The organism is Kribbella sp. NBC_01510, assembly GCF_045040325.1.
Taxonomy (GTDB): Bacteria; Actinomycetota; Actinomycetes; order Propionibacteriales; family Kribbellaceae; genus Kribbella.
Genome location: NZ_CP109418.1, coordinates 1 through 910698, shown reverse-complemented (window position 1 = coordinate 910698; position 910698 = coordinate 1). Strand labels below are relative to the sequence as shown.

883 protein-coding genes, 5 tRNA genes, 3 rRNA genes, 2 pseudogenes and 2 riboswitches (1 of these 895 only partly in view) are annotated in these 910698 nt (G+C 68.5%); of the genes and pseudogenes, 499 read left to right on the top strand and 394 right to left on the bottom strand.

From position 1 onward, the window contains the following. The 4 genes from OG558_RS04465 to OG558_RS04450 form a co-directional block, all read left to right on the top strand. Nucleotides 1-513: the 3' portion of a GPP34 family phosphoprotein gene (locus tag OG558_RS04465; RefSeq protein WP_405069087.1), read on the top strand. It extends 210 nt beyond the left edge of the window; 513 of the gene's 723 nt are visible here — the last part of the coding sequence; its start codon lies beyond the left edge, outside the window; the stop codon is at nt 511-513. A gap of 60 nt (nt 514-573) precedes the next feature. Then, the gene (locus OG558_RS04460) at nt 574-939 is read left to right on the top strand and encodes a GntR family transcriptional regulator (RefSeq protein WP_405069086.1); all 366 of its coding nucleotides are present in this window, start codon (nt 574-576) and stop codon (nt 937-939) included. Between the two features lie 163 nt (nt 940-1102). Beyond that, on the top strand, nt 1103-2017 hold the full coding sequence (locus OG558_RS04455; RefSeq protein WP_405069085.1) for an ATP-binding cassette domain-containing protein: 915 nt from the start codon (nt 1103-1105) through the stop codon (nt 2015-2017). Beyond that, a complete protein-coding gene (locus OG558_RS04450) occupies nt 2017-2814 on the top strand; it encodes a hypothetical protein (protein ID WP_405069084.1) in 798 nt (265 codons plus the stop codon). Before OG558_RS04455 ends, OG558_RS04450 begins: the two co-directional genes overlap by 1 nt. A 489-nt stretch (nt 2815-3303) precedes the next feature. Here the strand turns inward: OG558_RS04450 and OG558_RS04445 are convergent, their stop codons facing one another. The 4 genes from OG558_RS04445 to OG558_RS04430 all read right to left on the bottom strand — a co-directional run bounded on the left by OG558_RS04445 (nt 3304) and on the right by OG558_RS04430 (nt 8788). Further along, nucleotides 3304-5997, bottom strand: coding sequence for a glycogen debranching protein (locus OG558_RS04445; protein WP_405069083.1), 2694 nt, complete (start codon nt 5995-5997; stop codon nt 3304-3306). A gap of 40 nt (nt 5998-6037) precedes the next feature. Next, nucleotides 6038-7078 (bottom strand): LacI family DNA-binding transcriptional regulator, encoded by a 1041-nt coding sequence (locus OG558_RS04440; protein ID WP_405069082.1) that lies wholly within the window; start codon nt 7076-7078, stop codon nt 6038-6040. A 72-nt stretch (nt 7079-7150) separates the two neighbouring features. Then, nucleotides 7151-7954, bottom strand: a complete 804-nt coding sequence (locus OG558_RS04435; RefSeq protein ID WP_405069081.1) for an LLM class flavin-dependent oxidoreductase — start codon at nt 7952-7954, stop codon at nt 7151-7153. Between the two features lie 93 nt (nt 7955-8047). Beyond that, entirely contained in the window at nt 8048-8788 is a 741-nt protein-coding gene (locus OG558_RS04430; RefSeq protein WP_405069080.1) for an SDR family oxidoreductase, read from the bottom strand. A 111-nt stretch (nt 8789-8899) separates the two neighbouring features. Here OG558_RS04430 and OG558_RS04425 point away from each other — a divergent pair, with 111 nt between their 5' ends. The 4 genes from OG558_RS04425 (at nt 8900) to OG558_RS04410 (ending at nt 12214) form a co-directional block, all read left to right on the top strand. Continuing rightward, the gene (locus OG558_RS04425) at nt 8900-10393 is read left to right on the top strand and encodes an AlkA N-terminal domain-containing protein (RefSeq protein WP_405069079.1); all 1494 of its coding nucleotides are present in this window, start codon (nt 8900-8902) and stop codon (nt 10391-10393) included. 165 nt (nt 10394-10558) lie between these two features. Then, nucleotides 10559-11113 (top strand): GNAT family N-acetyltransferase, encoded by a 555-nt coding sequence (locus OG558_RS04420; RefSeq protein WP_405069078.1) that lies wholly within the window; start codon nt 10559-10561, stop codon nt 11111-11113. Further along, nucleotides 11110-11595: a methylated-DNA--[protein]-cysteine S-methyltransferase gene (locus OG558_RS04415; protein WP_405069077.1), complete on the top strand. Its 486-nt coding sequence runs from the start codon at nt 11110-11112 to the stop codon at nt 11593-11595. The genes OG558_RS04420 and OG558_RS04415 overlap by 4 nt, the downstream gene beginning before the upstream one ends. A 46-nt stretch (nt 11596-11641) precedes the next feature. Further along, entirely contained in the window at nt 11642-12214 is a 573-nt protein-coding gene (locus OG558_RS04410) for a YdeI family protein (protein WP_405069076.1), read from the top strand. 536 nt (nt 12215-12750) lie between these two features. Here OG558_RS04410 and OG558_RS04405 read toward each other — a convergent pair. Both OG558_RS04405 and OG558_RS04400 read right to left on the bottom strand, forming a co-directional pair. Next, on the bottom strand, nt 12751-13971 hold the full coding sequence (locus OG558_RS04405; protein ID WP_405069075.1) for a cation:proton antiporter: 1221 nt from the start codon (nt 13969-13971) through the stop codon (nt 12751-12753). Nucleotide 13972: 1 nt separating this feature from the next. Beyond that, entirely contained in the window at nt 13973-14491 is a 519-nt protein-coding gene (locus OG558_RS04400) for a TrkA C-terminal domain-containing protein (protein ID WP_329481788.1), read from the bottom strand. A 202-nt stretch (nt 14492-14693) separates the two neighbouring features. Here OG558_RS04400 and OG558_RS04395 point away from each other — a divergent pair, with 202 nt between their 5' ends. The 3 genes from OG558_RS04395 to OG558_RS04385 all read left to right on the top strand — a co-directional run bounded on the left by OG558_RS04395 (nt 14694) and on the right by OG558_RS04385 (nt 18715). Next, nucleotides 14694-15236, top strand: a complete 543-nt coding sequence (locus tag OG558_RS04395) for a PadR family transcriptional regulator (protein WP_405069074.1) — start codon at nt 14694-14696, stop codon at nt 15234-15236. Nucleotides 15237-15354: 118 nt separating this feature from the next. Beyond that, a complete protein-coding gene (locus OG558_RS04390; protein WP_405069073.1) occupies nt 15355-17376 on the top strand; it encodes an FAD-dependent oxidoreductase in 2022 nt (673 codons plus the stop codon). Between the two features lie 103 nt (nt 17377-17479). Then, nucleotides 17480-18715, top strand: coding sequence for an FAD-dependent monooxygenase (locus OG558_RS04385; protein ID WP_405069072.1), 1236 nt, complete (start codon nt 17480-17482; stop codon nt 18713-18715). On the opposite strand, the gene OG558_RS04380 is transcribed toward OG558_RS04385, so the two are convergent. Both OG558_RS04380 and OG558_RS04375 read right to left on the bottom strand, forming a co-directional pair. Beyond that, complete coding sequence (locus OG558_RS04380) at nt 18665-19255, bottom strand: TIGR03086 family metal-binding protein (protein WP_405069071.1); 591 nt, start codon at nt 19253-19255, stop codon at nt 18665-18667. The genes OG558_RS04385 and OG558_RS04380 overlap by 51 nt on opposite strands. Nucleotides 19256-19375: 120 nt before the next feature. Next, nucleotides 19376-19960, bottom strand: a complete 585-nt coding sequence (locus OG558_RS04375; protein WP_328526415.1) for an HhH-GPD-type base excision DNA repair protein — start codon at nt 19958-19960, stop codon at nt 19376-19378. 78 nt (nt 19961-20038) lie between these two features. Between OG558_RS04375 and OG558_RS04370 the strand changes: the two genes are divergently transcribed. After that, complete coding sequence (locus OG558_RS04370) at nt 20039-20971, top strand: GntR family transcriptional regulator (RefSeq protein ID WP_405069070.1); 933 nt, start codon at nt 20039-20041, stop codon at nt 20969-20971. A 26-nt stretch (nt 20972-20997) separates the two neighbouring features. Continuing rightward, the gene (locus tag OG558_RS04365) at nt 20998-21873 is read left to right on the top strand and encodes a hypothetical protein (RefSeq protein ID WP_405069069.1); all 876 of its coding nucleotides are present in this window, start codon (nt 20998-21000) and stop codon (nt 21871-21873) included. On the opposite strand, the gene OG558_RS04360 is transcribed toward OG558_RS04365, so the two are convergent. Then, nucleotides 21827-22654, bottom strand: a complete 828-nt coding sequence (locus tag OG558_RS04360; RefSeq protein ID WP_405069068.1) for a hypothetical protein — start codon at nt 22652-22654, stop codon at nt 21827-21829. The genes OG558_RS04365 and OG558_RS04360 overlap by 47 nt on opposite strands. A 59-nt stretch (nt 22655-22713) precedes the next feature. After that, the gene (locus OG558_RS04355) at nt 22714-23658 is read right to left on the bottom strand and encodes an NAD-dependent epimerase/dehydratase family protein (RefSeq protein WP_405069067.1); all 945 of its coding nucleotides are present in this window, start codon (nt 23656-23658) and stop codon (nt 22714-22716) included. Between the two features lie 55 nt (nt 23659-23713). On the opposite strand from OG558_RS04355, the gene OG558_RS04350 reads away from it, so the two are divergent. From OG558_RS04350 to OG558_RS04320, 7 genes are all read left to right on the top strand, one after another. Continuing rightward, nucleotides 23714-24388, top strand: a complete 675-nt coding sequence (locus OG558_RS04350; protein WP_405069066.1) for an SDR family NAD(P)-dependent oxidoreductase — start codon at nt 23714-23716, stop codon at nt 24386-24388. 87 nt (nt 24389-24475) lie between these two features. Continuing rightward, nucleotides 24476-25984 carry an LCP family protein gene (locus tag OG558_RS04345; RefSeq protein ID WP_405069065.1) on the top strand — a complete coding sequence of 503 codons (1509 nt, stop codon included), beginning with the start codon at nt 24476-24478 and terminating at the stop codon, nt 25982-25984. 18 nt (nt 25985-26002) lie between these two features. Continuing rightward, a complete protein-coding gene (locus OG558_RS04340) occupies nt 26003-26359 on the top strand; it encodes a YciI family protein (protein ID WP_405069064.1) in 357 nt (118 codons plus the stop codon). 84 nt (nt 26360-26443) lie between these two features. Beyond that, nucleotides 26444-26818: a YciI family protein gene (locus tag OG558_RS04335; RefSeq protein WP_405069063.1), complete on the top strand. Its 375-nt coding sequence runs from the start codon at nt 26444-26446 to the stop codon at nt 26816-26818. A 335-nt stretch (nt 26819-27153) separates the two neighbouring features. Further along, complete coding sequence (locus tag OG558_RS04330) at nt 27154-28410, top strand: RNA polymerase sigma factor (RefSeq protein ID WP_405069062.1); 1257 nt, start codon at nt 27154-27156, stop codon at nt 28408-28410. A gap of 272 nt (nt 28411-28682) precedes the next feature. Further along, nucleotides 28683-29456, top strand: coding sequence for an alpha/beta fold hydrolase (locus OG558_RS04325; protein WP_405069061.1), 774 nt, complete (start codon nt 28683-28685; stop codon nt 29454-29456). Then, nucleotides 29453-30238: an alpha/beta fold hydrolase gene (locus OG558_RS04320; protein ID WP_405069060.1), complete on the top strand. Its 786-nt coding sequence runs from the start codon at nt 29453-29455 to the stop codon at nt 30236-30238. Before OG558_RS04325 ends, OG558_RS04320 begins: the two co-directional genes overlap by 4 nt. Nucleotides 30239-30306: 68 nt before the next feature. Here OG558_RS04320 and OG558_RS04315 read toward each other — a convergent pair whose 3' ends face one another. Next, nucleotides 30307-30933, bottom strand: a complete 627-nt coding sequence (locus OG558_RS04315) for a superoxide dismutase (RefSeq protein WP_329481761.1) — start codon at nt 30931-30933, stop codon at nt 30307-30309. A 220-nt stretch (nt 30934-31153) separates the two neighbouring features. Next, nucleotides 31154-32098 carry an NADP-dependent oxidoreductase gene (locus tag OG558_RS04310; RefSeq protein ID WP_405069059.1) on the bottom strand — a complete coding sequence of 315 codons (945 nt, stop codon included), beginning with the start codon at nt 32096-32098 and terminating at the stop codon, nt 31154-31156. A gap of 71 nt (nt 32099-32169) precedes the next feature. On the opposite strand from OG558_RS04310, the gene OG558_RS04305 reads away from it, so the two are divergent. Beyond that, entirely contained in the window at nt 32170-32529 is a 360-nt protein-coding gene (locus tag OG558_RS04305; protein ID WP_405069058.1) for a winged helix-turn-helix transcriptional regulator, read from the top strand. Here the strand turns inward: OG558_RS04305 and OG558_RS04300 are convergent. Both OG558_RS04300 and OG558_RS04295 read right to left on the bottom strand, forming a co-directional pair. After that, nucleotides 32485-33306: an alpha/beta fold hydrolase gene (locus OG558_RS04300; RefSeq protein WP_405069057.1), complete on the bottom strand. Its 822-nt coding sequence runs from the start codon at nt 33304-33306 to the stop codon at nt 32485-32487. The two genes, OG558_RS04305 and OG558_RS04300, sit on opposite strands and share 45 nt — an antisense overlap. Then, nucleotides 33303-34208 carry a TIGR03564 family F420-dependent LLM class oxidoreductase gene (locus OG558_RS04295; RefSeq protein ID WP_405069056.1) on the bottom strand — a complete coding sequence of 302 codons (906 nt, stop codon included), beginning with the start codon at nt 34206-34208 and terminating at the stop codon, nt 33303-33305. Before OG558_RS04295 ends, OG558_RS04300 begins: the two co-directional genes overlap by 4 nt. A gap of 86 nt (nt 34209-34294) precedes the next feature. Here OG558_RS04295 and OG558_RS04290 point away from each other — a divergent pair, with 86 nt between their 5' ends. Together OG558_RS04290 and OG558_RS04285 are read left to right on the top strand one after the other, a co-directional pair. Beyond that, nucleotides 34295-34831 carry a TetR/AcrR family transcriptional regulator gene (locus tag OG558_RS04290; RefSeq protein ID WP_405069055.1) on the top strand — a complete coding sequence of 179 codons (537 nt, stop codon included), beginning with the start codon at nt 34295-34297 and terminating at the stop codon, nt 34829-34831. Nucleotides 34832-34885: 54 nt separating this feature from the next. Beyond that, the gene (locus OG558_RS04285; protein WP_405072110.1) at nt 34886-37873 is read left to right on the top strand and encodes a glycine--tRNA ligase; all 2988 of its coding nucleotides are present in this window, start codon (nt 34886-34888) and stop codon (nt 37871-37873) included. Nucleotides 37874-38992: 1119 nt separating this feature from the next. Here OG558_RS04285 and OG558_RS04280 read toward each other — a convergent pair. After that, complete coding sequence (locus tag OG558_RS04280) at nt 38993-40024, bottom strand: GDSL-type esterase/lipase family protein (RefSeq protein ID WP_405069054.1); 1032 nt, start codon at nt 40022-40024, stop codon at nt 38993-38995. After that, on the bottom strand, nt 40021-40716 hold the full coding sequence (locus tag OG558_RS04275; protein WP_328526436.1) for a GntR family transcriptional regulator: 696 nt from the start codon (nt 40714-40716) through the stop codon (nt 40021-40023). Before OG558_RS04275 ends, OG558_RS04280 begins: the two co-directional genes overlap by 4 nt. Nucleotides 40717-40833: 117 nt before the next feature. Here OG558_RS04275 and OG558_RS04270 point away from each other — a divergent pair, with 117 nt between their 5' ends. The 6 genes from OG558_RS04270 (at nt 40834) to OG558_RS04245 (ending at nt 49297) form a co-directional block, all read left to right on the top strand. Continuing rightward, a complete protein-coding gene (locus OG558_RS04270) occupies nt 40834-41892 on the top strand; it encodes an isocitrate/isopropylmalate dehydrogenase family protein (RefSeq protein ID WP_405069053.1) in 1059 nt (352 codons plus the stop codon). Further along, a complete protein-coding gene (gene acnA / locus OG558_RS04265; RefSeq protein WP_405069051.1) occupies nt 41889-44357 on the top strand; it encodes an aconitate hydratase AcnA in 2469 nt (822 codons plus the stop codon). The genes OG558_RS04270 and acnA overlap by 4 nt, the downstream gene beginning before the upstream one ends. Further along, the gene (locus OG558_RS04260; protein WP_405069049.1) at nt 44354-46129 is read left to right on the top strand and encodes an aldehyde dehydrogenase family protein; all 1776 of its coding nucleotides are present in this window, start codon (nt 44354-44356) and stop codon (nt 46127-46129) included. The genes acnA and OG558_RS04260 overlap by 4 nt, the downstream gene beginning before the upstream one ends. Before the next feature lie 75 nt (nt 46130-46204). Continuing rightward, nucleotides 46205-46927, top strand: coding sequence for a VIT1/CCC1 transporter family protein (locus OG558_RS04255; RefSeq protein ID WP_329481739.1), 723 nt, complete (start codon nt 46205-46207; stop codon nt 46925-46927). Further along, nucleotides 46924-48702 (top strand): FAD-binding protein, encoded by a 1779-nt coding sequence (locus OG558_RS04250; protein WP_405069048.1) that lies wholly within the window; start codon nt 46924-46926, stop codon nt 48700-48702. The genes OG558_RS04255 and OG558_RS04250 overlap by 4 nt, the downstream gene beginning before the upstream one ends. 10 nt (nt 48703-48712) lie before the next feature. Then, nucleotides 48713-49297 carry a Chromate resistance protein ChrB gene (locus OG558_RS04245; RefSeq protein ID WP_405069047.1) on the top strand — a complete coding sequence of 195 codons (585 nt, stop codon included), beginning with the start codon at nt 48713-48715 and terminating at the stop codon, nt 49295-49297. A gap of 7 nt (nt 49298-49304) precedes the next feature. Here the strand turns inward: OG558_RS04245 and OG558_RS04240 are convergent, their stop codons facing one another. After that, nucleotides 49305-50237 carry a MurR/RpiR family transcriptional regulator gene (locus tag OG558_RS04240; protein ID WP_329481734.1) on the bottom strand — a complete coding sequence of 311 codons (933 nt, stop codon included), beginning with the start codon at nt 50235-50237 and terminating at the stop codon, nt 49305-49307. A gap of 190 nt (nt 50238-50427) precedes the next feature. Between OG558_RS04240 and OG558_RS04235 the strand changes: the two genes are divergently transcribed. The 15 genes from OG558_RS04235 to OG558_RS04165 all read left to right on the top strand — a co-directional run bounded on the left by OG558_RS04235 (nt 50428) and on the right by OG558_RS04165 (nt 68517). Beyond that, on the top strand, nt 50428-51609 hold the full coding sequence (locus tag OG558_RS04235) for a C45 family autoproteolytic acyltransferase/hydolase (RefSeq protein ID WP_405069045.1): 1182 nt from the start codon (nt 50428-50430) through the stop codon (nt 51607-51609). 46 nt (nt 51610-51655) lie between these two features. After that, on the top strand, nt 51656-52675 hold the full coding sequence (locus OG558_RS04230; RefSeq protein ID WP_405069043.1) for a Fe(3+) dicitrate ABC transporter substrate-binding protein: 1020 nt from the start codon (nt 51656-51658) through the stop codon (nt 52673-52675). A 1-nt stretch (nt 52676) separates the two neighbouring features. Further along, complete coding sequence (locus OG558_RS04225) at nt 52677-53744, top strand: FecCD family ABC transporter permease (protein ID WP_405069042.1); 1068 nt, start codon at nt 52677-52679, stop codon at nt 53742-53744. A gap of 76 nt (nt 53745-53820) precedes the next feature. Next, nucleotides 53821-54849, top strand: coding sequence for a FecCD family ABC transporter permease (locus tag OG558_RS04220; protein WP_405069041.1), 1029 nt, complete (start codon nt 53821-53823; stop codon nt 54847-54849). 7 nt (nt 54850-54856) lie between these two features. Continuing rightward, nucleotides 54857-55672 (top strand): ABC transporter ATP-binding protein, encoded by an 816-nt coding sequence (locus tag OG558_RS04215; RefSeq protein WP_328526448.1) that lies wholly within the window; start codon nt 54857-54859, stop codon nt 55670-55672. Nucleotides 55673-55691: 19 nt separating this feature from the next. After that, entirely contained in the window at nt 55692-56678 is a 987-nt protein-coding gene (locus tag OG558_RS04210) for a threonine/serine dehydratase (RefSeq protein ID WP_405069040.1), read from the top strand. A gap of 168 nt (nt 56679-56846) precedes the next feature. Continuing rightward, nucleotides 56847-57644, top strand: coding sequence for a COG4280 domain-containing protein (locus tag OG558_RS04205; RefSeq protein ID WP_405069039.1), 798 nt, complete (start codon nt 56847-56849; stop codon nt 57642-57644). Next, entirely contained in the window at nt 57641-57859 is a 219-nt protein-coding gene (locus OG558_RS04200) for a hypothetical protein (RefSeq protein WP_405069038.1), read from the top strand. The genes OG558_RS04205 and OG558_RS04200 overlap by 4 nt, the downstream gene beginning before the upstream one ends. Before the next feature lie 166 nt (nt 57860-58025). Then, entirely contained in the window at nt 58026-59477 is a 1452-nt protein-coding gene (locus OG558_RS04195) for a TldD/PmbA family protein (protein ID WP_405069037.1), read from the top strand. Next, nucleotides 59474-60799, top strand: a complete 1326-nt coding sequence (locus OG558_RS04190) for a metallopeptidase TldD-related protein (RefSeq protein ID WP_405069036.1) — start codon at nt 59474-59476, stop codon at nt 60797-60799. Before OG558_RS04195 ends, OG558_RS04190 begins: the two co-directional genes overlap by 4 nt. A 75-nt stretch (nt 60800-60874) precedes the next feature. Beyond that, nucleotides 60875-61522 carry an MBL fold metallo-hydrolase gene (locus OG558_RS04185; protein WP_405069035.1) on the top strand — a complete coding sequence of 216 codons (648 nt, stop codon included), beginning with the start codon at nt 60875-60877 and terminating at the stop codon, nt 61520-61522. Beyond that, a complete protein-coding gene (locus OG558_RS04180; RefSeq protein ID WP_405069034.1) occupies nt 61519-63819 on the top strand; it encodes an aminotransferase class III-fold pyridoxal phosphate-dependent enzyme in 2301 nt (766 codons plus the stop codon). The genes OG558_RS04185 and OG558_RS04180 overlap by 4 nt, the downstream gene beginning before the upstream one ends. Before the next feature lie 23 nt (nt 63820-63842). Continuing rightward, nucleotides 63843-64757 (top strand): MurR/RpiR family transcriptional regulator, encoded by a 915-nt coding sequence (locus OG558_RS04175; protein ID WP_405069033.1) that lies wholly within the window; start codon nt 63843-63845, stop codon nt 64755-64757. A gap of 63 nt (nt 64758-64820) precedes the next feature. Next, entirely contained in the window at nt 64821-65585 is a 765-nt protein-coding gene (locus OG558_RS04170) for an SDR family NAD(P)-dependent oxidoreductase (protein WP_405069032.1), read from the top strand. A 31-nt stretch (nt 65586-65616) separates the two neighbouring features. Beyond that, nucleotides 65617-68517 carry an aminotransferase gene (locus OG558_RS04165; protein ID WP_405069031.1) on the top strand — a complete coding sequence of 967 codons (2901 nt, stop codon included), beginning with the start codon at nt 65617-65619 and terminating at the stop codon, nt 68515-68517. A 7-nt stretch (nt 68518-68524) separates the two neighbouring features. Here the strand turns inward: OG558_RS04165 and OG558_RS04160 are convergent, their stop codons facing one another. After that, nucleotides 68525-71464: an aminotransferase class III-fold pyridoxal phosphate-dependent enzyme gene (locus tag OG558_RS04160; RefSeq protein ID WP_405069030.1), complete on the bottom strand. Its 2940-nt coding sequence runs from the start codon at nt 71462-71464 to the stop codon at nt 68525-68527. A 59-nt stretch (nt 71465-71523) separates the two neighbouring features. Here OG558_RS04160 and OG558_RS04155 point away from each other — a divergent pair, with 59 nt between their 5' ends. Beyond that, nucleotides 71524-72228: a GntR family transcriptional regulator gene (locus OG558_RS04155; protein ID WP_405069029.1), complete on the top strand. Its 705-nt coding sequence runs from the start codon at nt 71524-71526 to the stop codon at nt 72226-72228. A gap of 5 nt (nt 72229-72233) precedes the next feature. Here the strand turns inward: OG558_RS04155 and OG558_RS04150 are convergent, their stop codons facing one another. Continuing rightward, entirely contained in the window at nt 72234-73322 is a 1089-nt protein-coding gene (locus OG558_RS04150) for a C45 family autoproteolytic acyltransferase/hydolase (RefSeq protein WP_405069028.1), read from the bottom strand. 117 nt (nt 73323-73439) lie between these two features. Between OG558_RS04150 and OG558_RS04145 the strand changes: the two genes are divergently transcribed. The 5 genes from OG558_RS04145 (at nt 73440) to OG558_RS04125 (ending at nt 80089) form a co-directional block, all read left to right on the top strand. Then, nucleotides 73440-75128 (top strand): amidohydrolase, encoded by a 1689-nt coding sequence (locus OG558_RS04145; protein WP_405069027.1) that lies wholly within the window; start codon nt 73440-73442, stop codon nt 75126-75128. A 5-nt stretch (nt 75129-75133) separates the two neighbouring features. Then, a complete protein-coding gene (locus OG558_RS04140; RefSeq protein WP_329481710.1) occupies nt 75134-76042 on the top strand; it encodes a ribonuclease Z in 909 nt (302 codons plus the stop codon). A gap of 104 nt (nt 76043-76146) precedes the next feature. Then, on the top strand, nt 76147-77271 hold the full coding sequence (locus OG558_RS04135) for an EfeM/EfeO family lipoprotein (protein ID WP_405069026.1): 1125 nt from the start codon (nt 76147-76149) through the stop codon (nt 77269-77271). Beyond that, nucleotides 77268-78461: an iron uptake transporter deferrochelatase/peroxidase subunit gene (gene efeB, locus OG558_RS04130; RefSeq protein ID WP_405069025.1), complete on the top strand. Its 1194-nt coding sequence runs from the start codon at nt 77268-77270 to the stop codon at nt 78459-78461. Before OG558_RS04135 ends, efeB begins: the two co-directional genes overlap by 4 nt. Before the next feature lie 20 nt (nt 78462-78481). Beyond that, nucleotides 78482-80089 carry a phospholipase C gene (locus OG558_RS04125; RefSeq protein WP_405069024.1) on the top strand — a complete coding sequence of 536 codons (1608 nt, stop codon included), beginning with the start codon at nt 78482-78484 and terminating at the stop codon, nt 80087-80089. A gap of 103 nt (nt 80090-80192) precedes the next feature. On the opposite strand, the gene OG558_RS04120 is transcribed toward OG558_RS04125, so the two are convergent. Continuing rightward, nucleotides 80193-81137, bottom strand: a complete 945-nt coding sequence (locus tag OG558_RS04120; RefSeq protein WP_405069023.1) for a helix-turn-helix transcriptional regulator — start codon at nt 81135-81137, stop codon at nt 80193-80195. Between the two features lie 62 nt (nt 81138-81199). Here OG558_RS04120 and OG558_RS04115 point away from each other — a divergent pair, with 62 nt between their 5' ends. After that, a complete protein-coding gene (locus OG558_RS04115) occupies nt 81200-82333 on the top strand; it encodes an epoxide hydrolase family protein (protein ID WP_405069022.1) in 1134 nt (377 codons plus the stop codon). Here OG558_RS04115 and OG558_RS04110 read toward each other — a convergent pair. From OG558_RS04110 to OG558_RS04100, 3 genes are read right to left on the bottom strand one after another with little or no spacing between them, the layout of a single operon-like run. Then, entirely contained in the window at nt 82296-82943 is a 648-nt protein-coding gene (locus tag OG558_RS04110) for a TetR/AcrR family transcriptional regulator C-terminal domain-containing protein (RefSeq protein WP_405069021.1), read from the bottom strand. The genes OG558_RS04115 and OG558_RS04110 overlap by 38 nt on opposite strands. Beyond that, nucleotides 82936-83910: an alpha/beta fold hydrolase gene (locus OG558_RS04105; protein ID WP_405069020.1), complete on the bottom strand. Its 975-nt coding sequence runs from the start codon at nt 83908-83910 to the stop codon at nt 82936-82938. Before OG558_RS04105 ends, OG558_RS04110 begins: the two co-directional genes overlap by 8 nt. Before the next feature lie 27 nt (nt 83911-83937). After that, nucleotides 83938-84768 carry an oxidoreductase gene (locus OG558_RS04100; protein ID WP_405069019.1) on the bottom strand — a complete coding sequence of 277 codons (831 nt, stop codon included), beginning with the start codon at nt 84766-84768 and terminating at the stop codon, nt 83938-83940. 97 nt (nt 84769-84865) lie between these two features. Here OG558_RS04100 and OG558_RS04095 point away from each other — a divergent pair, with 97 nt between their 5' ends. Both OG558_RS04095 and OG558_RS04090 read left to right on the top strand, forming a co-directional pair. Beyond that, nucleotides 84866-85423 carry a TetR family transcriptional regulator gene (locus OG558_RS04095; protein WP_405069018.1) on the top strand — a complete coding sequence of 186 codons (558 nt, stop codon included), beginning with the start codon at nt 84866-84868 and terminating at the stop codon, nt 85421-85423. Nucleotides 85424-85546: 123 nt separating this feature from the next. Continuing rightward, nucleotides 85547-87286: a trypsin-like peptidase domain-containing protein gene (locus OG558_RS04090; protein ID WP_405069017.1), complete on the top strand. Its 1740-nt coding sequence runs from the start codon at nt 85547-85549 to the stop codon at nt 87284-87286. A 114-nt stretch (nt 87287-87400) separates the two neighbouring features. Here OG558_RS04090 and OG558_RS04085 read toward each other — a convergent pair whose 3' ends face one another. Then, nucleotides 87401-88312 carry an NAD-dependent epimerase/dehydratase family protein gene (locus OG558_RS04085; RefSeq protein ID WP_405069016.1) on the bottom strand — a complete coding sequence of 304 codons (912 nt, stop codon included), beginning with the start codon at nt 88310-88312 and terminating at the stop codon, nt 87401-87403. A 138-nt stretch (nt 88313-88450) separates the two neighbouring features. Between OG558_RS04085 and OG558_RS04080 the strand changes: the two genes are divergently transcribed. The 7 genes from OG558_RS04080 to OG558_RS04050 all read left to right on the top strand — a co-directional run bounded on the left by OG558_RS04080 (nt 88451) and on the right by OG558_RS04050 (nt 97814). Continuing rightward, nucleotides 88451-89863 carry an MFS transporter gene (locus tag OG558_RS04080; RefSeq protein ID WP_405069015.1) on the top strand — a complete coding sequence of 471 codons (1413 nt, stop codon included), beginning with the start codon at nt 88451-88453 and terminating at the stop codon, nt 89861-89863. Further along, a complete protein-coding gene (locus OG558_RS04075; RefSeq protein WP_405069014.1) occupies nt 89860-90393 on the top strand; it encodes a TetR family transcriptional regulator in 534 nt (177 codons plus the stop codon). Before OG558_RS04080 ends, OG558_RS04075 begins: the two co-directional genes overlap by 4 nt. Nucleotides 90394-90474: 81 nt before the next feature. Then, a riboswitch (S-adenosyl-L-homocysteine riboswitch) is annotated at nt 90475-90552 on the top strand. Nucleotides 90553-90574: 22 nt separating this feature from the next. Further along, complete coding sequence (gene metH / locus OG558_RS04070; protein ID WP_405069013.1) at nt 90575-94180, top strand: methionine synthase; 3606 nt, start codon at nt 90575-90577, stop codon at nt 94178-94180. A 54-nt stretch (nt 94181-94234) separates the two neighbouring features. Next, on the top strand, nt 94235-95086 hold the full coding sequence (sigJ, locus tag OG558_RS04065; RefSeq protein WP_405069012.1) for an RNA polymerase sigma factor SigJ: 852 nt from the start codon (nt 94235-94237) through the stop codon (nt 95084-95086). A gap of 1 nt (nt 95087) precedes the next feature. After that, complete coding sequence (locus OG558_RS04060; RefSeq protein WP_405069011.1) at nt 95088-95447, top strand: DoxX family protein; 360 nt, start codon at nt 95088-95090, stop codon at nt 95445-95447. A 30-nt stretch (nt 95448-95477) separates the two neighbouring features. Next, nucleotides 95478-95954, top strand: a complete 477-nt coding sequence (locus tag OG558_RS04055) for a GNAT family N-acetyltransferase (protein WP_405069010.1) — start codon at nt 95478-95480, stop codon at nt 95952-95954. A gap of 1008 nt (nt 95955-96962) precedes the next feature. After that, entirely contained in the window at nt 96963-97814 is an 852-nt protein-coding gene (locus tag OG558_RS04050) for an HAD family acid phosphatase (protein WP_405069009.1), read from the top strand. Between the two features lie 82 nt (nt 97815-97896). Here the strand turns inward: OG558_RS04050 and OG558_RS04045 are convergent, their stop codons facing one another. Next, nucleotides 97897-98571: a TetR family transcriptional regulator gene (locus OG558_RS04045; RefSeq protein ID WP_405069008.1), complete on the bottom strand. Its 675-nt coding sequence runs from the start codon at nt 98569-98571 to the stop codon at nt 97897-97899. A 98-nt stretch (nt 98572-98669) separates the two neighbouring features. Between OG558_RS04045 and OG558_RS04040 the strand changes: the two genes are divergently transcribed. Both OG558_RS04040 and OG558_RS04035 read left to right on the top strand, forming a co-directional pair. Beyond that, nucleotides 98670-99611 (top strand): SDR family oxidoreductase, encoded by a 942-nt coding sequence (locus OG558_RS04040; RefSeq protein WP_405069007.1) that lies wholly within the window; start codon nt 98670-98672, stop codon nt 99609-99611. Next, complete coding sequence (locus tag OG558_RS04035) at nt 99608-100375, top strand: class I SAM-dependent methyltransferase (protein WP_405069006.1); 768 nt, start codon at nt 99608-99610, stop codon at nt 100373-100375. Before OG558_RS04040 ends, OG558_RS04035 begins: the two co-directional genes overlap by 4 nt. Here OG558_RS04035 and OG558_RS04030 read toward each other — a convergent pair. Further along, nucleotides 100368-100895, bottom strand: coding sequence for a GNAT family N-acetyltransferase (locus OG558_RS04030; protein ID WP_405069005.1), 528 nt, complete (start codon nt 100893-100895; stop codon nt 100368-100370). The two genes, OG558_RS04035 and OG558_RS04030, sit on opposite strands and share 8 nt — an antisense overlap. A gap of 60 nt (nt 100896-100955) precedes the next feature. On the opposite strand from OG558_RS04030, the gene OG558_RS04025 reads away from it, so the two are divergent. Then, nucleotides 100956-101252 (top strand): hypothetical protein, encoded by a 297-nt coding sequence (locus OG558_RS04025; protein ID WP_329481671.1) that lies wholly within the window; start codon nt 100956-100958, stop codon nt 101250-101252. Here OG558_RS04025 and OG558_RS04020 read toward each other — a convergent pair. Beyond that, on the bottom strand, nt 101249-101791 hold the full coding sequence (locus tag OG558_RS04020) for a dihydrofolate reductase family protein (RefSeq protein ID WP_405069004.1): 543 nt from the start codon (nt 101789-101791) through the stop codon (nt 101249-101251). The two genes, OG558_RS04025 and OG558_RS04020, sit on opposite strands and share 4 nt — an antisense overlap. Before the next feature lie 252 nt (nt 101792-102043). On the opposite strand from OG558_RS04020, the gene OG558_RS04015 reads away from it, so the two are divergent. Beyond that, nucleotides 102044-102859, top strand: coding sequence for an SAM-dependent methyltransferase (locus OG558_RS04015; RefSeq protein WP_405069003.1), 816 nt, complete (start codon nt 102044-102046; stop codon nt 102857-102859). 171 nt (nt 102860-103030) lie between these two features. Beyond that, nucleotides 103031-103933, top strand: coding sequence for a hypothetical protein (locus OG558_RS04010; protein WP_405069002.1), 903 nt, complete (start codon nt 103031-103033; stop codon nt 103931-103933). Here the strand turns inward: OG558_RS04010 and OG558_RS04005 are convergent. The 7 genes from OG558_RS04005 to OG558_RS03975 all read right to left on the bottom strand — a co-directional run bounded on the left by OG558_RS04005 (nt 103909) and on the right by OG558_RS03975 (nt 115002). Beyond that, nucleotides 103909-104202 (bottom strand): hypothetical protein, encoded by a 294-nt coding sequence (locus OG558_RS04005; RefSeq protein WP_405069000.1) that lies wholly within the window; start codon nt 104200-104202, stop codon nt 103909-103911. The genes OG558_RS04010 and OG558_RS04005 overlap by 25 nt on opposite strands. Before the next feature lie 84 nt (nt 104203-104286). Next, complete coding sequence (locus tag OG558_RS04000) at nt 104287-106968, bottom strand: ATP-binding protein (RefSeq protein ID WP_405068998.1); 2682 nt, start codon at nt 106966-106968, stop codon at nt 104287-104289. A gap of 41 nt (nt 106969-107009) precedes the next feature. After that, entirely contained in the window at nt 107010-107765 is a 756-nt protein-coding gene (locus OG558_RS03995; RefSeq protein ID WP_405072109.1) for an SDR family oxidoreductase, read from the bottom strand. 580 nt (nt 107766-108345) lie between these two features. Beyond that, nucleotides 108346-110577, bottom strand: a complete 2232-nt coding sequence (locus tag OG558_RS03990; protein WP_405068997.1) for a DUF222 domain-containing protein — start codon at nt 110575-110577, stop codon at nt 108346-108348. A gap of 225 nt (nt 110578-110802) precedes the next feature. Next, on the bottom strand, nt 110803-113055 hold the full coding sequence (locus tag OG558_RS03985) for an MMPL family transporter (protein WP_405068996.1): 2253 nt from the start codon (nt 113053-113055) through the stop codon (nt 110803-110805). Between the two features lie 112 nt (nt 113056-113167). After that, nucleotides 113168-113827, bottom strand: a complete 660-nt coding sequence (locus tag OG558_RS03980; RefSeq protein WP_405068995.1) for a response regulator — start codon at nt 113825-113827, stop codon at nt 113168-113170. Then, nucleotides 113824-115002, bottom strand: coding sequence for a sensor histidine kinase (locus OG558_RS03975; RefSeq protein ID WP_405068994.1), 1179 nt, complete (start codon nt 115000-115002; stop codon nt 113824-113826). Before OG558_RS03975 ends, OG558_RS03980 begins: the two co-directional genes overlap by 4 nt. Nucleotides 115003-115125: 123 nt before the next feature. On the opposite strand from OG558_RS03975, the gene OG558_RS03970 reads away from it, so the two are divergent. The 3 genes from OG558_RS03970 to OG558_RS03960 all read left to right on the top strand — a co-directional run bounded on the left by OG558_RS03970 (nt 115126) and on the right by OG558_RS03960 (nt 116590). Beyond that, on the top strand, nt 115126-115497 hold the full coding sequence (locus OG558_RS03970) for a YciI family protein (RefSeq protein ID WP_405068993.1): 372 nt from the start codon (nt 115126-115128) through the stop codon (nt 115495-115497). 2 nt (nt 115498-115499) lie between these two features. Continuing rightward, nucleotides 115500-115877, top strand: coding sequence for a VOC family protein (locus tag OG558_RS03965; protein ID WP_329481659.1), 378 nt, complete (start codon nt 115500-115502; stop codon nt 115875-115877). 131 nt (nt 115878-116008) lie between these two features. After that, nucleotides 116009-116590 carry an adenylate kinase gene (locus OG558_RS03960; protein ID WP_329481657.1) on the top strand — a complete coding sequence of 194 codons (582 nt, stop codon included), beginning with the start codon at nt 116009-116011 and terminating at the stop codon, nt 116588-116590. Between the two features lie 19 nt (nt 116591-116609). On the opposite strand, the gene OG558_RS03955 is transcribed toward OG558_RS03960, so the two are convergent. Continuing rightward, nucleotides 116610-117242 (bottom strand): hemerythrin domain-containing protein, encoded by a 633-nt coding sequence (locus tag OG558_RS03955; RefSeq protein WP_405068992.1) that lies wholly within the window; start codon nt 117240-117242, stop codon nt 116610-116612. Nucleotides 117243-117350: 108 nt separating this feature from the next. Between OG558_RS03955 and OG558_RS03950 the strand changes: the two genes are divergently transcribed. Next, entirely contained in the window at nt 117351-118400 is a 1050-nt protein-coding gene (locus OG558_RS03950; protein WP_405068991.1) for a biotin/lipoate A/B protein ligase family protein, read from the top strand. Here OG558_RS03950 and OG558_RS03945 read toward each other — a convergent pair whose 3' ends face one another. From OG558_RS03945 to OG558_RS03935, 3 genes are all read right to left on the bottom strand, one after another. Continuing rightward, nucleotides 118401-119030, bottom strand: a complete 630-nt coding sequence (locus OG558_RS03945; protein WP_329481654.1) for a dihydrofolate reductase family protein — start codon at nt 119028-119030, stop codon at nt 118401-118403. Between the two features lie 549 nt (nt 119031-119579). Next, nucleotides 119580-120041: a hypothetical protein gene (locus OG558_RS03940; protein ID WP_405068990.1), complete on the bottom strand. Its 462-nt coding sequence runs from the start codon at nt 120039-120041 to the stop codon at nt 119580-119582. Next, nucleotides 120038-120625, bottom strand: a complete 588-nt coding sequence (locus OG558_RS03935) for a multiprotein-bridging factor 1 family protein (protein ID WP_405068989.1) — start codon at nt 120623-120625, stop codon at nt 120038-120040. The genes OG558_RS03940 and OG558_RS03935 overlap by 4 nt, the downstream gene beginning before the upstream one ends. A gap of 50 nt (nt 120626-120675) precedes the next feature. Between OG558_RS03935 and OG558_RS03930 the strand changes: the two genes are divergently transcribed. Beyond that, nucleotides 120676-121065 carry a VOC family protein gene (locus OG558_RS03930; RefSeq protein ID WP_329481650.1) on the top strand — a complete coding sequence of 130 codons (390 nt, stop codon included), beginning with the start codon at nt 120676-120678 and terminating at the stop codon, nt 121063-121065. 1 nt (nt 121066) lies between these two features. Here OG558_RS03930 and OG558_RS03925 read toward each other — a convergent pair whose 3' ends face one another. The 13 genes from OG558_RS03925 to OG558_RS03865 all read right to left on the bottom strand — a co-directional run bounded on the left by OG558_RS03925 (nt 121067) and on the right by OG558_RS03865 (nt 135738). Continuing rightward, entirely contained in the window at nt 121067-121525 is a 459-nt protein-coding gene (locus tag OG558_RS03925; RefSeq protein WP_405068988.1) for a DUF1707 domain-containing protein, read from the bottom strand. Further along, complete coding sequence (locus OG558_RS03920; protein ID WP_329481647.1) at nt 121522-122199, bottom strand: PadR family transcriptional regulator; 678 nt, start codon at nt 122197-122199, stop codon at nt 121522-121524. The genes OG558_RS03925 and OG558_RS03920 overlap by 4 nt, the downstream gene beginning before the upstream one ends. 137 nt (nt 122200-122336) lie before the next feature. Then, complete coding sequence (locus OG558_RS03915; RefSeq protein ID WP_329481645.1) at nt 122337-123302, bottom strand: aldo/keto reductase; 966 nt, start codon at nt 123300-123302, stop codon at nt 122337-122339. Nucleotides 123303-123377: 75 nt separating this feature from the next. Continuing rightward, a complete protein-coding gene (locus tag OG558_RS03910; protein WP_405068987.1) occupies nt 123378-124100 on the bottom strand; it encodes a DUF2993 domain-containing protein in 723 nt (240 codons plus the stop codon). 38 nt (nt 124101-124138) lie between these two features. Further along, complete coding sequence (locus OG558_RS03905; protein ID WP_405068986.1) at nt 124139-125044, bottom strand: NAD-dependent epimerase/dehydratase family protein; 906 nt, start codon at nt 125042-125044, stop codon at nt 124139-124141. A gap of 89 nt (nt 125045-125133) precedes the next feature. Then, complete coding sequence (locus tag OG558_RS03900) at nt 125134-125445, bottom strand: hypothetical protein (RefSeq protein WP_328526514.1); 312 nt, start codon at nt 125443-125445, stop codon at nt 125134-125136. A 99-nt stretch (nt 125446-125544) separates the two neighbouring features. Next, on the bottom strand, nt 125545-125967 hold the full coding sequence (locus OG558_RS03895) for a hypothetical protein (protein WP_405068985.1): 423 nt from the start codon (nt 125965-125967) through the stop codon (nt 125545-125547). Continuing rightward, entirely contained in the window at nt 125967-127052 is a 1086-nt protein-coding gene (locus OG558_RS03890; protein WP_405068984.1) for a flavin-containing monooxygenase, read from the bottom strand. Before OG558_RS03890 ends, OG558_RS03895 begins: the two co-directional genes overlap by 1 nt. Further along, nucleotides 127049-128638, bottom strand: coding sequence for a multicopper oxidase domain-containing protein (locus OG558_RS03885; RefSeq protein WP_405068983.1), 1590 nt, complete (start codon nt 128636-128638; stop codon nt 127049-127051). Before OG558_RS03885 ends, OG558_RS03890 begins: the two co-directional genes overlap by 4 nt. 127 nt (nt 128639-128765) lie before the next feature. Further along, nucleotides 128766-130490 carry a SulP family inorganic anion transporter gene (locus OG558_RS03880; RefSeq protein ID WP_405068982.1) on the bottom strand — a complete coding sequence of 575 codons (1725 nt, stop codon included), beginning with the start codon at nt 130488-130490 and terminating at the stop codon, nt 128766-128768. 89 nt (nt 130491-130579) lie between these two features. Further along, nucleotides 130580-131509, bottom strand: coding sequence for a polyphosphate kinase 2 family protein (locus OG558_RS03875; RefSeq protein WP_405068981.1), 930 nt, complete (start codon nt 131507-131509; stop codon nt 130580-130582). Between the two features lie 91 nt (nt 131510-131600). Next, entirely contained in the window at nt 131601-134378 is a 2778-nt protein-coding gene (locus OG558_RS03870; RefSeq protein WP_405068980.1) for a cation-translocating P-type ATPase, read from the bottom strand. Between the two features lie 16 nt (nt 134379-134394). After that, complete coding sequence (locus OG558_RS03865) at nt 134395-135738, bottom strand: chloride channel protein (protein ID WP_405068979.1); 1344 nt, start codon at nt 135736-135738, stop codon at nt 134395-134397. Nucleotides 135739-135939: 201 nt separating this feature from the next. Here OG558_RS03865 and OG558_RS03860 point away from each other — a divergent pair, with 201 nt between their 5' ends. From OG558_RS03860 to OG558_RS03845, 4 genes are all read left to right on the top strand, one after another. After that, the gene (locus OG558_RS03860) at nt 135940-136632 is read left to right on the top strand and encodes a GAP family protein (protein WP_405068978.1); all 693 of its coding nucleotides are present in this window, start codon (nt 135940-135942) and stop codon (nt 136630-136632) included. Nucleotides 136633-136721: 89 nt separating this feature from the next. Then, nucleotides 136722-138188: a DUF2252 domain-containing protein gene (locus OG558_RS03855; RefSeq protein WP_405068977.1), complete on the top strand. Its 1467-nt coding sequence runs from the start codon at nt 136722-136724 to the stop codon at nt 138186-138188. A gap of 54 nt (nt 138189-138242) precedes the next feature. Then, nucleotides 138243-139076 carry an MIP/aquaporin family protein gene (locus OG558_RS03850; RefSeq protein ID WP_405068976.1) on the top strand — a complete coding sequence of 278 codons (834 nt, stop codon included), beginning with the start codon at nt 138243-138245 and terminating at the stop codon, nt 139074-139076. Nucleotides 139077-139126: 50 nt separating this feature from the next. After that, nucleotides 139127-139783 (top strand): hypothetical protein, encoded by a 657-nt coding sequence (locus OG558_RS03845; RefSeq protein ID WP_329481631.1) that lies wholly within the window; start codon nt 139127-139129, stop codon nt 139781-139783. 9 nt (nt 139784-139792) lie between these two features. Here the strand turns inward: OG558_RS03845 and OG558_RS03840 are convergent, their stop codons facing one another. Next, complete coding sequence (locus tag OG558_RS03840; protein ID WP_405068975.1) at nt 139793-140560, bottom strand: CPBP family intramembrane glutamic endopeptidase; 768 nt, start codon at nt 140558-140560, stop codon at nt 139793-139795. Between the two features lie 186 nt (nt 140561-140746). Here OG558_RS03840 and OG558_RS03835 point away from each other — a divergent pair, with 186 nt between their 5' ends. From OG558_RS03835 to OG558_RS03800, 8 genes are all read left to right on the top strand, one after another. Then, nucleotides 140747-141916 carry a sensor histidine kinase gene (locus tag OG558_RS03835; protein ID WP_405068974.1) on the top strand — a complete coding sequence of 390 codons (1170 nt, stop codon included), beginning with the start codon at nt 140747-140749 and terminating at the stop codon, nt 141914-141916. Next, nucleotides 141913-142587 (top strand): response regulator, encoded by a 675-nt coding sequence (locus tag OG558_RS03830; protein WP_405068973.1) that lies wholly within the window; start codon nt 141913-141915, stop codon nt 142585-142587. The genes OG558_RS03835 and OG558_RS03830 overlap by 4 nt, the downstream gene beginning before the upstream one ends. Before the next feature lie 100 nt (nt 142588-142687). After that, nucleotides 142688-143584, top strand: coding sequence for an ABC transporter ATP-binding protein (locus OG558_RS03825; RefSeq protein WP_405068972.1), 897 nt, complete (start codon nt 142688-142690; stop codon nt 143582-143584). Next, nucleotides 143581-144378: an ABC transporter permease gene (locus OG558_RS03820; protein ID WP_329481626.1), complete on the top strand. Its 798-nt coding sequence runs from the start codon at nt 143581-143583 to the stop codon at nt 144376-144378. Before OG558_RS03825 ends, OG558_RS03820 begins: the two co-directional genes overlap by 4 nt. A 248-nt stretch (nt 144379-144626) precedes the next feature. After that, entirely contained in the window at nt 144627-145925 is a 1299-nt protein-coding gene (locus tag OG558_RS03815) for a S8 family peptidase (protein ID WP_405068971.1), read from the top strand. A 187-nt stretch (nt 145926-146112) separates the two neighbouring features. Continuing rightward, the gene (locus OG558_RS03810; RefSeq protein WP_405068970.1) at nt 146113-146529 is read left to right on the top strand and encodes a nuclear transport factor 2 family protein; all 417 of its coding nucleotides are present in this window, start codon (nt 146113-146115) and stop codon (nt 146527-146529) included. A gap of 282 nt (nt 146530-146811) precedes the next feature. Continuing rightward, nucleotides 146812-147489, top strand: coding sequence for a GAP family protein (locus OG558_RS03805; protein WP_329481623.1), 678 nt, complete (start codon nt 146812-146814; stop codon nt 147487-147489). Nucleotides 147490-147590: 101 nt separating this feature from the next. Continuing rightward, nucleotides 147591-148409, top strand: coding sequence for an alpha/beta fold hydrolase (locus tag OG558_RS03800; protein ID WP_329481622.1), 819 nt, complete (start codon nt 147591-147593; stop codon nt 148407-148409). A gap of 107 nt (nt 148410-148516) precedes the next feature. Here OG558_RS03800 and OG558_RS03795 read toward each other — a convergent pair whose 3' ends face one another. Further along, on the bottom strand, nt 148517-149806 hold the full coding sequence (locus OG558_RS03795) for a chloride channel protein (RefSeq protein ID WP_405068969.1): 1290 nt from the start codon (nt 149804-149806) through the stop codon (nt 148517-148519). Between the two features lie 564 nt (nt 149807-150370). Here OG558_RS03795 and OG558_RS03790 point away from each other — a divergent pair. Together OG558_RS03790 and OG558_RS03785 are read left to right on the top strand one after the other, a co-directional pair. Next, on the top strand, nt 150371-150796 hold the full coding sequence (locus tag OG558_RS03790; protein WP_405068968.1) for a hypothetical protein: 426 nt from the start codon (nt 150371-150373) through the stop codon (nt 150794-150796). Then, on the top strand, nt 150748-151410 hold the full coding sequence (locus OG558_RS03785) for an alkyl sulfatase C-terminal domain-containing protein (protein WP_405072107.1): 663 nt from the start codon (nt 150748-150750) through the stop codon (nt 151408-151410). Before OG558_RS03790 ends, OG558_RS03785 begins: the two co-directional genes overlap by 49 nt. A gap of 184 nt (nt 151411-151594) precedes the next feature. On the opposite strand, the gene OG558_RS03780 is transcribed toward OG558_RS03785, so the two are convergent. The 3 genes from OG558_RS03780 to OG558_RS03770 all read right to left on the bottom strand — a co-directional run bounded on the left by OG558_RS03780 (nt 151595) and on the right by OG558_RS03770 (nt 154371). Then, complete coding sequence (locus tag OG558_RS03780; protein WP_405068967.1) at nt 151595-152524, bottom strand: YhjD/YihY/BrkB family envelope integrity protein; 930 nt, start codon at nt 152522-152524, stop codon at nt 151595-151597. Beyond that, on the bottom strand, nt 152521-153720 hold the full coding sequence (locus OG558_RS03775) for an AI-2E family transporter (RefSeq protein WP_405068966.1): 1200 nt from the start codon (nt 153718-153720) through the stop codon (nt 152521-152523). The genes OG558_RS03780 and OG558_RS03775 overlap by 4 nt, the downstream gene beginning before the upstream one ends. A gap of 219 nt (nt 153721-153939) precedes the next feature. Then, a complete protein-coding gene (locus OG558_RS03770) occupies nt 153940-154371 on the bottom strand; it encodes a hypothetical protein (RefSeq protein ID WP_405068965.1) in 432 nt (143 codons plus the stop codon). A 244-nt stretch (nt 154372-154615) separates the two neighbouring features. Here OG558_RS03770 and OG558_RS03765 point away from each other — a divergent pair, with 244 nt between their 5' ends. From OG558_RS03765 to OG558_RS03755, 3 genes are all read left to right on the top strand, one after another. Then, on the top strand, nt 154616-154945 hold the full coding sequence (locus OG558_RS03765) for a carboxymuconolactone decarboxylase family protein (RefSeq protein ID WP_405068964.1): 330 nt from the start codon (nt 154616-154618) through the stop codon (nt 154943-154945). A gap of 60 nt (nt 154946-155005) precedes the next feature. Beyond that, nucleotides 155006-155290: a hypothetical protein gene (locus OG558_RS03760; RefSeq protein ID WP_405068963.1), complete on the top strand. Its 285-nt coding sequence runs from the start codon at nt 155006-155008 to the stop codon at nt 155288-155290. A 213-nt stretch (nt 155291-155503) separates the two neighbouring features. Then, nucleotides 155504-157753 (top strand): LuxR C-terminal-related transcriptional regulator, encoded by a 2250-nt coding sequence (locus OG558_RS03755; RefSeq protein ID WP_405068962.1) that lies wholly within the window; start codon nt 155504-155506, stop codon nt 157751-157753. On the opposite strand, the gene OG558_RS03750 is transcribed toward OG558_RS03755, so the two are convergent. Further along, nucleotides 157750-158106: a carboxymuconolactone decarboxylase family protein gene (locus OG558_RS03750; RefSeq protein WP_405068961.1), complete on the bottom strand. Its 357-nt coding sequence runs from the start codon at nt 158104-158106 to the stop codon at nt 157750-157752. The two genes, OG558_RS03755 and OG558_RS03750, sit on opposite strands and share 4 nt — an antisense overlap. Nucleotides 158107-158582: 476 nt before the next feature. Between OG558_RS03750 and OG558_RS03745 the strand changes: the two genes are divergently transcribed. The 4 genes from OG558_RS03745 to OG558_RS03730 all read left to right on the top strand — a co-directional run bounded on the left by OG558_RS03745 (nt 158583) and on the right by OG558_RS03730 (nt 163968). Continuing rightward, on the top strand, nt 158583-159182 hold the full coding sequence (locus tag OG558_RS03745) for a GAP family protein (protein WP_405068960.1): 600 nt from the start codon (nt 158583-158585) through the stop codon (nt 159180-159182). Nucleotides 159183-159426: 244 nt separating this feature from the next. Then, a complete protein-coding gene (locus tag OG558_RS03740; protein ID WP_405068959.1) occupies nt 159427-160866 on the top strand; it encodes a DUF2252 domain-containing protein in 1440 nt (479 codons plus the stop codon). 181 nt (nt 160867-161047) lie between these two features. After that, entirely contained in the window at nt 161048-163426 is a 2379-nt protein-coding gene (locus OG558_RS03735) for an arylsulfatase (protein ID WP_405068957.1), read from the top strand. A gap of 26 nt (nt 163427-163452) precedes the next feature. Next, complete coding sequence (locus tag OG558_RS03730) at nt 163453-163968, top strand: DUF1269 domain-containing protein (RefSeq protein WP_405068956.1); 516 nt, start codon at nt 163453-163455, stop codon at nt 163966-163968. 323 nt (nt 163969-164291) lie between these two features. Here the strand turns inward: OG558_RS03730 and OG558_RS03725 are convergent, their stop codons facing one another. Then, nucleotides 164292-164576 carry a hypothetical protein gene (locus tag OG558_RS03725; protein ID WP_405068955.1) on the bottom strand — a complete coding sequence of 95 codons (285 nt, stop codon included), beginning with the start codon at nt 164574-164576 and terminating at the stop codon, nt 164292-164294. Between the two features lie 188 nt (nt 164577-164764). Between OG558_RS03725 and OG558_RS03720 the strand changes: the two genes are divergently transcribed. Then, nucleotides 164765-167578 (top strand): LuxR C-terminal-related transcriptional regulator, encoded by a 2814-nt coding sequence (locus OG558_RS03720; RefSeq protein ID WP_405068954.1) that lies wholly within the window; start codon nt 164765-164767, stop codon nt 167576-167578. Between the two features lie 575 nt (nt 167579-168153). Here OG558_RS03720 and OG558_RS03715 read toward each other — a convergent pair. Together OG558_RS03715 and OG558_RS03710 are read right to left on the bottom strand one after the other, a co-directional pair. Then, complete coding sequence (locus tag OG558_RS03715; RefSeq protein WP_405068953.1) at nt 168154-169530, bottom strand: IS1380 family transposase; 1377 nt, start codon at nt 169528-169530, stop codon at nt 168154-168156. A 229-nt stretch (nt 169531-169759) separates the two neighbouring features. After that, nucleotides 169760-170752 (bottom strand): potassium channel family protein, encoded by a 993-nt coding sequence (locus OG558_RS03710; RefSeq protein WP_405068952.1) that lies wholly within the window; start codon nt 170750-170752, stop codon nt 169760-169762. Nucleotides 170753-170906: 154 nt separating this feature from the next. On the opposite strand from OG558_RS03710, the gene OG558_RS03705 reads away from it, so the two are divergent. Next, nucleotides 170907-171344: a pyridoxamine 5'-phosphate oxidase family protein gene (locus OG558_RS03705; protein ID WP_405068951.1), complete on the top strand. Its 438-nt coding sequence runs from the start codon at nt 170907-170909 to the stop codon at nt 171342-171344. A 207-nt stretch (nt 171345-171551) separates the two neighbouring features. Here OG558_RS03705 and OG558_RS03700 read toward each other — a convergent pair whose 3' ends face one another. Next, nucleotides 171552-172139, bottom strand: coding sequence for a TetR/AcrR family transcriptional regulator (locus OG558_RS03700; RefSeq protein WP_405068950.1), 588 nt, complete (start codon nt 172137-172139; stop codon nt 171552-171554). A gap of 185 nt (nt 172140-172324) precedes the next feature. Between OG558_RS03700 and OG558_RS03695 the strand changes: the two genes are divergently transcribed. From OG558_RS03695 to OG558_RS03670, 6 genes are all read left to right on the top strand, one after another. Further along, nucleotides 172325-173005: an NADPH-dependent F420 reductase gene (locus OG558_RS03695; protein ID WP_405068949.1), complete on the top strand. Its 681-nt coding sequence runs from the start codon at nt 172325-172327 to the stop codon at nt 173003-173005. An 18-nt stretch (nt 173006-173023) separates the two neighbouring features. After that, on the top strand, nt 173024-173305 hold the full coding sequence (locus tag OG558_RS03690; protein ID WP_405068948.1) for an SDR family NAD(P)-dependent oxidoreductase: 282 nt from the start codon (nt 173024-173026) through the stop codon (nt 173303-173305). Next, complete coding sequence (locus tag OG558_RS03685) at nt 173218-173931, top strand: SDR family NAD(P)-dependent oxidoreductase (RefSeq protein WP_405068947.1); 714 nt, start codon at nt 173218-173220, stop codon at nt 173929-173931. Before OG558_RS03690 ends, OG558_RS03685 begins: the two co-directional genes overlap by 88 nt. Beyond that, entirely contained in the window at nt 173928-174746 is an 819-nt protein-coding gene (locus tag OG558_RS03680) for a TIGR03560 family F420-dependent LLM class oxidoreductase (RefSeq protein WP_405068946.1), read from the top strand. Before OG558_RS03685 ends, OG558_RS03680 begins: the two co-directional genes overlap by 4 nt. After that, nucleotides 174689-174826: a hypothetical protein gene (locus OG558_RS03675; protein WP_405068945.1), complete on the top strand. Its 138-nt coding sequence runs from the start codon at nt 174689-174691 to the stop codon at nt 174824-174826. Before OG558_RS03680 ends, OG558_RS03675 begins: the two co-directional genes overlap by 58 nt. Before the next feature lie 670 nt (nt 174827-175496). Next, a complete protein-coding gene (locus OG558_RS03670; protein WP_405068944.1) occupies nt 175497-177161 on the top strand; it encodes an MFS transporter in 1665 nt (554 codons plus the stop codon). 300 nt (nt 177162-177461) lie between these two features. On the opposite strand, the gene OG558_RS03665 is transcribed toward OG558_RS03670, so the two are convergent. The 5 genes from OG558_RS03665 to OG558_RS03645 all read right to left on the bottom strand — a co-directional run bounded on the left by OG558_RS03665 (nt 177462) and on the right by OG558_RS03645 (nt 181712). Beyond that, nucleotides 177462-177863, bottom strand: a complete 402-nt coding sequence (locus OG558_RS03665) for a hypothetical protein (RefSeq protein ID WP_405068943.1) — start codon at nt 177861-177863, stop codon at nt 177462-177464. 260 nt (nt 177864-178123) lie between these two features. Then, nucleotides 178124-178780 carry a TMEM175 family protein gene (locus OG558_RS03660; RefSeq protein WP_405068942.1) on the bottom strand — a complete coding sequence of 219 codons (657 nt, stop codon included), beginning with the start codon at nt 178778-178780 and terminating at the stop codon, nt 178124-178126. 52 nt (nt 178781-178832) lie between these two features. Next, a complete protein-coding gene (locus OG558_RS03655; protein ID WP_405068941.1) occupies nt 178833-179351 on the bottom strand; it encodes a DUF1269 domain-containing protein in 519 nt (172 codons plus the stop codon). Nucleotides 179352-179692: 341 nt separating this feature from the next. Then, the gene (locus OG558_RS03650; RefSeq protein ID WP_405068940.1) at nt 179693-180298 is read right to left on the bottom strand and encodes a hypothetical protein; all 606 of its coding nucleotides are present in this window, start codon (nt 180296-180298) and stop codon (nt 179693-179695) included. Nucleotides 180299-181037: 739 nt separating this feature from the next. Further along, entirely contained in the window at nt 181038-181712 is a 675-nt protein-coding gene (locus tag OG558_RS03645) for a hypothetical protein (RefSeq protein WP_405068939.1), read from the bottom strand. 171 nt (nt 181713-181883) lie between these two features. On the opposite strand from OG558_RS03645, the gene OG558_RS03640 reads away from it, so the two are divergent. Then, a complete protein-coding gene (locus tag OG558_RS03640; protein WP_405068938.1) occupies nt 181884-182102 on the top strand; it encodes a hypothetical protein in 219 nt (72 codons plus the stop codon). A 64-nt stretch (nt 182103-182166) separates the two neighbouring features. Then, on the top strand, nt 182167-182778 hold the full coding sequence (locus OG558_RS03635; RefSeq protein WP_405068937.1) for a hypothetical protein: 612 nt from the start codon (nt 182167-182169) through the stop codon (nt 182776-182778). Here the strand turns inward: OG558_RS03635 and OG558_RS03630 are convergent. The 4 genes from OG558_RS03630 to OG558_RS03615 form a co-directional block, all read right to left on the bottom strand. Beyond that, nucleotides 182753-183511: a hypothetical protein gene (locus tag OG558_RS03630; protein ID WP_405068936.1), complete on the bottom strand. Its 759-nt coding sequence runs from the start codon at nt 183509-183511 to the stop codon at nt 182753-182755. The two genes, OG558_RS03635 and OG558_RS03630, sit on opposite strands and share 26 nt — an antisense overlap. Beyond that, nucleotides 183508-184218 (bottom strand): ABC transporter ATP-binding protein, encoded by a 711-nt coding sequence (locus OG558_RS03625; RefSeq protein ID WP_405068935.1) that lies wholly within the window; start codon nt 184216-184218, stop codon nt 183508-183510. Before OG558_RS03625 ends, OG558_RS03630 begins: the two co-directional genes overlap by 4 nt. 101 nt (nt 184219-184319) lie before the next feature. After that, complete coding sequence (locus OG558_RS03620; RefSeq protein ID WP_405068934.1) at nt 184320-184988, bottom strand: response regulator; 669 nt, start codon at nt 184986-184988, stop codon at nt 184320-184322. Further along, complete coding sequence (locus tag OG558_RS03615) at nt 184985-186196, bottom strand: sensor histidine kinase (protein ID WP_405068933.1); 1212 nt, start codon at nt 186194-186196, stop codon at nt 184985-184987. Before OG558_RS03615 ends, OG558_RS03620 begins: the two co-directional genes overlap by 4 nt. Before the next feature lie 909 nt (nt 186197-187105). On the opposite strand from OG558_RS03615, the gene OG558_RS03610 reads away from it, so the two are divergent. After that, complete coding sequence (locus OG558_RS03610; protein WP_405068932.1) at nt 187106-187879, top strand: hypothetical protein; 774 nt, start codon at nt 187106-187108, stop codon at nt 187877-187879. An 867-nt stretch (nt 187880-188746) separates the two neighbouring features. On the opposite strand, the gene OG558_RS03605 is transcribed toward OG558_RS03610, so the two are convergent. Together OG558_RS03605 and OG558_RS03600 are read right to left on the bottom strand one after the other, a co-directional pair. Then, entirely contained in the window at nt 188747-189808 is a 1062-nt protein-coding gene (locus tag OG558_RS03605) for a hypothetical protein (RefSeq protein ID WP_405068931.1), read from the bottom strand. Between the two features lie 1196 nt (nt 189809-191004). Continuing rightward, nucleotides 191005-191349, bottom strand: coding sequence for a TraR/DksA family transcriptional regulator (locus tag OG558_RS03600; protein WP_405068929.1), 345 nt, complete (start codon nt 191347-191349; stop codon nt 191005-191007). 639 nt (nt 191350-191988) lie between these two features. On the opposite strand from OG558_RS03600, the gene OG558_RS03595 reads away from it, so the two are divergent. After that, the gene (locus tag OG558_RS03595) at nt 191989-192480 is read left to right on the top strand and encodes an Hsp20/alpha crystallin family protein (RefSeq protein ID WP_405068928.1); all 492 of its coding nucleotides are present in this window, start codon (nt 191989-191991) and stop codon (nt 192478-192480) included. Between the two features lie 797 nt (nt 192481-193277). On the opposite strand, the gene OG558_RS03590 is transcribed toward OG558_RS03595, so the two are convergent. The 6 genes from OG558_RS03590 to OG558_RS03565 form a co-directional block, all read right to left on the bottom strand. Then, nucleotides 193278-193350: transfer RNA gene (locus tag OG558_RS03590), tRNA-Arg, on the bottom strand. A gap of 33 nt (nt 193351-193383) precedes the next feature. Continuing rightward, the gene (locus OG558_RS03585; protein WP_405068927.1) at nt 193384-194697 is read right to left on the bottom strand and encodes a hypothetical protein; all 1314 of its coding nucleotides are present in this window, start codon (nt 194695-194697) and stop codon (nt 193384-193386) included. A 92-nt stretch (nt 194698-194789) separates the two neighbouring features. Next, the gene (locus OG558_RS03580) at nt 194790-195395 is read right to left on the bottom strand and encodes an META domain-containing protein (protein WP_405068926.1); all 606 of its coding nucleotides are present in this window, start codon (nt 195393-195395) and stop codon (nt 194790-194792) included. Continuing rightward, on the bottom strand, nt 195392-195886 hold the full coding sequence (locus OG558_RS03575) for a SigE family RNA polymerase sigma factor (protein WP_405068925.1): 495 nt from the start codon (nt 195884-195886) through the stop codon (nt 195392-195394). Before OG558_RS03575 ends, OG558_RS03580 begins: the two co-directional genes overlap by 4 nt. A gap of 104 nt (nt 195887-195990) precedes the next feature. Continuing rightward, the gene (locus tag OG558_RS03570; RefSeq protein ID WP_405068924.1) at nt 195991-197289 is read right to left on the bottom strand and encodes an alpha/beta fold hydrolase; all 1299 of its coding nucleotides are present in this window, start codon (nt 197287-197289) and stop codon (nt 195991-195993) included. Nucleotides 197290-197344: 55 nt separating this feature from the next. Further along, on the bottom strand, nt 197345-198001 hold the full coding sequence (locus OG558_RS03565; RefSeq protein WP_405068923.1) for a hypothetical protein: 657 nt from the start codon (nt 197999-198001) through the stop codon (nt 197345-197347). A gap of 217 nt (nt 198002-198218) precedes the next feature. Between OG558_RS03565 and OG558_RS03560 the strand changes: the two genes are divergently transcribed. Together OG558_RS03560 and OG558_RS03555 are read left to right on the top strand one after the other, a co-directional pair. Next, nucleotides 198219-200222, top strand: coding sequence for a histidine kinase (locus OG558_RS03560; RefSeq protein ID WP_405068922.1), 2004 nt, complete (start codon nt 198219-198221; stop codon nt 200220-200222). Further along, complete coding sequence (locus tag OG558_RS03555) at nt 200219-200878, top strand: response regulator (protein ID WP_405068921.1); 660 nt, start codon at nt 200219-200221, stop codon at nt 200876-200878. The genes OG558_RS03560 and OG558_RS03555 overlap by 4 nt, the downstream gene beginning before the upstream one ends. A gap of 242 nt (nt 200879-201120) precedes the next feature. Here OG558_RS03555 and OG558_RS03550 read toward each other — a convergent pair whose 3' ends face one another. After that, the gene (locus tag OG558_RS03550) at nt 201121-201726 is read right to left on the bottom strand and encodes a hypothetical protein (RefSeq protein ID WP_405068920.1); all 606 of its coding nucleotides are present in this window, start codon (nt 201724-201726) and stop codon (nt 201121-201123) included. Nucleotides 201727-202147: 421 nt separating this feature from the next. Between OG558_RS03550 and OG558_RS03545 the strand changes: the two genes are divergently transcribed. From OG558_RS03545 to OG558_RS03530, 4 genes are read left to right on the top strand one after another with little or no spacing between them, the layout of a single operon-like run. Next, a complete protein-coding gene (locus OG558_RS03545; protein ID WP_405068919.1) occupies nt 202148-202825 on the top strand; it encodes a hypothetical protein in 678 nt (225 codons plus the stop codon). Then, nucleotides 202822-202959, top strand: coding sequence for a hypothetical protein (locus tag OG558_RS03540; protein WP_328526555.1), 138 nt, complete (start codon nt 202822-202824; stop codon nt 202957-202959). The genes OG558_RS03545 and OG558_RS03540 overlap by 4 nt, the downstream gene beginning before the upstream one ends. Further along, entirely contained in the window at nt 202956-203804 is an 849-nt protein-coding gene (locus OG558_RS03535) for a hypothetical protein (protein WP_405068918.1), read from the top strand. Before OG558_RS03540 ends, OG558_RS03535 begins: the two co-directional genes overlap by 4 nt. Before the next feature lie 12 nt (nt 203805-203816). After that, nucleotides 203817-204335: a GNAT family N-acetyltransferase gene (locus tag OG558_RS03530; protein WP_405068917.1), complete on the top strand. Its 519-nt coding sequence runs from the start codon at nt 203817-203819 to the stop codon at nt 204333-204335. Between the two features lie 47 nt (nt 204336-204382). On the opposite strand, the gene mscL is transcribed toward OG558_RS03530, so the two are convergent. From mscL to OG558_RS03510, 4 genes are all read right to left on the bottom strand, one after another. Further along, nucleotides 204383-204772: a large conductance mechanosensitive channel protein MscL gene (gene mscL, locus OG558_RS03525; protein WP_405068916.1), complete on the bottom strand. Its 390-nt coding sequence runs from the start codon at nt 204770-204772 to the stop codon at nt 204383-204385. Between the two features lie 105 nt (nt 204773-204877). After that, a complete protein-coding gene (locus OG558_RS03520) occupies nt 204878-205495 on the bottom strand; it encodes a hypothetical protein (RefSeq protein ID WP_405068915.1) in 618 nt (205 codons plus the stop codon). Nucleotides 205496-205561: 66 nt separating this feature from the next. Further along, nucleotides 205562-205930 carry an FmdB family zinc ribbon protein gene (locus OG558_RS03515; RefSeq protein ID WP_405068914.1) on the bottom strand — a complete coding sequence of 123 codons (369 nt, stop codon included), beginning with the start codon at nt 205928-205930 and terminating at the stop codon, nt 205562-205564. Nucleotides 205931-206028: 98 nt separating this feature from the next. Beyond that, on the bottom strand, nt 206029-206493 hold the full coding sequence (locus OG558_RS03510) for a DUF1203 domain-containing protein (protein WP_405068913.1): 465 nt from the start codon (nt 206491-206493) through the stop codon (nt 206029-206031). A gap of 79 nt (nt 206494-206572) precedes the next feature. Between OG558_RS03510 and OG558_RS03505 the strand changes: the two genes are divergently transcribed. Further along, nucleotides 206573-209095: a penicillin acylase family protein gene (locus OG558_RS03505; RefSeq protein ID WP_329481541.1), complete on the top strand. Its 2523-nt coding sequence runs from the start codon at nt 206573-206575 to the stop codon at nt 209093-209095. A 5-nt stretch (nt 209096-209100) separates the two neighbouring features. Here the strand turns inward: OG558_RS03505 and OG558_RS03500 are convergent, their stop codons facing one another. Genes OG558_RS03500 through OG558_RS03490 form a run of 3 tightly spaced genes read right to left on the bottom strand, consistent with a single transcriptional unit; the run spans nt 209101 to nt 211620 of the window. Then, nucleotides 209101-210165, bottom strand: coding sequence for a serine hydrolase domain-containing protein (locus OG558_RS03500; protein ID WP_405068912.1), 1065 nt, complete (start codon nt 210163-210165; stop codon nt 209101-209103). After that, nucleotides 210165-211067, bottom strand: coding sequence for an aminoglycoside phosphotransferase family protein (locus OG558_RS03495; RefSeq protein WP_405068911.1), 903 nt, complete (start codon nt 211065-211067; stop codon nt 210165-210167). Before OG558_RS03495 ends, OG558_RS03500 begins: the two co-directional genes overlap by 1 nt. Then, nucleotides 211060-211620: a 5-formyltetrahydrofolate cyclo-ligase gene (locus tag OG558_RS03490; RefSeq protein WP_405068910.1), complete on the bottom strand. Its 561-nt coding sequence runs from the start codon at nt 211618-211620 to the stop codon at nt 211060-211062. Before OG558_RS03490 ends, OG558_RS03495 begins: the two co-directional genes overlap by 8 nt. A 65-nt stretch (nt 211621-211685) precedes the next feature. Here OG558_RS03490 and OG558_RS03485 point away from each other — a divergent pair, with 65 nt between their 5' ends. The 8 genes from OG558_RS03485 to OG558_RS03450 all read left to right on the top strand — a co-directional run bounded on the left by OG558_RS03485 (nt 211686) and on the right by OG558_RS03450 (nt 217519). Further along, entirely contained in the window at nt 211686-213074 is a 1389-nt protein-coding gene (locus tag OG558_RS03485; protein ID WP_405068909.1) for a UTP--glucose-1-phosphate uridylyltransferase, read from the top strand. 20 nt (nt 213075-213094) lie between these two features. Further along, entirely contained in the window at nt 213095-213571 is a 477-nt protein-coding gene (locus tag OG558_RS03480) for a GNAT family N-acetyltransferase (RefSeq protein ID WP_329481536.1), read from the top strand. Between the two features lie 103 nt (nt 213572-213674). Further along, nucleotides 213675-214901, top strand: a complete 1227-nt coding sequence (gene glp / locus OG558_RS03475; RefSeq protein WP_405068908.1) for a gephyrin-like molybdotransferase Glp — start codon at nt 213675-213677, stop codon at nt 214899-214901. After that, entirely contained in the window at nt 214898-215377 is a 480-nt protein-coding gene (gene moaC, locus OG558_RS03470; RefSeq protein WP_405068907.1) for a cyclic pyranopterin monophosphate synthase MoaC, read from the top strand. Before glp ends, moaC begins: the two co-directional genes overlap by 4 nt. Then, nucleotides 215374-215862: a MogA/MoaB family molybdenum cofactor biosynthesis protein gene (locus OG558_RS03465; protein ID WP_329481533.1), complete on the top strand. Its 489-nt coding sequence runs from the start codon at nt 215374-215376 to the stop codon at nt 215860-215862. Before moaC ends, OG558_RS03465 begins: the two co-directional genes overlap by 4 nt. Continuing rightward, the gene (locus OG558_RS03460; protein WP_329481532.1) at nt 215862-216479 is read left to right on the top strand and encodes a GNAT family protein; all 618 of its coding nucleotides are present in this window, start codon (nt 215862-215864) and stop codon (nt 216477-216479) included. The genes OG558_RS03465 and OG558_RS03460 overlap by 1 nt, the downstream gene beginning before the upstream one ends. 98 nt (nt 216480-216577) lie before the next feature. Further along, complete coding sequence (locus tag OG558_RS03455; protein ID WP_329481531.1) at nt 216578-217363, top strand: hypothetical protein; 786 nt, start codon at nt 216578-216580, stop codon at nt 217361-217363. An 83-nt stretch (nt 217364-217446) separates the two neighbouring features. Continuing rightward, nucleotides 217447-217519: transfer RNA gene (locus OG558_RS03450), tRNA-Ala, on the top strand. A gap of 207 nt (nt 217520-217726) precedes the next feature. Here the strand turns inward: OG558_RS03450 and OG558_RS03445 are convergent. Further along, nucleotides 217727-218530 (bottom strand): endonuclease/exonuclease/phosphatase family protein, encoded by an 804-nt coding sequence (locus OG558_RS03445; protein WP_405068906.1) that lies wholly within the window; start codon nt 218528-218530, stop codon nt 217727-217729. A 95-nt stretch (nt 218531-218625) separates the two neighbouring features. On the opposite strand from OG558_RS03445, the gene OG558_RS03440 reads away from it, so the two are divergent. The 3 genes from OG558_RS03440 (at nt 218626) to katG (ending at nt 221551) form a co-directional block, all read left to right on the top strand. Continuing rightward, nucleotides 218626-218760 carry a hypothetical protein gene (locus OG558_RS03440; RefSeq protein WP_405068905.1) on the top strand — a complete coding sequence of 45 codons (135 nt, stop codon included), beginning with the start codon at nt 218626-218628 and terminating at the stop codon, nt 218758-218760. Nucleotides 218761-218866: 106 nt separating this feature from the next. Further along, nucleotides 218867-219283 (top strand): Fur family transcriptional regulator, encoded by a 417-nt coding sequence (locus OG558_RS03435; RefSeq protein ID WP_405072106.1) that lies wholly within the window; start codon nt 218867-218869, stop codon nt 219281-219283. A gap of 36 nt (nt 219284-219319) precedes the next feature. Next, nucleotides 219320-221551, top strand: coding sequence for a catalase/peroxidase HPI (gene katG / locus OG558_RS03430; RefSeq protein WP_405068904.1), 2232 nt, complete (start codon nt 219320-219322; stop codon nt 221549-221551). Nucleotides 221552-222073: 522 nt separating this feature from the next. On the opposite strand, the gene OG558_RS03425 is transcribed toward katG, so the two are convergent. Both OG558_RS03425 and OG558_RS03420 read right to left on the bottom strand, forming a co-directional pair. After that, nucleotides 222074-222415 (bottom strand): hypothetical protein, encoded by a 342-nt coding sequence (locus tag OG558_RS03425; RefSeq protein WP_329481528.1) that lies wholly within the window; start codon nt 222413-222415, stop codon nt 222074-222076. Nucleotides 222416-222434: 19 nt separating this feature from the next. Continuing rightward, nucleotides 222435-222623, bottom strand: a complete 189-nt coding sequence (locus OG558_RS03420) for a hypothetical protein (RefSeq protein ID WP_405068903.1) — start codon at nt 222621-222623, stop codon at nt 222435-222437. A gap of 250 nt (nt 222624-222873) precedes the next feature. Here OG558_RS03420 and OG558_RS03415 point away from each other — a divergent pair, with 250 nt between their 5' ends. From OG558_RS03415 to OG558_RS03395, 5 genes are all read left to right on the top strand, one after another. Then, nucleotides 222874-223974, top strand: coding sequence for a helix-turn-helix domain-containing protein (locus OG558_RS03415; RefSeq protein ID WP_405068902.1), 1101 nt, complete (start codon nt 222874-222876; stop codon nt 223972-223974). Then, nucleotides 223974-224633 carry a YdcF family protein gene (locus tag OG558_RS03410; protein ID WP_405068900.1) on the top strand — a complete coding sequence of 220 codons (660 nt, stop codon included), beginning with the start codon at nt 223974-223976 and terminating at the stop codon, nt 224631-224633. The genes OG558_RS03415 and OG558_RS03410 overlap by 1 nt, the downstream gene beginning before the upstream one ends. After that, nucleotides 224630-225412, top strand: a complete 783-nt coding sequence (locus OG558_RS03405; RefSeq protein WP_405068899.1) for a WbqC family protein — start codon at nt 224630-224632, stop codon at nt 225410-225412. Before OG558_RS03410 ends, OG558_RS03405 begins: the two co-directional genes overlap by 4 nt. Nucleotides 225413-225519: 107 nt before the next feature. Continuing rightward, nucleotides 225520-226956, top strand: a complete 1437-nt coding sequence (locus OG558_RS03400; protein ID WP_405068898.1) for a GuaB1 family IMP dehydrogenase-related protein — start codon at nt 225520-225522, stop codon at nt 226954-226956. Between the two features lie 436 nt (nt 226957-227392). Then, nucleotides 227393-228376 carry a LuxR C-terminal-related transcriptional regulator gene (locus OG558_RS03395; protein ID WP_329481523.1) on the top strand — a complete coding sequence of 328 codons (984 nt, stop codon included), beginning with the start codon at nt 227393-227395 and terminating at the stop codon, nt 228374-228376. Between the two features lie 54 nt (nt 228377-228430). Here OG558_RS03395 and proS read toward each other — a convergent pair whose 3' ends face one another. Then, a complete protein-coding gene (gene proS / locus OG558_RS03390) occupies nt 228431-229843 on the bottom strand; it encodes a proline--tRNA ligase (RefSeq protein WP_405068897.1) in 1413 nt (470 codons plus the stop codon). A gap of 157 nt (nt 229844-230000) precedes the next feature. Here proS and OG558_RS03385 point away from each other — a divergent pair, with 157 nt between their 5' ends. Further along, nucleotides 230001-231014 carry a metallophosphoesterase gene (locus tag OG558_RS03385; RefSeq protein WP_405068896.1) on the top strand — a complete coding sequence of 338 codons (1014 nt, stop codon included), beginning with the start codon at nt 230001-230003 and terminating at the stop codon, nt 231012-231014. Between the two features lie 57 nt (nt 231015-231071). On the opposite strand, the gene OG558_RS03380 is transcribed toward OG558_RS03385, so the two are convergent. The 5 genes from OG558_RS03380 to OG558_RS03360 are packed head-to-tail and all read right to left on the bottom strand — an operon-like array spanning nt 231072 to nt 236127. Then, nucleotides 231072-233288, bottom strand: a complete 2217-nt coding sequence (locus OG558_RS03380) for an NADP-dependent isocitrate dehydrogenase (RefSeq protein ID WP_405068895.1) — start codon at nt 233286-233288, stop codon at nt 231072-231074. A 51-nt stretch (nt 233289-233339) separates the two neighbouring features. Next, a complete protein-coding gene (locus OG558_RS03375; RefSeq protein ID WP_329481519.1) occupies nt 233340-234014 on the bottom strand; it encodes a pentapeptide repeat-containing protein in 675 nt (224 codons plus the stop codon). A 31-nt stretch (nt 234015-234045) separates the two neighbouring features. Further along, entirely contained in the window at nt 234046-234882 is an 837-nt protein-coding gene (locus tag OG558_RS03370) for an ROK family protein (protein ID WP_405068894.1), read from the bottom strand. Between the two features lie 25 nt (nt 234883-234907). After that, nucleotides 234908-235609 (bottom strand): hypothetical protein, encoded by a 702-nt coding sequence (locus tag OG558_RS03365; RefSeq protein WP_405068893.1) that lies wholly within the window; start codon nt 235607-235609, stop codon nt 234908-234910. Beyond that, nucleotides 235606-236127 carry a SigE family RNA polymerase sigma factor gene (locus OG558_RS03360; protein WP_405068892.1) on the bottom strand — a complete coding sequence of 174 codons (522 nt, stop codon included), beginning with the start codon at nt 236125-236127 and terminating at the stop codon, nt 235606-235608. Before OG558_RS03360 ends, OG558_RS03365 begins: the two co-directional genes overlap by 4 nt. Nucleotides 236128-236294: 167 nt before the next feature. On the opposite strand from OG558_RS03360, the gene OG558_RS03355 reads away from it, so the two are divergent. The 10 genes from OG558_RS03355 to OG558_RS03310 all read left to right on the top strand — a co-directional run bounded on the left by OG558_RS03355 (nt 236295) and on the right by OG558_RS03310 (nt 243640). Continuing rightward, nucleotides 236295-236834: a hypothetical protein gene (locus OG558_RS03355; protein ID WP_405068891.1), complete on the top strand. Its 540-nt coding sequence runs from the start codon at nt 236295-236297 to the stop codon at nt 236832-236834. Nucleotides 236835-236878: 44 nt separating this feature from the next. Then, nucleotides 236879-237610, top strand: a complete 732-nt coding sequence (locus OG558_RS03350; RefSeq protein ID WP_405068890.1) for a YcnI family protein — start codon at nt 236879-236881, stop codon at nt 237608-237610. A 2-nt stretch (nt 237611-237612) separates the two neighbouring features. After that, nucleotides 237613-238125, top strand: a complete 513-nt coding sequence (locus tag OG558_RS03345; RefSeq protein ID WP_405068889.1) for a copper resistance protein CopC — start codon at nt 237613-237615, stop codon at nt 238123-238125. Beyond that, nucleotides 238122-239210, top strand: coding sequence for a CopD family protein (locus tag OG558_RS03340; protein ID WP_405068888.1), 1089 nt, complete (start codon nt 238122-238124; stop codon nt 239208-239210). The genes OG558_RS03345 and OG558_RS03340 overlap by 4 nt, the downstream gene beginning before the upstream one ends. A gap of 46 nt (nt 239211-239256) precedes the next feature. After that, a complete protein-coding gene (locus OG558_RS03335; protein ID WP_405068887.1) occupies nt 239257-239742 on the top strand; it encodes a MarR family winged helix-turn-helix transcriptional regulator in 486 nt (161 codons plus the stop codon). 189 nt (nt 239743-239931) lie between these two features. Further along, nucleotides 239932-240240 (top strand): hypothetical protein, encoded by a 309-nt coding sequence (locus OG558_RS03330; RefSeq protein WP_405068886.1) that lies wholly within the window; start codon nt 239932-239934, stop codon nt 240238-240240. Then, nucleotides 240237-241283: a pyridoxal-phosphate dependent enzyme gene (locus OG558_RS03325; protein ID WP_405068885.1), complete on the top strand. Its 1047-nt coding sequence runs from the start codon at nt 240237-240239 to the stop codon at nt 241281-241283. The genes OG558_RS03330 and OG558_RS03325 overlap by 4 nt, the downstream gene beginning before the upstream one ends. Before the next feature lie 63 nt (nt 241284-241346). Continuing rightward, complete coding sequence (locus OG558_RS03320) at nt 241347-242174, top strand: Rossmann-like domain-containing protein (protein WP_405068884.1); 828 nt, start codon at nt 241347-241349, stop codon at nt 242172-242174. A 307-nt stretch (nt 242175-242481) separates the two neighbouring features. After that, on the top strand, nt 242482-243156 hold the full coding sequence (locus tag OG558_RS03315) for a DUF1707 domain-containing protein (protein ID WP_405068883.1): 675 nt from the start codon (nt 242482-242484) through the stop codon (nt 243154-243156). Between the two features lie 28 nt (nt 243157-243184). Beyond that, nucleotides 243185-243640, top strand: coding sequence for a GNAT family N-acetyltransferase (locus OG558_RS03310; RefSeq protein WP_405068882.1), 456 nt, complete (start codon nt 243185-243187; stop codon nt 243638-243640). A 1-nt stretch (nt 243641) separates the two neighbouring features. On the opposite strand, the gene OG558_RS03305 is transcribed toward OG558_RS03310, so the two are convergent. Further along, complete coding sequence (locus OG558_RS03305; protein ID WP_405072105.1) at nt 243642-245192, bottom strand: dolichyl-phosphate-mannose--protein mannosyltransferase; 1551 nt, start codon at nt 245190-245192, stop codon at nt 243642-243644. A 196-nt stretch (nt 245193-245388) separates the two neighbouring features. On the opposite strand from OG558_RS03305, the gene rsmI reads away from it, so the two are divergent. Both rsmI and metG (OG558_RS03295) read left to right on the top strand, forming a co-directional pair. Then, on the top strand, nt 245389-246231 hold the full coding sequence (gene rsmI, locus OG558_RS03300) for a 16S rRNA (cytidine(1402)-2'-O)-methyltransferase (RefSeq protein ID WP_405068881.1): 843 nt from the start codon (nt 245389-245391) through the stop codon (nt 246229-246231). 29 nt (nt 246232-246260) lie between these two features. Beyond that, a complete protein-coding gene (gene metG / locus OG558_RS03295) occupies nt 246261-247826 on the top strand; it encodes a methionine--tRNA ligase (protein WP_405068880.1) in 1566 nt (521 codons plus the stop codon). A 2-nt stretch (nt 247827-247828) separates the two neighbouring features. Here metG (OG558_RS03295) and OG558_RS03290 read toward each other — a convergent pair whose 3' ends face one another. Beyond that, nucleotides 247829-249088 (bottom strand): LuxR C-terminal-related transcriptional regulator, encoded by a 1260-nt coding sequence (locus OG558_RS03290; protein WP_405068879.1) that lies wholly within the window; start codon nt 249086-249088, stop codon nt 247829-247831. A gap of 139 nt (nt 249089-249227) precedes the next feature. On the opposite strand from OG558_RS03290, the gene OG558_RS03285 reads away from it, so the two are divergent. Then, on the top strand, nt 249228-250139 hold the full coding sequence (locus OG558_RS03285) for an NADP-dependent oxidoreductase (RefSeq protein WP_405068878.1): 912 nt from the start codon (nt 249228-249230) through the stop codon (nt 250137-250139). 476 nt (nt 250140-250615) lie between these two features. Here OG558_RS03285 and OG558_RS03280 read toward each other — a convergent pair whose 3' ends face one another. From OG558_RS03280 to OG558_RS03260, 5 genes are read right to left on the bottom strand one after another with little or no spacing between them, the layout of a single operon-like run. Further along, nucleotides 250616-251527: a phytanoyl-CoA dioxygenase family protein gene (locus OG558_RS03280; protein ID WP_405068877.1), complete on the bottom strand. Its 912-nt coding sequence runs from the start codon at nt 251525-251527 to the stop codon at nt 250616-250618. Beyond that, nucleotides 251524-252807 carry an ABC transporter substrate-binding protein gene (locus OG558_RS03275; protein ID WP_405068876.1) on the bottom strand — a complete coding sequence of 428 codons (1284 nt, stop codon included), beginning with the start codon at nt 252805-252807 and terminating at the stop codon, nt 251524-251526. Before OG558_RS03275 ends, OG558_RS03280 begins: the two co-directional genes overlap by 4 nt. Before the next feature lie 14 nt (nt 252808-252821). After that, on the bottom strand, nt 252822-253631 hold the full coding sequence (locus tag OG558_RS03270; RefSeq protein ID WP_405068875.1) for a carbohydrate ABC transporter permease: 810 nt from the start codon (nt 253629-253631) through the stop codon (nt 252822-252824). Next, the gene (locus tag OG558_RS03265) at nt 253628-254542 is read right to left on the bottom strand and encodes a carbohydrate ABC transporter permease (protein ID WP_405068874.1); all 915 of its coding nucleotides are present in this window, start codon (nt 254540-254542) and stop codon (nt 253628-253630) included. The genes OG558_RS03270 and OG558_RS03265 overlap by 4 nt, the downstream gene beginning before the upstream one ends. Beyond that, entirely contained in the window at nt 254535-255857 is a 1323-nt protein-coding gene (locus tag OG558_RS03260; protein ID WP_405068873.1) for a glycoside hydrolase family 36 protein, read from the bottom strand. Before OG558_RS03260 ends, OG558_RS03265 begins: the two co-directional genes overlap by 8 nt. Nucleotides 255858-255933: 76 nt before the next feature. Between OG558_RS03260 and OG558_RS03255 the strand changes: the two genes are divergently transcribed. The 12 genes from OG558_RS03255 (at nt 255934) to OG558_RS03200 (ending at nt 268047) form a co-directional block, all read left to right on the top strand. Continuing rightward, entirely contained in the window at nt 255934-256851 is a 918-nt protein-coding gene (locus tag OG558_RS03255; RefSeq protein WP_405068872.1) for a helix-turn-helix domain-containing protein, read from the top strand. Between the two features lie 48 nt (nt 256852-256899). Further along, entirely contained in the window at nt 256900-258654 is a 1755-nt protein-coding gene (gene metG / locus OG558_RS03250) for a methionine--tRNA ligase (protein WP_405068871.1), read from the top strand. Between the two features lie 64 nt (nt 258655-258718). After that, nucleotides 258719-259147, top strand: a complete 429-nt coding sequence (locus OG558_RS03245) for an SRPBCC domain-containing protein (RefSeq protein WP_329481494.1) — start codon at nt 258719-258721, stop codon at nt 259145-259147. 10 nt (nt 259148-259157) lie between these two features. Further along, entirely contained in the window at nt 259158-260072 is a 915-nt protein-coding gene (locus OG558_RS03240) for a TatD family hydrolase (RefSeq protein ID WP_329481493.1), read from the top strand. Further along, entirely contained in the window at nt 260072-260971 is a 900-nt protein-coding gene (locus OG558_RS03235) for an ornithine cyclodeaminase family protein (RefSeq protein WP_405068870.1), read from the top strand. The genes OG558_RS03240 and OG558_RS03235 overlap by 1 nt, the downstream gene beginning before the upstream one ends. A gap of 49 nt (nt 260972-261020) precedes the next feature. Then, on the top strand, nt 261021-261635 hold the full coding sequence (locus OG558_RS03230; RefSeq protein ID WP_405068869.1) for a nitroreductase family protein: 615 nt from the start codon (nt 261021-261023) through the stop codon (nt 261633-261635). 216 nt (nt 261636-261851) lie between these two features. Then, on the top strand, nt 261852-262988 hold the full coding sequence (locus OG558_RS03225) for a ubiquitin-like domain-containing protein (protein ID WP_329481489.1): 1137 nt from the start codon (nt 261852-261854) through the stop codon (nt 262986-262988). A 72-nt stretch (nt 262989-263060) separates the two neighbouring features. Further along, nucleotides 263061-263882: a 16S rRNA (adenine(1518)-N(6)/adenine(1519)-N(6))-dimethyltransferase RsmA gene (gene rsmA / locus OG558_RS03220; protein ID WP_329481488.1), complete on the top strand. Its 822-nt coding sequence runs from the start codon at nt 263061-263063 to the stop codon at nt 263880-263882. Nucleotides 263883-263893: 11 nt separating this feature from the next. Continuing rightward, nucleotides 263894-264832 carry a 4-(cytidine 5'-diphospho)-2-C-methyl-D-erythritol kinase gene (locus OG558_RS03215; protein WP_405068868.1) on the top strand — a complete coding sequence of 313 codons (939 nt, stop codon included), beginning with the start codon at nt 263894-263896 and terminating at the stop codon, nt 264830-264832. A 34-nt stretch (nt 264833-264866) separates the two neighbouring features. Further along, nucleotides 264867-265121 carry a type II toxin-antitoxin system prevent-host-death family antitoxin gene (locus OG558_RS03210; protein ID WP_329481486.1) on the top strand — a complete coding sequence of 85 codons (255 nt, stop codon included), beginning with the start codon at nt 264867-264869 and terminating at the stop codon, nt 265119-265121. Beyond that, the gene (locus OG558_RS03205; RefSeq protein ID WP_405068867.1) at nt 265118-265504 is read left to right on the top strand and encodes a type II toxin-antitoxin system VapC family toxin; all 387 of its coding nucleotides are present in this window, start codon (nt 265118-265120) and stop codon (nt 265502-265504) included. The genes OG558_RS03210 and OG558_RS03205 overlap by 4 nt, the downstream gene beginning before the upstream one ends. Nucleotides 265505-266148: 644 nt before the next feature. Continuing rightward, nucleotides 266149-268047 (top strand): GTP-binding protein, encoded by a 1899-nt coding sequence (locus OG558_RS03200; protein WP_405068866.1) that lies wholly within the window; start codon nt 266149-266151, stop codon nt 268045-268047. Nucleotides 268048-268052: 5 nt separating this feature from the next. Here OG558_RS03200 and OG558_RS03195 read toward each other — a convergent pair whose 3' ends face one another. Beyond that, complete coding sequence (locus OG558_RS03195) at nt 268053-268901, bottom strand: fructosamine kinase family protein (RefSeq protein ID WP_405068865.1); 849 nt, start codon at nt 268899-268901, stop codon at nt 268053-268055. Nucleotides 268902-268950: 49 nt separating this feature from the next. Here OG558_RS03195 and OG558_RS03190 point away from each other — a divergent pair, with 49 nt between their 5' ends. Beyond that, the gene (locus OG558_RS03190; RefSeq protein ID WP_405068864.1) at nt 268951-270771 is read left to right on the top strand and encodes an ABC-F family ATP-binding cassette domain-containing protein; all 1821 of its coding nucleotides are present in this window, start codon (nt 268951-268953) and stop codon (nt 270769-270771) included. Nucleotides 270772-271227: 456 nt separating this feature from the next. Here OG558_RS03190 and OG558_RS03185 read toward each other — a convergent pair whose 3' ends face one another. Continuing rightward, nucleotides 271228-271725 carry a MarR family winged helix-turn-helix transcriptional regulator gene (locus OG558_RS03185; protein ID WP_405068863.1) on the bottom strand — a complete coding sequence of 166 codons (498 nt, stop codon included), beginning with the start codon at nt 271723-271725 and terminating at the stop codon, nt 271228-271230. 97 nt (nt 271726-271822) lie between these two features. Between OG558_RS03185 and OG558_RS03180 the strand changes: the two genes are divergently transcribed. Beyond that, nucleotides 271823-272608 (top strand): methyltransferase domain-containing protein, encoded by a 786-nt coding sequence (locus tag OG558_RS03180; protein WP_405068862.1) that lies wholly within the window; start codon nt 271823-271825, stop codon nt 272606-272608. Between the two features lie 2 nt (nt 272609-272610). Then, nucleotides 272611-272958, top strand: coding sequence for a VOC family protein (locus OG558_RS03175; RefSeq protein ID WP_405068861.1), 348 nt, complete (start codon nt 272611-272613; stop codon nt 272956-272958). 1328 nt (nt 272959-274286) lie between these two features. Here OG558_RS03175 and OG558_RS03170 read toward each other — a convergent pair. The 6 genes from OG558_RS03170 to OG558_RS03145 form a co-directional block, all read right to left on the bottom strand. Next, nucleotides 274287-276749 carry an FtsX-like permease family protein gene (locus OG558_RS03170; protein WP_405068860.1) on the bottom strand — a complete coding sequence of 821 codons (2463 nt, stop codon included), beginning with the start codon at nt 276747-276749 and terminating at the stop codon, nt 274287-274289. A gap of 1 nt (nt 276750) precedes the next feature. Beyond that, the gene (locus OG558_RS03165) at nt 276751-277530 is read right to left on the bottom strand and encodes an ABC transporter ATP-binding protein (RefSeq protein WP_405068859.1); all 780 of its coding nucleotides are present in this window, start codon (nt 277528-277530) and stop codon (nt 276751-276753) included. Between the two features lie 94 nt (nt 277531-277624). After that, nucleotides 277625-278296, bottom strand: coding sequence for a response regulator (locus OG558_RS03160; protein WP_405068858.1), 672 nt, complete (start codon nt 278294-278296; stop codon nt 277625-277627). Next, nucleotides 278293-279477 (bottom strand): sensor histidine kinase, encoded by a 1185-nt coding sequence (locus OG558_RS03155; RefSeq protein WP_405068857.1) that lies wholly within the window; start codon nt 279475-279477, stop codon nt 278293-278295. The genes OG558_RS03160 and OG558_RS03155 overlap by 4 nt, the downstream gene beginning before the upstream one ends. A 146-nt stretch (nt 279478-279623) precedes the next feature. After that, nucleotides 279624-280226 carry a TetR/AcrR family transcriptional regulator gene (locus tag OG558_RS03150; RefSeq protein WP_328526627.1) on the bottom strand — a complete coding sequence of 201 codons (603 nt, stop codon included), beginning with the start codon at nt 280224-280226 and terminating at the stop codon, nt 279624-279626. Nucleotides 280227-280333: 107 nt separating this feature from the next. Further along, entirely contained in the window at nt 280334-281338 is a 1005-nt protein-coding gene (locus OG558_RS03145) for an acyl-CoA desaturase (RefSeq protein WP_329481475.1), read from the bottom strand. 124 nt (nt 281339-281462) lie between these two features. Between OG558_RS03145 and OG558_RS03140 the strand changes: the two genes are divergently transcribed. After that, nucleotides 281463-281534, top strand: a tRNA-Gln gene (locus tag OG558_RS03140). 480 nt (nt 281535-282014) lie between these two features. On the opposite strand, the gene OG558_RS03135 is transcribed toward OG558_RS03140, so the two are convergent. Next, a complete protein-coding gene (locus tag OG558_RS03135; protein ID WP_405068856.1) occupies nt 282015-282683 on the bottom strand; it encodes a GNAT family N-acetyltransferase in 669 nt (222 codons plus the stop codon). 7 nt (nt 282684-282690) lie between these two features. Here OG558_RS03135 and OG558_RS03130 point away from each other — a divergent pair, with 7 nt between their 5' ends. Beyond that, entirely contained in the window at nt 282691-282963 is a 273-nt protein-coding gene (locus OG558_RS03130; RefSeq protein WP_405068855.1) for a hypothetical protein, read from the top strand. 138 nt (nt 282964-283101) lie between these two features. On the opposite strand, the gene OG558_RS03125 is transcribed toward OG558_RS03130, so the two are convergent. Beyond that, on the bottom strand, nt 283102-283467 hold the full coding sequence (locus tag OG558_RS03125; RefSeq protein ID WP_405068854.1) for a YciI family protein: 366 nt from the start codon (nt 283465-283467) through the stop codon (nt 283102-283104). Between the two features lie 549 nt (nt 283468-284016). On the opposite strand from OG558_RS03125, the gene OG558_RS03120 reads away from it, so the two are divergent. Next, entirely contained in the window at nt 284017-284970 is a 954-nt protein-coding gene (locus tag OG558_RS03120) for an aldo/keto reductase (protein ID WP_405068853.1), read from the top strand. Nucleotides 284971-285088: 118 nt separating this feature from the next. Here OG558_RS03120 and OG558_RS03115 read toward each other — a convergent pair whose 3' ends face one another. The 3 genes from OG558_RS03115 to OG558_RS03105 are packed head-to-tail and all read right to left on the bottom strand — an operon-like array spanning nt 285089 to nt 286806. After that, the gene (locus tag OG558_RS03115) at nt 285089-285910 is read right to left on the bottom strand and encodes an alpha/beta fold hydrolase (protein ID WP_405068852.1); all 822 of its coding nucleotides are present in this window, start codon (nt 285908-285910) and stop codon (nt 285089-285091) included. A 49-nt stretch (nt 285911-285959) separates the two neighbouring features. After that, complete coding sequence (locus tag OG558_RS03110; protein WP_405068851.1) at nt 285960-286292, bottom strand: VOC family protein; 333 nt, start codon at nt 286290-286292, stop codon at nt 285960-285962. 31 nt (nt 286293-286323) lie between these two features. Beyond that, nucleotides 286324-286806 (bottom strand): hypothetical protein, encoded by a 483-nt coding sequence (locus OG558_RS03105; RefSeq protein ID WP_405068850.1) that lies wholly within the window; start codon nt 286804-286806, stop codon nt 286324-286326. A 209-nt stretch (nt 286807-287015) separates the two neighbouring features. Here OG558_RS03105 and glmU point away from each other — a divergent pair, with 209 nt between their 5' ends. Both glmU and OG558_RS03095 read left to right on the top strand, forming a co-directional pair. Continuing rightward, complete coding sequence (gene glmU / locus OG558_RS03100; RefSeq protein ID WP_405068849.1) at nt 287016-288482, top strand: bifunctional UDP-N-acetylglucosamine diphosphorylase/glucosamine-1-phosphate N-acetyltransferase GlmU; 1467 nt, start codon at nt 287016-287018, stop codon at nt 288480-288482. A 13-nt stretch (nt 288483-288495) separates the two neighbouring features. Then, nucleotides 288496-289476, top strand: coding sequence for a ribose-phosphate diphosphokinase (locus OG558_RS03095; RefSeq protein ID WP_329481466.1), 981 nt, complete (start codon nt 288496-288498; stop codon nt 289474-289476). A 47-nt stretch (nt 289477-289523) separates the two neighbouring features. Here OG558_RS03095 and OG558_RS03090 read toward each other — a convergent pair whose 3' ends face one another. After that, nucleotides 289524-290003, bottom strand: coding sequence for a hypothetical protein (locus tag OG558_RS03090; protein ID WP_405068848.1), 480 nt, complete (start codon nt 290001-290003; stop codon nt 289524-289526). Between the two features lie 157 nt (nt 290004-290160). Here OG558_RS03090 and OG558_RS03085 point away from each other — a divergent pair, with 157 nt between their 5' ends. From OG558_RS03085 to OG558_RS03060, 6 genes are all read left to right on the top strand, one after another. Then, on the top strand, nt 290161-290922 hold the full coding sequence (locus OG558_RS03085; protein ID WP_405068847.1) for a DUF1932 domain-containing protein: 762 nt from the start codon (nt 290161-290163) through the stop codon (nt 290920-290922). A 304-nt stretch (nt 290923-291226) separates the two neighbouring features. Beyond that, nucleotides 291227-291874, top strand: a complete 648-nt coding sequence (locus tag OG558_RS03080; RefSeq protein WP_329481463.1) for a 50S ribosomal protein L25/general stress protein Ctc — start codon at nt 291227-291229, stop codon at nt 291872-291874. Between the two features lie 46 nt (nt 291875-291920). Beyond that, the gene (pth, locus tag OG558_RS03075; RefSeq protein ID WP_328526641.1) at nt 291921-292496 is read left to right on the top strand and encodes an aminoacyl-tRNA hydrolase; all 576 of its coding nucleotides are present in this window, start codon (nt 291921-291923) and stop codon (nt 292494-292496) included. Beyond that, a complete protein-coding gene (mfd, locus tag OG558_RS03070; RefSeq protein WP_405068846.1) occupies nt 292493-296119 on the top strand; it encodes a transcription-repair coupling factor in 3627 nt (1208 codons plus the stop codon). Before pth ends, mfd begins: the two co-directional genes overlap by 4 nt. Nucleotides 296120-296147: 28 nt before the next feature. Beyond that, nucleotides 296148-296774, top strand: coding sequence for a hypothetical protein (locus OG558_RS03065; protein WP_329481460.1), 627 nt, complete (start codon nt 296148-296150; stop codon nt 296772-296774). Nucleotides 296775-296863: 89 nt separating this feature from the next. Further along, nucleotides 296864-297787, top strand: a complete 924-nt coding sequence (locus OG558_RS03060) for a MazG family protein (protein ID WP_405068845.1) — start codon at nt 296864-296866, stop codon at nt 297785-297787. Between the two features lie 6 nt (nt 297788-297793). Here OG558_RS03060 and OG558_RS03055 read toward each other — a convergent pair whose 3' ends face one another. Together OG558_RS03055 and OG558_RS03050 are read right to left on the bottom strand one after the other, a co-directional pair. Next, nucleotides 297794-298027 carry a hypothetical protein gene (locus OG558_RS03055; RefSeq protein ID WP_405068844.1) on the bottom strand — a complete coding sequence of 78 codons (234 nt, stop codon included), beginning with the start codon at nt 298025-298027 and terminating at the stop codon, nt 297794-297796. Nucleotides 298028-298461: 434 nt separating this feature from the next. Further along, nucleotides 298462-300066, bottom strand: a complete 1605-nt coding sequence (locus OG558_RS03050) for a helix-turn-helix transcriptional regulator (RefSeq protein ID WP_405068843.1) — start codon at nt 300064-300066, stop codon at nt 298462-298464. Between the two features lie 657 nt (nt 300067-300723). Between OG558_RS03050 and OG558_RS03045 the strand changes: the two genes are divergently transcribed. Genes OG558_RS03045 through OG558_RS03035 form a run of 3 tightly spaced genes read left to right on the top strand, consistent with a single transcriptional unit; the run spans nt 300724 to nt 304135 of the window. Further along, on the top strand, nt 300724-301851 hold the full coding sequence (locus tag OG558_RS03045) for an OmpA family protein (protein WP_405068842.1): 1128 nt from the start codon (nt 300724-300726) through the stop codon (nt 301849-301851). Between the two features lie 12 nt (nt 301852-301863). Next, entirely contained in the window at nt 301864-303234 is a 1371-nt protein-coding gene (locus tag OG558_RS03040) for a hypothetical protein (RefSeq protein ID WP_405068841.1), read from the top strand. A gap of 43 nt (nt 303235-303277) precedes the next feature. Continuing rightward, the gene (locus tag OG558_RS03035) at nt 303278-304135 is read left to right on the top strand and encodes a phosphotransferase enzyme family protein (RefSeq protein ID WP_405068840.1); all 858 of its coding nucleotides are present in this window, start codon (nt 303278-303280) and stop codon (nt 304133-304135) included. A 334-nt stretch (nt 304136-304469) separates the two neighbouring features. On the opposite strand, the gene OG558_RS03030 is transcribed toward OG558_RS03035, so the two are convergent. Further along, the gene (locus OG558_RS03030) at nt 304470-304928 is read right to left on the bottom strand and encodes a hypothetical protein (RefSeq protein WP_405068839.1); all 459 of its coding nucleotides are present in this window, start codon (nt 304926-304928) and stop codon (nt 304470-304472) included. Nucleotides 304929-304997: 69 nt separating this feature from the next. Between OG558_RS03030 and OG558_RS03025 the strand changes: the two genes are divergently transcribed. Genes OG558_RS03025 through OG558_RS03000 form a run of 6 tightly spaced genes read left to right on the top strand, consistent with a single transcriptional unit; the run spans nt 304998 to nt 309695 of the window. Continuing rightward, the gene (locus OG558_RS03025; RefSeq protein ID WP_405068838.1) at nt 304998-305840 is read left to right on the top strand and encodes a LysR substrate-binding domain-containing protein; all 843 of its coding nucleotides are present in this window, start codon (nt 304998-305000) and stop codon (nt 305838-305840) included. After that, nucleotides 305837-306382, top strand: a complete 546-nt coding sequence (locus OG558_RS03020) for an RNA 2'-phosphotransferase (protein WP_405068837.1) — start codon at nt 305837-305839, stop codon at nt 306380-306382. Before OG558_RS03025 ends, OG558_RS03020 begins: the two co-directional genes overlap by 4 nt. A 39-nt stretch (nt 306383-306421) precedes the next feature. Then, nucleotides 306422-307702: a phosphopyruvate hydratase gene (eno, locus tag OG558_RS03015; protein ID WP_405068836.1), complete on the top strand. Its 1281-nt coding sequence runs from the start codon at nt 306422-306424 to the stop codon at nt 307700-307702. A gap of 1 nt (nt 307703) precedes the next feature. Further along, nucleotides 307704-308315 (top strand): septum formation initiator family protein, encoded by a 612-nt coding sequence (locus tag OG558_RS03010; RefSeq protein ID WP_329481449.1) that lies wholly within the window; start codon nt 307704-307706, stop codon nt 308313-308315. Next, a complete protein-coding gene (locus OG558_RS03005) occupies nt 308312-308794 on the top strand; it encodes a DUF501 domain-containing protein (protein WP_405068835.1) in 483 nt (160 codons plus the stop codon). The genes OG558_RS03010 and OG558_RS03005 overlap by 4 nt, the downstream gene beginning before the upstream one ends. After that, nucleotides 308787-309695 (top strand): Ppx/GppA phosphatase family protein, encoded by a 909-nt coding sequence (locus OG558_RS03000; RefSeq protein WP_329481447.1) that lies wholly within the window; start codon nt 308787-308789, stop codon nt 309693-309695. The genes OG558_RS03005 and OG558_RS03000 overlap by 8 nt, the downstream gene beginning before the upstream one ends. Before the next feature lie 111 nt (nt 309696-309806). On the opposite strand, the gene OG558_RS02995 is transcribed toward OG558_RS03000, so the two are convergent. After that, complete coding sequence (locus tag OG558_RS02995; RefSeq protein ID WP_405068834.1) at nt 309807-310382, bottom strand: TetR/AcrR family transcriptional regulator; 576 nt, start codon at nt 310380-310382, stop codon at nt 309807-309809. 130 nt (nt 310383-310512) lie between these two features. Between OG558_RS02995 and OG558_RS02990 the strand changes: the two genes are divergently transcribed. Then, nucleotides 310513-311934 carry an MFS transporter gene (locus OG558_RS02990; RefSeq protein WP_405068833.1) on the top strand — a complete coding sequence of 474 codons (1422 nt, stop codon included), beginning with the start codon at nt 310513-310515 and terminating at the stop codon, nt 311932-311934. On the opposite strand, the gene OG558_RS02985 is transcribed toward OG558_RS02990, so the two are convergent. Then, nucleotides 311863-312447 (bottom strand): flavoprotein, encoded by a 585-nt coding sequence (locus tag OG558_RS02985; RefSeq protein ID WP_405068832.1) that lies wholly within the window; start codon nt 312445-312447, stop codon nt 311863-311865. The genes OG558_RS02990 and OG558_RS02985 overlap by 72 nt on opposite strands. Before the next feature lie 17 nt (nt 312448-312464). Here OG558_RS02985 and OG558_RS02980 point away from each other — a divergent pair, with 17 nt between their 5' ends. The 3 genes from OG558_RS02980 (at nt 312465) to OG558_RS02970 (ending at nt 314611) form a co-directional block, all read left to right on the top strand. Then, a complete protein-coding gene (locus tag OG558_RS02980) occupies nt 312465-313295 on the top strand; it encodes a uracil-DNA glycosylase (RefSeq protein WP_405068830.1) in 831 nt (276 codons plus the stop codon). A gap of 94 nt (nt 313296-313389) precedes the next feature. Then, the gene (locus OG558_RS02975; protein ID WP_405068829.1) at nt 313390-313920 is read left to right on the top strand and encodes a hypothetical protein; all 531 of its coding nucleotides are present in this window, start codon (nt 313390-313392) and stop codon (nt 313918-313920) included. Nucleotides 313921-314020: 100 nt separating this feature from the next. Continuing rightward, nucleotides 314021-314611, top strand: coding sequence for a DinB family protein (locus tag OG558_RS02970; RefSeq protein ID WP_405068827.1), 591 nt, complete (start codon nt 314021-314023; stop codon nt 314609-314611). A gap of 47 nt (nt 314612-314658) precedes the next feature. On the opposite strand, the gene OG558_RS02965 is transcribed toward OG558_RS02970, so the two are convergent. Then, entirely contained in the window at nt 314659-315210 is a 552-nt protein-coding gene (locus OG558_RS02965) for an AAA family ATPase (RefSeq protein WP_405068826.1), read from the bottom strand. A 207-nt stretch (nt 315211-315417) separates the two neighbouring features. Here OG558_RS02965 and OG558_RS02960 point away from each other — a divergent pair, with 207 nt between their 5' ends. Both OG558_RS02960 and OG558_RS02955 read left to right on the top strand, forming a co-directional pair. Next, nucleotides 315418-316851 (top strand): cytochrome bc complex cytochrome b subunit, encoded by a 1434-nt coding sequence (locus OG558_RS02960; protein ID WP_405068825.1) that lies wholly within the window; start codon nt 315418-315420, stop codon nt 316849-316851. Nucleotides 316852-318093: 1242 nt separating this feature from the next. After that, nucleotides 318094-318456 carry a hypothetical protein gene (locus OG558_RS02955; RefSeq protein ID WP_405068824.1) on the top strand — a complete coding sequence of 121 codons (363 nt, stop codon included), beginning with the start codon at nt 318094-318096 and terminating at the stop codon, nt 318454-318456. 216 nt (nt 318457-318672) lie between these two features. Here OG558_RS02955 and OG558_RS02950 read toward each other — a convergent pair. The 3 genes from OG558_RS02950 to OG558_RS02940 form a co-directional block, all read right to left on the bottom strand. Beyond that, nucleotides 318673-318758: transfer RNA gene (locus OG558_RS02950), tRNA-Leu, on the bottom strand. A gap of 26 nt (nt 318759-318784) precedes the next feature. After that, entirely contained in the window at nt 318785-319336 is a 552-nt protein-coding gene (locus OG558_RS02945) for a peptide deformylase (protein WP_405068823.1), read from the bottom strand. A gap of 2 nt (nt 319337-319338) precedes the next feature. Next, nucleotides 319339-319845: an ACT domain-containing protein gene (locus OG558_RS02940; protein ID WP_329481436.1), complete on the bottom strand. Its 507-nt coding sequence runs from the start codon at nt 319843-319845 to the stop codon at nt 319339-319341. A gap of 104 nt (nt 319846-319949) precedes the next feature. Between OG558_RS02940 and OG558_RS02935 the strand changes: the two genes are divergently transcribed. Then, nucleotides 319950-321071: a histidine kinase gene (locus OG558_RS02935; protein WP_329481435.1), complete on the top strand. Its 1122-nt coding sequence runs from the start codon at nt 319950-319952 to the stop codon at nt 321069-321071. A gap of 67 nt (nt 321072-321138) precedes the next feature. Further along, complete coding sequence (locus OG558_RS02930) at nt 321139-321795, top strand: response regulator transcription factor (protein WP_329481434.1); 657 nt, start codon at nt 321139-321141, stop codon at nt 321793-321795. A gap of 86 nt (nt 321796-321881) precedes the next feature. On the opposite strand, the gene OG558_RS02925 is transcribed toward OG558_RS02930, so the two are convergent. The 4 genes from OG558_RS02925 to OG558_RS02910 form a co-directional block, all read right to left on the bottom strand. After that, nucleotides 321882-323189 (bottom strand): NAD(P)/FAD-dependent oxidoreductase, encoded by a 1308-nt coding sequence (locus OG558_RS02925; protein ID WP_405068822.1) that lies wholly within the window; start codon nt 323187-323189, stop codon nt 321882-321884. 511 nt (nt 323190-323700) lie between these two features. After that, entirely contained in the window at nt 323701-324075 is a 375-nt protein-coding gene (locus tag OG558_RS02920; RefSeq protein WP_405068821.1) for a VOC family protein, read from the bottom strand. Next, nucleotides 324065-325294 (bottom strand): GNAT family N-acetyltransferase, encoded by a 1230-nt coding sequence (locus OG558_RS02915; protein WP_405068820.1) that lies wholly within the window; start codon nt 325292-325294, stop codon nt 324065-324067. The genes OG558_RS02920 and OG558_RS02915 overlap by 11 nt, the downstream gene beginning before the upstream one ends. A 43-nt stretch (nt 325295-325337) precedes the next feature. Further along, entirely contained in the window at nt 325338-325838 is a 501-nt protein-coding gene (locus tag OG558_RS02910; protein WP_405068819.1) for a DinB family protein, read from the bottom strand. Nucleotides 325839-325899: 61 nt separating this feature from the next. Between OG558_RS02910 and OG558_RS02905 the strand changes: the two genes are divergently transcribed. After that, nucleotides 325900-326661: a DUF4118 domain-containing protein gene (locus OG558_RS02905; RefSeq protein WP_329481429.1), complete on the top strand. Its 762-nt coding sequence runs from the start codon at nt 325900-325902 to the stop codon at nt 326659-326661. Between the two features lie 97 nt (nt 326662-326758). Here OG558_RS02905 and OG558_RS02900 read toward each other — a convergent pair whose 3' ends face one another. Continuing rightward, entirely contained in the window at nt 326759-327670 is a 912-nt protein-coding gene (locus OG558_RS02900) for an NADP-dependent oxidoreductase (RefSeq protein WP_405068818.1), read from the bottom strand. A 91-nt stretch (nt 327671-327761) separates the two neighbouring features. Here OG558_RS02900 and OG558_RS02895 point away from each other — a divergent pair, with 91 nt between their 5' ends. Together OG558_RS02895 and OG558_RS02890 are read left to right on the top strand one after the other, a co-directional pair. After that, nucleotides 327762-328118 (top strand): winged helix-turn-helix transcriptional regulator, encoded by a 357-nt coding sequence (locus tag OG558_RS02895; RefSeq protein ID WP_405068817.1) that lies wholly within the window; start codon nt 327762-327764, stop codon nt 328116-328118. A gap of 149 nt (nt 328119-328267) precedes the next feature. Continuing rightward, entirely contained in the window at nt 328268-329095 is an 828-nt protein-coding gene (locus tag OG558_RS02890) for a Bax inhibitor-1/YccA family protein (RefSeq protein ID WP_329481426.1), read from the top strand. Nucleotides 329096-329237: 142 nt separating this feature from the next. Here OG558_RS02890 and OG558_RS02885 read toward each other — a convergent pair whose 3' ends face one another. Beyond that, nucleotides 329238-329468, bottom strand: coding sequence for a DUF4287 domain-containing protein (locus OG558_RS02885; protein ID WP_405068816.1), 231 nt, complete (start codon nt 329466-329468; stop codon nt 329238-329240). Between the two features lie 130 nt (nt 329469-329598). Continuing rightward, nucleotides 329599-330618, bottom strand: coding sequence for an SGNH/GDSL hydrolase family protein (locus OG558_RS02880; RefSeq protein ID WP_405068815.1), 1020 nt, complete (start codon nt 330616-330618; stop codon nt 329599-329601). Nucleotides 330619-330694: 76 nt separating this feature from the next. Between OG558_RS02880 and OG558_RS02875 the strand changes: the two genes are divergently transcribed. Continuing rightward, nucleotides 330695-332068 carry a cystathionine beta-synthase gene (locus OG558_RS02875; protein WP_405068813.1) on the top strand — a complete coding sequence of 458 codons (1374 nt, stop codon included), beginning with the start codon at nt 330695-330697 and terminating at the stop codon, nt 332066-332068. Between the two features lie 230 nt (nt 332069-332298). Here the strand turns inward: OG558_RS02875 and OG558_RS02870 are convergent, their stop codons facing one another. Next, nucleotides 332299-333750 (bottom strand): flavin-containing monooxygenase, encoded by a 1452-nt coding sequence (locus OG558_RS02870; RefSeq protein ID WP_405068812.1) that lies wholly within the window; start codon nt 333748-333750, stop codon nt 332299-332301. Between the two features lie 152 nt (nt 333751-333902). After that, on the bottom strand, nt 333903-335126 hold the full coding sequence (locus OG558_RS02865) for a lactate racemase domain-containing protein (protein WP_405068811.1): 1224 nt from the start codon (nt 335124-335126) through the stop codon (nt 333903-333905). A 195-nt stretch (nt 335127-335321) separates the two neighbouring features. On the opposite strand from OG558_RS02865, the gene OG558_RS02860 reads away from it, so the two are divergent. Next, nucleotides 335322-336701, top strand: a complete 1380-nt coding sequence (locus tag OG558_RS02860; protein ID WP_405068810.1) for an FAD-binding oxidoreductase — start codon at nt 335322-335324, stop codon at nt 336699-336701. Here the strand turns inward: OG558_RS02860 and OG558_RS02855 are convergent. Next, nucleotides 336667-337428 (bottom strand): hypothetical protein, encoded by a 762-nt coding sequence (locus OG558_RS02855; RefSeq protein ID WP_405068809.1) that lies wholly within the window; start codon nt 337426-337428, stop codon nt 336667-336669. The genes OG558_RS02860 and OG558_RS02855 overlap by 35 nt on opposite strands. 141 nt (nt 337429-337569) lie before the next feature. Between OG558_RS02855 and OG558_RS02850 the strand changes: the two genes are divergently transcribed. Continuing rightward, nucleotides 337570-338058 carry an NUDIX domain-containing protein gene (locus tag OG558_RS02850; protein WP_405068808.1) on the top strand — a complete coding sequence of 163 codons (489 nt, stop codon included), beginning with the start codon at nt 337570-337572 and terminating at the stop codon, nt 338056-338058. On the opposite strand, the gene OG558_RS02845 is transcribed toward OG558_RS02850, so the two are convergent. The 5 genes from OG558_RS02845 to OG558_RS02825 form a co-directional block, all read right to left on the bottom strand. Next, nucleotides 338055-338771, bottom strand: a complete 717-nt coding sequence (locus tag OG558_RS02845) for a class I SAM-dependent methyltransferase (protein WP_405068807.1) — start codon at nt 338769-338771, stop codon at nt 338055-338057. The genes OG558_RS02850 and OG558_RS02845 overlap by 4 nt on opposite strands. 4 nt (nt 338772-338775) lie before the next feature. Then, on the bottom strand, nt 338776-338916 hold the full coding sequence (locus OG558_RS02840) for a hypothetical protein (protein WP_405068806.1): 141 nt from the start codon (nt 338914-338916) through the stop codon (nt 338776-338778). Between the two features lie 70 nt (nt 338917-338986). Further along, entirely contained in the window at nt 338987-339817 is an 831-nt protein-coding gene (locus tag OG558_RS02835) for an alpha/beta fold hydrolase (protein WP_405068804.1), read from the bottom strand. Between the two features lie 113 nt (nt 339818-339930). Beyond that, a complete protein-coding gene (locus OG558_RS02830; protein ID WP_405068803.1) occupies nt 339931-340755 on the bottom strand; it encodes an alpha/beta fold hydrolase in 825 nt (274 codons plus the stop codon). A gap of 200 nt (nt 340756-340955) precedes the next feature. Then, entirely contained in the window at nt 340956-341849 is an 894-nt protein-coding gene (locus tag OG558_RS02825) for an SDR family oxidoreductase (protein ID WP_405072104.1), read from the bottom strand. A 108-nt stretch (nt 341850-341957) separates the two neighbouring features. Here OG558_RS02825 and OG558_RS02820 point away from each other — a divergent pair, with 108 nt between their 5' ends. The 4 genes from OG558_RS02820 (at nt 341958) to bfr (ending at nt 343800) form a co-directional block, all read left to right on the top strand. Next, nucleotides 341958-342488 carry a DinB family protein gene (locus OG558_RS02820; RefSeq protein WP_405068802.1) on the top strand — a complete coding sequence of 177 codons (531 nt, stop codon included), beginning with the start codon at nt 341958-341960 and terminating at the stop codon, nt 342486-342488. A gap of 13 nt (nt 342489-342501) precedes the next feature. Then, on the top strand, nt 342502-343008 hold the full coding sequence (locus tag OG558_RS02815) for a GNAT family N-acetyltransferase (RefSeq protein ID WP_405068801.1): 507 nt from the start codon (nt 342502-342504) through the stop codon (nt 343006-343008). 116 nt (nt 343009-343124) lie between these two features. Beyond that, the gene (locus OG558_RS02810; RefSeq protein ID WP_329481412.1) at nt 343125-343334 is read left to right on the top strand and encodes a (2Fe-2S)-binding protein; all 210 of its coding nucleotides are present in this window, start codon (nt 343125-343127) and stop codon (nt 343332-343334) included. Then, nucleotides 343321-343800: a bacterioferritin gene (bfr, locus tag OG558_RS02805; protein WP_405068800.1), complete on the top strand. Its 480-nt coding sequence runs from the start codon at nt 343321-343323 to the stop codon at nt 343798-343800. Before OG558_RS02810 ends, bfr begins: the two co-directional genes overlap by 14 nt. A gap of 57 nt (nt 343801-343857) precedes the next feature. Here the strand turns inward: bfr and OG558_RS02800 are convergent, their stop codons facing one another. Then, nucleotides 343858-345855 carry a hypothetical protein gene (locus OG558_RS02800; protein WP_405068799.1) on the bottom strand — a complete coding sequence of 666 codons (1998 nt, stop codon included), beginning with the start codon at nt 345853-345855 and terminating at the stop codon, nt 343858-343860. 234 nt (nt 345856-346089) lie between these two features. Next, nucleotides 346090-347826 carry a sialidase family protein gene (locus OG558_RS02795; RefSeq protein ID WP_405068798.1) on the bottom strand — a complete coding sequence of 579 codons (1737 nt, stop codon included), beginning with the start codon at nt 347824-347826 and terminating at the stop codon, nt 346090-346092. A gap of 189 nt (nt 347827-348015) precedes the next feature. On the opposite strand from OG558_RS02795, the gene OG558_RS02790 reads away from it, so the two are divergent. Further along, nucleotides 348016-348630, top strand: a complete 615-nt coding sequence (locus OG558_RS02790; RefSeq protein WP_329481408.1) for a hypothetical protein — start codon at nt 348016-348018, stop codon at nt 348628-348630. 94 nt (nt 348631-348724) lie between these two features. Here OG558_RS02790 and OG558_RS02785 read toward each other — a convergent pair whose 3' ends face one another. Next, a complete protein-coding gene (locus OG558_RS02785) occupies nt 348725-351025 on the bottom strand; it encodes a CDP-alcohol phosphatidyltransferase family protein (RefSeq protein WP_405068797.1) in 2301 nt (766 codons plus the stop codon). A gap of 91 nt (nt 351026-351116) precedes the next feature. Here OG558_RS02785 and OG558_RS02780 point away from each other — a divergent pair, with 91 nt between their 5' ends. Further along, nucleotides 351117-352151 (top strand): lysylphosphatidylglycerol synthase transmembrane domain-containing protein, encoded by a 1035-nt coding sequence (locus OG558_RS02780; protein ID WP_405068795.1) that lies wholly within the window; start codon nt 351117-351119, stop codon nt 352149-352151. 108 nt (nt 352152-352259) lie between these two features. Here the strand turns inward: OG558_RS02780 and msrA are convergent, their stop codons facing one another. Then, the gene (gene msrA / locus OG558_RS02775; RefSeq protein WP_405068794.1) at nt 352260-352904 is read right to left on the bottom strand and encodes a peptide-methionine (S)-S-oxide reductase MsrA; all 645 of its coding nucleotides are present in this window, start codon (nt 352902-352904) and stop codon (nt 352260-352262) included. 87 nt (nt 352905-352991) lie between these two features. Further along, nucleotides 352992-354434 (bottom strand): PLP-dependent aminotransferase family protein, encoded by a 1443-nt coding sequence (locus OG558_RS02770; protein WP_329481399.1) that lies wholly within the window; start codon nt 354432-354434, stop codon nt 352992-352994. 62 nt (nt 354435-354496) lie between these two features. Here OG558_RS02770 and OG558_RS02765 point away from each other — a divergent pair, with 62 nt between their 5' ends. Next, nucleotides 354497-355159, top strand: coding sequence for a YitT family protein (locus OG558_RS02765; protein WP_405068793.1), 663 nt, complete (start codon nt 354497-354499; stop codon nt 355157-355159). 57 nt (nt 355160-355216) lie between these two features. Beyond that, a complete protein-coding gene (locus OG558_RS02760) occupies nt 355217-355522 on the top strand; it encodes a DUF1905 domain-containing protein (RefSeq protein ID WP_405068792.1) in 306 nt (101 codons plus the stop codon). 52 nt (nt 355523-355574) lie between these two features. On the opposite strand, the gene OG558_RS02755 is transcribed toward OG558_RS02760, so the two are convergent. The 5 genes from OG558_RS02755 to OG558_RS02735 form a co-directional block, all read right to left on the bottom strand. Then, entirely contained in the window at nt 355575-356006 is a 432-nt protein-coding gene (locus OG558_RS02755) for an SRPBCC family protein (protein WP_329481396.1), read from the bottom strand. 160 nt (nt 356007-356166) lie between these two features. Continuing rightward, nucleotides 356167-357198 (bottom strand): hypothetical protein, encoded by a 1032-nt coding sequence (locus OG558_RS02750; protein ID WP_405068791.1) that lies wholly within the window; start codon nt 357196-357198, stop codon nt 356167-356169. Nucleotides 357199-357208: 10 nt separating this feature from the next. Then, complete coding sequence (locus OG558_RS02745; protein ID WP_405068790.1) at nt 357209-357790, bottom strand: hypothetical protein; 582 nt, start codon at nt 357788-357790, stop codon at nt 357209-357211. 109 nt (nt 357791-357899) lie between these two features. Then, entirely contained in the window at nt 357900-359261 is a 1362-nt protein-coding gene (locus tag OG558_RS02740) for a hypothetical protein (protein ID WP_405068789.1), read from the bottom strand. A 7-nt stretch (nt 359262-359268) separates the two neighbouring features. Further along, nucleotides 359269-359850: a hypothetical protein gene (locus OG558_RS02735; protein WP_405068788.1), complete on the bottom strand. Its 582-nt coding sequence runs from the start codon at nt 359848-359850 to the stop codon at nt 359269-359271. 177 nt (nt 359851-360027) lie between these two features. Between OG558_RS02735 and OG558_RS02730 the strand changes: the two genes are divergently transcribed. From OG558_RS02730 to OG558_RS02720, 3 genes are read left to right on the top strand one after another with little or no spacing between them, the layout of a single operon-like run. Beyond that, nucleotides 360028-361182: a cystathionine gamma-synthase gene (locus OG558_RS02730; protein WP_328526714.1), complete on the top strand. Its 1155-nt coding sequence runs from the start codon at nt 360028-360030 to the stop codon at nt 361180-361182. 3 nt (nt 361183-361185) lie between these two features. Further along, complete coding sequence (locus OG558_RS02725; RefSeq protein ID WP_405068787.1) at nt 361186-362556, top strand: glutamate mutase L; 1371 nt, start codon at nt 361186-361188, stop codon at nt 362554-362556. A gap of 30 nt (nt 362557-362586) precedes the next feature. After that, nucleotides 362587-363867, top strand: coding sequence for an AI-2E family transporter (locus tag OG558_RS02720; protein WP_405068786.1), 1281 nt, complete (start codon nt 362587-362589; stop codon nt 363865-363867). Between the two features lie 107 nt (nt 363868-363974). Here OG558_RS02720 and OG558_RS02715 read toward each other — a convergent pair whose 3' ends face one another. Together OG558_RS02715 and OG558_RS02710 are read right to left on the bottom strand one after the other, a co-directional pair. Further along, nucleotides 363975-365612, bottom strand: a complete 1638-nt coding sequence (locus tag OG558_RS02715) for an MDR family MFS transporter (protein ID WP_405068785.1) — start codon at nt 365610-365612, stop codon at nt 363975-363977. Beyond that, on the bottom strand, nt 365609-366229 hold the full coding sequence (locus tag OG558_RS02710) for a MarR family winged helix-turn-helix transcriptional regulator (protein ID WP_405068784.1): 621 nt from the start codon (nt 366227-366229) through the stop codon (nt 365609-365611). Before OG558_RS02710 ends, OG558_RS02715 begins: the two co-directional genes overlap by 4 nt. A 155-nt stretch (nt 366230-366384) precedes the next feature. Here OG558_RS02710 and OG558_RS02705 point away from each other — a divergent pair, with 155 nt between their 5' ends. The 5 genes from OG558_RS02705 to OG558_RS02685 all read left to right on the top strand — a co-directional run bounded on the left by OG558_RS02705 (nt 366385) and on the right by OG558_RS02685 (nt 370679). Beyond that, a complete protein-coding gene (locus OG558_RS02705; RefSeq protein ID WP_405068783.1) occupies nt 366385-367113 on the top strand; it encodes an SDR family oxidoreductase in 729 nt (242 codons plus the stop codon). An 89-nt stretch (nt 367114-367202) separates the two neighbouring features. Then, nucleotides 367203-368150, top strand: coding sequence for an ATP-binding cassette domain-containing protein (locus OG558_RS02700; RefSeq protein WP_328526720.1), 948 nt, complete (start codon nt 367203-367205; stop codon nt 368148-368150). A 3-nt stretch (nt 368151-368153) separates the two neighbouring features. Further along, nucleotides 368154-368936 carry an ABC transporter permease gene (locus OG558_RS02695; protein ID WP_329481385.1) on the top strand — a complete coding sequence of 261 codons (783 nt, stop codon included), beginning with the start codon at nt 368154-368156 and terminating at the stop codon, nt 368934-368936. A gap of 121 nt (nt 368937-369057) precedes the next feature. Continuing rightward, nucleotides 369058-369861, top strand: a complete 804-nt coding sequence (locus OG558_RS02690) for an ABC transporter permease (RefSeq protein WP_329481384.1) — start codon at nt 369058-369060, stop codon at nt 369859-369861. A gap of 65 nt (nt 369862-369926) precedes the next feature. Then, the gene (locus OG558_RS02685) at nt 369927-370679 is read left to right on the top strand and encodes a hypothetical protein (RefSeq protein WP_405068782.1); all 753 of its coding nucleotides are present in this window, start codon (nt 369927-369929) and stop codon (nt 370677-370679) included. Between the two features lies 1 nt (nt 370680). On the opposite strand, the gene OG558_RS02680 is transcribed toward OG558_RS02685, so the two are convergent. Beyond that, on the bottom strand, nt 370681-371925 hold the full coding sequence (locus OG558_RS02680) for an aminoglycoside phosphotransferase family protein (protein WP_405068781.1): 1245 nt from the start codon (nt 371923-371925) through the stop codon (nt 370681-370683). A 53-nt stretch (nt 371926-371978) separates the two neighbouring features. Here OG558_RS02680 and ilvA point away from each other — a divergent pair, with 53 nt between their 5' ends. Further along, nucleotides 371979-373181, top strand: coding sequence for a threonine ammonia-lyase (gene ilvA, locus OG558_RS02675; protein ID WP_405068780.1), 1203 nt, complete (start codon nt 371979-371981; stop codon nt 373179-373181). Here ilvA and OG558_RS02670 read toward each other — a convergent pair whose 3' ends face one another. Beyond that, nucleotides 373182-373625 (bottom strand): MarR family winged helix-turn-helix transcriptional regulator, encoded by a 444-nt coding sequence (locus tag OG558_RS02670; protein ID WP_405068779.1) that lies wholly within the window; start codon nt 373623-373625, stop codon nt 373182-373184. It abuts the gene before it with no gap. Nucleotides 373626-373713: 88 nt separating this feature from the next. On the opposite strand from OG558_RS02670, the gene OG558_RS02665 reads away from it, so the two are divergent. Continuing rightward, nucleotides 373714-375213: an MFS transporter gene (locus OG558_RS02665; protein WP_405068778.1), complete on the top strand. Its 1500-nt coding sequence runs from the start codon at nt 373714-373716 to the stop codon at nt 375211-375213. 135 nt (nt 375214-375348) lie between these two features. Continuing rightward, nucleotides 375349-376332 (top strand): hypothetical protein, encoded by a 984-nt coding sequence (locus OG558_RS02660; RefSeq protein ID WP_329481378.1) that lies wholly within the window; start codon nt 375349-375351, stop codon nt 376330-376332. Here OG558_RS02660 and OG558_RS02655 read toward each other — a convergent pair. From OG558_RS02655 to OG558_RS02645, 3 genes are all read right to left on the bottom strand, one after another. Beyond that, a complete protein-coding gene (locus OG558_RS02655; protein ID WP_405068777.1) occupies nt 376314-377561 on the bottom strand; it encodes an MFS transporter in 1248 nt (415 codons plus the stop codon). The two genes, OG558_RS02660 and OG558_RS02655, sit on opposite strands and share 19 nt — an antisense overlap. Before the next feature lie 211 nt (nt 377562-377772). Beyond that, a complete protein-coding gene (greA, locus tag OG558_RS02650) occupies nt 377773-378285 on the bottom strand; it encodes a transcription elongation factor GreA (RefSeq protein ID WP_329481376.1) in 513 nt (170 codons plus the stop codon). 194 nt (nt 378286-378479) lie between these two features. Beyond that, nucleotides 378480-378908, bottom strand: coding sequence for a DUF4307 domain-containing protein (locus OG558_RS02645; protein WP_405068776.1), 429 nt, complete (start codon nt 378906-378908; stop codon nt 378480-378482). A gap of 58 nt (nt 378909-378966) precedes the next feature. Here OG558_RS02645 and mca point away from each other — a divergent pair, with 58 nt between their 5' ends. The 3 genes from mca to OG558_RS02630 all read left to right on the top strand — a co-directional run bounded on the left by mca (nt 378967) and on the right by OG558_RS02630 (nt 381305). Then, nucleotides 378967-379830 (top strand): mycothiol conjugate amidase Mca, encoded by an 864-nt coding sequence (gene mca / locus OG558_RS02640; protein ID WP_329481374.1) that lies wholly within the window; start codon nt 378967-378969, stop codon nt 379828-379830. A gap of 31 nt (nt 379831-379861) precedes the next feature. Then, the gene (locus OG558_RS02635; RefSeq protein WP_329481373.1) at nt 379862-380164 is read left to right on the top strand and encodes a hypothetical protein; all 303 of its coding nucleotides are present in this window, start codon (nt 379862-379864) and stop codon (nt 380162-380164) included. Between the two features lie 115 nt (nt 380165-380279). Continuing rightward, complete coding sequence (locus tag OG558_RS02630) at nt 380280-381305, top strand: CopD family protein (RefSeq protein WP_329481372.1); 1026 nt, start codon at nt 380280-380282, stop codon at nt 381303-381305. Here the strand turns inward: OG558_RS02630 and OG558_RS02625 are convergent. Next, complete coding sequence (locus tag OG558_RS02625) at nt 381291-381827, bottom strand: nitroreductase family protein (protein ID WP_405068775.1); 537 nt, start codon at nt 381825-381827, stop codon at nt 381291-381293. The genes OG558_RS02630 and OG558_RS02625 overlap by 15 nt on opposite strands. Nucleotides 381828-381890: 63 nt before the next feature. Here OG558_RS02625 and OG558_RS02620 point away from each other — a divergent pair, with 63 nt between their 5' ends. The 3 genes from OG558_RS02620 to OG558_RS02610 all read left to right on the top strand — a co-directional run bounded on the left by OG558_RS02620 (nt 381891) and on the right by OG558_RS02610 (nt 387709). Continuing rightward, on the top strand, nt 381891-383867 hold the full coding sequence (locus tag OG558_RS02620; RefSeq protein WP_405068773.1) for a thioredoxin domain-containing protein: 1977 nt from the start codon (nt 381891-381893) through the stop codon (nt 383865-383867). A gap of 250 nt (nt 383868-384117) precedes the next feature. Beyond that, complete coding sequence (locus tag OG558_RS02615; protein WP_405068772.1) at nt 384118-386181, top strand: M4 family metallopeptidase; 2064 nt, start codon at nt 384118-384120, stop codon at nt 386179-386181. A gap of 100 nt (nt 386182-386281) precedes the next feature. After that, on the top strand, nt 386282-387709 hold the full coding sequence (locus OG558_RS02610) for a M20/M25/M40 family metallo-hydrolase (protein ID WP_405068771.1): 1428 nt from the start codon (nt 386282-386284) through the stop codon (nt 387707-387709). Here OG558_RS02610 and OG558_RS02605 read toward each other — a convergent pair. Beyond that, nucleotides 387706-388086: a hypothetical protein gene (locus OG558_RS02605; RefSeq protein WP_405068770.1), complete on the bottom strand. Its 381-nt coding sequence runs from the start codon at nt 388084-388086 to the stop codon at nt 387706-387708. The genes OG558_RS02610 and OG558_RS02605 overlap by 4 nt on opposite strands. 206 nt (nt 388087-388292) lie before the next feature. After that, on the bottom strand, nt 388293-389462 hold the full coding sequence (locus OG558_RS02600; RefSeq protein WP_405068769.1) for a phosphotransferase: 1170 nt from the start codon (nt 389460-389462) through the stop codon (nt 388293-388295). Nucleotides 389463-389567: 105 nt separating this feature from the next. On the opposite strand from OG558_RS02600, the gene OG558_RS02595 reads away from it, so the two are divergent. Beyond that, complete coding sequence (locus OG558_RS02595; RefSeq protein ID WP_405068768.1) at nt 389568-390014, top strand: MarR family winged helix-turn-helix transcriptional regulator; 447 nt, start codon at nt 389568-389570, stop codon at nt 390012-390014. A gap of 22 nt (nt 390015-390036) precedes the next feature. Here OG558_RS02595 and OG558_RS02590 read toward each other — a convergent pair whose 3' ends face one another. Next, the gene (locus OG558_RS02590; protein ID WP_405068767.1) at nt 390037-390732 is read right to left on the bottom strand and encodes a hemolysin III family protein; all 696 of its coding nucleotides are present in this window, start codon (nt 390730-390732) and stop codon (nt 390037-390039) included. Nucleotides 390733-390990: 258 nt separating this feature from the next. On the opposite strand from OG558_RS02590, the gene OG558_RS02585 reads away from it, so the two are divergent. From OG558_RS02585 to OG558_RS02550, 8 genes are all read left to right on the top strand, one after another. Further along, nucleotides 390991-391770: an isoprenyl transferase gene (locus OG558_RS02585; protein WP_329481363.1), complete on the top strand. Its 780-nt coding sequence runs from the start codon at nt 390991-390993 to the stop codon at nt 391768-391770. Nucleotides 391771-392120: 350 nt separating this feature from the next. Next, nucleotides 392121-393455, top strand: coding sequence for a PhoH family protein (locus OG558_RS02580; protein WP_329481362.1), 1335 nt, complete (start codon nt 392121-392123; stop codon nt 393453-393455). Nucleotides 393456-393638: 183 nt separating this feature from the next. Continuing rightward, complete coding sequence (locus OG558_RS02575) at nt 393639-394349, top strand: hypothetical protein (RefSeq protein ID WP_329481361.1); 711 nt, start codon at nt 393639-393641, stop codon at nt 394347-394349. 107 nt (nt 394350-394456) lie between these two features. After that, nucleotides 394457-394840, top strand: a complete 384-nt coding sequence (locus OG558_RS02570; RefSeq protein ID WP_405068766.1) for a hypothetical protein — start codon at nt 394457-394459, stop codon at nt 394838-394840. Nucleotides 394841-395315: 475 nt separating this feature from the next. Then, nucleotides 395316-395972 carry a spermidine synthase gene (locus OG558_RS02565; RefSeq protein ID WP_405068765.1) on the top strand — a complete coding sequence of 219 codons (657 nt, stop codon included), beginning with the start codon at nt 395316-395318 and terminating at the stop codon, nt 395970-395972. Between the two features lie 44 nt (nt 395973-396016). Next, entirely contained in the window at nt 396017-397420 is a 1404-nt protein-coding gene (locus OG558_RS02560) for a class II fumarate hydratase (protein ID WP_405068764.1), read from the top strand. Further along, nucleotides 397417-398076: a DUF402 domain-containing protein gene (locus OG558_RS02555; RefSeq protein WP_329481357.1), complete on the top strand. Its 660-nt coding sequence runs from the start codon at nt 397417-397419 to the stop codon at nt 398074-398076. Before OG558_RS02560 ends, OG558_RS02555 begins: the two co-directional genes overlap by 4 nt. Nucleotides 398077-398171: 95 nt before the next feature. Further along, nucleotides 398172-398330, top strand: a complete 159-nt coding sequence (locus OG558_RS02550) for a hypothetical protein (RefSeq protein WP_405068763.1) — start codon at nt 398172-398174, stop codon at nt 398328-398330. Between the two features lie 3 nt (nt 398331-398333). Here the strand turns inward: OG558_RS02550 and OG558_RS02545 are convergent, their stop codons facing one another. The 3 genes from OG558_RS02545 to OG558_RS02535 form a co-directional block, all read right to left on the bottom strand. Next, nucleotides 398334-398750 (bottom strand): nitroreductase/quinone reductase family protein, encoded by a 417-nt coding sequence (locus OG558_RS02545; protein WP_405068762.1) that lies wholly within the window; start codon nt 398748-398750, stop codon nt 398334-398336. A gap of 66 nt (nt 398751-398816) precedes the next feature. Further along, nucleotides 398817-400481, bottom strand: a complete 1665-nt coding sequence (locus OG558_RS02540; RefSeq protein ID WP_405068761.1) for a fumarate hydratase — start codon at nt 400479-400481, stop codon at nt 398817-398819. Between the two features lie 67 nt (nt 400482-400548). Then, nucleotides 400549-400860 (bottom strand): hypothetical protein, encoded by a 312-nt coding sequence (locus OG558_RS02535; RefSeq protein ID WP_405068760.1) that lies wholly within the window; start codon nt 400858-400860, stop codon nt 400549-400551. A gap of 96 nt (nt 400861-400956) precedes the next feature. Here OG558_RS02535 and OG558_RS02530 point away from each other — a divergent pair, with 96 nt between their 5' ends. Next, nucleotides 400957-401652 carry a DUF1707 domain-containing protein gene (locus OG558_RS02530; RefSeq protein WP_405068759.1) on the top strand — a complete coding sequence of 232 codons (696 nt, stop codon included), beginning with the start codon at nt 400957-400959 and terminating at the stop codon, nt 401650-401652. A 97-nt stretch (nt 401653-401749) separates the two neighbouring features. Continuing rightward, nucleotides 401750-401875, top strand: coding sequence for a hypothetical protein (locus OG558_RS02525; protein ID WP_405068757.1), 126 nt, complete (start codon nt 401750-401752; stop codon nt 401873-401875). Here OG558_RS02525 and OG558_RS02520 read toward each other — a convergent pair. Further along, nucleotides 401872-402357: a hypothetical protein gene (locus OG558_RS02520; RefSeq protein ID WP_405068756.1), complete on the bottom strand. Its 486-nt coding sequence runs from the start codon at nt 402355-402357 to the stop codon at nt 401872-401874. The two genes, OG558_RS02525 and OG558_RS02520, sit on opposite strands and share 4 nt — an antisense overlap. Before the next feature lie 270 nt (nt 402358-402627). Here OG558_RS02520 and OG558_RS02515 point away from each other — a divergent pair, with 270 nt between their 5' ends. From OG558_RS02515 to OG558_RS02505, 3 genes are read left to right on the top strand one after another with little or no spacing between them, the layout of a single operon-like run. After that, nucleotides 402628-403200 carry a dihydrofolate reductase family protein gene (locus OG558_RS02515; protein ID WP_329481349.1) on the top strand — a complete coding sequence of 191 codons (573 nt, stop codon included), beginning with the start codon at nt 402628-402630 and terminating at the stop codon, nt 403198-403200. 14 nt (nt 403201-403214) lie between these two features. Continuing rightward, nucleotides 403215-403568: a YciI family protein gene (locus tag OG558_RS02510; protein WP_405068755.1), complete on the top strand. Its 354-nt coding sequence runs from the start codon at nt 403215-403217 to the stop codon at nt 403566-403568. A 13-nt stretch (nt 403569-403581) separates the two neighbouring features. Next, a complete protein-coding gene (locus OG558_RS02505; RefSeq protein WP_405068754.1) occupies nt 403582-404871 on the top strand; it encodes an RNA polymerase sigma factor in 1290 nt (429 codons plus the stop codon). On the opposite strand, the gene OG558_RS02500 is transcribed toward OG558_RS02505, so the two are convergent. Continuing rightward, nucleotides 404836-405648: an ABC transporter ATP-binding protein gene (locus OG558_RS02500; protein WP_405068753.1), complete on the bottom strand. Its 813-nt coding sequence runs from the start codon at nt 405646-405648 to the stop codon at nt 404836-404838. The two genes, OG558_RS02505 and OG558_RS02500, sit on opposite strands and share 36 nt — an antisense overlap. After that, entirely contained in the window at nt 405636-406976 is a 1341-nt protein-coding gene (locus OG558_RS02495) for a 2-isopropylmalate synthase (protein ID WP_405068752.1), read from the bottom strand. The genes OG558_RS02500 and OG558_RS02495 overlap by 13 nt, the downstream gene beginning before the upstream one ends. Before the next feature lie 196 nt (nt 406977-407172). On the opposite strand from OG558_RS02495, the gene OG558_RS02490 reads away from it, so the two are divergent. Continuing rightward, nucleotides 407173-407841, top strand: coding sequence for a FadR/GntR family transcriptional regulator (locus OG558_RS02490; RefSeq protein WP_405068750.1), 669 nt, complete (start codon nt 407173-407175; stop codon nt 407839-407841). Here OG558_RS02490 and OG558_RS02485 read toward each other — a convergent pair. The 3 genes from OG558_RS02485 to glpX form a co-directional block, all read right to left on the bottom strand. Next, complete coding sequence (locus OG558_RS02485) at nt 407838-408308, bottom strand: hypothetical protein (protein WP_329481343.1); 471 nt, start codon at nt 408306-408308, stop codon at nt 407838-407840. The genes OG558_RS02490 and OG558_RS02485 overlap by 4 nt on opposite strands. Nucleotides 408309-408310: 2 nt before the next feature. Continuing rightward, on the bottom strand, nt 408311-409258 hold the full coding sequence (locus tag OG558_RS02480; protein ID WP_405068749.1) for a carbohydrate kinase: 948 nt from the start codon (nt 409256-409258) through the stop codon (nt 408311-408313). 118 nt (nt 409259-409376) lie between these two features. Beyond that, complete coding sequence (gene glpX / locus OG558_RS02475) at nt 409377-410411, bottom strand: class II fructose-bisphosphatase (RefSeq protein WP_405068748.1); 1035 nt, start codon at nt 410409-410411, stop codon at nt 409377-409379. A 69-nt stretch (nt 410412-410480) separates the two neighbouring features. On the opposite strand from glpX, the gene OG558_RS02470 reads away from it, so the two are divergent. After that, nucleotides 410481-411200, top strand: coding sequence for a DUF4245 domain-containing protein (locus OG558_RS02470; protein ID WP_405068747.1), 720 nt, complete (start codon nt 410481-410483; stop codon nt 411198-411200). 188 nt (nt 411201-411388) lie between these two features. Then, the gene (locus OG558_RS02465; RefSeq protein ID WP_405068746.1) at nt 411389-412066 is read left to right on the top strand and encodes an NTP transferase domain-containing protein; all 678 of its coding nucleotides are present in this window, start codon (nt 411389-411391) and stop codon (nt 412064-412066) included. A gap of 35 nt (nt 412067-412101) precedes the next feature. On the opposite strand, the gene OG558_RS02460 is transcribed toward OG558_RS02465, so the two are convergent. Beyond that, entirely contained in the window at nt 412102-412422 is a 321-nt protein-coding gene (locus OG558_RS02460; protein ID WP_405068745.1) for a DMT family transporter, read from the bottom strand. After that, complete coding sequence (locus OG558_RS02455; protein WP_405068744.1) at nt 412422-413024, bottom strand: flavodoxin family protein; 603 nt, start codon at nt 413022-413024, stop codon at nt 412422-412424. The genes OG558_RS02460 and OG558_RS02455 overlap by 1 nt, the downstream gene beginning before the upstream one ends. A gap of 40 nt (nt 413025-413064) precedes the next feature. Between OG558_RS02455 and OG558_RS02450 the strand changes: the two genes are divergently transcribed. Then, the gene (locus tag OG558_RS02450; RefSeq protein ID WP_405068743.1) at nt 413065-413691 is read left to right on the top strand and encodes a TetR/AcrR family transcriptional regulator; all 627 of its coding nucleotides are present in this window, start codon (nt 413065-413067) and stop codon (nt 413689-413691) included. Here the strand turns inward: OG558_RS02450 and OG558_RS02445 are convergent. Both OG558_RS02445 and xseA read right to left on the bottom strand, forming a co-directional pair. Further along, nucleotides 413688-413903 carry an exodeoxyribonuclease VII small subunit gene (locus OG558_RS02445; protein ID WP_328526776.1) on the bottom strand — a complete coding sequence of 72 codons (216 nt, stop codon included), beginning with the start codon at nt 413901-413903 and terminating at the stop codon, nt 413688-413690. The two genes, OG558_RS02450 and OG558_RS02445, sit on opposite strands and share 4 nt — an antisense overlap. Further along, entirely contained in the window at nt 413900-415120 is a 1221-nt protein-coding gene (xseA, locus tag OG558_RS02440) for an exodeoxyribonuclease VII large subunit (protein ID WP_405068742.1), read from the bottom strand. The genes OG558_RS02445 and xseA overlap by 4 nt, the downstream gene beginning before the upstream one ends. Nucleotides 415121-416400: 1280 nt before the next feature. Between xseA and OG558_RS02435 the strand changes: the two genes are divergently transcribed. Further along, complete coding sequence (locus OG558_RS02435; RefSeq protein ID WP_405072103.1) at nt 416401-417441, top strand: 4-hydroxy-3-methylbut-2-enyl diphosphate reductase; 1041 nt, start codon at nt 416401-416403, stop codon at nt 417439-417441. Here OG558_RS02435 and OG558_RS02430 read toward each other — a convergent pair. The 10 genes from OG558_RS02430 to OG558_RS02385 form a co-directional block, all read right to left on the bottom strand. Then, nucleotides 417434-418240, bottom strand: a complete 807-nt coding sequence (locus tag OG558_RS02430) for a hypothetical protein (protein WP_405068741.1) — start codon at nt 418238-418240, stop codon at nt 417434-417436. The genes OG558_RS02435 and OG558_RS02430 overlap by 8 nt on opposite strands. A gap of 3 nt (nt 418241-418243) precedes the next feature. After that, entirely contained in the window at nt 418244-418762 is a 519-nt protein-coding gene (locus OG558_RS02425) for a SigE family RNA polymerase sigma factor (RefSeq protein WP_329481332.1), read from the bottom strand. A 102-nt stretch (nt 418763-418864) separates the two neighbouring features. Beyond that, a complete protein-coding gene (locus OG558_RS02420) occupies nt 418865-419977 on the bottom strand; it encodes an SRPBCC family protein (protein ID WP_405068740.1) in 1113 nt (370 codons plus the stop codon). A 39-nt stretch (nt 419978-420016) separates the two neighbouring features. Further along, nucleotides 420017-420466, bottom strand: a complete 450-nt coding sequence (locus tag OG558_RS02415; RefSeq protein ID WP_405068739.1) for an SRPBCC domain-containing protein — start codon at nt 420464-420466, stop codon at nt 420017-420019. Further along, on the bottom strand, nt 420463-420843 hold the full coding sequence (locus tag OG558_RS02410) for an ArsR/SmtB family transcription factor (protein ID WP_405068738.1): 381 nt from the start codon (nt 420841-420843) through the stop codon (nt 420463-420465). The genes OG558_RS02415 and OG558_RS02410 overlap by 4 nt, the downstream gene beginning before the upstream one ends. A 40-nt stretch (nt 420844-420883) precedes the next feature. After that, complete coding sequence (locus OG558_RS02405) at nt 420884-421963, bottom strand: glycoside hydrolase family 64 protein (protein WP_405068737.1); 1080 nt, start codon at nt 421961-421963, stop codon at nt 420884-420886. A 339-nt stretch (nt 421964-422302) separates the two neighbouring features. Continuing rightward, nucleotides 422303-422860, bottom strand: coding sequence for a DinB family protein (locus tag OG558_RS02400; protein WP_405068736.1), 558 nt, complete (start codon nt 422858-422860; stop codon nt 422303-422305). Between the two features lie 128 nt (nt 422861-422988). Then, nucleotides 422989-424158 (bottom strand): DNA recombination protein RmuC, encoded by a 1170-nt coding sequence (locus OG558_RS02395; RefSeq protein ID WP_405068735.1) that lies wholly within the window; start codon nt 424156-424158, stop codon nt 422989-422991. Nucleotides 424159-424281: 123 nt separating this feature from the next. Next, nucleotides 424282-425052, bottom strand: a complete 771-nt coding sequence (locus tag OG558_RS02390) for a polysaccharide deacetylase family protein (protein ID WP_405068734.1) — start codon at nt 425050-425052, stop codon at nt 424282-424284. Nucleotides 425053-425125: 73 nt separating this feature from the next. After that, nucleotides 425126-426178, bottom strand: coding sequence for a DUF817 domain-containing protein (locus OG558_RS02385; protein WP_405068733.1), 1053 nt, complete (start codon nt 426176-426178; stop codon nt 425126-425128). A gap of 74 nt (nt 426179-426252) precedes the next feature. Between OG558_RS02385 and OG558_RS02380 the strand changes: the two genes are divergently transcribed. From OG558_RS02380 to OG558_RS02370, 3 genes are read left to right on the top strand one after another with little or no spacing between them, the layout of a single operon-like run. Continuing rightward, nucleotides 426253-426783: a GNAT family N-acetyltransferase gene (locus OG558_RS02380; protein WP_405068732.1), complete on the top strand. Its 531-nt coding sequence runs from the start codon at nt 426253-426255 to the stop codon at nt 426781-426783. A gap of 50 nt (nt 426784-426833) precedes the next feature. After that, nucleotides 426834-427910, top strand: a complete 1077-nt coding sequence (gene ychF / locus OG558_RS02375; protein ID WP_405068731.1) for a redox-regulated ATPase YchF — start codon at nt 426834-426836, stop codon at nt 427908-427910. Between the two features lie 15 nt (nt 427911-427925). Next, the gene (locus OG558_RS02370; protein ID WP_405068730.1) at nt 427926-428534 is read left to right on the top strand and encodes a GNAT family N-acetyltransferase; all 609 of its coding nucleotides are present in this window, start codon (nt 427926-427928) and stop codon (nt 428532-428534) included. Here OG558_RS02370 and OG558_RS02365 read toward each other — a convergent pair. Further along, a complete protein-coding gene (locus OG558_RS02365) occupies nt 428487-429419 on the bottom strand; it encodes a helix-turn-helix transcriptional regulator (RefSeq protein WP_405068729.1) in 933 nt (310 codons plus the stop codon). The genes OG558_RS02370 and OG558_RS02365 overlap by 48 nt on opposite strands. Nucleotides 429420-429481: 62 nt before the next feature. On the opposite strand from OG558_RS02365, the gene OG558_RS02360 reads away from it, so the two are divergent. The 4 genes from OG558_RS02360 to OG558_RS02345 all read left to right on the top strand — a co-directional run bounded on the left by OG558_RS02360 (nt 429482) and on the right by OG558_RS02345 (nt 432891). After that, a complete protein-coding gene (locus OG558_RS02360; RefSeq protein ID WP_405068728.1) occupies nt 429482-430456 on the top strand; it encodes an ATP-binding cassette domain-containing protein in 975 nt (324 codons plus the stop codon). Then, a complete protein-coding gene (locus OG558_RS02355) occupies nt 430453-431220 on the top strand; it encodes an ABC-2 family transporter protein (RefSeq protein WP_405068727.1) in 768 nt (255 codons plus the stop codon). Before OG558_RS02360 ends, OG558_RS02355 begins: the two co-directional genes overlap by 4 nt. Next, nucleotides 431217-432002 (top strand): ABC-2 family transporter protein, encoded by a 786-nt coding sequence (locus tag OG558_RS02350; RefSeq protein WP_405068726.1) that lies wholly within the window; start codon nt 431217-431219, stop codon nt 432000-432002. Before OG558_RS02355 ends, OG558_RS02350 begins: the two co-directional genes overlap by 4 nt. 169 nt (nt 432003-432171) lie before the next feature. Beyond that, on the top strand, nt 432172-432891 hold the full coding sequence (locus tag OG558_RS02345) for a class I SAM-dependent methyltransferase (RefSeq protein WP_405068725.1): 720 nt from the start codon (nt 432172-432174) through the stop codon (nt 432889-432891). Here OG558_RS02345 and OG558_RS02340 read toward each other — a convergent pair. The 3 genes from OG558_RS02340 to OG558_RS02330 are packed head-to-tail and all read right to left on the bottom strand — an operon-like array spanning nt 432878 to nt 434755. Next, entirely contained in the window at nt 432878-433765 is an 888-nt protein-coding gene (locus OG558_RS02340; protein WP_405072102.1) for an aminoglycoside phosphotransferase family protein, read from the bottom strand. The genes OG558_RS02345 and OG558_RS02340 overlap by 14 nt on opposite strands. Before the next feature lie 58 nt (nt 433766-433823). Next, nucleotides 433824-434069, bottom strand: coding sequence for a hypothetical protein (locus OG558_RS02335; RefSeq protein WP_405068724.1), 246 nt, complete (start codon nt 434067-434069; stop codon nt 433824-433826). 35 nt (nt 434070-434104) lie between these two features. Beyond that, a complete protein-coding gene (locus OG558_RS02330) occupies nt 434105-434755 on the bottom strand; it encodes a LysE family translocator (RefSeq protein WP_405068723.1) in 651 nt (216 codons plus the stop codon). 91 nt (nt 434756-434846) lie between these two features. Here OG558_RS02330 and OG558_RS02325 point away from each other — a divergent pair, with 91 nt between their 5' ends. Together OG558_RS02325 and OG558_RS02320 are read left to right on the top strand one after the other, a co-directional pair. Next, nucleotides 434847-435029, top strand: coding sequence for a hypothetical protein (locus OG558_RS02325; RefSeq protein ID WP_329481294.1), 183 nt, complete (start codon nt 434847-434849; stop codon nt 435027-435029). A gap of 78 nt (nt 435030-435107) precedes the next feature. Continuing rightward, nucleotides 435108-435284: a DUF5302 domain-containing protein gene (locus OG558_RS02320; RefSeq protein WP_158441106.1), complete on the top strand. Its 177-nt coding sequence runs from the start codon at nt 435108-435110 to the stop codon at nt 435282-435284. A gap of 979 nt (nt 435285-436263) precedes the next feature. Here OG558_RS02320 and OG558_RS02315 read toward each other — a convergent pair. Together OG558_RS02315 and OG558_RS02310 are read right to left on the bottom strand one after the other, a co-directional pair. After that, nucleotides 436264-436704, bottom strand: coding sequence for an SRPBCC domain-containing protein (locus tag OG558_RS02315; protein ID WP_405068722.1), 441 nt, complete (start codon nt 436702-436704; stop codon nt 436264-436266). Then, entirely contained in the window at nt 436694-437011 is a 318-nt protein-coding gene (locus OG558_RS02310; protein ID WP_405068721.1) for an ArsR/SmtB family transcription factor, read from the bottom strand. The genes OG558_RS02315 and OG558_RS02310 overlap by 11 nt, the downstream gene beginning before the upstream one ends. A gap of 64 nt (nt 437012-437075) precedes the next feature. On the opposite strand from OG558_RS02310, the gene OG558_RS02305 reads away from it, so the two are divergent. The 3 genes from OG558_RS02305 to OG558_RS02295 all read left to right on the top strand — a co-directional run bounded on the left by OG558_RS02305 (nt 437076) and on the right by OG558_RS02295 (nt 440254). After that, a complete protein-coding gene (locus OG558_RS02305) occupies nt 437076-438257 on the top strand; it encodes a cytochrome P450 (RefSeq protein WP_405068720.1) in 1182 nt (393 codons plus the stop codon). 98 nt (nt 438258-438355) lie between these two features. Then, nucleotides 438356-438985 carry a DedA family protein gene (locus OG558_RS02300; RefSeq protein ID WP_405068719.1) on the top strand — a complete coding sequence of 210 codons (630 nt, stop codon included), beginning with the start codon at nt 438356-438358 and terminating at the stop codon, nt 438983-438985. A 75-nt stretch (nt 438986-439060) separates the two neighbouring features. After that, nucleotides 439061-440254, top strand: a complete 1194-nt coding sequence (locus OG558_RS02295; RefSeq protein ID WP_405068718.1) for a hypothetical protein — start codon at nt 439061-439063, stop codon at nt 440252-440254. Here OG558_RS02295 and OG558_RS02290 read toward each other — a convergent pair. Beyond that, complete coding sequence (locus tag OG558_RS02290; RefSeq protein ID WP_405068717.1) at nt 440251-441075, bottom strand: acyltransferase domain-containing protein; 825 nt, start codon at nt 441073-441075, stop codon at nt 440251-440253. The genes OG558_RS02295 and OG558_RS02290 overlap by 4 nt on opposite strands. Before the next feature lie 49 nt (nt 441076-441124). On the opposite strand from OG558_RS02290, the gene OG558_RS02285 reads away from it, so the two are divergent. Together OG558_RS02285 and OG558_RS02280 are read left to right on the top strand one after the other, a co-directional pair. Next, entirely contained in the window at nt 441125-441961 is an 837-nt protein-coding gene (locus OG558_RS02285; protein ID WP_405068715.1) for an AraC family transcriptional regulator, read from the top strand. 11 nt (nt 441962-441972) lie between these two features. Beyond that, the gene (locus tag OG558_RS02280; protein ID WP_405068714.1) at nt 441973-442437 is read left to right on the top strand and encodes a VOC family protein; all 465 of its coding nucleotides are present in this window, start codon (nt 441973-441975) and stop codon (nt 442435-442437) included. Here OG558_RS02280 and OG558_RS02275 read toward each other — a convergent pair. The 10 genes from OG558_RS02275 to OG558_RS02230 form a co-directional block, all read right to left on the bottom strand. Beyond that, the gene (locus OG558_RS02275; protein WP_328526809.1) at nt 442338-442625 is read right to left on the bottom strand and encodes a 4a-hydroxytetrahydrobiopterin dehydratase; all 288 of its coding nucleotides are present in this window, start codon (nt 442623-442625) and stop codon (nt 442338-442340) included. The two genes, OG558_RS02280 and OG558_RS02275, sit on opposite strands and share 100 nt — an antisense overlap. A 9-nt stretch (nt 442626-442634) precedes the next feature. Next, nucleotides 442635-444128, bottom strand: a complete 1494-nt coding sequence (locus OG558_RS02270; protein WP_405068713.1) for a carboxylesterase/lipase family protein — start codon at nt 444126-444128, stop codon at nt 442635-442637. A gap of 1 nt (nt 444129) precedes the next feature. Beyond that, nucleotides 444130-444699 carry a TetR family transcriptional regulator gene (locus OG558_RS02265; protein WP_405068712.1) on the bottom strand — a complete coding sequence of 190 codons (570 nt, stop codon included), beginning with the start codon at nt 444697-444699 and terminating at the stop codon, nt 444130-444132. A 14-nt stretch (nt 444700-444713) separates the two neighbouring features. Continuing rightward, complete coding sequence (locus OG558_RS02260; protein ID WP_405068711.1) at nt 444714-446120, bottom strand: MFS transporter; 1407 nt, start codon at nt 446118-446120, stop codon at nt 444714-444716. 155 nt (nt 446121-446275) lie between these two features. Then, nucleotides 446276-448252 carry an ABC1 kinase family protein gene (locus tag OG558_RS02255; protein ID WP_405068710.1) on the bottom strand — a complete coding sequence of 659 codons (1977 nt, stop codon included), beginning with the start codon at nt 448250-448252 and terminating at the stop codon, nt 446276-446278. 254 nt (nt 448253-448506) lie between these two features. After that, nucleotides 448507-449259 carry a succinate dehydrogenase/fumarate reductase iron-sulfur subunit gene (locus OG558_RS02250; protein ID WP_328526814.1) on the bottom strand — a complete coding sequence of 251 codons (753 nt, stop codon included), beginning with the start codon at nt 449257-449259 and terminating at the stop codon, nt 448507-448509. A gap of 76 nt (nt 449260-449335) precedes the next feature. After that, the gene (locus tag OG558_RS02245; protein WP_329481267.1) at nt 449336-451216 is read right to left on the bottom strand and encodes a fumarate reductase/succinate dehydrogenase flavoprotein subunit; all 1881 of its coding nucleotides are present in this window, start codon (nt 451214-451216) and stop codon (nt 449336-449338) included. A gap of 18 nt (nt 451217-451234) precedes the next feature. Next, nucleotides 451235-452035, bottom strand: a complete 801-nt coding sequence (locus OG558_RS02240) for a hypothetical protein (protein WP_405068709.1) — start codon at nt 452033-452035, stop codon at nt 451235-451237. A 79-nt stretch (nt 452036-452114) separates the two neighbouring features. Then, a complete protein-coding gene (locus OG558_RS02235; protein WP_328526817.1) occupies nt 452115-452429 on the bottom strand; it encodes a hypothetical protein in 315 nt (104 codons plus the stop codon). An 81-nt stretch (nt 452430-452510) separates the two neighbouring features. Beyond that, nucleotides 452511-453143: a hypothetical protein gene (locus OG558_RS02230; RefSeq protein ID WP_405068707.1), complete on the bottom strand. Its 633-nt coding sequence runs from the start codon at nt 453141-453143 to the stop codon at nt 452511-452513. Nucleotides 453144-453193: 50 nt separating this feature from the next. Between OG558_RS02230 and OG558_RS02225 the strand changes: the two genes are divergently transcribed. From OG558_RS02225 to OG558_RS02205, 5 genes are all read left to right on the top strand, one after another. Continuing rightward, nucleotides 453194-453562 (top strand): (deoxy)nucleoside triphosphate pyrophosphohydrolase, encoded by a 369-nt coding sequence (locus tag OG558_RS02225; protein WP_405068706.1) that lies wholly within the window; start codon nt 453194-453196, stop codon nt 453560-453562. 131 nt (nt 453563-453693) lie between these two features. Continuing rightward, on the top strand, nt 453694-453990 hold the full coding sequence (locus tag OG558_RS02220) for a LuxR C-terminal-related transcriptional regulator (RefSeq protein WP_405068705.1): 297 nt from the start codon (nt 453694-453696) through the stop codon (nt 453988-453990). 71 nt (nt 453991-454061) lie between these two features. Next, entirely contained in the window at nt 454062-454973 is a 912-nt protein-coding gene (mshB, locus tag OG558_RS02215; protein WP_405068704.1) for an N-acetyl-1-D-myo-inositol-2-amino-2-deoxy-alpha-D-glucopyranoside deacetylase, read from the top strand. Nucleotides 454974-455039: 66 nt separating this feature from the next. Then, complete coding sequence (locus OG558_RS02210) at nt 455040-455558, top strand: flavin reductase family protein (protein WP_405068703.1); 519 nt, start codon at nt 455040-455042, stop codon at nt 455556-455558. Nucleotides 455559-455706: 148 nt separating this feature from the next. Continuing rightward, nucleotides 455707-457485 (top strand): VanW family protein, encoded by a 1779-nt coding sequence (locus tag OG558_RS02205; RefSeq protein WP_405068702.1) that lies wholly within the window; start codon nt 455707-455709, stop codon nt 457483-457485. 1135 nt (nt 457486-458620) lie between these two features. Here the strand turns inward: OG558_RS02205 and OG558_RS02200 are convergent. After that, nucleotides 458621-459058, bottom strand: coding sequence for a type II toxin-antitoxin system PemK/MazF family toxin (locus OG558_RS02200; protein ID WP_329481250.1), 438 nt, complete (start codon nt 459056-459058; stop codon nt 458621-458623). 72 nt (nt 459059-459130) lie between these two features. Between OG558_RS02200 and OG558_RS02195 the strand changes: the two genes are divergently transcribed. After that, nucleotides 459131-460447 carry an MFS transporter gene (locus tag OG558_RS02195; protein ID WP_405068701.1) on the top strand — a complete coding sequence of 439 codons (1317 nt, stop codon included), beginning with the start codon at nt 459131-459133 and terminating at the stop codon, nt 460445-460447. A 31-nt stretch (nt 460448-460478) separates the two neighbouring features. Here the strand turns inward: OG558_RS02195 and OG558_RS02190 are convergent, their stop codons facing one another. Continuing rightward, the gene (locus OG558_RS02190; protein WP_405068700.1) at nt 460479-461405 is read right to left on the bottom strand and encodes a GNAT family N-acetyltransferase; all 927 of its coding nucleotides are present in this window, start codon (nt 461403-461405) and stop codon (nt 460479-460481) included. Nucleotides 461406-461521: 116 nt separating this feature from the next. Between OG558_RS02190 and fdxA the strand changes: the two genes are divergently transcribed. Beyond that, nucleotides 461522-461848: a ferredoxin gene (gene fdxA, locus OG558_RS02185; RefSeq protein ID WP_405068699.1), complete on the top strand. Its 327-nt coding sequence runs from the start codon at nt 461522-461524 to the stop codon at nt 461846-461848. Between the two features lie 65 nt (nt 461849-461913). Here the strand turns inward: fdxA and OG558_RS02180 are convergent, their stop codons facing one another. Both OG558_RS02180 and dapD read right to left on the bottom strand, forming a co-directional pair. Further along, nucleotides 461914-462891 carry a hypothetical protein gene (locus tag OG558_RS02180; protein WP_405068698.1) on the bottom strand — a complete coding sequence of 326 codons (978 nt, stop codon included), beginning with the start codon at nt 462889-462891 and terminating at the stop codon, nt 461914-461916. A gap of 91 nt (nt 462892-462982) precedes the next feature. Further along, nucleotides 462983-463921, bottom strand: a complete 939-nt coding sequence (gene dapD / locus OG558_RS02175) for a 2,3,4,5-tetrahydropyridine-2,6-dicarboxylate N-succinyltransferase (protein WP_405068697.1) — start codon at nt 463919-463921, stop codon at nt 462983-462985. Between the two features lie 100 nt (nt 463922-464021). Between dapD and OG558_RS02170 the strand changes: the two genes are divergently transcribed. The 5 genes from OG558_RS02170 to OG558_RS02150 all read left to right on the top strand — a co-directional run bounded on the left by OG558_RS02170 (nt 464022) and on the right by OG558_RS02150 (nt 470706). Next, nucleotides 464022-464867, top strand: coding sequence for a nucleoside hydrolase (locus OG558_RS02170; protein ID WP_405068696.1), 846 nt, complete (start codon nt 464022-464024; stop codon nt 464865-464867). A 41-nt stretch (nt 464868-464908) separates the two neighbouring features. Continuing rightward, nucleotides 464909-465739, top strand: coding sequence for a phosphotransferase family protein (locus tag OG558_RS02165; RefSeq protein ID WP_405068695.1), 831 nt, complete (start codon nt 464909-464911; stop codon nt 465737-465739). Next, nucleotides 465736-466629 (top strand): NAD-dependent dehydratase, encoded by an 894-nt coding sequence (locus OG558_RS02160; RefSeq protein ID WP_405068694.1) that lies wholly within the window; start codon nt 465736-465738, stop codon nt 466627-466629. Before OG558_RS02165 ends, OG558_RS02160 begins: the two co-directional genes overlap by 4 nt. Before the next feature lie 331 nt (nt 466630-466960). Continuing rightward, a complete protein-coding gene (locus OG558_RS02155) occupies nt 466961-470074 on the top strand; it encodes a GH92 family glycosyl hydrolase (protein WP_405068693.1) in 3114 nt (1037 codons plus the stop codon). Nucleotides 470075-470124: 50 nt separating this feature from the next. After that, complete coding sequence (locus OG558_RS02150; protein WP_405068692.1) at nt 470125-470706, top strand: GNAT family N-acetyltransferase; 582 nt, start codon at nt 470125-470127, stop codon at nt 470704-470706. A 707-nt stretch (nt 470707-471413) separates the two neighbouring features. On the opposite strand, the gene OG558_RS02145 is transcribed toward OG558_RS02150, so the two are convergent. The 3 genes from OG558_RS02145 to OG558_RS02135 form a co-directional block, all read right to left on the bottom strand. Further along, a complete protein-coding gene (locus OG558_RS02145) occupies nt 471414-472415 on the bottom strand; it encodes a LacI family DNA-binding transcriptional regulator (protein WP_405068691.1) in 1002 nt (333 codons plus the stop codon). A gap of 75 nt (nt 472416-472490) precedes the next feature. Continuing rightward, a complete protein-coding gene (locus OG558_RS02140) occupies nt 472491-473159 on the bottom strand; it encodes a maleylpyruvate isomerase family mycothiol-dependent enzyme (RefSeq protein ID WP_405068690.1) in 669 nt (222 codons plus the stop codon). Next, nucleotides 473150-473806: a pyridoxal 5'-phosphate synthase gene (locus tag OG558_RS02135; RefSeq protein WP_405068689.1), complete on the bottom strand. Its 657-nt coding sequence runs from the start codon at nt 473804-473806 to the stop codon at nt 473150-473152. The genes OG558_RS02140 and OG558_RS02135 overlap by 10 nt, the downstream gene beginning before the upstream one ends. Before the next feature lie 63 nt (nt 473807-473869). Here OG558_RS02135 and OG558_RS02130 point away from each other — a divergent pair, with 63 nt between their 5' ends. From OG558_RS02130 to OG558_RS02100, 7 genes are read left to right on the top strand one after another with little or no spacing between them, the layout of a single operon-like run. Then, nucleotides 473870-474532 carry an ABATE domain-containing protein gene (locus OG558_RS02130; protein ID WP_405068688.1) on the top strand — a complete coding sequence of 221 codons (663 nt, stop codon included), beginning with the start codon at nt 473870-473872 and terminating at the stop codon, nt 474530-474532. 10 nt (nt 474533-474542) lie between these two features. Continuing rightward, nucleotides 474543-475229, top strand: coding sequence for a VOC family protein (locus OG558_RS02125; protein ID WP_405068687.1), 687 nt, complete (start codon nt 474543-474545; stop codon nt 475227-475229). Next, nucleotides 475229-476296, top strand: coding sequence for a succinyl-diaminopimelate desuccinylase (dapE, locus tag OG558_RS02120; protein WP_405068686.1), 1068 nt, complete (start codon nt 475229-475231; stop codon nt 476294-476296). The genes OG558_RS02125 and dapE overlap by 1 nt, the downstream gene beginning before the upstream one ends. Before the next feature lie 37 nt (nt 476297-476333). Next, nucleotides 476334-477203 carry a TIGR00730 family Rossman fold protein gene (locus tag OG558_RS02115; RefSeq protein WP_328526839.1) on the top strand — a complete coding sequence of 290 codons (870 nt, stop codon included), beginning with the start codon at nt 476334-476336 and terminating at the stop codon, nt 477201-477203. Nucleotides 477204-477257: 54 nt separating this feature from the next. Further along, nucleotides 477258-479063: a DivIVA domain-containing protein gene (locus OG558_RS02110; RefSeq protein WP_405072101.1), complete on the top strand. Its 1806-nt coding sequence runs from the start codon at nt 477258-477260 to the stop codon at nt 479061-479063. Between the two features lie 12 nt (nt 479064-479075). Further along, nucleotides 479076-479777 carry an SRPBCC family protein gene (locus OG558_RS02105; protein WP_405068685.1) on the top strand — a complete coding sequence of 234 codons (702 nt, stop codon included), beginning with the start codon at nt 479076-479078 and terminating at the stop codon, nt 479775-479777. After that, on the top strand, nt 479774-480334 hold the full coding sequence (locus OG558_RS02100; protein WP_329481214.1) for a DNA-3-methyladenine glycosylase I: 561 nt from the start codon (nt 479774-479776) through the stop codon (nt 480332-480334). Before OG558_RS02105 ends, OG558_RS02100 begins: the two co-directional genes overlap by 4 nt. A gap of 244 nt (nt 480335-480578) precedes the next feature. On the opposite strand, the gene OG558_RS02095 is transcribed toward OG558_RS02100, so the two are convergent. From OG558_RS02095 to OG558_RS02085, 3 genes are all read right to left on the bottom strand, one after another. Next, nucleotides 480579-482699: an alpha/beta hydrolase-fold protein gene (locus tag OG558_RS02095; RefSeq protein WP_405068684.1), complete on the bottom strand. Its 2121-nt coding sequence runs from the start codon at nt 482697-482699 to the stop codon at nt 480579-480581. A 150-nt stretch (nt 482700-482849) separates the two neighbouring features. Next, entirely contained in the window at nt 482850-483641 is a 792-nt protein-coding gene (locus tag OG558_RS02090) for an enoyl-CoA hydratase/isomerase family protein (protein WP_405068683.1), read from the bottom strand. A gap of 32 nt (nt 483642-483673) precedes the next feature. After that, nucleotides 483674-484504: a PaaX family transcriptional regulator C-terminal domain-containing protein gene (locus OG558_RS02085; protein ID WP_329481208.1), complete on the bottom strand. Its 831-nt coding sequence runs from the start codon at nt 484502-484504 to the stop codon at nt 483674-483676. A gap of 166 nt (nt 484505-484670) precedes the next feature. Here OG558_RS02085 and OG558_RS02080 point away from each other — a divergent pair, with 166 nt between their 5' ends. The 3 genes from OG558_RS02080 (at nt 484671) to OG558_RS02070 (ending at nt 487643) form a co-directional block, all read left to right on the top strand. Further along, complete coding sequence (locus OG558_RS02080) at nt 484671-484838, top strand: DUF3117 domain-containing protein (protein WP_012923066.1); 168 nt, start codon at nt 484671-484673, stop codon at nt 484836-484838. A 180-nt stretch (nt 484839-485018) separates the two neighbouring features. Continuing rightward, nucleotides 485019-486491 carry a leucyl aminopeptidase family protein gene (locus tag OG558_RS02075; protein WP_405068682.1) on the top strand — a complete coding sequence of 491 codons (1473 nt, stop codon included), beginning with the start codon at nt 485019-485021 and terminating at the stop codon, nt 486489-486491. A 198-nt stretch (nt 486492-486689) separates the two neighbouring features. After that, on the top strand, nt 486690-487643 hold the full coding sequence (locus tag OG558_RS02070) for a type IV toxin-antitoxin system AbiEi family antitoxin domain-containing protein (RefSeq protein WP_405068681.1): 954 nt from the start codon (nt 486690-486692) through the stop codon (nt 487641-487643). A gap of 77 nt (nt 487644-487720) precedes the next feature. On the opposite strand, the gene OG558_RS02065 is transcribed toward OG558_RS02070, so the two are convergent. After that, a complete protein-coding gene (locus tag OG558_RS02065; protein ID WP_405068680.1) occupies nt 487721-488461 on the bottom strand; it encodes an oxidoreductase in 741 nt (246 codons plus the stop codon). Between OG558_RS02065 and OG558_RS02060 the strand changes: the two genes are divergently transcribed. Next, a complete protein-coding gene (locus OG558_RS02060) occupies nt 488416-488832 on the top strand; it encodes a hypothetical protein (protein ID WP_405068678.1) in 417 nt (138 codons plus the stop codon). The genes OG558_RS02065 and OG558_RS02060 overlap by 46 nt on opposite strands. Beyond that, nucleotides 488832-489128 (top strand): hypothetical protein, encoded by a 297-nt coding sequence (locus OG558_RS02055; protein ID WP_405068677.1) that lies wholly within the window; start codon nt 488832-488834, stop codon nt 489126-489128. The genes OG558_RS02060 and OG558_RS02055 overlap by 1 nt, the downstream gene beginning before the upstream one ends. Here OG558_RS02055 and OG558_RS02050 read toward each other — a convergent pair. The 3 genes from OG558_RS02050 to OG558_RS02040 all read right to left on the bottom strand — a co-directional run bounded on the left by OG558_RS02050 (nt 489112) and on the right by OG558_RS02040 (nt 492142). Continuing rightward, nucleotides 489112-490350: a hypothetical protein gene (locus tag OG558_RS02050; RefSeq protein WP_405068676.1), complete on the bottom strand. Its 1239-nt coding sequence runs from the start codon at nt 490348-490350 to the stop codon at nt 489112-489114. The genes OG558_RS02055 and OG558_RS02050 overlap by 17 nt on opposite strands. Nucleotides 490351-490420: 70 nt before the next feature. Beyond that, nucleotides 490421-491578 carry a glycogen synthase gene (gene glgA / locus OG558_RS02045; protein WP_405068675.1) on the bottom strand — a complete coding sequence of 386 codons (1158 nt, stop codon included), beginning with the start codon at nt 491576-491578 and terminating at the stop codon, nt 490421-490423. 18 nt (nt 491579-491596) lie between these two features. Then, on the bottom strand, nt 491597-492142 hold the full coding sequence (locus OG558_RS02040; RefSeq protein ID WP_405068674.1) for a GNAT family N-acetyltransferase: 546 nt from the start codon (nt 492140-492142) through the stop codon (nt 491597-491599). A gap of 64 nt (nt 492143-492206) precedes the next feature. Between OG558_RS02040 and glgC the strand changes: the two are divergent. From glgC to OG558_RS02020, 4 genes and pseudogenes are all read left to right on the top strand, one after another. Continuing rightward, nucleotides 492207-493415, top strand: a pseudogene (gene glgC, locus OG558_RS02035) (glucose-1-phosphate adenylyltransferase); the annotation flags it as partial. A 77-nt stretch (nt 493416-493492) separates the two neighbouring features. After that, a complete protein-coding gene (gene kynU / locus OG558_RS02030) occupies nt 493493-494749 on the top strand; it encodes a kynureninase (RefSeq protein WP_405068673.1) in 1257 nt (418 codons plus the stop codon). Then, nucleotides 494746-496047: an FAD-dependent oxidoreductase gene (locus tag OG558_RS02025; RefSeq protein WP_405068672.1), complete on the top strand. Its 1302-nt coding sequence runs from the start codon at nt 494746-494748 to the stop codon at nt 496045-496047. The genes kynU and OG558_RS02025 overlap by 4 nt, the downstream gene beginning before the upstream one ends. Next, nucleotides 496044-497546: a 2-hydroxymuconic semialdehyde dehydrogenase gene (locus OG558_RS02020; protein WP_405068671.1), complete on the top strand. Its 1503-nt coding sequence runs from the start codon at nt 496044-496046 to the stop codon at nt 497544-497546. The genes OG558_RS02025 and OG558_RS02020 overlap by 4 nt, the downstream gene beginning before the upstream one ends. A 65-nt stretch (nt 497547-497611) precedes the next feature. On the opposite strand, the gene OG558_RS02015 is transcribed toward OG558_RS02020, so the two are convergent. Next, nucleotides 497612-498346 carry an NYN domain-containing protein gene (locus OG558_RS02015; RefSeq protein WP_405068670.1) on the bottom strand — a complete coding sequence of 245 codons (735 nt, stop codon included), beginning with the start codon at nt 498344-498346 and terminating at the stop codon, nt 497612-497614. Nucleotides 498347-498411: 65 nt separating this feature from the next. On the opposite strand from OG558_RS02015, the gene OG558_RS02010 reads away from it, so the two are divergent. From OG558_RS02010 to OG558_RS01995, 4 genes are read left to right on the top strand one after another with little or no spacing between them, the layout of a single operon-like run. Next, complete coding sequence (locus OG558_RS02010) at nt 498412-498846, top strand: RidA family protein (protein WP_405068669.1); 435 nt, start codon at nt 498412-498414, stop codon at nt 498844-498846. A 2-nt stretch (nt 498847-498848) separates the two neighbouring features. After that, nucleotides 498849-499367, top strand: coding sequence for a 3-hydroxyanthranilate 3,4-dioxygenase (locus tag OG558_RS02005; protein ID WP_405068668.1), 519 nt, complete (start codon nt 498849-498851; stop codon nt 499365-499367). Next, a complete protein-coding gene (locus OG558_RS02000; RefSeq protein WP_405068667.1) occupies nt 499367-500380 on the top strand; it encodes an amidohydrolase family protein in 1014 nt (337 codons plus the stop codon). Before OG558_RS02005 ends, OG558_RS02000 begins: the two co-directional genes overlap by 1 nt. After that, entirely contained in the window at nt 500377-501099 is a 723-nt protein-coding gene (locus OG558_RS01995) for an alpha/beta hydrolase family protein (RefSeq protein WP_405068666.1), read from the top strand. The genes OG558_RS02000 and OG558_RS01995 overlap by 4 nt, the downstream gene beginning before the upstream one ends. A 5-nt stretch (nt 501100-501104) precedes the next feature. Here the strand turns inward: OG558_RS01995 and OG558_RS01990 are convergent, their stop codons facing one another. From OG558_RS01990 to OG558_RS01980, 3 genes are all read right to left on the bottom strand, one after another. Then, nucleotides 501105-502163 carry a Fic family protein gene (locus tag OG558_RS01990; protein ID WP_405068665.1) on the bottom strand — a complete coding sequence of 353 codons (1059 nt, stop codon included), beginning with the start codon at nt 502161-502163 and terminating at the stop codon, nt 501105-501107. 129 nt (nt 502164-502292) lie between these two features. Further along, a complete protein-coding gene (locus OG558_RS01985) occupies nt 502293-502970 on the bottom strand; it encodes an O-methyltransferase (RefSeq protein ID WP_405068664.1) in 678 nt (225 codons plus the stop codon). 148 nt (nt 502971-503118) lie between these two features. Beyond that, nucleotides 503119-503901 carry a DeoR/GlpR family DNA-binding transcription regulator gene (locus OG558_RS01980; protein WP_134108530.1) on the bottom strand — a complete coding sequence of 261 codons (783 nt, stop codon included), beginning with the start codon at nt 503899-503901 and terminating at the stop codon, nt 503119-503121. Nucleotides 503902-504011: 110 nt separating this feature from the next. Here OG558_RS01980 and OG558_RS01975 point away from each other — a divergent pair, with 110 nt between their 5' ends. Beyond that, entirely contained in the window at nt 504012-504884 is an 873-nt protein-coding gene (locus OG558_RS01975) for an SIS domain-containing protein (RefSeq protein WP_405072100.1), read from the top strand. Here the strand turns inward: OG558_RS01975 and OG558_RS01970 are convergent. Beyond that, nucleotides 504871-506052 (bottom strand): MFS transporter, encoded by a 1182-nt coding sequence (locus OG558_RS01970; RefSeq protein WP_405068663.1) that lies wholly within the window; start codon nt 506050-506052, stop codon nt 504871-504873. The genes OG558_RS01975 and OG558_RS01970 overlap by 14 nt on opposite strands. A 72-nt stretch (nt 506053-506124) precedes the next feature. On the opposite strand from OG558_RS01970, the gene OG558_RS01965 reads away from it, so the two are divergent. From OG558_RS01965 to OG558_RS01945, 5 genes are all read left to right on the top strand, one after another. Next, nucleotides 506125-506655 (top strand): ABATE domain-containing protein, encoded by a 531-nt coding sequence (locus OG558_RS01965; RefSeq protein ID WP_405068662.1) that lies wholly within the window; start codon nt 506125-506127, stop codon nt 506653-506655. An 80-nt stretch (nt 506656-506735) separates the two neighbouring features. Further along, nucleotides 506736-508109 (top strand): extracellular solute-binding protein, encoded by a 1374-nt coding sequence (locus tag OG558_RS01960; RefSeq protein WP_405068661.1) that lies wholly within the window; start codon nt 506736-506738, stop codon nt 508107-508109. Nucleotides 508110-508170: 61 nt separating this feature from the next. Further along, entirely contained in the window at nt 508171-509070 is a 900-nt protein-coding gene (locus tag OG558_RS01955) for a carbohydrate ABC transporter permease (protein ID WP_405068660.1), read from the top strand. Further along, a complete protein-coding gene (locus OG558_RS01950) occupies nt 509067-509951 on the top strand; it encodes a carbohydrate ABC transporter permease (RefSeq protein ID WP_405068659.1) in 885 nt (294 codons plus the stop codon). Before OG558_RS01955 ends, OG558_RS01950 begins: the two co-directional genes overlap by 4 nt. Further along, nucleotides 509948-510820 carry an NAD-dependent epimerase/dehydratase family protein gene (locus tag OG558_RS01945; RefSeq protein WP_405068658.1) on the top strand — a complete coding sequence of 291 codons (873 nt, stop codon included), beginning with the start codon at nt 509948-509950 and terminating at the stop codon, nt 510818-510820. Before OG558_RS01950 ends, OG558_RS01945 begins: the two co-directional genes overlap by 4 nt. Nucleotides 510821-511764: 944 nt before the next feature. Here the strand turns inward: OG558_RS01945 and OG558_RS01940 are convergent. Next, nucleotides 511765-512760: a LacI family DNA-binding transcriptional regulator gene (locus OG558_RS01940; protein ID WP_405068657.1), complete on the bottom strand. Its 996-nt coding sequence runs from the start codon at nt 512758-512760 to the stop codon at nt 511765-511767. 114 nt (nt 512761-512874) lie between these two features. On the opposite strand from OG558_RS01940, the gene OG558_RS01935 reads away from it, so the two are divergent. From OG558_RS01935 to OG558_RS01905, 7 genes are all read left to right on the top strand, one after another. Further along, nucleotides 512875-515949, top strand: a complete 3075-nt coding sequence (locus OG558_RS01935) for a sugar-binding protein (protein ID WP_405068656.1) — start codon at nt 512875-512877, stop codon at nt 515947-515949. 60 nt (nt 515950-516009) lie between these two features. Continuing rightward, nucleotides 516010-516231 (top strand): biotin/lipoyl-binding carrier protein, encoded by a 222-nt coding sequence (locus tag OG558_RS01930; protein WP_329481155.1) that lies wholly within the window; start codon nt 516010-516012, stop codon nt 516229-516231. A gap of 150 nt (nt 516232-516381) precedes the next feature. Continuing rightward, nucleotides 516382-517050: an RNA polymerase sigma factor SigE gene (sigE, locus tag OG558_RS01925; protein ID WP_329481153.1), complete on the top strand. Its 669-nt coding sequence runs from the start codon at nt 516382-516384 to the stop codon at nt 517048-517050. Further along, entirely contained in the window at nt 517047-517658 is a 612-nt protein-coding gene (locus tag OG558_RS01920; RefSeq protein WP_405068655.1) for an anti-sigma factor family protein, read from the top strand. The genes sigE and OG558_RS01920 overlap by 4 nt, the downstream gene beginning before the upstream one ends. Nucleotides 517659-517661: 3 nt before the next feature. Next, on the top strand, nt 517662-518717 hold the full coding sequence (locus tag OG558_RS01915) for a transcriptional regulator (protein WP_405068654.1): 1056 nt from the start codon (nt 517662-517664) through the stop codon (nt 518715-518717). Between the two features lie 80 nt (nt 518718-518797). After that, entirely contained in the window at nt 518798-520282 is a 1485-nt protein-coding gene (locus OG558_RS01910) for a trypsin-like peptidase domain-containing protein (protein WP_405068653.1), read from the top strand. A 120-nt stretch (nt 520283-520402) separates the two neighbouring features. Further along, nucleotides 520403-520741, top strand: coding sequence for a sec-independent translocase (locus OG558_RS01905; protein WP_329481145.1), 339 nt, complete (start codon nt 520403-520405; stop codon nt 520739-520741). 4 nt (nt 520742-520745) lie between these two features. Here the strand turns inward: OG558_RS01905 and OG558_RS01900 are convergent, their stop codons facing one another. Beyond that, on the bottom strand, nt 520746-521165 hold the full coding sequence (locus tag OG558_RS01900; RefSeq protein ID WP_405068652.1) for a hypothetical protein: 420 nt from the start codon (nt 521163-521165) through the stop codon (nt 520746-520748). Nucleotides 521166-521321: 156 nt separating this feature from the next. Between OG558_RS01900 and OG558_RS01895 the strand changes: the two genes are divergently transcribed. Next, nucleotides 521322-521933 carry a TetR family transcriptional regulator gene (locus tag OG558_RS01895; RefSeq protein ID WP_329481141.1) on the top strand — a complete coding sequence of 204 codons (612 nt, stop codon included), beginning with the start codon at nt 521322-521324 and terminating at the stop codon, nt 521931-521933. Here OG558_RS01895 and OG558_RS01890 read toward each other — a convergent pair. From OG558_RS01890 to OG558_RS01860, 7 genes are all read right to left on the bottom strand, one after another. After that, the gene (locus tag OG558_RS01890) at nt 521907-523007 is read right to left on the bottom strand and encodes a GNAT family N-acetyltransferase (RefSeq protein WP_405068651.1); all 1101 of its coding nucleotides are present in this window, start codon (nt 523005-523007) and stop codon (nt 521907-521909) included. The genes OG558_RS01895 and OG558_RS01890 overlap by 27 nt on opposite strands. Before the next feature lie 45 nt (nt 523008-523052). Further along, on the bottom strand, nt 523053-524198 hold the full coding sequence (locus tag OG558_RS01885; protein ID WP_405068650.1) for an Mrp/NBP35 family ATP-binding protein: 1146 nt from the start codon (nt 524196-524198) through the stop codon (nt 523053-523055). A gap of 77 nt (nt 524199-524275) precedes the next feature. Then, on the bottom strand, nt 524276-524839 hold the full coding sequence (locus OG558_RS01880; protein WP_329481134.1) for a PspA-associated protein PspAB: 564 nt from the start codon (nt 524837-524839) through the stop codon (nt 524276-524278). Nucleotides 524840-524856: 17 nt separating this feature from the next. Further along, complete coding sequence (htpX, locus tag OG558_RS01875; protein ID WP_329481132.1) at nt 524857-525759, bottom strand: zinc metalloprotease HtpX; 903 nt, start codon at nt 525757-525759, stop codon at nt 524857-524859. Nucleotides 525760-525808: 49 nt separating this feature from the next. Continuing rightward, a complete protein-coding gene (locus OG558_RS01870) occupies nt 525809-526342 on the bottom strand; it encodes a DUF1003 domain-containing protein (protein ID WP_329481130.1) in 534 nt (177 codons plus the stop codon). Continuing rightward, complete coding sequence (locus OG558_RS01865; protein ID WP_405068649.1) at nt 526332-527609, bottom strand: magnesium transporter MgtE N-terminal domain-containing protein; 1278 nt, start codon at nt 527607-527609, stop codon at nt 526332-526334. The genes OG558_RS01870 and OG558_RS01865 overlap by 11 nt, the downstream gene beginning before the upstream one ends. 110 nt (nt 527610-527719) lie before the next feature. Then, nucleotides 527720-528247, bottom strand: a complete 528-nt coding sequence (locus tag OG558_RS01860) for a hypothetical protein (protein WP_405068648.1) — start codon at nt 528245-528247, stop codon at nt 527720-527722. 101 nt (nt 528248-528348) lie between these two features. On the opposite strand from OG558_RS01860, the gene OG558_RS01855 reads away from it, so the two are divergent. Beyond that, nucleotides 528349-529311 (top strand): HpcH/HpaI aldolase/citrate lyase family protein, encoded by a 963-nt coding sequence (locus tag OG558_RS01855; RefSeq protein ID WP_405068647.1) that lies wholly within the window; start codon nt 528349-528351, stop codon nt 529309-529311. Here OG558_RS01855 and OG558_RS01850 read toward each other — a convergent pair. Then, entirely contained in the window at nt 529308-529922 is a 615-nt protein-coding gene (locus tag OG558_RS01850; RefSeq protein WP_328518576.1) for a VOC family protein, read from the bottom strand. The two genes, OG558_RS01855 and OG558_RS01850, sit on opposite strands and share 4 nt — an antisense overlap. Nucleotides 529923-529963: 41 nt before the next feature. After that, complete coding sequence (locus tag OG558_RS01845; protein WP_405068646.1) at nt 529964-530620, bottom strand: peptidylprolyl isomerase; 657 nt, start codon at nt 530618-530620, stop codon at nt 529964-529966. Nucleotides 530621-530740: 120 nt separating this feature from the next. On the opposite strand from OG558_RS01845, the gene OG558_RS01840 reads away from it, so the two are divergent. Next, nucleotides 530741-532180 carry a serine/threonine-protein kinase gene (locus OG558_RS01840; protein WP_405068645.1) on the top strand — a complete coding sequence of 480 codons (1440 nt, stop codon included), beginning with the start codon at nt 530741-530743 and terminating at the stop codon, nt 532178-532180. Between the two features lie 126 nt (nt 532181-532306). Then, nucleotides 532307-533497 (top strand): acyl-CoA dehydrogenase family protein, encoded by a 1191-nt coding sequence (locus tag OG558_RS01835; RefSeq protein WP_405068644.1) that lies wholly within the window; start codon nt 532307-532309, stop codon nt 533495-533497. A gap of 70 nt (nt 533498-533567) precedes the next feature. Here the strand turns inward: OG558_RS01835 and OG558_RS01830 are convergent, their stop codons facing one another. Together OG558_RS01830 and OG558_RS01825 are read right to left on the bottom strand one after the other, a co-directional pair. After that, nucleotides 533568-534137, bottom strand: a complete 570-nt coding sequence (locus OG558_RS01830; protein WP_405068643.1) for a winged helix-turn-helix domain-containing protein — start codon at nt 534135-534137, stop codon at nt 533568-533570. 192 nt (nt 534138-534329) lie between these two features. After that, complete coding sequence (locus OG558_RS01825; RefSeq protein WP_405068642.1) at nt 534330-535418, bottom strand: magnesium and cobalt transport protein CorA; 1089 nt, start codon at nt 535416-535418, stop codon at nt 534330-534332. A 97-nt stretch (nt 535419-535515) separates the two neighbouring features. Between OG558_RS01825 and OG558_RS01820 the strand changes: the two genes are divergently transcribed. Continuing rightward, nucleotides 535516-536067, top strand: a complete 552-nt coding sequence (locus OG558_RS01820) for a general stress protein (protein WP_405068641.1) — start codon at nt 535516-535518, stop codon at nt 536065-536067. 112 nt (nt 536068-536179) lie between these two features. After that, complete coding sequence (locus OG558_RS01815; RefSeq protein ID WP_329481110.1) at nt 536180-536683, top strand: MaoC family dehydratase; 504 nt, start codon at nt 536180-536182, stop codon at nt 536681-536683. A 175-nt stretch (nt 536684-536858) separates the two neighbouring features. On the opposite strand, the gene OG558_RS01810 is transcribed toward OG558_RS01815, so the two are convergent. From OG558_RS01810 to OG558_RS01795, 4 genes are all read right to left on the bottom strand, one after another. Then, nucleotides 536859-538151 (bottom strand): alpha-L-fucosidase, encoded by a 1293-nt coding sequence (locus OG558_RS01810; protein ID WP_405068640.1) that lies wholly within the window; start codon nt 538149-538151, stop codon nt 536859-536861. Nucleotides 538152-538169: 18 nt separating this feature from the next. Continuing rightward, nucleotides 538170-539024: a carbohydrate ABC transporter permease gene (locus tag OG558_RS01805; protein ID WP_329481106.1), complete on the bottom strand. Its 855-nt coding sequence runs from the start codon at nt 539022-539024 to the stop codon at nt 538170-538172. Beyond that, on the bottom strand, nt 539014-539955 hold the full coding sequence (locus tag OG558_RS01800) for a sugar ABC transporter permease (protein WP_329481104.1): 942 nt from the start codon (nt 539953-539955) through the stop codon (nt 539014-539016). The genes OG558_RS01805 and OG558_RS01800 overlap by 11 nt, the downstream gene beginning before the upstream one ends. 124 nt (nt 539956-540079) lie before the next feature. Further along, nucleotides 540080-541351, bottom strand: coding sequence for a sugar ABC transporter substrate-binding protein (locus OG558_RS01795; protein ID WP_328518587.1), 1272 nt, complete (start codon nt 541349-541351; stop codon nt 540080-540082). 178 nt (nt 541352-541529) lie between these two features. Between OG558_RS01795 and OG558_RS01790 the strand changes: the two genes are divergently transcribed. Beyond that, the gene (locus OG558_RS01790; RefSeq protein WP_329481100.1) at nt 541530-542291 is read left to right on the top strand and encodes a FadR/GntR family transcriptional regulator; all 762 of its coding nucleotides are present in this window, start codon (nt 541530-541532) and stop codon (nt 542289-542291) included. Here OG558_RS01790 and OG558_RS01785 read toward each other — a convergent pair. From OG558_RS01785 to OG558_RS01760, 6 genes are all read right to left on the bottom strand, one after another. Beyond that, on the bottom strand, nt 542197-544008 hold the full coding sequence (locus OG558_RS01785; RefSeq protein ID WP_405068638.1) for a GH39 family glycosyl hydrolase: 1812 nt from the start codon (nt 544006-544008) through the stop codon (nt 542197-542199). The genes OG558_RS01790 and OG558_RS01785 overlap by 95 nt on opposite strands. An 83-nt stretch (nt 544009-544091) precedes the next feature. Then, entirely contained in the window at nt 544092-545672 is a 1581-nt protein-coding gene (locus tag OG558_RS01780; protein WP_405068637.1) for a glucoamylase family protein, read from the bottom strand. 16 nt (nt 545673-545688) lie between these two features. Then, on the bottom strand, nt 545689-546501 hold the full coding sequence (locus OG558_RS01775) for a carbohydrate ABC transporter permease (RefSeq protein WP_329481094.1): 813 nt from the start codon (nt 546499-546501) through the stop codon (nt 545689-545691). After that, nucleotides 546501-547442: a carbohydrate ABC transporter permease gene (locus OG558_RS01770; RefSeq protein WP_405068636.1), complete on the bottom strand. Its 942-nt coding sequence runs from the start codon at nt 547440-547442 to the stop codon at nt 546501-546503. The genes OG558_RS01775 and OG558_RS01770 overlap by 1 nt, the downstream gene beginning before the upstream one ends. Before the next feature lie 4 nt (nt 547443-547446). Next, nucleotides 547447-548742 (bottom strand): sugar ABC transporter substrate-binding protein, encoded by a 1296-nt coding sequence (locus tag OG558_RS01765; RefSeq protein WP_329481090.1) that lies wholly within the window; start codon nt 548740-548742, stop codon nt 547447-547449. 11 nt (nt 548743-548753) lie between these two features. Then, complete coding sequence (locus OG558_RS01760) at nt 548754-549788, bottom strand: LacI family DNA-binding transcriptional regulator (protein ID WP_405068635.1); 1035 nt, start codon at nt 549786-549788, stop codon at nt 548754-548756. Nucleotides 549789-549893: 105 nt separating this feature from the next. On the opposite strand from OG558_RS01760, the gene OG558_RS01755 reads away from it, so the two are divergent. Then, entirely contained in the window at nt 549894-550469 is a 576-nt protein-coding gene (locus tag OG558_RS01755; protein ID WP_405068634.1) for a histidine phosphatase family protein, read from the top strand. 52 nt (nt 550470-550521) lie between these two features. On the opposite strand, the gene OG558_RS01750 is transcribed toward OG558_RS01755, so the two are convergent. Continuing rightward, nucleotides 550522-551478, bottom strand: a complete 957-nt coding sequence (locus tag OG558_RS01750; RefSeq protein WP_405068633.1) for a hypothetical protein — start codon at nt 551476-551478, stop codon at nt 550522-550524. Nucleotides 551479-551563: 85 nt separating this feature from the next. Beyond that, the gene (locus OG558_RS01745) at nt 551564-552229 is read right to left on the bottom strand and encodes a TetR/AcrR family transcriptional regulator (protein WP_405068632.1); all 666 of its coding nucleotides are present in this window, start codon (nt 552227-552229) and stop codon (nt 551564-551566) included. Between the two features lie 91 nt (nt 552230-552320). Here OG558_RS01745 and OG558_RS01740 point away from each other — a divergent pair, with 91 nt between their 5' ends. Both OG558_RS01740 and OG558_RS01735 read left to right on the top strand, forming a co-directional pair. Next, nucleotides 552321-552473: a DUF4267 domain-containing protein gene (locus tag OG558_RS01740; protein ID WP_405068631.1), complete on the top strand. Its 153-nt coding sequence runs from the start codon at nt 552321-552323 to the stop codon at nt 552471-552473. Continuing rightward, nucleotides 552434-552736: a DUF4267 domain-containing protein gene (locus OG558_RS01735; RefSeq protein WP_405068630.1), complete on the top strand. Its 303-nt coding sequence runs from the start codon at nt 552434-552436 to the stop codon at nt 552734-552736. Before OG558_RS01740 ends, OG558_RS01735 begins: the two co-directional genes overlap by 40 nt. Here OG558_RS01735 and OG558_RS01730 read toward each other — a convergent pair. Both OG558_RS01730 and OG558_RS01725 read right to left on the bottom strand, forming a co-directional pair. Then, nucleotides 552712-553479 (bottom strand): GNAT family N-acetyltransferase, encoded by a 768-nt coding sequence (locus tag OG558_RS01730; RefSeq protein WP_405068629.1) that lies wholly within the window; start codon nt 553477-553479, stop codon nt 552712-552714. The two genes, OG558_RS01735 and OG558_RS01730, sit on opposite strands and share 25 nt — an antisense overlap. Nucleotides 553480-553496: 17 nt before the next feature. Continuing rightward, nucleotides 553497-553901, bottom strand: a complete 405-nt coding sequence (locus OG558_RS01725; protein WP_405068628.1) for an NUDIX hydrolase — start codon at nt 553899-553901, stop codon at nt 553497-553499. Between the two features lie 103 nt (nt 553902-554004). Between OG558_RS01725 and OG558_RS01720 the strand changes: the two genes are divergently transcribed. From OG558_RS01720 to OG558_RS01680, 9 genes are all read left to right on the top strand, one after another. Continuing rightward, nucleotides 554005-554889 carry a PHP domain-containing protein gene (locus tag OG558_RS01720; protein ID WP_405068627.1) on the top strand — a complete coding sequence of 295 codons (885 nt, stop codon included), beginning with the start codon at nt 554005-554007 and terminating at the stop codon, nt 554887-554889. Then, a complete protein-coding gene (locus OG558_RS01715; protein ID WP_329481071.1) occupies nt 554886-555503 on the top strand; it encodes a MarC family protein in 618 nt (205 codons plus the stop codon). The genes OG558_RS01720 and OG558_RS01715 overlap by 4 nt, the downstream gene beginning before the upstream one ends. Before the next feature lie 10 nt (nt 555504-555513). Then, on the top strand, nt 555514-556395 hold the full coding sequence (locus tag OG558_RS01710) for a PD-(D/E)XK nuclease family protein (RefSeq protein WP_329484763.1): 882 nt from the start codon (nt 555514-555516) through the stop codon (nt 556393-556395). A gap of 76 nt (nt 556396-556471) precedes the next feature. Beyond that, a complete protein-coding gene (locus OG558_RS01705; protein WP_405068626.1) occupies nt 556472-557311 on the top strand; it encodes an alpha/beta fold hydrolase in 840 nt (279 codons plus the stop codon). 233 nt (nt 557312-557544) lie between these two features. Beyond that, complete coding sequence (locus OG558_RS01700) at nt 557545-558342, top strand: ABC transporter permease (protein ID WP_405068625.1); 798 nt, start codon at nt 557545-557547, stop codon at nt 558340-558342. Continuing rightward, on the top strand, nt 558335-559150 hold the full coding sequence (locus tag OG558_RS01695) for an ABC transporter permease (RefSeq protein ID WP_329481065.1): 816 nt from the start codon (nt 558335-558337) through the stop codon (nt 559148-559150). The genes OG558_RS01700 and OG558_RS01695 overlap by 8 nt, the downstream gene beginning before the upstream one ends. Before the next feature lie 3 nt (nt 559151-559153). Then, nucleotides 559154-560104 (top strand): ATP-binding cassette domain-containing protein, encoded by a 951-nt coding sequence (locus OG558_RS01690; RefSeq protein WP_405068624.1) that lies wholly within the window; start codon nt 559154-559156, stop codon nt 560102-560104. 303 nt (nt 560105-560407) lie between these two features. Continuing rightward, complete coding sequence (locus OG558_RS01685) at nt 560408-561652, top strand: DUF222 domain-containing protein (protein ID WP_405072099.1); 1245 nt, start codon at nt 560408-560410, stop codon at nt 561650-561652. Next, nucleotides 561621-563267 carry a transposase gene (locus OG558_RS01680; protein ID WP_405068623.1) on the top strand — a complete coding sequence of 549 codons (1647 nt, stop codon included), beginning with the start codon at nt 561621-561623 and terminating at the stop codon, nt 563265-563267. The genes OG558_RS01685 and OG558_RS01680 overlap by 32 nt, the downstream gene beginning before the upstream one ends. A gap of 850 nt (nt 563268-564117) precedes the next feature. Here the strand turns inward: OG558_RS01680 and OG558_RS01675 are convergent. From OG558_RS01675 to OG558_RS01660, 4 genes are read right to left on the bottom strand one after another with little or no spacing between them, the layout of a single operon-like run. Beyond that, nucleotides 564118-564432, bottom strand: a complete 315-nt coding sequence (locus OG558_RS01675; protein ID WP_405068622.1) for a hypothetical protein — start codon at nt 564430-564432, stop codon at nt 564118-564120. Between the two features lie 8 nt (nt 564433-564440). Beyond that, complete coding sequence (locus OG558_RS01670) at nt 564441-564716, bottom strand: hypothetical protein (RefSeq protein WP_405068621.1); 276 nt, start codon at nt 564714-564716, stop codon at nt 564441-564443. A gap of 43 nt (nt 564717-564759) precedes the next feature. Beyond that, entirely contained in the window at nt 564760-565074 is a 315-nt protein-coding gene (locus OG558_RS01665; RefSeq protein WP_329481055.1) for a hypothetical protein, read from the bottom strand. After that, complete coding sequence (locus OG558_RS01660; protein WP_405068620.1) at nt 565071-565904, bottom strand: hypothetical protein; 834 nt, start codon at nt 565902-565904, stop codon at nt 565071-565073. Before OG558_RS01660 ends, OG558_RS01665 begins: the two co-directional genes overlap by 4 nt. A 197-nt stretch (nt 565905-566101) precedes the next feature. Between OG558_RS01660 and OG558_RS01655 the strand changes: the two genes are divergently transcribed. Together OG558_RS01655 and OG558_RS01650 are read left to right on the top strand one after the other, a co-directional pair. Further along, nucleotides 566102-566611: an RNA polymerase sigma factor gene (locus OG558_RS01655; RefSeq protein ID WP_405068619.1), complete on the top strand. Its 510-nt coding sequence runs from the start codon at nt 566102-566104 to the stop codon at nt 566609-566611. Continuing rightward, complete coding sequence (locus tag OG558_RS01650; protein WP_405068618.1) at nt 566608-567654, top strand: hypothetical protein; 1047 nt, start codon at nt 566608-566610, stop codon at nt 567652-567654. The genes OG558_RS01655 and OG558_RS01650 overlap by 4 nt, the downstream gene beginning before the upstream one ends. Before the next feature lie 14 nt (nt 567655-567668). Here the strand turns inward: OG558_RS01650 and OG558_RS01645 are convergent, their stop codons facing one another. Next, on the bottom strand, nt 567669-568544 hold the full coding sequence (locus OG558_RS01645) for an alpha/beta fold hydrolase (protein WP_405068617.1): 876 nt from the start codon (nt 568542-568544) through the stop codon (nt 567669-567671). Nucleotides 568545-568628: 84 nt separating this feature from the next. On the opposite strand from OG558_RS01645, the gene OG558_RS01640 reads away from it, so the two are divergent. Next, a complete protein-coding gene (locus tag OG558_RS01640) occupies nt 568629-569378 on the top strand; it encodes an AAA family ATPase (RefSeq protein WP_329481042.1) in 750 nt (249 codons plus the stop codon). A 1-nt stretch (nt 569379) separates the two neighbouring features. Here OG558_RS01640 and OG558_RS01635 read toward each other — a convergent pair whose 3' ends face one another. Together OG558_RS01635 and OG558_RS01630 are read right to left on the bottom strand one after the other, a co-directional pair. Further along, nucleotides 569380-570288 (bottom strand): DUF4349 domain-containing protein, encoded by a 909-nt coding sequence (locus OG558_RS01635; RefSeq protein ID WP_405068616.1) that lies wholly within the window; start codon nt 570286-570288, stop codon nt 569380-569382. 93 nt (nt 570289-570381) lie between these two features. After that, nucleotides 570382-572046: a DEAD/DEAH box helicase gene (locus tag OG558_RS01630; RefSeq protein WP_405068615.1), complete on the bottom strand. Its 1665-nt coding sequence runs from the start codon at nt 572044-572046 to the stop codon at nt 570382-570384. A 253-nt stretch (nt 572047-572299) separates the two neighbouring features. Between OG558_RS01630 and OG558_RS01625 the strand changes: the two genes are divergently transcribed. Continuing rightward, nucleotides 572300-572980 (top strand): ferritin-like fold-containing protein, encoded by a 681-nt coding sequence (locus tag OG558_RS01625; protein ID WP_329481036.1) that lies wholly within the window; start codon nt 572300-572302, stop codon nt 572978-572980. A gap of 759 nt (nt 572981-573739) precedes the next feature. Here OG558_RS01625 and OG558_RS01620 read toward each other — a convergent pair. The 6 genes from OG558_RS01620 to ligD (OG558_RS01595) form a co-directional block, all read right to left on the bottom strand. After that, on the bottom strand, nt 573740-575125 hold the full coding sequence (locus OG558_RS01620; protein ID WP_405068614.1) for an IS110 family transposase: 1386 nt from the start codon (nt 575123-575125) through the stop codon (nt 573740-573742). A gap of 332 nt (nt 575126-575457) precedes the next feature. Beyond that, complete coding sequence (locus OG558_RS01615) at nt 575458-575727, bottom strand: GlsB/YeaQ/YmgE family stress response membrane protein (RefSeq protein WP_329481034.1); 270 nt, start codon at nt 575725-575727, stop codon at nt 575458-575460. A 144-nt stretch (nt 575728-575871) separates the two neighbouring features. Continuing rightward, the gene (locus OG558_RS01610; protein ID WP_328518618.1) at nt 575872-576099 is read right to left on the bottom strand and encodes a DUF3107 domain-containing protein; all 228 of its coding nucleotides are present in this window, start codon (nt 576097-576099) and stop codon (nt 575872-575874) included. Nucleotides 576100-576201: 102 nt separating this feature from the next. Further along, nucleotides 576202-576831 carry a TetR/AcrR family transcriptional regulator gene (locus tag OG558_RS01605; protein WP_329481032.1) on the bottom strand — a complete coding sequence of 210 codons (630 nt, stop codon included), beginning with the start codon at nt 576829-576831 and terminating at the stop codon, nt 576202-576204. Between the two features lie 126 nt (nt 576832-576957). Further along, complete coding sequence (locus OG558_RS01600) at nt 576958-577164, bottom strand: hypothetical protein (protein WP_328518620.1); 207 nt, start codon at nt 577162-577164, stop codon at nt 576958-576960. Nucleotides 577165-577203: 39 nt separating this feature from the next. Continuing rightward, the gene (gene ligD, locus OG558_RS01595; RefSeq protein ID WP_328518621.1) at nt 577204-578130 is read right to left on the bottom strand and encodes a non-homologous end-joining DNA ligase; all 927 of its coding nucleotides are present in this window, start codon (nt 578128-578130) and stop codon (nt 577204-577206) included. Between the two features lie 42 nt (nt 578131-578172). Here ligD (OG558_RS01595) and OG558_RS01590 point away from each other — a divergent pair, with 42 nt between their 5' ends. The 3 genes from OG558_RS01590 (at nt 578173) to moeZ (ending at nt 581028) form a co-directional block, all read left to right on the top strand. After that, on the top strand, nt 578173-579087 hold the full coding sequence (locus OG558_RS01590; RefSeq protein WP_329481030.1) for an alpha/beta hydrolase: 915 nt from the start codon (nt 578173-578175) through the stop codon (nt 579085-579087). Between the two features lie 299 nt (nt 579088-579386). Then, complete coding sequence (locus OG558_RS01585; protein ID WP_405068613.1) at nt 579387-579638, top strand: hypothetical protein; 252 nt, start codon at nt 579387-579389, stop codon at nt 579636-579638. 199 nt (nt 579639-579837) lie between these two features. Next, entirely contained in the window at nt 579838-581028 is a 1191-nt protein-coding gene (moeZ, locus tag OG558_RS01580; RefSeq protein ID WP_329481028.1) for an adenylyltransferase/sulfurtransferase MoeZ, read from the top strand. 56 nt (nt 581029-581084) lie between these two features. Here the strand turns inward: moeZ and OG558_RS01575 are convergent, their stop codons facing one another. Then, a complete protein-coding gene (locus OG558_RS01575) occupies nt 581085-581876 on the bottom strand; it encodes a maleylpyruvate isomerase family mycothiol-dependent enzyme (RefSeq protein ID WP_405068612.1) in 792 nt (263 codons plus the stop codon). Continuing rightward, complete coding sequence (locus OG558_RS01570; protein ID WP_405068611.1) at nt 581876-582514, bottom strand: TetR/AcrR family transcriptional regulator; 639 nt, start codon at nt 582512-582514, stop codon at nt 581876-581878. The genes OG558_RS01575 and OG558_RS01570 overlap by 1 nt, the downstream gene beginning before the upstream one ends. 88 nt (nt 582515-582602) lie before the next feature. Here OG558_RS01570 and OG558_RS01565 point away from each other — a divergent pair, with 88 nt between their 5' ends. From OG558_RS01565 to OG558_RS01540, 6 genes are all read left to right on the top strand, one after another. Then, a complete protein-coding gene (locus tag OG558_RS01565) occupies nt 582603-582869 on the top strand; it encodes a DUF2277 domain-containing protein (protein ID WP_405068610.1) in 267 nt (88 codons plus the stop codon). A gap of 9 nt (nt 582870-582878) precedes the next feature. Then, nucleotides 582879-583235, top strand: coding sequence for a hypothetical protein (locus tag OG558_RS01560; protein WP_329481020.1), 357 nt, complete (start codon nt 582879-582881; stop codon nt 583233-583235). A gap of 52 nt (nt 583236-583287) precedes the next feature. Further along, nucleotides 583288-584127: a TIGR03560 family F420-dependent LLM class oxidoreductase gene (locus OG558_RS01555; protein WP_329481018.1), complete on the top strand. Its 840-nt coding sequence runs from the start codon at nt 583288-583290 to the stop codon at nt 584125-584127. 31 nt (nt 584128-584158) lie between these two features. Beyond that, nucleotides 584159-584464, top strand: coding sequence for an MGMT family protein (locus OG558_RS01550; RefSeq protein ID WP_328518632.1), 306 nt, complete (start codon nt 584159-584161; stop codon nt 584462-584464). Between the two features lie 80 nt (nt 584465-584544). Further along, nucleotides 584545-587763 carry an ATP-dependent helicase gene (locus OG558_RS01545; RefSeq protein WP_405068609.1) on the top strand — a complete coding sequence of 1073 codons (3219 nt, stop codon included), beginning with the start codon at nt 584545-584547 and terminating at the stop codon, nt 587761-587763. 370 nt (nt 587764-588133) lie between these two features. Then, nucleotides 588134-591364: a UvrD-helicase domain-containing protein gene (locus OG558_RS01540; protein ID WP_405068608.1), complete on the top strand. Its 3231-nt coding sequence runs from the start codon at nt 588134-588136 to the stop codon at nt 591362-591364. Here OG558_RS01540 and OG558_RS01535 read toward each other — a convergent pair. From OG558_RS01535 to OG558_RS01525, 3 genes and pseudogenes are all read right to left on the bottom strand, one after another. Then, a pseudogene (locus OG558_RS01535) lies at nt 591361-591627 on the bottom strand (Uma2 family endonuclease); the annotation flags it as partial. The gene OG558_RS01540 and the pseudogene OG558_RS01535 sit on opposite strands and share 4 nt — an antisense overlap. Before the next feature lie 14 nt (nt 591628-591641). Beyond that, complete coding sequence (locus OG558_RS01530; protein ID WP_405068607.1) at nt 591642-592184, bottom strand: Uma2 family endonuclease; 543 nt, start codon at nt 592182-592184, stop codon at nt 591642-591644. Nucleotides 592185-592310: 126 nt separating this feature from the next. Then, nucleotides 592311-592859 (bottom strand): Uma2 family endonuclease, encoded by a 549-nt coding sequence (locus OG558_RS01525; RefSeq protein ID WP_405068606.1) that lies wholly within the window; start codon nt 592857-592859, stop codon nt 592311-592313. 161 nt (nt 592860-593020) lie between these two features. Between OG558_RS01525 and OG558_RS01520 the strand changes: the two genes are divergently transcribed. Next, the gene (locus OG558_RS01520) at nt 593021-593950 is read left to right on the top strand and encodes a sigma-70 family RNA polymerase sigma factor (RefSeq protein ID WP_405068605.1); all 930 of its coding nucleotides are present in this window, start codon (nt 593021-593023) and stop codon (nt 593948-593950) included. Between the two features lie 67 nt (nt 593951-594017). Next, nucleotides 594018-594701 carry a GPP34 family phosphoprotein gene (locus tag OG558_RS01515; RefSeq protein WP_405068604.1) on the top strand — a complete coding sequence of 228 codons (684 nt, stop codon included), beginning with the start codon at nt 594018-594020 and terminating at the stop codon, nt 594699-594701. Here OG558_RS01515 and OG558_RS01510 read toward each other — a convergent pair. The 3 genes from OG558_RS01510 to OG558_RS01500 are packed head-to-tail and all read right to left on the bottom strand — an operon-like array spanning nt 594687 to nt 598202. Next, nucleotides 594687-596255 (bottom strand): acyl-CoA synthetase, encoded by a 1569-nt coding sequence (locus OG558_RS01510; protein WP_405068603.1) that lies wholly within the window; start codon nt 596253-596255, stop codon nt 594687-594689. The two genes, OG558_RS01515 and OG558_RS01510, sit on opposite strands and share 15 nt — an antisense overlap. 11 nt (nt 596256-596266) lie before the next feature. Beyond that, the gene (locus OG558_RS01505) at nt 596267-597391 is read right to left on the bottom strand and encodes a DUF5938 domain-containing protein (protein WP_405068602.1); all 1125 of its coding nucleotides are present in this window, start codon (nt 597389-597391) and stop codon (nt 596267-596269) included. Between the two features lie 4 nt (nt 597392-597395). Further along, nucleotides 597396-598202, bottom strand: a complete 807-nt coding sequence (locus OG558_RS01500; protein WP_329480997.1) for an SDR family NAD(P)-dependent oxidoreductase — start codon at nt 598200-598202, stop codon at nt 597396-597398. 193 nt (nt 598203-598395) lie between these two features. On the opposite strand from OG558_RS01500, the gene OG558_RS01495 reads away from it, so the two are divergent. Beyond that, nucleotides 598396-599037 carry a TetR/AcrR family transcriptional regulator gene (locus OG558_RS01495; RefSeq protein WP_405068601.1) on the top strand — a complete coding sequence of 214 codons (642 nt, stop codon included), beginning with the start codon at nt 598396-598398 and terminating at the stop codon, nt 599035-599037. Nucleotides 599038-599043: 6 nt separating this feature from the next. Here the strand turns inward: OG558_RS01495 and OG558_RS01490 are convergent, their stop codons facing one another. Together OG558_RS01490 and deoD are read right to left on the bottom strand one after the other, a co-directional pair. Further along, the gene (locus tag OG558_RS01490) at nt 599044-599424 is read right to left on the bottom strand and encodes a hypothetical protein (protein WP_405068600.1); all 381 of its coding nucleotides are present in this window, start codon (nt 599422-599424) and stop codon (nt 599044-599046) included. A 203-nt stretch (nt 599425-599627) separates the two neighbouring features. Beyond that, nucleotides 599628-600341 (bottom strand): purine-nucleoside phosphorylase, encoded by a 714-nt coding sequence (deoD, locus tag OG558_RS01485; protein WP_328518646.1) that lies wholly within the window; start codon nt 600339-600341, stop codon nt 599628-599630. A 39-nt stretch (nt 600342-600380) separates the two neighbouring features. On the opposite strand from deoD, the gene nudC reads away from it, so the two are divergent. Then, a complete protein-coding gene (gene nudC / locus OG558_RS01480; RefSeq protein WP_405068599.1) occupies nt 600381-601304 on the top strand; it encodes an NAD(+) diphosphatase in 924 nt (307 codons plus the stop codon). Here nudC and OG558_RS01475 read toward each other — a convergent pair whose 3' ends face one another. Next, nucleotides 601305-603686, bottom strand: coding sequence for a hypothetical protein (locus OG558_RS01475; RefSeq protein ID WP_405068598.1), 2382 nt, complete (start codon nt 603684-603686; stop codon nt 601305-601307). It lies immediately after the preceding gene. 98 nt (nt 603687-603784) lie between these two features. Then, nucleotides 603785-604024, bottom strand: coding sequence for a mycoredoxin (locus OG558_RS01470; protein ID WP_328518649.1), 240 nt, complete (start codon nt 604022-604024; stop codon nt 603785-603787). A 99-nt stretch (nt 604025-604123) separates the two neighbouring features. Here OG558_RS01470 and OG558_RS01465 point away from each other — a divergent pair, with 99 nt between their 5' ends. The 4 genes from OG558_RS01465 (at nt 604124) to OG558_RS01450 (ending at nt 607511) form a co-directional block, all read left to right on the top strand. Further along, the gene (locus OG558_RS01465) at nt 604124-606247 is read left to right on the top strand and encodes an ATP-dependent DNA helicase UvrD2 (protein WP_405068597.1); all 2124 of its coding nucleotides are present in this window, start codon (nt 604124-604126) and stop codon (nt 606245-606247) included. A gap of 380 nt (nt 606248-606627) precedes the next feature. After that, nucleotides 606628-606825, top strand: a complete 198-nt coding sequence (locus tag OG558_RS01460) for a hypothetical protein (RefSeq protein WP_328518651.1) — start codon at nt 606628-606630, stop codon at nt 606823-606825. A gap of 148 nt (nt 606826-606973) precedes the next feature. After that, complete coding sequence (locus OG558_RS01455) at nt 606974-607261, top strand: WhiB family transcriptional regulator (protein ID WP_131285495.1); 288 nt, start codon at nt 606974-606976, stop codon at nt 607259-607261. A 31-nt stretch (nt 607262-607292) separates the two neighbouring features. Beyond that, nucleotides 607293-607511: a hypothetical protein gene (locus OG558_RS01450; RefSeq protein ID WP_328518652.1), complete on the top strand. Its 219-nt coding sequence runs from the start codon at nt 607293-607295 to the stop codon at nt 607509-607511. Between the two features lie 518 nt (nt 607512-608029). On the opposite strand, the gene OG558_RS01445 is transcribed toward OG558_RS01450, so the two are convergent. Then, nucleotides 608030-608596 (bottom strand): NUDIX domain-containing protein, encoded by a 567-nt coding sequence (locus tag OG558_RS01445; RefSeq protein WP_405068596.1) that lies wholly within the window; start codon nt 608594-608596, stop codon nt 608030-608032. Between OG558_RS01445 and OG558_RS01440 the strand changes: the two genes are divergently transcribed. Both OG558_RS01440 and OG558_RS01435 read left to right on the top strand, forming a co-directional pair. Then, the gene (locus OG558_RS01440; protein ID WP_405068595.1) at nt 608595-608762 is read left to right on the top strand and encodes a hypothetical protein; all 168 of its coding nucleotides are present in this window, start codon (nt 608595-608597) and stop codon (nt 608760-608762) included. The genes OG558_RS01445 and OG558_RS01440 overlap by 2 nt on opposite strands. A 96-nt stretch (nt 608763-608858) precedes the next feature. After that, nucleotides 608859-610328, top strand: coding sequence for an MFS transporter (locus OG558_RS01435; protein ID WP_329480982.1), 1470 nt, complete (start codon nt 608859-608861; stop codon nt 610326-610328). On the opposite strand, the gene OG558_RS01430 is transcribed toward OG558_RS01435, so the two are convergent. Both OG558_RS01430 and OG558_RS01425 read right to left on the bottom strand, forming a co-directional pair. Continuing rightward, nucleotides 610318-611628: an ABC1 kinase family protein gene (locus OG558_RS01430; protein WP_405068594.1), complete on the bottom strand. Its 1311-nt coding sequence runs from the start codon at nt 611626-611628 to the stop codon at nt 610318-610320. The two genes, OG558_RS01435 and OG558_RS01430, sit on opposite strands and share 11 nt — an antisense overlap. Nucleotides 611629-611721: 93 nt before the next feature. After that, on the bottom strand, nt 611722-611880 hold the full coding sequence (locus OG558_RS01425; RefSeq protein WP_012922897.1) for a DUF5679 domain-containing protein: 159 nt from the start codon (nt 611878-611880) through the stop codon (nt 611722-611724). 521 nt (nt 611881-612401) lie between these two features. On the opposite strand from OG558_RS01425, the gene OG558_RS01420 reads away from it, so the two are divergent. Beyond that, complete coding sequence (locus OG558_RS01420; RefSeq protein ID WP_329480978.1) at nt 612402-612938, top strand: YgjP-like metallopeptidase domain-containing protein; 537 nt, start codon at nt 612402-612404, stop codon at nt 612936-612938. A gap of 286 nt (nt 612939-613224) precedes the next feature. Next, the gene (locus OG558_RS01415; RefSeq protein ID WP_405068593.1) at nt 613225-615414 is read left to right on the top strand and encodes an MMPL family transporter; all 2190 of its coding nucleotides are present in this window, start codon (nt 613225-613227) and stop codon (nt 615412-615414) included. Between the two features lie 174 nt (nt 615415-615588). Here the strand turns inward: OG558_RS01415 and OG558_RS01410 are convergent, their stop codons facing one another. Continuing rightward, complete coding sequence (locus OG558_RS01410) at nt 615589-616125, bottom strand: CGNR zinc finger domain-containing protein (RefSeq protein WP_405068592.1); 537 nt, start codon at nt 616123-616125, stop codon at nt 615589-615591. Between the two features lie 103 nt (nt 616126-616228). Here OG558_RS01410 and OG558_RS01405 point away from each other — a divergent pair, with 103 nt between their 5' ends. Beyond that, nucleotides 616229-617410 (top strand): MFS transporter, encoded by a 1182-nt coding sequence (locus OG558_RS01405; protein ID WP_405068591.1) that lies wholly within the window; start codon nt 616229-616231, stop codon nt 617408-617410. Here OG558_RS01405 and OG558_RS01400 read toward each other — a convergent pair. Further along, nucleotides 617385-619646, bottom strand: coding sequence for an FdhF/YdeP family oxidoreductase (locus tag OG558_RS01400; RefSeq protein WP_405068590.1), 2262 nt, complete (start codon nt 619644-619646; stop codon nt 617385-617387). The two genes, OG558_RS01405 and OG558_RS01400, sit on opposite strands and share 26 nt — an antisense overlap. 146 nt (nt 619647-619792) lie before the next feature. On the opposite strand from OG558_RS01400, the gene OG558_RS01395 reads away from it, so the two are divergent. The 3 genes from OG558_RS01395 (at nt 619793) to OG558_RS01385 (ending at nt 623678) form a co-directional block, all read left to right on the top strand. After that, a complete protein-coding gene (locus OG558_RS01395; RefSeq protein ID WP_329480968.1) occupies nt 619793-620521 on the top strand; it encodes a 3-hydroxybutyrate dehydrogenase in 729 nt (242 codons plus the stop codon). Between the two features lie 19 nt (nt 620522-620540). Continuing rightward, complete coding sequence (locus OG558_RS01390; protein WP_405068589.1) at nt 620541-621842, top strand: MFS transporter; 1302 nt, start codon at nt 620541-620543, stop codon at nt 621840-621842. A 69-nt stretch (nt 621843-621911) separates the two neighbouring features. Continuing rightward, nucleotides 621912-623678, top strand: coding sequence for a helix-turn-helix domain-containing protein (locus tag OG558_RS01385; RefSeq protein ID WP_405068588.1), 1767 nt, complete (start codon nt 621912-621914; stop codon nt 623676-623678). On the opposite strand, the gene OG558_RS01380 is transcribed toward OG558_RS01385, so the two are convergent. After that, complete coding sequence (locus OG558_RS01380; RefSeq protein ID WP_405068587.1) at nt 623668-624585, bottom strand: NADP-dependent oxidoreductase; 918 nt, start codon at nt 624583-624585, stop codon at nt 623668-623670. The two genes, OG558_RS01385 and OG558_RS01380, sit on opposite strands and share 11 nt — an antisense overlap. Nucleotides 624586-624694: 109 nt before the next feature. On the opposite strand from OG558_RS01380, the gene OG558_RS01375 reads away from it, so the two are divergent. Both OG558_RS01375 and OG558_RS01370 read left to right on the top strand, forming a co-directional pair. Next, on the top strand, nt 624695-625102 hold the full coding sequence (locus OG558_RS01375) for a winged helix-turn-helix transcriptional regulator (RefSeq protein WP_405068586.1): 408 nt from the start codon (nt 624695-624697) through the stop codon (nt 625100-625102). Nucleotides 625103-625241: 139 nt separating this feature from the next. Further along, nucleotides 625242-625919: a hypothetical protein gene (locus OG558_RS01370; protein ID WP_405068585.1), complete on the top strand. Its 678-nt coding sequence runs from the start codon at nt 625242-625244 to the stop codon at nt 625917-625919. Nucleotides 625920-627081: 1162 nt separating this feature from the next. Here OG558_RS01370 and OG558_RS01365 read toward each other — a convergent pair. The 3 genes from OG558_RS01365 to OG558_RS01355 form a co-directional block, all read right to left on the bottom strand. Then, complete coding sequence (locus tag OG558_RS01365) at nt 627082-627879, bottom strand: ferritin-like domain-containing protein (protein ID WP_405068584.1); 798 nt, start codon at nt 627877-627879, stop codon at nt 627082-627084. A 247-nt stretch (nt 627880-628126) separates the two neighbouring features. Next, the gene (locus OG558_RS01360; RefSeq protein ID WP_405068583.1) at nt 628127-628684 is read right to left on the bottom strand and encodes an NUDIX hydrolase; all 558 of its coding nucleotides are present in this window, start codon (nt 628682-628684) and stop codon (nt 628127-628129) included. Between the two features lie 45 nt (nt 628685-628729). Further along, nucleotides 628730-630028: a zinc-dependent metalloprotease gene (locus OG558_RS01355; RefSeq protein ID WP_329480953.1), complete on the bottom strand. Its 1299-nt coding sequence runs from the start codon at nt 630026-630028 to the stop codon at nt 628730-628732. 366 nt (nt 630029-630394) lie between these two features. On the opposite strand from OG558_RS01355, the gene OG558_RS01350 reads away from it, so the two are divergent. The 5 genes from OG558_RS01350 (at nt 630395) to OG558_RS01330 (ending at nt 635763) form a co-directional block, all read left to right on the top strand. Then, entirely contained in the window at nt 630395-630820 is a 426-nt protein-coding gene (locus OG558_RS01350; protein ID WP_405068582.1) for a molybdenum cofactor biosynthesis protein MoaE, read from the top strand. Between the two features lie 30 nt (nt 630821-630850). Then, nucleotides 630851-631096, top strand: coding sequence for a hypothetical protein (locus tag OG558_RS01345; RefSeq protein ID WP_405068581.1), 246 nt, complete (start codon nt 630851-630853; stop codon nt 631094-631096). Next, a complete protein-coding gene (locus OG558_RS01340; RefSeq protein WP_405068580.1) occupies nt 631093-632130 on the top strand; it encodes a PDZ domain-containing protein in 1038 nt (345 codons plus the stop codon). Before OG558_RS01345 ends, OG558_RS01340 begins: the two co-directional genes overlap by 4 nt. Nucleotides 632131-632218: 88 nt before the next feature. Next, complete coding sequence (locus OG558_RS01335; RefSeq protein WP_329480947.1) at nt 632219-632791, top strand: PPA1309 family protein; 573 nt, start codon at nt 632219-632221, stop codon at nt 632789-632791. Further along, nucleotides 632788-635763, top strand: a complete 2976-nt coding sequence (locus tag OG558_RS01330) for a UPF0182 family protein (protein ID WP_405068579.1) — start codon at nt 632788-632790, stop codon at nt 635761-635763. The genes OG558_RS01335 and OG558_RS01330 overlap by 4 nt, the downstream gene beginning before the upstream one ends. 62 nt (nt 635764-635825) lie before the next feature. Here OG558_RS01330 and OG558_RS01325 read toward each other — a convergent pair whose 3' ends face one another. Both OG558_RS01325 and OG558_RS01320 read right to left on the bottom strand, forming a co-directional pair. Continuing rightward, a complete protein-coding gene (locus OG558_RS01325) occupies nt 635826-636398 on the bottom strand; it encodes a hypothetical protein (protein ID WP_405068578.1) in 573 nt (190 codons plus the stop codon). 120 nt (nt 636399-636518) lie between these two features. Beyond that, nucleotides 636519-637481: a GNAT family N-acetyltransferase gene (locus tag OG558_RS01320; protein WP_405068577.1), complete on the bottom strand. Its 963-nt coding sequence runs from the start codon at nt 637479-637481 to the stop codon at nt 636519-636521. Nucleotides 637482-637596: 115 nt separating this feature from the next. Between OG558_RS01320 and OG558_RS01315 the strand changes: the two genes are divergently transcribed. Further along, nucleotides 637597-637670 (top strand) — tRNA-Met (locus OG558_RS01315). Between the two features lie 176 nt (nt 637671-637846). On the opposite strand, the gene OG558_RS01310 is transcribed toward OG558_RS01315, so the two are convergent. The 3 genes from OG558_RS01310 to OG558_RS01300 are packed head-to-tail and all read right to left on the bottom strand — an operon-like array spanning nt 637847 to nt 641097. Further along, nucleotides 637847-639241 (bottom strand): aminotransferase class V-fold PLP-dependent enzyme, encoded by a 1395-nt coding sequence (locus OG558_RS01310; RefSeq protein ID WP_405068576.1) that lies wholly within the window; start codon nt 639239-639241, stop codon nt 637847-637849. Between the two features lie 16 nt (nt 639242-639257). Then, nucleotides 639258-640067, bottom strand: coding sequence for a class I SAM-dependent methyltransferase (locus OG558_RS01305; RefSeq protein ID WP_405068575.1), 810 nt, complete (start codon nt 640065-640067; stop codon nt 639258-639260). Between the two features lie 40 nt (nt 640068-640107). Next, on the bottom strand, nt 640108-641097 hold the full coding sequence (locus OG558_RS01300) for a helix-turn-helix domain-containing protein (RefSeq protein ID WP_405068574.1): 990 nt from the start codon (nt 641095-641097) through the stop codon (nt 640108-640110). A 309-nt stretch (nt 641098-641406) separates the two neighbouring features. On the opposite strand from OG558_RS01300, the gene OG558_RS01295 reads away from it, so the two are divergent. The 3 genes from OG558_RS01295 (at nt 641407) to OG558_RS01285 (ending at nt 645059) form a co-directional block, all read left to right on the top strand. Then, nucleotides 641407-644235, top strand: coding sequence for a helix-turn-helix transcriptional regulator (locus tag OG558_RS01295; RefSeq protein ID WP_405068573.1), 2829 nt, complete (start codon nt 641407-641409; stop codon nt 644233-644235). 94 nt (nt 644236-644329) lie between these two features. Next, on the top strand, nt 644330-644731 hold the full coding sequence (locus OG558_RS01290; RefSeq protein WP_329480923.1) for an ester cyclase: 402 nt from the start codon (nt 644330-644332) through the stop codon (nt 644729-644731). A 64-nt stretch (nt 644732-644795) separates the two neighbouring features. Then, nucleotides 644796-645059, top strand: a complete 264-nt coding sequence (locus OG558_RS01285; RefSeq protein WP_329480921.1) for a hypothetical protein — start codon at nt 644796-644798, stop codon at nt 645057-645059. Nucleotides 645060-645287: 228 nt separating this feature from the next. On the opposite strand, the gene OG558_RS01280 is transcribed toward OG558_RS01285, so the two are convergent. Then, complete coding sequence (locus OG558_RS01280) at nt 645288-645683, bottom strand: SHOCT domain-containing protein (protein WP_329480919.1); 396 nt, start codon at nt 645681-645683, stop codon at nt 645288-645290. Between the two features lie 546 nt (nt 645684-646229). Between OG558_RS01280 and OG558_RS01275 the strand changes: the two genes are divergently transcribed. After that, entirely contained in the window at nt 646230-646712 is a 483-nt protein-coding gene (locus OG558_RS01275) for a potassium channel family protein (RefSeq protein ID WP_405068572.1), read from the top strand. Between the two features lie 190 nt (nt 646713-646902). Here the strand turns inward: OG558_RS01275 and OG558_RS01270 are convergent, their stop codons facing one another. After that, nucleotides 646903-647481, bottom strand: a complete 579-nt coding sequence (locus tag OG558_RS01270; RefSeq protein ID WP_329480915.1) for a TIGR03086 family metal-binding protein — start codon at nt 647479-647481, stop codon at nt 646903-646905. A 120-nt stretch (nt 647482-647601) separates the two neighbouring features. On the opposite strand from OG558_RS01270, the gene OG558_RS01265 reads away from it, so the two are divergent. The 3 genes from OG558_RS01265 to OG558_RS01255 all read left to right on the top strand — a co-directional run bounded on the left by OG558_RS01265 (nt 647602) and on the right by OG558_RS01255 (nt 650837). Beyond that, nucleotides 647602-649992, top strand: coding sequence for a LuxR C-terminal-related transcriptional regulator (locus OG558_RS01265; RefSeq protein WP_405068571.1), 2391 nt, complete (start codon nt 647602-647604; stop codon nt 649990-649992). A 166-nt stretch (nt 649993-650158) separates the two neighbouring features. Further along, nucleotides 650159-650431 (top strand): hypothetical protein, encoded by a 273-nt coding sequence (locus OG558_RS01260; protein WP_405068570.1) that lies wholly within the window; start codon nt 650159-650161, stop codon nt 650429-650431. Between the two features lie 232 nt (nt 650432-650663). Continuing rightward, nucleotides 650664-650837 carry a hypothetical protein gene (locus OG558_RS01255; RefSeq protein WP_328518681.1) on the top strand — a complete coding sequence of 58 codons (174 nt, stop codon included), beginning with the start codon at nt 650664-650666 and terminating at the stop codon, nt 650835-650837. Nucleotides 650838-651042: 205 nt separating this feature from the next. Here the strand turns inward: OG558_RS01255 and OG558_RS01250 are convergent, their stop codons facing one another. The 4 genes from OG558_RS01250 to OG558_RS01235 all read right to left on the bottom strand — a co-directional run bounded on the left by OG558_RS01250 (nt 651043) and on the right by OG558_RS01235 (nt 654143). Beyond that, nucleotides 651043-651366 (bottom strand): putative quinol monooxygenase, encoded by a 324-nt coding sequence (locus OG558_RS01250; RefSeq protein WP_328518687.1) that lies wholly within the window; start codon nt 651364-651366, stop codon nt 651043-651045. A gap of 10 nt (nt 651367-651376) precedes the next feature. Further along, the gene (locus OG558_RS01245; protein WP_405068569.1) at nt 651377-652357 is read right to left on the bottom strand and encodes a proline racemase family protein; all 981 of its coding nucleotides are present in this window, start codon (nt 652355-652357) and stop codon (nt 651377-651379) included. Then, the gene (proC, locus tag OG558_RS01240; protein ID WP_405068568.1) at nt 652354-653175 is read right to left on the bottom strand and encodes a pyrroline-5-carboxylate reductase; all 822 of its coding nucleotides are present in this window, start codon (nt 653173-653175) and stop codon (nt 652354-652356) included. Before proC ends, OG558_RS01245 begins: the two co-directional genes overlap by 4 nt. An 80-nt stretch (nt 653176-653255) precedes the next feature. Further along, nucleotides 653256-654143 (bottom strand): MurR/RpiR family transcriptional regulator, encoded by an 888-nt coding sequence (locus OG558_RS01235; RefSeq protein ID WP_329480903.1) that lies wholly within the window; start codon nt 654141-654143, stop codon nt 653256-653258. Between the two features lie 85 nt (nt 654144-654228). Here OG558_RS01235 and OG558_RS01230 point away from each other — a divergent pair, with 85 nt between their 5' ends. After that, entirely contained in the window at nt 654229-655041 is an 813-nt protein-coding gene (locus OG558_RS01230; protein WP_405068567.1) for an alpha/beta hydrolase, read from the top strand. Nucleotides 655042-655062: 21 nt separating this feature from the next. Here the strand turns inward: OG558_RS01230 and OG558_RS01225 are convergent, their stop codons facing one another. Together OG558_RS01225 and OG558_RS01220 are read right to left on the bottom strand one after the other, a co-directional pair. Then, nucleotides 655063-655716, bottom strand: a complete 654-nt coding sequence (locus OG558_RS01225) for a response regulator (RefSeq protein ID WP_405068566.1) — start codon at nt 655714-655716, stop codon at nt 655063-655065. Then, the gene (locus tag OG558_RS01220; RefSeq protein ID WP_405068565.1) at nt 655701-656933 is read right to left on the bottom strand and encodes a sensor histidine kinase; all 1233 of its coding nucleotides are present in this window, start codon (nt 656931-656933) and stop codon (nt 655701-655703) included. The genes OG558_RS01225 and OG558_RS01220 overlap by 16 nt, the downstream gene beginning before the upstream one ends. 152 nt (nt 656934-657085) lie before the next feature. Here OG558_RS01220 and OG558_RS01215 point away from each other — a divergent pair, with 152 nt between their 5' ends. Then, complete coding sequence (locus OG558_RS01215; protein WP_405068564.1) at nt 657086-658180, top strand: acyltransferase family protein; 1095 nt, start codon at nt 657086-657088, stop codon at nt 658178-658180. 73 nt (nt 658181-658253) lie between these two features. Here OG558_RS01215 and OG558_RS01210 read toward each other — a convergent pair whose 3' ends face one another. Next, the gene (locus OG558_RS01210) at nt 658254-658463 is read right to left on the bottom strand and encodes a hypothetical protein (RefSeq protein WP_405068563.1); all 210 of its coding nucleotides are present in this window, start codon (nt 658461-658463) and stop codon (nt 658254-658256) included. 117 nt (nt 658464-658580) lie between these two features. Between OG558_RS01210 and OG558_RS01205 the strand changes: the two genes are divergently transcribed. Then, the gene (locus OG558_RS01205) at nt 658581-659771 is read left to right on the top strand and encodes a cytochrome P450 (RefSeq protein WP_405068561.1); all 1191 of its coding nucleotides are present in this window, start codon (nt 658581-658583) and stop codon (nt 659769-659771) included. A 128-nt stretch (nt 659772-659899) separates the two neighbouring features. Here OG558_RS01205 and OG558_RS01200 read toward each other — a convergent pair whose 3' ends face one another. Both OG558_RS01200 and OG558_RS01195 read right to left on the bottom strand, forming a co-directional pair. Beyond that, nucleotides 659900-660673 (bottom strand): ABC transporter permease, encoded by a 774-nt coding sequence (locus OG558_RS01200; protein WP_405068560.1) that lies wholly within the window; start codon nt 660671-660673, stop codon nt 659900-659902. 10 nt (nt 660674-660683) lie between these two features. Then, a complete protein-coding gene (locus OG558_RS01195; protein WP_405068559.1) occupies nt 660684-661583 on the bottom strand; it encodes an ATP-binding cassette domain-containing protein in 900 nt (299 codons plus the stop codon). A gap of 82 nt (nt 661584-661665) precedes the next feature. On the opposite strand from OG558_RS01195, the gene OG558_RS01190 reads away from it, so the two are divergent. Beyond that, the gene (locus OG558_RS01190; protein WP_329480888.1) at nt 661666-662412 is read left to right on the top strand and encodes a TetR/AcrR family transcriptional regulator; all 747 of its coding nucleotides are present in this window, start codon (nt 661666-661668) and stop codon (nt 662410-662412) included. Here the strand turns inward: OG558_RS01190 and OG558_RS01185 are convergent. From OG558_RS01185 to OG558_RS01170, 4 genes are all read right to left on the bottom strand, one after another. Then, complete coding sequence (locus OG558_RS01185) at nt 662400-663032, bottom strand: nucleoside/nucleotide kinase family protein (RefSeq protein WP_405068558.1); 633 nt, start codon at nt 663030-663032, stop codon at nt 662400-662402. The genes OG558_RS01190 and OG558_RS01185 overlap by 13 nt on opposite strands. Nucleotides 663033-663522: 490 nt before the next feature. Further along, nucleotides 663523-664497 carry a non-homologous end-joining DNA ligase gene (gene ligD, locus OG558_RS01180; RefSeq protein WP_405068557.1) on the bottom strand — a complete coding sequence of 325 codons (975 nt, stop codon included), beginning with the start codon at nt 664495-664497 and terminating at the stop codon, nt 663523-663525. A gap of 36 nt (nt 664498-664533) precedes the next feature. Further along, nucleotides 664534-665670 carry a branched-chain amino acid aminotransferase gene (locus OG558_RS01175; RefSeq protein ID WP_405068556.1) on the bottom strand — a complete coding sequence of 379 codons (1137 nt, stop codon included), beginning with the start codon at nt 665668-665670 and terminating at the stop codon, nt 664534-664536. 1 nt (nt 665671) lies between these two features. Continuing rightward, nucleotides 665672-666934 (bottom strand): helix-turn-helix domain-containing protein, encoded by a 1263-nt coding sequence (locus OG558_RS01170; protein ID WP_405068555.1) that lies wholly within the window; start codon nt 666932-666934, stop codon nt 665672-665674. 186 nt (nt 666935-667120) lie between these two features. On the opposite strand from OG558_RS01170, the gene OG558_RS01165 reads away from it, so the two are divergent. The 4 genes from OG558_RS01165 (at nt 667121) to OG558_RS01150 (ending at nt 670159) form a co-directional block, all read left to right on the top strand. After that, the gene (locus OG558_RS01165; protein ID WP_329480876.1) at nt 667121-667489 is read left to right on the top strand and encodes a hypothetical protein; all 369 of its coding nucleotides are present in this window, start codon (nt 667121-667123) and stop codon (nt 667487-667489) included. Nucleotides 667490-667580: 91 nt separating this feature from the next. Beyond that, the gene (locus OG558_RS01160; protein ID WP_405068554.1) at nt 667581-668336 is read left to right on the top strand and encodes a hypothetical protein; all 756 of its coding nucleotides are present in this window, start codon (nt 667581-667583) and stop codon (nt 668334-668336) included. Between the two features lie 102 nt (nt 668337-668438). After that, nucleotides 668439-669686 carry an MFS transporter gene (locus OG558_RS01155; protein ID WP_405068553.1) on the top strand — a complete coding sequence of 416 codons (1248 nt, stop codon included), beginning with the start codon at nt 668439-668441 and terminating at the stop codon, nt 669684-669686. Then, nucleotides 669683-670159, top strand: a complete 477-nt coding sequence (locus OG558_RS01150) for a winged helix-turn-helix transcriptional regulator (protein WP_405068552.1) — start codon at nt 669683-669685, stop codon at nt 670157-670159. The genes OG558_RS01155 and OG558_RS01150 overlap by 4 nt, the downstream gene beginning before the upstream one ends. 49 nt (nt 670160-670208) lie before the next feature. Here OG558_RS01150 and OG558_RS01145 read toward each other — a convergent pair whose 3' ends face one another. From OG558_RS01145 to OG558_RS01135, 3 genes are all read right to left on the bottom strand, one after another. Next, on the bottom strand, nt 670209-672383 hold the full coding sequence (locus OG558_RS01145) for a S8 family serine peptidase (RefSeq protein WP_405068551.1): 2175 nt from the start codon (nt 672381-672383) through the stop codon (nt 670209-670211). Between the two features lie 65 nt (nt 672384-672448). Continuing rightward, a complete protein-coding gene (locus OG558_RS01140) occupies nt 672449-673207 on the bottom strand; it encodes a S8 family serine peptidase (RefSeq protein WP_405068550.1) in 759 nt (252 codons plus the stop codon). 158 nt (nt 673208-673365) lie between these two features. Then, complete coding sequence (locus tag OG558_RS01135) at nt 673366-674145, bottom strand: class I SAM-dependent methyltransferase (RefSeq protein ID WP_405068549.1); 780 nt, start codon at nt 674143-674145, stop codon at nt 673366-673368. A 119-nt stretch (nt 674146-674264) separates the two neighbouring features. Between OG558_RS01135 and OG558_RS01130 the strand changes: the two genes are divergently transcribed. From OG558_RS01130 to OG558_RS01120, 3 genes are all read left to right on the top strand, one after another. Continuing rightward, nucleotides 674265-674390 carry a hypothetical protein gene (locus OG558_RS01130; protein WP_405068548.1) on the top strand — a complete coding sequence of 42 codons (126 nt, stop codon included), beginning with the start codon at nt 674265-674267 and terminating at the stop codon, nt 674388-674390. Between the two features lie 127 nt (nt 674391-674517). Then, nucleotides 674518-676179: an FAD-dependent oxidoreductase gene (locus tag OG558_RS01125; RefSeq protein WP_405068547.1), complete on the top strand. Its 1662-nt coding sequence runs from the start codon at nt 674518-674520 to the stop codon at nt 676177-676179. Next, on the top strand, nt 676179-677642 hold the full coding sequence (locus tag OG558_RS01120) for an ATP-binding protein (protein ID WP_405068546.1): 1464 nt from the start codon (nt 676179-676181) through the stop codon (nt 677640-677642). Before OG558_RS01125 ends, OG558_RS01120 begins: the two co-directional genes overlap by 1 nt. Before the next feature lie 122 nt (nt 677643-677764). Here the strand turns inward: OG558_RS01120 and OG558_RS01115 are convergent, their stop codons facing one another. Both OG558_RS01115 and OG558_RS01110 read right to left on the bottom strand, forming a co-directional pair. Further along, complete coding sequence (locus OG558_RS01115; protein WP_329480861.1) at nt 677765-678103, bottom strand: hypothetical protein; 339 nt, start codon at nt 678101-678103, stop codon at nt 677765-677767. A gap of 123 nt (nt 678104-678226) precedes the next feature. Continuing rightward, a complete protein-coding gene (locus tag OG558_RS01110) occupies nt 678227-679153 on the bottom strand; it encodes an alpha/beta hydrolase family protein (protein ID WP_405068545.1) in 927 nt (308 codons plus the stop codon). A 55-nt stretch (nt 679154-679208) separates the two neighbouring features. On the opposite strand from OG558_RS01110, the gene OG558_RS01105 reads away from it, so the two are divergent. Next, nucleotides 679209-679748 carry a helix-turn-helix domain-containing protein gene (locus OG558_RS01105; RefSeq protein WP_329480857.1) on the top strand — a complete coding sequence of 180 codons (540 nt, stop codon included), beginning with the start codon at nt 679209-679211 and terminating at the stop codon, nt 679746-679748. A gap of 64 nt (nt 679749-679812) precedes the next feature. Beyond that, nucleotides 679813-680112, top strand: coding sequence for a hypothetical protein (locus OG558_RS01100; protein ID WP_405068544.1), 300 nt, complete (start codon nt 679813-679815; stop codon nt 680110-680112). A gap of 264 nt (nt 680113-680376) precedes the next feature. Here the strand turns inward: OG558_RS01100 and OG558_RS01095 are convergent, their stop codons facing one another. From OG558_RS01095 to OG558_RS01085, 3 genes are all read right to left on the bottom strand, one after another. Continuing rightward, on the bottom strand, nt 680377-681108 hold the full coding sequence (locus tag OG558_RS01095) for a poly-gamma-glutamate hydrolase family protein (RefSeq protein ID WP_405068543.1): 732 nt from the start codon (nt 681106-681108) through the stop codon (nt 680377-680379). Between the two features lie 201 nt (nt 681109-681309). Next, nucleotides 681310-682248: a sugar kinase gene (locus OG558_RS01090; protein ID WP_405068542.1), complete on the bottom strand. Its 939-nt coding sequence runs from the start codon at nt 682246-682248 to the stop codon at nt 681310-681312. A gap of 109 nt (nt 682249-682357) precedes the next feature. Continuing rightward, nucleotides 682358-682978, bottom strand: a complete 621-nt coding sequence (locus tag OG558_RS01085) for a bifunctional 4-hydroxy-2-oxoglutarate aldolase/2-dehydro-3-deoxy-phosphogluconate aldolase (protein ID WP_405068541.1) — start codon at nt 682976-682978, stop codon at nt 682358-682360. An 83-nt stretch (nt 682979-683061) separates the two neighbouring features. On the opposite strand from OG558_RS01085, the gene OG558_RS01080 reads away from it, so the two are divergent. Further along, entirely contained in the window at nt 683062-684864 is a 1803-nt protein-coding gene (locus tag OG558_RS01080) for an exo-alpha-sialidase (RefSeq protein ID WP_405068540.1), read from the top strand. 2 nt (nt 684865-684866) lie between these two features. Here OG558_RS01080 and OG558_RS01075 read toward each other — a convergent pair whose 3' ends face one another. The 4 genes from OG558_RS01075 to OG558_RS01060 are packed head-to-tail and all read right to left on the bottom strand — an operon-like array spanning nt 684867 to nt 688265. After that, a complete protein-coding gene (locus tag OG558_RS01075) occupies nt 684867-685673 on the bottom strand; it encodes a hypothetical protein (protein ID WP_405068539.1) in 807 nt (268 codons plus the stop codon). After that, the gene (dgoD, locus tag OG558_RS01070) at nt 685667-686812 is read right to left on the bottom strand and encodes a galactonate dehydratase (protein ID WP_405068538.1); all 1146 of its coding nucleotides are present in this window, start codon (nt 686810-686812) and stop codon (nt 685667-685669) included. Before dgoD ends, OG558_RS01075 begins: the two co-directional genes overlap by 7 nt. Then, nucleotides 686809-687546, bottom strand: coding sequence for a FadR/GntR family transcriptional regulator (locus OG558_RS01065; protein WP_328518725.1), 738 nt, complete (start codon nt 687544-687546; stop codon nt 686809-686811). Before OG558_RS01065 ends, dgoD begins: the two co-directional genes overlap by 4 nt. After that, on the bottom strand, nt 687543-688265 hold the full coding sequence (locus OG558_RS01060; RefSeq protein WP_405068537.1) for an SDR family NAD(P)-dependent oxidoreductase: 723 nt from the start codon (nt 688263-688265) through the stop codon (nt 687543-687545). Before OG558_RS01060 ends, OG558_RS01065 begins: the two co-directional genes overlap by 4 nt. A 213-nt stretch (nt 688266-688478) precedes the next feature. On the opposite strand from OG558_RS01060, the gene OG558_RS01055 reads away from it, so the two are divergent. Genes OG558_RS01055 through OG558_RS01035 form a run of 5 tightly spaced genes read left to right on the top strand, consistent with a single transcriptional unit; the run spans nt 688479 to nt 695764 of the window. Further along, complete coding sequence (locus OG558_RS01055; protein ID WP_405068536.1) at nt 688479-689762, top strand: extracellular solute-binding protein; 1284 nt, start codon at nt 688479-688481, stop codon at nt 689760-689762. Then, nucleotides 689759-690709 (top strand): carbohydrate ABC transporter permease, encoded by a 951-nt coding sequence (locus tag OG558_RS01050; protein ID WP_405068535.1) that lies wholly within the window; start codon nt 689759-689761, stop codon nt 690707-690709. Before OG558_RS01055 ends, OG558_RS01050 begins: the two co-directional genes overlap by 4 nt. Next, nucleotides 690706-691527: a carbohydrate ABC transporter permease gene (locus OG558_RS01045; protein WP_328518729.1), complete on the top strand. Its 822-nt coding sequence runs from the start codon at nt 690706-690708 to the stop codon at nt 691525-691527. Before OG558_RS01050 ends, OG558_RS01045 begins: the two co-directional genes overlap by 4 nt. After that, nucleotides 691524-693671, top strand: a complete 2148-nt coding sequence (locus OG558_RS01040) for an alpha-galactosidase (RefSeq protein ID WP_405068534.1) — start codon at nt 691524-691526, stop codon at nt 693669-693671. Before OG558_RS01045 ends, OG558_RS01040 begins: the two co-directional genes overlap by 4 nt. Before the next feature lie 32 nt (nt 693672-693703). Next, nucleotides 693704-695764 (top strand): NPCBM/NEW2 domain-containing protein, encoded by a 2061-nt coding sequence (locus tag OG558_RS01035; RefSeq protein WP_405068533.1) that lies wholly within the window; start codon nt 693704-693706, stop codon nt 695762-695764. Between the two features lie 49 nt (nt 695765-695813). On the opposite strand, the gene OG558_RS01030 is transcribed toward OG558_RS01035, so the two are convergent. Further along, nucleotides 695814-697409, bottom strand: coding sequence for a beta-N-acetylhexosaminidase (locus tag OG558_RS01030; protein WP_405068532.1), 1596 nt, complete (start codon nt 697407-697409; stop codon nt 695814-695816). Nucleotides 697410-697562: 153 nt separating this feature from the next. Here OG558_RS01030 and OG558_RS01025 point away from each other — a divergent pair, with 153 nt between their 5' ends. Beyond that, nucleotides 697563-699377: a bifunctional metallophosphatase/5'-nucleotidase gene (locus OG558_RS01025; protein ID WP_405068531.1), complete on the top strand. Its 1815-nt coding sequence runs from the start codon at nt 697563-697565 to the stop codon at nt 699375-699377. A 17-nt stretch (nt 699378-699394) separates the two neighbouring features. Then, on the top strand, nt 699395-700951 hold the full coding sequence (locus tag OG558_RS01020; protein ID WP_405068530.1) for an alpha/beta fold hydrolase: 1557 nt from the start codon (nt 699395-699397) through the stop codon (nt 700949-700951). Here the strand turns inward: OG558_RS01020 and OG558_RS01015 are convergent, their stop codons facing one another. The 9 genes from OG558_RS01015 to OG558_RS00975 all read right to left on the bottom strand — a co-directional run bounded on the left by OG558_RS01015 (nt 700952) and on the right by OG558_RS00975 (nt 711576). Next, nucleotides 700952-701521, bottom strand: a complete 570-nt coding sequence (locus OG558_RS01015; RefSeq protein ID WP_405068529.1) for an OsmC family protein — start codon at nt 701519-701521, stop codon at nt 700952-700954. 13 nt (nt 701522-701534) lie between these two features. Beyond that, a complete protein-coding gene (locus OG558_RS01010) occupies nt 701535-702704 on the bottom strand; it encodes an NAD(P)/FAD-dependent oxidoreductase (RefSeq protein ID WP_405068528.1) in 1170 nt (389 codons plus the stop codon). Nucleotides 702705-703073: 369 nt separating this feature from the next. Continuing rightward, nucleotides 703074-704450, bottom strand: coding sequence for a GH1 family beta-glucosidase (locus OG558_RS01005; protein ID WP_405068527.1), 1377 nt, complete (start codon nt 704448-704450; stop codon nt 703074-703076). Between the two features lie 91 nt (nt 704451-704541). Continuing rightward, nucleotides 704542-705540 (bottom strand): ABC transporter ATP-binding protein, encoded by a 999-nt coding sequence (locus OG558_RS01000; protein ID WP_405068526.1) that lies wholly within the window; start codon nt 705538-705540, stop codon nt 704542-704544. Continuing rightward, nucleotides 705537-706565, bottom strand: a complete 1029-nt coding sequence (locus OG558_RS00995) for an ABC transporter permease (RefSeq protein WP_405068525.1) — start codon at nt 706563-706565, stop codon at nt 705537-705539. The genes OG558_RS01000 and OG558_RS00995 overlap by 4 nt, the downstream gene beginning before the upstream one ends. A gap of 5 nt (nt 706566-706570) precedes the next feature. Then, the gene (locus OG558_RS00990) at nt 706571-707551 is read right to left on the bottom strand and encodes an ABC transporter permease (RefSeq protein WP_405068524.1); all 981 of its coding nucleotides are present in this window, start codon (nt 707549-707551) and stop codon (nt 706571-706573) included. Next, entirely contained in the window at nt 707548-708585 is a 1038-nt protein-coding gene (locus OG558_RS00985) for an ABC transporter ATP-binding protein (RefSeq protein ID WP_405068523.1), read from the bottom strand. The genes OG558_RS00990 and OG558_RS00985 overlap by 4 nt, the downstream gene beginning before the upstream one ends. Nucleotides 708586-708652: 67 nt before the next feature. Further along, on the bottom strand, nt 708653-710335 hold the full coding sequence (locus tag OG558_RS00980; RefSeq protein ID WP_405068522.1) for an ABC transporter substrate-binding protein: 1683 nt from the start codon (nt 710333-710335) through the stop codon (nt 708653-708655). A 209-nt stretch (nt 710336-710544) separates the two neighbouring features. Then, nucleotides 710545-711576, bottom strand: a complete 1032-nt coding sequence (locus tag OG558_RS00975) for a LacI family DNA-binding transcriptional regulator (RefSeq protein ID WP_405068521.1) — start codon at nt 711574-711576, stop codon at nt 710545-710547. 260 nt (nt 711577-711836) lie between these two features. On the opposite strand from OG558_RS00975, the gene OG558_RS00970 reads away from it, so the two are divergent. Continuing rightward, nucleotides 711837-713006, top strand: coding sequence for an ROK family transcriptional regulator (locus tag OG558_RS00970; RefSeq protein WP_405068520.1), 1170 nt, complete (start codon nt 711837-711839; stop codon nt 713004-713006). Nucleotides 713007-713061: 55 nt separating this feature from the next. Here the strand turns inward: OG558_RS00970 and OG558_RS00965 are convergent, their stop codons facing one another. Further along, nucleotides 713062-714285 (bottom strand): ricin-type beta-trefoil lectin domain protein, encoded by a 1224-nt coding sequence (locus tag OG558_RS00965; RefSeq protein ID WP_405068519.1) that lies wholly within the window; start codon nt 714283-714285, stop codon nt 713062-713064. A gap of 235 nt (nt 714286-714520) precedes the next feature. On the opposite strand from OG558_RS00965, the gene OG558_RS00960 reads away from it, so the two are divergent. The 5 genes from OG558_RS00960 (at nt 714521) to OG558_RS00940 (ending at nt 720202) form a co-directional block, all read left to right on the top strand. Then, the gene (locus OG558_RS00960; protein WP_405068518.1) at nt 714521-716383 is read left to right on the top strand and encodes a lectin; all 1863 of its coding nucleotides are present in this window, start codon (nt 714521-714523) and stop codon (nt 716381-716383) included. Continuing rightward, nucleotides 716383-717753 (top strand): ricin-type beta-trefoil lectin domain protein, encoded by a 1371-nt coding sequence (locus OG558_RS00955; RefSeq protein ID WP_405068517.1) that lies wholly within the window; start codon nt 716383-716385, stop codon nt 717751-717753. The genes OG558_RS00960 and OG558_RS00955 overlap by 1 nt, the downstream gene beginning before the upstream one ends. A 225-nt stretch (nt 717754-717978) precedes the next feature. Beyond that, the gene (locus tag OG558_RS00950; protein ID WP_405068516.1) at nt 717979-718794 is read left to right on the top strand and encodes a MerR family transcriptional regulator; all 816 of its coding nucleotides are present in this window, start codon (nt 717979-717981) and stop codon (nt 718792-718794) included. A 3-nt stretch (nt 718795-718797) separates the two neighbouring features. Then, on the top strand, nt 718798-719148 hold the full coding sequence (locus OG558_RS00945) for a VOC family protein (protein ID WP_405068515.1): 351 nt from the start codon (nt 718798-718800) through the stop codon (nt 719146-719148). A 433-nt stretch (nt 719149-719581) separates the two neighbouring features. Beyond that, nucleotides 719582-720202, top strand: a complete 621-nt coding sequence (locus OG558_RS00940) for an antibiotic biosynthesis monooxygenase (protein ID WP_405068514.1) — start codon at nt 719582-719584, stop codon at nt 720200-720202. Nucleotides 720203-720448: 246 nt separating this feature from the next. On the opposite strand, the gene OG558_RS00935 is transcribed toward OG558_RS00940, so the two are convergent. Together OG558_RS00935 and OG558_RS00930 are read right to left on the bottom strand one after the other, a co-directional pair. Next, nucleotides 720449-720754: an ArsR/SmtB family transcription factor gene (locus tag OG558_RS00935; protein ID WP_405068513.1), complete on the bottom strand. Its 306-nt coding sequence runs from the start codon at nt 720752-720754 to the stop codon at nt 720449-720451. A gap of 37 nt (nt 720755-720791) precedes the next feature. Next, nucleotides 720792-721367: a TetR/AcrR family transcriptional regulator gene (locus OG558_RS00930; RefSeq protein WP_405068512.1), complete on the bottom strand. Its 576-nt coding sequence runs from the start codon at nt 721365-721367 to the stop codon at nt 720792-720794. A gap of 18 nt (nt 721368-721385) precedes the next feature. Here OG558_RS00930 and OG558_RS00925 point away from each other — a divergent pair, with 18 nt between their 5' ends. From OG558_RS00925 to OG558_RS00915, 3 genes are all read left to right on the top strand, one after another. Then, complete coding sequence (locus tag OG558_RS00925; protein ID WP_405068511.1) at nt 721386-722150, top strand: SDR family oxidoreductase; 765 nt, start codon at nt 721386-721388, stop codon at nt 722148-722150. Between the two features lie 102 nt (nt 722151-722252). After that, nucleotides 722253-722930, top strand: coding sequence for a DedA family protein (locus OG558_RS00920; RefSeq protein WP_405068510.1), 678 nt, complete (start codon nt 722253-722255; stop codon nt 722928-722930). A gap of 58 nt (nt 722931-722988) precedes the next feature. After that, a complete protein-coding gene (locus OG558_RS00915; RefSeq protein WP_329480800.1) occupies nt 722989-723603 on the top strand; it encodes an NAD(P)H-dependent oxidoreductase in 615 nt (204 codons plus the stop codon). 199 nt (nt 723604-723802) lie between these two features. Here OG558_RS00915 and OG558_RS00910 read toward each other — a convergent pair whose 3' ends face one another. The 3 genes from OG558_RS00910 to OG558_RS00900 form a co-directional block, all read right to left on the bottom strand. Further along, the gene (locus tag OG558_RS00910) at nt 723803-726268 is read right to left on the bottom strand and encodes an FtsX-like permease family protein (protein ID WP_405068509.1); all 2466 of its coding nucleotides are present in this window, start codon (nt 726266-726268) and stop codon (nt 723803-723805) included. Further along, nucleotides 726265-727062 carry an ABC transporter ATP-binding protein gene (locus OG558_RS00905; protein WP_405068508.1) on the bottom strand — a complete coding sequence of 266 codons (798 nt, stop codon included), beginning with the start codon at nt 727060-727062 and terminating at the stop codon, nt 726265-726267. Before OG558_RS00905 ends, OG558_RS00910 begins: the two co-directional genes overlap by 4 nt. Nucleotides 727063-727136: 74 nt before the next feature. Next, on the bottom strand, nt 727137-727733 hold the full coding sequence (locus OG558_RS00900; RefSeq protein ID WP_405068507.1) for a TetR/AcrR family transcriptional regulator: 597 nt from the start codon (nt 727731-727733) through the stop codon (nt 727137-727139). A 103-nt stretch (nt 727734-727836) separates the two neighbouring features. On the opposite strand from OG558_RS00900, the gene OG558_RS00895 reads away from it, so the two are divergent. From OG558_RS00895 to OG558_RS00880, 4 genes are all read left to right on the top strand, one after another. Further along, nucleotides 727837-728835, top strand: a complete 999-nt coding sequence (locus OG558_RS00895) for a hypothetical protein (RefSeq protein WP_405068506.1) — start codon at nt 727837-727839, stop codon at nt 728833-728835. Between the two features lie 182 nt (nt 728836-729017). Then, nucleotides 729018-730403, top strand: coding sequence for an extracellular solute-binding protein (locus tag OG558_RS00890; protein ID WP_405068505.1), 1386 nt, complete (start codon nt 729018-729020; stop codon nt 730401-730403). A 28-nt stretch (nt 730404-730431) separates the two neighbouring features. Continuing rightward, the gene (locus OG558_RS00885) at nt 730432-731373 is read left to right on the top strand and encodes a sugar ABC transporter permease (protein ID WP_329480785.1); all 942 of its coding nucleotides are present in this window, start codon (nt 730432-730434) and stop codon (nt 731371-731373) included. Between the two features lie 115 nt (nt 731374-731488). Beyond that, the gene (locus OG558_RS00880) at nt 731489-732316 is read left to right on the top strand and encodes a carbohydrate ABC transporter permease (RefSeq protein ID WP_329480783.1); all 828 of its coding nucleotides are present in this window, start codon (nt 731489-731491) and stop codon (nt 732314-732316) included. A gap of 358 nt (nt 732317-732674) precedes the next feature. Here the strand turns inward: OG558_RS00880 and OG558_RS00875 are convergent, their stop codons facing one another. From OG558_RS00875 to OG558_RS00865, 3 genes are all read right to left on the bottom strand, one after another. Further along, nucleotides 732675-733652: a hypothetical protein gene (locus tag OG558_RS00875; RefSeq protein ID WP_405068504.1), complete on the bottom strand. Its 978-nt coding sequence runs from the start codon at nt 733650-733652 to the stop codon at nt 732675-732677. Nucleotides 733653-733669: 17 nt separating this feature from the next. Further along, nucleotides 733670-734878, bottom strand: coding sequence for an MFS transporter (locus tag OG558_RS00870; protein WP_405068503.1), 1209 nt, complete (start codon nt 734876-734878; stop codon nt 733670-733672). Nucleotides 734879-734988: 110 nt separating this feature from the next. Further along, on the bottom strand, nt 734989-735501 hold the full coding sequence (locus OG558_RS00865; RefSeq protein ID WP_405068502.1) for a GyrI-like domain-containing protein: 513 nt from the start codon (nt 735499-735501) through the stop codon (nt 734989-734991). Between the two features lie 135 nt (nt 735502-735636). Between OG558_RS00865 and OG558_RS00860 the strand changes: the two genes are divergently transcribed. Next, nucleotides 735637-736350 (top strand): class I SAM-dependent methyltransferase, encoded by a 714-nt coding sequence (locus tag OG558_RS00860; protein WP_405068501.1) that lies wholly within the window; start codon nt 735637-735639, stop codon nt 736348-736350. Between the two features lie 174 nt (nt 736351-736524). Beyond that, nucleotides 736525-736950: a CBS domain-containing protein gene (locus tag OG558_RS00855; protein ID WP_329480762.1), complete on the top strand. Its 426-nt coding sequence runs from the start codon at nt 736525-736527 to the stop codon at nt 736948-736950. Nucleotides 736951-736960: 10 nt separating this feature from the next. On the opposite strand, the gene OG558_RS00850 is transcribed toward OG558_RS00855, so the two are convergent. From OG558_RS00850 to OG558_RS00840, 3 genes are read right to left on the bottom strand one after another with little or no spacing between them, the layout of a single operon-like run. After that, nucleotides 736961-737311, bottom strand: coding sequence for a DUF4190 domain-containing protein (locus OG558_RS00850; RefSeq protein WP_405068500.1), 351 nt, complete (start codon nt 737309-737311; stop codon nt 736961-736963). Nucleotides 737312-737320: 9 nt separating this feature from the next. Further along, on the bottom strand, nt 737321-738682 hold the full coding sequence (locus tag OG558_RS00845) for a M16 family metallopeptidase (protein WP_405068499.1): 1362 nt from the start codon (nt 738680-738682) through the stop codon (nt 737321-737323). After that, nucleotides 738679-739989 carry a M16 family metallopeptidase gene (locus tag OG558_RS00840; RefSeq protein WP_405068498.1) on the bottom strand — a complete coding sequence of 437 codons (1311 nt, stop codon included), beginning with the start codon at nt 739987-739989 and terminating at the stop codon, nt 738679-738681. The genes OG558_RS00845 and OG558_RS00840 overlap by 4 nt, the downstream gene beginning before the upstream one ends. Nucleotides 739990-740114: 125 nt before the next feature. Here OG558_RS00840 and OG558_RS00835 point away from each other — a divergent pair, with 125 nt between their 5' ends. Both OG558_RS00835 and OG558_RS00830 read left to right on the top strand, forming a co-directional pair. Further along, a complete protein-coding gene (locus OG558_RS00835) occupies nt 740115-740462 on the top strand; it encodes a YciI family protein (RefSeq protein ID WP_329480753.1) in 348 nt (115 codons plus the stop codon). After that, on the top strand, nt 740455-741702 hold the full coding sequence (locus tag OG558_RS00830) for an RNA polymerase sigma factor (protein ID WP_405068497.1): 1248 nt from the start codon (nt 740455-740457) through the stop codon (nt 741700-741702). Before OG558_RS00835 ends, OG558_RS00830 begins: the two co-directional genes overlap by 8 nt. Here OG558_RS00830 and hisN read toward each other — a convergent pair. Then, nucleotides 741686-742465, bottom strand: coding sequence for a histidinol-phosphatase (gene hisN / locus OG558_RS00825; protein ID WP_329480749.1), 780 nt, complete (start codon nt 742463-742465; stop codon nt 741686-741688). The two genes, OG558_RS00830 and hisN, sit on opposite strands and share 17 nt — an antisense overlap. Before the next feature lie 144 nt (nt 742466-742609). Between hisN and OG558_RS00820 the strand changes: the two genes are divergently transcribed. Further along, complete coding sequence (locus OG558_RS00820) at nt 742610-743101, top strand: DUF2231 domain-containing protein (RefSeq protein WP_329480747.1); 492 nt, start codon at nt 742610-742612, stop codon at nt 743099-743101. Here the strand turns inward: OG558_RS00820 and rsgA are convergent. The 4 genes from rsgA to OG558_RS00800 all read right to left on the bottom strand — a co-directional run bounded on the left by rsgA (nt 743094) and on the right by OG558_RS00800 (nt 746858). Next, complete coding sequence (gene rsgA / locus OG558_RS00815; protein ID WP_405068495.1) at nt 743094-744116, bottom strand: ribosome small subunit-dependent GTPase A; 1023 nt, start codon at nt 744114-744116, stop codon at nt 743094-743096. The genes OG558_RS00820 and rsgA overlap by 8 nt on opposite strands. Continuing rightward, nucleotides 744116-745393, bottom strand: a complete 1278-nt coding sequence (gene aroA, locus OG558_RS00810; protein ID WP_405068494.1) for a 3-phosphoshikimate 1-carboxyvinyltransferase — start codon at nt 745391-745393, stop codon at nt 744116-744118. The genes rsgA and aroA overlap by 1 nt, the downstream gene beginning before the upstream one ends. 67 nt (nt 745394-745460) lie before the next feature. Next, nucleotides 745461-746072, bottom strand: a complete 612-nt coding sequence (locus tag OG558_RS00805; RefSeq protein ID WP_405068493.1) for a DoxX family protein — start codon at nt 746070-746072, stop codon at nt 745461-745463. Between the two features lie 60 nt (nt 746073-746132). Then, on the bottom strand, nt 746133-746858 hold the full coding sequence (locus OG558_RS00800; protein ID WP_405068492.1) for a DsbA family protein: 726 nt from the start codon (nt 746856-746858) through the stop codon (nt 746133-746135). Between the two features lie 70 nt (nt 746859-746928). On the opposite strand from OG558_RS00800, the gene OG558_RS00795 reads away from it, so the two are divergent. From OG558_RS00795 to OG558_RS00775, 5 genes are all read left to right on the top strand, one after another. Further along, the gene (locus OG558_RS00795) at nt 746929-747771 is read left to right on the top strand and encodes an aminoglycoside phosphotransferase family protein (protein WP_405068491.1); all 843 of its coding nucleotides are present in this window, start codon (nt 746929-746931) and stop codon (nt 747769-747771) included. 65 nt (nt 747772-747836) lie between these two features. Next, nucleotides 747837-750158 carry an ATP-binding protein gene (locus OG558_RS00790; RefSeq protein WP_405068490.1) on the top strand — a complete coding sequence of 774 codons (2322 nt, stop codon included), beginning with the start codon at nt 747837-747839 and terminating at the stop codon, nt 750156-750158. A 95-nt stretch (nt 750159-750253) separates the two neighbouring features. Then, a complete protein-coding gene (locus OG558_RS00785; RefSeq protein WP_405068489.1) occupies nt 750254-750733 on the top strand; it encodes a hypothetical protein in 480 nt (159 codons plus the stop codon). A 121-nt stretch (nt 750734-750854) separates the two neighbouring features. Then, nucleotides 750855-751523, top strand: coding sequence for a DUF4097 family beta strand repeat-containing protein (locus OG558_RS00780; RefSeq protein WP_405068488.1), 669 nt, complete (start codon nt 750855-750857; stop codon nt 751521-751523). Nucleotides 751524-751597: 74 nt separating this feature from the next. Continuing rightward, a complete protein-coding gene (locus OG558_RS00775; protein ID WP_405068487.1) occupies nt 751598-752830 on the top strand; it encodes a serine hydrolase domain-containing protein in 1233 nt (410 codons plus the stop codon). Here OG558_RS00775 and OG558_RS00770 read toward each other — a convergent pair. The 4 genes from OG558_RS00770 to OG558_RS00755 all read right to left on the bottom strand — a co-directional run bounded on the left by OG558_RS00770 (nt 752816) and on the right by OG558_RS00755 (nt 758767). Beyond that, on the bottom strand, nt 752816-754057 hold the full coding sequence (locus OG558_RS00770; protein ID WP_405068486.1) for an ArgE/DapE family deacylase: 1242 nt from the start codon (nt 754055-754057) through the stop codon (nt 752816-752818). The two genes, OG558_RS00775 and OG558_RS00770, sit on opposite strands and share 15 nt — an antisense overlap. A 23-nt stretch (nt 754058-754080) precedes the next feature. Further along, entirely contained in the window at nt 754081-754950 is an 870-nt protein-coding gene (locus OG558_RS00765; protein ID WP_405068485.1) for a phosphotransferase family protein, read from the bottom strand. Further along, nucleotides 754950-756239, bottom strand: a complete 1290-nt coding sequence (aspS, locus tag OG558_RS00760; protein ID WP_405068484.1) for an aspartate--tRNA(Asn) ligase — start codon at nt 756237-756239, stop codon at nt 754950-754952. The genes OG558_RS00765 and aspS overlap by 1 nt, the downstream gene beginning before the upstream one ends. A 257-nt stretch (nt 756240-756496) precedes the next feature. Beyond that, a complete protein-coding gene (locus tag OG558_RS00755) occupies nt 756497-758767 on the bottom strand; it encodes a sigma-70 family RNA polymerase sigma factor (protein WP_405068483.1) in 2271 nt (756 codons plus the stop codon). A gap of 270 nt (nt 758768-759037) precedes the next feature. Here OG558_RS00755 and OG558_RS00750 point away from each other — a divergent pair, with 270 nt between their 5' ends. Then, nucleotides 759038-759853, top strand: a complete 816-nt coding sequence (locus OG558_RS00750; RefSeq protein WP_329480724.1) for a hypothetical protein — start codon at nt 759038-759040, stop codon at nt 759851-759853. A gap of 101 nt (nt 759854-759954) precedes the next feature. Here OG558_RS00750 and OG558_RS00745 read toward each other — a convergent pair whose 3' ends face one another. Further along, nucleotides 759955-760155 (bottom strand): hypothetical protein, encoded by a 201-nt coding sequence (locus OG558_RS00745; protein WP_405068482.1) that lies wholly within the window; start codon nt 760153-760155, stop codon nt 759955-759957. Nucleotides 760156-760247: 92 nt separating this feature from the next. On the opposite strand from OG558_RS00745, the gene OG558_RS00740 reads away from it, so the two are divergent. The 5 genes from OG558_RS00740 to rsrA all read left to right on the top strand — a co-directional run bounded on the left by OG558_RS00740 (nt 760248) and on the right by rsrA (nt 763160). Next, complete coding sequence (locus OG558_RS00740; protein WP_405068481.1) at nt 760248-760445, top strand: DUF6767 domain-containing protein; 198 nt, start codon at nt 760248-760250, stop codon at nt 760443-760445. A gap of 170 nt (nt 760446-760615) precedes the next feature. Further along, entirely contained in the window at nt 760616-761416 is an 801-nt protein-coding gene (locus OG558_RS00735) for an SOS response-associated peptidase (RefSeq protein ID WP_328518786.1), read from the top strand. A 37-nt stretch (nt 761417-761453) separates the two neighbouring features. Continuing rightward, nucleotides 761454-762095: an alpha/beta family hydrolase gene (locus OG558_RS00730; protein WP_329480721.1), complete on the top strand. Its 642-nt coding sequence runs from the start codon at nt 761454-761456 to the stop codon at nt 762093-762095. Nucleotides 762096-762222: 127 nt separating this feature from the next. Further along, on the top strand, nt 762223-762885 hold the full coding sequence (locus OG558_RS00725; RefSeq protein WP_405068480.1) for a sigma-70 family RNA polymerase sigma factor: 663 nt from the start codon (nt 762223-762225) through the stop codon (nt 762883-762885). Next, nucleotides 762882-763160 carry a mycothiol system anti-sigma-R factor gene (rsrA, locus tag OG558_RS00720; RefSeq protein WP_328518789.1) on the top strand — a complete coding sequence of 93 codons (279 nt, stop codon included), beginning with the start codon at nt 762882-762884 and terminating at the stop codon, nt 763158-763160. The genes OG558_RS00725 and rsrA overlap by 4 nt, the downstream gene beginning before the upstream one ends. Before the next feature lie 152 nt (nt 763161-763312). Here the strand turns inward: rsrA and OG558_RS00715 are convergent, their stop codons facing one another. Continuing rightward, nucleotides 763313-765766 (bottom strand): tetratricopeptide repeat protein, encoded by a 2454-nt coding sequence (locus OG558_RS00715; RefSeq protein ID WP_405068479.1) that lies wholly within the window; start codon nt 765764-765766, stop codon nt 763313-763315. 354 nt (nt 765767-766120) lie between these two features. Next, complete coding sequence (locus OG558_RS00710; protein WP_369759046.1) at nt 766121-766195, bottom strand: 50S ribosomal protein bL37; 75 nt, start codon at nt 766193-766195, stop codon at nt 766121-766123. A 274-nt stretch (nt 766196-766469) separates the two neighbouring features. Between OG558_RS00710 and OG558_RS00705 the strand changes: the two genes are divergently transcribed. Both OG558_RS00705 and OG558_RS00700 read left to right on the top strand, forming a co-directional pair. After that, on the top strand, nt 766470-767819 hold the full coding sequence (locus tag OG558_RS00705; RefSeq protein WP_405068478.1) for an HD-GYP domain-containing protein: 1350 nt from the start codon (nt 766470-766472) through the stop codon (nt 767817-767819). After that, on the top strand, nt 767819-769099 hold the full coding sequence (locus tag OG558_RS00700) for an HD domain-containing phosphohydrolase (protein WP_329480716.1): 1281 nt from the start codon (nt 767819-767821) through the stop codon (nt 769097-769099). Before OG558_RS00705 ends, OG558_RS00700 begins: the two co-directional genes overlap by 1 nt. On the opposite strand, the gene OG558_RS00695 is transcribed toward OG558_RS00700, so the two are convergent. The 3 genes from OG558_RS00695 to OG558_RS00685 all read right to left on the bottom strand — a co-directional run bounded on the left by OG558_RS00695 (nt 769061) and on the right by OG558_RS00685 (nt 771747). Continuing rightward, nucleotides 769061-769687 (bottom strand): DUF5317 domain-containing protein, encoded by a 627-nt coding sequence (locus OG558_RS00695; RefSeq protein ID WP_405068477.1) that lies wholly within the window; start codon nt 769685-769687, stop codon nt 769061-769063. The genes OG558_RS00700 and OG558_RS00695 overlap by 39 nt on opposite strands. Nucleotides 769688-769804: 117 nt before the next feature. Beyond that, the gene (mctP, locus tag OG558_RS00690) at nt 769805-771394 is read right to left on the bottom strand and encodes a monocarboxylate uptake permease MctP (protein WP_405072098.1); all 1590 of its coding nucleotides are present in this window, start codon (nt 771392-771394) and stop codon (nt 769805-769807) included. Nucleotides 771395-771456: 62 nt separating this feature from the next. Continuing rightward, a complete protein-coding gene (locus OG558_RS00685; protein ID WP_405068476.1) occupies nt 771457-771747 on the bottom strand; it encodes a DUF3311 domain-containing protein in 291 nt (96 codons plus the stop codon). 83 nt (nt 771748-771830) lie between these two features. On the opposite strand from OG558_RS00685, the gene OG558_RS00680 reads away from it, so the two are divergent. Next, entirely contained in the window at nt 771831-772808 is a 978-nt protein-coding gene (locus tag OG558_RS00680; protein ID WP_405068475.1) for an endonuclease/exonuclease/phosphatase family protein, read from the top strand. Here the strand turns inward: OG558_RS00680 and OG558_RS00675 are convergent. Further along, nucleotides 772792-773700 carry a DUF2785 domain-containing protein gene (locus OG558_RS00675; RefSeq protein ID WP_405068474.1) on the bottom strand — a complete coding sequence of 303 codons (909 nt, stop codon included), beginning with the start codon at nt 773698-773700 and terminating at the stop codon, nt 772792-772794. The genes OG558_RS00680 and OG558_RS00675 overlap by 17 nt on opposite strands. Nucleotides 773701-773804: 104 nt before the next feature. Here OG558_RS00675 and OG558_RS00670 point away from each other — a divergent pair, with 104 nt between their 5' ends. Continuing rightward, a complete protein-coding gene (locus OG558_RS00670; protein ID WP_329480711.1) occupies nt 773805-775283 on the top strand; it encodes a histidine kinase N-terminal domain-containing protein in 1479 nt (492 codons plus the stop codon). Nucleotides 775284-775392: 109 nt separating this feature from the next. On the opposite strand, the gene OG558_RS00665 is transcribed toward OG558_RS00670, so the two are convergent. Further along, nucleotides 775393-775644, bottom strand: a complete 252-nt coding sequence (locus OG558_RS00665; RefSeq protein WP_012922773.1) for a WhiB family transcriptional regulator — start codon at nt 775642-775644, stop codon at nt 775393-775395. Nucleotides 775645-776211: 567 nt separating this feature from the next. On the opposite strand from OG558_RS00665, the gene OG558_RS00660 reads away from it, so the two are divergent. Further along, the gene (locus OG558_RS00660) at nt 776212-776490 is read left to right on the top strand and encodes a hypothetical protein (protein WP_329480710.1); all 279 of its coding nucleotides are present in this window, start codon (nt 776212-776214) and stop codon (nt 776488-776490) included. A 4-nt stretch (nt 776491-776494) separates the two neighbouring features. Here OG558_RS00660 and OG558_RS00655 read toward each other — a convergent pair whose 3' ends face one another. The 5 genes from OG558_RS00655 to OG558_RS00635 all read right to left on the bottom strand — a co-directional run bounded on the left by OG558_RS00655 (nt 776495) and on the right by OG558_RS00635 (nt 780492). Then, entirely contained in the window at nt 776495-777289 is a 795-nt protein-coding gene (locus OG558_RS00655) for an RNA polymerase sigma factor SigF (RefSeq protein WP_405068473.1), read from the bottom strand. Then, nucleotides 777286-777678 (bottom strand): ATP-binding protein, encoded by a 393-nt coding sequence (locus tag OG558_RS00650; protein ID WP_405068472.1) that lies wholly within the window; start codon nt 777676-777678, stop codon nt 777286-777288. Before OG558_RS00650 ends, OG558_RS00655 begins: the two co-directional genes overlap by 4 nt. Nucleotides 777679-777801: 123 nt before the next feature. After that, a complete protein-coding gene (locus tag OG558_RS00645) occupies nt 777802-778620 on the bottom strand; it encodes an amino acid ABC transporter ATP-binding protein (RefSeq protein ID WP_329480707.1) in 819 nt (272 codons plus the stop codon). Then, nucleotides 778620-779582, bottom strand: coding sequence for an amino acid ABC transporter permease (locus OG558_RS00640; protein ID WP_329480706.1), 963 nt, complete (start codon nt 779580-779582; stop codon nt 778620-778622). Before OG558_RS00640 ends, OG558_RS00645 begins: the two co-directional genes overlap by 1 nt. A gap of 7 nt (nt 779583-779589) precedes the next feature. Beyond that, nucleotides 779590-780492, bottom strand: a complete 903-nt coding sequence (locus OG558_RS00635; RefSeq protein WP_329480705.1) for an ABC transporter substrate-binding protein — start codon at nt 780490-780492, stop codon at nt 779590-779592. 360 nt (nt 780493-780852) lie between these two features. Between OG558_RS00635 and OG558_RS00630 the strand changes: the two genes are divergently transcribed. The 4 genes from OG558_RS00630 (at nt 780853) to OG558_RS00615 (ending at nt 785055) form a co-directional block, all read left to right on the top strand. After that, nucleotides 780853-782049 (top strand): NADP-dependent malic enzyme, encoded by a 1197-nt coding sequence (locus tag OG558_RS00630; protein ID WP_405068471.1) that lies wholly within the window; start codon nt 780853-780855, stop codon nt 782047-782049. A gap of 1067 nt (nt 782050-783116) precedes the next feature. Next, nucleotides 783117-784085, top strand: coding sequence for a zinc-binding dehydrogenase (locus OG558_RS00625; protein ID WP_405068470.1), 969 nt, complete (start codon nt 783117-783119; stop codon nt 784083-784085). Beyond that, the gene (locus tag OG558_RS00620) at nt 784086-784595 is read left to right on the top strand and encodes a GNAT family N-acetyltransferase (protein WP_405068469.1); all 510 of its coding nucleotides are present in this window, start codon (nt 784086-784088) and stop codon (nt 784593-784595) included. A gap of 154 nt (nt 784596-784749) precedes the next feature. Continuing rightward, nucleotides 784750-785055, top strand: a complete 306-nt coding sequence (locus OG558_RS00615; RefSeq protein ID WP_405068468.1) for a WhiB family transcriptional regulator — start codon at nt 784750-784752, stop codon at nt 785053-785055. Here OG558_RS00615 and OG558_RS00610 read toward each other — a convergent pair whose 3' ends face one another. Then, nucleotides 785056-786291: a sodium:proton exchanger gene (locus tag OG558_RS00610; protein WP_405068466.1), complete on the bottom strand. Its 1236-nt coding sequence runs from the start codon at nt 786289-786291 to the stop codon at nt 785056-785058. A gap of 114 nt (nt 786292-786405) precedes the next feature. Here OG558_RS00610 and OG558_RS00605 point away from each other — a divergent pair, with 114 nt between their 5' ends. Beyond that, nucleotides 786406-786759, top strand: a complete 354-nt coding sequence (locus OG558_RS00605; protein ID WP_405068465.1) for an ArsR/SmtB family transcription factor — start codon at nt 786406-786408, stop codon at nt 786757-786759. An 817-nt stretch (nt 786760-787576) separates the two neighbouring features. Here OG558_RS00605 and OG558_RS00600 read toward each other — a convergent pair. The 4 genes from OG558_RS00600 to OG558_RS00585 form a co-directional block, all read right to left on the bottom strand. Next, nucleotides 787577-788296, bottom strand: coding sequence for an AAA family ATPase (locus OG558_RS00600; protein WP_405068464.1), 720 nt, complete (start codon nt 788294-788296; stop codon nt 787577-787579). Between the two features lie 9 nt (nt 788297-788305). Further along, complete coding sequence (locus tag OG558_RS00595; RefSeq protein ID WP_165554028.1) at nt 788306-788482, bottom strand: DUF6104 family protein; 177 nt, start codon at nt 788480-788482, stop codon at nt 788306-788308. 1 nt (nt 788483) lies between these two features. After that, on the bottom strand, nt 788484-792287 hold the full coding sequence (locus tag OG558_RS00590) for a multifunctional oxoglutarate decarboxylase/oxoglutarate dehydrogenase thiamine pyrophosphate-binding subunit/dihydrolipoyllysine-residue succinyltransferase subunit (protein WP_405068463.1): 3804 nt from the start codon (nt 792285-792287) through the stop codon (nt 788484-788486). A 426-nt stretch (nt 792288-792713) separates the two neighbouring features. Further along, complete coding sequence (locus tag OG558_RS00585; protein WP_405068462.1) at nt 792714-793121, bottom strand: DUF3052 domain-containing protein; 408 nt, start codon at nt 793119-793121, stop codon at nt 792714-792716. Between the two features lie 30 nt (nt 793122-793151). On the opposite strand from OG558_RS00585, the gene OG558_RS00580 reads away from it, so the two are divergent. The 4 genes from OG558_RS00580 (at nt 793152) to OG558_RS00565 (ending at nt 798273) form a co-directional block, all read left to right on the top strand. Continuing rightward, a complete protein-coding gene (locus tag OG558_RS00580; RefSeq protein ID WP_329480695.1) occupies nt 793152-793823 on the top strand; it encodes a FadR/GntR family transcriptional regulator in 672 nt (223 codons plus the stop codon). A 14-nt stretch (nt 793824-793837) separates the two neighbouring features. Continuing rightward, nucleotides 793838-794047 (top strand): DUF6343 family protein, encoded by a 210-nt coding sequence (locus OG558_RS00575; protein ID WP_329480694.1) that lies wholly within the window; start codon nt 793838-793840, stop codon nt 794045-794047. Nucleotides 794048-794198: 151 nt separating this feature from the next. Next, entirely contained in the window at nt 794199-795779 is a 1581-nt protein-coding gene (locus OG558_RS00570) for an ABC-F family ATP-binding cassette domain-containing protein (protein ID WP_405068461.1), read from the top strand. 349 nt (nt 795780-796128) lie between these two features. Next, nucleotides 796129-798273, top strand: coding sequence for a copper-translocating P-type ATPase (locus OG558_RS00565; protein WP_405068460.1), 2145 nt, complete (start codon nt 796129-796131; stop codon nt 798271-798273). On the opposite strand, the gene OG558_RS00560 is transcribed toward OG558_RS00565, so the two are convergent. Further along, nucleotides 798250-798795, bottom strand: coding sequence for a TetR/AcrR family transcriptional regulator (locus OG558_RS00560; protein ID WP_405068459.1), 546 nt, complete (start codon nt 798793-798795; stop codon nt 798250-798252). The two genes, OG558_RS00565 and OG558_RS00560, sit on opposite strands and share 24 nt — an antisense overlap. A gap of 69 nt (nt 798796-798864) precedes the next feature. Here OG558_RS00560 and OG558_RS00555 point away from each other — a divergent pair, with 69 nt between their 5' ends. The 7 genes from OG558_RS00555 to OG558_RS00525 all read left to right on the top strand — a co-directional run bounded on the left by OG558_RS00555 (nt 798865) and on the right by OG558_RS00525 (nt 807112). Next, nucleotides 798865-799170 (top strand): DUF2218 domain-containing protein, encoded by a 306-nt coding sequence (locus tag OG558_RS00555; protein ID WP_405068458.1) that lies wholly within the window; start codon nt 798865-798867, stop codon nt 799168-799170. Between the two features lie 118 nt (nt 799171-799288). Next, nucleotides 799289-800635: a purine-cytosine permease family protein gene (locus OG558_RS00550; protein ID WP_405068457.1), complete on the top strand. Its 1347-nt coding sequence runs from the start codon at nt 799289-799291 to the stop codon at nt 800633-800635. A 20-nt stretch (nt 800636-800655) separates the two neighbouring features. Next, the gene (locus OG558_RS00545; protein WP_405068456.1) at nt 800656-802224 is read left to right on the top strand and encodes a hydantoinase/oxoprolinase N-terminal domain-containing protein; all 1569 of its coding nucleotides are present in this window, start codon (nt 800656-800658) and stop codon (nt 802222-802224) included. 20 nt (nt 802225-802244) lie between these two features. Then, nucleotides 802245-803318: a DUF917 domain-containing protein gene (locus tag OG558_RS00540; RefSeq protein WP_405068455.1), complete on the top strand. Its 1074-nt coding sequence runs from the start codon at nt 802245-802247 to the stop codon at nt 803316-803318. Beyond that, nucleotides 803315-804430, top strand: a complete 1116-nt coding sequence (locus OG558_RS00535; protein ID WP_405068454.1) for a DUF917 domain-containing protein — start codon at nt 803315-803317, stop codon at nt 804428-804430. Before OG558_RS00540 ends, OG558_RS00535 begins: the two co-directional genes overlap by 4 nt. Before the next feature lie 88 nt (nt 804431-804518). Beyond that, a complete protein-coding gene (locus OG558_RS00530) occupies nt 804519-805589 on the top strand; it encodes a DUF917 domain-containing protein (protein WP_405068453.1) in 1071 nt (356 codons plus the stop codon). After that, complete coding sequence (locus OG558_RS00525) at nt 805586-807112, top strand: PucR family transcriptional regulator (RefSeq protein ID WP_405068452.1); 1527 nt, start codon at nt 805586-805588, stop codon at nt 807110-807112. Before OG558_RS00530 ends, OG558_RS00525 begins: the two co-directional genes overlap by 4 nt. 125 nt (nt 807113-807237) lie before the next feature. Here the strand turns inward: OG558_RS00525 and OG558_RS00520 are convergent, their stop codons facing one another. The 3 genes from OG558_RS00520 to OG558_RS00510 are packed head-to-tail and all read right to left on the bottom strand — an operon-like array spanning nt 807238 to nt 810283. After that, nucleotides 807238-808200 carry an aldo/keto reductase gene (locus OG558_RS00520; protein WP_405068451.1) on the bottom strand — a complete coding sequence of 321 codons (963 nt, stop codon included), beginning with the start codon at nt 808198-808200 and terminating at the stop codon, nt 807238-807240. Further along, nucleotides 808200-808961, bottom strand: coding sequence for an SDR family NAD(P)-dependent oxidoreductase (locus OG558_RS00515; RefSeq protein ID WP_405068450.1), 762 nt, complete (start codon nt 808959-808961; stop codon nt 808200-808202). Before OG558_RS00515 ends, OG558_RS00520 begins: the two co-directional genes overlap by 1 nt. Next, on the bottom strand, nt 808958-810283 hold the full coding sequence (locus tag OG558_RS00510; RefSeq protein ID WP_405068449.1) for an L-fuconate dehydratase: 1326 nt from the start codon (nt 810281-810283) through the stop codon (nt 808958-808960). Before OG558_RS00510 ends, OG558_RS00515 begins: the two co-directional genes overlap by 4 nt. Nucleotides 810284-810469: 186 nt before the next feature. On the opposite strand from OG558_RS00510, the gene folP reads away from it, so the two are divergent. From folP to OG558_RS00485, 5 genes are all read left to right on the top strand, one after another. Continuing rightward, nucleotides 810470-811351, top strand: a complete 882-nt coding sequence (gene folP, locus OG558_RS00505; RefSeq protein WP_405068448.1) for a dihydropteroate synthase — start codon at nt 810470-810472, stop codon at nt 811349-811351. Beyond that, nucleotides 811351-812076, top strand: coding sequence for a pyrimidine reductase family protein (locus OG558_RS00500; protein ID WP_329480664.1), 726 nt, complete (start codon nt 811351-811353; stop codon nt 812074-812076). Before folP ends, OG558_RS00500 begins: the two co-directional genes overlap by 1 nt. 2 nt (nt 812077-812078) lie before the next feature. Next, nucleotides 812079-812765, top strand: a complete 687-nt coding sequence (locus tag OG558_RS00495; RefSeq protein WP_405068447.1) for a class III extradiol dioxygenase subunit B-like domain-containing protein — start codon at nt 812079-812081, stop codon at nt 812763-812765. Nucleotides 812766-812780: 15 nt separating this feature from the next. Continuing rightward, nucleotides 812781-813389: a hypothetical protein gene (locus tag OG558_RS00490; protein WP_329480660.1), complete on the top strand. Its 609-nt coding sequence runs from the start codon at nt 812781-812783 to the stop codon at nt 813387-813389. 69 nt (nt 813390-813458) lie between these two features. Beyond that, nucleotides 813459-814376: an alpha/beta hydrolase gene (locus OG558_RS00485; protein WP_405068446.1), complete on the top strand. Its 918-nt coding sequence runs from the start codon at nt 813459-813461 to the stop codon at nt 814374-814376. A 1129-nt stretch (nt 814377-815505) separates the two neighbouring features. Here the strand turns inward: OG558_RS00485 and OG558_RS00480 are convergent. Next, nucleotides 815506-816162 (bottom strand): hypothetical protein, encoded by a 657-nt coding sequence (locus tag OG558_RS00480; protein ID WP_405068445.1) that lies wholly within the window; start codon nt 816160-816162, stop codon nt 815506-815508. 123 nt (nt 816163-816285) lie between these two features. On the opposite strand from OG558_RS00480, the gene OG558_RS00475 reads away from it, so the two are divergent. From OG558_RS00475 to egtD, 7 genes are all read left to right on the top strand, one after another. Then, nucleotides 816286-816918 carry a hypothetical protein gene (locus tag OG558_RS00475; RefSeq protein ID WP_405068444.1) on the top strand — a complete coding sequence of 211 codons (633 nt, stop codon included), beginning with the start codon at nt 816286-816288 and terminating at the stop codon, nt 816916-816918. Nucleotides 816919-817048: 130 nt separating this feature from the next. Continuing rightward, nucleotides 817049-817684: an ABC transporter ATP-binding protein gene (locus OG558_RS00470; protein ID WP_405068443.1), complete on the top strand. Its 636-nt coding sequence runs from the start codon at nt 817049-817051 to the stop codon at nt 817682-817684. Beyond that, entirely contained in the window at nt 817681-818340 is a 660-nt protein-coding gene (locus OG558_RS00465) for a (2Fe-2S)-binding protein (protein ID WP_405068442.1), read from the top strand. Before OG558_RS00470 ends, OG558_RS00465 begins: the two co-directional genes overlap by 4 nt. A 165-nt stretch (nt 818341-818505) precedes the next feature. Continuing rightward, entirely contained in the window at nt 818506-819732 is a 1227-nt protein-coding gene (locus OG558_RS00460; RefSeq protein WP_405068441.1) for a glutamate-cysteine ligase family protein, read from the top strand. Next, nucleotides 819729-821066: an ergothioneine biosynthesis protein EgtB gene (egtB, locus tag OG558_RS00455; RefSeq protein WP_405068440.1), complete on the top strand. Its 1338-nt coding sequence runs from the start codon at nt 819729-819731 to the stop codon at nt 821064-821066. Before OG558_RS00460 ends, egtB begins: the two co-directional genes overlap by 4 nt. Then, nucleotides 821066-821827 carry an ergothioneine biosynthesis protein EgtC gene (gene egtC, locus OG558_RS00450; RefSeq protein WP_329480641.1) on the top strand — a complete coding sequence of 254 codons (762 nt, stop codon included), beginning with the start codon at nt 821066-821068 and terminating at the stop codon, nt 821825-821827. Before egtB ends, egtC begins: the two co-directional genes overlap by 1 nt. After that, the gene (gene egtD, locus OG558_RS00445) at nt 821824-822789 is read left to right on the top strand and encodes an L-histidine N(alpha)-methyltransferase (protein WP_405068439.1); all 966 of its coding nucleotides are present in this window, start codon (nt 821824-821826) and stop codon (nt 822787-822789) included. The genes egtC and egtD overlap by 4 nt, the downstream gene beginning before the upstream one ends. A 2-nt stretch (nt 822790-822791) precedes the next feature. Here the strand turns inward: egtD and OG558_RS00440 are convergent, their stop codons facing one another. Genes OG558_RS00440 through OG558_RS00430 form a run of 3 tightly spaced genes read right to left on the bottom strand, consistent with a single transcriptional unit; the run spans nt 822792 to nt 825977 of the window. Continuing rightward, nucleotides 822792-824093 carry an ABC transporter substrate-binding protein gene (locus OG558_RS00440; RefSeq protein WP_405068438.1) on the bottom strand — a complete coding sequence of 434 codons (1302 nt, stop codon included), beginning with the start codon at nt 824091-824093 and terminating at the stop codon, nt 822792-822794. 14 nt (nt 824094-824107) lie between these two features. Then, complete coding sequence (locus OG558_RS00435; RefSeq protein WP_329480636.1) at nt 824108-825034, bottom strand: carbohydrate ABC transporter permease; 927 nt, start codon at nt 825032-825034, stop codon at nt 824108-824110. Further along, on the bottom strand, nt 825015-825977 hold the full coding sequence (locus OG558_RS00430; protein WP_405068437.1) for a carbohydrate ABC transporter permease: 963 nt from the start codon (nt 825975-825977) through the stop codon (nt 825015-825017). Before OG558_RS00430 ends, OG558_RS00435 begins: the two co-directional genes overlap by 20 nt. 110 nt (nt 825978-826087) lie before the next feature. Between OG558_RS00430 and OG558_RS00425 the strand changes: the two genes are divergently transcribed. Both OG558_RS00425 and OG558_RS00420 read left to right on the top strand, forming a co-directional pair. Continuing rightward, complete coding sequence (locus OG558_RS00425; RefSeq protein ID WP_329480632.1) at nt 826088-827137, top strand: LacI family DNA-binding transcriptional regulator; 1050 nt, start codon at nt 826088-826090, stop codon at nt 827135-827137. A gap of 29 nt (nt 827138-827166) precedes the next feature. Beyond that, nucleotides 827167-827895, top strand: coding sequence for an alpha/beta fold hydrolase (locus tag OG558_RS00420; protein WP_405068435.1), 729 nt, complete (start codon nt 827167-827169; stop codon nt 827893-827895). Between the two features lie 43 nt (nt 827896-827938). On the opposite strand, the gene OG558_RS00415 is transcribed toward OG558_RS00420, so the two are convergent. Next, nucleotides 827939-828628 (bottom strand): CHAP domain-containing protein, encoded by a 690-nt coding sequence (locus OG558_RS00415; protein WP_405068434.1) that lies wholly within the window; start codon nt 828626-828628, stop codon nt 827939-827941. Nucleotides 828629-828735: 107 nt separating this feature from the next. Here OG558_RS00415 and OG558_RS00410 point away from each other — a divergent pair, with 107 nt between their 5' ends. Continuing rightward, nucleotides 828736-829419: an NBR1-Ig-like domain-containing protein gene (locus OG558_RS00410; protein WP_329480626.1), complete on the top strand. Its 684-nt coding sequence runs from the start codon at nt 828736-828738 to the stop codon at nt 829417-829419. A gap of 277 nt (nt 829420-829696) precedes the next feature. Here the strand turns inward: OG558_RS00410 and OG558_RS00405 are convergent, their stop codons facing one another. Next, on the bottom strand, nt 829697-830617 hold the full coding sequence (locus OG558_RS00405; RefSeq protein WP_405068433.1) for a type IV toxin-antitoxin system AbiEi family antitoxin domain-containing protein: 921 nt from the start codon (nt 830615-830617) through the stop codon (nt 829697-829699). Between the two features lie 234 nt (nt 830618-830851). Then, complete coding sequence (locus OG558_RS00400; protein ID WP_405068432.1) at nt 830852-831361, bottom strand: GbsR/MarR family transcriptional regulator; 510 nt, start codon at nt 831359-831361, stop codon at nt 830852-830854. 97 nt (nt 831362-831458) lie between these two features. On the opposite strand from OG558_RS00400, the gene OG558_RS00395 reads away from it, so the two are divergent. From OG558_RS00395 to rpe, 7 genes are all read left to right on the top strand, one after another. Next, a complete protein-coding gene (locus tag OG558_RS00395) occupies nt 831459-832382 on the top strand; it encodes an ATP-binding cassette domain-containing protein (protein WP_405068431.1) in 924 nt (307 codons plus the stop codon). Further along, nucleotides 832379-833977, top strand: a complete 1599-nt coding sequence (locus tag OG558_RS00390; protein ID WP_405068430.1) for an ABC transporter permease — start codon at nt 832379-832381, stop codon at nt 833975-833977. Before OG558_RS00395 ends, OG558_RS00390 begins: the two co-directional genes overlap by 4 nt. 84 nt (nt 833978-834061) lie before the next feature. Then, nucleotides 834062-834448, top strand: coding sequence for a pyridoxamine 5'-phosphate oxidase family protein (locus OG558_RS00385; protein WP_405068429.1), 387 nt, complete (start codon nt 834062-834064; stop codon nt 834446-834448). Further along, nucleotides 834438-835709 (top strand): precorrin-6y C5,15-methyltransferase (decarboxylating) subunit CbiE, encoded by a 1272-nt coding sequence (gene cbiE, locus OG558_RS00380; protein ID WP_405068428.1) that lies wholly within the window; start codon nt 834438-834440, stop codon nt 835707-835709. The genes OG558_RS00385 and cbiE overlap by 11 nt, the downstream gene beginning before the upstream one ends. Beyond that, nucleotides 835706-836446, top strand: a complete 741-nt coding sequence (cobM, locus tag OG558_RS00375; RefSeq protein WP_405068427.1) for a precorrin-4 C(11)-methyltransferase — start codon at nt 835706-835708, stop codon at nt 836444-836446. The genes cbiE and cobM overlap by 4 nt, the downstream gene beginning before the upstream one ends. After that, nucleotides 836443-837177 carry a cobalt-precorrin-6A reductase gene (locus OG558_RS00370; RefSeq protein WP_405068426.1) on the top strand — a complete coding sequence of 245 codons (735 nt, stop codon included), beginning with the start codon at nt 836443-836445 and terminating at the stop codon, nt 837175-837177. Before cobM ends, OG558_RS00370 begins: the two co-directional genes overlap by 4 nt. A gap of 171 nt (nt 837178-837348) precedes the next feature. After that, nucleotides 837349-838014 (top strand): ribulose-phosphate 3-epimerase, encoded by a 666-nt coding sequence (gene rpe, locus OG558_RS00365; protein WP_329480608.1) that lies wholly within the window; start codon nt 837349-837351, stop codon nt 838012-838014. On the opposite strand, the gene OG558_RS00360 is transcribed toward rpe, so the two are convergent. Further along, complete coding sequence (locus tag OG558_RS00360; protein ID WP_405068425.1) at nt 837979-839196, bottom strand: MFS transporter; 1218 nt, start codon at nt 839194-839196, stop codon at nt 837979-837981. The two genes, rpe and OG558_RS00360, sit on opposite strands and share 36 nt — an antisense overlap. 80 nt (nt 839197-839276) lie before the next feature. On the opposite strand from OG558_RS00360, the gene OG558_RS00355 reads away from it, so the two are divergent. Continuing rightward, a complete protein-coding gene (locus tag OG558_RS00355; protein ID WP_329480604.1) occupies nt 839277-840068 on the top strand; it encodes an HAD-IIA family hydrolase in 792 nt (263 codons plus the stop codon). Here OG558_RS00355 and OG558_RS00350 read toward each other — a convergent pair. The 3 genes from OG558_RS00350 to OG558_RS00340 all read right to left on the bottom strand — a co-directional run bounded on the left by OG558_RS00350 (nt 840065) and on the right by OG558_RS00340 (nt 842411). Then, nucleotides 840065-840805, bottom strand: a complete 741-nt coding sequence (locus tag OG558_RS00350; RefSeq protein ID WP_405068424.1) for a polysaccharide deacetylase family protein — start codon at nt 840803-840805, stop codon at nt 840065-840067. The two genes, OG558_RS00355 and OG558_RS00350, sit on opposite strands and share 4 nt — an antisense overlap. A gap of 115 nt (nt 840806-840920) precedes the next feature. Further along, on the bottom strand, nt 840921-841667 hold the full coding sequence (locus OG558_RS00345; RefSeq protein ID WP_405068423.1) for a polysaccharide deacetylase family protein: 747 nt from the start codon (nt 841665-841667) through the stop codon (nt 840921-840923). A gap of 99 nt (nt 841668-841766) precedes the next feature. Next, nucleotides 841767-842411 carry a helix-turn-helix domain-containing protein gene (locus OG558_RS00340; RefSeq protein ID WP_405068422.1) on the bottom strand — a complete coding sequence of 215 codons (645 nt, stop codon included), beginning with the start codon at nt 842409-842411 and terminating at the stop codon, nt 841767-841769. A gap of 181 nt (nt 842412-842592) precedes the next feature. Here OG558_RS00340 and OG558_RS00335 point away from each other — a divergent pair, with 181 nt between their 5' ends. From OG558_RS00335 to ribH, 8 genes are all read left to right on the top strand, one after another. Beyond that, nucleotides 842593-844662, top strand: a complete 2070-nt coding sequence (locus tag OG558_RS00335) for a vWA domain-containing protein (protein ID WP_405068421.1) — start codon at nt 842593-842595, stop codon at nt 844660-844662. A 368-nt stretch (nt 844663-845030) separates the two neighbouring features. After that, complete coding sequence (locus OG558_RS00330) at nt 845031-846446, top strand: protein kinase domain-containing protein (RefSeq protein WP_405068420.1); 1416 nt, start codon at nt 845031-845033, stop codon at nt 846444-846446. Nucleotides 846447-846495: 49 nt separating this feature from the next. Next, the gene (locus OG558_RS00325) at nt 846496-847731 is read left to right on the top strand and encodes an MFS transporter (RefSeq protein WP_405068419.1); all 1236 of its coding nucleotides are present in this window, start codon (nt 846496-846498) and stop codon (nt 847729-847731) included. 112 nt (nt 847732-847843) lie between these two features. Beyond that, nucleotides 847844-847977: riboswitch (FMN riboswitch) on the top strand. Between the two features lie 130 nt (nt 847978-848107). Beyond that, nucleotides 848108-849145, top strand: a complete 1038-nt coding sequence (ribD, locus tag OG558_RS00320) for a bifunctional diaminohydroxyphosphoribosylaminopyrimidine deaminase/5-amino-6-(5-phosphoribosylamino)uracil reductase RibD (protein ID WP_405068418.1) — start codon at nt 848108-848110, stop codon at nt 849143-849145. Further along, nucleotides 849146-849751 carry a riboflavin synthase gene (locus OG558_RS00315; protein ID WP_329480582.1) on the top strand — a complete coding sequence of 202 codons (606 nt, stop codon included), beginning with the start codon at nt 849146-849148 and terminating at the stop codon, nt 849749-849751. Then, nucleotides 849748-850422 (top strand): nicotinamide riboside transporter PnuC, encoded by a 675-nt coding sequence (gene pnuC, locus OG558_RS00310; protein WP_329480580.1) that lies wholly within the window; start codon nt 849748-849750, stop codon nt 850420-850422. Before OG558_RS00315 ends, pnuC begins: the two co-directional genes overlap by 4 nt. A 1-nt stretch (nt 850423) precedes the next feature. Next, nucleotides 850424-851662: a bifunctional 3,4-dihydroxy-2-butanone-4-phosphate synthase/GTP cyclohydrolase II gene (locus OG558_RS00305; protein ID WP_405068417.1), complete on the top strand. Its 1239-nt coding sequence runs from the start codon at nt 850424-850426 to the stop codon at nt 851660-851662. Next, nucleotides 851662-852132, top strand: a complete 471-nt coding sequence (ribH, locus tag OG558_RS00300; RefSeq protein WP_329480576.1) for a 6,7-dimethyl-8-ribityllumazine synthase — start codon at nt 851662-851664, stop codon at nt 852130-852132. Before OG558_RS00305 ends, ribH begins: the two co-directional genes overlap by 1 nt. Before the next feature lie 162 nt (nt 852133-852294). Here ribH and OG558_RS00295 read toward each other — a convergent pair whose 3' ends face one another. After that, the gene (locus OG558_RS00295) at nt 852295-853257 is read right to left on the bottom strand and encodes a hypothetical protein (protein ID WP_405068416.1); all 963 of its coding nucleotides are present in this window, start codon (nt 853255-853257) and stop codon (nt 852295-852297) included. A gap of 62 nt (nt 853258-853319) precedes the next feature. On the opposite strand from OG558_RS00295, the gene OG558_RS00290 reads away from it, so the two are divergent. Further along, a complete protein-coding gene (locus OG558_RS00290; protein ID WP_405068415.1) occupies nt 853320-854285 on the top strand; it encodes a helix-turn-helix transcriptional regulator in 966 nt (321 codons plus the stop codon). On the opposite strand, the gene OG558_RS00285 is transcribed toward OG558_RS00290, so the two are convergent. After that, entirely contained in the window at nt 854276-854455 is a 180-nt protein-coding gene (locus OG558_RS00285; protein ID WP_405068414.1) for a hypothetical protein, read from the bottom strand. The two genes, OG558_RS00290 and OG558_RS00285, sit on opposite strands and share 10 nt — an antisense overlap. A gap of 63 nt (nt 854456-854518) precedes the next feature. After that, nucleotides 854519-855514 carry a P1 family peptidase gene (locus OG558_RS00280; protein ID WP_405068413.1) on the bottom strand — a complete coding sequence of 332 codons (996 nt, stop codon included), beginning with the start codon at nt 855512-855514 and terminating at the stop codon, nt 854519-854521. Between OG558_RS00280 and OG558_RS00275 the strand changes: the two genes are divergently transcribed. Next, nucleotides 855513-856226 carry an MBL fold metallo-hydrolase gene (locus OG558_RS00275; protein WP_405068412.1) on the top strand — a complete coding sequence of 238 codons (714 nt, stop codon included), beginning with the start codon at nt 855513-855515 and terminating at the stop codon, nt 856224-856226. The two genes, OG558_RS00280 and OG558_RS00275, sit on opposite strands and share 2 nt — an antisense overlap. Here the strand turns inward: OG558_RS00275 and OG558_RS00270 are convergent. Next, complete coding sequence (locus OG558_RS00270; protein ID WP_405068411.1) at nt 856203-856607, bottom strand: VOC family protein; 405 nt, start codon at nt 856605-856607, stop codon at nt 856203-856205. The genes OG558_RS00275 and OG558_RS00270 overlap by 24 nt on opposite strands. 82 nt (nt 856608-856689) lie before the next feature. On the opposite strand from OG558_RS00270, the gene OG558_RS00265 reads away from it, so the two are divergent. The 3 genes from OG558_RS00265 to OG558_RS00255 are packed head-to-tail and all read left to right on the top strand — an operon-like array spanning nt 856690 to nt 858316. Then, the gene (locus tag OG558_RS00265) at nt 856690-856953 is read left to right on the top strand and encodes a phosphoribosyl-ATP diphosphatase (protein ID WP_328518885.1); all 264 of its coding nucleotides are present in this window, start codon (nt 856690-856692) and stop codon (nt 856951-856953) included. Between the two features lie 51 nt (nt 856954-857004). Then, complete coding sequence (gene hisG / locus OG558_RS00260; protein ID WP_329480562.1) at nt 857005-857853, top strand: ATP phosphoribosyltransferase; 849 nt, start codon at nt 857005-857007, stop codon at nt 857851-857853. Between the two features lies 1 nt (nt 857854). Continuing rightward, on the top strand, nt 857855-858316 hold the full coding sequence (locus OG558_RS00255; protein ID WP_329480560.1) for a PH domain-containing protein: 462 nt from the start codon (nt 857855-857857) through the stop codon (nt 858314-858316). Here OG558_RS00255 and OG558_RS00250 read toward each other — a convergent pair. Then, nucleotides 858313-859203: an aldose 1-epimerase family protein gene (locus OG558_RS00250; protein WP_405068410.1), complete on the bottom strand. Its 891-nt coding sequence runs from the start codon at nt 859201-859203 to the stop codon at nt 858313-858315. The genes OG558_RS00255 and OG558_RS00250 overlap by 4 nt on opposite strands. 186 nt (nt 859204-859389) lie before the next feature. On the opposite strand from OG558_RS00250, the gene OG558_RS00245 reads away from it, so the two are divergent. Genes OG558_RS00245 through OG558_RS00230 form a run of 4 tightly spaced genes read left to right on the top strand, consistent with a single transcriptional unit; the run spans nt 859390 to nt 862222 of the window. Beyond that, nucleotides 859390-859734 (top strand): YciI family protein, encoded by a 345-nt coding sequence (locus tag OG558_RS00245; RefSeq protein ID WP_405068409.1) that lies wholly within the window; start codon nt 859390-859392, stop codon nt 859732-859734. Nucleotide 859735: 1 nt separating this feature from the next. Next, nucleotides 859736-860974: an RNA polymerase sigma factor gene (locus OG558_RS00240; RefSeq protein WP_405068408.1), complete on the top strand. Its 1239-nt coding sequence runs from the start codon at nt 859736-859738 to the stop codon at nt 860972-860974. Next, on the top strand, nt 860971-861759 hold the full coding sequence (locus OG558_RS00235; RefSeq protein ID WP_405068407.1) for a class I SAM-dependent methyltransferase: 789 nt from the start codon (nt 860971-860973) through the stop codon (nt 861757-861759). Before OG558_RS00240 ends, OG558_RS00235 begins: the two co-directional genes overlap by 4 nt. A 4-nt stretch (nt 861760-861763) precedes the next feature. Then, nucleotides 861764-862222 (top strand): group II truncated hemoglobin, encoded by a 459-nt coding sequence (locus tag OG558_RS00230; RefSeq protein ID WP_405068406.1) that lies wholly within the window; start codon nt 861764-861766, stop codon nt 862220-862222. Here OG558_RS00230 and OG558_RS00225 read toward each other — a convergent pair. Both OG558_RS00225 and OG558_RS00220 read right to left on the bottom strand, forming a co-directional pair. Then, nucleotides 862201-862878 (bottom strand): uridine kinase, encoded by a 678-nt coding sequence (locus OG558_RS00225; RefSeq protein WP_405068405.1) that lies wholly within the window; start codon nt 862876-862878, stop codon nt 862201-862203. The two genes, OG558_RS00230 and OG558_RS00225, sit on opposite strands and share 22 nt — an antisense overlap. Next, the gene (locus OG558_RS00220) at nt 862865-863359 is read right to left on the bottom strand and encodes a hypothetical protein (RefSeq protein WP_405068404.1); all 495 of its coding nucleotides are present in this window, start codon (nt 863357-863359) and stop codon (nt 862865-862867) included. Before OG558_RS00220 ends, OG558_RS00225 begins: the two co-directional genes overlap by 14 nt. Before the next feature lie 180 nt (nt 863360-863539). Here OG558_RS00220 and OG558_RS00215 point away from each other — a divergent pair, with 180 nt between their 5' ends. Further along, the gene (locus tag OG558_RS00215) at nt 863540-864040 is read left to right on the top strand and encodes an SseB family protein (protein WP_405068403.1); all 501 of its coding nucleotides are present in this window, start codon (nt 863540-863542) and stop codon (nt 864038-864040) included. Here the strand turns inward: OG558_RS00215 and OG558_RS00210 are convergent. Further along, on the bottom strand, nt 864030-864455 hold the full coding sequence (locus OG558_RS00210; protein WP_405068402.1) for a DUF1707 domain-containing protein: 426 nt from the start codon (nt 864453-864455) through the stop codon (nt 864030-864032). The two genes, OG558_RS00215 and OG558_RS00210, sit on opposite strands and share 11 nt — an antisense overlap. A gap of 120 nt (nt 864456-864575) precedes the next feature. On the opposite strand from OG558_RS00210, the gene OG558_RS00205 reads away from it, so the two are divergent. Continuing rightward, nucleotides 864576-865280 carry a TetR/AcrR family transcriptional regulator gene (locus tag OG558_RS00205; protein ID WP_405068401.1) on the top strand — a complete coding sequence of 235 codons (705 nt, stop codon included), beginning with the start codon at nt 864576-864578 and terminating at the stop codon, nt 865278-865280. Nucleotides 865281-865337: 57 nt separating this feature from the next. Here OG558_RS00205 and OG558_RS00200 read toward each other — a convergent pair whose 3' ends face one another. Together OG558_RS00200 and OG558_RS00195 are read right to left on the bottom strand one after the other, a co-directional pair. Further along, nucleotides 865338-866507, bottom strand: a complete 1170-nt coding sequence (locus tag OG558_RS00200) for a glycosyl hydrolase (protein ID WP_405068400.1) — start codon at nt 866505-866507, stop codon at nt 865338-865340. A 20-nt stretch (nt 866508-866527) separates the two neighbouring features. After that, on the bottom strand, nt 866528-867562 hold the full coding sequence (locus OG558_RS00195; protein ID WP_405068399.1) for a LacI family DNA-binding transcriptional regulator: 1035 nt from the start codon (nt 867560-867562) through the stop codon (nt 866528-866530). Between the two features lie 110 nt (nt 867563-867672). Here OG558_RS00195 and OG558_RS00190 point away from each other — a divergent pair, with 110 nt between their 5' ends. Genes OG558_RS00190 through OG558_RS00180 form a run of 3 tightly spaced genes read left to right on the top strand, consistent with a single transcriptional unit; the run spans nt 867673 to nt 870760 of the window. After that, nucleotides 867673-868965 carry an ABC transporter substrate-binding protein gene (locus tag OG558_RS00190; RefSeq protein ID WP_405068398.1) on the top strand — a complete coding sequence of 431 codons (1293 nt, stop codon included), beginning with the start codon at nt 867673-867675 and terminating at the stop codon, nt 868963-868965. Further along, a complete protein-coding gene (locus OG558_RS00185; RefSeq protein ID WP_405068396.1) occupies nt 868965-869843 on the top strand; it encodes a carbohydrate ABC transporter permease in 879 nt (292 codons plus the stop codon). Before OG558_RS00190 ends, OG558_RS00185 begins: the two co-directional genes overlap by 1 nt. Beyond that, complete coding sequence (locus OG558_RS00180) at nt 869840-870760, top strand: carbohydrate ABC transporter permease (RefSeq protein WP_405068395.1); 921 nt, start codon at nt 869840-869842, stop codon at nt 870758-870760. The genes OG558_RS00185 and OG558_RS00180 overlap by 4 nt, the downstream gene beginning before the upstream one ends. A gap of 1114 nt (nt 870761-871874) precedes the next feature. Here OG558_RS00180 and OG558_RS00175 read toward each other — a convergent pair. After that, nucleotides 871875-872084, bottom strand: a complete 210-nt coding sequence (locus tag OG558_RS00175) for a helix-turn-helix domain-containing protein (protein ID WP_405068394.1) — start codon at nt 872082-872084, stop codon at nt 871875-871877. 45 nt (nt 872085-872129) lie between these two features. Here OG558_RS00175 and OG558_RS00170 point away from each other — a divergent pair, with 45 nt between their 5' ends. Genes OG558_RS00170 through OG558_RS00160 form a run of 3 tightly spaced genes read left to right on the top strand, consistent with a single transcriptional unit; the run spans nt 872130 to nt 874694 of the window. Next, complete coding sequence (locus tag OG558_RS00170; protein WP_405068393.1) at nt 872130-872810, top strand: TetR/AcrR family transcriptional regulator; 681 nt, start codon at nt 872130-872132, stop codon at nt 872808-872810. Continuing rightward, entirely contained in the window at nt 872807-873892 is a 1086-nt protein-coding gene (locus tag OG558_RS00165; protein ID WP_405068392.1) for an FAD-dependent oxidoreductase, read from the top strand. The genes OG558_RS00170 and OG558_RS00165 overlap by 4 nt, the downstream gene beginning before the upstream one ends. A 28-nt stretch (nt 873893-873920) precedes the next feature. After that, complete coding sequence (locus tag OG558_RS00160) at nt 873921-874694, top strand: LLM class F420-dependent oxidoreductase (protein WP_405068391.1); 774 nt, start codon at nt 873921-873923, stop codon at nt 874692-874694. Nucleotides 874695-874749: 55 nt separating this feature from the next. Here the strand turns inward: OG558_RS00160 and OG558_RS00155 are convergent, their stop codons facing one another. Further along, entirely contained in the window at nt 874750-875166 is a 417-nt protein-coding gene (locus OG558_RS00155) for a DUF1844 domain-containing protein (RefSeq protein ID WP_405068389.1), read from the bottom strand. Between the two features lie 276 nt (nt 875167-875442). On the opposite strand from OG558_RS00155, the gene infC reads away from it, so the two are divergent. The 5 genes from infC (at nt 875443) to OG558_RS00130 (ending at nt 878641) form a co-directional block, all read left to right on the top strand. After that, nucleotides 875443-876177, top strand: a complete 735-nt coding sequence (gene infC / locus OG558_RS00150; RefSeq protein ID WP_329480526.1) for a translation initiation factor IF-3 — start codon at nt 875443-875445, stop codon at nt 876175-876177. Between the two features lie 84 nt (nt 876178-876261). Then, the gene (gene rpmI, locus OG558_RS00145; protein ID WP_329480524.1) at nt 876262-876456 is read left to right on the top strand and encodes a 50S ribosomal protein L35; all 195 of its coding nucleotides are present in this window, start codon (nt 876262-876264) and stop codon (nt 876454-876456) included. A 79-nt stretch (nt 876457-876535) separates the two neighbouring features. After that, entirely contained in the window at nt 876536-876928 is a 393-nt protein-coding gene (gene rplT, locus OG558_RS00140; protein ID WP_131367113.1) for a 50S ribosomal protein L20, read from the top strand. A 23-nt stretch (nt 876929-876951) separates the two neighbouring features. Continuing rightward, nucleotides 876952-877770 (top strand): TrmH family RNA methyltransferase, encoded by an 819-nt coding sequence (locus OG558_RS00135; protein ID WP_405068388.1) that lies wholly within the window; start codon nt 876952-876954, stop codon nt 877768-877770. Between the two features lie 166 nt (nt 877771-877936). Next, entirely contained in the window at nt 877937-878641 is a 705-nt protein-coding gene (locus tag OG558_RS00130) for a hypothetical protein (RefSeq protein ID WP_405068387.1), read from the top strand. Here OG558_RS00130 and OG558_RS00125 read toward each other — a convergent pair. Beyond that, nucleotides 878631-879335 (bottom strand): TetR/AcrR family transcriptional regulator, encoded by a 705-nt coding sequence (locus OG558_RS00125; protein WP_405068386.1) that lies wholly within the window; start codon nt 879333-879335, stop codon nt 878631-878633. The two genes, OG558_RS00130 and OG558_RS00125, sit on opposite strands and share 11 nt — an antisense overlap. 55 nt (nt 879336-879390) lie before the next feature. On the opposite strand from OG558_RS00125, the gene OG558_RS00120 reads away from it, so the two are divergent. The 6 genes from OG558_RS00120 (at nt 879391) to OG558_RS00095 (ending at nt 889557) form a co-directional block, all read left to right on the top strand. Further along, a complete protein-coding gene (locus OG558_RS00120; RefSeq protein ID WP_405068385.1) occupies nt 879391-880923 on the top strand; it encodes an MFS transporter in 1533 nt (510 codons plus the stop codon). A gap of 177 nt (nt 880924-881100) precedes the next feature. Beyond that, the gene (gene pheS / locus OG558_RS00115) at nt 881101-882210 is read left to right on the top strand and encodes a phenylalanine--tRNA ligase subunit alpha (RefSeq protein WP_329480514.1); all 1110 of its coding nucleotides are present in this window, start codon (nt 881101-881103) and stop codon (nt 882208-882210) included. Next, nucleotides 882210-884789: a phenylalanine--tRNA ligase subunit beta gene (locus OG558_RS00110; protein WP_405068384.1), complete on the top strand. Its 2580-nt coding sequence runs from the start codon at nt 882210-882212 to the stop codon at nt 884787-884789. Before pheS ends, OG558_RS00110 begins: the two co-directional genes overlap by 1 nt. Nucleotides 884790-884794: 5 nt before the next feature. Further along, the gene (locus OG558_RS00105) at nt 884795-886342 is read left to right on the top strand and encodes a gamma-glutamyltransferase (protein WP_405068383.1); all 1548 of its coding nucleotides are present in this window, start codon (nt 884795-884797) and stop codon (nt 886340-886342) included. A gap of 36 nt (nt 886343-886378) precedes the next feature. Continuing rightward, nucleotides 886379-887353 (top strand): glycosyltransferase family 2 protein, encoded by a 975-nt coding sequence (locus OG558_RS00100; RefSeq protein WP_405068381.1) that lies wholly within the window; start codon nt 886379-886381, stop codon nt 887351-887353. Next, nucleotides 887350-889557, top strand: coding sequence for a hypothetical protein (locus OG558_RS00095; protein WP_405068379.1), 2208 nt, complete (start codon nt 887350-887352; stop codon nt 889555-889557). Before OG558_RS00100 ends, OG558_RS00095 begins: the two co-directional genes overlap by 4 nt. 511 nt (nt 889558-890068) lie before the next feature. Here OG558_RS00095 and OG558_RS00090 read toward each other — a convergent pair. Beyond that, nucleotides 890069-890896 (bottom strand): hypothetical protein, encoded by an 828-nt coding sequence (locus tag OG558_RS00090; protein ID WP_405072097.1) that lies wholly within the window; start codon nt 890894-890896, stop codon nt 890069-890071. A gap of 21 nt (nt 890897-890917) precedes the next feature. Between OG558_RS00090 and OG558_RS00085 the strand changes: the two genes are divergently transcribed. Beyond that, a complete protein-coding gene (locus tag OG558_RS00085) occupies nt 890918-891139 on the top strand; it encodes a hypothetical protein (protein ID WP_405072302.1) in 222 nt (73 codons plus the stop codon). Nucleotides 891140-891337: 198 nt separating this feature from the next. Here the strand turns inward: OG558_RS00085 and OG558_RS00080 are convergent, their stop codons facing one another. Both OG558_RS00080 and OG558_RS00075 read right to left on the bottom strand, forming a co-directional pair. Next, nucleotides 891338-892210 (bottom strand): RNA polymerase sigma-70 factor, encoded by an 873-nt coding sequence (locus OG558_RS00080; RefSeq protein WP_405068378.1) that lies wholly within the window; start codon nt 892208-892210, stop codon nt 891338-891340. Continuing rightward, nucleotides 892207-892761 carry a carboxymuconolactone decarboxylase family protein gene (locus OG558_RS00075; protein WP_405068377.1) on the bottom strand — a complete coding sequence of 185 codons (555 nt, stop codon included), beginning with the start codon at nt 892759-892761 and terminating at the stop codon, nt 892207-892209. Before OG558_RS00075 ends, OG558_RS00080 begins: the two co-directional genes overlap by 4 nt. A gap of 226 nt (nt 892762-892987) precedes the next feature. Here OG558_RS00075 and argC point away from each other — a divergent pair, with 226 nt between their 5' ends. From argC to OG558_RS00035, 8 genes are all read left to right on the top strand, one after another. Beyond that, complete coding sequence (gene argC / locus OG558_RS00070) at nt 892988-894019, top strand: N-acetyl-gamma-glutamyl-phosphate reductase (protein ID WP_405068376.1); 1032 nt, start codon at nt 892988-892990, stop codon at nt 894017-894019. Beyond that, entirely contained in the window at nt 894016-895218 is a 1203-nt protein-coding gene (gene argJ, locus OG558_RS00065; protein ID WP_405068375.1) for a bifunctional glutamate N-acetyltransferase/amino-acid acetyltransferase ArgJ, read from the top strand. Before argC ends, argJ begins: the two co-directional genes overlap by 4 nt. Continuing rightward, nucleotides 895215-896102: an acetylglutamate kinase gene (gene argB, locus OG558_RS00060; RefSeq protein ID WP_328518927.1), complete on the top strand. Its 888-nt coding sequence runs from the start codon at nt 895215-895217 to the stop codon at nt 896100-896102. Before argJ ends, argB begins: the two co-directional genes overlap by 4 nt. Next, entirely contained in the window at nt 896099-897301 is a 1203-nt protein-coding gene (locus OG558_RS00055; protein ID WP_405068374.1) for an acetylornithine transaminase, read from the top strand. The genes argB and OG558_RS00055 overlap by 4 nt, the downstream gene beginning before the upstream one ends. Before the next feature lie 235 nt (nt 897302-897536). Then, nucleotides 897537-898472 (top strand): ornithine carbamoyltransferase, encoded by a 936-nt coding sequence (gene argF / locus OG558_RS00050; RefSeq protein WP_329480492.1) that lies wholly within the window; start codon nt 897537-897539, stop codon nt 898470-898472. Continuing rightward, nucleotides 898469-899023 carry an arginine repressor gene (locus OG558_RS00045; RefSeq protein ID WP_329480490.1) on the top strand — a complete coding sequence of 185 codons (555 nt, stop codon included), beginning with the start codon at nt 898469-898471 and terminating at the stop codon, nt 899021-899023. Before argF ends, OG558_RS00045 begins: the two co-directional genes overlap by 4 nt. 66 nt (nt 899024-899089) lie before the next feature. Next, complete coding sequence (gene argH, locus OG558_RS00040; protein ID WP_405068373.1) at nt 899090-900505, top strand: argininosuccinate lyase; 1416 nt, start codon at nt 899090-899092, stop codon at nt 900503-900505. A gap of 21 nt (nt 900506-900526) precedes the next feature. Next, on the top strand, nt 900527-901210 hold the full coding sequence (locus tag OG558_RS00035) for a DNA-3-methyladenine glycosylase (RefSeq protein WP_329480486.1): 684 nt from the start codon (nt 900527-900529) through the stop codon (nt 901208-901210). Here the strand turns inward: OG558_RS00035 and OG558_RS00030 are convergent. Next, nucleotides 901207-902154: an LLM class flavin-dependent oxidoreductase gene (locus OG558_RS00030; RefSeq protein WP_405068371.1), complete on the bottom strand. Its 948-nt coding sequence runs from the start codon at nt 902152-902154 to the stop codon at nt 901207-901209. The two genes, OG558_RS00035 and OG558_RS00030, sit on opposite strands and share 4 nt — an antisense overlap. A gap of 111 nt (nt 902155-902265) precedes the next feature. On the opposite strand from OG558_RS00030, the gene OG558_RS00025 reads away from it, so the two are divergent. The 5 genes from OG558_RS00025 to rrf all read left to right on the top strand — a co-directional run bounded on the left by OG558_RS00025 (nt 902266) and on the right by rrf (nt 910660). Next, nucleotides 902266-903303, top strand: a complete 1038-nt coding sequence (locus OG558_RS00025) for an App1 family protein (RefSeq protein WP_405068369.1) — start codon at nt 902266-902268, stop codon at nt 903301-903303. Between the two features lie 59 nt (nt 903304-903362). Continuing rightward, nucleotides 903363-904667, top strand: a complete 1305-nt coding sequence (gene tyrS, locus OG558_RS00020) for a tyrosine--tRNA ligase (protein ID WP_405068368.1) — start codon at nt 903363-903365, stop codon at nt 904665-904667. 561 nt (nt 904668-905228) lie between these two features. Further along, nucleotides 905229-906746: ribosomal RNA gene (locus tag OG558_RS00015) — 16S ribosomal RNA — on the top strand. A 498-nt stretch (nt 906747-907244) separates the two neighbouring features. After that, a 23S ribosomal RNA gene (locus OG558_RS00010) occupies nt 907245-910372 on the top strand. Between the two features lie 170 nt (nt 910373-910542). Next, nucleotides 910543-910660, top strand: a 5S ribosomal RNA gene (rrf, locus tag OG558_RS00005). The 16S, 23S and 5S rRNA genes sit together here, the layout of an rRNA operon. Nucleotides 910661-910698 lie beyond the last annotated feature (38 nt).

Genomic DNA, 910698 nt, shown 5'->3' with positions numbered 1-910698 from the left:
CTGCAGCTCAACGGGAACCTTGCCGACGACAACGGCCGGGCGAGGCTGACGATGACGGCCGCACCGTCCGATCCGGTGCTCGCCCTGGTCCTCGAGGACATCCGCGCCGTCGGCCCGCGGAAGTGGCGGCACTGGGTCGACCGACGGCAGCGCGCCATCGTCCGCGAGGTCCGCGACGACCTCGAGCGCGCCCGCATGATCAAGGTCGAGCCGCATCGCATCCTCGGCCTGATCCCCGCCGACCGCATCACCCTGCGCCACCCGCTGGTACGACGCCAGATCCTGCAGAGCGCGCGCGACACCCTGCGACCGTCGCGCCTGGTCACCCGCGTGGATCTCCGGGACGCCGCGATCGTCGTCCTGGCGTCCACGGCAGACCTACGGACGGTCGTCACGAAGGAGCAGCGCATCCGCCACAAGGACCGGCTGACTCAGTTGGCGGTCCGCGTCGGTCCCGTCGTACCCGCTCTGAAGAGGTCGCTCCAGCAGTCGCAGTATTCCGCGGGCGGCTGACCCCGAGGGGCGCTACGGTTCGTTACTCAAGTAACTAACCCAGGAACCGAGGAGGGGGCCGTGGTGTTCGACGATCGGAGTCCGATCTATCTGCAGATCGCGGAGCAGATCAAGAACGACATCGTCACCGGCGCCCTCGCCGAGGACGAGCAGGTGATGTCGACGAACCAGTACGCCGCCTTCTACCGGATCAACCCGGCCACCGCGGCCAAGGGATTCGCGCAGCTGGTCGACGAGGGCGTGCTGTACAAGAAGCGCGGGATCGGGATGTTCGTCAGCCCGAACGCCCGCGACCTGCTCCGCACCGGCCGGCGGGACTCGTTCTTCGCCGAGGTGGTCGACCCGATGATCCACGAGGCCAAGGCCATCGGCGTACCACTCAAGGACGTCATCCAGCACATCCGCACCGAAGGTCGTGGCTGGTGATCCCACGCCTACTGCGCGGCACTCGGCACGGCAGCTCGCCGCACTGGAGCAAAGGCCACGATGGAACCACATCGAGGCCTTCACTCCAGCACGGCGAGCTACCGCACCGAGCACCTGCTCGCCACGGCGTGGGATCACCAGCCACGACCTACGGAGACTCGTGATGAGGACCCTGGAAGACACCGCCCTGACTGTGCGCACGGAGGACCTCTCGGTCCGGTTCGCGGGGGTGCCCGCGCTCGACCGGCTGGACCTGCGCCTCGCGCCCGGCAAGATCCACGGACTGCTCGGCCGGAACGGATCCGGCAAGAGCACGCTGGCCGCGACGCTGGCCGGCTTCCGGCGGCCGGACGCGGGCCGGGTATGGATCGAGGGCGGCGACCTCGGTACGGCGCAGGAGCCGTACGAGAACGCGGTCGTGACGAGCCGGGTGTGCCTGATCCGCGAGTCCGGCGACCTGATCGACGCGGCGCTGGTTCGGCATGCGATCGGACTCGCCGCGAGCCTGCGCCCGTACTGGGACAACGAGCTCGCCGGCGATCTCCTGGACCGCTTCGAGGTCCCGTTGAACAAGAAGGTGCAGAAGCTGTCCCGCGGTAAGAAGTCCGCGCTCGGGGTCGTCCTCGGCCTGGCGAGCCGGGCGCCACTGACCATCTTCGACGAGAGCTACCTGGGCATGGACGTCCCGTCCCGGAACCTGTTCTACGACGCTCTGCTCGCCGACTACGCCGAGGTGCCGCGCACCATCCTGCTGTCGACCCACCTGGTCAGCGAGGTCAGCACGATGCTCGAGGAGGTGGTCATCCTCGACAACGGTCGCCTGGTCACCCAGTCGCCGGTGGACGCGTTGCGCGGCCGTGGTGCCTCGATCGTCGGCCCGGCCGCGGCGGTGGACGAGTTCACCGCAGGCTTCACGGTGCTCGCGGAGGATCGGCTCGGCGGCACCAAGTCCACGACGGTCCTCGGCGACCTCGATCCGGCTCTGCTCGCGCAGGCCGCCTCATCCGGTCTCGAGATCGGGCCTGTGGGCCTGCAGGAGCTCTTCGTCCACCTGACCGTCCCGACGGGAGGCCACTGATGAGCGCTGCACTCGACAACCGCACGCGTACGGCCGAGCAGGCGGTCGCTCGTGCGGCCCTGCCGCGTGGTGTGACGAATGGCCATCGGCTGCGCCGGATCCTGCTCGCGATGTGGGTCGGGATGCGGCCGATGCTGGTCGGCTACTGGATCGTGATGCTGGTCGGCTTCCTGATCGTCGGCATCGGGATCAAGGCCGCGACCGGCGGAATCGACCACAGCACCTGGGATTACGGCACCCAGTCGCCGAAGTACTTCTCGATGGCGGTCGGCATCATCATCACCCCGGCGTACCTGACCCTGCTGATCGCTCAGGGCATCACCCGGCGGCAGATGTCCGTTGCCGTGAGCATCTATCTCGCCGGCGCCGCGGCCGCCACCGCCGCGCTCTGGGTGGTGGTCTACCAGGTCGAGCATCTGATCTACAACTGGCAGGCGTGGAATCAGGCGCTCGCCAACCCGCACCTGTTCACCAGGACCTCGCAAGTGGGCCTGATCTTCACCGAGTTCTTCCTGCTGATCCTGTCGCACGAGGTGGCCGGGTGGTTGCTGGGGATCACGTTCGTCCGGTTCGGCTTCTGGCGTGGCGTGCTGCTCCTGCCGCTGTCACTGATCCCGGCCGCGGCCGCCGAGTTCCTGCTCGTCGCGCAGTGGCTCGCGGACGTGCTGAACGGTCTCGGCTATCGCCGTCCACCACTGGCCGTCGCCGTACCATCCGTCCTCGTGGTCAGTGCTCTCGGTCTGTACGCCGGCTATCTCGTACTGCGACCGATGGCGATGAAACAAGCGAAAGGCTGAGCGATGTTATACACAGGGGGTGTGTATAAGTCGGCCGTTTTCTGTGGATGGTCAGGCGGTCACTGTGGATGACAGGCACCGGCTCGCGAAGTAGTCAAATCTGTTGGCAGGGAAGGGTTGTGCGACCCTGGCCCGCGGCGGTAGAAATGTCGACACGCAACTTCTGAAAAAGGGGTGGCGGGTCGAACGGAAACCGAGGACCTTCACGGTGGGGATCCCCACCGAGGTAGACCGGTGACGGGGTCTGCCGGCCTCTACGGACCCGTTCGGGAGGCTGGAGACGTCACCTTCCTTCAGCTAGCGGGGCCCCTCCGACTCATACTCGGAGGGGCCCCGCCTCGCGTCGGCACGACACTTGTGTCCTGTAACGGCACCAGCAGGTATCGATAACCGTGGGTCGGGCAACAGAAAGCCGGCCGGCGTACAGAACGGTTGTGCGCCGGCCGGCGATCCGGGGGTCGTGCCGTACCGGCCACCGACCCCGCGGTCTCAGGCGAGGGTGATCTTCAGTGCCGAGGACGCACCGCGCGCCGGCACCTGCACCTCCACTCCCCGCGTCGTCGTGACCAGCTTGTACGTCGCGGTCCGGCCGTCGAGGGTCACGTTCTTCACCGTCGCACCGGACGGCAGCACCGCACCGATCGTGACCGATGCGCCGACACCCTTGACGGTCACGTCGGTCCGCAATTCCTTACCTGCAAGGCGTGCCGAGACATCGACCGATCCGCGGCCGACCCGGATGTTGCTTCCGGCCACCTTCTGCTGACTCTGCGGCAACTGCGGGATCACCGAGACCCGGCCGTGCCCCAGATCGGGGTCGACGCCGAACTGCTGGTGGATCACCGGCCAGAGGATGCCGTACGCGCCCCAGGCCTGCAGCGCCATCGAACGGTCGTAGAACGGCCGGCCGATGTTCGCCGGGGAGTCCGGCGACGGAGCGATCTCCGGCATCGCGCCGGGCGTCTCCCACACCGTCGGGTCGAGCTGGATCCGGGCGTTGCCGGTGGTGTACACCTGCTGCTGCTTCGTGCCCAGCCGACCGAAGTTGCCTTCGGCAACCGCCATGATCGAGGTGTTCAGGCTGAAGATGGCGCGCTCGCTCTGCACCTGGGAGACAACCGAGTCGCACGCGTCGCCCTTGTTGCCGGCCGGATCGGAGGTCGGCCCGGTGCCGGTATGGAAGAGCCCGAATTCCCCTGTGTAGCAAGACGTTTCACGCTGGTCGAGGGCAGTCTTCGCGTGATCCGCCGACGCGAGTGGGGCGTTCGACCGGCCCGGCCGCACCAGCACCGCTTCCATCGGTGTGACACCGATCCAGTGCCGCTGGAAGATCGGCGTATTGTCGTTCGCCGGGTCGGTCGGGCTGTCGACGGAGTCGGCGTACCCCATTGCCTGCGGGACCCACCACTGCGCCTCGAAGCGGGACTCCAGGTCGTTCGCGCGGGTGGTCGCCCACTGCTGGACCGTGGTGTCGTGCTTGGACGCGGCCAGATCCGCGAGGTCGCGCAGACCGCGGGCGAGATACACGGTGCTGTCGAGTTTCTCCACGCCCATCCCGGCCCGCTCGACGTTCGCCAGGCCTTCCGGCCAGCCGTCGCCGTCCTTGTCGAGCTCGCGGTAGACGTACTGCAGGTTGCGGACGCTGAAGTCGTACATCTCGTCGCGGAACCTGTTGTCGCCGGTCCACCGCCACAGCAGCGCGACGGTGCTCGGGAACTTCACCGTCTCGTCGGTGTTACCCGCACTCTGGTTGGAACCGAAGTACACGTCACCGGTCGGGGTCACTTCGTGTGCGACCTTGCCGCTGCGGTTGTTCAGGATGTCGCTGACGTCGCGCAATGCGCGCAGGTGCTGCTTCACAGTGTCGAACTGACCGGCTGCGACGGCGGCGTACGCGGTGTACTCACCGTCGGTCGCGAACAGCCACGGATAGTCCGGGAAGCCCGCGCCGAACCAGCGCGCGGTGTCGACCGTGCCGACCGGCGCCGGGTAGTCCTTGCCTTCGTTGACATCGCGGATCTTGAGGTTGTGCGCCTCCTGGACGGAGTCGGCGAGGTTCTGCTTGCTCCACTCGACGCTCTGCTGCAGTAGCCGGTCACCAGGAAGGTCCACCGCGGACTGGGCGTCGATCTGCTTCCGCTCGGAAGCCTTTGCCTTGAGCAACTTCTCCGGGTTGCTCAGTGCCTTGCCGTACTCGCGCTGCGCCGCCGACGCACCCTGGTCGGAACCGGCCACCGCGAACCAGATCGTCTTCTGTTCACCCGGTTTGAGGCTGACGTCGTACGTCAGTTGCCCGCCGGTGCCCTTGCCGACCAGCGAGTCGTCACACCGCGCGGGCGTCGTCCCGTCGGCGGGGCAGATCACCGCCGGGTCCTGGGGACCGCGGTGGTTCGGCCCGAGTGCGTGGGCCGTCGGACGCAGGGACGATCCGACGAACGCGGCGTAGTCGTGGGCGGTCGCGTTGGGATACGACGGTGTGCCCTGCTCCTGGAAGCGGAGTGCACCGTCGGCGTACGCGCCCGTGTCCGGGAGGTTCGCGTCCGCCGCACCGGGTGCGGTCCAGCCCCACGGGTAGGACTGCATCAGCTCGGAGTGCGCGTCCACGGCCAGCTTGACCGTCTTCGCCGTACTCGAGCTGAGCGTCAGGCCGACCAGCGTCGCGCGGACGCCGTCGGGGACGAAGTCGGTACGACGGACGTCGACGGAACCGGAGTAGTCGATCCGGCTGTAGCCGTGGCCGCTGGTGTACTTCGCGGCGGCGACGTCCTTGCCGAGCCAGTTGCCGTCCAGGCCGAACCAGAGCCCGTCGAGCAGCTTGATCGGCTGGGTCCAGAACCCGCCCATCTCGCCGCGGATGTGCCAGCCGCTGGCCGGGTACAGCCCGCTCTCGTCGCCCATCGCGTAGGCGCGATCGCCGACGACGAGCGACCGGCGGTCGGCCAGCCGTGTCGTCTCGGACAGCTCGGACGATCCGCCGGTCTGAGCGGCGGCGGCCGTGGCGCCGGCAGCCGAGCCCGCGGTGGCCGGACCGGCGGCTGCGCCGGTGGTGGTCGGGCCGGCGATCGCGGACGCTGTGCTTGCCAGCACTGTGGCGGTGCCCAGCAAGGCGATGCCGACGGTCTTGCGGACCGGTTTGCGGCGCGGTGGGGACGCACTGCGTCGGGGGTTGGGATGGGGAGTCATGGCGGTTCCTCCTTCTCGCGGCGCTCGGGGTTGCGCCGCATCAGCCAGGGGCTGAGCTGCCCCTGATCACCAGTTCGGGTTGCAGCAGGCGTTCGATCGGTGCCCCGGAATCGGCACCGGAATCGGCACCGGAATCAGCGTCGGTGCCGGCGGCGATCAGGATCGTGATCAGCTCGGCGGCGATCCGGTCCATCGGTTGCCGCAGGCTGGTCAGGCCGGGGGACACGACATCGGCGAGAGGTGAGTCGTCGAAGCCGGTGATGCCGACGTCCCGGCCGGGGGTGAGGCCACGGCGGCTGAACTCGCGGAGCCCGCCCAGCGCGAGAATGTCGCTCAGGGCAACGATTCCGTCCGGCGGCCGGTCGGAGTCGAGCAGATTCGCGGTGGCGCGGGCGCCCTCGTCGAGGCTGTCCTCGCGGCACCGCACCGACAGGCCCGCGGTCGGCAGGCCGAGCGCCTTGCATTCGCTGCGCCAGCCGCCGAGACGGTCCTCGGCCAGGCCGGACGACTTCGGCCAGCCGATGAAGGCGATGCGCCGGCGGCCGGTCTCGTGCAGGTGCCGGACCGCTGTGGCGGTGCCGGCCGCGCCGTCGACGTCGACCCATGGGCCGGGCTGGGTAGTCTCCTTCCAGACCCGGCCGAAGGACACGAACGGGATCTTCTGGTCCTTCAGCCAGCCGTGCCGCGGATCGTGGGTCTCGGTCTGCGACAGCACGAACCCGTCGACCATGCGGCGCGCGTGCAGATCGTCGTACACCTCCATACCGTCGACGCCGGCCGGCGCGGTGAACAGCAGGATGTGGCGGCCACTGCCCTCGGCCGCCGCACACAGGGCGTGCAGGAACTGGTCCATCACCAGATGGGTCTGGTTCGGCCAGTTGGGCACGCAGTACCCGATCAGTTCGACCGCGCTGGTGCGTAGGCTGCGGGCGTTACGATTCGGCCGGTAGTTGAGCAGTTCGATCGAGCGGTTGACCCGTTCGAGCGTGTCCGGGCGGAGCCGCTGCGGCGCGTTGAGCGCGTTGGACACCGTCTGCACCGACACCTCGGCGTGGGCGGCGACCTGCTTCAACGTGGCCACGGCAACCTCCCACGGGGTTTGAACGTTAAAAACACCCGCAGTCTCCCGCGCGACCCTCGTCGTGTCAACGGCTCAGAGCGTCGGCGGTCCCGGCCTGACGATCGCCGCCGTCTCGTCCGGCGGGAGTGGCGGGATCCATCGCCCCCACCAAGTCGCTCCCGCCGCGGCGAAGGCCGCCGGATCGCCCCCGCTCACCTTCACGTCGAACCAGCCGGCGGCGGTCCCGGCGGTTGCTTGACGCTCCGCCAGCAACTGCCGCGCGTCGTCCGGCGTGATCTGCTGCGGTGCGTCGGTCGTGCCCTTGTAGGCGCAGCTCCCGTCCCACCGAAGGATCCTGCGCCGGACCGCCGGGACGAGCATGTTCCCACCGATCCAGATCGGGATCCGCGGCTCCTGCACCGGCCGGGCCGTCAGCTGCACGTCGTCGAGCCGATAGTGCCGGCCCGCAAAGCTCACCGGACGCCCGGTCCACAACCGGTCGATCACGGTGAGCCCTTCGTCCAGCATCTCCGCCAGCTCCCTCGGCGCCCGCGGAGGCATGAACGGATCCCCAGGGTCACCAATCCCGACCCCCAGCACGAAGCGCCCGTTCGACAGATGATCCAGCGCGACCGCCTCGGCCGCGACCTTCCACGGACTACGCCGGGGCAGCGGTGTCACCGTCGTACCGATCCTGATCCGCGAGGTCGCCGCAGCCATCGCGGCCAGACAGATCCACGGGTCATACGTCGGCTGGGACGCATCCCCCTGGTAGACGAGATAGTCCTCCAGGAACAACGCGTCCCAACCCGAGTCCTCCACGGCTCGCGCGAGCTCCGCGAGCCCCCGCGGATCCCGCCCCCCGCCGACCGCCCCGACCGTCACCGAGAACTTCATGCAGCGACCCTAGCCAGGCCCACCGACACCCACCCAGCTCCACCTGTACGGAAACAAATCGGCAGCTGGTGACGAATTCTTTCCGCAAAGCGGTCAGGCCAGGTGACCGCCGTCGATCGTCAGTTCGGTGCCGGTGATGTAGGCGGCAGCCGGCCCGGCCAGGTAGGTGACGGCGGCGGCCACCTCGGCCGGGGTGCCGAAGCGATCGAGGGCGAGGGCTCCGATCTGGGCTTGCGCGAAGGGGCCGTCGGCCGGGTTCATGTCGGTGTCGATCGGGCCTGGCTGGACGACGTTCGACGTGATGCCGCGTGCGCCGAGTTCGCGCGCGAGTCCCTTGCTGAACCCGACCAGCGCGGCCTTGCTCATCGCGTACAGCGTCATCCCCGGACTGGTGACCCGCCCGGCGGCGCAGCTACCGAGGTGGATCACCCGCCCGCCGTCGGACAACCGCGGTACGGCGGCCTGCGCGGCGGCGTACGCGCCCCGGACGTTGATCGCGAGCACCCGGTCGACATCGGCCAGGGTGAGCTCGGTGATCGGGGCGATCGCGCCGACGCCGGCGTTGTTGACCAGGATGTCCAGCCCGCCGAGCCGATCCGCGGCCCGCCGTACGCCGTCCGCGACCGCCACCGCGTCCGCGGCGTCGACCTCGAGCGCGAACGCGCGCCGCCCGAGCGCCTCGATCTCCTTCACCACCTTGGCCGCTGCGTCGGCGGAACTCTTATAAGTGAATGCGACGTCGGCCCCACGGTCTGCCAGTGCGATCGCCGTCGCAGCGCCGATCCCGCGGCTGCCGCCCGTCACCAGGGCCTTCTTGCCAAGTAGTTCGTTCATGCCTCCAGTCCACCGACCTGCGCGGACCGAAGCTGGCGGAAATCGGACCCCGGATCCTGGCGTCGCAATCCCGCGATGCCTCGATGGCGCAAAACCGCTAGCGAACTGTCGGTGGCGGCAGGGATGCTGGAGCACGTGTACGAATGCCGGGAGCGATGTGTCCGCGCCGTCCAGTCCAAGGACGCGCGCTTCGACGGGTGGTTCTTCACCGCGGTGCTGACCACGAAGATCTACTGCCGGCCGAGTTGCCCGGTGGTGCCGCCGAAGGTCGAGAACATGCGGTTCTACCCGAGCGCCGCGGCCGCGCAGCAGGCCGGATTCCGCGCCTGCAAGCGCTGCCGGCCGGACGCGAGCCCCGGCTCACCGGAGTGGAACGACCGGGCCGACCTGGTCGCCCGCGCGATGCGGCTGATCGCGGACGGCGTGGTCGACCGCGACGGTGTACCAGGCCTGGCCGGACACCTCGGCTACAGCGTCCGCCAGGTGCAGCGTCAACTGCACGCCGAGCTCGGCGCCGGGCCGCTCGCGCTCGCCCGCGCCCAGCGCGCACAGACCGCTCGGCTCCTGATCGAGACCAGCGAGCTGCAGATGGCCGACGTCGCGTTCGCCGCGGGGTTCTCCAGCGTGCGGACCTTCAACGAGACCGTTCAGGAGGTCTTCGCGCTCGCGCCGACCGAGCTGCGCCGCCGGGCCCGACGAGGTACGACGACCTCCGCGCCCGGGACGATCTCACTCCGGCTGCCGTTCCGCGCGCCGCTCACCCCGGACAACCTCTTCGGTCACCTGATCGCGACCGGCGTGCCAGGGGTGGAGGAGTGGCGCGACGGCCACTACCGGCGCACGCTCCGCCTGCCGCACGGTCATGGCGTGGTCGCCTTGCGGCCGATGCCCGACCACATCGCCTGCCAGCTCTCGCTCACCGACCAGCGCGACCTGGCGATCGCGATCAGCCGCTGCCGCCGGATGCTCGACCTCGACGCCGACCCGATCGCCGTCGACGATCTGCTCAGCACGGATCCGTTGCTCGCGCCGCTGATCGCGAAGGCGCCGGGGCGTCGGGTCCCGCACACGGTCGACGGTGAGGAGTTCGCCGTACGCGCGGTGCTCGGTCAGCAGGTGTCGACGGCGGCGGCGCGCACGCATGCGCATCGGCTGGTGGTTCAGCATGGTGAGCCGATCGAGGACGCGGCCGGTGGACTGACGCATCTCTTCCCGACGATGCAGGCGCTGGCGGGGCTCGACCCGGAAACGCTGGCCTTTCCGAAGTCCCGTCGTACGACGCTCACCATGTTGATCGCCACGCTTGCCGCCGGCGAGATCGATCTGGGTGCGGGCGCGGACTGGGATCGCGCGCGGGAGCAGTTGGCCGCGCTGCCGGGGATCGGGCCGTGGACAGTGGAGTCGATCGCGATGCGGGCGCTCGGTGACCCGGATGCCTTCGTGGCCAGTGATTTGGGTGTCCGATACGCAGCGCGTGATCTAGGATTGCCCGAAGCCCCCAAACCGTTGACCGACCACGCGCGTGCGTGGCGGCCCTGGCGTGCGTACGCGGTGCAGTACCTCTGGGCCACCGGTGACCACGCCATCAACAAGATCCCGGAGTGAGCATGACAGTGTTGATGCCTCGCCTCCGGCGAGGCGGGTCATGGGGCTTTTGCTCCCGGCCTTCCCTCGTCGCTCCAGTCGCTTCGCTCCCTACACTCCTCAGTCCAGGCCGGGAGGCCCCACGACCGGGCTCCCTACGCTCCTCAGTCCAGGCCGGGAGGCCCCATGACCACGCTGACCACCGATCGTCTCCTACTGCGCCAGTGGCGTGACTCCGACCGCGAGCCGTTCGCGGTGCTGAACGCGGACCCCGCCGTGATGGAGCATTTCCCGGCTTCGCAGACGCGCGAGCAGAGCGACGCCCTCATCGACCGGAACATTCCCGAGATCGACGGGCGCGGCTGGGGCCTGTGGGCGCTGGAGGTGCGCGAGACGGGCGAGTTCATCGGCTTCACCGGGTTGTCGGTGCCGAGCTTCGAGGCCCACTTCATGCCGGCGGTCGAGATCGGCTGGCGCCTGATGAAGGGTGCCTGGGGCAACGGTTATGCGACCGAGGCGGCCCGGGCGACACTCGCGCACGGCTTCGGCCCGGCGGGGCTGGACGAGATCGTCTCCTTCACCACGACCACCAACCTGCCGTCGCAGCGGGTGATGCAGCGGATCGGGATGACGCACGACGAGGCCGGGGACTTCGACCACGTCCGCATTCCGGCCGGCCACCGGTTGCAGCGGCACGTGCTCTACCGGATCAACCGTGCGCAGTGGGAGGCAACGCGTTGACATACGCCGTCATGGACAGCCCGCTCGGCCCACTCACGCTGGTCGCGACCGGCGCGGGTGAGCTGGCCGGGCTGTACATGGCCGAGCACCGGCATCGCCCGCCGATGGAGACCTTCGGGGACCGCGACGACTCGGTCCTGCCCGCGGTCGCCGCGCAGCTCACCGAGTATTTCGAGCACGGCCGGACCACGTTCGACGTACCGCTGCAGCTCGCGGGAACGCCGTTCCAGCAAAAGGTCTGGACAGCGCTCCAGGACATCCCGTACGGCGAGACCACGACGTACGGCGATCTCGCGCGGGAGCTCGGCCTAGTGCCGGGCGCCTCCCGCGCGGTCGGGCTGGCCAACGGCAAGAACCCGATCAGCATCATCGTCCCCTGCCACCGCGTCGTCGGTTCCACCGGCAGCCTGACCGGATACGGCGGAGGCCTCGAACGCAAGCAGGCACTGCTGGACCACGAGCGAGGCGACGTCCTCTTCTGAGGAAAGTGCTCACTCGATGAGCACTTATCCGGCGCATGCTCGTCGTATGAGCATCACAGACGAGGAAGCGCTGGCGTGTGGATCCGCGGCCGAGTGGCGCGAGTGGCTGGCCGCGAACGGGCAGACGGAACGCGCGGTCTGGCTGATCGTGCGCCGTGACGAGGGCGGGGTGAATCTCGCGACTGCGGTCGAGCAGGCGCTGTGCTTCGGCTGGATCGACAGCAAGACCGTGAAGCGCGACGACCGCAGCACGTACCAGTGCTTCACCCCACGCAACCCGCGCAGCACCTGGAGCAAAGTCAACCGCGACCGCGTCGACCGCCTGACCGCCGCCGGCCTGATGGAACCACCCGGCCAGGCACTGATCGACCACGCCCACCACACCGGCACCTGGGACCTCCTGGCCCATGCCCAGAACCTGATCGTCCCCGCCGACCTGGCCGCCGCACTAGCCGCGAATCCCCAGGCAAACAAGCACTTCCAGGCCTTCCCACCCTCCGCTCGCCGCGCAATCCTCGAGTGGATCACCCTAGCCAAACGCCCCCAAACCCGAGCCACCCGCATCGCCCAAGCCATCACCAAAGCAACCCAAAACCACCGAGCCAACACCCCCCACTAAACCCACCCCAGCCACCCCCCAGCCGCCGACGCCCATGCCCCCGCCCACCCCCCACACGACCGCCCACGCCCACCCGCCGGCGCCCGCGCATCCGCCTGCGCCTACGCATCCGCCTGCGCCCACCCGCCAGCGCCTACGCGTCCGCCCCACGCCCACCCGCCGACGCGCCACTCGCCGGGGGCTTGAACAGCAACTGGGGTGTTGGCACACGAAATAGCCTGTTCAAGGCCCCGGTGGCGTGGGTCAGCCCACGAGGTGTGGCACGAACCACGTGGGTGCCGCCCCGCCAGCGCCCCACCTCCGCCCGCGCCCCACCTCCGCCCCCCACCTCGGGCCGCGCCCACCCGCCGTGCCAGTCGCCGGGGGCTTGAACAGGAACCGGGGGCCCGGCACGGGAAATAGCCTGTTCAAGGCCCCGGGGGCGTGGGTCGGGCCCCGACAGATGGCGCGCCCGAGGGCGTGGGCGGGTGGGCAGTGCAGGTGGTCAGGGCGGACAGTTAGCGCGGGTTGGCAGGGCGGGTGGTCAATGCGGGTGGTCAGGTGGGGGTGTTTGCTGGGGTGTCGAGGTGGTTGGGGGCGGGGGACTGGATGGTGGGCGCGGGCTTGCTCTTGGATAGCCGGCGGGCGACCGGCTCGGTGTAGCGGGCGGCGACCGGGCCGAGGATGACGAGGATGAGGACGTAGGCGGTGGCGAGGGGACCGAGTTTTGGTTCGACGCCGACCGCCAGTCCGGCGATGACGATGGAGAACTCGCCGCGGGCGACGAGGGTGCCGCCGGCCCGCCAGCGGCCGGCTGACTTGATGCCGGCGCGGCGGGCGGCGTACCAGCCGGTGGCGATCTTCGTGAGAGCCGTGAGTACGGCGAGGCCGAGAGCGATCGCGAGGACCGGCGGGATCTCCGCGGGGACGGTGCTCAGCCCGAAGAACACGAAGAAGACCGCGGCGAACAGATCCCGCAGCGGGCTGAGCAGGTTCCGCGCGCCGTGCGCGACCTCGCCCGACAATGCGATCCCGACCAGGAACGCGCCGACCGCCGCCGACACCTGCAGATGCTGCGCGATGCCCGCGACCAGCAGCGTCAGCCCGAGGACGACGAGCAGCAACATCTCCGGGTTGTCCGAGGAGACCGCCCGGCTGATCACTCGCCCGTAGCGCAGCGCGATGAACAGTACGACGCTGACCGTACCGAGCGAGATCAGTAGCGTCACGCTCCCGCCGGCCAGCCCCACACCGGCTAGCATCGCGGTCAGGATCGGCAGGTAGACGGCCATCGACAGATCCTCGAGGACCAGAATCCCCAGCACCACAGGGGTTTCGCGGTTGCCGAGCCGGCCGAGATCGCCGACCACCTTCGCGATCACGCCGGACGACGAGATCCAGGTGACACCTCCGAGCGCGACCGCGGCGACCGGCCCCCAGCCGAGCAGCAACGCGACGGCCGCACCGGGCAAGGCGTTCAGGAGGAAGTCGACCCCGCCCGACACGTACTGCGTCTTGAGAGTGCCGACCAGATCCGACGCCGTGTATTCCAGTCCGAGCAGCAACAGCAGCAGGATCACGCCGATCTCGGCGCCGGTGGCAACGAACTCCTCACTGGCTGCCAACGGCAACAAACCGCCGTGCCCGAACGCGAGCCCGGCCAGCAGATAGAGCGGGATCGGCGAGAACCCGAGCCGCCCGGCGATCCGGCCGAGGATGCCGAGGGCAAGGATGACCGCGCCCAGCTCGATCAGCAGGGCGGTGATGTTCTCGTGCACGTCACCCTCCCGCGATCAGATCGGCGACGGCGTCCACACCTTCACGCGTACCCACGACGACCAGCGTGTCCCCGGTCGCGAACCGGAAGTCCGGGGCCGGCGACGGGGTCGCGCCGAGACGCCGCAGTACGGCGACGATCGACGCGCCGGTCCGGCTGCGGGCCTGGGTGTCGCCGAGGGTGCGACCCGAGTACGGCGACCTGGCCGTGACCGGGATGTGTTCGGTGACCAGGTCGATCTCGATCTCGCCGCGGACCGGGTCGAGCGGCGCGGGGATCAGCAACTGCGCCAGCGCCGCGGCCTCACCGGGATCGAGCGGGACGGAGTCCTTGCAGGCGTCGTCGTCCTCGGGGTCGTGGAAGCCCAGGAACCGCCGGCCGTCGTTGTGCACCACCACCGACACGTGCTTGCCGCCTTCGGTGATGAGGTCGTACCGGGTGCCGATCCCTGGCAACGTCGTTCTGGTCGGGTGGGCCTGGTGGTCCATGATGCTCCGATCCGCGATAGCTGGCGTCTGCAACCATTCTCCCATCCCGGTCGCGTCGGCCTGGCGTGGCGCAATCTCATGGGTCGACGTACCAGATGGCGGGTTGGCCCACCAGAATCCCGGGTGCCAACCCGCCATCTGGTGGGCTGGCCCATCGGACGGGGGAGCGGCGAGATCGTGTGATCTGGGCTGCAATCAGGTGCAGTGCAACTGGTTGCATAGATAGCCTGCCGGTATGGCGTTGGAGCACGCGATCCTGGTGGCGCTGAGCGAGCGGGACGGGTCCGGCTACGAATTGGCTCGGCGGTTCGACCGGTCGATCGGCTACTTCTGGCCGGCCACGCACCAGCAGATCTACCGGGTGTTGCGCCGGATGGACGAGGCCGGCTGGGTGACGCACACCGAGATCGCCCAGGAGGGGCGTCCGGACAAGAAAGTCTATCGGGTGTCCGCGGCGGGCCGGGACGAGCTCTCGCGCTGGCTGGCCGAGCGGGAGGACCCCGCCGTACTGCGGGATGGGCTCGGGGTGAAGTTGCGTGGTGCCTCGCTCGGCGACCCAGGCGTCGTACTGCAGGAGATCGAGCGGCATCGGGCCGAGCATGCGATGCGGCTCGAGGTGTATCGCGGGATCCAGCAGCGGGACTTCCCGAAGCCGGCCAAACTGCACGACCGGGACCTGCACCAGTACCTCGTGCTCCGCGGCGGGATCCGGGCCGAGGAGTCGTTCGTGGACTGGTGCGATGAAGTGATCGAAGCCGTCCGGAAGGACCACCGATGACTGTGCCTTTGGCCGGGCCTTCGGCGCCGGCGGGGTCATGGGGCCTTGGCTCCCGGCCTTCCCTCGTCGCTCCAGTCGCTTCGCTCCCTACGCTCCTCAGTCCAGGCCGGGAGGCCCCATGACCGTCTATCCACACGTCGCCGCGCCGTTGGATCTCGGTCACGTCGTGCTGCCCAATCGGGTGATCATGGGGTCGATGCACACCGGCCTCGAGGACAGGCTCAAGGATTTGCCGAAGCTGGCCGCGTACTTCGCCGAGCGGGCTCGTGGTGGTGTGGGGCTGATGGTGACCGGCGGATATGCCCCCAATCGCACCGGCTGGCTCACGCCGTTCGGGTCCAGGCTGACCAGTCGCCGCCAGGCCCGCAAGCATCGCCTGCTCACCGACGCCGTCCACGCCGAAGGCGGCCGGATCGCGCTCCAGATCCTGCATGCCGGTCGCTATGCCTACCATCCGTTCAGCGTGTCCGCCTCGGCTCTCAAGGCGCCGATCAACCCGTTCACACCGCGGGCGCTCTCCGATCGCGGAGTCCGCAAGCAACTGAAGGCGTACGTCGACTGCGCGGCGCTGGCGCGGGAAGGCGGGTACGACGGCGTCGAGATCATGGGCTCCGAGGGGTACTTCATCAACCAGTTCCTGTCCGAGCGCACGAACAAGCGCACCGACCGTTGGGGCGGCAGCCCGGAGAACCGCCGTCGCCTCGCCGTGGAGATCGTCCGCCAGACCCGCGAGCGGGTGGGCGACGACTTCCTGATCATCTATCGCCTCTCCATGGCCGACCTGGTCGAAGGCGGCCAGGCCTGGGACGAGGTCGTTGCGCTGGGCAAGGAGATCGAAGCGGCCGGCGCGTCGATCATCAACACCGGCATCGGCTGGCACGAGGCCCGGGTGCCGACGATCGTGACCTCGGTGCCGCGGGCGGCGTTCACGTCTGTGACCGCCGCGTTCAAGCCGCACGTCGGCATCCCGGTGGTCACCTCGAACCGGATCAACCTGCCGCAGGTCGCCGAGGAGGTGCTGGCCCGCGGCGACGCCGACCTGGTCAGCATGGCCCGGCCGTTCCTGGCCGATCCGGACTGGGTGCTCAAGGCAACGACCGATCGGGCCGACGAGATCAACGTCTGCATCGCGTGTAATCAGGCCTGCCTGGACCATGTGTTCGCCAAGCAGAAGGCGAGCTGCATGGTCAACCCGCGGGCCGCTCGTGAGACCGAATTGCGGTTGCTGCCGACCCGTCGTACGAAGAACATCGCGGTCGTCGGGGCCGGCCCGGCCGGGCTGGCCGCCGCGGTGACGGCGGCCGAGCGTGGGCATCGGGTCGAGCTGTTCGAGACGGATCAGGAGATCGGTGGGCAGTTCGGGATCGCTCGGCGGATCCCCGGGAAGGAAGAGTTTGCGGAGACGATCCGGTACTACCGGCGCCGGCTCGAGCTCACCGGTGTGAAGCTGCACCTAGGTCGGCGCGCGACGGCCGACGACCTCGCCGGCTTCGACGAGATCGTGCTCGCGACCGGCGTCGTACCGCGGGTGCCGGCGATCCCGGGCATCGATCACCCGAAGGTCCTGTCGTACGTCGAGGTCGTCCGGGAGGGTCAGCCCGTCGGGGCGACCGTTGCCGTGATCGGCGCGGGCGGGATCGGTGTGGATGTGAGCGAGTTCCTGACCACGGAGGCGTCGCCGGCGCTCGACCTCGCTGCGTGGAAGGCCGAGTGGGGTGTCGCGGATCCGACCGTCGCGCCTGGTGGGTTGACGAAGCCGAGGCCGGAGCCGTCGCCGCGGAAGGTCTATCTGTTGCAGCGCAAGGCCGGGAAGATCGGCGCCGGCCTCGGCAAGACCACCGGCTGGGTGCACCGCGCAGCACTGAAGAGCAAGCAGGTCGAGCAACTCTGCGGCGTCAACTACGAACGCATCGACGACGAAGGCCTCCATCTCACCTTCGGCCCGCACCACGAGAACCCTCGCGTCCTGGCCGTCGACACCATCGTCATCTGCGCCGGCCAGGAACCGGTCCGCGATCTCGCCGACGCCCTCGCCCCGGCCAACCGCCCCATCCACCTCATCGGCGGCGCCGACATAGCCGCCGAACTCGACGCCAAACGCGCCATAGAGCAGGCCACCCGCCTAGCCGTCACCCTGTGATCGCGTACTAGGGCATCGACCTGAGTGCTCTAGTACGCGCTCGCCTCGGGCGGGGAGTGCAGTGCACCGTTTACGGCGTACGCGCACTAGGTGAGGAGACAGGATGACGAAGCGAGTATTGATCTCCGGTGGGGGGATCGCGGGGCCGGCGGTCGCGTTCTGGTTGCGACGGTTCGGGTTCGTGCCGACGGTCGTCGAGGTCGCGCCGGGGCCGCGGCCGGGCGGGCAGACCGTGGACCTGCGCGGGGTGTCCCGGGTGGTCGTCGAGCGGATGGCGCTGATGGCCGCGGTCGGGGAGCGGCAGATGCATGAGCGTGGGCTGGAGTACGTGCGGGCCAACGGGCGGCGCGCGGCCGCGATGCCGGCCGAGTTGTTCGACGGCGCGGGCCCGGTCGCCGAGATCGAGATCCTCCGTGGAGATCTCGCCGGGATCCTGGCCGACGCGACCGGCGACATCGAATACCTGTACGGCGACTCGATCGCCAAGCTGGACGAGGACGCGAGCGGTGTCGAGGTGACGTTCGCCGGCGGTACGCAGCGGCGGTTCGACCTGGTGGTCGGGGCCGACGGTGTGCACTCGCGGGTCCGCCGGCTCGCGTTCGGTCCGGAGGAGCGGTTCGTGCGGCACCTCGGCGGCTACATGTCGTACTTCACCATCGAGACCCCGGAACCCCTGAACGACTGGATGAAGATCTACTCCGCACCCGGCGGTCGCTGGGTCGGACTGCGGCCCGACCACAACCCGCGCTTCGCGAGGGCTCTGCTGGCTTTCCGATCGCCGGTGCTCAGCTACGACCGCCGCGACGCCGACGCGCATAAGGCCTTGGTGCGACAGCGGTTCGAGGGCCTCGGCTGGCACACCGAGCGCATCCTGGCCGGGCTGCGCAACGCGGACGACTTCTACTTCGACAGCGTCAGCCGCGTCGTCGTACCGGAGTGGTCGCGCGGCCGGTTCGCGCTCGCCGGGGATGCCGGGTACTGCGGCTCACCGCTGGCCGGCCACGGTACGGCGCTGTCGCTCGTCGGCGCGTATGTTCTGGCGGGAGAGCTCGCCGCCGCGGACGGCGATCACCTGCGGGCGTTCCCGGCGTACCAGGCCCGGATGCAGGCGTACGTCGACCAGCGGATGGAACTGCCGCCCGGTGGGATCAAGATGGCGATGCCGATGACCTCAGTCGGTGTCCGGCTGCGCGACACCTCGACGCGGGTGATGACGTCCCGCCCGTTCGCCGGTCTCCTGGCCAAGATGGCGATCGCGAAGCCGGATGCGATCGACCTGCCCGACTACTCAGTCGAGCGGGGAGACCCAGTCCGGATTGCGGCCGAGCAGGCCGAGTAGCTGGTCGAAGTTGGAGGCGTTGCCGGAGACCTTGACACTGCGCTCGAAGGCGGCGCCCGGGCCGCGGGTGGCCTCGGTGTCAGGGATCCGGCGGGCCAGGGCGAGCGCCATCTCGACCATGTCCGGCGGCGCGTCGTAGGTGACGTCGATGGCCCGGGCCAGGTCCCAGGCGTGCACGACGCAGTCGAGCTGGTGGAAGGTCAGCGCGACCCGGCGCGGGAACGTGCCGAACTCGCGGACCTCCATCAGCCGGTCGAGTGCGCCGCCGTCGGCGAACGCGTCCGCGACCCCCACGTTGGACCGCCGGTACGCGCCGGCCGGGTTGTCGCCGAGCCGGCCGCCGTTCCAGGTCTGCACGGTGGCCGAGCCGTTCAGGGCCGCGGCGGCGAAGCCCTCGTTCTCGCTGACGATGTGACGGAGCAGGCCGCGAACGGTCCAGTCCGGGCAGGGAGTGGGAAACCAGAGCTGCTCGGGTCGCACCTGCATCACGACTTCACCGAGTACTGCGCCGGCCCTACGATCCAGATCGCGGATGTCCATCCGTGCTCCTCCCGTCGCCTGCCGCCTCAGCGAGCATAGGCTGCTCGAAGGTGATTCGGCAGGAACCCGCGTGAGCACAAGGGACAACCCGCGCGGCGGGACCGGGAGGGGTGGCTGGGGTCAGGCGGTTCCCGCGGCGGCCGCCTTGGCGGCCTTCTTGAAGGAGCGGACCTCGTTGAGGGACGCGGCATCGGTGACGTCGGCGATCGAGCGGTGCGAACCGCGGTCGCCGTAGCTGCCGGCCGCCTCCCGCCAGCCCTTGGGCTGGACCCCGCGCTGCTTGCCGAGAAGGGCGAGGAAGATCTTGGCCTTCTGCTCGCCGAACCCGGGCAGCGCCTTCAGTCGCTTCAGCACCTCGGCCCCGTCGGGCTTGGGGCGGCCGGCGGTCCAGATGCCCGCGGTGTCACCGTCGTACTTCGCGATGATGTGTTCGGCCAGGGCATGCACCCGCCGGGCCATCGATCCGCCGTACCGGTGGATGGCCGGTGGGGTCACGCAGAGCTCGACGAACGTGTCGAGGTCGGTGGCGGCGATCTTGTGCAAGTCGAAGCCGTCCATCCGGTTGGCGATCTTCAGCGGACCCGAGAAGGCGTGCTCCATCGGGTACTGCTGGTCCAGGAGCATGCCGACCAGCAGGGCGAACGGGTCGTCGTTGAGCAACTTGTCGGCGTCCGGGTTGCCGGTCAGGTGGAGTTCGCGCAGCATGGCGCCCATCTTGACACGAAGCGGTGGCTCGGTGGGCTAGTGCGCGTACGATGTATGCGTACTGGTTCGGGAGGGTTGATGGGTGCGGCGCCGTACCAGGTGATCGCTGCGGAGCTCCGGCGACGGATCGAGGCGGGCGAGCTGAAGCCGGGGGACCGGGTGCCGTCGACGCGGGCGCTGGTGCGCGACTTCGGCGTCGCGATGGCGACCGCGACGAAGGCGTTGCAGGCGCTGCAGCAGGAGCGGCTGGTGCATGCGAGTCCGGGCGTCGGGACGGTCGTCGGTCCGCCGCCACGCTCGGCCACGCGATCCCGGCCGGCCGGCGCTCGTCGCGCCGTACCGGCGGACGGCGGCCTGGACCTCCATCGCGACGAAGTGGTGCGGATGGGGATCGCGATCGCGGACGCCGAGGGGCTGGGCGCGCTGTCGATGCGCCGGATCGCGGCCGAGCTCGGGGTGTCGACGATGGCGCTGTACCGGTATGTCGGCGGCAAGGACGCGCTGGTGCTGCAGATGGTCGACACCGCGATGGGCGAGTTCCCGTTGACCGAGGCGCCGGACGGTTGGCGGGACGGGGTCGCCGCGGTGGCCCGGTCGCAGTGGGCGGCGTACCGGCGGCATCTGTGGCTGGCGAGCGCGGTCAGCCTCGGCCGCCCGCAACTGCTGCCGAACCTCTTGCCGCACACCGATGCCGTCCTGCGTGCGCTCCGCGGGGTCGACAAGAGCGACGCGCTGTACGCCGCGATCTCCGTGTTCGCGTTCGTCCGTGGGGTGGCGCTGGCGATGGAGACCGAGGCGTACGCCGAGCAGGACACCGGGCTGACCGCTGACGAATGGGTCGACCGGCAGAGCGGCCAGATGGCCGCGCTGGTCGCCAAGGGGAACCTGATCGGGTTCCGTGAGCTGCTCGCCGACGGCTTCGACTTCGACTACGACCTGGACCGGCTGTTCGAGTTCGGTCTCGGACTGGTGCTGGACGGACTCGAAGTGAGACTCGCGCCGCTACGCTGAGTACTGACGGTCTCGAGGAGGTGACTGTGGACCCTGTGTTCGCGCCTGACGTGCCGGTCGGCGTACGGCGGTTGTACGAACACCGGCCCGAGTTGTTCGTCCCGGCCTCGGCGCCGCGGCCGAAGCGGGAGACGTCGTGGTCGGTTGCTCCTGCGAACACGTTCGGCACGCTGCTGGTGTGGATCACGGTCTGTGTCGGCGGATGGATCCTGGCGCTGATCTTCCTGGCCGGGACGCTGCCGGTCGCGGTCGCCGCCTGGTCGGCGGTGGCGCTCGCCGGGATCGCGGTGGTCGCGACCGGCGGGATCCTGGTGAAGTCGGGGATGGAGGATCGCGGGCACAAGGCGGTCCGGTTGCAGCACGGGAAGTACCTGCTGCCGGAGGACTTCGACGCGCGCGCGGCGCGGCTGCTCGGCCGCGCCCAGCGCGCGGTGAAAACGGTGCTCGAGGCAACAGTTACCCAACGCGGGCTGCTCGACGAGATGAAGAACGAGCTGGTTCTGCCCGAGCAGCTCTGGGACATTGCGCAGGTGCTGCGGGAGCACACCGTGCTGCGGGCCCGGCAGCGCGACGTAGCTCGTGGGATGGCGACCGCCGAGCTGGAGGCTGTCCTCGGGCCACAGCGCCGGGCCCTCGCGCTGTCGGTGGACGCGATCAAACGCAAGGTCGATCTGCTCGACCACTACGCCGACCGGGTCCGCTCCGCCGACGCCGCTCTCCGCGCCGAGGCGGCGTTGGGTGACGGCGACCGCTACATCGAGCTCCTGGCCCGCACCGAACCGGTCGGCGACACCTCGCTCGTGCAGGGGTTCGCCGACGAAGCCACCGCTCTCAAGGAGACCCTCACCCGAACCATCAACGCCGCCCGCGACGCTGGAAGAACCCTCGCCCTCCCCGAGTAGCACTCCGACGAGGGGTTGAAGTTCCCCGGACGTGTGTGAGATCGACCCGGTGGTACGCCGGTTCTTTCAAGTCCCGGCGGATCGAGACGGCCAGGATGGCGGCGGGGAGAAGGACGGCCGCGAACGGCCAGACGATCTCATCTATGCTCAGCGACAGGAGTTCGAGCAAGGCTCCGACCAGGGCTGCGCAGAAGAGCCCCAGGAACGGCAGCGCGATGCCCGCGAACACGGTGGCTTCCATCCCCCGGGTCGGGTCGCCGCGGCGGCGCAGTAGCCGCCAGACGCAGGCGACTGTGATGAGCAGGCCGCTGGGGACCAGGAAGAGTGCCGCCTCGAAGGACCGCGCGCGCATGTCGGCCGGGGCCCTGGTGGTCTCCTGGACGGCGCCCTTGGCCGTGATCTCGGTCAGCCGGCCGCGCCAGATGGTGCCGGTGACCCGGTCGCCCTCGTCGAGGTGGTCCAGGACGGGACCAGTGTTTCCGTAGAACGTGTTCCACCTGGCGCCGTGCGCGCTGATCAGGACCGCGCTGCTGTTCTTGTCCCTCATGTAGTGGTTCAGGTAGATGTCGGACACGGTGAACTCGCCTGTCCAGCGGCATTCGGCCCGTGTGGACGGAGCGGCGAGACAGCGCGGTGCGGCCTCGTAGGCGCGCACGTCGCGAGCGCCGTTCGGGGTCTCCGCCACGACGAGGGCTGCGGCACCACCTATCAGCCCAAGGCCGACAAGGAGAGCGCCAACGGTCCCGCTGATGCTATCCAGGAACGAATGATCCCGATTCACCCAACTCTCCCCTGTGACAGATCTTGGTGCCTACCTGATAAACGTTGGTCGTCACCGCTTTAGTTGCTCAGGAGATCGGCTTCTTCCTCGGGTGTCAGCCCGATTCCGAGTTCGGGTTTGCCGCGGGCATCGTCCCAGGTGAGGACGTCGGCGACTGTTCGGCGGAGGGGAGTGACCGGCATGCCGGCGGCTCGTGCCTTGGCGGGAGTGCGGCGGCGTTCGCCCCATTCGGCCTCGGGGTCGATGAGCGGGAACCGGGGCGGGACGGAGTCGAAGGGGATCGGGACGATGTCGACCGTGGTGCCGGAGAGATCGGCGGCGGTGGTGATGAGTTCGGCGATCGTGCTGTCGGGGCCGATCGCGTTGTACGCGCCCGAGCGCTCGTCGGTGATCAACCGGACGACGAGCCGGGCGACGTCGCGGCTGTCCACGAGTTGCAGCGGCGCCTCGGGCTTCGTCGGCAGTGCGACCCGACCGCCGCGGGCACCACGTCGTACCCAGTAGAGGGCCGTGCCCGACGAGTCACCGGGACCTGTGACCCGGCCGGGACGCACGATCGTCGCGCGGTCGCCGTACCGCGCGAGTATGTCGTCCTCGCAGGCGACCTTGCACGGTCCGTAGGTCTCGTTCGTGAGTACGTCGGCCGCCCGCATCGGCGGCCTCCGTGGCGCCGTCTCGTCGGTCCCGGCCGGCAGGTCGCGCACGTACACCGCGTGACTCGAGATGAACACGTACAGTCCGACCCGATCGCCGAGCACGTCCATCGTCTCGTCGACCTGCTTCGTCTGGAAGCCACTCAGGTCGACGACCGCATCCCACTCGCCGGTCCGCAACGCCTCGTAGTCGCCGGTCTCCCGATCGCCGACCAACTGTGTGACCTCCGGCGGCAGCGCCGTACCACTCTTTCCGCGGCTGAAGGACGCGACGTCCGCGCCTTGTGCCAGCGCGTCCTCGACGACCGCGCGACCGACAAACCCGTTCCCACCCAGCATCAGAATCCGCACGACCGACCAACCTAGTCCCGGCTTACTGCCCACGCGACCGGATTAGGCTCTCGCCATGACCAACACTGTGGTGGTTGCTGGTGGCACCGGTGCGCTCGGGGTCGCGGTGACCGCGGAGTTCCTCCGGGCCGGGTGGCGCGTCGTGGTCCCGGGGCGGACCGAGGAATCCCTCGCCCGGCTCGGCACCGACCCGGCCCTCAACCCGGTGATCGCCGATCCCTTCGACGCGGCCGGTACGGCGGACGTCGTCGCGCTGGCCACGTCCGACGAGGCCGCCCCACTGACCGCACTGGTCAACCTGATCGGCGGCTTCGCCTCCGGCGCGCGGGTGCACGAGACCCCGATCGAGGACTTCGAGGAACAACTCCGGCTCAACCTGCGCCCGACGTACCTGATCACTCAGGGAGTGCTGCCGCATCTGCTCACCGCGGGTGCTGGATCGATCGTTTGTACGTCGAGTGGCGCGGCGCAGCGACCCTTCTCCGGCGCGGCCGGATACATCACCGCGAAGGCCGGCGTGATCGCGTTCGCGGACGCACTGCACGCGGAGTATGCACGCGATGGCATCCGGGTGAACACGATCATCCCCGGCACCATCGACACCCCCGCCAACCGGGCCGAGAGGCCGAAGGCCGACACCACCAAATGGACCCCGCCGGCGCGCATCGCGACCGTCGTCCGGACCCTCGTCGAGGTCGACGGTTTCGCGGGTGCCCATCTGTCCGTATGACAACCGATTGACCCTGTAATACGTCTGAGGAGGTACAGGTGCGGGTACTTGACGCACACTGGATCTGGGGACGGCGACAGGGGAGCCATGGGGAGAAGTGCGCGCGCCGCAGCCAACCGGCCACGGTCGGTGCCGAAGCTGCTGAGTCTGACGCTACTGGGCGCGCTGTTGCCTGGGCTCGGACTGATCGCCGGCGGTCGCCGCCGGATCGGCGCGTTCGTCCTCACCCTCACCCTCGGGCTGGTCGGCCTGGGCGTGTACGTCGGTCTCACCCGGCGGGACCAGGTCCTCGCGGCGGCCGTCGTACCGAGCCGGCTGCTGATGACCTCGGTCGCGATCGGGGTGCTGGCGTTCCTCTGGATCATGGTGATCGTCGCCTCGCACCGGTCGTTGCGTCCGGCAACGGGCGGGCGCGGCGGGCGGGCGATCGGCGCGGTGTTCGTCGGCATGCTGTGCTTCGCGATCGCGGCCCCGGCGGCCCTCGGCGTACAGAGCGTGCTCGCGCAGCGCACCCTCGTGCAGGACGTGTTCCAGGCGCAGGCGGAGAGCAAGAGCGCGACCCGGCCGACGGTGGTCAACGTCAAGGATCCCTGGGAGGACCGGCCACGGCTCAACCTGCTGCTGATCGGCGGTGACGACGCACCGAGCCGGGTCGGCGTCCGGACCGACACGGTGATCGTGGCGAGCATCGACACCAGGACCGGCAACACGGCGCTGATCTCGTTGCCGCGCAACCTCACCTTCATGCCGTTCCCGAGCGACTCGCCGCTGCACAGGATCTACCCGGAGGGCTTCGGCAAGGAGGGGCTCAGCCTCGACGGCCGGCTGGAGTGGATGCTGACCGCGATGTACCAGAACATCCCCGACGCGCACCCCGGCATCCTCGGACCGTCCGACAACGAAGGCGCCGACGTGCTGAAGCAGTCGGTCGGTGAGGCGACCGGGCTGAAGCTCGACTACTACCTGCAGATCAACCTGCAGGGCTTCCCGGAGCTGGTGGACGCGATCGGCGGGATCACCGTCAACGTCAACGAGCGGGTCGCGATGGGCGGGATCAGCAGCTCACACATCCCGCCGTCCGAGTGGATCGAGCGTGGGCCGAGGCAGCATCTGGACGGTCGGCACGCGCTGTGGTTCGCCCGCGGCCGGTACGGCGCTGACGACGACCAGCGGCAGGTCCGCCAGCGGTGCGCGATCAAAGGCATCGTCGACGCGGCGGATCCGCAGACGCTGGTGACGAAGTACCGGGCGATCGCCAAGGCCGGTCAGCACCTGCTGCGCACCGACATCCCGCAGGAGCTCTTGCCCGCACTGGTCGAGCTCGCACTCAAGGTGAAGTCGGCGACCGTCTCCAACGTCACCCTCGACGCGTCGAAGCTGAGGCTGAAGTACCTGCACCCCGACTACGGCGCCCTGCGCGACACCGTCGAGAAGGCTCTCGAAGCCGACCCGGCGCCGGCCGTTACGCCGACCACGCCGCCGACGCCCTCGAAGTCGGCCCGCAGGCCCGTCGCTCCGCCGCCGACGCCGGCCGGTCCGACGCAGAACCTCGTCGACGCCTGCGCCTATCAGCCCAACGGCGATCAGCCCAACTAGGGGCGTAGGTTCGGCGTCATGCGTTTCGACCGCTACACCGTGATCCTGCTGACCCTGCGATCGGACGCGCCCGCGATGACGGACGACGAGGCGGACGAGCTGCAGGACCGGCACCTGGCGCATGGCGCGGACATGCAGGAGCGCGGGCTGGTCCTGGCTCGCGGACCACTGGTGGACCAGGACAACGAGCGCTACCGCGGCTTCTCGATCTGGTCGGTGGACGCCGCGACGGCTCGCGAGCATGCCGAAGCCGATCCCGCGGTCCGGGCCGGCCGCTTGGCGGTCGAGGTCATGACCTGGATGATGCCTGCCGGCAACCTCCAGTTCTCCCGCGTCCGGCCACCGCGCTCGATCGCCGACGCAACGACCGACTGATTGCTGCGGATCGGGTGTCGATCTGGTGGTGGGTCGCTCGACGTGAGAGTAAGTGGTCGACCGACACGACGAGGAGCGGGTGCAATGCGCTACATGATCATCAACAAGGCGGACGCTGACAGCGAGGCGGGGAGGTTGCCGGCGCCGGAGGTGGCCGAGGGGGTCGGGAAGGTCGTCGAGGACCTGTCGAAGGCCGGCGTACTGCTGTTCGCGGAGGGCGTGCACCGCAGTTCGCTCGGCGCCCGGGTGAAGGTCGAGGACGGCAGGCGCACGGTCACCGACGGCCCGTTCGCCGAGACCAAGGAACTGATCGGCGGCGTGATCGTCGTCGAGGTCCGCAACCGCGACGAGGCCGTCGAGTGGGCCGCCCGCCTGGCCGAAGCCCTGGGCAACGAGGTCGAGGTCCGCCGCGTCGTCGAAGAAGCCGACTTCGACCCGAACTCGGACCTCTACGCCTGAGCCTGCCCCCACAGCCAGAGGGTTGCCCCCCGAGATTCCGACTGGGCAACCCTCCGGCTGGAGGGGCAGCCCCTGAGCTGGAGGCTTGCCCCCTGAGATTCCGGGTGGGCAACCCTCTGGCTGGAGGGGCAGCCCCTGAGCTGGAGGCTTGCCCCCTGAGATTCCGGGTGGGCAACCCTCCGGCTGGAGGGGCAGCCCCTGAGCTGGAGGCTTGCCCCCTGAGATTCCGGGTGGGCAACCCTCCGGCTGGAGGGGCAGCCCCTGAGCTGGGGGGTTGGCGTGCTGCGGGGGAGGGGTGGGTTGATGTTGGACGTGGGGTGTTGTTCTATCGGCGGGTGACAGTTATCGAGGCGGCGGGGGCGGTCGACGCGGTCTGGCGGATCGAGTCGGCCCGGATCATCGCGGGCGTGGCCCGGATCGTGCGCGACGTCGGGCTGGCCGAGGAGCTGGCGCAGGACGCGCTCGTGGCGGCGCTCGAGCAGTGGCCGGAGTCCGGCGTACCGAACAATCCCGGGGCCTGGCTGATGGCGATCGCCAAGCGGCGCGCGATCGACCTGATCCGGCGCAAGGAGACCTACCAGCGCAAGCTCGCCGAGATGGGTCACGAGCTGGAGATCGACGGCGACAGCGTCGAGGACGACGTCGAAGCGATTCTCGAGAACCATATCGAGGACGACCTGCTCCGGCTGGTGTTCACGGCCTGCCACCCGGTGCTCACGATGGATGCGCGGGTCACGCTGACGTTGCGGTTGCTCGGCGGTCTGAAGACCGACGAGATCGCCCGCGCGTTCCTCGCCCCGGAGCCGACGATCGCCCAGCGGATCGTCCGGGCCAAGCGCAACCTCGCCAAGGCGAACGTGCAGTTCGAGGTGCCGGCCGGCGACGAGCTGCTCGAGCGGCTGTCGGCGGTGCTCGAGGTCGTCTACCTGATCTACAACGAGGGCTACTCCGCGACCGCCGGCGACGACTGGATGCGCCCGGCGCTGTGCAACGAGGCGATGCGCCTCGGCCGGCTGCTGGCCGAGCTGATGCCGGACGAGCCCGAGGTCCACGGTCTGCTCGCGCTGATGGAGCTGCAGGCGTCGCGTGCCAACGCGCGGATCGGCCCCGAGGGTGAGCCGGTCCTCCTGCTCGACCAGGACCGTCGCCGCTGGGATCGGCTGCTGATCCGCCGCGGCCTCGCAGGTCTCGACCACGCCTGGGCCCTGGAGAAACCGCCCGGCCCGTACCTTCTCCAGGCCGCGATCGCCGCCTGCCACGCCCGCGCCGCCGACCCCGACGACACGGACTGGGCCCGCATCGCCGGCCTGTACGCGATCCTCGCCCAAGTCACGCCGTCACCGGTCGTCGAGCTCAACCAGGCGGTCGCGATCTCCATGGCGTTCGGCCCGCAACGCGGGCTGGAAGCCGTCGACGCGCTCGCCGACGACCCGTCCCTGAAGGACTACCACCTGCTCCCGAGCGTCCGCGGCGACCTGCTGTTCAAACTCGGCCGCCTCGCCGAGGCCCGCCAGGAATTCGAGAAGGCTGCCGCCCTCACCCGCAACGAACGCGAACGCACCCTCCTGCTCGAACGCGCCGCCGCCTGCTGATGCCGCGTCAAGCAAGGCTGGGAAGATAGTCCGGCGTGATCACCACCCCGAAGCCGGCCCGGGCGGCCAGGTGCGGGGTCCACCCCTGATCTGGTCCCTTCACCCCGCGCATGCGGTGGGAGAAGGGACCAGCTGCGAGGTTCTCCGCTGAAATTGCCCCGGGCGGGAGCCGAGTGGGGTAACGACCTCAACGCGGGTGTCGATTCTGGGTGGCGTTGTTCGACGCGGTAGGTGAGGCCAGCTGAGTGGCCCACTGAACCTGGAGGAACATCATGGAGAAGGTCACTTCGGCGGACGGCACCGCCATCGCGTACGACCGGCTCGGCGAGGGACCCGCGGTGGTCCTCGTCTGCGGCGGCTCGGTGGACCGGATGTCGAACGCCCCGCTGGCAGCGCTGCTGGCGCAGAACCACACCGTCTACAACTACGACCGCCGTGGCCGCGGCGACTCCGGCGATGCGCCGGAGTACACGATCGAGCACGAGTTCGAGGACCTGGACGCGATCTTCGCGGCTGTCGGCGGACCGGCCTGCCTGTACGGGACCTCGTCCGGTGCGGCGCTCGCCTTGCTCGCCACCGCGGCCGGCCGTCCGGTGACCAAGCTCGCGCTCTGGGAGCCGCCGTACATCCTCGAGGGCACGCGGAAGCGGCCGCCGGCCGACACCGCGTCGATCTACAGGGCCTTCGTCGCCGAGGGTCGCCGCGACAAGGCGGCCGAGTACTTCATGGCCGAGGTAGTCGGGCTGCCGGCCGACTTCGTCGCGATGGCGAAGGAGTCGCCGTGGTGGCCGGCTCAGGAGGCGATCGCGCACACGCTCGCGTACGACGCGACCGTGATGGGCGACTACTCGATCCCGGCCGCCGCGGCAACGGTGACGGTACCGACCCGGGTCTTCACCGGCGGCGCGTCGGAGGAGTGGATGAAGCTCGGCAACCAGGCCGTCCAGGACGTGATCCCGGGCGCGACCGGCCGCGTGGTCCCCGATCAGCAGCACAATGTCGACCCAGCCGCGCTGGCTCCGTTCCTGAAGGAGTTCTTCGCATGACCAGCACAGTGTTTTCCAAGGACGGTACGACGATAGCCTATGACCGGCGTGGTGACGGGCCGGCCACGGTGCTGGTCGACGGTGCGCTGTGCGGGCGAGCCCAGGGGCCGATGCCCGAGCTCGCCGAGGAGCTGGCAAGTCACTTCACGGTCTACAACTACGACCGGCGTGGCCGTGGTGAGTCCGGCAACGCGGACAGCTACGCAGTGGATCGCGAGATCGAGGACCTGGCTGCCGTGATCGAGGCCGCGGGTGGTTCGGCGTACGTGTACGGCTCGTCGTCCGGGGCGGCGCTGGCGCTGCGGGCCGCGGCGGCGGGGGTGGCGATCGAGAAGCTGGTCGCGTTCGAGCCGCCGTTCGTCGTCGACGACAGCCGCAAGCCGGTGCCGGCGACCTGGGTCGAGGACCTCGAGTCCCGCGGTCCGGCGGACGCGGTGAAGTACTTCATGACGAAGGTGATCGGCCTGCCCGGGCCGTTCGTCGCGATGTTGAGGCTGATGCCGGCCTGGAAGCACCTGAAGGCGATGGCCCCGACCCTTCCGTACGACGCCCGCGTCGTCGGCGCCAATGTGGCCGGCCGGCCGCTGGACCCGGCGCAGTGGGCCGGAATCGAGAGCCCGGTGCTGACGGTCTACGGCGGGAAGAGCCCGGCCTGGATGAAGACCGCAGTACGCGCGGTGGCCGACGCGGTGCCCGGTGCCGAGTGCCAAGAGGTGCCAGGCCAGAACCACATGATCAAGACCGGCGCGATCGCCCCGGTCGTGACCGAGTTCTTCCGCTGATGGAACCGTTACGTCCGAAGAACCGAGGGCACAACCCTCGGTTCTTCGGACGCAAGCAACTGTTCGCGTCAGGCGCCGGTGACCAGCGCGCCGGCGCCGGCGCGCGCGGCGTCGAAGCGGGCCTGCGCGTCGGCCCAGTTCACCACGTTCCACCAGGCCTTCACGTAGTCCGGCTTCACGTTCTTGTACTGCAGGTAGAAGGCGTGCTCCCACATGTCCAGCATCACGATCGGGATCTGCCCGGCCGGCAGGTTGCCCTGCTGGTCGTACAGCTGGTGGATCAGCAGGTTGCCGCCCAGCGCGTCCCAGCCGAGGATCGCCCAGCCGGAGCCCTGGATCGTGGTGGCGCTGGCGGTGAAGTTGGCCTGGAAGGCGTCGAACGAGCCGAACGACTCGTCGAGCGCCGCGCCCAGCTCGCCGTCCGGCTTGTCGCCACCGTCCGGAGACAGGTTCTTCCAGAAGATCGAGTGGTTGACGTGCCCGCCGAGGTTGAAGGCCAGCGTCTTCTCCAGCCCGACGATCGAGCCGAAGTCACCCTTCTCGCGGGCCTCGGCCAGCTTGTCCAGGGTGTCGTTCAGCCCCTTCACGTAGGTGGCGTGGTGCTTGTCGTGATGCAGCTCCATGATCTCGCCGGCGATGCTCGGCGCCAGTGCGCCGTAGTCGTAGGGGAGGTCGGGAAGCGTGTACGTGGTCAACTCTGCTCCTTCGTCGGGGCCCGCGGGGGCCGATATCTGCGATGTCCTGTCTCAGCGGCACCAGCTTGAAACTTCAACCACGGTTGAGGTCAAGGCGCCACGCTGTGGGACGGGCCAGGCAGCACCTCCGACCGGTGCCCGGTGCGACCGCCGTTCACACGGCGCACGCACCGAACACCCCCAGCTTCACATACTGCCCCGCAGGATCCACGGCGGCGTCTCACCTGATCGCGAGCACCAGCTTCCCCCGGGTCCGGCCGTCCTCCATCCGCCGGTGTGCAGCGGCCGCAGCCGCCAGCGGGAACACCTCCTCGACCTCGGCCCGGACCGCTCCGCACTCGATCAGCGCTGCGATCTCGGCGAGTGCGTGACCGTCGGGTTCGACCAGGTACGACGCCACCCGGACACCGGACTCCGCAGCGCGGGCGAGCAGCTCCGGCGAGGTCCCGGACGGTACGGCGACCACCAGGCCACCCGGCCTGGTCACGGCCACGGACTGAGCCAGCGTGGTCTCACTGCCGACCAGGTCGACCGCGACGTCGATGTCCTCGGTCGCCTCGGCCACGTCCGCCGAGTGGTAGTCGATCACCTGGTCCGCGCCGAGGCTCCGCAGCCACTCGTGCTTACCGGCGCTCGCCGTACCGACGACATACGCGCCGAGCTCCTTGGCGAACTGCACGGCCAGGTGCCCGACCCCACCCGCGGCCGCGTGGATCAGCACCCGCTGACCCTTCTCTACGTCGGCCAGCGCGGTCAGGATCTGGTACGCCGTGAGTCCGGCCAGCGGAACCGCGGCCGCGTCGGTGTGGCTGAGGTTGGCCGGCTTACGGGCGAAGTGCCGCGACGGCGCGGTCACGTACTCCGCATACGCCGACGCCGCCCGTGGGAACCAAGGCATCCCGTAGACCTCGTCGCCGACCGCGAGGGTGTGGACGCCGTGGCCGATCTCCTCGACGACACCCGACACGTCCCAGCCGAGGATGAACGGCGGATCTCCGAGGATGCAGGCGACGCCCTGACCCGCACGGGTCTTGGCGTCGACCGGGTTCACGCCGGCCGCGTGGACGCGGACCAGCACCTCGGTGGGGAGAGGCGTGGGGCGGTCGGTCTCGACGAGGTGCAGGACCTCAGGGCCGCCGAAGATGTCTTGACTGATGGCTCTCATGGCCCGCAAGCTATCTCTGGGACGGTAGTATCCCGCGAGGACCACTACTATCTAAAGGGAAGTACGAAGGTATGTCGACCACCTGTGCGACCGGGATGCACGACAAGCACGACGTGTACGCCGCGCAGTGTCCGTGCCGGGAGATCCTTGATCTGCTCGCGAACAAGTGGGCCGCCCTCGCGATCGGTGCGCTGGAGGACGGCCCGCTGCGGTTCGGTGAGCTGCAGCGACGGCTGCAGGGCATCAGCCCGAAGGTGCTGACCCAGACTCTGCGCCGCCTCGAGGAGAACGGCTTCCTGCATCGGGAGATCTACCCCGCCGTGCCGCTGCACGTGGAGTACTCACTCACCGACCTCGGCCAGAGCGTGTCCAAGCCCCTCGCCGCCTTACGCACGTGGGTCGAGACCCACCTGGACCAGCTCACCGCGTAGCGCCTTCGCGAACTCGTCCGGTACGCCGACGAAGCCGGTGTGGTCACCGGGGAACCGCGTCGGCGTGATGCCGAGGCGTTCAGCCAGAGCGGTCGAGGTCCGGTCACACAACTGACCGGTCGACCCCTCACCGATGCCGACCACGATCCGTACGCCGCTGTCCCGCAGTCGATCCACGTCCGGCAGCCACGTGATCGACTCACGCATCTCGTGGGCGAACCAGAACCGCTCGTCGGCCACCTGCTGCGGATCCCGCTCGCCGCCGAACATCCCCTCGATCATGCCGTCGGGCACCTGGATGTTCGCCAGCGCGAAGAACTGCTTCCAGGCGCCGATCACATCCCCGGCGAGGTAGTCGGCCATCATCTGCTCGGACCTGGCGAGCAGCTCGTCAGCGTCGTCCACGAGCCGGTCGAGCGGCGGCTCATGCGCGATCACCGTGCTCACGACGTCGGGGTGGGCCTGGGCCAACGCCAGCACGGTGACCGCGCCACCACTCGAACCGAGCGCCGTCGCGGGGCCCGCATCGACGTGCCGGATCAACCGGGCCAGGTCGTCGGCGCGCTGCTCCGGTGTCGACGTACCGCCGGCGTGAAGCCGACTGCGCTTCACGCCGCGCGGATCCGTCGTCAGGACTGTGTAGTCGTCGGCCAGCAGGTCGGCCAGCGGCGCGAACGCGTCCGCATCCATCGGCGCACCGACCAGGACCACCAACGGTCCGGTCCCACGCACCTCGTAGTACAACTCCGCCTCGGGAACCACCAGTGTGTTGTTCATGTCGTCTCCACGAACGGCACCCGCCCCGATGGACACCCGCTGAGGAACTCCATAGTCCGCTGCTGCTCGGTCGGCGTACCGATCGGCGCGAGCATCAGGTCGGTGACGCCGGTATCCCGCAGTCGGTCGATGTGCTGGGTAATCGTGTCCTCGTCCCCGGCGAGCAGTACGTCGGCCGGTCCGTCGACTCTCTCGCGGTCGAGCATCGCCCGGTACTCCGGCACCTGCCCGGCCAGTGCGAAGTCGCTTGCGAACCGCGCGCGTACGGCGTCCTCCTCGGCCGTCACGCACACCGCGAAGCCGGCCACGATCCGCGGTGGAGTATCCGCGGCTTTGGTGATCGAGGGGACGACATGATCGGCGAGAGTGCGCGGCCCAGTCATCCAGGTGATGGTCCCGTCCGCGAGCTCACCCGCCACTCGCAGCATCGCCGGACCGAGCGCGGCTACCAGTACAGGCGGCGCCTTCGCATCTTCGACGGTGACTGATCCAACCGCGGTGAGTGTCTCGCCATGATGGTCGACAGCCTCGCCGCGCAGCAACGGTCGCAGTACCTCCAGGTACTCGCGCAGTCGGCGAGCCGGCCGGTCAGTCGGCAGACCGAACATCCCGCCGACCATCAGCGAGATCCCCGCGCCGATCCCCAAGGTCAAACGATTGCCCGTGGCCGCCTGCACGGTCAGCGCCTGGCTCGCCAGCACCAACGGATGCCGCTGTGGAAACGGCACCACCGCGGTGCCGAGCTCGGCGGGACCTTCGCCGGCAACCGCGAGCGTCGTGAGGGCGTCGAGGTTCGGCCCTTGAGAGATCCACGCGGTGCCGCTCGTCGCCTGGATCTGCTCGGCGATCACTCCGGGGTCGCGTTGTCCCCGAACGTCGCCGTACGCCAGTCCGATCTGCATCCAAGCCTCCAGAGATAAACGGGGTAGGTCCCCGGTTATGGCTGGTACGATATGGGGGACCACCCCGGTTAGCAAGGGACTTGATCATGCGGGCTGACGCGCAGCGGAACTACGACCGGATGGTCGCGGTCGCCGCCGAGGTCGTCGGGGAACAGGGTGCCGAGGCCTCGCTGGAGGAGATCAGCAGAAGGGCCGGGGTCGGATCGGCGACCCTGCACCGGCACTTCGGTGGGCGGGGCGCGCTGCTGGAGGCGGTGTTCGACACCAGCATCGACGCGGTTTGCGCACGCGCCGACGAACTCCAGCATCACCCGGAACCCCTGCAGGCGTTGACGATCTGGCTGCACGACCTGGTCCGTCACATCACGACGAGCCGCGGTCTCGGGCCGGCGTTGAAGCTGAGTGCCGAGCGGGGTTCGCAGTGTCACGCCCGCATCCTCGACGCCGGCCGGAGCCTGCTGGTGCGGGCTCAGAAGGACGGCGCGGTGCCGGATGACGTGGCGGTCGACGACCTGCTGAAGCTGGTCAACGGCATCTCGCTGGCGAGCGATCAGGACACCGCCCAGGCCGGCCGGCTGCTCGACCTGGTTATCCGGGGCGTGGCATCCGGCCGGGGCGAATAGACTTCGTTCCCGGAAACCCCTCCGGAAGATGGCTCGAGGTTCGCTGTGCTCACCATGCAGGACGCGCTGCTGGCGCTGACGAAGTACTGGACCGACCGGGGCTGCATGATCGTGCAGCCGTTCAACACCGAGGTCGGAGCCGGGACGCTGAACCCGGCGACGATCCTGCGGGTGCTCGGTCCCGAGCCGTGGCGGGTCGCGTACGTCGAGCCGAGTGTCCGGCCCGACGACAGCCGCTACGGCGAGAACCCGAACCGCCTGCAGACCCACACCCAGTTCCAGGTGGTGCTCAAGCCGGACCCGGGCAACCCGCAGGAGCTGTTCCTGGCCAGCCTGGAAGTGCTCGGGATCGACATCCACGCGCACGACATCCGGTTCGTCGAGGACAACTGGGCGAACCCGGCGACGGGCTCGTGGGGTCTCGGGTGGGAGGTCTGGCTGGACGGCCTGGAGATCACCCAGTTCACCTACTTCCAGCAGGCCGGCGGCATGACGCTGGACCCGGTGTCGGTGGAGATCACCTACGGCATCGAGCGGATCATGATGGCGCTGCAGGGCGTCTCGCACTTCAAGGACATCTCCTACGCCCCGGGCATCTCGTACGGCGAGGCGTTCGGCCAGGCCGAGTACGAGATGAGCCGGTACTACCTGGACGACGCCGACGTCGAGTCGCAGAAGCGCCTGTTCGAGGAGTACGCGAATGAGGCCCGCCGGATGATCGACGACCGGCTCCCGGTGCCCGCGCACATCATGGTGCTGCGCTGCTCGCACACGTTCAACGTGCTCGACGCCCGCGGTGCCGTGAGTACGACGGAACGCGCCAAGGCCTTCGGCCGGATGCGGACCCTGGCCCGCGAGGTCTCGCGCCTGTGGGCCGAGCGCCGCGCCGAGCTCGAGTACCCGCTGGGGATCGCGGAGCTGCCAGCCGCTGCGCCGGAGCCCACTGAGTTCCCTGCCAGCAGCGGGACCCGGCAGCTGACTTTCGAGATCGGCACCGAGGAGATGCCGCCGTCCGAGGTCACCAAGACCGCCGAGGCCGTGAAGACCGCCCTCGCCGAGAAGCTGGCCGCGACACGGCTCGGCCACGGCGACATCACGACGTACGCGACGCCGCGCCGGGTGATCGCGTTCGTCGCCAGTGTGCAGTCCGGTGAGCCCGACGCCGAGCGGGTTGTGCGCGGCCCGCGGAAGTCGGCCGCGTACGACGCCGACGGCAACGTCACCAAGGCCGCCGCCGGGTTCGCCCGTGGTCAGGGTGTCGACGTCAGCGAGCTGCACGATCTGGACGTCGACGGCGTCGAGTACGTCGCGGTGACCAAGCCGGACCCGGGTCGCGGGGCCGCCGAGGTGCTGAGCGGCGTACTGAGCGAGATCGTCAGCGGACTACGGTCGGACAAGAACATGCGCTGGAACGACGCCAAGCTGTCGTTCACCCGGCCGATCCGCTGGCTGGTCGCGCTGCTCGGCGACCAGGTCGTCCCTGTGTCGGTGTCGACGCTGGCCGCCGGCCGGATCACCCGGGTTCACCGCAACGCCGCGCAGCCGAAGGTGGAGATCGCCGCGGCCGAGGGGTACCTGGACCTGCTCCGGATCCACGGCATCGAGGCCGACCCGGCCCGGCGGCGCGAGCAGATCGTGACCGCGGCGCGCGAGCTGGCCGCGGGCGCCGGCGGCACGGTCGACGTCGAGGGCGAGGCCGCCCTGGTCGACCAGATCGTCAACCTGATCGAGGAGCCGACCTCGATCCTCGGTGGCTACTCCGCCGACTACCTCGAGCTGCCGGGCGAGATCCTCACCACGGTGATGCGCAAGCACCAGCGGTACCTTCCGGTCCGTGACGCGGACGGCAAGCTGCTGCCGCACTTCGTTGCCGTGGCCAACGGTTCGGTCGACGAGGACGTGGTCCGCGGTGGCAACGAGGCCGTGCTGCGGGCGCGCTACGAGGATGCGGCGTTCTTCTGGCGGGCCGATCTGGAGACGTCGCTCGAGGACATGAAGAGCGAGCTCGAGAAGCTGGCCTTCGAGGAGCGGCTCGGCTCGATGGCGGACCGGGCCGGGCGGATCGGCCGGATCGCGCTGTCGCTGGCGTCGACGGTCGAGTTGGGTGACGACGACCTGACCACGCTGAAGCGGGCGGCCGAGCTGGCGAAGTTCGACCTCGGGTCGCAGATGGTGGTCGAGCTGACCAGTCTGGCCGGCGCGATGGCCCGCGAGTACGCGCGCCGGGCCGGTGAGACCGAAGGGGTCGCGCAGGCGCTGTACGACATGGAGCTGCCCCGGTCGGCCGGGGACCCGGTGCCATCGACGACTCCGGGTGCGCTGCTGGCGCTGGCGGATCGCTTCGACCTGCTGGCCGGGCTGTTCGGCATCGGCGCGAAGCCGACGGGTAGTTCCGACCCGTTCGCCCTGCGTCGTGCTGCTGCCGGCGTGGTCGCGATCCTGCGTGAGCACCCGGAGCTGCGGGCGATCACACTGCCTGTCGGTCTGCAGGCCGCCGCGGCGGAGATCGGTGCCCAGGGCATCGACGTACCGGCGGAGTCACTCGACGAGGTGGCCGAGTTCACCGTCCGGCGCTACGAGCAGCAGCTGCTCGACCGTGGCGACGACCACCACCAGGTCGCCGCAGTGTTGCCGTTGGCAACGGCTCCGGTGGTCGCGGACGAGACGCTGGCGTCGCTGCAACAGCTGGTCGGCGGCACCGAGTTCGCCGACCTGGTCGCCGTCCTTCAGCGGGTACGGCGGATCGTCCCGGAAGGCACCGAGGCGTCGTACGACGCGAGCAAGCTGACCGAGCCGGCCGAGGTCGTCCTGCACGAGGCCGTCCAGAAGGTCGGCCAGGCACCGACCGCGCTGGCTGATTTCGTCAGCGCCGCCTCGGTTCTGGTCGAGCCCGTCACCACCTTCTTCGACGAGATCCTGGTGATGGCCGAGGACCCGGAGATCCGCGCCGCCCGCCTCGGCCTGCTGGCCACCATCAACGCCCTGGCCGCCCCGGTCCTCGACTGGCAGGCCCTGGGCACCAGCCTCAACCCATCCACGTAACCGCCCTCCCCGCCCTGGGGGGACGCGACCACGATCCACGATTTGGGCCTCTTCTGCTGGGTGTGTGGGCGAAGTGAGCGAGGTCGGCTGGTGTGCAAGCTCGACAGGAGGTGTCGGTCCAGGGGTGGCGGTCGGGCGAGGCATTCACGCCTGGCCCCGGCCGGCCCGGTCCGGCCGGGGCGGACACCTCCTGTCGACCTTGCACACCCCAGCCACCGTCGGCCCCCGGGGCTGTCATCGTCTGCACCCCCGCCTGACTGCCACGCGTCGCACTCCCGGGCTGTCATCGTCTGCACCCGCGCCTGACTGCCACGCGTCCCCCCCGGACTGTCGTCGTCCGCACCCCTCTGGGCTGCCACCCGTGCGCACCCGGCCAGCCGGCCGGCGGGCAGGTGCGGTGACTGGACGCACTCGTCGTGGTGGCCGTGAGACCGGCACCGATCCCCGCGACCCGTGCACCGATTCCCCGGGATCTGAAACCTGAGACCTGGGACTTGGGACACCATCTGGGGAGCTCGGACAGGCTGTGCCGTGTTCGAAGGCGCCACTGCCTGTCCGAGGTCGCGGGTAATCCCAGCGAGCAACACCCCGGCGACCCGGCAGGTCGCGACTGCGGCGCCTTGAGGTCTGGTTGCTGCCGGCCGGGCCGGATATCGGGGAACCCGGGCCCGGATGACCGGGCCTGGATGACCGGGCCTGGATGACCGGGCCCGGGGATGCGGGCGGTGGCTCGGGGTGGGCAGGCTCGACAGGATGTGTCGGTCCTGGCAATGGCCTGGCCGGCCGTGAATGCCACGCCTGACCGGCACCCCTGGACCGACACGTCCTGTCGAGCTTGCACACCGGCCGACCTCGCGCACGGCCGGAACGCGTTGCGTACCTCAGGATCTGATGCCTGCCCTGACGATGTGTACGTCGCCCACACATCCAGCAGGAGAGCCCCATCTGGTGGGTGGGCGTCCGGAGTGGTGGGTTCTGCACCGTGGTTTCGGGGCGCCAACCCGCAGTTTGATGGGTGGGCCTCCCAAATAGGGGCGGCCGTCGCTGCCGTATAGGGAGCGGGGTGGACGTGCGGGCTAACGGACGTGCGGCTAACGGATGTGGGCTAACGGATGTGGGCTAACGGATGTGCGGGCCGAGGAGGGTGGTGAGGCGTTCGCCGATCAGGCGGTAGCCGTCGGGCCCTGGATGCACATCATCGGCATACAGGGCCCGAGCTTCGTCCACGCTGAGCACGGTCCGCCCGTCGATGAGCTGGATGTCCGGATCCCTGCGCGCGCCGAGCTCCACACACTCGCGTACGTCGTCCAGCGTGAGCCCGACCGCGTTCGGTTTGCCCTCGCGGTTGGGCGCGAACAGGGGCGTGATCACCACGATCGGGGTCTTGGGGTGGCCTGCGCGGACTGTCGAGATGAAGGCCTCGATCTGGCCGGGCAAGGTGCGGCCGCTGAAGGTTTCGCCGCCGTAGATGTTGATGCCGAGGCATAACGAGATCAGACGGGCCGGGAGGTCGCGGATCGTGTGGGCGGCGACCGGGTCGAGGTGGCATTCGCCGGCGAAGCCGAGCGAGACACAGTTCCAGCCGTGCTGCCGGGCGACCAGCGCCGGCCAGGTCTCGGACGGGCCGTAGGCGCCGCCGCACTGGGTGATCGAGCTGCCGTAAGTGACCCAGCGTGGCCCGGTCGGCGCCAGCGGCTCGGCTTTTGCTGGCTCCTTCCCCGCCCCACCGCCCCGGTCAGGGCCGTCGAACGCAAGCCCGCGGATCGCGACGACGCCGAGTTGAGGTAGCCAGATCTCCACCTCGACCGAGCGACCCGGCAGGTCGACGCTCAGGCGTTGCTCACCCTCGCGGACAGCGCAGCGCGCGTGCAGTTCGCCGTCGACCAGGACATCCACGGGCGCGATCGCTTTGGCGATACCGCGCGCCGCCCGGATCTCCAGTCCGACCGAGGACGCCGACGTACGCCAGGCTCCGCGCACACCGGCGGGGGTCGCGGCGCGCTCCCAGAGCCGGTGGCCAGGCCGATCCGGTGACCCGGTCCAATCGGTCAGGCCGAAGTCGTGACCACGCGGATCGAGTCGCCAGAATGTCGTCCAGCCGTCCGCATCGACCTCCCGATGCTGGAAACCGGTCCACAAGGCGTCGCTCACGTTCGCCCTCCTCGGATGCCCCGGAGTGACCGGGCGACGGGTTGCGCGGCGGCGGACGTGAGGCGCGAGACCGCGCGCGCACCGAGGCTGGCGTTCACATGGGCGAGCATGACCGCGGCGGCGGTGCCGGAGTCTCCGGCAGCGATCGCGTCGACCAGTGCGAGGTGCTCGGTGTGGGTGCGGTCCAGATCCTCCTCGGTCCGGCCGTCCTCGAGAGCAAGCCTGCGGTACCGGTCGGCTTTGTCCCACAGCCCGTCCAGGGTCTGGACGAGCAGCTCGTTGTGCGAGGCCGAGTAGATCGCGACGTGGAACCGCCGGTGCGTGAGCAGCTCGGCCGACCCGGGGTCGGTCCGTAGCGGTCGCAGCCCGTCGGCCGTCTCCCGGATCAGGGCGAGATCCTCTCGGGTACGCCGCTCCGCCGCCAGGCCGGCCGCCAGCGGGTCGAGCGAGCGGCGGATCTCGACCAGATCGCGCGCCTCCTCCGCGGTCAACCGGGTGACGCGCGCGTCCCGATGCGCGTCCAGCTCGACCAGGCCCTCGGTCATCAGCCGGCGCAACGCCTCGCGCAGGGGTGTCGTGCTGATGCCGAGCTCGCGGGCCAGGTCGGCCTGCGGGATGACCGCACCGGGTCCGAGTCCGCCGCGCAGCACCTGGTCGCGGACGAGCTCGTAGGCGATCTCGGCCTTGGTCACGGGATCCTCCAGCTAGTTATAACGACCGGCTGGCTCAGAATACCTTGAGATCATGCCTTGAGACGAGATCCGCCGAACACTTGACGTGAGTCGTTATAACGACTCACACTCCTCACCATGGCTGACAACTTCCGGTTGGGTGTGCTGCTGGGTGACGGCATCGGGCCCGAGATCGTGCCCGCCGCCGTTCAGGTGCTCGATTCCGCTCTCGCCGCCGTCGGTGCGCCGGCCGTCGAGTGGGTGCCGCTCCCGGTCGGCGCCGCGGCGATCGACACCCACGGCAGCGCGCTCCCGGAGGTCACGGTCGAGACCCTCGACAAGCTGGACGGCTGGCTCCTCGGCCCGCACGACAGCGCGTCGTACCCGGCGGAGCATCGCGCGCAGCTCAACCCGAGCGGGTTCCTCCGCAAGCACTTCGATCTGTTCGCCAACATCCGCCCGGCGAAGGCCTTCGACGGGACGCCCGCGCTGCTGCCCGGGCTCGACCTGGTCGTGGTCCGGGAGAACACCGAGGGCTTCTACGCCGATCGCAGTACCTATCGCGGCACCGGTGAGTTCATGCCGACCGCGGACGTGGCGATCGCGATGGGCATCTTCACCCGTCCCGCGATCGAACGGATCGCACGGCAGGCCTTCGAGCTCGCGGTCCAGCGCCGCAAGCATCTGACCATCGTGCACAAGGCAAACGTGCTCCGGACCACGACCGGCTTCTTCCTGGAGATCTGCCGGGAGATCGCCGCCGAGTACCCCGACGTCGCGGTCGACGACTTCCACATCGACGCGATGACCGTCCACCTGGTCCGGCACGGGGCGGACTTCGACGTACTGGTCACGGAGAACATGTTCGGCGACATCCTGTCCGACCTGACCGGCGAACTGGCCGGCTCGCTCGGGATCGCTCCGTCCATCAACGCCTCGCACGAGCGGGCGATGGCGCAGGCGGCGCACGGCTCGGCTCCGGACATCGCCGGCCGCGGCCTGGCCAACCCGACCGCGATGATCTCCTCCGGCGCGATGCTGCTCGACTGGCTCGGCAACCAGCCGGCCGCCGAGCTGATCGATCGCGGTCTCCGGGCAGCGGTGGCCGGAGGCGTCCGTACGGCGGACCTCGGCGGCACGGCCGGTACGGCGGAGTTCACCGCGGCCGTCGTCGAGTCGATCAACGGGCTCGCATGAACATCCAGTCACTGCGAGGCATCGCGCCCGACTACCTGCCGCGGACCCTCCGGATCCTTCTGGAGAACGCACTGCGGCACGGCACGGCGAGCGACGTACTGCGCGACTGGAAGCCGGGCGCGACCGGTGAGCTGGAGGTCTACCCGTCACGGGTATTCCTGCACGACACGAACGGCGTACCCGTGCTGGCCGACCTGGCCGCGATGCGCGACGCCATGGTTGCCCGTGGCAAGGATCCCGGACTGGTCGACCCGGTGATCCCGGCCGAGCTGGTGGTCGACCACTCGGTGATCGCGGACGTGTTCGGCCGACCGGACGCGTTGCGGCGCAACGTCGAGCTGGAGTACGAGCGCAACGCCGAGCGGTATCGCTTCCTGCGCTGGGGACAGCGCACGTTCCGGCAGCTCGAGGTGGTGCCGCCGGGGTCCGGGATCATGCACCAGATCAACCTGGAGCACCTGGCCCGGGTGGTCGAGGAGCGCGACGGCTGGGTGTTCCCGGATCTCTGTCTGGGCACCGACTCGCACACCACGATGGTCAACGGCCTGGGTGTGCTCGGGTGGGGGATCGGCGGGATCGAGGCCGAGGCGGCGATGCTCGGGCAGTCGGTGTCGATGATGCTGCCGCCGGTGGTCGGCGTACGCCTGACCGGTGCGCTGCCGGTCGGGACGACCGCGACCGACCTGGTGCTGACGATCACCGAGACGCTGCGGGCGCACGGTGTGGTCGGCAAGCTGGTCGAGTTCACCGGCCCTGCGCTGGCGGACCTGCCGGTGCCGGACCGGGCGACGATCGCGAACATGAGCCCGGAGTTCGGCTCGACGGCGGCGTACTTCCCGATCGACGAGCGCACGCTCGAGTACCTGCTCTTCACCGGCCGCACGCCGGAGAAGGTCGCGCTGGTCGAGTCCTACGCCCGTGAGCAGGGCCTGTGGCACGATCCGTCCGTCGACCTGACGTACGACGAGTGCCTGGACATCGACCTGACCACAGTGGTCCCCTCCATCGCCGGACCTCGTCGGCCGCAGCAACGCACGCAACTGTCGACCGCCAAGCAGGCAGTCGAGCGTGAGTTGCCGGCCGGCCCGCGCACCACGACCACGGTCGGGCACGGTGCGGTCGTCGTCGCGGCCATCACGTCCTGCACGAACACGTCCAACCCCGCGGTGATGGTTGCCGCCGGTCTGCTCGCCCGCAACGCCGTCGAGCGCGGTCTTGCCAGCAAGCCGTGGGTGAAGACGACGCTGTCTCCCGGGTCGCGCGTGGTGATGGACTATCTCGGCGACGCCGGACTCACGCCGTACCTGGAGAAGCTTGGCTTTCACCTGGCGGGGTTCGGCTGTATGACCTGCATCGGGGCGTCGGGTGCGTTGATCGACGAGGTCGCCGAGGCGGTCCGGACGCAGGACCTCACCGTTGCGGCTGTGCTGTCGGGCAACCGGAATTTCGAGGGCAGGATCCAGGCCGATGTCCGGCTGAACTACCTCGCATCGCCGCCGCTGGTGATCGCCTACGCCCTCGCCGGCCGGATGGACATCGACCTCCTCTCCGAGCCGCTCACCGCAGAGGGACCGCCGGTCTACCTGAAGGACCTTTGGCCCGAGACGGCCGAGATCGAAGCGGTGATCGGCCGCACGCTCAAGCCCGAGTTGTTCGATCGCGCGTACGACGATCTGTTCGCCGGCGACGACCGCTGGCAGCAACTCGCTGCGCCGGCGGGTGAGACCTTCGCCTGGGAGGACTCGACGTACCTTCGCCGGCCGCCGTACTTCGACGTGCAGCCGACACCGGGTGACTTGGTCGGCGCTCGCGCGTTGGTGCGGCTTGGCGACTCGGTCACCACGGACCACATCTCGCCCGCGGGCGCGATTCCGCCGGACAGCGTGGCCGGTCGCTATCTGCGCGACGCTGGGACGGACCAGCTGAACACGTATGCGTCGCGACGCGGCAACCATCAGGTGATGGTCCGTGGCGCCTTCGCCAACCTGCGGCTGCGCAACGCGCTTGCGGACGGCGTCGAAGGCCCGGTCACACCCGGCCCGGACGGCGTCCTGACCTCGATCTACGACGCGGCCGAGGCCTACCGCGCGGCCGGCGTGCCGATCGTCGTTGTCGCCGGCAAGGAATACGGCACCGGGTCGTCGCGCGACTGGGCGGCCAAGGGCCCGGCGCTGCTCGGAGTGCGGGCGGTACTCGCGCAGTCGTTCGAGCGGATCCATCGATCGAACCTGGTCGGCCTCGGCATCCTGCCGCTGGAGTTCCTGCCCGGAGAAGGCGACGACCTCACCGGAACAGAGCCCATCGACATCCGGCTCGGCACGGACGGCTTTGCCACCGCGTGCTCCGCGGGCCGGACCTACCGGCTGAAGATCCGCCTCGACACACCTCGCGAAGTCGACTACTACCACCACGGCGGTGTGCTGCCCTACGTGCTGCATCGCCTGAGCGAAGGGCAGCCCTCGTGATCGCCTCGATCAACCCCGCCAGCGGGGAAGAACTCGTCACCTTCGACGCGTACGACGCGGACCGTGTCGACGCGATGCTGACCGCCGCAGCGGTTGCCCAGGGCAACTGGCGCTGGACCGAGGTGTCGGAGCGGACCGACCTGCTCACCGCACTCGCCGACACGCTGCGGAGCCGGAAGCCCGAACTCGCCGCGCTCATCACCAGCGAGGTGGGCAAGCCGCTGACCGAGGCGGTCGCCGAGATCGAGAAGTGTGCGATCACGTGTGAGTACTACGCGTCCCGCGCGGAAGGCTTTCTGGCCGCGGAGACGGTCACGACCGACAGCCGGGTCGAGTTCGAACCGCTCGGTGTCGTCCTCGCGGTGATGCCCTGGAACTACCCGTTCTGGCAGTTCTTCCGGTTCGCCGCGCCGGCCCTGGCCGCGGGCAACGGCGCGATCCTCAAGCACGCCAATTCGGTCCCGCGCTGCGCGCTGGCGATCGAGTCCGTCCTGCGGGACGCCGGGATGCCGTCCGGATTGATCGGGGTCGTCCTGGTCGAGACCGAGCAGGTCGCCGGCCTGATCGAGGACGACCGGATCGCGGCCGTCACCTTCACCGGCTCCACCGAGGTCGGCGGCATCATCGCCGCGCAAGCCGGACGGGCCCTGAAGAAACAGGTCCTCGAACTCGGTGGCTCGGACCCGTTCATCGTCCTCGCCGACGCCGACCTGGATGCGGCCGCGCGAACGGCCGTCACCGCGCGGTTCCTCAACGCCGGGCAGAGCTGCGTCAACGCGAAGCGGTTCATCGTCGAGGAGTCCGTCGCCGACGATTTCGTCGCCCGTTTCGGTACGGCAGTTGATCGGCTCGTGATCGGTGATCCGGTCGACGGCGCCACCACGATCGGCCCGCTGGCCCGGGCCAATCTGCGCGACACGTTGCACGCGCAGGTTCGCCGTACGGTCGAAGCCGGCGCGGCCCTCGTCCGTGGCGGCGACGTGGTCGACCGGCCCGGGTTCTACTACCAGCCGACCGTGCTCGACCACGTACTGCCGGGGATGGCGGCGTTCGACGAGGAGACGTTCGGACCGGTCGCGGCGATCACGCGGGTGCGCGACGCGGACGAGGCGATCCGGCTGGCGAACCAGACCGAGTTCGGACTGGCTGCGTCGTTGTGGACGCGGCCGGAGCGCGCCCGTGAGCTGACCCGGCGGCTGGACGCGGGGGCGGTGTTCGTCAACGCGATGGTCGCCTCGGATCCGCGGCTGCCCTTCGGCGGGATCAAGCGGTCCGGGTACGGTCGCGAGCTGGGCGTGCACGGGATGCGCGAGTTCATGAACACCAAGACCGTCTGGTCGGCCGAGCCGGCGCCGCGCTTGGTGATCCGGCCGGACGAGGTCGAGGTGTTCGACCGGGGCAGGGGCGTACGCACCGTTCCTTATGTCGGCGCCTGGAACTGTGGACCCAACCGGGTCACCACCGGTACGACGGTGTTTGCCGTCGGCACCGAAATCCCGCTGCACTCGCACAATGTCGAGGAGTCGGTGCTGGTGTTCTCCGGCCAGGCGACCGCGGTGATCGACGGCGAGCGGGTCGACCTGGAGGCGGGTGACGCAACCTGGGTCCCGGCCGGCGTACCGCACCAGTTCATCAACCGCGGCGACGGCGAACTGACCATCTACTGGGTGTACGGCGGGCGCGAGGTGACGCGGACGATGACCGCGACCGGCGCGACCGTGGCGCACCTCTCGGCCGGGGACCGCGGCGCCGTTGCCGCGTCAGGAAAGTAACGAGTAAGCTGATGTAACAGGTGATGCAAAAGAACTAAGGTTACGCTCACCTCACTGTGGAAGGGAAGTCCCTGAATGACCGCGGAAGTTGCGGAACAGCAAAACCCCGAGCTCCATCACTCGCACCGCGACGTCACCGGCGGCTGGCTGCGGCCCGCCACCTTCGGCGTGATGGACGGCCTGGTATCGAACTTCGCCCTGGTCGCCGGTGTGGTCGGCGGCGGCGCGACCGGCAAGGTCGTGATCATGACTGGGCTGGCCGGGCTGGTCGCCGGCGCCTGCTCGATGGCCTCGGGAGAATTCACCTCGGTCTCATCCCAGACCGAGCTGATGAAGTCCGAGATCGAGGTCGAGCGGCGCGAGTTGCGGATCCACCCCGAGGAAGAGGAACGCGAGCTGGCCCGGATGTACGAGGCGAAGGGCCTGCGCCCCGAGCTGGCCGCCGAGGTCGCCCGTGAGCTGACCGTCAACCCCGAGGTCGCGCTCGACGTCCACGTGCGTGAAGAGCTCGGTGTCGACCCCAACGACCTGCCGTCCCCGTGGGTCGCGGCCGGTTCGTCGTTCGCCGCGTTCGCGATCGGCGCGCTGATCCCGCTGATCCCGTTCATCTTCGGCGCCGCCAGCGTGCTGCCGGCGTTGCTGCTCAGCGCGGTCGGCCTGGTCGTCACCGGCGGCATCGTCGGCAAGATCACCGCCCGCCCGTTCTGGTACGGCGGCGGACGACAGCTGCTCCTCGGTGGGCTGTCGGCCGGTGTCACCTTCGTGATCGGCCTGGCGGTTGGGACCGGTTTGTCATGAACCTCGTCGTCACGGCCCTGGTGAAGCAGGTGCCCAAGGGTGATCACAGCGGACGCCTCGACGCGGACGGCCGGCTCGAACGGGCCGGCGCGATCGCCGAGATGAATCCGTTGTGCCGCCGGGCCGTGGCTCAGGCCGTCCGGCTGGCAGGGGAGTCCGGAGGTCGCAGTACGGCGATCACCATGGGTCCGCCCGCGGCTGCCGACGTACTGCGAGAAGCGCTGGCCTGGGGTGTCGACGATGCTCTCCACCTGACGGATCCCGCACTGGCCGGCTCGGACTGCCTCGTCACCGCCCGCGCGCTCGCGTCGACGATCGGACTGCTGGAGGATCGCCCGGACCTGATCCTGGTCGGCGCCAGCTCGGTCGACGGCAGCACGGGCGCGGTCGGTGCCATGCTCGCCGAGCTCCTCGGCGTCCCGTTCACCGGGCCGGTTCTCTCGCTGGAGCCGGACGAGACCGGCCGAAGGCTGCGGACCACCGTTCAGTACGACACCGGCACCGAGGAGGTAGTCGTCGACCTGCCCGCAGTCGTGGCGGTCGCCGAACGCTCCTGCCCGCCGGCCAAGGCTCCGGCCGAGTCGTGGCCACCCGCCAGTGCAGTCCGTCGCGTCACCACTGCCGACCTTGCCCCCGGTTGCTGGGGTCTGCCTGGGAGCCCGACCAAGGTCGCCCAGGTCCACCCGGCGCCGTTGACCCGCGACCCGGTCATCTTCCGCGGTCGCCCCCAGACCCAGGCCAGCCGGGCTGTCACCGAACTGCTCGCCCGGGGCTGCTTCGAAGCGCCGACAGCGCAAGCGGCGGAAGTCGTGCCCACTCCACATCCCCTGGGGACCGAGGTGGTTGCGCTGGTCGGTCCAGGACCAGTGGCCGGCACTCGGGCGCTACTGGGAGCCGCCGCCGCGCTCGCGGTCCAGGTCGGCGGTGCGGTGACCGCAGTAAGAACAGTGCAGAGCGACGACGATCTCGCGCGGTGGGGCGCCGACAGTGTGGTGACGTTGACTGCCGACGAGCCGCGTCCCGTGGCCGCTGTGTTGGCCGAGTGGATCCGCGAACGGTCGCCGTGGGCCGTGCTCGGTGCCGCCTTGCCATGGGATCGCGAGGTGCTGGCCCGGCTGGCCGTCGCCTCAGGGGCCGGGCTGATGTCGGACCTGGTCAGCCTGAGCGTCAAGCCTGGTACGACGCCGCGCCTCGCCGGACTGAAACCGTCAGGCGGTGGAACGCTCGCGGAGATCGTCAGCCACGGCTCACCACAGATCGCCACGCTCCGGACCGGCCTCTTGCCTTTGCGCGAACCGCGTGCCGACCGAGAACTCACCGACCACCTGCTGCAGGTCCCTGCGGATCCGGCGATCCACCGGGCGGAGCGTCGTACCGGAAGTGACGGCGACGCGCTGGACCGGGCCGAGGTGGTGATCGGCATCGGCCGGGGCGTGCAGCCCGAGACGTACGCCGAACTCGAGCCGATGCGCGTACTCCTGGGCGCCGAACTGGCCGCCACCCGCAAGGTGACCGACGAGGGCTGGTTACCGCACGGGCGCCAGGTCGGCATCACCGGACGCAGCATCGCGCCGCGGATGTACCTCGCGGTCGGCCTGTCCGGCAACTTGAACCACCTGGCCGGCGCGAGCCGGGCCGGGACCGTACTGGCCATCAACACCGACCCGGCGGCAGAGATCTTCGCGCAGTGCGACGTCGGTCTGGTCGCGGACTGGCGGGAGGTGATGCCCCACTTGGTCGATCGACTCCGCGTCGTGGTGGGCACCGGCAGATAACCTGTGCGGCATGGCGACGACCCGACGGACGAAGGCTGCGGTGAAGACCACTGAGACCGAGGCCTGGCTGCTACTGATCTACAAGGTGCCGAGCGACTCGTCGCGGGCGCGGGTGGCGGTCTGGCGGGAGCTGAAGCGGCTCGGCGGGTTCTACGTCCAGCAGGCCGTGTGCGTGCTGCCGGATCGCGAGAACCTGCGGACCGGCATGGAGAAGGTGCGGGAGCGGGTCGCCGAACTCGGTGGCTCGAGTGTCTTCCTCACCCTCACCGACGTCGATGACGACGCCCGTGACCAGTTCGTCGAGGGCTTCCGGAGTCAGTCCGCCAAGGAGTACGCCGAGATCGTCGAGGAGTGCGACACCAAGTTCGTCAAGGAGATCGAGTTCGAGCGTTTCCGCGAGAACTACACCTTCGAGGAAGCCGAGGAGATCCGGCAGGACCTGGAGAAGCTCCGCCGCTGGCTGGCCAAGGTGGAGCACCGGGACTGGATGGGTGCCGACGGCAAGGATTTGGCGAGATCCAAGGTAGCCGACTGTGAGCGGCTGCTGGAGGAGTTCGAGGCCGATGTGTACGAACGGACCGAGGGAACTGTCTGACCGGAGACTATGTCCGGCGTTGCGTGGTGCGCTTCGCCTTGGGCAGGGTCAGCAGTCCTTCATCCGCGAGCGAGTAGCCGTTCAGGTCCTCGCGCAACTGGTTCATCCGTTCGGTGTGGTCGAGCGAGTGTTCGCGGTCGCCGGCGGCCACGGCGATCGTCAGCGCCTCCAGCAGGATCAGTACGGTCGCCTGGCTGGTGAACGTGCCCGGACGGCTCATCGGTGCGGACAGCACGACGGCGACCTCGTCGCGCAACGCCTCGCCGAGCGTGTCCGTCAGCAGGATCACCGGTACGCCGGTCGCGGTGCAGTGATCCAGGATCACGCGGGTCTCACGGGTGATCCGGTTGTGCCCGATCACGATCACCACGTCCTCGGCGGTGATCAGCAGCAGCCGGTCGGCCAGCCGGTAGCCGGTGTCGGACGCGGCCCGGGCCCGGTGCCCGATCCGGGTCAGATGGGTGGCGATGTACTCCGAGACCCCGTCGAGGCCGGCGAATCCGCAGATCACCGTCTCCCGGGCCTGGTCGATCAGCTCGACCGCCCGCCGGAACTCGGCTGCGTCGATCGACCGCTCGGCCTGGGTCAGGCGCTCGATGTGGTCGCGCAGGGTCGCGCTCAGCACGGCCTCCGGGCCGTCGCCGACCGTCTCGAGGCTGGCGCTCAACCGGTTCGCGGGGGTCAGCAGGCTCTGCAGATGGCCCTGCAGCGACCGCTTCAGGCCGGGCAGACCGTCGAAGCCGAGGGCCTTGGCGGTGCGGACGACGCTGGCGTCGCTGGTCCCGGTGGCCCGGCCGAGCTCCTCGGCGGAGGAGAAGGCTGCTTCCTGAGGATGGGTGGACAGGTACTCGGCCACCCTGCGCTCGGTCGCGGTCAGCGTCCCGATCCGGGCGGCGACCCGCTCCTGCAGGCTGGGTGGCTTGGGTTCCGCAACAGTCACGACGGCTCCTTCGCCTCGCAGGACTACTACCCGTATCCGCCGATCATGTCATCCGCCCGGTCAAGATCACCGGCAGGTAAACGATCGGCTGACTCGTTGACAGCCACTGTAGCAGTCACTACCGTCGTCTGAAACTTCGTAGCAAACACAACGAACCCTGGATTTCCCTCCGATTTCACTGGAGATTCCCGTGACCGAGCTCCTCAGCATCGACCTCACCGCGGCCGACCCGCGCGAGCGGGGCCGCCAGTACGGCGAGGCCGCGCGGGCGCCGATCGCCCGGTCAGTGGCCTTCTACGCCGAGTCGACGGCCCGGAAGACCGGCCTGTCCTGGCCGGAGATCCTCGACCGGGTTCCCGCCTGGGTACCGGTGATCGAGGGCTACCTGCCGGACATCGTCGACGAGTTGCGCGGCATCGCGGAGGGTTCCGGCCACAGCTTCGAGGAGATCCTCGCGCTGAACAGCCGGGGCGAGCTCACCAAGGGCAATCCGTTCAGCGCCGATCGCCGGTCCGAGGACGAGGGCTGCACCTCGTTCGCGATGCTCCAGCAGGCGAACGCGCTCGGCCGGGTCTGGGCGGGCCAGAACTGGGACCTGTGGGACGCGATCGCCGACACCGTCGTCGTCCTGCGCATCGCCCAGCCCGGCAAGCCCACCATCATCTGCCATGTCGAGGCCGGCCAGATCGGCCGGCACGGCGCCAACTCCGCCGGGATCGCGTTGAACGCCAACGGTCTCGGCGCCGGATTCGGTACCGGACTGGGGGTTCCCGGTACCTTCGTCCGCCGCAAGGTGCTCGAGAGCTGGGACATGCACGACGCGCTGGACGCGATCTTCAGCGTCCGGCAGAGCCTGTCCAGCAACCTGCTGCTCACCCATGCCGACGGTTTCGCCATCGACGTCGAGACCACTCCCGGCCGGCACGGCTGGATGTACCCGACCGAGGGGTTGCTGGTGCACGGCAACCACTTCCAGTCCTTCGTCCCGCCGCAGATCGAACAGTCCTACAAGCCCTTCTCGGTGGACTCGCTCTACCGGACACCGCGCGTCGAGGAGGGCCTGTCCCGGGTCCGCGTCGACGGCACCACCGAGGAAGCGGTCGAGACCATCGTGCGGACCACGATGAGCGACCACTTCGGCCACCCCAACGCCGTCTGCCAGCACGTCGATCCGCGCCGGCACGAGCTCGACCGCTATTCCACGATCGTGTCCAGCCTGGTCGATCTGACCACCGGCACGTATCGGCTCACCCCCGGCCTCCCGTGTAGCAACAGCTACCAGCAGGCCCCCTGGAACTTGTACGACGGTCCCGGTTCCGAGGACCGTCCGCACGTCCCCGGCCCGGCGCACTCCCTCGCCGCCGCCAGGTGATCCCCACTACCCCTGCAAGGCATCTTCGACTCGAGGAGCGAATGCCATGTCTGTCTCCGTCACGAGAATGCGGTGCTCCGTCGCCGCTCTCGCCCTGACCCTCGCCGCGGTCGCCTTGGCCGGCTGCGGTTCGTCCGCCTCCCCGGCCACTGGTGCCGCCCCGAACGCCGATCGTGCTGCGGCCGCCCAGGGCGTCAGCTCGGACGTCAACCTGGAACAGTGCGGCAAGCCGACGCGCACGATCAAGCACGACCTCGGCACCACCACCATCACCGGCAACCCGACCCGGGTGGTCGCGCTGGAGTACTCCTTCGTCGACGCGCTGGTCTCGGTCGGGATGTCCCCGGTCGGCGTCGCCGACGACGACAAGCCCGACCGGATCATTCCCGGGATCCGCAGCAAGATGGGTGAGTACAAGTCGGTCGGTCTGCGGGCCACGCCGAACATCCAGGTGATCACCGCGCTGAAGCCGGACCTGATCCTGGCCGAGACCGGCCGGCACAAGGCGATCTACGACCAGCTGTCCAAGATCGCCCCGACGGTCGCCTTCCCCAGCCTGAACGGCAACTACCAGCAGGTGGTCGACAGCGAGATGTCGACGGCGATCGCGCTGAACAAGTGCGACCAGATGAAGACCCGGCTGGCCGAGCACGAGAAGGTGATGGCCGAACTGAAGGCCAAGGTGCCGACCGACGACAAGCGCAAGGCGATGTTCGTGGTCACGTCGGACAAGGGCTTCACCGGCTTCCCGCCGAAGTCCTACACCGCCGGCGTACTGAAGCTGCTCGGCATCGACTCGCCGCTGTCCGACGAGGGCGGTGACGCCTCGGTCTCGCTCACCCTGGAGACGCTGGTCGCCACCAAGCCCGACTCGATGTTCATCGCCGGCTGGACCGACAAGACGCTGGCCGAGACCTGGGCCAAGAGTCCACTGTGGAAAGAGGTGCCCGCGGTGAAGAACAACGCGACGTACAAGGTCGACCAGAACATCTGGTCGAGGTCGCGTGGGTTGCTGGCCTCCGAGTTGATCGCCCAGCAGGCGATCGAGAACCTCTACGGGAAGTGACATGTCGCTCTCCACGGGCACCCTGCCCCCACCGGCTGACACCGCGGACGCCGCCCACCGGCGTCCGCGGGTCACCACCAACCGGCAGCGCGTCACCTGGGTGACGGCGGCGATGCTGGTGCTGCTCGCCGCCGGGACGGCCTGGAGCCTGTCGATCGGCAGTCAGCACATCGATCTGAGCAATCTGCCGGCCGCGATCTTCCACGCCCGGACCACCGACGAGTTGATCGTCCACTCGATCCGGCTGCCCCGGGTGGTGCTGGCGCTCTGCGTCGGCGCCGCCCTGGCGGTGGCCGGTGCGCTGATGCAGGCGGTCGCGGCGAACCCGCTGGCCGCTCCCGAGATCATGGGCGTCAACGCGGGTGCGGTGCTGGTCGTCGTCCTGGCGGTCACCGTGGTTCCGTCGCTGTCCGGTGCGCCGACGATCCTGCTGGCCTTCGGCGGCGCGGCAGCCGCCGGCGTCTCGGTGATGTTGCTGGCCGGATCGGGGCGTGGCCGGGTCAGTCCGGTCCGCCTCGCACTGGCCGGCGTCACGGCGAGCAGCCTGCTCATCTCGCTGACCCAGGTGCTGATCATCTTCGACGAGAACTCGACCGACAGTGTGCTGTTCTGGCTGGTCGGCGGCGTCAACTACGCCGGGTGGACCGACATCCGGAATCTGGCGCCGTGGCTGGTGATCGGCCTGGCCGGTGCGTTCGCGATGGCCCGGCCGCTGAACCTGCTCGCGCTCGGTGACGACATGGCTCGCGGACTGGGCCAGAACGTCGAACGCACCCGGCTGTTCGGGTCGGCCCTGGTGGTCGTGCTCTGCGGCGCGGCCGTGTCCGTGGCCGGTCCGGTCGCGTTCATCGGGCTGATCATCCCGCACATCGTCCGGCGGCTGGTGGGATCCAGCTACGTGGTCCTGCTCCCACTGTGTGCCCTGGGCGGCGGCGCCCTGGTGCTCTACGCGGACACCGCCTCCCGGTACGTCAAACCGCCGTTCGAGGTGCCGGCCGGAGTCGTCACGGCTCTGATCGGTGCGCCGATCTTCGTCTACCTCGCCCGCCGACAGAAGGTGACCTCATGAACGAGCGGAGCGAGTTCATCAATCCAACACAGCCGACTTGTGCCTCATCGGCGCCCGGAGCGAAGCGAGGACGACGATGAGTGGTACGACTATTGTCGCGCAGCAGGTCGGGCGTACTTCGCTGGCCAAGAAGCATCCCGCGATCCTGATGGCGTCACTCGGAGCGCTTGCCGTACTGCTGAGCTTCTACGGTCTCAGCGTCGGCGCCACGGACGTGTCCCTGGGCGACGTGTTGCGGGCGCTGGTCGGCGACACCTCGACGCAGGCGTCGCAGATCGTGGTCCAGTTCCAGTTGCCGCGAGTCCTGCTCTGTTGGCTGGTCGGCACCGCTCTCGCGGTGTCGGGCGGGGTCATGCAGGGCGTGATCCGGAACCCGCTGGCGGCCCCGGACATCATTGGCGTGACCAAGGGTGCGGGCTTCGCGGGGATGTTGATGCTGCTCGCGATCCCCGGTCTGCCCGTGGTGGCCGTCGTACCCGCCGCCTTCCTGGGCGGTCTGGCTGCGGCTGGGATCGTCTACCTGCTGGCTTACCGCCGCGGGGCGACACCGGTGCGCATCGCGCTGGTCGGTATCGCGGTCAGTGCGGCGTTCGAGGCGGGCATCCGGTTCCTGTTGGTGCGCAACCCGCTGGACGTCAGCGCCGCACTGATCTGGCTCACCGGCAGCCTCTTCGGCCGGTCGATGACCTCGGTGCTGGAGATCCTGCCCTGGGTCCTCATCCTGGTCCCGTTGATCGTCGTGTGGAGCCGCAAGCTCGACGTCCTCGGTCTCGGCGACGACCTGGCCGCGGGGCTCGGCGAACCGGTCGAGAAGACCCGCAGACTGCTGTTGTTCTTCTCCGTCGCACTGGCGGCCGCGGCGGTGGCCGTGGCCGGCACGATCGGCTTCGTCGGCCTGATCGCACCGCACATGGCACGCCGCGTGTTCGGCGGCAAGCACATGGCCTCGATCCCGGCCGCCGCCCTCTTCGGCGTACTGCTGATGCTGATCGCCGACATGATCGGACGCGGTCTCGCCCCGCCGCTCGAGATCCCCGCCGGTCTGGTGACAGCCGTCGTCGGGGGCCCGTACTTCCTGTACCTGCTCGTGAAGACCGGAAAATAGGAGAGCCATGCGTCTGCAGGCAGAAGCTGTCGAACTGGCCTATGACCGCACCGTCATCGCCAGGGACCTGACGCTGACCATCCCGGACGGCAAGGTCAGCGTGCTGATCGGTCCGAACGGCTCGGGCAAGAGCACCGCGCTGCGCGCGCTCGCCCGGTTGCTGCCACCGGCCAAGGGCAGCGTGATCCTGGACGGGAAGTCGATCCAGGACACGCCCACCAAGGAGGTGGCCCGGCTGCTGGCGATCCTGCCGCAGGTCCTGGTCACGCCGGAGTCGATCTCGGTCGAGGATCTGGTCTGGTTCGGCCGGCATCCGCACCGGACGTCGCTGAAGACCCCGAGTGCGGCCGACAAGGAGGCCGTCGAGTGGGCGATGAAGGTCACGAGTACGGCGGAGTTGCGGCACCAGCACGTCGACCAGTTGTCCGGTGGCCAGCGCCAGCGGGTATGGATCGCGCTCTGCCTGGCCCAGGGCACCGATCTGATCCTGCTCGACGAACCCACGACGTACCTGGACGTGGCCTACCAGCTCGAGGTGCTCGACCTGTTGCACCAGCTCAACCAGGAGCAGGGCAAGACGGTCGCGATGGTGCTGCACGACTTCAACATGGCGGCCGAGTACGCCGACCATGTGTTCGTGATGAAGTCCGGCAGCCTGGTCACCCAGGGCCCACCGGAGGACGTGTTCACCTGCGACATCATCCGGGACGTGTTCGGGGTGGAGTCGAAGGTCGTCCCGCATCCGGTCAGCGGCAAGCCGATGTGCATCCCGCTGCGGGCCGGCCTGCTGGACCGTGCCAACCTGGCGGTGGCCACCGGATGAACCCGACGAAGGGGCGCGCATGACACAGATCGAACAGATCACCCCGGCGGCGAGTGCCGCCCGGTCGGAGCAGGTCGCGCCACAGCTGCGCGAGCACCTCGTCCGCACCCCGTTGGTGAAGTACGACGTGTTCAGCGAGGAGCTCGGCGCGGAGGTGCTGGTGAAGTCCGAGCACCTGCAGCGCACCGGCTCGTTCAAGGCGCGCGGCTCGATGGCGAAGATCCTCACGCTGACCGACGAGCAACGGGAGCGCGGCGTCGTGACCGCCTCGACCGGCAACCACGGTCTGGGCGTCGGCAACGCCTTGGCCACGCTGGGTGGTCACGGCATCGTCTACCTGCCGGAGAACGCGTCGCCGAGCAAGGTCGCGGCACTGCGCCGGCTCGGTCTCGAACTACGGGCCGAGGGCAACGATTCCGGCGTACTGGAGCCGAAGGCCCGCGCGTACGCCGCTGAGCACGACCTGATCTATGTGCCGCCGTACAACGACCCGGACATCATCGCCGGGCAGGGCACGGTCGGGGTGGAGATCCTCGAGCAGCTCAATGGTCAGCGGCTCGATGCGGTGATCGTCGCGGTCGGTGGCGGTGGACTGATCAGCGGGGTCGCGTCGGTGCTCAAGCAGCACCTGCCGGGGATTCGCGTGTACGGCGCCTCACCGGTGCGCGACGACGCGATGGCCGCGTCGGTGCGGGCCGGGGAGATCATCCAGATCGACGCGCAGGAGACCTTGTCCGACGGTACGGCGGGCAGCGTCGAACCGGGCAGCATCACCTTCGACCTGTGTCGCGAACTGGTCGACGACTGGGTCCTGGTCAGCGAGGACGCGATCAGCGCCGCGCTACGGATGGTGATCGACACCGAGCACCAATTGATCGAAGGGTCCGCCGCGATGGCGTTCGCGGCCGCACGGGCCCGGCGGACCGAACTGGAAGGACAACGCGTCGTGGTCGTGTCGTGTGGCGGCAACATCTCGTCGAGCACACTGGCGGCCGCGCTGGCCTGACCCCTCCCCGGCCGGGGCACCCGAGGCGACTCCCTGATCGTCTCGGGTGCCTCGGCATGCCCGCGTCCGGCCGTCTCACCGGTTGTGCGTCCGTCATTGACACCCGGAGATCTGTGTAACTATCGTTTCGTGCAGCATATGTTTCATCTGACGTGAGGGAAGTGAGAGATGGACGCGGCAACGTGGGGACTCATCATCGCGACGTTCGTCGCGTGTTTCGTGGAGATGGTGGAAGCCACCACGATCGTGATGGCGATGGGGTACACCCGGGGCTGGCGGTCGGCGCTGATCGGTACGGTCGCGGCGCTGGGCGCGCTCGCGGTCGTCACACTGGCGGCCGGCTACGCGCTGGCGAACTGGCTGCCGGAGTCGGCGCTGCAGCTCGCGATCGGCGGTCTGCTGCTGATCTTCGGCCTGCAGTGGTTGCGCAAGGCGATCCTCAGATCGTCCGGGCGCAAGGCGGTGCACGACGAGGATGCGATCTACCGGGAGGAGGTCGAGGCGGCCAAGGCGGCCGGTGAGGCCAAGCAGGGCCTGGACATGTTCGGCTTCATGGTCTCCTTCAAGGGCGTCTTCCTGGAGGGCATGGAGGTCGTCTTCATCGTGCTGACCTTCGGCCTGAACGCGAACAACATCCCGGCCGCCAGCCTCGGCGCGATCGCCGCCGTGGTGATCGTGCTCGGGATCGCCGTCGCGCTGCGCCGGCCGCTGTCGATGATCAACGAGAACCTGCTCAAGTACGGTGTCGGCCTGCTGCTGGCGTCCTTCGGGACCTACTGGGCGATCGAGGGCATCGGCATCTTCCGCGACGGCCGGGAGAGCCTGAACTGGCCCGGTCACGACCTGATGATCCTGGTCCTGCTGGCGGCCTGGTTCCTGCTCAGCCGGATCTTCATCGCCGTGCTGCGCAAGCCGGTCGCCGCGGCGCCGGCCGCCGCCGGCGTTCCTGTGGAGGTGAAGAAGTGAAGTTCCTCAAGTCCTTCGGGCAGTTCTGGTACGACTTCATCATCGGCGACGACTGGAAGATCGCTGTCGCGGTCGTCCTCGCGCTGGTGATGCTGTTCGCCGCGATGACGTCCGGGCTGTTCGGCGACACCGGTCTGACCCTGCTCGGCGGCGCGCTGGTGGTGGTGGCGTTCAGCATCAGCCTCGCCATCGACGTCCGCCCGAAGCGGCGGTGACGCCCGGATTCCCCTGTCCTGCTTGACGGAACGGCCCCGCGCAGCTGTGCGGGGCCGTTCTCTTTTCGCCGCTCTGTAGCAAACACCACGTCTTCTCAGAATCTCGTAGCATCTGCTACAGTGCTGGACGAAGCACTGTTCACCCCCACGAAATCGGAGGATCCAGATGCGAGATACCGCCGAAACCGTGCTCGCGCTCCTGCCGTCCGACGTTCAGTACGGCGATATCCGCGTGGTCCGCCGGACCCACGAGCAGGTCCTGGTCGAGCTCGACGGCCCGGGGGAGGTGAACTACGACGACTCTCTGGGACTCGGACTGCGGGTCGTGATCGGTGGCCACTGGGGCTTCGCGGCCACCCACCGGCTGGACCCGGACGGCATCGACGCGGTCATCGCCCAGGCGGTCGGTCAGGCCCGCGCCGCGGGCGGCGGTGGTCACGTCGCACTCGGGCAGCCGGTGACGACGCGCGACAACTGGTCGTCGCCGATGGAGGTCGACCCGTTCACCGTCCCGCTGTCCACCAAGCTGGACCTGCTGTCGGCCACCGTCAAGGAGGCGACGACCGCGGGACCACTGGTCCAGCAGATCGAAGCCTCCGTTGACTTCTACCGCGACGAGAAGGTGTTCGCCAACACCGAGGGCGCGCTGATCGAGCAGACGCTGACCGAGAGCGGCGGCGGCCTGATGGTCAACGCCGGCGACGGGAACGACGTCCAGCGGCGATCCTTCCCGCAGGGTGTGCCGCGGCAGATCCGCGGCCAGCGCGGCGACTTCGCCACGGCCGGCTTCGAGCACGTGCTGTCGCTCGGCCTGCCGGAGAACGCGGCCCGCGTCGCCTCCGAGGCGGTCGCGCTCCTGACCGCGCCGCAGTGCCCCGACGAGATCACCACTCTTGTTGCTGGGAGCAACCAACTCGCGATGGTCCTGCACGAGTGCGCGGGCCACCCGATGGAGGCCGACCGCGCGCTCGGCACCGAAGCCAGCCTGGCCGGTGGCACCTACGCCACCCCGGAGCGGCGCGGCAACTTCCGCTGGGGTACGCCGATCGTCTCGGCGTACGCGGATGCGACCATCCCCGGCGGGCTCGGCTCCTTCGCGTACGACGACGAAGGCGTGCCGGCGCAGCGCACCCAGCTGGTGAAGGACGGCATCTTCCTCGGCTACATGTCCGGACGCGAGTCCGCGGCCGCCCTCGGTGACGAGCCGAGCGGCGCCTCCCGGGCGGACGGCTGGCAGCGGCTGCCGCTGGTCCGGATGACCAACATCTGCCTCGAGCCGGGCGAGTCCTCGCTGGCCGAGATGATCGCCGGCACCAAGCGCGGCATCCTGGTGGACACCAACCGCGGCTTCTCGATCGACGACCAGCGGATGAACTTCCGCTTCCAGACCGAGATCGGCTGGGAGATCCGCGACGGCAAGGTCGGCCGGATGCTGAAGAACTGCACCTACCAGAGCGACACCCCGACCTTCTGGGGCAGCCTCGACGCCCTCGGCGGACCGGACGAGTGGAAGCTGCACGGCGTCCCGTCCTGCAACAAGGGCGAGCCCTTGCAGGTGGCCCACGTCGGCCACGGCACCGTGCCCGGACGTTTCCAGAATGTGCAGGTGGGACGATGAGCATCAATCAGGCAGAGGTCCAGCAGGCGCTGGAGATCCTCGGCGACGGTACCCGGCTCGACATCCTCGGCGAGAACGCCGACCTGTTGCGGTACGCCGAGTCCGAGATCACCGCCCAGCACAGTGAGCGCCGGATGCGGGTCCGGGTCCGGATCAACCGCGACGGCCGTGCGGTCGCCGGTTCGCTGGAGACCCTCGACCCGGAGGCGGTTCGCGTCCTCGCCGACCGGCTGAGCGCGGCCCTCGCCGAGCTGCCCGACGGCCCGGTGAGCAGCGCCGTCCCGACCGCTGACCACTCCGCCGAGACGCCCGTGATCCCCGCGTCCGGCTCGGTGCTCGAGTCCGACCCCGCGGTCCGCCACCGCTGGTTCACCACCGTCCGCGACGGGCTCGACCCGGACATGAAGCTGGGCGGCGCGATCCGGTACGACGTGCTGGACCGCGTGGTGGCGGACTCCACCGGGCTGTTCCGGTCCGAGACGTTGACCAAGGCATCGATCCAGGCGATCGCGAAGCAGGACGGCCGGTCCGCCAGTGTCAGGTTCATGCATCGCGACGCCGACCAGATCCCGATCGAGGAGATCCCGGGCCGGCTTCGCGAGGCGCTGACGCCGCTGCCGATGGGCGAGGCGCACCACGGCACCTGCCGGGTGCTGCTGAAGCCGCAGGCGGCCAACGCCCTGATCGCCACCTACGGGTACGCGGTCCTCGGCGCGAACGCCTATGCGACCGGGCGGTCCGCCGTGGCCGGCCGGCTCGGCGAGAAGGTCGCGAGTGAGCTGATCACGCTGGTCGACGACGGCTGCGACGCGGACGGACTGCCCAGCGGATTCGATGCTGAGGGCAACGTTCGGCGGCGGACCACGTTGATCGACCACGGTGTGCTCACCGGTGTCGTCTCCGACCAGCGCCGGGCCGGCGTCACGGGCGGGGTGCCGACCGGTCACGCCGTACCGGATGGCTGGCGGTTCGGTGGTGATCCGGTTCCGTCGCACCTGTTGCTAGAGGCCGGCGAGTCCACCGAGGACGAGTTGCTGGCCGAGTGCGGGAGCGGTCTGGTGGTGAATCGGCTCGACTACCTGCGGGTGCTGCACCCGAAGGAGACGCTCGTCACCGGGACCACCCGTGACGCGACGTACTGGGCCGAGGACGGCAAGCTCGTCTCCTGGCATCCGCAACTGCGGTTCACGTTCCGGATGGACGAGGTGATGAACGCGATTCTGGGCGTTGGCTCCGTGCGGGAGCGGTGTGACCAGACCTTCATGGAGAGCGTCGTCGTACCGTCACTGCTGATCGACGCCGGTCCGCTCATCCTCCCCTGAAACCAGCGGCGCCCCGTGCATTGCGTGCTCATCACCGCCGCGGGGCGCTGCTGCTCCACCCCAGCGAGGCAGATCATGGCCACACCCTCGGTGCACACGCTGCTCAACGGCTACCTGATGCCGACCGACCAGGGCAATCCCGCCTTCTGTGCCGTCTATCTGATCGAGAGCGACGACGGCCGGATCGTGTTCGACTGCGGTCACGTCGGTCGCCGCAAGGCGTTGCTGGCCGCGCTGTGCGAGCGCGGCCTGAGCCCGGGCGACATCGACACCGTCGTGGTGTCGCACGGGCACTGGGACCACCTGCAGAACGTCGACCTGTTCCAGCGAGTGGTCATGCATCCGCACGAACTGCGCTACCTCAAAGCACCGTCGCGCCGCGACCTGGGTACGCCGCCTTGGACGTCGGCCGTCCTCGAGGGGCTCGACGTACGGGAGGCGAGCGAGGGTGAGCAGCTCGCGTCCGGAGTGCGTGTGGTCGAGTTGCCGGGCCACACACCGGGGTCGATCGGCCTTGCGGTCGACACCGATGAGGGGACCGCTCTGTTGACCGGGGACGCTGTTCCCGCGGCAGGGGTGCTGCTCGCCGGTGAGCCGCTCGGCAGGGCGTTCGACTCGGCCCGCGCGCGGGCTTCGATCGAGCGGGTCGCCGAGCTGGCCGATGTCGTTCACCCTGGTCATGACAAGTCGTTCCGGGTCACCCGTGCGGAGAGGTCGCGATGAACCTGATCACCGGACAGACGGCCAGCCTGGTCGAGGAGCCACCGACGGTCGACCTGGCCGAAGCCACAGACTTCCTGCTCACCCGCTACGGGATCGCCGCCGAGCTCGAGGCCTTGCGTAGCGAGCGCGACCTGAACTTCCTGGCGACCGCCGACGGTCGCCGGTTCGTCGTCAAGGTGTCGAACTCCGGCGACGATCCGGCGCAGATCGAGATGGAGAGCGCGGCGATGCGGCATGTCGCCGAGGTGGACCCGGAGCTGCCGATCCCGCGCATCGTCGACGCGGTCGACGGCGCGCGGACGGTGACCCTGCGGGCTGCGGACGGCCGGATGCACCAGGTGCGGGTGATGACCGTGATGCCGGGCGCGGTCGGTGATCTCACGGCGCTGCCCGAACACTTCGCGGCCGACTTCGGTGCGGTGTGCGCGCGACTGACGCGGGCGATGCAGGGGTTCATCCACCCGGCGGCTGATCGCCGGCTGGACTGGGATCCACGGCACGTCACCGCGTTGCGGCCGTTCGCGCAGCAGTTGCCCGACCCGGCCCGCCGGGAACCGATGGAGAAGCTGCTCGATCGCTTCGAGGGGTTGGCGGCGGCGAACCGCCGGCTGCCCGCGTTCGTGGCGCACGGTGACCTGACCTTGAGCAACGTCCTGATCGAGGCCGGGCGCATCTCGGGGGTGATCGACTTCGGCGACATGCACCACACCGCCCGGGTCTGCGACCTCGCGATCAGCCTGACCTCGTTGCTGCGAGAGTCCGCCGACCCGTGGCCCGCGGCCGGCGCGTTCCTGGACGCGTACCAGCGAGTGCTGCCGCTGGAGCCCGACGAGGTGGAGCTGATCGGTGAGCTCGTGCTCGCCCGGCTCGCCGCGAGTGTGCTCATGTCGGCCTGGCGGGCGCCGCTGTATCCGGACAACGAGGAGTACCTCACCAGTCTGGTGGCGGGCAGCTGGCACGGGCTCGACCTGCTGGCCGGTCTCGACCCGGCCGAGCTGGCGACTCGCTTCCACCGCCTTTGCGGGACGTCGCGAGTCGCGTCGTCGCAGCTCCCTGATCCGACCATCGGCGACCGGCGATCGGCCGCGATGGGTGGCCAACTCTCGCCCTTGTTCTACCGCGAGCCACTGCAGGTCGTGCGGGCTGCCGGGGCCTGGGTCCACACCGCCGACGGTGGTCGCTATCTCGATGCCTACAACAACGTTCCCGTTGTCGGACACGCGCATCCCGCGGTGGTCCAGGCGATCTCGCGACAGGCCGCGACGCTCAACATCAACTCGCGGTACCTGCATCCGCATGCGGTCGAACTGGCCGAGAGGCTCACGGCCACCATGCCCGCCGGCCTGGACACCTGCGTGTTCGTCAACTCCGGTAGCGAGGCCAACGACCTGGCCTGGCGGATGGCGCGCGTCGTCACAGGCCGATCCGGTGTCGTCGTTGCGGATCTCGCGTATCACGGTGTCAGCGAGGCGACCGCCGCCTGGTCGACCAACACCTACCCACCCGAGCAGCGTCCAGCGCATGTCGCGACCTTCGAGGCCCCACGGCTGGATGCGGACGGTCAGCAGCCGAGCGGCGTGGAGGCGAGCCGACGGGTCCGGCTCGCGTACGACGACCTGCGCCGAGCCGGCCACGACGTGACGCTGCTCGCGGTCGACTCGGTGTTCAGCAGTGCCGGCATCCTCACGCCCACCGGACAGTTCATGCGCGGACTGCAGGACGAGACCCATGCGCTCGGCGGTCTCTTCCTCGCGGACGAAGTACAGGCCGGCTTCGGACGCGGGGGCCGCAATCTGTGGCGGTTCAGCGATTTCGGGCTGACGCCGGACTTCGTCACGCTGGGCAAGCCGATGGGCAACGGTCATCCGATCGCCGCGCTGATCACGCGCCGCGAGATCGCCGAGCAGTTCGCCGCGGTCGACGAGTTCTTCAGTACGTTCGCGGGCAACCCGGTGTCGTGCGTCGCCGCGCTGACCGTGCTCGACGTGATCGAGCAGGCCGGCCTGGTCGAACGGTCCGGCCGGATCGGCAGCGAGCTCGCGGTCGGGCTGGCGCCGCTCGTGGCGAAGCTTCATCCAGCCGCGCGGGTCCGCGGTCAGGGGCTGATGGCCGGCGTCGCGATTCCTGCGGACGGGCCGCTGACGGCGGCGGAGCTCGCGGAGCGACTGCGCGACCAAGGCGTCCTGGTCGGGACGACGGGTCCCGGGGGCAGCGTGCTCAAGATTCGCCCGCCGCTGATCTGGGAGCGCGAGCATGTGGAGCGGTTCCTGGCGGCGTTCGCTGCCGCGCTGCCCTGAGGTACCTGCGTATCATCCGTTACATGGCTGGACATCGCGTTACACCCGCAGGCCACGACACCGCCGCAGATTCCTCCGCCGAGGTGATCAGCGAGCTGCGCAGACGCATCCGGGAGCACTGGGAGGGCTTCTCCCCGGCCGCCCGGTCGGTCTGCCGGGCGTTGTCGGAGCGGTCGGCCGAGCAGCTGGTCTTCGTCTCGGCCGCCGAGCTGGGTGCGGAGACGAAGACCAGCAACGCGACCGTCGTCCGCACGGTGCAGGCGCTCGGCTATTCGGGCCTCGCGGAGCTCAAGGCGAAACTGGCCGCGCCGATCGCCGGCAGCAGCCGGCTGGAGCAGCGGACCCGCCGGCGGGTCGAGTCCACCGGAGGTGACCTCGAGGAGGTCTGGGGAACCGTACTGGCGGAGTCGGAGGAGCGACTCGATCACCTGCGGCGGACGTTCGCACCGGAGCGTTACGAGCACGCCGTACGGCTTCTCCTCGAGGCGGATCGCACGGTGACGTACGGATTCGGCGCTCTGACCATGGCGGCCGAGCACCTGTGTCAGAAGCTGGCGCGGATGGGGGTGGGCTCGCGCTACATCCGGTCGGGTGGGTTCGGGCTGGCCGACGATCTGCTCGGGATCGAGTCCGGCGACGTGGTCGTGGCGTTCGCGCCCAGCCGTCTGACCACCGACGTCGAGGTGCTGCTGGACCGGACCCGCGCCGTCGGCGTCGCGAGCATCCTGCTGACCGAGGACGTCGGGAGCCAGGTGGCCGAGGAGGCCACGGTGGCGCTGCACGCGCCGACCACGCCGACCGGACTGACCAGTGAGCCGCTGATCGGCATGGTCATCGCGGACGTGCTGGCGCAGTGCGTCGCGGTCGCGGACGTCGAGCGGACGGTCGGGTCCTCGCACCGGTTGACGACCCTGCGGGAGCAGCTCGGGTACGCCTGACGGCGATTGCCGCCGGATTGTCATCATGCTAGATTGGTGACCAATCTTGGAAGGTGACCGCTAATGCTCGACCTGCACGACAGAGCGGCAGCGGTGACCGGGGTCGGGGGACCGCGCGGGATCGGCTTCGCGGTGGCCCGGAAGTTGAGCGCGCTGGGCGCCGCCTTGGTGGTCTCGGGTGGCAGCGAGCGAGTGCAGCAACGCGCCGCCGAGCTTCCCGCCGGCACGGTCGCGCTGGCCGGCGACCTGACGGACGAGGCCACCTCGCGCCGGATCGCCGACGAGGCGATCACGCACTTCGGCCGGCTGGACATCGCGGTGCACTGCGCGGGCATGACCTCGGTGGCGCAGCCAGAGCCCGAGGCGGGCCGGATCGCGGACATGTCGTTGCGGACGTGGCGGGCAAGCCTGTCCCGCAACCTCGATGCGGCGTTCCTCTTCGCCAAGGCAGTACTGCCTGCGCTGGAGTCGTCCGAAGCCGGACGACTGGTGATTGTGGCGAGTCTGACCGGCCCGCTGATGGCGATGAACGGCGAGATCGCGTACGGCGCGGCGAAGGCCGGCGTGGTCGGACTGGTTCGCGGGCTCGCGGTGGATTCGGCTCGGGCTGGTGTCACGGTCAACGCGGTGGCCCCCGGATGGATCGCCACCGACTCCCAGACGCCGTACGAACATGAGCAAGGACTCCGGACGCCGGTCGGCCGGAGCGGGACAGCAGCGGAAGTGGCCGGACTCATCGGCTATCTCTGTACGCCGTCCGCGGCCTATCTGACCGGCCAGTGCCTCGTCGTCGACGGAGGCAACTCGATCGCTGAGGAGCGCGCATGACCGTGTTGAATGCCACGCATCTGGAGGCTCCATGACCCAGGCCTTCGACTTCTTCACGCAGACCGCGCTGCCGACCCCGGACATCTCCGCCGCGCAGGCCGGCCGGTTCGTCCAGGAGCGCTACGGCATCGACGGTGTCGTCACCGAGCTCGGGAGCCAGCAGGACGCCAACTTCCTGATCGAGGCGCCCGCCGGCAAGTACGTGCTCAAGGTGTCCAACCCGGCCTTCACGGTTGAGGATCTCGCCGCGCAGGACGGCGCGGCAGCGCATGTCGCCCACTGCGAACCCGGGATTCATGTACCGGTCGGACTGGCCGGCCGCGACGGGTTGCCGATCCAGCAGTTGACGCTGGGGAGTGGGACGACCGCGGCGCGGCTGGTGACGTTTGTCGAGGGCAACATTCTCAGCGCTCATCAGTACCTGGCGCCGTCGGTGGTCGGATCGCTCGGCGAGCTGGCCGGGCGCACGACACGGGCGTTGGCGTCGTTCGACGGCGTCGTACCCGCGCGGGCACTGCAATGGGATCTGCGCAATGCGCCTGAGGTCGTGGCTCGGTTGGCGGACTTCGTCGCCGTTCCCGGAGGCGCCGAAGCGGCCCGATCTGCGGCCGCTGCGGCGAGCCAGGCGTTGGCCTCGGTTCGCGACAGCCTTCCCACGCAGGTCATCCACGGCGATCTGACCGACGACAATGTCGTTGCCGTGCTCGGCGTCGATGGACGTCCACGCCCGATCGGTGTCATCGACTTCGGGGATCTGATGGAGAGCTGGGCGATCGCCGAGCTGGCCGTGACCTGCTCCTCGCTCCTGCAGTACGGCGATCTCACCACGATCCTCCCCGCGATCCAGGCCTTCGATCGGATCCGGGCAATCTCCGACGACGAACTGGTCGCGCTGTGGCCGCTCGTCGTACTGCGGGCTGCCGCGCTGATGGTGAGCGGGCAGCAGCAGGCGCACATCGATCCGGACAACGGGTACGCGGTCAGGAATCTCGACCGCGAGTGGCGCATCTTCGAGCAAGCGACCTCCGTGCCACTGGACGTGATGACGGCGCTCGTACGGTCTTCCGTTCGATCTCGCAGCGAACGGCCGGTCGTAGCGGGACATCCGTTGCTGCACAGCGATTCCCAGCTGGTGCGACTCGACTTGTCGACAACCAGCGCGGAGCTGCACGGCGGTGCGTTCCTGGACGAGCGGGCGGAGTCCCAGGTCGCCGCGAAGATCCTCGCCGGTGACCAAGCGACTGTCGCCTACGTGCCGTTCCTGCAGCCCCGGCTGACGCGCACTCGGCTGAACTCGTTCGATTCGCCGGCCACCGTCGGGCTCGGAGTCGAGCTGTTCAGCACGGAGCCGCTCGAGCTTCGCGCGCCGTGGGATGCCGTCATCGAACGACACAGCGATGCGGCCGCATTCCACGCGGCTGATGGCCTGACGTTGTGGCTGAGCGGACCCGGCCTCGAGACCGTGCCGGGCGTCGCGGTCCAGGCCGGCGCACCGATCGGCAGCTTGAGCGCCAACGGCGAACTGCGGGTGCAGGTGGGCCGCGACCAGACCCGGCCGCCGTTCTTCGTGCCCGCATCGCTGGCCGATGCGTGGGCCCAGGTCTGCCCCGATCCGACGTCGCTCGTGGATCCGGCGTACGCCGGCCAACCGGGGGACTCGGCCGGGGAACTGCTGACCCGGCGAGACTCGTCGTTCGCCCCGGTCCAGGAGCACTACTTCCGCGAGCCGCCCCGGATCGAGCGCGGCTGCCGGTATCACCTGTACGACGTCGACGGCCGGTCCTACCTCGACATGGTCAACAACGTGTCGATCCTGGGCCACGGACATCCGCGGTTGTCCGATGCGATCGAGCAGCAATGGCGCTTGCTCAACACCAACTCGCGCTTCCACTACCGCGCTGTCGTGGACTTCTCCGAGCGGCTCGCGGCACTGCTCCCGGATCCGCTCGACACTGTGTTCCTGGTCAACAGCGGCACCGAGGCGGTCGACCTCGCGTTGCGGCTGGCGTGGGCGAACACCGGCCGGCGCGACACCGTCGTACTGCGGGAGGCGTACCACGGCTGGTCCGACGCGACCGATGCCGTCTCGACCTCGGTGGCCGACAACCCGAACGCCCTCGAGAGCAGACCGTCCTGGGTCCACCCGGTCGCGGCTCCGAACGCGTACCGCGGTCAGTATCGTGGCGCGGAGGCTCACCGCTACGCCGAGGACGCCATCACCGCGATCGCTTCCCTGGCCCGGCCGCCGGCGGCATTCCTGGCCGAGCCGTACTACGGGAACGCGGGTGGGATGGCTCTCCCGGACGGCTACCTGGCGAGGGTCTACGAAGCCGTCCGGCGGGCCGGTGGCCTGTGCATCGCCGACGAGGTCCAGGTCGGCTACGGCCGGCTCGGCGAGCACTTCTGGGGCTTCGAGCAACAAAATGTGGTGCCCGACATCGTCACGGTCGCGAAGGCGATGGGCAACGGTCACCCGCTGGGCGCGGTCATCACCACCAAGGCGATCGCGGACGGCTACCGCAGCCAGGGGTACTTCTTCTCGTCGGCCGGCGGCAGCCCGGTCAGCTGTGTGGCCGGGCTGACGGTTCTCGACGTACTGCGTGACGAGCGACTGCAACAGAACGCTCGCGACGTCGGGGCGCACTTGCGGCGGCGACTGCTCGAGCTCGCCGATCGCCATGCCATCGTCGGCGCGGTGCATGGGATGGGCCTCTACCTCGGTGTCGAGCTGGTGCGGGACCGCGACACCCTGGAGCCGGCCGCGGCGGAGACGGCGGCGATCTGCGAGCGGATGCGGGAGCTCGGCGTCATCATGCAGCCGACCTCGGATCGGCTGTGTGTGCTGAAGATCAAGCCGCCACTGGGGATCGGCGTCGCCGATGCCGACTTCTTCGCCGACACGCTCGACCGCGTGCTGACCGAGGGCTGGTAGCCCCCGGTCACCAGTCGCGGCTGAGGATCTCGTCGAGGACCGAGGCGAAGAGGTCCGCGTCCTCGGCGGTGAACGTCAGCGGTGGCTTGATCTTCAGGACGTTGCCGTCGGCACCGGTCGGGTACACGATCACGCCTTCGTCCTTCATCAGTTCGCTGATCAGCGAAGCCTCGTCGGCAGCCGGCAGTTTGGTCTCCCGGTCACGGACCAGCTCGATGCCGAGATACAGGCCGTGCCCACGGACGTCGCCGATCAGTTCGTGCTTGGCGGCAAGGTCGGTGAGGACGCCGGCGAAGTGCCGCCCGGTGTCGGCAGCCTCTTCCTGCAGGCCCTGCGCGGCGATCTCGTCGAGTACGGCGGTTCCGATCGCGCACGACACCGGGTTGCCGCCGAAGGTGTTGAAGTACTTCATGCCCGTGTCGAAGGCGTCCGCGATCTCCCGGGTCGTCACCACCGCGGCCATCGGATGGCCGTTGCCGATCGGCTTGCCCATGGTCACGATGTCGGGAACCACGCCCTGGCTCTCGAATCCCCAGAACACGTCGCCGAAGCGGCCGAACCCGACCTGCACCTCGTCCGCGATGCACAGGCCGCCGGCGGTCCGCACGGCCGCGAACGCCCGCTCGAGGTAGCCGTCGGGGTAGAAGATGCTCCCGGCCGTTCCCATCGCCGACTCCGCGATGAACGCCGCCGGTGGACGGTCGTTGGCCACCAGCCGTTCCACCTGCCGCTTGACGTCGGCGGCGTACTTGGGGCCGGCGGCGGCGTCGCCGTACGTGAACTGGCCTCGGTACAGGTTGGGCTGCTCGACCTCGTGGGTGGTCGGATCCGGGCCGGTGCCGCCAGGTCCCTTGTAGCGGTTGGGGCTCAGGCCGGTAAGGACGGAGGTGTTCCCGTGGTACGCGCCGTCGACCACCAAGACGTCCGTCCGGCCGGTGACGTGCCGGGCCATCCTGATGGCGAGGTCGTTGGCCTCGCTGCCGCTGCACACCAAGAACACGACCTCGAGCGGATCAGGCAGGAGCGCTGCGAGCCGCTCGGCGTACTGCGCGATCCCCGGGTACACGAATCTGCTGTTGGTGTTGAGCCGATGCAGTTGCGAAGTCGCGGCCGCGATCACACGGGGATTGCCGTGGCCGACGTGACTCACGTTGTTGATGGTGTCGAGGTAGCTCCGGCCGAACTCGTCGAACAACCAGGCACCGCGGCCGCCGACGAGGGTCATCGGACGGTCGTAGTACGAGCGCTGCGAGCGGGCGAAGTGGGTGTCGCGGGTGGCCAGCAGTCGTTCGGTGCTGCCTTCGGTGTCGGCGTCGGATCGCCAGTCGTCGGCAAGACCGAGGAACTCCCACGGATCGGGTGACACGCGAGCCCAGGCGGCGGCCTCCGACGGCGGAACCAGGACCCGCTCGGAGATCAGGGCCGTCTCGAGCGAGCGGAAGATCGCCACGTGCAGAGCGGCCGGAGCCCAGTCCGAGCGCCCGGTGGCGGTATCCCCGATCAGCTCGCCGGGGCAGACCGAAGCGCCCTGTCTGAGCGACGAGCTGAGACCGGTCCACCGCGACCAGATCGTCTCCGCGCCGTCGCGCTCGTGGCGGAGGACGAGGAACGGTCCGTACGCGAGCCCGTCGACCGCCGTACCGCGGCCGCGTCGTTCGACGATCGCGGCCAGCGGGGTCAGGACCCGGAAGGATTCGGCCGACTTGATCTCCACTCCGAGCCGGAGCGTCGCCGCCTCGCCGCCCTCGGTCGACCGCCGGGCGGAGGTGCCGGCGTCGGCCTGCAGATGCCGGCCGACGCGTGCCGAGCCCGGCAGGATGCCAGTGATGATCTCGTGGGCCGGGTCGAACGGCACGAGGTCGAGGTGCGGCAGCGCACGACGCGCCTCCGAGACTCGGAGCGGTACGGGCGGATCGACCGGCGCGCCCGCTGCTTCCCGGAAGACGATCTCGGCCAGCTCCGGCGGAGTTGCCGCTAGCAACGAGATGGTGGGCCAGGTGTGCCGCATCCGATCGTGCCCGTACGCGTGGCCGGACTGCGCGCACCGCTTGGTCCAGGTCACCGCGTTCACGCACAACCTGGCCGCGGCCAGCGGATAGAGCACCGACAATTCGGCGTCGGTGAGTTCGAGCTCGGCGGCGTACCCACGGATGACGGCCGCGGCCGCACTCAGTGGATTCGGTGTGCGCAACATCGCGTAGGCGACGGCGATCGCGAGCTCGCTGATCCGCACCGAGTGCAGGGCGTCGGCGAAGTCCAGTACGGCGTGCACGTGGTGCCGGCCGTCCGGGCCACGCCGGGCCAGGACGTTGAAGTCGTTGAGGTCGTGGTGGACCACCGACGCCGGCAGCGATTCCTGGTGGGCGTCCAGTGCTCGGGTGAACCAGGAGAGGATCCGGCACACCTCGGCGATCCGGTTCCGGTCCTCGACCGAGTCGATGCCTTGGGCAATGGCTTCCGGTGCGCGCAGGAGGTCCCAGTGGTGGCGTGTCTCTCCGGGCCGGTCCGGTGCTTCGGTGAGGGCGCGCACTAGGCGCCCGGCGGTAGAACCGAGCTCAGTCAGGAGGCCCGTCGAGTGCGTGCCGAGCTCCGACAGGGTCGTGCCGGGCATCCACGTCTGCACGGTCACCAAGCGGCGTGACCCCTCGCGGTCGACGGACACAACGGTGTCGCCGTTGCGGGCCGGGAGCATCGTCGGCACCTGCACCGGCCCGAGTACGTCGTCCCGTCCGGCCAACCGGAGTAGCTCGTGTTGCCACCGGATCAGGTCCGGGTCGGCGCGCGGGGGCGAGACCTTGACCACGACTCGGGAGCCGTCCCGCAGTTTCACCGCCGAGTTCTGGTCGATCTCCCCGCCCAGCGCGGACACCGTCACTGCCTGCAGGCCGAACTGCTCGCCGAGAACCTCGGCGATCGCGGCTGAACTCCACTCGGCGGCCGACGTCACGATCGCTCACACACCTTCGCTATATTGGTGACCAATTTGGAGGCAAGGGAGGAGCCGTCATGCCGGTGACCGGACGCACCCCGGCGCTGAGTCGCGGGACGACGGCCGAAGAGGTCGCGTCGGTGCTGCGGGAGCTGATCATGGACGGCTCCCTGACGCCGGGGGAGCAGTTGCGCGAAGAGGCGCTCTCCGAGCAGTTCGACGTCTCCCGCCGGACCGTCCGGGACGCGCTCGGCGTGCTGGCCCGGGAGCGGATCGTCCGGCACTACCGGCACAAGGGTTCCCGGGTCGTGCTGTTCTCCGAGGATGACATCCGGGATCTGTACCGCGTGCGCCGGACGCTCGAAGGATCGGCCGCGCGACGGGCGAAGAGGCTCACCGACCAGCAGTTGCAAGAGCTCCGGGACGCGTTCGGCGACCTCGAGGCCGCGACCCGCTCCGGCAGCGCCGACGACGTCGTACGGCGTGATCTCGCCTTCCACCAAGCCGTGGTCGGGCTGAACGGCAGCGCCCGCGTGGACGAGTTCTTCGCCGGCATCGCGGTCGAGATGCGCTATGCCCTCTCGATCCTCGAGTCCACCTACCGGGAGTCGGACCGTCGCCCTGACGAGGCACTCGACGAGCACCGGGAGATCCTGACCGCGTTCCTCGAGCGGAACGCGACCAAGGCCGGTCGTCTGGTCGAGGAGCACGCGCTCGCCAACGAGGAGTTGCTGGTCGGCGCGGTCGACAGCCTGGACGTGACCGGGCTCAGTGCGCAGTGAGACGGTCATTGGTAGAGGTTGAACGGGATCAGCTCGTACGGGCTCTCACACGGTGATCCGGGGGCGACGAAGTACTCGCCGGTGGTGAGGTCGACGCAGCTGGACAGCGTCGTCGACCATTGCTCGACGGCCGGCAATCGCTCGTCCGGATGAGCGCACAGGGAGTCGGGATGTCCGAGGTGATCCGACATCGCCGCGTGGATCGCCGTACGAACGTCTTCTGACTTCTCGCACAAGGCGGCCTTCGCCAGACCCTTGCGTGCTTGGGGAACGCGGATGAGCGAGTCGGGCGACACCAGGCGGTGGCTGTCGTTGAGCACCTGGTAGTGGTTGCCGTGGACAAGGAGGCCGTTCACGGCGTACTCCCAACCGTGTCCGCCCGGTGTGGTCTCGATGTCGATCGAGAACCCGTCGCGATGCGTCACAAGCGCGTTGCTTGGGATGTGAGCCTTGGTCCAGGTCAGGATCTTGAGAGCGTCGGCGAGGTTGGGCGCGTCCAGGACCGCGCGCCGGATGATCGTCTGTGGCATGCCGATCGCGTCGTCGAACCGCCCACCGAGTCCGTTCGCGTTGAGCGCGAGACCGGTCGAGTTCGCGCCGTGGCGGCCGATCTGGCCGGCCTCGACCTGCATGATCAACGTGGGCCTGGGCGGCTGCACGACCCGCAGTACGACGACGGTGTCGCGGATCGCGTGGCGCCAGTCCCAGTTCTGGCCGGCGTAGACATGGCCGTCTCCCGCGGCGTCGTCGGTGAGTGCGAATGACGTACATCCGTCGGTCGCTTCGTGGAACCAGTTGTCGTAGATGATCTCGCCCCGGCAGTTGAGGGCCAGGATGTCCGCGAGCCGTACGCCGGCTCCCGCCGCGACGCCGGCCAGCTCGTCCAGGATCTCCGGGAAGTCCCGCTCGATGAGCAGCTGCCAGGGCTGGATGTGGTCGAGGACCTGATCCCAGCCGAGGCCGGCCTGATGCGCGAACCCGGCGCGGTAGTAGTCGATCGCCCGGGCGATCAGGTCGGCCGCGGCACTCCCGTACTGCACGCCGCGCTCGTGCGCTGACGGGCTCGACACCTCGATGACTCGCGGACTCTGCACCTGAACTCCTCGGGGACCGTCTTCGGCAACCATTGACTCAATAATGTAACGCGCATTACCGTCGTGTCCAGATCGTATCGCCGGAACCTTCCGATCCGCCCGAGGAGCCACCGCCTGATGACCACCTCCGCCATCGACCCTGCCGACCTGATCCTGTATGGCGGAACCGTGTGGACCGCCGATCCGGCGCAACCGCTCGCGACTGCCGTGGCGATCGTGGGGGACCGCATCGCGAAGGTGGGTGACGACACCGAGATCCTGGCGCTGACCGGCCCGGACACGCGGCTCGTCGACCTGGCCGGGCGGATGGTGTGCCCCGGCTTCAACGACGCCCATACGCACTTCGAGAACGCGGTCGACTGGTACTTCCAGGTCCCGCTCACCGACGTGAACGACCAGGCCGTGCTCGCCGAACGCGTGGCAGCGATGGTCGAACGGCTCCCGGCCGGGATCTGGATCACTGGCGGAGATCTCGGTGACTTCGCCTCGACGCAGGCGTCGTCGCCGCCGTTGCTCGAGCCGGTGCTGGCCGAGATCGACGCGCTGACACCTGACAATCCCTTGCTGATCCGGCGTGCGGATCATCAGTACTTCGCGAACTCGAAGGCCTTCGAGGTGGCCCGGATCGATCGCCGTACGCCGGATCCGCGCGGCGGCCGGTTCGGCCGGGACGCGTCCGGTGAGCTGACCGGGATGGTGTACGGGCAGGCCGGCGAGTTCCTGCAGCGGTTGGTCAGTCCGATCTCACTGGAACAGAAGCTGGTCGGCGCCAAGGGCGTGATGGCACAGCTCAACGCGGTCGGCATCACGTCGATCCACGACATCGCCCGCCTTCCGGCGGTGACGGAGGAGACGATCCCGCCGGTCTTCCTGGAGCGCAGTTTCTCGAACACCCAGATCTTCCAGAGTCTTGCGGATCGCGGTGAGCTCTCGGTCCGGGTGTACGCGTTCTTGCCGTTGGACACCTTCGAGGCGCTGGCGGACCACGGGATCACGCCGAAGACCGGCGACGACTGGCTGCGGTTCGGTGCGCTGAAGATCTTCGTCGACAGCGGTGCGATGCTTCCGCCGTTCGATCCGGCCGGCGCCGCGGGGACCGGGCTGACCGACGGCTGGTCATACCGGTTCGTCGGCGAGGAGCGGTTCGCGCACCTCGTGGAGGCCGGGGATGCGGCCGGTTTCGACATCGGGGTCCACGTCACGGGGGATCGAGGTGCCCGGATCGCGATCGACGCGTTCGAACGGGCGGCCCAGGTCAATGGTTCGCGGGAGCGGCGGCATCGGCTGATTCACGCCTGGCACGTCGCCGCGGACGACTTCGCACGGGCCGGCGAGCTCGGGCTGGTCGCCGACGTGACGTCCGACCACCTGGCGCTCTACTCCAGGAATCTCGACGAGGCGCTCGGACTCGATCGCTCGGCGAACGCCTTCGCGTGGCGCTGGTTCATCGACAGTGGCGTCGTACTGAATGTCGTCTCGGACTTCCCGGGAGCGTTCAACAAGTCCCATGTCGCGGAGATCGATCCGCTGCGGAACATGTGCGTCGCTGTGACCCGCGCGACCAGGGACGGACGCTTCCACCCCGAGCAGGCGATCACCATCGACGAGGCGCTGCGCGCGTACACCGCCAACCCCGCGTTCTCCTCGCACGAGGAGGACGTCAAGGGCACCATCACGCCCGGGAAGCTCGCCGATCTGGTGGTCCTCAGTGAGGACATCCGGGGTGACGATCCGTCGGTGCTGCTGCGCGCCAGGGTCGAGCAGACGTATCTCGGTGGGCGGCTTGTGCACTCTCGACTAGCCTGAGGTTCGTGCGTGAACTCGTTGTGCTGGGCACCGGTAGTCAGGTGCCGTCTCGGGAACGCACGCAGAACGGCTACTTCCTGCGGTGGGACACCGAGGGGTTCCTGTTCGATCCGGGTGAGGGCACGCAACGGCAGATGCTGTACGCCGGGGTCGCGGCCGGGGCGATCACCCGGCTGTGCGTGACGCACTTCCACGGCGACCACTGCCTGGGAGTACCGGGGATCGTGCAGCGCCTGTCGCTGGACGACGTACCGCATCCCGTCCGGGCGCACTATCCGGCGTCGGGTCAGAAATACTTCACCCGCCTGCGGTACGCCGCGTCGTTCTTCGAGCGTGCCGAGTTGGTCGAGGAGCCGGTCGAGGAGGACGGTCTGCTCTCCGTCGGCTCCTTCGGTCAGTTGTGGGCGCGTCGGCTGGAGCACTCGATCGAGTCCTTCGGCTACCAGGTGATCGAGCCCGACGGCCGCCGGATGCTGCCGGACAAACTCGCTGCCCTCGGCATCGTTGGTCCGGCCATCGGTCGTCTCCAGCAGGCCGGCTCGCTCGAGGCCGACGGCCGGACGGTGCGGATCGAGGACGTCAGCGAACCTCGTCCAGGTCAGCGGTTCGCCTTCGTCATGGATACCCGGCTGTGCGAGAACGTGCTCCGCCTGGCAGCCGGCGCCGACCTGCTCGTGATCGAGTCCACGTACCTGTCGCCGGAGTCCGAGTTGGCCCGTCGCTTCGGCCACCTGACCGCCCGCCAGGCGGCCCGCGTCGCCCAGGAATGCGGCGTCCGCAAGCTCGTCCTCACCCACTTCTCGCAGCGGTACCTCGAACCCGAACGCTTCCACGAAGAAGCCGCCGCCGAGTTCTCCGGCGAGATCGTCGTAGCCGCCGACCTGACCCGTACCCCGGTCCCGTCCCGCCGCTAAGACGAACAGTGCGTGACGAGTGGGCCAACAGTGCCCGAGTTCCGTCACAGCCCAATTAACATCACCGACGAATGTAAATCGCCGATCATCAGGAGCGACCTGTCGTGCGCACTCCCCGTCCGCTGCCGGCGGCGATCGCGCTGGTCGGTGTTGGCGCGTTGGTGGCGGTAGCGGTGTGGCGGCCCTGGGCGGGCGCCGCCGATGCGGCCAGTGGCCCACCCCAGATCACCGTGTCCCGCAGCCAGTGCGGCCAGGGCTGGACCGACCCGAAGACCGGTCGGCAGACGATCATCGTGCACAACACCGGCGACGCGGCCGCCGAGGTCGACCTCGTCGAGGTCAGCAGCAACAAGGTGTACGGCGAGGTGGAGGGCCTGGGCCCGAGCACGAGCGCGCCGATGGACGTGCAGCTCGGCGCCGGCCGGTACGCGATCCGCTGCCTGATCGAGGACACCGAGGCCATCACCGGTCCGAGTGTCACTGTTGCGGGCGACGCGAAGGGTGGCCCGGCCGCGGTCGCCGTCACCAAGAACGACATGTTGCCGCTGGTGAAGCAGTATGAGGCCGCGGTCGCCGCCGGCGTCGCCGACCTGGCCGCGAAGACGGACAAGCTGCGTCGTGATGTGGACGCGGGCAACCTGGATGCCGCCCGGGCCGACTGGCTCCCCGCGCACCTGGCGTACAACTCGCTCGGCGCGGCCTACGACGCGTTCGGCGACTTCGCCGACAAGATCGACGGATCCGATGCCGGCTTCCATCCGCTCGAGAAGGGCCTGTGGCACAACGCTTCCGCCGCCGGGCTGAAGCCGATCGCGGACCAGTTGGCCGTCGACGTGCACGGTTTGCAGCATGACCTGCCCAACGACCAGGTGGACCCGAACGATCTCGGGCTGCGCGCCCACGAAATCATGGAGAACGCCCTCCAGTTCGAGCTGACCGGCGAGAACGACCAGGGCAGCGGTACGTCGCTGAACACCGCGCTGGCCAACCTGGATGGCACGGCGAAGGTGCTGGCCATCCTCAACCCGGTGCTCAAGCCGCGCTACCCCGACCTGGCCCAGGTGCAGAAGTGGGAAGACCGGGTGCGGGCGCTGCTGACCGCGCACCAGAACACCCCCGTCGACCAGTTGGACCGGACGACCCGGGAACAGCTCAACGGCGCGGTCGGCCAACTGCTGGAACTGCTCGCCCCCGTCGCCGCCATCTGCGAAGTCCGGAGGAGCTCATGAGTGGCGTCGGGCGCCGGTCCTTCCTGCGCGGGGCGCTGGCCGGCGCCGGCGCGGCGGCGGTGACTGGGCTCTCGGTGTCCGCCGACGCGGCGACGTCGACGTCCGTGGCGTTCCACGGCGTGCACCAGGCCGGCATCACCACCGACCCACAGAAGCAGGCCATCTTCGCGTCGTTCGACGTGATCGCGGCGGACAAGGGCGAGCTCACCGAGTTGTTCAAGACGCTGACCGACCGGGCCCGGCTGCTGACCGCGGGCGGCGCGCTGCCGCCACTGGGCATCACCGCCCCGCCGGCCGACTCCGGCGTACTCGGCCCGGACATGCCCGGCGACGACCTGACGGTCACCGTCGGCGTAGGCGCGTCGCTGTTCGACGACCGGTACGGCGTCAAGGACCGCAAGCCGGCGAAGCTGACGGCGATGAAGGAATTCCCCAACGACAGCCTGGACGACAGCCAGTGCCACGGGGATCTGAGCCTGCAGTTGTGCGCGTCGGAGACCGACACCGTGCTGCACGCGCTGCGCGACATCGCCCGGCACACCCGCGGCGCGATGCAGCTGCGCTGGCGTGTCGACGGCTTCCAGAACCCGCCGCGGCCGTCCGGCGCGCAGCGCAACCTGATGGGCTTCAAGGACGGCATCGTCAAGCCGGCACCGGCCGACCACGACAAGCTCGTGTGGGTCGGCCAGAGCAGCGGCGAGCAGGCGTGGACCGCGGGCGGCAGCTACCAGGTGCTGCGCAAGATCCGGATGCTGGTCGAGTTCTGGGACCGGGTGTCGGTCGGCGAGCAGGAGAACATGTTCGGCCGGCGGCGGGACTCCGGCGCGCCGCTGGACGGCAACAGCGAGACCGATCTCCCCAACTACCCGGCCGACCCGACCGGCGGGGCGATCCCGCTGACCAGCCACATCCGCGTCGCGAACCCGCGCACCGCGGAGACCGCGGCCAGCCAGTTCCTGCGCCGCGGCTACAACTACGACAGGGGCACCGACTCGGTCGGGGACCTGGACCTGGGGCTGTTGTTCTGCGCCTACCAGCAGGACATCGCCCGGCAGTTCGAGGCCGTGCAGACCCGGCTGATCGACGAGCCTCTCGTCGACTACATCCGGCCGGTCGGCGGCGGCTACTTCTTTGCGCTTCCCGGTGTACGGGACGGCAACGACCACCTTGGGCGGTCGTTGCTTGCATGAGTCACTCAGAAGGAGAAGGCATGCGTGCAAGACTCCGTGTCGCAGCCACGGCCGCTGTGGCCGCGACGGGTTTGTTGCTGGCCGGCTGTAGCGGCGGCGACACCAATCAGGTGGCCAACGCCGCCTATTCGTACAAGGTGGTCCACCCGACCACGCCGATCCAGCATGTGGTGGTGATCTTCGGCGAGAACATCTCGTTCGACCACTACTTCGGCACGTACCCGAAGGCCACCAACGAGAACGGCACGCCGTTCACGGCGGATCGGCACACGCCCAAGGTGAACGGCCTGTCGCAGCAGTTGCTGACCCACAACCCGAACGCCTACGACCCGAAGCGGCTGGCGCCGTCGCAGGCCCTGACCTGCGACCAGAACCACGGCTACGGTCCGGAGCAGAAGGCTGTCAACGGCGGCAAGATGGACAAGTTCGTCGAGAACACCGAGACGGACAAGTGCACCGGCCAGCCCGTGCTGTTCGGCGAGCCGGGACTGGTGATGGACTACTACGACGGCAACACCGTCACCGCGCTGTGGAACTACGCGCAGCACTACTCGCTGAGCGACAACTCGTTCAACACGGTGTACGGACCGTCGACCCCGGGCGCGCTGAACCTGATCTCCGGGCAGACCCACGGTGGCCAGGCGTACGACCCGAAGACGGGGCAGCCGACCACCGACGCGTACGCCGTGCAGTCGCCGGACAAGAACGGCATCGGGACGATCACCAACGACCCCGACCCGATCTACGACGACTGCTCGAACAACAACGGCAAGTCCACCAACAACCTGGCCGGGATGCACGGGCAGAACATCGGTGACCTGCTGAACGCGCGCAACGTCACCTGGGGCTGGTTCCAGGGCGGCTTCAAACCGACCGGTACCGCGAACGGCAAGGCCGTCTGCGGCGCGTCGCACCCGAACATCGGCGGCATCGCGGCGAACGACTACAGCCCGCACCACGAGCCCTTCCAGTACTACAAGTCGACGGCGAACCCGAAGCACCTGCCGCCGAGCTCGGTGCAGGCCATCGGGCACACCGACCAGGCCAACCACCAGTACGACACGTCGGACTTCGACGCGGCCGTCGCGGCGAACAACCTGCCGGCGGTCAGCTTCCTGAAGGCCGGTGAGTACCAGGACGCCCACGCCGGATACTCCGATCCGCTGGACGAGCAGGCCTTTGTGGTCAAGGAGATCAACCAGCTGCAGAAGTCCAAGGAGTGGGCGTCGACCGCGGTCGTCCTGGCCTACGACGACTCCGACGGCTGGTACGACCACCAGAAGTCGCCGACCGTGAACGGATCCAAGGACGCGGCGCTCGACCAGGCGGCAACGTGTGGCAAGGCCCCGGTGTCCGGCGGGTACGCCGACCGCTGCGGCTACGGCCCGCGCCTGCCGCTGCTGGTGGTCTCCCCGTACGCGAAGACCAACCACGTCGACCACTCGCTGACCGACCAGAGCTCGATCCTGAAGTTCATCGAGGACAACTGGCGGACCGGCCGGATCGGCGACCACTCGTTCGACCAGCGCGCCGGCAGCCTGACCGGCATGTTCGACTTCCGGCAGCACCCGAGTAACAAGAAGCTGATCCTGGACCCGAAGACCGGGGCCGTCGTCAGCAACCACTGATCGTCAGTAACCGCCCTGGTCGGCGAGAAAATCGTCGATCAGGGCGTTCACCTCCGCGGGAGACTCCAGCGCCGCGAGCTGAGCAGATTGTTCGCGCTACTGCTCATAGCGGCCCGACCGAGGCGGCCAAGCGCGTCGCCAGGCCTCGGACGTGCTCGATCAGCTCGGGCGGCGACTGGACCTCGAACGGGTGTCCGAGGAGGCCGAGATGAAGAGCCAACTCGTCGAGAGAGTTGGCGCCTGCCTCGACCAGAGTCGTCGTCGCGTCGACCGGAGTCACCGTCGCGACGCTGGGCGCGAACCGATCCGCCACCTGCTCGGCCGGCGCCTGGACGAGGAAGCGGGCCTGGTACCGGTAGCCACCGGAGGCGATGCCACGAGCGGTGGTGCCCAGGTCCGGGATCTCGCGCGGAGTGAATCGCGGCCCGGTCGGGATCCGCGGCTCCAGCCGGTCGAGCCGGAACGTGCGCCAGTCGGAGCGGTCCAGATCCCACGCGACCAGGTACCAGCGCCGGCCCGTGTGCACGAGCCGATGCGGCTCCGTCGTACGGGTTGTCGCCGTACCGTCGTGGTTGCGGTAGTCGAAGCGCAGGCGCTGGTGGTCGCGCGACGCGGCGGCTGTTGTGAGGAGGACGTCCGGATCGACCGGTGGGCCACCGGACGGGGTGACGGCGACCGCCTGGAGGAGCTTGATCCGGTGACGCAGCCGGGACGGCAGGACCTGCTCGAGCTTGGTCAGCGCGCGGACCGACGACTCCTCGATCCCGGCCACGGAGCCGGTCGCGGCCGCGCGCAAGCCGATCGCGACGGCCACCGCCTCCTCGTCGTCCAGGAGCAGCGGTGGCAGCGCGGCTCCGGCCCCGAGCCGATAGCCGGCCACTCCTGGTAGGGCGTCGACCGGGTAGCCCAGGGTTCGCAGCTTCTCGACATCCCGGCGGACCGTGCGGACCCCGACGCCGAGCTCGGCGGCGAGCGCGGCGCCGCTCCAGTCTCTCGGCGACTGCAGGAGCGACAGCAGTTTGAGGAGTCTCGCGGAGGTTTCCAGCATGACGTCGATTCTTCTACCTGGTTAGGACTGAAGCTGTCCTAACCAGGTGGAAGAGTCGAGACATGATCAAGCCCTACAGCATCGACATCCCGCAGAGCGCCCTCGATGACCTGGCGGCCAGGCTGGCCGCCACCCGCCTCCCCGCCCCGCTGCCCGGTGACGACTGGGACACCGGCGTACCGGTCTCCTGGCTGGCCGAGTTGGTCGACTACTGGCGGACCAAGTACGACTGGCGGGCCGCAGAGGCGGAGCTCAACGCGTATCCGCAGTTCACCACCGAGATCGACGGTCAGCGGATCCACTTCCTGCACGTGAAGTCACCGGAGCCGGATGCCTTGCCGCTGGTGCTGACGCATGGGTGGCCGGGGTCGATCGTCGAGTTCCTCGATCTGATCGGTCCGCTCACCGATCCGGTCGCGCACGGCGGTGGCGCCGCGGACGCGTTCCATCTGGTGATCCCGTCGCTGCCCGGGTTCGGGTTCTCCGGGCCGGTGTCGGACAGCGGTTGGAGCCGGGAGCGGATCGGCCAGGTCTGGGCGGTGTTGATGGATCAGCTCGGCTACGAGCGGTACGGCGTACAGGGTGGTGACATCGGTGGGGCCGTGTCGCCGGCGGTGGCGCGCGCTGCTCGGGACCGGGTCGTCGGGGTCCACACCAACGGTGGGCCGTCGCTGCCACCGTTTCCGTTGCCGGAGGAGGAGCTCACGCCGCTCGAGCAGGACCGGATTGCGCGGATCGGCGGATTCCTGCAGAAGGAGTTCGGCTACATCTCGATCCAGTCCACCAGGCCGCAGACCGTGGCCTACGGCCTGGTCGACTCCCCGGTCGGCCAGCTGGCCTGGATCATGGACAAGTTCCGGGCCTGGACGTACCCCCTCGAAACCTTGCCGGAAGCAATCATCAGCAAGGATCGGCTGCTCACCAACGCGATGATCTACTGGCTCACGGGGACCGCGGGCTCTGCGGCGTACGTCGGCTACGCCCAGACGGAGCCGTGGGGCACCCGGCTCGAGAACTCCGGCGTGCCGACCGCGGTCCTGGCCTTCGCCCACGACGTCTGCATCCGCCGCTACGCCGAACAGGACAACACCATCACCCGCTGGACCGACGTCGACCACGGCGGCCACTTCGCCGCCCTCGAGGAGCCTGAATTGCTGGTCAGCGACGTCCGCGAGTTCTTCCGCGACCTGCGCTGAATCCGTCCATCATGGCCTGCAGGCCGGCGTGGAAGTGGTCGCCTGGTGTGGAGCCGTCGGCGGCCTCGGCGAGCAGGTTGTAGGCGGGATCGGTGGGCGCCGGCCTGCGGCTGCGGCGGTCGGCGCCCAGGGTGAGGACGGCCATGGTGATGGCGTGGCCGATGGTGAACTCACGAAGGGATCGGCTGATCCGGAGCGCGTCGGCCGGCGTGAAGCCATCCTCCGTCAGGGTCTCGATCATGCGGTTGCCGGTGGCAATGGCGGCGGGGGAGCGGACCGGGCGGGAGGCGAACAGCGTGACGGCGTGCGGATGCCCGAGCAACGTGTCGCGGAGTCTTTCGCAGTACGCCGCCGAGACCTCTCGCCATCCCTTTGCCCAGGGCAACGAGTCGGTGTCCAGCCGGTCGAACAGCAGCTCGGCGATGCCGTCGTACAGATCCTCCTGGTCGGTGAAGTGCCGGTAGGCGGCCATCGGGTCCGCACCGAGCTCGGCACCGAGCTTGCGCATCGAGAACTTGGCCAGCCCGATCCGGTCGATCAGCTCGAGCGCGACCGTCGCGATGTAGCCGCGGTTGAGCACGGTCCGCGTCGCTGGGGTGCGGTCAGCCATCGATGAACTCTTCCAGTCGGCGGGCGAACTCCGCGGCGTGCCGCTGATAACCGAGATGACCGCCCGGGAACTCCAGACACGGTACGCCGAGCTCGGCGCTGAGCTGCCGTGCGGGGCGACTGTAGTACCGGCCCTCGCTGGCCACGCCCACGCCGAAGGCCCAACGTACGTCGGTTTGCCGCAATGCCGCGAGGTCCGGCTGGTACTGGAGGAACTCGGGCATCTCGGACCGCATCAAGAGCTCGGCGTTGCCGAACAACCGGTTCATCTCGTTGCCGGGGGTCAGCCGCTTCGCCAGTTTGACCCCGGCCGCACCGATCGTGCGGCCGATCTTCGCGTCGAACAACCTGGTCGGCTTGTCCATCGTGCCCGCGGCGAACTTGAGCATCGCGGGCAGTGCGCCCTCCCGCTGGGTGATCCGGCCCAGGTCGTCGAAGTACGCCACTCGCGCGGCCGCGTCCGGCAGGACCTGGATCACCGGCGGCTCGTGCACGATCGCGCCGGCGACCCGATCGGTGTGCGAGGTTAGCAGGCTGAGTGTGACGAGCGCCCCGGCACTGTTGCCGAACACGAACGCCCGCCCAACCCCGGCATCATCCATAACCGCCACCACATCCCGAGCCTGCGCCGCCAACCCACCCCGAGCCTGCTCCGCGAGCCGATTCCGCCGGTGCTCCTCGGCTCCATCGCGCCGGCGCTCGTCCCGTGGGTGCCCCTCGAGCCCGCCGCTCGGGTGCTCCTCGGGTGCAGCCCCCGGGCTACCTCCGTCCTGGGGGTGCTTCCAGCGGCTTCGGGAGTTGCCGCGGCGGTCGAAGGTGATCACGGTGAACCGCTGGGCCAGCTCCCGCACCAGATCCCGGTACATGGCCGCATCACCACCCCCGCCGGGCACGAGGACGACAGCCGGCCCCGTGCCGGTCCGCTCGACATGCAACGTCACGTCTGGACTGTCTACACTGTAGATCATATCTACAGTGTAGACATGCGTTCGAGCTCAGGAGAAGTCGGTCGAGGTGCTGAAGTGAGCCCACGCGGCGGCTTCTTCGGCACGGGCCTGGGAGGATCGTTCGGCGTGGGTGAGCGCGTCCTTGCCGAGCAACAGCCGGCGGGGCGGCTCGTCCAGGGAGACGACCTCGAGGATGGCGGCGGCCGCCCTGGCGGGGTCACCCGGTTGCTTGCCGTCGGTTTCGAGGCGGTAGCGGTTCATCGCGCCGACGGTCGAGTCGTAGTCCGGGAGCACCGGGGCGATCGTCATCGACGAACCACCCCAGTCGGTCCGGAACGCCCCCGGCTCGACGATCGTCACCTTCACCCCGAACGGCTTCACCTCGTTGCTCAGCACCTCCGAGAACCCTTCGACGGCGAACTTCGCGGTCTGATACGCCCCCATCCCCGGCGTCCCACCAACCCGCCCACCGATCGACGAGAACTGCAGAAAGTGCCCGGCCCGCCGCTCCCGGAACACCGGAAGGGCAGCCTTCGTGACGTTGACGACTCCGAACAGATTCGTCTCCAGTTGTGCCCGGAAGTCAGCGTCGGTCGTCTCCTCGATCGGCGCACTGTTCGCATAGCCGGCGTTGTTCGCGACCACATCAAGCCCGCCGAACGTGTCCAGCGCGGTCAGTACGGCGGCTCGCGCGGCGCCCGCGTCCGTGACGTCAAGCGCGATCGCCCGGACCCGTTCGCCCCACCGCTCGACCAGGTCGTCGAGCTGCTCAGGCTTGCGTGCGGTGGCAACCACCCGGTCGCCGGCGGCCAGGACTGCCTCGGTGAGGGCGCGGCCGAGCCCACGGGAACTGCCGGTGATCAGCCAGATCTTGCTCATGATCGATTCCTAACTAACCAAACGGTTGGATACATCTTCAAGGTAACCAACTGGTTGGTTGGAAATCAACCAACCAGTTGGTTGCTAAGCTGGTGGCATGCAGCAGCGGAACGCCGACCGGACCAGGACGCGGATCCTCGCCGCCGCCACCGAGGAGTTCGCCGCGCGCGGGATCGCGGGCGCACGGGTGAGCCGGATCGCCGAGGTCGCCGAGTGCAACAAGGCGATGCTCTATGCGTACTTCGGCAACAAGGACGGGCTGTTCGATGCGGTGTTCACCGCGTCCGTGGACGCCTATCTGGACGAGGTGGGGTTCGACGCCGAAGACCTGCCGGCTTACGCGGGGCGGGTGTTCGACTACTTCGAGGCGCATCCCGATCACCTGCGGCTGTCGATCTGGTACCGGCTCGAGCGGCCGGAGGGTCAGTCGCTGGAAGCGATCCTCGCCGTCAACCAGAGCCGGCTCGACGAGCTGCAGCGGGGTCAGCGGCGGAGGGCGGTGCCGCGGGAGTTCACAGCGGTCAGTCTGCTGTCGCTGATCCAGGCGATCGCCACCAGTTGGTCGTCGATGAACCCGGAGTACATCGCTGCTGTACCGAACGAATCCGTGCGGCGCCGGGCGGTTGTGATGGCGGTCCGGAAGATTCTCAGCTGATTCATTGGCTGGCTCGATGGAGTTCTCAGCCTTGCGAGGTCTACTCGAATGCAGAGGGAACTGGCTGAGAGGGCAACCGCAATGAACGACAGCACGGGACGGCAGGGCGCTGAACAAGGGCCTGTGCAGGATCCAGGACACCAGCAGCACGCCGCACACCAATCCGGCGCGCAGCCGACGGGGCCGCAGTACGCCGGCCCACAGCAGGGTGGTGTGCCCCAGCCGACTCCGCAGCAGCCTGGCGCACAGCCCACCGGACCGCAGTACGCGGGTCCGCAGCAGGCGGGTGCACCGCAGCAGGGGCCGTGGCAAGCGGCCCCGCAGCAGTCCGGCGCGCAGCCGGCGGGACCGCAGTACGCGGGTCCGCAGCAGGCGGGTGCGCCGCAGCAGGCGCCGCAGCAGGGCGGTCAGCAGCAGAGTGGTGTGCAGTACGGCGGTGCGCTGCAGGCGGGTCCGTGGTACGGGCCGTACGGCGGACCTCAGCAGTACTACCCGTTCGGTCCGCAGCAGTCTCCGCGCAAGCGTGGGCGGCGACGGTTGTTCGGGACTGTCGGCCTGGGACTGGCCGCGGCTCTTGTCGCCGGATCGGTTGCCTGGGGCATCGGTCAGCACAATGGCGGGAGCACTTCGCAGTTGTCGCAGCAGCAGTTCGATGCCGCGTCGGTCGCCGCGAAGGTGTCGCCCGGCCTGGTCGACGTGAACACCGTGCTCGGGTACCAAGGTGCGCGGGCGGCCGGCACCGGCATCGTGCTCACCTCCGACGGCGAGGTGCTGACGAACCACCACGTGATCGCGGGTGCGACGTCGATCACAGTGACGGACATCGGCAACGGGAAGACGTACAACGCGAGTGTGGTCGGGTACGACGGCTCCCACGACATCGCCGTACTGAAGCTGAAGGACGCGTCCGGGCTGCAGACCGCGAACACCGGTAACTCGGACAAGGTGAAGCTCGGGGATCAGGTGGTCGGGATCGGCAACGCGGGTGGCGTCGGCGGTACGCCGAGCTTCGCGGCCGGTCAGGTGACCGGACTGAACCAGGCGATCACCGCCACCGACGAAGGCGGGCAGGACCCGGAGAACCTCACCGGGCTGATCCAGACCGACGCGAACATCCAGGCCGGCGACTCCGGTGGTCCGCTGGCGAACGCGTCCGGCGAGGTCATCGGCGTCGACACCGCCGGATCCAGCAACAACGGCGGGCAGGGCCAGTTCGGCCAGACCGCCGCCACCACCGGCTCCACCTCCACGGCGACCCTGACGGCGGACGGCAACGGGTTCGGGAACGGCGACGGCAACCCCGGCTTCGGCCCGGGCTCCGGCTTCGGTGACGGCTCCGGCAACGGCAACGGGTTCGGCGACGGATCGGGCAATGGCAACGGGTTCGGCGACGGATCGGGCAACGGGAACGGGTTCGGCGACGGATCCGGCAACGGCGACGGATCGGGCAACGGTTCCGGCAACGGGAACGGCTCCGGCAACGGCGGCGGGACGACGACCGAGGGCTATGCGATCCCGATCAACGACGCGCTGAACATCGCCAAGCAGATCGAGAACGGCAAGGCGTCGGACACCGTGCACATCGGAGCCTCGGCGATGCTCGGGATCTCGGTCGAGACGAGCCCCGGTACGACGGGCGCCGTGGTCGGCGACGTGGTCGCGGACGGCAAGGCGGACGACGCCGGCATCACCGCCGGTGACGTGATCACCTCGTTCGACGGTCACGCCGTGGACTCGCCGGACGCCCTGTCGGCGCTCCTGAACAAGCAGCACCCCGGCGACAAGGTCGAGGTCGGATGGGTCGACCAGTCCGGCCAGACCCACAAGGCAACCATCGAACTGATCACTGGACCGGTTCGCTGACAGGCAACAACTGAACCCGGTCTGCTGGCACCAGCGGTTCCCGTCGCTGAGCGGACCGAACGATCGGGCCCGGCACTCTCTCCCCCTCGGAGTGCCCGGGCCCGATCCCCATGTTCAGGACCAGAACCCGCTGCGCCAGGTTGGGTGAGCGGGCGTCCAGTCGAGGTTGGTGCGGGCGTGGATGTTGGAGGCGCCGCGGGCCCAGGGGGTTCGGGCGGGAGCGGCCCCGGACGGCGCCGGCGAGGCGGGTGACGCAGGTACGTCGGCGGACGTGGCGGGACCAGGTAGGTCGGCGGAGGTGGTGGGAGCGGGTGCGCCGACGGACTCGGCGAAGGCTGGAGTCCACTCGGAGGCTGGGGCTGGGGTGTTGTCGACGATGTTGACTGGGCCGGTTGGCCAGTGGAGGGCTGCGGCGGCGGCCGAGGCGGCGTCGTCGACGTGGAGGAAGCTGGTGACATCGGGGCCGGTGGGGAGATTGCCGGTGGCGGCGAGGTCTGCCATCGCGCCGCCCTTCGTGTACCACGTGTCGGGGCCGTAGAGCATGCCGTAGCGGAGGACGACCCATTCGGGAGCTTCGGCGGTGATGTCTTCCAGGGCGGCGACGGCTTGGACTGATGCGCAGCGGCGGTCGTCCGCGGCATCCAGGTCCAGCGGTGTTGATTCCACCGCGGGTGCGTCACCCGGCTCGTAGGCCCAGGCGATGCTCTGGGAGATCACGCGGCCCACGCCGGCGAAGAGCGCCGCGTCGATCAGGTTGCGGGTGCCCTCACGCCGGATGCGGCTGTTGGCGGCGAAGTCCTGCGAGGACAGGTCGGTCAGTTGGTGGAAGACCACCTCCGGCCGGGCCGCCGCGACCACCTCGCGCAACCCGGCAGCGTCGTACACATCCCCGACGACGGTCCGGACGCCCTCCGCGACCGCGTGGTCCCGGCGGGTGAGCGCGGTCACTTCGTGGCCCTGAGCAACCAATTGGGGAACGAGACGGCGGCCGATCACGCCGGTGGCGCCGGCGACGAAGATCCTCATGGGATCACGGTAGGCAGCTCACCTACGACGATCGTGGTCCAGTTGGTGAACGATTTCCTGGGCCACTTCCGGCGGGGGTGAACGCTCGTTTACGCTGGGAGCTGAGTAAACAGATGTTCACCGTGTGAGGAACCCAGCTTGACGCTTCGCCCTGCCGCTCATCCACGCCTGATTCTGGCCGCGCTCGCCTTCTGCGGCGTCCTCGTCTCGATCAGCCAGACCATCGTCGTACCGCTGCTGCCCGAGTTGCCGCGGATCACCAACAGCTCGGCCGCCGACGTCAGCTGGCTGATCACGGTGACGTTGCTCACCGGCGCCGTGTTCACGCCCCTGCTCGGACGAGCCGGCGACATGTACGGCAAACGCCGCGTCCTGTTGATCGCCCTGTTCTCGATGGTGATCGGGTCGTTCCTCTGCGCCGGCAGCAACGATCTGACGGTGCTGATCGTCGGCCGCGCGTTCCAGGGCGCCGCGGTCGCCGTCGTACCGCTCGGGATCAGCATCCTGCGCGACGAGCTGCCGCCGCGCCGGGTGATCCCGTCGATCGCGATGATGAGCTCGACCCTCGGCGTCGGCGCGGCGTTCGGGATCCCGGCCGCGACGCTCGTGGTGCAGTACGCGAACTGGCACACGATGTTCTGGATCACCCTCGGTCTCGGGCTGCTCGACATCGTCCTGGTGCTGCTGATCGTGCCCGAGTCCGCGGTCCGGACCAGCGGACGCTTCGACGTCATCGGCGCTGTCGGGCTGAGTGCGTTCCTCATCTGCCTGCTGCTCGCCGTCTCGAAGGGCAACAGCTGGGGTACGGCGGAGATCGTCGGGCTGTACGTCGTTGCCGCGGCCATCGTCCCGTTGTGGGGCTGGTACGAGCTGCGGACAACCAGCCCGCTCGTCGATCTGCGAGTGTCGGCGCGTCCCGCCGTACTGTTCACCAACCTGGCCGCGCTGCTGATCGGATTCTCGTTCTACGCCAACTCGCTGTCGACCGCGCAGTTGGTGCAGGAGCCGACGTGGACCGGGTACGGGCTGGGCGAGTCGATCGTCGTGAGCGGCCTGTGCCTGTTGCCCGGTGGTGTCGCGATGGTGCTGCTGTCGCCGGTGTCGGCCCGGATCTCGGCCACCCGCGGGCCGCGGTTCACGCTGGCGATCGCGTCGGTGCTGATGGCGGCCGGGTACGTCGTCCGGCTGTTCACCAGCGGGAATGTCGCGGGGATCGTGGCCGGGGCAACCGTGGTGTCGGCTGGAACCGCGGTGGCGTACTCGGCGCTTCCGGCCCTGATCATGCATGCTGTGCCGGTGACCGAAACGGCCGCGGCGAACGGCCTCAACACCCTGATGCGCACGATCGGCTCCGCGATCTGCAGCACGATCGTCGCGATCGTGCTGGCCGGTGTGACGATCAGCAGGGCCGGCCAGGTCGCGCCCGCGTTGTCGGCGTACCTGATCGTCTTCGTCATCGCCGGGCTCGCGGCGGTGGTGGCGGCCGGCCTGGTATTGCTGATCCCGGCCCGGCGGCCCGCGCCGGTTCCCGTCGAGGTCGGTACGACGTGACGGACCCGGGGCGGATCGCGATCCTCCGGGCGGCGCGGCGGGCGTTCGCCGTGCAGCCGTACGACGTGGTCACCCTGCGCGGGATCGCCGCCGACGCGAACGTCAGCGCGGCCCTGATCGTGAAGCACTTCGGCAGCAAGGAATCGCTGTTCGAGCAGGTCGCCGACTTCAGTGAGGCCGCCGAGCTCCTGCTCGCCGCGCCGGACGCGGAGCTCGGGCGGCACGCCGTACTCACGCTGGTGAACTACCGTCGCGACCACGGGCTGGACCTGCTCGTCCGGGTGATCTTCGCGGCCGGCAGCGGCGACGAACGCGCGCTGATCCGCGAGCACTTCCGCGACCAGGTGACGCGCGCCTTCGCCGCCCGCCTGACCGGCGCCGACGCCGGCCTCCGCGCCGAACTGATCACCGCCCAGCTCCTCGGCCTCGGCGCCGCCATCTCCGTCAGCAAGACCGGCCCCATCGCCACCACCGACCCGGACGCGATCGCCGACCTCTACGCTCCAGCCCTCCAGGCCCTCATCCACTGACCGTGCCACGGGTTGAACAGGCGTCTTAGTATGTGGGCAACGCGCTTGGTCAGAGGTGTGACGCCGTTAACATGGGGCAACCAGGACGAGAGGCGCTGCAACGGACCCAGGTCCGCCACGCTCGACCTGGTGCACCGACTGCAAGGGCGCCTCCGGAATCTTTTTCTGGAGGGGACGGCAGATGAGTGAAACCGCGCTACGGGAACTGCTGGATCAGCGGGTCGCGGTGCTCGACGGTGCGTGGGGGACGATGCTCCAGGGCGCCAAGCTGACGCCGGAGGACTACGTCGGCGACCGCTTCGGCGACCACACCCACGAAGTCACCGGCGACCCGGACCTGCTCAACCTGACCCGCCCGGACGTCATCCTCGACGTCCACCGGCAGTACCTGGCGGCCGGCGCCGACATCACCACCACGAACACCTTCACCGCGACCAGCATCGGCCAGGCCGACTACGGCCTGCAGGCCTACGTGCGCGAGATGAACATCGCCGGCGCCCGGCTGGCCCGCCAGGCCGCGGACGAGGTCGGCGGCAGGTTCGTGGCCGGTTCGATCGGCCCGCTCAACGTCACCCTGTCGTTGTCCCCGCGCGTCGAGGACCCGTCGTACCGCGCGGTGACGTTCGAGCAGGTGCGGGACGCGTACGCCGAGCAGATCGCAGCGCTGGCCGAGGGCGGCGTCGACCTCCTCCTGATCGAGACCATCTTCGACACCCTGAACGCGAAGGCCGCCGTCGCCGCGGCCCGCGAGGTCGCGCCACATCTGCCGTTGTGGATCTCGGTGACCATCGTCGACCTGAGCGGCCGGACGCTGTCGGGTCAGACGGTCGAGGCGTTCTGGAGTTCGATCGAGCACGCCAAGCCACTTGTTGTCGGCGTCAACTGTTCCCTCGGCGCCGCCGAGATGCGCCCACACGTGGCCGACCTGGCCCGCTTCGCCGACACGTACGTCGCCTCGCACCCGAACGCCGGCCTCCCGAACGCCTTCGGTGGGTACGACGAGACGCCGGAGCAGACGGCCGGGATGCTCGAGGAGTTCGTCGAGTCCGGACTCGTGAACATCGTCGGCGGCTGCTGCGGTACGACGCCCGCCCACATCAACCGGATCGCCCAGGCGGTCCAGGACCTGCCGCCGCGGACCGTCGTACCCACTGATCACACCACCAGGTTCTCCGGCCTGGAGCCGTTCAAGATCGCCCCGGACACCGGGTTTGTGATGATCGGTGAGCGGACCAATGTGACCGGGTCGGCCAAGTTCCGCCGGTTGATCGAGGGGGACAACCACCAGGCCGCGGTCGACGTGGCGCTGGAGCAGGTGCGCGGCGGCGCGAACCTGCTGGACGTGAACATGGACGCCGACCTGCTGGACAGCGAGCAGGCGATGACGACCTTCCTGAACCTGATCGCGACCGAGCCCGAGGTGGCCCGGATCCCGATCATGATCGACAGCTCGAAGTGGTCGGTGCTGGAGGCCGGGCTGAAATGCGTGCAGGGCAAGGGCGTGGTCAACTCGATCAGCCTGAAGGAGGGCGAGGAGGAATTCCTCGAGCGCGCCCGGCGGATCCGCGACTACGGCGCGGGCGCGGTGGTGATGGCGTTCGACGAGCAAGGCCAGGCCGACACGGTCGAGCGCAAGGTGGCGATCTGCGGCCGGGCCTACGACCTGCTCACGCAGAAGATCGGCTTCCCGCCCGGGGACATCATCTTCGACCCGAACGTGCTCGCCGTCGCCACCGGCATGTCCGAGCACAACGGCTACGCCAAGAACTTCATCGACGCCTTGCCGTTGATCAAGGCCCGCTGCCCGGGCGTCCACCTCAGCGGCGGTATCTCGAACCTGTCCTTCTCGTTCCGCGGCAACGACGTGGTTCGGGAGGCGATGCACTCGGCCTTCCTGTACCACGCCGGCAAGGCCGGCCTGGACATGGGCATCGTCAACGCCGGCCAGCTCGCGGTCTACCAGGACATCCCGGCGGACCTGCTGGAGCTCGTCGAAGACGTCATCTTCGACCGGCGCGACGACGCCACCGACCGCCTGGTCAGCTTCGCCGAGAACGTGAAGGGCAAGGGTACCCAGCGCGAGGTCGACCTGACCTGGCGCGAGGGCACCGTCGAGGAGCGGCTCTCGCACGCGCTCGTGCACGGCATCGTGGACTTCATCGAGGCCGACACCGAGGAGGCCCGGCTGACCCGGAAGCGGCCGCTCGAGGTGATCGAGGGCCCCTTGATGGACGGGATGAAGATCGTCGGCGACCTCTTCGGCGCCGGCAAGATGTTCCTTCCACAGGTGGTGAAGAGCGCTCGTGTGATGAAGCGCTCGGTCGCCTACCTGGAGCCGTTCATGGAGGCGGAGAAGGAGCAGGCCCGGCGTGAGGGACGCGCCGAGATGGTGCGCGGCCAGGGCAAGGTCGTGCTGGCCACGGTCAAGGGCGACGTCCACGACATCGGCAAGAACATCGTCGGCGTGGTGCTCGGCTGCAACAACTACGAGGTGATCGACCTCGGCGTGATGGTGCCGGCGGCAAGGATCCTGGACACCGCGGTGGCCGAGGGCGCGGACGTGGTCGGCCTGTCCGGGCTGATCACGCCGTCGCTGGACGAGATGGTTGCCGTGGCCACCGAAATGCAGCGGCGCGGGCTCAAACTCCCGCTGCTGATCGGCGGCGCGACCACGTCGAAACAACACACCGCCGTCCGGATCGCCCCGGCGTACGAGCGGACGACCGTGCACGTGCTGGACGCGTCCCGGGTGGTCGGCGTGGTGTCCGACCTGCTCGACGAGGACCGTGCCGAAGCGCTTGCCAAGAGCAACAGCATTGACCAGGAGCGGTTGCGCGAACAGCACGCCAACAAGCAGCGCAGCCCGCTGCTGACGATCGCCGAAGCCCGGGCCAACGCCGAACCGGTCGAGTACGGCGAACTCCCGGTGCCCGCGTTCACGGGGCTGCGCCGGGTGACGCCGAGCATCGAGACGTTGCGGGCGATGATCGACTGGCAGTTCCTGTTCCTGGCCTGGGAGCTGAAGGGCAAGTACCCGGCGATCCTGGACCAGCCGGTCGCGCGCGAACTGTTCGACGACGCGAACACCCTGCTCGACGAGATCATTGCCAACGGCTCCTTCACGGCCGAGGGCGTGTACGGGTTCTGGCCGGCGCACAGCGAGGGTGACGACATCCTGCTGGACGGGCTGGACGTGTCGTTCCCGATGCTGCGGCAGCAGACCGAGAAGCCGGCCGGACGGCACAACCGCTGCCTGGCCGACTACGTCGCGCCGTCGGGTGACCACCTCGGTGGGTTCGGCGTCGCGATCCACGGTGCCGAGACGCTGGCCGCGTCGTACGAGGAACGCAACGACGACTACCGGGCGATCATGGTGAAGGCGCTGGCCGACCGGCTGGCCGAAGCCTTCGCCGAGTGGATCCACCTGGAGGCGCGGCGGGCGTGGTTCGAGCCGGACGCTGAGCCCTTGCTGGCCGATCTGCACGCGGAGCGCTTCCGTGGGATCCGGCCCGCGCTCGGGTACCCGGCCAGCCCGGATCACTCCGAGAAGCAGGAGCTGTTCGACCTCCTTGAGGCGGACAAGCTCGGCCTGGGCCTGACCGAGTCGTTCGCGATGACGCCGGCCGCGGCCGTCAGCGGTCTGATCTTCGCCAGCCCGGCCGCCCGGTACTTCAGTGTCGGCCGCCTCGGCCGCGATCAGATCGAGGACTACGCCGTACGCCGAGGCATGTCCGTCCAGGACGTCGAGCGCTGGTTACGACCGAACCTGGCCTACGACCCGCAGTGATGTCACACTTCCGCGGCCGGAACGCTCATACCCCGTGTGAAGGCACACGATGAAGTGAATTCGACCGAGGAGTTCGTTGCGCATCGGGAGCTGTTGTTCTCGATCGTCTACAACGTGCTCGGTTCGGTGGCGGATACCGAGGATGTGTTGCAGGAGACCTGGCTGGCGTGGTCCGGCCGGTCCGGTGTGGAGAATCCGCGCGCGTATCTCGTGCGGATCGCGGTGAACGCTGCGCTTGCTCGCCGTACGACGATCAACCGGCGGAAGGAGGACTACGTCGGACCGTGGTTGCCGGAGCCCGTGGTCACGCCGATCGATCCGGTCGAGCGAGCCGAGGCGGTTTCGCTGGCGATGCTGGTCGTGCTGGAGACGCTGACGCCGCTGGAGCGGGCGGTGTTCGTCCTGCACGAGGTCTTCGGCTACGCACATCCGGAGATCGCGGAGATCGTCGACCGTACGCCGGTCGCCGTACGGCAACTCGCGCACCGCGCCAAGGAGCACGTGCAGGCCCGGCGGCCGCGCTACACCGCGGATCCACAGGTGCGGCTCGAGGTGACGCAGCGGTTCATCGACGCGGTGGTCGGTGGGGATCTGAACGCGTTGATGGAGGTGCTCGCGCCGGACGTGACGTTGTGGGCCGATGGTGGCGGCAAGGCCCGGGCGGCCGGGCTGCGGCCGGTGCTGGGGCGGGACAAGATCGCGCCGCTCATCGTGGGCGACGGGCGGCGGCGGCCGGTGCCGTCGCTGGGCATCCGGTACCGGGCCGTGAACGGCGATCCGTCGGCGTTGCTGCTGTCGGGGGACACGCCGTTCGCGGTGATCGTGCTGGAGGTCGAGGGTGACCAGGTGACCGGCATCTTCGCGATCACGAATCCGGACAAACTCGCTCGAGTGGCGGTGAACTGACGTGACTGCCTTCGCTGTTGTCGTTGTCGCGGTGACTGTTGGCCTGAACGCCTTCTCCGGGATCGCGGCTTTACTGCACTGGCAACCGATCCTCCCCGGGATGGTGAAGGCCGGGGTGCCGGAGTCGTGGTTGACGTTTCCGATCGGGACGCTCAAGACTGCGGGGGCGGCCGGGCTTTTCGCCGGTCTGCTGGTGCAGCGTCCCGGGCTGATCATCGCGGCCGCGGTGGGGTTGGTGCTCTTCTTCGTCTGCGCGTTGTACACGCATGTGCGTGCTGGGGAATACACCGCGCAGTTCTTCCTCGCGGTCTTCTTCCTAACCATGGCGTGCGCCTCGCTCGTGGTCAGCCTGACTGCCTGACGGCGGGGCCATCCTGCTTACCCTGACTGCATGACTGTGAACATGCGGCCCGCGGTTGCCGCTGACGTCGATGCCGTCGCCGCGATCTGGTACGCCGGGTGGGGCGATGGGCACCTTGGTCACGTGCCGGACGAGCTGGTCGCGATCCGGACCGAGGAGTCCTTCTGGACCCGGGCGGCGAACCGGATCGCCGACACCACGGTCGCGGTCGTCGGCGACGAGGTCGCCGGTTTCGTGATGGTGGTGGGGGAGGAGGTCGAGCAGGTGTACGTGTCGCGCGATCACCGCGGATCCGGAGTAGCCGGGACGCTACTCGGCGAAGCCGAGCGGCAGGTGAAAGCCAACGGACACAGCGAGGCGTGGCTCGCCGTCGCCACCGGCAACGCCCGGGCCCGCCGGTTCTACGAGCGCAGCGGCTGGACCGACACCGGCCCGTTCGACTATCCGGCGAACGCCGACACCGGCACCTTGCCCGTCCCGTGCCACCGCTACGTGAAGCCGGTCTAACGGATCGTGCTGCCGCGATCTACGGACAAAGCTGCGCGGTCTAACGGATCGTGGGCGCCGCCGCGACGCTCGACTGGTGCGCAAACCCGGGCGGAACGACAACCACCACCAGCCGGCACCGGCCGGCGGCGGTGGCCATCAGGAATCGGCTCGTCGGCAACTGGTGGTCGGCGGTGGGCGGCGGCGTACGGGGGCGTGGATTTCGGGCCGGAGCAGGGAGCTGGGACAAGGCGTCGGGCCCTGGGACAGGCCATGAGTTGTCCCAGGCCCCAACCTGGTGTCCGCGCCCCGGCCCAGCAAACGGTGCCCGCCGGCCGAGCGCGTGCTCGCGCAGGACCACCGCGTTGGCGTCCCGGACGGTGGACCGGATATCCGAACGCATGCCGGCTTCCTCGTGGGTGCCCGAGGGGAAACCCCGAGCCGAGGGGTTGTCCGGGCTGGTGTGGCGTCGCGGCGGCTGCCCAGTCTTGGCGGTGTCGCCGCCGCGGTTGCGTGGATCGGTGCGGGTGCGGACCTGAGACACTCGCCAACCCCACCGTCGGCTCACCGCCGGCCCGGGATCGGGGCGTGGCCGGGCAGGACCGCGTCTGCTTGGTGAGTGTGTCAGCACCGCGGACTCGAGCCTGGCCTGGCCCAACTGGTGTCGGCCACAGGAGAGATCGACTTTGTGCACCAGTTCCGTACCTCGAGGGCTGACGCCGTACGGATCTGGTGCACAAAGTGACCGACCGAGGCAGCCGCGCGGGGTAGCGAGGCGGGACTGTCGGGCAGCCGGGCGGGGCAGTTGGGCGGCCAGGTGGCGGCTACCAGCGACCGGGACTGGCGCGGTGGTGTCGGTTGGGGTGGGGTTGGTCCCCGGGGACACCCACGGAGACGACAGGAGAGCCGGCTGTCAACTGGCGTGGCGTCGTGCGGAGGATTCCCCTGGATTTGTTGCGCGGGTCGGGGTGATCCGGCGGGACCGGGTTAGTTTGCTTTTGCACGTTTCCCGTTCTTGGAGAGGTCACCATGGTCATCCGTTCCTGGCGCCGGCCGTCCCGTCGGCTGGTTCTGACCGGCGTCGCGGCCGTCGCGATGGCGTCGGTTGTCGGCGGAGTCGCGTACTCGGCCGGGGCCGCGTCTCCGCAGCCGGCGATTCAGACGTCGACGCCGCGGAGTGAGAAGCAGGTCACCAACATCGACGTGTTGCGCCAGCAGTTGCGCAACTACTACGGCGACCCGCTCGGCAGCGGCACGTTCGCGCCGGACAGCAACTACGCCAAGGAGGCCAGCTCGGTCGCTGCCGCGGGGAAGCGCTGGATCTCCGCGCCGCACCACACCGAGGAGACCAAGGCGATCCTGCTGGACGTCGACGACACCTCGCTGGCCACGTGGAACTACGAGATCGCCAGCAACTGGGCGTTCAACCCCACGACCAACGCGGACTTCGTGCTGAACCAGAGGTTCCCCGCCGTGCCGGGCATGGTCGACCTGGTGAAGACCGCCGAGCGCGAGGGTTATGCGATCTTCTTCCTGACCGGCCGCGGTGCCGCGCAGGAGCAGGCGACCCTCGGCAACCTGACCGAGGACGGTATCGGCGTCGACGCCGGCTACCCGAAGCCGACCGCGCTGCGGAACGGTGAGGACGGCCTGTTCACCAAGCCGGCCGTCGCCGACTACCCGGACTACCTGAAGAAGGCGTGCGCCGCGGACCCGAACGGCTCCTGTACGACGATCCACTACAAGTCGGCCACCCGCGCGCACATCGAGTCGCTCGGCTACGACATCGTCGCGAACTTCGGCGACCAGTTCTCCGACCTCAAGGGCGGCTTCGCCGACCGCACCTTCAAGCTCCCGAACCCGAACTACTACCTGCCGTAACTGCTGGATCGTCCACCGAGTCGTGGATCGTGGTCGGCGCCCAGCCAAACCCGACCCGAATCCACGACTCGGCGGATGACCATCACTGCGTGAGCCGGGGGAGCGCACCGCGGAGGAGGAGCCAGAGGTTGTCGCGCAGGGCCGGCTCGAACTCCATCCGGATCGTGCCGAGCGAGAGGTCCGCCTCGTAGGCCGCGACGACGGCCGGGACGGGATGGGAGTGGGTCCAGATCGCGCCCGCCAGCATGCTCGCGGCGGCGATGAAGCGGCCCGATCCCTCCGCGCCGAGCTCCGGTAGCGCCCCGACGACCACCTCGATCATCCGCTCGAAAGCGATCGCGGCCGCCCGCTTGAAGGCCAGCGCGGTCTCGGTCGAGATGTTCCGCTCGAGCACCGACGCCTGTGCGCTGATCACATCGCACAACACCGGTCGCGCGGCCAGCGTGCTGACCACGGCCGACACCAGCCGCTCCGCCCGCTCGTCGACCGGCGCCGTCGGTGCGACGCCGGCGAGCGCGGCCGCCAGGTCCTCCACCCAGGCCGTGAGCTCCGTGCTCGAGAGCTCCAGCAGGACCGCCTCGCGGGACTCGAAGTAGTTCAGCACATTCGACTTCGCCAGTCCGACGCGGCGGCTCAGCTCGTTCAGGCTGACGTCCGCTACCGGCATCTCGGTCAGCATGGCCGCGGCCGTCTCGAGGATCGCCCGCCGCCGGACCGCCCGCTGCTCCGCGCTCCGCGCGCGCTGGAATGTCGTCACGCTCACATTCTACAGACCGGCGGTCTGTTGTTATCAAACCGGCGGTCTGATACCGTCGAGGACATAACAGACCATCAGTCTTTTACGAGGAGCAGACCATGTACGACGTCTCCGACCAGACCGGCAAGCTCGCCGTCGTCACCGGCGCCAACAGCGGCACCGGCAAAGAGGCCACCAAGCGCCTCGCCGCCGCCGGCGCGCGCGTGATCATGGCGGTCCGGACTCCTGCCAAGGGAGAGGCTGCCCGGGCCGAGATCCTGGCCGAGCACCCCGACGCCCTGCTCGAGGTACGCCGGATCGACCTCGCCGACCTGGCATCGGTGCAGGAGTTCGCCGACGGGCTGGCCGCGGACGAGCCGCACGTCGACCTGCTCGTGAACAACGCCGGCGTCATGCACCCGCCGACCCGGATCACCACGAAGGACGGCTTCGAGCTGCAGTTCGGTTCGAACTTCCTCGGCCCATTCGCGCTCACCGTGCGGTTGCTGCCGCTCGTCCTCGCCGCGCCCGCGCCGCGGATCGCGACGATGGCCAGCGGTGCCGCGAACTTCGGCCGGATCCACTTCGACGATCTGCAGTGGCAGCGCCGGTATCGCCGGATGGCGGCGTACTCGCAGTCGAAGCTCGCCGACCTGATGATGAGCAACCAGCTGGCCAAGCTCTCCGCCGACCGCAGTTGGGGCCTGCTCAGCGTCGCCGCACACCCCGGTTTCACCCGTACGAACCTGCAGACCGCCGGCGCCTCGCTCGGCCGGGAGCGTCCGTCGCATCTCACCCACTGGAGCCTGCGGTTCAACCCGCTCCCGACACAGGGCGTGGAGGTCGGCACCGAGCCGCTGCTGTTCGCGGCGACCAGCCCGGATGCCCAGCCCGGCGCGTACTACGGCCCGTCTGGCCGCCTCGGCCTGGTGGGCCCCACCACGCTGGTCAGGGCCCCGAAGAACGCATTGGACCCGGAGACCAACGCCCGCCTGTGGTCGGTCGCCGAGGACCTGACGGGTGTCTCACTTCCCGCATCCGGTCCTATCCTGCGCAAATGAGCGAATGGTCGAGCGGGGAGATCTACGAGTCCTACGTGGGCCGGTGGAGCCGGTTGGTGGCGGCTGAGTTCGTGGCCTGGCTGGATCAGCCCACCGGCCTGCGTTGGCTTGACGTCGGATGCGGTACGGGCGCTCTGACCAGCACGATCCTGCGTACGGCGGATCCCGCGTCGGTGCTCGGGGTCGACCCGTCGGCCGGCTTCGTCGAGTACGCGCGGAAGACCGTCACCGACGAACGGGCGAGCTTCGAGGTCCGATCGGCGGCCGAACTCCCCGACGGCCCGTACGACGCGGTCGTCGCCGGGCTCGTGCTCAACTTCATCCCCGCGCGGGTCGAGGCACTCCACCGGATGCGAGAGATCGGGTCGGCGGTCGCGGTCTACGTCTGGGACTACTCGGACGGCATGGAGCTGATGCGGTACTTCTTCGACGCGATGATCGAGGTCCGGCCGCAGGATCGCGAGCAGGACGAGGGTCTCCGGTTCGCGTTCTGTACGGCGCAGGGTCTGGACGGACTGTTCAGCGAGGCCGGGTTCACCACGGTCGACCTGCGCGAGATCGTCGTACCGACGGAGTTTGCGTCGTTCGAGGACTATTGGCAGCCGTTCCTGGGTGGGCAGGGAGTCGCGCCGGCCTACCTGCGTGCCTTGGACGAGTCGGACCAGCTGGCGTTGCGGGAAGCAGTGCGTTCGCGGCTGCCGATCGAAGCGGATGGGACGATCCGGTTGAAGGCGAAGGCGTGGGCCGCGAAGGCGGTCAGCTGAGGTAGTCGCTGCGCAGCAGACCGAAGAGCAGGTCGTCGGTCCACTCGCCCTTGAACCAGCTGTTGGACAGCCGCAGCCCTTCCTGCTTGAAGCCGACCCGTTCGAGCAGCTGGGCCGACGCGGTGTTGCGGGCGTCGCACTCGGCGGAGACCCGGTGCAGCTTCCGCTCGATGAAGACGTCGTCGAGCAACCCGCGGACGGCCTCGGTCGCATAGCCCCTGCCCTGGAACGCCGATGCGAGCGTGAAGCCGAGCTCGGCCTGCATGAGGTTCTCGTCCAGGTTGAGGCCGAGATCCCCGATCAGTACGCCGTCCAGGTCGACGGCGTACTGGAACCAGCCGGGCGCGGCCGGGTCGCCCTGGGCGAACTCTTCAACCTTCTGCACCGCCTCGGACAGCGGCAGCGGGGCGTCCCACGACTGGTACCGGGCGATGTCGGGATCCGACCGGTAGGCCGCGAACGCCTCCGCGTCGGCGGCGGTGAAGCGGCGCAGAGTCAGCCGTTCGGTGCGCACGAACATCAAGCCATCATGTCAAAACCAGGGCCTCGACTCCGACCTGTCAGTGAGAGGGGTGAACCGATGAAATACCTACTGATCCTGCAGGGCGAGGGCGAGCCGTGCCCGGGCCGCGACGACTTCGAGCGGATCGCCTGCGACACCGGCGAACTGGTCGGTGGTGAGGTACTCGCGGATCCGCAGCTGGCCGTCCACGTGCCCGATCGGGCTGCTCCTACGCCCATCGACGCCTACTACCTGATCGACGTGGAGAGTCGCGAGCGGGCGGTCGAGCTCGCGCGATTGCTGCCGGACGCCCGGACAGTCGGGCGATCCGTCGAGGTCCGCGCGGTGATGCACTCGACCGCCGCCGACTTCTAATCCGCGACCTTGAACCAGAGGTGGGTGGCGAGCGGGGTCTGTGTCACGCTCAGGCGGTCGAGGCGGACGGAGTGGCCGCCGGGGTGGTCGAAGAGGCGGGTGCCGTCGCCGAGCATGACCGGGGCGAAGAGCAGTAGGACCTCGTCCAGTTCGCCGGCCTCGATGCACTGTTTGGCGACGTTGGCGCCGATCACGTTGACGTACTTGTCGCCGGCTGCCTCCTTGGCGACTGCGAGTGCGTTCGCGAACTCGTCGACGTACGTGATGCCGGGCTCGGGAGTGTCCGGCGGGCGGTGGGTGAGCACGAACAGCGGCCCGCTCCACCCACCTCCGAACGCCTGCCCTTCGCCGGCCTCGCCCTTGTGCGGATCGTCGCCGTCGTGGGAACGGCGGCCGGCCAGGACAGACCCGATCCGGGGGAGGAGTTGCTCGACCTCCGGATCGGGCCCGAGGTACGGGCGCATCCACTGCATGTCACCGTCCGGTCCGGTGATGAAACCGTCCACCGACATCGTCACCGAATACAGAACCTTCGCCATCGAGTCCTCCCGACTCGCTCGTCCGGGTGTCCTTCGTTGAGACGAGCGAGCCCGAGAGAACTCATCGCGGACCGCCAGGCCATCACGACTGCGGATCCAAGCCCGTGCCGCCGCGTGCGGACGAAGTGGTGGCGTGATTGTGATGGCCTGAGCGTTCGCATCACGAGCCCCGGTGCGACTGCGGTCCGTGCTGGCGGTAGCCTTCCCGGCAATCGGCCTTTTCGGATACGGAAATCGAGGTGGATCGGGGCGATGCCGGAGCCGGAGCACGCGATGATCGACCTCGAGCAGCCGTCCCAGGCCCGGTTGTACGACCTGTTCCTCGGCGGCAAGAACAACTTCGAGGTGGAACGCCAACTGTTCCAGGAGCTGGTCAAGATCGCGCCCGAGGCGCCGGAGCTGGCCCGGGAGAACCGGCGTTGGCTGGCCGAGGTGGTCGGCCGGATGATCACCGACGGCGGCATCGGCCAGTTCCTCGACCTCGGCGCCGGGCTGCCGACCCGGCGGAACACCCACGAGATCGCCGCCGAGGCGGACCCGCTGGCTACCGTCGTGTACGTCGACAACGACCCGACCGCGATCTCGCACGGCCAGGCGCTGCTCGCCGACGATCGCACCAGCTTCTTCGCCGGTGCCGACCTGACCGATCCGGCCGCCGTCCTCGGGCACCCGGTCGTCACCGCGGCGCTCGACCTGAACCGCCCGGTCGGGATCATCCTCGGACTCGTGCTGCATGCGATCCCGGACACCGATCGGATCGAGCGCGTGATCGCGGAGTACCTGGCCGCCGTACCGTCCGGGTCGTACCTGGCGCTCAGCCACCCGCTGAACCCGCGCGACGGCAGCCGGCTGGCCGAGTTCTCGACGGCGGTCGAGGACAAGGTGCGGGAAGCCTTCCCGCAGGTGATGTTCCGGACCCGGCACGAGATCGCCGGGTTCATTGCCGGCCTCGACCTGGACAAGCCCGGGCTGGTCGACCTGGCCGTCTGGTGGCCGGGCGCTGATCAGCACCTCAGTCCCACCGGTGCGGCCCAGTTGCTGCTGGTGGCACTCGCCCGCAAGCCCTGACAAACCACTGGTGATCCGGCCGTCCGCGGCCGATGATGGGTCGTATGTCTGCCAAGGCTGCTGCCGCTCACTGATCGCGCCCGGCCTGATGTCTCCGGGCTCGCCTGATCATGCCCGTCGCGACGACGGGCCCCGCAGCGTGCAGTTCCTCAGCCTTGGAGTTCGTTCCTCATGACCAATCTGTCGTCGTGGGTCGAGATCGCGTGTGACGAGTCCGGATTCTCCGGGACCAACCTCCTGGATCCCGCCTCGCCCGTGATCACCCACGCCAGTGTCGATCTCGCCATCCCCGCAGCCGCCGACCTGGTCGCCATCCTGCGACCACGGCTCCGCCACCGCACCGAGTACAAGTCCAACCAGTTGCTGCGACCCGCGCAGCGAGCCGAACTCGAGTGGTTCCTCACCACTCTGCGCGGGCATGCGCACGTCCACGTCATCGACAAGACCCGGTACGTCGCCGCCCGGGTCCTCGAGTTGTTCACCGGCGAACCGTCGTACGGCGATGGCACGAGCCTGGCCCGGGAACACTGCGATGGCGTGCTCGCCCTGCAGCACCGGACCGGCTTCCTGGCCGCGTTCGTCGACCTGACGCGGACGAAGCGGTTGCGGCTGATCGACCACGCCGCTGTTGACCGGTTCTTCGCCACGATGCCGTCCGATGTGCCCGCCTTGCGTGAGGTGACGCGTGCTCGGGTGGAAGGCGTGATGCTGCGGCTGATCAACGACGATCGGACGATCCCGCCGCCGCTCGAGCCGTTGGTGCCCGCGCTCGCCGAGACCGCGCTGTTCTGGAGTGCCGGACAACGGTCGGTCGCCGTGGTGCACGACGAGCAGAGTGCGCTGACGCGACATCGGGTGGCGCGATTGCGCACGTACCTCGCCGACGCGGTGTTCCCGGCACCACCGCCCCTGCTCACGCTCACGCAGGTCGACTCGAAGGCCGACCCGCGCGTGCAGGTGGCGGACCTCCTCGCTGGAATCGCCCGCCACCTGACCACCCGGCCGGCCACCCCCCAGCTGGCCGAGTTGCTCGCTCCGTACCTGAACGGTCAGCCCACCGGCTGGCGGGTGTAGGAGCGCGCCACCGCGATACCGACGATCTCGGGGCGGCCAGCCGGTTCGGGGCCGAGGACCTTGGCGAAGGCCGGTCCGAGGCGGTCGGCGAAGAACCGGTCGGCGTGCTCCTTGGACTCCCAGAGCGTGACGACCCGGAGTCCGTCGCCGGTGCTGCCGACGTACCTGGCCTGCAGGCCGGCCGGTTCGTCGGCGCCGAGCTGCTCCATGACCTGGTCGAACTGTTCGATCGCCGCGAACGGCGGGGTGGCGACTGCGATCCACTGCATGATTCCTCCTTGATGATGCGGATGTTCATCACGGTAGGAATCCGCCGGCGATCCGGAATCCGCCAGATCACTCATCCGGGGTACTCATCTGCGGCTGGACCAGGCCGCGATCTGACTGCGGGTGGCGAAGCCGAGCTTGGTGAGGATGTGCTGGACGTGGTTCTGCGCGGTCCGCTCCGAGATCACCAGCCGGGCGGCGATCTGGCGGTTGGTCAGCCCTTCGGCGACCAGTCCGGCGACCTCCAGCTCGCGCCCACTCAGCTTGTGCTCGGGGTCGCCGTTCAGCCGGTTGAGCAGCACCTTCAGTTGATCGGCGTACGCCGCCATCCCCAGCGACTCGACCAGGCGGGCAGCCTCGACGGCGAGGGGCCGAGCTTGTTCGCGGTCACCCGGCCGGTCGCGGGTGAACAGGGTGCGGGCGAGGTGGAACTGCGCCTCGGCGACGAACCCGGCGGCTCCGGCAGACTCGGCCATCGCCACCGCGATGGCCAGATCCTCGACTGCGGAGTCCAACCGTCCGAGCGCGGCGCCGGCCCGTCCGATCGCCAGCTCTGCCGGCCCCATGTACGCGACACCGTTGCCCACGGCATGCTCCCCGCGGAACGGCTGCAACCGGTCCAGCAGGACGCCGAGGTCGTCGTACCGGCCGAGGCCGCAACAGGCGAGCGTCGCGTACACGTACGCCGGCAGCACGAAGAACGCGGGCAACGACCACTCGTCGATCGGGCCGGCCAGCCGGTACGACGCCGCCGCCTGCTCGGGTTCGTCCGCGCACAGCAACAATTGGGCCCGGGACAGCAGCGACATCGTGGCGAACCGCGGTGGTGGATCGAACCGCTGCTCGGCGAACTCACGCATCTCCGCGCTGACGCCGATATGACCGGCCAACGCGATCTGGAGCGCGAGGTACGCGCCGGTCGCGGGTGCTCTCTCGACCGGTCGCATCCGGTCGAACCCGCGCCGAGCGACCGCCGCCGCCTCGGTGTACTGCCCGCGAGCCTGGGCGATACACGCGGCGATGCGGTCGTGATGCCAGGCCGCGACCGGTCCACCGAGGCGATCGGCCGCGACCCGCAGCCGGGGGAGTTCCTCGGCCGCGGCGGCGAGCCGGCCGCTCTCGATCAGCGCGTCCAGCCGCCAGATCTCACCCCACATCTCGGCGCGGGGATTGTTCGTCCGCTGGGCGAGCTCGAGCATTTCGGCCGCGAGATCCAGCCGTTCCGCTCGCCCGTCCGGGCCCGGGCACGCCTCCTGCCTGGCGCGGAGCGCATCGGCGAGGGCTCGATCGTCCGCCGAGGATCGAGCCAGCTCGAGGGCGGTCGCGCTCAGCGCGTCGAGTCGTGCCTGTTCGCCGGCGTAGAAGGCGAGATGGCTGCGCAGGGCAAGCAAGCGGGCTCGCAGTGCGAGATCGATGCTTTGGGCAAGCGCTGCTTCGCACAGTCGCTCAGCGGTCGCGTTGATGGTCGGATCGGGTACGGCCTCGAGGACCAGCGCGGCCTCGGCGGACTGCTCCGGAGTCTGGGCTGCCGCAGCAGCTTCGACCGCCGCCGCACAGCACGCGGTCAGATCACCCGCGAGGTACGCCGCCTTGCCCAGGGCAACCAAGAGGTCGCACGACTCCGCGGGATCGAGCGGCCGAGTCGCCAGCGCCTGCCGATACAGCCGAACACCTTCCTCGTAGGCCAGTCGTCGTACGGCGTCCTCCGCGGCGCGGACCAGCCAGGTGCGTGCCGTCGTACCGTCGCCGTACTGAGCCAGGACCGCGTAGTGGCCTGCGATCGCTGCCAGGTGGTCACCGGGGTCTCTTGCCAGCGCATCGGCGATCGCCCGGTGCAGGGCTGTGCGCTCGGTGGTCGACAGGGATGCCTCGACGGCATCGCGGGTCAGGGCATGGATGAAGCGGAAGCCGTCGCCCAGGTGTTCGAAGAAGCCGAGGCTGGTCGCCTCGTCGACCAGTGGCAGGCATTCGTCCACCGATTGGTGCAGCATCGCGGCAATGGTCCGCAGCCGGACCTCCCGGCCGGCGATTGCGCTGGCCTGAACGAGCCGGCGGCAGTCGTCCGAGGCGCGGCCGAGCCGGGCGGTGACGATCTCGAGCACCGACCGCGGCGGCCGGTCCGGCTGCCAGGAGCCGTCGGCGATGGCGCGGGCGATCTCCCGGACGAAGAGCGGGTTGCCGCCGGTGATGCGGTGCACCGTCGACACCACCGTGGAGTCTGTGGTTGCTGTCAGCAACTGTTCGGCGACCTCGGGGCGATCGAAGGTGCGCAGCTGAAGGCGTTCAGCGGTGGAGAGATCGCCGAGGTTCGCCGCGTCGCGGGCGGTCGCCAGGATCAGGACCGGCATGTCCGGGAGCTGTTCGGCGAGGTGACGCAGTACCAGGACGGAGGGTTCGTCAGCACGGTGGACGTCGTCGAGGATGATGACCAGGCCGCGGTCGCCGGCGGCTCGTCGTACCGCATCGGTGACTTCTTCGAAGAGCAGGAAGCGGTCGTCACCGGAGAGCACTTGATCCGCGTCCAGGCCGAGGGATCGCAGGACCTGCCGCCAGGGCCAGTACGCCGGCGCGCCATCGGTCTCGGCGCAGCGGCCCCAGGCAACGGCAGCGCCTTGTGCGAGGGCCGATCCAGCGAGTTCCTGCGCCAGCCGGGTCTTGCCGATTCCCGCCTCGCCGGTACACACCACGAGGCGCCCGCTGCCCGCGCGCGCCTCGTCAACCCACCCCCGCAGCGCCCGCAGTTCCCCCAGGCGCCCCACCATCGCCATGCGCCAAGCATCGCGCCCGGCGACCCGAAGCGGAAGCCCACTCAGCGCTGGGAGATGTGCTCGGCGAGGTAGTCCTCCCAGGTGCGCGTGCCGACGGTGGCACCGCTCAGGATCAGATTCGCGCCGGCGCGGTAGACCTTGCCGGTCTTACCGGGGATGTGGATCGGCAGCGACAGCCGGTGCTTGCCCGTGGCCCGTAGGTAGTCGCGGGAGAGCTCGCCCATGGTGTAGACCTTCGGACCTACCAGGTCGGGCACGAGCCCGGCCGGCTCGCCCAGCGCCAACTCGACCAGCCGCTCCGCGACATCGCGCGCGTCTACCGGCTGGAGCCGCAGCCCACCCGGAACGGGCATCACCGGAAGCTTGGCCATCGCCCCCACCGTCTTCACGGCGAAGTCGTGGAACTGCGCCGCCCGCAGGACCGTCGACGGCACCGAAGACGCCAGCACCGCCTGCTCGGCGCCCAGCTTCGACTTGAAGTACGTCAATGACAGCTGGTCGACCGCCGTCACCGAGATGTACACCAGATGCCACACCCCAGCCCGCTCCGCAGCCCGGACAAGATTCCGCGTCCCGATGTCGTCCCCCTTCGGCCCACCGGCCAGATGGATGACCACCTCGACCCCGCCGAGCGCCTCGTCGATCCCGTCACCCTTCAGCAGATCCGCCGCGACGTACTCGACCCCGTCGCCACCCTCCCGCGCGTGCCGGCTCAGCACCCGCACTTTCCACCCCACCGCCTGCACCAACGGCACAACCTGCCGCCCCAACGTCCCCGTGCCACCAGTCACCAACATCGTCCCCACGATTTCCTCCACTCGTCCGCGGCCCCGATCTCCGGAGCCCACCGCTCTGACGGACCTCAACCGTCGGATGTGACAGCGACCGCCGGTGGTGGCGGTGGTAGCGCCAGTCGCGCTGTGCCGGGGTACTCGTGGTGGCGGTGGTTGCGGGTCCGGGGGATGGGCCGGGGATTGGTGGTGGTTGCGGTCGGGGTTGGTCGGCCGGGCGGTTGGTGGTGGTTGCGGGGCGGAGGGTGGCCTGGGGTTGGTGGTGGTTGCGGGTCGGGGTGCTCGTGGTGGCGCCGGCTGTGGCTGCCGGGGCTCGGCGATCACCGCGCCGACGTGATCCGGCGGCCAGAGTGCTGGTGGTGGCGCCGGGGTTGTTGTGCTGGGGCGGCGTTCAGCAGAGGCCGGAGGACGTTGATCGCAAGTCCTTCATCCGCAAGGAAAGTCCGAACACCGGAACGGCGACCGTCTCGCCGATGAGTCCGACTCTGGCAGTCACTCATCACAGTGGCGGCCGCCGGCCGGGTTGAGATGTGCCTGGCCGGCGTGGGCGGCTTGCTTGCGATTGATTCAGAACCGAGTGCCGGGCCTACGCCGCGGTGGTGGAGGCCTTATGAGGGTTTGTGGTGTCGGCCCAGGGGTCTGCGGAGTGGGGGCTGGGTTTCGGATTGTCGTCAGCAGGGTTGTGCTCGTCAGCGGACTCCGGAGCGAGGTCGTGCCATGGGTCGAACGTGCGGGTGGCATTCGTGCGCCGCTGATCCAGGGGCAGGGCAACTTCGATTCCGAGCTGGCTGCGGCGATCAACGGCCGGGTTCGGGTCCGCGGTGTCGCCCCAGATGTCGAGGCCTGTGCCGGCCTGCGCTGGGCGGGCTGGCTTGCTCGGTACACCGCGATTCCCGCTGCCCGGTCCTTCGCCCCAGGGGTCGAACCCACCGGCGAATGGGAGCGGCGGCTCGGGTGGCGAGGGCGGTCGAGGCGGCCAGGACGCCTCCGGTGACGGCTCCTGATGGTCCTGCTGCTTTCGGGTGTGGGTATGGGGCGGTCGCTGGTCGGGGGTGTGTCCCCAGGGGGCAAAGTCACCGCCGGGTGGGGGTTTCTGCGGGAGAGTGGGTCGTTCGTCGGGGGCGTCGCCCCAGGGGTTGAGGCGTGCGGTGTCGTCGGGGGTGATCCAGGGTGGGTCGGTGTCGCGTGGCCAGGCGCGGGTGACTGGGCCGCCCGCGGCTGCGCCGGTCGTGGGTGCGCGACCGGTAGTTGCGTCGGTCGTGGGTGCGGGATCGGTAGTTGCGTCGGTTGTGGGTGCATGGCGGGTAGGTGGGTTGGTGGTGGGTGGGTGACCGGTGGTGGTGCTGGTTGTGGGTGTGGCCGGGGGTGGGTGGGGTGTGGTGGTTGGTGGCCGGTATCTGTCGCGGGGGACGGGGTCGGGGGTGGCCCAGGCGGGGCGGGCGACCTCGACGATGCCGTTGGTGATCTGGATCGTCCAGTGGCCCGCGTGCAGGTCGCGGTGACACCGTTTGCAGAGCAGGGCGAGGTTGGTGATCTTGGTTTCGCCGCCGTCGATCCAGCTGATGACGTGGTGGGCGTCGCAGTAGATGGGTGGGGCGCCGCAGCAGACACAACCCTTGTCGCGGGCGATGAGGGCTTTGCGGATCGGTCCGGTCGCGAGCCGGACGGTGGTGCCGACGTCGAGTGGCTGGGAGTCCGAGCCGAGCACGATCGGCAGGATGTGGGCGTCGCAGGCGAGTCGGCGGATGGTGGCCGCCGACAGGGCGTCGCCGTAGATCAGGTGGCCGAGTTTGTCGGCGGTGGCGGCCTTGAGGTCGTTGTAGTCGATGGTGACGGTGATGTGGGGCTTCGGGCCGTGGCCGGCAGTGAACCCGGGTCCCTGACGGTTGCCCGCGCTGCCCGCGCTGCCCGCGCTGCCCGCGCTGCCCGCGCTGCCCGCGCTGCCCGTGCTGCCGGTGGTGGCGGCAGTGTCCGTGGGCACACTGGCGCCCGTGGAGGAGGCGGCCGTGGCGGTGTCCGCGGGCGCGGTGGCGCCTGTGGAGGCGGTGGTGGTGGCCGTGGGGCCTGGGGTGGTGAGGATGGTGGTGAGGGCGTCGGCCTGGCGTTTGGCGCGGGGCCGGGGGTCCAAGGCGCCGTCGATGGTTTTGTGGGGTTTGGCGTGGGTGTGGATGAGGGCGCGGAACAGTTCGGCGTTCTCGTTGGCCAGGTACCCGGTGAACGCGACGCCGTTGTCGGCGTTCCTCAGGGTGAGCGACTCGCGGTCGTAGGCCTTTTGTTCGGCGGGCTCGGGGCCGTCGGTGTCGAGGCGGTCGCGGACGAGCCGGCCGGCCCGGCGCAGGTCGAGCGGGCCATGGGTGCGGGCCAGTTCGACCAGCTGCTGTTCGGCGACCTGCAGGTCGTCGGCCGTGACGGTGGCCGGGACCTTGTCCAGCGCGGACACGATCGCCTCGGCCTGCGCCGGATGCAGCAAAACCCCCACCCCCGCACCATCCACAGCCGCGCCGTGTTCGTCGTCGTGGGCGGTTTCCGCCGGGTTGGGGTTGGGGAGGGCGGCGGCGACGGCGGGGTACTTGTCGAGGGTGGTGGCGAGGTGGACGTCGCGGCGGGCCTTGGTGGGGTCGATGCGGTAGCGGAAGGTGAGTAGCCGGGCGGTGGTGCCGGCTCCGAGTTCGTGGGCGTGGCCGGTGGTGTCGAGGCCGGCGATGAGGTGCAGGGCGGAGGTTTCGAGGCGGGCGATCTCGGCGTAGGTGGCGTCGAGAGTGGACAGCATGTCGCTGCCGCTCATCGACCACACCGGTCGCTGTCCGAGAATCTCCATACACAAACTGTAAACAGCCTCGCCGACAGTTTTCAAACCCGGATGCCCTTGTTTTCCAGGGATTCCGTTCACAAGAGGTTGTCCACAACGGCACCGGGTTGTGGACATACGCTCATGAGCCGAGCCGCGGATGTCATTGTCCGAACGGATGGCTTCCGGAACTGTTGCTGTTGGCAATAACTACGTGTCCGCGGAACCTACGGCTCGACGGGACGGCCAGTTCCTTCAGACCACACCGCGATGTAATGCCGCTGATCGACAGACAACGCACAGCAGGCCGGGACTTGTATCAGGTCCCGGCCGACTGTGCGGCTCAGGTGAGGGCCAGTTCCTTGGGTTCGGCGGGGGTTTCCAGGCTGTGGCCTTCGGTGTCGAGGTGGGGGATTCGGCGGTCGAGCCAGGTGGGGAGCCACCAGGCGGCGGGGCCGAGAGGGAGAGGGCGGCGGGCATGATGATCATGCGGACGACGAAGGCGTCGACGATGACTCCGACGACCAGGCCGAGGGCGATGGAGGCGGCTACTGCCATCGGGGAGGACGCGAAGCCGGCGAAGACGAAGGCCATGATCGCGGCGGCCGCGACGAGGACCGGGGCCGACTTGGCGAAGCCACTGATGACCGCTTCTTTCGGTGACGCGCCGCGGTTGTGCATCTCCTGGATCCGCGAGACCAGGAAGACCTGGTAATCCATCGCGAGTCCGAACAGCACGCCGACCAGGATGATCGGCAGCGTGCTCAGCATTGGATCGCCTTGCGGTGCCGGGATGATCGCGTCGAACCAGCCCCATTGGAACACCGCCACGCTCGCCCCGAACGAAGCCCCGACGGACAACAGGTAACCCAGCGTCGCGGCCAGCGGGATCAGCAGCGACCGGAACATCAAGATCAGCAGCACCAGAGACAGCCCGACGATCAGGACGACGTACTCGATCAGGGCCTTGTGCAGCTTCGCGTCGCTGTCGATGCCGATCGCAGTTTCGCCGGTGACCGCGAGGCTCACGCCGCTGATGGTGCCGGCCTGGTCGCGGATGCTGGTGACGAGGTTCTTGGTCGCGTCGTCGATCGGTCCGCCGCGGGGGACGACCGTGACGAGTGCCGCGTTGTTCTGTGGCGTGACGGCGGTGGTGGCGACGACTCGTACGTCGTTCAGCCCACGCAGCCGGTTCTCCACGATCGGCAGCTTCCCGGTCACGTCGTCGCCTTGAACCAGCACGACCAGCGGGCTCTGTACGCCGCCGAACTTCTCGACCACGAGGTCATAAGCATGCCGCTGCGTCGACACGGGATCGTTGCCACCGGGAATGTTCGACGCGGTTTGCATGTCCAGCATCGGTACGGCGACGACGCCGACGACAACGATTGCCCCCAGCAACGACACCACCGGTCGCCGGACCACGAACGAGGCCCACCTGTGCAGCACCGATGCTCGGTGCTCAGGCGCCGGCCCGGCCGTCCGTTCGCGCCGCGGGAGTGCCCGCCGACCGAGAGTCCGCAGCAGCACCGGCAGCAAGGTCAGCGCCATCAAGACGGCCATCAGTACGCCGAACGCCCCGGCCAATCCCATGTCACGCAGCACGCTGATCCCGACCACACTCAGGCCAGCCAGCGCGATGATCACGGTCAGTCCGGCGAACACAACCGCCGTACCCGCGGTCCCGACAGCGCGGGCGACGGCGTCCTCGACGTCACGGCCGTCGCGGAGCTCGGCGCGGAAACGGGTCAGGATGAACAGGCTGTAGTCGATACCGACGGCCAGGCCGAGCATCGTTGCGAGCGTCAACGTGGTGTCCTGCAACGGATTGATGGTGCCGTAGGCAAGCACTCCGAGCGTGCCGACGCCGACGCCGGCGAAGGCGACCAGCATGTTCGCGCCGGCCGCGGCCAGTGAGCCGAACGTCAACAGCAGAACGAGGAACGCGACCGCGACACCGAGAAGCTCGCCGGCCCCGAAGGCGGGTACGTCGTTTGCGAACAGCTCACCGCCGACCTCGGCCGTGAAATCTGTGCGTGCCTTCGCGGCCAGGTCGACGACATCGTCGTACACCTGCTGCTGGTTGGCCCCGGTCACGCCCTGGAAGGTCAGTGTCGACACGACGGTCGTTCCGTCCGCGGACAGGAAGGGTTTCTGCGCGTCGAACGGGTTGCTGACCGAGCTGACCTGCGGGATCGCCGCTGCCTGGGTAAGGATCCGGGTGACCTCGGCCTTGGTGGATGGATCGGTGACCTTCGCGCCGCCATGCGTCTCGAGGACCAGGGTGAGCGTCTTCCGGTCGGTCTGCGTGCCGGGGAACTTCTGCTGGACGATGTCGAGGGCCTTGGAGGCCTGCGTGCTGGGGATCGACGTGGCGGACGAGCCGCCGGACGTGCCCGCCGATGCGACGACACCGGTGAGGATCGCGAAGGCAGCGAGCCAGAGCGCGACCACGACCAGGCGATGCCGGGCGCTGAAGCGGCCGATCCGGGCGAGTAACTGCGGCATGTTGACGCTCCTGAGGACAAGGACGGTGCTGCTGACGTCCTTCATCCTCGGGATTCGCGGCGGTCGTCGCGTCGTCCGAGCGCAGCGATCGATCTACTGCGATCGCAGTAGATCAGCGCGCGATACCCGCCCGGTACGCGAACGCCACCAACTGGGCCCGATCCTTCGCGCCCACCTTCGTCATCGCCCGATTCAGGTGCGTCTTCACCGTGTAGGGCGAGAGGAACATCGCGCCGGCGATCTGCGCGTTGTCCAGCCCGGAAGCGATCGCGACCACCACCTCCCGCTCCTTGGGCGTGAGGCCGGCGAACTTCCCCGCCATCTCCTCGTCCACAGTCACCGACGGCTGCTCGCTGACATGCCCGATCAGGGCCGCCGACGCCGCGGCCGACAGGGCACCGCCACCCGCCGCGACCTCTTCGACACCCGTGATGAGCTCCGCCGGACCGACCGCCTTGCTCAGGAAGCCGTTCGCGCCGGCCCGAAGCGCGGCGAGTACCAGCTCGTCCTGCTCGAAGGTGGTCAGGATGATGATCCGGGTCCGCTCCGGCGGGTGGAGCTCCCGGATCCGTCGCGTCGCCTCCACGCCATCCACACCGGGCATCCGGACGTCCATCAGCACGACGTCCACCGGCTGCTCCTGCATGAAGCGCACCGCCTGGAGCCCGTCGCCGACGTCCCCGGCCACCTCGAAGGACGCGTGCGTCTGCAGGATGGACCGCAGCCCGACCCGGATCATCTCCTGGTCGTCGACGATGAGGATGCGCGTCACGGGAGGTCGCTCCCGTCAACGGCCAGCACGACGCTCAGCCGGAATGAACCGTTCGCGTCGGCCACCTCGAGCCGGCCACCCGCCGACTCGACCCGTTCTCTGATTCCGACCAGCCCGTATCCACTGCCGACCGAAGGGCTCGCGTCACCGGGCCGGCGCGGATTCACCACCTCGATCAGGATCCGCCCCTCCTCGGTCCGCAGGCGCAGTGTCGCCGTACCATCTCCGTGCCGGTGCGCGTTCGTCAGCGCCTCTTGCACAATCCGGTACGCCGTCAGGCTCACAGCCGGATCGACTGTCGCGGGGACTTCGTCGACCGTAGCGTCGACGTGCAAACCGATTTGCCGGTAGGACTCCACGAGCTCGGGCAGGCGGCTGAGTTCGGGCGCGGGTTCTGCCGTCGAGGCGTCGTCGGTGCCGCGGCGGAGCACTTCGAGGATGCGCTGGGTCTCGAGCAGCACCGACCGTACGGCAGTCCGCGCCGCATCGAGCGCCGTACGGGCCGACTCGGCGTCTGGTGGCAGGTTCACCTCCGCCACACCCAGGTGCATGCTCATGACGGCGACCTGGTGTCCGACGACGTCGTGCAGGTCGCGGGCGATCCGGAGCCGTTCCTCGGCCACCCGCCGCGTCGCTTCGAGGTCGCGAGTCGCCACTGCATCGGCCGCACGCTCCTCCAGGGAGTGCCAGTACTCCTGGTGGATGCGGATCGCGTTGCCGATCGCGCCACCAGCCACCGCGGACACCACGGCCGGGAACGACTGGAGGCTCAGGAAGTCGTAGTCCTGCGCGATCGCGGTCATCAGGTAGAGCCCGGCACCGACGAAGACCGTGCCGCGCACTGCGGGCATGCCCTGCAGGGTGAACGAGAACAGCACGAACACCGCGATGCTCCACATCACGATCGGATCCCACCCGGCCAGCGCGGAGATCAGACCACCCGCCACTGTGACGACCAGCCCCGGCCATGGTCGCCGCCGCGCGAGGGCGGCTCCGGCCACCGTGATCAGCAAGGCGGCGAACGCCACCGGGCCGGCACCGTCCGTGATCATTCGGACGAGCTCCACCGAAGCCGACAGGGCGATGAGGACCGCGGTCCCGGCGTGCAGCTTTCCGGGTTGCCGGAACCACACCGGACTGGCCGCCCACGGCTCGATCCTCGACTCGGCCTGCATGCTGCCGATTGTGAGGCATCCCGGAGCTTTTGCCGCGTAGGGTGTCGAGAGCCTTCGTTCGGGTCCGACGTCTCGGGTGCCGGGCGCAGTACGGCGTACCGGCCGAGTGCACTGGAGGTTGTCATGAAGTATGTGGTGCTGATCCACTCCAACCCGCAGCCGTGGAATCACCCGACGATCGACTTCACCGAGATCGGCCGGGCGATCCCGGCCGAGGAGCGGGCGGCGATGGGCAAGGAGTTCGAAGAGATGCTGACCGAGCTGTCCGCGTCCGGTGAGCTCGTGAGCGGGCTCGCGCTGGGGTCGCCGGAGTCGGCGCGGATCTATCGGTGGGAGGGGAAACGGCCGGTCAGCACCGACGGGCCGTACGCCGAGGCGAAGGAGCACCTGGCCGGGTTCTTCGTCCTGGACTGCGCCACCCGGGAGCGCGCCGAGGAGCTCGCCGCCAAGTTCGCCGGCCCCGGCGACACGATCGAACTGCGCCCGGAGATGTGACCGTGGCCGGCGGGATCAGGCTGAGTTCGCCGACGATCAATTGCCCGGACGCGCTGGCGCTGGCCGGGTTCTATGCGCAGATCACCGGCGGCCGGATCGCGTACAGCGACCCGGTCTGGGCGACCGTGGACGGGCCGGGCGGGCGGATCGACTTCCAGACCGATCCCGCCCACGTGCCGCCGACCTGGCCGGATCCGGCGGTCCCGATCCAGTTCCACCTCGACTTCTACGTCGAGGACCTCGCGGCGGCCGAGGCGACCGTGCTGGCGGCCGGCGCGACCAGGTACGACCACCAGCCGAACGCCGGCCACTGCCTGGTCTTCGCCGATCCGGCCGGCCATCCGTTCTGCCTGTCGACGTGGGATTTGCTCGAGAATTAGCGATACCGGCCAGGTACGGACGGTTACGCGCGGGTGTCAGGTGTCCGTGCGGTACGGAGTGACGTACGCCGTACCGCACGGGCGGAGGTTTCCCTATCCTGTGTGACTTACCGGGAGCAAGGGAGCGCGCTGTGACGACGATCGTGCTGATGGGTCCGCCAGGGGCCGGCAAGGGAACCCATGCCGATCACCTCGCGGGACACCTCGGTGTGCCCGTGATCTCCACCGGCGACATCTTCCGGGCGCAGGTCGCCGACGGCACCGAGCTCGGCCGGACCGCGCAGCGTTTCCTCGACGCCGGTGAGTACGTCCCCGACGAGGTCACCAACGCGATGGTCCGCGAGCGGCTCGCCGCGGACGACGCCCACTTCGGCTTCCTGCTCGACGGCTATCCGCGCACGCTCGACCAGGCCGCCGTACTGGACGAGATCCTGGCCGCGCAGGGCCGGTCCCTCGACGCGGCCGTCGTACTCCAGGTGGACCCCGAAGAGCTGGTCCAGCGGCTGCTCCGCCGGGCCGAGATCGAGCACCGCTCCGACGACACCGAGGAGGTCATCCGCCGGCGCTTCGAGGTGTACGACGCGCAGACCTCCCCGCTGGTCAGCCTGTACGGCAACCGCGGCATCCGCCACGAGATCGACGCGTCCGCTGACATCGACACCGTCCGGATCCACGTCCGCCAGGTCGCCAGCCTGCTCCAGCCGGCCGCGTAACCGTTGCCTGGAGCAACCGTCAGCTGCGCCAGACGGGGGCGACCGACTTGCGGTAGGAGCGGCCGAAGACGCCGGTGATGACGGTCAGGACGGGCTTGGGGACGGTGCCGGTGATGGCGGCGGACTCGTCGGGGGCGGCGCCGTCGAGGGCCCAGGCGAAGAACGTGCCGCCCTGGACCGGGCCGACCTTGGCGAACTCGCGGCCCATCGCCTTCATCTCGGGAGCGTCCTTCTTCGCCAGGTAGACCGGCTCGATCTCCGCCTCCTCGTGCTCGAGGTGCTGGACCGTCACCCGCTGCAGCTCCTGCATCGCGGTCAGTGCGGCTGCCGCGTCCTCGGCGCTCGCGGACCTGTGCAGCGTCGTCATCGCGGTCCGCGTCGCGGCCAGCGCGGCCGCCATCGTGTCGTGCTCGGCGTCCATCTGCTTGAGGAGGTCGTGGCTCACCCCGACCTTCTCCAGCGCGGGCCAGGCGATGTCGTGCTCGCCCTCGTGATGCCGCATCAGTTGGTCGTCGAAGTTCGCCCATGCCGTCGCCAGCTGCTCGGCCCGCTGCCGATTCCCCGCCGGAAACCGGCCCAGTGCGTCAATGAAGCGTCCCAGATCCCGCCGGAACGCCGCGTGGATCGCCTTGTTCATGCTCATTTCCGCCATAGGTCGGAGTCTAGGCTGAAGCGGGCTTGAAGTGGGGTGTTCGGACCGCTACGCAGGGCGAGTTCGTTGCCGGGAACATCCGTAGCTGGGCGCCGGTTGTTGCTGGATATGCATGGTGAGTACAAGGTGCCGGGCGGGAAGCTTGTCGTTGCCGACCTCGACGTGGTCGGCGATCACGTGCGGCAGGCGCAGATCAGTGGGGACTTCTTCCTCGAGCCCGACGACGCGTTGGAGCGGATCAACGGCGCGCTTGCCGGTCTGCCGATCGCGATTCCGGCTGCTCAGATCGCTGCGCGGGTGCGCGCCGTACTGGGTGATGGCGTGGAGATGCTCGGATTCTCACCGGAGGCTGTCGCGGTCGCCGTACGGCGTGCTCTGACCGGCGCGACCGGTTGGCGCGATCACCAGTGGGAGTTCGTGCACGACGTACCGCGGGAGCCCGCGTTGCAGATGGCGCTCGACGAGGTGCTGGCCGAGCAGGTCGGTTCCGGCGAGCGCGCACCGACGTTGCGGGTGTGGGAGTGGGCGTCGAACGCGGTCATCATCGGCAGCTTCGAGTCCCTGCGCAACGAGGTCGACCTGGAGGGCGCTGCCAAGCACGACGTGACAGTGGTACGGCGGATCAGCGGCGGCGGAGCGATGTTCGTTGAACCAGGCAACACCATCACGTACTCGCTCTACGTCCCCGAGTCCCTGGTGTCCGGGTTGTCGTTCGTCGAGTCGTACGCGTTCCTCGACGACTGGGTGATCGGCGCGCTCAACGATCTCGGCATCGCGGCGACGTACCAACCGATCAACGACATCACCTCACCGGCCGGCAAGATCGCCGGCGCCGCGCAGAAGCGGTTCGCGGGTGGCGCCGTACTGCATCACGTCACGATGGCGTACGACATGGACGCCGCGAAGATGCTGGACGTCCTGCGGATCGGCCGCGAGAAGCTGTCCGACAAGGGGACCACGAGCGCCGGCAAACGCGTCGACCCGTTGCGCAGTCAGACCGGCCTCGACCGCGTGGACGTGATCGACCGGATGGTCGACTCGTTCCGGAACCGCTACGGCCTCGGCCCGGGCACGATCGACGCCGGCACCGTGGACCGCGCCGTCGACCTCGTCGCGAGCAAGTTCGGAACCGAGGAGTGGCTCACCCGGGTGCCGTGATCACCGGCGGACGATCTCGATGTGGGTGGCCTTGGGGGACGTGGCGGTCTTGGTGACCTTGTAGTTGCCCAGGGCGTCGGCGACGTTGTCGAAGAGGCGTTCGCCGGCTCCGGCCAGGATCGGTGCGACGACGATGTGCAGCTCGTCGATCAGTCCGGCGCGCAGGTACTGCTGGACCGTCGAGGCACCGCCCGCGATCAACACGTCCTGCCCGTCGGCGGCCTTGAGGGCCTGCTCCAGTACGACCTCGACCGGGTCGTCGGTGAAGTGGAACGTCGTACCGCCCTCCATCGGCAGCGACGGACGCAGGTGGTGCGTGTGCACGAAGACATCGGTGTGGTACGGCGGGTTGTCACCCCACCAGCCCGTCCACGACTCGTCCTCCCACGGCCCGCGGATCGGCCCGAACATGTTGCGCCCCATGATGGTCGCGCCGATGCCCTCCTCGTGCCGCCCGACCTGCTCGACGTCGAGCCCGCCCTTCCCGGCCGCCTTGTCCTCGAACGCCGCGAACATCCAGTCGTGCAGCCCGTCCACCCCGTCCCCGAACGGTGCGTCCAACCGCTGCCCGACCCCGGCCCCGAACCCATCCACCGACACCGTGAAGTTCTCCACCCGAACCTTCGCCATGACCTTCTCCTCGACTAGTCCCGACTCTCACCCCTTGGTCGAAGCGAGCCCGAGCCTTTTGACATCCCCAGAAGCCCTGTTCCACCCAGTCCAGCTGCGCCTCCGGGATACCTAGCGCTCGCCCGAACGCCTGCGCCTCCGCCCGCTCCGCGTCATCACCCCGCCGATACCGGAAGACCCGCCCCGGAAACACCACGAAGATCTCGCTCTCATCGTGAAAGTCGGCATACCACCCCGGCTCGTCGAGCACCCCCGCCAGCGACTCCGCCAACCCCTCCGTCTGCTCGTCCGCCACCCCGAACTCCAGAACCGACCACACCGAGCCCTGCTCAGCAGTAGCCCCGGAAACGCCGTACCGACTGATCTTCCGCACCTCCAACGGAATCCCCGCCAGCTCCGTCCCAACCTTCAAACTCTCCAGAATCAACGCACCCTCGTACATGCTCCGCAGCCTACGAACCCCCACCGACAGCCAGCTCCGCGATCTGCTGGACATAGGCAACGAGGTGAGGATCGTGCTCTTCGAACGGGTAGGCCGAGTAGTAGGCCTCAACCGCCGCGCGCGCGTCGGCGAACCCGCACGTCGGCCACAACGCGATCATGTCGTCGTGATCCGGTGCGCGAGGCGGCCAGCAGCTTCATCAAGAACACCTGGCCAGGCGGCGGCCCGAGGACTGTCAGGTGGCTGTGCTCGTACAGCAGCTCACACGCATCGAGCGCCAACCCGACCGGCGCGAACATGGTGGCCGAGTCATTGAGCCAGGTGGCGCGCAGGCCATGCCGCTCCCCGACCTGCCGGACGACGGCCTTCAGCTCTGCGGTGAGCACTGTCAAGGAGTCGACGTCCGCGGTCGACTCGCGCAGGTCGTGTAGGGCCATGTACGAGCCTCCGACGACAACCAAAGAGCAGGTCAGGTCTCTGGCGGCGAGCTCGTCGGCGACCTCGGCGAGGTGGGTGAGGATCTCGGCTTTGTCGAGGACGGCTGGTGGCTCCGGTGGGCCTTGGTTCATGCGGCGTTGCGCCAGAGGTCGTGGGCGGCGAGCCAGATGTTGCGGGCGGCGAGCTGAGTGGGAGCTTGCGCGCGTGCTCGCTTAGTTCGTGCCGGCGTGCCTGGCGCCTCCCACGGCGTGGGTGACGGTGGCACCGAACGGGTCCATCGAGGTCGTGGGATCCCGGCGTCGTCGGCGAGTTTTTCCGCGATTCCGGCCAGCAGGGCGTCGTACGCCGCGTCGCCGGTCCGGTGCGGAGGAGACTCGATCGCCTCTGCGGTGAGTTCACGATGTTCGGTGAGCTGGTCGAGGAATCCTCGCACCTGGGCCCAGTTGACCTTGCGGACCTTTGCGTCGGGCGTGTAGGCCTCGGTCAGCGTCTCGATGGCAATCCGATGCGGCCGATCCTGGATGGCGTCGAGGGTCAGCGACAGGTGGCGGCCGCTGGCCGCGATCAGCCGCGAGAGCATCGTCAGTGTCGGATCGCTCGACCCGGCTTCGATCCGTGACACCGTCGACGTCGGAACGCCGGCCTTGGCGGCGAGCGCACTGCGAGACAGCCCGGCGTCCTCCCGAGCTCGCCGAACCAGTTCTCCAGCACTCACAGGAGTAGCATATATGCAACCCCCGTGTCCGCCAACGCTAGCGTGGGGTTGTGGAGATTGGCTATGTGATCTTGTACGTCGGCGATTTGGCGGCGTCGGTGGGGTTCTATCGGGATGTGGTGGGGTTCGAGTACAAGTTCACGGATGCGGGGTATGCGGAGTTCGATGCCGGTGGCGTGCGGTTCGCGTTGTATGAGCGGCGGCGGGCGGAGTGGCTGACCGGGCGGGATGTGGCGCCGGGCGCCGGTGGGGAAGTGGTGGTGATGGTTGCGGACGCGGATGCGTGCGCGGAGCGGCTGGCGGGGCTGGGCGTGGCGCTGCTGAGCGGGCCGGCCGACCGTCCGTGGGGACATCGGACGGTACATGTGGCCGACCCGGACGGGTTCGTGGTCGAGTTCGCGGCGGAGATCCCGCGGGCTCGAGGGCGGCGGCGTACCTGAGTCAGCGGCGGTAGCGGTTGTTGTGATCCCAGCGGCGATGGCCCATGCCGCTGAACAGCATGATCCAGAAGAAGCCCCACAGCAGCCACGGCGCGGTCAGGGTGATGGCCGCGACGACGAGGCCGATCATCAGGAACGGCGCCAGCATCATGATCGGCGGCGGTGGGCCGGGACGGCGGCGGGTACGGGCCGTCTGCGGCGACCACGGGCCCTGGGCGAGTTGCAGCTCGGCCGGGCTCGGGAGGTCGTCGAAGAGCGGCGCGAGGTCGTCGACGTACCGCGCTCGGGTCGCCTGCTCGCTGCGTTCCTCGAACTCGGTCTGGGTCAGCCGGCCGGCGACGAAGTGATCGCTGAGCATGGAGACGGCCTGATCGCGTTCGGCGTCACCGATCCGCAGCGAGCCCCGGCGTTCAGCCCGGCGTTGTTCGGGGTCGCGCCACTCGGGAAACGGGAGACTCATGAGCGGTCCTCGTCCGTGCTCTCGTCGGCCAGGATGCCGTACAGCTTCCGGCGCAGTTCGCCGAGTGCCTCCCGCGCCTTCGCCTGCTGCTCCGGCGTACCGGTCGCGAGGATCTGCCACATCGCCGTCGCGACCTGGCCGAGCATCGGCTTCAGCCCGTTCTCGTCGTCCGCGGCCGGCGCGCTCATCGCCTCCCACGGCGCGGACACCTCGTCCTGGTGCTCGGCGACGTACGCGCGTCCTTCGTCGGTCAGCGTGAACGTACGGCGACCGACCTCGGCATCCGCCGTGACCAGGCCCTCGTCCTCGAGCTGCTGCAGGGTGGGGTAGATCGAGCCGGGGCTCGGCTTCCACACGCCGCCGCTGCGCTCGGCGATCTCCTGGATCAGCTGGTAGCCGTTCATCGGCTGCTCGGCGAGGACCGCGAGGATGGCGGCCCGCACGTCACCGCGCCGGGCCTTCGGTCCACGCCAGCGCGGCGGCGGACCCCACGGCGGCCCGAACATCTGACCACCGCCGAACATCCCCCACGGCGGGCCGAATCCCTGGTGCCCGTGGTGCACACGCCGCCCGGTCATCGCGGCGCGCAACTCCTCTTTGATGTCGTCGAAGGCTGAACAGTGCCGCGCGAAGTGCTGCCAGGGCCACCCCGCGGCGTACGTCGATCCGGTCATCACGACCACCGTCCCTCACGAAGAGATTGCGATACGTCGACGATATATCGCCAACCATCGCAACCCAAGGGACTCACAGAGCGATCTCGAGGTGGCCGGCAGCCCACGCTTTCGAGGCTAGCGCGGGGGTGCACGGGTCAGAACCAGTTGCGTGGCTGGTCGGGATATGGCTCCTCCAGGCGCTTGAGCTCTGCCTCGGTCAGCTCGAGCTCCAGCGCCGCAGCGGCGTCCGTGAGGTGGTGTGGCTTCGTAGCACCGACTATGGGCGCCGAGACGACCGGTCTGGTCAGCAACCAGGCCAGTGCGACCTGTGCCATCGGCACACCGCGCTCGGCTGCCACGGCCTCCAGCGCATCGACGCTCTGCTGGTCGCTGTCGCGGGCGAGGGCCCTGGAGACTCGATCGGTGTCCGCACGCAGTGTCTGCGTACCCCATGGCTTGCCGAGCTTGCCTTTGGCCAGTGGCGAGTACGGAATGGAACCGACACCCTGGTCCGCGCAGAGCGGCAGCAGCTCCCGCTCGTCGTCACGCCGGATCAGGTTGTACTGGTTCTGCATCGCGACGAACCGCGTCCACCCGCCCTGGTCGGCGGTGTGCTGCAGCTTCGCGAACTGCCACGCCCACATCGACGACGCACCGAGATAGCGGACCTTCCCGGCCCGTACGACGTCGTGCAGTGCCTCCATCGTCTCCTCGACCGGCGTCTCCGGGTCCCACCGGTGGATCTGGTAGAGGTCGACGTACTCCGTGCCCAGTCTGGTCAGCGAAGCGTCGATCTGCTCCAGGATCGCCTTGCGCGACAGCCCCGATCCGCCCGGGCCGTCGTGCATCTTGCCCCACACCTTGGTCGCCAGTACGACGTCCTCGCGCCGGGTGTACTGCTTGATCGCGCGACCGACGAACTCCTCGGAGCTACCACCGCCGTACGTGTTCGCCGTGTCCCAGAAGGTGATCCCGAGCTCCAGTGCCTGCCGGAAGTACGGCTGCGAGCTCTCCTCGTCCAGCGTCCACTGATGGAATTCGTTGCGCTCGCCGAAACTCATGCATCCCAAAGCGAGCCGGCTGACCTTGAGGCCGGTCTGCCCCAACCGCACATACTCCACGTCGAACCCTCTTTCCGTTGGGCTCGACGCTACGAGGACTCCGCCGGTTGTGGGAGACCCTGTCAGTACCGGTATTCAGGCGGCGAACTTCAGATCGGCAGCGGTGGCGGTGAGCACGATGGAGTTGCCTTCCACGCTGACCTGCTTCAGCGTGGCGCCGTACGGGAGCTTGGGGAGGGTGATTGCGCGGGAGAGCTGATTGCGCACCGCGTTCCGGACGAACGACGGGACCGCGTCGGACAGCTCGTCGACGGTGAGGACGATGCGGCCCTTCTCGACCTGCGGGCGCAGCGTCGCCTCGGCCTCGACACCGCGGATCGACAACTTCGCGTTCAGCTTGCCGTCGACCGCATCGAGTGTCAGCCCCTGCACGCCGGTGCTGCGGACCGCGAGCTTGGCGAGTTCGGCCGGTGACAACTGCAGCCGGACGTCGGTGGTGTCGATCGTGACCGCCGTACCGGGCGTCCGCGTCAGTAGACCTCGCGGCACCTGAACGCCGTGCAGCTCGACCTTCAGATCCTCCGCCGGGATCGAGTCGAACGTCGGTTGCTTCATGGTCAGCGTGACCTTCGAGAACCTCTCCCTGGCCAGCTGCGGCAGGAACCCGAACCCGCCGATCTTGACGGACGTGTCGGCCGCGCGTACGTCGTACTGCGCCGCCTCCTTCTCGGCCATCGTCGCGAGCTGGTTCTCCGCAACCCACGCGGCGGCCCGGTCGACGGCAACCGCCAGCACCCCGAGCACCACCAACGTGACAACCAGCCGTCGCAACCAGCGCCGCGGTCTCCTGGAACTCATCCCTGCCCTTCCGTCGATCCGCACAGCCTAAGGGGTCGTTACGCGACGATCATTTCCCGGAGGGCGTCGTCGGTGCGGGCAGGCTTGATGCCGAAGGCAACGGTTGCGGCGGTGGAGTCGACGATGAACGGGCGCTGCCATTGGTACTGCGTCTCGAGCATCTCGCGGGCGTCCGGGCTGAACAGGCCGGCGAGCCGGAGCGCGATCGCGGGCATCTTCGCAACGCGGGCCCGGGGCGCTCCTGCGAGTTCGGCGGCGCGGGTGGCGAGGGCCCGGACCGACACCGGGGCCGGGGTCGGCACGTGCCAGGGGCGGCCCCAGGCGCTCGGGTCGGCCGCGACCGCGACCAGGGTCTTCGCGACATCACCGACATACGTCCAGCTGTGCGGTGCGTCGAGGTCCGCCGGCGCCAGACCGCGCCCGCCTTTGATCACCTTGGGCAGCACCATGACGCTGAACGCCGACACCGCGCCGGCGCCGAGGTAGTCCGAGCCCCGCACCTCCGCGGTCCGGATCCGACCTGCCTCGTGCGCGGCCAACGCATCGGTCCACAGTCTGGCGCGCACCCGCCCCTTGACCGAGTTGGGTAGCAGCGGCGTCTCCTCGGTCATCACTCCGTCGACAGCGCCGTACCCGTAGAGGTTGCCGGTTGTCACCAGTACGGCGCCTGTCGTTTCGGCCGCCCGGATGAGCGCTGCCCCCAGCGGAGGCCAATCCGTCGACCACCGGTGGTACGGCGGTCCCGCGCACGAGTAGATCGCTGTCGCACCCTCGGTCAGCCGCGCCAGCGCCTCCCCATCACTCGCGTCCGCCGCGACGCGTTCGATCCCGCCGGCCTCAGGCCCGCTCCCGGACCTGGTGATCACGCGAACCTGTTCTCCCTGACCCGCGAGTAGCCGAGCAGTAGCAGACCCGACAGGACCGGCGCCGACGACGACGTGCACTGATACCCCTTTCACAGGACCCGGCGCCCAGTCTTACCTATCCGATGGTCCCGGTTGCCGGCCTGGGGGTGGTGCGCTGCGTCTGTGGGTCAGGATTTGTCGTAGTGGGAGGGCGGGAACGGGTGGCGATCGGTCAGCGGGTAGAGCTCGCTCTCCTCCGTCTGGCGTTTGATCTCCGCCTCTTCCTCCCGATACTCCTCGGTGTCGGTCGGATCATCCGCCGCGGGCACATCGGTGGCCGGCGGGACGTCGTCGGGGTCGTAGGCGTCGACACCGGCTTCGACCCGCTCCTGCTCCGTCCGGCGGGCGAGATCGTCGTCGTCCGGGTGCAGTGGCAGGCCGCCGTGCTCGCGGCGGTCGTGGTGAACATCCTCCGACGTTTCGAAGGGTTCGTCAGTCATCGCTACCTCCACTGATCCCGAAGCCGCTGGTGTCTTTCCGAGCGTACTCGCGCCGTCATCGGCCGCCCGACCGCGGTCTTGCCAGCGCGGAAGGAACCGTCACTGGTGGAGTGAGACCCCGGCGACGATCGCGATGGCGATGATCGTCGCGGCGAGCCAGTCGACGGCGAGGCAGAACGGGGGCCACCACCGGGTGTTCGCGACATAGTGCGTGCGGTGTTGCCAGAGGTCCTTGAACCCGTGGGCGATCAGGGCGACGACGAGTAGCCACACCGATCCGGTGATGCCCACAGCGGCGAGTACGACGAATGCGCCGGCGACGGTGATCTCGACGGCGATGACCGCCGGTCGTCCATCGGCGACGGCGAAGCCGATGTAGACCGAGGCGATCAGTACCACCGAGAGGGCGTAGACGGTCGCTGCATCGAGCCACCAGAAACCGAGCGGCGCCGCGGCCTGGATGACGCCCCAGACGAGTCCCCAGGCGAGCGGGACCCGCTCGTTGGCGAACAGTCTCGACATCAGCGCGGTGGGGACTGCAAGGTCTGGATCGACTGATCCGAGCCTGCGGCGGCAATCTGATCCGCGAGGTACGACGCGTCGGAGCCGACCCAGCCGAGGAGGGCCGAGGTCCTGGTGTGCTGCCAGGTGAGGCCGAGCATGTACAGACCGGGGGACGAGGTGACGCCGCGGTTGTGCGGGATGCGTCCCCGTTCGTCCTGTACGCCGGGCACGTCGATCCAGGCGTATTCCGTCGTGAACCCGGTCGCCCACACGACAGCGTCGTACTCCGACGCAGTCCCGTCGGCGAAGGTCACGGTCCGGCCGGTCGCCGCCGTCACGCGGGGACGGATCCGGATGCCGTGCCGCTTCGCAAGCTGTCGCGGTCCGCTGCCGATCACCTGGTCACGTCCGGCCAGCCGGTTTCCCAGCCGGGAGCCGACCGTGACCCGGTCCAGTCCGAGCCCGCTCGCCCACCACCACACGTCGCGACCGAAGGGCCGCTGAGGGATCGTCGGGATCCGTTGGCCGGCCGCCAGCTCCACGGTGTGGGTGGCGCTGAGCTCCAGGGCGATCTGGCAGCCCGAGTTCGCGGCTCCTACGACCAGGACCTTTTCGCCCGCGAGGTCTTGCGGTCGCCGGTATTCCACGCTGTGGATCTGGGTCACCTCTGCGCTGAGGTCGTTCGCGATCGGGGGGATCGACGGGGTATGGAACGGCCCGGTGGCAACCACCACCTGCCGGGCCTTCCAGGTGTCTCGGCCCGTCGTCACGACGTACCCGTCGTCGCTCCTGGTCAGCGATTCGACGGTTGTGTTCAGCTGCACCGGTAGCTGGAATCGCGCCGCGTACGCCTGCAGGAAGTCCGCGACGTCGTCCTTGCCGGGATAGGTGTCTTTCGCGGCGGGGAACGGCATTCCTGGCAGGTTGTCGAACTGGGCCGGTGTGAAGAGCTGCAGGGAATCCCATCGCGAGCGCCACGCGTGGCCGATCTCCGGGCCGGCGTCCAGGATCAGGAAGCGCTGCCCGCGCTCGGCCAGGTGGTAGCCGATCACCAGACCGGCCTGGCCGCCGCCGATCACCAGCACGTCCAGGACGTCCGTCATGACGACACCGCCTCGGGACGCCGGGCGACATTGAAGCTGAACATCATGCCGCTCTCGGTGTGCTCGGCGATGTGGCAGTGCGCCATCCACAGCCCGGGATTCGACACGTCCAGCAGGATGTCCACCGTTTCGCCGGCGCGCACCAGGACGGTGTCCTTCCAGACGAGGTCGGTCTCCGGCTCGTCGTCCCTGGACAGGATGAGGAAGCGACCGGCGCCGTGGATGTGGAACGGGTGGTGCATCGGGTGGTCGGAGTCCATCTCGTTGACCAGCCGGATCTTGACCCGGTCGCCGACGGTGAACGCCCACGTGATGGCTCCGTTCTCGGCGCCGGTCTCCCGGTCGACGAGTTGCCAGATCATGTTGCCGGGATCCGATGCGCGGTTGATCTCCGGCATCAGGTCTTCCCACTCGAGGCCATCACCGTGATCGTGTCCGCCGTGCGCTGCGGCCTCCTGGGGCATCGCGGTGGAGGGAACCAGCTTCATGCCGCACTGTGGGCACTTCGACGGCTCGGTGGCAGTGACGTCGGGATGCATCGGGCAGGCGTAACTGGACGCGAGTGCGTCGTCCCCGCCGTACAGGAGTGGCATCTGGGACAAGAACGCGAGGACCTTGTCGGGTTCTCGGTCCAGATCGGGGCCGATCGACTGGTGTATTGCGGTGAGGTCCGGGTCGGTGCGCAACGTGTCGAACGACGCAGCAGCAACGCCGCCATCGCCGCCCGCGACCGTGAACCCGCCGAGGTCGTACACCCGGTCCGGGGTCCGGTTCTCCAGCCGCACCTCGCCGGGAGTGTCGAACAGTACGTCGACGACCGCGCGTTCGGAGGGGGCGAGCAATACCGCCTCGATGAACGTCTCGCGCTCGTACCGGCCGCTGTCGCCGCCTACCAGCTTCGCCCGCGCGCCGCGGACGGCCACGTTGAAGATGCGGGTGTTGGCCGTGTTGACCAGGTAGAGGCGCACGACCTCTCCCTGCACTGCCTGGCCGGAGAACTGGGTCTCGCCGTTGATCAGCATGACGTTGCCGAACCGGCCCATGGCGGTGAAGGTCGGCCCGGACCGGTTGAAGGGCGCGATGTGTCCGTCTTCGACGAGCAGGTCGTCCACCGTGAGAGTGAGCTGCCGGTCGACGGCGGGCCAGTACGACGGGTCCGACGGCTCGACGACGATCGCGCCGTACAGGCCCATCTCCTGGGCGAAGTCCTCCCGCATGTGCGGGTGGTACCAGTACAGGCCGGCGTCGGGGAACTGCAGCTTGTAGGTGAACGATCCGCCGATCTCGATCGGCTTCTGCGTCTCGTGCGGGACCCCGTCGTACCGGTTCTCCAACCGCAGGCCGTGCCAGTGCACGGTCGTCTCTACGTCACCGTCGTTCCGCACCTGCACCGTGATCTCCGAATCCTGGTCCACGTGCAGGGTCGGGCCTGGGATCGACCCGTTGTAGGCAAGCATGCGCAGCTCGGCGTCATCGATGCGTTTGCGCACCGCACCGATGCCAAGCTCGAGCAGGTCGCCGTCATGCAGCCGCACCAAGCCCGTGGGCGCTACAGCAGCCAATCCGACCGTTTCTGTGCTGAACACGCCCTGAGAGTCCATCTGCTTCTACTTTCGTGTTGTCGGCAGTGGTTGGTGATCCCAGCGGGGTCAGGGCACAGGAGATCCTCGGTACCAACAACCTACGCCGACAAGCAGACAACAAACAGGGCGCTCAGCTCTCCGGGCTCGGAGCGCGCCAGGTCGCGCCGGTCTGCCGGACGTACTCCTCGACAGCCTCGTCGAGGGTGGGGAGGAAGTGCGCCGGATCGATCGTGCGGGTGAGCTCGTAGCGCCCGACCTTCTCGCGCACCGGATCCTTCATCTCCGCGAAGACCAGGGACACACCGCGCGCGTTGAGCCAGGCGTCCAGCTCGTGCAGCATGTCCGAGGCGGTGGTGTCGATGTCGGTGATCGGCTCGGCGGCCACGATGATCCAGCGAAGGTCCGGGCTGTCCTCGGAGATCTCCCGGACCTTCTCACTGAACATCCGCGAGTTCGCGAAGATCAGGGGCGCGTCGAACCGGTAGACGACCAGGCCGGGCAGTAGCTCGGCGTCGGGGTAGCTCTCGGTGTCGTGCAGGCCATCGATCCCCTCGACCCGGCCGAGCTCGGCCTGGTGCGGCCACCACGCGCGGCGGAAGACGTTGAGGATGGACAACCCGACGGCGATGAGGATGCCAGGCAGCACACCCAGGAGCGCAACGCCGAGCAGCGCGATGATCGACAGCGTGAACTCCGTCTTGCGCTGTCGCCACAGCCGGCGCGTCCCGGCGATGTCGGCCAGCGACAGCGCGGCGGCGATGACGATCGCGGCCAGAGTCGGCTGGGGCACGTACTGCATCAGGGAGGTGGCGAAGACCAGGACCACGGTGATCGTCGCGGCGCCGACGATGCCGGTCACCTGAGACTTGGAACCGGCCTGCTCGGCGACGGCGGTGCGGGACCCGCTGGTGCTGACCGGAAAGCCCTGGAAGAACCCGGCCGCGATGTTGGCCGCACCGATGCCGACCATCTCCTGGTTCCCGCGCACGCGGTCGCCCCGGCGGGCAGCGAACGCCGATGCCGTGGACATCGTGTCGGCGAGCGCGACGACGGCGATGGCGAGCGCCCCGACGAACAGTGGCGGTAGGTCGCCCCAGCTGACCCCTGGGATCGTGAACGGCGGAAAGCCCTGGGGGAGCTTGCCGACCGTGTCGACGTCGTGGGACTGCAGGTCGAACGCGCTGACCAGGACGGAGGCCAGCACCACGATGATGAGGACGCTCGGCAGCTTGGGCAGGAAACGATTCAGCAGCAGGATCCCGGCCAGCGAACCGATCCCGAGGATCGCGGCGGTCGTGTTGGCGTCGCCGTTCGCGAGCCCCGACACGAAGGCGCCCAGCTCGGCCAGCAGCCCGTCGGCATCGACCTTGAACCCGAACAGCTTGGCCAGCTGACCGATCACGATGGTCAGCGCGAGCCCGTTCATGTAGCCGATCTGCGTCGGCTTCGACAGCAGGTCGGCCACGAATCCGAACCGGGCCAGCCCGGCGACCGTCATCACCACGCCGACCATTACCGCCAGCATCGACGCGAGCGCGACGGCCCGAGCGGGATCACCGTTGGCGAGCAGGAGCGGCGCTATCGTCGCCGCGATCATCGGGCCCAGGGACGAGTCGGGACCGAGCACCAGCACTCTGGACGGTCCGAACACCGCATAGCCGATCAGACACAGGATCGAGGTGTAGAGCCCGGTCACGGGCGGCAGTCCGGCGAGTTCGGCGTACGCCATCCCCTGGGGCACCAGCAGCGCCGACAGCACGAGGCCGGCGACGACATCCTTGGGCAGCCACGACCGCTGGTACGACCTGGCCACGCCCACGCCAGGCACGTAGTCCTGCCACCCAGGAGATCGCACATCCGGCTCTTTTGCGGTCGCGGTCATGGTGGTCAGCCGACCGTCCGGACATGTTCGCCGTCAAGGGCCAGAGTCGTCATGCACGCGGCCTATTCTTCCGCGAACGGATCGGCCGCCGCGCCGGTCGGCGCCTGTGCCTCGAGGACGCTCTTGACCTCTTGCAGCGCCCTCCGTGCGTCCCTGCCGACCTTGGGATAGCGAGGATCGATCTCGATCAGCGTGTTGGCGATCACCGCGCCGGCGGCGATCCGCGCGTACCACTTGCGGTCGGCGGGAATCACGTACCACGGCGCCCACTCGGTGCTGGTGCTGGACAGCATCCGCGAAAACGCGCGCTGGTAGTCGTCCCAGTAGTCGCGCTCGCGGATGTCGGCCGAGGAGAACTTCCAGTTGTGGTCGCGCAGGTCGATCCGGCGCAGGAAGCGGATCCGCTGCTCCTCCTTGGAGAGGTTCAGGAAGAGCTTCACGATCTTGATGCCGTTGTCGCTGAGGGTCCGCTCCCATTCGTTGATCTCGCGATAGCGCCGTTTCCAGAGGCCCTGGCGGCTGCCCGCCGGAAGTTTCTGCCGGTCGAGGAGTTCCGGGTGCACGCGGACGACGAGGACCTCCTCGTAGTGCGAACGGTTGAAGATGCCGATCTCACCGCGGGCCGGCAAGTGCAGCCCGTAGCGCCACAGGTAGTCGTGATCCAGCTCCTCGCTGGACGGGACCTTGAAGCCGTGCACCGACACACCCTGTGGGTTGACCCCGGTCATGACGTGGCGGATGGTGCCGTCCTTGCCGCCGGCATCGAGCGCCTGCAACACCACCAGCACGCCGTGGGTGTGCTGCGCATACAGCCGGGACTGATACTCGGCCAACAGGTTGATTCCGCGGTCGAGCATCTTGCGGCCGCGCTTCTTGGACTGGATCGTGCCCTTGAAGTCTGGCGCGAAGTCCCTCGCCAGCTTGACCTTCGAGCCCGGTTCGACCCGGAACGGCTCGATGAAGTCGGCGATCTGTTGCTCGCGAGATGTCATTCTCTGCCCCTACCTCCTCAGGTACCGCCCGACCATCAGTCGACCGCTCACCGGAACGTTCTGCATCCCCCCTTGCGGACGAGTCCGGAACCTAGGCGGCGGGCGTGTGCCGGGCCCGAGCCGGTGCGACGGCCTGCTCCGGGCTGACCGTCGCCGGCGTCCGCTGCCGGCGTCTCCTGACCAGCTTGTCCAACTCGACGACGATCGGGAGCAGCGCGGCCAGGCCGAAGCAGGTGAGCCACTGACGCGGACTGAGCGCGACGGTGAGCAGCCCGCTCTGGATCGTCGGGAGCTGGGTGGCCAGGAACACCAGTACGACGGAGATCAGGCTGATCCCCAGCGCCTTCACGATCGGTGGGGTCAGGCCGCTGGCAGGGTCGCGCCGGTTGACCACCGCGTTGAACATGGTCCCGAGACCCATCACCACGAACGTCATCGTCATCGACACGCTGCCTTGCGTCGTACTCGGGTCGTCCGGCCCCGCCACCAGGGGTACGAACGCGGCCAGGAAGAGCACGAAGGCGTAGACGATCCACATCACCACAGCGCTCCGGTTCGTGATCGGTACGGCGGGGTCGCGCGGTGGACGGTGCATGACGTCGGGGTCACCGGGGTCGACGGCGATGATCACCACTCCGACGGCGGTGGCGAAGAACAACAGGTACAGCACCATCGACGGCGTCATCGCCGCCCCGTCGTTGATGTCGAACACCGTGGCGGCGAGGAAGAGCAGGACCAGCGACAGCAGTTGCGTCATCTGGTAACGCACGTACGAGACGACCTTGTCGTAGACGCGCCGCCCGATCTCGACGGCGTGGACGAGGGTGCCGAAGTTGTCGTCGGTGAGCACCATTCGCGCGGCCTGCTTGGTCACCTCGCTGCCGCTTCCCATCGCCACCCCGATGTCGGCCTGCTTGAGGGCGGCCGCGTCGTTGACGGCGTCGCCGGTCATCGCGACGATCAGGCCCTGCTCCTGCATGGTCCGGGCCAGTCGCAGCTTGTCCTCGGGGGTGACCCGCCCGAACACGTGCAGCTCGGGCATCCGCCGCTTCAGTTCGTCGTCGCTGAGCGCCACCAGTTCCGCGCCGCTGATCGCGCCGGGACCAAGGCCCAGTTCCTCGCCGATCGCCTGCGCGGTGACCGCGTGGTCACCGGTGATCATGCGTACGTCGATGCCCGCGGTGAGCGCCGTACCGACCGCGCTCTTCGCCTCCGTGCGCAGCGGGTCGATGATGCCCGCCAGCCCGACGAACGACAGCCCCGTGGTCAAGGACATCGGATCACCGGTCATCGTGCCCAGCTCGTCCTCCGAGACCAGCCGGGCCGCGAACGCGAGGACGCGCAGGCCCTTCTGTCCCATCCGCGTGTTGGCCTCGTCGATGCCGTGCCGTGACTCCGCGATCGGGACCTGCGAGCCGCTGAGCGGACCGCCCGCCTGGCTGCAGCGCGCGACGACGACGTCGGGCGCGCCCTTGACCAGCTCGATGACGTGCTCGGTGCCGTCGACGGTCACCCGGTGGAACGTCGCCATGAACTTGTACTCGGAATCGAACGGAACCTCTGACAGCCGCGGGTAGGTACGCCGGGTCTCCTCGGCGTCGATGCCGAGCTTCGCGGCCAGCACCACCAGCGCGGCCTCGGTCGGGTCGCCGATCACCGATCCGTCGTCGCCGACCACCGCGTCGCTGTCGAGGGCCAACCCGAGGCCGAGGCGGGTGAAGTCCGGCACGGGAGCGCCTGCCACCGAACGGATCGCGCCGCTCTTGGCGTAACCCTCCCCGTCGACGGTGAACCACAACCCGCTCGCGTACAAGGTCGAGACCATCATCTGGTTCAGCGTGAGCGTCCCCGTCTTGTCGGTGTTGATCGCGCTCGTCGCACCGAGCGTCTCGACGTCGGTGAGGTTCTTCACGACGGCCTTCGCCTCGGCCAGCTGCTTCGCGCCGAGCGAGAGCAGGCCCGAGACGAACGCCGGCATGCCGGTCGGGATCGCCGAGATGGCCATGGCGGTGCCGAGCAGCAGCAGGTCCTTGCCCGGCACCCCGCGGATCAGGCCGACCACGACGATGACTGCGACCGATCCCCAGGCAACGATCCCCAGGACCTTCGTCAGTGAGTCCAGCTCCCGCTGGAGCGGTGACCGGGTGCGTGTCACCGAGGTGAGCATCGTCGCGATCCGGCCCATCTGCGTCTGCATGCCGGTCGCCGTGACCACGATCGTGCCCGTGCCCCGCGTCACCGAGGTGCTTTGGAACAGCATGTTGGTCTGGTCGCCCAGACCGACGTCCGCGGAGGCCAGTGGGCTCGCGCCCTTGGCGATCGGCGCACTCTCTCCGGTGAGCGCGGCCTCCTGCGCCTCCAGGGTCGCGGACCGGACGATCCGGCCGTCGGCGGGCACGATGTCGCCGGCCTCGACGTGGACGATGTCGCCCGGGACCACCTGCGTGGCCGCGATCATCGTCACCTCGCCGTCGCGAACCACTCGCGCCTGCGGCACCTGCAGGTCGGCGAGGGCGTTGACGCTGGCCCGTGCCGTGAGCTCCTGGCGGGTGCCCAGCCCGACGTTCAGCAGGATGAGCAACGCGACGATGATCCCGGTCGAGAGTTCCCCGATCACCAGGCTCACGATCACGACGGCGATCAGCATGATGTTCATCGGGTCGCGCAGTTGCTGCAGCGCGATGGCCCAGGCCGAGGGCGGCTTCTCCGCGGCGATCTCGTTCGCGCCGTACGTCGAGAGCCGGCTCGCTGCCTCACTCCCGGCAAGCCCTGACGCCGCATCGGAGCCGGCTGCGGCGACGACCTCGTCCGCGGCGAGCACGTACGGCGGACGCTCTGCGTCGGTCGCTGTCATCCCGGTCTCACTCACCTGTGTCTCCTCTCGGTCACGGCGTACTGCCAACAGGTGCATCGGCTTCCTTGCCCGGAGTCGGGAGCATGGTGGTGATGACGAAGGCGACTGCCACAGCCACCACGACCTGCGGCGTCACCGTCACACCGTCCTTGCCCAGCAGCAGGGTGGCCAACAGCGTGGAGGTCATCGGCAGCCGCAACATCGCGGCACACATGGCTCCGATGCCCATGCCGATCGCCGGCGCGAGACTCATGCCCGGCAACCCGCTGGCGGCGATGCCGATCACCGCACCGATGAACATGGCAGGGAAGACCGGTCCGCCGCGGAACGCGCTCAGCGAGAGCCCGTAGGCGAACATCTTGCAGGCGGCGAGCACGATCAGCACCCCGACCGAATAGTCCGTGGCGTCTGCGACCAGCTCAGGCAGCGCATCCTGGCCGGAGAACAACACCTGGGTGAAGCTGTGGTCGGTGATCAGCTGGTAGGCCATCGCGGTCAGGCCGATGACCAGGCCGAGACCCGCGGTCACCAGCACCCGGTTCAGATGGACGACCGGACGCAACGACAGCCCGATCCAGCGGATCACCCAGCCCAGGAGCGCCCCGGCCGCGCCCATGGCCAGCGCCCAGGCCATCGTGGCCACCGTCGGATCCACAGCAGGCGGTACCGAGGTCAGGGACAGTGAGAAGCTGCCGAGTCCAGTCCAGTTGTCCAGACCGACGAAGACCAGAGCGCCGACCCCAGAGGCCAGCAGCCCCGGCAGCGTCACCAAGCTCAGCCTCGCACCCCCGATGCCGGCCGCCTCCATGATCAGGAATGCGCCGAGCACAGGGGAGCCGAGGAGCGTGCTGATCGCCGCGAAGCTGCCGGCCGCCGCCATGACCGTCAGGGCCATGGGTGGCGCGTCCTTCTTGATCAGGTGCACGGTCAGCGCCGCAAGGCCGCCGCCGATGGCGATCAGGGGAGCCTCGGGCCCGAGGACGGCACCGAGACTGAGGGTGGTCAGGGAGGCCAGGACGATGGCGGGCAGGTCCCGGTCGACCGGCGGACCTCCGCCGGTCTTGAACCCGAAGGCGGGTGAGTGCCCGCCATTGCCGGGCAGGTACCGGATGGTCAACCCGGTCAACAGTCCACACAGCGCCAACCAGGGCACCGGCCACCACGCGGGCGCGCCCCCGGTGAAGATCTGCTTCGGGAGATCGTCGAACAAGGACTCCTGGATCGCACCGGTCAGCGCCAGGAAACCGTACGCGACCGCTGAGATCGGAATCCCGAGGAGCGCGGCGAGGACCAGCGCGATGAGGTACGGCTTCGAACGGATGACCGCCGAGGGGTCCATCGCCGGCGGCGACGAGGGCGGTGCACCGATCGACACGACGGACTCCTCTCAGCCGCCTCCACCATCCACGTGGTCGGCGACGGCCGCATCGTCCGGGCCGGACGATCTCCGCTGCATCGGTTCGGCGACCCTGGGTGAACGGACCGGCACCTGCCGTGAGATCACCCCCACGGGGTGATGCCTGGCCAAGGCCCCTGCCTGACGCTCGAGCCTGGACCGGCAGGCCCGACGAGTGGGATGGCTCCGACGGGGGTAGGCATGGGCGGCGTCATCGGTGACATCCTTCCGCTCGCGTTGGGGGTCGCGATCAGCCCGATCCCCATCATCGCGGCGATCCTCATGCTCCTGTCACCGAACGCGAGGACGACCAGCATCGGGTTCCTGGCCGGCTGGATCGCCGGCGTCGTCATCGCGGTGACTGCGTTCACCCTGCTGTCGTCCCTGCTGCTGGAGGAGGATCCGAACGCCTCGAAGCCGGTCCAGGGCACGATCAAACTGGTCCTCGGCGCCCTCCTCCTCGTCCTGGCCGTCAAGCAGTGGCGCGGTCGGCCCCACGGTGGTGCGCCGCCGGAGTTGCCGAAATGGATGTCGGCCATCGACACGCTGACCCCGGTCAAGGGGCTCGGGCTCGGAGTACTGCTGTCAGCTCTGAACCCCAAGAACCTCATCATGGCCGCAGGGGCGGGCGTCGTCATCGGGAAAAGCGACCTCAGTACCGGTCAGATCGTGGTCGTGATCGTCGTCTACACGGCGATCGCCGCCTCGACCGTCGCCGTACCGGTCGTTGCCTACCTCGTCGTCGCCGACCGGATGGCACAGCCGCTCGAGGCTCTGCGCACCTGGCTTGTCCGCGAGAACACGACCGTGATGGCGGTCCTGCTGCTCGTGATCGGCGTAGTCATGATCGGCAAGGGGATCGGCAGCTTCTAGGCGGGACTCTCCGCGTCTCGTCACCCAGCAGGGGTGATGCCGTGCTACCCCTCTCGGTATCACCGTAGGGGTGGGTGGAAGGGGGAGCTATGGCCGAGAAGACTGGGGGTGGCAGATCGGCGAGCCCTGCGCGGGTGTTCCGTGGAGACTCGAAGCGGGCCGACGCCCGAGGGCAGTTGAGTCGTGCGGACCGGGTCGCGCTGGGAAAGGACGCCCGGAGGGCCACTCCGCGGGAGTCGCACGCGGAGTTCGAGCCCGGCGAGTCGCGGGATCCGGTGGGGCTGCTGCTGGAGCAGTCGAAGTCGCGGGTGCCGGAGCTGGTGCCGATCCGGCACGGGCGGATGCTGGTATCGGCGTTCACGTTCTACCGGGGCGCCGCGCTGCCGATGGCGGCCGACTTGGCCACGACTCCCACGTCAGGGTTGCACGTGCAGTTGTGCGGAGATGCGCACCTGTCCAATTTCGGTGCGTACGCCTCACCGGAGCGGGAGCTGGTCTTCGACGTCAACGACTTCGACGAGACGCTGCCCGGCCCGTTCGAATGGGACGTCAAGCGGCTGGCGGCGAGCGTGGCAGTGGCGGGACGGGACAACGGGTTCGGAGGCAAGCACCGCCGCAAGTCTGTCCTCGCGGCGGCGAAGGCGTACCGGAAGGCGATGCGCGAGTTCGCGGCGCAGACCTTCCTGGAGGTGTGGTACGCGCATCTGGACATCGAAGAGGCCATTGAGCAGTTCCGGTCCCAGATGAAACCCAGAGGCTACAAGGTCACGGAGAAGATGCTGGCCAAGGCCCACACCCGCGACAGCACCCAGGCGCTGCGCAAGCTGACCACGGTGGTCGATGGCCGTCGGCGGATCATCAGCGACCCCCCGATGGTCGTCCCCGTCGAGGAGGTCTTCCCCGACCTGCAGGCCAGTCAGGTCTATGAGCAGATACAGACGGTGCTGGGCAAGTACCGGCGCACCCTGCAGTCCGACCGGCGGCACATGCTCGAGCAGTTCACGCTGGTCCAGGCGGCCCGCAAGGTCGTCGGCGTGGGCAGCGTCGGCACCCGCGCGTGGATCGTGCTGATGGACAGCGGAGGCGGAGTCGAACCGGTGTTCCTGCAGGCCAAGGAGGCGCAGCCGTCGGTCCTGGCGGACTACTGCAGGCGCACCAAGTACACCAACCAGGGCGAGCGCGTGGTCGCCGGACAGCACCTGATGCAGGCCGAAAGCGACATCTTCCTCGGCTGGACCCACACGCCCGGCCCGGACGGCGTGGACCGCGACTACTACGTCCGCCAGCTCAAGGACTGGAAGTTCTCGTTCCCGATCGAGCAGGCGGGCCCGTCGGGCATGGTGGTCTATGCCGAGGTGTGCGGAAGGACCCTGGCCCGCGCTCACGCTCGCTCAGGCGACCGCATCGCCCTGGCTGCCTACCTCGGCGGCTCGGACGTCTTCGACCAGGCAATCGCCGACTTCGCCGAAACCTACGCCGACCAGAACGAACGCGACTACGCCGCGCTCCAGAGCGCCGTCGATGACGGCAGAGCCGCAGCGACCACCGACATCTGAAACCGAACCTGGGCCGTCCAGACCGGACAGCCGAGAAGGAAAGGAAATCGCGCCATGGCAGAGCCCGCCATCGATCCCGATGCGGAGCACAGGGCGTCACTCGGGCGCCGGTACTTCGTCCGGTTCGAGGAAGACACCTTGCGGCAGCGGCCGTTGTGGATCCGGCTGATCATCGAGTTCCTCGGCACCTTCGTCCTGGTGACGGTGGCGGCCGGATCGGGTGTGATCAACCATTACGTGGGCAACGCACCGATCAGCAGGACCGCAGCGGTGATCGCGCCCGGTGCGGTGGTGATGGCCATGATCTACGCCTGGGGCCCGCTGTCGGGACTCCACATCAACCCCGCTGTGACCTTCGCCTTTGCCGGCCGGGGAGTGTTTCCGACCAAATGGGTGGTGCCGTACTGGGTGGTCCAGCTCGCCGGGGCCATCTGTGCCGCGCTGTTCCTGCAGGGGATGTTCGGCGACGCCAGCGCGGGTGGGAACTACCCGATCAACACTTCCGGCGGGGAGTGGAAGTCGTTCGTGATGGAAACCGTGCTGACTGCGATCCTGGCCAGCATCATCCTCAACACTGCGACCGGAGGCCGCAGCATCGGCCACAACGCGGCGATCGCGGTCGGCTCGACGGTCGCCCTGCTCGGCTTGTTCGCCAGCCCGATCAGCGGCGCGTCCATGAACCCGGCCCGCTCCCTCGGGCCCGACATCGTCGGCAACGACTACACGGGCTGGTGGATCTACGTCGCGGGCCCGGTGCTCGGGGCCGCCATCGCCGTGGCGATCATCGGAACCGTGCGCGGACGGCCCGACCCGGACGAGCTCGCGGCCGCCGAGGGCGGCGCGCTGCCGATGACCGCCACCCCCACAGACGCGAAAGCCACTGAGTAGGCCGGCCCGCAGACATGTTGGCCTCCGGCCAGCGTCAGGAGCGTGTGGCGATGACGGCTGAACCGCCCGAGGTCCGGGTCGGCGCGGGAGAGCGCAGCCTGGAGGTGCGCTGGATCTTCCCGGGCCGGCTGGAGACCACGGTGACCGGGTGGTTCGGGCGGTTCCCGATCGGGACGGAGTCACGCGAGGACAGCTACCTGCTGGCCCCGCGGTTGCCCGGGCTTTCGGTGAAGATCCGCGGCGGCAGGGCACTGGAGGTCAAGATGTACCACGGGAGCCTGGGAATCCTGGAGGTCGCGGGCCGCGCCCGCGGACGCCTGGAGTCCTGGCAGAAGTGGTCCTTTCCGGTCAGCGCGGCCGACCAGGACAGCGGCAGCCCGCTCGGGTGGCGACCGGTTGGCAAGAGCCGGCGCATAGCCCATTTCTCACTGGCCGGAGGACAGATCGTGGCCCGCCCCTCGGAGCTGGACCACGAGCCGCAGTGCGACGTGGAACTGACCGAGGTCAGCAGCATCGGCCAAGACTGGTGGACCCTGGGATTCGAGGCGAGCGGTCGTTCCGATCTGCTCGAAAGCACACTCGAAGCCACCGCCCGGCTCGTCTTCGACCGGCCCCTCCCCGGTGGTGCGAAGCCCGGTCTCGACGAATCCAAGTCCTATCAGCAGTGGCTGACCCAACGCCACGACCCCGAGACCGGGGTCTCTTGACATCGAGCGTCAGCGGAGGACGAGTGCGAGCGCGATCACGAAGAAGAAGACGCTTTGTGAGCTGTGGACCGCGATGCCGATCAGAGAACTGCGCCAGCGGCGCGAGGGCAGGGCCTCGGCGAACGTGTCGACCAGGAACGTCTGCGGGATCACCCACGGCTCGTGCAGGTGATAGCAGGCGAAGAGCACGCCGTTGACGAGCCAGTCGGCCCGGCCGAACGTCCCCATCCGGGGCAGCAGCAGACCTCGGAACAACAGCTCTTCGCCGAGAGCGGTGTTGAAGATGAACACGATGACGAGCAGGGCGAACCAGATCCAGTTGCCGGACATCCACGCCTGCCCGCTGTCAGATCCGAGCAGCAGACCGAGGTCGCGGGACACCGGAGTAGGGAGAGACGGCAACATCTCTTCGAGGGCCAGCAGAGCCGTCAGCGGCACTACCATCCACCAGAGCCGGTTGCTGCGCTTGCCGGTGCGCGGGCTGATCGGGGCGTTGAGCCACAGTGCGGCCTTGACGACCGGCCAACGCAAGGTGCCCTGTTCGCGTCGTACGACGATGAGAACGAGGACGAACTGCCAGATCAATCCAGCCGCGAGGCACACGATGAGTGCTTGTGGAAGGGCCATCGGCCCCGAGAAAGCGTGCGCCAGGGCGGGCGCGACGACCCAGGCGAGCACTCCCATGGGTAGGGCCGCCGCTGCCCACACCTTCAGCACAGTGCCGCGGGACCAGGTCGGAATGTGGACTGCCCGGGTGGCGGTGTCGGATGTCGTCATGTCGCCCACTCATTCGTTTCCGCGGGCTGAGGCTCGTCCTCAGCAATCCTTGGTGTTCACGACGCTATGGGCGGGTCCCCCCGGAGCGCGTCGTCGGAAGGCCTTGTTCACGGGGGCACCAAGCGATGAGTGGCCGTGCGACCTTGGTAGGACGCGACGACGATCGTGGTGACGTACGTTGACCGGGTGAGCCGAGCGCGGCTGTTCTTCTCGAAGTACGGTCTCGACGTCCTGATTGTGATCGCGGCGGTCGAGAGTGCGATCAGTACGGCGCGGCGCGACGACCCGGGTCACCCGACCGGCCCCCTGCTCTTGTTCGAAGTGCTCGCGGTCTCAACGATCGTTCTCACCCTGCTCGCCCGACGCCGCTTCCCCTTCGGCGCACCGGCGGTCACCTGGCTGTGGAGTGCGGCGCTCTCCTTCGTGGACGGCCTGCTCATCGTCGACAAGGCCGGGCTCTTCCTCGCCGGAATGGGTGCTGCCCTACTCCTCGGCAACCTGCCCCGCGACAGGCAGGCACGGGTCGGCCTGGCGATCGTGCTCGGCGGTGCGGCGATCGTCATCTACAACGACCCGAATCACGTGCGCGGCGATGTGATCTTCACGCCGGTGCTGTTCGCGATCGGCTGGCTGGTCGGCTACGCGCTCAGGGAGCGAACCGAGCAGACCAAGGCCGCCGAGGAACGCGCGACCCGGGCCGAGAGAGAGCGGGAGGCGGCGGCTCGCGTCGCGGTGGCCGAGGAACGCGGACGGATCGCGCGAGAGCTCCATGATGTCGTCGCGCATGCCGTCAGCGTGATGGTCCTGCAGGTGGGGGCTGTGCGCCACCGGATGCCCGAGACCGACACGGAGGATCGCGAGACCCTCACGAACGTCGAGCAAGCCGGACGCACCGCTCTCGCGGAGATGCGCCGCCTGCTCAACGCCATGCGACATGACGACGACGAACTCGAGCTCCTGCCGCATCCGGGACTCGGCAACCTCGACGCACTCGTGGACGACGTACGAGCCGCGGGGCTGCCCGTACGGCTCCAGATCAGCGGTGAGCCGGTCGCGCTGCCGCCAGGTCTCGACCTCTCCGCCTACCGGATCTTGCAGGAGGGGCTCACCAATGCCCTGAAGCACGCTCGGGCGAGCCAGGCGGAGGTGGAGGTGCAGTACACCGCCACAGAGCTTCGACTCGAAGTCCGTGACGACGGTCCCGGCGGTCCTTCCACCGACGCCGGTGTCGGCCACGGACTGGTCGGCATCCGCGAGCGCGTCAGGATCTTCGGCGGGGGCATGAGCGCGGGCACCTCCCGGGCCGGCGGTTTCGTACTCCGCGCGCAGCTTCCGCTGGATCACGGTGCCCGATGACCATCCGTGTCCTCGTGGTGGACGACCAATCGATGGTGCGGGCAGGGTTCCGGCTGCTGCTCGCCGACGAACCCGATCTGGAGGTCGTGGCGGAAGCGAGCAACGGCCTCGAGGCGGTCGCCCAGGCAGCCCGCTTCCACCCGACCGTCATCTTGATGGACATCCGCATGCCGGAGCTCGACGGGCTCGAGGCGACCCGGCGGATCCTCGCCGCCGATGCGTCCGCGCGGATCCTGATCCTCACCACGTTCGATCTCGACGACTACGTGTACCAAGCACTGCGAGCCGGCGCGAGCGGGTTCGTCCTCAAGGACGACCCTCCCGAGCAGCTGATCGCCGCTGTGCGCACTGTCGCCGCCGGAGATGCTCTCCTTTCACCCGCTATCACCAAACGGGTGATCCAGCACTTCACCCGACTCCAGCGACAGGCTCCGCCGAAGGCCGTGGACACCTTGACCACCCGGGAGACGGAGGTGTTCCGCCTGATCACGCGCGGTCTGTCCAACGCCGAGATCGGGCACGAGCTGTTCATCAGCGACACGACGGTCAAGACGCACGTCACCCGCCTGCTGCAAAAGCTCGCGCTGCGCGACCGCGCACAGGCGATCGTCCTCGCCTACCAGACGGGCCTGTTCGACGCGTCCGAGACGCAACCGGACGACCCGAGCTGAGGGTCCTACCTGAGTAGGACCCACAGCTCATCGGCTGGTCGGACTGAAGCGCGACCTCATGACGACGCGCCGACGCGATCGGGTTCCTAGCGTTTGAGACATGATCACCATCGACTCTCTGTCCAAGAAGTACGGCGCCAGCACCGTCGTGGACGACATCAGTTTCGTTGCGCCAGCAGGCCGGGTGACCGGCTTCCTGGGTCCGAACGGGGCCGGCAAGTCCACCTCGATGCGCATGATGGTCGGCCTCACCGCACCCACTTCGGGGAGTGCCACCATCTCCGGTCGCAGGTTCGCAGACCTTCCCAACCCAGGGCGGGAGGTCGGCGTGATGCTTGACGCTTCGGCCCAGCATGCCGGCCGCACCGGCCGCGAGATCCTCACCATCGCCCAGCGGACGATGGGGCTACCCAGCCATCGGGTCGCGGAGATGCTGGAGCTGGTCAGCCTCACCGAAACCGAGGCGAACCGCCGGGTGCGCAACTACTCGCTCGGGATGCGCCAGCGACTCGGCATCGCCACCGCCCTGATCGGCCACCCGGCCGTGCTGATCCTCGACGAGCCGGCCAACGGGCTCGACCCGGCCGGCATCCGCTGGATGCGGGACCTGCTCCGCGAGTACGCGGATCAGGGCGGAACCGTCCTGCTGTCGTCGCACCTGCTGCGGGAGATCGAGGTCATTGCCGATGACATCGTGATGATCGGCAAGGGCAGGATCGTCTGCCAGGGCTCGAAGACGCAGCTCCTGCAGTCTGCGGGCACGGTCGTCCGCGCCGTGGACCTGTACGCGCTCAAGCGGGCGCTCGACACGTCCGGTCTTCACGCCACCGTCTCGGACGACGGGGCTCTGCGCACCGACGCGGACCCGGTACGGGTCGGACGAGTGGCACACGAGGCAGGCGTGGCTCTCGTCGAGCTGCGCACCGCCGACGGCGGACTGGAGGAGATGTTCCTTCAGCTCACCGCCGACACCCAACGAGAAAGGAAAGCAGCATGACCGCCATCGTCGTCAATCCCGTCCGCGATCAGCGCGCCGACATCCATCCGGTGCCGCTCTCGAGAGTCATCGCGGTCGAGCTGCGCAAGATGTTCGACACCCGTTCCGGCTTCTGGCTGATGGCGAGCATCGTCATCACCGCCCTGCTGACCACGATCGGGACGATCGCGTTCGCCCCTGACGCGGACCTCACCTACTACACCTTCGCCAAGGCGATCGGATTCCCGATGACGGTCGTACTGCCGATCATCGCGATCTTGTCGATCACCGGCGAATGGAGCCAACGCACCGGCCTGACGACGTTCACGCTGGTCCCGCGACGAAACCGCGTGATCGCGGCCAAGGTCGTCTCGTCGGTCGCCGTGGCCGTCGCCTCGATGGTGTTCGCCTTCGTGATCGGAGCCATCGGCAACGTGGTGGGAACCGCGATCGCCGGGACGGACATGGTGTGGGACGTGTCGCTCGCCGAGGGCCTGAACATCGTGCTGGGCAGCCTGCTCTGCCTGCTGACCGGCACCATGCTGGGCATGCTGATCCGCAGCTCGGCGGCGGCCCTGGTGACGTACTTCGTCTACTCGCTCCTGCTGCCCACCGTCGCCGGCATCCTGGCCACCAGCCAAGACTGGTTCCGGCACCTGCAGCCATGGGTCGACCTCAACTACGCCCAAGCCGCCCTCTTCCAAGGCACCCTCACCACCGAGCAGTGGGCCAACGTCGCGGTCACAGCCTCAACCTGGCTCGTCTTGCCCGCCATCCTCGGCCTCCACCTGGTCATGAAGTCCGAAGTCAAGTAACCGACAAGCGAGCGCCTCAGTCCTCGGACTTCTGGTCCTCGGGCTCGGCCGGTCTCGTCGCGTCACACGCTTGCTTGAACCGCCGCGAGGTGCTGTCTCCAGCATTCCTCCGGGATGCAGTTCCCGCGGGATCCACCTTGGCCGAGGCGTTGCGTGACTCCCCGTGCGGATCGATCATGAGGCATTGATTGGGCGGTGCGCCGGTTCCGATCCGAGTCGTCCGCATCTCCCTGGGGAAGGGGAATCAGATGAGGAAGTTCGTGCTGCTCGTGGGAGCCGTGCTCACGCTGACGCTGGGGTTGCTGACCCCGGCGTCAGCGGCGACACCCGGCGCACTGACCCCGGCGACAGCCTCTGCCAACTGCCAGGCCTTCTTCGGCGTCCCAGCCGGACCCGAGCCACTGTCCGCCTGTCAGTGGGACATGCGTGCGATCGGAGTCGGTGCGGCGTCCTACGCCAACGCCACTGGTGACGGCGTCAACGTGGGGGTGATTGACGGCGGGGTCGACTTCACCCACCCCGACCTTGCCGGCGGCATCGACGTCGCTCGGTCGTGCTCGTTCATCTTCTCGACCACGCCGACGGCCGACCCGCGGGAGATCGCCAACGGTGACTGCAGTAACAAGGCCGCAGTACAGGATCTGCAAGGCCACGGCACGCATGTATCCAGCACGATCGCCGGCCGGGTCAACGGCGTCGGCATCGCCGGTGTGGCACCCAGGGCCAAGATCGTGGCCATCAAGGCCTGCACCATCATGGGCTTCTGCTTCGCCGACTCGGTGGCTGCCGCGCTTCGGTACGCCGGTGACCAGCGCCTCGACGTCGTCAACCTCAGCCTGTTCGCCGACCCGTGGCTCTACTTCTGCGGCAACGACGCCGAGCAGCGAGCGATGCTCGCGGACCTGCGGAATGCCTCTCGGTACGCACAGCAGCGCGGCGTCGTGATCGTGGCCGCGGCCGGCAACGAGGCGCAGGACCTGGGGCACCCGACCACCGACACCATCAGCCCGGACTGGCCGCCGGACACAGCCGTGACCCGCGAGGTACGCAACAACTGCCGAGTGGCGCCTGCTGAACTCCCCGGTGTGGTCGCGGTATCGGCCTCTGGCGTGACCACGCTGGCCGGTTACTCCAACACCGGAGGTCCGACCGTGGACGTGACGGCGCCAGGTGGCGACGCGGTGCAGACTCCTGGTACGACGTTCGGCCGGGTCCTTGCCGCCTGGTCGAGCACCGATGGCACCGGCCAATGGGAGGCCTTGGCCGCCACCGGGCGCGGGGTCGAGGACGCCAACGGCGCCCGGTGGGTCTGGATCAGTGGGACGTCCATGGCATCGCCTCACGTGGCCGGGGTGGCAGCGCTGATCCGTCAGCTCCACCCCAACTGGAGCCCAGGTGCCGTGGCAGCGCAGATTCGGCGTACTGCGACGCCGACGGCATGCCCGGCCGTCTGGCCGGCCGATGACGTCCGCCAGTGCACCGGCGGCCCGTCGAGCAACACCTTCTTCGGCGCAGGCATGGTGAACGCCCTGGCCGCCACCTCCTGACACCGAAGCGCTGAGTGGGGCGGGCACCAGCCCGCCCCACTCTCGACCTTGACGCTGCGGCCATCGCCGGACCACAAGGTGCCCGGCCCCGGCACCCTGTGCCTCCGGCGACGGAGGTGGCGTGAAGCGTGGCGGTTCAGGTGCGTGGCCTTACGTCGACCGTGGTCGCGGACTAGGTTTCGTTGGTATGACGACCATGCTCGAACGACTCAGGGATGCGACGAACTCCCATGATGCCCGGGCAGTGGCGTCCTTGTTCGCCGAGGACTACCAAAGCGTCCAGCCGCTTCACCCGGGCCGTGCTTTTGGTGGGCGCGCGCAGGTGCTGGAGAACTGGTCGTCGGTGTTTGAGGGTGTGCCGGACTTTGTCTCGGAGTTGGTTGCCTGTTCGGTGGACGGAGGGACCGAGTGGGGCGAGTGGGACTGGCGCGGTCACCACGTGGACGGCTCACTCTTCGCTATGCGCGGTGTCACGATCCTGATCGTGCGTGACGGCTTGGTCGCCGCGGCGCGTTTGTACCTGGAGCCCGTCGAGGTTGGCGGCGGGGACATCGACGTTGCTGTCCAGGAACTGTACAAGCCCCCACCCGTCCCGTCCTCCTGATCCGTGCCTGATCTCCTTCGGTTGGTATGACGCCCCCCCGCTACGCCCTCAGCGTCACCCCCCATCACGACCACGTGCGGAAGGTGGCGCGGTTCCAGCAGACGCGGAAGAAGTGGCTGCGCGCCCAACCCGCCCCGCCTCGTCCGCCCCGCCTCGTCCGGCGCGACTCGTGCTGCCGACTTGCCGGCCGCGGCCTTCCTCGCTGAGGCATTAGGTGCCGGGTGCGCGATACTTCCGGTGACGGGACGGCCTGGTACGCCAAGCCGGAATCCTCGTCGTGGGGTGGAGATCGGAGACGCGATGGGGCAGGCGCTGCTTCAGTTGATACCGCTGGCCCTCGCGGCGGCGCTGAGCAGCGTCCCCATCACCGCCACCATCTTCATCCTGCTGTCGGACAGCCGCAGCCGTTCCGGCCTGGCCTTTCTGGCCGGCACGGTGCTCGGTACCTTCGCCACCGTCGTGTTGGCGATAGTGGCCGGCCAGGCACTTCCCGGACGACCGCGCCAACATGAGGCCCTCGTCGGGAAGCTGGAGGTGGTGATCGGCATTGCCCTCGTGCTGCTGGGCGTGGTGACCCTCGCGCGTCGGCCCCGTGCCGGGAGCGGAAGTAGTCCGGGCTGGCTGAAGCGCATCGGCACGTTCGGCATCCTGCCGGTGTTCGGCATCGGCCTGGCGCTGACCCTTCGTCCGAAGGCGATTCTCCTGGCGGTGGCGGCGGGCCTGGCGATCGTCGGCGTGAACCTGGTGTTCCACGACGACCTCGGCCTGGTGGTCTTCTACACCGTGATCGCCACCTGCACCGTAGGTGTTCCCATCGTCGCGACGCTCCTGTTCCCGCGGTGGATGGAACCTCGCCTCCTCTCGGCGAAGGGGTGGATCGCCGCGCACTCCACCACGGTCGGTGCCACGATGATGATCCTGATCGGCGGCTTCGTCATCGGAGTCGGGGTGAGCGGCTGAGCACGCCGCCCGGACGACGCGTGCCATCATCCGTCCCGGATGATGGCTGCTCTCCTCGTCCATCCGACACTTGTCGGACAGCGGTCGAAGGAGTGAGCCGGGTGCGCTCGGTGCGTGACACGTTCACAGACGGCGGGTGGACCGCCGGGTACATCAGGGTGCGCGGCCGGTCGGTCTACTACCGCCGCAGTCTCGGCGATGCACCTGACGTCCCCATCGTTCATGTGCACGGCTTCGGCATCTCCGGCAGCTATTTGATGCCGACCGCACGGCTACTGGCCGGGCGTCGAGTGAACCTGGTGCCCGACCTGCCCGGCTACGGTCGCAGCGAACGAGGCGAGCACGTGCTTGGCATCCCCGAGCTCGCCGACACGCTCCTCGCCGTCCTCGACGAGATGCACATCGACACCGCGGTCCTGGTGGGCAACTCCATGGGCTGTCCCATCGGCCTCGAGATCGCCCACGCCGCGCCCGAACGGGTGCACCGCCTGGTTCTCGTCTCCCCGGCCGGCGGAATCCAGAATCAGCCACTCCCGCGGGCGCTCGGCCAGCTCGGGCTCGATGTGATCCGGGAGAGCCCGCGGATGGTGCCGATCGCCTTGCCCGACTATGTGAGGTTCGGGCCCTTGAACGGTCTGCGACTGTTCCACGAACTCACCCGGTTCCCATCCCTCGAGCGCCTGCTGAACGCGCCTGTTCCGTCGCTCGCCGTCCTGGGCGGCCGGGATCCGCTCATGCCAGGCCCCGATCGCGTACGAGATGTCGGTGGGCGGGCGCATGTCAGCGTGGTGGTGATCGAGCGCGCAGCACACGCCATCAACTTCAGCCACCCACGCCAACTGGCGCAGGTGATCGACAACTGGCTCGCCGGCCGAGATCCCTCCACCGGCCCCGGGATCCGCGCACTCGACACCCGGTAGCACTGCGATCCGCGGTCACCTCATAGCTCGCCACCGAGTGCGTCATGCCATTGCCGACGATCCTGGACAACCTGATTCGGTCCGCGTACCGGTCCAGATCACCGCGGTCAGCCGGTCGCCCGATTCGTTGAGGGGCTGGTTCGCCGACGTGTGGTTATGACGTACTTCACCGACTCCATTGCGAGGAATGCGGTGATGACGGCGATCAGGACGGGGGCGGTCTCGAGTGCCCCCAGTTGGGTCATGAACGCGGCAAGTAGCACCAGCGCGAACGGCGCCGAGATCATGGCTCCGGGAACCGCGGCGAGCAGGCAGGTGAACGCCAGGCCCAGGGGCACGCCGGGGATTATCTGGTGGACGAGCACTCCGGCTGTGCCCCCGATGAACAGCGTTGGGAAGATCGGGCCGCCGACGAACCCGCTGGCTTCGCTGATGGCGAAGGTGAGGATCTTGGCGACTACGAGGGCTGCCAGGAAGCCCGCGCCGAGTGTTCCGCCGGTCTCCAGTACGGTTTTGAGCTGATCACTGCCCGTGAACATCGTCAGCGGCAGGATCACGCCGACGACGCCGAACGCCAGGCCGCCGATCACTGACCGAACGACGGCCGGAACCTTGAGTCGACCGAACATCCCTGCTGCCAGCTTCATCACGGTGGCCAGCAGCGTCACCACGACCGCCGCGAACAGGCCCAGGCCGATACCTGCCAGCAGTTGCCAGTCCTTGAACGTGTAGGCGGGCACCTGGTAGGCGTCGAGGAAGAAGGAGCCCGCGACGATGAAGTAGATCGCGAACGAGACGCTGGAGGAGACGATGGTGGCGGCCAGCGTCTTGGCCATCCGCTGTCCGCCCGGGCGGGCGACCTCCAAGATCAGCATGACCACGATCACCGTGCTGGAGAACAACCCGCCGTAGGCGCCGGCGAACCCGGCGTGCGTGTTCACCTTGCTGTCCTCGTCGGTGAGCCGTCGTCGCTGCGAGACCCACTCGGCAGCCCCGCCGCCCATCGACCCGAGCGCCTGCTCCGGGCCCAGGCTGGCCCCTCCGATCAACGACGCGGCCGAGACGGCCACGATTCCCGGCACCGATCGGCGGTCGACGTGTCCGTGCTGGAGGTCGTCGATCAGGCTGGGGATCTTGGCCGGAAGGTGGGTCCACCGGCGCAGCAGGCCGACCACGACTCCCGCGGCAGCAGTGACCCCGACCCACCACCACTGGCCGCCGAACCACCCCGGATCCGAAGCCGTGTACCAGTTGTCCCCGAGCCCGATCAGGCCCATGAACAGCAGGGCAGCGACTGCGCCGAACACGCCAAGCCCGACCGCATTCACCATCAGCACCCAGAACTGTGGCGTCTGAGCGAACGGCGGTGCCGGCGTCGAATCGGGTGGGGCGCTCATGAGGTGTCTTCCTGCTGCTTGGTCCGCACGTGGGCCTCCTTCTGTAGAGACATCCCGGGCCCTTGTGGTCTGACCCAGTGTTCGCCGGCCCGCCTCCTGCCGCCGGCATTCACCACCGTGGTCGAGAAGTCCACCTCATGCTCATGTCGTACCCCTGCTCCCGCGCCGAGGGCACGTCCTCCTCATCCGGATCGGGTAGCGCGCCCCGCGCGATGCGGCACGCGCGCTGTCCATATCGCCGGTGACGTCTGCCTCGCTGCTCGTTCCCAGCGTCCGTGGTCGCTGTCTCAAACTAGAGCGCGACTGAGGCGACTGCGTCACCCAGGCCGGATGATCCGGTGAAACAAGCTCTTGACGCGGAGGAGTAGACGCCCTGGCGCTCCGATCGCCGGTTCGGGACGATCGGCAGATCTGCCGCTGGAGGACGATGCGAGCTGTCCTGCGCGTTCGGGGTCGAGGGTGCCGCGGGCTCTTCCTGGACGAGGGGCTCCTGGCGGCGGCGATGGTCATCCGCTCAGGGTGATGCCTGCCTCGGGGAGCCGATTCAAGACTTGGGGGATGCCGATGACTTCTCGGGATGCCAGCGCCGCCATCCGTCACCAGCACCGCGACGTACTCGCGTCCCTGCCTTTCTCGGACACCCAGGACTTCGAGGACGCGAATCGCGGTCTGATCGCCTCGATCGAGGATCCTGTCCTGGCTGGGGACGGCACCGTGTTGTGGGACAACTCGACCTACGACTTCCTCCAGGGTGATGCTCCGGACACGGTGCATCCGAGCTTGTGGCGTCAGTCGAAACTTGTCGCGATCGACGGTCTCTTCGAGGTCGTCGAGGGCATCTACCAGGTGCGCGGCATGGACCTGTCGAACACGACGATCGTCGAGGGTGACGACGGGGTTGTCGTCTTCGACACGGGTGGTACGACGGCAATCCTGTCCACCTGTGGGAGCACCCGCCGGTCGAGAAGGCCAAGCGGTACGTCGACGTGATCGGCGGCGCCGATGTCGTCGTCGACAAGGCACGGATGGCTTTCGACGCCGGCGACTACCGCTGGGCCGCGGAGCTCCTCAACCACGTCGTGTTCGCCCAGCCGGACCACGCGGCTGGTGGTGCGCTACTCGCCGACACCTACGAGCAGCTCGGGTACGGCGCGGAGAACGGCACCTGGCGCGACTTCTATCTCTCCGCCGCCACCGAGTTGCGCGAGGGCGAGTTCGGTACGCCGACGGAGACGACTTCCCCGGACGTCATCGGGCAGCTCACACCGGCGATGCTCTTCGACGCGATCGCTATCCAGATCGACGGCCCGAAGGCGTGGGACGTGAAGCTCAGCATTGACGTCGTACTGACCGACGTCGACGAGCGCTACCGGCTGCGGCTCGCCAACGGCGTACTCACCTACAGCGCCCGCCCTCAGAAAGGCGAGGCCGACGCCACGCTGACCACTACGCTGCGCGCGCTTCCCGCCATTGCCCTGGGTGGCCTGTCGGCCGAGGGCCTCGCAGCCTCGGGCATCGAGCTCAGAGGTGACCCCGACGTCCTTGGTCGCCTCACCGCCCTCCTCGACCCAGGTGACAAGAACTTCGCGATCGTGACGCCGTAGCTTCTCGACCCAGCGGGGAGCCGGATTGGTGCGTTCGGGAACGAGCACGCGAACGGCGGTCTTCGCCTTGATCGCATGATGTGCGGCCGGCCCGTCGGCTTGATGATGTGGAGCACCAGGCCGGCTGTGGGGGGCCGACCGTCACAGCCGGCCGGCAGATCGCCGAGCAAGGACCGATCGCGCATCAGTCGCTGCCGGCAGCAGGTCTGCCTGAAGCTGTCCCTTGAATCCACTGACCGAGCGATCCGCCGTCGGTCGCGATCACATGACCGACAACAGACGCCGCCAGGAAGCAGAATGACGCGACGTACATCCATGCCAGGTAGGTGAAGGCCACGCCGATCGATCCGTACCGATGCGCGCTCTCCTCGAGAGCCCGCGGGAGCCACGCAGCCGAGACCGGACGAACCGCCAGCATCACGGTCGCGAAGACCACCGCCCCCGGTGCGAGCAGCCGCAGCCGGACGGTTCCTGAGAGCAATACCCAAGGCACGAACAATGCAACGGCGAAATCACAGGTGAAAGCCAATGCCCATTGCCAGAGCCGTGGCGGCGGTAGCCCGCCGGCGGGCCCGCTGAGGGCGCGAACCACGATGAGGGACAGTGTCAGCGTGACGACTGCGGCCAGCCATCGCCACGCCCAGCTCAGCCTGCTCCGTGGTCGCGGCAGATCCCAGGTCAGGGCGAACGCGCGGGTCAGTGCCCGCGACAGGCTGGTCGCGGAGACGAGCACGATCAACGTGCCGGTGACACCGAACGCGGCGCCGTCGGCTCCGCGGACCGCATCGTCGAGAACCGACCGGGACTCCGCCGGCATGTGCACAGCATCGCCGACGTCGTGCGTGTCGCCGGCGTCCGCCCAGGTGGCGAACAAGATCAGGATCGGAAAGAGCGAACTGAAGGTCTGTGCCGCGATCGTCATCGACCGGTCGAAGATGTCGACGCGGAGGCTGACCCGGGCACCGGCGACGGCGATCCGGCCTGGCCACCGCGAAAGCAACCACACGACCGCCTGTCGCAGTCGCGGCGGCAACCTGGTGAGAGCAGCCTCCGCTCTTGCCTTGGCTTCGGCCTCGGCCGACCCGGCTCCGGTGTGCCGATCCGCATCCGTCACGGCAGGTCCGGTCGGCTGCTCTCGTCATCTGCAGGTGATGGCGCCAGTCCATCCCGGGCACCTGCGAGGTGCTTCGGTGGCGGCCCGGGCTCGTCCGGTTGGTTCGGGGACGGCTCCGGCGTGTCGGCCGGGTCCGTCTTGCCGGAGATCAGTGGCAGTGCCCAGCGGGTGCGGGGGTCGGCTTCGACCAGGAGTGCTTTGGTGAGCAGGCTCAGTGGTACGGCGAGCAGCGCGCCGAGCGGGCCGATGACCCAGGTCCAGAACACCAGCGACATGAAGGTCAAGGTGGGAGTCAGCCCCACCGCGTCGCCGACGACGCGCGGCTGGATGACGGACTGGATCAGGAAGTTGATCACGCTGTAGACGACGATGACCGCGATCATCAGCCCTGGCCCACCGTCCAGCAGTGCGATGAGGGCCGGCGGGATCACTCCGATGATGAAGCCGATGTTGGGGATGAAGTTGGTGACGAACGCGAGCACGGCCCACACGAAGGCGCCGGGGACGCCCATGATCCACAGGGCCAACCCGTCGAGAACCGCGACGATGAGTCCGAAGCTTGCCGAGACTCCCATGTAGTTGCGGGTCCCGAGCGCGAAGTTGTCGAGCGCACCCACGGGATTGGGGAAGCGGTCGCGAAGCATGGCGAGACCGCGGCGGGTCGAGTCGGTATCGAAGGCCATGAAGAGCAGGACGGTGAGCAGGAAGAAGAGGTTGCTGAGGACGCCGAGCGTGCTCGAAAGTACCGACATCGCGAGGTCGACGAGCTGTCCGGGGTCGACCGCGTTCACGACCGCATTGATCTGGTCCTGCTGGACGCCGAGGTTCCGTAGCGCGTCGCCCGCGTTCGCGACCGCGTCGGTGATCTGAGTGCTGTACTGAGGGATCAGCGCGGCCAGTTGTGCGACCGACACCACCAGGGCAAGGGTGAGGAGGAGCAGCAGTAGGTAGGCGGCGATCACCATGAGGATCGACGCGACCCATCCCGGGATCCGGGGATGCCGTTCGAGCCGGATCCGGATGGGATGGAGGGTGATCGTGATGACCAGGGCGAGAAACGCCGGTCCGATGATTCCGGCGATGGATCGCGCGCCGGCCAGTGCGATCGCGAAAGCGGCGGCACCGACCAGGATCGTCAGGGCGAACGGACGGGCTCGCTCGTAGGCGTCGCGTACCGAGATCGGCGCGCTGGTCATCTGATGCTCCTGTCTGTCCAGGCACGGTGGTTCTCCGCACTGCCATCGTTCAGCTGGTGAGGCGGCCATGCATCACGCCGATCGCGTGAAACCTGGCTGATCAGACCCGCAGCCTGACGGGAAAGGTCGCGATCCAGGCGATGACGGTGACAGGGACGAGGACAAGGACGAGACAGCCACACGAGGTTCACGGGTGCCGACTCGAGACTGGCCCGGTGATCAGGCGGTGACGTCGCGGCCATGGGCAACCAATGCCCAGATGACGAAGATGTCGACCGCGATGATGGTCAGCGACCAGAACGGGTAGTACGGGATGAAGGCGAAGTTGGCCAGCAGGCTGAGCACCGCCAAGATGATGCCGATGACTCGCCCCCAGGTCTTGCCGGCCATCACCGCGAAGCCGGCGCCCACCACGAGCAGACCGCCGGGCAAGTGGATCCAGCCCCAAGCCGTGGCGTCGAACTGGAACAGGTAGTTGCGGGTCGCGACGTAGAACTCGTTCTCGAAGAGCGCGACCAAGCCCATGAACGCCTGGAAGCCGCCGGCCACGATCATCATGATGCCGGCGAACAGGATGAATCCCACCGCCCAACTGCTCTTCTCCTGAACCTGGCCGGCGGATCCGTAACCAGGGGCTGTCTGCTCTGCCATTGCGGACTCTCCTTCACGGGGCGCCACGACGGACGGCGACAACGCTGACGCCGCCTCGGTCGGCAAGGCGCGAGGCTGACTTGGGTCAATCCCACCGCCGGAACGCCGGGCTGGAATCACTCTCATCGTGTGAAATCCGTACCGACCGCTTTCATGCGATGTGGACGATGCGGCGGCTGCGCTTTCCGGGTGGAATCGGAGCTGCAACGCTCCAGACACCGCACTGCGAACGAGGGGATGCACCATGTCCGATTCCACTTCCGAGAGCCCGGTCCTCGACCTGCTCGCGCGGATGACCGCAGATTCGCTCGACGCGTCGAGCCTCGATCCACAAACGCTGATGCTGGTCCGTATCGCGGCTCTGGTCGCGGTCGACGCGGCGCCGATCTCGTATCTGCTGAACCTCGGTGCGGCCGCCGAGGTTGGCGCTGATGCCGAGCAGATCAGCGGCGTGCTGGCCGCGATCGCACCGATCGTGGGTACGGCGCGGATCGCCGCGGCGACGGCGCGGATCGTCGACGCGCTCGACGTCGCCATCGAGGTCGCCGCGCTCGAGGAGCAAGGCGACGATTAGACCTAGGCCGCGCCCCGGAGCGGCTGAGGCAACGCCATGACACAGAGTGAGGGTGGGCAAATGGCTCCTGCCGAGGATCTGACACCGGGCAGGCGCTGGTGGCTCATCGTGCGAGGCCTGCTTCGCGCTGCGGTCACGGCGGCGGCCTTGGTCGCTCTGTACTACGTTCTGCCACTCGACCGCCGGTCGGACGCGGCCGTCGTTGTTGAGCTCGTGATCGGTATTGGGTTGCTGGTGGCAACGATCGCGTGGCAGGTGCGCGCCATCCTGCGAGCCGACGAATCACCCTGCGCGGATGAGTCGATGCGCGGCGCCTGTGGCTACGTTCTGAGCGAGACAGGGTAGGGCGTCTCGGCCCGGTTCGGAGGTGACTGGTGACAGGTGCGCCGAATGTCGTGGCGATCGTGGTTGACAACGTCGGTCGGGGGAACGTCGCCTGCAACAGCGGCTTGGCAACGACACCACGCATCGATGCCCTCACTGAACGTCTAGGCGAACTTCGGTGAGCGGCGCGCGCCTTCCCCACCTCAGACCGGGGCAGGCCTTCACCGGCCACGCATGATGAGCGGAGAATCGGAGGGAGCGGCGCCGGCGATCGGTGGGCTCGATCGGCTGCTGCTGGACGCCAAATTGGCGGTCCCGCGGCCTCGCCCGGGCTCGGTGAGTCGCGCCGGCCTCATTGCGACGGCCCGCGCGAGTCAATGCCGCGTGGTCGGCGTCACCGCGTCGGCGGGATACGGCAAGTCGACGTTGCTGGCTCAGTGGGCCCGTGCGGAGGATCGTCGCGTCGTCTGGGTGTCTCTTGACCGCTTCGACGATGATCCCGCGGTCCTGCTCTCCGTGCTGGCGACCGCTTACGCCCGGGTCTCGCCGACCGAGGCCGACCTGCTCGCCGACATGCGCAGCCCCGGCGTATCGCCTCTGGGCCGGGCAGCGCCGCGCCTCGCGTCGGTGTTGAGAACCAGCCCGGCACCGTTCGTGCTGCTGCTGGACGACCTGCACGAACTCCGGTCGTCGGCCTGTCACGACGTACTGGGCGTCGTGATCTCGGGGATCCCCAGAGGATCACAGTTGGTCGCCACGAGTCGTTCCGAGCAACCTCACCTGCCACGGCTGCGGACCTCCGCGGACGCGATCGACCTCGGCGCGAGGGAGCTGGCGCTGGACGCTGCGGGTGCCGAGCAGATCTTCGCTGCTGTCGATGTCGAGATCTCTCCCGAGCTGGCGGCCGCGGTGACGGAGCGGACCGAGGGCTGGCCGGCAGGCCTCTACCTCGCGGCCGCGATCGCGCGTGACAGCCCGGGGCAGGCGATGGCGGTGTCCGGTGAGGACCGGTATGTGGCCGACTACCTGTACCGCGAGTCGCTCAGTCAGCTGCCGGAGAGCACCCAGACGTTCCTGCGGCGTACGGCCGTACTCGATCAGCTCCACGCCCCGCTGTGCGACGCGCTGCTCGGACGAACGGGGAGTCAGCGGCAGTTGCGTGCGATCGAGGCCACCAACTCGTTCCTGGTACCCCTCGACCGGGGGCGATCGTGGTTCCGCTATCACGCCTTGTTCCGGGAGTTCCTTCTCGGTGAGCTGCGCAGGATCGAGCCCGAGGTCGTGATCAAGCTGCATCTGCGCGCCGCCGATTGGTTCGAGTCGCACGGATCCCAGGTGCTCGCACTCGAGCACTTGCTGAACACTTTCGAGCGAGATCGCTGTGTCCGGCTGGTGACAGAGCTCGTGCAGCCGATCTACAGCGCCGGCCAGATCTCGACAGTTGAGCGCTGGCTGTCCGCGCTGGGAGACGCGGCCATCTCGGCGTACCCACCGCTCGCAGTGCTCGCCGGCTGGATCACCTCGCTGACGGGCCGAACCACCGAAGCACAACGCTGGGCGGCCATCGTGGAGGCCGCTTCGTTCGATCTGGTGCCGGCGGACGGCACGGCGTCGTTCGACTCGGCGCGGGCCATGCTGCGGGCGGTCATGTGTGCCGCAGGCCCGGAGCAACTGATGGTCGACGCGAACTTCGCCGTCGCCCAGGAGCCGCCGTGGAGCCCGTGGCGCGACACCGCGCTGCTGCTGTCCGCTCACGCCCAGCTGCTCGCCGGCGGCGTCGACCAGGCATGCGCGCTGTTCGCGGACGCATCCGCCGCTGGGGCTGCACTCGGCAATACCGACACGATCATCGACGGCGAGTCGGAGCTGGCGCTGGTGGCGATGGATCGCGGGCAGTGGGCCACCGCGGCCGACCATGTCGAGAGGGCTCTCGCGGTCATCGACGAGCATCGGATGCAGGACTACGCCGCAAGCGTGATCGCGTTTGCCGAGGCAGCGCGACTCGCCGTGCACCGCGGAGACCTGATCGAGGCGGATCGACAGCTCACCCAGGCGATGCGGGCACGCCCGTCGTGCACGTTCGCGCTGCCGTTCCTCGCGGTGCGTGGACGGCTCCAGCTCGCGAAGGTGTACTGGATCACCGGTGACGCCACGACCGCTCGTCACCTGCTCCGTGAGATCGACGACATCCTGCTCCGTCGGCCGGCTCTGGGCGCACTGGTCGACGAGGTCTCTGACTTCCGCGGGATCGTCACCTCGAGCCCCCAGGCCGGGGCGGCCGGCGTATCACCGCTGACGCCGGCCGAACTGCGGCTGCTGCCCTACCTGCAAACGCACCTCACCATCGGCGAGATCGGCCAGCGGCTGTTCGTCACCCGCAACACCGTGAGCTCGGAGGTCGCCTCGATCTACCGAAAACTGGGCGTCTCGTCCCGCAACGCAGCAGTGCAACAGGCCACCGCGATCGGGTTGCTGGGAGCCTAGGCCTTGTCACCGACCGGTTGCTGTTCCAGCTCCTCGGTGGTGTCGTAACCCAACGCCAGCGCCAGTTTCGGTCCGGCGGCAACGGCACGCGGCAATCCGGTGACGGGGACGACGCTGAACAGGACGTCGACGATCTCCTCAGCCGTCGCTCCCGCGTTCACCGCGGCATCCGCCTGTGCGCCGAAGGACGGAACAGCCCCGCCGACTGCGACCAGCGCGGCCAAGCGCACCAACGCCCTCGTCCTCGGATCGAGAACGGGATCCAGCAGCGCGGCGACAGCCGTGTCCTCGCCGCCATCAACCAAGGATGCATCGTTGATGGCAAGACGCCGCAGCCGCTCGGTGTAGTCCAAGACCGCTCATCCTTCCGCGTCACGGGCCGGTCAGCTCACCGGAAGGCTTCTCTGGCAGGCATCGCGGCGACAGATCTGTTGGGAAGCTGTGCTCAAGCCATTGAACGGCAGACCAGACATCACCCGCATCACGCACATGATGTGAATCCCACCCGAACCCACGAATCGTGGGTTCCGGGCTCAGGGGTCCTCAGACCATGGCACGTAGGACGTCGATCTTCGCCCCAAGGCACCGTCCGCAGGCCGTCCTGAGGGATGATTTCACCAGACCTCGCCAGGTCACATGTTGACGAGCGGAACAGACGGCGCCGGCGGTCGCCCACCCACCAGTAGTTCGCCGAGGAGTTGTGGCTGCGGCTCAGCGGGCTCGGCGAGCGGCAGTCGTCGTCGAGGGGGTGGGCGGGTTGGTCGTTGATCCGTTTCCATTGGCGGTTGCAGTTGCGCTTAGCCCGGTTCCGGTCATCGCGACGTTGTTGATGCTCCTGGCACGGCGTTCGACGGACACCGGGCTGGGGTTCTTGCTTGGTTGGACAGCCGGAATCGCCGGAGTGACGACGGTGTTCACCCTTGCCACCTCGACATCCGGGGTCGAAGCACGCTCGGACACGTCTCCGTCGGCGACCGACTGGATTCTCTTGTGGTTGGGTCTGCTCCTACTGCTCCTGGGGATTCGCGGGTGGTTGCGGCGGGCGAGGTCGCCGGCTGTGACGACACGTCCCCGTTGGATGAATGCGCTCGACTCCTTGTCCCGGGTCAGGGCCGCGGGCTTGGGAGTGGTGCTCTCGGCGTTGAATCCGAAGAACCTGACGATCTGTGCGGTGGCCGGGACAATGATCGGCGGCACGTCAGGGAAGACTGTTGAGCAGGTTGCCGCGATCGCCGTCTTCACCGTCATCGGGACCAGCACCGTGGCCCTCCCCGTGCTCTCCTACCTGGTCGCGAGGGACCGACTCCGACCCTCGTTGGACGGTCTACGGGAGTGGCTGGAGCAGAACAGCAGGGCCGTGGTGAGCGCACTGTTCATGGTGATCGGTCTGGTGCTTCTCGCCCAGGCTCTCATCCGCCTCGCGGGCTGAGCGTCGGTGCATGCCCTTACTCCGTTTGGCCTAGTCCGGCCCGAGCCCTGCCTGCCGGACAGCGGTCACGGCGTGTCCGGGACGGCGAGGGCGAGCGCGATTACCCGTTGAGGACGAGGCGCCCAGGCGGTGCCGCCCGCAGGCTTGACGCACGCTCTCGAGAGTAGGGGGTCAACCATTCGATTGCCCGAGCCCACCAGCGGGCCGGGCCGCCACAGTTTCCCACTTCGAGGAGGAGAGGTCGATGACCACGACAAGAGAGAGGTCGATGACCGCGACGATCGAGCATCCGAGCGTCGACGATCGCCGGGCCCTGGGCAAGGACGCCGGCTACCGGACGCCTCCGTCCAGCCATGCGGGATGGGAGCCGGCGGCGCACCGCCCCGACCCGGTCGCCCTGCTGGAGGACCAGAACCTGACGCGTGAGCAGGACCTGGTGCCGGTGCGCCACGGCCGGATGATGGTGTCGCCGTTCACGTTCTACCGTGGCGCGGCCAAGATCATGGCCGCCGACCTGAAGGACACGCCGAGGGCCGGGTTGACCGTACAGCTGTGCGGCGACGCGCACCTGTCCAACTTCGGAGGGTTCGCTTCCCCCGAGCGCCGGCTGATGTTCGACGTCAACGACTTCGACGAGACGCTGCCCGGACCATTCGAGTACGACGTGAAGCGGATGGCGGCGAGCTTCACCATCGCAGCCCGCAACAACGGCTTCCGGAAGGCCGAGGTCCGGGATGTGACCACCGCATCGGTGGCGGCGTATCGCGAGGCGATGGTCGACTTCGCGCAGATGCGCACCCTGGACATTTGGTACGCGCACCTCGACGAAGCGGACATCCTCGCGTCCGCACGCTCGCAGGAGAAGGGCAAGAAGTCGAAGAAGGACGTCAAGCGCGCAAAGAAGACCTTCGGCAAGGCCCGGACCCGGGACAGCTTGCAGGCGTTGTCCAAGCTCGCCGAGCTGGTCGACGGGAAGTACCGGATTGTCAGCCAGCCGCCGATCGTGGTGCCGCTGCGCGACCTGGCCGCCACCGACTACGGGCTGGCGCCGGAGGCAGTGGGCAAGGCGCTCCATGACCAGTTCCGCGCCTACCGGCAAACCTTGCAGAACGACCGGCGTCAGCTGCTGGAGCGGTACGAGCTGGTCGATCTGGCCCGGAAGGTCGTCGGCGTCGGCAGTGTCGGAACCCGGGCGTTTATCGGACTGCTCCAGGGCAGGGACGGACAAGACCCGCTGTTCCTGCAGGTCAAGGAGGCCACTGCGTCGGTGCTCGAGGACCACCTGCCGAAGAGCCGCTTCAGGCAGGCCGGTGAACGGGTCGTGCAAGGGCAACGGATGATGCAGGCCGCCAGCGACATCTTCCTCGGCTGGACGAAGGGAGCGGATGTTTCACGCCACTTCTACTGGCGGCAGTTGCGCGACATGAAGGGCTCGGCAGACGTCGAGGCCATGTCACCGACGGGCCTCGCCTTCTACGCACAAACCTGCGGTTGGACGCTGGCCCGGGCACATGCACGATCCGGAGACCCGATCGCCATCAACGCGTACCTCGGCGACTCGGACGCGTTCGACCTGGCGATTACCGACTTCTCGCGGCGCTACGCCGACCAGAACGACCGTGACTACGACGAATTCGTGACCGCGATCCGGTCCGGCAAACTCCAGGCACTCGAAGGCGTCTGAGACGCGGAGGAGGTCAGCCGACGCTGACGCTATTACCCACTCAGGGTAATGCCAACCGAAGCGGCCGACACCATCGTGAAAAGGAGCAGCAGGCGCGGGTCACGGTCGAATGTGGCTCCGGCAGCCACACAAAGCAAGGGCGGCGAGGACATTGGCTGAAGTAGATCGCACCAGCCTTCCGATGAGGCGACCGACGTTCGCGGGAGTGGCCAACCGGACGTTGGCCGGCTCCCAGCCGGACTGGAACCTGATCGGGCATCCGACCGCACCCGACGACGCCCCGAATGTTCTGCTCGTGCTGATCGACGATGCCGGGTTCGGCAACCCGAGCACGTTCGGCGGCCCGATCCGGACGCCGAACTTCACGCGCATGGCCGACGGCGGTTTGCGCTACAACCGGATGCACGTCACGGCGCTGTGCTCGCCCACTCGGGCAGCCTTGCTGACCGGGCGGAACAACCACGCCGTCGGGTTCGGTTCCGTCGGTGAGTTCGCCGGCGGCTTTCCCGGTTACTCAGCCACGTTGCCTCGTGACTGCGCGCCGTTGCCCCGGATCCTGCGGGAGAACGGGTACAGCACGGCGGCGTTCGGCAAGTGGCACCTGACGCCCGACGGGCAACAAGGCCCGGCCGGGCCGCTCGACCGGTGGCCGAACGGTTGGGGATTCGACTATTTCTACGGGTTCCTCGGTGGCGGGGCCAGCCAGTATGACCCGTGCTTGGCGGAGAACCAGAAGATCATCGGTACGCCGCCCGAGTTCTACGACGAGGAGAATCCGTACTACTTCCCGGACGCCATGGCGGACAGGACCATCGAATGGCTGCACGCCGTCCGCGGTCAGGATGCTTCCAAGCCCTTCTTCGCTTATTTCTCGACGGGCTGCAGTCACGCTCCACACCATGTCGCGAAGGAGTGGGCCGACCGATACAAGGGCCAGTTCGACCAAGGCTGGGACCAGTTGCGCGAGCAGACCTTTGCGCGGCAGAAGGAACTCGGGGTCATTCCACCCGACGCCGAACTGACGCCCCGGGACCCGGCGTTCCCGGCGTGGGACGACGTACCGGACAAGTTGAAGCCGTTCTACGCCCGCCAGATGGAGGTGTACGCCGGCTACTCGGAGAACGCCGACCACAACGTCGGGCGGGTGATCGACGCGATCGACGAACTGGGCGAGCTCGACAACACGCTGATCATCTGGATCTGGGGTGACAACGGCGCCAGCATGGAAGGGACTGTCACCGGCTCGTTCAACGAGCTGACGATGCAGAACGGCATCCCGCTCACTGACGAGATGCAGCTGCAGCTGTCCGAGCGGTACGGCGGAGTCGACGCCTGGAGTACGTCGATGATGGCGCCGCACTACGCGGCGGCCTGGGCGTGGGCGGGAAATACGCCGTTCAAGTGGGGTAAGCAGGTCGGCTCACACCTGGGCGGGACGCGCAACCCCTTGGTGCTGCACTGGCCGGACCGCATCACCGATCGTGGCGGCATGCGCTCGCAGTTCGCTCACGTGATCGACATCGCACCGCTGGTTCTCGACGTGACGGGGATCCCGCTGCCGCGGACCGTTGACGGGATCGAGCAGGCGCCGATGCACGGGACCTCGTTCGCCGCGTCGATGACCGACGAGGCTGCGCCTGAGCATCGATCGCAGCAGTACTTCGAAACCATCGGCAACCGGGCGATGTACAAGGACGGCTGGTGGCTGGCGATGAAAACCGAGCGCATTCCGTGGGTGATCACTCCCGACGCGCTCAGGCCCTACGCCCCCGACGTGTGGGATCCGGACGCGGGGCCCACCGAGCTGTACTACTTGCCGGACGACTTCACCCAGGCGAAGGATCTGGCCGGTGAGCACCCGGACAAGGTGCGCGAGCTCAAGGAGCTGTTCTGGCAGGAGGCCGAGCAGTACAAGGTCCTGCCACTGCTCGCGACGCTGTCGACCTTCTTCGGGATGCTGCCACCGTTGCCGGAACAGACGACGTTCGAGTTCCGGGGCGACGTGCAGAACGTGATGTCCGGGATGATCCCGCGGATCTACAACCATTCCTACGCGATCCAGGCCGACCTGATCGTGCCCGAGGGTGGGGCCGAAGGTGTGATCGTCGCTGAAGCGGACCACCTCGGCGGCTTCACCCTTTATGTGAAGGACGGCAAGCTCACGCATACCTACTCGATGATGGGCGTGTCGGTTTTCAAACAGGTCGCTGACGAGGCAATGCCCACCGGCGAGGTGACGGTCCGCATGGAGTTCGAGGCCGACGGTGCACAGCCGGCGACCGGCGGCGATGTGACCTTGTTCGTCGACGGCCGACCGGTCGGCAAGGGACGGATGGATCACACCGTGCCGATCCGGTTCTCCGGCTATTCGGGCATGGATATCGGCAGAGACAACGGCGGCGTCGTCGACCTCAGTTACGAGAGCGAGAAGCCGTTCGCGTTCACCGGGACGGTCAAGAAGGTTGTGTTCGACATCAAACCGCATCTGTCCGCCGATGACGAGATGACCATCCACGCTTCTGAACAGCACGGACAGGCCGCGCACGGCCTGTCCGGGTGACGCACGGCACCGCAAGGAGGACTGCCATGGGGTTCGATGACGAGACCACCGATGTGCTCATCGGGGGGTACCTGTCGGTTGATGCAGCACAGGAGGATTACGAGGCGGCCCTGAACTGCGGCGAGCGCCTGTGGGGCGCCGTCGTGGTGAGCAAGGACCTCGAGGGCAACGTCACGGTCGAGCAGTCCGACCACATGGTCGAGGAGGGCGCCGCCGGGCTGGCCGCCGTGGGATTCGCAGTCGGTCTCTTCGCACCGCCGCTGCTGGCGGCGACCGCGATCGGAGCAGCCGTGGGCGCAGTCGGCGGAAAGCTCTTGCACAAGAAGTCGAGCAAACAGATCGAAGAGCAGGCCGGGGAGACGATTCCCATCGGCGGCGCCGGTCTGATCCTGGCATACCCGCACAAGGCTGCAGGGGTGGTCGAGCCCGCGGTGACGCGAGCGATCAAACACGTGGTAGGCGAGGCGGACGGTCATCACGTGAAGGCCCTCAAGAGCGCCCTGGCCGACGCCGAACGCAAGATGGCCGAAGCCGGCGGCTGATGCTTGGTCGAACAACGGGCGGACAACCGGCAACGCCGGACCGCACAGGCCACGGCGCCGATTGCGCGAGCGGCGCCGTGGGCCGCGGCTGCGCCGGCCGGCCGGGTGCGAAGCCCGACGTCAGCCTGTGATCTCGCGGCAGCGTAGGGAAATGATCTCGACGTTGAGACTGTCGAGCCGACGAGCGAGGTCTGCGACCCGGGGAGGCTCCGCGCTCACGATCAACAGCAGCGTTGTTGCGGGGCGGGCCGTAGTCAGGGCCCCATCGGGGAGCGCCGAGGTCGTGAGTGGTCCGATCCGACCGGTGACCAGGGCCTCGCAGATCATGTCGACCGCACGGGTCGAGGTCCCGGCGACAATGCCTGGATCTCCGTCTCGCGGCCTTCGTCGGTGTCGGCCACCTGACGCAGCGCGACGACCTTGAGGCCGAGAGCGTGGAGCAGGTCCAGCAGCCCCACCAGCGCGGACTGGTCAGGAGTCCTTGCCCGGATCAGTGTGGTGACCGGCACAGTCGTCGTGAAGACCTTCCCGACCTCGGCGTCGAGTTCGGACAGGACGCTGGGACTGAGTTGGCCGACGATCTGGACCTCGTAGACCCAACTGGTCATTGCTGCCACCTCGGCGTCGGAGACTCTTGACATCCAGCGTCGCCGCGCCACCGCGCCAAGCGCATTATCCGCAGTGGGTAGTCGGCCGCTGCGAAATGATCCGGGCCGCAGCGGGTCCTGTGGGCGATTTTCGCTTAGGCTGAGACCGAATGGAGCCGCTGGGGGATGGCCCAGAGGTGGGGGCTGAAGTGGATACTTCGGAGGTCGGAGAACTGACGGGGGAGATGCCCACTCCTGCGAGCGCCGAGGGCACAGTACGAGAGTCGTCCGGCGTCGGGTCAGCTCAAGGCGAAGGTACGCCGCTGCCCGCGGCGAGTTTGCTGACCAGCAAGCTGACTGCACCCCAGCTCCCGTCTGGGCTGGTGGTCCGTTCGCGGCTCGTGGACCGGCTGGAGGCGGGGGCCTCCGGACGGATGACGTTGGTGAGTGCGGGAGCTGGCTGGGGCAAGACCATCCTCGTCGCCGGCTGGGCCACGCAGCGATCTGCGGCGCTGCCCGTGGCCTGGTTGTCGTTGGACTCATTCGACAACGACCCTGTCCTCTTCTGGTCCTACCTGGCGGCCGCGGCTCACCGCAGCGGCGTGGCCCCGGGCGGAGCGCTCGGATCGCTGATGATCAGACCGCCGGTTGGCCAAGAGGTCGTACGAAGGATCATCTTCGAGTTGTCACAGCTGCGACGTCCGCTGACCCTCGTTCTCGACGACTTCGGCGAGATCCACAATCCGGAAATCCTGAACGGGATCACCGAGATGCTTCGCCACCCCCTGCCACTCCACCTGGTGATCGTGACCCGATCTGACCCGAATCTGCACCTCCACCGGCTCCGCGTCGACGGCGCGCTCGCGGAGGTACGCGCGGAGGACCTGGCCTTCACCGAGGCGGAGTCCCACGAGCTCTTGGTGCGATCAGGGGTTGACCTGCCGGCTGCGCTGAGCAGTCGAATCCTGGATCGAACCGATGGATGGGCCGCCGGGCTCCGGCTGGCGGCGATGTTCGCGGCCACCAGAGCAGAGGTCGACCGCATCGAGGAGTTCACCGGGAACGACGCGGGCGTCGCCGAGTATCTGTTCGACGAAGTCCTCGCGGCCTTGCCCGCGGAGCGCCGCCGCTTCTTGCTGCGGACGAGCGCCGCGGACCGCATGTGCGCCGACTTGGCCGATCTGCTGACCGATCGCAGTGGGAGTCAGAGGGAGTTGGAGAGCTTGGTGCGGTCCAACGCCTTCGTGGTGGCCCTCGGAACAGACCGCCGCTGGTTCCGATACCACCCGCTCCTGGTCGACTTGCTCCGTCACCGGCTGCTCTTGGACGACCCGGACCTCGTGCCTGAACTGCACCGGCGGGCGGCGCGGTGGTTCGCCGGCCACGGAGAGGCGATCGAAGCGGTCCGCCACGCGGTTCGGGCGCAGGACTGGCAACTCGTCGGCGAACTGATGGTCGATGGCGCCGCGATGCGTGCCCTGTCGGCGGAGCGGCAGGCGTTCGGAGCACTCCTGGCGGAGATTCCCGCCGCAGAGTTGCACTCCAGCGCAGAGTTGAGGGCAAGCGCGGCGATCGCCTGCTTCATCGCCCGTGACTATGCGGGATTCAGCAACCATATCGCGCACGCACGAGGCTTGTTGAGCGAACGCGACGAGGCGTCCCGGAGATCGCTCGAGCTGTTCCTCGGCGTAGCCGACCTCGTGCTGAGCCGTGTGCAGGGCAGCGTGCCCGACTTGATCGTGGCTGCCAGGCAGCTGCTGCGGCGGCTGTCCGACCCCGAGGTGGCGCGACTGCCGGCCGCGTCCACGTACGAGGCTCCGGCGTTGAGCAATCTAGGGGTGGGGCTCGTCTGGTCAGCCCATACCGACGAGGCCGAGCAGCCGCTGCGCGAGTCGATGGGCGTCGCCACCACCACAAGAATCGACCTCACGGTGGTGAACAGCCTTGGCTACTTGGCACTGATCGAGTGGGAGCGGGGCCACCTGCAGGCCGCGCATGACCTGGCGGCCCGGGCGCTGGAGATCATCGAGCAGCGGGGTTGGACCGAGCATGCCCAGGCCATTGTGGTCTACCTGGTCCTGGCCCGGATCGAGTTGGAGCGAAACCACCGCGAGATCGCCCAGATGTTCATCGACGCCGCCCTGGCCGCCGAGCGCAACGACCCGGACCGCACCCCCTATCCGGCGCTGCGCGCGACCCAGGCGCGGCTGTGGCTCGCGGCGGGGGAAGTCAATCGGGCCGAGGACCTGATGGTCGTCCTGGGCTCTGAGCTGGAAGATCGTGCGATGGCGCCGCTCCTCCGTCGATGGGTCACAGTCGTCCAAGCCGAGATCGATCTGGCTCGTGGACGTCACGACGCCGCCGTGAATCGGTTACGTTCACTGCTCGCCGCGCCAACTGCAGGCGACGATGCGATGACCAGCGCACCTGGTGGCACCGCGGGTCTCGACGAGGTCAGACTGTGCCTGGCGCGGGCCGAGCAGGTTCTCGGCAATCTGACAGTGGCGGAGGACATCTTGTCGCCGCTGCGCGAGCAATGCCCGAGTGCGGTGATAAAGGCCCGGGCTTGGCTCGTGACCGCGCTGGTGGCCGACAGTCAGCGGGAGGACCATCGAGCCCTTGCTGCTGTGGACCAGGCGCTGTCCATTGCCGAATCAGAGGACATTCGCCGGCCATTCGTCGCCCTCGGCAACGGGCGCCCCGAGGCACTGCTGAGGCATCGGCTACGACTCTGGGACGGTGCGGATCCGGCTGCCCGGCGATTCGTTGACGCCCTTCTCGAGGACATCGGCTCGGCCGACCGCATCGCTGTCGAACCCACGCCTCTTGACGAGCCCCTCACAGATCGCGAATACGTTGTCCTCAGCCATCTGGCGACGCTCGAAACCAACGACGAGATCGCCACAGAACTCTTCGTATCCGTCAACACCGTGAAGGCACATGCCCGGGGCGTGTACCGCAAGCTCGCAGTCCACAGTCGCCGCGAGGCGGTCCGCCGGGCGCGTGAGCTCGGACTGATTTGAGCTCCCTTCGCCACAACCCTCAGCGCACCCTCGGCGGCCTCCCACCAGGCCCCAAGAGCAACAAGCCCCGAACCCAATGAGGGTTCGGAGCCATGCCGATGCCTTGAGACATCACACAGCGCCCCGGCAGTGTTGCCCCCGGCAGGATTCGAACCTGCGACGCACGGGTTTAGGAAACCGACGCACCCCACCGATTTACGCCCCTCCAGGTGTATCTAGCCCACACCAGTTCGGCTGGCCTCGACTCCAGTCGACCCTGATCGACGCCTCTTTGTTCCCACGGTGTTCCCCCGCTGACCTGATGAGCGCGGCGACGCGACGCACAGCCGCAGCGGGGCGGAGGCGTGGGCGTCCTACTGGATTTCGAGGTCGGCCGCGACCCGCCTGGGCCCGCTGTTCTGTGACGTACTGGCGCAGAGTACTTGTATCTAGCCTCGATCTTTCATGGGGCTCCGGCGTGTCGGTGAGGGTCGGTGTTTTGGGTTGTTGGTCGGGTTGGTGGGTTGCGTTGGGCCCGGCTGTCGCGTCGGGTGGGCGGGTTCCGAGGTCCTTGGTCGCAGGGGTGGTTGTTGCGGTTAGGTGGCTGGCCAGGGGGCGGTGCGGAGGCGTTGGAACGCGGTGGTGAGTGCGGTGGCCCAGGGCCAGTCGGTGTCGAGTCGCAGATGGCGGCCGCGGGCGGTGCGGGCGAGGATTCCGGCGACGTGCAGTGCCTGGTAGCGGTAGGTGGCTGGTTCGGTGCGGGCGAGGGTGCCGGTGAAGCACAGGGCTTGTGACCAGCAGAGTAGGTCGGCGGCGGTGAGGGCGAGTTCGAGCCAGCAGGCGTTCGCGGCGTAGGCGTAGAAGGGCAGGTTGCGCAGGCCGGTGTCCTTGCCGGTGCGGATCCGGTCTTCGACGCGGGCGTGGGTGCGGTGCTGCTGCTCGAGGTCGGCGAGTTGGCCGCCTTGGGTGTCGGTGAGGAACGCGGTGAACCGGTGCCCGTCGATGTCTGTGAACGTCAACTGTGCTCCGGGATGAGGGCGTTCCTTGCGGACGATGACCCGGCACCCTTCTGGCCAGTTGGTGAGGTTGAGCAGGCCGGTGAGTTCGGCGACCCAGGCGCCCCGGCGGGGTTCGCCGTCGGCGTTGTAGGCCTCAGTCCAGGCGTGTTTCGGGGCGGCCAGGATCGCTTCTTGCAGGTTCTCGTCGACCGCGAAGCCCAGCGAAAATCCGATCCCGTGTTGACGCAGCGCGGCGGCGAACAGGTGGGTGGCGCCGGCGGCATCGGCACTGGCCATCACCTTGGGCCCATCGATCTCACCGGGTCGAGGCCGGGAGTTCGCGGGCAGCGCAGCGATCGCCAGGTCCAGCACTGCGACATGATCGGCAGCGGTATTACTTCCGGCATTGCCTGGGCGCAGCAGCCCGGCCAGCGCCTCACCACCCGAGATGTCCGGGCGGTCCAGGTAACACAGCAACGGGTGGAACCCGAACCCCTTCTTCCACGTCGGTGCAGCGTTCTCCTTGTCGGAGTGCGCGGTCAGCAGGGTCGCATCGAAGTGCAGCCACAGCTGTTCGGACAGGTCCGGGCCGGCACCGGCCGCCCAGGCCCGCTCCCGGGCTGTCGCTCGCGCGGCCCGCAACCCCTCCAGCCGGGCAGCATCAACCTTGTCGACCACTCGCCACGCGGTCGGGTCGGAAGCGACCAGCCCGAACAAGCGCGGCTGGTCCCGCAGCGTCCGCAGATGCCGCAACGCGTCACCGCCATCGGCGATCGTGACCGCCAAGTCCACCAGCACCTGGCCCGGCGCATGCAGCGGCGGCAACCGGTAGGTGTCCAGCAGCGCCGCGGTCCAGCCCTTGACCAGCCCGGTCTGAGCGGCCAGCTCCCGCAGCAGCGCCGTCCCGGCATGCGACACGATCCCCTTACCATCCGCCGACACCTTGAACCGGGCCGTTGTCTTGCTACTCTTCACCTGAAAGTGCCTTCCTGCACGGGCCTATTGGACTCTCGACAAGCCCAATTTTCCCTTACAGACAAGGCACTTTCGCCTTTCAGTTCACGTGTCGCACCACTTTCCGTGAAACGCGGAGGCTAACCAGTCCCATGCCCCGTGCCTTTCATTCCCGGGTCGCGTCCTGGACCTGCCCGAAGCTAAGCCTCGTGTGGACAGGGCGGGTGACTGTTGGCCTTGCGCGACGGATTCACGCTGCACCGCAGTGGAGGCGCAGCGCGTCGATCTGGGTGGGGGTACCGAACACGATCAGGATGGTCTGGGGCTCGAGCCGAGTATCGGGAGTCGGGTTGGGCAGGAACATGCCGGTGCTGCTGGGCCGGACGGCGAGCAGTAGGGCTCCAGTGGTCTCCAACAGGGCTGCGTCGCGTAAAGAGCGGCCGGCTAGCCGCGACGCGGAGGGAATCTCAACCTCCTCGATCCGGAAATCGAGGGCCTCATCGTGCATGACCACGTCGAGGAATTCTGCGACGTGCGGCTGCTGTGCAAAGGCCGCCATTCGCCGACCGCCGATCAGTTGCGGGTTGACGGCCCGATTGGCGCCCGCGCGGACGAGCTTAGCCTTGGAGGCCTCGGTGCGGGCACGAGCGATGATGACCAACTCAGGCCGCATGGCGCGGCTGGACAGCGTGACGTAAACGTTGTCGGCGTCGGTGTCGACTGCTGCGATGAGCGCGCGGGCGCGGGCGATACCGGCGGCCGCGAGAACGTCGTCATCTGTGACGTCGCCGAGCACAGTCGCGTACTCAAGCCGTTCCAGTCGCTCAGGGTTGCGATCGATGACGACGATTTGCTGTCCAGTCGCGGCGAGGTAGTGTGCGCTCGCGCGTCCGACGCGGCCCCACCCGCAGATTATGAAGTGGTCGGTCATTCGGCTGATGTCACGGTCCATTCGACGCCTTTCCAGGTGCTCGTGCAGGTGTCCTTCGATGAGGGCCTCGAGCAGGACGCCCAACGTGTACAGCGCGGTTCCGACTCCCGCCAGGATGAGCACAATCGTGAACAGCTTGCCGGCCGCGTTGAACGCATGTACCTCGCGGAAACCAACGGTCGTTACTGTGGTGACTGTCTGGTACAACGCATCGAGGACGCCGAACCCGAGGATGACGTACCCGAGTGTGCCAGCGCCGACCACGACCCCAAGGGCGAGCAGCGCGAGGCGGATCCGTCGAAATGTCCCCACGAGTCGGATTATCCCTTCGTGCCGGAGTCCAGCCTCGATCTCTTCGGCTGCAAGCAGGGACCGACACCGGCCGCCACCAAAGGGGACTGCGTTTCCACCGTTTCGGGGACCTACGGCCGGTCCGCCGACAGGAGGATCGCGGTATATCTGAGAGATGAGCAGGGACGACAGCAGCAACCGATGGTTCGAGCCGGCGCTCTTCCAGCACCTGCCGCCCGAGGAGTGCCGAGAGCTCCTAGCCGCCAAGTCCGTGGGACGGGTGGGCTTCAACGGCCCGGAAGGTGTTCAGGTGCTGCCCGTCAACTACGTCGTCCACCGGCGCAGCATCTTCTTTCGGACGGCAGCCGACGGCGCACTGGCCAACGCGATGCGCCACAGCCGGGTCGCCTTCGAGATCGACGACATCGACGAGTTCCTGCAGCGCGGGTGGAGCGTCGTGGCCATCGGCGACGCAGAGCTCGTCGACGACCAGGACACCCTCGTGGAGCTATGGGGAGAACAGGGGCCCAAGCCATGGGCGGTCGGCCTGCGCACCCAGTTCGTGCGGATCACACCGATCCGTCTGACCGGCCGCCGCGTCCTCCAGCAATAGCCCACAATCACTCGGCGGCAAGAACCGATGTTCCGTGAGCCCGCGTCCGCGAGCAGCTGCCGGCGCCGGGGCGCGAACGCGTTTCCCTACCAACGGCTGGTGTTGCGGCCGCCCACTCCCTGCTGTCGGTGGTGCGGTTGTCATTGCAGAGCCGTTCCCGCCGAACTGTGGGGCAGGCTGTTCGCCAAGCGCCGCAGGGTGTCGGTCCTACGGTGTGTCGGGTGGGCAGGCGGTGTCGACGAGAACCCGGGCGGCGGCCTTCGCGGCGTCCGGGGTGGCGGGGTCGGCGTCGAGGACGCCGCCCGAGAGCCCGCCGTCGATCAGCAGGGTCAGCTGCCGGGCGAGGAGGTCGGGGTCGGCTGCACCGGCTCGGCGGGCCAGGTCAGTGACCCAGGCGCGGACGACGTTCTTGTGCTCGACGGTGCGCGCGTGCACGTCGGTGCCGGCCTCGGACTCTGCCGCGGCGTTGATGAACGCGCAACCGTGGTAGCCCTCGCGCCGGCAGGCCGAGCTCAGGCCGTCGAACATCCCGACCAGCTGGTCGCGCGGGGCCTCGCCAGCGGTCCGGGCCGCGGCGCGAAGCTGGCCGAACCAGGCCTGGTCGATCTTGTCGAGGTAGGCCAGCACGAGGTCGTCCTTGCGCGGGAAGTGCTTGTACAGGGTGGCCTTGGCCGCGCCGGACTCGGCGATCACTGTGTCTACCCCGACGCCGCGCGGGCCGTGCGCGTAGAACAGCCGGAACGCGGTGTCCAGGATGCGCTCGCGCGCCGGCTTCGCATTCATTGCCCCGCTCATGTGGTGCACCTTTCGACGTGATCCTGAGCCCATAGTATAGACAGATCCGTCTCCTCATGACTCCCCATCCATAGATCGACCGATCTCAATGGCCCTCAAATAGGGAGATCTAGTCGCGACTTGCAGGTAGACAGCTCTGTCTGTTAGCTTTCGCTGCAACGATCGATACGCAGGGAGTACCAATCATGAGAATCGCAGTTCTGGGCACCGGGATGGTCGGCCGTGCCTTCGCGGCACGGCTGACCGAGCTGGGGCACGAGGTCACCCTCGGCACCCGTGACGTGGCCGCCACGATGGCGCGCACCGATACAGACGCGATGGGCAACTCGCCGTTCCCGGAGTGGGCGGCCGAGCACACCGCGGTCACGCTGGCCACCTTCGCCGACGCCGCGGCACCAGCCGAGCTCGTCGTGAACGCCACCACGGGATCCGCGTCGATCGCCGTACTGGAGGCCGCCGACGCCGCCGGCCTGGCCGGAAAGATCGTCCTCGACATCGCGAACCCGCTCGACCACTCGGCCGGCATGCCGCCGACCCTGTTCGTGAAGGACACCGACTCCCTCGGTGAGCAGATCCAGCGCACCTTCCCTGACGCCAGGGTGGTCAAGGCGCTCAACACCATGAACGCCTACCTGATGGTCGATCCGCGGCAGCTCGCCGATGCCGACTTCTCGACCTTCGTCTCCGGCAACGACCCAGACGCCAAGAAGACCGTCACCGTGCTGCTGGAGTCCTTCGGTCACACCGACGTGATCGACCTGGGCGACATCACCACGGCCCGCGGCACCGAGATGATCCTGCCGATCTGGCTGCGCCTGTGGGGCGCGCTGGGTACGCCGATGTTCAACTTCAAGATCGTCCGCTGAACAGCTCGGGAGACGGCGATGGCTGACCAGGCATCCCGGCCGATGGCCGGCAAGACGGTACTGGTGACAGGCGGCACCGGCGGTATCGGCGAGGCCACAGCCGCCGGCCTCGCCGCTCTGGGCGCCCGAGTCGGGATCACCGGCCGGGACCGCGGTCGGGCCGAGGCGGCCGCGGCACAGATCACCGATCAGACCGGCAACCCCGCCGTGATGTGTTCGTCGCGGACCTGTCGGCCCAGGCCGAGGTACGCCGGCTGGCGGCCGAGGTCCTCGCGTCGTACCCGAGACTGGACGTGCTGATCAACAACGTCGGCAAGATCTGGGCCAACCGGCACGTCACGCCCGACGGGCTGGAGCACACCTTCGCCCTGAACCATCTGGCGCCGTTCCTGCTGACCAACCTGCTGTTGCAACGGCTCCAGGCCAGCGCACCCGCGCGGGTGGTCACGGTCTCGTCCGGCGCCCAGTCGATGGGCCGGATCGACTTCGACGACCTGCAGAGCGAGCGCCGGTACTCGGGGCAGCGTGCGTACAACGCCTCGAAGCTGGCCAACGTCATGTTCACCTACGAGCTGGCCCGCCGGCTGGAGGGCACCGGGGTTACCGCGACCGTGCTGCACCCCGGCGTGGTGCGGACGTCGTTCGGTGCCGAAGATCCGTCGCCGTTGTACAGAGTGCTGTTGCCGCTGGCGCGCTTGTTCATGAAGACCCCGGAGCAGGGCGCGGCCACCTCCGTCTACCTGGCGTCATCGCCGGAGGCGGAGGGCGTCACCGGCCGGTACTTCGCCAACCGCAGACCCAAGCGATCCAGCAAGGCGTCGTCCGACGCGCAGGCCGCGGCCCAGCTGTGGCACGTCAGCGCTGACCTCGTCGGCCCCGGCGGCACCAGGTCACAACAACAGGACGGAAGAGGCGAGCGCGGATGAAGCTCGGCGTACATGTGGTCAGCTTCGACGTCGACGTCGACGGCGGGGCCGCGGCGATCGGCCCGACGCTGGCACGGGTCGGACGGGCCGCCGAGGACGCGGGCGTCTACAACCTGTCGGTGATGGACCACTACCTGCAGCTGGACATGGCCGGCGGCGCCGGGCGGCCGATGATGGAGGGCTACACGACCCTCGGCTTCCTGGCCGCCCACACCAGCACCGTCGAGCTACAACTACTTGTAACCGGCGTCACCTACCGGTATCCGGGTCTGCTCGCCAAGATCGTCTCGACCCTGGACGTGCTGTCAGGCGGCCGCGCCCTGCTCGGGATCGGCGCAGCGTGGTACGAGCGTGAGCACGCCGCTCTCGGCGTGCCGTTCCCGCCGCTCAGGGAACGGTTCGAACGGCTCGAGGAGACGCTGCAGATCGTGCACCAGATGTGGAGCGAGGACAACGGCCCCTATCACGGCCTGCACTACCGGCTCGCCGAGACCATCAACTCGCCCCAGCCGCTGCGCGTACCCCGTCCCCCGATCATGATCGGGGGGGTGGGGAGAAGAAGACCCTGCGGCTGGTCGCGCAGTACGCCGACGCCTGCAACCTGTTCGCCGGCCGCCCGGGCGCCGGGCCGGCCGAGGTCGGCGCGAAGCTCGAGGTCCTGCAAACGCACTGTGCGCGGCTTGGCACCGATTTCGGCCATATCCGCAAGTCGATCCTGTGGACCGGTCCGCTGGAGGTCACAGCCGCCGGCGGTGCGGTGTTCGCCGAGGCACTCCGCCCGTACGCCGAAGTCGGCGTCGACGAGGTTCACGTGATGCCGTTCACCGGCGATCCCGTTGCCTTCGTGAACGGTCTCGGCGAGCACATCGTCGGCCGGCTCGAGGACGTGCTGTGACTGAGCTGTCAGGACCTTCAGCGCCTCCGGCAGTGTCCCCCCGGCAGGATTCGAACCTGCGACGCACGGTTTAGGAACCGACGCGCCACACCGACATACGCCCACCAAGTGTGTCTGGCCCAGACTAATTCGCCCGATCTTGACCCCAGTTGACCGGTGGCCGCCGGCGCGTCGGACGATGTCCTCCGGTCGAAGTCGGTCTCGCCTGACCCGGGTGCTTCCCGCCTTCTGCGATGCGGGCCGGCCGATACCAGGACCCTGTCGGGCCGGTATGGACCGGGCGCGTTGGAGCGACCCTTCAAGCGCACATTCTGGCCGGTTCTGAACGAATCGGTGACCTGACCCCGTCCACTCGCCGCCCGTGCCGCTCGTGCCTCGATTGGTTCTTGATGTTCCGTCACTGATTCCGGACATTGCCGCGGCTCCGTTGGGTGGAACATCCCCTTCGGATGATGTCCGCCCGGCCGGTCGCGAGGAGCATCGTTCGTGAGAGTTGGCGGCGATCGCGCTCACCCATTGCGTCGCGGAGGCTACGTATGAGGCCACGAGAGATTGCCCCCACCCCTGCGGGATTGGCTAGGTCACCTCGCGTCGGTGCTGGGGTCGCGCCGGCGTCCCTGCAAGAGCGGCGGAATCGGGCAAGCCTTCCGCACCGTGGACAGGAGCAACCGTGACTGCCGATGAATCCCAGGACACACGGACAGATCCACCGCCGAAGACGCACTGGCTGCCGTTGGTCGCCTTGGCCACCGCCCAGTTCGTGATGGTACTGGACCAGTCGGCGATGAATGTCTCGATCAGCGCGTTGGTGGCCGACTTCGACACGACGGTCACCACGATTCAGGCGGTGATCACGCTCTACTGCCTTGTGATGGCGATGTTCATGCTCACCGGCGGCAAGATTGGCGACATCATCGGCCGGCGGCGGGCGTTCGTCATCGGGCTGGTCATTTACGCCTGCGGTTCGGCATTGACGGCGCTGGCGCCGTCAGTGCTGATTCTGGCCCTCGGCTGGTCGGTTCTGGAAGGGCTCGGCGCCGCGCTGGTTCTGCCAGCGATGGTGGCGCTGATCGCGGGCAACTTCGAGGGCGCCTCGCGCAAGGTGGCGTACGCCGTGATCGGCGGGGTCGCCGGGGCGGGGATCGCGGTCGGGCCGATCCTGGGCGGCTGGGCAACCACAGAGTACTCGTGGCGGATCATCTTCGCAGGCGAGGTGCTGTTGGTGGCATTGATCCTGGTGATGACCCCGAAAGTCGCCGACGCGGTGAGGACCGGCCCGGCACTGAAACTCGACGTCGTTGGCACCGTGCTGTCGGCCACAGGCTTGGGCCTGGTCGTTCTCGGGGTGCTGCAGTCGAGCACCTGGGGCTGGCTCAGGCCCAAGGAAGACTCCCCGGTGACGCCGTTCGGCTTCTCACTGACGGTCTTCGTCATCGGTTTCGGGGCGGTCCTGCTGTGGGCGTTCACGGCGTGGCAGGGTCGCCGAGAGAGCCGCGGGCGCGACCCATTGGTGCACTTGGCGCTGCTGAAGATCGCCCCGCTGCGCGCCGGCCTTATCGGCCTGTTCAGCCAGAACCTGATCCTGATGGGCGTCTTCTTCACGATTCCGCTGTACCTGCAGCTGGTGATCGGGCTCGATGCCTTGGATACCGGCCTCAAGATGCTCCCGGTCTCCATTGCCATGTTCCTGTCCTCCGCGGCAGGGTCACGCCTGTCCGGCCGCTACCCCATCCGGTCGATCGTGCGGGCCGGCCTGGCGACCACCATGGTCGCGACCGTGCTGCTCTTGGCCGCGGTCGAGCCGGAGCTGGACAACTCGAGCTTCGCCTGGTCGATGGCGCTGCTCGGCGTGGGGATGGGGCTGATGGCCTCCCAGCTCGGCAACGTTGTGCAGTCGTCGGTCGACGCCTCGGGCCGGGGAGAGGCTGGAGGGCTGCAGTTCACCGGCCAGCAGCTCGGCTCGTCACTGGGTGTCGCCCTGCTGGGGGCGATCGTGCTGTCCGGGCTCACCTCCGCGTTCGTGTCCAACGTCTCCTCCGATGAGCAGATCAGCAGTGCAGTCTCCGAGCAGGTCGGTGTGGCCGTCGGGTCCGGAATCGATTTCGTGTCCGCCGACCAGATCGGAGCCGCTGCCCAGGAGGCGGGGCTGGACGAGCCGACCACAGCGGCGCTCGTCGGCGACTACGAGTCCGCACAGATACAAGCGCTCAAGACTGGGCTGCTTGCGGCGGCCTTCCTGGCCCTTTTCTCCTTGGCCTTCACGAGGGATCTGCCGCATGAGGTTGCCCAAGAAGGAAGAGGAGCCGACGAGACTGAGGCGGGAAGTCACGCCTGAAGCGAGGGTGTTGGCGGTGACGGGCGCCCAGGGCCAGAACTGTGGGTGTAGATCGTTGGAGATCGGTGCAGTGGAGACGCACCCTTATCCCCGCCTGAGTTGGGTCAATCGGGTTAGTGCCTTGGGATCGGGCGATCTAGTGCGTTGAGGATCGCCTCTTGGTCGGGACTCAGGGCGGGACCGGAAGCATAGTGGCCGCGATCGGTGTCGCCATCGAGGTAGCGGAGGCGGAGGTGGCCGAAGAAGAGGCCGCCGCGCAGGACTGTGCGGCCAGCTGGCGGGCAGCCGAGGTGGTTCTGGTCAGCAGGTGGACTTGATGCTGGTGGTGAGGGCATCGACGGCGCCACCGAAAGCCCGAGTCGCCGCAGCTGCCGCGGTCAGGCTGGCGCCCGACGGGTCGGACTTGGCCGTGGTGAGGCTGGTCTTGAGCGTGTTGAGCGACGTGTCGACCGCCCCGAGCTGGGACGAGAAGTCCGACTTGGCGTCGGTCTTGACCTGTGCCAGGTTCGTCTCGACGGTCGCCAGTCCGTTCTGCAGGTCGGAGACGCCGGTCGACGAGGTCACATCGACCTTCTTGACGTCGTCGACCGACGTCTTGAACTTGTCGACAGAACCGCACACGGCGGCTTGGTTGTTACTACAGCCCACCAGCGAAGCGCCGAGCACCAGAGCCACTGCGGCGCTGACGATAGGAGACCTCATCCACCACTCACCCCCTCGAAAGTTCACACCTGTACACGAGGATCGTTCCGCCTGCGCGGCGGCTCCACATCATCCCCATCGCATGATGTCAACCAGCCCGTCCGCCGAGGTGAGATCCGGCCACCCAGCGTCACCATGGTCAGGGCGCCTTGAGCAGTTGCACTTCTGCGAGGTTGGTGAAGCCGCCGTGAGCGTCATACAGGCGGATCAGTGGTTCGGTGGTCGGCGTCGGATCGTTCGTCACGTCCGGTGAGCGGTGTTCATTGGGGAGTGCTATGACGTCTGCGCAGCACTCGTGCGGCCTCCCGGAACGGCACCACGAGGTACACCGCGATACCGAAGTAGATCGCCACCGCCAGGATCGGCAGGGCGAGGCCGATGAGGATCGCGATCGCGTACGCGATGACGCCCCGGAGGGACTTTCGTCGTGGGCTGCGCAGTTCCTCGCCCGCTTTGACCGCGTAGAGGTGCTCGCGCCGGGCGTAGGCGTCGAGGGCGGAACCTAGCAGGCTGATGGTCAGGAGGGTGAGCCCGTACATGGTGACGTACACGCGTTCACTGTTCATGTCGTCGTCGCGCAGCGCGTCTGCGATGAGCCCGGTCGGGAACGGCAGGAAGACCACCGCGAGCAGGAGGAGCAGGTTGAGCCGCAGGAACAACTGATCGGTCCCGCTGAGCCGGTCGGTCATGGCGGTGTGCAGGAGCCAGGCGGCCCCGATGGTCAGGAAGCTGACGAGATAGGCCAGGTAGCCGGGCCAGCCGCGTAGCACCTGCTCCAGGGGCGTGCCCGGCGGACGGACGGCGAGATCCAGTACCAGCAGTGTGGCGGCGAAACCGAAGACGCCGTCGCTGAATCCTTCCATCCGGCCCTTGTCGAGAACCCGGGGCCTCCGCGGGGTGTCTGGTTCAGCTGGCACGGCACTGTCTCCTCAGCGTCTGCGGGTGCTCCCCCTGCCGGTGTGGTCCGGATCAGGACTCCGCGGCCTCGATGACCTTCTCGTCGCCCTCGTTGACGGCCTTGACGACGGCGTCGTAGTCGCCCTTGTCGATGGCCTTGCTGACCTTCTTGGTCGCCTTGCCGACGGCCTTGTCGACACGGTCGAGGTAGAGGTCGTCGACGACCGCGGCGATCGCCGAGGAACCGGCAGGCAGCCACTCCTCCGCGTCCACACCGATGGACTTCTCCGCGTGACGCTTGGCGATGGCCCCTGCACCGGCACCGATCCCGGCGCCGACCACACCGGCAAGCAACAGGGGCGGGGCGAACAATCCGACCACGAGCCCTCCGACCGCGCCCAGGGTCGTACCGGCGGCGACGTAGCCGCCGCCGTGCTCCTTGACCTCCACCTGGCCCGAGGAGTCACGTGAGAGGACCACCGCGGCCATGACGACGGTGTCGTCCAGCTCCTTGATGGTCGTGAAGTCCGCTTGTGCGGAGGCTTCGTCGTCGTACGCGGCGACGAACAGCGTGTAGTTGCGATCTGCCATGATGGGTGCCCCCTGTTCAGGTCGTGGCCGCCCGGCCACCTACAGCCAGCGTCACCTCGCCCCGTCGCGCCGGCATCATCTCCCAGAGGTGATTTCGACCCGCACCATTGATCCGCAGCCCCCCGCGGGCGCCCGAGCCGATGGCTCCACCGCCGCCGCCACCTGCACCGGGTGCTAAGCCGGGCTTACCACCGAGGTCGATCGTTGCTTCGCGAAAGTCCATCAGGACGCCCCTATCGAGACGACGACTGCCCGTTCAAGCAGCCGCTCAGGGATACCGGGAGGCTTGGGTGGAGCGGCTTAAAGTTGGACGGACATCCACCTGACTTGGGCGAAATGCTTTAGTGCCTCTCGGTCGGGGCTTGCATCGCGTTGAGGATTGCGGCTTCGGCCAAGCCGAGCGCGGGCGGGATGGTGGTCGTGACGCCGTTGATCTCGACGGTCGCCGAGCGCAGTGGCTTGAGGGTTGCGCAGGACCCGTCGTAGCGAGAGCCCAGTCCGGTTCTGCAATGGCGCGGCTGACGCCGAGGGCGGTGAAAGCCGAGGCTGGAGTACACCCCAGCAAGAGCGTCGTAGAGCAGCCCTGAGGAACTCTTGAGGACACGCGGGCGCGACACCATTTGTCGCGATGGCGATGGCGATGGCGATGGCGATGGCGATGGCGATGGCGACGGGGTCGCGGTGCTGGCGAACAGCCCCGCCTGTGTCGACGGCGGGAGCAGCAAAGCCCTCGGGATGGCCGGGGTGATGCCGAGGTCAAGGACTCCTGGACGATCATCAGCAAGCAGCCGGTTCGCTTCTTCCATCAGCGGGCCCAGTTCGGCCTCGTCACGCGCCGAGCCGACGAGACGAACGATCCGACGCCGACCCGCGACCGACTCAGCGATCTGCACCGCCGTGGCCCCGAGGCCGTGCGAACCCTCCGACCCAGGCCACCAGCCGATCATACCGACACGGATTAGTGCCTTGAGGGCGCACTAACCAACCGCATATCCGCAGGTCAGCGCGTTCCAGCCCCTGAAGATCTGTTCAGGTGACCCAACTCAGGCGCGTCCATGACACCGGCGTGGTCACGCGTGCGCGCAGGCGCCCGCTCCATCACATCGGCATAGGGCGGACCCACGCCCGAGCCGAAGTCATCCTGCTCACCCGAGACCGGCGTACCGATCCGCTGAGACCGCCACCGGCGAACTTGTTCCACGGCTCATCTGTCGCCGATGTCTTGAGACATCAACAGGGGTGCCCCCGGCAGGATTCGAACCTGCGACGCACGGTTTAGGAAACCGACGCACCCCACCGACATACGCCCCTCCAGGCGTAACCAGCCAACTCCAGTTCGGCTGGTCTTGACTCTGGTAGACCTTGCTCGACTCGCCTTTGTTCCCACGGTGTTCCCACGCTGAACTGATGAGCGCGGCAACCCGCCCATTCCCGCTGTCGACTGAACTGGGCTTCTTGCCGAGGCTGCGGCCGGCAGTCCAGCTGCGCCTGACGCTCGACCCGGCTTGTCGCCCCGACCCAGAAGATTAATGCCTACGGCTCTCGTCCGGGTCAGCCGAGTGGAGTATGTCCTTGCGCAGGGTGGAGGGCTGAAGTGTCAGAACGAGGTCGTGCGAACCGGCCGTCGCCGTAGGGCGGGCTCGTGCGGTCCAACCGGTGTGGATGTGGATTGAGCCGCGCCAGTTGTCATGCCCGCGGGGGTTGTGCAAGGTCGGCTCGGCCGGTCGGTGCCCGGTCGAGCGGGCGCACGGCCAAGACGATGCCGGCTACTGCGGTCCAGAGCAGCGCGAGCATTGAGGCATAGAACCCGAACTGCGTGAGCTCTGCGATGCCCAGGATCAGAGCCGACCAGGACAGCCAGGCCGGGAGGGCGCGGCTGAACACACCTGCGGCGAACAGGCCGACCATGAAGAGGGTGGCGCCCCCTCCGCCGAATTGGGATCCTGCTTGCCACGCCTGCAGCGCCGCCGGCGCCACAGTTTGGTCTGCGCCCATGCTGCCGAGCAGGACGTAGGCGCCCGCTCCGCCCAGTTCGGCCGTGACCGCGACCGAGGTACCGACGAGCATGAGCCCGGCGACCATGGGTGGTCCGGCGGTATCGCGCACGCGGGCCCAGACGGCCAACCCGAAAAGGCCGAGGCACAGTGCCGCCAGAATCATCAGCTGCCCGCCGAGGCGGACCGAGTCTGCGTGGGTCACGTAGTAGCGGCTCAGCTCCGCCGGTGGCGTGCTGGCGTCGGGGAACTCCCCGATGGTGAGGTCACCGGCGAGCGTGAGTACGCAATAGGCCACCCCGGCCAGCGGGACGAGCCTGGCGAAGGTGATGGATCTGCGCTGTTGAACTGCGGTTCGATCGGTCATGGCACTATCTCCTTGGGAGTCGTCGACCGTCCGAAGGTAGGCGTGCCGCCGGCCGCGTGTCGTCGCCCGCGACGACGATGTTGGCATCGGCTGACCGGACGATGTGCTGGCCGGTCAGATCGGCCAACTGGTTGATGGACAGCCGCTCTGCGTGGCACTTACCGTGACGATATGCGTGGGCGCCTTGCCCCAGACCGGGTCGACTTACTGCTCGCCGCTGCTCTGCTGCTCGGCGTTGCACTCCAGGCGGCGTTCCTGTCGATGCCGGCCGGCGATCGGCTGGCCACCTTGGTGGTCGGCGGCTTGGTGGCCTCCTCGATGGCGGTGCGGCGCCGGTTTCCAGTGGCCGTCGGGTTCGGGGTCCAGGCCGTCCTCCTGATCCGTGCCTGATCTCCTTCGGTTGGTATGACGCGCCCCCGCTAGGGGGGACAAGCCACCGGCTACGCCTCGCTGATTGCCGTACGCAACAAACTCCGCGAGCACCGTCAAGGCCCGGTGGCACAACCAGAAGTTCGCCGAACTCGCCGCCGAGCTCAGACTCGACGCCACCAAGGACTCCAGGATCGGGTGGTCAACCTGCACGCTGCGCAAGGAAACCAGCACGACCTGCCAGAGCGTTATCGCCGACCTCAAGAAGGCGCTCATCGCTTACCGCCACCCCGAGACGACCGGTGGACAGGCCAAGAAGAAGAACAACAACGCCATCGCGTGCGCGTGCCAGTGCCCGTTCCGGGTCGCCAAAAGCAGTCCTCGCCGGGGGCGAGATCACCTGCGGCGTCTGCGACTCCACCTTCGATCCCGACGAGTAGCACTGGAGATTCATCTGTCGCCCACGGCCGCGCCGGTTGTTCTGCCGCTTCGCCTGTGTGCAGGCCAAACGCAGGAGTTCCTGTGGTGCTGGGCGGTGGGCGGACAAGAGTGGGCTGGCTCTACGGGTTTGCGAAACCCCGGTCGCCAAGGCGGCGACCGGGGACGCAGGGGCAGCCATCGCGACCACAACCATTCACTGGAGTCTTTGGGTCGCGGTTCGGTGCGATGCCTCAACCGACATCTCGTCGCTTCGTGAGGAGTACCGCCGGTACTGCGATGGCGACGACGTAAGCAGCGATGAGCAGCCCACCCGTGGCGGCGGCGACGGTTCCGTCTACGGCCGGGACACCTGCCTGGACGAGCGCTCTCGCAGCAGCCGCCGGAAGGTACTTCGCCAGCCCGGGCTCGCGCAGCGCACCAGGCAGCAGGCCCTGGATCACGAACCACCACGCGACTGCCGCGATGATCGCGAGGGCCTCGCTGCGCACGAGCGCGCCCAGACCGGCTCCCGCCAAGGCGAACAGGCCGGCTGCGATCGTGACTCCGAGCCCGGTGAGGACGGCGTCGGCGGTCAGCAGATCGACGGGCAGATCCTTGGCGAGCACCACGATCGCCGTTGCGACGTACGACGCGATCAGCGTGACACCGGCGAAGGCGGTCCCGACGACGGCGGCCGCGGCGTACTTGCCGGCGAGGAAGTGGCCCCGACGCGGGGTGACGAGCAGCGATGCGGTGATGGTGTGGTGCCGGTACTCACCGGCCGACGACAGCACGCCGAGCACGAAGACGATGCCCGCGACGAGAAGGCCGGGGACGGCGAGCACGCCCCGAAGGTCCTCACGGCCGAGCGGGGCGGAACCGTGGCTGCCTGCCACGATGGCGATTGCCGTGGTGAGGCCTGCGGACAGGGTGATCGCGATGGACAGCATCACCCAGGTCAGGCGGAGCCCGAGATGCTTGATCAGCTCGGCTCTGAACAGTGCGGTCATGATGGTCCCTCAGTGGTGAGCTCGAGGAAACGACTCTCGAGGCTTGTGGTCGCGTTGGTCAGTTCGGCCAGTGATGCGTGCTCGACGAGTCGGCCGCGGTTGATGATCAGGACGTCGTCGACGGTGTTGGTCAGCTCGGCCAGCAGGTGACTGGAGACGAGTACCGTGCCGCCGCCCGCGGCGTAGGTGCGGATGAAACCGCGCAACCAGTGCACACCCTGCGGGTCGAGCCCGTTGGTCGGCTCGTCGAGAACCAGTACGTCGGGCTCGCCGAGCAGTGCAGCCGCGAGCGCCAGCCGCTGCCGCATGCCGAGTGAGTAGCCGCCGACGCGGCGCCCGGCGGCGCGTCCCAGCTCGACTGTGTCGAGGACGGCGTCCAGCCTGGCGGTGCCCAGGCCGGCGGCGGTCGCGTAGACCCGCAGGGCGTTCCGGCCGGTGCGCGCCGGATGGAACACCCCTGTGTCGAGGACCGCGCCGACGCGACGAGTCGGTGTGGCCAGGTCACGGTAGGCGACCCCGTCGATGGTGGCTGTGCCGGAGGTTGGACGGGCCAGCCCGAGCAGCATGCGAAGGGTGGTCGTCTTGCCGGCGCCGTTGGGTCCGAGGAAGCCGGTGACCATGCCACTGCGGATGTCGGCGCTGAGATCGTCGACGGCGATCACGTCGCCGTACTTCTTGGTGAGGCCCCTGAGGGCGATCTCTGTCATGGCCTCGAAGTTACGGATCGTGAACCCCCTGCGTCGTCGGCCCTGGATCCGAACCTGGACGTACGCCGGAGGGTCCACGACTACATCCGCAGATGTACGCCTCAGGCGTCGCGCGGTACGACCAGGCCACTCTCGTAGGCGAGCATCACCAGCTGAGCGCGATCCCGAGCGGTGAGCTTGGCGAGGATGCGGCTGACGTGGGTCTTCACCGTTGCCGGGCTGACGACCAGCCCGTCCGCGATCTCGCTGTTGGACAGGCCCTGGGCGATCAGGCCGAGTACGTCGCGTTCGCGGTCGGTCAGTTGCGCCAGCTCCGCCGGACGGGCCCGAGGCGTCTCGGGGCGGCGTACGAACTCGGCGATCAGCCGGCGGGTCACGCCGGGAGCCAGGAGCGCGTCGCCGGCCGCGATCAGGCGGATCGCGGCGAACAGGTCCTCCGGCAGGCTGTCCTTGAGCAGGAACCCGCTCGCTCCGGCCCGTAGCGCGGCGTACACGTACTCGTCGAGGTCGAACGTCGTCAGCACCAGGACACGGACACCGCCGCACCGCTCGTCGGAGGTGATCCGCCGGGTGGCCTCGATACCGTCCATCACCGGCATCCGGACGTCCATCAGCAGTACGTCGGGCCGGCAGCTGCGGGCGATCTCGATCGCCTCGGCGCCGGTCTTGGCCTCGCCCACGAGCTCGATATCGTCGACCAGAGCGATCTGGGCGCGAAAGCCGTCGCGGACGAGTGGCTGGTCGTCGGCCAGCGCGGCACGGATCGTCACGGCACTTCCTCCGCCCCGATCGGCAGCCGAGCCTGAACCCGGAACCCTCGCACTGGTCTGGGGCCGGCCGTGAACTGTCCGCCCAGCGCGGCCACCCGTTCGCGCATCCCGACGATGCCGAGACCTGGGTGGCCGTCGGAAGATATCCCGTTCCCGGCTCCGTCGTCGGTGATCTCCAGGACGAGCTGGTCGCCGTCGTACCGCACGAGGACGGTGGCCGCCGCAGGGCGCCCGGCATGCTTGACGACGTTGGTGAGAGCTTCCTGCACCACCCGGTACGCGACCAGGTCAAGGCTTGTGGACAGCGGCCGGCGGCTGCCTTCGACGGTGAGCCGCACATCCGCGCCGGCATGACGCATCGTGCCGACGAGATCGTCGAGGTTCGCCAGTCCTGGTGGCGGATCCAGCTGTGCCGGCGTGTCGCTGCCCTGTCGCAGCACACCGAGCAATTGCCGCATCTCCCGGCTGGCGTCCCGGCTGGTCGTCTCGATCGCCACCAACGCACGCTGCGCCACGTCCGGATGCTGCGGCAGCGCCAGCCTGCCGGTGCTCGACTGAATGGCGATGGTGGTGAGGCTGTGCGCTACCAGGTCGTGGAGCTCTCGGGCGATGCGCAGCCGCTCCTCAGCGGCAGCTTGGCGAGACAGCGCCTCGCGCTCCCGCTCGAGGAACTCGGCGCGGTCCCGCAGCGCCGCGCTCCGGGTGCGGCGGTTCGCCACGACGAAACCGACGATCCCGATCACCAAGGTGACGACAACCATCGGCAGCGCGTCCTCCAATCGCAGCCGATCTCGGCCGACCTGCGCGAGTTCGAGTGCCGCGACCACGGCAGTCGCGGCCGCCGCGCCGATCTCGGCCGTACGCCGGGTCGCGTGGACGATCGCCGAGTACAGGGCGACCCAGAGCCCGAACGGTGCCGACGGGCCGAACACAACCTGGGCAACGACCCACCCGGCCGAAACCACCGCGAGCACCACCGCAGGGCGCCGTCGTCGCCAGAGCAACGGCACACTTTGGACGAGTACGAGACCAAGCCAGACCGCGCCAAGCAGGATCGACGTACTCTGCTCCGGCCCGCCCGGACCCATCCGCGGGTTGAGCAGGTGGAGCAAGGCCACCGCCGCGACCAGCAGCCAGTCGCCGAGCGGGTGGATCCGCATCGGCCGGCCCCGGCTGCCGGCGCGGGGAACACCGGCGACGTCCTGCATGACTTCATCGTGCACCCCCCGCGACCTGCGCGGGACCGGGCCGGCTCTCCCACCCTGTCGCTCGAGGTATCCATACGCTCGACGGTCTACCCGCGTATTCCAACCTCAGCCTTCCCAGTCGAGCCACGCGGCGGATCGTCAAAGCAGACCCAGGCATCGCCGCACTCGTGCCGAGCATGCTCGACCAGGACGAGTCGGTCGTCGCCGCGATGCGTGCCGGCCGATGCACAGTGATCGCACCACGCATCCGACACCTTCCGGGTCCTGACGTCTGATCGCCCAATCACCTGGCCGGCCGAGATCCCTCCACCGGCCCCGAGGTCGCGCACTCGACACTCGCTAAGACATCACGCGTGCCCCGGCAGGATTCGAACCTGCGCCGCACGGTTAGGAAACCGACGCGCGCCACCGACATACGCCCCGGCAGCGAGTGCTTGGAAGCCCTTGCTGGCTAGGAGAGGCTGGGGAGGTTCGGGTTCTCCGGATTCTCGAAGGTCAGGATGTAGCGACCGCAGCCGCAGTAGAGCCTGCCGTTCACGATCGTGCGCGGGATCCCGCACTCCCCGCGCCAGTCGCCGGGTTGAGCGGCGGGAACGTCAGGAGGATCTGGCCACCGACCTCGGGTGGGGTCAGGCAGAGCGTCAGCGCGCTGGAGGCCGGCACGCGGCGTGTCACCGTGGCGGACGCCGTCGCCCTGTGCAAGGCGCTCGAAGTGGACCTGCACGAGCTGCTGCACGGCCTCGATGCGGACGACCTGCGAGCCCTCGGGTTCGGTCCCGGGATGTAAGCACCATGACAGATTTCCCTGCGTCCGGACGGAACGAGTCTCCCGTTCCGGACCAGACCTGATAGCGTCCTCCCGCGCCCAGCCCCAATGGGGGGTCGCTGGGGCTCAAGAGGGGATGCAGCGTGAGGCTGTTCAACACCAAGAAGAAGAAGTTCGTCGCCGCCAGCGTGATGGCCGTCAGCATCATCGGCGGGGGAGCGGTCGCGGCGAACGCGGCGGGGGGCACGGGGTGCAAGTACCTGACCTACCCGCTGTGCGCGCGGTCGGTCGCGTCGCTCCAGGTCGTGGACGGATCGCTGACCGGCTCGGACATCAAGGACGGCGCGCTGGGCGAGAACGATCTCACGCCGGCGCTCAAGACCAAGGTCAACCAGGTCGGCACCGGAGCGCAGGGTCCTGCAGGCCCTGCTGGCCCCGCAGGACCTGCAGGCAAGGATGGCGACCCCGCGTCCGACGTGTTCGGCAAGCAGGGCGGGACGCTGACAATCCAGGAAACCGCCATCGACAAGATCGGCGGGCCGTTCGCCACGAACGCCACCAAGGTTGGGGAGTTCACACTCGGCAAGGGCACGTGGCTCATCAACGCGGCTGTCCAGTTCGACCGCACCGACGCGAACGACCCGGACTACCAGACCCCGACCACCGACACCATGCCGTCGTTCGTGCTCCGGTACCCGGACGACGCGGGAACGATCATGGGCAACGCGATCTCGAAGGCCGGTTACACCGAACTCACCGGTTCCAGCGTCAAGACGATCACGCTCGACACTGACACCAAGATCACGGCGTACGGCTTCGGGTACAACGAGGACCGGTCGAACTTTGGCTCGGCCACGGCTGACACCAAGTCGCAGTTCTCCGTGGTCGGTTCGGTCACCGCCGTCCGCGTGGGCTGACGCCACGGTCCGCCCGTGGGCGACCTGCGCGAAGGTCGCCTGCTAGTACCACCCTCCTCGAAACACAACGCAGCCCCCAGCCGCAGTTCAACCACGGCTGGGGGCTTCGTCGTTCAGAACTTGACGGTTGCGGCGATGGCGCCGAGGAACAGACCGAGGGAGACGGTCCAGAAGACCCGGCCGATCAGCTAGACCCGCAGCCTGCTGCCCCGCTCGATGCCATGCAGGCTAGTGAGCGGAGCGAGCAGCGCAACGAGGACCCACGGCCCGAATGCGATCAGCGCCCTCATGCTGCCGTCAGCTCCTCGGTGAACTCAACGCCGTTGAGCTGGGCAACGATCTTGCCAGCTCAGGCGCTCGACTGTGGTCTGTCGCGGTCAACAGCGGGCACGACGATACGATCTGTACCCGGAGCCGATCGGCGATCAGCCGGGCTTGTACGCTCAATATGCCCTTGCAAGGCAGGGATGACAGAGGCCGCGCGTCGGCCTCGAGGCGGCTAGACCGTAGGTGGCAGGACTCGAGCCGGCGGCCAAGATCATGAGAGTCACGCCACTTGCCACACTGACCAACTTCAGCCTGCGTGGGTTCGGGATTCGGCACCTCTAGCTGACTGAATCCACTCTGTTTGACGCGATCTCATGTCACGAGTCGTGTCACGCGCAGGCGTCTACAGCGACGGAGGTTCGCTCACCGCTGCGGTCGCTCAAACGGGCTCGGCGTGCTCAGGCTGCCGAACGGGTACGAGATCATTGACCGCCGACGAGGAGTCGACCAGGGCGCCGTAGAACTGAGCGGTATTGATGCCAGACCGGGCAGGCGAGGCAGCGGGCGGTGCAACCGCCGTCTGGGGTTGCACGAATGTGCCTAGGGATGGTTTCGGTATCGCTGACTCTCCAGTAGATGTAAAGTGTCGAAGCTGACTGCCGGAATCGCCTCGATGTCTTCGATGGCTTGGTCGATCTGGCCGTCACGGACGGACGAACGCGTCCTCGCCAGTTGCCGCGCCAGGCTGTCAAGCGTTAGGTCGCCGGGGCCATTCCACAGTGCGGCGCCGAGCGAGCGCATTGCAAGCGTCGCGGCTTGTGCGGCCGAGCACCAGGCCAACGTGTGTTGCGCCAGCACGCGTAGATCGTCTCCCGACGCACCTGTGGCACGTGCCGTTTCCCAGTGCACCCGGAGCCGGCCAAGGTCGTCAGCCCTGAGCAGATCGTTCAGATTGGTTGCGCGTTCGTCGAACTCCAAATCCTCGCGGGTGGTCGAAGCAGTGTCACCCGGCTTTGGGATGACTTCCTCTACCAGCGCCTTGGCCATTTCTTTGACCGCGTCGCCCATGGCGGCGTACATCGCGGCGCCGGCCCAGGGACCGGCTGGAGGAAATACTGCACCGACGAGCCCGCCCACAGCAGCGGCCAGGCCGACTCGGCCGATGACCCATAGTCCGCGTCCGATACCTCGGGCAAGTCGGCTTCGCCGGCGGGCTGTGGGAGGCGGTTCGTCGGCATCATCGAGAAGCCGGGTCCCCAGGTCGAACAAGTAGGACCGCAGCGGCTCGTAGGAGTCCGCGGAGGGTTTACCCACGAAGCGGACGGTAGCGCGTAGGAAGTCGTCGGCAAGGTCTTGGGCCGGCGGCGGCTCCTGATAGGCCGACTGGCTCAGCAAGCCTGGCCAATCGATCAACAGCAGCTGGCCGAGCTGGCTGCGCAGCGAACGGTCCCGCCATGATCTTGCTGCACCGCTGGTGAGCTGGCGCAGCCGCTCGTCGCGCGACAGCCGGATAAGCACTTCCCCCAGCTCACCTGCGACAGCCTGCAGCAGTAGATCGCTGTTGGACTCAGCCAAGCGATCTCGGACACCGCGTTGTGTTTGCAATAGCTCCGCGGCCAGATCCTCCAGCTCGCGCGCATGGTCCTGGTCCTGCTCAGACATCGCCGCCCCCTCGTATGTCTCCCGCCCCAATGAGCCGACCGCACACATCCGGTGGTTCGATCCAGAGCTCGCCCGGCGCGCTGCGGCACCTGCTCCCAGGCTAATGCGCTTTCGGCGATTCGACTCCGGTATCCGGCTTCAGATTGACGCACCAACCCAGAAATATGATGCGCGACCGATGACAAACCTGACCGGCACAGCGGCTGCGGCATGAGTTGTGACATGAAATGGTGTCGGTTGGGGGCAATCAGGCGTGCCAAAGTGGATCGTGGTCTGAACTCCTACGGCCGAAAGCGGCTCAGGTTTGTCCGAGTAGACGGTGGCAGGGGCTCTGATAATCCCGTGGTCCTGGCTCGAGTCCGACGATTGCGGCGTCCGGGTACCGGCGAGCTGACTGTCGGATAGTTGCCACCTGCAACATGGCCGCGTCCGGTGGTGCGCACAGCCTTGGAGGAGCGAGATGGCAAAGCGGTAGTGGTCCGGCCCACATGTTCAGGTTCAGGCTGTTGCGTTCGGGGCTCGTACGGCCACTCATGTGCCCAATCAAAGGCGCGTCGGGTGGAATGTTGTACAGCTCGACGCACGGTTTCCGCCAATGCTGATGTGCTACCGCCTTGCTGGCGGCGATTCTTCCGGGTACGGCACCTGATCCAGGACGCGGCACACGCCACCTGGGACTTCATACCGCACTACGCGCGCTGTCACCACAGGGTCGGAAAGGCCTGGGGTTGCTCGACGGCTGGCATCTACAATGCGTAGAGCGGATCTGAGCTGTCCTGCAGGCCGCGGGTGGGGGCATGAGGTGACTCAGGTGGCTATCGGCGGTCGACTCTGACCCGCGTTGCGGACGCAGGTTTCACGCTCTGAGTGCCGGTTTAGAAGGCCGCCGGACGGCATCGACAGGGACCGATTTGAGCCTCATGGACCACGCTGCGTCCGGCTCGTGTCGACTCCAGCAACTCTGTTACTCGCCAGTCCGTTCCACAAAATGTTCCACAGCTGCTCTATGGACTCCGACGCGCAGACCTGGGGAGGCCTGCGCGTCAGACGCCCTCAAGTCGCCCGAGAGATGGCGTCGAGGATGTCGTGTGCCAGGTGATGCCTGACAACTCAGTCCGCAGGCCATGAGGGCGCCAAGGTGGTTACGCTGCTCGGCTGGCTTCGGCGGGGCCTGTCCCGTGGGAGGCGCTGGCCGCTCAGTGTGGAGCAAGGGCGCAACCGATGCATGTGCGTGCCGACAGTCTCGCCTCAAGCCTGGCTTGCGCGATCGGCTGTCCGCACCGCTCACAGATTCCGTATGTGCCGGCCGCCAGCCGCTCGATTGCCGCCGCGACCTCTGCCAAGTGATTCTGGGTCTGCAGCACGAGCGCTGCGACCTGCGACCTCTCGAACGCGATGGTCGCACCCTCAGGATCGTGCTCGTCGTCAGCGTTGGCGTCGTGGGAGGCCGCCACCACCTCGTCGAAGTCGCCGGTCAGGCCCGATAGGCGCCGGAGCGCTTGCTTTCGTTCCGTCTCGAGCAGCTCGCGAGCCCTGTCCATTCGTCAATGCTGACACCGTTTGCTGCCATGAGGCGGCCGGCCGGCCCTTCTAGGCTGTCCGCACAGGCCGCCGTCCGCCTTTCGGCTGTCGCAGATCACCTGGCGGGCGAGTGTCGCGCATCATCATCCGACGGAGGACAGATGGCGTCGAGGACGCCCGCCAGATATGGCTCTTATGGTTCAAGGCGCGCAAAGGCCCGGCTGCGGGCGGCTCTGGGGCGCCGTCCTGCCGGGCCAACGAAACGGGGACGCTTCCTCTGATTACGCGATCCCAACTGCCACGAGCCGACGTACTCGGCGTCTGACCGCGGCTAGTCCTGCGCTAATCCGGATCAGCCGAGATCCGGTAGAAGCGCAGGCGTGTGTAGGGACGGCGAGCAACTGGAGGCGGTCCGGTCCTCTAACGACACGTCGGTTCTGCCCAAGGAGATGCCGACCGGCGCCGGAGGTGGTGCTTGAGGGCAACTCCGCCTGCTCTTGGGTTGTCGAGGTGCTGCACAGAGCCTCGCCGTTCCTGATAGCCGAGGCCGAGAGACATGAATGCGGAGTCCCAGGAGGACTATCATGTCCCGAGAGAGACAGCGTCGCCCGAGGCGGTATGTGGTCCCCGAGCCGACACCTCACGAGGAGGGGCCAGCGATGTCAGTGTTCAGGTTTGAGCCCTTCCATGACCCTGCCCGGGAGCTCGACCGGCTCATGTCGATGGCCGCGAGCGGGACGCGCGCGCCTCTCGCGATGCCGCTGGACGTCTACCGCGGCGAGGACGGCAGCTACCACATCGAGGCCGACCTGCCCGGCGTCGACCCTGTCAGCATCGAGGTGACCGTCGACTCCGGCGCCTTAACGATCCAGGCCGAGCGCACCCCGCCCTACCGTGAGAGCCAGCAGGTCATTGTCGCCGAGCGATCCCAGGGGTCGTTCGCCCGGCGACTCTCCCTCGGCGAGGGCGTGGACTCGCAGAACCTCACCGCCGACTACGCCGACGGTGTCCTACACGTGACCATCCCGGCGTCGCCGCGGAGTCAGCCGCGCCGGGTCGAGATCACCCATGCGACCGGCGGTAGCCGCACCATCTCGAGCACCGTCGAACAGGGTGACGCGTCCGCCGGTAGCACGGGCGACGCTGGCTGAAGGCGCGGCGCCCCCTCGACGTCATCCGCACGATCACCCGTCCGGGTCCGATCGAGGTCCGGCCCGAACCGTTTGCGGACCGTCGTACCGATCGCTCACAGGGGCCTCTTCGTCGCTGGGACGGACCACCATGTCGCCTTCGGCCGTGGGGTGCACTTCTGCCTCGATGCCGCCCTTGCCCGCATGGAAGCCAGAACCGTCATCAGGCCCATACTCCATCGCATACCTGACTGGAACACTGAGCGGCTCGGGGGCACCGCCGGGGCACAGGACAATTCCGCGGCTACGCTTCCCTCCCCACCACGTGAACCAAGGCAGCACAGCCGGGGTATGAGCAAGCACCGACCGACTCCAACGGGCACGGGCTTGCGCTGGATGCCGAAGACATCGGCTTAGGGGAGGGTTCGGTCGTCGCGGAAGGCGGACCCGAAGTCACAGACCTTCTCCTCGACGGGGCTACGCCAGCGCTGACCGGCGCAAGCACCCGTTCGTGTCTAGGTACGGTCGTGGATCCGGCGACTGCGGAGTAGGCTTGCAGGAGCGGCCCTTCAGTGGACGTGTGCGGGCAGTACGTGCGCATCGTTCGCCACTGAGGGGCCGTTTCTTGCGTGGTCTGAGGCTGCGGAAGAACGTTCGCTCTGCCGCCGAGAGTAAAGGCGCGGTAGCCGAGATCCGGCAAGCGCACACTGTGGTCAGGGGCCCGGAAGACCTATTGCCCGGCGTCGTGGAGATTGGATCGAGCGTGGGCTGACGCCTCGACCATCGCCGGACGAGAAGGTGTCCGGCCGAACGATGGGTGCCCCCGGCAGGATTCGAACCTGCGACGCACGGTTTAGGAAACCGACGCTCTATCCCCTGAGCTACGGGGGCGCACGCGGGGACAGCTTAGCGGAGGGTGGGGTGTCAGCCGGTGAGGGCGTAGACGCCCAGGTGGCCGGCGATGGAGGCGTAGCGCTCGGCGTAGAGGGTGGTGCAGCGGGAGGAGGCGCAGCCGGCGCCGGCGAAGGTGATGCCGCGGATGGTGGCGGTGGAGGAGCCGGGGCGGGTGTAGACGGGGCCGCCGGAGTCGCCGCCGATGATCGCGATCTGGCCGCCGCGGGTGGCGCGGATGACGTACGTCGTGCAGCCCTCGGTGTCGCAGTACTTCGCCGACGTCGAACGGACCGTGATGCCGCACAGCGACGTACTGAAGCTGCCGGACTGGCAGACGACCGTGCCGACGCCGGGGTCTGCGCCGCCGGTGACGGTGCGGGTGTTGGGCGTGTCGCCGGGGCCGTCGGTCCAGATCTTCGGGCCGTAGCTGCTGCCGGTCACCAGGGACTGGTCGTAGTCGGGATAGTTCGTCCGGATCGTGGTGGTGCCGTAGTAGTTGGTGCCGGACTTCCACACCGTCCCGGGGCCGCCGCAGTGGCCGGCGGTGACGGAGCCGCGCTGGCCGGTGGAACGCCGTACGACGGAGAAGCCGGCCGTGCAGCTCTTCAGGGCCGACGTGATCCGGGCGCCACCCCAGTGCCCGCCGTTCGGTGTGTCGCTCAGCCGGGACGTCCGTGCGAGCGAGCTGGCGACGAGTTGTACGCCGGACAGTCCGCGCAAGCCGTCGAGTGACGCGGGGGAGGTGCTCGCGCGGTCGTACTCGACCACGATGTTCTCGCTGACCGGGTCGAGATCCGCGGCGAACGTCGTACGGGCGGCGTCGGCCGACCAGGAGCGGGCGCCGACCGAGTTCCAGGCGTCGGCGATCGACTGGGCCGAACGGCAGCTGCGCTCGATGCCGACCAGCTGCTTGCCGGCCGCGGGGACGTTGCGGGCCATCGCGGTCTGGTACTTCTTCGTGTCCAGCTTGGCGCCATCCACCACGACCTTGTAGCCGGTCGAAGCGGAGCCGACCACGCCGATGACGCCCTGGCTCAAACCGTAGGGCAGTCCGGACTTCGGCCGGCCGGTCGCGTCCAGGGGCTCGAGCGAGCGGACGGCGGCGGTGATCCCGTCGCCGAGTGTCTCGCCGAGCGGCCGCGGATCCTTTGCGGATGTGGGCTGCGTCAGTCGCTTGGACTCGACCGAGCTCGCACTCGGCTGGGCATGCGAGCACGCCGCCGCGCCAGCCGAAGAACCAACCGCGTCGGCCGAAGGGCCAACCGCACCGGCCGACGAGAGGCCGACTGCGAAGAGTGAGACTGAGCCAAGTGTGAGCAGCGGGACGGTGGCTGAGAGTCGCACGTAGCTCCCCAAATCGGTGGACGGCCGCATACATCGTCCGGTCAGGGGCTCCGCTCAGTCAATAGCCGATCACCGTCCGCGAACAAATTCGACTACCCTGCGCGAGCGTATCTCGCAAGTTCACGCCCGTCGGCGCCGAAGAACTGAAGGCTGTCGGCGTCGGCCGCGATCCGCTTGGCGGCGTGCAGTACGGCGGTGTGCGGCACGTTGTCGCAGCCGATCAGGCGCTGCGGGCCGACCGTCGCGGTGAACTCGCCACGCTGACCGATGGAGTACGTCCCCTGCAGCGCGTTGCAGCCGTCCGAGCCGCCCCACGTGCCGTCGGGGCGGAACACCAGCACCGGATCGTCCGGCCGGGTCGCCTTGAGCGACTTGAGCTCGGCGATCTGCACCGGCCGCCACGTCCCGGACACACTCTGCGCCGTGGGCGGCTCCGGCGCCGCCGTGGTGGCCGCCGGCGTCTGTCCAACCGCTACGGGCGGCTGGATGGGCTTGTTGTTCGAACCGGCCAGGCCGAAGCTCACGACGGCAACGGCGGCGACCGCGACGGCGGCCGCTCCAGAGATGATCCAGGTACGGCGCTGAGCCCGCCGCGCGCCCGTGGTCACCCGCCCGGTCAGGTCGGTGGCCGGCGGCACCGAGGCCGCGGCGCGATCGAAGGTTCCCCGCAGGTCATCCTCGAGATCGGTGTTGCTCACGACAACCTCTCATCAATGCGCTGGGACTGCCTGGTCGTCCGAAGATTCGCGAGTGCTCTGCTCGCGGTCGCACGGACGGACGATGGTTTGATGCCGAGCATGTCGGCGATCGTGCGGTCGTCCAGGTCCTGGTAGTAGCGCAGGACCAGCACGACCCTCTCCCGGGCCGACAACGCGGCGAGGGCTCGCCAGAGGTCGTCGGAGTTCACGATGCTGGTGGCGTGGTCGGGCACTGTCCGTTGTGGATCGAGCTCGGCCGTCGGAGCCTCGCTGAACGAGCGCCGCCGCGTCATCGACAAGTAGGCGTTGATCAGGATCCGCCGGACGTAGTGGTGCGGATCGTCCGCCTTCCGCACCTTCCGCCAGGACCGGAACGCCTGCATCAACGCGATCTGGGCCAGGTCCTCCGCTCGTTGGTAGTCCCCGGAGACGGTGAAACCGAGCCGCACCAGTTCCTGTCCCCGGGCGGATACATACTCCTCGAACTCCACTCGCCACTCCCCGGCTGGGCGTACAACACCTCACACCTATTAGACGCATCGAGTCACCCAGGTGCTGCAACCGTTCACGCACAGTTGGATCTCACCCAGGCGGACTAGACCAGCAAGAACGCGCGGACCGCCTGCTGACCGCGCGGATCCCGCTGCACACTGTGACCGCTTCCCGGTATGACGACCAACTTGGCGGACCGTGCATGTCCCTGCTCCCACTGAGACCATTCGAGCGGACAGAACAGGTCGTTGCTCCCGTGCAGGATCAGTGTGCGCGGCAACAACTCCTGACTGGCCGGGTACGTCGACACTCGCGCGGCCGGCCACCTCAGACAGCCCTGGATCATCAGCTGGTCGCGCGCGGTCCGCACGTCGTACGGATACAGCCGCTTCGGGTCCAGCCGTCGTACGGCGGCATCCAGCGCGGCACTGCGGTTGGCTGTGCCGGACCAAGGGAAGCGAAGGTCCGAGCAGAGCGTGGCCATGTGCAGTCCGGCCGACAAGGTGTCGTAGCTGAGCCCCATGCTGGTTGTCTGCCTCAGGAGCTCCTTCAGACCCGTGTCGTCGCCATTGCGGGCGGCATGGAGGATCGCCGGGATCCCTTTCAGTGATGGGTTGACCGAGTTGAGGCTGGCGACCGACAGGCTCTCCATCAGATCCGTGCCACTGACGCCGTGCTGCACCAACCACGCCAAGTCGGCAACGGGATCCGTCGTACACGCAGGGTCTTGGCGACACGCAGCCGTGAGCACTCCGCCGGTCGCGGCCATCAGATCGACGCCCATCGGGTTGAAGCCCTTGTGCGGCACGACCGAGTCCAGCACCAGCGCCTGCACCCGATCCGGATACTTCAGCCCGTACTGCGCGGCCGTGAAGCTCCCGTACGACGTCCCGTCCAGTGTCAGCCGATCGACCTTGAGGTCCTGACGCAGTTGCTCGATGTCGTCGACCGTGTCCGGCGTGCCGTAGTACCCGACCCCAGCGCCGATCCTTTGGGCGCAGTCGTCCACTGCCTCCGTCGGCGGCGTCAGAAAGTCCGAACCACCCACAGTCTCTTGTAAAGAAGGGCAATTGATCCCCTTCGGCCCGGTGCCGCGCTGGTCGAACATCACCACCCTGTACTCGCGTAACACGTCCGGATGGAGGTTGTTGCGCAGGCGAGGCAGCAGCGAGACACCAGGCTGACCAGGACCACCCGCGAGGAGCAGCAGCACACCACGCGGCGCGTCCACGTTGTCGGTTGCGATCACTCCGAGGTCCAGCGACGGGCCGCTCGGCTGCTCACGGTCGAGCGGCACGCGCAATGTCGTACAGGTGAAGCCCTCTATGCAGGCGTCATGATCGGGAGGAGAGCAGGCGGTGCAGATGAGGAGCAGCACGAACAGCAGTGGTACCCGCCGCATGCACCCTCCCGAAACGACTTGTGGTGTTCAGGGCAACAGCCGGTGTCGTCGAGTGTCAAGCGGTCGGCAGCCCTTTGGCGAACCCGCCACCGCGATGGACGGATACCGCAAGCACGATGCTCCAAGCCGCGAACAGCCCCAGGCCGCAGGTCTTCACCACCGCGGGGGCTTCGTCCGGAATCGTCATGTCCAGCACGGAGGTGACCACCATCAGGATGGGAACGGCCGGCGTGATCGAGCGGGTCCGGAACTCGGCCCAGCTCAGGGCGATAGAGCCGACGAGTAGACCGCCCATGAACATCACCAGGAACACCGGACCTGGAGGGATCGACAGCAGGCCGTCCATCGCGTGGTCGAGGTCTGCCTGGCTGATGCCGTCGTTGGTCGCGGCGAGCTGGAATGCCTCGATCCCGTGCAGCGCGGCCAGACCGAACAGCTGGACGGTGAGCGCAACGAACGCGATGCCGGCCATCCGTCGGGAGGACCGCCACGACACCGCGGCGGCAATCGCGACAGTGGCGAACAGGAACGGCGTACTGACCAGGCCGGCGAGGATGGACCACCCCCGGCCGGTGGCATCTGTCCCCCCGTGCGGGATCGCTGCTTCGGCGACGGTGAGCAGAGGTCCGATCGGCAACAGGACCGCAGCCCAGGTCCGGATTCGGCGTGACGGTCGTACCAGGCTGTCCTGGGTGGCGTCGATGATGGTCATGGCAGGGTCCTTTCGGGTTGGCGGAACGTTGGTTTCCCTGACCGTGCGCGCGCCGCTGTCCCGGACACATCGGGCCGGCGCCCCGACTTGTCCCGGCTGCGGCGCGCCAGTTGTCCCGGGCCGAGGACAGGACTCCGGTCCCGTGCATAGCGGCACACTTGCGCGCAGACTGTGGCTGGGACCCCGGCGCGTCGCAGGGTTGCCACCGGAGGGCGCCATGAGATCAGCGAGGCTCAGACCGGCGCCGCTGCTCGTCCTCGCAGCCATCGCCGGGCTGTCCGCGACCACAGTCGCGCTGACCGTCGCGAACGGAACCAGTCTTTCCGCGTTCGTCGACAGCAACGGGGCCAGCGGTTGGATCTCCGCGCTGGCGTTCGGCGTGGTCGCTGTGCTGGTGTTGTCGAGACAGCCGGGGAACCGCCTCGGACCGTTGCTCGCGGCTGGGGCCTTGCTGGTCGCGATCTCGGGTGCCGCGGATCCCTATGTGTACTACGCGCTGCACACTCGACCCGGTTCCCTGCCGTTGATCAGCCTGGCGGCCCTCTGCGCCAGTGTGCTCTGGATGACCGGGCTCTTGGTGATCCTCGGGTCGCTGACCTTGCTGTTCCCGAGCGGCCGCCTCTCGTCGCCCGGTTGGCGCTGGCCGGCACGGGCGACAGGTGCCGCCATCGTCATCGCAACGCTTGCCGCCGGTACGACGCACGTGCTCGTCGACGACACGGTGGGTGTGTCGGTGGTCGGTACTCCGTTCGATCTGCCGTTTCCGGACGGTCCGCAGATGGCCCTGGCGGTGGTCTGCATCGGGGTGGTCTTCGCAGTGGCTTTGTCGGCAACTGTCGGTATCGCGATCCGGATGCGCCGGGTCAACGGGCCCGAGCGGCAGCAGTACGCATGGTTCGTCGCCAGCGTCCTGCTGCTGGCGATCCCCATGCTGCTGCCGATCGACCTGCCGGAGACCGTCGAGCTCGGGGTCACCGTGCTCGCGATCGCCGCACTTGGCGTCGGCATCGTCAGGTATGGAGCATTCGACATCGAGATCGCGCTGTCCCGCACCCTCGCCTATCTGGTCCTGACTGCCGCCGCACTGGCGGTCTACAGCGTCGCGGCAGTCGCGGTAGGGGCCCAACTCGACGCCGGTCTGTTCCCGGCAGCCGCGGCGGGCGCTGCGGTGTTGCTGCTGGCCGCCATCCGGCAGCGCGTCCAACGAGCAGTGGATCGGCTGTTGTACGGCGACCGCCGCGACCCACTGTCCGCACTGACCACCCTTGGGGACCGATTGGGTGCAGCTCTGGACTCGGACGCTGTCCTGCCCGTGGTTGCAGAGACCGTCCGCCAGACGTTGCGATTGCCGTACGCCGCGGTGCGGTTGGAGAACGATGCAGAACCTGCATGTACGTCGGGCGAACCGCCGGCGCGGACCGTGGAGTTCGACCTGAAGCACGCCGGCCAGCAGGTCGGCACTCTGGTTGTCGGTGTCCGCCGCGGCGAGGTGGGGTTGAGTGCGGCGGACACCCGGCTCTTGGAGACCTTCGCTGCACAGATCGGTGTTGCGGCCCACGATGTCAAGGTCACCAGGGAACTGCGGCAGTCGCGCGAGGCCCTGGTCACCTCCCGCGAAGAAGAACGGCGGCGGATCCGGCAGGACCTGCACGACGGTCTGGGGCCGACGCTGGCCGGCATCTCCCTCGGCCTGGAGTCGGCCGCGCAGCGGACTCGCCGGGCCGATCCCGAGATCAGCGCGCTGCTCGAGTCGCTCGGCGCCGAGACCACCGCGGCGGTGACCGAGATCCGGCGGATCGTCGCGGATCTGCACCCGACGATGCTCGACGTGATCGGCCTGGTGCCGGCTCTGGTTCATCACGCCGGGCTGATCAGCTCGAGGACCCGAGGCGACCTCGTCGTCAGCGTCGTCGCGGAACCGTTGCCGGAGTTGCCTACCGCGGTCGAGGCAGCGGCCTACCGGATCACGCTCGAGGCGCTGACGAACGTCGTACGGCACAGCCATGCTGCGGCTTGCGACGTCCGCCTGACGATGGACAGCGGTCTGCACGTCACGATCCGCGACGACGGGACCGGTGCTGTTCCGGTCGGCCCGGTACGTGGCGCGGGCCTGGCTTCGATGCGAGCCCGCGCCGAAGAACTCGGGGGCGCCTGCACCGTGCGGTTCCGCCAGGATCAAGGGACCGAGGTCGTTGCCATGCTGCCCGTGACAGCACGATGACCGGCGGTGCGATCAGGGTTGTTCTCGCGGATGATCATCCGGTCTACCGCCAGGGGCTGGCGGCCGTCGTCACCGACGCCGACGATGTCGACCTGGTGGGGGTCGCGGCAGATGGTGGCGAGGCCGTTGCTCTTGCGGTGGAGCGCATGCCGGACGTGGCGCTGCTCGACGTCCACATGCCAGGCGTCAGCGGAATCGATGCCACTCGGCGACTCGCGGTCGAGGCGCCACAGGTCGCCGTACTGGTGTTGACGATGCTGGAGGATGATGAGTCCGTGCTCGCCGCGATGGCGGCCGGAGCCCGCGGGTATCTCGTCAAAGGGGCCACCGGCGACCGGATCCTCGCTGCCATCCGAGCCGTCGCCGCAGGGGAGGCGGTCTTCGGGCCTACTGTTGCGGATCACATTCTCGACCTCGTGGGAACCGACCGGCGCTCCGGTCGCCGTGGTCAAACCTTCTCGGCGCTCACCGAGCGGGAGGAGGAGGTTCTCACGTTGATCGCGGCCGGGCGCTCGAACCGTGAGATCGCACAGGTGCTCGTCGTGGCGGACAAGACGGTCCGGAACCACGTCTCGAGCATCTTCACCAAGCTGCAGGTCGCCGACCGCGCCCAGGCGATCGTCAAAGCTCGCGAAGCCGGTCTGGGGAGGACATAGGGGAGGTGCACAGCGAATGCCTGTGCAAAGGAGGAATCCAGCCCACCGATCCATGCTCGCCGTCCGGGCCGCGGCCGCACCGTTCCACGCGCCATGCCGGCCGAAGACGCCAGTGACGCAGTTGCGCCTGACGACCGATCCAGCCGCTGCCTGCCTTGCGGGTCGACCTTGGAAGGGACTCGCAAGGCAGGCGCGGGTTGACCCTGGTCCGGACGGCTTCGGGGGGCGCGTCCGGCGCAGGGTCAGCGCAGGCCGAGCGACTTGATCAGCTCGGGGGTCACCTGGCGTGGGGCCGGCAGCGTGCCCGGCTTGCCCTGGCCTTCCAGGGAGGTCGCCACCAGGCGGCGGCAGCCGAAGGCCTCCGCTGTGTACGACAGCACGCCACGATCGTTGTCGGTGAACCGCAGCACGTACGTCGGGCCGAGCTCCTTGGTGCAGATGGCCGGCTTCTTGGCAACGGGCTTCGATGCGTTCACCAGAGCGAGCAGGTCGGTCGCCTGCTTGCCGTTGCGTTTGGTCGTCGCGGTCGCGTAGTCCTGCCCGGACGCCTCCGCGTCGAACTGGCAGATGGTCACGCTGACCGGCTGGAACAACGAGGTCGCCGCGCCCTTGCCCCAGACCACCTTGTCGGTAGAGGCGCGGACCGCCGCGATGGTGTCGGGACAGTCCATGCTCGGGGTGCCGCTGGGGGTGGGCGACGGGGTAGGTGTGCCGGGGGTGGTCGGCGTATCAGTGGGCTGGGCGGCGGGCGGGGACGTGGTGTTCTCGTTACCGCAGGCGGCGGTAGCTCCGAGCACAGCCACGACGAGCGTCGCACCGATCAGGCCCCGTGTCCGTAATGCACTCACGACTCGGTCCTTCCAGGTTGGCAAGGTCACCCATGATGGTCGACCGGAGTCACGTCCCGCGCGCCAGAACATCACGGCGGCGCGTCTATCCGGTCACGCCTGCGCGGATCGTAGGGCAACCGAGGCCGACCTGTAACGTCCACGCGCTGTTCGCCGGTCTTTGTCCACCCGCTAGTCCGAACACTTCGGTCGTCCGGATCGGCCGGGTGGTGCGCGTGCTGTGCGGTTGTCGGGATCGGTCGGCTGGTCCGCATGCTGTTCGGTCCGGATCAGCCGGGTACTCCGCGTGCTGTGCGGTTGTCGGGATCGGCCGGGGTGCGCGTGCTGTGCGGTTGTCCGATCGGCCCGGTGGTGCGGTTGTTCGGGGCGACCCGCTGGTCCGCGGGCTCTCGACCGGGGTCGCCGATTACGATGCTGTGCCGTGGGTCGCAACGACAAGAAGGCTGCCGCGGAGCGGGAGCGCGCCGAGTGGCAGCTGGGGATCGACTGGGCCCGCTGGCTGATGGCGGGCAACTCCCCGCAGGTGCTGACCATGTACGGCCTCGTCCTCGAGCCGGGCGAGGTCGCGTACGTGAACACGCCCCTGCAGTACGCGCGCCTGTACGGCGGCAGCGGTCGCTACACGCACAGCGGCGGCCTGTTCGTCGGCAAGCCGGGACTGGTGCTGGGCCTGATGGCTGCGAACGCCGCCGTGAACGCGAGCCGGAAGGCGGCGGCGAAGCGGGACATGCAGCTGATGTGGCGCGACCTGCAGGAAGTCCCGACGATCGCGACCAACTACCGGTTGCTGTGCCACCTGCCCCGGAGCGGCTGGATGAGCTTCTACTACAGCGCCGTGCAGGAGTTCTATCCGGATCCGGCCAACTGGATGATCACTTTCGGCTTCCAGAACGCGGAGCCGCTGCGGCTGGCCGGACTGGCGACGCCGACACTGTCAGTACTGACCTCCTGGTGTGTGCTCGGAAGCGATCGCTGGCAAGGCGAACCGGGGATCGCGCCGCTGATCGAGGCCGCCACCGGCCGGCAGTTGCCGCCGGGTGTGGTCCAGGGCGAAATCGGTCCCGGCGAGCCCCGGCGACTCGGTAATCTGGAACCATGACGAGCCCGTACGAAGACGACGAGCCGCTGCTCCCCGAGCAGACCCGGGACGACGACCCGCGGACCTGGGGCGACGACGACTCCGGCGATGACGACGAACGCATCCTGAACGAGGTTCCGCCCCACCACGGATGAGTAAGTCCGTGGTGCTCGTCCACGGCGGCCTCTGGGACGCCATGGACGCAGAAGCCTTCTGGGGTACGACGGGCATCACCGGGGGACTCACATCCGCCGGGCTGACGGTGCTCGCCCCCGACCGCCCGCGGCGGCCGAGCGGCTGGGACATCGAACGTGCAGCGCTGGGTGAACTCCTGGCGAACCACCATGAACCGCTCACGATCGTTGGGGCATCCAACGGGTGCACCGTAGCCGTCCTGCTGGCCTTGAACTTTCCGCACCTGGTCGATCACCTCCTCCTTGCCTGGCCGGCCACCGCCGGCGATCCCGCCCTCGACGCGCGGACCCGGACCGGCCTGATCGAGCGAGGTTGCCCGCCGGACGCCGCGGACGCCCTACTCACCGGCGAGACCCTCCGCGGCGTCACCGAAGCGAACCTCGCCCGACTGGCCACCGACGCCATCGATCCGGTTGGCGCCGACGCGGCCAATCCGGTTGGCGCTGACGCGGCCGATCCGGTTGGCGCCGATGCGATCGATCTGCTTGGCGCTGACGCGGCCGAACCGGTTCGACCTGATGCGACCGGGCCGGCTGGCGCTGGTAGGGCCGAGTCAGTTGGCGCAGATGTGGTCGGGCCGGTTGGCGCCGGCGAGGCCGGCACCGGGGCGGCGCGTGGGCGTATTTCGGTGGCGGTGGTGCCTTCGGTGCCGGAGAATCCGGCTCACCAGCGGAAGACGGTCGACGCGCTGTTGCGATCGATCCGGGGGAGTCGTGAGCTGGCCGGGTGTCCGGAACCGCCGACGCCCGCCTTCCCGCCCTACTTGGATCAGCTGGTGCGAACGATCGTCGAGTTCGTGAACTAGGGGGAGAGGGCCGTGGAGCTTCGGGGGTTTTCCGACGAGTACGCCGTTCTGGTCGCGGGGTGGGCCGTGGACGCGAAGGAAGTGGCGTTGCTGTCCGGGCAGGTCGAGTACCCGTTCCCGGAGGAACTGAAGGCGAGCTGGCGGAAGGTCGACCCGGATATCCACTCCTATCTGCTGTTCGACGGTGACCGGCCGGTCGGGTACGGCGAGGTGTGGCTGGACGACGAGGAGGACGAGGTCGAGCTGGCGCGGATCATCGTGGATCCCAAGGTCCGCGGTCGCGGGATCGGCCTGGAGTTGGTGCGCGCCTTGCTCCCGCCGGCGGCATCCGCCGGGTACTCGGAGGTCTTCCTCCGGGTCCGGCCGGAGAACGAGGTCGCGATCCGCACGTACCACCGCACCGGCTTCGTCGACGTCCCGGCCGCCTTGATGGACGAATGGAACCAAGGCCAGCCCATCGCCTACCGCTGGATGCGCTATGCCGGCGAGCCCACCTGGCTCTCGGAGCAGCTACCCCACGGGAGCAGGTAGGCGCCGGCGAGCTCAGGGGCTGAGGTTGTGTGCCTACCCACTCCGAGTCAGCTCTGACGCGTGCGGAGGGCGTCGCGGATCTCGGTCAGGAGTTGCTGGTCGGTGGTCAGTGACTCAGGCTCGGGCTCCTCGCCGCGGGCGCGGCGTTCGGCGAGCTTGTTGAGCGGCAGCACGATGAGGAAGTAGATGGCCGCGGCGACGAACAGGAAGTTCAACGCCGCCTGCAGGATCCAGCCGAGGTGGAACTCCGCACCGTTGATCTTGAAGAACCAGACGTGGCTGATGTCGGTCTTGCCGAAGATGGCGGCGATCAGCGGGTTGATCAACCCATCCACGAGCGCGCTGACGATCTTACCGAACGCGGCGCCGATGACGACGGCGACCGCGAGGTCGACGACGTTCCCGCGCATGATGAATTCCTTGAAGCCCTTGAGCATATGGGTGCCTCCACGAAGCGGTGGTGTACCCGAGACAAGGTAGGACCGCAGACCTGCGAGGGCGAGGGACCGCGCCGGACAGCGACGCATCGTGTCGCTGGGTAATCAACTCGTATCCGGCGTCAGTGCCACGGTGATTCTGGAGTTCGTCGTGGCCTGGGCCAGCCGCGTCGCGATCTCGGGCGTCGTCGCGACCACGATCAGTGCGCCGGAGCTCGTCGTACGTGGGGTTGGCAGGGCGATGACGCGGACCGCTCGGGCGAGAAGGCTTGCGGCGTCGGCCGCTGTGCCGGTCGCGGCGTACAGGTTGACGTGGTCGCCGACGCGGAGGAGTTCGCTGATGTCGGCGTCGTCGATGCGGAACGGATAGGCGAGCGATCCGGCCTGCACTGCGGCAGGAGCCAGGAAGCGGGCGTCGGTGAGTGGCTCGCCGGATCGGACCGGGCCGCTCAGCACGCGGGCGGTCAGATCGGCGCCGGGTCTGAGGACGCCGTCGGGCACCGAGCCCGGAGGGAGGTCGACGGTCCGGAGATCGGCGCCCGCGGGCACAGCTCCGCCCGCCAGGTCGCGCGCAGCGGCCAGCACGGCGACGGTCGGTGGAGGTGGCGGGGACAGAGCGACGAGGCCGAAGTACACGGCGGCCGCGGCGGCGACGCCGGCCAGCAGCCGGCGATGCCACCGGGCGGCCCGGAGCAGATCACGAAGGAAGGAAGGGGTTCTCATGCCAGAGAAAGTACGAGTTTCGCCGGCACCCGCCCCTCAGTTATCCACAGGCGGCGGAGGAGAAGGTCAGGCCGCGCTCGTATTGGTGCCCGAAGACGAGGACCCGCTGGACGACGAGCCGCTCGACGAACCATTCGACGACGAACCGTTCGACGAAGACTTCGAGGAAGACGAGGAGGAGTCCGACGATGACGACGAGCCCGACGACGAGGACGAGGCGGTCGACTCGGACTTCGCCGGGACCGAGCCCTTACCGGACGAGCGGCTGTCGTTGCGGTAGAAGCCGGAGCCCTTGAACACGACGCCCACGGCGTTGAAGACCTTGCGCAGCGTGCCCTGGCAGTTCGGGCACACGGTCAGCGCATCGTCTGTGAAGCTCTGGCGCACCTCGAGGGCCTCGCCGCAGTCGGTGCACTGGTACTGGTACGTCGGCACGATTGGTCCCTTCAGGCCGCTGGCACTCCTACTACTCGACTGCTAATAATGCGCCAGCGGCCCGAAGTATTCCAACTCAAGCCCGCGGAACGGACTGTTCAGCCCTGACGCCGCACTGTGAAGTTCCAGCAGCCGGCGATCACGTTCCGCACCTGGACCGAGTCCACGGTCGCGTCCTCGAACAGTCGTTTGAGCTCCGTTTCGCTCGTCCCAGGCTCAGCGACGACTCCGTCCAGCATCTGGCCCGAGACGTCGTACGGGCGTAGCACCGCCCGCCGGTCCCGGAAGTCCAGCGGGAAGACTTCCGCCGCCGGCACCGGACAGTCGGTCGTGTGCACGAACACCGGCCCGACCTCGGCGTACGGACCGCCGGCCGTCATCGGCCGGTGCGACACCAGGGCGATCTGGTCGCCGGCCCGCGCCAGCGTGAGGCAGCAGCGCAGCGGCTCGCCGCCGCCCGCGGTCCGGGAAACGACGGCGTTCCCGAAGTCGTCATGACCGTTGCACCGGATCCGGTCCAGCTCGGAGAACGGGACGGGGATGTACACCAACTCTGGGTTCATGTCCACAGAACGCAGAGCAACGCAAAGTTGTGAGGGACCCCATTTGGGGCGCGCCGGGGGATTCTCTACGGTTGGGTCCGTGCGTCGCCTGCTTCGAGTCGTCATCATCAGCGGAATCGCCCTCACCACCGTCCTCCTGGTGATCGCGGGAACCGTCGTTTTCGTCGTCCGCCACTCGTTCCCGTCGTACGACGGAACGATCGAGCTGTCCGGCCTGGACGGTGACGTCAACGTGGTCCGGGACGCGAACGGCATTCCACAGATCTACGCCGACACCCCGGCCGACCTGTTCGCCGCGCAGGGCTACGTGCACGCACAGGACCGGTTCTTCGAGATGGACTTCCGCCGGCACGTCACCGCCGGCCGGCTGAGCGAACTGTTCGGCAAGGACGCACTCGAGACGGACAAGTTCGTCCGCACGCTCGGCTGGCGCCGGGTCGCCGAGAAGGAGCTGGGCCTGCTCAGCCCGACCACGCGGCAATATCTTGACGACTACGCCCGCGGAGTGAACGCGTACCTGTCCACTCACAGCGGATCGGGCCTCAGCCTGGAGTACGCCGTTCTGTCACTCAAGGGCACCGACTACCACCCGGAGCCCTGGACCGCGGCGGACTCGCTGTCCTGGCTGAAGGCGATGGCGTGGGACCTCGGCGGCAACCTGGACGAGGAGATCACCCGGACCAAGCTGGTCGCGACGTTCCCGGCCCGCAACATCGAGAGCCTCTACCCGCAGTACCCGTACGACCGGAACCAGCCGATCATGACCACCGGCGCGGTCAAGGACGGCAAGTTCACCACCTCCCCGGTCACCGCGGACCGCGGCATGCTGTCGAAGGACTTCCTGAAGTCCCTCGACACCGTCCAGAAAGTCGCCAAGGGACTGCCCGAGCTGCTCGGCCAGGGCGATGGGATCGGCTCGAACTCGTGGGTCGTCTCCGGCGACCACACCACCACCGGCAAGCCGCTGCTGGCCAACGACCCGCATCTGGGCGCGACCATGCCAGGCATCTGGACCCAGGTCGGCCTGCACTGCAACAGCGTCGGCAAGAGCTGCCCGTTCGACGTCTCCGGCTTCAGCTTCTCCGGTCTGCCCGGCGTGGTGATCGGCCACAACAACGCGATCTCCTGGGGGTTCACCAACCTCGACCCGGACGTCCAGGACCTGTACCTGGAGCGGATCGACGGCAACAACGTCCTCTACAACAACAAGTGGCGCGCGATGGCGACGCGCGAGGAGACGTTCAAGGTGGCCGGCCAGGACCAGCCGGTGAAGATCACCGTCCGCGAGACCCGGCACGGTCCGCTCATCTCCGACGTCGGTGACGACGAGCGCCAGGTCGGTGATGCGGCCGCCAAACAGGCGAAGTACCCGCAGGCGTACGGCGTCGCACTGCAGTGGACCGCACTGAACCCGGGCCGGACCGCCGACGCGCTCTTCGCGATCGACCAGGCCCAGAACTGGACCGAGTTCCGTGCCGCCGCACGGCAGTTCCAGGTCCCCTCGCAGAACCTCGTGTACGCCGACACCGACGGGCACATCGGCTATCAGGCGCCGGGACTGATCCCGATCCGCAAGACCGGCCGGGGCGACTGGCCGGTGCCGGGCTGGGACCCGAAGTACTACTGGACCGGGTACATCCCGTTCGACGCGTTACCCAATGAGTTCGATCCACCGGACGGGATCATCGTCACCGCGAACCAGGCCGTCGTACCGCATGGGTACACCTACTACCTCACCAACGACTGGGACTACGGCTACCGGTCGCAGCAGATCCTGGACCGGATCAAGTCCGCCGGGAAGCTGGACGCGAACGCGATGGCGTCGATCCAGCTCGACACCAAGAACCGGGCCGCCGAGATGCTGGTGCCGTACCTGCTCCAGATCAGCATCGACGACGCATTCGACAAACAAGGCCAGGACACCCTGCGGAACTGGGACTTCACCCAGCCCGCCGACTCCGCGGCGGCGGCGTACTTCAACGTCGTCTGGCGCAATCTGCTGTCGCTCACCTTCCATGACCAGCTCCCCGAAGGCACCTGGCCGGACGGCGGCTCGCGCTGGTTCGAGGTGATCCACACGTTGCTCGGCCAGCCGAACAGCACCTGGTGGGACAACATCGGTACGCCGCAGCATGAGAACCGGGACGACATCCTGCGCGAGGCCCTGGTCGACGCACGGACCGAGATCACGCAGAAGATGGCTCGTGAACCCGCCAACTGGCAGTGGGGCAAGCTGCACAAGCTCACGCTGACCAACCAGACGCTGGGCAAGTCCGGGATCGGCCTGATCGACAGACTGTTCAACCGCGGTCCGTACGAGCTCGGCGGCGGTTCGTCGATCGTGGACGCGACCGCCTGGGACGCGTCCGAGGGCTACACGGTCACCGCGACGCCGTCGATGCGGATGGTGGTCGATCTGTCCGACTTCGACAAGTCCCGCTGGGTGAACCTGACCGGTGTGTCCGGGCACGCGTTCTCGTCCAACTACACCGATCAGACCAAGCTGTGGGTTCGGGGCGAGACGCTGCCGTGGGCCTACACCAAGGGTGCCGTCGAGGCGGCCCGCAAGCACGCCCTGACGTTCACCAAGCCGGACCGCTAGCTAGGTCACCAGGCGGGTGCGTTGGCCTCGGCGAACAGCTCCTCCGGCCAGGTCCAGAGCGCCCGCTGGGTCAGCAGGATCGAGATCGTCTGCTCCGCCGGCGTGGTCGACCACAGCGCGCCCAGACCACCGGCCCAGCCGTACCGTCCGCCGCCGACGGACAGTCCGTAGCCCCAACCGGTCTCCGGCCCGAGGAAGTCGACGGCCGCCGCGCGCTGCGCCGGGGTCAGCTGATTGGTCGTCATCTCCGCTACGGCGGCCGGCGACAGCACCCTGTCTCCACCGGCGAGCAGCATCCGCGCGAAAGCGTGGAAGTCGTCGGCGGTGGAGATGAGCCCACCACTCGCGTCCGGGAACGGAGGCTCCGACAGCCATTGGCTGCCGAATGCGGTGTCGAGTACGTCGTTCCCGACGTACGCCGTCGTCAGCCGCGCCGGATCCGATGCGGTGAAGGCGGTGTCGTGCATCCCCAGTGGTTCGAAGATCCGCTCCCGCAGGAAGTCCCCCAACGGCTGCCCGGTCGCCCGTGCGATCAGTACGCCGAGCACATGCGAGCCGGTCGAGTACAGCCACCGCTCTCCGGGCTGGAACTGCAGCGGCAGCGTCCCCAGCCGCCGCATCCATTCATCGGGATCCAACGGCGTCCGCGGCACCGGCGGCCCGAACGTCCGCAGCTCCAGCTCCTGCTCACACTGCCGGAGAGCCGGGTTGTCCGACTCGCCCAGTCCGAGCCTGAACGTGAGCAGGTCCCGCAGCGTGATCGGCCGCGCCGCCGGGACCGTGTCATCGATCGGGCCGTCCGGCTGCCGCAGTACGGCCGGGTGTGCCAGCTCCGGCAGTAGGTCGTCGACAGGAGTGTCCATGGAGAGCCTGAGCTCATCGACCAGGATCATGGCGGCCGCTGCGACGATCGGCTTGGTGAACGACGCGACCCGGAACAGGCTGTCCCGGTGCAGTTCCGGACCATCGAAGGCTGTCCTGCCGATGACCTCGACCCGTGTCTCGTCCCCACGGCTCACCAAGGACACGAGCCCGGCCAGGACCCCGTCATCGACGTACTTGCTCAGCATCAGCCCAGTCCACCAGCGAAGGGCATCGCGCGCCACTGTCCGACAAACATCCGGATGCCGTCGGCCAGCGCCGGCATCTGTTGCACCAGTGGCGTGCACACCGCGATCTGGAGCACCCGAGCCGTGTCCATCACCTGCTGCACGCGCTCGTCGAGCTGTGGTCGTCCGAAGGCCGCCGCGGCCTCGTCGTACACCTTGCCGAGGTCCGGTCCGAACCCCGCCATGTCCCACTCGATCGGACCAAGCGTCGCGTCCTCGAAGTCGGCCCACAACATGCCGCCCGCCGTCGGGATCACGTTGTACGCCGGTGCGTCGCCATGGATCGTCTGGATCGTCGCCGCCGGGAAGACCGCCTCGAACCCGGCCCTGCTCGTCAGCACCGGCCGCAGCACCTCCCACTCGGCACGGGCCCGGTCCACGTCCTCCTGCTCGAGCAGACCCGGCACAGCCTCCAGAGTCGCGAGTCCAGATGGCACCGCGAGCAGTGGAGTCAGCCAGGGCAGTTCCTCCGGGTAGTCCGCGAGTACGGCGTGCAAGTCGGCGGCTCGGGTGGTCGCGGCGAGGTAATCGACCTGCCCGGACTGCTCGACGTACTGCCAGAACGTCATCGAGAACCCATCTCGCTCCACCGGCTTCAGCGGCACGAGCGGGCTTGGCGCGACGACCGGATGGCCATTCGAGAGCAGCCACGCGGCCAGGTCCAGTTCGCGCTGCTGGCGTCGTTCGGCGACCTCGACGTCCGTCAGGTAGTCCGGGAGGTTCATCGGCACCCGGGCGACCACCGGGGACGGCTTGAGATGCACGACCACGGAGAACGCGTCGTACAGGACTGTCGGGTCGGTGACCGTCAGGCCGAGGTCACGTGCGGCTGTGGCTGCGGCTTGGACCGCGGTCTCAGTCATCCACTGATCTTCGCAGCGCGATCAAGTGATTTGGGGTGAGCGCTGCATCCACCAGATGGTCGTGGGCGTCGGCCGGAAGCGCTTCGACGATCTCGGAGTCGTACACCGCGGCCCAGATCGGCGTACCGGGTCTCACGCGGGCGAGCGCCCGGTCGTACGAGCCGCCACCGCGTCCCAGGCGCACACCATCGCGGGCTACGGCCAGCGCCGGGCAGATGACCAGATCGGCGGTGGCGATCGCGTCCGAGCCCAGATCGACCGGCGGCTCGGACAGTCCCAGCCGGCCGGGCACCAGGTCGGCCGCACCCGGTGCGATACCCCAGCCGAGGTCGTTGTCGGCGTACAAGATCGGCAGCAGCACCTCGTGGCCGGCCGCAAGCAACCAGTCGATCAAAGCGCCCGTCTGCGGCTCCGGACCCCTGGATACGTACAAAGCCACCCGGTGCGCGTCAGACACGACCTGCTGGGCACTCCTCAGCAGATCCTCCGCATGAGACCGGGCACTGCGGGCACTGAGCAAGTACTGCCGCGCCGCGGCCTTCGACTCGAACACCATCCGATCGTAGGAGCGTGACGCGCTTAACACTGTGATTGCCGGACGTCCCCTAGGGTTGGTGCATGAGTGAGGCAGGCCTGAGACAGGCGCAGGAGAAGATGCGCGCGGCCGGCGCTGCCGACGTCGCGATCCGCGTCTTCACGCACTATTACCGGCTGCTCGAGTCCGGTCAGCAGGGCACGATCCGCGAGGACGACATCGAGCCGGTCGGCGACCTGCCGCACCTGGACCACCTGGACACCGACCCCGAGGCGATGCGGGCCGCGCTGGCCGAGACCGCCGTGATCAAGCTCAACGGCGGCCTCGGTACGTCGATGGGCGTCACCGGCCCCAAGTCCGCACTGCAGGTCAAGGACGGGCTGAGCTTCCTCGACATCATCGCCCGCCAGATCCTCAGTACGCGGCGCAAGTACGACGTACCGCTGCCGCTGGTCCTGATGAACTCGTTCCGCACCAAGGCGGAGTCCCTGCAGATCCTGAGCGAGTACGACGGTCTCGCGATCGACGGCCTGCCGCTGGACTTTATGCAGAACATGGAGCCGAAGCTGCTCGCCGAGGACCTCACCCCGGCCGAGTGGGAGCCGGACCCGGAGCTGGCCTGGTGCCCGCCGGGCCACGGCGACCTGTTCACCGCATTGGTTGCCTCCGGCACCCTCGACGCCCTGCGGGAACACGGTTTCCGGCACGCGTTCATCTCGAACGCGGACAACCTCGGCGCGACCCCGGACCCGCGGATCGCCGCCTGGATGGCGGAGCACGCCGTACCGTTCGGGATGGAGGTCTGCCGCCGGACCCGGTCCGACCGCAAGGGCGGGCACGTCGCGGTGCGCAAGTCCGACGGGCGGCTGATCCTGCGGGACAGCGCGCAGGTCGCGGACCCGGATACGAAGTACTTCCAGGACATCGCGCGGCACCGGACCTTCAACACCAACAACCTGTGGATCGACCTGGACCAGCTGGCCGAGCTGATGGACGGGCACGACGGGATCCTCGGGCTGCCGATCATCGTGAACCGCAAGACCGTCGACCCGGCCGACCCCACGTCACCCAAGGTGATCCAGCTGGAGACCGGGATGGGCACCGCGATCGAGACCTTCGAGGGCTCGCAGGCGGTGCTGGTCGACCGCAGCCGGTTCAAGCCGGTGAAGACGACGAACGACCTGCTCGTACTGCGCTCGGACGTGTACGAGCTGGACGAGGCCGGCGACCTGACCACGACGCACGAGGGCGACGAGCCGTACGTCGACCTGGACCCGGAGTACTTCAAGATCCTGGCCGACTTCGACGCGCGGTTCCCGGTCGGGCCGCCGTCGCTGGTCCGGGCCGACCGGCTCGAGGTGCGCGGTGACGTTGCCTTCGGCAAGGATGTGGTCATTGTCGGCGACGTGGAGCTGCAGGCGCCGGCGGGTGAGCGCCGGGAGATCCCGGACGGCGCCGTACTCGACGGCTGAACCGAGCCCTGGGGGAGTGAATGGACGACCTGCTGATCAGGCCGTTGGAGCCGTACGACACGGACGAGGCCGCTGCGGTGTGGTGGCGGTCGCGGCACGCGGACGGGGCGCAGTTGCCGCCGGCGATCCACACCGCCGAGCAGGTGGCGACCTGGTTCGCCGAGGTGCTGCTGCCGGACGCGCAGACCTGGATAGCGCTGGATGACGGCCGGATCGTCGCGGTACTGACCCTGGACGGCGACGACCTCGACCAGCTGTACGTCGACCCCGACGCGGCCGGCCGGGGCGTCGGCTCGACCCTGGTCGACCTCGCCAAGGACCTCCGCCCCGGCGGTCTCGCCCTCTGGACCTTCCAGACCAACACCCGAGCCCAGTCCTTCTACCGCTCCCACGGCTTCACCGAAGTACGCCGCACCAACGGCGCCACCAACGAGGAGCGCGCCCCCGACGTCCGCATGACCTGGGGCAACCACCCGGAAAGTGTGCAGGTCGATTAGGAGGTAGTGCCGACTCGGTGCGTGGTGGGCGTGGGCACGAGCCTGAGGGCCCGCCGACGCGCCAACTACCTCCTGTCGATCTGCACGGATTAGGGTCGGGCTCGTGAGACGGACTGTGGATGAGCATTTGGAGGTTGTGCTCGGGCGGGTGACGGCGCTGCCGGCGTTCGATCAGCCACTGATGGAGGCGCTGGGGCTGGTGCTCTGTGAGGACGTCGTCTCCGGGGTCAGCCTGCCGGGATTCGACAACTCGGCCATGGACGGGTATGCCGTCCAGGCCGCGGACCTGGCCGGGGCGTCTCAGGACAACCCCATCACCCTGCCCGTCGTCGGCGAGTTCCGGGCCGGGCGGAGTGAGCCGATCGTGGTGACCCCCGGTACGTGCGTGCGGATCATGACCGGGGCTGAGATGCCGCGGGGCGCGGACAGCGTCGTACCGGTGGAGTGGACCGACGGCGGCACCGTGAACGTGCGGATCGCTCAGCAGCCCGCCCTCGGAGCGTCGGTGCGACGCTCCGGTGAGGACGTGCACGCGGGGGACCAGGTTCTGGACCGTGACACCGTGCTCGGGCCGCGGCAGATCGCCGTACTCGCGGCTGTCGGCCGAGCGCGGGTGAAAGCGCGCCCCCGCCCCCGCGTGGTTGTGGTCTCGACCGGTGCGGAGCTGCGGGAGCCCGGAAGTCGGCTCGGCGAGGGACAGATCTACGACTCGAACAGCTACACCATGGCCGCGTGCGCACGGGACGCCGGCGCCGTGGTGTACCGCGTCGGCATCGTCGATGACGACCCGAAGCGGATCATGGACACGCTGTCCGACCAGCTGGTCCGCGCCGACCTGGTGATCACCACCGGTGGCGTCAGCATGGGTGCGTACGACGTGGTCAAGGAGGAGCTCTCGAAGCTCGGCACGGTCGACTTCCCGCAGGTCGCGATGCAGCCGGGCAAGCCGCAGGGCTTCGGTGTGCTCGGTGAGGACGAGGTGCCGATCTTCACGCTGCCCGGCAACCCGGTGTCGGCGTACGTGTCCTTCGAGGTGTTCGTCCGGCCGGCGCTGCGCAAGCTGATGGGCCAGATGCCGTACCGGCGGACCACTGTCCGGGGGGTGACGCTGGACGGGTTCAGCTCGCCCGCGGGGCGGCGGCAGTTCGTCCGCGCCGCGGCCAGGTCCGGCGACGAGGGCTGGATGGCCAGTACAGTCGGCGGGCACGGCTCACACCTGCTCGGCGGGCTGAGCCGCGCGAACGCACTGATCGTGGTGCCCGAGGACATGACGTCGGTCCGGGTCGGCGATCAGGTCGAGCTGTTGCTGCTGGACGAGGAGACCCGATGACGCAGGACCCGGGGCTGACCCATGTCGACGAGACCGGGGCGGCGCGGATGGTGGACGTGTCGGCCAAGGAGGCCAGCAGCCGGCGGGCTGTTGCCAGCGGCAAGGTTCTCGTCTCGGCCGAGGTGGTGACCGCGCTGCGCGGCGACGGCGTACCGAAAGGTGACGCGCTCGGCGTCGCCCGGATCGCCGGCATCATGGGCGCCAAGCGGACGCCCGATCTGGTCCCGCTCTGCCACCCGATCGCGATCACCGGCGCCAAGGTCGATCTCGAGGTCACCGACGACGCCGTCCTGATCCAGGCCCAGGTGAAGACCACCGACCGCACCGGTGTCGAGATGGAGGCGCTCACCGCCGTCGCGGTCGCCGGGCTCGCGGTCATCGACATGGTGAAGGCGATCGATCCGGCCGCCGTGCTGTCCGACGTCCGCGTGGAACTCAAAGAGGGCGGGAAGACCGGCCACTGGGAGCGGCCGTGAGAGCCCTCGTGGTCAGTGTCTCGAACCGCGCGGCTGCGGGCGTCTACACCGATACCACCGGCCCACTGATCGCCGAACGCCTGACATCGTGGGACTTCGAGGTGTCCGGCCCGCAGGTCGTGCCGGACGGTCCGCCCGTCGGTGACGCATTGCGTGCTGCGGTCGAGGCGTCGTACGACGTTGTGCTGACGACTGGTGGCACAGGGATCTCACCGACCGATGCGACGCCGGAGCAAACCGCTGCGGTGCTCGACAAGCTTGTACCGGGCATAGCTGAAGCTATCCGGTCCTATGGCGTGGCGAACGGCGTACCGACTGCCGCACTGTCTCGTGGACTGGCCGGAGTGGCTGGTACGACGGTCATCGTGAACCTGCCCGGTTCACGCGGCGGCGTGAAGGACGGGCTCGCCGTACTGGAACCGTTGCTGCGGCACGCCGTCGAGCAGGTGCACGGCGGTGACCATGTCCGGGCGGATACCGACTGATGGCGATCGTGCATTGGCCCGTGGAGCTTCAGCACGGGCAGGTCGCGCTCCGACCGCTGCGTGCCGGCGACGGCGGTGAGTGGGCCGCAGCGCGCCAGCGCAACGTCAGTTGGCTGCGCCCGTGGGACGCGACCCAGCCGCCCGGTGCGGAGGACGGTGCACGGACGTTCCGAGCCATGGCGCGCGACTGGAACCGCCAGGCGCGCTATGGCCGGATGCTGCCTTTCGTCATCACGTACGGCGCCGCAGCAGGTGCCGGTGCACGGGCGAAGTGGCCGCTGGTCGGCCAGTTGACGGTGTCCGGGATCACCTACGGCTCGGCCCGCTGGGCGAACCTCGGCTACTGGGTCGACGAGCAGTACGCCGGCCGCGGCATCGTGCCGGCCGCGGTCGCGCTGGCCGCGGACCACTGCTGGTTCACCCTTGGCCTGCACAGGATCGAGGTCGCGATCCGCCCCGAGAACAAGGCGAGTCTGCGGGTGGTCGAGAAGCTCGGCTTCCGGTACGAGGGCGAGCGGCCGCGGTTCCTGCACATCGACGGCGACTGGCGCGACCACCGCATCTTCGCGCTGAACGTCGAGGAGGTCGGGCCCGGTCTCGTAGCGCGACTGCGATGATCACTCAGCGTCGCTATTCACATCAGTCACACGAGTCTTCTTGCGACACACCGACTCACGTACCCCATCTGGCCCTCGCCGCGCCTTAGCGTCGTCGCATGGGGACGACAGGGCTGATCTATGTGGCGATCGTCGCCGCGTGGGCCGCCTACCTCGTCCCGATGCTGCTGAAGCGGAACGACGAGGCGCGGCGCCGCCCGGTGTCGTCGTCGGCCGACGCGCGGGTACTGTCGCGTGACCCGTCGCGGCCGCGGTACGTCGTACGCCCGGCCGGTGCTGTGGACGACGCGACGCCGGCAGGTGATCTGCCGCCGCCTCCGACGCGGTACGTCCCCAATCGAGCCCGCCGGGTGGCCGCGATGCGCCGCCGGCGGGTGCTGTCGATCCTGACCCTTTCGCTCCTGTCGGTCGTAGCCCTGGCCGGTCTGGAGATGCTGCTGTGGTGGACAGTCGCCATTCCTGGCGCGTTGATCGTCGGATTCGTCGTACTGACCCGGGTGCAGCTCCGGCGGCAGGCACGCACCCGTGCTCGGTTGGCGGCCGAGCGGCGCGCCCGCATGCAGGCCCGCCACGACCGCGGACCGGCTGGGAAGCCCGCGCCTTCTCCGGACGAGGAGATGACGATCGAGGTCAAGCTCCCTGCGGAGCCTCAGGTGGCGAAGCCCGCGCCGCCAGCCGAGGGCCTGTGGGATCCGGTGCCGGTGACGCTCCCGACGTACGTGATGAAGGAGAAGGCTCCGGACCGCACCGTCCGCACCATCTCGCTGTCCGACGACGAGGTCTTCTCCTCCGCGCGTACGACGGATCCGGCCGAACGCGGGCCGCTCCCCGAGCCGGCGGAGAAGCCCGAGGAGACCGAGGTCAAGCGCGCCGTCGGCGACTGAAACCCGCTCGACAACCTCGGTTTTAACCGGCGACCATGGGCGTGTTAGAGTTTCGCGGTCGCCAGGCAACTGGTGACCGACTCGGGGCTGTGGCGCAGTTGGTAGCGCGCTTCGTTCGCAACGAAGAGGCCAGGGGTTCGAATCCCCTCAGCTCCACGAAGTCGATGGGCGACTCGTGTCCGCGGAAAGCGCGGACCGGGTCGCCTTCGTCGTGTTGTGCGGCTGCGCTTCGCTTGCCGCAAGCGGGGGCTCCGCCACCCGCACCCCCTGGGCCGTCGCTTCGCTTGGCTGCTGTGGTTGCTCGCCGCGTTCGGTGGCGCCGTCGCTTCGCTTGGCCGGTGTGGTTGCTCGCCGCTGCTGCGCTCAAGCGCTCGGGTCGGGGATGCGGAGGCGGGCCAGCAGGCCGATGTGGTCTGACAGGTAGGTGGGGCCGCTGGGAAGGGGCCGCTTCTCCGTGAGTAGTAGAGCCGTGTCGTCGACCTCGATCGTCTCGGTGACGAGGATGAAGTCGATGCAGTGCGGTTCGCTGCCTGGTGGGAGGTACTCGGCGTGGAAGGTGGGTGGGCACTCGCCGTCGAACGCATCGCGCAGACCGGATCGCCGCCGGAGTTCGCGGTGCAGCGTGCTCGCCTGGGCGACGTTGAAGTCTCCGCACACCACCGTCGGTGAGTTGTCGGCCGCGACTGCCTGCGCGAGCGCAGTGAACTGGTCCCGCTGCAACTGACGGAATCGATTGTGTTCCGACCAGTCGCCGTCGGTGTTGGCCGTCGGGTGGATGTTGAGCACGCGGACTCGGCTGTCGGCCAGCCGAACGGTGAGTAGCCCGCTGTGGAAGGCGCTGACCCGGGCTCGAGCGGGTATGCCTGAGTGGCGCGACGACCGCGGAAGGCGTGCGTACGCCGTCCCGGCCAAGCGCAGCCGTGACAGCGTGACCAGGCCGCCGGCGGGGCCGGCCACCGACGGCCGATAGGCCACATGCGGGAAGGACGGCATCCCTTTCCGGAGGTGTGCCAGGTGGTGGTAGACGAACACCTCCTGCAGGCAGACCACGTCGATGTCGCCGGCGTCGAACTCGGCCGCAATCGCGGCGAATCGCTCGGCTATGCGGGTGCCCTTCAGAGGGAGCCCACGGGTATTGAGGGTGGCGACGATCAGCCGCGTAGTCATGGCCCGGCAGATCGTACCCCTGGTAGGCCGGGGCCTCGTATTGGGCTGCGGAGGCTGTTGCGCGGGCGTTGACGTCTGCGCGCACCATGATGGCGATGGCTAGTGCGACCGCTGAGGCCGGCAACGAGGCTGACACGGTGAAGTCGCACCCTGGCGTGATCCTGCGCGAGTACGGCATGGAGAGCCGGGTCCAGGTCGCACGCGACGTACGCTGCTACCCGGCGCGGTAGGTGCCTGAGGCAAGGATCTGCGCCGGGGGATGTCTCAAAGTGAGAATCGCCGCAGCTAATCTTGACTGATTCCAGAAAACCCGACAGACTGCGACACGTGCCGACAGTGGATGAGCTCCAGGAGTTGTTGCGTGGGGCCGCGCTACGGGTGACCCGGCCGCGGGTGGCGGTGCTGACCGCGGTCTACGCGCATCCGCATGCGGACACGGACTCGATTATCGGTGCCGTGCGCAACGAATTGCCGGAGGTCTCGCATCAGGCCGTGTACGACTCGTTGCACACCTTGACGGCGACGGGTCTGGTCCGCCGGATCCAGCCGTTGGGTTCGGTGGCGCGGTACGAGTCGCGGGTGGGGGACAACCACCATCACGCCGTCTGCCGGTCCTGCGGAGCCATTGCCGACGTCGACTGTGCGGTCGGGCACGCTCCGTGCCTGACCGCGTCCGAGGACCACGGGTTCGTCGTCGACGAGGCCGAGGTCATCTACTGGGGGCTCTGCGCCGAGTGCGCACGCCGTACCTGACTTTCGTTGAAAACGTCCAGTCCTGGAAGGAATCCGATGTCCGAGATCCATGAGCCACTGCCCGGTGAAGGTAGCGAAGAGAGCCGCGGTGAAGAGGACGCACAGGCGTCGGGTGGCTGCCCGGTCGACCACGGTCAGGGGGCGCACCCGACCCGGGGCAGCGCGAACCGCGGCTGGTGGCCGAACCAGCTCAACCTGAAGATCCTGGCCAAGAACCCAGCCGTCGCGAACCCGCTCGGCGGGGAGTTCGATTACGCCGCGGCGTTCCAGACCCTCGACCTGGCCGCCGTGAAGGCGGATATCGCGGAGGTCCTGACCACGTCGCAGGACTGGTGGCCGGCCGACTTCGGGAACTACGGCCCGTTCATGATCCGGATGGCCTGGCACAGCGCCGGCACCTACCGGATCAGTGACGGCCGCGGCGGCGCCGGCGCCGGTCAGCAGCGGTTCGCCCCGCTGAACAGCTGGCCCGATAACGCGAACCTGGACAAGGCCCGCCGGCTGCTCTGGCCGGTGAAGAAGAAGTACGGCCAGAAGCTGTCCTGGGCCGACCTGCTGATCCTGACCGGTAACGTCGCGCTGGAGACCATGGGCTTCAAGACCTTCGGGTACGCCGGTGGCCGAGCCGACGTGTGGGAGCCGGAGGACGACGTCTACTGGGGTCCGGAGACCACCTGGCTGGGCGATGAGCGCTACAGCGGTGACCGCGAGCTGGAGAAGCCGCTCGGCGCGGTCCAGATGGGCCTCATCTACGTGAACCCGGAAGGCCCGAACGGCAACCCGGATCCGATCGCCTCGGCCCGCGACATCCGCGAGACCTTCGGCCGGATGGCGATGAACGACGAGGAGACCGTCGCGCTGATCGCCGGCGGCCACACCTTCGGCAAGACGCACGGCGCGGCCGACCCGGAGAAGTACGTCGGTGCCGAGCCGGAGGGCGCGCCGATCGACCACCAGGGCCTGGGCTGGCGGAACACCTACAAGACCGGCAAGGGTCCGGACACCATCACCAGCGGCCTCGAGGTCACCTGGACCCGGACGCCCGCGCAGTGGGGCAACGACTTCTTCGAGATCCTGTTCGGTCACGAGTGGGAGCTGAGCAAGAGCCCGGCCGGCGCGAACCAGTGGGTCGCCAAGGACGCCGAGGAGATCATCCCCGACGCGTACGACGCGGCGACGAAGCACAAGCCGACCATGCTGACCACTGACCTGGCGCTGCGGTTCGACCCGATCTACGAGCCGATCTCGCGCCGCTTCAAGGACAACCCGGACGAGTTCGCGGACGCGTTCGCGCGGGCCTGGTTCAAGCTGACCCACCGCGACATGGGCCCGATCGCGCGTTACCTCGGCCCGGAGGTCCCGAGCGAGACGCTGATCTGGCAGGACCCGGTCCCGGCGGTGGACCACGAGCTGATCGGCGCCGACGACGTCAACGCGCTGAAGGCGCAGATCGCGGCGTCGGGGCTGTCGGTGTCGCAGCTGGTCTCGACGGCGTGGGCGTCGGCCTCGAGCTTCCGCGGCAGTGACAAGCGCGGTGGCGCGAACGGCGCGCGCATCCGGCTTCAGCCGCAGAGCGGCTGGGAGGTCAACAACCCGGACCAGCTGGCGCAGGTGCTGCGGACGCTCGAGGGGATCCAGCAGTCGTTCGGGAAGCCGGTCTCGCTGGCGGACCTGATCGTGCTCGCCGGTGCTGTCGGCGTCGAGGTCGCGGCGAAGAACGCCGGCCACGATGTCGTCGTACCGTTCACGCCTGGTCGTACGGACGCGTCGCTCGAGCAGACCGATGTCGACTCGTTCGCCGCGCTCGAGCCGTCCGCGGACGGGTTCCGCAACTACTACGGCAAGGGCAACCGGCTCCCGGCCGAGTACCTGCTGCTCGACAAGGCGAACCTGCTCACCCTGAGTGCGCCGGAGCTGACCGTCCTGGTCGGCGGTCTGCGCGTCCTGGGCGCGAACTACGACGGCTCGAAGCTCGGTGTCCTCACCGAGAACCCGGGCACGCTCACCAACGACTTCTTCGCGAACCTGCTCGACCTGGGCACGGAGTGGAAGTCGACGGACGACAGCCAGGAGTTCTTCGAGGCCCCCGACGCGAGTGGCGCGGTCAAGTGGACCGGCACCCGGGCCGACCTGGTCTTCGGCTCGAACTCCGAGCTGCGCGCCGTCGCCGAGGTCTACGCCTCCGACGACGCCGAGGAGAAGTTCGTCCAGGACTTCGTCGCCGCCTGGACCAAGGTGATGGAGCTGGACCGCTTCGACCTCGCCTGATCCGTCACGCGGCAGAAGACCGGCTCCCTCCTCCAGGGAGCCGGTCTTCGGACGGTGCGGCCTGTTGATCAGCCCGACACGTTCCCCTCGAAATGACTGCCTGCGTAGTCCCACCCCCCGGCGCAACTTCGAGCTGAAGTGTTATGCGCCGCACGGCTCGTTTCCGGGGACGGTCAGGAAGAACGGCCGGCAAGTGCCGTCATACCGGAGCGGTCAGGTGATTCCGCGAGCACGATCATGACGACCATCGCGAGAGCTGGTCTGGTGGAGGCGGTCAGCTTGCGAAGACGTTTCAATGGTGGTCCTTTCAACACATGGTGGCTGGCAGCGGGAAGCATGGAGAGTGGAACGGCTGGCGCAGTGCAGGACTCGGCACTACACCGCGCCAGCCGGCGATAGGTCCCTGTCTAAGCAGCAGGAATCGGGGTCAGACATGGACGATTGATGTGTGCGTCAGCGCCCGGCTGCCGAACGCGTGGCAGCCGCAGTGAGAGAGATGAGGTGGCATCCGCCGCTGGCACATCAGGGCACTGGGCGTATGACGAGAACGCGGGCACCGGTTGCTCGCTCGAACGAGTCCCGGATATCGGTCGGTACGCCGAACGCGGCGAAGTGGAACAGACTCGGCAGCGCGACAGCGGTTACCTTCTGGCGATTGACTGCCTCGATGAGGGCCTCGAACGCAGCCGGCCAGGTGCCAGCGTGTTCAACGAAGATGACGCCCATAGTGAAACCCTCAGCCCTGGCAAACATTGCCAGTTCCTGCTTGCCGGCCTCTACTTGGTCCTCGGTTACCATCAGTCCGCGATGCAGGTATCCAAGCAGCAGCGGTTGCGTGTCGTGGCCGCGGCCATCGCTCGACAACCGCGGCGACCTTCGCCCTCTATGTGCCGTCAGCATCCGCTGCCGTCACTGGCTCGTTGGTAATCCGCAGGCTGGCGAAGCGTCGCCGCATCGCCGCCTCGAAGGAGCGTGCAGCTATTGGCTCGGCGACATGTTCGACGATCTTCTGTCGGCCGAACCAGACACAGACGCAGTGGTCGGCTGGCTGGGGTTCCAGAGCGGTGCTCATCGGTCACGTACCTCGCGGTCGATGTCGCGGACGAGACCGATGTACAGCAGACAGGCGATGATGCTCAGCAGCCAGAATCCCTGGTTCACGACCTACCTCCCAGTTGTATCCATCGCAGTTGTTCATCGATGCGCTTGATCAGCCTGCTGTCGGGGCGATCGCTCACCAATGGCCATCTGTGGCACCTCTGTGGCACTTTCGCTGCGAAGTACCGCCTGAGCTGCTTTGATTGCTGGGAGGGAGGAATGCTGTGCGGACGGTGAACACCTGGACCGGCAGGGAGGCAAGGGCTCTCAGGCTTGCCCGGCGGTTCAGCGTGCGTGCGTTCGCGGAGCACCTCGGTGTTGGGATCCGTACGGTGTCGAAGTGGGAGTCGAACGGCGGAATCCGTCGCCCTCAGCCGGCGATGCAAGCGGCACTGGATACTGTCTTGGCCCAGGCAACGGCAGGGGAGCAGGCTCGTTTCGAGGAGCTGACCGCGAGCTCGGCAGCGATCAAGCGTGGCCGGACCACCCTGAGGCCGTGGAGCAGAGACGACTGGATCGATGATCTGGATCGTGCCCGCCTCAGTGCGTCACAGCAGAACTTCGCGCTCGCCTCCATCCTGGCTGCACGATGGCTTGCCCGGACCGATTCCAGCGTCCTCGACGACGCAGATCTTCACCTTCGAGGACGTACGTTGATGCTCCTTGGAGACGTCGCCCGTGACCAGGGCCGCCTAACGGGGCCAGGTTCGGCCGTGTCCACCTACCGCCAGGCTCTCCGGGCCTTCGGTGACGTCCGAGCAGAGCGTCGTACTGCGCAGGTCGAACTTCTCCTCACCGTCGTACTCGAGATGTCAGGCGAACTCGAACGTTCGGCGGCGCGCTATCGAGAACTCTCTACCGACCCGCGGCTGAGCGCGCTGGATCAAGCCAGGGCCCGGATGTGGGTCGGAACCGCGTTGACGAAGGTGCCCGAATCGGTCGGCATCGACAAGACGACGGCGGTCGGGGCGATCGCCTCTGCTGTTTCCGACTTCGAGGAACTCGACGAGCCGGACGAGTGGAACGTCGGACAACAGAAGCTGGCACTTGCCTACCTTGCACTCGACAAATGCGACGATGCCCACCGGCACATCGATATCGCACAGGCCAGCGGCGGAATCGGCACACCACTTCAGAAGGTAAAGCTCGACACGGCACGCGGGCACATCCTGCTGTCCGATCGAGCGACGCGTTCCGAGGGGCTGACGACGTTGGAGCTATGTCGGGAGCTTGCCGGCGCACATCAATTGCTTCATCAGGTGACGAGCATCGACCGGATCATCGGATCGATCCAAGATCAAGCAAACCCACGAAAGGTGAGTTGATGACCGACGAGGTCTCGGCGAAAGATCTCCACGACGCCCGCACGATCTGGGACTACCACCTGATGAACCACCGGTTGGAGCCCGTCGACGTAGGGATCGGGCTGGGCAGTCACGACCTCGGAGTGGCGACGTTCACTGCGAAGCTGTACCACGAGCAATACTTCCCGATGATCGTCTTCACCGGCGCCAGCAGCCGCACCACCGCAGCACGATTCCCGCACGGCGAGGCGGTGCACTATCGAGAACACGCCATCGAGCTCGGCGTGCCTTCCTCGGCGATCAGAGTCGAGACGAACGCTACCAACACAGGCCAGAACCTCGCCTTCACAAGGGATCTGCTGGCGTCTGCCGACATACCGGTCAAGACTGTGTTGCTCATCGCGAAGCCCTATATGGAGAGGCGGGCATACGCGACTTGTCAGAAGGTCTGGCCCGAGGTCCAAGCCATCTGTGCCTCAGAACCCATCGGCTTCGATGACTACCTCGCCGGCATTGGTGACACCAAACTCGTACTGGACATGCTGGTCGGCGATCTCCAACGCGTGATGGAGTACCCCGCACTCGGCTTCGCCGTACAGCAAGACATCCCGACCGAGGTGGAATCCTCCTATGACCGCCTGGTCGCCGCCGGCTACACGAGCCGGCTGATGACGAAATGACCCGATCGGGTGGGCTGCTCTGCGCAATCCACCAGCCGAACCTCTTTCCGCGTCTCTCCACGCTCGCCAAGTTGTTTACCGCAGACATCTGGATTGCACTTGACGACGTCCAGTTCGCTCGCCGTGATTACCAGCACCGTGCCCGTCTCGGGCGCCACGACGACCCGAACGCTCAGCAATGGATGTCGCTACCGGTCCGATCGCCTAATGGCCGCAGAAGTCTGATCAACGACATCATGATTTTGGAGCGAGACCGATCAATCCGCCGCATCCTGAGAATGACTAGGCAACATCACGGCCGTGGACGCCATTGGTCCGCAGTCGAGGCCGACATCGGCCTGGTGGCCGAGATGATCAGCAGGACTGAGTCACTCGCGGACGTGGCGATCACCTCCACGCTGTCGCTTCTCGAACTACTCCACTGGCCCGGCACCGTCGTTCGCAGTAGCGACTTCGTCGTCTCCGCCGACCGATCGACGCGTCTGGCCGATCTCACCCATGCTGTCGGTGCCACCACCTACCTGTGCGGCACCGGCGGCGCCAACTACCTGCGGCCAGATCTGTTCGACGAGCGAGACATCGGTGTCACCTACTTCTCGGTCCCAACGGCTACGAGGCACGAAGTCTGGGCGGGCGCTCAACGACTGAGCAGCATTGCCGCCATGGCGAGCGCTGGTGTTTCAGCGGTACAGCGCGCCTTTGAGCGTGAAGTTCACTTGCGACATCACCTGGCCACCCGCGACCGAGTCGATAGGCAGCCAAAGGCACGCGGTCAGTGAGCCGCGGGCGACCGGTCCGAGGGGGCATGTGGACCGAGGCTCGCTTGTGAGTGGCTCGGGGGCATGTCAGGCTGGCGAGGTTGCCAGCGGGCGGAAGGGGTCGTGCCATGCGGTTTCATCATGATCGGGAGCCTGCGGGGGATTTGACCTTCAGTGACGTGTTCCTGGTGCCGAATCGGTCCGGGGTCGTCTCGCGGCTGGACGTGGATCTGTCGACGAGTGATGGGAGTGGTACGTCGATTCCCATCGTCGCGGCGAACATGACAGCGGTGTCGGGGCGGCGGATGGCGGAGACGATCGCCCGGTGTGGTGGGCTGGCGGTGATCCCGCAGGACATCCCGGTGGACGTGGTCGCCGAGGTGGTTGCCTGGATCAAAGAGCGGGACCCGGTGCACGACACTCCGCTGGTGTTGCCGCCGACCGGGACTGTCGGGGAGGCGCTGAACCTGTTGCCCAAGCGCGGTCACGGCGCGGTGATCGTGGTCGACCAGGGCCGGCCGGTCGGGGTCGTGACCGAGGCGGACTGCTCCGGTGTCGACCGGTTCACCCAGCTGGACGGGATCATGTCGCGCGAGCTGCTGACCGTGCCGGCCGGGATCGACGCCGAGACGGCCTTCGACCAGTTGCACGACGGGCGGCACCGGCTGGCGCCTGTGGTGGACGCCGATGGCACCATCGTCGGGATCCTCACTCGCGAGCGAGCTTTGCGGGCCACGCTGTACGAACCGGCCCTTGATGCGAACGGCAAGCTCCGGGTGGCCGCTGCGATCGGGATCAACGGCGACGCCGAGCAGAAGGCGAAGGCGCTGCTCGACGTCGGCATCGACGTCCTGGTGATCGACACCGCGCACGGGCACCAGGAGCGGATGCTCGAAGTCCTCGAGCTCGTCCGGGGTCTCGAGCCCAAGGTTCCAATCGTCGCCGGCAACGTGGTCACCGCCGAAGGCGTCAGCGACCTCGTCGCGGCCGGAGCGGACATCGTCAAGGTCGGCGTCGGTCCGGGCGCGATGTGTACGACCCGGATGCAGACGGCGGTGGGTCGTCCGCAGTTCTCCGCCGTACTGGAGTGCGCGACGCGAGCCCAGGAGCTCGGCAAGCACGTCTGGGCGGACGGCGGCGTGCGGCATCCGCGGGATGTCGCGCTGGCGCTCGCCGCGGGTGCGTCCAGCGTGATGATCGGGTCGTGGTTCGCGGGGACGTACGAGTCGCCGGGTGATCCGCATCGAGACAGTGACGGGCGGATCTACAAGGAGAGCTTCGGGATGGCGTCGGCGCGGGCGGTGCGGTCGCGGACGGCCGACGACACGCCGTTCCAGCGGGCCCGGAAGGGCTTCTTCGGCGAGGGGATCTCGACCGCGCGAATGTATCTCGACCCCGAGCGCCCGAGTGTCGAGGACGTGCTGGACTCCATCGTCTCCGGGATCCGGAGCTCCTGCACGTACGTCGGCGCCGCCAACCTGGCCGAGTTCCATGCACGCGCTGTAGTCGGCCTGCAGACCGCCGCCGGCTACGCCGAGGGCAAGCCGCTGGACACGAGTTGGTGACCACAGGGCCTACTTGACAACGAATTCCGTCGTTTGATGCTTGCGTAAACGACGACATCCGTTCTCATCCCCGGGGTGAGATTGAGGACACAACAATCTCATACGGCGGGCGATAGGCACGATCCGGAATCGGTGGCACGGTGTAGTCACGGGGTGGAGGGGAGGGACGCCAACAGGATCTGTCGGGGGGTCGCCGATCTCGCAGGGGGAGTGGGATCGATCGACGCGGGGGCGACAGGACAGGCGTCCAGAACTGGTCGCGGGTGGTGGTTGTGGAGTTCGACCGAGGCTTGGGAGGGCGACTCGGGAACTCGGACCCACCACCCGCGACTGCACTCGCCTGTCCGAATAGCACGCTGGTGGTGGCAATCTGCCCGGCCCGGCGGCATAGTCGAGGGATCGATGAGCTGCTTGGGGTTCGTGGGGAGCCGGCGTTGTGGAGGGAGACAAGGCTGTCCCGCTGAGGGTGGACGCGGAAACCGCGATCATCCTGCGGGAGGCGTACCACAAGATCGAGGCGCTGTACCGCGCCGACCACTACGGTCTGTACGACTACGTACGGGTGGTGGCCGGCAAGGTAGCCCGTGTCGACGCGTTCTTCGTCGGCTTCCTGCAGGGCAGCAACCGCGTGCGCTATCCCTACGCGTACGACGACGGCCGGTACGTCGACCCGGACACGCACATCTTCGGCCCCAACGGCCAGACGTCCTGGCTGCTCAAGCGTCGCCAGACGTATCGCTTCGCCTACGACGGCGGCCTCGCGCTGCACGCCGGCATCCCGCTCGGTGACGCGGTACGGCGCTCGGAGGACGTGGTGACTGTGCCGATCTTCCGGCCGGTGAAGGACGGGCCGGACCAACTGTTCGGCATGTTGTCGATGCAGAGCTATGCGCCGGAGAGCTACGACGACAACGCGGTCCGGGCGTTCGAGTGGTTGTGCAGCCTGGTCGAGCGGGTGCTGACCCGCGAGGGCGAGGATCGGGAGGCGCTGCGCCGGCTACCGGCCGGTGACATCGGGCCGAACCTGCTGACGTCGGACCACGTGATGGAGTACCTGTCCCACCGGGTCGCGTCGATCCGCGAGATCGTCGCGGAAGCGATGGACGAGCCGGATGTGAGCGCGTCCGTGGAGAGTCACCTGGCCCGGATCGTCGACGCGACCGAGCACATCCAGTCCGAGCTGATCGAGATGCTGATGGACACCGACGAGGGTCCGGAGCGCCGGTTCGCGAGCCTGACCAAGGCTCAGCAGGGCATCGCGGTCCTGCTCGTCGACGGCCTCGACAACGACCAGCTCGCGGCCGAGCTCGGCGTCAGCCTGAACACGGTCAAGACCCACCTCAGCGCGATCCTGCGCAAGTACGGCATGCCCAACCGCGCCCAGGTCGCCGACGACGTCCGCAGGTACCTGGCCCGCTGAGCTCTCGCGATGCGGCTCGGCCTCCAACCTGAAGCTGGAGGCCGAGCCACACAACTAATAGGAGCGGGCGACGAAGGCAGTCAGGCCGCGCTCGTTGTCCTCGATCGGGAGACTGCCGTCGGGGCGTTGGAGGCAGCGGACGGAGATGCCGGACGCGGCCAGGCGGTCCTCGCCCTCTTCGCCGACGACGTCGTACGGCAGGCTGGCCCAGCCGGACGCGGCCGCCTCCACGGCTTCGTCGACGGTGGCAACTGCCGTCGTCCGCGCTATCTGCCGCTTCGTGGCTTCCTCGAGCAGGTGCGTCTGGTCCGCGTCGATCGCAGCAACCACAGTCGACGTGAGGTCAGCCAGGCCCACGGTCTCCTTGCCGGAGTCGCGCAGCCGGCGAACCACCGTCGCGACGTTGCCGGCGAGGTCACGCGGGCCGAGCTCGATCCGGACCGGGACGCCCTTCAGCTCCCAGTTCACCGCCCGCCGGCCGAACGGCTGGTCGGTCCGGTCGTCCAGACTCACTCGCAGCCCGGCGGCCCCGAGGTCGGCGGCGATCTGCCGCGCGGCCTCGACGGTTTCGTCCCTGACCGCCAGCACCACCACCTGCGTGGGCGCGACCATCGGCGGGACCCGGAGGCCAGCCTCGTCGCCGTGCACCATGATCACGCCGCCGACCATGCGCGTGGTGCTGCCCCAGGAGGTGGTCCAGGCGAGCTCGCGCTGCCCGTCGGTGGACAGGTAGCCGATGTCGAACGCCCGCGCGAAGTTCTGCCCGAGCTCGTGCGACGTCCCCATCTGCAAGGCCTTGCCGTCACCGGTCATCGCTTCCAGCGTCATCGTGTTGATCGCGCCGGCGAACCGCTCCCGCCGGGTCTTCCGGCCGGTCACGACCGGGATCGCCAGCATGTCCACCATCACCGCGCGATAGACGTCGTACAGAATCCTGGTCGCGTAGGCGCGGGCGTCTTCCGCGGTTGCGTGGGCGGTGTGGCCCTCCTGCCAGAGGAACTCGGTCGTCCGCAGGAACAGCCGCGGCCGGAGCTCCCACCGGACCACGTTGGCCCACTGGTTCAGCAGCAGCGGCAGGTCGCGGTAGCTCTGGATCCACTTCGCCATGTACTCACCGACGACCGTCTCCGACGTCGGGCGGACCACGACGGGCTCTTCGAGTTCCTTGCCACCGGCATGCGTGACGACGGCCAGCTCGGGGCTGAACCCCTCGACATGCTCGGCCTCGCGCTGCAGATAGCTCTCCGGGATCAACAGCGGGAAGTACGCGTTGGCCGCGCCCGCGGCCTTGATCCGCCGGTCCATGTCCGCCTGCAGCAGTTCCCAGATCGCGTACCCATACGGTCGGATGACCATGGTCCCCCGCACCGGCCCGTTGTCGGCGAGCTCGGCTTTGGCAATCACATCCTGGAACCATCGGGGAAAGTCCGCCGCCGGTGAGGCGAGTACGGATCGGGTCGTAGCCATGCCGGTCAGTGTAGGAACGCGGCCGACTCCGGTGCCACGCAATTCCCAGCGGGAGCCTCAGCGGATTCTGGGCGGGGATGTTCACGCGGGCGTGAGCCGGAGTTCACCACCGAACCGAAAGGTTGGCCTGTATCCCTCTCGGAAGTGGAGAAAAGCTGTGAGAGTTCGTCGTGCGCCTGTGGTGTCGGTGTGCTTGGCCCTGGTCGGGCTGGCGGTCGGGATCCCGTCCGCTGCCGCGGATCGTGGGCCGGAGAAGTATTCGTTCGCCGTGATCGGTGATATCCCCTACGGTCCGGCCCAGATCGCCGGGTTCCCGAAGGTGGTCGACGAGATCAACGCGGACAAGCAGGTGGAGCTGGTCACCCATCTCGGTGACATCAAGGACGGCTCGTCGGTGTGCAGCGACGAGTACTTCGCGCAGGTGAAGACGCAGTTCGACCGCTTCGCCGACCCGCTCGTCTACACCATCGGGGACAACGAGTGGACCGACTGCCACCGGGCCAACAACGGCGGGTACAACCCGCTGGAGCGACTGGCGAAGATCCGGTCGATGTTCTTCCCGCAGCCCGGCCGGACACTCGGCGAGCACCCGGCCAAGGTCAGCAGCCAGGCTGACCAGGGCATCCCCGAGGATGTTCGGTTCACTCGGGCCGACGTCGCGTTCGCGGCCCTGCACATCGTCGGCAGCAACAACAGCATGGCCCCGTGGACCGGAACGACCGGGCCCACGCCGGAGCAGTCGGCCGAGGTGCTCGCGCGCACAGCCGCGGTGATCGAGAGCATCCGCGACACCTTCGCGCAGGCCCGCGAGCAGCACAACCGGGCCGTCGTACTGCTGACGCAGGCCGACATGTTCGATCCGACCGTGGCGGCGCCGGCGTTCGCCGACTACTTCGCGTTCCAGCCGATCGTTCAGGCCATCGCCCGTGAGTCCGCGTCCTTCCGTGGCCCGGTCTACCTCTTCAACGGCGACAGCCACGTCTACAACAGCGACAAGCCGCTCGCGGCCGGATCGAAGTGGGTCAGCCTGTACGGCGTGACCACCCCGGTCACCAACCTCTCCCGCATCACGGTCGACGGCTCCACCGGCGTCAACAACTATCTCCGCGTCACCATCGACCCCCGCAACCCCGCCACGCTGACCTGGACCCGGGTCCCCTTCACCTCCTGAACACGCAAAAGCGCCCGGTGACCCGCGCGGGTCACCGGGCGCTTCGGCCGGCCTCGGTCAGATGGACGCGAGCGCGTCGTTCCAGGTCTTGGAGGGGCGCATGACGGCGGCGGCCTTGGCCGGGTCGGGCTGGTAGTAGCCGCCCAGGTCGACCGGGCTGCCCTGGACGGCGAGCAGCTCGTCGATAATGGTCTGCTCGTTCACCGCGAGGGTCTCGGCGAGTGGGGCGAAGGCCTTCGCGAGTTCGGCGTCGTCGGTCTGCTTGGCCAGCTCCTGGGCCCAGTAGAGCGACAGGTAGAAGTGGCTGCCCCGGTTGTCGATCCCGCCGACGCGACGGGTCGGCGACTTGTCCTCGTTGAGGAACGTCGCGGTCGCCCGGTCGAGCGTGTCGGCGAGGACCTGGGCCCGCGCGTTGCCGGTCGCCTGGGCCAGGTGCTCGAAGCTCGCGGCCAGCGCGAAGAACTCGCCCAGGCTGTCCCAGCGCAGGTAGTTCTCCTTGACCAGCTGCTGCACGTGCTTCGGCGCCGAGCCGCCCGCGCCGGTCTCGAACAGGCCGCCGCCGGCCATCAGCGGGACGACCGACAGCATCTTCGCGCTGGTGCCGAGCTCGAGGATCGGGAACAGGTCGGTCAGGTAGTCACGCAGGACGTTGCCGGTCACCGAGATGGTGTTCTCACCGCGGCGGATCCGCTCCAGCGACAGCTTGATCGCGTCCACCGGCGCGAGGATCCGGATGTCCAGGCCCTCGGTGTCGTGCTCCTGCAGGTACTTCTTGACCTTCGCGATGATCTGAGCATCGTGCGCCCGGGTCTCGTCCAGCCAGAACACCGCCGGGTCACCGGTCGCCCGGGCCCGGGTGACGGCCAGCTTCACCCAGTCGCGGATCGGGTCGTCCTTGGTCTGGCAGGCACGGAAGATGTCACCGGGCTCGACAGCCTGCTCCAGTACGACGGTGCCCGCCGTGTCGACCAGGCGCACCGTGCCGGCGACCGCGATCTCGAAGGTCTTGTCGTGCGAGCCGTACTCCTCGGCCTTCTGCGCCATCAGGCCGACGTTCGGCACCGAGCCCATGGTGGCCGGGTCGAAGGCGCCGTGGGCACGGCAGTCGTCCAGGACGACCTGGTAGATCCCCGCGTAGCTGCTGTCCGGCAGCACAGCGAGAGTGTCGTGCTCGGCGCCGTCGGGTCCCCACATGTGGCCCGACGTACGGATCATGGCCGGCATCGACGCGTCGACGATGATGTCGGACGGCACGTGCAGGTTGGTGATGCCCTTGTCCGAGTCGACCATCGCCAGCGCCGGTCCGTCGGCCAGCTCGGTGTCGAACGACGCCTTGATCGCGTCGCCCTCCGGGAGCGCGGACAGGCCCTTCAGGATCGCGCCAAGTCCGTCGTTGGGGGACAGGCCCGCCTTCGCGAGGGTCTCGCCGTACTGCTCGAAGGTCTTCGGGAAGAAGACGCGCACCACGTGGCCGAACACGATCGGGTCGGAGACCTTCATCATGGTGGCCTTCAGGTGCACCGAGAACAGCACGTCCTCGGCCTTCGCGCGGGCGATCTGAGCGGTCAGGAACTCGCGCAGCGCGGCGACGTGCATGACGGAGGCGTCGACGACCTCACCGGCCAGCACCGGGATCGACTCGCGCAGCACGGTGGTGGTGCCGTCCGCGGCGGCCAGCTCGATCCGCAGCGAGCCGGCGGACTCGATCACAGCCGACGTCTCGGTCGTGCGGAAGTCGTTCTGGCCCATGGTGGCGACGTTGGTCTTCGAGTCGGCCGACCAGGCGCCCATCCGGTGCGGGTGGGTCTTCGCGTAGTTCTTCACCGAGGCGGGGGCGCGGCGGTCCGAGTTGCCCTCGCGCAGCACCGGGTTCACCGCGGAGCCCTTGACCTTGTCGTAGCGGGACTGGATCTCCCGCTCCTCGTCGGTCTTCGGCTCGTCCGGGTAGTCCGGCAGCGCGTAACCCTGGGCCTGCAGCTCCGCGACCGCGGCCTTGAGTTGCGGGATCGAGGCCGAGACGTTCGGCAGCTTGATGATGTTCGCCTCGGGCGTCTTGGCCAGCTCGCCGAGCTCGGTCAGCGCGTCCGCGATCCGCTGGTCCTCGGTCAGGTAGTCCGGGAAGAGTGCGATGATCCGGCCGGCCAGTGAGATGTCCCGGGTCTCCACCCCGACACCGGCCTGACCGGCGTACGCCTGGATCACGGGGAGGAACGAGTACGTGGCCAGCGCCGGAGCCTCGTCGGTGTGGGTGTAGATGATCGTCGAGTCAGTCACAGCCCCACCCTAATGGGCGTTCCGGCCGCCCCCGCCGCCACGTGGGCAGGCTCACGCTCCGTCGAGCTCGTCGGGGTGAGCGAGGGTGATCCCCGCCGCGGTGGTGACCGCGCTGGTGAAGGTCAAGGTGTCGATCGGGGAGGAGGCGGCGACGGTCGCGCCGGTCAGTGAGGTGAGGCCGCGGGCGGCGTCCCAGGTGCAGTCGACGAAGACGGCGCCGGTCGCCTTGACCTGGGAGAACTCCGCCCCGGTGAAGTCGCAGCCGCGGAAGACCGTGCCGGACAGGTCGGCGGAGACGAAGTCCGCGTTCTGCAGCCGGCAGTCGGCGAACTCCACCTTGAGGAACCTGGTGAACCGGAACGAGCCGAAGTCGAGCACGCTGTCCCGGATCGTGGCGTGCTGCAGGCTCATCCCCGGACCGGCGAACCCGGTCAGCCGGGACGACGTGATCGCCACCCGGGTCACGGCCGCGTCGGCCCAGCGGGCGTTCGCGAGGTCGCATTGGGTCAGCTCGGTGTCGACCAGGATCAGCTTGTCCAGATCCGAACCCGCCAGCTTGCAGCGGGTCAGCCGGCAGCCGCTCAGCTCGAGGTGCTCGGCCTCCAGATCGCTGAGATCCACGTCCTCCAGCGAGAGGTCGAGCAACCGCGTCTCGTCGTCGATGTCGTCCGGATCCGGCGACGCGGGATCGAGGTGAGCCCTGAGCCGTGGTGCTGCGATCTTCATGCGACTGACCGTAACGAGAGCCTCCGACAGTTCACTGGGAGCGAAGGTAGTGTGCGGCCGCCCCGATGAGGGCCGAGTGCTCGGTGTCCTTCGTGGCGGAGACAGGGGAGCCGAAGGCTGTCGCGACCAGGTCGAAGGCGCCGGAGATCGAGCCACCCAGGACCGTCTTCGTCACGCCGAAGCGCTCCAGCCACGGCCCGAGAGCGGCGGCCAGTACGCCGAAGGTGGTCAGCAGGACCTCGTGAGCGACGGTGTCACCGGCCCTGGCCCGATCGGCGATCTCTTTGACGCCAGGCTCGTCCGTGCCGGTTCTGGTCGCGTACTCGCGCAGGATCGCCCGGCCGGAAATCGAGTCCTCCAGCGGCTTCCCGTCGTACGACGTCTTGTAGAGCTCACCGCCTGGCGGCACGGCTTCGCCCTCGCGGACCACGCGGCCGTCGGCGAGGAACGCCGTACCGATGCCGGTGCCGATGGTCACGCCGACGCAGCGTTCGACGCCGCGGACCTCGCCGGCGGTCCACTCGCCGACCGCGAAGGCCTCCGCGTCGTTCATGAACATCAGCCGGTCGAGCGCGAGCTCGGCGCGCAGGCTCTCGCCCAGGTTGAACCCGTACAGCTGGTCGAACTTGTCCTGGCCGCGATACCAGGCCACGCCGGTGGCGAAGTCGAACGGCCCGGGCAACGCCACCGCCAGACCGCTTGCCAGTGGCAACTTCCGGGCCGCCGCGGCGAGTTGCCCGGCCACCGCCTCGGCCGGCTGCTGCGACTCGAGCTTCGCCCGGTCGACCACGGTCACGTCCCATCCACCCGGCGACACCACCGCCGCGGTCACGTGGCTGCCCCCGACCTCCAGTACCGCTACGTCCATCAGGTCATCATCCACGACCCGGTGGTCACCACCTGACAACGGCGGTGAGCGTGCCGCGCGCGTCGAAGGTCTGGGCGACGACGATCGGTTTCGTCGCGGGCCACGGCCCGGCGTCGATGTGCCGGTAGACATAGAACTCCGACTTGACGACCGCCGCACCGGTCTTCCCGTCGCCGGTTCGGACGAGGACCTTGACGTCCGTGCCGTAGGCGCGGCCGAAGACGGTGGTCACACTGCTCACGGCGTCGATGGGGGACTTGCGGACCAGGACGCCGCCGCGGCCTCCGAGCGGTACCGTCGGTGCGTTCCTCAGCTGAGTGATGCAGAAGGCGTAGCGCGCGGTGTAGCGGTAGCGGGTCGCCGTGGGCTCGCGCCGGATGCTGGCGGACCCGTACTGGTCCGAGATCGAGACGACCTCCGGCCACGCCCAGGGTTCGGTCCCGAGCACCGCGCCGTTCGACGCGGTGCACAGTTCGACGGACCCGACGGATGGTGTCGGCCGGCGGTCCTGGGTCGCCGGCGCAACGCTGCGCGGCTCCTGCAGATCGACCGCGACCGCCGTACCTGCCGCCAGAACCACGACCGCGGCGAGGACAGCCAGCGACCCCGTGATTCGGCGCTTCCGGACCTGGCGGCGGCCGGCGGCGATCAGCGTCGCCGGATCGGGAGTGAATGTCTCGGACCGGTCGGTCGCGCGGTCCATCAGAGTCTTCAGCTCGCGCGTCATTTCAGGACCCCCAGCGTGAGTTCGGCGAGCGCGGGGTGGCTGCGGAGCTTGTCGAGGGCCCGCAGGGTCTGGCTCTTGACCGTCCCGGGGCGGCAGTTGAGCGCGGCGGCCGTCTCGTCCACGGACAGCTCGTCGAAATAGCGCAGTACGACGCAGGCGCGCTGGCGGGGCGGGAGTTCGGCCAGAGCCTGGGTGATGACGAGCCGGTTCTCCAGGACGCCGAGCGGATCGGCCGGGTCGGCCTCGGCGGTGAAGTACTCGTCGCCGCCGACGAGTTCCTGGCTGGACTTGCGGCGGAGCGCGTCCAGGGTGGTCGACACCACCACCTTGCGGGCGTACGCGGCGACTGCGCCCTTGCGCTGGATCCGGCCCCAGACCCGATACAGCCGGATCAGGGCCTCCTGGGTCGCGTCCTCGGCCCGCCGCCAGTCCCCGCACAGCAGGTAAGCGGTCCGGCACAGAGCGTTCGCCTGGTGGGTGACGAAGTCGATGTAGTCCCTCTCGGTCTCGTCCTTCACCCGCTTCCTTCCCCAGTCATGTCGATCCAACGTGATGGCCAGCCGATCGGTTGCATCGGTACGGCACCTTTTCGTGCCTCAACTCATGGTCGACGCCGTACGGGTCACTTACTGAGGGAACCTGCGGGCGGCGCTGACCGTAGAGTGACTGGAACGAGGGGATAGTCATGCCGGTCGAGAGCAGTACGACGTCCGTGGTCGCGGCGCTGAGCGTCGTGCTCGCGGTGGTCGGTCACGCGCTCGTCGGCGGCGGGACGGTTCCGCTCGGGGTACTGGTGCCGCTCGCCGCGCTGGCCGGAGTGTGCTGGCTGCTCGGCGAGTATCTCGCCGGCGAACGGTTGCTGACGGTCCTCGTCCTGGCCGGCGTGCAGCTCTTCGTCCATGTGACCCTGGACGCCGCGCACGGGCCGATGGATCACGCAATGGCGATGCCACGCGGGGTTGGCGGCAGTCTGTTCATGACCGCGGCCCACCTGAGCGTCCTGCTTGCCGGCGTACTGGCGATCAGCCGGGCCCACCGATGGGTCCACCGGGTTCTGCGGGTCTTCGACCGCTTCCTGCCGCGGTTGCCGATAGTGCACGTGGTGCCGCGGATCGCCTCCGCACTGCTCGCGCGCACGTCACCGCCACGGCTCGTCGGTGCGTGGCTCACCTCGAGCGTCTGCCGGCGTGGACCTCCCGTCGTACGAGTGATTCCAGTTCGCTGACCGGCTTCGGCCGGGTTACTCGTACGCCCTTGAAAGGTTCTCTCATGCCCAGGAGATTCGTCCTGCGGGCCGGCGCGATCGTCGCGGCGTCCGCACTCGTCCTCGTCGGTGCCGCCTCGTCGGCGTCGGCCCACGTCACGCTGTCGTCGCCGGACGCCAAGCCTGGCGGGTACGCGAAGCTGATCTTCCGCGTGCCGACCGAGTCCGGCAACACCAGCACCACCAAGCTCGTCGTCTCGCTGCCCAAGGACCTCCCGTTCGCGCACGTCGGCGCGCAGGTGAAGGACGGGTGGAAGGTCGAGAAGAAGACCGAGAAGCTGGCCGCGCCGGTCAAGGTCGGCGACGTCACGCTGACCCAGGCGATCACCACGATCACCTGGACCGCCACGGCCGGCGGCATCCCGCCGAACGACTTCGACGAGTTCGCGCTGTCGGTCGGCAAGATTCCCGAAGGTGTGGACGCGCTGAGCTTCCCGACCGACCAGACCTACAGTGACGGCGAGGTCGCCAAGTGGGCCGACGTCGCCAAGGACGGCGCCGACGAACCGGAGCACCCGGCGCCGACGCTGAAACTGGCCGCGGCCATCACTCCGGTCGCTGCGACCACCTCCTCGGACGCGAAGGATTCCTCCGACCCGTTGGCTCGCTGGCTCGCCGGCGCCGGCCTGCTGGTGGGCCTGCTCGGTCTCGCCTTCGGCTTGCGGCCGCGCAAGGTTGCTCCGGTTGCCGCCTCGGGCGAGGCTGGTATGCCGGACTCCGGAAAGGCACAGTCGTAATCGTGCGCCGATTGATCGCTGTCCTGGTGGCGTCGCTGCTCGCTCTGGTGGTTTCCACCGGAGTGGCGGCGGCGCACGCCAAACTCGAGTCGATGACACCTGCCGACGGTTCCACGATGGCCGCGCCGCCGACGAAGGTCGTGCTGACCTTCAGCGAGCCGATCGGCAGCAACGGCACCCAGGTGCAGGTGAAGTCGCCCACCGGCAAGAACGTGGCCAGCGGCGACGTCCAGGTGATCGACAACACGGTGACCCAGCCGGTCGGTGCGATGGTGGAGGCCGGCCGGTACCAGGTCGACGCCCGCATCGTGTCGGACGACGGCCACCCGATCACCGTGACCGGATCCTTCACCGTCACCCACGCCGGTCACCCCGCCACCGACCCCGGGGCCCCGCCGGCCGCACAGCAGTCCGGCAACTCGAACACGGTCACCATCGTCGCGATGTGCCTGGTCATGCTGGTCGTCATCGCCTTGGCCGTAGTCATCGTCCGCCGCCGCCCAGCCTCCCCATGACCGAGGAATCGGCCGGGCCTGGCCCGGCACCCACTGGGGGAGCGGCCGGGCCCGGCCCAGCGGCCGGTGCCCGGGAGGGCGGTGCGGGCTTGGCGCCCAGCGGTGGCTGGATGGTGGCGGCCGGGATGGTTGCTGTTGGCATCGTGGTGATGGTGGTTGCCCTGCTCGCCGCGGGCGGGGCTCCGAAACCGTTGCCGGCCGGACTGCTCGGTGCCGGAATGCCTTTGTCCTGGTCGGTTCCGGTCCTGCGCTTCGTCGCGGACGCGGCCGCGGTGGCCACGGGCGGCGCGCTGCTGGCCGTCGTACTCTTCCTCCCGGCCACCGACGGGAAGCTCGGCGCGAAGGCCTTGCGCGCCTGCCAGGACGCCGCGCTCGCCGCGGGCATCTGGGCGGTCGCGAGCATCGGCGGGCTCGTCACCACGGCCGCGGTGATCCTCGGCATCCCGCTCGCGCATCTCGCCGAGCACGCGTCCATCGCCGGCCAGTTCACCCAAGTCAGAGCCCTGGCGGTCGCCGTCGTACTCACCGCGATCCTGGCCGTCGTACTCAGCGGCTGCCGGACGCTGCGCGGCGCCCGGTTCGCCGCTGTGCTCACAGCGGCCGCACTGGTCGGGCCGCTGCTGACCGGCCACGGCGCGCTCGACCGCACCAACGTCTGGTCGGTGCTCGCGACCTCGTCGCTGGTGGTGCACGTCTTCGCGGCAACGGCATGGGTCGGCGGACTGGCCGCCGTACTGCGGTATGCCCGCTCGCGTCAGGGAGTCGAGTTGTTCAGCGGACTCGCCCTGGTGTGTGCGGTGCTGATGGGGATCACCGGGCTGCTGACCGCGGAGATCCACCTCGGCGGCCGCGAGGAAGGCTGGGCGCTGATCACGCAGTGGGTGACCACCGGGTACGGCGCCCTCGTGTTCGCCAAGGCGGTCGCGTTCGCCCTCCTGGTCGCGGCCGGCTGGTGGCATCGGCGTACGACGCTCCCGCGCCTCGAGGCCGGGGACCCGGTGGCCTTCCGGCGACTGGCCGTGGTCGAGTTGCTGATCATGGCCGCGACGATCGGGCTGGCCGTCGCCCTTTCGCGTACACCGTGACCCGCGTACTCGGTGACATGTCAACAGATCCCCGTACACTGGGTGAATGGTGGATGCGCAGTGGCTCGATACGCGTGAGGCGCGGCTGTGGCAGTCGTACCGCGACACGTATCGCGAGCTGATGCGTGCCCTGGAGGCGCGGCTGATCGGCAACTCCGGGCTGTCCGGCGCCGACTATGCGCTGCTGCACCCGCTGTCGGAGGCGGAGGACGGCGTCCTGCGTACTCGCGACCTGGGCAAGTCGGTCGGCTGGGAGCGGAGCCGGCTGTCCCACCAGGTCAGCCGGATGGAGAAGCGCGGGCTGGTCTGCCGCGAGGAGTGCGCGTCGGACGCCCGCGGCTCGATGGTCCGCCTCACCGAGCTCGGTTGGAAGGCCATCGAGGCCGCCGCGCCGAACCACGTCGCCGCGGTCCGCGGCTACTTCTTCGACCACCTGACTGAGGCGGAGCAGACCCAGCTGGCCGGTCTCCTCGACCGCATCGCGACCAACATCCCGGCCGATGCCTGCGCGACCCCGGACTGCGACGAATAGTCGGTCCTGACCCCTTCCTGACCTCCCGCGCCGAGGCGGTGACTCCTCGTACCCGGAGGTAAGCGCTGGGTGACACGCCGTCACGCAGAGCAGCCGGAGAGCGGCGCCGAAAGAATGATGTCGTCTCGTTCGGATGCGCGCTGAGTTCGACAATCGTTTTCACTAAGGTGAGGATGTGCGGGATGTCAGGTGGTGCACGAGCTGCGGGAGCGTGCGGCGAGTGGGGTGGGGATCTTGTTGCCGAGTCATGACCTGGAGCTGGTGCGAGCGCTCGCGACTCGGCTCGTGGTGTCGGCCGGTCAGGTGATCGCGTCCGGCGGGCCCGACGTACTCCCGATCGCGCCGAAGCTTCGCGCCGGCGGGAACCACTGCCGCCGGACGATCGTTGCTTCGGGCAATGAACCTGTCAGCGGCCCCGCGGCCACGGCCGCCCACACCGATCACCCGCAATCTCCGCCCGTGCTGACCCCCGACACAAGGAGCGAACCGCGCCGATGACGCGACTGCACGACCACCTGGCGGAGGCGATCAAGGATCCGGATCCGATCCGGGTCGGCGACGACCTGATCTGCTTGCGGTTCGAGACGATGAAGGTGTACTCCGCGCTCGGCGCCGTACGCCATCTCCTGGAGACCGGCGCGGTCCGGCCGGGGGACACGCTGATCGACAGTTCGAGCGGCATCTATGCGCACGCGCTCGCGCTCGCCTGTCACCGGTACGGGATGAAGTGCCACATCGTCGGCTCCACCACCGTCGACCGGACGTTGAAGATCCAGCTCGAGATCCTCGGCGCGACCGTCGAACAGGTGCCGTCGTCGAACAACCTGCAACTCGACCAGAACCTCCGGGTCCGCCGGATCGGCGAGATCCTTCGCGACAACCCGACGTACCACTGGATGCAGCAGTATCACGACGACATCCACTACCTCGGGTACGGCGCGATCGCCGAACTCGTGGCCGAAGTGGTGCCGGCCGGGCCGCTGTGTCTGGTCGGCGGGGTCGGGACCGGAGCGTCGACCGGCGCGATCGCGGCGTACCTTCGGGAGCGCGGGCGGGACGTGAACCTGGTCGGCGTGCAACCGTTCGGGAGCATCACGTTCGGGGCCGGGCACACGCAGGATCCGGAGATGATCATCGCGGGGATCGGCAGCTCGATCGAGTTCCGCAACGTCCGGCACGAGTTGTACGACCGGCTGCACTGGGTCTCGTTCGACTATGCGATGTCGGCCGCGGTCGACCTGCTGCGGACGTCCGGTGTCTTCGCCGGGCTCTCGGCGGGAGCGGCGTACCTGTCCGCGCTCTGGGAGCACAACTGCGACAGCAGCCGGAAGCATGTGTTTCTCGCCGCCGACACCGGGACGCGGTACGTCGAGTCCGCGTTCGCCCGGCATGCCGAGGCGCGGCCGATGGCGTCGATGCAGCCGCGCGAGATCGACTCGCTGGACGAGCTGGCGGTGCCGTGGTCGGCGATGTCGTGGGACCGGCGGGAGTCGGCCTGGGTCCGCCGCGAGGAGTTTCCATCTGCAACCCCGTCGCATTAGGCGGACGTCCGTGACGGGTTTGTCCGCCCTGCTGTACGACCCCGAAAGGCTGGCCGATCTGCCATGACCGCACCCGCAATCTCTTCCGTCGACGACTTGGTCGCCGCCGTCCTCTCGGGCTCCGTCGGACCCGATCCAGCCACGTTCGCCGTCACCAGCGCCTTCTGGCTCCACCACACCACGCGTCTGCCGGGTGCCGACGTGACCTACCGCAACTACTACGTTCTCCTGCGGGTCGGCGAGGTCTTCGGCGCCTGCTCCTTCGAGGCGGGCGAGCTCGACCCGTCGTACTGCGCCGACACGTCCGGCCGCACGCTCGCCGACGTATTGCGGTCCGACGACCCCCTACCGGTGCGGATCGCGGCGCTCGACGCCTACCTGGCCTCGGTCGAGCCGCACCACGTGTCGCCCGACGCCGAGGAGGTCGTCCTTCCCGCCGGTACGCCGGACGTCCGCGCCCGGGCCCGTGACGCGGCGGTCGCCGGACTCCTGGATGTTGCCGAGGGCACCAAAGTCGCGCTGATCGGCGTGGTGAACCCGCTCGTCGACGCGATCACGGCGCGCGGCGGGATCTGCCTGCCGTGTGACTTCAACCTCCTGCAGACCGCCTCCGGTCTCCTGGTCTCGCGCGACATGACAGCGGTGGTCGACTCCGCCGACGCCGTCGTCGCCACCGGAATGACCTTGTCCAACGGAACTTTCGACGTTCTCCTAGATCGTTGCCGTCAGCAAAAGAAGCCTCTCGCCATCTATGCTCAGACCGGCAGCGCCGTCGCCCGCGCCTTCCTCGGCTCCGGCGTCAGCGCCCTCTCCGCCGAACCCTTCCCCTTCTCCCAATTCAGCTCCCGCCCGACGAGCCTGTACCGCTACCACTCCAGGACGGATCTGTGAGCAGCCGCACTCAGAACCCGGCGATAGTCGTACGAGTCCGAAGCCAACCGGCGACAGGGTGACCAGACCGCCGGTTCGGGTCGGCGCGCCTGGTGCAACGGGCGGGGGCCTAGGACAGGAAGTGGTGGGCTGGGGCAGGTTATTGCCTGTTCACGCCCCCGGCTTCCCGTCCAGGCCCCCGATCCGCCGACCCCGGCACGCCGCCTCGGGCACCCTGCGAGTGTCTGGCTCAAGACCTCCGCTCAGGGCTTGATCCGGGCTTTATCAGGGTCCTCACCGAGCCTTGGTCGATATATCGTTCAGTCTTATGGAGAACCTGCCCGACCGCCCGCATCCGCACGCGCATCTCCGCGCGTCCGACATCGATCGCGACCAGGTCGTCGACGTACTGCGGGATGCCCTGATGTCGGGGCGGTTGTCACAGGACGAGCATGCCGACCGGCTCGAGCTGACGCTGCAGGCGAAGACCCTGGGCGAACTCGAGCCGATCACCCGCGACCTCCTCGTCCCCGGTCAGGCCGCGCCGGTGCCGGCCGCGGTGCCGGTGCCGGTCGCGTCGAACGGCCGGGTGCCGATCGAGGAGCCGGCGAACCCGGCGGAGAGCTTCGACACCATGCTGGCGATCTTCGGCGGTGGTGAGCGGAAGGGCCGCTGGCGGGTCAAGCGCCGGACCAACGCGGTAGCGGTCTTCGGCGGCCACGACCTGGACATGACCGACGCGGTGTTCGAGGGCCGCGAGGTGACGATCTGGGCGTTCGCGGTGTTCGGCGGGATCGACATCACCGTCCCCGAGGGCGTCAGCGTCCGCAACGAGGGCGTCGGCATCTTCGGCGGATTCGCGGCGCGCGGCAGCGAGGACCCGGACCCGAACGCACCCACCGTCGTGGTGAAGGGCCTCGCCCTCTTCGGCGGCGTCGGCGGCCAGTCATCCGCCAAGCGCTACAAGAAGAAGGACAAGGGCCGCGGCCACCTGGGGCATTGAATTCGGGTGCGGTGGATAGCCTTCGACCATGACCGGCCAGCCGTTCGTCCCCTCCGACTTCGTCGTCCCCACTGAGCTGATCACGCCGCGGTTCCGGCTGGAGCCACTCGGCCCGGAGCACAATGCCGCCGATTACGCCGCGTGGACCAACAGCATCGGCCACATTCGCGCGACCCCGGGCTTCGAGGGCAGCTGGCCGCCGGTCGACGGCATGAGCACGGACGCGAACCTGGCCGACCTGCAGCGTCACGCGGCCGATTTCGCCCAGCGCCGAGGATTCACCTACACCGTGCTCGAGGCCGGCACCGACGACGTGATCGGTTGCGTGTACATCTATCCGTCCCGCAACGACGAACACCTCACCGATGTTCGATCGTGGGTCCGCGCCGACCGGGCCGAGTTGGACGTGGCTCTGTACGAAGCCGTCAGCACCTGGCTGGCCACGTTCTGGCCGTTCGCGACGATCGACTACGCGTCCCGGTGACTCAGATCCAGGACTTGAACCACATTCGGCTGAGCCAGTCGGGGTGTGGGAGGACCTTGTCGGTCAGGATCGGCCAGATGTAGGCGAAGTTCAGCACCACGAGTACGACGAACGCGCCCACCACCGCACTGCCGATGAGTCTTCGTGGCGTCGCCGTACCCAGCGCGGCTCTGGCCGGCCCGAGGATCTTGCCCAGCACGAGCGCCAGCGCCATCACCGTGAACGGGATCATCGTCACGGCGTAGAAGAAGAAGATCGGTCTGTCGTCGAACGCGAACCACGGCACCCAGCAGGTGATGTAGCCGACGATCGGTACGCCGAATCTCCAGTCGCGCGAGCCGATCCACAGCACCAGGGCCGCGATCAGCGCGAGGGCGCCGCCCCACCAGAGGATCGGGGTCCCGAGGGCGGAGACCACCGACAGGCAGTTCGTCCCGGCCGGCGGGTTGCAGCCCGGCGTACCGGCCTTGATGTCGTTGACCGCGTCGAACCCGATCGGGCGGGCGATGATCGGCCAGCCGGCCGGGTTCGACTGGTAGGGGTGGGTGGCGTGCTTGATGTAGTCGCCGGTGTGGAAGGCGAGCACTTCCTGGTGGTAGTGCAGGAGTGAGCGGAAGTCGTCGGGGACGACCTTCATCACCCCGTGCGCTGGGTTCTTGGATGCGTAGTCGTGGTCGTAGGCGTTGTCGTGCAGCAGCCAGCCGGTCCAGGTCGCGAGGTAGGTGACGAGCGCGACCAGCACGATGCTGAAGAACGCCGGGATGCCGTCGACCAGCACCGACTTCACGAACGCGAACCGGACGCCGAGCGCGCGCCGGGCACCGAAGTCCCAGGCGAAGACCAGGATGCCGAAGCCGGCCAGCACCCAGATCGCGGACCACTTGGTCCCGCAGGCGAGACCGAAGCAGATCCCGGCCAGGATCCGCCACGGGCGGAACAGCAGCCAGCGGCCGACGGTACGGCGCTCGCCGTCGGGGACCGGGGTGTCGAGGGTGTCGGCGTGCCGGCGGCGGGTCCAGTCCCGGTCGGCGATCAGGCAGGAGACCGCGGCGACGATCCAGAACGCCAGGAAGATGTCGAGCAGGGCGACCCGAGACATCACGAAGTGCAGGCCGTCGACGGCGAGCAGCAGGCCGGCGATGGCGCCGATCAGGGTCGACCGGGCCATCCGGCGTACCGTCCGGATCACCAGCAGCACGGTCAAGGTGCCGAACAGGGCCGGCATGAACCGCCAGCCGAACGTGTTCATCCCGAACAGCTGCTCACCGGCGGCGATCATCCACTTGCCGACCTCGGGGTGCACGGTCAGGCTCGGGGTGGCCTTGAAGACGTCCAGATTGCCGCTCAGGATCGCCTTGTCGGCGGCGCCTTCCGGCTGGTCGATGAACTGCCGGGCGTAGCCGAACTTGAGCAGGCTGAACGCGTCCTTGGCGTAGTACGTCTCGTCGAAGACGAACTTCACCGGGTTGCCCAGGTTCCAGAACCGCAGGATCGCCGCCATCGCGGTGATCGCCAGCGTCGCGATCCAGCCGCCGTCGAAGTCCTTCGGCATCGGCGGGTACAACCGGTCCTTCAACGGCGGCAGCCGTCTCCCGAGCACGTCCCGCCCGAGCGTCTCCAGCCCGTCGGCAGCGTCACTCCGCCGCGCAGTCCCGTCCTCGATCACAGCAGCCACGCCCGCCATGGTACGGACGCCCCGGTACCACCGCCTCCCCGCGTGGGTTCCGGGCGGCTGGGATGATGGCCTGGTGACCGGGCGATTGGTGTTGGCGGGGACCCCTATTGGGGACGTGGGGGATGCTTCGGCGCGGTTGGGGAGGGTGCTGGCGGAGGCTGATGTGGTGGCCGCGGAGGACACCCGGCGGTTGCGGCGGCTGACTTCTGAGCTGGGGATCACGGTCGGTGGGCGGGTGGTCAGCTACTTCGAGGGGAACGAGCGGGAGCGGACTCCGGAGCTGCTCGAGGCGCTGACGTCCGGCCAGACCGTGGTCGTGGTGACGGATGCGGGGATGCCGAGTGTTTCGGATCCCGGGTATCGGCTGGTGGCCGCGGCGATCGAGGCCGGGGTCGACATCACGGCGGTTCCGGGGCCGTCCGCCGTACTGACCGCGCTGGCGCTGAGCGGGCTGCCGGTGGATCGGTTCACGTTCGAGGGGTTCCTGCCGCGGAAGCCGGGGGAGCGGGCGCGGCGGCTGGGCGAGCTGGCGGACGAGCCGCGGACGATGGTGTTCTTCGAGGCGCCACACCGGCTCACCGCGTCTCTCGAGGCGATGGCGGAGGCCTTCGGTGCAGACCGTCGTACGGCGGTCTGCCGCGAGCTCACCAAGACGTACGAGGAGGTCAAACGCGGGCCCGTCGCCGACCTGGTGACCTGGTCCAAGGACGGCGTACGCGGGGAGATCACCGTCGTGGTGGCCGGTGCGGACCCGCACAAGATCCTCACCCCGGAGGACCTGGCCGCCGAGGTCGCCACCGACGAGGAGGCGGGCACACCGCGTAAACAGGCCATCGCCGACGTCGCCAAGCGCTTCAACGTCCCGAAACGGACCGTGTACGACGCCGTACTGGCGGCCCGAGACCCCGGTAAATAGCACTGGCGTCCGGCACTACCCTTTAAGGCATGTCCGAGAAGGCCTATTACGTCACCACCCCGATCTACTACGTCACGGCCCCGCCGCACATCGGCAGCGCCTACACGACGGTGGCCGGGGACGTCCTGACCCGTTGGCACGCCCAGCGCGGCGAGCGCAAGTGGTACCTGACCGGTACCGACGAGCACGGCGAGAAGGTGATGCGCAGCGCCGAGGCGCAGGGCATGTCCCCGCAGGCGTGGACGGACAAGCTGGTCGAGGAGGCCTGGAAGCCGGCCTGGGTCGACGTCGACATCGCGTACGACGACTTCATCCGGACCACCGAGCAGCGGCACACCGAGCGGGTCCGCGAGTTCTGGCAGACGCTGTACGACAAGGGCGACGTCTACAAGGGCGAGTACGAGGGCCTGTACTGCGTCGGCTGCGAGGAGTTCAAGCTCCCCGCCGACATCCGCACCGACTCCGACGGCACCCAGCGGTGCATGATCCACGGCACCGAGCTGGAGACGGTCTCGGAGACCAACTACTTCTTCCGGCTCTCGGCGTACGCCGACAAGCTGCTGGAACTGTACGAGTCGCAGCCCGACTTCGTGGCCCCGGCCAGCGCCCGCAACGAGGTGGTCGCGTTCGTCAAGCAGGGCCTGCAGGACCTGTCGATCACCCGCTCGACCTTCGACTGGGGCATCCCGGTGCCGTGGGACGAGGACCACGTCCTGTACGTCTGGATCGACGCGCTGCTGAACTACGTGACGGCCGCGGGCTACGGCACCGACCCGGAGCGGTTCGAGGAGCTGTGGCCGGTCGACGTGCACCTGGTCGGCAAGGACATCCTCCGGTTCCACGCGGTGATCTGGCCGGCGATGCTGATGGCGGCGGAGGTCGCCGTACCGAAGCAGGTCTTCGCGCACGGCTGGCTGCTGGTCGGCGGCGAGAAGATGAGCAAGTCGAAGCTGACCGCGATCGCGCCGCACGAGATCACCGACCACTTCGGCTCGGACGCGTTCCGGTACTACTTCCTGCGGACGATCCAGTTCGGGTCGGACGGCTCGTTCTCCTGGGAGCACCTCAGCGCGGTCTACACCTCCGAACTCGCCAACGGCCTGGGCAACCTGGCCAGCCGGATCGCGGCGATGGTCGGCAAGTACTTCGACGGCGCGCTGCCGGAGCCCACCGACCACGGACCGGCCGAGCAGGCGCTCGCCGACAAGCTCGCCCAGACGGTGGCGATCGCGGACAAGGCGATCGACACGCTCGCCTTCCAGGACGCGCTGGCCGCGATCAACGACCTGGTCGGCGCGGTCAACGGGTACGTCACCGAGCAGGAGCCGTGGAAGGTGGCGAAGGACGAGTCCCAGCAGGCCCGCCTGGCCACGATCCTCTACAGCGCGGCGGAGGCGCTGCGAGCGGTCGCCGTACTGCACAACCCGACGATGCCGAAGACGTCCGCGAAGCTCTGGACCCTGCTGGGCGCCGAGGAGAAGCTCGGTTCGCTGAAGGACCAGCGGGTCCAGGACGCCGGCACGTGGGGCCAGCTCCCGGCCGCCGCCACGCTGACCAAGGGCGACGCGCTGTTCCCGCGGCTCGAAGAGGCCTAGACCTAGACCTGGACCGCGGCCGTCGCGTGGTAGAGCGCGGCGGCCTGGGTCCGGCTGGTCACGGCGAGCTTCGTGAGGATGTTCGCCACGTGGAACTTCACCGTCGACTCGCTGATGTGCAGCTCGTCGGCGATCGAGCGGTTGCGCTGCCCCTGGGAGAGGCGTTCGAGGACCTCGAGCTCGCGGGTGCCCAGCGCGGCCAGCGGGTCCGATGTGATCGTCTGGGGCTGGGCGGTCTCGTGCGCGTGCAGGGTGATCCGCGGGGTCAACCCCCAGCCGGGGACGGCGTCGAGATCCAGGTCGTCCTCGTGCAGGCGGAGGCGCTCGGCCAGCTGGCCCAGGTCCAGCACGTCCTCGAGCCGGCCGGGGCCGTCGTCGCGGACAGTGGCCTGGAGATCCGTCCCGGTGCACCGCCAGCCGACGCGGATCCGCCGTACGCGTTCCTGGGTGAGCATCGCGAGGACCACGGACCGGACGGCGACGCGGGCGCGGTGGGCGACCCCGGCCGGGATCAGCCGATCGTTGCTGGGGGCATCCAGTTCGAGGTCGACCGGCCCGTGCCGGAGCAGGGCGCGGAGCGAGTCGGCGAGTCGCTCGAACGCCTTGCCGGCCGGTTCCTCGCCGCTCCACACCCGGTCCCGCTGGGTGTCGGTGCGCAGGTCGGCCAGGCCGTTCAGGGCGAGCTCCACGGCCGTCGAGCGGGCCGAATCAGCGTCGACCCGCTGGTTCCGCAGTACGCCGAGAAGCGTGGCGAGCGTGGCCGCGTGGGCCTCACCGAGCTCGGCGGCGAGGTCGGCGCGGGCCTTGGCCACGGCCCGGTTCTGCGCCAGGGCGCCGGGCTCGCGTTCGAGGGTCAGCTGGTACATGTGCGCGGTGATCAGGTCCCACAACGGCTGGAGCGTGGCGGCGGCGTCCGTCGGCGTCTCGTCGGACCGGATGAAGACGACCACTGATCCCCGCGGCGCCCGGTCGCTGGCGACGGCCAGGACAGGGTGGGGCGCGCCGGCGATCGGTACGACGCCCTGCCACGGGTGACCCGCGGTCACGGTGCCGAGCAGGCCGGCCAGGTCGGCGCCGGTGATCGCCTTGGCCAGCACGGGCTCGCCGTGGGTCGTGATCGGGGTGGATGCGCACTGGGAGGCGAGCTGGGCAACGGCACGATGCGGGATCAGCTCGGCGGTCGCGGCCGATAGCCGGACCAACAGATCGTCGGTGGGCCCGTCGATGATCTGCGCCGCGGCCGCCAGCACCTCGTCTCCCATGTCGTTCAGGGTACGGCGGTTGATGCGTCCACCCGAGCCCGTCTTTCGGACGGTGGACAACCATCCGTTCGGCCAGTCGGGAATGCCCGGACACCCGCGAAGCTTGATTGAAGCATCAACCAATCGATGGAGGCGCAGCATGCGAGCGGTGGTTTTCGAGGAGTTCGGCGGTCCCGAGGTGCTGCGGACCGAGGATGTGACCGAGCCGCACGCCGGCCCCGGACAGACCCGGGTCCGGGTTCGCGCGGCCGGGGTGAACCCGATCGACTTCAAGGTCCGCCGCGGCTGGACCAAGGGGTTCATCGACGTGACGTTCCCGGCCACGCCGGGGCTGGAGGTCGCCGGGGTGGTGGACGAGGTCGGTGAAGGCTCGGAGTTCGCCGTCGGTGACGAGGTCGTCGGCTGGTCCACGACCGGGTCCTACGCCGAGCACGCGCTGGTCGGCAACGTCGTACGCAAGCCATCCGGCGTGAGCTGGGAGCAGGCGGTCGGGCTGCCCGTCGCGGGTGAGACGGCGCAGCGTGTCCTGGACGAGCTGCAGCTGAAGGACGGCGAGACCCTGCTGCTGCACGGCGCCGCCGGCGCGGTCGGCTCGATCGCGGCCCAGCTCGCCAAGACCACGGGCGCCACAGTCATCGGTACGGCGTCGCCCGCCAACCACGACTTCCTGCGCTCGCTCGGCGTGATCCCGGTCGCGTACGGCGAGGGCCTGGTCGACCGGGTCCGCGAGGTCGCGCCGCAGGGCATCGACGCGGTGTTCGACACCGCCGGTCAGGGCGGCCTGAAGGAGTCGATCGAACTCCGCGGCGACACCGACCGCATCATCACGATCGCCGACTTCGCCGCCCAGGAACTCGGAGTCGCGGCCTCCATGGGGTCGAGCGGAACCCCGGAGGAGATCGCCGCCGGCCTGACCAACCAGCTGCGGGCCGCCGCCGCCGGTAATCTCCAGGTCCGCATCGCCCAGACCTTCGCCCTGGCCGACGCCGCCAAAGCCCAAGAACTCAGCGAATCCGGCCACGCCCCCGGCAAGGTCGTCGTACTCCCCTAGTGCCGCGCCAAGCAACGTTCGGTAGGTAACCGGGACGACCGCTCACGACGCCGAGGAGGAGGTGTACCGACGGGCGGGTAGTAGTCGGTCGCCTTCGGCATGGTCGGGGTGGTTCACGTGGGGCTCGGGTCAGGGTTGGTGGGTGGCTTCGACTACTACCCGTCCATCGGTACGGCATCGGCCTGGAGGTCCGTCATCTGGTGAGACAGCAGGTCCCGGCATCCGGACCGAAGGAGCCAGCCGTCGTGGGTTCAGACACCTACTGGTGGGCCGAGACAGGAAATATCAGGTCGCGACCCACCACAGCCTGTCTCAGGTCCCCACGACTGGCCGGCGTATCCAGGTATCCGACACCCGCGAACCTCTGCTCATTGGATGCGTGGACGGGGGCTTCAGGACGCCAACGCCGTGGTGGCGTTCCGCCGGCCGCCGGTACCGCTGCCTGCGTCGAGATGACACTGCTGTTCACCAGCGCCCTAGACGTAGGCGAACCGCGACGACGGTGTTGGTACGTCGGCCACTCGTGGGTCCCAGCGGTCGACGAAGTTCACCCCGGGCGGGATCTCGACGGAGGCCGTCGAGGTCCAGCCGCGGGCGAGGGTCGGGAAGTCGGGGACGTCCGGGTGGTAGTGCGGCTTGCCGGTGCCGAGGAGGTCGCGGGCCATCGGCGCGCTGACGGCCTGGTACCGGAAGTCGGCCGACAACCGCAGCTGCTTCGTCCGGTTGGGCATCGCGCCGTGCACAGTGAGGCTCCCGAACAGCAGCACGTCGCCTGGCTGGTACGACGTCGTCCGCCACTCCGGATGGTTCTCGTCCGCCTCGGCCCGCATCATCCCAGGCCCGTCCGACGCCCTGACCGGCAGTACGCCGAGCCGCGGCGAGCCGGCGAACACACGAAGCCCACCGATCTCCGGCGGCGCCGCACTGAGTGGCAGCCAGGTCGTCAAGGTGTCGATGCAGCCCTGGATGAATCGGTAGTCCTGATGGATCGGGGTCGGATTGGCCCCGGGCGACGGCGGCGCGATCCGGCAGATATGCGCCGGATGCGCGAACGCCTCCTCGCCCAGCAGCCGCGCCGCCAGAGTCAGTAGCTCGGGACGCACGGCCAACTGGTGGAACGCCTGCGTGCTCTGGATGGCGGTGTACGCACCGAAGAACCCGGGCGATCCTTCCTCCACGGCCCGCTCCGACGCGACCAGCTCCTCCGGCGCGGTGCCGGGCGCGAGCCAGTTGCTGTCGTGCAGAATCCGGGCGAGCTGGTCGCGTACGTCGCCGATCACGTCGTCCGGCAGCAGCCCACGAAAGAACAGATAGCCATCCTCAGCCAGCCGCCCCCGCAGCACCGCCGCATCGCTGAGTGCGCCGGATGAGTCGGTCAGATCCTTCACTTGTCGTTTCCGATCTTGTCCATCGCTGCGGCGATGGCGGCGACGTCGGTCTTGTGCAGGTAGAGGTCGTTCACGGTCTTGTTGATGTCGGCGACCTTCCCCGTCCAGCCCTCGGCGATCGGCATGTTCACCGTGCTGGAGGCGGCCGAGTCGAGGAACGGCTGGACGTCGATGCCCTTCTTCTTCCAGTACGCCGTGTAGCCCGCGCCGGCGTTGTTCAGGGCCGGGATGATGTAGCCGGCGTCGCCCATCAGCTTCTGGGCCTTCTCCGAGCCGAGGAACGCGACCAGCTTGCCGGCCTGGTCCGGGTGCTTGGTCTTGGCGAACATCCCCTCCGCGAGCCCGTTGATCACGACCGTCCGGCCCGACGGCCCGGCGGGCATCGCCGCGACGCCGATCGGGAACTTCACCTCCGGCAGTGCGAACGGCAGCAGCGCGTTGTTGGCCGGGAACATCGCCACCTCGCCGCGGTAGAACATCTCGGTCGCCTGACCCGTCGGCGGATTGGTCCGGGTGCCGTCGGGGGAGAGGTGCCACTGGAAGATCAGGTCGCGGGCCCACTGCAGCGCCTCGACCGATTTCGGCCCGGCGAAGTCGAAGGTCCCGTACGGCTTGTCCATCGCGTGACCGCCGTTGGACGCGATCCAGTTCAGCCACTGGGTCTGGCTGTGGTTCCAGGAGCAGAACCCCCATTGCTTGCTGCCGACAGTCAGCTTGCGCGCGAGTTCCTCGAAGGTCCCGGAGCCGTCCGGAGCCCAGGTGAGCTTGTCCGGCATCGTCACCCCGGCTTTGGCGAACAGCGTCTTGTTGTACAGCAGGCCGACGATGCCGAGGTCCTTCGGCATCCCCAGTTGCTTGTCCTCGAACTTGTACGACTGGACGACGTTCGGATGGTACGAGTCGAGCTTCAGCCCGGCCTTCGCGATCAGATCGTCCAGGGGTGCGAGCACGCCCTTGCCGGCCAGGTCGGGGAAGCTGTCGACCGTCAGCCAGAACACGTCCGGCGCCTCGCCGCCGGCCAGCTCGGTGGTCAGCTTGGTCCAGTACTGGTCGTACGGCAGGACCTCCATCCGGACGGTGATGTCGGGGTTCTCGGCGGTGAACGCGGCGAACACCGCCTTGTAGCCGACCTCCTGCTGCTCGTCCCACAGCCGGTACACGAGCTCGACCTTGCCACTGCCACCGCCACCGCTCGCGCCGTCGGTCGAACCGCATCCGGCCAGCGCGAGCACACTGCCGGCACCGATCAGGAATGTCCGCCGGGAAAGCTTTCGAGACATCAGATCCTCCGAAGTTACTTGAGCCCGGTGACCGCGACCGAGCGGACGATGAAGCGCTGGAAGACGACGAAGAGCACCAGCAGCGGCAGCAGCGCGATCAGGCTGCCGGCCATCACGGCGTTGTAGTCGACGCCGATCTCGCCCTTGAACAAGGCGATGCCGACCGAGAGCAGCCGCTTGTCCTCGCTGCTGGTGATGATCAGCGGCCAGAGGAAGCTGTTCCAGTTGGCGACCACCGCGAGGGTGGTGACGGTGACCAGGATCGGTTTCGACAGCGGCAGCACGATCGACACCAGCGTGCGGACCCGGCCGGCGCCGTCGATCCGGGCCGCGTCCTCGAGGTCCACCGGGATGGTGCGGAAGAACTGCCGGAGCAGGAAGATCGCGTACGGCGTCCCGAGCATCGTCGGCAGGATCAGGCCGGCCCAGGTGTCGACCAGCCCGAGCTTCTGCATCATCAGGTACAGCGGGATCATTGTGACCACCGGCGGCACCATCAGCGTGGACAGATACACCCAGAACAAGGCGTCCCGGCCCGGGAACGACAACCGCGCGAACGCGTACGCCGCGAGGATGGCGAACACCACCTGGCCGGCGGTGATCCCGGCCGTGACCAGCACGGTGTTCACCAGGTAGCCGCCGAACCCGGACGCGAACAGCCGGTGGAAGGCGGCCGTGCTGGGCGGCAGTCCCGGTTCCCAGGGCATCGTGTCCGACAGTTGCCCGGGGCCCTTGAACGCGGTGAGCACGGACAGGAAGTACGGGAAGATCGCGAACACACAGCCGGCCACCAGGACGGCGTATGTGAAGAGGCGGAGTTTCATCCGGACACCTCGTAGGTCGTTCGGCGCTCGAAGTACACGAACTGTGAGATCGTGGCGATCAGCACCACCGCGAACAGCAGCACCGAGATCGTCGAGGCGTAGCCGAAGTCGAACTTGCGGAACGCCTCGTCATAGATCAGGTACGTCGCCACCTCGGTGCTGTCACCCGGGCCGCCCTCGGTCATCACGAAGATCGTGTCGAAGGCCTGGAACGAGCCGATCACGTTGGTGATCAGCACGAACAACAGCGTCGGCCGCAGCAGCGGGAGCGTGATGGCGAAGAAGTGCTTGATCGGGGAAGCGCCGTCGAGCGAGGACGCCTCCCGCAACGACTGGGGAATGTTCTGCAGGCCGGCCAGGAAGAACAGCATGTTGTAGCCGGCGAACTGCCAGATGTGGACGGCGGCGACACTCGGCATCGCCAGCAGCGGTGACGACAGCCAGGCCGGGCCGTCGATCCCGAAGAGGCCGAGGAACTGGTTGAGGGCACCCCGGGCGGGATCGAAGATCCAGGTCCAGACCAGGCCGAGCGCGACCGGGGTCGCCATCCATGGGATCACCAGCAGCGCCCGGAAGTACTTCATCCAGCGCAGTTTCCGGTCGACCAGCAAGGCCAGTAGCAGCGAGAGGATCGTGGTCCCCGGCACGCAGATCAGGACGTAGTACAGGGTCACGAGGAGCGAGTGCCAGACGGCGCCGTCGGCAACCAGTTTGCGGTAGTTGGCCAGGCCAACGAATTCCGGGGTCGACAGCAACTTCCAGTCGAACAGGCTGAGCGCGATCACGATCAGCACGGGCGCGAGCAGGAAGCCGATGACGCCGACCAGACTCGGTGCCAGCAGGGTGTACGCGGCCAGCGTCTGCCGGTACCGGCCGGGCCGACGGGTACGGCGCGGCGCCGGCCTAAGCATCGGGATCCTTCAGCGGATGCGGCCGCGGCGAGCTCGGGGTGAGCAGCTCGCGGGTGCGATCGAGGCCCCAGCGGTCGAGCTCGGCGATGGGGTCGCTGGACATCCGCAGCCCGGGGCCGGCCTCGATGTGGTCGGCCCACCGCTCCCGGTCCTGGACGTCGGGGCGCACGATCAGGCAGTCGGAGTCGTTCGCCCACCACCGGCCGTGCAGGAACTCGCGTGCCACGGAGGTGGACCGTGCGCCGCGCTGGCCCGGTTGGCTGATGTCGCCGGACGGCGGCTCGACCAGCGGGTCGGTGTCGGGAGAGATCCGCATGCAGTCGACCAGCCCGAGACTCGGCAGGATCGGGGCGCCGCAGCCGTGCAGGATCCGGTTGGGCCCGACGGCTTCGCGCAGCAGCCGCATCCCGTGCCGGTACGCCGCAATGCCATCGAGCTCCTCGTGTCGCAGGCCCTCGATCGCGCCGGCGTACACGAAGTCGAGCTTGAAGTGGTCGTAGCCCTGCCGGCACAGCTCGGTGAACACGTCCTGCAGGTGCCGCGCGGCGCCGGGGTGGGTCACGTCCAGAACCAGTTGCTCCTGGCCCCAGTTGGTGCCCGCGGTGATCCCGGGGACAAGCCACTCGGGATGCCGGCGGGCGGTCTCGCTGTTGCTGCCGACCAGGAACGGCGCCACCCAGATCCCGGCCCGGCGGCCGCTCGAGCGGATGTCGGCCGCCAGCCGCACGGTCGATCCGAAATCCTCGCGTGGGGTCAGCCAGTCGCCGATCTCCGCTTGGTACCCCTCGTCGAGCAGGACCAGGTCGACGCTCAGGTCGTGCTGGTCGAACTGCCGGACGTCGGTCATCACGTCCCGCTCGGTGACCTTGCCCCAGTACGCGTACCAGCTGCACCAGGCCGGCCCGAACACCCGGACCGCGGAGTGCGCCGTACTGGCCGCGAAGGCGTCGGCCCAGTCGGCCAGGGCCTGGTTCGGGTTGGCGTGGGTGCTCGTCGTCACCTCGACCTCACCGTCGGCCGAGATCACCAGCCGGCCGGGCTCGACCTCGCAGCGGATCGACGGGACCGCGTCCGGAGTACTCGCGGCAACGACAGCCACCTCGCCGCCGGTCGCCACCGCGAGCAGTCCTTCGCCCTGGAACCGGCCGGCCGTCACGCCCGGGCGATACGCCATCACGTGGTGGTTCGGCGCGGTCGGCCGGGGCGGACTCGCCCCGAGCCGGTACCACCCGCTCGGGCTCCACGACTGCCAGCCGTGCTCGAAGACCAGCGTGTCGGCGTCGTGCCCGAGCTCGGCGACGGTACTGAAGCCCACGGGATCCTCGATTCGCTGGGTGTGCAGGATCTTGCTGCCGTGCAGGTAATCTTGGGGCGTCCGCGAAGGGGAGGCCATGAAGGAGCCTGCTGACTCTGAGCACGATCTTGCTACCCAGATCTTGATCGAGCTCTACAGCGAGATCCCGCCGCCGAGCAAACTGGTCACCGGTCACTTCCACAGCGGCGGCGACTACCGGGTCGTCCGACCGGACGGTGTGGGCAGCTGGTACCTGCTCTACACCGCGGCCGGCACCGGCCGGTTCCAGATCGGTGGAGACCAACTGACACTGGGCCACGGGGACCTCGTGCTGGTCAGCCCCGGCACCGAACACGACTACGGCACGGTCGGGACGTTCTGGGAATCCTGGTGGGCGCATTTCCAGCCCCGGCGGGAGTGGCACGCATGGTTGTCGTTGCCGCAGGCAATGCCCGGCCTCTCGTACGTGCGACTGGCCAGATCGTCGGAGACGGACCGGGTGGTGTCGGCGTTCGACCGGTTGCACCGCGACGCGCAGCGGGCCGGCCTCTCACCGACCGGTGACACCGAGCTGCACCTACTCGAGAAGAGTGTCGCGGTCGAGCTGACCATGAACGGGATCGAGGAAGTGCTGCTGACCGCGGTCGCCAGCCTGCGCCGGAACACCCAGCACCTCGACGCCCGCGTCCAGCTGGTCCTCGACGCGATCACGGCCGATCCCGCGCGACCGCACACCCTCACCTCGCTGGCCGGGCTCGCGCAGGTGTCGGTCTCCCGGCTCGCCCACTTGTTCAAAGAGCAGGTCGGCGACTCGATCATGAACGTGGTCGTGGCGCTGCGGCTGCAGCGCGCGGCCGAACTGCTCGGCGCGACCGACATGTCCGTCGCGCAGATCGCCCGTGCGGTCGGGTTCGACTCACCGCACTACTTCAGCCGCCAGTTCGGCCGCCGCTTCGGCATGTCCCCGACCAGCCACCGCACCGCAGTCAGGAACCCGGAGCTGGAGCTGTACTGAGCAGATAACCCGTCGCCCGGGTGGCCGACCGGCTTCTACAGTCGACGCATGACGAGCATCTTGTCCGCCGTGGCCTGGCCGTATGCGAACGGTCCCAGGCATATCGGCCACGTGTCCGGCTTCGGCGTACCGTCCGATGTGTTCAGCCGGTACCTGCGGATGGCTGGTCACGACGTGCTGATGGTGTCCGGTACGGACGAGCACGGTACGCCGATTCTCGTGCAGGCGGAGCAGGAAGGCGTGAGCCCGCAGGAGCTCGCCGACCGCTACAACCGGGTGATCGTCGAGGATCTGCACAGCCTCGGCCTGTCCTACGACCTGTTCACCCGGACCACGACCCGCAACCACTACGCCGTCGCCCAGGAACTCTTCAGAACCCTTTACCGCAACGGATATCTCATCAGCAGGACGACGATGGGCGCGATCTCGCCGTCCGCCGGCCGCACCCTGCCCGACCGCTACATCGAGGGCACCTGCCCGATCTGCGGGTACGACGGCGCCCGCGGAGACCAATGTGACAACTGCGGGAACCAACTGGACGCGATCGACCTGATCAACCCGCACAGCCGGATCAACGGCGAGACGCCGGTGTTCGCGGAGTCGGAGCAGTTCTTCCTGGACCTGCCGGCGCTGGCCGATCAGCTGGGCGCCTGGCTGCAGACCCGCACCGGGTGGCGGCCGAACGTGCTCAAGTTCGCCCTCAACCTCCTCGACGACGTCCGGCCGCGGGCGATGACGCGCGACATCGACTGGGGCATCCCGGTGCCGCTGCCGGGCTGGGAGGACAATCCGAACAAGCGGCTGTACGTCTGGTTCGACGCGGTCATCGGCTATCTGTCCGCCAGCATCGAATGGGCCCGGCGGTCTGGCGACCCGGACGCCTGGCGCAAGTGGTGGTGCGATCCGGAGGCCCAGTCTTACTACTTCATGGGCAAGGACAATATCACCTTCCACGCCCAGATCTGGCCGGCCGAACTCCTCGGCTACAACGCCTCGCCCGGGCAGTACGGCGTACTCAATCTGCCGACCGAAGTGGTGAGCAGCGAGTTCCTGACCCAGGAGGGCAAGAAGTTCTCGTCGTCCCGGTCGGTGGTGATCTTCGTCCGCGACGTGCTGGAGCGGTACGGGCCGGACGCGTTGCGGTACTGGGTGTCGGTCGCCGGGCCTGAGACGCGCGACGCCGATTTCACCTGGTCCGACTTCGTCCGGCGGAACAACGACGAACTCGTCGGCACCTGGGGCAACCTGGTCAACCGGACCGCGTCGATGATCGCGAAGAACTTCGGAGCGATCCCGGCGGCCGGTGAGCTGACCGCGGCCGATCGTGACCTGCTTGCCGGCAGCAAGGAGGCGTTCGGCACTGTCGGCGACCACCTGCGGCACCAGCGGCTGCGGACCGCCATCGGGGCGGCGATGCGGAACGCGGTCGACGCGAACCAGTACCTGTCCCAACAGGCGCCGTGGAAGGAGCCGGACCCGGAGCGGAAGGCGACGATCCTGCACGTCGCCGCTCAGGTGGTGGCCGATAGCAACCGGCTGCTCGCGCCGTTCCTGCCGCACTCGGCCCAACGCGTGCACGAGGCACTCGGTGGGACCGGGACGTTCCTGCCACAGCCCGAGGTCCGCGAGGCCGACGACCTCGACGGCGGCGCGCCGTACCCGATCATCACCGGCGACTACACCGCCCAACCACGCTGGGCGTCCGAGCTCGTCGTACCCGGCACACCGGTACGACCCCCCAACCCGATCTTCGCCAAGCTGTCACCGGATGTGGTCGAGGAGGAGCTGGCGCGGCTCGGTTGACGCTTTCTTACAAGCGCGTAAGTGGCGGCGGTCGTACGGTCAGGGGTGAGAGGAGTTGAGGACGATGACAAACTACCTGGCGACCGCCGAGACCGATATCGCCGCAGCGCCCGAGCGGGTGTGGGATGTGCTGACCGATCCGGAGCAGCTGAAGGAGTTGTGGTTCGGGGCCGAGGTGAAGACGGACTGGCAGCAGGGGAGTCCGATCACCTGGAGTGGCGAGTGGGAGGGGAAGCCTTATCAGGACAAGGGCGAGATCCTCGAGGTCGACCCCGGGCGGCTGCTGAAGCTGACGCACTACAGTCCGCTCACCGGGCAACCCGACGTACCGGAGAACTACCACACGCTGATCTACACGTTGGACGGCGATGGTACGGCGACCCACTTGAAGCTCACGCAGGACAACAACGCGAGCGAGGAGGAGGCCAAGCACTCCCAGGGGATGTGGGAGATGCTCGTCGCCAAGGTCAAGGAGGCTGCCGAGGGTCAGTAACCTATGGCCTATGGCTGCTGATGGTGTGGAGGTGGACCGGCCGACCCGGGAACGGGCCGCGATCGGGGAGGACGGCAGGTCGCGGGACCGGACCCGGCCGGCGCTGCCCGACCCGCTGCCGATGAGCGTGGTCGACGCGCACTGCCATCTCGACATCGCCGACGGCGAGGACGGCGCCTGGCTGAGCCCGGCCGAGGCGATCAAGCTGGCCTCGTCCGTCGGCGTCACCCGGATCGTCCAGGTCGGCTGCGATCTGCCGGGCGCGGTCTGGGCGGTCGAGGCCGCCGAGCAGTACCCGAACCTGATCGCCGGCGTCGCCCTGCACCCGAACGAGGCGCCGAGGCTGAAGGCCGCCGGCGAGCTCGACAGCGCACTGGCCGAGATCGAGCGGCTGGCGGCCGGCGCGGACAAGGTCCGGGTGATCGGTGAGACCGGGCTGGACTACTTCCGCACCGGCGAGGACGGCCGCGCCGCGCAGCACGAGTCGTTCGCCGCGCACATCGAGCTGGCGAAGCGGCTGGACAAGACGCTGATGATCCACGACCGGGACGCGCACGACGACATCCTGCGGATCCTGGACCGCGAGGGCATGCCGGACCGGGTGATCATGCACTGTTTCTCCGGCGACACCGAGTTCGCCCGCGAGTGCGTCAACCGGGGTGCCTTCCTGAGCTTCGCCGGCGTGGTGACGTTCAAGAACGCCCAGTCCCTGCGGGACGCGCTGGCCGTGACGCCGCTCGACCGGGTGCTGGTCGAGACTGACGCGCCGTACCTGACGCCGTCCCCGCATCGCGGTCAGCCGAACGCGTCGTACCTGATCCCGCACACGGTCCGGAAGATGGCCGGCGTCCTGAACATCTCGGTCGCCGAGCTCTGCGATGCTCTGAACAACAACGCGAATCGCGCCTTCGGCGGCTCATGGTGATGGTCCTGACCGATGCCGACATCCGGGATCGGTTGACGGCCGAGGACGCCGTCGCGTGGACGCGGGAGGCGATCCTCGCCGCGCACACCGGGCGGTTGCACACGCCGCCACGGGTGCACACGGAGCTGGCTGGCGGGAATCTCGTCTTCACCACCGGCGCGCTGACCGGGGAGTGGTACGGCTACCGGTCGTACGACACCTTCCCCACCGATCCCGGCGGCCAGCTGGTCGTCGTCCACGACTGGCACACCGGCACGGTGCGTGGTGTTGCTGTGGGCAACGAGCTCGGACCGCGCCGGGTCGGGGCGATCGGTGCGGTCGCGGTCGGCGCACTGGCTCGTGCGGACGCCACGACGCTCGGGCTGGTCGGCGCCGGCACCCAGGCGTGGACCCAGCTGTGGGCGATCGCCACCGTCCGCCCGCTGACCTCCGTCGCCGTCTTCAGCCGCGATCCGGTCCGCCGGAATGCCTTTGCTGCAAGGGTTTCCGAGGAGTTCGGACTGCCCACGGCCGGCGTCGCGTCGGCCCAGGAGGCGGTCGCCGGGCGGGACATCGTCGTACTCGCGACCAACAGCCCGGTGCCCGTGATCGAGGCCGACTGGGTCGCGCCGGGGGCGTTCGTGACCACGCTCGGGCCGAAGCTGATCGGGCGAGCCGAGTTCGGTCCGGGCCTGATCGCCCGGGCGGATGTCGCGGTGACGGACTCGATCGACCAGACGCGCGCGTACGACCCACCGTTCGTGCTGGTCGGCACGCCGCAGCACGACCGGCTGATCAGCCTCGGCGCGGTGCTCGCCGGCGACGCCGCCGGCCGGACCTCCCCGCACCAGATCACCGCCTTCTGCTCCGTAGGCCTGGCAGGCACCGAGGCTTACCTGTTGGCGAAGCTGGTTTCGTGACCTGGAGGTCGGCGACGACGTCGGGTGACACCGCTGGTAGACACATCTCATGGAGTTCAGTGAGGTGGTCCGGCGACGCCGGATGGTGCGGAACTACGACCCGGATCGGGCGGTGCCGGACGAGCTCCGGGAACGCATCCTGGAGAACGGGTTGCGGGCACCGTCCGGCGGGTTCACGCAGGGGTGGGCGTTCCTGACGCTCGAGGGCGACGATCGGGAGCGGTACTGGCGGATCGCGGCCGAGGACGCCGACGAGAAGTATGTGGAATGGCTCACAGGGCTGCGCCGCGCGCCGCTGCTGATCCTGGCCTTCGCGCACAAGGACGCCTACCTCGATCGGTACGCCGCCGCGGACAAGGGCTGGACGGACCGTGACGAGGCCCGCTGGACCGCGCCGTACTGGTACATCGACACCGCGATGGCGGTGCTGCTGATGCTCCAGACGGTGGTCGACGAAGGCCTGGGAGCGTGCTTTTTCGGGCCTCGTGCGGACAAGGTGGGCCGGTTGCTGAAGGAGTTCGGCGTACCCGAGGGGTTCGACCTGATCGGGCTGCTGTCGGTCGGCTACCGGGCCCCGGACAGGCGGTCGCCGTCGCTGCGGCGCGGCCGCCGGACCACCGCCGAAGTGGTGCACCGAGGGCAGTGGGGCCATCACCTGGCGTAACGGCCCCATTACACCTTTTTACGACTCGCCGACGAGGGGATTGGCGTATCCGGGACATCTTCGTTACTGTCTCGTGATGTTGGCCGGGATCGGGGAAGATTCCGGGCAGCACAACCCCTCGGCGGGATAATGGATTCCGGGCAGCCAGTCCGGCGTTCGCGATCGGTGCCTGTGCTGTCCCACCCCGTGCCCGGGTAGCCCTACCTGGGAGCGTTAGTGCGTAAGTCCATCATCGTGGCCGTCGGTGCGACGGCTGCGTTCGCCGTTGCGGGCGGCTCCGTGGCATATGCCGCGAAGAGCAAGACGGTCAGTGTCTCCGTCGACGGCCAGGTGCAGAAGGTGCACACCTTCGGCTCCACCGTGGCAGACGCCCTGAAGGCCGAGAAAGTTCAGGTCGGCGAGCACGACGTCGTCGCGCCCGCGCCGGACTCGAAGCTGAAAGATGGTCAGGAGATCGCGGTGCAGTACGGCCGCCAGCTGACCGTCGACGCCGACGGCACCAAGAAGGCCTACTGGACCACGGCCGACACTGTCAGCGAGGCACTCGCCGACCTCGGTCTGCGGTACGACACCGGCGCGGTCTTCTCCACCAGCCGCAGCGCGCCGCTCGGGCGCCAGGGCCTGGAGCTCGTCGTGAAGACCCCGAAGACCGTCCAGATCGTGCGACAGGGCAAGGTCGCGACGATCAAGTCGATGGCTGCGACCGTCGGCGAGGCGCTGACCGCGGCCAAGATCGTCTGGGACCGGGACGACCGGATCAGCCCCGCGGCGGCCACCGTGCTCAAGCCGGGAGTCAACCGGGTCGGGTACGTGAAGGTCGACGTCAAGAAGGTCACCAAGACCGAGGCGATCGCCCACGGCACCGCCGAGACCAAGTCGGCGACGCTGGAAGTGGGCACCAAGAAGACCGCCGCGAAGGGCGTCAACGGCGCGAAGTCGGTGACGTACGTGCTCACCTACCTGGACGGCAAGCTGACGACCACCAAGCTGCTCACGTCGACGCTGGTCACCGCGCCGGTCGACGAGAAGGTCCTGGTCGGCACCAAGCCGAAGCCGGCGCCGCCGACGACCGACACCACCCCCACTCCCACCACGCCGCCGTCCACCGGTGGCACGAGTGCCTGGGACCGGATCGCCGCGTGCGAGTCGGGCGGCAACTGGGCGGCCAACACCGGCAACGGGTACTACGGCGGCCTGCAGTTCGACCACGGCACCTGGGCGGCCTACGGCGGGACGGCGTACGCCAGCAATGCCAACGGCGCGTCCAAGGCGCAGCAGATCGCGATCGCGGAGAAGGTCAAGGCCGACCGCGGTGGCTACGGCGCCTGGCCTGTCTGCGGCCAGAAGGCGTAGTGCAAGACTGACGGGGTGACCCCGTCTGATTCATCCACTTCCGCCGGACCGAGACTTCTCGGTCCGGCGGAAGTGCGTTCACTGGCCGCCGCGCTCGGGGTCCGCCCGACCAAGCAGCGCGGCCAGAACTTCGTCATCGACCCGAACACCGTCCGCCGGATCGTCCGCGCGGCCGAGCTGGACGACGGCGAGACCGTGCTCGAGGTCGGCCCGGGTCTCGGGTCGCTGACCCTGGCGCTGCTGGCTGACGGGCACCCGGTGACCGCGGTCGAGATCGACCCGCTGCTGGCGAAGGCGCTGCCCTCGACGATCGCGACGTACGCGCCGGATCAGGCGGGCATGCTGACCGTGGTCGAGGCCGACGCGATGACGGTCGGACCGGAGCAGGTCGGGTCGCCGTCGGCGTGTGTGGCCAACCTGCCGTACAACGTCGCCGTACCGGTCCTGCTCCATCTCCTGGCCATCTCGCCGTCGCTGCGGCACGGGCTGGTGATGGTGCAGTCCGAGGTAGCGGACCGGCTCGCGGCCCCGCCCGGTTCCCGGACGTACGGCGTACCGTCCGCGAAGGCGGCCTGGTACGCCGAGGTGCGGCGGGCCGGGCCGATCGGGCGGAACGTGTTCTGGCCGGCGCCGAACGTGGACTCCGGGCTGGTCGCGTTCGAGCGCCGGGACCCGCCGAAGACGGCGGCGAGCCGGGAGGAGGTGTTCGCGGTGATCGAGGCGGCGTTCTCGCAGCGGCGGAAGACCGTGCGGTCCGCGCTGGCCCGCTGGATGCCAGACCGCGAGCGGCTCGACGAGGTGTTCCGGGTCACGGGGATCGACCCGAAGCTGCGCGGGGAGATGCTCGGGATCACCGACTTCGCCGCGCTCGCCGGCGCCGGTCGGCCTGACTAAGGCACTAGCCTGTGCCCGTGCCACCTTCCTTTGAGGTCACGGTGCGGTCGCCGGCCAAGATCAATCTGGGTCTGTCGGTCGGTCCGCCGCGCCCGGACGGGTTCCACCCCGTCGCCACGGTCTACCAGGCCGTTGCCCTGTACGACGATGTCACCGCCGTGCTGCGCGACGACGACGGTTCGATCTCGGTGGAGGTGGTCGGCGACTTCGCGAACGACGTACCGACCGACGACACGAACCTCGCGGTGCGGGCGGCGTTGCTGCTGCAGGCGGAGTACGACGTCGAGGAAGGCGTCGCACTGACCATCCGCAAGACGATCCCGGTCGCGGGCGGGCTGGCGGGCGGATCCACTGACGCGGCAGCGACTTTGGTGGCGTGCAATCGGTTGTGGGGGCTGCAACTGTCGCAGACCGAGTTGCGGAACCACGCGGCCGAGCTGGGCAGCGACGTGCCGTTCTGCCTGGTCGGTCACACCGCGCTCGGCCAGGGACGGGGCGAGCAGGTCACCGAGGTGATGTCGCGCGGGACCTTCCACTGGGTGTTCGCGATCGCGGACAGCGGGCTGTCCACGCCGGCCGTCTACGGCGAACTGGACCGGCTGCGTCCGCTCCGCCGGGTCGAGGCGCCGCAGGTGCGCCCCGAGCTGATGTCCGCGCTGCTCTCCGGTCAGCCCGGCGCCCTCGCGGTTGCCCTCAGCAACGACCTCCAGGCCGCGGCGCTGTCGCTGCGCCCCGAGCTCGGCGATACCCTCCAGTTCGGCCTCGACCAGGGCGCCCTCGCCGCCCAGATCTCCGGCTCCGGCCCGACCTGCCTCTTCCTCGCCGCGGACAGCCGCAGCGCCGTCGACCTGGCCGTCGAACTCGCCGAATCCGGCCTCTGCCGCATGGTCCGCCAAGCCGAAGCCCCCGTCCCCGGCGCCCGAATCCTCCCCGCCACCGTCACCCGGTAGAGGTACACTTAGCTAAGTGGACTAAGGAGGGGTGATGGGCGAGCCGGCGGTGCAGTTCAACATCCATGAGGCGAAGACTCAGCTTTCGCGAATCATCGATCGTGTCGAGCACGGCGAAGAGGTCATCATCAGTCGTGCCGGTCGGCCGGTCGCCAAGGTCGTGCCGCTGCCCAGCTCGGTCCGGCGGGCAGGGCGGGGATTGCTGTCGGGACAGATTGGCTGGTCCGACGATTGGGATTCGACCGAAACCAATGAAGAGATCGCCGATGACTTCGGTCTTCCGTCATGAAGGAGATGGCACGGCTTCTGCTGGACACGCATGTGCTGCTCTGGTGGCTCGAGGACAGTCCTGAGCTGTCCGATGACCTGAAGGATCAGATCGACACCGAGCTCGAGGTCTTCGTCAGCGCGGCAACAGTCTGGGAGCTTTCGATCAAGTCGGCTGCCGGGAAGCTGAAGCTGCCGGACGACCTCACCGGCTGGATCGAGCGCAGCGGTCTGAGTGAGCTGCCGATCCGGATGGCGCATGCGGACCTCGCGGGCCGGCTGCCGGCGATCCACCGGGATCCGTTCGATCGGATGCTCATCGCACAGGCGCTCGTCGAGAAGCTGACACTGGTGACCAGAGATGGTCTGATCCATCGGTACGACGTACCGATGATCAAGGCGTGATTCCTTAAGCCTGCAAGGGATCCTGGGTTATCTGCCGGTGAGGATGGACACGAGTTGGTTGGTGGGGATGGTGAGGGCTGCGCGGACGGCTTGGATGGGGTGAAGGTGGCGGGGTGGAGGGCTGCGGTGGCGCGCTCGAGGTCTGGTTGGGCTAGTTCGGCGGGCACGGTGGGGGACCTGGCGCCGTCGAGGAGCGGGCGTACCTAGGTCTCGAAGTCGCGGTACGTCCCGGCGAGCTGACCGACGGGCAACGGCCTGCCGGTCTTCGCGGGCGGCGGCATCACGACAACGGTCGCACCGGCACACGTCGCGATGCTCATTTGCGAAGGCTCCTCGCCGGGGCGGCGGTGGTGGCGAGCGCGACCGGGCCGGTTACTCTGCACACCGGATCGGTCGCAGTCCGCGACGATACTCTCAGTCCGGGTCGCTCGAAACCTCTTGAAACACAGGGATTGCGCCCCAACCGAGCAAGTGAGCGTTTGAATCGCCGGGTAATTCGGTCGCGGCCCGGCCGGGCCGCTGTTACGGTCCGGGCAGGAGTCCATCGATCGAGTGGCAGGAGAACGGGATGCGGCACGTGGTGATCGACCTCATCGGTACTGATCGCTTCGACGCATTCGCGAGGACTCTTGAACTCTCTGACGATGGGCATTGTGGCGCATGTCGACGCCGGTAAGACCAGCCTGACCGAGCGGCTGCTGTACGCCGCCGGTGTGATCGACCGGGTCGGCCGGGTCGACGACGGGAACACCCAGACCGACTCGATGGACCTCGAGCGGAAGCGCGGCATCACGATCCGCTCGGCGGTGGTGTCGTTCGAGCTGGGCGACCTGACCGTCAACCTGATCGACACCCCGGGACACTCCGACTTCATCGCCGAGGTCGAGCGCGCGCTGTCCGTGCTGGACGGCGCCGTGCTGGTGATCTCCGCGGTCGAGGGCGTCCAGGTGCAGACCCGCCTGCTGATGCGCACGCTGACCCGGCTGCGCATCCCGACCTGCCTGTTCGTGAACAAGATCGACCGTGTCGGCGCCCGGTACGACGAACTGCTCGCGGACATCGCGCGGTTGCTGACTCCCGCCGCCGTGCCGATGGGATCGGTGTCGGACCTCGGTACTCGCGGAGCCGTCTTCGAACCGTTCGGGCTGCCGCGCAAGGCGCTCGGAGAACTGCTTGCCGAGCGCAACGACGGCTTCCTGGCCCGCTACCTGGACGACGGCTTGTCGGCCGACGACTACGCCGCTGAGCTGCGTCGGCAGGTGACGGCCACGAAGGTTCACCCGGTGTACTTCGGCTCGGCGATGACCGGCGTCGGTATCGCCGACCTGATCGGCGGCATTCGGTCCTGGTTGCCACGCGCAACCGCATTGCCGTCAGAAGCCTTGCAGGCAAGGGTTTTCAAGGTCGAGCGTGCGTCCGCCGGCCAAAAGGTTGCCTCGGCGCGCGTGTTCGCCGGGTCGCTGTCGGCTCGCGCGTACGTCGATGTGCACCCGGCGGAAGGTCCGTCGTACCAGGCGCGTCCGACGGCGGTGGAGCTCTTCGAGCGCGGGTCGCGGCGGACAGTCGAGCGAGCCGAGGCCGGGCAGATCGTGGCGTTGCGCGGGTTGAAGGACATCCGGATCGGCGATCAGCTCGGCGTACCGGCGCGTGGTGCGGGCCGGCTGTTCGCGCCGCCGACGCTCGAGACTGTCGTGAGTGCGCGGGATCGGGTGAAGCTCTTCCAGGCGTTGACCCAGCTCGCCGAACAGGACCCATTGATCCGCGTCCGGAAGGCCGACGACATCACGGTCAGTCTGTACGGCGAGGTGCAGAAGGAGGTGATCGCGTCCTTGCTGGAGTCGGAGTACGGACTGGCGGTCTCCTTCAGTGAGACCACGCCGATCCACATCGAACGGTTGGCCGGCGTGGGAGCCGCACACCGGGAGATGGGTGCCCCGGACAACCTCTGGGCGGCGGGCGTCGGCTTCCGCGTGTCACCGGTCGCCGAAGGCATTGACTACCGGTTGGAGGTCGAGCTCGGAGGACTGCCGCGCGCGTTCCATACCGCGATCGAGGAGACGGTCAGGCAGACCCTCCACCAAGGCCTCTACGGCTGGGAGATCCCGAACTGCCGGATCGATCTGACCCACACCGCCTACAGCAGCGTGGGTACGTCCGCCGCAGACTTCCGCCGCCTGGTCCCACTCGTCCTGATGCGGGCCATCGCGTTCGCCGGCACCACGGTCCTCGAACCCCTCAACCACTTCGAGCTCGACATTCCACCCGACTCGGTTTCCCGGGTTCTGTCCCTGCTGGCCGACTCCCGTGGCCTCGTCACCAGAACCGCCCTGGACCAGGACCGTGCCCACCTCGAAGGCACCATCCCCGCCGCCACCACCCACCCCTTCGAGGCCCACCTGCCGGGCCAGACTCATGGCGAAGGCATCCTCACCCCGACCTTCACCACCTACCACCCCGTCCCTGGCACACCTCCCGCCCGGTCCCGGACCGACGGCAATCCTCTCAACCAGAAGCAGTACCTCCTCCACCTCAACCAGGCGTGATCCGCTCAGGCGAAGCGCGCGAGGGTGGTGTGGATCTGCTCGACGGCGTTGGCGGAGTCGGTGAAGTGGGCGGTGACGCAGAGATGTTCGCGGAGGTGGAGGAGGGGCATCCGGTGGCGCCAGCCCGGCGCCAGCGGATGAGCTTCTTCGTAGGCGCGGTAGAAGGCATCGGGAATGTTGCCGCAGCCGATGAGCATGGACAGTTCGGCCTCGGGCCAGCCGTAGTAGACCGCAGGGTCGATCAACGCCGGGCGGCCGGCGGGTGTCGGGATGAGATTGCCGTGCCAGAGGTCGCCGTGGAGCAGCGACGGCGGTTGGGGCGGGACGAGCTCGGGGAGGCGGTCGGCGACGCGTTCGAGGCGGTGGCGGTCGTCCAGCGAGAGGGCGTTGTAGCAGTTGGGGACTTCCAGATAGCGGACCAGGCGGTGCTGGGCGAAGAAGCTGTGGCCGTCGGTGGTCCACGGGTTCCGCTGGGGAAGGACGCCCAGGTAGTTGTCCTGGTGATACCCGAACTTGTCGGCGGTGTGCTGGTGCTGGAGGGCCAGGGCGCGGCCGGCGTCTTCCCAGTAGGTGGGAGAGGGAGCGGACGCACCGAGGTCGGTGAGGACAATGAAGTCGGGCGCGACGCGGAGCACTTCGGGTACGGCGAACCCGCCCGGGTCCCGGAGTGCGTCGAGGCCGTCGGCTTCCACCGCGTAGAGGTCGGGCGGCAGGTCGGTCTGCGTCTTCACGATCGCCGACCGGCCGAGCGACGTACGGACGCGGAAGGTCTTGCTGGCGTAACCGCCTTCCACGGATTCGGCGGACACGGCTTCACCGAGGGCCAGGCCGTCGAGCCAGGAAGGAGTCAGCACGTGGACGATCCTGGCACGCCCGCCGGTGTCGGCTACCCTGGGGCGCGATATGGCGACACCTAACTTGGTCAACCTGGAAGCTGTTTCCAAGGGCTTCGGGACTCGGACACTCCTCGACTCGGTCAGCCTCGGCATCGGCCGGGGTGAACGCGTCGGCGTGGTCGGGCGGAACGGCGACGGAAAATCGACGCTGTTGCGGCTGCTGGCCCGGCGGGAGGAGCCGGACAGCGGACGGATCACCCACAACCGGGACCTGCGGCTCGGGTACCTCGGCCAGAGCGACGACCTCGACCCGGAGCAGACCGTGCTGCACGCTGTGCTCGGGGAGGTGGAGACCTACACGTGGGCAGCCGACCCGCGGACGCGGTCGGTGATGGAGCACTTGCTGGGTGGCGTCGATCACCAGGCGCTCGTCGGCACGTTGAGCGGTGGTGAGCGGCGGCGCGCCTCGCTGGCCAGGTTGCTGCTGATCGAGGTCGACCTGCTGATCCTCGACGAGCCCACCAACCACCTCGACATCGAGGCGGTCAACTGGCTCGCCGAGCACGTGGTCGACCGGGCCGGCGCGCTCATCGTCGTGACCCACGACCGCTGGTTCCTCGATGCGGTCTGCACCGACACGTGGGAGGTCCAGGGCGGCCGCGTCACGTCGTACGACGGTGGGTACGCCGCCTACGTGCTCGCGAAGGCCGAGCGGGCCCGGAGTGTGCAGGTCTCGGAGACGAAGCGGCAGAACCTGCTGAAGAAGGAGCTCGCCTGGCTGCGTCGCGGCGCACCCGCCCGTAGCACCAAGCCGAAGTTCCGGATCGAGGCCGCCAACGCGCTGATCGAGGACGAGCCGGCGCCGCGCGACAAGCTCGCGCTGTCCCAGCTGGCCACCGCGCGCCTGGGCAAGGACGTGTTCGACGTCGAGGACGTGAGCCTGGCCTTCGGCGACCGGGTGATGCTCGACCACGTCACGTTCCGGCTCGGGCCGGCCGACCGGATCGGGCTGCTCGGGCCGAACGGCGCCGGCAAGACCACGTTCCTGAAGATCCTGACCGGTCAGCTCGCGCCGGACCGCGGCCGGGTCAAGCAGGGCAAGACCGTCCGGGTCGCCAACCTGTCGCAGACCCTCGACGAGATCGACGAAACAGTGACGGTCCTCGACTACATCACCGGGATCCGTCGTACGGCGGCCCTGGCCGGGCGCGGTGGCGAACTCACCTCGTCGCAACTGCTCGAGCGGTTCGGGTTCACCGGCGACAAGCTGACCACCCGGATCTCGGACCTGTCCGGTGGTGAGCGGCGCCGGCTGCAACTGCTGCGCATCCTGCTCGACGAGCCGAACGTGCTGATCCTCGACGAGCCAACCAACGACCTCGATGTCGAGACGCTCACCGTGCTCGAGGACTTCCTCGACAGCTGGCCGGGTGTCGTCGTCGCCGTCACGCACGACCGCTACTTCCTCGAGCGGATCAGCGACATGGTTTACGCGATCATGGGCGACGGCCGGGTCCGTCATCTGCCCCGCGGCGTCGATCAGTATCTCGACGAGCTCGGGACCGGAATTCCGCGGCGTACGGCGTCGAATGCGTCGACGTCGCCGGCGGCGGCGTCCAATGATTTGGCGCCGGCCGGAAATACCACGGTTGATGATCCGCCGGTGGTTGACGCGGCAGCGGCCCGGGCGGCGAAGAAGGAACTGAACCGGATCGAACGCCAGCTCGCCAAGCTCACCGAGGCGGAGGCGAAACTGCACGACCAGCTGGCGGTGAGCGCCAGCGACTATGCGCGGCTGGCCGAGCTGGACGCCGAACTGCGCAAGCTCGCCGACGAACGCGGTGAGCTGGAGACCGCCTGGTTCGACGCGGCCGAACGGGCCGAATGATCCGCAGCGGCGCAGGGCTTCTGGAACAACAGAACTGAGCCGCGGCACACCCTCCGATCCCCTGTGCTTCGGAGGGTGTACCGCGGCTCCGGGTGAGCGGGCCCCGTGCCGGCCGGCGTTGTTCGGGCCCCGAGCCCCGGACACCGCACGGCCACTTTCGGTGGACCACCTCTTGCCACCGAAGTCACCGTGTTCTCTACGTTTCGTAGCCGGTTAGCCACCGACAGTGAGGACCCTAGTGTGGCCCCTCACTCAGTGTCGATAGTCGTGCGCTACAGCAGCCTCTCGATCTCGTTGCAACTAGCAACGATCGAAACCAGGCAGAAGTGACGGGTCGTCTTTTCGGATTATTCCGGCACAATTCCAAACGATCGTTTGTCCGACCTGCCGAGCCGTTTTGTCGGTACTACCGAGCGGCTTTGTCCACATCGTCGGCAAAGCGGATGTTTTCCCGGGTCAGTGTTTTTCCAGGTCGAACGGCCGGACCAGCTCGCGCAGTACGCGGGCGATCTTGGCCTGGTCGCGCTCGCTGATCGTGCCGAGCAGTTTGCGCTCGTGCGCGAGCAGATCGGCCATCGCGGCGTCGACCGCGTCGCGGCCGGCCGGGGTCAGCTGGACGAGCACGCCACGGCGGTCGGCCGGATCCGGAAGGCGCTCGACCAGTCCGCGCGCGGCCAGCCGGTCGACCCGGTTCGTCATCGTGCCGGAGGTGACCAGGGTTTCCTTCAGCAGCTTGCCGGGGGAGAGCTGGTACGGCGCTCCGGCCCGGCGCAGGGCCGCGAGTACGTCGAACTCCCAGGACTCCAGGCCGTGCGTCTCGAACGCCTGGCTGCGGGCGCGATCGAGGTGTCGCGCCAGCCGGCTGACCCGGGACAGCACCTCCATCGGCGCCACGTCGAGGTCGGGGCGCTCGCGGCGCCAGGCCTCGAGCAGCCGGTCGACCTCGTCTTCCATACTTCGAGACTACGTCATCAAGACTCTTGACATCAAGACAAGTCGAGCGACTAGAGTATCTCGATGTCAAGATAAATGAGTCAGAGAGGTACTCGCCATGCGCACGTCACCAGTGTGGAGTCCGGAGCAGTACGGCACATACGCCGACGAACGCGGCCGCCCGTACGCGGATCTGGTCGGCCGGGTCCGGGCCGAGGACGTCCGCACGGTCGTCGACCTCGGCTGTGGTCCCGGCGGGCTGACCGTGACGCTGCGGGAGGTCTGGCCCGAGGCAACCATCGTCGGCGTCGACAACTCGCCGCAGATGCTGGCGGCGGCGGAGCAGTACGCGGACGACTACCTGAGCTTCGAGCTGGGCGACGTTCGCGAGTGGTCGGTCGAGCCGGGCTCGCTGGATGTGATCGTGACCAACGCGACCCTGCAGTGGGTCCCTGAGCAGCTCGACCTGCTGCCCGGTTTCGTCCGCGCGCTGCGGCCGGGCGGCTGGCTGGCGATCCAGATCCCCGGCAACGGCAACGCGCCGTCGCACGCGATCCTGCGCGAGCTCGCCGGCACCGAGCCCCATGCGGAGTACGCGAAGGACGCGTCGCTGCGGCCCGACGTCCCGGGTCCGGCCGAGTACGTCGATGCGCTCAGTGCCGAGGGATGCGTGGTCGACGCGTGGGAGACGACGTACTTCCACCTGCTGCACGGCGACAACGCCGTACTGGAATGGGTGAAGGGGACCGGCGCGCGGCCGGTGCTGCAGTCGCTGCCGGACGGCCTGCGGCCGCAGTTCGAGGCGGAGTACGGCGCTCGGCTGGCGGAGGCGTATCCGCAGCGGGACTACGGGACGCTGCTGCCGTTCCGCCGGATCTTCGCGGTCGCGCAGAAGAGGGGCTGACCATGCGACTCGATCATGTGCAGGTGTCGTGCCCGCCCGGTGGGGAGGACGTCGCGCGGGAGTTCTACCGGGACGCGCTCGGGATGACCGAGGTGGAGAAGCCGGAGCTGCTGAAGGCCCGGGGTGGTTGCTGGTTCCGTGCTGGGACCGCGGAAGTGCACATCGGCGTGGAGCAGGACTTCCGCCCGGCGAAGAAGGCTCATCCCGCGCTGGCCGTCGACGATCTGGATGCGCTGGCCTCGCGACTCGCAGAGCTCGGCTATCCGGTGACGTGGGACAACGAGACGATCCCAGGCCGCCGGCGATTTCACACCGCCGACGGCCACGGGAACCGGGTGGAGATCGTGTGACGCTCGTTCGAGGGGATATCCGGCTCTTCTGACGTATCCGTGGGTGGTTCGTTCGCGTCCCTTTGCGTCCCTTCGCGTCGTTCGCGTCCTTCGCGTCTCGGCGGTCGGCCGTGTTGTGTCGGTTGGCGCCGGGGGTGGGGAGGATCTCGTCCCGGATCGGGTGGGAGATCCTCCCCAGCCTGGCCCGGCCGGCTCGCGGGTCTTGGCCTGGGCGGACGTGGGGCACTCACTAACCCGGTCCGTCAGCCGCGGAGTGCTCGGGGCCGAGCGGGGCCTGTCTGGCATCGCGCTGTTTGGTGAGTGCTGCAGGTCCGGTCGGCGGTGCGGCATCGCCCAACCCGCCACCGCCGCCGGGCGGGTGTGGGTGGACTTCCAGGCCATCACAATCACCCAGGCGCCGCGATCGTCCGCGGGCGGCCTTCGACCGCGCCTCGTTGTGATGGCCTGGCGATCCGGTCGACGGCACGGGCAACACCCACCGAACCAACCGGAGCGCCGGATCTCCCATCCCGTTGTGGGCTCTCCCCTGGTGCACGAGGGAGAACCCACAACCGCAGCGGATATCCCCCCGTGGCGTGGGTTCTCCCCTGGCAGACCAGCAGAGAACCCTTCGCTCGAACGGATATCCGGCTCTTCTGCTGGATGTGTGGGCGAAGTGAGCGAGGTCGGCTGGGCGTGCCAGCTCGACAGGAGGTGTCGGTCCTGGGGTGCTGGTCGGGCGAGGCATTCACGCGTCGCCCCGGCCGGCCAGGTCGGGGCCAGGACGGACACCTCCTGTCGAGCTGACACACCCCCAGCCTCATCCCCGCAAGCCACCGTCCGCACCCGACCAGCCGACGGACCGCAGTTGAGCGATGAGCGCGACTCCGCGAGGCACCGGGATCTCGGCCCGGCTCGACGATCGGTGGTGGTGGCGATCTGGCGCTGCGACGTACGACAGTCCGCCACCAGGAGCCCGCACCGGCGGGCAGGTGCAGTGGCTGGGCGGGTTCGTCGTGGCGGGGGTGGGACCGGTGGCGATCTCCGGGGGCTGGGACATGATCTGGGTGCCTCGGACAGGCTGTGCGGTGTCCGAGGTCCCCAGTACCTGTCCGAGGTCGCGGCAATCGCGCCGATCAATACTCCGGGCGGCGCAAGCATTTCAGGGCTCCGGCGTCTGGATGCTGCCGGCCGGATGCCGGGGGCAGCGACCGAACCACGGGCTGTCTCGAGTCACCGGATCCGGGTCCGGGTCCGCACACCGACCACGACACGGCAGGCCGGCCACCACCCACACATCGAGCAGAAGAGCCGGATATCCCCTCAAACGCGTGCTGACGTGCGGGTGGCTACTCGGTCGCCAGGGCTCCGGCCGGAGCGACCTTGGCGGCGCGCCGGGCCGGGAGGACCGAGGCGAGCAGGCCCGCGACCGCGGCGACCGCTGCGATCACCACGAGAAGCGTCCCGGGTACGGCGTACTCGACGCCGCCGTCGACCGTCTGGCCACCCATCAGCGCGCTCGTCCCGGTCCAGCCGTAGATCAGGCCGAGCACGATCCCGAGTCCGGCCGCGACCAGGGCCATCAGCAACGATTCGACCGCGAGCATGCCGCGCAGCTGGCGTCTGGTCAGCCCCATGGCGCGGAGCAGTGCGTTCTCCCGCGTCCGCTCCAGGACCGACAGACTGAGCGTGTTGCCGACACCGACGAGGGCGATCAGGACCGAGACCGCGAGCAGACCGACGCCGACGATCAGCAGCACGTCGAAGATCTTCGTGTAACTGGTTCGCTCGGCCAGGCCGCCGCCGACCGACAGTTCCTTGACCGAGGGGATCGACTGTTGCACGGAGTCGATCACCTGCGAGCCGTCCGCCTTCGGATCCGATGCGAGCCAGAACCCGGTCACCGAAGCGCTCGATGAGAGCTTCGCGAGATCGGTGGAGGTGACGGTGATCGGATCGAGTCCGGTCGCGCCTCGCGCCGTCACCGTCAGCTTGTGCTGACCCGACACGATGGTCAGCGGGGCGCCGTCGTCGAGGCCCAGCATGTGCAGGGTGCTGTAGTCGATCAACGCCGTACCCGGCTTCAGCTGGTCGGCGATCGCCGGGTTGTGGATGACGGAACCGACCGCGGCCTGGTCGATGCCGGTCACCGGCAGCTCCTGACCACCGGCCTTCACATTCACCTGATGGACCGGGACGACCTGCGTGATGCCCTTGATGTCGCGCAGTTGCTGCTCGGCGCCGGCCGGCATCTTCTCGTTGTACGTCGTCACCATCAGGTCGACCGGATACTGCCCGTCCATCGACACGTCGAAGGTCTTCCGCACCGAGGCGATCCCGACACAGGTGAGGCTGATCAGCGTTACGCCGATCAGGAGTGCCGACGTGGTGGCCGCCGTACGCTTCGGGTTCCGGATCGCGTTCGCGACGGCGATCCTGGCCGGGACTCCACCACTCCGCGCCGGGAGCGTGCCGATCAGCCGGATCAGCGCGGGCACCAGTAGCGACCCGATCGCCAGGATGCCGAGGAAGGACACGACTCCGCCGGCGACCCCGACCAGCACCTGATGGCTCGACGCTCCGGCCGCCAGCAGCAGTCCGCCGCCGGCGAGGAGCAGGAAGCCGAGGATCAGTCGCAGTACGCCGGCCTTGGACGCGGCCGCCGGAGCAGCCTCGGGCCGAAGCGCGGCCAGCGGGGCGACCTTGGTCGCCCGGCGAGCCGGTACGACGGCCGCCGCGATGGTGGCCACGGTCCCGAGCAGCAGCGGCAGGAACACCGACCACAGGTCGAGGTGCAGCGGGACCGGCGGGATTCCCCAGTCGAACTCGCGGGACAGCGCCAACGCCAGCGCGGACAGCGCGACGCCGAAGACCACACCGATCGCCGACGCGATCATGCCGACCACCGACGCCTCCGCGAGTACGGAGGAGAACACCTGCCGGCGGGACGCGCCGACGCAGCGCAGCAACGCCATCTCGCGAGTGCGCTGGGCGATCACGATCGTGAAGGTGTTGCCGATCACCAGGCAGGCGACGAACAGCGCGATCACGGCGAACATGCCGAACACGCCGCCGAGGACGTCGATGCCGTTCGTGTAGCCCTTCACCTCGTGCTGGATCCAGGCCTCACCGGTGTACGCCTGCAGACCCTTCGCGACGACGGCCTGGGCCGCGTCGGCGAGCTGCTGCTGGGTCACGCCCGGCTTGGCCGCGATCCCGATCGCCCGGACGGCGGCATCCGGCTCGAAGATCTTCAACGCGGCCGGGGTGGCCACGGCGGACCCCCGACCGACCGACCTCGAGTCGTCCAGCAGGCCGACGACGGTCACGTTCCACGCCTTGTTGTCGTACGAGCTGAGCCGGAGCGTCTGACCGATCGCGACGTTGTGCTTCGCCGCCAGCTTGGCCGGCAGCGCGATCTCATTCGTTGCGGTCGGCAACCGTCCGGACGACGTACCGGGGCCGGCGATGTGGGTGGTGTCGTGGAGCGCGTCGACCGGCAGACCGGTCGGCCGGACCAGACCGGGGAACGACGCGTTCAGGTAGGCGGTCGTCAGCGTGACGACCGAGACGGCCTGCGGGAGCTTCTGCACCTTGGCGATGTCCGCGGCGGTGATGGCCTCGTTCTCCGGCGAGACCACCGCGTCGACACCGCGGTACTGCGCGCCGATCGTCTCGTCGATGCCGTGCGACGCGGACGCGTGCGCGGTCATCGCCAGGGTGCCGAAGCCGACACCGAGGACGATCGCCAGGCAGGCGGCGATCAGGCGGCCCAGGTGGGCACGCAGCGACGAGAGGATGGAGCGTCGCACTTCAGGCCCCCAGCTGCCGCAGCGCGTCGAGCACGGTCTCCGGAGTCGGGTCGGTCAGTTCACCGGCCAGCTTGCCGTCGGCAAGCATCACGACGCGGTCGGCGTACGACGCGGCCAGCGGATCATGGGTCACCATGACCACCGTCTGACCGAACTCCCGGACCGACCGGCGCAGGAATCCCAGCACCTCGGCGCCGGACCGCGAGTCCAGGTTGCCGGTCGGCTCATCGGCGAAGACGACCTCCGGCCGGCCGGCCAGGGCGCGCGCGACCGCGACCCGCTGCTGCTGACCGCCGGACAGCTCGCCCGGTCGGTGCGTGAGCCGGTCGCCCAGCCCGAGTACGTCGATCAGCGTGCTCAGCCACTGCTGGTCGGGTTTGCGGTTGCCGAGCTCGAGCGGGAGCAGAATGTTGTCGTTCGCGGACAGCATCGGGAGCAGGTTGAACGACTGGAACACGAAGCCGACCCGGTCCCGGCGGATCTTGGTCAGCTCGGCGTCCGGCAGCCGGGTCAGCTCGGTCTCGCCGAGCAGCACCTGACCGTCGGTCGGGGTGTCGAGCCCGGCCAGGCAGTGCATCAGCGTCGACTTGCCCGAGCCGGACGGCCCCATGATCGCAGTGAACTGGCCGACACCGAAGTCGACCGACACCCCGTCGAGCGCGGCGACCGCGGTGTCGCCCTGTCCGTACACCTTGCGCAACTCGTGCGCCCGGATCGCGGTCCGCGGCGTACCGTCCTGCGGCAACCGCCCGACCGCAAGCTCCCCGGTCTGCAAGCTCATGTCACTCCTTGGTTTCGTTGTTGTCCAAGAAGTTAGTGATCCCGGCCGGTGATCTCGTCGGACCGCAGACTGCAGTTGGCGTAGTACCTGGGTATTACTTGTTGGGTTTCACCAGGCCCGTTTCGTAGCCGAGGACCACCAGGGCGACCCGGTCGCGCAGGCCGGTCTTGGCCAGGATCCGGCCGATGTGCGTCTTGACCGTTGCCTCGGACAACGTGAAGAGCCGGGCGATCTCGGTGTTCGACAAGCCGCGGGCGACCTCGACCAGGACCTCGCGTTCGCGGGCGGTCAGGTCGGCCAGATCGGGGCGCTCGGCCTCGGTGTCGGGCAGTGCGCCGGCGAAATGCTCCAGCAGGCGCTTCGTCGTACTGGGGGAGACCACCGCGTCACCGGAGTGCACCTGCCGGATCGCCGACAGCAGGTCGGCCGGCGGGGTGTTCTTGAGCAGGAAGCCGGCCGCGCCGGCCTTGATCGCGGCGAACGCGTACTCGTCCAGGTCGAAGGTCGTCAGTACGATCACCTTCGGTGCCTGCGGCAACAACTGGAGCCGGCGGGTGGCTTCCACGCCGTCCAGGCGGGGCATCCGGACGTCCATCAGGACGACGTCGCATCCCGTCACCTGGATCTTCTCGACCGCCTCGCCGCCGTCGCCGGCCTGGCCGACCACCCGCATATCCGCCTGCGAGTCCACGAGCATCGTGAATCCGGCTCTGACCAGTTCCTGGTCGTCCACCAGGAAGACCCTGATCACGTCGGTTTCACTCACTGTTCGCCTCCAGTCGGCAGGTGGTACGGGAGCTTGGCGATCACCTCGTAACCGCCGCCCGCCTTCGGTCCGGCGCTCACCGTACCGCCCGAGATCGAGGCGCGCTGCCGCATCCCGACCAGGCCGTGACCCGGATCCGAACTCGGCGCGACCCCGGCGCCCCGGCCGTCGTCGGTGACCACCACGGTCAGCATCTCGCGGCCGAAGTCCAGCTTCACGCAGGTGCGCGCGCCCGGCCCGGCGTGTTTCAGCGTGTTGGTCAGACCCTCCTGCACGATCCGGTACGCCGTCAGTCCGAGCAGCGCGGGCAGATCGCGCGGCTCGCCGGTCACCTGGTAGTCGACGGTCAGCCCGGCGTCGCGGACGTTGTCGATCAGCTCGGGCAGGCTCGAGACACCGGGCTGCGGGCGCGGCTGGTTCGGGTCGAGCTCTGGTTGTTCGTCCTGCTTGAGCAGGCCGAGCATCTTGCGCATCTCGGTCAGCGAGGCGCGGCCGGTGTCGCCGATCGTGGCCAGCGCCTTCTTCGCCTGCTCCGGTGACTGGTCCGCGGCGTACAGACCGCCGTCGGCCTGGACGATCATGATCGACAGGCCGTGCGCGACCACGTCGTGGATCTCGCGGGCGATCCGGGTCCGCTCGTTGCTCACGGCCAGCTTGGCCTCTCGGTCGCGGTCACGCTCCAACTGAGCGGCCCGCTCCTCGAGCTGGGCGACGTACAGGCCCCTGGTGCGGCGGCGTTCGCCGATCGCCCAGACGCCGAAGACGACGGCGCCGAGGGCGCCCATCATCGTGATCTGCTGCTTCCAGTCGCCGCCGTTGTAGTAGCGCGACGTCGCCATCAGGACGCCGAGCCCGCCGACGATGAGGGCGATCCGGCTGAACCGGTGGTCGCCGTACACGGCGATGGCGTACAGCGCGACCAGCAGGCCGATGTTGCCGGCCATCAGGTGGATGCCGGCCAGCCACTGCAGGACGGCGACTGCCGAGACGCCGAAGAAGACGAGCTCGGGGTGAGTCCGGCGCCAGATCAGCGGGACGAGCATGCCGAACGCGAGGACGCCGCCGAGCCCGGTCTGGGCGACGGCCAGGAAGCCGAAGGTCATGCTCAACCCGCCGGCGAGCAGCAGGTCGAACGCCTTGCTGCGGGCAGGCACGGGCCGCGCGGTCAGGATCCCCGTCATGCGGGCCAGGGTACGGCGATCAGCCAGGTGAGAGGTCATGCCACGGGCGGATGTCGCCGTACGACCGCGGTCGCCCCACCGCGGACACGCGACGGGGACTCCGGACAGGCTATGCCGTCTCCGGAGCCACGAGAGGGTGTCCGAGGTTACTTGTGGGGGCGGGTCGACAGTGTCGGTTTGGCTTCGAGGCCGGAGAGGCCGTTCCAGGCGAGGTTGACCAGGTGGGCGGCGACATCCGGCTTCTTCGGCTTGCGGGCGTCCAGCCACCACTGGCCGGTGAGCGCGACCATGCCGACCAGCATCTGGGCGTACATCGGTGCGTTCTTCGGGTCCAGGCCGCGGCGCTTGAACTCCTCGGCCAGGATGTGCTCGACCCGGGTGCCGACGTCGCTCAGGATCGAGATGAACGAGCCGCTGGACGACCCGACCGGCGAGTCGCGGACCAGGATCCGGAAGCCGTCGGAGTTGTTCTCGATGTAGTCCAGCAACGCGAGCGCCGCCTGCTCGACGAGCTCGTGTGCACGGCCGGCGGTCAGCGCACCGGTGACACCGTCGAGCAGGGCACGGACCTCGCGGTCCACGACAACGGCGTACAGGCCTTCCTTGCCGCCGAAGTGTTCGTAGACGACCGGCTTGGAGACCTCGGCGCGGGCCGCGATCTCCTCGACCGAGGTCGCCTCGTACCCCCGCTGGGCGAACAGGCCACGGGCGATGGTGATGAGTTGCTCGCGACGTTCGGCACTGGTCATCCGGACTCGGCCGGACCGCCGCGGTTTGGGTTCCGTCACGTCGAGATCACGTCAGCATCATGCCGTACTTCGGTGTTGCCAGTGGGTGATTTACCGCTGGTGATGCCTCAGGCCGCCGCTTTCAGGGGCTTCGTGCTGGTCTCGACGCGGCGGGCCTCCAGGCGCTCCCGCACCGGCCAGCGGACATCGCTGACCCAGCCCATCTTCTCGAAGAACCAGATGCAGCGGGCGGATGTGTCGAGCTGGCCCTTGAGTACGCCGTGCCGCGCGCACGTCGGGTCCGAGTGGTGCAGGTTGTGCCACGACTCGCCCTGGCTCAGGATCGCCAGCCACCACACGTTGCCGGACTTGTCCCGGCTCTTGAACGGCCGGTCGCCGATGGTGTGGCAGATCGAGTTGATCGACCAGGTGACGTGGTGCAGCAGGGCGATCCGGACCAGGCTGGCCCAGAAGAACGCGGTCAGCGCGCCCTCGATCGACCAGGACCACAGTCCGCCGATGACGGCCGGCGCGAGCAGCGAGATCGTCACCATCAGCGGGAACATCCGCGACACCTTGACGATGTCCTTGTCCTTCAGCAGATCCGGCGCGTACTGCCGCTGCGGAGTCTGCTCGGTGTCGAACAGCCAGCCGACGTGGGCGTGCACGAATCCCTTGGTCAGCGCGCTCACCGTGTTGCCGTACTTCCACGGGCTGTGCGGGTCGCCGTCGCGGTCGGAGAACTTGTGATGCTTGCGGTGGTCCGCCACCCAGCGGATCACCGGGCCCTCGATCGCGAGCGAGCCGGCGATGGCGAGCACGTACTTCAACGGGCGGTTCGGCTTGAACGACTTGTGCGTGAACAGCCGATGGAATCCGATCGAGATGCCGTGCCCGGCGATCGTGTAGAAGACCACCGCGAGCACGATGTCCCGCCAGCCGAGGAAGCCGCCCCACGCGATCGGCACGGCCGCCAGTACGGCGAGGAACGGGATGCCGATGAACAACGCCAGTGCGACTTGCTCCCATGGACGCTTCTGCTCACCCCCGAGCGTTCCGGTGTCGACGTCGAAGTCGTCGGCCTGCTGGGCGCTGGTGGGCGCCTCCGGTGCGGCTACGGCGGGTGGAGTCATCTTTGGTGATCCCTCGGGTGGAGGACGGCTTACCTACGCTACCGTAACCTACGGACCCGTAGGTAAGGAAGCCCTCAGCGTGTCGCTCGCCCCACTCCATGGCAAACTATCCCGGCAACCACGATCCCCCGTGGGGTAATCGGCAGCCCGCGAGACTTTGAATCTCGAAGACCAGGATCGAAACCTGGCGGGGGAGCTACAAGAACCCCTTGGTCAGAGCGCTTCTGACCTAGGGGTTCTGCTATGCCGGGGCCGTTTTGCCAACGGACTTGCTAACAAGCGACTGAGGCAGGGGCTTCGTCAGACTCAGCAGTGACCGCCGGAGTAGTTCCATCAACCGCAGCGGCGAAGGTGGCCGCGACGCCGTCCGCGTGCTTCCGAATCACGTGCGTGAACGAGCAGTCGGGCCTGGTACGACAGCGCGATCCGGTCGGCGAGCCATTCCGGGAACGTCGCGAGCGGGGGCCTGTGGCGCCCCGCCTGCGCTGCGGTCAGGAGCTGGTCGGCGAAGGCAGCGGCGCCGTGTCTGTGGGCGCGGGCCTCGAACTGGGCCCAGTACCTGCCCAGGCAGCCGGCCCGCTCGCCCCAGCGTTCGGTGGCGATCTCGGCCAGCGCGGTCGCTGCGCGGCGGATCGCGATCCAGGCACCAACGAGGTCGTCGCCAGCTCTTCCAGTGTTAGTCCCCGAGCGCCTTCACGGACTGTCGGCAGGAGTACACACGGCTGAATTGATTGCGCAGGGCATCCTCGTGGTCAATCCAGGCGTGGAAGAAGCCGGCGCGGGGCATGAGGTCCAGCTGCGAACCGAAGGCCGAAACAGCCTCGTCCGGATCGGACGCGTACACGTGCAGGTAACGCATCTTTTGTTCGAAACCCTGTGACCGGTACCAGGCCAGCGTTCCCTCGTCGTCCCGGGTCCACGCATCGACCTGCGTAGCTCCTCGCCTTTGCAGCCGGTCGCAGATCTCGTTGAGCAGCCGCTGGGCAATACCAAGCCGACGGTAGTCAGGGTGAACCGCAATCGTCTCGATGGTCGATTCGCTACCTATGACACTCGCGTCCAGTAGCCCAACAACTTGATCACCGAAGGCAGCCACCAGCTCAAGACCAGGTTCGCGCCTCGGCTTGATCGTCGCGACATCGTCGTAATAAGTCGTGTCGAAAAGCGAGGACGCGGCACCGCAGCCATCGCGTCTCGTCTCCTGGGGCGTAGTCCCGCACAGTCCACTCCGCCATGCCGACCATCCTCTCCCTGCTAACGGATTTGCTGACAAACGGTCTGGAGTCACGCCCGGGCGAGCGGCCCGTCCTAGCCATCCCTGCGGCGAAACTGGAGGGGGAAGCATGCTCTTGATGGCGAATTCACGTATCGGAGAAGGTGTGACGCCAGAGCAGCTCACCCGGTTCTTCGACGAGAACACCGTCTCGACGCAGGCCTGGGACCTGGTGCGCCACCGCGTGGTCACCGAGTATGCGTTCAAGATCGGTGACGTGCCTGGCATCGTGGTGTTCATGGAGGCCGACTCCGCGGACGAAGGCTCCGAGATCGTGAACGGACTGCCCGTTGTTCAGCAGGGCCTGCTGACGTTCGAGTTGGACCCGATCGGAAAAACGATGCGCTTCTGAGCACGCGAACTCTGCTCGGCACTGATGGGTTTCGCCGGCTGCCCGCAGCGCGAAGGTCTCCTCACGGTTGGTGGCAGCGTTTGCTTGGTCGTCCTTCGCCATTCGTCCTTCGGTATCAAGCCGGCGTCTTCGCGTGGGTCACTCGTCTGGTACTCCGACGTCGAGGCACTCGCGGACTTCGATGGTGTAGTCGTGGGGGAGCAGGGACGCGACTTCGGTAGCGCTGGTCAGGTCCGGCAGGCCCACGAGGTAGAAGCCGCCGAGTTGTTCGACGGTTTCGGCGTACGGGCCCTCGGTCAGGCGGCGGCCCTGGCCGTCGGAGCGTAGCGTCCGGGCGTCTTTCGGGTGGACGAGGGCTTCACCGCTGAGGAAACGGCCGCGGGTACGGACCGCTGCCGTGAAGGCTCGGAGGTCGGCGAAGACCTGTACTTGTGTTGCGTCGTCGGCGGCGTCCCAGCGGGCGAAGTGGTCCTCTTCGGCCATCAGGATCAAGAACCTTGTCATCGGTTCCTTCCTCGGGTTGAACGGGTCTGTCATCACGATGACGCGCACCACTCGCCGAAATCGACAAGAGCGTTCGGTGCGCCGGACAACCTGTGCGCTACTGCCTCGCCAGGAAACGTCGAGGTCGTTACCGCACTCGCCTTCCGCCCGGGGCAATTTCGGGGGAGAACCTCGCAGCTGCACCCTTCTACCCACCGCATACCCGGGGTGAAGGGACAAGATCAGGGGTGAACCCCGCACCTCGCCGCCGGGACGGGCTTCGGGGTGGTGGTCGGTCCGGATTACCGCCCCAACCTTGCTTGACGCGGCGCTAGCTATCGGGGGCACGCCGGGGGTACGCGCCCGCTGCCGTCTTGAAAGGGTAAGACGGATGGTCCTGGTACGGCGAGCGCGAGTCGAGACAGGCCCCGGTAAGGGAACTGGCTGCGTGCGGACGATCGAGCGAACGACCCGCACCGCAGCGCGTCCAGATCACAGCTCAGCATCACGGCAGCTGACCTCGTTGCTCGGACTTGACCTGGAGCGCGCTCCAGCAGCGAGAGTGGCGTCATGAACACCAAGGTCACTGCAGATCGGGTCGTCCTCGGCACGATGTACCTGGGCACCCGGCTGGACGATCGGGACAGCTTCGCCGTGCTGGACCGGTATGTCGAACTGGGCGGCCGGTGGATCGACACTTCGAACAACTACTCGTTCTGGGAGGACGAGTCCGGCTTCGGCGGCCAGAGTGAGGCCGTGATCGGCCGCTGGCTACGCGCCAACCCGGGCGTGCCGGTCAAGATCAGCACCAAGGTGGGAGCCCAGCCGACTCACCCCGGCGGCTTCCCTGACCACCTGGAAGGGCTGACAGAACCGACTGTGCGTCGCTCGTTGGCCGAAAGCCTGCAACGGCTGGGCAGAGACCAGGTCGACCTGTACTGGGCGCATGTGGAGGACCGCAACGTGCCGCTGGCTGACCTGATCGGAACGTTCGGCCAACTGGTCGCCGACGGCCAACTCGGGGCCTACGGCCTGTCGAACCACCCGTCCTGGCGCGTGGCCGAAGCGCGGCTACTGGCCGGCCAGGCCGGACTGGCGATGCCGACGGCCTATCAGCAGCGCTACTCCTATCTGCAGCCTGCGCCGGGCGCCCCGGTCGAAGGGCAGCCGATCCCGCTCGGCATGCTGTCTGCGGAGGGTCTGGAACTACTGCGCCGCAACGACGACCTGACGGGCTGGGTCTATACGTCCTTGCTGCTCGGCGCCTACGACCGCGACGACTGGACACTGTCCAGCGAGTACGAGCACCCGGGCAACACTCGGCGGATCGCGGCGCTGGACGAGGTCGCGAAGGAGCGGGGAATGTCCCGAGGTCAGATCGTTCTGGCCTGGCTGGCCGGTGGTGATCCGCAACTGATGCCGATCGTCGGCAGTAGCCGGTCGGAGCAGATCGAACAAGCGTGGGCGGGGGCGGGCACCGAACTCACGGCCGAGGAGCGGGCCCGGCTGGACGCCGCCTACTGACCCACCCCGAGCAGGGGCAGGGCGGGGTTGCAACAACCCAAGGAGGTGCTCAGCACGCGGCGTGAGACACGCCGACCCACAGGTCTTGATCATTCCTCTCGACAACCGGGCACCGCACTCAGTCGAGGAACTGGCGGATGTGGTTGGACCAGACTTCTGGGTTCTCGAAGTGGCACATGTGGGCGGTTTCGGGGATGACGACGAGGTGGCTGGTGGGGAGGGCTTTGTAGAGGCGGTGGGCTAGTTGGAGGGGGAAGCCCATGTCCTTTTCGCCGTGGAGGATGAGGATGGGTTTGTCGAAGGTGCGGAGGATTTGTTCGGGGTTGCCGGGGCACCAGGGGTGCATGAGGCCGTTGATGGCTCGTTCCTCGCTCCAGTCGCCGAGGTCTGGGCCGAGGCTTTCCAGTAACGCCAGGTAGGCCGGCGCTAGGTCGAGGTCCCAGACGAAGATCGTCGAGTTCCGCAGTGTTCCGTCGGCGGCGTCCTCGGCCCGGCGGCGCCGCTGATACTCGTCCCAGTTGGCCAGATACTCCGCATTGTCAGCGCTGCCATAGGCCGAGGTGGACGCGAGGACGAGGCGTCGTACTTGGTCTGGATGCTTGTCCACGAACTGCATTGCCGCTCGGCCGCCGGTGGAGAAGCCGAGCAGGTCTACCTGGCCGAGGCCGAGCTTGTCGATCAACAGGTCCGTGTCGTGTACGACGTACTCCGGCTGAAGAGCGTCCGCGGGGAGACCCCGGGTGCTGCGGCCGCAGCCGCGGAAGTCGAAGAGGACGATGTGGTGGTCGCGGGCGAGTGGCTCGAATCCGGGGACCAGATAGCCGTGGCCGACGTCCGGGCCGCCGTGCAGTACGACCAACGACGGCTTGTCGGACCGCTCCCCGAGCTCTCGCACGAACAGCGTGACCTCGCCGACGTCGACCAGCGCCCCATCACCCATGCGGCGAGCATGTCAGCCGCCGCCGACAACCCAGTTTGAGGCTGGGCTTTCAGTTGATGACGCAGAAGACGGTGCCGTCGGGGGCGGCCAGTACGACGAAGTCCGCGCCCGGTGGGTAGGTCCAGTCTTCGACGCGGGTGGCGCCCAACCCGATCAGGCGGTCCACCTCCGATTCGAGGGTCGAGGTGGTGCGGTCGACCCACAGATCCAGGTGGGTGCGGTCGGTTTCGTCGAGGTGGAGGCGGGTGGCGGGTCCGGCAGTCGGGACGAGGAAGTCGGGGTTGTCGGGTGAGGCGTCGTACCCCAAGGCCTGCTTCCAGAACTCCGCGGCGACGCCGAGGTCCTTGGTGTTCAGCACGATCGCTCCGAGCGTGAGGCCCACGTTTCTACTCCTGTCGTTCAGGTGCGATCAGTCACGCACCAGTTGCTCTTCCATCACGACGAGCTCGAGCCTGGAATGGGTTCGTCGGACGCCCACCTGACGGCTCGCGCTCTGAGTTTCGGCACGCGCTCAGTCTGCGGCCGGACGGGGGTGGGGGATGACGACGATTTGTTACGTCGTCTTCGTAGAGGAGGTGGCCGGGGTCGGGGGAGGTGTGGCGGGTGCAGGGGATGTTGTGGGCGGTGAGGATGGCGAGGTAGCCGGGGATGCGGGGGAAGAGGTGGGTGGCGGTGGGTTTGAACCAGGCGGCGGCCAGCAGGTTGCCGGCGTAGATCGAGGGGTCGACGTCGGACGGGTTGGTGTAGGCGGCGTCGTACCAGTTGTTGTTCCGGCGGCGGAAGGCTTCCTCGGCCTCGGTGAGGAGGCCGCGGTGGGCGAGCGTGTTGACCAGGCCGAAGATGCCGATCCGCCGGCCACGGTGGTCGGGATCCGGGCTCTGGTAGCGGATGTACACCGCAGATGATTACCACGCCGGCGGATCCAGCACGGAGAGTCACCACGGGAAGGGAACGTGAGACCGGTCACGGTGTGGCGGGGAGAGCTGGTCGAGGGCGTTCGGTTGAGCAAGTAGGCTTGCGCGGGCACCCCAAGCGGTACACACAGCGAGTGCCCATGCTGATACTTGTTCCAGAAAACTCGCAGGGAACTCGAGGAGAAGACCGCGTGACTTCCCATCGTCCCGCGGCGGTCGTCATCATGGCCGCCGGTCTGGGAACCCGGATGAAATCGGCGATCCCGAAGGTGTTGCACGAGATCGGCGGGCGCAGTCTCGTCGGGCACGCCGTGGTCACCGCCCGGGCACTGAGCCCCGAACACCTGGTCGTCGTGATCGGCAACGGCCGCGAACTGGTCGAGGCCCACCTCAAGGATGTCGACCCCGGAGCAAGGACCGCCGTCCAGGAGCAGCAGCGTGGCACGGGTGACGCGGTCCGGGCGGGGCTGACCGTCGTACCGGCCGACTTCGACGGCTCGGTGATCGTCACGTCGGGCGACGTGCCGCTGCTCGAGGCGGAGACGCTGCACGAGCTGATCGCCGAGCACGACAAGCACGGCAACGCGATCACGGTGCTGACCGCGCGGGTGCCGGACCCGACCGGCTACGGGCGGATCATCGCGGGCCCGGACGGCACCGTCGCCGGGATCGTCGAGCACAAGGACGCGACGCCGGAGCAGCGGGAGATCGACGAGATCAACGCCGGCATCTACGTCTTCGACGCGGCCACGCTGCGGGACGGCCTGAGCCGGTTGACCACGGACAACGCGCAGGGCGAGCTGTACCTGACCGACGTCCTCGCGATCGCGCGCAACGACGGCAAGCGGGTCGGCGCGCACGTCACCGACGACGCGATGCAGACCGAGGGCGTGAACGACCGCGTCCAGCTGGCCACGCTCCGTGCCGAACTGAACCGCCGGACCCTCGACAAGCTGATGCGCGACGGCGTCACGATCGTCGACCCGAACACCACCTGGGTCGACCGGACCGTCCAGCTCGCCCGCGACGTCACCCTGCTGCCGAACACCCAGCTGCATGGCGCGACCACGGTTGACGAGGGCGCCACGATCGGCCCGGACACCACGCTCACCGACGTCGCGGTCGGTGCGGGCGCGACCATCATCCGGACGCACGGGTCCAGCTCCGAGATCGGCCCCCAAGCCTCCGTAGGCCCGTTCGCCTACCTGCGCCCCGGTACGTCGGTCGGCGTGAAGGGCAAGATCGGCACCTTCGTCGAGACCAAGAACACCAGCATCGGCGACGGCGCGAAGGTCCCGCACCTGACCTACGCCGGGGACGCGACGATCGGCGAGGGCGCGAATATCGGCGCCGGCACGATCTTCGCCAACTACGACGGGGTCGCGAAGCACCCGACGCACATCGGCAAGCACTCGTTCATCGGCAGCAACTCGGTGCTGGTCGCGCCGCGGACGGTCGCCGACGGCGCCTACCTGGCCGCCGGCACCGCGCTGACCGAGGACGTCGGACCAGGTGAGATCGCGGTGGCCCGGTCGCGGCAGCGCAACATCAAGGGCTGGGTCGCGCGCAAGCGGGCCGGGACCAAGACCGCCAAGGCGGCCGAAGAAGCTCAGGCGGCGGATCAGGCCGCACTGGGCGACACTGGCGAGAAGGCGTAACGGGAGGCTGGCCATGAGCGGGATGAAGCGAACCACCGAGAAGAACCTGATGGTGTTCTCCGGCCGGGCTCACCCCGTCCTGGCCGAGCAGGTCGCCGAGCAACTCGGCGCCGGCCTGGTGCCGACCCAGGCGTACGACTTCGCCAACGGTGAGATCTACGTCCGGTTCGAGGAGTCGGTCCGGGGCAGCGACGCGTTCGTGATCCAGAGCCACACCTCGCCGATCAACGAGTGGATCATGGAGCAGCTGATCATGGTCGACGCGCTGAAGCGAGCGTCGGCCAAGCGGATCACCGTCGTCCTCCCGTTCTACGGTTACGCGCGGCAGGACAAGAAGCACCGTGGCCGGGAGCCGATCTCGGCCCGGCTGATGGCCGACCTGTTCAAGACCGCCGGCGCCAACCGGCTGATCTGCGTCGACCTGCACACCTCGCAGATCCAGGGCTTCTTCGACGGACCCGTCGACCACCTGATGGCGATGCCGATCCTGAGCGAGTACGTCCGGAACAAGTACGGCGACGAGCAGCTGGCCGTGGTGTCGCCGGACGCCGGCCGGATCAAGGTGGCCGAGCAATGGTCGGCCCGGCTGAACAACGCGCCGCTGGCCTTCATCCACAAGACCCGCGACATCGAACGCCCGAACGAGACGGTCGCGAACCGCGTCGTCGGTGAGGTCAAGGGCCGGGTCTGCATCCTGGTCGACGACATGATCGACACCGCGGGCACCATCACCAAGGCGGCCGACGCGCTGTACGCCGAGGGCGCCGCGGGCGTGGTGATCGCCGCGACCCATGCGATCCTGTCCGGTCCGGCGGTGGACCGGCTGAAGAACTGCCAGGCCAGCGAGGTGATCGTCACCAACACGCTGCCGATCGCGGAGGACCGCCGGTTCGACAAGCTCACCGAGCTGTCGATCGCGCCGCTGATCAGCCGGGCCATCCGCGAGGTCTTCGAGGACGGCTCGGTGACCAGCCTGTTCGAGGGCCGCGCCTGAACAGCAGGGCGTACGACGCCACGCGTCGTACGCCCTGACATCGCCGGTCAGGCGTTGATCCGGCGTCCCGTCAGCGTCCCGGTGACCGTCTCCACCACCTCGGTCGCGCTCCCCGGCGCGAACACGGTGACCCGGTAGGTCCCCGAGATCATGCCGTGTGACAGCGTGCCCCTCAGTTGCACGCGGACAGTATTCCCGACCGAGTCCGGGCCTTGCTCGCCCGGGAAGCCGGTCCAGAAGGTCGCTCGGAACGACTTGCCCTTACTTGACCACGTTCCGGTGAACGGCGGGCCGGCCGGGCTGATGTCGTGCGACACGAACGCGCCGCCTCCGGCGAAGCTCAAGACCAGCCGGATCTTGTCGGTCGTGCCGTCGTCCTGACGCACGCACATCCAACTGCCGAGCAGTCCGTTGTCGTTTCCCGCCATCGCAGGCGTAGCCGTCGCCAGTCCGGCGATCGCCACACCACCCGCTGCGATGCCCGCGCCCCTCAACGCCTGGCGGCGCCCCACTGCATTCTCACTCATTGGAGTCCCTCCCCGGAGTCCGTTGTCTCCTCCACGCTGCACCCGGTACGACGCCATGACAACGGTTCGGCCCATCCGACGACGAGGCGTAGCGCTCCGCCTCCTCGCTGTACTGGCTTATCTTGAAGACCACTGACCGCTCTCCAGAGGATGTCGCATGCGGATTGCCGTGTTCCACCCCGGGGCGATGGGCTCGAAACTCGCCGCGCAGTTGGTTGCTGCGGGCCACGAGGTGCACTGGGTGCCAGAGGGCCGCAGCGAGGCCTCCGCGGTGCGCGCGTCCGAGGCCGGGTTGATCGGTACGCCGTTCGCCGACGCGGTCGGCGTGGCTGAGGCGGTGCTGTGTTCGTGCGCTCCCCAGGGAGCTGTGGACATCGCCAAGCAGGTCGGCCGGGCCGGGTTCGCCGGGCTGTACATCGAGGCGAACCCGCTGTCCCCGATGTCGTTGCGCGAGGCGCAGTCGGCGGTGCCGGCGGCGACGTTCGTGGATGCCGGTGTGGTCGGTCCGCCGCCGACCGGTGGGCCGAGTCCGACGCATCTGATGCTGTCCGGCGCCGCCGCCGATCAGGCCGCCGAGCTCTGGGCCGGCACCGCGGTCACCCCGATGGTGGTCGGCGCCGAGCCGGGTGCGGCCAGCGCGGCGAAGTCGTCGTACGCGCTCTACAACAAGGGCAAGGCGGCGCTGGCGGTGCTGGCCTTCCAGCTGGCCGAGAAGTACGGCGTCACGGATGCGCTCACCGCCCAGCAGGTGCGTGCGGACGCGGGATCGCTGAAGGATCCCGGCTTGCCGGACCAGCTGAGGAGCGTCGCCTGGCGCTGGGGCCCGGAGTTCGACGAGCTGGCCGAGACCCTGGACGTCGCCGGTCTCGAGGGCGACGCGGCCCGCGCCCTTCGCCAGGTCTGGACCAAGCTCACCTGATCCCGTCGCCGGCAACGGGTCCGGACTGGGCCGGAAAGAGGCGTGGAAAGCCTTCACCGGGGCGCGATCGGAGCGGGTGCTCGGCGCCCGGAGATCGGATTTCCCGTCTGGGCGCAGTGATGGGTAGACTGTTTTGGTTGCCTCGGCGAGGGACGCCCCCCGAGAACTGTTGGGCGCGGCTCCGTGATCGACGCGGTGGTTCGTTGCCTGACGCCTTCTCCGGGGTCACAAAGCGCCCGCTGAGGCCGCAGCCGAGTTCCACCTAGTCAACAGATCGCCGCAACGCACTTGAGGAGTTCATCTCGTGGCCGAGGTCAAGATCCAAGCCGAATCGCGTACGGAGTTCGGCAAGGGTGCTGCCCGCCGAATCCGCCGGGACAACAAGGTTCCCGCCGTCCTGTACGGCCACGGTAGTGACCCGGTGCACATCACGCTGCCCGGTCACGACACCATGCTGGCCCTGAAGACCGCCAACGCCCTGCTGCTGATCGAGGTCGCGGGCGGCGAGAGCCACCTCGCGCTGCCGAAGCAGGTCCAGCGCGACCCGATCAAGGGCTTCATCGAGCACGTCGACCTGGTCATGGTCCGGCGCGGTGAGAAGGTCCAGGTCGACATCGCCGTTCACCTCGAGGGCGAGGCCATCAGCGACACGCTGGTCGTGCTGGAGAGCCCGACCATCCTGGTCGAGGCCGAGGCGACCCACATTCCGGACGGCGTCGCCGTCTCCGTCGAGGGTCTCGACGTCGGCGCGCAGATCCACGCCTCCGACATCAAGCTGCCGACCGGGACCACGCTGGCGATCGAGCCGGACACCCTGATCGTGAACATCACCCAGGCCCAGACCGCCGAGCAGGTCGAGGCCGAGCTGGCCGACGCCGAGGCCGAGGCCGGCATCGAGCGGGACGAGCCGCAGGCTCCGGCCGAGGAGCCGGTGGCCGCCGCCGCCGAGTAGTCTGTCTGCGCCGCAGTACACAGACACAGCAGGAGGGCCGGGATCCGTGGCGGACGACGTGTGGTTGGTCGTCGGACTGGGGAATCCCGGCCCTTCCTATGCCCGCACCCGGCACAACATCGGCCACTTGGTGGCCGATGAGCTCGCGGCCCGGACCGGCGACAAGTGGAAGCAGCACAAGCAGGTCAAGGCCGAGGTGATCGAGACTCGGATCTCCGGGATCCGGACGGTGCTGGCCAAGCCCCGGTCGTACATGAACGAGTCCGGCGGTCCGGTGTCCGGGCTACTGAAGTTCTTCAAGCTGGAGCCGGCCAACCTGCTCGTCGTCCATGACGAGCTCGACATCGACTTCGGCGTACTGCGGTGCAAGTTCGGGGGCGGCGACAACGGGCACAACGGGCTCAAGTCACTGCGGAAATCGCTTGGCACCGGTGAGTACTATCGAGTTCGGTTCGGTGTGGGTCGTCCGCCGGGCCGGCAGAACCCCGCCGACTTCGTCCTGAACGAGTTCTCCTCGACCGAACGCAAGGACCTTCCGTTCGCCGTCGACCGGACCGCGGACGCGGTGGAATCACTGCTCACCGACGGCCTCGATGCCACTCAAGGGAAGTACAACTCGTGAAACTCAGCGGTCTCGTCGACACCCTGATCACCGATCCGGTGGTGGCCGAGGCCGTTCGTGATGCCAAGGCTGACGGTGTCACGACCCTCGACCTGAGCGCCCCGACCCCGGTACGCCCGGTCCTGCTCGCGGCGATCGCTTCGGAGCAGAATGGCGCCGGCCGCCCCGTACTCGCGGTGACGGCGACCTTCCGTGAAGCCGAGGAGCTGACCGAGGCGCTGCAGTGCATGGTCGAGCCCAGCACGGTCGCGTACTACCCCGCCTGGGAGACCCTCCCGCACGAGCGCCTCTCGCCTCGCTCCGACACGGTCGGGCGGCGTCTCGCCGTACTGCGTCGCCTGGCGCACCCGGATCCGTCGGACGAGACGACTGGGCCGATCAAGATCCTGGTCGCGCCGGTGCGGTCCGTGCTGCAGCCGCAGGTCGCCGGCCTGGCCGACCTGAAGCCCGTGCAGTTGCACGTCGGCGACACGGTCGAGCTGGAGGGGGTCGTCGAGGCACTGGCCGGAGCGGCGTACCACCGGGTCGACCTGGTCGAGCGCCGTGGTGAGTTCGCGGTCCGCGGCGGCATCATCGACGTGTTCCCGCCGACCGAGGAGCACCCGCTGCGGGTCGACTTCTTCGGCGACGACGTGGAAGAGATCCGGTACTTCGCGGTCGCCGACCAGCGCTCGTTGGAGATCGCCGAGCACGGGCTGTGGGCACCGCCGTGCCGCGAGCTGCTGCTGACCGACGAGGTCCGCGCGCGGGCCGCCGTACTGGCCAAGGAGCACCCCGAGCTGGCCGAGCTGTTCGAGAAGCTGGCCGAGGGCCACGCGGTCGAGGGTATGGAGTCACTGGCACCCGTGCTCGTCGACGACATGGAGCTGCTGGTCGACCTGATGCCGGCCGGTACGCACGTCATCGTCAGCGACCCCGAGCGGGTCCGGGCCCGGGCACACGACCTGGTCGCGACCAGCCAGGAGTTCCTGGAGGCGTCGTGGGCGGCGGCCGCCGGTGGTGGCGAGGCGCCGATCGACCTGGGGGCGGCCGCGTACATGTCGCTGGCCGACGTCCGGTCGCACGCCCTGGGCAAGGGCCTGGCCTGGTGGAGCATGTCGCCGTTCACCGCGGCGCCCACTGATGTGCCGGAGCTGCGCGACTCGATGGGCGCGCGGGTCTCGTTCGACATCGACCCGGACGCGGGCGCGGTCCGGAGCCGCGCGATCGCCGCGCACGAGGTGGACCCGTACCGCGGTGAGACGGCGGCGGCGGTCGAGGACGTCCGCGGCTGGCTGCGGGACGGCTGGCGGGTCGTCTGCGTCACCGAGGGCCACGGTCCCGCGCAGCGCCTGGCGGAGGTCTTCTCCGAGGCCGAGCTGCCGGCCCGCGCGGTCGACGGGATCGACTCCGTGCCCGAGCCGGGCGTGGTGCTGATCTCGCAGGGCCAGCTGGACCACGGATTCATTGCGGACGGCATCAAGTTCGCGGTGCTCACCGAGAACGACCTGGCCGGCCAGCGATCGGCGGCCGAACGGCGTTCCCAGCAACGGATGCCGAGCCGGCGGAAGAAGGCGGTCGACCCGCTCGAGCTGCAGCCCGGCGACTACGTCGTGCACGAGCAGCACGGCGTCGGCCGGTACGCCGAGATGATGCAGCGCACCGTCGGCACGGGGGCTCAGAAGGCCACCCGCGAATACGTCGTGATCGAGTTCGCCCCGAGCAAGCGGGGCCAACCCGGCGACCGGCTGTACGTGCCGACCGACCAGCTCGACCAGGTCACCCGGTACGTCGGTGGCGAGCAGCCTTCGCTCGACAAGATGGGCGGCGGGGACTGGGCCAAGCGCAAGGGCCGCGCACGCAAGGCGGTCCGGCAGATCGCCGGCGAGCTGATCAAGCTGTACGCCGCCCGCCAGGCGACCAAGGGCCATGCCTTCGCCAAGGACACCCCGTGGCAGGCCGAGCTGGAGGACGCGTTCCCCTTCGTGGAGACGCCGGACCAGTTGGCCACGATCGACGACGTGAAGCACGACATGGAACGTGTCATGCCGATGGACCGGATCGTGTGTGGTGACGTCGGCTACGGCAAGACTGAGATCGCCGTCCGGGCCGCCTTCAAGGCAGTGCAGGACGGCAAGCAGGTCGCAGTACTCGTACCGACGACGCTGCTCGTGCAGCAGCACTACGCGACCTTCGCCGAGCGGTACGCCGCCTTCCCGGTGAACGTGGCGCCGCTGTCGCGGTTCCAGACCGACAAGGAGGCCAAGGCCACCATCGACGGCCTGGCCGACGGGTCGGTCGATGTGGTGATCGGGACGCACCGGCTGTTCAGTGGTGAGGTCGCGTTCAAGGATCTCGGACTGGTCGTGGTCGACGAGGAGCAGCGGTTCGGCGTCGAGCACAAGGAGCAGCTGAAGCGGTTGCGGACGGCGGTCGACGTACTGACGATGTCCGCGACGCCGATCCCGCGGACCCTGGAGATGTCGATCACCGGGATCCGCGAGATGTCGACGATCGCCACGCCGCCGGAGGAGCGGCACCCGGTGCTGACGTTCGTCGGCGCCTACGAGGAGGGCCAGGTGACCGCCGCGATCCGGCGCGAGCTGCTGCGTGAGGGCCAGGTCTTCGTCGTCCACAACCGGGTGAACACGATCGAGAAGGCGGCCGCGCGGATCCGCCAGCTCGTCCCCGAGGCCCGGGTCAGCGTCGCGCACGGCCAGATGAACGAGCACACCCTCGAGAACGTCATCCAGGGCTTCTGGGAGAAGCAGTCCGACGTCATCGTGTGTACGACGATCGTCGAGTCCGGGATCGACATCTCGAACGCGAACACGATGATCGTCGAGCGCGCCGACCTGCTCGGTCTGTCCCAGCTGCATCAGCTCCGCGGCCGGGTCGGTCGCGGCCGGGAGCGCGCGTACGCGTACTTCTTCTTCCCGCCGGAGAAGCCGCTGACCGAGACCGCGCACGACCGGCTCGCCACGATCGCGCAGCACGCGGATCTGGGCGGCGGTATGGCGGTCGCGATGAAGGACCTGGAGATCCGCGGCGCCGGGAACCTGCTCGGCGGCGAGCAGTCCGGGCACATCGCCGACGTCGGCTTCGACCTGTACGTCCGGCTGGTCGGCGAGGCGGTCGCAGAGTACCGCGGCGACACCCAGGCCGAGGAGCCCGAGGTCAAGATCGAGCTGCCGATCGACGCGCACCTGCCGCACGACTACATCCCGTCGCAGCGGCTGCGGCTGGAGATGTACCAGCGGCTGGCCGCCGTCCGGGACGAGGACGGCATTGCCGAGCTGGTCGAGGAGTTGCACGACCGGTACGGCGACATCCCGCAGCCGGTACTGAACCTGGTCGAGGTGGCGAAGTTCCGCAACCACGCCCGCCGGGCAGGGCTGCACGACGTCACGCTGCAGGGCAACCTGATCCGGTTCGGGCCGGTCGAACTACCCGATTCGAAGGTGCTGCGGCTGAACAGGCTGTACCCGAAGAGTCTGGTCAAGCCGCAACTGCGTACGATCCTGGTGCCGAGACCTGCCACCCGGCCGGTCGCCGGTCAGCCGCTCCGCGACCAGGAGCTGCTGCAGTGGTGCACCCGGTTGATCGACGACGTGATCGCCGAACCGATCGGGGTCCCGGCGTGAACCTGTACGGAAGACACGAGGAGATTCGGTGAGCACATCGCGACGGCTTGGGGCGATCGGAGCGGCGGTGGCCATGGTGCTGCTGGCCGGTGGCTGCGCGGCGGGGACGCACCCGGGCGCGGCGGCCGTGGTCGGTCCGACCGAGATCACTGTCCGCGACGTCGACCAGACCTCGCGCGCGGTCACCACGGCCCTCGGCCAGGACTTCGCCACCAGTGTGACGCTGAGCGAGCTGGTGAACAACGCCCTGGTCGCGCAGGTCGGCGAGCAGAAGGGCATCACGGTCTCCGACGCGGAGACCGCCGAGGCCGCGAAGCTCGTGGTCAGCGACGAGGCGTCGTACCAGAAGTTCCAGGAGAACGAGCTCACCCGCGACTTCCTGAACCAGGTCGCCGCGGCCGCCGTCACCACCATCAAGCTCGGCGGTGGCACCGGCGTCACCGACCCGCAGGCGCAGCAGAAGCAGCAGGCCGGCATCGCCGCCGTCAAGGACGCGTCGAAGGACATCAAGATCAGCATCGCGCCGCGCTTCGGCCAGTGGACCGACGGCGCCATCGACGGCAAGGTCTCCGGCTCGCTGTCGCAGGAGTCCGACCAGGCCAAGGCGAAGCGCGAAGCCGCCGAGGCCCAGCAGCAGCAACAGGGCCAGGGCTGAGACCGCTGACGCACGACGGTCGTCCCAGCCCGGGACAGCGTGGCGGCATCAAGGTCGTCCTGACCAGCCCTCGGGTGGCGCCAGGCCTGATGACTCGCGCCGCCTGGCAGGCGTTCGAGGATGCCGATGAGATCGGCGCCTCGGCCGGTCCGTCCCGCCCGGACGTCCAGGCGGTAATCGGCTCCGGCTTGGTTGTCACCCAGCTCGAAGGCGGCTTCGCCGAGGCGTGGACCTGGCTCTCCGCCGCAGCCACCGCAGGCCGTCAGGTTGCCTGGCTCGTCGCCGACGACGGCGAACCAGCCCTGCTTCGCGTGGTCGCCGACCAGCTGAACCGGGACCCGCGACCGCCCTTCGAGGTGGAGATCCTGCACGGCTCGTACGACGTACCAGGTGCGCGCCTGATCGACCTCGTGCGCGTCATGGACCGCCTCCGCCGCAACTGCCCGTGGGACCAGGAACAGACCCACGAGAGCCTCGCGAAGTACCTCCTCGAGGAAACCTACGAAACCCTCGAAGCGATCGACACCGGCGACCGCGCCCACCTCCGCGAAGAACTCGGCGACCTGATGTTGCAGGTCGCCTTCCACTCCCGCATCGCCGAGGAGAACCCGGACGAGGGCTTCACGATCGACGACGTCTCCGCAGACATCGTCGAAAAGCTCATCCGCCGCCACCCCCACGTCTTCGGCGACGAGACGAACAAGGACCTCGCCGCGGTAGAGGCCAACTGGGAGACGATCAAAGCCGCGGAGAAGCAGCGCAGCTCCGTCCTGGAGGGTATTCCGCTGGCCCTCCCCGCGCTGGCACTCGCGGACAAGGTCCTCAGCCGCGCAGCCAAGCTCCTCGCGGACGACGAGCCCACCCCTGAGCCGTCCACTGACGCCGACCGCATCGGCCAGGAACTACTGGAGCTGGTCCGCGCAGCCCGCACCTTGGACGTCGACCCCGAACAAGCACTCCGCGGTGCGGTCCGATCGCTGGCAGACCAGATCCACACCGCGGAACAGCGCTGATTTCCTTCAGGACACCGCGCTGAGCGCGGTCACCTTGAGCATGGCAGCCGTACTCAAAGTGCAGAGTCCATAAACGATCGGCGTCTCGCCGCCGAAGTCCGCCTCCAGGACCGCAGCGTCCCGCCGCTCCACGGCCACGGCATGCCGCTCCTCGTCCACAAACCCGATCCACGAGTACGACGGCGTCCGGTGCGGGAAGATCTCCACGCCGGCAGGCACCGACACATGCACGTTGATCATCGTCAAAGGCTCGGTGACTGGCCGCCCATCGGCGCTCCCGATCACACTGTGAGCCTGCCAAACCTGCACAAAATCAGGCTTGAGCCCCGCCGTCATCTCACTGTCAGCCGCCAGCTTGCCCCCCAGCAACTGATCCACGTGCGCCGTCAACCAAGCCGGCACATCCCCAACCACTGGCCCGCTCTGCAGACCAGAGAAGTCCTCCACTCCGCGAACCCGCACGGTCGGAGAACTCAGCACCCCCGGGTGCGTCCGGTTCTCCTCAGGAGACCGCACGCAACCCAGAACCTGTCGCGAACCTATGTCCTCGCGGGTGATCGTGAGCGCGAGGACCGGCATGTACGTCGCGACCGGCTCAGTAGACCCCGGCGTCAGCACCAGCGCGTCAAGCCACTCGCGCGGAACCCGCCTGAGGTCATGGTCAATTGTGTTCATCACTCCATCGCAATCTTCAATTCTTGAAGCACGGATAAGAACCAGTCCCCCGCTTGCGTCCGCGCGGTCTCCAGGAAGTCGTTGAGTGGGACGTCCGGATCCTGCAGATCCCGCTGGCCGAAGGCCATAGTGCCAGCGGTGTCGAGCAGGGCAGCTTCGAGGCTGCCGACGGACGCCGGCCAGCTGTCGAGCCGCGCCGAGTCCCCCTCCAGCCCACTCGACTCGATCGGGGCCGACAGGTCCTCGCGGTAGCGGGGAGTCAGGTCCAGATGGAACAACCGCGGCACGACCGGCATCAGGCGGTTGCCCTGCAGGTCGAATTTCTCAACGATCCACAGCGGCTCCGGCAAGGGAATCTCCTGGAGCGCGTCGTCCGGCACATCTGCGCCGAATTCGTCCAGAAGCCCGTGCCGGGCTGCCCGGATGAACGCGGCCGGGGCGACGCTCGCCTCTCGATCGCCGGCGATCAGCTTTCGTCGCGCCGTATGGCTGGTCGAGGTAGACCGCGGCCCACGCTCTCCGGTGCCGTCGAGGTCCTCGTCGGAGATGTGGGTGCTGATGAGCTGATACGTAGCGGACTTCGGATCCTGCTGCAGCAGGATCCTACGGCCGAGCGGACGCCCGAGCCGCTCGGCATAACCATGGATGAGAACCAGCGCCACGCCGAAGCCGAAGCGCATTCTTGCCCTGCCGGCAGTCGCCGCCTCGTCAAGCTCGGAGTCGACACCGAGCTGGAAGTAGCTCGAGAGTCGGTGCCTGGCGACTGGGCCGGCCGGTGTCGATCCGTTGCCCTTGCCAACGACGACGACTGCCTTCAGGTGGGTCAGCGGCTTCCTGCCGCGGACCAGATCGCGGTAGTGAGCCTCGATCAGCTGGATGAACGACGGATCCGCGGACACGGCGACCGGAACGGTCTCGAGCTGGTCGGGCTGGATGTTCGGCAGGGCCGGCCAGACGGCGCACTGGTTCCCCTCCGCGACCCCGACCAGGACGAAGGACTGCCGGACGTCATCCGACTCGTAGAGCTTGATGTCGTAGTCGAGCGGCCCTTCGTCCGGGTGCAGCCGGCCGCCGACAGCCAGGGCCTCGAAGATCCTGGTGATCTGCCTCTGCACGTCCCAGGTGGCGGAGTTCGGGGCCGCCGGTCCGCGGAGCTGCTGTTGGCGGGCGTGACTGGGGAAGACGATCGTCACCGCCTCCGGCAGGTTGATCCGGGCGCGCTCCAGCAGGCCCAGGATGTCCAGTTCGTCGGCGACGACGATCACCAAGCGGGCGAGTCCCGGAGAGTCGAGCAGTTCCTCGAGCAATGCGTCGCGAGTGTTCGGGTGCCGAACCGGCTGAGACGAGGACGCCAGCTGGGCGCGGGTGAGCTGCTCGAGCTCGGGCCGGTCGAGCACCTCGGCCAGTTTGAGAGCGAGGTCCAGTGACAGATCCTGGTTCTCGCCCTCGAGCCGGTTGATCACATAGCGGCTCACTCCGACTCGGGAGCCGAGCGTCGATTGACTCAGCCCGACCTCCTTGCGCGCCATCCGGATCTGGCCGGCGATGGTGCGGCGGGTGTCCCGCGAGTCGTCAGCGGTCGGGCCAGCGGGTGTGTCGTTCACCGCCTTCTCCTTCTGAGAGTCGTCGGTCGAGGTCGGCTCTTCCGCGCGCGGAGCCTAGGAGACGCCGTGGCGCCATTACAAGCACAGAAGTCGCCGAAAGCCTGGTCGACTCGCCGGAGCGTTCAGACCCGTTCACCAACGTGCAACGCAGCCTAGACCTGCCCCCTGCGACTGCTCCCACGACCCCCTCGCAATCATGTGTTTAACATTGTGCGCGAAGTGCGCACCTGTGCATAGAGGGGGCGCACATTTGTATTGACCTGTGCATAGAGCGCGCTTACGCTGAGTCCGAGGCCGCTACACGAAGAGGCGGCTCGGTCTGCACCCGAGCCGCCCCACATCACCGAGAACCCGACGACCTAGCAAGTGAGGGGTCTGATCAGTGATGAAACAAAAGCCTATCCCAAACTGTGCGATGTGCAAGCCAATGTGCACATCTGCGCCCAATACGACGGTTGCGAGCATTCCGGTCCAGTCCGTCAACGCGGTGAAGCACCTTCTGCCCGGCGGTGTGTGATGAGAAGCCGGCGGGGCGGGAGGACCCGCTATCGCACCGGGCGGAGACGGCCGATGCGGGTTGGTGGGAGATCGAGGAGGCGTGGCCGGGGGCGGAGGGGCTCCCGGCGATGGATTCTCGGGGTCGTCGTCGGACTGCTGTTGGCAGTCGTCTCGGCGTCGGCGGCGCTGTGGGAGTCGCGCAGACAGGAGCCGGCGGGGCCGGTGCTGGGCGGGACGATCGTTTACACGGCGCCGACGGCCAATCAGGCGGCCATCCGGATTGCTGGAAGCGCTCGGGAGATGCTCGAGCGGGCTGGAGCCCAGCACCAGGTTGTCAGGGTTGTGCGGATCGACGGCAATGGCGCCGTCTCGACGAGCGCAACGGATATGACGCCGCGGGTCGACGGGAAGCCGGATGGGGAGCCGCTCAAGGTTGCGGAGCGGGCCGCGAAGGAGATCGACCGGCTGATCGGGACGTTGGAACAGCAGCTCAACAAGGAGAGCTCGGTGGTCGGCGGCGAGGCGCTGTTCGCCGGGTTGTCGCGGGCTCGCATCGATGTCTCCCGGCCGGTGTTCATCTTCTCCTCGGGGCTGGATACGACCGATCCGGTGGACTTCCGGAAGTTGGCGTTCGATGTGGCGCCGGCGACTCTGGCGGCTGAGCTGCGCAGGGCGGGGGAGTTACCCGCACTGCAGGGCGCGGCGATCACGTTCGTCATGCTCGGTGAGTCCGGGCGGCAATTGGTTCTGCGGCGCCCGCAGGTCGTCTATCGGGAAGCCGTGTGGACCACGCTGCTCCGGGCGGCCGGTGCGCCGACGGTCCGGTACGAGTACCCGGACGGCGCACCGTCCACGTCGCCTCTGCCGGCGCCCGTCGTACCGATCCCCCCGCCGCCGGGTACGCCGGTGCCGGCCAAGCCCACCAAGGTGCCTGGAGAGAAGACGTGCACGCTGAGTGCGGCGACGTACTTCGCTTCGGATCAAGCGGTCCTGCTGGATCGCCAGGCGACGTTGCGGGCGATCGGCTCGTGCGCCGCCACGATCGGATCGACCGGCCGGGTGTCGGTCGAAGGACACACTTCCTCGGCCGTCAAGCGGCCGAACAACCCGGTGGCGCTCAAGCTCAGCACGCAGCGGGCGCAGGTCGTCGCCGGTCTGCTGGTTCAGCTCCGCGTGGCGCGCAACCGCATCGACATCAAGGGCTACGGCAACGCGAACCAGCCGTACCCGGACCCCAGCGACCCTAGAAATCGCTGTGTGATCGTTCGCTTCAGCAGTACCAAGTAAAGGGGGACGGAGATGGCCACTCAGGCGATTCCGTTACCGGACAACGGACACGAGTCCATTCGGGGGCCGCAGTACACGCGACGGGAAGCCGTCCGGGCGGGCCTGTGCACGAAGGAGGAGTACCGCATCGCCTCCACTTATTACGAGTACGTCGTACGCCACCACCGGGATGCCGGCGTTCCGCGGAGCGAGTGGGAGCCGCAGCCGGTGGTGGGCCGCCAGCTCAGCGCGCCGTACGTGCGTGACGGGCAGGGCCTGCTCGCGACGCGACTGAAGAACCAGGCCGACCCGGCGCTGGACGCGATCGACCGGTTATGCGACGACGTCGAGACGACGATCGACGATCTCGGCAGACATCCCAGGGACCTCAGTACGCCGGAGACCAACAAGGTGTACGGCGGTCACGACGCGGTCGACCGGGTGGAGGAGCTGACCGACTGTGTGGAAGCGGACCGGGCCGGCGGCCATCGGCACCACGACCGGGCGCCGGCCTGGCTGCGGACGATCTCGCGCGTCGCGCCGTGGGCCGAGGCGCTCGGATTCCTTGCCTTCCTCACCTATTACCTGAACGTGCCGATCGTGAGTCCGTGGCGGGACTGGATGGGATGGACGTTTGCCCTGATCCTGGTCGTCTACGTGATGCTCGGGCAGACCTGGCTGGTGGATCACGCGGCGCGTGCTCACAACCACGCTCGCGAGGCGCAGGCGGACGGGCAGAAGCACCACGCGGAGACGAGCCGCCGGCACCGGTTGGGGTACTTGCTGGTGACGGCGACGATCGCGCTCGGCATCACGGCGGCGTTGATCGAGCGAGGTCTCGACGCGCTCGGGCACGCGCAGACCGCTGTGGCTGTGGTCATGATCATGCTGGCCGTGACGACCGGATTGTTGATGCCGACGCTCGCGTTCCTGGGCAAGGCGCTCGACGGCAGCAAGGTGTCACGCGAGCGGGACGCGCTGACGGACGACCTCGACGAGGATCGGGAGCAGTACGACGAACTCGTCGAGCAGGCCGAGTCGGACCTGGCGATTGCCCGGCGGCTGGAGCGCGAGCAGGTCGAGAAGATCATGCCGGCGATCCTCGGCGATGTGCAGAAGGTGGTCGACGAGGCGTCGGCGCCGTACAACTTCCTCCGGCTGCAGATCGGTGGGCTGTCGAGCCACGTGGCCGTGCCGTCGAGCGCGGTGGAGGTGGCGACCGGGTCCCGCCCGCCGCTGAGCAACAGGATCCCGGGCGCTGAGGCGGTCAATCTCCAGCCGGTGATCGACCGTGATCGCCGGCTCGAGGCTCTTCGTGTGAGGCTCGCGGACGTCACGCTGCGGCTGCGACAGGTCCGGCCGCATCCGTGGGACCACTCGGCCGCCACCTCTTCGCTGTACTAAAACCGGGTGCACGTCCACCGGCGCCACTGGCAAGGTGGCGCCGGTGGACGTCGAACGACTGTTGCTGGAGCGCTGGGATCTGAAGCCGGCGCGCCTGGAGGTGCTGACCGGCGGGATGAACTCGGTCGCCTGGCTCGCCGCCGCGGATGCGTGGCAGGTCGTCCTCAAGTCGGTGGACGCCGGGGACGGGGCGTTCGAGCCCGGACTGAGGTTGGCCGCCAGACTCGGCGATGCCGGCCTGATCACCGGCCGCCCGCGACCGAGCACCCAGGGACGGCTCGTCGAGCAGGTCGAGGACCGGCAGGTCGGGGTGCTGGAGTACGTCGGCGGGGTGCCACTGACTGGGACGGTCGAGGATCAACGGGCCGTCGGCGAGCTGCTCGGGCGGGTGCACAAGGTATCGGCCGCTGAGCCGGGCAACCTCGCTGACTGGCTCCACCTGATCACCCAGTTCGACCAGTACCTCGACCTGGAGGACTGGATCCGCCCGGCCGTTCGGAGCGCACTCGACGCCGCAAGCTCGCTCGACGACATCTCGTGGGCTTGGTTGCATGGCGATCCCGCCGCGGAAGCGTTCTTCCGGCAGTCCGACGGCCAGGTAGCGCTGATCGACTGGGGCAGCGCCATGCACGGCCCGGTCCTGTACGACGTCGCGTCGGCCGTCATGTACGCCGGCGGCCACCCGGATCACGTCGTACCGGCGTACCTCGGCCAGCGCCCTGAGCTCGCGGATGAGATCAGCGCCGGCCTCGACGCCTTCCTCAGGGTCCGTTGGGCTGTGCAGGCTGGGTACTTCGCCTGGCGCTGCGCGAATGACGTTCGTACCGGTATCGCCGACCCGGCCGAGAACCTCAAAGGTCTCGCCGATGCCGGACAAGCCTTCGAAACCGCGGACCGGTGACCATGGACGTTGCGTGACGGGGCCCCGGGACGAGCAGCTGTGCCCAACCTGATGGACGATGCACCCGGCCTCCGCCACCTGGCCATCGATCGCCGAAGCATGTCCCGTTTGTGGAGGGATTTCGCCTGGAAGGTGGCGGGTTGTGCCCTTGTGGAGTGGCATTTCCCTCCAGGTTCACCCCGAGCAATCGCCGGCCCGACGCCGGTGCATCCAGGCCGTGTAGTTGAGTCGCCGCTCGTCGACCGAGTTGGTGTACGGACCGACGGGTAGTAGTCTGGCCCGCTCCGGCGCGCCACGCTCAGGTGCACAGGGCTCGGCCGGATCGGAGCCACTACTACCCGTCCGTCACGCGCAGGGACAGGTCTCGCAGGATCGAGGCTTCGGTCGTCGGCCAATTCGTGAACAGATACCGATGCGGTACCACCGGTGTGATCGCCGCGATGACGTCCGCCTTGTCGTCCACGAAATGGGTGATGCCCAGGTCGACGCAGTGGATCGCCTTCTCCGGCCGCCGCAGGCAGAACCGGACGTTGCCCTCGCCAATCCCGGTCAGCTCGAAGAAGCGATGATGCCGCAACCATTCCACCGACCGCCGCTGCACCCGCGGCCCACACTTCGACACCAACCAGGCCTCTCCGAACAACGGCACAAGTCGTGGGATCGCCGCGAAAGCGCCCGGTACGGCGGGAGTCCGCAGCATCGCCGCAGTGTCGCCGGAGAAGAACGACGTGTCGCCGGACCCCGAGGACCCGTCGATGATCACCCGGCCGATGTCGATTCCCAGTTTGTTCATGTCTCCAGGCTGATCGCTGGAGTGCTTGAGCAGAACTATCGATGTGTCGACAAGCTATAGTTTCTGTCGATGGAACTGGTCGCGGAGGATCTCGCCGCGTTCGCCGCCTTCGCGCAGCACCGGAACTTCACCCGGGCCGCGGCGGAACTGCACGTCAGCCAGCCCGCGCTGCATGCCCGCGTCCGCAAGCTCGAAGGTCGCCTGGGTACGCCGCTCTACCTGAAGCACGGGCGGCAACTCCAGCTGACCGAGGTGGGTGAGCGGCTGGCCGCGTTCGCCAATGACACGCTGGACCGGGCCTCGGACTTTCTCAGCTCGATCGAGGCCGCGCCGCCGCGCCCGGTCGTGCTGATGGCCGGCTCCGGCGCGTACCTCTACCTTCTCGGCGAACCGATCCGGCGGTTCCTGCGGAAGGGACACGAGCTGCGGTTGCTGACCGGGAACGCGACCCGGACCCTCGAGGCCGTCCGGGAGGGGACCGCCGATGTCGGCGTCACCGCGCTGGGGATCCCGCCGGACGACCTCGACTGTGAGTTGCTGGGGCAGTTCCCGCAGACCCTGATCACCCGTGCCGACCATCGCCTGGCCGACCGGCGGACGATCAGGCTGAAGGACCTGCAGGACGAGGCTCTCGTCGTACCGCCGAAGGATCGGCCGCATCGGCAGCAGCTGGAGCGGAGCATGCTCGACCTCGGCGTCCGGTGGTCCGTCGCGGTAGAGGCCGAAGGGTGGGAACTCCTGGTCCAGTTCGTCCGCCTGGGGATCGGGCCGGCAGTGGTGAACGGCTTCGTGCGGACGACGGCCGCCGTTCGGAAGATCCCGGTCACGGACCTGCCGCCGGTGCGGTACTACGTCATCAGCCGGCTGGACCGCGGAGAGCGGGTGGACGAGCTGAAGAGGCTGTTGAGGTGAGCCGGGACAGCCGGCGGATCTCCAGGCTGCTCAGGCATACAGCAGGTGAGCGTGGGCTCACCATGAGTGCGGACGGCTGGGCGGCGATCGCCGACGTACTGGCCGAACTTCGGATGGAGCCGGCCGACCTCGCGGCCGCGGTCGAGGACAACGACAAGCAGCGGTTGCAGGTGGACGGCGATCGGATCCGCGCGTGTCAGGGGCATTCGCTCGACGGGATGCCCGTGACGCGTGAAGCCTTGGAGAACAGTTGGGAACGGGTGTACCCCGATCACCTGCTCTGGCACGGGACCAACTGGGCCGCCCTGCCGGCGATCCGGCGCGAAGGCTTACGCGCGGGACGGCGTACGCACGTCCATCTGGCGCCGTCCGAGGACAGCCCGGTCGGCCGGCGCACGGCGGTAGAAGTCTTACTGGCTGTGGATTCCGGCAATCTCGAGGTCTATCTGGCGCCCAACGGGGTGTTGCTGACGCGGGAGGTCCCCGCGGATGCGATCGTTAGGGCCGACGCGGTCCACTGGGGTAGCTGGTCTGGAGGCTAGGCTCGGGACCGATTCGTCATCGAGAACTTGGGAGTCAATGTGGCCACCATCGAGGCCGTCGGCGCCCGCGAGATCCTCGACTCGCGCGGCAACCCCACTGTCGAGGTCGAGGTTCTGCTCGACGACGACACCGTCGCCCGGGCGGCCGTGCCCTCGGGCGCGTCCACCGGCCAGTTCGAGGCCGTCGAACTGCGCGACGGCGACAAGGCCCGGTACGGCGGCAAGGGCGTCCAGAAGGCGATCACCGCGATCCTGGAGGACATCGACAAGGAGATCGTCGGATACGACGTCCACGAGCAGCGGCTGATCGACCAGGCCCTGATCGACCTCGACGGCACCCCGAACAAGGCCAAGCTCGGCGCGAACGCCATCCTCGGCGTCAGCCTGGCGGTGGCGAAGGCGGCCGCGGACAGCGCCGGCCTGCCGCTGTTCCGCTACGTCGGCGGCCCGAACGCGCACGTCCTGCCGGTGCCGATGATGAACATCCTGAACGGCGGCGCGCACGCGGACAGCAACGTCGACGTCCAGGAGTTCATGGTCGCCCCGATCGGCGCGGCGACGTACGGCGAGGCCCTGATGCAGGGCGCCGGCGTCTACCACGCGCTGAAGGCGGTGCTGAAGGAGCGCGGCCTGTCCACCGGCCTCGGCGACGAGGGCGGCTTCGCGCCGAACCTGGCCAGCAACCGCGAGGCGCTCGACCTGATCCTGGTCGCGATCGAGAAGGCCGGCCTGCAGCCGGGCAAGGACATCGCCCTGGCGATGGACGTGGCCGCGAGCGAGTTCCACACCGACGGCGTGTACGCGTTCGAGGGCGGCAAGAAGTCGGCCGACGAGATGATCGCGTACTACGCCGACCTGGTGTCGGCGTACCCGATCGTCTCGCTCGAGGACCCGCTGAACGAGGAGGACTGGGAGGGCTGGAAGAGCCTCACCGCCCAGCTCGGCGACAAGACCCAGATCGTCGGCGACGACCTGTTCGTCACCAACGTGGAGCGGCTGCAGCGCGGCATCACCGAGAAGTCGGCGAACAGCCTGCTGGTGAAGGTGAACCAGATCGGCTCGCTGACCGAGACGCTGGACGCGGTCGACCTCGCCCACCGCAACGGCTTCACCTGCATGATGAGCCACCGCTCCGGCGAGACCGAGGACACCACGATCGCCGACCTCGCGGTCGCGACGAACTGTGGCCAGATCAAGTCCGGCGCCCCGGCCCGGTCCGACCGGACCGCGAAGTACAACCAGCTGCTCCGGATCGAGGAGGAGCTGGACGACGCGGCGACGTACGCCGGTCGCTCGGCCTTCCCGCGGTTCCAGGGCTGAGATGCCGTCGTCCCGCCGGGAATCCGGTGCACGCCCCGGCTCGCGTCCGTCGAGCCGGACCCAGTCGCGGCCACCGGCCCGTCGGGGCGACCAGCCCAAACGCCGTACGACGGGGACCCCGGCCGGCCCGGTCCGGACCCGGGGCTCCCGCAACCTCACCGGCCGGGCGGCCGTCGTACTGCTCGTGCTCGGTGCGCTGATCGTGTCGTACGCGCAGAGCCTGCGGGTGTGGTTCGACCAGCACCAGCAGGTCACCGCGCTGCAGCAGGAGATCCGGGACCGGGAGAAGCGGGTCAACGAGCTGAACGACGAGATCGCCCGCTGGGACGACGACGCGTTCGTGAAGGCGCAGGCGCGGCAGCGGCTCGGCTGGGTGATGCCGGGCGAGGTCGGCTACCGCGTGATCGGCGCGGACGGGAAGCCGCTGGGTGCGCCGCCCGAGCCTTCGGCCCCGACAGACGGTACGACGGACGCACAGAAGCCGACCTGGTACACGAAGCTGTGGGGGAGTGTCGAGGGAGCGGGCAACCCGCCGGCCCCGGCGACGACGCCGACTCCGGCCAAACCGACCCCGAAGCCGATCATCACGCCGTCACCGAAGGCGACCCGGTGAGCGTCAGTCCCGCGGACGAAGAAGCGGTCAGCAAGCAGTTGGGCCGGACCGCACGGGGCATCCGCTCCATCGCGCACCGCTGCAGCTGCGGCCTGCCGGATGTGGTGGAGACCGAGCCGCGACTGCCGGACGGTACGCCGTTCCCGACCACGTACTACGTGACCTGCCCGCGACTCGCGTCCGCGATCGGTACCCTTGAGGCCGAGGGCATGATGAAGGAAATGACCGACCGCCTGGGCAGTGATCCGGACCTGGCCGCGCGCTATCGGGCGGCCCACGAGTCCTACCTGGCCCACCGCGAGTCCATCCAGCACGTCGAGGAGATCGCCGGCATCACCGCCGGCGGCATGCCCAACCGCGTGAAGTGCCTGCACGTGCTGGTCGGTCACTCACTCGCCGCCGGCCCCGGAGTCAATCCCCTCGGCGACGAGGCCCTGGAAGCCCTGGAGGACTGGGGCCGCCGAGGTCCGTGTGTCTGAACGGGTTGCGGCCGTCGACTGCGGGACGAACTCGATCCGCTTGCTGATTGCCGACCTGGTCGACGGTCGGCTCGTCGAGGTCGATCGGCGGATGACGATCGTCCGCCTCGGGCAAGGCGTTGATGCGACCGGATCCTTCGCTCCGGAAGCGCTGGAGCGCGTCTTCACGGCATCTGACGACTTCGCCGCCGTGATCCGGGCGGCCGGCGTCGCGCGGACGCGATTCGTGGCGACCTCGGCGGCTCGGGATGCGAGCAACCGGGACGAGTTCTTCGCCGGTATCCGGGAGCGGTTCGGTGTGGAGCCGGAGATCATCTCGGGTGCGGAGGAGGCCGAGCTCAGCTTCCGCGGCGCCACGGCATCGCTCGGTCTCCCCGGGCCCTACCTCGTCGCGGACATCGGCGGCGGCTCGACCGAACTCGTCCTGGGCGACGCCGACGGCGTGATCGCGGCGGAGTCGCTCGACATCGGCTCGGTGCGGTTGACCGAGCGGCATGTCAGATCAGACCCCACGACGCCCGACGAACTCGACGCCATCGCCAAGGACGCGGACGCATTCCTGGACACGACCACAGTCCCGCTCGGGGATGCCCGCGCGCTGATCGGGGTCGGCGGGACTGTCACCACCGTCGCTGCGGTCGCCCTTGGGCTTCCGGAGTACGACCGGGCCGCGGTCCACCACGCGCGACTCGCCCGCGCTGACCTTCGCGCCGCGACCACCTGGTTGACGAACTCCAGTCGCGTTGAGCGTTCCGCCGTACCCACCATCCATCCCGGACGCGTGGATGTGATCGGCGCCGGAGCGCTCATCCTGCAGCGGCTCTTCGACCGGATGACGGTCGGCGAGGTGATCGTGTCCGAGCACGACATCCTGGACGGTGTCGCGCTCTCGCTCGGCTGACCGGGCCCTGGACCTGCTGGCGGGTGGCGGACCCGCCAGCAGGTGATCCCGTACGCCGGGAAGATCCAGATCCCGGGGAACGCCTGGAATGTAGGCGTCGCGCTGTCGTGATCAGCGGGCGCGGACGCCGTCGAGGGCGATCTCGAGCACCCGGACGCGCTGGTCGTCGTCCACGAAGCCGGCCGCGGTCAGTCCGCTGACCATCCGCAGCAGGTCGTCGAAGCTGATGTCCTTGCGCGCCTCGCCCGCCTCCTGCGCGCGCTCGAACAGCGGCGTGCCGGCGGCGTACATCGCCTCCCGGGCCGTCTTGAATCGGTCCGAGTCGCGGTTGAGCGACTCCCAGATCGCGCGCTTGGTCGCGGCGTACTGGACGAAGCGGCGCAGCCAGGTGGTCAGGGCCTCCCACGGCGGCAGGTCGGCGACGTCCTCGGCCGCTTGGCAGAGCTCCTCGATCTCACCGAAGTACACGGCGTTGAAGAGGTCCTGCCGGGTCGGGAAGTTGCGGTACAGCGTCCCGATCCCGACGCCGGCCTGGCGGGCGATGTCCTCCAGCGACGCGTCGGCTCCCTTGCCGGCGAACGCGTCCCGCGCAGCGCCCAGCAACGCGTCGAAGTTCCGCCGCGCATCGGCCCGCGTCGGCCGCCGTACGTCGACCTGCAACGCCGGCCTGGACTGCTCATTCACCACGCGTTCACCCTAACCAGTTGAAACCGGAGGCACCCCTCCGTTATAGTGGAGGCATACCTCGACTTTACCAGGCCGGGGAACTTCTGCGCTTTAGTCCGGCGCGCACACCTCCCTTTCGAAGGACTTTTGCATGCCTGGAAACACAACTTCTCCGCGACTGACGCTGGCCGTGCTGGCGACGGTCGTGGCCTCGTTCTCGATGTTGCAGTCGCTGGTGAGCCCGGCGCTGCCCGTTATTCAGCATGACCTGCACACGACTCCGAGCACCGTCACCTGGGTGTTCACCGCATTGCTCCTGTCGGTCTCGGTGGCGACCCCACTGCTCGGCCGGATCGGCGACATGCACGGCAAGGAGCGCACGCTCCTGATCGCGCTGATCGCGCTCGCGGTCGGCTGTCTGCTCGCCGCGCTGGCCCCGAACATCGCCGTACTGATCGGAGCCCGCGTGCTGCAAGGTGTCGGCGGAGCGGTGTTCCCGCTGTCGTTCGGCATCATCCGGGACGAGTTCCCGTCGGAGCGGGTGCCATCCGTGGTCGGCGTGGTGTCGGCGATCATCGCCGCCGGTGGCGGTCTCGGCATCGTCCTGGCCGGCCCGATCGTGCAGTCGCTCGGGTGGCGCTGGCTGTTCTGGATCCCGATGGTCGTGATCTCGGTGTCCGCGGTGATGGTCCGCCGCTACGTCCCCGAGTCGCCGAACAAGGTGCCCGGCCGGATCGACTGGCTGGCCGCCACGTTGCTGTCCGGTTGGCTGGTCGCGCTGCTGCTGCCGCTGAGTGCGGGCCGGTCCTGGGGCTGGGGTTCATTGTTGACAATCGGATTGTTCGCGGCTGCCGTCGTACTGCTGGTTGCCTGGATCACTGTGGAACTGCGGTCGCGGAACCCGCTGATCGACATGCGGATGATGCGGCTGCCGGCCGTCTGGACGACGAACCTGGTGGCGCTGCTGTTCGGTGCGGCGATGTTCGCGGTGTACGCGTTCGTGCCGCAGTTCATGCAGATCCCGAAGGCTGCCGGGTTCGGGTTCGGCTCGAGTGTCACGCAGGCCGGCCTGTTGATGCTGCCGATGCTGGTCACGATGGCCATCACCGGTTCGCTCAGTGGGCCGTTGGCGCCGCGGTTCCACGTGAAGGCCCAGGTGGTCTGGGGTTCCGCGCTGATTCTGGTCGCGGCGCTGGCGTTCGCGGAGTTCCACGACCAGCCGTGGCAGGTCGCGCTGTCGACCGCGCTCTTCGGCGTCGGGCTCGGGTTTGCGTACGCCTCGATGACCAGCCTGATCGTTCAGAGTGTCCCGCGTGAGCAGACCGGCGTCGCCACCGGCATGAACGCCAACATCCGCACCATCGGCGGCTCGATCGGCACAGCCCTCGCCAGCTCGATCATCACCGGCCACCTCCAGCCCAACGGCCTCCCCGCCGAATCCGGCTTCACCGACACCTTCCTCCTCCTCTCCACCTTCGCCGCAGCCGCCGTCCTCCTCGCCCTAGCCATCCCCACCATCCGTCATCCCCGCCCCACGGTCGCGGAGCCGGCCCTGGAAGAACTGGTCGGCTAACCCGTCGACTGCCGCGAGGACGCGGTCCCAAGGCAACTCCCGCTTGGCTTCGGTCCGCGGCTCCAGCAACTCCCACTCCACCAGTACGACGCCTGCCTCGCGCAGTGTGTCCAGATGACCGGCCCACGCGGGATGCCTCGCGTGGGCCGCGTTCACTTTCGGGAACACGACCATCGGCGTACTGCCGAGTCCCTCCGAAAGCACGCTCAACGCCTGGTTGTCGCCGATCCCGAGGGCCAGCTTGGCGACCGTGTTGGCGCTCGCCGGAGCCGCCACGAACAGGTCGATCGGTGGGTGCGGCCGGGCCTCCCCGGGACGCCGGGGTTGCGACCGCACCGGCAGTCCGGTGATCTGTTCCAGTTCCCACCGCTCAGCCGGCGCGATCCACGCGGCCGCCGTCGGCGTGACGGTGATCGCCACCTGATGCTCCCGATCGAGCAGAGGCCTGACCAGCCCCACCCGCAACTGCTCGACGCCGCCGGTTGCCGACGCGACCACTCCGATGACGCTCATGTCCCTAGTCTGAGGGGATGAAGCTGCCGCATCCGTTGACCGGGGAGTTGTTCGAGAGTCCGGTGCCGCCTGGGACCGGTTGGCCGGAGGATCCCGCCGTACGACGTACTCCGGTGGCGGAGGATGCGTCCGGGGTGCTGCGGTTGGCGGCGACCGGAGAGTTGCGGGAGCTGGAGGCGCGCGTGTCCGTCTGCCGCGCCTGTCCGCGTCTCGTCGAGTGGCGAGAAGACGTTGCCGTCAGCAAGCGAAAATCCTTCGCCGACCAGCCGTACTGGGGCCGCCCGATCCCGGGCTGGGGTGCCGCCGATCCGCGGATCCTGATCGCCGGCCTCGCCCCAGCGGCCAACGGCGGCAACCGCACCGGCCGCGTCTTCACCGGCGACCGCTCCGGCGACTGGCTCTTCGCCGCCCTCCATCGCGTCGGCCTGGCCAACCAGCCCACCAGCGAACACGCCGGCGACGGCCTCCACCTGATCGGCACGCGCATGATCGCGGCCGTCCGCTGCGCCCCACCCGCCAACAAGCCCACCCCCGAAGAGCGCGACACCTGCGCTCCCTGGTTCCGCCGCGAACTCGAGCTGGTCCTCCCCACCACCCAAGCCATCATCTGCCTCGGCAAATTCGGCTACGACGCCCTCCTCGCCGCCCTGGCCACAGTAGGAGGCACCGTCCCCAAACCCCGCCCACCCTTCGGCCACGCCGTAGAGCACCCCATCGAAACGCCGTACGGCGAAGTCACCGTCCTAGGCTGCTATCACCCCAGCCAACAAAACACATTCACCGGCAAACTCACCGAAGCAATGCTCGACGCAGTCCTCACCCGCGCGAAGTCGATCGCCGGCCTCTGACGGTTGAACCATCTGACCGATGCCCTGCGTATGAGTGGCCGCGTCTGCAACCTGGCGCCCAGCTACCCAGAACAAAGCAGAGCAGAGGAGAGGCATGACCATCGACAGCAGGAGTCTGGTGAAGGTCCGCATCGCCGCCGGAGCCGCGGCAGCCGCACTGGCCTTCGCGGCCGCGCCCCAGGCGTCCGCATCCGCCGCGGCAGAGTCGGTCCATGGATTCACCAGCACCGGAATGGAGTTCATCAACTCGGACAACAGCGTCCTGGCCGAATGCGGGAACCAGTTCAGCGGTCGGGTGACAGCTGACGACGGCGGCGGCGAGGTGAAGGCCGCCATCGACAACATCATCGTCAGTTGCACCGACGGCACCCGGGTGACGCCCAACGCCCTGCCGTGGACCCTCGACCTCGTGGAGGATCGCGGCTACACGATCGACGGCATCGACCTGAACATCACCACGTCCAAGGGAACGTGTCGGTACACCGGCACTGTCAACGGTGTCATGGAGTTCCCGGACGGCGTCTACGACCTGCGCGGTTCTCTGACCCGCCGAACCGGTACCTGCGGCGGATCCGAAATCCTCAACGTGAGTGCCCTCACCGAGGTGATCAACACCGGCAACTGACGAGCCGCACCGCCCGCCGGCGCTCGGGGGCCCGGCGGCGGTGCCATCTCCACAAAGAGGCGGTTGATCCCACCAGGAGCGAGTGGCAGGGTCCTGTCCCATGATCGACGACTTCGCGAAGGCATATCTGCACGATTACCTGCAACATATCCGCGAGGCGATGCTCGCCAAGGTCGACGGGCTCTCGGAGTACGACGCCCGCCGCCCGCTGACCACTACCGGGACCAACCTCCTGGGCTTGATCAAGCACCTGGCGACCTGGGAAGCCAGGTACTTCGGCGAGGTCTTCGATCGTCCCTTCCCCGAACCCTTGCCCCGCTGGGATGTCGAGACCGAGCGCCTCGCCGACATGTGGGCGACCGAGTACGAGTCCCGCAGCAACATCATCGACCGATACCGGCGAGTGTGGGACCACAGCGACGCGACGATCAAAGGGCTCGCCATCGATGCCCCTGGCCACGTTGCGTGGTGGCCGCGCCCCGAGGTGAAACTGTTCGACATCCTGGTCCACATGCTCGCCGAGACCAGTCGGCACGCCGGCCACGCCGACATCCTTCGCGAAGAACTCGACGGAGCGGTGGGAACGGACGCGGAGAGCATGGCCGTGCAAAGGCACGACGCCGCCTTCTGGGAGGAGCAGCGCGCAAAGATCGAGCAGGCCGCCAGGGCAGCCGACCCGACCAACGCCTGACGGTTACGTGTCAGCGACCGGGCAGTCCTCCCGCATCGGGTCCGCAATCAGTTCACGAGGGCACGTCGGCTTGCTTCGCGGACGATGCGATCGGCGGTCTGATCGGGGGTAAGGGTCGCGGTGTCGAACCACCAGCCGACATCGCCAAACTCGCGCTTCATGGCGGCGTCGAGGGTCTCGTAGCCGTCGAAGTCGAATCGCTCACGGGGATCCCTGATGGTGTTGCGGTATTGGCAAGCGTCGATGCCCGGCGCGAGGACAACGAACAAGACCCGCCGGGCACTGAGGAGATCAAGGAAGAAGTCCAGCTTCTCGCGGGACGGCACCATCGCATCGATCAAGGGCGTGAACCCGGCGTCGGAGAAGTTGTTCGCCAGCGCACACAGATTTCGGTGCAACAGCTCCACCTGCCGCGCCGCTTCATCGGCAGGCTCACCCAGCGCCCAGACGAAGCCATTGACAATCATCCCGTTCAGCTCGTCGCCGCCGAGCCGAGCGGAACGCTCCAGCCGCTGGGCAACAAGCCTTGTCACAGTCGACTTTCCGGCCCCAGGCATCCCCGTCACAAGCAAGCAGTCCGACGCCCCAACACCAATCATGACCGAAATCGTGTCAGCGCACCCCAAGCCCGGCAATCACATTTGCCAGACGCCTTCAAGCAGAGACGGCAAGCCGGCGTTGTCCGATCCAGCGCCGACGAGAGCGTGATGTGCGACACGGGACGTCACAGGCGCGATGGCTGCGGCGTCGTATGGATGACCGCGGATTGCGGCCCGGCGTGGAGGATGACCAAGGAGGGTCGAGCCATGCACCGCCCATGGAGCAACCTGCGAGCAAGGGTATTCCCCGACCATTGGTCGCTGCTGTTCGGGCAGATCGCCTTCTACAGCTTCGTCGTGATCGTACTCAGCGGCGTGGTCCTGACGGTGTACTACGAACCGTCGGTCGGTCACGTCGTGTACGACGGACCGTACGCACCGCTGCACGGCGCAGAGATGTCACGGGCACTGGATTCGACCATGGCGATCACCTTCGAGGTCCGCGGTGGACTGCTGATCCGCCAGATCCATCACTGGGCCACGCTGATCATGATGGCGGCGATCACGCTGCACTTGTTGCGGCTGTTCTTCACCGCCGGGTTCCGTCGGCCACGGCGCCTGAACTGGCTCGTTGTCGTCGGGCTGCTCATCGTCATGCTGGCCGCAAGCCTCACCGGCACTTCACTCCCGGACGACATGGCGTCCGGCACGAGCCTCGCCGTACTCGACGGTGTCCTGCAGGCGACTCCGCTCGTCGGCTCTGGCCTCTCGGCCCTGCTGTTCGGTGGGCAGTTCCCGGGCGATGTGCTCTCGTGGTTCTACCCGTTGCACATCGTCGTCCTGCCCGCCCTACTTGTCGTCCTCTTCGTTGTCGGTGCGGTCCTCGCGCTGAGGCACAAGCCCGCGCAGCTCGCCGAACCCGGGCGAACGGAAGACAACGTGGTAGGACGTCCGGCGACTGTGGCCGCGGTCAAGAGCGTTGGCCTGTTCTGCTTCGTCGCGGGGGTTACGATCCTCATGGCCGCGACGGCGACCATCAATCCGGTGTGGCTGTACGGCCCTGCGGATCCGGCGAACACCTCGGCCGGTGTCGGCCCGGCGTGGTATCTCGCCTTCCTCGACGGCTCGCTTCGGCTGGCCCCAGGCTGGGAATTCGTCTGGTGGGGCAAAACGTTCAGCTTGGCCGTGCTGATGCCGGTCACGGTCTGCACGCTGTTCCTTGCGCTCGTCGCCGTCTACCCGTTCATCGAGGAGCGGCTGACCGGCGACCGCAGGCATCACCACCTCCTCGAGCGGCCGCGCAACAACCCGACCCGAACCGGCATCGGAGTCGCCGGTATCACCTTCTATGGCATCCTCTGGGCCGCAGCCGGCGCCGACACCATGGCCGTGCAGTTCCACCTCTCGGTCAACTCACTCCTGCACGTCTTCCAGGTCCTCGTGGTTCTGGGCCCGCCCGCCGCACTGGTGATCACCCGCCGCATCTGCACCGGGCTGCAGGAACGGGATGCGCAGATCGCGGTGCTCGGCGTCGAGACCGGCCAGGTGGTCCGGCGCACGGACGGCGGGTACGTCGAGCAACACCGTTCGGTCGACGTATATCGGCGCTGGCAGCTCGTGGGTGCATCCGCGGAAAACCGCGCGGTGACCGCACAGACCATCCCCGCGACGACGGACGCAAAGCACGAAGGTGCTGAATGACAGGCATCAGGAGCGTGCTCAGCCCGTGCGATGGTGATATGTATTCCGAGCCTCGGGGGAGTTCATTGCAGGCCTGACAGGAGGGATGAGCCTTCCGGCCTTGCAGATTCCGTAGTGCGCATTCCGCTCGGCAAACGGAACGACGACCGAGTGAGCCAGATGGCGGACCTCTGCATCGGCCCATCAGGAGGCACGGAATCGTAGGGCATCAGGTGGCACACGACACTCTATGGTGCACCGTGCACACGTGACGCGCGACGGTCGAAAGCACGGATCGTGCTAGTGCCGCGTCAAGCAAGGTTGGGGAGGTAATCCGCAGTGACCACCATCCCGAAGCCGGACCTGGCGGCCAGGTGCGGGGTTCACCCCTGATCTTGTCCCTTCACCCCGGGTATGCGGTGGGTACAAGGGTGCAGCTGCGAGGTTCTCCCCCGAAAATTGCCCCGGGCGGAAGGCGAGTGCGGTAACGACCTCGACGTTTCTTGGCGAGGCACTAGTAGACAGGTGGAGTCCGTGATGGTGGCTTCGCGGCGACGAGTTGCCGAGGTGCTCGCTGACCTGGAGTGGGGAGCTGGGTCACGCGGTGGGGACCTTGAACACGCTATTTCCTGTTCACGGTCCCTGTTTGGGGTCCACGGCCTCGCGCTGTGACCGCTGCCCGGCGTACCGGCGGCGGCGTGATTTCGGTGGGGGTCGCCGGGACTGGCGTGCGGGCGCGGGCAGCTGCCGCTCACCAACCTCGATCGATGACCTCCAGCGACGCTCGCGTAGGAAAGCGCTCGACTGGAAACGGCAAGTTCGTGAGTGCCGGCGGTCCGCCATCAGTCTCGCAACATCACGGACCGCGGCTCCCTGGATGAGTGTGTTGCCGTGCAATCCCAGGGTCGGCGTTCGTCCGGCAGTTGTCGATCGAAAGGCCTTTGCGCAGGATCGATGACGAGGACATGGACCAGTTCCACTACTACTGCCCCGGACGGCATTCGAACCTGTATGCCTGTGAGAGCCGCGAGGTTTAGGTTCGACCCTGGCCGTGTTCGGGGCGATCCGCACGGGTTCGTGTCGCCTCGGTCGCCCGTGCAGTGCACGCCGCCTGAACGCGACCGAACGCGGTCGAGCTGCAACCGAGACGGCTGAGGTGCACGGACGGCCATCTGGCAGCCGTCCGCCAGGTGGTCTGCGATAGTTGAAAGCACGGATCGCGGGAGCCATGTTCGCGCTTCGAAGCGGAGATAAAATTCGAGTGTGACCGACACCTACGACGACGGCACGATCGTGTGCGGCACCGACCGGCTGGAGATCCGCTCCTACTACTTCCCATTCGGTACCAAGCGCGTTCCGTACGCGCGGATCCAAGGCCTCCAACGCATCGAGATCAAGGGCGTTTGGTCCGGCAAGTGGCGCTTCTGGGGAACGGGCAACCCGCGGTACTGGGCCAACCTCGACAGGAAACGACCGAACAAGAAGGCTGGCTTTGTCGTCGACCTCGGACGCAGGGTCAGTCCCATCGTCACCCCCGACCAGCCCGACGCGTTCGAGTCCGTGCTCCGCAGCCGAGCGAACCTCGGACCGGGCAACGCACGTCGGATGAAGGGTCCCTTCATCTGACGGACCGCCTCGGCGCGCCACGAAGTCCTTCCGAAAGCGCCGTTGGAGCCGCTGTGACGTGCGTGCCAGGCAGCCGGAACGTACAGGAGACATCCGCCCATCCAAATCGGCTGGCCTTCGGGCTGCACTGACAACTGCAACCGCTGTTGCAACTATCGCGGGTGTTCTTTCAGCCTGGCTAATATTCCCCGCAACGCATCTTCGCAGGTCAGAGGATGGTGCCCGGGACGGGATTCGAACCCGTATGCCTGTGAGGGCCGCGAGGTTTAAGCTCGCTGCGTCTGCCGTTCCGCCACCCGGGCCAGCCGGCTCGCCTTGAGGTTACAAGTTACTTGTAGACCTTGCGGGGGTAGACGGCGTGGGCGCCGGCGACGCGGTCGAGGAAGAGTTGGCCGTTGCAGTGGTCGATCTCGTGCTGGAGGGCGCGGGCCTCGAAAGCGTCGGTGGTGATGGTGAGGGCGTCCGTCGTACCGGGGAGGACGCCGGTGACGGTCAGGCGGGTGGCGCGTTTGACGTCGCCGGTGAAGTCGGGGACGGACATGCAGCCCTCGCGGCCCTTCTCCTGCCGGGTTGCCTCGACCACGACGGCGTTGCAGAGCACGAAGACGCCGTGGCGAGTGCGCGCCTTCGGGTGATTGGTCACGTCGAGGGCGAACATCTGCGCCGCCACGCCGACCTGGGGCGCCGCCAGACCGACGCAACCCGGCGACACCCCCATGGTTGCGACCAGATCCGCCGCGAGCTGGATCATCGCCGGATCGAGCGGATCCACGGTCGCGCCCTCGGTCGCCAGGACGGGGTGCGGCGCGCGGACCACGTCCAGAACCTCACCGGCCACGCCGAGCTGCGAAGGAGTCCAGCCGGAAATCAATTCGGCCACGGTCACAGGTCGTCGCTCTCGGCCGGGCGCAAGGTGACGCCGACGCCGAGCTCTTCGGCGGTGATGTCGAGTGCGCGGTAGAGCATGTCCAGCTCGGCGGACGGCGGCAGCTCGACCTCCGCGGTCAGCACGTACAGCTCCCCGCTGAGCCGGGTCGCCAGGTCCGTGATCGTCCCGCCGGCCGACGCGATCATCCGCGTCACGGCGGCCACGATCCCGGGCCGGTCGGCGCCGTGCACGCTCAGCATGTACGGCGCTCCGATCGGCGCGTGCTCGTGTTCGGGGCCGACCCGGCGCACCGTGATCACCAGCTCACCGCGCAGTGGCTCGAGTGCGGACTTCACCTCGTCGTACGGCCCGGAGCAGACGATCATCATGGCGAAATGACCGCGCAGCAGCGTCATGGTGGAGTCCTCGAGGTTGACCCCGGTCCCGGCCAGGGCCTCGGTGACGTCCGCGATGATGCCCGGGCGATCCGGGCCGATGACGGTGACGGCGAGCTGACTCATGCCCGGAAACCTACCGCCGACCTAAGTAGCTCAAGAAAGCGACTTCGGTATGCGGACAGCCACAACTGCCCTGGAGAGCGCTTACGCACCGCTACATTCGGGACATGACCGGGTCCACACATCGCCGTCGCAGCAGGCGGGACTGGATCGTGGACAGCATCGTCTTCGTCCTCGCGATCCTGTTCGGCATCTGGACGTTCAGCGAGGGCGAGAGCGATCCCGTCCACCGGGGCCTGCTCGCGTTCGACTTCGTGTCGGGGATGGCGCTGTGCCTGACGCTCTGGTTCCGCCGCCGATGGCCTGTCCAGCTGGCCCTGGTGGCGGCCGTGGTCACGATCTACTCCGAGGCGGCCAGCGGGGCGGCGCTGGTCCTGATCATGACGGTCGCGATCCACAAGCCCTGGCGTACGTCGCTACTGATCTTCGTGGCCAACGCGGTCAGCCTGCTCGTCTACATCCAGGTCCGGCACAAGGCCGATGGAACAGCGCTGATGGTCGCCGCCATCGCGATCTACATCGCGGTGGCCGGCTGGGGCTTCTACATCCGATCGCGCCGCCAGCTCCTGCAGACTCTGCGGGATCGCGCCGAACGCGCCGAGACCGTCGCCAAGCTGGAGGCCGAGCAGGCCCAGCTGCGGGCTCGCGAGGAGATCGCCCGCGAGATGCACGACGTACTCGGCCATCGCCTGTCCCTGCTGAGCGTGCATGCCGGCGCGCTGGCCTATCGCCCGGACGCGTCCACCGCGGAGGTCGCCGGGGCTGCCGAGATCATCCGGGCCAGCGCGCACCAGGCGTTGCAGGACCTTCGCGAGGTGATCGGCGTACTGCGGGCCCCGGTGGGGGAGCTGCCGCAGCCGACGTTCGCCGATCTGCCCGTGTTGGTGGAGGGTTCGCGCAAGGCCGGGCTGCCGGTGGAGTTGGTGCTGGACGCGCCCGGCGCACTACCCGAGCACGTCGGGCGGACGGCGTACCGGATCGTGCAGGAGGGGCTCACCAACGCGCTCAAGCACGCGCCCGGCGAGCCCGTCCAGATCACCGTATCCGGTGCCCCGGGCAACGGCTTGGAGGTGGAGCTCCGCAACCCCGCGCCGAACCGCAGACGCGGGGACGGGCAAGGTTTGAAGGGATTGACCGAGCGCGCCGCCCTGGTGGAGGGACGGATCGAGCACGGCCGCACCCCCGACGGCGAGTTCCGGCTCTTCGCCTGGCTACCGTGGCCGGCATGAGCGAGCTCAGCATCAAGCACAGCCGATCTCGTGCCTCGGCCGGGCCCGGAGCGAACCGAGGACGTGGATGAGTATTCGGGTCCTGATTGTCGACGACGATCCGCTGCTGCGCGCTGGGCTGAAGCTGATGTTGGGCGGTGCGCCGGACATCCGCGTGGTCGGCGAGGCCGGTGACGGCAGCGGCGTACAGGGGCTGATCGACCAGTTGGCGCCGGACGTCATCCTGATGGACATCCGGATGCCCGGCACCGACGGCCTGACCGCGACGGAGGCCGTACGGCGGCGTCCGGGCGCGCCCGAGGTCGTCATCCTGACCACGTTCGACGCCGACGAGCACGTGCTGCGCGCGCTCCGTGCCGGGGCCGCCGGCTTCGTGCTCAAGGACACCCCGCCGGCCGAGATCGTCGATTCGGTACGGCGGGTGGCCGCCGGCCAGCCCGTACTCTCGCCGGCCGTCACCAAGCGGCTGATCACCAGGGTCGCCGCCTCAGGTCAGGACAACCGCAAGGCCAAGGCGGTCGCCCGTCTCGCCGGCCTGAACGACCGTGAGCGGGGGATCGCCGTCGCGGTCGGCGAGGGCAAGTCGAACGCCGAGATCAGCGCGACCCTCTACCTCAGCGTCCCGACCGTGAAGACACACGTCTCCCGCATCCTGACCAAACTCGACCTGAACAACCGCGTGCAGATCGCGCTCCTGGTCCACGACGCCGATCTGTTGCACTAGGCAACCTCGCGCCACCACCCCGTAACGTCCGAAGAAGTGTGGGTTACAGCCCACACTTCTTCGGACGTAAGGACTCAGTCAGCGACTCAGGACTGCGTCGCGCGGCGGAACTCGTCGTTCGGGGTCTGGAGGCTGCCGAGGCTGGTGACCTCGCGGCGGAAGAACAGCGCCAGCGTCCAGTCGAGGATGACGCGTGCCTTGCGGTTGAAGGTGGGGACACGGGACACGTGGTAGGTCCGGTGCAGGAACCAGGCCAGCCAGCCCTTGACCTTCACGCCGTACAGCTGGGCGACGCCCTTGTGCAGACCGAGGCTCGCGACCGAGCCGACGTACTTGTGCTCGTAGTCCTGCGGCGGCTGCCCGTCGACCACCCGGAGGATGTTCGCGGCGAGCTGGCGGGCCTGGCGTACGGCGTGCTGGGCGTTCGGAGCGCAGTACGCGCCGGTCTCGCTCGTCAGGTCGGGTACGGCGGCGTTGTCGCCGGCGGTCCAGGCGTCAGCGACACCCTCGATTCGCAGGTTGGCCAGCGCCTTGACGCGGCCCTTCTCGTCCAGCGGGAAGTCGGTCGCGGCCAAAGCCGGGTTCGCCTTCACGCCGGCCGTCCAGACGATCGTGTCGGCGTCGAACTCGTCGCCGTCGCTGAGTACGACGCGGCCCTTCTCGCAGGACTCCAGCCGGGTCTCCAGCCGGATGTCCATGTTGCGCTTGCGGAGCTGGTCCACGGTGTACTTGCCGAGATCCGGGCCGACCTCGGGCAGGATCCGGTCCGTGGCCTCGACCAGCACCCAGTGCATGTCCTCGGGCTTGATGTTGTCGTAGTACCGGGTCGCGTAGCGGGCCATGTCCTCGAGCTCCGCGAACGCCTCGACACCGGCGTACCCGCCGCCGATGAAGACGAAGGTCAACGCGGACTTGCGCAGCACCGGGTCCGGCTGGGACGACGCGACGTCGAGGCGGTCCAGCACCTTGTTGCGCAGGGCGATCGCCTCTTCGACGTTCTTGAACCCGGTGGCCTCGTCGGCCAGGCCGGGGATCGGCAGCGTCCGGGCGATCGAGCCGAGCGCGACCACGATCTGGTCGTAGGCCAGCTCGTACTCCGGGCCCTCCTCGGGCGTCACCTTGGCGACCTTGTGGGCGTGGTCGATCCCGGTCACCCGGCCGGTCACCACCCGGCAGCCCTTGAGGGTCTTGCGCAGCGGCACCACGACGTGCCGCGGCTCCACCGAGCCGGCCGCGGCCTCTGGCAGGAACGGCTGGTAGGTCATCACCGACCGCGGGTCGACCACGGTCACCCGGATCCGGCCCTTGCGAGCCGCCCGGCGCAGGCCGTACGCGGTGTACATCCCGACGTAACCGCCTCCGACGACGAGGATGTGCGGCACTTGGGCAGTCATGCGGTTCACTCTCCCTGAGTGGTCTTCAGACTTCATGTTCACTTCAACGCTAAGCACTCGTGAAAGATTTCACAAACCCTCTCGCGGGTGATCTCACCCACCGAACAGTCCCCCTCCGGGTGACCTCTCATCCCCTCATGGTGAGGCCCGTACCCCCGCCCGACCAGCGCCAACCCGCACCGACACACAACCGCAAGCCACCCCTCGCCGGGCCGACGAAGACCTTGATGCCGAGCCAGGAAACGCTGCGTTCACACCGCGCGCTGCCTGGTCCTGGAATCGACTGACCCAGCGCACTCCGATGGGTCAGCCCATCAGCGTGGGGGTTGCCCCACCAGAGTCCGGTTGGCCAACCCACCGTCCGGTCGGCCAACCCACCGTCTCGTGGGCTGACCCTGGGCTGACCCATCAGACGGGTTCACTAACCAGCGGGGGTTGGCGCCGGGTGCCGCGGTTCGCCTGACGTGGCCGGCGTGAGCGCACCTCGTACTCGCGGGTGATGAGGCCCCATCTACTCGGACTCGCCTTCCAGGGCGAGGCGGTAGCCGCTGGGGGTTTGGAGGAGGAGGCGGCGGTACTTCCAGCCGGGGGCCGGCTCGTTGACCTCGAGCTCGTAGTCGAGTCCCGCGGTCCGGCAGAGTTCGACGGCGGCGTCGACGTCGGAGACGCCGATCTGCCAGGTGAGGACGCTGGGTGGATCGTTGTCTGCGTCGGCCTGCTGGATGCCGAAGTTGATGGTGTCCGTTCCGAAGGCGATGAAGTCGGGGTACTCGTCGCCCTCGTAGATCACCGGCAGCCCGAGCTTCTCGTAGAAGGCGCGCTCCGCGGCGAGGTCTGACACGTTCAGTACGGGCGCCAGGCGGGTGAACAGCGGGTCAGTGGACATGGCCACCAGTGTCTTCCTCAGGCAGCCGGTAGACGGAAACGTGCGAGGGGGAGTCGGCGGTGAACTCGGTGCCGGTCCAGTTGGCGTGGCGGGATTCGAGGGTTAGGCCGGCTAGTTGGGCCATCAGGTCGAGTTCGGCGGCCCAGATGTAGCGGTGTGGGCTGCGGAAGAGCTCTGCCTGGGTGCCTTCGCCGAAGTGGAAGTGGTGTGACACGACGTGTTGCTGCAGTACGTCGTACGTGTCCAAGAGGATGTACCCGGAGTCGGCGACCCCGACCGTGGCCGGGATGCCGGGTGGGAGGCGGCGGAGTTCGGGGACCCAGAGCTCGATCACGAAGCGGCCGCCGGGGGAGAGGTGGCGGGCGGCGTTCCGGAAGCACGCGACCTGCTCCTCCTGCGTGAGCAGGTTGGAGATCGTGTTGTAGACCAGATAGACGAGGGTGAACTCGCCCGGCACGCGGACGGCGGACATGTCGCCGACGGTCACCGGGATCGCGGCCTCATCGGCCTTCGTCCGCAGTTGCTCGAGCATCGCCGTGGACAGCTCGATCCCACTGACCGGCACGCCGCGCTCCGCCAGCGGTACGGCGACCCGCCCGGTGCCGATCGCGAACTCGAGGGCCCGGCCATCGCCGGCCAATTCGGCCAGCCGATCCACAGTCGGCCCGAGTACGTCGGCCGCGAACATCCCACTGCCCGGGGTGTCGTACCTCCGCGCGGTGTCGGCGTTCCAGATCTCGTTCTGCCGGGCCGCGGCGGGTGAGAGCCAGCGGAGCTTGTCCCCATCGGCTTCCTCGCCGATCTTGCGGAAGCCGAGGCGGTCATACAGCCGGCGAGCGTCCGGGTTGTCCCGCTCCACGCCGAGATCCAGCGGTACGCCGGTACTCGCGGCCTCGGACTGCAGTCCGGTGATGATCGCCGTACCGATCCCGCGGTTCTGAACTTCCGGTAGGAGCTGGATCCCGTTGAGCTGGATGGACTCCGTGGTCCGGCTGACCCGGAGACGGCCGACCGGGCGGCCGTCGAGCTCGATCACGCTCAGCGTGGACGACTCGTCCTCGAGCAGCTCACGGTGCCACGCGCCGAAACCGGCGTGCCACTCCGCCTCGTCGACGTCGGCGGCCAGGCGGCCCTGGGCGCGGGTCGCTTCGAGGGTCACGTGCGTGAGGAACGCGATGTCGGCCGCAGCGGCCGGGCGAATGCGGTAAGGCTCTGCCATGACCGACCAACCTATGCACCGGTTGCATCGCCCGCGACAGGTTTTACTCGCCCACCTGACCGTCGGTCGACTCTCTGAGGATGTCGAGGTGGCCGAGGTGGCGAGCGGTCTCCTCGATCAGGTGGGCGACGGCGTACCGAAGCGTGAAGGTCATGCCGTCCGAGCGGGCGCGATCGTCGAAGGCGGCCGCCGCCGTGATCTCGCGCGAGCGGGCGCATTCAGCCCGGTACGCCGCCAGCACGCTATCGACCGTGTCGTCGGGAGCGATCGGGAAACCGCCGTGCGGATCCTTCTCGGTCCACGGCCACTCGATGTCGAGACCTGCGAAGTCGATCGCGAACCAGAACCGCTCCACCGCGGTCAGATGCTTGACGATGCCCGCCGGTGTCAGTGCGGACGGATGGACCGGTCGGGCGAACGCCTGGGCGTCGGTCAGACCGGTGAGTTTGAGCTCGACGGTTGAGCGCAGGAAGTCGAGCAGGCCGGTGAGCGTACTGCGTTCGTCGGCGTCCTCGGCGGGCCGGACGCGGGTGATCTCGGGCATCGGACCACGCTAAGCGCGACAGAGCTCTGTGAGAAAGGTTGATCGGCGGGGTGTTGCGAGAGTGAATAGGAGTGTGGAGAGTTACCGCAATCTGGTGCTGGCGGGTTCGCTGCTCGTGCCTCCGGCCGTTTGTGCGCTGTTGACCCCGTTTCGCGACAACTTCGACAACGCGAACGCCGCCCTGCTGCTGGTGGTGGTGATCGTCGCGGTCGCGGCGTTCGGCATCCGGCTCGCCGGGGTGCTGGCGGCGGTGTCGAGCGCGGTGTGGTTCGACTTCTTCCTGACCGTGCCGTACAACACCTTCACGATCAACAGCAGCTCCGACGTCGAGCTGACCGTGCTGCTGGTGCTGATCGGCACCGCGGTCACCGAGATCGCGATCTGGGGCCGCAGGCAACAAGCTCGGGCGTCCCGGCATCTCGGTTATCTGGACGGCGTGATCACCACCTCGCAGGCGGTCGCGGCCGGTGGGTCCACGGACGACCTGATCGAGCAGGTGCGCGCCGAGCTGACCGCCGTACTGGGGATCGACGGGGTCAAGTTCGTTGCCGGGGACAAGCAAACGCAGGCGCCGCGGCTGAACGCGGACGGCTCCGTGACGCGCGGCAGCCACGAACTGAAGGTCGAACGCGACGGTCTGCCGACCAACTCCGAGATCGTGCTCGCCGTCCAGCACGCCGGCGAGACGCGCGGCCGCTTCCTGCTCACCGCGGCCGCCCGGATCGTCCGCCCCGACCTCGAGCAGCGCCTCGTCGCTGTCGCCCTGGCGGACCAGGTCGGCGCCGCCCTCTCCAGCCACGAGGCACTGCACCCGCACCTCTGACAGCACTGCGCCGTCCCCTTTGACCGGCCTGCGGGAGCAAGACGTCCCGGGTGGCCGCCGGTCCGGCGTCGTGCCTGCCCATACAGGCACGACGCCGTCAGACCGTGAGCACCATCTTCCCGGCGACGCGGCCGCTCTCGCTGAGCTCATGAGCCTTCGCGGCATGCTCCAGCGGAAACACCTGCTCCACCGCCACCCGCACCTCACCCTCATCCACCAGCCGCGCGATCGCGTCCAGGTCGTCCGTCGCCGGAGCCATCCGGAATTCCTCGTACCGGAGCCCACGAGCCGCGGCCTTCGCACGGACCTCACTGCGGTCCGGGCCGGTCCCGCGGACATCGAGCAGGATGCCGTCCGGTGTCAGTACGTCGAGCGACCGTACGGCGTACTCGGCTCCGATCGGATCCAGTACGACGTCGGCATCGCGGACTGCGGTGGTGAAGTCGGTCGTGGTGTAGTCGATCAACTCGTCGGCGCCGAGCCCGCGCAGGAAGTCATGCTTCACCGCGCGAGCGGTCCCGATCACGTAAGCACCGCGGGCCTTGGCGATCTGGACGGCGAGGTGGCCGACACCGCCCGCCGCGGCGTGGATCAGCACCCGAGCACCCGGCCCGACCTTCGCGATGCCAACCAAAGGCTGGTACGCCGTCAACCCCGCGGTGGGAAGCGCCGCCGTGTGGACCCAGTCGGCCGTGGACGGCTTGCGGGCCAAGCGATCCACGCTCGCGACAGTGAACTCGGCGTACGCACCTCGAGGTGGGTAGACGACGCCGTACAGCTCCTCGCCCGTGTCCTCGCGGATGCCTGCGAAGTCGAGACCAAGGACGAACGGCGGCGGACCGAAGCGGGGGAGCAGACCGGAGCGCACCTTCCAGTCACTCGGGTTCACCCCAGCGGCGCGGACCCGGATCAGGACCTCGCCAGGGCCGGGGGTGGGTCGGTCGACCTCGGCGATCTCGAGGACCTCCGGACCGCCGAACGTGTGCTGGGTGAGGGCGCGCATCGTCATGGCCCCCATCCTCGGCGTTGGTGGTATCCATTGTGAAGAAGGCACTTGTTTGGTATCTAGGTACCTCATGGATACCGCATTCGATGACTGGGTGAAGACCTACGGGCGCGACTGCCCGTCCCGCACGGTCATCGACGTACTGGCGAACAAGTGGGCCCTTTACGTGCTCGGCGCGCTGCGTCGGTTCGACCGCCCGCTGCGCTTCAACGAGCTCCGGCGGCTGCTCGACGGGGTCACCCAGAAGATGCTGACGCAGACCCTCCGCACCCTCGAGCGCGACGGCCTCGTCACCCGCACCCTCTATCCGGCCGTCCCCGTCCGCGTCGAGTACGCTCTCACCCCACTGGGCGTCGAAGCCGGTCACCTCACGACCGCCATCGCCGAATGGTCCGTCACCCACGCCCACCAAATTCACGCCTCCCGCGCTGAATACGACGTACGGGGGTAGGGCTTTCGCATCGGGAATCGATTGTCTCGTGCAACCGTTTTCCTCGGGGGATTTCGGTTGGGGAACAACGCGTCGATTCTCAGATGTTGTTAAGGCTGGGACCGTAGTATCTCGCTACGGCCCCGGATGTGGGTCCCCAGGAGGATGACATGCAGAGCAGTAACCCGGTCCTGAACCGGTCGAGTGCGTTTGCGCCTGGCCACGGCCAGGCGTATCCGGGCGCCGCTCCGTACGGCCAGCCTGGTCCGTACGGCTCCGGCGGGCCAGGTGTCCCGTCGCAGCAGTACCAAGGTGCTCCGGCCGGCAGCCGCCCGATGACGATGGACGACGTGATCGTCCGGACCGCCGCCACTCTGGGCGTCGTGACGGTTGTCGCCGTGATCGCTTGGAACACGATCCCGGTCAGCTTGGTCACCCCGGCGTTCCTGGCCGGTGCTCTGCTGGCCTTCATCCTCGCGATGGTGCTGTCGTTCTCCCGCAAGGTGAACCCGGCGCTGGTGATGGTGTACGCCGCGGCCGAGGGCGTCTTCCTCGGGATCGGCAGCAAGTTCATCGCGAACTGGGTCGGTGACTCGGCCATCATCGTGCAGGCGGTGCTCGCCACCCTGGTGACGGCCGGTCTGACGCTGGCGACGTACAAGTACTTCGCGATCAAGGTGACGCCGCGGTTCACCAGGATGGTGATCATCGCGACGATGGGCTTCGCCGGCGTGATCCTGATCAACTTCATCGTCAGCCTGTTCGGCGTCAACACCGGGATCGCCGGCTTCGGCGTGATGGGCCTGGTGTTCGCCGCGCTCGGTGCCGGACTCGCGGTCTTCAACCTGATCCTCGACTTCGACCTGATCGAGCGTGGTGTCCGCGACGGCGCCCCGCAGAACGAGGCCTGGCGGGCCGCGTTCGCTCTGACCGTCACCCTGGTCTGGCTCTACTGGAACATCCTGCGCATCCTCGCCATCCTCCGCGGTGGCGACTGACCCCGACGAACGAACCGAGGGGCCGGCCCGCGACCTGGGCCGGCCCTTCGGCTTTTCCGGACACTGCGGAACACACAAAGAAGACCCGCCCCTCCACCTGAAAGGGCAGGCCTTCTGTTTTCTCAGACTCCTGTTCGGCTCGTCAGCCCATTCGCCGGTGCGCCTTGACCAAGTCGTACTCGTGGACGATGGCGGTTGCGTGCCCGTGCGCGAGGGCGTACTCGCTGGAAAGCCATCTCACTCTGTCATCGAAGCGCAGGAACGACGGTCCGTCGTTCATCAGCTCGAACCACTCGGTCATCTCGCGTCCGGTGCACCTGGGCACCCTCTCCACCAGACGCTGGTGCGTCTCCTCGGAGTGGCTCAAGCCCATCTTCGCCTCCCGTTTATCGGGGTACCGCGTAGTTATCGACTGTGCACCACGAGGACGCCCACAGGCAAGACCTTCTTCATGTATGTCGCCGCTCAGCGGACGCACAGCCTGAAGAATCCGGGGACCCGGTTCAGTTCCCCACCGGTACGGTGTCCGCGGTCCCCTCGTCGATGCGCTCCACGTCGGCCTCCGGGTGCCGGCGGCGATGGCGGAGGGTGGCCCAGCGTCCGCGCGGACCGCGCTCGTGCCCGGCGACCTCGGTGGCCGCGACCTCGGTCCCCGCGGTCTGCGCGGCCTGGACCGCGGCCTCCGCGATCGGCAGGATCGCCTCGCCCCGGAACGTCTCCGGTGGCACGAAGGACTCCGGCCCGACCCCCATCGCTGCCGCCACCGACGGCAGCAGTGCGGCGGAGGCGGCGGCGTACCCGGTGGCGGAGGGGTGGAAGTTGTCCCGCCCCCACATCGACGGGTTGGTCCGGAACACCTCGCCGAGCAGAGAGCCCAGAGACACGGACCGGCCGCCTGCCTCGACCACTGCGATGGTCTGAGCGGCGGCCAGTCGGCGGCCCCAGGACCGGGCGACCTGCCGCAGCGGCGGCATGATCGTCCGGATCACGCCGAGGTCCGGGCAGGTACCCACCACCACCTCACAGTTCGCGGCCCGCAACCTGCGGACCGCGGTCGACAGCAGCCGCACGGAGGTTGACGGTGGCATCTTCGCCTTCACGTCGTTGACGCCGATCAGGATGACGGCCACATGCGGTCCGGCCTGCAGCGCGGCGTCGACCTGGGCGGCCAGATCGGTCGACTTCGCGCCGGTCTTCGACACGTCGGCCAGCCGCACCGGACGCTGGGCCAGCTCGGCGAGGCCGGACGCCAGCAGCACGCCCGGGGTCTCGTCCGGCGAGTCCGTGCCGTAACCGGCGGCACTGGAATCGCCGATCATGGCGAAAGTGATCGGACGTCCTGGATACCGGCCGAACAGGCCGTCGCCCGGAGTCGGGTAGTAGCGCATCGGTCCGATCACGCGCTTGGCATACTCGGCCTCAGCGGTCAGTACGCCGTACAACGTGGCACCGATGAGCCCGAGTCCCCCGCCCCCCACAGCTGCGGCCTGGGCCAGTCGCTTCGCGGCCCCGACTCTACTCATGAGTCAAGGATTACACGCTGTGACAGCGATGCAAGTGAAAATAGGGGAACGACGCGCAGATCACTACAGTGAAGCTGTGCGCTACGCAGAATCTCTCCTGGACCTGGTCGGCAACACCCCGCTCGTGAAGCTGGGAAAGACGACCGACGGCGCCAAGCCGCTCGTGCTCGCCAAGGTCGAGTACTTCAATCCCGGCGGCTCGGTGAAGGACCGGATCGCGGTCCGGATGATCGAGGCCGCGGAGGCCTCCGGCGAGCTCAAGCCCGGCGGCACGATCGTCGAGCCGACCTCCGGCAACACCGGGGTCGGGCTCGCGATGGTCGCCCAGCAGAAGGGCTACAAGTGCGTCTTCGTCTGCCCGGACAAGGTCAGCGAGGACAAGCGCAACGTGCTCAAGGCGTACGGCGCGGAGGTCGTGGTCTGCCCGACCGCGGTCGCGCCGGAGCACCCGGACTCCTACTACAACGTCTCCGACCGCCTGGTCCGCGAGATCGAGGGCGCCTGGAAGCCGAACCAGTACGCCAACCAGAACAACCCGCGCTCGCACTACGAGACCACCGGTCCGGAGCTGTGGGAGCAGACCGACGGGAAGATCACCCACTTCGTCGCCGGGATCGGCACCGGCGGCACGATCACGGGCGTCGGCAAGTACCTCAAGGAGGTCTCCGGCGGGAAGGTGCAGATCATCGGCGCCGACCCGGAGGGCTCGGTGTACTCCGGCGGCACCGGCCGGCCGTACCTGGTCGAGGGCGTCGGTGAGGACTTCTGGCCGGAGACGTACGACCGGACCATCTGCGACCGGGTGATCGAGGTGTCGGACGCGGACTCGTTCGCGCTGACCCGGCGGCTGGCCCGCGAAGAGGCCATGCTGGTCGGCGGTTCGGCGGGCATGGCGGCCGCGGCGGCGATCCGGTTGGCGCATGAGCTCGACGACCCGGAAGCCGTCATCGTCGTACTGCTGCCGGACGGCGGCCGCGGTTACCTGACCAAGGTCTTCAACGACGATTGGCTGGCGCAGTACGGATTCCTCGCGCACGCCCGGCACGGCGTCACGCTCGGCGAGATCCTGGCCGGCAAGGACGGCAGCCTGCCGCCGCTGGTGCACACCCATCCGCACGAGACGATCGCCGAGGCGGTCGAGATCCTGCGCGAGTACGGCGTCTCGCAGATGCCGGTCGTCCGGGCCGAGCCGCCGGTGATGGCGGCCGAGGTGGCCGGCGCGGTGTCGGAGCGGACGTTGATGGACGCCCTGTACTCCGGCAAGGCGCGGCTGGCCGACATGGTCGAGCTGCACATGGACCCGGCACTGCCGTCCCTGGGCGCCGGCGAACCGGTCACCAAGGCGGTCGAGTTGCTCGAGGGCCGGGACGCCCTGATGGTGCTGGACGACGGCAAGCCGGTGGGCGTTCTGACCCGGCAGGACCTCTTGGTCCACTTGTCCGCCGACTGACTCCCTGACGGGAGACTTATCGGTCTACGACCGAAGGCACGATGGCGAGCAGCGCCATGACCACGATGCCGATCACGACGGCCGCCACTCCGGCGATCTCAAGGATTTCCATACCTCAAGAATCCCTCGCCGCAGCCGTCCGGACATCGGCCCGAGGACCGGTCTTGCCTTCATCCCAAGGTCGTACGGCGAACCCTGCCCCCTCCTCCTTCAGGAGTGCGGGGAAACCCCTAGTGGACCAGCACGAAGTCGGCTGGATCGAGCCGGCGGGTGCGGCGCCAGTAGGAGAAGGTGAACTCGGGCCAGGTGGTCGAGTTGCGGCCGGCGGCGTCCAGGTACCAGCTGTTGCAGCCGGAGTGCCAGACGGTCTCGTCCAGCTCGCTCTGGACCCCGTCGACGAACCGCTCCTGGGCGTCCTCGCGGACCTCGACGTACGACGCTCCCCGGCGCCGCAGCAGGTGCAGGGCCTGCATCACGTAGCGGACCTGGGCCTCGATCATGAAGACCATCGAGGAGTGGCCGAGCACGGTGTTCGGACCGACCAGCAGGAAGAGATTGGGGTAGCCGGCAACGGTGATGCCGAGGTGGGCGCCGATGCCGTTGCGCTTCCAGTGGTCGGCCAGGTCGACGCCGTCCTTGCCCAGGATCGGCATCCGGGTCAGGTTGGCCGACACCTCGAAGCCGGTGCCGAACACGATCGTGTCGCAGGCCCGCTCGGTCCCGTTGCTCGTGACCACGCCGGTCGGCGTGACCCGCGCGATCGGGGTGGTGACGACGTCGACGTTCGGCCGGGTGAGCGCGGGGTAGTAGTCGTTCGAGAGCAGGATCCGCTTGCAGCCGATCTGGTAGTCCGGGGTCAGCTTGGCGCGCAGTTCCGGATCGGCGACCTGCTTGCGTCGGTGCCGTTTCGCCTGGAGTTCAAGGCCTTTCATCAGTTTCGGGTTGCCCGCGAAGCCGGCGCCGCGGCCCTCGAGTCCCCAGTAGACGGCGTTCCGGATCGCCCGCTGCCCGGCCGGGAACCGCTCGTGCAGCCGGCGCTCCCGCGGGCCGATCGGGCGATCCGGCTTCGGGGTGATCCACGGTGGCGTCCGCTGGTAGACGTCCAGCTGGGCGACCTCCGGGGCGATCTGCGGCACGAACTGGATCGCCGACGCCCCGGTCCCGATCACCGCGACGTTCCGCCCGCGCAGGTCGTGCGAGTGATCCCACTGCGCCGAGTGGAACGTCGTACCGCCGAAGGAGTCGAGACCCGGGATGTCGGGCAGCTTGGGCCGGTGCAGGCTACCGACGCCCGCGACCAGGGCCTGGGTCTCGATCGTCTCCGAGCCGTTCACGGTCACGGTCCACCGGCCGGTCGCGTCGTCGAACACCGCCTCGGTGACCTCCGCGCCGTACCGGATCCGGTCCGCGATCCCGTACTTGTCCGCGCAGTGCCGCAGATAGGCGAGGATCTCGTCCCACGGTGCGAACATCCGCGTCCAGCCCGGGTTCTGCTCGAACGAGAACGAGTAGAGGTACGACGGGATGTCGCAGGCGCAGCCGGGATACGTGTTGTCCCGCCAGGTGCCGCCGAGGTCGTCCGCCTTCTCCAGGATGACGAAGTCCTCACACCCGGCCTGCTGCAACTTGATGCCCATACACAACCCGGCGAACCCGGAACCTACGATGACAACCTCAGCCATACTGCCTGAGGTTACCGGCGGGTCACTCGACGGCGGAAGGGTCAGCCGGACGTGAGCCACTCACCAACGCTGACCCTGCTGCTGGGCCGGAGCGTGAATCCGCTGCCTCGCGACCGGTTGGGTGGCGTTGGTGAGTGTCTGGCGTCTGCCGGTCAGACGAGCCGGTGCAGGATCTCGCCGGCATTGGGTATGACGAGCGTGCCGGGGTCCTCGTCGTACGCGGCCAGGTCGACGGTCGCGGGATCCAGGTAGCCGAGGTTGGCCCGACGGACGACGTCCTCCGGGATGCCGGTGGCGAGGGTGACCCGGACGCGGAGATGCTCGCCGGTGGCGGGATCCCAGCTGCCGGCGCCGCGCAGGTGGGTCGAGTGCGCGAGTACGCCCCAGTGCAGTTCGCGGAACTGGTCCCACTGGCCTAGGAAGTAGTCGCGGCAGTGGTAGCCGATCTCCTCGATCTCCGGGTGCATCGCCGCCAGTTGGGTGACGTGCGGGGCGTAGAGGATGACCTCGCCGCCGTCCGCGACGATCGGCTCGACCTTGTAGAAGCCCTTGGCCGCGGTCCAGATGTCCTGGTACTTCGACGGCATCACCGACACGACTCGTTCGACCGGGTGGTCGACGTACCGGACGTGGGTCTGCGCGGAGATCTCGGCGGCGGCCTGCCACGACGAGATCGTGTCGCCGAAGGCGATCGCGTGCAGGGCGTCGGTGCCGGACTGGGCGACGACGGACAGCGCGAGTTTCTCGGCCGGGATCATCGCGGCGGCCTCGTCGATGAGCGCGCGGACCGGCGTGGTGCCCGGCGTACCGATGATGCTTGCGCTGGTGATCAGAGCGCCGAGCCAGTGACTCAGATCGATGACCTCCTGGCCCGCGACGCCCGGGAAGAAGTACTTGTTGCCGCCGGAGAAGCCGACGACTTCGTGCGGGAACACCGGTCCGACGACGAGCGCGACGTCGTGCTCGACCACGGCACGGTTGAGCCGCACCGGGACCTCGTCGCGCAGCATCTCGTCGGAGATCTCACCGACCCGGTCCGAACTGATCGTGCCGAGCTCGGTGAAGGTGTCGGGCTTCCACCATTCGTGATTGATCACGTTCGGGTAGTCGGCGCCGAGGTGCTCGCGGAGCTGCTCGGGGGTCATCTCCGCATGGGTGCCCAGGGCAACCAAGATGGTGAGCCGGGAGACGCGGCCGTCGAGCGCACCGTGGACGGCCCGCAGCAGCAGCGGCAGCGGGCAGCTGCGAGTGGCGTCCGGGACGATCACGCACACGCTGCGCCCCTCGAGCCCCGCACCGGCCAGCGACCCACGGACGAAGCCGATCACCTCGTCCTCGGTCAGGACCCCACCCGCACCACCTAGTACGTCGACCATGACTGTCAGCCTAGGCGTTCTCGTCCCGTCGTTGACCGGTGCGTGCCTGGTTTCCAGCTGTGACCGGCTGAGAGCCCTTGGTAGGCAAGGGGATCCCGTCATCGCGGGGTAAGCGTCCAAGCGTTGACCGGGTCGGGGTGGCGATGGACCATCGGTGGATCACCTGGGGGAGTGTGAGCGAGGGGGAGTTCCACCATGTCCGAGACGATCGAGTGGTCGAGACCGCAGGGTTTCGGGGGCGTGCTGCTGCGAGCCGGCGACGCGGCGTACGACGAGGCCCGGACGGTCTTCAACGGGATGATCGACAAGCGGCCGGCGATGATCGCGCAGTGTGAGTCGGCGGCCGACGTCCAGGCGGCGGTGCGGTACGGCGTCGGCCAGGGCCTGGAGGTCGCGGTCCGCGGCGGCGGTCACGGGGTGGCCGGCACGGCGGTCACCGAGGGTGGTCTGGTCGTGGACCTGCGCCGGATGAACAGCGTCCAGGTCGACCCGTTCGCCCGGATCGCGCGGGTCGGCGGCGGTGCGACCTGGGGTGATGTCGACCGGGCCTGTCAGAAGTACCTGCTGGCGACGACCGGTGGGCGGGCGTCGACGACCGGGGTCGCCGGGCTGACCCTCGGGGGCGGATCCGGGTGGCTGGAGCGGAAGTTCGGGCTCGCGTGTGACGCGCTGATCTCCGTGGAGCTGGTCACGGCGGACGGGCGGTTGCTGATCGCGGACGAGACGAAGAACGCCGAGCTGTTCTGGGCGCTGCACGGGGGCGGCGGGAACTTCGGAGTGGCGACCTCGCTGACCTTCCACCTCAAGCAGTTGCCCACGACAACGTTGGGGTTGCTGATGTGGCCGGCGTCGATGGGTCCTGACGTGCTCCGCGCGTACCGGGATCTGATCGAGCAGGGCGCACCCGACGAGCTCGGCGGCGGCGTGATCTATCTGACCGGACCGCCGGAGGAGTTCGTGCCCACGCACCTGCACGGGGAGCTGATCGTCGGTGCGGCGGCGATCTACGCCGGCAGCGAGGCGGAGACCCGTGAGGTGTTCGCGCCGTTGTTCGCGCTGGCCCCCCAGGCCGAGATGGTCGCCGAGATGCCGTACGCCGACATCCAGTCGGCACTCGACGATCCGCCAGGCTTCCGCAACTACTGGTCGGCGGAGCATCTGTCCGCGTTCCCGGATGCGGCGGTCACGGCGTTCGCCGACCGGGCGCAGGACATGGTCTCGCCGTCACCGTCGCAGCAGGCGATCGTGCCGTGGGGCGGTGCCGTACGGCGTGGCGCCGAGAAGTGGCCGCAGCCGCATCGCCAGGCCGCATGGGTGGTCCACCCGTTCGGGCTGTGGTCGGATCCGGCCGACGACACGCGGGGGATCAGATGGGCGCGGGACGTCTGCTCGGACCTGCAGGAATGGTCGACCGGGTACGTGTACCTGAACTTCATCGGGAACGAAGGACAGAACCGGGTGATCGCGGGCTTCGGCCAGGAGAACTACGACCGGCTGTCCCGGGTCAAGTGCGAGTACGACCCCGAGAACGTCTTCCACCTCAACCAGAATATTGAGCCGGGCTGGCCTCGTTAGGCACCCGCGACCACTGCACAGCGGCGACCGCCGCGTAGGTGATCGCGCCCAGCGGGACGGACCATAGGTGGAAGAAGGGCAGCTGGCCGGTGAGCGCGGTCGCCGCGAAGATCACCCCGAACACGGTGACTCCGGCGACCGTCCCGCGCCGCCTGCCGTCGAGCGCCGTACTGGGAAGTGGGCCCATGTGCTGATCGAGCAGGACGCAGAGGCCACTCAGACCGGTGATCGTGACGACGATGAAGAGGACGCCGCCGGCGATGCCGCCGAAGACGATCGCGGTCGCGTTGAGGAACGTGAGCACCGCGACCACGACGGCGATGTCGAGCGCGCCGAAGGTCAGCTGGTTGAACTTGCGTCGTCCGAGGTTGACGTCGCCGGCCGCCCGGATCGGGCCGGGGTCGCCGGACAGGCGCCGTACCGTCAGGACCAAGCCGGTCAGCAGCACGACGAGGATCAGTACGCCGGTCACGGACAGAACCGCCGACCGCGCCGGGGACATGAACTGACGGACGTCGCCGTCGAAGACGCAGCTCGCCGCCGGTGGGAACCACCGCGTCCGCACGGTCACGTCCGCACTGTCGGCAGCCGCTGGAAACTTGTGCGTGCAGGCCTCGGTCGGATCGAACCAGCTCGGCATCGAGAGCGTCACCGCCGCAGACCATGCGAGCGCCAGGATGAGCCCGATCGCCAGCAAACTCCCCGCCCTGCGCCTGACCAGCTCCATGCCCCAACCCTCTCACCACTGCTGGGGTGCCTAAGGACAGGAAGTAGTCCCCTTCGGCAGTCGTTGCCCCGCTGCGTTCGCACGGACCAGACCCGCTGCGCCGCACTACCTCCTGTCCTTACGACCTCGATAGTGGGGGGCATGACGTACGAAGGCTCCTACTTGTGGCAGTTGCGGCAACACGTCGGGTCTCGGGTGGTGCTGATGCCCGGTGCCCAGGTGTTGGCGGTCGATTCCGCCGACCGAGTGCTCCTGCAGCGAAGTCGGGATTCCGGGTTGTGGGAGCTGCCCGCGGGGGCCGCCGAGCCGGGCGACAGCTTCCGGTCCGCGGCGGCACGTGAGTTCCTCGAGGAGACCGGGCTGGTGGTCGCGGAGGCGGACCTGGTCCCGTTCGCCAGCCTGTCGGAGGCCGAGGTCCACACCCTGACCTATCCGAGCGGCGACGTCCTGCACTGCTTCGCCGTGTGCTTCGAGGCTCGCCGCTGGACCGGCGACCTGCGTCCTGCGGCGGACGAGGTGCTGGATGCGGCCTTCTTCGATCAACCACCGGCGGACCTGCATCCGCCGACTCGGATGGTGCTGGAGTTGTACGCCGCCTTCCGCGCGTCGGGGGTTTTCCAGGCCCGCTAACGGCGAGCGACGGTGATGATGTTCTCGCTGGCGGAGGTGAGTGGGCCTCGGGACCAGTCGCCGTACTGCGCTTCGATGGTGAAGCCGGCCTTGGTGAGTACGGCGTTCAGCGTGTCGACGCCGGGGAAGTTGAGGCTGGCGCGGTCGGTGCGCAGCGGGGTGTCGTCGCGGAGCGCGGTCGTCTCGGTGAACGTGACCACGTCGCCCTCGACCTTCTCGACGTGGTAGATCATCCGGAGTTCGCGTCCGTTGTGGTCGACGACGTCGTACGGGTTGGTGGGGTTCCACGACTCCCACTCGCGGACCTCCGGGTTGCGGGTACCGAAGACGAACCGGCCGCCGTCGACGAGCGCTTCCCGGATCCGGTGCAGCGACTCCTCCAGGTCTGTCACCAAGAACTGGAACGCGTTGCTCGCCATGATCGCTCTGTCGAACTCACCCACCCAGGCGATGTCCGCGGCCTTCCCCTCGACCCACTCCGCATCCGGCACTCGCCGCCGGGCCCGCTCGAGCATCGACACATCGGGATCGATCCCCGCGAACCGCCCGGTGTGACCTTCCGCCCGCGCCCGCGCGAGCAGCACGCCCGTCCCACACCCCACGTCGAGCACACTGCCTGCATCCATCACGAAGGACAGGTAGAAGTCGTCGCTCTTCCCCCACCGGTTGAGCAGGTCGTAGAGCTCGGCAGCATCCGCGTCGGAATATCCCACCGTCCTACCCTCTCCCGGCTCGCAAACGATTTTTGCTCCCTGGCGCCCGGGATCGCAGCTGGTCGAAGGCTGTTGTGCGGTTGCCGCGCGCAAGCTCTCGTCGGCGCAGCTCGGGGAGTGAGCACCTGACTCCGACGAAGTACACGGGAAGGTACGACGCGCCCGTCGGTGGGCCCAGGGAGCTGGAAGGCAGCCTGGGCCCGGCGACGTGTGACTCAGTGGCTGGAGCGGGCGGCTTGTTCGATGACCTTGGTGATGGGGCGGGGGTTGGTGATCAGGCCGAGGTGGCCGTCGGGAATTCGGGTGATGGTGGAGTGGGCTCGGGTGGCCATGAACAGCTGGGCCTTCGGCGTGATGATGAGGTCGCTGGTGCCGAGCACGTACCAGGACCGGATCGTCAGCCACGCCGGCGTACCTGACACGCCGTTTCCGGCGGCGAGCGTGAGGGGTCGCTGCGCGGGATAGAGGTTCTCGGCCTGGCGGCGCGGGACCCCGGACGCGAACGAGTTCACGAAGGTGTCGTGCTTGAGGTAGAGGTCGACGTCACCGGCGGGCGCGCCCGGGTAGGGGACGAAGTCGAAGACGGTGCTGGGATCAGGGACGGCCAGGGCGGAGTCGGCGCCGGCCAGCGGGAAGATCGACTCGTCTGCCGCGGGGGCGAAGGCGTCGACGTAGACCAGGGCCTTGACGTTCGGATTGCCGGTCGCCGCGTTGGTGATGACGGCCCCGCCGTACGAGTGCCCGACCAGGACGATCGGTCCGGACAGAGTGGAGAGGAAGTCCTTGATGGTCGCGGCGTCGTTGGGCAGGCTGCGCAGTGGGTTCGGTGGTACGCGCACTGTGTAGCCGTCGTCCAGGAGGCGGCTGGTGATCTTGGCCCAGCTGGATCCGTCGGCCCAGGCGCCGTGCACCAGCACGATGGTGGGTTTCGGGCCGCTGGGGTGGGACGCCGCGGCGGGCGTCACGGCGGTCAGTACGACGGCCAGGACTGCTGCCAGGATGGTGAACACCCGCAAGAGAGCTGGACGCGGTCGATCGCTGTACATCCAAAGGTCCTTTCGTCAGGCGACTGTCGCCGGGAGGGCGTCGAGCGTGACGAAGCCGTGTGTGATTGCGGTACGGCGCACAGTTGTACGCCGTACCGCGGTCGAGCAAGGGATTACGACTGCAGGAACTCGAGCAGGTCGGCGTTGATCACGTCGGCCTGGGTGGTCGGCATGCCGTGCGGGAAGTCCTTGTAGGTCTTGAGGACCCCGTTCTTCAGCAACGCCGCCGACTTCGGGCCGGATGCGACGTACGGAACGATCTGGTCGTCCTCGCTGTGCATCACCAGCACCGGGATGGAGATCTTCTTCAGGTCTTCGGTGAAGTCGGTCTGGGAGAACGCGACGACGCCGTCGTAGTGAGCTTTCGCGCCGCCCATCATCCCCTGGCGCCACCAGTTCGCGATGATCGCCTCGGAGGACTCCACGCCCGGCCGGTTGAAGCCGTAGAACGGTCCGGTCGGCAGTGCGCGGTAGAACTCGGAGCGGTTCGCCGCGAGTTGGGCCTGCAGGTCGTCGAACACGTCCTTGGGCAGGCCCTCGGGGTTGGCGTCGGTCTTCACCATCAGAGGCGGTACCGCGCTGATCAGCGCGGCCTTGGCGGCGCGGCCTTCGCCGTGCCGGGCGAGGTAGTGCGTGACTTCGCCGCCGCCGGTCGAATGGCCGACGTGAATGGCGTCGTGCAGGTCGAGATGTTCGACGACCGCGGCCAGGTCGTCGGCGTAGTGGTCCATGTCGTGACCGTCGGCGGTCTGCGTGGATCGCCCGTGACCGCGGCGGTCATGAGCGACGACGCGATACCCCTGCTGCAGGAAGAACAGCAGCTGATTGTCCCAGTCGTCGGCCGACAGTGGCCAGCCGTGACTGAACACGATCGGCTGACCGCTGCCCCAGTCCTTGTAGAAGATGTCGATGCCGTCGCTGGTCGTGATCGTTCCCACGTGTGTTGCCCCCTCGAAGTGCGTCATCCAGGCATGACTCGATGGGACGTCGGGCAGGCTTCGCAAACGCCCGACGTCTTGGGCTTCGCACCGATCGTCATCGGCCCGAAACCCTTTGTCAGCAACAGGTTCGGTGGCCTCACCACCCCCACGTCACCTTAGCCCGCGACCGCCGATGCCGGTAGCTATTGGGACACGGCTCAGGGGAGTAGACGGGCTTGCTCGCGGAGGTAGTCGCCGGCCGACGTCGGCTTGATGCCGCGCTGCCGCAACGGCTCGTCGTCGCACTGCGACTCGTGGAGGTCCTGGAGAAGACCCGCGCCGAAGATGGAGGCGAGAGCGTCGTTCCGCTTGTCGAGCAGACGGATCGCGAGCCGGGCGACCGACCGGGGCAGGTGCTGCACCTTCATCCGGCGATGGGTGAGTTCCTCCGCCATCGAGGCGGCTTCGTTGCGACTGATGGCCTCGGGGCCGCCGAACTCGACGACGGCGGGTGGATCGGTCTCGACCGCTACGGCGGTGACGAGTGCGGCGACGTCGTCGGTGCCGACCCAGCGTCGCTTCGTGTCGCCCTTGCCGATCACCGCGATCTTGCCCGCGCCCATGTCGAAGCGTCCCAGCGGTGCCAGATGGACCTCCTGGAACGCGTCGGGCCGGACGACCACGGTACGCATCGCCGACCTGCTCAGTCGCTGTTCGGTCGCCAGTTTGGCGCGCTCCAGCGGCGTACCGATGGCGGCGTCCGCGCCGGCATACGAGACGTACACGAACCGCTCCACCCCGGCGGCCTCGGCCGCGTCGACCAACGACGCCATCCCCACCTCGTCGGCCTCGTAGATCGACGGCGTACGTGCTCCGGCGAGTCGGCGTCCGATCACGGTCGCTGTCGCCACGACCGTGTCGACTCCCGCGCAGGCGGCACGGAGGCTCTCCGGCTGGGTGAGATCACCGCGTACGACGTCGACGCCGATCTCGAGGAGGCCGGAGTCGTCGGTGCCCGGGCGGACCAGGCACCGGACGGCGTTCCCTTGTGCGCGCAGGCGCCGTACGACGCGATGCCCCAGATCTCCGGTTCCCCCGACAACGAGCAACATCTCACTCACCACCCCTTCACGACCACGCTCGTACGTCCGGACTCCAGAAGCCAGCGTCTTTCGTAATAGAGGTCAAATGCTGTCCTCCATGCCTCGTAGGCTCGGGGTATGACAGCGAACGAGCAGACCCTGATCGGTGAACGTGTCGACATCGTCGACCTCCTCGCCAAGCACCGCTACTTCCTGCGCCACACCGCGCAGGGCCTCTCCGACGAGCAGGCGAACACCCGCAGTACGGTCAGCGCCCTGACGGTCGGCGGCCTGATCAAGCACGTCACCGCGGTCGAGCGGACCTGGGCCGACTTCACCCAGGGAGGCGGCGGCAAGGAGGTCTCCGAGGAGATCGAGTACACCCCGGAGATGATCGCCGCGTGGGAGAACCAGTTCCGGCTCGCCGAGGGTGAAACGCTGGCCGGCGTACTCGCGGAGTACGAGAAGGTCGCCGCGGCCACCGACGACCTGGTCCGTACGCTCGACCTCGACGCCAGCTACGAGCTCCCGGCCGCGCCTTGGCAGCCACCGGGTGTCTTCTGGACGGTGCGCCGGGTCTTCCTGCACATCGCGGCCGAGACCGCCCAGCATGCTGGCCACGCCGACATCATCCGAGAGACGATCGACGGCCAGAAGACGATGGGCTAGCCGGAGGACTTTCGTGGACGAATACGCGATCAGGGCGCTGCGGGATGACGACCCGGAGGTGATCTCGGCCGCGTTCACCGCGCTCGGCTGGGACAAGCCGGTGGCGCAGTACGAGACGTATCTGGCTGATCAGCGGGCCGGATCGCGTGACGTGCTGGTGGCAACCGTTGCGGACGAGTTCGCCGGATATGTCACCGTGCGGTGGGAGTCGCCGTACGAGCCGTTCGACGGGATCCCGGAGATCGCCGACTTCAATGTGCTGCCGAAGTTCCGGCGGCGGGGGATCGGGAGCGCTCTGATGGACGCGGCCGAGGCGGTGGTTGCCGCGCGATCGGATGTGGTGGGTATCGGTGTCGGGCTGTACGCCGACTACGGCACCGCGCAACGGATGTACGTACGCCGCGGCTACCTACCCGACGGCCGCGGCCTGGTGTACGACGGCAAACAGGTCCCACCGGGTGAGCTGGTCCGCAACGACGACGCCGCCAACCTGATGTTCACCAAGTCCCTCCACGGCTGAGCGGGACGTCGGTTCACACCGGCGTCCCACTCGCTGAAATCACTCGGTCGGGGGACGCTGCCCATGTGACGGACACGACGGTGACGGACCCAGATGGTTAGGGTAGCCTCAGCTGTGTGATCGTCTGCCACTGCGAGGTCGTCAGCGACCGGGACGTCCGCGAGAGCATCGCCGACGGCGCCCGGACGGTCGCGCAGGTCTGCGGGGCGACCGGGGCGGGACGGAACTGTGGTGGCTGCGTCTTCTCGTTGAAGCGGTTGCTGTGCCAGCATGGGAGGTCGGTCTCGGCACCCTCGTTCACGGAGGTCGCAAGTGCAACCGGTTGACCCGCGCGTCGTCGTACTGCTCAACGAGGCGCTGACACTCGAGCTGACGGTGATCAACGGGTATTTCCTGGAAGCCAGGATGCTCGACAACTGGGGATTCGGCCGGCTGGGCAAGGCCTTCTACGACCTGTCCATCGACGAGATGAAGGATGCCGACGAGCTGATCAGCCGCATCCTGCTGTTCGACGGTCACCCGAACCTGCAGAAGCTCGGTGCCGTCACAGTCGGCGAGGACGCCCAGGAGATGCTCCGGCTGGGACTCGAGGGCGAGCTCGCCGCGGTGGCGCAGTTCAACGCGGGCGCGAAGGAGTGCCACGGCCTCGGCGACCACGGCACCGCCGCGGTGTTCGAGGAAATGGTCCGCGACGAGGAGAAACACGTCGACTGGTTCGAAAGCCAACTCGACGCCATCGAGCGGATCGGCGTCCAGCAATACCTCGCCCAACAACTCGACCCCGGCAAGTAACCCCGCCGAATCACGAAGGGCGCCACCCATAGGTGACGCCCTCCGTCGCTCCTCAGTTCACTGACTCAGTTTGGTGAGTCTGGTGTACCAGTTGCCGAGGCTGGTGCGCGTGCCTCCGCAGCTTCCGAAATTCGCCAGGGTCGGCGAGGGGAAGTACTCCGCGAGTGTGCACGTCTGGCCGATGTACTCCGACGCCAGCCAGATGTTGCCGCCGTCGGTCACGGCGGCGCCGTAGTCACCCCAACGGGTCCGCGGCGGATCTCCGACGAACGCCTTGTACGACGTGAATCCGTCAGCCGGCCCGAGGCCCGCGGCCACGAGGTGGATCGACCCCACCGACCCGCTTTCGTCGATGCGGACGTAGCCCGCGCTCGGGAAGTTGGTCTCGCCGAGCACCGAGAACGCGATCGCACCCTTGCCGGCCGGGGTGAAGGCGATGGCCGGCATGGTGAGGTTGTTGTTCGCGAGGGCGATGTAACCCTGCTTGGTCACCCGTCCCTCGATCTTGCCGGCGCCGTTGATCTTCGGGCTCACCGCGAACCAGGCGATGCCCGCCTTGAGTTCGCCGTTCACCCTGACCGCCGTACCGGAGGAACCCCACAGAGTGCCGTTGACGTACCAGGTCTGCTGCATCCGCGAATCCAGCGAGTCCGGTGTGGACTCAACCTCGTTGTGGGCGGGTTCGTCTGCGGGGAGGAAGAAGGCCTGCCAGCATCCGGGGCCGAACGGTGTCGGCATCGTCGTGTCGTTGATGCAGTCACCCAACGGGATGTTGCCCGGCTTCTGGTCCGACTTCGGCGGGACCACGTACGTCTGGCTGTTCGTCAGCCGGCTCGTGATGCCGAGGTTCGGAGCCGCGGTGTTCAGCGACGCGGTGTTGGTGATACCCCAGATGCCCAGCCGGCGCGCGGTACCGGTCGGGTTGCCGGTCTCGCTGCCGTCACCGGCGATCGTGCTCAACGCGTACTCCGTGCCGTTCCGCTCGCTGGAGTACTCCCCGGCCGGCGAGTTGGCCGGCCAGACGGTGAAGCCCGGCGAGCCGTCGACGGCGAGGTTCTCGACCAGGGTCAAGTTCACACTGGCCGGGTGGCCGGCGAGCTGGGCCTTCGAGAACGCGAAGATCTGCGCGGCGTTGAAGTTCGGCCCGAACAGGTCGTACTCGTTGGTCGACACGTACACGCCGTTGGCGTCCTGGCCGATGTGCGGGTAGTCCTGGAAGCACGGGCCGTGGACGACACCGTCAAGGGTGCAGCCGTGGTCGGGTGTGCCGTCGGTCCCGTCGTTCTGCGCCGGGACGTGGTAGATGGTCCAGGTTCCGAGCGGGTTCGCGGTGTTGGACACGGCGAGGTCGATCGTGTTCTTGCCGGTGAAGTCGCCGTTCGGCAGGCTGCCCAAAGTGGTGAGGACCACCATGAAGCGCTGGTTGTCCGGGTCGTACAGGCAGACCGGGTCGATGACCTGCGGCCCGATCACGCCGGTCGTGCGGTTGATCGCGGGCGGGTAGCCGAAGAATGTGTTGAGGTCCTGGACCCCGCTCAGCGCGGCGGCGTTCGCGGAGCTGTGGACCCGCAGCACGCTGTTGACAGCCTCGACGGCGAACCCGTTACCGACACACAGCGCCTGGTCGGGTGGCTCGAGCGAGAACTGGTTACCGCCGTTGGCGAGGCGCTGGTCGCGGTGGGTCAGGCCGTTCACACTCGCCAGGACATCCGGGTTGGAGCCGGCCACGGCGCTGGACGCGACGACTGGCGCGTCGAGTGGTTTCTTCGGGAACTTGCCGTTCTTGAAACCCGGGCGCGGACGGGTGAACTGACCAGCCTCGCCGGCGCCTTCCTCCTCTGCCCTGCCTCCGGGCCGCAGCTCCGGCTGCTGGAGACCGTCGATTCCCAACGGACGCGTCTGGATGCTCGTCGTTCCGCCGCTGGGGATCGCGCGCGTACCTCCGGCGGCCGCACCCAACGAGGTTGTCGGGGTGATCAGGCCGGCGGAGATGATCAGGGACGCAGTTGCCAGACCCACCGCTCTGCGGCGGGTCATCTGAGAGGTGAACTTCATGGGTTGCCTCCATGCTGATCGCGTGCCACTGGAGTGACGACCGAACGTCAGCACGTCGGCACCCCCGCGATGCAGTGGTCGGCTTGCCGCACCCCGAGTTGCCCGTTCGCCAAGCTTCACAGCCATTTGAGACCTGAAAGGCGCCGGGCGCAAGAACACGGAGCCTTCAGAACGTTGGCGCCATCGGCCGGCGACTCGGAGAAGGAGCGTCCTTCTCCGAGTCGCGGCGAGTGGTTACGGCGTCGGATCGGCGTACTGCCCTCCGAAGATGTCGCTGTTGCCGAACGTTGCCGGGCAGGTGCCGAGCACGTTGGGCGGGCTCACCGGGCTGGCCGTGTACAGCGAGGCCCGGTAGGCGTTGATCGAGTCGCACGGAGCCGCGTCGCGGGTGTCGTTCCAGACCGCGACCGCGAAGTCGTTCGTCGCCGCGGCGTACACGTAGTCACCGAGGAACTCCGAGATCAGGGCGTTCGCGCTGCTGCCGCGCGGATCTCCGACTGGAGTCCGTTCGAGCACCGACCAGCCGGTGGGTACGCCGTTCACCACGTTCGCATGCAGTACGACGCCGACCAGCCCACGTGGACTCGTGGTGTCGTTGCGATATGGCGTGGTGAACGCGTTGTAGACGACGTACAGATCCGACCCGTCCGGAGACACCGCCGGTGCACTGTAGACCGGCCGGTCGCCGGCAGCGATCGGCACTGCGAGCGGCGTGGCCCAGGCCTGTCCGGCGTTCCGCGACCAGGTCAGCATCAGTTGCTCGTGGTTGAGACCCAGCCGGCCATCGGCCCAAGTCATGAAGATCTCGTTCGTACCACCGGTCCCAGTGGGCCGGGCGTTCGCGATGTCGACGTTCGGTCCGCCGGCCAGGTCGACCCGGGCCCCGGCGATGCCGTCCATCACGGGACGTCCCTCTACCGGGTCGAAGACACCCGGCTTCACAACGGGCGTGACCAGGAACGGTCCCTTGAAGTGCGCGCCGCCGTCGGTGGACCGGTACATCATCTGGAAGTTGGTGCCCTGTCGGGTGCCGACGCCGAAGACGTAGACCGCGCCCGTGCTGTCCGTACGTACGACGCAGCCGTCGGGCTGGCTGTTGATGCCGTTGCTCGTCGCCGGTCCTACCTGACGAGTGGTCCAACTGGTTCCGCCGTCAGTGGATGTCGCGACGGTCAACGGTACCGGGAGCGCGTGCCCCTTCTCTTGGCTGCGGAACGACGCCCAGCACACGTAGACGTGGCCGAAGAACGGGCTGCTCGAGGCGTTGTCGGCATAGACCTGCTCCTTGTCCGAGAACGTCGTCGAGGACTGCTTGGAGATGATCACCGGCGCCCGCCAGGCGGAGGCGTTGTTCGCCGACGCTCCACGCACGTCGTCGGTGGTCGACACCGCGATCGCCTCGAAGCCGCGGAAGGTCTCGAGTTGCCGGGTGGCGCCGAAGTTCGAGGTCAGGTTCGCGTAGTACAGCCGCGACCCGTTGCTCCACGAGAAGGTGCCGCCGGGACCAGGCCGGGGGCCGAACGCCACTGCCGGGTCACCGTCGGACACCAGCCCGGCTTCGAAGTAGTGGGGTAGGGTGCCGATCGGGCCTACGCGCGGGGTGCAGACCGCCGGACCGAGGCAGTGCCGGGCGCTCCACCCGGTGTACGTCGGCTGTGTCCAGGCCCCGCCGTTGAACGAGAAGTACACCCCGGACACGCCGACCCCGTTGGTGAACGGGCAGGTCGACGGGTCGCCTGCCGCGCAGGACTCCATGTCGATCTCCTCGTTCGCCCCGGCGACCACGACGCCAGGGTCGTGTGCGTCGATGGCGACGGCCGGCTCGTTCTGCTTGTTCTGCGAGAACGGCGTCGACGGGCTACCGACGGTGACCTCAGAATCCGCCGGTGAGGCAGAAGCAGCGACGGCGGCTCCGGCGAAGGCGGCTGCGAGTGCAGCGACGGAAGCGATGATGCGGCGTGATGCGCCCATGATCCCTCCCCGGGAACGACCATCGGCCCGGGACCGTTTCCCGGCCCGTCTGGACGCCTCGACACTGCACCCACAGCCCCCACCACACAACACCTCAACCCCCGGCGAGGGCGGTCAACCTCCGGACAGACTGGCTGGGACGTTGACACGCCCTCGGTGGTGCGGAGCATGGGGTGCGGGGGAGGTGCCGTGTTCGTTGCATTGCCTGGGCGCCGGTCGTACGACGGCTTGTGGTTCGTGCTGTTCGTCGTACTTGTCTTCGTCGGCTCGGCCGTCGTATCGCTGCCGGAGTCCGATCGCCCGGCGGAGGCCATCTCGTCGTTCTATCAGGTGCACCGCAGCGCCGTTGTGATCACGCAGGCCGTCGGGCTGGCGGCGGTCGTCGTACTGCTGATGGTGCTCGCGGTCCTTCTGCGCTGGGTCGGTGGTGGGTGGCCGCTGTTGATCAGCGGCGGGCTCGTCGCACTCGCGAGCCTGGGGACCGCCGTGCCGGTGCTGGTGCTCGCTCTCGATGACCGGCTCGGTGCGTCCGGCACCATATCGGCCGCTCGTTGGGCTGACTGGTCTGACGACGCGTTGTTCATCACGATCGCTTTGTTCGTCGGCGTTGTCGCGACGCGGATGCAGACGTCGGCCCTGCGAGTGTCGTGCATCGTCGTCGCCGTTGCTTGCGGGCTCCGCGGCGTCGGGGCTCCGCTCGGCTTCCATGCCCTCGACGTCGTCGCCCCACTGATGTTCCTGATCCTGATGATCTGGCTGGGAATCGCCCGTTTGAGAACCAGTCCTGCGATCCGATCCGAGTAGTTCTTGTGGAGGTACTGCTGGTGGTAGCAATACCGCCAGGGCGAAGAAGCGTTGCGCACTTCCGCGCACAGATGTGCTGAGGAGGTGGGCGGGGCTAGCGGCCGTAGGCGGTGAGGAACCGGTCCCGGAAGGTATCCATCGGCCAGACCGGTGCGCCGGCGTCCGGCCGCAGCCCGTCCCGCCAGCCCCAGTCCGCTACCCGATCCGTCACGGCTGGGTCGGCGGCGATGATACTCACCGGCACGTCGTGGCTCGCCCCATTGCCCGAGACGATGCTGGCCGGCTGATGGTCGCCGAGGACGACGAGCACCAGGTTGCGGTCGTGGAGCTGCTGTACGAACGAGGTCAGGGCATCCAGCGAGTAGGCGATGGACTGTGCGTAGGCGGCCTTCACACGGTCCGGCTGTCGCCACACGTATTCCGGCGAGTCGCCCTCGGCCGGCATCGGGTCGAAGACCGAGCCGTCGCCCAGCCGGCTCCAGTCGACGAGCCGGGGGAGCGGTGCCCAGGGGGTGTGGCTGGAAACCAGGTCGACCTCGGCCATGACGGGGGCGCGGTTCGGCTTCTCCAACTCCAGCCGCTGGAGCGCGGCCAGGGTGTACTGGTCAGGCATCGAGGCATAGCTGAACGGCGGCCCGGCGTACCCCACGTTCCGGCGGTCGTAGACCTTGTCGTAGTGGTAGTACGTCTTCGCCACCGACCAGTCCTCGTCGTTGGACGGTACGTCGGCGACTGTTCGCCAGCCGGCGCGACCGAACGCGTCGGTGAGAGTGAGCCGGTCGAGGGTGACGAGGTGGTCGTACCGCCGCTGATTGTTCACCCACAGCCCGGACTGCAGGGTGGAGTGCGCCAGCCAGCTGATGCCGCCGAACGTCGGCGAGGTGAGGAAGCCGCTGCGCGAGGAGAAGCCGGCCTGCTGCAGCCGCCGGTCCCCGGCCTGGAGCGCCGACCCGACGACAGGAGAGTCGAGCGCCGTGCGTCCGTAGCTCTCGACGAAGACCACGAGCACGTCCTTGCCCCGCAGACCGGTTAGCAAGTCCTTGCCCGGGGTGTCGCGGAAGGGATCCTGCTTGAGCGCCCGCACGAACTCCCGCTGGTCGCGGAGGTCGTCACGGACCTGCGTGGCGAGCCGAGCCGCGGAGGTCGAGGCGAGCTGTCGTACGGGCTCCGGCCCAGTGCCGGTCAGCGCGGGCACGATCGAGATCGCGGCCAGGACGGCTACGATCCGGATCGTCGGCCGCCGGTGTCTCGCCACGAGCCGGGTCACCCGCACTGCCGACAGCGGCAGCAGGGCGAGCAGGGCCACGCAGAGGACTCCGGCTCCGATGAAGACTGCGAGGGCGCCGACGCGGCCGATCGAGTCGCCGAGCAGGCCCAGCGCGGAGCCGGCGTACGCCGCGTCGTAGACGGGGTGGAAGGCGCGGTCGAAGACGAAGTAGAAGCCTCTGTCGAGCAGCCGCAGGATCATCAGCACCCCGACGAGGAGACCGCCGATCACTGCGAGGATCCGCGCGAGTCTCGACGGCAGCACCGCTACGAGGACGACGAACACCAGGCCCTCGAGCGGGATCCGGAGGAAGGCGCCCGGCGACAGGTCGCCGGTGTGGTCCGGCACGAGGAGCGCAGCCCAGACCAGGAGCACCGCCAGCGCCGACGTCACGGTGGCACGGGTGCCGGGCGGGCTTCCGGCCAGGCGCCAGAGCCCCCAGATCTGACGGCCGAACGACTCGGCCAGCAATCCCAGCGCGATCAGCAGCACCACCGTGGTCACGGCATCGGGCAGGATGCCGGCCGCCGCGACGGTCAGGGCGATGCCCTGGATCGCGGCGACTACCTTGGCCCAGTAGCGAGGCGGGAGCGAACCGCGCAGCCACGGCAACGCCCAGCTGGCGGCCACGAATGCATAGCGGGCCGCACCGATCGCAAGCACCCACCAGCCCGTCGTATGGGCGACATACACGCTCAGGACCATGATCAGGAACGCGTCGACTTCCATGTCGAAGCGCGCCCCGAACGCCGAAGCGGTGCCGGTACGCCGAGCGACCTGACCGTCCACCCCGTCGAGGACCAGCGCGATCGTCGAGAGCGCCACGAGGATCGCCACCGGCGCCTTGCCTCCCAACGAGTCCGCCGTAAGCGCCGCGACCCCGCAGGCGAGGACCGCGCGAGCCAGTGTCACTCTGTCCGCGGGCCCCAGCCCGTCACGACGGTGATGCGCCATCGCGCGGGCAAGCAGCGCGGCAAGGCCGGCTCCGGAGGCGACGCCGGTCGCCCAGCCGGCGACGTCGAGGCCGGTGGTCGCCGCGAGTACACCGAGGAGCACGAGCAGACAAGCGAAGCCGGCGAGTGGGCCGGTCAGGATGCGGCTGCGCACTCGACCCTGAACCAGACGCACAGTGCCTCCGTATCGACGGGTACGACAGTCATACGAGGACAGCGTCGCACCGGTTCATCCGGGCGGGAGAAGGAGGCCGCCGCGTGACCGGATGAACCAGCGGCAGGTGACGGCCGTGTTACTGGTACGAGGCCCCAACTACGAGATCGGAACCGCCATCAGCCGAAGCATCTGGACCTGGGCGCGCGTGGCGGGCGGCGCCGCGATCCTCGCCGTTCTCGTTTGGCGGGTGGGCACGGGCCCATTGGTGGACGGGCTCCGACTGACGACCGGTTGGCCGCTCGCCGCCGCGCTCGCAATCACGTCGCTGACCACGTTGTGCTGTGCATGGCGGTGGAGGCTCGTCGCCGGCGGGCTCGGCGTCGAGCTGCCGCTGAGGACCGCTGTGGCTGCGTACTACCGGTCCCAGTTCCTCAACGCCACGCTGCCCGGCGGGGTGGTGGGCGACGTACACCGCGCCGTGCGCCACGGGCGCGAAGTCGGCGACCTGAGCCGGAGCCTGCGGGCCGTCGCGTGGGAGCGGGCGTCGGGATTTGCGGTACAGATCGTGCTGACCGTGGCCGTGCTGCTCCTGCTGTCCTGGCCCGCCGGCTCGCTTGTTCCCTCGGTCGCCGTGCCGGTCGTGGTCGTCGCCGGTGTGGCACTCATCGCCGTACCCCTATACCTGAACCGACGTCGCCTCTCCTCGCGGATCGGACGCGCCTTCACCACCGACCTCCGCGACGCGGTCCTCGCGCCGCGGGCCTGGCCGGGCATCCTGCTCGCCTCCACCGTCGCCGTGCTCGGCCATGCCGCCGTGTTCCTGATCGCAGTGCGAGCGACCGGGGCGGACGTGTCGCTGGCTCGGCTGCTGCCGCTGGCACTGGTCGTGCTGACGGCCTCGGCGGTGCCGACGAACATCGCAGGCTGGGGCCCGCGCGAGGGCGCCGCCGCATGGGCGTTCGGCTCGGTCGGGCTGGGCGCGGCGCTGGGCGTCACAGTCGCGGTGGTGTACGGCATGCTCGCGCTGGTCGCAACTCTGCCTGGAGCCGTCGTCCTGGTAGTTGCGCGTCGGCGCGCCCGGGACAGTGCGCGCGGCCCGACCGAGGCGCAGCCGGAGCGAGTCGGGAGCGCCGTAGATGCCTGATCGCCCCGCCACCCTGCTCGGCTGCGGCAAACCGCAGTCGACAACCACCGGACTCTGACGACAGAGGGCACCACCGCGGAAGTGGTGCCCTCAGACTTCTGTTTGCTGTTATGCGTCTGCCGGGAACGGTACGCCGGTGTTGCTGTGGCAGCGGTAGCCGTTCGGGTTCTTGTACAGGTACTGCTGGTGGTAGCCCTCGGCGTAGTAGAACGTCGTCGCCGGGGCGATCTCGGTGGTGATGGCGCCGTAGCCGAGGGGCTTGATCACCGGGGCGTAGAGGTCCCGGGTGCGCTCGGCCTCGGCGCGCTGGGCGTCGGTGGTGTAGTAGATGGCCGAGCGGTACTGGGAGCCGAGGTCGTTGCCCTGCCGCATGCCCTGTGTCGGGTCGTGGGTCTCCCAGAAGACCTTCAGCAGGTCGGTGAAGGTGGTCTTGGTCGGGTCGTACACGACCCGGACCGCCTCGGTCTGGCCGGTGCGGCCGCTGCAGACTTCCTCGTACGTCGGGTTGGGGGTGTAACCGCCCGCGTAGCCGACGGCCGTGGTGTACACGCCGGGCTGCTGCCAGAAGATCTCCTCGGTCCCCCAGAAACACCCGGTGCCGAACCAGACCTCCTCGAACCCCTCGGGTGCGGCGGCGGTCTGCGGCGTACCGAGCACGATGTTCTCGGCCGGGACGGCGAAGCCAGGGGTGGGCCGGCCGGGCAGTGCGGCCTCAGGCTCGACCAGAGCTGTGTTGCGCTTGAAGAACGACATCTCACGCCTCTCGCAGTGTGACTCTCATAGTCTCCCAACGCTCCCGGTGAGGTGATCCTTCCCCGCACCCCTTACGGCGCGATGACGTCAGGCGATCATTGCGGCCGAGCGTCTGGCGGGCGCGGGACCGGTGGTCAGCGCGGCGTACGACGCCGCCAGGCGACGGACTCCGTCACGCAGCGCATCCGCCGGCAGCGTGTACGGCAACCGGATAAAGGACTCCAGCCCACCATCCGGTGAGAAGCGCGACCCGGCCACCAGCAGTACGCCGTTCCGTTGCGCAACCCCGACCAGACTCGACCCCACCGGCTCCGGCAGCTCGCACCACAGCGACAAACCGCCACCCGGCAGCCGGAACCGCCACGACGGCAACTCCGCCGATACGGCCTCCGCCAGCGCATCCCGCTGGCGGGCGAGCGTCACCCGCCGCTCCGGCAGGAGTGCTGCGCGCTGCCGCAACAGCCGGGCGACGACCAACTGCTCCAGCACCGGCGCCCCCAGATCGAGCGAAGCGCGCGCGTCGAGGACCTGGGCGACGAGCGCCTCCGGCACCCGCATCCACCCGATCCGCAGCCCGCCCCAGAACAGCTTGCTCGCCGAGCCGACCGTGATGACGCCTTCCGGGTGGTACGACGCGAACGGCGGCGGCATCTCCTGACCGTCCAGCGACAGCCCGAACAGCGTCTCGTCGATGATCGCCGTCGTCCGGGTCCGCGCGAACGCGATCGCCAGCCGCTGCCGGTCCGCCGCCGACATCAGCCAACCGGTCGGATTCTGGAAGTCCACCACCATCCAGGCGGCCCGCGGAGCGGTCTGCCTGATCGTTGCCTCCAGCAAAGGAAGGTCCCAGCCGGTCGGCCCCATCGGCGCCGCCACCAGCCGGCAGCCGCTGTGCCGGATCGCGTCGACCGAGTTCGGGTGGGTCGGGCTCTCGGTCAGCACCCGGTCGCCGATCTGGGTCATCGCCCGGATCGCGATCGACGTCGCGGCCAGCGCACCGGCGGTGATGATGATCTGGTCCGGCGAGGTCGGCAGCCCGCGTTCGGTGTAGACGGCCGCGACCTCCTCGCGCAGCTCCGGCAGGCCCTGCGGGTGGTACCCGGGGGTGGCGAGGTGAGCCGGGAGATCGGGCGTCGCGGCGGCGACCGCGGCGCTGATGCCCGGGATCGCGGCAGGCGCCGCGGCGGTGAAGTCGTAGTGCGCCTCGGTGTCGAATGTGGGGGCGTGGTGCCGTCCGAGCTCAGGCTCGAGCCGGCCGGGGAGTGCGGTGACACTGCCCGAGCCGCGGCGGCTGATCAGGTACCCGCCGTCGCGCAACTCCCGGTACGCCGAGGCGACCGTCGTACGACTGACGCCGAGAGCCTCGGTCAGCTCGCGCTCGCTCGGCAGCCGCGAACTCGGCATGATCCGGCCGTCCGCGATCAGCAGTCGCAGCCGCTCGGCGAGGACCCGGTACGCCGGACCCGTCCCGTCGGCCCAGGCGCCGAGCAGGCCGGTGAGAGTGCTGGCGGGGAGATATTGCCCTTTCATGCAGTCCACTATTACGCAATTGGCTATCGATCGCCAGGCCACTTGCCGCACAAACTGGACAGGTGACCGCCACTTCCGATGCTCCGCCGCGTCAGCTCGCGCCCCTGAACCCGCTCCAGCAGCTGAAAGCGGGCCACCTGCCGCGCCGCCTGGTGCAGTTGTACGTCGGCCTGATCCTGTACGGCGCCTCGATGGGCCTGATGATCCAGGGCAACCTCGGCCTGGACCCGTGGGACGTCTTCCACTCCGGCATCACCAAGCACCTGCCGCTGAGCTTCGGCACCATCGTGATCGCGGTCAGCTTCGTCGTACTGCTGGCGTGGATCCCGCTGCGGCAGTGGCCCGGGTTCGGCACGATCAGCAACGCGATCGTCATTGGCTTGGTGACGGACCTGACGCTGGCCACGGTCGACCGGCCGGACGCGCTCTGGCTGCGGATCGTCTTCATGGTCGCCGGCGTCGTGGTCAACGCGCTGGCCGGTGCGCTCTACATCGGCGCCCAGTTCGGCCCGGGTCCGCGCGACGGGCTGATGACCGGCCTGGTACGACGTACCGGTCTCAGCGTCCGCCTGGTCCGCACCACGCTCGAACTCGCCGTCCTCGCGACCGGCTTCCTGCTCGGCGGCTCGGTCGGAGTAGGCACCGTCGTCTACGCCCTGTCAATCGGCCCCTTGGTCCACTTCCTCCTCCCGATCTTCACCGTCCGCCTCAAGGAGGTTAGCTAACCGTCTCCCGGCGTACGGGCATCTCGGCTGTCGGTGGTCGGAGTTAGCGTTTGTGGGGTGAGTCGTCTCGGCACGTTCCGGTTCTCCGCGCCGCTGTGGCAGTACCCGGGCGAAGGGAGTTGGTACTTCGTCACGGTCCCGGAGGAGATCAGTGACGACATCGCCGACCTGACCGCGGGTACGCGCAAAGGGTTCGGCTCAGTGCGTGTCACCGCCACCGTCGGCGGTACGACGTGGCAGACCTCGGTCTTTCCCAGCAAGTCCGGCAGCTACTTCCTGCCGGTGAAGAAGCCGGTGCGCATCGCCGAGCACCTGACCGAGGGCTCACCGGTCGACACCCGGCTCGAACTCGCCGACCTGTAGCTCCTGCGCGAGCCGGCTGCCCGCCGACGCCAGGGGCAGCCGGCCCGTGTGGTCAGGCGGCGTTGAGGTAGTCGACCAGTTCGCCGAGCTCGGAGGCCCAGCCTTCGGTGTTGCTGCTGAAGGCCTTGCGGTAATCCTCGTCGGGGAGCTGGGCGAAGCCGGACTCGACGACGGTGAGGCGGGTGCCGGTGTCGACGGGTTCGAGCGTGAACTCGACGTACGTCCGGCGCGGGTCCTCGGCGGGGAGGCCGTAGATGTGCCAGGTGAAGCCGAAGATGGTCGGCTCGTCGATCCGCTCGATCCGCATCTCGGCCTTGTCGCCGCTGTTCCAGGTCATCTGCCCGGTCCCGCCCGGCCGCAGGTCGATCGTCGCCTGATGCCCGAACCAGGTGCCGAGCCCTTCCGCGGTGGTGAGCGCCGCCCACACCTTCTTCGGCGGGTGAGCAAGCTCAACCGTCCGTTCGATCCGATCGGGAAACCCCATGACAACCTCCAGCGAATAGCAACCATCTAGTTGCGACCCAATCTATTGCAACCCCTAGGTTGCGTCAAGATCTCCAGTTCGAGATTGCCGGAAGGGCGGGTGGAAAGGCGAACGCCGCCGGGGTGGCCGGCGGCGTTCGGGTGCTTCGGGGTGGTGCGCGCTACTTGGTGATTGCGGGACCCTTTGGGTCGGTTGTTGGGCCGCCGATGCGCTGGGCTTCGCCTTGGTCCTGCTGCTGGCCCTGCGGGTTCGTTGGCTGCGCGGCGGCCCGGGCCGGGATCTGACCTGCGGAGGGCTGCCCGGCGCTGACGAACTGAGCGAGGTTGCCCTCCCGGTCGGCGCCGGCGCGGTGCTGGCCCGGGCCTTGCTGGTTGCTCGACGTCTGCAGGGACGAGGCGGCCTGCACCAACTGCTGGGCGGCGGCCGCACGCGCCTCGGGGGTCTGCGCACTGACCAGAGCGTGAGCGTGGGCGCTCAGGGCCTGAATGTCCTTGCCGTCCACGTTGGCCTGGTTCAACGCCGGGTTCTTGAACGCGGCGAAGGCGGCCCGCGCGGCGTTGGCGCGGTTGGACGCGTTGGACCGCCGATCCTGCGCCCAGCGGGATATCCGGTCGACCGTGTTGCGACCGGCCTGGACGGCGTTGCGGCCCGCCGCCTGCGCACCGTCGACAGCGGTGCGGCCCAGGTTCTGTGCACCTTCGACGGCGTTGCGACCGGCCTGGACGGCGTTGCGGCCCGCCGCCTGCGCACCGTCGACAGCGGTGCGGCCCAGGTTCTGTGCACCTTCGACGGCGGCGCGGCCCTGGGTTGTGATCGCCCGGCCGGCAGCGTCCAGGCGCTCGTTCACGACCTGGGTGGCGAGGTCCGCCTGGACCTGCACCCGCTGCCCGAAATCAGTCACCCGGTTGACGGCGTTGTCCCGGACCTCGCCGGCCCGGGTGGCGGTGTCCCGGCCGAACTGAGCGGTCTGAGACGCCAAGGACTTGGCGCCCTCGCTCAGCCGTTGATACGTCTGGGCGGCCACCTGCTCGACGCGGACGGCTGCGTTGATGATCGGGGCCAGTGCCCGTTGGATGCGGATCGCGCGGCGGAGGGCGATCTGGTCGGGCTCCGAGAGGTTCGCGCCCCACTGGACGAATTGTTCCCGGTTGCCCGGCTCCCACATCCCTGGGCCTTGGTACGGCGTGGTCATATTCGAGCTCCTAGTCGATGTAGACCGCGTAGTTGACACAAACCGAGCTGGTCAGCGGGTCCCTGGTGGGCTTGTCGCTGAAGAGGTGGATCTGGGCGCCGGGGCGAACCCAGACGGCGAGGTGCCGCCGGTCCGCGCCCGCACCCCGAGCCCACTCGTCGAGGAACGTCGGGCTGCTCTCGTCACCCACGTAGTCGGGATCGCCGAAGTGCTTGCGGGCGAGCTCGAGGTGGTCCGGCCAGGCCTTGTCCAGTCCGGCCTCGGCGGCCGGGATGTCGTCCGGCTCGATCTCGTACGCGATCCAGCCGCTGTTGCGGCAGTCGGAGAAGGCGAGCCCGTCGAACACGATGATCGTGCTGCCGCGCCGCGTGGTGAATCCCCACGACGCCACCAGCGGATCGATCTCTTCGCCGGCCGCCAGGGGCCATGGCTGCCAGTCGGTGGCGGCCGTGACCCGCTGCACGAGTGCGCGGACCACTGCCGGGCCGCACGCGTCGCTGTCCGGGCCTGCCACCCTGGTCCAGTCCGCTACGTCGGCGAGGTCGGCCATCGCCAGGTCGTCCTCGTCGAGCGGCCTGTCCTGCGTCTTCATCCGGGCTTGTTCCTTCCGTCTCTGTCAAGCCTTTCGGCCGCAACCGTAGGGCGCGGTCAGGGTCACGTCATCGGGCCAATGGTTGCGGTCAGGTCACGGGATCAAAGGGTCAGCGGTTGATCGAGTCGCCCTTCCGCTCGATGTCCTGACTTGTCTTGTGCAGTCCCTTCTCGGCCGCGACGGCGGTGTCCCGGGCGCCCGCGGGGCTCGAGGGTTCGGCCGGCGGCCTGCCGGCAAAGGCAGCGTGGACCTCTTGCATGTCTCGCACCGACAGGTTTCCTGAGTTCCTGGCCGCGCCGCCCGGTGCGGTCTGTTGCCCGTCGGGCCGTTGCCCCACGGCTTCGGCTGCCGCTGCCGCGGGTTGCCCGGGCGTCTGTCCCGCGGCCGCGTCCACCCAGTGCTGGGCGTTCTCCGGGTCGCCCTCCTGCCGGGCTGCCGGCCGCTGGGTCTCGACGACCTGGTGGATTCCGACATCGTGCTGGCCCTCAGTCATCTCCGGCTGCTGCTGGGCCCCGGCCCGCGGTTGCACCACCTCAGGCTGCCGCTGTGCACCCTCGGCCCGCTCCGGCGCACCCTCTGCCCGCTCCGGGGCACCTTCGGGCTGTTGCTGTGCCGCACCGGTTTGCGCTTCCGCTGCCTCGGGTTGCTGTTGGGCGACTTCCGGCTGGAGTTGCTGGGCGACCTGGAGCTGCTGCTCGAGCTGGGCTTGCTGTGCTTGGAGCTGGGCAACCTGATTCCGGAGGGCCTCGACCTCGACTTCCAGCTGCTGGATCCGATCCCGCAGGAGCGCCTCCTGCGGGGTCGGGACCTGCTGGGTCTGCTGCTGCCCGATCGGCGCGGCCTGCTGTGTTCCGGGCTGCTGTGCTCCGAGTTGCTCATAGGCCTGCTGCTGGAACTCAGGCGCCAAGGTTGACGGGCCACCGGTGACGACTCGCCGCATGCCCTGTTCCGCCAGGTACTGGAGTCTGGCTGGGGTCATTCGCTGGGCGCCGATGGTCTGCAGGTCAGTCGGTTCCATGCGGTCGACCGCGTTGCGGGCCATTGCGTACCCGGCCTTGAGCTCCTTCGTCCCCCGACGGACATCGGCCCAGCGGGACGCGGCGTTGCGCACCATCTTGGCCGGGTTCCACTGCAGGATCCGGTCGGGCCCTCCCGCGTCCGCCAGGAGCTGGCGCGCGGTGCCCTCGTAGCTCAGGCCGACGGTCCGGGCCGTGCCGTTGAAGTGACCGGCGACGTGCTGCGTCGCCATCTCGGCCAGGTGGGCTCTGGTCAGGCCGGCGCGGCCGACTGCCCCACGCTCGGCTCGGCTCATCCTCCGGACGCCCGCGCGGGCGTTGGCGAAGGCGGCCTTGGCTGACTTCGCGCCCAGTTTTTCGGCTTTCCAGCGGGACTTGCGGTCCCGCTTCGCGGCCTTGGCGGCGCTGCGGCGTTCACGAAAACCGGGACGGGCGGCGGGGGACTGGTCGCTCATCGGTCTCCTAGTCGATGTACACGGCGTAGTTGACGCCGACGGCGTTCGTCAGGGGGTCCTTGGTGGGCTTGATGCTGTAGAGGTGGAGCTCGGCGCCCGGGCGCAGCCAGACGGCCAGGTGGCGGTGGCCGGCGGCGGCGCCGGGAGCCCAGTCGTCGGCGAAGCCGGGCTCGGAGTCGTCGCCGACGTAGTCGGGCTCGCCCCAGTGGCGGGTGGCCAGAGCGAAGTGGTCGGGCCAGTGCGCGTCCAGGCCGGCCTCTGCAGCGGCGATGTCGTCGGGGCCGATGTCGTACGCCGACCAGCCGCTGTCGGGGCAGTCGGCGAAGACCAGGCCGTCGAACACGATCAGGGTCGAGCCGCGCGGAGTGGTGAATCCCCAGGAGACCATCTCGTCGGCGATCACCTCACCCTGCCGCAGCGGCCACGGCTGCCAGGGTGTCTCTGCCATCACGCGGTGGACCAGCGCCCGCACGACCTCCGGACCGGAATCGTCGCCGTCGGGGCCGGCCAGGCTGGTCCAGTCCTGGATCTCGCCGAGGTCCGCCATCGCCAGGTCGTCCTGGTCGAGCGGCCTGTCCTGCGTCTTCATCCGGCGCTGTGTCCTTCCGTCCGCGGTCCGGGGGCAACCACTGAGCGCAACGGTAGGCTGCCGTACGGGTCAGTTGCCACCGGCTCCGACGCGGCTGTGGACAACTCGGATCCATCGAATCGTCCCGGCTGTGGACGGCGTGCGTGGCGGCAGCAGACCAGGCCGTACGCTGGTCCGGTGAACACGGAACACCACTACGGCTTCGAGACGCTCGCCATCCACGCCGGGAACGAGCCCGACCCCACCACCGGTTCGGTGGTGCCGCCGATCTACGCGACCAGCACCTACAAGCAGGACGGCGTCGGCGGGCTGCGCAACGGCTACGAGTACTCCCGGTCGGCGAACCCGACCCGGACGGCGCTGGAGGAGTGTCTGGCCGCGATCGAGTCTGGCAACCGCGGGTTCGCGTTCGCCAGTGGTCTCGCCGCCGAGGACACCCTGATCCGGTCGCTGTGCGTGCCGGGTGACCACGTGGTCTTCCCCGACGACGCGTACGGCGGCACGTTCCGCCTGTTCTCGAAGGTGCTGGGCGCGTGGGGTGTCGAGATGACGCCGGCCGCGGTCACCCACCCCGAGGCGATCCGGGCCGCGATCCGCCCGGGCAAGACCAAGGTGGTCTGGCTGGAGACGCCGACCAACCCGCTGCTGAACGTCGCCGACATCGCCATCGTCGCGCAGATCGCCCACGACGCCGGCGCCCTGCTGGTGGTGGACAACACCTTCGCCTCGCCGTACCTGCAGCAGCCGCTGGAGCTCGGCGCGGACGTGGTCGTGCACTCGACGACGAAGTACATGGGTGGTCACTCCGACGTCGTCGGCGGCGCACTGATCGTCCGCGACGCCGAGCTGGCCGACAAGATCGCCTTCCATCAGAACGCGATCGGCGCGGTCGCCGGCCCGTTCGACTCCTGGCTGGTGCTGCGCGGCATCAAGACGCTCGGCGTCCGGATGGACCGGCACAGCGACAACGCCGAGAAGGTCGTCGAGTTCCTGCAGCGGCACAACTCCGTCAGCCAGGTGCTGTACCCGGGCATCGACGGCCACCCCGGCCACGAGACCGCCGCGAAGCAGATGAAGCGGTACGGCGGGATCGTGTCGTTCCGGGTCACCGGGGGAGAGCCGCACGCGCTGGACATCTGCAACAAGGCCGAGGTCTTCACCCTGGGTGAGTCGCTCGGCGGCGTCGAGTCGCTGATCGAGCACCCGGGCAAGATGACCCACGCCTCGGTCGCCGGCACGCCGCTCGAGGTCCCGGCCGACCTGATCCGGCTCAGTGTCGGTATCGAGACCGTCGACGACCTGCTGCAGGACCTCGACCGCGCGATGTCCTGATCCGTGGGGCTCGTGGTCGCGGTCGACTTCGGGTCGACCTTCACCAAGGCGATCGCGGTGGACTCCGGCTCGGGTGATCTGGTCGCCCGAGCCGAGCATCGCACCACGATCGACACAGATGTGATGGACGGCTGGCACGCCTGCCGGGCTCTCCTCGCGGAGGTCGACCGCGGCGTCGATAACGCCGAGGTCCTCGCCTGCTCGAGTGCGGGTGGCGGTCTGCGGATAGGTGTCGTAGGCAACGAGGAGCTCGTCACCGCCGAAGCGGGCCGGCGCGTCGCACTGTCCAGCGGTGGCCGGGTCGTTGCCGTGGTCAACGGTGGGCTCACGGCAACCAGCCAGAAGGAGCTTCGCAAGGACCGTCCCGATGTCGTGCTGCTGCTGGGCGGCACGGACGGAGGCAACTCGGCAGTGTTGCTCAAGGCAACCGAGACGCTGGCGAAGTACAAGTGGCGCCGACCGGTCGTTGTCGCCGGCAACCTCGAGGCGCGGACCGAGGTCGGCGAGATCCTGACGGCCGCCGACGTGCCGCATGTGCTCGCGGACAACGTCGTACCGGAGATCGGGGTGTTCGCGCCGGACAGCGCGCGGGCCGCGATCCGGGAGATGTTCCTCGCGCACGTGATCGGTGGGAAGAACCTGTCCCGCGATCCCGCGTTCGCACGGATGGTCCGGGCCGCCACGCCCGACGTCGTACTGCGGGGTGTCGAGGTGCTGGCCGGGTTGCACGGTGACGTGGCCGTCGTGGACATCGGTGGGGCGACGACCGACGTGCACTCGGTGATCGAGCTCGACCCCGAGGACGCGAACCTCGGCCGTGAGGTGGTCGCGACCCACCCGGTGACGCGGACCGTCGAAGGCGACCTCGGCATGCGGTGGAGCGCCGTACCTGTGGTCGCCGCGGGCGTCGAGGCGGGCCTGGTCGCGGACGACGACACGATCCGTACGGCGGCCGCGCGCCGGCACCGTGATCCGTCGTACCTGCCGGACAGCGCGCTCGAGGCGTCGTACGACGAGACCCTGGCGACGGTGGCCGCGACGGTCGCGCTCAGACGGCACGCGGGGCGGCAGCGGGTCGTGTTCGGGCCGGGTGGCCGGGTGATCGAGCGGTCCGGGAAGGATCTGCGCGAAGTGGATCTCCTGGTCGGATCCGGGGGAGTGCTGCGGCACAACGGGCCGGAGGTGGCGGCGCGGATCCTGGGCTCGGTCGGCACGAACGCGCGGGAGGAAGGATGGCTCGTGCCGGAGCGCGCCGAGGTCTGTGTGGACACCGACTACGTGCTGGCCGGTGTCGGTCTGCTGGCCGGCGAGGACCCGAAGGCCGCCGAGGGCTTGGCCGCCCGGATTCATGGAACTGCCGCGGCCGGGCACTAGTCTCAGCAGCAAGCTAGCTGCGGAGGTGTGATGAGCGAGGCGGGGAGGGACGACGCGGACGCGTCGGCGACCGGGAGGCCACCGGAGGGGAACGACGATCCGAGTCCGGTCGCGGACAACCAGGTGCTCGAGGAGTCCAGTGTGCCGGCGGAGACGTCGGGAGCCGTGGCTGCCGAGCGAACGTCGGCGGGCGGCCCGGGCGACACAGAGGTGACGCGCGGGATGCACATCGCCAGTGCGTGGGCCTGGCGGTTCCTGGTGGTCGTCGCCGCCGTCCTGGTGATCGGCTATGCGGTGCAGTACCTGTCCGAGGTAGTCATCCCGGTGATCGTCGGCGTACTGCTCACCGCACTCCTCGTCCCGATCACGAACGGCCTGCAGCGGCTCCGCATCCCGCGTGGTCCCGCCGCCGGGATGACCGTGATCGCCACGATCGTGGTGGTGGCCGGCCTGCTCACGCTGGTCGGGACGCAGATCGCCAGTCAGTTCGACAGTCTGTCGACGCAGGTCGGCGAGGGTGTGCAGAAGCTGCGGGAGCTCGGCCGGATCAACTTCGGGCTCACCGACGCCGACGTCACCAACGCCATCAAGTCACTGCGCGAGCAGTTCACGTCCGGAGGTTTCCTCGGACAGCAGGCAGCCGCCGTCGGTACTACGGCCACCCACGTCGTCGCGGGTCTGTTCATCTCGCTGTTCTGTCTGTTCTTCTTCCTCTACCAAGGCGAGCAGATCTGGCGCTGGCTGGTCCGGCTGTTCCCGCGCCGGGCCCGGGTCAAGGCGGACACGTCGGGGCGGAAGGCCTGGGTCTCGCTGACCGCTTTCGTCCGAGCCACCATCATCGTGGCCGCTGTGGACTCGATCGGGATCGCTTTGGGTGCGGCGATTCTCGGTCTGCCGCTGGTGAGTGCGATCGGCATCCTGGTGTTCGTCGGCGCGTTCGTGCCGGTGGTTGGTGCGCTGGTCAGCGGCGTGGTCGCCGTACTGGTCGCCTTGGTTGCCAAGGGCCCGATCGTCGCGATCATCATGCTCGGGGTGGTGATCGGCGTTCAGCAACTCGAGGCGCACGTCCTGCAGCCGTTCCTGCTCGGGCGCGCGGTCAGCGTCCACCCGCTCGCCATCATCCTCTCGATCGCCACCGGCGTGATCATCGCCGGCATCGTCGGCGCCCTGGTCGCCGTACCGACCGCCGCCGTCCTCAACACCATCGTCAACTACCTGGCCGGCAACGACGTCGACCCCGAACCCCCGCGACACATACCCCCATTCCCCAGACGCAGGCACCCCACCACCCCAGCCCCAGCAGACGACTAACCCTGCGCCAGTCAGCGGTGTGGCCGTCAGGGCGGCGGGTTTGTCTCACGCAGCAGAACAGCCGCCCCCGGGAAACTCCCGGGGGCGGCTGTGGTGATGGATCGCGGTCAGTGCATCGCGGCCGCGGCGGAGGCCTCGATGGACTCCTCGCCTTCCGGCTCCTCGCCTGCCGGCTTGGGGCCGTCGGAACGGCCGGCCAGCCGCTGCTCCGGGGTGATGATCGCCAGGATCAGCGCGATCGCCAGGAACGGCAGGGAGACCAGGAACACGTCGTCCATCGCGTCGACCAGACCGTGCAGGGCCCAGCCCTTCATCGGCTGCGCCAGCCCGTGCAGAGCCTGCACACTGTTCGCCGCCTTCGCCAGTCCGTCAACCGCGGCCTGCGTGGCGTTCGGAACGATGTCGGTCAGGTGGTCCTTCAGCCGGATGGTCAGTACGGCGCCGTAGACCGCCGTACCGATCGCGCCACCCATCGAGCGGAAGAACGTCATCGTCGAGGTCGCGGTGCCCATGTGCTTGCGGGGCACGCTGTTCTGCGCGGCGGTGACGGTGATCTGCATCGAGAGGCCCAGACCGGCGCCCATCACGAACATGTAGATCGCCATCTGCCAGTAAGGCGTGGTCAGGCTCAGCGTGGACAGCATTACCATCGCGGCGCTGACCAGGATCGAGGAGATGATCGGGTACACCTTGTAGCGGCCGGTCTTGCTCATCAGCTGACCGCTCGGAATCGAGGCGGAGAAGATTCCGACGATCATCGGCAGCAGCGCCAGGCCGGACTGGGTCGGCGACAGGTCCTTGACCGCCTGCAGGTACAGCGGCAGGAAGATCAGCGCACCGAACATCGCGAACCCGAGCAGGAAGGCGTAGCCGGCGTACCCGGAGAAGATCCGGCCCTTGAACAGGTCCATCGGGATGATCGGCTCGGCCACCCGCAGCTCGATGAAGACGAACGCGACGGCCAGTACGACGGCCGCGACCAGCAGGCCGATCGTGGTCCCGTTGCCCCAGCCGTTGCTCGGGCCGCTCCAGGAGATGGCCAGCAGCAGCGTGGTGACGGCGGCGGCGACCGTGGCGGCGCCGAGGTAGTCGATCTTGTGCGAGCGCTTCACGTGCGGCAGCTTGAGCACGGCGGCGACGATGCCCAGGGCAACGAGGCCGATCGGCACGTTGATCCAGAAGATCCAGCGCCAGCCCGGACCGTCGGTGAGCAGACCGCCGAGCAGCGGGCCGGCCACCGAGGACAGGCCGAAGACGGCGCCGAAGTACCCCATGTACTTACCGCGCTCGCGGGGCGGGATCACGTCGCCGATGGTGGCGAACGCCAGCGACATCAGGCCACCGGCGCCGAGACCCTGGACGGCCCGGAAGCCGATCAGCATCTCGATGTTCTGCGACATGGCCGACAGTACGGAGCCGGCGAGGAAGATGACGATCGCCGCGATGAACAGCGGGCGGCGTCCGTACAGGTCGGAGATCTTGCCCCACAGCGGAGTGGAGGCGGTCGAGGTCAGCAGGTACGCCGTGACCACCCAGGACAGCTTGTCCAGGCTGTTGAACTCGCTGACGATCCGCGGCAGCGCCGTACCGACGATGCTCTGGTCCAGCGCGGCCAGGAACATCCCGGCCATCAGACCGCCGAGAATGACCAGGATCTGCTTGTGGGACAGGTAGTTCGGGGCGCCGCCAGGGGCGGCGATGGTGCTATCTGGGCCGCCGGCGGTGGCGGGCTCAGTGGTGCTCATCTGGTGCTCTCCAGGTTCTTGTCGGTGTTCTCGCGGGTGGCGGCTGTGCCATCGGTATTTGGGCCGCCGGGCGCGAAGTCTTCGTCGGTACGGCGCTCAGGGTCCGGGGCGGCGCGTAGTCGCGGAGCGACCGCGGCCCAGCCCCTGTCGGCCCAGCGAGCGTCGGCCGGGGTGTCGGTGAGATTGGCGACTCCGTCGGCGAACCGGGTCATCAGCCGCTCGAACGTCAGGATGTCCTCCTCGGACCAGCCGTCCATCGCGGTGCTCAGCAGCTCCATCCGGCGGCGGGCACTGGACTCCCACTGCTCGATGCCCTGCTCGGTCAGCTCGACCCGGAAGGCACGGCCGTCGTCGGGATCGGGGGAGCGGCGGACCAGGCCCAGCTGCTCCAGCGCGCGAACGTGACGGCTCGCGGTCGAGGCGTCGAGCTCCATCCGCGCGGCCAGGTCGGACAACCGCAGTGCGCCACTGCACCGCAGCACGAACAGCGCCACGTGCGCGCTGTGGTCGATCGTGTCGCCGGGCTGCTTGGCCTTGAGCCGGCGTCCGATCCGGGTGAACGCGTGCATGACGCCCTCGATGGGGGTCTGCGGGGTGTACGCGTCGTTTACTTGCATGCTGCAAGCATATACATGCTTGCGTGATACACGCAAATGAGTTTCCGAGATTGCCGAGTGAGCCGCCACTCATTTACTCTCCGTCCCGGGATGGTCACTGTCCGCAGTAGAGGAGAATCAGCGGACGATCATTCGACGACAGAGGGGTGCGTTCTGTGACGCAGGTGGCGGTGGTGACCGGTGGCGGCTCCGGGCTGGGGCGGGAGATGGCGCTGGCTCTGGCGGCGGCCGGGTTCGACGTGATCGTGACCGGCCGGACGGAGGAGACCCTTCGGGAGACCGTGGCCGACGGGGGCGGGCGGGTGCGGCTCGCCGTGCTGGACGTGGCTGACGGGGAAGCTGTCCGCGCGTTCTTCGGTGGGCTGGAGCGGATCGACGTACTGGTGAACAACGCCGGGATCGGGGCGCCGGCGGCCGCCGTACCGGATGTCGCGGAGGAGGACTGGCGGCGGGTGGTGGATACGAACCTGACCGGGTCGTTCCTGTGTGCGCAGGCCGCCTTCGGGCTGATGCTGCGGCAGGAGCCGAAGGGCGGGCGGATCATCAACAACGGGTCGATCTCGGCGCACGTGCCGCGGCCGCGGGGTATCGCCTACACCGCGAGCAAGCACGCGATCTCCGGCCTGACGAAGGGTCTCGAGCTGGAGGGCCGCGCGCACGGGATCACCGCGTGCCAGATCGACATCGGGAACGCCGCCACCCAGATGACCGAGCGGATGCGGCAGGGCGTCCTGCAGCCGGACGGGTCGTTCGCGATCGAGCCGACGTTCGACCCGAAGATCGTCGCGGACTTCGTGGTCCGGATCGCCCAGTTGCCGACATCGGTCGCCGTACCGACGCTGACCGTGATGGCGGCCGGGATGCCGTACGTCGGTCGCGGTTGACCTCCAGCGCTGTTGAGGTTCTACCTTCGGCGCATGGAGCCGCTCAAAACGACAAGAGAAATGTCGGACGGTCCGTCTAGGGTCGGTCCGTGAGTGAGCAGCGGGAGTCCCTGGTCCATGTCCGCGGGCTGCGGAAGTCGTACGGCGACTTCGAGGCAGTGCGCGGGATCGACCTGGACGTCTGGAAGGGCGAGGCGTTCGGGTTCCTCGGGCCGAACGGCGCGGGCAAGTCGTCGACGATGCGGATGATCGGCGCGGTCTCACCGACCAGTGGCGGCACGCTGCGGATCCTCGGCCTCGATCCGGCCACCGACGGCCCCTCGATCCGGGCCCGGCTCGGCGTGTGCCCGCAGGACGACACACTCGACACCGAGCTGACCGTCCGGGAGAACCTGACGATCTACGGCCGGTACTTCGGTCTCAGCCGGGCCGAGTGCCGCCTCCGGGCGGACGAGTTGCTCGAGTTCGTCGCGCTGACCGAGAAGGCGAACGTCAAGGTCGACGAGCTCTCCGGCGGGATGAAGCGGCGGCTGACGATCGCGCGGTCGCTGGTCAGCAAGCCGGACCTGCTGCTGCTCGACGAGCCGACCACCGGCCTCGACCCGCAGGCCCGGCACCTGTTGTGGGACAAGCTGTTCCGGCTCAAACAGGCCGGCGTGACGCTCATCATCACCACCCACTACATGGACGAGGCCGAGCAGCTGTGTGATCGGCTCGTGGTGATGGACGGCGGCCTGATCGCGGCCGAGGGTTCGCCGGCCGAGCTGATCCGCGACTACTCGACCCGCGAGGTCACCGAGCTGCGGTTCGGTCCGGACGTGATGCTGTCCGACCACGACGCGCTGGCCGGCAAGGTGGAGGACCTCGCCCAGCGCATCGAGGTGCTGCCCGATCGCCTGCTGCTCTATACGGACGACGGTGAGCGCGCGGTCGCCGCCGTCCACGAGCGTGGGCTGGAGCCGGCCGCTGTGCTGGTACGGCGCTCCACCCTGGAGGACGTGTTCCTCCGGCTGACCGGCCGGACGTTGGTGGATTAGGACATGGCACTCGCAGTGGAGAACGGGCGGCGCCAGTTCGACTACTGGCTCACCGTCTACAAGCGGACCTGGAAGGGCACGCTGATCAGCAGCTTCCTGCTGCCGCTGCTCTACCTGGCCGCGATGGGGATCGGACTCGGCTCGTTCGTGGACAGCAACGGGACCGGCGCGCTCGGTGGCATGACCTACCTGCAGTACATCGCGCCCGGGCTGCTCGCCGCCACGGCGTTGCAGGTAGCCGTCGGCGAGTCGACGTACCCGGTGATGAGCGGGCTGAAGTGGCAGAAGTTCTACTACTCGATGATCGCGACCCCACTGCGCCCGGCGGACGTCGTCTACGGGCAGCTCGGGTTCATCGCCTTCCGGGTGGGCAGCACCTGTGCGGTGTTCCTGGTGGTGATCGCGGCGTTCGGCAGTCTGCAGTCGCCGCTGGGCGTGCTGGCTCTGCCGGTCGCGCTGCTGGTCGGAATGGCCGTCGCCGGCCCGGTCGCCGCCTACGCCACCACGCTGGAGAACGACTCGGGCTTCGCGATGATCTTCCGGTTCGGGGTGGTCCCGGCCTTCCTGTTCTCCGGCGCGTTCTTCCCGGTCTCCCAGCTGCCCAACTGGATCGAGTGGCTCGCCTATGTCAGTCCGCTGTGGCACGGGGTCCATCTCTCCCGGGCCCTGGCGGAGGGCTCGGTCAATCCATGGCTCGCGCTCGTCAACGTCGCCTATCTACTGGCCTGGTTCATCATCGGCACCTGGCTCGCCGTCCGCGGCTTCACCAAGAGGTTGATCGGCTGATGGCTGTGCTTTTGGCCGGGCCTCCGGCGCCGGCGGGGTCATGGGGCCTTGGCTCCCGGCCTTCCCTCGTCGCTCCAGTCGCTTCGCTCCCTACGCTCCTCAGTCCAGGCCGGGAGGCCCCATGACCACCATCGCAGCCCGGGTCGTTCCGGTTCCGGTTCGTGTTGGTGGGGGACGGCACATCGTCGAGCGGAACTTCCTGCTCTACCGGCGGTCCTGGGTCGTCTTCTTGTCCGGCTTCTTCGAGCCGGTGTTCTACCTGCTGTCGATCGGGATCGGGGTCGCCCAGTTGGTCGGCGACTTCACGCTGTCCGACGGCACCGTCATCGGGTACGCCGCCTTCGTCGCGCCGGCGATGCTGGCCAGCTCGGCGATGAACGGTGCGATCTTCGACTCGACGTACAACATCTTCTTCCGGATGAAGTACGCCAAGCTCTACGACTCGATGCTGGCGACGCCGCTGCGGCCGTGGGACGTCGCCACCGGCGAGGTGACCTGGGCGCTGCTGCGCGGCGCCTGCTACTCGGCCATGTTCATCGTGGTGATGCTGATCATGGGCCTGGTGTCGTCGTGGTGGGTGGTGGTCGCGCTGCCGACGTCGGTGCTGATCGGGTTCGCGTTCGCCGGCGCCGGGATGGCGCTGACCACGTTCATGCGCAGCTGGCAGGACTTCGAGTTCGTGCAGCTGGCCATCATCCCGATGTTCCTGTTCTCGGCCACCTTTTACCCGGTCGAGACCTACCCCGCCGCGATCCGCTGGCTGGTCGAGATCACCCCGCTCTACCAGGGCGTCGTCCTCGAGCGCGCCTTCACCACCGGCACCGTGAGCTGGTCCCTGCTGATCAACGCCGCCTACCTGGCCGTCATGGGCACCCTCGGCATGTACGTCGCCTCCCGGCGGCTCGGCAAACTGCTGCTGAAATAGTCACTGAGTGCGACCTGTCGGAACCGGAGGGTTTACAGCGCCGTCGGAAAGGCATGATCCGGCGGGTGAGGAATCCGATCGGGGTGTTGCGGCGCAATCAGCAGGTCCGGGCCGAGCTGAAGGCACCGCGCGAACGGCTGCCGGGTGGGCGACGGCGCTGGATTCGGTCGTCGATGAACTGGCTGATCGCCGAGTTCGGGCGGGACGTCCTGCTCCGGCCGATCGTCCTGCCGGACGAGCTGATCCCGGCCGGGTACGACGGCAGCCTCGCCGCGGCCGAGGAGCTGTGCGCGCGGGTCGCCGATCGGATGGAGCTGCCGTCGGGCCGGTGCGCGCTCAGCTTCGGGCTCGTCGGTGACGGCGTACGGCGACCGGCGTACCGCGGAGTGGTGAAGGAGCAGGGCGGCCGGTGGCTCCGCGGTGCGGACGGCAACGAGATCCAGCTCGCGCCGGCGCTGGCCGCCGATCCGGTCGCTTTGACGGCGATCTACGCCCACGAGGCCGGACACGAGTTGCTGCTCGGCGGCGACCGGATCTCGTTCGCGCGCCGGCCCGACCACGAGTCGCTGACCGACCTGTTGACCGTGTTCTACGGACTCGGGATCTTCACCGCCAACGCGGCGTACGAACGTCGTCCGCGGCCGAACGGCCGTGGCAAGCAGCCGCTGGCCCGGGGATACCTGCGCGAGGCGGCGCTGTCCGACGCACTCGCGTACTACGCCCTCCTGCGTGGCGAGCGCCACCCGGACTGGGACCGCCACCTCGACCCACCGGTACGCCGAGGCATGCGGAACCAGCTCACCATCCTCAGCAAATGACCTACTGCTCGAGCAACCGCCGCAACCACCACACCGCGCCGCGGAGCATGGATTCGCGGTCCGGCTCGGACAGGTGATCCAGCAGGTGCAGGCAGGTCATCGTCTGATGGAGTGCGCCCAGTTCCCTGGCCAGCTCGAGCGCCCGGCGCAGGTCCGCGGGGGCGGCGTACTCCTCCCACTCGGCCAGATACGCATCCTGCACCCGCGCATCCATCGAGAGCGGTGACCTCTCCTCGACGAAGGTCACCAAGTCGAGGAACGGATGCGAGACCAGTCCGTCGGTCCAGTCGAAGGCCAGCACCTTCCCGTCCCGCGTAGCAAGGTTCCGCGGGTGCAGGTCGCCATGCAGCAGCGTCTCCGGTACGCCGATCGCCGCCAGCTCGGTGATTGCCTCGTGCAACTGTTCGGCCCGCCACGGCAGCCGCGCACGCTCGGTGGGCTCGAGCAGTTCGGTCGCCGGATTCGGTCCGAGGAGCCGGTCGAGCTCTGCCGCCAGGACATTGAGCCGGCGGTCGACGCAACTGAACTCCAGCAGCCGGTCGATCTGATCCACGTAGCTGCGCTGCAACCTGGCATGCCCTCGCAGCGCGTCGATCCACACCGCGATGTCAGCCTCGTCGGCCAGCGGGCGACCGAGGTCGGGCAACAGCATCCAAGCGCGCTTCTCGTCGATGGCCAACGGCGCCGGCACCGCGCCGGGTCGGTCGTCCGAGAGGTGCTTCAGGAGCAACGGCTCATGCGCGAAGAGAAGCGGCAATGCGTCGGCGTGAGCCGGCTGGATCGTGCTGGAGTGTGCGAGTGCCTTGAAATAGACGTCCCCGTCCGGGCCGCTGACGCGCAAGACGTTCGACAAACCCCACGAGCGCACTTGTGTCCACGGGCCTGGAACGTGCTCAGCGATCCAGGGCAGGGCGTCGTCGTACCAGTCGGGCATCGTCCACGCCGGGGTGACGGGGGAGTCCGGCGGCAGGGCGAGGTGTCGCCGAGCGGCCACGACTGCCGGGTCGTCGACGTCGTGCACCCAACGAGCGTCGTCCGGTACGGCGCCGGTCGAGAGCATCAGGTAGACCATCGGTTCTTCGCTGAGGCAGGTGAGCACAGCGGCGTCGATACCGGGCAGCGCTGTCAGCACTGGCTCGACGTCGGGGAACCAGAACTTCTCGGTGACATCCACGCGCGGCAGACCCGACGGCACCATCAGGACAGCGTCGTCGGACGCGCGGACCACGACAGCCGTGATTTCCATGACCAGCAGCGTATGTGGCCGGTGCAACGGCTTTTCCTGCGTAGGGTGAGGGCGTGATCGATGCCAGGGACATCGTGCGGGCCGCGGATCTGCTGCATGACGTGGTGGCGCCGACGCCGCTGGAGTACTCGCGCTGGTTGAGCGAGCTCGTCGGCGGCGACGTGTTCCTCAAGTGCGAGAACCTGCAACGCACCGGGTCGTTCAAGTTGCGTGGGGCCTACGTGCGGATGGCCCGGCTGTCCAAGGCCGAACGCAAGCGCGGCGTGGTCGCGGCCAGTGCGGGCAACCACGCCCAAGGGGTCGCGCTCGCGGCGCAGTTGCTCGGGATCAAGGCCACCGTCTTCATGCCGCACGGCGCCCCGATCCCGAAGGAGAAGGCGACCCGCGCGTACGGCGCCGAGGTCCGGTTCGTCGGTACGTCGATCGACGACTGCCTGACCGCGGCACGCGCGTTCGAGGCGGAGACGGGTGCGGTGCTGATCCACCCGTTCGACCATCCGGACATCGTGGCCGGTCAGGCGACCGCCGGACTCGAGATCGTCGAGCAGTGCCCGCAGGTCCGGACGGTCGTCGTACCGACGGGTGGTGGCGGCCTGGTCGCCGGGATCGCGTCCGCGATGCAGCGCGACGGGATGCCGATCGAGGTCGTCGGTGTGCAGGCCGCGGGTGCGGCGGCGTACCCGGCCTCGCTGGCGGCCGGTGAGCCGGTCCAGCTCGCTCACATGGCGACGATGGCCGACGGCATCGCGGTCGGGCTGCCGGGCGCGGTGCCGTTCGAGGCGGTCCAGCGGTACGTCGGGGAGGTCCGCACGGTCGGCGAGGATTCGTTGTCCAAGGCCCTCTTGCTGGTCCTCGAGCGCGCGAAGCTCGTGGTCGAACCAGCCGGCGCCGCCGCGGTGGCCGCCGTACTCGACGAGCCTCGGCGGTTCAAGCCACCGGTCGTGGTGGTGCTGTCCGGCGGCAACATCGACCCGTTGCTGCTGATGCGCGTGATCCGGCACGGCATGGCGGCAGCCGGCCGGTACCTATCCTTGCGGGTGCGGATCCCGGACACGCCCGGCGGTCTGGCCACACTGCTCGCGCAGCTCGCCGACCTGGACGTGAACATCATCGAGATCGTGCACGAGCGCATCTCGGAGACACTGCGGCTGGACGAGGTCGAGGTGGCCCTGCAGCTCGAGCTCCGCGGCGAAGATCACCGGGGCCGGGTCCTCAGCACCCTGGCCAGCGACGGCTACACGTACACGTTCAACTGATCAGTCGAGCGGTGTGCAGCTCTTCACCAGCGGTGCGTGCAGCCGCTCGGCGAGAACCTGGCGCTGAGTGGGCTTGGCCTCGGTCTGGCGCCGGAGGCCCTCGTCGGTCAGTCGGACATTGACTGCGCGACGGTCCTCCGGGCACATGTGGCGCTCGACCAGGCCGGCCACCTCGAGGCGGCCGATCACGCGGGACAGCGCGCTCTGGCTCAGGTGCACCGACTTCGCGATCGTCGCGACCTTGGCGGACTGCTCGGGCAGCTCGGCCAGACGCTCGAGCACCTCGTACTCACTCATGCCCAGCTCGTGGCCGGCCTGCAAGGCCCGGTCGAGGGCGCAGGTCAGATCCGCGTGGCGAGCCAGCAGCTCGCGCCACTCGCGGACATCGGCACTGGCATCGGCGCTGGTCTCACCAGGACTGGCACTGACCTTCGTAGCGGTCATGGAGGTGACCATAGCATGCACGCGCATTCAATGCAAACGCATTTAATGCCTAGACATTAGATGCACACGCATGGAATAGTCTCCCCTCGTGACACAGACAACGCACACCACATCACCGGCCCGCATGACCTGGGACGCGCGCCTCTGGGGCGCTCTTCTGGTGGTCTGCGGCGTGATCTTCCTCGACGGCCTGGACGTGTCCATGGTCGGCATGTCCCTGCCGTCCATCGGCGCCGACCTGGGCGTCTCGCTCTCGTCCCTGCAGTGGGTCGTGACCGGCTACGTGCTCGGGTACGGCGGCCTGCTGCTGCTCGGCGGCCGGACCGCCGACCTGCTCGGCCGGCGCCGGGTCTTCCTGATCGCGCTGGCCGTGTTCGCCGCGGTCTCGATGCTGAGCTCGCTGGCCACGAACGCCGAACTGCTCATCGCGGCGCGGTTCGTCAAGGGCGTCGCCGCCGCGTTCACCGCGCCGGCCGCGCTCTCCATCATCACCACGACCTTCCACGAGGGCCCGGACCGCAACCGCGCCCTCAGCATCTTCACCACCTGCGCCGCCAGCGGCTTCTCGATGGGCCTGATCCTGGGCGGCGCGCTGACCGAGGTCGGCTGGCGCTGGACCTTCCTGATGCCCGGCCCGGTCGCCCTGATCGTGCTGCTGTTCGCGCTCAAGCTGATCCCGAACAGCCCGCGCGACAACACCTCCGGCGGGTACGACGTCCCCGGTGCGATCACCGTCACCGGCGGCATGCTATCCCTGGTCTACGCCGTCGTCGGCGCCGAGCACGCCGGCTGGGTGTCGGTGCAGACCTTCGGGATGTTCGCGTTGGCGATCGTCCTGCTGGGCGCGTTCGTCGCGATCGAGCTGCGGTCCAAGCACCCGCTGGTCCGGCTCGGCATCCTGCGCAACGCCTCGCTCCGGCGGGCGAACCTGGCCATCCTGACCGTGTTCGGTGCGTACGTCGCCTTCCAGCTGATCGGCACCTTGTACATGCAGAACCTGCTCGGCTGGTCGTCGTTCGAGACCGCGCTGGCGTTCCTGCCGGCCGGCCTGCTGGTCGCCACCCTGTCGCCGAACGCGGGCAAGCTGGCCGACCGGTTCGGCACCGAGGCGATGATCGTCACCTCGATGGCGCTGTTCGTCGCCGGGTACGCCCTGTCGCTGCGGATCGGCCCGGAGGCGGCGTACTTCTCGACCGTGTTCCCGACCATCATGCTGCTCGGCCTCGGGTTCGCGATCGGGTTCCCGGCGCTGAACATCCAGGCGGTGTCGGGGGTCCCGGACCACGAGCAGGGGCTCGCATCCGGACTGTTCAACACCTCCAACCAGGTCGGCGGCGCGGTGGTCCTCGCGATCGTGACCGCGGTGATCAGCAGCCAGTCGGTCGGTGTGACCACGCAGGCCGGGATGCTGTCGGCGTACAAGCCGGGGCTGGGTGTGGTGACCGGGATCGCGGCACTCGGTCTGGTGATCGCGCTGACCGGTCTGCGTGGGCTGAAGGCCCGGCGGGCGGCTGAGGCGGCCGAGACCGCCGAGCTGGCCGCCGTACAGAACGAACTGGCCGAGGAGGAGATGACCCCGGCCGCGTGACAACAACCAGCTCCGTCGTGGGCTGTGTACATAGAGACGCGGTTGCGGGTCCCGGGCTACTCTCCGGGGCCCGCACTGCTGCTTTGGGGGCGATCCCGGATTGGTTTCGACCCAGTGGGGTGCTGGACTGGGGGCATGAGCAACCAGAGCTACGACCAGCGGGTCAAGGACATCCTCGACCGGGTCGCGAAGGGCCACCTCTCCACCGAGGAGGCCACCACCTTGATCGCCGCCATCACGACCCCGGGCACGGCCCAGGCCGACGAGCCGGCGGCACAGCCTCCGGTTGCCGAAGACGTCGTACCTGACGAGACTCCGTCGACCTCGGTCTGGGCGGACGTTGTCGACTCACCGGATGCGGTGGACGCGCCGGTCGCCGAAACCGTCGTGACTGGCGTCCAGGACAGTGTTGTGGACGAGGCGCCGGCGGCTTCCGACGAAGTTGTCGAAGAAGAAGAGGTCGAGGAACAGCACAGCAATGTGCCGATGCCGGCCGGCGTGCAGCGGGTGACCGTGCGCGCCATCGGGCGGCGGGTGCGGTTGATCGGCGAGCCCGCGATCAACGGCGTCGCCGTGGACGGGCCGCACGTGATCAAGCGTGACGGCGACACCCTGGCGATCAGCAGCGAAGGTGACATGGGTGTCTCGATCGACGGGTTCAGCATGCTGCGGAACCCGACCGATCTGAAGTCACACGTGAACGGCCTGGCCAAGGAGCTGTCCATCCGGGTGAACCCGAGCCTCCAGGTCGAGGTCGAGGTGACCGGCGGCAGCGTCAACGCCGAGCGCCTGCCGGGGCTGTCCCGGGTCCGCGTCACCGCCGGTACGGCGAAGGTCGCGGATGTGGACGGCCCGATCGACCTGCTCGTCCAGGCCGGTTCGGCCACCCTGGACGCGCAGATCACCAAGGGTCGCTCCCGTGTCCGGGTCGAGTCCGGCACGGCCAACGTGTCGCTGCGTCGCGGCTCCGACGTCCGCGTCCACACCGAGGCACAGCTCGGCCGCGTCACCTGGACCGGTGCGGTCTCCGGTCAGTCCAAGGATGTGGAGATCGGCCGCGGCCGCGCCGCGCTCGACGTCGAGGTCCTGGTCGGCACCGCTCAGATCGTCTCCGACTGATCCACCTGCTGGGTCGCCGGGACCGTGCGCAACGTGCGGAACGGTGAGAGGTAGAGGAACACCGTGCCGGCCAGTGCGGCCAGGCCGGCGACCCAGAGTGTGGCGTGCAGTCCGAAGACAGTGCCGAGCGCTCCGCCCAGCAGACTGCCGAGCGGAGCGGCGCCCCAGCCGACGAAGCTCATGGTGGCGCTGACCCGGCCCTGCAGCTCCGGTGGGCACACGCGCTGCCGGATGCTCACCTGCAGGATGTAGCAGACGATGATGCAGAATCCGGCGAGCAGCATCGAGACGACGTACCAGCCCACCTGCCAGCCCGGTGCGGTCAGCGCCTGCAGTGTGAACGCGACGCCGATACCCGTCGACGAGAGCAGGAGCATGCGGGCATCGCCGTACCGGTTGCTGATCTTCTCCGTGACCGCTGACGCGACGATGGCTCCGAGCAGACCGATCATGCTGAGTACGCCGATGGTCCCCGGCTGCAGGTGAACCTCGCGGACCAGGTAGACGATCATGATCGCGCCGGCCGCTGCCTGGAACAGCATGGTCGTTGCCGTGTTCAGTGCGATCGGCCGCAGTAGTGGGTGGGTGAAGACGTAGCGCATGCCGTCCGCGATCTCCCGGCGCAGGTCGGGACGATCCGCCTTCGCCGGCTGGGCTTCCGGCGTACGGATCGAGCGAAGCCATAGTGCGGACCACAGGAAGCTCATGGCGTCCAGTCCGATCGTCGCGGCCGCACCAAGCCACTGGACGAGTACACCGCCTGCACCAGCGCCGATCACCGCGCCGATGGAGTGATTGGCGGCCAGCTTGGCGTTGCCCGGCAACAGCTGGTCCGGCTCGAGCAGCCGGGGTGGATAGGTGCTGTGCGCCACGTCGAACAGCACTGTGAGGATCCCGGTCAGCGCCAGTACGACGTACAGCTGCGTGAGACTCAGTACGCCGAACCACGCGGCAACCGGGATCGACGCGAAGAGCAGTGCGCGACCCAGATCGGCGTACACGAGCACCGGGAGACATCTGATCCGGTCGACCCACGCACCGGCGAACAGACCGAGCAATAGCCACGCCGCGGTCTCGCACGTCCGCAGCAGCGAGACCTGGAGGGTGGACGCGTCCAGGGTGAGTACGGCGAGCAGCGGGATCGCGATCATGCTCAGGCGCGAGCCCAGCTGGCTGAGCAGGTCTGCGGTCCACAGACGGCGGAAGTCGGGGTGGCGGAGGATGCCCATGCGGCGACCGTAAGCGCTGAGTTGAGTCGTGTCGACTCAACTATCAACAAAGTTGAGCCCGATAGACTCAAGTCTGAACCCGCTCGAAAGTGTCGGCGTCGCCGCTCGTCGACGCGCGATCAGGACAACATGCTCTTCGCGCCGGCCGCTCGCTAGGCCGAAAAGCAAGCGCCCCGGTGGTTGTCCACCGGGGCGCTCGGAGCTGGGTGGGTCAGCCGGTGAAGGGTTCGGCGGCGACGATCTCGACGGTGACGTCCTTGCCGTTCGGGGCCTCGTAGGTGGCCTTCTCGCCCTTCTTCTTACCCAGGATCGCCGAACCGAGCGGGGACTGTGGCGAATACACGTCGATGTCGACCGACGCGTCGAGGGCGAGCAGTTCGCGGGAGCCGAGCAGGAACGTCTCGACGTCGTCGTCACCGGCGAACTTGATCGAGACCTTCATCCCGGGCTCGACCTTGCCGCCCTTCTTCGGGGTCTCGCCGACCCGGGCGCGGCGGAGCATGTCCTCCAGCTGCCGGATCCGCGCCTCGATCTTGCCCTGCTCGTCCTTGGCGGCGTGATAGCCGCCGTTCTCCTTCAGGTCGCCCTCGTCCCTGGCCTCGCTGATGCGCTGGGTGATCTCGGCACGGGCGGGGCCCTTGAGGTGCTCGAGCTCAGCCTTCAGCTGGTCGTAACCGTCCTGCGTCAGCCAGACAACGCTGTCCTCTTCGATCCTTTGCGTCACGGGCTGCTCCTTGTGTCGGTGGGGATGGGCAGAAATGCTTCTGGCCGCCGTCGTCGACGGCGACCAATCCACTCAGCGTAGCAAGATCCGGCAGAGAACCCCACAGTTCTTTGACCTCTCAAACGCTGGGAAATCGCTTGCCTGGAGGTTTTTCCCGGGTCTCGGCCATCGGATGGCAATCGGTTGCCGACGGGTCAGTGGGGATGGTGGGAGTCGGCCGTCGTGCAGCCGATCAGCACGACGGAGGTGGCCGAGCGCTGGGTTGTCAGGGTGGCGGGGAGGGTCTGGTGGCGGGCGGAATCGGCCGGGATGGTGAGGGTGAGCTCGCCGACGATCGAGAAGTCGGCGGCCTTCGCCTGCAGGCGGCAGCTCGCCTCGACGGACTTGGTCCGGTCCACCTGGATGGTCGCCTTCGCGCTGGTGGCCGACATCACCTCGAAACCGAGCAGCCGCGACGTCACCGGCGGATTCGATCCGATCACCGCCGCCCACGTCAGCCAGCCCAGACCGGCCAGCACCACCACGGCCAGCACGCCGATCAGCACCGGCCGGCGCGACCTCCGGTCCCGTCCGTACCGGGCGTCGAGGTCGGTGGTCGGGATGCTGGCAGATGACTCGGTCAACGGGGGTCCAGGGGGTCGGTCGTGGGTTTGAGCCGGGCTTGGAGGACCATTGTGTCTTGTGAGTGGAGATCTTCGGTTGTTGCATGTGCACGCCCACCCGGATGACGAGTCGAGTAAGGGAGCCGCTTCGACGGCTCGGTATGTGGCCGAAGGTGTCGAGGTCATGGTGGCCACGTGTACCGGCGGCGAGCGCGGGTCGATCCTGAACCCGAAGATGGACCGCCCGGAGGTGCTGGCGAACATCACCGAGATCCGCCGCAAGGAGATGGACGCGGCCCGGGAGATCCTCGGCATCCGGCAGGAGTGGCTCGGCTGGGTGGACTCGGGATTCCCCGAGGGTGACCCGCTGCCGCCGTTGCCGGAGGGCTGCTTCGCCGCGCTCAAGGTCGAGGACGCCGCCGCCCCGCTGGTGAAGCTGATCCGCGAGTTCCGCCCGCAGGTCGTCACGACGTACGACGAGAACGGCGGCTACCCGCACCCGGACCACGTGATGTGCCACACGATCACCGTGGCCGCGTTCGAGGCGGCCGGCGACAAGGACGCCTACCCGGAGCTCGGCGAGCCGTGGCAGCCGCTCAAGCTGTACTACCACCACACCTTCCACTACGAGCGGATGAAGGCGCTGCACGACGCGATGATCGCGCGCGGCCTGGAGTCGCCGTACGCCGAACGCCTCAAGGACTGGAAGCCGGACCCGGAGAACGAGCGCCGGATCACCACCCGGGTCGAGTGCGCGGAGTACTTCGCCACCCGGGACAAGGCCCTGCTCGCGCACGCCACCCAGATCGACCCCGACGGCGCGTGGTTCGCCGTACCGCTGGAAGTGCACCAGGCGGCCTGGCCGACCGAGGACTACGAGCTGGCCCGGAGTCTGGTCGAGCCGGAACTACCTGAGGACGATCTGTTCGCGGGGCTGCGCTGACGGCGGGCCTAGACAGTGAGAGACTGGTGGCGTGATAGCGACGACCTCCCTTCTGACGGCCGAGATCGATCCGAACTCGGTGCGCCCCGGATGGGTCGCGCTGCTGATCGTGCTCGCACTCGGTGCCGCCACGGCGCTGCTGGTGCGCAACATGGGCAAGCAGTTGAAGAAGATCGACTTCGACGGCGATGGTGCGGACGCCCCAGCACCGTCCGACGGCCCAGCGACCACGGACAGCTCGCCGTCCCCGGCTGGCGATGCCGAGCCGACGGATACGGCCGCTACGACGGAGAAGCCGACGCAGAGTGATTCGAAGGAACACTCTCAGCACTGATTTCGGTCAGCTTCGCGACACGGTGATCACGAGATGGTGTCGGGCTGGGCGGCCCTCCTCCGGCTGACCCTATAGTGAGCCGGGTGTCGAATGGTGCCGAAGCCGGGTCCGCTCTGTGACCGCGACCCGCGCCGCCCGGCATCGCATGCCCGGACGTCTGGTCGCGGGTGGCGTGGGTGCGATCGTCATCGCCTCGGTGGCCCTCGTGGTGGGCCTGTTCGCGGCCGACAGTGAGCCCCGCTACCTCGGTGGGATCGGCGGGCCGAGCGTGTTCGTCTCGTGGCTGCTGCCGTTCTTCCGGCTGATCGCCACACTCGCGACCGTCGGCTGCGCCGGCGCTCTGCTCGCCGCGGTCGTCCTGCTCCGGGTCGAAGGCGGTCCGCTCGGCGTCCAGGGGCGCCGCGCCATCCGGGATGCCAGCAACTCGGCCTTCATCTGGGCGGTCTGCGCCTTCGCCGGCGCGATCGTCACCGCGTCGATCCTGCTCGACACCCCGGTGAACCTGCTCCGCTTCCGCCTCGACGACGCCCTCGGCGTCCCCGAGGTGAAGGCCCTGCTGATCACCGGCATCCTGGTCCTTGCCCTGGCCGTCGGCATCCGCCGGGTGCAGACCTCGTCGGCCGCGGGTCTCGGCGTCCTGGTCGCCGTCGCGGCCCTCGTCCCGACCGCGCTCACGGCCTACCCGCGCAACGAGTCGTACGTCGTCCTCGCCGGGGCGGCCCTCGTCGTGCACGTCATCGCCGCGACCACGTGGATCGGCGGCCTGGCGGGTCTCGTCCGCTACGGCCGGGCCAGCCGGACCGGACTCCCGATCGTGCTCGAGCGGTTCAACCAGGTCGCGCTGATCTCGTCGATCGCCGTCCTCCTCAGCGGCCTGATCAGCGCCGCCGGCCGCCTGGCCGCGATGGGTGGCGGCTGGGGTACGGTCCTGGATGCCCTCACCTCGGACGCGTACGGCGCGCTCCTGATCGCGAAGATCGGGGCCTTCCTGCTCCTGATCATCCTCGCCTGGCTTCAGCGCCGCCGAGCCGTCGGCGACCTCCTCGACGGCGGCACGCCGTTCTGGCAGGTCGTCGGCACCGAACTCTTCGTCATGGCCCTGACCCTGGGCCTGTCGGTCGCCCTGTCACAGACCGCCTGACCACGGCGCGGTGCGCAGATCGGCCGCGCTGCGCCGCTCCCGGTCCGGCGGGCGTTCCTCGGCGGCCCGGCCGACCGCGATCATCGAGACGATGTGCCATCCCGCGCCGGGCGCCAGGTCCGCGGTCAGCCCGTCGAGATCGAAGGCCCGGAACTGCCGGCAGGCCAGACCCATCGCCTGAGCCTGCAGCGTCAGATGGGCCACCGACTGGCCGAGGTCGTAGTCCGCGAAGTCCGAGTAGGCCCAGTCGGTGTCCTCGATGTAGCGATGCGCCATCGTCACGACGAGCAGGCCGGCACTCGGTGCCCACCGTCCCGAGCTGGCCGCGAGATGCCGCACGATCCGCTTGTGCTCGGGCTCGTCCCGCCGCGCCGTGAAGTACGCCCAGGGCTGCGAGTTGCCTGCCGACGGCGCCCAACGAGCGGCTTCCAGTAACAACTCCACGTCCTCCTCGGTGATCGTCCACTCAGGATCGAACCGAAGCGGGCTGAATCGCGACGCGAGCAACGGATGAACGTGCATGCCAGGGGCAACTCCGATCCGGCCCGGTCCATTCCGCTCGACCGGAGCGCATACGGTGGGGCCATGGCGTCCGTCAACGAGCTCGGCCGGAGTACCAGCCCGTATCTCCGGCAGCATGCGGAGAACCCGGTGGCGTGGCGGGAGTGGTCGGACAAGGCGTTCCAGGAGGCGCGGGAGCGGGACGTGCCGGTGTTCCTGTCGGTGGGGTACTCCGCTTGTCACTGGTGTCACGTGATGGCGCATGAGTCGTTCGAGGACGAAGCGACGGCGGCGTACCTGAACGAGCACTTCGTCAGCATCAAGGTGGATCGGGAGGAGCGGCCGGACGTCGACGCGATCTACATGGCGGCGACGGTCGCGATGATCGGCCAGGGCGGCTGGCCGATGTCGGTGTTCCTGACACCGGACGCGGAGCCGTTCTTCTGCGGCACGTACTTTCCCAACGATCCGCGTGGCGGGATGGCGTCGTTCCGGCAGGTGCTGGAGTCGCTGGCCGACGCGTGGCAGACCAAGCGGGACCAGATCGACGGGATCGGCCGGCGAGTGGTCGAGCAGCTCGGAGCCCAGCAGCAACCGGTCCCGGGAGAGTTCGACACCGCGAAGGCTGCTCAGCTCCTGCGGACCGACTTCGATCCGGTGGACGCGGGGTTCGGGCGGGCGCCGAAGTTCCCGCCGTCGATGGTCCTCGACTTCCTGCTCCGCCACCACCGCCGGACCGGTTCGGCCGACGCGCTCGCGATGGTCGCGCAGACCTGCGACCGGATGGCTCGGGGTGGGATGTACGACCAGCTCGCGGGCGGGTTCGCGCGGTACTCGGTCGACGGTCAGTGGGTCGTCCCGCACTTCGAGAAGATGCTCTACGACAACGCCCTGCTGCTCGACGTCTACACGCACTGGTGGACGGTCGGCGGCGACCCGCTCGCCCGGCGCGTCGCCGAGGAGACCGCCGAGTTCCTCCTGACGGAACTCCGCACGCCGGACGGCGGTTTCGCCTCCGCCCTCGACGCCGACACCGAAGGGGAGGAGGGCAAGTACTACGTCTGGACCCCCGCGCAACTGCGTGACGAGCTGGGTGACGACGCCGACTGGGTGATCGACCTCTGCGACGTCACCGGGACTTTCGAGCACGGCTCCTCGGTCCTCCAGCTTCGCGCGGACCCCGACGACCCCGAGCGCTGGCAGCGCATCCGGGCCACCCTGCGGCAAGCCCGCAGCCACCGCACCTACCCCGGCCGCGACGACAAGGTGGTCGCCGCCTGGAACGGCCTGGCCATCACCGCCCTCACCCGCGCCGGCATCGTCCTCGACAAGCCCGAGTACGTCGAAGCCGCCGAGCACGCGGCCAGATTGGTCCGGGACGTGCACCTCGACCACGACACCGGCCGGCTCCACCGCACCTCGCGCGACCGGGTGCGCGGCACGGCTCACGGTGTCCTCGAGGACTACACGGCGTACGCGCAAGGTTGTCTGACGCTGTTGGGTGCCACCGGCAACATCGAGTGGTTCGAGACGGCCGAGCGGTTGCTGGACCGGACCCTGGAGCAGTTCGTTGCCGATGGCTCCTACTTCGACACGGCGGCCGACGCCGAGGAGCTGGTCTGGCGTCCGCAGGACCCGACCGACAACGCCAGCCCGTCCGGCGTCAGCCTGGCCGCCGAGGCCTTCACGACGCTGGCGAGCCTGACCGGATCGGTCCGCTACGAAACCGCCGCACAGCAGGCGCTACAGGCCTCGGCCACCATCGCGGACCGCGCGCCGAGGTTCGCCGGCCGCGCGCTCGCGGTCGCCGAGACGATCGCCGCCGGTCCACTGGAGATCGCGATCGCGGGGGATTCACCCGAGCTGCGCCGGACCGCGCTGACCGAGGCGCCGTGGGGTACGGCGATCGTTGCCGGTGGCCCCGGTCTCGCCGTACCGCTGATGGCGGGCCGGGATCTCGTCGACGGCCGGGCGGCGGCGTACGTCTGTCAGAAATTCACCTGCCGGCTTCCGATCGTGTTGCCGGAAGACCTTCGCCGGGAACTGAATCCCCAGGCCTGACACCGGCATGGGTGCGGGTTTTCCCTGTCGTTTCGCCCAGATCCCTTGACTCCCGCGCCGCTGGCGACCAGAGTCCTCCCTCAGTCGGATGTAACAGAACTCGCACGCCCCGACACACAGTGTCACAAATGAGGCAGTGGCACTGCTGAGTCAGCATCCGGCGTCCCCAACTGAATTCGGTCGCTGCGCCCAAACAGCGACCACACCGTGAGGAGATGTTGTCTTGAGACGACTGACATCAGCAGGGGCGGTGGCCATCGTCGCGGCAGCGGGTCTTGCCGGGGTGTTCACCGGCTCACCCGCGGGTGCCGCGCAACGAACGGCTCCGCTCTCGGCGTCGGGTTTCGACCAGCCCGCCGCCGTCCAGGCCGAACAGGCGCTGACGGCGCAGACGGCCGCAGCCCTCGGACTCGCCAGTGGTGAACAACTCGTGGTCCGCGACGTGGTCAAGGACCCGGACGGCACCGAGTACGTCCGCTACGACCGCACCTACAACGGCCTGAAGGTCGTCGGCGGTGATCTGATCGTCAAGCGCAAGGGCGCGGCGGTCGGCGGTGCCATCACAGTCACCTACAACCGCGGCGCCAAGTCCGTCGGGGTCGCGACCAAGCCGACGCTGTCCCAGTCGGCCGCTCTCTCCAAGGGCGCGCAGTCGGCCGGCAAGTCACAGCTCAAGGTCACCGACAATAAGGGATCGCTGGTCGTCTTCGTGACGCCGAGCAAGCCCGTGCTCGCCTACGAGGTCGTCACCACCGGCGTGAAGCCGGACCAGACCCCGTCGGTGCTGCACTCGTTCATCGACGCCAAGACCGGCGCCCTGCTGGACCAGGACGACGAGATCAAGACCGGCACCGGCAACTCGATGTACTCCGGCACCGTCAGCATCGGCACGTCGGGCAGCTTCACCATGACCGACCCGAGCCGCGGTGGTAATTACACCACCGATCTCAACGGCGCGACGTCCGGCAACGGCACCACCTTCACCGACGCCGACGACACCTGGGGCACCGGCGCAGCGTCGAACCGCCAGACCGCCGGTGTGGACGCGCACTACGGCGCCCAGCTGACCTGGGACTACTACAAGAACGCCCACGGCCGGAACGGCATCTTCAACAACGGCCAGGGCGCTCGTTCCCGGACGCACTACGGCAACGCGTACGTGAACGCGTTCTGGGACGGCACCCAGATGACGTACGGCGACGGCCAGGGCAACACCCATCCGCTGACCGCGATCGACGTCGCCGGCCACGAGATGAGCCACGGTGTCACCGAGGCGACCGCCAACCTGAACTACTCCGGTGACGCGGGTGGCCTGAACGAGGCCACCTCCGACATCTTCGGCACCATGGTCGAGTTCTCCGCCAACAACTCGTCCGACCCGGGTGACTACCTGATCGGCGAGAAGATCAACATCAACGGCAACGGCACCCCGCTACGCTACATGGACAAGCCGTCGAAGGACGGAGCCAGCGTGGACTGCTGGTCGACCAGCACCGGCGGACTCGACCCGCACTACTCGTCCGGTCCGCTGAACCACTGGTTCTACCTGGCCTCCGAGGGCACCGGCAGCAAGGTCATCGGCGGTGTGACGCACAGCAGCACCGCCTGCAACGGCGCCACCATCACCGGTGTCGGCCACGACGTCGCCGCGAAGGTCTGGTACCGCACGCTGAGCACCAAGCTGAGCTCGGGCAGCACCTACAAGGACGCCCGCGAGGGCGCTATCACCTCCGCCGTCGAGTTGTACGGCGCCGACTCGGCCCAGTGCAAGGGCATCGAGGCGGCCTTCAGTGGCATCTCGGTCCCGGCCGGCGCGGCCAAGTGCAGCGGTGGCACCGAGCCGCCGCCCAGCGGCGACAACCTGCTGCAGAACCCGGGCTTCGAGTCCGGCGCGGTGAACTGGACCGGCACCGCCGGCCCGATCACCAACGACACCGGCCGTCCGGCGCGCACCGGCAGCTGGAAGCTGTGGCTGCAGGGCAACGGTCGCGCCACCACCGAGAACGTCGGCCAGTCGGTCGCGATCCCGGCCTCCGCGACCACGGCCACGCTGTCGTTCTGGATCCGGATCGACTCCGCCGAGACCACCACCTCGACGGCGTACGACACGGCGAAGGTGCAGGTGGTCGACGGTTCGACCACCACCACGCTGGCGACGTACTCGAACCTGAACAAGAACACGTCGTACGTCCAGAAGACGCTCAACGTGTCGCAGTACAAGGGCAAGACCGTCACGGTGAAGTTCGTCGGCCAGGAGGACTCCTCTCTGCAGACCAGCTTCGTCATCGACGACACCTCGCTCACCGCGAGCTGACGCGGTAACCCGTCCGGGGCGCGCGCGGCCCACCGCCCGCTGGCCCGCGCGCCCCGGATCTTCTTCTTCTTCTTTGATTGAGGCCAAAGGAGATCCGCCCATGCACAAGTCCCTCGTCTCCGGACTCGGCGCCGTCCTCGTGGCCGGCGCGTTGCTCGCCCCTTCGATTGCCCGCAGCAACGTCGCCGCCGCGGTCGAGTCCCCGGACATCTCCGTCACCAACACCAAGGCCCATCTCGACCAGCTGCAATCGATTGCCACCAGCAACGGTGGCAACCGCTACACCGGCCGGGCCGGATACAAGGCTTCGGCCGACTACGTGAAGGCCAAGCTCGACGCGGCCGGTTACACCACCACTCTGCAGTCCTTCTCCACCTCGGCCGGTACGTCGTACAACGTGATCGCGGAGTGGCCGCACGGCGACGCGAACCACGTGGTGATGGCCGGCTCGCACCTGGTCAGCGTCAGCGCCGGTCCGGGGATCAACGACAACGGTTCTGGCAGCGCCGGCGTACTCGAAACCGCCCTCGCCTACGCCGCCAGTGGCCAGACCCCCAGGAACCGGTTGAGGTTCGGGTTCTGGGGTGCCGAGGAGCTCGGCCTGCTCGGCTCGAAGTACTACGTCAACAACCTGCCCGCGGCCGAGCGCGACAAGATCGAGCTGTACCTCAACTTCGACATGATCGCGTCGCCGAACCCGGGCTACTTCCTGTACGACGACAACCCGGCCGGCAACGGTGCTCGCGACGACCTGGTTTCGTACTTCACCAGCAAGAGCATCCAGACCGAGTTCATCGACGTCCAGGGCCGCTCCGACCACGCGGCGTTCCGGTCGCTCGGCATCCCGACCGCCGGGACCTTCTCCGGTGCCGAGGAGATCAAGTCATCGGCCCAGGCGGCCAAGTGGGGTGGTACGGCGAACCAGGCGTTCGACCCCTGCTACCACCGGTCGTGCGACACCATCGGCAACCTGGACCTGACCTCCCTGGATCGGCAGATCGACGCCATCGGCCACATGATCTGGAACTACGCCCAGAAGGACTACACCAGTGGTCCGCCACCCGGCGGTGACAACCTGATCCTCAACCCCGGCTTCGAATCCGGTACGGCGAACTGGACCGGAACCACCGGCGTGATCACGAACAGCACGTCCCGGCCCGCGCACGGCGGGTCGTACAAGGCGTGGCTGCAGGGCAACGGCCGGAGCAGCACCGAGAACATCGGCCAGTCGGTGGCGATCCCGGCCGCGGCGACGGCGGCGTCGCTGTCGTTGTGGATCCGGATCGACACCGCCGAGACGACCACGTCGACGGTCTACGACACGGTCAAAGTTCAGATTGTCGACAATGGGACAACCGCGACGCTGGCGACGTACTCGAACGTCGACCGCACCACGTCGTACGTGCAGAAGACGCTGAACGTCCTTGCCTACAAGGGGAAAACCGTCACTGTGCGGTTCCTCGGGCAGGAGGACTCGTCACTGCAGACCAGCTTCGTCATCGATGACGTGGCACTGACGACCAGTTAGACCGGCTTGCACAGCTTGCCCGGTGGGATGGCGGCTTCGGTGAGCAGTTTGCCCACCGGGGCCGCCAGCGGCTTCACCTTGGGGTCCTCGAGCCGGGCGGTCTTCCCGTTCGCGGAGACCGCCAGGATCATGTCGTCGGGGTGCTTGACCGTCGGCTTGGTGGCGACCAGGCTCGCCCAGTCGACCTGCTGAGCGGCCGTGGTGATGGTCGCCAGCAGAGTGGGGTCGAGCTTGCAGCGGATCGTGTCCTTGCCGCGCGAGCTCACCGTGGCGACACCGTCGGTGCCGATCAGCACCTGATCGTCGAAGCCGGCGAACCCACCCTTCCTCGACACCGTCAGCGGCAGCCCTGCCCCGACCGGGGTCGACTGCGTCACAGTCGGTGCGCTACTCGGTGCCGGGGAGGGCGGGGGGTTACCCACGCCACCGTCGGACTCGTTGCCACACCCGCTCAGGACGAGACCGGCGACCGCGGCGACCACTGCGTATCTGCTGAAGTTCCTCACGCACCATGGATACCCGTAGACCTGCCGTTCGTTGCAGCTGTGACACGACTGAGATATTGGGAGGCACGCCCTGATCGTCAGACGACCGGTGACACCAGGTCGACCAGCGCACGGGTGAGCAGGACACGATCCTCGAACAGCGCGAGCGAGGCACCGTCGCTCATCTTGGTGATCTCCTCCAACGGCAGCGCGGTGAAGGTCGCGCGAGCGCACAGCGAGCCGAGGTAGCCGTACAGCACCTGCTCCTCGGTCACCTGCATCCCCTCCTCGGCCAAGCCCTTGATGAACGCCTTCAGGATGACCTTGTGCACGGCCGCCAGCGCCTCGGACGCCAGCTCACCGGCGTGCGCCAGCCCGACGAGAAGTTGCCCCAGATCGAACCCGACCGCCTGCGGGCAGTCGAACCCCCAGTCGATCACCACGAACTCCTCCGTCCCCTGCGGCACCAGGAGATTCTGCGGACTCGCATCCCCGTGCTGGTAGCACTGTGGCAGCGCGTCGAGAGCGTCCAGTACGGCGGGCAACCGTTCGCCCAGCTCGAGCAGATCGTCACGCAACCGGTGGTCACCGACGTTGCAGACCGCCGCGGCGAGCAGCGGGTGCCGCCACGTCTCGGGGTCGGCGATCGCCGGCAGTGCGGACGTCTGCACGCGCCCGCCGGTGTAGTACCGCAGTCCGACGCCCGGGGTGGTGACGTTGCCGCGGGGGAGCAGCGGCTCGACCAGATGTGGCTGACGCCGGGCGGAGAGCAGCCCGAGCAGGTACGCCGCTCGCTCGAACCGCTCCATCGGCCACGGACCGGGCTCCTGGACGATGTTCTCCATCCACAGGGTGCCGCGGTCGTCGTCGTACACGTCGATCCGGTAGGCCTGGGGCAGGCGCATGCCGTCCGGGAGGACGTCGGCGATGCCGCTGCGGTGTACGGCGATCTCGAGCTGCCAGGGCAGGTTCTGGATGAACGCCGCCCGGAACTGCTCGGGCACCATGTCGATGTACGCCCAGTGTCGCGGCGACTGGAACTTCTTCACGAAACACGACCAGCCGACCGTGTCGCCGGCCGTGCTGGTCGCCGTACCGAAAAGCCGCAGCAGCGCCGCGGTGCTCGGTGTGCCGATCGGGTAGTCGACCGGTTCGACCCGTACGTCGCCAGGCGTGGCGGCCGGATCGCCGGTGATCGTCCGGACCAGCGCGGTGAAGTCGTCGCCGGCCAGGGCGTCGCGGCCAAGTGGCTCGAGTGCGGTGATCATGTCGTTCCCCCCATGCGGTCTGGCTGCCCAGCATCCGCTCCGACCTTCTGCCAGTCTTCAGAAGGAAGTAAAGCAGCCTTACTATCGAGATAGTAAAGTGGCCTTATGACTTCCGTCAATGACCTTTCGGGCCGGCCGTCGGGCCCGTGGCCCGAGCACATCGCCGGATTGCTCGGAGGAGCACTGCGGCGGCTCCGGGAGGAGATCCTGGCGGTGTCGGACGACTTCCCGGGCCTGCGGGTCTCGCACTACCGGCTGCTCGAGCTGATTCCGCCGGACGGGGCGCGGATCACCGATCTGGCCGAGGTCGCGTTGATGACGAAGCAGGCGCTCGGGCAGCATGTGGACTACCTGCAGGGGCTCGGGTACACCGAGTCCGACCGGCTCCGCGCCGACCGCCGGGTCCGGCTGGTACGGCGTACGGCCCGGGGGGAGGAGGCGGTCGCGTTCAGCCGGGCCGCGATCGAGCGCGTCGAAGCGCTCTGGGCGGACCAACTGGGCCCAGAGCGCTACGAGGAATTCCGGGAGATCCTGCGGGTGATCGGGGCCTGAGGCCGGGAGCACCACACCCGGCCTAGCCGACCCGGTACGTCGCGATGCTGACGGCGATGTAGTGGCAGACGAACGCGGCCACGGTGAACGCGTGGAAGATCTCGTGGAAGCCGAACCAGCGCGGTGACGGGTTCGGCCGCTTGGTGCCGTAGACGACCGCGCCGATCGAGTAGAGGCCGCCGCCGATCGCGATCAGCGTGACCACCGCGGCGCCGCCCTGGTGGTAGATGTCACCCATCCAGAAGATCGCGACCCAGCCGAGCGCCAGGTAGATCGGCGTGTAGAGCCAGCGCGGAGCGTGCACCCAGAAGATCCGGAACAGGATGCCGAGCAGGGCACCGCCCCAGACCAGGCCGAGCATCAGCGCGCGGTCCTTGCCGTGCAGCAGCACCATCCCGAGCGGGGTGTAGGTGCCGGCGATCAGCAGGAAGATGTTGCTGTGGTCGAGCCGGCGCAGGATCGCCTCACCGGTCGGGCCCCAGTAGAACCGGTGGTACAGCGCGGAGATGCCGAACAGCAGCATCGCGCCCATCGTGTAGACGGCGGCCGCCCAGCGGGCGTTGGGGTGCGGAGCGAGGCAGATCAGCACGATGCCGGCGGCGGTTGCGAACGGGAAGGTGCCCGCATGCAGCCAGCCGCGGAGCTTCGGCTTGAGCGGGCCGAGTCGGCCGGACAGCCCGTGACCGAGTTCCTGGGGCTGGGTGGTGGTAGCGGACATCGCCGTCCTTTCGAGGGGTGCCGGGCGGTTCAGTACCTACGCAACCGTAACCTACGGAACCGTAGGTCCAAATGGTTCAGAAGGATGAATGTAGGCGAGATCGCCTGCCCGCACACCGCCGCCCGCGTGTCCGACGCACGAACTTCGGCGAAAGTTCGATCTGCCTGGCAGCTTCCTCGAAGCTGTTCTGTGCCCTCTCTTTCCGGGGCGAAACTGGGCTAGCCTCGTGACTGAGAGCACTGGAGGAGCACCCTGCCCATGCGGACACCTGGCAAGCAGAAACTGCGCGATGCGGTGTACGGCCTGTACGAGCGCCGGCTGCGGCGATCCTTGTCGCCGGACCGGATCCCGCGGCACATCGGCGTCATCATCGACGGCAACCGGCGTTGGGCCCGGGCGGTCGGCGACCCGGTGTCGCGCGGCCACGAGGCCGGGGCGAACAAGATCGTCGAGTTCCTCGGCTGGTGCGACGACGTCGGCGTCAAGGTCGTCACGGTCTGGATGCTGTCCACGGACAACCTGAGCCGTCCGGCCGACGAGCTGGAGCCGCTGCTGCGGATCATCGAGCAGACGGTCGAGGAGCTGACCTCGATCGGCCGCTGGCGGATCCACCCGGTCGGCGCGCTGGACCTGTTACCCGGAGCCACCGCCGAGGCGCTGAAGACGGCCGAGGCGGACACGCAGGGCATCGAAGGGATGCTGGTCAACGTCGCGGTCGGGTACGGCGGCCGCCGCGAGCTGGCCGACGCCGTCCGCTCGCTGCTGCTCGAGGAGGCCGCGCAGGGCATCTCGATCGAGGAGCTGGCCGAGCGGGTCGACGTCGAGCACATCGCCCGGCACCTGTACACGAAGGGCCAGCCGGACCCGGACTTGGTCATCCGGACGTCGGGTGAGCAGCGCCTGGGCGGTTTCCTGCTGTGGCAGAGCGCGTTGAGCGAGTTCTACTTCTGTGAAGCTCTGTGGCCGGACTTTCGGCACGTCGACTTCCTGCGGGCGGTGCGCAGCTATGCGCAGCGAGAGCGCCGGTTCGGGACCTGACCCCGCGTCCCAGCCTCGCGGGGGTGGAAGGTGTAACACACCGTTAACCCCGTGGCCGGGCGTGTCGGGCTGCGGCGTTTGCAGGACCCTTCTACCCTGACTATGACGGTCGGAGGGGAAGCCGGCTGTCCGGGAGGCCCGATCAGCTTGAGAATCGTTCGCCAGCCGGTTGCCCCATGAGGGGCAGAACGGAGTGCCCGAGACCCCAGGTCTCGATCTCACTGGTTCCCGGATCCGCTCGTGCGGCGGTCCGAGGGGGATCTGCACCAGATCATCCCCGCTCCCGGTCCAACACCTAACCACTGGTGGGCCGGGCGTGGTGCACGTCGCGGCCCGAGAGGACGTGCGACATGGCTGCCACCCACGCCAAGGCGTCAAGTACCTCATCCACACCGGCCCAGCGCACTTTTGTGCTGGACACCTCCGTACTCCTGTCCGACCCCCACGCGATGGTGCGGTTCGACGAGCACGAGGTGGTCGTCCCGGTGGTCGTCGTCACCGAATTGGAGGGCAAACGGCATCACCCGGAACTCGGCTACTTCGCTCGCACCGCACTGCGGCTGCTCGACGAGCTCCGGATCCTTCATGGACGTCTGGACGCGCCCCTGCCAGTGGGAGAGAAGGGTGGAACCCTCCGGGTCGAACTGAACCACACCGATCCGGAGACCTTGCCGGCCGGCTTCCGGCTCGGCGACAACGACAGCCGCATCCTGGCCGTGGCCTGCAACTTCAAGGCCGAGGGCAAGGACGTCACGCTGGTCTCGAAGGACCTGCCGATGCGGGTCAAGGCGTCGGCCTGCGGCCTGATGGCCGAGGAGTACCGGGCCGAGCTGACGCTGGAGTCCGGCTGGACCGGGATGAGCGAGCTCGAGGTCGAGACGCGCGATGTGGACGACCTGTACGAGAACGGCGTACTGGAGCTGCCGCAGGCCGGTGAGTTCCCGACCCACACCGGGCTGGTGCTGCTGTCCGACCGGGGCAGTGCGCTCGGCCGGGTGATGCCGGACAAGCGGATCCGGCTGGTCCGCGGCGACCGCGAGGCGTTCGGTATCCGTGGCCGGTCGGCCGAACAGCGGGTCGCGCTCGACCTGCTGCTGGACCCGGACGTGGGGATCATCTCGCTCGGTGGCCGGGCGGGTACGGGTAAGTCGGCGCTCGCGCTCTGCGCCGGGCTGGAAGCGGTGATGGAGCGGCGGCAGCACAAGAAGGTGGTGGTGTTCCGGCCGTTGTTCGCGGTCGGCGGCCAGGAGCTCGGGTACCTGCCCGGCTCGGAGTCGGAGAAGATGCAGCCGTGGGCACAGGCCGTGTACGACACGCTCGGCGCGCTCACCAGCGGTGACGTGATCGACGAGGTGATGGACCGCGGCATGCTCGAGGTGCTGCCGCTGACCCACATCCGTGGCCGGTCGCTGCACGACGCGTTCGTGATCGTGGACGAGGCGCAGTCGCTCGAGCGCAACGTGCTGCTCACGGTGCTGTCCCGCGTCGGCGCGAACTCACGGGTCGTGCTCACGCACGACGTCGCCCAGCGCGACAACCTGCGGGTCGGCCGGCACGACGGTGTGGTCGCCGTGGTCGAGCAACTGAAGGGGCACCCGCTGTTCGCGCATGTGACGCTGACACGGTCCGAGCGCTCGCCGATCGCCGCGCTGGTCACCGAGATGCTGGATGACCTGCAGTTGTAAGGAGTGTGTAGGGTTTTAGGTAATTTGATTCTGTAAGGCACGCGTAAGACTTCGGGCCGACGGTGCGGCCGCCACACAGGCGGCCGCACCGTTCGTTCGTGACCTGCTTGTGATCACGCTCGGTTTACGCCAGAGTATGGTCTCGTTGCCAGCCGACGGGGGTCGGGTTTCTCGGAAGGACAGATGAAAGCGAAGCGCTCCGTCGCGGCTCTCTCAGTGACTGGGATCGTCGTCGTCTCCGTTGTCGCCGGTATCGACCTCTTCAGCTCCCCCGGGAGCAGCAGCGCCTCGGAGCAGGTCTCAGGCCGCGCCGAGATGGCCGTGCTGAACAGCGAGAAGGCCCACACCGCCGCCACACCGTCGATCCAGCCGGAGACCGCCAAGCAGCAGGCCCTGGAGGTGGCCCGGATGCGGAACCAGGTCGAGGCTGTCGCGGCCGCGCAGAAGGCCGCGCGGAAGGCCGCGCAGGACCAGTCCGACCTGAAGCAGGCAGCCAAGAACGCCGTACTCAAGCGCTACGAGGCGCTGCAGAAGACCGACGCGAACTCGCGGGAGGAGCGGGCCAGCCGCGACGCCGAGCGGAAGAAGCTCGAGGGCACGCCCAAGGAGGTCGCGATGAACCTCCTGCCCGACCACGGCTGGGGCGAGAGCCAGTTCAGCTGTCTCGAGAAGCTGTGGAACAAGGAGTCCCGCTGGCGGGTCGACGCCGACAACCCGTCCTCCTCGGCGTACGGCATCCCGCAGGCCCTCCCCGGCAACCGGATGGCGGCCTACGGCTCCGACTGGCGCACCAACCCGGTCACCCAGATCAAGTGGGGCCTCGACTACATCGAGAACACCTACGGCTCCCCCTGCTCCGCCTGGGGCCACTCCCAGGCCAAAGGCTGGTACTGACGCTGACCGTCTTCCAGTTACGTCCGAAGATCTGAGGCCTATAGCCCTCGGGTCTTCGGACGTTGTGTCGATGGGCGCCAACCTCCGGACTGGAGGAGGCGGGCTACTTGGGTCATGTAGTGGTCCGGGTCGACGCGCAGGCCGATGACGGGAATCCGGACGACTCGGTCGTTGCCGATCGTGAGTTCGTTCTGCCGGCTGGCGTCGGCCATCGCCTGGGCCGCTTCCAGGTGGTGAAGCCCTTCGATCTCCACCACGGCGTCGTACGCCGACCACGCCGAGTCCAGGTGGAAGACACCGTCCGGCCCACGCCGCCGGACCTGCCGGTCCGGTTCGGGGAGCCCGAATCTCCGGCAGAGCTGCGCGAACTCGATTTCACCGAGGGACTGCGCGCCGTTCGACAGGTCGTTCAGGATCAGCCCGATGAGCTTGCGGCGGCGATGTCGTCGTATCGACGAGAAACGCTTCGGTCAGGGCCTGCGGCGTGGTGATGCGCTGTTGCACCGACATCGCGAGTACGAGGGCGGCTTGCCGGTCTGACCGCGCCCACAGGGCGGCCCGCCGACCACCAGGTCGCCGGCTCAGACAGGTCGCCGGTATGGATCGCGATCGTCTGCCTGTGGTGCGCTCGCCAGCGCCGCGCTCTCAGCTCGGCCATGACCTGCCATCGGGTGACACCCAACGCCACGAGTTGAGAGCGCGAAACGACGCCACCTTGGTGAGCGGCAAGCTCCCGGCGAGCTCGCGTCGTCGCACCCGTTGCCTCCGCGCAGCACAGTCCCGGCACCGCCCACACCGCAGTTGCCCTACACATCCTCGATCTCCCACACCAAAGAACATGCCGCGATCCCGCCCCACCCCTCGCCACCTCTCCTCCCTGTGGAAAACCCAGTCCCTTACGTCCGAAGATCCGAGGGCAATGGCCCTCGGATCTTCGGACGTAAGGGACTGCGGGAAGATTGGCGGGTGAGCGAGGTGGCGCGGGTGGTGAGTGCGCGAGGTGAGCTGGTGCTGCGGCGGCGCGAGGATGACGGGGCGCTGGAGTTGCGGGTGAACGGCGTCTTCGTGATGGACGACCGCGAGACCTCGAGTGAGGAGCTGCTGGCGTCGGCGGCGCTGGCCTCGGTACGGCGGCCCGACCGGGTGCTCGTGGGTGGTCTGGGCCTCGGCTACACCGTCTGTGCGCTGCTCGCCGACGCCCGCTTGGGTTCGGTGGTCGTCGCCGAGATCGAGCCCGACCTGGTGGCGTGGATGCGGTCCGGCCTGGTGCCGTCGGTCCTCGACGACCCCCGGGTGTCTGTCTCGCTCGGTGACGTCCGAGATGTGGTCACCGCAACACCGGACGCGTCCCTGGATGCGATTCTCCTGGACGTCGACAACGGCCCGGACTTCCTTGTCTACAACGAGAACTCAGCGATCTACTCGTCGTCGTTCCTGACCGTGTGCCGGTCCAAGTTGCGGACCGGCGGCGTACTCACGGTCTGGTCGTCGTCGGCGTCGGACGCGCTGGCGTCCGCCGTCACGTCGGTCTTCGGTGCCTGCCAGGTGACGCCGGTTCCGGTGACGCTGCAGGGACGCGACGAGACCTACTACGTGTACCAGGGTTCGTTTTCCACAGGCTGACGATCGGTCGCCGGGGACGACGCGGAGCGACGTACTCTGCAGGTATGGGTGACAACGTGGAATTCAGGATCGAGCACGACACGATGGGCGAGGTCAAGGTGCCTCGGGATGCCTTGTGGGGGGCGCAGACCCAGCGCGCGGTGGAGAACTTCCCGATCTCCGGGCGGCCGCTGGCGCCGGCGCTCGTGCACGCGCTCGCGCAGATCAAGGCCTCGGCGGCCGTAGTGAACGCCGAGCTCGGTGTGCTGGACGGGGAGCGGGCGGCCGCGATCGTGGCCGCGGCGGACCAGGTGGCCGCGGGGGAGTACGACGCCGAGTTCCCGATCGACGTGTTCCAGACCGGCTCGGGCACCTCGACGAACATGAATGCGAACGAGGTGCTCGCGACACTGGCCACCCGGTCGCACGGCGCCGACGTGCATCCGAACGACCACGTGAACGCGTCCCAGTCCAGCAACGACACCTTCCCGTCGGCGATCCACGTCGCGGCCACGGCGGGCGTCGTCCACGAGTTGTTGCCGGCCCTCGAGCACCTGGCGGATTCCCTGTCTCGGAAGGGATCCGAGTTCGCCGAGGTGGTGAAGTCGGGGCGGACGCACCTGATGGACGCGACGCCGGTGACGCTCGGGCAGGAGTTCAACGGGTACGCGCAGCAGGTGGGGCGCGGGGCGGATCGGGTCCGGGGGACCTTGTCGCGGGTGGCTGAGCTGCCGCTCGGCGGGACGGCGGTCGGGACGGGCATCAACACGCCGCCCGGGTTCGCCGCGGCCGTGATCGCCGAGCTGAACCGGCGGACCGGGCTCCAGTTCAGTGAGGCCGAGGACCACTTCGAGGCCCAGGGTGCGCGGGACGGCCTGGTCGAGCTGTCCGGGCAACTGAAGACGGTCGCGGTCAGCCTGACGAAGATCTGCAACGACCTGCGCTGGATGGGGTCCGGACCACGCGCCGGGCTGGGCGAGATCGCGCTGCCGGACCTGCAGCCGGGGTCGAGCATCATGCCCGGCAAGGTGAATCCGGTGATCTGCGAGGCGACGCTGATGGTCGCCGCCCAGGTGATCGGCAACGACACGGCGATCACCGTGGCCGGTGCCGGAGGCAACTTCGAGCTCAACGTGATGCTGCCGATGATCGCGCGCAACCTGCTCGAGTCCATCACCCTGCTCGCCAACACCTCCCGCCTGCTGGCCGATCGTTGCGTCGACGGCATCACCGCGAACGTCGAGCATGCCCGCGAGCTGGCCGAGTCCTCGCCGTCGATCGTGACACCGCTGAACCGCTACATCGGGTACGAGAACGCGGCCGCGGTGGCCAAGAGCGCCTTGAAACAAGGTAAAACGATCCGCGAGGTCGTGATCGAGAACGGGCACGTCGAGAAGGGTGACCTGACCGAAGAACAGTTGGATGCGGCCCTCGACGTCCTCTCGATGACCCGGCCGGCCGGCTCGTGACGGCGTACTGGGAGCCGGGGACGACGATCGAGTGGGTGTACCAGGGGACCGGGCGGCATGCGGACAAGCCGAACGTCCGGCCGATGACGGTGGTGCGTGACGACGCGGACGGGCTGGTCGCCTGGCTCGCGCCGGGTACGCCACTGATCAAGCCGGTGCTGGTGGACGGACGGGAGACCCGGTACGCCGGTCCGATCGGGATGTTCACCGCGGACCGGGTGCTGAAGCTGGACGTCTGGCGCGGCACCGGGATCCTCAAGGTGCTGCCGCCGGGCAAGCCGTGGTCGGTCTGGCACTTCTGGGACGACGACGGCACGTTCCGCGGCTGGTACGTGAACCTCGAGGCATCGCACGTCCGGGAGGGTCTCCGGACCAGCACGGTCGACCACGTCCTCGATCTGTGGATCCGTCCGGACCGGACGATCGAGTGGAAGGACGAAGACGAACTGGAAGGCGCGGTGACCGCCGGGCGCTACACCACCGCCGAGGCCGACCGCATCATCGCCGACGCCCACGCCGCGGTCGGCGAGATCGACGCCTGGACGTCCCCGTTCTCCGACGGCTGGCAATCCTGGACCCCACCACCCCACTGGCGCCTCCCAACGGCGCCCACCACCCACCAACCCGACCTGATCGCCGAGGAGCTGCACAGTTGACCCCGCAAGTCCTCCTCCGCACCGGCTGAAAAACCCGGCACAACGGGTGGGTCACGAGCACTTCCATCCGGCGGGTTCGGACTTACCTTGGAAACATGTACACCATCGAGTTGCAGGGCGAGGAGCTCCAGCTGCTGCGATCCGCGCTGCGAAGCTACCTTCAGGCCTTCGGGCACAACGAAGCCGACCTGGTTCAGGCTGCGAAGACGCTCATGCTCAAGTTGCCCGAGCCCGTCGATATCAAGGTCGGCTGAGCATCACTTCTCGACCGGCTCCAGGACGGCCACCGGGATCGTGCGCTTGGCCTTCGTCGCGAACCGGCCGATGCCGGGATCCTCGCGCAGGATGACGTTCGTCCACATGGTGTGCCGCTCCGGTCCGGTCAGCTCGCGGGCGTGCATGAGGCTGTGCTTCGCGCCGATCTGCACTTCGGTGGTCTCCGCGGCGCGCAGGTTGCGGAACCAGTCCGGATCCTGGCGCGATCCCGACCCGGTGCCCCAGACGATCAGGCCGTCGGGCGTATCCAGGTAGCGCACGCACGTCGAGCGCGGTACGCCGGTCCGACGGCCGGGCGTGGTCAGCATCAGCACGTGGACGTCCTTGCTGCCGCTGGCCAGCCGCCCGTCGAGGGTGCGGTACATCCACACGCCGATCCGATTCCCGAACCTCAGCATCCGCCGCCCCATCACACACCACCCCCGATTCCGAGGGTCCTGCGAACAACCGGGGCCGTCAAGAAGTCAGCTGCGCGGGCGGACCGTGAGCGGGACCGGCTTGGCGGTGTCGGTGAAGAAGTCGTTGCCCTTGTCATCGACGACGATGAACGCGGGGAAGTCCTCGACCTGGATCTTCCAGACGGCTTCCATACCGAGCTCGGCGTACTCGATCACGTCGACGGACTTGATGCAGTCCTGCGCCAGCCGCGCCGCCGGTCCACCGATCGAGCCCAGGTAGAACCCACCGTGCTCCTTGCACGCGGCGGTCACCTTGGCCGACCGGTTGCCCTTGGCAAGCATCACGAACGATCCACCGGCCGCCTGGAACTGATCGACGTACGCGTCCATCCGCCCCGCCGTCGTCGGCCCGAACGACCCGGACGCGTACCCCTCGGGCGTCTTGGCCGGACCGGCGTAGTACACGGCGTGATCGCGCAGGTAGTCAGGCATCGGCTCGCCCGCGTCCAGCCGCTCCTTGATCTTCGCGTGCGCGATGTCGCGCGCCACCACGAGCGGCCCGCTGAGTGACAGCCGCGTCTTCACCGGCAGCTTGGACAGCTCTGCCCGGATCTCGCTCATCGGCCGGTTCAGATCAACATGGACGACGTTGGTGTCGTCGGCGAGGTGCTCGTCGGTCGTGTCCGGCAGGAAGCGGGCCGGGTCGCGCTCGAGCTGCTCCAGGAACACACCCTCCGGCGTGATCTTTGCCAGCGCCTGCCGGTCCGCGGAGCACGACACCGCGATCGCGACCGGGCAGGATGCGCCGTGCCGCGGCAGCCGGATCACCCGGACGTCGTGGCAGAAGTACTTGCCGCCGAACTGCGCGCCGATCCCGAACTGCTGCGTCAGCTTGAAGACTTCCTCCTCCAGCTCCACGTCCCGGAACCCGTGCCCCACCGGCGATCCCGCCGTCGGCAGCGAGTCGAGGTAGTGCGCGGAGGCGTACTTCGCGGTCTTCAGCGCGAACTCCGCCGACGTGCCGCCGACCACGACCGCGAGGTGGTACGGCGGGCAGGCCGCCGTACCCAGGGAGCGGATCTTCTCGTCCAGGAACGTCATCATTCCGTCCGGGTTGAGCACGGCCTTGGTCTCCTGGAAAAGGAACGACTTGTTCGCCGAGCCGCCGCCCTTGGCCATGAACAGGAACTTGTACGCGGGGTCGTCCTTGGCCGGGGTCGAGTACAGCTCGATCTGGGCCGGCAGGTTGGAGCCGGTGTTCTTCTCGTCCCACATGTTCAACGGGGCCATTTGCGAGTAGCGCAGGTTCAGCTTGGTGTAGGCGTCGTACACGCCGCGGCTGATCCACTCCTCGTCGACCGCGCCGGTGAGCACGCCCTCGGATTTCTTGCCCATCACGATCGCGGTGCCGGTGTCCTGGCACATCGGCAGTACGCCGCCGGCCGAGATGTTGGCGTTCTTCAGCAGGTCGAGCGCGACGAACCGGTCGTTCCCGGACGCCTCCGGGTCGTCGATGATCCGCCGCAACTGCGCGAGGTGCGCGGTCCGCAGGTAGTGCGAGATGTCGTGCATCGCCTCCGCGGTCAGCGCCTGCAGCACCTCCGGCTCCACCTGCAGGAACGTCCGGCCGCCGGCCGTGAACGTGCTGACACCCTCGGTCGTCAGCAACCGGTACTCCGTCTCGTCCGCCCCGAGCGGCAACAGATCCGAGTAATCGAAGTCAGCGGACACCGACGTACCTCCAAAACAAGTGGCCTGAGCTCTCCAAGCCTAATTCGGCCACCAGAGCCCCGCTCGCTCACCCCTTGATCGCGCGCCACGCCCCCCGCACCTCAAGCCCGAGCGAGAGCCGGTAGTAGGCGCTCTGGTGGCCGGTCATGCTCTTCGTCAGCCCGGTCGTCCGCACGGGCATCCGGCGCCGGAGCGCGACGGCCAGCGCGATGATCGCGAGCCCACCGGCGAAGAACAGGATCGGGGCGGCACGGCCCATCGACTCCGTTCCGGTCCACTGCTGGATCAGAAGCCACAGGACACCCGCGTACAGCATCACGAGGGCGATCAGATAGACCGCCGCCAGGAGCCTTCCATTGCGTACCGCACCCCAGTCCATGGTGGACAGTATGGACCCTGGATCAGGGGTGCGCTCAGGGGTGAATCGGGGAAGAAACTGGCGGCGGTGGGGCTGGGGCGCGCGTATGGTTTTGGCGTGGCTCAGGATGACGTTCCCCAGGAGAATCGACCGCAGGATGCCGTGCCCGCGCAGGCGCCGACCGGTGACGAGCTGGCGTTGCGCCGGCGGGTGTCGGATCACGAGCGGGAGGAGGTCGCCGACGTACTGCGCGATGCCGCGGGCGAAGGGCGGTTGTCGTACGCCGAGCTCGAGGAGCGCCTGGAGACTCTGTACGCCTCCAAGACGTACGGCGAACTCGTCGAGCTCACCGCCGACCTGCCGAACGGCCCGCGCGCACCGGGAGTCCCGGCCGTCAGCCCGCAGTACAGCGGAGCGATGGTCGAGTCCGGCCCGGTCATCAACGCGTTCATGTCGGAGACCAAGCGCCTCGGCGGCTGGCACGTGCCGCAGCGTCAGGAGGTGAACGCGGTCCTCGGCGACGTCACGCTGGACTACACCGAGGCCCAGATCCCGTTCGACGAGGTCCACGTCGACGTGAAGTCGATCTTGGCCGACGTGAAGATCCGCGTCCCCCAGAACGCGATCGTCATGCTCGACAGCAACCCCATCCTCGGCTCCGTCTCCGAACAGGAAGCCGGCCTCGGCGCCGTCCCCGACCCCAGCACCCCCGCCGCCCACCCCAAAACCTTCCACATCCGCGGCACCGCCATCCTCGGCGAAATCAAAATCAAACGAGGCCCCCGCCTCACCAGACGCCTCAGCCTCTCCTGACCCAACTCGGGAGTTGGTCCGATCGCGACCGAAGCCACCGTGCGCGGGCAGTCGACTGCGAGAACCGTGCAGCTGGTAAGCGATTGCCGGCGACCTGGTGGCCGCAGTCGACGCGCGCTTCGAGGCCAGCGGGACCGTGCCGACGCTCGCACTGCTCGAGCGGGTCGCTCACGCTTTCCACACTGAACTGGTGGTCTTCGACGAGAGCAATCCGGCTGCCTAAGCCGGTGTGCTCGGCTGATCTGCATGCTGTCCGGCGAGCCAGGTGGCGAAGGCCGACAGGTCCTTCACGTTGTCCTGGGTCAGGGTCAACTGGCGCGACCAGCGGTTGGTGGGAGTGATGGGGAGGATGCGAAAGATGCGTGGGCCGTGGGGTGAGCCGATGGTGCCGATCTCGTTCCACGGTAGAAACGCCCCCAGGTAGTGGATGCCTTCGTGGTCGATCGTCAGGGTGGGGCGCTGAGTGATCAACTGCCAGGCGCTGACGCCGACCAGGGTGAGGACGAGGACGACGGACAGCAGGCCGAACCCGAGTCGTACGCCGCCGGCGTCGAGCCGGTCGTCGAAGGACAGGGCGGGGTCCAGCCCGAGCAGCACGGCGATGCAACCACGCTGGATCGCCAGCCGCTTCCGCCGTACCAGGAAGACCACCCGCCCGGTCCGACGGAGCTCGTCCGTCCAGACCTCGGGTGGCGCTTCACCCATCACCGTCACGTGTTCCCCCAGCTCTCAAGCCCCCGGAGCAGAGTCACTGTAGTGCGGGAAAGGCCCGTCGGGCGGTGACAATTGGTGGATTGGGCGGGCTCGCCGGCTCGGGCACAATCCGAACCCCCGTGCCAGGCCGAGCCGCCGTACCGCAGCCGAATCAAGGGGTTGCACGGTCGCTTCAGCGGCCCATGTCGATTTCGGGACGGCTCGTTCGAAGGTCTAGGTGAAGGGGTCGAACAGCGGCCCGGTAACCGGGAGGACCGGACAATGCGGAAACTGGTGGCCTTCGAACATGTGACGTTGGACGGCTTCGCCTCGTCTGGGCAAGGCATGGGCTTCGAATGGACCTTCCGTGCCTACAGCGAGGAGCTCGCCGCGTACGCCCAGAACATCCAGGCCGACTTCGACATGGCGGTCTACGGACGTGAGACCTATCTGGGGATGTACAGGTACTGGGGCAACCAGCCCACCCCGGAAAGCTCCGCGCACGAACGCGCACATGCCGAATGGGTGAACGCCGTGGACAAAGTCGTCTGCTCGACCACTCTGGCATCGGCTGACTGGCACAACACGCGCCTGATCAGGGGAAACCTCGCTGAAGAGTTCACTCAGCTCAAAGCCCGGCCGGACGGCGGCACGATCGCGATCTACGCCAGCCCGAAGCTGGTGCACTCGTTCATCGACCTGAAGCTGATCGATGAGTTCCGGCTGCTCATCCACCCCGTGGTGATCGGCTCCGGAACACCGCTGTTCCACGACAAATCAATGCTCGACCTGAAGTTGTCCGAGTCCAAGTCGTTCGACGGCGGCGCCGTCTACGTGCGCTACCAGGTCAGCTAGGCGAGGATCCGCACATGCGCTATCTGATGTTGATCCGCTCCGATCCCGCCACCGCATCCACCGCCGGCCCGGACCCGGCGCTGGCCGAGGACATGGGCAGGCTGATCGAGGAGATGACCAAGGCCGGTGTCCTGCTGGACACGGCCGGGCTGCGCCCCATCGAGGAGGCTACGCGGATTCGCCTTGCGGATGGTGCGACGACCATTGTCGACGGTCCGTTCACCGAGGCGAGGGAGGTCATCGGCGGCTATTGTCTGGTCCAGACCCGCACGCGGGAGGAGGCGGTGGAATGGGGCTCGCGTTTCCTCCGACTGCACGGGCCGGAGTGGACGATGGAAGTCGAGATCCGGCAGCTGGACCAACCGTAAGCCGGACCCGCGGATGAGCCATGACCAGGCGCCCGCGCAGCCGGCGGTACGCGCTGTCGAGGCAGCATGGCGGATCGAGTGGCCGCAACTGGTGGCCGGACTGACCCGCTTGGTCGGTGACATCGACACCGCCGAGGACCTCGCACAGGACGCCCACCTGGCGGCCCTTCAACAGTGGCCCCGCGACGGTGTGCCACCGAACCCAGGCGCCTGGCTCATGCTCACCGCGCGACACCGAGCCATCGACCGGATCCGGCGCGACGCCCTGTTGGCCGGCAAACTCCGCTTGCTCGAACACGAACTGCTCACCGAACCTCGATCGGCGCCTCCGATTCCCGGCGAGAGTCTCGACAACGGTATATCCGATGACCTGTTGCGGATGATGTTCACCACCTGCCATCCCGTACTGTCGCAGCTCGCGCAGGTGACGTTGACGCTGCGCATGGTCGGCGGCCTGACGACCGAAGAGATCGCACGGGCCTATGTGGTGCCGAAATCGACTGTGGCACAACGGATCGTGCGTGCCAAACGCACCATCAAGGACAACCACGTCCCCTACGAGGTACCCGACAACTCGGAACTGGCCATGCGGTTGGACGCCGTGCTGGAGGTCATCTACCTGATCTTCAACGAGGGATACGCCGCCACGTCGGGTCAGGACTGGATGCGCGCCGAACTCTGCGACGACGCGTTGCGCCTGGCCCGCATCCTCACCGGCTTGCTGCCGACCGAACCCGAGGTACACGGACTCACCGCACTGCTCGAACTACAGGCATCACGCGTACACGCCCGCAGCGACACCGCCCGGCGTCTGATCCTGCTACCGGACCAGGACCGCTCGCGCTGGGACCAACTGTTCATCCGCCGCGGCTACGCCGCGCTCGGGCGAGCGCACGCCCTCGCGCTGCAACGTCGCGCACCATCCGGCCGGTACGCGCTCCAGGCGGCGATCGCCGCCGTTCACACCATGGCCGCGACACCGGAGGAGACCGACTGGCGCCGCATCACCGGCCTGTACGCACTGCTGGCCGACCGATTTCCCTCACCGATTGTCGAGCTCAACCGAGCCGTGGCCCTCACCATGGTGCTCGGTCCCGCAGCCGGACTCGAACTCGTCGACGCTGTCGCGGCGTCCGGCGTGCTTGACAGCTACCACCTCCTGCACGCCGTCCGCGGCGACCTACTCGTCCGTCTCGGCCGCCGCACCGAAGCCCATACCGAGTTCGTCCGGGCAGCCGAGCTCACCGCCAACGCAGCCGAACAATCGTTACTCCACGCCCGCGCGACCGACTCCCCCCGGTAGCGCGTGGCGGTGGGCGGTGGCGGTCCAGCGGCCGGTGGTGTGGTGGATCTGGATGGGGTGGTTGAAGGTCTCTGAGATACGGGCGGTGGTGAGGACCTCTTCGGCGGGGCCGGCGGAGAGGACCCGGCCGTCGCGGAGGAGGGCGGCGTGCGTTGTGCAGGTCGGGAGTTCTTCGAGGTGGTGGGTGACCAGGACCCAGGTCAGGTAGGGATGCGACGCGTGGATCTGGTCGAGGGTCTCGAGGAGTTGCTCGCGGGCCGCGACGTCGAGCCCGGTCGACGGCTCGTCGAGGAGCAGGAGACGAGGGTCGGAGATCAGCGCGCGGGCGATCAACGCCCGGCCGCGCTCGCCCTGGGACAGCGTCGTCCAGGGCGCCGCGGACAGGGCGCTGATGCCGAGCAGTTCGATCAGCTCCAGAGCACGCGCCCGCTGAGCCGACGTCGGCTCCCAGCGCGGCATGCGTTCGATGGTCCCGGTCAGACCGGTGAGAACGACGTCGAGAATGTTCAGCGGCGACCGCAGCAGGTGTCGTGGGTTGACGTGACCGATCGACTCGCGGAGCTCCCGGATGTCGACGGTGCCGAGGCGGCGGCCGAGGATCTCGACCGTGCCGCGGGTCGGGTGGGTGATCGCGCCGCACAGGTTGAGCAGCGTGCTCTTCCCCGCGCCGTTCGGCCCGAGCAGTGCCCATCGCTCACCCTCGCCGACCGTCAGCGACACCCCACCGAGCAGCAGCTTGCCGTCCCGGACGAAGTCGACGTCCTTCAGTTCGAGCACCCGAAAACCTCCTCGTACAACGCCTTCAACTCCTCCGCACTCGCTTCCCGCCCCGTCCGGTCGGTGTGCCGCTGCACGTGCTGCGCGAACGCTCTCTCCTGCGACGCTGACAGCCGAACGCCGTACGCAGTCTCCAGTACGTGCGCGATCCCGCCCTTCCCCGACTGGCTGTTCACGCGTACGACGGCCTCGTAGCCCCGACCCACATCCATCGGATCGATCGGCAGGTACGGCACTTCCCAAGGACCAGACCCCTGGACGGCGAATCCCTTCCGGATCGCGTCCTGATGCGTCCCCGAGAACGCCGTGTACACAAGCTCCCCGACGTACGGGTGCCGTGGATGGATCGGCATCCGCGTGCAGTACTCGACCACCTCCCGGATCCCGTCGATGTCGGAGAAGTCGATCATCGGGTCGACGCCCTGCGCGTGCAGGTTGAGCGCGAGCGTCGCGATGTCGACGTTCCCGGTCCGCTCGCCGTTGCCGAAGATGCACCCTTCGACGCGCTGAGCACCGGCGAGTACGGCGAGCTCCGCACAGGCGATGCCCGTGCCGCGATCGTTGTGCGGGTGCACCGACAGGATCACGCCGTCCCGCCGCGGCAGGTTCTTGTGCATGTACTCGATCTGGTCGGCGTACACGTTCGGCGTCGCGGCCTCGATCGTGGCCGGCAGGTTGAGGATCACCGGCCGCTCCGGCGTCGCATCCCACTGTTTGGTCAGCTGATCGCTCAACTCCAGCACGTAGTCCGGCTCGGTCAGGTTGAACACCTCGGGCGAGAACTGGAACCTGATATTCGGCTGCCCGTCGGTGAGTCGCAGGATCTCCTCGGACCCCGCGTAGATCATCGACGCCAGTTCGTCGCGGGTACGACGCAGTACGACGTCCCGCCACACCGGCGCGGTGGCGGCGTACATGTGGATCACCACCTGACCGCGCATCCCGGCCACGGACTCGACGGTCCGTGCGATCAGGTCGGGCCGGGCCGGCGTGAACACGACGATCGTGACGTCGTCCGGGACCAGGTCCGAGGTCGCCAGCATCCGGACGAAGTCGAAGTCCGGCTGCGAGGCGGACGGGTAGCCGACCTCGATCTCTTTGTAGCCGATGGCAACCATCAGCTCGAAGAAGCGGCGCTTGCGCTCGGGATCCATCGGGTCCGCGAGAGCCTGGTTGCCGTCGCGGAGGTCGACCGGCACCCAGAGCGGTGCGGTGGTGATCCGGCGGTCCGGCCACTCGCGGTCGACCGGGGCGACCGGCACCTTGCGGAAGATGTCGCGGTAGCGGTGGCTGGGCATGGGGGAGTGCTGCTGGCGGTTCCAGTCCATGAGCTGTCCTTCGGTGTGCTGGCGTGAGACCGGCGGACGACGGCACTCCACGGAGGGAGCGCCGATCGAATCAGCTCCCGCCGTGGCGGCCGAGGAGGAGAAGGCCGAGCAAGAGGTTCGAGGACATGCCGACCACGCTAACCCGAAACCAACTCCTCAGACAAGCTGAGAACTTCAGGCGACTAGACTGACCCGCATGATTCGCCGTCACCCGCTCGCCGAGCAGGCCGCCGAGGAGCTGCTCCGCCGCATCGGCAGTGGTGAGTGGGCGCTCGGCCAGAAGCTCCCCGGCGAAACGACGCTGGCCGCGCAGCTGGGCGTCGGCCGGTCCACGATCCGCGAGGCGGTCCGGGAGCTGGCCGGTCGCCGGGTGCTCGAGAGCCGTCAGGGCGCCGGTGTGTTCGTGATCGCGCACCAGGCCGCGCAGGACTGGGACAAGGTCCTCCGCCGCGCCGACATCACCGACGTCCTGGAAGGCCGGCTTGCGATCGAGACCGAGGCGGCCCGGCTCGCCGCTGCCCGCCGTACGCCGGCCGACCTGAAGAACTTCCGCTACACGCTGGCGGACCGGAAACGGGCGTCCGAGAAGTCACCGGACGACTGGTACGTCGAGGCCGACCTGGCCTTCCATCGTGCGGTCGTCACGGCCGCGCACAACGCCGTACTGACGGAACTGTTCGACACGTTCGTGCCGCGGATCCGGCGGGCGATGCTCGACATGCTGAAGCTCGACGACCACCACCGGCATCGCCACGACCAGGCGGCTCACGAGGCGATCGCCGACGCGATCCGGGCTCGCGATCCCGACCTCGCCGCGGCCTGTGCCCGCGAACACCTGAGCGCGGTCCGGAGCAGCGTGTCCTAAGGCTGGTGCTGATCGAGCAGCGCGCGCAGCCAGGGCGTCAGCGTGTCCAGATCCTCGACGTTGTCCTGCGGGATGCTGATCGGCCGCGTCCGCCGATCGACCGGCCGGATCAGCACGCTCCGGAACCCCGGCAGTCCGGCCGGGTCGTCGATGCTGGTGATCCCGGACCACCGCAGGCTCCGGCCGCGGGTGATGCCGTCGGCATCGACCCGGACGACCGGACGGTTGGTGATCAGCTGCCACAGTGTGAGCCCGGTGCCGTAGACGAACGCGGCGAGCGCCGTGATCCGCAGTACGCCGAGCATCCCCGACACGTCATCCGCGCGGAGATGGTCGAGGTTCGACCACGCGGACAGCGCCATCAGCAGAGCGAACCCGGCCAGCCGGAGCGCGAGTCGCCCCCGGCGCGGCCGGAACACCACGCTGCCTTTGGACTCCAGTTCCGACGTCCAGGTCTCGGCGGACACTCTCAGGAACCCCACTTCGCCTTGTGCTCGGCCGCGGTCGGCGGGTCGGCGCCGGGCCGGGTGCAGGTGATCGCGGCCGCCTTCACCGCGTAGTCGACGACATCCTGCAGGTCTTCAGGGGTCAGCCCGGTCAGCCGCGTCGCACCGAGCAGGCCGCGCGCGTTCAGCCCGGCCAGCAGCGCTGCCATGAACGAGTCGCCCGCGCCCACCGTGTCGACGACCTCGATCGCCGGCGCCGGCACCTCCACCCGTACGTCGCGGCTGATCCCGAGCGCACCGTCCCCGCCGCGTGTGATCACCACGCACTTGGTCCGCTCGACCGCCAGGAGCTCGGCCGCGATCTCGTCCGGTGGCACGCCGGGACGCAGGAACTCGCAGTCCTCATCGCTCAGCTTGACCAGATCGGCCAGCCCGGCCAGCTGCCGTACGGCGGCCCACGTCGCGACTGGGTCGGGGGTGATCGACGGCCGGGCGTTCGGGTCCAGCGTCACTGTGACCGGTTGCGGCGCGACCGACTGCAGGAAGCTCCGGATCGCCGTCGCCCCCGGCTCGAGCATGGTTGCGATCGAACCGGTGTGGATCGCCGGGCACCCGCGCGTCAACGACAACGCCGGCGGATCCCAGGTGATGTCGAACTGATACGACGCCACCCCGGCCGCATCCAGCGTCGCCGTCGCGGTGCTGGTCCGGAACCCGGGGTCGACCGACCCAGGGGCGAGCTGGACGCCGTTCCCGAACAGGTGTGCTCCGAGCTGGTCGCCGTACGCGTCGGTCCCGAAGCGTGCCACCAGCTCGGTCGGTACGCCGAGCCGCGCGAGACCGACCGCCACATTCGCAGCGAAGCCACCCGGGGTCGCCTTGCCCTTCCCGTTGCCGTTGCGGGTCGTACGCGGCGCGGGCGCAATGATGTCCACGAGCGCCTCGCCAATTACGAGAAGGGGCGCGGTCATGGGGCCTCCCGGCCTGGACTGAGGAGTGGAGGGAGCGAAGCGACCGGAGCGACGAGGGAAGGCCGGGAGCCAAGGCCCCATGACCACGCCGCGCCGGAGGCGCGGCAACTCAACACCGTCATCTGGCGTGCTCGAAGTCGATGGCGGAGTACGCGCGCAGCTTCTCGAGCTGGTGCACGCTCTCGATGCTGCGGATCGTGCCACTGCGCGAGCGCATCACGAGCGAATGGGTCCGTGCGGTGGAGCGGCCATAACGGACACCGCGCAGCAGTTCGCCGTCGGTGATCCCGGTCGCGACGAAGAAGCAGTCGTCACCGCTGACCAGATCGTCGGTGCTGAGCACCCGGTCGAGGTCGTGGCGGGCGTCGATCGCCTTCTGCCGTTCCTCGTCGTCGCGCGGCCAGAGCCGGCCCTGGATCAGTCCACCCACGCACTTCATCGCGCAGGCGGCGATGATGCCCTCCGGCGTACCGCCGATGCCGAGCAGCATGTCCAGACCGGTATCCGGCCGGGCTGCCTCGACGGCGCCGGCAACGTCGCCGTCACTGATGAACTTGATCCGCGCGCCGGTGGCCCGGATCTGCTGGGCCAGTTCCTCGTGCCGCGGCCGGTCCAGTACGACGACCGTGACGTCGTCGACCGACGAGCCTTTCGCCTTCGCGACCCGGCGGATGTTCTCGGCGACCGGGAGCCGGATGTCGACCACGTCGGCCGCCTCCGGGCCGACCACGAGCTTCTCCATGTAGAACACCGCGGACGGGTCGTACATCGAGTTGCGGGCGGACACTGCCATCACGGCGATGCCGTTGTTCATGCCCTTGGCGACCAGCGTCGTACCGTCGACCGGATCGACCGCGACATCGCACTCCGGGCCGTCGCCGGCGCCGACCTGCTCGCCGTTGTAGAGCATCGGCGCGTTGTCCTTCTCGCCCTCGCCGATCACCACCACGCCGTTCATCCCGACCGTGCCGATCAGCGTGCGCATCGCGTTCACCGCCGCGCCGTCGGCGCCGTTCTTGTCGCCGCGACCGACCCAGCGGCCCGCTGCCATCGCTGCGGCCTCGGTGACCCGGACCAGCTCGAGGGCCAGGTTGCGGTCAGGCGCGTGCGCGTCGACCTCCAGATGGGCAGGTGGCGTGGTCGGGTCGCTCATGTCAACGGATCGTAGCCAACCGGTGTGGGCGCTGTTCGGGCGCATTGGGCGTCGCGAGACACTGGTGCCATGAGTACGACAGGTCAGGGCCCATCCGGCGACAGCGCACCCGCGCCGACCGACGACCCGCGGGCGGCGACGGAAGCGCCGCAGGCCGCGGCGGAGGACCCGCGGGCCGGGACCCAGGACCCAAGGGCCGCGGCGGAGGACCCGCGGGTCGCGGTGGAGGCGCGGGCCCGGGCCGAGGCGATCACTTACCGCGAGCAGAACCGGAAGGACCGGGCCAAGGCACGCACCTTGACCAACATGGTCTGGGCGCTGCTGGCCTGTTTCGTCGTGGTCGCGTTCCTGATGATCGTCACCTGGCGGCCGAAGGAGGAGAAGGTCCGCGCGGTCGAGTACACCGCCCAACTGCAGGACGCCCGAAAGGTCGCCCCCTGGGTTCGCGGGCCGGAGCCGATGCCGGCCGGCTGGGCGGCGACCAGCGTCGAATTCCGCGCCCCGGAGCAGCAGCCGATCACCTGGCACCTCGGCGTCGTCACCGACGCGAAGAAATATGTCGGCCTCGAGCAGTCCAATGTCACCGGCGGGGAATTCCCGGCCGACAAGCTCGGCCGCACCACCGACGACGGCACCTCGACGGTCGGCGGCGTGACCTGGCAGCGCAAGGTTCTGCTCGACCGCACGCAGGAGAACGCCTTGGTGCTGGTCGGTTCGGGCGTCACGACGATCGTCACCGGGAATGCCGGATATCCCGCGCTCGAAGCGTTTGCTTTGACGTTGCGCTGACATTCAGCTGCGTACTGTCACCGCCGGAGCGACCATATTTCCGGGCATTCCTGACCACTTATCGGACGCACGTTGACACCACTGTCCGCCGCGGGTTTCTATCAATGCTCGGCTTGTCCACGCTCGGGGAAACAGCGCGAAGGAGCCTCACGTGAGTGCGCCATCCCGGGCGGGGGGTTGATGCGGCCATGTTCGTCACGGGGTTGCTACTCGCCGCGGAGAGTTCACCGCACCTCGGCGTACCGCGGCAATTGCTTGCCTATCACGGCGAAACCCTGCTCGGCGCGACGCTGGAGACGGCCCAGGAGTGCGGGTTCGACCAGTTGATCGTGACGTTGGGTAGCGCGTCGGAGCAGATCCATGAGCGGGTCAGCCTCGACGGCGTTCGCGTGGTCGAGTCACCGCATGCGGACACCGGCAGTTCGTCGATCGTGCCGGCGCTGGACGCGGTCGACCGCCGCTCCGACGGCATCGTCGTACTGATCGGCGACCAGCCTGGCGTGACGCCGGCCGCCGTGTGGTCGCTCGTCGCCGAGGTCGCCGGACCCGCGACGCCGATCGGAGTCGTCCGGTACGCCGACGGCCACGGGTACCCGTGCTGGTTCGGCCGGGAGCTGTTCGGCGAACTGCGGCAGCTGCGCCATGACGGCGACCTCTGGGCCCTGATCGAGGACGGCCACTACCCGATCACCCGGGTAGATGCCATCGGCAACGTTCCGCTGCGCGCCAGTACCTGGGACTCCTACCGCCGCCTGGTCTCCGGTTACAGCCCTGCCCCGGGCACCGTCACCCCCGGCGCCTTCGACGACACCCACCCCGTCCCCCTCCCCACCCGCAGCCGCCCCCGCCGCCGCACCCCCCACTAGCCCTCGCCGCCCCGCAGTGAGTGCCGGCGGTCCGTCTACTCGGCGCCGACCAACCGCAGGCCTACGACGCCGCTGACGATCAGGGCTATACAGGCGAGGCGGGCCGGGGTCAGCGGTTCGTCGAAGAGGACGATGCCGAGGGTGACCACCCCGACCGAGCCCAGGCTGGTCCACACCGCGTACGCCGTGCCGACCGGGAGGCGGTCCAGGGTCCTGGCCAGCAGGACGACGGAGATGACGCCGAACACGAGCACGCCGAGCGTCGGCCAGAGGCGGCTGAAGCCCTCGCTCGGTTTCAGACTGAGTGCGAACGCGATCTCGAACGCCGCAGCAGCGAGAAGTACGAGCCACGCCATCAGGCCGCCAGCGCTCCCCGCAGGTGCCGCTGCGTGACGGTGGCGACCCGAGCGCCGAGCGCCGCCGCGGTCCGCAGGTCCGTCGCCGGTGGTGCCTTCTCGGCCGACAGATCGGCATCGGACTGCGCCATCGCACCCAGCCAACTGCCGAGCCGGTTGAGGTCCTCGATGCTCGCGGTGCTCTCCGCCCAGCCGGGGTAGATGTCCAGCCCGACCCAGATCATCCCGTGCTGCGCGGCGAACACGGCGAGGTCGACCAGGCTGTTCAGCTTGTCACCGGACATCGCCTTCGAGTTGGTGAACCCGGCGGCGATCTTGTCCCGCCAGGCCAGGTCGGCGGCCCAGATCCGCACACTCTCCTCGGCGAACTTCTTGAACACCCAACTCGGGCTGCCCATGTACGTCGGTGTTCCGAAGATGATCGCGTCCGCAGCGGTCAGCCGCGCCCACACGTCGTCGGTCAGCGGCTCGCCGAGCAGGACGAGGTCGGTCACCGTGCCCGGCACGGACTCGGCACCGGCGGCGACCGCCTCGGCCTGCTTCGCGGTGTGGCCGTATCCGGAGTGAAAAGCGATCGCAATCCGGGCGGGGGTGTTACTCATGTGCTTCCTCCCACGTCGTTAGCGGACTACAGTCCGTCTTATGAACGACAGTACCGGACCGCAGTCCGCTTCACAACGGGGTTTGCCGCTCGTCGGCGAACCACGCCCGGAACGCGCGGATGCCCGGCGCAATCGGCTCCGGGTGCTGGAGGCGGCCGACCGCCTGTTCACCGAGCAGGGCGTGAAGAACGTGTCGCTCGATGCGATTGCCGCCGCGGCCGGCGTCGGCAAAGGCACGGTCTTCCGCCGCTTCGGCGACCGCGCCGGCCTCGCGGTCGCGCTGCTCGACGAGCGCGAGCAGGAACTGCAGGCCAAAATCCTGACCGGCCCACCGCCGCTGGGCCCGGGCGCGCCGCCGGTCGTCCGGGTGATGGCCTTCCTCGACGCCTACCTGGACCTACTCGATCGTCATGTCGAGCTCTTCATGGACAGCGAGAACGCATCGGACGGCGCGCGCTACCGCATCGGCTCGTACCACCTCTGGCACCGCCACCTGTCCCACCTGATCGAGGCCGCGCGTCCGGATCTGGACGCCGACTACACGGCCCATGTCTTCCTGGCCCCGCTGGCGGCGGACCTCCACAGTGCGCTGCGCACGCAGGGCTTCGACCTCGAGCGCATGAAGGCAGGTCTTCAGGCCATCGCCACCAACCTGCTGGGCCCTTAGCTGGGCTTCTCCTCGTGGGCGGCCTGGGCTTTGGCAAGGCGCTCGCGGGCGCCGTCGAGCCAGCGTTGGCAGGTGGACGCCAGCTCCTCGCCGCGCTCCCACAGTGCGAGGGATTCCTCGAGGGACGTGCCGCCGGCCTCGAGTTTGCGGACCACCTCGACGAGCTCCTCGCGGGCCTGCTCGTAGGAAATCTCCGGTCGGTCGCCGCTCACGTGTTCTCCTCGGACTTGACTTCGACCGCGAACCGGCCGTCACTGACCCGCGCCTGCAGCAGGTCGCCGGGCGCCACCTGTGCCACTTCCCGTACTGCGCTCCCGTCCGCCAGCTGCAGCACGGAGTACCCGCGCTCCAGTGTCGCCTTCGGGGACAGCGCCCGTACGCTCGCCAATCGGTGGGTGATGTCGTCACTCGCGCGATCCAGGCGGTGCGTCAGCGTCCGCCGGCTCCGCTCGACCAGCGCCGCGATCTCATCGGACCGCCGTTGCAGATCCGTCACCGGCGCCGCCAGAGCAGGCCGGCTCCGGATAGCCGCCAGCGCGTGCGTCTCACGCTCCAGCCACGAAGTGATCGCCCGCAGCCCGCGCTCCCGCAGCAGCCGTACGCCGTCCAGCTCCTCGCGCACATCCGGCACGATCCGCTTCGCCGCATCCGTCGGCGTGGACGCCCGCAGATCCGCGACCAGGTCGAGCAGCGGCGAGTCCGGCTCGTGCCCGATCGCGCTCACCACCGGGGTCTTCGTCTGCGACACAGCCCGGATCAGCCCCTCGTCGGAGAACGGCAGCAGATCCTCCAGCGACCCGCCGCCGCGCGCGATCACGATCACCTCGACCGTGTCGTCCGCGTCCAGCTTCCGCAGCGCTGTCATCACCTCGCCGGCCGCCGCCGGCCCCTGCACCGACGCGTACTCGATCCGGAACGCGACCGCCGGCCACCGCCGCTTCGCGTTCTCCAGGACGTCACGCTCCGCCGCCGAATCGCGCCCGCAGATCAGCCCGATCGTGTGCGGCAGGAACGGCAGCGTCTGCTTCCGGTACGACGCTAACAGCCCCTCGGCCGCGAGGAGTTGCTTCAACCGCTCGATCCGGGCCAGCAGTTCGCCGATGCCGACGTGCCGGATCTCGCTGACCGCGAGCGCGAGCGTGCCGCGCCGGGCGAAGAAGTTCGGCTTCGCGTTCACCACCACGCGCGATCCGTCGGTCACCGGCGGATCGACCGCCTCGAAAACCCTCCGATTGCAGGTGAACCGCAACGAGATGTCCGCGTCCGTGTCGCGCAGGGTCCCGAACACTGTCGTCGTACCGCGCCCGATCGAAACGTCCGTCAGCTGCCCCTCGACCCACACGGCGCCGAGCTGGTTGATCCAGCTGGCGATCCCGTTCGCAATCGTGCGAACGGCCGCGGGTGCATCCGGCGACGTCTCCAAAGCCACCCCCAGACCCTACGACCCCACACCGACAAACCCCGCGCGGCGCACCTAACGTTGAGTGATGCGGCCACTCCTCCTGCTCGACTTCGACGGCCCGCTGAACCCCCCACCGGGCCAAGACGCCGTACGTCGCGAACTGGGTCGGCGACCGCCCGTTCGTTTGGGTCGACGACGATGTGGACGACTTCGACGTGACGTACTTCGCCGAAGATCACCAGTTGGTTCATCGGGTGGACGCGAGTACCGGACTCACACCTCACGACTTCGCCGTGATCCGCGCCTGACACACGGAAAATCGGCTGTCCTGTCGTATCCGTGGGTCGTTCCCGCCTGCCTTCGGGCACCGATCAAGCTCCTAGAGCCTGCGGCCGCTGCGACGCTCGACTGGTGCACAACCCGGGCGGAACGCCAACCGCCGCCAGCCGCCGCCAGCCGCCGCCAGCCGCCGCCGGACGGCGGCCTACGGCGGTCTGTGGCGGTCGGGGTAGGGCGGGCGGTGGCGTAGGGCGGGCGGCGTGCGGCGGGCGGGGATTTCGGGCAGGAGCAGGGGGCTGGGACAAGGTGTCGGGGCCTGGGACAGGTCGTGAGGTGTCCCAGGTTCCGACAGGGTGTCCGCACCCCCGCCCGCCTTACCGCGCCTCGGGACGGTGGACCGGATATCCGTGCGCGTGTTGGGTTGTCTGCTGGTGGACGCGGGGACAACCCCCAAGCCGAGGGGTTATCCGGCGGTGTTATGTCGTTTCGGTGGCTGCCCGATCTTGGCGGTGTCGAGGGGCTGGTGCGGGGAGCGTCCAGGGCGAGCCTGGTGTGCCTGGTGACCGCCGGTCGAGCCCGAGCAGGTTGCGGGTGCGGACCTGGGACACTCGCCAACCCCGCCGTCGGCTCACCACCGGCCCCGGATCGGAGCGTGACCGGCCAGGACCGGGTCTGCTTGGTGAGTGGCCCAGCACCGCGGAATCGAGCCCGAACCGTGGCCAACCGGTTTCGGCCACAGCAGAGATCGACTTTGGGCACGAGATCCGTACGCGGAGGCGGGCCCGTGTGCGGATCTGGTGCACAAAGTGACCGACCGAGGCAGCCAGGCCGGGTGCCCGGGGATCCACGGAAACTACAGGGCAGCCGGAAAATCCTTTGCGGGCAAGGCGTTCGGGCCGCATCCTTGAACACAGGTAACACCTCCCACGGGGGAGCCGTCCGGACAGGGCGGACGGCTCCTCGACGCACCGTCCGTCGTGATGCTGCTCACAAAGGTGGGGATCGGGGCGCCACACGTGGCCCGTACCATGGGGAGCGTGACTGCCCAGCCTGACGACCCTGGTACGACGACCGCGGTGCGGACCAAGCGGGTGCTGCTCGCTGCGCCACGCGGGTACTGCGCCGGCGTGGACCGGGCTGTCGTGGCGGTGGAGAAGGCGCTCGATCTGTACGGGCCGCCGGTCTACGTGCGCAAGGAGATCGTGCACAACAAGCACGTCGTGCAGACCCTGCAGGGGCGCGGCGCGATCTTCGTCGACGAGACCGACGAGGTGCCCGAGGGCCAGACGGTGATCTTCTCCGCGCACGGCGTCGCCCCAGTGGTGCACCAGGAGGCGGCCGCGCGGCAACTGAAGACGATCGACGCGACCTGCCCGCTGGTGACGAAGGTGCATCACGAGGCCAAGCGGTTCGCGGCCACCGACTACGACATCCTGCTGATCGGCCACGAGGGTCACGAGGAGGTCATCGGGACCAGCGGCGAGGCGCCGGAGCACATCCACCTCGTCGACGGGCCGCGCGACGTACCGAATGTGACCGTTCGCGACCCCGAGAAGGTGGTCTGGCTGTCCCAGACCACGCTGTCGGTCGACGAGACGATGGAGACGGTACGGCGGTTGCGCGAGCGGTTCCCGAAGTTGCAGGACCCGCCGAGTGACGACATCTGCTACGCGACGCAGAATCGCCAGGCCGCGGTCAAGAAGCTGGCCGCCGACGCCGACCTGATGATCGTCGTCGGCTCCCGCAACTCCTCGAACTCGGTGCGCCTGGTCGAGGTCGCCGTCGAGCACGGCGCCAAGGCCGGCTACCTGGTCGATTACGCCGACGAGATCGACGAGTCCTGGCTGGCAGGCGTCGACTCCGTCGGCGTCACCAGCGGCGCGAGCGTGCCGGAGATCCTGGTCCGCGACGTACTGCGCTGGCTGGCCGAGCGCGGGTACTCCGACGTCCAAGAGGTCACCACGGCCGAGGAGAGCTTGACGTTCGCCCTGCCTCGTGAGCTCCGCAGTGACCTCAAGGCCGCCGGCCTCCCCACCACCGGCACCTCCGACCACGCCTGGACTATTTGACGGTCACCTTCGCGGTCTTGGTCACCGGCACCCAGCCTGACTTGCCGCAGTACCGGATGGTGTAGCTGAAGTTGTAGGTTCCGGCCTTCGTGTACGTATGCGTGCCTGAGCCGTCCTGCAGTGCCGCGGAGTCGCCCATCAGGGTGTACGTTTCGCGTCCGGTGGTTCGGTTCGTCCCGCTCAGGCAGTTCACCGCGCCGGCGTCGGAGCCGCTCTGGCTGCCGTCGCCGAAGAAGTACTGCGTCCCTCCCAACAGGTTGAGGAAGTCGCCGTCCGCCGGCGACAGGGGCGTGCCGCTCGCGGCCGTCGGCAGCAGCGCGGTGCCGGACAGCGTTACCTTCATGGTCACGGTCCGCCCCTGGACGGTCGGCTTCAGGCTGACGTGCACCCCGAGCGGCGGTGCGGCCGGTGTGTTCGAGGTCGACGGCGGTGGTGGGGTGTTGTTCTTCGGCGTGTGCACCGCGCCCGTCACGCCTGAGGTCCCCGTGGTCTTCGCCGGCGTCCGGTCCGTCGGCGCTGTGGTCGGCACCGTCGTCGGCGTGGTGGTCGGCGGGCCGGTGACGATGGTGGTCGGTGCGCTGGGCGTGTGGCTCACCGGTGGGCTGCTGTCGATGTCGGTCATGTTGCCTGCGGCAACGGCGATGGCGACCACCGCGGCCGCGGCCAGCGTGAGCACGCCGGCGGTCCGGCGACGCCGTACCGACCGGACCTTCGCGAACACGGCCTCGCTCGGCACCGCGCTCGGCGGCGGCGGATCGGCGACGAGCCGCTCGAACTTGTCCTTGAGATCGTCGGTCATGGATCAGCCCTCCTTCTGGGCCGGAGCGGAAACGGCGTCGAGCAGGTGGTGTTCGCGGAGCTTGGCCAGCCCGCGGGAGACAGTGGACTTCACCGTGCCGATCGAGCAGCCCATGATCTGGGCGATCTCGGCTTCCGGCAGGTCCTCGAAGTACCGCAGCACCAGCGTCGCGCGGGTTCGGCGGGGGAGTTCGGCGAGTGCCCGCAGCAACAGGTCGCGGTCGTCGACGGCGCCGTACTGCTCCCGGGCGTGCGGCTCGGGCAGTTGTTCGGTCGGCGTCTCACCCCGCCACTTCCGCCGCCACCACTGAGTGCTGGTGTTCACCATCACCGTCCGGGTGTAACTCTCGAGCGCGTTGCTGCTGCGCAGCGAGTTGCGGTGGAACCACACCTTGGTGAGCGAGGTCTGCACCAGATCCTCGGCCAGATGCCATTCACCGGTCAGCAGATATCCGAACCGTTGCAGTGCGGTGAACCGCCCGTCCACGAACTCGGCGAACTCGTGGTCGCGTCCTGGATCCATCCCAACCCCCATCTCGTCCATCTCGGTCAGATATGTGATGACCGGGTGGGGACAGAAGGTTGAGTCGCAACCGGCCGCTGCGGAGGTTGTGACCTTTCCGACTCAGCTGAGTGGCTTGCCCAGGTATCCGCGGGCGATCATTGTCACCCACTGGTAGACGGCGTCCTCCGCGGGGGCCAGCGGGCCCGGGCGGAAATGCGGCGACTCCGCGCCGCGCTGGACGGACTCGCAGGCAGCCCAGTCCTCGCGATTCGTGACGTCCCAGAAGTCGACGGCGTACGACGGATCCGTCACGTCGGCGGGGAAGTACCACGAGCACTCGATCGCGGTCAGTCCCGGCGCGCGCGGTTCGAGGCGGTGCGTCATCACGTAGTCCGGGTGCAGCGAGATCAGCAGGTTGGGGAACAGCCCGAGGTAGTTCACCCGCCGCGGGTCCACGCCCGGCAACGGGATCCCGCGCGACCGCCCGTCGAGCGACATCGTCTCGGCATCCGGGCGGAGGTCCATCAGCCCACCGATCCACGCGCCGGGCAGGTTCCAGTTGTCGCCCGAGGTCGGCGGCGAGACCTTGCACAGCTCCGGGTGAATCAGCGGACAGTGGTAGCACTCGTGATAGTTCTCGGCGATCGTCTTCCAGTTCGACGCCACGTCGTACTCGTGCCGCGCCTTCAGGACCAGGCTTTCCGGCGCGTACGGCGCGACCAGGTCGGTGATCCCACCGAGATGCTCGGCGAACGACACCGCCGTACCGGTCGCATTCACGAACAGCCAGCCGTGCCACGCCTCGGCGGGCAACTCGACCAAGTTGTACGGCGTGGGGTCGAAGTCCTCGCCCATCCGGGGTGCCGCCTTCACCGCGCCGTCGAGCTCGTACGACCAGCCGTGATACGGGCAGACCACGGCGCGGCGATCGCTGGACTCGTCGCGCTGGAGCAGTTCGTGCCCGCGATGCCTGCAGGTGTTGGCGAACGCGCGAGGCCGATCCCCGAACGTCAACACCACGGCGATGTCGCCGACAGTCACCTGGCGATGCGTCGTGCCGGCCGACATCTCGTCGACTCGGCCGACACACGTCCAGCTTCCGGCGAAGAAGTGCCGGCGTTCCCACGCCAGTACGGCGGGATCGGTGTACGCCTCGCGCGGCAGCATGACCGACTCGCCATGCGGCCGCAGCGAGGCCTCCAGGGCGCGAGCATCAACGGGAGCGTTCGCCATCTGCCAACTATCAGGCGTGTACTGCGACCAAGTCGAGGCCTACTGCCAGGAGGTCACGTACCGACCCAGGACGTAGCCCCAGCCGGTGTCGTAGCCAGTGCGAGCGCGGATGCCGTCGGGACGGCGCTCCCAGCCGCTGTGCACCAGTTCGACTTCGGTATCGTCGCCGACGGGCGTGAACGTGACTCTCACATGCCCCGCCTGCTGCGGATCGCTGCCCGGGTGCCAAGTGAAGCTGACCGACATCGGCGGATCCCAGTCCGACACCGTGCCCCAGGTTGCGATCTCGCCGTCGTCGCCGTACTCGACGATCCGCCCACCCACGGCTCCCTCGAGCCGCACCTCGCGCGCCTGGTCGTCCCCGACCGAGTGCGACGGCAACGGCCACCATGCGGACATCTCCGCCGTGAACACCTCGAATGCCCGCTCCGCACCCACTGGCACGACAACCTTCTTCACCAGCGGCGCAAGCCCCTGCTCCACAGTCATCCCCGCTCCTCCTTGGTACGGCGCCCAGCCGTGGGCGGCTCGTCCGCACGGATCTCGGTCCGCCGGATGTGGTCGGCGTACGCATCCAGCGCGTCACCCCAGAACTGGTCGAGCCACTCGCGCAGCTCGTCGAGCCCGGCCAGGTCGACGCGGTAGATGTTCCGCGTCCCGCGCGACTCGTGGTCGACCAGCCCGACGGCCCCCAGCACCTTCAGATGCTGGGAGATCGCCGGCCTGCTGACGGGCACCCGCTCGGCCAACGCCGTGACCGAGCTAGGCCCGCCCCGCCGCAAAGTCTCCAGAATCACCCGCCGCGTCGGATCTCCCAATGCGTCCAGCACCGGGCCCGCCGCCTCCAGCAATCCGTAAGTCCCCACGAACGGTAAGTTGCCACTAACCAAGTCCGGAGTCAAGCCCTCAGCTGAACGGATCGAGGGTGAGGTTGGCCTGCTGAGGGTTGCCGTCGTGGACGAGGGACTCGTGGTTGCCGACGTCGTCGAAGGCGAACGCGTACGCGTTGCCGTCAGCCATCTGGGCGTGGATCTTGCGGGCGTAGTGGTTGGTGACCGTGTCCTTGTAGAAGTTGCTGGTGTTCGGATCGGGCTGGTTCGGGTTCACGAGCAGGGTGGAGCGGTTGTAGCCGGCGCACAGGGTGCGCGAGATCGGCCCGCGGACCTGGTCGTTGGGTGCGTCGAGCAACTTGAAGCAGCCGAAGATGCTGGCCGCGTCCGGCTTCTGGAACGAGGTGACGACGGCGCCCGAGCTGTTGGTGAAGTTCAGGACGTTGCCGGAAACGCGGCCGAAGTACTTGGTGTTCGGCTGGTCGCCGAAGGGAGTGACCGTGAGGGTCTCGTTGCTGTACTTCGTCCAGACCCGGTTCACGTAGTCGTCCATCACGTTCGCCGGGAGCGCACCCGTTTCCACGCCGTACGTCGGCGAGAGCGCGCGCAGTACCGAACCATCCGGTGCCGTCTGGATCAGGTTGGCCCAGCCGCCCGGCTGACCGCGCAGCGCGTTGTAGAAGTTGTTGTAGCCGCCGGCAACGAGGTGACCGGTGGTCTTGGTGCTCCCGTCAGCGAGCCGCACTCCGACGGCGTACGGGGCGGAGAACATGTCGACCTGAGTGCTGTTGATCCACAGTCCCGAGTCGTTCAGCGTGTACTCCGACCAGTTGAACAGGATGTTGTGGTTCGGATCGGTCGGATTCTGTACGGCGGGTTGGACCAAGCCGCCTGTGGTCAGCTTGAAGACCAGCTTCTGTCCGTAGGAGAAGTACACGCGGCCGGAGAACTTCGGCATCCGGATCGTGACCGACTGCCCATTGCCAGGCCCGGCGATGGACGCGTCCGGGGCGGGAGTCGGCGGGTTGCCGCCGGCCGGCCAGGTGTGGAAGTTGCCTGCGGCATCGGCCCACCCTTGCTGTCCGGTGGCCAGGTTGGTGCCCAGGTTGTAGATGTAGACCGCGTCGCCGCGGCCGGAGTTGTTGGTGATCTGCAAGGGATGGTCGCCGGCACAGCCGCCTCTGCCGACCGGTCGACGCTTGCGGTGATGACGCCGGCAACACTCGCCGCAGCTGCGACGATCGCCAGTACGCGAATTCTGATCCGCACAGTTCCTCCTCAGGTCAGTCCCGTACGAGAAGGCGACGCGCCGGCCGACCTGCCGCACCACCAGGCGGCAGCAGGATCCGAACCGGCGCTCAGGTCTGAACGGCGAGGGACGGTAGACCGCCGAACGACCGAGAGAGCGCTCTCATCGTTCCGCAACCCGACCCCCCACTGTCAACACCCCACACCTGTCGGCTTTCCGACACGCGTGGGGTGCGTGCAGCGGTGGTCAGGCCGGCGCGTCTCCGCGCGGGGCGCTCTCGCCGACGAGGCCATCGATCGACTCGCGGATGAGGTCGGCGTGGCCGGTATGCCGCGCGTACTCCTCGATCATGTCGACCAGGATGAAGCGCAGGCTCGGTGCCCGCCCGTCCCGCGAGACCCGCTTGGCGAGCTGATCCACGCCGCCGGTGGTCAGCGCTTCGGCGACTGCACTACGCGAGCGCTCGACGGACGCCCGCCAGAGCCCCATGAGCTGCTCGGGGGAGTCGTCCGCTGCGCTTTCCCAGTCCCAGTCGGGGTTCGCGTCCCAGTCGACGGCGTCCCACGGCGCGCCGAGCTCCCGGTCGTGCAGTCGCCCGGTGAAGTAGTCGTCCTCCACGAGCGCCAGATGCTTGAGCAGGCCGCCCAGTGTCACGGTCGACGGCGGGTGCTGCATCGTGAGACCGGCCGCGTCGAGACCACCACACTTCCAGGCGAAGGTACGGCGGTTGCGCTCGAGTGCACCGAGCAGAGTGTCGACTTCGGTGCCGGCGATTGGTGGTTCCTCGAGAGGCTTGGTGTCCATGCGGAGCACGCTATCGGCGGTTCCGGACGGTCGACCGCCGGAATGCCGAGCCCTGCCCTTCTTCTCTCAACCGCTCGACCTTTCTCAACCGCCCGCGCTCTCTCAGCCGCTCGCTCTCGCGGCCTCGGTCAGCCGGTCTGGGTCGGGGGCCAGCGTCTGGTGGAGTGGGGGTCGTCCAGGGCGACGAATTCGGGCGCAGTGAGTGGGCGGACCGATGCTTCGATGGATTCCATCGCGGTTAGTTCGGCTTCGGTGACATGGAGGTCGCGGAGTTTGCGGGCGGTGATGAAGACGCGTCGCTCGAACGAGCCGACGGTGCCGTTGTAGGCCTCGACAGCGGCGGTCAGCGAGCGACCGACCCGGCCGAGGTGATCGCCCATGGTGCCGAGACGTTCGTACAGCTCGCGGCCGAGCTCGAAGACCTGCTGGGCGGACTCGGTCAGCGCCGACTGGTTCCATGCGTACGCCGCCGCGCGCAGGGTGGCGATCAGCGTCGTCGGCGTCGCCAGGATCACCCGGCGCTCAGCGGCGTACTCGAGCAGGGACGGCTCGACGTCGAGCGCCGCGGACAGGAACGACTCGCCCGGCACGAACAGGATGACGAACTCCGGTGAAGGCGACAGTCTCGTCCAGTACGCCTTCGCCGACAGTTGATCGACGTGGATCCGCAGATGCCGGGCGTGGGCCCGCAATCGGTCCTCGCGGAAGTCGGCGTCGTCCGACTCGGTCGCCTCCAGGAATGCTGCCAGCGGCACCTTCGAGTCGACGACGAGATTCTTGCCCTCGGCAAGCCTCACGACAAGGTCCGGCCGCAGCAGCCCGTCCTCGCCGACCGTCGTCGTCTGCTCGGTGAAGTCGCAGTGCGCGACCATCCCGGCCAGCTCGACAGTCCGGCGCAGATGCAGCTCACCCCAACGCCCGCGCACCTGAGGCTTGCGCAGCGCGGTCGACAGCGACGCCGTCTCGCGCCGCAGCGCCTCGCCGCTCATCCGCACTTCGTTGACCTGTTGATGGAGTTGGCTCTGCCAGGCCGCGCGACCTTGCTCGAGCTGATTCAGCTGTGCGTGCAGGCGATCCAGCGCGTCCTTCACCACCGCCTGTCCGGACATCTGCTGTCCGACCGCGGTCCGCTCGCCGGTCAGCTCCACCACTCGATCCTCGGCCGCATCCCGCTCAGCCGTCACGCGAGCCAGCTGAGCCCCGTCGCGCCCGCGCACCCAGAGCACACCGAACACCGCCCCGAGCAGCAACCCCACCACGAGGAAAAGCAGCACCAACAACACCGTCGTACCGGTCATGTCACAGATAGTGCCGAACTCCACCGACAGTTTTCGGCGCATCACGCCGGAGGGCGGGGAAAGTGCCGGAAGAATGCCGCCTCGGTGCCGGGTGTGGACCGGGTTCGATCGGCAAGCTGAAAGTCAGCAGTCCATGGCTGGGAACGAGTAGCCCTGGGCTTTGAGGACGGGCAGGACCCTGTCCAGGGCGGCGACCGTCTCCGAGCGGTCTCCGCCGCCGTCGTGAAGGAGGATGATGTTGTGGTTGTGCGCGTGAGTCAGGATGTTGTGCACGATCGCCTGGGTGCCGGGGCGGGCCCAGTCGCGGGGGTCGACGTCCCAGAGGACCTGGACCATGCCGGCGGCCTTGATGTCGGCGCGGACCTTCGGGTTCGAGGCGCCGTACGGCGGGCGGAAGCAGGTCGACCGCGGTCCGTCGAAGATCTCGTGGTGCCGCCTGGCCGGCGAGATCGCGGTCAGCTGCGGGTGCGTGATCGAGTGGCTGCCGATCGTGTTGCCGGCGGCAAGCACCTGCTCGCGCAGACCAGGGTGCGAGGCCTGCATACCGCCGAGCTCGAAGAAGGTCGCGTGGGCGCCGTGCTTCGCCAGCGTCTGGAGGACCTTCGGTGTCCACAGCGGGTCCGGACCATCGTCGAAGCTCAGGAACAGGACCCTTTTGTTGCCTGTGGCAAGCGCTGCGGTCGGGTTCGGGGCGGGCCGGTGCGGCGTCGACGGCGGAGCGTTGACGCTGGGGGTCTCGGTCGGTGTCGCGGACGGGGAGATGGGCGAGGTCTGCGTGGTCGCGGCGGCCGGCTTCGGCGGCCGCGAATGTCCGAGCGCCAGGACCAGCAACGATCCGACGACGACGGTCAGCGCCACCCCGGTCGCGACGAACGCGGCGAACTTTCGGGACATGATGCTCCCTTGCAGATCGGGCGGATGTTCCCCAGTCGCTCCCGCTCAGGAGCCTTACATGGAAGGAGACGCCCTACTGTCCGCTCCGGTTGGCGCCGTCATGTTGCGGTGAGGTCTCAGCCACCGTCGCAGTCTCCGCCGGGCTCTTCGCCGCGCGCTCTGCCGTGGTCTCTGCAGCGCTCTCCGCCGGGCTCCCTGGCGCGCTTTCCGCCGGGCTCCGTGTCGCTCTTTCCGCCGGGCTCCGTGTCGCTCTTTCGGCCGCGCCGAGGTCGGCGGGCGTGATGGTGGTGGCCTGCGGGGTCGCGACCGTTGCGGGTGTGCCGCGGTGGTAGAGGCGGCCTTCGAGGGACTTGATACTGGCGACCAGGACGAAGCTCATGCTGACCAGCAGGGCCCACGCGCCGAACTTGGCCGGGTGGACGAGGTGCCAGACGTTGACCTGGTCGGGGTAGTTCCACGCGTCCAGGAAGGTGCCGAAGTTCTCCGCGATCCACAGGAAGAAGCCGATCAGTCCGAACGCCACCGCGAGCGGCATGCGATGACGCCGTACGCCGACCGTGTAGAAGACCCACGTACGGCGGAGCGCGATCAGGAGGCCGAGTGCGATCGGGATGCGCAGGTCGGGCAGCCAATGGTGGGTGAAGAAGTTCGTGTAGATCAGCACGGCGAGGATCGTGGTCAGCACCGGGCGGTAGCCGCTCACCCGCAGGTCGAACCGTCGCCAGGCCTGACAGAGGTAGCTGCCGACCGCGGCGTACATGAAGCCCGCGAACAGCGGCACCCCGGCGAACTTGGTGACCGCGTCGCCCGGGTACTGCCATGACCCGATCTGCACCTTGAACAGTTCCAGCCCGAGGCCGATCAGGTGGAACGCGAAGATCACCGCGACCTCGCGCCATGTCTCCAGCCCGACCACCCAGAAGAGGAGTGTCAGACCGAGGCAGTAGAGCAGCAGAGCGTCGTAGCGGGCAATCGGGAGGTCGACGTACTTCGAGATCGCGAGGCCGGCGAACAGGCACGCGGGGAACAGGCACGACACCAGTTCGAGCCACCCGAACCGCAGGAATTGGAGGCAACCGAACACGAAGCGTGAGAGAACTCGGCCGGTGATCTTCCAACTGGTCACAGAGTGGAGACGTCGCTTGCCCTCGACTGGTTGGGACGGATAGATGATTCGGCAAGCGATGGGGAGGTGCCGCGATGGATCCCAAGGTGGTTTGCGAGACAGACCGGCTCGTCGTGCGCGACTGGGTGGACACCGACGAGGACCGGGTGTTCGACATCTACCGCCGCTGGGAGGTGTCGCGCTGGCTCGGCGCCGAGCCGCGGGTGATGGCCGACCGCGGCGCCGCCGCGAAGGTGATCGAACGCTGGAACGCGCGCAACCAGGACCCGACGTACGGCGTCTGGGCCGTCGAGGAACGGTCGACAGGCACGGTCGCGGGAACCGTCCTCCTCGTGCCACTGCCCCAGCCGTCCGACGGGACCGCAAGCAAGGGCGAGATCGAAGTCGGCTGGCGCTTTCACCCGGACGCGTGGGGCCGGGGCCTGGCGACGGAGGCGGCGCGCGGCGCGATCGCACACGGCTTCAAGGCCGGACTCGGCGAGATCTACGCGGTGGTCCGCCCGGACAACGCCGCCTCGCTCGCCGTCTGCCGCCGCCTCGGCATGCGCTCGATCGGCCGCACCAACCGCTGGTACAGCGCCGAACTGGAGGCCTTCCTGCTCTGAAAGCCTCCGGATTGGGGTGCGAGGGCCCCGGCCGCGTAACCTTGACGCCCGTGGCACTCACCATTGGAATCGTCGGGCTCCCCAACGCGGGCAAGTCCACCCTGTTCAACGCGCTGACCAAGAACAACGTGCTCGCCGCGAACTACCCGTTCGCGACCATCGAGCCGAATGTCGGTGTGGTCGGCGTGCCGGACGCACGGCTGGGCAAGCTGGCCGAGCTCTACAACTCCGCGAAGGTGATCCCCGCCACCGTGCAGTTCGTCGACATCGCCGGGATCGTCCGCGGCGCGTCCGAGGGTGAGGGGCTGGGCAACAAGTTCCTCAGCCACATCCGCGAATCGGACGCGATCTGCCAGGTCACCCGGGTGTTCCGCGACGACGATGTGACGCACGTCGACGGCAAGGTCTCGCCGGCCGACGACATCTCCACGATCCAGACCGAGCTGATCCTGGCCGACCTGCAGACCGTCGAGAAGGCGATCCCGCGGCTGGAGAAGGAAGCCCGGCTGAAGAAGGAGAGCGCCGTCGTACTGGAGGCGGTGCGGGCCGCGCAGAAGCACCTCGAGGCCGGTACGCCGATCATCGCGACCGACGTGGACCGCGACGCGATCCGCGAACTCATGCTGATGACGGCCAAGCCGTACCTGTTCGTCTTCAACTGCGACGCCGACGAACTCACCGACGAGCCGCTCAAGCAGCAGATGCGGGATCTGGTTGCGCCGGCCGAGGCGATCTTCCTGGACGCGAAGTTCGAGGCCGAGCTGGTCGAGCTCGGCGACGAGGACGAGGCACGCGAGATGCTCGCCGAGATGGGCATCGACGAGCCCGGCCTCGACGTACTGGCCCGGGTCGGCTTCGACACCCTCGGCCTGCAGACCTACCTCACCGCCGGTCCGAAGGAATCTCGCGCCTGGACGATCAAGCGCGGCGCCACCGCCCCCGAGGCCGCCGGCGTCATCCACACCGACTTCCAGCGCGGCTTCATCAAGGCCGAGATCGTCTCCTACACCGACCTGATGGACGCCGGCACCATGACCGCCGCCCGCTCCGCCGGCAAGGTCCGCATGGAGGGCAAGGACTACGTGATGCAAGACGGGGACGTCGTCGAGTTCCGCTTCAACGTCTGACGGGAAGAAGCGACGATGCTTGACGCGCTGCCCTGTACCGAAGGTCAGATCCGCGTCCGCACTCTCGAGTATGGCGATGCCGCCCTCTTCGCTCGGGGATCCAGCGATGAGTCAGTCAAGCGGAACGGGCACCTACCGCTCTCCGACTACACGGAGAACGTTGTTCGGGAGCAGATTGACGGTGCCATCGCGGACGGGCTCGCTGACGGTTCTTTGGCTGTGCTCGCAATCGCCGACGCCGGCTCTGACGAATTCCTCGGCAGCATCGTCCTGTTCAACGTGAGGGCGGACAGGGCGGAGGTCGGATTCTGGTTGGCTCCTTGGGGCAGGGGGAGAGGCGCGGCCCGGGACGCTCTTTCGGCGGCCGCGCGCATTGCGGCTCGCCAGGGGCTGACCTTCCTGGAAGCCAGGACCGCCCCAGACAATCAAGCGTCGCGACGGACCCTGCTCAGCGCCGGCTACCGTCAGGTGGGCGAGCCCCAGACCGTGACCGCACCGTCCGGAGCGGTGTTCACCGCCCTGACGTTCGAACGCTCGGTGGCGGAGCCCCGCTTCAAACGTCTAGCTCCCATCGCTTCAGCGTGTAGTTGCTTCGAAGATGGTCCAGGCGGCTTCGCGGACTAGATCTGTTAGTTCTGGTGGGGCTAGGACTTGGGCGTTGCCGGCTTGGGCGAGGACGGCGGCGCAGGCTTCGTGGGGGTTTTCCAGGTCGGTGTGGATGATCCACCAGCCGTCGGTTTCCGGGTGCATCGGGGCGGTGGGGCGGAAGCGGCGTACGGCGTGGTCGCGGACGCGGAGGACGATGGGGTACGACGGGCGGGTGGCGCGGAACTCGCGTTGGGAGGCGGCCCAGTGGCCGGCGAGGTCGAAGTCGGGTGGTCTGGTGAAGGTGTCGTCGGTGAGAGTTGCCGAGGTCAGGCGGCCTAGGCGGTAGGTGCGGAGTTGGCCGTCGGTGCGGGCGGCGACCAGGTACCAGGTGCGAGCTTTGGCGACGAGGCCGAGGGGCGCGACGGTGAAGGGGTCGGTCCAGTCGGCGTAGGTGATCGTGATGCGGCGTTCCTCCCAGACCGCCTCGCGGCACAGGTCGAGCCAGCGCGGCACCTCGCGCCGGTCGTCCCAGCCGGCGTGATCGATCAGCAGTCGCTGGCGGGCGAACTCGGCCTCCCGTCGCGTCCCCTCGGGCAACGAGGCGATCAGCTTCGACACGGCCTGATCGCTGGACGCGTCGAGACCCAGATCGGCCAGTACATGGGCGGTCGCACCGACGAAGACCGACATCACCTCGGACGGCGTGAGCCCGGTGAGCCGGCTCCGGTAGTCGGGGAGCAGCGCCCACCCACCACCGCGGCCGCGGATCGAGTAGACAGGAACGCCGGCCAGGCTGAGTGCATCGAGGTCGCGCTGCACGGTCCGCGGCGAGACTTCCAAAGACTGCGCGAGCTGGTCCACTGTCGACTGACCGCGGGTCTGCAGGTGGAGCAGCAGTCGGAGGAGACGTTCGGCGCGCATGGTTTCGACTATCTCAGGAAAACAAGCCATCAGCTGGCGTGTTTTCTTTCTACGGTCGGCGCATGACTGTTGTCGAGGTCGACCAACTGTCCATGTCCTACAAAGCCCCGGTCCGCAAAGGCGGCCTCCGCGCGGCATTGGGTTCCCTGGTGCGGCGTGAGTATCGCGAAGTCCAGGCACTCGACCAGGTGTCGTTCACGATCGAGCCGGGTGAGGTCGTCGGGTTCATCGGTCCGAACGGAGCCGGCAAGACCACCACGATGAAGATCCTGTCGGGCATCCTGCACCCGACCGGCGGCCAGGTTCGCGTCCTCGAGTCCGTCCCGTGGCAGCGTCGTTCGATCTTCCTGAAGCGGATCGCCTTCGTCCGTGGCAGTCAGCCGGTCGGCGGTTCCCACGAACTGACCGCGATGGACTCGCTCGAGTACCAGCGCCTCCTCTACGACATCCCGCACCCGGACTTCCGCCGTACGCTCGGCGACCTGGAAGAACTGCTGAAACTCGGGCCACTGCTCGAGCGGCAGTTGCGCGCGCTGAGTCTCGGTGAGCGGATGCGGGTCGGGCTCGCGATGGCGCTGGTCTACCGGCCCGAGGTGCTGTTCCTCGACGAACCGACCATCGGGCTCGACGTCACCGCGGCGAGTCAGATCCGCGAGTTCGTCGCCGACTACGTGCGGCAGACGCGCGCCACGGTGTTGCTGACCAGCCACTACATGGCCGATGTCGCGTCGTTGTGCCCGCGCCTCATCCTGATCGATCGAGGCCGGGTCGAGTACGACGGTCCACTCGCGGAGCTGTCCGCGCGACTGTCGCCGTACAAGCTGATCCGGATCGCGGCGCGCGGTGACGGCGACCCGGACGAGTTCGGCGAAGTGGTCGAGTCATCGGAGGGCCAGTGGGTGCTCCGGGTCCCACGGGATGAGGTCGCGCAGACGACTTCTCGACTGCTGCAAGCTCTCGACGTCGTGGACCTGTCGATCGAGGAACCACCGCTGGAGAAGGTCATCGATCGGGCCTATCGGGAAGGCCTGCGATGAGAACTGCGCACCTGCTCGGGTTCCGCATCCGTCAACAGGTGCTGGATTGGTCCGGCGCCTGGTGGTTCCTGCTGACTCTGGTCGTCCAAGCGGTCGTCGCGCCGTTGATCGGGCTGTTCGTCTGGTCGGCGGTGTACCCGGACGATCCGGGGATCGCGCGGTACTACGTCGCCATCATCCTCGTGACGCTGATGACCGAGTCGTTCGAGCAGCACACCTTCTCCGAACGGATCTACGACGGGACACTCAGCCACGAACTCCTCCGCCCGCAGCCGGTGGTGATCGGCGTACTCGGCGAGAATCTCGCCATCCGGGCCTGGCTCACCCTGCTCGGTGCGCCCATCGTGCTGTTGACCGGGATCTCGCTCCAGGCCGGCTTCGACTGGCGGTCGGTGCTGCTAAGCGTCCCGTGCGTGGCACTCGCCGCGGTGCTTGTCTTCTTGTGGACATTCCTCTTGTCGACGACCGCGTTCTGGACCGATCGCGTCCATGCGGTCGTGGGCTTCGGCAGTCAGTTGATCTTCCTGTTCGGTGGTACTGCGGCGCCGATCGACTTCCTGCCGGACCTCTGGCGCCGGATCGCCCAGGCGTCGCCGTTCTACGGCATGAACGGTCTCCCGGCCGAGATTGCGGCTGGTACGCCGTACGAAGGATCGCTGACGGCCGCCCTCGGATATCAGCTCTTCTGGGTGGTGGTGTTGATCGTCGTTGTCTCGGCGGTCTGGCGAGCCGGCGTACGGCGGTACACGGCGGTGGGATCGTGAAGCTGCTTCGCCTGCTGGGTGCGGGCTTCTCGATGTCGTTGCGCCGCAGCGTCGCGTTCCGGATCAACCTGGTCTTCGACGTGTTGCTGGCGTTCACCGGTCTCGGTACGGCGATCGCCGCCGTACTGATCGTGTTCACCCGGGCCGACAGTCTGGCGGGCTGGTCGAAGGCGGAGTTCCTGGTGCTGATCGGCACGTATCAGTTGATCACCGGGTTGCGGGGGACGTTCATCGATCCGAATCTGTCCTGGTTCCCGGAGACCGGGATCCGCAACGGCCGGCTCGACGGGTATTTGTTGCAGCCGGCATCCACTTTGTTCCTGGCGAGTCTGTCGCTGTCGTCGCCGTTGGCGTTGATCCAGTTCCTGCTGGGGCTCGGGCTGCTCGGGTGGGGGATCGGCGCGGCCGACGCGTCGCCGAGTCCGGGCGGTGTGGTGAGCTGGGTGGTGCTGGTCGTGGCGGCGCTGGTGGTGACGTGGGCGCTCGGCGTGTTGCTGGCTTGCTTGGCGTTCTGGGCGCCGAAGTTGCAGCTCGACGTGTTCTACCACTCCGCTTGGCAGCTCGGGCGGTATCCGACGGATGTGTTCGCCCGACCGATCCGGGTGCTGCTGACGTATGTGTTCCCGATGGCGCTGATCGCGTCGGTTCCAACCGCCGCCTTGCTGGGCGGTCGTCAACTTGGTGTGCTGATAGGCGGGGTAGCGGCGGCCGCAGGTGCTGCTGCACTGGCCGCGCTGGCCTGGCGCGCGGGCCTCCGCCGCTACACCGGTGCCACCTCATAGGTGTGCAGATCGACAGGAGGTAGAGGGTTCGCAGCGGTTCCCCGGCCACTGGACAGGCGGGGCGGAGCATATGCGTAGACCTCTACGTCCTGTCGAACGGCACAACCTGTCGACGTGGTGCTTCGGAATTCGGTCGCCGGGAAGTGGATGGTGGGGTTAGCGTCGCGGGATGGTTGACGCTTTGTTCGGGGTGCCTCGGTTGGTGGCGGTGTATGACGCGCTGGATGCGGATCGCGGCGATCTGGAGCATTACGCCGCGATGGTGACGGAGTTCGGCGCGCGGCAGGTGCTGGATGTCGGCTGCGGGACGGGTGAGCTGGCTTGTCTCCTGGCCAAGGACGGCATCGAGGTCGTCGGGGTCGATCCCGCGGCGGCGTCACTGGAGGTTGCTCGGGGCAAGGAGTTCGCCGATCGGGTGCGCTGGATTCACGGTGACGCGACGACGTTGCCGCCGTTGCAGGTCGACCTCGCGGTGATGACGGGGAACGTGGCGCAGGTGTTCCTGACCGATGAGGAGTGGTCGGCGACGGTGAGCGGCGTACAGGCCGCCCTTCGGCCCGGCGGCCGGTTCGTGTTCGAGACCCGCGATCCGGCGCAGCGGGCCTGGGAGGAGTGGACGCGCGAGAACACGTACCAGCAGAAGTCGGTCGCGGGCGGCGAGACGGTCGAGAGTTGGTCCGACCTGATCGGCGTGGAGTTGCCGTTCGTGTCCTTCCGGGGCACCTACGTCTTCGGGTCGGATGGCGCCGTACTCACGTCGGACTCGACGCTGCGATTCCGCGAACGGGGTGAGCTGGAAGAGTCGTTGGCCGGGTTCAGCATCGACGAGGTGCGGGCGGCTCCGGATCGGCCGGGCAAGGAGTTCGTGTTCGTGGCTACGCGGCAGTGAGGAGCGCGGTCAACGTGTGGTGGGCGGTGCGGGACATGACCGGGTTGGTCTCGACGTAGTACCAGAGGCAGTTGACAGCCTGGGCGAAGGCCCAGCCCAGGCCGCGACGCCACTCGTCGTCGTCACTGCCGAGCGCGGCACGGAAGGTCGAGCGGGCTCGTCTGTCCAGAAGGTTCCAGGCGGCCTGGAGATCGATCGCCGGGTCCGCGACGGTGAGCGTGCCCACGTCGATGACGCCGGCCAGGCGGCCGTCCGCGACCAGGAGGTTGCCCGGCATCAGGTCGCGATGCGCCCAGACATCCGGCTCGGTGCGCGGGGTGGTGCGCAGCTCGGCCCACAGGCGGGCGAGCGCGTCGACGTCGATCATCCCGCGATTGCGCTCGAGTCCGTCGGCGACAGCCTCGTCCTGCGACGTTAGCAGGCCGCCCCGCCATGGGCCGGTGAACACGCGGCCCTCGGTCGGCGCCGCTCGCAGTGCCAGCACGAACCGGGCCAGATCCTCGGCGAAAGCGGTCGATCCGGCGACATCCGCGTCGTACGCGATGGTCCCGTCCAGCCACCTGTAGACGGCCCAGGGCAGCGGGTACCCCTCACCGGGCTCGCCGATCGCAATCGGTTCCGGCGTCGGGTACGGCGACATGGCGCGGAGCCGGCGTGCGGCGTCGGCCTCGTCCTCGAGCTCCTTGCGCGTCGCAGCCTGGTCGCCGGGCATGATCCGCAGCCGCGCGACCAGTTCGTCGCCGATCCGGAACAACGCGTTGACGGTGCCGTGCGAAGGAACGGCGCGGATCGCGAGAGCGCTCCACTCGGGGAACTGCTCGCGGATCAGACCTTCCACCAGCTCGGTCGTCACGTCCAGCTGCCCAGCATGCATCGCCACGCCCTGCAGTATCCGCGAGCCCACAAACTGCCGCACGTCAATTAGCGTGCGGTCAGACGAGGAGAGTCGGGGCGATCCGTGCTGATCCGATGCCGCGATGCTGAGCCGAAGTGGCGGGTCGGTGCCTGCGTTGCTTCCTCGAGACACGCTGCCATTCGTCAGGGGAGAACTCGGAGAGCAGGTACTCGCGGGTGATCGCCGGCAGACGGCGGTCGCGGACGAGCGCGGCGATGGGCGCGCACGACCTCCAGCCGCTGGCGGCGGGCCGGTCGACCTCGGAGGCGACGAAGGCGTTCATCCCGGGCCACGCTAATGAGCCCCGTCCGACAGTCCTCAGTGGGTGGCGAGTGGGCGGGCTCGGTCGGTGGCCAGGCGGATGGCGAAGACGGCGAGCGCGGTGCCCGTGACGTACCGATGGATACGCATCCAGGTCGGGCGGCGGGCGAGGAAGACGGCGATCGAGCCGGCGGTGATGACGAAGACCGCGTTCATCACGACTCCGACCGTGAGCTGGGTCAGGCCGAGGACCAGGCTCTGCGCGCCGAGGTGACTGCGGCCCGGGTCGAGGAACTGGGGGAGCAGCGAGATGTAGAGGATCGCGATCTTCGGGTTCAGCAGGCAGGTGAGCAGGCCCATGCCGAACAGCTTCCGCGGACGGTCGGGCTCGAGCTCCTGGGTCGCGAAGACGGAGCTCCCGCCGGGGCGCAACGCGTTCCAGGCGAGCCAGAGCAGGTAGGCGGCGCCCGCGAGCTTCAGAGTCAGGTAGATCTCCGGGACCAGCGCGAACAGCGTCGCCAGACCGACACTTGCCGCCAGGAGGTACACCAGGAAGCCGATCCCCACGCCCGCTAGCGAGATCAGCCCGGCCCGGCGACCCTGGGCGATCGACCGCGACACCAGGTAGATCATGTTCGGCCCCGGGACGATCACCAGACCCAGCTCGACCAGCGCGATCCCGAGCATCGCCTCACCACTGACCGGCACCCTCGTCCCCTTTCCTTGATTCCGTCACGAACCTAACAGCGGGCGGCGACCGTCCCGCGGGAGTTTCCCCAGGCTGAGATACCTTGCCCGGATGAGCGACCAGACGTGTATGCGTTGCGGTGAGCAGGTGGAGTCCAGCCGCGAGGATTACGAGGTGTTCGAGCGCATGCACTGGGACTGCTTCCACTACGCGTACGAGCACGATCTCAACGGCGAGGTGGCCGAATCTGAGGACTGTGGTCAGCCTGGCTGCCCGTCCGGTGAGCCTGGGTGACGGTATTCCAGTCGCGGTCTGTCCTTACACTCAACTAGCGTGGTGTCCGTACGCCTGACGGTTTGTGAAGGAGACGGTATGAGCGACAAGTCCAGCGAGCCGGCGGACGATCTGCAGAAGAAGTTCCGGGAAGCACTCGAGAAGAAGAACGCCCACCACAACGCGCACCCGGGATCGGGGACGCGGCGTGAGGGCGTCGGCGAGGCGCACAACGACAAGCAGAAGCGCCAATTCCGGCGCAAGTCCGGCAGCTGATCCGCCAACTGTCCATCCATCCGCCTGAGCCCTGGGTTACCGCCCAGGGCTCGACCTTTTCCACCCCGACCTCCACCCAGCGGCCACCCACTCCCAGCCGCGGACCCCACCCGCCGGCTCGCCCACTCCCAGCCGCGGACCCCACCCGCCGGCTCGCCCACTCCCAGCTGCGGACCCCACCTGCCGGCCCGCCACTTCCCGGGACCTTGAACCCCATCTGGGGACCTGGGACAAGTTATTTCCTGTGCGAACGCCCCAGATCCTGTCCGAGCTCCCGGTACCGGGCTCGCTGAGGCAGCCGACGGTTCCTGTCCTGGCCCGCCAGTTCCCGGGGGCTCGGACCTCGTCTGGGGACCTGGGACAAGGTATTTCCTGTGCGAAGGTCCCAGATCCTGTCCGAGCTCCCGGTACCGGGCTCGCTGAGGCAGCCGACGGTTCCTGTCCTGGCCCGCCAGTTCCCGGGGGCTCGGACCTCGTCTGGGGACCTGGGACAAGTTATTTCCTGTGCGAACGCCCCAGATCCTGTCCGAGCTCCCGGTACCGGGCTCGCTGAGGCAGCCGACGGTTCCTGTCCTGGCCCGCCAGTTCCCGGGGGCTCGGACCTCGTCTGGGGACCTGGGACAAGGTATTTCCTGTGCGAAGGTCCCAGATCCTGTCCGAGCTCCCGGTACCGGGCTCGCTGAGGCAGCCGACGGTTCCTGTCCTGGCCCGCGAGTTCCCGGGGGCTCGGACCTCGTCTGGGGACCTGGGACAAGGTATTTCCTGTGCGAAGGCCCCAGATCCTGTCCGAGCTCCCGGTACCGGGCTCGCTGAGGCAGCCCACGGCTCCTGTCCTGGCTCGCCAGTTGCCGGGACCTTGAACCCCGTCTGGGGACCTGGGACAAGGTATTTCCTGTCCGAGGTCCCGAGATCCTGTCCGCGCCCCGACTCCCCGCCGCGGCCGAGGCGGGGGAGCTGGTGGGAACCGTCGTACTGGTGGTCAGCCTCGGTCGGGTGTGGGGTTGGGGTGCTGAGTGGTAAGCAGGCCGGCCAGCCGGCCGATCTCGGGCTCCCAGCCCATCAGGTGGTTTGCGGCGTCCTCGGCGGTCGCGAAGCCGGTGTGGGTGAGCAGCATCCGGGTGCCGCCCTCGGTCTCGGACAGTTCGACGTCGACCCGGGTGGGCTCGTCGTCGGTGCCGTCCCACTTCCAGCTGAACGCGAGCCGGTACGGCGGCTCGACCTCGAGATACGTGCCGCGGACGACATGCGGCCCCATCTCGACCACGTAGTCCCCGCCGACCCGGACGTCGGCGCTGACCTTCAGCTCCCAGGCCGGGTTCGGGCAGTACCACCGGGTGAGCAGGTCGGCCCGCGTCCAGGCGTCGTACACCTGCCCGATCGTTGCCGGCAGCACCCTGTCGATCCGCACCTCAGTGTCCATGGCCGTCCCCTCGCAACAGTTCTTCCAACCGATCCACCGTGCTGTTCCAGTACGCCGACATGTCCCCGAGCCACTGATCGACCTCCGCGAACGCCTCCGGGCGGATCGTGCACACCACGGTCCGGCCGACCTTCCGCCGGCTCACCAGCCCGGCGTCGACCAGCACTCCCACATGCTTGGTCATCGCCGGCAGCGTGATCCGGTGCGGCCCGGCCAGCTCGCCCATGGTCGCGTCGCCCCGGCTCAGCCGGCTCACGATCGCCAGCCGGGTCGGGTCCGCGAGCGCGCCGAAGGTCGTTGTCAGCACCCGCAACACTTCACCAAATGGTGAAGTGTCTGTCAAGACCGCCGGCGAACGTAGGCTGACCGGTATGAGGCAGCCGTTCACCGAAACGAGTGGGATCGCCCGGCACTGGGGCTTCGAGGACCTCGCGGAGAATGGGCCGCTGCAGTACCTCACGCTCTTCACCGGTGTCCCGGTCTGGCTGGTCACCGGGTACGCCGAGACCCGCGAGCTGCTCGCCCACCCGGACGTGGTCCGGTCACCGATGGACGGACCGCACCGGGACACGGTCGAGGACGAGCTGATCAGCCGCACCGAGCGGCACATGCTCGGCGCCAACCCGCCCGACCACACCCGCCTGCGCAAGCTGGTCACGGCTGCCTTCACCCGGCGCCGGATCGAGGCGCTCGAGCCGCGGATCCGCGAGATCGCCGCCGGACTGCTGGACGAGATGGCCGCCGCGGGCAGCCCGGTCGACCTGGTGAACGCGTACAGCTACCCGCTGCCGATCACCGTCATCTGCGAGCTGATCGGCATCCCGCCGGTCCGCCGGGAGGATTTCCGTCGCTGGTCCTCGGTGTTCGTGAACGCGACCATGCACACTGCCGAGGAGTACGTCGAGGCGACCACGCTGATGCTCGGCTTCGTCCACGAGCTGATCGAGCAGAAGCGCACCGCCCCGGCCGACGACCTGCTGTCCGGCCTGATCGCGGCCCGCGACGGCGGCGATCGGCTCAGCGAGGACGAGCTGACCTCGATGATCTTCCTGCTGCTGGCCGCCGGCCACGAGACCACCGTCAGCCTGATCACGAACGGCGTCCTCGCGCTCCTTCGGCATCCGGACCAGCTCGCCCTGCTGCGGGCCGAGCCGGATCGCCTCCCGGCCGCCGTCGAGGAACTGCTGCGGTACGACGGCCCGCTCCAGGCGGCGATCCCGTACATCGCCCAGGCGCCGATCGACATCGCCGGCTCCCGGATCGGGGCCGGTGAGGTGATCGTCTTCGCGTTGCTGCCGGCCAACCGGGACGCGCGCAAGATCGACCGGCCGAACGAGCTGGATATCACCCGCACGGAGAACGCCCACCTCGCGTTCGGACACGGGATCCACCACTGCCTCGGTGCGCCGCTGGCCCGGCTGGAAGGCCGGATCGCGCTCGGCATGCTGTTCGAGCGGTTCCCCGAGCTGCGGCTGGCCGAACCCGACCGCGATCCGGACCGCACTCCGGGCCTGCTGATGAACGCGATCCGGGAACTGCCCGTACTGCTCTGACCACAGCCCGGCGTGCGGGCTGAACGTCCGATGAACCCCTGCTGAATCACAACGGTGGGATTGCGGCCCTGTTGGCGCGGGATGGCATCCTTGGCCGAGTGACAGACCTGATGGAGATCGCGCGACACCTGCTAGGCGTTGCGATGGCCTCGCACTGGTTGCTGCTCATCCTGTTCGCGGCCGCCGCGATCGACGCCGTCTTCCCGGTGGTGCCGAGTGAGGGCATGGTCGTCACCGCGGGCATGGCCGCGGCCGCCGGCCACCAGAACCTGCTGCTCGTGATCACGGTCGCGATGGTCGGCTCCGTCATCGGCGAGACCACCTGCTACTTCATGGGCCGCGGCTCCGGCCCGGCGCTGCACCGCTGGATGAAGCGGCAGGAGCGCCGGCAACAGATGTACGACAAGGTGTCGGCCGCGCTGCACTCCCGCGGCGGGCTGATCCTGATGACCGTGCGCTACATCCCCGGCGCGCGGATGGTCGCGACGCTGACCGCGGGCGCGACCCGGTACTCGTTCAAGAAGTTCATCGTCTTCACGTTCTTCGGTGTCACGGTCGCCTACACGTACGTCGCCCTGCTCGGCTACCTGGGTGGCGACGCGTTCGCGCACGACTCGCTGAAGGCGCTGGCGTTCAGCCTGAGCCTGGCGGCGCTGATCGGTCTGCTGGTCGAGACATCCCGCCGGATCGCGGTGAAGCGCCGCGCGGCCAAGGTCACGAGCGCCTAACGATCCACCCCCGGGTTTCCACCCGGCTGCGTGTCCAGGACCGACCTGAGCAGGTCCGCATGCGTCAGTAGTCACGTGGTGAGGCCTGGGGCGAACCTCTTGGGCGCCGCGCTCGTACTGGCGGCGCTGCTGGCCGGATGCGCCGACGTACCTCTGGAAGGCGCTCCAAGCCCGAGCAGTACGCCGACCAAGCCGACACCGACCCGCGGCCCGACTCACGGGCCGAGTCCGAGTCCGACGCACAGCCCGAGCACACCGCCGCCGGTCACGCCGACACCACCGCCGGGGCCGCACCTGGCGGCCGCGGCCCCGATCACCCGTTCGTTTCCTGGCCGGCTGCCGAGTGGCAAGCCACCCCTGTTCGTCGTCGTCTCGTTCGACGGCGCGGGTGATCTCGCGCTCTGGGCGCGCTGGCGGGCCGTGGCCAAGCGGGTCAACGCCCGGATGACGTTCTTCCTCTCCGGCCCCTACCTGTACCCCGGAGACCATCGCGCCGACTACAAACCGCCGTACCACCACCCCGGCGCTTCAGACATCGGCTGGGGCGACTCCGGCAGCGTGCTGGCGCGGACGACGGTGCTGCGGCAGGCGATCGCCGAAGGCCACGAGATCGGCACGCACGCGAACGGTCACTTCTGCGGCACGACCGGTATCGGCCGCTGGACGACGGCGCAGTGGACCGCGGAGTTGAGCGCGTTCGACCAGATGGTGCGGACCGGTCCGACCCTGGCCGCGGGCAAGGCGGTCGCACCGCCGTTCGACCCGGCGACGGTGAAGGGGATGCGGACGCCGTGCCTCGAGGGCAATCGACCGGCGTACCGGCAGGCGATGGTCCAGCGGGGCATGCTGTACGACGCCTCCGCGCCCGGGTACATCGCCTGGCCGAAGAAGGTCAACGGCCTGTGGAACTTCCCGCTGCAGTCGGTCACCCTGGCCGGCACCACCAAGCCCACGCTGACGATGGACTACAACCTGTGGTTCAGCCAGACCGGTGCGCGGGTGGCGCCGGTCGCGCAGGCGCCCGCATTGAAGGCGCAGGTACTCGCGACCTACCGGCAGGCGCTCGCGAAGTCCCGCGCCAATGGCAACCCGCCGCTGTTCCTCGGCAACCACTTCAACCGCTGGAACAACAGCGTGTACTCGGACGCGCTGACCACCTTCGTCGAGGAGACCTGCACCCAGCCCGACGTCCGCTGCGTCAGCAATATGGAGCTCGTCAGCTGGCTCGCCAAGTACGGCGTACCGTCCGGGCGGAACCGCCCGACCTAGAGCCGTAGGTACCCGTACGCGCTCTGCCAGGTGCCGCCGTCCTTGATCCGGCCGACCACGAGACGTTGCAGCGTGGTGTCCTGCGGCAGCTCGTCCAGGTGGTCGGTGCCGTGGGTGCGGAAGGTGAAGAAGATCGCGCCGTCCTGGCTGTCGGTCGGTTCGCCGTACGGCGTGAAGCGGCGGCCGAACCGGACCATGTTCGAGTCCTGCGGCAGGTTGTCGAGCAGGTACGGATCGATCAGCCAGGACCACAGGTTCGCGGTCTTCACCGGGTACTCGGGGAAGTACTGCGGGAAGAACTCGCGGGCCTGCGCGAAGCTGTCGTCGACCGCCTCGGGGGTCAGCGGACCAGTCTCCGGGATGTGGACACCGATGATCCATTCACCCGGCTCGGTCCCCGGCACCGGCTTGTCCGCCGGGACCTGGTGCAGCAGGAACTGCAGCCGGCCGAGCGCGTAGATCTGGCCGGTCCAGGCGATCGTCAGCCACCAGTGCGTCTCCAGGGAGTACTCGCCGTGCGTCCGGCGACTCACCTTCAGCTGCTGACCGAGGTCCGCGAGCGAGGCCCAGCTGATCTCGTCCGGGATCCCGCGCTCGGAGTGGAACCGGCGGATGTCGGGCACGGTGTCCAGGAACGCCTGCACCGAGTTGCGCGGATCCTCGGGCATCCGCAGCTCCGGCTCACTGCCGAACTTCCCGATCTCGGCCCGGATCTGATCGGCCAGGTCCTTGACGATCGCGGGATCCGCGGCGAACGCCTCGGCCGCGTCCCGGTCGGCATCGTCGAAACCCAGCAGGCGGTATTCATCGGCAGTCGTCACTCGTCAACCGTAGCCGATTCGGACGCGCCAGAGACTTACGATCTACCTCGTGGGCTACCAGCGCTTTTCGCCGCCCGAGCACCTGCGCGACCTGGTCGAGCATGTCTGGCTCGTAGAGTCTCCGCCGCTGCCGTCACTGCGTCGGGACATCCTCATCCCGAACGGGCGCCCCGGCCTGGCCGTCGCACTCGCCGACCCGGGGACGCGGCACGATTCGGTGACGGGGACCGAGTGGCCGAACGCGGCGTCGGTGTTCGGGATCATGACCCGCCCGCAGGTGATCGGCCAGACCGGTGCGTCCAGCTACGCCGGCGTGGAGTTCAAGCCGTGGGGGATCGCGGCGCTCGGTCTCTCCACCCTGCTCGTCGACGAGGTGCTGCAGTTCTCCGACTGGGTCGGTGAGGGTACGACGGCTGCACTCGTCGACGACCTGCGCGCGGAACCGTTCGGCCAGTCCCGCGCGGACCGGCTGGCCGCCTTCCTGTCGCCGCGACTGGATCCGGCCCGGGCTGTGCCGGTGGTCGCGGCCGCGGTACGCGTGATCGACGACGCGTTCGGCGGTACGGCGGTCGCCGAGGTGGCCGAGCAGACGGGGACGTCGTACAGCACGCTCTATCGGTTGTTCCGGCTGAGCCTGGGGATCGGGCCGAAGCAGTACGCCGAGATCATCCGCTACTACCACTTCGTCGGCGGGCTGCTCGGTGGTCCCGCGGATGCTCAGGCGACGTTGTCCGCGTTGCACGGGTACTACGACCAGGCGCATGCGGCCCGGGACTTCAAGCGGTACACCGGTGTCAGCGCGACGTCGTTCCTCGCCGTACAGAACGGGATCGCGGCGTTGATGCATGGAAGATCCGTCCAAGACGACGCGGCCGCCGACGGGTGAGGATCGGTCGCATGGGACGAATCATCCACATCGAAATCGTTGCCGCGGACCACGACCGGGCGGCGGACTTCTACAGCAAAGTCTTCGGCTGGCAGGTCACGCCGGCGCCGGTGCCGGAGGGGTACCTGCTCGCCCACACCGGTGAAGGTGAAGGCATCGACGGCGCGATCATGAGCAGCCGCTACCAGACGCAGCCCACGATCGCCTGGATCGACGTCGACGACATCGAGACGACGCTGGACACGGCGCGGGGTGCCGGTGGCGAGCCGGTCGGTGAAGTGCAGGAGCTGCCAGGTGTCGGGCGGACCTGCTATCTGCGCGACACCGAGGGCGTGCTGATCGGCCTGCGTCAGCGCTCCTCGTGGACGACCTTGGGTCAGCCGGCCGCGGTGTCGATGTGGCGGGCCAGGACCAGGTCGTCGTCGGTGATGCCGCCGGCGTCGTGGCTGCTGATCCGGAACGTGATGGTCGTGTAGCGGATGTCCATGTCCGGGTGGTGGTTCATCGACTCGGCCAACTGGGCGACCGTGGCGACCAGGCGGATGCCGTCCAGGAACGTGTCCTTCTTGACGCTGCGGACCAGTTCCTTGTCCACGACCTTCCACTCGGGCAGGTGGTCACGGATCGCGAGATCGATCTGGTCGTCGGTCAGCAGCTCAGCCATGAGCTCACTCTAGACCCCAATCTGTGTCCAGAAAGCCAGCCGGTGCTCCTGTGCGTAATCGACCGGGTGGATAGCGTCCGGCGCCAGTGACAGAACGGTGTCAGGGGTGGTGAACCTCGGCCATTCCGGCAGTCCGGCGCCATTGGGATCACCGTGTCGGGCGAACGTGGCCCAGTAGCGGATCATCGTGTCGGACAGGGCGACCTGCGCTTCTGTCATGGCGTTCTCGTCCGTGCGGAACACGTATTGCACATCGCCGGCGTGCCAGGCGCCGGGCCGGAATCCCGGCGGGAACGGGATGTCCAACGGTGCGCCGCGGTCCGCGAACTCGTAGAACCAGAGCGGGTTCTTTGCCGAGAGCAACTGATTCTGCCGTAGTTGCGCGCGGGCCCACATCCGGTCGGTGACCACGGACGCCCAGGCCAGCGCCGGCGTCGGGTAGTCCTGCAACGGATACTCCGCGCCGATCCGTGCGGCCTCGTCACCGAAGGCGGTCTGTAGCAGCTCGGGGTAGTTCGTGGCGGTCACCGGACTGCCGGCCAGTTCCCGGAAGAAGGCGACGAACGTGGTGTGCTCGTCCCGCGTCGTACCGGAGAGCACCGGGACGTCGGCGAACTCGCCGGCCTCGAGGGCCTCCGCCGGATCCGCGGGAAGCTGGTCGTTGCCGAGGGCGTACGGCTGGAAGATGTTCATCACCTGCGGTACGGCGAGGAGCTCGTCGACCGGGATCGCGCGCAGGCCCGCGAGATCCTTGCAGCCGAGTTGCTCCGCGAGCGCGGCGCCTTGGGTCTCGGCGGCCGAGGTGGTGGTCCAGCCGTACCAGGGGAGGGCTGGGATGCCTGGGTAGACGACACCGGCCGGCATGTCCATCAGGGTGAAGCCGCTCTGCATGATCACCTTGTGGAACAGGCCACGCGACTCCTTCGACATCAGGTGTGCGCTGGTCGCGGTGGCGCCGTACGAGACGCCGAAGAGCGTGACGTTGCCAGGGTCGCCGCCGAACGCGGCCGCGTTGCGCTGGACCCACCGCAGGACGGCCCGCTGGTCCTGCAGGCCGATCGTGCCGGAGTCCCGCAGACCGGGGTAGCCGAAGGCGCCGAAGACGCCCAGGCGGAAGTTGAACGTGATGACCACGACGTCGCCGTCGACCGCGAGCCGGGTCGGGTCGAACTGGTCGCCGGAACCGATCGCGCCGTCGCCGTGGATCCACACCATCACCGGCTTGCGGTGCTCGGGTGACGCGGTGGCCGGGGTGGTCACGTTGAGGAACAGGCAGTCCTCGTTCGTGCCGGCGAGATCGGCGATGGCGTTCTTGAGCTGAGGGGCCGGGCTGCCGGGTTTGGTCGCATCGCGTTCGCCGGCCCACGGCCGGGCGGGTTGTGGGGGCGCCCAACGGAGATCGCCGACCGGGGGAGCGGCGTACGGGATGCCCTGGAAGACGCGGCGATCGGGGTGGACGATGCCACGGACTGTGCCGGTGTCGGTCTGGACTGTCGCGTTCACGTCATGCCTTCCTGGTGGCTTGCTCGACGAGCGCAGCGAACTCACGGGCGGCCGCGTCGAGGTCGAGCTCGGGGTTGAGTTCCAGCTGGCGGATGATGCCGTCGCGGATGGACAGGACGAACACGGCCATCAGCTGCGGGTCGAACGTCCGCAGTACGCCGCTCGCCTGACCGCGCCGGAGTACGTCGGCGAGCTGGGCCTGGTCGGATCGCGCGATCTCAGCGGTGTCCTGCTGGACCCGAACCAGGGCCGCCGCGTGGGCGCGATGGGTCTGCAGGAACGCGATGTTGGCTGTGACGAAGGCCTGGAGGACCTCGGCCGGCTCCGCGATGCCGGCGGTCCGCTCACGCACGAACGCGCTGAACGCCTCGAGGATCTGTCGTCCGACCTCGTCGATCAGCTCCTGCCGGTTCGCGAAGTGGTACGAGATCAGACCGGTGCTGCTCAGCGCCGCCCGCTCCGCGATCACCTTGAAGCTGGCCTGCGCCCCACTCTCGGCGATCACCTCGATCGCCGCCGCTACGATCTGACCCCTCCGCGCCTGCTCGGTAAGCGTTCGTTTTGCTCGCACAAGCAAACTCTAGCTCATCCAAGCAAATCGGCTCGCTTTCGCACCCGGCCGGCGGTCAGCAGACCCAGGAGAGCGACGAACGCGCCGGTGGTGATGATGGCGCCGAAGACCCACGGCCGCGGATCGTCGGAGTTGAAGGCGAGCAGCGTGCCGCTGATCGCCAGGGCGGTCGAGATGCTCATGGTCCCGGCCATCTGCGCCGCGCTGCTGTTCCGCCCGGAGTTGTTGTGGTCGGACAGATCCAGCGTCAGCACGGACAGGCTCGACGAACTCAAGCCCATCCCGATCCCGGCGAAGGCCCAGCCGATCAGCCCGAACCACGTGGTCGCACCCGTCCACGCCAGCAGCGACGTGACCAGCAGCCCGCCCGTCATGAACGCGAGCCCGGCCCGCAGGACGTTGACCCGCTGGATCGCGTGTTCCCGCCCCTGCAGCCAGGACCCGAAGGCCCAGCACACGCCCGTGATCGACAGCGTCACGCCGGCCCGCGACGGGCTGAAGTCGTGTTGCAACGTCAGCAGCAGCGGCAGGTACGCACCCACCCCGGCGAACGCGGCGCCACCAAGCCCGCGTACGGCGACCACCGCCGGGAAGCCGTGTCGGGCCACGAACGTCCCCTTCGGCATCACTCGTACGGCGGCCAGCCCGAGCGTCACCAACGCCACCGGAATCGCGATCCCGCCGATCACCGGGTGTGCCTCGAGTTGACCACCGGCGAGCGTCATCGAGAACAGTGCGACCGATGCGGCGAATGCCCACGGAAGCGCGGCCCGCCAGGCCTCCAACTCGGCCGCGTCCTCGGCGCTGCGCTCAGGCGCCGGGGTGTTCAGCGACTGGCGCATTGCGGGCCCGAGCAGCATCCAGCTCGGCACCAGCAGGATGACCGCACCGAGGAACACCCATCGCCATCCGAACTGCTCGGTCACCAGACCGGTCAGCACCGGGCCGATCACCGACGGCAGGATCCACATCGCCGCGAACAACGAGAACATCCGCGGCCGCAGTACTGCGGGCAGCGCCCGGGCGACCAGCACCATCAGCGAAACGTCGAGCAGCCCTTCGGCCAAGCCGCTCAGCAACCGCCCGGCCACGACCATCGGCATCCCCGTGGCGGTCCCGACCAGCAACTGCGCGAGGGTGAACGCGATCGCACCGACCCGCAGCGTCGGGATCGGGCCGCGCCGGTCGGACCACAGTCCGGCGATCGCGAGCGAGATGAGGTAGCTCGCGTTCGGGGCCGCGCTCGCCAGGCCGAAGCTGCCCAGCGCGTCGAACTCGCGCACCATCGTCGGCAACGCCGTACCCACGGCCCGATTCTCGAACGCGCTGAGCGTGACGAGACCGATCACGCCCAGCACGAGCGGCAGATGCGGACCACTGAACAGGCGAGGGCGTGTCACGCGCTCAGCGGTCGGGGTCATGGGGCCTCCCGGCCTGGACTGAGGAGCGGAGGGAGCGCAGCGACTGGAGCGACGAGGGAAGGCCGGGAGCCGAGGCCCAATGACCCGCCGGCGCCGAAGGCCCGGCCAAAAGTTCAGTCATGCCCGCTATGGTCGAAGTTCAAGTTAGGTTGAAGTCAAGACGACCTGTGGTCGGGTAGCCGGAAGACCAGGACGAGGACGCGGAGCACGAGGACCGCGGAGATCACCAGCAGGTTGTAGCCGAACAACTGGAACAGGCTCATCGAGTCGGTGACGTTCGGGCCGCCCGGCGTACCGAGCAGCAGGACGGCCATGATGCCGGCCGTCGCGCCGAGGACGGCCAGCAACGCCTGGTGGAGCAGGCCGGTGAAGTGCCGGCGATCGCGTTCGTCGGCGAACAACCGCACGTTCAGGCCGAGCCGGCCGCTCTCCGCCGCGGCCGCGAACCGGTCGATCCGCCGCGGCAGCCGGCGCAACATCGGCAACAACGTCGCCAGTTCTTCAGTCGCCGTACGGCGTAACGCGTCGGGGGCGAGCCGGTCGGTGACATGCGCCGCGGCGAACTGGCGTGACGCGGCGACCAGGTCGAACCCAGGCGAGATCCGCGTGATCGTGCCCTCGATCGTCGCCAGCGCACGGAAGACCGCGGCCACCTCCGGAGGTACGCCGAGGTCGTGTGACGTGATGATCCTGAACAGGTCGTTGAACATCGCCGGTCCCAGCGTCACGCCGGCGGCCAGATGGCGGGTCATGAACTGGCCGACGGCACGCTCCAGGGCGCGTTCGTCGATCACGTCAGGGCGGTAGACGATCTCCAGCAGCGCGTCGGTCGCCGCGACCGGGTCGCCGTGGTCGATCGCGAGCAGGAAGCGCTGCAACGCCTCCCGGGTGGCCGGGTCGAGCCGGCCGACCGAGCCGAGGTCGAGCATGCCGATCCGGCCGTCGGCCAGCAGCAGGAAGTTGCCGGGGTGCGGGTCGGCGTGGAAGACGCCGTCGATCGCGACCTGGCCGAGCAGGCAGTCGAACAGCGCCCGGCCGAGGCGGGCCGCGTCCAGGCCGCGGTCGGCGATCGCCTGCGCGGCGCCACCGAGGCCGATGCCGTCGAGTCGCTGCATGGTCAGCACCCGGCGGGTCGACTGGCCCGGGTACAGCTCGGGCACCACCAGATCATTGCTCGCAGCAACGGATCGGCCGGCCGCGACAGTGGTCATGTTGCCGGCCTCGACGGTGAAGTCGAGCTCTTCCCGCATCGCGTCCGCGAATCCGTCGGCGAGGGCGCGGACACCCATCGAGCGGCCCCAGTCGGTGTTGCGCTCGAGCAGCCGGGCGAGCCGGCTGACGATGTCGAGATCCCGGTCGACCACGCCGGCGATGCCGGGCCGCTGCACCTTGACCACGACTCTCGGACCATCAGGCAGGCGGGCGGTGTAGACCTGCGCGACCGAGGCGGCTGCGAGCGGTTCGGTGTCGAAGTCGGCGTACAGGTGGTGTGGTGACGCGCCGAGCTCCTCGGTGAGGACGAACTCGATCTCGGGCCAGGGCGCGGGCGAGACCTGGTCCTGCAGGCGACTCAGCTCCTCGGCGACGGACGCCGGGATGATGTCGCTGCGGGTGGACAGCACCTGGCCGAGCTTCACGAACGTGACGCCGGCCTCGTCGAGCGCGAGGCGCAGCGAACGGGCCAGTTCGGCCTGGCCGGCGGCGTTCTCGCGGCTGGGTCGGCGGCGGCCGCGCAGGTACGGGCCGAGGCCGTGCCTGATCGCGATCCGGAGGATCTGCAGGTAGCGCCGGGTGCGCGCGATCCGGCCGCTCAGGTCGCGGCGGAGATCGCGGGCCCGGGGCAACGATCCGGTCGGCACCAGGGCTTCGGACAGCACCAGGAAGACCAGGCCGGCCAGCATCGAACAGACCGCGGTCAACGCCAGGAAGGCGACCGCGGCGGCGTTGGACCCTTCGAACGGCAGCTTGCCGACCAGTGCGTTGGCGATCGGACTGAACACCGTGAGGGTGAGCGCGGCGCCCAGGGCCAGCCGGATCAGGCCGAAACGCACGCCCAGCAGGCGCTGCGAGAAGGGGACGAAGATCGCCATGAAGACCGCGATACTGAACAGCCCGGCGAGGAAGATGGCCATGACCGGAACAGTAGGTGCTCCATCGGCCAACCGGCTCACCCACGCGAGTGACCACCCCCGGGCCCGACCCCACCCACAACCCTCCAACTCCGGGGTGAACCCCGGAGTTGGAGGGTTGCCCTCTCGGATTCTCAGGGGGCAACCCACCGGGTGAGGGGTGGACCCCGGAGTTGGAGGGTTGTGCGGGAAGGGGTGGGCTGGGCAGCCAGGAGCCCCTGGCTCCGGGGTGGGGCCAGGGGCTCGTGGTAGTGGGATCAGGCGGGGCGGCGGCGGATCTTGTTGCCGAGCCAGACGATCGGGTCGTACTTGCGGTCCGCGACGCGCTCCTTCATCGGGATCAGCGCGTTGTCGGTGATCTTGATGTGCTCGGGGCACACCTCGGTGCAGCACTTGGTGATGTTGCAGAAGCCCAGGCCGTGCTGCTCCTGGGCCGCGTGCTGACGGTCGGCGGCGTCGAGCGGGTGCATGTCCAGCTCGGCGATCCGCATCAGGAAGCGCGGGCCCGAGAAGGACTCCTTGTTCTCCTCGTGATCGCGGATCACGTGGCAGGTGTCCTGGCACAGGAAGCACTCGATGCACTTGCGGAACTCCTGCGAGCGCTCGACGTCGACCTGCTGCATCCGGTACTCGCCCGGCTTCAGGTCGGCCGGCGGCGTGAACGCGGGGATCTCGCGGGCCTTCTGGTAGTTGAACGACACGTCGGTGACGAGGTCGCGGATCACCGGGAAGGTGCGCATCGGCGTGACCGTGACGACCTCGTCCTCGGCGAACGTGTTCATCCGGCACATGCACATCAGCTTCGGCATGCCGTTGATCTCGGCGCTGCAGGAGCCGCACTTGCCGGCCTTGCAGTTCCACCGGACCGCCATGTCCGGCGTCTGCGTCGCCTGCAACCGGTGGATGACGTCGAGGACGACCTCGCCCTCGTTCACCTCGACCTCGTAGTCCTTGAGCTCACCGCCCTCGGAGTCACCGCGCCAAACCCGGAACTTGCCCTTGTAGCTCATCGACGTCCTCGCTTCGCTCCGGGCGCCGATGAGGCACGAGACGCCCTGCGCTCTCTGATGCCCTCGCTTCGCTCGGTCATGTGGCCGGCAACTCCTCTTCGGTCAGGTACTTCTTCAGCTCGTCGAGTTCGAACAGTTCCAGCAGGTCCTCACGCATCGGGATCTGGTCCTTCTGGACCACGTTCACCCCGCCGTCGGCGTCGAGCGAGCAGACCAGGAGCAGCTTGCGCCAGTCGGCGTTCATGCCGGGGAAGTCGTCGCGGGTGTGACCGCCGCGGGACTCCTGCCGCTGCAGGGCCGCCTTCGCCACGCACTCCGACACGGTCAGCATGTTGCGCAGGTCGAGCGCCAGGTGCCAGCCCGGGTTGAACTGCCGGTGACCCTCCACCGTCATCTTCGCGATCCGGCCGCGGTAGTCGGCCAGCCGGCCGAGCGCCTGCTCCATCTCGTCCGCCTTGCGGATGATGCCGACCAGGTCGTTCATCGACTGCTGCAGTTCCTGGTGGATCGAGTACGGGTTCTCGCCCCCCTCGAGCTCGAACGGCGCCAGCGCCTCCGCGGCCGCCGCGTCGACGTCGTCCTCGGAGATCTTCGGCCGGCTGCCACCGAGCCGGTCGATGTACGTCGCCGCGCCCATGCCGGCCCGCCGCCCGAAGACGAGCAGGTCGGACAGCGAGTTGCCGCCCAGCCGGTTCGAACCGTGCATGCCGCCGGCGACCTCACCGGCCGCGAACAGACCGGGTACGACGGACTGCGCGGTGTCCGGGTCGACCTCGACGCCACCCATCACGTAGTGACAGGTCGGACCGACCTCCATCGGCTCGGCCGTGATGTCGACGTCGGCCAGCTCCTTGAACTGGTGGTGCATCGACGGCAGCCGGCGCTTGATCTCCTCGGCCGGGAGCCGCGACGACACGTCCAGGAACACACCGCCGTGCGGCGTACCCCGGCCGGCCTTCACCTCGGAGTTGATCGCCCGCGCGACCTCGTCCCGCGGCAGCAGCTCCGGTGGGCGCCGGTTGTTGTCGGCGTCCTTGTACCAGCGGTCGGCCTCTTCCTCGGTCTCCGCGTACTGCGCCCGGAACACATCGGGCACGTACTCGAACATGAACCGCTTGCCCTCGGAGTTCTTCAGGACGCCGCCGTCACCGCGGACCGACTCGGTGACCAGGATGCCCTTCACCGACGGCGGCCAGACCATGCCGGTCGGGTGGAACTGGATGAACTCCATGTTGATGAGGGTCGCGCCGGCCCGCATCGCGAGGGCGTGGCCGTCACCGGTGTACTCCCATGAGTTCGAGGTGACCTTGAACGACTTGCCGACGCCGCCGGTGGCCAGGATGACCGCGGGCGCGTCGAACAGGATGAACCGGCCGGACTCGCGCCAGTACCCGAAGGCGCCGGAGATCGCCTCGCCGTCCTTCAGGAGCTCGGTGACCGTGCACTCGGCGTACACCTTGAGGTTGGCCTCGTAGTCGCCGGTCGCCTGGAAGTCCTCCTGCTGCAGCGAGACGATCTTCTGCTGCAGGGTGCGGATCAGTTCCAGACCCGTCCGGTCGCCGACGTGCGCGAGCCGCGGGTAGGTGTGGCCGCCGAAGTTGCGCTGGCTGATCCGGCCGTCGGGCGTCCGGTCGAACAGCGCGCCGTACGACTCCAGCTCCCAGACCCGGTCGGGGGCTTCCTGCGCGTGCAGTTCGGCCATCCGCCAGTTGTTCAGGAACTTGCCGCCGCGCATGGTGTCGCGGTAGTGGACCTGCCAGCTGTCGTTGGAGTTCGCGTTGCCCATCGCGGCCGCGCAGCCACCCTCGGCCATCACGGTGTGCGCCTTGCCGAACAGGGACTTGCAGATGATCGCGGTGCGCTTGCCCTGCTCGCGAGCCTCGATCGCCGCGCGTAGGCCGGCGCCGCCGGCCCCGATCACGACGACGTCGTAGGAGTGTCGTTCCAGCTCAGTCATGTGAGAAGAGATCCTGTATCAGTTGAAGAAGCGCAGATCGGAGAACCAGTCGGCCGACAGTCCCATGATGTAGGCATCGGTGAGGATCACGGTGAACAGCGACGTCATCGCGAACGTGCCGTGCTTGGGGTTCAGCTTGGACACGAAGGTCCAGTACCGGTAGCGCAGCGGGTGCTTGGAGAAGTTCTTCAGCCGGCCGCCGACGATGTGCCGGCAGGCGTGGCAGGACAGCGTGTAGAACCAGAGCATCACCAGGTTGACCCAGATGATCACCGTGCCCAGGCCGATACCGAAGCCACCGTCCTTGCCGTGGAAGGCCTGGATGCCGTCGTACACGTTGAGCAGGCCGAAGACCAGCGCGCCGTAGAAGAAGTACCGGTGCAGGTTCAGGGTGATCAGCGGGAACTTGGTCTCACCGGTGTACTTCTTGTGCGGCTCCGGGACCGCGCACGCGGCCGGTGCGAAGAACAGCGACCGGTAGCCCGCTTTGCGGTAGTAGTAGCAGGTGCCGCGGAAGCCGGCCAGCACCACGAAGGTGATGAGGCTCAAGGGCAGCCAGCGCGGGAATCCGCCGAACCAGGTGCCGAGGTGGCTGGAGCCTTCGACACACGAGCTGCTCAGGCAGGGCGAGTACAGCGGGGTGAGGTAGTGGAAATCGTCGACCCAGTACCACTTGCCCATGAAGATCCGGATCGTCGCGTAGACGATGAAGAAGAGCAGGATCACCCCGATCCGCAGTGGCGCCAGCCACCAGCGGTCGGTTCGTAGTGTCTTCTGCCCGATCTGTGCGCGACCGGGAGCGCTTACACCCGTGGCCATCAGAATCGTCCTCGCTTCGCTGCGGGCGATTCTGCTGTCCGAAGGCCACTCTGTTTATTGGTTCTCTCGCTGCGCTCACTCACGGGGCGTGCCTGTCAGGCGCGCCGAAGCCTTCATGCTCCGCGTCGGTCCACATGGACGCGTCATACTCCACGTCGGGAATCTCCTCGAGTTCCTCCGGAACGGGTCCGGGTCTGTGCCGGGGGTCGGGCGGGCCGAGCTCGGCCAGATCGTCGTTCAGCCGAGCCACATCGGACACCAGGCGGCGGATGCCGAGGGTGTCACCGTACTCCTGGCTGAGTTTGCCCACGGCATCATGTAGGCCCTCGAGCGCGCGGACGACTGCGGCAACGCCGCTGTTGCCTTCACCCATGCCGACTCCAGTGATGGTCATGTAGCTGTCAGTATGGGCACACTTTGCCTCTGCCAGGCGTCCAACGGAAGACCCCTCGGTACGGCGTGTTTCCAGTTAGGGTCACCTCAGTTGCGACCGTGCCGACGGGTGGAGTAATGGAACGAATCCGGCCTGCAGCACAACGAGATTCGCCGGTGGGGTGAGCACCTCGACCTCGCGCAGTCCGGGTGGCCGGTGGGGTTCGCCGTACCCGCCCCAGGACCAGGGCAGGACCTGGTGGTCGAGGACGAGGGCGGGGCGGCCGTCGAGCCGGATCATCGCTCCGTCCGGGAGGCCGGCGAGGTCCTGGACGGTGGTGCGTTGCTGCCGGGTGCGTGGGACGACGCGCTCGCTGTGGAGCTGGACATCCATCGCGGGGGCGCGGGCCCGTTCGTCGAGACCGCGGCCCCTGGCCCAGGCGCCGGCGTACAGCAGGAAATCCCTGCGGCGGCAGTAATGGCAGGGGCGATGACCGGCGGCGAGGGCAACGGCCTCGTCGAAGAAGAACAGCGCGGTCCAGCGCCCGGGCGGCATCGGATCGCGCTGAACGCCCTTCCAGTCAAGGACGCAGCAGATCCACGCCTTCGAGCGCCAGCGGGTGGTGCCCAGGCGGCGATCCGGGCCGTGCAGGCTGCCGCGGTTGCCCATCAGCAGGCCGCGGCCGGGGTCGGCCACGATCTCCTGCGTGGGGAGAACCCTGTTCTGCAACGGCATGCGGCTCATCCTGCCAACGGTGACCGACAATGTCTGGCAGAGTCGCGACAGTGCAGATTGTGGTGGGAGTGGCTGTCGTGCGCGATGGTCTGGTGCTGGCGGCGTACCGGCCGGGGCCTGACGGGGGCTGGGAGTTCCCGGGCGGGAAGGTCGAGCCGGGGGAGACCGACGAGCAGGCGGCGGTCCGGGAGATCCGTGAAGAACTCGACCTGGAGATCAAGGTCGGGGCGTCGCTCGGGCCGGCCGTCGACATCTCCGCGGCCTATCGGCTGCACGTCTACCTGGCGTCGATCGTCGACGGCGAACCGGTACTGCGGGAGCACGCCGAGCTCCGGTGGTTCGGCGCGGCGGAGCTGGACGAAATGGACTGGCTGGTGCCGGATCGGCCGTTCGTCCGAGAACTTCGGACCCGGCTCTGAGTGGCGGAAGTCACATCGATGGAGGAGCTCACTCCGGGGAACTGTATGGGTGGTTTGTATGGGTTGTACCTGGTAACTGGATTAGACCACCGAGACAATCCTTCCCTGAAGCTCTTGGGGAGGAGTGAAGTATGTCGGTGTTTCCGGCCGTTACCGCGGTGCGAAGAGAAGACTTCGCACCGCAGGTGGTGTGCGAGGTCTACGAACTGGGGTCGCGGCGCCGGACCCCGGTCGCGGTCGGCGAGCTGACCAGCCGTCAGGTGGCGATCGGCCGGATGATGTCGACGGGGGCCAAGGACGCCGCGATCGCGCGCGACCTCGGGTTGTCGCTGCGCACCGTGCGCTCGGAGATCAGCGCCCTGATCGCAGGCCTCGGCGCCAAGTCCCGCTTCCAGGCCGGCTGCCTCCTGGTCCGCCGCTTCGGCTGACCGGGAGGCTCGTCGCAGGCCTTCGCGGGTGAGCCCGGAGAACTGTCCGAGGCCCGACGTAGGCTTTCGCCATGGTTGAGCTTGCTGAGCGCCGGCTGCTGCTGGTGCACGCCCACCCGGACGACGAGACGATCAACAACGGCGTGACGATGGCGCGCTATGTGGCCGAGGGAGCCCAGGTCACGCTCATCACCTGCACGCTCGGCGAGGAAGGTGAGGTGCTCGTCCCCGAGCTCACCCACCTGGCCGCCGACCAGACCGACCAGCTCGGCGAGCACCGGATCGGCGAGCTCGCCGCCGCGATGGCCGAGCTCGGGGTCACCGACCACCGCTTCCTCGGTGGCGCGGGCAAGTACCGCGACACGGGGATGATCTATAACGACGACGGCAATGCGGACGTCCCACCGGAGACCCGGAAGGACAGCTTCTGGCAGGCCGACCTGCTCACCGCGGCCGACGACCTGATCCCGGTCATCCGCGAGGTCCGGCCGCAGGTGCTGGTGACCTACGACCAGTACGGCAACTACGGCCATCCCGACCACATCAAGGCTCACCGCGTCGCGACGTACGCCGCTGCCCTGGCGGGTGCCCGGTCGTATCGCGAAGACCTGGGCGAGGCCTGGGACATCCAGAAGATCTACTGGACGGCGATGGCGGAGTCCCGGATGCGGTCGCAGCTGCGCGAGTTGCGCGACTCCGGCGACCTGACGACGTTCGAGGGGATGGACCCGGACGGTCCGCTCGGCCCGTTCGTCACGCCGGACCGGTTCATCGACTGTGTGATCGAGGGCGACGACCACCTGGATCGCAAGATGAACGCGATGAAGGCGCACGCCACCCAGATCACCGTCGACGGACCGTTCTTCGCCCTGTCGAACAACAACGGCAACCAGATCTGGGGCTCGGAGCCGTATCGCCTGGTCAAGGGCACGGCTGCGCCCGGTCCGGACGGTCTGGAGCACGATCTGTTCGCCGGTCTGTAGCCAGAGGTGACCGTTCCCACATGCTCGGTTGAGGCATCAACCTTGCAGCGGGCATAACCTGCTGGAGTGTCCTCGACCGAGCCGAGCGGGAGTGTGGCGCCCGCGGAGTTCCGTGCGGCGCTGGGACGGTTCGCGTCCGGGATCACGATCATGAGCACGCTGCAGGACGGTGTGGCGCACGCGATGACCGCGAACGCGTTCACCTCGTTGTCGCTGGATCCGCCGCTGGTGCTCGTCTGCGTCGACAAGGGTGTCCGGATGCACGCCGCCGTACTGGACTGTGGCTACTGGGCGATCTCGGTCCTGGCCGGGGACCAGCGGTCGATCGCGGACCGCTTCGCCCGGTCGGGGCGCGACCTCTACAGCCAGTTCGACGGCATCGGTACGGCGGCCGGCCCGAAGACCGGGTGTTCGCTGATCGCCGGCGCACTGTCGTGGCTCGAGTGCCGGACCTGGGCGACGTACGACGGGGGCGACCACACGATCGTGGTCGGCGAGGTGCTCAGCCTCGGGCTGGGCGAGCCGGCCGATCCCAGCGCGCTGATCTACTACTCCAGTCACTACCGGGATTTGCCCAACGCCTGAGCGTGATCGTTGGGCCATATCGGAGCAACCCGGGCCTGCCCCATCGGCGAGAGGGGCCTGCCCCGTCCCGTAGGATGTGCCCTTGTGCCCCGGGCCGTGCCCGTCTGGTGCAGCCTGTCCATGGCTTCGAGCAGGAGGACTCTTTCCGGTGGGGAGAAAGCAGCTCGCGGGGATCATTGCCGCCGCGGCGCTTGGTGTGCTCGTGGTGGGATACGGCGCGGCGTTCGCGTTCGCCGGCGACAAGATCCCCGGTGACACCACCGTTCTCGGAGTACCGGTCGGTGGTCTGTCCCAGAAGGACGCCAAGGCGAAGCTGGAGGCCGGTCTCAAGGACCAGATCGCGCAGCCGATCGCGCTGAAGGCGGGCGAGTCCAAGTTCGAGGTCAACCCGGCAGACGCCGGCCTGTCCGTGGACCTGGACGCCACCGTGGCCGCCGCGGGCGCGGGCCGCAGCCTGGCCCCGGGCCGGATCTGGCACGGCCTGACCGGCGGCGGCGCGATCAAGCCCGTCGTCACCAGGGACGACGCGAAGCTGAAGACGGCCGTCGAGAAGCTCGCCACCCAGGTGAACCGGTCGGCGACCGAAGGCACCATCACGTTCGACGGCACGAAGCCGGTCACCCACGCGCCGGCCGACGGTCTGCAGCTGGACAACGCGAAGGCCGAGGACGCGGTGGCCAAGGCCTACCCGGCCGACGGCGAACCCAAGGACCTCCCGGTCGGCGTGACCAAGCCGAAGGCCGGTTCCGAGGCCATCGACAAGGCGCTGAAAGACTACGCCGAGCCGGCGATGTCCGGTCCGGTCCGGCTCACCGTCGGATCCAATGCGGTCGAGCTGCTTCCGGCCGAGATCGCGCCGGCGCTGACGCTGACCGCGAAGGACGGTGACGTCACCCCGACGCTGGACGCGAAGAAGCTGGAGCCGTTGTTCCAGAAGCGGTTCAAGGCACTGGAGACGTTGCCGAAGGACGCGACCGTGCAGATCGTCGGCAACGGGCCGAAGGTCATCCCGGCCGTCGACGGCATGGTGGTCGACCGCACCAAGGTGGTGCCGGCGATCCTGGCGATCCTGCCCAAGCCGACCGGCGAGCGCCGGGCCGTGGTGGGTCTCGCGCACACCCCGGCGAAGCTGACCACCGAGCAGGCGGCCGCGCTGGGGATCACGGAGAAGATGGGCGATTTCACCACCCAGTTCCCGCACGCGCCGTACCGCAACACCAACATCGGCACCGCGGCGGCCAAGATCAACGGCACGCTGCTGAAGCCGGGCGAGACGTTCAGCCTGAACAAGATCGTCGGCGAGCGGACCAAGGAGAACGGCTTCACCGAGGGCAACATCATCAGCGGCGGGAAGTTCGTGCTGGACCTCGGCGGCGGGGTCTCGCAGTCGGCGACGACCACCTTCAACGCGGCCTTCTTCGCCGGGCTGAAGATCCTCGAGCACAAGGCGCACAGCGTCTACATCAGCCGCTACCCGGTCGGCCGTGAGGCGACCGTGGCGTGGCCGTCGGTCGACCTGAAGTTCCTCAACGACTCGGGCAAGGGCGTCCTGGTCCAGACGATCTTCAAGGCGTCGACGCCGGGCCACCAGGGCAGTATCCGGGTGGTCATCTGGGGCACCAAGACCTGGGACATCACCGCGGGGCAGTCGGCGAAGAGCAATCCCCGTCAGCCGGCGGTCGTCTACAACACCGCGGCGGACTGCCGGGTCCAGGCGCCTACTCCTGGCTTCGACATCACCGTCTACCGCTACTTCGCGAAGAACGGCACCCGGGTGAAGACCGAGTCCTTCACCACGAAGTACAACGCCGCCGACGACATCCGCTGCGGCCCCAAACCCGGCACCACCCCGCCCCCACCGCCCGGCAACACGCCACCCGGCCTCGGCAAGCCCAGCACCAGCACCACCACCCGCCCACCCAGCTGACCGCCCCCGCCGAGCCAGCTGACCGCGGCCCGCCCACCCGGCTGACCGGCCCCGCCGAGCCAGCTGACCGCCCACCCAGCTGACCGGCCGCGCCTCAGCTAATCGCCGCCCGCCCACCCAGCTGACCACCATCCGCCGAGCCAGCCCGGCGCCAGGGCATTTGAGCCGGGGATAACCCCTCAAGGTGTCCCTTCTCCCCTCGAATCACGAGGGGAGAAGGGACCATCTGAGGGGTTATCCGACTCTCTTGTCGTTGCCGTGGGTCGCCGGACCCGCCACTTTGTGCGCCGAGGAGGCACCGAGCCGCCGCCGCTGTGACGCTTCGCTGGTGCACAGAGTCGGGCGGTACGACACCCACCACCGTCCGGCGCCGTATCGCGGCCGGGGACGACTGGCGGCGTACGGCGGCCGAAGACTGTGGACAGGAGTGGTGCCGGGGACAAGGTGTTGGGGCCTGGGACAGGTTGTGAGGTGTTGCAAGTCCCGAGATGGTGTCCGCGGCCCCGCCCGCCCGCCGGTCGGGCTACGGCGGCCGGAGGACTTCAGGCGGGAGCGGGGACCTGGGACGAGGTGTCGGGGCCTGGGACAGGTTGTGAGGTGCTGCAAGTCCCGCGATGGTGTCCGCGGCCCCGCCCGCCCGCCGGTCGGGCTACGGCGGCCGGAGGACTTCAGGCGGGAGCGGGGACCTGGGACGAGGTGTCGGGGCCTGGGACAGGTTGTGAGGTGTTGCAAGTCCCGCGATGGTGTCCGCGGCCCCGCCCGCCGGTCGGGCTACGGCGGCCGGGAGACTTCAGGCAGGAGCGGGGACCTGGGACAAGGTGTCGGGACCTGGGACGAGGTGTCGGGGCCTGGGACAGGTTGTGAGGTGTTGCAAGTCCCGCGATGGTGTCCGCGGCCCCGCCCGCCGGTCGGGGTACGGCGGGGGACTTCAGGGAGGACCGGGGACCTGGGACAAGGTGTCGGGGCCTGGGACAGGCTGGGAGGTGTTCGAGGTCCCGACGGGGTGTCCGCGCCCCCGCCAGCCAGCCAGGCGGCAGTTGAAGGGTGGACCGGATGCCGTGCGCGTGCTGGGTTGTCTGGTTCTGTGCGACGGGTGGGCGCCACTCGTGGGGATGTCCGCTGAAATGACCCTGGCTCAGCTGCGGTGGATCTGGTGGAGCTCGGCGGCTACCTGGTTGAAGAGGTCTTCGCCGATGGCGGCGCCCTCGCGGCGGACGTGACCTGGGTCGATCCGGAGGACCCGGTCGAGCCGGACCTCGCTGCGGCGGCCTTCCTTGTCCCAGGCGCCGCTGCCGATGTCCATCCAGATCCGCCCCCAGCGTGCCTCGTCGGCGGCGTCGCGATCGTGGTCCTTGCTGGTCAGGATCAGCGCCAGCAACCACGGTCCGTCCGATCCGACCACCAGCACGGGCCGGTCCTTCCCGCGGGCGAAGTCCTCCTCGAACGGCACCCACGTCCAGACGATCTCGCCCGGATCCGCCACCCCGTCATCCGGGTGCGGCGTGTACTCGACGTGCACCGTCCCCTCGAAGTCCCCGGCGTACTCCGGCCGCTCCACCACGTGATCCGCCATGCCACCCGAGGTTAGCGCCCTCACATCTCAGCGCCCTCACACCGTTCCAACTCCGTGGAAAACACCGTGCACGTGGAAACCCGACCAGCCAACCGGGCCGCGATCCTGACCGTCCTGCTCACCGGGCAGTTCATGGCGAACATCGACACCGCGGTCGCGAACATCGCCGGCCCGTCGATCGGCGCGGATCTGCACGCCTCCGCGGGCGCGGTGGGTCTGGTCGTCTCCGGGTACGTCGTCGCCTTCGCCGTACTGCTGATCACCGGCGCCCGCCTCGGCTCGTCGCTCGGCTACCGGACGACGTTCCTGCTCGGCCTGACCGTGTTCACCGCGGCCTCGCTGGCGTGCGGCCTCGCTCCGAACATCGTCACCCTCGTCGTCGCCCGCTTCGTCCAGGGCGCCGGGGCCGCGCTGATGGTCCCGCAGGTGCTCAGCGGCATCCAGTTGCACTTCCAGGGCCGGGACCGGCTGAAGGCTCTCGGCTACTTCTCGATCGCCCTCTCCGGTGGCGCAGTCGCCGGGCAGGTGCTCGGCGGCGTCCTGATCGCGGCCGACCTCTTCGGCACCGGCTGGCGCCCGATCTTCCTGGTCAACGTCCCGATCGGCATCGCACTCGCTGTCGCCGCCCGCCGGGTGCTTCCCGCCGACCCCGACGGCCATCGCGATCGCCTGGACCTGCTCGGCGTACTCACCTTGTCCACAACGGTTCTGCTCGTGATCGTCCCGCTCCTGCTGGGCTCCGAGCGCGGCTGGCCGACCTGGTCCTGGCTTTGCCTGGTCCTGAGCCTCCCGGCCCTGGCGTTCTTCGAGTACGGCGAACGCCGTACAGCGGCACGTGGTGGTCGCCCACTGATCGCCCGACAGGTCCTCCGCAACTCGTCCGTCCGGGCCGGTCTGCTCGCTCACGGCTGCACGTCGGGCACGTACTTCGCCCTGCTCTTCGTGCTCGCCCTCTACCTGCAGGACGGCCTTCACAAGGGCCCTGCGTACTCAGGCTTCGCCATGGTCGTCTGGGTCGCCGCCTTCGGTCTGGCCGGGCCTATCCTCCCCAGACTGCGCAGGGGAGTGCGGTGGATGCCGGTCATCGGCTGCCTCATCCTGGCGGTCGGCTATCTGTCCGTGCTGGCCTATCTGCTGCTGGGCGGCCGTAGTGGGCCACTCCTCTTCGCACTGCTCGGCGTCGGCGGCCTGGGCCTGGGGATCAGCTCCAACACCCTCATCGGTGCGATCACCTCGAGCACGACCCCGCAGTACGCCGCTGACCTGTCCGGGGTGGTCGCCACCAACGCACAGCTCGCCGGCACACTTGGCGTCGCTCTCGCCGGCTCCACGTACGCCGCGTTGGCTACTGACCCCACCGCGCGTTGGGCGTCGTACTGGCTGGGCTGATCGTGCTGACGCTTGTAGGGGCCGGTGCGGCTCAGCGGCTCGTCAGATAGCGGTAGCGATACGCCTCGCGGTAGCCCAAGCGGGTGTAGGTGGCCAGGGCGGGTGCGTTCTCATCCAGCACCTCCAGATAGGTACGGCGACCGCCCAGCGGGCCGGACCAGCGGGCCAGGGCCTGCAGGATCGCGGTGCCCAGGCCTCGGTGGCGGTACGCGGCGTCAACGCGGATCGCGTCGGCACCCAGCCAGTGGCCAGTCATCGATCCACGTCCCACCGCGACCGTCGTGCCGTCCAGCGTGATGGAGGCGAACACGGCCTTCGGAGCGCCCTCCAACACGGCCGGTGCCGACTCGGGCACCGGCCCGTCGAACGCGGCCGCGTACCACGCGTGACCCGGGTGCTCCGCAACGAGTACGTCGTACGGCGGCGCAGCGTTCACGTGGTCGAGCGTGGTGTGCATGACGAGTACGTCGGACTGCTGCGGGCGGGCGTCGATCCACCCGCACGCACGGAGCTCCTCCGCCTCGGGACTGCCGAGCCGGACCAGGGCCTGTGGGGGCAGGCCCCGCTCGTCGTAGAAGGCCTCAGCGTGCTTGAGCGCCTCGGTCACGGGCATCCCGGGGCTCCCGGCCGGCAGCAGCGAGTTGCCCCGGCCGGTCCAGCCTGAGGAGGCCCGGAGCAACCAGTGCCCGACGTACGACGTCTCGACCGAGGGGCGACCCAGTGCGGTGGTGAGGAACAACTGGTCGACGTCCACCGGCCGCAGCGGCATCTCGGGGATTGTTTTGGCCGCTGTCACGTCACCGGCCTGGATCTGGTGCAGACTGGCATCGGCGTGGCGAACTACCAGGCCGGCGGGCTCCCAGGACTCCAGAACGCCGATCACATCGGTCAGGCCGCCCGGAATCCGGTGCCGGACCACTACACGGTGGCCGATATCACGGGCGCTCAGGCCTGACACGATGCGGACTCCTGGCAGAGTGGGCGAAGTACTACCGTGATACTAGAGACCTTGCACCACCGCATCGCAGCACCCCAAGTCGAACGCTGCGCTTGCCTGCCATAGGAGGAGTAGCAGTGACCTACGTCATCGCGCAGCCGTGTGTTGACCTGAAGGACCTCGCGTGTGTCGAGGAGTGCCCCGTCGACTGCATCTACGAGGGCAACAGGATGCTGTACATCCACCCCGACGAGTGCGTCGACTGCGGAGCGTGCGAGCCGGTCTGCCCGGTGGAGGCGATCTACTACGAGGACGACACTCCGGAGCAGTGGAAGGACTACTACACCGCGAACGTCGACTTCTTCAACGACCTGGGCTCGCCCGGCGGCGCGTCGAAGATGGGCAAGATCGACAAGGATCACCCCTTCGTCGCCGCCCTGCCCCCGCAGGAACACGACGAGTAACCACCTGACTGCACACTGAGGCGGGGCGTCCACACGGACGCCCCGCCTCAGGCTTCACAGGCGGATTACTGGGCCAGGACGTCGACATGGACGTGGTCGAGGTGGCGGAGGATGGCTGGGTCGCCAGATCGCTCGGGTGGGGTGTAGTCGCGCCAGCCGCTGTCCGAGCGGCCCCCGGCGGTCCAGATCTTGTCGCTGAAGATGACCGTCTGGATGTTGAGCATCTTGGCCCGAGCCACCAGGTACTGCGCCATCGCCCAGCCCTTGGTCGTGTTCGGCACGGAGATCGGCCGCACGAACACGTCGACCGCCCGGCCGTCGTAGTGCGCCGAGCCCTCCATGTGTCCGCTCCGCACACCACCCGCGGCGTACCCGCCGGTGGGCAACGTGCCGAAGGTCCGGATCAGGTCCTTCCGTACGGCGTCCGCCCGCGGTGTCAGCCCGTTCCGGCCGATCGTCTCGGCCGGCACGGAGTCCGTGTTCACCGTGCAACTGAAGACACTCTTCGACTGCCCGGTCAACGCCGACGCCAGGACCCGCGCGTCCGCCTCGTGATCGGCGTACGCGTTGGGGAACGCGCTGCGCTGCACTCGGTCGGCCGCGACCGTGACCGAGAGCTTCTGGTAGTTCTTGATCTTCACCAGCGCGTCGTAGAACTTCCCGGCCGCGTAGTGCGGATCCCGCACCTGCGCCACGGTGCCCCAGCCCTGCGACGGCCGCTGCTGGAACAGCCCCAGCGAGTCCCGGTCCCCGTGCGCCAGGTTCCGTAGTCCGGACTCCTGATACGCCGTCGCCAGTGCGATCGTCGCCGCCCGCGCCGGCAGCCCCCGCCGTACGGCGACACCCGCGATGATGGCCGCCGACTCGGCCTGCTCCAGATCCAGTACGACGGTCTGCCCGTCGACCGTGACCTCGCACTGCTCCTGCGGAGGCAGGATCGACGCGATGTTCTTGCCGCCGAGCCACGCGATCCCGACGCCGACGGCCAGGCTGAGCGCGCCTATCGCGCCCAGGGCAACCACGACGCCCCGCTTCATCGGCATACCGCTCCCAACGTTCGGGGGCGGTGGGCGGGTTCCGATCTGGGGGTCACGAAGTGATTGACGTGCACAACCTCACATTGGTTGGCGCCGATCACGCGTTGGCGTGCAGGGCTTCGTTCAGCGTGATGCCCTCACCCCTGCGTGGCCGCGCCTCGACCGCTCCGGTGACCGAGTTGCGGATGTACATCAGACCGGGCTGCCCTGACAGGTCGCGGGCCTTCACCACGCCGCCGTCCGGGAGGGTGACCTTGGTGCCGGCGGTCACGTACAGCCCCGCCTCGACCACGCAGTCGTCGCCGAGCGAGATGCCGGTGCCGCCGTTCGCGCCGAGCAGGCAGCGCTTGCCGATCGAGACGACCTGCGTGCCGCCGCCGGACAGGGTGCCCATGATCGACGCGCCCGCGCCGATGTCGCTGCCGTCGTCGACCACCACGCCGGCCACGATCCGGCCCTCGACCATGGACGTCCCGAGCGTGCCGGCGTTGAAGTTCACGAAGCCCTCGTGCATGACCGTCGTCCCCGCGGCCAGGTGCGCGCCCAGCCGGACCCGGTCGGCGTCACCGATCCGGACCCCGCTCGGTACGACGTAGTCCGTCATCCGGGGGAACTTGTCGACACTCGTCACCGACAAGTGCTGACCGGCCGCGCGGGCTCGGAGCCGGACCTGCTCGATCTCTTCGACCGGGACCGGACCGACCGACGTCCACGCGTTGTTCGGCAGAGCGGCGAAGATGCCGTCCAGGTTGAGGCCGTGCGGGCGGACCAGCCGGTGTGACAGCAGGTGCAGCCGCAGGTACGCGTCCGCGGTGCCGGCCGGCGCCTGGTCCAGCGCGATCTCGGCCGCCACGACCTCGCGCCGTACCTGCCGCAGTTCGTCGTTGCCCTCGGCGGCGATCAGCTCGGCGGGCGCCTTCGCGCCGTCCGGCTGCGAGCCGAGCTCGGGTGCCGGGTACCAGACGTCGAGGACGGTGCCGCTGGCGGTGACGGTGGCGAGGCCGAAGCCCCAGGCGTGCGTGGCGTTCTCGGTCATACCCACAGCCTGCCAGACTGCTGTCCGGGCCATCGAACCCGACCGCTGTCCGAGCGGCCGGCACGCTCGGTGACCGGCGCCAGCGACCGGAAGGATGCCGATGACGACCGCTCTGACCCTGGACACCGACATCGGCTCCGACGTCGACGACGTCCTGGCCCTGGCCACGATCTTCGGCTCACCCGGGCTCGACCTGGCCGCCGTGACCACGGTGTACGGCGATACGTTGCTCAGGGCAAGGATGGTCGCGCGGGTGACCGGCGTGGCCGGCCGGGAACCGGGGCTCGTGGTAGCCGGACGCGCCGAGACCCGCTCCGGCCGGGCCGTCTGGTGGGCGGGCCACGAGGGCGCGCTGCTGCCCGACCTCGAGCGGGAGAAGGTCGACCTCGAGGCCGACCCGATCGACGTACTCGCGACCTCGCCGACGGTCGTCGCGGTCGGTCCGCTCACCAACGTGGCCGAAGCCGTGGAGCAACCCGGCCGGGTTGTTGGGCAGTTGTTTCTGATGGGCGGCGACTTCTCGCTGAGCAAGGTCGAGCACAACATCAAGTGTGATGTCGACGCGGCCGCGGTGGTGTTCGCCAGCGGGGTCCCGGCGACTGTGATCGGGCTGGATCAGACGACCCGGATCCGGCTCGGCGGCGCGGTGGTCGCGGAGATCGAGGCCGCCGGGCCGCTCGGCCAGTTGCTCGCCGCGGAGATGCGGCAGTTCTGGAAGTTCACCGCCGATGACTCCAACGTGCCGCACGACCCGGCCGCCGTACTGATGCTCACGGACCCGGAGTTGTTCACCTTCGCGACCGGCCGGATCGAGGTCGATCCGACCGGCCTCACCCGCTTCACCCCCGGCGACGGACCGCACCGGATCGTCGCCGATCTCGACACCGGCCGGGTCGGGCGACGCATCGTGGACCGCATCCTCGCGGCTTGCCGGGCGACCGGCTAATCCGGCGGCGCGCGTACGGGCGGTTGTGATCTACTCGTCGAATGCTTCCCGCCTGGCTCCCGAGCGTTCCAGTTCTCCGGGCGACCGAGGCGCCGTCGGTCGATGCGTTGAGCGGTGAGCTGTTGCGGCAGTGGGGATCGTCAGAGGTGTGGCGGCTGTCGTACGGGTTGCGCAGTGTGATCGTGAAGCGCGGGACGGACGCGCAGTCCGGTGAAGGTACGGCGTACGAGCGGTACGTGATCCCGTTGGGCCTGCCGGCTCCAGAGTTGATCGCGTCGGCGGACGGCGTACTGGTGCTGGCGGATGTGGGACGGGTGACGCTCGAACAGGAGCCGTCGGTGGACGGGTTCCTGGCCGCGGCCGACGTGCTGGCCGCGATCCGGCGTACGCCCGTCGAGGGAACGAGTGGGTTTCCACCTGAGCACGTGAAGGACCTGGCCGGCCGGATCGGCCGGATCTCCTTCGATGTCGGCCCGTTGACGGAGGCGTTGGCCGCGCTGCACCGGGATGTCGGGTTGCGCGTGGTCCATGGTGACTTCGTGCCGAAGAATCTGGTCACGGACGGCACGCGATGGACTGCGGTCGACTGGCCGCTCGTGTACCTCGCGCCGCACCTCAGCGACCTCTATACGCTGGTCCGCGATGCCGTTGCCCTCGGCCACGACCGCGAACCGATCGTGGCCCGGTACGTCGAGTCCGCCGGGGCGGATCCGTTCCTGGTCGACCGTCAGGTGACCGTCGGCGGCGCGTGCTTCTGCCTGCGGGCGCTGGACTTCGTGGTCACTGAAGGTGTCAGGACGATTCCTGGTTCCGAGGACTGGATCGACCCACTGCTGGCCGAGCTCGAAGGTCTCGTGGAGCAGTTCCCGTGAAACTCCTCGTCCTTGGCGGCACCAAGAACCTCGGCCGGCACGTCGTCGAGGCGGCCCTCCGCGACGACCACGAGGTGACGCTGTTCAACCGCGGCGTCACGAATCCCGGGCTGTTTCCTTCGGTACGCCGCTTGACGGGTGAGCGCGCGGATCCCGGCGTCCTGGCTGCGGGGGAGTGGGACGGCGTCATCGACATGTCCGGCTTCCTGGTCCGCGACGTACGCCTGAGCGCGGAGGTGTTGCGGGACCGCGTCGGCCACTACACCTACATGTCGTCGATCGCCGTCTACGCCAGCAAGACCACGCCGGGCATGACCGAGTCCGCACCTCTCCTGCCGTGGCCGGTCGGTGCCCCCGAAGACCACTTCACCATGGATCTCTACGGTCCATCCAAGGTCCGCTGCGAGTCGTTGCTATCAGCCACTTTCGGCGACCGCACCGCCGCCGTACGCTCCGGCTTCGTCGTCGGCCCCTACAACCCGGACTTCGGCGACTGGGGCTGGGCACTGGCGCACAACACCCCCATGGAATGCGCGGCTCGCCCGACCCAACCCATCCAGTACGTCGACGCCCGCGACCTGGCCGCCTTCCTTCTCCACCTCACCGTCAGCGGTCTCCCCGGCCCTTTCAACGCCGTCGGCCCCACCCGCACGATGGCGGATCTGGCCGACTCCTGGCGCTCAGTCGTACCCGACCCGCCGCCGATGAACTGGTCCCCCACCGTTGACCGCTTCCACCTCCCCCACGACGGCACCAACGACGGCACCTTCCAACTGGACAACACCCGCGCCCTCACCACCGGCCTCCACCTACGCCCAGCCGCGGACTCCGCCCGCGACTACGTCACGTGGATCCAGACAGGCAACACCCCACCGCCACCCCCGCACTGACGCCGCATCGCGGGTTCTGGTGTCGTTTCTGCGGGTGCCGCGTGCTGGAGCGCACCGCCAGGCCATCACAACCGGGTCGCAACGCCGCCGCCCCGGCGGACTGGCGCCCGAGCGCTGCGAATGTGATGGCCCGCAGGTCCGCAGCCGGCCACCGCGACCCGGCCTCCTCCCGCAGTGCGGACCTGCCCCACTCACCAACCCCCGCGATCAACCACGCCCGGCCACGAGCTGAGCGTGACCGGCGCCGACCGTGCTCAGTTGGTGAGTGCCACACGTCCGCATCACCGGATCCGTGGTCCTCGCCGCCGCTGTGCTACGTAACATTGCGCGGGTGATTATTGAGACAGGTGGCGGTCCGGGTGGGCCGACCAGTCCGGAGGCCGGGTTCAGCAGCGTGGAGGGGACCCGGTATGCGGGGACCAGCGGTGGGCGCCAGGAGGGTGGGGTGCCGGTTGCCGGTGGTGTGGTCCGGGCCGGTGATCGGTTGCGGTACATGGTCTATCCGGAGCTTGATGAGCAGCTGAGTTACGCGGCGACGTACGTCGTGGTGGATCTCGTCTTCGCGGACGGGAGCCGGCTGTCTGAGCTTGGGGTCGTGGATCAGTACGGGATGGCGTTTGACGCAGCTGGGCAGGGGGCCGCGAAGGTTCTGTACGCGAATCAGTGGAATGACGTGCAGGTGGACCTGACCGCGGCTGTCGGGAAGACCGTTGAGCGGGCGCTGGTGGTGGTCGAGGCGCCTGGCTCCGGGGTGGAGTTCCAGGGGTGGGTTGATGACGTCGAGGTTGGCCCGGCGCCTGAGGTGCCGGATGGGAGCGACCTGCTGGCGTACGTCGACACGCGGCGCGGGACCAACGCGAGTCACGACTTCTCACGCGGGAACACGCTGCCGATCACAGCCTGGCCGAACGGGTTCAACTTCCTGACGCCGGTGACGGACGCGTCGACCCATCGGTGGCCGTACGAGTATCACCGGGCCAACAACGCGGACAACCGCCCGGAGCTTCAGGGGCTGGCGTTCTCGCATCAGCCGAGTCCGTGGATGGGTGATCGCGACCAGTTGACGATCATGCCGGTTGCCGCCGCGGAGCCGCTCGGGGATCCGGCCGAACGCGCCGCCGCGTTCAGCCACGACGACGAGATCGCCCGGCCCGATGTCTACTCGGTCGACCTGACCACTGGCGTCCGCGCCGAGCTCGCACCGACCGACCACGGCGCGATCTTCCGCTTCACCTTTCCGGCCGACGCACCCGGACGGCACCTGGTGTTCGACACCATCGACGAGAACGGCGCCTTCGCGTACGACGGGACCGCGCTGACCGGCTGGGTCGAGAACGGCTCGGAGTTCGGCCGGACCCCGATGTACTGCTACGGCGTCTTCTCCTCAGCCCCGACCGACTTCGGACCGACCACCGGCGGCCGGGACAACGCCCGGGCGGCGAGGTTCGACGTACCGGAGGTGACGCTGCGGATCGCGACCTCGTTCATCGGCGTCGACCAGGCCCGGCACAACGTGGAGCTCGAGCTCGACGGCCGTAGCTTCGACGACGTCCGGCAGGCCGCGAACCAGGCCTGGAACGAACGCCTCCAGGTGATCCGGCCCGAGGGCGCGACCCAGCCGCAACTGCGCACGGTCTACGGCAACCTCTACCGCCTCAACCTCTACCCGAACTCGCACTTCGAGAACGCCGGAACCCACGACCAGCCCGACCACCGCTACGCGAGCCCGGTGCTGCCGACCGAAGGTGCGGCGACCGATCGAGAGACCGACGCGGTCGTCAAGCCGGGCAAGATGTACGTCAACAGCGGCTTCTGGGACACGTATCGCACCGCGTGGCCGGCGTACGCGTTCCTCTATCCGGAGCTGACCGCCGAACTGGTGGACGGCTTCGTGCAGCAGTACCGCGACGGCGGCTGGATCGCCCGCTGGTCGTCGCCGGGCTACGCGGACTGCATGACCGGGACGAGCTCGGACGTGTCGTTCGCGGATGCCTATCTCAAGGGCGTTGCGCTGCCCGACCCGTTGGCGACGTACGACGCCGGTCTGCGCAACGCGACCGTCGCACCGACCGAGACCGAGGTCGGCCGGAAGGGTTTCGCGAGGGGGTTGTTCGCGGGCTATGTGAGCACGGACACCGAGGAGAGTGTGTCGTGGTCGTTGGAGGCGTACCTCAACGACTTCGGGCTCGCGGCGATGGCCGAGCGGCTGTCTCTCGATCCGACGGTTCCCGAGGAGCGACGGGCCCGGTTGCGTGAGGAAGCGTCGTACCTGCGACGGCGGTCGTTGAACTACGTGCTGCTGTTCGACCCGGACATCAACTTCTTCCAGGGCCGGCGGCCGGACGGGCGGTTCGCGAAGACGCCGGCCGAGTTCGACCCGTGCGAGTGGGGCGGCGACTTCACCGAGACCGACGGGTGGAACTTCGCCTTCCACGTCGCCCACGACGGCCGCGGTCTCGCCAATCTGTACGGCGGTACTCGCGGTCTGGAAGCGAAGCTCGACGAGTTCTTCGCGACGCCGGAACTGGCGACGAAGAAGGGCACCTACTCGATCGTCATCCACGAGATGCTCGAGGCCCAGGCCGTCCGGATGGGTCAGTTCGGCTTCAGCAACCAGCCGGCGCACCACATCGCCTGGATGTACAACTACGCCGGCGCGCCCCACAAGACCCAGGCCATCGTCCGCGAGGTCCTGCAGCGTCTGTACGTCGGCGAGCAGATCGGCCAGGGCTACCCCGGCGACGAGGACAACGGCGAGATGTCCGCGTGGTACCTCTTCAGCGCCCTCGGCCTCTACCCGCTCCGCGTCGGCGCACCGGAGTACGCCATCGGCTCACCCCTCTTCTCCCGCGTCGTGGTCACGCCACTGGGCGCCGACCCGATCGTCATCACAGCGACCAACCCCGAGCACCCCTACGTCCAGGAACTCCACGTCGACGGCAAACCATTGCCCACAGCATCGATCACCGACGCCGAACTGCGCGGAGCTCGCCAGATCGACTTCGTCCTCGGGCCGAATCCTTCCGACTGGGGCACCCTGGACACCCCACCGACCGTCACGACGGACGACGCGATCCCGACCCCCTTGATCGACCTGATCCCACGCCGGTCCGATCCGCTCTTCGACGACGACTCCGCAACCGAAACCCACTTCGACACGGGCACCCCGACCATCACCTGGTCCCTGCCCGAGCCCGCCACCGCCGCCTTCTACACCCTTACCTCGGGCCAGTCCGAAGGCGACCCCACGGCCTGGCGCCTCGAAGGCTCGACCGATGGCACGACATGGTCGGTCCTCGACGAGCGCACCGACCAGTCGTTCGTATGGCGCCGCCAAACTCGCCCGTTCACGATCGCTGCACCAGATTCGTACGTGCACTACCGCTTGGTGATCACGGCGTCGACCTCCGTCGTCAGCCTCAGCGAGATCGAGCTACTCACCTGACCATCGGCACCGGCACCCAAGGCACTGATTACGCGCACTAGCATCACCGCATGCCTCTGCTCGTTGATCCGGCCTTGCCACCAGGAACACTGCGGGACGCCGCGCAGCCGCGGCTGACGACCAACGACGGACTGGTACTGCGCCCGTGGCGGGGGAGTGATGCCGCCACGGTGCGGACCGCGTTCGCCTGTTCCGACATCCAGCGTTGGCACGTCCGGCGATTCGACACTCTCGAGGAGGCGGGTGAGTGGGTCGGGCAGTGGGCCGATGGCTGGGACAGCGAGACAGCGGCGAGCTGGGCGGCCGTCGATGGCGACGACCAGCCGCTCGGCCAGGTCGGACTGCGCAACATCTCTCTGGCCGAGGGCTCGGCCAGCCTGTCCTACTGGGTGACCCCGGCGGCCCGGGGCCGAGCCATCGCCGCGAGATCAGTGGAAGCCTTGTCTGCCTGGGCTTTCGGGCAGATCGGGTTCAACCGGCTGAACATCCACCACTCCACCGGCAACACCGCGTCCTGCCGGGTCGCCGAGCGCACCGGATACAGGCTCGAGGGCACGCTGCGGCAGGCGATCAAGCACACCGACGGCTGGCACGACTGGCACCTCCACGGCCGCCTACGCACCGACAGTTGAGCCACGCGCTACGGCTGGCCAGCTCCCGGAGGATGGGATACGTCCTGGTGGGTTCGGACAAGAAATAGCGCGTCTCCTGCTCAATGTGTGGATGGTGGCCGACGTGCCGCGGCGGACTCGCTGCAACCTCGGACAGGTATCAGGGGCCGCGGACACGGCAGAGCCTGTCCGACGGCCTCAGCTGATGTCCCAGGTCCCGTAGATCCGCACCGATCCCACCGTCGACCCCACGAACCCGGCCAGCTCCCGCTCCGCCCGGCCCCGCAGTGCGGTCGGTGCGGTTCGGTGCGGTCGGTTGGGTGCGGTCGGAGGCTGATGGGGGCAACTGGAGGCTGGGACGTGCAAGGTCGACAGGAGGTGTCGGCCCCAGCCCGGCCGGGCCAGCCGATCTCAGGCGTGAATGCCTCGCCCGAGCAGCACTCCTGCACCGGCACCTCCTGTCGACCTTGCACATCCCACACCCCACACATCCAGCAGAAGAGCCGAAGTAACGTGTGCCAACCCACGTGCTCCTGTCCCAGGCCCGCCACTTTGCCCAGTTCGTCCCATCACCGGCACTCCTCGGTTCGGCTTCGGATAGGACAGGTCGGCCGACCCTGTCGGTCACCAGCCTCACGACGGAGTACAGCCAGCGGTCACCTGGCGCCGACCGCCTTGTTGCGTGACGCCGCTGCCGCAGAGACAGGCGCCGTGGAGCGGTGTCGTTCTTACTTCTTGCGTGGGGCTGAGGTGGCTCGGATGTGGAGTTCGGTGCGGAGGGTGACCGTCGAAGCCAGCCGGCCGGGGGACGCGGTCCGGTCCTTGAGCAGCAGGCCGGCGGTGCGGCCCAGTTCGTACGTCGGCTGTGACACCGTCGTGAGGCTGGGTACGACGAGGTCCGCCCACGGGATGTCGTCGAAGCCGACGATGGCGATGTCGTCGGGGGCGCGGAGGCCCTTCTTGGCCAGGCACTCCACCGCGCCGACCGTCATCAGGTTGTTGGCGGCGAACAGCGCTTCCGGCGGTTCGGGCAACTCCAGCAGGCTTTCCATCGCGGCGTACCCGCCGGCCTCGCGGAAGTCGGCGTGCCGGACCAGATCTTTGTCGTAGCGGATCCCGCCGGCCCGGAGCGCCGACCTGTATCCGGCGAGCCGGTCCATCGCGGTGCTGACCTTGCGCGGACCCGTGATGCAGGCGATCCGCTGGTAGCCGCCGTCGATCAAGTGTTTGACGCCCTCGCGCGCGCCGTGCTCGTTGTCGACCAGCACGGTGTCCGCCTCGATGCCGTCGACGCGACGGTCGATCAGGACGAGCGGGATCTTCGCGTCCGCGAGCAGTTGCACGCCTTCCGCCGTACTGGTCGGGGAGATCACCACACCCGCCATCTGATCGGTCAGCACGGCCGACGCGTACGCCGCTTCCTTCGCCGGGTCCTCGTCGGAATTGCACAGAACCACGTGGTAGCCCTCGGTTTGGGCGACGTCCTCCAGGCCACGGACGAGCGAGGTGAAGAACGGGTTCTCGATGTCGGAGATGACCACGGCCCACAGGTTCGTGCTGGACTTGCGCAGGTTGCGGGCCACGCCGTTCGGGCGGTAGCCGAGCTCGGCGACCACGGCGCGGACCTTCTCGGACAGCTCCGGATCCACGTTGCGCTGTCCGCTCAGCACCCGCGAGACGGTCGCCGGAGACACGCCGGATCTACGCGCGACGTCGTAGATCGTCGTCATGCCCGCTCCCCGCTGGAGGTCCGATGGTCGTCCGGATCGCACTCTAGTCCCGATCCAGAGCAGAGCGGTCGGAGTTCAGGGCCAGGGGAGTAGGTCGGGGGTGGGGCCCGTGATCGGGCCGGGGGGTGTGCGGCCGGCGTACCAGGCGGTGAGGTCGGTGAGGGTGCCCGTGAGGACCTGGTCCTCGCCGGTGCCGGTTTCCCAGGTGGGGCCGTCGTCGGGGTGCAGGACGAGGTGGATGGCTTCGGGGGTGCGGGGGCGTAGGAAGTCCAGGAGGTGGAGACAGAAGGCGGGAGACCAACTGGCCGGGGTGATGCCTAGGTGCAGGTCGACGGTGTGGATGGCTAGTTCGCGCCAGGTGGCGTTGAGGCCGGCGGAGAGGTTGCTGTTGCGGTGCAGGATGGGACGGGCCCAGTCGTCGGGGCCGACCTTGTCCCAGGCCGTGACCAGGGCAGTCGTCGCGCGCTCGAGGTGGGTGGTCAGCTCGGCGGCTGGGCGGTGGGCGCCGGCTTCGATACCGGCGTCGCGGGCCGGGCGGCCGCCGTCGTACACCTCGACAACACGGCCTTTCAGAGCCTCTTCGACCTGGCGAGTCATGGCCTCGGAGAAGTTGGCGATGTGGGTGATCACGTGACCGCGGGACCAGCCGGGGAGGCCGGACGCGGCGCGGGCGGTGGCGTCGTCCAGGTCCGTGAGCAAGGTGTTCAGCCGCGCGACAACGGTCTTGACGTCGGTCAGGGCCACAAGCGCTCCTTGATCCAGTGGTTCGGTTCGTCCAGGCGGTAGCGGAGGCGAAGATGCCGGCGGTCCGGATCCGCCTGCCAGAACTCCATTTCGTCGGCCCGCAGCGTGTACAGCGTCCAGTTCGGCGCTACGAGCCCGGGGTCAGCAGTCAAGCGCTCGGTCTGCTCGGCGTAGGCCGTCGCGAGATCGGAGGGATCCTCCAGTACGCCGCTCTGCCGCGCAGCCAACGCCTCGGCGCGAGCCGGCGTCGGGCGAGCGAGGAAGTCGCGTGCGGAGTCCACAGGGTCGGCGGGCGTGACACTGCCCATCACGCGCACCTGGCGCCCCAGCGGGATCCAGTAGAACGTCAGCGCGGCGTACGGGCAGGCAGCGAGCTCTTCACCCTTGCGGCTGGCCGCCGACGACGCGAACTGCAGCCCGTCCGCCGTGACGTCCTTCAGGATCAACACCCGGCCGTTGGGCCGCCCGTCCGCACTCACTGTCGACAGGGTCACGGCGCACGGCTCAGGTATCTGCCGATCGACCGCGGTCAGCAGCCAGTCGACAAACAGTTCGTACGGCGAGTCCGGCGCGCGCGTGGGGTCGAACGGGGGCGGAGTGCCAGTCAGCGTGGGGACTGCGCGCAGCCTGGTCCGGAGGTCGGTCACGAATCGAGACCCTAGGCCACTAACTCATATGGCAGCAACCATGTATCCCATTAGACTGTCCGCATGAGCACGTTGGCTTTCGCTCTCGCGGCGACGATCAAGCACGACGGTCAGGGCGGCGTCGCCGACCTGCTGGCGACCCCCGCCGAGACCACTGCCTGGCTTGACCAGCACCACGACCTGGTCACCGAGGTGCTCGGCCGTCCCCTCGAAGCCGTGGACGACAAGGGCTCGGACGACGCGGCCGTGGACGACAAGGGCTCGGACGACGCGGGCGCGGATGCGCGGGATGCGCAGGCCGTCGTGCGCGACGAGTTGGTGCGCGTTCGGCGTGCGGTGCGGGCGCTCTTCGCCCGAGCAGTTGCGCCAGAACCGCCGAGTAAGGCTGACGCGGATCGGTTGATGGACGCCGACGCCGCGCTGCGGATGGTGAACCGCGCCGCCGACCGGCTCGGCACGATGCAGCTGGACTGGCCCGACGACGGCCCGCCCGTCACGCGCTGGGCCGGCCGGACCGAAGACCCGGTCGCGCTGCTGGTCGCTGCGGTCGGGCGGTCCACGATCGACTTCCTGTCCGGCCCGGACCGGGTGCGGCTCCGCGCATGTCCGGCGGCGCGGTGCGTCAAGTACTTCCTGCAGGACGATCCGCGCCAGCTGTGGTGCTCGCCATCCTGCGGTAACCGTGAGCGTGTGAACCGCCACTACCGCAAGCGTCACGGCCTATAGCCTTTCCGTTATGACCATCGCGCGTTTCAAGGACTTGTGTGTGGATGTGATGTGTCCGAGTCCGATGACGGCGTTCTGGGGGCGGGTGATCGGGCTGACCTCGCCGGCCGACAACCCGAACGTGCTGGTCGGGGACACGCCCGGGAAGACGATCTGGATCAACAAGGTCGACGAACCGCGGACGGTGAAGCAGCGGGTGCACCTGGACGTCCACGCCGGCGCGATCGCGGACCTCGAGCGGGAAGGGGCGACGGTCCGATCCCCGATCTCCGCGGACCGGCCCTGGGCGGTGATGGAGGACCCGGAGGGCGGTGAGTTCTGCGGACTCGTCCGCGACACGGTCCCGGCGTACCGGCTGATGGAGCTGGTCGTGGACTCGGCCGACCCGGAGGCGCAGGCGCGATGGTGGCAGGGTGTCGTCGGCGGGGAGCTCGGCAAGGCTCCGGACAACGCCTGGTACTGGCTGGAGAACGTGCCGGGTGTCCCGTTCCCGTACTGGGTCTTCTTACCCGTGCCGGAGCCCAAGACGGTCAAGAACCGGATCCACTGGGACGTTACCGCGCCCGCCCTGCAGCCGGTGCTCGACGTGGGTGCGACACTACTGCGGCCCAAGGACCAGGGAATCGGCTGGCACGTCTGCGCCGACCCCGAGGGCAACGAGTTCTGTATTTTCCTACCACCGGCAGAGGACGCCTGATGAGCAAGCTCGACCTGACCCTGTCCGGCGCCGATCTGACCGAGGCGCTGGTGAACATTTCCTCGGTCAGCGGGACCGAGGAGAAGCTCGCGGACAAGGTCGAGGCCGCGCTGTCGGCGTACGCGCATCTGAAGGTGTTCCGGCACGGCAACACCGTGGTGGCGCGCACCGACCTCGGCCTGGACGAGCGGATCGTCCTCGCGGGCCATCTCGACACCGTCCCGCTGAACGACAACCTCCCGGCCCGCCGCGCCGACGGCCTGATCCGCGGGCTCGGCGCCTGCGACATGAAGGGCGGCGTCGCGGTCGCGCTCCGGCTTGCGGCCACGCTGGACGAGCCGAACCGGGATGTCACCTACGTCTTCTACGACTGCGAAGAGGTCGAGGCCGAGCGGAACGGCCTGTTCAAGCTGACCCGCTCCAACCCGGAGCTGCTAGAGGGCGTGTTCGCGGTCGTGATGGAGCCGTCGAACGCGGTGGTCGAGGCCGGCTGCCAGGGCACCATGCGGATCGAGGTCACCGCCCGCGGTGAGCGCGCGCACTCGGCCCGGTCGTGGATGGGCCGCAACGCCATCCATGCGGCGGGCGAGATCCTGGGGCGGCTGACGGCGTACGAGCCGCGGCGGGTGCCGATCGACGGGCTCGAGTACCGCGAGGGGCTGAACGCGGTCGGGATCAGCGGCGGCGTCGCGGGGAACGTCGTACCGGATATGTGCACGGTGACGATCAACTACCGATTCGCGCCGAACCGGTCGGAGGCGGAGGCCGAGGCGCATCTGCGCGAGGTGTTCGAGGGGTACGACGTCGTCGTGATCGACTCCGCGGCGGGTGGGCTGCCGGGGCTGGAGCGGCCGGCCGCGGCCGCGTTCCTGCAGGTGGTCGGGGGTGAGCCGAAGCCGAAGTTCGGGTGGACCGACGTGGCCCGGTTCACGCTCCTCGGCGTGCCGGCGGTGAACTACGGGCCGGGTGACCCGCTCTACGCGCACAAGCAGGACGAGTTCGTGCCGGAGGCGGAGATCGCGCTGTGTGAACAGCGCTTGAGGACTTGGTTGACGGATCGCGCCTAGACAGGTCCAGACTCCGGCTAGGTCATAACCTGGAGTCATGGCAGAACCCTCGATCCACCCCGACCGTCCGATCGGCCAGCAGCAGCGCGGGCCGGTCGTGATGCGGCGCAAGCAGGTGCAGCAGTCCACGTCCGAGCAGCGGTTGCTGGACAGCCGCGGGCCGTCGGACTGGGTGCACACCGACCCGTGGCGAGTGCTGCGGATCCAGTCGGAGTTCATCGAGGGATTCGGCATGCTGGCCGAGCTGGGCCCCGCGATCAGCGTGTTCGGCTCCGCCCGGACCAAGCCCGACGACCCGATGTACGCCGCCGCGGAGGAGTGCGGTCGCAAGCTGGTCGAGGCCGGGTATGCGGTCATCACCGGTGGCGGGCCGGGCGTGATGGAGGCGGCGAACAAGGGTGCCTCCGAGGCCGGCGGCGTGTCGGTCGGGCTGGGCATCGAGCTGCCTTTCGAGAACGGCCTGAACGAGTGGGTCGACATCGGCATGAACTTCCGGTACTTCTTCACCCGGAAGACGATGTTCGTGAAGTACGCGCAGGGGTTCGTGGTGATGCCGGGCGGGTTCGGCACGCTCGACGAGCTGTTCGAGGCGCTCACGCTGGCTCAGACGCGGAAGGTCACGTCGTTCCCGGTCGTGCTGTTCGGTACGTCGTACTGGGGTGGGCTGGCGTCCTGGCTGCGGGACACGATGCTCGCGGACGGGAAGATCTCGTCGGCCGATCTGGAGATGTTCACCATCACCGACGACGTGGACGAGGCGATCAGCTACATCGTCAAGGCCGGCGAGGTCGCCGACGCGGCCGCGGAGGAGGCTGCCGCGGCGGCTGCCCGCGAGGTGGCCGAGGCGGACAGCCCGGAGGCGCGGGCGCGGCGCGAGGCGCACCGGCTCGGGTCCGACGGAAGCTGAATCCCTGGGCATCTGTGCGGTTGACTGGTGCGGCATGGCACGATCGGTCCCGTGATGTGGTTCTTCGGGCTGATCGTGGTGCTGTTGATCGGGGCTGTCGCTGTCGTGGCCTCGGGTCGTTGGGGTGCCATGAGTACGGCGTACGACGACCGGCCCGACATGACTGTCCCGGCCCGGCAGGCGCTCACCTCCACCGACATCGAGTCGGCGCGGTTCGGCGTCGGGCTGCGCGGCTACCGGATGGACGAGGTCGACACGCTCCTCGAACGCGTCGCCAAGGAGGTCGCCGAGCGGGACCGCCGGATCGCCGACCTCGAACGCGCGGTCGCCCCGATCGTGGAGGCGCCGGACGGGGCCGGCTTCACGTCCCGCGGCACCTACGACCCGGCCGAGTTCGACGACACCGGCGTACAACCGCCCATCCTCGTAGGCGGCGACTTCCCCGAATCCGCCACCCCCGAGCCGGCACCCACCGCCCCAATCACCACCGAACAACCCGCCGTAGACCAGCCCACCCCGTCCCAGCCGCCCACCGCGGGACAGCCGCCGACTGCCGAGCAGGCCGCCGCGGGGCAGCCTTCCACAGCCGAGCAGTCCACTGCGGGGCAGCTGTCCGCCGAGCAGCTTGCTGCGGGGCAGTCCACCGCTGGGCATCTCACCGCGGGGCAGTCCACCGCCGGGCGGTCGGCTGGACAGCAGCTCGCCACCCAGCAGCCCGCCGAGGGACAGCCGGCCGCTGACCCGCTCACCGGGGAGCGATCCGCCGTCGGCCAGTCCGCCCTCGGGCAGCCAACCACCGCGCTGGCCAAGCCCTCCGCCGAAGCCTCGGCCGAGGACGACGACGAGGACACCCGAGAGGTCCCACAGACCAGCCACGCCGCAGCCGCCGACGAATACGAGCGCCTGCAAGCCGAAGCCCGAGCCCTCCTCGAAGCCCAGTCCCACCCCACCACCCCCCGCCGCACCCCCGCCGACCCGCCACTCCAACAGCCCGAGACTCGCGCCCAGCAGCCAGAGACCAACACTCCCCAGCAGCCGGAGGCGTACGCGCAACAGCAGCCCGAGGCCTACGTGAGCCAGCAGCCTGAGCCGCGCACTCAGCAGCCGGAAACCAACGCACTCCAGCAGTCGGTGGCGTATACGCAGCAGCGGCGCGAGGCGTACACCCCGCAGGAGCCTGAGGCTCGTGCGCAGCAGCAGCCGGGGGTCTACGCGCAACAGCCGGAGGCCAACGCACTGCAGCAGCCGGGGGCAGATCAGCAGCAGCCGGAGGCGTACACCCCGCGGGATCCTGAGGCTCGTGCCCAGCAGCAGCCGGAGGCCTACTCACCGCAGCAGCCACAGGGACCCACTTCGGTGGCAGATCCGGCGGAATCTGCGGCGTGGTTCCGCGGGGATGAGCCGCAGGCGGCGCAGGAGCATGTGGCTCCTCCGGCTGAGGCTCAGCAGCCGAGGCCTTCTGTGCCACCGGTTGGGCAGCCTGCGCCGACCCCGCACTGGGTGCTGCCCGCGCCGGCTCCGCAGTGGCAGCAGCCGTCCGCTCCGGACGCACAACCGCCTGCGCAGCAGCCAACCCAGCCCAGCTACCAGCAGGAGCAGCCAGCTGCCGAGCAGCAGGTGGCCCAGCCCAGCTATCAGCAGCAGGCGGCTCAGTCTGACTACCAGCAGCAGGTGGCGGAGCAGGAGCAGGCGGGGCAGCAGCAGGAGGGCTGGCAGTTTTGGCCGCCGGCCGGGGAGCAGGGTGGGCCGGTGTGGCCTCAGGCGACGGGGAATGGGCAGGCGGGAGACCAGGGGGATGAGGGTTCGGAGGGGCGGCACAGTGGGGCTTCTGACGAAGGTGCTTATCAGCGGCCCAACTGATCTACTCGGGTGATGGGATCCGAGGCTAGCTGTCACGCGGAGGCGTCGATCGAGCTGCGGCTGGAGCCGCAGGCTGCGTGGGACGTGGTGATGGATTGGGAGCGGCAGTCGCGGTGGATGTTGTTGACGCGCGTCTGGGCGACTGAGCAGGGCGGCGCCGGTGTGGGCGGTGGCGTCGCGGCGCGGACTTCTGTCGGTGCCTTGGGGTTCACTGACGACATGGTCATCACACACTGGGAGCCACCGCGCGAGTGCACGGTGAAACACCTGGGCAAACTCGTCCGCGGCACCGGCACATTTACGATCACCCCCAGCTCCACCACGCCCCACGGATCCACGACGGCCCCCGATTCCGCCACCACCCCCGGGTCCGCCGGGACCTCTGGATCCGCGACGACCACTGGATCCGCCGGGACCTCTGGATCCGCCGGGACCTCTGGATCCGCCGGGACCTCTGGATCCGCCGGGACCTCTGGATCCGCCGGGACCTCTGGATCCGCCGGGACCTCTGGATCCGCCGGGACCTCTGGGTCCGGTGCGGCTGGAGCGAGGGCTGGGTTTGGCGAGGCCGGCGGGTGCACGTTTACGTGGGCTGAGGATGTGGTGCCGCCGTTGGGGCGGATCGGGGTGCTTGGCTGGCGTGTTGTGCGGCCGGCTTTTGAGGTGATGATGCGGGTCTCGTTGCGGCGGTTGGTGCGGGAGGTAGAAGGATGACGGTGATCGGGCCGGATGGGCAGCCGCGATGTGGGTGGGCGACGTCGGCGCCGGAGTACGTCGAGTATCACGACAACGAGTGGGGTAAGGAGATCCGCGACGACCTCGCGTTGTTCGAGCGGATGACGCTGGAAGGGTTCCAGTCCGGCCTCTCGTGGATCACCATCCTGCGCAAGCGGGAGAACTTCCGCGCCGCGTTCGCGCACTTCGACCCGACGATCATCGCCAAGTACGACGCCGCCGACTTCGACCGGCTGATGGCCGACCCTGGCATAGTCCGCAACCGGCTGAAGATCAACGCGACGATCACCAACGCCCGCGCCTTGCTCGAGCTCGACGACGGCGAGTTCAGCGACTTCCTCTGGTCCTTCCGGCCCGCCGAGCACAAGGCCCCGAAGACCCTCGGCGACGTGCCTGCCACCACGCCCGAATCGGTGGCCATGTCCAAGGCCCTCAAGAAGAAGGGTTTCGTCTTCGTGGGCCCGACCACCGCCTACGCGCTGATGCAGGCGACGGGCATCGTCAACGACCACCTCTCGACCTGCATCGCCCGCTGATTCGTGGTCGATCGCACGTGCAGACGGGTGCTCTTCGAGCGCCGCGAGCGCCTGCACGTGCAGGTGATTTGTGCATCTGCAAGCGTCCCTGAGAAGTCGCTAAATTGCCCAAACACAAACGGCTGAACGAGTTGTGCTTTGGGCACTGAACGTGATGAAGTGTTCGGCGGGCGCCCCCGACTGTCAGGTGGTTGTCCGGCCGTGACTCGCCCGGCCGGAACGCGGTCGGGGGGCCCACCAACGTTTACGGGGACTCGTTCTGACCCGCCGGCGTGAAGGTGGTGTGGAAGACGTCGGTGTTGGTCAGACCGGACAGGTGGACGCGGGTCGGCGTCGCGGTCAGATACACGTTGGCCTCAGCGAACGGATCGGCCGCGTCGTCGTCGGCCGTGCCGAACTGACGTGTCCAGATCCGGGTGTGGTCGGGAGAGTACGTCGTGAGTACGGCGTCGAACTTGCCGAGTGGAGTTCCCAACGCTCCGTCCGTGAAGCCGGCAACGTAGAGGTTGCCTGACGGGTCTACCGCAACCGCGGCGCCCTTGTCGTTCCCCGTCGTACCGAACTGGTCCCGCCAAGTGAGTACGCCGTCCCCGTCGACACGCGCGACGAGGAAGTCTTTGTCGCCGGCCAACGTGCCGGAGAAGTCGCCGGCGGTATAGCCAGTCAGGTAGACGCCACCGGAAGGATCAGCCGTCAGCCCCCATGCCTCGTCGGAAGCAGGTGTGCCGAACTGCCGCATCCACAGGGGTTCACCGGACGATGAGTAGCGCGTGACGAACCCGTCGACCCCACCCGCCGACGTACCGAGGGCGCCGGCCGTCATCCCCGCCGCATACACAGCCCCACCGGAGATCGCGACCGCCATCCCCTTGTCCTCGCCCGTGCTCCCGACCTGCCGCAACCAGACCTGCCGGCCGTCACCATCGAGCCGAGCGACGAACACGTCCTTGTCGCCCTGGTTCGCCCCACCCAACGAACCCTTGGTGTAACCAACGACGTAGATCGCGGTCCCGTCGACAGCCACCGAGTAGCTCCGATCGGCCACCCCGGATACGCCGAACTGCGTCAGCCACCGACGATTCCCATCACCATCGAACTGGACCACAAACCCATCATCTGAGGCGTTCCCCGCATGCGCGCCGTCGAGATCACCGGTTGTGTACCCAGTCACGTCGACATGCCCGTCGGCATCGACGGCAACGCCGTACGCGCGTTCCGTCCCACTGGTCCCGAGTGATCGCGTCCACTCGCGCGTCCCGTCCGGTCGCGACTTGATCAGCGCGACGTCCTTCCCGCCGGCGTACGGCTGACCATCCAGCGGCCCCTCCACCGCGACCGCCTGATAAACATTGCCTGAGGCATCAGTCGCGATCCCGCCGGCCCGGTCCTCACCCGCCGTACCGGTGATCGTCGCCTGCATCGGCGTTGCCGGCGGCTTCCCGATGTATTGGAAGATGTACTTCGCCCCGTCCGCGAAGGACGGCCCCCAGACGTCCCAGTCGTGCCCGCCGTTGACGACCCGGAACTCCGAGGTCAGGTTCGGCACCCGGACCGCCTGGTTGAACACGATGTGCGCCTCGAAGTCGAGGTCGTGTGTCGCGTCGATCGCCTTCGGGTTCTTGTATTCGTCGTCGCCGACCGCGATGTACATATGCGACTGCAGCCCTGTCGATGCGAACGACTTCAACGCCGCCGGCCAGTTCAACCGAAGGTACGTCGCCTCCGAGAACGGATCCGTACCTTTGCCGAAGGCACCGAAGTCCCGGGTGCTCGAGTCCGCCGGCGGCAACGGGACGTACACCGCCGGGCTGAGTACGATCGACGCACCGAACACGTCCGGATGCGCCAGCGAGTACCGCAGTGCGCCCGCGCCGCCCATCGAGTACCCGGCCACCGCGCGCCCGCTCCGGTCCGCGATCGTCCGGTACGTCGCATCCACATGTGGCACCAAATCCCGGAAGAACGCGGTCTCGACCGGCCGCCCCGGGTCCGCGCCGCGATACGCGGAGTCGACGTACCAACTGGCGCGGCTGCTCCACGGTGCATCCGGCATGATCGCGATCGTCGGCGGGATCTCGCCGGAGCCGATCAGCTCGTCGAGCCGGCTCTTCACCTGCGTCCAGGCCGCCATCGAGTCGCCGCGACCGTGCAGCAGATACAGCACCGGGTAGCGCTGCGTCGAGTCGGCGTACCCGGCCGGCAGGTAGACGTTGTAGTCGATGTCCTCGCCCAGGGTCGCCGACCGCACGGCGGCGGGGGTGATCACTCCGGGCGAGGCGGTCGGTTGAGCACTCGAACCAGGCACGACAAGACTCCCAACCAGCGTGGCGACCGTCAGGGCGGCAGGCAGCAGCAGTTTCCTCACAGCAGCTTTGTAATCGCTTACGTAAACGATTACAAGATCGAGTATGTACCGAAGAACGGGTAGTCCTCGGCGCCGAGACTGACGCCGCGGCGTACCGGCGGCGTGGACTGCTCGGCGGAGGGGACTACTACCCGTCCGTCGGTACGGAGGTCACCGGCCTTCGAAGGTGGGCTTCTGCTTGGCGACGAAGGAGGCGACCGCGTTGCGGTGGTCGTCGGTGTCGCCGGTGAGCTGCATCTTGCCGGCCTCGAACGCCAGCGACTCGGCCAGCGTGTGGGTCGCCGAATACCCGAGCGACTGGCGGACGGCGCCGTACGCGACGGTGGGTCCGGCGGCGAGCTTGCCGGCCAGGTCGGCGACGGCGCTTTCGAAATCAGCGACCGGGACGACCGACGTGGCAAGGCCGAGGTCGAGGGCCTCGGCGGCCGGGATGGTGCGGGGGAAGTACAGCATTTCGAGGGCCTTGGCGTGCCCGATCAGCCGGGGGAGCGTCCATGAGATCCCGGTGTCGCAGGACAGTGCGATCCCGGTAAAGGCGAGATTGAACCCAGCCGTGTCCGCGACCACCCGGAAGTCGCACGCGAACGCCATCGACGCGCCGGCGCCGGCCGCGACCCCGTTCACCGCCGCGATCACCGGCTTGGGCATCTCCGCCAGCGCGAGCGCGATCGGCGCGTAGTGGTCCGGCACCGTGCTCCACAGCGCGGCCGTGTCGTTCGCGTCGAGCAGCCCGATGTGCTCCTTCAGGTCCTGGCCGACGCAGAACGCCCGCCCGGTCCCGGTCAGCACGACCACGCGTACGGCGTCGTCCTCGGCGGCGGCCTGGACGGTGTCGCGGAGCAGGACCTTGGTCGCGATGTCGAGCGAGTTCATCGCGTCCGGCCGGTTCAGTGTGATGGTGGCCACGCCCTCGGCGACGGCGTAGGTGACGGAGTCACTCATCGTGGTCAGCTCCTTGACAGTCGGTGAGAATTTCAGTGCAGTGTCAGGCAGTCGTCGACGAAACGCCCGGCCGCGGGGCTCAGTCGTTCGGCGTGGAAATCGAAGAACGCCGCGGCCCGCGTGCCGGCCCAGTCGTCCGGCAGCAGCTCGGCCGGCAGCCCGGGATCCCGGAACAGGAATTTGCGCCATTCGTGCACGAGCTCGGACCGGACCGCGAAGGCCTGCTCGTCGGTCGTGTCCGAGGTGGGTTCGTGGCCGGCGCCGTCCACCAAGGCCTTGGCCTCGATCAGCCAGGCGTCGTACGACGCGCCGAGCTCGTCCAGCCGCCACACCCGGCGAGCGAACTCGACGGCACCGTCGTCCACCGGGGCGCGGAACCGGTCCGCGGCGATTCCTTCCACGCCGAGGATCTGGTCCACCTCGGCGTCGTTGCGCAGCCCGACCCAGGCGCCGTCGGACAGCGGAGCCCAACCCAGGAAGGCGAGTTGGCTCGCCAGCTGTTCGCGGCGGCGCGCGTTCGGGACCTCGCGGAGGATGCCCAGATGCCAGTGCCGGTCCCAGTCGCCGGAGCCCTCCGCACCGGCGCCGACCGGGGTGCCGTCGGGGGCGGTGCGGTAGATCCGGGCGGCCGCGTCGTCGAGCCTGCGACGCGCCCGGGAGGTCAGCGCATAACCGGGCTGGCCGTCGAGCCGGACCGGCTCCAGCCAGCCCTGCCGGACCATCCGGGACACCGCGGTCCGGACCGCCGGCGGATGGACGCCGAGCGGCGCGAGCAGCCGGACCAGGGCCGCGACCGGAGCGCGCGCACCACGCGCGCGCAGGTGGTCGCCGTACAGGTCGAAAAGGGCTGAACGGGCGTGCACAAGACTTGAGTCTGCCGTATGGTGCACGGCTCTGGCCTGCGATCGGGAATAATGGGGTCCGATACACACTGCGATACGCGCCGACGGCGCATCACCGCAACGGCGCCGGCGACGGTTCCCCGCGCGGTGTCGTCGCTCAACACCGAGACTGGGAAGGGGTGCGCGCATGGCGGCGATGAAGCCGCGGACGGGCGATGGTCCGCTCGAGGTCACCAAGGAGGGTCGGGGGATCGTGATGCGGGTTCCGCTCGAGGGCGGCGGCCGGCTCGTCGTCGAGCTGAACGCGGACGAGGCCACCGAGCTCGGCAACGCGCTCAAAGCAGTCGTCGGCTGACCGAGTCCTCCGGGGTGCCTCGCACCTCAGCCAATCACTTCGACCCCGGTGGGTGCCCTTTTCGGCACCGGCCGGGGTCGTTACGGTTGGCCCGGCCAAATACCACCTTTTGATCAAACCAGTGAGGTCGTCCTAGTGGCTCGCCGCAGCATCACTCCTCCGTTCCCGACTCTTCCGGCCGTGACCTGGCAGCCCGGTCTGCCGGTGCACGGCGCCCCGACCTGGGTGATCGTGGTCGGCGAGGGCGGCCTGCCGGCTGCCGGGAAGGAGGCCGGTGAGCGCCTCGGCGTCGACCTCGGCCGATTGCTCGAAGCCCAGCAGGCGACCGGCTTCACGCCATCCGCCGGCGCGACCGCGGCGTACCCACTGCTGTCCGGTGAGGTGACCGAGATCCTGCTGGTCGGTGCCGGTGACGGCAGTGCCAAGGACCTGCGACACGCCGGTGCGGCGATCGCCCGGTTCGGTCGCGGCAAGGACGAGCTCACCACGGTCGTTGCCGAGGGCATCGATGATGCGGCACTGCAGGCGTTCGCCGAGGGCGTCGTGCTGGGATCGTTCACGTACACGCTGAAGACGGTCGACGCGGGCAAGCCGGTGCTGACCCGGCTCGTCCTGACCGACGGTTCAGCGACCGCGCGGCAGCCCGTGCTCGACCGCGGGGTGGTGATCGGGCGTACCGGCTGGCTGGCGCGGCAGCTCGCGATCACCCCGTCGAACGAGAAGGACCCGGCCTGGCTGGCCGGCCGCGCGACCGAGCTGGCCGCGTCGACCGGGCTGCAGGTGACGGTCTGGGACGAGAAGAAGCTCGCCGCGGACGGGTTCGGCGGCATCCTCGCGGTCGGCCAGGGATCGACCCGGCCGCCGCGGTTCATCCGGCTGGACTACGTGCCGGACGGCGCCACGAAGGACACGCCGTACGTCGTCCTGGTCGGCAAGGGCATCACCTACGACACCGGCGGCCTGTCGCTGAAGCCGCGCGAGGGCATGGTGTCGATGAAGCGCGACATGACCGGCGGAGGCTCGGTGATCGCCGCCCTGTCCGCACTGCGTGAGCTCGGAGCGCAGGTCAAGGTGACGGGACTGATCTGCGCGGCCGAGAACATGCCGTCGGGATCGGCGTACCGGCCCGACGACGTGATCCGGCACTACGGCGGCCGCACCACCGAGGTGAAGAACACCGACGCCGAGGGCCGGCTGGTGATGGCCGACGGGCTCGCGTACGCCGTCAAGGAGCTGAAGCCCGATGTGGTCGTCGACATCGCCACGCTGACCGGCGCGATCAAGGTGTCGCTCGGATCGATGCTGTACGGCGGAATGTTCGCGACCGATGACGCCCTGGCCGACAACCTCGCCGACGCGGGCCGGGTCTCCGGTGAGGAACTGTGGCGGATGCCGCTGCCGGCCGAGTACGAGGAGCTGATCGCGACCCCGATCGCCGACTCGGTCAACAGCTCGAAAGGCCCGGGTTCGATCACCGCGGCCCTCTTCCTGAAGGCCTTCACCGGCGGCATCCCCTGGGCCCACCTGGACCTGTCGTCGATCGCGGAGTCCCCGGCCGACCGCTTCGAGTACTCAACCGGCGCCACCGGCGCCGGCGCCCGCCTCCTCACCACCTGGCTGACCTCCAACACCCCAACCTCCGGCATCGGCTGACCCTGGGCCAACCCGGCCCGTCCCCAACCCCGGCCCCGACCCTGGCCGCATATGGTGGGTGGGCGTCCCGGATTGTGGGTTCTACACCCCGAATCAGGGTGTAGAACCCTTCAGATGGTGGGTGGGCGTCCGATCGGTCGTCCACAGGGCTGTGATTGGGGGCGGCGCGGAAGGGTCGGCGCGGTTCATCCTGGATGGGTGAATCCAGAGTTGAAAACGGTCGCGGGCAGACAGGGTGGCGTCGTCAGCCGGGCTCAGGCGCTGCATGCCGGTTACACCGCCGAGCAGATCCGCGAACGTCTCGCCGACGGACGGTGGGAGCGAATCCGGCACGGCTGGTACGCCGAACGGCTCGATCCGAGCGGTCTGGCACCGTGGGATCAGCAGCTCCTGCGGCACCATCGCCTCGTGTACGCCGCGATGCACTCGATGGACCGTGGATCGGCGGTGGTGAGTCATCACTCCGCTCTCGTCCTGCACGGCGTACCGGTTTGGCGAGTTGATCTGACCGAGGTTCAGCTGACCAGGTCGAGCGGGTTTCGCAGCGGGTTGAAGGCGGGCGTTCGGCATCATCGGGGTCTGCTGGAGCCCGCCGATCTGACGACGGTCGAGGGACTGGCCATGACGTCGGTGGCCCGCGCCCTGGTGGAAACCGCCGGCGCGACGTCGTTCGAGTCGGCGGTGGTCAGCGCCGACGCGGCGCTGCGCGATCCGGCGGTGGCCGCTGACCTTCCGCGGCTGCTCGAGGTGACCGAGTTCTGGCCGGGTGGTCCGACGATCCGCGCCGTTCTCGCCTTCGCGGATCCATTGGCCGAATCAGTCGGAGAGTCCCGGCTCCGGGTGCTGATGCGCAACGAAGGATTGCCGTCGCCGGTCCTGCAGGTGGTCTTCGAAGACGCCGACGGGTTCATCGCGCGGGTTGATTTCTACTTCCCCGATCACAACACCGTGGTCGAGTTCGACGGTCTCTTGAAGTACGCCGACGGGTCCAGGGAGACGCTGATCCGGGAGAAGGTTCGGGAGGACCGGCTTCGCGCGCTGGGGCTGGAGGTCGTCCGGACCACCTGGATCGATCTCGACCATCCCGCCCGGACAGCTTTGCGCATCCGCCAGGCGTTCGCCCGCTCCCGCCGTACCGATTTGGCTGGTTGACGTCCGAGACTGTGGGTTGGCGTCCGGTATTTCGGGTGGCCAACCCACACTTTCGGACGTCAACCCATCAAATGCGGTCAGGTGGTGATGGTGTCCAGGTCGGCGTCGGCGTCGGCCGGGAGGACCAGGTCGGCGGCGGCGACGTTCTCGCGCAGGTGCCCGACTGAGGACGTGCCGGGGATGACGATGCTCGTCGACGAGCGCTGGAGGAGCCAGGCCAGGGCGACCTGTTGCGGTGTGGCGCTCAGGCGGGTGGCTACCTTCGCCAGGGTTTCGGATTGGAGTGGGGTGAAGCCGCCGAGGGGGAAGAACGAGGCGAAAGCGATGTTCTGGTCGGCGCAGTAGTCGACGACGTCATCATCGTGGCGGCGGACGAGGTTGTAGCGGTTCTGCACAGTGACGACCGGGGCGATGGTCTGCGCCTCGCGGATCTGGGTGATCGTCACGCCGCTCAGGCCGAGGTGCCGGATCAGGCCCTCCTGCTGCAGTTCGGCGAGCACGGTGAACGACTCGGCGATCGAGTCCTCGCTGCCGCCGTCGTGCGCCGCCGTACGGAGGTTGACGACATCGAGGACGCCCAGGCCGAGGTGCTCCAGGTTCTCGTGGACCTGCGCCTTCAACGAGGCCGGCTCCTCCGAGTGGATCCAGCTCCCGTCGTCACCGCGGCGGGCGCCGACCTTGGTGACCAGGTGCAGGTCCGCCGGGTACGGTAGAGGGCTTCCTTGATGAGCTCGTTGACCACGGTCGGGCCGTAGAAGTCGCTGGTGTCGATATGTGTGATGCCGAGTTCCACCGCTTCCCGCAGTACGGCGAGGCACTGGCCGACGTACTTCGGCTGGACGCGGACGCGACGGCGTACCTCATCGGCCTCGCCCAGGAGCGGCCGCGCGCTGTCCCGGCACCGCGCCAGCGGGCGAAGACCGAGCCGGTCTCGCCGAGCATCGTCGAACTGATCGACGGGTGGCCGAACAACCCGGCGTACGTGCAGAACAAGTACACCGACGTACTCGCGGTCAACGCACTGTGCGCCGCGTTGACGCCGAACTATGCGGTCGGGGTCAACCTGCTGACGTCGGTCCTCCTCGACCCGGCGGAGCGGGCGCTGCGGCGGGACTGGGACGACCTGACCGAGGACGGGGTCGGCATCCTGCGGTCCGAGCTCGGGTCGGAGTCGACGACCCGCGCCTGATGGAGCTGGTCGGCGAGCTGTCGGTCCGCAGCGAGCGATTCCGGCAGCTGTGGGCCCGGCATGACGTGCGGCCGCGGCGTGGCCGGGTCAGCTTGCTGACCCATCCAGAGGTGGGTGACATCGCGCTGCAGAGCGACAAGCTGACCATCGGCGGCACCGACAGCATGACGCTGGTCGTTTTCCACGCCACGCCGGGCAGCCGCGACGCCGAACTGCTCGCACTGCGGGGCAGCCTTACCGCGTCCAGTGATGAGGCGCCGCAGCGGGACGAGCGCAGCGCTAGGCCCAGTGACTGAAGGTGCGGACGATCTGCGGGTACGCCGCGAACGCCGTACCGAAGTGGTCGACGGCACCCATCGAGTGCACGGTGACCTGCGCTCCGCGAGCCCGGAGCCCGATGGCGCAGGCATTCGCGTTCGCGGCTACGACGTCCGTGTCCTTGGTGCCGCTGTAGAGGTGGATCGGGACGCGCGGGGTCCAGTCGTGGCAGATCTGGTCGGCTGCCTGGAGGGCCCGCAGGAAACGGCCGGTCGGGTGCTGCAGCCGTTGGGCGAACTCTGGCGTGAACAGCTTGTCCGGCGAGTCCGGTAGCGCGGCGGCGATCTCCTCGTCGGGGTGTGAACCGTCGAACAGCCCCTCCACGGTCTTCGCGTACGGCGCCTGGAACGCCTCGCGCGGATCGTCGTACAACCCGACTGTCCGGTTCCAGGCCGTGACGAAGTACGCGAGGTAGAACGCGGCGGTCGCGGGCGCGACGCCGCCGTCGAAGGTCGCGGGCAGTTCGCTGCCGAGCAGGTCGTACGGTCCGGCGACGGCCTGCAGCGCACCGAGCCGGAACGGCCCGGCCTCACCCCGGCTCAGCGCCCGCCCGAGCGCGATCGAGGCCCGGCCGCCCTGCGAGAAGCCGGTGACCAGGACGTCCCGCTTCAGCGCGACACCGTGCCGCGCCGCGAAGGTCCGGGCCGCGAGCAGCATGTCCGCCGAGGCGGTGGTCTCGGTCTTGGTGTCGATGTACGGGTGCGGACCCGGGCCGAGCCCCAGCCCGAGGTAGTCCGGCGCGACGCCGACCAGTCCCGCGCCGGCGAACAGCGCGGTGACGAGCCGGTCGGTCGAGGTGTCGTCGACCGAGGCCGCGTAGGCCTTGGTCGCATTCGTGCCGTGCAGGTACTCCACCGCGGTCAGTGCACCCCGGCGCCCGTCCGGCAGCACGACGATGCCGCTTGCGGTCGTCGCCCGGCCATTGTGGTCGACGGTCCGATAGATCAAGCGGTACGCCGTGACGCCGTACTTGGCCGGTGGTGTGTCCGGGAAATCGGCCGCGGCGGCGTCCAGTTGAGCCGCCGTCAGGGTGGCGATCGGGACGGCTGAGACGAGCGCGCCGCGGAGGGCGTGGACCCTGGTGACGGCAGCCTCGGACAGCGTCGGTTGGTTGACGGAGGCGTACGCCGACAGTGGGAAGGTGAGCAGAGCAGCGCCGGCGAGCGTCGCCGCGACGGTCTTGACCAGGCGAGATGTCATACCTCAACCCAACCGTCGCGTGACCTCCCCGGCCATGGTGCTCACACCCGGCTCCGGGGTGGGGTTTCCCCTACCCGAGCAGGCTGTTGTAGAGCCGCACGGTCCGGTCCGCGACGGCGTCCCAGCCGAACTCCGACACCGCGCGCTCACGGCCGGCCTTGCCCATCGCCTCGGCCTTCGCCGGGTTGTCGACCAGCTCGTTGATGCCCGCGGCCAGACCGCGCTCGAACGTGTCGATGTCGTTCTCGTCGTACGGGACGAGGATGCCGGTCACGCCGTCGTCGACCACCTCGGGGATCCCGCCGACGGCGCTGGCCACGACGGCCGTCTCGCACGCCATCGCCTCCAGGTTGACGATGCCGAGCGGCTCGTAGATCGACGGGCAGCAGAACGCCAGCGCGTGCGTCAGCACCTGCCGGACCTCCTCGCGCGGCAGCATCTCGGAGACCACGAACACTCCGTCCCGGGCCAGCTTGAGGTCGTCGATCAACGCGTCGGTCTCCGCCTTCAGCTCGACCGTGTCGGCCGCGCCGGCGAGCAGGACGAGCTGCACGGACGGGTCGAGGCGCAGGCCGGCCCGGAGCAGATGCGGCACGCCCTTCTGCCGGGTGATCCGGCCGACGAACGTCACGTACGGGCGGCCCGGGTCGACGCCGAGCCGCTCGAGCACGTGGGTCGCCGGGTCCGGCTGGTAGAAGTCGGCGTCGATCCCGTTCGAGATCACGTGCACCTTGGCCGGGTCAATCGCCGGGTAGCAGGCCAGGACGTCGTCGCGCATCCCGCGGCTCACCGCGACCACGGCATCGGCCGGCTCGTACGCCGTCTGCTCGGCCCAGCTGGACAGCCGGTAGCCACCGCCGAGCTGCTCGGCCTTCCACGGACGGCGCGGCTCCAGCGAGTGAGCGGTCACCACGTGCGGTACGTCGTACAGGAGCTTCGCCCAGTGACCGGCCATGTTCGCGTACCAGGTGTGGGAGTGAACGAGGTCCGCGTCGCCGACCCCGGCGGTCATGGTGAGGTCGGTGGACAGGATGCGCAGGGCCGCGTTCGCCTCCGGCATCCGCGGGTCGTCCTCGGAGTGCGCGGTCGCGCCGAGCCGTGGCTCGCCCATGCAGTGCACGTCCACGTCGATCAGGCGACGGAGCTCGCGGACCAGGAAGTCCACGTGCACCCCCGCCCCGCCGTACACATCCGGAGGGAACTCACGCGTCAGGATGGCGACCTTCATGAGCCCGACGATAGGACATCAGGTCATCCGTGTCGGTACCCAGAAGCGCAGCTTTCCGTGTCGTTCGTCTTCCAATTCGCCACCGGCCGACTCGATCACGCGGCGCGAGCCCTCGTTGTCCAGGTCGCAGGTGACCAGCGCGGGATCGATTTCGAGGGCGGCGGCGATCGGCAGTGACTGGGTCAGCATCTGGGTCGCGTGCCCCTGGCGCCGGGCCGACGGGCGGACGTAGTACCCGATGTGGCCGCCGAGCTCGGTCAGGGCCGGGGTCAGGTGGTGCCGGATCGACAACCGGCCGAGCCAGTCGACGCCGTCGACGAACCAGAGCACGGTCTGGTGCACGATGCCCGGCGGCAGCGCGGTCTCCGGGTCCGCCTCCGCCCGGATCGCCTCGATCATCCGGGCGAACTCGGCCGGATCGGCCGCCTGACCGCGGCTCCACTCCTCCTCCGCGCCGGCCACCGACCGGGCTCCCATCCACCGCTCCTCCTGCGGCCCCGCTTCGTCCCAGGCAGCCAGGAACGAACGGTGAACGGCAGCAGTCGGTACGACGAGGATCGGCATCTTCACAGTGTCGCGACACTCGCAAGCGCTTATGCCAGGGGGGATGGAGGATTAAGGTGCGGACATGGCAAAGGCGCCCAGAGTTCTCGGAATCGTGCTGGCCGGTGGTGAGGGCAAGCGGCTGATGCCGCTGACGGCGGACCGGGCCAAACCGGCCGTCCCGTTCGGGGGCAGTTACCGCCTGATCGACTTCGTGCTGTCGAACCTGGTGAACGCCGGCATCCGGAACCTGTTCGTCCTGACGCAGTACAAGTCGCACTCGCTGGATCGGCACGTCACCGTCACCTGGCGGATGTCGACGCTGCTGGGCAACTTCGTCAGCTGTGTGCCGGCCCAGCAGCGGCTCGGCCCGCAGTGGTACCAGGGCAGCGCGGACGCGATCTACCAGTCGATGAACCTGATCGACGACTTCCAGCCCGACATCATCGTGGTGTTCGGCGCCGACCACGTCTACCGGATGGATGCCTCTCAGATGGTCGCCGCGCACATCCAGCGCGGGAACGGCGTCACCGTGGCCGGGATCCGGGTGCCGCGGGCCGAGGCGTCGGAGTTCGGCGTGATCAAGACCGGCGCGGACGGGCACACCATCGACGAGTTCCTGGAGAAGCCGGCCGATCCGCCGGGCCTGCCGGATTCGCCGGACGAGACGTTCGCCTCGATGGGCAACTACGTGTTCAGCGCCGGCGTCCTGGTCGAGGCGCTGCGCAAGGACGCCGCGAACCCGGCGTCGCGGCACGACATGGGCGGCGACATCGTCCCGATGATGGTTGCCGAGGGCAAGGCCGGGGTCTACGACTTCCAGGAGAACGACGTCCCGGGCGCGCTGGACCGGGATCGCTCGTACTGGCGCGACGTCGGGTCACTCGATTCGTACCACGAGGCACACATGGACCTGGTCTCGATCCAGCCGGTGTTCAACCTGTACAACTCGGACTGGCCGATCTTCACCTCGCACCCGCAATTGCCGGGCGCGAAGTTCACCGACGACGCGACCGTCGGAGAGTCGATCGTCTGCCAGGGCTCGATCGTGTCCGGTGCGATCGTGGAGCACTCGGTGCTGGGGGCCAACGTGATCGTCAGCGCCGGTGCGAATATCGAGCGAGCCGTCATCATGGACAACTGCAAGATCGGCGCGAACGTCGTGCTGAAGAACGTCATCCTGGACAAGAACGTGGTCGTCCCCGACGGCGTCGAGATCGGCGTCGACCCGGATCTCGACCGGGAGCGGGGGTTCACGGTGTCCAAGGGCGGGGTGAGCGTGCTCGGCAAGGGGCAGGTGATCGAGCCGCCGGCGATGGCCGCCAAGCCGGAGCACGCCGCGCCGGCGACGTCGGACGAGGTTGCCGAGGCGTGACCGCGGAGGATGACGCGCTGGAGCTGGATGTTGCGGATCCCGGGCACCGCGACCTCTTCGACGTACCCCCGGCCCAGGGTGGCGACTACCCGGACGTGGCGTACTTCGCCGGCAACTCGCTCGGTCTGCGGCCGCGAGCGACCCGGGTCGAGCTGCTCGAGGATCTCGACGCCTGGGCGGCGCTCGGGGTCGAGGGGCATCTCGACGCGGCCCGCCCCTGGCTGCCGTACCACGAACTGCTGACCGGTCCCGCCTCCCGCCTGGTCGGCGCGTTGCCGAGCGAGACCGTGGTGATGAACTCGCTCACCGTCAACCTGCACCTGCTGATGGTCTCGTTCTACCGCCCGACCCGCTCGCGGCACCGGATCGTCATCGAGGATTCGGCCTTCCCCTCGGACAGCTACGCCGTCCGCTCGCAGGCTCGGTTCCATGGGTACGACGCCGACGACACGATCATCCGCCTGCGGCCCCGGCCGGGTGAGGACAGCCTGCGTACGGCGGATGTCGTCGAGCAACTGGGTGGCGATGTGGCCCTGGTGCTGCTCGGTGGGGTGAACTACCTGACCGGTGAACTGATGGACATCCCGATGATCACCAAGGCCGGTCATGCGGCCGGTGCGATCGTCGGGTGGGATCTCGCGCATGCCGCCGGGAATGTCCCGTTGGCGTTGCACGATTGGGGTGTGGACTTCGCTGCGTGGTGTTCGTACAAGTACCTGAACGCGGGCCCTGGTGCGCTCGCGGGCGCCTTTGTGCACGAGCGGCATCTGGGCGGTGACCTGCCGCGGTTCGAGGGGTGGTGGAGCACGGAGGCGTCGACCCGGTTCGAGATGACGCCGGAATCGCGACCGCCCGCCTCCGCGGACGCCTGGCAGGTGTCGAACCCGCCGATCTTCTCGATGAGCCCGGTGCGGACGTCGCTGGAGATCTTCGACAAGATCGGCATCGGGGCGCTGCGTGAGCGCAGTCTGCGGCTGACGGCGTACCTGGAGGAGCTCTTGGCGTCGGTGACGGATGGACGGCCGCTGCGGGTGATCACACCCGCCGACCCGGCCGGGCGCGGCGCGCAGCTGTCCTTGCGGGTCGACGGGATGCGGGCGGGTGAGCTCGCGCGGCGGCTGCGGTTCGAGTACGGCGTGATCGCGGACTCGCGGGAGCCCGACGTACTGCGGCTGGCACCGGTGCCGCTGTACTCGACGTATCACGACTGCTGGCGGGCCGCGTCCGCACTGGCCGGGGCGGTGCCGGCATGAGGGTCGCGATCGTCGGAGCGGGGCTGACGGGGAGTCTGCTGGCGTGTTTCCTCGCGCGGCGTGGGTTGCCGGTGACTTTGTACGAACGGCGGCCGGATCCGAGGGTCGGTCAGGCCGAACGCGGGCGCTCGATCAACCTGGCGATCTCCGAGCGTGGGCTGGACGCGCTGCGCCGGATCGGGCTGGTCGATCAGGTGATGGCGGACGCGTTGCCGATGAAGGGCCGGATGATCCATCCGGTGTCCGGGCCGCTGGATTTTCAGGCCTACTCGGCGTCGGGTGATCGGGCCATCAACTCGATCAGCCGGGGTGCGCTGAACAACGCTCTGCTGTCTGCAGCGGCGGACGCTTCCGGGGTGACGGTCGAGTTCGAGCACCGGTTGGTGGAGCTGGACTCGCAGGCGGGGCGGATGGTGTTCGCGACGCCTGCCGGGAAGGTGTCGGCTTCGGCGGATGTGGTGCTGGGTGCCGACGGGGCCGGTTCCGCAGTGCGCGAGCAGTTGCTTGCCGAGGGCATCGTTGCGGAGGACGTCGACTTCCTCGACTACGGCTACAAGGAGCTGTCGATCCCGGCGGTCTCCGGTGACTTCGCGCTGGATGCCGGGGCGCTGCACATCTGGCCGCGCGGGACGTCGATGATGATCGCGCTGCCGAATCCGGATCGGTCCTTCACCTGCACACTCTTCTGGCCGGCCGGATCCTTCGACGCGCTGGCCGATCCTTCGGGGATCGAAACGCATTTCCGGGAGAACTATCCGGATCTGTTGCCGTTGGCGCCGGACCTGGTGGACGACTACCTGCACAACCCGGTCGGCGTACTCGGCACAGTGCACACGCTGCCCTGGCAGGCTCACGGGCGTACGGCGCTGCTCGGCGACGCCGCCCACGCCATCGTCCCGTTCTACGGTCAGGGGGCCAACTGTGCCTTCGAGGACGTGGTCGAGCTGGACCGTTGCCTGGACGACACCGGCGGCTCATGGGCCCGGGCGCTCCCGCTGTTCGAGGCGCGCCGCCGTGAGAACACCGAGGCGATCGCCGACATGGCCCTCGACAACTTCGTCGAGATGCGCGACAAGGTGTCGTCTCCGGTCTTCCGGCTGACCAAACGCGTCGAGCACGCGCTGGAGCGCCTCCTCCCCGGCACCTACGTCTCCCGCTACGAACTCGTCTCCTTCTCGACCACGCCGTACGCCGAGGTCCAGCAGCGGGTACGTCGTCAGCACCAGGTGCTCGGGATGGGTGCGGTCGCCGCGGCAGGTGTGCTGATGGGGCTCCTGCGAAGGAGGGGCCGGCGATGAGCCTGTGGACATCCGAGTTGCTGACCGGGCAGCCCAGCTCGGTCGGGCTCCTGCGGCACTTCGTCGACGGCGCGTTCGTGGCGAGTCCGTCGACGTTCGCGAAGATCAGCCCGGTGACAGGTGAGCAGATCTTCGACGTGTGCGAGGCGGACTCCGAGACTGTCGACGCGGCGGTGAACGCTGCCCGGGCGGCGCTCCGTGGCCCGTGGGGACGCATGAGCGAGCAGGAACGGGCGGCGGTGCTGCGGCGGGTCGCGGACGAGTTGGAGCGGCGGTTCGAGGATCTGGTCGCGGCCGAGGTGGGGGACACCGGGAAGTCGATCAGCCAGGCGCGGACGCTCGACATCCCGCGGGGCGCGGCCAACTTCCGGGCGTTCGCCGACTTCGCGACCACGGCGGCGACCGAGTCCTACACCACCGTGCTGCCGGACGGGCGGCGGGCGTTGAACTACGCCGTACGGAAACCGGTCGGTGTGGTGGCGATCGTCGTACCGTGGAATCTGCCGTTGCTGCTGCTCACCTGGAAGGTCGCGCCGGCGCTTGCCTGTGGCAACGCGGTGGTGGTGAAGCCCTCCGAGGAGACGCCGGCGTCGGCGACCGTGCTGGCCGAGGTGATGGCGGCGGCCGGCGTACCGCCCGGTGTCTTCAACCTCGTGCACGGATTCGGCCCGTCGTCGGCGGGGGAGTACCTGACCCGGCATCCCGGCGTCGACGCGATCACGTTCACCGGCGAGTCCGCGACCGGTACGGCGATCGCCAAGGTCGCCGCGGATCGGGTCAAGGCGGTGTCGTTCGAGCTCGGCGGGAAGAACGCCGGGTTGATCTTCGCCGACGCTTCGCTGGATGCCGCGGTCGAGGGGTCGGTGCGGTCGGTCTTCACCAACGGTGGGCAGGTCTGCCTGTGCACCGAGCGGTTGTATGTCGAACGGCCGATCTTCGACGAGTTCTGCTCACGCATGGCTCAGCGAGCCTCCGAGTTGACCTACGGCTGGCCCGCCGACGAGGCGACGATGAACATGCCGTTGATCTCGAAGCAGCACCGCGACAAGGTCCTGTCGTACTACGACCTCGCGCGGGCCGAGGGCGCGGAAGTCCTCGCAGGTGGCGGCGTACCGTCGTTCGGCGACGCCCGTGATGGTGGTTGCTACGTGCAACCAACCGTGGTGGCGGGGCTGCCGCCGGACGCGCGGACGAACACGGAGGAGATCTTCGGCCCGATCTGCCACATCGCGCCGTTCGACACCGAGGACGAGGCGTACGCGCTGGCGAACGACAGCGACTACGGTCTCGCGGCAACGGTCTGGACCCGGGACGTCGGCCGCGCCCACCGCGCGGGTCCGGCGCTGGACGTCGGCATCGTCTGGGTCAACACGTGGTTCCTCCGCGACCTGCGTACGCCGTTCGGCGGGATGAAGCTGTCCGGGGTCGGCCGCGAAGGCGGCAGGCACTCGCTCGACTTCTACTCCGAGCCCACCAACGTCTGCGTGGAGCTGACATGAGCCGGGAAAAGAAAGACCCGGCCCACGAGGGACCGGGTGCATTATGCAGAGCAGTCTACAGCATCTCACCAGCCTGGTGGCCGCGTGTAGTTACCTGCAGGGTCAGGGAGTTGATGGTCGAGGAAGTCGGCCGGCGTGAGCTTCCGCCACCAGTGGCCGCCAGCGCCCTCGGTCGGCTCACCGGTCAAGTCACCGGCGAAGTAGCCGCCCCGGGGGTTCACATGGCCGACCGGCACGACCTGCCGTGCACGCCGGACCGGCAGCTTCAGATCCGAGTCGTTCGAGATCACTACTGCGGCGTCCACCGACCTGCTCAGCACATCGGTCAGGAGATGGGTCGTCAGGTTGACATCGGTGCCCTTCTCCTCTTGGTGCAGGGTCGAGACCATGAACACCGCGCCTGGAAGGGGCGAGCCGAGTGTCGACTGGACCATCACCGGCCACTGCGACGTCACCACCTGCGGTGCACTGCGCGGTCGAGGACCCTTCACCGCCAGCGGCCGATTGCGGATGCCGGTCACGTACTTCCCGTACTCCACCAGGTCGACGCTGGCTGTCGTCACCAGCGCCTTCAGGTAGGCGTCCTGTTCGATGAAACCGGACGGGTTCAGACGTTGGTCGATCCGCGCGGTGCAGTAAGTGATCCGTTGCAGCGCCGGCGCGGACCAGCACCGTTGTTCCGCGATCAATGTCGTTACCAGGGCACGGAGATCGAGCCAGCGCCAGCCGGGCGCTTTCCCGAGCTGATGCCGACCTCCGTAGTACAGGTTGTAACCATCGACGTAGACCCCGACACGCATAGCGGTGCAGCCTACGCATGGTCGGTCGTCTCTGCTGGTGGTTCGCTGTTGCCTGTGGATAAGTCATGAGCGGGACCGTCGTGCCGGGGAAGGCGACGCCGCGGGGGCGGTTCCCGCATGTCAAGGTGTCTGGCGGGTTCGCCTTCGTGTCGGGAACGTCGAGCCGGCGGCCGGACAACACCATCGCCGGGGCGTCGGTCGACTCGTTGGGGACGGTGTCGCTGGACATCCGGGAGCAGACGCGGGCGGTGCTGGAGAACATCCGGGACATCCTGGCGGCCGTCGGGGCGGGACTCGGGGATCTCGTGAGTGTGACGACGTACCTGGTGTCGATGAACGACTTCGGGGGGTACAACGAGGTGTACGGCGAATTCTTCGACGAGTCCGGGCCGGCCCGGACGACCGTCGCAGTTCATCAGCTGCCGCATCCCCAGCTGCTGATCGAGATATCCGCTGTTGCGGCCATCCCACAAGGACACAGCCCGCACAAGGAGGAGTAGGCATGGTCAATCTGGAGTCGACGAACTTTCCGCAGTGGATCGAGGAGAACAAGCACCTGCTGAAGCCGCCGGTCGGTAACAAGCAGATGTTCCCGACCGGGGACGACTTCATCACGATGGTGGTCGGCGGGCCGAACCAGCGCACCGACTTCCACGTCGACCCGTACGAGGAGTTCTTCTACCAGATCAAGGGCACCATGCACGTCGACGTGATGACCGACGACGGCCCCGCCCGGGTCGACATCAACGAGGGCGAGATGTGGGTGCTGCCGCGGAGCATGCCGCACTCGCCGCAGCGCGACGCGGACTCGATCGGCCTGGTGATGGAGCGCGTCCGCGAGCCGGGCACGCTGGAGAAGTTCCGCTGGTACTGCGCCAACTGCAACGGGATCGTGCACGAGGTCGAGCTCCAGGTGACGGACATCGTGGCCGACCTGCCGCCGGTCTTCAACGCGTTCTACGAGAGCGAGGACGCCCGGACCTGCCCGCAGTGCGGCACCGTGCACCCCGGTAGAGGCTGATGACTGTCGATGTCCACACACACCTGGTGCCGAAGGGCTGGCCGGATCTCTCGGTAGCGTGCGGCGGCGACGGCTGGCCGTGGTTGCGGATCGACTCCGAGCGGGCCGCGATGATCATGGTCGGCTCGACCGAGTTCCGGCCGATCGGCCCGCAGGCCTGGGATCGGGATGTCCGGCGGGCGGATATGGATGCCGACGGCATCGACCTGCAGGTGGTCTCGCCGACGCCGGTGTTCTTCGGCTACGACCGGCCGGCGGATCAGGCGGTCAAGCTGGCCAGGATCTTCAACGATCTCACGCTGGAGACGCTTGCCGGCGACGACCGTTTCATCCCGTTCTGTCAGGTGCCGCTGCAGGATCCGGACGCGGCCTGCGCGGAGCTCGATCGCTGCCGGGCCGCCGGTCATGTGGGGGTCGAGATCGGCAACCACGTCGGCGACAAGGATCTCGACGACGCGGGGATCGTTGCCTTCCTCAACCACTGCGCCGAGACCGGGACGCCGGTGCTGGTGCATCCGTGGGACATGCCCGGTGGTCCGCGCCTGGACCGCTGGATGGCCCGCTGGCTGACCGGGATGCCGGCCGAGACCCATCTGTCCCTGCTGGCGATGATCCTGGGTGGTGCGTTCGACGCGCTCCCGCCGTACCTGCGGATCTGCTTCGCCCATGGCGGCGGGAGTTTCGCGTTCTGGCTCGGGCGGCTGGAGAACGCCTGGCACCGGCGCGGCGACATCGTCCGTGGTTGCTCGCAGCACCCACCGTCGTACTACCTGGACCGGATCCTGGTCGACACGGTGGTGTTCGAATCAGCGCCTTTGCGGCTTCTTGTCGATACCTTGGGGGAAGACCGCGTTCTGGTCGGCAGTGATTATCCCTATCCACTGGGTGAGCGGCCGGTCGGGGAGGTGGTACGCACGGCCGGTTTCCTGACCGCGGATCAGCAGCACAAGCTGCTGTCCACGAACGCACTGCACTTCCTTGGAATTCACCGCAGTCTCGGGAGGTCTGAATGAGTGAAGACCGATCGGTTCTGTCCCGCGCGGCGCGCGGGCCCGACGAGGAGCTCCGCTACGGCGACGACGCGGACCAGGTGATCGACTACTGGCACGCGAAGGAGTACCGGCCGCTGGTCGTGTTCGTGCACGGTGGTTTCTGGCGGCCGAAGTACGACCGGATGCACGCGCGCCCGCTCGGCGAAGCGCTCTCCGACCTCGGCTGGCCGGTGCTGTCCCTGGAGTACCGCCGCAAGCCCGGCGATCCCGATGTCACCACGACAGACGTCCGTACGGCGCTCGAGGCCTTACCCGACCTTGTCGACGTCCACGCGGGCTACGTGCTGATGGGCCACTCCGCCGGCGGCCAGTTGGCCCTCTGGGCGGCTGCAACCCTCAACCCGGTCCGGCTCCGCGGCCTGATCGCCCTCGCCCCCGTCGCCGACCTCCTGATGGCCGACCGGATGGATCTCGACGGCGGCGCGGTCCAGGCCTTCATCGGCACCGGCGTCCGCAACGACCTCGACCCCGTCCACCTCCCGGCGTCGATCGCCCCGGTCAGCCTCATCCACGGCACCGGCGACACGATCGTCCCGATCAGCGTCACCGAGTCCTACTTCACCGCCCACCCCACCGCCCACTTCATCCGCGCCCAGGACTGCGGCCACTACGAACTGATAGACCCCCTGACCGAGCCCTTCCACGACGTAACCGCCGAACTGACCCGCCTCACCGGCTGAGGAAGTCAGTCCTGATCGGGGATACGCCGCCACACGGCGCCTCGTCCAGCGCCTTCGGGGCTGACTTTCTGCTCGTTCTTGAGCTCTTCCAGGACGAGCCGAATGGTCTGGTCGCTGACTCCCGGCAGCGCCGTACGGACATCCGCAAGGCGGAATACCGGGGCTGCATGCTTCAGCACGTGGGCACGCACCCGGTCCTGCTTCGTGCCGCCGCTCCGATCGGCAGCCGCACGGCGCGCGAAGGTCCGGTACGCGGAAGCCAGCACGGTGACGAAGTACGACAGCCATGGCCAGGGATTCGCCTGATCGTCGTGCCAGTCATCGGTCGAGCGAAGGAGCGCCGTGTAGTACTCGTCGGCGGAGTCCGCGATGAGCTGCTCCAGGGAGACCCACCGGCAGACCTCGTACCCGGCGTCGACCAGAAGTGCGTTGGTCAACGCGCGGGCGACTCGGCCGTTCCCGTCTGCGAACGGATGGATGACGAGCAGGTCGAGGATCATCAAGCCGACCAGCAGGACCGGGTGGTGCCTGGCATCAGCCTGAGCGTCCCGGTAGCGAGCGATGAGATCCGTGAGGTACTCAGCCGTCCTCGCCGCCGGAACGGGCACGAACCGCACGGTCGTGCTCCCGTCGGGCGACCGATCCACGACAAGGTTGTCGTCGGTCTTGAGCTGACCACCGGGGTACGCCGTCTCGGACCAGAGCAGCCGGTGCAGGTGCAGCAGCAGCCCGATATTCAGCGGGTGCCAGTCCTCCTGGAACAGGTAGTCGAGCCCCTTGCGGTAACCGACGAGCTCCTGCTCGCTTCTGCTCCGCAACACCCCGGCACTGCCGTCAATGACGCGCTCCGCCCGCTCGGCGTCGGGGACCACGACCCCCTCGATGGCCGAGGAGGCAGTGATGCTCTGGATCCGGGCACGGTTGGCGAGCTCGGTCAACAGCGCCGGCAACTGATGCCGGTACAGCGCCTCGCTGCCCCTACCGGTGTCGATCGATCGGAGCCGCATGACGACGTCAGCCGGGACCTGGCCGATCAGGCGGTCAAGGTCTGCGAACGAGCGCACCCGAATCCTCCAAAGAAACCAACAAACATACTAATCACTGTCCATCTTAGTATGATTGTCGGTTTCTTTAGTATGTTTCTACCGCCATGTCGTCACACTCAGTGCCGTCCGCTCACTCGTTGTCCTGGTTCAGCTGAGGCGTTTGGCGGCGGTGAGGAGGCCTTCGGAGGTGGGGAGGAGGGCTGAGACGAGGTCGTCGTCGTCGCGGACGGCGCGGATCAGGTCGCGGAGGGCGGTGGTGTCGGGGTCCCGGCGGGCCGGGTCCGCGACGCGGCCGCCGCTGAGGATGCCGGCGAAGGCGACGATGCCGCCGGGGCGGAGCAGGCGCAGGGCTTCGTGCAGGTACGCCGTGTTCTCGCGCCGGTCGGCGTCGCAGAAGACCAGGTCGTAGTGGCCGTCGGTGAGCCGGGTGACCACGTCCAGCCCGGCGCCGGCGATCAGGCGGAACCGGTTCGACGGGACGCCGGCGCTGAGGAACGTCTTGCGGGCCAGCCGCTGGTTCTCGGCGTCGATGTCGACCGTGGTGAGGGTGCCGTCGGTGCGCATCCCGCGCAGCAGCGCCAGCCCCGAGACGCCGGTGCCGGTGCCGATCTCGACGACCGCCTTGGCGCCCACGCCGGCGGCGAGCAGGCTCAGCGCGGCGGCCGCGCCGGGTCCGATCGCGACGATGCCGCTCTCGTCGGCGCGCGCCCGCGCACCGGTGACGACTTCGTCCTCACCGGTGTAGTCCTCGGCGTACGCCCAGGACGTCGGGTCGATGCCGGTGGCGATGATGCCCTCCCAAGATTCTGCCGCTGCGCTCCTCATGCTGATCCGAAGCCTAGCGGCAAGAGGTCCGCATTCCGTGTCTCCCGCGCGGAGACTGCGCACTCTTGCTCATTACACACGGCCTTGAATCAGATATGATCGTCGCACGAGACAAGACCGGGCCCAGTGAGGGAGGTGCGGAGTGCGGTCAGGCGCGGATGACGTCGATGCCGGCTTCCTTGAAGACGGTCAGCTGGGATTCGTCGGCCTGGGCGTCGGTGACGAGCGTGTCGATCTCGCTCAGCTCGCAGATCCGGGCGAACGCGCGCTGCCCGAGCTTGGAGGAGTCGGCCACCACGACCACCTTCGCGGCCCGGCTGACGATCAGCTGGTTGATGTTCGCCTCGCCCTCGTGATGGGCGGTGGCCCCGGTCTCGTCGATCCCGTCGACGCCGATGAAGGCGATGTCCAGGGACAGGTCGGACAGGATCCGGTGCGACAGCGGCCCGATCATCTCGTAGGACTGCGGCCGTGCGACGCCGCCGGTCAGCACCATCTTCACGTGCGGCCGGACGATCAGCTCGTTGGCGATGTTCAGCGCGTTGGTGACGAGGGTGAACGCGGGCTCGCCGTGCTCGGCCGACAGCTCCGGCCGGGTCGCCAGCGTGCGCGCCACCTCGGAGATGGTGGTGCCGCCGTTCATCCCGATCACCATGCCGCGCCGCACCAGCGTGGCGGCGGCCTGCGCGATCCGCTGCTTCTCGGACGCGAAACGCGCAGTCTTGTAGCGCAGCGGGAGGTCGTACGACACCGCGTTGGCGACCGCGCCGCCGCGGGTCCGGGTGAGGAGCTGCTGCTTGCCGAGGTGGTCGAGATCGCGCCGGATCGTCGCCGCGGACACGTGCAACTGCTCGGCGAGCTCGTCGACGTCGATGGCGCCCTTCTCGGCGAGCGACTCGAGCAAGGTGTTCAGGCGTTCATAACGCTTCACCCGGGGCTCCTCCTTCACACAATCGGTCAGCCGGGTGGCGGCTGGTTGGCACCATTCGATCACGTTCGAGCAGTTTCGACCATGACAAGTGCGGAGACGACATGACGCAGATGCCTTTTGTGAGCACTGAGATCGCCACTCAACCAGACCTCTGGCGACAGGTCGCGGACGGTTTCGCGCAGTACGGCGGTTCGTTGCCGAAGCCCGGTCAGCGGGTCGCGGCCGTCGGCTGCGGCACGTCGTGGTTCATGGCGATGGCGTACGCCGCCCGGCGCGAGGATCTCGGCCAGGGTGAGACCGACGCGTTCGCGGGATCGGAGTTCCCGGCCGGCCGCGCGTACGACGTGGTGGTCGTGATCAGCCGGTCGGGTACGACGACCGAGGTGCTGGACCTGATCCGGGCCACGGACCTGCCGACGGTCGCGATCACCGCGACCCCCGGCTCGCCGATCGTCGAGCTGGCCGACCAGACCATCATGCTCGACTTCGCCGACGAGCAGTCCGTCGTACAGACCCGCTTCGCGACCACGACGCTGGCGTTGCTGCGCGCGTCGCTGGGCGAGGACCTCACGCAGACCAGCGCGGACGCTCAGACCGCGCTGACCATCGACGTGGACGATCTCGCGAAGCTCGAGCAGGTCACGTACGTCGGGACCCGGTGGACCGTCGGTCTGGCCCACGAGGCCGCCCTGAAGCAGCGTGAGGCGGCGTCGGCGTGGACCGAGGCCTACCCGGCTATGGACTACCGGCACGGCCCCATCGCGATCGCCCAGGCCGGGCGTGGGGTCTGGGTCTTCGGCGAGGCGCCGGCCGGTCTGCTCGACGACGTCGCCGCCACCGGCGCGACCGTCGTGCACCACCCGGACCTCGACCCGATGGCGTCGCTGGTGGTGGCCCAACGAGTCGCCGTCGCCAAGTCCCTCGCCCTCGGCCTGAACCCGGACCAGCCCCGCAGCCTCACCCGCTCCGTCATCCTCGACTGAGGGCCGGCGCGGCGGCCGTCCTCGAGATCGCGGCGACGCGGCCGAGGACGGCCGCCGCGACGAGGCCGGAGGCTACAACCAGCAGGGCTGTGTGGGTGCCGATGGCTGGGACGAGGAGGCCGCCGGCAGCTTGGCCCAGGGCGGCTGCGCCGACGCGGAGGCTGGCGGCTGTGGTGCTGACGCGGCCCTGGAGTGACTCGGGGCTGTAGCGCTGCCGGGCCGCGAACATGGCGGGCAGCGTCGGCCCCTCCAACAGCCCGGAGAGCGCAGCCAACAGCAGGAGTACGGCGAAACTCGCGGCAAGCGGCCAGGTGGTCAGAGTGAGGCCATAGGCCGCAACGGACACCATGACGACGTGCTCCGGACGCCAGCGAGTCTGGAGCCGTCCGAGCAGCAGAGCGGTCGTGATGCTGCCGATCTCCAGTGCGGTCCACAGGTAGCCCGCGGCGGACCGTGGCATCCCGAGTGTGGCCATGTGCAGCGGCAGAGTGATCAGCAGGATGCCGGTCACGCCCATGAGCAGTGTTGTGGTCACAGTGGACGCCCGGAGCCGCGGTGTGCGCGCGAGGTGGGTGAGACCGCCGATCACTGACGCCATGAAGGGCTCGCCGCTGGTCCCGGCGGGTGGGAGCGCAGGCAGCCGGGTGATGGCGCAGATGCTGAGTACTGCTGCCACAGCGATCACCAGGACCGCGGCCTCCACCGACACGGTCGCTGCGATCGTGGCAGCGGTCGCCGGACCGGTGATAGTGGCGGCGCCGAAGCTCGCCGCTTCCAGCGAGTTGGCCCGAGCTAGCCGAGCTCGAGGGACCAGACTCGGCAGCATGCTGGTGAAGCCGCCGCTCACCATCGGCAGCGTCGCGCCGGCAACGGCTGCGAGCGCTGGAGTGATCCAGTGCGCGCTATGGCCGACCACGCCCAGCAGACTGAGCATGACCACGCCCAGCACCGCCTGGTTGAGTGCGAGCGCACTCCGGCGGTACGGCGTCCTGTCGAGCCACGCACCGAGGAGCGGGCCGGTCACCACCGCGGGCAGCGCGTAAGCGGCTCCGGTGATCCCAGCCAGCGCGGGACTGTCCGTGCGGTCCAGGACGAGCAGCACCAGCGTAAACGCGACCATCTCGTCGGCAAACCTCGCCAGGGTCGCTGCCAGGTAGTAGCTGGGCACGCCATCCTCCTGTAACGCCATAGTGGCAGTTACGCGTTACGCTATCAAAGGCGTTACCGATGGGAGAGGTCAGTGGAGATTCAGACACCGGACCGGTTGGTGCGGCTCGCGGTCGACTTGGTCAACACCCGCACCCGTGACCCGGAGAAACTGACGACACCGGATGCGGTCCGCGACTTCCTGCTCGCGCATGGCGAGTCCGACCCGATCGAGCTGGACGAAGGCGACCTGGCCGCAGTCCGCGCGGTCCGTGAGCAGATCCGGCCGGTCTTCCACGCCGATCCGGCGGATGCGGCCAGAACGCTCAACGAGTTGCTCACGGAGTACGCCGTACGGCCGTATTTGTCCGAGCACGACGGGGCGCCGTGGCATCTGCATGTGGCGAAGCCGGACGCGACCTGGGCCGAGTGGCTGGCGGCGACTGCGGCGCTCGGGCTGGCGAGTTTCGCGGCCGGCCATGGGTTCGCCGCGATCGGCTCGTGTGCGGCCGTGGACTGCGAGCGGGTCTTCGTCAATCCGGCCGAGCGGCGGCCGCGCAAGTACTGCACCCCGACCTGCGCGAGCCGCACCAGAGTCGCAACGTATCGAGCTCGTCGCGCTTGAGGGCTAGTATTTGCGAAAGCGCTTGCGCTACTCTGCGGGACGGTCGGCTCGCTGACCGCCATCCCCGCTGAGGAGTTCCGATGATCAGAACCGCAATCCGTTCCACCGCAGCGCTTTCGACCTCCGCTCTCCTGCTGGCGGGGCTGGTGGCCTGCTCCAGCAGCCCGTCCTCGGCCGGTGAATCCGGCGCCGGTGGACAGGTCACGATCACGGTCGGTGACCGCCCGACGAGCTCCGATCCGGCCAACCGGGCCCAGTACGACCAGAAGGTGGCCGACTTCCAGAAGGCGAACCCGGACATCAAGCTCAATCCGGTCGAGACGCTCTGGGATCCGACCACGTTCCAGGCCCAGGCGGCCGGCGGGCAGTTGCCCGACGTACTAAACGTGCCGTTCACCGAGCCGCAGGGGATGATCGCCCGCAAGCAGGTCGCGGACCTGACCAAGGCGCTCAAGGACGACGGCCTGCTGGACGAGCTGAACCCGTCCGTGCTGAAGATCGCCCAGGACCAGTCCGGCAACGTGTTCGCCGTCCCGACCGCGGCGTACTCGGTCGGCCTGATCTACAACCGTGACCTGTTCACCAAGGCCGGGCTCGATCCGGACAAGCCGCCGGCGACCTGGGACGAGGTTCGCGCGGACGCGAAGAAGATCACCGCCGCGACCGGCCAGGCCGGCTACGCGCAGATGACCACGAACAACACCGGCGGCTGGATGTTCACCACCCAGACCTACGCGTTCGGCGGCACGATCGAGACCACCGACGGCAGCAAGGCGACCTTCGACGACGCGCCGTCCCGGGCCGCGCTGCAGGCGCTGCACGACATGAAGTGGGTCGACAAGTCGATGGGCCAGGCCGTGCTCTACGACATCGACGGCATCTCCAAGGCGTTCGCGGCCGGCAAGATCGGCATGTACATGTCCGCGCCGGACGCCTACCGCACCCTGGTCACCACCAACGGGCTCAAGGCCTCGGCCTTCGGGATCGGCCCGATGCCGCAGCAGGGCGGCGACCATGGCACCCTCAGCGGCGGCAGCGTCCAGATCGTCAGCCCGACCGCGACGGACGCCGAGAAGGCGGCCGCGATCAAGTGGATCAAGTTCGCTTACCTGAACAAGTACGTGAACCAGGACCTGGCGGTCACCAGCGCCAAGAACGGCGTGGCGGCCAAGCAGCCGGTCGGCGTCCCGGGTCTCCCGGTGGTGGCGGCCGACCAGTACGCGACGTACCAGTCCTGGATCAAGCCGTACGTGAACGTGCCGCTGGCGAACTTCGCGCCGTACACGAAGGTCGCGGCCGACCAGAAGATCGTGCCCGAGCCGTCGGTGAAGGCCCAAGAGGTGTACGCCGCGCTCGACCCGGTGGTGCAGACCGTGCTGGGCAACGAGAAGGCCGACATCCCGGCGCTGCTGACCAAGGCCGCCGGCACGGTGAACGCCAAACTCGGGCGCTGAGTTGCCTACCGCAACCACCACTCGCCCGCCCGGTGTCTCGGCGCCTGCCCGGGACACCGGGGTGCGGCGGCGCCTGAACCGGGTGCTGCTGCGACGGGCCCGGAACGGCGTTCCGGCAGTGGTGTTCGCGCTGCCGGTTGTGCTGATCTTCCTGGTCTTCTCCTGGGGCCCGATCGTCCGCGGGCTCGTGATGAGCCTGCAGCAGACCAACCTCATCGACCCTGTGCGCTGGGTAGGACTGGAGAACTTCCGGTACGTCCTGACCGACCCCGCGGTCGGGCAGGCCACCATGAACACGGTCTGGTTCACCCTGCTGGCGCTGCTGTTCGGCTTCCCGCTGCCGATCCTGCTGGCGATGTTCCTGTCCGAGCTGCGCGGCCGGTCCTGGGCCTACACGACACTCGCGTACCTGCCGGTGATCACTCCGCCGGTGGTGGCGATCCTGTTGTGGCGGTTCTTCTACGACCCATCGCCGAACGGGATGTTCAACAGCATCCTCGGGGTGTTCGGGCTGGGACCGTTCCTCTGGCTGGACAGTCCGTCGTCGGCGATGCCCTCGATCGTGCTGGAGGCGACCTGGGCCGGGGCCGGCAACGCGGTGATCATCTACCTCGCCGCTCTGACCTCGGTGCGGGCCGATCTGTACGAGGCGGCCGAACTGGACGGCGCCGGCGTGGTCCGGCGGGTGTGGCACGTGATGTTGCCGCATCTGCGCGGCGTACTGCTGCTGATGCTGCTCCTGCAGGTGATCGGCACCATGCAGCTGTTCACCGAGCCGCTGCTGTTCACCGGGGGAGGACCGCAGGGGGCGACGACCACGATCCTGTTGCTCATCTACAACTACGCCTTCGTCAACGGTGACTACGGCGCCGCTACCGCGTTGAGCGTGCTGCTGGCGCTGGCACTCGCCGCACTGTCGGCTGTCTTCCAGTTCGCGACGCGTGGCTGGAGTTCCGAGTGAGCGGCGAGCGCGGCGCGCTGTCGGACTCGGACCGCCGGCAGACCCGCATCCGCCTGCCGTTCGTCATCGGTCAGGTCGTGGTGTTCGCCGGTCTGCCGGTGGCAGGCCTCGGCCCGTTCCTGTGGTTGCTCAAGGCAGCGATCTCACCGACCCAGGACAGCATTCGGCAACCACTCGCGTTCTTCCCGTCCGGCAAGGTGCAGTGGCAGAACCTCGCCACTGCCTGGCATCAGGGTCACATCGGCTACTACCTCGGCAACACCGCCATCATCGCGGCCGGTACGGCGCTGGCGTCGCTCATCATCTGTACGACGGCGGGCTACGTGCTGAGCGTGCTCCGGCCGCGCTGGGGACCGGTGTTGTCCGCGGCGATCCTGGTGACGCTGTTCGTGCCGCACATCGTCTCGCTCGTCCCGCTGTATCTGACCGTGCTGAAGCTCCCAGTGGTGCACAGCAACCTGACCAACACGTTCTGGGCGGTCTGGCTCCCACCCGCGGCCAGTGCGTTCAACGTGCTGATCGTGAAGCGCTTCTTCGACGGCATCCCCCGGGAGTACTTCGAGGCGGCCCGGATCGACGGTGCCGGTTCGCTGCGGGTGTTCACCTCGCTCGTGCTGCCACTGTCGCGCCCGATCCTCGGTGTGGTCCTGCTGCTCAGCATCATCTCTTCCTGGAAGGACTATCTGTGGCCTCTGCTGGTGCTGACGAATCCGGATCTGCAACCGGTCTCGGTGGCGTTGCCGAAGATCGCCAAGGTGACGGAGCTCAACATCCAGTTGGCGGGTCTGTTCCTGGCCCTGCTGATCCCGGTGGCGCTGTTCCTGGTCTTCCAGCGGGCGTTTCTGCGTGGCGTGGGCCTGTCCGGGGGAATCAAGGCGTGAGGCGTGTCCTCGTCACCGGTGCGGATGGATCGATCGGCCGGGCCGCGGTCGCCGGTCTGGGGACAGCCGGGTACGACGTGACCGGTCTGTCACTGCGCTACGACCACCCGAGTACGGCGGACCGCCCGCTGGTCGGGGACGCGCGCTCACCGGTCGACGTCTCGGCCGCGCTCGACGGCGTGGACGCCGTACTGCATCTGGCCGCGATCCCGCATCCGAGTCTCGGTACGCCGGAGGAGGTGTTCGAGAACAACGTCGCGGCGACGTTCAACGTGCTCTCGCAGGCCGGGCAGCGGGGGATCGGCCGGGTGGTGATCGCGAGCAGTATCAACGCGTTCGGCGTACCGATGAACGTGCATCCGGTGGTGCCGGCGTACTACCCGCTCGACGAGGAGGTCCGGGCCGACATCTCGGATGCGTACTCGCTGTCGAAGAGTGTCGACGAGCAGAGCGCCCGGATGGCGTGGCGGTGCTGGGGCACCAACGTGATCGCGCTGCGCTTCCCACTGGTGAAGACCCGCGAGCAACTACTGCGATTCGCGGCCAATGCCGAACGTGACCCATCGACGATGGTCCGCGAGGGCTGGGCGTATCTGGATCTGCGGGACGGCGTCCGGGCGATCATCGCCGCGCTCGAGTCACCGGTGACTGGAGCCCACGTGGTCGGGCTGGCCGCCGACGACATCCTGATCGACCGTCCCACAGATGAACTGCTGCGCGAGTACGCCCCGACGGTTCCGGTACGGCGGCCGATCGCGGGACGGGACGCATTGGTCGACACGTCACGGGCCCGGGAGCTGCTCGGGTTCACCCCGCGCCACTCGATCCACTCCACCCACGAGAACCACCACGACACCCCCGCCATTTGAGAGGGTCAACCCCCGAGTTGGTGGGTTGCCCCCACGGAATCTGAGAGGGCAACCCATCATTTCAGTGGGTAACCCCTCAAATGGTTCGGGGGAAAGCGGCGGGTGCTCAGGCGGTGTCGGCGATGACCAGTTGAGGTACGACGTACTGGATGCCGGGCTCGGGGTCGGGTTCGAGCAGGCGGCCCGTGAGCCGTGGGCGTGTGGGGCGCGGGCACGGAGGAGGGCCGGTGTACTGACGAACGGGTAGTCGTCAGCTGCGCGGGGACATGGCGGAGGTGTTCAGACTGGAAGCGGGCCGGTTCGGCGGGGGCGACGCCGACTATTACCCGTTCGTCAGTACACCGGCCAACCCAATCAACCAGCCCCGAACCTCGGACACCTCATCGAGACCACGGACACCAGACCCGATGTCCGCAGTCCCCACTGAGTGACCCACCCCCTCGCCCACCTCCAAACCCGGACCGACGGCCCCCACCGGATCTACCCGCTGACCCCCGACCAGCACCCACAACCACACCAGCACCCACACATCTGACATGGCGCTCGCCTGCTCGCGGTGTGGGTGGTAGGCGGTATGCGCGTGTTGGTCGGAGGACGGACCCAGATCCGGTGACCTGGGGCAGCCGGTGGTGTGGCTGGTGTGGTGCAGGTCGACAGGACGTGTCGGCCAGACCCTGCCCGGGCCGGCCGGGTTCACGCGGGAATGCCTGCCCCGACCACCACCCCCGAACCGACACATCCTGTCGACCTGCACGCCAGCCACCCGAGCCCCACCAGCCAAGCCGCATCCCAGACCCCCTCCCACATCACCCACACAACCAGCAGCAGAGCCCCATTTGAGCGGTTGACCCCTGAGTGGGTGGGTTGCCCCCTCGGAATCTGAGGCGGCAACCCACCACGTCAGGGGTCCACCCCTGAAATGGCTCGGGTGAGAGAGGTGGGGGTCAGACGGTCTCCGCGATGACCAGTTGAGGTGCGACGTACTGGATGCCGGGCTCGGGGTCGGGTTCGAGGAGGCGGGCCGCGACCTGGCGGCCGATCTCCTCGAGTCCGACCTCGATCGTGGTCAGGTGCCGGCTGACGCGCTGGTCGTGCATCAACTGCTCCCAGTTGTCGACGCCGATCAGCGCCACGTCACCCGGGACCTGCCGGCCACTCGCCCGGACGACGCGCTCGGCGCCCCGGGCGATCGCATCACTGCCACAGAAGATCGCGTCGACGTCGGGTGCCGCGGCCAGCACCTCGCGGGCGGCTTCCTCGCCCCAGCTCTCCCGCCAGCGGCCGAAGCGGACCGGCGTCACCCAGTCGAGGCCGGCGTCGGCGAGGACCTGGCCGGCACCCACGGCCCGGCGCTGTGCGGCGTTGTCGTGCGGCTCGGCGGTGATGTGGGCGATCCGGCGGCGGCCGGTCGACAGCAGGTGGGTCGCCGCGAGCCGTCCGATCGCGGTGTCGTCCGAGGTGATCGTGACGTCGTCCGGGTCCTCGGTGAAGGTGAAGGCGTAGATCACCGGTACGTCGAACCGGCTGGTGAGCGACGGGGTCGGGAACGACGTGCCGGTGCCGATCACGATCACGCCGTCGATCCGGCGGGCCCGCAGTTGCAGGATGCTCTCGGTGACGTCCTGCTCGTCGATCCGCGCGTCGTAGAGCAGGATGGCCTGCTCCTTGGCGCCGAGCTCGGTGGCGGCGGTGGCCAGCACGACCCGGGTGAACGGGTTCGAGGCGCGGTGGGTGAGCACACCGATGGTCTGGCTCCGGCCGCGGGCGAACGACCGGGCCAGTGCGTTGTGCCGGAAGCCGAGCCGGTCCGCGGTGACGCGGACGTGCTCACGGGTCGCCGCCGAGATCCGATCGGTGCCGTTCAGGGCTTTGGACGCCGTCGACAGCGACACCCCCGCGGCAGCGGCCACGTCGGACAGGGTGATCAGCTGGTCGGCCATCTCCACATCGTAGTCAGTGATGAGCCGTTGACAGCGGGCTCACCGAAAGCCAAGGTGTGATGTGCGAAACCGCTTTCGCACTTCTTGATTCGCACTGCCTGGGAGGAGAACTCCATGACCCGTCGCCGCTCAGGCGCGATCAGTCTTCTCACGGCCGGCCTGTTGCTGGCCGCCGTACTGCAGATCCCCACCGCCCTGCCGGCCGCTGCCGCGGCGCCGACGCTGACCATCGTGCCGAGCACGGTCGGCAACGCGTTCACCGTCGGCCAGCAGGTCAAGCTCGGCTTCACCACCAACGCCGCCACCATCGGCTGGACCGTGCGGGACTCGGCCGGCACCGAGGTTGCCAAAGGCTCGGCCTCGGCCGCCTCGCTCAACGGCCAGCTCCCGCTCGCGATCGGTGCGCCGGGCTGGTACCAGGCCGACCTCACCGCGACGGCCTCCGACGGCTGGGTGACGAACGGCGGCACGGACTTCTCCGTACTCACGCCGCACGACTTCTCGACCTCGACCGACACCCGGATCGGCGTCGCCACCGGGCTCGGATTCAGCAGCGGCGCCAATCCGGGCCTCGGGTCGGTGCCACTGCTGGCGATGAGCGGCATCTCGACCGCGCGCGACGAGGCGTTCTGGGCCAGCGCGGAGACCACGCCCGGCGTGATCCAGTTCCCGCAGAAGGTGAAGGACTACAAGGCCGCGCTGGATGCGAACAACGTCGACTTCCTCAACATCCTCGACTACGGCAACCCGCTCTACTACCCGGACGAGGCGCCGTCGACCGACGAGCAGCGACAGGCCTTCACCCGGTACGCCGTGGCCGCGGTCAACGAGTTCGGTACGGCGCACACGACGTACGAGCTCTGGAACGAGTGGAACTGGCGTGACCTGGGCGGCCCTGCTGGTGGTACGGCCGACCAGTACGTCGCGCTCCTGAAGACGGTCAGCCCGGCGGTCCGGGCCGCGCATCCCGACGTCAAGCTCACCGGTCCGTCGCTCGCGGTCATCTCGGACTGGCAGGCCTGGTTCACCCGGTTCGCCGACCTCGGTGGCCTGGACTACGTCGACGCGGTCACCATCCACCCGTACGTCCAGCCGAACGACCCGGAGGCGTCGGTCGCCTACGTCAACACCATCCGCAGCATCATGGCGGCGCACGGCTCGACCAAGCCGATCTACATCTCCGAGCAGGGCTGGGCGACCGGCACCAACCCGTCGGCCGTCAGCGAACCGGTCCAGGCGCGCGACCTGGTCCGCGGTGAGTTGCTTGCCTTCGGCAACGGCGTGGCCCGGTACAGCGGGTACAACTTCATGGACTCGGGCACCGACCCGGCCAACGTCGAGCACCGGTTCGGTCTGGTGCGCAACACGCAGGACACGCGGGGTGCGCTGGTGCCCAAGCCGTCGTACGTCGCGACCGCCGTACTGGCCCGGCAGATCGACGAACTGCCGCTGATCGGCCAGACGAAGTTCGGCACCAACGGGTACGACGTCGCCTTCAACGCCGGCGGTGGTCAGAGTGTGCACGCGGTCTGGTCGGCCACCCCCGGTCTGGTGAACGCTGCGGCACCTGCCGGCTCAACCGTCCAGGTGACGAACATGTACGGCGCTGTGACCACGCTGACCGCGGATGCGGGCGGCCACATCTGGGTGAGCGCCGGGCCTGAGCCGGTGTACCTACGCGGCGCCATCAGCGGCGTCGCCCCGTCGAACCGCTTTGCCCTGTCGGTCTCGCCGGAGATCGCCGGTGACCCGGTCAGCGGCAGTCTGACCTTCACGAACCCGGAGTCGACCGCACACGCCTTCATTGTCGAGGCCGGCGGCAGCCAGACGAGCGGCAACGTCCCTGCGGCCGGTACGGCGTCCGTGCCGGTCACCTACCCGGCGCAGAACTCGGCCGGCGCCCGGACCTACTCCGCCAAGGTCACCGTGGACGGCGCTCCAGCCGCACTCCTGACCACGAGCGGTACGGCGACCGCACCGCTGACGGTCACCGGGTCACACGTACTCAGCAGCAGCGGACAGGACCTGCTGCGGCTACGAGTCACCAATGCCTCGTCGCACTCGTACACGGTCGCCGGACTCGACTGGGCGTCCGGGAGCGGATCCGGGACGCTGCTGGGCGGCACCACGATCGCAGCGCACGGTACGGCGTCGGCCGACGTACCGCTCACGGTCACTGCAGCCTCGGACTGGGCGGCCAGCTTGCGGATCGCAGGTGTCGGCTTCTTCAAGGCATCAGGCCAACTCCGGCCCGTCGGTACGCCGACAGTCGCGACCGAGCACACCGTGACACTCGACGGCGTGATCGATCCGGAGCTGAGCCAGGTCCCGCCGATCTCCTTGGCCGGCACCGGGACGCCACCGGTGACCGGATGGGGTGGACCCAGCGACCTGTCCGGGTCGCTGTGGCTGACGCATGACAGCCAGAACCTGTACCTGTCCGCCCGGATCACCGACGACGTGTTCTCGCAGCCGAACCGCAACGGCAACATCTGGGGCGGGGACGGCCTCCAGATCGGCATGACGGCCGGTGCACCGGGCGAAGCGACCAGGACACAGGAGATCGGTGCTGCGCTGACCGACGCGGGCACTGTGGACACGTGGCGGTGGTCTCCGGTGGAGCTGGCCGGGACACCGCCCGGCGTCCAGGCGAAGGTCGTCCGGGACGCGTCGGCCCACACCACGACGTACGAGGTCGCAATCCCTTGGAGCACGCTGGAGTTCGCGTCCGGTGATCGGCTGCTGTCGACGACCGTCGTGGTCAACGAGAACGACGGCACCGGCCGCCGTGGCTGGCTCACCTGGGGGACCGGCGTCGCGGAGGCAAAGAATCCAGCCGGCTTCAACGCCATCCGGCTGGACGCGACACCCGCGGCACCAGCCGGCGCGACGGATGCGACGTTCGGTATCACCACGACCGCACGGCCGCAGTGCTGGAGTGGCGCGGCAGTACTACCGGTCTACGCCTATAACGCGGGCTCCGCTCCGATGGACGTCCGCTTCACCACTCCGCTCGGCGAACAGAAGATCTCGTCCGTCGGCGCCGGCAAGGGCGCCTACTACGCCTTCCCCGCCGGTGGCTCTTTGGTCGCCGGGTCGCTGACGACAGCGGCGTACCGCTGGAACAACGGCTCACCGCAATACACCCGCCTGACCGTCAACTACCCAGCAATCAACTGTGCCGGATGAGGCCGGTCCGGGGTAGCGCGCCTAGGATCGGGGCGGGACATCCGACCGGAGGAGTACGAGTTGAGTCACACCGTGGTGGCCGAGCTGGTGGCCAATGTGCTGAAGGTCACAGCCAAGGCCGGCGACACGGTGGGGCCGGAGGACACCCTGGTCATCCTGGAGTCGATGAAGATGGAGATCCCGGTGCTGGCCGAGGTGGCCGGCACCATCGTGGAGCTGAGGGTCGTCGAGGGCGAAGTCGTCCGCGACGGCGACCCGATCGCGGTAATAGAAGAGAAGTGATTCAACCGAAATGGCCGCCCACGCGTCTTTACCTATGAGGGCACTGGCCGGGAACTTCCGGCCAGGGCGTCGCGTTGAGCCGTCGTACGACGAATTCAGGGTTCAACCCGGGTTCTCCCGACGTGCGCAGAGGACGGTGACCGCGGCACCATGGCCTTCACGCTTATTGCCGAGAGGACCCTGGGAGGCGTTGCGGTGAAGCCGCTCGACACCCCGACGGTGCCTGCGTTCGAGCCCGTTCCGGACGCGCTGCCGTCGTGGGACGAGATCGTCCGCACCCACTCCGCCCGCGTCTACCGGCTCGCGTACCGGCTGACCGGCAACAAGCACGACGCCGAGGACCTGACCCAGGAGGTATTCGTCCGGGTCTTCCGCTCGCTGTCGTCGTACACCCCGGGGACCTTCGAGGGCTGGCTCTACCGGATCACCACGAACCTGTTCCTGGACGGCGCCCGCCGCCGGCAGCGGATCCGCTTCGACGGCCTGCCCGACGACGCCCACGACCGGCTTCCGGCCAAGGGTGAAGGCCCGGCCGAGAAGCTCGACTCGGACCTGTTCGACCACGATGTGCAGGACGCGCTGGACGCGCTGCCGGAGGACTTCCGCGCCGCCGTCGTGCTCTGCGACATCGAGGGCATGACGTACGACGAGATCGCCGACGTGCTGGACGTGAAGCTCGGCACGGTCCGCAGCCGGATCCACCGCGGCCGGTCGATGCTGCGCAAGCACCTCGAGCACCGGGCGCCACGATCCGGGCAGACCCGGGTCGGCGGTCCGCCCGCCGACGGACCGTTGATCGGTGGAGGTGAGCACCGATGACCCTGCAACACCCGTTGGACAAGCTCAGCGCCGTCGTCGACGGCGAACTCGACCACGACTCCCGGGACAAGGTGCTCAGCCACCTGGTCGGCTGCGACACCTGCCGCGCCGAGGTGGACGCGCAGCGCCGGCTCAAGGCCCGGATGGCGGCCCTGGAGTCGCCGGACCCGTCCACCGACCTGATGCAGCGCTTGATGGGCGTCTCGTCGTTCTCCCCAGAGCCGCGTGAGGAGGTCCGTCCGGTGCTCACGCCGGCGGTCACGCTCTTCCCGCAGCGGTCCGCGTTCCCGGCCGGGCGCTCAGGTGGCACCCGGCCGGGCGCACCCCGGACCACGCGCTCCCGGCGGCGTACCGGCGTACTGGGTGCGGCCGGCTCCGCTGCCGCCGTCGCATCCCTGCTCGGTACGGCGTTCGTCGTCGGAGACCCGGCCCGCTCGGAGCAGCCGCCGGCGCTGCAGCCGCCGGTCGCGAGCTTCTCGTCCGACCACGCGAGCATGACGGGCGGAGCGCCGTTCGCCGACCCGGTCGCGCTGCTGAACTCCTACAACGGGACTGGGTACGCAGGGCTGAGCCCGACGCTCCAGCCGGTGGCCCTGACAGGACGCTGACCCGTGAGCCTCTCCCGGCTCGCCGTACTGGTCAGCACAGCTCTGATCGGCTTCGGCCTGCCCACGCCCGCCTTCGCGACGCCTGGTGTCTCGCGTGCGGACTCGCCGACGGCGATCAGCTGGCTCAAGAAGGCCGCCGCGGCGCCCAACCGGATCTCGTACCACGGTACGCAGATCATCACCGCATGGGGACCACACGGCGCGAGCTCGGCCATGCTCGACATCGTGCACGCGGCCTCGCAGGGCTCCGAGATCAGCGTGGTCGGCTCGTCGTCCGCACCAGGCGCCAAGGCGTTCGTGCAGCGCGCGACCACCACGGGGGCGGCGATCGATGGTGGACCGCTGACTCTGCTGCAGGCGACGTACCAGCTCGTCTACAAGTGCTGCACGGACACCATCGGGCGGACCGCCGTACTGGTGGAGGCCTTGCGGGACGACCAGACGCTGGCGGCCAGGTTCTGGATCGACACGGCGACCGGACTGCTGCTGCAGCGGCAACTGTTCAGCGTGGACGGCACTACGATGGTCCGGGCGACGGTGTTCACCGAGCTGGAGATCGAGGACTCGGAGTTCCTCGGGCACCTGCCGCCGATGATGCCCAACGGGGTCGAGTCGATGGGCATGGGCAAGGTCGGCGACCTGCGCTCCGCGGGCTGGGTCTGCGCCCCGGAGCTGCCCGCGTCGCTCACGCTGTACGACGTCCACAAGGACACCAGTAACGGGTCACTGCAGTTCTCGTACTCCGACGGGCTGTTCAATGTCTCGCTCTTCGAGCAGCGGGGAGCGCTGGATCCGGCCGCGGTCACCGGGTTCAGCAACACCGAGAGCCCGGGTGTCTACCTCCGCTACGGGATGCCGTCGTACGTCGTCTGGTCGTCCGGAGGAATCGTCTACACGCTGATCGGGGATCTGCCGCCGGACATGCTCGGCCAAGTGGTCCGCGCGTTCCCGCACGACGTGCCCGTCAAGCTCACCGCCATCCAGCGAATGGGCACCGGGCTGGCCAAAATCGCGACCTGGCTCACTCCGATGGGTGCTCTGTCCGGGAAACTGGGATAATCGAATCTGGAAGTGCCTCTCGGTCACCCCGAGCAGGGGCCTCCGACCGACGACCACGACGATGACGTGAGGCGGGGACCGTGACCAGCGACGACGCCGAGCCGACAGTTCCGAACCCCGCGACCGCGGAGCCGACCGCGATCCTGCCGACCAACGGCACGCCCCCCGCCTGTCCTCCTGCCGGTTCATCACCCCTGACCGCACTCACGCCGCCGACGCCGGCTGCGGGCAACGCACCGATCCCGCCGCCGGGTAGTGACGCGGCGTATCGGCAGACCAACGGACGCTCCGTGACGCAGCGCAGCTTCGGCAAGCCACCCGGACGCGATGAGCTGTCCCAGAACGTACGAGCGCAGGAGCCGACCTTCCGGCCGGTGTACCCGGGTCAGGCGTGGCCGACGCAGCAACCGGCGTACCGGCCAACGTATACACCGCCGCCACCGCTCGACTGGCACCAGCAGCAGGCCCGTGCGTACACGCCGGCCCCGCCGCCGAAGGCCAACCGGGTGATCACCATCGCGGCGGTGGTCGCGCTGGTGATCGGGGTGATCGCCGGAGCCGGTGCGGCCGCGACCGTCGTCACGCTCGACAACCACGGCACCCCGGTCGCCGATCAGCCCAACACGCCGGTCGGCACCGGCACCGACCCGAAGATCCGGACCGGATCCGTCTCCGCGGTCGCCGCCACCCTGCTGCCGAGTGTCGTCCAGTTGAAGGTCCAGGGCGCCGACGGCTCCGATGCCACCGGGTCCGGGTTCGTGATCGACAACCTCGGGCACATCCTGACCAACAACCACGTCGTCGCGGCCGCGGCGAGCGGCGGCTCGATCCAGGTCGTGACCCAGAGCGGCAAGAACTCGACCGCACGGCTGGTCGGCCGGTCGCCGGCGTACGACCTGGCCGTCGTCCAGGTTGTCGGCCTGGACGCGCCGTCGGTGCAGTTCGGCCGGTCGGACCTGGCCATCGTCGGGCAGGACGTGGTCGCGATCGGCTCGCCGCTCGGGTTGGCCGGTACGGTCACCTCGGGGATCATCTCGGCGAAGAACCGCCCGGTGACCACGGGCGACAGCGTGGACCAGACGTCGTACATCAACGCGCTGCAGACCGACGCGGCGATCAACCCGGGCAACTCCGGCGGCCCGCTGGTCGACATGAACGCGCGGGTGATCGGGGTGAACTCCGCGATCGCGACCGTGCGTGGTTCGGAGGAGCAGAGCGGGAACATCGGGCTCGGGTTCGCGATCCCGATCGACCAGGCCCGGCGGACCGCGCAGCAGTTGATCGCGACCGGCAAGGCGTCGTACCCGGTGATCGGGGCGAGTGTGGACATGACGTTCGAAGGCGGGGCCCGGGTGAGCGCGGTGAGCGCGGGTTCCCCGGCGGCGAAGGCCGGGTTGCGGGTCGGTGACGTGATCACGTCGATCAACAGTCAGACAGTGGACTCCGCCGAGGTGCTGATCGTCGCCATCCGGACGCATCAGCCGGGAGAGAGCGTCCGGATCATCTACGAGCGCGGCGGGAAGGCCCGGCAGGTGAACCTCACCTTGGCTCAGCAGATCGGCTGAGCTTCACTGGTACGGCGAGACGCGTGAGGCTGACCCGGCAGGCGGCGTGACCGGACTGCGGATACCCTTGTCGGCGTTGGGAATGTGGGCTGGAACGACGATGTACAGAGAGGTGGGGACATGTTCGGCATCGGGCCGCTGGAGCTGGTCGTGATCGCGATCGTCGCCGTACTCGTCTTCGGCCCGGACCGGCTGCCGGAGTTCGCCCGGACCGCGGGCCGGCTGTTGCGTCAGGTCCGCCAGATGGTCACCACCGCGCAGAACGACCTGCGCAACGAGCTCGGCCCGGAGTTCGCCGACCTCGACCTGCAGGACCTGAACCCGAAGAACTTCGTCCGCAAGCACCTGCTCGAGGGCTCCGACGACCTCGACGACAAGGCGGTCGCCGACTTCAGCGATTCCGCCCCGCAACGCCTCCCGGCCGGCCAGAAGCCGCCGTACGACCCCGAGTCGACCTGACCGGCTAGGGCGTGTCTGATGGTCCAGCAGACACGCCCTGATCGCGCCGGAAGAGCAGCGCGACGGCGGCGACGCCCGCGACGGCTGGTAGCAGCGCGAGAGTGCCCCAGAGCGGCGGGAAGATGCGGACTCCGTACTCGGAGGACGCCAGCAGGAGCGCGGCGAGGCCTGCGGTGAGCAGGACGACGAGCACGCCCAGGGTCGCGGCGACCCGCCGGTTCGCACGGGCGACGCCCACCACCAGCAACCACAGCAACGCGTCGACCACGGCAACGCCGTACACGAGGCCGTAGAGCAGGCCCGCGGACGGCCGCTTGCCGTACGACGCGTAGGCGGTGGTGGCGTGGTCGATGAGGGTGCGGCTGCCGGTCTGGTCTGCGATCGCGGCTGCGGCCAGGACGATCGAGAGCACCACGGCGAGCAACGCCGTACGCCGGCCTCCTCTTGTCTGCGTGTCAACTCGGGGATTTTCAGATAGTGACTGTCTCATGCCAGTGACTGTACGAACGCGCCTCCCTCAACGTCAAGAGTTTTAGACAGTGACTTGCTGAAGCGTGGGGCTGTCTCTTAGGGTGCCGCTATGGCTACCGGACTGCGGGAACGCTGGCGTGTGAAGGCGCGGCGCACCATCCAGGAGTGCGCGCTCGACCTGTTCGACGAGCGGGGTTTCGCCGCGGTCACGATCGAGGAGATTGCCGCCGCGGCCGAGGTCTCGCCGTCGTCGGTCTACCGCTACTTCGGCACCAAGGAGGGGATCCTGGTCGCCGACGAGTTCGACAACATGAGCCAGGAGGCGCTGGAGGAGATCCTCGATCTCAACGATCCCGTCGGCAGCCTGGTGCAGATCGTGCTCAGGTACGAAGCGGCACCCGACGACAGTGAGACTTCACGGGCCGAGCGGAGCCCCTGGCGCCGGGTGCGCTACTTCTTCCAGGAGCCATCGGTCCGGATGGCCGCCTGCGCCGCCCTGGACCGCGCCGGCCAACGCATCGCCCCTCTGATGGCGCGCACCGGCGAGTTCACCGAGACCCAGGCCCGCGTGGCCGCCAACGCTTTGGTCTTCGGCTACTTCGCCGCCCTGGAGCAGTGGTACGTCGAGGGCGGCGACCACCCGATCGCCGACTATGTCGAAGACGGGCTGACACCCCTACGCACCATCTGGTCTTCAGCCGGAGAGGTCGGCGGCCAGTAGGTCGTAGGTGACTTTGCCGTCGAGGTGGGTGGAGAGGGGGAAGGCTTCGCGTTCGGTGCCGGTCAGTTGGAAGCCCGCCTTCTCGGCGGTGTGGCGGGCGGCTGTGTTGCTGGCGGCCGTGCGGATGAACAGCCTCCGACCGCCGAAGCCGCCGGCGTCCTCCGCGGCGAAGTACCACTGCGCAACCCGCGCGACAGCCTCGGCCATCACGCCCCGGCCCTGCGCGTCGGGATGCAACCAGTAGCCGAGCTCGCCGTCCCGCACCTGGTCGCGATGGATCCCGAACAGGGTGAGGTTGCCCAGCCCCTGGTCCGTCTCGGCATCGGCCACACACCAGTTGAACCTGCGGCCGGCGGCGGCCTGCTCGGCCATGTCCTTCAACCAGAACCGCGCGTCCTCCGCGGTGAACGGCTGCGGGATGAACGGCAGGAAGTGAGCAGTCGCCTGGTTGGTGCGAGCGGTCGTGATCCGCGGGATCTCGTCCGCACGCCAGGTGCGCAGCCGCAACCGTGGTGTCTCCAGGATCGGGTGCTCGTACCACGGCTGTCGCGGCCTGCGGGGATCGTTCGGCCCGATCCAGGCCGTCCAGGCGTCGACCCGGCGGCCGCTTTCCTCGGCCAGCGCGGGGATCGTCTCGCCGAGGTGGAACCCGGTCGCCCAGGCGACCCGCCGCGACGGCCAGTTGCCGACCCGCGCCCACCAGTGCACGACGTGAAACCCGCAGGTGGTGAAGCCGAACTCCAGCAGCAATCGCACCGCCCGGCTCGCCACGCCCGCGCCTCGAGCCCATTTCGACACGCTGTAGTGGATGCGTGCGTTGCCGTCGCTGTCCGGCTCCAGCGCGGCGGAACCGGCGTACCGGCCCTTGTACTCGACGATGAAGAGGAGCCGCTCGCGCTTCGCCCAGGCTTCGACGATGCCGTAGCCGATCCAGCGCCGCGCGTCGTCCTCGTCGAAGCCGCGGCCCGGGTCCTCGCGTTGGCGGTCGATCTGGCCTTGTAGGTCGTCGGGTCGGGGAGCCCGCAGCGTGACCACGCCGTCGGTCAGGACCGGATGCTCAGCAGGAATCGGCACCCGGCCAGTCAACAACCCCGCAGGGTCTCACCAACCAGGCAAGGGTCAGCGGCCGACGGGGGACAGGCCGAGTTGGCGGCCGAGCAGGCCGCGGGGGCGGCCGCCGAGCTTCGCGGCGATCTGGTCCAGGATCTGCGCTGCCGGGGCCTCCGGATCAGTAGCGACCAGCGGGTTGCCCAGGTCGCCACCACTGCGCAGGCGCTCGTCCAGCGGGATCTCCCCGAGCAGGGGGATGTTGTAGCCAAGCCGCGCCGTCAGTGTCTCCGCGACCCGCGTCCCGCCGCCGGAGCCGAAGATCTCGATCCGGTGCTCGGGACCACAGTGCGGGCAGGGCAGGTACGACATGTTCTCGACCACGCCCGCGACCCGCTGGTGCACCATCTGCGCCATCGTGCCGGCCCGCTCGGCAACCTCGGCGGCGGCCTCCTGCGGCGTCGTCACCACAATCACCTCGGCGCTGGTCAGCCGCTGGCCGACCGAGATGGCGATGTCGCCGGTGCCCGGCGGCAGGTCGAGCAGGAGTACGTCGAGGTCGCCCCAGTACACGTCCGCCAGCATCTGCACCAGCGCGCGGTCCAGGATCGGGCCGCGCCACGCGACCACCTGGTCCCGCTTCGGCTTCAGCATGCCGATCGAGATCACCTTCACGCCGTGCGCGGGCACCGGCATGATCATGTCGTCCACCGCGGTCGGCCGCTCGTCCGCGACGCCGAACATGGCCGGCACCGAGTGCCCGTAGATGTCCGCGTCGAGGACGCCGACCGAGAGTCCCTGCTGAGCCATCGCGACCGCGAGGTTGACCGTCACCGATGACTTGCCCACGCCGCCCTTGCCGGACGCGATCGCGAACACCTTGGTCAGCGAGTCCGGCCGGGAGAACGGGATCTCCTTCTCCGCCACGCCGCCCCGCAACTGCGTCTGCAGGGCCGCCCGTTGCTCGGCCGACATCACGCCGAGGTCGATCTCGACCCCCGTGACGCCGTCGAGTTTGCTGACCGCGGCCGTGGTGTCGCGCCGGAGCGTGTCCTTCATCGGACAGCCGGCGACGGTCAGCAGGATCCGTACGGCGACCACGCCGTCTTCTCGCACGACGACGGACTCGACCATGCCCAGATCGGTGATCGGCTTTTTGATCTCCGGATCCAGCACACCACCGAGCGCCGTGGTCACCTGATCAGCAGTGGGAGCCATACCCCAAGGCTACGTGCTCCCCCGAACCCGCCCGACCACGGTCCGTGTGACGTACCTCCAGGAAGGCAACCCTTACCTCACAGGCCGGGGGCGCCGTAGACGGGGAACCAGCGGGCCAGGTCTTGTTCGAGGCGGAGATCGGTGGCCAGGAGGGACTTGATCTGGAGTTCGGTGGCGTTGTCGCGGCGGTCCTGGCCGGTGGGGGCGAACGGGTACCAGGAGCCGCGTTTGTACAGGTAGACCAGGCCGAGTGACTGGCTGCCGTTGGTGAAGGCGACCAGGGTGCAGAGCAGGGCGGAGCCGAAGCCGGCGTCGACCAGGGAGGTGTTCACGCCGTGCAGGTCGGTGACGAGGCCTTCGATGTTGTCGGGAGTGGTCTCGCGGACCAGCCACGTGAAGCCGTAGGAGTCCGTGTGGCTGGTGAACTTGCCGTCGTCGAGGGCGAGCAGTTTGTCGACCTCCTCGCGCAGCGTCGAGAAGCCACCGCCTTCGGCCGCCTTGAAGCAGACCGAACCGCTTCCGGTCGGACGGAAGCCGGCCGCGGTCTCCAGGGTGATCGCGGCCGACGGAAGCGAGAACAGCTGATCGAGGTTCGGCGGGACGGCTTTGCTCCGGCCGAGCAGGATGTCGAGAAGGCCCATAGGTCGAGGGTATGTCTCTAGGCCTGCTCGCCCAGCTCACGCGACAGCACACCGAGCCGGTCGAGTCGCTTCTCGAGCGGCGGGTGCGTGGAGAACAGCGACGACAGGCTCCCGGCCTTGCCGGAGATCGCCGGCGCGAAGAAGAACGCGTTGAACGCCTCCGCCTGCCGCAGGTCCCGCGACGGTATCCGCGCGATGTCCCCGCTGATCTTCGTCAGCGCGGACGCCAGTGCGGACGGTCTCCCGGTCAGCATGGCGCCGGCTCGGTCCGCCGCGAGCTCGCGGTACCGCGAGAGTGCCCGGGTGAGCACGAACGAGATCGCGTAGACGGCGATCGACACCGCGATGATGGTCAGCATGACCAGCGCGGCGTTCTGGTCCCGGTTGCCCCGGCCGAGGCCGCCGTACAGGCCGAAGCGGGTGATCAGGCCGGCGAGCACGCCGAGGAACGACGCGATCGTCATCACGGCGACGTCCCGGTGCGCGACGTGCGAGAGCTCGTGCGACAGCACGCCCTCCAGTTCGTCGGCGTCCAGGCGGCGCATGATGCCGGTCGTCACGCAGACGACCGCCTTGTTCGGGTTGCGGCCGGTGGCGAACGCGTTCGGCAGGTCGACGTCGGCGATGGCGACCCGCGGCTTCGGCATGTCGGCCAGCGCGCACAGCCGGTCGATCGCGCCATGCAGCTGCGGAGCCTCCTCCGGCGTGACGATCCGTCCGTGCATCGCATACAGAGCGATCCGGTCGGAGAACCAGTACTGCGCGAACAGTGCGCCGCCCGCGATCACGATCGCCAGTACGGCGCTCTTCGTCAGCGCGATCAGCAGCGCCACGAAACCGACGTACAGCAAGCCGAGCAAGAAGCTCGTGATGATCATCCGGCTGGACAGCCCACGGTCAGGCGCGAATCGAGTCTTCATCCCACGTCCTTCCTCACCTGACAACGAGCGTAGCTCGGGTCCGAAGGGCTCATACCCGGTCGTCCTCGCGGCTCTTCAGGTCCAGATCGGCCAGCAGCGAGCGGAGCTCGGAGCGGAGGAAGTCCCGGGTCGCCACCTCGCCGACGGCCATCCGCAGCGACGCCATCTCCCGGGCCAGGAACTCCATGTCGGCGCGGGTCCGGGCGTCGACGTCGCGGTCGCGCTCGTACTGGACTCGGTCGCGCGCCTCCTGCCGGTTCTGCGCGAGCAGGATGAGCGGAGCGGCGTACGACGCCTGCAGGCTGAGCGCCAGCGTGAGGAAGATGAACGGGTACTCGTCGAACCGCCAGTTCGCCGGCGCGAAGATGTTCCACACGACCCAGAACAGGATCGTCGCGGTCATGTAGACCAGGAACCGCCCGGTGCCGAGGAAGCGGGCGATCCGCTCCGCGAACCGCCCGAACGCATCCGCGTCGTAGGCGTTGCGCCGGACGATCGTGCGGCGCAGCTCGCGGGGGATGTCCAGGCGGTTGGTGTTCCGGAGCAGGCGGCGGTCGTCGGAGCTACGGTCGTCACGGGGCATCGTGGTCCACCTCCTGCTGTTCTTGCTCACGGTCCGGTTCGTCGCGCCAGTCCTCGGGCAGCAGATGGTCGAGCACGTCGTCGACGGTGACCGCGCCGAGCAGCCGGCCCTCGTCGTCGAGCACCGGTGCCGCGACCAGGTTGTACGTCGCCAGGTACTTGCTGACCGCCGTCAGGCTGTCGTCCGGCCGCAGTCCGTCCAGATCGGTGTCCAGTACGGCGGTCACCAGCTCGGACGGTCGTTCGCGGAGCAGCCGCTGGATATGGCCGACACCGATGAACCGTCCGGTCGGAGTCTCCAGCGGTGGCCTGCAGACATAGATCATCGCGGCCAGCGCCGGACTGAGCTCCGCGTTCCGCACATGGGCGAGTGCATCCGCCACGGTGGCGTCGGCCGACAGGATGACCGGCTCCGAGGTCATCAGTCCGCCGGCCGTGCGTTCCTCATAGGTCAGCAGCCGCCGCACGTCCTCGGCTTCGTCCGGCTCCATCAGCGTCAGCAGCCGCTCCGCGGTCTCCGTCGGCAGTTCGGCGATCAGGTCGGCAGCGTCGTCCGGTGACATCTCCTCGAGCACGTCCGCGGCGCGCTCGGTGTCCAGACCGGCCAGGATCTCCACCTGGTCGTCGTCGGGCAGCTCCTCCAGTACGTCGGCCAGGCGCTCGTCGTTCAGCGCGGCCGCGATCTCCTTGCGTCGCTTGGGGGACAGGTCGTGCAGTACGCCGGCCAGGTCGGCCGCCTTCATCGACTCGAACGCGGCCAGAATGTGCATCGCGCCCTGACCCTCCTCGACCAGCGCGAAGCCATCCACGTCACTCCAGTCGAGCACATGCGTCTGTCCGCGCCGCCGGAACCGTTTGGCGCCCTCCCGCACCGCAACCTTTGACAGCACCCAGTCCCGGGTCCGCCACTGCTCCATGGCCATGTCGAACACCACTGCGGTCGTACCGGTCTCGCGGATGGTGACAGTGCGGTCCAGCAGTTCGCCGAGCACCAGCACCTCGGTCTGACGCTGCTCGAAGCGCCGCATGTTGACCAGACCGGTCGTGACCACGTGTCCGACGTCCACAGACGTCACCCGGGTCATCGGCAGGAAGATCCGGCGCCTGGTGAACACCTCGATCACCAGCCCGAGCACCCGTGGCGGTTGGTTGCCCTGACGCATCATCGCCACGACGTCGCGGACCTTGCCGACCTGATCCCCGTTCGGGTCGTACACCGGGAGACCAGCCAGCCGGGCCACGTAGACGCGCGACGGTGATCCGCTCATCCACGTCCTCGCTTCGCTGCGGGCGCGGATGAGCGGAAAGCCGCACTGTGCTTCATGATGAACTCGCTGCGCTCGTTCATGCTCGAAGGCTAACCCGCCGTGCCCTGAACTCAGCTGAGGCGAGGGCGGCGGCGGATGCGGCGGTGCAGAGTGATCGGCGCCTTGCCCCTCGTTGTCGCCGTCGTGCCCACTGGTGCCTCGGCGCGCGGACGGTCGTCGTACCGTCCGGCTGCCTCGGTGATCTCCCCGGTCGGCTCCAGGACGAGCAGGTCGGCCTCGGTCTTCCAGCGCTCGAGCTGAGTGTCCAGACCGGCCGCGTTCAGCCGCTCCGTCCGCAGCACCTGGGCCGCGGCCGTCCACTCCTCGCTGCCCGGGTCCAGCCGTCGTACCGTCGCCTGCCAGCTCGCCAGCCGGTTGGTGGCCGGCTTGGCCGGTACGACGACCTCCGCCGAGCCGGCCGTCGCCAGTCCGGGCAGCGGCTGCTCGGCGCTGTCGGCCGCGTCCGCGAGTACGACGTACTGGCCGTCGACCGTGGCGAACCACGCGGGAGCCGGCCGGCCGCCGTTCCACGACAGCCAGACCAGTCCGGCCTTCTTCATCACGGCCGCGATCTCGGTCACAGCGTCCTCGCTCGTCACGGCACCAGGGTGTCACAGTGAGCGATGTCACCGGGCGCGGCGCGAGGCTTTCGCCGTACGCTGCCGGTGACCGGTGAGTAACCGACGAGAGGGACACGGTGATGGCGGAGCAGGTCTTGCGCAGCAGGCGGTCGTGTCTGGCGACTCCCGGGTCGAACCCGCGGTTCCTGGCCAAGGCGAAGGGACTCGATGCCGACCAGGTGTTCCTCGATCTGGAGGACTCGGTCGCCCCGATCGCCAAGGTGGACGCGCGCAAGAACATCGTCGCCGCGCTGAACGAGGGCGGCTGGGGGAGCAAGGTCCGCGTCGTCCGGGTGAACGACTGGACCACCGAGTGGACCTACGCGGACGTGATCGAGGTTGTCGCCGGCGCGGGCGCGAACCTGGACTGCATCATGCTGCCGAAGGTGCAGACCGCCGAGCAGGTGGTCGCGCTCGACCTGCTGCTGACCCAGTTGGAGAAGGTGCACGGCTACGAGCCGGGCCGGATCGGCATCGAGGCGCAGATCGAGAACGCGCTCGGCCTGATCAACGTGAACGCGATCGCCACCGCGTCGCCGCGGGTCGAGACGATCATCTTCGGACCGGCCGACTTCATGGCGTCGATCAACATGAAGTCGCTGGTGGTCGGCGAGCAGCCGCCCGGGTACGACGTCGGCGACGCGTACCACTACATCCTGATGCAGATCCTGATGGCGGCTCGCGCGCACGGGAAGCAGGCGATCGACGGTCCGTACCTGCAGATCAAGGACGTGGACGGGTTCCGCCGCGTCGCCGGCCGATCGGCCGCGCTCGGCTTCGACGGCAAGTGGGTCCTGCACCCCGACCAGATCGCCGCCGCCAACGAGGTCTACTCCCCGCGCCAGGAGGACTACGACCACTCCGAGAACATCCTCGACGCCTACGACCACTACACCTCCGCGGCCGGGGGCGCCCGCGGCGCGGTGATGCTCGGCGACGAGATGATCGACGAGGCGTCCCGCAAGATGGCGCTCGTCATCTCCGCCAAGGGCCGCGCCGCCGGCATGACCCGCACGGATGTCTGGCAGCCTCCGGCGGATTAACCCACCTGCGCCATGATCGCCAGCAGGTGACCGTCGGGGTCGGGGAAGAACGCCATCCATTCCTCGACCCCGTTGTCGTGCTTGTGGATCAGGTGCGGTGCGTTCTCGAACTCCACGCCGCGTCCGCGCAGTTCGTCGTACGCCGTCTGGATGTCGTCCACCTGGAAGTAGAGGATCGACGGGTCGCCGGCCGGGCCGTCGTTGGCGCTGAGGAACAACCGCGTCCCACCGCAGTCGAAGAACGCCAGATCCCCGAACGTGTAGAGATGCGGCAGCCCCAGGACCTTCCCGTAGAAGTCGACCGCGGTCTGAATGTCGCTCACCGGGCGCGCGATCTGCCCGATCGCACCTAGCTGCACAGCCATGTCCGGCACTCCTTGTCGTCGCAGGGCGCTGTCGGCGGGTACGCCGCGCCAGGTCCGGAGCTCGGCCCGGCGCTCCAGGCCGAGCTTCATCAGCGCGTTGGCGACGTGGAACTTCACCGCGTCGACGCTGACTCCCCGCCGCCGCGCGATCTCCCGGTTCGGCATCCCGTGCCGCACCGCGTCCACCACCTGCCACTCGGCGGGCGTCAGTACGTCGGGATGCCGCGGCCGTCCACGTGTACCCACGACCTCAAGCTAGCGCCGAAGACGCCGAATTACCCTCCCCCTCAGAAGGTCCAGACCTTGTAGATCCGGATCGGCTTGACCGGCGGCCCGTCCTGGTCGGGGTCGGCGATGCCGGCCGCGACCATCCGGTCGAAGGTGGACATCCCGGCGATCACGTGGCCGAGGACGGTGTAGTTCGGGGCGATGTTGGCGAACGAGTGCACCACGAAGAACTCGGACCCGTTGGTCCCCGGTCCCTGGTTGCCGTAGGCAACAGTGCCGCGCGGGTAGGTCTCCTGGCCGGTGACCTCGTCGGGGAACTTGTACCCCGGGCCGCCTTCCTCCTGGCGGTAGATGTCACCGCACTGCAGGACGCCCAGGCGGGACGAGTTCGTCAGCCGGAAGCACTGGGTGCGGTCGTAGAACCGGCTCGTCACCAGGTGGACGAAGTTGTGTACGCCGCAGGGCGCGTTGGCGCGGTCCATCCGGACCACGAACGGTCCGTAGTTGGTCAGGAAGTACACGTCGACCGTGCCCTTGGCGCGAGCCGTCGCGGACGGGATCCGGACCGGCTTGGCCGCCGGGTTCTCCGGCGTCGGGGTGAACTCGCACTTCGTCACCGGCCGCGGGTGACCGGTGGGCGCGGCCGAGGCGGTGGTCGTGGTCAGCGTCGCGGCGACCAAGGTGGCCGCGATCAGGGCGGTGAGTGATCGCTTCATGCGCACACGGTAGTACTCCGATCGCTCTGTGCAGAGGTTGTGCAAGCTTTCGGTCCAGAACTCGCTCTCAAACGCATGCGTTGCCTAAGGTGTTGCGGTCCGCTGCGGAAGGTGTGGTGTGTGAACGGCGAGATACTGGCAGGGCGCTACCGCTTGGTGACCCTGCTGGGCAGGGGTGGTGCCGGTGAGGTCTGGCAGGCCGAGGACACGGTTCTCGCCCGCCAGGTGGCGGTCAAGCTGCTGCGCCGGCTCGAAGGCGACCCGATGGACGCGGTCGAGCGGTTCCGGGCCGAGGCCCAGTCGGCCGCACGGCTGACGCACCCGAACGTCGTTGCGACGTACGACGTCGGCAACGAGGGCGAACACGTGTTCCTGGTGATGGAACTCGTTTCCGGGCCGGATCTGGCCCAGCTGATGCGTACTGCGGGCCTGCCGACGGCAGAGCTGGTCACCGACATCGCCACCCAGGGTGCGCGGGCTCTGGACGCGGCTCACGCTGCCGGGATCGTCCACCGCGACGTGAAGCCGGCGAACCTGCTGCTGGCCCCGGACGGCACGCTCAAGATCACCGACTTCGGCATCGCCAAGCGCGCGGGCAACGAGACGACCGCACTGGGCGTCCTGCTCGGTACGGCGTCGTACGTGTCGCCGGAGCAGGTCCGTGGCCAGGCCGCCACCCCCGCCAGTGACTGGTACTCCTTCGGCTGTGTCCTCCACGAGCTCCTCGCTGGTACGCCGCCCTTCACGGGCCCGACCGCCGACGCGGTGATGCGCCAGCACCTCGACGCACCCCCACCGCCTGTGACGCGTAGCGACGTACCGCCGGAGCTGGCCAACCTCATCACTCACCTGCTGGCCAAGGAGCCGGCGGACCGCCCGTCGTCCGCGGCCGATGTGGCTCGGCTGCTCACGCCGTCCGCCCAAACGCAGGTGCTGGCCTTCACACCCGCCGCAGCGCCGGAAGATGTGATCGGCGTGGGCACCTGGGAAGACGAGCCGGCCGAGACCGGCACGCACCGGGCGCCGCGGCGACAGTTCCCGTTGGTCAAGGTGGGTGTGGCCGCGGCGGTCGTGCTCGCTGCGATCTCCGGGGGACTGCTGCTGCGTGAGAGCGTGACGAACGACCCGCCGGCGCAGGCCGGTGGGACACCGTCCGCACCGGTGCAGAAGGTGGCCGCGCCCACGACCACGCCGAAGCCCACTCCGACGCCGTCGAAGACTCCGTCCAAGAAGCCGACGCCCAAGCCGACGCCCACGGAAACGCAGAACCCGCAGGCGGCGCTGGTGCAGTCCTTGCGAACACTGGCGGCGCAGGTGCGGGCAACCCAGCAGGGGAGCCGGAGCAAGGCTCCGCGGGACGCCGCACGCGAGCTCGACCAGGCCGCGGAGGCGCTGGACCACGGTGACACCGCCTCAGCGGCCAAGCACTTCTACTCCGCCCGGCAGCGGCTGATCGAGGCGCAACAGCACCACCGGTGGCAGGCCACCCCGCAGATCGCCGCTCTGTTCTCCGTCGTCAGCAGCGCGTTGCCCCGGCCGGACGGCAACAACAACGAGTGAGCCACGCGACCTTCGGTAGGTGGCCGGTGTCACAGCGGGTGTCACCCTCGTGCCGGGATGCTGAGAACCGCGATACTCGCGGGTAAGGCCAACCCCAATCGACGCAGGCTGACCGAAGGAGCCGGGATGAGCAGGTTGCAGCAGACCGACGGGCTGACCGACATCCAGGAGGAGATCCTGAAGACGGTCCGCGCGTTCGTCGAGGCGGAGATCCTCCCGGTCGCCACCGAGCTCGAGCACCGCGACGAGTACCCGACCGAGATCGTCGAGGGCCTCAAGGAACTCGGCCTGTTCGGCCTGATGATCCCGGAGGAGTACGGCGGACTCGGCGAATCGCTGCTCACCTACGCACTGTGCGTCGAGGAGATCGCCCGCGGCTGGATGAGCGTGTCAGGCATCATCAACACCCACTTCATCGTCGCGTACATGCTGCTCCAGCACGGCACCGACGAGCAGAAGCAGAAGTACCTGCCCCGGATGGCGACCGGCGAGGTCCGCGGCGCGTTCTCGATGTCCGAGCCCGGCTGCGGCTCGGACGTGGCCGCGATCAAGACCAAGGCGGTCAAGGACGGTGACGCGTACGTCGTCAACGGCCAGAAGATGTGGCTGACGAACGGCGGCTCGTCGAACCTGGTCGCCGTACTCGTGAAGACCGACGAGGGGCAGGACTCGGTCTACAGGAACATGACCACGTTCCTGGTCGAGAAGGAGCCCGGGTTCGGTGAGGTGGACAAGGGCCTCACGATCCCCGGCAAGATCGAGAAGATGGGTTACAAGGGCGTCGACACCACCGAGCTGGTCTTCGACGGCTACCGGATCGACGCCGGCCAGATCCTCGGCGGCGTACCGGGCAAGGGTTTCTACCAGATGATGGACGGTGTCGAGGTCGGCCGGGTGAACGTCGCCGCCCGCGGGTGTGGGGTGGCGCGGCGGGCGTTCGAGCTGGGGATCTCGTACGCGCAGCAGCGGGAGACGTTCGGCAAGAAGATCGCCGAGCACCAGGCGGTGCTGTTCCGGCTGGCCGACATGGCGGTGAAGGTCGAGGCGGCGCACGAGCTGATGGTGAAGGCGGCGCGGAAGAAGGACAGCGGCTCGCGCAACGACTTCGAGGCCGGCGTGGCGAAGTACCTGGCCAGCGAGTACTGCTCGCAGGTGGTGGAGGACTCGTTCCGGATCCACGGGGGCTACGGGTTCTCCAAGGAGTACGAGATCGAGCGGCTGTACCGGGAGGCGCCGATGCTGCTGATCGGCGAGGGTACGGCGGACATCCAGCGGATGATCATCGGCCGAAGACTGCTCGAGGACTACAAGCTCTGAGACCGGCCGGCACGCTGGGCCGACGGGCGGGGCGGTGCCAGTCGGCGTCCAGCGTGCGGCGGGGCAGGGTCTAGGCCGTCACCCGGGCGGGAGTCTGGCGGGTGTTGCCGGAGCCGTAACCGGACAACAGCCAGATCCCCAGTTGGGTGATCTCGTGGCAGACGGAGGCGCCGGCGCGGCGGGTGGTGATCAGCCCGGCCTCGCGCAGCACGGTCGCCTGATGGCTGGCCGCGGCCGGCGAGTTGTTGCAGCGCTTGGCCAGCTCCGTCGTCGTACACCCGGACACGGTGGCCTTCAGCGCCACGGCTCGGGTCGAGCCGAGCAGTGACCCCAGCGGGTCACTCCTCGGCGCGGACTCCATCGACGCCTGCCGCAGGATGCCCGGCGCGTGCTGGATCGGGTACACCAGAACCGGTTTGAGCTCTGGGTCCCTCAGCTTCGTCGGCACCTGCCGGCAGAACGCCGACGGCTGTAACTCGATCCCCCTGCCATCGAGGTACAGATCTCGGTCGTTCATGTCGAGCACCTGCAGCACTGGGGCCACCCACCGGACCCGCGGGTGCAGTGCGGTGGCGACCGTGACCCGGGCCAGATCACGGGGAGTGAAATGAATACGGAGCACGATCCGGCCCTCCCTCATCTACGAACCGCCCACGACATCCCCAGTGCCGTCGGTCGCAGAATGTGGCGGACTGCTGACCGAACGCGATGGCGGCATTCAATCAAGGGCGCTGTTCGATCCACAACCGTTGGAACATTCCAAACGAGCGGGACTCGCGGCCATGGCATAAGGTTGCCAACCGACCCATCAGGCGGTAATGGACGTCCGGGCTCAGAGCCAGTGGTTTCGCTTGAACAGCCGGTAAAGCACAGTGCACGCGGTCAGCATCACGCCGAGGATCACGAAGTACGCGTACTTGATGCGCAACTCCGGCATGTAGTCGAAGTTCATCCCGTAGATCCCGGCGATCACCGTCGGCACCGCCAGAATCGCCACCCAGGCAGAGATCCGCCGCATGTCCTCGTTCTCGGCCACCTGCACCTGGGCCAGCCCGGCCTGCAGGATCGAGCTGAGCAGCTCGTCGAACGAGATCACCTGCTCCTTGACCCGCAGCAGATGGTCGTCGACGTCGCGGAAGTAGTTCCTGGTCTCGTCCGCGATCAAGGGGTGCCGCAGCGTCGACAGCGTCCGCATCGGCCCGGTCAGTGGCGCCACCGCGCGCTTCAGCTCCAGCACCTCGCGCTTGAGCTGGTAGACCCGGTCGATGCTCCGCCAGCCACGTGGGGTGAACATGGCTGTCTCGATCGTGTCGATATCGGCCTGTACGGCGTCCGCGACCTCCAGGTACCGGTCCACCACATGGTCCGCGATGGCATGCAGTACGGCGCCTGGGCCGAGGGACAGGCGTCCCGGCTGCTTCTCCAGGTCCTGCCGCAGGCCGGCCAGCTCGCTGTGCTCACCATGGCGGACCGTGACGACGAAGCCCGGCCCGCAGAACACCATCACTTCGCCGGTCTCGACCACCTCGCTGGTGGCGGTCAGATCCTCGTGCGGGACGTACCGGACCGTCTTCAGTACGGCGAACAGCGTGTCGTCGTACCGCTCGAGCTTGGGGCGCTGGTGCGCCTCGGACGCGTCCTCCAGAGCCAGTGCGTGCAGACCGAACTCTTTACCGATGATGGCCAGCTGGCGATCGTTCGGCTGGAAGAGGCCGATCCACACGAACCCCTGGCCCCGCCGGGCCCGGGCCAGGGCCTCGGTGTAGGAGTTGATCCGGTCGTCGCGGTGTCCGTCGCGGTAGAAGCCCCAGTCGACCAGGGCGCCGTCCAGCTTGCCGCTGGCGACCAGGTCTCCCCGGGCCGGGCCGTCACCGGCCGCACGCCGGGCGAAGACTCGTCCCATCCGGCGTGTTGCGCCCATGTCCCACCGTCGCCCGGCCATCACCGGCGAGGCTATCAAGACGCGGTAACCAGGCGTCGGCAATGATGGGGGTGGACGCACGTGGAGAGGAACGACGATGACCACGCAGGGCATGCCCTCGATGGACCCCCGGCCTAGCGGGCTGACGATCGGGACGTACGACACCTACCGGGAGGCGCAGCGAGCTGTCGACTACCTCTCGGACGAGAAGTTCCCGGTCGAGCACACGACCATCGTCGGCAACAACCTCCGTCAGGTGGAGAAGATCACCGGCCGGCTCACCTGGGGCCGTGCACTGACCGCGGGCCTGGCCAGCGGAGCCTGGTTCGGTCTGTTTGTGGGCCTGCTGCTGGGCCTGTTCACGACCGGCCACTGGTTCGCGGCCCTGCTCACCGGTGTGGTGCTGGGCGCCTTCTTCGGACTGGTGTTCGGTGGCCTCAGCTACTCCCAGTCGGCCGGTCGCCGCGACTTCACTTCCCGGACCGCGGTGGTGGCGACGACGTACGACGTACTGTGCGACTTCAAATTCGCCGAAGAGGCGCGCAACCACCTGGCCAAGCTGGCGCTCAAGGGTGAGGTGAACCCGCGCGTGCCGGAGCAGCCGATCCAGCAGCCGGTCCAGCAGCAGATGCAGCGCCCGACCGACTGACCCCGGCTGTTGGCGGGAGGTGACCTATCTCTCCTGCCGGTGAGAGCCAGACCACGGTCCGGATGCGCCCGGATTCGGCAGCATGGGTATCCACCGTGGAGGAGGAGCCGAGATGCAGTTCGGGCGTAGCTACGAGGAGTTCGAGGTCGGTGCCGTCTACAAGCACTGGCCGGGCAAGACGGTGACGGAGTACGACGACCACCTGTTCTGCCTGCTCACGATGAACCACCATCCGCTGCACCTGGACACGCACTACGCGGAAGAGTCCACCCAGTTCGGCAAGAACGTTGTGGTGGGCAACTACATCTACTCGATCCTGCTCGGCATGTCGGTGCCGGACGTGAGCGGCAAGGCGATCGCGAACCTGGAGATCGAATCACTCCGCCACGTCGCGCCCACCTTCCACGGCGACACGATCTACGGCGAGACCGTGGTGCTGGACAAATGGGAGTCGAAGTCGAAGGACGACCGCGGCGTGGTCTACGTCGAGACCAAGGGCTACAAGCAGGACGGCACCGTCGTCTGCCTGTTCCGCCGCAAGGTGATGGTCCCGAAGAACAGCTACCTCGAAGCTCGCGGCGGCGAACAACCCGGCCGCCCCACCCCCACTTCCTGACCCCGCCGCGGGTGGCGCACTGCCCCGCCCGAGCTCCCGCCTTGCCCGCCGTTTCAGCGGTCAGCCCCTGAGCTGGTGGGTTGCCCCCTCGGATGCTGAGGGGGCAACCCACTACTTGAGGCGTCAACCCCGTGGTTGGAGGGTTCTCCTCTCGAATGACCAAACGACCGATGGTTCAGAGGAAGAGTTCGATGACGGGGACGAGGACGTTCGGCTTCTGGATAGGGAGTTTCAGTGTGAGTACGTCGGCCGAGACGCCACCCATCGTGGTGTTCTGAGCGGTCTGGTGCGGGTCGTTGACGATGCGCTTGATCTCGGACGCGTCGTTCAGCAACTGGGCGTAGTTCACCTTGCTTGCCATGCCGGGCAGGTGGATGTGGCCCATCGGCCAGGAGAACAGGTGCAGGTAGAGCCGGTTGCCCTTCTGGGTAAAGCGGCAGTCCGGGGGAGCGGTGTACTCGGCCGGGCGGGCGCCGCGGACGGAGCGCTCGTGCAGCCGCATCCACTCGCCGATCGACGCCAGCGTGGCCAGCGCCCGCGGGTCGAACTCGCCCCGCCCGGTCGGGCCGACGTTCAGCAGCAGGTTGCCGTCCTTGGACACAGAGTCGACCAGCATCTTCACCAGCAGCTCCGGTGACTTCCAATCCAGGTTGTCGCGGTCGTAGCCCCAGCTGCCGTTCAGCGTCTGGCAGGCCTCCCACAGCACCGGCTGCCCGTCACGCTGCATCGGACCGTCGGGCTGGTACTGCTCCGGCGTCACGAAGTCGCCAGGGATGTCCAGCCGGTCGTTGATCAGGATGTCCGGCTGCAGCTCCCGGACCATCGCCATCAGTTCCTCGGACCGCCAGTCGTCGCGGCCCTTCCCGTGGCCGTCCCGGCCGTCGTCGTACGTGCGGCCCGGGTAGGAGAAGTCGAACCACATGATGTCGATCGGACCGTAGTTCGTCAGCAGCTCACGCGTCTGCGCGTGCAGGTAGTCGGCGTACACCTCGATGTCCCGGCCGGCCGCCTTCGCGATCGCCTCCTCGTCGTCGCGCTGCGGGTGCACGAGGTCGATCGGGAACTCCGGGTGGTGCCAGTCGATCAGCGAGTGGTAGAACCCGACCCCGAGCCCTTCGGCCCGACAGGCCTCGACGAACGGGCCGACCAGGTCCTTGCCCCACGCGGTCTTCGCGACGGTGTAGTCCGACACCTCGGAGTCCCACAGACAGAAGCCCTCATGGTGCTTGGTCGTGAGTACGGCGTACTTCATGCCGGCCTCGCGAGCCGCCTCGGCCCACTTGGCCGGGTCGTACAGGTCGGGCTCGAAGTGGTCGAAGTACGGCTGGTAGTCCTCGTCGGTCAGCCGCTCGCGGTTCTTCACCCACTCGTGCCGGGCCGGGAGCGAGTACAGGCCCCAGTGGACGAACAGGCCGAACCGCCAGTCACGGAACTTCTCGACAGAGTGCGCGGGAGGCGCGTCGGTCATCTCAGATCTCCTTAAGAGTTAACGGCCGCCCAGACCGGTGACGAGCAGGCCGCGGACAAGGTGTTTCTGCAGCAGGATGACGAGCAGCACGGTCGGGATCATCGCCATGATCGACGCCGCCATCATCAGGTTCCACTGAGTGCCCTGCTGCCCGCTGAACTGCGCCAGGCCGAGCGGCACGGTGCCCTTGGTCTCGACGCTGTTGATGATGATCAGCGGCCACAGGAAGCTGCCCCAGAAGCTGATGAAGGTGAAGACGGTCAGGACGGCGATGGCCGGACGGGCCAGCGGCAGCATGATCCGCAGGAAGGTGCGGAACGGCCCGCACCCGTCCACCCGGGCCGCTTCCTCCAGCTCGGCCGGGACGGTCAGGAAGAACTGCCGCAGCAGGAAGGTGCCGAACGCGGTGAAGGCCCAGGGCAGGATCAGCGCCCAATAGCTGTCCACCCAGCCGAGCGACTGCATCAGCCAGTACATCGGCACGATCAGCACTTCCTGCGGCACCATCAGGGTGCCCAGGAACAGCACGAACAGTTGCTCACGGCCCCTGAATTTCAGCCGGGCGAACGCGTACGCCGACATGCTCGAGGCGACCACCACGACCAGCGTCCCGGCGATCGCGACGAACAGGCTGTTCGCGAAGTAGCGGCCGAACGGCGCGAACGTGAACGCGTCGGCGTAGTTCTGCCAACGGATCTCGGTGCCGAACAGGTGCGGGGTCGGGGTGAACACCTCGTCCGCGGGCTTCAGCGAGGTGGACACGGCGTACACCAACGGCGCGAGGAATGCGAGCGCGACGAGCACCAGCAGGATGTGGGACACACTGCTGCGGATGCGGCGGCCGGTGTCTGCGGTAGCGAGTTCAGACGTCATAGTTCACCCACTTGCGCTGCCCGACGAACTGGATCGCGGTGATGCCCATGATGATCACGAACAGCACCCAGCCGGCCGCCGACGCCAGGCCCATGGTCAGGAACTGCCAGCCCTGGTTGTAGACGTACATCACGATCGTCTGGGTGGACACGCCCGGACCGCCCTGGGTCAGGATGAACGGCTGCGCGAACACCTGGAACGAGGTGATCAGCGTCAGCGTGGTGGCGAAGAAGATCGACGGCGTGATCATCGGCCAGGTGACGTACCGGAACCGCTGCAGGACGCCGGCGCCGTCGATCTGCGCCGACTCCAGTTGCGACTGCGGCACCTGGTCGATGGCGGCGGAGAAGACCAGGAAGTTGTAGCCGAAGCCCTGCCAGACCGACATCGCCACGATCGCCGGCATCGCCCAGGTCGACGAGCCGAGGAAGTTCGGTGCGCTGATGCCGAACCAGCTCTGCAGCACGCTGTCGATCAGGCCGCCCGGCTGGAACAGCAGCCGCCAGACCATCGCGTTGGCCACCATCGGCGTCATCACCGGGATGAAGAACAGCACCCGGAACGCCTGCCGGCCCTTGATATGCGGGCCGATCCAGAGCGCGAGCCCGAGCGAGACGACCAGGTTCAGCGGCACGTACAGCACCACGAACAGCACCGTGTTCAGCACGACCCGCCGGAACACCGGGTCGTGCAGCAGGTGGGTGTAGTTGTCGATGCCGAGGAACGTGCGCTGGCCGAACACCGGCCAGTCGAACAGGCTGATCCCCAGCGCCATCGCGGTCGGGAACAGCGTGAACAGGGCCAGCCCGGCCAGGCTCGGGGCCAGGAAGACCCCGGCGTGCCGGGCGTCCCTTCGCAGCGCGGGCCGCCGCCCCGCCCGGGTGGTACCGGGCGGTGCCCCGGGCGGGGCGGCGGTAGTGGTCGTGGTCATGGGGCCTCCCGGCCTGGACTGAGGAGCGCAAGGAGCGAAGCGACTGGAGCGACGAGGGAAGGCCGGGAGCCAAGGCCCCATGACCCTGCCGGCGCCGGAGGCCCGGCCATGAGCGCAGTCGCCATCAGGACCCAGCGCCCGCCTGGTCTTGGATGGTCTTGAGCGCCTGGTCGGGCGGGATCTCGCCGTTCAGCGCCTGGGTGCCGAACCGGCCGAGCAGGTCGGCCACCTGGACCCAGTTCTTCGATGTGACCAGCGGGACCGAGTTCTCGGAGGCGTAGTCCAGCGTCTCCTTCGCGCCGTCGATCCCCGCGGCCGTGAACCAGGCCGGGTGCGCGGCGGTGCGGGCCGGGTACGCGCGGCCGGCCGAGGCCAGCGTGGTCAGCGGCTTCTCACTCGTCATCGACATGATCGCCTGGAAGGCGGCGTCCGGCGTCTTGCACGACCGGGAGATGCCGAACCCCGAGCCGGCGGTGTAGGTCTTGGAGCCGTCCGGACCGGCCGGGATGGGCGCGATGCCGAGCTGGAACTTGACCTTGCCCTTGGTGTCGATCAGCGACCACGGACCGTTCAGCTGCATCGCGGCCTTGCCGGACGTGAACTGCGTGGTCTCGAAGTCGGTGTTGCCGGACGGCACCTGCGGGGCGATCTTGTCCGTGCGGACGAAGTCGGTGTAGCTCTGGAAGCCCTGCTCGAACTTCGGGTCGGTGAGGGCGAGCTTGCCGTCGGCGAGCGGCTCGGCACCGGTGAAGGTCCGCACCCACGACGTCACACCCAGATCGCCGGGTGCCGTCACCAGGCCGGTCCGCCCGGCGGCGGTGAGCTTCTTCGCCGCCGCGTTGAAGTCGTCCATCGTCCAGCCCGGCTTCGGGTCGGCGACGCCGGCGGCCTTGAACATGTCCTTGTTGTAGAAGATCACCATCGGGCCCGAGTCGTACGGGATCGCGATCTGCTTCCCGTCCACCTTGAGGCCGTCCATGATCGGCTTGTCGAAGTCCTCGGCCTTCAGGTTGTACTTCTTCATCAGGTCGTCCAGCGGCAGCATCGCACTCGCGTACGACGCGGTCCGCAGGCTCTGCATGCCGATGATGCACGGCGCCTTCCCACTCGCCAGCAGGGTGCCGATCTTGGACCAGTAGCTGTTCCAGTCCGTGCCCTGGAGCTTGACGGTGATGCCGGAGTGGTCGGTGTGGGCCTGGTCGGCGACCTTCTGCCAGGCGGCCTGGTCCTCGGTGCCTCCGATCCAGAACTGCCAGGTGAGGTCGGCCTGATCGGCCGAACCGGATCCGCCGCTGCTGCCGCCGTTGCCGCCCCCACAAGCGGCCACAGCCGTGAGAGCCAGCGCCGACAGGGCGGCGGTGGCCCAGCGGCGTGCCCGCGCTGGTGTTGCTTTCATCGCTGACCTCCAGGGGATGTGCTATTCATCCGATCTATATGACGAACTCTTGACATGAGTCAACAGTTCGTGTCCTTAATTCAGGGTCGAAACTCACGCTTGAGCCTGAAAAATCGCTCAGACATCCGATGTCTCTGCGACGAACATCGGATGTTTCCAGGAGAACGAGGGGGTGTGTGTGCGGGTCACCGACGAAGCGATCGACCGGATCAAGCAGATGATCGTGACCGGCGAACTGCAACCTGGCGACCGCTTGCCCCGCGAGCCGGACCTGGCCGCGCGCCTCGGTCTGTCCCGGAGCTCACTGCGGGAGGCGGTCAAGGCGCTCGCGCTGATCCGGGTCCTGGAGGTCCGCCAAGGCGACGGGACGTACGTGACCAGTCTCGACCCGTCGCTGCTGATGGAGACGATGGGCTTCGTCCTGGACCTGCATCAGGACGCGTCGGTGCTGGAGTTCTTCGAGGTACGACGGATCCTCGAGCCGGCCGCGGCCGCCCGGGCCGCGCTGCGGATGGCGGACGAGGACATCGCCGCGCTGCGCAAACTGCTCGACGAGCTGGGCCCCGAGCCGTCCGTGGAGGACCTGCTCTCGAGCGATGTGGAGTTCCACCGGCTGGTCGCGGTCGGCAGCGGCAACCGGGCGCTCGCCTCGATCATCGACAGCCTGCGTCAGCCCACCTACCGGGCCCGGATCTGGCGCGGCCTGACCCAGGACGACGCCGTCGCCCGGACACTGGCCGAGCATCGGGCCATCCTCGACGCGATCGAGGGCCACGAGCCCGAAGTGGCCAGGTCCTGGGCGACGGTGCACATCGCCGGCGTGGAGCGCTGGATCCAGGAGGCGGTCAATCTCGACGAGGAGCGAGCTCCAAGAGGACTGCCGAGGGCATCGGCAAGGTCAGGTCGAGACCTGAGCCGGTCCACTCCAGTGGAGTACTGACCAGCTTGCTCCGCTCGGCCAGCTCGGCGAGTTGCTCATCGGTCGGCCAGTCGCCGAGATCCGTCGCCGCCGAAGCGATGTCTCCGACACCGACGGCCAGCGTGGTGGCGGTGGCCTGCCAGGACGGATCCACGCCGGGCAGCTGCACGTGGACCGTCCTGGACAGTTCTGGAGCACCCGCGGCCTTGGTCTGGTCGAGGGTGAGATTCCACAGCAGTACGGCGATCCGGTCGCGGTCCCGTGATGCCCAGGCCTCGACCAGGCTGCCGCCGCCGTCGCCGGTCACGGACACCGGCAGCTCGACCGGCCCCAGCCGGCTGAGCATCGTCATCGCGTGATAGCGCGGTTTCGCCAGTCCACCAACGGTTTGCAGCCCGAACCCGCCGTGCAGCAGACGCGGCGGACGACCCAGTTCCTCGAAGTGGTCCGACGCGACCCAGTACGCGAGCGCGTCGACGCGTCCGGCCGCCGACCGCATCCCGCGCAGCAGGAACACCCCGGAGAACACCGAGTCGTTGATCGGGTTGAAGTGCGTCGGCGTCACACCCCACTCGGTCCACAGGATCCGCGCGTCACCGAACCCGTGCCGCTCCAGCGACGCCCGGACGTCGAGCGGCGGCGAACCGTAGGTGTGGGTCGACACGAAGTCCACCGCCGTCCCTTCGGCGGCGGCGTGGGCGAGCAGATCGTCCACCCAGCCGGCCGCGGCCGATGACGGCCCACCGACCGCGAGCCGTTCGTCGACGGACTTCACAGCCGCCGCGGTCACGTCGTACAGGTGTAACCACTCGGCCTTCGTGCCGGACCAGAACACCTCGAGGTTGGCCTCGTTCCAGACCTCGAAGTCCCAGGTCAGCACCTCGTCGGGGCCGTACCGGTCGAGGAGGTGCTGGACCAGTGCGCGAACCAGGTCGTGCCATCGCTCGTACGACTTCGGTGGCGAGATGATCGCGCCGTACGCGAACACCGTCTTGGTTGGATCGCTCGCCAGGTCGCGCGGCATGAAGCCGAGCTCGACCACCGGCCGGAGCCCGGTCGCGAGCAGCTTGTCGTAGATCGCGTCCACGACCTCGAAGTCGTACGACGGTTCGCCGTCGACCTCGGTGTACACCCTGGTGTCGTCGTGGAAGATCGCGTGCGCCCGGACCGTGCGTACGCCGATCTCGTCGTGCATCCGCCGGAGCGCCTGCTCGAGCTCGGCGCCGATCTCGTGCCCGCCGGTGCGGTCGGTGCAGAGCAGCTGACTCAGCCGCTCACTGCCGACCATCGGGACCCACGGCTTCGGCAACTCGATGCCCTCGGCAACGGCATCGACGGTCACGTCGACCTGGGGAACCGTGTCAGCGGCAACGAGGGGGACGGCGCCGACGGTGTGGCTCGGCCGTCCGCTGACGGTCACCTCGGGCACGCTTGCGACGGCATAGCGGTACGGCGTGCCCGGGGTACAGGTCGTGTCGACGTACGGCGGCGCCGGGACGGAGAGGACGTCTCCACTGTGGTGATCGACCGGCTCGAGCTTCCCGTGCTCGCCGGCCGCTCGCAGGATCAGGTAGCCGGCCGCGCCGTCGACGGGTGACCAGTCGATCGTCACCTGGCCGACGCCACCGACCGCTGAGACCTCCTTCGGCGGATCGAGGTCCGGGAAGGAGAACGCGCGCTCCTCGTCACTGCGGAGCGCGATCCGCTCGTCCCAGTCGGTCTTGGCGTCCTGCTGCATGCATCAATCTCTCTCTGGTCGTTGCGTCCGAAGAATCGAGGGCTATAGGGCACGAATCTTCGGACGCAACGGGGTGGACAGGGTCAGGCGAGGCCGGATTCGAACTGCTCCATCGCGATCAGGGGCCGGATCCGCTGCTCGACCTGGGGGCTGCTGAAGTTGCGCCGGACCAGGTCGTTGGCAAAGACGTTGCCGATGGCACCCATCACCATCGCCTGGTCGAGGGCGAGGTAGCGCTTGGCGATCAGGCCGGACTTCACCGCGACGGAGTCGTAGAAGCCACCGCCGCTGTAGGCGTGCAGATTCGTCTCGATCCGGCTCAGGTTGTCGATCGCCTGCCGGGGTGCGTACTGCATCGCGAGGAACGCCGCGTGCGGGGTGACCACGCCATCGCCGTACGTCGGGTTGGGATTGGTGCCCTCACGACACCCCTCGAAGCCGGCGTCGTAGTTCGTCGCCTCCAGGTCGGACGGGTAGCCGCCGGGGTCCATCCCGATCGCCTCGACACCGTAGACGGAGTACCCGCCCTTCGGGTTCGAGGCGGGGGAGAAGCCCCAGTAGCCGTACTTGGCGTCGTCCAGCCCGTGCTCGATGTGCGCACGGACGGTCAGCGGGTGGTTGATGCCCCAGCTGCGTGGCGCCCAGGTCGCCTCGGGGATGAACAGGTCGGGCATCAGGGACTCGAACATGTCACCGCCCCAGGACGGCACGAGCCGCATGCCACGGTAGGTGTAGGTGCCTTCGAAGACGTCGAGGCCGAGATACGTCCGGTGCACACCCTTGGGGCGCTGCTCCACCCACGACCAGTCGCAGCTGTCCGGGAAGGTCCGGTAGGTGGCGAAGTACTGCGTGTGTGGGACCTGGCCGAGCGCGAAGCCGATGTATCCGGCGATCCGGGCCTCGGTGTTGCACGTGTCGTAGTGGAACTTGCGGTAGTACACGTCCGGACCGGTGCCGGCGTGGTTGCCCTTGTCGGTCTCCTCGTCCGGCGGCGGGGTCTCGAAGAAGCCGCCGCGCATCAGTCCGCCGGGCCGGGCCGCGGGGTTGTAGTAGTAGGCGAAGTTCATCTTGTTCAGCAGGGAGTCCGCGAGGGCTCGGGCGCCCGGCTCGGCGTTGCGGACCACCATCAGGGCGCAGGCGAGCCAGCCGTTGTCGACACTCGACACGAACGGCGTGATCGGCCTCGTCCCGTCCGGGTCGACGTACCGGACCTCGCCGGTCGCCTCGTCGTACCAGTTGAAGTACATGCCACTCGGCTCGTGGTGGTCGACCCGCGACATCGTGGTGAGCGTCTGCCTGATCCGGCGCAGGGACTCGCCAGGGGAGATGATGCCGAACTCACGGGCGACGATGGTGCTCCACAGGTAGCCGCCGATGTTGGTGGGAGACGTGTAGTTGCTGCGGATCGGGCTCGTCACGGACTCGCCGATGTTGTCGGCGGGCAGGCCGGTCGTCTCGTCGGTCATCGCGACCAGGCTGCGCCAGGTGTCCCGCGCCCAGCGTCCGACCAGGGCACGGTCGGACGTGGTCGGCTTCCAGCCGCCCTTGAGAAGCTGGGCGGGGCTCGCGGCGTACGACGTACTGGTCGAGGAGGCCGTGGCGCCGATGAGAGCGGCGGAACCGGCGGCGGTGAGCAGGGTGCGGCGACTGATGGTGGCGGTCATCTTGTCTCCAGACGGTCTATTTGAGGCCAGTAATGGCAATGCCCTTGGTGACGTGGCGCTGGAAGACCAGGAACATCACCAGCACCGGCAGGACGACCACGACCGCGCCGGCCATCAGCAGGCCGAAGTTCTGCGCGTTCTGTCCGGTCGAGTACAGCGCCAGGGCGACGGGAAGGGTGTACTTGTCCTCGGTCTGGGCGATCACGAGCGGCCAGAGGAAGTTGTTCCAGGAACCGAGGAAGGTGAGGATGCCGAGCGTGGCGAGCGCGGGCCGGGTCAGCGGCAGCATGATCCGGGCGAAGATGCCCAGCTCACTGGTGCCGTCCACCCGGCCCGCGTCCATCAGGTCGTCCGGCAGCCCGAGGAAGAACTGCCGCATCAGGAACACGCCGAACGGCGAGACCAGGAACGGCAGGATCAGGCCCGGGTAGGTGTTCGCCAGCCCGGCGTTGGTGACGAGCACGAACAGCGGCACGAACGTGACCATGCCCGGGATCATCAGCGTGGCCAGTACCAGCACGAAGAGCGCGTTGCGGCCCTTGAACCGCAGCTTGGCCAGCGCGTAGCCGATCATCGAGCAGAAGGTCAGGTTCCCGGCCGTGACGACCAGCGCGACGATCGCTGAGTTGAGGAAGTAGCGCGGGAAGTTCGCCTTGCTGAACAGGGCGTCGTAGTTCTCGGTGGTGGCGTTCTCCGGCCACCAGGTCGGCGGGACGCGGAGCAGCTCGCCCTGCGTCTTGAAGCTGCCCAGCACCATCCAGAGGAACGGCGCCGCGACGGCGACCAGACCGAGCACCCCGATCAGGTAGATCCACCAGGTGCGGCGCATCACTTCTCCCTCAGCAGCCGGAACTGGATGAACGTGATCACCGCGATGACGACGAACAGGATGTACGCCATCGACGTGGCCAGGCCGTAGTTGCCGAAGCCGAACTGCTGGTAGGTGTACATCGACACCGAGATCGTGCTGTTCAGCGGCCCGCCCTGGGTCATCACGAACGGCTCCTCGAAGAACTGCAGATAGCCGATGCCGGTGACCACACTGGTGAAGAGGATCGTTGGCCGCAGCAACGGCAGGATCAGGTACCGGAACCGTTGCCAGGGGCCCGCACCGTCGATGTGGCCGGCCTCCTCGACGGACTGCGGGATGCCTTGCAGCCCGGCCAGGAAGATGATCATCGCCGCGCCGAAGTTCCGCCATACCGCCATCGCGATCAGCGACGGCATCGCCCAGGTCTTCGACGCCAGCCAGTTCGGCCCGTCGATGCCGACCCAGCCGAGCGCGGTGTTCAGCAACCCGGAGTCCGGCGCCAGCACGAACCGCCAGATCACCGCGATCGCGACGATCGACGTCACCACCGGCAGGTAGTACCCGACCTTGAACAGGGCCTGGAATCGCTTCACGCCCCGGTCCAGCAACACCGCCGCCGCCAGCGCGACGACCAGTGTCAGCGGTACGCCGAGGATCACGAAGTACGCCGTGTTGAACGCGGCCTTCCGGAAGGTCTCGTCCGACAACGCCTTCACATAGTTGTCGAACCCGACCCCGTTGACGGCGAACGGCGTCCGCAGATCCCGCTGCCGCATGTCGGTGAAGCTCATCCCCAACGACCCGAGCATCGGCCCGGCCGTGAACGCGAGGAAGAGCACGACGAACGGCAACACCAGAATCCACGCGGCCGCGGTCTCGCGGGTGATCCTTCGCCGCGGGCGCCCGGGCGACGGCGTACGCCGTTCCGCCCGGGGCCGCGACTCAGTCAGAGTAGACATCGGCTCAGCTACCGCCGGTGCCGATCGCCGTTGCCTTGGTCTGGATGGCCTTGGCCGTGTCGGCGGGGGACTGGCCGGCCTTCGCCATCTTCTCGACCTCGGCGTCGAACGCGGTCGCGACCTGCTCCCAGTTCACGATCGCCGGCGGCGCCTTGGCGTCCTCGAGCTGCTTGCCGAACACCGGCAGCAGCGGGTCGGCCGCGATGCTCGGGTCCTGCCACGCGCTCTTCACCGCCGGCAGGTCGGACGACAGCTTGAACCAGGAGGCCTGCGTCTTCTGGTCGGACAGGAACTTGACCAGCTTCCAGGCGCTGTCCTTGTTCTTCGACGACTTGAACACCACGAAGTCGGAGCCGCCGACGAACGACGTCGAGGTCTTGTTCTTCGGGATCTGGAACACGCCGATGTTCGGCTTGATCGCTTCACCGCCGGCCTTCGCCACCGACCCGGCCATCCACGGGCCGGAGATGAACATCGGCACCTGCCCGTTGACGAACTGCGCCTCGGTCTGGTTCGGCGGCAGGTCGGTGCCGGCCAGCTTGTCGGTGAAGAAGCTCTGGTAGTACTTCAGCCCCTCCTGCATCTCCGGGGTGTCGAAGGTGAACTCCTTCTGGTCGTCGCCGGTGATGTTCGCGCCGGCCGACCAGGCGAACGGCATCACGGTCTGCCAGGAGCCCGCGCCGCCCGGCTGCAGGTTGATCCCGTACTTGGCGCCGGCCTTCTCCTGCATCGCCTTGGCCATCGCCTTCAGCCCGTCCCAGTCGGTCGGCGGCGTGCTGAACCCGGCCTTCGCGGCCAGGTCCTTGCGGTAGAACACCAACCGCGTCTCGACGTACCAGGGAACGCCGTACTGGGTGCCGCCGACCTTGGTGGTGTCGAGCGCGCCCGGGTAGAAGCCGGAGTTGTCGAAGCCCTGCGGGGTCGGGTCGAGTGCGCCGAGGTCGGCGAACTCGCCCATCCAGGTGGTGCCGACCATCGCGGCGTCCGGCAGCGACTGCGCCGTGATCGCGGTGGTGAACTTGTTGTGCGCGGCGTCCCACGGGATCGGGGTGACGGTCACCTTCACGCCCGGGTTGGCCTGCTGGAACTGCTCCATCAGCTTGGGCAGGTTCTCGCCCTCGGTGCCCATCGCCCAGACGGTCAGGTTGCCGGTGGCGGGTCCTTCGCTGACCGTGGTCGTCGCCTGGGCCCCGCCGCTCGGCGTGTCCGCCGATCGGCCACAACCGGCCAGCGCGAGCGCTGTGGCGGTGAGCGCAGCACTGCCGATCACCAGTCGGCGGCGGATGCTGTGGGTGAACATGTGTTGTCTCCTCACTCGGTTACTTCCGCATCCCCCGGTTTCGTGCCGCAGCTGTCCCGCAGCACGAGTTGTGTCGCCAGTACGTCGTTCCGCGCCCGCGACCGATCTCCGGACACGCGCTCGTGCAACCGCTGCGCCGCCATCCGGCCCAACTCGGCCATCGGCTGCCGCACAGTGGTCAGCCCCGGCGACACGTACCGCGCCGCCATCACGTCGTCCCACCCCGTCACCACGATGTCCCCCGGTACGCCGACCCCCGCCGCACGCAACGTGGCCAACGCGGCCAACGCGAGCTCGTCGTTCGCGCACACCAGCCCGTCGGGCCGGTCCTTGGTTGCCTTGAGCATCTGTTGGGCAACCTCGACACCGGCGTCCTCCGTCAACGGCACCCGCTCGGGCTTCGGCACCTCGAGGCCGCGTCGCTCGAGCGCCTTGCCGAAACCGGCGTACCGCTCGGAGACGTCGTACGAACTGGCGGGGTCGCCGACGAAGAGCAGGTTGGTCCGGCCGTGGTCGAGCAGCCGCGTGGTGAGTTGCTCGGCACTCGCGGAGCTCTCGCTGCGGACCGAGTCGCACCCGGTGATCGGTGGATGCGCGATCAGCACCAGCGGCACTCCGGCCTTGCGCAGCCCCTGGATCGTGGCCAGGTCGAGAGCGTTGCCATGGACAACGATTCCGTCGACCCGCCCGGCCAGGTCGCGGACGCTGCGGCGGGGATCCGGGTTGCCATGCGTGACCGTGATGACGACGCTCTGGCCGTGCTCGCCGGCCCAGCGTTCGTACCCCATCAACAGATCGCCGTAGAACGGGCCGGCCAGGTCGGGCAGTACGAGCCCATGCGCCTCATGCCGCTGTACCGCCAGGCTGCGGGCGGCGCGCAGCGGTACGTAGTTGAGCTCCTGCGCCGCCTGGTCGACCCGGGCTCGGGCCTTCTCCGAAACCGGTCCAGTCCCTTGCAGGACACGCGAAACCGTCGCGATCGACAGCTTCGCCCGGGCCGCGACGTCGTAGATCGTCGCCGGCCGGCCGGTGGTTCCGGATGCCACGTGCTCGCTCCTGGAGGTCAGAGTGGAAGCGCTTACAGTTTCCGACCCTGCCCTGTCCGAGGTGCATCGGTCAAGACCTCGGAGCCGATCTGCGACGATGAGGCGGTGACCACACACGAACGCGAGGACCAGCTCTTTCTCGTCCGGCACGGCGAGACCGAGTGGAGCAGGTCGGGCCGGCACACGTCCGTCACCGACCTGCCACTGACCCCGGAAGGGGAGCGCGTCGCGACGGGTTTGAAGCAGCGGCTGGCAGGCGAGAAGTTCGACCTGGTGCTGACGTCACCCCGGCAACGAGCCCGGCGTACGGCGGAACTCGCCGGCTACCCGGACGCGGAGGTCGACGACGACCTGGTCGAGTGGGACTACGGGGACTACGAGGGCATCACCACCGCGGACATCCGCAAGACCGTGCCCGGCTGGACGGTCTGGGCCAACCCAGTACCCAACGGCGAAGCCCCCGCCCAGGTCGCCGTCCGCCTCGACCGTGTCAACGCCCGCATCGCCGCCGTACCCGGCGACGTCCTCGTCTTCGGCCACTCCCACGCCCTGCGCGCCCTGACCGCCCGCTGGCTGGAACTGGACGTCACCGAAGGCCGCCACTTCGTCCTCAACACCGCCACCATCTCGGTCCTCGGCTGGGAACGAGGCTCCCCCGCCATCCACCACTGGAACGCCTAGCCGCTTTCCGCAACAAAGTTTGCACAGGGTGGCAGTGATGTTCCGGAAACCATCAGCGCACCGGGCAGGACGGGCCGCAGGGCTTGGCCTTTAGGTCGGGCTGGGTGCGGCGGAGGACCCGAAGCACCTGTAGGGCGGCCTCGCACGGCCGGCCGGTGATGTCGATCCATCCGTAGCGCAGGGTCGCCTCGGCGCGCAGAGTCGCGCGGTTGTCCCGGTCGAGGTCGCGCCACCGCCGGTTCGGGACGAGGTGGAAGCGGCCGTCGAGCTCGACCACGAGCTCGAAGCCGGCATAGAAGACGTCGGTGAACTCGCCTTCCACCGCCCGTTGCCGAACGCCGGTCGGCAGTCCGTGCCGACGCTCCACGTCCCGCAGATAAAGGAGCTCGAGCAGCGAGTGTGACCCGGCCGCGACATCGGTGAGGATCGCCCGTAGCAGCCGCCGATGGCGCAGCCGCGGACGGTCGGCCAGCGCAATCGCGATGTCGACGGGACGGACCCGGCCGCTCTGACATGCCTCGGCGATCACGGCGGCTGCCTGGTCCACCGAGCGGCTGAGTCCGACGATGTCCAGTACGGCGTCCGCGGGTGTCCGGCGCGGTGGTACGACCGGGGCGAGACGGTCGGCCCAGCGCTGGTCGCGGTGGATGACGACGTTGGGCCGCGGGCGAACCCGCCGGCGCTCCGGAATCGTCACGTACACGGGACGGTTGCTGTCCGGCTTGAGCAGGCCAAGCTGCTCCGCGGCGGTGTAGTGGCTCCAGGCTGCTTCGGGACCGGCATAGAGCAATGCCGCCAGCAGGTGCTCGTCGTACCCGATGGGTCCGGTGTGCGTCGCGTACACGCCTGGGTGAACGGTCTGCCAGCGCCTACTCCGCATCGGCTGCCTGATCTTGGACTCGGTCCAGCCCGCGGCGAACAGTTGGGAGCGTGACACGATCCGCCCTTGGTCGTGGATCAGCCCCTGGAGCCCGTCGTTGGCAAGCTGCGGCTTCCACCACCAGTCCATCCCCCAAGCCTGACCGAATCCCCCGATCCCCGCCGACCCCCTGTGGACAACCGCGAAGGCACAGGTTTCCGGAACATAGCTGGCGTCAGGTGACCGTTTGTTTCCGGAAAGACGAGCCCGAGGTGAGGAGGGTGGCTAGGAGATCCGCGCGGGCTTGGCGGTGGCTGGGGCGGAGGCGCGCTCCCTGGTTGAGGGTTGCTTGGCCGTGGAGGGCGCTCCAGAAGACCTCGGTCAACGTCTCCGCGTCCCCGCCGGCGAACGGCGTCACGCCGGCCTGGATCTCGCCGAACGCGGCCTTGAGCGCCTCCGGGCTCTCGGCACCCCCGAACACCAGATCCGTACGCCGCACGAACATCGCCTCGTACACAGCTGGATGCTCCTCCGCATACCCCAGATAGGCCTCCGCCACCGCCCGCAACCCAGCTGCGTCCGCCGCCACCGCGCCATCCCGATCTGATCCGCTCCGGCCCGCGGCCGGCCCGCTCGCCTCGCGGCCGCTCGCCCCGCTCAGCCGCGCCGCGCGGAGGGCGGCAGCCAGCTCCACGAAGCCTTCGAGGGCTACGGCGGCGGCGATGGCGTCCATGTTTTTGAAGTGGCCGTAGAGGACGGGCTGGCTGTAGTCGACGGCTTCGGCGAGGCGGCGGGTGGTGACGGATTCCCAGCCTTCGGTCTCGGCGAGGTCGCGGGCGGTGCGGACGATCAGGTCGCGGCGTTCCTCGTGGGCGCGCTCCCGGCGTGGCTGAGTCGGCATAGACCGGATATTAGCACCGCTAGACAAACTAGCAATAGCAATGATAGCGTCGCTAGGAAACTTAGCACTGCTAGAACACTGGAGACCTGAGATGCGCCGCTTCACCACTGTCCTGACCATCCTGCTCGGCCTGTTCCCGCTCTCGTTCGGACTGCGCTTCCTGCTCGACCCGCACGGCGCCGCCGCCGGGTTCGGCATCGACCCGTGGCCGAACCCGGCGCAGCGGCCGGTTACTTCGCGGTGAAGGGGATCCGCGACATCGTCATCGGACTCAACCTGCTGGCGCTGTTCGCGCTCGGCCAGCGCCGCGCGACCGGCGTACTGATGGCGATCGCCGCGATGATCCCGATCGCCGACATGGTCATCGTGCTCACCCACGGCGGCTCCGTCGCGACCGCGCTCGGCATCCACGGCCTGACCGCCGTGATCGTCCTTTTCGACGCCTGGCTGCTCCTCCGCGAGCGCCGTACGGCGGACCTCGCTCAGCCGGTGGGCGTCCACTCGTAGAGCTCGATCGTGCAGTACTCGCGGAACCCGAGCCCGGCGTACACCGACCGACCGGCGGGCGACGACCCCAGTACGCCGTACTCCGCGACCGCCTCGGCCTCACGGAGTGCGGCGTACGTGATCGCGGCCCCGATCCCGCGCCTCCGCGCCTCCGGGACCGTCATCACGAAGTAGACCCCGGCCACGCCGGCAGAAAGAAACACCGTCGTCGTCGCGACCGGCGTACCGTCGAGCAGGCCCAGGTAGTGCCGCCACGGATCGCGGTACCCGAGCTTCCGGTAGACCGACGCGACCCACCGCGCTTCCTTCTCGCCCTCGCCGAACCCTCGCCCGAGCGTCGCCTCCCAGATCGCCAGAGCGTCATCGTGGCCGACGCGGGTGATCTCCAGCCCAGGTACGGCGCTCGGCGCGACCAGCTCGGAGATCCGGACAGCCATCCCCGGCTCACTCCCACCCGCTGCGAACCCGGCCGGGATCAGTCGGTCACCAAGGTCGTCCCGCATCGACGGGCCGACGTGCCAGCTTCCCGGGACCTTGTGTTTCTTCAACAGCGCAAGGGATTCCGCCACGGCATCATCGCTGGACGCGGCGACCACCGCGTTGTGATAGTCGATCGGCGAACCACCGATCGTCCATCGCGCCCCGGCGTCGTCCCGCTGCTCGCCACCACCCGCCGCGCCCATCGCCATCAGCAACTCGGCGGCGTTGTCCTCGATCGCGCGAACCAGCTCAGCGTCCTCCACCGCCTCAGTCTGGCTGATCAACCGGGCAGGGCGCTCCACTGTTCCAACGTCGACACCAGCAATGTGGTGGTGGCCAGCGACAGGAACTCCGAGCGCGTGACGAACTTCGCGTCGCTCGCGTCGTCACCCGGAGTGAGGGTGCCGCCGACCGCGGTCGCCTCGTAGTCGCGGATCACGTAGAGCTTGCCCTCCGGAGCCTCGCGTTCGACCTCGCCGACCAGCTCCCCGACCTCGACGACGAGCCCGGTCTCCTCCGCGACTTCCCGGGCCACCGCCGCCGGATCGTCCTCGCCGGGCTCCACCCGGCCGCCCGGGATCGACCACAGTCCCCGCCCGGGCTCGTTCGCCCTGCGGACCACGAGCAGCCGGTGCTGCTCGTCGTACACGAGAGCTCCGACACAGTCGACCCGCCGCGCATCCATGCCACCGCAGAATAGGCACCCTGGGGATAACTGCAAGGTGTCGGGGGTGAACGCGGATAGCATCTGCGGTGACAGAAGGCCTTCGAAGGGATCCGGACCGCTCGTGCGCATCGATCTGCACACTCACTCGAACCGCTCGGACGGCACCGACCCGGTGGCCGTCCTCCTCGCGCACGCGCAGGAGAGCGGTCTCGACGTGATCGCGCTCACGGATCACGACACCGCCGACGGGTGGACCGAGGGCCGGATCGCGGCGGAAGAGCTCGGGATCGGGTTCGTCCCCGGCATCGAGATCTCCTGCAAGCTCAACGGCGTCAGCGTCCACCTGCTCAGCTACCTGCTCGACCCCTCCTACCCGGCGCTCGCCGAGGAGCTGCGGATCGTGCGCGAGGGCCGCACCGACCGGATCCCGTCGATCGTCGCCCGGCTGAACAGCGTCGGCATCCCGCTCACCGTCGACGAGGTGCTCGCCCAGGCGACCGGTACGCCGTCGGTCGGGCGGCCGCACGTGGCCGACGCGCTGGTCGCCAACGGCACCGTCGCGAACCGCAGCGAGGCCTTCGACCGATTCCTCGCGGACGGCCGCGCCGGGCATGTGCCGCACTACGCGATCGAGCCGGGCCGGGCGATCGACCTGGTCCGCGCGGCCGGCGGCGTACCGATCATCGCCCACCCGTGGGGACGCTCCAGCTACAAGGTGATGAATCAGGACACCATCGCCCGCCTGGTGCAGGACCACGGCCTGGCCGGTATCGAGATCGACCACCAGGACCATTCCGGACCATCCCGTACGGCGCTGCACGCGATCGCCGACGACCTCGGCATCATCGCCACCGGCTCCAGCGACCACCACGGCGCCGGCAAGATCGACCACGACCTCGGCGTGAACACCACCGACCCGGAGCAGTTCGAGCGACTGCTCGAGGTCGCCAAGGAGAACGCGACCGCCGCCCCCGACGCACAGGTCCCCGAGGCCTACCTGCCGTGAACAGTGTCATCAACATCGGGCTGTTCACCGAGGTCCTGGTGACGCTCTTCGTGATCATGGACCCACCGGGCACCGTGCCGGTGTTCATCTCACTCACCGCGGGCCAGTCCCGCGCGGTCCGGAAGAAGGCCGCGTGGCAGGCGGTGCTGGTCGCGTTCGGGGTGATCGTCGTGTTCGCGGCGTTCGGTCAGCAGATCCTGAACCACCTCGGCATCACGCTGCCGGCGCTGCAGTGCGCGGGCGGCCTGCTGCTTCTGCTGATCGCGCTGCAGTTGCTGACCGACACCGCCGAGGACCCGGTCCAGACCAAGGACGTGAACATCGCCTTCGTCCCGCTCGGTACGCCGTTGCTCGCCGGACCGGGCGCGATCGTCGCCACGATGGTGTTCGTCCAGCGCGCCAACGGCTCGCTGCCGGATGTGGTCGCGATCTCGCTCGGCATCATCGCGATCCATCTGGTGATGTGGCTGACGCTGCGGTTCTCCGGGGTGATCATGCGGATCCTGGGGGAGAACGGCGTACTCCTGGTCACCCGGATCGCCGGCCTGCTGCTGAGCGCGATCGCGGTCCAGTTGATCGCCAACGCGGTCAGAGAGTTCATCAAGGCGGGCTGACGTGGACGACATGCTGCCCGGGATGCCGACGCGGTTGTTCGTCGCGACGCCGACCAAGCTGCTCACGTTCGCGGACTGCAAGCGCAAGTACCGCTACACCTACCTGGAGACGCCGCGGCCGCCGAAGGGTCCGCCGTGGGCGCACAACACGGTCGGCGCGATCGTCCACGAGGTGCTCGCCGACTTCTTCGGTCGCTGGCCGGCTGCCCGCCGTACGCCGGACGAAGTCGTGGCCAAGATGCGGTCGAGCTGGCGCAGCGAGGGGTTCCGGGACGAGCAGCAGTCGCTGGACTGGCGGGACCGGTCGACCGACATGGTGCTGGGCTACCTGCGCGATTCCGATCCGTACTACGCACCCCGCGGAGTGGAGCGTACGGTCGCCTTCACCACCGAGCGGGCCTCGTTGCGGGGACGGGTGGACCGGATCGACGAGCGTGCCGCCCGCGACGGGAGCGGCGGCACCGAGCTTGCGATCGTCGACTACAAGACCGGTCGCCGCCCGTTGACGCCGGTGGACGCACGGTCGTCACTCGCGATGGCGCTGTATGTCCTGGGCGCTCGCCGAGTCCTGCACAAGCCGTGCACCCGCGTCGAGTTGCACCACCTCCCGACCAACACGATCGCGGCGGCCGACCACGACGACGAGTCCCTCGCCCGCCACCAGCGCCGGGCCGAGTCGATGGCCGACGACGCCGCCGCGGCCGAGGCCCGCTGGCGCGAGGGCCTGACCCCGGCCGAGGCCGACGAAGCCTTCCCACCTGAGCCCTCCGCACTGTGCGGCTGGTGCGATTTCGTCCGCATCTGCCCGCAGGGCCGCCGCGAATCCCCACCCCGCGACCCCTGGGCCGGCCTCGACGACACCGCCCCCATCCCGGTCGAGGACGCCGGCTGAGTCGTCGTACCAGCGCCATGTGCGTGGGGTGCCAGCGGGGGGCTGGAGAGTGGAGGCGACAGAGAGGGGTTGCCTGATGGGCGCGAAGGTTGTGAACAAGCTGGCGGTGGCGGGGGCGACGCTGCACTACGAGGTGACCGGATCCGGTCCGATGCTCCTGCTGATCGCGGGCGGCGGGACCGACGCGGCGGTGTACGACGGGATCGTCGGGCAGCTCGCGGCCGAGTACACCGTGGTGGCCTACGACCCGCGCGGCAATTCCAGGAGCCGGTACGACGGTGAGCCCGCCGACGAGCGGATCGAGCAGTCGGCCGAGGACGCGCTCGCGCTGATCGACGAGGTGGCGGGCGGCGAATCGGCGTACGTGCTCGGCAGCAGTTCGGGCGCGATCACCGGGCTCGAGCTGATCACCCGGCACCCAGAGCGGGTGCGGATGCTGGTCGCGCACGAGCCGCCGTGCACCGAGGTGCTGCCGGACGCCGCGGACGCGCGGGCGTTCTTCCAAGACGTATACGACACCTACAAAGCCGAGGGGCTCGCGGCCGCTGAGGTGCTGTTCATGGTCGGCACTGGGATGGACGCCGACGCGATGCCGCCGATGGAGGACCTGCTGCCGGAGTACCGCGAGCTGGCCGAGCGGATGCAGGCCAACGCGGTCAATTTCTACGAGCACAAGCTGCTGCCGTTCACCCGGTACGAGCCCGATCTCGACGCGCTGAAGACGGTCGCGGACCGGATCGTTCCCGCCGCCGGCCTGGAGTCGATCGACCACCTGCCCGGGCGGCCGATCCAGCTGATCGCCGATCACCTCGGCTGGCCGGTGGTCACCTTCCCAGGCGCGCACGCGGGCTACGCCAGTCATCCGGGTCCGTTCGCCACGCACCTCACCGCTCTGCTGAAGGCCGACGCGGTCTGACCAAGGTCACCTGTCCGGGCGCGGGTCTGAGGGGTCCCGCGCCCGGACCGGCTAATTACGGTTGACGCCCGCGCGTGGTGCGGCGTACCGTCCGTCTTCTGCCTTGACAAACCGGCGTGGATCACCCATGCCTTCATAGTGGTGTCCGAACCCCCGGGTCCTGTCGGATTCGGGGCGGTTCTGCGTGCCACTGACCCGGCGGACACCGCTCTCGAGTAGGAGAGGAGGTTGCCGTGGGCGTCTACTGGGCGATCGGCGTACGGTCGTTCCGGCGCTTCTCCACGTACCGGATCGCCACCGCGTCCGGCGCGTTCACCAACACCGTGTTCGGGTTCATCCTGTGCGGTATCTACCTGACCTTGTGGCAGGAGCGGCCCGGCCTCGGCGGGTACGACGTATCCGACGCGCTGACGTTCGTGTGGTTGCAGCAGGGGTTGCTCATGCCGATCGGGATCTTCGGCGCGACCACGACGGTCGAGCTGGGCGAGCGGGTCCGCAGCGGTGAGATCGCCGTCGACCTGTACCGGCCGACGCAGCTGTTGCTGTGGTGGTTGTCCGTCGACTTCGGTCGCGCGATGTTCCAGTTGCTCGTGCGGGGCGTCGCTCCGCTGCTCGTCGGTGCGCTGGTGTTCGACCTCAAGTTCCCTTCCGGTGCGCTCACCTGGTGCGCGGTCGCGGCCGGGCTGGTGTTCGCGATCCTGGTGAGCTTCGGACTTCGTTACCTGGTGGCGTTGTCCGGCTTCTGGATCACCGACTCGCGGGGCATGGAGGCCCTCGCGCTGATGCTGTCGTGTTTCTTCAGCGGCATGATCCTGCCGCTGGTGGTCTTCCCCGGCTGGCTCGGCGAGGTCGCCCGGGCGACACCGTGGGCCGCGACGCTGCAGGTGCCGATCGACATCTGGCTCGGGCGGAATCCCGGCGGGACCGGGGCCGCGCTGGTGTTCCAGCTCGGCTGGATCCTGATCCTGCTGCTGAGCTGTCAGCTCGCCACCCTGGTCGCGACCCGGAAGGTGGTGATCCAAGGTGGTTGAGCGGCTCCGCCTGGCTCCGGCGCAGTACTGGATGCTGGTCGTGATGTGGATCCGGTCGGCGCTGGCGTACCCGGCGTCGTTCCTGCTGATGCTGTTCACCGGGATCATGCTCACGGTCCTGGACTTCGTTGCGATCGTGCTGATGTTCAGCCACATCGACAGCTTCGGCGGGTTCACGCTCGCGCAGATGGCGTTGCTCTACGCAACGGCCTCGATGACGCTGGGGCTGGCCGACCTGGTGATCGGGTCGATCGAGCGGATCGGGCAGCGGATCCGGACCGGGTCGCTGGACGTCTACCTGATCAGGCCGGTGCCGACGTTCGTCCAGACCGCCGCGGACGAGTTCGCGCTGCGCCGGATCGGCCGGCCGTTGCAGGCCGGCATCGTGCTCGGGTTCGCGCTCAGCCGCCTCGAGCTCGACTGGACCGTTGCCAAGGGCCTCATGCTGGTGGTGTCGGTGATCGCCGGGTCGGTCATCTTCGGGGCGATCTTCGTCCTCGGTGCCGCGGTGCAGTTCGTCTCGATCGACTCCGCCGAGCTGGCCAACTCGTTCACGTACGGCGGTCAGACGCTGACGCAGTACCCGCTGTCGGTCTTCGGCAAGGAGATCGTCCGGGCGGTCACGTTCGTCGTACCGCTTGCCTTCGTCAACTACTACCCGGTGCTGTACGTGCTGGGTAAGCCGGCCCCGCTGGGCCTGCCGTCCTGGATCGGCCTGTTGTCGCCGCTGGTCGCCGTCGCGATGGTCGCGCTGGCGTCACTGGCGTGGCGGGGCGGTCTCCGTCGTTACCGCAGTACAGGGAGCTGAGCAGTGGCAGTCATCGAGTTGTCGAACGTGTCCCGCGCGTTCACCGTGGCGACGCGGAACGGGTGGCGCCGTACACGTCGAGAGGTCCGGGCGGTGGACGGTCTGTCGTTCGCCGTCGAGCCGGGGGAGGTGATGGGGTACATCGGTCCGAACGGGGCCGGGAAGTCGACGACGATCAAGATGCTGACCGGGATCCTGGTCCCGTCGAGCGGCTCGATCCGCGTGGCCGGCGTCGATCCGTCCCGCCATCGGCTGAAGTTGGCGAAGCGCATCGGGGTCGTCTTCGGTCAACGGACGACGCTGTGGTGGGACCTGCCGTTGAAGGACTCGTTCGCCGTACTGCAGAAGATGTACGACGTCCCGATGGCCAGGCACCGGGAGAACCTCGCGACCTTCGTGGAACTGCTGGACCTCGGCGACCTGCTCGACGTACCGGTCCGGCAACTGTCGCTGGGGCAGCGGATGCGCGGCGACATCGCGGCCGCCCTCCTCCACGACCCGGAGATCGTCTACCTCGACGAGCCGACGATCGGTCTCGACGTGATCAGCAAGGCCCGGCTCCGCGAGTTCCTGGCCGAGGTCAACGCCGAACGCCGTACCACCGTCATCCTCACCACCCACGACCTCGACGACATCGAGGCCCTCTGCACCCGCGTCATGGTCATCGACCATGGCCACCAGATCTACGACGGCACCCTGGCCGGCCTGCGAGCCGGCCAGTCCGCCCCACGCACCCTCGTCGTCGACCTGGCCACCTCCCTGCCACCCATCGAAATCCACGGCGCCACCGTCACCAAGGTCGACGGCCCCCGCCAGCACCTCACGTTCCCCACCACCACCAGCGCCGCACCCCTTCTCTCCCAAATAGCCGCCAACTACCCCCTGGTCGACGTCTCGGTCGCCGAACCCACCATCGAATCAGTAATTACCCAGCTCTACGCCCCCACCCACTAGGGCGAGGCGTCAGCACGCGATCTCGCCGGACCAGCGGGTGGTGTTCGTACGCGGGTCGGTAGACGAGAAGGTCGTTCAACCGCTCCAGAGCGATCCGCTCCAACTCCGTCAACATCCGATAGGCAGGCGACCCAGAGGCTACAACTCGCAGGAGCCTCGTCCAGGCGCGAGCTGAAGATTGTGGATAAGTTGGCAGGAAGGTGTCGATCTCGGGATCCCTTACAGATAAGGCCATTCCGGCACGACACTGTCCACGGGCCTGGCTAGAGTTGACGGTATGGAGCTCCTGGACGAGCGACCGGTCTGGTCGATGAGCGGCGCCGAGATGCTGACTGCCCTCGACCAGTTGCAGGCCGATCTCATCCGCCGCCAGGTACGCCGCCTCGAACTCCTGGCCGCCCTCGACGCCAACGGCCACGCCCAAGACCTCGGCGCCGGCAACACGATCCACCTGCTGTCCATCCGCCACAACCTCGACCCCGCCGACGTCCGCCGCGATCTCCGCCTCGCCACTGCGCTGCCGAAATACCCGACCGTCACCGCAGCCCTCACCGACGACGCACAACCCGGCCACCCACGGCCCGACGACGACACGCAGGACCCTGCACACGCCGACCGCCAGGCGATGCCGCTGAACACCGCCCAGGCGCAGGCGATCGTGGCCGCGCTAGAAAAAGTGCCCGCATCCGCGCAGGTGCCGGTCGAGGACCTGCGAGTCGCCGAGGATCAGATGGTGAAAGCCGCCGAGTTCCTGGCCCCGGCGAACTGCGCAAACTCGGCGTCGAAGTCCGCAATCGCCTCGACACCGACGGCCCCGAACCCACCGGCGACGAGGACACCTGGTCGCAGGAGGCACTGTGGCTCAAACAAGCCGACCACGGCGTCCGGTTCGGCGGCTACCTCGCCGCCGAGAACGCCGAACTCCTCCAGACCCTGATCTTCGCCGGCGCCAAACCGCACAAGACCCCCGACGGCCACCGTGACCCGCGCCCCCGCGGCAAACGGCAGGCCGACGCCCTGACGGCGATCCTGGCGACCGCGGCAGGTGCCGGCACCGCCGTGCCCGGCCACGGCGACATCAAGCCCCACATCACCGTCACCATCGACCTGGAAGACCTCAAGAGTGGCACCGGCACCGGTCGCCTGATCCACGGCGACACCCTGTCAGCGGCCGCCGTCCGCCGCCTCGCCTGCGACGCCGGCATCATCCCCCTGGTCCTCGGCTCGAACTCCGAACCACTCGATGTCGGCACCGAACACCGCTTCGTCACCCGCGCCATCCGCCACGCCCTGAACGCCCGCGACCACGGCTGCATCGTCTGCGGCGCACCCCCGGCCATCTGCGAGGCCCACCACATCATCCACTGGGCCGACGGCGGCACCACCTGCCTCGACAACTTCGCCCTCCTGAGGCTGTCGCATGAATCGCGTGTCGGGCGGGTGGGGCTGGGGTGGTGCGAAATACTCGGGTGTGGCTGTGAACGTGCGTTGTGGCGATGTGGACCAGCTGATGTTGATGCCGCCTTCTGTGCGGGAGTGGCTGCCTGAGGATCATCTGGCGTTCTTCGTGCTCGACACCGTGGCTGAGCTTGATCTTGCGGAGTTCTTCGCGGCGTATCGGACCGATGGGCGCGGTGGTTCGGTGTATGACCCGTCGATGATGATGGCGGTGTTGCTGTATGCGTACTGCACTGGTGAGCGTTCCTCGCGTCGTGTCGAGCGGCGTTTGGTTGAGGACGTCGCTTACCGGGTGGTCGCGGCGAATCAGCGGCCCGATCACGCCACGATCGCGCGGTTCCGGGCACGTCATCAAGGAGCGATCGCCGGTCTGTTCGGGCAGGTCCTTGGTTTGTGTGTGAAGGCCGGGCTGGTCGATGCCGGTGTGGTCGCGATCGACGGCACGAAGATCGCTGCGAATGCCTCGTTCTTCGCCAACCGCAAACGTGATGCCTTGAGCAAGGAACTCGCAGGGTTTGCCGAGGCCAACGAGTCGCAGGACGCAGCAGGGCTGGCGGGGTCTGCCGGGTTGGCTGAGGCTGCGAAGGCAGCGGCGAGGGCGATTCTGGACGAGGCGGCGGCGGTCGACGAGGCCGAGGACGCCGAGCACGGTGAGTCCCGCGGTGATGAGCTTCCTGCGCAATGGGCAGGTGGCCGGGACCGGCGGGCACGGATCCGGGCCGCGCTGGACGAGCTGGAATCGCAGAAGGCGCGTGACTACGAGACCCGGATGGCCGAGCGGGCGAAGAAGGAGGCCGAGCGCGGCCGGAAACTGACCGGGCCGGCACCCAAGAAGGACACTGCACGGCGGTCGCGTCCCCGGCGGGCCAACACTACCGACCCGCATTCACGGATCATCGCGACCGCCTCGAAGGGCGTGCTGCAGGGCTACAACGCCCAGGCCGCCGCAACCACCGGTCAGATCGTGGTCGCGGCCGAGGCCACCGCAACCACCAACGACCAACCCCACTTCCTGCCCATGGCCACAGCGGTGGCCGAGAACCTCACTGACGCCGGACACGGCGACGGTGTCGGGGCGTTCGTTGCCGACGCCGGCTACTGGACAGCTGCCAACGGCACCACCGGCGTCGGCGCCGAGGTTCTGATCGCGACGAAGAAGTCCTCGTGGCGCAAGGCCGACAAGCCTGACGACGACAAGCTCGCCGTCCTGGCCAAGGTCAACCGTGGTGAGTTGTCACAACGCAAGGCCGGCGAGATCCTCGGTGTCTCCCACACCTGGGTGGGGGACATGACCAAGCGGTACTTCGGAAGCGACGGGCAACGCATCACCCGCAGCGCCGAACCCGAACCCGCCGAATGGATCCCTGTCATCGAACAAGTCGCCCGCGGTGAGATGTCCAAGCGAGCCGCCAGGGACGAGCTCACCGTCTCCGACACCCGGATCAACGCGATGCTCGCCCACGTCCGAGGCGAGGCCACCGACCCGGCGATCGCACGCAAAGCGATGGACAACAAACTCGCCGACCCCGGCAACACCGAGCTCTACAAGAAACGGTCCTCGAGCATCGAGCCCGTCTTCGGCAACATCAAGCACAACCTCCGATTCCGGCGCTTCGCCCGGCGCAGCCTTCCAGCCGTGCACAGCGAATGGCGCCTCATCTGCACCGTCCACAACCTCCTCAAGCTGCAAGCCGCGCCCGCCTGACCGGCGGGGGGGAGCCCCGGACCTCGAACACGGCACCAACCCACGGCCCCGAGGATTCGTGCGACAGCCTCTCCTCTGCAAACGCGACCACATCGCCGACCTGACCATCCAGATAGTCAACGGCCACCCCCACGCCACCCGCCCCACCTGGGCCAACCCCAACCCACCACCGCCACGCCGACAACCACCCCAATCACCACCGCCACCGCCGGAACACCCACCACCCCAGCCATGGGCCGCATAACCACGCCCACCCACCTGACGCCGCCACCCGCTGTGCCGGCACCCCACGACGCGCGCTCGGTCGCCCCGGCCACTCGCTCTATACCATCACTGCCCGGCACCAATACGCCGCGCCGGCACTACCCCGCTACGGGCACTTCCACCATGGGCTCGGCACTCCATGGTGCGGTCAGCGCGCCTCCCGAGGAGACAAACGCCGCCTGTGAGCAGCCCATCGCCCACGACGATCTGTCGGCCTGCTCAACCATCACAGAGTCGCGTGCCGTCGTCCGCAACAGTCAGTGCGAACACGACCTCAGCGGTTGTAGCCGGCCGCGATGGAGCAGGTCGTCAAGGTCGTGACGCTCAATCGGGTGTCTCGACCGGATCACGTGTCTGGGATCGGATCGGGTGAGGCGTCTGCCAGCTCGAGGATGCAGGTGTCGGCCTTCCAGATGGCAGGCTCCGCGGCCGCTTCGACATGACAGGCCGCCCGATCCCTTCGTCGAGCGCCCGGATCGCGGCCCGCAAGGTGCGAGGCATCATCCGGCGAGCCTCAGCCGGCACGCTCTCGTCGTAGAGCCAGCTCTGAGTCCCGCGAAGACATCGGGCAACCGAGCACCGCGGTTCAGGCGAGGTCGGCGGCCATCGAGGGGAAGACCACCTCGGGATCCATGCCATTGGTGTCATCGCCCCACCGCTGAGCCGAGCCCCGGAACTCTTCTCGATCGACAGTCCCCATCCCAGCGCGAATCAGCCGCTGGGCCGCCGCGATCCCGATCTCGACGTACTCCAACTCGTTCACGAAGTAGAAGTCGTGCCGGGCCCCCTCGTCCCGGTGGAACTTCCCGGTGTTCCCGACGTACGCCCAGACATCCTCATCCACCAACGCAGCCACCCACAGTTCCCGCTCCCCGTCCTTCACCAAGTACAGCCGCGTCATCGGGGCCTCTACCGGTTGTAGCCGGCGGCGATGGACAGGACGTCAGCCGGATCCAAAGGCTTGGGGTCTGCGCACCACCCAGCCAGGGCATCCGAGTGATCGTCCTCGTCGAGTGTGCCGACGCCGTCGTCGATCAGGCGCCGAGCCTCGGCCGGTCCGATCTCCTCGTACGTGAACCAGCGATCGATGTAGTAATCGTTGCGCAAGGCATTGTTGTCATGGAACTTGCCGGTGTTGGCAACGTAGGAGTACATCGTCTCGTGCGCCAACGCCGCAACCCACACCAGCCGCTCGTCCCTCTTTGACCGCGTAGAGCTGCATCGGCGTTCAGGCGAGGTCCGCGGCCAGGGAGGCGAAGACGATCTCGGGGTCCATGGCCTCGGTGTCTTCACGCCAGCGCTGGGCCGAGTCCGGGAACTCTTCTGCGTCGACCGTTCCGACTCCGTCGCGGATGCGGCCTTGCGCCTCCGCGATGCCGATTTCGACGTACTCCAGTTCGTTCAAGAAGTAGTAGTCGTGCCGGGCGCCTTCGTTGCGATGGAACTTCCCGGTCTCCGCAACGTACGTCCACACATCCTCATCCACCAACGCCGCCACCCACAGCTCTCGCTCGCCGTCCTTGACCAAGAACAACCGCGTCATCGTGCAACCCCGTTCTGTCGATTCTGAATCGGCTGGTGAGTCAGCCGTGGTGCGGAGCCGGCCGCGCCGTTGCCGGTCTGAACTGCTTCGGAGCGGTGCGCCTGACGTTGCTTACCGTAGCTAATCGCCTGTACTGGCGCGCCGCCGAGCTCCCGCAGTTCGTCGATCCCGGCAGGCTGGGTCATCTGGTCGGACAACGCTATGCACTCCCGGCGCGCCGCATCACGCGTCGCTGGATCCTGACGACGGTCGCGTTCGATCTCGTACAGCGGAGTCGTGCGCTCCTTCACGTCGATGGACTCACCCGAGTGCACCTGAAGCTCGATGCGTTCACCGTGGCTGTGCAGGAAGGTGTGCAATCCCTTGTAGCGGCTGCCATCGACGTACGAATGGTGGGCAGACTCCATCTGCCAGTCCACCCGATCCTTCAGCCGATCGATGGTCCGGACCGCGGCCTCGGTGAGCTCGTCGGGATGTTTCACCGCGGCGGTGTAGCGCAGGACGTCCTCCGGGACCTGCTGAGTGCGGCGGTAATAGTTCTCGAGCGTGGCCAGCTTGCGGGCGAGGGAGTGCGGTGACTTCACCCGGTTCGCGAGGTGGTACGGCGCTGCCGTGTCGCCGATGGACGTGATCATCGCCTCGGTGATCCGTTCCTCGACGGCGGCGGCTTTGGTCAGCAGCTGAAGGCTCTCAGTGGCCTTGCGTACGCCGTACTCGGCGGCGAGCTCCACCTTGGACGGGATCGGGTCACCCCAGTCGAGCGGGCGCCGCGCGGAGAGCCGGGCGTGCAGATCCGCTGGTTCGGGCAGGTCGTTCAGACCGGTTGGCATCTCTCTCCCCAGGTCGTTCGGTCTTTTTGACCGTAGACAAGTGGAGGGAGGCTGTGGGGCGGATTCTGGGATTTGTGGATAACTCGGGTGGGTTACGAATGGGGGTGGGGGTGTGACTTGGGGGTGGTGGGGTCGTTGAAATGCGGGTAGGGACCCAACCGGAACCGGGATTCGGGGGTAGACAGGGTATGCCGACGATGACGGATGAGCCTGCGATGGCGGCGGTGGGTCCGCCGGCGGACGGGGCTGGGTTCGTCGAGTGGGTGCGGCCGCATCTAACCGCGATGGCCCGGTTGGCCGGGCGGCTCGCGGTGGGGGCGGACCGGGACGACATCGTGCAGGAGTCGCTCGCGCGGGCATGGTCGAAGCGGGGGCAGTACGACGCCACCCGCGGGACCGCGTCGGCCTGGTTGCTCGCGATCACCGCGGACCAGGCCCGGAAGGCGGCCCGGCGGCTGCGGCCGGCCGGCGAGTTCGACGAGCACGAGGGCCCGGTGTCGCGGCCGGATCTGGACGCCCGGATGGACGTCGACCACGCGCTCACCTCCTTGTCGGCACGACAGCGCCTCGCCGTGGACTGCTACTACTTCGCCGACCTGTCGATCGCCGACACGGCCGCGGTGATGGGCTGCTCCGAAGGCACCGTCAAGTCCACCCTGTCCGACGCGCGGGCCCGCCTGCGCACCCTGCTGGAGGTCAGCGAATGAACCCGACCGACGAGGTCGACGACCTGCTGACGCGAGCCGGCGCGCGCTGGCGCGCGGACCAGCCGTCACCTCCCGAGCCCGACCTGGACCACATCCTCGGCGGCGGCCGCCGCCCCCGCCGCTGGGTTCCCGCCCTCGCCGCCGCGTCCGTCGCGGCGATCGCCGCCGCCGCACTGACCGTCCTCCCGGACGGTGGCAAGCAGCCGGCGCCCCCCAACGGCACCTCCCAGTCGTTCGCTCAAGGCAACAAGGCGCCGTACGACGATCTCCTCGTCCGCGACGGCGACCAGGTGACCGCGACCGGCCGGGTGATCGTCGCGCCCGGCCGGGAGCCGGTCTTCTGTGCGCGGCTGCCGATGACCGACATCGGCTTCACGGGCGGCAAGGAGCCCGCACCGACCTGCGAACCGCAGTACGCGGTGACGCTGAAGGACCTCGACCCGGCCAGGCTCGCCGATGCCAAGACGATCGAGGGTGTCCGGATCGGGTACGCCGTACTGATCGGCACCTGGACCGGCCGGACGATCGACGTCCGGGATCAGACGGTGCCGACGCACTCGCCCACGGCGCCGCAGATCCCGCCGGACCAGGTGCCGTGTCCGGCGCCGGCGGGCGGCTGGAAGACCGCGCCGAACAACTACGACAAGGTCGCGATCAGCAGGTTCCTCGAGACCCGCCAGGACCAGGCCACCGATCCGCGCGTGCAGTACCCGAAGGGCCAGGGACCCGGCGCGCCCGAGGTCTATACCATCGGCGTCGCGCACGGTGATCTCGCCACCTTCCGCAACGCCTTCGAGAAGGTGTACGGCGGCAACCTGTGCGTGCATCAGGTCAAGTTCAGCGAGGCCGAGCTCATGCAGCGCGCGACGGCGGTCGGCAACCTGATCCCGAAGGGAGTCGGGGTGTACATGGGCGGCGGCTCATTCGAGGAAGACAAGGTGGGCGTCTCGGCCCTCGTGTACGACGAGGCGCTGAAGACCGCCCTGACGCCGATCGGCCTGGACGACCTCAAGCTCGAGGTCGCTGTGAAGCCGGTGCGCTGAGGCGACCACCGCGCTCAGACCGTAGGGACGTTGTCCCTGTCGTGGATGAAGTCGACCAGGAGACGGGCGGTGGCCGCGGGCTGGTCGATGGCGGGGGAGTGACCGGCGTCGGGCACGCTCTGGGGCTCCACGCCGAGAGCCTCGGCCATCGCGCGTTGCGTCGTGATCGGCCAGCCGTCGTCGGAGGCGCCGTACAGGACCTGGGTACGGACGCCGGCCTTGGCCAGCCGGTCGGTCTTGTCCTCGGCATCGGTCAGGCGCCGGGTGATCTCCGCGAGGCTGACCGGGACGTTGCTGGTGAAGCGCTTCCGCAGGAACGCCGCGATGTCTTCCGGCGGAGCGACGTACCCAGGGTTCTTGACGTCGTGCTGGAGCTTCAGGTCGTAGACCTGCTCGATCGGCAGGTTGTCGAGCCCGAAGGCGAGCATCTGCAGACCCTGCAGCGTCTCTTCGTCCGTGAACGCGGCCGGCCCCGAGCACAGCAACGTGATCGTCGAGAACACCGACGGATCGGTCAGCACCGCCTCCCGCGCGACCAGCCCGCCGAACGAGTGCCCGACCAGCTGGCTGTAGCCGCCCAGCGCCTTGCTCATCGCCACCACGTCGGCACCGAGCTCCGCCAGTGTGTACGCCGAGGGGTCGGCCGGCCCGGCGGTTTCGTACTGACCGCGCAGGTCCACCGCCACAGTGCGCCACCCGTAGCGGCACAGGTGGTCCACCAGCGGAGTGAAGTCCTCCTTGCTGCCGGTCCACCCCGGCACGAGCAGCACCGTGCCGAGCGGCGTACCGATCTGCGGCACCGCCATCAGCGTGGCGAACGAGCCACGATCGGTCTCGAGGGTCGCGGGGTGCACCCCGTCGGGCAGCGTCAACGTGCGCGGCGTACTCACAAGTAAAGAGAGTATCCACTCTGCCCGCCCGTTGTTGCGCACGGGGTACGGGGCGCGCGGGCCCCGGTGCGGCACAATGGCGGCGTGCCTCGCACCCTTGCGGTTGCCAATCAGAAAGGCGGCGTGGCCAAGACGACCACCGTCGCGACGCTCGGCGCTGCCCTGGCCGAGCTGGGTCAACGGGTGCTGCTGGTCGATCTCGACCCGCAGGCGTGCCTGACGTTCTCGGTCGGCATCGACCCCGAGGACCTGGAGAAGTCGATCCATCACGTCATGCTCGGCGGTGTGACGGCGCAGGAGGTGCTGATCGAGTTCGAGGACGCGCCCGACCTGCTGCCGGCGACGATCGAGCTGGCCACCATGGAGGTGCGGCTCGCTCAGGAGGGTGGCCCGGAGCAGGTACTGCGGACCGCGTTGCGCCCGCTGCTGGCGTCGTACGACTGGATCATCGTGGACTGCCCGCCAACCCTGGGGCTGCTGACTGTGAACGGGTTGTCGGCGGCGTCCGATGTCCTGATTCCCTTGCAGTGCGAGACGTTGGCACATCGTGGCGTAGGGCAACTACTTGACACGATTCACGACGTCCAGGTGCTGACGAACCCGGAGCTGCACGTGCTCGGGGTGCTGCCGACGTTGTACGACGGCCGAACGATCCATGCCCGGGCGGTGCTGGAGACGATCGCGGACACGTATTCTCTGGACGTGCTGGAGCCGGCGATCCCGAAGTCGATCCGGTTCGCGGAGGCGCCGGCAGTCGGGGAGACCATTCTCAGCACGGCGCCGGCCTCGCCCGGTGCGAAGGCCTACCGGGCGTTGGCCGCCGCGCTGCTCTGAGCTACTGCGCGCTGTCCGGAGTCGGCGGGAGGGCGGCAGGCTGACGGCGGATCCGGTGCCGGAACCGCCACAGCGGTACGCCGATCAGCGCGAGCAGCACCAGGAACGGGAGGACCGCCCCGAGCGCGGTCGCCAGCGCGGAGAATACGGCGGTGAACGCGTTCCAGCCACCCTTCAGACCCGCCAGGAAGCCGCGGTCCGAGTCCTCTGCCGGTGCCGGCGGCTGACCCTTCGCGGTGACGGTCAGCGTGAGGGTGGCGAGATCGGTCTGCAGGGCGAGGTTCTTCTGTTTCGCCAGCAGGGATTCGAGGTCCGACTCGCGCCGGGTGAGTTCGCTCTCGACCGAGACGATCTCGCCGATGGTGTTCGCCTTCGCCATCAAGGCGCGCATCCGGTCGAGGCTGGCGCGCTGGGTCTCGATCCGGCTGGCCACGTCGACCACCTGCTCGGTGACGTCGCTGGACTCCTGGTGGATCTGCAGCTGCTTGCCCAGGTCGGACAGTCGCTGGATCGCGGCGTCGTACGACTTCGTCGGCACCTTGAGCACGAGGTTGGCCTGGGTGATCTTGCCGTCGGCGTCGCTGCCGGTGTCCTCGGACGCTACCTGCCCGTCGAGGCCGGCGATCGCGGTGATCGCCTTCTGCCGGGTGGCGGCGACGTCGTCCGACTCGACGGTGAGCGAACCGGTCTTGATGATCGCGCGCGTGATGGTCGGCTGGGTCTGGGCCGGTGGCTGCCCGGGAACCTGAGGTTCCGCGTTCGATGACTTGCCGTCGGCCGCCGTACCGGAGTCCTGCTTCTGGACCGGCGCCGCTTCGCTCGTGCCGGCGCTGTCGTTGCCACTGGCCCCACACCCCGCCAGCAGCGCCAACCCCAACGCCGCCATCACCACACCGCTGATCGGCCTCATCACCCTTGCCCCTCTCTGGTGGTTTCCGTCCTAGGACGGTCCCCGAGGGGCAGGGTGTTGCAGGCTCAGCTCACCATTCGGAAACGGTGTGGGTCACTCCGGGGCGGTGAACAGGGGCATCGTCGGAGGCGTCCCCGACTCAGCGGTCTCGGCCGGCTTCGACTCAGCGGTCTCGGTCGGCTTGGGCTCGGCGGTCTTCCGGGTGCGCGCACGGGTCCGCTTGACCGGCGCCTCAGGTGCCTCGACGGCCGCGTCCGCAGTCGTGACCTCGGCCTGGACCTCAGGCTTGGTCTCCGCGGTCTTGCGGGTGCGCTTGCGCGGCTTCCGCTCCTGTTGCGGGGCCTCGGCGGCCTCGGTCGAGGACTCCTCGGTCGGCGGCACCTGGGTCTTGCTGGTGACGTCGGCCTCGGACTTCTCGTCGACCACCTGGCCGGAGCGAGTGCGCTTGCGGGTCCGGCTGCGCTTGCGCGCGGTCCGCTCGCCGTCACCCTCGGTGCGTGCCTCGCCACCTCGACGGCTCCGCGCCGGCCGCTCGTCGCGAGCCTCGGCGGTCTCGCGCGGCTCGCGGGCCGGCTTGATCCGGCCCTTCGCGTCGGTCGGGATACCCAGGTCGTGGTACAGCTCCGGCGACGTCGAGTAGATCTCCTGCGGCTCGTCGTACGGCAGGTCGAGCGCCTTGTTGATCGTCTTCCACCGGGTCACGTCCGGCCAGTCGACGAACGTGACGGCGATCCCGCTCGCACCGGCCCGTCCGGTCCGGCCGATCCGGTGGATGTAGGCCTTCTCGTCCTCGGGGCAGGTGTTGTTGATGACGTGCGTCACGCCCTCGACGTCGATGCCGCGGGCCGCGACGTCGGTGCAGATCAGTACGTCGATCTTGTCGCCGCGGAACCGGGTCAGCGCGCGCTCACGGGCCTGCTGGTTCAGGTCGCCGTGGATCGCGGCAGCCTTGAACCCACGATCCTGCAGGTCGTCGGTCAGCCGGGAGGCCTCCCGCTTGGTCCGGCAGAAGATCATCACCCGGCCGCGGTCCTCGGCCTGCAGGATCCGCGCGACCACCTCGGGCTTGTCCAGATCGTGCGCCCGGTAGACGAACTGTGCCGTGGTCGGCACCATCTCGGTGTCCTCGTGCGACTCCGCGCGGATGTTCAGCGGGTGCCGCATGTGGGTGCGGGCCAGCGCGATCACCGCGGACGGCATCGTTGCCGAGAACAACATTGTCTGCCGCAGCTCGGGGGTCTTGCGCAGAATGCGTTCCACGTCGGGCAGGAAGCCGAGGTCGAGCATCTCGTCGGCCTCGTCCAGCACCAGCACCTTGATGTGGCCGAGGTCGAGGACGCCCCGGTTCGCCAGGTCCAGCAGGCGTCCCGGCGTACCGACGACGACGTCGACGCCCTTCTTCAGTGCGTCCAGCTGCGGCTCGTACGCGACGCCGCCGTAGATGGTCAGGACGCGCACCGTGCGGACGGTGGACGCGGTCTCCAGGTCCTTGGCGACCTGGATGGTCAGCTCGCGGGTCGGGGTGACGACCAGCGCCTGCGGCTTGCCGGGAGCGGCGAGCTCCTCGTAGTCGGCCTCGCCGGGGGAGATGGTGCGCTGCAGCAACGGGATGCCGAAGCCGAGCGTCTTGCCGGTGCCCGTGCGGGCCTGGCCGATCAGGTCGGTGCCCATCAGGGCGACGGGGAGTGTCATTTCCTGGATCGGAAACGGCTCCACGATGTTGACGCGGTCGAGCGCGTCGCAGATCTCGGGCAGCACGCCGAGCTCTCGGAAGGTGGTCAGGCTGATCGCCTCTCACATGCTTGTACGGACAGGTGTGCTCAGTGGCCGGGCGCCTGGGGCTTCTCAGCCCCGATCGTGAGGCGCGGGGACACTGTGCAAGCACCTCGCACCAGCTTGCCCATCTGGGCGCGTCACCGGCGAATCGCCCTCCAGTGTAGCCGCAACCGCCGTCAAGCCCGCCTCGTGTGGTTTGCGCCACTCGCGCTCCGGTCCAGATAGGGTGCCGGGCATGGAGCAGACGGCCTTTGATGATCCCGCCTACCGGGCCGCGGCGGTGGATCTGCTGGGAGTGCTCGCGTACGGCGAGCTGACGGCGTTCGAGCGAATGGCGGAGGACGCCAAACTGGCGCCGACACTGAACGACAAGGCGGAGCTGGCGGCGCTGGCGACGACCGAGTTCGGCCACTTCCAGCAACTGCGGGACCGGTTGGTCGCGCTCGGCGTGGACCCGATGGCGGCGATGACGCCGTTCGTCACCCCGCTGGACGCGTTCCACGACCACACCGCGCCGTCGGACTGGCTGGAGGGCCTGGTCAAGGCGTACGTCGGGGACGGCCTGGCCAACGACTTCTACCGCGAGATCGCGTCGTTCGTGGACGCGGAGACCCGGGGCCTGGTGCTCGAGGTGTTCGCGGACTCCGGGCAGGCCGAGTTCGTGGTCGACCGGGTCCGGGCCGCGATCGAGGAGGACCCGAAGCTCGGTGGCAGGCTGGCGCTGTGGGGACGCCGCCTAGTCGGCGAGGCGCTCAGCCAGGCGCAGCGGATCGCCGCGGACCGGGACTCACTGGCCGCGCTGCTGGCCGGATCGGTCGACCGCCCCGGCCTCGACCTGGCCGCGATCGGCCGCATGTTCACCCGCCTCACCGAGGCCCACACCGCCCGGATGACCGCCCTCGGCCTGCAGGCCTGACCCCACCCACCAGCCTCCAGACCCGACGCACCCCGCCTGCCTCCATTTGAGGGTTAACCGGCTCGTGTGCCGTTTCCGTGGGTTAGTGGCGGCGGGGAGGGGTGGCCGGTAGCCCGGCTGCCCCGTCCGGCTGGCTTGGTCGGTCACTTTGTGCACCAGATCCGTAGGGCGCCGGGGGGCCGGGTACGGATCTGATGCACAAAGTCGATCTCTGCGGTGGCTGAGACCGGTTGGCCAGGGTCCGGGCTCGGTTCCGCGATGCTGGCGCACGCACCAAGCAGGCGCGGTCCCGGCCGGGGCGCCGTTTGGCGGGCGGGGGCGCGGACATCAGGTCGGGGCTTGGGACAACCCATGACCTGTCCAAGGTCCCGACACCTTGTCCCAGCTCCCTGCTCCTGCCCGAAATCCCCGCTCACCGCTCACCGCTCACCGCTCACCGCCCACCGGCCTGCCGCCGGCCGCCCTTCCGCCGGCCGGCTGGTGGTGGTTGTCGTTCCGCACGGGTTGTCCACCACTCGGGCGTCGCGGCGGGTCGATGCTTGATCGGTGCACAAGGTCAGGCGGGCCGGCGTTCCACGGAACGACAGGAGAGACGGTTAACCCCTCGAATTGCCGGTTCTCTCGTCGTATCAGAGGGGGAGAAGGGGCACCTTCGGGGGTTCTGACCGGAAAATAACGACCTTGGCTGGGCAGGGTGGGGTGGTCTCGCGGGTGGGGCGAGGCTGGGTTGGGTGTGCGGTGGGGTGGTGGTGGTGGGGGTCAGGTGGTGGTGAGGGTTACGTGGTAGCCGAGGGCTTGGAGTTGGCGGAGGTGGGTGCGGACTTTGCGGTTCTTGTCGATGCGGGTGTTGTGGTAGTCGCGGCCGAGGTCGTGGTAGCGGGCGTGGGGGTTGGCGAGGAGTTGCCAGATGATGACGAGGATGGAGCGGGCGACGGCGACGAGGGCTTTGAGTTTGCCGCGGCGTTTGACCAGTCGCCGGTAGCGTTCGCCGAGGAAGGTGTCGGTCCGCGACGCTGCGGCGGCGGCTTCGCCGAGGACGCTTTTGAGGTAGGGGTTGCCCTTGCCGGTCTGCCCGGATCGGTTCCTCGGCCCGGACTGGATGGTGCGGGGGGAGAGTTTTGCCCAGGACGCCAGGTGTTTCGCGGTGGGGAATTGGCGCATGTCCAGGCCGATCTCGGCGATGATCACCTGGGCCGCTTTGGGGCCGATGCCAGGGATCTCGGCGAGCCGCTGGGCTGGCGGGTAGTACCGCGAGGCCTCGCACGGTGCAGATCCGCCCCTGCCCTCGCCACTGCCCTCGCCCCCGCCCTCGCCGCTGTCCTGGCCACTGGTGGTGGGGTCGACAGGTTCGGGGATGTCGGTGAGGAGTTGGTCGATCCGCGCGGTGATGCGGTCGATCTGCGCGTCGAGGCTGTCGACCTGGTCGAGCAGCATCCGGGCGATCTCGGCGTGGTGGTCGTCGAACCGGCCGGTCAGCGCCTCGACCAGCGCGGCCTGTTTGACCCGCAGCTTGCCCCGCGCCAGGTCGGCCAGCTGGCGCGGGTCGCGGCGGCCGGCGATCAGCGCCTCGAGCATCACCCGCCCGGAGACACCGAAGATGTCCGAGGCCACCGTGGACAGCTTGATCAGCGCGTCCTCGAGCAGCTTCTCCAGCCGCTGCTTGTGCCGGGACCGTTCCGCGACCAGATCCGAGCGCAGCCGGGTGTAGTCGCGCAACTGACGGATCTGGGCCGGTGGCACGAACGAGGGCCGCAGCATCCCCCGCTCGTTCAGCTTGGCCAGCCAGACCGCGTCGATCGTGTCGGTCTTGGGCCGGCCCGGGACATTCTTGACCTCGCGGGCGTTCACCAGCCACACCCTCAGCCCAGCCGCACCGAGCAGATACACAAACGGCCGCCAATAATCCGAGGTCGACTCCACCACCACCCGCTCGACCCCCTCAACCATCAACTGATCACCCAGTTCGATGATCGCGTTGGTCGTGGCCGGCACCTCCCACACCCTGGTCACCCGTTTCCCGCGACGGCCCGGATCAGGCAGCCGGGTGCACACCCTGCCCGTCGCCTTGGCCACATCGACCGCGGCAACCCGCTCGACCGTCTCCTCCTGCTCGGCATCAACGACCACTACCGGCTCTGACCTCACCCCGACCACCCTCCCACCCACAACGACACCGCTCGGCGGGATGCCCGGGGGCCACGGTCGGGAACCGAAATTCTGACCGGCGTGCTCGAAGCAACAATGCATGACCCATCAGGTCGGGCCCCGGCGCCAGACTCCACCTACGGACTCCTACGACCAAGAACCAACCGGCGTCAACGGGCACCCCAACCCCATTTTCACGACCGCAAGACGTCACCACCAGTGCCACAACGACTCCCCTCAAATGGCCGGGAGTGGGATGCACAACAGCCGCCTGCCCGGAAGGGGCGGCGGCCGTCGGGATGCGCGGGAACTCGCCCCACGGGCGGGTGTGGTCAGGCGGTCTTGGCTTTGCGCGACGAGATGAACGCGATGACGATCGCGGCGCAGATGATCTGGATCAGGTACTGGATCCAGTCCGGGCCGGACGTGTCCTTGACGCCGAGGAAGTAGGCGATCAGACCACCGATGAAGGCGCCGATACCGCCTCCGAGGATGGTCCAGCCGAGGCCGATGTCCTGCTTGCCGGGGAGCACCAGCCGGGCCAGCGGCCCGAAGATGACGCCTGCGATCAGGCTGACGATGAGCATCCAGACCCAATACACGGTTCCTCCTTTGAGGGATGGCTGACCTGCGCCTGGGCCGGCGCCCCGTAGCTACCAGACCACTGCAACGCAGGTCTCACCGCCATCGTGCCCCTTCCGTGGCACTCCGCAACCGGGACACGCGCGACTGTGTCCGGACCGCGATCAGATCGCGCCGAAGCCGACCTTGCGGATCGAGACCTCGCCGATCTCCACGTACGCGAGCCGGTCGGCCGGGATGATCACCCGGCGGCCCTTGTCGTCGGTCAGCTGCAACAGGTTCGCCTTGCCGCTGAGCGCCGCGGCGACCGCCTCCTGGACCTCTTCCGGGGTCTGCTCGCTCTCCAGCACCAATTCACGATTGGCGTGCTGCACGCCGATCTTGACCTCCACGAAACCCTCCGGGCACGTTCCGACCGGCGGCTCTCGCCGGTGACGCTTCGAGCCTATCCGCTGCGAGCCGTCGGCCCTCACCCGTCCGCCGAGAGCAGAACCTCAGCCGTCGGTGCGGGGGAAGCCGCGGATGCCGCGCCAGGCCAGCGAGGCGACCAGGTCGGCGGCCTGCTGCTGGGCCAGCGTCGGGTCGTCGGAGGCCAGCCAGTACCGGGCGCTGACCTGCGCCATGCCGACCAGGCTGACGGCCAGCACCATCGACTGCTCCCGGCTCAGGCCGGCGTCGGCGCTGATCACCTCGGAGACCGCCTCGGCGCAGGCGTGGGTGACGCGGTCCACCCGCTCGCGGACGGCCGTCTCGTTGGTCAGGTCCGACTCGAACACCAGCCGGAAGGCGCCCTGCGCGTTCGCCACGTACTCGAAGAACGCGTGCATCGTGGCCGCGACCCGGAGCTTGTTGTCGTCGGTCGACTTCAGCGCGTCCCGGACGGACGCGATGATCGCGTCGCAGGAGGTGTCCAGCAGGGCCAGGTACAGCTCCAGCTTGCCGGGGAAGTGCTGGTAGAGCACCGGCTTGGAGACGCCGGCGCGATCGGCGATGTCGTCCATCGCGGCGGCGTGGTAGCCGTTCGCGACAAAAACCTCCTGGGCCGCCTCGAGCAGTTGCGCGCGGCGGGCCAGCCGCGGCAGGCGGCTGCCGCGCTTGGGCGCGGTCTCGGGTGTCGTCGACACGTCGGCTCCTTCGGTGGTGCGGCGCCGGCGGCTCGGGCTCGACCGCCGGGTCGTTGCCCGAATCCTACCCAGCGGTTGTCCCGGCCAGTAGCTTCCCCGCCGAACCGGGTTCCATCGTGGTACCGCTCAGCGGTAGTCGTCCTCGTCCGCGTCGCCCACGGCGCGGCGCTGCTCCGCCACATCGACCGGGTCGGCCTCCAGCAGTACGCCGGAATCCTCGGGGCGGTCGTCCACCACGGTGGAGCTCTGGCGTTGCTCCAGTACGTCGGCCTCGGGAGCGTCATCCGGGACACTGCCGACGGCAGGACCCTCGTAGTCGGGTTCACTGGTCATGCGACTGCCTCTCCTCTCGGTGTTCGACGGTTCTGACCCTTACGACGGTAGCGGCTTCGGGTCGTCGTAGAGCCCCTCCAGGACATCGCCGTACTCCTCGATCCGGGCGAGGACGTCATGGGGGAGGAATCTGAGCTCCTCGGGCGTGGTCGCCGACGCCACCTCGTCCCAGTCGATCGGGGTGGACACCCGCGGCTCGTCGGACCCGCGGAGGGAGTACGGCGCCAGTGTGGTCTTGGCGCTGGCGTTCTGGCTCCAGTCGATGAAGACCTTGCCGGGACGCAGTGCCTTGGTCATGTTCGCGGTGACGTTCTCGGGCAGGGCCTCGGCCAACTGCTCGGCCAGTTGTTTGGCGAACGCACTGGTCTTCCTGGACGACGCTGGCTCGATCGGCACGTACAGGTGCATGCCTTTGTTGCCGGACGTCTTCGGCCAGCCCTCCAGCCCGTAGTGACTCAACAGCTCGCGCAGGGCCAGCGCGACATCGCAGCACTCCACGATGGTCGCCCCCGGCCCCGGGTCGAGGTCGAACACGATCAGGTCGGCCTCTGGCTTCTTGCCGTGGTCCGACAGGCCGATCCGCCACTGCGGCACGTGCAGTTCGAGCGCGGCCAGGTTGGCCAGCCAGACCACGGTCTGGATGTCGTCGGCGACCACGAAGTCCGCCTCGTCCCGACCGGTCGAGCTGCCGGGCGTCGGGAGTGTCACGGTCCGCACCCAGGCCGGCGTACCGCGCGGGGCGTTCTTCTCGAAGAAGTACGGCGCTTCGGTGCCGTCAGGCCACCGCTTGCGGGTCAGGGGGCGGTCGGACAGATGTGGCAGCAGCAGGTGCGCGACCTGGTGGTAGTAGTCGATCACCTCGGCCTTGGTGAAGCCGGTCTGTGGATACAGCACCTTGCCGAGGTTGGTGAGCTTCATCGTCTGCCCGTCGACCTCGGTCGTCAGCTGCTGCGGCGCGCTTGCCATGTGTCCCAGTGTCCAGCTTGAGAGCGTCTTAACATGGGTTTCGTGGAGAGTTACGGGGCAGTAACCGGCACTGGCGTGCCGTTGGGAGCGCAGGAATGGCCGGCACGCCGGGTGCCGGTCGCTGGGGTGGATCTGCTGGTCAGAGACGTGCCGGGCGCGGCGGCGGACCTACCACCCGCACTGTTCGTGCACGGCCTCGGCGGGTCCTCGCTGAATTGGACCGCCCTCGGGCTGCTGCTCAACGACACGATTCGCGGTATCGCCCCCGATCTGCCCGGCTTCGGACGTACGCCGCTCGCCGGAGCCGCGGGGATCACCGAGCAGGCCGCCGTACTGATCGAGCTGCTGGAGCGTGAGGTCGATCAGCCGGTGCACCTGTTCGGGAACTCGATGGGTGGCGCCGTCGCGGTGACGCTCGCAGCACAGCGCCCGGACCTGATCGCTTCGCTGACTCTGATCTCTCCCGCCCTGCCGCATCCGCGGGTGTCCGCCAGTGCGATGTGGTTCACCGCGCTCGCGACGCCCCGGCTGGGCCCCGTCGTACTGGAGCGGAGCCGGCGGTTGCCGTTCGATCGGCGGTTCCGGGCGTCGCTGGCGATGGTGTTCGGCGATCCGCGGTCGCTTGCGCCCGAGGTGCTGGCGGCGTACGAGGAAGAGCTGCGGCGGCGCGACACCGACCCGTGGGTGACGCGGGCGACACTGGACGGCGCCCGGAGCATCCTGAGGTCGTCGCTGGCTCCGCCGCGCCGGTCGTTGTGGGCGGATGCGGCGAAGGTGGAGTGCCCGGTGCTGCTGGTGTACGGCGGCAAGGACCGACTCGTCGACGCCCGGATCCGCACCAAGGCCCAGCGCACCTTCCCGAACGCACGGCTGCTCTACCTGCCGCAGTCCGGTCACGTCGCCCAGATGGAACACCCCGAACTGGTCGAGCGCGCCGTCCGCCAGCTGATCTCCTGATCGAGTCGAATCCGCCGCCGGACTGAGACACGACTGAGCGGCGGATCCGGTCAACTTTCCTCTCGCCTGACAAGTCCGACGAACAACCTGTTCGTCGACAACGAGAGGACCACTGTGCGAGTGATCGCCCACGCCGTGAGGACACTGTCGCTGGGGATGGTCGCACTGCTGGGTGTGGGGACAATGACCGCTGTGGCCGCCCCGCCCGCGCCGCCATCCATTGCTAAAGGCAACAACTGGAACATTGAACCGGTAGCCGGCGGCTACGACTGACCCTGCGCCTCGACGCGCCGGCGCCGATGGTCAAGGACGGTACGGCGTTGATCCGCAAGGACTACACCGTCCCGAACGACGACGGCACCGGCCCGGCCATCCGCTCCATCGACGGCTTCATCGAGCCCGGCAAGACCACCGGCGACCTCCCGGTCAGAATCCTCGACGACAACCTCAAGGAACCCACCGAGACCTTCACCGCCACCCCCCACCACTCCAACGCCCCCCACCTCCCCCTCCCCCTCCACCTCTCCGCCACCATCACCGACAACGACTGACCCGACTTTGAGCACCCACCGACCGTTTTCCGCCGCGGATTCTGGTTGGTGGGTGCTCAAAGAGGCGGTGGGGGAGTGAGACGAGGGGACCGGGATGTGGACTGCGCGCGGGGTGGTTTGGGATGTGCGGGAACATGGGGGAGGGACAGATGGTTGAAAACCGGAGATCCCGTCCGACGTCTTCCTGAGGAGCCGACACGTGTCACTGCCACCGCTGGTCGAACCGGCCGACGAGCTGACCATCGACGAGGTGCGCCGGTACTCGCGGCACCTGATCATCCCCGAGGTCGGGATGGCCGGGCAGAAGCGGCTGAAGAACTCCAAGGTGCTGGTGATCGGCGCCGGTGGTCTCGGCAGCCCGGCGCTGTTGTACCTGGCCGCGGCCGGTGTCGGCACGCTCGGCATCGTCGAGTTCGACACCGTCGACGAGTCCAACCTGCAGCGCCAGATCATCCACGGCCAGTCCGACGTGGGCAAGTCCAAGGCCCAGTCGGCCAAGGAGTCGATTCTCGAGACCAACCCGAACACGAACGTCGTCCTGCACGAGACCCGGCTGGACAACGACAACGTGTTCGAGATCTTCGAGCAGTACGACCTGATCGTCGACGGCACCGACAACTTCGCCACCCGGTACCTGGTGAACGACGCCGCGGTGCTGCTCGGCAAGCCGTACGTCTGGGGCTCGATCTTCCGCTTCGACGGCCAGATCAGCGTGTTCTGGGCCGAGCACGGCCCGTGCTACCGCTGCCTGTACCCGGAGCCGCCGCCACCCGGCATGGTCCCGTCCTGCGCGGAAGGCGGCGTACTGGGCGTGCTCTGCGCGTCCGTCGGCGCGGCGCAGGTGACGGAGGCGATCAAGCTGCTCACCGGCATCGGCGACCCGTCGCTCGGCCGGCTGAACATCTACGAGGCGCTCGACCTGAACTGGCGCTCGCTGAAGGTCCGCAAGGACCCGAACTGCGCCATCTGCGGTGAGAACCCGACCGTCACCGAGCTGATCGACTACGAGGACTTCTGCGGCGCGATCACCGAGGAGGCGGCCGACGCGGCCGTCGGCTCGACCATCTCGGTGAAGCAGCTGAGCGAGTGGATCAAGCTGAAGGACAACGGCGAGAAGGACTTCGTACTGATCGACGTCCGCGAGCCGAACGAGTACGAGATCAACCGGATCCCGGGCTCGGTGCTGATCCCGAAGGCCGACTTCCAGACCGGTGTGGCGCTGGAGAACCTGCCGCAGGACAAGCAGCTGGTCTTCCACTGCAAGTCCGGCGTCCGCTCCGCCGAGGTCCTGGCGATCGCGAAGGGCGCGGGCTTCTCCGACGCTGTCCACGTCGGTGGCGGCGTGGTCGCCTGGGTCGACCAGATCGACCCGAGTCAGCCGTCGTACTAGAACTGCTCAGGGGGCTGGATCACTCCAGCCCCCTGCTGTCTAGCAGCCCCTGACGTCTAGAAGGCCATCCGGCAGCTGCTGACCGCTTCGACGGCGACCGGATCGCCGGTGACGACGGGATGGTCGTCCCGGCCGGACAGCGTCCGCATGTAGCCGACGGCATCCAGAGCGGCGCGGCCGACCGGCTCGTCCCTCCCCAGCCGGTAGGTCCCACCTCCCTGCCCGGTGAGTTCGAGCAGAACGGCCGGACGGTCACCCCAGAACGGTCCGCTGTCGACGTCGTACATGACCTGCGCGACGATCTCCTCGGCGTACAGTCCCGCGTCGAACTCGCGGCCGAGTGCCTGGCAGACATCGTCGCGATGCATCCACAAGTCACGGGCGAGCAGGATGTCCTGGATGTAGCCGAGATCGATCGACTCGAAGCCCGGTACGCCTTCGAGCTTCACCCGGATCCGCCGGACGAGCGCCGGGTTCCGGGCGATCCTGCGCGAGGCCTTCGCCCACACCTTGTCGAACGACGCCCGCACCTCGGCCGGCGGCGTCCCCCGGTGTTCGTCGGCCTGGATCATCATGTGCGCGTCGAGCAGTACCGCCTGCGGGTACTTCCGCTTCGCCTTGAGGTCGCGCAGTGGGAACAACCACGGCCGGAGCACGTCCTCTGCCTGGCCGACCAGGTGCCCGGCGACGTCCGCGACATCCCACGCGTCGCAGACGGTACGGCGGTGCCACTCGGCTCCCTCGAGTGACGCGAGCAGGTCGTGCCACGCGTGAATCTCCGCGTCGCGGTGGACCGTGCAGCGTTGCCGGTCGGCCCGGCCGATCTGCTGAGCGAGTACAGCGGTCATCATTTCCCCCCGGTCGGTGCGTAGTGCTGGTAGAACATCTCGAGGACGACGGGCAGCAGCCGGCTGAACCGTCCTTCCTCGAACGATGCGTCAGGTTGGTTCGCCATCTGCTGCGAGAGCACTCCTGACGTGATCGACGTGAACACCGCGAGTCCTTCCTCGCTCGCCGCGTCCGGACGCAGCCGCCCGGCGTCCACTCCCGCCTGCAGGTGCCGGCGAAGGTCGGCCAGCGCCTCCTGGGCCGGCGCGAACGCCTCCGGACTCGGCTCGAACCCGGGGATCGTCCGCCAGAACAACAGCTGCGAGTAGACCGGGTTCCGCATGCTCCACCGGGCGAACGCCGTGGTGCCGATCAGATGCAGCTCGACGACGTCACCCGTCGTCGCGGCGGCGACAGCGTCGCGCTGCGCGGCCAGGAACTGCTCGGCGCCGCGCTGGAAGAGCGCGTCGTAGATCGCCATCTTCGACGGGAAGTACTGGTACAGCGACGGCGGTTGCATGCCGAGCCGGCGGGCCACCGCGGACAGGCTGAGCGCGGCGACACCCTCGGTCTCCATCAGTTCGATGGCGACGTCCAGGACCTCCGCGATGGTCTCCTGGCGACGGCGGGTACGACGGTCCAGCCCGGCAGTGCTCATGCACTAAGGAAAACCTAAGACCATTAGGGACGTCAACACCCCGTAGGTTTCGAGTGGGTTTGTCCCCGCGGGCACGTAGTGTCTTGGCATGTGCAGAAACATCACGGTTCTGAGGGGACTCGAGCCGGCCGCGACCTCTGAGGAGATCTACGCGGCCGCGCTGCAGTACGTGCGCAAGGTGAGCGGCGTCGGCTCGCTGAGTGCGACCACCCGCGACCCGATCGAGCGGGCCGCGACCGAGGTCGCGAAGATCACCGAGCAGTTGCTGGCGGAGATGCCGGAGCGCCGGGTCCCGCCGCAGACGGTGCCGCCGCTGCGGCGTCCCGAGGTGCGTGCCCGGCTCGGTCTCGACTAGAGCCTTCCCATGGGGGAGGAGGCTCGCACCGGCCGGCGGCGCCAGGGGGTGGTGTTCACGCTGATGGTCGTCGGGGTGCTGCTCGCGCTGACGAACTCCAACGCGCAGACCGAGTTGGTGCGCCGGCGTCAGGACACCTGCGACGGCACGTTGGCGTTGCCGGCGGCCGCGTACGTGCTCGGGTTCGCCGGGCTGATCGTCGGTGTGATCGCGCTCTTCCTCCTGGTGCTGTGGTTCCACCGCAGCCGCCAGCCGCTCGCCCTAGTCCTCTTCGCCACCGCGGCCGCCGCCGTCGTCTTCGAGGTCTTCGCCGTGGTCACCGCCTTCCAGGACGGCAGCCCGATCCAGTCCCTCTGCTTCGGTTAGCGCCCGGGGGTAAGGTCACTCGGGGGAAACGGTCACCTAGGGAGGCGCTGGTATGCGGTTCGCGATCAAGACCAGGCCGGAGCACACCACCTGGCAGCAGCTGCGGGACGTGTGGGTCGCCGCGGATCAGTTCGAGATCTTCGAGTCCGCCTGGCACTGGGATCACTTCTACCCGCTCAGCGGTGACATGGCCGGCCCGAACCTTGAGGCGTGGACCACGCTGGCTGCGCTGGCGCAGGCGACCGAGCGGATCCGGCTCGGCTGCCAGGTGACCGGGATGATCTACCGGCATCCCGCCGTACTGGCGAACATGGCCGCGACCACCGACATCATCTCCAACGGCCGGCTCGAGCTCGGCATCGGCGCCGGCTGGAACGAGATGGAGACGACCGCCTACGGCATCGACCTCTATCCGCTGAAGGAACGCTTCGACCGGTTTGACGAGGGCACGCAGGCGATCATCGCGCTGCTCACCGAGAAGGTCGCGAACTTCGACGGCAAGTACATCAAGCTCACCGACGCGTACTGCGAACCGAAGGCCGTGCAGACCCCGCACCCGCCGATCACCATCGGCGGCAAGGGCCCGAAGCGCACGTTGCGAGCGGTCGCCCGGTGGGCCCAGCAGTGGAACGTCATCGTCCAGAGCCCGGAGGAGTGGAAGCAGCTCAAGGACGTGCTGGTCCAGCGCTGCGAGGAGGCCGGTCGCGACGTCAACGAGATCACCTGCTCGGTCAACGTCCGCATCGACCCGGACGTGCCGCTCGACACCGCGGTCGCCGCTGCGGCGGCGTACGCCGAAGCTGGCGTCGATCTGGCCGTGATGAACCTCCCGCTCGACGCCCCGCCGTCCGTCCTCGAGCCGCTCGCGAAGGCGCTCGCCCCGCTCGCCTGAACTGTCCGCGGTCCCCGCTAGGTTTGGGTTCGTGGACAGGGAGGAGTACGTCGAGGCGGTGCTGCGTGCCGTCGAGTCGATCCCGCCGGGCAGCGTCGCGACGTACGGCGACATCGCGGAGTACGTCGGTCAGGGTGGCCCGCGTCAGGTCGGCGCGATCATGCGCGAGTACGGCGGTGGCGTGCCGTGGTGGCGGGTGATCCGGGCCTCCGGCGTACCCGCGGACGAGGTCGGCGACGAGCAACTGCACAACCTCCGCTCCGACGGCGTCCGCGTCACCAACGGGCGCGTCAACCTCCGCGAAGTCCGCTGGGATCCGGACGTCGACGACCACTGATCTGTCCGCTTTCCGGCTAGTGAAGTCCCTGCTCGGAGTGGGCGATCGGGATTGTCGGTGGGGTCTGCTGGGATGGGGCGATGGTCAGCAGACAGGGGTCCCGGTATCGGCTGGTCCGAGCCGAGGGTCGCAGCGCGGAGGCGCCGGTCCTGGATGCGGATCAGCAAGCGGTCGTTGATCATGCCGGCGGACCTCTGCTGGTGCTGGCCGGGCCGGGGACCGGGAAGACCACGACGTTGGTCGAGGCGGTCGTCGACCGGGTGCGAAATCGCGGGCTGAGTCCCGACCAGGTGCTGGTGCTGACGTTCGGGCGCAAGGCGGCGACCGAGCTGCGCGACCGGATCACCGGCCGGCTCGGGCGGACGACCCGGGTGATGCCGTCGATGACCTTCCATTCCTTCTGTTACGCGTTGCTGCGACGGTTCACACCGGCCGACGCGTTCGACGTACCGCTGCGGCTGCCGTCCGGGCCGGAGCAGTCCCTGCGGTTGAGCGAGGCGCTGTCCGGCAGTCGTGAGGTCGGTGCGGTGTCCTGGCCGGGGAGTCTGCATCCGGCGTTGAAGACGCGCGGGTTCACCGACGAGGTGCAGGCGGTGATCGGCAAGGCACGGCAGCTCGGGCTCGACCCGGAGGACCTGTCCGCGATCGGGCGCTCGGCGGACCGGGCCGAGTGGGTCGCGGTCGGCGACTTCTTCGAGGAGTACCTGCAGATCCTCGACCACGAGCAGGTGCTGGACTACTCCGAGCTGATCCACCGCGCAGTGATCCTGGCCCAGCAGCCGCTCGTCCAGGCCAAGCTGCGGACCGAGTTCAAGGCCGTCTTCGTCGACGAGTACCAGGACACCGATCCCGGTCAGATCAAGCTGCTCCAGGCGATCGCCGGCGACGGCCGCGACCTGGTCGTCGTGGGCGATCCGGACCAGTCGATCTACACGTTCCGCGGCGCCGACGTCCGTGGCCTGCTGCGCTTCACCGACGAGTTCCGAACGTCTGGTGGTGCGGAGGCTGCGCAGATCGCTTTGGGCACGACACGACGCTTCGGTACGACGCTGCAGCGGGTGTCTCGCAATGTCGTCAGTAGGTTGGGCGTGCCGGGGACACTGGACCGCGACACGTTCGAGCGCTTCCGGAATCCAGACGCCGGCGGATGCGTCTACGGCGCCGGCAAGGTCGAGGCGAACCTGTACTCGACCAGCGGTGCCGAGCTCGAACACATCGCGGATCTGCTGCGTCGCGCGCATGTGCAGGACGGGGTCGGCTGGAGCGAGATGGCGGTGCTGGTCCGGTCCGGCAGTCGTTCGATCCCGCCGTTGCGTCGTGCGCTCGCGGCCGCCGGGATCCCGGTCGATGTCGCCGGTGACGAACTGCCGTTGTCCCGGGAGCCCGCCGCACGTCCGATGCTGTTGGCTTTGCGGGCTGTTGCGGATCCGTCGACGCTGACGGTTGACGTCGTACGGACGCTGGCGTTGTCGCCGTTGGGGGCGATGGATGCCGGACAGTTGCGGCGGCTGGCGCGGGTGTTGCGGCGGCGGGATCGCGAGGCGGCCGGTGGGCAGCGGTTGCCGCGGTCGTCGGACGAGTTGCTGCGCGAGGCGTTGGTGAATCCGCTGCTCCTCGACGAGGAGGCGTCGCCGGCCGAGGCGCGGTTCGCGGCCCTGGGCGAGAGGTTGCTCAAGGCAAGGAACATCGTGACCGCGGGGGCCGCGCCGGACGAGGTGATGTGGTCGCTATGGTCGGACTCGCCGTGGTTGCGGCGGTTGCGCGGTCAGGCGCACTCCGGTGGGGAGACGGCGCGGGCGGCGAACCGGGATCTGGATTCCTTGTGCGCGTTGTTCGACGCGGCGAGCCGGGCCGAGGAGCAGGTCGGGTTCAAGGGGGTGTCGGCGTTCCTTTCGGAGCTCGAATCGCTCGACATCGCCGCGGACAACCGGTTCGACGGGACCTATCGCGAGGCCGGCGTCCAGCTGATGACGGCGCACCGGTCGAAGGGGTTGCAGTGGCGGCTGGTCGTCGTTGCCGGTGTGCAGGAAGGCCAGTGGCCGGATCTTCGGCGACGGGGTTCGCTGCTCGAGCCTGACCGGCTGGGGCCTGACGGGCTGGTCGATCCGTTGTCGGCCGGTGCCTTGCTGGCCGAGGAGAGACGGTTGTTCTACGTCGCGATCACCCGGGCCCGAGAGCGGTTGATCGTGACGGCGGTGCAGGCGCCCGAGGCGGACGGCGACCAACCGTCCAGATTCCTTGCCGAGCTCGACATTCCTTTGAAGCTGGTTGCCGGACGGCCGCGGCGGCCGTTGTCGTTGCACGGTCTGGTTGCTGATCTGCGGTGTGTGCTCGCGGATCCTGCGTCGTCGCCCGCCTTGCAGCGGGTCGCGGCTGATCGGTTGGCCCAGCTGGCCGACGCCGTGGACGGCCGGGAGCATCCCCTTGTGCCTACGGCCGATCCGTCGCGGTGGTGGGGTGTGCGGGAGCGCACTCGCTCGGAGCGGCCGATCGCGGATCCCGATCTGCCGGTGCCGTTGTCGGGGAGCGCGCTGACGACGATCGTGGACTGTCCACTGCGGTGGTTCCTGACCCGGCGGGCCGGCGGGGAAACGCCTAGTACGTCGGCGATCGGGTTCGGCATGGTGTTGCACACGCTGGCCGACGCGGTCGCGACCGGGACGTTGCCGCCGTCCGTGGACGAGCTGAACGGCTGGCTCGACAAGGTGTGGACGCAGTTGGAGTTCGAGTCCGCGTGGATCTCGGACCGGGAGCGCGTCGAGGCAGAGGCCGCGTTGCGACGGTTCGTCGCGTGGCACCAGGGCCGGCCGGATCGGACGCTGGTCGGGACGGAGGTCGAGTTCGACGTACTGCTCCCGGACACCGAGAAGCCGGCGGTTCGGGTCAAGGGCCGGATGGACCGCGTCGAGCAGGACACCGAGGGGACGATCCGGGTGGTCGACCTGAAGACGGGCCGGTCGCTGCCGACCAAGCCCGCGGTGGCGCGGCACGTACAGCTCGCGATCTACCAGCGCGCGATCGCGTCCCGCCAGCTGAAGGTCCTCGGCGACGAGCCGGTCGCCGGCGGCGCCGAGCTCGTCCAGCTCCGCCACGACGACAACGGCGGCTTCCCCAAGGTCCAGCACCAGGGCCCACTCGAGACCGACGAGGACGGCAAGACCTGGCTGGACGAAGCGGTCGACAACGCCGAGTCCATGGTCCGCACCGAAGAATTCACCGCCCAACGCAACGACGGCTGCACCCGCTGCGAAGCCCGCGCCCTCTGCCCCATCCAACCCGAAGGCCGAGAAATCGTCTGATGCGCGCACCCACCGCCGCCTGCCGCCCACCCCTCGGGACCTTGCCTCACCACCTCGTTTCGCCCACCACCTACCTCCACCCAGCACGCGGTCAGGCCATCGACGCCTCGTCTACCACGGGCCTCCGCCCGGGACGCAGTGGAGCCACCTGCTCGTCGTCCACCACCGACGCCCACCCCGCCGCCCGTCCCACCAGGCCCGAGCAAACACCGGCGACCCGGTGGGCACCCGCGGCCCGGTGGGCACCGGCGGGACGGCTGTGGGGGCCGGAGACACCATCTGGGGGTTGGGGACCTGAAATAACCTGTCTCAGCTCCCCAGTTCTTGGTTCAGGTCCCCACAGTTTGCTTGCCGGAGAGGAGTCCTGCTGATGCGTGCGCAGCTCAGCACCACGGCCGAACTGTGTGAGCTGCTGGGGATTCCGTTCAGTGATCAGCAGTTGGCGGCTATTACGGCTCCGTTGGCGCCCGGGGTGATTGTGGCGGGCGCCGGGTCCGGGAAGACGACCGCGATGGCGGCTCGGGTGGTGTGGTTGATCTGCACCGGGCAGGTGAAGCCGGAGGAAGTGCTCGGGCTGACGTTCACGAAGAAGGCGGCCAACGAGCTGGACGTGCGGATCCGCGAGGACCTGACGAAGGCCGGCGTACTCGGCTCGACCCTGCCGAAGGACCAGCACCCGATTCTCGCCGCCCACCTCCGCAGCAACATCCCGAACTGGGAACCGGAGGAGCCCGGCGAGCCCGTCGTCTCGACGTACCACGCGTTCGCGGGCACGCTGATCGCCGAGCACGGTCTCCGGCTCGGTCTCGAGCCCGACGCCCGCGTCCTCGCCGACGCGACCCGGTTCCAGCTCGCGGGTCGCGTCGTACGGCGATCCGCCGGGCCGATCCGGTTCGCGTCGCACCACGTGCCGACGCTGGTCAACAGCCTGCTCGCGCTCGACGGTGAGCTCGCTGACCACCTGCTCCGGGCGGATGACGTACGCGACCATGACGAGGCGGTCCGACGAGAGGTCGCCGCGGCACGCAAGCAGACGGTCGAGGTGCGCAAGCTCGCCGAGACCGCCTTGAAGCGTGGCGAGATCCTGCAACTCGTCGAGGAATACCAGGCGTACAAGGGAGAGCGCGGCGTCGTCGACTTCGCCGACCAGATGGCGCTCGGTGCGCGACTGGCCGAGGAGTGCCCGGAGGTCGCGGCGGTCGAGCGGTCGCGGCACAAGGTCGTGCTGCTCGACGAATACCAGGACACTTCGGTGTCGCAGCGCCGCATGCTGACCGCCCTCTTCGCCGGGGGCGACGGCTGCGGGCATCCCGTGACCGCGGTCGGCGACCCGTGCCAGGCGATCTACGGCTGGCGCGGCGCGTCCGTCGCGAACCTGGACGAGTTCCCGTCACATTTCCCCAACGCGGACGGTTCGCCGGCCCGCCGCTATGTACTGAGCGTCAACCGCCGCTGCGGCAGCCGGATCCTCGCCGCCGCCAACCAGCACGCGGCTGAGCTGTACGAGCAGCACCCCGGCGTGATCCCGCTCGAAGCCCCCGACAACGCACCCGAGGGCGCGATCACCGTCGGCCTGTTCGAGACGCGCTCGCAGGAGATCGAGTGGGTCGCCGACGCGATCGTCGCCGCGCACCGCACCCCGAACCGCCGGTGGAAGGACATCGGCATCCTGATGCGGACGAATGTCGACCTCAGCGCGGTCCACGAAGCCCTGATTGCGCGCAAGGTCCCGGTCGAGGTGGTCGGCCTCGGCGGACTGCTGGCGCTCCCCGAGGTCGTCGACGTCGTCGCGACGCTGCAAGCGGTCAACGACCTCACCGCCAACGCGGCCATGCTGCGGATCCTGACCGGTCCGCGCTTCCGGATCGGCCACCGCGACCTTGCCCTGCTGGCCAACCGGGCGCGCACCCTCGCCGATGCCGGCGAACGCCCCGCCGCCGACGACCTGGTCGCCGCACTCGACGCCGCGGTCGCCGGGATGGACTCCACCGAGGTCATCTCTCTCGCCGAGGCGGTCGACGATCCAGGGCCGAACGCGTGGGGCTACGCACCGGAGGCCCTGGTCCGCTTCAAGGAACTCTCGACCGAGCTGCGCGAGCTGCGTGCGCACGCGGGGGAGCCGCTACTCGACCTGGTCCGGCGGGTGATCAGTACGATCGGCCTGGACGTCGAGCTCACCGCCACGCCCGGCCACGTCGACGCCGGCCGCCGCGACCACCTCGCGGCCTTCTTGGATGCCGTCGGCAACTTCGTGTCCACCGAGTCGGACGGTTCGCTCGACGGCTTGCTGGCGTATCTGGCCGCCGAGGAGGAATACGCCGCCGGCCTCGATCTCGCCGTACCGAGTGAAGCCGACTCGGTGAAGCTGCTCACCACGCACCGGTCGAAGGGTCTGGAGTGGCCGATCGTCTTCGTGCCGACGCTGGTCCAGAAGGTGTTTCCGTCGGATCGCGGCCGGGACAAATGGACCACGAACGCGAAGGTGCTGCCGTGGCCGCTGCGCGGTGACGCCGACACGCTGCCCGACATCCACGACCTGTCCAACGCCGGGCTGAAGTCGTTCGCGGACGAGTGCAAGGACGTGAACGCGTTGGAGGAGCGGCGGCTCGGGTACGTCGCTTTCACCCGGGCGAAGGAGATCCTCGTCGCCACCGGGCACTGGTGGGGTCCGACGCAGAAGCGCCCGCGCGGACCGTCGTCGTACCTTTCGATGCTGAAGAAGCACGCCGGCGAGCGGGTCGTCGAGTGGGCCGAGCAGCCCGAGTTGACCGCGGAGAATCCGGAGCTCGCCGAGCAGACGATGGCTCCGTGGCCGACGCCGTACGACGTGGAGTCGTACCAGCGGCGGTTGGATTCGGCGGCGCTGGTGCAGCAGGCGCGGGTCGAAGGGCCGTCGATGGAGGCCGAGGAGTCGCTGCTGCTGGACGAGCAGGCGACGGTCGCGCGATGGGACTCCGAGATCGAGCGATTGTTGTCCGAGGCAAGGGAAAGCCGGAGCCGGAAGGCGTACGACGTGACGCTGCCGGCGGCCCTGTCCGCGACCCAGGTGATGCGCCTGGCCAAGGACCCGGACGGCCTGGCGTCCGAGCTGGCCCGTCCGATGCCCCGCAAACCCAATCGCGCGGCCCGGTTCGGCACCCGCTTCCACGCTTGGGTCGAGAGCTACTTCGGTCAGCAACTCCTGCTCGACCCCGACGACCTGCCTGGCGCCGCGGACGAGGACATCGTCGACGACACCGACCTGACCGAACTCATGGACGCCTTCCGCATCGGCCCGTACGGCGAAACCACGCCGTACGAGATCGAGGCCCCGTTCGCCCTCGCCCTCGGCGGCCGAGTCATCCGCGGCCGCATCGACGCCGTCTACCAGGTCGTCCGCCCGGATGGCTCCCGCGGCTACGACGTCATCGACTGGAAGACCACCCGCACCGAATCTGCCGACCCCCTCCAACTAGCCATCTACCGAGTCGCCTGGTCCGAACTCATGAACATCCCCCTCCACCAGATAACCGCCGCCTTCTACTACGTCCGCACCGCGGACATAGTCCGCCCCGAGAACCTCCCCGAGAAGGCGGAACTGGTCCAACTCCTGAACGGCTAGCAGACGAGGTCCGCCGGCACGACCCGCACCGGGAACGGGAGCTCCGCCTCGAACACATCCTTGCCGACGACAACCGCTCGCTCGACGTAAACCCCGCTGACAAGCTCAAGCACAGTCAACTGCTCCTTGGTGGGGTCGAGCATCCAGTAGGACGTGACACCGGCCCGCTCGTACAGGTGGCGCTTGAGTACTCGGTCGACTGTATGGGTCGCTGACGCCAGGATCTCAACGGCGAGCAGCAGCTGCTTCTCGATCCGTTGCCCAGCAGGGCGATCGGTTAGGGCGCGCGGAGCAGCTCAGCCGGGATGACCTGCACAGGGAACGGAAGCGTCGCCTCGAAGACTTTCTCACCGGCGACTACGTCTCGCTCGAGGTAGGCGCCATCCACGAGCTCGAGCACGGTCAGAGTTACCTTGTCCGGATCCAGAATCCAGTAGGAGCGTACGCCGGCCTGCTCGTACACCCCGCGCTTCAGAAGGAGGTCGAGCATCTTGGTGCTCGGCGACAGGATTTCGACCGCAAGGGCCAGCGGCTTCTTTGCGTGCTTCGCGCCATGCTCGTCGGGGTTGCACACCAGCACGTCGGGCTGGAGCGAGCGCTTGGACGTCGGCCGGTAGTCGAATGGTGCGACGAGGACCTCGAACCCGGCTGGGCGCGCGACATTGAGCGTGGAGCTGAGCTGGACCACAGCTCTCTGATGGATCCTCGAAGGTGACGGCGTCACGTACAGGCCACCGTCGATGATTTCGCGCCGTCTCCCGTCGTCGGGTGCGATGTCGAGGTAGGCCAACGTGTAGGGCCCTGACTCAAGGGTTTCCACGGACACAATGGTGCCTCCTTCTCGGTCACTGGACCAGCATGGCGGGGTCGGAGAGGTGGTCGGTGCCGTTTCGGTGATCTGCCCCGGGTTGCCCCGGTATCTGCCCCTGGGTGCCCCGCACGGCGGTCATCTCGTCAGGTCCGCGGGGGTGAGGGCAATGGGGAACGGCTGGGTGGCGTGGAAGGTTTGTTCGGCTTGGACCACGGCTTGGCAGATGTAGCCCGTGTCGGTCAGTTGCAGGACTGTTAGTTCGTGGTGGGTGGGGTCCAGCAGCCAGTACGACGGGACTTCGTGGCGTTCGTAAAGGGTGCGTTTGAGGACTATGTCGGTGGTGCGGGTGGAGGGGGAGAGGACCTCGACGGTCAGGAGGGGTGGGGCTTGTAGGAGGTTGCGGCCGGCGTCTGGGCGGTGGCAGACGAGGAGGTCGGGGCGGAGGGAGATGCTGCGGGTGGGACGGAAGTCGAGGGAGCCTACGGAGACGAGGAGGTTCGGTGGGCAGGCGTGTTTCAGCTGGATCATGAGCGCTACGACCGCGGCGTGGTGGACCGGTGGTTGGGCGCCCGTGACGAGCAGGCTTCCATCCACGACCTCGTACCGTCTGCCGTCTCGGGACACGGGGGGCTGGTCAGGCTCCGCGATGCCTGGCCGCCTCTGGACGGTCTGTTCGCTGATCACCCCAACAGCTTGACCGATTCCGGTGACACGCCGCGGAAGTTATCCACAGTGAAGGCGCCAGCAGACCCTCCCGGTCCAGTAACGGCGACAGGAAGCGGAAGATGCAGTCGAAACCGGCCCGTATCCTGACGGCCCCCGCAGCCGTCCAGACTGGTATGACCATGACCGACGCACTCGACCTGCCGGAGCTCCGAGCCGCCTGGGACGCGCGCAAGCAGTTCCTCGACCGACTGGAGCCGCTGCGCTCCGACCTGTACGCGTACTGCCGCCGCCTGACCGGCAACGCCTTCGACGCCGAGGACTTGGTCCAGGAGTCGCTCGCCCGCGCGTTCACCCAGGCCGCGCAGGCGCACAGCCCCATCGCGAACCCGCGTGCCTGGCTCTTTCGGGTGGCGACCAACGCGTACGTCGACAGCTACCGCAAGCAGACGCCCGTCCTCGTGGAGTCACTGGAGCAGGCCGCACCTGCCGGTACGGATCCAGCGGAGGTTCGGGACGCCTGGGCTGAACTCGTGACGCTGTTGCCGCCGCAGGAGCGGGCAGCGCTCGCCCTGAAGGACCTGTTCGGCTTCACGCTCGCCGAGGTCGCCGACGTACTGCGGACCTCCGTGGGTGCTGTCAAAGCCGCACTGCACCGTGGACGCGGCCGGCTGGACTCACCGGGACGCGAGCGGTCCCTGAAGACACGCGAGGCTCCGGACCGCCGTTTGCTCGATGCGGTCGCCGACGCGTTCACGGCGTACGACGTACCGCGGCTGACCGCACTCCTCCTCGCTGACGCTGACAGCGAGATCCTGGGTGTCTTGACCGAGTACGGCGCCGACCAGATCCGGCGGGGCTCGATCGAGCACACCCTGGACCCGGCGAAGCCGTACCGCTACACAGCCCAGGTTGTGGACCTGTGGGACGAGCCAGTGCTGGTCATCCGCATCGTCAAGGACGGCAAGGCCGCCGTGAACGACCTGATGCGCCTCACCACCGAGGATGGCAGGGTCCGCTCGATCCGCTGGTACTACTTCTCGCCCGACTTCCTCACCGAGGTCGCCGCCGAGCTCGGCGAACCCGTGGAGCTCAACGGTCACCACTACTGAAGGCGGATGTTCGACGTAGGCCGCGTGGTGGATGCGTGGCGGCACCCGGGCTGCCTACGGTGGAGGCATGTTGATTGCCGAGGATCTCTTGTTGCTGTTGTACGACGACGAGAGTGGGAAGCCGATTGCCGGGTCGCCAGGCCTGGATTACGCGCTGGCGGGTGCGGTGCTGATCGAGCTGACGCTGCTCGGGAAGACCGACATCACCTCCGCTGGGGACGGGGTCAAGCCCGGTCGGCTGAAGGTGCTGGATGCTGCGCCGACCGGTGATCCGATCCTGGACGAGCGGCTGGCGTTCGTGGTGGGCAAGCCTGGCAAGCGGCCGAAGGATCAGATCGGCCGGCTCTCGAAGAAGTTGCGCGACCAACTGCTCACCCGGCTCGCCGACCGCGGGGTGCTGGAGGCGGACGAGGACAAGGTGCTCGGGCTGTTCCCGGTGACCCGCTGGCCGGCCAAGGATGCTCGGCACGAAGCTGAGGTGCGTTCCAAGCTCGAGGCCGTGCTGAAGGTGGGCACCACGCCGGACGAGCGCACCGGTGCGCTGATCGCGTTGCTGAGCGCGCTGAACGTCGTAGCGAAGGTTGTCACCGATGCGGTGGACAAGAAGGCGCTCAAGCAGCGGGCGAAGCAGATCGCCGAGTCGGACTGGGCTGCGGACGCGGTGCGGAAGGCCGTCACCGAGATGCAGGCCGCAGTCACCGCGGCGATCGTCGTCGCCAGCTCTACGGCTGCCGCGTCAGGGAGTAGTTGAGGCGGCCAGCCGGGCCTTGATGTCCGGCTTCAGAACCTTGCCGACCTTGGAGCGCGGTAGGTCGGGCCAGACCAGGACGTCCTTTGGTGCCTTGACGCTGCCGATGCGTTCCTTGGCGAAGGCGATCAGCTCCGCGGCCTCGACCGACGCGCCGGGCTGGAGCTGGACGACGGCGACCACCCGCTCGCCCCACTTGTCGTCCGGCAAACCGATCACCGCACAGTCCTGGACCTCGGTGTGCGCCATCAGCGCCTGCTCGACCTCGGTGGAGTACACGTTGAAGCCGCCGGTGATGATCATGTCCTTGGCCCGGTCGACGATGTACAGGTAGTTCTCGTCGTCCAGGTAGCCGATGTCACCCGTGTGGTGCCATCCGTACGCCGCGGCTTCCGCAGTGGCCTCGGGATTGCGGTAGTACCCCTTCATCACCAGCGAACCGCGGACCACGATCTCGCCCCGCTCCCCCCGTGGGAGCAGGGACCCGTCCGCGGCCATGATCGCGGTCGTGACCAGCGGAGCCGGCCGTCCGGCCGACGCCAGCCGTCCTCGTGCAATGTTGCCGGAGGCATCGAAATGCTCGGCCGGCGGCAGGATCGAGATCATCATCGGCGCCTCGGTCTGCCCGAAGAACTGGGCCATCACCGGGCCGATCCGCTGCAGCGCCTCCTCGAGTCTCGACACCGACATCGGCGCGGCGCCGTACCAGAAGCAGCGCAGCGACGAGAGGTCCGTGCTGTCGAGCTCCGGCGCCGCGAGCACCATGTAGATCACCGTCGGTGGCAGGAAGGTGTGCGTCACGCGATGCCGCGGGATCAGCTCCAGGAATCTGTGGACGTCGGGCGCCCGCATGATGACGATCTCGCCACCGGACGCGAGCACGGGGAAGCACAGCACGCCGGCCGCGTGGGTCAGCGGAGCGAGCGCGAGGTAGACCGGCCGATCGCCGAACGGATATCCCATCAGGGTCAGCGCCGTCATCGTCTCCAGGTTGCCGTTGCTCAGCATCACGCCCTTCGGCCGCCCCGTGGTCCCACCGGTCCCGACGATCAACGCCAACTCGTCGGGACCGGTGAGATCGGGTGCCGGCTGGGACACGCCCCCGAAGAACGCGTCCCAACCGACGGTCCGGCCCTGGAGGTGGGGGGTTGGGCCGGAGCCGGGATCCCGGTCCAGGCAGACGAAGGTGTGAACCTTCGGCAGCTCGTCCCGGATCCTGTTCACCAGGGGCTCGAAGGCCGCCTGGTAGATCAGTACTTCACAGTCGAACTGGTCGAGTACCTCGCGGTTCTCGGCCGCCTCGTTGCGCGGGTTGATCGGGCACCAGACCGCCCCGGCGCGGCTGATCCCGAACACGCAGCTGAACGCGATCGGATCGTTCGCCGCCAGGATCGCGACCTTGCCACCCGGTCGTACGCCGGTCGCCGCGAGGCCGGCCGCGATCCGGAACGACAGCTGCTGGACCTCGGCGTACGAGAGTGTCTCGCCGTCGGTGGTCAGGCAGGCTGCGTCCGGACCGAGCGAGGCGCCCTTGTCGAGGTAGTCGACCAGTCGCACTGTGACTCCCCTCAGTGGAGCCTGGTCAGCTGTGGCTCGGACACCAGCCCGAAGCTGCGCAGAACGCCGAGCAGCTCATGGTGACCGAACGCCTGGCAACCACTCGCGAAGCCCACACGCTTCGGCGGTGTCTGCAGCAGTGAGTACGCCGCATACGCCTGGAGCAGACCGGTCTGCTGGTAGTTGCTGTTGCCGTGGATGACACAGTGCGCCCGGCCGAGTGGTCCGGAGGCATGGACGGAGTCCAGCGTCTTGTTCACCCGCCGGTTCTCCCGGGGCGGCATCTGGTTCATCACCTGCCGGGCCGTCGCGGTCAGAGCTGCGTCGCGCTCGTCGGGAGCCATGTCCTTGGTGGCTTCCAGTGCTGCGGCGACGATCTGCGGTACGCCGTTCATCAGTGCGGCGTTGAAGACACCGCCCTGCGCCTTGCAGTTGGCCACGCGCGGATCGCGCTTGAACCAGACCGGGTGCGACATGCCGCCCCAGGGCAGGGACAAGGCGAGTTCGTGCTGCCCTGGCACCACCAGAGGCACAAGGCCCTGCTCGGGAAACTCGACGAACTCGTTGTGCTCCAGGAAGTGCGCCTTGGACGTCGCCGCGTTGACCAGGATGGTCCGGGTCGACGCGATGGTCGGACTGCCGCCCCAGAACACCGCGATGTCCAGGGTGTCCAGGCCGGGCTCGTCCAGGCACAGTTGGGCCGCGATCTCGCTGGTGGTGTACATCTGTGCGATTCCCGGAGCCAGCAACAGTCCTGCGTCGGCGAACTGCGGACCGTACTTCTCGTCGCAGGTCATCAGCCAGTCCTGCTCGCCGGTGGTGTCGGTGTAGTGCGCACCGGCCGCAAGAGCCGCCTCGACAGCGGCTGGGCCGAGCTCGCTGAACGGTCCCACCGTGTTGAGCACGACTGACGCGCCCTTGAACAGATCGGTCAGGGCGGCGACGTCATGTTCGACAGTCGCGATCTCGTAGTCGGCGGTCTCGATTCCCGGAACGTGGGAATCCATCGACGCCTTCAGCTTGGCCTCGTCGCGACCGGCGGCCACGAACGGGACGTGGTAATGACGGAGGTACTCACACACGAGCCGTCCGGTGTAGCCGGACGCGCCGTACACGACGACAGGTTTGTTACTCATCCCCTCACATCCCCATGCCGCCGTCGACCGGCAGACCGATGCCGGTGATGAACCGTGATTCGTCCGAGGCCAGGAAGACGACGGCGTCGGCGATGTCGGCGACCTCACCGAGCCGTCCGGCCGGCGTCAGGCCGATCACCGCGGCGACCGCGGCCTCAGGGGACTCGAACAGTCCGAGCTCGGCGCAGTCGTTGGCCAGACCGGCGCCCATCGCGGTCGGCACCAGGCCGGGGTAGATGCAGTTGACGCGTACGCCGTACCCGAGCTTGCCGGACTCCATCGCGGCGACCCGGGTCAGCCGGTCGACCGCGGACTTGGTCGCGGAGTAGACCGCGATGCCCGGGAACGCGATGGTCGCGGCGACCGACGAGACGTTGATGATCGCGCCACCCTGGCCGGCCAATCCGTCCGGACGCATGGTCCGCAGGCCCCACTTGATCCCGAGCGTGGTGCCGAGCACGTTGACGTCGAGCATCTTGCGGATCTGGTCGGCGGTCACCTCGGTGAGCAGGCTGGTGATCTCGATGCCCGCGTTGTTCACCAGGATGTCCAGGCCGCCGAGGATGTCGTTGGCCGCGACGACGGCGTTCTCCCAGCTGCCTTCGTCGGTGATGTCGTGGGCGACGAAGCCGTTGCCGCCGCCGTACTCGGCGTCGAGGGCGTCGGCGACGGCCTCGCCGGCATCCTTCTGCAGATCGCTGACCACTACCTTGGCGCCGGCCGCGGCGAGCGCCTTCGCCATCCCCTCGCCGAGCCCCTGGGCCCCGCCGGTGACGAGGGCCTTGCGGCCAGAGAGATCGAGTCCGCCCATCTGAAGCTCCTTTACTCGAAGAACACTGCCTCGAAGGACACCGGGGTTCGGTTCACACTCTGGCCAGGGTTTTGACACTCGTCAAGACTTTGTTGGACACTTGTCAAGAAAATCTCCCCGCCGTGGGACGCGCCTGGCCCGCGGCGGGGTACGCTGACGCGAACGAACCCGCCGGACGACTGGGGAGTGTGCGATGACCGCGATCTCGGCGAACGCCCCTGACCCGGACCGGCCGGCCCGGGTCTCGAGGATCGACAAGATCGAGCGCCGCCGGATCGCGCTGGCCGAGTCGGCGCTGAAGACCCTCGGCGAGCTCGGGTACGCGCGGACCAGCCTGCGGGAGATCGCGAACAACTCCGAGTTCACCCACGGCGTCGTGCACTACTACTTCCGCGACAAGATCGACCTGATCAGCTACTGCGTGCGGTACTACAAGACCAAGTGCGCACAGCGGTACGACGAGGTCGTCGAGACCGCGACCTCGGCCGACGAACTGGCCGTCGGCTTCCTGGGCAAGATGACCCAGACGCTGGTCGAGGAGACCCCGATGCACCGGCTCTGGTACGACCTGCGGGCGCAGAGCATGTTCGAGGAGCAGCTCCGGCCGGATGTCGTGGCGATCGATCAGCTGCTGGAGCAGATGATCTGGCGGATCCTCAGCCGCTACGCCGACCTGGCCGGCGGCACTCCGACCGTCGACGCCCCGACGGCGTACGCACTGGTCGACGGTCTGTTCGAGCAGGCCGTGGTCGGCTACACCGAGGACCCGGAGAAGGTGGCGGACCTGCTGGCCGATCGGGTCAAGCAGGTCCTCCCGAAACTCGTCGCGGCGTAACCCGCGCTACTCGGCTCCGCAGTTCGCCTTGCAGAGCTTGTCGGTCAGCGTGAGGATCGCTCCGGGCTGGTCGGAGTCGACCTCGGTCGAGAACTCGACGGTCCAGTTGCCGGCCGTGGTCTGCGCCGACGCCTTGCCCTGCTGCTGTTTCAGCCAGTCGGCGATCTGACCGCGGGGATTCACGTGGGCCAGCTCCAGCGCCTGCGGTGCGAAGTCGGACAGCTTCGTCGCCGCCTCAGCGGCTACCCCGGTCGCCTGCAGTGAGAGCACTGGCGGGCGTGGGTGCGTCCCGATCAGCACCTGGATCGACGTGGTGCCCTGGCTACAGGTCTGGTACGCCTCGTCGGTGCTGCACTGGTACTTCTTGCCGGCGAAGGCCGCGACCACCTGTGCGGCCGTCAGGTCGGGCAGCTTCTCCTCAGGGGTGCTCGCGCTCGAGGAGGCTGTCGGGCCGGCGGACGTCGGCGTGCTGGAGGTGGTCGCAGCCGACTTGCTGTCGTCGGATGTGCTGTCGTCGGACTTGCCGGAGCAGGCCGCCGTACCGATGAGGATCGCGGCGCACGCCAGGACGGCCGCGCCCTGCCGGGGGTTCAGACCGGCACCTCGATCGCCGCGTCGAGGGCGATCGTGATCATCTCGGAGAACGTCGTCTGGCGCTCCTCGGCAGTCGTCTCCTCCTTGGTGATCAGGTGATCGGAGACCGTCATGATGCCGAGCGCGCGACGGCCGAACTTGGCCGCCAGCGTATAGAGCGCCGAGGCCTCCATCTCGATGCCGAGTACGCCGTACTCCGCCGTCCGCGACACCAGGTCAGGCCGGTCGTTGTAGAACAGGTCGCCGGAGAACACCTGGCCGACGTGCACGTTCAGCCCGGCCGCCTCGGCCGCGTCCACCGCCGCGCGGAGCAGCTGGTAGTCCGCGGTCGGCGCGTAGTCGATGCCGTGGAAGCGCAGCCGGTTCATCTGCGAGTCGGTGCTCGCGGACATCGCCACGATCACGTCGCGGACCCGGACGGCCTCGGTCAGCGCGCCACACGTCCCGACCCGGATCAGGGTCTGTACGTCGTACTCCGCGAACAGCTCGTGCGCGTAGATGGAGGCCGACGGCTGGCCCATGCCGGAACCCTGCACAGAGATCCGCTCACCCTTGTAGGTGCCGGTGAACCCGAACATGTTCCGGATCTCGGTGTAGCAGGTCACGTCCGACAGGTAGGTCTCCGCGATCCACTTGGCCCGCAGTGGGTCGCCGGGGAACAGCACCCGCGGTGCGATCTGCCCCTTCTCGGCGGCGATGTGAATACTCATGCGGGGATGCTCTCACGGTGCCGGGGTAGGTTGAGGCACGTGGCCTACTCCATCGCTCGAGGTTCGCTAGCCCTGTCCCGGTCCGTGCTCGACCGCGCCGCCGATCGCAGGCGTGACGATGAGTGGCTGGACAAGGCGTGGGCGGCGCCGGACACCCAGGTGGCCTTGGTGGCCGGCGACAAGTTGCTGGTGACCGCTGACCGCGCCGCACTGCGGTTGCTGCCCCCATCCGAGGCGCCGGACGGCATCCGCGTCTTCCTGGGCATCGACCGCGAGTCCGGTGCGGGCCAGACCGCGGACGGTCGTGCTGTCTTCGCCGTACTCGCGGGCACCGAGGCGGACGAGTCGTATGCCGGACTCCGCGAGATGGGCGCCGTGCTGAGCGACCGGGAGGCCGGTATCGCGGTCAACGTGATCGGTCTGTCCAACTGGCACGCCGTCCACACGCACTGTGCGAACTGTGGCGCGCACACCGAGGTCATCGACGCAGGACATGTCCGGCAGTGCCCGGTGTGCGGGCTGTCGCACTTCCCGCGCAGCGATCCAGCGATCATCGTGCTCGTCACCGACGACCAGGACCGCGCTCTGCTCGGCCGCAACGAGGCCTGGCCGGAGGGCCGCTACTCGACGCTGGCCGGCTTCGTCGAGCCCGGTGAGTCTCTGGAGGCCGCCGTACGGCGTGAGGTCCTGGAGGAGACCGGTGTGGTCGTGGGACCGGAGATCGAGTACGCCGGCAGTCAGCCGTGGCCGCTGCCGTCCAGCCTGATGCTCGGCTTCTTCGCCAAGGCGTCGAACTTCGACATCGAGGTGGACGCCGACGAGATCGCCGAGGCCAGGTGGTTCACCCGGGAGGACCTTCGTGCGCTGGTCGAAGCCGGCACGATGGCCCTCCCCGGCAACATCTCCATCTCCCGCCGCCTGATCGAGGGCTGGTACGGCGAGGAGCTCACCGGAAGCTGGTGATCACTTGCCGACGTCCGACCTCGCCGCGGCAACGCGGATCAGGATTCCCTCCCAGCTTTCCACTGTGCCGTCGTCCTCGAGTTCTCTGACCCTCTTGTTGACCGCGCTGACGTAGGCGGCGTGGCTGGGCCAGTCCGACTTCGCATCCGGCAGTTCGTCGGTCAGCGTGCAGCCGTAGGTCAGGAAGCGGTTCACCACGTGGCTGTCGATGTTGCCGGTCCACACCGTCGACCGGATGTCCGACTGTGGGCACCCGTCGACCGGTGGGGTGTACGAGGCCAGGTTGGTCGGGCTCGTGTAGCCGTCCGGTCGCAGCAGCGTGTAGTACGTGCCGTCCGGCGTTTGGGTGAGCCGGTTGAGGCCGTGGTCGCGCAGGATGGTCGCTTCGCCGCTGAGGATGTCCAGGACGAACAGCCGTCCGCCGGTGACGCCGTACAGGTAGCCGTCCCGCCAGGACAGTGCTCCGTCGTTGGCGCCGGTGACTCCGCCGAACACCGGGATCTGGCGGACCACCTGGCCCGTGGACGGATCGACGACGAAGACGATGCCGTCGGCCAGGCCCCACAGGTTGCCGTCCGGTCCGGCGATCAGCTCGTTGATACTGGCCGCGCCGGACACCGGCACGATGTCGGACAGCACCTGACCGGTCGACGGGTCGACCTTGATCAGGTGGGCCTCTGAGGCCTTCGGCTCGGTGCCTTGGCCGCCCTCGATGCCGGAGCCGGCCCAAACGTCCGCACCGAGTGGCAGGACGGATGCGATCGTCTGATCGGGCACCAGGTTGCGGTACACCGTGAAGGCTCCGGTCGGTACGTCGAGCACGGTCAGGGCTCCGCCGTACTCGCCGTACGCCGGAGTGGTGCCGACGTACACGCGGTTGCCGGCCGGGACGACCGACACGGGGCGGTTCTGGTGGTGGCTGTCGACCAGGCTGAACAGTTCCTTCGGGTTGGTCGGACTGTCCGGAGCGGTCGGGTCCCAGAGGGACAGGCGGCCATAGGGGTAGATACCGACGTACATCTTGCCGGTGCCGTCCCAGCCCCAGCCCTCGACCTGACCCTGCCGCGTGGTGATGGTCGTCTTGCCCGTGGCCGGGTCGTAGATGCCGGTGGAGCCGTTCAGGTAGACGTTGACGAAGACCTTGCCCGTCACGGGGTCCGCGAGCTCGTGCATCAGTGGGGACGGCGCGTACTGGAACGGCGAGCTCCACTGCGCGAGGGTGCCGTCCTGAGGGTTGTAGCGGAACGTTCCGCCGGAGTAGTTCCCGGCCAGTCCGTACAGCACGGGTACGCCGTTCTCCGTCACCCAGCCGTAGCCGATCGAGGCGCCACGCGTGAGTGTCCGCGGCGGTGAGACCGGACCGACGGTGTTGGTGTCGAGATCGTAGTGAGTGAGGGCCAGCGTGTTGTTGGTGAAGTACACGCCACCCGGACCGGCCGCGGAGACGCCACGGGCGGCGATCGGGTAGTCCATCACCTGGGTGCCGGTTGCGGAGTCGGTGAACTTGACCTGCTCACCGGTGACCGCGTCGACCACGACCAGGCGGCTACTGGCGTTCGCGAACACCCGTCCGCCCGCGTAGTCGAGGTCGATGAAGTCCTTGGCCGTCGTGCCCGGGGGAGTGATGTCCTCGACCGCCTTGGTGTCCACGTCGATCCGCAAGAGCCGCGCATTCGGAGTGGAGACGCCGACGAAGAGCTTGTGGTGGTCCGGGTCGTAGACCGTCGACCGCGCGTACTGCTGCACCGGGTCGAGTGAGCCGTAGTCGGTGACCTGACCGTTCGACGGGTCGTACTTGAAGGCGTGCGCGGTCGGATAGGTCCCGGCGTACACGTTGCCGTCCTGGTCGGCGGTGAGGCCGTAGATCTGGGACTCACCCGGGATCGGCTGACCCAGGTCGGTCACCGTGCCGGTGTCAGGGCTGTAGCGGTAGAGGTGCGCGTTCGGGTAGGTGCCGGCGTACACACTGCCGTCCGGCGCCACCACGATCGCCCACCCGCCCGCGGCGCCCGGGAGCGGCGTGGCGCTGATCAGCTGGCGGGTGTGCAGGTCCACAACGTTGAGACGTGCGTTCTCACCGGCGGGTACGGCGTACACGACGTCGCGTCCGTCCGGAAGCTTGCCGATCGCGCCCTCCATGACGGTGAGCGAGCTGACCGGCGAACCGAGGTCGCGGATGACGTCGTCCGCCGGGCCGAACGGGGTGGTCGGCGGCTGGATCGGTCCGTTCTCCGAGGGGAACGGAAAGGGCAGCCCTGGTCTGACCGGATCAGGCGGCCCGGCGGTCGCGGCCAGGCCGCCGCCGGCCAGCAGGCCCAGCGTGACGGCCAGGGTCGCGACGGCGCGAGACAAGGCAGAGCGAACATGACGGCGCGGAATCATGGGCGGGCTCCCTGCGACGTTGGTCCCAGGAAGGTATAACGGTCATGACCGTAATGTCCATAACTCAGGCGATATGACCCGCCCGCGTTCCGGAAAGATCAGGCGACGAGCTTCTCGGCGACCTGCGCGAGCGACGGGTTGGTCATCGCGGTGCCGTCCGGGAACACGACGGTCGGCACGGTCTGGTTGCCGTTGTTGATCTTCTCGACCAGCTGCGCCGCCTCCGGCTGCTGCTCGATGTCGACCTCGGTGAACTCGATGCCGGCTCGCTTCAGCTGGCCCTTCAGGCGGTGGCAGTAACCGCACCAGGGCGTCGAGTACATCGTGAAGGCCGACATCGGCTGACTCCTATGGAGTGGGAGGGGATTCTGTCCGGCGGCCCGTCTAGGGTTGCCTTCGACGTATCCGAACCCTGCCGCAGGTGGTGCTGTTCCCCGATGTCCCCGTCCGTGAGCGATCTCACACAGCCCGCATCCGCGGACGCCCTGCTCGAGGCGCTCGATCCGGAGCAGCGGGCGGTCGCGACGACCCTGCACGGACCGGTCGTGGTGATGGCCGGCGCGGGCACCGGGAAGACCCGGGCGATCACCCACCGGATCGCGTACGGCGTCCGGACCGGGACCTTCGACCCGCTGCGCGTGCTCGCGGTGACCTTCACCCAGCGGGCGGCGGGGGAGATGCGCGGGCGGCTCGCGCAGCTGGGGGTCGAGGGCGTGCAGGCGCGCACCTTCCACTCCGCGGCGCTCCGGCAGGCGCGATGGTTCTGGCCCAAGGTGTACGGCGGGGAGCTGCCGCCGATCGTGGACCGCAAGTTCCCACTGCTGACCGAGGCGGCGTCGCGCTGCCGGGTCCGGGTGGACACTCCCGCACTGCGCGACCTGGCCGGCGAGGTCGAGTGGGCCAAGGTGAGCAACGTCCGGCCGGACGACTACGCGAAGGTCGCCCCTCGCTCGGGCCGGACCCTCGCCGCGTTCGACCCGGCCACGATCGCGCGGATCTTCGCGGCGTACGAGGACGTGAAGCTGGAGCGTGGGCGGATCGACCTGGAGGATGTGCTGCTGTGTGCGACCGCGCTGCTCGCGGAGGATGAGCGCGTCGCGGCCGAGATCCGGCGGCAGTACCGGACCTTCGTCGTGGACGAGTACCAGGACGTTTCGCCGCTGCAGCAGAGTCTGCTCGACCTGTGGCTCGGCGGTCGTGAGGACGTCTGCGTGGTCGGCGACCCGGCGCAGACTATCTACTCCTGGGCCGGCGCCGAGCCGGAGAACCTGGTGCGCTTCGCGTCCCGGCACCCGTCGGCGGCGGTGATCAAGCTGGTCCGGGACTACCGATCGACGCCGCAGATCGTCGACGTCGCGAACAAGATCCTTGATGCGGCCGGCCCGGCCGGGCTGCCCGGCCGGGTGACGCTGCGGTCGCAGCGTGACCCCGGTCCGGCGCCGGTCTACCGCGAGTACTCCGATGAGGTCGCGGAGGCGGATGCGGTGGGGCGGGCGGTCGCGAGGCTCCGTGACGAGGGCGTCGCGCTGCGGGACATCGCCGTACTGTTCCGGACCAACGCACAGTCGGAGAACTTCGAGCAGGCGCTGGCGGAGCGGAAGATCCCGACCGTGCTGAAGGGGGCGGAGCGGTTCTTCGAGCGGGCCGAGATCCGGCAGGCCGCCGTACTGCTGCGGGGTCAGGCGAAGGCCGGCGACGTGTCGGACGACCTGGTCGAGGTGGTCCGGGGCGTGCTGGGTGGGGCCGGGTGGACGCCGGAGCCGCCGACCGGGACGGGTGCGGTCCGGGACCGGTGGGAGTCGCTGATGGCGCTGGTGACGATGACGTCCGACTTCGCGGCCGCGCAGCCCGAGGCTCGGTTGCCGGAGCTGATGGCCGAGCTGGACCGGCGGGCGTCGATCCAGCACGCGCCGCTGGCCGAGGGAGTGACGCTGGCGACACTGCACGCGGCCAAGGGGCTGGAGTGGGACTGCGTGTTCATCGTCGGCGCCCACGAGGGGACGTTGCCGATCGCCTATGCCCAGACACCGGCGCAGGTCGAGGAGGAGCGGCGGCTGTTCTACGTCGGTGTCACGCGGGCCAAGCAGCAGCTTTTCGTCAGCTGGTCGACGTCGCGTTCGCCCGGCGGGCGCGGTCAGCGCGGCCCGACCCGCTTCCTCGACCCGATCGGCGTCCGCACGGCGCGCACCGAGTGGAGCCCGTCTGTGGGCTACGAGCGTCCGTCCGCGGAGTCACGGTCCGCCGCCCGCAGTGGTCGTCCCATCCCCAAGTGCCGGGTGTGCGGCCGCGGCCTGCTCGACCCCGGCGCCCGCAAGCTCGGCCGCTGCGAGGACTGCCCCTCGAACATCGACCAGAAGCTGTACGACGCCCTGCTCGCCTGGCGCACCGAACAGGCGGAGACCGAGCGCATGCCCGCCTTCGTCATCCTCACCGACGCCACCCTGACCGCCATCGCCGAGACCCGCCCGACCGACGAACAGTCCCTCCGCAAGATCCCCGGCATCGGCCACACCAAGCTGACCAAGTACGGCGAGCACATCCTCAACCTCTGCACCCGCTAGTTACCCGCAGGTCGGGCGGCCGCGCCTGCACTTCGGGCAATCTGGTGGAAATCTGTTGCCAGGCACGGGTTGTGAGGCGCATCCTGAAGGACGTGCCGCGTTCTGCTGACGGCAGACGTGGCAATTAGGTGACAGAGGCAACGATCCCGGAGCGTGCGGATGGCGTCCCGGAGCGTGCCGGAAGCCTGTCCTGGCAGCCAGATCCGGTCGTCGGGGCGGCAACTTCCGGCCAAGTTCGCGAACTGGCGATAAATAGTTTGCGGGCTCCGACTCCGGCGGCGTACTGTTCTTTCTGCGGTCGAAGCCTGGCCGAAAACTTCAAACAACCATAGCGATCGAGCTAACCGCCCGCTTCGCCACAACGAGAGGAGGTGCCCTGGATGAACATCAACACGGTCAAGAAGCCGTTCAGCGACATGGCCGCGCTGCCGTGCGCCCCGATTCAGGGTGCCTCGCCGCGTCTGCACGTCGCGACCGTTGTGCTCATGGCCTCTGGCGCCACCCCGTTCCGGGGCGGAGCTGTCGGCGATGTGAAGTACGGCGGTTCGGGTTCTCGAGCATGGAGTCCACCGGTCTGACATGACGTCAGCCGGCACCTCCAAGGCCGCGGAACCCGAAAAGGGTCCCGCGGCCCTTTTGTTTGTCAACACAGTTTTGGTGGCCGTCAACCGGCGGTCATCACGGACGACAAGAGATCAGCACAAAAGTCACTGGGAGGTGACCGGAATGAGCGTGAGCTTCCTCGATGTCTTCACCGAGGTGGCAACGTCGCAGGACCTGCCCTGTCGGTCCTACGCGCCAGAACTCTTCTTCGCCGAATCGCCGGCGGATGTCGAGTACGCGAAGTCTCTCTGCACGACCTGCCCGCTGAAGGCCGAGTGCCTGGCCGGAGCGCTCGAGCGTTCCGAGCCGTGGGGAGTGTGGGGTGGCGAGCTGTTCGTCCAGGGTGTGGTGGTTCCGCGCAAGCGGCCACGTGGACGCCCTCGCAAGAGCGACACCGTAACCGCGGCCTGAACGAAACCAATCCGAATCGAGACTCCGAACCATGACCAACCAGACGTCGCACAGGAGAATTCAGATGCATTTACTTCACGAAGATCTCGCCCGTGCTCATTGTCGTTCTACCTTGCACGACGCCGAGCAGAACCGGCGCTTCCGCCTCGCTCACCAGATCGAGAAGGCGCAGAAGCAGGCCGAGCGGGCCAGCCGGCGAGCTGAGAGGGCCAGCGCACGCGCGCGCCTCGCACTCGCCCGCCTCGTCTGATCCACCCGTAACACACAGCCCGCCGGGCGGTCCGAAAGGGAGGACCGCCCCGGCAGGCACCACAGCCTGACCAGCTGAATCACCGAGGGGCGGCATCCACCCGGATGCCGCCCCTCGCCCATGCTGGAACCGGACGTCCAGCACTCATCAATCGCACCCGACCGCCATCCCCCACGCTCAGGCGAGACCCCGCGACGGCGGTTGTGTAGTGCCACCGGTCCGCGGCCGGCCCAGCCCCCGATCCCGTCGCCTGCCCCGGCCCCAGTCCCAGCGCCTGCCCCGGCCCCAGTCCCAGTGCCCTGCCACGGGCTAACCCCGCGGCCCCGACCCCGCGGCCCCCGACCCGTCGGCCCCAACCCCCGCGCCCCGGCCCCGGCGCCCCGCGGTCGCTCCGGCACCGGCACCGAGTCGCGCGCCCCGGCCGGTCGCCCGAGGGCCGTTTGAGGGGAGATCCCCCCAAATGGCCCCTTCTCGGCCTGGATACGGGGGGAGAAGGGGCAACCTCGGGGGAGAACCCCTCAAACGGCGCTGGGTGGGGGCGGCTGGGTGAGGAGGGTTTGCTGGAGGCCGAGGAGGGTGATGCCGCTGAGGACCTCGTGGCGGGCGATCATCCTGGATACCTCGGCCAGTGGGACCCACTCGATCCGGTCGGACTCGTTCCGTTCCGTCGGCGGACCGGCGTACGACGCGGACGTCGCCCGGAACACGTAGTGCGTCGAGTCGATGATCCCGGCGCCCGGCTGGGAGCGGATCAGCTCGGTCAGCGGGCCGGACCGCCAGCCGGTCTCCTCCTCGAGTTCGCGGGCGGCGGCCTCGGCGGGTGCCTCGCAGGACTCGACGATGCCCATCGGGAGCTCCCACGCCCAGGTGTCGGTCAGGAACCGGTGCCGCCACATCAGCAACACCCGATCCTCGGCGTCGGTGACCACGACCGCCGCCACGTCACTCAGCCGGATCGCGTGGTAGTCGACGCGGTGCCCATCGGGTTGCTCGACGTCCAGCCGCCGTACGCTGAGCCACGGACTGGCCCAGACTTCCTGCTCTCCGTGGATCAGCCAGCGCACACCGTGCAGACTACTACCCATGGTTAGAGCTACCTGCGCGTTGTGTGGTCAGCAGGCGGAGTCGGAGGACGTGCCGCTGACCTGGGTGACCTCGATGGAGGACGGCCGCAAGCTGCTGTACTGCGACCGGTGTGCCCGGGAGAACGTCCGCAGCATCGAGGGGAAGCTCGACTCCGTCTACTGGTGAGAAAGTTCTGAATCGGGCTGTCGATTCCGGGGTGATCCGCCCGACGCAGGAGTACGCCGTCATTTCGTGACGGCCCTCCCGTGGAAGGAATCGGATATGACTCTCACCACCGACGGCGAGACCGTGGTGACCGGCCGGCGGCAGTGGATCGCACTGGGCGTTCTCTGCCTCGCCACGCTGCTGGTGTCGCTGGATCTGTTCGTGATGCTGCTGGCCGTGCCGGCGGTGACCGAGGCGCTCGGGGCGTCCAGCAGTCAGCAGCTGTGGATCCTGGACGTGTACGGGTTCATGGTGGCCGGTCTGATGATCACCATGGGCAATCTGGGCGACCGGATCGGCCGCCGCCGGCTGCTGCTGACCGCCGCTGCCGTCTTCGGTGTCGCCTCGATCGTCGCGGCGTACTCGGTCAGTCCCGGCATGCTGATCGGCGCCCGGGCGGTGCTGGGTATCGCCGGCGCCGCGATCGCGCCGTGCACGCTGTCGCTGATCTCGACGCTGTTCCCGAACACACGTCAGCGGGCGACCGCGCTGGGCATCTGGGCCGGATGCTTCACCATCGGCGCCGTGGTCGGTCCGATCGTCGGTGGCGTTCTGCTCGAGCACTTCTGGTGGGGCTCGGCTTTCCTGATCGGCGTACCGGCGATGGTCGTGCTGCTGGTGGTCGGTCCGATCCTGCTGCCGGAGTACCGGAACGAACAGGCCGGGCGGATCGACGTACCGAGTGTGGTGCTGTCGCTGGCCGCGATCCTGCCGGCGATCCACGGCCTGAAGCACCTGGCCGCGCACGGCGTCGGCGCCGAGTCCGTCGCCGCCCTGGTGATCGGCGGAGTCTTCGGCTGGATCTTCGTACGGCGTCAGCGTCGCCTGGCCGACCCGTTGGTCGACGTACGGCTGTTCACCCGGCTCACCTTCAGCGTGTCGCTCGGCAGCATGATGACGTACTCGATGCTGTCCGGCGGCGTGATGGTGTTCGTCGCGCAGTACTTCCAGCTGGTGCAGGGCATGACCCCGCTGACCGCCGGGATCGCGCTGGTCCCGGGCATGCTCACGTCCACCCTCGCCTTCCAGCTGGCGCCGCGGCTGGCCCAGCGGATCCGGCCGGGCGTGCTGATCCCGGCCGGCATCGCGTTCACGATCGTCGGGATGGCCGTGATGACGCAGGCGACCTCGACAACCGTCCTGGTGATCGCGTTCGCGGTCGAGGCCGTCGGTGCCGCGCCGCTGGTCACGCTGGGGACGAACCTGGTCATCGGCTCGGTCCCGCCGGAGAAGGCCGGGTCCGCCGGAGCGCTGACCCAGACCAGCAACGAGTTCGGCTACGCACTGGGCATTGCTATCCTCGGCAGCGTGGTCACCGCGGCGTACCGCAGCCAGATGGGCGGCCGCGGCGGCAACTCCCTGGGCGAGGCGATCACCCAGGGCGTCCCGAACGACGTCCTCGCCGACGCCCACGACGCCTTCACCACCGGCTTCCACCTGGCCGCCGGCATCACCGCCCTGGCCCTGACCGCCATCGCCGTCCTGCTGGCCGTCACCCTCCGCTCGGTGCCGCCGCTCAGTCGGTGAAGCCGGGCAGGAACTCCTCCAGGACGGCCCGGAACGGCGCTTCGGCCTCGAGCTGCGAGAGTACGGCGATGCCGCCGATCCAGACGCGGTGGATCAGCAGGTACGACGGCGGCAGGTTGATCTTGAGCGCCATCGACGCGCTCGGGGACCGGAAGTCACCGGTCCGGTTCGCCTGGGCACGCATCCAGGCCCGGCTGAACTGGAACTTCTCGGCCCGGGCCGGCTCGGCGAACGGCGAGAGGTAATCCATCAGCTGGTCAGGGTCGATCTCCATCCGCGGCTTGATGAAGCCCTCCTCGCGCAGCCCGGCCAGGACGGCCGCGGCGTCGCCTTCCAGCGAGATCCGCAGCAACCGCCCGATGGCCGGCGGCAATCCCTCCGGCAGCCGCGCGCACAGGCCGAAGTCGACCACGCCGAGCCGGCCGTCGGGCATCACCCGGAAGTTTCCCGGATGCGGGTCCGAGTGCAGCAGACCGGCGTACTTCGGTCCGCTGAACATGAACCGGACGTACTTCAGCCCGATCTCGTCGCGCTCCTGCTGGGTGCCGTCGGTGATGATCGACGACAGCGGCCGGCCCTCGATCCACTCGGACACGATGACGCTGGGGGAGTGCTTGATGACGCGTGGCACCACGAACTCGTCGTGATCCTTGAAGGCGTCGGCGTACTGCTGCTGCGCCTGGGCCTCGCGATCGTAGTCGAGCTCCTCGCCGATCCGCTCCTGCAGCTCGGTGACCAGCGGCTTCATGTCCAGGCCGGGGACGAACGTCCCGAAGGTCCGGGCGAACCGGCCGAGCTGGCGCAGGTCCGCGCGCAGGGCGTCGGCGGCGCCCGGGTACTGCAGCTTGATCGCGACCTCGCGGCCATCGGTGAGGATGCCGCGGTGCACCTGGCCGATCGACGCGGCCGCCGCGGGCACGTCGTCGAACTCTTCGAACCGGTCCCGCCAGCGCTTGCCCAGCTCGCGCGACAGGATCGTGTGCACGGTCGAGGCCGGCATCGGCGGGGCGGAGTCCTGCAGCTTGGTCAGGGCGGCCCGGTACGGCGCCGCCAGTTCCTCCGGCATCGCCGACTCCATCAGGCTGAGCATCTGCCCGAACTTCATCGCGCCGCCCTTGAGCTCGCCGAGGACGGCGAACAGCTGGTCGGCCGTGCGGCGCTGGAACTCGGCCAGTACGGTCTCGGCCGGCGTCCCACCGATCCGCTTGCCCAGGCCGAGCGTCGCCCGCCCGGCGGCACCGAGCGGCAGGCTGGCAAGTTTGGCGGTCCGGCTCAGCGCCTTACGAGGGAGATCCGACACGCACCCATTCTGTCCGGTCACCCAAGCCGGACGACGGAGGGGCGGTGTCCGACACCTTCTGCGTGTCGGACCCCGCCCCTACGACTTGGTGCGTCAGGCCTTGCCGAGGATTCGGTTCAGGTTCGTACCGCACTCGGGGCACTTGGCCTTGGCCATGCGCGTGCCCTTGTCGTTGACCTTGACCTCGCCGTCGGCGGTGCGCTTGGCCTTGCACTTGACGCAGTAGAACTCGCCGCTCCAGGTCTCTGCCATGAGGGCCCTCTCCTTGCTTCTGTACCAGCCCGGGGTTCCCACCCCGGGCAGTCGTGGATGCTAACGGCAGACCGTCCTGCCGTAGGCCGTTCGGCCCAATCGGGATTCACCCTACGGCAGCCTGGCGCAGGCTCAAGCGCACCTCCCGGCCCGCGCGCCGCTCAACGCCGCCTGGGAAAGCCCTTTCTGAGAGCTTCTCCCAAAAGGAACAAGCTCCCGGTGATCCGCCTCCGGAACCGCTCGGCTTCCCCTCCGAGCGGCCCCGGAAGCGGTCCGGGAGCCTGTTGCACCTGACGCTAAGAGGCGGGCGTGGCGCTGGCAAGGCCGCGTTGTCCACGCCTGTGGATAACCCTGTGCGCAACCTGTGGGGCGCGCCGCGCGGCACTGTGGACGGGCGGGGGAACAGGATGTGAACAACCGGAATCGGTGACCCCAAAATCTGGCGTCTGACCTGCGGAAACGCGGATTCACAGGATGTGGACGGAAGAAAGTTGTCAGATTCTCAGGGTACTTTTTGACCCATGGCCGATTCTCCACCGCGACCGATCCCGCCGTTCGTGGACATCCGCCGCAGCAAGCGGCGCAAGCGGACCGTCAGCGCCTACCGGGACGGCGAGCGCGTGGTCGTGCTGATGCCCGACCGGCTGTCCGCCGCAGAGGAGGCGCGCTGGGTCGAGACCATGCTGGCGCGGCTGGACAAGCAGCGCAGCCGATCCCGCGTGTCGGACGAAAAATTGTTGGCCAGAGCACACGAACTCGCGTGTCGGCATCTCCCCGAAGTGCCCGAACCTGCGTCAGTCAGGTGGGTTTCGAACCAAAACAGACGGTGGGGATCCTGCACTCCGGCGGACCGATCCATCCGTTTGAGCACCCGTTTGCAGTCGATGCCCGCCTGGGTGGTCGACTACGTGCTCATCCACGAGCTCGCCCATCTGGTCGAGCCGGCCCACAACGCCGCCTTCTGGGCCCTGGTCCACCGCTACCCCAAAGCCGAGCGTGCCGAGGGCTATCTCGAAGGCATATCCGCCGCCTCGTCCCTCAACCTCGACGACTTCTGACCCACCCCGATCCACCCCCCTCACCCCCGCCGCCGCGGGGACTTTGAGCACCGGCCAACCCTTTGCGCGGCGCCGAAACGGTCGATGGGTGCCCAAAGTGCGGGCGGGCGGTGGGGGGACGTACGGCGTACGAGAAAGGGTGGGGTGGGGTTAGCCCCAGGGTGGACTGGGTGGCTTCCTGCATGGTCGCCGCCTGCTCCCGCCAGCCAGGCTGTGATCCATAGCCAGCGCCGCGCCAGGTGCGCTGGGTGGGGCGCCTGAGGGGGCGCAGAGGGGCAGGGAAGGTATGGCCAGGGGACAGATCACGGTGCGGGCGGCGCGCTGGAGCGCCACCCATCCGTGGCGGGCGATCGCGATGTGGGTGGCGGTCGTGATCGCCTGTTTCGCACTCGGCTCGGTGACCGGGACCAAGCAGTCCGAGAACGAGGGCGACATCGGCGAGGTGACCCGGGCCGACAACATCGTCAAGTCCGGCAACTTCGCCGACCCGGACGTGGAGAGCGTGCTGATCACGGCTCCGTCCGGGACGCTCGACCAGAAGGCGGCCGACCAGGCGGCCGGCGTGGTGATCCAGAAGATGCGCGCCCTCGGTGGGGTCGCGGAGGTCGCCCAGCCGATCGCGTCGGCGACGAAGGACGCGGTGATCGTCAGGGTCACCCTGAAGGACGGCGAGGGCGACAACCGTGTGCAGCCGCTGCTCGACACCACAGCACAGCTTCAGCAGCAGTACCCGAATCTCCGGATCGAGGAGGTCGGAGGACTGTCGATCGACAAGGCCCTCAACGAGACCCTCGGCAAGGACTTCAAGCGGGCGGAGATGTTCAGCCTGCCGGTGACGCTCGCGATCCTCCTGATCGCGTTCGGCGCGCTGATCGCTGCCTCGGTGCCGTTGGTACTGGCGCTGTCCGCAGTCGCAGCCGCGATCGGCTTGTCCGCGGCGGCGTCGCAGCTCATCCCCGCGGTCGACGCGGTGAACAGCGTGATCCTGCTGATCGGTATGGCGGTCGGCGTCGACTACTCACTCTTCTACCTGCGCCGTGAACGCGAGGAACGCGCGAAGGGTCGCGGTCACGTCGACGCGGTCGAGATCGCCGCCGCCACCTCCGGCCACGCGGTCGTCGTCTCCGGTACGGCGGTGATCGTCTCGATGGCCGGGTTGTTCCTGGCTCGGGACGCGGTGTTCTCGTCCTTCGCGGTCGGCTCGATCCTGGTCGTCGCGGTGGCCGTCGCCGGTTCGCTGACCGTGCTCCCCGCCGTACTCGCGAAGCTGGGTCGCTGGGTGGACCGTCCGCGGATCCCGCTGGTGTGGCGACTGACTGCGAACAAGGGCAAGCCGCGCTTCTGGCCGACCGTGCTGAGGCCGGCCCTGAAGCACCCGGTCGCCACGCTGCTGGTCTCCGTCACCGCACTGCTGGCCGTCGCGTCGCCGGCGCTGGGGATGACGCTGAAGTTCCCGGGCACCGAGGATCTGCCGCGGACCACGTCGGTGATGAAGGCGTACGACCGGCTGACCGCGGCCTTCCCGAGCACGGGCACCAGCCACGAGGTCGCCGTCCGCGCACCGGCCAACCAGGCGCCGGCGGTCAAGGCCGCTCTCGCCGAGCTGGTGCAGCGCACGCAGCAGGACAAGCTCTTCGCGCAGGACGGTCTCGAGGAGCCGCGGTTCTCCAAGGACGGCACCGTCACGACCCTCGAGGTCGCCACGCCGTACGCGGGTGGCAGCCAGGAAGCGCGTGACTCGCTGACCAAGCTGCGCAAGGAGCTGATGCCGGAGACGGTCGGCAAGGTGCCGGGAGTCGAGTACGCCGTCGGTGGGTTCGTGGCCGCGGACGTCGACTATGCGGCCCACACGCGGGCCAAGTTGCCGCTGGTGATCGGGTTCGTGCTGCTGCTGACGATGATCGTGATGATGGTGACGTTCCGGTCCGTGGTGGTCGCGATCACCGCGATCGGGCTGAACCTGCTGAGCGCGGGAGCGGCGTACGGCGTCGTCACCGCGGTGTTCCAGAACACCTGGGCCGAAGGGCTGCTGCACTTCCGGTCGAACGGGGCCGTGGTGAGTTGGTTGCCGCTGTTCCTCTTCGTGGTGCTGTTCGGGCTGTCGATGGACTACCACGTGTTCGTGGTCAGCCGGATCCGCGAGGCGGTGCTGCGCGGTGTACCGACCAAGCAGGCAGTCGCCGAGGGCATCACCGGCTCGGCCGGCGTGGTCACCAGCGCGGCGGCCGTGATGATCGGGGTGTTCGCGGTCTTCGCGACGCTGAGCACGCTGGACATGAAGCAACTCGGCGTCGGCCTGGCGGTCGCGATCCTGATCGACGCGACGATCATCCGTGCGGTCGTCCTCCCGAGCGTGATGACCCTGCTCGGCGACGCCAACTGGTGGGCCCCGAAGTGGCTCCGTGGCAAGCCCGGCAAGCACGCGATCCAGCCGCCGGCCCCGGAGGAGGAGCGCGAGCTCACCCCGGTCGGCTGACGGTTCCTTCAGCGCCTCACCCGGTGAAAATCGGGTGAGGCGCTGCCGCCGCCGAGCAGCGCTATCTCAGCAAGTACATTCCGGGTGAGCGGCTGTACGTCGACCAGATCAGCCCGCGAGACCGTGCACAAGTGGTCGTGGGCAACGAGGACCCGGCCAGCCCCACGCTCACCTTCAACTAGCTTGCCGGGCGCGGTGGGCGGCGGCTTTGACGCGGCTTTGGCATTGGGGAGAGCAGAAGCGGCGTTGGCCGTTGCGGGAGACGTCGACGAAGACGCGGTCGCACTGCGGGGCCGCGCACACGCCTAGGCGGCCGGCGAGCCCGGTGCCCAGGGCGAGCGCGAGGCCGGCCGCGCAGCCGGCGGCCCAGCCGTTGACGAGTCCGTCGTCCGGGCCGTGGAAGTGCAGGCTCCAGCCGTCGTTCCGCCGGTCCAGCTGCGGTCGGGAGTTGGTGTCCACGAGCAGCGCGTTCACCTCGTCCGCCGCGCGATCGAGGTCGCCCGCATGCGCGGCTTCGAAGACGATGCGCATCCGCCCCGCGAGCACGGCCAACCGCCGCGCGTCGTCCGGCTCGACGGACGGCCGCGGGTAGCCGATGGCTGCCAAGGCGTCGGAGACGGCCTGCGCCTCGTCGGCCGGCGCAGGGTACGGCGTGCCACCGGAGTAGCCGGGCGTCAGCCGGTTCACGTACTCGACGGAGGCCGCCAGCACGTTACGGGCGTGACTATCAAAAGACACTTGACCGGTCATGGGTCCTCTCCGTAGGCTCTCGCGTGACCGATCATAGCCACTTAGACAGTCATGGGAGCCGGAGATGAGTGCGGTAGCGACCTTGACCTCGCCGTGGCGCGGGTTGTCTCCGGCGGTCTGGATCCTGGTCACGGCCCGCGCGGTGAACCGGATCGGCGCGTTCACGCTGCCGTTCCTCGGCGTCGTGCTGACCGTCGAGTTCGGCGCGTCGCTCAGCCAGACCGGCCTGATCCTGGCGCTCTTCGGCGCGGCCACGATCCCGTCCCGGTTGCTCGGCGGACACCTGGCCGACCGGCTCGGCCGTCGCCGTACGATCGTCCTCGGCCTGACCGGCTGCGCCGTCGCCCAGACCTGGATCGCGTTGAGTCACGCGCTCTGGTCCGCCGTCCTCGCGACCGTGCTGCTCGGCCTCGCTTTCGAGATCTACGAGCCGCCGAGTCAGGCGATGATCGCCGATGTGACCAGTCCGTCCGATCGGCCGGCGGCGTACGGGTTGTACAGCGCGGCGCTGGCCGCGGCCGGCGTCCTGGCCGGCCTGCTCGCCGCAGCGATCAGCCACGTCGACCTGCGCTGGCTCTTCGTCGCCGACGCCCTCACCTGCCTGGCCTGCGCCGTCCTCGTCGCACTCGCCCTTCCAGGTGACGTACGGCGGGAGACGGAAGAGGGCGTCGTCAGGTCCAAGGAAGTCTCGGTGTGGCGGGACCGGCGGCTGTTGCTTCTGCTTGCCAGCGGGACCGTGTTCGCGACCATCTATATGCAACTGGTGATCGGTGTGCCGCTGACGTTGCTCGAGCAGGGCCTGCCGAAGTCCGGCACGGGCTTCATCCTGGCGGTCTCCGCGGTCACCTTGATCGTCGCCCAGCGCCTGCTCCGGTTGCAGCAGCTCGACGACTTCCGGGCGATGACAGCGGGCTACGTCCTGCTCGGCGCGGGGCTCATCGTCACCGCTATCGCCCACAGCCTCGCGATCTTCCTGCTCGCCGCAGTGCTCTGGAGCTTGGGTGACCTCTTCCTCCTGACCCGCTACCTCACGCAGGCATCCGGCCTCGCACCCGAACACGCCCGCGGCCGCTACCTCGCCGTCTTCGGCCTGAGCTGGGGCATCGCGACCACCATCGCCCCACTGACCGTCACCCAACTCCTCGACGCAGCGGGCCCGAAGGGTCTATGGCTCACCAGCGCGGTGGTGGCCGCCGCGCTGGCTCTCGTCCAACCGTGGCTCAGGAAGCGACTGGCTCCAGCCTGACCGTCAGGCCCTTGGCGACGGGGGTATTGCTGCCCTTGGCGACGTCGTCGGCGGACATCAGGACATTGGTCTCCGGGTAGTACGCCGCCACACAGCCGCGCGCCGTCGGGTACGACACCAGCCGGAACCCGGAGGCCCGCCGCTCGACGCCCTGGAACTCGCTCACGATGTCGACGTACGCACCGTCCTTCAGCCCGAGCTCGGCCAGGTCGTCCGGATTCACGAAGACGACCTCGCGGGTGCCGTTGATGCCGCGGTAGCGGTCCTCGAGCCCGTAGATCGTGGTGTTGAACTGGTCGTGACTGCGCATCGTCTGCAGCAGCAGCCGGCCAGGGGCCGTCGGCAACCAACTGAGATCGTTCGCGGTGAACTGCGCCCGCGCGTCGGAGGTCCGGAACTCGCGCTTGTCCCGGGCGGCGTGTGCCAGCAGGAACCCGCCCTCGTTGGCCCGCAGCCGATCCTCGAAGTCCTCGTACCCGTCGGCCACCCGGCCGATCCGCTGCCGGATCAGGCTGTAGTCCTCGGCGAAGTCGGCCCACGGGATCTGCCCGATATCCGGTACGACGGTCCGCGCGAGCCCGCAGATGATGCCGATCTCCGACTTCAGCTCCGGACCCGGCGGCGTCAGATTGCCCGTGGACAAATGCACCGCGCCTTGCGAGTCCTCGACCGTCACCGACTGCGGTCCGGCCGCGGTGTGGTCGTGATCGGTCCGCCCGAGCGTCGGCAGGATCAACGCCTCGCGCCCGGTGATGGTGTGCGACCGGTTGAGCTTGGTCGAGACGTGCAGGGTCAGGTCGCACTCCCGCAGGCCCCGGTGCACGACCTCGGTGTCAGGTGTCGCGGAGGCGAAGTTGCCACCCATGGCGAAGAAGACCCGGACCGCACCGTCACGCAGCCGTTTCACCGTCTCGGCCGCGTCGATGCCATGCTCGCGGGGTGCGGTGAACGAGAACTCGGCGTCCAGCTTGTCCAGGAACGTGTCCGGCACCTTCTCCCAGATGCCCATGCTGCGGTCGCCCTGGACGTTCGAGTGGCCGCGCACCGGGCACGGGCCGGCGCCGGGTTTGCCGATGTTTCCCTGCAGGAGCAGCACGTTGACGATCTCGCTGATCGTCGCGACGGCCTCCCGGTGCTGGGTCAGGCCCATCGCCCAGCAGATCACCGTCGCCTTGGATTTGATGAACCGCTGGGTGAACTCCTCGATCTCCGCCCGGCGCAGCCCGGTCGCGAGCTCGACGGCAGCCCAGTCGAGCTCGGCGTTGTGCTTGGTGTAGACCTCGTAGCCGCTGGTGTGGCTCTCGATGAAGGACGTGTCGAGCACGGTCCCGGGGCTCGCCGCCTCGGCCTCGAGCAGAAGGTGGCCGACGGCAAGGAACAGCGCCTGGTCGCCGCCGATCCGGATCTGCAGGAGCTGGTCGGCCAGCGTCGTACCCTTGCCGACCCAGCCGCGCGGGCGCTGCGGGTTCTTGAAGTTCATCAGGCCGGGCTCGGGCAGCGGGTTCACCGAGACGATGTCGGCGCCGTTGCGCTTGGCGATCTCGAGGTGGCTGAGCATCCGGGGCGCGTTGGTGCCCGGGTTCTGGCCGACGACGACGATCAGCTCGGCCTCCTCCAGCATCTCCAGCGTGACGGCGCCCTTGCCGCTGCCGATCACCCGGGACAGCGCCGTACCGGACGACTCGTGGCACATGTTCGAGCAGTCGGGCAGGTTGTTGGTGCCGTAGGCCCGGACGAAGAGCTGGTAGAGGAAGGCGGCCTCGTTGCTGGTCCGGCCGGAGGTGTAGAAGACGGCGTCGTTCGGGTCGACGAGGGCCTTCAGGTGCCGCGCGACGACCTGGAACGCCTCTTCCCAGCCGACCGGCTCGTAGTGCGTCGCCCCCGCCCGCAGCAGCATCGGCTCGGTGATCCGGCCGAGCTTGCCGAGCTCGAACTCGGAGATCTCGTTCATGGCGTCGACGGAGTACTCGGCGAAGAAGGCGCGCGGCACCCGCTTGCGAGTTGCCTCCCAGGCCACCGCCTTGGCGCCGCTCTCGCAGAACTCGGCCGCGTGTTTGCGCTTGTGGTCGGGGTCCGGCCAGGCACAGGACGGGCAGTCGAAGCCGCCGTCCTGGTTCATCTTCAGGAAGACCTTGCCGGTCCGGGCCGGGCCCATCTCACGGAAACCGAACTTGAACGACGACAGCACGGCGGGGACGCCGGCGGCCTTCTTCTTCGGCTGTTCGATATCGACCATGTTTCAACAATAGGTCCAGCTATCGTCACGCGCTGCTTCGCTAGGCGAGGTTGTGGACAAGTGGCGCTCGGCACCATGGGGCGCCGCCTGGATGTGTTATCGCATCCCATAGTGCGGCGAGGCGTGGATTTCTACAGTCGTCGGCCATGGAGACCCGTCGAGCCCTCGTCACCGGCGCTGCGTCCGGCATCGGCGCCGCGTGTGCGCGGCGCCTCGCGGCCGACGGCGTACATGTCATCGCAGTCGACTACGACGCCACCGGACTCGAGGCACTGGAGGGTGTGGAGACGGTCGTCGCCGATCTGGCCGACCTGGAGCGGCTGGAGGACCTGCCGACGGACGTGGACATCCTGGTGAACAACGCCGGGGTCCAGCAGGTCGCACCGGTGGAGCAGTTCCCGCCGGAGCGGTTCAGCTACATCCTGCGGCTCATGCTCGAGTCGCCGTTCCGCCTGATCCGGCAGACGCTTCCGCACATGTACGGCGCCGGCTGGGGTCGCGTGGTCAACATCAGCTCGGTGCACGGTCTCCGGGCCAGCCCGTTCAAGGCGGCGTACGTCGCTGCCAAGCACGGACTGGAAGGACTCAGCAAGGTCGTCGCCCTGGAGGGTGCGGCGCACGGAGTGACCAGCAACTGTGTGAACCCGGCCTACGTCCGGACGCCGCTGGTCACCGCCCAGCTGGCCGATCAGGCGGCCACCCACGGCCTGTCCGAGGCAGAGGTACTGGACAAGGTCCTGCTCGAGCCGGTCGCGGTGAAGCGGCTGATCGAGCCGGCCGAAGTGGCGGAGCTGGTCGCGCTGCTGTGCGGCCCGGCGTCCGCCTCCATCACGGGGAGCTCGTTCGTACTCGACGGCGGCTGGACCGCCCACTAGCTCAGGAGAGAGCCCGCCCATGACAACAACAGAACCGGTCCGCACCCGGACGTCGATCGTCCGGGTGGTCGGCGCGAGTCTCGTCGGTACGACGGTCGAGTGGTACGACTTCTTCCTCTACGGCGTTGCCGCGTCGGTGGTGTTCGGAGACCTCTTCTTCCCCAAGGGTGAACAGCTCACCGGGACGCTCCTGAGCTTCGCGACGTTCGCAGTGGGGTTCTTCGCCCGTCCGATCGGTGGAGTGGTGTTCGGCCACTTCGGTGACCGGTTGGGCCGCAAGCAACTGCTCGTGCTGTCGCTGCTGATGATGGGCGTCGCCACCTTCGCAATCGGCCTTCTCCCGACCTATGCGCAGGTCGGTGCGCTCGCTCCGATCCTGCTGACCGTGCTGCGACTCGTGCAGGGCTTCGCACTCGGTGGTGAGTGGGGTGGCGCCGTACTGATTGTGTCTGAGCACGGTGACCCCGCAAGGCGTGGCTTCTGGGCGTCCTGGCCGCAGGCCGGTGCTCCTGCGGGTCAGTTGATCGCCAACGGCGTACTGGCTGGGCTGGCGGCGTTCCAGTCGGATGCTGCCTTCAACGCGTGGGGGTGGCGCATTCCGTTCCTGCTGTCCGCAGTACTGGTGCTGGTCGGGCTGTGGGTGCGGTTGCGGATCGAGGAGTCACCGGTGTTCCAGGAGGCGCGGGCGAAGCATGAGCCGGTGGACAAGCTGCCGATCATCGAGGTGATCACGCGCTATCCGCGGGAGGTGCTCACGGCGATGGGCGCCCGGATGGCGGAGAACGTCAGCTACTACATCTTCACCATCGTCATTGCGACGTACGCCAAGGAACACCTGGGCATGGGCAAGTCCTTCGCACTGAACGCCGTCCTGATCGGTGCGGCCGTGCACTTCTTCGCGATCCCGATGTGGGGTGCGCTGTCCGACCGGATCGGCCGGCGACCGGTGTACCTGATCGGTGCGGTGGGTGTGGGTGTCTGGGGCTTCCTCTTCGTGGCCCTCCTGGACACGAAGAACTTCGCCCTCGCCGCACTGGCCGTCACCGTCGGACTGGTGCTGCATGGCGCGATGTACGGACCACAGGCCGCGTTCTTCACCGAGTTGTTCGGCACCCGCGTCCGCTATTCGGGTGTGTCGATCGGCTACCAGCTCGCCTCGATCATTGCGGGCGGTCTGGCCCCGTTCATCGCGGTAGCGCTGCTCAAGGCGTACGACTCCGGCTATGCGATCGCTGTGTACGTCGCAGTCTGTGCGGTGATCTCCATAGTCGCGGTGACGTCGTACACCGAAACGCGTCGCCGGGACCTCACCACCCTCTAACTCTCTTCTTCTCTCATGACCAGGGGATGACGGGACGCTGAAGACAGCAGAGGTGGCATCATCGCCGGGATGGAAGAGCTTCTGCGGCTGCTGGCCGAGGATGCGCCTGGGAGCGAGCTGGCCCGGGCAGCGGGCGAGGACGCGGTGGCCCGCGACCTCGCCCTGCGCATCCGGGCCGGCATCGACGCCAGCAAGAAGCGTGAGGCCGAGCTGTCCGCGCTGGTCGACGTCGCCCGCGAACTCGCCTCGGCGCGCGACCCGGGCGGCGTACTCGACACCATCGTGCACCGGGCCCGCACCCTGATCGGCGCGGACGTGGCCTACCTGACCTTGTACGACGACGGCCGCGGCGACACGTACATGCGGGCGACCGACGGATCCGTGTCAGCGGCCTTCCAGCAGGTCCGGCTGCCGCTGGGCGCTGGACTCGGCGGACTGGTCGCGGAGACCCACAAGCCCTACTGGACCGCCGACTACCCATCGGACCGGCGCTTCCGGCACACCACGTCGATCGACCACGCGGTCGGCGAGGAGGGGCTGGTCGCCATCTGCGGTACGCCGCTCATCGTCGACGGAGCCTTCGTCGGAGTGCTGTTCGCCTCCAACCGGACGCGCCGGCCGTTCAGCCGCGAGGAGGTCTCGCTGCTCGGCTCGCTCGCGGCCCTGGCGGCCGTGACGATCGTGCAGGTCCGGGCGGCCACCGAAACAGCGGCGGCACTGGACCAGGTGTCAGCGGCCCACGCCGGCGTCGAACACGCGGCCGCGGCGCACGACCGGTTCGCCGAGATCGTCCTGTCGGGCGGTGACGTGGACGCGATCGCGGCGGCCGTGGCCGAGTTACTCGACGTGTGGGTCGTGCTCGTCGATGCCGTCGGCAACGAGTTGGCCGTGGCGGGGGACACGCACCGTGCCGCGGTGCCCTGGCAGGAGTCCGAGTCCGGCCGGTTGACCCGGATCGGTGACTGCTGGGTGGTCGCCGCGACCGCGAAGGGCGAGCGCCTCGGCGCTCTGGTGATCGGCGGTGTCGACGATCTGTCCGGCGCGAACCAGCGCATCGTCGAACGCGCCGCTGTGGTCACCGCACTGGTGCTGCTGTTCCGCCGTCAGGCCGCCGAGCAATCCCAACGTGCGCAGGCGGATCTGCTGGCCGATGTGCTCAGTGGCAGCGCTGATCCGAGGACACTGACCGATCGACTCCGTCTGCTCGCGCCGAACCACCGCCACGACCGCCTGGTCGTTGCAGTGGTGCGCGGGGACCACTCCGCCGTACGGGCTCGGCTGTCGGCACCACTGGAAGAGAAGCTTGTGCTCTCTGGTCCGTTTGGCGGAGACCTGGTGCTGTTGCTCGCCCGCACCGACCCTGCGTCGGCTGCGCGGGAGTTGGCCGACGTCGCCAAACGGGCTGCAGTGACGATCGCCGTGACCGGCCCGGCGGGTTGGAGCTCGCTGGTCGACGCACATCGTCAGGCTGCGCGGCTCGCAGCGACCATGCTCCGGCTCGGACGCAGTGGCGAGTCCGCGACGCCTGACGACCTCGGAGTCGCCGGTCTGGTTGGTGCCGCGGACGTCGACGTACGGGCGCATGTGCGGCACGTCCTGGGCGCAGTACTCGACTATGACGACCAGCGTGGCACCGATCTGGTCGGCACCTTGCACGCGTACTTCGCAGCCGGCCAGAGCCCGACGAGAGCGGCGACGTCGCTACACATCCATCCCAACACCGTCCAGCAACGCCTGGACCGCATCGCTGCCCTGCTTGGCGACGGCTGGCAGTCACCGGAACGCGCCCTGGACATCCAGGTCGCGCTCCGGCTGCAGCAAGCCATCAGGGGATGAGCACGAGCCGTCCGCGGACGCCACCCTTGGCAAGGCGCCGGTACGCCGTTGCCGCATCCTCCAGGGGATAGCTCTCGGCAACCCGCGTCGAGATCGCACCTGCCTCGACCAGCTCGACCAGCTCGGTCAGGTCGCGCCGGTTGGCGTGCAGGAAGAGCTGCTCGACGGTGATGTTGCGGAGGTGCGGCGGCCGTGGCCCGCCCTGCAGATGGACGTGTTGGCCCCCGTTGCGGACCGCCTCCTGTGCACCGACCCCGACGATCGCCGCATCCACCAGAGCGTCCACACCGGCCGGGACGATCTCGCGGACTGCGGTGGCCAGGTCGGCCGAGCGTCGTACGAAGTGATCCGCGCCGAGACGTCGTACCAGGTCCTCGTCCTGGTCGCCGGCGGTGGCGATGACGGTGAGGCCTTGGTGCTTGGCCAGTTCGACCGCATACCCACCGACGCCGCCGGCGGCACCAGTCACCAGGACGGTCTGCCCCGAGATGGCGCGCAGTGCTTGCAGTGCGGTGATTGCGTTCAGTGGGATGGTCGATGCGGCGACAGGGTCCATGGTGGTCGGCGCGACGGCGTCCGCATCCAGTACGACGTACTCCGCGTGCGTCTTGAGGGATCGCCCGAGCAGATCGGCCAGACCGATGACCGCCGTACCTGGTGTGAGGTCCACACCGGACCCGACCGCGTCGACGGTGCCGGCCACGTCCCAGCCGAGGCCGAACTGCTCTCTCGGCGCAGTCAGACCGAACTGCACAGCCAGCCCCGCGCTCACCGCCAGATCCACCGGGCTGACCGCGGCGGCGGCCACTTTGATCCGGACTTGCCCGGTCGCAGGCTCCGGAATCGGCGTCTCGATCAGCTCGAGGGTGTCCGGCCCTTCCAGCCGCCGGGCCACGAGTGCGCGCATAACGTGTCTCTCCTTGTGTTGATACCTTGTTGGTGACACCACTGTCGGAGAGTTACTCTCTATCGGGAAGTACGTACTTCGAAGTGCGTACCGTACGGCGAGGAGAGTCATGCCCACGCGCACCGCCGCTCAGCGCCGGGAAGAGGCAGCCCGCGAGTACGACGCGTTCCTGGCCAGCTGCCCGGCCCGGCAACTGCTGGACCGGATCAGCGACAAGTGGGTGACGCTCATCCTCACCGCGCTCGCCGAAGGCCCGCAGCGGTACTCCGACCTGTCCCGCCGGATCGCCGGCGTCAGCCAGAAGATGCTGACCCAGACACTGCGCTCGCTCGAACGAGACGGCCTGCTCACGCGCTCGGTGACGCCGTCGGTGCCGGTCCGCGTGGACTACGAGCTGACGCCACTCGGCCAGAATCTGATGCCGCTGATCTCGGCCATCAAGTCCTGGGCCGAGACTCATATGACCGAGGTCAACGCCGCTCGGACCGCGTACGACGTCGGCGCGGCTGTCGGGTGATTGGCCGACGGGTGTCGGCCGGGTCAGCGTCTCCACCGCCAAGACATACGTCGAGCGCTCTACTAACGCGGCCTGATAGAACCAAATACCTGACAGCTACCCGCCCTTTGATCAATCCGGCTTCCGGCAAGGAGACACGGTGAGCGAGCCAGCCCGCTCCGCCAGCGCGAACGACCGACGAATCGTCGTACTGGTCCTGCCTTCCAACCCCACCTGGGCCCCACCCGGTCGTTCCCCCGAAGCCTGGCGCCTAGCCCTAGCCGAAGACACCTACGAGGTCCTAGCCGCTCTCGACCGCGTAGAAGTAGCCGTAGCCGTCCTCAACGGCACCGAAGCATCCCTCCAAGAAGCCACCACCCTCACCTGGCCCGGCACCCCCGTCTACACCGCCCCCACCCTCCACCAAGCCCTAACCCAAGCCGCCACCCTCACCCCGGCCGAGGCCGGCGTGTCCACCAGTGGGACCGGCCGAGTGGCGGCTGTGGTTGCTGTCGCGTACGACGCTCCGGACCTCCCAGGGCTCCTGATCGGCAAACTCTTCCGCGCCCTCTCCACCGCCGACATCGCCGTCTGCCCCGCCGAGGACGGCTCCCAGGTGGCCCTCGGCGTCAACCTCCCCATCGCCAACTGGCTGACCGATTCCCTCGAACTGAGCCTCGACCTCACCCTCGGGGAACTCGACCAAGCCAAACCCCGCCGCCACGCCGTAGCCGTCGGCCCAGGCTGGCACCGCCTCCGCTCACCCGCCGACCTCGCCAGCCTCGACCCCGGCTTGGAAGGCTGGGATGCGACCCGTTCCATACTTCGTCACGCCTGACCCGTCACCTTCTGGCTTCCCGCTCGTTCACCAGGCAGCGGACAACTTCTGGGGGAAGCTCGCCCGCCGCACTACCGGCCTGCCGATTCCGTTCAGGGGCGGAAATCGACACCAGCCACCACAGCCCTCTGGACCCCGGGGCACTCGGCTCCCTCGCGGAACGAACCCCAACCGGCCATCGGGCAACCGTGCATGGGGACGCACGGGCACCAGCGACGCAACAAGAACACCGCAACACAACGGGGGAACCAAAGACAACGGGGAACTGCAGTACGCCACAAGGAAGGGCGCAGGTGGTGCGGGGAACGGGGGAAGCTCCGCGGCATCACAACAGAAGCGGGGAGGCTCCACCAGCAGCGCAGCGGTAGGCCACGGGGAACGGGCCCCGCGGCGAAACGGGGGTTGGGGGAGCGGGACCTGCGGCGAATCTGGGGCTCACGGGCACCAGACCCACACGGAACGGAGCCTGCGGCACATGCGGGTTGGTGGGGGACAGACCCAGACGGAGCTCGACCAACGGGGGACGGGGAGCGCGGCGACGGGGTCTGTGGAGGAACGGGGCCTACGGGGAACTGTGGTTGAACCAATGGGTGAGCCCGACCGTTGAGCAAGTAGAGGTCGGGTTTGCTGAGTTGATGGCTGAACTGCGCGTACGGGGAGCTTGGCCCACGGGGTTCAACGGTGGTCGGGGACCAGGCTCCATGGGGTACGGGGCCTGCGGGGGAAGTGTGGGTTGGTGGGGGACTGCGCGTACTGGGAGCTTGGCCCACGGGGGGCGGCGATTACGAGGCGGGGGACCGGACCCTAGCTGGGACAGGCCACGGGGAAGTGTGGGTTGGGGAACTGCGCCTATACGGGCTGGGCCCACGGGGGGACGGGGAGCACGGGGAACGGGGAGCACGGGGAACGGGGAGCACGGGGAACGGGGAGCACGGGGAACGGGGTCCGCGGTGGGATGGGAGTTCACGGGGGGAATGGGGCTCTGCGGGGGTGGGGTCCCACGGGAACTCTTGGCGGGGGAGCGGGTCGGCTTGTCGAGTCGGCCCGCAGACCCTCAACTGCGGCGCCGCACTGAAGGCCTGGTAGTAAGCAGACCTCCTAGGCCCGGCGAACGGACGACCGGCTACCGGCCCCGCACCCTGTTGCGAGGTGGCGCGTTCTGTTATCTGGGGAGTACGCCGTACTTGATGAGTTCCTTTTCGACCAGTTGGAGGTCTTGCTGGCCGGGGAGGGCGTCGATCTTGGCGTCGACCTTGCGGACTTCGGCCAGGCCCTGCTCGCCGCCGTACAGGTAGCCCAGCATGTGTTTGACTTCGGTGGGCGGCATGATTGTCGAGCCGACGATTCCCCAGCCCTTTGAGCGGGCGAAGCGGGCGATCTTCTGGGCCTTCCTGCTGCGCAGGAGTCGGTCGCGGGCTTGGCTGTTGTAGAAGGCGACGTGGCGGGTCTCTTGTTTGACGATCCGCTTGAGGATCTCGGTCAGGACCGGGTGGCGCTCGGCCTGGATCAGGCGGGTGTACGCCGAATGGGCGCACCACTCGTTGATCGCACCCCACGCCATGTGGGTTGCGACGAAGTCCTCGCCGATGATGTTCGCCAGCAATGATTGCCGGATCGGCGCCAGGCGGTCCCGCCAGCCGAGGCGGGAGCGGACCGCGCGGGTGTGTTCGGGGCCGGTGGGGACGCCGTGCCCCTCGAGAACCTCGTCGAGCACTTCGCCGTGCCAGTACTCCTCGAGGTTCCACATCGTCAGGAAGACGGTCACCTCGGGGTCGGCGTGCGACGGCGTGACGAGCAGGTCGCGCAGGTAGCAGACGGTGTGGGTCTCCACGTCGCTCATGTAGCTGAGGCAACGGAGCGCGTCATTGGACAGCGGCTGGGTTTCGAACGTGGACATGTCGAGGTCGTCCCAGCGGATGCGGGTCGAAGTCTGGGCGTAGTGATCGATGTCGAAGCTCACGGACATCCTTCCGGCACACTAAGGCGACCGGATGGTCGCAATCCGACGACTGACAACGAGCGTACGACCTCCTGCCGACCGTCCGCCACGAACTTCTCCGGCAGCGTCCTGCCACTCATCCGACCCTGCGGGGTACGTACAGGCCTTCGGGCCGAGCGGGCAGGCCTGCCCGCTCGGGCCGTTGTGCCGGCTGGGTAGTCCCAGGTGTCGGGCTCTAGATAGGTCGCACAGTTCTACATGTCTGGCGCTAGCTGGGCCGAGCCGTGGTGGTGAGGTGGTGGCGGGCTTTGGTGGCTAGGTGTTGGACTGTGGGGTCCGTGTCGGTGGGTAGGGCGTCGATGGGGAACCAGGCTAGGTCGTGGGATTCCTCGCTGACGACATAGTTGGTGGCTGCGGTTGCGGTGACGAGGAACTGGACGTCTAGGTGGAATGTGCCGGCGCAGCCGCCTGCCAGGATCTGGTGGCGGGAGAGTTGGAGTGGGGCCGGTGCGATCGTCAGGTCGGGTAGTCCTGATTCCTCGGTGGATTCGCGGAGGGCGGCGCCGGCCAGGGTGGTGTCGCCTTGTTCGCAGTGGCCGCCGAGTTGGAGCCAGCGGCCGACTGTCTTGTGCAGGGTCAGAAGGATGCGACTGCCCGACGCGTCGACTACTAGAGCGCTCGCCGTGATGTGCTCCGGGCGGCAGCTTCGCCACATGCCGTCCGGGTGCTGCGCCAGATGCTGCAGGTAGTGCTCTCGCAGCTCCTCCTGTTCAGCATCGGGCGCAGTCCAGGTCTCCAGCGTCGCTACAGCATCACCATGAAGCACCCGGCAAGTCTCCACCATCCATCGCTCGGGCCGGGGTGGTGCGTTCTACTTGCCGTCGTCGCCCTGGGTGGGCGGCTGGTCCGACGGGCCCTCGTCCGGGAGGAAGTCGGTGATGTCGATGTCGGCCAGCTCGCCGGCGTGCTGGGCGAAGCCGATCGGGTCGTCGAGGTCGGCGGCGCTGGGCAGGAGATCGGGGTGCGACCACAGTTCGTCGCGTCCCTCGACACCCCGGGCGTCGCGCACTGCGGCCCACAGGTTCGCCGCGTCACGGAGCCGGCGCGGCCGCAGCTGGAGGCCGACCAGCGTGGCGAACGTCTGCTCCGCCGGCCCACCAGCGGCACGACGCCGTCGTACCGTCTCGGCGAGCTGAACGGCGGACGGCATCCGGTCCTTGGTCGCCTGCCGTACGACGTCGTCCACCCAGCCCTCGACCAGTGCGAGGGCGGTCTCGAGCCGGACCAGGGCTGCCTTCTGCTGCTCCGAATCCTCGGGCTCGAACAGGCCGCCCGCGAGCGCCTCCTGCATGGCCTCCGGGTTCTGCGGGTCGATGTCGGCCATCGCGCTCTCGATCTTGGAGGTGTCCACCTCGATGCCCGCGGCGTAGTCCGCCACCGCGGCCAGCACGTGCTGCCGCAGCCACGGCACGCCCGCGTACAGCCGCTGGTGTGCGACCTCGCGCAGAGCCAGGTAGAGCCGCACGTCCTCGTCGGTCAGCCCGAGGCCCTCGGCGAACTTGGCGACGTTGTCCGGGAGCAGGATGGCCTGACCGGTCGGACCGAGCGGCAGGCCGATGTCGGACGAGCTCACGACCTCGCCGGCCAGCTCGCCAAGCGCCTGACCGACCTGCGCGCCGAAGACTGAACCGCCTAGCTGGCGCAACATGCCGGCCATCGGCCCCGCGAACTGCTGAGCCTCGGCGGGGAGCGCGTTGCCCATCGCTCCGGCGACGTGCTCGGCGACCGGGTCGACGATCGTCTGCCACACGGGCAGCGTGTTCTCGACCCATTCCGCGCGGCTCCAGGCCGCGGAGGTCGCAGACACTTCCGGCAGCGTGGTCGCCTCGTCGAGCCAGTGCTCGGCCAGTCGGACGGCGTCCGATACCCGATCGGTGTCCGCAGGCGTGATCGACCGGTCTCCGGCGGCGGAGACGGTCTTGCGGGCGATGTCCTTGGCCAGGTCCCAGTTCACCGGCTTTCCGTCGGTGGAACCGCTCAGCAGCTGCTGGACCTGGGCGAAGATCGCGTTCAGGTCCGGGGTGCCGCCCGCGCCGGCCGCACCGGAGAACTGCTGGAACATGGCCTCGAACGGAGTTCCCTTGAACGGGTTGTCCGGTTCGTCGCTCATCGGAGTGGGCCTTCCTGTGCGGGTGGGGCGTACAACTCCAACGTACTGGTTCCACCCATCAGTTCCGCCCCCGGCGAACGCTTTACCGTTCCAGTTCGCCCCGGGCAGAGCCGCCGCCCGCCCGCAGGCGGCGTGGGGCGTCGGTAGGTGAGCGAGGCAACAGTCTCCCGGGGTGCGCATCACGACACGGACAGCAGTCCCGAGGTACGTCGCGGCGTGGTCTGGCGCGGGTACGTCGGCAGGCGGCTGAATAGGTGGAAATGGGAGGGGATGTGCGGGTCTGGACGGGCGGGAGGGAGAATCGGGTGGGTGAGGGATGGTTCGGGGTAGGTGTGCGGGCGCGGGACTGCTGGGAATGAGGATTGGATGAGCGACACGATCAGGCTGCTGGACATCCGCGAGGATGCGTTGTCCAGCGACGAGGTGCTGGCCGCTGTCGCCGACCCGAGCGCTGGTGGGACCGCTCTCTTCATCGGGACCGTGCGCAACCACGATCAGGCCAAGCCGGTCGATCGCCTCAGCTATGAGGCTCACCCGGACGCGCTGGACCACCTGCGGACGGTCGCGGAGCGTATCTGTGCGGACCCCGCGGTGACCGCTCTGGCCGCCGTACACCGGACCGGAGACCTGAAGATCGGGGATACCGCGGTGATCGTGGCCGTGGCCGCCGCGCACCGTGATGTGGCGTTCGCCGCATGCCGCCGGTTGATCGACGATCTCAAGGCCGAGGTCCCGATTTGGAAACACCAGCACTTCGCCGACGGTGCCAGCGAGTGGGTCGGCGCTCACTGACACGTACGCTGGGCGCATGAAGGTGGCCGGATGAAGGTTTTGGCGTGGCTGGCGTTCCCGCTGGTCGCCACGCTGCTGGCAATGTGCTGGGCGGCGTGGCGTGGGCGGAGCCGTGGTCCGCGCCGGTCCGGTGGCGCCTTCGCGTCGGTCGAAGACTTCCGTCGTTTCAACGAGGCAATCGCCGCTCCCGGACCCCGCGCGACGCCTGAACGCCGCCGCGGCCTCGGCCGCCGGGTTGACACACCGTCCACCAAGATCGCAGGGCAGGGTTCGTGACACGTCGTACCGCCACATTGGTCGCCTCGATCGTCGTGCTTGTCATCTCGCTCGGACTGGTCACCGCCTTCCCTGTGCCGTTCGTCTCGTTCAGCCCCGGGCCGGTCAAGGACACCCTGGGCTCGACGAAGAACAAGCCGGTCATCGAGATCAGCAACCACCAGACCTTTCCGACGACCGGGCAGCTCGACCTGACCACGGTGTCGGTCACCTCGCCGGACCGGCAGCTGACCCTGCCGCAGGCGATGCGGAACTGGCTCGACCCGCACCACGACCTGTTCCCCCGCGACATCATCTATCCGCCGGACCAGAGCGCGGACCAGGTCGAGCAGCAGAACACCGCGGAGATGACCGGCTCGCAGGACAGCGCGATCGCGGCCGCTCTGCAGGCGGCGAAGGTCCCGTACCACGCGAAGGTCACGACGGTCGCGAAGGACACTCCGGCGGACGGCAAGCTGAAGCCCGGTGACATCGTGCTGGCCGTCGACGGTCAGACGGTGACGCAGGTCCCGCAGGTCGGTGACTTCGTTCGCAAGCACAAGGTCGGCGAGAACGTCGTCTTCCTGATCCAACGCGGTGGGGCCGAGCAGACCGTGCAACTGAAGACCGCGGCCACCCCGGGCGAGCCGACCCGTCCGATGGTCGGTATCACCATCGGCGTCGACTCGCCGGTCAAGGTGACGATCAACCTCGGCCAGGACATCGGCGGCCCGAGCGCGGGTACGGCGTTCGCACTGGCCATCTACGACAAACTGACACCAGGCCCGCTGCTGGACGGCAAACATGTCGCCGGCACCGGCACGATCGACGCGCTCGGCCAGGTCGGCGCGATCGGCGGCATTCAGCAGAAGATCGCCGGCGCCAAGAACGACGGTGCCACGGTGTTCCTGGTCCCCGCTCCGAACTGCGCGGCGGCACTGCACGCCGATGTGAAGGGCATCCAGTTGGTGAAGATCACCACCCTGAGCGACGCGATCGCCGCATTGCAGGCGGTCACCGGCGGAAAGGGGGATGTCCCCGCATGCACATCCTGAGCCACCTGTACGCACCGGCCAGCCGAAGTGGAGATCTGCCGGCATGGATTCCGTAGGCACTCTTCCTCCTGACGCGCTCAGTCGCGCAGTGATCGAGATCGAGAAGCACGTGAGCAGCGCGGGCTGGGACCAGCCCGCGCAGTTGTTCGCGCTGGTCCCGACCGAGGAACTGCTCCGCGCCGAGCCCCAGTTGGCCGCGGAACTCGGCACCGAGGATGCGTCCCAGCCCCTGACCCCGGTTGCCCAGGGTGAGCTGCCCGGCGTTCTCGAGGACGAGCACCTGGCCGACGCGCTGGCCCGGATCGAATGGCCCGACGGCGTGACCGGTTGTGCGCTCGCGATCGAGCGGATCGTGCTGCCGGCCTCCGCCGAGGCGGGTCTGTCCAGCGTCGAGTCCGACGCCGAACTCGCCCGGATGGCCGGCAGCGACCCGCGCCGGCACGAGGTCCGCATGATCGCTGCGGTGCTCCGCGAGGGCGACCGCTTCGGCGCCGTCCGGCTGCGCTCCCACGACGAGGACAGCGCCGTGCTGACCGGCACGGACTTGGTCCCCACGCTTTGCGAAGTACTGTCATTGACATTCGAACCTTCGGTCGGTAGCCGGCCGGGCCGGGGTCCTGGGGTCGACGGCATGAGTGACGACGAGGAGAACCGACGATGAGTGACGGCGTCTACGACATGCCGGAGGAGCCGCGGCGGCCGCGGCGAACATCTGGAGGACGTCCCCGGGCCCTCCTGCCGACGATCGCCACGCTGATCGTCCTGCTGATCCTCTTCAGCGTCTTCACCGATGTCTGGACGCAGCGGCTCTGGTACCGCTCGGTCGATCTTGGCTCCGTGTTCAGCACCGTGCTCGGGACCCGGGTGCTGCTGTTCTTCGTGGTCGGTCTGCTGATGGCGACCGCGGTCGTTGCGAACATCGTGATCGCCTTCCGCACCCGGCCGCGGGTCGCCCTCGCACCGTCGCCCAGCCCCGGCTTCGAGCGGTACGGCGATCTGCTGCAGCAGCGCGGGAAGATCGCGATCGGCGTGGTCGCGACCCTCATGCTGGTGTTCGGCGGCTCGGCCGCGTCGGGGGAGTGGAAGGTCTTCCTGGCCTGGCGGAACCGGACTCCGTTCGGCGTCACCGACAAGCACTTCAACAAGGACATCGCGTTCTTCGTCTTCGACTACCCGTGGCTGCGCGTGCTGCTCGGCTTCGGCTACTCGATCGTGCTGCTCTCGCTGGTCGCCGCGATCATCACCCACTACCTGTACGGCGGTTTCCGTCCGTCCGCGAAGGGCCAGAAGGCCTCCGGCGCGGCGCAGGTGCAGTTCTCGGTGCTGCTCGGTCTGCTCGTCCTGCTCAAGGCCTTCAGCTACTGGCTGGACCGGTTCGGCCTGACGACCTCGGACAGCAGACTGTTCACCGGTATCTCCTACACCGGCGATAACGCCGTCCTGCCCAGCAAGGAGATCCTGGCCGTCATCGCGGTGCTGTGCGCCGGCCTGTTCTTTGCCAATGTGGTCCGCAAGACCTGGTTGCTGCCCGGCGTGGGCACGGTCGTGCTGATCCTGTCGGCGATCCTGCTCGGTGCCCTGTGGCCGGCCGCGCTGCAGCAGTTGCGGGTCCGTCCGAGCGAGCCGGTGCGCGAGGCGCCGTACATCACCAAGAACATCGAGGCGACCCGCCAGGCCTACGGCCTGGAGAAGACCCAGGTCATCAACTATGCGGCGAAGACGACGGCGACGCCGTCCGAGCTGCTCGCTGACACCGAGGTGCTGCCCGGGATCCGGCTGATCGACCCGACCGTGGTCGGTCCGACCTTCGAGCAGCTCCAGCAGGTCCGTGGCTTCTACTCGTTCCCGACCGATCTCGACGTCGACCGGTACAAGATCGGCGACAAGGTCAACGACACCGTGATCGCGGTCCGCGAGGTGCAGGTCGATAGGTTGCCGGCCGGCCAGCGCAACTGGAACAACGACCACACCGTCTACACCCACGGTTACGGCGTCGTCGCTGCCAACGGCAACCAGCGCGCCGCGGACGGTACGCCGGTGTGGTCGGAGAAGGACCTGCCGCCGACCGGCGACCTCGGTGATTATGAACCGCGGATCTACTTCGGCGAGCAGTCGCCGGATTATTCGATCGTCGGCGGGCCGAAGGGTGGCCAAGCGGTCGAGCTCGACACCCCGGAGGGCAAGAACGGCGGGGACCCGACACTCAACACCTACCAGGGCAAGGGCGGTGTCCCGATCGGCTCGTTCGGCAACCGGTTGCTCTACGCAACGAAGTTCCGGGACGCGAACCTCCTGCTGTCCAGCCGGGTGAACACCGACTCGAAGATCCTCTACGACCGCAGTCCGCGGGAGCGGGTCGAGAAGGCGGCGCCGTGGCTGACACCGGACGGCGACCCGTACCCGGCGATCGTGGACGGTCAGGTCGTCTGGATCGTCGACGGCTACACCACCTCGGCGAACTACCCGTACTCCGAGAAGGTCGCCCTGGACGACAGCACCCGGGACACCACGACCGGCCGCGGCACCATCGCGCAGCAGCCGAGCGAGCAGATCAACTACATCCGCAACTCGGTCAAGGCCGTCGTCAACGCGTACGACGGATCGGTCCAGCTGTACGCCTGGGACGAGAGCGACCCCGTCCTGAAGACCTGGATGAAGGCGTTCCCCGGCACGGTGAAGCCGCGCGCGGACATCTCGCCGCAGCTGATGTTGCACCTGCGCTACCCGGAGGACATGTTCAAGGTCCAGCGCGACCTGCTGGCCAAGTACCACGTGACGGATGCCGGCACCTGGTACCAGAACAGCGACCTGTGGCGCGTCCCGGCCGACCCCACTGCGGTGACGTCCGGCAGCGACTCGTCCGCTCAAATCAAACAACCGCCCTTCTATCTCTCGTTGCGGATGCCCGGTCAGACCGATCCGAAGTTCTCCCTGACGTCGGTGTACGTGCCGAACGCCGAACGTGAGAACCTCACGGCGTTCATGGCCGTCGACTCCGAGGCCTCGTCGCCGGACTATGGCCAATTCCGGATTCTCCGATTGCCAGGGAACCTGCAGATACCCGGTCCAGGACAGGTCTTCAACAAGTTCCAGACCGACGACGGCATCAGAACGGCGCTGCTGCCGATCAACCAGCCGACCAGCGGCGCTAGAGCCCAGTTCGGCAACTTGCTGACGCTGCCGCTCGGTGGTGGCCTGCTCTATGTCCAGCCCGTGTACTCGGTCCGGACCAGTGGACCCGGTAGTTATCCGGTGCTCCGGTACGTGCTGGTCTCCTTCGGTGATCGGGTCGCCTTCGGCGCGACGCTGACCGAAGCGTTGAACAAGGTGTTCAACACCAGCGTCGATACCGGTGAGCAACCCCCCGGTTCGAAGACGCCGACCTCGCCGGTGAACCCGACGGTCAAGCAGGCGCTGGCCGAGGCACAAGCCGCGTACACGGCTGCCCAGGCTGCCCTGAAGGCGGGCAACCTGGCCGAATACCAGGTTCAGGTCAACAACATGAAGAACGCGATCGACAGGGCTGTGGCAGCCGGCGCTGCACCCACCACCCCGGCGCCGACCGGGACACCGACGACGACACCGTCCGGAACCCCGGCGCCACCGACTCCGTCGGCGTCACCAACTGGCTGATCCACAGGCGCCGCCCCATTTCGTTGCCTAGAGCACCGGTGTCGTGCAGGATGCCTACGACATCACGTCTCCGGATGGAAGCCGGCAGCCGTGTCGAGAACGTCCTCGTCGGTGAAGCGGTCGTGGTCGATCGTGACCTCGGCCGCTACCCCCGGCGCGACGAAGTAGAACACCTCGTCCCCCGTGAACAGGCCGTCGTACCCACCGACCTTGACCGGGGTCAGCTCCCAGCTGTCCGGATCCTTCTCCTCGTACTCGATCAGGAAGGTCTTCAGCGCCTCGAGGTCGGTGAGTTTCTCCCCGCGGAGCGTCTTCACGGTCAGATCGACCTTGAACGCACCCTCCGGATCCGGGCCGGTCTCCCAGACCCGGCTGTGGAAGCTCACGTCCTCCCACTCGTACTCGAAGTCGCTCGGCGTACCGATGCCGTCGGGTAGGTGCTCGATCACGAAGCCGTCCAAGGTGCATGCCCTTTGCTCAGTCGATGGAGGTGCGACGGAGTACGCCGGATCGATCGCGCTCGCCGCCGTCGCGGTGGTCGTCCAGGCGCCGAGTGAGGCGAGGACGACCGCGCTCCCGATGACGATACGACGGGTCGACGGCACGACTCGGGAACGAAGGGAAGTACGCGACATGGTTGCCTCCTGGGAACCGCGACGCCCCGCCTGCTGCGAAACGCCTTCTTGCCCAAGAAGATGCAGCGATCACCACGCCGCCCGGCCGACGAATTCGAACCTGTGGACAACCCGGCCCGATCAGTACCCGATCAGTCGATGCAGCCGATGGAACGTCTGCCGGAACCCCAACCTCGGCCACGTGCGAGACGACAGCAGGTTCGTCACCCGCCAGTCGGTCACCACAGATATGTACCCGGTATCGGCCGACCACTGCAGCACAGCCTCACCCAACGCCCGCCCCGCGCCCAGCCCTCGAGCGGCCGGCAGCACGGCGGCGAACCCGAGGAAGCCGGCGTTGTCCGGCCGAGCCAGCCCGGTGTGGCTACTGGACTTCTCCAACGAACACCCGATCGACGACCCGATCACCTGACCGTTGTACTCGGCAACGAAGGTCACATAGTCCTGGTCGTCGATCGACTCCTCCCAGTCCGCCAGCGCCTCCTCGAGCGTGGGCATGCCCCCGGCGGAGAACACCGGTGAGAGCGCCTGGTGCTGAGGCAGTACCAGATCCAGCTCCGCCAGTACGGCGATGTCCTCGCGCACCGCCCGTCGTACGACGAGATCCCGCGGCGGAAGTGGTGTGGTCAGCGCAGGCTGGATCGCGTGGGCATGCTGCGAGCCGAAACCCAGCCGGAACCACGCGTCGATCAGCTCCGCGTCGTCGGGCACGAGCACGTAGTGCGCGATACGGCCGTCGTCCACCCACTTGGTGGCCGCAGCGGCGTACAGATCGCGGATGTGTTCAGGCTCACGTACGGCGTGGCCCGCGGACTCCACCCAGATGTTCGGACCCCACACGGGTGACGTCTTGGGAGCGGCCAGCAGATAGCCGGTCACCTCGTCGCCTTCGGTCAGCACCGCACCGGATGCGCTCTCGCTCTCCCACACTGCGGTGACCTCGACCAGGGCGAGCTGCTCGTCCTCATACTCGGCGGGGAGCAGAGGGTGACGCTTGCGGTGGTCCTTGTGCCGCTGCGCGAGCAGACCGGCGGCCGCACGCAGATCCGCCTCCTCGAACGGCCGGATGACGTGTCTCGACATACCCGGACGGTACGCCGCCCGACCGCCGCTGACACGCGTTCTTCACCGTGCCGGAGCCACACCGGGACCCGATTTGGTTGCTCAGCCCCGATCCTCTAAACTAAAGACACAACGACGCGGGGTGGAGCAGCTCGGTAGCTCGCTGGGCTCATAACCCAGAGGTCGCAGGTTCAAATCCTGCCCCCGCTACGGAAGAAGGCCCGGACCTGATGGTCCGGGCCTTCGCTTTGCTGTGTCTGACCTGGGGCTTGTCCTCCTGGAGATCTCGCTAGCGCGACGCTTCTGGGCGTCGGTGCGGCATCACGTCTGTTGGGCTTCGCGTTTGCTTAGCGTGAACCGCCGACCTCCACCCCAGGCCTCCAGCGTCATGTCAGGCCGGGCCGGCGGCGCAGCTGGTCTGTCACCCGGCGTACGGCGTCCATCGCGTAGGTCATGTCGTCGCGACTGTTGTAGAGGGCGAAGCTCAGCCGGCAACTGGCGGGAGGGTCCAGGCCGAGGTCGCGATGGGCCAGGGTCGCGCAGTGACAGCCCGCCCGAGCCTCGACACCCAGTCGGCCGAGGTTTTCGGCAAGGGCGAACGGGTCGACGCCCGCCACGTTGAACGCCAGCAGCGGCGATCGCGGCAATCCGGCCGCCGGCCCGTAGCAGCTGAGCCCATCGATCGACATCGCTTCGCACAATGCCAGATCGGTCAGCTCGGCCGTGTGCCGGCCCACGCGGTTCATTGTTTCTGCGACGAGTGGGGCCGGGAGCGGCGCCGTCGAGGTGAACCAGCGCGTGGACCCGTCCACGCCGACCAGGTCGGGCAGGAGTCGCAGTGCGTAGGCGGAGACGATCACGCCGAGGATGTTGGGGGTGCCGGCGGCGTACTTCCAGGGAAGGTCGTTGTACTCCACCCGGTCCGGCGCTACCCGGCCCGTGGCGATCATGTCGCCGCCGTAGAGGAACGGCCGTGCCTGCGCCAACAGCCGCTCCTTGGCATAGAGGATGCCGACACCGAACGGCGCCAACACCTTGTGGCAGGAGAAGGCCAAGTAGTCCACGTCGAGCCGCTGCACGTCGACGTAGCTGCTGGGGACCAGCTGAGCGGCGTCGACGAGCAGTAGCGATCCCGAGCTCCCGTCGTCTCGCCGGTAGCCGCTGCCATCGGCGATGGCGCGGATCAGGGTCAGCGGGGGTTTGGTGCCGAGGAAGTTCGAGGCCCCGGTCACGCAGACGAGCTTGGTCCTGTGATCGACCAGCTCGGCGAGGTGGTCCAGGTCGAGCTCGCCGGTCCGATGGTCGAAGCGGGCGAGGCGGCACTCGACGTGACGTCCGAAGCGCGGCAGGATCTCGCGGCACATGCCGTACCACGGCACGAAGTCGGAGTTGTGCTCCAGCATCGTGGTCACGACGTTGTCGCCGTCACGGAAATCTGTCAGTAGCGAGTACATCACCGCGTTGATTGCCTCGGTGGTGTTGCGGTAGGTCGCGATGGTGCGCCGGCTCGGCGCGTTGAGCCACTGGGCGAAGGTGTCGTAGGACGCCTCGAAGAGTTCGGTCGTCTGTTGTGAGGCGATCGACTGACCGCGGTGCACGTTCTCGTAGCCCTTCGTCAGCGTCACCAAGAGCGCGGCCAGCTCCCGAGGCGGCTGGGTGCTCGCCGCGTTGTTCGTGACGACCCGGCCGAGGTCGGCGAAGTCGAAGTGCGATCTGACCCGGTCGACGTCGAGGGTGTGGGTGGGGAGGCCTACCTGTTGGTCGCGCGGACGGGTCCACATCGGGACTCACCGCCCGTCAGGACCCGTGGGGATCTCGCTGTCCCCACGCGCTCACCATAAGCGGCGGAAGGTAGTGGAAGTCAGCCTTCCCGCTGGCGGCGAGGAACCACTTGACGTCCTCAGCGGTCGCGTCGCCGGTGGCGACGATCCGCTGGCCGAGCTGCTCGACGCTGCCCCGCGTCCACTGCTCGCTGCCTCCGGTCACCACCGGCGCATGCAGCTCCGCGGCGATGTGGGCGAGCCCGGCATCGGCCAGCACGCCGACCAATCGCCTGCCGTACGACGGATCGGCGCCGATGGCAGAAAAGACGTTCGAGACGGCGACGTAGATCCGCTCCATGGCGAGCCGCTGGCGCTCGGGCGCGCTGACGTACTCCGCCAGCATGCCCGCCGTCGCACCACCGAAGTCCACCTCCTCGATGAGCAGCCAGCCGCCGGGACGCAAAGCGGTTGCCAGGCGCTTCACAACCTGTTCTCGGTCGGCCAGGTGCTCGACCACGGCCCGGGCATGGATCAGGTCGAAAGCGGCCTCATCGAGTGGATCGCTGACGATGTTGTGGGTTCGCACCTCGAGGTTGGCCCGGCCGTGCACATCGAGGAATCGCGTGTCCAGGTCGGTGGCGAGCACGTGGCCCGCCTCGCCGACTCGATCGGCCAGCCATATCGCGATGCCGCCCGCGCCAGAGCCGACCTCCAGGCACCGCCATCCGGTCGTGAGGCCGAGACCGTCCAGCAACCGGCGGGAAGCGCCGTCATAAAGCGACTCCAGCGCGGTCAGCCGATCCCGTTCCTTTTGCCATGCCTGGTCGAACACATAGGTACTCATGGCTGTCAGGATCGACGCGAACCAGCGCCCTGTCGTTGGGCTAGCGCGCAGACGTGTTGGCAAGGCGTGCAGATCTGCGGTACTCCGCAGGAGGCATGCCATGGGCGGAGCGGAATGCCCGGCTGAAGTCCGCACCGTTGGTGAACCCCCAGGAGGTCGCGATGGCTGCGACCGAGCGGGACGCCAATGCAGGATCGGCGAGATCACGGCGACACTGCTCCAGCCGTCGCTGCCTGATGTAGCCGGCCACTGTCAGGCCCTGGTCGTGGAAGAGCTGGTGCAGCGATCGCAGGGATATGTGATGGGCCGCGGCCACGGCGCTCGGGGTCAGCAGTGAATCTCCCAGGTGTTGGTGAATGAAGGCCTGCACTGCGGTGAGCAAGGCGTGCCGGCGGGCCTCGGGCGCGCCCCACCTGTCGAGCTCCAGTTCGTGCGCCAATCGTGTCGCCAGGACCTCGAGCGCGGCCGTGGACAGCCGCGCCGCCTCCGCTGGGCTGTAGTGGTCCACGTTGCTGGCCAGTTGAAGCAGGAACTGCGACGTCAGATTGCCGAGACCGGTGGTGGCCCCGAAACGCGTAGCGGTGAGGCTCGGCAGTTGATTCCGCGACAGCGGCAGCAGCGACGGCGGGAACATGAACGTCAACAAGCGGCTCGGCGCATCCCGGTCGACCGCGCAGGCCACCTGGTAGGGCCGGCGGGTGTCGTAGAGGGCGAAATCGCCTGTGGATATCCGCGCCTGCCGGCCATCCTGCGTGACGACGCTGGAGCCTTCTCCGCACACCAAGAGCATCTTGAGCAAGTCCGGATCCTGCTGCTCGATCAACTTGGGCGTGCGGATCACCGTGATCGGCATGACGTCCATCACCACGACCTGCAGCGGTCCGATGCCGCTGGCGCGGAACACACCCCAGTACGCGCCGCCTGTATCCGCGCGGCACTCCATCGGCACCCAGGTGGCGGCGGTCATCTCCCGAACGTAGTCGAGGCGATCGGCCACGGGTACTTCATCAGTGCGGATCAGCGTGCTCATCGGATTCTCCCACCCACGCACTCTCAGACTACGCCGCTGAAGCGCCGGCATTCGCCGGGATTTGGCCTCGATGGTGGGGTACGGCGCCGGCCATGCTGTGCGCACTGCCCCGTTGGTGGGGTCGGGTACGGCGACCCGCTGTGCGAGGTGTCCGCGACGGCGGTTGGTGAAGTAGTACGCACTCATAACCCAGAGGTCGCACGTTCAAATCCTGCCCCCGCACACTACCCAGAATGACCGCGCGGCCGCGGAGTGCTCGCCCGACTTCGACAGCTGGACTCTGGTGCTGGCGTGGGAGAGCCTTTGAATATGTCTTCGGCGGGGGGACTGGTGGGTCGGGAGGCCGAGCTTGGCCTGGCTGCGGCTGCCGTGCGCGATCTCAGCGAGGGCAGGGCGTCGGTGCTGGTGATCGAGGGGGAAGCCGGCATTGGCAAGACCCGCCTGGTGGAGTGCGTCGTCGACGACGCGCGTTCTCGTGGAGTTGCCGTGTACGGCGGCCAGGCACATCCCTTCGAGCGCACCCGCCCGTTCGGTGTGGTCGCTGCGGCTCTTGGTCTGAGCCGGCGGTCGCCTGATCCCCGGAGGGCTGCGATCGGCGAGCTGCTGGGCGGCCGGGGCTCGGGGGTGCCTGCGCTCGCCGCCGGCGACATCCAGTACCGGGTCGTCGAGGAAATCGTGGACCTGGTCGAGAGCACGTGCTCCGAGAGCCCGATGCTGCTCGTGGCCGAGGACATCCACTGGGCCGACAACGCAAGCCTCCTGACGATCCTGTCGGTGGCACGCCAGCTTCCCCTGGCCGCGTTGCTTGTCGTGGTGACGGCCCGGTCCTCGCCGCAGCCCGCTCAGGTGGAACGGCTGCTCGCTGATCTGGCGGCCGGAGGCGCGCGCACCCTGCGGCTTCAGCCGTTGTCGTCCGACGAGGTGGCCGAGCTCGCCCGCGACGTGCTCGGAGGATCTCCTGGCCCCGCCCTGACCGCCATGCTGGCCAAGGCCAGTGGGAACCCGCTGTGGGCCGTGGCCATCGTGCGCTCACTGGCCGATGAAGGACTGCTGCGCCGCACCGGGGACATCATCGACGTGACGACCTCGGAGTTGCCGGCCTCGCTGGGTGACCTCGTGGTTCGGCGGCTTCGCGACCTGCCCCCGGCAACGCTGGAACTGCTGCAGGTCACGGCTGTTCTGGGCGATGCCGTTTCGCTTCGCGACGTCGCCGCTGTCACCGGCCGGGCGCCGGCCCAGGTGGTCGGGCAGCTCAGCCCTGCGTTCGATGCTCAGCTCCTGGACGAGGCGGACGAACGCATCGTGTTCCGGCACCAGCTCGTGCATGACGCGATCTACCAGCACGTGCCGCCCCCGGTCCGCCGCCTCCTGCATCGTGAGGCAGCGGTCGTGCTCATGGCCGGAGGCGCTGATCGACTGGAGGTGGCGGACCATCTGATCCTCGGCGCGGAGCGGGGTGACGAGCAGGCGGTTGCCTGGCTGCGGGACGCCGCCCGTGAGGCGTCGGGTCGGGCGCCGTCGGTCACCCTCGAGCTCATGCGCCGCGCCGAGGCGTTGCTGCCCGGCGGTCATCGCGAGGCGGATCTGGTGTCGGCGGAACTGGTCCAGGCGCTGCTGCGCGCCGGGAAAGTGGCCGAGGCGTCGGACCGCGCGCAAACAGTGCTCGCCCGGCACCACGCCACAGATGTGGACACACCGTTGCGCGTTGCGCTTGTCAGTGCACTGGCCCTCCAGAACCGCACTGCCGAGCTGGTCGCCGTCGTCCAGGCCAGCCTCGCCGGCTCTATCCGGCTTCAGCCGTCCGACCAGGTGCTGATGCTGGCCCAGCAGAGCTGGGCTCTGACCTACACAGGCGACCCGCGGGCGGGTGAAGTGTCCGCCGGCGAGGGACTCGCCATCGCCGAGCAGGCGAGCGATCCGGCGATGACGGTGTGGGCACTGACGGCGTTGATGGTGGCGGTGGGCCGGCAGGGCCGCTTCGGTGAAGCGCTGACCCACGCCCAGCGGGCAGCTCTGCTGGCAGCCGACTCGCCCGACACGAGATCGCTGCCGCTGCAGCCGAAGTTCTTCCTCGGTCTGGCGCTGTTCGACTGTGACCTTGTCGGCGAGGCGCGAGCGGCGTACCGAGCTGCTCTGGACGACGAGTTCGGCGCGGGGTGGTGGCTCAGCGAGACGCTCATGGCCGACGCCCAGGCGTCCTTCGCCATCGGGGAGTGGGACGACGCTGTACCCGGCCTCATCGCCGGCGGCCAGGCCGCGCAGGAGAAGGGCAACCCACTCCTGGTGTCTCAGTCGCTCGCCTATCGGGCGATCATCGCGACGGCCGTGGGAGATCACCGGGCCGCTAACGAGCTGACCGCCGGAATCGCCACCTCGCTGGATGGCGACCAGCTGAGCTACAACGCTGGAGTCCTCGCCTTCGCGGTGGCCGGGCTGCGGGCGGCCGAGGACGACCATCAGGCTGCGTACGACCTGCTCCTGCGGTGCTGGCGGTTCGACGCGGCACGGGAGAGCCGTTTCTACCATCGCTGTCTCGCGCCCGACCTCGTGCGCCTGGGCCTGGCGCTGGGTCATCGTGACATCGCGGCCGAAGTGGCGGGCGCCGTCGCAGAGGGAGTGGCCCTTGCACCGGAGGTGCCCACGGTGCGGTCCCTGGCGCTGCGCTGCCAGGGCATGGTCGACGGCGAGGTCGAGCCGATGCTCCAGGCGGTCTCGCTCGCGCGCCAGGCGCCGCTCCTCGTCGAGCACGCCGGCGCGTGCGAGGACGCGGCGAGGCTGCTGGCCCAGGGTGGGCGGCGCGACGAGTCGGCGGCGCTGCTGACGGAGGCACTGGAGCGCTACGAGCAGGCGGGTGCCGATGCCTGGGCAGGCCGCGTCCGGGGGCGGTTGCGCGCACTCGGCGTCCGGCGTGGCTCGCGTGGATCGAGGCAGCGGCCGATGGCGGGCTGGGAGAGCCTCACCACGACCGAGCAGGCGGTGTCGCGGCTGGTCGCAGAGGGACTCACGAACGGTGCCGTGGCCAGGCGGCTCTACATCTCGCCGCACACCGTCAACACCCATCTCCGGCACGTGTTCACCAAGCTGGGCGTGACGAACCGGGTCGGGCTCGCCGCCGTCGTACATCACGCGGTCGAGTGATGTCTTCGCCGCTCGCGGCTCACAGAATCAACGCAGGCAGCGACTCGCGCTGCAACCACGGACAAGGGGTGTCACGGTGGACCACGCTGCGACGATGCGGAGTACCTACGAGCTGATCACTGCGGGAGACATCGCCAGGTTCGCCGACCTGGTCGCGGACGATTTCGTCGAGCACCAGGGTGGGCTGGGCTTTCCCACCACGAAGGAGGGGATGCTCGACTTCTTCCGGGCGTTGCTGACGTCGTTTCCCGACTTTCGGATGAACGTCGAGGACCTGATCTCCGACGGGGACAAGACCGTGGCCCGGGTCAGGGCCACGGGGACCCACCGGGGTGAATTCATGGGAGTGCCGCCGACCGGTACGGGCGTCGACGTGGAGCTCATCGACATCATGCGGTTCGACGGAGCCGGTCTGCTCTGCGAGCACTGGGGTGTCGCGGACATGCTGTCGCTCATGCAGCAGCTCGGCGTCGTCCCCACAGGCGCTCCGGCGTAGCAGCGGCCGGCTCAGGGTGGGTTGCCCGGAGCTTGTCTGTCGCCATTCGAGAGGAGAAGATCCAGTGCCGAGAATCGTCATTACCCACGCCGTCCAGGATGTCGACCGCTGGCTTGGGGGAAAGGCCGAGCGCGCCGCGGCCCTGCCGGGTGCCACGGAGGTCACCGACCTGGTCGCCCTGGACGGGACCAGACACGCCGCCTTGATGTTCGACATCGATGACCTGGAGCCCCTCAAGGCGTTGCTGTCCTCGCTTCCCCCAGAGATGGCCGCCCAGGCGGAGTCACATGGGGTCATCATGCCCATGACGGTCTACGTCGAGGCGTAGGGCGGGCACGGCACCAGGCGAGCCACAGGGCGGTGAGTTCCTCGATCACACTTCAGGGTGCTGACGCCAGCAGTCGCGGACGCCAAGCAGCGCCGAAAAGCTGTGCGTATGACGTCGCCCAGTCGAGCCTGAGACACCGCAGAGTTCGCAGGTTCATATCCTGCCCCCGCTACGGAAGAAGGCCCGGACCATCAGGTCCGGGCCTTCGCCTTGCTGTGTCTGACGTGGTCAGGCCAGCGCCTTGGTTTTCAGGGAGTCGTACTCCTCCTGTGTGATCGTTCCGGAATCGAGCAGGTCTTTGGCGCGTGCAATCTCGTCGGCCGGGCTCTTGGAGGTGCTTGCGACCTCCTGGATGTACTTGTCCTGCGCGGCCTTCTGCTGCGCGAACGCCTTCTGCTGCCGATCGCTCATGCTCCGGCCTCGAACGATGAGGTAGATCAGTGCCCCCAGCCACGGTACGAAGATGAGCAGGATCGCCCATCCGGCCTTTGCCCAACCGCTGAGCGAGTGGTCGCTGAACAGGTCCCACAGGCATCGGAACCACACCATCAGTGCGGCGATCCAGATGAAGAACCAGAAGCTCCACAGGAGCACTTCCCCGAAGTCATTCGTCATTGCGTCCATGGCCATTCCCTCCCAGACACGAGGGCACGCGCCGCCCGTGAGCGCCGCGTACCCAACAATTCACAAAGTCACCATCGCAACGACGCGGTCAAAACGCTAGCTTCTCGCCCGGCGAGTCGGACTGTGAACGGCCTTCCGGCGACTGCCAGTTCCACCTGCCGTCGAAACGGATCTACTGGGGCCGATGTGGCCACGTCCGGAACCGTCTGCGAGCACCTGCTGCGGAGCCGCTCAAGCGCGAGGCTCGGCCATGGGCGACCCGGTGAGCGTGCCAGGCCCATCCGGAATGGTCTTCGGGTTCTCGCCGGGCTGTCGGCGAGCGCGGCACCCACACCGTCTGGCCGCCGAGGTTCACGATTGATCCACTGGTTCATGGACGCTAAGGACCCCAGAATGGCTCAGCACGGTGCGCAGGTCCGACATCAAGCAAGCCCAAGACCTGCTGGTCGAGCAGGCCGGGCCGAGACGATCGGCGGGGTGCGCTCGTGGAGCCCCTGACCTCCCGGGCAGCGCCGGCGGCTCATCCCGCGTGGGCTGCTGCGGGCCATGCTGACATCGGCGGTGATGATCGCCCTCTACTACCTGCTGCCCTTCAGTCACAGGTCGGACAATTACGTGCTCGCCCAGGTCGCGATCGGCGTCGCGCTGCTCGCCGCGATGATCGTTTGGCAGCTGCGGGCCATCGTCCGTTCGAGCTATCCGGGCATCCGGGCCATCCAGTCCCTCGCCATGACGACTCCGCTGTTTCTGCTCTTCTTCGCATCCACCTACTTCATCCTGAGCCTCGACGACGCCGCGAATTTCACCGAGCCCCTGACCCGATCGGACGGGCTCTACTTCACGGTCACCGTCTTCACGACCGTCGGGTTCGGCGACATCTCCGCAAAGGCCGAGACAACTCGCCTGATCGTCACCGCCCAGATGCTGCTGGATCTCGTGGTGGTGGGGTTCGGTATCCAGGTGTTGATTGGAGCGGTGAAACGGGGCCGCGCCGGCTCCAATGAAAAGGATGACCTGACGGGAAACTGACGTGGCTGCGAGCGGCCCCGCCCGCCGCTCGCACACCGCCGGGCGGCGTCTCGACTCACACCATCTGTAGGAAACCCTGCGCCACGAAAGAAGGCCCGCGCATTGGTCCGGGCCGTCGCTTTTGCCTTGTGGGATCCGCTGTGCGCTGCGGACGTTCGCCTGATCGTGATGGTCGAGCGCCAGTCATGTCCTAGGCAGGCCGTGTGATGGTGCGGCCGGCCGCCGCCATGAGTCGTTCGGTGTCGGTGGCATCGACGGGCGGCACCGTCGGCGGCTTGATCAGACCCAGCTCTATGGCTTGGTCGTTGCAGGTGAGCGCGACGACGTCCGTCATGGCCGGGATCGACTCCGGGGAGAGCTCGATCGCGCGCCCTAGGCTCGCCGACAGGTCCCAGGCATGCGCAGCATTGTCGATGACCGCGAAGTCCACGACGACGGTGCCAGGCAGGACACCAAAGGGCGTGTCGTGCTGCGCGGTCATCACGCCGTCGCTGCGCCATAACCGCAGAGCCAGGGCGATGACCTCCGCGGCAATCGGGGCGAGGTCGCCCTCGTAGGGCACCGCGGCCATGGCCTCGTCCGATGTCATGAGGCTCTGGCCGGTGACAGTACCTGCCCAGAACAGTTGGTTCTTCAAGGCGTGGCTCGCCAGCCGGCGGACCGTCCAGGGTGGGCAGTTGGTGGCAACGTCCAGCTCACCCTCGTCGAGCCCGGTGATCACCCGCTTCAGCTCGTCCGCGGCGTACTCCAGCAGCGTCAGATGGTCCATCGCGTCCCCCCCGATCGGCTCGGGCAGCTCACCGGAACCGGGCGCGCCCGAGCGAACCCAGAATAGGGTCCGCAAACGACTTGATGCACCACACCCGAGATTGTCGGTGCAGACTGAGCCATGAGCCCCGGGCCGAGGCGCGGCAACCTGCCGCGTTCCACCACCACACTCGTCGGGCGCGCCGAGGTGGTAGCCGAGCTGGTCGCGCTGGTCCGCTCCCGTCAACTCGTCACCCTCACCGGCGTGGGAGGCGTCGGCAAGAGCCGACTCGCCCTCGCGGTCGGCGCGAACCTTGCCGATGAGTTCCCTGACGGCACGTGGCTCGTCGAGCTGGCCCCGGTAAGTAACCCCGACGCGGTCCCCGACGCGATCGCCACCGCCCTGGGCATCCCTCCACAAGGAGATGCTCGCGTCATCGAGACGGTCGCTGAGGCATTGGCCGGTCGTCGGCTGCTCATACTGGTAGACAACTGCGAGCATGTCCGTACGGCAGCCGCGGCGGCGATCGGGGAGATCCTCGCCCGCTCCGCCGTGCCCCGGATCCTGGTGACGTCGCGAGAGCACCTTTCAGTGCCGGGGGAAACGGTCCGGTCCGTGTCTCCGTTGACTGTGGATGGCACCGTGACCTCCGACGCGGTGACCCTGTTCGCCGAGCGTGCCGGCGCTGTCCGGCAAGGTTTCGGGATCTTCGACAAGCAGACCGCGGACGCGGTGATCGAGATCTGCGAGACGCTCGACGGGCTCCCTCTCGGCATCGAACTGGCCGCCGCGCGAATGGCCGCGATGAGTGCAGTCGAGGTGCGCGACCGGCTTGGTGACCGGTTCCGGCTGCTGACCGGACCCGAACTCGGTCCCGATCGCCAAGCGACGCTGCGGCACGCGGTGGGCTGGTCCTACGACCTGTTGAACGACGACGAGCGCGCAGCCCTGCGGGCAGCGTCGGTTTTCGCCGGAGGTTTCGATCTGCCGGCACTCTGTGCCGTCGCGCAGGCGAGCGACGACATCGAGGTGCTGCGGCTCGTCGACTCGTTGGTGCGCAAGTCTGTGGTGAGCGCCCACCACAGTTCCGCACAGACGCGGTACAGCTTGTTCGAGACGATTCGCGCATTCGCCGACGAGCGGTTGGCCGAGACCGCCGAACGCGACGCGGTCCGCGATCGGCACGCGGCGTACTTCGCCTGCGAGGCGGCTCGACGATGGACGCTGTGGAACAGCCCCGAGTGGCGCATCCAGGTCGACTGGGTGCAAACGGAGCTGGCGAACCTACGGGTCGCGTTCCACTGGAGCGTCGATCGCGATCACACCGAGGTGGCCACCGATATCGCCGCGCACGCCGCTTTGATGGGGTTCTCGGTCGAGCTGTTCGAGACCGTTGCATGGGCAGAGTCTCTGCTCGAGGCGGCGACCCGGGCCGACGTCCGGCGGCTTCCCAGGCTGTACGCCGCGGCGGGGTATGCGTGCTTCGTCGGACGTGCCGCGGTCGCGACCGAGAACGCCCATCAGGCGACCGTGCTGGAGAGTCGACCGGGCTACGAATCGTGCGAGCCCGGCTACGCGACGTTCATCGAAGCGCTTGGACAGGTCTACAGCGGGAACCTGGATCGCTACATCGAGCTGACCCGGGGCGTCGCGGCACTGGCGGGCGCCGGCCGGGCGTACGGGATCGCCGCGTACATCGACGGTCTGCAGTCTGCCGGACGAGTCGAGGAGGCGCTGGAACTCACGGGGGATGCCGTTGCGGCTGCACGAGAGGTCGGCAATCCGTTCTGGCTGGTCTACACCCTGTGGATCGTCGGGCTTGCCCACTCGAAAACGGACCCGCAGCACGCGCTGGAGATGTGGGACATCGGCGTCGCGCAGCTCGGCGAGCACGACATTCGCTTCTTCGAGGGCTTCCTGGCCCGTGACGCGGCTCTCTTGCACACCTCCGACGGCCAGTTGGAGGCGGCGCTGATCCTCTTCGACACGTCAATCGGGGCCTTCGTGCGCTCCGGAGCAGTGGCACAGCTCGTCATCACACTGGCCAGCCTGCCCGCCCTGTTCGAGCGGCTCGACCGTCCCAGTGTCGCGCGCACAATGCTCGGCGCGATGGCCAACCAACCGGCCAGCCTCCATCACGTGCCCACGCTCGCCGATCTGGGCCGGCGACTCGACGACCAGCTCGGCGACGAGCCGGCGGCACGGTTCGCCTCCGCCGGCGGTGCGATGGACCTCCACGACGCCGCTGCCTACGCGGTTCACCAGATCGACCTCGCCCGGCGTGCGCTCACAGCGACCAGCCAGCACGGGGTGGATCGGTTGACAGCTCGCGAGACACAGGTACTGCGGCTTATCGCCGACGGGGCGACCACCCGCGAGATCTCCGAACGGTTGTTCATCTCGGCGAAGACGGCCGACAACCACATCCAGCACATCTATACAAAGCTCGGGGTCACCAACCGTGCCGCAGCCACCAGATGGGCCCTCGACCGTGAGGTGGTCGTCCGGGCCACGGAGACCAACCCCGGGTGAGTTGAGCGTCGAGGTACGACGAGCTGCCGCGAGTTGGGGACCCGAAATGAGGAGATCTCCCCATGCGATGAATGCCACGACGGCAGAGGATTCTCATCAAGCCAGCCGAAAGCGCTGGGAGTTCAAGGGATCCGATCGAGATCCCGGCCAACTGAGGAGAACGACAATGATCCTGGCGACGACGAAGGTGAAGGACCTCGACCACTTCCTCGAGGTGTACGGCACAAAGGGCGCCGACAAGCGTGGATCGCATGGCTCGAAGGGCTCGACCGTCTACCGCGACCCGATCGAGGAGGACCGGGTGTGGGCCATCTTCGACTGGGACGAGGACGGTTGGACGGCGTTCGCCACCGACCCGGAGACTCCGGGCATCCTTCAGGAGGCCGGTCACCTGGGTCGCCCGTCTCTCGGCCAGTACCTCGGCACCTTCAGCGCCTGACCGGCACGGCGCCGGGCTTGCTCAGCGCTCATCACAAGCGGCGCTGACCCTGTCGTCGTACCGGAACGCCCCTCGGCCTTGAGGGAGCGAGCACACGGGGTTGAGGTTTCAGTTCGACCCAGAACTACGGAAGAGGCCCGGACCGATAGGTCCGGGCCTTCGCTTTGCGGGGTTGGGGAGTTGCGGTGGGTACTGGGTGGGTATCTGCCCGACTTCCGCTAAGGAGCACCCGATGTTCGCGATCATCGCTGCCGTCATCTTCGGTCTTTCGCTCATCCTCGACTGGGCCAACGTCCGAGCCAGCGACGCGTTCACACCACAAACACTGCTCACCGCCGGTCTGCTGTGCGTCGCACTCCACCTGGCCGGCGTCGGCACCTCACGCCGCTGGGGCCGGCGCCGCTGACAACTGCTGATCGACCAGGCGCCCGGCTCACACGAGCCGGGCGCCTGGTCGATCAGCGCCGGGCGGGGTGCGAAAGTCGGATCGTGTCGGATAGTAGATTCATCGCTTGCATAGGAAAGTGGCGGCCGCTACCGTCGAGGGATCATCCGGGCCCGCGACGCCGGTCTCACCTGGCCGCCAGCCGCACTCGCGCGAGAGGTCTGCGTTACTTGACCGCGAGCTCGCCCAGCTCGGACCAGTCGTCCTGGGGGACTTTGAAGTTGACGATGCGGGGAGTCTCCACCAGGTGCTGGGGGAGGTGTTGCTGGGCGGCCTTGAAGTGGGCCGAGGTGACGTGGGCGGTGGCCGCGTCGTCGTCGGCGAAGGCTTCGACCAGCACGTACTCCGCGGGGTCGTCCAGGGACCGGGACCAGTCGAACCACAGGCAGCCCGACTCGGCCCGGGTCGCCGCGGTGAAGTCTGCGGTGATGGACGCCCAGTTCTCGGCATGCTCCGGCTTCACGCGGAACTTGGCAGTGATGAAGATCATGACCAACAACCTAGCGCAGGGTGAAGCCGGTGCCGATGGGATCGCGCGGGTCGAGGCTGAACGTGGCGGTGCCGGTTCGGTACGCCGCCCCCTCCACCTCGGTGATGACGCCGCCAGCGGTTTCCTCGACCACGCGCCCGAGGAACGTGGTGCCGACGATGGAGTCGTGCCGCAGCACCTGCCCCGGACCCAGCCGGCCCTCGTCGTGCAGCAGGGCCAGGCGGGCCGACGTACCGGAACCACAGGGGGAGCGGTCGGCCTCGCCGTCGGCGAAGATGGTCAGGTTGCGCTGGTGCGGACCGTTGTCCAGCGTGCCGAGGTCGTCGTACAGGATGGTCCCGTAGAGACCGCTGAGCCGGGGATCCGTGGGATGAACGGCGACCGGGTCGAGCGCCCATTTGATCTCACGGCCGATCGCCACCAGTTCGGCGTACGACGGCGGTGTCACCGAGAGCCCGACCGACGAGGCCGGCACGGAGGCATAGAAGGCACCGCCGAAGCTGATGTCTGCCGCGACGTCACCCCGCGACGTCTTCACCGGCACCGCACGATCCACGATGTACGACGGAACGTTGCGAAAGGCGACGCTGGTCACGGCCCCGGCGGAACAGGTGACCCGGGCAACGACGCGCCCGGACGGTACGTCGATCACCACGTCGGTCACGCCATCCGGTGCGGCGGAAACCAGGCCGGTCTCCACCGCCCAGGTGCCCAGCGCGATCGTCCCGTGTCCACAGGCGGTCGAGTAGCCGTCCTTGTGCCAGAACAGTACGCCGAAGTCCGCACCGTCATCGTTGCCCGGGACAACGAAGCCGCCGTACATGTCCGCATGTCCGCGCGGCTCGTTCACCAGTAGTTGGCGGATCGCGTCGACCTCGGACGAGGTCTGGGCGAACACCCGCCGGTCCGGCACCGTCGCGCCGGGGACCTCGACGGACGTCACGATCCGGAACGGCTCGCCGGCCGTGTGGTAGTCAACGACGTCGGTCATCGAGATGCCTCCGCGAGTGCGATCGATCGGTCCCGCGCGGCTTCGGCCGCCGCCATCACCGCCGAGCGTACGGCGCGATTCTCGAACTCGCGCACCGCGGCGATCGTCATGCCCCCGGGACTGCTCACAGCGGCGCGCAGCTGCACCGGGTCGGCACCCGGCTCCCGCAGCATCATCGCCGCGCCGACTGCGGTCTGGATGACAAGCTCCTCGGCGAACGGACGGGGCAACCCGACCAGGACGGCCGCGTCGATCAGCGCTTCGGCGAGATAGAAGAAGTACGCCGGTCCGCTGCCGGAGATCGCTGTGATGGCGTCGAGCTGCTGCTCCGGCACCTGCACCACTCGCCCGACCGTCTGCAGTAGTGCCTCGACCTCGGCCAGGTGAGCCGGGGTCGCATGCGTCCCGCCGGCCAGAGCAATCATGCCCGCGCCGACGGCAGCTGGAGTGTTGGGCATGCAGCGGATCACGGCCGTCTTCGTGCTCAACGCCTGCTCGATCTGACCGATCCGGACTCCACCCGCGGCCGAGATCAGCAGCTGGTCGTCGGTGACCTCGCCGGCCAGGTCGGCGAGGAGACCGCCGACGTGGTGCGGCTTGACCGCGATCAGCACGGTGCTCGCCGTACGCACAGCCTCGGCCAGTGGAGGTGTCGCGATCCCGAACCGATCACGCAGGTACGCCGCTCGCTCGGCGGACGACTCGACGACCTGGATCTGGTCCGGTGTGTACCGCGGTGACTCACCGCCGAGCAGTCCGGACAACAGGGCGGTGCCCAGGTTGCCCCCTCCGACGAACACGAGCTGATGGCGATCCATGGCATGCACCTCTCGGACGAGCGAATGACGACGGCCGTAGTACATGTTACACAAATCTGAAGCTCTGTAATGACTGATACTTAGAATCCGAGCTGCTGACGGATGGTCTCCAAGGTGTGCGCGGTCTCGAGAGTTCGCTCGGTGTCGACGGCGGCGAGCGCCTGGGCCAGGGCGTCGGTGGTGAGGATGATCGTCAGAACCTCAGCGGTGATGCCGGTGACCGTGTTCGGCACGTGGATCGCCACGGTCACGTCGTTCGCGAGCCGTTCGGCGACCAGCGGCTCGCTGAGCAGGATGATGGCGGCGCCGACCGCCTGGGCCCGCTCGATCACGGTCTCCGCGTCGGTGGTGAGCCGGCCGGGGGCGATCACGATGACCACGTCGTCGCGGCCGACCGGCAGCAGGTCGTCGGCCAGCCGGAAGCCGGCCGTCTCGATGCAGCGGCTGCGGCGGCCAAGCCGGCGGAGCTTCAGGGTGAGGTGCTCGGCGGCCACGAAGTTCGCGCCGAATCCGTAGGTGACGATCTCGCGCGCGTCGGCCATCAGCCGGATGGCCTCGGTGTACGCGTCCATCGACAGATGCTCGTCGAGGTACTGGATCCGCTCGATCGCCTCGGCGATCACCCGGTCCCAGACGTGCTTCGGGTCGCCGCCGGTCGCCTCGATCCGGTTCCGCAGCCGCTCCTGCCGGTGCGTGGTCGTGAACGGTGCCGCGACCTGGTCTTTCAGTTCGGCCAGGCCGGCATAGCCGAGCGCCTGCAAGGTCCGGATCACCGTGGCGTTGCTGGTCTTGGTCGCGGTGCCGAGTTCCTGGGCGGACAGGTAGAGCAGTTCCTCGGGGGAGATCTCCGACAGTGAACGACAGACCGTCCGGGCTGCCGGGGTGAATTCGTCCCAGTGCTCCCGGATCCGGGAGCGGAGCTCGGCGATCGCGGGATTCTTCGTAATCCCTGTTACATCATCGGCCATCTGTGTATCATCCGATCTCATCGCGCGTGTAACGAGCAGTCCAGGAATTTGAGTTCTGTAACAGCATCGCAGACGAGAGAAGCCGATGACCCACACCTCCACCGTTTATCAGCGTGGCGCGACCCCGATCTTCGCCTCCCAGGCGGATCCGCGGCTGCACTACTGCCTGTACGTGCCGCCGCGACTGACCGACGACGAGCAGGCGCCGCTGGTCGTCATCCAGCACGGCACCGCCCGGTCGGCGGCGAACTATCGCACCCAGCTGAAGGAGTTCGCCGAGGACCGGGGCGTGGTGATCCTGACGCCGATCTTCCCGGCCGGGCTGGTCGATCCGGACGACCTGCACAACTTCAAGTTCATCGAGTACGAAGGGATCCGGTTCGACCGGATGCTGCTGGCGATCGTGGACGAGGTCGCGGCCCGGTTCCCGGTGGCGGCGGAGCGGTTCTACCTGCACGGCTTCTCCGGCGGAGGGCAGTTCACGCACCGGTTCCTCTACCTGCATCCGGAACGCCTCGCCGCCGCGTCGATCGGCGCGCCGGGCCGGATCACCCAGCTGGACGACACGCTGCCGTGGTGGCTGGGGACGAAGGGCTTCGAGGAGAAGTTCGGTCAGTCGATCGACTTCGACGCGTTGCGCCGGGTGCCGATCCAGCTCGTGGTCGGCTCCGAGGACGTCGAGACCTGGGAGATCATGAACCGCGGCGAGTCCAACTGGATGGACGGCGCCGAACTCACCGGCACCACCCGGATCGAACGCCTCCGCACTCTCGAGGCGAACTACCGCTCCCACCGCCTCGACATCACCTTCGACGTGGTCGAGGGCGCTGCCCACTCCGGCCGCAAGATCCTCCCCACCGTCGAACGCTTCTTCACCGACCAGCTCAAGAACCGGTAAGCCCCACGTACGTCGGCCGGCTCAAGAACCGGTAAGCCCTAAGTACGTCAGTACGGCGAGCACCCGGCGGTTGCTCGTGTCGTCGTCGACAATGCCGAGCTTCCCGAACAGCGAGGTGGTGTGCTTGCTGATGGCGCTCTCGCTGAGGAACAGCCGTTCGCGGATGGCCTGGTTGGAGAGTCCCTCCGCCATCAGACTGAGCACGTCGCGTTCGCGTTCGGTGAGCCGGTCGAGCCGCTTGGTCGACGTACCGCTGGAGAGCAGTTTGGAGATCACGGCCGGGTCCATCGCGGTCCCGCCGGCGGCGACTCGCTCCAGTGCGTCGATGAACTGGTCAGCCTCGAACACGCTCTCCTTGAGCAGATACCCGACGCCGGCCGCGCCGTCGGTCAGGAGCTCGCGGGCGTACAGCTGCTCGACGTGCTGGGACAGGATCAGGACCGGTAGGCCGGGCACTTCGCGACGGGCGGCGAGTGCCGCGCGGAGACCTTCATCGGACTGTGTCGGTGGCATCCGGACGTCGATGACGGAGACGTCCGGCCGCCACTTGAGCAGTGCGCCGAGGGTCTCGGGCCCGGTGGTCGCGGTCGCCACCACCTCGTGCCCGTAGGCCTCGAGCAGGCGCACCATTCCGTCCCGCAGCAGGTAGAGGTCTTCGGCTACAAGGATTCGCATGGCACCGTCATCCTCGCACGTGTCGGACCGCCTGCCGGGCTGCTGATCTCCAAGGTGCCGTCGAAGGCGGAAAGCCTCCGGCGTAGGCCCGCGATTCCGCCTCCCGCATCCCCGTCCGCGCCGCCCCGGCCGTTGTCCTCCACCAGCACGACAAGGGCAATCTCCTCGCGGCCGATCGTGATCTGAGCCTCGGTGGCCCGGGAGTGCTTCACGGCGTTGGTCACTAGCTCGGCGATTCCGAAGTACAGAGCGGACTCGATCGGCGGATCCAATCTCAGCTCACCGTCAGCCACAACGGAAGTTTCGAGCGGGCTGTCCATCGCCAGCGCACGCACGGCATCGACCAGGCCGCGCTCGTTGAGCACCGGCGGGTTGATCCCACGCACAAGTTCGCGCAGCTCGGACAGGGAGGTTGCCGCGCCGACCCGCGCTTCCTTCAACAGCGCCTTGGCCTGGCGTGGGTCCGTCTCCATCAACTTCTCCGCTGTCGCGAGCGAAAGGCCGAGCGCGACCAGCCGTGCCTGCGCTCCATCGTGCAGATCCCGCTCGATCCGGCGGATCTCGGCGGCCTGCGCGATCGTCGCATCGGCACGCTGTGCGGTCAGCTCGTCGACCCGATCCGACAGGGCCATCGCCGGCGTCGGGCGCAGGAACCGTACGGCGACCGGCGCGAAGACCCGCCAGGCGTACGGCGCACTCACGCCCGCCACCACCAAACCGGCCACTCCGAGCAGCGGCATCGACCGAGTGAACCCAAGGACCGCTGCCACAACGCCGGCCGGCGGAACCGCGGCAGTCAGGCTGGCGGTGACCACCAGAACCGCCGCGAACCTCAGATCACGCCAGTTCGCCGGGTCCATCCACCGCACGCGCATGGCCAGATCCTTCTCGGCATCCCGGCGACTCCGCTCGTACGAGTACCCGTTCCACCAATAGCCAGTGGACAGCTGCGTCACCGGTCCGAGCTCCCGATAACCGGCCGGGATGACAGTGCCGGTCCACCGGACTACGAGTGAGCGGGCCATCCGGCACACCGGCCGGAGAAGCAGGAGAGTCCCGACGCAGGCCCACACGAGCGGCGCGATCCACGTCCACGGGTTCCCCCACCAGATCGCAACGGCCACAGCGGAAGCCCAGACGGCAGGCACCAGCACGCTGACGACCAGTACGACGCACGCCCGGACGAACCCGACGCAGGCACTCGCTACCCACGACATCAGAACCCTCTTCCTCGCTTCGGTTGGTGACTTCACTCTGCACCAACCGGACCGCGAATTCGGCCAGATCGTCGCCGAAGTAGGGCTAGCCCCACCCAACCGGGGGCCCAGCCGCATACCGCGCCGTACGCACGGTTTCTAGCGTCGAAGCCATGCCGCACAACACGACACTTCCCAGCCGGACCAGCCTCCCGACAGCGCGGGTGTGGTTCGTCGACGACCTGCGGGTATTGCTGATCTCGCTGGTGATCCTGCACCACATCGCCTGCATCTACAGCGGACTCCCGGCCTGGTACTACACCGAGCCGCCGACCAGTGGAGCGGTCGGCCTCGGGCTGTCGGTCTTCCTGCTGCTCAACCAGGCCTGGTTCATGGGCGCGTTCTTCCTGCTCTCCGGTCTGTTCACGCCCGCGTCGTACGACCGCAAGGGTCCACGCGCCTTCCTCCGCGACCGGCTGATCCGCCTGGGGATCCCGCTCCTGGTGTTCTACTTCGTCCTCAACCCGATCCTGTACCTGGGCACGGATCACGGCAGCTACCTGCACACCATCGGCTCCGGGCCGCTCTGGTTCGTCCTCGCGCTCCTCGTCCTGGACGCGTCGTACGTCGCCTTCCGCCACGTGACCAGGTCCCGCAACCCGAGCCTCCGGCCGCTCACCTTCCGCGGAGTGATCGCATTCGTGGTGGTGCTGGCGGTGGTCACCTACGCGCTGCGGATCGTGATCCCGATGGGTTTCACCGTTCAGGTCATCGACTTCCCGACCGCCGACTACCTGCCGCAGTACGTCAGCTTCTTCGTGGTGGGGACCGTGGCGTACCGGCGCGGCTGGCTACAGACCACCTCCGCCAGGATGGGGAAGGCCGGGCTCGGCCTGGCGGTCGGCGCCACCCTGGTGTTCCTGCCGCTCGCAGTGGGCGGCGGAACCTTTGCTGGGCACGGGACCTTGAGCTCGCTGTTCTATGCGCTGTGGGACTCCAGCTTCGCGGTCGGGCTCGTGCTGTGGCTGCTCGTGTTCTTCCGCCGCAGGTTCAACACCCAGGGACCGCTGCGCCGGTACCTGTCCGGGCACGCCTTCACCGTCTACGTGATCCATGCGTTCCTGGTGACCGCGGCGGGACACCTCCTCGGCGTACTGGCGTTGCCCACTCTCGCGAAGGTCGCGATCGCGGCGGTCGTGGTACTGCCGGCCTGCTTCCTGCTCGCCGGGCCGGTCCGGCGGCTCCCGGGTGTCCGCCGGGTGCTCTGAACAGACGTCAGCCGCTGTGCCCGGGGGTGGGCAGCAGCGGCTGACGTTTGCTTCGGAGCGACCTGGACGAGTTTCAGGCGGCTTGCGGGACGCGGGTGCGGTTCTGCGCGGCCCAGACGGCCCGGCGCAGCTTGGCCTGGTCCGGATAGCCGGCGGCACGGCCGATCACGTACACGTCGTGGCTGCGCATGTTGACCATGCCCGCGACGTACCAGACCGGGCTTCCCTCGGCCAGCATGGTGACGATCATCGAGTTGACGGTGCTGTCGGTGGTGGTGTTCATCCTGACCCTCTCCTTTGGTCGCTCCTACTGATACTTCGGAGCAGTTGGTCGCTCTTACTGATACGTCGGACCAGGGCAGCCGAATTCGACACACCTCGACGCAGTATTTTGGGCGCGGTGACGATCACCCCGAGCGATCCGTACGCCGCCTACTCCGCCCTCCGTACGTCCGGTCCGGTCCACCGCATCGCCGGACCCGACGGAAGCCCGTCCTGGCTCGTGACTCGGTACGACGACGTCCGCCAGGCACTCGCCGATCCACGGCTGTCCGTTGACAAGTGCAACGCACTGCCCGGCAACTACCGTGGCCTGAGCCTTCCGCCGGCCCTCGACGCCAACCTGCTCAACATGGATCCGCCCGACCACACCCGGATCCGGACTCTGGTCACCCGTGCCTTCACGCCGAGCCGCGTCGTCGAGCTGGCCGGTCCGATCCGTCGTACGGCGGGCGCCCTGCTCGAACCCGTCGTACGACGAGGCCACGGCGACCTGGTCGCGGAGTACGCCGCACCGCTGCCGATCACCGTGATCTGCGACCTGCTCGGCGTCCCCGACGAGATCCGGACCGACTTCCGGGCATGGACGGACACGGTGCTCGCGCCGCCCGGTCCGGACGCGGCGCGGGCCGCGATAGGGGCAATGCTGAAGTTCTTCGCCGGACTGATCGAGAGCAAGCGATCGGACCCCGGCGACGACCTGGTCAGTGATCTGATCGCCGCGCGGGATCACGAGGACCGGCTGACCGACGACGAGCTGACCTCACTCGTCTTCTTGATCCTGTTCGCCGGCTACGAGAACGTCGTCCACCTGATCGGCAACGCGACCCTCGCACTGCTCGACGACCGGGCACTCTGGGACCAACTGCTGCGAGACCGGTCCTTGCTGCCGTCGGCGGTCGACGAGCTGATGCGGTACGACGGTCCCGCGCCGCTCGCGATCAGGCGGTTCCCGGTCGAGGACGTGGAGATCGGCGGCGTGGTGATCCCGGCGGGGGAGACCGTGCTGCTCGGGCTGGCGTCGGCGAACCGGGACGCGGACCGGTTCCCGGATGCGGACCGGGTCGACTTCGATCGCACCGCCGGCGGACATCTCGCCCTTGGTCACGGCATCCACTACTGCGTTGGCGCACCGCTGGCCAGACTCGAGATCGCCATCGCCCTGGAGGCGCTGCTCGATCACACGCCTGAGTTGGCGCTCGCCGTACCGCGAACCGAGCTCACGTGGCGCGACACCATCCGCACCCGCGGGCTGGTCGCGCTCCCGGTGGTGACAGGTACAGACCGGAAAACAGAGCGCCCCGATCAATGACCGGGGCGCTTGTCCGTGTGAGTCCCGGGGGGAGTGGGACCACCACACGTTGGGGGGGACTTTTACGTTAACCCGACCAGGGGGTCATGGTGTAACCCCCGGTGCGTCGAAAAGTGCCAAACCTGCGCTCAACGGCTCGTTCGCCGTCGGTACAACGACGTCGCCAGCAGGAACGAGAACAGGAGCAGACCACAACACCACGCCAGTGCGATCCAGCCGTTGTTCCCCATCGGCGTCCCGATCAGCAGGCTGCGGACTGTCTCGATCACCGGCGTGATCGGCTGGTGCTCGCTGACCGGCCGCAACCAGGACGGCATCGTCTCCGGCCGGACGAACGCGCTGCTCAGGTACGGCAGGAACAGCATGAAGAAGCTCAGCGTGCTGGCCGACTCGACCGACTTCGCGATCACACCTAGACCGGCCGCGAGCCACGAGAGCGCGAGCACGTAGAGCAACAGCAGCCCGATCGTGGCGAGCCAGTCGAGCACGCCGCCGCCCGGCCGGAACCCCATCGCCAGCGAGGCGAGGACGACGATCGCCGTCGCTGCCGCGTTCCGCGCCACGCTGCCGGTGACGTGCCCGGCGAGGACGGCGAAGCCGCGGATCGGCAGTGAGCGCAGCCGGTCGATCATCCCGGTGTGCATGTCGTCCGCGACCACCATCGCCGTCGACGCGGCGCCGTACCCGGTGGTGAGCAGCAGGATCCCCGGTACGACGTAGTTGATGTACTCCGTCCCGGTGCTGATCGCGCCGCCGAACACGTACACGAACAGAGCCATCATCAGCAGCGGCATCAGGATCGACGCGAACAACGAGTCGACGTTGCGTCGCGCGAGCCTGACACTGCGATCCGCCATTGTCGCCACGTCCTCGAACGCGGCCACGATCCCTTGGTGTGACATCACTGAACTCCTAGGCGGTGAGTGCGAGGAAGACGTCGTCGAGCGTCGGCCGGTGCGACGACACTCGCTCCGGCTGCAGCCCGTTGTCGCGTAGCACGTCGAGGACGTGATGCAGGTGCGCCGCCGTACCGTCGGACGGAATGCTCAGCACGTCCTGATCGACCGCCCCGTCCAGTACGCCGGTTGCCTTGAGCAACTCGGGGTCGGTCCTGAAGCGCAGCTCGATGCGCTCACCGCCGACCTGCGACTTGAGTGCGTCGGCGGTGCCGGTGGCAACGATCCGGCCGTGGTCGAGCAGCACGATCCGGTCGGCGAGCCGGTCCGCCTCCTCAAGGTACTGCGTGGTCAGCACGATCGTGGTCCCGTCCCGGACGAGCTCGCCGATCGTGTCCCACATCATCGACCGGCTGGCCGGGTCGAGCCCGGTGGTCGGTTCGTCCAGGAAGATCACCCGCGGCCGCGCGATCAGGCTCATCGCCAGGTCGAGCCGCCGCCGCATCCCACCGGAGTAGGTCTTCACCCGCCGGTCCATCGCGTCGGTCAGCCCGAACTGCTCCAGCAGTTCGCCGGTCCGGCGGCGTGCCGCGGGCCTGCCCAGATGCATCAGCCGGCCGACCATCACGAGGTTCTCCCGGCCGGTCTGGTTCTCGTCGACCGCGGCGGATTGCCCGGTCAGGCTGATCACACCCCGGACCTGCGCCGGCTGCCGGAGTACGTCGTACCCGGCGATGGTCGCGTGGCCGGCGTCCGGCCTGGTCAGCGTGGTCAGGATGCGCACGGTGGTGGTCTTGCCGGCGCCGTTCGGGCCGAGCAGTGCGAGCACGGAACCCTCCGGCACCCGCAGGTCGACCCCGGCCAGCACCTCGGTCGCGCCGTACGACTTCCGGAGCTCGGCTGCCTCGACGATCATCGGCCCCTCCTTACTGCGTATTAGATACGCTAAATAGCGTAGCAGGTACGCAGTGCGGGTTGGCAACCCCTAAACTGAGGCGGTGGAGAACAACGAGCTGCCGGCCGACGTGGCGGCGATGTGGCGGTTGCGGGAGGCGCCGCGGCGCGGGCCGAAGCCGTCACTGACCCTCGACGACATCGTCCGGGCCGCGATCGAGATCGCCGACGCGGAGGATCTGGCCGCCGTCTCGATGGCGCGGGTGGCCGAGCGGCTGGGCAACTCGACGATGGCGCTCTACCGGCACGTGAAGAGCAAGGACGAGCTGCTGGTGATGATGTCGGACGCCGCGCTCGAGCGTCCTGAGCCGCTGCCGGAGGACATCGACTGGCGGACCGGTCTGACCTTCTGGGCGGACGGCGTACTGACCGCGATCCGCAAGCACCGGTGGTACGCGAAGCTCCCGATCACCGGACCGCCGGCCGGTCCGAACAACCTTGCCTGGTTCGACTCCGCTCTCGGTGCGATGAAGGACACCGGCCTGCCGGAGGCGGCCAAGGTCGGCGTGGTGATGGGTCTGATCACCTATGTCCAGGGCGAGATCCGGGTCGCGTTCGACCTGGCCGCGGGGTACGAGGCGAACCCGGCCGCCTTCCAGCAGTTCGGCACGACCCTCGCGCGCGTCGTGGATCCGCGGGTGTATCCGGCGGTGTTCCGCCTCGTCGAGGCCGGTGTCTTCGACGAGGTCGGAAGCTTCGAGGAGGACAACGAGGCCGATTTCGACTTCGGCCTGCAGCTCTACCTGGACGGCGTCGCCGCGTTCATCGACCGGGTCCGTCAGTCCAGCTGAATGATCGCGTCGGCCGATCGGGACGTCGCAGCGATGAGCCGGGCGTTGCGTTCGTCGGACCCGTAGGTGCGTTCGTGCGCTTCCTCGGGGGATCTGCCGTAGCGGCGGTGCCGGGCTTCCAGTCGTTCGTGCCGCAGTTGCTCGGGCACTTCGACGTACCAGCACTGGTCGACCAGTGTGCGGATGGTTGCCCACGGCATCTCGTCGAAGAGCAGGTAGTTGCCTTCGGTCACGATCAGCGTGACCTCGGGTGCGACTCCGATGCTCGCGGCGATCGAGTCCTCCAGCCCGCGGTCGAAGCGCGGCGCCCAGATCTGCTCGTTCGGCGTCTCCTTCAATCTCCTGAGCAAAGCGACGAACCCGTAGCCGTCGAACGTGTGCGGCGCGCCCTTCACTGCCGCCAGGCCCAGCTCCTCCAGCGCCGACTGCGCCAGGTGATACCCGTCCATCGGCACCAGCGCGGCTTTGTGCCCGTCCGCGATCAGCTTCGCGGTGAGTTGCTCGGCATACGTCGACTTCCCTGCTGCCGGCGCTCCGGTGATCCCCAGGATGGATCGCCGTTGCCGGGTGGCGAGGTCGACGGCACGGTCATACGCGGTGGCCGGGTCCAGAGTCAGCACCCGTCGATCCTAGTCAGCCGAGGTAACCGTCCGGGCGGATGAGGATCTCGTCGCCGTCCTGGGCGTGGTAGTGAGCGAAGGCCTCGGGTGAGGTGTACGTGTTGCCGCCGTTGCGGTTGATGTCGATGGCGTGCGGGTGGCTCGACGGAGTGGCGGGGGAGAAGCGCAGCAGCCGTTGTGGGCGGACGGCCGGGCCATCACAAACGGTGCGAGCCGGCGCCCCTCCGCGGGCGGGGTCTCCGAGCGCCGCGATTGTGATGGCCTGGAGGTCCGGCGCTCAGCACCGAGGTGCGTCGGGGGCAGCCCGGACCTGTGGCACTCACCAAGTACGTCGGCTCCGTGTCGGTCAGGCTGAGCCGGGAGCCGAGGCGGTCAGTCGGAGGAGGTTGGTGAGTGGGGCAGGTCCGGGTCTACAGCGATCGTCGGACCGGCCGCACCGCATGCCGCCGAACTCGGCGACGGGCTTCGTGGCCTACCACCACACGGCGGGCTAGTCCTCTGGTGGTGGCTCCTCGGCGCCGTCGCGTTCGTCGCGGGCGGCCCACTCCATGAGTGTGTCGAGGGAGTAGACGTTGTCGTCGATCGACGCGTGGAGGTCGCCCAGCTCGGCGAAGCGGGCGGGGACCGTCTCGATGGTGAAGTCCTTCGGGTCGACGTCGTCGACCTCGTCCCAGCGGATCGGCGTCGAGACGGTGCCTTCCGGATTTCCGCGAACCGAGTAGGCGGACGCGATGGTGTGGTCGCGGGCGTTCTGGTTGTAGTCCACGAAGAGTTTCTTCGGGTCGCGGTCCTTGCGCCACCACGTCGTCGTCACGTCATCCGGTGCACGGCGCTCGACTTCCCGCGCGAACGCCAGGGCGGCACGCCGTACGTCGGAGAATCCGTACGACGGCTCGACCCGGACGTAGATGTGGATCCCGGAACCGCCGGACGTCTTCGGATACCCGACCGCGCCGAGTTCTTCCAGGACCTCGTGGGCGACATGGGCGACCCGGCGTACCCGATCGAACGGGCAGTCCGGCATCGGGTCGAGGTCGATCCGCCATTCGTCCGGCTTCTCGGTGTCGGCGCGGCGGGAGTTCCACGGGTGGAACTCGACTGTCGACATCTGCACCGCCCACGCGACGTGGGCAATCTCGGTGACGCACAGCTCGTCGGCGGTCCGGTTGTAGCGCGGGAACTTCACCCGCACGGTCTCCATCCACGGTGGCGCCCCATGCGGCAGCCGCTTCTGGTGCACCTTCTCGCCCGCGACCCCCTCCGGGAAGCGGTGCATCATGCAGGGCCGCTCGCGCAACGCGTTGACGATCCCGTCCGCCACGGACAGGTAGTACTGGACCAGGTCCAGCTTGGTCTCCCCGCGCGCAGGAAAGTACACCCGATCCGGATTCGAGATCCGCACCGTTCGCTCGCCCACCTCCAGCTCGATCGCCGGAGACTTCGCCTTCCCCTTGGACTCGGCCATGTCGTTCAACCTAACCGCCGCGGGGGACAAACCGCACTAAGCCAGGCGGGTGAGCCAGCCTCGGGGGTCGGGGGTGCGGCCGTATTGGAGGTCAAGCAGGGCGCTGCGGATGGACTGGGTGACGGGGCCGACGCCGTGATCGACGGAGTGGTCGCCGATGGTCAGGTCGCCGTCGGGCCAGGCGACGCGGCCGATCGGGGTGATGACCGCGGCCGTCCCGGACGCGAACACCTCGGTGATCTCGCCGCTACGGACGCCGTCCTTCCATTCGTCCGCCGGGATCCGCCGCTCCTCGACGGTGTGCCCGAGGTCCTTCGCGAGGTCGACGACCGAGGCCCGAGTGACGCCCTCGAGGATCGAGCCGGACAACTCGGGCGTCGCGATGCGGCCATCGGCGTACACGAAGAACATGTTCATGCTGCCGATCTCCTCGAGCCACTTGTGCTCGACCGCGTCGACAAAGGCGACCTGCTCGCACCCGTTGGCGACCGCCTCGGCCAGACCGGCGAGGCTGGCCGCGTAGTTCCCGCCGCACTTGGCCGCACCCGTGCCACCTGGTGTAGCGCGGATGGTTGAGGTCGTCAGCCAGATCGACACCGGCTTGGGTCCGGTGTCGAAGTACGGCCCCGCGGGAGATGCGATAACGCCAAACAGCACCTCGCGAGCCGGCCGCACGCTCAGTGCGGCCTCGGTGGCGATCATGTACGGACGCAGGTACAGACTGGTCTCGCCGTGCTCGGCCGACGGCACCCATGGCTCGTCCACTGTCACCAACGCACGCAGGGCCGCGACAAACGCGTCCTCCGGCACGTGTGGCAGCGCAAGCCGCTCAGCACTCGCCGTGAACCGAGCGGCATTGCGATCAGGCCGAAACGCCCAGACAGACCCATCCGCGTGCCGAAACGCCTTGAGGCCTTCGAAGATCTCCTGCGAGTAGTGCAGTACGGCGGCAGCCGGACTCACCCTGATCGGTGCGTACGCCGTGACCCTCGCGTCATGCCATCCACGGCCGGCCGTCCAATTGGCCACCACCATGTGGTCCGTGAACGACTGCCCGAACGAGGGCTTGGCCAGCACCTTCGCCCGAGCCTCCGCAGTGGCCGGATCACTCCGCAATTCGGCCGCGAAATCCCATGCGTCTGTCACCGTCGTTTCAGCTGTCACTCTGCGCACGCTACCCCCGCCACTGACCCGACCACGACCCGCTGCCCACACTCCGACCCTTCGCGTACACCTTGCGCTCCAGTAGCACCTCGAGATCCCGCACCGCGGCGAGCCCGGGCGCACGCTCCCGAGCGGCAGTAACCACTCGCCCGGCGTCGTCATACAAGTAATATGTGTGCCACTCGTGCGGCAGCTCGACCAGCACGCGCAGAGCCAGCGCAACACCAGCCGCGACCTCTCCGTCGACGGCCAGACACTGCGCCAGCCACAACTCCAGTCCGGCGCGCTCGCCGAGTCGGTCGGCCGGACACAACTCCAGTGCGCGGGCCAGCAGGACGCATCCGGCAGCGCCGTACCCGAGACTCGCGCACACCCGCCCCTCAGCGCCATGCACCTCGTACGCCGCCCAGTCACCCAGCGGCCCGGACGTCGTACTTGCCGACGGCAACTCATCGGCAACGCCGATCAGCTCCTGCAGCGCCCAATGCGCCTCGTCCTGCCGCCCCAGCTCCGCCAGGACCCGGGCCCGGGCGGCGTGAGGCTCTACTACGCAACTACCTTGCGCGTGTCTCGCGAGCGCCAGTGCTTCCTCCGCTGTCGCCAGCAGTTGCATCAGCGGTCGACGCTCGGCCAGTCCGCTCATCGCCTCCCGAGCACGCGCAGAACTCCGCACCGACGCGTTGGCCGAGCTGTCCGCGGCAGACCGAGCCACCTGCCACCAACGCCTGGCCGCGCGCAGCTCCCCGCAGCCAGTCAACGTCACTGCGGTGAGCACGCTCAGCTCCGCTGCCTGGACAGACGAGCCGGTTGACCCCCGTGCCTGCACCACCTGGAGATACGTCGTCAGGTCCGGCAGCAGGTGAGCAGGCGGAACACTCCGGAAGTCTCCGAGGTCAGCAGCCACATCGGTGCAGCCGAAGGCCGTGATGAGACCGTGCCAGGCCGCCTCCAACGCATCAGCTGTCGGCACGGCTGCCTCCAACGGACCGGCCGTCGGCAACGCCACCTCCAACGGACCAGCCGGCGGCAACGCTGCCGAGGTGGACCGGATCGACTGTGGCTGCTTCTGCTCGAAAGTGGTGGTCAGCTCGTCCCCGGTGCCGAGCTCGCGGTCGCAGAGCCGGGCCAGGTCGGCAGAGCCCGGGCGCTGGCCTCGCTCCACCTGCGACAGGTAGCTGTGGTCGTAGCCGACTCGCGTTGCCAGTTGCCGCAGGCTGAGGCCAACTGACTGCCTGCTGTGCCTCAACTGCGCGCCGAACGCTGCCTCAGCCACAGGATCACCCCCGTTTGCGCTTCGAACTCACGTGGTCCGTGCGGAGGACAGTACAAGCCCTCGCCGACAAAACTGTCCCAGAACCCTTGTAGGCAAGGGCATGTGGTCTGTGGGCTGTTCTCACAGCCCACAGACCACACCTGTTGTGCGCAGCGCGTGCTGGGCGAGAGTGCAGAGGTGAACACGATGCAGCGACAGGCTCGCCTCTTCCGGTTGGTACGCCACACCGCCGTCTCCGGCGTGCGCGGCACAGGCACCCTGGCCGAAGGCGTGGAGTGGTCCGACGGGACAGTCGCGGTGCGCTGGCGTGGTCCTGCGCCGAGCACGTCGACCTGGGACGGCGGGGTCGAGTCTCTGCTGGCTGTGCACGGCACCGGCGGCCGCACCCAGATCCACTGGCTCCCCGGTGCGCCCACCACCGTGAGCAGGACGGTCACGAAGCCACCAGCGCGACCGGCCGGCACAGTGGCCGGCGTGTGGCTGCCGGCGCCGGGCGCGGACGGACTGTGTTCCCGCTGCGGTCAGCTGTGGCCGTGCCTCAGCTGCGGCCCGTAGCCGGCGCCGCGGGGGTTGAGACGACGCGGTCGGAGGCGGCTGATGCGGTTTAGTGTGAGGGGGTTTTGGTCGGACGCGGGAGGTGGGGTGGGTGGCGGACGGTGCGGTTGTGGATCCGCTGGACGAGTTGGATGCGCAGTTGGCGCGGCTGCGGGGCGTCGCGGACGAGCTGCGAGGCGCCCGCGGACGGCCTGTGCTGGAAGGTAACCAGGTCGAGTTGATCGAGGACGGGCCGACACTGCTGCGGGCGTACGGGGAGTTGCAGCTCGGGGCCCGGCGCGAGGTGCGAGTGCTGGATCGGCCGCCGTACGTGACGCCGCCGTCGACGCAGCAGAGGCTGGAGCTGGACCGGCTCGCCGACGGGATCGAGTATCGGGCGATCTACGGCACCGAGATCTTCGAGTCCGAGGACATCATGGGCGTATTGCCGGAGCTGCAGGCGGCCGGAGAGGTGGGCCGGGTGCTGGCTCAGGTGCCGATGAAGATGGCGGTGGGGGACGACGACACGGCGCTGATCGGGCTGACGAAGCGGGCGCCGGCCGAGTCCAACCTGCTCATCCGGTCGTCGGGGCTGCTGGACGGGTTGATCGCGACCTTCGAGATGTTGTGGGCGCTGGCGATCCCGATGCCGGCCTTGCTGGCGAACGGCGACGTCCCGGCGCTGCGGTCGCCAGACCGGGACATCCTGCTGTTGCTGGCGGGTGGGGCGACCGACGACATGATCAGCCGGCGCCTCAGGATCAGCCCGCGGACGACGCAGCGCCGCGTCCGCGCGCTGATGGAGGCACTCGGCGCGCAGACCCGGTTCCAGGCGGGGGTCCAGGCCGCCCGCCGCCGCTGGATCTGACCCGGGTGTGACGGGGATCACCCCGTTGATCTGGATTGCATCGGGCAACGCAGGTGTTCTGAGTTTCATTATGCAACTCAGGGGACTCCCCGGAAGGAACCCATGACCACCTTCGAACTGCCCGCCACGGCCACCGCGCAGCCACGTCGCACCCTGAGCCGTCGGGCTAGTTTCTGGACTGCCGCCGCGGTCGCGGGCATCAGCCTGTGGACCAGCGCGGCCCCGACGACGGCGTACCCGCTCTACGCCTCGACCTGGCACCTCACTCCGACCGCGACCACGGCGATCTTCGCCGTCTACCCGGTCGTGCTGGTCGTCTTCTTGCTGATCTTCGGACAGCTGTCCGACTACATCGGCCGCCGCGCCACGATGCTGTACGGCGTCGGCGCCCTGCTCGCCGGTGTCCTGCTCTTCGCGATCGCGCCGTCCGTGGACTGGGTATACGCCGGACGTGCGCTGATGGGAGCGGGTGTCGGCCTCGCACTGACTGCTGCAACGGCCGCGGTGGTCGAGTACAGCGCGCAGGGCAAGGCATCGCGCGCCTCGTCCATCACGACCGCTGCGACCGCGGCCGGTCTCGCACTGGCGACGATTGTCGGCGGCGGCCTGATCGAGTACGCACCAGCGCCGCTTCACCTGGACTTCTGGGTGCTGCTGGCGGTGATCGCCATAGTCTTCGGCTTCGTCTGGCAGATGCCGCGGCATACGAAGGACGAGAGCCAAGGCGCCTGGCGGCCACGCCCGATCACCGTGGCCAAGGGCATCCGCGTGCTGTACGTCGCGTCTGCTGTCGCAGTGACCGCGGCGTACGCGTTCGGCTCGGTGTTCCTCGCACTCGGCGCGCAGGTCGCCCGGCAGCTGATCGGGACCGAGAACATCTTCGTCATCGGTCTGATCCTCGCGATCATGTCGGTCACGATCGGCGTCACCGCGATGGCCGGCCGCCGCTTTCCGGCCGGACGGCTGGTCGCGGCCGGCGCGGTCGCGACACTGGTCGACCTCGCCATCCTCGAGACCTCGGCACAGACGCACTCACTGCCGCTGTTCATGGCCGCCACGGTGCTGGGAGGCATCAGCTACGGTCTGCTCTTCTCCGGCGGTCTGGGACTGATCACCGCGCACGCGCCGGCTCACCACCGCGGCGGCACAGTCGCGGCTGTGTATCTCGTCGCTTACGTCCTGCAGGGCTCGATCGCGTTGACGCTCGGCCTGGTCGCGACCGCGTCCGGCCTCGCTACCGCGTTGCTGCTCGGAGTGATCGTGATCGGTAGCCTGGCGGTGCTCGTGATCGCTGCCGCGGGAGCCCTGGCAGCGCGGGGCGGTGGCCAGTTGGTGGAGGAGGCGCGATGACCACGCGAACGGCGACCCCGCCGAACTGCTCGATCGCCCGGACGCTCGATCTGGTCAGCGACCGCTGGTCCTTCCTGATCCTGCGCGAGGCCCACCTCGGGACCACTCGGTTCGCGGAGTTCCGCGACAACCTCCACATCGCGCCGAACATCCTGACGAACCGATTGGCAGCGCTGGTCGACGCCGGTCTGCTGGAGAAGCGCGAGTACCAGGAGGCCGGCGAGCGGACGCGATCGTCGTACCACCTGACACCGGCCGGTGTGGACCTGAAGCTCGTGCTGGCGGCCCTGCAGCAGTGGGGCGACGTGCACGTACCGCGTGCGGACGGACCGACCGTGCTCCGGCGGGACTCCCGGTCCAAGGGCCTGGTCGACGTCGGCTTCGTCGGCAAGGACGGCGACGCGGTCCCCGACGAGGACGTGGTCTTCGAGCCCGTCGCGGGTGGTCCCGCGGATCGCAGTACCTGGCGCTGACCAGACGTACGGCGGACCCGTCGCAGACGGGTCCGCCGCACTCCTGTTGCTAGTTGATCGTCACCACAGTCCCGGCCCGGTTCGGGAACTCGACGAACCCGGTCGAGCGCTTGTCAGTCGGCAGACCCGACCAGGAGGCGGTGACCTGGAAGGGCTTGAAGGCAGCCGGCGCGACCGGTGGGCTGACCTGCAGAGCACTGCCCGAGGACGACGTCACCACGTTGGTCTGCATCGTGTACTGCGTGGTGTCCGCGCCCGGCGGGTTTGTCAGGGTGATGGCGAGGACACCCCACACGCCCGGAGCCGGTGCCGCCACGGTTGCCGACGCATGGTTGGAGCCGTCGCCCACGAAGGACAACAGCTGCGTCTGACCGTTGACGACCTTGTAGAGCACCAGCCAGATGCTGCCCGCCGGGTCCACCGTCTTGATGTTCCACTGCACGGCCTTGGTCTGGGCGGTCACGGTCACCGAGTAGTTCGGCAGATCCGCGTCCGCGGCCCCGGCCGGTACGGCGCCCGGCACCAGCGGCGCCGACACGACGCCATAGGACCGGATCGGGATGCCTGCCTTGCCGGCGGTGGCCTCGAACGACGCAGTGCCGGACGTACCCGAGCCGGCCACCTCGGTGGGCGCGAGGACAGACGTCGGTACGAGGGCGATCGGGCTGCGGACCGTCTTGCCGGCGCCCTGCCAGGTCAGCCAGCCGCTGGTCGTCTCAGCCGACGGAGCGGTGTCCTGCGTGAGCTTCACCTTGAACGTCTTCGTCTGGCCCGCTGCGGTGAAGTTGGGGATCGACGGCGTCACCACGGCCTCCATGCCGGGCACGGAGACAGTCGCCCGGTACAGGCCCGGTGTCACCGCGGTCACTCGCCGGGTGATCGTCTGCGTCCCCAGCAGATGCCCGACGGCGATCGAAGGAGCGTTGTAGTCACTTGGGTCGATCGCCGGCGCCCCGGTACCAGTGTCGACGCCACTGCCTTCCAGGTAGCCGAGCCAGTCAGCGTCACCGGAGTCGTAGACCAGACCCGGGTCCAGCATCTTCGACGGCTGGACTTCGCCGGCACCGCGGTCGAACGGGTTGCTGTCGACAGCGCCAGTAGAAGTCAGTACGTCGCCGGCCGTCGTCATCAGGGCCGACTTGACCGCCATCGGCGACCAGTCCGGGTGCTTCGCAAGGTACAGCGCCGCCAGACCGGCCACATGCGGCGCGGCCATCGACGTACCCGAGTAGAACGCGTAGCTCTGGCCGGCGTTCGTCGGCGGTGCGACCGCAGCCAGCACGTTGACGCCCGGTGCGGCCAGATCCGGCTTCAACAAATCGCCATGACTCGACGTAGACGGCCCACGCGACGAGAAGTCGGCCATCTGCGGGTAGGGCTCACTGAGACCGCTCGTGTTGCCCGGCAAGAGCTCCGCGGTCCCACCGGCCGCAGCCGCATAAGCCTTCACCGTTAGAGCGGCTGGCACGTTGAGGTGCACAGTCGGTACGACGTGCGAGTCGCCGAGCGCATCCTGGTCGAACAGGTTGATCAGCACCAGGCCGACACCGCCGGCCCGCTTCACCTCGGCCGACTTGTCGACCCGAGCACCCACACCGCGCTCACAGACGACGATCGTGCCCGCGGTCTTGGCCGGGTCGAGCGTCCCGGGCAGACACCCGAGCGCATCGGAGTCGCTGGCCCCGGACACCTTCACCTCCGGCCCGTTGACGAGCGGGTGGCTACCGGTCCGGACAGCGATGCTCGTGCTGATCCCGGCGTACTTCTGTCCGTTGCCCAGCACAACAGTTCCGGCGTACGGCGCGACCGTGCTGGCGCCGACCGTGGTCACCCAGGGCGAGGTGTTGTCGAGGGTAGCCGCGGCCGGTCCGGAGTTGCCGCCGGCCGCGGACACGAAGATGCCCGCCGATGCCGCGGACAGGAACGCGAGCTGGACCGGGTCGGTGTGTGCGGACTCGAAGATCGAGCCCACCGAGTAATTGATGACGTCGACGCCGTCCGCCACGGCCTGGTCGATCGCGGCCAGGATGTCGGAGGTGAAGCCGCCGGAGTTCTGGCCGTCCTTGCCCTCCCAGAGGGCCTTGTAGACGGCGATCTTGGCCGCCGGTGCGACGCCGGAGACGGTGCCGAAGTCGACACCGCCGACGGCGACGTCGACACCGGGGTTGCCGGCCGCAGTCGACGCGGTGTGGCTGCCATGGCCTTCACCGTCGCGCGGGGACACGTAGTCCGCGCGCGCCTTCGGCGGGACGAAGCTGAGCCAGCCGTCGCCGAAGTACTTGGCGCTGATCAGCTTGGTGTTACACAGGTCCGCGCGGTGAACTGCTCGCCGGCCTCACAGCTGCCGGTGAATGTGTCGCCGTCGGCCTTCTGCATCACGGTTTCCGAGCCGGAGCGGTACGGCCGGTAGGGGTCCGCTGCGGTCGGGGGGTTCGTGCCGAGCGCGGGTCCGGCGAAGGACGCGCTCTCCGGCCAGATGCCGGTGTCGACTACGCCGACCACGACGCCCTTGCCGGCTGACGCCGTACCGCCGAGTGCTTTCCAGACTCCGGAGTTGCCGGACAGCTTGAGGAAGTCAGTGGACTTGCGATCGTCCAGTGCGACCCGCATCTGGTCCGGGACGACGGAAACCACACCCGCCGTCTTGCTGAGCTCGTTGACCTGCTTGGAGGTCAGCGAGGCGGTAAAGGCGTTCAGTGCGGTCGAGTAGTCGTGAGTCACCTTGGCGCCGACGCGCGCCGCGACCTCAGCGTGCTTACCGGAGAGGAAGGTGCGATAGCGCTTGGCGTCGGCGCTGTTCACCACTACCTTGCGACCGGCGGCGGGCTTGGTCGCCTTGAGACCGCTCACGCCACCCTGGTACGTCGCCACCGGCTTGTCGGCCAGTGTGACGACGTACCGGCCTGGTGCGAATGTCGGCAACCCCAGCGAGGTGGCCGTCGGCCCAGTGGGCGGTTGTGCGGATCCTGGTGGAGCCACCAAGGCGGTGGTGATCAGCACGGCACCGGCGAGCAGGGCGGCGCGCCGGCGCAGATTGGGATGGTTCACGTGATGCCTCCACGGGGGGACGCTGCGTCCCAGTTGTCCTGACCGTGGGCTGTAGCCCCGGCCGCCCGCCCCCGAGCTCGGACGCCGAAGAGCCTGCCAAGCCAATGCCCCGACTACACCGCATTGGCTTCAACTAGCCGCTGGCGAAAACCTGCCACTCAGCGCGTGGCGGTCACCAGCAGGTACTGCGCGGGGAGGCGGACCTCCCCGGACGGCGTGGTCCAGTCAGTCGCGATGATGTCGAGCATGCGGGTACGGACCGCAGGCAGGCGGCCGGCCTCCTCGAGCAGTGGGAACGTGGCGATGCCCAGCGGGTGGTTGGCGATGCGGGTCTCCCAGTAGTCCTCCGGCGAGGCCGCGGTGACGGCGAGGTCCTTGGCCGTGGTCGAGACCTCGAAGCCGTGCGCGCCGAACAGCTCCGACAGGACCTTGGGGTCGTGCCAGTCGATCTGGCCGTCCGTGGCCTCGCTGCCGCCGCTGACTTCGCGGACGGCCGTGGCCACGATGCCGACGATCTGGTCCATCACCCCTGGGAGCCAGCTGGTCAGGAGGATGCGGCCGGCCGGCTTCGCCACCCGGGCGAGCTCGGCGATCGCGGCGTGCGGATCGGGCGCGAAGATGACGGCGAAGTTGGACAGGATCACGTCGGCCGAGCCGTCGGCGAGCGGGATCGCCGCGGCGGTGCCGTCGACCACGGTCAGGTCGCGCGCGCCGGCTGCTTCCTGGATCACCTCGCGCAAGCGGGTGGCGGGCTCGACCGCGGTCACGCGAGCGCCGAGGCCGGCGGCGACCAGGGCGACGTTGCCGGTCCCGGCGCCGACGTCGACCACGTGCTCGCCAGGCTGGATCCGCGCCGCCGCGACTAGCTCCCGGGCCGCTGGCAGCAGGTCCGCGGCGGTCGACTCGTACGTACCCGCACCCCAGTCGATCTGAGTCATGCCGCTCACCCTAGGCGGCGACGGGTTCCGGACACCGTCGGGTTCCGACGGGCCGGACACATTGACCGCGCAGTTATGGAGAGTCTCTACTAATTGGACCGCCCGAGGAGGTTCCACGCGTGCACGATGGCTTGCTGTTGTCGTCGGCGTTCCGCGGGCTGATGACGTGGTCGATCAACTGGGACCGCTACTACAACTGGGAGTTCCAGAACAGCCACGCGCCGTACCTCGCGGCCCTGCCCTGAGGGCCGCGATCGGCAGGCGCCACAGAGCCCGCCGATCGGCCCGGTCCGCGCCCAGCCCCCGCGGACCGGGCCTAAGCCTGTGGATTACCGATCCCGGTTTGTGGCCTTGCGCTGGTATGAAGGAGGCATGACAGCGTCAACGACCCGCCCGGTGATCCTCACCGTGGACGACGACCCCGGCGTTTCCAGGTCGATCGCCCGTGACCTCCGCCGCCGGTACGCCGAGGAGAACCGCATCGTCCGGGCCGAGAGCCCGGCCCAGGCGCTGGACGCCCTCAAGGAGCTCAAGCTCCGGGGTGAGCCGGTGGCCCTGCTGCTGGCCGACTACCGGATGCCCCAGATGTCCGGCATCGAGTTCCTCGAGGCCGCGATGGACCTGTTCCCGCTCGCCCGCCGCGTGCTGCTGACGGCGTACGCCGATACCGACGCGGCGATCCAGGCCATCAACGTGGTCGACCTCGACCACTACCTGCTGAAGCCGTGGAACCCGCCGGAGGAGAAGCTCTACCCGGTGGTCGACGCGATGCTCGACCTGTGGAAGGCGACCCCGGAGCCGTCCACCGACGTGACCCGGGTGATCGGTCACCGCTGGTCGGCGCCGTCGTTCGCGGCCCGCGACTTCCTCGCCCGTAACGCGGTCCCGTACCGCTGGCTCGGCGTCGACGACGAGGAGAGCAAGCGGCTGCTCGACGCGGCCGGTATCGATGGCGCCACCCTGCCGGTCGTGATCACTCCCGACGGCACGGTCATGGTTGCGCCGTCCGAGGCCGAGCTGGCCGACAAGGTCGGATTGTCGACCTCGCCGGCGAAGGACTTCTACGACCTGGTCGTGGTCGGCGGTGGCCCGGCCGGGCTCGGCGCCGCTGTGTACGGCGCCAGCGAGGGACTGCGGACTGTCTTGGTCGAGCAGTTGGCGACCGGCGGACAGGCTGGCCAGTCCAGCCGGATCGAGAACTACCTGGGCTTCCCGGACGGAGTGTCCGGTGCCCAGCTGACCGATCGAGCCCGGCGGCAGGCGGTCCGGTTCGGGGCCGAGCTGCTGACTGCTCGTCAAGTGGTCGGGCTGGAGACCCTCGGCAACGCCCGGCGGCTGATGTTCTCGGACGGCAGCGAGATCTCGTCGCACTCGGTGATCCTGGCGACCGGGGTGTCCTACCGGACCCTCGAGGCGCCGGGGGTCGACGACCTGTGCGGCCGCGGGATCTACTACGGCTCGGCGACGACCGAGGGTCCGGCGTGCGCCGGTCAAGAGGTCTACATCATCGGCGGCGCCAACTCGGCCGGCCAGGCCGCGGTGTATTTCTCGAAACACGCCAAACGCGTGCATATGCTGGTGAGAGGACCATCGCTCACGGCGACGATGTCGTCGTACCTGATCGACCAGATCGACGACATCGACAACATCGAGGTGCACACCTGCACGCAGGTCGTTTCCTGTAAGGGCTCGGAGCACCTCGAGGTCTTGACCCTGCTGAACAGCCAGACCGGCGAGAGCCGCGAAGTGAGCACGGAGTGGATGTTCGTGTTCATCGGCGCGGCGCCCCGAACGGACTGGCTGCCGGGAGACCTGCTTCGCGACGAGCGCGGCTTCGTGCTCACCGGTCCGGACCTGCACGGCAAACCGCCGGGCTGGATCCTGGAGCGGGAGCCGTACCACCTGGAGACGAGCATGCCGGGCGTGTTCGCCGCCGGCGACGTACGAGCCGAGTCGGTGAAGCGGGTCGCCTCCGCAGTCGGCGACGGAGCGATGGCCGTAACACTGGTGCACCGATACCTGGAGATGCTCTGATGAGTGACTACACCGAAGTGCGGCGGCTGAGCCCGGACGAGTTGCGCACGCTGTTCCTCTTCGAGAGCCTGACCGACGAGCAGCTGCAATGGCTGTCCGAGTCCGGGTACGTCGAGTCCGCGCATGACGGGATCGTGTTCAACGAGGGGGACGAGGCAACCTGCTGCTACGTCCTGCTGTCCGGTGAGATCCGGCTCTGCAAGCTGTCCCACGGCGAGGAGATCGAGATCAACCGGACCGGCCAGCGCGGGGTGTACGCCGGTGCCTTCAACGCCTTCTTCGGCGCCGACGACCACAAGTCCTACACGGCGACGATGCGCGTGACCGAGCCGTCGGAGTTCTTCGTCATCGGTGCCAATGAGATGGCCACGATGATGAACACCTGGTTCCCGATGGCGGTGCATCTGATCGAGGGCTTCGTGATGGGCATGCGCCGGACCAACGAGACGCTGGGCGAGCGGGAACGGTTGCTTGCCCTCGGCTCCTTATCCGCGGGGCTGACCCACGAGCTGAACAACCCTGCCGCGGCAGCGGTCCGGGCTGCGGCGACGTTGCGGCAGCGCGTCTCCGGGATGCGGTCGAAGCTGGCGATGCTGGCCGACGGCACCCTCGACGCGACCAAGCTGCACCAGATCGTCGCGCTGCAGGATGATGCCGTCGAGCGGCTGGAGAAGACCAAGGACAAGGACATCCCGCCGATGGAGCTGTCCGACGCCGAGGACTCGTTGACCGACTGGCTGGACGACCACGACGTCCAGGCCAGCTGGGACGTCGCGCCGGTGCTCGCCGCGGCCGGTCTGGATGTGCCGTGGATGGAGAACGTGCTGACCGCGGTCGGCCCGAAGTACCTCGAAGGCGCGGTCCGGTGGTTGATGTACACAGTCGACACGGAATCGCTGATGAACGAGATCGACGACTCCGTCACCCGGATCTCGACCCTCGTCGGCGCCGCGAAACAGTACTCCCAGATCGACAGGGCGCCGTACCAGATCGTCGATCTGCGCGAGCTGCTGAAGTCGACGCTGGTGATGATGTCCGGCAAGTTGCAGGGCTTCGACGTGGTGAAGGACTTCGATCCCGAGCTGCCGCCGATCCCGGCGTACGCCGCCGAGCTCAACCAGGTGTGGACGAACATCATCGACAACGCGGTCAGCGCGATGGGCGGATCCGGGACGCTGACCATCCGCACCAAGAAGGACGGCGCGTACGCGATCGTCGAGATCGGTGACACCGGTCCCGGCATCCCGGCGGAGATCCGCCGCCGCATCTTCGAGCCGTTCTTCACCACCAAGCCCATCGGCGAAGGCACCGGTCTCGGCCTCGACATCTCCTGGCGCATCGTGGTCAAGAAGCACCACGGCGACCTTCGCGTCGAGTCCGAGCCCGGTAATACCCGCTTCAAGATCGTGCTGCCGTTGGACCCCGAGAAGGAGCTGGAGTCCGACCCCGCGCTGCTGTCCTGAGTCACGCGGGCGGGTGGTTCCTCGAATCACCTGCCCGGTGCTGAGGGCGACGACGTCAGCCGCAGTGGGCGACACGACCACCGGCTCTGTGCGACAGCGTCAACCCGCGGTGGGTGACAGCGTCAGGCGAAGAAGATCTGTGCGATGCCTGAGAGCAGATTCAGCGCGATCATGCCGAGCGCGATCGCGGCGCCGGCGACGGCCGGTGCGTGGCCGCGGTGATTGCCCCGCCGCATCGCCTGACGCCCGTAGCGGACCGCGAGGATCCCCGGCACCGAGAAGACGATCAGCGCCGGGCCGGCCGCTGCGGCCGCGATCCAGACCGGAACGATCAGCTCGGCGGAGTAGCCGTACCAGGACAGCAACGCCTGACCGACCACGAACGCGACCACGAAGCTGAGCGGATAGAACGCCAACGACAGCCAGGCGCACACAACAGACCCGTCAGTCTTCTTCCCCACCTGCGATTTCGGTGCTCGCACCGTGAACCGTCCAGACATCGCACACCCCCAGCATCAGTGTCCGGCCTACTAGGCGATGCCGACGAGTGCCAATCGGCCCACTTGCCAAGGGCATTGGGCCCATTAGCTCCTGGTTGTTCGGAGCATCCACCTGGCGATGGTGGTGAGGGCTTCCGGGTCGACATGCTGCGCGGTTGCGTAGTCGGCGGGCGTGGAGGGGCCGGTGCCCGGGAAGAATAGGTGGTTGTCGGCTTCGAGGATCTTGATGGTTGCGTCGGGAAGACCGTCTCGCCAGGCGGGTAGGTCGTCGGCGACAGTGACCTGGTAGTCGCGGCCGCCTTGGAGGATGAGGATCGGTACGTCGAGCTTCGCCGCGGTGGCGACGGGGTCGTAGTCGCGGAGGTCGAGCCAGAACGAGGCCGGCATGCCGAAGGGCAGGTCGGTCGACGGTTTATCCGGTGACAGATCGGGGCTGTCGACCACCGCGGCCTGGCGCTTGAACCGCTCGACAACCTCAAGCGGAACTGCTTCCGGGCTGGTCGTCGCGAGGTAGCTCATCACGCGTACGGCGGCGTGCTGCATGGGCTGGGTGTCCCCGGCCATGATGATCAGCCCGGCGACCGACGGCTCCTCGGCCGCGATCTTCGGCGCGACCTTGCCGCCCATGCTGTGACCGATCAGAAACACGTGTTCGACGTACTCGCGCAGTTTGTGTACGGCGGCGATCGCGTGCGGCACGTAGTCCGCCGTCATCGTGAAGCCGGGCTCGGTCATCAGCGCCGGCCGGGCAAAGCTGACCTTGTCGAACCGCAGGACGGTGACACCCGCGCTCGCCAAACCCCACGCCAGATCCTTGAGCGGCTTGTTGGGGCCGCTGGTCTCGTCGCGGTCGAAGGGACCGCCGCCGCTCAGCAGCACGACGCCGATTCCGTTGGGACGCTCGGGGAGCGTGACGGTCCCGGGCACCGCCCGCCCGTCGGCATTCAGTGCTGTCTCTTGCTCGGTGAAGCGGGCGGGGTCGGCGTACGGCGGGTGGGTCCACTCGGTCATCGACGTACCTTTCTCATGGTTTGAGAAAGGTAGCATGACGTGAGATTGTTGCGCCATGGGTCCGTTGGAGCTGCTCGGGCATCCGGTCCGCTTGCGTGTCGTGCATGCGCTGCGGGGTGGGCGGGAGCTGACGACGGGCGAGCTCGGCGAACGGTTCGCGGATGTCTCGAAGGCGACGCTGTACCGGCATGTCGAGCTCTTGGCCGAAGGCGGGATCCTCGAGGTCGCGGAGGAGCGGCGGGTGCGCGGTGCGGTCGAGCGGCGCTTCCGGCTGCGGCAGGAGCGGGCCTCGATCAGTGCCGAGCAGTTGGAGCAGTTGACGGTTGACGATCATCGGCGGGGGTTCGCTGCCGCGATGGCTGCGCTGGTGGCCGAGTTCAGTGCGTATCTCGATCACGAGGACGCCGATCCGCTCGCCGATCTTGTCGGCTACCGGCAGCACGGGATCTGGCTGAGCCAGGACGAGTTGCTGCAGCTGATCGAGGGGATGCGTACGGCGATCCTGCCGGTGCTGGCCAACGAGGCGACGCCCGACCGGAAGCGCTATCTGCTGAGTCCGATCCTGTTCCCGGTCGAGGATCCAGGCGACGGCTGAGGTGTCACATCTCCTGGCGTGGCTACGTCAAATCGACGTACCTACGCAATACAAGGAGAAGCTGATGCAGTCGACCGTTGCGGTTGTGCGGGTTCACACGTATGTCGTGGAGCCCAAGAATCTCGCTGAGTTCCTCACCCGTCGGGCTGCCGTGATCGACCTGATCCGCGCTGCTCACCCGGGCCTCGTCGCCACCCGATTGGTCCGGCTCGAGGACGGCAGCTACACCGATACGTGGTCGTGGGAATCGATGCCGGCGATGGCTGCGGCGTTCCCGCTGGCCCAGAGCGCCGAGGCCGCCGCCGCCTGGTCGCTGACATCGGACTCCACAGCTGTCAATGGCGAGGTAGTCGCCGACCGCTGACGCCGGCCGGGCGCTGACTGCGTACCTAAGAACGGGTGGTAGGGCGGATTCTGAGGACAGGTCAGCCCGGGGTCACGCTCAGCCGAGGCTCTACGTAGACGACTACGTCCTGTTCTTGGGTACGCAGTCAGGGCAGGGGTGCGTAGTCGGAGCAGGGATGCGAGGGCCGGGCCCAGATGCGGGCGCCGAGTGGTGGTGCCGGCGTTGGGTGGGGATGGGGCGCGGGGTGCCGAAGGCGGCAGGACGTTGCGCGGTGGGCCGGGCTCAGGGGATGGGCTGGTCGGCCTCGAGGTCGGCTATGGCGGTGCGGGTTGCGGTGGTGAAGGTCCAGAAGAGTCGGCGGGTGGTGTTCTTACGGTCGGCGCGGGTGTTGATGCGGAACATCGCGCGCCGCAACGGGTTGGTGAGTTCGAGTTGGGCGCCGGCTGCGAGGAGGGTGCGGTTGGCGATGTTGGTGGGCTCGTCGCCGTTGAGTTCGGGGACCGCGGCGGCGTCGATCGCGTGGATGCCCGCCGCGGTCAGTCTGGTGAGGAGGTGGGACTTGAAGGTGGGGTTGCGGCCGCCGACGAGGACCGCTCGGGTGTCGTTAGGTAGTCCGGCCTGAGACGTCGTACAGCCGTGGAGGCCGACGGCGTTGAGTGAACCGCCGGCGAGGGCGCGGGCGACGTGGTCGTCGCACTTGGTCGAGGTGACGTGGAGTTCGCCGTTGCCGGAGGCGCGCAGGCCCTCGAACATCCAGTAGTCATGGAGCGGGCCGTCCGACGGGGTCGGAGTGAGGTCGGCCGGGTGGTAGCCCGCGATCGCCAGGCAGAGCTCCGACGTACCGGATTCGATGCCGCCGCCGTGGGGAGCCAGGATCACCGTGCGTTGGACCTCGACCCGTTGGGTGAGGTCGTCGTCGAACCATTCATGCCGCCGGAACCGCCGCGAGTAGTCGACACCTTCGGTCAGCGCGGGGTCGGCGTACAGCTCGGTGTTGGATGCGAAGCTCGGCACGCCCATCTCCCTCCGATCCACCCACTCTGATCCCAGCCGCGCGGATTGGGTAGCCGTGCGGGGGTGTTGGCGTACCTAAGAACAGGAGGTAGTGCGGATTCTGGCGAAAAGTCAGCCAGGTTCACGCTCAGCCGGGGCTATACGTAGACGACTACGTCCTGTTCTTAGGTACGCAGTCAGGGCGGTGCCATGGGTGGGTGGTCAGCGGAGGGCGGTGCCGTGGGTGTGGGAGAGGAGGTGGAGGTCGTCGCGGGTGGGGAGGGATTCCCAGTCGCCGAGGGCGGTGACGCAGAAGGCGCCGGAGGTGGTGGCGCGGTCCAGGCGGGCTTCGGGGGAGAGGTTGTCGAGAGTGGCGGACAGGTATCCGGAGACGAAGGCGTCGCCGGCGCCGATGCTGTCGACGACGGTGACGGGGAGGGCGGGGCGGTGGATGGTGCCGTCGGACGAGTGCGCCCAGGCGCCCTTGCCGCCGGCGGTGACGATGACGTGGTCGACGGTGGTGTGGGCCAGGAGGTCGGAGACCGCGTCGGGGGCGTCGGTGAGGAGGTCGAGTTCGTCGTCGGAGGCGAAGACGGTGTGCACGTACGGGAGGAGTTCGCGGATCGCGGTCGCGGCGTCGGGGCGAGACCAGAGGCGGGCGCGGTAGTTGACGTCGAGGGAGACCTGGACGCCTGCGGCCGAAGCTGTGCGTACGGCGGCCAGCGTGGCAGCGCGCGTGGTGTCGGAGAGGGCGGGGGTGATGCCGGTGACGTGGAGCAGGCGGGGCTGGGTTGCCTCGATCGCGGCGATGGACTCGTCGGGGGTGAGGGTCGAGCCAGCCGAACCGCGGCGGTGGTAACTGACGCGGGTGATGTCGTGCGACGGCTGGTCGAACGCGATGAACCCGGTGAACGAGTCGTCGGAGAACCGCAGGTAGTTCGTGTCGACCCCCTCGGCGCGCAACGTCCGCTGGATCAGGCGACCGGGCTCATCGTTGCCTACAGCACCTACCCACGTGGCCTGATGCCCGAGCCGGGACAGCCCGATCGCCACATTGGTCTCCGAGCCGGCGATCGACAGCTGAGCCTCTCCGCCGAGCCGCATCGGGCGCGCGGTCCGCACAGAAACCATCGTCTCGCCAAGCGTGAGGAGATCGGTCATCTTCGGACTCCTGGTGATCAGGCGGCCTTGCGGGCCGCCGGGAGGGGTGGCGATGGGTCGGCTGGGGGTGCGGGTGGGTGAGGAGATGCGGCGAGGTTGGGTGTGGGAGTCAGAGGCCGAGGGTGGTGCGGAAGGTGGCGGCGCGGGTGGCCAGCTCGGAGAGTGAACCGCCGGTGCCGGCGTCGCCGAGGAGAGGCGAGCCTACGCCGACGGCCAGCGCGCCGGCAGCCAAGTACTCAGGGGCGCTTGCGGCGTCGACTCCGCCGACCGCGATGAGCGGGGCGTCGGGGAGGGGAGCGCGGAGTTCGCGGAAGTAGCCGGGGCCGTAGACCTTGGCGGGGAAGATCTTCACCGCAGTGGCGCCCAGGTCGAGGGCGGCGACGACCTCGGTGGGAGTGAGGGCGCCGCAGAGGAGCGGCAGGCCGAGTTCGACGCTGCGGTGCGCGCCGCGAGTGATGGCTGGGGTGACGACGAAGCCGGCGCGGGCTGCCGCGACGTCGTCGGCTTGCGCGGCGGTGATGACGGTGCCGGCGCCGATCAGGATGCTCGGGTCGTATTCGGCACGCGCCTTGGCGATCGCGTCCACCGCACCGGGCGTGGTCAGCGAGATCTCGAGCGCGGTGATCCCGGCGTCGACGAGGATGCGGACACACGCCAGCGCGGTGTCGGGCCCGTCGGCGCGGATGATGGCGAGCATCTTGCGGTCGCGCAGTTCGGCAAGCAGATCCATGGCTCCAACCTATTTGATCGATCCAGACATAGGACGTCCCATGAGCTCTGGCCCAGGGCGCCGGTTTGTGGCTGAATAACGAAGTGAGCAACCGCCCCGTTGTTTACTTTCAGGAGGCCCTCGCCCTGGCCACCGCCGGGCTGGCGCTTCCCTCCGCGCCGGCCCAGGCCGCCATCACCCAGACCGTGCTGTTCAACAAGGGTGACGCCGGCTACGGCTGCTACCGCATCCCCGCGATCGTGAAGACCAAGGCCGGCACGCTGCTCGCCTTCGCCGAGGCTCGACGTGCCTGGTGCGCGGACTCCCAGGAGATCGACCTGGTGATGCGTCGGTCCGAGGACGACGGCCGCACCTGGTCGGCGGCACAAACTGTCCTGTCCGGCACCGACAGCGACCCCAACGCGGTCGCCACCCGCGGCAACCCCGCGCCGATCGTCGACTACGAGACCGGCCGGATCGTGCTGCTCACCACGATGGACCCAGGTACGACGAGCCGCCCGCGAACGCCGTACGCGCAGTTCAGTGACGACGACGGGAAGACCTGGAGCAGGGCCAGGAACATCGGTGACCAGATCGACGACCCGGCCTGGGGCTGGTACGCGACCGGTCCGGTGCACGGCATCCAGTTGACCCGCGGTGAGCACGCCGGTCGGTTGGTCGCCGGGACCAACTACGACAACGGCGCCGGCGTGAACGCGGGCCAGCTCGTCTACAGCGACGACCATGGCGAGACCTGGCACAAGGGTGCGACCGACCTGCGCTCCGACGCAACGCCGCAGGAGATCAGTGTCGTCGAAAAGGTTGACGGCGGCATCTATGCCGGTGCCCGCAACAACGCCGGGACCTCCGGCGTCAGCCGGATGTTTGCGGTCAGCAACGACGGCGGCCAGACGTACGCGGCGCCGTACGCAACGATCGCCGGTCTGACCACGCCGACGGTGCAGGGATCGCTGCAACGGTTGCGCGCGATCGACCAGGGCGACAAGTACAACCGGATCCTGTTCGCCGCGCCGGCCGACCCGGACCGCCGCCGGTACATGACGATCCGGTCCAGCTTCGACGAGGGCAAGACCTGGCAGTCCGTTGCCGACGGCACTCGAATCACCAGTGACTGGTCCGGCTACTCCGACATGGCGATTCTCGACACCGGCGAGATCGGTCTGCTGTACGAAGGCGGTGCGGTGGACGCACGCGACCAGATCCGCTTCGCCCGCTTCACCGAGAACGACATCGGCCACCCGGACGCACCGCTCGGCACGACCACGCCGGACGTCTCCGGGTTCGGCAACAACAGTTACCTCCGCGGCGGGACGACGTCGGTCGCCGGGAAGTTCGGCCAGGCTCGTGACCTCGATGGAGTCGACGATGCGATCCAGTTGCCGTTCGCCGAATCGCTCGCGGTCGGCGCGGGGGACTTCACCGCGATGGCCTGGATCAAGTACGGCGCGAGTACGGCGAACCAGGCCATCTTCTGGGGTTACGGGATCAACGAGTTCTCCCAGTTCTGGCTCAGAGCCGAGCCGGCCGACAGCCGGATCCGCGGCCTCATCACCACCGGCGGCAACACCGCGTCCGTGCAGACGGCCAAGGCCTACAACGACAACGCCTGGCACCACGTCGCGTTGCAACGCAAGGCCGGCGCGCTCTCCATCTGGGTCGACGGAACTCAAGCCGCCAGCGTCACCGCACCGGCCGGATCGGTCAGCCCGGGCCGGCCGTTCAAGATGTACGTCGGCCAGCGGCTGGACGGCGCGCATCACTTCGACGGGTCGATGGACGAGGTCCGCATCTACAAGCGGGCTCTCACGTCGACCGAGATCAACAGCATCCGCACCACCAACAGCACGACGGTGCCGAACGTCGCACTCGATCTGCCGCTCGGGTGACATCACACTGGCCTGGCGGACACAGTCAACCGCCAGGCCAGCTCACCGCTCGCGGGCACCACCGCCGCGTCCTCCGGTCCCGCGGACGCCAGGTCGAATGCGCGCCCCAGCATCGGCTCCACCCCGAGACTCCGGTACGGCGCCTCAGCAGGGAAGCCGGCCTGGTTGCGCCACAACGCGGTGGACACTGGTTGCCCGGGGCAACTCAAGGTCAGCGTGAGCTCGGCACTGCGGTCGCGGACGGAGACCGTCGGGCAGTCGACCAGGACGGCGCCGACGGCGGTCCCGTCGGACGGGCCGTAGACGGTCAGGTCGAGCGGTGTCGGCCAGTCGGCTGTGACCCAAGGAGCGTGGTCGGGCCAAGCGGGCAAAAGCGGTGCAGCCTCGGGGTAGAGGCGGCACTCGGTCCCGGCAGGCGCTGCGATGACGGCGCCGGAAGCGCAGTCCAGCAATGCGTGAGCTGCCCAGATGAAGCGGTAGCCCGCCGGTGCCTGCAGGTTGTAGTCGGCGGTGACGGTGTCGGGGCCCGAGGTGAACGCCCGCGTCAGGATGGCGTCGCCATAGGTGACCGTGCCTTCCCAGGGCTGGTTCCAGAGGCCGCCGTGGTCAGGGGTGCCGCGAACAGTCGGGAAGCATTCGTCGAGACCGCCGGCGTCGACGAAGGTGGCGAGACCGGCGCGGGGGCCGGAGAGCAGACCCGGCCCGGACCAGAGCCATTCGCGGCCGGCCAGGTGTAGGGATGTCCAGCGGCCGCCGTCGGTCGGATCGATCGCCACCTGCCGGCCGGCCGCGGCTTGTTCGGTCACCATTCGGCGAAGGAGCCGTCTTCGTGGGTCCAGACCGGGTTGCGCCAGGTGTGCCCGGTCTTGTCGGCAGCGCGGACCGCCGTCTCGTCGATGGAGATTCCCAAGCCGGGCAAGGGATTCCACTCGGCGTGGCCGTTGACCCAGGTGAAGGGCGTCGGGTCGACCAGGTAGGACGTCAGGTCGCTCGATTCGTTGTAGTGGATGCCGCGGCTCTGTTCCTGGATCAGGAAGTTCGGCGTCGCGAACGACACCTGCAGGCTCGCGGCCAGCGAGATCGGCCCGAGCGGACAGTGCGGGGCCAGCATCGCGCCATGAGTGTCCGCCAGCACCGCGATCCGCCGGAGCTCGGAGATCCCGCCGGCATGGGACACATCAGGCTGGACGACCGCGACACCAGCGTTCAGCGGCGCGACGAACTCCGCGCGATGGTAGAGCCGCTCGCCCAGCGCCACCGGGACTGTCGACGTGCTGACGATCTCGGACAGGTGGGTCATGTGCTCCGGCAGCACCGGCTCCTCGACGAAGAACGGCTGCAGGTCCTCGACGGCGTGCAGGATCCGGCGCGCGCCGGCCACGCCGACGCGGCCGTGCAAGTCGATCGCCACGTCGCGGTGGTCACCGATGGCGTCCCGGGCAGCCGCCAGCCGAGTCACGATGTCGTTGATCTCAGCAACGGATGGCGAGGGCTGGATCCGGCCGCTGCCGTTCATCTTCACCGCGGTCATTCCGGCCGCGACCTGTTCGGCGACCGCGTCACCGATGGCGGCCGGCTCGTCGCCGCCGACCCAGGCGTACACGCGGACCCGATCGCGCACCCGTCCACCGAGCAGTGCCGCGACGGGAGCGCCGTACACCTTGCCGGCGATGTCCCACAGGGCGTGGTCGAGTCCGGCGACCGCGCTGCTCAGCACCGGGCCGCCGCGGTAGAAGCCGCCCTTGGTCAGCATCTGCCAGTGCCGCTCGATCTGCAGCGGGTCCTGGCCGATCAGGTACTCCGACAACGTGTCGATCGCGGTCCGGACGACCTCGGCCCGTCCCTCCACGACGGGTTCGCCCCAGCCGACGACGCCGTCACTCGTCTCGACGCGGCAGAACAGCCAGCGTGGCGGGACCAGGAATGTCTCGATCCGCTCGATCTTCACCGGCGCCGCCGTCCACGCGAAGAGCCGCGAACCTCGGTGAGGTCCTCGGCCGCCTTCGCCAGCAGCTTCCGCATCGCTTCCTCGGCGGCGACCGGATCGTGCGCCCGGATGGCGTCCAGCACGCGCCGGTGGCTCGGCACCGGGTCGTCGGACGGCTTCACCTTGTGCACCAGGCGGTCACGATCGGCCAGGCCGGTCTCCATGATCACTTCCATCTTGGTCAGTAGTTCGTTCCCCGTTGCCGCCAGCAACGCGCGGTGGAAGGCGAGGTCCGCGGCGACGGCGGCACGGTCATCCGTGGCCGACTCCATCGAAGCCATCGCGATGTCCAGCGCCTCCAGGTGCGACTCCTCGGCCCGCAGCGCGGCCAGCCGGGCCGCGGCCGGCTCGACGATCCCTCGCACCTCGTGCAGTTCCTCGAGCAGTTCCGGGCGTACGTCGTCGTCGAAGTGCCAGCGGATCATGTCCGCGTCCAGCAGGTTCCAGTCCGAGCGCGGCCGGACGAACGTGCCGCGCTTCTGCCGCGCGTCGACGAGCCCTTTCGCGGTCAGCACCTTCAAGGCCTCCCGGACCGCGGTCAGGCTGACACCGAGGTCGGCCTGCAGATCGGGCACGTTGATGGTCGCGCCCTCCGGGATCTGCCCGGATAGGATGCGCTGCGCCATCACCTCGACGATCTGCCCGTGCAGTCCCCGCGTGCCGCGTTGGATCCCCGTCACACCGTTCTCCCTCATGCCGAGTCCTTGGCCGCGGACCATCCGCCATCGACCACCAGGCTGGCCGCCGTCACGTACGACGCTTCCGCCGACAGCAGGAACGCCACCACCTGAGCCACCTCGTCCGGCTGCCCGAGCCGCCCGATCGCCGTCGCCCGTGCACTCTGTTCCCGGCCCTCGGCGTCGACGCGATCCCACATCGCGGTCTCGATCGGACCCGGAAGCACGGTGTTCACCCGGATCGAGCCGCCGTACTCGACGGCCAGTTGGCGGCCGAGGGCGACCAGGGCGCCCTTGGTCGCCGCGTACGCCGGATGTCCCGGCAGACCGGCGAGAGCGTGCACCGACGACATCAGCACGACGGACCCCGCGCCGGCCGCCAGGTCGTCGTACAACGCCTGGAACCCGAGGAACGCGGCGGTCAGGTTGACGTCGAGCTGCCGTTGCCAGGACTGAGGCGGCAGCTCGTGGGCCGGTCTCACATCGGCGAAGCCCGCGTTGCTGACGAGTCCGTCGATCGGGCCGAGCTCGTCGCGACCGCGCGACCGCACCTCGGCCCAGGTGTCCGGCGCCGACACATCACCCAGTACGGCGATCGCCCGGCCCGGCACCTCCTTGCACGGCTGGACGTCGACCTGCACCACCGAGGCGCCCTCGGTCAGGAACCGCTGCACGCATGCGGCACCGATCCCGGACGCAGCCCCGGTCACCACGATCACCCGCCCACCCAGCCGCACCCGAGCCTCCTCCCACTCCCACCCAAGCACGCAAGGCGGAGCATTCCAACGATGAACGAGGCACCAGTTGACCGTGAGGCCGCCGTCTCGTCAAGCGATTTGTCGTAATTTACGAATTAATATTGACACCTGCGATCCTCCGCCGCAAGATCGTCGGCAACACACCACTCACTCGACTGGCACGCTGGTCGAGCAGATGTCAGGAGTTTGGGCATGACGGGTCTGGCAGCAGATCGACGGACTTTCCTCAAGGGACTCGGACTGCTCGGGGCAGCGGCCCTGGTGCCGGGGTGCGCTACCTCGACGAAGAGTTCGGGCAGCAGCGGCGCGGCGACCGGTGAGCTCTCGCTGCAGTCGAACCTCTCCAGTGAACAGGCCAAGGCCGCGATGGAGAAGCTCGTTGCCGCGTACAACAAAACCGGCGGTTCCCAGGTCAAGCTGAACACGGTCGCATCGGAGATCTTCCGGACCCAGCTGCCGACGTACCTGACCTCGGCCAACCCGCCGGACGTCTACACCTGGTACGCCGGCTCGGTCGCGGACTCGTACGCGAAGAAGGACCTGCTGCTCGACGTCACGAGCGTGTGGGACAGCATGGGTAACTACCCGAAGTCGATGCAGACGCTGTCCACCAGCAGCGCCGGCCAGAAGATCTTCGTGCCGACCAGCTACTACTGGTGGGGCATGTTCTACCGGAAGTCGAACTTCGCCAAGTGGGGCGTGACGCCGCCGAAGACCTGGGCCGAGTTCCTGCAGGTCTGCAAGACGATCCAGGGCAAGGGCATCCCGCCGATCGGCATCGGTCTCGGCGACACCCCGTGGGTCGCGTCCGCGTGGTTCGACTACCTGAACATCCGGATCAACGGCGCGCCGTTCCACCGGCAGTTGCTCGCCGGCCAGGGCGACTTCACCGACCCGAAGGTCAAGGCGGTCTTCACCAAGTGGCGCGAAGCGCTGCCGTACTTCGACCCGAAGGGCAAGTCGTTCCCGTTCCAGGAGGCGACGTCGGCGCTGCTGGCCGGCAAGACCGGGATGTTCCTGATCGGCACGTTCTTCGCCGACTCGGCGCCGAAGGACGCGCTGGACGACATCGACTTCTTCCAGTTCCCGATCATCGATCCCGCCGTACCGGTGGCCGAAGAGGCGCCGACGGACGGGTACTTCGCGTCGAAGAAGGCGAAGGACCCCGATGGCGTGAAGAAGTTCATGACCTGGCTGGCGACGACCGAGGCGCAGGAGATCTACGTGCAGAGCTCGTCGGGTACGGCGATCCCCGCGAACCCGGACGGGAAGTCGGCCGACACCGCGCTGGTGAAGAAGGGCAAGGCGATGATCGAGAGCGCGGCGGAGCTGACCCAGTTCTTCAACCGCGACTCCAGCGACGCCCTGCAGCCGACCGCCGACGCCGCCCTGACCAAGTTCCTCGACAAGCCGGACCAGATCGACCAGATCCTGAAGGACTGGCAGGCGGCGGCCCAGAAGGTCTTCAAAGCGTGACGTCCACCGTGACAGAGACGGCTCCCGGCCGGTCCAGGCAACGGACCGGCGGGAGTACGTCCCGCCGTACCAAGCGATCCGGACCACGGCGGCTGTCGCCGTTGATCCTGGCGTTCGTGCTGGTGCCGTTCGTCATCGAAGCGATCTGGGTGTTCTGGCCGGCGTTGCAGGGGTTCTGGTTGTCATTGACGAACTGGGACGGGTTGTCGGCTCCCCGGTTCGTTGGGTTCGGCAACTTTGGCGACATGGTGTCGGATCCGATCTTCCGGACCGCGTTGAAGAACACGGCGATCTGGCTGGTGCTGTTCGGTGGGCTGAGTGTGATCGGCGGCTTCGGGATGGCGCTGCTGTTGCAGCGCGAGCGCCGCGGCGTCGGCATCTACCGGGCCGCGCTGTTCACTCCGGTCGTGTTCTCGCTGGTCGTCACCGCGCTGATCTGGCGGGTGTTCTACCAACCGGACGGCCTGGTCGACACCGTCCTGCGGACCGTTGGCCTGGGCAACTTCATCCGGCCGTGGCTCGCCGATCCCGGCACCGCGTTGTACGCCGTCATCGTGCCGGCGCTGTGGCGTCAGATCGGGTACGTGATGGTGCTGTACCTGGCCGGACTGAAGGCGGTCGACCCCGCGTTGTACGAGGCCGCGAAGGTGGACGGCGCGTCGGCGTGGCAGCGGACCAGGTACGTCACGATCCCGCAGCTCAAGGGCGTGAACTCCGTGGTCCTGTCGGTGATCGTGATCGACTCACTGCGGTCCTTCGACATCGTCTGGTCGATGACGAGGGGCGGTCCGTATCACTCGTCCGAACTGCTGAGCACCTACATGTACTCGACCGCGTTCCAATCCACCCAGCTGGGCTACGCGTCCGCGCTGGCCGTGGTGATCTTCGTACTCGCACTGGCCGTGATCCTCGGCTACCTGATCCGCGCCTTCCGGGAGGAAACATGAACCGCCTGCGGACCTCGGGATACCACGTCGCGATGGGGCTCGTGTCGTTCCTGTGGATCGCGCCCATCCTGTGGGTGATCGTGATCTCGTTCCGCAGCTTCGACGATGTCGCGGCGAACGGGCTGGGGTCGCTCCCGCATTCGTTCACGTTCTCGACGTACAAGTCGGCGTGGGAGGACGCGGACGAGTTCCGGGCCCTGATCAACAGTCTGCTGGTGACGATTCCGGCGGTGATCCTGAGTCTGGGGCTGGCGTCGATCGCGGCGTACGGGCTGGCGCGGTACAGCATCCCGTTCCGGCGGACGATCCTGTTGCTGATGTTGATGGGGAACCTGCTGCCGCCGCAGATCCTGCTGATCCCGATCTCGCGGTTCGTGGAGCTGATCGGGTACTACGACACGCTGATCGCGCTGATCGCCGTGCATGTCGGCTTCGGGCTCGGGTTCTACACGTTCGTGCTGCACGGGTTCATGCGGGATCTGCCGCGGGAGATCCAGGAGGCGGCGACGATCGATGGGGCCGGGCCGGGGAAGATCTACGCGAGCGTGATCCTCCCGCTGACCCGACCCGCTCTGGCTGCCCTTGGTGCGTTGTCCTTCACGTGGATCTTCAACGATCTGCTGTGGTCGATCACGGTGATCCGCTCCGGCGAGAAGATGCCTGTCACGCCGGCGTTGCTCGGTCTCCAAGGGCTCTTCGTCTCGTCCTGGAACGTGATTGCCGCCGGCACCGTCATCGCGGCCGTCCCCACGGTCGCCGTCTTCCTCCGCTTCCAGAAACACTTCGTCGGTGGGCTGGCGATCGGGGCGGTCAAGTGAAGACCTGGACCCTCCGCGGCGCAACCACCTCCTATGTGGTGGGCGTCCCAGACCACGGCCAGTGGGCGCAGCTGATTGCCTGGGGCCCCCATGCGGTTGCCGACGGCCCGTCAGTTGTTGCTCCGGTAGGCACCGAACACTTTCTGCCGCGCGCCGACGTGGAGCCCTTGGAGTACGCCGTACGCGGTGTCCGCTATGCCGCGCCGGTCGACCTGGTGGTGAGCGGCCCCGACGGCTCCGACGAACTCCGGCCGACCTTCACCACCGCCAACCGCTCGGCCATTTCATGGGATAACCCTCGGACTCGCCCGTTATCCGCTGGTATTTCGGGGGGAGAACCGACAACTCGACAGGCTCTCCCTTCAAATGGCGAGGGCGGGGCAAAGGACGAGGGCGGGGATGGGGCTGGGGACGGGGTGAGTGGGCTGGAGCTTACGTTCGTGGACGCGCTGCGCGGGCTCCGGTTGGTTTTGCACTACCGTGTCCCGGCCGGGCTGGACGTGGTCGAGCGCTGGGTTTCGGTGCACAACGACGGCGCTGACGAGCTGACGCTGCATCGGCACGACTCCGCGGGGTTTGTGGTTCCGACGTCCGGCGGGGCAACAGTGAGGTACTTGTGGGGCGAGTGGAACAGCGAGTTCCAGCAGAGTGAGGTGTCGCTCGAGCGAGGGCGATTCACCATCGGGAGCGCGCAGGGGATCACGGGGCATTCCTACTCACCGTTCATGGCAGTCGACGACGGCAGTACGGCGTACGGCGTGCAGCTGGCGTGGTCCGGGTCATGGGACATGACCGCGGACGTGGACACCACCGGGCTGCTGCGGATCCAGGCCGGTCGGGTTTCGTCGAGTCTGGGGATCAGGCTGGCGCCTGGGGAAACCTGGGTGTCGCCGAAGGCGGTGGGCGCGTGTAGCGCGGAGGGGACCGATGGGCTCGCGCGCGTCTTCCACGACTACGAGCGATCGTTGTCGCGGAAGCTCACGCCGAAGGTGCTCTACAACTCGTGGTTCGCGACCGAGTTCGACATCCGCGCGGACCATCAGCTCGAGCTCGCGCGGCGTGCCGCGAGTATCGGGGTCGAGACGTTCGTGGTGGACGACGGGTGGTTCGTCGGGCGGTCGGATGACACCGGCGGGCTCGGGGACTGGGACGTCGACCCAGCCGAGTTCCCGGATGGGCTCGACGCCTTCATCGCGCAGTTGAAGGAGATCGGGCTCGACTTCGGGCTCTGGGTGGAGCCCGAATCGGTGAGTCCGACGTCGGAGCTGGCCGCGAAGCATCCCGAATGGATCTTGCGCACTCCCGGCCGCGATCCCGTCCTCATCCGCAACCAGCTCCTGCTCGACCTCAGCCGTGACGATGTCGCCGACTTCATCTGGACCACGCTCGACCGGCTGCTGTCGTCGTACCGGATCAGGTATCTGAAGTGGGACGCCAACCGGCCGCGGCTCGACGCCGGCGACCAGCGGCGCGATCTCGACGGACGCGTCGTCGCGAACCTGTACGCGATCCTCGACCGGCTCCGAGCCGAGCATCCGGACGTGTACGTCGAGGGATGCGCGGGCGGCGGCGCCCGCGTCGACCTCGGGATGGCCGCGCGGGTCGACACGCTCTGGCCGAGCGACAACACCGCCCCGCTGGATCGGCTCAGGATCCAGCAGGGGTTCCGGACCGGCTTCGCGCCCCATCTGATGAGCTCGTGGGTGACCGATGCCGTCGGCACCCATGACGGCCGCGAACGGTCCCTCGACTTCCGCTTCCACGTCGCGATGGCCGGCGTACTCGGCATCGGCGCCGACCTGTCGCGCTGGAACGACGAGCAGCTGGCGACCGCCGCGCGGCACATCGAGCAGTACAAGGGCATCCGCGACTTGGTTGCCGATAGCAAGGTCTACGGACTGCCGGCCGGTGTCCAGTACGTCGGTACGACGCGATCCGTGGTGTTCCTGTGGGAGACGGGTGACGGCAACGTGCGCGGGACGTTGCCGACCAGGCCGCGACGCGTGCCGCTCGTCCAGCTGGATCCCGCGAAGAACTACCGGGTGGGAGACGAGGTCCACCCGGGCAGCTATCTGCTGCAGGTCGGCGTCCGCTGGGACGGCTCGACCGACTCGAACTGCCTGGTCGTCGAAGCACTCGACTGACCGCTCCGCTCAACGGCAGCAAAGGACAACAGATGAAGCGACTCCTCGGTGGGGTGATCGCGGCGGTCCTGGTGACCGCTTCGCTCGCTGTCACCACAACCTCAGCCACAGCAACCCCAACCGCTGCGCCCGTGCTCAGCCCGACGCCGTACATGGGCTGGAACACGTACTACGGTCTCGGCGGCGACTTCACCGCGGACACGATCAAGTCGGTCGCCGACTCGCTGGTGAGTCGCGGACTGGCGAAGGCCGGCTACGACATCGTCTGGCTCGACGGTGGCTGGCAGGCCGACCAGTCGCGCAGCGACGCCGGTGACCTGCAGCCCAACCCGGCCAAGTTCCCGGACGGGCTCAAGCCGGTCGTCGACTACATCCACAGCAAGGGTCTGAAGGCCGGCATCTACACCGACGCCGGTCCGTACATCCCGGGCAGGTGCGGTCTCGGCAGCGGCGGCTACTACCAGCGCGACGCGGACCAGTTCGCCGCGTGGGGCTTCGACGCGGTGAAGGTCGACTACCTGTGCGGTATCGCGGCCAACCTGGACCCGAAGACCGTGTTCACCGAGTTCGCGCACGCGCTGCGCAACAACGCGAGCCACCGGCCGATGATCTTCAACCTGTGCAACCCGGTCACCTCGCCCGACTGGGGCAACTACCCGGAGTCGCAGCAGTCGATCAACTCCTGGACCTACGCGCCGGACATCGCGCAGTCGTGGCGGACCTACACCGACGTCGGCTTCCAGGGCGACATCAAGTTCAAGGACGTACTGCGGAACTACGACGCGAACGCGCGGCACCCCGAGGTCGTCAAGCCGGGTGCGTTCAGCGACCCGGACTACCTGGCGCCCGAGCTCGGGATGACCGACGAGGAGTTCCGCACGCAGTTCACGCTGTGGGCCGTCGCGGCGGCACCGCTCGTGGTCGGCAGCGACATCCGCAAGCTCAGTGCGACGACGATCCGCATGCTGACCGATCCCGACGTACTCGCGGTCAACCAGGACCGGGCCGCGGTTCAGGCTGTCCGGGTCGGTGCCGCGGGGACGACGGAGACCTGGGTGAAGCGGCTCGCCGACGGCAGCCGTGCCGTCGTGCTGCTGAACCGTGGCGACAGCGCGAAGACGCTCACCACGACGGCGGCCGCGGTCGGTCTGAGCGGATCGCGGTTCACCCTGAAGAACGCGTGGACCGACAAGGTGACCGAGAGCGCCGGCACGATCAGTGCGGCGGTCCCGGCCCACGGAACCGCGCTCTTCCGGGTCCAGCCCGCTACCGGCGTGCCGGGGATCCCGCACGTCACCGCCGGGATCCCGCAGGTGACGAAGGTCGGCGCGGACGCACAGGCCGAGGGCGTCGCGCCGGTGGTTGCCGGTGGCGACGAGCTGACCGTTGAGGTTGCCGTCCGCAACGACGGAACGACACCTGTGTTCGAGCCGGCCGTGACGGTTGCGGGTGGCACTGGGTGGACCGTGAAGCCGTTGTCCAACGCCCCGGCTCTCATTGCCAGTGGCAAGCAGGCGACCTTCGCATTCACCGTGAAGCTGCCGGCCGGTGCCGCGCCCGGATCCGCGAGCCTCACCGCGTCGACGTCGTACCAGACGATCGGGTACGGCGTGCAGCGGCAGACGACTGTGTCACCGGTCGTGGTCGCGCCGGCGCCACCGGTCGGGATCGTCCCGCTCTCGCATCATCAGTGGATCAGCGCGACCAGCGGCTGGATGTCGCCGACCGTGGACGAGAGCGTCGGTGGCGGCAACCCGATCAAGCTCGTCGGGCAGACGTACCCGACCGGTATCGGGGTCGCGTCGCCGTCGCTCATTCGCTACTACCTCGGGAAGTCGTGCTCGCGGCTGACCGGGACCGTCGGGATCGACGATGTGGTCAGCAACGTCGGGCCGGAAGGCGGGACCTCGACGTTCCAGGTCGTCGGTGACGGCAAGGTGCTGTACGACAGCGGTGTCGTCGACCGGTTCACCCCGAAGCAGGTCGACGTGGACCTGACCGGCGTACGTGTCCTCGACCTCGTCGTCGGCGACGCGGGCGACGGTGGCTACAACGACCGTGCGGACTGGGCGGCCCCGACCGTTACCTGCTGAGTTCTGCTGAGGAGGGGCAGGCCGGCGATCGGTCCGCCCCTCCTCATAGCTAGGACCAGTCGATCTCGACCGACTTGAACCAGGTCCATTCGCGGCTGCGCCAGGTGGGGGACTGGTGCGACAGGCGGGTGGCGTAGTCCGGCCAGTCGGTGGGGTTCGGGGACCAGGCTTTCTCGGCGGCGCCGGGGAGGCGGGGGAGGAGCATGAACTCCAGGTCTTCTTGGCTGGTGATGGTCTCGCACCAGATGGCGGCTTCTACGCCGGCGATCTGGGTGTCGGACGTGACTTCCGGGGTGACCTCGAGCGGGTCCCAGTCGATGCCGCCGCGGATCGACACCGGCGTGTAGAAGGGGAGACCGACGCGCCGTCGCAGCTCTTCCTGGGCGGGGTCGGAGGACGGCTCCGCGTGTGGGCAGTCGAAGTAGAGGCGACTCGTGGGCGACATGATCAGGCGGGATCCGTGGGCGATCGCCCGCGGGACATCCTGCGCAGCCTTCTTCATGTGCTCGACCAGGACCGGCAACAGGTCCGACGGCACCATCGAGCTGGCGTCACCGTCGAGTGACTCGAGCTGGCGCGGCTCGAGCCAGTACTGCACGACCTCGTCGGAGCTGATGGCAGCGCGGGCGATCTCCTGCCACCCCACCACCCGCTTCCCGCGCTCGCGGACGAGAGCAGCGGCCCGCTCCACGAACGCCGCGTGCGCCTCATCCGGCATCCCCCACGCCTCGTCCCCACCGATGTGCACATACGCGCTCTGCGGGAACTGCGGGATGACCGCATCCAGCACATCCTCGACGAACGCCCAGATCTCCGGCCGCTCCGGTTCGAAGGTGTTGAGCGGGATGCTGGTTCCATCGCCGAGATCGACCGACCGCAGCTCGGCCGGCGCCAGCTCGGGGTACGCGCTGAACACCGCGGTCGTGTGCCCGGGCATATCGATCTCCGGGACCACCGTCACGAACCGCTCGGCGGCGTACGCAACCAGCTCCGCGAGCTCGTCCCGCGTGTAGTAGCCGCCCGCCCGGTCGCCAACCGCGCCCTTCGCGCCGACCTCGGTCAGCATCGGTCGCGACGGCACCTCGACCCGCCAGCCCTGGTCATCGGTGAGGTGCAGGTGCAGCACGTTGAGCTTGTACAGCGAGAGCATGTCGATGACCCGGCGAACCTCGTCGGGTGCGTGGAACGTTCGTACGACGTCCAGCGACAACCCGCGCCACGCAAACCGGGGCCCGTCGATGATGCGGGTGGCCGGCAGCACCGCCGTACCGTCGTGTGCGTGCGCAGCGATGAGCTGCCGGAGCGTGGTCAGCCCGCGATGCACGCCCTCCGCCGTAGCACCCCAGACGCGTACGCCGTCGCCGGCGACCTCGAGCCCGTAGCGTTCGTCGGCGTCCTCGTTGCCGTCGGCCCGCAGGCCGGCGACGGGCGCGACCTCCTCGAGGCCGGCCGTGTCGATCATGACGGTGATACCGGGATTGCCGGCCAGCGTGAACCCGGCGTCGGCCTGGACGTCGTCGACGAAGCGTGCGGCCACCTCGCTGAGCTCGGCCGACTGCGCGACGACGGCGACATCGTCGCGGACGACGAAGGTCCCATCCGGACTGGTTTCGGTCGCGGGTGCAGGGATTACGGGAAGGGTCATGAGGAGAGTTTGCGGCAGCAGAGCGCATCGGGGTACCGCTCGGCGGATTCTTTCTGACTTTGCCGACTCGCCGTTTGATAGTGACATCGCGTTCATTGTCGGGCACTCTCATCCTGTCGAGAACTGCTTGTTTGGACAGCTGAGGAGACAATTGTGCGCAAAGTTCGCCGCCCCCGCGCCCTCGCCGCCGGTCTCGCGGCCCTACTGACAGCCACCCTGGCACCAGCGGCCGGCCTGGCCCCCGCGGCCGCCCAGGCCGCCAACCCGTCGCAGCCGGACAGTGCGGCCGCAACCACCTCGGTGCCGGTGCAGCTGGTGTCGATCACCGATTTCCACGGATACCTGCGGCCGCCGTCGCCGGCCGACGGCGGGACCATCGCCGGGCCCGACGGGACCACGCAGGTCGTCGGCGGTGCGGCGTACCTGGCTACCCATCTGAAGGACATCCGGGCCGGTCACCAGAACTCGATCTTCTTCGCCGACGGGGACAACTTCTCCGGCTGGCCGTTCGAGGTCGACGCGCACGCGGACGAGCCGACGATCGAGGTGCTGAACGCGCTCGGGGTCGAGTTCTCCAGCGTCGGCAACCACGAGCTGGACGTGTCGAAGAGCTTCCTGGTCGACCACATGACCAAGGGCAAGTGCTTCGGGACGATCGGCGTGGACAGCTGCTTCACCGACTCGACCGGCCACCGGTTCCACGGGGCGAACTTCGAGTTCCAGTCGGCCAACATCGTCGACGCCAAGGGCCGCACGATCGTCGCGCCGTACACGATCCGTTGGGTCCGCGATCACGGTCGCGCGTACCCGATCGGCTTCATCGGGATGACTGTCCCGGACACGCCGGTCGGCTCCACGTCGTACCAGCCGGACCTGAAGGCGCTCGACCCGGTCGAGTCGGCGAACCGCGCGGCGGCCGAGCTGACCAAGCTGGGTGTGAAGGCGATCGTGCTGAACATGCACGACGGTGGCACCGACGCGTCGGCGACGTACGACAACTGCATCAACCCGAGTGGTCCCGCGATCGACCTCGCCCGCAAGGTGACGCCGCAGATCGACGCCATCGTCACCGGCCACTGGCACGCCGCGTTCAACTGCAGCATCCCGGACCCGGACGGCAACCCGCGCCCGGTGGTCGAGGCCGCGAACCACGGCCGGCTGATCAACGAGATCAACCTGCAGCTCGACGGCCGGACCGGTGAGGTACTGCGCGAACAGACCACGTCGACCAACCACGCCGTCACCCGCGTCGTCACGCCGGACCCGAAGATCCAGCAGATCGTCGACTACTGGGCCGCCGCCGGAGATCGCAAGTACGCCGAACCCGTCGCGACCGTCACCGGCGACTTCACCCGGACCGCCAACGCCCAAGGCGAGAGCACCCTGGCCGACCTGGCCGCCGACGTACATCTGTGGACCGCCCGGCAGAACGGCAGCGCGGACCTCGGCCTGATCGCGGCCAAGCCCGCCGTCGGATCCACCGCACTGCGCGGCGACCTTCTGGTTGCCAACAGCAACAAACTGGGCGACGCCGACGGACGAGTCATGCTCGGCGAGTCGTGGGACGCGTACGGCTACGGCAACCCGGTGCTGACCGTGAGCCTCACCGGCGCCCAATTGGACGCCGTACTGGAGCAGCAGTGGCAAACGCAGACCAACGGGACGGTGAAGTTCGCGCCGCTCGCGCTGTCCGGCAATGTCACCTACGCCTTCGACGCAAGCCGGCCGGTCGGCGACCGCATCGATCCCGCCGACGTGGAGATCGACAGCACCGCACTCGACCCGGCCAAGACCTACCGCGTCGCCGCCCTCGCCTACACAGTGATCGGCGCCGACGGCTACTCGGCCTTCAAGGCCTACACCGACCCCGTCCGCAACAACACCGACCATGAGACGTTCGCGGCGTACCTGAAGGCCCACAAGACCGTGACGCCGGCACCGCTCAACCGGGTGACGCAGAAGGGCTGACGCGTCATAGTCGATGTGTGGTGCTCGCGTTCGGCGGCGATCTGGAGTTCGACCCGGCCCTTTTCGAGGTGCGGCGGGGCGGTGTTCCGGTGCCGTTGGAGCCCCAGGCGTTCGATGTGCTGGCCTATCTTGTCTCGCACCGTGATCGGGTGGTTCCGAAAGAGGAACTGATGGACGGGGTCTGGGGCGGCCGTTTCGTCAGCGATACGGCCGTCACCAGCCGGATCAAGCAGGTCCGGCGGGCGCTCGGCGACGACGGCCACAGTCAGCGGATGATCCGGACCCAGCACGGCCGGGGCTACCGGTTCGTCGCGCCGGTCGAGGCGCGGGCGGTGCTCCGGGCGGCCGAGCCGATCCGGTACACCGTCAGCGACGGGCTCCACATCGCCTACCAGGTGACCGGTGGCGGTCCGCTCGACATCGTGCTGATCTCGGGGTTCGTGTCCCACCTCGAGCTGGACTGGGGCGACCCGCGGCACGCGCACTTCCTGCATCGGCTGGGGTCGTTCGGCCGGTTGATCCGGTTCGACAAGCGCGGGACCGGGATGTCGGACCGGCCGTCCGGTCTGCCGGACGTCGAGACCCGGATGCACGACGTCCTGTCCGTGATGGATGCCGTCGGTTCGGAGCGCGCGGTGCTCGTCGGGTACTCGGAGGGCGGGCCGATGGCGATCCTGTGCGCCGCAGCCCACCCCGAACGCGTCGCCGGGCTCGTGCTGTACGGGACGTATGCCAAGCGAGCCTGGTCGGAGGACTATCCCTGCGCGCAGAAGGAGGAAGTCTGGGCCGCTTACGCCGAGGAACTCGTCAGCCGCTGGGATTGGGAGGCGGACATGCGGATGCGCTGCCCGTCCGCGGACGAGCCGATGCAGCGGTGGTGGGGGCAACGCATGCGGGCCGCGGCGACGCCGTCGACGGTCCGGGCGCTGATGAACATGAACGCACTCGTGGACGTCCGGGACGCGCTGCCCGCCGTACGGGTCCCGACCCTGGTGCTCCACCGGCTGGGCGACGCGCTCATCGATCCCGCCGGCGCCCGGTACCTCGCGGAGCGCATTCCCGGTGCCCGGCTCGAACTCATCGAGGGCGAGGACCACTTCGTCTCCGGCGATCCCGATCAGATCCTCGACGCGATCGAGCGGTTCCTGCACGAGCTGCCCGCGGCAGAGCCTCGCCCGTCCGCCCTCGCCGCCGTCGTCGCGCCGGCCGGGCCACGCGCCGACGAGGTCGCGGACGGTCTGGTCGCGGCGGGCGGTCGTCGGTGCTCGGGTCCGGACGGCCGGGTCGTGGTGCTGTTCGACGGTCCGGCGACGGCGGTGCGGGCCGGCCTCGCTCAGCTTCACGCAGTGGCCAGGCTCGGTGTCGCCATCGCCGAGGTTCCGCGTGACGAGACCGAGCTCGACGCGTACGGCGTACTGACCGCGATCGCACTGGCCGACCAGGCGGCGCCGGGATCGGTGTGGCTGACGTCGGCGGTGCGCGACCTGCTCGCCGGCTCCGGTGTCGTGACGGAGTACGCCGGCGAGCACGTGATCGGTGGCGTCGAGCCACAGGCGGTGTTCCGGGCGCTGTGATCAAGCGGTGGCGACGTCGATCGACACCGGGACGCCGTGCGTGATCACGTCGTACACCGCCGAGCGGTTCATGGACTGCTCGACCAGGGCCTTCAGCTTCTGCGCCTCGGCGTCGCCCTTGACGTGGAAGACGACCCGGATCGCTTCGTACCCGTTGCGGACGTCCGGGTCGAGGCCGAGGATGCCGAGCAGGTTGATGTCGCCCTCGACCGTCGAGGTGACCTCCTCGAGGGTGATCCCGCGCGCCGCGGCGATGTTCGCCAGCCCGCTGGTGAGGCAGGCGGCCAGCGCGTGCAGCAGGTGCTCGGCCGGCGTCGGGCCGTTGTCGCCGCCGACCAGTACCGGCGGGTGGTCGGCGTCGAAGGTGAAGTCGGCGGGACGGGTGTTCTCCTGTCCGGCTCCGTAGAACCCGTTGATCGTGCCGCGGTTGTGCGTGCCGCTGATCCACCGGTTGGTGGCGCGGAACTGGAAGCGGGCGATCTCCGGCTGGGCCTTGACGGCGTCGAGTGTCGCGAACAACGTGGCGGTGTCGACTCCGTTCCGATGGCTGTCGGTCGTGGTTGCGGTCATGATGCTCTTCCTTTCAGGCAGCAAGGTTTGCTGTGAGTCCGGGAAACGAGGCCAACGCGTCGGCCTCGCGTTCGAGTGCGTCGCTGAGCTGGAGTTGCAGCTCCACGAAGCGGTTCGGCGGTGGGAAGGCGGTCAACGCGCAGGTCAGGTCGAAGACCTCGCGTGCCATGGCATCCCGCGTCTGCTGGTACGACGTCATCGCGGTCCGCTCGACCGTGGGGTCGTCGAGGCTCCGGTCGATGGCGGTCGCCAGCAGCTCCGCATCGCGGAACGCGTCGGTGATGCCGTGCCCGGTGATCGGATCGCGGTGGTAGCCGGCATCGCCGACGAGCGCCCACCCCGGGCCGTGGGACCGGCGCAGGTAGTTCGGAAGATCCGCGGTTCCGCGCAGTCGTGCGGTGATACGGCCGGCGCGGACTCGGTGGCCGAGGTCGGGCACCAGCAGTTCGAGCTGCTGGACGAACGCCGCGCCGCGTGCCGAGCCCGCCGTACGGATCGGTTCGAGCAGCGGGGTCGGGCGGATCAGCCAGACACACGCCGCACCGTCATGCGTCGGGAAGACGCCGGCGAACGCATCGGGCGCGATGTGGAACTCGTAGGTGTCCGATCGGAGACCGGTCACATAGGTGTAGAAGACCGCGCATGGTGAGGTGTGCTGCTCCAGCGTCTCGGCGCCGAAGTAGCCCGCCATGCGCGACCCGCGGCCGTCCGCGCCGACCACCACGCGGGCCGGCAGTTCGACGCGGTCGCCGTTCGCGGACCGGCCTACGATGCCGGCGACCCGGCCATCGTCCGATCGCAGCAGACCGGTCGCGGTCACCCCCGTTCGGAGCTCTGCGCCTGCCTCCACCGCCGCGTCGGCCAGCAGACCGTCGAGCACGTGACGACGGGGTGCGACCAGCATGTCCACGCCGGCGCGCTGCTTGATCCGCCGTACCTTCGACTCGCCCTCGATGTCGAACCGCACCTGCGTGATCGCCGGCGCGCCGCTGTCGAGGACGCGATCGAGCAGACCCCAGCGGGACAGTTGGACGACGCCGCCACGGATGAGTCCGTGCGTCGACAGCGTGTCGCTCGGCAGTCGCGTCTTGTCGACCATGAGGACGTCGTGACCCATCCCCGCCAGCAACCTCGCGGTCGCCGCCCCGGCACACCGTGCCCCAACCACCACAACGTCGTACATCTGCCGCCCCCATCTCCACCCCGATGGGACGACTCTGCGCCGCGTTGGTCATCCGAAGCTTGGAGAGGACGTGGAGTCCGGATGGAGGCCGAATCTCCACGACTTCTCCACATTTCCACCGCCCGGCCGCCGGACTACCGAGTGAGGTCTCGCCGATCCCACGGCCGCGTCTTTGGGGAAAGAAACCGTCGCCTGGTGCACATTAGTTTCCACAGACCGGCTGCCTGGGCGGACCTCAGCCGGTCACCGGGCCGTGGGACAGTCCGTGGGGACCTGGGACAGGTTGTGGGGCTGTGCGGTGTCCCAGGTCCCCGGTTCCTGTCCGAGGCCCCGGTTCTCCTCCGGGGTTGTGGGTGCCGATGGCCCGGGCTATCGGGCTCGGTGCTGTGCCGCGAGGTCCTTGAGGTACACGGCGCTCGCCTTCGGGGTGCGGGTCTGGGTCTCGTAGTCGACGCGGACGATGCCGAAGCGTTTGACGTAGCCGTAGGCCCATTCGAAGTTGTCCATCAGGGACCAGGCCAGGTAGCCGCGGATGTCGGCGCCCTGGCGGATGGCTTCGGCAACGGCGGCGAGGTGGGAGGCGAAGTACGCCGTACGGTCGGTGTCGTCGACGAAACCGGTGGCGTCGGGGACGTCCTCGAAGGCGGAGCCGTTCTCGGTGATGACCATCGGGAGGCCCGGGTAGTCGCGGGCGATGCCGACGAGGAGGTCGGTGAAGCCTTCGGGGACGATCTCCCAATCCATCGCCGTGCGGGGCTTGTCCAACGGGAGCGTGCGGCTGATCGGCAGCCCGTCCGCGTCCACCGTGCTGCCGTCCTCGGCGTAGCCGGTGAACTTCTGGCTGAAGTAGTAGTTCACCCCGAGTACGTCGATCGGCGCCGAGATGATGTCCAGATCGCCGTCGAGCACCGGGAGCTCGACACCTTCGCGGGCCAGGTCGGCGACCACGTCGGCGGGGTAGCGGCCGAAGACGAGCGGGTCGAGGTAGATGCGTCGTCCCAACCCGTCCGCACGGCGCGCCGCCTCGACATCCGGCTCCGCATCCGAAGCCGGGTACGCCGTCGCCACGTTCAGTGTGATCCCGATGTCGAGCTTGCGCGGCGCTGCCTCGCGTATGCGGGACGTCGCCAATCCGTGCCCGAGCAGCAGGTGATGAACGGCTGCCAGCGCCGCCGGGTAATCGCGTCGCCCCGGCGCATGAGCGCCGTACGCGTAGCCGAGCATCGCCGAGCACCAGGGCTCGTTCAGCGTGGTCCAGGTGTCGACCCGATCCTTCAGCGCGTCGAACACCATCATCGAGTAGTCCGCGAACCGGTACGCCGTGTCGCGCACCGGCCAGCCGCCGGCGTCCTCGAGCTCCTGCGGCAGATCCCAGTGGTACACCGTCACCCACGGATCGATGCCCTGGGCAAGCAGCTCGTCGACGAGCCGGTCGTAGAACGCGATCCCGGCCGGGTTCACCGGACCCCTGCCGCGCGGCTGCACCCGCGGCCACGCGACCGAGAACCGGTAGGTGTCGAACCCGAGGTCCTTGATCAGGGCGACATCGGCCGGCATCCGGTGGTAGTGGTCGCAGGCGACATCCCCGGTGTCGCCGTTGTCGATCGCGCCCGGCACCCGGCAGTAGGTGTCCCAGATCGACGGCGTCCGGCCGTCGGCGTCGATGGCACCCTCGATCTGGTACGCCGACGTGGCGACCCCCCACCGAAACCCACCCGGCAGCCCCGCCACAAATGCAGTGCTCATACTCAACGATCTCCCTGCGAGAAGTGATAAGAGCTTACGTCCGAAGAATCGAGGGCAATAGGCCACGGATCTTCGGACGTAAGGGGTGGGGTCAGCCGACGCGGCCGGGGAGCCAGCAGGCGACGGACCGGCTGGGGTCGTTGCGCGCCGACGGGATTCCCAGCAGCGGGATGTCGGTCGAGCAACGGTCGAAGGCGTGCGGGCAGCGCGGGTGGAACGCACAGCCGGACGGCATCCCGCGCAGGTCGGGTGGCGAACCAGGGATCCCGGCCAGCTCCTTGCGGGCACCGCGCAGGGCTGGGAAGGACTTGAGCAGCCCTTCGCTGTAAGGATGCAACGAGTCCTTGTACAGGTCCGCCGAGCGCGCCTCCTCGACGATCCGGCCGCCGTACATGATCGCGATCCGGTCGGAGAACTCGACCAGCAGCGAGAGGTCGTGCGTGATGAACAGAACCGAGAACCCGAGCCGCTCGCGCAGCTCGACCAGCTGGGCCAGGATCTGCCGCTGCATGACCACGTCGAGCGCGGTGGTCGGCTCGTCCATGATGACGATCTGCGGCTCGAGTACGAGCGCCATCCCGATCATCACGCGCTGCCGCATGCCGCCGGACAGCTGATGCGGGTACGCGTCCATCCGGTCGGCGGAGATGCCGACGAGCTTGAGCATCTCCTTCGCCCGGGCGACCCGTCCCTGCGGACTCAACTGCGGTTCGTGCGCCTTGATCACGTCGAGCATCTGGGTCGAGACCTTGTGCACCGGGTTCAGCGAGTTCATCGCGCCCTGGAACACGATCGACGTCTCGGCCCAGCGGAACTTCCGCAACTCCGGGTCCGTCAGCGCCATCACGTCGTACGCGTCGCCGGTCGGCGGGTGGTAGATCACCGAGCCCCCGCTGATCACGCCAGGTGGTGGCAGCAGTCGCGTCACGCCGTACGCCAGCGTCGACTTGCCGCTGCCGCTCTCGCCGGCCAGCCCGAGCACCTCGCCGCGATGCAGCGTCAGCGTGACATCGCGGACCGCCTGCACCGCCTGATCGCCGAGACCGTAGTCGACGTGGAAGTTCTTGATCTCCAGCACCGGCTCTCTCATGCCGCGTCCTCCTTCCGGCGTACGACGGGAGTCGCAGGCGCATCTTTGGACGACAGGACCGGGGTGAACCCGACCCGCATCCGGACCGAGTGGCCGTCCGTGGTCTTCACCCGGGTGTGGCCACTGCTGCGCAACCGCGGACTGACGAACTCGTCGATCCCGAAGTTGATCAGCGACAGCGCCGTACCGAGGATCGCGATCGCGAGACCGGCCGGGACGAACCACCACCAGGCACCCTGAGCCAGGGCCTGCTGGCTTTGCGCCCAGAACAGGATCGTTCCCCAGTTCCATTCGGAGATCGTGGAGATGCCGATGAAGGCCAGCGTGATCTCGGACATCACCGCGAAGATGACCGTGCCGACGAACCCGGAGGCGATGATCGCGGTCAGGTTCGGCATGATCTCGGCGGTGATGATCCGCCAGGTGCTCTCACCGGTCGCCCGCGCGGCCTCGACGTAGTCGCGCCGTCGCAACGACAGCGTCTGCGCGCGCAGCACTCGCGCGCCCCAGGCCCACGAGGTGAACCCGATGACCAAGGCAACCATGAGATCGCCGGCCGAAGGGATGGTCGAGGCAACGATGATGATCAGCGGCAATGCCGGGATCACCAGGAAGACGTTCGACAGCGCCGACAGACTCTCGTCAGCGGCACCGCCGAGGAAGCCCGCGCTGACACCGATCAGGATCGACAACGCGGTCGCCACGATTCCGGCCAGCAGGCCGACGAACATCACGCCGCGGGTGCCGACCAGGACCTGGCTGAAGATGTCCTGCCCGAGGTGCGTCGTCCCGAACCAGTGCTTGCCGGACGGCGGCTGGATCAGGTCGCTGCTGCGGGCGGACGGGTCGTACGGCGCGATCCACGGGCCGGTGATGGCGATCAGGCAGAAGAACGCGAGCACGATCAGGCCGGTGGCGGCCTTGGGGTTGGCGACGAAGCGCAACCGGCGGCGCTTCGCCGGTGCGGCGGCGACCTCGGGACCTCCCGGCGTGACCGCGGTGATGGTGCTGGCGGGTGCTGACACTGTGATCAGCCCTCCTTCCGGGTGCGCGGGTCGAGCAGCAGGTAGGCGATGTCGGCCATCAGGTTGGCGACGAGCACGGACAGCGTGATCACCAGGAACACGCCCTGCATCAGCGGGTAGTCCTTCGCGCCGACGGCCTGGAACAGGTTGTAGCCGATGCCCGGGTAGGAGAAGACGATCTCCACCAGCAGCGTGCCGCCGACGATGAAGCCGAGCGACAGCGCGAAGCCGGAGACGCTCGGCAGCAGCGCGTTCCGGGCGGCGTAGCCGACCATCACCCGGCGCTCGGGCAGACCCTTGGCATGGGCAACGGTGATGTAGTCCTCGGAAGCGACGGTCACAAGCATGTTCCGCATGCTGAGGATCCAGCCGCTGACCGACGAGATCAGGATCGTGACGGCGGGCAGCAGACTGTGCTGGATCGCACTGCCGATGAACTGGCTGTCCCAGGACGGCACCAGGCCGGGCTCGTAACCGCCCGACGACGGGAAGAAGCTGCCCGGACCGGCCAGCAGCGTGATCGCCAGCAGGCCCAGCCAGAAGTACGGGATCGACGACAGGAAGGTTGTCGCGGGCAACAGCCCGTCCAGCCAGGAGCCGCGGCGCCAACCCGCCAGGACGCCGAGCGACGTACCGATCATGAAGCTGGCGAACGTCGTGATGCCGACCAGCGCGATCGTCCACGGCAGGCTCTGCCGAAGGATCTCCGAGACCGGGGTGGGGAAGAAGGTGAACGACAACCCGAGGTCGCCGTGGAGCACCTGTCCCCAGTAGTCGACGTACTGGCTCCAGAGCGAGGCATTCTTGTCCAGGCCGAACAGCACGTACAGCGAGTTGATCGCCTCGGTGCTCATCTGGCCCTGGAACTTGTTGATCAGCGAGGTGACCGGGTCGCCCGGGATCAGCCGCGGGATGAAGAAGTTGATGGTGAGCGCGGCCCACGCGGTGAAGAGGTAGAAGGCGATCCGTTGCAGGAGGAACCTCACTTGGCCGCTCCTTCCTCGTAGAGCCAGCACGCGGCCCAGTGGCCCTGGGTGTCGTCATGGTTGGCCGGCAGGTCGAAGCGGGGCGGGAGTTCGGTCGAGCACTTCGGCATCGCGTGCACGCAGCGCGGGTGGAAGCGGCAACCGGACGGCGGTGCGATCAGGCTCGGCGGCTCGCCGCTGCCCTGGTCCTCCGGTGCGCGCAGATCTCCGACCCGGTCCAGACGATCGGGGTCCGGGGCGCTCTCGATCAGCAAGCGGGTGTAGGGATGCGCCGGGTTCTGGGTGACGGTCTCCGAGTCGCCGCCCTCGACCAGCCGGCCGGCGTACATCACCAGCGTCTCGTCGGCGAAGTAGCGGGCCGACGCGATGTCGTGGGTGATGTAGAGGATGGCCAGGTTGAGCCGTTCCTTGAGGTCGCGCAGCAGGTTCAGTACGCCGAGCCGGATCGACACGTCGAGCATCGACACCGGCTCGTCCGCGAGCAGCGCCTCCGGGTCGGCGCCGAGGGCACGGGCGATCGAGACGCGCTGACGCTGTCCGCCGGACAGTTCGTGCGGGAACTTGTCGAGGTAGCGCTCCGGCGGGGTGAGCTGCACCTGGACCAGCAGGTCGCGGAGGTTCTCCTCGAGATCGCCCGCCCGGCCGTGGATCCTCAGCGACCGGGTCAGGTGGTACCGCACGGTGTGCGTCGGGTTCAGCGAGGCGAACGGGTCCTGGAAGATCATCTGCACCCGACGGCAGTACGCGCGGAACCTGCGGCCGCCGTGGACCGTGACGGACTCGCCGTGCAGCCGGATGTCACCGGACGTCCGTCCGTACAACTGGGCCATCAGCCGGGCGACGGTCGACTTGCCCGAACCGGACTCGCCGACCAGTGCGGTCACGCGGCCCCGGCGCAGGGTGAGCTTGATGTCGTCCACCGCGTGGACTGCCTTGCGATCGCGGCTGAGCAGGTCGCGGACTCCCCGCCGTACTGGGAAATGCTTGGTGAGGCCGTCGGCCTCGAGGACCACCTCGGTGTCGGTCACCGTCATGGATTCGGGTCTCCTGTCGTGGCACCGCGGCGCCGGGAGCGTGAACTCCCGGCGCCGCGGTCCGGCCTCACTGGCTGCCGGCGGGCTTCAGGTTCAGGACGATCTGCAGGGCGTTCTGCTGGGTCGGCTGGGCCGGCCCGTACTGGTTCTGCTCGTCCGGCCAGCCGACCCAGTTCTTGGTGCTGTAGAGACCGCCGACGTTGGACGCCGAGGTGGGGATCATCGGCATCTGCTCGACCATGATCTTCTGCAGCGTGTTCAGCGCCGTGCTCCGGGTCGCGTCGTCGGCGGCGTTGGCGTACTCGTCCAGCGCCTTGGTCGCCTCCGGGCTGTTGAACCGGCCGTAGTTGCCGCTCACGCCGCCCTTACCGACCGGCTTCAGGATCTTGCCGTCCATGATGTTCTGGTAGATGTCGAACGGCGTCGCGCCACCGTTGGTCCAGTGCATCGCCGCGTCGAAGTTGCCCTCGTCGATGTTCTTGAACCACGCGTCCTGGTTGGCCTTGTCGACGGTGGCCTTGATCCCGATCGTGGACAGGTTGTCCTTGATGATCTCCAGGTCGGTGATGTAGTCGGACCAGCCGGCCGGGTCGGTCAGCGTGATCGTCACCGGCTTACCGGTCGGGTCCTTCAGCACGTTGCCCTCGAGCTTGAAGCCGGCGTCGGTCAGGTCCTTCTTCGCGCCGTCGACGTCGACCGAGTGCGACTTGTCCTTGTAGTCCGGCGCGATGAACGACTCACCGGCCGGCGTCGGGATGCCCGTGACGGACTCGACCTTCGGGTAGAAGTAGCCGGCCTCACCCTGCTGGAAGATGTCGTCGCGGTTGATCACCTTGTCCATCGCCCGCCGCAGCGCCGGGTTGTCGAAGGGCTTGCGGGTGGTGTTGATCCACAGACCGTGGATGCCGAGGTTCGCCGGGAACCAGAGCTTGTGGTTCTTCGGGTCCTTGTCCTGGTAGACGGCCTTCACGTTCGGGACGAAGACGAAGCTCCACTCCGAGGCGCCGTTGGCCAGCGCGGTGGTCTGCGCGTTGTTGTCGTTGTACGACGTGTACCGCAGCTCCTTCACCTTCGGCAGGTCCTGCCAGTACGAGTCCCGAAGCGTCAGCGTGGTGGTCTGCGGGGTGAACGACTTCACCGTGTAGGGACCGGTGCCGATCGGGTTCTTCAGCGTGTCCTGGGTCGGATCCTTCAGGGTCGACCACTGGTGCTTCGGGACCACGAACACGGTCAGGATCTTGTTCTGGTTGGTGAACTGGGACCGGGTGAAGGTCAGGTCGACCTTGTTGCCGGACGCGGTGATGGTGCCGTACGGGATCGCGTCCTGGTTCAGGCCCTCGTGGTCCTTGCGGAGCTGGAACGAGTACGCGACGTCGTCGGCCGTCATCGGCTGGCCGTCGGACCACTTCACCCCGTCGCGGATCGTGAACGACAGCTTGGTGAAGTTCGCGTCCCACTTCCACTCGGTGGCCAGCCACGGCTTGCCCGGCTCGGTCGGCTTGATGCCGTTGATCATCACCAGCGGCTCGAAGATCATCCAGCGGTAGCCCAGCGAGGCGCCCGAGGAGGAGCCGAGGAACGGGTTGTGGTTCTCGGTCTGCGGGCCGTTCGGCATGCCGACGTTCAGCACGGTGGCCGCGCTGCTCGACGTGTTGGCGGCATTGTTCCCGTCCCCGTTACTGCAGGCAGCCAGTGCGGCTGCCGCGAGCAAGCCCGTCAGGGCCAGCGCGACAGTGCGTCGTGCTCGCATCGGTTCCTCCTGTGTATCTGTTGGCGGATGCTCACGCCTGAGCCGCGTGAGCAGGTGCATCGTGGCGTGAGAACGCTCTCATGGGAAGAGCGGACGCCTTGACGGATCGATCTCGAAGGGGTTCTCGCCGGCGGCGGGACAGGGGCAGCTGCCCCGCCGCCGGAGCCTTCAGTTGGCCGTCGCGTCCGAAGATCCGTGGGTCATAGCCCTCACTTCTTCGGACGTAGTCGGTAGGGGGCGGGTTTCGGGGCGGTGGAGCTGCGGACGATCAGGGTCGTCGGCAGCACTTGGGGTTCGGCCGGCAGCGGCGTGCCGCCGAAGTAGCCCATCAGCATCCGGGCCGCGGCCTGACCCATCTGGCGCATCGGCTGATGCACCGTGGTCAGGGGCGGCTCGGTGTGTTCGGCGTACGGAATGTCGTCGAAGCCGACCACCGACACATCGTTCGGCACGTTCCGCCCGGTCTCCCGGACAGCCTGGATGGCGCCGCCGGCCGACAGATCGTTGTGGGCGAAGATCGCGTCGAACTCGAGTCGCTGGTCGAGTGCGTACTGGACGCCGCGGCGTCCGCTCGCATGGGTGAAATCGCCTTCGAACACGAGTCTCGGGTCGAGCTCGAAGCCGGCCTCGGCGTAGGTGTCGCGGAAGCCGTCCAGGCGTTCGTGGGTGCAGCCGAACCGTTCGACGCCGGTGATCACCAGTGGCCGGCGGCGGCCGAGTTCGAGCAGGTGCCGGGCGGCGCACTCGCCCCCGGCCCGGTTGGTGGTGGCGACGGACGGGAACTGTGGGCGCCGGGCCCGGTCGTCGATCAGGACGACCGGAAGGCCGCGCGCGTGGAGTTGCTCGATGTAGGTGAGCGTGCCTTCCGGCTCGATCACCAGCAGGCCGTCGAACGACCGGGCCGAGACCTGCGAGGCGAACTGGTGCATCGACTCCTCACCCCGGTTGAAGGTGAACAGCAGCAGTCCGTAGCCCTCGCTCTCGACCACGTCGACGGCGCCCTGCAGCACCTCGCCCATCCAGGGCCAGGTGAGCGACGGGACCAGCATGCCGACGATCCGGGTCCGGCCGCGGGCCAGGCCGACCGCACGGGCGCTCGGTACGTAGCCGAGCTCGTCGATGACCTGACGGACCCGTTCGGCGGTGCGCAGGTCGAGCTCACCCTTGCCGTTGAGCACGCGCGACACGGTCGTCTTGCTGACACCGGCACGCGCCGCGACATCGGCGATGGTGATCGACACTGCACTGCTCCCCTCGGGCGGGTGAGGGTTCCGGTGGGGGCCGGAACCGGTTTCGGAAGCGGTTCCGTAGAGTGAAGCCGAGTGAGCAAGGGGTCGTCAATCACGGGGTGGTAACGAATCGCGGCTTAATTCATGATCTGGACGAAGGTGCCCCTTCCGGCCTGTCGGTACGACGTGATGGACTCTGGGCGAGCGGCCTGCCGGAGGCCGGACAGGCAGGGGCAGAGGGCATGGATGCACGGCGGACCACTGTGCGCGACATGCGTCGGTCCAACCGGTCCGTGCTCCTCACGGGCATCTACCGCGACGGTCCGCTCAGTCGCCAGGAGTTGAGCGTCCGGACATCGCTGAGCGCCGCGAGCGTCAGCAACCTGGTTGGCGAACTGATCGCCGAAGGCGTGGTCGAGGAGGCCGGCTCGGTCGAGTCCGAGGGCGGCCGGCCGCGCGTCCTGCTGCGGGTGTCACCGGCGTTCCGGTACGTCGTCGGCGCCGAGGTCGGCGAGACCCGGATCCGCGTCGAACTGTTCGACCTGGCGATGAACGTGCTCGCCACCTGGGATCACCCGATCAACGAGCCGGAGCCCGCGGTGGTGGTCAAGCACGTGCTGGAAGGCCTGGCGGTAGTGATCGGGTCGGCCGGGGTCCGGTCCGAGCAGATCCTCGGCCTGGGTGTCGCGGTCTCCGGGGTGGTCGAGGGGAACGCCGTCGTCGATGCGCAGACGCTTGGCTGGGACAGGGTGCCGCTGGGGCAGATGCTTGCTGAGGGCATCGATATCCCGATCCACGTGGACAACGGCGCGAACATGCTCGGCCAGGCGGAGATGTGGTTCGGTGCCGGGCGCGGCGCGACAGACGCGGTCGTCGCGCTGGTGGGTTCCGGTGTCGGGTGCGCACTGGTTGCCGGTGGCTCCAGCTACCGCGGGACCCGCAGCAGTGCAGGCGAATGGGGTCACATGACGATCGCGTACGGCGGCCGCCGGTGCCGGTGTGGCGCGGACGGGTGCCTCGAGGCGTACGTCGGCGCAGAGGGCGTGCTCGAGCGGTACCGCGAGGCTGGTGGGACGTTGGCCGCGGTGGACGAGGAGGCGGCGTTCGTCGAGTTACTCGACTCCGTGCGTACGTCGGAGCTCGCGGCAACGATCGTGGACGAGACGATCGGCTATCTGGCCGCCGGCTTCGCGAACCTGGTCAACCTGGTGAATCCGGAGCGCATCGTGCTCGGCGGATGGGCGGGGCTCATGGTGGGGGAGCGCTACCTGCCGCAGTTGCGCGAGGTGGCCGGCCGGCATGCGTTGCGCCTGCCGTATTCCCAGGTCTCCATCGAACTCTGCGAGCTCGGCCGAGACGCCGTCGCGCTGGGCGCAGCAACCCTTCCGGTCCTGCGGTTGCTCCGCGACGGTGGCGTCGTACCGCTGCGGAGCAACCGCTAGGGCGGTGGGGAAAGAAACTTGCGCTGGGTGACGAGAAGTTTCCCCGCCGGGCCGGTCAGACGGTCCACTTCTGGTTGGCGGCGCCGGTGCAGGTCCAGGTCTGGACCGGGGTCGCGTTGGCGGAGTTGTTGCCGGTGACATCGAGGCACTTGTTGGCCTGTGGATTCACCAGGTCATGGCCGGCCGAGTAGGTCCATTGCTGCGCGCCGGTTCCGTTGCAGGTCCAGAGCTGGACTTTCGCGCCGTCGGCAAGGGATCCCGCGTTCACGTCGAGACACTTGCCCAGGGCACGGATCGTGCCGTCGCCGGGGCGGGTCCATTGCTGGGCGCCGGTGCCGTTGCAGTCGTAGAGCTGGACCGGCGTACCGTCCGCGGAGTTGGCGGCGGCGACGTCCAGGCACTTGCCGGCCAGCCCGGTGATCTGGGTTCCGCCGGAGCTGCTGCCAAGGCTGGAGACGCGGACGTAGTCGACCGTCATCGTCTGCGGCATCACCGTCGAGCCGTCGGGGTAGCCCGGCCAGTAGCCGCCGACCGCGACGTTCATGATCAGGAAGAACGGGTGGTTGTAGACCCAGGTGTTGCCGTTCAGGTCGGCCGGCGTACGGCGCTGGTACTGGACGCCGTCGACGAACCAGGTGATCGCGTTCGGCTCCCAGTCGACCCGGTACGTGTGGAACCCGTTCCGGAATGGCTGTCCGTCCGGAGAGTTGTACGCCGCGCCGATGCCGCCGGCGCCGGAGTAGCCGGGGCCGTGGACCGTGCCGTGCACGGTGTTCGGCTCGCGGCCGATGTTCTCCATGATGTCGATCTCGCCGTCGTTCGGCCAGTTGCCGCCACCAAGCATCCAGAACGCGGGCCAAACCCCTTGTGTGCCGGGAATCTTGATCCGGGCCTCGAATCGGCCGTAGGTCTGGGTGAACGTCTGCGCGGTGAGCAACCGGGCCGAGGTGTACTGGCAGGGGCCGTAGTGGCACTGGAAGCCACCGTTCTCCTGGCGGGCGGTGATCACCAGGTTGCCTTGCCCGTCGAGCGCGGAGTTGCGGGTGCTGTTGGTGTAGTACTCGCGCTCGTCGTTGCCCCAGCCGGAGCCGCCGATGTCGTACCGCCACTTGGCGGGATCGGGGGCCTGGCCGGCCGGGCCGTCGAAGGTGTCCTCCCAGATCGTCGCGGTCGCCGCGGCGGGCGCTTGCTGACCGGCCTGGGCGGGGGCTTGGAGGAGGGTGGTGCCGACGAGTGCGGCACCGATCGCGACGAGCGCCGCGACACGGGAACGCTTCATGGATGCCTCATTTCTCACGGGGGCGTCGGGAGACAGGGCTCGGCCGCAGCTTGCTGTGAGAACGCTTTCACGTCAAGGTCGTGACTAAATAAAAGACCTGAAAAAAGTACGGGCGCGCCGTTGACACGGCTGTGCACGGATGGTTACCTCGTGCTGACCACCTGTTGCGGCGCGGGCAGACGCCGACAACCCCTGTGATGTCCCAGAACCCTTTAGTACAAGGGAGAACCGCCCCATGCCCGCGAAACGCTTCCTGCCGGTTGCGGTCGCCGCCTTGTGCGTGGCCGCCGCCGGACTCGGTTTCGGCACCGCCCCATCCGCCCAGGCCGCCGGTGAGCAGGTCAACATCTGGCTGACCACCACCAACGACTCGGCCGGCCAGAACGTCACCCGCGGTCTGCAGCAGCAGACGCCGGTGAACTTCGGCCCGGCCGGCGGCTCGGCCAACCAGACGATCACGGTCAACGAGAACACGACGTACCAGTCCTTCGAGGGCGGTGGCGCGTCGTTCGCCGACAGTTCCGCCTGGCTGCTGAACAGCAGCAACACGATCTCCGCGGCCACCCGCGACCAGGTGATGAAGGACCTGTTCGACCCGGTCAACGGGATCGGGCTGGCCTTCATCCGCAACCCGATGGGCGCCTCCGACCTGGCCCGGTTCAACTACTCCTTCGACGACACCTGCTGCGATCTGAACGACTTCAGCATCTCGCACGACCTCGCCGACGTGGTTCCGCTGACCAAGCAGGCCCGGCAGCTGAACCCGGCGGTCAAGGTGATGGGTTCGCCGTGGAGCGCGCCGGCCTGGATGAAGGACAACAACGACTTCGTCCACCGCGGCTGGCTGAAGGCCGAGTACTACCCGATGTACGCGCAGTACTTCGTCAAGTACATCCAGCAGAACGAGGCCCAGGGCAACCACATCGACTACGTCTCGGTGCAGAACGAGCCGACCTGCTGCGGCACTGACAGCACCGGCTACGCCTCGATGAACTGGAACGGGTCCGGGCTGCTCGAGTTCACCAAGAACAACCTGATGCCCGCGCTGCACGCTGCCGGGCTGAGCACCAAGGTGCTGATCCTCGACTACAACTGGGGCAACTACAACGACCTCGGTTCGGTCCCGCTCGCCGACGCCGCACTGCGCAACGACCCGAACTTCGGCGGCATCGCCTGGCACGGGTACGGCGGTGACGTGAACCTGCAGACGCAGATCCACAACCAGTACCCGAACGTGAACGCGTACATGACCGAGCACTCGGGCGGCACATGGATCCCGAACCAGCAGGTCGAGGACATGAACAACCTGGTCGACTACACCCGCGACTGGGACAAGTCGTGGGTGAAATGGGGCATCGCGCTGGACGAAGCCCACCTGCCGTACGTCGGTGCCGGCTGCAACGTCTGCACCGGACTGGTCACCGTGCACCGCAACGACGGCCAGCGTGGTCAGGTCACCAAGACGGTCGAGTACTACACGATGGGCCACCTGACCAAGTTCGTGAAGCCGGGCGCGCTCCGGATCGACTCGACCGCGAACGCCTCGGTGAAGAACGTGGCCTGGAAGAACCCGGACGGCTCGAAGGCGCTGATCGCGTTCAACACCACCGGCAGCTCGCAGTCGGTGCGGGTGAACTGGGGTTCGCAGTCCTTCGTCTACACGCTGCCGACCAAGACGTCCGCGACCTTCACCTGGTCCGGCACACAGGGCGGCGGTGGTGGCGGCTCCCAGATCACCGGGCTGGCCGGCAAGTGCATCGATGTTGCCGGAGCCAACAGCGCGGACGGTACGGCAGTGCAGCTCTACGACTGCAACGGTACGGCCGCGCAGCAGTGGACCCGGCCTGGTGACGGAACGATCCGGGCTCTGGGCAAGTGCCTCGATGTGAACGCCGGCTCGACCGCCGACGGCGCTCGCGTCCAGCTGTACTCGTGCAACGGCAGTGCGGCGCAACAGTGGACTTATACGAGTGGGAGAGATCTGGTGAATCCGCAGGCGAACAAGTGTCTTGATGTCACCGGCAACAACTCCGCGAACGCGACCCCGTTGCAGCTCTGGACCTGCACGGGCGCCGCGAACCAGAAGTGGACCGTCTGATGCGCCGGGTGCCGGCGGTCGCCGCGGCTCTGGTGCTCGGTGCGGGACTGCTGATGACGGCTGCACCCGCGCAGGCGGCGACCGGGACGATCACGGGGCTGGCCGGGAAGTGCGGCGACGTTGCCGCGGCCAACAGTGCCGACGGGACCGTCGTACAGCTGTATGACTGCAACGGAACAGGCGCGCAGAGCTGGACCCGCAGCTCGAACGGCACGTTGACGGCGCTGGGCAAGTGCCTGGATGTCAGCGCCGGCTCGGTGGCGAACGGTGCTCGCATCCAGCTGTGGACCTGCAACGGCAGCGCCGCGCAGCAGTGGACCTACACGGCCGGCCGGGATCTGGTGAACCCGCAGGCGAACAAGTGTCTCGATGTCACCGGCAACAACTCCGCGAACGGTACGCCGGTGCAGCTGTGGACCTGCGCCGGTACGGCGAACCAGAAATGGAACGTCCCGGCCGCCGATGACGGACCGCCGCCGACCGGTGGCGCGCCGATGGCGGCAGCGCCGTACCTGTACCAGGGCTGGGGCAGCCCGCCCGACCCGGCGACCGTGATGAACGCGTCTGGCGTGAAGTGGTTCACGATGGCGTTCATCCTGTCCAACGGGTACTGCAACCCGATGTGGGACGGCGGCCGGCCGCTCACGGGTGGAGTCGATCAGCAAGCGCTGAGCACGATCCGCGCCAACGGTGGTGACGCCGTGGTGTCGATCGGCGGCTGGTCCGGCAACAAGCTCGGGCAGAGCTGTGGGTCGGCGAGTGAACTGGCCGGCGCGTACCAGAAGGTGATCAATGCGCTGTCGCTGAAGGCGATCGACATCGACATCGAGGACCAGGAGTTCGCCCAGGCGGCGGTCCGGCAGAAGGTGATCGACGCGCTGAAGATCATCGAGCAGAACAACCCCGGGATCGTCACCTACCTGACCTTCGGCACCACGACCTCCGGGCCGGACGGGAACGGTCAGGACCTGATCCAGCGTGGCGCGGCCTCCGGGCTGAACCTCGACGGCTGGGTGATCATGCCGTTCGACTTCGGCGGCGGCTCGACCAACATGGGCACGCTGACCCGGCAGGCGGCCGACGGGCTGAAGAACCAGGTCAAGGCGGCGTACGGGCTGAGCGACGACGCGGCGTACCGGAAGATCGGCATCTCGTCGATGAATGGCATCACCGATGTGGCCGGCGAGCGGGTCAACCTGTCGGACTTCGAGTCGATGCTGTCGTACGCGTCGGAGCACCACCTGGCGCGCTTCACGTTCTGGTCGGTGAACCGTGACCGGCCGTGCACCGGCGGGCCGGCGGACTCCTGCGGTGGTGTCTCCCAGCAGCCCTGGGACTACACCAAGGTCATCGGCCGCTACCGCGGCTGAGCTAGGTCCGCCGCTGACGCGGCCGAGCCAGGTGATCCGCTGACGCGGCTGAGCTAGGTGATCCGCTGACGCGGCTGAGCCAGGTGAGCGGCTGCCGCGGCTGAGCCGCAGAGGGGTGGGCAGGTTCCGGCCTGCTCACCCCTCTTCTTCTTCTTCTTCTTCTCCTCCTCCTGCGGCAGGAGTTCTGTTTGACCCTCCGGTTACCGGAGGGTGGAAGCTTGTCGCATGACGGCAACGGTGACAGTCGGCGAGTTCTCCCGTCTCACGCATCTGAGCGTGAAGACGTTGCACCACTACCACGAGATCGGGCTGCTCGCGCCCACGTCCGTCGACCCGTCGTCCGGCTACCGCCGCTACGGCACCACTCAGGTGGAGACCGCGCTGCTGATCCGACGGCTCCGCGAACTGCGGATGCCGTTGCCCGAGGTCCGGGACCTGGTCGAGTCGACCGACGGTGTCAAGCGTGAGGAGACGCTGCGGACGCATCTCGAGCGGATGGAGAAGGAGCTCGCACACACCCGCGAGGTCGTCACATCCTTACGTGAACTGCTGACGCCGGGGCAGCCCGTGCTGGATGTCGAATACCGGTTCATTCCGCCGTTCCGGGCGTACGGCGTCCAGGGTCGGGTGGACCGCGAGGACATCGGCCCGTGGTGCGAATACGCCTTCAGCAAGCTCGACGCGGTCGCCGGTGACATCAAGGCCAGGGCGGGAGCGACGTACAGCGACGAGTTCTTCACCGAGGAGGCCGGTCAGGTCGTCGCGTTCCTGCCGGTCGCGCCGGACCAGGCGCCGGCCCACGGGGTCGAGCTCGTCGACCTGCCCGGTGGGTTCTTCGCGATCGCCGTCCACAGCGGGCCACTGACCGACTTCGACCGCAGCTACGGCGCGCTCGGCTCGCACGTCGCCGAGCACTGCGAGGTCGCGCCGGGCCCGATCCGCGAGCTGTACATCGTCGGGCCGGGGGACGACCCCGATCCCACTACCTATCGAACCGAGATCTGCTGGCCGATCCAGCGGATCCCCGCACTGAAAGGCTGATCTATGTCCATCACCCTCGAGAACGTCGTCTTCGACTGCGCCGACGCGGGCGCCCTCGCGACCTTCTGGGCCGACGTGTTCGCTACCCAGGTCGATGCTGACAGCAACCAGTTCTTCGCCACCGTGAACAGGTCCGCCGACGGGCCGACACTGATGTTCGTCCAGGTCCCCGAGCCGCGCACCGGCAAGAACCGCCTGCACGTCGACCTCGCCAGCGCCGACTGGTCGGCCGAACTCGATCGCCTGATCGGCCTCGGCGCCAAGCGCCTCGACGAACACGACGAGTACGGCACCCACTGGATCACCCTCGCCGACCCCGAAGGCAACGTCTTCGACCTGGCCGAGCTCCGCTAACAATGTCCCCAGAACGGTGGGGGCTGTGATCGTGCCGGCACCCCCGTCGAACCCCCTCTGATGGGTCAGCCCACGAGATGGCGGGTTAACCAACCGAAACCCGGCAGGCCAACCCACCGTCTGGTGGGTCAGCCCACGCGACGGCGGGTTGTTCAGCCGGAGCCGGGTAGGCGAACCCGCCGTGTGGTGGGTGAGCCCACGAGATGGCGGGTTGACCAGCCGGAACCGGGTAGGCCAACCCACACGCTGGTGGGCTGACCTATCAGAGCGGGTCCGGCATGGGACGGTTGATGGACTCGGGCGGCGTGTTAGCACGCCGACGTTCTTGGTACGGCACGCGAGATGTGTCTTGCGCCGGTGCGGCGGCCGGAGGAGGGTGGGCATAGACCGGCGGCGCCGGCGGGGTGCTGCCCTGAGGGTAAGGGGGTGGGTCGTGTACGCGCGTTCCACCACGATCCACGCCGCACCGGGATCGCTCGACGCCGGCATCGCGCAGGTGCGCGACGAGGTGATGCCTATGCTGCTGGAGCTGGACGGCTGTATCGGCGTGTCGATGATGGCCGACCGGGAGTCGGGCCGGTGCATCACCACCAGCGCCTGGCGGTCGGCGGACGCGATGCGGGCCACCGACGAACAGCTCCGGCCGGTCCGGGACCGGCTCGCGGCGATGATCGGTGGCAGTCCACAGGTGCAGGAGTGGGAGATCGCCGTACTGCACCGCGATCACCGTTCCGTTGCCGGCGCCTGTGTCCGGGCGACCTGGGTGACTGTTGACCTCGCGAACCTCGAGCGGGCGATCGACGTCTACAAGCTGGCGTCGCTGCCGCGTCTCGAGGACCTGGCCGGCTTCTGCAGCGCGAGTCTGCTGGTCGACCGCACCACCGGCCGTGGGGTTTCGTCGGTGACGTACGACAGCCAGGAGGCGATGGACGCGAACCGGGAGGCGGCCGCGTCGATGCGGTCGGCGACCACGAAGGACGCCGGGTCCCAGGTGCTCGACGTCGGCGAGTTCGAGCTGGTCCTCGCGCACCTCCGCGTCCCCGAGCGCACCTGATCGCGTCCAACCCGACCAGCGCGGCCCGGACCCAACTCCGGGCCGTTGCTCAGCCGCCGGTTGCTCAGTCGGCGCTCGCTCAGCCGCGGCTCGCTCAGCCCCGGTTGCTGAGCTGCCGTTGCTCCGTCGGCGGTTGCTCAGTCCCCGGTTGCTGAGTTGTCATTGCTCAGCCGCCGCTTGCGCAGTCCCCGGTTGCTGAGTTGCCGTTGCTCCGTCGGCGCTTGCTCGGTCCTCGGTTGCTGTTGCTCAGTCCATCGTGTCGAGGTGGGCTTCCAAGGCGTCCAGGCGGTTGCGCCAGAGGTCGCGGTAGGGCTCGAGCCAGGCGTCGATCTCGGCGAGCGGACCCGGCCGGAGACGGTACCAGCGACGCTGCGCGTCGCGCCGGACCTCGACCAGGCCGGCGTCGCGCAGCACCTTGAGGTGCTTCGACACCGCGGGCTGACTCAGGTGGAGCTCGTCGACCAGCTCGCCGACCGGCCGCTCACCGGCGCGCAGCAGGTCCAGGATCTCCCGCCGCCGCCCCTCCGCCAGCACCTCGAACGCATTTTCCATATCAGGAATATACGCCGTCAGGGCCGTTCGCGACGGCTCAGACAGCGTGCCCGAACGTTGCCGTGAAGGCGTCGCGGAAGAGGTCGGGGAGGCTGGTCTCGCCGTCCTCGGAGGCCCAGCGGAGTAAGGCGATGTGGGCGACGCCGAGGCAGGCGCTGGCGGCGGCGCGGGCCTGGAACTCCAGCGCCGCGTCGGTGGAGCCGGCGCGGATCGCGGTCACGAAAGCCTCCTGCAGCCGGTACTGGCTGTCGAGGTGGCGGGCCTGGAGGGCCGGTGTCGAGATCATCAGCCGCAGCCGGGTGAGCAGGAAGTCCCGATCGTGGGCGATCGCCAGATCGAACGTCGCCAGCATGGTGCGCGCGATCCGGTCCGCCAGTGATCCGGTCGCGGGGAGCTCGGTGATCGTCGCCGCGGCCACCTGATCGAAGTCGTCGTACAGAACGAGGTCTTCCTTGGTGGGAAAGTTCCGGTACACGGTCATCGCGGCGACGCCGGCCGCGGCCGCCACCTCGTTGACCGTGGTGGTGTCGTACCCCTGCTCGGCGAACAGCCGGATCGCCTGCCGCTGGATCCGTTGCTTCGTCTCCGCGCGCTGGCGCTGCCTCAGGTTCACGTGGTAGATACTAACATCATGAGAGTATCTAACATGAACGACAAGGTCGCCTTGGTGACGGGCGCCTCGCGCGGGATCGGGCGGGCGATCGCGGAGCGGCTCGCGGCGGATGGGGCCGAGGTCGCGGTGCACTACAACAGCGACAAGGCCGGAGCAGGCGAGACGCTCGAACGCATCGGTGGGCGTGGCTTCCTGATCGGCGCCGAACTCGGAGCCCCGGGTGACGTGGATGAGCTGGCCGGGCAGTTGTGGGAAGGACTGGCCGGTCGACCGCTGGACATCCTGGTCAACAACGCCGCGGCGGCTCCGGCCGGCCCGATCGAGACCGACACCGTGACTGCGTTCGATCGGCTGTTCGCGGTCAATGTGCGAGCGCCGTACTTCTTGATCCAGCGGCTGCTGCCGATGATGCGCGACGGTGGCCGGATCGTCTCGCTCTCGTCGGCTGCGACCCGTTTCGCGAACCCGACCCAGACCTCGTTCGCGATGACCAAGGCCGCGCTGGAGACGATGAGCCTGACGCTCGCCCAGGAGTTGGGCCCGCGGAACATCACCGTCAACGCGGTCTCTCCCGGCGCGACCCGGACCGAGGCGAACGGCGCGTTCTTCGAGACGCCGGGGCTGGCTGACTTCGTCACTCACCACACCGCACTGGGCCGGCTCGGTCGTGGCGAGGACGTGGCCGACATCGTCGCGTTCCTCGCCTCGGAGGACGCGCGCTGGATCACCGGCCAGGTCGTGGATGCCACCGGCGGCCTGTTCCTCGGACCCCGGATCGCCTGAGCACGTGGGGTTTTCCCCCGGTCGGTACGGTGGGTGGCCCGACCCGGAGACGGCGGTTGGCCTCAGTGTGCGGGTGGTGTGCGCGGGCCTAGCGTCGTCGCCATGTTCACGACGAATCAGGTGATGATGACCGCGCTGCAGGCGACACAGGAGCCGACCGGAGGAGTGGCCGGCTGGGCCATCGACCTGATGGAGCGGATGGGGGCGCCGGGTGCCGGGCTAGCGGTCGCGCTGGAGAATCTGTTCCCGCCACTGCCCAGCGAGGTCATCCTGCCGCTGGCCGGGTTCGCGGCCAGTCGTGGTGAGCTGGAGCTGGTCAGCGCGATCGTCTTCACCACGCTCGGTTCGATCGTCGGCGCACTTGCCTTGTACGGCGTGGGCGCGGGGCTCGGCCGGGATCGCACCAGGGCGATCGCGGAGAAGTTGCCGTTGGTGAAGGTGCGGGACATCGACAAGGCGGAGGACTGGTTCAACCGGCATGGGCCGACGGCGGTGCTGATCGGCCGCCTGGTGCCGGTCGTGCGCAGCCTGATCTCGGTTCCAGCCGGAGTCGAGCGGATGCCGGTGGGGCTGTTCCTGCCGCTGACGGCGATCGGCAGCCTGGTCTGGAACTCGTTGCTGATCGTCGCCGGCTATCAACTCGGCGAGCGCTGGCACGTGGTGGAGTCGTCGGTGGGCGTGTTCCAGAAGCTCGTGATCGCGGGTGCGGTGGCGGCGGTGGTGTGGTTCGTGGCGGTGAAGATCCGGGCCCGGCGTTCGGATCCTGAGAAAGTCAAGTAGCCAGCTCGACTTTGACTACGCTCGATCCATCACTTGCCGAGCTCAGGAGATGGGTCAGATGCCCTCAGTCGCTTTCGAACCGCAGGTTGTGCCGGATCCGCCGGTGTGGCCGCAGTCTGTCGTCACTGTGGTCGGCAATCCGCGGCCGGGATCGCGGACCGCGGCCGCTGCGGCGTCCGTTGCGGAGTTGCTCGCCTCCGAGCTCGGTACGCCGTACCGGATCGATGAACTGGTCGACTTGGTGACGTTCGCGCCGGCGATCTTCCAGGGGGAGCGGGCCGCGGACGAGGAGCGGGCGGCGCTGGAGAGTGCGGTCGATCTGGTGTCGTCGGCGTCGGTGATCGTGGTCGCGACGCCTGTGTACAAGGGCAGCTACACCGGTTTGCTGAAGAGCTTCCTAGACGTCTTGCGGCCGCAGGCGCTGGCGGGCGCGGTCGTGGTGCCGGTGACGGTTTCCGCGGCGCCGAGTCACAAGCTGCTGGCGGATCAGCATCTGCGGCCGGTGCTGGCCGAGCTCGGTGCGAGTGTGCCGGTCCCCGGGGTGATCCTGGAGGAACGGGATCTCGAGGATCTGCAGGTGGTTCTGTCCGGCTGGATCCGCGACAACGCCGGCATCGTCCAGGCCACCACGATCGCCCTCCAACCAGTCGCCGAACCTACCCCGGCTCACTGACCCACTCCGGCTCGCTGACCCCACTCCGGCTCGCTGACCCGGGTCCGGCTCGCTGACCTCGGTCCAGTCCGGCCGCTGCCCGCACGCGCGCCCGCGCGCCCGCGCGGGGCGAACCCTCCATTTCAGTGGGCACCCACGGAGGTGGAGGGTTGCCCCCCGAGAATCTGAGTGGGCAACCCTCCAGCTCAACGGGCCGGCTTCAGTCCGTGTGGGTGGGTTGGGTGGGGGAGTGGCGGAGGGTTGTGGTGGCGGGGAGGAGAGTCGAGCCGAAAGTGAGGAGGGCGGCGGCTCCGACGATCACGCCATAGATCCAGAGTGGGCCGGTGGGGACGGCGCTGGTGGAGACCTTGGCCGAGAAGGGGATGAGGCAGGCCAGGGCTACCAGGGTCCCGAGGGTGATGCCGGCCAACGTGACCAGCATGCTCTCGGTGGTCAGCATCCGCAGGACCTGCATGCGGGTCGACCCGGTCAGGCGCTGCAGGGCGAACTCGCGGCGGCGACGCAGCGTCGAGGAGACGAGGGTGTTGACGACCGAGACCGCGGTGTAGGCGATCAGCATGCCGACGAGCATGTAGTTGACCCATGCCTGTGTCTGCAGGTCTTCCGCGTTGGCGGCGACCAGAGAGTCGCGGTCGGCGACCTGGACGCCGGGATGCGCGGCGGCGAGTTTGGCCAGGGCCGGTCCGACGTCGGCACCGGGCGCGGTGCGGACCAGGAGCTGCTTGGTCAGTCCGTCCGTGGTGTGCGGGGCGAGCAGCGACGCGGGCAGGATGATGTTCTCGTAGCCGCGTTCGGCGGCGAAGGTCGCAACCACCCGCAGCGTCACCGGGGTCCCGTCGCCCAGCGTCATGCTGATCGTCGAGCCAACCCCGCGGTGGATCTTCCCGGCCACGTACTCCGGCAACGCCACCGTCGACCCGGTCAGGCCGGCCAGTGATCCACTCGTCAGCCGCACCGGCGCCGTACCGTCCGCGCCTTGTGCGTCCACGCCGAGCAACGGAGCGCCGTCCTCGTCGAAGGGTGCGTTGCGCGGCTCGTCGATGGTTCCCGTACTGCGGACGAACGCGGAGGCACTCGCCACACCCGGCACCGCCCGGACCTGATCGGCGATCGCGGGGGACAGGCCGGCATCCGAGACCAGTACGGCGTCCGCCCGCAAGTCTCGAGTGAACGCCGCGGAGGCCGCGTGTACCTGGGTCGTCTGCATGTAGAGGTTGGCGGTCGAGATGCCGACGGCAAGCATCACCGGCATCACCGCGGCCGACATCGCCACCGAGCGAGCCGTGACATTGCGGATCGCGAGGCGGCCGTTGACCCGGGTCAGCGCCTGCACCGGCCAGCGCCACACCGCGAGGACCGCCTTGGTCCAGAACGGGCCGAGCAGTGCGACACCGATCGCCCAGCAAAGGATCGACGGACCCGCGGTCGCGCCGGCGAGCGGACCGGTCATAACCGTCGCGGTGACGATCAGCAGCGCGAGTCCACCACCGAGGAACGCCAGCCCGAAGAGCAGGCGCACCCAGCTGAACCACTTCCGCTGCAGCGAGGCCTCCATCAACGCCTCGACCGGCCGGATCTTCGCCGACTTGCGGGCCGCGATCAGTGCGGCGCCGATGGCCGCGAGTACGGCGGCACCCGCACCGGCCGCGAACGGGATCAGGCCTTGCGAGAACTCGACGACCGGCGACGCGACGCCATGCGAACCGAGCTGGTCGAACAGGAAGCGGCCGAGGAAGATCCCGGGCACGGCACCCAGTGCGACCGCCGGGAGCGAGACGAGCAGCGCCTCGCCGAGGATCATCCGGCGGACCTGACCAGGCGTCGTACCGATGCCGCGGAGCAGGGCGAACTCGCGCTCGCGGTGCTGTGCGGACAACGCGAGCGTGGACGCGACCACGAACATCATCGTCATCGCCGCGATCCCGCCGAAGGAGCCGGCGACCGAGATCAACGCGGTCCGGTGCGACTCGGCGTCCGGGTGCTCGGCCAGGCCACGGTCGATCCCGGCGCGGACGGTGATGTTGCCGTCCAGCGCGTTGATCCGGTCTCGCACGTCGTCGATATTGGTGCCGGGGGCAACCAGTACGCCGATGTCCGCGAACCGGGCCGGACTGCCGGCCAGGCGGGCCGCTTCCCGGTCGGCGAAGAATGCGTGACCGGCCGGGCCGGTGGCCGAGCCGCTGACGGTGAAGGTCTTCGGCTCGCCGTCGATCACGAGGGTGACCTGGCTGCCGACCTTGGCGCCCCGCGTGACGACCTGGCCGGAGCGCGGGGCGTGACCGGATGTCAACTTGTACGGCGCCAGCACCGCCGAGGACCAGTTGTGGCCTTCGGCAACCGACGTACCGGCGGCCGGGAAGGTGAGGTCGCCGATCGCGTCCGAAACGCCTTGCACAGAACGGATCTTGGCGACCAGATCGGCCGGTACGCCGACCCGCTCGGGCAGTGGTGTCGCGTCCTCGGCGCCCGGGCGGAGGTGCGACTGCTTGCCGGTGACAACAAGTGAGCTGGCGGCGAGCCGCTGAGGTTCGACATTGGAGCGGATGCCTGTCTCCATCAGGCCGCCGCAGGCCATCACGATTCCGGTGCCGAAGACGACCGCGACGAAGGTGGCGATGAAGCCGCTCTTGCGGTGGCGCAAGGTGCGGACGGCCAGGCGCATCATCGTGCCACCGCCTGGAAGCCTCGCTGCGAACGCGCGCCGAGGTGGGTCATCCGGTCCGCGACCTGCTCGGCCGTCGGAGCGGCGAGGCTGCCGGCCAGTACGCCGTCGGCGAGGAACACGACCTGGTCGGCGTACGACGCGGCGACCGGGTCGTGGGTGACCATGACGACGGTCTGGCCCTGGGTGCGGACCGGCTCGCGGAGCAGTTCGAGGACGTCGGCGGCGGTCTGGGTGTCGAGGGCACCGGTCGGTTCGTCGGCGAAGATCACCGCCGGCCGCGCGACCAGGGCGCGGGCGATGGCGACGCGCTGCTGCTGGCCGCCGGACAGTTCGCCGGGGCGGTTCTTGCGCTTGTCCGCGAGCCCGACGCGGTCCAGAACCTCACGCACCGCGGCGCGGTTGACCCGGCGGCCGTCGAGTTCCTGCGGCAGGGTCACGTTTTGCAAGACGGTCAGCGCGGGCAACAGGTTGAAGGACTGGAACACGAACCCGATCCGCTCGCGGCGGAGCTCGGTCAGCCTCCGCTCGCTCAGGCCGGCCAGCGCCTGGCCGTCGATGAACACGCTGCCGGACGTGGGCCGGTCGAGGCCGGCTGCACAGTGCAGGAACGTGCTCTTGCCCGACCCGGACGGACCCATCACCGCGGTGAAGGTGCCGGGGGCGAAGTTGATGCTGATGCCGTTGAGGGCGGTGACGGCGTTGGTGCCGCGGCCGTAGACCCGTCGTACGTCGTGCAGGACGACCGAGTACTCGGTCCCGCCGACTGCTTCCTGCAACCGTCGCTTCTTCGTCATGCGCTTGACGCTACGGAGCGCGGACGGACCTCCCCAGGGTGCTGGACCACCGTACGGGGTAGGTAAAACCCCACCTACGACCGGAGCAACGCCCGCAGTCCGGCGGAGTAGGTTTCCGGGGTGACGTCGCCGATCAGCAGGCGTTGAAGGACGAAGCCGGGCACCATGCCGAACAGGACCTGGGCGATGTAGCGGGGATCGGTGTCCGGGTCGACGGTGCCGTCGGCCTGCGCGCGGCGGGCGACGGCCTCGAAGTTGTCCCGGAGCTGGTTGTACTTGCCGGACGCGGTCGCCATGATCGCCGGGTTGCGCAGCGCCTCCGCCCAGGCCTGGACCGCGATCTGGGTCACGTCGCCGCCGGGCCGCTCCGAGACCGCGACGACGTGGTCGAGCGCGGCTTCGAGGGCCATCAGCGGAGTCAGTACCTGTTCCGTGGCGAGGATCTTCTGGAAGAGTTCGTCGACTGCGCTGAGGGCGTCCTCGGCAATCGCGGCGACGATCTCCTCCTTGCTCTTGAAGTAGCCGTACACCGCGCCCGCGGACAGGCCGGACTCCCGGATCACGTCGGCCATCGTCGTCTTGTGGAAGCCCTCCTCGAGCACGCAGCGGCGGGCCGCGTCGACGATCTGCGTACGGCGGGCCAGACGGTGCTCCTCGGTGACTTTCGGCATACCCGGAACATAAAACGAATGTCCGTTCTTGACAAGTCGCCACCGATGTTCCAGGCTCGGAACTGATAAAGAACGGTCATTCGGTTTTATAAGGAGTCTCCTCATGTCCGCTGAGGTGCACGCGGCCGAACGCCGCCGCCCGCCGCTGGTCGCAGTCATCACGCTGCTGACCGCCCTGCTCACCGTGCTGCTGATCGCCTTCGCCTGGCCGGCCGCGCGCTCCGAACCGCGGGACGTGCCGCTCGCCGTCGCGGGTCCCGGCCCGGCCGTCGCGCAGGTCAAGGCGGGACTCGATCAGGCGCTGCCCGGTGGCTTCGACGTCACCGCCGTACCCGATCGGGCCGCGGCGGTCCAGTTGATCCAGGACCGGGACGCGTACGGCGCGATCGTGCTCGACTCGGCGCAGCCCGAGGTGCTGACCGCGTCCGCCGGTGGTCCCGTCGTCGCGCAACTGCTGACGCAGTTGTCGACCCGGCTCTCTCCGCAGAGCCCGGCGAAGGTCACGGACATCGTGCCGCTGCCCAAGGATGATCCGCGCGGTGCCGGTCTGGCCGCCGGCGCGCTGCCGCTGGTGCTCGGTGGCATCATCGCCGCCGGCGCGCTGACGCAACTGGTGCGGTCCGGTTCGAGGCGGATGATCGGCGCCGTCGCGTTCGCGATCACGGGTGGGCTCGCGTTGGCCGCCGTACTGCAGTACTGGCTGGGTTCGTTCGAAGGCAGCTACTTGGGCAACGCGGGCGTGATCGCGATGTCGATCGCGGCGATCAGCCTGACGCTGCTCGGTCTGGAGTGGTTGCTCGGTACGGCGGGTCTCGCGCTGGGTGGCGCGGTGATGATGCTGCTGGGCAACCCGCTGTCCGGGATGACGAGTGCACCCGAGATGCTGCCGAGCGGCTGGGGCGCCCTGGGTCAACTGTTGCCGCCGGGAGCCGCAGGTACGGCGCTTCGTTCGGTGAGCTTCTTCGACGGTGCGGGAGCCGCCCGGCCACTCGTCGTACTGACGTGCTGGCTGGTCGCCGGCCTCGCCCTTTGTGCACTCGGAGCGATGAGGTCGCAGCGCGCCGTACACCCGCGCCACGAGGCAAAACCCCTGACCGTCTGAATGTCATGACAACGCGGTGACCGGATTGTTACCTCCCGGTCACCGCGTGACCGCGTGGAAGCGGGGACAACGTTGTCTGTCAAGCATTGACTTCGGTCGCTCGGGACTCCTACGGTCGCGGAAAGCCCGCTGGGTTTGGGCCGCGGTACCGGGATGACAACGATTGCCCGAAGGTGGACGTGATGACTAGGAAACGTTTCAAGGTAGCGGCCGCTGTGAGCGCGGTGCTGCTGGCGGTGACGGCCTGCAGCCAGGGCTCGACGACCAAGCAGCCGGAGGCGGGAAGCTCGCAGAGCGCCGGCCCGGCGAACATCAAGATCGCCTACCAGCAATGGGGCCCGGGAACGGTGATGAAGACCTTCCTCACCGGGGTGAAGACCGAGTACGAGTCGGCGCACCCGGGCTCGAAGGTCGAGATCGTGCCGATCGTGGCGAGCGAGAACGACTACTACACCAAGCTGCAGCTGATGATGCGGTCGCCGAACACCGCGCCGGACATCGTCTACGAGGACACCTTCCTGATCAACTCCGACATCACCGCGGGGTACCTGAAGCCGCTGGACGACTACATCAAGGGCTGGTCGGACTGGGGTCAGTTCGAGGAGACCGCCAAGGGCGCCGCGAAGGGCCAGGACGGCAAGACGTACGGCATTCCGGACGGCACCGACACCCGGGCGCTCTGGTACAACAAGCAGATCTTCCAGAAGGCCGGCCTGCCCGCCGAGTGGGCGCCGAAGAGCTGGGACGACGTCCTGAACACCGCGCGCACCATCAAGCAGAAGGTGCCCGGCGTCACCCCGCTGAACGTGTACTCCGGCAAGCCGATGGGTGAAGCCTCGGCCATGCAGGGCTTCGAGATGCTGCTCTACGGCACCAAGGACACGCTCTACAACTACGACCAGCAGAAGTGGGTCGTCGGCAGCCAGGGCTTCAAGGACGCGCTGAACTTCGTCAAGACCGTCTACACCGAGGGCATCGGCCCGTCGCCGAAGGAAGCGCTCGACCCGAACATGGGCTCGCGCGTCGGCAGCGAACTGCTGCCGGGCGGCAAGCTGGCCATCGCGCTGGACGGTTCGTGGCTGTACAACAACTGGCAGAGCACCGGCCCGAAGCCGTGGCCGCAGTGGAGTGAGGTGCTCGGCCAGACCGCGATGCCGACGCAGGACGGTGGCGGCAAGGGCAAGGTCAGCCTCTCCGGTGGCTGGACCTGGGCGATCCCGGCGAAGTCGAAGTCACCCGACGCGGCCTGGGACTTCATCAAGACCCTGCAGACGCAGCAGAACGCGGCCAAGTACGCCACCAACGGCGCGCAGATCGCGGTCCGCAAGGACGTCGCCTCCGACGCCGGCTACAAGGAGTCCTCGAAGAGCACGCAGTTCTTCACCGACCTGGTCTCGGTCACCGTGTACCGCCCGGCGCTGCCGGAGTACCCGAAGGTCTCGAACGAGATCATCACCGCGATGGAGTCGGTGATGACCGGGCAGTCCACGCCGGACAAGGCGGCGAAGAACTACGACGAAGCGGTCGAAGGGATCGTCGGCAAGGACAAGACGACCACAAGTCAGTAACCCTCGTCCCACGAAGGAACCCTCCCCTGTGACGACGACAATTGCTCCAACGGCGGCGGCCCCCGCTCCTTCCGGTAAGTCCTCCGGAAAGAGCGGGAAGCCGCGGGCCGCCAAGCTGGTCCGGATGCTGCCGCTGAGCCCGGCGATCGGGCTGATGCTGGTCTTCCTGGCCGGCCCGATCCTCTACTGCCTGTACGCCGCGTTCACCAACATGGCGCTCACCGGCACCGGCGCGGCGAACGTGAAGTTCGTCGGGCTGGACAACTTCCGCAAGGCCTTCGGCAGCGGCGCGTTCACCAACTCGATCTGGCTGACGCTGGTGTTCACGCTGATCTCCGCGATCATCGGGCAGAACACCCTCGGGCTCGGCCTGTCGCTGCTGATGCGCAGGTCCACCAGGGTGGTCCGCAACTTCGTCGGTACGGCGGTCATCGGTGCGTGGGTGCTGCCGGAAGTGGTGGCGGCGTACCTGCTGAGCGCGTTCTTCAACGACGACGGCACGCTGAACGTGATGCTGCACGCCGTCGGCCTGCCCGGCCAGGACTGGTTGTACGCGGCACCGATCATCGCGGTGTCGCTGGCCAACATCTGGCGCGGTACGGCGTTCTCGATGCTGGTGTACTCCGCCGCGCTGAGCGAAGTACCGAAGGAGATCGAGGAGTCGGCCGAGATGGACGGCGCCTCCGGTCTGCGGCGGCTGGTGTTCGTCACGCTGCCGATGATCAGCCGGGCGATCATGACCAACCTGATGCTGATCACGCTGCAGACGCTGAGCGTGTTCGGCCTGATCTACGCGATGACCCGTGGCGGCCCGGGGACCAAGAGTCAGACGTTGCCGCTGTACATGTACGAGCAGGCGTTCAGCTTCTCCCAGATCGGCTACGGTACGGCGATCGCCCTGGTGATGCTGGCGATCGGTGCGATCTTCTCGCTGATCTACCTGCGTGGACTCAACTCGGAGGCAGCGTGACAGTGTCATTGCCACGCCTCCGGCGCGGCGGATCATGGGGCTGTAACTCCCGGCCTTCCCTCGTCGCTCCAGTCGCTTCGCTCCCTCCGCTCCTCAGTCCAGGCCGGGAGGCCCCATGATCGCCCGCGACCGGATCAGCAAACTGACCGCCAACCTCGTTCTGCTGGCGATCGGCGTGCTGTTCGTGCTGCCGCTGCTCTGGGTGTTGTTCGCGTCGATCAACCGGACCGCCGGCCTGCGGGTCGAGTTCCCGACGCATCCGACACTCGGGAACTTCAAGGCGGTGCTCAATACCGACACGACGTACCGGCCGGTGTTCAACGGCATCGTGCTGTGTGGTGGGGCCGCCCTGCTGACCATGGTGTGTGCAGTGCTGGCGGCGTACCCGCTGTCGCGCTTCAGGTCGAAGTTCAACCGGCCGTTCCTGCTGACCGTGCTGTTCTGCACCGGGCTGCCGATCACCGCTGTCATGGTGCCGGTGTACGGGCTGTTCGTGCAGCTGAACCTGATCGACACCCTCGGCGGCACGATCATGTTCATGGCGACAGCCTCGCTGCCGTTCGCGATCTGGCTGACCAAGACGTTCATGGACGGTGTACCGATCTCGCTCGAGGAAGCCGCCTGGGTGGACGGTGCCGGCAACATGCAGGCGCTGCGCAGGATCGTCCTGCCGCTGATGTGGCCGGGGATCGCGGTGGTGCTGATCTTCACCTTCATCGGCATGTGGGGAAACTTCTTCGTCCCGTTCATGCTGCTGCTGTCCCCCGAACGCCTGCCGGCCTCGGTCAGCATCTTCACCTTCTTCAGCCAGTACGGCGAACCGAACTACGGCCAACTGGCGGCGTACTCCCTGATCTACACGATGCCCGTCCTCCTCCTCTACCTCCTCCTCAGCAAGAAGCTGGGCGGCGCCTTCGCCCTGGGCGGCGCAATCAAGGGCTGAATGGCACCGCTCCGCGTCGTGTGACGCGAGTCGTGGGACTCGGTCGTAGAGATCGACGTTCGCCGACCATCTCTCACGACTCGAGTGCATGGTCGGGCGATCCGCGCGCGTCGCGTGTGGGAGACGAGTAGCGCGGTTGGTTGTGTCTTGTGGGTCGGGGCCGGCGCTGACAGTTGCCCGTGGCAACGGTGGTCGGGTGTGCAAGGTCGACAGGAGGTCCTCGGGGCGCCGGCTTCCTGCCACGCTGAGGACGCTCCTCGGCACGCGCTTTACGAGGGATACTTCCTGTCGAGCTGCACACATCGCACAGAAACAGCCCGGCGCCTCGGTCGAGGCGACGGGCTGGGAACGACCAAGTTCAGCGTGGTGGGGCCAAGGCCTCCAGGCGGTCGCGGAGGGTTTGGAGGGCATCGTCGCGGAGGGCGTCGGGGAGTTCGTCTAGGGCTTGCCAGTACTGGAGTTTTTCGGTGGCGGGGCGGTCCAGTTGGAAGCAGGCGACCCAGGCGCGGGCGGAGCGGACGAGGAGGCGGAAGGCGGCGGCCGTGTCGATGGTCGGCTTGGCTTCGGTCAGGGACTCGAGGAGGTCCTTGTGGGTTTGGACTGCGAGGGTGGCCGGCTCGTGTTCGTGCCAGGCGTCTGCGAGCGCCGCTGTCTTGCGTTCGAGGGCGAAGGCGGCGAGCGCGCCGACCGCCGGCGGGATCAAGGTGTCCAGATGCTCGTCGCCCGTGGCCAGTTGGGACGCCGACTGTGAGTCGACGGCGGTGCCGAGGGCGAGTACGAGTCTCACGATGAAGCCGGTCAGTGGGGTGAGGCGGGTGTGATCCATAGTGACTTCGACCTGTTGCAGCTGAATGCGGAGCTGCTTGATCGCTCGCTGCGCCGTACGACGGTCAGCGCGGGACCGGCGGACCGGACGGCCGGCGTCGTCGATCGCCCCGTCGAGCTCGTCGGCCGGTATGCCGAGCAGATCCGCCACCTCGTCGAACGAGACCTCGACCGTCGGTGGAGAGGCCTTCCGGGTCTGACGCCCTGACCGCCCTGGCTCTGTGTCCTGGATGCGGTCGGCGGCCAGGTCGAGGAGGTCGTCCAGCCCGCGGACGAGGTCGACCAGAGCCGCGTCGGCGGCCTTCCAGCGGTATCCGGCGAGAGCGCTGGTCCGGCGGAAGTCGTCCTGCACCACCTTCTGCAACGCCGGCGGCCACCCGGCGAACTCCACCACCGGCGGCTCCTCGACCGGTGCCGGCGTGGTGGATTCGGGAGTCAACGGCTTGGCACCGGCGCGCGTGCCGATGACCTCTTCGTTCTTCTTCCCCTGCCCCGGCACGATGAAGCTCACACCACAACCTTACGTGGCTACTCGGTTCGCCTCAGGTGCCAGACGGACGGGACGACAAGGGTTGCCGCGGTGATGGCGACGTACAGGCCGGCGCCGTACAGCTCGACCGCGGTGATGCCGGCGGCGGCTGCGACGGCGCCGACCGACAACTGGCCGATGGGTACGGCGATGATCGAGCCGAGCATGTCGTACGACGAGACCCGGGAGAGCTTGTCGATCGGGATGTGCTGGCCGAGCGCGGTCTCCCAGCCGATGCCGAAGATCTCGTAGCTGACGCCGACCAGGAACGACATCGCCGCGACCATGACGGTGTTCGGGGAGAGCGCCAGCACGACCATGATCGGTGCGCCGAGCAGGATGCCGAACATGCCGATCCGCAGTGGGTAGCGGGGTTTGACCCGGATCATCAGTACGCCGCCCACGATGAGTCCGACTCCGAAGCACGCGCTGGCGATACCCCAGCCGGTCCGGCCGAAGGTGTTGTCGGCGATCACCGGGCCGAGGGTGCGGTAGCAGGCCACGAAGATCACGTTCAGCAGGCAGAAGCCCAGCACGACCGTCCAGACCCACTGCCGCGAGACGAACTCGGCCCAGCCGACCCGCAGATCGGTCAGGACCGAGCTCGTCGACCGAGCGATTCTCGGGATCGACAGCCGGGCGAGCAGGTACGCCCCGAGCAGGAATGTGACCGCATCGACCGCCAGGCCGACGCCCGGGCTGGTGAAGCCGACGATCACGCCGGCCACCGCGCCACCGCCGATCATCGCGACCGAGCGGGCGAAACCGGACACGGCGTTCGCCTGGGGGAGTTCGGCGCGGTCCACGATCGACGGCAGGATGCCGGTCAGTGCCGGCATCACGAACGCGGCGGCGGCGCCGTTCACCGCCTCGATCGCGGCCAGTTGCCAGATCGTTGCGTGACCGGACAGCACCAGCGCGGCGGCGAGGCCCTGGGTGAGTCCGCTGACCGAGTTCGCGACGACCAGGACCAGGTTGCGGGGGAGCCGGTCAGAGATCACCCCACCGGCGAGCAGGAAGACGATGTTCGGGATGCTGCGCGCGGCGAGCACCGTGCCGACGGCGCCGGCCTTGTCGGACACGTCCAGTACGGCGAACACCAAGGCGATCGGCGCGATCGCCGAGCCGAGCAACGACACGAACCGGGCCGACACGAAGATCCGCACGTCCCGATGCCGCAGTACAGCGAGATCCTGCCGCCAGCTCACCCAAACCCCTCTCCCGAACCCGCCGATCCTATGAGGTGCCGGGGCCGAAGGGCCTGGTGTTTTCGCAGGGCAGAGCCCGGACCCAGGAGCCGCGGTGCGGGTGTGGTGCGTCAGTCCCCGGTGCCGGGCGGTTCGGCGAGGCGGATGTTGAGTTCGACCTCCCACTTCGTCTTGCGAGGCTCTTTGCGGGGATCCGTGCGGAACAACTCGTACCGGCAGCCGAACAGGTCGCCATCGGCGACCTCGCGACGGTCGAGCGTGAGGACTTCGGCGCCGGCAAAGTCGAGGAGGGCACGGTTCGCGCGGAGGGAGTGGTTGCGGTAAGTCAGGGTCACGTAACGGCCCGCCGGGAGTACGTCCGGCCGCACCCGAGCATCACCGCTCAACGGGCCAGGGGTGGTCACGCCGACCTCCAAGTCCATCGGGCCGTTCATGTCGATCACATGCAGCCGAAGGAAGAACAGTCCGGCGTCGTCTACGCCCTCCCGAACCAGCCAGTCACTGAGCTCGTCGATCAGCTCGTTCCGCACGCTCAACATGCCCCGGAACGGCGTGACCACCCGAATGCCGAGATAGTCCGCCTCCGGCCGCTCGACAACCCGAGGCGGTTCGAGCAACTCCATGTGGGCCTCCTCAGTCTCGCTCCCCAGCATCGGGCCTGCCCCAGGGGCAGCCTCAACGTAGTTCACAGACGGCGTGGTGCGGTTGGCTCAGAGCAGAAAAGGAACGTCGGCACCACGGCTGCCGTTGGTAGACACATGACGAACCTGACGAGTGCGTACGAAGAGCTGGCCGATGCCTACCACGCGACCGTCGATCCCGACGGCGCCGGCCTGGACGATCCGACGTTCGACGAACTGGTGGGTGACGTGCGCGGTCTGCGGGTGGCCGCGGTCGCTTGCGGACAGGGCCGCGACGCGCGACGTCTGGCCGATCTCGGCGCCGAGGTGGTCGGCATCGATGCCTCGGAATCGCTCGTGGCCCACGCGCGGAGGCTCGAGCAGCAGACGCCGCGCGGCATCGAGTACGTCCATGGCGACGCGCAGGATCTCGGCCGGATCCCCGACGCCGCGTTCGACGCGGTGGTGTGCCACATGGCGCTGATGGACATCCCAGAACTCGAGCCGGCGGTGCGGTCGATCGCGCGGATCCTCAAGCCTGGCGGCTGGTTCGCGGCATCGATCGTGCACCCGTGCTACAAGACGCCCGCCGCCGGTGAGCTGATCGATCACGTCGATGGCTCGACGCGGCGCGTCACCGGTCGCTACTTCGAGGAGGGTCCCTTCAACAGCGTCACGCGGTGGAACATCCTGCCGCGCGTCGCGTACCACCGGATGCTGTCGACGTACGTCAACACCTTGGTGACGGCAGGCCTGCCCGTCGTCCGGATGATCGAGCCGGTCGGCGATCGCCCGGTCTGGCAGTCAGTCCCCGGGCTCCTCTACTTCCGGTGCCAGAACCAGGGTGGGTGACCTGGGTCGGCTTCGGAAAGAACCTTCATTTTGTGGGCGGTGGAGGTCGATCGGTGCCGGGGGCAACTGGTTCGGATTGTCTTTCGTTGTCACGCTTGGTGACCTGCGGGGACTGCCGGATTGGGGTGGATTTCGCTACCTTGGGGTATTGGTCCTCGAACTGCAGGAGGCTCCGTGAAGATCAAGGACGTACTGCGCGGCAAGGGCAACCAGGTCGTCACCATCTCCCCAGAAGCCACTGTCACCGAACTGCTCGCACTGCTGGCCGAACACAACATCGGCGCGGTGGTGGTCAGCGCGGACGGGTCGTCGGTGGACGGCATCGTGTCCGAGCGCGACATCGTCCGGCTCTGGAACGGTACGCCGGAGGCCGGCGAGGTCCGGGTGAGCGCGATCATGACCGCCGAGGTCCGGACCGCCACCCCGGACGACCTGATCGACAACCTGATGCGGCTGATGACCGAGCACCGGATCCGGCACGTGCCGGTCGTGGTCGACGGCAGCCTGGCCGGGTTGGTCAGCATCGGTGACGTGGTCAAGTCCCGGATCGGCGAGCTCGAGTTCGAACGCGAACAGCTCTCCAACTACATCAGCAGCTAGGCATCAGCAGCTAGGCGGACGCGAAGAGCAGCACGATCAGCAGCAGGAACAACAGGCCGGCTCCGAGCAGGACTGTGCCGATCAGGCCACAGATCTGCCCGGCCTGAGCCATGCCCCGGTTGTTGTAGACGCCGGGCGTGGCGTCGATCTCCGCGACCGCCTGGGAGCCGAGCCACCAGGCGACCGGAGACACGAACAGCAGCCCGGTGCACAGCGCGATCACGCCCAGGACCAGAGCGACCGTGGCCTGGGAGTGGTCGCGCAGGACGCCGTACGACGGTTGGTCCGGGAAGCCGGGCTGGAGCGGGTAGAACGTGTGAGTCCGGTCCGTGGCATCCGTAGGCCGTCCGACGAACGACATCCTGTGCTCCTAGGGCGTGAGATCGACCAGTTCGCCCACGACGTCTGCGCCCAGCTCCGCGAGCTGGGGGCGGACGTCCTTGGCTTCCCCTACGACGACGACCAGTAGGCCGTTGGTTCCCACATACCGGCGGTAGGCGTCGGTGGCCTCGGCGGCGGTGGTGGCGGCGATCTGGGCCAGGTAGGTGTCGGCGAAGTCGATCGGTACGCCGTTCGCGATGTTGCTGCCGACCTGCTGGGCGACCGAGTCGGCCTGCTCGTAGCGCAGCGGCGCGGTCCGGATCAGGCTGTCCTTCGCCTCCTGGACCTCCTGCTCGGTCAGCCCGTCGCGGGCCTCCCGCAGGATCCGCAGCGCGTCGCCGATCGCGGCGCCGGTCACCTCGGTGCGTACGGCGCCACCCAGGCTGAACGTGCCGCCCCTGCGAGGCGCGGCGAAGCTGGTCCGCGTGCCGTACGTGTAGCCCTTCTCCTCGCGCAGCACCGTGTCCACCCGCGAGGTGATGGTCCCGCCGACCACGTGGTTCGCGACCGCGGCGGCACCCCAGGCCGGGTCCCGCCGGTCCGGACCGGCGCAGCCGATCAGCAACTGGCTCTGAACCGAGCCCGGCCGGTCGACCAGTACGACGCGGTTGCCCGGGAGGTACAGCGGTTCCGGCGTCTCGAGCGCCGGACCGGCGGTGGAGGTCCAGCCGCCGAAGGCCTGGTCGATGATCCCGGCGACGTCCACCCCGGTCGCGTCGCCCGCGAACAGGATCTCCGCCCGCTCCGGGCCGATGTTGTTCCGGTAGAAGTCGGCGACCTGCACGTTCGTCAGCGGGCGGATCGTGTCCGGCGTCCCCGCGGTCGGCCGGGCCCGTCGCGTCGACGGGTCGAACAGATGGGCCGCGAACGCCTCCCGCGCCCGGTAGGCCGCGTTCGCCCGCTCCTGGTTGATCTCGCCGAGGCGGATCGTCACGTGCCGGCCGACGTCGGCCTGGTTGAACGCGGGCCGGGTGATCGCCTCCGCGAGCAGCTGCACGGCCGGCGCCAGATGCGACACCGGCACGGAGATCTCGACGTGCAGTGCGTCCGAGCTGACGTCGACGCCGTACGCCGCTCCGTGCCGCTCCAGGGCCGCCGCGAACTCGTTGGCCGAGTGCAGCTCGGTGCCCTCGTCGAGGGTGCGGGACATGATCGTGGCGACGCCCTCGATGTCCCGCGGTTCGGCGATCAGCGGCATCGCGATCGTGACCCGGACGGTGGCGACGTACTGACCCGGGCGGTCGAAGACGTGCACCGGGGCGCCGACGCTGGTGATCGTGGTCGTCGCAGCCGGGAACTTCCACGGGCGGGGAGCGCCGACGGCCGGTGGGGTGGTCAGCACCTGGTTCATTCCTGCTCTCCCATGGTTTCAGCCGCAGTCTCAGCAGCTGTCTCGGCCCGGCGGTAGCTCACCTGGACGCGCCTGTCGGCACGGATCCACTGCGCCGCGGCCGCCTGCACCTGCTCGACGGTCACCGCGCGGACCTGGTCGATCCGGGTGTTGATCCGGTTCGGGTCGCCGAACAGCAGGGCGTGGTGGGAGATCTCGTCGGCGCGGCCGGCGCACGTCGCCAGCTGCTCCAGCCAGTCCCGCTCGGCCTGCGCCTGCACGGTGGCCAGCTCGTCCTCGGTGACGCCGCTCTCGGCCAGCTTCTCGATCTCCTCGAGCAGCGCGTCCTCGACCTTCTGCAGGTCGATACCGTCGGACGCGATCCCGGTCAGCGTGCCGAACGAGACCCCGCCGATCAGCGGCAGCGCGCCGCCGGACACCGACTGCGCGATCTGCTCGTCGCGGACCAGCCGGCGATTCAACCGGCCGCTCTGGCCGGCGGCCAGGATGTCCAGGGCGAGACCGGCCGCGTCCAGCTCCGGCGTCCCGTCCACGGGCAGCCGGAACATCATCGTGATCAGGTCCGACGGTACGTCGGACACCACGTCGTCGCGCTGTACGCCGGTCAGCGGGCCGATCGTGCCGTCCGCGGCGGCCGGCGGCTGCGGGATCGCGGGCAGGTGGCCGAAGTACCGCTTGGCGGCGTCGAACGCGTCCGCCACGCTGACGTCCCCGACGATCGTGAGGACGGCGTTGTTCGGGCCGTAGTACGTGCGGAAGAACGCGTGCACGTCCTCCACGGACGCCGCGTCGAGGTCGGCCATCGAGCCGATCGTCATGTGCGCGTACGGGTGGTCCACGGGGAAGGCGAGCCTGACCAGCCGCTCGTACGAGTCGCCGTACGGGCGGTTGTCGTAGCTCTGCCGCTTCTCCTCCTTGACCACGTCGCGCTGGTTGTCCAGGTTCTCCTGGTTGACCGCGTCGAGCAGGTAGCCCATCCGGTCCGCCTCGAGCCAGAGCGCGAGGTCGAGGCCGCCGCTGGGCAGTGACTCGAAGTAGTTCGTGCGGTCGAAGAAGGTGCTCGCGTTCAGGCTGGCGCCGGCGTTCTCGAGCAGGCTGAAGTGCTGACCGGAGGCGACGTTGCGCGATCCCTGGAACATCAAGTGCTCGAACAGGTGCGCGAACCCGGTCAGCCCGTCGGGCTCGTGGCGCGATCCGACGTCGTACCAGAGGTTCACGGAGACGATCGGGACGGCGCGGTCGGAGCTGACGACGACCCGCAGGCCGTTGTCGAGCGTCTGCTCCGCGATGGGGTACGTCAAGGGCATGCCTGCCACCCTACGTGGTCCGGAAATTGTTCGGGTGAGATGTCGATCTCGCCGCAGGTCGCGCATCGGAGTGGTGGATGCTGGAACCGGCCATGCATCAGACATGGACAGGAGAGGTGACATCAGTGGGCAAGTACCTGGTGATGATCTACGACGACGAAGCCAAGTGGGACGCGGCCGATCCGTCGGTGATGGAGCAGAACCACAAGAACCACCAGGCCTTCGCGGACGCGAACGGCCCCGCCCTGCGCGGCGGCGGGCAGTTGGACGGGAGCACCACCGCCACGTCGATCCGGTCCGACGGCGACGGCGGGTTCGTGGTCACCGACGGGACGTTCGCGGAGACCAAGGAGGTGATGGGCGGGTACTACATCATCGAGGCGGCCGACCTGGACGAGGCCCTCGCGATCGCCAAGCAGGTCCCGTCGCCGATGGGCGGCGTCGAGGTGCGGCCCCTCATCAACGGTGGCTGACACCGTCGCCGAAGCCGTGGCGGAGGCCCACTCGACCGAGTGGGCCTTCGTCCTGGCCGCTACGGCACGGGTCGCGGCCGATCTCGACCTGGCCGAGGACTGTGTGCAGGACGCGTATGCCAAGGCGCTGGTGCACTGGCGTGAGCAGGGCGTGCCGCGGCGGCCCGGCGCGTGGTTGACGACAGTCGCCACCCGGCGGGCGCTGGAGCATCGGCGGCGGGCCGGGGTGGCGGCGCAGAAGCTGCCGTTGCTGATGCCGGATCCGGTCGACGACGAGGATCTTGCGGCCGGGGTGTTCCCGGACGACCGGCTGCGGTTGGTGTTCACCTGCTGTCACCCGGCGCTCGCGCAGGAGGCCCAGATCGCGCTGACGCTGCGGCTCGTCTGCGGGCTGTCGTCGACGGAGATCGCGAAGGCGTTCCTGGTGAAGGAAGCCACGATGCAGGCGCGGATCACCCGGGCCAAGCACAAGATCTCGCGGTCCAGGATCGCCTACCGGATCCCGCGGCTGGAGGATCTGCCGGAGCGCATCGACGCGGTGCTGGACGTCGTACACCTGGTCTACACAGCTGGACACACGGCGGCGGACGGGGACGGACTGGCCCGGCCGGATCTGGCCCGGCGAGGGATCGAGCTGGCCCGGATGGTGCGGATGCTCTTGCCGGACAGCGGGGAGGCGGCTGGTCTGCTCGGACTGCTCTTGCTGACGCAGGCGCGGCAGGCTGCGCGCGTCGACGACGCCGGTCAGTTGGTGCTGATGGAAGACCAGGACCGGACGTTGTGGGACCGGGGGCAGATCGCCGAGGGGCTGGAACTGGTGCACGAGGCGCTGGCCGTCAACCCCACGGCGCCGAGCGCCCGCGTCGGGCGGTTCGGCGTGATGGCGGCCATTGCCGCCGTCCATGCCGAGGCGGAGCGGTGGGAGGACACGGATTGGGCGGAGATCCTCGGCCTCTACGATCTTCTCGTGGAGCGCTGGCCGTCTCCGGTGGTCGCCTTGAACCGGGTGGTCGCCTTGAGCTATGTCTCCGGGTCCGAGGTGGCGTTGACCGAACTCCAGGAGCTGGCCGGCGATCCCGCTCTCGCCACCTATCCGTACCTCGCGTCCACACGCGCCGAACTGCTTCGGCGTACTGGACGAGAGGCGGAGGCGAAGGCGGCGTACGAGGAGGCGCTGGCGTTCACCAGCAACGCGGTCGAGGCGGACTTCCTGGTCCGGCGGCTCACTCGAGGCGCTTGAGCACCTCGTCGTGCAGGCGGCCGTTGGTGGCGATGGCGTTCGGACCGTTCGGGCCGGGAGCCCCCTCGACGGAGGTGAACTTGCCGCCGGCCTCGTCGACGATGATCGCCAATGCGGCCATGTCGTAGAGGTTGAGCTCGGGCTCGGCGGCGATGTCGACCGCGCCCTCGGCGACCAGCATGTAGGACCAGAAGTCGCCGTACGCGCGGGTGCGCCAGACCGAATCCATCAGGTCGGCCCACTGGTCCTTCTTGCCGATCTTCTCCCAGCCCTTGAGCGACGCGTACGACAGCGAGGCGTCCTCGATCTTGCTCACGTCGCTGACCCGGCACGGCTGCGACGAGTGCAGGGCGCGGCCCGTCCAGGCGCCGTCGCCGTACGACGCCCACCAGCGCTTGCCGAGGGCCGGGGCGGAGACCACGCCGACGACCACCTGGTCCTCGATCATCAGGCTGATCAGGGTGGCCCAGACCGGGACGCCACGGATGTAGTTCTTGGTGCCGTCGATCGGGTCGACGACCCAGCGGCGGACGCCCCAGCCGCTGGTGCCGTCCTCTTCGCCGACGAACGCGTCCCGGGGCCGGGCCCGGGACAGAGTCTTGCGCATCACGTCCTCGACCTTTTTGTCCGACTCGCTCACCGGCGTCAGGTCCGGCTTGGTGGCCACGTGCAGGTCGAGCGCCTTGTAGCGGTCCATCGTGGTCGAGTCCGCGTCGTCGGCCAGGATGTGGGCGAGCCGCAGGTCATCCGTATGCGAAGGCATGCCGGAAGGCTAGCCTGATCCCCTGCTCAGCGCGCCACGCCGCGGCCAACGTTGCGGATCGGTTGCGGCGCCGAGTGAACCGAATGCGGTCGTTGAACGTGCAGTAAGTGTCGGACCAAGTCTATGAACGCCATGGAGGCGTCAATGTTCGAGCGCTTCGGGGACCTGCCGCTGCACGTGCTGGTGATTCATCTCGCGGTGGTGGTGCTGCCGGTGGCCGCGCTCACCGCGATCGCCTTCGCGGTGCTGCCGAAGTGGCGCTGGCTGCTGCGCTGGCCGGCGCTGGTGCTCGGGCTGGGTGCGCTGGTGTGTGCGTTCGTGGCGAAGAAGAGCGGGGACGCGTTCGTCGCCGCGGTCCCGCAGCTGCAGAAGCTGGTCGCCGTGCATCGGTCGCGGGGGAATCTGCTGCTGTGGTTGGTCCTGGCGTTCGCCGTGCTGATCGTCATCGCCTTCCTGCTGCTGAGCGGACCGACGGCGCTGGCGAGCGGAAAGGGTGCGAAGGCAACCAAGAGCCGTCCGCTCGAGCTGGTCGTCACCGCGGCCGTCGTGGTGCTGGGAGTCGTCGTGATCTACCAGACCATCCGCACCGGCGACGCCGGCGCCAGAGCCCTCTGGACCGGCATCCTGCCTAAGTGACGTCCTGCTCCGGTACAGCGTCCTGGCGGGTGTCGCGGCCTTCGCGGCTGGCCAGGAGGCGGCGGAACGAGGCGACGCGGTCGGCGTCGGCACGGCCTTCGGCGACTGCCTCGTCCAGGGCGCAGTCGGGAGCGGTCTCGGTGTGGGTGCAGCCGCGGGGACAGGTCTCTGCGATCTCGGCCAGGTCGGGGAAGGCGTTGATCAGCTGGTCCGGCTCGACGTGAGCCAGGCCGAAAGTGCGGATGCCGGGGGTGTCGATGAGCCACCCGCCGTCGGGCAGGCGCAGCACCAGCGTGTTGGTTGACGTATGACGCCCTCGGCCGGTCACCAAATTGACCACGCCGATCGCGCGGTCCGCGCCGGGGATCAACCCGTTCACCAGCGTTGACTTGCCGACGCCACTGTGGCCGACGAGGACGCTCGTGCGGTCGTCGAGTTGCTCGCGCAGCCCGCTGAGGTCGCCACCTTGGTGCGTCGCCACAGACTCGACCCCGAGCGGGCGGTAGATCGAGAGCAGCGGATCCGGGTCCGCGAGGTCGGTCTTCGTCAGGCAGAGCAGCGGCCGCATCCCCGCGTCGTACGCCGCCACCAGGAAGCGGTCGATCAGTCCGGTCCGCGGCTCGGGGTTCGCGACCGCGACGACGATGACGAGCTGATCCGCGTTCGCGACCAGCGGTCGTTCGACCGGGTCGTCGTCATCGGCCGACCGGCGCAGCAGCGTCGTCCGCGGAAGGACCTCGACGATCCGGGCCAGCGTGCCCTCGTCGCCGGTCGCGTCGCCGTCGAGCTTGACCCGGTCGCCGACGATCACACTCGTGCGGCCGAGCTGGCGCGCCTTCATCGCGGTCACCTCGTGGCCGCCGTGGGAGTCCTCGACCCAGCACGCGTAGCGCCCGCGGTCGCGGGTGAAGACGAAGCCTGTGGTGGCGTCGTCGTACGACGGGCGGTCCTTGGTCCGGGGCCGGGTCCGGCGCTTCGGACGGTCGTACCGGGCCTCCTCGTCGTACCGCGACATCAGCCCGCGAGCCCCGACCAGAGCTCGGGGAACTCCGGCAGCGTCTTCGCCGTGGTCCCGATATTCTCGATCTCCAGCCCGTCCACGAGCAGCCCGAGGACGGCGGCGGCGTGCGCCATCCGGTGGTCGCGGTAGGTCCCGAAAAGCCCACCACGTAAGGGCTTCGGCCGGATTTCCAGCCCGTCGGCCGTTTGCGTCACGTCTCCGCCGAGCGCGTTGAACTCGGTCTCGAGCGCCGCCAGCCGATCCGTCTCGTGGTTGCGCAGATGCGCGATCCCACGCAGGTACGACGGTCCGTCCGCGAACGCAGCCACCGCCGCGATGACCGGGCTGAGCTCGCCGACCTCGCTCAGGTCGAGGTCCACACCCTGTACACGACCGGTGCCACGGACAGTCAGGCCGTCGTCGGTGCGGGAGACCTCCGCGCCGAAGCGAGTGAAGATGTCGCGCAACTGGTCGCCGGGCTGCGTGGTCTGCGAAGGCCAGCCGGTCACGGTGACCTCGCCACCGGTGATCACGGCCGCGGCCAGGAACGGCGCGGCGTTGGACAGGTCCGGCTCGATCGCGGTGTCCAGCGCGCGAATGGGGCCGGGGGCAACGACCCAGCGGTTCGGCTCGCCGTCGTCGACGGACACGCCGCGTTCGCGCAACATCGCCACCGACATGTCCAGGTGCGGCTGGGACGGCACCGGCTTCCCGTCGTGCCGGAGGTCGACGCCCTCGTCGTACCGGGCTCCGGCCAGCAGCAGCGCGGACACGAACTGGCTCGAACCGGACGCGTCCAGGGTCACCCTCCCGCCGCGGACCGAGCCCGTGCCGGAGACCGTGTACGGCATCCGGCCGGTGCCGGCGTCGTCGATCTGTACGCCGAGGGTCCGCAGGGCGCCGAGGATGACACCCATCGGGCGTTCCCGGGCGTAGGGATCGCCGTCGAACGCGACCACACCGTCGGCCAGCGCGGCGACCGGTGGGACGAAGCGCATCACGGTGCCGGCCAGGCCGCAGTCGACGTTCGCCGGGCCCTTGAGCGAGCCGGGGGTGACGGTGACCGTCGCACCGCTGTCGCTGTCGCTGATACCGACGCCGAGGGAGACCAGGGCGGACCGCATCAGGGCGGTGTCGCGGGCGGCGAGCAGGCCGCTCAGGTGGGACGGGCCGTCGGCGATCGCGGCGAGGATGAGTGCACGATTACTGATCGACTTCGATCCGGGCACCGTGATCCGGCCGGTGACCGGTCCTTCCGCCCGCGGCGCCGCCCAGCCCTGCTCCGTGCTCATCCCACTCCTTCAGCTCGTCGTTTCCGACTCTGAGCCTAGGGCATGGGCGCCACCGTGCCGTCCGGTCTCAGCCGAGGTCGAGCTGCGCCTTCGCGAGCTTCGCGGCCTGCCGGACCTCGTGGGCCTGCTGCTTCGCCTCCCGCTTGGCCGCCTTGGCGCTGCGCGTCGTCTCGCGCTTGGCTGCCTTCACACCGCGCCTGGTCTCGCGCTTGGCGGCCTTTGCGCCGTGGCTGGCGCGCCAGGCGACCCCCGGCTTGCCCTCGGTGTCGACCGCCGCGAGCAGCAGGCCGCCGAGCAGGCTGAGGTTCTTCATGAACTGGATCCGCTGGGTGTTCCGGACCGTCTTGTCCTTCTCCAGCCAGAACGGGTGACCCGCGATCGTGGTCGGCACCAGCGACGCCGCGAGAACGCTCGCAGCCAGCCGCCGGCCCTTGCCGCTGGCCAGCGCGAGCCCGCCGACCACGTGGACCGCGCCGTTCAGCCGGACGAGGTTGACCGTGGTGTCGGGGATGCGGTCGCCGACCTGCGCCGGAGCCGCCCGCTTCACCAGCGGCACCAGCCGGTCGGTCACCGGCTGCGCCTTCGGCACGAGCGGCTCGGGGTTGCGAATCGCGTTCGCACCCTGAACGACGAAAATGACGGACAGCAGCGGCCTGGCCAGTGCACGCACGACAGTCATGCCTCCTTCATACACCACGTCTTGTCAGACTTCCGGTACCCAACGCTCAAGCACTCAGGCTCAGATGGGGCAGCCGTCCGGGCCGCAGGTGGGATCGTCGGTCGCGCCGGGGCCGGTGATCAGCGTGACCGGCTTGCGATCCGCGTTCGCCCGGCGCAGTGCCTCCTGGAACACCTCGACCGGTTGGGCGCCGCTGACGCCGTACTTCTCGTCGATGACGAAGAACGGCACACCGTTCGCGCCGTACGCGAGGGCCTGTGCCTGATCCGCGGCGACCTCTTCGGCGTACGTCGTACTCGCGAGGACCTCGTGGACACGGTCGGACGGGAGGCCGGCCTCTGTCGCCAGCTCGGTCAGCGTGGCGTGGTCGCCCACGGGGAGGCCGTCGGTGAAGTACGCCTTGAGGAGGCGCTCCTTGAGGCGGTCCTGGGTGTCGGCGGGCACCTGCCCGGCGTCGACGAGCTCGCGGGCCAGGTGCAGCAGGCGGTGGGCGTCGACGGTGTTGGCCGACTTCGCCTGCTCGAGGTTGTACTCGAGGCCCAGTTCGGCCGCGATCTCGGTCACGTGAGCGTTGGCCTGCAGACCCCACTCGCGGCCGCGACCGTACTTCTCACCCAGCCGGGTCGCCAGGTCCCGCGGGTCGTCGTTGGTGGACGACGGATCCAGCTGGAAGCTGTGCCAGACGATCGTCGCGGTGTCACCGCTGCCGGCCAGAGCCTCTTCGAGCCGACGCTTCCCGATGTAGCACCACGGGCAGACAACGTCGGACCACACATCAATGCGCATAGTTGTTGCCAACCTGGGTTGTTCCAGCACTATTCCGAACCCGATCCGGCTGTGACGCGTCTGACGCTCCATGGACGACGAACTCGTACGGACCCTCTTGCAAGAGCAGCATCCGGACCTGGCCGACCTGGGGCTGAAGGAGGTCGTCGGCGGCTGGGGTAACCAGATGTGGCGGCTCGGTGCGGACCTGGCAGTCCGGATGCCCCGGACCGAGGAGGGAACGGAGCTGCTTCTCAACGAGCACCGCTGGGTCCCTGACATCGCCGCCCGCGTTCCGCTGCCCGTCCAGACCCCTGTCCGCCTCGGCAAACCGTCGGACCGGTTCCCGCGAACCTGGTTGGTGACCACCTGGGTAGCCGGCGAACCAGCTGACCACGCACCGATCACAGACCCTGCGGCAGCGGACGTGCTGGCCGACTTCCTGCTGGCCCTGCACACCGAGGCGCCAGCCGACGCACCGGTGAGCGACCGAACCGGTCTGCCGCGGAGCCTGGGGTTCACCGACGTGCACGAGTACGTCGGCCGTGGTGAGGAGATGCGTGCGGTGTGGGCGGACGCGATCGCCGCACCGGCGTGGGACGGGCCGCCGGTCTGGCTGCACGGTGACCTGCACCCGGCGAACGTGGTCGTTGCCGACGGCGCGCTTGCCGGTGTCATCGACCTCGGCGAGGTGTGCGCCGGTGATCCGGCGACCGACCTCGCGGCCGCCTGGATCCTGCTCCCGACCGGCGCCGCCGACCGGTTCTTCGAGCGCTACCCGGCGGACGACGCCACGGTACGGCGAGCTCGCGGCTGGGTCGTGCAGCGGGCGCTGTTCCTGATCGCGATGGGGATCAACGGCGACAAGGGCCTGCCTGGCGGCAAGCCGCACTGGGGACCGATCGGGCTGCAGGCCCTCGAGCGCCTGCTCTGATCGCAGGCCCCGTTGGGCGGGCCATCTAGACTCGGCGCGCTGAAACCGGAGGAGGGCTGGCAAGGGTGCGCGATGAGTTGGCGAGGCAGTTGTCGCAGCTGCGTGATCTGACCGGCCGGAGCCTTCGTGAGCTCGCCCGTGACATCAACGCCAGCAGCTCCTCGCTGTCGCGGTACTTCTCCGGCCAGGCCGTTCCACCCTGGCCGACGGTGGTGGCGCTCTGCAAGGCAGCCGGTCGCGACCCGAGGCCGCTGCGTGAGGTGTGGGAGCGCGCCAAGGACCGGCCTCAGGCGAGCCCGGCTACGGCTCCGCCGGTACGCAATGATCTGCCGCACGACATCACTGCGTTCACCGGTCGCCGGGCGGAGCTGGATGCCCTCCTCGACGCCGCGCGGACCACGTCGGTGGTGGCGATCGACGGCATGGGCGGGGTAGGGAAGTCGGCGCTGGCCGTGCACGCAGCGCATCTACTGACCGCGGACTTCCCCGATGGGCAGCTCTACCTGGACCTGCACGGGTTCACTCCGGGCCGGGAGCGGCTCGAGCCTGGAGAGGCGCTGCGCGTCCTGCTGTCCGCGCTCGGCGTGCCTGCCGGCAGGATTCCCGACGGGCGCGCCGAGCGGGCTGCGCTGTGGCGGTCGGAGCTGGCCACGCGGCGTGCGATCGTACTGCTGGACAACGCCGCGGATGCCGAGCAGGTGCGTGAAATGCTGCCCGGCGCCGGCCAGACCTTCGTCGTGATCACCAGCCGCCGGCGGATGGTGGAGCTGGATGCCCAGCCCGTCTCGCTGGACGTCCTGCCAAGCGAGGAGGCGGCACAGCTGTTCGTCGAATCCGCGGGCGGGGTGCGGCCTGGCGACGTCGACGCGGTACTGCGCCACTGCGGCAACCTGCCGCTGGCCATCCGGGTGGCCGCCGCCCGGCTCCGGCACCGGCCGGCGTGGACGCTCGACACACTGGTGGAACGGCTCCGCGATGGCGAGCTGGTGGCGTCGGACGTGTTCGAGATGTCGCTGCGGCAGCTCGACCCCGCACAGCGGCGGATGTTCCGGCTGCTCGGGCTGGTGCCGGGCGAGGACATCGACGCGTACGGCGCGGCCGCGCTGGCCGGGATCCCACTGGCCAACGCCCGCACTCTCCTGGAGGACCTGGTGGACGTCCATCTGGTCCAGGAGCCCGCAGCCGGCCGCTACCGGATGCATGACCTACTCCGGCAGGCCGCCCGCGCCGACGACTCCGCAGCTGATCCGGTGCCGGCGATCGCCCGGTTGGCCGATTACTACCTGAGCGGCCTACTGGCCGTGAAGAAGCTGATCCTGATCCTGATCCCACTCCCGGTCACCGTGTCACAGCCACCGTCGGCCCTTCCCGACCTGTCCGACCACGACAGCGCTGTCAACTGGATGGACACCGAGTGGGGCAACCTCACCGCGACGTTTGCGCTCACTGTGCAGCTGCGCATCGACCTGGCGGCGGTGGGGCTCGGACAGCTCGCCACGATCGCCCATGCGCGACGCGGTGGTTCAGCGCAGCTGCGCGACGGTCTCGAGGTCACCCTGCCCGCCGCCGAAAGGCTCGGTGACCGCCGCGTGCTCGCCTCGCACCGCTACCTGCTGGGCGTCCTGCTGTTGCGCATGGGCCGGCTGGACGACGCGATGCCGGAGCTCGAGGAGGCCGCCGTGCTGATGGCTGCGGAAGGAGACATCGTCGGCGAGGCCATGGCGCTCTTCCAACTGGGGGAGCTCCGGGAGCAAGTCGCCGACGCCGCGGGCGCCGTCGAGATCCTGGAGCGGGCAGCCGCTCTGCTACCACCGCACGAGGCCGCGGTGGGAGCCCGGGTACGCAGCAGTCTCAGTCATGCCCTCGTGAGCCTGGGGAAGTATGCCGCGGCCCGTGAGATCGCCGCGGACGTGATCGAGACGACCCGAGAGACAGACCGCCAGACGATGCGGATGTGCCTGGACGTGCTCGGCCGAGCCGCGCTGGGCCTCGGGGATGTGAAAGCTGCGCTCGACTACGCCGAACAGGCCGTTGCCGTCAGCCAGGGGACCCATCACGCGATCTTCGAGGCGATCAGCCTCAACGACGTAGCCGTCGCACTACTCCACCTCGGTCGCACGGAGGAGGCGGCAGCCAGGCAGGCCGAGGCCATCGGAATTCTCGAACAGGCCGATGAGCCAGATCAGGTGGCGCGCGTCCACCTCCAGTACGCCGAGGCGTGCTTGGACACTGGCGATCGGGACGCCGCGGCACGGCATTTCCAGGCCGCAGTGGCACTCGCCACTGCTCACGGTTTCGACTATTTGGTGCCGGAGGCGCGTTCGGGGCTGGCCCGCCTGTCCCGTCCCGTCCCGGGACACGTTCCCACCAGCCGTCCGCGACGGTGACTGCGCAGGTCAGCCCTGGATCGGTGGGTCGTCCCGTGTCCCGGAGGGCTCGGCGTGGATTGTGTCGGACAGGCCGCGACATTGAGGCTTCGGTCATGCACACAACCCCTTCGCTGCTCACCGGACTGGACGCGCTGCCCGCTCAGTGGGAAGTGCACGGGACGGTCGCCGCGCCGGTCGAAGCGGTCGTCGGGCTCCTGCTCGCGGTCGCCGAGGGCCGGGTCGGCGATGACAACCTGCTGGTCCTGGCCAGGGCTTCGGCGGCACGCCAGGGCGCGATGACCGTCGTGGCGGGGTCCGGGGCGGCCGGCACCTACCGTGCAGAGCTGGCCGGGCAGGTCGAGCCGGTGGAGATCCAGGTCGACGGTTCCAGACTCGCCGTACAGAGCTGGTACGCCGGCGTGCACGCCGTCACCGCCTGTCCCGAAGGGACCCGGGTGACCCACAGCGTCCATCGCGTCCTCCCCGACCACCCCGGGTTCGCGCCCGGGATCGCCGACCTCGGTCTGCGTGCCCGGATGGCACGTGATCTGCACCAAGTGCTGGGTGTGATCGCCGACCACCTCGGCTGCTGACAACCGCTCTTCCATGGCGTGTCAGAGGACATGTCAGCACGGCGGCTGTCCGGTGTCAGGGCGGCCTTCGATCGTGGTGTCAGTCACCAAGTTCGTCACTAGCGAATCAGGAAGGTACGACATGCCGACTTTCAACACCCCAGAGCCGATTTCCGCAGTTCTGGACATCCCAGCAGGACGCATCCAGTTCATCGCCGCCGACCGGGCCGACACCGCAGTCGAGATCCTGCCCGCGGATCCCTCGAAGGGCCGCGACGTCACGGTGGCGGAGGAGGCCAAGGTCGCGTACGGCGATGGCGTCCTGCGGATCGAGGTTTCGGCGAAGAACCAGTACTTCGGGCCGTCCGGCGCCGTCGCGGTCACAGTGCGGCTGCCTGCCGGCTCCGCGGTCGAGGTGAACGCGGCCAGTGCCGAACTGCAGGCCGTCGGACGGCTCGGCGACGTCGCCATCAGGAGCGATCACGGCTCGATCGATCTCGAGGACGTCGCGGGAGCCCGCATCACCACTGCCGCCGGTGACGTCACTGTCGGCCGCCTCAACGGGCCTGCGGAGATTCGCACCAGCAAGGGCGACATCCGGATCGCCGAGGCCGTGCGCGGCGCGGTCGTACTGCGCACCGACGCCGGCCAGATCGAGGTCGGCGCCGCCGCCGGAGTCTCGGCCACCCTGGATGCCGGCACCCTCAGCGGCCGGATCGAGAACGCGCTCAACAACACCGAAGGCGCCGCCGCCCCGCTCACCATCCGGGCGACCACCAGCGTCGGCGACATCGTCGCCCGCTCGCTCTGAGAAGCACCATCCGGTGGCCTACCTCACCGGCTCCTGACCACCGTTCGTCCGTTCAATCGAAGGAGTGCAACACGATGTCCACCACTGCTACCGGCTTCTCCGCGGCAGGGTTGCGCAGGCTGCACGACGTACTGTCCCGGCATGTCGACTCCGGGAAGATTCCCGGGCTGGTCGCCCTGGTCAGCCGGGGCGACGGTGAGCCGCACGTCGAGACGATCGGGACGATGCGTCACGACGGTGGGCCGGCGATGCGCCGGGACACGATCTTCCGGATGGCCTCGACGTCCAAGCCGGTCTCGGTCTCGGCGGCGATGGTGCTGCTCGACGAGTGCCGGCTGCGACTGGACGACCCGGTGGAGCCCTGGCTGCCCGAGCTCGCGGACCGCCAGGTGCTGAAGCGCATCGACAGCTCGCTGGACGACACCGTGCCGGCCCGGCGGCCGATCACCGTCCGGGACGTGCTCACGTCCACGTTCGGGCTCGGCATGGACATGACGGTCCTCGGCACGCCGATCATGGCCGCGGTCTTCGAGCAGGGCATCACGCCGAACCTGCCGGTGCCGATGCCCGAGCAGGACGAGTGGATGGCCCGCCTCGGCACGCTTCCGTTGATGTACCAGCCCCAAGAGCGTTGGCAGTACCAGATCAGCAGCGATCTGCTCGGCGTGCTCGTCTCCAGGGTCTCGGGACAGTCGTACGACGCGTTCCTCCGCGAACGCGTCTTCGAGCCGCTGGGCATGAAGGACACCGGCTTCTCCGTACCCGCCGACCAGATCGACCGGCTGCCTCCGCTGTACGCGCCGGACCCGCAGACCGGGGAGTTCCACGTGTGGGACGAGGCCGAGGGCGGTCGGCACAGCAGTCCGCCGGCGTTCCAGGGCGGTGGCGGTGGGCTGAACTCCACCGCCGACGACTACCACGCGTACCTCCGGATGCTCTTGAACCACGGAACGCATCAGGGCGAGCGGATCCTGTCCCGACCGGCCGTGGAGCTGATGACCACCAACCGCCTGACAGCCGAGCAGTTGGCGGCCCGGGAGGCCTTGGCCCGCGACAACGTCCACATCTCGTTCGGCCAGGGACAGCACGGTGGCTGGGGCTTCGGCATGGCCGTGCGCACCTATCGCGGCGACTACGCGCCCATCGGCCAGTTCGGTTGGGACGGCGGAGCCGGTACGTCGACCTACGCCGACCCGAGCAACCAGCTCGTCGGAATCCTGCTCACCCAGGTCGGCACGTCCGCGCCGTACTCGGTGCAGCTCATGCACGACTTCTGGACCACCGTCTACCAGTCACTCGGCGACTGATGCACAGCGGCGGACGACGAGGAGGGCGTAAGCGCGGGCCGCTTGCAGAACCTCCGCGAGGATCACGTGTTCGTCCGCCGCATGCGCGTACCTGACGTCACCAGGTCCGTACTGCAGGGTGGGGATGCCCGCTGCCGCGTACTGACGGAGATCGGAGCCGTACGGCGCGCCCCTGACTTCTGGAGGCGGGCTGCCGGCGTCCGTCACCGCCTGGCGGGTATCGGCGAGGAGCGGGTCGTCGTCCCGGAGGAGGCCGGACGGGAACTCGCCGCCGGGCCAGCTGACCTTGACCGGATGGTCGCGGAGCCAGTCGTCCTTCAGACAGGTCTCCGCGATCGCCGTCTCGAAGGCGGCCCGGGCGTCCGCGAGCGGTTCACCGAGGCGTACGCCGCACCTGCCCTCCGCGACCAGGTGGTCGGGCACGGTGCTCGCCCAGTCTCCGGCCGCGATCGTGCCGACGGACAGTGGGTTGGCGAGGTCGAGGTGGGCGAGGAGCGGATGTGGGTCCCGGTTGCGCGCGGCCTCGAGTTCCTGCAGCGCGGCCAGGATCACGGTGAACTTCTCGATCGCGCTCACCCCGCGGCTGCGGGTCGACCCGTGGGTGGCCAGGCCCGGTACCTCCAGCCGGAAGGTCAGCGAGCCGGCGTTGGCCGGGATCACGGATCCGGCGGTCGGCTCCGCGATCAGGCAGGCCTCGCCGCGATGACCGCGGCGCAGGGTCGCGAACGCGCCGACGCCGCCGTCCTCCTCGCCGATGACCGTATGGACCGCCAGTGGCCTCCGCAAAGTGATGCCGGCGGCAACAACCGCCGCCGTCGCGCCGAGGATCGCCGCGACGCCGCCCTTCATGTCGCAGGTGCCGCGGCCCCACATCACGCCGTCCTCGATCCGCCCGTCGAAGGCGTCTCCCGGCACCACATCCACATGCCCGTTGAGGATCAGCCCCGGCGTCCCGTCCCCGCCGAGCACGCCGACACAGCCCCACGCCTCGCTCCGCTCGACCTCCATCCCCGGGAATTCCGGATCGGCGGTCAACGTAGGCATGTCGATCGGCCACTTGTCGACAATCAGACCAAGCGCCGCCAACCGCTCCGCACACCACGCCTGTACGTCGCTCTCGGCCGGAGTCCCGTCGACACTCGGGATCCGCACCAGGTCACGCAGATCCTCGATCACCCGCGCGTCGTCGACCGCGGCCAGCACCCGCCGCTCCACCTCACTCAGCATGCGCACATCATGCCCCGCGCGGGTCAGGCCTCGAGCAGTTCGAGCACCCGCTGTGCACCCTGCTGGATCAGATCCTGCGAGAACTTCGAGCGTTCGTGAACGAACTCGGCGATCGTCACGTACGCCGACGCCGCGCACACGGCGACCGCCGCCCGTCCACCGGCCCGCAACGCCGCCTCCAGGAACAGTTCGTCGACTCCGGCCGGCGCACCGTCGCGTGCGGCCGACGTCGCCAGCGAGACCAGGTCATAGGCCCGCGACCCACCGCCCGCCGCCTCGATGTCGATGATCCCGGCGATCCGCCCATTGTCGACAATCAAGTTGCCGACATTGAGATCCCCGTGCACGAGATCGTCGTCGGGCAGAACCTCGCCACGGTACGGCCGGCACAACTCGGTGTAGCGGTCGAGCAGCTCGGCGACCTCACCGCCGTACTCGTGCACCCGGCCCCACACACCGTCCCAGTCGTCGAAGACGACGCCGCTCGACCACCCCGACCAGCTCACACCGTCCTCGGGGACGAGGTCGCGCTGCAGTTCACAGATCGCGATCAGCTCCTGGGCGAGCCGCCTGTCCAGCACCGACGCGTCGCGAAGCGGCTCGCCGGTGACGAACTCCTGCAGCTGGTACGGCGAGCCCGCCGCGGTCTCGCCCACGGTCAGCCACGCCGGTGTCGGGTAGCCGACCGTGCGAGCCCGGCGGACCAGCTCGTGCGCCCGCCGGACCCGCGGCGCCCAGCCCGGGGCGGCCGTCCACTTCAGGACGACCGCGGTCTCGCCGTCGGTGAGCTCGTACGCGCCCGACTGCAGCCCACCGGCCAGTTGCCGCACGAGCCGATAATCGGTGCCCAGGGCAACGTTCAGCTCGGCGACAACCGACTCGGTGGTCTCCATCAGGGGGTGAGGCGGTGCAGGTCGCGGGGGAACAGCGTGACCTCGCGGACGTTCTCCACCCCGGTCAATCGGGCCACGAAGCGCTCGAGCCCGATCGCGAACCCGCCGTGCGGCGGCATCCCGTGCTTGAACGCCTGCAGGTACGTGCGGTACGCCGGTGACTCCGCCGACTCACCCTTCGCCTCCAGTGCCGCGACGTAGTCGCTGTACCGGTGCAGCCGTTGCCCGCCGGTGACCAGCTCCATCCCGCGGAACAGCAGGTCGAACGAGTTCGACCAGCGCGGGTCCGACGGCTGCGGATGCGTGTAGAACGGCCGCTTCACCATCGGATAGCCCTCGACCGCGACGAAGTCGCTGCCGTGTTCCCGCAGCGCCCACTCACCCAGGGCCCGCTCGTCGGCCGGCGCGAGGTCCGGCTCGTCCGGGTCCGCACCGGCGATCTTCAGCGCCTCGCTGAAGTGCACGATCGGTACGTCGACCGGGATCTCGGGCAACTCCGCCCCGAGCCGCTCCAGCGCCCCGCCGGCCCGCTCGCCGACCGCGGCCAGCATCCCGGCGACGGTGGACCGCAGGACGGCGAGCACGTCGCGATGGTCCTGGATGAACCCGAACTCCGCGTCCAGCGAGACGTACTCGGCCAGGTGCCGGACCGTGTCGTGCGGCTCGGCCCGGAACACCGGCCCGACCTCGAACACCCGCTCGAACACCCCGACCATCGTCTGCTTGTAGAACTGCGGCGACTGCGCCAGGTACGCCGGGCCACCGAAGTAGTCCAGCGCGAACACTCCTGCCCCGGACTCCGTCGCCGTACCGACGATCTTCGGCGTCTGGATCTCGGTGAAGCCCTGCCCGTCCAGAGCCGAACGGAACCCGTGCAAGGCCGCCGCGGCGATCTCCCACCCGGCCCGCACGACCGGGTGCCGCAAGGCGACCGGCGCGTTGTCGAGTACGACGGGCAGCCCGGCGCCGACCGTGGGTCGCCACAGCTCGATCGGCGGCGTCGCGGCCGGCTCGGTCAGCGGCTCGATCACCGGGTCGACGATCTCCGCGCCGCCCGGCGCCTGTGGGTTGGCGGCGACCGTGCCGGTCACCTGGACCACGGTCTCCTCACCGAGTTCGTCCAGCTGTGCTTGGGTTTCCGGCGCCTTCACGACGATCTGGCTCAGGCCGGATCGGTCGCGCAGGATCAGGAAACTGACGGCGGCGAGCCGTCGTCTTCGGTGCACCCAGCCGGCCACCGTGACGGTCTGGCCTACTGCTGAGGGGATCTCATGGCTGAGAATGCGCATCGCTGTTTCACCTCCAGGTCGTTTCTCGTACCCCGGAGGTGTGGGCGAAGGGGATCTCGCGGTGCCACCACACCTTCACCGGATCGGGACGACCCGGCCTCTTGCCGTGCAGTCGCTCGGGAGTGTCTTCGCCACCGCTCCACGTATCGCCTTCACAGCTACCGGCGACTCTCTCGGACGTGGCGTACGGCGCTACTCGGTTCCGTCAGCGCGAACACCACCAGCGTAGCGACCCAGGTCACCGACCACCAAGTGGGTTACCGCCGCGACGGTGACGGCGGGATCTGCACGGTGTCGGTGTCCTCGCGGCCGCCGACCCGGGCGTGCACGGTGAGCAGGTTGTTCGTGCCGGTGCCCGGCAGCCACGCGGTCCACTCGGAGTTGAACGGCTTGCGGTAGTTGTCGGTCCAGCAGGTGGCGCGGTGGATGTCGCTCGATCGCGAGCAGGTCCAGCCCGGCTCCTGGGAGTTCAGGAACGCCAGGTTGCGGCCCCACGAGATGTCCAGCGTGACCCGCTGGTTGCCGGCCCCGTTGACCTTGAGGAACCGGTTGTAGACGAACGGGTTGGGGTCGGTCTGCGGCGTCGGTGTCACGATCTGCAGCAGCGACTCGTCCGCCTGGACCCCCGGCAGCACTTCGGAGTCGGTGTCGCTCACCAGGCCCGCCGTCGCGGCCACGGTGAACGTCCGCGCCGCCGCGGACCCGTCCTGGGGTACGGCGAAGTCCGCCGGGAGCGGAGCCGGTCGCGCCGGGGTGAGCGCCGTACACGTCTTGGTCGTGGCCGAGCACTTCCAGCCGGCCGGGTTCGCGGCGATCGGCCACTCCAGCGAGGAGCCGTAGCTGATCTTCAGCGTCACACTGGTCCGGTCTGTGCCGGGGGCAACGGTCAGGATCCGGTGGTGGACGTCGGGGTCGGCCTTGCCGTCGAGGATCTTCAGCAGGTTCTCGTCGGTCCGCGGGGGAGCGGGAGCCTGCAGCGTCGCCGAGTCGTCGTCGTACAACCGGCCGGTCTTGGCCGAGACGGTGAAGGTGCGATCGACTGCCGATCCTCCGGCCGGGGCGGTGAACGTCACCGGCATCGACGCGGGGGTGGCCCGGTTGAGCGCCGTACAGGTGCCGGCCGCCTTGTTGCAGGTCCAGCCGGCCGGGTTGCCGGCCAGCGGCCAGTCCAGGGCGCCGCCGCGCTTGAGGCCGATCATCACCGGGTCGGTGTTGTTCGCCGGGGCTTTGATCGTGAGGATGAACCGCACGCCGGCCTCGGCCTGCGTGCCGCCGGCGCGGTCAGCGGGACCGCCGCCTCCGCTCGGCATGCTGATCGTCAGCAGGCCCTCGTCCAGGATCGGTGTCGTCGGCAACGGTGGGGTCGGACTCGTCGTCGTCGCGGTCGGGGACGTCGGCGCGGGGGTCGGCGTCGTCGCGGGCTGGGTCGGCTGGGTCGTCGGCGCGGTGGTGGGCGCCGTGGTGGGCGCCGTGGTCGGTGCGGTGGTCGGCTGCGTCGACGTCGGCTTGACCGTCGGTGGCTTGACCGGGGGCACGGTCGGCGGATTCCCCGGCGGCTGGGTCGGTTGCTGTGCCGGCGGCTTGCTGATCGCGGCCGGGGGAGTGTCGTTGCCGGTCAGCGCCATCGCCGCGAGTACGGCGGCAACCGCGACGACCACGACCGCACCGGCGCCGACCGCCGTACGGGTGCTGTTCTCCGTGGCCTTCTTCCAGCCGGTGACGACGAAGCCGACCAGGCCGACCTTCGCGCCCGAGGCGGCGGCCAGGTAGCCGAGACCCGCGGTGCCCAGCAGGGCCGGGGCGAGCAGCGCGGGCAGTGCGCTGTTGATCTCGACCAGCTCGAGGTAGACCGCGGTGCACTTCGCGCAGCCGTCCAGATGCTCGCGGACGTTGCGGTTCTCCCGCTTGGTCAGGCCGCCCCGGACATACGCGCCGAGTCGCTCGGTGGTCCAGCGGCAGCGATCGCCGGCGACGTCGGCCAGGTGCTGCTGCAGGTAGGCCTGCCGCAGACCCTCGCGGGCGCGGTAGGCGAGCGCGGACACGCCGTTCGCGGTCAGGCCGAGCAGGGGAGCGATCGCGGCCGGCTTCTCGCCCTCGACCTCGGTGTGCCAGAGGACGGCCTGCCACCGCTCGGGGAGGCTCGCGAAGGCCTTGGCCGCCGCACCGCTCTCGAACCCGGTCACCGTCGGGTCGTCGAAGGTCTCCGGCTCCCGCTCGTACGCCGCGATGTCGTCGGTGGCCGTCACCTTCCGGCCGGACCGGATCCGGTCGACGTGTACCCGCCGTACCGTCGTCAGCAGGTACGCGCGGAAGGAGATGTCCGGGCCGCCGCCGGAGCGCAGCGCGTCCAGCACCTTGGCGAACGCGTCACTGGCCAGGTCGTCGGCGTCGTTGGCCGGGACCAGCTGGCGCGCCATCCGCTCGGCCGCGTGGTGGTGGCGGCCGAACAGCTCGCCGTACGCCTCGAGATCGCCGGTGCGGACGCGCGCGATCAGTTCGGCGTCGCTCGGTCCTTCCGGCGTCTCCATCCAGCTCCCCGTGGGTGTGTCACGACTGTCCGTACGGCGATGTAACGGTCCGTCACATAGTTGCCGGGAACAAGGTTCCCACGTGGGACGGATCCGTGCACGTTTCCTGACGCGGAATCGTGCACCTTTCCTGACGAGAGCACCAGCCCGGAAGTTACGCGAAAAAAGTTCTGCGAATCCGCGTCATGAACTCCGCCGCCGCCTGTCTCACCTCCGAACGACGCTTCCGGCCGCCCGGTCGGGAGACTGACGGGATTCTTGAGGAGGGCCATGTCGCTGTTCGCGGACATCCGCAGGCGGTTCGACCTGCGCCCGCACAAGTCCCTGAACCTGGCGGGGTCGCCCGCCCGGAACCGGCCGGAGGCGTCGTCCCCAACCGAGCAACCGTGGGGTTGGGGGGAGCCACACGGCACAGACAGCACCGACCACAGCGCCTATCTCGCGATCGCCGAGGCGCTGCGGGACGGGGCCGATGTCGTGCCTGCATCGGACGAGGTCGGGCGCCAACTGGCGACCGACGGAGTCTCGCTGGTGGAGGCACTTGATGGGCTGAGTGCGTTGTACCGCTCGATCGCCGGGGGCGAGCCGGCTTTCGACGCGGTACGCGCACTCAGTTCCAGCTGGGCCGAGGCCTCGCTCGTCTATCTGCACTCGCTGTCCTGCGAGGACCCGCTGACCGGGCTGTCCAGCCTGGCGCACCTGCGGTCCCGGCTCGGCGAGCTCTATCGAGAGGCGGAACTCCGTGGCACCTCCGTATCGCGATCCCACGCACTGGTGGTTGTCGAGCCGCTCAATCCCCCGGGGACGTCGCCGTTCGATCGCGAGCTCCGGCTGGTCGACGTGGCGGAGTGCCTGCGGATCGTCTTCTGCGGCGGTGACGTACTGGGCCGCGTCGGCTCACACCGCGCGGCGGCGCTCGTCGGCCGCGAGCCGAACCTGCCGGAGCAGGTCGCGACGGCTCGAGCCCTGATCACCCAGTGGCGGCTGGACACCGACGTACCCCAGCTCGCCCGGGTCTGGATCGAAGGACTGCCGAACACCGACGCCATGGCAGGGAGGGTGCTCGACGAACTCGCCAGACCTTAGGACCTGTGTCCGGACGCCAACAGGGGGGTGCCCGGACGCAAAGGCCGGCGGCGGATCGCCCGACACGGGGTGGGCGATCCGCCGCCGCTTGTCCTGATCGCCTAGGTACGGCGCTCGGCCGGCATCGCCGAGGGCTGCGGCCGGGGTGTCCCGCCTGGTTCGGTGTGGATGTACCGCGGCCCGCGGAAGAGCGAGGCGGCAGCACCGACCAGCGACATGCCGATGGCGACCGCGAACACGATGACCAGGCCCTGGTGGAAGGGCGCCGACCGGCCAGGTGATCGCGGTGGTCGAGCGGACACCGGATGGGGGCGAAGGGCCCTGGTGGTAGCGGCCGGAAGACCGTCGTCGCGCTGGTCGGCCGACGGTAGGTTGGAGGCCAGGACGGTGAGCGATGGCCAACGGCGGGAAGCAACCCCAACCACGCTGTCCGATCCGGCTCGGGGAACCCTGCTCACTCTGTGTGCCAGGTGCGACCGGGCCACAGGACTGCTCACTCGTCTACCTGGTGATGTCCGATCCCGCGTTGCGTGACGAGCTGCGCCTGCTGCGCACCGCCGGATCGTCGAGCGGGCCGGCGACGATCGACTGAGCCGGCGGGCCGGTGGGGAAAGAATTCGTCACCAGACGCAAACTTCTCTCCCCACCGACCGAGCCCCGCACGTCACGCGCCGGCCGATCCGCACCTCCGGGCCCACCCGCCCCTGCCGTGAAACGACGCAACGGCAGGAACTGTCCGGCGGCGTCGCTAGGCTGGTCCGTATGTGCGGTAGGTATGCGTCCAGCCGGGACCCGTCCGATCTTGTCGTGGAGTTCGAGATCGAGGCGGGCAACGTCCGCGAGGCCGTGCAGGAGTTGCCGGACAACTACAACGTGGCGCCGACCGATCAGGTGATCGCGGTGGTCGAGCGGAAGAACCGTGAGGTCCCCGACGACACGATCCGCAAGCTGACGACGGTCAAGTGGGGGCTGGTCCCGTCCTGGGCGAAGGACACCTCGATCGGGAACCGGCTGATCAACGCGCGGATGGAGACGGTCGCCGAGAAGCCGGCCTTCAAGAAGGCGTTCGCCACCCGGCGCTGCATCCTGCCGGCGGACGGCTACTACGAGTGGTACACGGCCGAGGAGAAGGTGAACGGCAAGCCCGTCAAGCAGCCGTACTTCATCCACCCGGCCGACGGCGGCGTGCTGGCGATGGCCGGGCTGTACGAGATCTGGCGGGACAAGTCGGTCGAGGACCCGGACAAGGACGAGGCCTGGCTGTGGACCTGCACGGTCCTGACCACCACGGCCACCGACGACCTCGGCCGCATCCACGACCGGATGCCGCTGCTGGTCGAGCGGGAGCGGTACGACGCGTGGCTCGACCCACTGTCGTCGGATCCCGACGATCTGCTCGAGCTGTTGGTGCCCGCCGCCCCCGGCCGGTTGGAGGCGTACGCCGTCTCGAGGGCGGTCAGCTCGGTGAAGAACAACGGACCCCACCTGCTCGACCCACTGCCGCCTGACGGCGTGGATCCGATCGACAAGCCGGCCGCGCCGGAGGAGACCACCCTCTTCTGACGTTTCGTGTCCACTCATTCCAGGTCGTGATGACAGGATGGGCCGGGTGACCGACGAACGGATTGTGCGGACGCCGCATGGGGACGCCCGGATCGTGGCGCATCGGGCCCGGCGGCCGGTGGCGACGCTGGCCCTCGGTCATGGCGCCGGGGCCGGGATCGAGTCCGGTGACCTGGCCTCGCTGGCCGCCCGGCTGCCGAAGCAGGACATCAACGTGTTCCTGATCGAGCAGCCCTGGCGCCGGGCCGGGAAGAAGCTCGCGCCGGCGCCGAAGATCCTCGACGAGGCCTGGATCGCGATCATCGGCCAGCTCCGGGTGCGCACCCCGCTGGTGATCGGTGGCCGCAGCGCGGGGGCCCGGGTGGCCTGCCGGACCGCGAGCGGCCTGGGGGCGTCCGGCGTACTCGCGCTGTCGTTTCCGCTGCACGCACCGGGGAAGCCGGAGAAGTCGCGCGTCGACGAGTTGCAAGCCGCCGGGCTGCCGACGCTGGTCGTGCAGGGGGAGCGGGATCCGTTCGGGACGCCCGAGGAATTCCCTCCGCTGACCGAGATGGCCGTCGTACCGGACGCCGACCACTCCTTCAAGGTGCCGAAGCGGGCGGAGCTGGATCAGCAGGAGGCCTACGACCTGCTGGTCGAAGCCGTGTTCGAATGGGTGAGCCGCGAAGTGTCCGGATAGTGGTCAGCCGCTGACCGGTCCTGCAGGCGGGAATGGCCCCGCGACCGGGCGTGTTGTGACCAACATGATGGCGACGAGAGAGGCTCCGGCGAGGACACCTGGGCAGACCCCGGTATTCTCGATCACGATGCCGACTCCCACCACGACCGAGACACCCGAGCAGCGGACCGCGCGCTTCGAGCGCGAGGCGCTGCCTTTCCTGGACCAGATGTACGCCGCGGCGATGCGGATGACCCGTAATCCGTCGGACGCCGAAGACCTGGTGCAGGACACTTTCGCGAAGGCGTACAGCTCGTTCCATCAGTTCACGCCGGGCACCAACCTGAAGGCGTGGCTGTACCGGATCCTGACGAACACGTTCATCAACGGATACCGGAAGCGGCAGCGTCAGCCGACGCAGTCGCCGACCGAGGAGATCGAGGACTGGCAGCTCACCGCCGCCGAGTCGCACACTCCCGGCGGCCTGAAGTCGGCGGAGGCGGTCGCCCTCGAGCACTTGCCCGACTCCGACGTCAAGGAAGCCCTGCAGACCATCCCGGAGGACTTCCGGCTGGCCGTGTACCTGGCCGATGTCGAGGGCTTTGCCTACAAGGAGATCGCCGACATCATGGGAACGCCGGTCGGCACCGTGATGTCCCGGCTGCACCGTGGCCGGCGCCAGCTGCGTGAGCTGCTGGGGGACTACGCCCGGGACCGCGGTCTGATCCCGACGTCGGACTCCGACGAGAGCGCCGACGCGACGACGCCGGCCGCGAGCACTGACGCGACCGCGGAGAAGGAGGAGTCGTGAGCTGCGGCGAGCACCACGACGTCGACTGCAGTGAGATCCTGCAGCGGGTCTACGTCTTCATCGACAACGAACTCGAGGACGCCAGCACCGACGAGATCCGGCAGCACCTCGAAGAGTGCGCCCCCTGCCTGGACGAATACGACCTGGAACGCTGCGTCAAGAAACTGGTCCACCGCTCCTGCGGCTCCGACCACGCCCCCGACGCCCTCCGCCAGAAGATCCTCCTCCGGCTGACCCAAATCCAAGTAGAAACCACCATCACCACCACGGACTGATCGACAGCCGAGGTCTGGCTCGGACCCCATAGTGCGGGCCGCAGTAGCCTCACCGTCCCCTCGATCCCTGTTCCGGTCAGGGCCGCAAGCCGGTCCGGCAAGCCCGAGATGGCTGTCGGCGCGGGAACCAGGCGCTCAGGGCGAATCCGTCCTCAGAAAAGGGTGGGGCCGAATGTGATTGTCTCAGCGCGTTGGATCTGCCCGATGAGCTCTACCGCCTCGCGCTGGATTTTCGGCGAGGCGTCGCGAAGGACCTCAGTGGCTTGGCTGAGTACGTCGATGGCCTCGGTGTGCTTGCCCTCCAGAGCCATGATTCGACCGAGCTGAAAGAGCACCCGGCCTTCTCTCAAGCGGTTTCTGACCGTCCTGGTCAATTGCAGAGAGGAACGGGCGTGCTGGGCCGCGGTGGCGAATTCGCCCAGTCTCGCGTAAACGACAGCAGCCAGCTCCCGTGCCTCGGACTCGGCATTTGAGTTACCGGATCGCTCGGCGACCTCGATGCTCGAGAACACCGACGGCAGCGCCCGCTCGATTTGGCCGGTGGCGACATGCGACTTGGCGATGTTGAGGTACCGCTTGGCGAGGGATCGGTGGTCGCCGGAGTCCTCGGCGAGCCGGATGCTCTGGGCGAACGCATCCTCGGCTTCGGCCAGCTGGCCGAGTCTGTTGTGCAGTACGCCGAGCGCGACGAACGAGACACCTTCGATGGTCGCGTCGCCGATCTGCAGGCTGAGGGCGAGTGCCTGGCGAGTGAAATCCAGTGCCTCGTCGAGTCGGCCGAGTTGCTCGAGCACATGACCCAGCGACGTGCAGCAGCGAGCCTGGCCAGTAAGGTCGGAGAGCCGACGGAACCTCTGGAGCGCGTTCGCGAGATGAGCCAGGGCGATGTCGAGATCGCCGTTCTCCGCCTCCGGGATGGCTCTGTCGTGCTCCAGCCATGCGGCGACGGCAGCCAGTCCCCGTTGCTCGGCGAGCTCGACCATTCCGGCGGAGAGGTCGCGCATCTCGTGCCAGCGCGAGCGGGATTCGTGATAGCCGAACAGTGCGAGCGTCAACTCGGGTAATAGGTCCGACCGCACCAACGAGGAGACGGATGCTTGGCGGAACCTGTCCATGACGTTGCGTTGTTCGTCGTCGAGCCAGGCGAGGGCTGGGACGGTGTCGGCCAGCGCGGCGATTGGCTTGATGTGGATCGTTGCGAGCCTGAGGCGCGGGCTGGCTTCGTGCGTCAGAGACTGGCAGGCCCAGGCGAATCCGGTGTAGAAGCGGAGGATGCGTTCGAGGCCGGCGTCGCGTACTGGCGGCGTGAGGGCTTGGTCGGCGAGCTCGCGGGCGTAGGCGCGGATGAGGTCGTGGAAGCGGTAGTGCTCGGGCGCGACGGACTCGAGCAGGTTGAGGTCGACGAGGCGTTCGAGGATGGCATCGGCGCGGCGGACGGGAACGTCGAGCAGATGAGCCGCGACGACCGTGAGCAGGTCTGCTCCGTCGGGGATGCTGAGCAGTGGCAGCGCCCGAGCGGCTTCGCGGTCGAGGTCGCGATCGCTGGACTCCAGGAAGCGCACGGAACTGGCAATGCTCGCGCGGACGCCGGTCTCGTCGGAGCCGAGGCTGTCGAGCCGGCGTTCCTCGTCGTGGAGGAGATCGACCAGGTGCTGGATCGGCCAGGCCGGGCGGGCGGCGAGCCGGCCGCCGATCAGCCGCACGGCCAGTGGCAGGCGACCGGTGAACGAGATGAGCATCTCCGCCGCGTCCGGCTCGGCAGCGACGCGGGACCGGCCGATGACTCCGCTGAGGAGCTCGATGGACTCCGACTCCGACAACGCGTCGAGCCGGATCTGGCGTGCACCAGGCAGCGCTGCAAGCGAACCACGGCTGGTGATGATCGCCGCCGACCCCGGGCTGCCGGGGAGCAGTGGCATCACCTGCCGTCCGTCGGCAGCGTTGTCGAGCAGCATCAGCATCCGGCGCCCGGCGAGCTGCGATCGCAGCAGGGCAGCCGCTTCCTCGACGGCTTCCGGGATCAGCTGGGTGTCCACGCCGAGCGAACGAAGCAACTGGCGCAAGGCGTCGGCGGCGCTCATCGGCTGACCCGGCCCGTAGCCGCGCAGGTTGAGATAGAGATGGCCGTCGGGGTAACTGTCGGCCAGTCTGTGCGCGGCCTGAACCGCCAAGGCCGTCTTGCCGATACCGCCCATACCGGTGACCGTGACCAGGCCGACGGCATCGCTGCGTAGGCCGGCGGGAGCTCGCAGAACCGACAGAATCGCCTCGACCTGGGCAGCGCGGCCGGTGAAGTCCGGCACTGCCGGCGGTAGTTGCCACGGCACCGGTAATGCGTCGCTCGCCACCGGGATCTCCGCTTCTGGTGCGTGACTGCGAGGTTCGTGACGCTTGCCGCGGGCAACGGCCAGGAACTGTTCGGCCTCGTCGGCGTCGAGTCCGAGGGCTGCGGTCAGTGACCGAATGGTGTCCATCCGGGGTCGGCTGCGGGTGCCGCGTTCGAGCACGCTGATGGCCTGCTCGCTCAGACCGGCCTCTTCGGCCAGGGCTGCTTGGGTGAGCCGGGCCCTGGCCCGGAACCCGCGCAGGAGTTCGCTCAGGCTCACAGTGGACAGCCCGCCCACCTCCCTCACTCGTTGGTCGCCACTCCGCTACGTACGGTGCCAGGACATCTGGCCCTAACTCTAGGAGCATCCGCCGACTGTCCGCCGAAGTTATCCACACCGTCACCTGGACCGGTTCAGGACAGGGGACCGGAGGCGTTCCTGCGGCGGTATGCGAAGGGGCAGTCGGCGGATCGGCCGCAATACCCAACACTCGTTTGAAACTAGCATTCAGTATGCGCGCGAGGACTCTCCGAATGCGGAACCTCTGAGAAAGGTGGTCTGGTGTAAACCTGTGACCAAATTGCAAGGACCCCGGATTTCGCCGGGGTCCTCGCTTTGCGTAGCCGCCTGCAGTCAGGCGTTGGGGCGCTTACCGTGGTTCGCGCCCTTCTTCTTGCGTGCGCGGCGCTTGCGGCCGGTCTTGCCCATTTCTAAGCCTCCTTGAAACAACTGCAAAGAGTCACAGTCTCTCATACCCTGGCGGGCTCTTCCTCCCGTGCGGCGGGTCACGGGTCTGGCTTACAGTGTTTCGGCGCAGCGAGAATGAGAAAAATACTGATTAGTCAGTGATGTGCTGTCTGCCCCCCTACGCCCCGGTCCCCCCTCGGGACGTAAGACTGCAACCGCTGAACGGAGGTGCGACATGTTTGCCGACGGCTGGGACTGGTAGTCCGATCGAGTCCGTCCGGGTAGCGTTGCGCGCGTGAACCGGCGGGTGCTGCTTCGGCTCGTGGTGGTCGTCGCGACTGCCACGGCTGCGGTCATTCTCGGATTCGCCGCAGCGCACGCGACGTTTGACGCGCCCACCGTCTGCCTCGGACTGTTGATGCTGGCCGGAACTGTGCTCCGGCCCCGAGTGGGACAGATCTATCGGACCTCGCTCGACTATGTGGTTGTCATCGCGCTCTACCTGTTGTCCGGAGTGGCGTCGGCAATCCTGGTCGGCGCGGTCGGTGCGCTGTCCCAGGACCGGCGCCACCCGCTGGTCAAGAAGGTGTTCAACGGCGCACAGTCGGTGATCTGTGCGGCAGCCGGCGGCTTGGTCTTCCACGTCGCCGGAGGTCCGACGGGTGTCGCCGTACTGCGCAATCCGTGGGACGCGATCTGGACCACCACCGCGGCCAATCTGGCCTGGCTGATCATCAACGCGTTGCTGCTGTGCATGGTGCTGTCGCTCGAACCGGGAGATCCGACTCCGCTCGCGTTCCTGCGGAAGGTCGCGCTGCCGACGTTGCCGTCCCTGCTCGGCTACGGGCTGCTCGGCCTTCTGCTCGCGGTCGCCTGGCTGTCCGGTCTGAGTTTTCTCTCGATCGTGCTCATCTTCGTGCCGCTGTACGTCAGCCGTTGGGCGCTCACGCAGTACGAGGCCGAGCGACGGGCGCAGGCTGCGACCATGCGGGCCTTCATCCAGGTGATCGAGACCAAGGACCTCTACACCCGGGGACATTCCGAACGGGTCAGCGAGGGAGTGGGCATGCTCGGTCGCCAGTTGGGGCTGGCCGACGACCGGCAGACGGCCCTCGAGCATGCCGGCCTCCTGCACGACGTCGGCAAGGTCGGTGTGCCGACCAGCATCATCCAGAAGTCCGGCCGGCTGGACGATTCGGAGATGGACGCGATCAGGCTGCACCCGGCCCGCGGGGTCGAGCTGATCGGCAACATCCCGTTTCTCGAAGAGGTCAAGTCCGCCGTGCTGCACCATCACGAGAAGTACGACGGCTCCGGCTACCCGGCCGGACTGAGTGGCGAGAACATTCCGTACTTCGCCCGGATCATCGGCATCGTGGATGCCTTCGACTCCCTGACGTCGACGCGTTCGTATCGTCCGGCGCGGGGCGTCGAGGAGACGCTTGCCATCCTCGTCCAGGATCGGTTCAGCCACTTCGATCCGCGCTTGGTGGACGCGTTCGTCGAAGTGATCCGGAAGGACGGCTGGACGACGGCGGCCGACCAGCCGGCGCCGGACGGCACGGTTCTGGCCACGATCGATCACGACGACCTCAGCCTCGGTAGTGGTGGCGGAGCGAGCGGCAGCGCGGCAGGGCCGGACTGATGGCCGCCGGGTTCACCGAAGGGCAGGAGCTGCGCCGGATGGGCAGCGGCGTGGTCATCGTCGCGGCCGGTGTGATCCTGGCCGCCATAGCGATCGTCGTGACGGCTCGCTACGGCGTCACGGAATGGGCGTACGCGCTGACCTTCGGTGCCCTGATCACGATCGGCGAGATGGTGCAGTTCCGCGTCGATCGCATCCGCAACCGGGCTCCGATCGCCACCAGCGCGGCGCTCGGGTACGCGATGTTGCGCGGACCGTCGCTCGGGCTGCCGCCGGACGTCGCCCAGGTCGCGGCGGTCACCGCCATCGCGACGGTCGGCGGGATCCTGCCGCGGGCGATCGCCGGCCTCCCGTCGGATGTCGTCGTCTCGTGCCGCCGTGGGATCTCCGTCGCCTGCGCTGCCGCGGTCTTCGCCGCACTGACGCCCCGGGATCTCATCTGGACGGGGCACTGGGCGGACGCGATCTGGATCGGCGGAGCGATGCTGGCCGCGGTTCTGAGCGCCGGCATCAGCGACGCGGTGATCGGTGCCGGACAAGCGACCGAGCGCTACAACAGACCCTTTCCCGCGGCCTTGCGGGACGAGCTCACGGTGATGACCAGGATCGGCATGGCCATGGGCATCACGGCGATCCTGCTCGCCACCGGTACGTCGCTGATCGGCCTGTGGGCGCCGCCGGTGGTGATGGTGCCGCTGCTGCTGACGCAGTTTGCGTTTCGGCGGTTCGCTTCGGCGCAGCGGACCTATCGGACCACGGTGCGGTCGATGGCCCGGAGCACGGAGATCGCCGGGTTCAGTAGTCCGGGGCAGAACGCGCGGACGGCCCAGTTGGCGGTCGCTCTGGGCAACGATCTGGGGCTGACGCTGGCGCGGATGGAGGCGTTGGAGTATGCGGCGTTGTTGTCGGGAGTGGGGCAGCTGGCGTTGGCGGATCCCAGTCCTGGTGGGGCCTCGTTGTTGCGGACCCGGGAGGAGCGGCAGCGGGCGGCGGCGATCGGGGCTGCGGTGATCGAGCGGTCGGGCGCGCTGGATCATGTGGCGGAGATCGTGCGGCACTCCAACGATCCGTACCGGCACGGGCGGGCGAACAACTCCGACATCCCGGTCGAGAGCGGGATCGTCAATGTCGCCCTGGCTTACGAACAACTGGTGGGTGAGGGGACCGGACAGTCGCCGGACAAGGCGATGGAGTCGATCGGCCTGGGAATCGGAGCGGAGTACGACCCGCTCGTGGTCGAGTCACTCCGGCGCGTGATCGGCCGCGGCTTCCGCTTCTGAGGACAGGCGCAGCAGCGCGGGAGTGCCGGCGCAGGGTTCCAGCTCGTCCCACACCGGCGCGGTCTCGGCCGGGACCCGGCCCGATCCGCCCATCCCGGCGTACAGGAGCAGTCCGGCTCCGGCCGCAATCAGTACGTCGCCTGGACTGACCGCCTGACCGAAGCCCGGGAGAGCCACTGGTACGACGTCTCCCAGCCAAGGCAACCGGGTTGCGGCGTCGGACAGCTCATGCCGCGGATCGCCCAGGACAGCAGCGCCCACGCCCGCGCGGGACAGGGCAGCGAGCGATACCGGCATGGCGCCGTTCAGAGCCACTACCAGGGCGTTGGAGAAGAACCCCAGCGCCAGTAGGCCGACGCCGGGGTGCCGGAGGTTCAGCCGCAGGAAGACGGCGATGCAGACCGCGGACCCGATCAGTCCGACCGGGTACGCCGTACCTCCGAAGAGCGAGCCGAGGAGCTGGCCGATGCCGGCCGCGGCCAGCCAGTGCACGCCGGTCAGGGAGTTGTCGGCCAGTCGTCCGAACCGTCCACCGGTCGCGAGTGCCGCGGCGGCGGCGAGCACCATGACGAGGAGGACCAGCAACACCCTGGCGATTCTGCCGCGCCGGCGGCCCGAATCCGGGCAAGCTGACCCCGCAGCGTGTCGACATGGCGGCAAAAAGTGACGGCGACCCTTCACCGGAAGGGTCGCCGCCACCAGCGATTACGACCTGGCTGTCGCCGCGCCGCCCTCGTCCAGGATCTCCGGCAGGTCCTGCACTCCCGGGTCGCCCTTGTCCGCGACGTAGTCCGTGTGGTGCGTGCTGTCGACGCCGTCCGGCACCTTGAGCGCCCGGAACAGCACTGTCAGCACGATCACCACGATCAGGTTGAGCACGAAGGCCGTCAGCGCGATGTAGACCTGCGTGTGGGTGAACGGGATGTTCGCCAGCGAACCGCCGAAGTGCTTCTTCGTCGCCGGGTTGATCACGTTGCGGGCCTCGATCGTCCCGAACACCATCGCCACCGCCCAGCCGGCCAGCAGCGCCCAGCGGTGGAACCACCGGGTGTACAGGCCGACCACGATCGCCGGGAAGGTCTGCAGGATCCAGATCCCGCCCAGCAGCTGCAGGTTCAGCGCGATCGTCTTGTCCATCCCGAGCACGAACACCAGCGCGCCCACCTTCACCAGCAGCGAAGCGAGCTTGGAGACCTTGGCCTCCTGGGCCGGCGTCGCGGACGGCTTGATGAAGTCGCGGTAGATGTTGCGGGTGAACAGGTTCGCCGCCGCGATCGACATGATCGCCGCCGGTACCAGCGCGCCGACCGTGATCGCCGCGAACGCGATCCCGGCGAACCAGGACGGGAACTCCTGGTCGAACAGCCGCGGGATCGCCAGCTGCGGGTTCGTCAGGCCGTCCAGGCCCTTCGTGTTCACGTTCGCCTTGATCGCCATGAAGCCGAGCAGCGCGAGCAGGCCGAGCAGCAGCGAGTACGCCGGCAGGATCGCGGCGTTCCGCCGGACGATGTTGCGGTTCTTCGTGGACAGCACCGCGGTCACCGAGTGCGGGTACATGAACAGCGCCATCGCCGAACCCAGCGCCAGCGTCCAGTACGCCGAGAAGCCCGCCTCACCGGGGATGAACGCGCCGACCGGCTTGCCGGTGACCGGGCTGGTCGCGGTCAGCTTCTTCTCCGCGGCGCCGAAGATCGCATCCCACCCGCCGAGCACGTGCGGCAGGTAGAAGATCGCCACCGCGATCACCAGGTAGATCAGGCCGTCCTTGACGAACGCGATCATCGCCGGCGCCCGCAGACCCGAGGAGTAGGTGTACGCCGCCAGCACCGCGAACGCGATCAGCAACGGCAGGTCCTTGGCCAGCGTGTTGGTGCCGCCGAGCCCCATCGTCTCGAACACGGCCTGCATACCGACCAGCTGCAGGGCGATGTAGGGCATGGTGGCGAGAATCCCGGTGACCGCCACGGCCAGCGACAGCGCCTTGCTGCCGTACCGGCCGCCGACGAAGTCCGCCGGGGTCACATAGCCGTTGCGGTGGGACACCGACCACAGCCGGGACATGAAGATGAAGATGATCGGGTAGACCACGATCGTGTACGGCACCGCGAAGAACCCGCTGATCGCACCGGTCGCGTACATCGCGGCCGGTACGGCGATGAACGTGTACGCCGTGTAGAGGTCGCCACCGAGCAGGAACCAGGTGATGAAGGTCCCGAACCCGCGGCCGCCCAGACCCCACTCGTCCAGGTTCTCGAGCCGTCCCTCGCTGCGCCAGCGCGCGGCCATGAAGCCCATCACGGTGACGGCGCCGAAGATCACCACGACGATGATCAGCTGGACCCAGTCGACACTCGTGTTCACCGGCCCGCCTCCTTCGCGGTGCCGGCGGAGTCGGGACGCTCAGGGTCACCAAGCCCCTGAGCGGCCCGCCGCTTGCGCTCCTCGGCGCTCACCAGGCGGTAGCAGATGCTCACCAGGATCGCGGACAGGAAGACCCACATGAGCTGGTACCAGTAGAAGAACGGGAAGCCCCACAGCCTGGGCTTGTCCTTGGCGTAGGTCGAGAGCAGGAGCGGTACGACGATCGCGATCGCCAGCAGGACGCCGGAGATCCAGTACGCGGGTTTGACCGCGGACAATCGGGACACTGCAAACCTCCTCGGGACGTAGCAGGCGCAACGGAGCACGCTACCGTTCGTCCGCATGACCGACTAGATCTTCAGGGTGGTTCATGGATAACGAACGCGCATGGTTGGTCCGGCGGGTCGTGCTGTCCGTCTTGTTCCTGGTGGTCGTTGCCGTGCCGCTGTATCCGGAGCTGTTCGGGCTGGACGAAGTGACGCCGTTCGCCCAGCTCGTCGCCTTCCGGCCGCAGGGGCTTGCCGTGGCGCTGGTGCTGGCCCTGGTGATGCTCGTACGGCGGGGCTGGCGCCTCGCGGCAGCCCTCGTCGCCGTACTGGCCCTGACCGGAGCCGCGTTGACCGCACCGCGGCAGTTCTCGGACGCACGACCTGCACCGGCCGGGTCCCGGCTGCTGACGATCATGGTGGCCAACGTGCTCGGCGGCGCGGCGGACGCGGGCGCCGTCGCCGAGGTCATCCGGGCGCGGAGGCCCGATCTGGTTTCGTTGCCCGAGGCACCGGTCGACGTCCGTGAGGAGATCCGCGCACAGCTGCAAGACCTGCAGTACAAGGGATATACGGCGCATCCGAGCAAGGCGGTGGAGAGTGCGACGAGTGTGCTGGTCTCGCCGTCGCTCGGTCCGGTGGCCTTCCGGTCCGAGCCGGGGACGGCCTTCGGCCACATCATCGTGACCGGCGGCAATCTCGGGGAGATCCGGCTGATCGCCTACCACGGCTTCCCGCCGCTGCCGGACGCGGTGACGACCTGGAAGCAGGACCTCCAGGTGCTCCGGCGCTGGTGCTCGGAGGATCCGCCGACGATCGTGGCCGGCGACTTCAACGCGACGCTCGATCACGCGGACTTCCGGCACGCGCTGGGCGGCAACTGCCGGAGCGTGGCGCCGGCGGTGGGCGGTGGGCTGGTGGGGACCTGGCCGGCGGATCAACCGGCCGTCGTGCGGGCCCAGATCGACCACGTGGTGGTGACCCGGCAATTCCAGCCGGAGCGGTTCACGACGTACGCGATCCCGGGCACCGATCACCGTGCGGTCGTCGCGACCGTCGCCGTATCTATGACTGCGGGTTAGTCGCGGGACGGTAGATGTAGGGCTGCGACGCCTGGACCGATTCGGTCAGCATCAGCAGCAGGTCGGCGCGGGCCTCGATCGGCCGGCCGAAGAGCTCGTCGTCGCCCGGGATCGGGAAGCCCTTCACGCCGATCGCGAGCTGGCTCAGCAACACGTGCAGCACGCCGCGGGCGTTGAACACGGACGGTGTCGGCCACTCCGGCAGGGTCTCGTGCATCAACGGCTGCTGCGCCGCGGTCGCCGCGATCGGCTTCAGCCAGCGCTCGAGCTCGTCGCTGGTCAACATGTTCCGGTGCAGGATCGTCATCACCGCATGCGCGACACGGTCGTGCTCCTCGTGCACCCAGCGGTACTGCGTGTCCTTGACGATCCGGTCCGCGAGTACGTCGAGCAGCGCGCGGAGGACCCCGGCGTCGCAGTGCCGGGAGCGGGCCAGCGCGCCGATCGCATCGGCGCCGTGGGCAACGGCATGCGCCCAGCCGCAGTCCGGCACGAACCCGCGCAGGTCGCGCTCCCGCAGCAGCCAGGTGGCCAGCCGGTCGCCCCACCGCATCACCACCTCGTCGTGCACCAGGAACTCGGCGTTGTCGCGGTGGATCACCTCCGCGAGCGTCAGCGCGGTGAACGAGCGGCGGAACACCGTGTCGGTGCCGTCCTCACCCAGCCCGTAGTTCAGGCCGGCGCACAGACCGTCCCCGAACCCGGGCAGGAGATCGTCGTACACCCCGCGCTCCAGCCAGGTCGCCAGCGTCGGGTAGGCCAGCGCGTCGCGGACCTGCGGGTTGGTGCTGGCGAGGCCGCGGACGAGCTCCTCGGTGAGGTCGGCCAGCGCACGGTCGCCCGGTACCGCGTAGTCCGCGGCCATCACGTCCTGCCAGTACGTCGACTCCACCCGAGCATCCTTTCATCCGGCCCTGATCAATCAACACCTACCTGCACCTACTTGTCGAGCGGACCACCGCAGGTACTGGTATACGCCATCGGTAGCATCGAACCGTGCCGTCTCTGACCGACGTGGCTCGTAACCACACGACCCTGGACCAGGCCGACCTGGATCGCCTGCAGCTGCTCGTCTCCGACTGGCAGATGCTGGCCGACCTGTCGTTCGCCGACCTGGTGCTCTGGCTGCCCGACACCGAGGGGCTCGGGTTCTGGGCCGGGGCGCAGATGCGGCCCACCACCGGGCCCACGGCGTACCTGGACGACATCGTCGGCAGCTTCATCCCGCGCGGCCGCCGGCACCTGCTCGACCAGGCGTACGACGGCGGCCGGATCTGTCGCGAGGGCGACCCGGAGTGGCGCGACGACGTCCCCGTCCGCGTCGAGACGATCCCGGTACGCCGCGGCACGCGCGTGATCGCGGTGATCGCGCGCAACACCAACCTGCTCGGCGTCCGGACGCCGTCGCGGCTGGAGATCGCCTACCTGCAGAGCGCGACCGATCTGGCCCGGATGATCACCGACGGCATCTTCCCGTACGGCGGGGAACGGCTGCTGTCCACCACCCCACGCGTGGGTGACGGGTGCATCCGGGTCGATCGGCACGGAATGGTGACGTTCGCCAGCCCGAACGCGTTGTCGGCGTACCGGCGGATGGGACTCGTCACAGACCTGGTCGGGAGCCGGCTGAAGGACGTCACCGGTGAGCTGCTGCACAGTGGGCACAAGGTGGACGATGTGCTGGCCTCGGTGCTGACCGGGCGGGCGGCCAAGGAGATCGAGATCGAGAACTCCGACGCCACGCTGTTCCTGCGCGCGATCCCGCTGCGCGCGGACGGGCAGCACGTGGGGGCGCTGATCCTGCTCCGGGACGTCACGGAGCTGCGGAGCCGGGAGCGGGAGCTGGTCACCAAGGAGGCGACCATCCGGGAGATTCATCATCGCGTCAAGAACAACTTGCAGACCGTCGCCGCGCTACTGCGGATGCAAGGACGGCGGATCACCGTGCCGGAGGGCCAGGCCGCGCTGGCCGAGGCGGTCCGGCGGGTCGGGTCGATCGCGATCGTGCACGAGACGCTGTCGGAATCCTTCGACGAGCATGTGGACTTCGACGACGTCGCGGACCGGATCGCGCTGATGGTGGCCGATGTGTCGACCGTCAACACCTCCGTCGAGACCAAGCGGAGTGGGAGCTTCGGCGTTCTCGACTCCGAGATCGCGACCCCGTTGGCGATGGTGCTCACGGAGCTCATGCAGAACTCGGTGGAGCATGCGTTCGGTACGCGCGAGGGCGGAGCGGCGAGCGGCACGATCGAGCTGGCCGCGGATCGCTCGGTCGGCCGCCTGCACGTCACCGTGGTGGACGACGGCCAGGGCCTGCCGGCGAACTTCGATTCGGAGCTGTCCGGGAACCTCGGCCTGTCCATCGTCCGTACGCTCGTCATCGGCGAACTGGACGGCACCCTGCAGTTCGGGCCCCGCCACGACGGCAAAGCCGGCACCCAGGTCACCCTGGACCTGCCGGTCAAGGACTGACTCGTTACGTCCGAACATCCGAGGGTCGGAACCCTCACATCTTCGGACGCAACGCGTCCGGAAAGCGAAAGGCCCCGCGGGCTGATCCGCGGGGCCTCGGAGAATGTGGTCAGGCGGTGCGGATGCGGGCGCGAGCGTTGCGGCGCTTCAGGGCGCGGCGCTCGTCCTCGCTCAGGCCACCCCAGACACCGTGGTCCTGGCCGGCTTCCAGCGCCCAGGCGAGGCACTGCTCACGCACGTCGCAGCGACGGCACACCTGCTTGGCCTCCTCGATCTGCATGATCGCGGGCCCGGTGTTGCCGATGGGGAAGAACAGTTCCGGGTCCTCGTCGAGGCATACGGCCCGGTGGCGCCAATCCATGGCGGATCCCATCTCTCTCAGTAGTTGTCGTAGCCTGTCGGGTAGGTCTGTGCCCGATCAGCGGTGCTGTACTCGTGATTCGTCTCGCACGGGGGGTTCGTGCGTGAAGCGTGTTGTGAACGTTTTCACGAACGAGACCATGTTCCCAATCTCAGCTGGGTGAAACAAGGGTTCTGGAGTTGTCGATCAGATCACAACACTTCCTTAACACTACGAACCGGCGCACAGCGGTTCTCCCCATCCGAATATCGGACAGAGGGCTCCGGCTGCGATCACCCGTTCACTGCAGGTAACCGTTCCAACCACCTGTTGGTTACGCACAACCTCAAATCCCTTGTGGGGCCTGGGTTCCGCGACCGGTCGGGCTCGCGGAAAGAGCAGGTGGTCGTCCCTTGCGCCCGAAGTACACCCGGCAGGGGGCACTAAGCTGGCGAAGTGCCGACCGACTCCCCAGCTGCCGCCGTACCGAGACCGCTCAAAGTAGCCGCGGCTGTGGTCGCTGCGGAAGGGCTTGTGCTCATCGTTTTGGGAATTGCCGAAGCATTTACCCTCGATCGATCCCGTTTGGTGCTCGGTCTGACCACCGCCGCGTTCTTCGTCGCGTACGGCGTCGGCCTCGGATTCGTCGCCCGTGGGCTGTCCCGGGCGTCGACCTGGAGCCGGGGCCCGACCGTGTTCGCCCAGCTGATCCAGCTCCTGGTCGCCTACAGCTTCTGGGGTGGGGCCACCAAGGCCGTCTCGATCGCGCTCGCGGTCGCGTCCGTCGGCGTCCTGATCTGCGTCTTCCAGAAGGTCTCCACCGAGGCCCTGGCCGACAACCCGACCAAGGACCACCCGGTCCTCTAGGCGGCTACTCCTTCAGAAGCCCGGTCCGCAGCTCGGTCAGCGTGCGGGCCAGCAGCCGGGAGACGTGCATCTGCGAGATCCCGATCTCCTCGGCGATCTGGGACTGCGTCATGCCGCGGAAGAAGCGCAGTGTCAGGATCCGCTTCTCCCGGGTGTCCAGCTGGGCCAGCAGCGGCTTCAGGGACTCCCGGTACTCCACGCTCTCCAACGCTTCGTCCTCGCCGCCGAGTCCGTCCAGGACCGTGGTCGCGTCGGCCTCGTTCTGATCCGGGGCGTCCAGGGACAACGTGTTGTAAGCGTTGGCGGACTCGAGCCCCTCGATCACCAGATCCGGTGAGAGTCCCAGTCGGTCCGACAGCTCGGCCACCGTCGGCGCCCGGCCCAGCTCCTGGGTCAGCTCGGCCGTCGCCGCGGTCAGCGACAACCGGAGCTCCTGCAGCCGCCGCGGCACCCGGATCGCCCAGCCCTTGTCCCGGAAGTACCGCTTGATCTCACCCAGGATCGTCGGTGTCGCGTACGTCGAGAACTCGACGCCACGATCGGAGTCGAAGCGATCGATCGCTTTGATCAAACCGATGGTGGCCACCTGGACGAGGTCGTCGTACGGCTCGCCGCGGTTGCGGAAGCGGCGGGCCAGGTGCTCGACCAGCGGCATGTGCAGCGCGACCAGGCCGTCGCGGGCCGCCGTGTGCCGCGGATCGCCCGCGCCGGTAGCAGCCATCGCCGAGAACAGTGCAGCCGTCCGGGTACGCAGATCTGGGGTTTCCTGGGGCTCGCCCAGGGCTCGGTCGTCGGTCACGCCTTCTCCGTGGCGGTGGCGGTTGCCGTCACGGTGATGGTGAGCCGGCCATCGATGGTTTCGGCGGCCGCCGATTCGACCAGCGCGGTCAGCACGGTCCAGCCGAACGAGCTGGTGTCCGGCCGCCAGCCGTGCGGTACGACGGCGCTCGTGCGCACGGTCAGCTGCGGCGGCTCGATCTCGAACACGCACTCCAGCACGCCGTCCGAGGCCTGCGGCAGCAGCAGCGCGCAGGCCTCGTCGACGGCGATCCGCAGGTCGTCGATCGCGTCCAGGGTGAAGTCGTTGCGAGCAGCCAGGTTGCCGACCACCGACCGCGGTACCGCGATGTAGGCGCTGTCCGCCGGGATGCTCAGGCGGACCTCGGCGGAACGTCCGGTGCTGCTCACACTGCCTCCCTCGAGTCGGGCGGCCGATCGGACCACCACGTCGTACATCCTTCCACTCTGCCGGCTTGATATGCACGGCGAGAGGGCCGGTCCCGTCGACGGGACCGGCCCTCTCGCGAGGCTTCACGGGTGTTCGTGCGCGGAGCGCAGCCGGGTCAGGAACGTCTTCGTGCGCTGGTGCTGCGGGTTGTTGAGCACCTCGCGTGGCGGCCCGGACTCGACCACCACGCCGCCGTCCATGAACATAACCGTGTCGGCGACCTCACGGGCGAACTCCATCTCGTGCGTCACCGCGATCATCGTCATCCCGTCGTCGGCCAGCTCACGCATCACCGCGAGGACCTCGCCGACGAGTTCCGGGTCGAGGGCGGACGTCGGCTCGTCGAACAGCATCAGCTTCGGTTGCATCGCCAGCGCACGGGCGATCGCGATGCGTTGTTGCTGGCCGCCGGACAGCTGCGCCGGGTAGGCGTTGCAGCGCTCCGCGAGTCCGACCCGGTCGAGCAGTTTCATCGCCCGCTCCCGGGCGCTCTTCTTCGACTCGCCCCGGACCTGGGTCGGCGCCTCGATGATGTTCTGCAGCGCGGTCTTGTGCGGGAACAGGTTGAACCGCTGGAACACCATCCCGATCTCGCGCCGCTGGGCCGCGATCTCCTTGTTCTTCAGGCGATACAGCCGCCCGCCGCGATCGGTGTACCCCATCAGGTCGCCGTCCACCCAGATCCGGCCGCCGTCGATCGTCTCGAGCTGGTTGATACAGCGCAGGAACGTCGTCTTTCCGGATCCCGACGGGCCGAGCAGGCAGACCACCTGACCGCGTTCGACGTCGAGGTCGATGCCCTTCAGTACCTCGACGTGGTGGAAGGACTTGGTCACGTTCACCGCGTGCACGAGCGGTTGGGTCAGGGACTCGGCCGGCTCAGCGGCTGCCGCGGCGGTCATCACACACCCCCTGCGCCGGCTGGGCGAGTGGCCCGCGGCGCCTGGGTTCCGAAGCCCCGGCCGAAGTGCCGCTCGAGGAAGTACTGGCCGATCATCAGCACGCTCGTCGCGGCCAGGTAGTACAGCGTCGCCGCGACGGCGATCGGGAACGTCTTGTAGTACGTGCTCCCGATCGACTGCAGCTGGTAGAACAACTCGCCGAGGACCGGAACCGCCAGCAGCAGCGAGGTGTCCTTCAGCATCGCGATCGTCTCGTTCCCGGTCGGCGGCACGATCACCCGCATCGCCTGCGGGAGCACGACACGTCGCATCACCTTGCCACTGCCCATCCCGAGCGCCTCGGCCGCCTCGGCCTGGCCCTTGTCGACGCTGAGGATGCCGGCCCGGGCGATCTCGGCCATGTACGCCGCCTCCGACAGCCCGAGCCCGATCACACCGGCGACCAGACCGGTGAAGATCTGGTTCGCGTCCAGGGTGTAGAACCGCCAGTCGCCGGACAGTCCCAGCCACTCCATGATCTTCCAGTCGAAGGGCACCCCTAAGGAGACACCCTGCTGGAACAGGATGCCCAGCGTGCCCATCGTGAACAGCAGGATGTAGCGCGGGATGCTGCGGAAGAACCACGTGAACACCCAGGCCACGCCGGCCAGGATCGGGTTGTCGGACAGCCGCATCACCGCCAGGATGACGCCGCCCACCACGCCGACGATCATCGACAGCACGGTGACCAGCAGGGTGCCCTTGATGAAGCCGTTGATCACCGGCTGCTGGCTCATCGCCTGGAAGACGAAGCGCCAGTCGAACGCCTTGTTGGTCACCAGCAGGTGCACCAGCATCGCGAACAGGACGGCGATGACCGCGATCGCGACCCAGCGGCCGGGATGCCGGACCGGTACGGCATCGATCCGGCCCGGCCGGTCGGCATCCGACGCGGCCGGGCGGGCTTCGGTGTCAGTGCTCATGGTCAGCTCACGGGTTCACGGCGAAGTCGGTGATCGCACCCGAGTCGTTGTTCCACTTGGCCAGCGTGGACTTGTACGAGCCATCGGCGTTCATCGCCTTCAGCGCCTCGACGATCGCCTGCGCGAACGCGGTCTGCGCCTTCGGGACCACGTAGCCGTACGGCGCGGCGTCGTAGATGTCGCCGAGCTTTTCGAGCTGACCGTTGGTCTGGCTGATCGCGTACAGCACGACGGGGGAGTCGGCCAGCATCGCGTCGGCCTTGCCGCCGACCAGGTCCGCGGTCGCCTGGTCCTGCTTCTCCCGGACCACGAGCTTGATCTCCGGCTTGCCGTCGGCCTTGCACTTGGCCTGTCGCTTCGGGATGTCGTCCTCGAGTTGCGTCGTACCCTTCTGGACCGCGACGGTCTTGCCGCACGCGTCGTCGGGGTTGACGCCCTTCGGGTTGCCCTTCGCGGTCGCCCACAGTGTGCCGGCGTTGAAGTAGCTCACCATGTTGACCTGCGCCTTGCGCTTGTCGTTGATCGTGAACGACGAGACGCCGACGTCGTACTTGCCGCCCTGGACACCGGTGATGATGGTGTCGAACCCGGCCGGCTGCCAGTCGACCGTGACGCCGAACTTCTGCGCCACCGCGTTGAACAGGTCGACGTCCATGCCGACGACGGTCTTGCCGCCCTGCAGGAACTCGTTGGGCGGGTAGCTGGCGTCGACGCCGACGACGATCTTGCCGGCGCTCTTGACCTTCGGCGGCAGGGACCCGCTCAGGTCCGGGCCGCCACTGGAGGGCGCACTCGACGGGGCGCTGGTCGGCGCACTGGTCGAACCGCCTTCGAGCGAGTTCGAACCGCAGCCGGCCGCGGCCAGAACCAGGACGCCGGACAACACCAGCGTCCTACGCAGGACAGACATCTAGCCCTCCAAACCTGGGCACCGGCAGGCCCGGCGCCATGTGTCCGCATCTTGACACAGCCGCAGGCGTGGGATGCACGGACCAACCCGGAATGGAGACCGATTCGTAGTCGTCGCGTGCGGCCCGTCGACCACCCGGGCACGCAGCGTGACGACGTACGGCGTCTCAGCCCGGCTCGACGTGGGTCGGGTCCAGAACCCGGCGGAGGAAGGTGCGGGTGCGTTCCTCCCGCAGCGAAACGGGATCGTCACCCGCTGTGGGACCCCTCACAGCAGACCAGTTACCCCTGTGGTTTACTCGTACGCACGGGCGATCCCCTGCTGTCGAACACTTCCTCCAAGTTTTCCGAAAGGGCTCTGATGGTCGCCCAGCCATTTTCACCTGAGGTTTCCGACCCGTTCGCGGGTGACGCCGTCTTCGAGCTGCACCGCGGCGGGAAGATCGAGGTGACGTCCTCGGTCCATGTCCGCGACGCCGACGACCTGTCCAAGGCCTACACGCCAGGCGTCGCCCGGGTCTGCACCGCGATCGCCGAGGACCCGTCCCTGGTACGCCGCTACACCTGGAAGTCCAACGTGGTCGCGGTCGTCACCGACGGCACCGCCGTACTCGGCCTCGGCGACATCGGGCCGGCCGCGTCGCTGCCGGTGATGGAGGGCAAGGCCCTGCTGTTCAAGGAGTTCGGCGGCGTCGACTCGGTGCCGATCGCGCTGGACTGCACCGACGTGGACGAGTTCGTCGAGACCGTCGCCCGGATGGCTCCGACGTTCGGCGGCATCAACCTGGAGGACATCTCCGCACCCCGCTGCTTCGAGATCGAGCGGCGGCTGAAGGAGCGGCTGGACATCCCGGTCTTCCACGACGACCAGCACGGCACGGCCGTCGTCGTACTCGCGGCTCTGCGGAACGCGCTCCGGGTCACCGGGAAGTCGATCGAAGACATCCGCGTGGTGATCTCCGGCGCCGGTGCGGCCGGGGTGGCCTGCGCCAGGATCCTTTTGCAGGCAGGGGTTGGCGACCTGGCCGTCGTCGACAGCAAAGGTGTGCTGCACGAGGATCGCGCCGACCTGAACCCGGTGAAGCTCTCGCTGGCCCGCGACACCAACACCGGCGGGCTGTCCGGCCGGCTGGTCGACGCGCTGGAAGGTGCGGACCTCTTCCTCGGAGTGTCCGGTGGGACAGTGCCCGAGGAAGCGATCGCGCGGATGGCCGACGGGGCGATGATCTTCGCGCTGGCGAACCCGAACCCAGAGGTGCACCCGGACATCGCGCACCGGCACGCCGCCGTGGTCGCGACCGGCCGCTCGGACTTCCCGAACCAGATCAACAACGTCCTCGCGTTCCCCGGCATCTTCCGCGGGGCCTTCGACGCCAACGCTTCCCGCATCACCGAGGGCATGAAACTCGCCGCGGCCGACGCGCTCGCGAACCTGATCGCGGAAGCCGACCTGCGCCCCGACTACATCATCCCGTCGCCCTTCGACGAGCGCGTCGCCCCCGCAGTCGCAGGCGCGGTCGCCACCGCCGCCCACACCGACGGCGTCGCCCGCGCCTGAGGCACGGCTCCCGCGGTCACTCCACCGCACCCGCCCAGTGGGATATCCGGCTCTTGTGTCGTTTCCGTGGGTGCCCAATTCGGGCCACAGTCTGGGGCGACTTTGTGCACCAGATCCGTACGCCGAGGTCGTCGCCGTACGGATCTCGTGCACAAAGTGACCGACCGCGACGACGGGTGGCGGCAGCCGGACGGCCGGGCATGTCAGGCGGGCAGGACGGCCGGATATCCCCTCGGTTTGTGGGTTCTCCCTCGGTACACCAGGGGGGAGAACCCAGCAGTCGCAGGGATATCCGGCGCTCCGGTCGGTTCCGTGGGTGTCGCCGCGCCGTCGATCGGATCGCCAGGCCATCACAACGAGGCGAGGACGAACGCCTCCCACCGACGATCGCGGCGTGTCGATGATTGTGATGGCCGGGACGTCCGCCCGCACCCCGCCCCGGCGGTGGTGGCGGGTTGGGCGATGCCGCGCCGCGGACCGGACCTGCACCACTCACCAAGAGCGCGATGCCAGACATGCCCCGCTCGGCGGCGTGCACTCGGCGCCCGAGCGGGCCGGCTTAGTGAGTGCGCCAGTCGACGGTCGGCCCCTTTGGTCGGCGGGGGTTTGTCTGGGGAGCGTTACCCACCTGGATTGGCGGGCCAGACTCCCCCGACCCCGATCGGAGCGGGGGAGAGGGCTGGGCACGGGTCCGTGGTGCTGGAGGGTGTGGGCACGGAGATACCGGCCCGGGGTGGGCCCCGTTCTGTTCGGGTGGAGGGTTTTCTGCCGGTTTGGGGAGGGTTTTCCTCCCGGACCGGGCTAAAACCCTCCCCGGACCAGTCACTGACCCCACCGAACCTCACCGAACCTCACTGACCAGGTGATGGACGGTTGCGTGAGCCTAGGTCGGCCAGCCGAACGCGAACACGTCCTGTCGAAAAGTCCGCTGTACCGCGACCGCACCCACCCGCAGTACCACCACCCCCACCCACACATCAGTCAGACGAGCCGGATAACCCCTTGACTGGGGTGGGCGGTGAGTTCGGTAACTGACTTGGTGCGTACCACCGCCTAAGGTGGTCCGCATGCTTGCTGCCTACGCCGCCAAGTTCGACGCCGACGACCCGATCGCCGCTCTGGAGGTGGGGGAGCGCCCCGATCCGACGGTGCCCGAGGGCTGGGTGACGATCGATGTGCGGGCGACAGCGCTCAATCACCACGACCTCTGGTCGCTCAAGGGGGTCGGGCTGGCCGAGCAGAGCCTGCCGATGATCCTCGGCTGTGACGCGGCCGGGGTCGACCCGGACGGCAACGAGGTCGTCGTGCACGCGGTGATCTCGGACCCGGCCTGGAAGGGTGACGAGACGCTCGACCCGAAGCGGTCGCTGCTGAGTGAGCGCTACCAGGGCACCCTTGCGGAGAAGGTCGCCGTACCGGCGCGGAACGTCGTACCGAAGCCGGCCGGGTTGAGCTTCGAGCAAGCCGCGTGTCTGCCGACCGCGTGGCTGACGGCGTACCGGATGCTGTTCACGCAGTCGGGGCTCAAGCCGGGTGACACCGTCCTGGTGCAGGGCGCGGGTGGCGGTGTGGCGACCGCGTTGATCACGCTGGCGCGGGCCGCGGGGATGCGGGTGTGGGCGACCAGCCGGGACGAGGGGAAGCGGGCCAAGGCGCTGGAGATCGGCGCGCACGACGCGTACGAGTCCGGGGCGCGGATGCCGGAGCGGGTCGACGCGGTGATGGAGACGGTCGGCCAGGCGACCTGGTCGCACTCGCTCAAGTCGCTCAAGCAGGGCGGCACCCTGGTGATCTCCGGCGCGACCAGCGGCCAGGCGCCGAAGTCGGCCGAGCTGAACCGGATCTTCTTCCTGCAGTTGCGGGTCCAGGGTTCGACGATGGGCACCCGGACCGAGCTGGCCGAGCTCATGCAGTTCATGGCGACCGCCGGCATCTCGCCGCACATCGACTCGATGCTCCCGCTCGCCGACGCCCGCAAGGGCTTCGCGAAGCTGAACGACGGCGACGTGTTCGGCAAGATCGTCTTTACTGTCTGAGTGCAACCAGAGATCAGGCCGGCTGGAGTCGAGGACGCCGAAGCCGGCGCATGGTGTCATCTGCAGTGCTGGCTGGAGGCGTACGCCGATCTCGTCGATCCCGCCAAGCTGGCCGAGCGGACCGCCGACATCGACACCCGGATCGAGCGCTGGGCGACCGCCGCGAAGGAAGGCCGGCCACGCTGGGTCGCGCTGAACCCGGACCCCGAGGCGCCGGTGCGGGACCGGGTGGTCGGATTCATCGCGATCCGGCCGACCCAGGACGAGGACGCGCCGGTCCCGATCGAGGTGCAGGCGATCTACACCAGGAAGGCCTGGTGGAGCACTGGGCTCGGCAGCCGGCTGATGGAGGTTGCGATTGGCAACGCGCCGGCCAGCCTGTGGGTGCTGGACGGGAACGAGCGGGCCCAGGCGTTCTACCGCCGCAAGGGTTTCGTCGCGGACGGGACGGTCGCCGACGAGCCGTTCTTCGACGTCACCGAGCTCCGGATGGTCCGCCGAGGGGCCTAGTGTCAGCGGCACAGCTATGACACAGGCGGCATACGACGTTTCATGGCTGAAACATGGGCGTCGCACCGGGGCAACGAGGCTGGCTCAGTCTGGTCCTACCGCGAGAAACCCCCGCGGTTTCGATCCGCCCGATCGATGAGGAGCAGGAGTGCCCATGAGGCCGACCTTGACGGTGATCGCCGACCCCGCCGACCGTTGGATGACCCGGGCCGCCTGCGTCGGCCAGGCGCCGGCGTACGACGAGACCGCCAGCCAGTGGGAGCAGCGCAAGGCCCAGGCGGTCTGCCTGACGTCGTGCCCGGTGCTGGAGGAATGCCGTGAGTGGGCCCGCCGGACCAAGTTCACCGGTACGGCTGCCGGCGAGAAGTTCCTCTACGGCCGCCGTCGCGGCCGCCCGGGCCCGCAGGAGCGCCGCCGCACCAACCCGATGGTCGAGGTCGAAGAGCAGCAGGCCAGCTGATCAGGCGTTGAGGAGCTCGTCGGCGCGATCCGCGTCGGCGGGCTTTTCTGTCCGTCGGAACGGCGACGTCAGCGTCGCGACGACGTACTGGCGGTTGTGGACGAACGCGACGATCGCCAGCACCAGGTAGATCGCACTCAGCACATACCGCCCGGTCTGACCCGGTACGGCGAACTGGACCGCGAACAGACCGAGCAGCGTCCAGGCCGCCCACCGCGGGAAGCGAAGACTCAGCAATACCGCGAGCCCGAGCAGGGTCTGCGTGGCCGTCAGCAGGAACTCCTCGACCTGCCGTCCGTCCAGGTGCAGCGCGATCGGTCCACCGCCGACGCCGTACGCGATCGGGAGGCTGCCGATCAGCAGCGTCCACTGGTTCACCTTGGCCGAGATCAGCAGGCCCAGCGCGGCCGCGCCCTTGCCCCGCCAGGCGAACAGCAGGGCGACGATGAACTCCGGCGCCTCCGAGGCCAGCGGAGCCAGCCACTGGACCAGCAGGAACTGGTCGATCCCGAGCGCCCGGCCGCCCTCGACCAGCGAGTCCGCGAACGGCTCCGCCGATGCCAGGATCACCGCTGCCGACGCCAGGAACATCCCGATCACCGTGATCCGCCGCCGCACCGTCGGCAGGCCGCCGATCGTCGCCGCCGGCCCGATCAGGTCGGGCTCGGCGTCGTGCTCGGAGATCGCCGCGCGGTACAGGTAGTAGGCGAAGAACGCGAGCAGCAGGATGCCGAGCACCAGGTGGATCTCGCCGGTCGCCGGGATGACGAACGCGACCAGGCCGGCGATCGCGAGGAAGCCGAGCTCGCGGCGGTAGCCGGACTCGAGCACCAGCGTCTTGACCGTCTGCCCGCTGCGCCGGGAGGCGACGTACAGGCTGACGAGGACGACGCTGGACCAGCCGAGGCCGAGGAGCAGCCGGTTCGAGCCGGTCATGTTGGCCGCGGCGAACTGCACATAGTCAGGGTTCGAGCCGGCGGTGTGCGCGAAGTAGAGGTCCACTGCGTACTCCGGAAGTACGGCGATGACCGCCAGCAGCGCGATCGCCAGACCGCCCGAGATGTCCACCTCTGCGGCCTCCGCGGCCCAGGCCAGCACGAACGACGCGGCGACGACGGCGAGGCCGAAGACGAGGATCGACGCGAGCGCCGGCGGGTGGGTGCCGGTCAGCCGGAGGGCGACCGCGGGGATCGCCACCACGAGCAGCAGGAGCACAGGGCGGAGGGCTCGGAACATGGTTCCAGCCTGCCACCGTTTTGATACTTTCGCAATTGCGAAAGTATGAGACCGTGCTCACGACGGCTCGGCGGACTGCCGTCCGGCCCGTCCACCGGTCACAATGACTGCGCGATGACCAGATCCCCTGAACCGACGAAGGCACAGCTGGACTCCGCCGCCGGCACCTTCGCGATGCTCTCTGCCCCGGTGCGGCTGCACCTGGTGTCACTGGCGGCCCAGGGCGAGTACGACGTCGGCACGCTGGCGGAGCGGGTCGGCGTGAGTATCGCCACCGCCAGCCAGCATCTCGGCAAGCTCCGGCTGGCCGGCATCATCACCGCCCGCCGCGAGGGCCGCCGGCACATCTACACCGTCGACGACCCGCACGTGCTAAACATGGTCGACCAGATCTTCGAGCACATCGCCCCCGACGGCACCCTGGCCCCCGACCCACCCCGCCGCACCCGGCCTCCGCACACCGACTAGGTGTAGTCGGCCGTGAGGTTGGTTGCAGTCGGGTGATGGGTGGTTGGCCGTGAGATCAGTAAGCCGCCGAGTCAACGGCTCCACCGCGCGAACAACGCCAGCGATCAACCCATTGGCATCCGGAGCCCGTGGTCCAAGCTTCGGGACCCAGGCCAGAACGGCGGGCTGAGACAAGAACTGGTGGGCTTGGACAGGCTATTTGTTGTTCCCATCCCCCAGAAGATGTCCGATCCCCCGAGCGGCCGCTACCCGAGCGGCCGCTACCCGAGCGGCCGCTACCCGAGCACTCGCCCGCCGGGCGGCGTGTGCTCGGCCCATACACGCCGTACCACACACCGCTCTCGCAGCCGGCCCATTGCCTGTGACCGACCGTAACGGATCTGCTGACGGGTAGGCCTGGATCCGGCCATGAGGTTGGTCGCAGCCGGGTGCAGGCGGGTGAACGCGGGGCGCCTGGTGGGGCGGTGCAGCGTGTGGTGGCCGGGGTTCGTTGGTCAGTTGCCGGCGTCTGCCCGGGGTTTCGGTTGGTCGTCGTCCCGGCGGGGTAACAAATGTGCGCCAGGTGACTGGAATGTTCCCCGCCGAGCGTTGTGGCCGGTGGCCGGTGGCCGGTGGCCGGTGGCCGGTGTTCCGGATGGTCGGTTCTCGCGGGATCGGACGTCTTCTCGGGGATGGCAACAACAAATAGCCTGTCCGAGCCCACCAGTTCCTGGCCCAAGCCACGCCGGCTGGACCAGAGGCTCCCGGCGTACCCACTGGTCCTGTTTCGTTGCCGGGCCGGTCGACTCGGCCGCCACCAACCTGCCGGCCGAGTCACCTACAGGACGTGTCGCAAGTACCGCTCCGGTGCTTGCAAGTAGGACTTCCAGTTCTGGACGAGTTGGAGGTCATCCCACGTGGTTTTGCGGATGCCCCAATCGCCGACCTCGAGGATGGTGGCGCCGGGGAGCGCCGCGATCACGGGGGAGTGGGTGGCGCAAAGGACCTGGGAGCCCGACTCGGCGAGCCGGCCGAGTACGCCGACCACCGCGAGGCTGCTGGAGAACGACAGGGCCGACTCGGGCTCGTCCAGGCAGTAGAAGCCCTGCCGGGTGAAGCGGTCGTTGATGAGGCTGAGGAAGCTCTCGCCGTGGCTCATCTCGTGGAAGACAGGCTCGGCCCGGGCGCCCGGGTTCTGCTCCAGGTACGTGTAGAAGCCGTGCATCGTCTCGGCGCGGAGGAAGAACCCGGCCCGCTTGGCGCCGACGCCGCGGGTCAGGAGCAGGTCGTCGGCCAGTGGCGACTCGGTGGCACGGGTGGTCAGGCGCGCGCCGGTGGAACCGCCCTCGGGAGACAGACCGAACGCGACGGCGATCGCCTCGACGAGGGTGGACTTGCCGGTGCCGTTCTCGCCGACCAGGAAGGTGACGCCCGGTTGGAGCTCCAAGCCGTCGGTCAGTAGCTGGCGGACGGCTGGGATAGTGTGTGGCCAGTGGGTGGACGGGCGGATGCCCTCCGCCGCGGTCACCCGGCGTACTGGGTGATCGGCGAAGGGCATTGGCTCAGGTTAGTCGTCCTCGTCGTCCAATCGGGCCAGCCAGGTGGCGAAGCGCTCGATCGGGGTTTCGAACTCGGGGTTCAGGTCGACGAACTCGCGCAGCCGTTCGGCCACCCAGGCCAGCGTGACGTCTTCCTCGCCACGCCGGCCCTCGAGTTCCTCGATCCCTCGGTCGGTGAAGTACACGTCAGCTGAAGGCCTGCTTGAGCAGGGTCGCCTGCTCGGTGCCGTGGACGCCGTGCGAACCGACCGCCGGGGCGGACATGGCCGGCCGGGAGACCCGGTAGAACGGCTTGCCGCCGAGGTGCTCGGTCAGGTTCAGCGCCATGAACGGCCACGGGCCCTGGTTCGCGGGCTCGTCCTGGACCCAGCGGATCTCGGTCGCGTTCGGGTACTTCGCCAGCTCGGCGACGACCTCCTCGGCCGCCAGCGGGTACAGCTGTTCGACCCGGAGGATCGCGGTGCTGATCTTGTCCGGCTCGACCTTCTTGCGCTCCGCCAGCAGGTCGTACACGATCCGGCCGGAGGCCAGGATGACGCGCTCGACGGTCGCCGGGTTCGCCTCGGCCTCGGCGTCGTTGATCACCGGCCGGAAGGTGCCGTGGGTCAGGTCCTCCGGCTGCGACACCGCCTCCTTGCGCCGCAGCAGCTGCTTCGGCGTGAAGACGATCATCGGGTTGTGCTCCTCGCCGAGCGTGTGCCGGCGGAGCAGGTGGAAGTACGACGCCGGCGTCGACGGCTGCGCCACCGTCATCGCGTTCTCGGCGCAGAGCTGGAGGAACCGCTCGATCCGGGCCGAGGTGTGGTCCGGGCCCTGGCCCTCGTAGCCGTGCGGCAGCAGCAGCACGACACCGGACTTCTGGCCCCACTTCGCCTCACCGGACGAGATGTACTCGTCGATGACCGACTGCGCACCGTTGACGAAGTCGCCGAACTGCGCCTCCCACAGCGTCAGCGCCTCCGGCCGGGCCACGGAGTACCCGTACTCGAAGCCGAGCGCGGCGTACTCACTCAGCAGCGAGTCGTAGACGTAGAAGTTCGCCTGGTTCTCGTCGAGGTTCTGCAACGGGACGTAGTCCTGCGCGTTGACCCGGTCGATGACCGCGGCGAACCGCTGCACGAAGGTGCCGCGGCGGCTGTCCTGACCGGCCAGCCGGACCGGGCGGCCGTCCAGCAGCAGCGAGCCGAACGCGGTGATCTCCGCGCTGGCCCAGTCGATCGGGCCCTGGGTGATCGCGTGCGCCCGGCGCTGCAGCTGCGGCATCACCTTCGGGTGCACGGTGAAGCCCTCCGGCAGCGTGGTGTGCGCGTCGGCGATCTTCTTCAGCACCTCGGGCGTGGTCGCGGTCGCGTCCGGGCCCTCCGGCTTGTCCGGGTAGATCGGGACGGTCACGTACGGCGCCGGGGTGTCGGGCTGGCTCTTCGCCTCGCGGACCTCGGCGAAGACCCGCTCGAGGCGATGCTGGAAGTCCTGCATGGCCTGCTCGGCCTCTTCGATCGTGATGTCGCCACGGCCGATCAGGGCCTCGGTGTAGAGCTTGCGGACGGACCGCTTCTGCTCGATCAGGTCGTACATCAACGGCTGGGTGAAGCTCGGGTCGTCACCCTCGTTGTGGCCTCGGCGGCGGTAGCAGACCAGGTCGATGACGACGTCCTTGTTGAACGCCTGGCGGTACTCGAAGGCCAGGTCGGCCACCCGGATGCACGCCTCGGGGTCGTCGCCGTTCACATGGAAGATCGGCGCCTGCACCATCCGGGCCACGTCGGTGGAGTACATCGACGAGCGGGACGACGCCGGTGAGGTGGTGAAGCCGACCTGGTTGTTCACGATCACGTGGATCGTGCCGCCGGTGCGGTAGCCGCGCAGCTGGGACAGGTTCAGCGTCTCCGCCACGACGCCCTGGCCGGCGAATGCCGCGTCGCCGTGGACGAGCAACGGCAGCACCGGGAAGGCGGCGCCGCGGTCCAGCAGGTCCTGCTTGGCCCGGACGATGCCCTCGAGCACCGGGTCGACCGTCTCCAGGTGGGACGGGTTCGCCGCGACCGAGACCTTGATCTTGTCGCCGAACTCGGAGACGAACTCGCCCTCGGCGCCCAGGTGGTACTTGACGTCACCGGAGCCCTGGACGGTCCGCGGGTCGATGTTGCCCTCGAACTCGCGGAAGATCTGGCCGTACGACTTGCCGACGATGTTGGCCAGGACGTTCAGCCGGCCGCGGTGCGCCATGCCGATCGCGACCTCGGACAGACCGGCGCCGGCCGCCTCCTCGCAGAGCTCGTCGAGCAGCGGGATCGTGGTCTCGGCGCCCTCCAGCGAGAACCGGCGCTGGCCGACGTACTTGGTCTGCAGGAAGGTCTCGAACGCCTCGGCCTCGTTCAGCTTGGCCAGGATCCGCAACTGCTCCTCGCGCGGCGGCTTGGTGTGCGGCCGCTCGACCCGCTCCTGGATCCACTTGCGCTGCTCGGGGTCCTGGATGTGCATGTACTCGACACCGGTGGTCCGGCAGTACGAGTCGCGCAGGATGCCGAGGATCTCGCGCAGTTTCATGAACCTCCGGTCGCCGCCGCCGAACGAGCCGGTGGCGAACTCGCGGTCCAGGTCCCACAGGGTCAGGCCGTGGGTGGCCACGTCCAGGTCCGGGTGGCTGCGCTGCTTGTACTCCAGCGGGTCGGTGTCGGCCATGATGTGGCCGCGCACCCGGTAGGCGTGGATCATCTCGAGGATGCGCGCCTGCTTGGAGACGTCCTCCTCGTGGCTGTGCGGGAGGTCGGCGGCCCAGCGGATCGGCTCGTAGGGGATCCGCAGCGACTGGAAGATCTCGTCGTAGAAGCCCTCCGCACCGAGCAGCAGCTGGTGCAGGCGGCGCAGGTACTCACCCGACTGGGCGCCCTGGATGATCCGGTGGTCGTACGTCGAGGTCAGCGTCATCACCTTGCTGACCGCGAGCTTGGCCATCGTCTCGTCGGCCGCGCCCTGGTACTCCGGCGGGTACTCCATCGCGCCGACGCCGATGATGCAACCCTGGCCGGTCATCAGCCGCGGCACCGAGTGCTGCGTGCCGATGGTGCCGGGGTTGGTCAGGCTGATCGTGGTGCCCTGGAAGTCGGGCAGCGCCAGCTTGTTGTCCCGGGCCCGCCGGACGATGTCCTCGTAGGCCATCCAGAAGTCGGCGAACGTCATCGTCTCGGCGGCCTTGATCGACGGCACCAGCAGTTGCCGGGTGCCGTCCGGCTTCTGCATGTCGATGGCCAGGCCGAGGTTGATGTGGGCCGGCTGGACGTGCGTCGGCTTGCCGTCGGTCTCGTCGTACGACGCGTTCATCTCGGGCAGCGTCTTCAGCGCCTTCACCAGCGCCCAGCCGATCAGGTGGGTGAAGGAGACCTTGCCGCCGCGGGCGCGCTTGAGGTGGTTGTTGATGACGATGCGGTTGTCGATCAGCAGCTTGACCGGGACCTGCCGGACGCTGGTCGCGGTGGGGACCGTGAGGCTGGTCTCCATGTTCTGCGCGGTCCGCGCGGGCGCGCCGCGCATGATCTGCCGCTCGCCGTCGGAGTTGGTCGCGGGAGCCGGCTTGGGCTGGACGCCGGGCGGCTGGTTCACCGTGCCTCCGGTTGGGGCGCCGGTCTGGGCCGGCGCTTGCTTCGCTGCGGCTTGAGTCTGCGGTACGGCGGCCGGCGCAGCGGCCGGCGTTGGCTGAGCGGCCGCGGTGGTGGCCGCGGGTGCGCTGGAGGCGGGCGCGGACGGCGTCGTACCGCGGCTCGGCGCCTCAGGGGTCTTGTTGTCGGACACCGCGTCGGGCCGGGGAGCGTCGGCCGGGGTGGTGTTCACCGGCGTCGCGTCGTCACCAGGCTTGTAGGTCTTGAAGAAGTCCAACCACGCCGGATCCACCGAATTCGGGTCCTGCTGGTACTTCTCGTACAGCTCGTCGACCAGCCATTCGTTCGCACCGAAGGCTGCTAGGGGATTGGTGTCTGATGGCTCGGTGGCCACTGGGCAGTTCGCCTCTTCCGATCGGGTCCGGTACCGCGGTTGTTACTGCTGATGTTATGGGTGGTGTCCCAGGGCAAGGCTAATAGCACGCCGACCACTTCCACAGCCCGGGATCACCGGACCAGTGCGGCGAGTGGTCAGGCTCTGGCGGCTTGATCGATCGAGGCCTGAAACACCGTGCAGGCAGGTGTTTCAGCTCATCGGCCGGAGGCTCCGGAATCGACGGCACGGTCCGGAGCCGACGGAACTGCGGGACCCCTTGCAGAGGTGGGATTTCGGCCGCTCGCCGAGGTGACGCTGAGTAGAGCATTTGAGCGCAGGTGCCCACTGTATGCAGTTGTGCGCTTGCCGGTGGTGATGATCAGGACTGCGCAGAAATGTGGTCAACGTCACCCTCTGGATCAGTCCAGTTCCCCGCGACTGGGCTCACCGGCTGCTCAGCCGCCGGACCAGCTTCAGGCCGGACCAGGTCGCGTCGATCGCGGCCACCTTCACGTCGACCACGCCGAGCGGCAGGGCCAGCTCGCGGATCCCGTTCTCGTCCAGGTCGGTCGCTACGCCGGACGACCGCTTCGGCCAGGCGATCCAGATCATCCCCGCGGGCACCGTCTTGCCGAGCAGCACCGGCAGGCGTCTGGTCAGCCGGCTCCGGTCCGGGCAGAAGGCCAGCACCACCTCGTACGACGTCCGGCCGGCCCGGCGGACCACCGTCGTACCGGCGGGCAGGCCCTCGATCGCGAAACCGTCCGGCGCGTTGTCCAGCAGTACGACGTGCTCCGGCTTGATACCCAGCTTCGCCGCGAGCGGTTTGCCCGAGTAGCCCGGTGTGGTCATGAAGGGATCGTAGGGCGGCATACTGACGAGATGGCGTTGACGGATGAGGCGATCGTCAAGATCAAAGGGATGATCACCTCGGGGGAATTGGGTCCAGGGGATCGACTGCCGAAGGAGGCGGATCTCGCGGCGCGGCTCGGCCTGTCGCGGAACTCGCTGCGCGAGGCGGTCAAGGCGCTGACGCTGGTGAACGTGCTGGACGTCCGGCACGGCGACGGCACTTTCGTCAGCAGTCTCGACTCGGCGCACCTGCTGGACGCGCTGAACTTCATGGTCGACCTGCATCGCGACGACTCGGTGCTGCAGTTCTTCGAGGTCCGGCGGCTGCTCGAGCCCGGGGTCGCGGCGCTGGCCGCGGTCCGGATCACCCACGAGCAGCTGACCGAGCTGCGGCTGCTCTGCAGCGACCTGACGGCGGACTCGCCGGTCGAGGATCTGGTCGCCAACGACCTGCGGTTCCATCGCGCGATCGCCGAGGCGACCGGGAACCAGGTCGTGTGCTCGCTGCTCGACGGCATCTCCGGTGCGACCCAGCGGGCCCGGATCTGGCGCGGGGTCACCCAGGCCGGCGCGGTCGAGCGGACGCTGTCGGAGCACGCCGCGATCCTGGACGCGATCGAGATCGGTGACGCCGAGGCGGCCCGGGCCTGGATGACCGCGCACATCGCCGGCGTCGAGACCTGGCTCCGCAAAGCACCCTGAGGTACTCCGGTGGCATGGCCTTCGAACCGGCGCCGCCCCGCAGTGCGCTGACGCTGCGCCTGGTCCTCGCGTCGTTCGGTCTGGCGCTGTGGATCGCGGCGGCCGTGCTGGCCGTCGTCTTCGACCTGCCGGTCGGCTGGGTGGTCGCGTTCGGTGCGCTCGCGGTGGTCGCGCTGGTCGACCTGCTGATCGTTGCCTGGCGCAAGCGCCGGGAAAACGGTTGAACCCGGCCGGGAGTGCCGCCTACCCTTGGTGATGTCCCATTCCCGACGTCAGGGGTCCGCGTTGTAGCTCCGAGGTCTTCTCTTCAGCCGATCGATCGCCACCCGTCCTGGTGTGCGATCTCGTCCGAGACCTCTTCTGGAGTTCACGCACATGAGTTTTTCCCTGTCCTGTACGGACCTCTTCTTCGCCTGGCCGGACGGCGACGTCCTGTTCGACGGGCTCACCTTCGTCGCCGGACCCGTGCGGTCCGGGCTGGTCGGCCGCAACGGCGCCGGCAAGTCGACGTTGCTCCGGCTCATCGCCGGGCGGCTCACTCCGCAGCGCGGGTCGATCCGGGTGAGCGGCGAGCTCGGGTACCTGCCACAGGATCTGACCCTCGACACCGGCCTGCGGGTCGATCAGGCGCTCGGCATCGAGGCCGTCCGCCGCGCCATCACCGCGATCGAGTCCGGTGACGCCTCGGAGCAGAACTTCGCGATCGTCGGCGACGACTGGGATGTCGACGAACGGGCCGAGGCGCTGCTCGGCAAGCTCGGCCTCGGCGCGATCGACCTCGACCGGAGCGTCGGTGAGCTGTCCGGCGGCGAGACGATCCTGCTCGGCCTGGCCGCCGAGCTGCTGCGGCGTCCCGACGTACTGCTGCTCGACGAGCCGACCAACAACCTCGACCTGCGGGCGCGGAGGCATCTGTACGACGCGGTCGAGCAGTTCCGTGGTGCGTTGGTGATCGTCAGCCACGACCGCGAGTTGCTGGACCGGGTCGACCAGATCGGCGAGCTGCGCAAGGGCGACGTCGCCTGGTACGGCGGGAACCTCACCGCCTACGAGGAGGCGGTGGCGATCGAGCAGGAGGCGGCCGAGCGGATGCTGCGGTCGGCCGAGGCCGACGTCCGCAAGCAGCGGCGTGACCTGATCGAGGCGCGGATGAAGATGGACCAGCGCCGGGCCCGCGGACAGCGGGCGTTCGAGCAGGGCGGGATCCCGAAGATCGTCGCGGGTGGGCTGAAGCGGGCGGCGCAGGTGTCGGCCGGGAAGCACCTCGGGATGCAGTCCGAGCGGCTCGACTCGGCGCGGGAGGCGCTGGCCGACGCGGAGGAGCTCGTCCACGACGACGACACGATCCGCGTCGACCTGCCGAAGACCGCCGTACCCGCGGGCCGGGTGGTGCTGCGGCTCGAGGATCACGTGCTGCGGACCGGGGCGCAGGTGGACCTGGAGATCCGCGGGCCGGAGCGGATCGCGCTGACCGGGCCGAATGGCGCGGGCAAGACGACGCTGCTGCAGTCGATCACGAGCGGCGGGTTGCCGGAGGTGCCGTTCCGGTACCTGCCGCAGCGTCTGGATCTGCTCCGGGACGACCTGTCGATTGTCGACAACCTCGCGTTGCTGGCCCCGAGCACGGAGAACCAGGAGCGGCGGTCGCGGCTGGCCCGCTTCCTCTTCCGCGGGCGCGCGGCCGATCAGCTGGTCAGCACGCTGTCCGGTGGCGAGCGCTTCCGGGCGACGCTGGCGGCGCTGCTGCTGGCGGAGCCCCCACCGCAGTTGCTGATGCTGGACGAGCCGACCAATAACCTGGACCTGGCCAGCGTCGCCCAGCTCCGCGACGCCCTCGCGTCGTACAACGGTGCCCTGATCATCGCCAGCCACGACCTCCCGTTCCTGCGCGAGATCGGCATCACCCGCTGGGTCGAACTGACCCCGGACACGCTGACCGACATCGATCCGCTGTAGTCGGACTCAGGCCATGAGGTTGGCCGGGTGCGACTCTCAGAGGACGGGCTGTCGTCGGGGGTTGAGACAGGTAGTGGTGGGCTGGGACAGGTCATTCCCTGTCGCAGCCCACCAGAAGGTGTCCCAGCCCCCGGGAGTCGGCTGTCGGGGCGCCAGGGGGCAGATCGCTTTCCGGAGGAATCCGGTCACCTGGCGGCCAGTTGTTTCCGAAGATCCCAGCTGATCAGCCGGCCGCCGCCACCAGCTCCTGTCCAGGTGCAGGCGTACCTCCGTCGCCCCGTCGTCCGTGCTGGACGGCGGGGCGGTTTCGCTGGTTGCGGTTTATACCCCTCGGGGGTATGTTTCGAGCATGGATGAGCATCACGACCACACCGCGCATGCTGACCACGCTGACCGCGGCGGGCACGCTGACCACGCTGGGCACGCTGACCACGCTGACCACGCTGGGCACGCTGACCACGCTGACCACGCTGGGCACGGTGACCACGGTGGGCATGCGGGTCACGGGGATCATGCGGCGCAGTTCAAGGATCGGTTCTGGATCAGCCTCGGGCTGGCGGTGCCGGTGGTGTTCTTCAGTGCGATGTTCGCCGACCTGCTCGGGTACTCGCGGCCGGAGTTCCCGGGGTCGGGGCTGATCGCCCCGGTCCTCGGGACGGTGATCTTCGTGTACGGCGGGCAGCCGTTCCTGACCGGAGGTTGGGGCGAACTGAAGTCCCGTCGGCCCGGGATGATGCTGCTGATCTCGATGGCGATCACAGTCGCGTTCGTCGCGTCCTGGGTGACGACGCTCGGCATCGGCGGGTTCGACCTGGACTTCTGGTGGGAGCTTGCGCTGCTGATCGTGATCATGCTGCTCGGGCACTGGCTGGAGATGCGTGCGCTCGGCGCCGCATCCGGTGCGCTCGACGCGTTGGCCGCACTGCTGCCCGACTCGGCGGAGAAGGTGACGGCCGACGGCGTGGTCGAGGTGCCGCTCGTCGAGTTGCTGGCGGGAGACGTCGTACTGGTCCGCTCGGGCGGGCGCGTGCCGGCGGACGGGACCGTGGTCGACGGGCAGGCCGAGGTCGACGAGTCGATGATCACCGGTGAGTCGCGGTCGGTCCTGCGAGCGGTCGGGGATTCCGTCGTCGCCGGGACCGTTGCCACCGACAACGCTCTGCGGGTCGAGATCACGGCGGTCGGGGACGACACCGCGCTGGCCGGGATCCAGCGGCTGGTCGCCGAGGCGCAGGCGTCGTCGTCCCGCGCGCAAGCCCTGGCCGATCGAGCCGCGGGGTTCCTCTTCTACTTCGCGTCGATCGCGGGGCTGATCACGTTCGTGGTGTGGACGCTGCTGGGTGAGGTGAACGAGGCCGTCACGCGGACCGTGACCGTCCTGGTGATCGCCTGCCCGCACGCCCTCGGCCTGGCTGTCCCGCTGGTGATCGCGATCTCCACCGAACGCGCCGCGAAGGCCGGCGTCCTGGTGAAGGACCGGCTGGCGCTGGAGCGGATGCGCACGATCGACGTCGTCCTGTTCGACAAGACCGGCACCCTGACCAAGGGCGAGCCGGCGGTGACCGGCGTCGCCACGGTCGGACCGATCACCGACGAGGAGTTGCTGGAGCTGGCCGCCGCGGTCGAGGCCGACAGCGAGCACCCGCTGGCCAAGGCCATTGTCCGAGCACACCCAGATCGGGTGCCGGCCGGCCACGGACGAGCTGTGGTGGCATCGGAATTCCAGTCGCTCACCGGTCGCGGCGTACAGGCTGTTGTGGACGGTTCCGAGGTTGCTGTCGGTGGACCAGCGTTCTTGCGGGAGTACGGCGTACCCGAGCCGGCGGAGCTGGAGACGGACGTCGCGACCTGGAAGGGGCGTGGGGCCGCCGTGCTGCATGTGGTTCGGGACGGGCAGGTGATCGGGGCGGTCGCGTTGGAGGACGAGGTTCGCGAGGAGTCGAGGCAGGCGGTGGATGCGCTGCATCGGCGTGGCGTGAAGGTCGCGATGATCACCGGCGACGCACACCAGGTCGCCGACGCGGTCGCGAAGGAACTCGACATCGACGAGGTCTTCGCGGAAGTGCTTCCGCAGGACAAGGATGCGAAGGTCGCCGAACTGCAGTCGCGCGGCCTGAAGGTCGCCATGGTCGGCGACGGCGTGAACGATGCCCCCGCTTTGGCCCGCGCCGAGGTCGGCATCGCGATTGGCGCCGGCACCGACGTCGCAATCGAATCGGCCGGCGTGGTCCTGGCCGCGAACGACCCCCGCGCCGTCCTCTCGGTGATCACCCTGTCGAAGGCCAGCTATCGCAAGATGTGGCAGAACCTGGCCTGGGCCACCGGCTACAACGTCATCACGGTCCCGCTCGCGGCCGGCGTACTCGCCTTCGCCGGCGTGGTCGTCTCGCCGGCCGTCGGCGCGATCCTGATGTCGATCTCGACCATCGTGGTCGCCCTCAACGCGCAGCTACTGCGCCGCCTCGACCTCTCACCCGCTCGACTCGCCGCGTAACCCGGTCAGCGTGACCGCGACCAGGCGCCGTACCGCCGCCTTCGACGGTACGGCGCCCGCCGCGCCGAGCGCATGCACGCAGTACGCCGCCAACTCCTTGGGCGGAACGTCGTCCCGCACGTCGGCCATCAGACCCGCCAGAAACTCGACGAGGTGCTCACGAGCCGCGGACACATGCTCCGACCGATGTAACGACGCCGCCGGCTCCGACTGCGGGTGCTCGTAGCAGATGAACGCATAGGCCTCCAGCACGTCGCTGAGCTGCCCGCTCCGCTCCCAGATGTCCTCGAGCTGCCGGAGATGCTCACCCACCTGTCGCTCATGCCACGCGGCCAGGACCGACTCGACGTCCGGGAAGTACTTGTACAGCGTCGCCCGCCCGACCCCGGCCCGCTGGGCAACCTCCGACATCGTCACCCCGGTCACGCCGCGCTCAGCCACCAGCGCGGCGGCCGTAGCTAGCACGGCTCCCCGCACCGCCTCGCGATGCGTGGCAATGCTGTCATCCCACAACTTCGGCACGACCATCAGCCTACCTTGACAGACTGTCCGTATTCGAGACACTCTGTCTTGAAAAAGGAGTGTGTCGGGATGGCAGTCGTGCAGGCGTACGTCGGGACTCCGCGAGCGGCACGGTATGTCGAACAACTGACCAGTCACTTCGGTCACCAGCCCGGCGGGATGAAGGTGCTGGCGAGTAGTCCGGGTGAGCTGGTCATCGACCTGGGCGAGGGAACGTGGACGATCCGCAGCGCCGCGGACGAGCTGATCCTCCAGGTCGAGGCAGCTGACACCGCCCGCCTGGACGAACTGAGCGCCCATGTCGCCGCCCGCATCGAACAGATCGGCCGCCGCGACGGCCTCCAGGTCCACTGGCGACCCCAGGACCCGGAGTGAGCAAGAGCAGGGACATGGGCTGATTGCACAGTCTGCGGTCGCCTGGTGTGCACGATGGACGGTGAACCGGCCCGCCCAGCGCCGTACGTTCGATGAAATCCCCAGGCTGGAGGCTCTCATGGCCGGTTCATCTGTTGGTACGGACGACTATGCGCTCGCTCGGGTTCCGCAGAGCGCCCGATATTCGTGGTGGTCTGTCGCGACGCAGCGGTTCGGGCAGATCTCGGCGCTCAGTCAGTTTCTGCTCGGGGCGACGCTCGGGTTCGGGATGGACTTCTGGACCGCGTTCTGGGCGCTGACGCTCGGCGCGGTGATCCTCGAGCTGGTGGCGATCCTGATCGGGATCATCGGGGCCCGCGAGGGCTTGCAGACCTCGGTGATCGCCCGCTGGACCGGGTTCGGTCAGGCCGGGTCGGCACTGATCGGGCTGGCGATCGGGATCAGCTTGATCGGCTGGTTCGGGATCCAGTCCGCGGTGTCGGCGGCCGGTCTGAGCCAGTTGATCGGCGTACTGCCGGCGTGGGGCTGGTCGCTCGTCTTCGGTCTCGCGGTCACGCTGGTCGTGCTCCGTGGCTTCCACTCGATGGCGTGGGTCGCGTATGTGACCGTGCCCGCATTCCTCATCCTGGTCGGCTGGTCGATCATCAGCGAGCTGTCCGACCACAGCCTCAGCGCACTGGTCAGCTCCGCGCCGCCGGGTCCGCCGCTGAGCCTGCTGGAGGGTACGACGCTCGTCGCCGGCGGATTCATCGTCGGCGCGGTGATCACCCCGGACATGACCCGCTTCAACCGGACGGTCGGGGACGTGGTCAAGCAGACCGTTCTCGGCATCACCCTCGGCGAGTACGTGATCGGCCTGTGCGGCGTACTGCTCGCGCACGCGGTCGGCTCGGCGAACGTGATCACCATCGTCACCTCGTCGGTCGGCTGGGTCGGCACACTGGTGATCATCCTGGGCACGATCAAGATCAACGACTGGAATCTCTACAGCTCCGGCCTCGGCGTGGTGAACTTCATCGGGACCGTCTTCGGCCGGCACGTCAACCGGGCCGTCGTCACGCTCGTGGTCGGCATCCTCGGCAGTGTGCTCGCGGCCGGCGGGATCCTGGACAAGTTCACCGAGTTCCTGATCGTGCTCGGCGTCGCGTTCCCGCCGATCGCCGGAATCATGGTCGCGGAGTACTTCGTGGTGAAGCGCTGGCGCCCCGAGCTGGACGCGACCCGGGCCGACGGCACACTGCCCGCCACCGCGCCGACCTGGGTACCGGCGACGATCGTGATCTGGGTCGCCGCCGCCCTGATCGGCAAGTACGTCACCTGGGGTCTGCCCAGCATCAACTCGCTGGTGGTCGGCTTCGCGGCGTACGTCGTCGCCGGCCGGCTCGGCCTGATCCGGGGCGTTGGGACGAGTCGCACCATGGACAGTGAGCAGACCGCCATCAACGCCGTACCGGCGACCAGCTAGGCACAACGGGAGGATTTGGAATGCGTATCGGGATCGATGTCGGTGGTACCAACACCGACGCCGTACTGCTCGAGGGCGAGGGCACCGGCGTCAGCGTGCTGGCCGCCAACAAGTCGGCCACCAGCGCGGACGTCACCGCGGGCATCATCGACACCCTGGACCGGTTGCAGGCCGAGCGGTCCTTCGACCCGGCGCAGATCCAGGCGGTGATGATCGGCACCACGCACTTCATCAACGCCCTGATCGAGGCGCGCCGGCTCGCCCCGACGGCGGCGCTGCGGCTCGGACTGCCGGCCACCGCGTCGCTGCCGCCGCTGGTCGACTGGCCGGAGCGACTCGTCGAGGCGATCAGCGGGCGCAGCTACCTGGCCCATGGCGGGCACGAGTTCGACGGACGGCACATCGCCGAGCTGGACGAGGACGAACTGCGCCGGCACGCCGCGGACATGGTGTCGCACGGCGTCCGGTCGGTGGCGATCTCGTCGGTGTTCTCGCCGGTGAGCAACGAGTTCGAGCTGCGCGCGGCCGAGATCCTGCGCTCCGAACTCGGCGACGATGTGGCGATCTCGCTGTCCCACGAGATCGGCCGGATCGGTCTGCTCGAGCGGGAGAACGCGACCATCATCAACGCGGCGCTGCGTGAGCTCGCCGCGAGCATCGTGGACGGCCTCGCCGGCGCGGTCGCAGGCCACGGCATTGCTGCTCCGCTGTACCTCAGCCAGAACGACGGCACGCTGATGGATGTCGACTTCGCCCGCCGCTACCCGGTCGCCACGTTCGCGTCCGGCCCGACCAACTCGATGCGCGGTGCCGCGCTGCTGTCCGGCCTGGACACCTGCGCGGTCGTCGACGTCGGCGGTACGACGACCGACGTCGGCGTACTCACGCACGGCTTCCCGCGGGAGGCGACCACGGAGGTGGACGTGGCCGGCGTCCGGACCAACTTCCGGATGCCGGATGTGCTCAGCATCGGCATCGGCGGCGGCAGTTTGGTGGCTGAGGGCAACGACCTGGTGACGGTCGGCCCGCGGTCGGTCGGCTATCGGCTGACCGAGGAGGCGCTGGTCTTCGGCGGTACGACGCTCACCGCGACGGATATCGCGGTGGCGGCGGGGCGGGCCGAGATCGGTGACCCGGCGGCCGTGGCCGAGCTCGATCCGACGCTGGTGAAGGCGGCGCTGGCGCGGGTGGCGGCGGACATCGCGGACGCGGTGGAGCGGATGCGCACCTCGCCCGACCCGCTGCCGGTGGTCGCGGTCGGCGGTGGTTCGATCCTCCTGCCGGACGATCTGCCGGGCAGTCTCGCGGTGCATCGGCCGGATCACTTCGCGGTGGCGAACGCGATCGGTGCGGCGATCGCCCAGGTCGGTGGCGAGGTGGACCGGGTGTACGCGATCGACCCCGGCCGTCGCGATGCGGTCGTGGACGAGGCGCGGCAGGAGGCGGTCGACCGAGCCGTGGCCGCGGGCGCTGATCCCGCGCAGGTGCGGATCGTCGACTTCGACGAAGTACCGATTCCGTATTTGCCAGGCAATGCCACCCGCATCCGCTGCAAGGCGGTCGGCGATCTCCGGTTGGGGGCGTCGTGAGCCCAGGTGAGGGGAGTGCGATGAGGCTGGGTGCCGACGATCTCGCCGCGCTTGCCCGTGGGGCTGCCGTGCTGGGCACCGGTGGTGGCGGGGATCCGCACATCGGGCGGCTGCTCGCGCAGCAGGCGGTCCGGGAGTACGGGCCGGTCGAAATGGTTGCCGTTGACGACCTTCCGGACGACGCGTGCGTGTTGCCGGTGGCGATGATGGGCGCACCGACCGTCATGGTCGAGAAGCTTCCGTCGGCGGATCAGATCTCGGTCGCCGTCCAGACCCTGGCTCGGTATGTCGGCAAGACGCCGACTCACATCGCGTGCATCGAAGCGGGCGGCGTGAACTCGACCGTCCCGGTCATCGCCGCCGCGCAACTCGGGCTGCCGTTGGTGGACGGAGACGGGATGGGCCGCGCGTTCCCCGAACTGCAGATGGTGCTGCCGACGCTGGCCGGCATCGAGGCGACCCCGATGTCGATTGTCGACGAGAAGGGCAACCGCGGCGTCTTCGACACGATCGACAACCCCTGGGCCGAGCGGCTGGCCCGGTCCGCGACCGTCGACATGGGCTGCTCGGCGATCGTCTCGCTGTACGCGATGACCGGCACCGAGATCCGCGAGGCGTTCGTCCCCGGAACTCTCAGCCAGTGCCTCGCGATCGGTCACGCGATCGAGCGTGCGCAGCAACAGCACAGCGATCCGGTCGCGGCCGTGGTCGATCAGCTCGGCGGCCGGTTGCTGCACGTCGGCAAGGTGGTCGACGTCCAACGCCGTACGACGACCGGGTTCGCCCGGGGTGATGCCGCGATCGACGGACTGGACGCATCGCTCGGGCGATTGCTGGCGCTGCACTTCCAGAACGAGCACCTGGTGGCCGAGATCGACGGCACCGCGGTCGCGACCACGCCCGACCTGATCATCGTGCTCGACACCGAGTCCGGCGAACCCATCACCACCGAGGCATTGCGCTACGGCCATCGCGTGAGCGTGCTCGCCGCGCCCGCCGACGAACGGTGGCACTCACCGGAAGGCATCGAGCTGGTCGGCCCGCGCTACTTCGGCTACGACCTCGACCCGATCCGCGCACTGGAGACGATATGAGCTGGCAGCTCGACATCGAGCACCTGAGAGACCTTGCCAGGGGTGCTGCGATTCTCGGCACCGGCGGTGGTGGCGATCCGCTGATCGGGCGCTTGCTGGTGGAGCAGGCGATCCGCGAGCACGGGCCGGTCACGGTCCTCGACCCGGATGAGCTCGACGACGACGCCTTCGTCATCCCGACCGCGCAGATGGGCGCGCCGACGGTCATCGTGGAGAAGATCCCGCGCGGCAGCGAGCCGGTCGGCGCGTTGCGCGCCCTCGAGCGCCATCTCGGCCGCACCGCGGATGCGACCATGCCGATCGAATGCGGCGGCATCAACTCGATGATCCCGCTGCTCGTCGCTGCCCGGACCGGTCTGCCGGTGGTCGATGCCGACGGCATGGGCCGCGCGTTCCCCGAACTCCAGATGGAGACGTTCTCGGTGTACGGCGTACCCGGGTCGCCGATGGCGATCGCCGGGGAACACGACGAGACGGTCGTCATCGACACCGGCACGGACAACCAGCAGATGGAGTGGCTGGCCCGCGGGATCACGATCCGGCTGGGCGGCGTCGCGCACATCGCGGAGTACTCGATGACGGGCGCCGAGGTGAAGCGCACCGCCGTACCCAGAACACTCAGCCTCGGCCTGTCCATCGGACGCGCGGTCCGCGAAGCCAGGGCTGCGCATGACGATCCGATCGAGGCGGTCCGGGCAGCACTCGCGCCGACGCTCTACAACCACCTCCGGGTACTCTTCAGCGGCAAGGTCGTGGACGTGGAACGCCGTACCGTCGAGGGCTTCGCCCGCGGCCGCGCCCGCTTCACCGCGTACGACGGCAGGTCCGAACTGGAGTTGCGCTTCCAGAACGAGAACCTGGTCGCAGAAGTCGACGGCGAGGTCGTCTGCACGGTGCCGGACCTGATCTGCGTGCTCGAGGCCGATACCGCCGAGCCGATCACCACAGAGGGCCTGCGCTACGGCCAACGGGTCACCGTGGTCGGGATCTCCACGCCCGACCTGATGCGCACATCTGAGGCGCTGGCGGTGTTCGGACCGGCCTGTTTCGGGCTCGACGTGGAGTTCAGTCCGGTCGAACGACGTGTCGAGGCTCTGCCCCTCGCCCACTGACTCTCGGCCCGCCGTGCTCGATACCCCTCCGCGGCGGGCCGAGTGTTCCACCCCGCCGGGGCGGAACACTCGGTGACATCATCGGCTCATGACGACAGTCATCCGTGAGCAGGATCTGGGGGCGCTGGTCGTCGGCGTCACCCTGCTGGGGTCCGGTGGCGGCGGCGACACGGGTGCGTTCGGGCGGATGCTGCGTCGGCGGCTGGGGGCTGGTGAGCTCGTACTGCGGGACGCCTCGGACACACCTGGTGCGTACCTGAGCCCCATCGGCGTGGTGGGTGCGACGAGCGTGCTGGCGGAGAAGCTGCCCAGCGGAGGTGAGTTCGAGACCGCCGTTGGGGCGGTGAGCCGTTGGACCGGGCAGGCGGTCACCGGGCTGATGTCGCTCGAGGCAGGTGGGCTGAACGGCCTCAGTCCGCTCATCGCCGCGCTGGACCTCGGACTGCCGTTCGTCGACGCCGATCTGATGGGCCGGGCGATGCCACGGCTCGACCAGTTCTCCTGGGCGGTGGCGGGGCGTTCGCTGACGCCCTGTGCGCTCAGTGAGCCGAGCGGACAGGTGATCGTGGTGGATCACGTCGATGCGTCCGGTCTGGAACGCGCGGTGCGGAGCTTCGTCGCCCACACCGGGGGCTGGGCCGTACTGGCGCTGGCGCCGACGCCTGTCGATGCCGCGACGTCGGATGCGGTCAATGGCAGTTTGACTCGAGCTCTGGCGCTGGGCCGGGCGCATGCCGGACTCGACACCGGCGCCGCGCCGGCGACGGTCGCGTCGGCTCTCGGCGGGCGGATGCTGGGTGGCGGACGGGTCGAAGAGGTCGCGCGGCATGCCATAGCGAACGGCGGTGCTGCCTTCGGGCGCGGCAGTGTCTGTGTGGTCGATTCCGCGAGCCGTGCGGTGGTGCGGATCGAGACGGAGAACGAGTATCTGCTCGCCATGGTCGACGGAGAGCCGGTCGTGAGTACGCCGGACCTCGTTTGTGTGCTGGATCGACGCACACTGCAGCCGATTGCGGTCGAGGCGATCCGGACCGGCGACGAGGTAGTGGTACTCGCGCTGCCCGGACCGGAATGGTGGCGGCGCGGCGATCGGATCGGGTACGTCGGACCGCGGGCGTTCGGACTTGGGTGCGACCCGCAACTGCTGGAGGCCTCGTGATTGCGCCTTCGCTGTCGGCGATGCTGACCTCGCCGGGCTGGCGGGACGTGGTCGTCCTGGGCGGCAGGCAGGAACCCGGTCCTGCGCTGACGGGCTCTCGGGTGCTCATGAACGTCGCTGGCCATCCCGAGCCGATGACCGGCGAACTGTTGGTCGTGCTGCTCGCAACCGACCACTCCGACTGGCGGATCGACGCGCTGATCAGCCGAGCCTCGGCAGCAGGCGCAGCGGCCCTGCTGCTCGCCGGTGCCGAGCCACTCGGACGTGGAGCTCAGCTGCTGGCCGAGCGGTTGCAGCTGCCGGTGCTGGGCAGTCCGGATCCGCTGGCAGCTCACGAGCACCTGAACAAGGTGGCTTCCGAGCCCGACCTGGTCCGAGCAGATCTCGTCCTGCATGCTGTCACCGCATTGCGGCGTTCTGACCGTGACCTGACCTCGGTGCTGCGGACGACATCCGCCGTACTGGACAGGCCGGTGACGCTGGCCGGCTCTGACGGTGGGACTTTGGCGGGGGAGCCGTTGGAGGCTGAGGAGCGGTCTGCCCTGGTTGGTACGCTTCCGGCAGTTCCGGTCCCGTGGGCGGCGCCATACCGAGTGGATCTGCCGAGTGGTGCGGTGCTGATTGCTGTGGCAGTGCTCGGTGCTGGGCCGGTGTGCTGGCTGGTGGCTCGGTTGCCCGGAGTCGTGCCGGCTGAGGTTGCCGCAGTACCCGCTGTGTTGACGGTGGTGGCGCCCGCGGTGGGGGAGCGGTTGGCGTTGCGGCGGCTGGAGTTGGAGCGGGACGCGCGGCAGCGTACGTCGTTGCTCGGTGAGCTGCTGCACGGTGAGCCGTCGGAGGCGACGCGGCGGCGGGCCGTGGATCTCGGGTGGCAGCTGGACGGGTGGCACACGGGGATCCGGATCGGGACCGACGGCCAGGTGGACGTCGCAGGGCGGCGGGCCGACGTGGTGGAAGCCTTTGACGCCGAGGGTCTGCAGGCGGTCGTGGTCGAGCAGGGTGACGGATGGTCCGCATGGATCACCGCTGCGCGCGAGCCGACGTCAACCGAGGTCCAGCAGCAAGCGGCGGCGATCAGACGGGTGCAGCGTCGCCTGCTGACCGTCGATGCGTACGTCGGTGTCGGCCGGGTTGCACCTGGTCCGAGCGGGATCGCCACTTCCCTGGCCGAAGCAGGTGATGCGGCCGGTCTGGCCCGGGGCCGCGCCGAAACCGGCCGTTTCCTCCACGTCGACCGCCTCGGGCTGGCCCAGCTCCTCCTCGCCTGGACCCGCACCGACACCTTCCAGCCGGCCGCCCGCGCCCTCCTGGCCCCCATCGAAGACCAGCCCGGCGACCTGGTCACGACCCTCGCCGTCTACCTCGACACCGAGTCCTCGCTGGCGGAAACCGCCGCCGTCCTCGGCATCCATCGCAACACGGCAGCCGCCCGCATCACCAAGATCCAGCACCTCCTAGGCGTAGACCTGGCCAACCCGGACGAACGTCTGGCCCTCCACCTCGCCTCCAGAACCACCAGAACCTGACCTCGCCCCCGGCCAGAAGTCGGGGGCTGGGACAGGAACTGGTGCGTGGGGACAGGCAATAACCTGTTCACGCCCACCAAAGGTCGCGGCAGCCCCCGACCTGTGCACCGAGCGCTGCGGTGGGGTTATGGCGTGGGCGCGTCCTCGCGGAGGAGGCCTGCTGACTTCAGGTCTGACCAGAGGGCTGCGGGGACCTCGGCACGGGCGAGGGTTGCGTTGGTGTGGACCTCTTCCGGGGTGCGGCAGCCCACCGCGATGCCGGCGACGGCGGGGTGGGCCAGCGGGAAGGCGAGCGCGGCGGCGGGGAGGGTGGTGCCGTGGGACTCGCAGATGTCGGCGAGCTGGTTGGCCTTGGCTACCAGGGAATCCGCGGCGGGTGCGTAGTTGAAGGTGGCGCCGGGGGCGGGGCGCGGCTGGGAGAGCAGGCCGGAGTTGAAGATGCCCACGGCAACTACCTGGACGTCGTTGGCGAGGCAGGCGGGGAGTACGTCGTCGAGGCCGTCGGGGTCGATCAGGGTGTAGCGGCCGGCCAGCATGATCGCGTCGATGTCGATCTCGTTGACGAACCGGGTCAGCATCGCGGTCTGGTTCATGCCGGAGCCGATCGCGCCGATCACGCCCTGGTCGCGCAGCTCGATCAACGTCGGGAAGGCGGTCGCGACGGCCTCGTCATAGTGGTCGTCGGGGTCGTGCACGAAGACCACGTCGAGCCGATCGGTGCCGATCCGCCGCAACGAGTCCTCGATGCTCTGCAACACGCCGTCCCGCGAGAAGTCCCAGCGCCGCCGCCGGTTCGTGTTGATCTCGAAGCCCTCGTCGTCCGTCGCCGCGCCGTCGGCCTCGTAGATGATCCGCCCGACCTTGCTCGACAGCACGAACTCGTCCCGCGGCTTGCCGCGCAGCCCGCCACCGAGCCGTTCCTCGGCGAGCCCGAGCCCGTAGTGCGGAGCGGTGTCGAAGTACCGCCACCCCTCGTCCCAGGCAGCGTTCACCGTCGCGACCGCGTCCGCCTCGCTCACCGAGCCGAGCAGATTCCCCAGCGGCGCACCGCCCAGTCCGACCCGCTGACCGTCCGGAAAGATCTTCATCACTGGGCTCGATTCGGGGCCGCCGGAAGCCGCAGGTTCTGCATCCCGCCGTCGACGGCGAGCGCCGTACCGGTCGTCGAGCCCGACAACGGGCTGGCCAGGTAGGCGATCGCGTGCGCGACCTCGTCCGCCGACACCAGCCGGCCCATCGGCTGACGCGATTCCAGGGCGGCTCGTTCGGCGGCCGGGTCCTGGGCCACGTCGAGCAATCGGCCGACCCACGGCGTGTCCGCCGTACCAGGGTTCACGCAGTTGACGCGGATCCCTTCGCGCACGTGGTCCGCGGCCATCGCCATCGTCAACGCGAGTACGGCGCCTTTGCTCGCCGAGTACAACGCACGATTCGGCAGGCCGGCGGTCGCGGCGATCGAGCAGGTGTTGACGATCGCGGCGGCCGACGACTTCCGCAGGTACGGCAGCGCGGCCCGGGTCACGCGAGCGATGCCGACCACGTTGACGTCGAGGACGCGGTGCCACTCGTCGTCGTCGTTCCCGGCGACCGTGCCCTGCGCGCCGATGCCGGCGTTGTTCACCACAATGTCGATCCCGCCGAGTTGCAGCGCCGCCGCGGCGACCGCGTCCCGGACCGAACCGTCGTCGGTGACGTCCGCGGCGATCCCGGTCAGCGGCTCGGACACGTCAGGCTTGAGGTCGAACACGACTACCCGCGCACCCCGGGACGCCAGCAGCGAGGCGGCCGCAAGTCCGATGCCTTGGGCGCCTCCGGTCACCACGGCCCGCAGGCCGGCGAAGTCCGTCACTTCCCGCTCTCCTTCGAATCAGTCAGGTCGGTCCAGATCTTGCCACTCGGGTACCGGAAGTCGGTCAGCGTCTCAGCATCCATCTCGGCGCCGAACCCGGGCCGCTCCGGCGCCACGTACTGCCCGTCCCGGATCACCACCGGGTCCAGGAAGTGCTCGTGCAGGTGGTCGACGTATTCGATCACACGATCCTCCAGCGACCCGCTCACCGCGACGTAGTCGAACATCGACAGGTGCTGGACCAGTTCGCACAGCCCGACCCCACCGGCGTGCGGACAGACCGGTACGCCGAACTTCGCCGCCAGCAGCAGGATCGCGACGTTCTCGTTCACTCCCGCGACCCGGGCCGAGTCGAGCTGCAGCACCGACAGCGCCCCGGCCTGCAACATCTGCTTGAACACCACCCGGTTCTGCACGTGCTCACCGGTCGCCACGCGGATCGGCGCGATCGCCTTCGCGATGGCCGCGTGCCCGAGGATGTCGTCCGGGCTCGTCGGTTCCTCCACCCACCAGACGTCGTACGGCGCCAGGGCCTCGACCCACCGGATCGCGTCGGCCACGTCCCAGCGCTGATTGGCGTCGATCGCGATCCGGATGTCCGGACCGACCGCCTCGCGGGCCAGCCGCATCCGGCGGATGTCGTCGTCCAGGTCCGCGCCGACCTTGAGCTTGATCTGGGTGAAGCCCTCGGCGACAGCCTCGTGACACAACCGCACCAGCTTGGCGTCGTCGTACCCGAGCCAGCCGGGCGTCGTCGTGTACGCCGGGTAGCCCCGCTCTCGCAGCAGTGCCTCCCGCTCGGAGCGACCCGCCTTCGCCGCGCGCAGGATCTCGAGCGCTTCGGACGGCGTCAGCGCGTCGGTCAGGTAGCGGAAGTCGACGAGATCGACGATCTGCTCCGGCGTCAGGTCGGACAGCAGCTTCCACAGCGGTACGCCGGCCCGCTTGGCGGCCAGGTCCCACACGGCGTTGACGACCGCGCCGATCGCCATGTGCATGACGCCCTTCTCCGGGCCGAGCCAGCGCAGCTGCGAGTCGTGCACGAGCGACTTCCAGAACCCACCGAGATCGTTCAGCGTCGCGTCCAGGTCGAGGCCGATCACGTGGTCGCGGAGCGCCTCGATCGCCGCGGTCTGTACGTCGTTGCCACGGCCGATCGTGAACGCGAATCCATGCCCTTCCAGCCCGTCGGCCGCGTCGGTCCGCAGGATCAGGTACGCCGCGGAGTAGTCCGGGTCGGTGTTCATCGCGTCGGAGCCGTCCAGGTCCAGCGACGTGGGGAAGCGGACGTCGTACGTCTCTAACTCGGTGAATCGTGGCATCAGGACCCGATCTGCGGCGGTGGGCGGACTGTCGCCAGGAATCCTATAGGATATGTGCCGATTTGGGCAGCCGTAGGGCGGATCGCGAGGCCATCACAACTGGCTGCGTCACCGGCGCTCGCGCCTGGCGGAGCAGTCGGACGCCGATGGTGATGGCCTGGGGATCCGCCGGTTAGAGTCGGTGCCGTGGCGGACGAGGGCGACGGCGTACTGCGGTTGGGGAGCCGGTCGTTCGGCGTGGGCGAATTCGCCCTGATGGCGATCATCAACCGCACCCCGGACTCGTTCTTCGACCGCGGCGCGACGTACGCGACCGACGCGGCCTACGCCGCGATCGACCAGGCGGTCGCGGACGGCGCCGACCTGGTCGACATCGGCGGCGTCAAGGCCGGGTACGGCGAACCCGTCAGCGAGGACGAGGAGCTCCGCCGGACCGTGGACTTCGTGGCCGGCATCCGGGCCCGGCATCCCGGTCTGGTGATCAGCGTCGACACCTACCGCAGCGGCGTCGCCCGCCGGGTCGCCGAGGCCGGCGCCGACCTCCTCAACGACACCTGGGCCGGCGCGGATCCCGACCTGGTCCACGCCGCCGCCGAAGCCGGGGCGGGGCTGGTCTGCAGTCACGTCGGCGGCCTCTCGCCGCGCACGGATCCGCACCGGATGGCGTACGACGACGTGGTCGCGGACGTGATCCGGACGACGACCGGCCTCGCGGACCGGGCGGTCGCGGCCGGGGTCCGGCCGGACGGGATCCTGATCGACCCGACCCACGACTTCGGCAAGAACACCCTGCAGTCACTCGAGCTGACCCGTCGCCTGGACGAGCTGGCGGCGACCGGCTGGCCGGTCCTGGTCGCGGTGTCGAACAAGGACTTCATCGGCGAGACCCTCGAGCTCCCGCCGGGACAGCGTGGCAACGGCACACTCGCCGCGCTCAGCATCTCGGCCTGGCTGGGTGCCCGGGTGTTCCGCGTCCACGACGTACCCGCGGCTCGGCAGGCGCTCGACCTGATCGCCGTACTGCGTGGCACTGCCCAGCCCGCCGGAACCCGAAGGAGCCTGGCCTGATGCGTCGTCTGGAAGACCTCTCCGACCCGGAACTGGCCGCGGTCTACCAACCGGAGGACCGGTCGGTCGCGCACCTGCGGGCGAACTTCGTCAGCAGCCTCGACGGCGCGGTCGAGATCGACGGCCGGTCCAAGGCGTTGTCGAGTGACTCCGACAGCCGGGTGTTCAGCATGGTCCGGAGGCTGGCTGATGTGGTGCTGGTCGGCGCCGGCACGATCCGCGACGAGGGATACACGCCGCTGCGGTTGTCCAAGGCGGCCCGGGAGTGGCGGACGGCCCAGGGGCTGGCCGAGAATCCGACGTTGGTGATCGTGTCGTCGCGGTTGGAGCTGAGCCCGGTGAACCCGGTGTTCCAGTCGGCGGTTCGGCCGCTCGTGGTCACCCACGCTGCCTCGCCGCCGGAGCGGCGCGAGGCCCTCGGCGAGGTGGCAGAGGTGCTGGTCCTGGGTGCGGCCGAGGTCGATCTGAAGGCGCTCGTCGACGAGTTGGCGGCGCGGGCGATGCCGCAGATCCTGTGCGAGGGCGGGCCGCATCTGCTCGGGGCGCTGACTCACGCCGACCTGGTCGACGAGATGTGTCTCGCGCTCGCGCCCCTCCTCGCCGGGCCGGGTTCCGGTCGCATCACCGCAGGGCCGGCGACGACGCTGACCCGGCAGATGAAGCTGACGTCGACGCTGTCCGCGGCTGACGACTACCTCTTCTTCCGCTACCTGCGGGAGGCGTAGCCGTGCCCGTCGTCGTCGCCGCGGTCTGCCCGCACCCACCCCTCCTGGTCCCCGAGGTGGCGTCCGGAGCCGCCCCCGACCTCGACGACCTCCGAGCCGCCTGCCTCGCCGCAATCGACCAACTGTCCACCGCGTCCAGCGTGCTGGTCGTCGGCGCCGCGGCCGCCCGCGCCACCTACCCAGCCGCCGCGGGCGGCTCGTTCGGACCGTACGGCGCACCCGGCGTGCGCATCGGCACCGGCGACCCAGTCCTGCCGTTGTCGTTGGCGGTCGGGGGTTGGTTGCTCGAGCAGACCAAGGCTGCTCAACTGCCCCGCGCGTACCTGGCCGTGCCCATGGACGCCACCCCGGCCGAGTGCCGGCAACTGGGGCAAGAAATTGCTGACGGCAACGATCGGATCGGCCTGCTGGTGATGGGTGACGGCTCGGCCCGACGGAGTGAGCACTCGCCGGTCCACCTCCACCCGAGAGCCGAGATCTTCGACACCACGGTCGCAACCGCCTTGCAGCACAGGGATCTCGACGTACTGAATGCCCTCGACCCGGACCTCGCCGTCGAACTGCAGGCCGCCGGCCGAGCCCCCTGGCAGGTACTCGCGGGCGCGCTCACGGCGACCACCTTGACGGGCGACCTGACCTACCACGCCGCGCCGTACGGTGTCGGCTACTTCGTCGCAAGCTTCACCTGACTGGATACTGTCCGAGTGGCTGAGGAGCGCGCGGGGTATCGGCGGTCGGCGAAGTCGCCGCGCGGTGAGGCGCGGCGGCGCGAGCTGCTCGACCGCGTCGCCGACGAACTCGGCGTCAACGGTCTGGTCGACTTCTCCCTCCGGCGGGCGGCGCGCGCGGCCGGTACGACGCACAAGGTGCTGCTGTATCACTTCGACGGACCCGAGGACCTGCTCACGCAAGCCGTTCTCCAACTCCGCGAACGCCGGATCACCCGCGGAATGGCAGCCGCGACCGCGGGCCCGGCCGATCGATCGCTCGCGGACCGGGTCCGATCGATGTGGCCGGCGCTGATCGGCGAGGAGTCGTGGGTCCTGGACCAGGCCATCGGCCTCGCGATGTACGACGCGGCGCGGTACGCCGACCTCGCGCGCTCGGCCTCGAGACAGTACATGCCCGCATTGCTGTCGATCTGTCCCGCGGACTGGCCTGAGCAGCGCAAACGTGAGGTCGCCGAGCTGATCCTGGCCACCTTGCGTGGGTTCCTGATCGAGTGGCGGACGAGTGGTGATGCGGACGGCATCGACGCCGGGTTCGCCGCGATGGTGCGAGCACTCGAGCGCGAGGAGTCCGCCGGCGACTGAAGGGGCGTGGGTCGGCCCCGGCGGCGTACCCCTATGGACAGTTTGCGAACCGCATGGTTCACTTTTGGTATGCGCGAGAAAGTGAGCTTCCTTAGTGCCGGCGTCGAGTGCGCGGCCTGGCACTATCCAGGGTCGAACGGCGGCTGCGTGATCATGGCCGGCGGATTCGGCGTGACGAAGGAACCGGGCACGGACCGGTTCGCAGAGCGGTTCGCGGCGGCCGGGTTCGACGTACTGGCGTTCGACTACCGCAACCTCGGTGAGAGCGGCGGCGAGCCGCGCCAGGTCGCCCGGATCGCCGACCAATTGGACGACTGGCGGGCCGCGATCGCGTTCGCAGCCACGCTTCCAGGGGTGGAACGCGTGGGCATTTGGTCGTTCTCGCTGTCCGGCGGCTACGTCCTTCAGTTGGCCGCGGAGCATCCGGACGTGACGGCCGCGATCGCGCAGTCGGCGAACGTGGACGGCCCGGCCGCGAGCCGCAACGCGTCCCGCTACCAGACGCCGCTCACGGCACTGCGGCTGATCGGACGCTGCATCCTCGACACGCTCGGCGGCCTCGTCGGTCGGCCGCCGAAGCTGGTCGCCCTCGCCGGACCGCCTGGCACGGTCGCGCTGCTCAACACACCGGATGCCCAGTTCACCAACGAGGCGCTCGACCCTGAAAACCAGTACGACTGGCAGCAAGCCATCGCGGCGCGCTCAGTCTTCGCAGCCGCCGTCTACCGCCCCGCCAAGTACGCGAGTCAGGTCCGCTGCCCACTGCTCTTCGTGGTCTGCGACGACGACCAATCAGCCCTCGCCGCGCCGGCCCTCGCAGCCGCCGCCCAGGCCCCCACCGCCGAAGTCCTCCGCGTCCCCGGCGGCCACTACGCCCCCTTCCTCGACGCCCACGAAACCGCAGTCGAAGCCGAACTGACCTTCCTCAACCGCCACCTAACCACCCACCCCGCTCCGTCCGAATCCCCCCTCCACCACTCCGCCTGACACCGCCACCTGTCCGGGTGCCCGCCTGACCCCACCCGCCACGCCCAACCGCGTGGACATTGCAGGGGATAACGCCCGAGCTGGTTGCTTGCGCGCTCCGATTCTGAGTGGGCAACCATCCAGCTCAGGGGCGATCCGGGGCTCCGGTCGGTTCCGTGGGTGTTGCCCGTGCCGTCGACCGGATCGCCAGGCCATCACAACGAGGCGCGGACGAAGGTCTCCCACGGATGACCGCAGCGTCTCGGCGATTGTGATGGCCTGCAGGTCCGCCACACCCCGCCGCGCGGCGGTGGCGGGTCTGGTGATGCCGTGCCGCGGACCGGACGTGCACCACTCACAGCAGCGCGGTGCCAGCGAAACCCCGCTCGGCTGGGGGCAGTCGGCGGCCGCCGGACCGGGTTGGTGAGTGTGCCACGTCCGCCCAGGTCGCGACCCGCGGGCGGCCGGGGCCAGGCTGGGGAGGATCTCCCACCCGATCCGGGATCCGATCCGGGACGAGATCGTCCCCGCCCCGGCGGCAACCGACAGAGCAGGGCCAACTGCCGGGATGCGACGGAGGCGAACGAACCAACCACAGACGCGTCAGAAGGGCCGGATATCCCCTCAGCTGGAGGGTTGCCCACTCAGATTCCGAGGGGGCAACCCCCGAACTCGGGGGGCATCCCTCCGATTCGTGTCCTCTGGTCTCGTACACCAGCGGACCCAGCATCCGCACGGAGATCCGCTCCACCGTCCGGGCGCTGTACGGCGGACGGGGGCGCGGACACCTTGTCGGGACTTGCGACAGCTCATAACTTGTCCCAGGTCCCGATACGTTGTCCTAGCCCCCTGCGGCTGTCGAAGTCCCCGGTCGCCGTACGCCGCCAGTGGTCCCCGATTACAGGTGCGGCGCCAGCGGCCCCCGGTTTCAGGTGCGGCGCCGCGGCCCCTGGCTACCCCGTAGGCCACCTGCGGTTCCCGGTTACCTGTGCGGCGCCGGCGGTTCCCGGTTACCTGTGCGGCGCCGGCGGTTCCCGGTTACCTGTGCGGCGCCGGCGGTTCCCGGTTACCTGTGCGGCGCCGGCGGTTCCCGGTTACCTGTGCGGCGCCGGCGGTTCCCGGTTACCTGTGCGGCGCCGGCGGTTCCCGGTTACCCGTGCGGCGCCGGCGGCTCGACGGGGACGGCGGGCCACCGCGGCGCGGTCGCCGCCAGATCAGGTCGTCCAGCAGCCACCAGTTGGTCGGCCAGTTCGTCGCGGGCTGTCTGTACGACGGCGACCGCGGCGTCGGCGGTTTCGTGGGGACCCGACCAGTTGCAGGTCGCGTCACCGGCATACCAGTCGCCGGCGGCCGAGCGTCGTACGTGCGAGGCGGCGAGACGGGCCGCGGGGAGGTTGGTGCCGGCGAGCTGGATGACGGCGTCGACCGCGACCACCTCGGCGTCGAGGTCGAGGATCGGCTGCAGTTCCACCGCATCCGTCAGCACGAACTCGTATCCGGCCGGAGCGCGCTCACCCAGCCAAGCCAGCGCCTCCTCGACCGTCGCCCGCAAGAGCCGCGCGTTGTCCGGATCCGCCAGCGTATGCACGCCACAGAGCCGCGTATGCGTCGGCCGGAGTTCGTTCTGCCACAGCCGGACCTGCAGCTCCTCCCGCCCCGACAACCGCCGCCCAAGAATTCGCGCCAGCCCCACCACGTCGAAGTTCAGCTCATCCGGCGTCCGCTTCCGCCCCGCCTCGAGCGGCTCACCGACCCGCGTCCCCCGCGTAGTCCAAGCACCCACGTGCCACCTGGTCAGAGCCGCCATAGCCAAGACCCTAAACGTCGTCACTCTTCGCTGTGGACGTGCTCACGGTTTTGGTCCATCGTTGAGCATCACACCGGTGGCCGGGGGGCATCGGGCACGACACGTCACGTGGGGGGAACCACTGTGAGCCGAACGACGACGACTCCGCCTGCCGGAAAACCGTACGAGAAGAAGCAGTGGGCCTGGCACCGGCATCCGGCGCTGATCGCCGCCATTCCCGCCGTCTTCGCGGTGATCGGCAGCGCGCTCACCATTGTCCTGGGCCGGGCTGACGCCTTGCCCAACGCCATCAACCCTGCCCCGCCGCCGACCACGGTCCTGACGACGCAGACAGCGACGACGACCACGACGGCGACGGTCACCGAGACCGTCACGGAGACGCCGGCCGTCCAGATCACGGACCCCGGGACTACTAGTACGCTGCCGGCCCTCGCTCCGGGCAGTCTCGCCATCACCGTGCTGATGAGCGCCAACGGCAAGATCGGACCGCAGGAGTACCGCGCCGGCGCGATCCCGACTGCCGTCGCCCAAGTGCTCGACGAGAGCGGGCACTACCCGGACACCGGCTGCTACCCGACCTGGGTGCTCAAGCGCGGATCCGCCGTTGTGAAGACCGGGCGGAGCGGGTCCTGCCATGAGACTTTCTACCTCTCCAGCGACTCACTGGAGGTCCGCGGCATCTATCACCTGACGGTGTCCGTCGTGACCGATGCCGGCGCCAAAGGCTCCAAGACCGAGGACTTCAAGGTGACCTGATCAGGCGGACTTGGCCGGGGCCGGTACGTTGAAGGTCTTGGTCAGGTCGGTGAGGATGGTCCAGGCGCCTTGGAGGCCTGCCGCTGTGGTCGGGCCGAACGGGTCCGGCAAGTCGACCCTGCTGCGTGGGATGAGCAGACTGCTGATTCCGCAGAGCGGTCAGGTGCTGCTGGACGGCAAGGACATTCACAAGCTGCCGGCGCGTGAACTGGCCCGGCAACTCGGTGTGCTGCCGCAGGCTCCGGTGACACCGGAGGGGATCACTGCGGCCGAGTTGGTGTCGCGGGGGCGCCATCCCCACCGCGGACTCTTCGGGCGGCTGACCGCCGAGGACGACGAAGCTATCGACGAGGCCCTCGAGGCTGTCGAGCTGACCGAACTGCGGGACCGGCCGGTCGACCAGTTGTCTGGTGGTCAGCGGCAGCGAGTGTGGATCGCTATGGTGCTGGCCCAGGGCACGCAACACCTGCTGCTGGACGAGCCCACGACGTACCTGGACCTGGCGCATGCCGTCGACGTGATGAACGTGGTCCACGCCGCGGCGACGTCGGGCCGGACCGTGGTCGCGGTGCTGCACGACCTCACCCTCGCCGCGCAGTACGCCGATCACCTGGTGGTGATGGGGAGCGGCCGGATCGCGGCCGAGGGCCGTCCGGTCGACGTACTGACCGAGAACCTCCTCCACGACGTTTTCGGGTTGCGAGCCACCGTGGTCGAGGTCGGGGGAGCGCCCGTCGTCGTACCGGATCGTAGGCTGGCTGGGTGACCCACTCCGTCAGCGGACTCGCGGACATCCTTGCGGATTCGGTGCCCTGGATGTCCGTGCGTACGGCGGGCTCCGTGCCCGGACCGGAGTGGGTGTCGTGTGCGGAGCTGGTCGCGGAGCAGTTGGCCGGAGGTGATCCGACGTACGGCTGGCGCCAAGCCGCAGCGGATGACTATGCGCGGGACTACGCCATAGATCCGCCTGAGCAGGTCGCCGCGATGTTCACGCTGATGTGGTACGTCCAGGTGCCCGCACTGGTGGCGGGAGTGACAGCCGCGGCGACCGGTGTCTCACCCGAGGTGTCGCCGTCCGCTCTGGCGTTCAGGCGACACCCGACCGCGCACTATCCGACCGAGGTCGCATTGCTGTCGACGGAGGTCATGCCACTCGCCGCAGCCGCAGAGCAACTCAAAGCACACACCACGGCCTTCCTGGAGTCTTACGAGCCCGGTGTGAAGCTTGGCTCGCTGCAGCGCTTCGGTGCCGTCGACGACGAGGTGCGGGCCGCGATCCGGTTGCCGGACGAGGCGCCGTACGCCGAACAGGCCGCCAAGGCGTTCGGGGTGTCGCTGGAGCAGAAGCTGCGGACGTCCTGCTGCTACTTCTACGTGCTGCCGAAGGTGAACGCCTGCACCACCTGTCCGCGCTTCCGCTGAATTTCGCTCTGAGCGGAACGACCCCCGCCCGTCCGGATCCGGCCGGAAAACTGTCGGTGGCGCCGGGAAACATGGCGGGCATGAATCGTCAACTGTCCCAGGTGTCACCGACGGGTAATCCCACGTCGGTTGTCCGACCCCGGGTCCGGGGTTAGGTTCGCTGGCGTGACCTCGTCCGGTGGTTCTCCGGCGACGACTCCGATCGGCTCCCGGGCCGAGGCGGAGGGTTATGTCGCGATGGTCTGTTTCAAGCACGGTCCTCCTCGGCTGTACGGCGTCGAACTCGAGTGGACCGTGCATCACGCGGAAGATCCGCACCGGCCGCTCGACGCCGGCCACTTACGCAAGGCCCTGGGCGTGCACGCGCCCCCGACCCTGGTCAGAGACAGCCCGCAACTGCCGCTCGGCCGGGGCGCCCTGGTCACCGTGGAGCCCGGTGGACAGGTAGAGATCTCCGGCCCCGCGTCGGACTCGATCCCGCAGCTGATCGATGACACCGCCGCCGACGCGGCCGAGCTCACGGCTCTCCTTCTCGATGCGGACCTCGTTCCGGGCGACCACGGCCTGGACCCCTTCCGCACACCTCGCCGCATCCTCACCGTCCCGCGCTACGCCGCAATGGAACACGCCTTCCAGCGCCTCGGCCCGCATGGCCCACGGATGATGTGCAGCACGGCCGGCCTCCAGGTCTGCCTGGACGCCGGCGAAACGGACCAGACCGCACAGCGCTGGCGCGCGCTGCACGATCTCGGTCCCGCGCTGGTCGCCCTGTTCGCGAACTCCCGCCGCCGGGCCGGCGCGGACACCGGCTGGGCCTCCGCCCGGACCGAGGCGACCTTCGGCACCTGCGCACCATTCACCGAGCCGCCACCACTCGACGGTGATCCCGCCGCCGCCTGGGCGCGGACGGCGATGGAGGCGCCGGTGCTGTGCTTCCGCCGCGGCGACAGTTGGGACGCGCCGGACGGACTGACCTTCGGCGCCTGGGCGGACGGACAGCTGCCCGGCGACAGGCCGACGTACGACGATCTGGACTATCACCTGTCCACGCTGTTCCCGCCGGTTCGCCCGCGCGGGTATCTCGAGGTGCGCTACCTCGACGCGCAGTCCGGCGACGGGTGGATCGCCCCGACCCTGCTGCTCACCGCGCTGATGTCCGACCCGGCCGTGATCGACCGCGTGCTGGCCGCGGCCGAGCCCGCCGCCGGTCGCTGGTTCCCCGCGGCCCGGGAGGGGCTGGAGGACAAGTTGGTCCTGCAGGCCGCCCGCGACGTGGTCGACCTGGGCACCGAGGTGCTGACCCGCACCGGCGCGGACTCCGAACTCACCGATGCGGTCGCAACCCGGCTGCATCGCATCGTCGACGACACCCAAGGAAGGCGAGCCTCGTGAATCACCAACTGTCCGAACTGTCTCCGGAAGGCCTGCGCACGTTTGTGGCTGAGCAGCTCGAGCGGTCCCGGGCCCGGACGGTGCAACTGACTGACGCGGTCGACACCGACGACCTGGTCAAACAGCACTCCAAGCTGATGTCGCCGCTGGTCTGGGACTACGCCCACGTCGGCAACCAGGAGGAGCTCTGGCTGGTCCGCGACGTCGGCGGCCGTGAGCCGCTGCGCCAAGACATCGACGAGCTGTACGACGCGTTCATGCATCCGCGGGCGGATCGGCCGGCGCTGCCGCTGCTCGGTCCGGCGGAGACGCGGTCCTATGTGACCGAGGTCCGGGACAAAGTCATGGACGTCCTGGACCACGTGAAGTTCGACGGCGGCCGCGAGCTGGTGGACAACGCCTTCGCGTTCGGGATGATCACGCAGCACGAGCAGCAACACGACGAGACGATGCTCGCGACGCACCAGTTGCGTGTCGGTGCGCCGGTGCTCGACGCGCCGCCGCCCCCTCCCGGTCGCAAGCTGGCTGCCGCCGAGGTGCTGGTGCCCGGTGGCGTCTTCGAGATGGGTACGTCGATCGAGCCGTGGGCCCTGGACAACGAGCGACCGGCGCACGCTGTCCGGGTGGCGCCGTACGTGATCGACACGGCGCCGGTGAGCAACGGGGACTATCTGCGGTTCGTGGTCGCCGGTGGTTACGAGGATCCGCGGTGGTGGTCCGAGGCCGGGTGGGCGCACGTGCGGAAGGCGTCGCTGGTCGCGCCGCGGTTCTGGGAGCTCGCCGACGGTGAGTGGTGGCGACTGCGGTTCGGGCATCGGGAGCGGTTGCCGTTGGACCAGCCGGTGATGCATGTGTGCTTCTACGAGGCCGAGGCGTACGCGAAATGGGCCGGGAAGCGGCTGCCGACCGAGGAGGAGTGGGAGTTCGCGGCGCGGTTCGACCCGTCGAGCGGCCGGACTCGGCGCTTTCCGTGGGGTGACGACAGCCCAGGCCCGCAGCACGCCAACCTGGGCCAACGGCATCTCGCGCCGGCGCCGATCGGGGCGTACCCGGCCGGTGCGTCGCCGCTGGGAGTCGAGCAGCTGATCGGCGACGTCTGGGAGTGGACGTCGAGCGACTTCACGCCGTACCCAGGGTTCCGCGCGTGGCCGTACGACGAGTACTCGCTGGTGTTCTTCGGGCCTGACTACAAGATCCTCCGCGGCGGCTCGTTCGGCACCGACGAGGTCGTTGCCCGAGGCACCTTCCGGAACTGGGACTACCCGATCCGCCGGCAGATCTTCGCCGGCTTCCGCTGCGCCCGCGACCCCCGGCCCGAGGAGCTGAACGCCTGATGTGCCGTCACCTCGCCTACCTGGGCCCGCCGGTCACGCTGGCCTCGCTGGTCCTGGAGCCGTCGCACTCACTGTTCGAACAAAGCTGGTCGCCGCAGGACATGCGCGGCGGCGGTTCCGTCAACGCCGACGGCTTCGGCCTCGGCTGGTATCCCGAGGGCGATGCCACCGTGTCCGGCGGCCCGGTCCGGTACCGGCGGCAGGTGCCGATCTGGACCGACGAGAACCTCCCTGGCCTGGCCGGCTCGATCCGGTCCGGTGCCGTCGTCGCCGCCCTCCGGAACGGGACCGTCGGGATGCCGTACGGCCAGGCGGCGGTCGCGCCGTTCATGGCCGGGGACTGGTTGTTCAGTCACAACGGACTGATTCCCGGCTGGCCGGAGTCGACGCTGAAGCTGGCCGAGCGACTCCCGGTCGCCGAGCTGCTCCGGCTCGACGCGCCGGTGGACTCGGCGCTGCTGTGGGCGCTCATCGCCAACCAACTGTTCGGCGGGATCCCGCCGGCCGATGCGGTGGCGGCCGTCGTACCGGAGGTGGAGGCGGTGGCGCCGGGATCGCGGCTGAACATCCTGCTCACAGATGGCGAGCAGTTGGTCGCGACCACCTGGACCCATTCGCTGAAAGTACGCCGGACCGCCGACTCGGTGACCGTCAGCTCGGAGCCGTTCGGTGCCGGCGACTGGGACGACATACCGGACCGCTCGCTGCTCGTGGCCACCGCCACAACGCTGCACATCACCCCGCTGGAAGGACAAGAGTGACCCTCATCGACGTACATCTGACTCCGGACTATGCGGCCCGCGCGTTGCGGGACGACGTCCGGGCGGGGCTGACCGCGGACCCGAAGTGGCTGCCGCCGAAGTGGTTCTACGACGCCCGCGGGAGTGAGCTCTTCGAGGAGATCACGCGGCTGCCGGAGTACTACCCGACCCGCGCCGAGCGCGAGATCCTGCAGGCCCGGTCCGGCGAGATCGCCGCCATCACCAAGGCGCACACGCTGGTCGAGCTCGGCTCCGGATCGTCGGAGAAGACCCGGCTGCTGCTCGACGGGTTGCGGGACCGCGGCACGCTGACGACGTTCGTACCGCTGGACGTCTCGGAGTCCGCGCTGCGGGAGGCGGCTGATGCGATCAACGCCGACTACCCGGCGCTCGACGTCCACGGCGTCGTCGGCGACTTCACCGCCCACCTCGACAAGCTCCCCGGCGACCCGCCGCGCATCGTCGCCTTCCTCGGCGGCACCATCGGCAACCTGCTCCCGGCCGAGCGCGAGACCTTCTACACCTCGATCCGCGAAGTCCTCGAACCAGGGGAGTGGCTCCTCCTGGGCACCGACCTGGTGAAGGACCCAGCCACTCTCGTCGCCGCGTACGACGACAGCGCAGGCGTCACCGCCGAGTTCAACAAGAACGTCCTGCGAGTGATCAACCGTCAACTCGGCGCGGACTTCGACGTCGACGCCTTCAGCCATGTGGCGATCTGGGATCCCGAGAACGAGTGGATCGAGATGCGGCTGCGCGCCGACCGCGCCGTCAGGGTTCTCATCCCCGAGGTGCACCTCGAGATCGAGTTCGCCGAAGGCGAAGAGCTCCACACCGAGATCTCCGCCAAGTTCCACCGCCACGGCGTGGAGGCAGAACTGGACAAAGCGGGCTTCACATCGGCCGCGTGGTGGACCGACTCCGAAGCCCGCTTCGCCCTGTCGCTCTGGCAAGCCGTCTGACGTCAGCCGGCTGACTTGATCAGGCCGTTGATCTTGTCGATATAGGCAGGCAGGTCGGTGATCGGCTTCTTACCGCTCAGGATGGGCTGGTAGTTGGCCGTCGTCAGGTCACCGACCTGCTGGGCCCACTGCGTGGTGAACCGCACGCCGACCGTCTTCTCCGCGCCCAGGTCCGCCTTGACCGTGTCCACCACCGTCGCCTGCTGTGCCTTCGTCAACGCGTCGAAGTAGCTCGCCTGCGCCGGGGTGTACGCGGGCGGCGCGACCGGCGAGGCCGGCAGGACGGCGTTCCACACGTTCGTGTTCAGGTACTCGAGCACCTTGAACGTGGCGTCCTGGTCCTTCGTGTACTGCGGGGTGCAGATGCCGACCGAGTCGTACAGGGTCGTCGGGGTGTCGACCTGCGGGAACGGAGCGAACCCGTACTTCACCTTCGGCTTGTCGGTCTGGAACCCGGCGGCCAGCCACTGCCCGCCGAACATCATCGGCACCTTGCCCGCGGCGAACAGCGACTGCACGTTCGCGACGTCGTACCCGGGCGGCGAGACCGAGCCGCTCTTGATCGCGTCGGCCAGCTTCTGCACACCCTCGGTGTACTTGGCGTCGGCCTCGGCCTTGGTTGGGTGGTTCACGTTGTCGGTGAACGGCGCGCCCCCGGCCGAGACGGAGTACAGGCCCATCGTGAACGGGCCGTCGGCGGAGGTGAGGTTGTCGGCGACCAGGCCGTACTTCGCGCCGTTCTTGTTCGCCAGCTTCGCGGCCGCGGCGTACATCTCGTCCCAGGTCCAGCCGGCCTTCGGGACCGGCAGGCCGGCGGCGGTGAACGCGTCCTCGTTGTACCAGACGCCGTACGTGTTCATCAGCGACGGCAGGCCGCCCATCTGGCCGTCGGCGGTCTTCCAGTTCTCCATTGCGGAACCGACGAACTTGTCGGCCTTGAAGTCGCCGTCGCCGTCCTTGATCTTGCTGCTCCAGTCGACCAGCAGCCCCTGCGAGGTGTACTGCTGCTCGGTGTCGTTGCCGCACCAGAACAGATCCGGCAGCTTCTTCGCCTGGGTCAGCGACGCGAGCTTGTCGCCGAAGTTGCCGGCCGGGGTGTCGAGCAGTTGGACGGTGATGTTGTCGTCCTTGAAGTCGGCCAGTGCCTTCTTGATCGCGGCATTGGTCTGGGCCGACTCCCAGGTCATCACGGTCACGGTGACCGGGCCACTGCTCGAGCCGCCGCCGGAGTCCGAGCCGCTGCAGGCCGTTGCCGCCAGCAACCCGGCGCAAGCCAACGATGTGATGATGAAGGTGCGTTTCACTTCGAACTTCCCCTCTATTTCTGGGTCGTGCTGCCGAGCGCGCCGAGACCCTGGATGAAGTAGCGCTGCGCGGCGAAGAAGACGATCAGCGGCGGCAGCATGTAGAGCAGGTTCGTGGCCATGTAGAAGCTCCAGTCCGGCGTCTTCCCAGCGAACGGCGAGATGAACGACGCCATCCCCACCGACAACGGCCACTTGCCGGACGAGTACAGGTAGACCAGCGGGTTGAGGTAGTCGTTCCAGGACGCCTGGAAGGCCAGGATCGCCATCGTCAACCAGGCCGGCCGGGTCAGCGGCAGCATCACCTGGGTGAAGATCCGGAAGTGCCCGGCGCCGTCGATCTTGGCCGCCTCGTCGATCGAGTACGGGATGGCCAGGAAGTACTGCCGGGCCAGGAAGATGAAGAGCGGGTTCCCGCCCAGGAACGCCGGCACGATCAGCGGCAGCCAGGTGTCGTACCAGCCGATGCTCTTGTACAGCTGGAACAGTGGGATCAGTCCGACCACACCGGGCAGCAGCATGCTCCCGACGAACAGGTAGAACCACACCTTCCGGCCCGGGAATCGCAACCGGGCCAACGCGTAGCCGGCCATCATCGCGGTCATCACTCCGCCGAGCACGCTGAGCGCGGTGATGATGACCGAGTTCAGCAGCAGCCGTGGGAAGTGGATCGCCTTCGGCCCGTTGACGAAGTTGCTCCAGGTCCACTCGTGCGGCAGGAGCTTCGGCGGGATGTCGAACACGGCGGTCCGGCTCTTCAGTCCGATCGTGATCATCCACAGCAGCGGGACGATCATCACCGCGCAGACGAACAACGCGACCACGTACCAGGACGTCGTACCGACGAGGCGGGGCTTCTTCTTCGCCGGCGGCGCGATCGGGCTGGGAGCGGGCTGTTCGACGTCGGTCAGGACAGCGGTTTCAGTCGGGAGTGTTGTCACTGTACGTCCAGAGCGAGGAGAACTTCGCGGTCAGGGCGATCACGGCGATGATGATCACGAACAGCACCCACACCTGCGCCGACGCATAGCCCAGTTGGGGAATCTGGCCCAGGTTCGGGAAACCGTTCTTGTAGATCGACAGCATCAGCACGTTGGTGCTGAATCCCGGCCCGCCGTTGGTCAGGATCTTCGGCTGGTTGAACGTCTGCAGCGCCGCTGTGGTCTGCAGGATCACCTGCAGCAACATGATCGGGCTGATCATCGGCAACGTGATCCGGAAGAACACCGACCACGGCCCGGCGCCGTCCACCCGGGCCGCCTCGTACAACTCGTTCGGCACCGACTGCAACGCGGCCAGGAAGATGATCATCGTGCTGCCGACGCCCCACAGCATCACCAGTACTACCGAGGGCATCGACATCGCCGGGCTCTGCAACCACAGGCTGGTCGGCAGTCCCAACCGGTCCAGGACCGTGTTCAGCAGCCCGACCTGCGGATCCAGGATGAACTTCCACAACGTGATCGTCGCGACCGCCGGGAGTACGACGGGCAGATATGCCAGCGTCCGTACGACGCGAACGCCTGCGAACCGCTGGTTGCAGAACATCGCCAGCGCCAGCCCGATGACCAGCGACAGCGGCACGTAGAGGAGCACGAGGTACCCGGTCGCGCGCAACGCCGGCCAGAACGCCGGGTCGACCGTGAACAACCGGCGAAAGTTGCCCAGGCCAATGAACACGGGGTCGACCAGACCGTTGTACTTGGTCAGCGCGAGGTAGAACGAACGGATCAGCGGGTACGCGACGAAGACAACGAAGCCGATGATCGCCGGGGCGATGAACAGGTACGCCGCCTTCACGTCGGAACCGGCGTTCCGGCTCATCCCGCCGCTGGGCCGGCCGGGCCGCCGGACGCCGCTTCTGAGGGGAGAGACCCTGCTCATTCTTCCCTCGCTGCGCTCGAGGAAGAACTCATCCTGCCTCCTGGACGGTAACGTTTCCAACGTCTTACTGTTGGGTGACGATGCCGTGTCGTGAAAAGGAAGTCAACCCCGTGTCCGAAACGTTTCCAAACAGACCAGAGGCCGCCCGGCCGACGATGATCGACGTCGCCCGGCGGGCCGGCGTCGGGCTCGGCACGGTGTCCCGGGTGGTCAACGGCGGGCACGGTGTCCGGGACGAGACCGCGCAGCGGGTCCGGACCGCGATCGAGCAGCTCGGGTTCCAGCGCAACGAGGTGGCTCGCGCGCTCCGGCCGGGCAAGAAGTCGTCGAGTCTCGCGCTGGTGCTGGGCGACCTGACCAACCCGTTCTACGCGACGATCGCGAAGGCCTCGCTCGAGGTCGCCGGGCAGTCCGGGTTCGCCGTCGTCCTGGGCAGTGTGGACGAGGATCCGGAGGGCGAGAAGCGGGCCATCCAGGAACTGGTCAGCCGGCAGGTCGCCGGGCTGATGATCGTGCCGGACCAGGGGGATCACTCGTTCCTGGTGGGCGCCGGCGTACCGGTGGTGTTCGTGGACAGGCCGGCCACCGGGATCGACGCCGACATCGTGATGGTCGACAACGAGGGCGGCGGCCGGCTGGCCGCCGAACACCTGCTGGGGCAGGGCCATGAGCGGATCGCGATCCTGCTGGCGCCGTCGTACTACACGACCGGGCGACGGCTGCGCGGTTTCCGGCGAGCGCATCGGGCTGCCGGGATCGACGTCGACGAGTCGCTGGTCGTCCAGTTGCCCGAAGGCAACGCCGAGGCCGCCGCCAAGGCGACTCGCGAGGTGATGCTGCGGCCCGATCCGCCGACCGCGATCTTTGCCTCGACCAACTTCCTCACCGAGGGTGTGCTGCGGGCTTTGCGCCAGCTCGGCCGGGAGCCCGCGGTGGTGGGTTTCGACGACTTCCGGCTGGCCGACATGTTGCCGACGCCGGTCACGGTTGTTGCCTCCGACATCGCCGAGCTCGGCCGCAGCGCGGCGCGGCTGCTGCTGGACCGGGCGTCGGGTGCGGACACTCGACCACCGCAACGGATCGTGTTGCCCTGCGCCCTGATCCAGCGCGGCTCCGGCGAGCGCGCACCGGATTCTGCTCCGAAGAGAAATCCTCAGTGAGCCGTGCACGCGGTGGCTAGGGTCGAGACATGTACTACGAGTCCTTCGGCGAGGGACGGCCGATCATCTTCCTGCCCGGCTGGGGTGGCGACAACGGCGAAGGCCGCGACATCCACGAGCCCGTGTTCGAACGGCGTCGCGGGTGGCGGCGGATCTACGTCGACCCGCCCGGCACCGGTAAGTCTCCGGCGGACCCGTCGATCACGGACCAGGACGGCATGCTCGCGGCGATCCTCACGCTGATCGACGAACTGGTCTGCGACGAGCGCTTCGCGCTGGCGGGTACGTCGGCCGGCGCCCTGCACGGCCGCGGCATCGTCAAGCGCGACCCGCCCCGCGTCCTCGGCCTCCTGCTGCGCGTGCCCGGCATCGTCGTCGACCGCACCAAACGCACGCTACCCACCGACGAGTATCTGGTCCGGACTCACGAGTGGGAGGACAAGGATCGCCGGTACTACGACGCGGTCGACTCGATCGCCGATCTCGACTTCCTCGGCCGAATCCAGGCCGACGTCAGCACCTACGGGTTGAGCGAGGACCCGGCGGCCCGGTTCGAGGGACCGACGTTGATCGTCACCGGTCGCCAGGACACCATCACCGGGTACGCCGATGCCTGGTCGATCATCGACGACTACCCGCGCGCGACGTACGCCGTCCTCGACCAGCAGGACCACGGGCTTCCGGTCCGGCGCCTCACGGCGTACCGGGCGCTGGTGGACGACTGGCTGGATCGCGTGGAGGAGCACCTGGACGCGTGAGGGGCGGAACGCGCGTCCAGGTGCTCTCCAGTGAGGGGACTGGTCAGAAGTTCGGCCAGGCCCAGCCGAGGTAGCTGGAGAAGTAGGGGAGTTTGGCCAGGCCGATCTTGCCGTTGACGCTGGTGGCCCAGAAGTAGCCGTCGCCGCGGGCCACGCCGACGTGGCCGTACGGTGCGGCGAGATCCCAGAACACCAGGGCGCCCTTCGGCGGGTTCAGGTCGCCCTTGTGCGCGACCCCGCGGGCGACGGCGTCGTTCCAGTCGATCTTGGCCGAGCCCCAGATCAGGTCCTTGTTGTACGAGTTCTCGGCGGCCTTCTCGCAGTACCCCTGGTACGCCGTCGACCCGTTGCGGGCGGCGTACCAGTTGATGGCGCGATCAGCGCGCGGGTTGCCGGCGCACAGCGGCGCGACCAGGCCGGAGCTGCCGGTGTTGACGTAGGCGTCGGAGATGAAGCCCTTGCCGGGAACGTGGTCCCAGACCAGGCTGCGGCCGAACTTGCCGGTGACCGGCTCGCCGTAGGTCTGGCAGTCGATCTCGACTGAGCCGTTGGGTTGGGTGCCGACCGCGCCGAAGTCGGTGGCGTTGCCGGATCGGATGGTCACGCCGAGGCCGCTGTCGGTGACCACCGTGCCGGTGGCGGCGCTCGCGGGCAGGGTGCTCAGGGCAGCGGCCCCACCGAGTAGGGCGGTGGCGGCTAGTCGGGCGGTGATGCGCATTAGGGCGGTACGCATGGTGTTTGTCCTTTTCGCTCAAGCAGTGGCGAACTGGCACTGACTTACAGAGAATCAGAGGGTTACGGTGTTGTCGCAGTGGGCAACGATCGACCGGGGAGTGCGTCGTGAGGCCAGCGCAGGCTCGCTTTGTGATCGGCTGCCGGATGCGCGAGCTCCGGGAAGCGGCCGGCGTGCCGCTCAGCCGCGCGGCCGCGGAGTCCGGCTGGGACAAGGGCCACCTGTCCCGGGTCGAGCGCGGCCACACCAAGCCCAGCCGCGAGCTGATCGAGTGGTACGACGCCTCGTTCGGAGCCGGCCAGGCCTTGGTCAACCAACTGATCGAGCTGGACGCCGCGGTCCGCGCCGGCCGCGACATGTCCCAACGCGACCTCCGCCGCCACGTGCAGCCAGTACTCCTCGGCGGCTCCGTGCCGATCGACCACCACCCGGAGGACCGCGCCGAACTGGTGGGGGAGTCCGTGCCCGACGGCACGCGTGTCTGCCGGGATCAGTCATTCGACAAGACCTGGGAGGTTCGCAACAGCGGCGAACGCCCCTGGCACAACCGCTGGCTGACCCGCCAAGGCGCCGCCGGCGCCCCCGGCTGGCTACGGTCGCCCCTGCGGGAACGCCTACCCGACGCCGAGCCAGGCCACATCGTGACGGTCGCGATGACCCTGCAGGCCCCATCCCAGATCGGCGCCTCAACCGCCTACTTCAAAATCACCGACGAAGCCGGCCGCCTCTACTACCCAGGCCTGGAGTCCCCACCCATGTACTGCACCATCTTCACCGTCTACGAGCTCTAGGCCCGCCGCCCCCTCGCCGCCCCCGGCCCGTCGCCGCGGCCCCACCCCTTCGCCGCGCGTCAGTCCCGCGCCGCGTCAGCCTCGCGCCCCGCGTCAGCCCCGCGCCGCGCGCGTCAGCCCCGCGCCGCGCGCGTCAGCCCCGCGCCCCGCCCCTCGCCGCCCGCCGGCCAGAAGGTGGGGGTGTGGACAGGATCTGGTGGCGTTGGACAAGGAATAACTTGTTCACGGCCACCGCCCAGTGGTGCAGGCCCCCAGACCTGGACAGCAGCGCAATGCCTCACGCTGCTGCCCGAATCCGGTCCGCGGTGGCTCGCGGCTGATCGAGGTCGGCCCAGCTCACGCGCACAACCCGGTACCCGCAGGCACGGAGCCGATCTTCGCGCCACTTCTCCGCCAACACGGCATCCGCGGCCTCGCCGTACTTCAGTGCGCCATCGAACTCGACGACCACCCGACCGAACAACAGGAAGTCGACCCGACCGACCAGCCGACCATCCGCATCGCGAATCTCGACCTGCAGCGTCGGCACCGGCAACCCATGATTCGCCATCAGCACCCGCAGCCGCGACTCGCCGACCGACTCACTCAACCCGTCGGCGAATCGTGCCGCCGCCCGTGCCGCTGGTGATCCGGTCCAGAACCTGTGGCGATCCGCCGTCGCCAGCAGTGCCTCCGCCGTGACAAGTCCCTGATGCAGAGCCGCGTCCGCGAGTACGACTCCTACCTCGTACGACGAGCCGCAGGCCGTCTCGGTGACCGCACGGGCAGGTGTGACGACCCGCAGGCCGTCGACCACTGTGATTTCGCCGGGGTCAAACCGGGAGCGGTGGACGTCCGCGATGGCGTCGGACCGGGCTCGGCCGGACGGTTTGGTCAGGTGGACCTTGCTCAGATCGAGACCCCAGGTCGGCAGCCCGTGCAGCGCGGCAGCGGATTGATGGCTGACGACCACGCCGGCGCCCATCCGGTCCACGACTGCTCGAGTCCTCAGTAGGTGCAGGCGTCTCGCCCGGTCCCACGAAGGTTCTTCGCTGGGCCACATCCCCGGTTCGACGTACACATCGCGGGACAGGCGCGACCACTGTCCGGCGCGCAGCTGTCGGCGGAGCTCGCTGTCGCTGTAGCCGGATTCGATCGCGTCTGCTCGGCTGAACCAGCCGCGCCGGGCAGTGGTCAGCACACTCAATTTCGGGTTCATACCGGCAACATGCCGTTGATCCGGTCCCCGGACGTGCCCCGATTTGCTACCTGTGGACAACCACGACCCGGGGCCTTGGACCCCAACCGGGGGGCTTGAACAAGCAATAACCTGTTCAAGCCCCCGACGCCCTGGTCAAACCACCGACGCCCTGGTCAAGCCCCCGATGCCGTGGTCAAGCCCCCGACAACCTGTTCAAGCGCCCGACGCCGTGGTCAAGCCCCCGACGCTTGGTCAGAGGCCGGAGTCCAGTTCCGCGTCGATTTCGGCGTCCAGTTCGGCTTTGCGTTTGATCCAGCGTTCGCTCAGGCCTTTGACCTCTTCGCCGATGAAGTCGATGAAGCCGAGGGATACGCGGATGCGGCGGTGGGCGGCGGTGCCTTCGCCGGACGCGTCGAGGACCTTGCGCAGCGAGTCGGCCCAGCGGACCAGGGCCTGGTCCTCGCTCATCATCGTCTGGTACCAGGCGTCGTCCTGGACGACGTACACATCGCGACGAGTGCCGGGCTCGCGCTCGCGGGTGGCCAGGCGCAGCTGGAGCAAGTAGTTGACCGCACCGGAGACCGCGGCCGGACTCGCCTGCAGCCGGTCGGACAGGTCGGCGGCGGTCATCCGTCCCTCCACACTCGACAAGATGGCGGCGAATACCCGGCCGGCCATCCGCGGCCAGCCGGTCTCGGCCAGCAGGTTGCCGAACTGTTCGGTGTACCGCCTCACGGCGTCGTCGTCTCGCTGTGCACTCACCGCCCCATCATCCCCTCTAGGTCACTCGGAAACCTGACACGTGAACGACATGTTAGAAAGATTCACAATCTTCTGAATGAAGTGTACGTTATGAATCATGACATCAGCCATCGTGGTCTCTGGACTGCACAAGTCGTACGGGAGTACGCACGCCCTCGACGGTCTCGACCTGGACGTCGCGACCGGAGAGGTGCACGGATTCCTCGGGCCGAACGGCGCCGGGAAGTCCACCACCATCCGGGTCCTGCTGGGGCTGCTACGGGGTGACGCCGGCGATGTCTCGCTGCTCGGTGGCGACCCGTGGCACGACGCGGCGAAGCTGCACCGGCGGCTCGCCTACGTTCCCGGCGACGTGAACCTGTGGCCGAACCTGACCGGCGGCGAGGTGATCGACCTGCTCGGCCGGCTCCGCGGCGGGCTGGACGAGAAGAAGCGTGACGACCTGCTCCGCCGGTTCGACCTCGACCCGACCAAGAAGGGCCGCACGTACTCGAAGGGCAACCGGCAGAAGGTCGCCCTGGTCGCGGCGCTGGCGTCGGACGTCGAGTTGCTGATCCTGGACGAGCCGACGTCCGGTCTGGACCCGCTGATGGAGGAGGTGTTCCGGCAGTTCATCGAGGAAGAGCGCCAGCGCGACGGAAACCGCACCGTGTTGCTGTCGAGCCATATCCTCTCCGAGGTCGAGGCTCTGTGTGACCGGATCAGCATCATCCGTCGCGGCAAGGTGGTCGAGACCGGGACGCTGTCCGACCTGCGCCACCTCACGCGTACGTCGATCCACGCCGAGCTGGCCGCGTCACCGAACGGCCTGGCCCAGCTGCCCGGCGTCCACGACCTCGATGTCGAGGGCAACCGGGTCCGCTGCGAGGTGGACACAGCCCAGCTGGACGCGGTGATGCGGCAGCTGTCCGCGAGCGGGATCAAGAGCCTGGTCGCGCAGCCGCCGACGCTGGAGGAGCTGTTCCTGCGGCACTACGAGGACGATGACACCAGCACCGAGCCCGTGGCGGCCGCGCGATGAACGACTTCGTCGGTACCGGCACCCTGGTGCGGCTCGCGCTGCGCCGGGACCGGATCCTGATCCCGGTGTGGATCGTGGTGTTCGTGATCTCGGCGGCCGGGTCTGCGAAGGCGTCGATCGACCTCTATTCGGACCCGAAGTCCCTGGCCGAGGCCGCACGGACGTCGAACGCGTCCCCCGCGCTCGTCTCCCTGTACGGCCGGATCTTCGACGAGTCCTCGCTCGGTGAGGTCTCGCTGTTCAAGTTCACCGCGTTCGGTGCCCTGCTGGTCGGGTTGCTGGCCGCCATGCTCGTCGTACGGCACACCCGGACCGAGGAGGAGAGCGGTCGCCTCGAGTTGCTCAGCGCCGGAGTGGTCGGCCGGTACGCCGCTTTGACCGCCGCGCTGATCGTCTCGTCGGGGACCGTCGTACTGCTGGGCCTGTTGACGGCTTTGTCGCTCATCGGGAGCGGTCTGCCTGCTACTGGTTCGTTCGCCTTCGGAGCGATGTGGGCCGCGGCCGGTCTGTCGTTCGCAGGCGTCGGTGCGGTGACGGCACAGGTCACCGAGGGCGCACGGGCAGCGAACGGGCTCACCGCGGCCGTGCTGGGTGTTGCGTACGTCCTGCGTGCAATCGGCGACTCCGCGTCGAACGGCAGCATGCAGTGGGTTTCGTGGTTGTCGCCGATCGGGTGGTCGCAGCAGGTGCGTGCGTACGCCGGCGACCGGTTCGTCGTCGTACTGGTGCCGCTGGCATTCATGGCGCTGACTGTCGCCGGTGCGATGGCGCTGATCCGGCGGCGTGACGTCGGGGCCGGCCTGGTGCGGCCGCGTCCGGGCCCGCCGACTGCTGCGCCTTCGCTGCGGTCGCCGCTGGCGCTGGCCTGGCGCCTGCACCGCGGAGCGTTCTACGGCTGGCTCTTCGCGTTCTTGCTGCTCGGCCTGCTGGTCGGCAACATCGCGAGCAACGTGGACGGCTTCGTCACCAGTGACAGCGCCAAGGAGATGGTCGAGAAGCTCGGTGGGGTCAATGGCATCACCGATGCCTTCCTGGCGACCGAGATGGGCGTCATGGGTCTGCTCGCCTCAGCCTTCGGGATCCAAGCGGCACTCCGGCTCCGCTCCGAGGAGACCGCGCTCCGCGCCGAGCCACTGCTGGCAACCGATGTCACTCGGAGTCGGTGGCTAGCCAGTCACGTGCTGATGGCGCTGCTCGGCACCGGTGCGCTGATTCTCGTTGCCGGACTGGGCTCCGGGATCTCCAGTGGTGCGTCGCTGGGCAACACGGGTCGCCAGGTGCCACGGATGCTGGCCGCGGCCGCCGTACAACTACCCGCGATCTGGCTGGTCACCGCGCTGGTCGTGATCCTGTTCGGCGCCGCACCCAAGCTGGTCACCGGCGGATGGGTCCTGTACGGCGTGTTCCTGCTGATCGGCCAGTTCGGATCGGTCTTCAACCTGCCGCAGTCCGTCATCAACCTCAGCCCGTACGGCCACACTCCGCGCCTCCCCGGCGGCGACTTCTCCGTGACCCCGGTCATCTGGTTGACAGCCATAGCCGCCGCTCTGACCCTGGCCGGCTTCGCCACCTTCCGTCGCCGAGACATCGGCTGACCCGAGCCGCGCTGGTCTGAGGGGTCCAGCGCCAACGGCCCGCCCGGCACCTCACCGGGCGGGCCGCTTGTCTACGATCGCTAGGTGTTGAGCGAGCGACTTGCGGGATTCTGGACCGAGCGGCATCTGTGTGTGCTGAGTACCGTCCGAGCGGACGGGACTGTGCATGCGACGCCGGTGGGGGCGACGCTGGATGTCGAGGCGGGGATCGCTCGGGTGATCTGCTCGGGGACGTCGCACAAGGCGCGGACGATCCGGAAGGCGGGTGCCGAGGGTGCTGCGGTGGCCGTGACTCAGGTGGACGGACGGCGGTGGAGCACGCTCGAGGGGCGTGCGGTGGTGAGTGACGACCCGGAGCGCGTCGAGGAGGCTGTACGGCGGTACGCGAAGAGGTACCGGGAGCCGCGGGAGAACCCGCGCCGCGTGGTCATCGAGATCACCATCACGAAGGTGCTCGGCAATGCCGGCTGACCTGGTCACGGTGGTGGGAGTCGGTGCCGACGGCTGGCACGGCCTGTCCCCGGCGGCCCGTGCCGCCGTCGAGTCGGCCGAGGTCCTGATGGGCAGCCCCAGACAACTGGCCCTCGTCCCGCCGGACCTCGGCGTGGCGGACGACTCCGGCGACGTCGGAGCTCCGTCGCCCACGGACGTCCCCGGCCGCGTCGCGGGCCGGGTGCGGGTTGCTTGGCCGTCGCCGCTTTCCGAGGCGCTGCCGGGCTTGCTGCAGGAGCACCGCGGTCGCCGGATCTGCGTGCTGGCCAGCGGCGACCCGACGTTCCACGGCATCGGCACGACACTGACGCGGTTGCTCGGCGCAGACGCCGTACGGGTCATCCCACACCCGTCGAGCGTGTCGTTGGCCTGTGCTCGGCTGGGTTGGCCCCAGGACCGGGTGCAGGTAGTGAGTCTGGTCGGCCACCCCGTCGAGCGAGTCCACCCGCACATCCAGCCCGGTCGTCAGCTTCTGGTGCTGAGCTGGGGTGCTCACACCCCTGCAGAGGTCGCGGAGCTGTTGGTTGCGCGCGGCTACGGCTCCAGCCAGCTCACCGTCCTCGAACAACTCGGCGGCCCGTCGGAGCGTGTGCGGACGACACGAGCCTCGGAGTGGTCGGATGACACCAATGCGCTCAACGTGATCGGTGTGCTCTGCCAGTCCGACGCGGACGCAGTCCTGCTGCCCACGGTGCCCGGTCTGCCGGACGACGCGTACGAGAGCGACGGACAGTTGACCAAGCGGGAGGTGCGGGCGGTGACGCTCTCCCGGCTCGCACCGGTGCCGGGCCAGTTGCTCTGGGACGTAGGCGGCGGCGCAGGCAGCATCGCGATCGAGTGGTCGCGCCATCACCCCACCTGCCGGGCGATCGCCATCGAACGCGATCCGGACCGGGCGAAGCGGCTGGACCGCAACGCCACTGCGCTCGGGGTAGAACTAGCTGTAGTGCACGGCGCGGCTCCTGCGGCACTCGACGGGCTGCAGTCACCCGACGCGATCTTCATCGGCGGGGGAGCGACCGCGGCCGGCATGTTCGACGCCTGCTGGAACGCGCTCCGTCCCGGCGGCCGCCTCGTCGTGAACGGCGTGACGCTGGAGACCGAGTCCCTCATCGCCCAGTGGTACGGCGCGGTCGGCGGCGATCTCATCCGCCTCGACGTGCAACGCGCGTCACCCGTCGGAACCATGACCGGCTGGCGCCCCGCGATGCCTGTCACGATCTGGAGCGTGACCAAGTGACCGTGCACTTCATCGGGGCCGGTCCGGGAGCCGCCGATCTGATCACGGTCCGCGGCCGCGACCTGATCGCCGCCGCACCGGTCTGCCTGTATGCCGGCGCCCTCGTCCCGGACGAGCTCCTCGACTACTGCCCACTCGGCGCGCGCAAGGTCGACACTGCCTCGCTCACCCTCGACGAGATCATCGCCGAGCTCTCCGCCGCCTACGCCGACGGCCTCGACGTCGCCCGCCTCCACTCCGGCGACCCGTCCGTCTTCAGCGCGATGGCCGAGCAGATGCGCCGCCTCGACGCCCTGGACATTCCGTACGACGTGACACCCGGCGTACCCGCGTACGCGGCCGCCGCGGCGACGCTCGGCCGCGAGCTCACCGTGCCCGAGGTCGGCCAGACAGTGATCCTGACCCGCATCGGTGGCCGGGCCAGCGCGATGCCGGCGGGCGAGGAGCTGGCGGTGCTCGGTGCGAGCCGGGCGACGCTCGTACTGCACCTCGCCGTCCAGCAGATCGACCGGGTCGTGGCCGAGCTCGTGCCGAACTACGGCGCCGACTGCCCGGTCGCGGTGATCGCCCGGGCCTCGCGCGACGACGAGGTGATCCTGCGTGGGACGCTGGCGGATATCGCGGATCAGGTGCGAGCCGCGGACGTCCGTCGTACTGCTGTGATCATCGCCGGAAAGGTGCTCTCGGCAACGACCTTCCGCGACAGCCACCTGTACTCGGCCGCGCGGGTGCGATGAGGGTTCTCCTGCTCGGCGGGACCGGCGAGGCTCGGGAGTTGGCCGGCGTGCTGGTCACATCTGGTTGTGAGGTGGTGTCCTCGCTTGCCGGGCGCACTACTGACGCGCGGCTACCCGTCGGCGAGGTCCGCTCAGGTGGCTTCGGTGGCGCGGCCGGGTTGGCGCGCTGGCTCCAGACGAACCCGGTCGACGCCGTCGTCGATGCGACGCATCCCTTCGCGGCCACGATGACGTCGCATGCAGTGACTGCCGCGCGTCAGGTCGGCGTACCGCTGCTCGTCCTCCGGCGTCCGGGCTGGAGCGCCGAGCCCGGCGACGCGTGGCACTGGGTCGACTCGCCGGCCGAAGCTGCCGGGTTGCTGCCCTCCTTGGGATCCCGTGTGTTCCTCACGATCGGCCGCCAAGGTCTTGACGCCTTCGCGACCACCGGCCTCTGGATTGTCGCCCGCTGTGTCGATGCGCCCGAACCCCGGCCGTCGTGGTGCACACTGATCCTCGCCCGCGGCCCGTACGACGTCGACGGTGAGCTCAGTCTGCTGCGCGAGCACCGGATCGACGTCGTGGTCACCAAGGACAGCGGCGGCCCGGCAACTTCCGCAAAGCTGGAAGCCGCGCGTCGGCTACGCATCCCCGTGGTCGTTATCCGGCGCCCGCCGCTGCCGTCCGGTGTTGACGTGGTGGACTCCGTCGCCCAGGCAGCCAAGTGGCTCGCGGACAACCTCACCCGATGATCCGGAAGCCCTCGACTCACCTCCGTCGACCTACCTGGAGCTCTTCGTCCGCCGCCGGCCCACCACGATCCGGGAAGTTCTGGCCGCCGAGCTCACCACCTGACGGCGATCCCTGGTCGCTGAGCTCACCACCTGACGGCTGATCCGCGGGGGCTCGGTAGATTGACGCCTATGGGGATTCAGATCGCGCCGAGCATCCTGTCCGCCGACTTCGCGCGGCTGGCCGATGAGGCGGCTGCTGTGCCGAACGCGGACTGGCTGCATGTCGACGTGATGGACAACCATTTCGTCCCGAACCTCACCCTCGGCCTGCCGGTGGTGGAGTCGCTGGCGAAGGCGACCGACACCCCGCTCGACTGTCACCTGATGATCGAGGACCCGGACCGCTGGGCACCCGGGTACGTCGAGGCCGGTGCGTCCAGCGTCACCTTCCACGTCGAGGCGTGCAAGGCGCCGATCCGCACCGCACGCGAGATCCGCGCCAAGGGTGCCCGGGCCGCGATGGCGCTGAAGCCGGCCACGCCGATCGAGCCGTACGAGGATCTGCTGTCCGAGCTCGACATGATCCTGATCATGACCGTCGAGCCCGGTTTTGGTGGCCAGAAGTTCCTCGACGTCTGCGTGCCGAAGATCCGCCGGACCCGCGAACTCATGAAGAAGCACGGTCTCGAGCTGTGGATCGAGATCGACGGCGGAGTCTCTGTCGACACCATCGAGCGGTGCGCCGAGGCGGGCGCCGACGTGTTCGTGGCCGGCTCGGCCGTCTACGCCGCCGACAACCCGAACGCGATGGTCGAGCAGCTACGCGGTCTCGCCGAGCAGGCTGCCGGCCGGTAGCGCGGACTCAGTCGGCGACTCCGCCGGCACCCGCAACAACAGCACCATTGAGACTCCCGCGAGTACGGCGGCCACCAGCCAGACGTACCGCACTCCGAAGCTCTCGATCACCGCGCCCGAGACGGCGGCTCCGATCGCCGCTCCACCCATCGCCGCGCTGCCCATCCACCCGAACACCTCGGTCCGGACCGTGTCCGGGGTCAGCGCACCCAGGCGCTCGTACAGCGCACCGATCGCCGGAGCCAACGTGAGCCCCGACAGCGTCAGCGCAACCCCGAGCGACACCGGAGACCACGTCGCGAACACGCAGAGCAGCATGCCCGCCGTGACCAAGGCGGCCCGCCGCCAGAGGTACGACGTACGCCGGCCAGGCAACGCGCCTGCCACCGCGCCACCGACCAGACTTCCGAAGGCCCAGACGGCTTCGAAGATGCCCGCGATCAGCCGCTCACCGTGCTCGTCCGCGAACGCCACGATGCCGAGCGAGATGCCGTTGAACGCCATCACCCACAGGCCGAAGGAGAGGATCAACGGCAACCGATACCGGTGCCAGAGCAACTGACGCGCGGTCAAGCGCACCTCGCCGTGATGATCCCGGTGCAGCGGCTTGGGTTGTCGGAGCGCGTACCACCAGATGAAGAGCGCAGACATCGACGCCGCGAGCAGGACACCCAGCCGCGGGCTGGCGACGCTGACGGCCGTTGCCCCGAGCATCGGCCCGACAATGAACAGCAACTCCTGAGCCGTCGCATCCACCGCGTACGCCGTCCGCAGTGCCGGACCCTTGACTACGCGGGGCCAGGCGGCGCGCAGCGTCTGCATCACCGGCGGCACGAACGCGCCGCTGATCAGCGCGGCCAGTGGCATCAGCCGATACCAACCGGCTGGCAGCACAGCGATCCCGAGCTGGGCTACGCTCCAAGCGATCCCGGTGAGTAGCAGCACGCCGCGTGGACCGCGCCGATCGGCCGCGCGGGACCACAGCGGCCCGGCGATCGCCATACCGACGGAGTACGCACCTGCGACCACGCCAGCCCAGCGGAACGAACCGCTCAGGTCCTTCGCGAGGAACGCGATCGGGACCATCGTGGCGAGGACGGGCAAGCGCGCCAGCAGGGAGGACACCAGCAGCGCCATCACGCCGTGCGTCCGCCACAGCTCGCGATACCCGGAAAACTCCATGCACGGCATTCTCGCTCTCCCCACCGACACTTTGCGATGGATTACCTCGCCGACGGAACCGGCCCACCTACGATGGGCCAATGACCGAGCACAAGCCGGTGGAGAGCTGGCTCACGGACATGGATGGCGTGCTGGTGCACGAGGAGCGTGCCATCCCCGGGGCCAGTGAGTTCATCGCGTCGCTGCAAGCGTCCGGGAAGAAGTTCCTGGTGCTCACCAACAACTCGATCTTCACTCCCCGCGACCTGCGGGCCCGGCTGCTTGTGGCGGGCATCGACATCCCCGAGACGGCGATCTGGACCAGCGCGCTGGCTACGGCCCAGTTCCTGGACGACCAGCGTCCGGGCGGTACGGCGTACGTGATCGGCGAGGCCGGCCTGACCACGGCGCTGCACGAGGTCGGCTATGTGCTGACCGAGCGGGATCCGGACTATGTCGTCCTCGGGGAGACCCGCACCTATTCCTTCGAAGCGATCACCAGGGCGATCCGGTTGATCTCCGACGGCGCGCGGTTCATCGCGACCAACCCCGACCCGACCGGCCCGTCGCAGGAGGGTCCACTCCCCGCGACCGGTTCGGTGGCCGCGCTCATCACCCGGGCCACGGGCGTCGCGCCGTACTTCGTCGGCAAACCCAACCCGCTGATGATGCGCAGCGCGCTGAACCGGATCGAGGCGCATTCCGAGACGACCGTGATGATCGGTGACCGGATGGACACCGACATCGTCAGCGGTCTCGAGGCCGGCCTCCGCAGCGTGCTGGTGCTCTCCGGCTCCACCGGCGAACACGAGGTGAACCGCTTCCCTTACCGTCCAACGCGGATCGTCGAGTCGATCGCCGACGTCGTACCGCTCGTCGCCGCGATGTCCTAGCAGGTCAGCGTGCGGAAACCGTAGCCCTGCGCCTTGAGCGACGTCAGGATGGTGGGCAGCGCGGCCGCGGTCTGAGTGCGGTTCCCGCCGCCGTCGTGCATGAGGATCACCGACCCGTTGTGGACGTTCTTGAGCACCCGCTGCACGATCGCCGGCGCACCGGGCTTGGTCCAGTCACGCGAGTCGACGGTCCACACCACCAGGTCCTTGCCGAGCGCCCTTGCCCGTTGCGTCACGGTGGGGTTCATTCCGCCGTACGGCGGTCGCAGGCAGGCCGGCGTACTCCCGGTCGCCGCCCGGATGGCCTGATCCGTCGACGCGACCTCCTGCCGGAACGCCGCCGCGCCCAGCTTGCGGAGATCGGCGTGGTCCCAGGTGTGGTTCTCCACGCTGTGCCCGGCGGCGTGGATGGTCTTGGTCAGCTCCGGGTGCTTCGCGACGTTCTTGCCGACCTCGAAGAACGTGGCCTTGGCGTCGTACTTCGCCAGGATCGCCAGGATCTGCGGTGTGTACGTCGGGTCGGGCCCGTCGTCGAAGGTCAGGACGACGTACTTGGTCGGCAGCGCGACCTCGGCCGGCGTCGGCGCCGCCGCTGCGGGCGCGGGCGGCTTGGGCGCCGGTGGTTGGCTGGGTGTGCGGGCGGCCGCGACAACGACAGAGCCGATCACCGCGCTGACCACCATCATCATGGCCAGCCCGATCATCCGGTTGCCGGCGCGCGTCAAGCGAACATCCATGCGTCCCCCAGGGCGGTGGGTGGCTCACTTCCTCACCCGTCCACCATGGGCACACCGCCGCCGAAAGCCAGCGCCCACGCCGCTTCCGCGTCAACAAACCACGAATACCGGACGCTCAGGTACAGGACATCGTGGTGAAGCCGTAGCCGCGTGCCTTCAGGGTTCTCAGGATCGTCGGCAGCGCGGCAACCGTCTGGCTGCGATTCCCGCCGCCGTCGTGCATCAGGATCACCGACCCGCTGTGCACCTTCGCCAGCGCCCGGCGCACGATCACCGACGTTCCCGGACGCGACCAGTCGCGCGTGTCGATGGTCCACACGCGGATCTTCTTGCCGAGGGCGGCTGCCCGCCGGGAGACGAGTTTGTTCGTCCCGCCGTACGGCGGCCGCAGACAGCGTGGGGTGTAGCCCGTCTGGGCCCGGATGTAGCGGTCCGTCTTCTGGACCTGGTACCTGAAGGACGTCGCCGAGACGTGGCGGAGATCCGGGTGCGACCAGGTGTGGTTCTGCACGCTGTTGCCCTGTTGGTAGACGCGCCGGGTCAGGCTCGGGTAGCGAGCGACGTTCTGGCCGATCTCGAAGAAGGTTGCCTTCGCCCCGTAAGCGCGAAGGATCTTCAGGATCTGTGCGGTGTACCGCGGACTCGGGCCGTCGTCGAAGGTGAGATAGATGTACTTGGCCGCGGCATCGGCCTGGGTGGCGGCGGTCGTGGTGGCTCGGGTGGTCGTGGCTCGGGTCGTGGTGACCCGGGGTTTGGCAGTCGCCGTGAGCCCAAGCGTCGTGACCAATCCGATGGCGACTGCGGTGATCAGGAGTCGGCGCGGCCAGCGAGCCTGAGCCGGCGAGCGACGGTACAAAAACATGGCTACCCCCGTGTGTAGCTGCACCCCGAACGGGACGTTCTCCATCGTGCGCCCCCGGCAGGCCTTTGGGCCAGGGCCGAAAAGGCCTGCCTAGGCACCTCAACCGTGGTGTTTCTCATAGTGGGCGAGGGCATCGGCCGTACGTCCTGTCCCGTAGGCCAGCAGTAACTCGGCCACGGCCGGCGAATGCTCCGCGGCCGCAGCGGCCGCTGCCTGGATCTCCTCGGCGGAGGCGACCGCACGGAAGAGGTCCTGGATCTCGCGCACGACAGCCCGCGCGGGCTGGGACGTGTTCGCGGTCAGATCGTGCGGGACAGCCGGCGCGGGCTGACTCGTCGGTGCCGGCAATCCGGCGGGCGCCGCGAATGGTGTCGCCGAGTCCGTGACCTGTCCTGGCAGGTGGGCGGACGATCGCGGCAGATGTGTGGTGGTGGGGTCGTAGGCGCCGGTGGCGGCGCGGATCCGGTCCAGGTCGCCGGGAATGTCTTCGGGATCGATCTCACCGGCCACCGCCAGGTCGGCGAGCTGCGAAACGGCGCGAAGACGCGATACCACCGCTGGGTTGCCGATCTTCACCCGCTGCGCGCTCATCAGCTGCGACAGCATCGGCGCGGACAGTCCGATCACCTGCGCGAGGGCGCTCTGGTTCAATCCGAGCGGCCCGGCCACCCGCCGTACGACCTCACCGAGCGGTTCGCCGTACAGGTCGATCTGCTGCTGGATGTTGTGTGCTGTCTGGTCCATCGGTGAGCTCCCCTCTCGCCGGCCGCCGTCCGTGGTCGACTGCAAACATCTTCGCAGTTGCGAAGGCAAATTTCCAGTCCTGGCGTTTGCAGTTGTGGATTTCGCGCGTGAGACAGTCGGTTTGACATTTGCGATCGCAAACTGCCAAGGTTTGCGGCAGCGAATCTCACTGGAGGAAACGATGACGGCTCTGCAGGGACACCGCCGCCCCGCGGTGTGGGCGCTCCTCGCCATCACACTGACCGCCATACTGACCGGTCTGACGACCGGGACCGCCCTGGCCGACCCCGATCCAGCCAACGGCAAGCTCGTCCTGGTGCTCGACTCTTCCGGCTCGATGAAGGAACCTGCCGGCGACGGGCAGACGAAGATCGCCGCGGCTCGGACCGCGCTGACGCAGGTGGTGACCAAGCTGCCGCCGACCGCGGAGGTGGGCCTGCGGGTGTACGGCGCGACCGTGTTCAAGCGCACCCAGCCCGGCGCGTGCACCGACACGCAACTGACGGTCCCGATCGGCACGAGCAACCGGCCGCAGCTGCAGGCCGCGATCACGAAGTACAAGCCCTACGGCGAGACTCCGATCGGCTACGCGCTTCAGCAGGCGGCCAAGGACCTCGGCCCGAGCGGCCAGCGCACCATCGTGCTGGTCTCCGACGGCGAGGCCACCTGCGCGCCGGATCCCTGTGTAGTGGCGCAGTCGATCGCCAAGCAAGGCATCGACCTGAAAATCGATGTGGTCGGGTTCCGCGTCGGCGGGAAGGCCCGGACCCAGCTGCAGTGCGTCGCTCGCGAAGGCCGGGGAGACTACTACGACGCCGACTCGACCATCGACCTCGAGGCCGGGCTGGATCGCCTGTCCACCCGAGCCTTCCGCCCGTTCCGGATCTCCGGTACGCCGGTCCAGGGTGCGCCGCAGCAGGAAGGTGCCCCGGTGCTTGCCCCGGGCCACTATTCCGACACGTTCGGGGTGGACGACACCTCGAAGCATTACCTGATCAAGCGGACCATGACCGGTTCGACGCTGCGGGCCGGGGTGAGCTTCCGGCGTCCGTCGGGTGGCAGCTTCGTCATCCAGACCGAGGTGAAGCTCAACACGCTCACCGGTGAGCAATGCGGCTGGAGCTACCCGAGAGCGTTCGACGGTGACCAGGGCCTCGCCACGGGCACAGCCGCAAGCTGGTCGAAGTACAAGAAGAAGAACGACGAGTGCGCCGAGTCCGACCAGTTGGTGCTCACCGTGAATCCGGGCAAGGACTTCCGGGAGATCAAGGGAGTGCCGTACGAACTGCGGATCGACGAGGAGCCGCCGGTGGATTCGACCACCAGCCTCCCGGCGCCGGCCGCCGACCCGGTCTGGGTTCCGATGGCCGGTTCGACCCCGCGCGAGATCGTTCCCGGCTCCAGTTTCCCGGATGCACCGCTGCTCCAGCCCGGTAGCTACAAGACGACGTTGATGCCGGGGGAGTTGCAGCTCTACAAGGTCAAGGCCGACTGGGGTCAGCGGATCCAGGCGCAGATCACTGTGCCGGAGATGGCCGGAGCCATGGCTGAGGCCATCGATGGGATCCGCTACTTGGACACCGCGCTGATCTCGCCGATCGGTGAGGACGTGTACGCCGTCTTCGCCAAGAAGGTGCCCGGTGGTTCGTACACGAAGGCTGTGCTCACCAAGCGTGGTCTCGTGAAGGCAGTGACGACCAAGGAGGTCCGCTACCTGAACCGGAACGGAGCCAACAACCAGGACACCGGCACCTCGACCCCGGGCGAGTACTACATCGCGGTCTCGCTGACCCGGAAGACCGACGACAAGGCCTTCGCGATCCCGCTGACTCTGACCGTCGGCCTGCAGGGCACCGCCGGCACCGGAAAACCGGAGTACGTCGACGGCGCAACGCCTGTCTCCGGTGACTCGATCACCCCGTCGCCAACCGCATCCCCCTCAGAGACCCCGAGCAACGGCTCTGGTGACGGCAACAACACCGAGGCCGGCGGCCCGGTCCAGGGCAGCGCCGACTCGGGCGACGGCACTCCGGTCGGCCTGATCGCGGGCCTCGGCGGAGGCGGCCTACTCCTCCTGCTGCTCGGGGCGTTCGCAGTACTCCGCCTCCGCAAAAAGCCGGCCACCGGCCAGCCAGCCGCACCCTGGCAGCCCGCCCAACAGCCCTACCCGAACCAGCCCCCGCCCCAGTACCCGAACCAAGCCCCGCCGCAATACCCGAACCAGGGCGGCCAGCAACCGCCGCACCACTAACACCCGCACACGGCCCGGATCACACCCCCAGTGATCCGGGCCGTGCCATCTCCAAACCAGAACGACCACCCGCCCTACCCACCGTCGCGCCAGCCGCTGGCCCACCCACCGTCGCGCCGGCCGCTGCCCCCCACCGTCGCGCCAGCCGCTGCCGGGCCAACGGCCCGCTGCGCCAACGGCCGCCCCACCCACCGCCGCCCCACTCCACCGTCGCCCACCCACATCGGCGCACCGGCGATGGCCGCCGCAGACGCGGCGAAGGCTGGACTGCGGCCGCCCCGCTGACCGGCCGCTGGAGCTCCATCTACTCATCTCGGCGGGGCGGTGGGCTGGGGGTGGTGAGCGGGTGGGGCGGTAGGTTCTGGCTGGTGGAGGCGTTTGCGGGAAGGTATCGGCTGATCGACCTGATCGGGACCGGCGGGATGGGGTCGGTCTGGCGGGCGTGGGATCTGCGGCGGTCGGCGTACGTGGCTGCGAAGGTTCTCGGTCAGCATGATGCGGTGACGTTGCTGCGGTTCGTCCGGGAGCAGTCGTTGCGGATCGAGCACCCGCATCTTGTCGCGCCGCACGGCTGGGCTGCTGACGACGACAAGGTCGTGTTCGCGATGGATTTGGTGCGTGGCGGGTCGGTCGCCACGCTGCTTGGTGATCACGGTCCTCTCCCGCCGTCGTACGTCGCTGTCCTGCTCGATCAACTCCTGCATGGGCTCTCCGCAGTTCACGCGGCGGGCGTCGTACACCGTGATGTGAAACCCGCCAACCTCCTGCTCGACGTGACGGGTACGGGGCGACCGCACCTTCGGCTGTCCGACTTCGGCGTCGCGGGCCTGCTCGACGAACCGCGGATGACGCGCCACAGCACAGTTCTCGGCACCCCGGGCTACCTCGCACCCGAACAGCTGGCCGGTGCCGACCCGGACCCACGCCAAGACCTGTACGCCGTCGGCGCCGTCGCAGCCGAACTCCTCTCCGGCGAACGCCCCGGCACAGACGGCAAGGTCCCTGCAGTAGACGGTCCGCTCGCCGACTTCATCCGCCGGAGTACGGCGTCTGATCCGTCCGACCGCCCCGACTCCGCGACCACCGCCGGCCGCCTACTCGCCGCCACCGGCGTACTCCCACCGGCCGGCACGACTCCCTGGACCGCCGACCCCGACTCACCCGAAGTCTTCGACCAACTCCCGCCCCTTCCACCCGAGTGGACCCCAACAGGCCCAGCCCCACACCAGACGCCCTCCCGCCCTGCAACCCCACGGCCCACCCGACCCGCCACCGAAGCCGCCCAGCCGGCCCCCGCCGTGCACACAAAGCCCGTCTCCGCCGCGCACACAAAGTCCGTCGCCGCCGCGCACACAAAGCCCGTCGCCGCCGCGCACACATCACCCGCCCCTGCCGCGCAGGCGTCACCTGCATCCGCCTCGCAGGGATCACCTGCCTCCGGCGTGCTGGGATCACCTGTCCCCGGCGTACAGGCATCACCCGCCTTTGGCGGGGAGGTGGCTCCCGGCGGGCGGGCGGCACTCGCTTCCGGCGCGCAGGCAACACCCACCCCCGGCGTGGAGGCAGCAACCCCATTCGGGGTCGAGGCAGCATCCGCCTCTGGCGGACAGGCACCTGTCTCCCGTGGACACTCGGCACCGTCCGGCGGGCGGGCGGCACTCGGGGCTGGCGGGGATGTGGGGTCGGGTGGGCGGGCCGCGTGGGTGCTTCGGTGGACGGCCGGTGTGAGTTTTGTTGGCGCGGCCGGGTTGCTCGGGGCCGCTGCTTGGCTGCTTCTGCGGTGAGCGTCGAATTCCAGTTGCGGTCGGTGGGTGGAGTGAAAGACTGCGGGTGATGAATTCGACGACGGTCAGCGCGCGGGTGGCGGGTGGCGATCGGGTTCGGGTTCGGCGGCTGGTTGCGGCGCTCGCGGTGACGACGACGGTTGGGTACGGCGTACTCACGTATGCGTTCAGCGTGTTGCTCGGGCCGATGAGTCGTGAGCTGGGGATCTCCACCACGACCGCGGTCGGTGCGTCGACGACCGCCGTACTCATGAGTGGTCTGATGTCGATCCCGGTCGGGCGGTGGCTCGATGTGCGGGGTGGGCGTGGGCTGATGACGTCGGGTTCGGTGCTGGCGTCCGTCGCCGTACTGGGCTGGTCGCAGGTGCAGAACAGTGTGCAGTTGTACGGCGTCTTCGTGGCGATCGGGATCGCGTCGGCGATGGTGCTGTACCCGCCGGCGTTCGCGGTGGTGGTTGCGGCCGCTGCTCCGGCATCGCGGACGAACGCCATTCTCAGCATCACGCTGGTCGGTGGTCTGGCCAGCTCGATCTTCCTGCCGTTGACCGGTCGTCTTGTCCACGGGTACGGCTGGCGTACCACCCTCGTCCTCCTGGCCGGTGTGCTCGCCGTGACCACGATCCCGCTGCACGTGGTCGCCGTACGTCGGATCAAGCCCCAGGCCACTCCGCGGACGGAGTCGGCCGAGGGGAGAGGGTCACCTGCCAGGGTGCTGCGTGATCCGGGGTTTTGGCTGCTTGCGGGGGCTTTTGTCGTGCACAGTGCTGCGCTTGCCGTGATCTCGGTGCACCTGATCCTGTACCTGGTGAGTCTCGGGCATCCGCCGGCTCGGGCGGCTGCGCTGGCTGGGCTGCTTGGGCTGTTGTCGGTGACCGGGCGATTGGTGACGAGTTTGTCGGCCCGGTGGTTGCCGATGGCGACGATTACGGCGGGGATTCTGTTCGTGCAGGGGGTGGCGATCTCGCTGTTGCCGGCGGTCGGGCGGCAGGTGGCGGGCGCGGTCGGGTGCCTGGTGCTGTTCGGGCTCGGGTTCGGGGTGTCGTCGATCGCGACGCCGGCGATCCTGCTGGACCGGTACGGCGCCACCGGGTTCGGCACCATCTCCGGGCTGCTCACGACGCCGACCACCATCGCGAAGGCGCTCGGGCCGCTCGGCGGCGCGGGGCTGGCGAACGCGTTCGGGTACCGCCCGCTGATCCTGACGGTCGCCGGCGGGTGCGTCGTCGCGGCCGTCGCGCTCGCGCTCACCCGGCGGCTCACACCCCGGCGGGGGCCCAGGGTCTGAGCTGGCGCGCTCGTGCTCACCCGCGCTCACACCCCGGCGGGAGACCACGATGTGACCTAGGTCGTAGTGGGAGTTGCCGGGGAGGGCATACTTGAACCACGAGTGAACCCACTCGCGTGCTCCGGGGTCGGTGTAATTCCGAGCCGGCGGTGACAGTCCGCGACCCGGCCGCTGCGGTATGGCGGCCGGTTGACCTGGTGGAATTCCAGGACCGACGGTGAAAGTCCGGATGGGAGGCGCACGCGATCGGCGGGTGCGCTCTGACGTCCGGCAACGCGGGCCCGCGATAGGCGGCGAATCCGAGGACCCCGGACGGCAGTGCGTGAGCGCCGGTTGTCATGGCCCCGGAGTGCGTCCGTGACGACGAGGGGCCGTGGTGAGCAAGACTTCGCCGATTGACGTCGCCTGGATGCGGCGTGCGATCGAGTTGGCCGCGAAAGGTATCGGCAGTACCCACCCGAACCCGGTGGTGGGCTGCGTCATCACGGGCCCGGACGGGCATCCGGTCGGTGAGGGGTTCCATGCCGTTGCCGGCGGCCCCCATGCCGAGGTCGAGGCGCTCCGGATGGCGGGACCACGAGCCCGCGGCGGTACGGCGTACGTGACCTTGGAACCCTGTAATCACACCGGCCGGACCGGGCCGTGTGCCGATGCGCTGATCGAGGCCGGGATCACCCGCGTGGTGTACGCCGTATCCGACCCGAACAACGAGGCCGCCGGCGGCGCCGAGAAGCTGCGACGCAAGAACATCCAGGTCGAGCAGGGCGTGCTGGAGGCCGAGGCCGAGGCGGTCAACCACGTCTGGTTGCACAGCGTGCGGATGGGGCGGCCGTTCGTCACCTGGAAGTTCGCCACCACACTCGACGGTCGCAGTGCGGCGCCGGACCGGACCAGCCGGTGGATCACCGGCCCGATCGCGCGCGCCGACGTGCACCGGCACCGGGCCGAGTGCGACGCCATCGTCGTCGGCACCCAGACCGTGCTGGACGACGACCCCGAACTCACGGTCCGCGACGAGAACGACGTACCGGCGGCTCGGCAGCCGCTCCGCGTCGTGGTCGGCGACCGTGAGATCCCGCCGACCGCGAAGGTCCGCAACGACCGCGCGGAGACCCTGCTCCTGCCCACCCACGATCCCGCCGAGGTGCTCCGGCAGCTGGACGACCGGCAGATCCGGCACCTCTGGCTCGAAGGCGGCCCGACGCTGGCCGCCGCGTTCCTGCGCGCCCAGCTCGTCGACCAGATCGTCGCCTACATCGCCCCGGCGGTGCTGGGCTCCGGGTACGCCGCGATCGGGGACCTGGGCGCGGAATCGATCGACCACCTGCGGCGGTTCAAGTTAGCGGACGTCACCCGCCTCGGCGACGACGTCCGGCTGATCCTGACGCCGCTCGAACCGCAAAGGACACCCTGAATGTTCACCGGAATCGTCGAGGAGCTCGGCACCGTCGAAGCCCTCGACCTGCTCGAAGGTGACGCCGCCCGGCTCACCATCCGCGGCCCGTTGGTCACCGAGGACGCCGGCCACGGCGACTCGATCGCGGTCAACGGCTGCTGCCTGACCGTCGTCGAGACCGGCGACGGCACCTTCACGGCCGACGTGATGCGCGAGACGCTGCAGCGCACCAGCCTCGGACAGGCCGCCAAGGGTTCGCGCGTCAACCTGGAGCGGGCCGTCTCCGCACACGCCCGGCTCGGCGGGCACATCGTCCAGGGCCATGTCGACGGCGTCGGCACGATCGCGAGCCGGACGCCGTCCGAGCACTGGGAAGACGTCCGGATCGCCGCACCCGCGAACATCCTCAAGTACGTCGCCGAGAAGGGCTCGATCGCGATCGACGGGGTCTCGCTGACCGTCACCGACGTGGATGACGCGACCGGGACGTTCGGGGTCAGCCTGATCCCCACCACGCTCGAACTCACCGTGCTGGGCTCCAACCAGGTCGGTGACACCGTCAACCTCGAGGTCGACGTGATCGCCAAGTACGTCGAACGACTGCTCACTGGAGGCACCAAGTGAACCCGATCGACTGGCTGCTGCATTCGCAGGTGGTGATCGCCGGTTCGGCGGTCCTGGTGCGGGAGATCGTCGGCAACGGCTTCGGTCTCGCCAGCGCTCTGTTCGGCATGCGCCGTCGGGTCGCGGCCTGGCCGATCGGCATCGTCGGCAACGTCTTGCTGTTCACCGTCTTCGTCGGCGGGGTCTTCGACACCCCGCAGGACAAGGACCTCTGGGGTCAGGCCGGCCGCCAGGTGTTCTTCGCGATCATCAGCGTCTACGGCTGGTATCGCTGGTACCAGACCCGGCACCACGGCGCGACCACGGGCGTGCAGCCGCGCTGGGCGACGACGCGGGAGCGGCTCGAGCTGCTCGGCATCGCGGTGGTCCTCTACGCGATCGCGTACGTCGTCCTCCGCGAACTGGGCTCGTGGGGTCCGCAGTGGGACGCGTGGATCCTGACCGGCTCGATCCTGGCGACGTACGGGATGGCTCGCGGATTCGTGGAGTTCTGGCTGATCTGGATCGCAGTGGACGTGGTGGGCGTACCGCTGCTGGTGCAGGCGAAGTTCTACCCGTCGGCGACCATGTACGTCGTCTACGGACTGTTCTGCGTGCTCGGCTTCGCGTCCTGGTGGAAGATCCAGAACCGCGAACGCGTCGGCACGCCCGAACCAGTGGTGGTGGGATGACATGGGTAACGTGCTGAAGCTCGACACGATCGAGCATGCGATCGACGAGATCCGGGCCGGACGGCCGGTGATCGTGGTCGACGACGAGGACCGCGAGAACGAGGGCGACCTGATCTTCGCCGCGTCCAAGGCGACCCCGGAGCTGCTGGCGTTCCTGATCCGGTACAGCTCCGGCGTGGTCTGCGTGCCGATGGAGGGTGCCGAGCTCGACCGGCTCGGCATCCCGCTGATGACCCCGCACAACCGGGAGCGGATGCGTACGGCGTACACGATCTCGGTCGACGCCCGTGACAGCATCAGCACCGGGATCTCGGCGGCCGACCGGGCCCGGACGATCCGGGTGCTGACCGACTCGGCCTCGGAGCCGTACGACCTGGTCCAGCCCGGCCACGTGTTCCCGTTGCGTGGGCGCGAGGGCGGCGTACTGGTCAGGCCCGGGCACACCGAGGCGTCGATCGACCTGGCCCGGATGGCCGGGCTGACGCCGGCCGCGGTCATCTCCGAGCTGGTGAACGACGACGGCACGATGAAGCGCGGTCCGCAGCTGCGGACGTTCGCCGACGAACACGGGCTGGTGCTGGTGTCGATTGACGATCTGATCCGCTACCGGCGCCGTACCGAATCGCAGATCCAGCGCGTCGCGACGACCACGCTGCCGACGCAGTACGGCGATTTCGTTGCCCACGGCTACCGGAACACGGTGGACGGGTCGGAGCAGTTGGCGCTGGTTCGCGGCGAGATCGGCGACGGACCGACGCTCGTGCGGTTGCACTCGGAGTGCTTGACCGGTGATGTGTTCGGCTCGCTGCGGTGTGACTGTGGTCCGCAGCTCGATGAGGCGATGCGGCAGGTCGCGGCTGAGGGCGGTGTTGTCGTGTATCTGCGCGGTCATGAGGGGCGTGGGATCGGGCTGTTGCACAAGCTGCAGGCTTATGAGTTGCAGGACGCGGGCCGGGACACGGTTGACGCGAACCTGGATCTCGGGTTGCCGGCGGATGCGCGCGACTACGGAACCGGCGCGCAGATCCTCGCGGATCTGGGCGTGAAAGAGGTGCGGTTGCTGACCAACAACCCGGACAAGCTCGCCGGGGTCCAGGGGTACGGCATCGACGTGGTCGAGCGCCGCGGCATCTCGATCGACCCGACCGAACACAACCTGCGGTACCTGCGGACGAAGCGCGACCGGATGGGTCATCACCTGCCCGGCGGCGTACTCACGGAAGAGAACGGAGCCGGCTGATGTCGGGCAGTGGAGCACCAAGCCTCGAGGTCCCGCGCGCGGACGGGGCCCGGGTCGCGATCGTCGCGGCCCAGTGGCACCCGAAGGTCACCGACGCTCTGGTCGCGGGTGCGATCCGCGCGCTCGACGACTCCGGCGTCACCGACTACACGGTGATCCGGGTCCCGGGGTCCTTCGAGCTCCCGGTCGCGTCGCTGCACGCGGCGAAGAACGGGTACGACGCTGTGGTGGCTCTGGGCGTGGTGATCCGAGGTGACACTCCGCACTTCGAGTACGTCTGCCAGGCGGCGACCGAGGGCCTCATGCAGGTCGGCGTGAGCACGGGCATCCCGATCGGCTTCGGCGTACTCACCTGCGACAACGACCCCCAGGCCCTGGACCGAGCCGGCCTCCCCGACAGCCGCGAAGACAAAGGCTACGAGGCGACCCAAGCAGCCCTCTCCACCCTGGTCGCCATCCGCGAGCTGTAACTGTCCCCACGCGCGCTACGCATGTAGGGCTCGCGGACGGCAGCGCGATTGGTCGAGTCGTGAATCGGTGCTCGGGATGAGGCCTTCTCGCCGACCCCGATCCACGACTCGATGGCTGAACGGATGCGCAGTTGGGCGGGCAGTGCGTGGGAACGGCCACCCCTACTTGATCCGGGTGTGTTGCATTTTCCAGTTGGGGAGCCAGGTTTTGCCGCCGTCGGTGGAGAAGGATTGCTCCCAGGCGGCTTTGTCGACGCCTGGGGTCCAGAGGAAGCGGACGTCGATGGGCTGACCGTCCCAGACGTCCGGACCCTCGAAGGTCCCGGTGCCGTCCTCGGCGAAGGAGCCGATGACGGGGGTCTCCAGTTGGCCGCGGAGGCTGTTGATCCAGTGGATGGCCCAGGTCTTCGACTCGGGGTTGTAGATGCGCAGGGTTGCGCCGCGGAAGCCCTCGGTCGGGAACCAGCCCTCGTCGAAGCTGATCGCTCCGTCGAAGTACGTAGTGACTTCCATCTCGGACTCCATGTCGTACCACTCGGCCGGCTCGCCCAACACAGGCTTGCGGCGGCTGTTGTGCATGTCCCAGCGACCGACGAGGAAGTCGAAGTCACCGGTCACCTTGGGGATGTCGAGAGCGGGTGGCGGCGTGGACCGGCGGGTGAAGTCCATGATCCAGTTGGTTTCCCAGGTCTCGCCGCCGTCGTTGGAGTACGCCTGCTCCCAGTGCGCGGTCTCCGCGGTGATGTCCGACCATTCGTAGCTGCAGAGGATCGGCTTCCCGTCGAGCTCGTCTTCACCGACCAGCCGGCAGGTCGAGCCGTCCTCCGACCAGCCGCCGCGCACCGGGGGATAGAGCCGCATCGTGGTGCTGTTGATCCACCAGATGCTCCACTCCTTGGCGACCGGGTCGAACAGCCGCACCGACAGGCCGTACGACCCTTTCGTCGGGAAGCGCATCTCGTCGATGCTGATCGCCCCGTCGAAGTACGTGTGTGCCGTCGTCGTCCCGTCGTACTCCAGCCACTCGTCGCTGCCGGCGAAGGCTTGCTTCAAGGTTCGGTGCCGGACGTCGAAGTACCCGTTGAGGAAGTCGAAGTCGCCGGTCACCTTGGTCCATGTCGTCATGCAGCCAAGCTTCGCCGCCATACCTGACAGGTCATGGCAGTGTTTGCGGCTAACCTCGGAGCATGCGTTCGAGTCGGTTGCTGTCGATCCTGCTGTTGCTGCAGACGCGGCGGCAGTTGACCGCGCGTGAGCTCGCCGACGAACTCGAGGTGTCGCTGCGGACCATCTACCGCGACGTCGAGGCGCTCGCGGCGGCCGGCGTTCCGGTGTACGCCGATCAGGGGCGGGCCGGCGGCTATCGGCTGGTCGAGGGGTACCGGACCAGGCTGACCGGACTCACCGAGCAGGAGGCGGCCGCGCTGTTCCTCGTCGGCCTGCCGGGCGCGGCCGCGGCGTTCGGGTTGACCGCCGAGACGAGCGGGGCCGAGCTGAAGCTGCTGGCCGCGCTGGCGCCGGACCAGCGGGATCGCGCCGGGCGGCTGAAGAACCGCTTCCACCTCGACCTGCCCGCCTGGTACCAGGACGCCGAGAACTCACCGCATCTCGCCGCCGTCGCCGACGCCGTATTGCATGACCGCCGGATCACGGTGCTCTACCGCCGGTGGGAGGAGCCGCGCGAGGTCGAGCGCGTGCTGGCGCCGTACGGGCTCGTGCTCAAGAACGGCAGTTGGTACGTCGTTGCCGCGACCGCCAACGGGATGCGCACGTACCGGGTCTCCAACATCCTCGAGCTGACGCCGACCGAGGAGGAGTTCGAGCGGACCGAAGGTTTCGACCTCTCGCGGTACTGGCAGGAGCATCTCGATCAGTTCGACCAGGTCCGCTTCACCGCGTACGCCGTACTGCGGGTGTCGGCGCGGTTGGTCGGGCGCATGCATGACGTCTCGTTCCCCCAGTTGGTGAAGGCGGTCGCGGCGGCTGAGCCGGCGGAGGACGGCAGTGTGACGGTCACACTGCCGATCGAGTCGGTGCCGAACGCGGCTGCTGCGTTCTGCCGGTTCGGCGATGCCGTGGAGGTGCTGGAGCCTCCGGAGCTGCGGACCGAGCTGGCGAGGCTCGGCCGCACGCTGTCCGACCTCTACTCCTGAGCCAGCTGGTCGTTCGCCCGCTCGCCGGCCTCGCTGCTGCGGCGGAGGAAGCCGGCGATCAGGTCGAGCCCGGCCCCGCTGTAGCCGGCCAGGACGTCGTCCATCGCGCCGATCATCGGCTGGTAGAGCCGGAACACCTCCATCCCGCGGTCCGATTCGACCTTGAGCACCCACCAACCACTTCCAGGCGCCGAAAGTGGTTGGTGGGTGCTCAAGGTGGAGCCGCGGGCGGATCAGCGAAGTACGCCGGCCGACCTCAGCCGCTCGATGATGAGGTCGTGGGGGACGGCTCGGGCGCTGTTGCCGCCGTGGCCGGTGGTGGTGTGGGCCATCGTCAGGGAGTTGAGGAGGGCTTCCTCGACGGACTCGGTGACGGCTTGGAACGGGCCGCGGAGGTCGCGGTCGGCAAGGCCGGGGGTGCGGTTGGTGGTGAAGGCGATGGCGTAGTCGCCGCTGCCGGGGGAGTAGTCGGAGCCGACGCGGGCGAGCGCGAAGATCGCGCGCCGGGCCAGGCGGCCGAGTTGGCGGGCGTCGAGCGGGAGGTCGGTGGCGACGACGATCATGCAGGAGTTGCCGTCGGCGTCGAGCGCCTGAGCCGGGATCGGAGTGCCGAGGACCGTGAGCAGACCGGAGAAGTTGGACTGAACCAGAGCACCGACGGTGCCCACGCCAGCTGCGAGGGAGGCGAGGGTGCGGGAGGCAGTGCCGATTCCGGCTTTGAAGCCGAGGGCCGACGTACCGGTGCCGGCTCCTACGCACCCCTCGGCGGGGACGTCGGGGGAGGCCGAGTCCAGGGCGGCGTGGACGTGTTCGGGGGTGATCGGGCGGCGGCGGATGTCGGAGAGGTAGCCGTCGTTGGTTTCGCCGACGATCGGATTGAGGCTGGTCGCGTTCGGGTCGCGGTCGAGGAGCCAGGTGAGGAAGGCGTCGGCTACGCGGAAGACGCTCAACGTCCCGGTGAGCAGGATCGGGGTCTCGATCACCCCGAGTTCGTCAACCTGGGTGGAGCCGACGAGTTTGCCGTACCCGTTGCCGACCGCAACCGCCGCCGGCAGTCCGTCGGCGTACCCGTCCGGCACGATCGCCGTCACCCCGGTGTTGAGATCGCCACCGGAGATCGTCGTCTGCCCGACCCGCACCCCAGGTACGTCGGTGATCGCGTTGAGCGCACCGGGAGGGAGCGCGCCGACAACGACGCCGAGGTCACGGACTCTGCGGGGAGTGTGCATGCGCACTATCGTCGGCCAGGTGCTCGAACACTTGACCGGCCGGGTCTGGCTCTACCCGCACGACCCTGACCCCGACGCGGTCCGCCCGTCCGTAGCCGTCATCGCCGACGACCGTGGCAGCGTCCTGATCGACGCCGGCAACAGCCCCGAACATGCCCGCGACATCCAGTCAGCCATCGCGACCGCCGGGCTGCCCGCGCCGAAGTGGCTCGTCTACACCCACCACCACTGGGACCACACCTGGGGTGCCTGCGCCTGGCCGGGCGACGTTACCGTGGTCGCCCACGCCGCGTCCGTCGAGCTTCTCCGCGCCGAGGCCGATCGCCCGTGGAGCCATCGCTACCTCTACGACCAGGTCAAAGCCAACCCCAAACTCGCCCCCAGCTTCCGCGCCCGCGCCCTCGCGGTCCCCGACTGGGCGGACTTCCGCATCGTCCTCCCGCACCAGACCTTCGACGACACGCTCACGCTGCCGACAGGCGTCGTACTGCGTCATGTCGGTGGCAACCACGCGCCGGACTCCCTGGTGGCGATCGATTCCGGCGTCATGCTGCTCGGCGACGCCTTCTACCCACCGCCGTTCCACCTGCGCGCGCCTGACGACACCCTCGACTACGCGATGGTCAAGCAGTTCTTGTCCGAGCGCCACTCCTACTACGTCGACGCCCACTCGCCCCCGCGCACCCTGTCAGCCGCCCTGATGGGGCAGTAGCGGCGACTTGTCCCCGACGAACCACAGGTGGCCGAAGGGGTCCAAGAAGGTGCCCTGCCGGTGCGGGCCCCAGGGCATCGCGTGGGTGCGCACCGGGTCCTTCCTCGGGTCTGCGCCGGCGTCGACGGCGCGCTGGATGAACGTGTCCGGGTCGTCCACGAAGACCTCGACCCGCACCGTCGGGAGGCCGACGGCCTCAGGCGTGGCCCAGCCGTTGTTGCCTGGCTCGCCGAGGAAGAAGGCAGCGCCGCCGACGCTCAGCCCGATCACGCTGCCCAGGTTCCACAGCTCCACGGCGCCGAGCGCCCGCGCGTACCACTCCGCCGCGGCCGGGGCGTCCGGCACCGCCAGCATCACCGAGATCTGCACTTGTTCGTCCACGACTCCAGTAACCCACAGATCGGGTCCGCCTACCGGACCTGGGGACGATCCCGCCGCACCGGCCCCGTAGGCTGGGCGCGCGATGAAGAGATTTGAGGAGCTGTTTGCCGAGCTGGGTGAGAAGGCGGCGACGCGGCCGGAGGGTTCCGGGACCGTGGCGGCGCTGGATGCCGGCGTGCACGCGATCGGCAAGAAGCTGGTCGAAGAGGCCGCCGAGTCGTGGATGGCTGCCGAGTACGAGAGCAAGGACCGGGCTGCGGAAGAGCTGTCACAGCTGCTCTACCACGCCCAGGTGATGATGCACGCGCTCGGCCTGGATCTCGACGACGTGTACCGACATCTGTAGGAGACGCCCCACAGACCCACCGGTTCACCTCACCATCGAAAGGGCAGTGCCATGCTGCGCGTCGCAGTACCCAACAAGGGCTCGTTGAGCGAAGCCGCCATCGAGATGCTCACCGAGGCCGGCTACAAACAGCGCCGGACCACCAAGGACCTCACCCTCACCGACACGGCCAACGAGGTCGAGTTCTACTACCTGCGCCCGCGGGACATCGCCGTGTACGTCGGCGAGGGCACGCTCGACGTGGGCATCTCCGGCCGCGACCTGGTGCTCGACTCGCACGCGGACGCGGACGTGATCATGGAACTCGGCTTCGGCTCGTCCACCTTCCGGTTCGCCGGCCGGCCCGGCGTCGCCGACACCATCAAGGACCTGGCCGGCAAGCGGATCGCCACGTCGTACGCCGGGGTCCTGCAGGATCACCTGGCCGAGAACGGCGTGGACGCTGCCGTGGTCCGCCTCGACGGCGCGGTCGAGTCGGCCGTCCAGTTGGGCGTCGCGGACGTGATCGCCGACGTCGTCGAAACGGGTACGACGCTGCGCCAGGCCGGACTGGAGGTGTTCGGCGACCCGATCCTGAAGTCCGAGGCCGTGCTGATCAAACGGCACGGCGTGGAGACCCCGCCGAACGGGATCCAGCAGCTGGTCCGCCGGCTCGAGGGCGTCCTGATCGCGCGCAACTACGTGATGATGGACTACGACATCCGCGCCGAGGACGTCGACGCGGCGACCGCGGTCGCACCCGGCCTCGAGTCGCCGACGGTCTCGCCGCTGCACCGGCAGGGCTGGGTCGCCGTCCGGGTGATGGTCCAGCGGGCCGACGCGCAGCGGCTGATGGACCAGCTATGGGAGGTGGGCGCACGTGCCATCCTCACCACCGACATCCACGCCTGCAGGATCTGACATGACCGACCGGCTGTTCACCTTCCATCCGCGGATCGTGGCGCTGATGGCCGGTCTGATGGGTCTGTCACTGATCGCCGTGTTCGGGGTGATCTGGTTCCGGCTGCCGGCCGACGCGCGGGAGTCGTTCAGCTGGTTCCAGCGGCTCACGCTGCTGGCGTTCTTCGGCGCCGTGCTGTGGATCCTGTACCGGATGACCACGCTGCGGGTCACGGCGTACCCGGACCGGCTGCGGGTGCGCAACGTGTTCAAGTCGTACACGGTGCCGTGGGGCGACATCTCGGCGCTGCGGTTCCGCTCCGGCGACGCCTGGCTCCAGCTGTTCGATGCCGACGGCAACCGGCTCGGGATCCTCGCGGTCCAGGCCGCCGAAGGATCCCGGGCGAGCCGGGCCGCCAAGGAGCTGGCGGCGGTGGCCCGAGAACACGGCGCCGGCCCGGCCACCAGGCACCCGGAGATCTAGGCCGACACCCGCAACGTCGTGGTGTGCGACTCACCGGGCTTCAGGACGATCAGGTCCTGCCCGGTGATGAACGCGTTCGGCGGACAGGTCATCGGCTCGACGGCGAGCGCCGTACGTCCGATCGCGGCGCCGGTGTAGAGCTGCAGCCATGGCGTGTCACTGGTCAGGACCGCCTTGGCGCCGGTGTCCGGATCGGTCAGCGCGACCGACCACGAACCGCCGCCGAGACCGGTGAACGCGTTGTCGATGTCCAACTCTCCGAGCACCCGGCCGGCGGTGAAGTCGAAAGGCGAGCCGGCGACCGGGGTGAGCCCGATCGGTGTCATCCGCTCGGGTGACACCTCCAGCCACTCAGCCGCACTGAACTCCAGCACGCACTCGTCGATCCGACGGCCCACGCTCAGGTAGGGATGGGTGCCGTACCCGTACGGTGCGTCGCTCGCGCCGACGTTCGTGGCGGTGGCGTCGACAGTCAGCCCGTCGTCGCCCAGCCGATAGGTGAGCCGGAGGTCGAGCTGATGCGGGTATCCCGGCTGGCCGTGGAGCCGGTGGCCGGCCTCGACCACCGCCGGGTCGGTCCCGTCGTCCGCGCGCTCCCAGTTCGCCCAGCGAGTCAGGCCATGGATCGCGTTCTGCCGGGTGGGCTCGGTCAGAGCGAGCTGCTGGTCGACGCCCTGGAAGGTGTACTTCCCGTCCGAGATCCGGTTCGGCCACGGGAACAGGTGCTGGCCGATCCCCGCGTGCGCCGGCTCGTCCTCGCCGTACCCGAGCAGCACCGGCCGCCCGTCGTACGTGAGCCCGCGCACCCCGCCGCCGACACTCACCACGGTCGCGGCGTACCCGCCGGCCTGGACGCTCCACTGCTCTCCCGAAGGCAAGACGCTCATGGGACCCATCCTCGCCTATGCGTACCGAAGAACGGGTAGTAGTTCGGTTTCCTCGCGCTGCTTCCGCTGGGCCGGGCCGACGGAGGGCGGCTCGGGGTGACTACTACCCGTTGTTCGGTACATCTTTGTCCATCGGAGGGGACCCCGTTCGTGGTGATGCTGTAGACACGCTGACAGGAGGTTCTGATGAAGTACATGCTCTTGATCAACGCCGGTGAGCTCGACGCGAGCGGGGGAGCGGTCGGGTGTGAGCCGGAGGACTGGATGCGGTTCGACAAGGAGATCAACGATTCGGGCGTCGTCGTGGCGTCGGAATCGCTGGCCGACCTGGTCACGGCCACCCGGGTGCAGGTCGCCAACGACGGGAAGCGGACCGTCACCGACGGGCCGTTCGCCGAGACCCGGGAGGTGCTCGGCGGGTTCTTCGTGATCGACGTACCCGATCTCGACGTCGCGCTCGACTGGGCGGCCAAATGCCCGGGATCACGGGCCGGAGGCTCGGTGGTGGTCCGCCCGGTCGCGGAGTTCTGACGTGGACCAGGTCGAGGAGGTCTTCCGGGAGGAGCGCGGCCGGCTGCTGGCCGCGCTCGTCCGGCGGTTCGGCGACCTCGACCTGGCCGAGGAGGTCGCCTCGGAGGCGATCGAGGCGGCGCTGGTGCGCTGGCCGGTCGACGGCGTACCGCCGAACCCGGGCGGCTGGCTGATGACCACAGCCCGGCGGAAGGCGGTCGACCGGTTGCGGCGTGACCAGGTGTACGCCGCCAAACTCGCCGTACTGCAGGTCGAGGCGGACCGGGCCGCGCCGCCATCCATGGACGGCCAGTTGCCGGACGAGCGGTTGGAACTGTTCTTCACCTGCGCGCATCCGGCGCTCGCGCCCGAGGACCGGGGTGCGCTGACCCTGCGCTGCCTGGCCGGGCTGACCACGCCGGAGGTGGCGCGGGCGTTCCTGGTCCCGACCGCGACGATGGCGAAGCGGATCGTCCGGGCGAAGACGAAGATCCGGGAAGCGCGGATCCCGTTCCGCGTCCCCGGCCCGGACGAGCTGCCGGAGCGCCTGCCCGGCGTACTGCAGGTGATCTACTCGGTCTTCACCGAGGGGTACGCCGCCAGCTCCGGCCCGTACCTGCAACGCCTCGACCTCGCCGAGGAGGCGATCCGGCTGGCCCGGATCCTGCACCGGCTGCTCCCGAAGGAGCGCGAGGTGACCGGGCTGCTCTCCTTGATGCTGCTGATCCACGCCCGCCGGGACGCTCGCAGCGGACCTGACGGCGAGATCATCCTGCTCGAAGACCAGGACCGCGACCGCTGGGACCGCGCCATGATCACCGAAGGCCGGGACCTGGTGGTCGCCGCCCTCACCGGCGGCTCGGCCGGCCCGTACGCCGTCCAGGCCGCGATCGCCGCCCTCCACGACGAGGCCGCCGACTTCGCCGGCACCGACTGGCCGCAGATCGTCACGCTGTACGACGTCCTGCTCGCGATCGACCCATCTCCGGTGATCGCGCTCAACCGCGCCGCCGCGATCGCGATGCGCGACGGACCCGAGGCCGGGCTGGCGCTGCTGGACGAGCTCGCCGGCGAACCCCGGCTGCGCGACTACCACCCGTTCGCCCTCGCCCGCGCCGACCTGCTGCACCGGCTCGGACGCTTGCCCGAGGCAACCGCGGCGTACGAGCGGGCGTTGCGCCTGGCCGGCGCCGAACCGGAACGAGACCACGTCCGCCGCCGGCTCGCGGCGATCACGATGTCGACGGAGGAGATCCGATGACCGAGCCCGACGAGCGTCTCAGCCGGACGGCGCGCGGATGGGACGAGGCGGCCGATGGCTATCAGGCGTACTTCGTGCCCCGCTTCGCGCCCTGGGTGAAGGCTGCTGTCGAGGCGGTGGCCGAGGTGCCCGACGGGCCCATCCTGGTGCCGTGCTGCGGGACCTTCCCTGAACTCGACCTGCTCGCACCACGGTTCCCCGGGCGGGCGATCGTCGGCATCGACCTGTCGGCGGAGATGGTGCGGCTGGCCCGGGAACGGGCAAGCCGGCTGCCGGACGTCGACGTCTTCCAGGGTGATGCCGCGGCGCTTGATCCACGATGGTCCGGCACCTGCGCCGCGGTTGTGTCGGTGTTCGGCCTGCAGCAGCTACCGGCCCCAGCGGCAGCTATCAGCTCGTGGTTCGGTGCGCTACGGCCGGGCGGCCGGATGTGCGTTGTCTACTGGCCCGAGGTCGCCGAGGAGACCGGGCCGTTCGCCCTCCTCGACACGGTCCTCGAAGCCCGCGCGGACCGCTCGTGGGAAGACGGACTCGTCGATGCCCTCGTCGACGCGGTCGTCGAGCGGGACGAGCTAGTGGCCTATCCGATGACCCATCCGAGCGCGGCGGCGTACTTCGACGCCGCGGACCGGGCCGGACCGCTGCGGGCGCTCGCGCTCGCCCGGGGCGACACCTTCATCGCTGAACTGCGCCAGCAGTACGTCGACCAGGCGCCCGCAGGGGAGTGGATCCATCATCCGCACGCCAGGCTGCTCGCGGTCCGGAAGGTGACGAGGGCAGACTGACTCCATGCAGACGGTGTACGAAGCGGCGGGTGGGGCTGACGGGATGCTGCGGCTGGCGAACGCGTGGCATGAGCGGGTGATGGCCGACGAGATCGTGAGTCACGCGTTCAGCCACGGGTTCCGGCCGGACCACAGTGAGCGGCTGGCGGCGTACTGGGGTGAGGCGCTCGGCGGACCGGTCGCGTACTCCGGGACCTACGGGGACGAGACGTCCGTCGTCCGGCTGCACAGCGGGAACGGTCAGCACGAGGAGATGGATCGCCGGGCGATCGCGTGCTTCGACGAGGCGCTCGCCGATGTCGGATTCGCCGACGACCGGCTGCGTGCCGTGTTGCACGACTACTTCGCCTGGGCGACCACTGTGCCGATGGCGCAGTACCACGGCTCGGCCGACGACGTGCCGTCCGGCCTGGTCATCCCGCAGTGGTCCTGGGATGGCCTTCAGGAAGCGGCTGAGTCGTGAGGCGGTAGTGCCACCGACTTGGTGATGATCTCCAGCGCCGGGTCGTGCGGGATCGACGGATTGCCGTCGACGATCACGTGGGCGCGGGAGCGGGTGGCCTGGTCGGCGAAATGGTCGCGCTCCCACCGCATCCACTCCAGCCAGTGGTCGCGCTGGGCCTCGCCGTCGCGTTCGATGCCTCGGTCCAGGCGGATCTCGTTCGACGTCTCGATCCACAGCCGCAGGGACTGCCAGTGGCCGGCGTCGCGGTCGCACGAGGTGACGCCCTCGACGATGAGCAGCTCGATCGTGACCGGTACGACGTGCAGTTCGGCGTACGCGCCGAGGTGCCAGTCGTAGCGCCGGTACCGGCCTTCGCGGCCGTCCGCGATCCGCTGCAGGACGTGGTCGCGCAGCAGTCCGAAACCACGCTCGGCTCCGGACCAGCCGTCGTACAGGTCGTCCATGTGGATGACGGCGGTGTGCAGTCCGCGAGCCTCGGCCCGGGCCGCGACGTTCGCCGCGAGGCAGGACTTGCCGGAGCCGGCCGGTCCGTCGATGCCGATCAGCCGGGTCCGGCCGAGGCGCGGCGGGCCGGACTGGACGTTGTCGAGCAGGGAGTCGATGGTCAGGGGGGCGAGAGTGCCGTGGTCAGCGGCGATATCAGTTGATTCCATGGCGCTTCAAGATGTCCTCGATCTCGTCGAACTCCGACGATTCCTGCTGCTTGGCCTTGGACCCCTTGGCCGGCTTGGCAGCTTTGGCGGGAGCGGCCGACGCGGGTGCGGGACCCGTGGCGGTCAGCTCGCCCGCGGGCGAGGCGGGTTTCTTCTGTACCTTCGGGGTGTCGCCACGCCGCCCGCGGGCCACGCCGGAGACGACGTACAGCACCACCGAGACGCCGAACAGCGCGACCCCGGCCCACACGGTCGGCGAGAAGATCAGGTGGGTGACCCAGCTCACCGATGACCTGACGATGTCCCAGACCAGCTCCAGCAGCCCGGTCAGGTAGAGCGAGACCGGGAGCAGGGACCAGGCCACGCCGCGCGTGCCGGCCGCGACCCCGCGGCGCCGCCACGCGGCCCACGAGCCGATCAGGCCGAGCAGCGTGAGGCCTACGCAGAACGGCAGCAGCGTCAAATCGTTGAAGTCAGGCACATACCCAGGCTCGCACAGTCCGCGCCGGAACCAAGAGGGGAACAGCCCTGACGCCACCCTGAAACCCCGCTCCGGATCCCCAGGCCATCACATCGGGCCCCGGACCGACCGCCCGAGCGTGGCACCGCTCGATGTATTGCCGTTGTGATGGCCGGGCGGTCCGGGGGAGACAATGTGTGCGTGCAACCACAACGCCGACTGGCTTTCACCGGGTTCGACAACGACGACGGGTCGGCCGACCCCGCGCTGGCCACGGCGCTCGCGGAGGGTGACCACGGGGCGATGCTGGCGGCGCTGACCAAGGCGCGGCTGCTGGTGCCGGTGGTCGCGATGCTCGGCGAGGTCGAGTACGACGAGAACGGCCTCGCGCACGACAAGACGTCGGACATGGCGGTCGCGCTGCTCCAGGGCCAGGACGGCCGCAAAGCCTTACTGGCCTTCACCGGAACCGAGAGCCTGGTCCGCTGGAGCCCTGACGCCCGCCCGATGCCGGCGCAGACCAAGCTGGTCGCGACCGCGGCCATCCAGGAGGGCGCCGCCGCGATCGTCCTCGACGTCGCCGGCCCGGCGACCGCCGTGATCGAGACCGACGACGTACGGCGCCTGGCCGCCGGCCTCCAGGTGGTTCGCCTGGAAGACGGCGGCTACGCGTGGATCGAGCCGGGGCCTGTCATCGATTGAGAAGTACGGCGCTCTTGCGGTGGTAGGACTCGTGGGTCCACCAGAGGATGCCGACCACCGCGCCGAGGCCGAGGTCGGAGTACAGCCACCACGGCCAGTCGAAGTGGCCGAAGAAGGCCAGTGACAGCCAGACCACGAACTGCACGACGCAGGTGATCAGCCAGACAGCGGTGGTCACGCGCAGTGCGGTCGTGAGTCCACGCGGCGGGATTGCGTCGTCCAGGCCGTCGAGGACCTGGTGGAGCTCGCCGCGGGTGTGGGACGCATCGAGGAGATCGTGCCGGTCGAGCGCCTGCGGCGGGGTCAGCCTGCCCTGCCGGACAGCGCTGTCGAGCTTGTCGGACGCGGCCTGCCGGTCGGTCGCGGACAGCGCCACCTGGTCGGGCAGCAGGAGCGGATCGAGAACGGTGTTCATCGGGAGTACCTGCGCTTTCGTGAGGTTTACTGATAAAAAGCGTAGGGATTGAACAATTCGGGTCCCAGGGTCTTGGGATCCCAGTTCGGGGTGGTGCCAGCACCCCTGAGAATGGTGGTCATGACCGAGGACCTGCCGCCGGGGCTGGCGCTGTCATGGGGTGTGCAGCCGGTGCAGCGGCGCGGACCGAAGCCGGCGCTGTCGGTCGAGCGGATCGTGGCGACCGGGATCGAGTTCGGCGACCGGCACGGGTTCGAGGCGATCTCGCTGCAGAAGATCGCGGCGCACTTCGGCGTCAGCACGAACGCGATGTACCGGTACGTCCGGTCCAAGGACGAGCTGATCGTGCTGGTCCACGACACCGCGGTCGGACTACCGCCGGAGCTCCCGTCCGGTTGGCGGCCGGCGGCGACCGCGTGGGTCCACGCCCAGGTCGAGTTGTACGCCGTACGCCCCTGGCTGCTCGAGGTCCCGATCCGGGGTGCGCCCGTGACGCCCAACGTGCTGCGCTGGATCGAGGCGATTCTCGGGGCGATGGCCGGGACCGGGCTCAGTCAGCACGACAACCTTGGTTGCCTGATGCTCCTGGACGGATATGCACGCAACTACGCGAACCTGGCGCGGCAGCTCGGGGCCAGTGACAACACGCCCGTGCAGGCCGAGCAGGTCGGCCGGTTCCTCGTGCCGCGGCTGATCGCGGGCGGCTATCCGATGCTGACCGCGCTGTACACGAACCAGGAGTACGAAGACGGTCTCAACGACGACCTCGAATTCGGCCTGACCCGCATCCTCGACGGCATCCAGATCCTGATCGACATCCATTGATTCGTTGCGTCCGAAGAAGTGTGGGTCCTGACCCTCGGATCTTCGGACGCAAGAGAGTCAGGGGAGGACGATGCGGACCGGGCCGTTGGCGCGGGCGGCGACCCACTGGCGGTGGAATTGGCTGCCGGGGGCAACTTCCGGCCGCCGGTGCGGCTGAGTGCGGAGGTTGACCGGTGACGTCAGTGTGATGGGCGCCGGTTGCGGCGGTACGCCGTTCGCCCGGACCTCCGCGATCACGTCCGCGAGCGCTTGCGCGGCCGGCTTCCGCTGATGGTCGACGGTGAACAGGCCCAGGTCGTACTCCCGATCCGGGAAGTCCAGCAGCCGCCGGTCGATGTCGTGCGACGACCACCAGGTCACACCCCACAGCGCGGGATTCGGCAGCACCGACTCGACCGTCCGCCGGGTGAACTCGGCCTGCAGTTCCACCGGAATGTCCGGCCCCGGTACGCCGATCTCCTGCAACCACACGGGTCGGGCCGGCTCGAGCGAGGTCGCTTTGGCGAGCTCGACCAGGTAGTCGGCGTGGGTGAGCGTCGCCGGCCCGAGGGGACCGTCCACTCGTGAGACCCCGTTGAAAACCCACGAGTGGACAGTGCTCAGGTCACCCAGTTCCACGACATCAACGGGGTGGAACGGGTGGTCGGCCTTGTACCAGGCGTCGTCGAACAGCGAGTGCAGGGCAAGGACGTCGGGTGCGGCCTTCTTCACCGTGGTCAGCAGATCCAGCGCCCAGGCGGTCGAGCTCTCGAAGCCGGTCGCGCTGTCCGGCCAGAGGTTGTTGACCTCGTTCCCGAGCGTGATCGCGACGACGTTCGGCCGCGTCGCGACCGCGCGCGCCACGGTGTCGACGTACGCCGTGAGCCCGTCGCGGACCGCCGGATCCTCGAACAGGCTGGTCTTGTGCCAGGTCAGCACCCACGACGGTAGGAAGTCGAAGCTGGACAGATGGCCCTGGATCAGGTCGACCGCGACCGTCAGTCCATGCTCGGCGGCGGCGTCGATGGTGTCGAGCAGGTCGTCGATGGCGCGCTCGCGGATGATCGCCCGGTTCGGCTGGATCCAGGGCCAGACCGGGAACACCCGGACGTGGTCCAGGCCGATCCCGGCCAGGTCCGCGAAGTCCCGCCGTACCGCGTCGCCGTCGTAGTCGAGCCAGCTGTAGAACCAGCCGGCCGAGGGGACGTGGTTCGCGCCGAACCGGCACGTGACGGGATCCAGGGGCATGCGGAGGATGCTAAAACGGTTTAGGGCACCCGGGCAACTGAGGGCGGGGGAGCGGTGGACTCGCGGACGGTGAGGATGGGGTCGGCGGTGCGGCGGTTGATCATCTGGGTGGGGTCGGCGATCACCTCGAGCAGCACCTCGGCCGCCTGCCGGCCGAAGTCGAAGGTGTCGCGGGACAGCGCGGTCAGGGCGGGATGCATCAGCTGGGTCAGGATCGAGTCGTCGAAGGCCACGATCGACAGGTCGCCCGGCACCGAGACGCCCATCTCCATCGCGACACCCAGGCCGGCCACCGCCATCACGTCGCTGTCGTAGACGATCGCGGTCGGCCGGGCCGCCTGGGAGAGCAGCTTGCGCGTGGTCGCCGCGCCCTCGGCGTCGCTGAAGTCGGTGGTGATCGACGGTGCATCGATCAACCCGAGTCGCGGCGCGGCGTCGCGGAGGGCCCGGATCCGGCGCTGGGTGTGCTGGAAGACCGGCGTACCGGCGACGTGCGCGATCCGGCGGTGACCGAGGGCCGCCAGGTACTCCACGATCGACAGCATCGCGTCCCGGTCGTCGGCCCAGACGGAGGAGAGCGCGCCCTTGCCGCCGCGGCCGCCGATCACGACGGCCGGCAGTTCGAGCGCCTTGAGCTCCTCGATCCGCGGGTCCTTCACCGTCAGGTCGACGAGGATCACGCCGTCGACGCGGTGCTCCGAGGCCCACCGGCGGTACACCTCGAGCTCGGTCGCGGTGTCCTCGACGATCAGCAACTGCAGCGAGATCGACCGCGCGGACAGCCCCGATTGCACGCCGGACAGCAGGTGCGCGAAGAACGGTTCCACCCCGAGCGTGCGAGCCGGCCGGGCGATCACCATGCCGACCGAGTCGACCCGGCCCTCACCCAGCGCCCGGGCCGCGCTGTGCGGCCGCCAGCTCATCTGCTCGGCGATCTTCAGGATCCGCTCCCGGGTCGCGTCGCTGACCCCCGGCCGCCCGTTCAGCGCGAACGACACCGCGCCCTTGGACACCCCGGCCCGGTTCGCGATGTCGGCGATCGTCGGTCTCGCCATCCGGCACCTCCCTTCGAGGGTGTCTCGGCACCCTCTCGCCCCTTGACAGCGGATTCTACGATGTGGATAGTGCAGGAGCTATACCGGTTTATCAAACCCAGGAGATTTCCATGTATAGACGCCGTCTGGCGCCGGTGGCAGCCCTCGCCGCCGCCGCTCTCACTCTGGCTGGTTGCGGCCTCGGATCCGGCGATTCCGGCAGTGCCGCCGCCAAGCCGACCGTCGACGCGAACGCCCAGGTGACCGGTGAGGTCAGCTTCCAGACCTGGGCCCTGAAGCCGAAGTTCACGACGTACGTCGAAGGTGTGATCAAGGCGTTCGAGACGAAGTACCCGGGCACCAAGGTCACCTGGCTGGACCAGCCGGGCGACGGCTACGACAAGAAGGTGCTGAGCCAGGCCTCGGCCGGCCAGCTGCCGGACGTGACCAACCTGCCGCCGGACTTCGCCCTCTCGCTGGCCAAGCAGGACATGCTCCTCGACGTCGGCGCCGCCGACCCGAAGATCAACGACGAGTACGTCGAGGGCGGCGTCCAGGCGTACCAGTACCAGGGCATGAACGGCACCTTCGGCTACCCCTGGTACCTGAACACCGACATCGACTACTGGAACGCGACCAAGTTCGCCGCGGCCGGACTCGACCTGAAGAACCCGCCGAAGACGTTCGACGAACTGCTCGCGGCCGCCAAGGTCATGCACGACAAGACCGGCGGCAAGGAGTACCTGATGAGCCGGCTGCCCGGCATCGGTGACTTCACCAACGCCGGCGTGAAGATCCTGTCCGACGACGGCAAGAAGTTCGTCTTCAACACCCCCGAGGCCGCCGCGCTGCTGGACAAGTACCGCGACGCCTACAAGGCCGGCTACCTGCCGCGCGACATCCTGACCCAGGAGTACCTGGGCAACTCCAAGCTCTTCACCCAGGGCAAGGTCGCCTGGACCACCGGTGGCGGCAACGCGATCCAGGACTTCCAGAAGGACAACCCGTCGCTGAAGGGCAAGGTCGTCCCGTCGCCCGCGCTCGACACCCCGCCGCTGTACGTGCAGGGCCTGTCGGTGTCGGCCAAGACCAAGAACCAGGCGGCTGCGATCGCCCTGGCCCGGTTCGTCACCAACGCGGAGAACCAGGCCGCGTTCGCCAAGATCGTGAACATCTTCCCGTCGACCAAGGCGTCCGCCTCGGACCCGTACTTCTCGAAGAGCGACGGTACGCCGGAGAGCGACGCCAAGGTGCTCGCGTTCCAGTCGCTGGCCAAGGCGAAGGTGCTGCAGCCGCCGGTGATCAGTGGCGCCACCAACGACTTCATCGGCCAGCAGATCTCGCTCGCGATCGCCGGCAAGATCTCGTCCCAGGCAGCCCTCGACGCGGCGGTGGCGAAGGCCAACCAGCTCCTCACGCAGTAATGCGGTATCACCGCTGGTTCACGCCGTGGGTGCTGGTGATCCCGGCACTCGCCTGGTTGCTGGTGTTCAACCTCTGGCCGTCGATCAACACCGTCATCCTGTCGTTCACCAACGCCAGGCCGATCGGCGGCGGCACCTTCGTCGGGCTGAAGAACTTCGAAACTCTCCTGCACGACGAGCAGTTGCGCTGGGCGCTGCTGAACAGCGTCATCTACATGGTGGTCTGCCTGCCGTTCCTGACCGTCCTGCCGCTGCTGCTCGCCGTACTGGTGGAGAAGAAGCTGCCCGGGATCACGTTCTTCCGGACCGCCTTCTACACCCCGGTGGTGGCCTCGGCGGTCGTGGTGGCGCTGATCTGGCAGTGGATCCTCGACGATCGCGGTCTGGTCAACGGACTGGCCGAGAAGCTCGGCGTCATCTCCGGGCCGCTGCCGTTCCTGTCCGACCAGTGGCTGTTGTTGCTGAGCGCAATCAGTCTGACGATCTGGAAGGGGCTCGGGTACTACATGATCATCTACCTGGCCGCCCTCGGGAACGTCGGACGTGAGCTGCACGAGGCCGCCGCGGTCGACGGCGCCGGGCCGTTCCGGCGCTTCGTCCACATCACCATCCCCGGGGTGCGCGGGACGATGATCTTGATCTCGATCCTGATCTCGGTGTCGGCGCTGCGGGTGTTCTCCGAGCTGTTCATCCTCAGCGGTGGCAAGGGCGGTCCGGGCGGCCGGGACAACTCGGTGGTGATGCTGATCCAGCAGTACAGCCAGGGCTTCGAGGGCAACCTCGGGTACGCGTCCGCGTTGTCGATCGTGCTGTTCTTCGTCACCGTCGTACCGATGCTGGTGCTGGCCCGCCTGAACCGCCAAGGAGCCGAAGCATGAGTGTTGTCACCGATTCGGCGCGGCCGGCTGTTGTCGAAGCTCCTGGTACGCCGGGGGGTTCGAAGCGTCGGCGTGGAACCTTCGGATTCAATACCGTCTCGCCGCGCGAGAAGGTGGTCCGGTACGTGCTGCTGGTGTTCGTGCTGCTGATCACGATCGGGCCGTTCCTGTGGCAGCTGTCCACGTCGCTGAAGGGATCCGGGGAGGACATCTACACCCGGATCCCGCGGTTGCTGCCGGCCCAGCCGACGATCGACCACTACAAGTCCGTGACCGACACGATCCCCGTCTGGGATTATGCGCGGAACTCGCTGGTGGTCGCCGTACTCGTTGTTGGAGGCAACGTTATTGGGGCGTCGCTGGCCGGGTTCGCGTTGTCGCGGTTGCAGTTCCGCGGGCGCCGGCTGGTGCTCGGGTTGTTCCTGGCGACGCTGGTGTTGCCGGGTGAGGTCACGATCATCTCGCAGTACGTGACGGTGCGGGAGTTCGGGCTGGCGAACACGCTGTTCGGGGTCGCGCTGCCCGGCATGATCGGGGCGCTGAACGTGCTGCTGATGTACAACGCGTTCCGGTCGCTGCCGATCGAGGTCGACCAGGCGGCGATCGTGGACGGCGCGAACGCGTGGCAGCGGTTCGTGTACATCGGGCTGCCGTCGGTGCGGGGGACCATCAGCGTGGTCGCGATCTTCGCGTTCATCGGCGCGTGGGACGACTTCCTCTGGCCGCTGATCGTGCTCACCGACCCGAACAAGTACACGCTGACCGTCGGCCTGCAGTACCTGTCCGGCACCTTCAGTAACAACCCACGCCTCATCGCCGCGGGCACGATGATCGCCTTCATCCCGATCGTGATCGTCTTCGCCACCCTCCAACGCTTCTTCTTCAAAGGCGTCGAAGAAGGCGCCGTCAAGGGCTGACCCGCACGGGTGCACCCACGCCTGCTCCCGCGGCCACCCCACCGTCGCGTCCGCTGCGCGCGCTCCCGCCCGTCCGGGGGTGCGCGCTGCCGCGCTTCGTCGAGAACACCGGCCGACCTTGGACATCCCAGCGGACACCACTGCGCCAGCCCCGGTCGCCGCCACCCGACCCACCTGGCCGCGCGACTGCCCCGCTCGGCCGCCCGACAGCCCCGCCTCGCTAGCCCGCCCGACAGTCGCGCCTCGCTACCCCGCCCGACAGTCGCGCCTCGCTACCCCGCCCGACAGTCGCGCCTCGCTACCCCGCGCGGTTGGCTTGGTCGGGCACTTTGTGCACCAGATCCGTACGGCGCCGGGCGTCCGGGTACGGATCTGGTGCACAAAGTCGATCTCTGCTGTGGCCGAAAACCGGTTGGGCCAGTGGCCGGGCTCGACTCCTCGGTGCTGGCACACTCACCAAGCGACGCGGTCCTGCCCCGGTCACGCTCCGATCCGGGGCGGCGGTGAGCTGACGGTGGGGTTGGTGAGTGTCTCAGGTCGCGCCGATCCCCGCAGCAGCGGCGTCGACACCGCCAAGGTCGGGCAGCCACCGAGACGCCACAACGGCTCGGACAACGCCTCGGCTCGGGGGTTCTCGCCTCGTAAACGAAGAGAAGCCGGCACGCGTTCGGATATCGGCTCCACCCTCCGGAGCGCCGTTTGACGGGCAGGGGTCGGGTCCGCTGCGGGCGTTGCGGCGGGCGTGGAGCGGCCTGGACGACGCACGGGCCGGCCGCGCGGACACCAGGTCGGGGCCTCGGACAACTCACGACCTGTCCCAGGTCCCGACACCTTGTCCCAGCTCCCTACTCCGGCCCGAAATCCCCGCCCGCGCCCACCGCCCGCCGCCCGCTCACCGCCGCCGCCCGCCGCCGCCCGCGTCCGCCGCCGTCCGCCGCCGCCGTCCGCCGTCCGCGGCCGCCGTCCGCCGCCCGCGTCCGCCGCCGACCGCCGGCGCCGGCCGGTGGTGGTTGTCGTTCCGCCCGGGGTGCGAGCTGTCGCGCTTCGTCGAGGACGGCGACCGACCTCGGGCACTCGTCGGGGGCTTGGACTGGGTGCGGGGGGTTTGGACAGGTTATTTCTTGTTCAAGGCCACCGCTTGTTGTTCGTGCTCCTCGTCGGGGACCCATTCGAGGAGGTCGCCGGGTTGGCAGTTGAGGGTTCGCCAGATGGCTTCGAGGGTGCTGAAGCGGACGGCTTTGGCTCGGCCGTTCTTGAGGACTGCGACGTTGGCGGGTGTGAGGCCCACCTTTTCGGCGAATTCGCCGACGCTCATTTTGCGCATGGAGCGAACTTGTTCGTAACGAACATGTTCGTTACGCTGACCACCATGACGGACGAACCCAGGAGCCGGCGGGAGCGGCCGGCCAAGGCGGCGTTGACGCGGCGCGGGATCGTGGCGGCGGCGGTGGAGGTGATGCGCGCCGATGGGCTGGATCGGGTGACGATGCGGCGGCTGGCGAAGGAGCTCGACACCGGGCCGGCGTCCCTCTACGTGTACTTCCGGAGTACGGCCCAGTTGCACGGCGCCGTACTCGATGAACTGCTCGGCGCGGTGGACTTGTCGCCGGTCGAGGCCGAAGGCGATTGGCGAGAGCGGCTCGAGGCGGTGCTGGCGTCGTACACGCGGGTCCTGTTCGAGTATCCGAGTCTCGCTCAGTCCGCGTTGACCGCGCGACCGGCGGGGGAGAACTACCTCCGGTTGGTGGAGGGCGTGCTCGCGCTGCTCGACGAAGGCGGCGTGCCGCCACAGCAGGCTGCCTGGGGTCTCGACTTGCTGCTCCAGTTGGCGACGTCGACCGCTGCTGAACACGCGGGCGGCGACGACCCGGAGCAGTGGGACGCATTGGGCGCCGCGTTGCGAGCTGTCCGACCGGACACGCACCCGCGGATCGTCGCGCAGGGCGAGGACCTGCTCAGCGGGCCGGGGGAGGACCGCGCGTCCTGGGGCATCCGCGTCTTGATCAACGGAGTGCTCGCCACTCCACGTACGGGAGGACAACCGACATGACGCACCACCAGATCGCAATTATCGGCGCCGGCCTCGGTGGCTTGACGCTGGCGCGAGTGCTGCACGTCAACGGCATCGAGGCCGCTGTCTATGAACTGGACGCTTCGCCGACCGCCCGCACCCAGGGCGGCATGCTCGACATCCACGAGGAATCCGGTCAGGCCGCGTTGCGGGCGGCCGAGCTGTACGACGAGTTCCGGCGCATCGTCATGCCCGGTGGCGAGGCGATGCGGATCTACGGCCGGGACGCCGTACTGCGCTTTGCCGACGAGGGGGAAGGTCGTCCGGAGGTGCACCGCCGGGACCTGCGCGCCTTGCTGATCGGCAGCCTGCCGGACGGCGTGATCCGCTGGGACTCGAAGATCGTTGGGATCGTCGACCGTGAAGTGCGGCTGGCGGACGGCAGCACGTTCACGGCTGACTTGCTGGTCGGCGCGGACGGTGCGTGGTCGAAGGTCCGGCCACTCGTCTCCGACGCGACACCGGCGTACTCGGGTTTGTCCTTTGCGGAGCTGGATCTGACCGATCCCGACGTACGGCATCCGGAGAGCGCCGAGCTGATCGGCGCCGGCCTGATGTTCGCCCTCGGCGACGGCCGCGGCTTCCTGGCGCACCGCGAACCTGACCGCCTTCATGTGTACGCCGCTCTGCGCACCGAGGCCGAATGGTCCAGCGGTGACATCACCAAGGACGCCCTGCTGGCCGAATTCACGGACTGGGACGACCGCTTCCTCCGGCTGATCCGCGACGCCGACGCCGCGCCGTTCCGCCGTGCGATCCACGCCCTGCCGATCGGTCATCAATGGAAGCGAGTCCCCGGCGTCACGCTTCTGGGCGACGCCGCCCACCTCATGTCACCCTTCGCCGGTGAGGGCGCCAACCTCGCGATGCAGGACGGCGCCGAACTGGCCGCGGCCCTGATCGCCCACCCCGATGACACCGAGGCGGCGCTGGCGGCGTACGAGTCCGACCTCTTCCCCCGCGCCGAACAGTCCGCGGCCGAATCCGCCGCCAACCTCGACCTCTGTTTCGCCCCCGATGCCCCCACCGGCCTGCTGAAGTTCTTCAGCACGATTGGGTAGGACGTACCGCATCTGAGGGAGCACTGTCATGAGACCAGTCCGCATCAGTGCCCAGCTGGCGCCGCAGCGCGCCGAGTACGCCGCGATCCGCCGAGCCGCCGCCGAGGTCGAGGACCTGGGCGCGGACATCCTCTTCACCTGGGACCACTTCTTCCCACTGGGCAAGGTGGCCGAGGGCAAGCACTTCGAGGGCTGGACGATTCTCGCCGCGTGGGCCGAGCAGACCTCCCGGATCGACCTCGGGGTCCTGGTCAGCTGCAACAGTTACCGCAACCCCGACCTGCTGGCGGACATGGCCAGGACCGTCGACCACATCAGCGGTGGGCGGGTCGTGTTCGGGATCGGCGCCGGCTTCAAGGAGCGGGAGTTCCTCGAGTACGGGTACGAGTTCCCCTCGCCCGGCCGCCGGGTGGCCGAACTCGCCGACGCCCTGCCGCGGATCGAGAAGCGCCTGGCCGCGCTGAACCCGCCGCCGATCGGCCCGATGCCGATCCTGATCGCCGGCGGTGGCGAGCAGAAGATGCTCCGCGTGGTCGCCCGGCACGCCGACATCTGGAACACCTTCGCCGAGGGCGAGGATCTGGTGCGAAAGCTCGGCGTGCTCGATCGGTACTGCGCCGAGATCGGCCGTGACCCGTCGACGATCGAACGCTCCGTCCACGTCGGAGGCGATCCCTGGCAGAACGGTCCGGCCCTTCGCGAGCTCGGTGTCAGCCTGTTCACGGTCTCCACGAGCGGACCCGACTACGACCTCGACACCATCCGCCGCTGGATCGCCTGGCGCGACGAACAGAACGCCTGACGCTGTAAAGGGTCGCCGGCCTCTTCATCTCGCCCCCGAGGTCCCGTAGAGCGGGTTACCTGCGGGCGGCTGGGGGGTGGACTTGGCCGGTGTACTTCTCGCCGGGGCCGGCGCCTGGCTCGTCGGGGATGGTGGAGGACTCTTTGAAGGCCAGCTGCAGGGAGCGAAGGCCGTCGCGGAGGGGGGCGGCGTGGTGGTGGCCGAGGGACGGGGCGGAGGCGTCGAGGAGGCCGGCGAGCGCGTCGATCAGGGAGCGGGCCTCGTCGAGGTCCTGGTGGTCGGGGAGGTCTTCGGCCAGGCCGAGGTGGACGGCGGCGGCGCTCATCAGGTGGAGGGCGGCGGTCGAGATGATCTCCACGCTGGGTACGTCGGCGATGTCGCGAGACACTGTGGACAGCGGGTCCGGGCGGCTGTCGTCCGCGGCCGCCGGCTGAGCGTCGTCCGGCTGCGAAGTGGCACCTGAGTCGGTCATGCTGCTACTCTTACATGGCGACCGACCCGGTCCGTTGGTGACCCCTGAGCGGAATACTCGAGGGCCTCCGATGGTTCGAGTCTAAGCGGAGGGCCACCTCCCACCCAGTCGATGCAGAGTCGGCGGGTCCCGGTCACGCTGAGAGGTTCTGGAGGATATCCGGAGAATCACAGCGGTCGTGCGGCGTACCACCCGGAGGGGTTGGGACGTCGTCGATCTGGGAATTGGGCCTTCGTGTGATCGCACGGAGGCCTTGGTGTTTTCCAGGGGCTTTCGGTGATCACGAGGTGGCACCAGTACGAGCACAACCCAGGAGGACCCATCACCATTGAACTGCGCGTCAACGAGCGCATCCGCGTTCCCGAGGTGCGACTGGTCGGACCGAACGGTGAGCAGGTAGGCATCGTCCGGATCGAGGACGCACTTCGGCTGGCACAGGAGGCCGATCTCGACCTCGTCGAGGTCGCGGCAACAGCCCGGCCTCCCGTCTGCAAGCTGATGGATTTCGGCAAGTACAAGTACGAGACTGCGCAGAAGGCGCGCGAGTCCCGCCGGAACCAGACCAACACGGTCATCAAAGAGATGAAGCTGCGGCCGAAGATCGACCCGCACGACTACGAGACCAAGAAGGGTCACGTCGTCCGGTTCCTGCGTGCCGGGGACAAGGTCAAGATCACCATCATGTTCCGCGGACGTGAGCAGTCCCGCCCGGAGCTCGGCTTCCGGCTGTTGCAGCGGCTGGCCGAGGACGTGAGCGAGCTCGGCTTCGTCGAGTCCTCGCCGCGGCAGGACGGCCGGAACATGATCATGGTGCTCGGACCGCACAAGAAGAAGTCCGAGGCGCGCGTGGACGTGGAGGCCGAGAAGGCGAAGAAGCAGGCCGAGCGTGACGCTGAGCACGAGGCGGAGCGCGCCGAGCGCGCCGAGCAGGTTCAGGCGCACGAGGCCGAGCGAGCCGCCGGCTCCACGAAGAAGCCGAAGGGTCCGGCAGACAACCTCGACCCGGAGTGACGTGATTGCTCCGGCCGGCCGCGAGGACAGCCGGAGCACCGCACCGAGTTCGAGTCAACGAAAGAACAACAGGAGTACATAGCCATGCCGAAGATGAAGACCCACTCGGGGATGAAGAAGCGCGTCCGGATCACGGGCACGGGCAAGGTCCGCCGCGAGCAGACCGGTATCCGCCACCTCGCCGAGGCGAAGTCGTCCCAGCGCAAGCGTCGCCTGAGCGGCACCGTCGAGGTCGCGCCGTCGTACGCGAAGAAGGCCAAGAAGCTTCTCGGCATCTGAGCACCGCCCTTCCCCCCGAACATCCCCGCCGAGTGGGCCCAGTCCGGCTCTGGCGCAGAAGTACAAGGAGTAACACCTCATGGCACGCGTGAAGCGGGCAGTCAACGCCCACAAGAAGCGCCGGGTCGTCCTGGAGCAGGCCAGCGGCTACCGCGGCCAGCGCTCGCGTCTGTACCGCAAGGCCAAGGAGCAGGTCACCCACTCGCTCGTCTACGCCTACCGGGACCGCAAGGCGCGCAAGGGCGACTTCCGCAAGCTGTGGATCCAGCGGATCAACGCCGCGGTCCGCGCCGAGGACCTGACCTACAACCGGTTCATCCAGGGTCTGCGGCTGGCCGAGGTCGAGGTCGACCGGAAGATCCTCGCCGACCTGGCCGTCAACGACCCGGCTGCGTTCTCCGCGCTGGTGCAGGTGGCCAAGGCCGCCCTGCCGGCCGACGTGAACGCGCCGAAGTCCGACGCCGCGGCCTGAGCAACACCCCGAACAGCACTGCAGTGGCGAGCCCTGGTCTGCTGACCGCACAGTCCGTGCGGATCAAGCAGGCCCGGCGGCTCGCCACTCGTGCGTTCCGGCGCAAGACCGGCCGCTTCCTGGTCGAGGGACCGCAGGCCGTCCGCGAAGCCCTCGAGCACCGCGAACTCGTCCTCGAGGTGTACGCCGAACCCGCCGTCGCCACCCGTCACCGTGACCTCCGCGACCTGGCCGAGGCCGCCGGTGTGCCCTGGTTCGAGGTCAACCGCGCCGCCGCCGAGGCGCTCAGCGAGACCGTCACTTCGCAAGGCGTGGTCGCCGTCTGCTCCCTCGTCGACACACCGTTGGACCAGGCGGTCCGTCGTACCGCCAAGTTGGTGGCCGCCGGCGTGCAGGTCCGGGATCCCGGCAACGTCGGCACCTTGATCCGTACGGCGGATGCCGCCGGCGCGGATGCGGTCGTCCTGTCGTCGGAGTCCGTCGACCCACACAACCCGAAGGCGGTCCGGGCCAGTGTGGGCAGCATCTTCCACGTGCCGATCGCCGTCGACGTGGACATCGCCGCGGCCGCCAAGTCCTGGCGGGACCAGGGACTGCAGGTCCTCGCCGCCGACGGGTACGGCTCCTCCGACCTGGACAGCTGCATCGAGGACGGCACCCTGACCCGGCCGACCGTCTGGCTGTTCGGCAACGAGGCCCACGGTCTCCCCGACGGCTTCGACGCCATCGTCGACCGCTCGGTGAAGGTCCCGATCTACGGCCGCGCCGAGTCCCTCAACCTCGCCACCGCCGCCGCCATCTGCCTGTACGCGTCGGCCCGGGCCCAGCGCCGTACCGGTTGACGCCGACGCGGCGGCCGTGTCAGCGTTGGCGCAGCGCGTGCCAGGGCGCCTCCTCTCCGCGGCAAGCACCGAGTGCACCTGGATCGAACAGCAGGACTCATGACGGCCGGTGAACCCTTCGGGACGGCCTGTTTCAGCGGAGCGGGCTGCCCTGGAAGGACCATCGATGTCGACCACACCGCTGCCCGCCAAAGCCAGCCTCAGCCAGCTGCGCATGCAGGCGAAGGACCTCCGCAAGGCCGTGACCAAGGGACGTCCGGACGCGATCGAGCGGGTCCGGGCCCATCACCCCAACTACACAAATGGTTTCACCCTGCGGGACGCGCAGCTGACCATCGCCCGTGAGTACGGGCTGGCCAGTTGGCCCGAGCTGATGGCGAAGGTGGCCACCGAGCTCGTCGAGGGCCGCGAACTGCACCGCTACTTCGGCGTCGAGCTCAACAACGAGACCTGGGACCTGCTCGAGCAGATCGACGAGACCAGTCCGCTCCTCGACCAGGAGCGCGTCCTGTACGGCGCGTACGCCGCCTGCCTGCACTGGCTCGAAGCCGGCAACGAAGCGAACCATGCCCGTGGCGAGCACCTGATCGCCCGGGTCGCACTGCGGATCGGCCGCGTCGAGCTCGGCCTGGGCCACGCGCGGCGTTGTCTGCAGCTCATCCAGAACCACCCGGATCAGATGGGCGACTGGGACGAACCGTTCGCCCGTGAGGCACTCGCCCGCGCGCTCGCGGCGACCGGCTCGCCCGACCAGGCGCGAGCCGAACTCCGCCGGGCGGAGGAACTCACGGCACTGGTCGCGGATCCCAGAGACCGCGAAGTACTGCTGACCGAGCTCGGCAAGGAGCCGTGGTTCGGCCTCACTTCCTGAGGCGAGCCTCGAGCCCGTCGAGCAAGGCGTCGAGGCCGAAGGCGAAGGACTCGGTGAACAGCGCGTTCACATCCTGGTCGGCGCGTCGCCGGACCGACTCCTGCATGCCGGGCAGGTCGGTGGAGAGGACTTCGGCCTGCTGCAGAAGGTCCCCGCTCATCTGCTCCAAGGACTGGCCGGCCCTCCGTGCCATCTCGCGGGTCGCGACCTCGGAACTCGCGGTGCCGAGGACGTAGGACATCACGCTGCCCATCGCGAAATCGACGTCCGGACCGGAGAAGCCGGCCGCGCCGAACAGCACAAGGCCGCGCGAACCGAGCGTCATGGCGTTCGGCCCGATGCTGGGCCGGACGTACATGATCTCGGGGAGCCACGGATGGCGGAGCACGGTGGCCCGCAGGCTGTGGCCCAACAGCAGCGCACCGTTCCGCCAGCCGGCCAGCTCAGGATCCGGTACGTCGACCTCGCTCCAGATCTCGTCGATGAGCAGGTCGATCAGGTCGTCCTTGGTCGGCACGTGCCAGTAGAGGCTGGTCGCGCCCGCGCCGAGCTTGGCGGCCAGCTTCCGGATGCTGAGCCCGGCCAGGCCCTCCGCGTCGAGGGTCGCCATCGCCGTCTGCACGATCTGCTCCCGGCTGAGCGCCTCTCGGGCCGGTGCGGCGGCCCGCTGCCGGGTCCAGATCGATTCCTTCATGACGCCATCCTAATAACCTCTGGAACACTGTACGAGCTTGTCGTACAGTGTGCGAGTGACTAGTACACCGTTCGAGTCCTCCGCCGATTCTTCGGCGACCGGCCATCCGCGACGCTGGTGGATCCTGCTGATCCTGTGTCTGAGTCTGATGGTGCTGGTCGTCGACAACACCGTGCTCAACCTGGCGATCCCGTCGCTGATGCGCGACCTGGACGCGACGCCCGCGGACATCCAGTGGGTGATCGACGCGTACATCCTGGCGTTCGCCGGGCTGTTGCTGACCGCGGGCAGCCTGTCCGACCGGTTCGGGCGCCGGAAGATGCTGCTCCTCGGGCTGGTGATCTTCGGCGCGGCCTCGCTGCTGGCGACGCTGGCCCAGAACCCAGGGCAGTTGATCGCGTGCCGCGGGCTGATGGGTGTCGGCGGCGCGCTGCTGATGCCGAGCACGCTGTCGCTGCTGTTCACGGTGTTCCCGCCGCAGGAGCAGCGCCAGGCGATGGCCGGCTGGTCGATGGTCGCGATGGTCGGCGTGGTCGCCGGTCCGACCGTGGGCGGCGTACTGCTGAACCACTTCTGGTGGGGCTCGATCTTCTGGCTGAACGTGCCGATCGCCGTCCTCGCGATCATCGGCACGCTGGCCCTGATCCCGGAGTCGAAAGGGCCGGCGCGCGACGTCGACCCGGCCGGCGCGGTGCTGTCGATCATCGGGATGGCGGCGGTCGTGTGGGCGATCATCTCGATCCCGGCCGACGGGTTCGGTTCCGCCAAGGTGCTCGGCGGGCTGGCCGTCGGGGTGGCGGCGCTGACCGGGTTCGCGCTGTGGGAGACGCGGAATGAGCACCCGATGGTGCCGCTCGCGCTGTTCCGGGATCGGAACTTCAGTGGGACGAGCTTCTCGATCGTGTTGCTGTCGTTCACCGCCGGAGGGCTGTTGCTGGCGCTGACGCAGTACCTGCAGTTCGTGCTCGGGTACACGCCGCTGAAGGCCGGCCTGGCGTTGATCCCGTACGCCGTGGCCGCGACGGTGTTCAACGCTCTCGGGGCGACGCTCGGCAAGAAGATGGCGGATCGCACGCTGATCGTGGTCGGGCTGGTGATCATCGCCGGCAGCTTCGGCATCCTGACCCAGGTCTCCGACTCGACCGGTTACGGCCTGCTGATCATCGGTCTGATGGTGATGGGCGTCGGTGGCGGTCTGGCCGGGCCCGCGGCGTACACGCTGCTCATGCAGGCGGTTCCTCCGGACCACCGCGGTGTCGGATCGGCGATGAACGACACCGTCCAGCAAACCGGTGCCGCGCTGTCGGTCGCCGTACTGGGCAGCGTGCTGGCTGCGGCGTACTCCTCGTCGCTGCCGGACTCGGTTCCCGAACCGGCGCGCACGTCGATCGCGGACACGCTCGCCCTCGGCCCGGACTTCGTCGCCGCGGCCCGGACCGCCTTCACCGACGCCATGTCGATCTCGATGACAGTCGGCTTGATCGGTGCACTGGCCGGCGCGCTGGTCGCTCTCGTGGTGCTGCCGCGCCGGCAGGCCAAGCAGGCGACGCAGGAAGCAGTCCCGGCGGTGGACGACACGGTGCACTGACCTGACGCGGCGCAGCGTTGTCGGCTTTGCGGTAACTAAATTGCGCTAGGTGACTGGGATGTTCCACAAAGCGCGTGCTGGGGGCTTGGGGCGCGGGCTGTGGACAGGCGATTCACGCTCCGGGGCGAGAGGTTCCTAGACTGCAATCCGCAGAAGTTCCGAAACCGAGAGCGAGCCATGTCCGGTCCCAACACTGATTACGACCCGGTCGAAGTGACGCCGCTGCATGCCGAAGAGGTGGAGCGGACCCGCGACGAGGCACTGAAGGCCTTTACCGAGGCGGCCGACCTGGCCGCCCTGCAGGAGGCGAAGGGCGCGCATCTCGGCGAGAAGTCGCCGATCGCGCTGGCCAACCGGGAGATCGGCGCGCTGCCGCCGCAGGGCCGCAAGGAGGCCGGTCAGCGGATCGGCGCGGCCCGGAAGGCGATCAACGAGGCCTTCGCGGCCCGGCTCGCGGTCCTGGAGGCCGAGCACGAGGAGCGGATGCTGGCCACCGAGCGCGTCGACGTGACGCTGCCGTGGCACACGCCCGAGCTCGGCGCGCGGCACCCGCTCTCGCTGATCTCCGAGCAGGTCGCGGACGTCTTCACCGCGCTCGGCTGGGACGTCGCCGAAGGCCCCGAGGTCGAGGCCGAGTGGCTGAACTTCGACGCCCTGAACTTCCAGCCCGACCACCCGGCCCGGCAGATGCAGGACACCTTCTTCGTCGAGCCGGCCGGCTCGGGCAAGGTGCTGCGGACCCACACGTCCCCGGTGCAGGCCCGGTCGATGCTGACCCGCAAGCCGCCGATCTACGTGATCTGCCCGGGCCGCGTGTTCCGCACCGACGAGCTGGACGCGACCCACACGCCGGTCTTCTACCAGGTCGAGGGCCTCGTGGTGGACGAAGGCATCACGCTCGCGCACCTGAAGGGCACGCTCGACCACTTCGTCGTCTCGATGTTCGGCGAGGGCCTCGAGGCGCGCCTGCGGCCGAACTTCTTCCCGTTCACCGAGCCGTCGGCCGAGGTCGACCTGAAGTGCTTCGTCTGCCGCGGAGCCTCCGTCGGCAACCCGGACCGCCCGTGCCGCACCTGTGGCAGCGAGGGCTGGATCGAGTGGGGCGGCTGCGGCGTGGTGAACCCGCGGGTCCTGCAGGCCTGCGGCATCGACACCGACCGGTACTCCGGCTTCGCGTTCGGGATGGGCCTGGAGCGGACGCTGATGTTCCGCAACGGCGTCGAGGACATGCGCGACATGGTCGAGGGTGATGTGCGGTTCAGCCGCCAGTTCGGGATGGAGATCTGATGCGGGTCCCACTGTCATGGCTTCGTGAGTACGTCGACCTCCCGGCCGGGGTCACGGGTCGCGGCGTCGCGGAGAAGCTGATCCGGGCCGGCCTCGAGGTGGAGACCGTCGAGGAGTCCGACCTGACCGGGCCGCTCGTGGTCGGCAAGGTCCTCACCTACGAGGACGAGCCGCAGAAGAACGGCAAGACCATCCGCTGGTGCTCGCTCGACATCGGCAAGGACGAGCCGCAGTGGGTGGTCTGCGGTGCGAACAACTTCGCGGTCGGTGACCTCGTGGTCGTCGTACTCCCGGGCGCCGTGCTGCCGGGTGGGTTCGCGATCTCGGCGCGGAAGACGTACGGGCATGTCTCCAGCGGCATGATCTGCTCGAGCTCGGAGCTCGGCCTGGGTGACGACGGTACGCACGGCATTGTCGTACTCGAGCCGGGTGAGGCCGAGCCGGGTGACGACGCGATCGAGCTGCTCGCGCTGCGCGACGACGTGCTCGACATCGCGGTCACCCCGGACCGCGGCTACTGCCTGTCGATCCGTGGTGTGGCCCGCGAAGCGGCTACGGCGTATGGCGTTCCGCTGAAGGATCCGGCCGATCTGGCGCTCGACGGTTCTGGCTCGGGCGGTTATCCGGTGCGGGTCGACGATGCCGAAGGCTGCGGCGTCTTCGTCACCCGGACGGTGACCGGCATCGACGCGAAGGCGCTCTCGCCGCGGTGGCTGCAGAAGCGGCTGCTGGCGGCCGGGATGCGCCCGATCTCGATCGGCGTCGACATCACCAACTACGTGATGCTCGAGCTCGGCCAGCCGATCCACGGCTACGACAAGGATCGGCTGTCCGGCGAGATCGTGGTCCGGCGGGCCTACGCCGGCGAGAAGCTGATGACGCTGGACGACCAGACCCGTGAGCTGGACGCCGAGGACCTGCTGATCACCGACGACTCCGGCCCGATCGGCATCGCCGGTGTGATGGGTGGCGCGTCGACCGAGATCTCCGACACGACCACCGACGTGGTGATCGAGGCCGCGCACTTCGACCCGATCGTGATCGCCCGCGCGTCGCGGCGGCACAAGTTGTCGTCGGAGGCGTCGCGGCGGTTCGAGCGTGAGGTCGACCCGCTGCTGCCGCGGTACGCCGCCCAGCGCGTCGCCGACCTCCTCGCCGACCTGGCCGGTGGCACCATCCAGCCGGACGAAACCGTCGTCGACACCCACGACCTCCCCGAGCCGGTCACGCTCCGCGCCGATCACGCCGCCCGGGTCGCGGGAGCACCGATCTCCATCGCCGAGACCGTCCTGCACCTGCAGTCCGTCGGGTGCGCGGTCGAGCGCGCCGCCGCCGACGCGGTGCCGGCACCGCTCGCGGCGGGTGTGCAAGCCCCAGCGCTGGTTGTCGCCGCACCCTCGGCGCCGGCTGGCCTCGCAGCTGGGCTTGCTGGTGATGACTTGCTGACGGTGACTCCGCCTTCGTGGCGGCCCGACCTGCGGGATCCCAATGACTTCGCCGAAGAGGTTATTCGGCTGTTCGGGTTCGTCAACGTGCCATCGGTTCTGCCGCCCGCGCCGGGTGGGCAGGGGCTGACGGTGTCGCAGCGGCGGCGCCGCCGGATCGCGACCGCGCTGGTCGGCGCGGGCCTGACCGAGGTCGTGTCGTACCCGTTCGCCGGGGACGCCGACTTCGACGCGATGGGCCTGCCCGCCGACGACTCCCGCCGTACGACGGTCAAGCTGGTCAACCCGTTGTCCGACGAAGAGCCGTCGATGCAGACCACGCTGCTCGCGACCCTGCTCCGGACCGCCGAGCGCAACGTCGGCCGCGGCGCCACCGATCTGGCGATCTTCCAGACCGGCCTGGTCTTCCTGCCGAAGCCGGACGCGAAGCCCGCACCACTGCCGTCCGTCGCGCACCGCCCGAGCGACGCCGAGATCCAGTCCCTGTACGACGCTCTGCCCGAGCAGCCGCTGCACGTCGCAGTGGTGCTGACCGGTTCACGCACGCCGACCGGTTGGTGGGGCAAGGGCCGCCCGACCGACTGGGCGGATGCCGTCCAGTTCGCCCGGATGATCGCGTCGGTGGTTGCCGTCGAGCCGGTCGTGAAGAACGTCGAGCTCGCGCCGTGGCATCCGGGCCGGTGCGCGGAGTTCTCCGTCGACGGCAAGGTCGTCGGTCACGCCGGTGAGCTGCATCCGAAGGTCTGCCAGGCGTTCGGTCTGCCGGCGCGGTCGAGCGCGGTCGAGCTCGACCTGGACGCGTTGATGGCGGCCGGTCCGGGGTCGATCACGGCGACACCGTTCTCGTCGTACCCGGTGGCCAAGGAGGACGTGGCGTTGATCGTCCCGGCCGAGGTGGCCGCGGCGGACGTGCAGGCGGCGCTGGTCGAGGGTGCGGGGGCGTTGCTGGAGTCGATCCGGCTCTTCGACCTGTACACCGGTGAGCAGATCGGCGCGGGGAAGAAGTCGCTGGCGTTCGCGCTCCGGTTCCGGGCGCCGGATCGCACGCTGAAGGAGAACGAGGTCGCCGACGTCCGGCAGGCCGCGGTCCAGGTCGCCGTCGACCGCTTCGGCGCCGTCCAACGGGTCGGCTAGCCATCATGAGTGGCAGTCATCCGAGGGTGGCAGTGGCGGCGCCGAACGCGGCAGCTGCCGAGGCCGGCGTGCGGGTGGCCGCCGAGGGCGGGAACGCGGTGGACGCGGCGATCGCGGCCACGTTGGTGACGATGGTGAACGAGATCGGCGTGGTCTCGCCGGCCTCGGGCGGCTTCGTCACCCTCCAGGTGGCCGGCGGCGACGCGGTCACCATCGACGGCTGGGTGGAGATGCCGGGCCGCGGCGCGTCCACCGACCGGTTCGGCCGCGGCGTCTGGGACATCACCACCGACTACGGCGGCGGTACGACGACCACCGTCGGGCACGGATCCGTCGCGACCCCCGGCGGGATGAAGGCGCTCGACCTGGCCCACCATCGATCCGGGAAGGCGCCCTGGCGTGAGGTGGTCCAGCCCGCGATCGACGTCGCCCGGAACGGGTTCGCGCTGAGCCGGACCTCGGGCTACTACCTCGGCTACACCCACGAGATCATCTTCGGCTGGCACCAGCCGAGCCATCAGGTCGTGCACGAGGACGACGGTTCGGTGATCAAGGCCGGCACCACCGTCGTGATCCCCGAGCTCGCCGAGGCGCTCGAACTGATCGCCCGCGACGGCGCCGAGACCATGTACACCGGCGAGCTCGCCCAGCTGCTCATCCACGACATGGCTGAGAACGACGGCATCCTCACCGCGGAAGACCTTGCGGCGTACGAGGCCGTCGTACGGCCGGCGCTGATGGTCCGGCAGAACGGCTGGCGCCTGGCGACGAACCCGCCGCCGGCCGTCGGTGGTGTCGCGGTCGCCGCGATGCTCGCGCTGCTCGACGGCGTACCGGCCGACGGCAGCTGGCGGCAGTCCGAGCTCGAACGGCTCGTCGAGGTGCAGCACGCCGTACTCGGACGGCGGCTGGCCGAGCTGGACGAGGAGGACAGGCGGCAGCTTGAGGCCAACAAGCTGCTGGACCTCGCGGCGGCCGGTGATCTCCGCGCCCTGTCCTCACCCAGTACGGCGACTGTCTCGGTGGTCGACGACGAGGGCGACGCCTGCGCGATCACCGTGTCGTCCGGCTACGGCTCCGGCGTACTCACGCCAGGCACCGGCATCTGGCTCAACAACGCCCTCGGCGAGCAAGAGCTCCTGCACGGCGGGCCGCACAGCCTCGCGCCCGGCACGCGGCTCACCTCGAACATGGCTCCCAGCGTCGCGCGCCGGGACAGCGACGGCGCGGTGCTCGCGATCAGCTCGCCCGGCTCGGACCGGATCCCGACCGCGCTGGCGCAGGTCTACGCGCTCTACACGCACGGTGGGCTGCCGCTGCGCGAGGCGGTCGACCATCCGCGGCTGCACGTCCGCGTCCGTGAAGACGTGGTCGTCGACTATGAAGACGACCTGCCTGTGTCCGGTTCGACCGCGCTGCCGACCCGGCCGATGCCACCGCACTCGATGTACTTCGGTGGCGTCGCGGCCGCGTTCTGGGATCCGGCCGACGGCCTGCTCGCGGTCGGCGACCCCCGCCGTACCGGGGCCGTCGCCATCTCGCCGGGCCAGTAAGGTCAACCCTCTGACAACTGAGCTGGGAGGCAGCCGATGCGGGACACCGAGGACCCCGAGCTCTCCGTCGTCGTACCGATGTACGACGAGGAGGACGTGCTGCCGATCTTCTTCGACCGGATGCATCCGTTGCTCGACAGCCTCGGCATCAGCTACGAGGTGCTCGTCGTCGACGACGGCAGCCGGGACAAGACGGCCGCACTGCTGCTCGAGGCCGTGCAGGACTGGGCCCAGCTCCGCGTCGTCCGCCTGCTCCGGAACAGTGGTCACCAGGCCGCGCAGTCGGCCGGCTTCCGCCGCGCCCGCGGCCGGTACGTCGTCACCATCGACGCCGACCTGCAGGACCCGCCGGAAGTGATCGCCGAGTTCCTGACGGCCGTCCGCGAGCAGGACGTCGACGTCGTGTACGGCGTTCGCGCGGACCGCTCGAGTGATTCGTGGGCGAAGCGGACAACGGCCCGGCTGTACTACCGCCTGATGTGCCGCCTCGTCGGCAAGGACATCCCGTTCGACGCGGCGGACTTCCGGCTGGTGTCGCGCCGGGTGGTCGACGCGGTCAACGCGCTCCCCGAGGACGGCCGGGTGTTCCGGTTGGTGATCCCGTGGCTCGGGTTCCCGAGCGCCGAGGTCCGGTACGTCCGTGCCGAGCGAGCCGCCGGGACGACGAAGTACAGCCTGTCCAAGATGCTTCGGCTCGCGTTCGACAGCGTGACCGCGTTCTCGGCGGCGCCGCTGCGGCTGGCGACCTGGCTCGGCCTGCTCGGCGGCCTGATGTCCGCGCTGTTCGTGGTCGGCGCGCTGGTGATCAAGGTGAGCGGCCACAGCATTCCCGGTTGGACATCGACCGTGCTCGCGGTCAGCGTGATCGGCGCGATCCAGTTGCTCTGCCTCGGCCTGCTGGGTGAGTACGTGGCCCGGTTGTTCCAGTCCAGCCAGCGGCGCCCGCAGTTCCTCGTCGGGTACGACAGCCTCGAAGACCAAGGGCATCAGGAACCGGTCCAGCACAGATGAGGCGGTTGCTCCCGTGGCTGCTGCCGTTGCTGGTAGCGGTCCTCGGGCTCGCGTCGGTCGACGTCGGTCCCGGCCCGATCGTCAAGTACGCCGTGTACTTCGCGCTGGCGATCGCACTCCCCGGGACTCTCCTGCTCCGCGCCGCGTGGCGTAGTACCGGCAACTGGGCGGAGGACGTCGGCCTCGGGTCTGTCGTCGGAGCGACCTGGCAGCTGATCGGCTGGGCATTGTTCACCGCCCTCGGCTGGCAACGCTGGTTGATCGTCTGGCCGGCTTTGGTACTGGTCGCCTTCGCGGCGTTCGGACGGAGGTTCTGGCGGATCGCCGACCCGAAGCCGTTGCCGGTCGCGTGGACCTGGGGACTGGCCGTGTCGTCGGCGGTCGTGCTCGGCGTGTCAACAGTCGGCGTGATGGCGTATCACCCGATGCCTCCGGGCGGTACGGCGTACTACCCGGACCTGCTCTATCACCTGTCGATGGTGCACGAGCTGATGCGGTCGGTGCCGCCGGAGTTGCCACAGGTCGCGGGGGAGCGGCTGGAGTACCACTGGTTCGCGAACGCCGACATGGCCGGGGCCGTGGACATCACCCGACTCGCACCGATCGTCGTGGTCTTCCGGCTGTGGCTGCTGCCCTGGCTGGTCGTCGCCCTGCTCGTGTGCGCGACGCTGGCGCGGACGGTGAGTCGCACCTGGTGGACCGGCGTACTCGCGGCTCTGGCTCTGGCCGCGCCGCAGTTGTACTTGCTCGTCGACACGAGTGTGAATCTCGCCGCGCCGGTCAGCTTCCTCAGTCCGTCGCAGACGTTCGGGATGGTCGCCGGTGTGACGGTGGCGGTGTTCCTGATCGAGTTGCTGTTCCGCAACGCCGGGGGCTGGTTGTGGGTGGTCGCGGTCGCCGTCGCGATCGTCGGCGGTGGGTCGAAGCCCACGGTGCTGCCGCTGCTGGTCGCGGGGGTCGGGCTGGCCGCGGTGTTCCTGCTGGTGACGACCCGGCGCGTGCCTGCGCGGATCGTCATCGCTGGGACCGCGCTGGTGGCGGTGGGTGTGGGGACCATGCTGACGGTTGCCGGGAGCACCAATGGTTCCGGGGTGCAGTTCCTCGCCGTGCTGAAGTCGCTTCCCGTCTACACGGCCGCGACCGGTGATACGACGCAGCCCGGGGCGGGCGGTCTGATTGTGCCGGCGCTGGCACATGGTGCGGTGGTCGGGACGCTGACGCTGCTGTTGGGGTTGCTGCTCACGCTGCAGGCGATGGCGCTGGTCGGCTTCGGGGTCGTCGGCCGGCGGGATCCGGTGGCGTGGTTCCTTCTGGGTGCGATGATCGCCGGCTGGGCGGGTTACCTCTTGATCGACCATCCGTCCGTGAGCGAGTCCTATTTCATCTACACGGCCGCGCCGTTCAGCCTGGCGGGAGCGGGCTGGTTCGCGGCGACCAGTGCCCGCGCGGCGCGCAGGCCGGTCTGGGTGGCGGTCGCGGCGTTCGGCCTCTCGGTGATCTACGCCGGTCTTTTCGTGTGGGCAAGGGGGGTGCCGGCCGGTCCGCCGAGCCGTCAATTGTGGGCGAGTACGCGGCTGCTGCTCGTCGTACTCGCGTTGACGGTCGTGCTGCTGCTCGTGTGGCGGCGGTTCTTGCGGCAGGCGGGTAGCGGGTTGTTCGTCGTACTGATGTTGCTGGCGATCGCGCCGATCAGCTCGTTCATCCAGAGCGCGGTGCATGGGGACACCGAGAAGTCGCCGACGTATCGGGCGCCGCGGTGGGTGGTGTATCCGGATGAGGCTTCGGCAGCGTTGTGGCTGGGTTCGCACTCGGCGCCGACGGATGTGGTCGCCACCAACACGTGGTGCCGGCCGGCCGGACCGCAGACGCCGGGGTGTGACGCGCGGGGGTACCTCGTCAGCGGGATGGCGGGCCGGCGGACGGTGATCGAGGGCTGGGCGTACACGAACCAGGCGATGGCCGAGCAGGGCGTCGGCGGCCGCCGCTACACCGAGCAGCCGTCGCCATGGCCCGAGCGGGTCGCTCTCACCAACCAGGCCCTGGCCGCACCGACCGCGGACGTGCTGCGGCGGCTGCGGGACGAGTACAGCGTTCGCTGGGTGTACGCCGACGCCCGCGACGGGACCGTGTCACCCGCACTCGACCGGCTGGCCGTGCTGCGACACAGCGTCGGCAAGATCAAGATCTACGAACTCGGAGAGTGATTGTCCCGTAACATTGGGTCCGCGTAGACCGTTACCTCTACGCAGGCCCCGCCCGTCGCCCACCGCCTCCGACCAACTCGAGGGGTATCCGTCTGACGCATCCGTGGGTGGTTCGATCGCCTCCTTCGCGTCCCCGGCAGTCGGCCTCGTCCTGCCGGTTGCCGCCGAGGTGGGGGGGTCTCATCTCGGATCGGGTGGGAGATCCTCCCCAGCCTGGCCCGGGTTCCCCGCCTACGGGTCTCGACCTGGGCGGACGTGGCGCATTCACTAACCCGGTCGTCAGCCGTCGACTGCTCGCGGCCGAGCCGGGGCATCTCTGGCATCGCGCTGGTTGATGAGTGGTGCAGGTCCGGTCAGCGGCGCGGCATCGCCACACCCGCCACAGCCACGGGGCGGGCGGGGTGTGGCGGACTCCCAGGCCATCACAATCACCGAGACGCCGGGACCGCCCGCGGGAGGCCTTCGTCCTCGCCTCGTTGTGATGGCCTGGCGATCCGGTCGACGGCACGGGCTACACCCACGGAACCGACCGGAGCGCCGGATATCCCCACGATTGATGCCTTCTCTCCTCGGACGCCGGTGGAGAACACAGCACGCGCCCGGATATCCGGACAGCGTCAGGGGTGGCGCGGCCTGCGGCGCCGTCGTCCGACGGGTTGGCCCGCGAACACCACGTCGGGCCTTTGAACACCCCACGACCTGTCCCAGGCCCCGACAACCTGTCCCAAGCCCTCACGTCTGCCCGAAGTCCTCGCCGACGTACGCCGCTCACCGCGGCTGCCGTGCGCCGCCTCCCCCGGCCCCCGCACGCGCGCCGTACCGCAGCCCGTCCTGGCCGCCGTACCGCCGCCTTATCCTGGCCGAGGTATGGCGCCGTCGCGGCCGACTCGTACGCGCCACTTGGTGGTCGGCGGCCGACTTTGTGCACTGTTGACGCGTCGTCGCCAAGGGGCTCGGTGCGGACTCGGTGCACAAAGTCAGGCGGGTCGGCTACGGGAGGCCGACAGGAGGTCCCACGGACGGCGGAGGTGAGTGCCAGGGCTACAGGTCCAGGACGAGCATGATCTCGTCGCGGTAGTCGTCCTCGGCGACGCGGACCGCGCGTGGGTGGCGGCCGACGACCCGGTAGCCGAGGGGCTCGTAGAACTTCTCGAGGCCGAGGCCGTCGCGGGATGGTCAGCTGGAGTTGTTCCAGGCCGAGGTCCACGGCCGAGCCGCGTAGGCTCTCCATCAGCACGCGGCCGGCGCCGTTGCCCTGGTGCTGCGGATGGACCATCACCCGCAGCACCGTGCGCCAATGCGCCTGTAGCGCGCTGGCGCGATCCACCAGCAGGCCCATCCCGGCGTACCGCTCGCCGGTGTGCAGCACGCCGAGCAGGTCCAGACCGGCCGCGACCCGGCCGAGCGCCTCGTCGAGTGTCTCCGCGACCAGCTCGACCGGGGCGGGTGGTGTGAACCCGACCGCGCCGCCGGCATCGGTGGCCGCGATCCAGGTGTCCAGCAGATCCGCCCGCAAGCCCGGATCCAGCGCGTCGTCCGGTTCCACCACCAGGTACTTCACGGCACCTCCATCTGCGACTGAGTTGCAGATAGTCTAAGCCTCCAGGTCACGCAGACCCGGGACGGTGCTCGGGTCATCTCAGGTGATCCATCGCCTACTGCGCGGCAGTCGGTACGGCACCTCGCCCCACTGGCGCAAAGGCCACGAGGCTCCGCATCGAGACCTTCGCTCCAGCACGCCGATGCGCCGCACCGAGCACCTGCTCGCTACGGCGCTGGATCACCTGAGGTGACTCAACTTCTCAGGGTTGCGGATGAGGTAGAGCTCGGTGATCAGTTCGTCGGTGGTTTCGAGGAACGCGACCGTGTCCGGCTCGTCGTCGAAGTACGCGATGAACGCGGTGTCGTCGTTCAGCGTGGCCATCCGGATCTCGAAGTTCGGGTTCTCCGCGATCACCGCGAACAGCCAGCGGGCGATCTTCTCCGGGCCGTGGATCGGGCGCAGCGCGGCCCGCTTCTTGCCGCCGCCGTCGCTGATCAGTACGGCGTCCGGCGCGAGCAGCGACACGACCTGGTCGAAGTCGCCGGAGCCGGCCGCCGCCATGAATCGCATCGTGAGCTCGTTGTGCCGCGCCTTGTCGACGTGGTGCCGCGGCTGGCGCGCGTGCACGTGCTCGCGGGCCCGGTGCGCGAGCTGCCGGACCGCGCTCTCCGACCGGCCGAGGGTGTCCGCGATCTCGTCGTACGGGAGATCGAACACCTCACGCAGGACGAACGTCGCGCGCTCGAGCGGCGAGAGCGTCTCGAGGACGACCAGCATCGCCATGCTGACGGAGTCTGCCATCTCCACGACGGCCGCCGGGTCGTCGTTCGACGCGAGGGCCGGACCTATCGGCTCGGGCAGCCACGGGCCGACGTACTGCTCCCGCCGCGCCTTCTGCTCGCGCAGCCGGTTGAGCGCGAGCCGTGTGGTGATGCGGATCAGGTACGCGCGGACGTCGCGGATATCGTCGTGGTCGATCGCGGCCCAGCGCAGCCAGGCCTCCTGGACCACGTCCTCCGCGTCGCTGACACTGCTCACCACCCGGTACGCCGCTCCGACCAGGACGGCCCGGTGTTCGTCGAACTCCCGGGCCAGCTGCTCGTCGTTCACCGGACCGGCCTCAGCTCGCAGAACTCCTTGAAGCCCTGGCTGGTCAGGCCGAGCGCGGCGTTGACGCGGGAGCGGTAGTTCTCCAGCGAAACCATCGCGGTCAGCTCGACCAGCTGCTCGTCGGTCAGGTCCTGGCGCAGCCGCTCGACCTGCTCGTCGGTGACCTCCGGCGGGGTCGCTGTCATCGCCTCGGCGTAGTCCATCACCGCGCGCTCCAGATCCGTGTAGACGTCGCTGTCCCGCCACCCTGGCACATCGCGCAGCTTGACCGGGTCGACACCCTGGTGGTGGAACTCCCAGTAGCCGAAGTCCATGCACCAACTGCACCCGATCCGCGCCGACACCACCATCACTGCGAGTGCCTTGAGCGCGGGATCCAGCGCCTTCCACCGCGCCGCTGTCCCCTCCAGCAGCAGTGTCGAGACCAGCACCCTTCGGTTGTGCAATGCGACCTTCCCGGGATCCGGCACCTTCCCGTACTTCCGCCGGCCGCCCCATTCCGCCAGCCGCACAAACCAGGTCCGCTCATGCTCCAGCCCGATCCGAGCCATCAAACCCACCTCCAGGTCGTCGTCCCCCTACCGGACACGCCCCACCGGCCGCCTGTGACATGAGCTGGGTCACAGCTGTGCAGCTCGACAGGATGTAGTCCTCGTCGAGCGAGGTGGTGAACGAACCGGCAGGCGTGCGGGATGCTGTACGTAGATGGGTACGTCCTGTCGGAGTGCACAGCTGATGTGGTTGGATATTCTTCCGGAGCATGGCATACTCATTCATATGAGTGTGAAGGTGGCGGTGGCCGGGGCCAGTGGATATGCGGGCGGTGAGTTGCTGCGGTTGCTGAGCGGCCACCCGCAGGTCGAGATCGGCGCACTGACCGCCGCAGCGAGTGCCGGTACGGCGCTCGGCGAGCACCACCCGCACCTCGTGCCGCTGGCCGGGCGCACCCTGGTCGAGACCACGGCGGAGACGCTGGCCGGTCACGACGTGGTGTTCCTGGCCCTGCCGCACGGACAGTCCGCCGGAATCGCCGAGCAACTCGGCGAGGACGTCACCGTGATCGACTGCGGCGCGGACTTCCGGCTGACCGAGGCCGAGGCGTGGGTCGAGTTCTACGGCGGTGAGCACGCCGGCTCCTGGCCGTACGGACTTCCGGAGCTCCCGGGGCAGCGGGACAAGCTCCGCGGTTCGCACCGTGTCGCCGTACCGGGGTGTTATCCGACGGTCTCCACGCTCGCCCTGCTGCCCGCCGTACAGAACGGCCTCGTCGATCCCGGCCAGCTGGTGGTGGTCGCGGTCAGCGGGACGTCCGGCGCGGGCAAGGCGCCGAAGCCGCACCTGCTCGGCGCCGAGGTGATGGGGTCGGCCTCCGCGTACGGCGTCGGCGGGGTCCACCGGCACACCCCGGAGATCGAGCAGAACCTCACGCCGTATGCCGAGCAGCCGGTGAGCGTCTCCTTCACCCCGGTGCTCGTGCCGATGTCCCGCGGCATCCTTGCCACCTGCAGCGCATCGGTTGCCGACGGCACCGATCTGGCGACGCTACGACAGGCCTACGAGGATGCCTACCGCAACGAGCCGTTCGTGCACGTGCTGCCCGAAGGACAGTGGCCGCAGACGCAGGCCACCCTCGGCGCGAACACCGTGCAGCTGCAGCTCGCCCTCGACCCGCGCACCGGCCGCGCCGTCATCGTGGCCGCGATGGACAACCTCACCAAGGGCACCGCCGGCGGAGCCGTGCAGTGCATGAACCTGGCCGTCGGTCTCGACGAGACCCTGGCCCTTCCCCTCGTAGGAGTAGCCCCGTGACCGTAGCAGTCACCCCGGACACCCAAGTCGATCGGAGCGCCGGGGTCACAGCGCCGGCCGGCTTCCGTGCGGCCGGGGTGATCGCCGGGATCAAACCGGCCGGCACGCCGGACCTCACAGTCGTGGTCAACGAGGGCCCGCACGATGTGGCCGCCGGTGTCTTCACCACCAACAAGGTGAAGGCCGCGCCCGTGCTCTGGTCCCAGCAGGTCCTGACCGCCGGCAAGCTGAAGGCCGTCGTCCTGAACTCCGGCGGCGCCAACGCCTGCACCGGACCCGAAGGCTTCCAGGACACGCACCAGACCGCGGAGAAGCTGGCCGAGGTGCTCGGTCTCGGCGCGGCCGAGATCGGGATCTGCTCGACCGGCCTGATCGGCGAGCGGCTGCCGATGGACAAACTCATCCCCGGCATCGATGCGGCCGTAGATGCGCTGGGCAACGGTCCCGAGCACGGGCTGGCCGCGGCAACTGCGGTGATGACGACCGACAACGTGCCGAAGCAGGCTGTGCTGAAGCACGCGGACGGCTGGAGCATCGGCGGGTTCGCGAAGGGCGCCGGGATGTGCGCGCCGAACATGGCGACGATGCTCAGCGTCATCACGACCGACGCCGTACTCGACCAGCCGCACCTGGACCACGCGCTGCGGAACGCGGTCGGCAAGACCTTCAACCGGCTCGACGTCGACGGGGGAACGTCGACCAACGACACCGTCCTGCTGTTGAGCTCGGGCGCGTCCGGCGTGAGCGTCAGTCCGGAGGAGTTCGAGGCCGCTCTGACGGTGCTGGCCGGCGACCTGGTGAAGCAGCTGCAGGCGGATGCCGAGGGCGTCACCAAGCACATCAGCATCACCGTGCAGGGCGCGGCGACCGAGGCGGAGGCGCTGGCCGCCGCGAAGGTCGTTGCTGAGGACAACCTCTGCAAGACGGCGTTCTTCGCCTCCGATCCGAACTGGGGACGGATCGCGATGGCGGTGGGCAACGCCCCGACCGCGTTCGACCCGTCGTTGCTCGACATCACCTTGAACGGCGCCCCGGTCTGCGTTGCCGGTGACAAGGGCGTCGACCGGTCCGAGGCGGACCTGAGCGGCCTGGAGATCGACGTACTGATCGACCTGCACGCCGGCCCGGCGTCGGCCACGGTGCTCACCACCGACTTGTCACACGCGTACGTCGAAGAGAACTCGGCGTACGCGTCATGAGTCTGACCACGACGCACGCGCAGGCAGTCGAGAAGGCCGCGGTCCTGACCGAGGCCTTGCCCTGGCTGAAGGAGTTCCACGGCAAGACGGTCGTGGTGAAGTACGGCGGGAACGCCATGGTGGACGAGGAGCTCAAGCGCGCGTTCGCCGAGGACATCGTGTTCCTCCGGTACAGCGGCGTCCGGGTCGTCGTGGTCCACGGCGGCGGCCCGCAGATCAGCGACATGCTCGGCCGGCTCGGCATCGACAGCGAGTTCCGCGGCGGCTTGCGAGTCACCACGCCGGAGGCGATGGACGTCGTCGGCATGGTCCTGGTCGGCAAGGTCGGCCGCGAACTGGTCGGTCTGCTCAACGCGCACGGTCCGTTCGCCGTCGGCATGTCTGGTGAGGATGCCGGCTTGTTCACCGCGGAGCGTCGGACGGCGATCGTCGACGGCGAGTCGGTCGACATCGGGCTGGTCGGGGACGTGGTCGACGTACGACCGGAGGCGGTGATCGACCTGATCGACGCCGGCCGGATCCCGGTCGTGTCGACGATCGCGCCGGACGAGGACGGCCAGGCGCACAACGTGAACGCCGACACCGCGGCCGCCGCGCTGGCGGTCGCGCTCGGGGCCGAGAAGCTGGTCGTGCTGACCGACGTGGCCGGGTTGTACCGGAACTGGCCGGACAGCGACGAGATCATCACCCAGATCGACGCGGCCGAGCTCGCCGAGTTGCTGCCGTCGCTCGCGTCCGGCATGGTCCCCAAGATGGAGGCCTGCTTGCGCGCGGTCGAGTCGGGCGTGTCCCGGGCGACCGTGATCGACGGCCGGGTGCCGCACTCCCTGCTGCTGGAAATCTTCACCGACGCCGGAAGTGGAACCCAGGTGATTCCGTCATGACCGAACTGCTGACCGTCGACGGCACGCAGAATGCTCTCACCGAGCGGTACACGAGTGCGCTGATGAACACCTTCGGTGCGCCGAAGCGGGTGTTGGTCCGCGGCGAGGGCGCGTATCTGTGGGATGCCGACGGCAACAAGTACCTCGACCTGCTCGGCGGACTCGCGGTGAACTGCCTCGGTCACGCACACCCGTTCGTGGTGTCCGCCGTGACGTCGCAACTCGCCACCCTTGGCCATGTCTCGAACTTCTTCGCGTCGGCGCCGCAGATCGCGCTGGCCGAGAAGCTGCTCGGCCTGTTCGATGCCCCCGGCAAGGTGTTCTTCACCAACTCCGGCACCGAGGCGAACGAGGCGGCGTTCAAGATCACCCGTCGCACCGGGCGGACCAAGATCGTCTCGACCGTCGGTGCCTTCCACGGGCGGACCATGGGCGCGCTCGCGGTGACCTGGAAGCCGGCGTACCGGGAAGCCTTCGCGCCACTGCCCGGCGACGTGGAGTTCGTCCCGTACGGCGATGTGGACGCGCTGGCCGCGGCTGTCGACGACGAGACCGCGGCCGTCGTACTCGAGCCGATGCAGGGGGAGAACGGCGTCGTCGTACCGCCGGCCGGGTATCTACAGGCGGCGAGGCGGATCACGTCGGAGCACGGTGCGCTGCTGTGGCTCGACGAGATCCAGACCGGGATCGGCCGGACCGGGACGTGGTTCGCTTTCGAGCCCGAGGGGATCACGCCGGACCTGGTGACCGTCGCGAAGGGCCTCGGCGCCGGGATCCCGATCGGTGCGTGTATCGGGCTGGGCGCGGCCGCGGACTTGTTGCAGCCGGGCAACCACGGGACGACTTTCGGCGGCAACCCGGTCGCGGCGATCGCAGGTCTCGCCGTCCTGACGGTGATCGAGCGGGACGGGCTGCTCGCCCAGGTGAATGCCGTCGGCAACCACCTCGCGTCGTCGATCATCGCGCTCGACCATCCGCTGATCGCGGGCGTGCGCGGTCGCGGGCTGCTGCTGGCGATCGAGCTGACCCGGCCGGTGTCGGACCAGGTCGCCGCGCTGGCGCTGGCCGCCGGGTTCGTGATCAACAACCCGATTCCGGACGCGTTGCGGCTGGCGCCGCCGTACATCCTGAGCAAGGCTGACGCTGATAGTTTCGTCGCGGCCCTCCCGGGGCTGCTGGACAAGGTGGAGACCCCATGACAGTGCTTTTGGCCGGGCCTTCGGCGCCGGCAGGGTCATGGGGCTCTACCTCCCGGCCTTCCCTCGTCGCTCCAGTCGCTGTGTCGGATGCCACGCCTCCGGCGCGGCAGGTCATAGGGCTTGGCTCCCGGTCTTCCCTCGTCTCTCCGGTCGCTTCGCTCCCTGCGTTCCTCAGTCCAGACCGGGGCCCCATGACCGGGCTCCCTCCACTCCTCAGTCCAGGCCGGGAGGCCCCATGACCGTCAGGCACTTCTTACGTGATGATGACCTCAGTCCGGTCGAGCAGGACGAGGTGCTGACGCTGGCTGAGCAGATGACGACGGACCGGTACGGACACCAGCCGCTGGCCGGCCCGAAGACGGTCGCGGTGATCTTCGACAAGAACTCCACCCGGACCCGGATCTCGTTCACGGTCGGCATCACCGAGCTGGGCGGCCTCCCCATGGTCATCGACGCGCAGAGTTCGCATCTGGGGCGCGGTGAGCCGATCGCGGACACCGCGCGGGTGCTGGAGCGGCAGGTAGCGGCGATCGTCTGGCGGACGTCCGGGCAGACCCGCATCGAGGAAATGGCGGGGGCCTCGCGGGTGCCGGTGATCAACGGGCTGACCGATGAGTTCCACCCGTGCCAGATCCTCGCCGACCTGCAGACCGTGCGGCAGCACAAGGGATCGACCGCCGGGCTGAAGCTGGTCTACCTGGGTGATGGTGCCAACAACATGTCGCACTCCTATCTGCTCGGTGGTGCGACGGCCGGGATGCATGTGGTCATCGCCTCGCCGGCCGCCTACCAGCCGGATCCGGCCATCCTGGCTCGTGCGGCCGAGATCGCGGCGTCGACCGGAGGCTCGGTCGCTTGGACGGCGGATCCGGTGGCGGCGGCCGACGCCGCCGACGTGGTGGCCACGGACGCATGGGTGTCGATGGGGCACGAAGCCCAGGTCGCCGAGCGGGCGGAGCCGTTCGTCCCCTACGCGGTGACCGAGGAACTGATGGCGAAGGCAAGCTCCGACGCGATCGTGCTGCACTGTCTGCCCGCCTACCGCGGCAAGGAGATCGAGGCGGCCGTGATCGACGGACCGCAGTCGGTCGTCTGGGACGAGGCCGAGAACCGCCTGCACGCGCAGAAGGCGCTGCTGTCCTGGCTGCTGGCAAGGAGCTTCGCAGCATGAACGTGGCAGTGCCGACGACCAAGACTGCGCGTCAGCAGCGGATCGTCGATCTGCTCGGGCGGCAGCCGGTGCGCTCGCAGACCGAGCTGGCCGACCTGCTCGCGGCGTCCGGCCTCGTCGTCGGCCAGGCCACGCTGTCCCGCGACCTGGTCGAGATCGGGGCGGTGAAGGTCCGCGACTCGTCCGGCCAGCTCCTGTACGCCGTACCGGGTGAAGGCGGCGACCGTACGCCGCGAGCCGGCGAGGCGGCCGCCTTCGAAGCCCGCCTGGGCCGAGTGGCGTCGGAACTGCTCGTGAGCGCCGAGGGCAGCGCCAACCTGGTCATCCTGCGAACCCCGCCGGGGGCGGCTCAGTACTTCGCGTCGGCGATCGACCACGTGGGACTGGACGACGTCCTCGGCACCATCGCCGGCGACGACACGGTCATGGTCGTCTCCCGCAACCCCACCGGCGGCGAGGCCCTCGCGGCCCGCTTCCTGGGCCTGGCCGAACGCGCCGACACCAAGCCGGACCACACGGTCGTACCCCTCAAACACCTGACCGACGACTGACTGGCAGCCCGACCTGGCCACCCGCCGTCAGCCGCCCACTCCGAAGCCAAGTAAAGGAAATGTGAGATGAGTACGGGAGAAAGCGCTGCCCTGTGGGGTGGGCGGTTTGCGGGTGGGCCGGCGGATGCGTTGGCGGCGTTGAGCAAGTCGACACAGTTCGACTGGCGATTGGCGCCGTACGACATCGCCGGGTCGAAGGCGCATGCGAAGGTGCTGCACCGCGCCGGGCTGCTGACCGACGAGGATCTTGCCGCGATGCTGGCTGGGCTGGACGGGCTGCTGGACGACGTACTGGCTGGGCGCTTCCTGCCGGCTGAGAGTGACGAGGACGTGCACACCGCCCTGGAGAACGGGCTGCTCGAGCGGCTCGGGGCCGAGCTGGGTGGGCGGTTGCGTGCCGGGCGGTCGCGGAACGACCAGGTCGCCACGCTGTTCAAGGGCTACCTGCGTGAGCACGGCCGGATCATCAGCCGGCTGCTGCTGGAGCAGGTGAGCACGCTCGCCGAGCAGGCCGAGAAGCACCTCGGGGTCGCGATGCCGGGCCGGACCCACTTGCAGCACGCGCAGCCGGTCCTGCTCTCGCACCACCTGCTCGCGCACGCCTGGCCGCTGATCCGCGACCTCGACCGGCTGGCCGACTGGGACGCCCGCGTCGCCGCGGACTCGCCGTACGGATCGGGCGCGCTGGCAGGCAGCTCGCTGGGGCTGGACCCGCAGTTCGTCGCGACCGAGCTCGGCTTCACCAACTCGTCGGCGAACTCGATCGACGGGACCGCGTCCCGCGACTTCGTGGCCGAGTTCGCGTTCGTCACCGCGCAGATCGGGGTCGACCTGTCCCGGCAGGCCGAGGAGGTGATCATCTGGGCGACGAAGGAGTTCGGCTTCGTCGAGCTGGACGACGCGTTCTCGACCGGGTCGAGCATCATGCCGCAGAAGAAGAATCCGGACATCGCCGAGCTCGCCCGCGGCAAGGCCGGCCGGCTGATCGGCAACCTCAGCGGCCTGCTCGCGACACTGAAGGCGCAGCCGCTGGCGTACAACCGAGACTTGCAGGAGGACAAGGAGCCGGTCTTCGACTCCATCGACACGCTCGAGGTGCTGCTGCCCGCCTTCACCGGGATGATCCGGACGCTGCGCTTCAACACCTCGCGGCTGGAAGAGCTCGCGCCGCAGGGCTTCTCGCTCGCGACGGACATCGCCGAGTGGCTGGTCCGGCAGAAGGTCCCGTTCCGGGTCGCCCACGAGGTCGCCGGGGCCTGCGTGCAGGAGTGCGAGAAGCGCGGCATCGAGCTCTGGGACCTCACCGACGAGGACCTGGCCGCCATCTCACCCTCGCTCACCCCGGACGTCCGCTCGGTGCTGACGGTGGAGGGCTCGCTCGCCTCCCGGAACACCCGCGGCGGTACGGCGGCCGAACGGGTCACCGAGCAACTGGCCGAACTCCGCACCCGCGCCACCGCTCTCACCGAACGCCTCGCCTGACGCTCGTCTAGGGTGCTGCGCATGCCCGTACGCCGCTCGCTGCTCGCGGGTCCCGTCCTCGACGTGGCCCCGAAGCTCCTCGGCATGGTCCTGCGCAGCACCACCGACGAGGGGACGGTCGCCGTCCGCCTCACCGAGGTCGAGGCGTACGACGGCCCGAACGACCCCGGCTCGCACGCCTACCGCGGCGAAACACCGCGGAACGCAGTGATGTTCGGCCCACCCGGATTCCTCTACGTCTACTTCACCTACGGCATGCATTACTGCATGAACGTGGTCGTCGGCCCGGAAGGCCGGCCCTCAGCGGTCCTGCTCCGGGCCGGCGAGATCATCGAAGGCCTCGACCTGGCCCGCGCCCGCCGCGGCCAACCCGACGCCCAGAAGGTCGTCGTCAACCAGGCACGTGCCGGTGTCCGAGCCGGACCGGTCGTCAAACGGCCCAACGGCAATCCGGACCGCGACCTCGCACGCGGCCCGGCCCGGCTGTGTGTTGCCCTCGGCATCGGACGGGACGGCAACGGCGCAGACCTGCTCGCCAAGGACTCGCCCATCCAGCTTCTCCCCGGCCCCGGCTTCGACGGCGAACCGTCCACCGGTCCCCGGGTAGGTCTCCGCGAAGCGGCCGACTGGGCCTGGCGCTTTTGGATCCCGGGCGATCCGACGGTCTCGCCGTACCGCCCGCACGTCCCGAAGCGCCGCGCCTAACGCTTGGCCAGCTCGAGGACGTAGTCGAGCTGCGGAAGACCGTGCTCCACCTCCGGATCCGGGAACAGCCCGATGTGATGCACCCCGGCCGCCTCCAGTGCGTCGAGGTGCGTGGCCGCATCGTCCAACGTGCCGATCGCCCCGATCTGCGTCCACCAGTCGACCGGCATCCCCACGAGCCCTTCGACGCCCGACTCGTCGAACAGCTTCTTCATGTCGTCGAAGAACGGCAGCGCGGTCACACCCGGGTGCTTGTCCCCGATCCGCCATCCCAGCCACGGAGCCGTCCACTCGTACGCCGTCTTGCGGTCACTCCGCACACACATCGCAGTGAACACGGCGACCACGAACCCCTCAGGTGATCCGGCGTACTCGACCGACTGACGCACGTACGGCGGCGTCGCGGGCTCCGCGAGTACGACGCCTCCCGCGACCCGGCCGGCCAGTGCCATCGACTTCGGTCCCATCACGCCGAGCAGGATCGGCGGCGGCTCGACCGGCGGCGCGTCCAGCTTCACATCCTTCAGGTAGACGGCCTTGCCCTCGAAGCTCACGTTCTCCCCGGCGAGCAGCCGGGTGACGGTCGTGGTGACCTCGTCGAGCGTGGTGAGCGGCGACTTCGGCCGGACGCCCATCTGGCCCATCCACTCCTGCACGCCGTGGCCGATGCCGGGCAGGAACCGCCCCGGCCCGAGCGCCTCCAGCGTCGCGAACTCCATCGCGGTCACCGCGGCGGTACGGGCGACCGCGGGCACGATGCCGAGGCCGATCTTGAGACGCTCGGTCGACGTCAGAGCGGCCGACACCAACGACGGTCCGGCGGTGAAGAAGCAGTCCTCGATGATCCACAGTTCGTCGGCCCCGCCTTGGTCCAGACGGCGAGCCACGTCGGTGACGAGGGCGGCGGGGTAGGTGCGCGGGAAGCACATTCCGAGAGCGGTCATGCGAAGACGGTAGAGGCAGGCGCCGACAGTTCGCGGAGGAGTCGGTAAAGGTCTTCCCACGGGTGGCGGGGGAGCGAGCGTAGGTGACCTCGCTCCGGGTAGGTTTCCGGTATGGCCCGTCCGCACTACGCCTCCCGTCTCGAGGACTGGTTCAACATCGGGGTGCAGGCGATCCTCCGGCGTCGCGGCTGGCGGGAGCGGATCATCCCGCATGTCGGCTACGGGACCTCGGAGTTCGTCCGGGTGCTGGCCCGCGTCGTCCTCGGCCGGGACCCGCGCAACCAGCCGCGGTTCGACGAGGACCAGGTGGTGCGGGGCTGGAAGGTGTTCGTCACCGCGCCGGCGACGAAGGTGCCGGTCTCGGTCACGGTCGGCGGGCAGACGTTCGAGGCGATCAGCGACCGGGGTGGGTTCATCGATCTCACCGTTCCGGTGGTGCTCCCGCCGGGCTGGCACGAGATCAACCTCGGCGTGCACGGCGAGCGGCAGGCCAGGGCCCGGGTGTACGTCCCTGACCCGGATGCGACCTTCGGACTGGTCAGCGACATCGACGACACGGTCATGCTGACCATGCTGCCGCGGCCGATGATCGCCGCCTGGAACACGTTCGTCCGCGATGAGCAGGCGCGTCGCGTCGTACCAGGGATGGCAGAGCTGTACGACGAGCTCCTGGCGGACCACCCGGGTGCGCCGATCTTCTACCTGTCCACCGGTGCGTGGAACACGGCTCCGACGCTGACCCGCTTCCTGGCGCGGCACGGGTACCCGGTCGGACCGTTGCTGCTGACGGACTGGGGGCCGACCAACACCGGCTGGTTCCGCAGCGGGCAGGAGCACAAGCGGACCGCACTGCGCCGGCTGGCGAAGGAGTTCCCGAACGTCCGCTGGGTCCTGGTCGGCGACGACGGCCAGCACGACCCCCAGTTGTACGGCGACTTCGCGCAGACGCACCCGGATCACGTCCGCGCCATCGGCATCCGTCAGCTCACCCCGGCCGAGCAGGTGCTGTCCCACGGTCTCCCCGTTCCCAACCCGGACCCGGGTGCCCACGATCCACAGCGGCCGACGGCTGCCACAGTCCAGGGGCCTGACGGCCATGCGCTCCGTCCGCAGCTCCGCGACGTACTGACGCGTCCCGAGCCCACCTGAGGCTCGTCGGCTCGAGTACAGGACACTTGTAGCTGACCGACGTACTCGAGGAGAGCCAAGTGACCGACAGCGGGACCGCACGCCGCACCCAGGTGCTGGATGACCTGGACAGCCGTGGCCTGATCGCCCACTCCACCGACCCGGACGCCCTGCGGGCCTCGATGGCGGCGGGACCGATCACCTCCTATGTCGGCTTCGACCCCACCGCACCCAGCCTGCACATGGGCAACCTGCTGCAGCTGCTGACGCTTCGACGGCTCCAACTGGCCGGCCACAACCCCATCGGCCTCGTCGGTGGCGCCACCGGCCTGATCGGCGACCCCAAGGAGAGCTCCGAGCGGGTGCTGAACCCGAAGGACGTCGTCCACCAGTGGGTCGAGCGGGTCCGCAGTCAGGTGGAGAAGTTTGTCGACTTCGACCCGGCACTGCCGAACCCGGCCCGGATCGTCAACAACTACGACTGGACCAAGGACCTCAACACGCTCGATTTCCTGCGGGACATCGGCAAGCACTTCCCGGTGAACCGGATGCTCGGCCGTGAGGTGGTGAAGGCCCGGTTGGAGCAGGGGATCAGCTACACGGAGTTCAGCTACGTGCTGCTGCAGTCACTGGACTACCTGGAGCTGTACCGGCGCTTCAACTGCACGCTGCAGACCGGCGGTAGCGACCAGTGGGGGAACCTGACTGCCGGAGTCGAGCTGATCCGCCGTACTGACTCGGGCAAAGCGCACGCCCTGGCTACGCCACTGGTGACCAAGGCCGACGGGACCAAGTTCGGGAAGACGGAGTCCGGATCGGTGTGGCTGGATCGGGAGCTGACGTCGCCGTACGCCTTCTACCAGTTCTGGTTCAACAGCGACGACCGCGACGTGATGCAGCTGGTGCGGTTCTACACGTTCCGCACGGTGGATGAGATCGCAGCCCTCGAGCAGGCGACGATGGAACGTCCACAGGCCCGTGAGGCGCAGCGCGTACTCGCGGAGGACGTGACGACGCTGGTGCACGGCTCTGAGGAGACGAGGAGAGTGCAGGAGGCATCCAGGGCGCTCTTCGGCCAGGGGGAGCTGGCGTCCCTCGACGGCTCCACACTCGTCGCCGCACTACGCGAAGCACCCCATGTCGAACTAGGCGCCGGCGAACCGATGCCGACGTACGGCGATCTGCTGGTGAAGGCGGGACTGGTCGCCAGCAAATCGGCTGCGCGGCGGACGGTCGCCGAAGGCGGTGGGTACCTCAACAACGAGAAGGTGAAGGACGCCGAGTACGTGCCTGGCACGGACGATCTGCTGCCCGGGGGAGTGCTGGTGCTGCGCCGCGGGAAGCGTTCGTTTGCAGGCGTTCTGGCCTCGCGGCCGCAGGACTGACGGCGGTCGGCTCCACTCCCACATCTGGGTTGCCGAGAGCAAATTACAACCGTGTGATCCTGCCCACCGGGAACCGATTTGACCGGCTACCTGCGAGCCACGTAATGTTCTTCTTGTTGGAGCGAGGCGCGGGACGCGAAAGCGGCCGGTCGCTCCGAACCCCCCAAGGCTAGCTCAGCCGAAACGTGTCCTCGGACTCGGGTCGGCGGCTCAGACGCGGCGGGTGAGCGGAAAAACTGGGACTTGACTCGGTGGATCCGCTCCGGTAGAGTAACGTAGGTTGCCCCGGAGTCCTCAGCTGAAAGGCTGGGACGCGGTGTGCGTCCGATTCTTGAGAACTCAACAGCGTGCCGAAAGTCAATGCCGAAATTGTATTATCCCCGTGCATGGGCTTCGGATGATGTTCTGCCAGGGACTTTTGTGGTTTTTGGTGGGGGTTGTTTGTTGTCTGTGTCGGATTCCTTTGAAATATTTCTGGATTCAAGTCAGTTTGATTTGTTTCTGATGTTCAGAGGATCACTCGATGTGTCGGCTCACCGGTTTTCCGGTTTGTCATATTTTTCAACGGAGAGTTTGATCCTGGCTCAGGACGAACGCTGGCGGCGTGCTTAACACATGCAAGTCGAGCGGTAAGGCCCCTTCGGGGGTACACGAGCGGCGAACGGGTGAGTAACACGTGAGCAACCTACCCTCAACTTTGGGATAAGCCTCGGAAACGGGGTCTAATACCGGATATGACTTCCGCCTTCATGGGTGGGGGTTGAAAGTTCTGGCGGTTGGGGATGGGCTCGCGGCCTATCAGCTTGTTGGTGGGGTAATGGCCTACCAAGGCTTCGACGGGTAGCCGGCCTGAGAGGGCGACCGGCCACACTGGGACTGAGACACGGCCCAGACTCCTACGGGAGGCAGCAGTGGGGAATATTGCGCAATGGACGAAAGTCTGACGCAGCAACGCCGCGTGAGGGATGACGGCCTTCGGGTTGTAAACCTCTTTCAGCAGGGACGAAGCGAGAGTGACGGTACCTGCAGAAGAAGGACCGGCCAACTACGTGCCAGCAGCCGCGGTAATACGTAGGGTCCGAGCGTTGTCCGGAATTATTGGGCGTAAAGGGCTCGTAGGCGGTTCGTCACGTCGGGAGTGAAAACTCGGAGCTTAACTCCGAGCCTGCTTCCGATACGGGCAGACTAGAGGTAGGCAGGGGAGAGCGGAACTCCTGGTGTAGCGGTGGAATGCGCAGATATCAGGAAGAACACCGGTGGCGAAGGCGGCTCTCTGGGCCTTACCTGACGCTGAGGAGCGAAAGCGTGGGTAGCGAACAGGATTAGATACCCTGGTAGTCCACGCCGTAAACGTTGGGCGCTAGGTGTGGGGGACATTCCACGTCCTCCGTGCCGCAGCTAACGCATTAAGCGCCCCGCCTGGGGAGTACGGCCGCAAGGCTAAAACTCAAAGGAATTGACGGGGGCCCGCACAAGCGGCGGAGCATGCGGATTAATTCGATGCAACGCGAAGAACCTTACCTGGGTTTGACATATAGGGAAATCTCGCAGAGATGCGGGGTCCGTAAGGGTCCTATACAGGTGGTGCATGGCTGTCGTCAGCTCGTGTCGTGAGATGTTGGGTTAAGTCCCGCAACGAGCGCAACCCTCGTCCTATGTTGCCAGCACGTTATGGTGGGGACTCATAGGAGACTGCCGGGGTCAACTCGGAGGAAGGTGGGGATGACGTCAAGTCATCATGCCCCTTATGTCCAGGGCTTCACGCATGCTACAATGGCCGGTACAAAGGGCTGCGAAACTGCAAAGTGGAGCGAATCCCAAAAAGCCGGTCTCAGTTCGGATTGGGGTCTGCAACTCGACCCCATGAAGTCGGAGTCGCTAGTAATCGCAGATCAGCAACGCTGCGGTGAATACGTTCCCGGGCCTTGTACACACCGCCCGTCACGTCATGAAAGTCGGCAACACCCGAAGCCGGTGGCCTAACCCTTGTGGAGGGAGCCGTCGAAGGTGGGGCTGGCGATTAGGACGAAGTCGTAACAAGGTAGCCGTACCGGAAGGTGCGGCTGGATCACCTCCTTTCTAAGGAGCATTGACGCCAGGTTCCGTTAAGGGTCTGGTGTCTACTCGTCGTTTCCTGGACGTTCGTTTCAGGGCGACGGTGCTTCGGAATGTGGAACATTGACCATTAGGCCGGGATCTCGAGTGATCGAGTTAGTACTGCACTTCTTTTCGGAGGGTGCGTGGAACGCGGAGAGCATGAGAGTGAAAGGTCGAGGCGCGCTGTTGGGTCCTGAGGAATCGGGCCCGGCTCACTGGACGTGATGTCTGGGGGGACGTGGACTGGTTTTTCTGGGTCACAGTCACACTGACGTTGTGTTGGTGTGGTGGGTGGCTGGGGCCGGCTCTCACCAAACTGCTGGTGGGTTCGCTTGATGGGTGTGTTGTTTCCCTGGATGGTGTGCTCGATCATGTGTGTGGTGGTTTAAGGGTTGGTGTTCCTGCCCGTATTTTGAGAACTGTATAGTGGACGCGAGCATCTCTTTGTAGCGTAATTTTGTCTTTTGTTGTTTGTTTTTGTGACAAGCTACTAAGGGCAATCGGTGGATGTCTTGGTACCAAGAGCCGATGAAGGACGTTGGAGCCTGCGATAAGCCCCGGGGAGTTGGCAACCGAGCTGTGATCCGGGGGTGTCCGAATGGGGAAACCCAGCTGGCATTCTAAAGCCAGTTACCAGTGCCTGAACACATAGGGTTCTGGAGGGAACGCGGGGAAGTGAAACATCTCAGTACCCGCAGGAAGAGAAAACAATAGTGATTCCGTGAGTAGTGGCGAGCGAAAGCGGATGAGGCTAAACCATGTGCGTGTGATAGCCGGCGTGCGTTGCGTATATGGGGTTGTGGGAGCATTCGGGTCTTAATGCCGTGAGACCAGAGAGTTATAAATCGCTGTTGAAGTCGAATCTTCTGGAATGTCGAGCCGTAGTGGGTTATAGCCCTGTAGGCGTAAGACAGTGACTCTCGAGTGTTTTCCCAAGTAGCACGGGACTCTTGAAATCCCGTGTGAATCTGGCGGGACCACCCGCTAAGCCTAAATACTTCTTGGTGACCGATAGCGGACTAGTACCGTGAGGGAAAGATGAAAAGTACCCCGGGAGGGGAGTGAAATAGTACCTGAAACCGATTGCCTACAATCCGTCGGAGCATCTCCTTGTGGGGTGTGACGGCGTGCCTTTTGAAGAATGAGCCTGCGAGTTAGTGGTGTGTGGCGAGGTTAACCCGTGTGGGGTAGCCGTAGCGAAAGCGAGTCTGAATAGGGCGCTTTAGTCGCATGCTCTAGACCCGAAGCGGAGTGATCTATCCATGGGCAGGTTGAAGCGTGGGTAAGACCGCGTGGAGGACCGAACCCACCAGGGTTGAAAACCTGGGGGATGACCTGTGGATAGGGGTGAAAGGCCAATCAAACTCCGTGATAGCTGGTTCTCCCCGAAATGCATATAGGTGCAGCGTCGCGTGTTTCTTACCGGAGGTAGAGCACTGGATGGTCTAGGGGGCTTACCGGCTTACCGAAATCAGCCAAACTCCGAATGCCGGTAAGTGAGAGCGCGGCAGTGAGACTGCGGGGGATAAGCTCCGTAGTCGAGAGGGAAACAGCCCAGATCACCAGCTAAGGCCCCTAAGCGATTGCTAAGTGGAAAAGGATGTGGAGTTGCCCAGACAACCAGGAGGTTGGCTTAGAAGCAGCCACCCTTGAAAGAGTGCGTAATAGCTCACTGGTCAAGTGATTCCGCGCCGACAATGTAGCGGGGCTCAAGCAATCCGCCGAAGCTGTGGCATTCACACTCGTACCAGGTGTTGTCTTCGGACGGCATCCAGGTGTGTGGATGGGTAGGGGAGCGTCGTGCAGCGTGTGAAGCAGCCTAGTGATGGAGTTGTGGATGCTGCACGAGTGAGAATGCAGGCATGAGTAGCGAATGACGGGTGAGAAACCCGTCCGCCGGATGATCAAGGGTTCCAGGGTCAAGCTAATCTGCCCTGGGTAAGTCGGGACCTAAGGCGAGGCCGACAGGCGTAGTCGATGGACAACGGGTTGATATTCCCGTACCGGCATTAACACGACCCGACCGAACCCGCTGATGCTAAGGACCAGAATCCATGACGCCTTCGGGCTGAGTGGGGGACGGTTTGACCCGAGGTGGTAGTAGGTGCATTGAGGAGTGACGCAGGAGGGTAGTCCAACCGCGGCGATGGTAGGCGCAAGCTGATCCGCGGGCAAGGTGGTAGGGCGAGGCATAGGCAAATCCGTGTCTCATTGTGCCTGAGAGCCGAGGCGGACCCGTTTAGGGGAAGTGGATGATCCCATGCTGCCGAGAAAAACTTCGCAGTGAGTGTTAGAGCCGCCCGTACCCCAAACCGACACAGGTGATCAGGTAGAGAATACCAAGGCGATCGAGTGAACCATGGTTAAGGAACTCGGCAAAATGCCCCCGTAACTTCGGGAGAAGGGGGGCCGGATCCGTTAGGTGACTTGCTCACCGACGCGGTGATGGCCGCAGAGACCAGGCCCAAGCGACTGTTTACTAAAAACACAGGTCCGTGCGAAGAAGTAATTCGATGTATACGGACTGACGCCTGCCCGGTGCTGGAACGTTAAGGGGACAGGTTAGCTGGCTTTAGGGCCGGCGAAGCTTTGAACTTAAGCGCCAGTAAACGGCGGTGGTAACTATAACCATCCTAAGGTAGCGAAATTCCTTGTCGGGTAAGTTCCGACCTGCACGAATGGCGTAACGACTTGGGCGCTGTCTCAACCGTGGACTCGGCGAAATTGCATTACGAGTAAAGATGCTCGTTACGCGCAGCAGGACGGAAAGACCCCGGGACCTTTACTACAACTTGGTATTGGTGGTCGGTACAACTTGTGTAGGATAGGTGGGAGACTGTGAAGCTCGGACGCCAGTTCGGGTGGAGTCATCGTTGAAATACCACTCTGGTTGTTCTGGCTGTCTAACTTTGGTCCGTTATCCGGATCAGGGACAGTGCCTGGTGGGTAGTTTGACTGGGGCGGTCGCCTCCTAAAAGGTAACGGAGGCGCTCAAAGGTTCCCTCAGCCTGGTTGGCAATCAGGTGTCGAGTGTAAGTGCACAAGGGAGCTTGACTGTGAGACAGACATGTCGAGCAGGGACGAAAGTCGGAACTAGTGATCCGGCGGTGGCATGTGGGAGCACCGTCGCTCAACGGATAAAAGGTACCCCGGGGATAACAGGCTGATCTTCCCCAAGAGTCCATATCGACGGGATGGTTTGGCACCTCGATGTCGGCTCGTCGCATCCTGGGGCTGGAGTAGGTCCCAAGGGTTGGGCTGTTCGCCCATTAAAGCGGCACGCGAGCTGGGTTTAGAACGTCGTGAGACAGTTCGGTCCCTATCCGCTGCGCGCGCAGGAGACTTGAGAAGGGCTGCCCCTAGTACGAGAGGACCGGGGTGGACGAACCTCTGGTGTGCCAGTTGTTCCGCCAGGAGCACGGCTGGTTGGCTACGTTCGGGAGTGATAACCGCTGAAAGCATCTAAGCGGGAAGCACGCTTCAAGATGAGGTCTCCCACCGGGTTAACCGGGTAAGGCCCCCAGTAGACCACTGGGTTGATAGGCCAGAAGTGGAAGCATCGCAAGATGTGGAGCTGACTGGTACTAATAGGCCGAGGGCTTGTCACACACACCCACCCATGGTGGGTAGCAAACCCCCAGAAGACACTGCGCTACGTAACTGAGAGAAGCATTCGCGTCCACTGTACGGTTCCCGAAATACGGTCAACCCCCAGCCCACCAAACCCCACACGGGGTTTGTGGCTTGGCAGGATGGTTGGTTGATATTTCTATAGAGTTTCGGTGGCCATAGCGTCGGGGAAACACCCAGTCTCCATTCCGAACCTGGAAGTTAAGCCCGACAGCGCCGATGGTACTGCGATCGGGAGATCGTGGGAGAGTAGGACGCCGCCGGACATTCACACTGTTAAGGGCCACCCCGTAAGGGGTGGCCC

Excerpts from the sequence above, each read along its gene's own strand:
- OG558_RS02395 (WP_405068735.1), bottom strand. The coding sequence starts at position 424,158 with ATGACCGGTACGACGGTGTTGTTGGTGCTGCTTTTCCTCGTGGTGGGG.
- OG558_RS03645 (WP_405068939.1), bottom strand. The coding sequence starts at position 181,712 with ATGACCGATCGAACCGCAGTTCAACAGCGCAGATCCATCACCTTCGCC.
- OG558_RS01255 (WP_328518681.1), top strand. The coding sequence starts at position 650,664 with ATGTTCGCGATCATCGCTGCCGTCATCTTCGGTCTTTCGCTCATCCTC.
- OG558_RS01305 (WP_405068575.1), bottom strand. The coding sequence starts at position 640,067 with ATGAGTACCTATGTGTTCGACCAGGCATGGCAAAAGGAACGGGATCGG.
- OG558_RS03115 (WP_405068852.1), bottom strand. The coding sequence starts at position 285,910 with ATGGGTGATGGGGCGCTGGTCGACGTCGGCGAGGTCACGCTGTTCGTG.
- acnA (WP_405069051.1), top strand. The coding sequence starts at position 41,889 with ATGAACATCCAGTCACTGCGAGGCATCGCGCCCGACTACCTGCCGCGG.
- OG558_RS00095 (WP_405068379.1), top strand. The coding sequence starts at position 887,350 with ATGAGGCGGTTGCTCCCGTGGCTGCTGCCGTTGCTGGTAGCGGTCCTC.
- OG558_RS01575 (WP_405068612.1), bottom strand. The coding sequence starts at position 581,876 with ATGACCGCTGTACTCGCTCAGCAGATCGGCCGGGCCGACCGGCAACGC.
- OG558_RS01855 (WP_405068647.1), top strand. The coding sequence starts at position 528,349 with ATGGCGGAGCAGGTCTTGCGCAGCAGGCGGTCGTGTCTGGCGACTCCC.
- OG558_RS01895 (WP_329481141.1), top strand. The coding sequence starts at position 521,322 with ATGGCTACCGGACTGCGGGAACGCTGGCGTGTGAAGGCGCGGCGCACC.
- ligD (WP_328518621.1), bottom strand. The coding sequence starts at position 578,130 with ATGGCAAGCGCGCCGCAGCAGCTGACGACCGAGGTCGACGGGCAGACG.
- OG558_RS04225 (WP_405069042.1), top strand. The coding sequence starts at position 52,677 with ATGTCGCTCTCCACGGGCACCCTGCCCCCACCGGCTGACACCGCGGAC.
- OG558_RS04010 (WP_405069002.1), top strand. The coding sequence starts at position 103,031 with ATGACCAATCTGTCGTCGTGGGTCGAGATCGCGTGTGACGAGTCCGGA.
- OG558_RS02235 (WP_328526817.1), bottom strand. The coding sequence starts at position 452,429 with ATGACCATCACTGGAGTCGGCATGGGTGAAGGCAACAGCGGCGTTGCC.
- OG558_RS03210 (WP_329481486.1), top strand. The coding sequence starts at position 264,867 with ATGGGCGAGCCGGCGGTGCAGTTCAACATCCATGAGGCGAAGACTCAG.
- OG558_RS01105 (WP_329480857.1), top strand. The coding sequence starts at position 679,209 with ATGGGTCCGTTGGAGCTGCTCGGGCATCCGGTCCGCTTGCGTGTCGTG.
- OG558_RS02490 (WP_405068750.1), top strand. The coding sequence starts at position 407,173 with ATGATTCGCCGTCACCCGCTCGCCGAGCAGGCCGCCGAGGAGCTGCTC.
- OG558_RS01055 (WP_405068536.1), top strand. The coding sequence starts at position 688,479 with ATGACGGGTCTGGCAGCAGATCGACGGACTTTCCTCAAGGGACTCGGA.
- OG558_RS01725 (WP_405068628.1), bottom strand. The coding sequence starts at position 553,901 with ATGGATGCGCGGCGGGTCGACTGTGTCGGAGCTCTCGTGTACGACGAG.
- OG558_RS03925 (WP_405068988.1), bottom strand. The coding sequence starts at position 121,525 with ATGAGTCTCCCGTTTCCCGAGTGGCGCGACCCCGAACAACGCCGGGCT.
- OG558_RS02580 (WP_329481362.1), top strand. The coding sequence starts at position 392,121 with ATGGCTGCCACCCACGCCAAGGCGTCAAGTACCTCATCCACACCGGCC.
- OG558_RS02025 (WP_405068672.1), top strand. The coding sequence starts at position 494,746 with ATGAGGGTCGCGATCGTCGGAGCGGGGCTGACGGGGAGTCTGCTGGCG.
- OG558_RS00925 (WP_405068511.1), top strand. The coding sequence starts at position 721,386 with ATGAGAGTATCTAACATGAACGACAAGGTCGCCTTGGTGACGGGCGCC.
- OG558_RS01450 (WP_328518652.1), top strand. The coding sequence starts at position 607,293 with ATGACCAACCAGACGTCGCACAGGAGAATTCAGATGCATTTACTTCAC.
- OG558_RS02060 (WP_405068678.1), top strand. The coding sequence starts at position 488,416 with ATGTGTGATGCCGAGTTCCACCGCTTCCCGCAGTACGGCGAGGCACTG.
- OG558_RS00530 (WP_405068453.1), top strand. The coding sequence starts at position 804,519 with ATGACGACAGTCATCCGTGAGCAGGATCTGGGGGCGCTGGTCGTCGGC.
- OG558_RS00895 (WP_405068506.1), top strand. The coding sequence starts at position 727,837 with ATGTCCGCTGAGGTGCACGCGGCCGAACGCCGCCGCCCGCCGCTGGTC.
- OG558_RS01405 (WP_405068591.1), top strand. The coding sequence starts at position 616,229 with ATGAGTGCGGTAGCGACCTTGACCTCGCCGTGGCGCGGGTTGTCTCCG.
- htpX (WP_329481132.1), bottom strand. The coding sequence starts at position 525,759 with ATGAAGACTCGATTCGCGCCTGACCGTGGGCTGTCCAGCCGGATGATC.
- OG558_RS01005 (WP_405068527.1), bottom strand. The coding sequence starts at position 704,450 with ATGAGCACTGCATTTGTGGCGGGGCTGCCGGGTGGGTTTCGGTGGGGG.
- OG558_RS02230 (WP_405068707.1), bottom strand. The coding sequence starts at position 453,143 with ATGCCGTTGCAGAACAGGGTTCTCCCCACGCAGGAGATCGTGGCCGAC.
- OG558_RS01795 (WP_328518587.1), bottom strand. The coding sequence starts at position 541,351 with ATGAAAGCAACACCAGCGCGGGCACGCCGCTGGGCCACCGCCGCCCTG.
- OG558_RS01000 (WP_405068526.1), bottom strand. The coding sequence starts at position 705,540 with ATGAGAGAGCCGGTGCTGGAGATCAAGAACTTCCACGTCGACTACGGT.
- aroA (WP_405068494.1), bottom strand. The coding sequence starts at position 745,393 with ATGAGCACGGAGCAGGGCTGGGCGGCGCCGCGGGCGGAAGGACCGGTC.
- OG558_RS03120 (WP_405068853.1), top strand. The coding sequence starts at position 284,017 with ATGAACACCAAGGTCACTGCAGATCGGGTCGTCCTCGGCACGATGTAC.
- OG558_RS01505 (WP_405068602.1), bottom strand. The coding sequence starts at position 597,391 with ATGAGTAACAAACCTGTCGTCGTGTACGGCGCGTCCGGCTACACCGGA.
- OG558_RS03655 (WP_405068941.1), bottom strand. The coding sequence starts at position 179,351 with ATGGCAGATCGCAACTACACGCTGTTCGTCGCCGCGTACGACGACGAA.
- OG558_RS02145 (WP_405068691.1), bottom strand. The coding sequence starts at position 472,415 with ATGACGACGATCTACGACGTCGCGCGTAGATCCGGCGTGTCTCCGGCG.
- OG558_RS03940 (WP_405068990.1), bottom strand. The coding sequence starts at position 120,041 with ATGAACCAAGGCCCACCGGAGCCACCAGCCGTCCTCGACAAAGCCGAG.
- OG558_RS03460 (WP_329481532.1), top strand. The coding sequence starts at position 215,862 with ATGGCGATCGTGCATTGGCCCGTGGAGCTTCAGCACGGGCAGGTCGCG.
- OG558_RS00625 (WP_405068470.1), top strand. The coding sequence starts at position 783,117 with ATGCTTGCTGCCTACGCCGCCAAGTTCGACGCCGACGACCCGATCGCC.
- OG558_RS02985 (WP_405068832.1), bottom strand. The coding sequence starts at position 312,447 with ATGAGCGTCATCGGAGTGGTCGCGTCGGCAACCGGCGGCGTCGAGCAG.
- OG558_RS01500 (WP_329480997.1), bottom strand. The coding sequence starts at position 598,202 with ATGGGCGGACTCGATCTCTCTGGCCGCAAGGCCCTCGTCACCGGCGGG.
- OG558_RS03910 (WP_405068987.1), bottom strand. The coding sequence starts at position 124,100 with ATGAGTTCCAGGAGACCGCGGCGCTGGTTGCGACGGCTGGTTGTCACG.
- deoD (WP_328518646.1), bottom strand. The coding sequence starts at position 600,341 with ATGAGTATTCACATCGCCGCCGAGAAGGGGCAGATCGCACCGCGGGTG.
- OG558_RS03985 (WP_405068996.1), bottom strand. The coding sequence starts at position 113,055 with ATGCCGCAGTTACTCGCCCGGATCGGCCGCTTCAGCGCCCGGCATCGC.
- OG558_RS00520 (WP_405068451.1), bottom strand. The coding sequence starts at position 808,200 with ATGAAGATCTTTCCGGACGGTCAGCGGGTCGGACTGGGCGGTGCGCCG.
- OG558_RS04335 (WP_405069063.1), top strand. The coding sequence starts at position 26,444 with ATGCGCTACATGATCATCAACAAGGCGGACGCTGACAGCGAGGCGGGG.
- metH (WP_405069013.1), top strand. The coding sequence starts at position 90,575 with ATGAGTGAAACCGCGCTACGGGAACTGCTGGATCAGCGGGTCGCGGTG.
- OG558_RS02695 (WP_329481385.1), top strand. The coding sequence starts at position 368,154 with ATGGCACTCGCAGTGGAGAACGGGCGGCGCCAGTTCGACTACTGGCTC.
- OG558_RS01560 (WP_329481020.1), top strand. The coding sequence starts at position 582,879 with ATGGGGGAGGAGGCTCGCACCGGCCGGCGGCGCCAGGGGGTGGTGTTC.
- OG558_RS04125 (WP_405069024.1), top strand. The coding sequence starts at position 78,482 with ATGCGTGCAAGACTCCGTGTCGCAGCCACGGCCGCTGTGGCCGCGACG.
- OG558_RS00180 (WP_405068395.1), top strand. The coding sequence starts at position 869,840 with ATGAGTGTTGTCACCGATTCGGCGCGGCCGGCTGTTGTCGAAGCTCCT.
- OG558_RS00405 (WP_405068433.1), bottom strand. The coding sequence starts at position 830,617 with ATGAACCCGAAATTGAGTGTGCTGACCACTGCCCGGCGCGGCTGGTTC.
- OG558_RS00295 (WP_405068416.1), bottom strand. The coding sequence starts at position 853,257 with ATGACGACATGGACCAAGGTGACCGGCGACTTCGACTTCCTCAACGGG.
- OG558_RS02660 (WP_329481378.1), top strand. The coding sequence starts at position 375,349 with ATGAGCAACCAGAGCTACGACCAGCGGGTCAAGGACATCCTCGACCGG.
- OG558_RS03480 (WP_329481536.1), top strand. The coding sequence starts at position 213,095 with ATGGACGACCTGCTGATCAGGCCGTTGGAGCCGTACGACACGGACGAG.
- OG558_RS02275 (WP_328526809.1), bottom strand. The coding sequence starts at position 442,625 with ATGGCTGAGCTGCTGACCGACGACCAGATCGATCTCGCGATCCGTGAC.
- OG558_RS02910 (WP_405068819.1), bottom strand. The coding sequence starts at position 325,838 with ATGCCCGAGATCACCCGCGTCCGGCCCGCCGAGGACGCCGACGAACGC.
- OG558_RS04295 (WP_405069056.1), bottom strand. The coding sequence starts at position 34,208 with ATGCAGATCGGACTGGCGTACGGCGACGTTCGGGGACAACGCGACCCC.
- OG558_RS00575 (WP_329480694.1), top strand. The coding sequence starts at position 793,838 with ATGGCCTTCGAACCGGCGCCGCCCCGCAGTGCGCTGACGCTGCGCCTG.
- sigE (WP_329481153.1), top strand. The coding sequence starts at position 516,382 with ATGGCCTTCACGCTTATTGCCGAGAGGACCCTGGGAGGCGTTGCGGTG.
- OG558_RS04305 (WP_405069058.1), top strand. The coding sequence starts at position 32,170 with ATGTCGACCACCTGTGCGACCGGGATGCACGACAAGCACGACGTGTAC.
- OG558_RS02735 (WP_405068788.1), bottom strand. The coding sequence starts at position 359,850 with ATGAAGACGCAGGACAGGCCGCTCGACCAGGACGACCTGGCGATGGCG.
- OG558_RS00255 (WP_329480560.1), top strand. The coding sequence starts at position 857,855 with ATGACCGACCGGCTGTTCACCTTCCATCCGCGGATCGTGGCGCTGATG.
- OG558_RS03190 (WP_405068864.1), top strand. The coding sequence starts at position 268,951 with ATGGCGACACCTAACTTGGTCAACCTGGAAGCTGTTTCCAAGGGCTTC.
- OG558_RS01245 (WP_405068569.1), bottom strand. The coding sequence starts at position 652,357 with ATGACCGACGTCGTTGACTACCACACGGCCGGCGAGCCGTTCCGGATC.
- OG558_RS01765 (WP_329481090.1), bottom strand. The coding sequence starts at position 548,742 with ATGTTCACCCACAGCATCCGCCGCCGACTGGTGATCGGCAGTGCTGCG.
- OG558_RS04020 (WP_405069004.1), bottom strand. The coding sequence starts at position 101,791 with ATGGCGAAGGTTCTGTATTCGGTGACGATGTCGGTGGACGGTTTCATC.
- OG558_RS01165 (WP_329480876.1), top strand. The coding sequence starts at position 667,121 with ATGCAGCGACAGGCTCGCCTCTTCCGGTTGGTACGCCACACCGCCGTC.
- OG558_RS00430 (WP_405068437.1), bottom strand. The coding sequence starts at position 825,977 with ATGAGCAGGGTCTCTCCCCTCAGAAGCGGCGTCCGGCGGCCCGGCCGG.
- OG558_RS01815 (WP_329481110.1), top strand. The coding sequence starts at position 536,180 with ATGCAGTTCGGGCGTAGCTACGAGGAGTTCGAGGTCGGTGCCGTCTAC.
- OG558_RS00865 (WP_405068502.1), bottom strand. The coding sequence starts at position 735,501 with ATGGAGTTGCTCGAACCGCCTCGGGTTGTCGAGCGGCCGGAGGCGGAC.
- OG558_RS04350 (WP_405069066.1), top strand. The coding sequence starts at position 23,714 with ATGACCAACACTGTGGTGGTTGCTGGTGGCACCGGTGCGCTCGGGGTC.
- OG558_RS01935 (WP_405068656.1), top strand. The coding sequence starts at position 512,875 with ATGACCCGTCGCCGCTCAGGCGCGATCAGTCTTCTCACGGCCGGCCTG.
- OG558_RS00030 (WP_405068371.1), bottom strand. The coding sequence starts at position 902,154 with ATGACCGCTCTCGGAATGTGCTTCCCGCGCACCTACCCCGCCGCCCTC.
- OG558_RS01425 (WP_012922897.1), bottom strand. The coding sequence starts at position 611,880 with ATGGCAGAGACCTGGAGCGGCGAGTTCTACTGCGTCAAGTGCAAGGCC.
- OG558_RS04190 (WP_405069036.1), top strand. The coding sequence starts at position 59,474 with ATGAGCATCAATCAGGCAGAGGTCCAGCAGGCGCTGGAGATCCTCGGC.
- OG558_RS03625 (WP_405068935.1), bottom strand. The coding sequence starts at position 184,218 with ATGACAGAGATCGCCCTCAGGGGCCTCACCAAGAAGTACGGCGACGTG.
- OG558_RS01125 (WP_405068547.1), top strand. The coding sequence starts at position 674,518 with ATGACAGCGTCAACGACCCGCCCGGTGATCCTCACCGTGGACGACGAC.
- OG558_RS00965 (WP_405068519.1), bottom strand. The coding sequence starts at position 714,285 with ATGAAGCGTTCCCGTGTCGCGGCGCTCGTCGCGATCGGTGCCGCACTC.
- OG558_RS01830 (WP_405068643.1), bottom strand. The coding sequence starts at position 534,137 with ATGAGGGAGGGCCGGATCGTGCTCCGTATTCATTTCACTCCCCGTGAT.
- OG558_RS01845 (WP_405068646.1), bottom strand. The coding sequence starts at position 530,620 with ATGAAGCGATCACTCACCGCCCTGATCGCGGCCACCTTGGTCGCCGCG.
- OG558_RS00610 (WP_405068466.1), bottom strand. The coding sequence starts at position 786,291 with ATGTTCCGAGCCCTCCGCCCTGTGCTCCTGCTGCTCGTGGTGGCGATC.
- OG558_RS02740 (WP_405068789.1), bottom strand. The coding sequence starts at position 359,261 with ATGAGCGACCAGTCCCCCGCCGCCCGTCCCGGTTTTCGTGAACGCCGC.
- OG558_RS04340 (WP_405069064.1), top strand. The coding sequence starts at position 26,003 with ATGCGTTTCGACCGCTACACCGTGATCCTGCTGACCCTGCGATCGGAC.
- OG558_RS01150 (WP_405068552.1), top strand. The coding sequence starts at position 669,683 with ATGACCACGCGAACGGCGACCCCGCCGAACTGCTCGATCGCCCGGACG.
- OG558_RS03155 (WP_405068857.1), bottom strand. The coding sequence starts at position 279,477 with ATGACGGGGATCCTGACCGCGCGGCCCGTGCCTGCCCGCAGCAAGGCG.
- OG558_RS04055 (WP_405069010.1), top strand. The coding sequence starts at position 95,478 with ATGACTGTGAACATGCGGCCCGCGGTTGCCGCTGACGTCGATGCCGTC.
- OG558_RS03630 (WP_405068936.1), bottom strand. The coding sequence starts at position 183,511 with ATGACCGCACTGTTCAGAGCCGAGCTGATCAAGCATCTCGGGCTCCGC.
- OG558_RS02600 (WP_405068769.1), bottom strand. The coding sequence starts at position 389,462 with ATGATCACCGCACTCGAGCCACTTGGCCGCGACGCCCTGGCCGGCGAC.
- OG558_RS01820 (WP_405068641.1), top strand. The coding sequence starts at position 535,516 with ATGACCACGCAGGGCATGCCCTCGATGGACCCCCGGCCTAGCGGGCTG.
- OG558_RS02595 (WP_405068768.1), top strand. The coding sequence starts at position 389,568 with ATGACTTCCGTCAATGACCTTTCGGGCCGGCCGTCGGGCCCGTGGCCC.
- OG558_RS00165 (WP_405068392.1), top strand. The coding sequence starts at position 872,807 with ATGACGCACCACCAGATCGCAATTATCGGCGCCGGCCTCGGTGGCTTG.
- OG558_RS04270 (WP_405069053.1), top strand. The coding sequence starts at position 40,834 with ATGGCTGACAACTTCCGGTTGGGTGTGCTGCTGGGTGACGGCATCGGG.
- OG558_RS01540 (WP_405068608.1), top strand. The coding sequence starts at position 588,134 with ATGCGTGCGCAGCTCAGCACCACGGCCGAACTGTGTGAGCTGCTGGGG.
- OG558_RS00775 (WP_405068487.1), top strand. The coding sequence starts at position 751,598 with ATGTCCACCACTGCTACCGGCTTCTCCGCGGCAGGGTTGCGCAGGCTG.
- OG558_RS03135 (WP_405068856.1), bottom strand. The coding sequence starts at position 282,683 with ATGCTTCCCCCTCCAGTTTCGCCGCAGGGATGGCTAGGACGGGCCGCT.
- OG558_RS04230 (WP_405069043.1), top strand. The coding sequence starts at position 51,656 with ATGTCTGTCTCCGTCACGAGAATGCGGTGCTCCGTCGCCGCTCTCGCC.
- OG558_RS00090 (WP_405072097.1), bottom strand. The coding sequence starts at position 890,896 with ATGGGCCTGCTGGTGGATCGCGCCAGCGCGCTACAGGCGCATTGGCGC.
- OG558_RS00275 (WP_405068412.1), top strand. The coding sequence starts at position 855,513 with ATGCGCACTATCGTCGGCCAGGTGCTCGAACACTTGACCGGCCGGGTC.
- OG558_RS02855 (WP_405068809.1), bottom strand. The coding sequence starts at position 337,428 with ATGGAGCTGGTCAGGCGCAGGGCGGGGAGTTTGCTGGCGATCGGGCTC.
- OG558_RS03640 (WP_405068938.1), top strand. The coding sequence starts at position 181,884 with ATGCGTGGGCGCCTTGCCCCAGACCGGGTCGACTTACTGCTCGCCGCT.
- OG558_RS03875 (WP_405068981.1), bottom strand. The coding sequence starts at position 131,509 with ATGACATCTCGCGAGCAACAGATCGCCGACTTCATCGAGCCGTTCCGG.
- OG558_RS04290 (WP_405069055.1), top strand. The coding sequence starts at position 34,295 with ATGCGGGCTGACGCGCAGCGGAACTACGACCGGATGGTCGCGGTCGCC.
- hisN (WP_329480749.1), bottom strand. The coding sequence starts at position 742,465 with ATGCCTTCGCATACGGATGACCTGCGGCTCGCCCACATCCTGGCCGAC.
- OG558_RS03855 (WP_405068977.1), top strand. The coding sequence starts at position 136,722 with ATGGCCGAGAAGACTGGGGGTGGCAGATCGGCGAGCCCTGCGCGGGTG.
- OG558_RS00225 (WP_405068405.1), bottom strand. The coding sequence starts at position 862,878 with ATGGAATCAACTGATATCGCCGCTGACCACGGCACTCTCGCCCCCCTG.
- OG558_RS02885 (WP_405068816.1), bottom strand. The coding sequence starts at position 329,468 with ATGGGCTTGAGCCACTCCGAGGAGACGCACCAGCGTCTGGTGGAGAGG.
- OG558_RS00510 (WP_405068449.1), bottom strand. The coding sequence starts at position 810,283 with ATGCCACGATTCACCGAGTTAGAGACGTACGACGTCCGCTTCCCCACG.
- OG558_RS04185 (WP_405069035.1), top strand. The coding sequence starts at position 60,875 with ATGGCCACACCCTCGGTGCACACGCTGCTCAACGGCTACCTGATGCCG.
- OG558_RS02425 (WP_329481332.1), bottom strand. The coding sequence starts at position 418,762 with ATGGATCCAGGACGCGACCACGAGTTCGCCGAGTTCGTGGACGGGCGG.
- OG558_RS01440 (WP_405068595.1), top strand. The coding sequence starts at position 608,595 with ATGGTTAGAGCTACCTGCGCGTTGTGTGGTCAGCAGGCGGAGTCGGAG.
- OG558_RS00545 (WP_405068456.1), top strand. The coding sequence starts at position 800,656 with ATGCGTATCGGGATCGATGTCGGTGGTACCAACACCGACGCCGTACTG.
- OG558_RS00245 (WP_405068409.1), top strand. The coding sequence starts at position 859,390 with ATGAAGTACATGCTCTTGATCAACGCCGGTGAGCTCGACGCGAGCGGG.
- OG558_RS03565 (WP_405068923.1), bottom strand. The coding sequence starts at position 198,001 with ATGACCATCATCGACGCCACCCAGGACAGCCTGGTACGACCGTCACGC.
- OG558_RS01380 (WP_405068587.1), bottom strand. The coding sequence starts at position 624,585 with ATGCGCGCACTCGTGGCCCGGCGGCTGGAAGGGCCGGACACCCTCGAG.
- OG558_RS03310 (WP_405068882.1), top strand. The coding sequence starts at position 243,185 with ATGACCGGCCAGCCGTTCGTCCCCTCCGACTTCGTCGTCCCCACTGAG.
- OG558_RS00345 (WP_405068423.1), bottom strand. The coding sequence starts at position 841,667 with ATGTTTTTGTACCGTCGCTCGCCGGCTCAGGCTCGCTGGCCGCGCCGA.
- OG558_RS03180 (WP_405068862.1), top strand. The coding sequence starts at position 271,823 with ATGCGCACGTCACCAGTGTGGAGTCCGGAGCAGTACGGCACATACGCC.
- OG558_RS00725 (WP_405068480.1), top strand. The coding sequence starts at position 762,223 with ATGCCGACTCCCACCACGACCGAGACACCCGAGCAGCGGACCGCGCGC.
- OG558_RS03990 (WP_405068997.1), bottom strand. The coding sequence starts at position 110,577 with ATGGAGATTCTCGGACAGCGACCGGTGTGGTCGATGAGCGGCAGCGAC.
- proC (WP_405068568.1), bottom strand. The coding sequence starts at position 653,175 with ATGGATCGCCATCAGCTCGTGTTCGTCGGAGGGGGCAACCTGGGCACC.
- OG558_RS02315 (WP_405068722.1), bottom strand. The coding sequence starts at position 436,704 with ATGGACACTGAGGTGCGGATCGACAGGGTGCTGCCGGCAACGATCGGG.
- OG558_RS04310 (WP_405069059.1), bottom strand. The coding sequence starts at position 32,098 with ATGAGAGCCATCAGTCAAGACATCTTCGGCGGCCCTGAGGTCCTGCAC.
- OG558_RS00155 (WP_405068389.1), bottom strand. The coding sequence starts at position 875,166 with ATGACCGACTCAGGTGCCACTTCGCAGCCGGACGACGCTCAGCCGGCG.
- OG558_RS01120 (WP_405068546.1), top strand. The coding sequence starts at position 676,179 with ATGAGTGACTACACCGAAGTGCGGCGGCTGAGCCCGGACGAGTTGCGC.
- OG558_RS01195 (WP_405068559.1), bottom strand. The coding sequence starts at position 661,583 with ATGATCGTCGAGGCAGCCGAGCTCCGGAAGTCGTACGGCGCGACCGAG.
- OG558_RS00055 (WP_405068374.1), top strand. The coding sequence starts at position 896,099 with ATGACCGAACTGCTGACCGTCGACGGCACGCAGAATGCTCTCACCGAG.
- OG558_RS02480 (WP_405068749.1), bottom strand. The coding sequence starts at position 409,258 with ATGACCGCGCCCCTTCTCGTAATTGGCGAGGCGCTCGTGGACATCATT.
- OG558_RS02495 (WP_405068752.1), bottom strand. The coding sequence starts at position 406,976 with ATGGACTGGAACCGCCAGCAGCACTCCCCCATGCCCAGCCACCGCTAC.
- OG558_RS02575 (WP_329481361.1), top strand. The coding sequence starts at position 393,639 with ATGAAAGCGAAGCGCTCCGTCGCGGCTCTCTCAGTGACTGGGATCGTC.
- OG558_RS00765 (WP_405068485.1), bottom strand. The coding sequence starts at position 754,950 with ATGGAGACCACCGAGTCGGTTGTCGCCGAGCTGAACGTTGCCCTGGGC.
- OG558_RS01460 (WP_328518651.1), top strand. The coding sequence starts at position 606,628 with ATGAACATCAACACGGTCAAGAAGCCGTTCAGCGACATGGCCGCGCTG.
- OG558_RS00100 (WP_405068381.1), top strand. The coding sequence starts at position 886,379 with ATGCGGGACACCGAGGACCCCGAGCTCTCCGTCGTCGTACCGATGTAC.
- OG558_RS03275 (WP_405068876.1), bottom strand. The coding sequence starts at position 252,807 with ATGTCTCGAAAGCTTTCCCGGCGGACATTCCTGATCGGTGCCGGCAGT.
- OG558_RS01865 (WP_405068649.1), bottom strand. The coding sequence starts at position 527,609 with ATGAGCGGATCACCGTCGCGCGTCTACGTGGCCCGGCTGGCTGGTCTC.
- OG558_RS02320 (WP_158441106.1), top strand. The coding sequence starts at position 435,108 with ATGAGCGACAAGTCCAGCGAGCCGGCGGACGATCTGCAGAAGAAGTTC.
- OG558_RS03365 (WP_405068893.1), bottom strand. The coding sequence starts at position 235,609 with ATGACGCGCGAGCTGAAGACTCTGATGGACCGCGCGACCGACCGGTCC.
- OG558_RS03060 (WP_405068845.1), top strand. The coding sequence starts at position 296,864 with ATGACTCGCGCCGCCTGGCAGGCGTTCGAGGATGCCGATGAGATCGGC.
- OG558_RS02960 (WP_405068825.1), top strand. The coding sequence starts at position 315,418 with ATGCACCGCCCATGGAGCAACCTGCGAGCAAGGGTATTCCCCGACCAT.
- OG558_RS02860 (WP_405068810.1), top strand. The coding sequence starts at position 335,322 with ATGTCCGAGACGATCGAGTGGTCGAGACCGCAGGGTTTCGGGGGCGTG.
- OG558_RS00615 (WP_405068468.1), top strand. The coding sequence starts at position 784,750 with ATGAGGCCGACCTTGACGGTGATCGCCGACCCCGCCGACCGTTGGATG.
- OG558_RS01290 (WP_329480923.1), top strand. The coding sequence starts at position 644,330 with ATGCGGAGTACCTACGAGCTGATCACTGCGGGAGACATCGCCAGGTTC.
- OG558_RS03730 (WP_405068956.1), top strand. The coding sequence starts at position 163,453 with ATGGGGTTCGATGACGAGACCACCGATGTGCTCATCGGGGGGTACCTG.
- OG558_RS01435 (WP_329480982.1), top strand. The coding sequence starts at position 608,859 with ATGACTCTCACCACCGACGGCGAGACCGTGGTGACCGGCCGGCGGCAG.
- OG558_RS02850 (WP_405068808.1), top strand. The coding sequence starts at position 337,570 with ATGACGTACGAAGGCTCCTACTTGTGGCAGTTGCGGCAACACGTCGGG.
- OG558_RS00210 (WP_405068402.1), bottom strand. The coding sequence starts at position 864,455 with ATGAACACCGTTCTCGATCCGCTCCTGCTGCCCGACCAGGTGGCGCTG.
- OG558_RS03955 (WP_405068992.1), bottom strand. The coding sequence starts at position 117,242 with ATGGCGGAAATGAGCATGAACAAGGCGATCCACGCGGCGTTCCGGCGG.
- OG558_RS01385 (WP_405068588.1), top strand. The coding sequence starts at position 621,912 with ATGGAAGAGCTTCTGCGGCTGCTGGCCGAGGATGCGCCTGGGAGCGAG.
- OG558_RS00325 (WP_405068419.1), top strand. The coding sequence starts at position 846,496 with ATGAATTCGACGACGGTCAGCGCGCGGGTGGCGGGTGGCGATCGGGTT.
- OG558_RS01870 (WP_329481130.1), bottom strand. The coding sequence starts at position 526,342 with ATGCCCCGTGACGACCGTAGCTCCGACGACCGCCGCCTGCTCCGGAAC.
- OG558_RS03540 (WP_328526555.1), top strand. The coding sequence starts at position 202,822 with ATGACGAGCCCGTACGAAGACGACGAGCCGCTGCTCCCCGAGCAGACC.
- OG558_RS02015 (WP_405068670.1), bottom strand. The coding sequence starts at position 498,346 with ATGCGTGTCGGGGTCTACGTCGATGGTTACAACCTGTACTACGGAGGT.
- OG558_RS01565 (WP_405068610.1), top strand. The coding sequence starts at position 582,603 with ATGTGCAGAAACATCACGGTTCTGAGGGGACTCGAGCCGGCCGCGACC.
- OG558_RS01320 (WP_405068577.1), bottom strand. The coding sequence starts at position 637,481 with ATGTCGAGACACGTCATCCGGCCGTTCGAGGAGGCGGATCTGCGTGCG.
- OG558_RS03975 (WP_405068994.1), bottom strand. The coding sequence starts at position 115,002 with ATGCAGGCCGAGTCGAGGATCGAGCCGTGGGCGGCCAGTCCGGTGTGG.
- OG558_RS03335 (WP_405068887.1), top strand. The coding sequence starts at position 239,257 with ATGGTGGATGCGCAGTGGCTCGATACGCGTGAGGCGCGGCTGTGGCAG.
- OG558_RS01800 (WP_329481104.1), bottom strand. The coding sequence starts at position 539,955 with ATGACCACGACCACTACCGCCGCCCCGCCCGGGGCACCGCCCGGTACC.
- OG558_RS02455 (WP_405068744.1), bottom strand. The coding sequence starts at position 413,024 with ATGAGTAACACCCCCGCCCGGATTGCGATCGCTTTTCACTCCGGATAC.
- OG558_RS02400 (WP_405068736.1), bottom strand. The coding sequence starts at position 422,860 with ATGGACACCAAGCCTCTCGAGGAACCACCAATCGCCGGCACCGAAGTC.
- OG558_RS04435 (WP_405069081.1), bottom strand. The coding sequence starts at position 7,954 with ATGAAGTTCTCGGTGACGGTCGGGGCGGTCGGCGGGGGGCGGGATCCG.
- OG558_RS01035 (WP_405068533.1), top strand. The coding sequence starts at position 693,704 with ATGAAGCGACTCCTCGGTGGGGTGATCGCGGCGGTCCTGGTGACCGCT.
- OG558_RS01225 (WP_405068566.1), bottom strand. The coding sequence starts at position 655,716 with ATGCGAATCCTTGTAGCCGAAGACCTCTACCTGCTGCGGGACGGAATG.
- OG558_RS00960 (WP_405068518.1), top strand. The coding sequence starts at position 714,521 with ATGCCCGCGAAACGCTTCCTGCCGGTTGCGGTCGCCGCCTTGTGCGTG.
- OG558_RS01395 (WP_329480968.1), top strand. The coding sequence starts at position 619,793 with ATGGAGACCCGTCGAGCCCTCGTCACCGGCGCTGCGTCCGGCATCGGC.
- mctP (WP_405072098.1), bottom strand. The coding sequence starts at position 771,394 with ATGGGCTTCATGGCCGCGCGCTGGCGCAGCGAGGGACGGCTCGAGAAC.
- OG558_RS01740 (WP_405068631.1), top strand. The coding sequence starts at position 552,321 with ATGCGCCGCTTCACCACTGTCCTGACCATCCTGCTCGGCCTGTTCCCG.
- OG558_RS03010 (WP_329481449.1), top strand. The coding sequence starts at position 307,704 with ATGCCGTCGTCCCGCCGGGAATCCGGTGCACGCCCCGGCTCGCGTCCG.
- OG558_RS03520 (WP_405068915.1), bottom strand. The coding sequence starts at position 205,495 with ATGAGAACCCCTTCCTTCCTTCGTGATCTGCTCCGGGCCGCCCGGTGG.
- OG558_RS00105 (WP_405068383.1), top strand. The coding sequence starts at position 884,795 with ATGAGTGGCAGTCATCCGAGGGTGGCAGTGGCGGCGCCGAACGCGGCA.
- OG558_RS02165 (WP_405068695.1), top strand. The coding sequence starts at position 464,909 with ATGCTTCCCGCCTGGCTCCCGAGCGTTCCAGTTCTCCGGGCGACCGAG.
- OG558_RS00565 (WP_405068460.1), top strand. The coding sequence starts at position 796,129 with ATGGATGAGCATCACGACCACACCGCGCATGCTGACCACGCTGACCGC.
- OG558_RS03695 (WP_405068949.1), top strand. The coding sequence starts at position 172,325 with ATGAGAATCGCAGTTCTGGGCACCGGGATGGTCGGCCGTGCCTTCGCG.
- OG558_RS04445 (WP_405069083.1), bottom strand. The coding sequence starts at position 5,997 with ATGACTCCCCATCCCAACCCCCGACGCAGTGCGTCCCCACCGCGCCGC.
- OG558_RS01030 (WP_405068532.1), bottom strand. The coding sequence starts at position 697,409 with ATGACCCTTCCCGTAATCCCTGCACCCGCGACCGAAACCAGTCCGGAT.
- OG558_RS01805 (WP_329481106.1), bottom strand. The coding sequence starts at position 539,024 with ATGACGTCTGAACTCGCTACCGCAGACACCGGCCGCCGCATCCGCAGC.
- OG558_RS03950 (WP_405068991.1), top strand. The coding sequence starts at position 117,351 with ATGCATGGTGAGTACAAGGTGCCGGGCGGGAAGCTTGTCGTTGCCGAC.
- rpmI (WP_329480524.1), top strand. The coding sequence starts at position 876,262 with ATGCCGAAGATGAAGACCCACTCGGGGATGAAGAAGCGCGTCCGGATC.
- OG558_RS04245 (WP_405069047.1), top strand. The coding sequence starts at position 48,713 with ATGGCGACGACCCGACGGACGAAGGCTGCGGTGAAGACCACTGAGACC.
- OG558_RS03375 (WP_329481519.1), bottom strand. The coding sequence starts at position 234,014 with ATGAAGATCGCAGCACCACGGCTCAGGGCTCACCTCGATCCCGCGTCG.
- OG558_RS00035 (WP_329480486.1), top strand. The coding sequence starts at position 900,527 with ATGCCCGTACGCCGCTCGCTGCTCGCGGGTCCCGTCCTCGACGTGGCC.
- OG558_RS02680 (WP_405068781.1), bottom strand. The coding sequence starts at position 371,925 with ATGGAAATCACGGCTGTCGTGGTCCGCGCGTCCGACGACGCTGTCCTG.
- OG558_RS01585 (WP_405068613.1), top strand. The coding sequence starts at position 579,387 with ATGGTCAAGGACGGTACGGCGTTGATCCGCAAGGACTACACCGTCCCG.
- OG558_RS03775 (WP_405068966.1), bottom strand. The coding sequence starts at position 153,720 with ATGACCAGCGCGCCGATCTCGGTACGCGACGCCTACGAGCGAGCCCGT.
- OG558_RS01230 (WP_405068567.1), top strand. The coding sequence starts at position 654,229 with ATGACCCACACCTCCACCGTTTATCAGCGTGGCGCGACCCCGATCTTC.
- OG558_RS04005 (WP_405069000.1), bottom strand. The coding sequence starts at position 104,202 with ATGCAGTGGATCGCAGTCGCCACCCCGCCGTTCGCGGCGATCGAACAG.
- rsgA (WP_405068495.1), bottom strand. The coding sequence starts at position 744,116 with ATGTCGCGGTACGACGAGGAGGCCCGGTACGACCGTCCGAAGCGCCGG.
- OG558_RS02430 (WP_405068741.1), bottom strand. The coding sequence starts at position 418,240 with ATGACCGACGATCTCAAGGACAAGTTCGAGCGGCTCGTCGCCGATCCG.
- OG558_RS02335 (WP_405068724.1), bottom strand. The coding sequence starts at position 434,069 with ATGAACGCCTTCGTCGCCTCCGAGGTCGACCGGCCCGCCGCCAGCGGC.
- OG558_RS02610 (WP_405068771.1), top strand. The coding sequence starts at position 386,282 with ATGCACAAGTCCCTCGTCTCCGGACTCGGCGCCGTCCTCGTGGCCGGC.
- OG558_RS04085 (WP_405069016.1), bottom strand. The coding sequence starts at position 88,312 with ATGAGGATCTTCGTCGCCGGCGCCACCGGCGTGATCGGCCGCCGTCTC.
- OG558_RS02720 (WP_405068786.1), top strand. The coding sequence starts at position 362,587 with ATGAGCGAGGCGGGGAGGGACGACGCGGACGCGTCGGCGACCGGGAGG.
- OG558_RS04455 (WP_405069085.1), top strand. The coding sequence starts at position 1,103 with ATGAGGACCCTGGAAGACACCGCCCTGACTGTGCGCACGGAGGACCTC.
- OG558_RS02655 (WP_405068777.1), bottom strand. The coding sequence starts at position 377,561 with ATGGGCATCCTCCGCCACCCCGACTTCCGCCGTCTGTGGACCGCAGAC.
- OG558_RS02970 (WP_405068827.1), top strand. The coding sequence starts at position 314,021 with ATGATCGACGACTTCGCGAAGGCATATCTGCACGATTACCTGCAACAT.
- OG558_RS03420 (WP_405068903.1), bottom strand. The coding sequence starts at position 222,623 with ATGAGCACCGCTCTGGAACCCCAGCCAGCCGACCACTGCGTCTGTGTC.
- OG558_RS03535 (WP_405068918.1), top strand. The coding sequence starts at position 202,956 with ATGAGTAAGTCCGTGGTGCTCGTCCACGGCGGCCTCTGGGACGCCATG.
- OG558_RS03920 (WP_329481647.1), bottom strand. The coding sequence starts at position 122,199 with ATGACCGGATCGACGTACGCCGCGGGGTGGCCCTGGCAGCACTTCGCG.
- OG558_RS03025 (WP_405068838.1), top strand. The coding sequence starts at position 304,998 with ATGGAACTGGTCGCGGAGGATCTCGCCGCGTTCGCCGCCTTCGCGCAG.
- OG558_RS03860 (WP_405068978.1), top strand. The coding sequence starts at position 135,940 with ATGGCTCCGACGGGGGTAGGCATGGGCGGCGTCATCGGTGACATCCTT.
- OG558_RS03840 (WP_405068975.1), bottom strand. The coding sequence starts at position 140,560 with ATGACGACATCCGACACCGCCACCCGGGCAGTCCACATTCCGACCTGG.
- OG558_RS00075 (WP_405068377.1), bottom strand. The coding sequence starts at position 892,761 with ATGGCTCGGATCGGGCTGGAGCATGAGCGGACCTGGTTTGTGCGGCTG.
- OG558_RS01455 (WP_131285495.1), top strand. The coding sequence starts at position 606,974 with ATGAGCGTGAGCTTCCTCGATGTCTTCACCGAGGTGGCAACGTCGCAG.
- OG558_RS02715 (WP_405068785.1), bottom strand. The coding sequence starts at position 365,612 with ATGAGCACCACTGAGCCCGCCACCGCCGGCGGCCCAGATAGCACCATC.
- OG558_RS00605 (WP_405068465.1), top strand. The coding sequence starts at position 786,406 with ATGACCAGATCCCCTGAACCGACGAAGGCACAGCTGGACTCCGCCGCC.
- OG558_RS01835 (WP_405068644.1), top strand. The coding sequence starts at position 532,307 with ATGAGCAGGTTGCAGCAGACCGACGGGCTGACCGACATCCAGGAGGAG.
- OG558_RS03815 (WP_405068971.1), top strand. The coding sequence starts at position 144,627 with ATGAGGAAGTTCGTGCTGCTCGTGGGAGCCGTGCTCACGCTGACGCTG.
- OG558_RS03030 (WP_405068839.1), bottom strand. The coding sequence starts at position 304,928 with ATGAACAAACTGGGAATCGACATCGGCCGGGTGATCATCGACGGGTCC.
- OG558_RS01655 (WP_405068619.1), top strand. The coding sequence starts at position 566,102 with ATGACGGATGAGCCTGCGATGGCGGCGGTGGGTCCGCCGGCGGACGGG.
- OG558_RS04345 (WP_405069065.1), top strand. The coding sequence starts at position 24,476 with ATGGGGAGAAGTGCGCGCGCCGCAGCCAACCGGCCACGGTCGGTGCCG.
- OG558_RS02750 (WP_405068791.1), bottom strand. The coding sequence starts at position 357,198 with ATGACCACGCCGTACCAAGGCCCAGGGATGTGGGAGCCGGGCAACCGG.
- OG558_RS02050 (WP_405068676.1), bottom strand. The coding sequence starts at position 490,350 with ATGACATCTCGCCTGGTCAAGACCGTCGCGGCGACGCTCGCCGGCGCT.
- OG558_RS03500 (WP_405068912.1), bottom strand. The coding sequence starts at position 210,165 with ATGCTGAGCAAGTACGTCGATGACGGGGTCCTGGCCGGGCTCGTGTCC.
- OG558_RS04095 (WP_405069018.1), top strand. The coding sequence starts at position 84,866 with ATGCAGCAGCGGAACGCCGACCGGACCAGGACGCGGATCCTCGCCGCC.
- OG558_RS01310 (WP_405068576.1), bottom strand. The coding sequence starts at position 639,241 with ATGTGGACCCGTCCGCGCGACCAACAGGTAGGCCTCCCCACCCACACC.
- OG558_RS04120 (WP_405069023.1), bottom strand. The coding sequence starts at position 81,137 with ATGCTGGAAACCTCCGCGAGACTCCTCAAACTGCTGTCGCTCCTGCAG.
- OG558_RS02020 (WP_405068671.1), top strand. The coding sequence starts at position 496,044 with ATGAGCCTGTGGACATCCGAGTTGCTGACCGGGCAGCCCAGCTCGGTC.
- OG558_RS02325 (WP_329481294.1), top strand. The coding sequence starts at position 434,847 with ATGAGCGACCAGACGTGTATGCGTTGCGGTGAGCAGGTGGAGTCCAGC.
- OG558_RS03845 (WP_329481631.1), top strand. The coding sequence starts at position 139,127 with ATGACGGCTGAACCGCCCGAGGTCCGGGTCGGCGCGGGAGAGCGCAGC.
- OG558_RS02800 (WP_405068799.1), bottom strand. The coding sequence starts at position 345,855 with ATGAAGTTCACCTCTCAGATGACCCGCCGCAGAGCGGTGGGTCTGGCA.
- OG558_RS03825 (WP_405068972.1), top strand. The coding sequence starts at position 142,688 with ATGATCACCATCGACTCTCTGTCCAAGAAGTACGGCGCCAGCACCGTC.
- OG558_RS00680 (WP_405068475.1), top strand. The coding sequence starts at position 771,831 with ATGGATAACGAACGCGCATGGTTGGTCCGGCGGGTCGTGCTGTCCGTC.
- OG558_RS03145 (WP_329481475.1), bottom strand. The coding sequence starts at position 281,338 with ATGACTCCACCCGCCGTAGCCGCACCGGAGGCGCCCACCAGCGCCCAG.
- OG558_RS00315 (WP_329480582.1), top strand. The coding sequence starts at position 849,146 with ATGTTCACCGGAATCGTCGAGGAGCTCGGCACCGTCGAAGCCCTCGAC.
- OG558_RS01905 (WP_329481145.1), top strand. The coding sequence starts at position 520,403 with ATGTTCGGCATCGGGCCGCTGGAGCTGGTCGTGATCGCGATCGTCGCC.
- OG558_RS00730 (WP_329480721.1), top strand. The coding sequence starts at position 761,454 with ATGGGCCGGGTGACCGACGAACGGATTGTGCGGACGCCGCATGGGGAC.
- OG558_RS01680 (WP_405068623.1), top strand. The coding sequence starts at position 561,621 with ATGCCGCCTTCTGTGCGGGAGTGGCTGCCTGAGGATCATCTGGCGTTC.
- OG558_RS01065 (WP_328518725.1), bottom strand. The coding sequence starts at position 687,546 with ATGAGGGAGAACGGTGTGACGGGGATCCAACGCGGCACGCGGGGACTG.
- OG558_RS01280 (WP_329480919.1), bottom strand. The coding sequence starts at position 645,683 with ATGGACGCAATGACGAATGACTTCGGGGAAGTGCTCCTGTGGAGCTTC.
- OG558_RS00980 (WP_405068522.1), bottom strand. The coding sequence starts at position 710,335 with ATGCGAGCACGACGCACTGTCGCGCTGGCCCTGACGGGCTTGCTCGCG.
- OG558_RS01885 (WP_405068650.1), bottom strand. The coding sequence starts at position 524,198 with ATGGCTCCCACTGCTGATCAGGTGACCACGGCGCTCGGTGGTGTGCTG.
- OG558_RS01780 (WP_405068637.1), bottom strand. The coding sequence starts at position 545,672 with ATGACCGCCACCATCAGTCGCCGCACCCTGCTCACCGCCGCCGGTTCC.
- OG558_RS03235 (WP_405068870.1), top strand. The coding sequence starts at position 260,072 with ATGGTCCTGACCGATGCCGACATCCGGGATCGGTTGACGGCCGAGGAC.
- mscL (WP_405068916.1), bottom strand. The coding sequence starts at position 204,772 with ATGCTCAAGGGCTTCAAGGAATTCATCATGCGCGGGAACGTCGTCGAC.
- OG558_RS00915 (WP_329480800.1), top strand. The coding sequence starts at position 722,989 with ATGCCCTCAGTCGCTTTCGAACCGCAGGTTGTGCCGGATCCGCCGGTG.
- OG558_RS01345 (WP_405068581.1), top strand. The coding sequence starts at position 630,851 with ATGAAGGTTTTGGCGTGGCTGGCGTTCCCGCTGGTCGCCACGCTGCTG.
- OG558_RS03650 (WP_405068940.1), bottom strand. The coding sequence starts at position 180,298 with ATGATCGGCTGGTGGCCTGGGTCGGAGGGTTCGCACGGCCTCGGGGCC.
- OG558_RS00955 (WP_405068517.1), top strand. The coding sequence starts at position 716,383 with ATGCGCCGGGTGCCGGCGGTCGCCGCGGCTCTGGTGCTCGGTGCGGGA.
- OG558_RS01265 (WP_405068571.1), top strand. The coding sequence starts at position 647,602 with ATGAGCCCCGGGCCGAGGCGCGGCAACCTGCCGCGTTCCACCACCACA.
- OG558_RS01400 (WP_405068590.1), bottom strand. The coding sequence starts at position 619,646 with ATGGTCGATATCGAACAGCCGAAGAAGAAGGCCGCCGGCGTCCCCGCC.
- OG558_RS00390 (WP_405068430.1), top strand. The coding sequence starts at position 832,379 with ATGAACGACTTCGTCGGTACCGGCACCCTGGTGCGGCTCGCGCTGCGC.
- OG558_RS03130 (WP_405068855.1), top strand. The coding sequence starts at position 282,691 with ATGGCGAATTCACGTATCGGAGAAGGTGTGACGCCAGAGCAGCTCACC.
- OG558_RS01995 (WP_405068666.1), top strand. The coding sequence starts at position 500,377 with ATGAGTGAAGACCGATCGGTTCTGTCCCGCGCGGCGCGCGGGCCCGAC.
- OG558_RS02795 (WP_405068798.1), bottom strand. The coding sequence starts at position 347,826 with ATGGGCGCATCACGCCGCATCATCGCTTCCGTCGCTGCACTCGCAGCC.
- OG558_RS01570 (WP_405068611.1), bottom strand. The coding sequence starts at position 582,514 with ATGAGCACTGCCGGGCTGGACCGTCGTACCCGCCGTCGCCAGGAGACC.
- OG558_RS04220 (WP_405069041.1), top strand. The coding sequence starts at position 53,821 with ATGAGTGGTACGACTATTGTCGCGCAGCAGGTCGGGCGTACTTCGCTG.
- OG558_RS02100 (WP_329481214.1), top strand. The coding sequence starts at position 479,774 with ATGACGGTGATCGGGCCGGATGGGCAGCCGCGATGTGGGTGGGCGACG.
- OG558_RS03315 (WP_405068883.1), top strand. The coding sequence starts at position 242,482 with ATGGAGAACCTGCCCGACCGCCCGCATCCGCACGCGCATCTCCGCGCG.
- OG558_RS00130 (WP_405068387.1), top strand. The coding sequence starts at position 877,937 with ATGTCGACCACACCGCTGCCCGCCAAAGCCAGCCTCAGCCAGCTGCGC.
- hisG (WP_329480562.1), top strand. The coding sequence starts at position 857,005 with ATGCTGCGCGTCGCAGTACCCAACAAGGGCTCGTTGAGCGAAGCCGCC.
- OG558_RS03320 (WP_405068884.1), top strand. The coding sequence starts at position 241,347 with ATGACCGCACCCGCAATCTCTTCCGTCGACGACTTGGTCGCCGCCGTC.
- OG558_RS03735 (WP_405068957.1), top strand. The coding sequence starts at position 161,048 with ATGAGGCGACCGACGTTCGCGGGAGTGGCCAACCGGACGTTGGCCGGC.
- OG558_RS00910 (WP_405068509.1), bottom strand. The coding sequence starts at position 726,268 with ATGATGCGCCTGGCCGTCCGCACCTTGCGCCACCGCAAGAGCGGCTTC.
- OG558_RS03760 (WP_405068963.1), top strand. The coding sequence starts at position 155,006 with ATGGCTCCTGCCGAGGATCTGACACCGGGCAGGCGCTGGTGGCTCATC.
- OG558_RS01250 (WP_328518687.1), bottom strand. The coding sequence starts at position 651,366 with ATGATCTTCATCACTGCCAAGTTCCGCGTGAAGCCGGAGCATGCCGAG.
- OG558_RS03795 (WP_405068969.1), bottom strand. The coding sequence starts at position 149,806 with ATGAGCGCCCCACCCGATTCGACGCCGGCACCGCCGTTCGCTCAGACG.
- glpX (WP_405068748.1), bottom strand. The coding sequence starts at position 410,411 with ATGAGCGACCCGACCACGCCACCTGCCCATCTGGAGGTCGACGCGCAC.
- OG558_RS04105 (WP_405069020.1), bottom strand. The coding sequence starts at position 83,910 with ATGATCTACAGTGTAGACAGTCCAGACGTGACGTTGCATGTCGAGCGG.
- OG558_RS03745 (WP_405068960.1), top strand. The coding sequence starts at position 158,583 with ATGCTCCTGGCACGGCGTTCGACGGACACCGGGCTGGGGTTCTTGCTT.
- OG558_RS00110 (WP_405068384.1), top strand. The coding sequence starts at position 882,210 with ATGCGGGTCCCACTGTCATGGCTTCGTGAGTACGTCGACCTCCCGGCC.
- OG558_RS02435 (WP_405072103.1), top strand. The coding sequence starts at position 416,401 with ATGGGGAGCGTGACTGCCCAGCCTGACGACCCTGGTACGACGACCGCG.
- OG558_RS00900 (WP_405068507.1), bottom strand. The coding sequence starts at position 727,733 with ATGCCGAAAGTCACCGAGGAGCACCGTCTGGCCCGCCGTACGCAGATC.
- OG558_RS00880 (WP_329480783.1), top strand. The coding sequence starts at position 731,489 with ATGATCGCCCGCGACCGGATCAGCAAACTGACCGCCAACCTCGTTCTG.
- OG558_RS00200 (WP_405068400.1), bottom strand. The coding sequence starts at position 866,507 with ATGCCCCTGGATCCCGTCACGTGCCGGTTCGGCGCGAACCACGTCCCC.
- OG558_RS02920 (WP_405068821.1), bottom strand. The coding sequence starts at position 324,075 with ATGTCCACTGACCCGCTGTTCACCCGCCTGGCGCCCGTACTGAACGTG.
- OG558_RS02515 (WP_329481349.1), top strand. The coding sequence starts at position 402,628 with ATGCGGAAACTGGTGGCCTTCGAACATGTGACGTTGGACGGCTTCGCC.
- OG558_RS01295 (WP_405068573.1), top strand. The coding sequence starts at position 641,407 with ATGTCTTCGGCGGGGGGACTGGTGGGTCGGGAGGCCGAGCTTGGCCTG.
- OG558_RS01010 (WP_405068528.1), bottom strand. The coding sequence starts at position 702,704 with ATGTACGACGTTGTGGTGGTTGGGGCACGGTGTGCCGGGGCGGCGACC.
- OG558_RS02975 (WP_405068829.1), top strand. The coding sequence starts at position 313,390 with ATGACCATCGACAGCAGGAGTCTGGTGAAGGTCCGCATCGCCGCCGGA.
- argF (WP_329480492.1), top strand. The coding sequence starts at position 897,537 with ATGACCGTCAGGCACTTCTTACGTGATGATGACCTCAGTCCGGTCGAG.
- OG558_RS00235 (WP_405068407.1), top strand. The coding sequence starts at position 860,971 with ATGACCGAGCCCGACGAGCGTCTCAGCCGGACGGCGCGCGGATGGGAC.
- OG558_RS01660 (WP_405068620.1), bottom strand. The coding sequence starts at position 565,904 with ATGCCAACCGGTCTGAACGACCTGCCCGAACCAGCGGATCTGCACGCC.
- OG558_RS01635 (WP_405068616.1), bottom strand. The coding sequence starts at position 570,288 with ATGAGGCCGATCAGCGGTGTGGTGATGGCGGCGTTGGGGTTGGCGCTG.
- OG558_RS01215 (WP_405068564.1), top strand. The coding sequence starts at position 657,086 with ATGCCGCACAACACGACACTTCCCAGCCGGACCAGCCTCCCGACAGCG.
- OG558_RS01775 (WP_329481094.1), bottom strand. The coding sequence starts at position 546,501 with ATGCGCCGCACCTGGTGGATCTACCTGATCGGGGTGCTCGGTCTGGTC.
- OG558_RS03125 (WP_405068854.1), bottom strand. The coding sequence starts at position 283,467 with ATGACAAGGTTCTTGATCCTGATGGCCGAAGAGGACCACTTCGCCCGC.
- OG558_RS01625 (WP_329481036.1), top strand. The coding sequence starts at position 572,300 with ATGGAGCAGACGGCCTTTGATGATCCCGCCTACCGGGCCGCGGCGGTG.
- OG558_RS04395 (WP_405069074.1), top strand. The coding sequence starts at position 14,694 with ATGGCGTTGGAGCACGCGATCCTGGTGGCGCTGAGCGAGCGGGACGGG.
- OG558_RS00185 (WP_405068396.1), top strand. The coding sequence starts at position 868,965 with ATGCGGTATCACCGCTGGTTCACGCCGTGGGTGCTGGTGATCCCGGCA.
- OG558_RS02545 (WP_405068762.1), bottom strand. The coding sequence starts at position 398,750 with ATGCTGAGGTTCGGGAATCGGATCGGCGTGTGGATGTACCGCACCCTC.
- OG558_RS00935 (WP_405068513.1), bottom strand. The coding sequence starts at position 720,754 with ATGGAAAATGCGTTCGAGGTGCTGGCGGAGGGGCGGCGGCGGGAGATC.
- OG558_RS00820 (WP_329480747.1), top strand. The coding sequence starts at position 742,610 with ATGTTCGAGCGCTTCGGGGACCTGCCGCTGCACGTGCTGGTGATTCAT.
- OG558_RS01465 (WP_405068597.1), top strand. The coding sequence starts at position 604,124 with ATGTCCCCGTCCGTGAGCGATCTCACACAGCCCGCATCCGCGGACGCC.
- OG558_RS01520 (WP_405068605.1), top strand. The coding sequence starts at position 593,021 with ATGACCGACGCACTCGACCTGCCGGAGCTCCGAGCCGCCTGGGACGCG.
- OG558_RS03055 (WP_405068844.1), bottom strand. The coding sequence starts at position 298,027 with ATGATCAACGTGCATGTGTCGGTGCCTGCCGGCGTGGAGATCTTCCCG.
- OG558_RS01155 (WP_405068553.1), top strand. The coding sequence starts at position 668,439 with ATGACCACCTTCGAACTGCCCGCCACGGCCACCGCGCAGCCACGTCGC.
- OG558_RS01200 (WP_405068560.1), bottom strand. The coding sequence starts at position 660,673 with ATGTCACACCAAGGGATCGTGGCCGCGTTCGAGGACGTGGCGACAATG.
- OG558_RS04000 (WP_405068998.1), bottom strand. The coding sequence starts at position 106,968 with ATGGCGATGGTGGGGCGCCTGGGGGAACTGCGGGCGCTGCGGGGGTGG.
- OG558_RS04050 (WP_405069009.1), top strand. The coding sequence starts at position 96,963 with ATGGTCATCCGTTCCTGGCGCCGGCCGTCCCGTCGGCTGGTTCTGACC.
- OG558_RS04170 (WP_405069032.1), top strand. The coding sequence starts at position 64,821 with ATGCTCGACCTGCACGACAGAGCGGCAGCGGTGACCGGGGTCGGGGGA.
- OG558_RS03605 (WP_405068931.1), bottom strand. The coding sequence starts at position 189,808 with ATGTCTGAGCAGGACCAGGACCATGCGCGCGAGCTGGAGGATCTGGCC.
- OG558_RS01920 (WP_405068655.1), top strand. The coding sequence starts at position 517,047 with ATGACCCTGCAACACCCGTTGGACAAGCTCAGCGCCGTCGTCGACGGC.
- OG558_RS01110 (WP_405068545.1), bottom strand. The coding sequence starts at position 679,153 with ATGACCGAGTGGACCCACCCGCCGTACGCCGACCCCGCCCGCTTCACC.
- OG558_RS01940 (WP_405068657.1), bottom strand. The coding sequence starts at position 512,760 with ATGGCCGACCAGCTGATCACCCTGTCCGACGTGGCCGCTGCCGCGGGG.
- OG558_RS04410 (WP_405069076.1), top strand. The coding sequence starts at position 11,642 with ATGAGCATCACAGACGAGGAAGCGCTGGCGTGTGGATCCGCGGCCGAG.
- OG558_RS03085 (WP_405068847.1), top strand. The coding sequence starts at position 290,161 with ATGCGGATTGCCGTGTTCCACCCCGGGGCGATGGGCTCGAAACTCGCC.
- OG558_RS00850 (WP_405068500.1), bottom strand. The coding sequence starts at position 737,311 with ATGTCGTTCGTCGGACGGCCTACGGATGCCACGGACCGGACTCACACG.
- OG558_RS02900 (WP_405068818.1), bottom strand. The coding sequence starts at position 327,670 with ATGACGATGCGCGCCCTCACCCAGCACACGTTCGGCGGTCCGGAGGTC.
- OG558_RS03755 (WP_405068962.1), top strand. The coding sequence starts at position 155,504 with ATGATGAGCGGAGAATCGGAGGGAGCGGCGCCGGCGATCGGTGGGCTC.
- OG558_RS03690 (WP_405068948.1), top strand. The coding sequence starts at position 173,024 with ATGGCTGACCAGGCATCCCGGCCGATGGCCGGCAAGACGGTACTGGTG.
- OG558_RS00420 (WP_405068435.1), top strand. The coding sequence starts at position 827,167 with ATGTACTACGAGTCCTTCGGCGAGGGACGGCCGATCATCTTCCTGCCC.
- OG558_RS02935 (WP_329481435.1), top strand. The coding sequence starts at position 319,950 with ATGACCGGGTCCACACATCGCCGTCGCAGCAGGCGGGACTGGATCGTG.
- OG558_RS03560 (WP_405068922.1), top strand. The coding sequence starts at position 198,219 with ATGAGATCAGCGAGGCTCAGACCGGCGCCGCTGCTCGTCCTCGCAGCC.
- ligD (WP_405068557.1), bottom strand. The coding sequence starts at position 664,497 with ATGGCCGAGTCCAAGGGGAAGGCGAAGTCTCCGGCGATCGAGCTGGAG.
- dapD (WP_405068697.1), bottom strand. The coding sequence starts at position 463,921 with ATGACCGAGAACGCCACGCACGCCTGGGGCTTCGGCCTCGCCACCGTC.
- OG558_RS04175 (WP_405069033.1), top strand. The coding sequence starts at position 63,843 with ATGGCTGGACATCGCGTTACACCCGCAGGCCACGACACCGCCGCAGAT.
- OG558_RS04325 (WP_405069061.1), top strand. The coding sequence starts at position 28,683 with ATGGAGAAGGTCACTTCGGCGGACGGCACCGCCATCGCGTACGACCGG.
- OG558_RS02115 (WP_328526839.1), top strand. The coding sequence starts at position 476,334 with ATGGCAGAACCCTCGATCCACCCCGACCGTCCGATCGGCCAGCAGCAG.
- OG558_RS01600 (WP_328518620.1), bottom strand. The coding sequence starts at position 577,164 with ATGACCAGTGAACCCGACTACGAGGGTCCTGCCGTCGGCAGTGTCCCG.
- OG558_RS00190 (WP_405068398.1), top strand. The coding sequence starts at position 867,673 with ATGTATAGACGCCGTCTGGCGCCGGTGGCAGCCCTCGCCGCCGCCGCT.
- OG558_RS02865 (WP_405068811.1), bottom strand. The coding sequence starts at position 335,126 with ATGGTCGACGTACTAGGTGGTGCGGGTGGGGTCCTGACCGAGGACGAG.
- OG558_RS00280 (WP_405068413.1), bottom strand. The coding sequence starts at position 855,514 with ATGCACACTCCCCGCAGAGTCCGTGACCTCGGCGTCGTTGTCGGCGCG.
- proS (WP_405068897.1), bottom strand. The coding sequence starts at position 229,843 with ATGGCTACGACCCGATCCGTACTCGCCTCACCGGCGGCGGACTTTCCC.
- OG558_RS03305 (WP_405072105.1), bottom strand. The coding sequence starts at position 245,192 with ATGCCGAAGGACTTCGACGGCGGCTGGATCGCGACGCTGGCGATCACC.
- OG558_RS02835 (WP_405068804.1), bottom strand. The coding sequence starts at position 339,817 with ATGTACAGCGATCGACCGCGTCCAGCTCTCTTGCGGGTGTTCACCATC.
- OG558_RS04390 (WP_405069073.1), top strand. The coding sequence starts at position 15,355 with ATGACCGTCTATCCACACGTCGCCGCGCCGTTGGATCTCGGTCACGTC.
- OG558_RS02450 (WP_405068743.1), top strand. The coding sequence starts at position 413,065 with ATGAACGACAGTACCGGACCGCAGTCCGCTTCACAACGGGGTTTGCCG.
- OG558_RS03090 (WP_405068848.1), bottom strand. The coding sequence starts at position 290,003 with ATGAGTGAGAATGCAGTGGGGCGCCGCCAGGCGTTGAGGGGCGCGGGC.
- OG558_RS01075 (WP_405068539.1), bottom strand. The coding sequence starts at position 685,673 with ATGGTGACCGAACAAGCCGCGGCCGGCCGGCAGGTGGCGATCGATCCG.
- OG558_RS00785 (WP_405068489.1), top strand. The coding sequence starts at position 750,254 with ATGCACACAACCCCTTCGCTGCTCACCGGACTGGACGCGCTGCCCGCT.
- OG558_RS02770 (WP_329481399.1), bottom strand. The coding sequence starts at position 354,434 with ATGAAAGGGCAATATCTCCCCGCCAGCACTCTCACCGGCCTGCTCGGC.
- mshB (WP_405068704.1), top strand. The coding sequence starts at position 454,062 with ATGGTTGAGCTTGCTGAGCGCCGGCTGCTGCTGGTGCACGCCCACCCG.
- OG558_RS00125 (WP_405068386.1), bottom strand. The coding sequence starts at position 879,335 with ATGAAGGAATCGATCTGGACCCGGCAGCGGGCCGCCGCACCGGCCCGA.
- OG558_RS01770 (WP_405068636.1), bottom strand. The coding sequence starts at position 547,442 with ATGTCTACTCTGACTGAGTCGCGGCCCCGGGCGGAACGGCGTACGCCG.
- OG558_RS00550 (WP_405068457.1), top strand. The coding sequence starts at position 799,289 with ATGGCCGGTTCATCTGTTGGTACGGACGACTATGCGCTCGCTCGGGTT.
- OG558_RS01275 (WP_405068572.1), top strand. The coding sequence starts at position 646,230 with ATGCTGACATCGGCGGTGATGATCGCCCTCTACTACCTGCTGCCCTTC.
- OG558_RS03455 (WP_329481531.1), top strand. The coding sequence starts at position 216,578 with ATGGGGACGACAGGGCTGATCTATGTGGCGATCGTCGCCGCGTGGGCC.
- OG558_RS03150 (WP_328526627.1), bottom strand. The coding sequence starts at position 280,226 with ATGACCAGTGCCGAACGTCGCGAGCAACTCATCACCATCGCCCGTGGC.
- OG558_RS02780 (WP_405068795.1), top strand. The coding sequence starts at position 351,117 with ATGAACCAGCGGCAGGTGACGGCCGTGTTACTGGTACGAGGCCCCAAC.
- OG558_RS03570 (WP_405068924.1), bottom strand. The coding sequence starts at position 197,289 with ATGCGGCGGGTACCACTGCTGTTCGTGCTGCTCCTCATCTGCACCGCC.
- OG558_RS01960 (WP_405068661.1), top strand. The coding sequence starts at position 506,736 with ATGATCAGAACCGCAATCCGTTCCACCGCAGCGCTTTCGACCTCCGCT.
- OG558_RS04040 (WP_405069007.1), top strand. The coding sequence starts at position 98,670 with ATGTACGACGTCTCCGACCAGACCGGCAAGCTCGCCGTCGTCACCGGC.
- OG558_RS02925 (WP_405068822.1), bottom strand. The coding sequence starts at position 323,189 with ATGACTGCCCAAGTGCCGCACATCCTCGTCGTCGGAGGCGGTTACGTC.
- OG558_RS02940 (WP_329481436.1), bottom strand. The coding sequence starts at position 319,845 with ATGAGTCAGCTCGCCGTCACCGTCATCGGCCCGGATCGCCCGGGCATC.
- OG558_RS02990 (WP_405068833.1), top strand. The coding sequence starts at position 310,513 with ATGCCTGGAAACACAACTTCTCCGCGACTGACGCTGGCCGTGCTGGCG.
- OG558_RS04300 (WP_405069057.1), bottom strand. The coding sequence starts at position 33,306 with ATGAACAACACACTGGTGGTTCCCGAGGCGGAGTTGTACTACGAGGTG.
- OG558_RS04180 (WP_405069034.1), top strand. The coding sequence starts at position 61,519 with ATGAACCTGATCACCGGACAGACGGCCAGCCTGGTCGAGGAGCCACCG.
- OG558_RS02390 (WP_405068734.1), bottom strand. The coding sequence starts at position 425,052 with ATGTCCCGAAAGTTCGCCGCGTTCGTCGCGACCGGGGTGGCGCTGACC.
- OG558_RS00230 (WP_405068406.1), top strand. The coding sequence starts at position 861,764 with ATGCAGACGGTGTACGAAGCGGCGGGTGGGGCTGACGGGATGCTGCGG.
- OG558_RS00770 (WP_405068486.1), bottom strand. The coding sequence starts at position 754,057 with ATGCTGAGTGAGGTGGAGCGGCGGGTGCTGGCCGCGGTCGACGACGCG.
- OG558_RS03725 (WP_405068955.1), bottom strand. The coding sequence starts at position 164,576 with ATGACCAGTTGGGTCTACGAGGTCCAGATCGTCGGCCAACTCAGTCCC.
- OG558_RS01135 (WP_405068549.1), bottom strand. The coding sequence starts at position 674,145 with ATGACTCAGATCGACTGGGGTGCGGGTACGTACGAGTCGACCGCCGCG.
- OG558_RS04025 (WP_329481671.1), top strand. The coding sequence starts at position 100,956 with ATGAAATACCTACTGATCCTGCAGGGCGAGGGCGAGCCGTGCCCGGGC.
- OG558_RS03830 (WP_405068973.1), top strand. The coding sequence starts at position 141,913 with ATGACCATCCGTGTCCTCGTGGTGGACGACCAATCGATGGTGCGGGCA.
- OG558_RS02125 (WP_405068687.1), top strand. The coding sequence starts at position 474,543 with ATGACCATCGCGCGTTTCAAGGACTTGTGTGTGGATGTGATGTGTCCG.
- OG558_RS01785 (WP_405068638.1), bottom strand. The coding sequence starts at position 544,008 with ATGCAGCAGGACGCCAAGACCGACTGGGACGAGCGGATCGCGCTCCGC.
- OG558_RS00415 (WP_405068434.1), bottom strand. The coding sequence starts at position 828,628 with ATGCGTACCGCCCTAATGCGCATCACCGCCCGACTAGCCGCCACCGCC.
- OG558_RS03890 (WP_405068984.1), bottom strand. The coding sequence starts at position 127,052 with ATGACGGACGTCCTGGACGTGCTGGTGATCGGCGGCGGCCAGGCCGGT.
- OG558_RS03765 (WP_405068964.1), top strand. The coding sequence starts at position 154,616 with ATGTCCGATTCCACTTCCGAGAGCCCGGTCCTCGACCTGCTCGCGCGG.
- OG558_RS04030 (WP_405069005.1), bottom strand. The coding sequence starts at position 100,895 with ATGTTCGTGCGCACCGAACGGCTGACTCTGCGCCGCTTCACCGCCGCC.
- OG558_RS03665 (WP_405068943.1), bottom strand. The coding sequence starts at position 177,863 with ATGAGGTCTCCTATCGTCAGCGCCGCAGTGGCTCTGGTGCTCGGCGCT.
- OG558_RS01415 (WP_405068593.1), top strand. The coding sequence starts at position 613,225 with ATGGCCAGGGGACAGATCACGGTGCGGGCGGCGCGCTGGAGCGCCACC.
- OG558_RS01745 (WP_405068632.1), bottom strand. The coding sequence starts at position 552,229 with ATGCCGACTCAGCCACGCCGGGAGCGCGCCCACGAGGAACGCCGCGAC.
- OG558_RS02590 (WP_405068767.1), bottom strand. The coding sequence starts at position 390,732 with ATGTCCGCTACCACCACCCAGCCCCAGGAACTCGGTCACGGGCTGTCC.
- OG558_RS00800 (WP_405068492.1), bottom strand. The coding sequence starts at position 746,858 with ATGCGCATTGATGTGTGGTCCGACGTTGTCTGCCCGTGGTGCTACATC.
- OG558_RS03700 (WP_405068950.1), bottom strand. The coding sequence starts at position 172,139 with ATGAGCGGGGCAATGAATGCGAAGCCGGCGCGCGAGCGCATCCTGGAC.
- OG558_RS01300 (WP_405068574.1), bottom strand. The coding sequence starts at position 641,097 with ATGAGCACGCTGATCCGCACTGATGAAGTACCCGTGGCCGATCGCCTC.
- OG558_RS02820 (WP_405068802.1), top strand. The coding sequence starts at position 341,958 with ATGACAGCGAACGAGCAGACCCTGATCGGTGAACGTGTCGACATCGTC.
- OG558_RS03245 (WP_329481494.1), top strand. The coding sequence starts at position 258,719 with ATGACAAACTACCTGGCGACCGCCGAGACCGATATCGCCGCAGCGCCC.
- OG558_RS03240 (WP_329481493.1), top strand. The coding sequence starts at position 259,158 with ATGGCTGCTGATGGTGTGGAGGTGGACCGGCCGACCCGGGAACGGGCC.
- rplT (WP_131367113.1), top strand. The coding sequence starts at position 876,536 with ATGGCACGCGTGAAGCGGGCAGTCAACGCCCACAAGAAGCGCCGGGTC.
- OG558_RS02625 (WP_405068775.1), bottom strand. The coding sequence starts at position 381,827 with ATGCACGTTCATCCGTTGCTCGCGTCGCGATTCAGCCCGCTTCGGTTC.
- OG558_RS03445 (WP_405068906.1), bottom strand. The coding sequence starts at position 218,530 with ATGACTACGCGGCTGATCGTCGCCACCCTCAATACCCGTGGGCTCCCT.
- OG558_RS02280 (WP_405068714.1), top strand. The coding sequence starts at position 441,973 with ATGGGACGAATCATCCACATCGAAATCGTTGCCGCGGACCACGACCGG.
- OG558_RS03790 (WP_405068968.1), top strand. The coding sequence starts at position 150,371 with ATGACTTCTCGGGATGCCAGCGCCGCCATCCGTCACCAGCACCGCGAC.
- OG558_RS00700 (WP_329480716.1), top strand. The coding sequence starts at position 767,819 with ATGGCCGCCGGGTTCACCGAAGGGCAGGAGCTGCGCCGGATGGGCAGC.
- ribH (WP_329480576.1), top strand. The coding sequence starts at position 851,662 with ATGTCGGGCAGTGGAGCACCAAGCCTCGAGGTCCCGCGCGCGGACGGG.
- OG558_RS03255 (WP_405068872.1), top strand. The coding sequence starts at position 255,934 with ATGAAGGAGCCTGCTGACTCTGAGCACGATCTTGCTACCCAGATCTTG.
- OG558_RS02470 (WP_405068747.1), top strand. The coding sequence starts at position 410,481 with ATGAGTACGACAGGTCAGGGCCCATCCGGCGACAGCGCACCCGCGCCG.
- OG558_RS01710 (WP_329484763.1), top strand. The coding sequence starts at position 555,514 with ATGCTGCCCGGGATGCCGACGCGGTTGTTCGTCGCGACGCCGACCAAG.
- OG558_RS00370 (WP_405068426.1), top strand. The coding sequence starts at position 836,443 with ATGAGGGTTCTCCTGCTCGGCGGGACCGGCGAGGCTCGGGAGTTGGCC.
- OG558_RS00175 (WP_405068394.1), bottom strand. The coding sequence starts at position 872,084 with ATGCGCAAAATGAGCGTCGGCGAATTCGCCGAAAAGGTGGGCCTCACA.
- OG558_RS03485 (WP_405068909.1), top strand. The coding sequence starts at position 211,686 with ATGAGTGAGGCAGGCCTGAGACAGGCGCAGGAGAAGATGCGCGCGGCC.
- OG558_RS02220 (WP_405068705.1), top strand. The coding sequence starts at position 453,694 with ATGTCGGTGTTTCCGGCCGTTACCGCGGTGCGAAGAGAAGACTTCGCA.
- OG558_RS01495 (WP_405068601.1), top strand. The coding sequence starts at position 598,396 with ATGACCGCGATCTCGGCGAACGCCCCTGACCCGGACCGGCCGGCCCGG.
- OG558_RS04035 (WP_405069006.1), top strand. The coding sequence starts at position 99,608 with ATGAGCGAATGGTCGAGCGGGGAGATCTACGAGTCCTACGTGGGCCGG.
- OG558_RS01090 (WP_405068542.1), bottom strand. The coding sequence starts at position 682,248 with ATGACCGATCTCCTCACGCTTGGCGAGACGATGGTTTCTGTGCGGACC.
- OG558_RS04205 (WP_405069039.1), top strand. The coding sequence starts at position 56,847 with ATGGACGCGGCAACGTGGGGACTCATCATCGCGACGTTCGTCGCGTGT.
- OG558_RS01825 (WP_405068642.1), bottom strand. The coding sequence starts at position 535,418 with ATGGGCGCAACACGCCGGATGGGACGAGTCTTCGCCCGGCGTGCGGCC.
- OG558_RS04155 (WP_405069029.1), top strand. The coding sequence starts at position 71,524 with ATGCCGGTGACCGGACGCACCCCGGCGCTGAGTCGCGGGACGACGGCC.
- OG558_RS02505 (WP_405068754.1), top strand. The coding sequence starts at position 403,582 with ATGAGCCATGACCAGGCGCCCGCGCAGCCGGCGGTACGCGCTGTCGAG.
- OG558_RS03440 (WP_405068905.1), top strand. The coding sequence starts at position 218,626 with ATGGCTAGTGCGACCGCTGAGGCCGGCAACGAGGCTGACACGGTGAAG.
- OG558_RS03900 (WP_328526514.1), bottom strand. The coding sequence starts at position 125,445 with ATGACTGACGAACCCTTCGAAACGTCGGAGGATGTTCACCACGACCGC.
- OG558_RS03040 (WP_405068841.1), top strand. The coding sequence starts at position 301,864 with ATGGCCACTCAGGCGATTCCGTTACCGGACAACGGACACGAGTCCATT.
- rpe (WP_329480608.1), top strand. The coding sequence starts at position 837,349 with ATGGGGATTCAGATCGCGCCGAGCATCCTGTCCGCCGACTTCGCGCGG.
- OG558_RS04430 (WP_405069080.1), bottom strand. The coding sequence starts at position 8,788 with ATGAACGAACTACTTGGCAAGAAGGCCCTGGTGACGGGCGGCAGCCGC.
- OG558_RS02365 (WP_405068729.1), bottom strand. The coding sequence starts at position 429,419 with ATGCGCGCCGAACGTCTCCTCCGACTGCTGCTCCACCTGCAGACCCGC.
- OG558_RS04370 (WP_405069070.1), top strand. The coding sequence starts at position 20,039 with ATGGGTGCGGCGCCGTACCAGGTGATCGCTGCGGAGCTCCGGCGACGG.
- OG558_RS04110 (WP_405069021.1), bottom strand. The coding sequence starts at position 82,943 with ATGGCTGACCGCACCCCAGCGACGCGGACCGTGCTCAACCGCGGCTAC.
- OG558_RS00360 (WP_405068425.1), bottom strand. The coding sequence starts at position 839,196 with ATGGAGTTTTCCGGGTATCGCGAGCTGTGGCGGACGCACGGCGTGATG.
- OG558_RS02340 (WP_405072102.1), bottom strand. The coding sequence starts at position 433,765 with ATGCATGCTGGGCAGCTGGACGTGACGACCGAGCTGGTGGAAGGTCTG.
- OG558_RS02550 (WP_405068763.1), top strand. The coding sequence starts at position 398,172 with ATGTACACCATCGAGTTGCAGGGCGAGGAGCTCCAGCTGCTGCGATCC.
- OG558_RS03970 (WP_405068993.1), top strand. The coding sequence starts at position 115,126 with ATGAAGTATGTGGTGCTGATCCACTCCAACCCGCAGCCGTGGAATCAC.
- OG558_RS01475 (WP_405068598.1), bottom strand. The coding sequence starts at position 603,686 with ATGATTCCGCGCCGTCATGTTCGCTCTGCCTTGTCTCGCGCCGTCGCG.
- OG558_RS00570 (WP_405068461.1), top strand. The coding sequence starts at position 794,199 with ATGAGTTTTTCCCTGTCCTGTACGGACCTCTTCTTCGCCTGGCCGGAC.
- OG558_RS03820 (WP_329481626.1), top strand. The coding sequence starts at position 143,581 with ATGACCGCCATCGTCGTCAATCCCGTCCGCGATCAGCGCGCCGACATC.
- OG558_RS01750 (WP_405068633.1), bottom strand. The coding sequence starts at position 551,478 with ATGGACTGGTGGTGGAAGCCGCAGCTTGCCAACGACGGGCTCCAGGGG.
- OG558_RS02980 (WP_405068830.1), top strand. The coding sequence starts at position 312,465 with ATGAAGCTGCCGCATCCGTTGACCGGGGAGTTGTTCGAGAGTCCGGTG.
- OG558_RS03405 (WP_405068899.1), top strand. The coding sequence starts at position 224,630 with ATGACCCGATCGGGTGGGCTGCTCTGCGCAATCCACCAGCCGAACCTC.
- OG558_RS02890 (WP_329481426.1), top strand. The coding sequence starts at position 328,268 with ATGCAGAGCAGTAACCCGGTCCTGAACCGGTCGAGTGCGTTTGCGCCT.
- OG558_RS00795 (WP_405068491.1), top strand. The coding sequence starts at position 746,929 with ATGGACGACGAACTCGTACGGACCCTCTTGCAAGAGCAGCATCCGGAC.
- OG558_RS00250 (WP_405068410.1), bottom strand. The coding sequence starts at position 859,203 with ATGAGCGTCTTGCCTTCGGGAGAGCAGTGGAGCGTCCAGGCCGGCGGG.
- OG558_RS04375 (WP_328526415.1), bottom strand. The coding sequence starts at position 19,960 with ATGCTGCGCGAACTCCACCTGACCGGCAACCCGGACGCCGACAAGTTG.
- OG558_RS00755 (WP_405068483.1), bottom strand. The coding sequence starts at position 758,767 with ATGGAGACGCCGGAAGGACCGAGCGACGCCGAACTGATCGCGCGCGTC.
- OG558_RS00640 (WP_329480706.1), bottom strand. The coding sequence starts at position 779,582 with ATGAGCACTGACACCGAAGCCCGCCCGGCCGCGTCGGATGCCGACCGG.
- OG558_RS04380 (WP_405069071.1), bottom strand. The coding sequence starts at position 19,255 with ATGGACATCCGCGATCTGGATCGTAGGGCCGGCGCAGTACTCGGTGAA.
- OG558_RS02510 (WP_405068755.1), top strand. The coding sequence starts at position 403,215 with ATGCGCTATCTGATGTTGATCCGCTCCGATCCCGCCACCGCATCCACC.
- OG558_RS02965 (WP_405068826.1), bottom strand. The coding sequence starts at position 315,210 with ATGATTGGTGTTGGGGCGTCGGACTGCTTGCTTGTGACGGGGATGCCT.
- OG558_RS02355 (WP_405068727.1), top strand. The coding sequence starts at position 430,453 with ATGAGAACTGCGCACCTGCTCGGGTTCCGCATCCGTCAACAGGTGCTG.
- OG558_RS03510 (WP_405068913.1), bottom strand. The coding sequence starts at position 206,493 with ATGAACCCAGAGTTGGTGTACATCCCCGTCCCGTTCTCCGAGCTGGAC.
- OG558_RS01445 (WP_405068596.1), bottom strand. The coding sequence starts at position 608,596 with ATGGGTAGTAGTCTGCACGGTGTGCGCTGGCTGATCCACGGAGAGCAG.
- OG558_RS02420 (WP_405068740.1), bottom strand. The coding sequence starts at position 419,977 with ATGGCGAACGCTCCCGTTGATGCTCGCGCCCTGGAGGCCTCGCTGCGG.
- OG558_RS00750 (WP_329480724.1), top strand. The coding sequence starts at position 759,038 with ATGTCGCTGTTCGCGGACATCCGCAGGCGGTTCGACCTGCGCCCGCAC.
- OG558_RS03680 (WP_405068946.1), top strand. The coding sequence starts at position 173,928 with ATGAAGCTCGGCGTACATGTGGTCAGCTTCGACGTCGACGTCGACGGC.
- OG558_RS00845 (WP_405068499.1), bottom strand. The coding sequence starts at position 738,682 with ATGAACCAGGTGCTGACCACCCCACCGGCCGTCGGCGCTCCCCGCCCG.
- cbiE (WP_405068428.1), top strand. The coding sequence starts at position 834,438 with ATGCCGGCTGACCTGGTCACGGTGGTGGGAGTCGGTGCCGACGGCTGG.
- OG558_RS03205 (WP_405068867.1), top strand. The coding sequence starts at position 265,118 with ATGAAGGAGATGGCACGGCTTCTGCTGGACACGCATGTGCTGCTCTGG.
- OG558_RS03770 (WP_405068965.1), bottom strand. The coding sequence starts at position 154,371 with ATGGCAGAGCAGACAGCCCCTGGTTACGGATCCGCCGGCCAGGTTCAG.
- OG558_RS01330 (WP_405068579.1), top strand. The coding sequence starts at position 632,788 with ATGAGTGACGGCGTCTACGACATGCCGGAGGAGCCGCGGCGGCCGCGG.
- OG558_RS04420 (WP_405069078.1), top strand. The coding sequence starts at position 10,559 with ATGACCACGCTGACCACCGATCGTCTCCTACTGCGCCAGTGGCGTGAC.
- OG558_RS01355 (WP_329480953.1), bottom strand. The coding sequence starts at position 630,028 with ATGAGCGACGAACCGGACAACCCGTTCAAGGGAACTCCGTTCGAGGCC.
- OG558_RS00735 (WP_328518786.1), top strand. The coding sequence starts at position 760,616 with ATGTGCGGTAGGTATGCGTCCAGCCGGGACCCGTCCGATCTTGTCGTG.
- OG558_RS04250 (WP_405069048.1), top strand. The coding sequence starts at position 46,924 with ATGAACCTCGTCGTCACGGCCCTGGTGAAGCAGGTGCCCAAGGGTGAT.
- OG558_RS01420 (WP_329480978.1), top strand. The coding sequence starts at position 612,402 with ATGGCCGATTCTCCACCGCGACCGATCCCGCCGTTCGTGGACATCCGC.
- OG558_RS02180 (WP_405068698.1), bottom strand. The coding sequence starts at position 462,891 with ATGCCGATGAAGCGGGGCGTCGTGGTTGCCCTGGGCGCGATAGGCGCG.
- OG558_RS02520 (WP_405068756.1), bottom strand. The coding sequence starts at position 402,357 with ATGGGTGAAGCGCCACCCGAGGTCTGGACGGACGAGCTCCGTCGGACC.
- OG558_RS00395 (WP_405068431.1), top strand. The coding sequence starts at position 831,459 with ATGACATCAGCCATCGTGGTCTCTGGACTGCACAAGTCGTACGGGAGT.
- OG558_RS00305 (WP_405068417.1), top strand. The coding sequence starts at position 850,424 with ATGGGTAACGTGCTGAAGCTCGACACGATCGAGCATGCGATCGACGAG.
- OG558_RS02930 (WP_329481434.1), top strand. The coding sequence starts at position 321,139 with ATGAGTATTCGGGTCCTGATTGTCGACGACGATCCGCTGCTGCGCGCT.
- OG558_RS03270 (WP_405068875.1), bottom strand. The coding sequence starts at position 253,631 with ATGAAACTCCGCCTCTTCACATACGCCGTCCTGGTGGCCGGCTGTGTG.
- OG558_RS02005 (WP_405068668.1), top strand. The coding sequence starts at position 498,849 with ATGGTCAATCTGGAGTCGACGAACTTTCCGCAGTGGATCGAGGAGAAC.
- OG558_RS02080 (WP_012923066.1), top strand. The coding sequence starts at position 484,671 with ATGGCGGCGATGAAGCCGCGGACGGGCGATGGTCCGCTCGAGGTCACC.
- OG558_RS04285 (WP_405072110.1), top strand. The coding sequence starts at position 34,886 with ATGCAGGACGCGCTGCTGGCGCTGACGAAGTACTGGACCGACCGGGGC.
- OG558_RS00555 (WP_405068458.1), top strand. The coding sequence starts at position 798,865 with ATGGCAGTCGTGCAGGCGTACGTCGGGACTCCGCGAGCGGCACGGTAT.
- OG558_RS04015 (WP_405069003.1), top strand. The coding sequence starts at position 102,044 with ATGCCGGAGCCGGAGCACGCGATGATCGACCTCGAGCAGCCGTCCCAG.
- OG558_RS03705 (WP_405068951.1), top strand. The coding sequence starts at position 170,907 with ATGAGCAGGGACGACAGCAGCAACCGATGGTTCGAGCCGGCGCTCTTC.
- OG558_RS02250 (WP_328526814.1), bottom strand. The coding sequence starts at position 449,259 with ATGAGCTACAAGGGCAAGTTCCGGGTTTGGCGCGGTGACTCCGAGGGC.
- OG558_RS04100 (WP_405069019.1), bottom strand. The coding sequence starts at position 84,768 with ATGAGCAAGATCTGGCTGATCACCGGCAGTTCCCGTGGGCTCGGCCGC.
- OG558_RS02055 (WP_405068677.1), top strand. The coding sequence starts at position 488,832 with ATGGAGCTGGTCGGCGAGCTGTCGGTCCGCAGCGAGCGATTCCGGCAG.
- OG558_RS01220 (WP_405068565.1), bottom strand. The coding sequence starts at position 656,933 with ATGTCGTGGGTAGCGAGTGCCTGCGTCGGGTTCGTCCGGGCGTGCGTC.
- OG558_RS03495 (WP_405068911.1), bottom strand. The coding sequence starts at position 211,067 with ATGACTGAGACCGCGGTCCAAGCCGCAGCCACAGCCGCACGTGACCTC.
- OG558_RS02915 (WP_405068820.1), bottom strand. The coding sequence starts at position 325,294 with ATGGCAGAGCCTTACCGCATTCGCCCGGCCGCTGCGGCCGACATCGCG.
- OG558_RS00665 (WP_012922773.1), bottom strand. The coding sequence starts at position 775,644 with ATGGATTGGCGCCACCGGGCCGTATGCCTCGACGAGGACCCGGAACTG.
- OG558_RS00265 (WP_328518885.1), top strand. The coding sequence starts at position 856,690 with ATGAAGAGATTTGAGGAGCTGTTTGCCGAGCTGGGTGAGAAGGCGGCG.
- OG558_RS00540 (WP_405068455.1), top strand. The coding sequence starts at position 802,245 with ATGAGGCTGGGTGCCGACGATCTCGCCGCGCTTGCCCGTGGGGCTGCC.
- OG558_RS00630 (WP_405068471.1), top strand. The coding sequence starts at position 780,853 with ATGGTCGCCCAGCCATTTTCACCTGAGGTTTCCGACCCGTTCGCGGGT.
- OG558_RS00350 (WP_405068424.1), bottom strand. The coding sequence starts at position 840,805 with ATGGATGTTCGCTTGACGCGCGCCGGCAACCGGATGATCGGGCTGGCC.
- OG558_RS02460 (WP_405068745.1), bottom strand. The coding sequence starts at position 412,422 with ATGGCGTGGCTCGTACTTCTCGCTGCTGCGGCGTTCGAGATCGCGTTC.
- OG558_RS00970 (WP_405068520.1), top strand. The coding sequence starts at position 711,837 with ATGCGTCGGTCCAACCGGTCCGTGCTCCTCACGGGCATCTACCGCGAC.
- OG558_RS02755 (WP_329481396.1), bottom strand. The coding sequence starts at position 356,006 with ATGGGGTTTCCCGATCGGATCGAACGGACGGTTGAGCTTGCTCACCCG.
- OG558_RS00585 (WP_405068462.1), bottom strand. The coding sequence starts at position 793,121 with ATGACCACACCGGGCTACTCGGGCAAACCGCTCGCGGCGAAGCTGGGT.
- OG558_RS02535 (WP_405068760.1), bottom strand. The coding sequence starts at position 400,860 with ATGGACTGGGGTGCGGTACGCAATGGAAGGCTCCTGGCGGCGGTCTAT.
- OG558_RS00580 (WP_329480695.1), top strand. The coding sequence starts at position 793,152 with ATGGCGTTGACGGATGAGGCGATCGTCAAGATCAAAGGGATGATCACC.
- OG558_RS02585 (WP_329481363.1), top strand. The coding sequence starts at position 390,991 with ATGCGGACACCTGGCAAGCAGAAACTGCGCGATGCGGTGTACGGCCTG.
- OG558_RS04210 (WP_405069040.1), top strand. The coding sequence starts at position 55,692 with ATGACACAGATCGAACAGATCACCCCGGCGGCGAGTGCCGCCCGGTCG.
- OG558_RS01975 (WP_405072100.1), top strand. The coding sequence starts at position 504,012 with ATGCCTTTTGTGAGCACTGAGATCGCCACTCAACCAGACCTCTGGCGA.
- OG558_RS01325 (WP_405068578.1), bottom strand. The coding sequence starts at position 636,398 with ATGTCGCGTACTTCCCTTCGTTCCCGAGTCGTGCCGTCGACCCGTCGT.
- OG558_RS01270 (WP_329480915.1), bottom strand. The coding sequence starts at position 647,481 with ATGGACCATCTGACGCTGCTGGAGTACGCCGCGGACGAGCTGAAGCGG.
- OG558_RS00635 (WP_329480705.1), bottom strand. The coding sequence starts at position 780,492 with ATGTCTGTCCTGCGTAGGACGCTGGTGTTGTCCGGCGTCCTGGTTCTG.
- OG558_RS02255 (WP_405068710.1), bottom strand. The coding sequence starts at position 448,252 with ATGGCCATCTTCCTCGCCGGGCTGTTCAGTATCGCGGTCTTCATGGCG.
- argH (WP_405068373.1), top strand. The coding sequence starts at position 899,090 with ATGAGTACGGGAGAAAGCGCTGCCCTGTGGGGTGGGCGGTTTGCGGGT.
- OG558_RS01985 (WP_405068664.1), bottom strand. The coding sequence starts at position 502,970 with ATGAGGAGCGCAGCGGCAGAATCTTGGGAGGGCATCATCGCCACCGGC.
- OG558_RS00600 (WP_405068464.1), bottom strand. The coding sequence starts at position 788,296 with ATGCCCTTCGCCGATCACCCAGTACGCCGGGTGACCGCGGCGGAGGGC.
- OG558_RS02620 (WP_405068773.1), top strand. The coding sequence starts at position 381,891 with ATGGCGTCCGTCAACGAGCTCGGCCGGAGTACCAGCCCGTATCTCCGG.
- aspS (WP_405068484.1), bottom strand. The coding sequence starts at position 756,239 with ATGCGCATTCTCAGCCATGAGATCCCCTCAGCAGTAGGCCAGACCGTC.
- OG558_RS04450 (WP_405069084.1), top strand. The coding sequence starts at position 2,017 with ATGAGCGCTGCACTCGACAACCGCACGCGTACGGCCGAGCAGGCGGTC.
- OG558_RS00740 (WP_405068481.1), top strand. The coding sequence starts at position 760,248 with ATGGCCAACGGCGGGAAGCAACCCCAACCACGCTGTCCGATCCGGCTC.
- OG558_RS00860 (WP_405068501.1), top strand. The coding sequence starts at position 735,637 with ATGACGAACCTGACGAGTGCGTACGAAGAGCTGGCCGATGCCTACCAC.
- OG558_RS02370 (WP_405068730.1), top strand. The coding sequence starts at position 427,926 with ATGCTTGACGCGCTGCCCTGTACCGAAGGTCAGATCCGCGTCCGCACT.
- OG558_RS00335 (WP_405068421.1), top strand. The coding sequence starts at position 842,593 with ATGACGGCTCTGCAGGGACACCGCCGCCCCGCGGTGTGGGCGCTCCTC.
- OG558_RS00290 (WP_405068415.1), top strand. The coding sequence starts at position 853,320 with ATGCGTTCGAGTCGGTTGCTGTCGATCCTGCTGTTGCTGCAGACGCGG.
- OG558_RS03285 (WP_405068878.1), top strand. The coding sequence starts at position 249,228 with ATGCGAGCGGTGGTTTTCGAGGAGTTCGGCGGTCCCGAGGTGCTGCGG.
- OG558_RS03265 (WP_405068874.1), bottom strand. The coding sequence starts at position 254,542 with ATGCTTAGGCCGGCGCCGCGCCGTACCCGTCGGCCCGGCCGGTACCGG.
- OG558_RS03325 (WP_405068885.1), top strand. The coding sequence starts at position 240,237 with ATGACGCGACTGCACGACCACCTGGCGGAGGCGATCAAGGATCCGGAT.
- OG558_RS02690 (WP_329481384.1), top strand. The coding sequence starts at position 369,058 with ATGACCACCATCGCAGCCCGGGTCGTTCCGGTTCCGGTTCGTGTTGGT.
- OG558_RS01375 (WP_405068586.1), top strand. The coding sequence starts at position 624,695 with ATGCCCACGCGCACCGCCGCTCAGCGCCGGGAAGAGGCAGCCCGCGAG.
- moaC (WP_405068907.1), top strand. The coding sequence starts at position 214,898 with ATGACGCAGGACCCGGGGCTGACCCATGTCGACGAGACCGGGGCGGCG.
- OG558_RS03410 (WP_405068900.1), top strand. The coding sequence starts at position 223,974 with ATGACCGACGAGGTCTCGGCGAAAGATCTCCACGACGCCCGCACGATC.
- egtC (WP_329480641.1), top strand. The coding sequence starts at position 821,066 with ATGTGCCGTCACCTCGCCTACCTGGGCCCGCCGGTCACGCTGGCCTCG.
- OG558_RS03355 (WP_405068891.1), top strand. The coding sequence starts at position 236,295 with ATGCCGGTCGAGAGCAGTACGACGTCCGTGGTCGCGGCGCTGAGCGTC.
- OG558_RS02245 (WP_329481267.1), bottom strand. The coding sequence starts at position 451,216 with ATGACTGAGCTGGAACGACACTCCTACGACGTCGTCGTGATCGGGGCC.
- OG558_RS04165 (WP_405069031.1), top strand. The coding sequence starts at position 65,617 with ATGACCCAGGCCTTCGACTTCTTCACGCAGACCGCGCTGCCGACCCCG.
- OG558_RS03740 (WP_405068959.1), top strand. The coding sequence starts at position 159,427 with ATGACCACGACAAGAGAGAGGTCGATGACCGCGACGATCGAGCATCCG.
- OG558_RS03370 (WP_405068894.1), bottom strand. The coding sequence starts at position 234,882 with ATGGACGTAGCGGTACTGGAGGTCGGGGGCAGCCACGTGACCGCGGCG.
- OG558_RS01515 (WP_405068604.1), top strand. The coding sequence starts at position 594,018 with ATGTTGATTGCCGAGGATCTCTTGTTGCTGTTGTACGACGACGAGAGT.
- OG558_RS00045 (WP_329480490.1), top strand. The coding sequence starts at position 898,469 with ATGAACGTGGCAGTGCCGACGACCAAGACTGCGCGTCAGCAGCGGATC.
- OG558_RS00920 (WP_405068510.1), top strand. The coding sequence starts at position 722,253 with ATGTTCACGACGAATCAGGTGATGATGACCGCGCTGCAGGCGACACAG.
- argB (WP_328518927.1), top strand. The coding sequence starts at position 895,215 with ATGAGTCTGACCACGACGCACGCGCAGGCAGTCGAGAAGGCCGCGGTC.
- pheS (WP_329480514.1), top strand. The coding sequence starts at position 881,101 with ATGTCCGGTCCCAACACTGATTACGACCCGGTCGAAGTGACGCCGCTG.
- OG558_RS00950 (WP_405068516.1), top strand. The coding sequence starts at position 717,979 with ATGACGGCAACGGTGACAGTCGGCGAGTTCTCCCGTCTCACGCATCTG.
- OG558_RS02360 (WP_405068728.1), top strand. The coding sequence starts at position 429,482 with ATGACTGTTGTCGAGGTCGACCAACTGTCCATGTCCTACAAAGCCCCG.
- OG558_RS02040 (WP_405068674.1), bottom strand. The coding sequence starts at position 492,142 with ATGCCGATCCTCGTCGTACCGACTGCTGCCGTTCACCGTTCGTTCCTG.
- OG558_RS01810 (WP_405068640.1), bottom strand. The coding sequence starts at position 538,151 with ATGACCGACGCGCCTCCCGCGCACTCTGTCGAGAAGTTCCGTGACTGG.
- OG558_RS02380 (WP_405068732.1), top strand. The coding sequence starts at position 426,253 with ATGGATCCCAAGGTGGTTTGCGAGACAGACCGGCTCGTCGTGCGCGAC.
- OG558_RS03945 (WP_329481654.1), bottom strand. The coding sequence starts at position 119,030 with ATGGCGAAGGTTCGGGTGGAGAACTTCACGGTGTCGGTGGATGGGTTC.
- OG558_RS03400 (WP_405068898.1), top strand. The coding sequence starts at position 225,520 with ATGCGGTTTCATCATGATCGGGAGCCTGCGGGGGATTTGACCTTCAGT.
- OG558_RS03165 (WP_405068859.1), bottom strand. The coding sequence starts at position 277,530 with ATGAGCTTGCAGACCGGGGAGCTTGCGGTCGGGCGGTTGCCGCAGGAC.
- OG558_RS02465 (WP_405068746.1), top strand. The coding sequence starts at position 411,389 with ATGTTCGTCACGGGGTTGCTACTCGCCGCGGAGAGTTCACCGCACCTC.
- OG558_RS01085 (WP_405068541.1), bottom strand. The coding sequence starts at position 682,978 with ATGGATCTGCTTGCCGAACTGCGCGACCGCAAGATGCTCGCCATCATC.
- OG558_RS00905 (WP_405068508.1), bottom strand. The coding sequence starts at position 727,062 with ATGACGAAGAAGCGACGGTTGCAGGAAGCAGTCGGCGGGACCGAGTAC.
- OG558_RS02150 (WP_405068692.1), top strand. The coding sequence starts at position 470,125 with ATGCCTCTGCTCGTTGATCCGGCCTTGCCACCAGGAACACTGCGGGAC.
- OG558_RS03595 (WP_405068928.1), top strand. The coding sequence starts at position 191,989 with ATGTCAGTGTTCAGGTTTGAGCCCTTCCATGACCCTGCCCGGGAGCTC.
- OG558_RS01045 (WP_328518729.1), top strand. The coding sequence starts at position 690,706 with ATGAACCGCCTGCGGACCTCGGGATACCACGTCGCGATGGGGCTCGTG.
- OG558_RS00485 (WP_405068446.1), top strand. The coding sequence starts at position 813,459 with ATGCGCGAGAAAGTGAGCTTCCTTAGTGCCGGCGTCGAGTGCGCGGCC.
- OG558_RS03895 (WP_405068985.1), bottom strand. The coding sequence starts at position 125,967 with ATGTCGAGACTGTTCGCCAACGAGCGGGTCCCGCTCGCCTGGGGACTC.
- OG558_RS04145 (WP_405069027.1), top strand. The coding sequence starts at position 73,440 with ATGACCACCTCCGCCATCGACCCTGCCGACCTGATCCTGTATGGCGGA.
- OG558_RS01210 (WP_405068563.1), bottom strand. The coding sequence starts at position 658,463 with ATGAACACCACCACCGACAGCACCGTCAACTCGATGATCGTCACCATG.
- OG558_RS03095 (WP_329481466.1), top strand. The coding sequence starts at position 288,496 with ATGAGCGGGATGAAGCGAACCACCGAGAAGAACCTGATGGTGTTCTCC.
- OG558_RS00500 (WP_329480664.1), top strand. The coding sequence starts at position 811,351 with ATGCGTCGTCTGGAAGACCTCTCCGACCCGGAACTGGCCGCGGTCTAC.
- OG558_RS04115 (WP_405069022.1), top strand. The coding sequence starts at position 81,200 with ATGATCAAGCCCTACAGCATCGACATCCCGCAGAGCGCCCTCGATGAC.
- OG558_RS00985 (WP_405068523.1), bottom strand. The coding sequence starts at position 708,585 with ATGACGGTGACCGACACCGAGGTGGTCCTCGAGGCCGACGGCCTCACC.
- OG558_RS00170 (WP_405068393.1), top strand. The coding sequence starts at position 872,130 with ATGACGGACGAACCCAGGAGCCGGCGGGAGCGGCCGGCCAAGGCGGCG.
- OG558_RS03230 (WP_405068869.1), top strand. The coding sequence starts at position 261,021 with ATGGAGTTCAGTGAGGTGGTCCGGCGACGCCGGATGGTGCGGAACTAC.
- OG558_RS02345 (WP_405068725.1), top strand. The coding sequence starts at position 432,172 with ATGGTTGACGCTTTGTTCGGGGTGCCTCGGTTGGTGGCGGTGTATGAC.
- katG (WP_405068904.1), top strand. The coding sequence starts at position 219,320 with ATGTCCGAGATCCATGAGCCACTGCCCGGTGAAGGTAGCGAAGAGAGC.
- OG558_RS04320 (WP_405069060.1), top strand. The coding sequence starts at position 29,453 with ATGACCAGCACAGTGTTTTCCAAGGACGGTACGACGATAGCCTATGAC.
- OG558_RS00890 (WP_405068505.1), top strand. The coding sequence starts at position 729,018 with ATGACTAGGAAACGTTTCAAGGTAGCGGCCGCTGTGAGCGCGGTGCTG.
- metG (WP_405068871.1), top strand. The coding sequence starts at position 256,900 with ATGACGAGCATCTTGTCCGCCGTGGCCTGGCCGTATGCGAACGGTCCC.
- OG558_RS02170 (WP_405068696.1), top strand. The coding sequence starts at position 464,022 with ATGACGACCGCTCTGACCCTGGACACCGACATCGGCTCCGACGTCGAC.
- OG558_RS01545 (WP_405068609.1), top strand. The coding sequence starts at position 584,545 with ATGGTCAGCAGACAGGGGTCCCGGTATCGGCTGGTCCGAGCCGAGGGT.
- OG558_RS01675 (WP_405068622.1), bottom strand. The coding sequence starts at position 564,432 with ATGACGCGGCTGTACTTGGTGAAGGACGGGGAGCGGGAACTGTGGGTG.
- OG558_RS01350 (WP_405068582.1), top strand. The coding sequence starts at position 630,395 with ATGAGCGACACGATCAGGCTGCTGGACATCCGCGAGGATGCGTTGTCC.
- OG558_RS01260 (WP_405068570.1), top strand. The coding sequence starts at position 650,159 with ATGATCCTGGCGACGACGAAGGTGAAGGACCTCGACCACTTCCTCGAG.
- OG558_RS02260 (WP_405068711.1), bottom strand. The coding sequence starts at position 446,120 with ATGACCCCGACCGCTGAGCGCGTGACACGCCCTCGCCTGTTCAGTGGT.
- OG558_RS02825 (WP_405072104.1), bottom strand. The coding sequence starts at position 341,849 with ATGTTGCTCGTTGTCGGGGGAACCGGAGATCTGGGGCATCGCGTCGTA.
- OG558_RS01650 (WP_405068618.1), top strand. The coding sequence starts at position 566,608 with ATGAACCCGACCGACGAGGTCGACGACCTGCTGACGCGAGCCGGCGCG.
- metG (WP_405068880.1), top strand. The coding sequence starts at position 246,261 with ATGTCCGAGAAGGCCTATTACGTCACCACCCCGATCTACTACGTCACG.
- OG558_RS00355 (WP_329480604.1), top strand. The coding sequence starts at position 839,277 with ATGACCGAGCACAAGCCGGTGGAGAGCTGGCTCACGGACATGGATGGC.
- OG558_RS02090 (WP_405068683.1), bottom strand. The coding sequence starts at position 483,641 with ATGAGTGACTCCGTCACCTACGCCGTCGCCGAGGGCGTGGCCACCATC.
- OG558_RS00840 (WP_405068498.1), bottom strand. The coding sequence starts at position 739,989 with ATGCCCTTGACGTACCCCATCGCGGAGCAGACGCTCGACAACGGCCTG.
- OG558_RS03350 (WP_405068890.1), top strand. The coding sequence starts at position 236,879 with ATGCCCAGGAGATTCGTCCTGCGGGCCGGCGCGATCGTCGCGGCGTCC.
- OG558_RS01555 (WP_329481018.1), top strand. The coding sequence starts at position 583,288 with ATGCGGTTCGCGATCAAGACCAGGCCGGAGCACACCACCTGGCAGCAG.
- OG558_RS03340 (WP_405068888.1), top strand. The coding sequence starts at position 238,122 with ATGACCGAGGAATCGGCCGGGCCTGGCCCGGCACCCACTGGGGGAGCG.
- OG558_RS00480 (WP_405068445.1), bottom strand. The coding sequence starts at position 816,162 with ATGGCGGCTCTGACCAGGTGGCACGTGGGTGCTTGGACTACGCGGGGG.
- efeB (WP_405069025.1), top strand. The coding sequence starts at position 77,268 with ATGAGTGGCGTCGGGCGCCGGTCCTTCCTGCGCGGGGCGCTGGCCGGC.
- OG558_RS03200 (WP_405068866.1), top strand. The coding sequence starts at position 266,149 with ATGGGCATTGTGGCGCATGTCGACGCCGGTAAGACCAGCCTGACCGAG.
- OG558_RS02240 (WP_405068709.1), bottom strand. The coding sequence starts at position 452,035 with ATGGCCACGGGTGTAAGCGCTCCCGGTCGCGCACAGATCGGGCAGAAG.
- OG558_RS01235 (WP_329480903.1), bottom strand. The coding sequence starts at position 654,143 with ATGGCCGATGATGTAACAGGGATTACGAAGAATCCCGCGATCGCCGAG.
- OG558_RS02010 (WP_405068669.1), top strand. The coding sequence starts at position 498,412 with ATGAGCGGGACCGTCGTGCCGGGGAAGGCGACGCCGCGGGGGCGGTTC.
- OG558_RS00780 (WP_405068488.1), top strand. The coding sequence starts at position 750,855 with ATGCCGACTTTCAACACCCCAGAGCCGATTTCCGCAGTTCTGGACATC.
- OG558_RS04255 (WP_329481739.1), top strand. The coding sequence starts at position 46,205 with ATGACCGCGGAAGTTGCGGAACAGCAAAACCCCGAGCTCCATCACTCG.
- OG558_RS02130 (WP_405068688.1), top strand. The coding sequence starts at position 473,870 with ATGAGCACGTTGGCTTTCGCTCTCGCGGCGACGATCAAGCACGACGGT.
- OG558_RS03290 (WP_405068879.1), bottom strand. The coding sequence starts at position 249,088 with ATGGGAGACGAGGTGCTGGCGGCCGCGGCGCAGATCATCGACGGGCCC.
- OG558_RS00645 (WP_329480707.1), bottom strand. The coding sequence starts at position 778,620 with ATGACCGCCGCGGCAGCCGCTGAGCCGGCCGAGTCCCTGACCCAACCG.
- OG558_RS04195 (WP_405069037.1), top strand. The coding sequence starts at position 58,026 with ATGCGAGATACCGCCGAAACCGTGCTCGCGCTCCTGCCGTCCGACGTT.
- OG558_RS03850 (WP_405068976.1), top strand. The coding sequence starts at position 138,243 with ATGGCAGAGCCCGCCATCGATCCCGATGCGGAGCACAGGGCGTCACTC.
- OG558_RS03615 (WP_405068933.1), bottom strand. The coding sequence starts at position 186,196 with ATGCAGGACGTCGCCGGTGTTCCCCGCGCCGGCAGCCGGGGCCGGCCG.
- OG558_RS03185 (WP_405068863.1), bottom strand. The coding sequence starts at position 271,725 with ATGGAAGACGAGGTCGACCGGCTGCTCGAGGCCTGGCGCCGCGAGCGC.
- OG558_RS01100 (WP_405068544.1), top strand. The coding sequence starts at position 679,813 with ATGCAGTCGACCGTTGCGGTTGTGCGGGTTCACACGTATGTCGTGGAG.
- OG558_RS02670 (WP_405068779.1), bottom strand. The coding sequence starts at position 373,625 with ATGACCGCTACGAAGGTCAGTGCCAGTCCTGGTGAGACCAGCGCCGAT.
- msrA (WP_405068794.1), bottom strand. The coding sequence starts at position 352,904 with ATGTCGTTCTTCAAGCGCAACACAGCTCTGGTCGAGCCTGAGGCCGCA.
- OG558_RS03175 (WP_405068861.1), top strand. The coding sequence starts at position 272,611 with ATGCGACTCGATCATGTGCAGGTGTCGTGCCCGCCCGGTGGGGAGGAC.
- OG558_RS02710 (WP_405068784.1), bottom strand. The coding sequence starts at position 366,229 with ATGCAAGTAAACGACGCGTACACCCCGCAGACCCCCATCGAGGGCGTC.
- OG558_RS02105 (WP_405068685.1), top strand. The coding sequence starts at position 479,076 with ATGGGATCCGAGGCTAGCTGTCACGCGGAGGCGTCGATCGAGCTGCGG.
- OG558_RS03810 (WP_405068970.1), top strand. The coding sequence starts at position 146,113 with ATGACGACCATGCTCGAACGACTCAGGGATGCGACGAACTCCCATGAT.
- OG558_RS02200 (WP_329481250.1), bottom strand. The coding sequence starts at position 459,058 with ATGGCGGATCACGTGGTGGAGCGGCCGGAGTACGCCGGGGACTTCGAG.
- OG558_RS01470 (WP_328518649.1), bottom strand. The coding sequence starts at position 604,024 with ATGTCGGCCTTCACGATGTACTCGACGCCCTGGTGCGGTTACTGCCAC.
- OG558_RS04215 (WP_328526448.1), top strand. The coding sequence starts at position 54,857 with ATGCGTCTGCAGGCAGAAGCTGTCGAACTGGCCTATGACCGCACCGTC.
- OG558_RS01390 (WP_405068589.1), top strand. The coding sequence starts at position 620,541 with ATGACAACAACAGAACCGGTCCGCACCCGGACGTCGATCGTCCGGGTG.
- OG558_RS00535 (WP_405068454.1), top strand. The coding sequence starts at position 803,315 with ATGAGCTGGCAGCTCGACATCGAGCACCTGAGAGACCTTGCCAGGGGT.
- OG558_RS00205 (WP_405068401.1), top strand. The coding sequence starts at position 864,576 with ATGACCGAGGACCTGCCGCCGGGGCTGGCGCTGTCATGGGGTGTGCAG.
- OG558_RS00025 (WP_405068369.1), top strand. The coding sequence starts at position 902,266 with ATGGCCCGTCCGCACTACGCCTCCCGTCTCGAGGACTGGTTCAACATC.
- argC (WP_405068376.1), top strand. The coding sequence starts at position 892,988 with ATGAGTGTGAAGGTGGCGGTGGCCGGGGCCAGTGGATATGCGGGCGGT.
- OG558_RS02745 (WP_405068790.1), bottom strand. The coding sequence starts at position 357,790 with ATGAAGACGCAGGACAGGCCGCTCGACGAGGACGACCTGGCGATGGCC.
- OG558_RS01665 (WP_329481055.1), bottom strand. The coding sequence starts at position 565,074 with ATGACGCGGTTGTTCTTGGTCAAGGACGGCGAGCGAGAGCTGTGGGTG.
- OG558_RS02305 (WP_405068720.1), top strand. The coding sequence starts at position 437,076 with ATGAGGCAGCCGTTCACCGAAACGAGTGGGATCGCCCGGCACTGGGGC.
- OG558_RS03995 (WP_405072109.1), bottom strand. The coding sequence starts at position 107,765 with ATGTTGGTGACTGGTGGCACGGGGACGTTGGGGCGGCAGGTTGTGCCG.
- OG558_RS02000 (WP_405068667.1), top strand. The coding sequence starts at position 499,367 with ATGACTGTCGATGTCCACACACACCTGGTGCCGAAGGGCTGGCCGGAT.
- OG558_RS00340 (WP_405068422.1), bottom strand. The coding sequence starts at position 842,411 with ATGGACCAGACAGCACACAACATCCAGCAGCAGATCGACCTGTACGGC.
- OG558_RS02560 (WP_405068764.1), top strand. The coding sequence starts at position 396,017 with ATGGGTGACAACGTGGAATTCAGGATCGAGCACGACACGATGGGCGAG.
- OG558_RS02110 (WP_405072101.1), top strand. The coding sequence starts at position 477,258 with ATGTGGTTCTTCGGGCTGATCGTGGTGCTGTTGATCGGGGCTGTCGCT.
- OG558_RS03555 (WP_405068921.1), top strand. The coding sequence starts at position 200,219 with ATGACCGGCGGTGCGATCAGGGTTGTTCTCGCGGATGATCATCCGGTC.
- glgA (WP_405068675.1), bottom strand. The coding sequence starts at position 491,578 with ATGAAGGTCGCCATCCTGACGCGTGAGTTCCCTCCGGATGTGTACGGC.
- OG558_RS03600 (WP_405068929.1), bottom strand. The coding sequence starts at position 191,349 with ATGGACAGGGCTCGCGAGCTGCTCGAGACGGAACGAAAGCAAGCGCTC.
- OG558_RS02870 (WP_405068812.1), bottom strand. The coding sequence starts at position 333,750 with ATGGCTGAGGTTGTCATCGTAGGTTCCGGGTTCGCCGGGTTGTGTATG.
- OG558_RS00470 (WP_405068443.1), top strand. The coding sequence starts at position 817,049 with ATGAGCAGACTGCTGATTCCGCAGAGCGGTCAGGTGCTGCTGGACGGC.
- OG558_RS00945 (WP_405068515.1), top strand. The coding sequence starts at position 718,798 with ATGTCCATCACCCTCGAGAACGTCGTCTTCGACTGCGCCGACGCGGGC.
- OG558_RS00195 (WP_405068399.1), bottom strand. The coding sequence starts at position 867,562 with ATGGCGAGACCGACGATCGCCGACATCGCGAACCGGGCCGGGGTGTCC.
- OG558_RS01705 (WP_405068626.1), top strand. The coding sequence starts at position 556,472 with ATGGGCGCGAAGGTTGTGAACAAGCTGGCGGTGGCGGGGGCGACGCTG.
- OG558_RS01015 (WP_405068529.1), bottom strand. The coding sequence starts at position 701,521 with ATGACCGCAACCACGACCGACAGCCATCGGAACGGAGTCGACACCGCC.
- OG558_RS02415 (WP_405068739.1), bottom strand. The coding sequence starts at position 420,466 with ATGACTGTGGAGCAGGGGCTTGCGCCGCTGGTGAAGAAGGTTGTCGTG.
- OG558_RS04385 (WP_405069072.1), top strand. The coding sequence starts at position 17,480 with ATGACGAAGCGAGTATTGATCTCCGGTGGGGGGATCGCGGGGCCGGCG.
- OG558_RS00160 (WP_405068391.1), top strand. The coding sequence starts at position 873,921 with ATGAGACCAGTCCGCATCAGTGCCCAGCTGGCGCCGCAGCGCGCCGAG.
- OG558_RS01880 (WP_329481134.1), bottom strand. The coding sequence starts at position 524,839 with ATGGGCCTTCTCGACATCCTGCTCGGCCGGAGCAAAGCCGTCCCGCCG.
- OG558_RS02880 (WP_405068815.1), bottom strand. The coding sequence starts at position 330,618 with ATGAGTAGAGTCGGGGCCGCGAAGCGACTGGCCCAGGCCGCAGCTGTG.
- dapE (WP_405068686.1), top strand. The coding sequence starts at position 475,229 with ATGAGCAAGCTCGACCTGACCCTGTCCGGCGCCGATCTGACCGAGGCG.
- OG558_RS00805 (WP_405068493.1), bottom strand. The coding sequence starts at position 746,072 with ATGACTGTCGTGCGTGCACTGGCCAGGCCGCTGCTGTCCGTCATTTTC.